787 protein-coding genes, 27 pseudogenes, 2 riboswitches and 1 other annotated feature (1 of these 817 only partly in view) are annotated in these 922,746 nt (G+C 61.6%); of the genes and pseudogenes, 449 read left to right on the forward strand and 365 right to left on the reverse strand.

The window, feature by feature from the left end:
* Positions 1-274 precede the first annotated feature (274 nt).
* Together PQR27_RS21485 and PQR27_RS21490 are read right to left on the reverse strand one after the other, a co-directional pair.
* Complete coding sequence (locus tag PQR27_RS21485; protein ID WP_408525674.1) at positions 275-493, reverse strand: DUF6566 family protein; 219 nt, start codon at positions 491-493, stop codon at positions 275-277.
* On the reverse strand, positions 493-849 hold the full coding sequence (locus tag PQR27_RS21490) for a hypothetical protein (protein ID WP_408525675.1): 357 nt from the start codon (positions 847-849) through the stop codon (positions 493-495). The genes PQR27_RS21485 and PQR27_RS21490 overlap by 1 nt, the downstream gene beginning before the upstream one ends.
* 242 nt (positions 850-1,091) lie before the next feature.
* Here PQR27_RS21490 and PQR27_RS21495 point away from each other — a divergent pair.
* Positions 1,092-1,178: pseudogene (locus tag PQR27_RS21495) on the forward strand (toxin-antitoxin system HicB family antitoxin); the annotation flags it as partial.
* Positions 1,179-1,307: 129 nt separating this feature from the next.
* Here the strand turns inward: PQR27_RS21495 and PQR27_RS21500 are convergent.
* Positions 1,308-2,468, reverse strand: coding sequence for a porin (locus tag PQR27_RS21500; RefSeq protein WP_408525676.1), 1,161 nt, complete (start codon positions 2,466-2,468; stop codon positions 1,308-1,310).
* Between the two features lie 293 nt (positions 2,469-2,761).
* Between PQR27_RS21500 and PQR27_RS21505 the strand changes: the two genes are divergently transcribed.
* Positions 2,762-3,568: a MetQ/NlpA family ABC transporter substrate-binding protein gene (locus PQR27_RS21505; protein WP_408525677.1), complete on the forward strand. Its 807-nt coding sequence runs from the start codon at positions 2,762-2,764 to the stop codon at positions 3,566-3,568.
* Positions 3,569-3,659: 91 nt separating this feature from the next.
* Here the strand turns inward: PQR27_RS21505 and PQR27_RS21510 are convergent, their stop codons facing one another.
* On the reverse strand, positions 3,660-4,775 hold the full coding sequence (locus PQR27_RS21510; protein ID WP_408525678.1) for a succinylglutamate desuccinylase/aspartoacylase family protein: 1,116 nt from the start codon (positions 4,773-4,775) through the stop codon (positions 3,660-3,662).
* Positions 4,776-5,033: 258 nt separating this feature from the next.
* Complete coding sequence (locus PQR27_RS21515; RefSeq protein WP_408525679.1) at positions 5,034-5,816, reverse strand: ABC transporter substrate-binding protein; 783 nt, start codon at positions 5,814-5,816, stop codon at positions 5,034-5,036.
* Between the two features lie 666 nt (positions 5,817-6,482).
* Between PQR27_RS21515 and PQR27_RS21520 the strand changes: the two genes are divergently transcribed.
* Together PQR27_RS21520 and PQR27_RS21525 are read left to right on the forward strand one after the other, a co-directional pair.
* Positions 6,483-7,625 carry an ABC transporter substrate-binding protein gene (locus tag PQR27_RS21520; RefSeq protein ID WP_408525680.1) on the forward strand — a complete coding sequence of 381 codons (1,143 nt, stop codon included), beginning with the start codon at positions 6,483-6,485 and terminating at the stop codon, positions 7,623-7,625.
* Positions 7,625-9,412, forward strand: coding sequence for a diguanylate cyclase domain-containing protein (locus PQR27_RS21525; protein ID WP_408525681.1), 1,788 nt, complete (start codon positions 7,625-7,627; stop codon positions 9,410-9,412). Before PQR27_RS21520 ends, PQR27_RS21525 begins: the two co-directional genes overlap by 1 nt.
* A gap of 687 nt (positions 9,413-10,099) precedes the next feature.
* Here the strand turns inward: PQR27_RS21525 and PQR27_RS21530 are convergent.
* Genes PQR27_RS21530 through phnG form a run of 7 tightly spaced genes read right to left on the reverse strand, consistent with a single transcriptional unit; the run spans position 10,100 to position 16,004 of the window.
* Entirely contained in the window at positions 10,100-11,233 is a 1,134-nt protein-coding gene (locus tag PQR27_RS21530) for an alpha-D-ribose 1-methylphosphonate 5-triphosphate diphosphatase (RefSeq protein ID WP_408525682.1), read from the reverse strand.
* 39 nt (positions 11,234-11,272) lie between these two features.
* Complete coding sequence (gene phnL, locus PQR27_RS21535; RefSeq protein ID WP_408525683.1) at positions 11,273-12,082, reverse strand: phosphonate C-P lyase system protein PhnL; 810 nt, start codon at positions 12,080-12,082, stop codon at positions 11,273-11,275.
* An 8-nt stretch (positions 12,083-12,090) separates the two neighbouring features.
* Positions 12,091-12,861, reverse strand: a complete 771-nt coding sequence (gene phnK / locus PQR27_RS21540) for a phosphonate C-P lyase system protein PhnK (RefSeq protein WP_408525684.1) — start codon at positions 12,859-12,861, stop codon at positions 12,091-12,093.
* A complete protein-coding gene (locus tag PQR27_RS21545; protein ID WP_408525685.1) occupies positions 12,858-13,781 on the reverse strand; it encodes an alpha-D-ribose 1-methylphosphonate 5-phosphate C-P-lyase PhnJ in 924 nt (307 codons plus the stop codon). Before PQR27_RS21545 ends, phnK begins: the two co-directional genes overlap by 4 nt.
* Positions 13,778-14,908, reverse strand: coding sequence for a carbon-phosphorus lyase complex subunit (locus PQR27_RS21550; RefSeq protein ID WP_408525686.1), 1,131 nt, complete (start codon positions 14,906-14,908; stop codon positions 13,778-13,780). The genes PQR27_RS21545 and PQR27_RS21550 overlap by 4 nt, the downstream gene beginning before the upstream one ends.
* Entirely contained in the window at positions 14,908-15,519 is a 612-nt protein-coding gene (gene phnH / locus PQR27_RS21555; protein ID WP_408525687.1) for a phosphonate C-P lyase system protein PhnH, read from the reverse strand. The genes PQR27_RS21550 and phnH overlap by 1 nt, the downstream gene beginning before the upstream one ends.
* A complete protein-coding gene (gene phnG / locus PQR27_RS21560; RefSeq protein ID WP_408525688.1) occupies positions 15,519-16,004 on the reverse strand; it encodes a phosphonate C-P lyase system protein PhnG in 486 nt (161 codons plus the stop codon). The genes phnH and phnG overlap by 1 nt, the downstream gene beginning before the upstream one ends.
* 181 nt (positions 16,005-16,185) lie before the next feature.
* Between phnG and phnF the strand changes: the two genes are divergently transcribed.
* From phnF to PQR27_RS21580, 4 genes are all read left to right on the forward strand, one after another.
* Entirely contained in the window at positions 16,186-16,944 is a 759-nt protein-coding gene (gene phnF, locus PQR27_RS21565; protein ID WP_408525689.1) for a phosphonate metabolism transcriptional regulator PhnF, read from the forward strand.
* Positions 16,941-17,663 carry a DUF1045 domain-containing protein gene (locus PQR27_RS21570; protein ID WP_408525690.1) on the forward strand — a complete coding sequence of 241 codons (723 nt, stop codon included), beginning with the start codon at positions 16,941-16,943 and terminating at the stop codon, positions 17,661-17,663. Before phnF ends, PQR27_RS21570 begins: the two co-directional genes overlap by 4 nt.
* Positions 17,664-17,665: 2 nt before the next feature.
* Positions 17,666-18,220 carry a phosphonate metabolism protein/1,5-bisphosphokinase (PRPP-forming) PhnN gene (gene phnN / locus PQR27_RS21575; RefSeq protein ID WP_408525691.1) on the forward strand — a complete coding sequence of 185 codons (555 nt, stop codon included), beginning with the start codon at positions 17,666-17,668 and terminating at the stop codon, positions 18,218-18,220.
* An 84-nt stretch (positions 18,221-18,304) separates the two neighbouring features.
* Positions 18,305-19,495 (forward strand): M20 aminoacylase family protein, encoded by a 1,191-nt coding sequence (locus PQR27_RS21580; RefSeq protein WP_408525692.1) that lies wholly within the window; start codon positions 18,305-18,307, stop codon positions 19,493-19,495.
* A 118-nt stretch (positions 19,496-19,613) separates the two neighbouring features.
* Here the strand turns inward: PQR27_RS21580 and PQR27_RS21585 are convergent, their stop codons facing one another.
* Entirely contained in the window at positions 19,614-20,438 is an 825-nt protein-coding gene (locus PQR27_RS21585) for an IclR family transcriptional regulator (RefSeq protein ID WP_408525693.1), read from the reverse strand.
* 287 nt (positions 20,439-20,725) lie between these two features.
* Between PQR27_RS21585 and PQR27_RS21590 the strand changes: the two genes are divergently transcribed.
* From PQR27_RS21590 to PQR27_RS21630, 9 genes are all read left to right on the forward strand, one after another.
* Positions 20,726-21,430 (forward strand): FadR/GntR family transcriptional regulator, encoded by a 705-nt coding sequence (locus tag PQR27_RS21590; protein ID WP_408525694.1) that lies wholly within the window; start codon positions 20,726-20,728, stop codon positions 21,428-21,430.
* 49 nt (positions 21,431-21,479) lie between these two features.
* Positions 21,480-22,370, forward strand: coding sequence for an L-threonate dehydrogenase (gene ltnD / locus PQR27_RS21595; RefSeq protein WP_408525695.1), 891 nt, complete (start codon positions 21,480-21,482; stop codon positions 22,368-22,370).
* A gap of 15 nt (positions 22,371-22,385) precedes the next feature.
* A complete protein-coding gene (gene otnK, locus PQR27_RS21600; protein WP_408525696.1) occupies positions 22,386-23,696 on the forward strand; it encodes a 3-oxo-tetronate kinase in 1,311 nt (436 codons plus the stop codon).
* The gene (otnC, locus tag PQR27_RS21605; RefSeq protein ID WP_408525697.1) at positions 23,693-24,355 is read left to right on the forward strand and encodes a 3-oxo-tetronate 4-phosphate decarboxylase; all 663 of its coding nucleotides are present in this window, start codon (positions 23,693-23,695) and stop codon (positions 24,353-24,355) included. Before otnK ends, otnC begins: the two co-directional genes overlap by 4 nt.
* Positions 24,356-24,470: 115 nt before the next feature.
* Positions 24,471-25,259 carry a 2-oxo-tetronate isomerase gene (gene otnI / locus PQR27_RS21610; protein WP_408525698.1) on the forward strand — a complete coding sequence of 263 codons (789 nt, stop codon included), beginning with the start codon at positions 24,471-24,473 and terminating at the stop codon, positions 25,257-25,259.
* Between the two features lie 26 nt (positions 25,260-25,285).
* Entirely contained in the window at positions 25,286-26,266 is a 981-nt protein-coding gene (denD, locus tag PQR27_RS21615; RefSeq protein WP_408525699.1) for a D-erythronate dehydrogenase, read from the forward strand.
* Positions 26,267-26,498: 232 nt separating this feature from the next.
* Positions 26,499-27,701: a 3-oxoadipyl-CoA thiolase gene (gene pcaF / locus PQR27_RS21620; RefSeq protein ID WP_408525700.1), complete on the forward strand. Its 1,203-nt coding sequence runs from the start codon at positions 26,499-26,501 to the stop codon at positions 27,699-27,701.
* 547 nt (positions 27,702-28,248) lie between these two features.
* Entirely contained in the window at positions 28,249-28,833 is a 585-nt protein-coding gene (locus tag PQR27_RS21625) for a hypothetical protein (RefSeq protein WP_408525701.1), read from the forward strand.
* Between the two features lie 435 nt (positions 28,834-29,268).
* Positions 29,269-32,238 (forward strand): family 78 glycoside hydrolase catalytic domain, encoded by a 2,970-nt coding sequence (locus tag PQR27_RS21630; protein ID WP_408525702.1) that lies wholly within the window; start codon positions 29,269-29,271, stop codon positions 32,236-32,238.
* Between the two features lie 168 nt (positions 32,239-32,406).
* On the opposite strand, the gene PQR27_RS21635 is transcribed toward PQR27_RS21630, so the two are convergent.
* The gene (locus PQR27_RS21635) at positions 32,407-32,787 is read right to left on the reverse strand and encodes a DUF2917 domain-containing protein (RefSeq protein ID WP_408525703.1); all 381 of its coding nucleotides are present in this window, start codon (positions 32,785-32,787) and stop codon (positions 32,407-32,409) included.
* A 248-nt stretch (positions 32,788-33,035) separates the two neighbouring features.
* Complete coding sequence (locus PQR27_RS21640) at positions 33,036-34,037, reverse strand: DUF535 family protein (RefSeq protein ID WP_408525704.1); 1,002 nt, start codon at positions 34,035-34,037, stop codon at positions 33,036-33,038.
* A 221-nt stretch (positions 34,038-34,258) separates the two neighbouring features.
* Here PQR27_RS21640 and PQR27_RS21645 point away from each other — a divergent pair, with 221 nt between their 5' ends.
* The 3 genes from PQR27_RS21645 (at position 34,259) to PQR27_RS21655 (ending at position 37,322) form a co-directional block, all read left to right on the forward strand.
* Positions 34,259-34,963: a response regulator gene (locus tag PQR27_RS21645; protein ID WP_408528260.1), complete on the forward strand. Its 705-nt coding sequence runs from the start codon at positions 34,259-34,261 to the stop codon at positions 34,961-34,963.
* A 135-nt stretch (positions 34,964-35,098) separates the two neighbouring features.
* A complete protein-coding gene (locus PQR27_RS21650; protein ID WP_408525705.1) occupies positions 35,099-35,884 on the forward strand; it encodes an alpha/beta hydrolase in 786 nt (261 codons plus the stop codon).
* A gap of 307 nt (positions 35,885-36,191) precedes the next feature.
* Positions 36,192-37,322 carry an ATP-binding protein gene (locus PQR27_RS21655; protein ID WP_408528261.1) on the forward strand — a complete coding sequence of 377 codons (1,131 nt, stop codon included), beginning with the start codon at positions 36,192-36,194 and terminating at the stop codon, positions 37,320-37,322.
* Positions 37,323-37,366: 44 nt separating this feature from the next.
* Here PQR27_RS21655 and PQR27_RS21660 read toward each other — a convergent pair whose 3' ends face one another.
* Both PQR27_RS21660 and PQR27_RS21665 read right to left on the reverse strand, forming a co-directional pair.
* Positions 37,367-39,685 carry a patatin-like phospholipase family protein gene (locus PQR27_RS21660; RefSeq protein WP_408525706.1) on the reverse strand — a complete coding sequence of 773 codons (2,319 nt, stop codon included), beginning with the start codon at positions 39,683-39,685 and terminating at the stop codon, positions 37,367-37,369.
* A 258-nt stretch (positions 39,686-39,943) separates the two neighbouring features.
* The gene (locus PQR27_RS21665) at positions 39,944-41,908 is read right to left on the reverse strand and encodes a sigma-54-dependent Fis family transcriptional regulator (RefSeq protein ID WP_408525707.1); all 1,965 of its coding nucleotides are present in this window, start codon (positions 41,906-41,908) and stop codon (positions 39,944-39,946) included.
* A gap of 446 nt (positions 41,909-42,354) precedes the next feature.
* On the opposite strand from PQR27_RS21665, the gene PQR27_RS21670 reads away from it, so the two are divergent.
* The 7 genes from PQR27_RS21670 to PQR27_RS21700 all read left to right on the forward strand — a co-directional run bounded on the left by PQR27_RS21670 (position 42,355) and on the right by PQR27_RS21700 (position 49,192).
* Positions 42,355-43,419 carry an ATP-NAD kinase family protein gene (locus PQR27_RS21670; RefSeq protein ID WP_408525708.1) on the forward strand — a complete coding sequence of 355 codons (1,065 nt, stop codon included), beginning with the start codon at positions 42,355-42,357 and terminating at the stop codon, positions 43,417-43,419.
* A gap of 48 nt (positions 43,420-43,467) precedes the next feature.
* Complete coding sequence (locus PQR27_RS21675) at positions 43,468-44,451, forward strand: thiamine pyrophosphate-dependent dehydrogenase E1 component subunit alpha (protein WP_408525709.1); 984 nt, start codon at positions 43,468-43,470, stop codon at positions 44,449-44,451.
* A 37-nt stretch (positions 44,452-44,488) separates the two neighbouring features.
* Positions 44,489-45,493 (forward strand): alpha-ketoacid dehydrogenase subunit beta, encoded by a 1,005-nt coding sequence (locus tag PQR27_RS21680; protein ID WP_408525710.1) that lies wholly within the window; start codon positions 44,489-44,491, stop codon positions 45,491-45,493.
* Between the two features lie 3 nt (positions 45,494-45,496).
* Positions 45,497-46,609, forward strand: a complete 1,113-nt coding sequence (locus PQR27_RS21685) for an acetoin dehydrogenase dihydrolipoyllysine-residue acetyltransferase subunit (RefSeq protein WP_408525711.1) — start codon at positions 45,497-45,499, stop codon at positions 46,607-46,609.
* 1 nt (position 46,610) lies between these two features.
* The gene (gene lipA, locus PQR27_RS21690) at positions 46,611-47,606 is read left to right on the forward strand and encodes a lipoyl synthase (protein WP_408525712.1); all 996 of its coding nucleotides are present in this window, start codon (positions 46,611-46,613) and stop codon (positions 47,604-47,606) included.
* Positions 47,607-47,843: 237 nt separating this feature from the next.
* Positions 47,844-48,803 (forward strand): hypothetical protein, encoded by a 960-nt coding sequence (locus PQR27_RS21695; RefSeq protein ID WP_408525713.1) that lies wholly within the window; start codon positions 47,844-47,846, stop codon positions 48,801-48,803.
* Between the two features lie 98 nt (positions 48,804-48,901).
* The gene (locus PQR27_RS21700; RefSeq protein ID WP_408525714.1) at positions 48,902-49,192 is read left to right on the forward strand and encodes a hypothetical protein; all 291 of its coding nucleotides are present in this window, start codon (positions 48,902-48,904) and stop codon (positions 49,190-49,192) included.
* Between the two features lie 58 nt (positions 49,193-49,250).
* Here the strand turns inward: PQR27_RS21700 and PQR27_RS21705 are convergent, their stop codons facing one another.
* Entirely contained in the window at positions 49,251-50,321 is a 1,071-nt protein-coding gene (locus PQR27_RS21705) for an MBL fold metallo-hydrolase (RefSeq protein WP_408528262.1), read from the reverse strand.
* Between the two features lie 69 nt (positions 50,322-50,390).
* Positions 50,391-51,044 (reverse strand): peroxiredoxin, encoded by a 654-nt coding sequence (locus PQR27_RS21710; RefSeq protein ID WP_408525715.1) that lies wholly within the window; start codon positions 51,042-51,044, stop codon positions 50,391-50,393.
* A 295-nt stretch (positions 51,045-51,339) separates the two neighbouring features.
* Between PQR27_RS21710 and PQR27_RS21715 the strand changes: the two are divergent.
* Positions 51,340-51,567: pseudogene (locus tag PQR27_RS21715) on the forward strand (phosphate ABC transporter substrate-binding protein PstS); the annotation flags it as partial.
* A gap of 35 nt (positions 51,568-51,602) precedes the next feature.
* Here the strand turns inward: PQR27_RS21715 and gad are convergent.
* Positions 51,603-52,982 carry a glutamate decarboxylase gene (gad, locus tag PQR27_RS21720; RefSeq protein ID WP_408525716.1) on the reverse strand — a complete coding sequence of 460 codons (1,380 nt, stop codon included), beginning with the start codon at positions 52,980-52,982 and terminating at the stop codon, positions 51,603-51,605.
* Positions 52,983-53,146: 164 nt separating this feature from the next.
* The gene (gene aspT / locus PQR27_RS21725; protein ID WP_408525717.1) at positions 53,147-54,838 is read right to left on the reverse strand and encodes an aspartate-alanine antiporter; all 1,692 of its coding nucleotides are present in this window, start codon (positions 54,836-54,838) and stop codon (positions 53,147-53,149) included.
* A 199-nt stretch (positions 54,839-55,037) separates the two neighbouring features.
* Here aspT and PQR27_RS21730 point away from each other — a divergent pair.
* A pseudogene (locus PQR27_RS21730) lies at positions 55,038-55,202 on the forward strand (aldo/keto reductase); the annotation flags it as partial.
* A gap of 101 nt (positions 55,203-55,303) precedes the next feature.
* Here PQR27_RS21730 and PQR27_RS21735 read toward each other — a convergent pair.
* Complete coding sequence (locus PQR27_RS21735) at positions 55,304-55,759, reverse strand: hypothetical protein (RefSeq protein WP_408525718.1); 456 nt, start codon at positions 55,757-55,759, stop codon at positions 55,304-55,306.
* Positions 55,760-56,093: 334 nt separating this feature from the next.
* Between PQR27_RS21735 and PQR27_RS21740 the strand changes: the two genes are divergently transcribed.
* The gene (locus PQR27_RS21740) at positions 56,094-56,936 is read left to right on the forward strand and encodes an alpha/beta hydrolase (protein ID WP_408525719.1); all 843 of its coding nucleotides are present in this window, start codon (positions 56,094-56,096) and stop codon (positions 56,934-56,936) included.
* A gap of 30 nt (positions 56,937-56,966) precedes the next feature.
* Here the strand turns inward: PQR27_RS21740 and gcvA are convergent, their stop codons facing one another.
* Positions 56,967-57,857, reverse strand: a complete 891-nt coding sequence (gene gcvA, locus PQR27_RS21745; protein WP_408525720.1) for a transcriptional regulator GcvA — start codon at positions 57,855-57,857, stop codon at positions 56,967-56,969.
* Between the two features lie 136 nt (positions 57,858-57,993).
* Between gcvA and PQR27_RS21750 the strand changes: the two genes are divergently transcribed.
* From PQR27_RS21750 to PQR27_RS21780, 7 genes are all read left to right on the forward strand, one after another.
* Positions 57,994-58,839: a transketolase gene (locus tag PQR27_RS21750; protein ID WP_408525721.1), complete on the forward strand. Its 846-nt coding sequence runs from the start codon at positions 57,994-57,996 to the stop codon at positions 58,837-58,839.
* A complete protein-coding gene (locus PQR27_RS21755) occupies positions 58,836-59,834 on the forward strand; it encodes a transketolase family protein (protein ID WP_408525722.1) in 999 nt (332 codons plus the stop codon). Before PQR27_RS21750 ends, PQR27_RS21755 begins: the two co-directional genes overlap by 4 nt.
* Before the next feature lie 96 nt (positions 59,835-59,930).
* Positions 59,931-60,695 carry an SDR family NAD(P)-dependent oxidoreductase gene (locus PQR27_RS21760; protein ID WP_408525723.1) on the forward strand — a complete coding sequence of 255 codons (765 nt, stop codon included), beginning with the start codon at positions 59,931-59,933 and terminating at the stop codon, positions 60,693-60,695.
* A gap of 205 nt (positions 60,696-60,900) precedes the next feature.
* On the forward strand, positions 60,901-61,944 hold the full coding sequence (locus PQR27_RS21765) for a TRAP transporter substrate-binding protein (protein WP_408525724.1): 1,044 nt from the start codon (positions 60,901-60,903) through the stop codon (positions 61,942-61,944).
* A gap of 4 nt (positions 61,945-61,948) precedes the next feature.
* A complete protein-coding gene (locus PQR27_RS21770) occupies positions 61,949-63,808 on the forward strand; it encodes a TRAP transporter large permease (RefSeq protein WP_408525725.1) in 1,860 nt (619 codons plus the stop codon).
* A gap of 213 nt (positions 63,809-64,021) precedes the next feature.
* Positions 64,022-66,007: a transketolase gene (gene tkt / locus PQR27_RS21775; protein WP_408528263.1), complete on the forward strand. Its 1,986-nt coding sequence runs from the start codon at positions 64,022-64,024 to the stop codon at positions 66,005-66,007.
* Positions 66,008-66,025: 18 nt separating this feature from the next.
* The gene (locus tag PQR27_RS21780; protein ID WP_408525726.1) at positions 66,026-66,991 is read left to right on the forward strand and encodes a D-2-hydroxyacid dehydrogenase; all 966 of its coding nucleotides are present in this window, start codon (positions 66,026-66,028) and stop codon (positions 66,989-66,991) included.
* A 20-nt stretch (positions 66,992-67,011) separates the two neighbouring features.
* Here PQR27_RS21780 and PQR27_RS21785 read toward each other — a convergent pair whose 3' ends face one another.
* The 3 genes from PQR27_RS21785 to PQR27_RS21795 form a co-directional block, all read right to left on the reverse strand.
* A complete protein-coding gene (locus PQR27_RS21785) occupies positions 67,012-67,530 on the reverse strand; it encodes a thioesterase family protein (protein ID WP_408525727.1) in 519 nt (172 codons plus the stop codon).
* 126 nt (positions 67,531-67,656) lie between these two features.
* Complete coding sequence (locus tag PQR27_RS21790; RefSeq protein WP_408525728.1) at positions 67,657-69,117, reverse strand: NAD-dependent succinate-semialdehyde dehydrogenase; 1,461 nt, start codon at positions 69,115-69,117, stop codon at positions 67,657-67,659.
* 793 nt (positions 69,118-69,910) lie between these two features.
* Positions 69,911-71,194, reverse strand: coding sequence for a 4-aminobutyrate--2-oxoglutarate transaminase (locus tag PQR27_RS21795; protein WP_408525729.1), 1,284 nt, complete (start codon positions 71,192-71,194; stop codon positions 69,911-69,913).
* 122 nt (positions 71,195-71,316) lie between these two features.
* Between PQR27_RS21795 and pdxR (PQR27_RS21800) the strand changes: the two genes are divergently transcribed.
* On the forward strand, positions 71,317-72,822 hold the full coding sequence (gene pdxR, locus PQR27_RS21800; RefSeq protein WP_408525730.1) for a MocR-like pyridoxine biosynthesis transcription factor PdxR: 1,506 nt from the start codon (positions 71,317-71,319) through the stop codon (positions 72,820-72,822).
* A 122-nt stretch (positions 72,823-72,944) separates the two neighbouring features.
* Here pdxR (PQR27_RS21800) and PQR27_RS21805 read toward each other — a convergent pair whose 3' ends face one another.
* The 5 genes from PQR27_RS21805 to phnC form a co-directional block, all read right to left on the reverse strand.
* Positions 72,945-73,403 carry a helix-turn-helix domain-containing protein gene (locus PQR27_RS21805; RefSeq protein ID WP_408525731.1) on the reverse strand — a complete coding sequence of 153 codons (459 nt, stop codon included), beginning with the start codon at positions 73,401-73,403 and terminating at the stop codon, positions 72,945-72,947.
* Between the two features lie 92 nt (positions 73,404-73,495).
* Positions 73,496-74,332, reverse strand: coding sequence for an EamA family transporter (locus tag PQR27_RS21810; protein WP_408525732.1), 837 nt, complete (start codon positions 74,330-74,332; stop codon positions 73,496-73,498).
* A gap of 253 nt (positions 74,333-74,585) precedes the next feature.
* Positions 74,586-75,428 carry a phosphonate ABC transporter, permease protein PhnE gene (gene phnE / locus PQR27_RS21815; protein ID WP_408525733.1) on the reverse strand — a complete coding sequence of 281 codons (843 nt, stop codon included), beginning with the start codon at positions 75,426-75,428 and terminating at the stop codon, positions 74,586-74,588.
* Complete coding sequence (gene phnD / locus PQR27_RS21820; protein WP_408525734.1) at positions 75,425-76,402, reverse strand: phosphonate ABC transporter substrate-binding protein; 978 nt, start codon at positions 76,400-76,402, stop codon at positions 75,425-75,427. Before phnD ends, phnE begins: the two co-directional genes overlap by 4 nt.
* Before the next feature lie 41 nt (positions 76,403-76,443).
* Complete coding sequence (phnC, locus tag PQR27_RS21825) at positions 76,444-77,349, reverse strand: phosphonate ABC transporter ATP-binding protein (RefSeq protein ID WP_408525735.1); 906 nt, start codon at positions 77,347-77,349, stop codon at positions 76,444-76,446.
* 587 nt (positions 77,350-77,936) lie between these two features.
* Between phnC and PQR27_RS21830 the strand changes: the two genes are divergently transcribed.
* The gene (locus PQR27_RS21830; protein WP_408525736.1) at positions 77,937-79,784 is read left to right on the forward strand and encodes a leukocidin family pore-forming toxin; all 1,848 of its coding nucleotides are present in this window, start codon (positions 77,937-77,939) and stop codon (positions 79,782-79,784) included.
* Positions 79,785-79,850: 66 nt separating this feature from the next.
* On the opposite strand, the gene PQR27_RS21835 is transcribed toward PQR27_RS21830, so the two are convergent.
* Positions 79,851-79,982, reverse strand: a complete 132-nt coding sequence (locus PQR27_RS21835) for a hypothetical protein (RefSeq protein WP_408525737.1) — start codon at positions 79,980-79,982, stop codon at positions 79,851-79,853.
* 592 nt (positions 79,983-80,574) lie between these two features.
* On the opposite strand from PQR27_RS21835, the gene PQR27_RS21840 reads away from it, so the two are divergent.
* The 4 genes from PQR27_RS21840 (at position 80,575) to PQR27_RS21855 (ending at position 88,437) form a co-directional block, all read left to right on the forward strand.
* Positions 80,575-81,609 (forward strand): M14 family zinc carboxypeptidase, encoded by a 1,035-nt coding sequence (locus tag PQR27_RS21840; RefSeq protein ID WP_408525738.1) that lies wholly within the window; start codon positions 80,575-80,577, stop codon positions 81,607-81,609.
* On the forward strand, positions 81,606-82,391 hold the full coding sequence (locus PQR27_RS21845; protein ID WP_408525739.1) for an alpha/beta fold hydrolase: 786 nt from the start codon (positions 81,606-81,608) through the stop codon (positions 82,389-82,391). The genes PQR27_RS21840 and PQR27_RS21845 overlap by 4 nt, the downstream gene beginning before the upstream one ends.
* A gap of 146 nt (positions 82,392-82,537) precedes the next feature.
* The gene (locus tag PQR27_RS21850) at positions 82,538-87,379 is read left to right on the forward strand and encodes an NAD-glutamate dehydrogenase (RefSeq protein WP_408525740.1); all 4,842 of its coding nucleotides are present in this window, start codon (positions 82,538-82,540) and stop codon (positions 87,377-87,379) included.
* A 152-nt stretch (positions 87,380-87,531) separates the two neighbouring features.
* A complete protein-coding gene (locus tag PQR27_RS21855) occupies positions 87,532-88,437 on the forward strand; it encodes a cation diffusion facilitator family transporter (protein WP_408525741.1) in 906 nt (301 codons plus the stop codon).
* A 112-nt stretch (positions 88,438-88,549) separates the two neighbouring features.
* Here the strand turns inward: PQR27_RS21855 and PQR27_RS21860 are convergent, their stop codons facing one another.
* A complete protein-coding gene (locus PQR27_RS21860) occupies positions 88,550-89,530 on the reverse strand; it encodes an aldo/keto reductase (RefSeq protein ID WP_408525742.1) in 981 nt (326 codons plus the stop codon).
* Between the two features lie 247 nt (positions 89,531-89,777).
* On the opposite strand from PQR27_RS21860, the gene PQR27_RS21865 reads away from it, so the two are divergent.
* Positions 89,778-90,851, forward strand: a complete 1,074-nt coding sequence (locus tag PQR27_RS21865) for a purine-nucleoside phosphorylase (RefSeq protein ID WP_408525743.1) — start codon at positions 89,778-89,780, stop codon at positions 90,849-90,851.
* Positions 90,852-91,803: 952 nt separating this feature from the next.
* Here the strand turns inward: PQR27_RS21865 and PQR27_RS21870 are convergent.
* Together PQR27_RS21870 and PQR27_RS21875 are read right to left on the reverse strand one after the other, a co-directional pair.
* Complete coding sequence (locus PQR27_RS21870; RefSeq protein WP_408525744.1) at positions 91,804-92,109, reverse strand: DUF4148 domain-containing protein; 306 nt, start codon at positions 92,107-92,109, stop codon at positions 91,804-91,806.
* 202 nt (positions 92,110-92,311) lie between these two features.
* Entirely contained in the window at positions 92,312-93,316 is a 1,005-nt protein-coding gene (locus tag PQR27_RS21875) for a LysR family transcriptional regulator (protein WP_408525745.1), read from the reverse strand.
* Positions 93,317-93,489: 173 nt separating this feature from the next.
* Between PQR27_RS21875 and PQR27_RS21880 the strand changes: the two genes are divergently transcribed.
* The 11 genes from PQR27_RS21880 (at position 93,490) to PQR27_RS21930 (ending at position 108,497) form a co-directional block, all read left to right on the forward strand.
* A complete protein-coding gene (locus PQR27_RS21880) occupies positions 93,490-94,344 on the forward strand; it encodes an alpha/beta hydrolase (RefSeq protein WP_408525746.1) in 855 nt (284 codons plus the stop codon).
* A 45-nt stretch (positions 94,345-94,389) separates the two neighbouring features.
* Positions 94,390-95,598 carry an efflux RND transporter periplasmic adaptor subunit gene (locus tag PQR27_RS21885; protein WP_408525747.1) on the forward strand — a complete coding sequence of 403 codons (1,209 nt, stop codon included), beginning with the start codon at positions 94,390-94,392 and terminating at the stop codon, positions 95,596-95,598.
* A 61-nt stretch (positions 95,599-95,659) separates the two neighbouring features.
* On the forward strand, positions 95,660-98,845 hold the full coding sequence (locus PQR27_RS21890) for an efflux RND transporter permease subunit (RefSeq protein WP_408525748.1): 3,186 nt from the start codon (positions 95,660-95,662) through the stop codon (positions 98,843-98,845).
* Positions 98,846-98,858: 13 nt separating this feature from the next.
* Positions 98,859-100,478: an efflux transporter outer membrane subunit gene (locus PQR27_RS21895; RefSeq protein ID WP_408525749.1), complete on the forward strand. Its 1,620-nt coding sequence runs from the start codon at positions 98,859-98,861 to the stop codon at positions 100,476-100,478.
* A gap of 460 nt (positions 100,479-100,938) precedes the next feature.
* Positions 100,939-101,778 (forward strand): MetQ/NlpA family ABC transporter substrate-binding protein, encoded by an 840-nt coding sequence (locus tag PQR27_RS21900; protein WP_408525750.1) that lies wholly within the window; start codon positions 100,939-100,941, stop codon positions 101,776-101,778.
* 28 nt (positions 101,779-101,806) lie between these two features.
* Positions 101,807-103,210: an LLM class flavin-dependent oxidoreductase gene (locus tag PQR27_RS21905; protein WP_408525751.1), complete on the forward strand. Its 1,404-nt coding sequence runs from the start codon at positions 101,807-101,809 to the stop codon at positions 103,208-103,210.
* A 14-nt stretch (positions 103,211-103,224) separates the two neighbouring features.
* The gene (locus PQR27_RS21910) at positions 103,225-104,382 is read left to right on the forward strand and encodes a methionine ABC transporter ATP-binding protein (RefSeq protein WP_408525752.1); all 1,158 of its coding nucleotides are present in this window, start codon (positions 103,225-103,227) and stop codon (positions 104,380-104,382) included.
* Positions 104,375-105,031, forward strand: a complete 657-nt coding sequence (locus tag PQR27_RS21915; RefSeq protein ID WP_408525753.1) for a methionine ABC transporter permease — start codon at positions 104,375-104,377, stop codon at positions 105,029-105,031. Before PQR27_RS21910 ends, PQR27_RS21915 begins: the two co-directional genes overlap by 8 nt.
* 26 nt (positions 105,032-105,057) lie before the next feature.
* The gene (locus tag PQR27_RS21920; protein WP_408525754.1) at positions 105,058-105,900 is read left to right on the forward strand and encodes a hypothetical protein; all 843 of its coding nucleotides are present in this window, start codon (positions 105,058-105,060) and stop codon (positions 105,898-105,900) included.
* Complete coding sequence (locus PQR27_RS21925; protein ID WP_408525755.1) at positions 105,897-107,108, forward strand: acyl-CoA dehydrogenase family protein; 1,212 nt, start codon at positions 105,897-105,899, stop codon at positions 107,106-107,108. The genes PQR27_RS21920 and PQR27_RS21925 overlap by 4 nt, the downstream gene beginning before the upstream one ends.
* Positions 107,109-107,168: 60 nt before the next feature.
* Positions 107,169-108,497 (forward strand): Nramp family divalent metal transporter, encoded by a 1,329-nt coding sequence (locus PQR27_RS21930; RefSeq protein ID WP_408525756.1) that lies wholly within the window; start codon positions 107,169-107,171, stop codon positions 108,495-108,497.
* Between the two features lie 121 nt (positions 108,498-108,618).
* On the opposite strand, the gene flhC is transcribed toward PQR27_RS21930, so the two are convergent.
* From flhC to PQR27_RS21955, 5 genes are all read right to left on the reverse strand, one after another.
* Positions 108,619-109,197, reverse strand: a complete 579-nt coding sequence (flhC, locus tag PQR27_RS21935; RefSeq protein ID WP_408525757.1) for a flagellar transcriptional regulator FlhC — start codon at positions 109,195-109,197, stop codon at positions 108,619-108,621.
* 14 nt (positions 109,198-109,211) lie between these two features.
* Positions 109,212-109,532, reverse strand: coding sequence for a flagellar transcriptional regulator FlhD (gene flhD / locus PQR27_RS21940; protein WP_028194930.1), 321 nt, complete (start codon positions 109,530-109,532; stop codon positions 109,212-109,214).
* A 696-nt stretch (positions 109,533-110,228) separates the two neighbouring features.
* Positions 110,229-111,107, reverse strand: coding sequence for a helix-turn-helix domain-containing protein (locus PQR27_RS21945; protein ID WP_408525758.1), 879 nt, complete (start codon positions 111,105-111,107; stop codon positions 110,229-110,231).
* A gap of 114 nt (positions 111,108-111,221) precedes the next feature.
* Entirely contained in the window at positions 111,222-111,524 is a 303-nt protein-coding gene (locus tag PQR27_RS21950) for an addiction module antidote protein (RefSeq protein WP_408525759.1), read from the reverse strand.
* A complete protein-coding gene (locus PQR27_RS21955) occupies positions 111,521-111,826 on the reverse strand; it encodes a type II toxin-antitoxin system RelE/ParE family toxin (RefSeq protein ID WP_408525760.1) in 306 nt (101 codons plus the stop codon). Before PQR27_RS21955 ends, PQR27_RS21950 begins: the two co-directional genes overlap by 4 nt.
* 362 nt (positions 111,827-112,188) lie before the next feature.
* Here PQR27_RS21955 and PQR27_RS21960 point away from each other — a divergent pair, with 362 nt between their 5' ends.
* From PQR27_RS21960 to PQR27_RS21980, 5 genes are all read left to right on the forward strand, one after another.
* Complete coding sequence (locus tag PQR27_RS21960) at positions 112,189-112,557, forward strand: nuclear transport factor 2 family protein (RefSeq protein ID WP_408525761.1); 369 nt, start codon at positions 112,189-112,191, stop codon at positions 112,555-112,557.
* 39 nt (positions 112,558-112,596) lie between these two features.
* The gene (locus PQR27_RS21965) at positions 112,597-112,854 is read left to right on the forward strand and encodes a hypothetical protein (protein ID WP_408525762.1); all 258 of its coding nucleotides are present in this window, start codon (positions 112,597-112,599) and stop codon (positions 112,852-112,854) included.
* A gap of 140 nt (positions 112,855-112,994) precedes the next feature.
* On the forward strand, positions 112,995-113,459 hold the full coding sequence (locus PQR27_RS21970; protein WP_408525763.1) for an RbsD/FucU family protein: 465 nt from the start codon (positions 112,995-112,997) through the stop codon (positions 113,457-113,459).
* Between the two features lie 122 nt (positions 113,460-113,581).
* Positions 113,582-114,013 carry a DoxX family protein gene (locus tag PQR27_RS21975; RefSeq protein ID WP_408525764.1) on the forward strand — a complete coding sequence of 144 codons (432 nt, stop codon included), beginning with the start codon at positions 113,582-113,584 and terminating at the stop codon, positions 114,011-114,013.
* A gap of 55 nt (positions 114,014-114,068) precedes the next feature.
* Positions 114,069-114,341: a hypothetical protein gene (locus tag PQR27_RS21980; protein ID WP_408525765.1), complete on the forward strand. Its 273-nt coding sequence runs from the start codon at positions 114,069-114,071 to the stop codon at positions 114,339-114,341.
* A gap of 133 nt (positions 114,342-114,474) precedes the next feature.
* On the opposite strand, the gene PQR27_RS21985 is transcribed toward PQR27_RS21980, so the two are convergent.
* The 6 genes from PQR27_RS21985 to PQR27_RS22010 form a co-directional block, all read right to left on the reverse strand.
* A complete protein-coding gene (locus PQR27_RS21985; protein WP_408525766.1) occupies positions 114,475-115,962 on the reverse strand; it encodes an MFS transporter in 1,488 nt (495 codons plus the stop codon).
* Positions 115,963-116,160: 198 nt separating this feature from the next.
* A complete protein-coding gene (locus tag PQR27_RS21990; protein WP_408525767.1) occupies positions 116,161-117,213 on the reverse strand; it encodes a fimbrial protein in 1,053 nt (350 codons plus the stop codon).
* Positions 117,214-117,261: 48 nt separating this feature from the next.
* On the reverse strand, positions 117,262-119,829 hold the full coding sequence (locus PQR27_RS21995; RefSeq protein ID WP_408525768.1) for a fimbria/pilus outer membrane usher protein: 2,568 nt from the start codon (positions 119,827-119,829) through the stop codon (positions 117,262-117,264).
* Positions 119,830-119,962: 133 nt separating this feature from the next.
* Positions 119,963-120,679 carry a fimbrial biogenesis chaperone gene (locus tag PQR27_RS22000; RefSeq protein WP_408525769.1) on the reverse strand — a complete coding sequence of 239 codons (717 nt, stop codon included), beginning with the start codon at positions 120,677-120,679 and terminating at the stop codon, positions 119,963-119,965.
* A gap of 88 nt (positions 120,680-120,767) precedes the next feature.
* Entirely contained in the window at positions 120,768-121,295 is a 528-nt protein-coding gene (locus PQR27_RS22005) for a fimbrial protein (protein WP_408525770.1), read from the reverse strand.
* Positions 121,296-121,901: 606 nt separating this feature from the next.
* A complete protein-coding gene (locus PQR27_RS22010; protein WP_408525771.1) occupies positions 121,902-123,203 on the reverse strand; it encodes an MFS transporter in 1,302 nt (433 codons plus the stop codon).
* A 405-nt stretch (positions 123,204-123,608) separates the two neighbouring features.
* Between PQR27_RS22010 and PQR27_RS22015 the strand changes: the two genes are divergently transcribed.
* Complete coding sequence (locus PQR27_RS22015) at positions 123,609-124,328, forward strand: response regulator transcription factor (protein ID WP_408525772.1); 720 nt, start codon at positions 123,609-123,611, stop codon at positions 124,326-124,328.
* A gap of 108 nt (positions 124,329-124,436) precedes the next feature.
* On the opposite strand, the gene PQR27_RS22020 is transcribed toward PQR27_RS22015, so the two are convergent.
* Entirely contained in the window at positions 124,437-125,342 is a 906-nt protein-coding gene (locus PQR27_RS22020; protein ID WP_408525773.1) for a dihydrodipicolinate synthase family protein, read from the reverse strand.
* A gap of 348 nt (positions 125,343-125,690) precedes the next feature.
* Between PQR27_RS22020 and PQR27_RS22025 the strand changes: the two genes are divergently transcribed.
* From PQR27_RS22025 to PQR27_RS22050, 6 genes are all read left to right on the forward strand, one after another.
* Positions 125,691-126,647 carry a 4-hydroxyproline epimerase gene (locus PQR27_RS22025; protein WP_408525774.1) on the forward strand — a complete coding sequence of 319 codons (957 nt, stop codon included), beginning with the start codon at positions 125,691-125,693 and terminating at the stop codon, positions 126,645-126,647.
* On the forward strand, positions 126,644-127,774 hold the full coding sequence (locus tag PQR27_RS22030) for an NAD(P)/FAD-dependent oxidoreductase (protein ID WP_408525775.1): 1,131 nt from the start codon (positions 126,644-126,646) through the stop codon (positions 127,772-127,774). The genes PQR27_RS22025 and PQR27_RS22030 overlap by 4 nt, the downstream gene beginning before the upstream one ends.
* A complete protein-coding gene (locus tag PQR27_RS22035) occupies positions 127,767-128,039 on the forward strand; it encodes a (2Fe-2S)-binding protein (protein ID WP_408525776.1) in 273 nt (90 codons plus the stop codon). The genes PQR27_RS22030 and PQR27_RS22035 overlap by 8 nt, the downstream gene beginning before the upstream one ends.
* On the forward strand, positions 128,036-129,316 hold the full coding sequence (locus PQR27_RS22040) for an FAD-dependent oxidoreductase (RefSeq protein ID WP_408525777.1): 1,281 nt from the start codon (positions 128,036-128,038) through the stop codon (positions 129,314-129,316). Before PQR27_RS22035 ends, PQR27_RS22040 begins: the two co-directional genes overlap by 4 nt.
* 123 nt (positions 129,317-129,439) lie before the next feature.
* Positions 129,440-130,207, forward strand: a complete 768-nt coding sequence (locus tag PQR27_RS22045; RefSeq protein ID WP_408525778.1) for an AraC family transcriptional regulator — start codon at positions 129,440-129,442, stop codon at positions 130,205-130,207.
* Between the two features lie 10 nt (positions 130,208-130,217).
* A complete protein-coding gene (locus PQR27_RS22050; protein WP_408525779.1) occupies positions 130,218-130,547 on the forward strand; it encodes a hypothetical protein in 330 nt (109 codons plus the stop codon).
* A 64-nt stretch (positions 130,548-130,611) separates the two neighbouring features.
* Here PQR27_RS22050 and PQR27_RS22055 read toward each other — a convergent pair whose 3' ends face one another.
* From PQR27_RS22055 to PQR27_RS22065, 3 genes are all read right to left on the reverse strand, one after another.
* Positions 130,612-130,872, reverse strand: coding sequence for a hypothetical protein (locus tag PQR27_RS22055; protein ID WP_408525780.1), 261 nt, complete (start codon positions 130,870-130,872; stop codon positions 130,612-130,614).
* A gap of 176 nt (positions 130,873-131,048) precedes the next feature.
* A complete protein-coding gene (locus tag PQR27_RS22060) occupies positions 131,049-131,381 on the reverse strand; it encodes a hypothetical protein (RefSeq protein ID WP_408525781.1) in 333 nt (110 codons plus the stop codon).
* 165 nt (positions 131,382-131,546) lie between these two features.
* Positions 131,547-133,430 (reverse strand): bifunctional sugar phosphate isomerase/epimerase/4-hydroxyphenylpyruvate dioxygenase family protein, encoded by a 1,884-nt coding sequence (locus tag PQR27_RS22065; protein WP_408525782.1) that lies wholly within the window; start codon positions 133,428-133,430, stop codon positions 131,547-131,549.
* 319 nt (positions 133,431-133,749) lie between these two features.
* On the opposite strand from PQR27_RS22065, the gene aroQ reads away from it, so the two are divergent.
* Genes aroQ through PQR27_RS22080 form a run of 3 tightly spaced genes read left to right on the forward strand, consistent with a single transcriptional unit; the run spans position 133,750 to position 136,513 of the window.
* Positions 133,750-134,205 (forward strand): type II 3-dehydroquinate dehydratase, encoded by a 456-nt coding sequence (aroQ, locus tag PQR27_RS22070; RefSeq protein WP_408525783.1) that lies wholly within the window; start codon positions 133,750-133,752, stop codon positions 134,203-134,205.
* Entirely contained in the window at positions 134,202-135,056 is an 855-nt protein-coding gene (locus tag PQR27_RS22075) for a shikimate dehydrogenase (RefSeq protein WP_408525784.1), read from the forward strand. Before aroQ ends, PQR27_RS22075 begins: the two co-directional genes overlap by 4 nt.
* A 50-nt stretch (positions 135,057-135,106) precedes the next feature.
* Positions 135,107-136,513: an MFS transporter gene (locus PQR27_RS22080; RefSeq protein ID WP_408525785.1), complete on the forward strand. Its 1,407-nt coding sequence runs from the start codon at positions 135,107-135,109 to the stop codon at positions 136,511-136,513.
* Positions 136,514-136,591: 78 nt separating this feature from the next.
* On the opposite strand, the gene PQR27_RS22085 is transcribed toward PQR27_RS22080, so the two are convergent.
* From PQR27_RS22085 to PQR27_RS22105, 5 genes are all read right to left on the reverse strand, one after another.
* Positions 136,592-137,284: a TetR/AcrR family transcriptional regulator gene (locus tag PQR27_RS22085; RefSeq protein ID WP_408525786.1), complete on the reverse strand. Its 693-nt coding sequence runs from the start codon at positions 137,282-137,284 to the stop codon at positions 136,592-136,594.
* 94 nt (positions 137,285-137,378) lie between these two features.
* A complete protein-coding gene (locus tag PQR27_RS22090) occupies positions 137,379-138,668 on the reverse strand; it encodes an NAD(P)/FAD-dependent oxidoreductase (protein ID WP_408525787.1) in 1,290 nt (429 codons plus the stop codon).
* A gap of 130 nt (positions 138,669-138,798) precedes the next feature.
* The gene (locus PQR27_RS22095; RefSeq protein WP_408525788.1) at positions 138,799-139,581 is read right to left on the reverse strand and encodes an anti-sigma factor; all 783 of its coding nucleotides are present in this window, start codon (positions 139,579-139,581) and stop codon (positions 138,799-138,801) included.
* A complete protein-coding gene (locus PQR27_RS22100) occupies positions 139,578-140,150 on the reverse strand; it encodes an RNA polymerase sigma factor (protein WP_408525789.1) in 573 nt (190 codons plus the stop codon). The genes PQR27_RS22095 and PQR27_RS22100 overlap by 4 nt, the downstream gene beginning before the upstream one ends.
* 376 nt (positions 140,151-140,526) lie before the next feature.
* A complete protein-coding gene (locus PQR27_RS22105) occupies positions 140,527-141,459 on the reverse strand; it encodes a dihydrodipicolinate synthase family protein (protein ID WP_408525790.1) in 933 nt (310 codons plus the stop codon).
* 189 nt (positions 141,460-141,648) lie between these two features.
* On the opposite strand from PQR27_RS22105, the gene PQR27_RS22110 reads away from it, so the two are divergent.
* Positions 141,649-142,593, forward strand: coding sequence for a LysR family transcriptional regulator (locus tag PQR27_RS22110; RefSeq protein WP_408525791.1), 945 nt, complete (start codon positions 141,649-141,651; stop codon positions 142,591-142,593).
* 221 nt (positions 142,594-142,814) lie between these two features.
* Complete coding sequence (locus tag PQR27_RS22115) at positions 142,815-145,895, forward strand: transglycosylase domain-containing protein (RefSeq protein ID WP_408525792.1); 3,081 nt, start codon at positions 142,815-142,817, stop codon at positions 145,893-145,895.
* A 29-nt stretch (positions 145,896-145,924) separates the two neighbouring features.
* Here PQR27_RS22115 and PQR27_RS22120 read toward each other — a convergent pair whose 3' ends face one another.
* The 5 genes from PQR27_RS22120 to PQR27_RS22140 form a co-directional block, all read right to left on the reverse strand.
* Positions 145,925-147,151, reverse strand: coding sequence for an ROK family transcriptional regulator (locus PQR27_RS22120; protein ID WP_408525793.1), 1,227 nt, complete (start codon positions 147,149-147,151; stop codon positions 145,925-145,927).
* A 30-nt stretch (positions 147,152-147,181) separates the two neighbouring features.
* Positions 147,182-147,988, reverse strand: a complete 807-nt coding sequence (locus PQR27_RS22125; protein ID WP_408525794.1) for an ATP-binding cassette domain-containing protein — start codon at positions 147,986-147,988, stop codon at positions 147,182-147,184.
* Positions 147,989-148,007: 19 nt separating this feature from the next.
* Positions 148,008-148,994, reverse strand: a complete 987-nt coding sequence (locus PQR27_RS22130) for an ABC transporter permease (protein WP_408525795.1) — start codon at positions 148,992-148,994, stop codon at positions 148,008-148,010.
* A gap of 90 nt (positions 148,995-149,084) precedes the next feature.
* Positions 149,085-150,089, reverse strand: a complete 1,005-nt coding sequence (locus PQR27_RS22135) for a sugar ABC transporter substrate-binding protein (protein ID WP_408525796.1) — start codon at positions 150,087-150,089, stop codon at positions 149,085-149,087.
* Positions 150,090-150,523: 434 nt separating this feature from the next.
* The gene (locus tag PQR27_RS22140; RefSeq protein ID WP_408525797.1) at positions 150,524-151,555 is read right to left on the reverse strand and encodes a LacI family DNA-binding transcriptional regulator; all 1,032 of its coding nucleotides are present in this window, start codon (positions 151,553-151,555) and stop codon (positions 150,524-150,526) included.
* Positions 151,556-151,747: 192 nt separating this feature from the next.
* Between PQR27_RS22140 and PQR27_RS22145 the strand changes: the two genes are divergently transcribed.
* From PQR27_RS22145 to PQR27_RS22165, 5 genes are all read left to right on the forward strand, one after another.
* Positions 151,748-152,920, forward strand: coding sequence for an ABC transporter ATP-binding protein (locus PQR27_RS22145; protein ID WP_408525798.1), 1,173 nt, complete (start codon positions 151,748-151,750; stop codon positions 152,918-152,920).
* Between the two features lie 11 nt (positions 152,921-152,931).
* Positions 152,932-154,917 (forward strand): beta-galactosidase, encoded by a 1,986-nt coding sequence (locus PQR27_RS22150; protein ID WP_408525799.1) that lies wholly within the window; start codon positions 152,932-152,934, stop codon positions 154,915-154,917.
* A gap of 67 nt (positions 154,918-154,984) precedes the next feature.
* Positions 154,985-156,238 carry an ABC transporter substrate-binding protein gene (locus tag PQR27_RS22155; RefSeq protein WP_408525800.1) on the forward strand — a complete coding sequence of 418 codons (1,254 nt, stop codon included), beginning with the start codon at positions 154,985-154,987 and terminating at the stop codon, positions 156,236-156,238.
* A 45-nt stretch (positions 156,239-156,283) separates the two neighbouring features.
* On the forward strand, positions 156,284-157,312 hold the full coding sequence (locus PQR27_RS22160) for an ABC transporter permease subunit (RefSeq protein ID WP_408525801.1): 1,029 nt from the start codon (positions 156,284-156,286) through the stop codon (positions 157,310-157,312).
* A 9-nt stretch (positions 157,313-157,321) separates the two neighbouring features.
* Positions 157,322-158,173, forward strand: coding sequence for a carbohydrate ABC transporter permease (locus PQR27_RS22165; RefSeq protein WP_408525802.1), 852 nt, complete (start codon positions 157,322-157,324; stop codon positions 158,171-158,173).
* A 64-nt stretch (positions 158,174-158,237) separates the two neighbouring features.
* Here the strand turns inward: PQR27_RS22165 and PQR27_RS22170 are convergent, their stop codons facing one another.
* Positions 158,238-159,260, reverse strand: coding sequence for an AraC family transcriptional regulator (locus PQR27_RS22170; RefSeq protein ID WP_408525803.1), 1,023 nt, complete (start codon positions 159,258-159,260; stop codon positions 158,238-158,240).
* Between the two features lie 324 nt (positions 159,261-159,584).
* On the opposite strand from PQR27_RS22170, the gene PQR27_RS22175 reads away from it, so the two are divergent.
* From PQR27_RS22175 to PQR27_RS22200, 6 genes are all read left to right on the forward strand, one after another.
* A complete protein-coding gene (locus tag PQR27_RS22175; protein WP_408525804.1) occupies positions 159,585-160,601 on the forward strand; it encodes a hypothetical protein in 1,017 nt (338 codons plus the stop codon).
* Positions 160,602-160,632: 31 nt separating this feature from the next.
* On the forward strand, positions 160,633-160,839 hold the full coding sequence (locus PQR27_RS22180) for a hypothetical protein (RefSeq protein WP_408525805.1): 207 nt from the start codon (positions 160,633-160,635) through the stop codon (positions 160,837-160,839).
* 261 nt (positions 160,840-161,100) lie between these two features.
* Positions 161,101-161,775, forward strand: a complete 675-nt coding sequence (gene nthA, locus PQR27_RS22185) for a nitrile hydratase subunit alpha (RefSeq protein ID WP_408525806.1) — start codon at positions 161,101-161,103, stop codon at positions 161,773-161,775.
* On the forward strand, positions 161,772-162,443 hold the full coding sequence (nthB, locus tag PQR27_RS22190) for a nitrile hydratase subunit beta (protein WP_408525807.1): 672 nt from the start codon (positions 161,772-161,774) through the stop codon (positions 162,441-162,443). The genes nthA and nthB overlap by 4 nt, the downstream gene beginning before the upstream one ends.
* 1 nt (position 162,444) lies before the next feature.
* The gene (locus PQR27_RS22195; protein ID WP_408525808.1) at positions 162,445-162,813 is read left to right on the forward strand and encodes a nitrile hydratase accessory protein; all 369 of its coding nucleotides are present in this window, start codon (positions 162,445-162,447) and stop codon (positions 162,811-162,813) included.
* Positions 162,814-162,946: 133 nt separating this feature from the next.
* Complete coding sequence (locus PQR27_RS22200; RefSeq protein ID WP_408525809.1) at positions 162,947-163,390, forward strand: hypothetical protein; 444 nt, start codon at positions 162,947-162,949, stop codon at positions 163,388-163,390.
* Between the two features lie 102 nt (positions 163,391-163,492).
* Here the strand turns inward: PQR27_RS22200 and PQR27_RS22205 are convergent, their stop codons facing one another.
* Positions 163,493-164,179 (reverse strand): Vgb family protein, encoded by a 687-nt coding sequence (locus PQR27_RS22205; RefSeq protein WP_408525810.1) that lies wholly within the window; start codon positions 164,177-164,179, stop codon positions 163,493-163,495.
* A 9-nt stretch (positions 164,180-164,188) separates the two neighbouring features.
* Positions 164,189-165,409, reverse strand: coding sequence for a helix-turn-helix domain-containing protein (locus PQR27_RS22210; RefSeq protein ID WP_408525811.1), 1,221 nt, complete (start codon positions 165,407-165,409; stop codon positions 164,189-164,191).
* Between the two features lie 130 nt (positions 165,410-165,539).
* Between PQR27_RS22210 and PQR27_RS22215 the strand changes: the two genes are divergently transcribed.
* From PQR27_RS22215 to PQR27_RS22225, 3 genes are all read left to right on the forward strand, one after another.
* Positions 165,540-166,307, forward strand: a complete 768-nt coding sequence (locus tag PQR27_RS22215) for a DUF899 domain-containing protein (RefSeq protein WP_408525812.1) — start codon at positions 165,540-165,542, stop codon at positions 166,305-166,307.
* An 8-nt stretch (positions 166,308-166,315) separates the two neighbouring features.
* Complete coding sequence (locus PQR27_RS22220) at positions 166,316-167,152, forward strand: DUF2182 domain-containing protein (RefSeq protein WP_408525813.1); 837 nt, start codon at positions 166,316-166,318, stop codon at positions 167,150-167,152.
* A 292-nt stretch (positions 167,153-167,444) separates the two neighbouring features.
* A complete protein-coding gene (locus PQR27_RS22225) occupies positions 167,445-168,422 on the forward strand; it encodes a porin (RefSeq protein WP_494471439.1) in 978 nt (325 codons plus the stop codon).
* A 60-nt stretch (positions 168,423-168,482) separates the two neighbouring features.
* On the opposite strand, the gene PQR27_RS22230 is transcribed toward PQR27_RS22225, so the two are convergent.
* From PQR27_RS22230 to PQR27_RS22245, 4 genes are read right to left on the reverse strand one after another with little or no spacing between them, the layout of a single operon-like run.
* Positions 168,483-170,063, reverse strand: a complete 1,581-nt coding sequence (locus tag PQR27_RS22230) for a TolC family protein (RefSeq protein ID WP_408525815.1) — start codon at positions 170,061-170,063, stop codon at positions 168,483-168,485.
* Complete coding sequence (locus PQR27_RS22235) at positions 170,050-172,122, reverse strand: FUSC family protein (RefSeq protein WP_408525816.1); 2,073 nt, start codon at positions 172,120-172,122, stop codon at positions 170,050-170,052. Before PQR27_RS22235 ends, PQR27_RS22230 begins: the two co-directional genes overlap by 14 nt.
* Positions 172,103-173,152 carry a multidrug transporter subunit MdtN gene (mdtN, locus tag PQR27_RS22240; protein WP_408525817.1) on the reverse strand — a complete coding sequence of 350 codons (1,050 nt, stop codon included), beginning with the start codon at positions 173,150-173,152 and terminating at the stop codon, positions 172,103-172,105. Before mdtN ends, PQR27_RS22235 begins: the two co-directional genes overlap by 20 nt.
* Positions 173,149-173,469 (reverse strand): hypothetical protein, encoded by a 321-nt coding sequence (locus tag PQR27_RS22245; RefSeq protein ID WP_408525818.1) that lies wholly within the window; start codon positions 173,467-173,469, stop codon positions 173,149-173,151. The genes mdtN and PQR27_RS22245 overlap by 4 nt, the downstream gene beginning before the upstream one ends.
* Before the next feature lie 1,173 nt (positions 173,470-174,642).
* On the opposite strand from PQR27_RS22245, the gene PQR27_RS22250 reads away from it, so the two are divergent.
* Positions 174,643-176,967, forward strand: a complete 2,325-nt coding sequence (locus tag PQR27_RS22250; protein WP_408525819.1) for a hypothetical protein — start codon at positions 174,643-174,645, stop codon at positions 176,965-176,967.
* 84 nt (positions 176,968-177,051) lie between these two features.
* Here the strand turns inward: PQR27_RS22250 and PQR27_RS22255 are convergent, their stop codons facing one another.
* Positions 177,052-177,453, reverse strand: a complete 402-nt coding sequence (locus PQR27_RS22255; RefSeq protein WP_408525820.1) for a DUF302 domain-containing protein — start codon at positions 177,451-177,453, stop codon at positions 177,052-177,054.
* Positions 177,454-177,759: 306 nt separating this feature from the next.
* On the opposite strand from PQR27_RS22255, the gene PQR27_RS22260 reads away from it, so the two are divergent.
* Complete coding sequence (locus PQR27_RS22260) at positions 177,760-179,433, forward strand: FAD-dependent oxidoreductase (RefSeq protein ID WP_408525821.1); 1,674 nt, start codon at positions 177,760-177,762, stop codon at positions 179,431-179,433.
* Positions 179,434-179,566: 133 nt separating this feature from the next.
* A complete protein-coding gene (locus PQR27_RS22265) occupies positions 179,567-181,519 on the forward strand; it encodes a putative bifunctional diguanylate cyclase/phosphodiesterase (protein WP_408525822.1) in 1,953 nt (650 codons plus the stop codon).
* A 34-nt stretch (positions 181,520-181,553) separates the two neighbouring features.
* Here PQR27_RS22265 and PQR27_RS22270 read toward each other — a convergent pair whose 3' ends face one another.
* From PQR27_RS22270 to PQR27_RS22290, 5 genes are all read right to left on the reverse strand, one after another.
* Positions 181,554-182,321 (reverse strand): hypothetical protein, encoded by a 768-nt coding sequence (locus PQR27_RS22270; protein ID WP_408525823.1) that lies wholly within the window; start codon positions 182,319-182,321, stop codon positions 181,554-181,556.
* Positions 182,322-182,331: 10 nt separating this feature from the next.
* Entirely contained in the window at positions 182,332-183,198 is an 867-nt protein-coding gene (locus PQR27_RS22275; RefSeq protein WP_408525824.1) for a DUF2092 domain-containing protein, read from the reverse strand.
* Positions 183,199-183,245: 47 nt separating this feature from the next.
* Entirely contained in the window at positions 183,246-183,524 is a 279-nt protein-coding gene (locus tag PQR27_RS22280; protein ID WP_408525825.1) for a hypothetical protein, read from the reverse strand.
* Positions 183,525-183,656: 132 nt separating this feature from the next.
* Positions 183,657-184,223 carry a lipid-binding SYLF domain-containing protein gene (locus tag PQR27_RS22285; protein ID WP_408525826.1) on the reverse strand — a complete coding sequence of 189 codons (567 nt, stop codon included), beginning with the start codon at positions 184,221-184,223 and terminating at the stop codon, positions 183,657-183,659.
* A 233-nt stretch (positions 184,224-184,456) separates the two neighbouring features.
* Entirely contained in the window at positions 184,457-185,104 is a 648-nt protein-coding gene (locus PQR27_RS22290; RefSeq protein ID WP_408525827.1) for a potassium channel family protein, read from the reverse strand.
* Positions 185,105-185,240: 136 nt separating this feature from the next.
* Here PQR27_RS22290 and PQR27_RS22295 point away from each other — a divergent pair, with 136 nt between their 5' ends.
* The 14 genes from PQR27_RS22295 (at position 185,241) to PQR27_RS22360 (ending at position 200,868) form a co-directional block, all read left to right on the forward strand.
* On the forward strand, positions 185,241-186,065 hold the full coding sequence (locus PQR27_RS22295; RefSeq protein ID WP_408525828.1) for a bestrophin-like domain: 825 nt from the start codon (positions 185,241-185,243) through the stop codon (positions 186,063-186,065).
* 164 nt (positions 186,066-186,229) lie between these two features.
* Entirely contained in the window at positions 186,230-186,514 is a 285-nt protein-coding gene (locus tag PQR27_RS22300; protein ID WP_408525829.1) for a hypothetical protein, read from the forward strand.
* Between the two features lie 471 nt (positions 186,515-186,985).
* A complete protein-coding gene (locus PQR27_RS22305; protein WP_408525830.1) occupies positions 186,986-188,548 on the forward strand; it encodes a PAS domain-containing sensor histidine kinase in 1,563 nt (520 codons plus the stop codon).
* Positions 188,545-189,192, forward strand: a complete 648-nt coding sequence (locus PQR27_RS22310; RefSeq protein WP_408525831.1) for a response regulator transcription factor — start codon at positions 188,545-188,547, stop codon at positions 189,190-189,192. The genes PQR27_RS22305 and PQR27_RS22310 overlap by 4 nt, the downstream gene beginning before the upstream one ends.
* Before the next feature lie 177 nt (positions 189,193-189,369).
* Entirely contained in the window at positions 189,370-189,756 is a 387-nt protein-coding gene (locus PQR27_RS22315; protein ID WP_408525832.1) for a response regulator transcription factor, read from the forward strand.
* A gap of 211 nt (positions 189,757-189,967) precedes the next feature.
* Positions 189,968-190,444 (forward strand): glycine zipper family protein, encoded by a 477-nt coding sequence (locus PQR27_RS22320; protein ID WP_408525833.1) that lies wholly within the window; start codon positions 189,968-189,970, stop codon positions 190,442-190,444.
* Between the two features lie 29 nt (positions 190,445-190,473).
* Complete coding sequence (locus PQR27_RS22325) at positions 190,474-190,893, forward strand: hypothetical protein (RefSeq protein ID WP_408525834.1); 420 nt, start codon at positions 190,474-190,476, stop codon at positions 190,891-190,893.
* 54 nt (positions 190,894-190,947) lie between these two features.
* The gene (locus PQR27_RS22330; RefSeq protein ID WP_408528264.1) at positions 190,948-192,183 is read left to right on the forward strand and encodes an efflux RND transporter periplasmic adaptor subunit; all 1,236 of its coding nucleotides are present in this window, start codon (positions 190,948-190,950) and stop codon (positions 192,181-192,183) included.
* A 12-nt stretch (positions 192,184-192,195) separates the two neighbouring features.
* Entirely contained in the window at positions 192,196-195,432 is a 3,237-nt protein-coding gene (locus PQR27_RS22335) for an efflux RND transporter permease subunit (RefSeq protein ID WP_408525835.1), read from the forward strand.
* Position 195,433: 1 nt separating this feature from the next.
* The gene (locus PQR27_RS22340; RefSeq protein WP_408525836.1) at positions 195,434-196,972 is read left to right on the forward strand and encodes an efflux transporter outer membrane subunit; all 1,539 of its coding nucleotides are present in this window, start codon (positions 195,434-195,436) and stop codon (positions 196,970-196,972) included.
* Complete coding sequence (locus PQR27_RS22345) at positions 196,969-198,258, forward strand: paraquat-inducible protein A (protein WP_408525837.1); 1,290 nt, start codon at positions 196,969-196,971, stop codon at positions 198,256-198,258. The genes PQR27_RS22340 and PQR27_RS22345 overlap by 4 nt, the downstream gene beginning before the upstream one ends.
* On the forward strand, positions 198,251-199,861 hold the full coding sequence (locus PQR27_RS22350; protein WP_408525838.1) for a PqiB family protein: 1,611 nt from the start codon (positions 198,251-198,253) through the stop codon (positions 199,859-199,861). Before PQR27_RS22345 ends, PQR27_RS22350 begins: the two co-directional genes overlap by 8 nt.
* Positions 199,858-200,445 carry a PqiC family protein gene (locus PQR27_RS22355; protein ID WP_408525839.1) on the forward strand — a complete coding sequence of 196 codons (588 nt, stop codon included), beginning with the start codon at positions 199,858-199,860 and terminating at the stop codon, positions 200,443-200,445. Before PQR27_RS22350 ends, PQR27_RS22355 begins: the two co-directional genes overlap by 4 nt.
* An 84-nt stretch (positions 200,446-200,529) precedes the next feature.
* Positions 200,530-200,868 carry a c-type cytochrome gene (locus PQR27_RS22360; RefSeq protein ID WP_408525840.1) on the forward strand — a complete coding sequence of 113 codons (339 nt, stop codon included), beginning with the start codon at positions 200,530-200,532 and terminating at the stop codon, positions 200,866-200,868.
* A 65-nt stretch (positions 200,869-200,933) separates the two neighbouring features.
* Here PQR27_RS22360 and PQR27_RS22365 read toward each other — a convergent pair whose 3' ends face one another.
* The 6 genes from PQR27_RS22365 to PQR27_RS22390 form a co-directional block, all read right to left on the reverse strand.
* The gene (locus tag PQR27_RS22365) at positions 200,934-201,461 is read right to left on the reverse strand and encodes a hypothetical protein (protein WP_408525841.1); all 528 of its coding nucleotides are present in this window, start codon (positions 201,459-201,461) and stop codon (positions 200,934-200,936) included.
* Between the two features lie 155 nt (positions 201,462-201,616).
* Positions 201,617-202,771, reverse strand: a complete 1,155-nt coding sequence (locus tag PQR27_RS22370; protein ID WP_408525842.1) for an MFS transporter — start codon at positions 202,769-202,771, stop codon at positions 201,617-201,619.
* Positions 202,768-203,562 (reverse strand): DeoR/GlpR family DNA-binding transcription regulator, encoded by a 795-nt coding sequence (locus PQR27_RS22375; RefSeq protein WP_408525843.1) that lies wholly within the window; start codon positions 203,560-203,562, stop codon positions 202,768-202,770. The genes PQR27_RS22370 and PQR27_RS22375 overlap by 4 nt, the downstream gene beginning before the upstream one ends.
* 155 nt (positions 203,563-203,717) lie before the next feature.
* Entirely contained in the window at positions 203,718-204,974 is a 1,257-nt protein-coding gene (locus tag PQR27_RS22380; protein ID WP_408525844.1) for an MFS transporter, read from the reverse strand.
* Positions 204,971-206,074, reverse strand: a complete 1,104-nt coding sequence (locus PQR27_RS22385; protein WP_408525845.1) for an NAD(P)H-dependent flavin oxidoreductase — start codon at positions 206,072-206,074, stop codon at positions 204,971-204,973. Before PQR27_RS22385 ends, PQR27_RS22380 begins: the two co-directional genes overlap by 4 nt.
* A 150-nt stretch (positions 206,075-206,224) precedes the next feature.
* A complete protein-coding gene (locus tag PQR27_RS22390) occupies positions 206,225-207,151 on the reverse strand; it encodes a LysR family transcriptional regulator (protein WP_408525846.1) in 927 nt (308 codons plus the stop codon).
* A gap of 324 nt (positions 207,152-207,475) precedes the next feature.
* Here PQR27_RS22390 and PQR27_RS22395 point away from each other — a divergent pair, with 324 nt between their 5' ends.
* The 6 genes from PQR27_RS22395 (at position 207,476) to PQR27_RS22420 (ending at position 214,461) form a co-directional block, all read left to right on the forward strand.
* Complete coding sequence (locus tag PQR27_RS22395) at positions 207,476-207,772, forward strand: DUF1330 domain-containing protein (RefSeq protein WP_408525847.1); 297 nt, start codon at positions 207,476-207,478, stop codon at positions 207,770-207,772.
* Between the two features lie 71 nt (positions 207,773-207,843).
* Positions 207,844-208,689 carry a DUF3348 domain-containing protein gene (locus PQR27_RS22400; protein ID WP_408525848.1) on the forward strand — a complete coding sequence of 282 codons (846 nt, stop codon included), beginning with the start codon at positions 207,844-207,846 and terminating at the stop codon, positions 208,687-208,689.
* A gap of 10 nt (positions 208,690-208,699) precedes the next feature.
* Entirely contained in the window at positions 208,700-210,793 is a 2,094-nt protein-coding gene (locus PQR27_RS22405; RefSeq protein WP_408525849.1) for a DUF802 domain-containing protein, read from the forward strand.
* Positions 210,790-211,437, forward strand: coding sequence for an OmpA family protein (locus PQR27_RS22410; RefSeq protein WP_408525850.1), 648 nt, complete (start codon positions 210,790-210,792; stop codon positions 211,435-211,437). Before PQR27_RS22405 ends, PQR27_RS22410 begins: the two co-directional genes overlap by 4 nt.
* Positions 211,430-212,092 carry a DUF2894 domain-containing protein gene (locus PQR27_RS22415; protein WP_408525851.1) on the forward strand — a complete coding sequence of 221 codons (663 nt, stop codon included), beginning with the start codon at positions 211,430-211,432 and terminating at the stop codon, positions 212,090-212,092. The genes PQR27_RS22410 and PQR27_RS22415 overlap by 8 nt, the downstream gene beginning before the upstream one ends.
* Positions 212,093-212,319: 227 nt before the next feature.
* Positions 212,320-214,461: a tetratricopeptide repeat protein gene (locus PQR27_RS22420; protein ID WP_408525852.1), complete on the forward strand. Its 2,142-nt coding sequence runs from the start codon at positions 212,320-212,322 to the stop codon at positions 214,459-214,461.
* Between the two features lie 50 nt (positions 214,462-214,511).
* Here the strand turns inward: PQR27_RS22420 and PQR27_RS22425 are convergent, their stop codons facing one another.
* Complete coding sequence (locus tag PQR27_RS22425; protein ID WP_408525853.1) at positions 214,512-214,949, reverse strand: YciI family protein; 438 nt, start codon at positions 214,947-214,949, stop codon at positions 214,512-214,514.
* 124 nt (positions 214,950-215,073) lie between these two features.
* On the opposite strand from PQR27_RS22425, the gene PQR27_RS22430 reads away from it, so the two are divergent.
* The 3 genes from PQR27_RS22430 (at position 215,074) to PQR27_RS22440 (ending at position 219,830) form a co-directional block, all read left to right on the forward strand.
* Positions 215,074-215,991, forward strand: coding sequence for a LysR family transcriptional regulator (locus PQR27_RS22430; RefSeq protein WP_408525854.1), 918 nt, complete (start codon positions 215,074-215,076; stop codon positions 215,989-215,991).
* Positions 215,992-216,212: 221 nt separating this feature from the next.
* Positions 216,213-218,231, forward strand: a complete 2,019-nt coding sequence (locus tag PQR27_RS22435; RefSeq protein WP_408525855.1) for an aconitase family protein — start codon at positions 216,213-216,215, stop codon at positions 218,229-218,231.
* A gap of 147 nt (positions 218,232-218,378) precedes the next feature.
* Entirely contained in the window at positions 218,379-219,830 is a 1,452-nt protein-coding gene (locus tag PQR27_RS22440) for an MFS transporter (protein WP_408525856.1), read from the forward strand.
* 93 nt (positions 219,831-219,923) lie between these two features.
* Here PQR27_RS22440 and PQR27_RS22445 read toward each other — a convergent pair whose 3' ends face one another.
* The 7 genes from PQR27_RS22445 to PQR27_RS22475 form a co-directional block, all read right to left on the reverse strand.
* Positions 219,924-220,115 (reverse strand): hypothetical protein, encoded by a 192-nt coding sequence (locus PQR27_RS22445; protein ID WP_408525857.1) that lies wholly within the window; start codon positions 220,113-220,115, stop codon positions 219,924-219,926.
* 285 nt (positions 220,116-220,400) lie between these two features.
* A complete protein-coding gene (locus PQR27_RS22450; RefSeq protein WP_408525858.1) occupies positions 220,401-221,306 on the reverse strand; it encodes a LysR family transcriptional regulator in 906 nt (301 codons plus the stop codon).
* Positions 221,307-221,552: 246 nt separating this feature from the next.
* The gene (locus tag PQR27_RS22455) at positions 221,553-222,230 is read right to left on the reverse strand and encodes an SDR family NAD(P)-dependent oxidoreductase (protein ID WP_408525859.1); all 678 of its coding nucleotides are present in this window, start codon (positions 222,228-222,230) and stop codon (positions 221,553-221,555) included.
* Complete coding sequence (locus tag PQR27_RS22460; RefSeq protein ID WP_408525860.1) at positions 222,227-223,039, reverse strand: SDR family NAD(P)-dependent oxidoreductase; 813 nt, start codon at positions 223,037-223,039, stop codon at positions 222,227-222,229. Before PQR27_RS22460 ends, PQR27_RS22455 begins: the two co-directional genes overlap by 4 nt.
* 89 nt (positions 223,040-223,128) lie before the next feature.
* Positions 223,129-224,406 (reverse strand): MFS transporter, encoded by a 1,278-nt coding sequence (locus PQR27_RS22465; RefSeq protein ID WP_408525861.1) that lies wholly within the window; start codon positions 224,404-224,406, stop codon positions 223,129-223,131.
* Positions 224,407-224,587: 181 nt separating this feature from the next.
* Positions 224,588-224,989 (reverse strand): tautomerase family protein, encoded by a 402-nt coding sequence (locus PQR27_RS22470; RefSeq protein WP_408525862.1) that lies wholly within the window; start codon positions 224,987-224,989, stop codon positions 224,588-224,590.
* A gap of 251 nt (positions 224,990-225,240) precedes the next feature.
* Positions 225,241-226,194 carry an alpha/beta hydrolase gene (locus tag PQR27_RS22475; RefSeq protein ID WP_408525863.1) on the reverse strand — a complete coding sequence of 318 codons (954 nt, stop codon included), beginning with the start codon at positions 226,192-226,194 and terminating at the stop codon, positions 225,241-225,243.
* 1,232 nt (positions 226,195-227,426) lie between these two features.
* Between PQR27_RS22475 and PQR27_RS22480 the strand changes: the two genes are divergently transcribed.
* Entirely contained in the window at positions 227,427-227,711 is a 285-nt protein-coding gene (locus tag PQR27_RS22480; protein WP_408528265.1) for an SET domain-containing protein-lysine N-methyltransferase, read from the forward strand.
* On the opposite strand, the gene PQR27_RS22485 is transcribed toward PQR27_RS22480, so the two are convergent.
* Positions 227,645-229,237 (reverse strand): methyl-accepting chemotaxis protein, encoded by a 1,593-nt coding sequence (locus tag PQR27_RS22485; protein WP_408525864.1) that lies wholly within the window; start codon positions 229,235-229,237, stop codon positions 227,645-227,647. The genes PQR27_RS22480 and PQR27_RS22485 overlap by 67 nt on opposite strands.
* Positions 229,238-229,378: 141 nt before the next feature.
* Between PQR27_RS22485 and PQR27_RS22490 the strand changes: the two are divergent.
* Positions 229,379-229,513, forward strand: a pseudogene (locus tag PQR27_RS22490) (GlxA family transcriptional regulator); the annotation flags it as partial.
* Between the two features lie 38 nt (positions 229,514-229,551).
* On the opposite strand, the gene PQR27_RS22495 reads toward PQR27_RS22490, so the two are convergent.
* Together PQR27_RS22495 and PQR27_RS22500 are read right to left on the reverse strand one after the other, a co-directional pair.
* Positions 229,552-230,889, reverse strand: a complete 1,338-nt coding sequence (locus tag PQR27_RS22495) for an MATE family efflux transporter (RefSeq protein WP_408528266.1) — start codon at positions 230,887-230,889, stop codon at positions 229,552-229,554.
* Between the two features lie 200 nt (positions 230,890-231,089).
* Positions 231,090-232,580 carry an aminotransferase-like domain-containing protein gene (locus tag PQR27_RS22500; RefSeq protein WP_408525865.1) on the reverse strand — a complete coding sequence of 497 codons (1,491 nt, stop codon included), beginning with the start codon at positions 232,578-232,580 and terminating at the stop codon, positions 231,090-231,092.
* 3 nt (positions 232,581-232,583) lie between these two features.
* Between PQR27_RS22500 and PQR27_RS22505 the strand changes: the two genes are divergently transcribed.
* From PQR27_RS22505 to PQR27_RS39440, 4 genes are all read left to right on the forward strand, one after another.
* Positions 232,584-232,829 (forward strand): hypothetical protein, encoded by a 246-nt coding sequence (locus tag PQR27_RS22505; protein ID WP_408525866.1) that lies wholly within the window; start codon positions 232,584-232,586, stop codon positions 232,827-232,829.
* A 58-nt stretch (positions 232,830-232,887) separates the two neighbouring features.
* Entirely contained in the window at positions 232,888-233,352 is a 465-nt protein-coding gene (locus tag PQR27_RS22510; protein ID WP_408525867.1) for a hypothetical protein, read from the forward strand.
* A gap of 127 nt (positions 233,353-233,479) precedes the next feature.
* Positions 233,480-234,700 carry an MFS transporter gene (locus PQR27_RS22515; protein WP_408525868.1) on the forward strand — a complete coding sequence of 407 codons (1,221 nt, stop codon included), beginning with the start codon at positions 233,480-233,482 and terminating at the stop codon, positions 234,698-234,700.
* A gap of 161 nt (positions 234,701-234,861) precedes the next feature.
* Positions 234,862-235,668, forward strand: a complete 807-nt coding sequence (locus PQR27_RS39440) for an AraC family transcriptional regulator (protein WP_507022027.1) — start codon at positions 234,862-234,864, stop codon at positions 235,666-235,668.
* Here the strand turns inward: PQR27_RS39440 and PQR27_RS22530 are convergent.
* Genes PQR27_RS22530 through PQR27_RS22550 form a run of 5 tightly spaced genes read right to left on the reverse strand, consistent with a single transcriptional unit; the run spans position 235,639 to position 240,536 of the window.
* Positions 235,639-236,682, reverse strand: a complete 1,044-nt coding sequence (locus PQR27_RS22530) for a beta-keto acid cleavage family enzyme (RefSeq protein ID WP_408525869.1) — start codon at positions 236,680-236,682, stop codon at positions 235,639-235,641. The two genes, PQR27_RS39440 and PQR27_RS22530, sit on opposite strands and share 30 nt — an antisense overlap.
* Before the next feature lies 1 nt (position 236,683).
* Positions 236,684-237,370, reverse strand: a complete 687-nt coding sequence (locus PQR27_RS22535; protein ID WP_408525870.1) for a hypothetical protein — start codon at positions 237,368-237,370, stop codon at positions 236,684-236,686.
* Complete coding sequence (locus PQR27_RS22540; protein ID WP_408525871.1) at positions 237,371-238,936, reverse strand: class I adenylate-forming enzyme family protein; 1,566 nt, start codon at positions 238,934-238,936, stop codon at positions 237,371-237,373.
* A gap of 6 nt (positions 238,937-238,942) precedes the next feature.
* Complete coding sequence (locus PQR27_RS22545; RefSeq protein ID WP_408525872.1) at positions 238,943-239,851, reverse strand: alpha/beta hydrolase; 909 nt, start codon at positions 239,849-239,851, stop codon at positions 238,943-238,945.
* 34 nt (positions 239,852-239,885) lie between these two features.
* Positions 239,886-240,536: an EthD domain-containing protein gene (locus PQR27_RS22550; RefSeq protein ID WP_408525873.1), complete on the reverse strand. Its 651-nt coding sequence runs from the start codon at positions 240,534-240,536 to the stop codon at positions 239,886-239,888.
* A 630-nt stretch (positions 240,537-241,166) separates the two neighbouring features.
* Here PQR27_RS22550 and PQR27_RS22555 point away from each other — a divergent pair.
* From PQR27_RS22555 to PQR27_RS22565, 3 genes are all read left to right on the forward strand, one after another.
* The gene (locus PQR27_RS22555) at positions 241,167-242,534 is read left to right on the forward strand and encodes an MFS transporter (protein ID WP_408525874.1); all 1,368 of its coding nucleotides are present in this window, start codon (positions 241,167-241,169) and stop codon (positions 242,532-242,534) included.
* Between the two features lie 83 nt (positions 242,535-242,617).
* Complete coding sequence (locus PQR27_RS22560; protein WP_408525875.1) at positions 242,618-243,235, forward strand: flavin reductase family protein; 618 nt, start codon at positions 242,618-242,620, stop codon at positions 243,233-243,235.
* 616 nt (positions 243,236-243,851) lie between these two features.
* Positions 243,852-244,943, forward strand: coding sequence for a porin (locus tag PQR27_RS22565; RefSeq protein WP_408528268.1), 1,092 nt, complete (start codon positions 243,852-243,854; stop codon positions 244,941-244,943).
* Between the two features lie 469 nt (positions 244,944-245,412).
* Here PQR27_RS22565 and PQR27_RS22570 read toward each other — a convergent pair.
* A pseudogene (locus PQR27_RS22570) lies at positions 245,413-246,019 on the reverse strand (IS6 family transposase).
* A gap of 404 nt (positions 246,020-246,423) precedes the next feature.
* Between PQR27_RS22570 and PQR27_RS22575 the strand changes: the two are divergent.
* Together PQR27_RS22575 and PQR27_RS22580 are read left to right on the forward strand one after the other, a co-directional pair.
* Positions 246,424-247,509 (forward strand): annotated as a pseudogene (locus PQR27_RS22575) (glycosyltransferase); the annotation flags it as partial.
* A 150-nt stretch (positions 247,510-247,659) separates the two neighbouring features.
* The gene (locus tag PQR27_RS22580; RefSeq protein WP_408528269.1) at positions 247,660-248,556 is read left to right on the forward strand and encodes an ATP-grasp fold amidoligase family protein; all 897 of its coding nucleotides are present in this window, start codon (positions 247,660-247,662) and stop codon (positions 248,554-248,556) included.
* A 285-nt stretch (positions 248,557-248,841) separates the two neighbouring features.
* On the opposite strand, the gene PQR27_RS22585 is transcribed toward PQR27_RS22580, so the two are convergent.
* The 3 genes from PQR27_RS22585 to PQR27_RS22595 are packed head-to-tail and all read right to left on the reverse strand — an operon-like array spanning position 248,842 to position 251,236.
* Positions 248,842-249,957: a GNAT family N-acetyltransferase gene (locus tag PQR27_RS22585; protein WP_408525876.1), complete on the reverse strand. Its 1,116-nt coding sequence runs from the start codon at positions 249,955-249,957 to the stop codon at positions 248,842-248,844.
* Positions 249,957-250,973, reverse strand: a complete 1,017-nt coding sequence (locus PQR27_RS22590) for a glycosyltransferase family A protein (RefSeq protein ID WP_408525877.1) — start codon at positions 250,971-250,973, stop codon at positions 249,957-249,959. Before PQR27_RS22590 ends, PQR27_RS22585 begins: the two co-directional genes overlap by 1 nt.
* 53 nt (positions 250,974-251,026) lie before the next feature.
* Entirely contained in the window at positions 251,027-251,236 is a 210-nt protein-coding gene (locus PQR27_RS22595; RefSeq protein ID WP_408525878.1) for a hypothetical protein, read from the reverse strand.
* A gap of 554 nt (positions 251,237-251,790) precedes the next feature.
* On the opposite strand from PQR27_RS22595, the gene PQR27_RS22600 reads away from it, so the two are divergent.
* From PQR27_RS22600 to PQR27_RS22630, 7 genes and pseudogenes are all read left to right on the forward strand, one after another.
* Positions 251,791-252,030, forward strand: coding sequence for a hypothetical protein (locus PQR27_RS22600; protein ID WP_408525879.1), 240 nt, complete (start codon positions 251,791-251,793; stop codon positions 252,028-252,030).
* A gap of 349 nt (positions 252,031-252,379) precedes the next feature.
* On the forward strand, positions 252,380-252,883 hold the full coding sequence (locus tag PQR27_RS22605) for a polyhydroxyalkanoate granule-associated phasin (RefSeq protein ID WP_408525880.1): 504 nt from the start codon (positions 252,380-252,382) through the stop codon (positions 252,881-252,883).
* A 95-nt stretch (positions 252,884-252,978) separates the two neighbouring features.
* Entirely contained in the window at positions 252,979-253,764 is a 786-nt protein-coding gene (locus tag PQR27_RS22610; protein ID WP_408525881.1) for a class I SAM-dependent methyltransferase, read from the forward strand.
* Between the two features lie 123 nt (positions 253,765-253,887).
* Positions 253,888-255,873 carry an acyl CoA:acetate/3-ketoacid CoA transferase gene (locus PQR27_RS22615; RefSeq protein ID WP_408525882.1) on the forward strand — a complete coding sequence of 662 codons (1,986 nt, stop codon included), beginning with the start codon at positions 253,888-253,890 and terminating at the stop codon, positions 255,871-255,873.
* A 39-nt stretch (positions 255,874-255,912) separates the two neighbouring features.
* Positions 255,913-257,577 (forward strand): acetolactate synthase large subunit, encoded by a 1,665-nt coding sequence (locus PQR27_RS22620; RefSeq protein ID WP_408525883.1) that lies wholly within the window; start codon positions 255,913-255,915, stop codon positions 257,575-257,577.
* On the forward strand, positions 257,574-258,701 hold the full coding sequence (locus PQR27_RS22625; RefSeq protein ID WP_408525884.1) for a zinc-dependent alcohol dehydrogenase family protein: 1,128 nt from the start codon (positions 257,574-257,576) through the stop codon (positions 258,699-258,701). Before PQR27_RS22620 ends, PQR27_RS22625 begins: the two co-directional genes overlap by 4 nt.
* 143 nt (positions 258,702-258,844) lie before the next feature.
* Positions 258,845-259,433 (forward strand): annotated as a pseudogene (locus tag PQR27_RS22630) (IS6 family transposase); the annotation flags it as partial.
* 272 nt (positions 259,434-259,705) lie between these two features.
* Here PQR27_RS22630 and PQR27_RS22635 read toward each other — a convergent pair.
* The 3 genes from PQR27_RS22635 to PQR27_RS22645 are packed head-to-tail and all read right to left on the reverse strand — an operon-like array spanning position 259,706 to position 261,922.
* The gene (locus PQR27_RS22635) at positions 259,706-259,942 is read right to left on the reverse strand and encodes a DUF2934 domain-containing protein (protein ID WP_408525885.1); all 237 of its coding nucleotides are present in this window, start codon (positions 259,940-259,942) and stop codon (positions 259,706-259,708) included.
* Entirely contained in the window at positions 259,899-260,315 is a 417-nt protein-coding gene (locus PQR27_RS22640) for a hypothetical protein (RefSeq protein ID WP_408528414.1), read from the reverse strand. Before PQR27_RS22640 ends, PQR27_RS22635 begins: the two co-directional genes overlap by 44 nt.
* A gap of 56 nt (positions 260,316-260,371) precedes the next feature.
* Positions 260,372-261,922: an acetolactate synthase large subunit gene (locus PQR27_RS22645; protein WP_408525886.1), complete on the reverse strand. Its 1,551-nt coding sequence runs from the start codon at positions 261,920-261,922 to the stop codon at positions 260,372-260,374.
* Positions 261,923-262,054: 132 nt separating this feature from the next.
* On the opposite strand from PQR27_RS22645, the gene PQR27_RS22650 reads away from it, so the two are divergent.
* The 6 genes and pseudogenes from PQR27_RS22650 (at position 262,055) to PQR27_RS22675 (ending at position 265,674) form a co-directional block, all read left to right on the forward strand.
* Positions 262,055-262,990, forward strand: a complete 936-nt coding sequence (locus PQR27_RS22650; protein ID WP_408525887.1) for a LysR family transcriptional regulator — start codon at positions 262,055-262,057, stop codon at positions 262,988-262,990.
* Positions 262,991-263,027: 37 nt separating this feature from the next.
* Positions 263,028-263,234: pseudogene (locus tag PQR27_RS22655) on the forward strand (helix-turn-helix domain-containing protein); the annotation flags it as partial.
* A gap of 447 nt (positions 263,235-263,681) precedes the next feature.
* On the forward strand, positions 263,682-264,296 hold the full coding sequence (locus PQR27_RS22660; protein ID WP_408525888.1) for a glycosyl hydrolase family 28-related protein: 615 nt from the start codon (positions 263,682-263,684) through the stop codon (positions 264,294-264,296).
* A gap of 10 nt (positions 264,297-264,306) precedes the next feature.
* On the forward strand, positions 264,307-265,068 hold the full coding sequence (locus tag PQR27_RS22665) for a glycoside hydrolase family 28 protein (protein ID WP_408525889.1): 762 nt from the start codon (positions 264,307-264,309) through the stop codon (positions 265,066-265,068).
* Positions 265,055-265,204, forward strand: coding sequence for a hypothetical protein (locus PQR27_RS22670; protein WP_408525890.1), 150 nt, complete (start codon positions 265,055-265,057; stop codon positions 265,202-265,204). Before PQR27_RS22665 ends, PQR27_RS22670 begins: the two co-directional genes overlap by 14 nt.
* A 17-nt stretch (positions 265,205-265,221) precedes the next feature.
* Positions 265,222-265,674 (forward strand): hypothetical protein, encoded by a 453-nt coding sequence (locus tag PQR27_RS22675; RefSeq protein ID WP_408528415.1) that lies wholly within the window; start codon positions 265,222-265,224, stop codon positions 265,672-265,674.
* 31 nt (positions 265,675-265,705) lie between these two features.
* On the opposite strand, the pseudogene PQR27_RS22680 reads toward PQR27_RS22675, so the two are convergent.
* Positions 265,706-265,831: pseudogene (locus PQR27_RS22680) on the reverse strand (IS630 family transposase); the annotation flags it as partial.
* A gap of 3 nt (positions 265,832-265,834) precedes the next feature.
* Positions 265,835-266,089: pseudogene (locus PQR27_RS22685) on the reverse strand (glutathione S-transferase family protein); the annotation flags it as partial.
* A 92-nt stretch (positions 266,090-266,181) separates the two neighbouring features.
* Here PQR27_RS22685 and PQR27_RS22690 point away from each other — a divergent pair.
* A complete protein-coding gene (locus tag PQR27_RS22690; RefSeq protein ID WP_408525891.1) occupies positions 266,182-267,741 on the forward strand; it encodes an efflux RND transporter permease subunit in 1,560 nt (519 codons plus the stop codon).
* 103 nt (positions 267,742-267,844) lie between these two features.
* On the opposite strand, the gene nudC is transcribed toward PQR27_RS22690, so the two are convergent.
* Positions 267,845-268,810, reverse strand: coding sequence for an NAD(+) diphosphatase (nudC, locus tag PQR27_RS22695; protein WP_408525892.1), 966 nt, complete (start codon positions 268,808-268,810; stop codon positions 267,845-267,847).
* A 174-nt stretch (positions 268,811-268,984) separates the two neighbouring features.
* Between nudC and PQR27_RS22700 the strand changes: the two genes are divergently transcribed.
* Positions 268,985-269,593 (forward strand): TetR/AcrR family transcriptional regulator, encoded by a 609-nt coding sequence (locus PQR27_RS22700; protein WP_408525893.1) that lies wholly within the window; start codon positions 268,985-268,987, stop codon positions 269,591-269,593.
* 213 nt (positions 269,594-269,806) lie between these two features.
* On the opposite strand, the gene PQR27_RS22705 is transcribed toward PQR27_RS22700, so the two are convergent.
* The 3 genes from PQR27_RS22705 to PQR27_RS22715 all read right to left on the reverse strand — a co-directional run bounded on the left by PQR27_RS22705 (position 269,807) and on the right by PQR27_RS22715 (position 273,284).
* Positions 269,807-270,775, reverse strand: coding sequence for an NAD-dependent epimerase/dehydratase family protein (locus PQR27_RS22705; protein WP_408525894.1), 969 nt, complete (start codon positions 270,773-270,775; stop codon positions 269,807-269,809).
* Between the two features lie 437 nt (positions 270,776-271,212).
* The gene (locus PQR27_RS22710; RefSeq protein ID WP_408525895.1) at positions 271,213-272,007 is read right to left on the reverse strand and encodes an SDR family NAD(P)-dependent oxidoreductase; all 795 of its coding nucleotides are present in this window, start codon (positions 272,005-272,007) and stop codon (positions 271,213-271,215) included.
* Between the two features lie 128 nt (positions 272,008-272,135).
* Complete coding sequence (locus PQR27_RS22715; protein WP_408528270.1) at positions 272,136-273,284, reverse strand: alkene reductase; 1,149 nt, start codon at positions 273,282-273,284, stop codon at positions 272,136-272,138.
* A 519-nt stretch (positions 273,285-273,803) separates the two neighbouring features.
* Here PQR27_RS22715 and PQR27_RS22720 point away from each other — a divergent pair.
* Positions 273,804-274,809 (forward strand): annotated as a pseudogene (locus tag PQR27_RS22720) (LysR family transcriptional regulator).
* A gap of 194 nt (positions 274,810-275,003) precedes the next feature.
* On the opposite strand, the gene PQR27_RS22725 reads toward PQR27_RS22720, so the two are convergent.
* Positions 275,004-275,339 (reverse strand): cupin domain-containing protein, encoded by a 336-nt coding sequence (locus PQR27_RS22725; RefSeq protein WP_408525896.1) that lies wholly within the window; start codon positions 275,337-275,339, stop codon positions 275,004-275,006.
* A 301-nt stretch (positions 275,340-275,640) separates the two neighbouring features.
* Here PQR27_RS22725 and PQR27_RS22730 point away from each other — a divergent pair, with 301 nt between their 5' ends.
* Positions 275,641-276,483, forward strand: a complete 843-nt coding sequence (locus PQR27_RS22730) for a helix-turn-helix transcriptional regulator (protein ID WP_408525897.1) — start codon at positions 275,641-275,643, stop codon at positions 276,481-276,483.
* A gap of 377 nt (positions 276,484-276,860) precedes the next feature.
* A complete protein-coding gene (locus PQR27_RS22735) occupies positions 276,861-277,403 on the forward strand; it encodes a hypothetical protein (RefSeq protein WP_408525898.1) in 543 nt (180 codons plus the stop codon).
* On the opposite strand, the gene PQR27_RS22740 is transcribed toward PQR27_RS22735, so the two are convergent.
* Positions 277,391-277,867 (reverse strand): ferritin-like domain-containing protein, encoded by a 477-nt coding sequence (locus tag PQR27_RS22740; RefSeq protein WP_408525899.1) that lies wholly within the window; start codon positions 277,865-277,867, stop codon positions 277,391-277,393. The genes PQR27_RS22735 and PQR27_RS22740 overlap by 13 nt on opposite strands.
* 326 nt (positions 277,868-278,193) lie before the next feature.
* Between PQR27_RS22740 and PQR27_RS22745 the strand changes: the two genes are divergently transcribed.
* Genes PQR27_RS22745 through PQR27_RS22765 form a run of 5 tightly spaced genes read left to right on the forward strand, consistent with a single transcriptional unit; the run spans position 278,194 to position 287,589 of the window.
* Positions 278,194-279,435: an efflux RND transporter periplasmic adaptor subunit gene (locus tag PQR27_RS22745; RefSeq protein ID WP_408525900.1), complete on the forward strand. Its 1,242-nt coding sequence runs from the start codon at positions 278,194-278,196 to the stop codon at positions 279,433-279,435.
* A gap of 18 nt (positions 279,436-279,453) precedes the next feature.
* Positions 279,454-282,561 (forward strand): efflux RND transporter permease subunit, encoded by a 3,108-nt coding sequence (locus PQR27_RS22750; protein WP_408525901.1) that lies wholly within the window; start codon positions 279,454-279,456, stop codon positions 282,559-282,561.
* Positions 282,558-285,869, forward strand: coding sequence for an efflux RND transporter permease subunit (locus PQR27_RS22755; RefSeq protein WP_408525902.1), 3,312 nt, complete (start codon positions 282,558-282,560; stop codon positions 285,867-285,869). The genes PQR27_RS22750 and PQR27_RS22755 overlap by 4 nt, the downstream gene beginning before the upstream one ends.
* A 2-nt stretch (positions 285,870-285,871) precedes the next feature.
* Positions 285,872-287,365, forward strand: a complete 1,494-nt coding sequence (locus tag PQR27_RS22760; protein ID WP_408525903.1) for an efflux transporter outer membrane subunit — start codon at positions 285,872-285,874, stop codon at positions 287,363-287,365.
* Complete coding sequence (locus PQR27_RS22765; protein ID WP_408525904.1) at positions 287,365-287,589, forward strand: hypothetical protein; 225 nt, start codon at positions 287,365-287,367, stop codon at positions 287,587-287,589. Before PQR27_RS22760 ends, PQR27_RS22765 begins: the two co-directional genes overlap by 1 nt.
* 6 nt (positions 287,590-287,595) lie before the next feature.
* Here PQR27_RS22765 and PQR27_RS22770 read toward each other — a convergent pair whose 3' ends face one another.
* Positions 287,596-288,447 carry an alpha/beta fold hydrolase gene (locus PQR27_RS22770; protein WP_408525905.1) on the reverse strand — a complete coding sequence of 284 codons (852 nt, stop codon included), beginning with the start codon at positions 288,445-288,447 and terminating at the stop codon, positions 287,596-287,598.
* Positions 288,448-288,586: 139 nt separating this feature from the next.
* On the opposite strand from PQR27_RS22770, the gene PQR27_RS22775 reads away from it, so the two are divergent.
* Positions 288,587-289,408: a LysR family transcriptional regulator gene (locus PQR27_RS22775; RefSeq protein ID WP_408528271.1), complete on the forward strand. Its 822-nt coding sequence runs from the start codon at positions 288,587-288,589 to the stop codon at positions 289,406-289,408.
* 29 nt (positions 289,409-289,437) lie between these two features.
* Here PQR27_RS22775 and PQR27_RS22780 read toward each other — a convergent pair whose 3' ends face one another.
* Positions 289,438-291,804 carry a DNA polymerase II gene (locus PQR27_RS22780; RefSeq protein WP_408525906.1) on the reverse strand — a complete coding sequence of 789 codons (2,367 nt, stop codon included), beginning with the start codon at positions 291,802-291,804 and terminating at the stop codon, positions 289,438-289,440.
* A 236-nt stretch (positions 291,805-292,040) separates the two neighbouring features.
* On the opposite strand from PQR27_RS22780, the gene PQR27_RS22785 reads away from it, so the two are divergent.
* On the forward strand, positions 292,041-292,466 hold the full coding sequence (locus tag PQR27_RS22785) for a PRC-barrel domain-containing protein (protein ID WP_408525907.1): 426 nt from the start codon (positions 292,041-292,043) through the stop codon (positions 292,464-292,466).
* Between the two features lie 168 nt (positions 292,467-292,634).
* Here PQR27_RS22785 and PQR27_RS22790 read toward each other — a convergent pair whose 3' ends face one another.
* The 5 genes from PQR27_RS22790 to PQR27_RS22810 form a co-directional block, all read right to left on the reverse strand.
* Positions 292,635-293,645 carry a DUF2891 domain-containing protein gene (locus PQR27_RS22790; protein ID WP_408525908.1) on the reverse strand — a complete coding sequence of 337 codons (1,011 nt, stop codon included), beginning with the start codon at positions 293,643-293,645 and terminating at the stop codon, positions 292,635-292,637.
* Between the two features lie 279 nt (positions 293,646-293,924).
* Positions 293,925-295,376 (reverse strand): amidohydrolase family protein, encoded by a 1,452-nt coding sequence (locus PQR27_RS22795; protein ID WP_408525909.1) that lies wholly within the window; start codon positions 295,374-295,376, stop codon positions 293,925-293,927.
* Between the two features lie 34 nt (positions 295,377-295,410).
* Positions 295,411-296,607 carry an amidohydrolase family protein gene (locus PQR27_RS22800; protein WP_408528272.1) on the reverse strand — a complete coding sequence of 399 codons (1,197 nt, stop codon included), beginning with the start codon at positions 296,605-296,607 and terminating at the stop codon, positions 295,411-295,413.
* Between the two features lie 5 nt (positions 296,608-296,612).
* A complete protein-coding gene (locus PQR27_RS22805; RefSeq protein WP_408525910.1) occupies positions 296,613-298,091 on the reverse strand; it encodes a sodium:solute symporter family protein in 1,479 nt (492 codons plus the stop codon).
* Positions 298,088-298,306 carry a DUF3311 domain-containing protein gene (locus PQR27_RS22810; RefSeq protein WP_408525911.1) on the reverse strand — a complete coding sequence of 73 codons (219 nt, stop codon included), beginning with the start codon at positions 298,304-298,306 and terminating at the stop codon, positions 298,088-298,090. Before PQR27_RS22810 ends, PQR27_RS22805 begins: the two co-directional genes overlap by 4 nt.
* Positions 298,307-298,603: 297 nt before the next feature.
* On the opposite strand from PQR27_RS22810, the gene PQR27_RS22815 reads away from it, so the two are divergent.
* The gene (locus PQR27_RS22815) at positions 298,604-299,485 is read left to right on the forward strand and encodes a LysR family transcriptional regulator (protein WP_408525912.1); all 882 of its coding nucleotides are present in this window, start codon (positions 298,604-298,606) and stop codon (positions 299,483-299,485) included.
* A 13-nt stretch (positions 299,486-299,498) separates the two neighbouring features.
* Here PQR27_RS22815 and PQR27_RS22820 read toward each other — a convergent pair whose 3' ends face one another.
* The 11 genes from PQR27_RS22820 to PQR27_RS22870 all read right to left on the reverse strand — a co-directional run bounded on the left by PQR27_RS22820 (position 299,499) and on the right by PQR27_RS22870 (position 312,425).
* A complete protein-coding gene (locus tag PQR27_RS22820; RefSeq protein WP_408525913.1) occupies positions 299,499-300,821 on the reverse strand; it encodes an NAD(P)/FAD-dependent oxidoreductase in 1,323 nt (440 codons plus the stop codon).
* Positions 300,821-302,113, reverse strand: coding sequence for an NAD(P)/FAD-dependent oxidoreductase (locus tag PQR27_RS22825; protein WP_408525914.1), 1,293 nt, complete (start codon positions 302,111-302,113; stop codon positions 300,821-300,823). Before PQR27_RS22825 ends, PQR27_RS22820 begins: the two co-directional genes overlap by 1 nt.
* Positions 302,114-302,192: 79 nt before the next feature.
* Positions 302,193-303,758 (reverse strand): DUF3138 family protein, encoded by a 1,566-nt coding sequence (locus PQR27_RS22830; RefSeq protein WP_408525915.1) that lies wholly within the window; start codon positions 303,756-303,758, stop codon positions 302,193-302,195.
* A 43-nt stretch (positions 303,759-303,801) separates the two neighbouring features.
* Entirely contained in the window at positions 303,802-304,713 is a 912-nt protein-coding gene (locus PQR27_RS22835; RefSeq protein ID WP_408525916.1) for an ABC transporter permease subunit, read from the reverse strand.
* Complete coding sequence (locus tag PQR27_RS22840; RefSeq protein ID WP_408525917.1) at positions 304,710-305,684, reverse strand: ABC transporter permease subunit; 975 nt, start codon at positions 305,682-305,684, stop codon at positions 304,710-304,712. The genes PQR27_RS22835 and PQR27_RS22840 overlap by 4 nt, the downstream gene beginning before the upstream one ends.
* Positions 305,681-306,844 (reverse strand): ABC transporter ATP-binding protein, encoded by a 1,164-nt coding sequence (locus PQR27_RS22845; RefSeq protein ID WP_408525918.1) that lies wholly within the window; start codon positions 306,842-306,844, stop codon positions 305,681-305,683. The genes PQR27_RS22840 and PQR27_RS22845 overlap by 4 nt, the downstream gene beginning before the upstream one ends.
* A 209-nt stretch (positions 306,845-307,053) precedes the next feature.
* Positions 307,054-308,175 (reverse strand): polyamine ABC transporter substrate-binding protein, encoded by a 1,122-nt coding sequence (locus PQR27_RS22850; protein ID WP_408525919.1) that lies wholly within the window; start codon positions 308,173-308,175, stop codon positions 307,054-307,056.
* A 75-nt stretch (positions 308,176-308,250) separates the two neighbouring features.
* Complete coding sequence (locus PQR27_RS22855; protein WP_408525920.1) at positions 308,251-309,699, reverse strand: aspartate aminotransferase family protein; 1,449 nt, start codon at positions 309,697-309,699, stop codon at positions 308,251-308,253.
* Between the two features lie 28 nt (positions 309,700-309,727).
* On the reverse strand, positions 309,728-311,062 hold the full coding sequence (locus PQR27_RS22860) for a glutamine synthetase family protein (protein ID WP_408525921.1): 1,335 nt from the start codon (positions 311,060-311,062) through the stop codon (positions 309,728-309,730).
* Between the two features lie 32 nt (positions 311,063-311,094).
* Positions 311,095-311,889 (reverse strand): gamma-glutamyl-gamma-aminobutyrate hydrolase family protein, encoded by a 795-nt coding sequence (locus tag PQR27_RS22865; protein ID WP_408525922.1) that lies wholly within the window; start codon positions 311,887-311,889, stop codon positions 311,095-311,097.
* A gap of 314 nt (positions 311,890-312,203) precedes the next feature.
* Positions 312,204-312,425 (reverse strand): hypothetical protein, encoded by a 222-nt coding sequence (locus tag PQR27_RS22870; RefSeq protein WP_408525923.1) that lies wholly within the window; start codon positions 312,423-312,425, stop codon positions 312,204-312,206.
* Between the two features lie 420 nt (positions 312,426-312,845).
* Here PQR27_RS22870 and relB (PQR27_RS22875) point away from each other — a divergent pair, with 420 nt between their 5' ends.
* The 3 genes from relB (PQR27_RS22875) (at position 312,846) to speB (ending at position 316,072) form a co-directional block, all read left to right on the forward strand.
* Positions 312,846-313,397, forward strand: a complete 552-nt coding sequence (gene relB / locus PQR27_RS22875) for a type II toxin-antitoxin system RelB family anti-toxin (protein WP_408525924.1) — start codon at positions 312,846-312,848, stop codon at positions 313,395-313,397.
* A gap of 89 nt (positions 313,398-313,486) precedes the next feature.
* Positions 313,487-314,980 carry an aldehyde dehydrogenase gene (locus tag PQR27_RS22880; protein ID WP_408525925.1) on the forward strand — a complete coding sequence of 498 codons (1,494 nt, stop codon included), beginning with the start codon at positions 313,487-313,489 and terminating at the stop codon, positions 314,978-314,980.
* Positions 314,981-315,109: 129 nt separating this feature from the next.
* Positions 315,110-316,072, forward strand: a complete 963-nt coding sequence (gene speB, locus PQR27_RS22885) for an agmatinase (RefSeq protein WP_408525926.1) — start codon at positions 315,110-315,112, stop codon at positions 316,070-316,072.
* Between the two features lie 30 nt (positions 316,073-316,102).
* Here speB and PQR27_RS22890 read toward each other — a convergent pair whose 3' ends face one another.
* Positions 316,103-317,293: an MFS transporter gene (locus PQR27_RS22890; protein ID WP_408525927.1), complete on the reverse strand. Its 1,191-nt coding sequence runs from the start codon at positions 317,291-317,293 to the stop codon at positions 316,103-316,105.
* Complete coding sequence (locus PQR27_RS22895) at positions 317,290-317,829, reverse strand: MarR family transcriptional regulator (protein WP_408525928.1); 540 nt, start codon at positions 317,827-317,829, stop codon at positions 317,290-317,292. Before PQR27_RS22895 ends, PQR27_RS22890 begins: the two co-directional genes overlap by 4 nt.
* A 775-nt stretch (positions 317,830-318,604) precedes the next feature.
* Between PQR27_RS22895 and PQR27_RS22900 the strand changes: the two genes are divergently transcribed.
* Positions 318,605-319,210, forward strand: a complete 606-nt coding sequence (locus tag PQR27_RS22900; RefSeq protein ID WP_408525929.1) for a peroxidase-related enzyme — start codon at positions 318,605-318,607, stop codon at positions 319,208-319,210.
* Between the two features lie 66 nt (positions 319,211-319,276).
* On the opposite strand, the gene PQR27_RS22905 is transcribed toward PQR27_RS22900, so the two are convergent.
* Both PQR27_RS22905 and PQR27_RS22910 read right to left on the reverse strand, forming a co-directional pair.
* Positions 319,277-320,527, reverse strand: coding sequence for an MFS transporter (locus PQR27_RS22905; RefSeq protein ID WP_408525930.1), 1,251 nt, complete (start codon positions 320,525-320,527; stop codon positions 319,277-319,279).
* Between the two features lie 109 nt (positions 320,528-320,636).
* On the reverse strand, positions 320,637-321,575 hold the full coding sequence (locus tag PQR27_RS22910) for a LysR substrate-binding domain-containing protein (RefSeq protein WP_408525931.1): 939 nt from the start codon (positions 321,573-321,575) through the stop codon (positions 320,637-320,639).
* 299 nt (positions 321,576-321,874) lie between these two features.
* Between PQR27_RS22910 and PQR27_RS22915 the strand changes: the two genes are divergently transcribed.
* Positions 321,875-322,603 carry a DUF899 domain-containing protein gene (locus PQR27_RS22915; RefSeq protein WP_408525932.1) on the forward strand — a complete coding sequence of 243 codons (729 nt, stop codon included), beginning with the start codon at positions 321,875-321,877 and terminating at the stop codon, positions 322,601-322,603.
* Here PQR27_RS22915 and PQR27_RS22920 read toward each other — a convergent pair.
* Positions 322,600-323,070 (reverse strand): annotated as a pseudogene (locus tag PQR27_RS22920) (LysR substrate-binding domain-containing protein); the annotation flags it as partial. The gene PQR27_RS22915 and the pseudogene PQR27_RS22920 sit on opposite strands and share 4 nt — an antisense overlap.
* 40 nt (positions 323,071-323,110) lie before the next feature.
* On the opposite strand from PQR27_RS22920, the gene PQR27_RS22925 reads away from it, so the two are divergent.
* The 4 genes from PQR27_RS22925 (at position 323,111) to PQR27_RS22940 (ending at position 327,381) form a co-directional block, all read left to right on the forward strand.
* A complete protein-coding gene (locus PQR27_RS22925) occupies positions 323,111-323,788 on the forward strand; it encodes a CoA transferase (RefSeq protein ID WP_408525933.1) in 678 nt (225 codons plus the stop codon).
* Complete coding sequence (locus tag PQR27_RS22930) at positions 323,781-324,920, forward strand: acyl-CoA dehydrogenase family protein (protein WP_408525934.1); 1,140 nt, start codon at positions 323,781-323,783, stop codon at positions 324,918-324,920. The genes PQR27_RS22925 and PQR27_RS22930 overlap by 8 nt, the downstream gene beginning before the upstream one ends.
* Positions 324,921-325,073: 153 nt before the next feature.
* Positions 325,074-326,495, forward strand: coding sequence for a purine-cytosine permease family protein (locus PQR27_RS22935; RefSeq protein WP_408525935.1), 1,422 nt, complete (start codon positions 325,074-325,076; stop codon positions 326,493-326,495).
* A gap of 607 nt (positions 326,496-327,102) precedes the next feature.
* Positions 327,103-327,381, forward strand: coding sequence for an HU family DNA-binding protein (locus tag PQR27_RS22940; protein WP_408525936.1), 279 nt, complete (start codon positions 327,103-327,105; stop codon positions 327,379-327,381).
* Positions 327,382-327,601: 220 nt separating this feature from the next.
* On the opposite strand, the gene PQR27_RS22945 is transcribed toward PQR27_RS22940, so the two are convergent.
* Both PQR27_RS22945 and PQR27_RS22950 read right to left on the reverse strand, forming a co-directional pair.
* Positions 327,602-328,720, reverse strand: a complete 1,119-nt coding sequence (locus PQR27_RS22945; protein WP_408525937.1) for a 3-deoxy-7-phosphoheptulonate synthase — start codon at positions 328,718-328,720, stop codon at positions 327,602-327,604.
* A 141-nt stretch (positions 328,721-328,861) separates the two neighbouring features.
* Positions 328,862-329,665, reverse strand: coding sequence for a DUF72 domain-containing protein (locus tag PQR27_RS22950; RefSeq protein WP_408525938.1), 804 nt, complete (start codon positions 329,663-329,665; stop codon positions 328,862-328,864).
* 878 nt (positions 329,666-330,543) lie between these two features.
* On the opposite strand from PQR27_RS22950, the gene PQR27_RS22955 reads away from it, so the two are divergent.
* On the forward strand, positions 330,544-331,794 hold the full coding sequence (locus tag PQR27_RS22955) for an arsenic transporter (RefSeq protein ID WP_408525939.1): 1,251 nt from the start codon (positions 330,544-330,546) through the stop codon (positions 331,792-331,794).
* Between the two features lie 66 nt (positions 331,795-331,860).
* Here the strand turns inward: PQR27_RS22955 and PQR27_RS22960 are convergent, their stop codons facing one another.
* The 3 genes from PQR27_RS22960 to PQR27_RS22970 all read right to left on the reverse strand — a co-directional run bounded on the left by PQR27_RS22960 (position 331,861) and on the right by PQR27_RS22970 (position 333,578).
* Entirely contained in the window at positions 331,861-332,103 is a 243-nt protein-coding gene (locus PQR27_RS22960) for a hypothetical protein (protein ID WP_408525940.1), read from the reverse strand.
* A 578-nt stretch (positions 332,104-332,681) separates the two neighbouring features.
* Positions 332,682-333,041, reverse strand: a complete 360-nt coding sequence (locus tag PQR27_RS22965; RefSeq protein WP_408525941.1) for a hypothetical protein — start codon at positions 333,039-333,041, stop codon at positions 332,682-332,684.
* Positions 333,042-333,191: 150 nt separating this feature from the next.
* On the reverse strand, positions 333,192-333,578 hold the full coding sequence (locus PQR27_RS22970) for a hypothetical protein (protein ID WP_408525942.1): 387 nt from the start codon (positions 333,576-333,578) through the stop codon (positions 333,192-333,194).
* Between PQR27_RS22970 and PQR27_RS22975 the strand changes: the two genes are divergently transcribed.
* From PQR27_RS22975 to PQR27_RS23000, 6 genes are all read left to right on the forward strand, one after another.
* Positions 333,577-333,870, forward strand: coding sequence for an EF-hand domain-containing protein (locus PQR27_RS22975; protein WP_408525943.1), 294 nt, complete (start codon positions 333,577-333,579; stop codon positions 333,868-333,870). The two genes, PQR27_RS22970 and PQR27_RS22975, sit on opposite strands and share 2 nt — an antisense overlap.
* An 89-nt stretch (positions 333,871-333,959) precedes the next feature.
* A complete protein-coding gene (locus PQR27_RS22980; protein WP_408525944.1) occupies positions 333,960-335,516 on the forward strand; it encodes an efflux transporter outer membrane subunit in 1,557 nt (518 codons plus the stop codon).
* Positions 335,500-336,606, forward strand: coding sequence for an efflux RND transporter periplasmic adaptor subunit (locus PQR27_RS22985; RefSeq protein WP_408525945.1), 1,107 nt, complete (start codon positions 335,500-335,502; stop codon positions 336,604-336,606). The genes PQR27_RS22980 and PQR27_RS22985 overlap by 17 nt, the downstream gene beginning before the upstream one ends.
* A complete protein-coding gene (locus PQR27_RS22990; RefSeq protein ID WP_408525946.1) occupies positions 336,603-339,740 on the forward strand; it encodes an efflux RND transporter permease subunit in 3,138 nt (1,045 codons plus the stop codon). The genes PQR27_RS22985 and PQR27_RS22990 overlap by 4 nt, the downstream gene beginning before the upstream one ends.
* A gap of 12 nt (positions 339,741-339,752) precedes the next feature.
* Positions 339,753-340,466: a response regulator gene (locus tag PQR27_RS22995; RefSeq protein WP_408525947.1), complete on the forward strand. Its 714-nt coding sequence runs from the start codon at positions 339,753-339,755 to the stop codon at positions 340,464-340,466.
* Positions 340,463-341,827, forward strand: coding sequence for an ATP-binding protein (locus PQR27_RS23000; RefSeq protein ID WP_408525948.1), 1,365 nt, complete (start codon positions 340,463-340,465; stop codon positions 341,825-341,827). The genes PQR27_RS22995 and PQR27_RS23000 overlap by 4 nt, the downstream gene beginning before the upstream one ends.
* Before the next feature lie 27 nt (positions 341,828-341,854).
* Here PQR27_RS23000 and PQR27_RS23005 read toward each other — a convergent pair whose 3' ends face one another.
* From PQR27_RS23005 to PQR27_RS23020, 4 genes are all read right to left on the reverse strand, one after another.
* The gene (locus PQR27_RS23005; RefSeq protein ID WP_408525949.1) at positions 341,855-342,121 is read right to left on the reverse strand and encodes a hypothetical protein; all 267 of its coding nucleotides are present in this window, start codon (positions 342,119-342,121) and stop codon (positions 341,855-341,857) included.
* Positions 342,122-342,225: 104 nt separating this feature from the next.
* The gene (locus PQR27_RS23010; RefSeq protein ID WP_408525950.1) at positions 342,226-342,552 is read right to left on the reverse strand and encodes a GntR family transcriptional regulator; all 327 of its coding nucleotides are present in this window, start codon (positions 342,550-342,552) and stop codon (positions 342,226-342,228) included.
* A gap of 58 nt (positions 342,553-342,610) precedes the next feature.
* Positions 342,611-343,801, reverse strand: coding sequence for a GNAT family N-acetyltransferase (locus tag PQR27_RS23015; RefSeq protein ID WP_408525951.1), 1,191 nt, complete (start codon positions 343,799-343,801; stop codon positions 342,611-342,613).
* A gap of 196 nt (positions 343,802-343,997) precedes the next feature.
* Positions 343,998-345,686 carry a long-chain-fatty-acid--CoA ligase gene (locus PQR27_RS23020; RefSeq protein WP_408525952.1) on the reverse strand — a complete coding sequence of 563 codons (1,689 nt, stop codon included), beginning with the start codon at positions 345,684-345,686 and terminating at the stop codon, positions 343,998-344,000.
* A 260-nt stretch (positions 345,687-345,946) separates the two neighbouring features.
* On the opposite strand from PQR27_RS23020, the gene PQR27_RS23025 reads away from it, so the two are divergent.
* Positions 345,947-346,489, forward strand: a complete 543-nt coding sequence (locus tag PQR27_RS23025) for a DinB family protein (protein ID WP_408525953.1) — start codon at positions 345,947-345,949, stop codon at positions 346,487-346,489.
* Between the two features lie 70 nt (positions 346,490-346,559).
* Here PQR27_RS23025 and PQR27_RS23030 read toward each other — a convergent pair whose 3' ends face one another.
* The 3 genes from PQR27_RS23030 to PQR27_RS23040 all read right to left on the reverse strand — a co-directional run bounded on the left by PQR27_RS23030 (position 346,560) and on the right by PQR27_RS23040 (position 351,851).
* Positions 346,560-347,780, reverse strand: a complete 1,221-nt coding sequence (locus tag PQR27_RS23030) for a GNAT family N-acetyltransferase (RefSeq protein WP_408525954.1) — start codon at positions 347,778-347,780, stop codon at positions 346,560-346,562.
* A 527-nt stretch (positions 347,781-348,307) separates the two neighbouring features.
* Positions 348,308-349,228 (reverse strand): DUF72 domain-containing protein, encoded by a 921-nt coding sequence (locus tag PQR27_RS23035; protein WP_408525955.1) that lies wholly within the window; start codon positions 349,226-349,228, stop codon positions 348,308-348,310.
* A gap of 37 nt (positions 349,229-349,265) precedes the next feature.
* Positions 349,266-351,851 carry a hybrid sensor histidine kinase/response regulator gene (locus PQR27_RS23040; RefSeq protein ID WP_408525956.1) on the reverse strand — a complete coding sequence of 862 codons (2,586 nt, stop codon included), beginning with the start codon at positions 351,849-351,851 and terminating at the stop codon, positions 349,266-349,268.
* Positions 351,852-352,110: 259 nt separating this feature from the next.
* Between PQR27_RS23040 and PQR27_RS23045 the strand changes: the two genes are divergently transcribed.
* Positions 352,111-353,246 (forward strand): IS3 family transposase gene (locus PQR27_RS23045; RefSeq protein WP_408525957.1). Its coding sequence is split into 2 segments (ribosomal slippage): positions 352,111-352,369 and positions 352,369-353,246, totalling 1,137 coding nucleotides; the frame shifts between segments, so codons are not numbered across the junction.
* A gap of 440 nt (positions 353,247-353,686) precedes the next feature.
* On the opposite strand, the gene PQR27_RS23050 is transcribed toward PQR27_RS23045, so the two are convergent.
* On the reverse strand, positions 353,687-354,064 hold the full coding sequence (locus PQR27_RS23050) for a hypothetical protein (RefSeq protein WP_408525958.1): 378 nt from the start codon (positions 354,062-354,064) through the stop codon (positions 353,687-353,689).
* Positions 354,065-354,129: 65 nt separating this feature from the next.
* Here PQR27_RS23050 and aepX point away from each other — a divergent pair, with 65 nt between their 5' ends.
* From aepX to PQR27_RS23065, 3 genes are read left to right on the forward strand one after another with little or no spacing between them, the layout of a single operon-like run.
* Complete coding sequence (gene aepX, locus PQR27_RS23055) at positions 354,130-355,854, forward strand: phosphoenolpyruvate mutase (protein ID WP_408525959.1); 1,725 nt, start codon at positions 354,130-354,132, stop codon at positions 355,852-355,854.
* Complete coding sequence (gene aepY / locus PQR27_RS23060) at positions 355,851-357,026, forward strand: phosphonopyruvate decarboxylase (RefSeq protein WP_408525960.1); 1,176 nt, start codon at positions 355,851-355,853, stop codon at positions 357,024-357,026. Before aepX ends, aepY begins: the two co-directional genes overlap by 4 nt.
* Positions 357,026-358,093, forward strand: a complete 1,068-nt coding sequence (locus PQR27_RS23065; RefSeq protein WP_408525961.1) for a 2-aminoethylphosphonate aminotransferase — start codon at positions 357,026-357,028, stop codon at positions 358,091-358,093. Before aepY ends, PQR27_RS23065 begins: the two co-directional genes overlap by 1 nt.
* Before the next feature lie 99 nt (positions 358,094-358,192).
* On the opposite strand, the gene PQR27_RS23070 is transcribed toward PQR27_RS23065, so the two are convergent.
* From PQR27_RS23070 to PQR27_RS23105, 8 genes are all read right to left on the reverse strand, one after another.
* Positions 358,193-358,345, reverse strand: a complete 153-nt coding sequence (locus tag PQR27_RS23070) for a hypothetical protein (protein ID WP_408525962.1) — start codon at positions 358,343-358,345, stop codon at positions 358,193-358,195.
* Between the two features lie 104 nt (positions 358,346-358,449).
* The gene (locus PQR27_RS23075) at positions 358,450-359,154 is read right to left on the reverse strand and encodes a PIG-L deacetylase family protein (RefSeq protein WP_408525963.1); all 705 of its coding nucleotides are present in this window, start codon (positions 359,152-359,154) and stop codon (positions 358,450-358,452) included.
* Positions 359,155-359,232: 78 nt separating this feature from the next.
* Positions 359,233-360,783 (reverse strand): UdgX family uracil-DNA binding protein, encoded by a 1,551-nt coding sequence (locus PQR27_RS23080; protein WP_408525964.1) that lies wholly within the window; start codon positions 360,781-360,783, stop codon positions 359,233-359,235.
* Positions 360,784-360,891: 108 nt separating this feature from the next.
* Positions 360,892-361,479 carry a nucleotidyltransferase family protein gene (locus PQR27_RS23085; RefSeq protein WP_408525965.1) on the reverse strand — a complete coding sequence of 196 codons (588 nt, stop codon included), beginning with the start codon at positions 361,477-361,479 and terminating at the stop codon, positions 360,892-360,894.
* A gap of 91 nt (positions 361,480-361,570) precedes the next feature.
* Positions 361,571-363,793, reverse strand: coding sequence for a xanthine dehydrogenase family protein molybdopterin-binding subunit (locus tag PQR27_RS23090; protein ID WP_408525966.1), 2,223 nt, complete (start codon positions 363,791-363,793; stop codon positions 361,571-361,573).
* Complete coding sequence (locus PQR27_RS23095) at positions 363,790-364,791, reverse strand: FAD binding domain-containing protein (RefSeq protein WP_408525967.1); 1,002 nt, start codon at positions 364,789-364,791, stop codon at positions 363,790-363,792. The genes PQR27_RS23090 and PQR27_RS23095 overlap by 4 nt, the downstream gene beginning before the upstream one ends.
* Positions 364,792-364,804: 13 nt before the next feature.
* On the reverse strand, positions 364,805-365,548 hold the full coding sequence (locus tag PQR27_RS23100; RefSeq protein WP_408525968.1) for a 2Fe-2S iron-sulfur cluster-binding protein: 744 nt from the start codon (positions 365,546-365,548) through the stop codon (positions 364,805-364,807).
* A gap of 258 nt (positions 365,549-365,806) precedes the next feature.
* Positions 365,807-366,598, reverse strand: a complete 792-nt coding sequence (locus PQR27_RS23105; RefSeq protein WP_408525969.1) for a YkgJ family cysteine cluster protein — start codon at positions 366,596-366,598, stop codon at positions 365,807-365,809.
* A 216-nt stretch (positions 366,599-366,814) separates the two neighbouring features.
* Between PQR27_RS23105 and PQR27_RS23110 the strand changes: the two genes are divergently transcribed.
* The 5 genes from PQR27_RS23110 to PQR27_RS23130 all read left to right on the forward strand — a co-directional run bounded on the left by PQR27_RS23110 (position 366,815) and on the right by PQR27_RS23130 (position 370,850).
* Complete coding sequence (locus PQR27_RS23110; protein ID WP_408525970.1) at positions 366,815-367,273, forward strand: hypothetical protein; 459 nt, start codon at positions 366,815-366,817, stop codon at positions 367,271-367,273.
* Positions 367,274-367,741: 468 nt separating this feature from the next.
* Positions 367,742-368,134, forward strand: coding sequence for a DUF3331 domain-containing protein (locus PQR27_RS23115; RefSeq protein ID WP_408525971.1), 393 nt, complete (start codon positions 367,742-367,744; stop codon positions 368,132-368,134).
* Positions 368,135-368,328: 194 nt separating this feature from the next.
* Positions 368,329-368,988 carry a response regulator transcription factor gene (locus PQR27_RS23120; RefSeq protein WP_408525972.1) on the forward strand — a complete coding sequence of 220 codons (660 nt, stop codon included), beginning with the start codon at positions 368,329-368,331 and terminating at the stop codon, positions 368,986-368,988.
* 169 nt (positions 368,989-369,157) lie between these two features.
* Positions 369,158-369,559, forward strand: a complete 402-nt coding sequence (locus PQR27_RS23125) for a response regulator transcription factor (RefSeq protein WP_408525973.1) — start codon at positions 369,158-369,160, stop codon at positions 369,557-369,559.
* Between the two features lie 163 nt (positions 369,560-369,722).
* Complete coding sequence (locus tag PQR27_RS23130; RefSeq protein ID WP_408525974.1) at positions 369,723-370,850, forward strand: LysR family transcriptional regulator; 1,128 nt, start codon at positions 369,723-369,725, stop codon at positions 370,848-370,850.
* A 28-nt stretch (positions 370,851-370,878) separates the two neighbouring features.
* On the opposite strand, the gene PQR27_RS23135 is transcribed toward PQR27_RS23130, so the two are convergent.
* Complete coding sequence (locus PQR27_RS23135) at positions 370,879-376,392, reverse strand: trifunctional serine/threonine-protein kinase/ATP-binding protein/sensor histidine kinase (protein WP_408528273.1); 5,514 nt, start codon at positions 376,390-376,392, stop codon at positions 370,879-370,881.
* Between the two features lie 397 nt (positions 376,393-376,789).
* Here PQR27_RS23135 and PQR27_RS23140 point away from each other — a divergent pair, with 397 nt between their 5' ends.
* The 5 genes and pseudogenes from PQR27_RS23140 (at position 376,790) to PQR27_RS23160 (ending at position 380,118) form a co-directional block, all read left to right on the forward strand.
* Positions 376,790-377,410: an H-NS family nucleoid-associated regulatory protein gene (locus tag PQR27_RS23140; RefSeq protein WP_408525975.1), complete on the forward strand. Its 621-nt coding sequence runs from the start codon at positions 376,790-376,792 to the stop codon at positions 377,408-377,410.
* A gap of 28 nt (positions 377,411-377,438) precedes the next feature.
* A complete protein-coding gene (locus PQR27_RS23145) occupies positions 377,439-377,609 on the forward strand; it encodes a hypothetical protein (RefSeq protein WP_408525976.1) in 171 nt (56 codons plus the stop codon).
* Positions 377,610-377,854: 245 nt separating this feature from the next.
* On the forward strand, positions 377,855-378,700 hold the full coding sequence (locus PQR27_RS23150; RefSeq protein WP_408528274.1) for an alpha/beta fold hydrolase: 846 nt from the start codon (positions 377,855-377,857) through the stop codon (positions 378,698-378,700).
* Positions 378,701-379,155: 455 nt separating this feature from the next.
* Positions 379,156-379,269 (forward strand): annotated as a pseudogene (locus tag PQR27_RS23155) (LysR family transcriptional regulator); the annotation flags it as partial.
* 84 nt (positions 379,270-379,353) lie between these two features.
* Entirely contained in the window at positions 379,354-380,118 is a 765-nt protein-coding gene (locus PQR27_RS23160; RefSeq protein WP_408528275.1) for a substrate binding domain-containing protein, read from the forward strand.
* A gap of 63 nt (positions 380,119-380,181) precedes the next feature.
* Here the strand turns inward: PQR27_RS23160 and PQR27_RS23165 are convergent, their stop codons facing one another.
* The 5 genes from PQR27_RS23165 to PQR27_RS23185 form a co-directional block, all read right to left on the reverse strand.
* Positions 380,182-381,123 carry an AEC family transporter gene (locus tag PQR27_RS23165; protein WP_408525977.1) on the reverse strand — a complete coding sequence of 314 codons (942 nt, stop codon included), beginning with the start codon at positions 381,121-381,123 and terminating at the stop codon, positions 380,182-380,184.
* Positions 381,124-381,247: 124 nt separating this feature from the next.
* Positions 381,248-382,351, reverse strand: coding sequence for a mandelate racemase/muconate lactonizing enzyme family protein (locus PQR27_RS23170; protein WP_408525978.1), 1,104 nt, complete (start codon positions 382,349-382,351; stop codon positions 381,248-381,250).
* Entirely contained in the window at positions 382,348-383,373 is a 1,026-nt protein-coding gene (locus tag PQR27_RS23175; RefSeq protein WP_408525979.1) for a TIGR03571 family LLM class oxidoreductase, read from the reverse strand. Before PQR27_RS23175 ends, PQR27_RS23170 begins: the two co-directional genes overlap by 4 nt.
* A gap of 106 nt (positions 383,374-383,479) precedes the next feature.
* Positions 383,480-383,710: a tautomerase family protein gene (locus PQR27_RS23180; protein ID WP_408525980.1), complete on the reverse strand. Its 231-nt coding sequence runs from the start codon at positions 383,708-383,710 to the stop codon at positions 383,480-383,482.
* Between the two features lie 57 nt (positions 383,711-383,767).
* Positions 383,768-384,478, reverse strand: coding sequence for an SDR family NAD(P)-dependent oxidoreductase (locus tag PQR27_RS23185; protein ID WP_408525981.1), 711 nt, complete (start codon positions 384,476-384,478; stop codon positions 383,768-383,770).
* Here PQR27_RS23185 and PQR27_RS23190 point away from each other — a divergent pair.
* The 3 genes from PQR27_RS23190 to PQR27_RS23200 all read left to right on the forward strand — a co-directional run bounded on the left by PQR27_RS23190 (position 384,477) and on the right by PQR27_RS23200 (position 386,549).
* Complete coding sequence (locus PQR27_RS23190) at positions 384,477-384,806, forward strand: hypothetical protein (RefSeq protein ID WP_408525982.1); 330 nt, start codon at positions 384,477-384,479, stop codon at positions 384,804-384,806. The genes PQR27_RS23185 and PQR27_RS23190 overlap by 2 nt on opposite strands.
* A gap of 67 nt (positions 384,807-384,873) precedes the next feature.
* Positions 384,874-385,866 carry a LysR family transcriptional regulator gene (locus tag PQR27_RS23195; protein WP_408525983.1) on the forward strand — a complete coding sequence of 331 codons (993 nt, stop codon included), beginning with the start codon at positions 384,874-384,876 and terminating at the stop codon, positions 385,864-385,866.
* A gap of 44 nt (positions 385,867-385,910) precedes the next feature.
* Complete coding sequence (locus tag PQR27_RS23200; RefSeq protein ID WP_408528276.1) at positions 385,911-386,549, forward strand: glutathione S-transferase family protein; 639 nt, start codon at positions 385,911-385,913, stop codon at positions 386,547-386,549.
* Positions 386,550-386,711: 162 nt separating this feature from the next.
* Here the strand turns inward: PQR27_RS23200 and PQR27_RS23205 are convergent, their stop codons facing one another.
* Together PQR27_RS23205 and PQR27_RS23210 are read right to left on the reverse strand one after the other, a co-directional pair.
* Complete coding sequence (locus PQR27_RS23205) at positions 386,712-387,866, reverse strand: YbfB/YjiJ family MFS transporter (RefSeq protein WP_408525984.1); 1,155 nt, start codon at positions 387,864-387,866, stop codon at positions 386,712-386,714.
* A gap of 136 nt (positions 387,867-388,002) precedes the next feature.
* Complete coding sequence (locus PQR27_RS23210) at positions 388,003-388,944, reverse strand: LysR family transcriptional regulator (RefSeq protein ID WP_408525985.1); 942 nt, start codon at positions 388,942-388,944, stop codon at positions 388,003-388,005.
* Positions 388,945-389,052: 108 nt separating this feature from the next.
* On the opposite strand from PQR27_RS23210, the gene PQR27_RS23215 reads away from it, so the two are divergent.
* The 5 genes from PQR27_RS23215 to PQR27_RS23235 all read left to right on the forward strand — a co-directional run bounded on the left by PQR27_RS23215 (position 389,053) and on the right by PQR27_RS23235 (position 395,042).
* A complete protein-coding gene (locus tag PQR27_RS23215; protein ID WP_408525986.1) occupies positions 389,053-390,564 on the forward strand; it encodes a CoA-acylating methylmalonate-semialdehyde dehydrogenase in 1,512 nt (503 codons plus the stop codon).
* Positions 390,565-390,918: 354 nt separating this feature from the next.
* The gene (locus PQR27_RS23220; RefSeq protein WP_408525987.1) at positions 390,919-391,551 is read left to right on the forward strand and encodes a DsbA family protein; all 633 of its coding nucleotides are present in this window, start codon (positions 390,919-390,921) and stop codon (positions 391,549-391,551) included.
* A gap of 330 nt (positions 391,552-391,881) precedes the next feature.
* Positions 391,882-392,772: a LysR substrate-binding domain-containing protein gene (locus PQR27_RS23225; RefSeq protein WP_408528277.1), complete on the forward strand. Its 891-nt coding sequence runs from the start codon at positions 391,882-391,884 to the stop codon at positions 392,770-392,772.
* 68 nt (positions 392,773-392,840) lie between these two features.
* A complete protein-coding gene (locus tag PQR27_RS23230) occupies positions 392,841-393,752 on the forward strand; it encodes a LysR family transcriptional regulator (protein ID WP_408525988.1) in 912 nt (303 codons plus the stop codon).
* Between the two features lie 192 nt (positions 393,753-393,944).
* Positions 393,945-395,042, forward strand: coding sequence for an NAD(P)H-dependent flavin oxidoreductase (locus PQR27_RS23235; RefSeq protein ID WP_408525989.1), 1,098 nt, complete (start codon positions 393,945-393,947; stop codon positions 395,040-395,042).
* Positions 395,043-395,107: 65 nt separating this feature from the next.
* Here the strand turns inward: PQR27_RS23235 and PQR27_RS23240 are convergent, their stop codons facing one another.
* From PQR27_RS23240 to PQR27_RS23250, 3 genes are read right to left on the reverse strand one after another with little or no spacing between them, the layout of a single operon-like run.
* On the reverse strand, positions 395,108-396,049 hold the full coding sequence (locus PQR27_RS23240) for an AEC family transporter (RefSeq protein WP_408525990.1): 942 nt from the start codon (positions 396,047-396,049) through the stop codon (positions 395,108-395,110).
* 58 nt (positions 396,050-396,107) lie between these two features.
* On the reverse strand, positions 396,108-396,233 hold the full coding sequence (locus tag PQR27_RS23245; RefSeq protein ID WP_408525991.1) for a hypothetical protein: 126 nt from the start codon (positions 396,231-396,233) through the stop codon (positions 396,108-396,110).
* 52 nt (positions 396,234-396,285) lie between these two features.
* Entirely contained in the window at positions 396,286-397,389 is a 1,104-nt protein-coding gene (locus PQR27_RS23250) for a mandelate racemase/muconate lactonizing enzyme family protein (RefSeq protein WP_408525992.1), read from the reverse strand.
* Between the two features lie 380 nt (positions 397,390-397,769).
* Between PQR27_RS23250 and PQR27_RS23255 the strand changes: the two genes are divergently transcribed.
* The gene (locus PQR27_RS23255) at positions 397,770-398,495 is read left to right on the forward strand and encodes a FadR/GntR family transcriptional regulator (RefSeq protein ID WP_408525993.1); all 726 of its coding nucleotides are present in this window, start codon (positions 397,770-397,772) and stop codon (positions 398,493-398,495) included.
* A gap of 393 nt (positions 398,496-398,888) precedes the next feature.
* Here PQR27_RS23255 and PQR27_RS23260 read toward each other — a convergent pair whose 3' ends face one another.
* Entirely contained in the window at positions 398,889-399,311 is a 423-nt protein-coding gene (locus tag PQR27_RS23260) for a VOC family protein (protein ID WP_408528278.1), read from the reverse strand.
* Between the two features lie 490 nt (positions 399,312-399,801).
* Between PQR27_RS23260 and PQR27_RS23265 the strand changes: the two genes are divergently transcribed.
* On the forward strand, positions 399,802-400,629 hold the full coding sequence (locus PQR27_RS23265; RefSeq protein ID WP_408525994.1) for an alpha/beta fold hydrolase: 828 nt from the start codon (positions 399,802-399,804) through the stop codon (positions 400,627-400,629).
* Positions 400,630-400,732: 103 nt separating this feature from the next.
* On the opposite strand, the gene PQR27_RS23270 is transcribed toward PQR27_RS23265, so the two are convergent.
* Positions 400,733-401,284, reverse strand: coding sequence for a thioredoxin family protein (locus PQR27_RS23270; RefSeq protein ID WP_408528279.1), 552 nt, complete (start codon positions 401,282-401,284; stop codon positions 400,733-400,735).
* Between the two features lie 269 nt (positions 401,285-401,553).
* Positions 401,554-402,477 (reverse strand): LysR family transcriptional regulator, encoded by a 924-nt coding sequence (locus PQR27_RS23275; RefSeq protein WP_408525995.1) that lies wholly within the window; start codon positions 402,475-402,477, stop codon positions 401,554-401,556.
* Positions 402,478-402,613: 136 nt separating this feature from the next.
* Between PQR27_RS23275 and PQR27_RS23280 the strand changes: the two genes are divergently transcribed.
* From PQR27_RS23280 to PQR27_RS23305, 6 genes are all read left to right on the forward strand, one after another.
* Entirely contained in the window at positions 402,614-403,897 is a 1,284-nt protein-coding gene (locus PQR27_RS23280; protein WP_408525996.1) for an MFS transporter, read from the forward strand.
* Positions 403,898-404,048: 151 nt separating this feature from the next.
* Entirely contained in the window at positions 404,049-404,798 is a 750-nt protein-coding gene (locus PQR27_RS23285) for a creatininase family protein (protein WP_408525997.1), read from the forward strand.
* A 392-nt stretch (positions 404,799-405,190) separates the two neighbouring features.
* Positions 405,191-407,239 (forward strand): ATP-binding cassette domain-containing protein, encoded by a 2,049-nt coding sequence (locus tag PQR27_RS23290; protein WP_408525998.1) that lies wholly within the window; start codon positions 405,191-405,193, stop codon positions 407,237-407,239.
* 8 nt (positions 407,240-407,247) lie between these two features.
* Positions 407,248-408,297 carry an ABC transporter substrate-binding protein gene (locus PQR27_RS23295; RefSeq protein WP_408525999.1) on the forward strand — a complete coding sequence of 350 codons (1,050 nt, stop codon included), beginning with the start codon at positions 407,248-407,250 and terminating at the stop codon, positions 408,295-408,297.
* A 59-nt stretch (positions 408,298-408,356) separates the two neighbouring features.
* Complete coding sequence (gene msrA / locus PQR27_RS23300; protein WP_408526000.1) at positions 408,357-408,806, forward strand: peptide-methionine (S)-S-oxide reductase MsrA; 450 nt, start codon at positions 408,357-408,359, stop codon at positions 408,804-408,806.
* 208 nt (positions 408,807-409,014) lie between these two features.
* Entirely contained in the window at positions 409,015-410,169 is a 1,155-nt protein-coding gene (locus tag PQR27_RS23305; protein ID WP_408526001.1) for a porin, read from the forward strand.
* Positions 410,170-410,350: 181 nt separating this feature from the next.
* Here PQR27_RS23305 and PQR27_RS23310 read toward each other — a convergent pair whose 3' ends face one another.
* The 8 genes from PQR27_RS23310 to bufA1 all read right to left on the reverse strand — a co-directional run bounded on the left by PQR27_RS23310 (position 410,351) and on the right by bufA1 (position 416,514).
* Positions 410,351-411,685: an acetamidase/formamidase family protein gene (locus PQR27_RS23310; protein ID WP_408526002.1), complete on the reverse strand. Its 1,335-nt coding sequence runs from the start codon at positions 411,683-411,685 to the stop codon at positions 410,351-410,353.
* An 80-nt stretch (positions 411,686-411,765) separates the two neighbouring features.
* A complete protein-coding gene (locus tag PQR27_RS23315; protein ID WP_408526003.1) occupies positions 411,766-412,818 on the reverse strand; it encodes an alpha/beta fold hydrolase in 1,053 nt (350 codons plus the stop codon).
* A gap of 39 nt (positions 412,819-412,857) precedes the next feature.
* Entirely contained in the window at positions 412,858-413,601 is a 744-nt protein-coding gene (locus tag PQR27_RS23320) for an HvfC/BufC family peptide modification chaperone (RefSeq protein ID WP_408526004.1), read from the reverse strand.
* A complete protein-coding gene (bufB, locus tag PQR27_RS23325; protein WP_408526005.1) occupies positions 413,601-414,452 on the reverse strand; it encodes an MNIO family bufferin maturase in 852 nt (283 codons plus the stop codon). Before bufB ends, PQR27_RS23320 begins: the two co-directional genes overlap by 1 nt.
* A gap of 67 nt (positions 414,453-414,519) precedes the next feature.
* On the reverse strand, positions 414,520-414,789 hold the full coding sequence (gene bufA2, locus PQR27_RS39395; RefSeq protein ID WP_459251660.1) for a BufA2 family periplasmic bufferin-type metallophore: 270 nt from the start codon (positions 414,787-414,789) through the stop codon (positions 414,520-414,522).
* Positions 414,790-414,865: 76 nt separating this feature from the next.
* Positions 414,866-415,597 carry an alpha/beta hydrolase gene (locus PQR27_RS23330; protein ID WP_408526006.1) on the reverse strand — a complete coding sequence of 244 codons (732 nt, stop codon included), beginning with the start codon at positions 415,595-415,597 and terminating at the stop codon, positions 414,866-414,868.
* Between the two features lie 156 nt (positions 415,598-415,753).
* Positions 415,754-416,233: a DoxX family protein gene (locus PQR27_RS23335; RefSeq protein WP_408528280.1), complete on the reverse strand. Its 480-nt coding sequence runs from the start codon at positions 416,231-416,233 to the stop codon at positions 415,754-415,756.
* Positions 416,233-416,514 (reverse strand): BufA1 family periplasmic bufferin-type metallophore, encoded by a 282-nt coding sequence (bufA1, locus tag PQR27_RS23340; protein WP_408526007.1) that lies wholly within the window; start codon positions 416,512-416,514, stop codon positions 416,233-416,235. Before bufA1 ends, PQR27_RS23335 begins: the two co-directional genes overlap by 1 nt.
* Before the next feature lie 785 nt (positions 416,515-417,299).
* Between bufA1 and PQR27_RS23345 the strand changes: the two genes are divergently transcribed.
* The 5 genes from PQR27_RS23345 (at position 417,300) to PQR27_RS23365 (ending at position 422,116) form a co-directional block, all read left to right on the forward strand.
* Positions 417,300-418,709 (forward strand): MmgE/PrpD family protein, encoded by a 1,410-nt coding sequence (locus PQR27_RS23345; RefSeq protein WP_408526008.1) that lies wholly within the window; start codon positions 417,300-417,302, stop codon positions 418,707-418,709.
* A gap of 26 nt (positions 418,710-418,735) precedes the next feature.
* Positions 418,736-418,966, forward strand: coding sequence for a tautomerase family protein (locus tag PQR27_RS23350; RefSeq protein ID WP_132374109.1), 231 nt, complete (start codon positions 418,736-418,738; stop codon positions 418,964-418,966).
* 17 nt (positions 418,967-418,983) lie between these two features.
* Positions 418,984-419,190, forward strand: a complete 207-nt coding sequence (locus PQR27_RS23355) for a tautomerase family protein (RefSeq protein WP_408526009.1) — start codon at positions 418,984-418,986, stop codon at positions 419,188-419,190.
* Positions 419,191-419,795: 605 nt separating this feature from the next.
* Positions 419,796-420,683, forward strand: a complete 888-nt coding sequence (locus PQR27_RS23360; RefSeq protein WP_408526010.1) for a LysR family transcriptional regulator — start codon at positions 419,796-419,798, stop codon at positions 420,681-420,683.
* A 158-nt stretch (positions 420,684-420,841) separates the two neighbouring features.
* Complete coding sequence (locus PQR27_RS23365; RefSeq protein WP_408526011.1) at positions 420,842-422,116, forward strand: MFS transporter; 1,275 nt, start codon at positions 420,842-420,844, stop codon at positions 422,114-422,116.
* Here PQR27_RS23365 and PQR27_RS23370 read toward each other — a convergent pair whose 3' ends face one another.
* Complete coding sequence (locus tag PQR27_RS23370) at positions 422,117-422,902, reverse strand: carboxymuconolactone decarboxylase family protein (RefSeq protein WP_408526012.1); 786 nt, start codon at positions 422,900-422,902, stop codon at positions 422,117-422,119.
* 343 nt (positions 422,903-423,245) lie between these two features.
* The gene (locus PQR27_RS23375) at positions 423,246-423,398 is read right to left on the reverse strand and encodes a hypothetical protein (RefSeq protein WP_408526013.1); all 153 of its coding nucleotides are present in this window, start codon (positions 423,396-423,398) and stop codon (positions 423,246-423,248) included.
* Positions 423,399-423,426: 28 nt separating this feature from the next.
* Here PQR27_RS23375 and PQR27_RS23380 point away from each other — a divergent pair, with 28 nt between their 5' ends.
* From PQR27_RS23380 to PQR27_RS23390, 3 genes are all read left to right on the forward strand, one after another.
* Positions 423,427-423,717 carry a DUF4148 domain-containing protein gene (locus PQR27_RS23380; RefSeq protein ID WP_408526014.1) on the forward strand — a complete coding sequence of 97 codons (291 nt, stop codon included), beginning with the start codon at positions 423,427-423,429 and terminating at the stop codon, positions 423,715-423,717.
* A 368-nt stretch (positions 423,718-424,085) separates the two neighbouring features.
* Complete coding sequence (locus PQR27_RS23385; protein WP_408526015.1) at positions 424,086-424,505, forward strand: organic hydroperoxide resistance protein; 420 nt, start codon at positions 424,086-424,088, stop codon at positions 424,503-424,505.
* Between the two features lie 82 nt (positions 424,506-424,587).
* Entirely contained in the window at positions 424,588-424,860 is a 273-nt protein-coding gene (locus PQR27_RS23390; protein WP_408526016.1) for a hypothetical protein, read from the forward strand.
* A gap of 154 nt (positions 424,861-425,014) precedes the next feature.
* Here PQR27_RS23390 and PQR27_RS23395 read toward each other — a convergent pair whose 3' ends face one another.
* The 5 genes from PQR27_RS23395 to hmpA form a co-directional block, all read right to left on the reverse strand.
* Positions 425,015-425,539 carry a GlcG/HbpS family heme-binding protein gene (locus PQR27_RS23395; protein WP_408526017.1) on the reverse strand — a complete coding sequence of 175 codons (525 nt, stop codon included), beginning with the start codon at positions 425,537-425,539 and terminating at the stop codon, positions 425,015-425,017.
* A gap of 330 nt (positions 425,540-425,869) precedes the next feature.
* Positions 425,870-426,166: a DUF1330 domain-containing protein gene (locus PQR27_RS23400; protein ID WP_408526018.1), complete on the reverse strand. Its 297-nt coding sequence runs from the start codon at positions 426,164-426,166 to the stop codon at positions 425,870-425,872.
* A 161-nt stretch (positions 426,167-426,327) separates the two neighbouring features.
* Positions 426,328-427,362, reverse strand: coding sequence for a D-cysteine desulfhydrase family protein (locus PQR27_RS23405; RefSeq protein WP_408526019.1), 1,035 nt, complete (start codon positions 427,360-427,362; stop codon positions 426,328-426,330).
* A gap of 69 nt (positions 427,363-427,431) precedes the next feature.
* Positions 427,432-428,928 carry a M81 family metallopeptidase gene (locus tag PQR27_RS23410; RefSeq protein ID WP_408526020.1) on the reverse strand — a complete coding sequence of 499 codons (1,497 nt, stop codon included), beginning with the start codon at positions 428,926-428,928 and terminating at the stop codon, positions 427,432-427,434.
* A gap of 540 nt (positions 428,929-429,468) precedes the next feature.
* Positions 429,469-430,653, reverse strand: coding sequence for an NO-inducible flavohemoprotein (gene hmpA / locus PQR27_RS23415; RefSeq protein ID WP_408526021.1), 1,185 nt, complete (start codon positions 430,651-430,653; stop codon positions 429,469-429,471).
* A gap of 111 nt (positions 430,654-430,764) precedes the next feature.
* Here hmpA and norR point away from each other — a divergent pair, with 111 nt between their 5' ends.
* Together norR and PQR27_RS23425 are read left to right on the forward strand one after the other, a co-directional pair.
* A complete protein-coding gene (gene norR / locus PQR27_RS23420) occupies positions 430,765-432,357 on the forward strand; it encodes a nitric oxide reductase transcriptional regulator NorR (protein ID WP_408526022.1) in 1,593 nt (530 codons plus the stop codon).
* 725 nt (positions 432,358-433,082) lie between these two features.
* Positions 433,083-435,128: an FUSC family protein gene (locus PQR27_RS23425; RefSeq protein ID WP_408526023.1), complete on the forward strand. Its 2,046-nt coding sequence runs from the start codon at positions 433,083-433,085 to the stop codon at positions 435,126-435,128.
* Positions 435,129-435,185: 57 nt separating this feature from the next.
* Here PQR27_RS23425 and PQR27_RS23430 read toward each other — a convergent pair whose 3' ends face one another.
* The 5 genes from PQR27_RS23430 to PQR27_RS23450 all read right to left on the reverse strand — a co-directional run bounded on the left by PQR27_RS23430 (position 435,186) and on the right by PQR27_RS23450 (position 438,549).
* Positions 435,186-435,611 (reverse strand): organic hydroperoxide resistance protein, encoded by a 426-nt coding sequence (locus PQR27_RS23430; protein WP_408526024.1) that lies wholly within the window; start codon positions 435,609-435,611, stop codon positions 435,186-435,188.
* A gap of 267 nt (positions 435,612-435,878) precedes the next feature.
* Positions 435,879-436,097 (reverse strand): hypothetical protein, encoded by a 219-nt coding sequence (locus PQR27_RS23435; protein WP_408526025.1) that lies wholly within the window; start codon positions 436,095-436,097, stop codon positions 435,879-435,881.
* 14 nt (positions 436,098-436,111) lie between these two features.
* On the reverse strand, positions 436,112-436,276 hold the full coding sequence (locus PQR27_RS23440) for a hypothetical protein (RefSeq protein WP_408526026.1): 165 nt from the start codon (positions 436,274-436,276) through the stop codon (positions 436,112-436,114).
* 182 nt (positions 436,277-436,458) lie between these two features.
* Positions 436,459-437,223 (reverse strand): sulfite exporter TauE/SafE family protein, encoded by a 765-nt coding sequence (locus PQR27_RS23445; RefSeq protein WP_408526027.1) that lies wholly within the window; start codon positions 437,221-437,223, stop codon positions 436,459-436,461.
* A gap of 33 nt (positions 437,224-437,256) precedes the next feature.
* Positions 437,257-438,549, reverse strand: a complete 1,293-nt coding sequence (locus PQR27_RS23450; protein ID WP_408526028.1) for an aspartate carbamoyltransferase — start codon at positions 438,547-438,549, stop codon at positions 437,257-437,259.
* A gap of 214 nt (positions 438,550-438,763) precedes the next feature.
* Here PQR27_RS23450 and PQR27_RS23455 point away from each other — a divergent pair.
* Positions 438,764-438,886 (forward strand): annotated as a pseudogene (locus PQR27_RS23455) (M23 family metallopeptidase); the annotation flags it as partial.
* A 43-nt stretch (positions 438,887-438,929) separates the two neighbouring features.
* Here PQR27_RS23455 and PQR27_RS23460 read toward each other — a convergent pair.
* Positions 438,930-440,999, reverse strand: a complete 2,070-nt coding sequence (locus tag PQR27_RS23460; protein WP_408526029.1) for a putative bifunctional diguanylate cyclase/phosphodiesterase — start codon at positions 440,997-440,999, stop codon at positions 438,930-438,932.
* Between the two features lie 357 nt (positions 441,000-441,356).
* Here PQR27_RS23460 and PQR27_RS23465 point away from each other — a divergent pair, with 357 nt between their 5' ends.
* The 6 genes from PQR27_RS23465 to PQR27_RS23490 are packed head-to-tail and all read left to right on the forward strand — an operon-like array spanning position 441,357 to position 448,516.
* On the forward strand, positions 441,357-442,301 hold the full coding sequence (locus PQR27_RS23465) for a hypothetical protein (RefSeq protein WP_408526030.1): 945 nt from the start codon (positions 441,357-441,359) through the stop codon (positions 442,299-442,301).
* A 20-nt stretch (positions 442,302-442,321) separates the two neighbouring features.
* Complete coding sequence (locus PQR27_RS23470; protein WP_408528281.1) at positions 442,322-443,650, forward strand: hypothetical protein; 1,329 nt, start codon at positions 442,322-442,324, stop codon at positions 443,648-443,650.
* Between the two features lie 16 nt (positions 443,651-443,666).
* A complete protein-coding gene (locus tag PQR27_RS23475) occupies positions 443,667-445,820 on the forward strand; it encodes an 8-amino-7-oxononanoate synthase (RefSeq protein ID WP_408526031.1) in 2,154 nt (717 codons plus the stop codon).
* Between the two features lie 44 nt (positions 445,821-445,864).
* On the forward strand, positions 445,865-446,995 hold the full coding sequence (locus PQR27_RS23480) for an aminotransferase class I/II-fold pyridoxal phosphate-dependent enzyme (RefSeq protein ID WP_408526032.1): 1,131 nt from the start codon (positions 445,865-445,867) through the stop codon (positions 446,993-446,995).
* Complete coding sequence (locus PQR27_RS23485) at positions 446,988-447,749, forward strand: GIY-YIG nuclease family protein (RefSeq protein WP_408526033.1); 762 nt, start codon at positions 446,988-446,990, stop codon at positions 447,747-447,749. The genes PQR27_RS23480 and PQR27_RS23485 overlap by 8 nt, the downstream gene beginning before the upstream one ends.
* Complete coding sequence (locus PQR27_RS23490; protein ID WP_408526034.1) at positions 447,746-448,516, forward strand: amidohydrolase family protein; 771 nt, start codon at positions 447,746-447,748, stop codon at positions 448,514-448,516. The genes PQR27_RS23485 and PQR27_RS23490 overlap by 4 nt, the downstream gene beginning before the upstream one ends.
* On the opposite strand, the gene PQR27_RS23495 is transcribed toward PQR27_RS23490, so the two are convergent.
* Positions 448,517-449,860 (reverse strand): sigma 54-interacting transcriptional regulator, encoded by a 1,344-nt coding sequence (locus PQR27_RS23495; RefSeq protein ID WP_408526035.1) that lies wholly within the window; start codon positions 449,858-449,860, stop codon positions 448,517-448,519. It lies immediately after the preceding gene.
* A gap of 646 nt (positions 449,861-450,506) precedes the next feature.
* Between PQR27_RS23495 and PQR27_RS23500 the strand changes: the two genes are divergently transcribed.
* A complete protein-coding gene (locus PQR27_RS23500) occupies positions 450,507-450,773 on the forward strand; it encodes a hypothetical protein (RefSeq protein ID WP_408526036.1) in 267 nt (88 codons plus the stop codon).
* Entirely contained in the window at positions 450,692-451,180 is a 489-nt protein-coding gene (locus PQR27_RS23505) for a tannase/feruloyl esterase family alpha/beta hydrolase (protein WP_408526037.1), read from the forward strand. The genes PQR27_RS23500 and PQR27_RS23505 overlap by 82 nt, the downstream gene beginning before the upstream one ends.
* Before the next feature lie 215 nt (positions 451,181-451,395).
* Here PQR27_RS23505 and PQR27_RS23510 read toward each other — a convergent pair whose 3' ends face one another.
* From PQR27_RS23510 to PQR27_RS23520, 3 genes are all read right to left on the reverse strand, one after another.
* Positions 451,396-452,418 (reverse strand): aldo/keto reductase, encoded by a 1,023-nt coding sequence (locus tag PQR27_RS23510; protein WP_408526038.1) that lies wholly within the window; start codon positions 452,416-452,418, stop codon positions 451,396-451,398.
* Positions 452,419-452,510: 92 nt separating this feature from the next.
* The gene (locus PQR27_RS23515) at positions 452,511-453,377 is read right to left on the reverse strand and encodes an NmrA family NAD(P)-binding protein (protein WP_408526039.1); all 867 of its coding nucleotides are present in this window, start codon (positions 453,375-453,377) and stop codon (positions 452,511-452,513) included.
* A 34-nt stretch (positions 453,378-453,411) separates the two neighbouring features.
* Entirely contained in the window at positions 453,412-453,753 is a 342-nt protein-coding gene (locus PQR27_RS23520) for a DUF4148 domain-containing protein (protein ID WP_408526040.1), read from the reverse strand.
* A 160-nt stretch (positions 453,754-453,913) separates the two neighbouring features.
* Between PQR27_RS23520 and PQR27_RS23525 the strand changes: the two genes are divergently transcribed.
* Entirely contained in the window at positions 453,914-454,825 is a 912-nt protein-coding gene (locus PQR27_RS23525) for a LysR family transcriptional regulator (protein WP_408526041.1), read from the forward strand.
* Between the two features lie 55 nt (positions 454,826-454,880).
* Here PQR27_RS23525 and PQR27_RS23530 read toward each other — a convergent pair whose 3' ends face one another.
* Positions 454,881-455,777: a fructose bisphosphate aldolase gene (locus tag PQR27_RS23530; protein WP_408526042.1), complete on the reverse strand. Its 897-nt coding sequence runs from the start codon at positions 455,775-455,777 to the stop codon at positions 454,881-454,883.
* A gap of 251 nt (positions 455,778-456,028) precedes the next feature.
* On the opposite strand from PQR27_RS23530, the gene PQR27_RS23535 reads away from it, so the two are divergent.
* From PQR27_RS23535 to PQR27_RS23580, 10 genes are all read left to right on the forward strand, one after another.
* Complete coding sequence (locus PQR27_RS23535; RefSeq protein ID WP_408526043.1) at positions 456,029-456,439, forward strand: rhodanese-like domain-containing protein; 411 nt, start codon at positions 456,029-456,031, stop codon at positions 456,437-456,439.
* A gap of 195 nt (positions 456,440-456,634) precedes the next feature.
* On the forward strand, positions 456,635-457,603 hold the full coding sequence (gene ftrA / locus PQR27_RS23540; RefSeq protein ID WP_408526044.1) for a transcriptional regulator FtrA: 969 nt from the start codon (positions 456,635-456,637) through the stop codon (positions 457,601-457,603).
* Between the two features lie 246 nt (positions 457,604-457,849).
* Positions 457,850-458,617, forward strand: a complete 768-nt coding sequence (locus PQR27_RS23545; RefSeq protein ID WP_408526045.1) for a bestrophin-like domain — start codon at positions 457,850-457,852, stop codon at positions 458,615-458,617.
* Between the two features lie 39 nt (positions 458,618-458,656).
* The gene (locus tag PQR27_RS23550; RefSeq protein ID WP_408526046.1) at positions 458,657-459,862 is read left to right on the forward strand and encodes a DUF2252 domain-containing protein; all 1,206 of its coding nucleotides are present in this window, start codon (positions 458,657-458,659) and stop codon (positions 459,860-459,862) included.
* A 202-nt stretch (positions 459,863-460,064) separates the two neighbouring features.
* Positions 460,065-461,480: a GH1 family beta-glucosidase gene (locus PQR27_RS23555; protein WP_408526047.1), complete on the forward strand. Its 1,416-nt coding sequence runs from the start codon at positions 460,065-460,067 to the stop codon at positions 461,478-461,480.
* A 64-nt stretch (positions 461,481-461,544) separates the two neighbouring features.
* Positions 461,545-462,783, forward strand: coding sequence for an ABC transporter substrate-binding protein (locus PQR27_RS23560; protein ID WP_408526048.1), 1,239 nt, complete (start codon positions 461,545-461,547; stop codon positions 462,781-462,783).
* An 8-nt stretch (positions 462,784-462,791) separates the two neighbouring features.
* A complete protein-coding gene (locus PQR27_RS23565; RefSeq protein WP_408526049.1) occupies positions 462,792-463,733 on the forward strand; it encodes a carbohydrate ABC transporter permease in 942 nt (313 codons plus the stop codon).
* The gene (locus PQR27_RS23570; protein WP_408526050.1) at positions 463,733-464,644 is read left to right on the forward strand and encodes a carbohydrate ABC transporter permease; all 912 of its coding nucleotides are present in this window, start codon (positions 463,733-463,735) and stop codon (positions 464,642-464,644) included. Before PQR27_RS23565 ends, PQR27_RS23570 begins: the two co-directional genes overlap by 1 nt.
* 10 nt (positions 464,645-464,654) lie before the next feature.
* A complete protein-coding gene (locus tag PQR27_RS23575; RefSeq protein ID WP_408526051.1) occupies positions 464,655-465,809 on the forward strand; it encodes an ABC transporter ATP-binding protein in 1,155 nt (384 codons plus the stop codon).
* Positions 465,810-465,885: 76 nt separating this feature from the next.
* Positions 465,886-466,938, forward strand: a complete 1,053-nt coding sequence (locus tag PQR27_RS23580) for a LacI family DNA-binding transcriptional regulator (RefSeq protein ID WP_408526052.1) — start codon at positions 465,886-465,888, stop codon at positions 466,936-466,938.
* 18 nt (positions 466,939-466,956) lie between these two features.
* On the opposite strand, the gene PQR27_RS23585 is transcribed toward PQR27_RS23580, so the two are convergent.
* A complete protein-coding gene (locus tag PQR27_RS23585; RefSeq protein ID WP_408526053.1) occupies positions 466,957-467,814 on the reverse strand; it encodes a PA4780 family RIO1-like protein kinase in 858 nt (285 codons plus the stop codon).
* Between the two features lie 520 nt (positions 467,815-468,334).
* Here PQR27_RS23585 and PQR27_RS23590 point away from each other — a divergent pair.
* A complete protein-coding gene (locus tag PQR27_RS23590; protein ID WP_408526054.1) occupies positions 468,335-470,047 on the forward strand; it encodes a SulP family inorganic anion transporter in 1,713 nt (570 codons plus the stop codon).
* A gap of 31 nt (positions 470,048-470,078) precedes the next feature.
* On the opposite strand, the gene PQR27_RS23595 is transcribed toward PQR27_RS23590, so the two are convergent.
* The 3 genes from PQR27_RS23595 to PQR27_RS23605 form a co-directional block, all read right to left on the reverse strand.
* Complete coding sequence (locus PQR27_RS23595) at positions 470,079-470,441, reverse strand: hypothetical protein (RefSeq protein ID WP_408526055.1); 363 nt, start codon at positions 470,439-470,441, stop codon at positions 470,079-470,081.
* Between the two features lie 68 nt (positions 470,442-470,509).
* Complete coding sequence (locus PQR27_RS23600) at positions 470,510-471,148, reverse strand: LysE family translocator (protein WP_408526056.1); 639 nt, start codon at positions 471,146-471,148, stop codon at positions 470,510-470,512.
* A gap of 154 nt (positions 471,149-471,302) precedes the next feature.
* Positions 471,303-472,178, reverse strand: a complete 876-nt coding sequence (locus PQR27_RS23605) for a LysR family transcriptional regulator (protein ID WP_408526057.1) — start codon at positions 472,176-472,178, stop codon at positions 471,303-471,305.
* A gap of 154 nt (positions 472,179-472,332) precedes the next feature.
* On the opposite strand from PQR27_RS23605, the gene PQR27_RS23610 reads away from it, so the two are divergent.
* The 6 genes from PQR27_RS23610 (at position 472,333) to PQR27_RS23635 (ending at position 481,421) form a co-directional block, all read left to right on the forward strand.
* Positions 472,333-472,767, forward strand: coding sequence for a VOC family protein (locus PQR27_RS23610; RefSeq protein WP_408526058.1), 435 nt, complete (start codon positions 472,333-472,335; stop codon positions 472,765-472,767).
* A 420-nt stretch (positions 472,768-473,187) separates the two neighbouring features.
* Positions 473,188-476,418 (forward strand): efflux RND transporter permease subunit, encoded by a 3,231-nt coding sequence (locus tag PQR27_RS23615; RefSeq protein ID WP_408528282.1) that lies wholly within the window; start codon positions 473,188-473,190, stop codon positions 476,416-476,418.
* Positions 476,419-476,440: 22 nt separating this feature from the next.
* A complete protein-coding gene (locus PQR27_RS23620; RefSeq protein ID WP_408526059.1) occupies positions 476,441-477,664 on the forward strand; it encodes an efflux RND transporter periplasmic adaptor subunit in 1,224 nt (407 codons plus the stop codon).
* A complete protein-coding gene (locus PQR27_RS23625) occupies positions 477,661-479,202 on the forward strand; it encodes an efflux transporter outer membrane subunit (protein ID WP_408526060.1) in 1,542 nt (513 codons plus the stop codon). The genes PQR27_RS23620 and PQR27_RS23625 overlap by 4 nt, the downstream gene beginning before the upstream one ends.
* 81 nt (positions 479,203-479,283) lie before the next feature.
* Positions 479,284-479,970: a heavy metal response regulator transcription factor gene (locus PQR27_RS23630; RefSeq protein ID WP_408526061.1), complete on the forward strand. Its 687-nt coding sequence runs from the start codon at positions 479,284-479,286 to the stop codon at positions 479,968-479,970.
* Positions 479,967-481,421: a heavy metal sensor histidine kinase gene (locus tag PQR27_RS23635; RefSeq protein WP_408526062.1), complete on the forward strand. Its 1,455-nt coding sequence runs from the start codon at positions 479,967-479,969 to the stop codon at positions 481,419-481,421. Before PQR27_RS23630 ends, PQR27_RS23635 begins: the two co-directional genes overlap by 4 nt.
* On the opposite strand, the gene dinB is transcribed toward PQR27_RS23635, so the two are convergent.
* The 4 genes from dinB to PQR27_RS23655 all read right to left on the reverse strand — a co-directional run bounded on the left by dinB (position 481,388) and on the right by PQR27_RS23655 (position 484,547).
* The gene (gene dinB, locus PQR27_RS23640; RefSeq protein WP_408526063.1) at positions 481,388-482,554 is read right to left on the reverse strand and encodes a DNA polymerase IV; all 1,167 of its coding nucleotides are present in this window, start codon (positions 482,552-482,554) and stop codon (positions 481,388-481,390) included. The genes PQR27_RS23635 and dinB overlap by 34 nt on opposite strands.
* A 156-nt stretch (positions 482,555-482,710) precedes the next feature.
* Positions 482,711-483,289 carry a YceI family protein gene (locus PQR27_RS23645; RefSeq protein WP_408526064.1) on the reverse strand — a complete coding sequence of 193 codons (579 nt, stop codon included), beginning with the start codon at positions 483,287-483,289 and terminating at the stop codon, positions 482,711-482,713.
* A 48-nt stretch (positions 483,290-483,337) separates the two neighbouring features.
* Entirely contained in the window at positions 483,338-483,898 is a 561-nt protein-coding gene (locus tag PQR27_RS23650; protein WP_408526065.1) for a YceI family protein, read from the reverse strand.
* 85 nt (positions 483,899-483,983) lie between these two features.
* Positions 483,984-484,547, reverse strand: a complete 564-nt coding sequence (locus tag PQR27_RS23655; protein ID WP_408526066.1) for a cytochrome b — start codon at positions 484,545-484,547, stop codon at positions 483,984-483,986.
* 203 nt (positions 484,548-484,750) lie between these two features.
* Between PQR27_RS23655 and PQR27_RS23660 the strand changes: the two genes are divergently transcribed.
* Positions 484,751-485,800 (forward strand): GGDEF domain-containing protein, encoded by a 1,050-nt coding sequence (locus tag PQR27_RS23660; RefSeq protein ID WP_408526067.1) that lies wholly within the window; start codon positions 484,751-484,753, stop codon positions 485,798-485,800.
* Between the two features lie 132 nt (positions 485,801-485,932).
* Here the strand turns inward: PQR27_RS23660 and PQR27_RS23665 are convergent, their stop codons facing one another.
* Positions 485,933-486,658 carry a TetR/AcrR family transcriptional regulator gene (locus PQR27_RS23665; RefSeq protein WP_408526068.1) on the reverse strand — a complete coding sequence of 242 codons (726 nt, stop codon included), beginning with the start codon at positions 486,656-486,658 and terminating at the stop codon, positions 485,933-485,935.
* A 277-nt stretch (positions 486,659-486,935) separates the two neighbouring features.
* Between PQR27_RS23665 and PQR27_RS23670 the strand changes: the two genes are divergently transcribed.
* The 4 genes from PQR27_RS23670 (at position 486,936) to PQR27_RS23685 (ending at position 492,835) form a co-directional block, all read left to right on the forward strand.
* Complete coding sequence (locus PQR27_RS23670; protein ID WP_408526069.1) at positions 486,936-488,117, forward strand: isovaleryl-CoA dehydrogenase; 1,182 nt, start codon at positions 486,936-486,938, stop codon at positions 488,115-488,117.
* Positions 488,118-488,222: 105 nt separating this feature from the next.
* A complete protein-coding gene (locus PQR27_RS23675; RefSeq protein WP_408526070.1) occupies positions 488,223-489,830 on the forward strand; it encodes a carboxyl transferase domain-containing protein in 1,608 nt (535 codons plus the stop codon).
* A gap of 28 nt (positions 489,831-489,858) precedes the next feature.
* Positions 489,859-490,662 (forward strand): enoyl-CoA hydratase/isomerase family protein, encoded by an 804-nt coding sequence (locus PQR27_RS23680; protein WP_408526071.1) that lies wholly within the window; start codon positions 489,859-489,861, stop codon positions 490,660-490,662.
* Between the two features lie 103 nt (positions 490,663-490,765).
* Positions 490,766-492,835, forward strand: a complete 2,070-nt coding sequence (locus tag PQR27_RS23685) for an acetyl/propionyl/methylcrotonyl-CoA carboxylase subunit alpha (RefSeq protein WP_408526072.1) — start codon at positions 490,766-490,768, stop codon at positions 492,833-492,835.
* Between the two features lie 43 nt (positions 492,836-492,878).
* Here PQR27_RS23685 and PQR27_RS23690 read toward each other — a convergent pair whose 3' ends face one another.
* Entirely contained in the window at positions 492,879-493,670 is a 792-nt protein-coding gene (locus tag PQR27_RS23690) for a phosphate/phosphite/phosphonate ABC transporter substrate-binding protein (RefSeq protein WP_408526073.1), read from the reverse strand.
* Between the two features lie 75 nt (positions 493,671-493,745).
* The gene (locus PQR27_RS23695) at positions 493,746-494,024 is read right to left on the reverse strand and encodes a hypothetical protein (protein ID WP_408526074.1); all 279 of its coding nucleotides are present in this window, start codon (positions 494,022-494,024) and stop codon (positions 493,746-493,748) included.
* A 521-nt stretch (positions 494,025-494,545) separates the two neighbouring features.
* On the opposite strand from PQR27_RS23695, the gene dxs reads away from it, so the two are divergent.
* From dxs to PQR27_RS23710, 3 genes are all read left to right on the forward strand, one after another.
* Entirely contained in the window at positions 494,546-496,384 is a 1,839-nt protein-coding gene (dxs, locus tag PQR27_RS23700; RefSeq protein ID WP_408526075.1) for a 1-deoxy-D-xylulose-5-phosphate synthase, read from the forward strand.
* Between the two features lie 22 nt (positions 496,385-496,406).
* Positions 496,407-496,727, forward strand: a complete 321-nt coding sequence (locus PQR27_RS23705) for an ArsR/SmtB family transcription factor (protein WP_408526076.1) — start codon at positions 496,407-496,409, stop codon at positions 496,725-496,727.
* Between the two features lie 187 nt (positions 496,728-496,914).
* Positions 496,915-497,343, forward strand: coding sequence for a (R)-mandelonitrile lyase (locus PQR27_RS23710; protein ID WP_408526077.1), 429 nt, complete (start codon positions 496,915-496,917; stop codon positions 497,341-497,343).
* Positions 497,344-497,541: 198 nt separating this feature from the next.
* Here the strand turns inward: PQR27_RS23710 and PQR27_RS23715 are convergent, their stop codons facing one another.
* Complete coding sequence (locus PQR27_RS23715; protein WP_408526078.1) at positions 497,542-498,576, reverse strand: LysR substrate-binding domain-containing protein; 1,035 nt, start codon at positions 498,574-498,576, stop codon at positions 497,542-497,544.
* Here PQR27_RS23715 and PQR27_RS23720 point away from each other — a divergent pair.
* Positions 498,483-500,105, forward strand: coding sequence for a carboxylesterase family protein (locus PQR27_RS23720; RefSeq protein ID WP_408526079.1), 1,623 nt, complete (start codon positions 498,483-498,485; stop codon positions 500,103-500,105). The two genes, PQR27_RS23715 and PQR27_RS23720, sit on opposite strands and share 94 nt — an antisense overlap.
* Before the next feature lie 289 nt (positions 500,106-500,394).
* Positions 500,395-501,477: a porin gene (locus PQR27_RS23725; protein ID WP_408526080.1), complete on the forward strand. Its 1,083-nt coding sequence runs from the start codon at positions 500,395-500,397 to the stop codon at positions 501,475-501,477.
* 53 nt (positions 501,478-501,530) lie between these two features.
* On the opposite strand, the gene andR is transcribed toward PQR27_RS23725, so the two are convergent.
* Positions 501,531-502,487: an anthranilate 1,2-dioxygenase regulatory protein AndR gene (andR, locus tag PQR27_RS23730; protein ID WP_408526081.1), complete on the reverse strand. Its 957-nt coding sequence runs from the start codon at positions 502,485-502,487 to the stop codon at positions 501,531-501,533.
* 189 nt (positions 502,488-502,676) lie between these two features.
* Between andR and andAc the strand changes: the two genes are divergently transcribed.
* The 4 genes from andAc to andAa are packed head-to-tail and all read left to right on the forward strand — an operon-like array spanning position 502,677 to position 505,978.
* Positions 502,677-503,948 (forward strand): anthranilate 1,2-dioxygenase large subunit AndAc, encoded by a 1,272-nt coding sequence (andAc, locus tag PQR27_RS23735; RefSeq protein ID WP_408526082.1) that lies wholly within the window; start codon positions 502,677-502,679, stop codon positions 503,946-503,948.
* Between the two features lie 16 nt (positions 503,949-503,964).
* Positions 503,965-504,438: an anthranilate 1,2-dioxygenase small subunit AndAd gene (gene andAd / locus PQR27_RS23740; protein ID WP_408526083.1), complete on the forward strand. Its 474-nt coding sequence runs from the start codon at positions 503,965-503,967 to the stop codon at positions 504,436-504,438.
* A 9-nt stretch (positions 504,439-504,447) separates the two neighbouring features.
* Positions 504,448-504,771, forward strand: coding sequence for an anthranilate 1,2-dioxygenase ferredoxin subunit AndAb (andAb, locus tag PQR27_RS23745; RefSeq protein WP_408526084.1), 324 nt, complete (start codon positions 504,448-504,450; stop codon positions 504,769-504,771).
* Positions 504,761-505,978: an anthranilate 1,2-dioxygenase system ferredoxin--NAD(+) reductase gene (andAa, locus tag PQR27_RS23750; RefSeq protein ID WP_408526085.1), complete on the forward strand. Its 1,218-nt coding sequence runs from the start codon at positions 504,761-504,763 to the stop codon at positions 505,976-505,978. Before andAb ends, andAa begins: the two co-directional genes overlap by 11 nt.
* 143 nt (positions 505,979-506,121) lie before the next feature.
* Here andAa and PQR27_RS23755 read toward each other — a convergent pair whose 3' ends face one another.
* The 5 genes from PQR27_RS23755 to PQR27_RS23775 form a co-directional block, all read right to left on the reverse strand.
* On the reverse strand, positions 506,122-507,126 hold the full coding sequence (locus tag PQR27_RS23755; protein WP_408526086.1) for a fatty acid desaturase: 1,005 nt from the start codon (positions 507,124-507,126) through the stop codon (positions 506,122-506,124).
* 210 nt (positions 507,127-507,336) lie between these two features.
* The gene (locus tag PQR27_RS23760; protein ID WP_408526087.1) at positions 507,337-508,107 is read right to left on the reverse strand and encodes a CDP-diacylglycerol diphosphatase; all 771 of its coding nucleotides are present in this window, start codon (positions 508,105-508,107) and stop codon (positions 507,337-507,339) included.
* The gene (gene iaaH, locus PQR27_RS23765) at positions 508,107-509,561 is read right to left on the reverse strand and encodes an indoleacetamide hydrolase (RefSeq protein WP_408526088.1); all 1,455 of its coding nucleotides are present in this window, start codon (positions 509,559-509,561) and stop codon (positions 508,107-508,109) included. The genes PQR27_RS23760 and iaaH overlap by 1 nt, the downstream gene beginning before the upstream one ends.
* A 234-nt stretch (positions 509,562-509,795) precedes the next feature.
* Positions 509,796-510,011 carry a DUF6566 family protein gene (locus PQR27_RS23770; protein WP_408526089.1) on the reverse strand — a complete coding sequence of 72 codons (216 nt, stop codon included), beginning with the start codon at positions 510,009-510,011 and terminating at the stop codon, positions 509,796-509,798.
* A gap of 394 nt (positions 510,012-510,405) precedes the next feature.
* On the reverse strand, positions 510,406-511,065 hold the full coding sequence (locus PQR27_RS23775) for an NADPH-dependent FMN reductase (RefSeq protein ID WP_408526090.1): 660 nt from the start codon (positions 511,063-511,065) through the stop codon (positions 510,406-510,408).
* Between the two features lie 468 nt (positions 511,066-511,533).
* Here PQR27_RS23775 and PQR27_RS23780 point away from each other — a divergent pair, with 468 nt between their 5' ends.
* Positions 511,534-512,229 carry a J domain-containing protein gene (locus PQR27_RS23780; RefSeq protein ID WP_408526091.1) on the forward strand — a complete coding sequence of 232 codons (696 nt, stop codon included), beginning with the start codon at positions 511,534-511,536 and terminating at the stop codon, positions 512,227-512,229.
* A gap of 28 nt (positions 512,230-512,257) precedes the next feature.
* On the opposite strand, the gene PQR27_RS23785 is transcribed toward PQR27_RS23780, so the two are convergent.
* A complete protein-coding gene (locus tag PQR27_RS23785; protein WP_408526092.1) occupies positions 512,258-512,938 on the reverse strand; it encodes a gamma-glutamylcyclotransferase in 681 nt (226 codons plus the stop codon).
* Between the two features lie 329 nt (positions 512,939-513,267).
* Here PQR27_RS23785 and PQR27_RS23790 point away from each other — a divergent pair, with 329 nt between their 5' ends.
* Complete coding sequence (locus PQR27_RS23790; RefSeq protein WP_408526093.1) at positions 513,268-513,486, forward strand: hypothetical protein; 219 nt, start codon at positions 513,268-513,270, stop codon at positions 513,484-513,486.
* A gap of 214 nt (positions 513,487-513,700) precedes the next feature.
* Positions 513,701-514,195, forward strand: coding sequence for an arsenate-mycothiol transferase ArsC (locus PQR27_RS23795; RefSeq protein ID WP_408526094.1), 495 nt, complete (start codon positions 513,701-513,703; stop codon positions 514,193-514,195).
* Positions 514,196-514,266: 71 nt separating this feature from the next.
* Here PQR27_RS23795 and PQR27_RS23800 read toward each other — a convergent pair whose 3' ends face one another.
* A complete protein-coding gene (locus PQR27_RS23800) occupies positions 514,267-514,593 on the reverse strand; it encodes an H-NS histone family protein (protein WP_408526095.1) in 327 nt (108 codons plus the stop codon).
* 764 nt (positions 514,594-515,357) lie between these two features.
* On the opposite strand from PQR27_RS23800, the gene PQR27_RS23805 reads away from it, so the two are divergent.
* Positions 515,358-515,669: a hypothetical protein gene (locus PQR27_RS23805; RefSeq protein ID WP_408526096.1), complete on the forward strand. Its 312-nt coding sequence runs from the start codon at positions 515,358-515,360 to the stop codon at positions 515,667-515,669.
* Between the two features lie 112 nt (positions 515,670-515,781).
* Here the strand turns inward: PQR27_RS23805 and PQR27_RS23810 are convergent, their stop codons facing one another.
* On the reverse strand, positions 515,782-516,699 hold the full coding sequence (locus PQR27_RS23810; RefSeq protein WP_408526097.1) for an NmrA family NAD(P)-binding protein: 918 nt from the start codon (positions 516,697-516,699) through the stop codon (positions 515,782-515,784).
* A 110-nt stretch (positions 516,700-516,809) separates the two neighbouring features.
* On the opposite strand from PQR27_RS23810, the gene PQR27_RS23815 reads away from it, so the two are divergent.
* The 6 genes from PQR27_RS23815 to PQR27_RS23840 all read left to right on the forward strand — a co-directional run bounded on the left by PQR27_RS23815 (position 516,810) and on the right by PQR27_RS23840 (position 523,123).
* Positions 516,810-517,373 carry a PadR family transcriptional regulator gene (locus tag PQR27_RS23815; protein ID WP_408526098.1) on the forward strand — a complete coding sequence of 188 codons (564 nt, stop codon included), beginning with the start codon at positions 516,810-516,812 and terminating at the stop codon, positions 517,371-517,373.
* A gap of 53 nt (positions 517,374-517,426) precedes the next feature.
* A complete protein-coding gene (locus PQR27_RS23820; RefSeq protein WP_408526099.1) occupies positions 517,427-518,335 on the forward strand; it encodes a LysR family transcriptional regulator in 909 nt (302 codons plus the stop codon).
* 184 nt (positions 518,336-518,519) lie between these two features.
* Positions 518,520-518,954, forward strand: a complete 435-nt coding sequence (locus PQR27_RS23825; RefSeq protein WP_408526100.1) for a MarR family winged helix-turn-helix transcriptional regulator — start codon at positions 518,520-518,522, stop codon at positions 518,952-518,954.
* A 49-nt stretch (positions 518,955-519,003) separates the two neighbouring features.
* Positions 519,004-520,086, forward strand: a complete 1,083-nt coding sequence (locus tag PQR27_RS23830) for an HlyD family secretion protein (protein WP_408526101.1) — start codon at positions 519,004-519,006, stop codon at positions 520,084-520,086.
* 18 nt (positions 520,087-520,104) lie between these two features.
* The gene (locus PQR27_RS23835; protein WP_408526102.1) at positions 520,105-521,679 is read left to right on the forward strand and encodes a DHA2 family efflux MFS transporter permease subunit; all 1,575 of its coding nucleotides are present in this window, start codon (positions 520,105-520,107) and stop codon (positions 521,677-521,679) included.
* A gap of 7 nt (positions 521,680-521,686) precedes the next feature.
* Positions 521,687-523,123: an efflux transporter outer membrane subunit gene (locus tag PQR27_RS23840; RefSeq protein WP_408526103.1), complete on the forward strand. Its 1,437-nt coding sequence runs from the start codon at positions 521,687-521,689 to the stop codon at positions 523,121-523,123.
* Between the two features lie 55 nt (positions 523,124-523,178).
* Here the strand turns inward: PQR27_RS23840 and PQR27_RS23845 are convergent, their stop codons facing one another.
* From PQR27_RS23845 to PQR27_RS23855, 3 genes are all read right to left on the reverse strand, one after another.
* A complete protein-coding gene (locus PQR27_RS23845; protein ID WP_408526104.1) occupies positions 523,179-524,156 on the reverse strand; it encodes a LysR family transcriptional regulator in 978 nt (325 codons plus the stop codon).
* Positions 524,157-524,275: 119 nt separating this feature from the next.
* Positions 524,276-524,740 (reverse strand): hypothetical protein, encoded by a 465-nt coding sequence (locus PQR27_RS23850; RefSeq protein WP_408526105.1) that lies wholly within the window; start codon positions 524,738-524,740, stop codon positions 524,276-524,278.
* Positions 524,741-525,083: 343 nt separating this feature from the next.
* Complete coding sequence (locus PQR27_RS23855) at positions 525,084-526,415, reverse strand: aminotransferase-like domain-containing protein (RefSeq protein WP_408526106.1); 1,332 nt, start codon at positions 526,413-526,415, stop codon at positions 525,084-525,086.
* A 90-nt stretch (positions 526,416-526,505) separates the two neighbouring features.
* Between PQR27_RS23855 and PQR27_RS23860 the strand changes: the two genes are divergently transcribed.
* A complete protein-coding gene (locus PQR27_RS23860) occupies positions 526,506-527,102 on the forward strand; it encodes a DJ-1/PfpI family protein (RefSeq protein ID WP_408526107.1) in 597 nt (198 codons plus the stop codon).
* 86 nt (positions 527,103-527,188) lie between these two features.
* Here the strand turns inward: PQR27_RS23860 and PQR27_RS23865 are convergent, their stop codons facing one another.
* The 3 genes from PQR27_RS23865 to gudD all read right to left on the reverse strand — a co-directional run bounded on the left by PQR27_RS23865 (position 527,189) and on the right by gudD (position 530,788).
* Entirely contained in the window at positions 527,189-528,130 is a 942-nt protein-coding gene (locus PQR27_RS23865) for a GlxA family transcriptional regulator (protein WP_408526108.1), read from the reverse strand.
* A 320-nt stretch (positions 528,131-528,450) separates the two neighbouring features.
* Positions 528,451-529,368 (reverse strand): 5-dehydro-4-deoxyglucarate dehydratase, encoded by a 918-nt coding sequence (gene kdgD / locus PQR27_RS23870; protein WP_408526109.1) that lies wholly within the window; start codon positions 529,366-529,368, stop codon positions 528,451-528,453.
* 70 nt (positions 529,369-529,438) lie between these two features.
* A complete protein-coding gene (gene gudD, locus PQR27_RS23875; protein WP_408526110.1) occupies positions 529,439-530,788 on the reverse strand; it encodes a glucarate dehydratase in 1,350 nt (449 codons plus the stop codon).
* Positions 530,789-531,186: 398 nt separating this feature from the next.
* Here gudD and PQR27_RS23880 point away from each other — a divergent pair, with 398 nt between their 5' ends.
* The 3 genes from PQR27_RS23880 (at position 531,187) to PQR27_RS23890 (ending at position 532,871) form a co-directional block, all read left to right on the forward strand.
* Positions 531,187-531,897, forward strand: a complete 711-nt coding sequence (locus PQR27_RS23880; RefSeq protein WP_408526111.1) for a FadR/GntR family transcriptional regulator — start codon at positions 531,187-531,189, stop codon at positions 531,895-531,897.
* A gap of 295 nt (positions 531,898-532,192) precedes the next feature.
* Positions 532,193-532,468, forward strand: a complete 276-nt coding sequence (locus PQR27_RS23885; protein ID WP_408526112.1) for a hypothetical protein — start codon at positions 532,193-532,195, stop codon at positions 532,466-532,468.
* Between the two features lie 43 nt (positions 532,469-532,511).
* Positions 532,512-532,871, forward strand: coding sequence for a superinfection immunity protein (locus tag PQR27_RS23890; RefSeq protein WP_408526113.1), 360 nt, complete (start codon positions 532,512-532,514; stop codon positions 532,869-532,871).
* A 138-nt stretch (positions 532,872-533,009) separates the two neighbouring features.
* Here the strand turns inward: PQR27_RS23890 and PQR27_RS23895 are convergent, their stop codons facing one another.
* From PQR27_RS23895 to PQR27_RS23905, 3 genes are all read right to left on the reverse strand, one after another.
* Positions 533,010-533,354: a hypothetical protein gene (locus tag PQR27_RS23895; RefSeq protein WP_408526114.1), complete on the reverse strand. Its 345-nt coding sequence runs from the start codon at positions 533,352-533,354 to the stop codon at positions 533,010-533,012.
* Positions 533,355-534,323: 969 nt separating this feature from the next.
* The gene (locus PQR27_RS23900) at positions 534,324-534,833 is read right to left on the reverse strand and encodes a hypothetical protein (RefSeq protein WP_408526115.1); all 510 of its coding nucleotides are present in this window, start codon (positions 534,831-534,833) and stop codon (positions 534,324-534,326) included.
* A gap of 157 nt (positions 534,834-534,990) precedes the next feature.
* Complete coding sequence (locus PQR27_RS23905; RefSeq protein ID WP_408526116.1) at positions 534,991-535,623, reverse strand: phasin family protein; 633 nt, start codon at positions 535,621-535,623, stop codon at positions 534,991-534,993.
* 281 nt (positions 535,624-535,904) lie between these two features.
* On the opposite strand from PQR27_RS23905, the gene PQR27_RS23910 reads away from it, so the two are divergent.
* The 4 genes from PQR27_RS23910 (at position 535,905) to lra1 (ending at position 540,166) form a co-directional block, all read left to right on the forward strand.
* On the forward strand, positions 535,905-536,657 hold the full coding sequence (locus tag PQR27_RS23910; protein ID WP_408526117.1) for an SDR family NAD(P)-dependent oxidoreductase: 753 nt from the start codon (positions 535,905-535,907) through the stop codon (positions 536,655-536,657).
* 115 nt (positions 536,658-536,772) lie between these two features.
* The gene (locus PQR27_RS23915) at positions 536,773-538,101 is read left to right on the forward strand and encodes an MFS transporter (protein WP_408526118.1); all 1,329 of its coding nucleotides are present in this window, start codon (positions 536,773-536,775) and stop codon (positions 538,099-538,101) included.
* A gap of 48 nt (positions 538,102-538,149) precedes the next feature.
* The gene (gene rhmD, locus PQR27_RS23920) at positions 538,150-539,328 is read left to right on the forward strand and encodes an L-rhamnonate dehydratase (protein ID WP_408526119.1); all 1,179 of its coding nucleotides are present in this window, start codon (positions 538,150-538,152) and stop codon (positions 539,326-539,328) included.
* A gap of 55 nt (positions 539,329-539,383) precedes the next feature.
* Positions 539,384-540,166: an L-rhamnose 1-dehydrogenase Lra1 gene (lra1, locus tag PQR27_RS23925; protein ID WP_408526120.1), complete on the forward strand. Its 783-nt coding sequence runs from the start codon at positions 539,384-539,386 to the stop codon at positions 540,164-540,166.
* A gap of 28 nt (positions 540,167-540,194) precedes the next feature.
* Here the strand turns inward: lra1 and PQR27_RS23930 are convergent, their stop codons facing one another.
* The gene (locus PQR27_RS23930; protein ID WP_408526121.1) at positions 540,195-541,193 is read right to left on the reverse strand and encodes a LysR family transcriptional regulator; all 999 of its coding nucleotides are present in this window, start codon (positions 541,191-541,193) and stop codon (positions 540,195-540,197) included.
* A gap of 140 nt (positions 541,194-541,333) precedes the next feature.
* On the opposite strand from PQR27_RS23930, the gene rhaM reads away from it, so the two are divergent.
* From rhaM to rhaS, 6 genes are all read left to right on the forward strand, one after another.
* Positions 541,334-541,657 (forward strand): L-rhamnose mutarotase, encoded by a 324-nt coding sequence (gene rhaM, locus PQR27_RS23935; RefSeq protein ID WP_408526122.1) that lies wholly within the window; start codon positions 541,334-541,336, stop codon positions 541,655-541,657.
* Between the two features lie 65 nt (positions 541,658-541,722).
* The gene (locus PQR27_RS23940; protein ID WP_408526123.1) at positions 541,723-542,616 is read left to right on the forward strand and encodes an amidohydrolase family protein; all 894 of its coding nucleotides are present in this window, start codon (positions 541,723-541,725) and stop codon (positions 542,614-542,616) included.
* Positions 542,617-542,651: 35 nt separating this feature from the next.
* Positions 542,652-544,208, forward strand: coding sequence for a sugar ABC transporter ATP-binding protein (locus tag PQR27_RS23945; protein WP_408526124.1), 1,557 nt, complete (start codon positions 542,652-542,654; stop codon positions 544,206-544,208).
* Positions 544,205-545,263 (forward strand): ABC transporter permease, encoded by a 1,059-nt coding sequence (locus tag PQR27_RS23950; RefSeq protein WP_408526125.1) that lies wholly within the window; start codon positions 544,205-544,207, stop codon positions 545,261-545,263. The genes PQR27_RS23945 and PQR27_RS23950 overlap by 4 nt, the downstream gene beginning before the upstream one ends.
* Complete coding sequence (locus PQR27_RS23955) at positions 545,256-546,266, forward strand: ABC transporter permease (protein ID WP_408526126.1); 1,011 nt, start codon at positions 545,256-545,258, stop codon at positions 546,264-546,266. Before PQR27_RS23950 ends, PQR27_RS23955 begins: the two co-directional genes overlap by 8 nt.
* 91 nt (positions 546,267-546,357) lie before the next feature.
* Positions 546,358-547,365 (forward strand): rhamnose ABC transporter substrate-binding protein, encoded by a 1,008-nt coding sequence (rhaS, locus tag PQR27_RS23960; RefSeq protein WP_408526127.1) that lies wholly within the window; start codon positions 546,358-546,360, stop codon positions 547,363-547,365.
* An 85-nt stretch (positions 547,366-547,450) separates the two neighbouring features.
* On the opposite strand, the gene PQR27_RS23965 is transcribed toward rhaS, so the two are convergent.
* The 5 genes from PQR27_RS23965 to PQR27_RS23985 form a co-directional block, all read right to left on the reverse strand.
* Positions 547,451-548,524: a CmpA/NrtA family ABC transporter substrate-binding protein gene (locus PQR27_RS23965; RefSeq protein ID WP_408526128.1), complete on the reverse strand. Its 1,074-nt coding sequence runs from the start codon at positions 548,522-548,524 to the stop codon at positions 547,451-547,453.
* A 10-nt stretch (positions 548,525-548,534) separates the two neighbouring features.
* Positions 548,535-549,110, reverse strand: coding sequence for an ANTAR domain-containing response regulator (locus tag PQR27_RS23970; protein ID WP_408526129.1), 576 nt, complete (start codon positions 549,108-549,110; stop codon positions 548,535-548,537).
* 266 nt (positions 549,111-549,376) lie between these two features.
* Positions 549,377-551,170, reverse strand: a complete 1,794-nt coding sequence (locus PQR27_RS23975; protein WP_408526130.1) for a tetratricopeptide repeat protein — start codon at positions 551,168-551,170, stop codon at positions 549,377-549,379.
* Between the two features lie 146 nt (positions 551,171-551,316).
* Positions 551,317-553,425 (reverse strand): S8 family serine peptidase, encoded by a 2,109-nt coding sequence (locus PQR27_RS23980; protein ID WP_408526131.1) that lies wholly within the window; start codon positions 553,423-553,425, stop codon positions 551,317-551,319.
* Between the two features lie 399 nt (positions 553,426-553,824).
* Positions 553,825-555,060: a cyanate transporter gene (locus PQR27_RS23985; protein ID WP_408526132.1), complete on the reverse strand. Its 1,236-nt coding sequence runs from the start codon at positions 555,058-555,060 to the stop codon at positions 553,825-553,827.
* Positions 555,061-555,313: 253 nt separating this feature from the next.
* On the opposite strand from PQR27_RS23985, the gene PQR27_RS23990 reads away from it, so the two are divergent.
* A complete protein-coding gene (locus PQR27_RS23990; RefSeq protein ID WP_408526133.1) occupies positions 555,314-556,057 on the forward strand; it encodes a GntR family transcriptional regulator in 744 nt (247 codons plus the stop codon).
* 153 nt (positions 556,058-556,210) lie between these two features.
* On the opposite strand, the gene infA is transcribed toward PQR27_RS23990, so the two are convergent.
* The 3 genes from infA to PQR27_RS24005 all read right to left on the reverse strand — a co-directional run bounded on the left by infA (position 556,211) and on the right by PQR27_RS24005 (position 557,632).
* Entirely contained in the window at positions 556,211-556,483 is a 273-nt protein-coding gene (gene infA, locus PQR27_RS23995) for a translation initiation factor IF-1 (RefSeq protein ID WP_012427521.1), read from the reverse strand.
* Positions 556,484-556,617: 134 nt separating this feature from the next.
* Complete coding sequence (locus PQR27_RS24000) at positions 556,618-556,899, reverse strand: hypothetical protein (RefSeq protein ID WP_408526134.1); 282 nt, start codon at positions 556,897-556,899, stop codon at positions 556,618-556,620.
* A 514-nt stretch (positions 556,900-557,413) separates the two neighbouring features.
* Positions 557,414-557,632 (reverse strand): hypothetical protein, encoded by a 219-nt coding sequence (locus tag PQR27_RS24005; protein WP_408526135.1) that lies wholly within the window; start codon positions 557,630-557,632, stop codon positions 557,414-557,416.
* Between the two features lie 280 nt (positions 557,633-557,912).
* Here PQR27_RS24005 and PQR27_RS24010 point away from each other — a divergent pair, with 280 nt between their 5' ends.
* The 4 genes and pseudogenes from PQR27_RS24010 to PQR27_RS24025 all read left to right on the forward strand — a co-directional run bounded on the left by PQR27_RS24010 (position 557,913) and on the right by PQR27_RS24025 (position 559,162).
* Positions 557,913-558,557, forward strand: coding sequence for a helix-turn-helix transcriptional regulator (locus tag PQR27_RS24010; protein WP_408526136.1), 645 nt, complete (start codon positions 557,913-557,915; stop codon positions 558,555-558,557).
* Positions 558,558-558,596: 39 nt separating this feature from the next.
* A complete protein-coding gene (locus PQR27_RS24015) occupies positions 558,597-558,785 on the forward strand; it encodes a DUF1653 domain-containing protein (RefSeq protein WP_408528283.1) in 189 nt (62 codons plus the stop codon).
* Positions 558,786-558,823: 38 nt separating this feature from the next.
* A pseudogene (locus tag PQR27_RS24020) lies at positions 558,824-558,895 on the forward strand (DUF1653 domain-containing protein); the annotation flags it as partial.
* A gap of 72 nt (positions 558,896-558,967) precedes the next feature.
* Complete coding sequence (locus PQR27_RS24025) at positions 558,968-559,162, forward strand: YqaE/Pmp3 family membrane protein (protein ID WP_408526137.1); 195 nt, start codon at positions 558,968-558,970, stop codon at positions 559,160-559,162.
* Between the two features lie 59 nt (positions 559,163-559,221).
* Here PQR27_RS24025 and PQR27_RS24030 read toward each other — a convergent pair whose 3' ends face one another.
* Both PQR27_RS24030 and PQR27_RS24035 read right to left on the reverse strand, forming a co-directional pair.
* Positions 559,222-559,530: a 2Fe-2S iron-sulfur cluster-binding protein gene (locus PQR27_RS24030; protein WP_408526138.1), complete on the reverse strand. Its 309-nt coding sequence runs from the start codon at positions 559,528-559,530 to the stop codon at positions 559,222-559,224.
* 100 nt (positions 559,531-559,630) lie between these two features.
* Entirely contained in the window at positions 559,631-561,634 is a 2,004-nt protein-coding gene (locus PQR27_RS24035; protein WP_408526139.1) for a sigma-54-dependent Fis family transcriptional regulator, read from the reverse strand.
* A 397-nt stretch (positions 561,635-562,031) separates the two neighbouring features.
* Here PQR27_RS24035 and PQR27_RS24040 point away from each other — a divergent pair, with 397 nt between their 5' ends.
* Entirely contained in the window at positions 562,032-562,322 is a 291-nt protein-coding gene (locus PQR27_RS24040) for a DUF1488 family protein (RefSeq protein ID WP_408526140.1), read from the forward strand.
* Positions 562,323-562,520: 198 nt separating this feature from the next.
* On the opposite strand, the gene PQR27_RS24045 is transcribed toward PQR27_RS24040, so the two are convergent.
* From PQR27_RS24045 to PQR27_RS24075, 7 genes are all read right to left on the reverse strand, one after another.
* Positions 562,521-563,051 (reverse strand): cytochrome b, encoded by a 531-nt coding sequence (locus PQR27_RS24045; RefSeq protein ID WP_408526141.1) that lies wholly within the window; start codon positions 563,049-563,051, stop codon positions 562,521-562,523.
* A 136-nt stretch (positions 563,052-563,187) separates the two neighbouring features.
* The gene (locus PQR27_RS24050; protein ID WP_408526142.1) at positions 563,188-564,489 is read right to left on the reverse strand and encodes an NCS2 family permease; all 1,302 of its coding nucleotides are present in this window, start codon (positions 564,487-564,489) and stop codon (positions 563,188-563,190) included.
* A gap of 196 nt (positions 564,490-564,685) precedes the next feature.
* Entirely contained in the window at positions 564,686-565,183 is a 498-nt protein-coding gene (locus PQR27_RS24055; protein ID WP_408526143.1) for a YaiI/YqxD family protein, read from the reverse strand.
* A gap of 124 nt (positions 565,184-565,307) precedes the next feature.
* Positions 565,308-565,565: a DUF4148 domain-containing protein gene (locus PQR27_RS24060; protein WP_408526144.1), complete on the reverse strand. Its 258-nt coding sequence runs from the start codon at positions 565,563-565,565 to the stop codon at positions 565,308-565,310.
* A gap of 119 nt (positions 565,566-565,684) precedes the next feature.
* Entirely contained in the window at positions 565,685-566,458 is a 774-nt protein-coding gene (locus PQR27_RS24065) for a slipin family protein (protein ID WP_408526145.1), read from the reverse strand.
* Positions 566,455-567,984, reverse strand: coding sequence for an NfeD family protein (locus PQR27_RS24070; RefSeq protein WP_408526146.1), 1,530 nt, complete (start codon positions 567,982-567,984; stop codon positions 566,455-566,457). Before PQR27_RS24070 ends, PQR27_RS24065 begins: the two co-directional genes overlap by 4 nt.
* 83 nt (positions 567,985-568,067) lie before the next feature.
* Entirely contained in the window at positions 568,068-569,105 is a 1,038-nt protein-coding gene (locus PQR27_RS24075; protein WP_408526147.1) for an AraC family transcriptional regulator, read from the reverse strand.
* A 262-nt stretch (positions 569,106-569,367) separates the two neighbouring features.
* Between PQR27_RS24075 and PQR27_RS24080 the strand changes: the two genes are divergently transcribed.
* The 6 genes from PQR27_RS24080 (at position 569,368) to PQR27_RS24105 (ending at position 577,013) form a co-directional block, all read left to right on the forward strand.
* Entirely contained in the window at positions 569,368-570,501 is a 1,134-nt protein-coding gene (locus tag PQR27_RS24080) for an acyl-CoA dehydrogenase (RefSeq protein ID WP_408526148.1), read from the forward strand.
* Positions 570,502-570,586: 85 nt separating this feature from the next.
* Positions 570,587-572,278, forward strand: coding sequence for an AMP-binding protein (locus tag PQR27_RS24085; protein ID WP_408526149.1), 1,692 nt, complete (start codon positions 570,587-570,589; stop codon positions 572,276-572,278).
* Positions 572,279-572,345: 67 nt separating this feature from the next.
* A complete protein-coding gene (locus PQR27_RS24090; RefSeq protein ID WP_408526150.1) occupies positions 572,346-573,875 on the forward strand; it encodes a CoA-acylating methylmalonate-semialdehyde dehydrogenase in 1,530 nt (509 codons plus the stop codon).
* A gap of 269 nt (positions 573,876-574,144) precedes the next feature.
* Positions 574,145-575,047 carry a 3-hydroxyisobutyrate dehydrogenase gene (gene mmsB / locus PQR27_RS24095; RefSeq protein ID WP_408526151.1) on the forward strand — a complete coding sequence of 301 codons (903 nt, stop codon included), beginning with the start codon at positions 574,145-574,147 and terminating at the stop codon, positions 575,045-575,047.
* Positions 575,047-575,868, forward strand: coding sequence for an enoyl-CoA hydratase (locus PQR27_RS24100; RefSeq protein WP_408526152.1), 822 nt, complete (start codon positions 575,047-575,049; stop codon positions 575,866-575,868). The genes mmsB and PQR27_RS24100 overlap by 1 nt, the downstream gene beginning before the upstream one ends.
* On the forward strand, positions 575,865-577,013 hold the full coding sequence (locus tag PQR27_RS24105; protein ID WP_408526153.1) for an enoyl-CoA hydratase/isomerase family protein: 1,149 nt from the start codon (positions 575,865-575,867) through the stop codon (positions 577,011-577,013). Before PQR27_RS24100 ends, PQR27_RS24105 begins: the two co-directional genes overlap by 4 nt.
* Before the next feature lie 180 nt (positions 577,014-577,193).
* On the opposite strand, the gene PQR27_RS24110 is transcribed toward PQR27_RS24105, so the two are convergent.
* From PQR27_RS24110 to PQR27_RS24120, 3 genes are all read right to left on the reverse strand, one after another.
* Complete coding sequence (locus PQR27_RS24110) at positions 577,194-578,447, reverse strand: MFS transporter (RefSeq protein WP_408526154.1); 1,254 nt, start codon at positions 578,445-578,447, stop codon at positions 577,194-577,196.
* A gap of 78 nt (positions 578,448-578,525) precedes the next feature.
* Complete coding sequence (locus PQR27_RS24115; protein ID WP_408526155.1) at positions 578,526-579,365, reverse strand: siderophore-interacting protein; 840 nt, start codon at positions 579,363-579,365, stop codon at positions 578,526-578,528.
* A 63-nt stretch (positions 579,366-579,428) separates the two neighbouring features.
* Entirely contained in the window at positions 579,429-580,364 is a 936-nt protein-coding gene (locus tag PQR27_RS24120; RefSeq protein ID WP_408526156.1) for a PadR family transcriptional regulator, read from the reverse strand.
* A 1,036-nt stretch (positions 580,365-581,400) separates the two neighbouring features.
* Here PQR27_RS24120 and PQR27_RS24125 point away from each other — a divergent pair.
* A pseudogene (locus PQR27_RS24125) lies at positions 581,401-581,665 on the forward strand (fumarylacetoacetate hydrolase family protein); the annotation flags it as partial.
* A 22-nt stretch (positions 581,666-581,687) separates the two neighbouring features.
* Positions 581,688-581,909: pseudogene (locus tag PQR27_RS24130) on the forward strand (glutathione S-transferase N-terminal domain-containing protein); the annotation flags it as partial.
* A gap of 324 nt (positions 581,910-582,233) precedes the next feature.
* On the opposite strand, the gene PQR27_RS24135 reads toward PQR27_RS24130, so the two are convergent.
* The 3 genes from PQR27_RS24135 to PQR27_RS24145 form a co-directional block, all read right to left on the reverse strand.
* A complete protein-coding gene (locus PQR27_RS24135; protein WP_408526157.1) occupies positions 582,234-583,289 on the reverse strand; it encodes a transporter substrate-binding domain-containing protein in 1,056 nt (351 codons plus the stop codon).
* Between the two features lie 103 nt (positions 583,290-583,392).
* Positions 583,393-584,805: a DUF2252 domain-containing protein gene (locus tag PQR27_RS24140; protein ID WP_408526158.1), complete on the reverse strand. Its 1,413-nt coding sequence runs from the start codon at positions 584,803-584,805 to the stop codon at positions 583,393-583,395.
* 100 nt (positions 584,806-584,905) lie between these two features.
* Complete coding sequence (locus PQR27_RS24145) at positions 584,906-585,370, reverse strand: hypothetical protein (protein ID WP_408526159.1); 465 nt, start codon at positions 585,368-585,370, stop codon at positions 584,906-584,908.
* Here PQR27_RS24145 and PQR27_RS39400 point away from each other — a divergent pair.
* Positions 585,326-585,517 (forward strand): hypothetical protein, encoded by a 192-nt coding sequence (locus tag PQR27_RS39400; protein ID WP_459251661.1) that lies wholly within the window; start codon positions 585,326-585,328, stop codon positions 585,515-585,517. The genes PQR27_RS24145 and PQR27_RS39400 overlap by 45 nt on opposite strands.
* Here PQR27_RS39400 and PQR27_RS24150 read toward each other — a convergent pair.
* The 11 genes from PQR27_RS24150 to PQR27_RS24200 form a co-directional block, all read right to left on the reverse strand.
* The gene (locus PQR27_RS24150; RefSeq protein WP_408526160.1) at positions 585,429-586,442 is read right to left on the reverse strand and encodes a hypothetical protein; all 1,014 of its coding nucleotides are present in this window, start codon (positions 586,440-586,442) and stop codon (positions 585,429-585,431) included. The genes PQR27_RS39400 and PQR27_RS24150 overlap by 89 nt on opposite strands.
* Before the next feature lie 13 nt (positions 586,443-586,455).
* Positions 586,456-586,833 (reverse strand): response regulator transcription factor, encoded by a 378-nt coding sequence (locus tag PQR27_RS24155; RefSeq protein WP_408526161.1) that lies wholly within the window; start codon positions 586,831-586,833, stop codon positions 586,456-586,458.
* A 97-nt stretch (positions 586,834-586,930) separates the two neighbouring features.
* Positions 586,931-587,518, reverse strand: a complete 588-nt coding sequence (locus tag PQR27_RS24160) for a response regulator transcription factor (RefSeq protein ID WP_408526162.1) — start codon at positions 587,516-587,518, stop codon at positions 586,931-586,933.
* A 29-nt stretch (positions 587,519-587,547) separates the two neighbouring features.
* Positions 587,548-589,548 (reverse strand): sensor histidine kinase, encoded by a 2,001-nt coding sequence (locus tag PQR27_RS24165; RefSeq protein ID WP_408526163.1) that lies wholly within the window; start codon positions 589,546-589,548, stop codon positions 587,548-587,550.
* Positions 589,549-589,826: 278 nt separating this feature from the next.
* Positions 589,827-590,594 (reverse strand): bestrophin-like domain, encoded by a 768-nt coding sequence (locus PQR27_RS24170; RefSeq protein WP_408526164.1) that lies wholly within the window; start codon positions 590,592-590,594, stop codon positions 589,827-589,829.
* Between the two features lie 121 nt (positions 590,595-590,715).
* On the reverse strand, positions 590,716-591,927 hold the full coding sequence (locus PQR27_RS24175) for a hypothetical protein (RefSeq protein WP_408526165.1): 1,212 nt from the start codon (positions 591,925-591,927) through the stop codon (positions 590,716-590,718).
* Between the two features lie 99 nt (positions 591,928-592,026).
* Positions 592,027-594,123, reverse strand: a complete 2,097-nt coding sequence (locus PQR27_RS24180; RefSeq protein WP_179743709.1) for a site-2 protease family protein — start codon at positions 594,121-594,123, stop codon at positions 592,027-592,029.
* Positions 594,123-595,463: an efflux RND transporter periplasmic adaptor subunit gene (locus PQR27_RS24185; protein WP_408526166.1), complete on the reverse strand. Its 1,341-nt coding sequence runs from the start codon at positions 595,461-595,463 to the stop codon at positions 594,123-594,125. Before PQR27_RS24185 ends, PQR27_RS24180 begins: the two co-directional genes overlap by 1 nt.
* A complete protein-coding gene (locus tag PQR27_RS24190; protein WP_179743713.1) occupies positions 595,460-596,236 on the reverse strand; it encodes an efflux RND transporter periplasmic adaptor subunit in 777 nt (258 codons plus the stop codon). Before PQR27_RS24190 ends, PQR27_RS24185 begins: the two co-directional genes overlap by 4 nt.
* Positions 596,217-597,851 (reverse strand): TolC family protein, encoded by a 1,635-nt coding sequence (locus PQR27_RS24195; RefSeq protein ID WP_408526167.1) that lies wholly within the window; start codon positions 597,849-597,851, stop codon positions 596,217-596,219. The genes PQR27_RS24190 and PQR27_RS24195 overlap by 20 nt, the downstream gene beginning before the upstream one ends.
* 20 nt (positions 597,852-597,871) lie before the next feature.
* Positions 597,872-608,476, reverse strand: a complete 10,605-nt coding sequence (locus PQR27_RS24200) for a cadherin-like domain-containing protein (RefSeq protein WP_408526168.1) — start codon at positions 608,474-608,476, stop codon at positions 597,872-597,874.
* Between the two features lie 393 nt (positions 608,477-608,869).
* Here PQR27_RS24200 and PQR27_RS24205 point away from each other — a divergent pair, with 393 nt between their 5' ends.
* The 6 genes from PQR27_RS24205 to PQR27_RS24230 all read left to right on the forward strand — a co-directional run bounded on the left by PQR27_RS24205 (position 608,870) and on the right by PQR27_RS24230 (position 614,428).
* Positions 608,870-610,750: an arylsulfatase gene (locus PQR27_RS24205; RefSeq protein WP_408526169.1), complete on the forward strand. Its 1,881-nt coding sequence runs from the start codon at positions 608,870-608,872 to the stop codon at positions 610,748-610,750.
* Positions 610,751-610,864: 114 nt separating this feature from the next.
* A complete protein-coding gene (locus PQR27_RS24210; protein ID WP_408526170.1) occupies positions 610,865-612,061 on the forward strand; it encodes a formylglycine-generating enzyme family protein in 1,197 nt (398 codons plus the stop codon).
* A gap of 100 nt (positions 612,062-612,161) precedes the next feature.
* Positions 612,162-612,923, forward strand: a complete 762-nt coding sequence (locus tag PQR27_RS24215) for a DUF2092 domain-containing protein (protein ID WP_408526171.1) — start codon at positions 612,162-612,164, stop codon at positions 612,921-612,923.
* Positions 612,920-613,453: a hypothetical protein gene (locus PQR27_RS24220; protein ID WP_408526172.1), complete on the forward strand. Its 534-nt coding sequence runs from the start codon at positions 612,920-612,922 to the stop codon at positions 613,451-613,453. Before PQR27_RS24215 ends, PQR27_RS24220 begins: the two co-directional genes overlap by 4 nt.
* Positions 613,454-613,545: 92 nt before the next feature.
* Positions 613,546-613,758, forward strand: a complete 213-nt coding sequence (locus tag PQR27_RS24225) for an alkyl sulfatase C-terminal domain-containing protein (protein ID WP_408526173.1) — start codon at positions 613,546-613,548, stop codon at positions 613,756-613,758.
* A gap of 94 nt (positions 613,759-613,852) precedes the next feature.
* Positions 613,853-614,428: a BPSL1445 family SYLF domain-containing lipoprotein gene (locus PQR27_RS24230; protein WP_408528284.1), complete on the forward strand. Its 576-nt coding sequence runs from the start codon at positions 613,853-613,855 to the stop codon at positions 614,426-614,428.
* 749 nt (positions 614,429-615,177) lie between these two features.
* Here the strand turns inward: PQR27_RS24230 and PQR27_RS24235 are convergent.
* Positions 615,178-615,699: a YidH family protein gene (locus PQR27_RS24235; RefSeq protein ID WP_408526174.1), complete on the reverse strand. Its 522-nt coding sequence runs from the start codon at positions 615,697-615,699 to the stop codon at positions 615,178-615,180.
* A gap of 404 nt (positions 615,700-616,103) precedes the next feature.
* On the opposite strand from PQR27_RS24235, the gene PQR27_RS24240 reads away from it, so the two are divergent.
* The 8 genes and pseudogenes from PQR27_RS24240 (at position 616,104) to PQR27_RS24275 (ending at position 625,169) form a co-directional block, all read left to right on the forward strand.
* Positions 616,104-617,338, forward strand: a protein-coding gene (locus PQR27_RS24240; RefSeq protein ID WP_408242455.1) for an IS3 family transposase whose coding sequence is annotated in 2 segments (ribosomal slippage) — positions 616,104-616,392 and positions 616,392-617,338 — 1,236 coding nt in all. Because the reading frame shifts where the segments join, the coding sequence is not laid out codon by codon here.
* Positions 616,382-616,498: a sequence feature (AL1L pseudoknot), on the forward strand. (Overlaps the previous gene by 117 nt.)
* An 857-nt stretch (positions 617,339-618,195) precedes the next feature.
* Entirely contained in the window at positions 618,196-619,194 is a 999-nt protein-coding gene (locus PQR27_RS24245) for a formylglycine-generating enzyme family protein (protein ID WP_179741848.1), read from the forward strand.
* A 78-nt stretch (positions 619,195-619,272) separates the two neighbouring features.
* Entirely contained in the window at positions 619,273-620,781 is a 1,509-nt protein-coding gene (locus PQR27_RS24250) for an arylsulfatase (protein WP_408526175.1), read from the forward strand.
* A 205-nt stretch (positions 620,782-620,986) separates the two neighbouring features.
* Positions 620,987-621,847 (forward strand): bile acid:sodium symporter family protein, encoded by an 861-nt coding sequence (locus PQR27_RS24255; RefSeq protein ID WP_408526176.1) that lies wholly within the window; start codon positions 620,987-620,989, stop codon positions 621,845-621,847.
* A gap of 59 nt (positions 621,848-621,906) precedes the next feature.
* Positions 621,907-622,653, forward strand: coding sequence for a hypothetical protein (locus tag PQR27_RS24260; protein WP_408526177.1), 747 nt, complete (start codon positions 621,907-621,909; stop codon positions 622,651-622,653).
* A gap of 56 nt (positions 622,654-622,709) precedes the next feature.
* A pseudogene (locus PQR27_RS24265) lies at positions 622,710-623,161 on the forward strand (tyrosine-type recombinase/integrase); the annotation flags it as partial.
* Positions 623,162-623,477: 316 nt separating this feature from the next.
* Positions 623,478-624,110: a hypothetical protein gene (locus PQR27_RS24270; protein ID WP_408526178.1), complete on the forward strand. Its 633-nt coding sequence runs from the start codon at positions 623,478-623,480 to the stop codon at positions 624,108-624,110.
* A 9-nt stretch (positions 624,111-624,119) separates the two neighbouring features.
* Positions 624,120-625,169 (forward strand): ATP-binding protein, encoded by a 1,050-nt coding sequence (locus PQR27_RS24275; RefSeq protein ID WP_408526179.1) that lies wholly within the window; start codon positions 624,120-624,122, stop codon positions 625,167-625,169.
* Between the two features lie 5 nt (positions 625,170-625,174).
* Here PQR27_RS24275 and PQR27_RS24280 read toward each other — a convergent pair.
* A pseudogene (locus tag PQR27_RS24280) lies at positions 625,175-625,813 on the reverse strand (IS3 family transposase); the annotation flags it as partial.
* A 643-nt stretch (positions 625,814-626,456) separates the two neighbouring features.
* Between PQR27_RS24280 and PQR27_RS24285 the strand changes: the two are divergent.
* Complete coding sequence (locus PQR27_RS24285; protein WP_408526180.1) at positions 626,457-627,326, forward strand: NmrA family NAD(P)-binding protein; 870 nt, start codon at positions 626,457-626,459, stop codon at positions 627,324-627,326.
* Between the two features lie 217 nt (positions 627,327-627,543).
* Here the strand turns inward: PQR27_RS24285 and PQR27_RS24290 are convergent, their stop codons facing one another.
* A complete protein-coding gene (locus tag PQR27_RS24290) occupies positions 627,544-628,458 on the reverse strand; it encodes a glutaminase (protein ID WP_408526181.1) in 915 nt (304 codons plus the stop codon).
* A 147-nt stretch (positions 628,459-628,605) separates the two neighbouring features.
* On the opposite strand from PQR27_RS24290, the gene PQR27_RS24295 reads away from it, so the two are divergent.
* On the forward strand, positions 628,606-629,358 hold the full coding sequence (locus PQR27_RS24295; protein WP_408526182.1) for an AraC family transcriptional regulator: 753 nt from the start codon (positions 628,606-628,608) through the stop codon (positions 629,356-629,358).
* A gap of 60 nt (positions 629,359-629,418) precedes the next feature.
* Here the strand turns inward: PQR27_RS24295 and PQR27_RS24300 are convergent, their stop codons facing one another.
* Positions 629,419-631,002 (reverse strand): DHA2 family efflux MFS transporter permease subunit, encoded by a 1,584-nt coding sequence (locus PQR27_RS24300; RefSeq protein ID WP_408526183.1) that lies wholly within the window; start codon positions 631,000-631,002, stop codon positions 629,419-629,421.
* Between the two features lie 308 nt (positions 631,003-631,310).
* Here PQR27_RS24300 and relB (PQR27_RS24305) point away from each other — a divergent pair, with 308 nt between their 5' ends.
* The 5 genes from relB (PQR27_RS24305) to PQR27_RS24325 all read left to right on the forward strand — a co-directional run bounded on the left by relB (PQR27_RS24305) (position 631,311) and on the right by PQR27_RS24325 (position 636,117).
* Positions 631,311-631,769: a type II toxin-antitoxin system RelB family anti-toxin gene (gene relB / locus PQR27_RS24305; RefSeq protein WP_408526184.1), complete on the forward strand. Its 459-nt coding sequence runs from the start codon at positions 631,311-631,313 to the stop codon at positions 631,767-631,769.
* A gap of 2 nt (positions 631,770-631,771) precedes the next feature.
* Entirely contained in the window at positions 631,772-633,103 is a 1,332-nt protein-coding gene (locus PQR27_RS24310) for a type II toxin-antitoxin system HipA family toxin (protein WP_408526185.1), read from the forward strand.
* Positions 633,104-633,326: 223 nt separating this feature from the next.
* Entirely contained in the window at positions 633,327-633,986 is a 660-nt protein-coding gene (locus PQR27_RS24315; RefSeq protein ID WP_408526186.1) for an alpha/beta hydrolase, read from the forward strand.
* A 190-nt stretch (positions 633,987-634,176) separates the two neighbouring features.
* Positions 634,177-635,229: a rod shape-determining protein gene (locus PQR27_RS24320; protein ID WP_408526187.1), complete on the forward strand. Its 1,053-nt coding sequence runs from the start codon at positions 634,177-634,179 to the stop codon at positions 635,227-635,229.
* Between the two features lie 99 nt (positions 635,230-635,328).
* Positions 635,329-636,117 carry an alpha/beta fold hydrolase gene (locus tag PQR27_RS24325; protein WP_408528285.1) on the forward strand — a complete coding sequence of 263 codons (789 nt, stop codon included), beginning with the start codon at positions 635,329-635,331 and terminating at the stop codon, positions 636,115-636,117.
* A 46-nt stretch (positions 636,118-636,163) separates the two neighbouring features.
* Here PQR27_RS24325 and PQR27_RS24330 read toward each other — a convergent pair whose 3' ends face one another.
* Positions 636,164-636,565, reverse strand: a complete 402-nt coding sequence (locus PQR27_RS24330) for a hypothetical protein (protein WP_408526188.1) — start codon at positions 636,563-636,565, stop codon at positions 636,164-636,166.
* Between the two features lie 394 nt (positions 636,566-636,959).
* Here PQR27_RS24330 and gltA point away from each other — a divergent pair, with 394 nt between their 5' ends.
* The 7 genes from gltA to PQR27_RS24365 all read left to right on the forward strand — a co-directional run bounded on the left by gltA (position 636,960) and on the right by PQR27_RS24365 (position 646,570).
* Positions 636,960-638,258, forward strand: a complete 1,299-nt coding sequence (gltA, locus tag PQR27_RS24335) for a citrate synthase (RefSeq protein ID WP_408526189.1) — start codon at positions 636,960-636,962, stop codon at positions 638,256-638,258.
* Positions 638,259-639,105: 847 nt separating this feature from the next.
* Positions 639,106-641,385, forward strand: a complete 2,280-nt coding sequence (locus PQR27_RS24340) for an amylo-alpha-1,6-glucosidase (RefSeq protein WP_408526190.1) — start codon at positions 639,106-639,108, stop codon at positions 641,383-641,385.
* Between the two features lie 97 nt (positions 641,386-641,482).
* Entirely contained in the window at positions 641,483-642,337 is an 855-nt protein-coding gene (locus PQR27_RS24345) for a MurR/RpiR family transcriptional regulator (protein WP_408526191.1), read from the forward strand.
* A gap of 548 nt (positions 642,338-642,885) precedes the next feature.
* Positions 642,886-643,311, forward strand: a complete 426-nt coding sequence (locus PQR27_RS24350; protein WP_408526192.1) for an OsmC family protein — start codon at positions 642,886-642,888, stop codon at positions 643,309-643,311.
* A gap of 293 nt (positions 643,312-643,604) precedes the next feature.
* Positions 643,605-644,255: a TetR/AcrR family transcriptional regulator gene (locus PQR27_RS24355; protein WP_408526193.1), complete on the forward strand. Its 651-nt coding sequence runs from the start codon at positions 643,605-643,607 to the stop codon at positions 644,253-644,255.
* A 31-nt stretch (positions 644,256-644,286) separates the two neighbouring features.
* The gene (locus tag PQR27_RS24360) at positions 644,287-645,810 is read left to right on the forward strand and encodes an MFS transporter (protein ID WP_408526194.1); all 1,524 of its coding nucleotides are present in this window, start codon (positions 644,287-644,289) and stop codon (positions 645,808-645,810) included.
* Positions 645,811-646,297: 487 nt separating this feature from the next.
* Positions 646,298-646,570, forward strand: coding sequence for a YodC family protein (locus PQR27_RS24365; protein WP_408526195.1), 273 nt, complete (start codon positions 646,298-646,300; stop codon positions 646,568-646,570).
* 10 nt (positions 646,571-646,580) lie between these two features.
* On the opposite strand, the gene PQR27_RS24370 is transcribed toward PQR27_RS24365, so the two are convergent.
* Positions 646,581-646,892: a superinfection immunity protein gene (locus tag PQR27_RS24370; RefSeq protein ID WP_408526196.1), complete on the reverse strand. Its 312-nt coding sequence runs from the start codon at positions 646,890-646,892 to the stop codon at positions 646,581-646,583.
* A gap of 213 nt (positions 646,893-647,105) precedes the next feature.
* On the opposite strand from PQR27_RS24370, the gene PQR27_RS24375 reads away from it, so the two are divergent.
* The 3 genes from PQR27_RS24375 to PQR27_RS24385 all read left to right on the forward strand — a co-directional run bounded on the left by PQR27_RS24375 (position 647,106) and on the right by PQR27_RS24385 (position 651,028).
* Positions 647,106-648,569 carry a M20 family metallopeptidase gene (locus PQR27_RS24375; RefSeq protein WP_408528286.1) on the forward strand — a complete coding sequence of 488 codons (1,464 nt, stop codon included), beginning with the start codon at positions 647,106-647,108 and terminating at the stop codon, positions 648,567-648,569.
* A gap of 26 nt (positions 648,570-648,595) precedes the next feature.
* Complete coding sequence (locus PQR27_RS24380; RefSeq protein ID WP_408526197.1) at positions 648,596-649,711, forward strand: malate/lactate/ureidoglycolate dehydrogenase; 1,116 nt, start codon at positions 648,596-648,598, stop codon at positions 649,709-649,711.
* A gap of 429 nt (positions 649,712-650,140) precedes the next feature.
* Positions 650,141-651,028 carry a crotonase/enoyl-CoA hydratase family protein gene (locus tag PQR27_RS24385; RefSeq protein ID WP_408526198.1) on the forward strand — a complete coding sequence of 296 codons (888 nt, stop codon included), beginning with the start codon at positions 650,141-650,143 and terminating at the stop codon, positions 651,026-651,028.
* A 155-nt stretch (positions 651,029-651,183) separates the two neighbouring features.
* Here PQR27_RS24385 and pdeR read toward each other — a convergent pair whose 3' ends face one another.
* From pdeR to PQR27_RS24405, 4 genes are all read right to left on the reverse strand, one after another.
* Positions 651,184-653,184 (reverse strand): cyclic di-GMP phosphodiesterase, encoded by a 2,001-nt coding sequence (pdeR, locus tag PQR27_RS24390; RefSeq protein ID WP_408526199.1) that lies wholly within the window; start codon positions 653,182-653,184, stop codon positions 651,184-651,186.
* Positions 653,185-653,905: 721 nt separating this feature from the next.
* Positions 653,906-655,288, reverse strand: coding sequence for a hypothetical protein (locus PQR27_RS24395; protein ID WP_408526200.1), 1,383 nt, complete (start codon positions 655,286-655,288; stop codon positions 653,906-653,908).
* 314 nt (positions 655,289-655,602) lie between these two features.
* Complete coding sequence (locus PQR27_RS24400) at positions 655,603-660,177, reverse strand: DEAD/DEAH box helicase (protein ID WP_408526201.1); 4,575 nt, start codon at positions 660,175-660,177, stop codon at positions 655,603-655,605.
* 38 nt (positions 660,178-660,215) lie between these two features.
* A complete protein-coding gene (locus PQR27_RS24405; RefSeq protein ID WP_408526202.1) occupies positions 660,216-660,503 on the reverse strand; it encodes a hypothetical protein in 288 nt (95 codons plus the stop codon).
* Between the two features lie 319 nt (positions 660,504-660,822).
* On the opposite strand from PQR27_RS24405, the gene PQR27_RS24410 reads away from it, so the two are divergent.
* Positions 660,823-661,887: an aldo/keto reductase gene (locus PQR27_RS24410; RefSeq protein WP_408526203.1), complete on the forward strand. Its 1,065-nt coding sequence runs from the start codon at positions 660,823-660,825 to the stop codon at positions 661,885-661,887.
* On the opposite strand, the gene PQR27_RS24415 is transcribed toward PQR27_RS24410, so the two are convergent.
* The 3 genes from PQR27_RS24415 to PQR27_RS24425 all read right to left on the reverse strand — a co-directional run bounded on the left by PQR27_RS24415 (position 661,884) and on the right by PQR27_RS24425 (position 664,383).
* Positions 661,884-663,203, reverse strand: coding sequence for a cation:proton antiporter (locus tag PQR27_RS24415; protein ID WP_408526204.1), 1,320 nt, complete (start codon positions 663,201-663,203; stop codon positions 661,884-661,886). The genes PQR27_RS24410 and PQR27_RS24415 overlap by 4 nt on opposite strands.
* A gap of 57 nt (positions 663,204-663,260) precedes the next feature.
* On the reverse strand, positions 663,261-663,680 hold the full coding sequence (locus tag PQR27_RS24420; protein WP_408526205.1) for a DUF3175 domain-containing protein: 420 nt from the start codon (positions 663,678-663,680) through the stop codon (positions 663,261-663,263).
* 181 nt (positions 663,681-663,861) lie between these two features.
* A complete protein-coding gene (locus PQR27_RS24425) occupies positions 663,862-664,383 on the reverse strand; it encodes a PRC-barrel domain-containing protein (RefSeq protein WP_408526206.1) in 522 nt (173 codons plus the stop codon).
* Positions 664,384-664,620: 237 nt separating this feature from the next.
* On the opposite strand from PQR27_RS24425, the gene PQR27_RS24430 reads away from it, so the two are divergent.
* A complete protein-coding gene (locus PQR27_RS24430; RefSeq protein ID WP_408526207.1) occupies positions 664,621-664,920 on the forward strand; it encodes a hypothetical protein in 300 nt (99 codons plus the stop codon).
* Positions 664,921-664,975: 55 nt separating this feature from the next.
* Positions 664,976-665,236 carry a hypothetical protein gene (locus PQR27_RS24435; protein ID WP_408526208.1) on the forward strand — a complete coding sequence of 87 codons (261 nt, stop codon included), beginning with the start codon at positions 664,976-664,978 and terminating at the stop codon, positions 665,234-665,236.
* A 199-nt stretch (positions 665,237-665,435) separates the two neighbouring features.
* Here PQR27_RS24435 and PQR27_RS24440 read toward each other — a convergent pair whose 3' ends face one another.
* Positions 665,436-666,692 carry a DNA topoisomerase IB gene (locus PQR27_RS24440; protein ID WP_408526209.1) on the reverse strand — a complete coding sequence of 419 codons (1,257 nt, stop codon included), beginning with the start codon at positions 666,690-666,692 and terminating at the stop codon, positions 665,436-665,438.
* 169 nt (positions 666,693-666,861) lie between these two features.
* On the opposite strand from PQR27_RS24440, the gene PQR27_RS24445 reads away from it, so the two are divergent.
* From PQR27_RS24445 to PQR27_RS24460, 4 genes are all read left to right on the forward strand, one after another.
* Entirely contained in the window at positions 666,862-667,194 is a 333-nt protein-coding gene (locus PQR27_RS24445) for a chemotaxis protein (RefSeq protein WP_408526210.1), read from the forward strand.
* Positions 667,195-667,355: 161 nt separating this feature from the next.
* Positions 667,356-667,913, forward strand: a complete 558-nt coding sequence (locus PQR27_RS24450) for a DUF4142 domain-containing protein (RefSeq protein WP_408526211.1) — start codon at positions 667,356-667,358, stop codon at positions 667,911-667,913.
* A 2-nt stretch (positions 667,914-667,915) separates the two neighbouring features.
* Positions 667,916-668,260 carry a DUF1488 family protein gene (locus PQR27_RS24455; protein ID WP_408526212.1) on the forward strand — a complete coding sequence of 115 codons (345 nt, stop codon included), beginning with the start codon at positions 667,916-667,918 and terminating at the stop codon, positions 668,258-668,260.
* A 91-nt stretch (positions 668,261-668,351) separates the two neighbouring features.
* On the forward strand, positions 668,352-668,933 hold the full coding sequence (locus tag PQR27_RS24460) for a hypothetical protein (protein WP_408526213.1): 582 nt from the start codon (positions 668,352-668,354) through the stop codon (positions 668,931-668,933).
* A 165-nt stretch (positions 668,934-669,098) separates the two neighbouring features.
* Here PQR27_RS24460 and PQR27_RS24465 read toward each other — a convergent pair whose 3' ends face one another.
* The gene (locus PQR27_RS24465; RefSeq protein WP_408526214.1) at positions 669,099-669,335 is read right to left on the reverse strand and encodes a hypothetical protein; all 237 of its coding nucleotides are present in this window, start codon (positions 669,333-669,335) and stop codon (positions 669,099-669,101) included.
* 345 nt (positions 669,336-669,680) lie between these two features.
* Here PQR27_RS24465 and PQR27_RS24470 point away from each other — a divergent pair, with 345 nt between their 5' ends.
* Complete coding sequence (locus PQR27_RS24470; RefSeq protein ID WP_408526215.1) at positions 669,681-670,133, forward strand: PA2169 family four-helix-bundle protein; 453 nt, start codon at positions 669,681-669,683, stop codon at positions 670,131-670,133.
* A 229-nt stretch (positions 670,134-670,362) separates the two neighbouring features.
* On the opposite strand, the gene PQR27_RS24475 is transcribed toward PQR27_RS24470, so the two are convergent.
* The gene (locus tag PQR27_RS24475) at positions 670,363-670,701 is read right to left on the reverse strand and encodes a BON domain-containing protein (RefSeq protein ID WP_408526216.1); all 339 of its coding nucleotides are present in this window, start codon (positions 670,699-670,701) and stop codon (positions 670,363-670,365) included.
* Between the two features lie 520 nt (positions 670,702-671,221).
* On the opposite strand from PQR27_RS24475, the gene PQR27_RS24480 reads away from it, so the two are divergent.
* Positions 671,222-672,703 (forward strand): RNA polymerase factor sigma-54, encoded by a 1,482-nt coding sequence (locus PQR27_RS24480; RefSeq protein WP_408526217.1) that lies wholly within the window; start codon positions 671,222-671,224, stop codon positions 672,701-672,703.
* 220 nt (positions 672,704-672,923) lie between these two features.
* On the opposite strand, the gene PQR27_RS24485 is transcribed toward PQR27_RS24480, so the two are convergent.
* A protein-coding gene (locus PQR27_RS24485; protein WP_408526218.1) for an IS3 family transposase occupies positions 672,924-674,059 on the reverse strand; the annotation gives its coding sequence in 2 pieces (ribosomal slippage) (positions 672,924-673,801 and positions 673,801-674,059; 1,137 coding nt in all).
* 753 nt (positions 674,060-674,812) lie between these two features.
* Between PQR27_RS24485 and PQR27_RS24490 the strand changes: the two genes are divergently transcribed.
* The 7 genes from PQR27_RS24490 (at position 674,813) to PQR27_RS24520 (ending at position 684,679) form a co-directional block, all read left to right on the forward strand.
* Positions 674,813-676,552, forward strand: a complete 1,740-nt coding sequence (locus PQR27_RS24490; protein ID WP_408526219.1) for a S10 family peptidase — start codon at positions 674,813-674,815, stop codon at positions 676,550-676,552.
* Positions 676,553-676,748: 196 nt separating this feature from the next.
* Positions 676,749-677,495, forward strand: a complete 747-nt coding sequence (locus PQR27_RS24495; protein ID WP_408526220.1) for a FadR/GntR family transcriptional regulator — start codon at positions 676,749-676,751, stop codon at positions 677,493-677,495.
* Positions 677,496-677,858: 363 nt separating this feature from the next.
* Complete coding sequence (locus PQR27_RS24500) at positions 677,859-678,602, forward strand: (Fe-S)-binding protein (RefSeq protein WP_408526221.1); 744 nt, start codon at positions 677,859-677,861, stop codon at positions 678,600-678,602.
* Positions 678,599-679,990: a lactate utilization protein B gene (locus PQR27_RS24505; RefSeq protein ID WP_408526222.1), complete on the forward strand. Its 1,392-nt coding sequence runs from the start codon at positions 678,599-678,601 to the stop codon at positions 679,988-679,990. The genes PQR27_RS24500 and PQR27_RS24505 overlap by 4 nt, the downstream gene beginning before the upstream one ends.
* Positions 679,977-680,561 (forward strand): LutC/YkgG family protein, encoded by a 585-nt coding sequence (locus tag PQR27_RS24510; RefSeq protein WP_408526223.1) that lies wholly within the window; start codon positions 679,977-679,979, stop codon positions 680,559-680,561. The genes PQR27_RS24505 and PQR27_RS24510 overlap by 14 nt, the downstream gene beginning before the upstream one ends.
* Before the next feature lie 102 nt (positions 680,562-680,663).
* Entirely contained in the window at positions 680,664-682,406 is a 1,743-nt protein-coding gene (locus PQR27_RS24515; protein WP_408526224.1) for a VRR-NUC domain-containing protein, read from the forward strand.
* Complete coding sequence (locus PQR27_RS24520) at positions 682,403-684,679, forward strand: ATP-dependent DNA helicase (protein ID WP_408526225.1); 2,277 nt, start codon at positions 682,403-682,405, stop codon at positions 684,677-684,679. Before PQR27_RS24515 ends, PQR27_RS24520 begins: the two co-directional genes overlap by 4 nt.
* A gap of 90 nt (positions 684,680-684,769) precedes the next feature.
* Here the strand turns inward: PQR27_RS24520 and PQR27_RS24525 are convergent, their stop codons facing one another.
* From PQR27_RS24525 to PQR27_RS24540, 4 genes are all read right to left on the reverse strand, one after another.
* Positions 684,770-687,352: a mechanosensitive ion channel family protein gene (locus PQR27_RS24525; protein WP_408526226.1), complete on the reverse strand. Its 2,583-nt coding sequence runs from the start codon at positions 687,350-687,352 to the stop codon at positions 684,770-684,772.
* A 232-nt stretch (positions 687,353-687,584) separates the two neighbouring features.
* Entirely contained in the window at positions 687,585-687,917 is a 333-nt protein-coding gene (locus tag PQR27_RS24530) for an NIPSNAP family protein (protein WP_408526227.1), read from the reverse strand.
* Between the two features lie 109 nt (positions 687,918-688,026).
* The gene (locus PQR27_RS24535) at positions 688,027-689,694 is read right to left on the reverse strand and encodes an MFS transporter (protein ID WP_408526228.1); all 1,668 of its coding nucleotides are present in this window, start codon (positions 689,692-689,694) and stop codon (positions 688,027-688,029) included.
* Between the two features lie 266 nt (positions 689,695-689,960).
* Positions 689,961-691,397 carry a sigma 54-interacting transcriptional regulator gene (locus PQR27_RS24540; RefSeq protein ID WP_408526229.1) on the reverse strand — a complete coding sequence of 479 codons (1,437 nt, stop codon included), beginning with the start codon at positions 691,395-691,397 and terminating at the stop codon, positions 689,961-689,963.
* A 101-nt stretch (positions 691,398-691,498) separates the two neighbouring features.
* Here PQR27_RS24540 and PQR27_RS24545 point away from each other — a divergent pair, with 101 nt between their 5' ends.
* The 3 genes from PQR27_RS24545 to PQR27_RS24555 all read left to right on the forward strand — a co-directional run bounded on the left by PQR27_RS24545 (position 691,499) and on the right by PQR27_RS24555 (position 694,325).
* Entirely contained in the window at positions 691,499-691,876 is a 378-nt protein-coding gene (locus PQR27_RS24545) for a hypothetical protein (RefSeq protein ID WP_408526230.1), read from the forward strand.
* 896 nt (positions 691,877-692,772) lie between these two features.
* Positions 692,773-693,060: a hypothetical protein gene (locus PQR27_RS24550; RefSeq protein ID WP_408526231.1), complete on the forward strand. Its 288-nt coding sequence runs from the start codon at positions 692,773-692,775 to the stop codon at positions 693,058-693,060.
* 62 nt (positions 693,061-693,122) lie between these two features.
* Complete coding sequence (locus PQR27_RS24555) at positions 693,123-694,325, forward strand: CpaE/TadZ family protein (protein WP_408526232.1); 1,203 nt, start codon at positions 693,123-693,125, stop codon at positions 694,323-694,325.
* Positions 694,326-694,454: 129 nt separating this feature from the next.
* Here the strand turns inward: PQR27_RS24555 and tnpC are convergent, their stop codons facing one another.
* Positions 694,455-695,873, reverse strand: coding sequence for an IS66 family transposase (tnpC, locus tag PQR27_RS24560; RefSeq protein WP_408523875.1), 1,419 nt, complete (start codon positions 695,871-695,873; stop codon positions 694,455-694,457).
* Positions 695,874-696,420: 547 nt separating this feature from the next.
* Positions 696,421-697,556, reverse strand: a protein-coding gene (locus PQR27_RS24565) for an IS3 family transposase (RefSeq protein ID WP_408526218.1) whose coding sequence is annotated in 2 segments (ribosomal slippage) — positions 696,421-697,298 and positions 697,298-697,556 — 1,137 coding nt in all. Because the reading frame shifts where the segments join, the coding sequence is not laid out codon by codon here.
* A 228-nt stretch (positions 697,557-697,784) separates the two neighbouring features.
* On the opposite strand from PQR27_RS24565, the gene PQR27_RS24570 reads away from it, so the two are divergent.
* The 3 genes from PQR27_RS24570 to PQR27_RS24580 all read left to right on the forward strand — a co-directional run bounded on the left by PQR27_RS24570 (position 697,785) and on the right by PQR27_RS24580 (position 702,075).
* Positions 697,785-699,334 (forward strand): IS3 family transposase gene (locus PQR27_RS24570; protein WP_408522367.1). Its coding sequence is split into 2 segments (ribosomal slippage): positions 697,785-698,259 and positions 698,259-699,334, totalling 1,551 coding nucleotides; the frame shifts between segments, so codons are not numbered across the junction.
* A 193-nt stretch (positions 699,335-699,527) separates the two neighbouring features.
* On the forward strand, positions 699,528-700,571 hold the full coding sequence (locus PQR27_RS24575; protein WP_408526233.1) for a bifunctional nicotinamide-nucleotide adenylyltransferase/Nudix hydroxylase: 1,044 nt from the start codon (positions 699,528-699,530) through the stop codon (positions 700,569-700,571).
* Positions 700,572-700,632: 61 nt separating this feature from the next.
* Entirely contained in the window at positions 700,633-702,075 is a 1,443-nt protein-coding gene (locus PQR27_RS24580; RefSeq protein WP_408526234.1) for a nicotinate phosphoribosyltransferase, read from the forward strand.
* Between the two features lie 707 nt (positions 702,076-702,782).
* Here PQR27_RS24580 and PQR27_RS24585 read toward each other — a convergent pair.
* From PQR27_RS24585 to PQR27_RS24595, 3 genes are all read right to left on the reverse strand, one after another.
* Complete coding sequence (locus PQR27_RS24585; protein WP_408526235.1) at positions 702,783-704,612, reverse strand: ABC transporter ATP-binding protein/permease; 1,830 nt, start codon at positions 704,610-704,612, stop codon at positions 702,783-702,785.
* A gap of 6 nt (positions 704,613-704,618) precedes the next feature.
* Positions 704,619-705,494, reverse strand: coding sequence for an extracellular solute-binding protein (locus PQR27_RS24590; protein WP_408526236.1), 876 nt, complete (start codon positions 705,492-705,494; stop codon positions 704,619-704,621).
* A gap of 71 nt (positions 705,495-705,565) precedes the next feature.
* Positions 705,566-706,528 carry a hypothetical protein gene (locus tag PQR27_RS24595; RefSeq protein WP_408526237.1) on the reverse strand — a complete coding sequence of 321 codons (963 nt, stop codon included), beginning with the start codon at positions 706,526-706,528 and terminating at the stop codon, positions 705,566-705,568.
* A 234-nt stretch (positions 706,529-706,762) separates the two neighbouring features.
* Here PQR27_RS24595 and PQR27_RS24600 point away from each other — a divergent pair, with 234 nt between their 5' ends.
* The 3 genes from PQR27_RS24600 (at position 706,763) to PQR27_RS24610 (ending at position 708,387) form a co-directional block, all read left to right on the forward strand.
* Positions 706,763-707,251, forward strand: coding sequence for a molybdopterin-dependent oxidoreductase (locus PQR27_RS24600; RefSeq protein ID WP_408526238.1), 489 nt, complete (start codon positions 706,763-706,765; stop codon positions 707,249-707,251).
* Between the two features lie 157 nt (positions 707,252-707,408).
* A complete protein-coding gene (locus PQR27_RS24605) occupies positions 707,409-707,948 on the forward strand; it encodes a nitrogen fixation protein NifQ (RefSeq protein WP_408528287.1) in 540 nt (179 codons plus the stop codon).
* A 115-nt stretch (positions 707,949-708,063) separates the two neighbouring features.
* Positions 708,064-708,387 (forward strand): winged helix-turn-helix domain-containing protein, encoded by a 324-nt coding sequence (locus PQR27_RS24610; RefSeq protein ID WP_408526239.1) that lies wholly within the window; start codon positions 708,064-708,066, stop codon positions 708,385-708,387.
* 27 nt (positions 708,388-708,414) lie between these two features.
* Here PQR27_RS24610 and PQR27_RS24615 read toward each other — a convergent pair whose 3' ends face one another.
* The 3 genes from PQR27_RS24615 to PQR27_RS24625 form a co-directional block, all read right to left on the reverse strand.
* Positions 708,415-709,767: a DUF2325 domain-containing protein gene (locus tag PQR27_RS24615; RefSeq protein ID WP_408526240.1), complete on the reverse strand. Its 1,353-nt coding sequence runs from the start codon at positions 709,765-709,767 to the stop codon at positions 708,415-708,417.
* 140 nt (positions 709,768-709,907) lie between these two features.
* Positions 709,908-710,501, reverse strand: coding sequence for a hypothetical protein (locus PQR27_RS24620; protein ID WP_408526241.1), 594 nt, complete (start codon positions 710,499-710,501; stop codon positions 709,908-709,910).
* A 133-nt stretch (positions 710,502-710,634) separates the two neighbouring features.
* Positions 710,635-711,510, reverse strand: a complete 876-nt coding sequence (locus PQR27_RS24625; RefSeq protein WP_408526242.1) for a LysR family transcriptional regulator — start codon at positions 711,508-711,510, stop codon at positions 710,635-710,637.
* 94 nt (positions 711,511-711,604) lie between these two features.
* On the opposite strand from PQR27_RS24625, the gene PQR27_RS24630 reads away from it, so the two are divergent.
* From PQR27_RS24630 to PQR27_RS24640, 3 genes are all read left to right on the forward strand, one after another.
* Positions 711,605-713,224 carry an MFS transporter gene (locus PQR27_RS24630; RefSeq protein WP_408526243.1) on the forward strand — a complete coding sequence of 540 codons (1,620 nt, stop codon included), beginning with the start codon at positions 711,605-711,607 and terminating at the stop codon, positions 713,222-713,224.
* Positions 713,225-713,379: 155 nt separating this feature from the next.
* Positions 713,380-713,859 carry a nuclear transport factor 2 family protein gene (locus tag PQR27_RS24635; protein WP_408526244.1) on the forward strand — a complete coding sequence of 160 codons (480 nt, stop codon included), beginning with the start codon at positions 713,380-713,382 and terminating at the stop codon, positions 713,857-713,859.
* Between the two features lie 93 nt (positions 713,860-713,952).
* Positions 713,953-714,813 carry a 2OG-Fe(II) oxygenase gene (locus PQR27_RS24640; protein ID WP_408526245.1) on the forward strand — a complete coding sequence of 287 codons (861 nt, stop codon included), beginning with the start codon at positions 713,953-713,955 and terminating at the stop codon, positions 714,811-714,813.
* A gap of 177 nt (positions 714,814-714,990) precedes the next feature.
* Here PQR27_RS24640 and PQR27_RS24645 read toward each other — a convergent pair.
* From PQR27_RS24645 to PQR27_RS24660, 4 genes are all read right to left on the reverse strand, one after another.
* A protein-coding gene (locus tag PQR27_RS24645; protein WP_408522330.1) for an IS3 family transposase occupies positions 714,991-716,354 on the reverse strand; the annotation gives its coding sequence in 2 pieces (ribosomal slippage) (positions 714,991-715,892 and positions 715,892-716,354; 1,365 coding nt in all).
* 230 nt (positions 716,355-716,584) lie between these two features.
* On the reverse strand, positions 716,585-717,019 hold the full coding sequence (locus PQR27_RS24650; protein WP_408526246.1) for a GNAT family N-acetyltransferase: 435 nt from the start codon (positions 717,017-717,019) through the stop codon (positions 716,585-716,587).
* 83 nt (positions 717,020-717,102) lie between these two features.
* Positions 717,103-718,542: an MFS transporter gene (locus tag PQR27_RS24655; protein WP_408526247.1), complete on the reverse strand. Its 1,440-nt coding sequence runs from the start codon at positions 718,540-718,542 to the stop codon at positions 717,103-717,105.
* Between the two features lie 296 nt (positions 718,543-718,838).
* Positions 718,839-719,723 (reverse strand): isocitrate lyase/PEP mutase family protein, encoded by an 885-nt coding sequence (locus PQR27_RS24660; protein WP_408526248.1) that lies wholly within the window; start codon positions 719,721-719,723, stop codon positions 718,839-718,841.
* A gap of 171 nt (positions 719,724-719,894) precedes the next feature.
* Between PQR27_RS24660 and prpR the strand changes: the two genes are divergently transcribed.
* From prpR to ahpF, 3 genes are all read left to right on the forward strand, one after another.
* The gene (gene prpR, locus PQR27_RS24665; protein ID WP_408526249.1) at positions 719,895-721,886 is read left to right on the forward strand and encodes a propionate catabolism operon regulatory protein PrpR; all 1,992 of its coding nucleotides are present in this window, start codon (positions 719,895-719,897) and stop codon (positions 721,884-721,886) included.
* Between the two features lie 145 nt (positions 721,887-722,031).
* Complete coding sequence (ahpC, locus tag PQR27_RS24670) at positions 722,032-722,595, forward strand: alkyl hydroperoxide reductase subunit C (protein WP_408526250.1); 564 nt, start codon at positions 722,032-722,034, stop codon at positions 722,593-722,595.
* A gap of 150 nt (positions 722,596-722,745) precedes the next feature.
* Positions 722,746-724,341: an alkyl hydroperoxide reductase subunit F gene (gene ahpF, locus PQR27_RS24675; protein WP_408526251.1), complete on the forward strand. Its 1,596-nt coding sequence runs from the start codon at positions 722,746-722,748 to the stop codon at positions 724,339-724,341.
* A 139-nt stretch (positions 724,342-724,480) separates the two neighbouring features.
* On the opposite strand, the gene PQR27_RS24680 is transcribed toward ahpF, so the two are convergent.
* Positions 724,481-724,894 (reverse strand): DoxX family protein, encoded by a 414-nt coding sequence (locus tag PQR27_RS24680; RefSeq protein ID WP_408526252.1) that lies wholly within the window; start codon positions 724,892-724,894, stop codon positions 724,481-724,483.
* A gap of 68 nt (positions 724,895-724,962) precedes the next feature.
* Entirely contained in the window at positions 724,963-725,688 is a 726-nt protein-coding gene (locus tag PQR27_RS24685) for a pirin family protein (protein WP_408526253.1), read from the reverse strand.
* Positions 725,689-725,818: 130 nt separating this feature from the next.
* Between PQR27_RS24685 and PQR27_RS24690 the strand changes: the two genes are divergently transcribed.
* Positions 725,819-726,706, forward strand: coding sequence for a LysR family transcriptional regulator (locus tag PQR27_RS24690; RefSeq protein WP_408526254.1), 888 nt, complete (start codon positions 725,819-725,821; stop codon positions 726,704-726,706).
* A 390-nt stretch (positions 726,707-727,096) separates the two neighbouring features.
* Here PQR27_RS24690 and PQR27_RS24695 read toward each other — a convergent pair whose 3' ends face one another.
* Entirely contained in the window at positions 727,097-728,113 is a 1,017-nt protein-coding gene (locus tag PQR27_RS24695; RefSeq protein WP_408526255.1) for a 1-aminocyclopropane-1-carboxylate deaminase, read from the reverse strand.
* A gap of 156 nt (positions 728,114-728,269) precedes the next feature.
* On the opposite strand from PQR27_RS24695, the gene PQR27_RS24700 reads away from it, so the two are divergent.
* The 5 genes from PQR27_RS24700 (at position 728,270) to katE (ending at position 733,811) form a co-directional block, all read left to right on the forward strand.
* Positions 728,270-728,779, forward strand: coding sequence for an Lrp/AsnC family transcriptional regulator (locus tag PQR27_RS24700; protein ID WP_408526256.1), 510 nt, complete (start codon positions 728,270-728,272; stop codon positions 728,777-728,779).
* A 137-nt stretch (positions 728,780-728,916) separates the two neighbouring features.
* On the forward strand, positions 728,917-729,420 hold the full coding sequence (gene msrB, locus PQR27_RS24705; RefSeq protein WP_408526257.1) for a peptide-methionine (R)-S-oxide reductase MsrB: 504 nt from the start codon (positions 728,917-728,919) through the stop codon (positions 729,418-729,420).
* A 61-nt stretch (positions 729,421-729,481) separates the two neighbouring features.
* Positions 729,482-730,225 (forward strand): peptide-methionine (S)-S-oxide reductase MsrA, encoded by a 744-nt coding sequence (gene msrA / locus PQR27_RS24710; protein ID WP_408526258.1) that lies wholly within the window; start codon positions 729,482-729,484, stop codon positions 730,223-730,225.
* A gap of 394 nt (positions 730,226-730,619) precedes the next feature.
* Positions 730,620-731,516: a MipA/OmpV family protein gene (locus PQR27_RS24715; protein WP_408526259.1), complete on the forward strand. Its 897-nt coding sequence runs from the start codon at positions 730,620-730,622 to the stop codon at positions 731,514-731,516.
* Between the two features lie 183 nt (positions 731,517-731,699).
* Entirely contained in the window at positions 731,700-733,811 is a 2,112-nt protein-coding gene (katE, locus tag PQR27_RS24720) for a catalase HPII (RefSeq protein WP_408526260.1), read from the forward strand.
* Between the two features lie 83 nt (positions 733,812-733,894).
* On the opposite strand, the gene treF is transcribed toward katE, so the two are convergent.
* Positions 733,895-735,709 (reverse strand): alpha,alpha-trehalase TreF, encoded by a 1,815-nt coding sequence (gene treF, locus PQR27_RS24725; protein WP_408526261.1) that lies wholly within the window; start codon positions 735,707-735,709, stop codon positions 733,895-733,897.
* Positions 735,710-736,056: 347 nt separating this feature from the next.
* Here treF and PQR27_RS24730 point away from each other — a divergent pair, with 347 nt between their 5' ends.
* The 5 genes from PQR27_RS24730 (at position 736,057) to PQR27_RS24750 (ending at position 743,827) form a co-directional block, all read left to right on the forward strand.
* Positions 736,057-739,617: a response regulator gene (locus PQR27_RS24730; protein WP_408526262.1), complete on the forward strand. Its 3,561-nt coding sequence runs from the start codon at positions 736,057-736,059 to the stop codon at positions 739,615-739,617.
* 17 nt (positions 739,618-739,634) lie between these two features.
* On the forward strand, positions 739,635-740,480 hold the full coding sequence (locus PQR27_RS24735) for a CheR family methyltransferase (protein ID WP_408526263.1): 846 nt from the start codon (positions 739,635-739,637) through the stop codon (positions 740,478-740,480).
* 10 nt (positions 740,481-740,490) lie between these two features.
* A complete protein-coding gene (locus PQR27_RS24740; protein ID WP_408526264.1) occupies positions 740,491-741,117 on the forward strand; it encodes a chemotaxis protein CheB in 627 nt (208 codons plus the stop codon).
* A 9-nt stretch (positions 741,118-741,126) separates the two neighbouring features.
* The gene (locus PQR27_RS24745) at positions 741,127-742,254 is read left to right on the forward strand and encodes a hybrid sensor histidine kinase/response regulator (protein ID WP_408526265.1); all 1,128 of its coding nucleotides are present in this window, start codon (positions 741,127-741,129) and stop codon (positions 742,252-742,254) included.
* A 754-nt stretch (positions 742,255-743,008) separates the two neighbouring features.
* Positions 743,009-743,827, forward strand: coding sequence for a helix-turn-helix transcriptional regulator (locus PQR27_RS24750; protein WP_408526266.1), 819 nt, complete (start codon positions 743,009-743,011; stop codon positions 743,825-743,827).
* Between the two features lie 363 nt (positions 743,828-744,190).
* On the opposite strand, the gene PQR27_RS24755 is transcribed toward PQR27_RS24750, so the two are convergent.
* Positions 744,191-745,132: a LysR family transcriptional regulator gene (locus tag PQR27_RS24755; protein ID WP_408526267.1), complete on the reverse strand. Its 942-nt coding sequence runs from the start codon at positions 745,130-745,132 to the stop codon at positions 744,191-744,193.
* Between the two features lie 196 nt (positions 745,133-745,328).
* Here PQR27_RS24755 and PQR27_RS24760 point away from each other — a divergent pair, with 196 nt between their 5' ends.
* From PQR27_RS24760 to PQR27_RS24770, 3 genes are all read left to right on the forward strand, one after another.
* Positions 745,329-746,528 (forward strand): amino acid aminotransferase, encoded by a 1,200-nt coding sequence (locus PQR27_RS24760; protein WP_408526268.1) that lies wholly within the window; start codon positions 745,329-745,331, stop codon positions 746,526-746,528.
* 65 nt (positions 746,529-746,593) lie between these two features.
* On the forward strand, positions 746,594-747,388 hold the full coding sequence (locus PQR27_RS24765; protein WP_408526269.1) for a class II aldolase/adducin family protein: 795 nt from the start codon (positions 746,594-746,596) through the stop codon (positions 747,386-747,388).
* Between the two features lie 14 nt (positions 747,389-747,402).
* Positions 747,403-748,386, forward strand: a complete 984-nt coding sequence (locus PQR27_RS24770) for a 2-dehydropantoate 2-reductase (RefSeq protein WP_408526270.1) — start codon at positions 747,403-747,405, stop codon at positions 748,384-748,386.
* Positions 748,387-748,450: 64 nt separating this feature from the next.
* Here the strand turns inward: PQR27_RS24770 and PQR27_RS24775 are convergent, their stop codons facing one another.
* The 4 genes from PQR27_RS24775 to PQR27_RS24790 all read right to left on the reverse strand — a co-directional run bounded on the left by PQR27_RS24775 (position 748,451) and on the right by PQR27_RS24790 (position 753,932).
* Positions 748,451-748,642 carry a hypothetical protein gene (locus PQR27_RS24775; protein WP_408526271.1) on the reverse strand — a complete coding sequence of 64 codons (192 nt, stop codon included), beginning with the start codon at positions 748,640-748,642 and terminating at the stop codon, positions 748,451-748,453.
* Between the two features lie 18 nt (positions 748,643-748,660).
* Positions 748,661-750,370, reverse strand: a complete 1,710-nt coding sequence (locus PQR27_RS24780; protein WP_408526272.1) for an FAD-dependent oxidoreductase — start codon at positions 750,368-750,370, stop codon at positions 748,661-748,663.
* Between the two features lie 140 nt (positions 750,371-750,510).
* Positions 750,511-752,466, reverse strand: a complete 1,956-nt coding sequence (locus PQR27_RS24785) for an AI-2E family transporter (RefSeq protein ID WP_408526273.1) — start codon at positions 752,464-752,466, stop codon at positions 750,511-750,513.
* 185 nt (positions 752,467-752,651) lie between these two features.
* Positions 752,652-753,932, reverse strand: a complete 1,281-nt coding sequence (locus tag PQR27_RS24790; protein ID WP_408526274.1) for a DUF445 domain-containing protein — start codon at positions 753,930-753,932, stop codon at positions 752,652-752,654.
* 238 nt (positions 753,933-754,170) lie between these two features.
* On the opposite strand from PQR27_RS24790, the gene PQR27_RS24795 reads away from it, so the two are divergent.
* The gene (locus PQR27_RS24795) at positions 754,171-755,313 is read left to right on the forward strand and encodes a metallophosphoesterase family protein (protein WP_408526275.1); all 1,143 of its coding nucleotides are present in this window, start codon (positions 754,171-754,173) and stop codon (positions 755,311-755,313) included.
* Entirely contained in the window at positions 755,310-757,934 is a 2,625-nt protein-coding gene (locus tag PQR27_RS24800) for an AAA family ATPase (protein ID WP_408526276.1), read from the forward strand. The genes PQR27_RS24795 and PQR27_RS24800 overlap by 4 nt, the downstream gene beginning before the upstream one ends.
* A 13-nt stretch (positions 757,935-757,947) precedes the next feature.
* On the opposite strand, the gene cobJ is transcribed toward PQR27_RS24800, so the two are convergent.
* The 4 genes from cobJ to cobG are packed head-to-tail and all read right to left on the reverse strand — an operon-like array spanning position 757,948 to position 762,489.
* Positions 757,948-759,723, reverse strand: a complete 1,776-nt coding sequence (gene cobJ / locus PQR27_RS24805) for a precorrin-3B C(17)-methyltransferase (RefSeq protein WP_408528288.1) — start codon at positions 759,721-759,723, stop codon at positions 757,948-757,950.
* Positions 759,720-760,451, reverse strand: a complete 732-nt coding sequence (locus PQR27_RS24810) for a precorrin-2 C(20)-methyltransferase (protein ID WP_408526277.1) — start codon at positions 760,449-760,451, stop codon at positions 759,720-759,722. The genes cobJ and PQR27_RS24810 overlap by 4 nt, the downstream gene beginning before the upstream one ends.
* The gene (locus tag PQR27_RS24815; protein WP_408526278.1) at positions 760,452-761,078 is read right to left on the reverse strand and encodes a precorrin-8X methylmutase; all 627 of its coding nucleotides are present in this window, start codon (positions 761,076-761,078) and stop codon (positions 760,452-760,454) included.
* Positions 761,071-762,489, reverse strand: a complete 1,419-nt coding sequence (gene cobG / locus PQR27_RS24820; RefSeq protein ID WP_408528289.1) for a precorrin-3B synthase — start codon at positions 762,487-762,489, stop codon at positions 761,071-761,073. Before cobG ends, PQR27_RS24815 begins: the two co-directional genes overlap by 8 nt.
* Positions 762,490-762,571: 82 nt before the next feature.
* Positions 762,572-762,750, reverse strand: a riboswitch (cobalamin riboswitch).
* Between the two features lie 84 nt (positions 762,751-762,834).
* Between cobG and cbiE the strand changes: the two genes are divergently transcribed.
* The 5 genes from cbiE to PQR27_RS24845 are packed head-to-tail and all read left to right on the forward strand — an operon-like array spanning position 762,835 to position 767,805.
* The gene (cbiE, locus tag PQR27_RS24825; protein ID WP_408526279.1) at positions 762,835-764,073 is read left to right on the forward strand and encodes a precorrin-6y C5,15-methyltransferase (decarboxylating) subunit CbiE; all 1,239 of its coding nucleotides are present in this window, start codon (positions 762,835-762,837) and stop codon (positions 764,071-764,073) included.
* Entirely contained in the window at positions 764,073-765,161 is a 1,089-nt protein-coding gene (locus PQR27_RS24830; protein ID WP_408526280.1) for a cobalt-precorrin-5B (C(1))-methyltransferase, read from the forward strand. The genes cbiE and PQR27_RS24830 overlap by 1 nt, the downstream gene beginning before the upstream one ends.
* Positions 765,158-765,880 (forward strand): cobalt-precorrin-6A reductase, encoded by a 723-nt coding sequence (locus PQR27_RS24835; protein WP_408526281.1) that lies wholly within the window; start codon positions 765,158-765,160, stop codon positions 765,878-765,880. The genes PQR27_RS24830 and PQR27_RS24835 overlap by 4 nt, the downstream gene beginning before the upstream one ends.
* Before the next feature lie 46 nt (positions 765,881-765,926).
* On the forward strand, positions 765,927-766,655 hold the full coding sequence (cobM, locus tag PQR27_RS24840; RefSeq protein WP_408526282.1) for a precorrin-4 C(11)-methyltransferase: 729 nt from the start codon (positions 765,927-765,929) through the stop codon (positions 766,653-766,655).
* Between the two features lie 22 nt (positions 766,656-766,677).
* Positions 766,678-767,805 (forward strand): alpha/beta hydrolase family protein, encoded by a 1,128-nt coding sequence (locus PQR27_RS24845; RefSeq protein ID WP_408526283.1) that lies wholly within the window; start codon positions 766,678-766,680, stop codon positions 767,803-767,805.
* A gap of 20 nt (positions 767,806-767,825) precedes the next feature.
* Here the strand turns inward: PQR27_RS24845 and PQR27_RS24850 are convergent, their stop codons facing one another.
* Positions 767,826-769,322, reverse strand: a complete 1,497-nt coding sequence (locus tag PQR27_RS24850) for an MDR family MFS transporter (RefSeq protein WP_408526284.1) — start codon at positions 769,320-769,322, stop codon at positions 767,826-767,828.
* A gap of 189 nt (positions 769,323-769,511) precedes the next feature.
* On the opposite strand from PQR27_RS24850, the gene PQR27_RS24855 reads away from it, so the two are divergent.
* Positions 769,512-769,775, forward strand: coding sequence for a DUF1488 family protein (locus tag PQR27_RS24855; protein WP_408526285.1), 264 nt, complete (start codon positions 769,512-769,514; stop codon positions 769,773-769,775).
* 124 nt (positions 769,776-769,899) lie between these two features.
* Here PQR27_RS24855 and PQR27_RS24860 read toward each other — a convergent pair whose 3' ends face one another.
* Both PQR27_RS24860 and PQR27_RS24865 read right to left on the reverse strand, forming a co-directional pair.
* Entirely contained in the window at positions 769,900-770,082 is a 183-nt protein-coding gene (locus PQR27_RS24860; RefSeq protein ID WP_408526286.1) for a hypothetical protein, read from the reverse strand.
* 17 nt (positions 770,083-770,099) lie between these two features.
* Entirely contained in the window at positions 770,100-771,650 is a 1,551-nt protein-coding gene (locus PQR27_RS24865) for an FAD-dependent oxidoreductase (protein WP_408526287.1), read from the reverse strand.
* Positions 771,651-771,866: 216 nt separating this feature from the next.
* Between PQR27_RS24865 and PQR27_RS24870 the strand changes: the two genes are divergently transcribed.
* Both PQR27_RS24870 and PQR27_RS24875 read left to right on the forward strand, forming a co-directional pair.
* Complete coding sequence (locus PQR27_RS24870; RefSeq protein WP_408528290.1) at positions 771,867-774,020, forward strand: hybrid sensor histidine kinase/response regulator family protein; 2,154 nt, start codon at positions 771,867-771,869, stop codon at positions 774,018-774,020.
* A 28-nt stretch (positions 774,021-774,048) separates the two neighbouring features.
* Positions 774,049-774,840 carry a hybrid sensor histidine kinase/response regulator gene (locus tag PQR27_RS24875; protein ID WP_408526288.1) on the forward strand — a complete coding sequence of 264 codons (792 nt, stop codon included), beginning with the start codon at positions 774,049-774,051 and terminating at the stop codon, positions 774,838-774,840.
* Between the two features lie 191 nt (positions 774,841-775,031).
* On the opposite strand, the gene PQR27_RS24880 is transcribed toward PQR27_RS24875, so the two are convergent.
* Positions 775,032-775,451 carry a secondary thiamine-phosphate synthase enzyme YjbQ gene (locus PQR27_RS24880; protein WP_408526289.1) on the reverse strand — a complete coding sequence of 140 codons (420 nt, stop codon included), beginning with the start codon at positions 775,449-775,451 and terminating at the stop codon, positions 775,032-775,034.
* Positions 775,452-775,526: 75 nt separating this feature from the next.
* Positions 775,527-775,832 (reverse strand): thioredoxin family protein, encoded by a 306-nt coding sequence (locus PQR27_RS24885; RefSeq protein ID WP_408526290.1) that lies wholly within the window; start codon positions 775,830-775,832, stop codon positions 775,527-775,529.
* Between the two features lie 875 nt (positions 775,833-776,707).
* Between PQR27_RS24885 and PQR27_RS24890 the strand changes: the two genes are divergently transcribed.
* The 5 genes from PQR27_RS24890 (at position 776,708) to PQR27_RS24910 (ending at position 781,282) form a co-directional block, all read left to right on the forward strand.
* Positions 776,708-777,007: a DUF2628 domain-containing protein gene (locus PQR27_RS24890; protein WP_408526291.1), complete on the forward strand. Its 300-nt coding sequence runs from the start codon at positions 776,708-776,710 to the stop codon at positions 777,005-777,007.
* Between the two features lie 118 nt (positions 777,008-777,125).
* A complete protein-coding gene (locus tag PQR27_RS24895; RefSeq protein ID WP_408526292.1) occupies positions 777,126-777,620 on the forward strand; it encodes a hypothetical protein in 495 nt (164 codons plus the stop codon).
* A 197-nt stretch (positions 777,621-777,817) separates the two neighbouring features.
* Positions 777,818-779,167, forward strand: a complete 1,350-nt coding sequence (locus PQR27_RS24900; RefSeq protein WP_408528291.1) for a sugar efflux transporter — start codon at positions 777,818-777,820, stop codon at positions 779,165-779,167.
* Positions 779,168-779,515: 348 nt separating this feature from the next.
* A complete protein-coding gene (gnd, locus tag PQR27_RS24905) occupies positions 779,516-780,553 on the forward strand; it encodes a phosphogluconate dehydrogenase (NAD(+)-dependent, decarboxylating) (RefSeq protein WP_408526293.1) in 1,038 nt (345 codons plus the stop codon).
* Positions 780,554-780,577: 24 nt separating this feature from the next.
* The gene (locus PQR27_RS24910; protein WP_408526294.1) at positions 780,578-781,282 is read left to right on the forward strand and encodes an HAD family hydrolase; all 705 of its coding nucleotides are present in this window, start codon (positions 780,578-780,580) and stop codon (positions 781,280-781,282) included.
* 709 nt (positions 781,283-781,991) lie between these two features.
* Here PQR27_RS24910 and PQR27_RS24915 read toward each other — a convergent pair.
* Both PQR27_RS24915 and PQR27_RS24920 read right to left on the reverse strand, forming a co-directional pair.
* Positions 781,992-782,528 (reverse strand): ankyrin repeat domain-containing protein, encoded by a 537-nt coding sequence (locus tag PQR27_RS24915; RefSeq protein WP_408526295.1) that lies wholly within the window; start codon positions 782,526-782,528, stop codon positions 781,992-781,994.
* 95 nt (positions 782,529-782,623) lie between these two features.
* Entirely contained in the window at positions 782,624-782,749 is a 126-nt protein-coding gene (locus tag PQR27_RS24920; RefSeq protein ID WP_408526296.1) for a hypothetical protein, read from the reverse strand.
* 400 nt (positions 782,750-783,149) lie between these two features.
* Here PQR27_RS24920 and PQR27_RS24925 point away from each other — a divergent pair, with 400 nt between their 5' ends.
* Positions 783,150-785,543 carry a phosphoketolase family protein gene (locus tag PQR27_RS24925; protein ID WP_408526297.1) on the forward strand — a complete coding sequence of 798 codons (2,394 nt, stop codon included), beginning with the start codon at positions 783,150-783,152 and terminating at the stop codon, positions 785,541-785,543.
* Between the two features lie 12 nt (positions 785,544-785,555).
* Positions 785,556-786,707 (forward strand): acetate/propionate family kinase, encoded by a 1,152-nt coding sequence (locus PQR27_RS24930; RefSeq protein WP_408526298.1) that lies wholly within the window; start codon positions 785,556-785,558, stop codon positions 786,705-786,707.
* 3 nt (positions 786,708-786,710) lie between these two features.
* On the opposite strand, the gene PQR27_RS24935 is transcribed toward PQR27_RS24930, so the two are convergent.
* Both PQR27_RS24935 and PQR27_RS24940 read right to left on the reverse strand, forming a co-directional pair.
* Positions 786,711-786,947, reverse strand: a complete 237-nt coding sequence (locus PQR27_RS24935; protein WP_408526299.1) for a BON domain-containing protein — start codon at positions 786,945-786,947, stop codon at positions 786,711-786,713.
* 789 nt (positions 786,948-787,736) lie between these two features.
* The gene (locus PQR27_RS24940) at positions 787,737-788,948 is read right to left on the reverse strand and encodes a D-amino acid dehydrogenase (protein WP_408526300.1); all 1,212 of its coding nucleotides are present in this window, start codon (positions 788,946-788,948) and stop codon (positions 787,737-787,739) included.
* 182 nt (positions 788,949-789,130) lie between these two features.
* A riboswitch (glycine riboswitch) is annotated at positions 789,131-789,224 on the reverse strand.
* 197 nt (positions 789,225-789,421) lie between these two features.
* Between PQR27_RS24940 and PQR27_RS24945 the strand changes: the two genes are divergently transcribed.
* Both PQR27_RS24945 and PQR27_RS24950 read left to right on the forward strand, forming a co-directional pair.
* Positions 789,422-790,054 carry a LysE family translocator gene (locus tag PQR27_RS24945; RefSeq protein WP_408526301.1) on the forward strand — a complete coding sequence of 211 codons (633 nt, stop codon included), beginning with the start codon at positions 789,422-789,424 and terminating at the stop codon, positions 790,052-790,054.
* Positions 790,055-790,296: 242 nt separating this feature from the next.
* Positions 790,297-791,001 (forward strand): YceH family protein, encoded by a 705-nt coding sequence (locus tag PQR27_RS24950; RefSeq protein WP_408526302.1) that lies wholly within the window; start codon positions 790,297-790,299, stop codon positions 790,999-791,001.
* An 86-nt stretch (positions 791,002-791,087) separates the two neighbouring features.
* Here PQR27_RS24950 and PQR27_RS24955 read toward each other — a convergent pair whose 3' ends face one another.
* Together PQR27_RS24955 and PQR27_RS24960 are read right to left on the reverse strand one after the other, a co-directional pair.
* Positions 791,088-791,315 (reverse strand): tautomerase family protein, encoded by a 228-nt coding sequence (locus PQR27_RS24955; protein WP_408526303.1) that lies wholly within the window; start codon positions 791,313-791,315, stop codon positions 791,088-791,090.
* A gap of 60 nt (positions 791,316-791,375) precedes the next feature.
* A complete protein-coding gene (locus tag PQR27_RS24960) occupies positions 791,376-792,086 on the reverse strand; it encodes an SDR family NAD(P)-dependent oxidoreductase (protein ID WP_408526304.1) in 711 nt (236 codons plus the stop codon).
* A gap of 429 nt (positions 792,087-792,515) precedes the next feature.
* On the opposite strand from PQR27_RS24960, the gene PQR27_RS24965 reads away from it, so the two are divergent.
* From PQR27_RS24965 to PQR27_RS25010, 10 genes are all read left to right on the forward strand, one after another.
* A complete protein-coding gene (locus PQR27_RS24965; protein WP_408526305.1) occupies positions 792,516-793,685 on the forward strand; it encodes an MFS transporter in 1,170 nt (389 codons plus the stop codon).
* Positions 793,686-793,885: 200 nt separating this feature from the next.
* Entirely contained in the window at positions 793,886-795,742 is a 1,857-nt protein-coding gene (gene atzF, locus PQR27_RS24970) for an allophanate hydrolase (protein ID WP_408526306.1), read from the forward strand.
* A 22-nt stretch (positions 795,743-795,764) separates the two neighbouring features.
* On the forward strand, positions 795,765-796,862 hold the full coding sequence (locus PQR27_RS24975; protein WP_408526307.1) for a BMP family ABC transporter substrate-binding protein: 1,098 nt from the start codon (positions 795,765-795,767) through the stop codon (positions 796,860-796,862).
* Between the two features lie 31 nt (positions 796,863-796,893).
* Positions 796,894-798,009, forward strand: coding sequence for an ABC transporter permease (locus tag PQR27_RS24980; RefSeq protein ID WP_408528292.1), 1,116 nt, complete (start codon positions 796,894-796,896; stop codon positions 798,007-798,009).
* The gene (locus PQR27_RS24985; protein ID WP_408526308.1) at positions 798,002-798,928 is read left to right on the forward strand and encodes an ABC transporter permease; all 927 of its coding nucleotides are present in this window, start codon (positions 798,002-798,004) and stop codon (positions 798,926-798,928) included. The genes PQR27_RS24980 and PQR27_RS24985 overlap by 8 nt, the downstream gene beginning before the upstream one ends.
* 47 nt (positions 798,929-798,975) lie before the next feature.
* Complete coding sequence (gene biuH / locus PQR27_RS24990; RefSeq protein ID WP_408526309.1) at positions 798,976-799,668, forward strand: biuret amidohydrolase; 693 nt, start codon at positions 798,976-798,978, stop codon at positions 799,666-799,668.
* 2 nt (positions 799,669-799,670) lie between these two features.
* On the forward strand, positions 799,671-801,284 hold the full coding sequence (locus PQR27_RS24995) for an ABC transporter ATP-binding protein (protein WP_408526310.1): 1,614 nt from the start codon (positions 799,671-799,673) through the stop codon (positions 801,282-801,284).
* A complete protein-coding gene (locus PQR27_RS25000) occupies positions 801,281-801,976 on the forward strand; it encodes a cysteine hydrolase family protein (RefSeq protein ID WP_408526311.1) in 696 nt (231 codons plus the stop codon). Before PQR27_RS24995 ends, PQR27_RS25000 begins: the two co-directional genes overlap by 4 nt.
* The gene (gene hpxZ, locus PQR27_RS25005) at positions 801,967-802,353 is read left to right on the forward strand and encodes an oxalurate catabolism protein HpxZ (protein WP_408526312.1); all 387 of its coding nucleotides are present in this window, start codon (positions 801,967-801,969) and stop codon (positions 802,351-802,353) included. The genes PQR27_RS25000 and hpxZ overlap by 10 nt, the downstream gene beginning before the upstream one ends.
* Positions 802,354-802,388: 35 nt before the next feature.
* On the forward strand, positions 802,389-803,177 hold the full coding sequence (locus tag PQR27_RS25010; protein WP_408526313.1) for a GntR family transcriptional regulator: 789 nt from the start codon (positions 802,389-802,391) through the stop codon (positions 803,175-803,177).
* A 57-nt stretch (positions 803,178-803,234) separates the two neighbouring features.
* On the opposite strand, the gene PQR27_RS25015 is transcribed toward PQR27_RS25010, so the two are convergent.
* Complete coding sequence (locus PQR27_RS25015) at positions 803,235-804,278, reverse strand: rod shape-determining protein (protein ID WP_408526314.1); 1,044 nt, start codon at positions 804,276-804,278, stop codon at positions 803,235-803,237.
* Positions 804,279-804,830: 552 nt separating this feature from the next.
* On the opposite strand from PQR27_RS25015, the gene PQR27_RS25020 reads away from it, so the two are divergent.
* Entirely contained in the window at positions 804,831-806,039 is a 1,209-nt protein-coding gene (locus tag PQR27_RS25020; protein ID WP_408526315.1) for a GNAT family N-acetyltransferase, read from the forward strand.
* A gap of 54 nt (positions 806,040-806,093) precedes the next feature.
* On the opposite strand, the gene PQR27_RS25025 is transcribed toward PQR27_RS25020, so the two are convergent.
* Positions 806,094-806,264, reverse strand: coding sequence for a hypothetical protein (locus tag PQR27_RS25025; protein ID WP_408526316.1), 171 nt, complete (start codon positions 806,262-806,264; stop codon positions 806,094-806,096).
* Positions 806,265-806,424: 160 nt separating this feature from the next.
* Positions 806,425-807,975 (reverse strand): phospholipase D family protein, encoded by a 1,551-nt coding sequence (locus PQR27_RS25030; protein WP_408526317.1) that lies wholly within the window; start codon positions 807,973-807,975, stop codon positions 806,425-806,427.
* A gap of 357 nt (positions 807,976-808,332) precedes the next feature.
* Between PQR27_RS25030 and PQR27_RS25035 the strand changes: the two genes are divergently transcribed.
* Complete coding sequence (locus tag PQR27_RS25035; RefSeq protein WP_408526318.1) at positions 808,333-809,490, forward strand: GNAT family N-acetyltransferase; 1,158 nt, start codon at positions 808,333-808,335, stop codon at positions 809,488-809,490.
* Positions 809,491-809,554: 64 nt separating this feature from the next.
* Here the strand turns inward: PQR27_RS25035 and PQR27_RS25040 are convergent, their stop codons facing one another.
* Positions 809,555-810,691: an MraY family glycosyltransferase gene (locus PQR27_RS25040; RefSeq protein WP_408526319.1), complete on the reverse strand. Its 1,137-nt coding sequence runs from the start codon at positions 810,689-810,691 to the stop codon at positions 809,555-809,557.
* 751 nt (positions 810,692-811,442) lie between these two features.
* Between PQR27_RS25040 and PQR27_RS25045 the strand changes: the two genes are divergently transcribed.
* From PQR27_RS25045 to PQR27_RS25080, 8 genes are all read left to right on the forward strand, one after another.
* Positions 811,443-812,429 (forward strand): hypothetical protein, encoded by a 987-nt coding sequence (locus PQR27_RS25045; RefSeq protein WP_408526320.1) that lies wholly within the window; start codon positions 811,443-811,445, stop codon positions 812,427-812,429.
* Positions 812,430-812,759: 330 nt separating this feature from the next.
* Positions 812,760-815,006 (forward strand): succinoglycan biosynthesis protein ExoP, encoded by a 2,247-nt coding sequence (locus PQR27_RS25050; RefSeq protein ID WP_408526321.1) that lies wholly within the window; start codon positions 812,760-812,762, stop codon positions 815,004-815,006.
* 82 nt (positions 815,007-815,088) lie between these two features.
* Positions 815,089-816,366, forward strand: a complete 1,278-nt coding sequence (gene tviB / locus PQR27_RS25055) for a Vi polysaccharide biosynthesis UDP-N-acetylglucosamine C-6 dehydrogenase TviB (RefSeq protein WP_408526323.1) — start codon at positions 815,089-815,091, stop codon at positions 816,364-816,366.
* A gap of 61 nt (positions 816,367-816,427) precedes the next feature.
* Complete coding sequence (locus PQR27_RS25060) at positions 816,428-817,528, forward strand: SDR family oxidoreductase (protein WP_408526324.1); 1,101 nt, start codon at positions 816,428-816,430, stop codon at positions 817,526-817,528.
* Positions 817,529-817,602: 74 nt separating this feature from the next.
* Positions 817,603-818,892 carry a murein biosynthesis integral membrane protein MurJ gene (gene murJ, locus PQR27_RS25065; RefSeq protein WP_408526325.1) on the forward strand — a complete coding sequence of 430 codons (1,290 nt, stop codon included), beginning with the start codon at positions 817,603-817,605 and terminating at the stop codon, positions 818,890-818,892.
* On the forward strand, positions 818,889-820,100 hold the full coding sequence (locus PQR27_RS25070; protein WP_408526326.1) for a glycosyltransferase family 4 protein: 1,212 nt from the start codon (positions 818,889-818,891) through the stop codon (positions 820,098-820,100). The genes murJ and PQR27_RS25070 overlap by 4 nt, the downstream gene beginning before the upstream one ends.
* Positions 820,097-821,278, forward strand: coding sequence for a glycosyltransferase family 4 protein (locus tag PQR27_RS25075; RefSeq protein WP_408526327.1), 1,182 nt, complete (start codon positions 820,097-820,099; stop codon positions 821,276-821,278). Before PQR27_RS25070 ends, PQR27_RS25075 begins: the two co-directional genes overlap by 4 nt.
* Positions 821,275-822,456 carry a glycosyltransferase gene (locus PQR27_RS25080; protein ID WP_408526328.1) on the forward strand — a complete coding sequence of 394 codons (1,182 nt, stop codon included), beginning with the start codon at positions 821,275-821,277 and terminating at the stop codon, positions 822,454-822,456. The genes PQR27_RS25075 and PQR27_RS25080 overlap by 4 nt, the downstream gene beginning before the upstream one ends.
* Before the next feature lie 195 nt (positions 822,457-822,651).
* Here the strand turns inward: PQR27_RS25080 and PQR27_RS25085 are convergent, their stop codons facing one another.
* From PQR27_RS25085 to PQR27_RS25110, 6 genes are all read right to left on the reverse strand, one after another.
* The gene (locus PQR27_RS25085; RefSeq protein ID WP_408526329.1) at positions 822,652-823,377 is read right to left on the reverse strand and encodes a class I SAM-dependent methyltransferase; all 726 of its coding nucleotides are present in this window, start codon (positions 823,375-823,377) and stop codon (positions 822,652-822,654) included.
* Between the two features lie 60 nt (positions 823,378-823,437).
* On the reverse strand, positions 823,438-824,679 hold the full coding sequence (locus PQR27_RS25090) for a hypothetical protein (protein WP_408526330.1): 1,242 nt from the start codon (positions 824,677-824,679) through the stop codon (positions 823,438-823,440).
* 418 nt (positions 824,680-825,097) lie between these two features.
* Positions 825,098-825,304: a hypothetical protein gene (locus PQR27_RS25095; RefSeq protein ID WP_408526331.1), complete on the reverse strand. Its 207-nt coding sequence runs from the start codon at positions 825,302-825,304 to the stop codon at positions 825,098-825,100.
* Between the two features lie 316 nt (positions 825,305-825,620).
* Positions 825,621-826,730, reverse strand: coding sequence for a hypothetical protein (locus tag PQR27_RS25100; RefSeq protein WP_408526332.1), 1,110 nt, complete (start codon positions 826,728-826,730; stop codon positions 825,621-825,623).
* A 620-nt stretch (positions 826,731-827,350) separates the two neighbouring features.
* The gene (locus PQR27_RS25105; protein ID WP_408526333.1) at positions 827,351-828,202 is read right to left on the reverse strand and encodes a hypothetical protein; all 852 of its coding nucleotides are present in this window, start codon (positions 828,200-828,202) and stop codon (positions 827,351-827,353) included.
* Between the two features lie 108 nt (positions 828,203-828,310).
* The gene (locus PQR27_RS25110; RefSeq protein ID WP_408526334.1) at positions 828,311-829,528 is read right to left on the reverse strand and encodes a GNAT family N-acetyltransferase; all 1,218 of its coding nucleotides are present in this window, start codon (positions 829,526-829,528) and stop codon (positions 828,311-828,313) included.
* Positions 829,529-830,327: 799 nt separating this feature from the next.
* Between PQR27_RS25110 and PQR27_RS25115 the strand changes: the two genes are divergently transcribed.
* The 5 genes from PQR27_RS25115 (at position 830,328) to PQR27_RS25135 (ending at position 837,682) form a co-directional block, all read left to right on the forward strand.
* Positions 830,328-831,773, forward strand: a complete 1,446-nt coding sequence (locus tag PQR27_RS25115) for a tyrosinase family protein (protein WP_408526335.1) — start codon at positions 830,328-830,330, stop codon at positions 831,771-831,773.
* Positions 831,774-832,024: 251 nt separating this feature from the next.
* Positions 832,025-833,851 carry an L-arabinonate dehydratase gene (gene araD, locus PQR27_RS25120; protein ID WP_408526336.1) on the forward strand — a complete coding sequence of 609 codons (1,827 nt, stop codon included), beginning with the start codon at positions 832,025-832,027 and terminating at the stop codon, positions 833,849-833,851.
* Positions 833,852-833,868: 17 nt separating this feature from the next.
* Complete coding sequence (locus PQR27_RS25125) at positions 833,869-834,615, forward strand: ribonuclease activity regulator RraA (RefSeq protein WP_408526337.1); 747 nt, start codon at positions 833,869-833,871, stop codon at positions 834,613-834,615.
* Positions 834,616-834,697: 82 nt separating this feature from the next.
* A complete protein-coding gene (locus PQR27_RS25130; protein WP_408526338.1) occupies positions 834,698-835,765 on the forward strand; it encodes a LacI family DNA-binding transcriptional regulator in 1,068 nt (355 codons plus the stop codon).
* A 363-nt stretch (positions 835,766-836,128) separates the two neighbouring features.
* Positions 836,129-837,682 carry a diguanylate cyclase domain-containing protein gene (locus PQR27_RS25135; protein WP_408526339.1) on the forward strand — a complete coding sequence of 518 codons (1,554 nt, stop codon included), beginning with the start codon at positions 836,129-836,131 and terminating at the stop codon, positions 837,680-837,682.
* 38 nt (positions 837,683-837,720) lie between these two features.
* On the opposite strand, the gene PQR27_RS25140 is transcribed toward PQR27_RS25135, so the two are convergent.
* Positions 837,721-838,365 carry a helix-turn-helix transcriptional regulator gene (locus PQR27_RS25140; protein WP_408526340.1) on the reverse strand — a complete coding sequence of 215 codons (645 nt, stop codon included), beginning with the start codon at positions 838,363-838,365 and terminating at the stop codon, positions 837,721-837,723.
* 167 nt (positions 838,366-838,532) lie between these two features.
* Positions 838,533-839,498, reverse strand: a complete 966-nt coding sequence (locus tag PQR27_RS25145; protein WP_408526341.1) for an ornithine cyclodeaminase family protein — start codon at positions 839,496-839,498, stop codon at positions 838,533-838,535.
* 239 nt (positions 839,499-839,737) lie between these two features.
* Between PQR27_RS25145 and PQR27_RS25150 the strand changes: the two genes are divergently transcribed.
* From PQR27_RS25150 to PQR27_RS25160, 3 genes are all read left to right on the forward strand, one after another.
* Positions 839,738-840,526 (forward strand): ABC transporter substrate-binding protein, encoded by a 789-nt coding sequence (locus tag PQR27_RS25150; RefSeq protein WP_408526342.1) that lies wholly within the window; start codon positions 839,738-839,740, stop codon positions 840,524-840,526.
* Between the two features lie 64 nt (positions 840,527-840,590).
* The gene (locus PQR27_RS25155; protein WP_408526343.1) at positions 840,591-841,832 is read left to right on the forward strand and encodes an NAD(P)/FAD-dependent oxidoreductase; all 1,242 of its coding nucleotides are present in this window, start codon (positions 840,591-840,593) and stop codon (positions 841,830-841,832) included.
* Between the two features lie 100 nt (positions 841,833-841,932).
* Positions 841,933-843,048, forward strand: coding sequence for an aminotransferase (locus PQR27_RS25160; RefSeq protein WP_408526344.1), 1,116 nt, complete (start codon positions 841,933-841,935; stop codon positions 843,046-843,048).
* A gap of 5 nt (positions 843,049-843,053) precedes the next feature.
* Here PQR27_RS25160 and PQR27_RS25165 read toward each other — a convergent pair whose 3' ends face one another.
* On the reverse strand, positions 843,054-843,506 hold the full coding sequence (locus PQR27_RS25165; RefSeq protein WP_408526345.1) for a carboxymuconolactone decarboxylase family protein: 453 nt from the start codon (positions 843,504-843,506) through the stop codon (positions 843,054-843,056).
* A 124-nt stretch (positions 843,507-843,630) separates the two neighbouring features.
* Complete coding sequence (gene pdxR, locus PQR27_RS25170) at positions 843,631-845,052, reverse strand: MocR-like pyridoxine biosynthesis transcription factor PdxR (RefSeq protein ID WP_408526346.1); 1,422 nt, start codon at positions 845,050-845,052, stop codon at positions 843,631-843,633.
* Positions 845,053-845,391: 339 nt separating this feature from the next.
* Between pdxR (PQR27_RS25170) and PQR27_RS25175 the strand changes: the two genes are divergently transcribed.
* From PQR27_RS25175 to PQR27_RS25185, 3 genes are all read left to right on the forward strand, one after another.
* The gene (locus PQR27_RS25175; protein ID WP_408526347.1) at positions 845,392-845,973 is read left to right on the forward strand and encodes an LOG family protein; all 582 of its coding nucleotides are present in this window, start codon (positions 845,392-845,394) and stop codon (positions 845,971-845,973) included.
* 157 nt (positions 845,974-846,130) lie between these two features.
* Entirely contained in the window at positions 846,131-846,421 is a 291-nt protein-coding gene (locus PQR27_RS25180) for a hypothetical protein (RefSeq protein WP_408526348.1), read from the forward strand.
* Positions 846,422-846,475: 54 nt separating this feature from the next.
* Positions 846,476-846,619 (forward strand): hypothetical protein, encoded by a 144-nt coding sequence (locus tag PQR27_RS25185; RefSeq protein WP_408526349.1) that lies wholly within the window; start codon positions 846,476-846,478, stop codon positions 846,617-846,619.
* A gap of 173 nt (positions 846,620-846,792) precedes the next feature.
* Here the strand turns inward: PQR27_RS25185 and PQR27_RS25190 are convergent, their stop codons facing one another.
* From PQR27_RS25190 to PQR27_RS25215, 6 genes are all read right to left on the reverse strand, one after another.
* Positions 846,793-847,341: a carboxymuconolactone decarboxylase family protein gene (locus PQR27_RS25190; RefSeq protein WP_408526350.1), complete on the reverse strand. Its 549-nt coding sequence runs from the start codon at positions 847,339-847,341 to the stop codon at positions 846,793-846,795.
* A gap of 122 nt (positions 847,342-847,463) precedes the next feature.
* Positions 847,464-848,147, reverse strand: coding sequence for a glutathione S-transferase family protein (locus PQR27_RS25195; RefSeq protein ID WP_408526351.1), 684 nt, complete (start codon positions 848,145-848,147; stop codon positions 847,464-847,466).
* A 206-nt stretch (positions 848,148-848,353) separates the two neighbouring features.
* Positions 848,354-849,778, reverse strand: a complete 1,425-nt coding sequence (locus tag PQR27_RS25200) for an efflux transporter outer membrane subunit (RefSeq protein ID WP_408526352.1) — start codon at positions 849,776-849,778, stop codon at positions 848,354-848,356.
* Complete coding sequence (locus PQR27_RS25205; RefSeq protein ID WP_408526353.1) at positions 849,771-850,949, reverse strand: efflux RND transporter periplasmic adaptor subunit; 1,179 nt, start codon at positions 850,947-850,949, stop codon at positions 849,771-849,773. The genes PQR27_RS25200 and PQR27_RS25205 overlap by 8 nt, the downstream gene beginning before the upstream one ends.
* The gene (locus PQR27_RS25210) at positions 850,939-854,133 is read right to left on the reverse strand and encodes an efflux RND transporter permease subunit (RefSeq protein WP_408526354.1); all 3,195 of its coding nucleotides are present in this window, start codon (positions 854,131-854,133) and stop codon (positions 850,939-850,941) included. The genes PQR27_RS25205 and PQR27_RS25210 overlap by 11 nt, the downstream gene beginning before the upstream one ends.
* A 76-nt stretch (positions 854,134-854,209) precedes the next feature.
* Positions 854,210-855,478 carry an MFS transporter gene (locus tag PQR27_RS25215; RefSeq protein WP_408526356.1) on the reverse strand — a complete coding sequence of 423 codons (1,269 nt, stop codon included), beginning with the start codon at positions 855,476-855,478 and terminating at the stop codon, positions 854,210-854,212.
* Between the two features lie 143 nt (positions 855,479-855,621).
* Between PQR27_RS25215 and PQR27_RS25220 the strand changes: the two genes are divergently transcribed.
* The 3 genes and pseudogenes from PQR27_RS25220 to PQR27_RS25230 all read left to right on the forward strand — a co-directional run.
* Positions 855,622-856,542, forward strand: coding sequence for a LysR family transcriptional regulator (locus tag PQR27_RS25220; RefSeq protein ID WP_408526357.1), 921 nt, complete (start codon positions 855,622-855,624; stop codon positions 856,540-856,542).
* A 365-nt stretch (positions 856,543-856,907) separates the two neighbouring features.
* The gene (locus PQR27_RS25225; RefSeq protein WP_408528293.1) at positions 856,908-857,453 is read left to right on the forward strand and encodes an MFS transporter; all 546 of its coding nucleotides are present in this window, start codon (positions 856,908-856,910) and stop codon (positions 857,451-857,453) included.
* Between the two features lie 236 nt (positions 857,454-857,689).
* A pseudogene (locus PQR27_RS25230) lies at positions 857,690-857,914 on the forward strand (oxidoreductase); the annotation flags it as partial.
* Here the strand turns inward: PQR27_RS25230 and PQR27_RS25235 are convergent.
* A complete protein-coding gene (locus PQR27_RS25235; RefSeq protein WP_408526358.1) occupies positions 857,850-858,362 on the reverse strand; it encodes a winged helix-turn-helix transcriptional regulator in 513 nt (170 codons plus the stop codon). The pseudogene PQR27_RS25230 and the gene PQR27_RS25235 overlap by 65 nt on opposite strands.
* A 255-nt stretch (positions 858,363-858,617) precedes the next feature.
* Positions 858,618-858,929: a hypothetical protein gene (locus tag PQR27_RS25240; RefSeq protein ID WP_408528416.1), complete on the reverse strand. Its 312-nt coding sequence runs from the start codon at positions 858,927-858,929 to the stop codon at positions 858,618-858,620.
* On the opposite strand from PQR27_RS25240, the gene PQR27_RS25245 reads away from it, so the two are divergent.
* The 4 genes from PQR27_RS25245 (at position 858,919) to PQR27_RS25260 (ending at position 861,077) form a co-directional block, all read left to right on the forward strand.
* Positions 858,919-859,269 (forward strand): isochorismatase family protein, encoded by a 351-nt coding sequence (locus PQR27_RS25245; RefSeq protein WP_408528294.1) that lies wholly within the window; start codon positions 858,919-858,921, stop codon positions 859,267-859,269. The two genes, PQR27_RS25240 and PQR27_RS25245, sit on opposite strands and share 11 nt — an antisense overlap.
* Positions 859,270-859,400: 131 nt before the next feature.
* The gene (locus PQR27_RS25250; RefSeq protein WP_408526359.1) at positions 859,401-859,865 is read left to right on the forward strand and encodes a MaoC family dehydratase; all 465 of its coding nucleotides are present in this window, start codon (positions 859,401-859,403) and stop codon (positions 859,863-859,865) included.
* Positions 859,866-859,959: 94 nt separating this feature from the next.
* Positions 859,960-860,529 (forward strand): TetR/AcrR family transcriptional regulator, encoded by a 570-nt coding sequence (locus PQR27_RS25255; RefSeq protein WP_408526360.1) that lies wholly within the window; start codon positions 859,960-859,962, stop codon positions 860,527-860,529.
* A 101-nt stretch (positions 860,530-860,630) separates the two neighbouring features.
* Positions 860,631-861,077 (forward strand): tautomerase family protein, encoded by a 447-nt coding sequence (locus PQR27_RS25260; protein WP_408526361.1) that lies wholly within the window; start codon positions 860,631-860,633, stop codon positions 861,075-861,077.
* Between the two features lie 190 nt (positions 861,078-861,267).
* Here PQR27_RS25260 and PQR27_RS25265 read toward each other — a convergent pair.
* Together PQR27_RS25265 and PQR27_RS25270 are read right to left on the reverse strand one after the other, a co-directional pair.
* A pseudogene (locus PQR27_RS25265) lies at positions 861,268-861,384 on the reverse strand (LysR family transcriptional regulator); the annotation flags it as partial.
* 76 nt (positions 861,385-861,460) lie between these two features.
* Complete coding sequence (locus PQR27_RS25270; protein ID WP_408526362.1) at positions 861,461-862,426, reverse strand: D-2-hydroxyacid dehydrogenase family protein; 966 nt, start codon at positions 862,424-862,426, stop codon at positions 861,461-861,463.
* A gap of 591 nt (positions 862,427-863,017) precedes the next feature.
* Between PQR27_RS25270 and PQR27_RS25275 the strand changes: the two are divergent.
* Positions 863,018-863,341: pseudogene (locus PQR27_RS25275) on the forward strand (autotransporter domain-containing protein); the annotation flags it as partial.
* A gap of 181 nt (positions 863,342-863,522) precedes the next feature.
* Here PQR27_RS25275 and PQR27_RS25280 read toward each other — a convergent pair.
* On the reverse strand, positions 863,523-864,656 hold the full coding sequence (locus PQR27_RS25280) for an AraC family transcriptional regulator (protein ID WP_408526363.1): 1,134 nt from the start codon (positions 864,654-864,656) through the stop codon (positions 863,523-863,525).
* 147 nt (positions 864,657-864,803) lie between these two features.
* Between PQR27_RS25280 and PQR27_RS25285 the strand changes: the two genes are divergently transcribed.
* Together PQR27_RS25285 and PQR27_RS25290 are read left to right on the forward strand one after the other, a co-directional pair.
* Positions 864,804-865,238, forward strand: a complete 435-nt coding sequence (locus PQR27_RS25285; protein ID WP_408526364.1) for a GFA family protein — start codon at positions 864,804-864,806, stop codon at positions 865,236-865,238.
* Positions 865,239-865,361: 123 nt separating this feature from the next.
* Positions 865,362-866,195, forward strand: coding sequence for a class I SAM-dependent methyltransferase (locus PQR27_RS25290; protein WP_408526365.1), 834 nt, complete (start codon positions 865,362-865,364; stop codon positions 866,193-866,195).
* Between the two features lie 137 nt (positions 866,196-866,332).
* Here the strand turns inward: PQR27_RS25290 and PQR27_RS25295 are convergent.
* The 3 genes and pseudogenes from PQR27_RS25295 to PQR27_RS25305 all read right to left on the reverse strand — a co-directional run.
* Positions 866,333-866,601 (reverse strand): annotated as a pseudogene (locus PQR27_RS25295) (ISNCY family transposase); the annotation flags it as partial.
* Between the two features lie 108 nt (positions 866,602-866,709).
* The gene (locus PQR27_RS25300; RefSeq protein WP_408525451.1) at positions 866,710-868,125 is read right to left on the reverse strand and encodes an ISNCY family transposase; all 1,416 of its coding nucleotides are present in this window, start codon (positions 868,123-868,125) and stop codon (positions 866,710-866,712) included.
* A 910-nt stretch (positions 868,126-869,035) separates the two neighbouring features.
* Complete coding sequence (locus tag PQR27_RS25305) at positions 869,036-870,073, reverse strand: isocitrate/isopropylmalate dehydrogenase family protein (RefSeq protein ID WP_408526366.1); 1,038 nt, start codon at positions 870,071-870,073, stop codon at positions 869,036-869,038.
* Positions 870,074-870,652: 579 nt separating this feature from the next.
* On the opposite strand from PQR27_RS25305, the gene PQR27_RS25310 reads away from it, so the two are divergent.
* The 3 genes from PQR27_RS25310 (at position 870,653) to PQR27_RS25320 (ending at position 872,438) form a co-directional block, all read left to right on the forward strand.
* Positions 870,653-871,243 (forward strand): BPSL1445 family SYLF domain-containing lipoprotein, encoded by a 591-nt coding sequence (locus PQR27_RS25310; protein WP_408526367.1) that lies wholly within the window; start codon positions 870,653-870,655, stop codon positions 871,241-871,243.
* Between the two features lie 59 nt (positions 871,244-871,302).
* Positions 871,303-872,112: a PRC-barrel domain-containing protein gene (locus PQR27_RS25315; RefSeq protein ID WP_408526368.1), complete on the forward strand. Its 810-nt coding sequence runs from the start codon at positions 871,303-871,305 to the stop codon at positions 872,110-872,112.
* Positions 872,113-872,204: 92 nt separating this feature from the next.
* A complete protein-coding gene (locus PQR27_RS25320; protein WP_408526369.1) occupies positions 872,205-872,438 on the forward strand; it encodes a hypothetical protein in 234 nt (77 codons plus the stop codon).
* A gap of 1,166 nt (positions 872,439-873,604) precedes the next feature.
* On the opposite strand, the gene PQR27_RS25325 is transcribed toward PQR27_RS25320, so the two are convergent.
* Together PQR27_RS25325 and PQR27_RS25330 are read right to left on the reverse strand one after the other, a co-directional pair.
* The gene (locus PQR27_RS25325) at positions 873,605-875,620 is read right to left on the reverse strand and encodes a bifunctional DedA family/phosphatase PAP2 family protein (protein WP_408526370.1); all 2,016 of its coding nucleotides are present in this window, start codon (positions 875,618-875,620) and stop codon (positions 873,605-873,607) included.
* 319 nt (positions 875,621-875,939) lie between these two features.
* Positions 875,940-876,182, reverse strand: a pseudogene (locus PQR27_RS25330) (diguanylate cyclase); the annotation flags it as partial.
* A gap of 162 nt (positions 876,183-876,344) precedes the next feature.
* Between PQR27_RS25330 and PQR27_RS25335 the strand changes: the two are divergent.
* Positions 876,345-876,761 (forward strand): BspC domain-containing protein, encoded by a 417-nt coding sequence (locus PQR27_RS25335; RefSeq protein WP_408526371.1) that lies wholly within the window; start codon positions 876,345-876,347, stop codon positions 876,759-876,761.
* A gap of 94 nt (positions 876,762-876,855) precedes the next feature.
* On the opposite strand, the gene PQR27_RS25340 is transcribed toward PQR27_RS25335, so the two are convergent.
* From PQR27_RS25340 to PQR27_RS25350, 3 genes are all read right to left on the reverse strand, one after another.
* Positions 876,856-878,115 (reverse strand): putative Na+/H+ antiporter, encoded by a 1,260-nt coding sequence (locus PQR27_RS25340; RefSeq protein ID WP_408526372.1) that lies wholly within the window; start codon positions 878,113-878,115, stop codon positions 876,856-876,858.
* A gap of 112 nt (positions 878,116-878,227) precedes the next feature.
* Positions 878,228-879,550 carry a chloride channel protein gene (locus PQR27_RS25345; RefSeq protein ID WP_408526373.1) on the reverse strand — a complete coding sequence of 441 codons (1,323 nt, stop codon included), beginning with the start codon at positions 879,548-879,550 and terminating at the stop codon, positions 878,228-878,230.
* A gap of 710 nt (positions 879,551-880,260) precedes the next feature.
* Positions 880,261-880,521: a hypothetical protein gene (locus tag PQR27_RS25350; RefSeq protein WP_408526374.1), complete on the reverse strand. Its 261-nt coding sequence runs from the start codon at positions 880,519-880,521 to the stop codon at positions 880,261-880,263.
* 846 nt (positions 880,522-881,367) lie between these two features.
* On the opposite strand from PQR27_RS25350, the gene PQR27_RS25355 reads away from it, so the two are divergent.
* Together PQR27_RS25355 and PQR27_RS25360 are read left to right on the forward strand one after the other, a co-directional pair.
* Positions 881,368-881,616 carry a hypothetical protein gene (locus tag PQR27_RS25355; RefSeq protein ID WP_408526375.1) on the forward strand — a complete coding sequence of 83 codons (249 nt, stop codon included), beginning with the start codon at positions 881,368-881,370 and terminating at the stop codon, positions 881,614-881,616.
* Positions 881,617-881,639: 23 nt separating this feature from the next.
* Positions 881,640-881,804: a hypothetical protein gene (locus PQR27_RS25360; RefSeq protein WP_408526376.1), complete on the forward strand. Its 165-nt coding sequence runs from the start codon at positions 881,640-881,642 to the stop codon at positions 881,802-881,804.
* Between the two features lie 324 nt (positions 881,805-882,128).
* Here PQR27_RS25360 and PQR27_RS25365 read toward each other — a convergent pair whose 3' ends face one another.
* The 3 genes from PQR27_RS25365 to PQR27_RS25375 form a co-directional block, all read right to left on the reverse strand.
* Positions 882,129-882,383: a hypothetical protein gene (locus tag PQR27_RS25365; protein WP_408526377.1), complete on the reverse strand. Its 255-nt coding sequence runs from the start codon at positions 882,381-882,383 to the stop codon at positions 882,129-882,131.
* A gap of 69 nt (positions 882,384-882,452) precedes the next feature.
* The gene (locus PQR27_RS25370; protein ID WP_408526378.1) at positions 882,453-884,321 is read right to left on the reverse strand and encodes a chloride channel protein; all 1,869 of its coding nucleotides are present in this window, start codon (positions 884,319-884,321) and stop codon (positions 882,453-882,455) included.
* A gap of 490 nt (positions 884,322-884,811) precedes the next feature.
* Positions 884,812-885,237 (reverse strand): MarR family winged helix-turn-helix transcriptional regulator, encoded by a 426-nt coding sequence (locus PQR27_RS25375; protein WP_408528295.1) that lies wholly within the window; start codon positions 885,235-885,237, stop codon positions 884,812-884,814.
* Positions 885,238-886,293: 1,056 nt separating this feature from the next.
* On the opposite strand from PQR27_RS25375, the gene PQR27_RS25380 reads away from it, so the two are divergent.
* Entirely contained in the window at positions 886,294-886,623 is a 330-nt protein-coding gene (locus tag PQR27_RS25380; protein ID WP_179741081.1) for a DUF1840 domain-containing protein, read from the forward strand.
* 8 nt (positions 886,624-886,631) lie between these two features.
* Entirely contained in the window at positions 886,632-887,132 is a 501-nt protein-coding gene (locus tag PQR27_RS25385; RefSeq protein ID WP_408526379.1) for a hypothetical protein, read from the forward strand.
* Positions 887,133-887,197: 65 nt separating this feature from the next.
* On the opposite strand, the gene PQR27_RS25390 is transcribed toward PQR27_RS25385, so the two are convergent.
* A complete protein-coding gene (locus tag PQR27_RS25390) occupies positions 887,198-887,623 on the reverse strand; it encodes a universal stress protein (protein WP_408526380.1) in 426 nt (141 codons plus the stop codon).
* 57 nt (positions 887,624-887,680) lie between these two features.
* Positions 887,681-887,866: a hypothetical protein gene (locus PQR27_RS25395; protein ID WP_408526381.1), complete on the reverse strand. Its 186-nt coding sequence runs from the start codon at positions 887,864-887,866 to the stop codon at positions 887,681-887,683.
* 568 nt (positions 887,867-888,434) lie between these two features.
* On the opposite strand from PQR27_RS25395, the gene PQR27_RS25400 reads away from it, so the two are divergent.
* Positions 888,435-888,881: a hypothetical protein gene (locus tag PQR27_RS25400; RefSeq protein ID WP_408526382.1), complete on the forward strand. Its 447-nt coding sequence runs from the start codon at positions 888,435-888,437 to the stop codon at positions 888,879-888,881.
* A gap of 44 nt (positions 888,882-888,925) precedes the next feature.
* On the opposite strand, the gene PQR27_RS25405 is transcribed toward PQR27_RS25400, so the two are convergent.
* Positions 888,926-890,728, reverse strand: coding sequence for a glycoside hydrolase family 15 protein (locus PQR27_RS25405; protein WP_408526383.1), 1,803 nt, complete (start codon positions 890,726-890,728; stop codon positions 888,926-888,928).
* Positions 890,729-890,822: 94 nt separating this feature from the next.
* On the reverse strand, positions 890,823-891,821 hold the full coding sequence (locus tag PQR27_RS25410; RefSeq protein WP_408526384.1) for an SDR family oxidoreductase: 999 nt from the start codon (positions 891,819-891,821) through the stop codon (positions 890,823-890,825).
* 150 nt (positions 891,822-891,971) lie between these two features.
* On the opposite strand from PQR27_RS25410, the pseudogene PQR27_RS25415 reads away from it, so the two are divergent.
* Positions 891,972-892,226, forward strand: a pseudogene (locus PQR27_RS25415) (mammalian cell entry protein); the annotation flags it as partial.
* Between the two features lie 274 nt (positions 892,227-892,500).
* Here the strand turns inward: PQR27_RS25415 and PQR27_RS25420 are convergent.
* On the reverse strand, positions 892,501-893,826 hold the full coding sequence (locus PQR27_RS25420) for an MFS transporter (RefSeq protein WP_408526385.1): 1,326 nt from the start codon (positions 893,824-893,826) through the stop codon (positions 892,501-892,503).
* Between the two features lie 416 nt (positions 893,827-894,242).
* On the opposite strand from PQR27_RS25420, the pseudogene PQR27_RS25425 reads away from it, so the two are divergent.
* From PQR27_RS25425 to PQR27_RS25450, 6 genes and pseudogenes are all read left to right on the forward strand, one after another.
* Positions 894,243-894,560, forward strand: a pseudogene (locus PQR27_RS25425) (ubiquinol-cytochrome c reductase iron-sulfur subunit N-terminal domain-containing protein); the annotation flags it as partial.
* A gap of 223 nt (positions 894,561-894,783) precedes the next feature.
* Positions 894,784-896,616: a thiamine pyrophosphate-requiring protein gene (locus tag PQR27_RS25430; RefSeq protein ID WP_408526387.1), complete on the forward strand. Its 1,833-nt coding sequence runs from the start codon at positions 894,784-894,786 to the stop codon at positions 896,614-896,616.
* A gap of 9 nt (positions 896,617-896,625) precedes the next feature.
* Positions 896,626-897,747, forward strand: coding sequence for an enolase C-terminal domain-like protein (locus tag PQR27_RS25435; protein WP_408526388.1), 1,122 nt, complete (start codon positions 896,626-896,628; stop codon positions 897,745-897,747).
* A 17-nt stretch (positions 897,748-897,764) separates the two neighbouring features.
* Complete coding sequence (locus PQR27_RS25440) at positions 897,765-898,763, forward strand: hypothetical protein (RefSeq protein WP_408526389.1); 999 nt, start codon at positions 897,765-897,767, stop codon at positions 898,761-898,763.
* Positions 898,760-899,425: a gluconate 2-dehydrogenase subunit 3 family protein gene (locus PQR27_RS25445; protein WP_408526390.1), complete on the forward strand. Its 666-nt coding sequence runs from the start codon at positions 898,760-898,762 to the stop codon at positions 899,423-899,425. The genes PQR27_RS25440 and PQR27_RS25445 overlap by 4 nt, the downstream gene beginning before the upstream one ends.
* Entirely contained in the window at positions 899,415-901,058 is a 1,644-nt protein-coding gene (locus PQR27_RS25450; RefSeq protein ID WP_408526391.1) for a GMC family oxidoreductase, read from the forward strand. Before PQR27_RS25445 ends, PQR27_RS25450 begins: the two co-directional genes overlap by 11 nt.
* Before the next feature lie 138 nt (positions 901,059-901,196).
* Here the strand turns inward: PQR27_RS25450 and PQR27_RS25455 are convergent, their stop codons facing one another.
* The 4 genes from PQR27_RS25455 to coxB all read right to left on the reverse strand — a co-directional run bounded on the left by PQR27_RS25455 (position 901,197) and on the right by coxB (position 906,687).
* The gene (locus tag PQR27_RS25455) at positions 901,197-902,510 is read right to left on the reverse strand and encodes a c-type cytochrome (RefSeq protein WP_408528296.1); all 1,314 of its coding nucleotides are present in this window, start codon (positions 902,508-902,510) and stop codon (positions 901,197-901,199) included.
* 496 nt (positions 902,511-903,006) lie between these two features.
* Positions 903,007-903,615, reverse strand: a complete 609-nt coding sequence (locus PQR27_RS25460; protein ID WP_408526392.1) for a cytochrome c oxidase subunit 3 — start codon at positions 903,613-903,615, stop codon at positions 903,007-903,009.
* On the reverse strand, positions 903,608-905,623 hold the full coding sequence (gene ctaD, locus PQR27_RS25465) for a cytochrome c oxidase subunit I (protein ID WP_408526393.1): 2,016 nt from the start codon (positions 905,621-905,623) through the stop codon (positions 903,608-903,610). Before ctaD ends, PQR27_RS25460 begins: the two co-directional genes overlap by 8 nt.
* 20 nt (positions 905,624-905,643) lie before the next feature.
* Complete coding sequence (gene coxB, locus PQR27_RS25470) at positions 905,644-906,687, reverse strand: cytochrome c oxidase subunit II (protein WP_408526394.1); 1,044 nt, start codon at positions 906,685-906,687, stop codon at positions 905,644-905,646.
* Between the two features lie 434 nt (positions 906,688-907,121).
* Here coxB and PQR27_RS25475 point away from each other — a divergent pair, with 434 nt between their 5' ends.
* Complete coding sequence (locus PQR27_RS25475) at positions 907,122-907,496, forward strand: DUF2254 family protein (RefSeq protein ID WP_408526395.1); 375 nt, start codon at positions 907,122-907,124, stop codon at positions 907,494-907,496.
* 1 nt (position 907,497) lies between these two features.
* Positions 907,498-908,271, forward strand: coding sequence for a DUF2254 family protein (locus PQR27_RS25480; protein WP_408528297.1), 774 nt, complete (start codon positions 907,498-907,500; stop codon positions 908,269-908,271).
* A gap of 41 nt (positions 908,272-908,312) precedes the next feature.
* Here PQR27_RS25480 and PQR27_RS25485 read toward each other — a convergent pair whose 3' ends face one another.
* Positions 908,313-909,011, reverse strand: coding sequence for a TetR/AcrR family transcriptional regulator (locus PQR27_RS25485; protein ID WP_408526396.1), 699 nt, complete (start codon positions 909,009-909,011; stop codon positions 908,313-908,315).
* Positions 909,012-909,301: 290 nt separating this feature from the next.
* On the opposite strand from PQR27_RS25485, the gene PQR27_RS25490 reads away from it, so the two are divergent.
* The 4 genes and pseudogenes from PQR27_RS25490 to PQR27_RS25505 all read left to right on the forward strand — a co-directional run bounded on the left by PQR27_RS25490 (position 909,302) and on the right by PQR27_RS25505 (position 914,463).
* Entirely contained in the window at positions 909,302-910,009 is a 708-nt protein-coding gene (locus PQR27_RS25490; protein WP_408526397.1) for a glutathione S-transferase family protein, read from the forward strand.
* Positions 910,010-910,054: 45 nt separating this feature from the next.
* A complete protein-coding gene (locus PQR27_RS25495; RefSeq protein WP_408526398.1) occupies positions 910,055-910,345 on the forward strand; it encodes an SDR family NAD(P)-dependent oxidoreductase in 291 nt (96 codons plus the stop codon).
* Between the two features lie 1,125 nt (positions 910,346-911,470).
* Positions 911,471-913,659 (forward strand): annotated as a pseudogene (locus PQR27_RS25500) (copper-transporting P-type ATPase).
* A gap of 447 nt (positions 913,660-914,106) precedes the next feature.
* On the forward strand, positions 914,107-914,463 hold the full coding sequence (locus PQR27_RS25505) for a hypothetical protein (RefSeq protein WP_408526399.1): 357 nt from the start codon (positions 914,107-914,109) through the stop codon (positions 914,461-914,463).
* Positions 914,464-914,609: 146 nt separating this feature from the next.
* Here PQR27_RS25505 and PQR27_RS25510 read toward each other — a convergent pair whose 3' ends face one another.
* Together PQR27_RS25510 and PQR27_RS25515 are read right to left on the reverse strand one after the other, a co-directional pair.
* Complete coding sequence (locus PQR27_RS25510) at positions 914,610-914,867, reverse strand: hypothetical protein (protein WP_408526400.1); 258 nt, start codon at positions 914,865-914,867, stop codon at positions 914,610-914,612.
* Positions 914,864-915,034: a general stress protein gene (locus PQR27_RS25515; protein ID WP_408526401.1), complete on the reverse strand. Its 171-nt coding sequence runs from the start codon at positions 915,032-915,034 to the stop codon at positions 914,864-914,866. The genes PQR27_RS25510 and PQR27_RS25515 overlap by 4 nt, the downstream gene beginning before the upstream one ends.
* 251 nt (positions 915,035-915,285) lie before the next feature.
* Here PQR27_RS25515 and PQR27_RS25520 point away from each other — a divergent pair, with 251 nt between their 5' ends.
* The 5 genes from PQR27_RS25520 to PQR27_RS25540 all read left to right on the forward strand — a co-directional run bounded on the left by PQR27_RS25520 (position 915,286) and on the right by PQR27_RS25540 (position 922,444).
* On the forward strand, positions 915,286-916,773 hold the full coding sequence (locus PQR27_RS25520; RefSeq protein WP_408526402.1) for a basic amino acid/polyamine antiporter: 1,488 nt from the start codon (positions 915,286-915,288) through the stop codon (positions 916,771-916,773).
* A 69-nt stretch (positions 916,774-916,842) separates the two neighbouring features.
* Positions 916,843-919,203 (forward strand): Orn/Lys/Arg family decarboxylase, encoded by a 2,361-nt coding sequence (locus tag PQR27_RS25525; RefSeq protein ID WP_408526403.1) that lies wholly within the window; start codon positions 916,843-916,845, stop codon positions 919,201-919,203.
* A 41-nt stretch (positions 919,204-919,244) separates the two neighbouring features.
* Positions 919,245-920,423 (forward strand): arginine deiminase, encoded by a 1,179-nt coding sequence (locus PQR27_RS25530; RefSeq protein WP_408528298.1) that lies wholly within the window; start codon positions 919,245-919,247, stop codon positions 920,421-920,423.
* A 29-nt stretch (positions 920,424-920,452) separates the two neighbouring features.
* Positions 920,453-921,457: an ornithine carbamoyltransferase gene (locus PQR27_RS25535; RefSeq protein WP_408528299.1), complete on the forward strand. Its 1,005-nt coding sequence runs from the start codon at positions 920,453-920,455 to the stop codon at positions 921,455-921,457.
* A gap of 9 nt (positions 921,458-921,466) precedes the next feature.
* On the forward strand, positions 921,467-922,444 hold the full coding sequence (locus tag PQR27_RS25540; protein WP_408526404.1) for a carbamate kinase: 978 nt from the start codon (positions 921,467-921,469) through the stop codon (positions 922,442-922,444).
* A gap of 204 nt (positions 922,445-922,648) precedes the next feature.
* On the opposite strand, the gene PQR27_RS25545 is transcribed toward PQR27_RS25540, so the two are convergent.
* Positions 922,649-922,746, reverse strand: partial view of a hydrogenase maturation protease gene (locus PQR27_RS25545; RefSeq protein WP_408526405.1) — the 3' portion only. The gene runs 409 nt beyond the window's last position; only the last 98 of its 507 coding nucleotides appear in the window; its start codon lies beyond the right edge, outside the window — the gene reads right to left on this strand; its stop codon occupies positions 922,649-922,651.

The following is a 922,746-nucleotide window of genomic DNA, read 5'->3' on the forward strand; positions in this document are numbered from 1 at the left end:
CTATTGACAGACGGTCTGTTGGGCGCCGGTCGCGCGCGGCAGCGGGGAGCGGTGAGGCACATCGTGCCGGTAAGAACATCCGCGCAATTCGCGTCGCGTAGACGAGTCCTGGCACAGCTAAGCAAGGCTTTTTCCGGCGCTGACGATATGACCGCTAAAAACGTCAATCGTGTGCGACCCCGGATGGCTTATGCGTATTCGTACGGACTGCGATGTAGACGATGGAGGCCGCTGATCGGACCCGGATGGGCGTCAGTTCACTTTATCGCAGCGGTCAACCGTGGCTATCGATCCATGCGCGGGCCCAATCCAGGCCGGCATGCTGCGCTTCCTCGTCAGTGTCGAAATAACCGACGATGCCTGATGCTTCGATTAGCGCGCCGGCCGAGGTGATCGTGCCGCTCGCTGCGTAACGCTCCGGCTGCAAAATATCTTCCTGCTGGAGGATGGCGTGCCCCCAGATCGTATACCCCTTGTAGGACTGCGATTCCATTAGCGCGTGACCTCGGCCACCATGCCACGGGAATTGACCCGCAGCACGTTGCCTTCGGGTGTGATCTGCCGTGGAATGTCTGAAGTGTCCGGCTCGTTTGCCGGCACAGCCCTTGGCGGGTTGCTTTGCTTCGCCATGAGTTTCGCCGCGGACGTTGGGACGTGCCGCGCATGCGTATGCACTTTTACCGCGTGGGGAATGACGTGGCGCGTCATTGCGGTATTGTGCGCAGCCCTGGTTTTGCGTGGCATCGTGGCGCGCGCCTCGGGGGGATTCCAGACCTCTGTATAGCCGCCAGTCGCAAACGCCGCCGGCGCAAACACTGCCATCAGTAACGCCAATCCAAATCTTTTCACGAGTTCTCCTTGATGGCCGGTTGTTTGGGCCACTCCTTACAACTCATGGCTTGTTACACGAAGTTCTGCCGTGAACGCCGCTATTTCAGGCATTGGACGGGCGATCTTGCGACCGCGTGCCGGCAGTGTGTTGCCTGCGGTTAAGCGTGCCAGTTTACTGTGATGGAATTGCGTGCGCCGCACTGTATAAATATACAGGTTTGTGGCGTGCCGTGTCCACGGAGAATTCAGAGTCCAGTGCGCCCGAGCAACATCGCGCGTTGGTAATGCAGGTGGCCGAGCAGGGCGTCAGCCTCAATCGGCTGGTCAGCATGAAACTCGCGGCATGAGCATCGGGCCTGGCAAAAGTATGTCGTGTAGCACCCGAACCCATTGCCCAAAAAGAAAAACGCCCCGCAGGGCGTTTTCCAGAACTGTCGGTTGGCAAGACGCTCGCGCGGTTCGCCGATAACACCCGATCAGAATTTGTGACGGATACCGACGCGGAATGCCAACTGGTTGTCCGCACCCACGCCCGACGTGTTGAAGTAGCTCGTGCTCGAACCAATTTGCGCTTGCAGCTTGTTGCCCGACGCGATCTGGTAGATACCCAGTGCGTAGACGTCCGTACGCTTGCTCAGCGCGTAGTCGACGCTCAGGTCGGCCTGGTTCCAGTGACCCGTATTGGCGTTGCTCAGATGCATGTACGTGTAACCCGCGCCGACCGTCAGTGCCGCCGTGAAAGCGTACTTCGCGCCTGCTTCGTACGCCGCGAACGTCGTTGCCGAGCTCGAGATCGCCTCGAGGCGCGTGTTCGTGTACAGCGCCCACAGCGTTGCAGCGCCGATTGCGTAACGGCCGCCAACGCCGTACGTGCGCAGATCGCGGATCTGGCCAGTGCCAGTCGCCGGGAAAGTCACGTTGGCGAGCGAGGTCGAGAACGCCGGCACTGCCTGACCCGGATAGTGGATGTCCGTGTACGCTGCGCCCAGGCCGAACGGGCCGTTTGCGTAGTTCACGCCAAAGCTGTATGCGCGCGACGAGCCGCCCGTGGGTGCTGCAGCCGTACCCGGCGTGCCGCCAAAGCCACCGGCCTGGTTCGAGAAGCCATACATCGCGCCGAAAGTCAGGCCCGAGAAGTTCGCGCTGCTGAACTTGACCGAGTTGTTGATACGGCTCGACGTCAGTTGATCGACGTCGTTGATGTGGTAAGCGTAGTTACCCGCGACGGTTTGGCCGCCGGTCGAGTAGTTGCCGCCCAGGTAATCCGTCGAGAACGAATACTGGCGACCGAACGTCAGCGCGCCGACGTTGTTCTGCGAGAGACCGACATAAGCCTGACGGCCGAACAGCGCGCCGCCCTGGCCGAGTGCGCCGGTGCCGCTGTTAAAGCCGCTTTCCAGCACGAACAGCGCCTTCAGGCCACCGCCCAGATCTTCGGTGCCGCGCAGGCCCCAACGGCTGCCTTGCGCCACGCCGTCGTCGTACTTGACGAGGTTGTCGTGGCCCGTAGCGGTTTTCGAGTTGTTCACGTAGCTGATGCCGGCATCGATGATCCCGTACAGCGTGACACTGCTTTGTGCGTGTGCGGCGCTGGCGAATACGGCGAGAGTAGCGGCGGCAAATACTTTCTTGTTCAAGACTTTCTCCGATAAAAATAAGCGATCGCTGCCCCGCTCTTTGGCAAGGTCGTGCGATGGCCCGCAATTTAAGGGAACGCAGAGTAAGGTATGTGACAGCTTTGCCTATTTTCGTAATCTGTCGTGTCAGCGCCACACTCACATAGTTTCTCGAACGAAAATCGAGCAGGACCTGCGCGCATAAGCTTTTTCCAGATCGCGCATATAAGCGTGTGAGAAACGATTGGTTTTCCGGCGCACGAGGCGCATGCGACGATGCGCGCCTGTCAATCGAAAACGCTACGGGGAAACGCATGCAACGCCGGACAATCATCCAGAATCTGCTCGCTATGGCCGCTATTTCGCTCACGGCGAGCTTTGCGCACGCAGACGACAAACAACTCAGGATCGGCACGATGAGCGGTCCGGACGCGCAGATCTGGTCGGTCGTGACGAAGGTGGCCGCGCGTGAAGGGCTGAACGTTAAGGTCATCGAGTTCAACGACTACGTGCAGCCGAACGCGGCACTGGACGCGGGCGATCTCGACGCCAACGGTTTCCAGCACCAGCCGTTTCTCGATAGCCAGATCAAGCAGCGCGGCTACAAGATCGTCAACGTCGGGCTGACCTATGTTTCGCCGATGGGTTTCTATTCGAAAAAACTCAAGTCGCTCAAGGACTTGCCGGAAGGCGCGAAGGTCGGCATCCAGAACGATCCCTCCAACGGCAACCGCGCGCTGCTGCTGTTGCAGAAGTTCGGCGTGATCCGGTTGAAGCCGGGCGTCGGCGTGAACGGCGTCAACGCGACGCCGCTAGACGTGGTCGACAATCCGAAGAAAATCAAACTGGTGGAGCTCGATGCCGCGCAATTGCCGCGTGCGTTGGGCGACCTCGACGCCGCGTCGATCAATACCGACTACGCGGTCAAGGCCGGTCTGCAGCCGACTAGAGACGCGATCGCGATCGAAGACCTGAAAGGCCCGTACGCGAATCTGATCGCCGTGCGCGCGCAGGATCGCAACCAGCCGTGGGTCAAAAAGCTGGTCGCGGCGTACGAATCGGATGAGGTGCGCCAGTACATCGACACGCAGTTCAAAGGCGCGATCATTCCCGCGTTCTGAGTTGCGCTGCGCATCGAAGCGCGTAAACGGAAGCGCATAAACGCAAATCGCCCGTTTGATAACGGGCGATTTGCCTGGTAGCGAAAAAAGCTTAATTGCTCAACAGCGAACCGCTTCTGAATGCCTTCGCGCCGGCAATACGCGCGAACTCGATGCCGGCTGTCGCAAAGCGCGTCAGATGCCGGGCGTACAGCACGCCGGCCACGCTGCTCTTGAGCGTCACGACGCGATCGCTCAACGGATCGACGATATCGGCAATCTCATGGCCCACGTCGACCCAGGTGCCGACTTCGCAGCGATACACCAGCACGCCGCTGATCGGCGCGACGATCGGTTCTGCACCGGCCAGCGGCGTTGCGGCGAATTCGAGCGCCGGCAGCGGGGCGGGCGTGCCCTCGATCACACCGCGCGCGGTCAGGTATTCGATGATCGCCTGGGCGTCGTGCTCGGCGTAGTCGTACGAGACTTCGCGCTGGCCGCGCAGTTCGATCGTGACCGAGATCGAGCCGTTCGGAATCGGGAAACGGTCGCCGAAACGGCCGCGCAGATCCGACCAGCAGAAGCTGTGGATTTCGTCGAACGGATTGCCCACCGAGTTCAGCGCCAGCAGCGAGGCCTTGGCGTCCAGATAGCATGCGAGCGGCTCGACTTCCGGCCACAGGTCGGGGTTCGTGTAGAGGTGCATCGCGGCTTCCCAGTCGCAGTGCAGATCGAGCACGACATCGGCGTCGTACGAGAGCTTTTGCAGCGCCAGACGTTGCGATTCGAGTTCGGTTTGCGGCGTTTGCGCGTTGAGTGCCTCGCGCATCGCCGCGCGGATCGCCGTGCGATTGGCGTCGATGTCGCCGCTCAGGCGCGCCTCGATACCCGGCTGCACCAGCGCTGACAGGTCGTAGAAATTGCGGTTGAAATTCTGCGCGGTGTTGGTCTCGAAGCGGCCGGTCAGATGGCCGAGAAAGTGCTGGTTCAGGCCGATCGGATTGGCCACCGGCACGATCACGACTTCGCCGCGCATCTTGCCGGCGGCCTCCAGCGCGGCGAGCTTGCGGCGCAGCGCCCATGACACCAGCATGCCGGGCAACTCGTCGGCATGCAGGGACGACTGGATATAAATCTTCTGCGCGCCGCCGGGACCGTAGTGAAAACTCGTCAGGTTACGGGCGGTGCCGAGCGTCGGGGCAATCAGCGGATGGGTTTGGGTTTGCATGGTTTTCAAATCCGCGGGCATGTGGGGCGTGCCGCGCTATGTCGTTGATTTCAGGAGAAAAGGGGGCTTCCAGGTCAGTCAGTGGCGGCCGGCTTGCGGCGCCTCGATCGCACGATCTTAGCCGATATGGTGCGACACGTGGTTTTATGCGGCGTCGTGTGGATAGCCAAGGGCCGTGCAAAACGAAACGGGCCCCGCGTGTGGCGGAGCCCGTTCCTTTTCAACCGGCGAGCGCGTCGTCAGACGCGCGTGGCTGGCTTAGCCGCCGTACACGTCGAAGTCGAAGTACTTCTTCTCGAGCTTCTTGTACGTACCGTCCTTGATGATGTCGGCGATGGCCTTGTCGATCTTCGCCTTCAGATCGGCGTCGTCCTTGCGCATGCCGATGCCGGCGCCGTTGCCGAGGATCTTCGGATCGTCGATGTTCTTGCCGACGAACTCGAAGCCCGCGCCGCGCGGCGTCTTCAGGAAGCCGATTTCAGCTTGCACGGCGTCTTGCAGCGCGCCGTCCAGACGACCCGACAGCAAGTCGGCGTAGACCTGGTCCTGGTTCTGATACGGCACAACCTTCGTGCCCTTCGCTTCCCAGTACGTCTTCGCGTAGGTTTCCTGGATCGTGCCTTGTTCCACACCAACCGTCTTGCCCTTGAGCGAATCGGCCGTCGGCAGGATGCCCGAACCCTTCTTCGCGACGAGGCGCGTCGGCGTGTTGAACAGCTTCGACGAGAAGGCGATCTGCTCAGCGCGTTGCGGCGTCATGGACATCGACGACAGCACGCCGTCGAACTTCTTCGCCTTCAGTGCCGGGATCATGCCGTCGAAATCGTTTTCGACCCACACGCATTTTGCCTTCAGGCGTGTGCAGATTTCATTGCCGAGGTCGATATCGAAGCCAACGAGCTTGCCGTCCGAGCCCTTCGACTCAAACGGGGGATAGCTGGCGTCAACGCCGAAACGGATGGTCGACCAATCTTTCGCGTGTGCGCCAATCGAGACGGTGGCAAGCAGAGCAACCGTCAAAGCCGCTAGCAGTTTTTTCACTGTTTAACTCCTCGGTGTGGTTCAAATACTCCCGCGTGCGGTCGTGCCGCTGCGGGACGCCCGGCGCGACTCACGACCGGGCTTGGGTTGAAGCTGCCGACCGGGGCGGCCAGCAGCGCGCGCCAAGCTTATCAGGTCAAAAAGATTGGGTAGCTAGTGAAACACCGGATGGCGCGCAGGGATAGCTTTTAACGCTGGAATATGGTTGAGATCGCGCAGCGCTATTGATGTGTATTACATCGGTAGCGGAATGCTGATTATTGTGTAAAGACGCTGTAATGAAGTTGCCTAATGGAAGCCTGGTGGAAGTTGCCTGATGAGCGTCGGGACGGGAAGCAGGAACGGGACATCATGGCGTTTCGATTGTGCCTCCCGTTTAGAGGCACGGCTCGATTATCTGTCCGGTTAGTTCAAGTTTTCGCCATGCCGGCCGTTATATACAGATGAGCGCGTCTGGCGCGTCAACCGGTAGCCGGTTTCTATCGACTTAGGCGATGCCCATCCAAAAACGCCCCTTCCGGCGCTATCATCAACGCGCCGCGCGCGAGGCGCGCAAGCTTGATCTGTCTGAACAAAGTCACTGAGCACGACAGTCGCGGGGCCGCCACGCGTCTGTCGCCGCTCGTCGTAACGGCTTCCTGCCCAAGCGGTGTTGAGTGTATGCGGATGATTTCGAGGACAGATGAACCGGGTGGTGGCAGTCCATGGCGCCGTACGCGCGCTGCAAATGGAGCGCTGCGCCTGAGTGCGTCGCGCAGGGGCGCGTGGCAGCGCTTTGTGACACTGCTGCTGAGTGCCGTGTTCTGCTGTAGCCTGTTCCCGGCCACGTCGGCGGTGGCGGCTGAAAAAGTCCTGCGTGTGCTGGCGTGGCCAGGTTACGCGGATAGCGACGTGGTGAAGACGTTCGAAACCCGCTACAAGGTCAAGGTCGAAGTCACGCTGGTCGATTCCGACGAGGCGCTGTGGAACCAGATGCATGCGAGAGGCGTGCCGCCGTTCGACGTGCTCGCGGCCAACACCGCTGAAATCCAGCGCTATACCCGCGCCAATCTGCTCGCGCCGCTCGATCTGGCGAGACTGCCGAATACGAAAAGGCAATTGCCGCGTTTTCAGGCGCGCTCCTCGATCGAAGGGCTGACGGCAGCCGGCAACGTGTATGCGATTCCATTCACGTATTCGTCGATGGGACTGATCTATGACCGCAAGCAGATCGCCGTTGCGCCGCGCTCGATGCGCGAATTGTGGAATCCGCGTTACCGCGGCAAGGTGCTCGACTTCAATAGCGCCCAGCACAACTTCTCGTTCACGGCACTGGCGCTGGGCTACCCTCATCCCTTCCAGCTCGATGCCGTGCAGATGCGCCAGATTGCTCGCAAGCTGGTCGATCTGCGCCGCAACCTGCTTACGTATTACACGCTGCCGGAAGAGGCGACCGCATTCTTTATCCAGCATAACGTTGCCTTGATGTTCGGCAACTATGGCACCCAGCAGGTCGCCTTGCTGCGCCGCGCCGGCGCGGATGTCGGCTACGTGATCCCCGATGAAGGCGTGCTCGCATGGCTGGACTGCTGGTCGATGACGCGCGCAACGGCCGACCCGGCGCTCGCACTCGCGTGGATCAATTACATGCTCGAACCGGAGGTCAGCGAATTGTTGACGCAACGCCAGGGACTCGCCAATACGTTGACGGCGCCGGCGGAGAACAGCGATAACGGGCACATCGTGTGGATCGGTCCAGTGGAAGATATTCAGCGACGCGAGGACCTGTGGAACAGAATCGTGTCGGGAGACCGATCGGAGCGTTTTTGATGATACGCCCAGGCTTGACGGTCAAATTGTCGGTCCTGCTTGCGTGCATCGGCGTGCTTGCATCCGGCGCGACCGGTTATTACGCGTATCGCGCCAACCGCGCGATGCTGGTGAACGAAGCCGAACGCAGCCTGCTGACGTCGACGGAACTGTTGGGCCAACGCTTTTCCGTGGCGATCGACGATGTCGGCGCCGATGCGCAGGTGCTTGCCAGCATGCCGTCGTCGGCTGCGATTGTGCAATCGGATGACGGTCTTGACGCCAATCCCGCGCGCGAACAGCTGGCACAGGTGTACTCCAGCTTCATGATTCATCATCCCGAGTTTCTGCAGATCCGTTTGATCACCCGTCAGCATCACGGGCTCGAACTGATCCGTTTCGACCGCGACGCCGACGGTCTCGCGCGAGTCCAGGGAGACGGCTTGCAGGAAAAAGGCCAGTTCTCGTACGTGTTCGATACGCTGACGTTTTCGCCGGGCCGCATCTACACGTCGCCGATCCTGGTCAATCACGAGTACGGCGCGCATTCGGCCGAGGGCATGCCGACGCTGCGGCTCGGCACACCGGTGGCGACCGCGAGCGGGGCGGTGGTGGGCGTGGTTGTCATCGACATCGATCTGGCCGGGTTGCTCAAACGTCTGCAGAGCGATTTGCCGAGCGACTACCAGGTGTATCTGGCCAACGAGTGGGGCGATTTTCTGGTTCATCCGGATGCGTCGAAAACGTTCGGCTTCGACAGGGGCCGCCGCGTTTTCATGCAGGACAGCTTCTCTGCCACCCGGCCGCTCTTCGAGCAGTCACAAAGCGAAGTACTGCTGGACGGTATTGCACGGCCGAGGCAGGCGGCCGGTCAGGTGCTCGCTTTTGTGCGCAGACCCTTCGGCGCGTCCGAGGGCAACCGCTTTATCGTGCTGGGCCTTGCCAAGCCGCTCGACGACGTGTTGTCCGGCGCCAATCTGCTGGGCATCAGTATCGTCCGCATGGTGCTGATCTTCAGCGCGCTGGCGCTCCTTCTTGCCGTTCTGTTTGCCCGTGCGCTGACCAAGCCGCTGCACAGCCTCGCGCACGCGGCGACGCATCTGTTCGCCGAGCATACGATGGAGCCGCTGCCGCTCAAACGCACCGATGAGATCGGCGTGCTGGCGCGCTGTTTCGACCGTCTGCGTCGCGAGATCAAATCGCAAATGGATGTGCTGCATAACAAGCAGGATGAACTCGTTCATCTTGCCTCGCACGATATGCTGACCGGTCTGCCGAACCGCATGTTGTTCATGCAGAAACTCGAGACCGCGATTGTGGACGCGACGCGGCGTGAGGAGCGGCTTGCCGTGCTATTCGTCGATCTCGACCGATTCAAGCAGATCAACGACCAGTTCGGACATTCCGTCGGCGACAAGGTGCTGGTTGCGGTGGCGCTCCGCCTGAAGCAGGTATTGTGTTCCGCGGACGTGGTGGCGCGGCTTGGCGGCGATGAGTTCATCGTATTGATTGAAGGACCGCGGTCGGCGGAGGCTGCGCCGGGGATCGCTTCGCGGATTATGGGCACGCTGAATGATGAACTGGTCGTGGATGGGCAGCCCATGACTGTCGGCGCCAGTATTGGCATTAGTCAGTTTCCCGCTGATGGGACTACGGCGGAGGAGTTGCTGCTCAACGCTGATGCCGCTATGTATGCAGCTAAGTCCGGTGAACGCTGCGGGTACTTGCGATACCAGGATTTGGTTGATGCCGCTGGGCAGCGGGAGAGGGCGCCCGCGGAAGGGCGGGAGGCTGAGCCGACTGCTTAAGGAGTTGTGGGTTTTGCTTCTTTTATGCCTTTGGCGGCGGCATTTCCTTGTTCTTGCCTCTTTGGCCTCTCCTTGTGTTCTTACTGGTTTATTAGTGTTCCCCCTGTGCGGGGGGGCACCTACTTTTCTTTGCCGGCCGCAAAGAAAAGTAGGCAAAAGAAAGCGGCTCAAACCGCCAACATTTAAGTGGGTCCCCTGGCTTGGAGGGGCCGGTGGTGCGATTAACGGATCACACCGCGGTCCATTAGCGCCAGTGACACAGCCGTCATCCGCTCCCACTCCGCACTGCGTGCGTCGCGGATGGGTCCACTAGGGAAACCAGGGGCTTTGTTTGTGTTTGTGGGGGCCATCGGCTTCGCCTCGGCGAGGCGCCGAAACACACCAGTGGTTTGATGAAGTACCGCCCCGGCGCGCGCAGCGCCGCCGGAAGCATGACGGCCTGGTCACTCCGGCCAGAAGGTGCGCAGGCTCAATCTCTACGGAGCCACGACACCCTCCAAGCCAGGGGACCCGCTTAAAAATTAGCGGTTGGAGCCGCTTTCTTTTGCCTACTTTTCTTTGCGGCAGGCAAAGAAAAGTAGGTGCCCCCCGCACAGGGGGAACGCTAATAAACCAAAAGCAAAAGAACCAACCAAACGCCGTAGGCATACAGAGAAAACAACCTCACCGCCACAGCGTCCCTTAACATCAAACAATCCGCGCACCAGCGCGATAAGTAGCCCGTGGTACGGGCAAAGTATCGAGCATAGTCACCCGCACGAAATCGGCTCGCAAGCCAGCTTCAATCGCGCCACGATCATGCAAACCCGCAGTCCGCGCCGGCTCAGCAGAGACGGTCCGCATCGCCTGCGGCAAACTCCAACCTGCCTTCTCGACCAGCTCAAACACCGCCGTCAGCAAACTCGACGGCACATAATCCGATGACAGGATATCGAGCAACCCGGCTCTCGCCAGTTCGAGCGCTGACACATTGCCCGAATGTGAACCGCCACGCACGATATTCGGCGCACCCATGATGGTCGAAATGCCATGCTCTCGCGCGGCCTCGGCGGCGATACGGGTAGTCGGGAATTCGGCCAGCACGATACCTTCCGCCTTGGCCTGTTCGACGTGCTCAATCAGCGTGTCGTCATGACTCGCAACCGGAATACCGAGCCGCTTGCAACGCGTGACGATCTCGTGGCGATGGGCATCCGCGTAACGTTCCTGTTCGACCGACAGTTCGACAAGCGCGGTGGCCACATGCTCGTCGCTCAGCTTGCCATTGCGTTCCTGAAAGCGCCGCCATTGCTCGCGATCGTGCCACTGACGCTGGCCGGGTGTGTGATCCATCACCGAGGCGAGCCGCAGCAATGGATGCGCGCACAACGTATCGAATATTTCCACCACGTCGGCGGTGGCGATTTCGCAGCGCAGATGCAGAAAATGCTCCGCGCGTAGCAGTTTGCGCTCGGAAAAACGCGTCAACGCCTCGGCACATTGCGTTTGCTGATCGCGGCCGCGCAGGCCCGCATTCGTGCGCGAGCCAATGGCAAGGGCGTCGAACACCGTGGTGATGCCGGCCGCGGCCACCTGCGCGTCGTGGATCACGAAGGCGGCATCGGTATTCCATTGCACGCCCGGACGCGGCGCGAGATGTTTCTCGAGGTTGTCCGTGTGCAGTTCGATCAGACCGGGCAACAGATAGTCGCCCTCCCAATCTTCCGCTTCGCGCGCCGAGGTCGTGCCGCGCTCCAGCTCGTGAATCATGCCGTTCACGATGCGTACCACGCCGGTAAATACTTCATCTCGCGTCACGATGCGAGCGTTCCTGATCAACATCGACTTGCTCCGTAGTCAGTCAGACCTGAGTGTTGCAGCTCAGTGTTTCAGTGTAGTGCCGTTTTGCGTCGATGGGTGACGCAGCGGCGGCTGGAGTTCGAGGCGGCGGGTGGCCACCTTGCTACGCGTGTCTTCGTCGTGAAAGATGCCGACGATCGCCGCGCCGCGCTCGCGTGCTTCGACGATCAGATCGGCCACCACGTCGCGGTTTTCCGCGTCTAGCGAGGCGGTTGGCTCGTCGAGCAGCAGCAGCGGATGCTCCGCGATCAAACCCCGCGCGATGTTCACGCGTTGCTGTTCGCCGCCGGAGAAAGTGGCGGGCGCGAGCGTCCACAGCCGTTCGGGCACGTTCAGCCGCGCCAGCAGGGCGGCTGCCCGCGCCCGTGCTTCATCTTCGGCCACGCCGCGCGACAGCAGCGGTTCGGCGACGAGCGTGAGGGTCGGCACGCGCGGAATCACGCGCAGAAACTGGCTGACGTAGCCGACCACACCACGGCGCAGGCGCAGGACGTCGTGCGGCTCGGCGCCGGTGATCGCCACCGGCTGGCCGCCGTCGGCCGCATCGCGAATCGCGATGGAGCCGGTGCTCGCCAGGTAATTGCCGTACAAGCAACGCAACAGCGTACTCTTGCCCGCACCGGACGGGCCGACCAGTACCACACACTCGCCGCGTTCGACTTCGAGCGACACGCCCGCGAGCGCTTCGATCCGCACGCCGCCCTGGCCATGCAGCGTAAATGTCTTGCCGATGTTCACGGCGCGCAGCATCAGCGCGGCGTTATCGCCAAACTTGTCGATCAGCGCGCGAGCGGATGCGCGCGAGTCAGTGCTTGTTTCAATGGAGCGCATTGTGAGCCTCAAACCGGCAGAACCGAGGAAACCAGCGTTTGCGTGTACGGATGCTGCGGATCGTCGAGCACCTGATCGGTCAGACCCGCCTCGACCACTTCGCCGCCTTGCATGACCATCAACCGATGCGCGAGCAGTCGCGCCACACCGATATCGTGCGTGACGATCAGCACCGACAGATGCAGCGTGGACGTCAACGTACGCAGCAGATCGAGCAGGCGCGCCTGCACGGATACGTCGAGACCGGCTGTGGGTTCATCCATGAAGACGAGGCGCGGGCCGGTGACCAGATTGCGCGCGATCTGCAAACGCTGCTGCATGCCGCCGGAAAACGCCGCGGGAAACTCGTCGATCCGTGTGGCGTCGAGTTCGACGCGTTCCATCCATTGCGTTGCCACGTGGCGGATATCGCCGTAGTGGCGCGCGCCGACAGCCATTAGCGGTTCGCCGATATTCGCGCCGGCCGACACGCCGCTGCGCAGGCCGTCGCGCGGATTCTGCTGCACGAAGCCCCACTCGGTGCGCTTCAATAGACGCCGGCGCGGTTCGGACAGGGCGCGCAGGTCGAGCTGTTCGCCATGCGTGGCCGCGTAATGGAGCGAGCCACTATCGGCTTCCGTTTTCAGCGCCAGCGTGTTCAACAGCGTGGTCTTGCCCGAGCCGGATTCGCCGACGATGCACAGCACCTCGCCCGGATACAGATCGAAACTCACGTTCCTGCAGCCGTTGCGGCCGCCGTATTGTTTGGTCAGCGAACGGGCGCTCAACAGCGGCGTCATGCGGTTTCTCCCTTGCGCGCTTCGTATGACGGCAGTTCCAGATCCTGATCGCCGCGGCGTTCATGACAGTAGTCGCTATCCGAGCACACGAACATGCGTTTGCCCGCGTCGTCGACGATCATTTCGTCAAGGAAACTTTCCGTCGATCCGCACAGCGCACAGGCGTGCTCCCACTTCTGTATCTCGAACGGATGGTCGTCGAAGTCGAGACTGCGTACCGGCGTATAGGGCGGAATTGCGTAAATGCGCCGTTCGCGGCCTGCGCCGAACAGTTGCAGCGCGGGGTTCATATGCATCTTCGGGTTGTCGAATTTCGGAATCGGCGAGGGCGAACTCAGATAGCGCTGGTTGACGATCACGGGATAGTCGTACGTGGTGGCGATGCTGCCGTGATGGACGATGTCCTCGTACAGCTTCACGCTGATCAAACCGTAATCGGCGAGTGCATGCAGCTTCTTGCATTCGGCCACACGCGGCTCCAGCCGGAACAACGGTTCGGGCATCGGCACCTGATAGACCAGAATCTGCCGGTCGGTGAGCGGCGCCTCGGGAATGCGATGGCGCGTCTGAATGATCGTCGCCTCAGTCGTGCGGCGGGTGGTCGCCACGCCCGTGGTGCGGGCGAAAAAGCGGCGGATGTTGACCGCATTGGTGGTTTCGTCGGAACCCTGGTCGATCACTTTCAGCGTGTCGCGCTGGCCGATGATCGCTGCCGTCACCTGAATGCCGCCGGTGCCCCAGCCAAACGGCAAGGGCATTTCCCGTGAAGCAAAAGGCACCTGGTAGCCCGGCACGGCGACGGCCTTAAGCAGCGCGCGGCGCAGCATGCGCTTGGTCTGCTCGTCGAGGTAGGCAAAGTTGTAGCCATCCGCGGCGCTGTCGTACGACGCGGTGGCGAGAGAGGTATCGGGCGCGTTCATGCGGCGTGCTCCTGCGGGTCCTGGTCGTCATTCCTGTCTTGCACGCCATGCTGCGCGCGCAGGCGCCGCACGAGTTCGAGCTCGGCCTGGAAGTCGACGTAGTGAGGCAATTTCAGATGCTGGACGAAGCCGGACGCTTCGACGCTATCGCTATGCGAGAGCATGAATTCGATGTCCTGGGTCGGCGAAGCGAGCGTTTCGCCGAGCTCTTCGGCGCGCAACGCGCGATCCACCAGCGCCATCGCCATCGTCTTGCGTTCCGAGTGACCGAACGCGAGACCATAGCCTTGCGTGAAGGTCGGCGGCACGTCGCCGCTGCCGGCGAACTGGTTGATCATCTGGCATTCGGTGATATCGATGTCGCCGATTTCCACTGCTTCGCCGAGTTCATCGAGTTCCATTTCCACCGCGATCGTGCCGAAGCGGATCTCGCCCGCGAACGGATGCGAGTGCGCGTAGCCACGCTGGGTTGCGTAGCCCATCGCGAGCAGGAAGCCTTCGTCGCCGCGGGCAAGATTCTGCAATCGCGTGGCACGGCTCGCGGGAAAGGCGAGCGGTTCGCGCGACAGGTCGCCGGGTTCGGGCGCATCCGGCGTGGGACGTTCCTGCTCGATCAGACCTTCCTTGTCGAGCAGCGAGACGACCCGCGGCATCGCTTCGGGTTGCTCATCAGTTCGCTGTGCTGAGAGCGGCGCGTTGGCGTTCGCTGCGGTGTCGCCGTCCGCGAGCAATGCGAAATCCAGCAGACGTTGCGTGTAATCGTAAGTCGCGCCGAGCAGTTGCCCGCCGGGCACATCCTTGAAGGTGGCGGAAATGCGGCGCTCCACCTGCATCGCTTCGGTATTGATCGCCTGCGTGTAGCCAAAGCGCGGCAACGTGGTGCGATACGCGCGCAGCAGGAAAATCGCCTCGACCAGGTCGCCCGCGGCCTGTTTGATCGCGAGCGCGGCGAGTTCTTCATCGTAGACCGAGCCTTCGGTCATCACACGCGCGACGGCGAGGCGCAATTGCTCGCGAATCTGCGCGACGCTGAGTTCGGCGAGCCGCGTGTCACCGCGGCGTGCCTTATCGAGCAGACGCCACGACGCTTCGATCGCGCGTTCTCCACCCTTGACGGCAACGTACATCAGTTCACCTTCGCTTCGGTAGTGCGCGGCAGACCGATCAGCAGGTCGCCGCAGACGAGATAACAGTCGATGCCGCACGGAAACAGCGGCGCGAGGGCGGCGCGCTCGCGCCAGAAATGCTCGGGCAGCCCGCGGGGAGCGATCGTCGCCGTGTGCTGGATGCCGGGACCGCTCAACACGACCGGCGCGCCGCCTGTCAGCGCTTCGACGCGGATCAGCAGCGTGACCGAATGCTCGGGCGCTTCGGCTTCACCGAGTGCAAAGCTTTCCAGCGACGGCATGTGGCCTGTGTCGTGGATATAGGCGAAGGCGGCCTGCGCGGGTTCGTCGACGAGCGGCGCACCGGTATGAAAGCGCAGCGCCGAACCCAGCGCGGTATCCGGCTGAGCGAGCCATACCGGCGTGGCGTAGTCGCACAGTGCAAGCAGTGCGGCGAACGCGGCCGGCTCGGCGCGTGTGGCCCGCACTTCAGGCAGGACGTTTTCGACGGTGCCGATCGTGCCTGGCCGCGATAGCGTATCGAGCAACGTGCGGAATACCGCCTGGGTATCGTGAACCGGGTCCTGGAAACCCGGCGTCAACGTGGACAATGCAATTTGCGAGTTTTCCATCAGTCGCCCCGGACCATCGTAAAGAATTCGACGCGTGTCGCCGCGGCGTCCTGTCGGCGCCCGGCGCGCTGACCCGCCTGCTGCGTAGCCAACGGCTCGATCAGTTGCTGATGCAACGCAGCATGGTGTTCGGGCAATTGCAGCAGCGCATCGGCTAAAGCGGCGAGTTCGGCGCGGCGGCGATCGCGGCCCAGATGACAGGCGACGCCGACCGCGGCGGAAACGTCGGCGGCGCCACGCAGACGCAAGGTGGCGCGCGTGACGGTGGCTTCGCCGAGGTTGAACGGGTCGCCGCTGCCGCCCACCCGGCCGCGCACCATGGCGAGGCCGATTTCAGGCGGGCGGAGCCAGTCGTAAGTGGGGGGCGGGACGCCTTGCAGCACGCGTTCGAGCGCGGCTTCGAGATCGGCGCGCGGCGTGCGCGCCAGCACGGCCATCCATGCGCGCCGCATGGCGGAGGAAGGCGAGGCGGAAGTGGCACTCATCGAAGTTCCTGTTGATCCAGCGAGCGGTCATTTGACCATCTATTCGTCTAAACGTCTAGACGTTTAAAGGTATGCTTGTCGAGCCTTGTTGCGCATGGCCGTCGTTTCACATTTCCATCACGGCTTGCGCACTACAATGCACGACATGGCGATTATTTGAACTCAGGGGAATGACAGCACCATGACATCGAACGACAACGCGACGCCGGGCACGCTGCTCGAACGCGGCGCGGGCGTTGCCGTCTGGCGGCAGATCGAGCAGATTCTGGCGGCCGAGATCGCCGCGAGCGGCTTTGGCGAGGAGGGCCGCCTGCCGAGCGAGGGCGAACTGGCCAAACGCTTCGACGTGAACCGCCATACGGTGCGCCGCGCCATGCTCGGTCTTGCGGCGCTCGGCCTTGTGAGCGTCGAGCAGGGCCGCGGCACCTTCGTACAGCCTGGCGCGATCGACTATACGATCGGCCGCCGTACGCGGTTTACAGAAAACTTGCGTCAGCAACATCATGCGGCGGCGGGCACGATGTTATCCGCGGCTCGCGTAAAGGCTGAGCCTAACGTGGCGAAAGCGCTGAGCCTGCGCGCCGGCGCACCGGTCTATCGGATCGAATCGCTGCACGAATCGGACGGCGTGCCGCTCACGTTCGCACGCAACTGGTATCCGGCCGCGCGTTTTGCTGACTTGCCGGAGGTGCTGCAGCGTACCGGCGGCATCACGAAGGCGATGGCTGAATTCGGCGTGAACGACTATCTGCGCAAGTGGAGCCGGATTGGCAGCGTGTTGCCGGAACCGGAAGTGGCGCGGCGTCTGAATATCAACCGGCAGCAGCCGGTGCTGTGGGTCGAAAACGTCGACGTGGACTTGGACGGCACGCCGGTCAAATACGGCTTCACCCATTTTGCGGCGGACCGCGTGCAACTGCTCGTGGAGCACGACGTATGAGCGGCGCTGCATGGAGCGCCGATGCACGTTTCGCGGTGTATTACGCGCCTTCGCGTGAATCGGCATGGTGGCAGGCCGGGTCGGCGTGGCTCGCCCGCGATGCGGAAAGCGGCGAACCCTGCGTGCCGCCGCAACCGGAAGGCTTGACGCGCCCGCTGGTGGACCTGACCGAAGCGCCGCGTCGTTACGGTTGGCACGGCACGCTGGTTGCTCCGTTTCGTCTCGAGGAGCGCGTCACGCAGCAGGACGTGCTGGAGGCGACGCGTCAGTGGGCTCGCACGCAGCGCGCGTTTTTGCTGCCGGTCGAAGCCGCGACGCTCGGCGACTTCGTTGCGCTGCGTCCGGCGGATCAGCGAGGTGAAACGAACATTGGCGCGGTTGCCGCGAGTGCACTGCAAACGCTCGATGGATTACGCGCGCGGCCATCGGCTGTCGATCTCGCGCGCCGTCTGGCCGGGCCATTGAGCGAACGGCAACGCGCGCTGCTGACTGAATGGGGCTATCCGTACGTGTTCGACGAATTCCGTTTCCATATGACGCTGTCCAGTTCGCTCGCGGACGCGAACGAGCGCGCAACGCTGGTCGACTGGTGGCAGGCACGCACGCCCGCGCTCGGGCCGCTCGCCATCGATCACGCCGCGCTCTTCGTGGAGCCCGCACCCGGCGCGCCGTTTGTGTTGTGGCAGCGCGTGCCGTTTCAGACCGGGGAGGTGATATAACAATGGCAGGGCGTTTGATCTATGTAATGGGGCCGTCCGGTGCGGGCAAGGATTCGCTGCTCGGCTTTGCACGCCGCCATCTGATGGGCGAGCCGATTCTGTTTGCGCATCGCTATATCACGCGGCCGAGCGGCAACGGCGAAGAGCATATTGCGTTGAGCATCGAGGAATTTGCCGCGCGTTCGGTGCTTGGCCTGTTCGCACTCGAATGGACGAGTCACACGCTGCGCTATGGCATCGGCATCGAACTCGACGCCTGGCTGGCCCGCGGCTGCACGGTCGTCGTCAATGGATCGCGGCAGCATGTGCCGCACACCCTGGCACGCTATCCGGACATGGAAGTCGTGCACGTGGACGCCGCGCCGCACATTCTCGAGGCGCGGCTCGGCGCCCGGGCACGCGAGTCGGCGGAGCAGGTCGCCGCAAGGCTCGCTCGCCGCGCGCCATTTTCGCTACCCGATGGCGTGCGCTGCACGACGATCGATAACTCCGGCGCACTGGAAGATGCGGGGCACGCGTTGATTGAGTTCCTGAAAGCAGAAGCTCACGTTCGATAGGCTCGCTTAAGCAATCCGTCTTTGTCACAATGCTCGTTCCGTTTGCCGCATTGTCATGCGGCGTCATTCCCCTGGAGCATTGAGATGAGCGAAGCCGCGCGTTTTACCGAAGTTTCCGACCTGGCGCCTGCCGCCGAAAGCCTGCGCGAGATCCGTCATCACATCCATCATCATCCGGAACTCGCGTACGAAGAAGTGCAAACCGGCGCGCTGGTGGCGCAGAAACTCGAACAATGGGGCTGGCAGGTCACGCGCGGCGTCGGGCAAACCGGCGTGGTGGGCACGCTGAAAGTAGGCGACGGCACGCGCAGCATCGGCATTCGTGCCGACATGGACGCGCTGCCGATCATCGAGCAGACGGGCCTGCCGTATGCGAGCGGCACGCACGGCAAGATGCACGCATGCGGCCACGACGGCCACACAACGATGCTGCTCGGCGCGGCGCAACGTCTCGCGGCCACGCGCAATTTCTCCGGCACTGTGCATCTGTACTTCCAGCCGGCGGAGGAAAGCGGCATCGACAGCGGCGCGATGAAAATGATCAACGACGGCTTGTTCGAGCGTTTTCCGTGCGACGCGGTGTTCGGTCTGCACAACCATCCGGGCGAAGAGCCGGGCGTGATGCTGTTCCGCAAGGGGCCGTTCATGTCGGCGGGCGACAAGGCGATCATTACGATCGAAGGCGTGGGTGGCCATGCGGCGCGTCCGCATCTGACGGTGGATCCGGTGGTGATCGCGGCGAGCATCGTGATGGCGTTGCAGACCATCGTGGCGCGCAACATCGATCCGTCGCAACCGGCGGTGGTGACAGTCGGCTCGATGCATGCGGGGACCGCGAACAACGTGATTTCGGGCAGCGCGCGGCTGGAATTGAGCGTGCGCTCGTTCAGCCCTGAAGTACGCTCGCTGCTGAAAAAGCGCATCACCGAACTTGCGGAGAGCCAGGCGGCGAGCTATGGCGGCAAGGCGGTGGTGGAATATATCGAAGGCTATCCGGTGGTGATCAATTCGGATGCCGAAACGGATTTTGCCGTGGAAGTGGCGCGCGAACTGGTCGGCGAGGACAAGGTGGTCGAGCAGACCGACATTCTGATGGGCAGCGAAGATTTCGCCTTCATGTTGCAGAAGCGCCCGGGTACGTTCCTGCGGATCGGCAACGGCGCGGGCGAGGACGGCTGCATGGTGCACAACCCGCACTATGACTTCAACGACCGCAACCTGCCCATCGGCGCGGCGTTCTGGACGCGGCTGGTGGAGCGCTATCTGGGCCAGTAAGCACGCAATCGCAGTGGGCGTTGAGCACAATCAGCGGCCCAACCATCACAGCGCGAACAAGCCGCGAACAAACCGCGAAGTGCGGCGCGCTTGAGTCATGCGCGCGCCGTCGTCACGCTCAACCGCGGCGCGCCACCATTTCGGATACCGATTGCGCGGCATGCTGCAACGGTTCGAGAAAGGCCTTCACCATCTGCCTGGCGGAATTGCGCTGGGCGTTGCCGCTGATATTCATCGCCGCGATCACGCGCCCTTGCCGGTTGCGAATCGGCGCGGACAGCGAAATCAGACCGCCTTCCAGTTCCTGATCGACGATCGCCCATCCCTGGCGGCGCACCTGCGCGATCAGTTTTTTCAGCTCGTCCTTGTCGGTCACCGTGCGCGGCGTGTGCGCGTAGAGCGGTGTACTGCTCAGTGCCGCGTCCAGTGCTTCGTCGTCGAGGGCGGCGAGCAACACGCGTCCCATCGACGTGCAGTACGCCGGCAGGCGGCTGCCGATCGACAGGTTGATGGTCATGATCTTGTGGGTCGGCACCCGCAGCACATAGACGATCTCGGTGCGATCGAGCACGGCCGCCGAGCAGCTTTCGTGCACCTGCGCCGACAACTGTTCCATGACCGGTTCAGCGAGGTTCCAGAACGGCATCGAGGTCAGGTACGCGAAGCCGAGGTCGAGAATCTTCGGCGTGAGGCGGAACAGACGGCCTTCCGATTCGACGTAGCCGAGCGTCTGCAGGGTCAGCAGGATGCGGCGCGCGCCTGCACGCGTGAGACCCGTGGCGGCGGCGACGTCGGTGAGCGTCTGTTCGGGACGGGCGGCGTCGAATGCGCGGATCACCGCAAGGCCGCGCGCGAACGACTGCACATACGAGTCGCCCGGTTTGTCCGGGGCCGGTTCGGCGCTGGCGGGAACGGCGGAAGACGGCGGCAGGGCTTTGCTCATGGGCCTTTGCAAAAAGCGTTCGAAGAGGGCGGTTGCCGGTGGCGCACAGCCGGGGCACGGGCCAGGCACCAGCGTGGGCCCAGGCGTGGGCACGGGCATCGCGCAAGCCTGGCGGCGCGATACCACGGAAAGCCGTGACGATAGCTTAAGCCTTGATTTTCGCCAACCTCGCAGGTTTTTGGCCCCTTTTTGAACCCTTCTTGAACCCTCAACCAGGGTTTGCAAGGATGCAGTCCCGATCCGAAATTTGTATGATGACCCGATAACATGATCAATCGAGGCAGTCGATGTTCGACAAGATTCCTGCCAGAGCCATGAGCGACACGGTCGCGCAGCAGCTTCTCAAGCAGATCGACAAAGGCACGTTCAAGCGCGGCGGCAAGCTGCCGACCGAGGCCGTGCTGGCGCAGCAATTCGGCGTGAGCCGTACAGTGATCCGCGAGGCGATTTCGCGGCTGAAGAACGAAGGCGTGGTCGAGCCGCGTCAGGGCAGCGGCGTATTCATCGCCGCGCACGGCGCGATCCGGCCATTGCGCATCGATTACGCGGAAGCCGTCGAGGCGGGCTCGGTGCTGCAAATCCTCGCGTTGCGGCGGGCGATCGAAGCGGAAGTCGCGTCTGAAGCCGCCACGCGCCGCAGCGACGCCGACATGATGTCGATCGACGCCGCGCTCGCAAAGATCGAGGAAGCCGTGACCGAAGGCGAGGACGGCGTCGCCGAAGACATTGCGTTTCATCGGGCAATCGCCGCGGCCACCGGCAATCCGTATTTCCTCAAGACGCTCACGTTCCTGAATCAGTACCTCGAAGCGGGCACCGTGGTGACGCGGCGCAACGAAGCGCTGCGCGAAGACTTCTCGCGTCAGGTGCGCGAAGAGCATGCGGCGATCGTCGCCGCGATTCGCGCGGGCGACCCGATGGCGGCGCTCAACGCGGCGCGCACGCATATGTACAACGCGGCACGGCGGCTCGAGCAAGCGGGGATTTGCTGAGCGTGAGCGCTTGCGGCACCGGCCGCTAACGAATTCCCGGAGGTGAGGCATGTCCAGAAATGTCGGTGTCATCGGTCTTGGTGCAATGGGCCTGGGTGTCGCGCGTTCGTTGTTGCGCGCGGGCTTTCGCGTTCACGCATGCGATCTGCGCAGTCAGGTCCTGCAAACGTTCGTCGCGGAAGGCGGTGTGGGTTGCGCTTCGCCCGCGGAGCTCGGGGCGCAATGCGACGTGGTCGTCACGCTGGTCGTCAATGCCGCGCAGACCGAAGCGGTGCTGTTCGGCGCGCAAGGCGCGGTCGCCGCAATGAAGAAGGGTGGCGTCGTGATTGCCAGCGCGACAGTCGCACCGGACTTCGCGATCGAACTCGGTCAGCGGATCGAGGCGGCCGGATTGCAGATGCTCGATGCGCCGGTGTCGGGTGGCGCGGCGCGCGCGGCATCCGGCGAAATGACAATGATGACGTCGGGGCCGCAAGCCGCCTACGCCGGGTGTGAGGATGTGCTGGCCGCGATGGCCGGCAAGGTCTATCGGTTGGGCGACGCGCACGGCGCCGGGTCGAAAGTGAAGATCATCAATCAGCTGCTGGCCGGCGTGCATATCGCGGCGGCCGCGGAAGCCATGGCGCTCGGTTTGCGCGAAGGCGTGGATGCCGATGCGCTGTACGAGGTCATCACGCATAGCGCGGGCAATTCGTGGATGTTCGAGAACCGCGTGCCGCACATTCTCAATGGCGATTACACGCCGCTGTCGGCGGTCGATATCTTCGTCAAGGATCTTGGCCTCGTGCTCGACACCGCGCGCCGTTCGAAGTTTCCCTTGCCGCTCTCGGCGGCGGCTCACCAGATGTTCATGATGGCGTCTTCTGCCGGTCACGGCGGTGAAGACGATTCTGCCGTAATCAAGATTTTCCCCGGCATCGACGTGCCGGCGGCGAAATAAACGCTGGAGCCCGTCATGACCATCACGTCCCAACGCGCGTTGCTTGGCTGTATTGCTGACGATTTCACCGGTGCCACCGACCTCGCGAACATGCTGGTGCGCGGCGGCATGCGCACCGTGCAGACCATCGGCGTGCCCGCGTCGAACGATGTCGTCGAGGCCGACGCATTGGTCGTCGCGCTGAAATCGCGCACGATCCCCGCCGCTGACGCGGTCGCGCAATCGCTTGCCGCGCTTAACTGGTTGCGCGCGCAAGGATGCCGCCAGTTCTTCTTCAAGTACTGTTCGACCTTCGATTCGACCGATGCGGGCAACATCGGTCCGGTCACGGATGCATTGCTCGACGCGTTGTGCGCCGACAGCGGAGCCACGGCGTTGACGATTGCCTGCCCGGCGTTTCCCGAGAATGGCCGCACGATCTATCGTGGCCATCTGTTCGTCGGCGATAGCCTGCTCAATGAATCGGGGATGGAAAATCATCCGCTCACGCCGATGCGCGATGCCAATCTCGTCCGCGTGTTGCAGCGGCAAACTGGCTCGAAAGTCGGCCTGGTGCGTTACGACACCGTCGCCAAAGGCGTTTCCGAAGTACGCGAATCGTTCGACGCGTTACGCAACGACGGCGTGCGAATGGCGATTGCCGACGCAGTGTCGGATGCGGATCTTTATGTCCTCGGCGAAGCGTGCGCCGATTTCACGCTCATCACGGGCGGCTCCGGTGTCGCGCTGGGGTTGCCGGGCAATTTCCGCCGCGCGGGCCAGCTCGCGGAGCAAGCCGATGCCGCGCAGTTGCCTCGCGTCGAGGGCCTGTCGGTGGTACTGGCCGGCAGCGCATCCAAAGCGACCAACGGGCAAGTGGCGGCGTGGCGCGACACGCGGCCTTCGTTCCGCATCGATCCGCTGGCGGTTGCACACGGCGAACCGGTGGTCGAACAGGCTCTGGCGTTCGCCCAGGCGTACCTCGATAAAGCCCAGCCGGTGTTGATCTACGCCACCGCCACGCCCGACGAAGTCAAGGTGGTGCAGCGTGAACTCGGCGTCGACGAGGCGGGGCAACTGGTCGAAACGACCCTGGCGGCGATCGCGCGCGGCCTGCGCGAGCGTGGCGTGCGCAAGTTCGTGGTGGCCGGCGGCGAAACCTCGGGTGCGGTGGTGCAGGCGCTCGAGGTGCGCACGCTGCGCATCGGCGCGCAGATCGATCCCGGCGTGCCGGCCACCGCGACGACCGGCGCGGCACCGCTCGCGCTAGCGCTGAAATCCGGCAACTTCGGCACGACCGACTTCTTCGAAAAGGCCCTGCGCCATCTCGATGGAGCGGTGCAATGACCGGCGCGCCAGCAGTCCATCTGACGAACGAAGCCAGGGTACGCGAAGAGATCTGCGTGACCGGTGCGAGTCTCTATCAGCGTGGCTACACCGTGGGCACCGCCGGCAACATTAGCGCGCGCCTCGACGACGGCTGGCTGATCACCCCGACCGATGCGTGCCTGGGCCGGCTCGACCCCGCCGGGATCGCCAAGGTCGATCTGAATGGCAACGCGGTGTCCGGCGGCAAACCGTCAAAGACGCTGGCGCTGCATCGCGGCATCTACACGCGCAACGGCGAAGCACGCGGCATCGTCCATACGCACTCGACGCATCTGGTCGCGCTGACGCTGGCAGGCATCTGGAGCGAACAGGATGTGTTGCCGCCGATCACGCCGTACTACGTCATGAAAGTAGGACATGTCCCCCTGATTCGTTACAGGCGGCCCGGCGATCCGCAGGTGGCCGAACAGATTGCCGCGCTTGCCGATCGCGTGCGCGCCGTCCTGCTCGAACGCCTCGGCCCGGTGGTGTGGGAACGCTCGGTTGCGCAGGCCGCGTATGCGCTCGAAGAACTCGAAGAGACCGCGCGCCTATGGCTGATGACCAACCCACGGCCCGCGCCGCTCGACGAAGCGGCGCTCGAAGAATTGCGAACGGTGTTCGGCGCGCGCTGGTAGAAGCTGGCGCAAAAGAAGCCGAAGCCGGTGGTGATTGATCCAGACTGCGCGCGTGAAGCAACCCCTTCTATGCACAACGCGCATTGACTCACACTGTTTCCAGGGAGTGTCCGCCATGCCCCGTTTCGCCGCCAATCTGACGATGATGTACAACGAGCACGCTTTCCTCGACCGTTTCGCCGCCGCGGCAAGCGACGGCTTCAAGGCGGTCGAGTTTCTGTTTCCCTACGATTTCCGTGCCGGAGAAATCAAGGCGCGGCTCGATGCGAACGGCCTGACCCAGGCGCTCTTCAATGCGCCGCCCGGCGACTGGGCCGCGGGCGAACGCGGCATTGCATCGCTGCCGGGCCGCGAAGACGAATTTCATCGCAGCGTCGACACGGCGCTCGAATACGCGCGCGTGCTCGGCAATCGCAAACTGCATGTGATGGCGGGGCTGATCGGCGCGGATCAGCCGCGCGCGCGGCATCGCGAGGTGTACCTGAAGAACCTTGCCTATGCCGCGACGGCCGCGCAAGCCGAAGGCATCACCGTCGTGATCGAGCCGATCAACACGCGCGATATTCCCGGCTTCTTTCTAAACCGGCAGGACGATGCGCAGGCGACTTGCGCGGAAGTCGGGGCGCCGAACCTCAAGGTGCAATTCGACTGCTATCACTGCCAGATCGTCGAGGGCGATCTCGCGGTGAAACTCAAACGCGATATGGCCGGTATCGGCCACATTCAGATTGCCGGCGTGCCGGAGCGGCACGAGCCGGATATCGGCGAACTGAACTACCCGTATCTGTTGGAACTGATCGACTCGCTCGGCTACGACGGCTACATCGGTTGCGAGTACCGGCCGCGGGCGGCGACCTCGGCCGGCCTCGGCTGGCTCAAGCCCTATCTGAACGACGCTCGCTAACGCGGTCTACAAGGACACACGACATCATGAAAGTACTGATTACTGGCGGTGCGGGTTTTCTCGGTCAGCGCCTCGCGCGCGAACTGCTGGCGCGCGGTTCATTGAAGGACGCGCACGGCGCGCCGCAAGCGATTACCGAACTGGTGCTGCTCGATGTCGCGCGCGCGGGCGATTTCGGCGACAGCCGCGTGCGTACCGAGGTTGGCGATATCGCGGAGCGCAGCGTGCTCGAAGGCGTGATCGACGAGAAGACGTCGGTGATCTTCCATCTGGCCGCGATCGTGAGCGGGCAGGCCGAAGCGGATTTCGATCTCGGCATGCGTATCAATCTGGATGCGTCGCGTTTATTGCTGGAAACGTGCCGGCAACGCGGACATGCACCGCGCGTGGTGTTCACGAGTTCGGTGGCGGTTTATGGCGGCGATCTGCCCAAAGTCGTGCAGAACGATACGGCGCTGAATCCGCAATCGTCCTACGGCGCGCAGAAGGCGATCGCCGAACTGCTGCTGAACGATTACTCGCGGCGCGGTTTCGTCGACGGTCGCGTGTTGCGCCTGCCCACCATCAGCGTACGGCCGGGCAAGCCCAATGCGGCGGCGTCGTCGTTCGCGAGCGGGATCATTCGCGAACCGCTGAACGGCGAAGCGGCGGTGTGTCCCGTGTCGGGCAACACGCGCTTGTGGCTGCTGTCACCGCGCAAGGCGATCGAAAGCCTGATCCTCGGGCTGGAACTCGAGGCCGCCGTGCTCGGCAACCAGCGTGTGCTGAATCTGCCGGGAATTTCGGTCACTGTCGACGAGATGGTCGCGGCGCTGCGAGAGGTCGCCGGTGACGAAACCGCCGGGCGTATCGTGTGGGAGCCGGATCCGCGTGCGGAGAAAATTGTCGGCAGCTGGCCCGGGCAGTGGGATACGTCACGCGCGGAACGGCTCGGCCTGACGAGCGAGCGCAGTTTCGCCGATGTGATCCGCAGCTATATCGCAGACGAGCGCATTCAGATCCGCTGACAACCGCGGGCAGCCCGTACACAGGCGAGATTGGCGTGAGCGACAGGGCTTTCGAGGGCACAGGTGCGCTATTTGTCAGACGCTTTGCGAGTGGCCGCGAGGCTGCGTGTGTTCCCTGGTCCGCGTCTGGCTTTCGCTTGACAGGGTTTCAGCCCCACGCCTATTATCGTGTCTAGATGTTCGGTATATGACCTATTGTTCGTATATAGAACAAATTAACTGGAGACATCACATGACCGAAGCCTTCCTGTGCGACGCCATTCGCACCCCGATCGGCCGCTATGCGGGCTCGCTGTCGTCGGTTCGCGCCGACGACCTGGGTGCCGTGCCGCTCAAAGCGCTGATGGAGCGCAACAAGGACGTCGACTGGAACGCGATCGACGACGTGATTTACGGCTGTGCGAACCAGGCCGGTGAAGACAATCGCAACGTCGCGCGCATGTCGCTGCTGCTCGCCGGTTTGCCGCAAGGCGTGCCGGGTTCGACGGTGAACCGTCTGTGCGGCTCGGGCATGGACGCGGTCGGCATCGCCGCACGCGCGATCAAGTCGGGCGAGGCCGCGTTGATGGTGGCGGGTGGCGTCGAAAGCATGAGCCGCGCGCCGTTCGTGATGGGCAAAGCCACCAGCGCGTTTTCGCGCCAGGCCGACATCTTCGATACGACGATCGGGTGGCGTTTCGTCAACCCGCTGATGAAGCAGCTCTACGGTGTCGATTCGATGCCGGAGACCGGCGAAAACGTCGCGACCGACTACAAGATCAGCCGCGCCGACCAGGACGCGTTTGCGTTGCGCAGCCAGCAGAAGGCGGCGCGCGCACAACGCGACGGCACGCTGGCACAGGAAATCGTCGGCGTGACGATCGCACAGAAGAAGGGCGATCCGATCACCGTCTCGCAAGACGAACACCCGCGCGAAACCAGTCTCGAAACGCTTGCCAAACTGAAGGGCGTGGTGCGCGCTGACGGCACCGTGACGGCAGGCAACGCATCTGGTGTGAACGACGGCGCGGCGGCTTTGTTACTCGCCAACGAAGACACTGCAAAGCGCTTCGGCCTGACGCCGCGCGCGCGCGTGCTGGGTATCGCAACCGCAGGCGTCGCGCCACGCGTGATGGGCATCGGCCCGGCGCCCGCCACGCAGAAGCTGCTGGCACGCCTCGGCATGACCATCGACCAGTTCGACGTGATCGAATTGAACGAAGCATTCGCCTCGCAAGGTCTCGCCGTGCTGCGCGCACTCGGTGTCGCGGACGACGATGCACGCGTGAATCCGAACGGCGGCGCGATTGCGCTCGGCCACCCGCTCGGCATGAGCGGCGCGCGTCTGGTGACCACCGCCATGTATCAGCTGCATCGCACGCAAGGTCGCTTTGCGTTGTGCACGATGTGCATCGGCGTGGGTCAGGGCATCGCAATCGCGATCGAACGCGTGTGATGATTTAGCGCCTGGGCGATGCGTCGGCGCGTTGCGTCGGCGCGTTGCGCTGGCACGCTCGCGGTCACTTCGAAAACAGCCCCATCGCGTGTGCGATGGGGCTGTTTTATTTTGTGCGGCAGTCGGATTCCCTTTTTATTGAATCCATGCTTAATCGTCCGCAATGATGTCTTCCGATTACGGCGCGGCGGGTGCTGTGGATGAAAATAATAGTCTTTCATGCAGTGTGTATTTAATGCTGCCCGCATAATCTGAATGCGCCGCCGCGTTTATATTCCTGACAGAAAAACCTGAAAGCGATATGGCGTCTGGTGGGATCAAGGCGCGACGCCATGCCGCGCCGCGCCTTGGTCTTATATGACGCGGTGATTTAAGAATGACAATTTAAACGATCGTGGTTTCTTGTGAGGCATGTACAATCGTGGCGCTGTACGCTTTTAGTAATTGTGATCCTGAAGATGCGGTGTATTCATGGCATTGCGAATCGGTATTCATCCATTGCCGATTGCACATCGCCAGATCAAACGATTTTTCAAGGAGAAGGTGAATGAAGGCAGCGACGATTGGAGCAGCGTTAATGGTAGCGGCAGTCGCCGCGGCGCAGCCGGCGTGGGCGCAGGATGCGATGGCCAGCGCAGCACAGGGTATCGTCGGCGCAGTGCAGCCGGTGCATGTGAAGGCGCAGATCGTCGGTATCGATCCGGGCACGCGCACGTTGACGCTCAAAGGGCCGGGCGGCAACGCGGTGGTCGTGCTGGTGAGCCAGGCAGTGGCAGGCTTCGATCAACTGAGGGTCGGCGATCGGGTCGATGTACTGTATAAGAACGCGCTGCTCGTGAAGGCCGATAAGGTCACCGGCGCGGACAAGGGCATTCGCGCCCGCGTCGATACGCAGGTGTACGCACCGGCTTCCGGCGGCTTTGAATCCGCGCGTCAGATCGAAGTGCTCGCCACGGTGCAGAAGATCGATCACAAGAAGCGCCTCGTCACGTTGCGCGGTGCCTATCAGACGCAAACACTGCAGGTGGGACCGGACGTCGACCTCAAGGGCGTCAAGGTCGGCGATACGATTCACGCGGTATTCGTGTCGGCCGCGGCTGTGCAGGTGACGCCGCAAGGGGCCGCGCAGTAAGCGGTGCCATGCGCAGGTAATTGCCTACGCCGGCAATTACCTGCGCTGGTCATGGCCTACATCTGAGGACGACCCGGTCGCATGTGCGGTCGGGTCGTTTTCATTGGGCAACCCGCCTACGCTTCGTATCCTCGCCGCCCGCGCAGTACAAAACTGCGATTCCACTTTCACCTGGCACATATGCCGATGCTCGATCGCGCGTTGCCCGCGTCGGGATCGCTTCATCAGGCCACGCGCCTTAGTCGCGTGCGCATGGCCTCGCCTGCTAATATTGCCGATTCCCCTTCAATGCGTCGCCGGTGACTCCGTGGGTGGCCGCGACCTAAGCCTTGGCACATGAAAATTCGAGGACTCGTTACCGTCTTTGCTTCTGCAGTCATTCTGTGGTTTTGCACAGTGACGGCAAGTGCCGCGGAGGCCGTGAGAATTGAGAGCGTGTCGATCGAAAACGCTTCCACCCCGCTTGGTATTGACACTCCGGCGCCAAGATTCAGCTGGGTGATCGCATCGAACGAGCGTAACGAGAGGCAGACCTCCTATCAAATCCGCGTCGCATTGAGTCCGGAGAAACTCCAGACCCCGGATGTCTGGGATAGTGGCAAGGTCGACGGAGATCAGTCGCAATTCGTTTCGTATAAAGGTGCTCCGCTGCGTTCACGTACGCGCTATTTCTGGACGGTCCGCGTCTGGGATGCTCACGGTCTGCCATCTGCCTGGAGCAAACCTTCCTGGTGGGAAATGGGATTGTTGAACGGCGCCGCCTGGCAAGCGCAGTGGATTGGCCGTCATGGTAATGAGCCGCTGCCACCCGACCTCATAAAATGGCAAATTCCGGCCGTTACGGCGCAACTTCCGCCGGGCCAGGCTCAAGGGCAGAGCTTCACCACGGATTATGCGATCGCATCGGTCAGCGCCGAGGTTCCGACCTTCGGCACCGCGAATTCCAGCTTTACCCTCTCGTTGTATAAAAACGGGCCTGGGGGCGAACTGTTGGCCAAACACCGCATTGACAACCACCCGGATAATCACTGGGCAACCCTGAAACTCGACAAACCTCTCGCACCGGGCAAATACTACCTGGAACAATCTGACGTCACTGGCAAGGTCGGTTGGTACACGTTTCCTGACTGCAAGTATTCGTTCGGCGAAGCCTACGTCAACAAAAAGGAAATTCAGGGCGACCGCAAGACAAAATGGGAAATCAGTGGCGCGAAAGAACCCGATGGGCTGACATCCCAGCTGCGCCGGGAATTTAATGCCACCAAAGCAATAAAAGACGCCAGGCTGTACATCACCGCACTCGGATTGTATCGAGCGCAAATCAACGGCCAGGCTGTGAGTCCGGACTATTTTGCGCCGGGCTGGACCGATTATCAGAAGCGGATTCAATATCAGACCTACGACGTGACAAACCTGCTCCGCAAGGGCCGTAATGCCATTGCCGTCAATCTCGGTCCCGGTTGGTATGCCGGAAATGTTGGCTCGCTAGGTCCGAATCAGTATGGCCAGTTGCCTTACCTGCGTGCGCAGCTCGAATTGCGCTACACGGACGGCAGCAGCGAGCGGATTGCCACGGATGGCAATTGGAAGAGCACGCTGGGTCCCATCGTCAGCTCCGACCTGATCATGGGCGAACAATATGACGCCCGCCTGGCAACACCAGGCTGGAATTTACCCAACTACGACGATAAAAGCTGGAAGCCGGTACGGATAGGCCCGAATGTGAACGCAGCCCTGGTTGCGCAAGTCGATCCTCCCATCCGTGCTGACCGTGAGTTAAAACCGATAAAGGTGACTCAGATCAGGCCCGGCACATACGTCTACGATATGGGTCAAAACATGGTCGGAGTCGTCAGGCTGCGCGCCGGCGGCAAGGCTGGACAAGTCGTTACGCTGCGGTACGCCGAAGTCTTGAACGCGGATGGCACGGTGTATACCGACAACCTTCGCACTGCAAAGGCTACGGATCAGTACATCATGAGTGGGCAGGGCATGGAAGAATTTGAGCCTGCCTTCACGTTTCATGGTTTCCGCTACGTCGAAGTTAGCGGGGCAACGTCCCGGCCCGAAATCGTCGGACGCGTATTGCATACGGCAATGCCGTTGACGATGTCGTTTGCCACCAACGTGCAAATGCTGAATCAGCTGCAGCACAATATTGTGTGGGGTCAGCGCGGGAATTTTCTCTCGGTCCCAACGGACACGCCGGCACGCGACGAGCGTCTGGGTTGGACAGGAGACATCGCAGCATTCGCAGGCACAGCGGCATACAACATGCAAACTCTGTCCTTCCTGGCAAAATGGCTGACCGATCTCCGTGACACTCAATCGCCAGCCGGCGCCTTTGCCGACGTTGCACCTACCATCCAGGGCATCGGAAACGCTGGCGCTGGTTGGGGCGATGCGGGCGTAATCGTGCCGTGGACGTTATATGAGCATTACGGTGACCTGCGCATACTCGAGCAAAACTTCGAGGCAATGGACAAATGGCTTTCCTGGCTCGAAACGAATAGTACGGGCTATCTTCGACCCAGTAGCGGCTACGGTGACTGGCTGAACGTGAACGACGAGACTCCAAAAGATCTGATCGCCACGGCTTTCTTTGCGGAAAGTGCTCGCACCGTGGGTAAAGCTGCACGGGCGCTCAACAAGGATCCCCGCCGTTATGACGAACTCTTTTCGAAGATCCGTACTGCATTCATTCGTAAGTATGTCTTTCCCGATGGCAGATTGACGGTCGAAACGCAAACTGCCTATGCACTTGCATTGACCATGGATCTCGTGCCGACGGAATTACGGAAGCCAGCCGCGGATCGATTGGTTCAATTGATCAAGGACAAGGATTGGCACCTGTCCACAGGCTTCCTTGGCACGCCCCGTCTGTTACCAGCGCTTTCCGAAACCGGTCATGAGGACGTGGCCTACCGTCTTCTGCTGCAGAAGACCTTTCCGTCCTGGGGCTACCAGATCAGCAAAGGCGCGACAACCATGTGGGAACGTTGGGACGGAATCCGGCCGGATGGAAGCTTCCAGAACAAGGCGATGAATTCGTTCAACCATTACGCCTACGGTTCGGTAGGAGAGTGGATGTATCAGAACATTGCTGGTATCCGCGCCATGACGCCCGGATTTCAACGGTTCGTTGTTAAACCTGTTCCGGGAGGGCAGGTGAACTCGGCGAATGTCCGTTTTGAATCGGGCTACGGGCCGATTGCCGTGCGTTGGAATGAAGGGAGTGACAACGCGCAGCTTTTTGTGAGTATCCCTGTGAACACGAGCGCGGAAATCTGGGTACGAAACAAGGGCGGGAGCGTTCAAAGCGACGGCGCGCGTTTTATCCGCCCCGAGCCAGGATATTCAGTCTATGAGGCAGGTTCAGGGACCTACCATTTCACCGTTCATTGACCAGAGAGGGCAGCAGACGCCCTCCAACCAGCGCGCGGTTTCCACACACCACCTCAACCGCGCAACGCGATGCCAGCATGCCTGAGCGCACATGCAAACACCCCTCCTTGCAGGGGTGTTTGCTTTTCTACCTGCGAAGGTGGGACTACTGCGTCACCGCCGCGCATGCTAACGCGGCAGCAGCGTGCCCAGGCTTGACCATGCAAGCCGACCCAGCCAACGCCCGAGCCACCCATGGCGCACGGGTAGCGCGCAACTCAGCGACACGCGTGCGCCGCTTCCGTCATCCGTACTCAGCCACACACGCTCACCGCGCTGCAGCCGGAACTCGTTGCCCGGTTCGAGCCAGTGATCGTACGGCGAACTGACGCGCGTGAGCCATACACGTGCGCCTCGCACGCGCAGCACGCTCTCGGCATCGACACGCCATGTCAGCGTCGCGCCCGGGACTACGGAAAAATGTACAACCACCTTCGGCAGACTGTCGTCCTGCTGATACCCAACCAGACTTGAGTCGTCGTCCATGCACTGCGGGCTTGCCTGATCCATCTTGCTCTCCGTCATCGAGCCGGCGGACGGAGGCGCCCATAAAACAAAAGGCCCCTTCCGTTACCGGCGGGGCCTTTGGGTTCTGATTGCAGATTCAGACTGCTAACGCGCACATGCTCCCAAACGCCTGCCGATGATGGCATGCATTGTTGGGTTATTAATCGCGGTGGCGATGGAGGTGTGCGTCAACATGCGATCGAGTGTGCCGTTTTGTCGCATGTCTTGTCAATAAAAAAATCGCAATAGATTCAAGCGGCAACGTGGAATGCGAAGCTTTGGTGTGTCCGACTCGTGGTGATGCTCTGACGGATCTGCGTCGCGAGTGAGCGTCGCAATGCGTAGCGCTTGCGTCGCGTCGCGCCACCGTTATCGGCGTATTGCCGCTCGGCGAGATAGCGCGCCGGCGGTGGCAGAACGAACCAGCCGTTCCAGCGCGCGAGCGCGCCGCACTCGTGCGACAGGCGATCATAATCTGCCGCCACGCGAGACTTTCTCAGGCAATAGCGCCAGTTGGTATAGATGTGCGCCTGCTTCGAGACGATGAAGGTGCCGCCTGCATCGAGCGCTGCGGCGACGCATTGCGCGAGGTAAATCACCAGCACTTTCGGCCGCAGTCCATACCAACGTTTGGTCAGCGCGCGAAACAGTTCACGGCCGTTCACGGAACTATCCGGGCCTTGCACGGAGCCGATGCAAAGACGCGGCCGCCGCACCTTGCCGCCCAGATAGGCGAAACTGAAGGTGCACGAAACGATGCGCTGGTCCCGCGCGTCGCGAATGCATAACGTCCAGTCGCCTTCTTTCTGAAACTGATCAATCGACTCCAGCGATACATGCCAGCGCTCGGCGTCGACCGCGAACGAGGCGATTGTTGCCGAACCGAGGCGGGCGACGCGTGCGGCGAGTTGCGGCATGCGCTGCTGCGTCAGCGTGTGGTGGTCGAGGCTCGCCATCAGGCGTTCGCGCGGACTGAAGCGGGTGTGCAGGAAGGGGCGGTGCATGCGTTCGAGTGCGGTGGGGTGTCGTTGAACCAGATCGAGCAGGGGCGAAACAGCGCAGTGTTCGAGCCATGTTTGCGTCGAGCGCCAGCACGTGAGCGAGCGCAGCCATAGCCGCGCGCGTCGCCAGCGATGAAACGCGCTGGTGCCGGGATACAGGACGTGGGCCGTCCGTTGAATGGCCGCGAACGACGTGGTGACTTGCGCGAGCCACAGCGAGCGGGTACGAGTCTCTTGATTGGAAACAGGCATCACGATAGATCCTTTTGACTCTTTCAACGAAAAGGATGCTAGTGGCGCCGAGACTGCGTCCGTGTCGAATTGAGTGTGCGGTTGTCGAGATTTGTCACAGGTGTCGCATGCTGTGCGGCACATCCGCTATGCTGTATGTCGAGCCGTGGGTCGAACCGATGCTGTTCGTGCCGTACCGCGGCCAGCCGCTATTGAAACAGTCAGCTCTGAAAGATTCGCCCATGTCATTCCGGATTCTGCTTGTCGAAGACGATGAACGCCTGTCCACGCTGGTCGCCGGCTACTTGCGCAAACACGACTACGAAGTCGACACGGTGCTGCACGGCAACGACGCTGTACGAGCCATTCTCAAACGCCGTCCGGATCTGGTGATTCTCGACGTCAACCTGCCGGGTAAGGACGGCTTCCAGATTTGTCGCGAGGCGCGCGAACAGTTCGACGGCGTGATCATCATGGTGACCGCGCGCGACGATCAGTTCGACGAGGTGCTGGGCCTTGAATTCGGAGCCGACGACTACGTACACAAGCCCGTCGAACCACGCGTGCTGCTGGCGCGCATCAAGGCGCAGTTGCGGCGTGTGAGCAGTCGCACGCCGGAGTCCGGCCAACCCGAGAGCTATGCATTCGGCAAATTCGAGATCAACCGCACGAGCCGCGCCGTCAAACTGCCGGACGGCAGCTTGCCCGAGCTGACCTCGGCCGAATTCGATTTGCTGTGGGCGCTGGTGAGTTGCGCGGGCGAGGTGGTGAGCCGCGACGAGTTGATGCTGCAACTGCGCGGCATCGAGTTCGACGGTCTTGACCGCACGATCGACGGCGGCATTTCCAGGCTGCGTCGCAAGCTGCATGACGACGCCGGCACGCCACAGCGCATCAAGACGATACGCGGCAAGGGCTATCAGTTCAGCAAGCTGGCGTGGGATTAACGCGGGGGCGTCGTCTCGGCAGCGTAACCGTTTGCAATATCCGTCGACAAAACTGCACATTCGGACGATGAAATCGACAGTCATACGTGGGGAGGGTGATTAGCATCGGAGTCGTACTTAACGACTGGCTCTTCGATGTCCACTTGCGTTTCCCCTCTTTCCCGCCGTGCCGTGCTGATGATTCACGGTTTGGGCGGCACACGCCACGATTTCGGTGCGCTCGATCGCAAGTTCGAGCAGATCGGCTGCGACGTGCACCTGCCGCCATTGCCCGGCCACAGTTCGAATCCTGACGCATTGAGCCGAGTGACATTGCGTGACTACATGCAACTGCTGAGCCGCACGTACCGTGAATTGCTGACGCGTTACGAGCGCGTGGACGTCGCTGGCATTTCGATGGGTGCGCTGCTCGCACTGATGTTGAGCGCGCGGGAGCGGATGACAACAGGCCGTCTGATTCTGCTGTCGCCGCCACTGTTTCTGGATGGCTGGGGCGGTTCGCGGCTGCGTCCGCTGCGCTATCTGATGTATTGCGTGCCGGGGCTACGTCGTTTGGTCCGCGTGCCTGAGGGCGAACCGTTCGGCATCAAGAACGCGCGAATCCGCAACCTGATCCGCCGCCATTTACAGAAGGGCAGCGACATTCACTACCCGTATGTGCCGCTAGCGGCGATCGAGCAAGTTGACTGGATGCGCTTCGCGGCAAAGCGCGCGTTGGGTCGAGTCACGTGCGAGACGCTTGTGATGCATTCAGAGGAAGACGAAGTAACGAGCATCCGCTCCGCGGAATTTGTGTGCGAGCACTTGGGAAGTGCGTCGGTGACTTTGGTACGCTTGACCGATAGTTACCACATGATCACACTAGACAACGAGCGCAACATGGTGGCGGAAAGAGCCGTGGCGTTCGTGAGCCGGGAGTGAACGAGGAAAGAGGAACAAAAAAAGCCACGAAAGAAAAATCCACCCCACGGTTTGCTGAAGTACCGCCCGGCGCGCGCAGCGCCGCCGGAGGAATGACGGCCTTGTCACACAGGCGGGGAGGTGCGCGGGCCCAATCTCTACGGAGCCACAATTCCCTCCAAGCCAGGGGACCCGCTTAAGAATTGGCGGTTTGAGCCGCTTTCTTTTGCCTACTTTTCTTTGCGGCGGCAAAGAAAAGTAGGTGCCGCCCCGCACAGGGGCGACGCTAATGAACCACAACCGCATTAGGAACCGCAAAGACAAAAACATGCCACCTCAAGCGGAGCAAAAAAACCTAAACCCCTACCGCTATGCAAAATGGCGCTGGCACCGTTTCCGCCGTTCCTGGACGGACACCCGAGCCGACAGAATCCCGAGCTGGTCGCGCCTGTACCTGCGTGTCTACACGCGCCTGTTAACTCTGACAACGCTGGTGCTAGCAGCATCAATAACAATCCTCGCCGTAGCACAGCAACAAACCCCACAACCCCTCTGGCAAGCACTAAGAGAAGCAAAAACCGCAATCCCAATCGCACTAGCGACCCTACTACTACCAGCAATCACATCCTACCGTTGGATGCGCCCCGTCTGGCTAGATCTGGTAATGGTCCGCGAGCGCGCGATCGACTTCACAGGCGGCCGCTTCAACACCCGCGCCCGCGAGTCTCACAGCGTGATCATCGGCCCACTGGCCCGTACGCTAAACGCCTTGGCCGAACGCATGGAACGCCTGATCGCCGCCCAGCGCGAGCTGACCAACGGCATCTCCCACGAACTCCGCACGCCTCTTGCCCGCGTGCGCTTCGCGCTGGAAATCCTGCGCGAACCCGCCTCGGCCGCCGAATACCACAGCGCGTTAGCGAGCATCGACCAGGACGTTGCCGAACTCGACGAGCTCATCGACATGAGCCTGACCTACGCGCGTCTCGAGTACAGCTCCTTGCAATCGAACCTCGAGTCGACCGTACTCGCGACATGGTTCGACAGCCAGATCACGGACGCCACGCTGCTTTACGCCGACAGGCAGATCATCGCGCAAGTGGGCATCGACCCTTCGCTACGTGTGGTGATGGACAAGCGTCTCATGTCCTACGCGATGCGAAACCTGCTGCGCAACGCGGGCAAGTACGCGCAATCGCGGATCATGGTCGGGCTCGATGTCCGCCACGGTAACGTGGAAATCTACGTGGAAGACGACGGCGCCGGCGTGCCGCCCGAGCAACGCGAGCGTATCTTCGACGCCTTCGTGCGGCTCGATCGCCAGACAGGTGGCTACGGTTTGGGACTCGCGATCACGCAGCAGGTGCTGCGCGCCCACCGTGGCCGGATCGTCGTGACAGATCCGTCGACGTTGAGCGGTGCGCGCTTTGAAATGAGCTGGCCGGCAGCCACGGTTTGAATCCCACCGCGCCAAAGCGGACTCAGCACAGACTCAACGTGGATTCAGTACGTATGCCCCAACTGGAAGTAAAAGTTGCTGCGCCCGCCCGGTGCGAACGCGACGCCGAGATACATCGGTCCAAATGAACTGGTCAGGGCGGTGAACACCGTCACGCTGCGCTTGAGCGGTCCGCTGCTGAACTGCGAACCGGGGGTTCCGACGTTGCCGGCTTCGACGCTAAGCCCGGCGAACAAGCCGCGAATCGGCGACGCGTTAAACGTCGCGAGTTGATTCATGTAGGTGACCTGGCCGTACACCATCGAGTTGCCGGACAGCTGATCGGCGGCATAGGCCGACAGGTGCTGGAAACCGCCCAGCGTGAAGCCGAATGGATTGGTCAGGTTGGTGTTGCCAAAATCGTTACCCGCTTCAATGCTCGCGTTGATGCTGTGCCGCCCGTAGCTCGCCGCGACAATGCCCTTGCCATACACCTCGGTGAAACTGTTGCTGCCGGCGAACAATGAGCGCTCCACGCGCAGTTCGCCGAAATAGCCCTTGCGCGCGAACAGCGGGTCATCGAGCTGATCGATTACCAGACGCGCGCGCGCACTCAACTGGCGCCCGTCGATATCCTGGAACAGCAGCGGCGAGTTGGGGCCGTCTTCGAGCGGCAAGTTGTATTGGGGCGACGCGAAACCGTGCGCATAGGCGACACCGATGCGGAAGTCGCCGAGACGCGCGAGCGGCAAGCCGAAATCGAGCCCGGCGCGCTCGGTCTGCAACCGATACTGTGTCAGCTTGACGTTGCCGCTGTCATCGTAGAGATTGGCGTAACGGCGCTGAAATTCCGCATAGGGCGCGACGTAGTAGCCGAACGAATTCGACAGCGGTTGCCGCAACTCCGCATGCAGATTGATCAGATCGCTGCCGATGGTTCCGTCCACGCGCCCTTCGAGCCCCGACGACGTAAGCCACGGGCGGCGATAACCCAGATGCAGCCGGAAGCCACCTTCATCCGTGGAACTACTCGACAAGCCCAGCCCGAACAGCAGGAAATTCGGCCCCCACAGTTTCTGCTGCGCGTTGACGACGAGCGTGTGCTGGTCGCCGTCGTCGACGAATTGCTGGCTGACGTTTTCGAAGTCGCCCGCGGTGGAGAGCGCCAGCATGTCCTTGTTGAGCGCCTGCGGATCGTAGACGTCGCCGGGACGCACATGCAGCGCCTCGCGAATACGCGCCTCCGGCACAGCGCCATGCGAGGCGATTTCGATTTTCGTGATCCGTACTGGTTGCGCGACAGGCGTGCTATGGCGGGCGCGCCACTCGGCGTAATCGGCGGGTGAAAGCGCCAGATGCTGAAGCTGCGGCAAGGCCGCGCGCGTGGCGGCGGCGCCGGCGGCGATGGCCTGGCTGGCATTGGCGAAATCGCTGAAACTCAGCGAGCCGAGCGCCGGCTCGATCAGCACGTCACCCGCTTGCAACTGCTCGCGTTGCCGCGCGACGTTCTGGTGGATCAGGATGCCGATCATCTGTTGCATCACGTCGGCGGGTGAGGCGAGGGCATCGAGCGGCCGCAGCGGCGAGCCGATATCGACAGCGATCACCACGTTCGCACCCATGTCGCGCGCCGTTTCGATCGGCAGGTTACTGACAATGCCGCCGTCGACCAGCGTTCGGCCGTTAATATCGGCGGGCGCGAACAGGCCGGGCAAGGCCATGCTGGCGCGAATCGCCTGCGGCAATGAGCCACGATCGAGCACGACTTTCTGACCGGTGCGCAGATCGGTGGCGATCGACCGATAGGGGATCGGTAGCCGGTCGAACGCGAGATTGCCCGGCACGGCGGAAGTCCAGTCCTGCAGCAGTGCTTGCAGGCGGTTGCCCTGCACGAGCCCCACCGGCAGCCGGAAACCATGGGCACCGTAGCCGAGCGACAGGCTGCTCACGTAGAGCCGCTCGTCCTCGCGGCGCGACTGCGACATGTCGGCGCGCTCGGTCACGTCGAAGGCGATGTCCGCCAGATTGGTTCCTGTCAGCCGGTTTTGCATGTCCTGCGCCGTCATGCCGCTTGCATATAGACCACCGACTACCGCGCCCATGCTGGTGGCGGCAATGCAATCCACGGGTATGCGGTTCTCCTCGAGCACCTTCAGTACGCCGAGATGCGCGTAGCCGCGCGCGCCACCGCCGGAGAGCACCAGACCCACCGCCGGGCGATGGGCAACGCCGCTTTCAGGGGTGCATGCCGGCTCGGCCGCATGAGCGGAGCGCGCGACGTTGGCAACACCGCATGCCAGCAGCACAACGGTGCAGCACAAACGAAGAACGAAACGCCTGCGTCGCGCGTGGGCCGCCGTTTGCTGTAGTTGTTGGCTGGCCAACGCTCGACTCATCTGTCTTAAAGCTGAAAGAAAAACCGAGAGATTACATGGTTTTCCCCAGGTAAAAACAGGCGAACTTATTTGAGATATGAATTAGGAAAACTCTTAGGCGTAAAGCGGCAATTCTGCTGTGCTATAGGAGGATAGGAAGGTGTCCTTGAGGCTCTGACACGCTAGCCACGAAGATTCTCAAAAATTCTCAGGAACACGGCACGGCGCGCGTGGCGCGCTGTGATGTGGGACGCGGTGAAAGCCGCGTCAGCGGCGATGCGGTCCGACGATACCCAGTTTGGCGATGCGCCGATACAACGTGGCGCGCGAGATGCCTAAAGCCTGGGCTGCGGCATCAGGCCGCCATTGATGCCGCGTGAGCGCTTCAACGATGCGCGTGCGCTCGTCGCACGGGTCCAGCGGGGCTTCGGCATGCAGCAACGCCGGACTGCCCGCGGTGGCGGGCCTCAGCGCCACTGCAATATCAGGCGCGACGTGGCGCAACTCCACGCGGGCGGAATCGCAGATCGCACAGGCATAGCGCAGCACATTGCGCAACTGGCGAATGTTGCCTGGCCACGCGAAGGCGGCGAGCCGTTCAGCGAGGCGCGCGTCGAGCGTGAGCACGTGGCCGGCCATTTGCGCTTCTTCGTCGAATACCGTTTCGATCACGTCGCGGATATCTGCACGATCCCTCAGGGATGGCATCGGCAAGCTGGCGCCGCTGAGCCGGTAGTAGAGGTCTTCGCGGAACGAACCCTCGGCGACCATCTGCGCGAGATCGCGGTGCGTGGCGCACATCACGTCTAGATCCACGCGTATGGGCGCATCGCCGCCGAGCGGCATGACCTCGCCTTCGGCCAGCACACGTAGCAGGCGGGTTTGCAGATTAAGCGGCATGTCGCCGATTTCATCGAGAAATAGCGTGCCGGTATGTGCCTGCGCGATTTTGCCGCGCGCACCGCGGCTGCGCGCGCCGGTGAAGGCGCCGGGTGCATAGCCGAATAGCTCGCTTTCGATCAGCGATTCCGGAATCGCGCCGCAATTCACCGCGATGAATGGCCGCGTGCGACGCACGCCCGCCTCGTGCACCGCGCGCGCGAACACTTCTTTACCCACGCCGGTTTCACCGAGAATCAGAATCGGCAGCCGTTTGCCGGCGACGCGCAATGCGACCGCCGCGTTGTGCGCGATACGCGGGTCCGCGCTATGCAGAAAGCGGCCAAGTGTGCCGAGTTGCAGATCGCGTTGCGAATCGGTTTGCTGGGTGCGTGGCGCGCCGTCCGCCATCCCGGCTGCACGGTGCGGCACGCGCTTGAGCGGCGCACGAATGCGCGCATAGAGCATCGTGCCGGTCGCGCGCAGACGCAAACCGACAATCGCATCCGTACGCGCCACGTCGTGCAATTGCACGTGTGACGTGTCGAACACATCGTCGATATGGCGTGGACCGGTCAGGGCGGGGATGCATTCGCGCGCTTTGCGATTGGCGGCGACAAGGTTGCCGCTTTCGTCGAAGGCAATCAGCACTTCGGGCTGCGCTTCGACAAAGTTGCGGCTCGAATGGCCGAACAGAATCCAGTGCTGCGTGGTTCGATTGAGGAAATAGCCGTCTTCGATCAGGCCGGCGCTTTGCCGCACCAGTTGAAACACAAGCCGCTGACTGTCGCGGTTATCCGGCGACTGCACGGCGGAGGCGTCGAGCACGCCGATCATCTCGCCGGTCGGCGCAAAGATCGGCGCGGCGCTGCAGGTGAGTGTCGTGAAGGCCGCGCGAAAATGATCGGTCTTGTGCACGGTGATCGGCGCCAGATCGGTCAGCACATTCGCCACACCACACGTGCCTTCCTCGCGTTCCGACCAGCATGAGCCGATGTACAGACCCGCATGCTTGAAATCGCTGCGGCGCTCGCGGTCGATCCGGTAGTCGATCGTGACGCCGTGCGCGTCGGTGAGCATCACGCAATAGTCGGCCACGCGAATCATGTCGTGCAGGCGCGACAGACACTGACCCGAGGCGCGCAGAAAAGCTTCTTCCTTGCCTTGCACTTCGCGCAGTTCGGCGGACGTGAGGACGCGTGGCCCGATCACGGCGCCTGGATCGAGCCGGTACTGTTCGAACGAACGCTGCCACGACGACACGAGGCGCGGATTGTCGGCGGGTGCGGGCAGCCGTCCTTCAATGGCGCCGCGCACGCGGTCGACGTGCTGGGTTTGCGAAACGTAGGGCATGGTCGGCTCCAGGCGAGCGACGCACAACGCACAGTGGGTTCAGGCTGTTCTTGTAGCACATCCCGCTTCGTCAATCACATTGCATTGCAGCACGTGAGACGGGTGAGACGTTTGTCTCATGCACGCTTGAGACGGCTTGGCCCGGCGCTGAAAGCGAGGCGCAGAAAGGCTTTGCGCCTGTTTCCCTGGTTCGCGATTCTCACTTGCGACGTCGCACGCCGTGCCCTGAGACGCGGCGATGGGTGTGTCGGATGGCGTTTGCCGGCGCTGGTTGGCATGCCATTTATTCTCCGGGCCCTTTAAACAGGGCACTTTCGCGCTGCGTCGCGATGCAGCGAACACATTGGCACACCCTTTGCAGTGTTCTCCCGCATGACAAAGCGCCGCCGCTCGAACCCGGCGCCCCAAAACAGGTCCGCGCACGACGCGGGCAGGAGACAGGCACAGTGCCATCAACCGTCACAGTCGGCGTGATCGCGAACCCCGCGTCGGGGCGCGACATTCGTCGCCTCACCACGTATGCGTCGGTGTTTCCGACCGCCGAAAAAGCCAACATGGTCGTGCGTCTGCTAGCCGGACTCGGCGTACTCGGCGTCGATCGGGTGCTGACTTTGCGCGACCGAACCGGGGTCGCCGCGTTGCTGCTGCGCGCACTCGATACGCATGCGGCAGTCGCCGCGCAGCAGCGCTGGCCCGCAGTCGAGTTCATCGACCAACCGATCACCGATAGCGTCGCCGACACCCACGCGGGCGTCGCGGCGATGCGGCAAGCCGGCGTCGAGTTGATCGCCGTGCTCGGCGGCGACGGCACGCATCGCGCGGTGGCCGCGCATTGCGGCCGGGTGCCGTTGCTGACCTTGTCCACCGGCACCAACAACGCTTTTCCGGATCTGCGCGAAGCAACGGTGGCCGGTCTGGCCGGCGCCCTGGTCGCGTCCCGCGCGGTGCCGCCGGACGTGGCGCTGGTGCGTAACAAGCGGCTGGTGGTGCGCTGCGTGGCCGGGCCTAATCGCGGGCGTGAGGAAATTGCGCTGGTGGATGTGTGCGTGAGCCGGCAGCGCTTCGTCGGCGCACGGGCCCTGTCCGACCCGGCGGATATCGAGACCCTGTTCCTGACCTTCGCCGCGCCCGACGGCATCGGCCTGTCGTCGATCGGCGGGGCGTGGGCGCCGGTCGAGCGTACCGCATCGCATGGTTTGCATCTGCGCTTTGCGCGCCCGGGCGAATCCGGCGTGCCGCTGGTCGCGCCGATTGCACCGGGTCGTGTCGAGCGTGTGGTCATGCGTACCTGCGAGCGTTTCGAGGTCGGCGTCTGGACGCCGCTCGATACCGAACACGGCACGCTCGCTTTCGACGGTGAACGCGAAATCGAACTCGAGCGCGGCGACCGGTACGAGATCGCGCTCGACTGGAAAGGGCCGCTGACCGTCGACGTGGAACGCACGCTGCAGTACGCGGCATCGCGTCAACTGGTGAGGGAAGTGGCGAGCATGGTTGCGCATCAATCGTAGGTTGGGAGTCGTTGAGCAAGCGGTGCATTCATTCCAAGGAGACACACCATGTCGGTTTCAAGTGATTTGAGCAAGGACGAACTGCTGAAGGCGTATCGCATGATGCGTACGATCCGCGAGTTTGAAGAGCGTCTGCACGTCGAATTCGCGACCGGCGAAATCCCCGGTTTCGTGCACCTCTATGCGGGCGAGGAAGCGTCGGCGGTCGGCACGATGCTGCATCTGAACGACGCGGACTACGTGGCGACCACGCACCGCGGGCATGGCCACTGCATCGCCAAAGGGGTCGACGTGCACGGCATGATGGCCGAGATCTACGGCCGCAGGACGGGCGTGTGCCACGGCAAGGGTGGCTCGATGCATATCGCCGATCTGTCGAAAGGGATGCTCGGCGCGAACGGCATTGTCGGTGCAGGCGGACCGTTGATTTGCGGCGCGGCGCTCGCGGCCAAATACAAGAAGTCGGGTGGCGTGGGCGTGTGTTTCTTCGGCGACGGCGCGTCGAATCAGGGCGTGATTTTCGAATCGATGAATCTGGCTTCGGTGTGGCGCCTGCCGGCGATTTTCGTTGCGGAGAATAACGGCTACGCGGAAGCGACTTCATCGACGTGGTCGGTGGCGACCGACAACATCGCCGACCGCGCGGCCGGCTTCGGCATGCCGGGCGTGATCGTGGACGGCTTCGATTTCTTCGCGGTGCACGAGGCGCTGGGCGAAGCGATCGAACGTGCGCGTCAGGGCGGTGGCCCGACGCTTGTCGAAGTGAAATTCTCGCGTTATTTCGGCCACTTCGAGGGCGACGCGCAAACCTATCGCGCGCCCGGTGAAGTGCAGAAGCTGCGCGACGAGAAAGACTGCCTGAAGCGTTTCGAAGAACGCGTCGTGCGTGCCGAGATGCTGACGTCCGACCAGTTGCGCGGTATCGACGCCGAGGTCAAGAGCCTGATCGAGAGTGCGGTGGCGGATGCGAAAGCGGCGCCGCTGCCGACCGCCGAGGACTTGTTGAGCGACGTGTACGTGTCCTATCCGTAACGCGAGTTCCGCAAACCTGAACCATTTGGAGACAGACATGGCACGCAAGATCACATTCTCTCAGGCAATCAACGAAGCCCTGAGTCAGGAAATGGCCCGTGACGAAACCGTCATCGTGATGGGCGAGGACAACGCGGGCGGCGCGGGTTCGCCCGGGGAGCAGGACGCGTGGGGCGGCGTTCTCGGCGTCACGAAAGGGCTGTTCCACAAGTATCCGGGCCGCGTGCTCGACACGCCACTCTCGGAAGGCGGCTATATCGGCGCGGCAGTAGGCGCGGCCGCGTGCGGCATGCGGCCGGTGGCGGAGCTGATGTTCATCGACTTCATGGGCGTATGCTTCGACCAGATCTTCAATCAGGCCGCCAAGTTTCGCTATATGTTCGGCGGCAAGGCGGTCACGCCAGTCGTGATTCGCGCGATGCAGGGCGCGGGCTTGCGCGCGGCGGCCCAGCATTCGCAGATGCTCACCTCGTTGTTCACGCATATCCCCGGTCTGAAAGTGGTGTGCCCGTCCACACCGTATGACGCAAAAGGTCTGTTGATCCAGGCGATCCGCGACAACGACCCGGTGATTTTCTGCGAGCACAAACTGCTCTATAGCCGCGAAGGCGATGTGCCGGAAGAGTCGTATGCGATTCCGTTCGGCGAGGCGAACGTGGTGCGCGACGGCGACGACGCAACCATCATCACCTATGGCCGGATGGTGCATTACGCCACCGAAGCCGCGGAAAAGCTCGCCAAGGACGGCCTGCAGGTCGAGGTGATCGACTTGCGCACCACCTCGCCGCTGGACGAGGACACGATCCTCGAAAGCGCCAGGCGGACCGGCCGCGTGGTGGTGGTCGACGAAGCGAATCCGCGCTGCTCGATCGCGACCGATATCTCCGCGCTGATTGCACAGCGCGCGTTCCACTCGCTCAAGGGGCCGATCGAAATGGTGACCGCGCCGCATACGCCCACGCCATTTGCCGGTGTGCTCGAAGACATGTACATCCCGTCGGCCGCGCAGATCGCCGACGCCGTTCAGAAAGTGAGGGCCTAAGCGATGCCGGTTCATATGATTACGATGCCCAAGTGGGGCCTGTCAATGGAGCAGGGGCAGGTCAACGGCTGGCTCAAGGCAATCGGCGACAAGGTGGCCAAAGGCGACGAAATACTCGACGTGGAGACCGACAAGATTTCTTCCGGCGTCGAGTGTGCGTTTGACGGCACGTTGCGCCGGCAGATCGCGCAGGAGGGCGACACGCTGCCGATCGGCGCGTTGCTCGCGGTAGTGGCCGACACGGAAACGCCGGACGCGGAGATCGATGCCGCAGTCGAAGCGTTCCAGCGTGACTTCGTGCCGGCGACGTCGGAGGCGGGCGAAAGCGGCCCGCAACCGGAAAAAGTGCAGATTGGCGGCCGCACCGTGCGTTATCTGAAGCTTGGCGAAGGCGGCACGCCCGCCGTCTTGATTCACGGTTTCGGTGGCGATCTGAACAACTGGCTGTTCAATCACGCCGACCTTGCCGCGCATCGCACGGTGTGGGCGCTGGATCTGCCGGGTCATGGCGAGTCGGGTAAAGCAGTCGAATCCGGCAGCGCCGATGAACTCGCGGACAGCGTGATTGCCTTCATGGACGATCGCGGCATCGACCAGGCGCATCTGATCGGCCACTCGATGGGCGCGCTCGTTGCGATGACGGTGGCCGCGAAAGCGCCCGGGCGTGTCGCTTCGCTCGCCCTGATTTCAGCCGCCGGTTTGGGCAAGGAGATCAACGGCGAGTACATCAACGGCTTTACCGAGGGCAGCAATCGCAACGCGCTCAAACCGCTACTGGCGAAACTCTTTGCCGATCCGGCGCTCGTCACGCGTCAGCTGGTGGAGGATATCGTCAAGTACAAGCGGCTCGAAGGCGTGCAGGACGCACTGCGCAAGATTGCCGCGTCGGCGTTTGACGGCGGTGCGCAGCGCGCCGGGTATCGTGAGCGGCTCGCGGAACTGGCGCCGCGCACGCTGGTGATCTGGGGTGCGCAGGATCAGATCATCCCGGCGGCGCATGCGCAGGGTCTTCAGGGCGACGCTCGCGTGCATGTGCTCGACGGCAAAGGGCATATGGTGCAAATGGAAGCGGCCTCTGAGGTGAACCGCCTGCTCAACGATTTTCTGGGGCGTTGAGATGGACGCCGCCCTGCATGGCGACAGCGTCACCGCGCTCGGACAGCATGGCAAGCGCAGCGGCGAAAAGCTCGCACGGATTCCGGTGAAGATCGTGCCGGTGTCCGGCGGCGAGGCCTTGCCCAAGCCGCCGTGGCTGCACGCGCGGCCGATGATGAGCGAGACGGTTGCCGGCGTGGCGGCGATTCTGCGCGAGCATCGCTTGCATTCGGTCTGCGAGGAGGCGATGTGTCCGAATATCGGCGAATGTTTCGCGCAGCGCACGGCGACCTTCATGATCATGGGCGGCATCTGTACGCGGCGCTGTGCGTTCTGCGACGTTGCGCACGGGCGCCCGGCGCCGCTCGATCCTGAAGAGCCGCAACGGCTCGCCGATGCCGTGGCGGCGCTGGGCTTGCGCTACGTCGTCGTCACGTCGGTGGATCGTGATGATCTGCGCGATGGCGGCGCGGCGCATTTCGCGCGCTGTGTCACGTTATTGCGCGAGCGGGTGCCAGGCATCCGGGTCGAACTGCTGACGCCGGATTTCCGTGGCCGCGTCGAGCGCGCATTGCTTGCGTTGTCGCAGGCGTGGCCCGACGTTTTCAATCACAACATTGAAACCGTGCCTTCGTTGTATCGGGCCGCGCGGGCGGGCGCGGACTATCGCGGCTCGCTCGAACTGCTGGCGCGCGTCAAGGCGGCGAGCGAATCGGTGCTGACGAAATCAGGCTTGATGGTCGGACTGGGAGAATCCGACGAAGCGCTGCTCGACACGATGCGCGATCTGCGCGCGCATCGTGTCGATATCCTGACGATCGGGCAGTACCTCGCACCTTCGCGCTTCCATATGCCGGTGCGGCGGTACGTGGCGCCGGAGCAGTTTGTAGCGTGGCGCGACGCGGGCCTGGAGATGGGCTTTCGCGAGGTCGTGGCAGGGCCGCTCGCACGCTCGTCCTATCACGCGGACCGGGTCGCTGACGTGGCCATGGCGCAGGTGCAAACGGTTTCAGCTTAGGTTTTGTTCAGACGAAACAGCAGCGCTCCGGACGTGACATATTCGCCCGCAACAATTCATGTCGAACTATGTCACGGCCCGCTTTCATGACCCGCAAACCCTTTTCTGGCGGGCCTTCTCCGCGGTGAAACAGCGTGACATATCTTCGCTGGTGATTAAATCCGCACGTCCTTCTATAGTCCGTTCGTCGCCACGCCGCAGCGCCTGAAAGTGGCCCAGAACCTAGAAGGACATACCGTGAAAAACCGTTCGTTCGTCGTCCCGGCCACTGCCGCTTGCCCCGCCTCTGTGACGACCCTTGCATCCGCACGCGGCACCCTGCGCAAACTCGTGCTCAGCGCGACCGTCGCTGTGCTCGCGCTCGGCAGCGCTTCGGCCTTCGCGTGGTCGCAGCACGGCACCGCCTACACGTCGCATGGCACGTATAGCGGTGCGCGGTACGGCTCGTGTGGCGGCGGCAGCTGTTCGCATGCGGGCGGCGTGGCCGGCCCTTATGGCGGCTTCGCGTCCAACACCGGCACGGTGACGCGTAACGCGCCGGGCCAGTTCTCGAATTCGGGCACCGCCACCGGCCGCTACGGCAACTCGGTCCAGCACAGCGGTGACACGAGTTGCGCCGGCGGCACGTGTGCGCACACCGGCACACTCACTGGGCCCGACGGCAAAACAGCCACCACCTCCGGCGATGTGACAAAGACCGCGCCGGGCCAGTATTCGTCGTCCGGTTCGATCACGGGCTCGAACGGCAACACGGTCAACCACTCGGCATCTTCCAGCTGTGCGGGCGCCTCGTGCTCCCGTTCGGGGACGGTGACCGGTTCGAACGGCGGGACGGTCAATCACTACGGCACGGCGACGCGCGTCGCACCGGGCGTGGTGACGACATCGACAACCGCCACCGGCACGCACGGCACCACGGTGACAACGGGTGGAACGGTGGTGACGACCGGTGTGGTCACCACCGGAGGCACGACCGTGGTTGTTGCGCCGAAGCCGGTTGTGGTGGCGCCGCCGCCCGTGTATGTGCCGCCTCCCGTCTATGTCGCGCCGCCGCCGGTCGTCTACGCACCGCCCCCGCCGCCGCCGGCCGTGTACGTCGCGCCGCGCGTCGTGTATGTGGCGCCGATGCCGCGCCCGGCCGTGTGGGTGCCGGGACATTGGGTGGGGAATGTGTGGGTGCCGGCGCACTGGTCATGAGCGACGGCCTGCGAGTGAGCTCAGGCGACACGGGGGCGCGGATGCGGGATGAGCAGGGCGGTGGGATGGCGGTCCGCTCCCGTTTCAGATCGCCAGGCATGCGAAAGTGGTGCAAAGCCGCTGCTGTAATCGTGCTGATGGCAGCGACGGCGCTAGCGCTTGCAATCGGCGAAGGCATGGCGGACGCCGACTCACCGGCGGTACACCGAACGGTGGAATCCGCACCGGACTGTTCAGCGAAATACGCGGCGTTGCTCGACCTCGCAGAACTGGCGAGGCGTGACGGCAAATCGTCCGAGGTCGTGGTGCGCGGGTTGAGCGAGCAGGGCGGAGCGATGAGTGAATGTCTGCCCGCCAACAGGCGCGGCGCAGACGACAACCATCAATGAACCAGGTGGATGCGGGACAGGCATCCGGATGCTGTCACGGCATCCGTGAAAAACGCGCCTACATGCTGGCGTTTTCGACCACGCGTCCTTCCGCGCGCCAGCGCAGCATGCCGCCGCCAAGATTGGCCACGCGCTCGAATCCCGACTGCCGCAGCATGACCGTAGCTTGTGCGGACCGTCCGCCGGCCCGGCAGACCGTCACGATCGGGCGTTCTTTCGCGAGTTCGCTGGCACGTCCCGCCAGTTCGCCGAGTGAAATGAGCCTGGCATCGGGAATACGCCCCAACGGTCCGTCAAACTCGTCAGGCTCGCGCACGTCGACGATCTGGACCGCACGCAGATTTTCTTCGAGCCATTGCGCGTTGATTTCCCAGATGCCCGCAAAGGTGCATGTCAGCGGCGCCCAATCGGGCTCCCCCATCTGCGCGGGCAGGCTGGTGGCGAGGCCGCATTTCAGATTTGCCGGCACGGCGACGTCAATCTGCTTCGGATGCGGCAGGTTCAGATTCGTCATATAGCCGATAAAGTCGGCTTCGCACAATTCACCGCCCAGACGCGGGTTGAAGCGCCGCTCTTCAGCGACACTCGTGACGGTCAAGCCGCGGTAGTCGTGCGCCGGGTAAAGCAGACAGGTTTCGGGCAGCGTAAAAATCTCGGTGTGAACCGCCCTGAACATCGCGTGTGCATCGCCGCGCTGGAAGTCCGTGCGCCCCGTGCCCCGGATCAGGAGGCAATCGCCGGTAAACGCCATGGATTCGTCGTCGAGCACGAGGCTGATGCAGCCATTCGTATGACCCGGTGTTGCGCGCACGGTCAGGAACCGCTTGCCGAACCGGCATGGGTCGCCATGATTCAGATAGCGGTGCGCGCCTTCTGCGCCGCTCGCGGCCGATATCGCAATCTGGCTGCCCGTGCGGCGATTGAGCATCCACGCGCCGGTCACATGATCGGCGTGGACGTGGGTGTCGATGGTGTAAAGCAGGCGCAACTGGAGCTCTTCGATCAGTGCGGTGTCCCGGCGTACCTGTTCGAATACCGGATCGATCAGCACGGCCTCCCTCGTTGCACGATCGGCAAGCAGATACGTGTACGTGGACGATTGCTGGTCGAATAGCTGCCGGAAGATCAACACAATTTCGCTCCGTTGAACGCCGGACGTTGAACCGTCCGGCGCACCTCGCTTCAATGGACGAGAACCTCACTTCGGGTGTGCCACATACCGCAGGTACGGCTTCAAGGTTTTGAATCCCTGCGGATATTTGCGCATTGCATCATCGTTCGAAACCGACGTGGGAATGATAACGTCCTCACCCGGTTTCCAGTTTACAGGCGTGGCTACCGTGTGCTTTGCATTGAGCTGCAGCGCATCGAGCAGACGCAATACCTCGTCGAAATTGCGGCCGGCGGTCATTGGATACACGAGCATGGCTTTGACTTTCTTGTCGGGGCCGATGAGAAACACCGAGCGTACCGTTGCATTGTCCACCGCGGTGCGCGGGCCGCCGCTCGCGTTCGGGTGGATCATATCGTAGAGCTTCGCGACATTCAGGTCCGCGTCACCGATCATTGGGAAGTTGACCGCGTGTCCCTGTGTCTCCTCGATATCCTTGGCCCATTTCTCGTGATCGCTGACGGGATCGATGCTGAGTCCGATCACCTTGGTATTACGTTTATCGAATTCCGGTTTCAGACCCGCCATATATCCGAGTTCCGTGGTGCAAACGGGGGTGAAGTCCTTGGGATGTGAAAACAGGATCACCCAATGGTCGCCGATCCATTCATGAAAATGAATCGTGCCTTCGGTGGTTTCGGCAGTGAAATCCGGAGCTTCTTCTCCTAATCGAATCGACATCTCTCCTCCATGGAACATGGTGAGCCGCCGTACTACCAGAGCTGCCGTCGAAACGGCGGTCCGGCTGTCGGGGTTGTAGTCAGGCGACGGGTTTGACTAAAGATCGGCCTCCTGCACGTCAGTGCGTCATGCGCGGTCGGTTATTCGGGGGAGCAACGGATTCGACTGCTCACCAGACCGTGACGCAGACAGCCGCCGGATGGCGCCACGGGCCGCCTTTCTAGCGTAGAACAAAAGCGCTGTGGGCGGTGGCTATGATGCCGGCCGAATCCGCCATCGCGACGCCGCGAGGCGAGAGTGGCCGGTGGTCGGCGCCACATTCGTGCTGGTGCATACGACGCAGGACAAGCCTGAGCAGGGCAAGGCGACCTTGAAATTCTTCGCCTGGGCGTTCAGGAACGGCGGGCAGGCCGCACAGGGTCTGGACTACATTTATTTGCCCGAGCAGGTCGTGACTGAAATCCGCTCGCAGTGGCAGACCAGAGTGAAGGACGCTGCGGGGAAAGCCGTCGGCGGCGAATGACGGGGTGCCGGGACGGCTTGAGCCAGTTCACCCCGTCAACACTTCGCCGGCGACGTCTTTTCCTCCTTATGTCCGTGCAGTTCAGGTGGCGTGGCGTTGCCGCCATGTTCCTCCAGGAATTTGCACGCACTGACGATGTCCTTGGCCAGAAGCATCGCGACATTGCGGTTGATATGTGGCCGCACCACCACGCGCAGGCTCTTCACTTCCTGCGCGTCCGGCGGCATCGAATAGGCTGACAGCACCCAGCCTTTTTCGCGCACCTTGTTCGAAACATCGAATTCGTTGAAGTTCTTCACCTTGGGGTCGAGCGTGACGGCTACCACAGGAATACGCTGGGTTTCGTTCATGATCGTGAAATAGCCGCTTTTGACGAGCACGTCGCGAAGCGCGATCGCATTGTTCAGCGTGTGAGTCATGATGCGTTTGTAGCCGTCGAAGCCGAGCCTCAGGAACTGGTAATACTGCACGGCGATAGGTGCGGCATTACGGCTGAAATTCAGCGTGGCTGTCGGCATCTCGCCGCCAAGATAATTCACGTAGAAAATCAGATCTTCATTGAAGACCTTGCGCTCGCGGAAAACGACCCAGCCGAGACCCGGCGGCGTGAGGCCAAACTTGTGACCCGACGCGTTGATCGACTGCACGCGTGGTAGCCGGAAATCCCATTTGTAATCCGGGTAGAGGAACGGATTGACGAAGCCACCCGAGGCCCCGTCGATATGCATTGGAATCGACACACCGGTTTTCTTTTCGTATGCGTCGAGCCAGTCGTGGATTTCCTGGATGTCATCGTCCTCGCCGGTGAAGGTCTGCCCCGCGATCGCCACCACAGCGATCGTGTTCTCGTCGACATATTTGTCGAGGTGTTCGGCAGTCAGCCGGTAATTGCCCGGCTTGAGCGGCACGATACGCGGTTCCACGTCGAAGTAGCGAAGAAACTTCTTCCAGACGATCTGCACGTTGCCGCCCGTGACCATGTTGGGGCGGGTCGCGTCCTTGCCGGCCTTTTCACGGGCCTGACGCCAGTTCCACTTGTGAGCCAGGCCCGCAAGCATGCAGGCCTCCGATGACCCGATGGTCGCGGCGCCGTACGGTTCGACATCCTTCGGGCCATTCCACAATTGATGAAGCCACCGAACCATGCGCGTTTCCATCGCGAAGGTTTGTGGATACATGTCGTGGTCGATGTAGTTCTTATACATATTGCGTGCGCCCGTCGCCACGGCCTCAGGCTCGGCAAAGGTCGTCACGAAGGAGGACATGTTCAGCATCGGATTCGTGTCGGTCCACTCATCGCTCGCCACTAGTGCCTCCGCGGCGCGTGCGGAAATGCCGGATTTCGGAAACTCATCCTCGGGAATCTCGAAGTTGAATTCATCGTACGGCGTAATTTTCTCGGCTGGTGTGGCCATCGCTCACTCCTATGTACGGTTCAATCAATGAACGTAGCGATCACAGCACCTTGTTCTTATCGAGTTTTTTTGCCGGACGCAGCGTTGTATCGTTCGACGTGTTCGGCCGGAAGCTGCCGGATGACGCGTCCGATCTGCACGTAGTCGCTCCCCGAATTAGCGCCTCAGGTCAGCATCATGACCAGGACCATCCCCCAGATCGTGAGTAGCGTGTTGCCGACCGCGTAGGTCACGGTATAGCCTAGTCCGGGCACCTGGCTCTTCGCGGCATCGCAGATCATGCCGAGCGCGGCAGTCGTGGTTCTGGCGCCTGCGCAGATCCCGAGCAGCAGCGCCGGATGGAACTTGAAGATGTACTTCGCGATGAACATGCCGAGGACGAGCGGCACGGTGGTAGCGAAGATGCCCCAAAGGAAGAGGCTAATGCCCAATTGCTGAAGTCCTTTGACAAAGCCGGGTCCCGCGGTAATACCCACGACCGCGATAAAAACGTTCAGGCCGACTGAGTTCATGAACCAGATCGTCGGTTCAGGAATGCGCCCGAAGGTCGGGTGGATCGCGCGGAACCAGCCAAAGATGATGCCGGCGATCAATGCGCCGCCTGCCGTCGATAGCGTAATGGGCACCGCGCCGATCTTGATGACGACGGCGCCGACCAGCGCACCGAGCGTAATCGCGAACCCCATGAAAGCGATATCGGCAGCATTCGTGGGCCGGTCGACCACGCCGAGCGCTTTCGCTGCTGCGCTGGTGTCCTGAGTACGGCCGACGAGCGTCACGGTGTCGCCACGATGCAACTCCGTGTTGGGTAGCACAGGGATGGGCGTTTCCGTCGCCCCGCGTTTGATCTTGCGAAGAAAGACTCCGCGCGCGCCAGGGAGTTTGCCGAGCTCGGCGAGCGTCTTGCCGTCTACCGCCTTGGCTGTGACGTAGATATCCACACCCTCAACGGGCACCGCCAGCAATTCCGGATCGTCGATTTCCGCGTCGCGTGGCCCCAGGAGCTGCACGAGTTGCTCGCGCCTTCCCACGATGGCGACGACATCGCCAGCATGCAGGACGTCGTCGATCCTGGCGTCCATGACTTCGCTGCCGCGTCGGATGCGCTCGATATATAACCGCACGCCTGTAGGCGATGCCGCCTCCGCCTGGCCGACCGTCATGCCGACTGCGGCGCCTCCTTCCGCGATGCGGTAGGCACGCAACTCGTATTGATGCCATGCCTGACCGGAACCGCCCATTTCCTTTTCACCACCGAACTGCGCTTCATAGTCCTTGCATGCGGCGACGAGGTCGATACGTAACAGTATCGGGCCGAGCGTCGCGAGGATCAGCGCGGAGCCGATGGTGCCGAATATGTAGGTCACTGCATAAGCGGTTGGCATTGCGTCGAGCAGTTGTTTGGTCTGGTCCGCGGGCAAGCCGACGCGATTGATCGCATCCGTGGCAAGGCCCATCGATGCCGAGATCGTCTGCGATCCCGCGAACAGGCCCGCTGCGGAGCCGACGGTATAGCCCGCGAGCTTCGCCGCCGCATAAGGCGCGGCCAGACACAGCAGGCATTGAACCACCGAGAAAATCGCTTGCGGCAGGCCATCCTTTGCAATACCGCGAACGAACTGCGGACCGACGCCGTAGCCGACCGCGAACAGGAACATCAGGAAGAAGACGGACTTGACGTTTGACGAGATGGTGATGCCCAACTGTCCAATCGCAATGGCCGCCAGCAACGTGGCCGTCACCGCGCCGAGACTGAAGCCGCGATAACTTTTTCCCCCAACCCAGTAGCCGATTCCCAAAGACAGAAAAATGGCAATTTCCGGGTAACTACGTAGCGTTGCAGTAAACCAGGACATGGGCACTCCCGCGTATGGGTGATTGTTTTAAACGGAGTACTAATAGGTGGGGGAGGGCCGCTCGCCATATCCGGCGCGGCCGGCGGAGTGCCGGATGCAATTGGATAAACACAGAGGGGCCGAGCAATTTCCGCTAGTAGTCTAGGATATAAAACGTGAAAGACAATTGTTGGTTGGGCGGATCACTGGCCGCTTCGTGGGGCGAGATACGGAAGCACGGTGGGACAGCTATGTCGAAGCATTGAAGCTGCAACTCAGGCCGGATGACGAGAAAATCGTGGATAGCCTGGTTGTGCTGCGGCACGCATCCACGCCGGGCTATAACGATCCGGGCTATCCGATCGAAGGGCGGCGCGCCCGTTGATTACGGCGCGCTGTTACGGCGAAGCAAAACCACGCAGGTTCGAGAAAGAGGCGCGCTGCGCCTCTTTCCGTCTGTGCGGCCGGCTGGCCGCTCGTGCTGGATCAATGCCGCACGATGATTGTTTGCGCATCGTCGGTGTCATCAAACGCGGTGTCTTGTGCGGACGCGCGTTTGCGGTTGACGGCTTGCGCGGTAGCCGCGGATTCGCCGTTCGCATCGGCAAGAAAACGCGTCGCCCGGCTTGCGCTGCTGCGGCTTTGAGTGAAGCCCGTGGCGTCGAGCGCGATCGCGTGGAAGAGTTCACGATCGCATTCGATCTCCTGCCGATACTGCTCGCCGGTGCTGACGAGCAACTCGAGCAGGGTCTGCTGGTCTTGTCTGTCCTCGCTCGTCACAGCAGGAGTCCTGCATATCGAGGCCGCAAGCGCAATCAGCTTGTCCAGTTGGCTCAACTGCCGGTTGCAGAGATCGAAGGTCGACAAGGCGAGCTTCTCGTACTGAAGTGCGTCGACCGGCGGGCGTGAAGCGGGTTGAGAGTTTTTAGCGTTTTTGCTCATGTTGCACTGTCCCAGTGTGTTGCTTGGATCGCCCGACACTCACCTGCAGTGGGTGTGCGGTGGGTATCGCAGGCTGCTTAAGCCGGTCGCCGGGTCTCGCCCGACGACGTGGTGATTGTAAATCACACCCGGCGGCTAGCTTTCAACCATGCAAGCTAAATGTTTGATTCTGGTTGTCTGATCGCATCAAGGTGTCGCTGTCACAAGCTGACAGACCGTATGTTTCGCTGAAATTTGGCTGTAAGTCACCGTTGCTAGAGTCCTTCAAAGCATTTTTTGCCGCTGGATGCCGGACCGTGTTCACACGCACGCATAAAGGACAAGAGCGACAACCATGAATACAATTCGTGCATGCTGGCTCATTCTGACACTGCTTTTCGCGAGCCCCGTCTGGGCGTTTCAGACGCGGGTCGTCACCATTCCCAGCGCCGCGATGCATCGGTCGTTCGAAGCGACGGTGGTGCTGCCGGACCAGTACGCACGCGGCAAGACGGCCGATCGCTTCCCGGTTGTCTATCTGCTGCATGGCTCCGGCGGTGACTACACCGACTGGACCGCGAATTCGCATATCGGCAAGCTCGCCGACCGCTATCACGTGATACTCGTGATGCCCGACGGCGGTCACGAGAGCTGGTATATCGACAGCCCCGTCGATCCCCGCAGCCGTTACGAAACCTATGTGGGCACGGAAGTGGTCGCGTATATCGACACGCATTTCCGCACGATCGCCACGAAACAGGGGCGCGCGATTACGGGTTTGAGCATGGGCGGATTTGGCGCATTGCGTATCGCACTGGATCGGCCGGATGCGTTCGGGGCGGCGGGGAGCATCAGCGGCGCGGTGGATCCGCGGGGTTGCGAGGATGAACCGGGTATCGACCAGGTGTTCGGCGATCCTGCCCGCCACGCCGACTTCTGGAACAACGAAGCCATCGTCGAGAACGCCCGCACGTTTGGCAATGCGCATATTGCGTTGACAATCGATTGCGGTGTGAACGACTCGCTAGTGCAATCGAACCGCATGCTGCATGCGCGGCTGGTTGAGTTGGGCGTGCCGCACGATTATGCGGAACGCCCGGGCGGCCACACCTGGAAGTATTGGGCCAACGCGGTTCAGTATCAGGTGCTGTTCTTCGCGAGTTCGTTCAGACGCAGCGGGGTAGCGGCGCAGACCTGAGGTGTGTGCCGCCATGGCACGTCACCCCTGTCACCGCTCGAGTTCCGCAAATAGCCAGTCCTGAAAGCTGCGCAACTTCGGCAAATCGGCACGCGACTTCAGCAGGTTCAGCGTATAGCCGTACACGCTGAGCCCTTCAAAGCCGAACGGCGCCACGAGCCGCCCCGTTTCCAGTTCGCGTTGCGCCAGCAGCAGGCTCTCCAGACACACCCCCAACCCGTCGACCGCGGCGCTCAGCGCCATGAACGAGCGGTCGAAACGCGGCCCCCGCCCAACGTCCAGCCGTATCTTGCGATGCTGCCGCATCCAGTCGCGCCAGCCGACCAGACAGCCCTCGCTATGGATCAGTGGATGGTGCTGCAAGTCCGCGACACTGCGCAGCGGAAAGTCGCCGGTCACTAGCGCCGGCGCGCAGAGCGGCACGATCGTCTCCGGCGGCAGTTCGAGCACCAGCGTGCCCGCCGGCTGAAGCTTGCGGGGGCCATAGCGGATGTCGATATCCACCGCTTCCGAAATTAGATTCACCGCCTCCGACGACGCATTCAGGCGCACGTCGATATCCGTATGCGCCGCGCTGAAGCGGGCGATGCGCGGCATCAGCCACTGCGTCGCAAAGCTCGGCGTGCTATGGATCGTGAGGATGTCGCTCTTCGCGACCCGGCCGATCTCGCGGGTGGCCGCCTCGATGCGTCCGAACGCTGCGGTGATTTCTTCAGCGTATTGCCGGCCGGAATCCGTGAGGATCACCGTGCGATGCAGCCGATGGAACAGACGAATGCTCAATTGCTCCTCAAGGAGCTTGATTTGATGGCTAACCGCGGAGGGCGTGACGAACAGTTCTTCTGCTGCGAGCGCAAACGACGAAAGCCGCGCGGCAGCTTCAAATGCCTGTATCGACTTGAGGGTAACGCGATTGTGCATGGCAGCATCAAGGTGAATTCAATTCATCTATCAGCCATCTTAATTCGTTTGAGCGCGTGTGTGCAGGAGATTACGCTTGAGTTACTGGCAGCGGCATCGAAAACGGCCCTGCAACCGACCCCTCGAGGAGACCACAGTGAACATCAGCGAAACCGCGCCTTTTCCGCAACTCGCGGAGCACGCCTACCAGATCCGCCGCAACGCGCTGCGCATGGGCGAGGTGCAAGGGCAGGGCTATATCGGCCAGGCACTCGACATCGCCGACGTGCTGGCCGTCGCTTACTTCCGCGCCATGCGTTATCGCGCCGACGATCCCGAATGGGAAGGCCGCGACCGCTTCCTGCTTTCGAACGGCCATTACGCGATCGCGCTGTACGCGGCGCTGATCGAGGCCCGCATCATCGCCGACGAAGAGCTGGAAACCTATGGCAGCGACGACAGCCGTCTGCCGATGTCCGGCATGGCGAGCTACACGCCCGGCATGGAGATGTCCGGCGGTTCGCTCGGGCAAGGTCTGACGATTGCGGTCGGCCGTTGCCTGGGGCTTAAGCGCAGCGGCTCCGACGCGTTCGTCTACACGTTGTTCTCCGACGGCGAACTCGACGAAGGTGCGGTATGGGAAGGGCTGATGTCCGCCGCGCACTGGAAGCTCGACAACCTGATCGCGATGGTCGACGTCAACAACCAGCAGGCCGACGGGCCGTCGTCGAGCGTCATGGCGTTCGAGCCGCTGGTCGACAAGCTGCTGGCGTTCGGCTGGTTCGTGCAGCGGGTTGACGGCAACGATCTCGCGGCCGTGGTCGCAGCATTCGACGTGGCACGCGCGCATCCGGAAGCGCAGCCACGCATCATCGTTTGCGATACGCGGATGGGCTGCGGCGTGCCGTTCCTCGAAGCGCGTGAGAAGAACCACTTTATTCGCGTCGATGCGCACGAGTGGCAACTCGCGCTGCAGGCGCTGGAAGCCGGGAGAACCGTATGAGCGCCGCCGTACCGAAACCACGTCTGAAGACTTCGGCGATGATCGCCTCGATCGCCGGTGAAGGGCAGCTCACCCGCTCGGCGCCGTTTGGCCATGCGCTGGTCGAACTGGCGCGCAACCGGCCCGAAGTGGTCGGCATGACCGCCGACCTCGGCAAATACACCGACCTGCATCTGTTCGCGAAGGAATACCCCGAGCGCTACTATCAGATGGGCATGGCCGAGCAATTGCTGATGGGCGCCGCGGCCGGCATGGCGCACGAAGGCTCACAGCCGTTCGTGACCACCTACGCGGTGTTCGCCGCGCGCCGCGCCTATGACTTCATCCATCAGGCGATTGCCGAAGACAACCTCGACGTCAAGATCGTCTGCGCATTGCCAGGCCTTACCACCGGCTACGGCCCGAGCCACCAGGCGGCGGAAGACCTCGCGCTGTTTCGCGCCATGCCGAATCTCACGGTGATCGATCCTTGCGACGCGCTCGAAATCGAGCAGATGGTGCCGGCGATCGCCGACCATCGCGGGCCGGTCTATGCGCGGCTTCTGCGCGGCAACGTGCCGGTCGTGCTCGACGAATACGACTACCAGTTCGAACTCGGCAAAGCGAAGCTGCTGCGCGACGGCGCCGAGGTGCTGATCATCTCGTCCGGGATCATGACGATGCGCGCGCTGGAAACGGCCAAGGCGCTCGCCGCCGACCGCGTCGACGTGGGCGTGTTGCATGTGCCGACCATCAAGCCACTCGACACCGTCACGTTGCTGCGCGAAGCGCGCCGTCCGGGCCGCCTTGTCGTGGTGGCGGAGAACCATACGGTGATCGGCGGGCTGGGGGAGGCGGTGGCCACGGTGCTGCTGACCAACGGCGTGACGCCGCCGTTCCGGCAGATCGGCCTGCCCGACGCGTTCCTCGACGCGGGCGCGCTGCCCACCTTGCACGAACGCTACGGTATTTCCACCGAGGCGATGTGCGACACGATCAAAGGCTGGCTGCGCTAGTCGCCCATCAGCGTTCGCAAGCGCCACATCCACGCGTAGCCACCGATAGCAAACCACGTAGCAAACCCTACGCTTCATATTCAGGAGATCCGCATCATGTCAGAGTCACGTCTTCTCGACGGCAAGGTCGCCGTCATTTCCGGTGGCGCGTCGCCGCGCGGTATCGGTATGGCGACCGCCCGCAAGTTCGCCGCGCACGGCGCACGTATCGCCATTTTCGATCTCGATGAAGCGGCCGCAGTCGAAGCCGCCGCGTCGATCGGCCCCGAACATCGCGGTTACGTGTGCAACGTGACCGACCGTGGCGCCTGCCAGGCCGCTGTCGAGCGCACTGTCGCCGATCTCGGTTCGATCGATATCCTGATCAATAATGCGGGCATCACGCAGGCCGCCAAACTGCTCGACATCGACCCGGCAAGCTGGGACCGCATTCTCGATGTCAACCTGCGCGGCGTGTTGTACCTGTCGCAAGCCGTCGTTCCGCAAATGAAGAAACAGAAGAGCGGTTCGATCGGCTGCATGTCGTCGGTGTCGGCGCAGCGCGGTGGCGGCATTCTCGGCGGCCCGCATTACTCGGCGGCGAAGGCCGGCGTGCTGGGCCTCGCCAAAGCCATGGCGCGCGAACTCGGCAACGACGGCATCCGCGTGAACTGCGTGACGCCAGGGCTGATCCAGACCGATATCAACGCGGGCAAGATCAGCGACGACAAGCGCGGTGAGATTCTCGCCGGCATTCCGCTGAACCGGCTCGGCGTGCCCGACGATGTGGCCGGCGCTTTCCTGTTCCTCGCGTCGGACCTGTCGTCGTATATCACCGGCGCGGTGATCGACGTGAATGGCGGCATGCTGATTCACGGCTGATTCACAACTGAATCCAGGCTGATTCAGGGCTGGTTTGGCGCTTAACCCGGTCCGGCAGGACGGGGCCGTCTGGCGGGAGGCCGGCGGCAGCGATGGAGACCTCGTAGTAGAGAACAGACCACCGTGGCGAGCGACACGTGCAGCCGCCACGGTTCAAATTCGAAAAACCATAACGACGCGCGATCCAGGTTTGGAGGAAGACACCATGACTACCCGTTCGAACGACCCGCAAGGCATCAACCGCCGCAGCTTTCTGAAGGCCGGTGCCGCCCTGTCCGCTGCCGTGCCGCTATGGAGCATCTCGCGGCGCGCGATGGCGGCCCCGGAGTTCTCATACAAGCTCGCGACCGGCCAGGACCCGACTCATCCGGTCAATATCCGCGCCCAGGAGGCGATCAATCACATCCGCGAGGCGACCAACGGCCGCCTCGACATCAAACTGTTTCCGCAGAACCAGCTCGGCTCCGACACCGATCTGCTTTCGCAGGTGCGCAATGGCGGCGTCGAGTTCTTCAATCAGGCTTCGTCGATTCTGGCCACGCTGACGCCCGCCGCGGGCATCGTCAATACCGGCTTCGCGTTCAAGGACTACGACGCGGTCTGGAAAGCGATGGACGGCGACCTCGGCAACTACGTCCGCGCGCAGATTGCGAAATCGGGCATCGTCTCGGTCAGCAAGGTCTGGGACAACGGCTTCCGGCAGATCAGTTCGTCGACCAAGGCGCTGCGCGCGCCGGCCGATCTGAAGGGCTTCAAGATCCGCGTGCCGCAGGCGCCGATGCTGACCTCGCTGTTCAAGGCGCTCGACGCGGGGCCCGCGCCGATCAACTTCAACGAGCTGTATTCGGCGCTGCAAACCGGCGTGGTCGAAGGGCAGGAAAATCCGCTGCCGATCATCGCTACCGCCAAACTCTACGAAGTGCAGAAGTACATCAGCCTCACCTCACACGTGTGGGACGGTTACTGGATTCTCGGCAACCGCGCCGCATGGGAGCGTTTGCCGGCCGATCTGCGCGCGATCGTCACGCGTGAGTTCGAAAAGGCCGCCATGCTGCAGCGCGCGGATATTGCGAAGCTGAGCAGCTCACTGCGCGTCGATCTGAAAGCGAAGGGCATTACGTTCGTCGATGTCGACCGCGAGGCATTCCGCGGCGCACTGGCCAAGACTAGCTTCTATCACGACTGGAAAGCCAAATACGGCGACGAGGCGTGGGGCCTGCTTGAGAAAACCGCCGGAAAACTGGGGTAATGCGATGACCTCGATCTCCTATTCGCACGAGCGGCAGCATCGGTTCGCCTGTGCGCTCGATTCCGCGCTCGGGCATCTGGTGGAGATTCCCGCCGCCTTGCTGGTGCTTGCGGAAATCTTCGTGCTGCTGGCCGGCGTGACGAGCCGTTATCTGCTGCACGAGCCGCTCGTCTGGTCCGACGAGCTCGCGTCGATGCTGTTCCTGTGGCTCGCGATGCTGGGCGCGGTGATCGCCTTGCGGCGCGGCGAGCATATGCGCATGACGGCGCTGGTCGGGATGGCGCCGCCGGGCGTGCGCGCCTTCCTCGACGTGGTCGCGATCGCCGCGCCGATCGCGTTCCTCGCGATGGTGATCGGCCCGGCGATCAGTTTCGCGCAGGACGAATCGTTTATCACCACGCCAGCGCTCGAACTGTCGAACTCGTGGCGGGCTGCCGCGCTGCCGGTGGGCTCGGCGCTGATGCTGCTGGTGGCCGTGGTGCGGCTCGCCCGCATGGGCAACTGGCGCCTGACGCTGGCCGCGCTCGCGACGGTCGGCATATTGGTGGTCGGCTTTATCGCGTTGGGACCGCTGCTGCGCGACCTCGGCAATATCAACCTGCTGATCTTCTTCGTCGGACTGGTGGCGCTCGGCGTGCTGAGCGGTGTGCCAATCGCGTTTTCGTTCGGACTCGCCACCTTCGGCTATCTCGCACTGACGACCAACACGCCGATGCCGGTGGTGGTCGGCCGGATGGACGAGGGCATGTCGCATCTGATCCTGCTGTCCGTGCCGCTCTTCGTGTTCCTCGGGCAGCTGATCGAGATGACCGGCATGGCCGCGGCGATGATCGCGTTCCTCGCGAGTCTGCTGGGTCACGTGCGCGGTGGGCTGTCGTATGTGCTGGTCGGCGCGATGTATCTGGTGTCGGGCATCTCGGGCTCGAAAGCCGCGGACATGGCGGCGGTCGCGCCGGTGCTGTTTCCGGAGATGAAAGCGCGTGGCGCGAAGCCCGGCGACCTCGTGGCGCTGCTGGCCGCCACCGGCGCGCAGACGGAGACGATTCCGCCGAGCCTGGTGCTGATCACGCTCGGTTCGGTAACCGGGGTATCGATCTCCGCGCTCTTCACCGGCGGCATGCTGCCGGGGATCGTGCTGGCGATCACGCTGTGCATCGTCGTGCAGTGGCGCTACCGGGGCGAGGATATGTCGGGTGTGAAACGCGCGACACGTGGCGAGATTCTGCGCAAGCTGATCATTGCGTTCCCGGCGCTGGCATTGCCGTTCGTGATTCGCGCGGCGGTGGTCGAAGGCATTGCGACGGCTACCGAGGTGTCGACGATTGGCATTGCGTACGCGGTGCTGGCCGGCCTGCTGATCTATCGCCGCTTCGAGTGGACGCGGCTGAAGCCGATGCTGATCGATACCGCGACTTTGTCGGGCGCCATTCTGTTGATCATCGGCGCGGCCACCAGCATGGCGTGGGCGTTGACACAATCGGGCTTCTCCGGCCAGCTCGCGCAGACCCTCGGCGCTTTGCCGGGCGGCGCGGCGATGTTCATGGCGGCTTCCATCTGCGTGTTCGTGATTCTCGGCAGCGTGCTCGAAGGGATTCCGGCGATCGTGCTGTTCGGGCCGCTGATGTTTCCGATCGCGCGGGCGATGCACATTCACGATGTGCACTACGCGATGGTAGTGATTCTCTCGATGGGCGTGGGGCTGTTCGCACCGCCGTTCGGTGTCGGCTATTACTCGGCGTGTGCCGTGAGCCGCATTCATCCCGACGAGGGCATGAAGCCGATCCTCGGCTATATCGCGGCGCTGATGGTCGGGTTGATCATCGTCGCAGCGGTGCCGTGGATTTCGACCGGTTTCCTGCATTGACGCTCTGACGCGCGAGGTTGCGCTGCTCGTAGCGCAGCCTCGTGCGATGTTCCGCCGCCGAGTCTGTTTCGTTTCGTCCCGATCCGTTTTGCTTGCCGCCGCCCTGCATGCCGGGGCGGCGTAGAGGAGCCTTTTGCCATGTCCACCACCGAAGCTCAGCTTGCCACACCGATTGCTTCGCCTGTTTCGCCTGTTCCAGTCACGCCTTCGCAGATGGAGGCATCGCCACCGCTTCAGCTCCCGCTGGCCGACGCGATCCGCTTCCTCTCGATCGATGCGATCCTGCGCGCCGGCGAAGGCCACCAGGGTGTGCCGCTCGGCATGGCCGAAATCGCGACTGCACTGTTCACGCGGCATCTGAAGTTCAATCCCGCCGCCCCGACTTGGCCCGATCGCGACCGCTTCGTGCTGTCCAACGGCCACGGTTCGCTGCTGCTGTATTCGCTGCTGTACCTGACCGGTTATGAGGCGATCGGCCTGGACGCGCTCAAGACGTTCCGCGAACTCGGCTCGCATTGCGCGGGACATCCGGAGTACGAGCCATCGCACGGTATTGAAGCCACCACGGGGCCGCTCGGCCAGGGCATCGCCAACGCGTTCGGCATGGCCGTCGCGGAAGCGTATCTCGCGGCGAAATTCGGCAGCGATCTTGTCGATCACTATACGTATGCTTTTGTCGGTGACGGCTGCCTCCAGGAGGGCATCGGCCAGGAGATGATTTCGCTCGCCGGGCATTTGCGGTTGGGCAAGCTGATTCTTTGCTGGGACGACAACCAGATCACCGACGACGGCAGCACCGCGCTCTCGATCAGCGAAGACGTGTGCGCGCGGTTTCGCGTGGCGGGTTGGCATGTGGTCGAAGTCGACGGTCACGATCTCGACGCGGTGTCCGCGGCACTGACGATTGCGCGCGCGGACCCACGGCCTTCGATGCTCGCATGCAAGACGGTGATCGGCCGTGGCATTGCACGTTTGCAGGGTCAACGCGGCGGTCACAGCGGCAAGCTGTTCCAGGCCGATGCCGACGCCGCGCGCGAACTGCTCGGCTGGCCGCATGCGCCGTTCGAGATGCCCACGGAAATCCTGAGTGCGTGGCGTGAAGCGGGCCGCCGCAGCAGTGAGAAATACCTCGCATGGCAGGCGCGCCTCGCTGCCTTGCCGGACGCGCAACGCGCCGAGTTCGAGCGGATTCAGGCGGGTCAGTTGCCGCAAGGCTGGCGCGACGTGCTCGACGATTACCGCAAGCGCGCGGTGGAACGCGACGAGCCTCAGCCTGGCATCACCGTGTCGGGCGAGATCAGCGACCTGTTCGCGCCGCTGCTGCCGGAGCGTATGGTCGGTTGCGCCGATCTGGAAGCGCCCACGGGCCACAAGCGCCAGTTGCACGCTTTCACCGCTCACGACCGCAGCGGCGCGTACGTCCACTGCGGCGTGCGTGAACATCTGATGGGCGCGATGGCCAACGGCATGGCCGCGCACGGCGGCGTCGTCGCGACTAGCGTCACCTACCTCGCGTTCTCCGATTATCAGCGCCCGGCCATGCGCATGGCAGCGCTAATGGGCTTGCCGGTGCATTACGTATTCAGCCACGACTCGATCGGCGTCGGCAAGAACGGGCCGACGCATCAGCCTGTCGAGATACTCGCCTCGCTGCGCGCGATGCCGAACATGCGGGTGCTGCGTCCCGCCGACGCGGTGGAAGCCGCCGAGTGCTGGGCGCTCGCGCTCGAGCATCGAAGCGGGCCGAGCACGCTGGTGTTCGCGCGCCAGGCATTGCCGCTGATGCGCCGCACGCATAGCGCCGAGTCGCTGTCGAGCCGTGGCGCGTATGTGCTCGCGGAGGCCGAAGGCGGACCACGTGTCGTGACCTTGCTGGCGACCGGCTCTGAAGTTGCGTTGGCGTTGCAGGCGCGCAGCCAGTTGCAGGACGAAGGCGTCGCGACCGCGGTGGTGTCGATGCCCTGCTGGGAGGTCTTCGACGAACAGGACGACGCTTATCGAGCAGCGGTTCTTGGCGCAGGGACGGTGCGAGTCGGCGTGGAAGCGGCGCTGCGCTTCGGCTGGGACAAGTACCTGGGCGAGCGGGGCGGCTTTGTCGGTATGAGCGGCTTTGGTGCTTCCGCTTCCGCGGAGACTTTGTATGAGCACTTCGGCATCACGGCGCAGCATATTGTCGCTGAAGCGAAGCGGCATCTGTAATCCACCGGAGACATGAGCATGCAAAAAATCGTTTTTCTCGACCGCGCCACACTCGCGCCGCAGATCGTCTTGCGCGAGCCACGTTTCGAACATCAACTGATCGAACACGATCGGACCACGCCGGAGCAATTGCTGCAAAGGCTCAATGGGGCATCGATTGCGATCACCAACAAGGTGGCGTTGACAAAAGAGGTCCTGGAGCAGTTGCCGGATCTGAAGTTCGTGGCGGTTGCCGCGACCGGCACGGATTGCGTCGATAAAGCCGCATGCGAGCGGCTCGGCATCGTGGTGAGCAATATTCGCGGCTATGCGATCAACACCGTGCCCGAGCATACCTTTGCGCTGATTCTCGCGTTGCGCCGCAATCTGATCGCCTACCGCGACGACGTGCTCGCCGGCGAGTGGCAGAAGTCCGGGCAATTCTGCTTCTTCACGCACGCAATTCACGATCTGGCCGGTGCACGGCTGGGCATTGTCGGCGAAGGGGTGCTGGGGCAGCGCGTGGCGGAAATCGGCAAGGCGTTTGGCATGACGCCGATGTTTGCGGCGCATAAGGGTAAGGATGGGCTTGGACCGCTCTATACGCCATGGGATGAAGTGCTTGCCACTAGCGACATCATTACGGTGCACAGTCCTCTCACGCCTCAGACACGCAATATGTTAGCGATGCCCGAGTTCCGCGCCATGAAGCGTAAGCCGTTGATCGTCAACACGGCGCGAGGCGGCCTGGTGGATGAAAGCGCGCTGGTGACGGCGCTCGATGAGGGCCTGATTAGTGGTGCCGGGTTCGATGTGACCGCGGGCGAGCCGCCGGCTGCGGATAATCCGCTGATGCGCGCGGCCGGGCGGCCGAATGTGATTCTGACGCCGCATGTGGCATGGGCTTCGGACGAGGCGCAGCAAAGTCTCGCGGATCAGTTGATGGATAACGTTGAGAATTTTGTCGGCGGCGCGCCGAGTAATGTGGTGCGAGGGGCGTATTGAACGGGGGGCTTTTCTCTTGATCAAGCATGCTCGCCGCCATTGCGCGGCGTCCTGGCGGGCAATCCAATCACACGCCCGGCAAAGCGGGCCGGCGGCAGCGCGGCATGCGCTTGCGCCAGGTCCCGCACCCGCGCTTCGACATCCGCATCAAACGGGGCGCTGCGCGGTGGCCCCGCTGTGTCCACATGCAGCAGCATCTGCTCGCCAGCCGCCACCGGCTCGTCTCCATCATCCGCAAACATCTCGAGATACAGATGCAGGCGCTTCCCGTCATGCCCCAGCACCCGCATATCGACGCGCACCTGCGCGCCTTCCTTGATCTCATGCAGATAGTTGAGATGCGCTTCGAGCGTATAGATCGACCGCTTGCGCGCTCGACGCATGGCATCGGGCAAGCCGATCTGATCGATCAATACATCGGTCGCGAAGCTGAAAATCAGCATATAGAACGCGTCGCGCAGATGACCGTTGTAATCGACCCATTCGGCGCGCACGGCATCGTGATAGCAGGGCAGCGAAGCGTTGTGCGGTGTGGGCATGGGTCTCCTTCGTTGATATAGGTGGGTTATTCAGCTGGCGAAGCCTCGACCAATCATACATAGCTGAGGCGAAAAAAAGCGGCCACGTCGAAAACTTCGACGTGGCCGTTTTTACATCAGCTTGCTTCAGATCCCGCCGACGCACATGTACTTGATGACGACGTAATCGTCGATACCGTAATGCGACCCTTCGCGGCCGAGGCCGGATTGCTTGACGCCGCCGAACGGCGCGACTTCGTTCGAGATCAGGCCGGTGTTGATGCCGACCATGCCGTATTCGAGCGCTTCCGCGACGCGCCAGACGCGGCCGATATCGCGGCTATAGAAGTACGACGCGAGGCCGAATTCCGTATCGTTGGCGAGGCGAATGACTTCTTCGTCCGAGGAGAAGCGGAACAGCGGCGCGAGCGGGCCGAAGGTTTCATCGCGCGCGACTTTCATGGCCGGCGTGACATCCGCGAGCACGGTCGGCTCGAAGAAGCCATGACCGAGCGCGTGACGCTTGCCGCCGGTGATGATGCGTGCGCCTTTGGCGAGGGCGTCTTCGATATGCGATTCGATCTTGAGCACAGCGGCTTCGTTGATCAGCGGACCTTGCGTGACGCCGTCATCGGTCCCGCGGCCGACCTTCAGTTGTTCGACGGCGTCGCGCAGTTTCGCGGCGAACGCGTCATAGACTTTATCGTGCACGTAGAAGCGATTCGTGCAGACGCAGGTCTGGCCGCTATTGCGGTATTTCGACGCGATGGCGCCCGCGACTGCTGCATCCAGGTCCGCGTCTTCGAAGACGATGAAGGGCGCGTTGCCGCCGAGTTCGAGCGACACTTTCTTGACGGTCGGCGCGCACTGCGCCATGAGCAGACGGCCGACCGGGGTGGAGCCGGTGAACGACAGTTTGCGCACGATCGGGTTGCCGGTCATTTCCGCGCCGATGGCTTTCGGCTCACCGGTGACGACGTTGAACACACCGCGGGGTACGCCGGCGCGTTCGGCCAGCACGGCGAGGGCGAGTGCGGACAGCGGCGTAGCTTCAGCCGGTTTGACGATGATCGGGCAACCGGCGGCGAGGGCGGGGCCGACCTTACGGGTGATCATGGCGGCCGGAAAATTCCACGGCGTGATGGCTGCGCAGACGCCGATCGGTTCTTTCGTCACGACGATGCGTTTGTCGCCTGCCGGCGTGGGAATGGTGTCACCGTTGACGCGTTTGCCTTCTTCGGCGAACCATTCCAGGAATGAGGCGGCGTACTGGATTTCGCCTTTTGCTTCGGCGAGGGGTTTGCCTTGTTCCGTAGTGAGAATTTTTGCCAGGTCGTCGGCGTGCTCCAGCATGAGGTCATGCCATTTTCTTAATATCGCTGCGCGGTGCTTGGCGGTGGTGGCTCGCCATGCTGGCCAGGCGGCGTTTGCCATGTCGATCGCACGGCGGGTTTCTGTTGTGCCCATGCGGGGCACTGTGGTGATGGTTTCGCCTGTAGCGGGATTCTTGACCTCGAAGGTCGAGGTGTCGTCGGCGGTTTGCCATTCGCCTGCTATGTAGGCTTTTGATTTTAGGAGAGTGGGGTCTTTTAGGATTAGGTTTGGCATTTGGGGTTTTTGCTCCGCAAGGGGTTATGGTTCTGATTCGTGATTTCTTTTTTTGCCTTTGGCGGCGGCGTTTTTCTTGTGCCTGCGGCGTTGGTGTTTCCTTGTTCTGGCTTTTTGGGTGTTTCTATTCTTATTGGTCTATTAGTGTTCCCCCTGTGCGGGGGGCACCTACTTTTCTTTGCCGCCGCAAAGAAAAGTAGGCAAAAGAAAGCGGCTCCAACCGCTAATTTTTAAGCGGCTCCCCTGGCTTGGAGGGTGTCGTGGCTCCGTAGAGATTGGGCCTGCGCACCTTCTCGCGTGAGTGACCAGGCCGTCATACCTCCGGCGGCGCTGCGCGCGCCGAGGCGGTACTTCGTCAAACCACTTCGTTCTTTTTGCGCTCGCGGTGGGCAAAGCGCCGCGGATTGCATCAGCATCGTTCGGCTTCCCGCCGAGGCGAAGCCGATGGCCCCCACCGCGCGCAAACGAAGCACCTGGTTTCCCCGGTGGACCCATCCGCGACGCACGCAGTGCGGAGTGGGAGCGAATGACGGCTGTGTCACGGGCGCTTATGGACCGAGATGTGATCCGTTAATCGGACCACGATCCCCTCCAAGCCAGGGACCCCACTTAAGAGTTGGCGGTTTGAGCCGCTTTCTTTTGCCTACTTTTCTTTGCGGCAGGCAAAGAAAAGTAGGTGCCCCCCCGCACAGGGGGAACGCTAATAAACCAATAAGAAAAGAAACGCCCAAGAAAGCCAGAACAAGGCCAGCGCCGCAGGCACAACAAACAGCTCCGCGTGGGCAAAAAAACCTTAAACCGCTACAGCAACAGCATCCTTAATCACATCTTCAATAATGGCGAGAGCCTCATCGAAGATAGAATCCTGAATAGTAAGAGGAAACAGAAACCTGACTACATTCGAATAAACACCACAAACCAGCAACAACAAACCCCGCTCCAGCGCACGCGCCTGCACCCGCTTGGTGAACTCCGCATCCGGCTCGGTACCCCCTGCCTTGCAGAACTCAACCGCCACCATGGCCCCCGGCCCACGCACATCCGCAATCTGCGGAACTTCGCTCTGAAGTGCGATCAGCTTCGCCTTGATCCGGTCCCCCAACACAGTAGCCCGCTCGCAGAGCTTCTCTTCATCGATGATATCGAGCACAGCATGCGCGGAAGCGACAGCCAGCGGGTTACCCGCATAAGTCCCCCCCAGGCCGCCAGGCGCCGCGGCGTCCATTACGTCAGCACGCCCAACTACACCCGACAACGGCATGCCGCCGGCCAGGCTCTTGGCCATCGTCATCAGATCAGGCACGACATCGTAGTGGTGCATCGCAAACAACTTGCCGGTGCGCGCAAAACCGGTCTGCACTTCATCGGCAATCAGCAAAATGCCATGCTCATTGCACAGCTTGCGCAGCGCCCGCACAAACTCGGCCGGCGCCGGATAAAAACCGCCTTCGCCCTGCACCGGCTCGAAAATAATCGCGGCCACACGCTTCGGATCGATGTCGGCCTTGAACAGGTACTCGATCGCCTTCAGCGAATCGGCCGTCGTCACGCCATGCAGCGGGTTCGGGAACGGGGCATGGAAGACGTCGGACGGGAATGGCCCAAAGCCAATCTTGTACGGCGCAACCTTGCCAGTCAGCGCCATGCCCATCAACGTGCGGCCATGGAAACCGCCGGTAAAGGCAATCACGCCCGGGCGGCCAGTCGCGGCGCGCGCAATCTTGATCGCGTTTTCGACGGCTTCGGCACCCGTCGTGAAGAAGGCGGTCTTCTTCGGATAGTCGCCCGGGGCGCGCGCATTGATTTTTTCAGCCAGCTCGACATACGACGCGTACGGCACGATCTGATACGCGGTGTGCGTGAAATGATCGAGCTGGTCGCGGATCGCAGCCAGAATCTTCGGATGACGATGGCCCGTGTTGCACACCGCAATGCCGGCCGCGAAGTCGATGAAACGGCGGCCTTCGACGTCCCACAATTCGGCGTTCTCAGCGCGCGCAGCGTAGAAATCGCACATCACCCCAACGCCGCGCGGCGTGGCGGCATCCTTGCGGCTCTTCAGTTCTGCATTCTTCATCGTCATCTCCTTCGCTCCTCAGTTTTGCGGACGCCGCGCGCACAGCGCAGCACATGCAGCGACTATAATGAGATTTGGCTCTTAACTTCAGAGCCATTTCAATAAAAATGTAGGAGCCAATCATGCGCGCGAGCGTTTTGTCCGACTGGCTGGCGCAGCGCCTCGATCGTGGCAACGGCCAGCCGATCTACCGGCAACTGCACCGCCTGTTGCAGCAGGCGATCCTGTCGCGCGAATTGCCGCCGGGCAGCAAAGTGCCGTCCTCGCGGTTGCTGGCGCAGGAACTCGGGATCGGGCGCAACACGGTGACGCAGGTGTACGAGCAGCTGGTTCTGGAAGGTTACGTCAGTTCGGCGACGGGCCGCGGCACTTTCGTCGCCGATAGCGCGCCGGACGAAATCGTCGGCGTGCCAGATGCCGAGGCGCCGCAGGCGCGGCCCGAACCCCTGCCGCTGCAGGCCAGGCGCGCGCTCTCCACGCGCGGCGCGCGGCTGATCGCCGGCGCGGGCGTGTCGAAGCGTCAATGGGGCGCGTTCATGCCGGGTGTGCCGGACGTCACGAAGTTTCCGGCGCGCGTGTGGAGCCGTCTGCATAACAAGTATTGGCGCCGGCTGCGTCCGGACCTGCTGACCTACGCGCCGGGCGGCGGTCTGGCCTCGCTGCGGCACGCGCTGGCCGACTATCTGCGTACCTCGCGCTCGGTGCGCTGCACGCCCGAGCAGATCATCATCACGACCGGGATTCACCAGTCCGTCGATCTGGCCGTGCGCCTGCTGTCCGATCCGGGCGACCTGATCTGGACCGAAGACCCGTGCTACTGGGGCGTGCGCAGCGTGTTGCATGTCTCGGGTCTGCAATCGCGGCCGATCGCCGTCGACGAAGAAGGCATCAATCCTTCCGCCGACGATCTCGCGCAGCCGCCGAAGCTGATGCTCGTCACGCCGTCGCATCAATATCCGCTCGGCATGGTGATGAGCCTCGCGCGGCGCCGCATGCTGCTCGAATACGCGCGCCAGAACCAGTGCTGGATCATCGAGGACGACTACGACAGCGAATACCGCTACGGCAGCCGGCCGCTGGCGTCGCTGCAAGGTCTGGATACGTCGGGGCAGGTGATTTACGTGGGCAGCTTCGGCAAGACGCTGTTTCCCGGGTTGCGCATCGGCTACCTGGTCGTGCCCGAGGCGCTTGCCGAGAGCTTTGCGACCGCGAGCGCCGAACTATATCGTGAGGGCCAATTGCTGCAACAGGCGATGCTGGCCGAGTTCATTGCGGAAGGGCATTTCACCTCGCATATCCGCAAGATGCGCACGCTTTACGGCCAACGGCGGCAAACGCTGCTCGATGCCGCAGCGCAGCGATATGGCGATGCGTTGCCGGCCGTGGGCGGCGATGCCGGTCTGCATCTGGTGATGCAGTTGCCCGCAGGCAGCGATGACCGCGCCGTGGCGATGGCGGCGCTGGAGCGCAATATCGTCGTGCGGCCCTTGTCGGGCTATTACGCGGAGCCGTCGCAGGCGCCGTCGGGTTTGTTGATCGGCTATGCGTGCGTGCCCGACGAGGAGATTGCGCCGGCCTTCAATACACTCGCCGACGCCATCGACGAGACGCTCGTGCAGTTCGCGTGATCCTCGCAATTGCATGTCCTCAAAGCGAGGGCATCGAGCGCCAGCCGCATCGAAAGTTTACACAATGATTGGGAGTACGGAACGCAAGGGCCATAGACCGCCGGGAAATGCGACGGCGCCGATTATTCCAATCCCATTGCATGTGACAACGTCTTGAATTCGTTGAGCGTTTTGTCACGCGCCGCGTCCACGCGATCCTTATACGCCATCACGTCGTCGTATCGCACGCGCCGATGCGTATTCACTTTCCGGAACGGAATCTCCTTCCTTTCAAGTAGCTGTACGAAGTGCGGTCGCGAAATATTAAGCAGGTCGGCAGCTTCCTGCGTGGTCAGCTCGGCATGAATGGGGATGATCGATATGGCGTTGCCCTGGCCGATCTGCATGAGAATGTCGACCATGAGACGCACGACCGACGTGGGCAGCTCCACGCTAAGCGTTTCGCCCTGGTCGTTCGTGAAGTGGAACTGTTGCGTTTCGGCATGGCTTGAAAGTACGACTGACAGGTTTCGACTACAAGTTCGGGCGAGCCTGGCATCCTGCTCTGAGGGCAGCGGCGTGGGGTGCATGGACGTGTTCATCGTACGCCTCCCTCTCTATTTCAATATTTTAGATCGAAATATCGAAATCACAATGAACGAAACGAGCCGCAGACGTGCCCTGCACTGCAGCGTCAAATCCGGATCAACACTGCGCCTAACGTGACTAGCGCGCACGCAATGATGCGTCGCGTGGTCAGTTTCTCGCGCATGAACAGCCAGCCGATCAGCACCGCGAAAATCGAACTCAATTCGCGCAGCGCGGAGACCATCGCAATTGGCAGATAGCGGTACGCCTCGATGATCAGGCAGTACGCGGTCAACGCAAGCGCGCCGGCCATCATACCCTTGAGCACCACCGCGCGGCCGATGAACAGACCCCTGGCGCCGCCGCGCCAGTGCCAGGCAAGCAGAAACTGCGGGATGTTCCAGATCAGATAGACCCACATGATGTAGCTCAGGCCGTTGCCCGCCACACGTGCGCCGATTCCGTCGACCACCGAATACGTCGAAATGAAGAAGCCGGTGAGCAGCGCGAACGGCACGCTTTCACCGGAAAAGCGCATGCCGCGCCGGAATGCCAGCGAGACAATGCCGATCGACACCAGCGCCACGCCGGCCGCCGCCAGCGGTTTGAGGGCTTCGTGCGCGAACACCAGCGCGCCGACGAACACGAGCATTGGCGAAAGGCCGCGCGCGATCGGATAGATCTGCCCGAAGTCGCCGCTCTTATACGCGCGAATTAGCGCCAGCAGGTAGCCGAATTCGAGCACCACCGACGCAAGAACGTAGGGCCATGCCGCCGGTGCGGGCAGGGGCAGGACGACCACGCCGACCGCGCTGACGGCGATATACGGAATCGCCATCATGCCGAGCAGCCACACTCGATCTTCGGAGAGATGCAAAAACGCGTTCCAGGTGGCGTGCAATAGGGCCGACAGCAACACCAGCAAGACGACAAAGGGTTCCATCGAAGATCAGAAAGGGGGAAAAGAAGGCCTGGGTGGCGGCCGCAAGCACGTGATTATTCCAGCAGAACGCGGGAATGGAGGATTGGACGAGTAAAAAGAAGGGGCTTTATGTGCAGGAAAGCGGCGATTTGTGGCGTCGAAACGACGCCGCAAAAAACGCTGCAAGGCACACATACGCATGGCGTAACGCAAGCCCCGCGCGGTCGTTGGCGAGGCTGCATGTCGCCAACGACCGAACTACAGGAACCAAGGCTCAGGTCACGCGTTCGCGCAGCCGCGCGGAAGCCAGATCGATCACCGTCACGACCACGATCACCATGATCATCACCGCGGCCGTCTGCGCGTAGTTGAACGAGCGGATCGCTTCGTACAGCACCACGCCGATCCCGCCCGCGCCGACCATGCCGACCACCATCGCCGAGCGCACGTTCGATTCGAAGCGATACAACGCGTACGAGATCCACAACGGCAGCACCTGCGGCAGCACGCCGTAGATGATTTCGTCGAGACTGGTTGCACCGGTTGCGCGCACGCCCTCGGCCGGACGCGGATCGATTGCCTCCACGGCTTCGGCGAACAGCTTGGCGAGCACGCCGGTGGTGTGCACCCACAAGGCCAGCACGCCGGCGAACGGACCCAGGCCGACTGCGACGATGAACAGCATCGCGAACACCATTTCATTGATCGCGCGGCACGCGTCCATCATCCGGCGCATCGGTTGTACGACCCACATCGGCGCCATGTTGTGCGCGGACATCAGCCCGCATGGCACCGCGCACACCAGCGAGAGCGCCGTGCCCCACACCGCCACCGAGAGCGTCACATACATCTCGTGCAGGTAGGTGCGCCATTCGGTGAAGTCGGGCGGGAAGAAGTCCTTGGCGAACTGGCCCATGTTGCCCGAGTCGCTGATGAGGTCGAGCGGGCGCATGTCCGCGCCATGCCATGCTCCGCCTAATACAGCGAGCACCGCGATCCAGCCCACGAGCGACAACCAGCTGCGTTTGCCCGCGCCCACTGCCGCTTGCCGCGCCGCCTGCGCGGCGAGCGTTTCGCTCGCGCGGGCAGGCGGGGTGATCAGATCAGCTGTGTTCATTGCTTCGATTGCGTGGTGTTGAGCGCGCCGAGCTTCGCATCGAGCGCGGCCAACTGGGTCTTGCGCTCGTCATCGGAGAGATGCGTGTCGCTCTCGATCTTCTGCTTCTGCTGGAACAGGACGACCTGGCGAATCGGCAGCAACTGCGCATCCGACGATGCCGCGAAGCCGCTATAGCCGGTAATCGCCGCCATCACGGCTTTTTCATGCGGATCGGTCTTCGCGTAGTTCACGAAGAAGTTGCGCAACTTGTCCTTGGTCGCCTGCGGCAAGTCCTTGCGCCACACCAGCGGGTCCGACGGAATCAGCGGCGAAGTCCACAGCACGCGCACTTGCGCGAACTTGTCCGGATGCTGCGTCTTGAGCGTATTGAGCAGGTCGGTGTTACAGGTCGCGATGTCGATCTTGTTGTTCACCACAGCGAGCAGATTCGCTTCGTGGCTCGAAGGCAGCACGGCTTTGAACGAAGTATTCACCGGCGCATTGTGTTTGGCGAACAGGTAATAGCCGGGGATCAGCGTGCCCGACGTGGAGTTCGGATCGCCGAAACCGAGCGTGACTTCCTTGGTATTCCTGAACACGTCGTCGAGCGTTTTGAAGCGGCTGTTCACGTTGGTGAGCAGCACCGAGTTATAGCCGGCTTCGCCGTTCGCATACAGGATCTTGGCGAACACTTCGCCTTGCGAGCGGTCTACGGCTTCGATCGCCGAGGCATTGCCAAAATAGCCGACCTGGACCTTGTTAAAACGCATCCCTTCGATGATGCCGGCGTAGTCGGTTGCGAAGAATGCTTTGACGTTCAGGCCAGTTTGCTTGTTCATGTCGGCGATCAGCGGTTCCCAACGCTGTTTCAGCACGGAGGACGAATCGGTCGAGATGATGCCGAGGTTGATGTCTTCAGCTTGTGCGGTGGCGACGCAGGCGAATGCGGCGGCGCCGACGGTCAGCGTGATCAATGAACGCAGGAATTTCATCGGTAAAGATCCGGTTGAGTGAGCAGAAGGGCTAGGCGCGCTCAGCTTGAGTGCGCTGGATTGAGGGCGAACGCGTAACGCGTCGAAGAGGGCAGCGCGACGTCCTGCACAGGCGCGCCGTTTTCGGCTCCGGCAGGGCCGTTGGGCGCAAGGTCGGCTTCATTGCTGAGCGAGTCGTCGAGCAGTTCGCGGACATCGTCGCCGTAAAGTTTCTTCAGCAGCGCCGGCGTGAGCGCGGCGGAGGGGCCGTCGTAGACCACCTTGCCGCGCCGCAACGCCACCGTTCGCGGGCAATACTGCATGGCGATGTCGACCTGATGCAGGGACACCAGCACCGTCAGTTGATGCTCGATATTGAGCGTGCGCAGCATGTCCATCACGCGGCGCGACGATTCGGGGTCGAGCGAGGCGATCGGTTCGTCGGCGAGCACGATGCGCGCGCGTTGCACCAATGCACGCGCCAGTGCCGCGCGCTGCTGCTGGCCGCCGGAGAGATTGGCGGCGCGCTCACGCGCATGTTCGGCGATGCCGACTTCGGTGAGCGCGGCCATCGACAGCGCCCGCTCGGCACTTGGAAACCGCCCGCTCAGGCGGCGCCACAGCGGCAGGCGCGCGAGCGCGCCGATCAGCACATTGCTTTCAACCGTGAGACGGTTCACCAGATTGAATTGCTGGAACACGAAACCGATATCGCGGCGAATGCGGCGCACTTCGCGCACGATGCGGCCGTTCTGCTGAATCGGCCGGCCGAGAATTTCAATCTGCGACGGCTGCGCATCAGAGGCGGTGAAGCCCGCGATATGACGCAGCAACGTCGACTTGCCCGAACCCGATGCGCCGATCAACGCCACCATTTCGCCGGGCTGAACGCGCAGATCGATTTCGTCCAGTGCCTTGCGGCCATTGCTGAACGTCTTGCTCAGGCGTTCGATACGAATTGCTTCCATGAGTACCCCTTGATGCATCCGGCCATTGCCGGCATGTGTGGGGCACATTCTAGGAAGCGTCTGTGACGGTTGAGTGAAGGCATCGCAACGTCTAGACGACTATATCTTCTTTTGTCTTTTTTGCGGCACCGGAAAGACAGATCGAAGTCATTCGCTGGAATGAAAAATGACACCCGTATGACATGCTGCGATCTTGCCAACTCTGGCAAACCTGCAGTCCGAACTCTGGCGATGCTAATCCGTGCGTCGCGAAGCGTGCGACGTGACTTGTCGATCTGGTGTGGGATGTCGTGCGAATGATGGCGGTAGATCTGAAACCTGCGGCACTTTAGCGCTTTCAAAAAACTTCACGTTGGCTAACTATGCGTTAATGAAATGTAGAAATGCATCGCTACCGAATACTTACACGTTTTATCCGGACAAAGTCGCCGTGCCAGAAGTCAGTGGTTCTATTAAGCGTGGGATTTTAAATCAAAGAAATACCGTTTGATCGCGTTAGTTTGCTCGGGTAATCCGTACAGGGTCAACCATGATTTCCAGTCGGCAAAAATTGAGACGTGGGTTCCGTCTATATTTCAGGATTAAAAGTGAAAGAAGCGAAAATTATCAGATTGGTAGGGTCTCTACTATTGATGTGCGGACTCGCCATCTCGACGGCCAAGGCCGGGAGCATGGATATAAAGGTATCCCCGGTCGCGGCCGTGTTCAATAAATTTGATTCGCTGAAATTGAATGGCATCTATTACATTGGTGAGTCAAATCTTGATGATATCAAGGAATTGTCGAAAATCAGGGGAATGATTTTTGATGAAGGACGCCGATATTTTATTGATTTCAGCAGGTTGAGTGCGTCACGAAAGAAAGAAGCGAGGCAGGCTCTCGAACAGGCCCTGGGGGTTAGTTTTCCTGATAACTGGTTATTTATTGGTCAGTACAAAAATGAGCTCATTTATACCCCGCTCCGCAGCCTGGATGACCCTGCCTTGGAAGTCGCAGTCAATCGCAGTGAAAAACAGGCGATGCCACCAAGGAACAAGCGGAACTTGACCACTGCGCCGATTGCGAATCAACCGACGCTTCCTCACGTATCATTTTATGTGGATGTCAATCGCCGGATTAGCGATAAAGAATGTACGTTTCCGAACTCGATATTTTGGAAGCACGGTAGCCGGAGTTTTTGTAAAAATGCCAATATATCGCTTGTCTATCGTGTAAATTTAATCCGCTCGCTTGTATTCGGATCAGGAGGATCTTCAACGCCAGATGCAAAATTGGTCCGGATCTCGCTGGATGATCAATCGACGGGGGCGGGAATTCAGCTGAACGATCGGGACCTGACCTGGAGGAGAAGCACCGCAAACTATGCGGTCATGGATGGATGGGAGGCCGGTCATTCAACGGATGCGATTGCAAAAGATTACACTTTTACGCTCAAGGCGATTGACGGTGCGGCAAAAAATGGCCAATCCACATCCATTCTGAAAACGTATCCAGCTTCAAACCTGAATGTAAAATATGAGAACAGGGATATTTCTGGCTTCGAAATTGGTGTTACTGGCGGGATTGAAGTGAACAAGGATGGCCCGAAAGCAAAATTGGAACCCAGATTTTCATATAAACAGGATCGATGGTTGACTTATCACACAGAGGATTATCGCGTCGTGCGGTCGTCGCCCAATGAAAAACAGGTTTCATTTGTGTGGGAGCGACAGCAATACCCCACTGCCGATTCACTATTGAACGTAAAAACCAGTCCGATATGGGATACGTTTTACCCAATTGATAGAACGCGAATTAGTCCGATTGGGTACAGGGGATTTACGCCGAATTTTGATGTGATTTTCAAGGCGCCGCCTGATGCAAAAGGAGTGACAACATTCTCCATGCAATCATCAGTTTTGTTGTGGGCAATTTACGATGGGGTCTATAAGCATTATTATCTGGTTGGTTCTCACAAATCATACCAGGGACAGGATGGCTGGCAAAAATATCGAAGAATCTCGGAATTTTCATACTTTGACGTGAACTGGAATCACCCGGTTTTTACTGGCGGGCGCCCTGTCAATCTTCAATTGGGCGGGCAAAATAATGCCTGCATCGCATTTGGTCAGGAGGGCCGGGTGACTGTGGAAACCTGCGATCTAAAAAGTCACGCGCAGTCGTTCATTTACGATCAGTACGGTCGATATGTGAGCGCGAGAGATACCGGAAAATGTCTGGACGGTAACGACTTGCGATTATTTAGATCGTGCGATGCGAGCTTGAGTCAGCGCTGGAAGTGGAAGGGTAATTCTGAAATGTTGGAGAACGATTATCTCAAGAGTAGCTTTCTGGCGTACAACGCGAGTAACAACCAGGTTACCCTTGCCAGTTCAAGCTCCCCGAACGTAAGCATGCGGATACTCACAAAACATACGGACATATTCAGTAGGTAAGCCCACATGTTCTGCCTGTTTGAAATTGACCGATGACGCGGGGGATTTGGCTACGGGCTCTTTCGCTCACTGCGATGCCTCTGCAAGCAGGTTGGCCGCCTGGCTTGCCGTAATACAGCTCGCAACGCCCTTCGCATCGAGTGCGATCATCTGGGACAAGTTGCAGGCGCATTCGAGTTCCTGCTGACAACGCTTCATCGTGTCCACCAGCAATTCAAGGCGCGTCTAACGGCGTCGTCCTTCTTCGACGGTGATAGTAGGATTCCTGCACATATAGAATGAAAGTGTGATCAAGGTATTCAGTTGATCGGAGATGAAGCCAGGCCTCTCGTGATCGGCGTGCAGGCGCAGCTCACAAAACACCTCGAGCTGTGAGGTAAAGAGCCCTGGCAGTGAGCCTCGAGGCTACAAGGTGGGGAGAACTCCGTCGAACCTGTCGGGCCGATGCCAGGGGAAAGGTCCGAGTGACTAGCGGGTCTTCGTACTCGTGAGCCCGCCTTGTTACCGACGTGGACGTGAAGTCGATGCCGACCGGCAGGAGCAGGATGAATCGAGAGGTTCATGTCTGGTTCTGTGAGAGCTTAAGAGGCGGTTGCTCTGGGCGACTCGATCCATTGACTATCGACGTGCAGCAGCAGACGCTCTGCCGACTGTCGAACGAAAAATGACACCCGTATGACACGATTCGCATGAGCGTCAGTTGGCCGCGCATGATTGCATGCAGCCAGGCTATATTGCGTCATTCCGGTGTGCCGTCCCCAATAACCTTGCAGTTCCCTTCGGCGTCGTCATGCAGCCTTTGAGCTTCCTTCCCGACAGTTTTGCGGAGTACGAAGATCTCAGGGCGATCCTCGAGCAGGGCAGCGCCAGCTTCGAGATCCGGACCGTCTGCGAGACGGCAGTGCGCGGCCGGCAATTCGCCGTGTACACCGCGAGTATCGGATCGACCGACCCGCACGCACCGGCCATCGGCTTTTTCGGCGGCATTCACGGGCTCGAGCGGATCGGTTCGCAGCTCGTGCTCGACTACATGCGCGCTTTGCTGGCGCGGCTCGAATGGGACGAACTGCTGGTGCGGCAGTTGCAGTCGATTCGTCTGATCTTTATGCCGATCGTCAATCCGGGCGGCATGTGGGCATCCACGCGCGCCAATCCCAACGGCGTCGATCTGATGCGCAACGCGCCGCAAGATGCCGACGAGCGCGTGCCGCTGCTGGCGGGCGGGCAGCGCGTGGGCGCGTGGCTGCCGTGGTATCGCGGCGAGCGCGGCGCGCCGATGGAACCGGAAGCCGCTGCGCTCCTGAATGTGGTCGAAACCGAACTGGCCGCGCGGCCCCTGAGTATCGCGCTCGATTGCCATTCCGGGTACGGCTGGAGCGACAGCATCTGGTTCCCCTATGCGCGCACCCGCAAGCTGATGCCGCATCTGCCGGAAATGTACGTGCTGAAAACCATGTTCGAGCGCGCGCATCCGCATCACGGCTACGCGTTCGAACCGCAGAGCCATCAATATCTGTTGCATGGCGATCTATGGGACTGGGCGTACGACCGCGCGCCGGCCGCCAACGTATTCCTGCCCATGACGCTCGAACTCGGCTCGTGGCTGTGGATCAAGAAGAACCCGCGGCAGCTGTTTTCACGTCAGGGCATGTTCAATCCGGTGAAAGCGCATCGCACCGAGCGCGTGTTGCGGCGTCACGCAAATCTGCTCGACTTTCTGGCGCGTGCGGCGTTCTCGTCGCAGCGTTGGCTGCCGCAAGGCAATCGTCGCGAGCAACTGCTGCAAAGCGCAATCGATCATTGGTATCAAACGGAACGCGCATGAGCACGTGGATTCTGTTGCGCGGACTGACGCGCGAAACGCGCCACTGGGGTCGCTTGCCGGATGCGCTGCGTGACGCGGCAGGCGGCGGTAACGCTGAGCGCCTGCTGCTGCTCGATCTGCCGGGTAACGGCGAGTTCGCGAACCTGCGCGCGCCGGCGGCTGTGGCGGATATGGTGGGCTTTGTGCGGATTGCTGCTTTGCAAAGCGGCGTGGCCGGCCCGTATCGCTTGCTGGCGATGTCGCTCGGCGGCATGGTGGCGACCGATTGGGCGCAGCGGCATCCCGGCGACATCGAGCGGCTCGTGCTGATCAATACCAGCATGCGGCCGTTCAGCCGCATGGCGGAACGACTGCGCCCATCGGCATGGCCAGACTTGCTCGGGGTTGCGGCGCATTGGCGCGACGCGCCGCGCGCGGAAAGCGGCATCCATCGGCTGACATGCAACAACGTGCAGACGCTCGGCGCCGATCTCGACGCATGGGGTGAGATTCGTCGCAGTGCGCCGGTGAGCCGCGGCAATGCCTGGCGGCAACTGTGGGCGGCGGCGCGCTTTCGCGCAGCGGCCGTGAAGCCGGCGTGCCCTGTATTGATCCTGTCATCACGCGCGGACAAACTGGTGAACCCCGTGTGTTCGGCGAAGCTCGCGGCCGCCTGGGGCGCCACGCATCGCGAGCACCCATGGGCCGGCCATGATCTGCCGCACGACGACCCGGTCTGGACCAGCGAACAGGTCCAGGCATGGTTGAAGCCGGACGCGGGCGACGCGGGCGCCACGCTTTAAACGGCGCGACAGGTGCCAGGCGGCAGCGGGTATAACCTAAGTGCGCTCGCGCGTCGCTTTCCGGCCAGCAGGTGCATAATTCCCGTTCAGACGATGCATGCGAATCAAGCGATACTCGCTCTTGCCACCCGCCAGGGGAGCTCATCATGCAAGCAAAGAATGAAGAAGCCGTCACGCACCTCCTGAACGACGTCATCGAATTTGCACGTGGGCGATTGCCCGAACCGGCCTTCCAGGTCGTCGAACCTTTTCTGCGGCACTACTACGATTTCGTCGACGCCGACGATCTGCAAAGCCGCGCAATCGCAGATCTTTACGGCGCGGCGCTCGCTCACTGGCAAACCGCGCAGCGCTTCGTGCCAGGCAGCGAAAGGCTGCGTGTCTATAACCCGATTCTCGAACAGCACGGCTGGCACTCCGATCATACGGTGATCGAAATCGTCAACGACGACATGCCGTTTCTGGTCGATTCGGTGTCAATGGCGGTCAACCGCCTCGGGCTCGCGCTGCATTCGGTCGTGCATCCGGTGTTCCGCATCTGGCGCGGCCCCGACGGCAGCATCACGCGAGTCGGCCAGGGCGCCGAAGATGCATCCGATACACGCTCGCAGCTGGCTTCGTTCATTCACTTCGAAGTGGACCGTTGCGGCGACGCTGCAAAGCTGGATGGGCTGCGCGACGAGATCGCCAAGGTTCTGCGCGATGTGCGTTCGGCCGTGGAGGACTGGCCGAAGATCGTCGAGCTGGCGCGCGTCACCATCAAGGGCATGAAGGCCGGCGAGGCGGGCCCGGAAGGTGTGGAAGCGCGCGCATTCCTCGAATGGATGGTGGCCGATCATTTCACCTTTCTCGGCCAGCGCGACTATGAACTGGTGCAGCACGGCACCGGCTTTGCATTGCGCGCGGTGCCGGGCTCCGGCCTCGGCATCCTGCGCGACGCGTTGCGTCCCTCGGGGGCAGCCGAAGTGACGCCGCTGCCGCCCGCCGCGGCCGATATCATCACCGGTTCGTCGCCGATCTTCCTGACCAAGGCCAACTCCCGGGCGACCGTGCACCGGCCCGGCTATCTGGACTATGTCGGCATCAAGCTGACCGGTGCGGACGGCAAGGTGACCGGCGAGCGGCGTTTCATCGGCCTGTATACGTCCACTGCCTATCTGGTATCGGCCACGGAAATTCCAATCGTGCGGCGCAAATGCGCGAACATCGTGCGGCGTGCGGGCTTCCTGCCCAAGGGGCATCTGGCGAAATCGCTGGTGACGGTACTCGAAACCTATCCACGCGACGAACTTTTTCAGGCCGAGGAAAACCAGCTCTACGATATTGCGCTCGGTGTACTGCGTTTGCAGGAACATCAACGCACGCGCCTGTTCGTGCGGCGCGACCGCTTTGACCGTTTCGTGTCGTGCCTGGTGTTCGTGCCGCGCGACAAGTACAACACCGATCTGCGCCAGCGCATTGCCAATCTGCTGGCCGACGCGTTCAACGGCGCGAGTGTCGAATTTACGCCGTTGCTCTCGGAGTCGACACTCGCGCGCATTCACTTCGTCGTGCATGCGAAGCCGGACGGCATGCCCCATGTCGATACGCGCGAACTCGAAGCGCGGCTCGTGCAGGTCACGCGCCGCTGGCAGGACGATCTCGCCGACGCGTTGCTCGATGCTTTCGGTGAAGAGCAGGGCAATCGCCTGCTGCAACACTATGCCGATTCATTCCCCCCGGGCTACCGCGACGACTATCCGGCCCGCACGGCCGTGCGCGATATCGAACTGATCGAGCGCGTGCAGGGAAGCGAGCGGCTTGCCATGAACCTGTATCGGCCGATCGAAGCGGGGCCGCGCTCGTTTCGCTTCAAGGTCTATCGCGCGGGGCAGCCAATCGCGCTATCGCGCAGCTTGCCGATGCTCGAGCATCTCGGCGTACGTGTGGATGAAGAGCGGCCGTATACGATCGAAGCGCTGGATGCCACGCCTGCGTGGATTCACGACTTCGGCCTCGAACTCGCTGACGATGCCGAATTCGATATCGAACGCGTCAAGGACCTGTTCGAAGAGGCGTTCGAACAGGTATGGACCGGCAGCATCGAAAGCGACGATTTCAATCGTCTCGTGCTGCGCGCGCAATTGAATGCGCGCGAGGTGACGATTCTGCGCGCCTATGCCAAGTACTTGCGTCAGGTGGGTTCGACCTTCAGCGATGCCTATATCGAACGCGCGGTGACCGGCAATCCCGCGATTGCCCGCATGCTCGTCGAGCTATTCATTGCGCGCTTCAATCCGGTGTTCGGCGACACGCGCGAGGCGCGCGTGGACGGCTGGCTGAAGACGATCGACAGCGCGCTCGATCAGGTGCCCAATCTCGACGAAGACCGGATCCTGCGGCAGTTTCTCGGCGTCATCAAGGCGACGCAACGCACCAACTACTATCGCTTCGACGCCAGCGGACAACCGAAACCGTATCTGTCGTTCAAGTTCAATCCGGCCCAGGTGCCGGGTTTGCCTGAGCCGAAGCCGATGTTCGAAATCTGGGTCTATTCGCCGCGCGTGGAAGGTGTGCATTTGCGCGGCGGCCGTGTTGCGCGTGGCGGGCTGCGCTGGTCGGATCGGCGCGAGGACTTCCGCACGGAGGTGCTCGGCCTGATGAAGGCGCAGATGGTGAAGAACGTGGTGATCGTGCCGGTCGGCTCCAAGGGCGGTTTCGTGGTGAAGAACCCGCCGCCGCAAACGGATCGCGATGCGTGGATGCGTGAGGGCGTGGCGTGCTATCAGACGTTCCTGCGCGGTCTGCTCGATCTGACGGATAACCTCGCGAACACCGTTGTCGTCCCGCCGCCCGACGTGGTGCGGCACGACCCCGACGATCCCTATCTGGTGGTCGCGGCGGACAAAGGCACCGCGACGTTCTCCGACTTCGCGAACGCCATTTCGCAGGAATATGGTTTCTGGCTCGACGACGCGTTTGCGTCCGGCGGTTCGGTCGGCTATGACCACAAGAAGATGGCCATCACCGCGCGCGGGGCATGGGAGTCCGTCAAGCGCCACTTCCGTGAAATGAGCGTCGACACCCAGGCCACCGATTTCACGGTAGTGGGCGTCGGCGATATGTCGGGCGATGTGTTCGGCAACGGCATGCTGTTGTCGCCGCATATCAGACTGGTGGCCGCATTCGATCACCGGCATATCTTTCTCGACCCGAATCCCGATCCTGCGGTAAGTCTTGCCGAGCGCGGGCGCCTGTTTGTGCTCGACCGCTCCAGCTGGGCCGATTACGATCCCTCGCTGATCTCGGCGGGCGGCGGCGTGTTTCCGCGTAGCGCCAAGACGATTCCCTTGTCCGCGGCCGTGCAGTCGGTGCTCGGGATCAGCGCGCCGGCGCTCGCGCCGGCCGAACTGATGCGGGCGATTCTGCAGGCGCCGGTCGATCTGCTCTACAACGGCGGTATCGGCACCTATGTGAAGGCGAGCCGCGAAACCCATTTGCAAGTGGGCGACCGCGCGAACGACGCGATCCGTGTCAACGGTGCCGATCTGCGCTGCAAGGTGGTGGCGGAAGGCGGCAATCTTGGCCTGACGCAATTCGGGCGCATCGAATTCGCGCAGCGCGGGGGCCGCATCAATACCGATGCGATTGATAATTCCGCGGGTGTGGATTGTTCGGACCACGAAGTCAACATCAAGATTCTGCTGGGTCTCGTTGTCTCTGACGGTGAAATGACCGAGAAGCAGCGCAATGCATTGCTCGCCGAGATGACCGATGAAGTTGGTTTGCTCGTGTTGCAGGACAACTATTACCAGACCCAGGCGCTATCGATTGCGGGCCGATATGGCGTCGAGTTGCTCGATGCCGAAACGCGCCTGATGCGTTACCTCGAACGCGCCGGCCGCCTGAATCGCGTGATCGAATTTCTGCCGACCGACGAAGAAGTCGCGGAACGGCAGGCCGCGAAACAGGGCCTGACTTCGCCTGAACGCGCGGTATTGCTCGCCTATAGCAAGATGTGGCTGTACGACGCACTGCTCGACTCGACGATGCCGGAAGACCCGCTCGTCAGCGACATGTTGATCGAATATTTCCCCAAGCCGTTGCGGCAGCGCTTTAGCGAACCGATGCAGCGCCACCCGTTGCGGCGCGAAATCCTTGCCACGCATCTGACCAATGCGTTGGTGAATCGCGTGGGGTGCGAGTTCGTGCATCGGCTGATGGAAGAGACCGACGCGCAGCCCGGCGATATCGTGCGCGCCTGCATCATGGCGCGTGACGTGTTCGATCTCGACGAAGTGTGGCGCAGTATCGACGCGCTCGATAATCGCGTGGCCGACGACGTGCAGGCGCGGATGTTTGTCGAAGTCGCGCGGCTGGTCGAACGCTCGGCGCTCTGGTTCCTGCGGCAATTGCAATCGGGTGCGGTAAGTGCCGGCGACATCGCCGGTCTGCTCGCGCGGTGCCGCGATGCCGCGCAACGCCTTGCATCGCAATGGCCCGCGCTCCTGCCGACGGCCGAGCTGGAGGCGCTGTCGGAGCGTCAACGTGTACTCGTGGATGCGGGCGTCGATAGCGAACTGGCGGTGCGGATCGCGAGCGGCGAGATTTCGGCGGCGCTGCTCGATATCGCCGAGGTGGCCTCGACCTGCGGGCGCAGTCTCGAACTCGTGGCAGGCGTGTACTTCGCGCTCGGCACGCTGTTGAACTATCGCTGGATCGGCGAGCGCGCCTCGGCACTGCCGGCGCCTACTCACTGGGACATGCTGGCACGCGCCACGGCGCTTGCCGAACTGGCGCGTCTCAAACGCGCGCTGACCACCAGCGCGCTGGCCGATGCCGATGAAGCGTCGACGCCGGATGCGCTGGTTCAGAGCTGGCGCGAGCGGCGCTCCGCGCCACTCGAACGCTACACGCGATTGCTTGCCGACCTGCGCGCGACCGGCGGCGCGAGCCTCTCGATGCTGCTGGTGATCGTGCGTGAGATGGCCGCGCTCGAGAGGCTGTAGCACGCTGCGCGGGAGCGAGGGCGGACCGCACGGGTTCGTCCTCGCGCGGTATAAAAGCGCGTTGGTTGGACGCATGCCGCTTCGCATGTCCATAATACGGACTATTGCCTGCCGGAAGCTCCCCGAAAACTCACGGATAACGATCAACGACGATGAAAGAAGAATCGCCGAAAGCCATTTTCTATGCGCTCGCCGCCAACCTCGGTATCGCCATCTGCAAGTTTGCTGCTGCCACGTTCACGGGTTCCGGCTCGATGTTCGCCGAAGCCATTCACTCCACGGCAGATTGCGGCAATCAACTCCTGCTGTTATTCGGTCTGAGTGAAGCGCGCAAACCGGCGAGCCCGTTGCATCCCATGGGTGGCGGGCGTGAAATCAACTTCTATTCATTGCTGGTGGCGCTGCTGCTGTTTTTTGTCGGCGGCGCGTTCTCGGTGTATGAAGGCGTGCACCGGTTGTTCGCGCGCGAGCCCTTGCAGTATGCGTTTGTGGCGCTGGTGGTGCTCGGCGTTTCTGTCGTGCTGGAAGCGCTTTCCTTGTGGGGCGCGGTGAAGGAAATCCGCAAGTCTCACCCGGACAAAAACATGTGGCGCTGGTTTCGCGAAACGCGCGAGTCCGAATTGCTGGTCGTGGCCGGCGAGGATATTGCCGCATTGGCGGGCCTCGCGATCGCTTTCGTCGCCGTGTTGCTGACGATGGTGACCGGCAATCCCGTGTACGACGCGTTGGGTTCGATCGGCGTGGGCGTGTTGCTGATGGTGATTGCGTGGCTGGTGGCGCGGGAAGTGAAATCGATGATCGTCGGCGAATCGGCGAGCCCGGAAGTGCGCCGGGCGATCGAGGCGCATTTGCGTGCGCGCACTGAAATCCGCAGCATCATCAATATGATCACGCTGCAATGGGGCCGGCATGTGGTGGTGGCCGTGCAGGCCGAAATGATCGACTACGCAAGCGGACGCGCGATGGTGGACGCGATCAACGTGATCGAAGCCGACCTGCAGGCGGCGTTTCCGCAAGTGCGCTGGGTGTTTTTCGAACCGGACGTGCCGCGCGTTTGAGATTGTGACGCTTTGCCGGGACCGCGCGCACGGATGAATGCGGCGCGGTCGTCGAGCCTGCCAACGCGTGGGCAGGCCTGCTCAGGCCTGCATTTGCCAGTGGATGAGGTGCCTAGTTGAAACCGGCTACCGCGTGCGGCACATACAGCTCTTCGAGTTGACGCACTTCGTCCTCGCTGAGATGTAGTGACAGTGCTGCGACTGCATCGTCCAGATGATGCAGTTTGGTCGCACCGACGATTGGCGCGGTGATCGGCTTTTTCTGCAGCACCCACGCCAGCGCGACTTGTGCATGCGGCACGCCGCGTTCCTTCGCGATCTGACCGACCCGTTCGACGATGCGGCGGTCCGCGTCTTCCGTTTGCGCGTACAGTGTGCGGCCGAACTGGTCGGTTTCGGAGCGTGCGCTTTCGGTGTTCCAGTCACGCGTGAGGCGCCCGCGTGCCAGCGGGCTCCACGGAATCACGCCGATGCCTTCGCTCTCGCACAGCGGCAGCATTTCGCGTTCCTCCTCGCGGTACAACAGATTCACGTAGTTTTGCATTGTCACGAAGCGCGTCCAGCCATGGCGTTCGGCGACATGCAGCGCTTTGGCGAACTGCCACGCGTACATTGACGATGCACCGATATAACGCGCCTTGCCCGCCTTCACGACATCGTGCAGGGCTTCCATGGTTTCTTCGATCGGTGTGCCGTCATCCCAGCGATGGATCTGATAGAGATCGACGTAGTCGGTGCCGAGGCGCCTGAGGCTGTTATCGATCTCCGCCATGATCGCCTTGCGCGACAGGCCCGCGCCGTTCGGCCCCCGGTGCATGCGGCTATTCACCTTGGTGGCGAGCACGATTTCATCACGCCTGGCAAAGTCCTTGAGCGCACGGCCGACGATTTCTTCACTGGTGCCGTCCGAATAGACGTTTGCCGTGTCGAAGAAATTGATGCCGTGATCGAGCGCCTGCTTGATGAAGGGGCGGGCGGCTTCATCGTCCAGCGACCAGGGGTGTGTGCCGCGAGCGGGCACGCCGTAACTCATGCAACCGAGACAGAGACGCGATACATCGAGGCCGGTGCGGCCGAGTTTCACATAGTCCATGGTAATGCTCCAGGATTGAGTGCACAACGTGTGCACAGAGACAGTGCGTGCAGCGAACCCTCAATTATAGGAAGCGAAGGGGCGACATTGGCAAGCGAATCCGCGTGCTTTGCTGAGCGCGATTTGACAACGCGATGAGAAATTGCGCATCGCGTCGTGGCAATTCAATTCTTCGCACCTATACTTCTTTCGGCTTGAAAGCAGCACCTTCTCCCAATCTGCATCACAAGCAAAAGGAAGGAACACAATGCTGACTCGCACATTTGGCGCATTGTCCGTCATTACGCTGGCGGCGTGCGCGGCCTTTTCATCCGGCCCTGCCAGCGCGGACGACAACGATGGTTTCTGGCAGGGCGACGGCGGTTCGCACGGGCGCCCCGTCAAGGTGATGATCATTTCGATGTTCGGACCGGAGGGGCAGGTGTGGCTCGACCGGCTGGGGCCATGGCGTGAGATTGCCGTAGATGGATTGTCGCCCGATTACCCTACAGTTCATTGCAACAGGCAGGACGTATGCGTCATGACCACTGGCATGGGGCATAGCAATGCGGCTGCGTCGATCATGGCGCTGACGTTTTCGCCGCGATTCGATTTGCGGCACACGTACTTCATGGTGGCCGGGATAGCCGGGATCGATCCGCAGCAGGGGACGCTCGGGTCCGCTGCGTGGGCGAAGTATCTGGTCGACTTCGGGATTCAGTGGGAGATCGATGGGCGGGAGATTCCGCCTGGCTGGAATACGGGCTACCTGGGCATCAACACCAGGAGTCCTACTGATAAGCCGCCGCTTGATTATCGGACGGAGGTGTTTCAGTTGAATACGCGGCTTGCCGATGCGGCGTTTGCCTTATCGCACAGCGTGGTACTTTTGGACAGTGAGCCGGCTCAGACTGCGCGGGCCAAGTATTCATACGCGCCGGCGAACCAGCCGCCTACGGTTATTCAATGCGATACGTTAGCGGGTGACACCTGGTGGTCCGGGACGCTGCTTGGGCAGCGGGCTCGGGAATGGACCAGGATTCTGACCGATAACAAGGGCGTGTATTGCACCACGCAGCAGGAAGATAACGCGACGTATGAGGCGCTCAAGCGCGCGGCTTCCGTGCATAAGGTTGATCTGAACCGGGTCGCGGTGCTAAGGGCTGGGTCGGATTTTGATCGACCCTATGATGGGCAGAGTAGTGCTGATAATTTGCTGAATTATGCTGCGCAGGGTGGGTTTACTATTGCTATTGAGAATTTGTTTCGGGCTGGGAATCCGTTTGTGCAAGATGTTGCTATGCATTGGGGGGAGTGGAAGGGGGGTGTACCTAAAAGGTAGGTTTTTGGCTTTGGCGGCGGCATTCCTGGTTCTGGCTTCTTGGGCCTTTCCTTGCTTTGTTGTTGGTTTATTAGCGTCGCCCCTGTGCGGGGCAGGCACCTACTTTTCTTTGCCCACCAAGTGGACTTCCTTCGGGGCGCAGCCGCAAAGAAAAGTAGGCAAAAGAAAGCGGCTCAAACCGCCAACATTTAAGTGAGTCCCCTGGCTTGGAGGGGATTGTGGTGCGATTAACGGATCACACCGTGGTCCATAAGCGCCAGTGACACAGCCGTCATCCGCTCCCACTCCGCACTGCGTGCGTCGCGGACGGGTCCATGAGGGAAACCATCGGCTTCGTTTGCGCGTGAGCGTGAGCCATCGGCTTCGCCTCCGCGACGCGCGGGGGCAAAGCCGGTGGTTTTAGATGTGCTGGCACCACGACCGAACCCAGCAGGTCACGCTAGGCCCGCAACGAGCCACCACGCCGGGCAAACCGCATTCGCAAAACCCGCTAGATGGTTTGATGAAGTACCGCGTCGGCGCGCGCAGCGCCGCCGGAGGTATGACGGCCTCGTCACCCAGGCGGGGAGGTGCGTAGGCTCGATCTCTACGGAGCCACTACACCCTCCAAGCCAGGGGACCCGCTTAAAAATTAGCGGTTGGAGCCGCTTTCTTTTGCCTACTTTTCTTTGCGGCAGGCAAAGAAAAGTAGGTGCCCCCCCGCACAGGGGGAACGCTAATAAACCAATAAGCAAACAAGGAAAGGCCAAAGAAGCCAGAACCAGGAAAATGCCGCCTGCCAAAAGGCAAAAAAAACCTTAGCTTACTTCTGCGGAGCCCGAAACGGCACCCAAGCCGCCGAATCCGTGCCCCAGTTATCCAGTTCAGAAGGAATCACATCAACCTCCTCGATAGAGAAAAAATAAACGGCGAAAATTTAGTTCGGAACCCATATCATTGAGGCGATTCCGCCTCACTGCCCCTTGGCAATCCGCACATCACCACTTGTGCCTTCCTGCAAGGCAATCCGTGCCGCTTGCGTTTGCCCAATCAAACCCTTATTCGGATAACTCGTGCGGTTCAATGACGGCAACGACCCATCGCGATACGCAGCGACCAGTTCAGCTTGAACTTCAGCACGGCTTTTGCCCGTTGTCGTCGGAGCCGGCTGGCTCTGATAGGTACCCGCACGACCAATGCCGCCACTGCTGCTCTGTGCAAAAACCGGCGCGCTGGCCAGCAGCGAAATAGCAAGACCTGCGATGAGTTGGCGTTTCATGATTCACTCCTGTCGATTCACTAGCAGCACACGCAGCGCTGCGACAGGGTGAAATGTAGGCTCAGAGGCAGTGCGGATAAATCGCACTTTCGCGAAATGAATTGTCGTGATTTCAGAACAATCGCGACAACTCAAGCAACCGCGGCATTAGTGCCGCGGTTGGAATTCACTATTCCATTTTCTGTACTTCAATAAACACAATTCAGGCGACCCATTCCGTTATCACCGGTGTATCCAGCGCCGGAGCAGATTCGCGCTCTTCAAATGTGCGCTTCGTACACGTCGCGTCAAGACTGCCTCGGCCACTCAACAATGGGCACCGGTCAAACAGCTCCGCAATCCAGTCTACGAAAACACGGACTTTAGGCGACAGATGGCGACTGTGCGGATAGACTGCGGAAATCGGCATCGGCAAAGGTTTCAGCTCGGGTAACACTTCAACCAGCTGACCCGAACGCAGATGCGGCAGCACCATGAAGAGCGCCGGCTGAATCAGGCCAAAGCCTTCCAACCCGCAAGTCACGTAGGCATCCGCGTCGTTCACCGACACAATGCTTTTCATCTTCACTTCAACTTCTTTGCCATCAACCAGGAAGGCCCAATCGAGCGTGCGCCCTGTGCGGCTCGAAAAGTAATTGACTGCTTTGTGATTCTCCAGGTCCTCGAGCGAACTCGGCACGTCGGCGCGCTCGATGTAGTCGGGGGACGCGCAGGTCACGCCCTCGAACAGGCCGATACGCCGGGCCACCAGCGAGGAATCCTGTAGCGCGCCCACCCGCACCACACAATCCACGCCTTCCTGCAGCAGATCGACGGGCCGGTCCGTCAAGCCAAGTTGCAGGTCGATATCCGGGTAGCGCTTGTGGAATTCACACAGCGAAGGAATCACCAGCAGGCGGCCAATCGACCCCGGCATGTCGATGCGCAGCTTGCCATGCGGCTTCTTGTTGCCGCTCTGAAAACTGGCCTCGGTCTCTTCGACGTCCGCAAGAATGCGCACGCAACGTTCGTAGTACGCGGCGCCGTCCGGCGTCAGCGATAAACGGCGCGTGGTCCGATGCATCAGACGCGTGCCGAGGAACGCTTCGAGGTTCTGAATGATGGTGGTAACCGAGGCGCGCGGCAGATCGAGCGTCTCCGCTGCACGGGTAAAGCTGTTGGTGTCGACGACGCGCGTGAACACTTGCATGGCCTGAAGCCGGTCCATTGCAAACCTCCAGAAGGGGCGGGCGCACTGAGCAGGAATCGAATCCGCAGAGCAATCGCCTTCGATTGTTCAGGGGCGCCGAATTGTGTTGCCGGATTATAGGCATTTATTTACGAGTCTGCCGAACCCACAATTCGCACCATTGAAGTTCTATGCGCATTGCGCGGCTCGACATGGATGCATTTAAACCGCCGTACTCCTTTGTGCCCGCCGCCAGCGGCCCGGCACAGACCGACAGCACGGCACTTGAAGTCACTGACGTGCAAATAGAGGGGCACGCTCAGGACATCACGTTGCGCCTGTATCGGCAGGCTCAGAAAACCGCACTGCCGGTATTGCTTTATTTCCACGGCGGCGGCTTCACAAAGGGTTCGATCGACCAGGCCGACTACGCCGCGCGGTATTTCGCAGAACACTTACCGGCTCTGGTGGCGTCGGTGGGTTATTCGCTGGCGCCGCAGTTTCCGTTTCCAGCGGCGCCGGAAGACGCGCATCGTGCCGCGCTCTGGGTCCAGACGCGGGCACGCGCGTTCGGCGGCAACAGCAAGAAGATCGGTGTGGCGGGCCACGATGCGGGCGGCCAACTCGCCAATTGCCTCGCCTTCATCGCGCGGGATCGCGGCGATGTGCGGATTGCCGCGCAAGCGCTGTTCGGGCCGATGCTCGATCCAAGCCTGACGCGTCTTGGCGACGAACAGCGGCTGGGCTCGGACATCACCGCGAAGGAATGCGCGGCGTGCTATCGCGCGTATCTGCCGCAAGCGTCGCAACGCATGCATCCGTATGCCGCGCCGCTCGAATCGTCACGTCTCGCGGGCTTGCCGGCCACGCTGATCGCGACGGCGCAAAACGATGTGCTGCATGTGGAAGCGGAGAAATACGCGAGCAGTCTGATCGACGCCGGTGTGCTGACCCAGGTGGTCCGCTATCCGAGCGTCTCGCACGCCGCGTTGGCCGACCATCCGCCCGCATTGCAGGAAGCGGTGCGATTTTTTCAGTGGCGCTTCGATGCGCGCGCCCATCGCTGAGACAGACATAAGCACAACTTTAATCAACGATACCGGGAGCTTCTCATGACTATCCTTCCTCTTTCCCGTCGCCGTGTGGCGATCGCTGCGCTCGCCGTCATCGTGGTGGCCGGGCTGGGCACGTTCGGCGCGATCCGCGTGGACGCAAGCTCGCCCGCTGCGCCGACCATCGTGCCGGAAGTCGATGTCGCCACCGTCGTGCAAAAAACCATCACCGACTGGCAGAGCTATTCCGGCCGCCTCGAAGCGGTCGAAAAAGTGGACGTGCGTTCACAGGTGCCGGGCACGATCGTGTCGGTCAATTTCAAGGACGGCGCGCTGGTGAAAAAAGGCGACACGCTGTTTGTGATCGATCCGCGCCCATACGCAGCGGAAGTCGATCGCGCCGAAGCGCAGCTCGCGGCGGCTCAGGCGCGCACGGGCTACACGCAAAGCGACTGGGAGCGCGCGCAACGCCTGATCGCCGACAACGCCATCGCCAAGCGCGATTACGACGAGAAGCAGAACGCCGCGCGCGAAGCGAGCGCCAACCTGAAGGCCGCGCAAGCCGCCGTCGAAACCGCGCGCATCAACTTCGGCTACACGAAGATCGTGGCGCCGGTGTCGGGCCGCGTCTCGCGTGCGGAGATCACCGTGGGCAACGTGGTGTCGGCCGGCGCAAGCTCGGCGCCGCTGACCACGCTGGTGTCGGTTTCACCGATCTACGCATCGTTCGACGCTGACGAACAGACTTACCTGCAATACCTGAGCCGCGCCAAAGATGGCAGCAAGGTGCCGGTGGAACTGGGTCTCGCAGACGAGAGCGGCTATTCGCGCAGCGGCACGATCGAGTCGGTCGATAACCGGCTCGACACCTCGTCCGGCACGATTCGCGTGCGGGCGCGCTTCGATAACGAAGATGGCGCGCTGATTCCGGGTCTGTATGCACGGGTGAAGGTCGGCGGCAGTGCACCGCATGCGGCCTTGCTGATCGACGACGCCGCAGTGGGCACCGATCAGGACAAGAAGTTCGTGCTGGTGGTCGACCAGAGCAATCACGTCGTGTATCGCGAGGTGTCGGTGGGCGGCTTGCAGGGCAATCTGCGGGTCGTCAAAGGTGGCTTGCAGGCCACCGACCGGATCGTCGTGAACGGCATCCAGCGCGTGCGCCCAGGCGACGCAGTGCGCGCTCACATGGTGCCGATGACGACCGATCAGGATCCGAACAGCGCGCCGCTCGCGCAGGCGCGTGCGAAGGCGGACAAGAATTCGTGAGCCGCATGAGCAGCGGTTTCATCGCTCACATGCATATGCGCTCCAAACTTAAGAGCTTTTCATGAACATATCCAAATTCTTCATCGATCGGCCAATCTTTGCCGGCGTGCTGTCGGTATTGATCCTGCTGGGGGGCATCATTGCGCTCTTCAAGCTGCCGATTTCGGAGTACCCGGAAGTCGTGCCGCCTTCGGTGGTGGTGCACGCGCAATATCCTGGCGCGAATCCGAAGGTGATCGCCGAAGCGGTGGCGTCGCCGCTCGAAGAGCAGATCAACGGTGTGGAGAACATGCTGTACATGCAGTCGCAAGCCAATAGCGACGGCAATCTCACGCTGACGGTGACCTTCAAGCTCGGCACGAACCCGGACCTCGCGACGCAACTGGTGCAGAACCGCGTCAACCAGGCGCTGCCGCGTCTGCCGGAAGACGTGCAGCGTCTCGGCATCACGACCATCAAGAGCTCGCCTACGTTGACGATGGTGGTCCATCTGATCTCGCCGAACAATCGCTACGACATGACGTATCTGCGCAACTACGCGCTGCTCAACGTCAAGGACCGGCTCGCGCGGATTCAGGGCGTGGGTGAAGTGCAGTTGTGGGGTTCGGGCGACTACGCGATGCGCGTCTGGCTCGATCCGCAGAAAGTCGCGCAACGCGGTTTGACCGCGACCGAAGTGGTCAATGCAATCCGTGAGCAGAATATTCAGGTGGCAGCCGGTGTGATCGGCGCATCGCCTTCGGTGCCGGGCACGCAATTGCAGTTGTCGGTGAATGCGCGCGGCCGCCTGAAGACCGAGGGCGAATTCGGCGACATCATCGTCAAGACCGCGCCGGATGGCGGCGTCACGTATCTGCGCGATATCGCGCGGATCGAACTCGCTGCGTCTGAGTACGGCCTGCGTTCCTTGCTCGATAACAAACCGGCTGTGGCGCTCGCGATCAACCAGGCGCCGGGCGCGAATTCGCTGGCGATTTCCGATCAGGTTCGTGCCGCGATGAAGGAGCTGGCGGAAGACATGCCGGCGGGCGTCGAGTACAAGATCGTCTACGATCCGACGCAATTCGTGCGCTCCAGTATCGAGGCTGTGATCCACACGCTGCTGGAAGCGATCGCGCTGGTGGTGATCGTCGTGATCGTGTTCCTGCAAACCTGGCGCGCGTCGATCATTCCGTTGATTGCGGTGCCGGTGTCGATCGTCGGGACCTTCTCGCTGCTGCTCGCGTTCGGCTTCTCGATCAACGCGTTGTCATTGTTCGGCATGGTGCTCGCGATCGGGATCGTGGTGGACGATGCGATCGTGGTGGTGGAGAACGTCGAGCGGAATATCGAAAACGGGCTCAGTGCGCGCGATGCGACGTATAAGGCGATGCAGGAAGTGAGCGGGCCGATTATCGCCATCGCGCTGACGCTGGTCGCCGTGTTCGTGCCGCTCGCCTTCATGACGGGTTTGACGGGCCAGTTCTACAAGCAGTTCGCGATGACCATCGCGATCTCGACGGTGATCTCGGCATTCAACTCGCTGACCTTGTCGCCGGCTTTGTCCGCACTGCTGTTGCGCAGCCATGGCGCGAAGGAAGACTTTCTGACGCGGGTGATGAATCGCGTGCTGGGCCGCTTTTTCAAGGGCTTCAACAAGGTGTTCCAGCGCGGCTCGACGGAGTACGGCCGTGGCGTGAAGGGCGTGCTGCGCCGTAAAGGCGCGATGCTCGCGGTCTACGCGATCCTGCTGGGTGCAACGGTGCTGATTTCGCGCGTCGTGCCGGGCGGCTTCGTGCCGGCGCAGGACAAGGAGTACCTGATTGCGTTCGCCCAGTTGCCTAACGGTGCCTCGCTGGATCGCACGGAAAAGGTGATCCGCGATATGAGCGCGATTGCGCTGAAGCAGCCGGGCGTGGAGAGCGCGGTGGCGTTCCCGGGTTTGTCGGTGAACGGCTTCACGAATAGTTCGAGCGCGGGCATCGTGTTCGTCACGTTGAAGCCGTTCAAGGACCGCGGCAACAAGAAGCTCTCGGCGGGTGCAATTGCGGGCGCGTTGAATCAACAGTATGGCGCGATCAAGGATTCGTTCGTCGCGGTGTTCCCACCGCCTCCTGTGCTCGGTCTCGGCACGCTTGGCGGCTTCAAGATGCAGCTGGAGGATCACGGCGCGGTAGGCTACGCGGAGTTGAACAAGGCCGCGGAAGCCTTCGTGAAGAAGGCGGCGCAAACGCCTGAACTTGGACCGACGTTCTCGAGCTATCAGATCAACGTGCCGCAACTGAACGTCGACCTTGATCGCGTGAAGGCCAAGCAGCTTGGCGTGCCGGTCACCGACGTGTTCAACACGATGCAGATCTATCTGGGCTCGCTGTATGTGAACGACTTCAATCGCTTTGGCCGCGTGTATCAGGTGCGGGTGCAGGCGGATGCGCCGTTCCGTCAGCGTGCCGACGACATCCTGCAACTGAAGACGCGCAATGCCGCCGGTGACATGGTGCCACTCTCGTCGCTGGTGACGGTGACGCCGACCTATGGCCCGGAAATGGTGGTGCGCTACAACGGCTATACCGCCGCTGACATCAACGGTGGACCGGCGCCTGGCTACTCGTCAGGACAAGCACAGGCCGCGGCGGAACGAGTGGCGGCGGAAACCTTGCCGCATGGCGTGAAGCTCGAATGGACCGACCTCACGTACCAGCAGATTCTTGCCGGCAACGCGGGCCTGTGGGTGTTCCCGATCAGCGTGCTGCTCGTGTTCCTCGTGCTGGCCGCGTTGTATGAAAGCCTGACGCTGCCGCTCGCGGTGATCCTGATCGTGCCGATGAGCGTGCTGTCCGCGCTGACCGGTGTGTGGCTCACGGGCGGTGACAACAATATCTTCACGCAGATCGGCTTGATGGTGCTGGTGGGCTTGTCGGCGAAGAACGCGATTCTGATTGTCGAGTTTGCTCGCGAACTCGAACATGACGGGCGTTCGCCTTTGTCGGCTGCAATCGAGGCGAGCCGCTTGCGTCTGCGGCCGATTCTGATGACGTCGATCGCTTTCATCATGGGCGTGGTGCCGCTGGTGCTGTCGAGCGGTGCGGGTTCGGAGATGCGTCACGCGATGGGTATCGCGGTGTTCTTCGGCATGCTCGGCGTGACGCTGTTCGGACTGATGCTGACCCCTGTGTTCTATGTGGTGTTGCGGACGCTGGCGGGTGGGACGATTCACGTCGCGCAGAAAGATGCGCCGCACTATGGCGCGCCGGCGACGGATGCTTGAGGAGAAAACAATAATGAAACGGATTGAATCTTTGAGCGGGTGGGGCCGGGCGGCTGCCAGCGGTTTGCTGGTCGCGTTGCTCGCCGCCTGCTCCGTGGAGCCTACGTACAAGCGGGCGGAGGTGGATACGCCGGTCGCGTTCAAGGAAGCGCCGACGGCTGCAACAGCGTCGGCAGCGTCGGCGGCTTCGGCGGCTTCGGCAGCTTCGGGTGTATCGGCGCAGGACAACGGCACGTGGAAGCAGGCGGAACCCGCCGACGACGCGCATCGTGGCGAGTGGTGGACGGTTTTCGGCGATCCGAAGCTCAATGCGCTCGAGGAACAGGCGGCCGCCGCGAATCAGGACCTGAAAGCGGCTGCCGCGCGCGTCCAGCAGGCGCGTGCCGTGACGCAGGCGGCGAAGTCGGACTGGTTCCCGAAGTTCGATGCGGGCTTCGGCCCGACGCGCGAACGGGCCTCGGCGGCATCGCAATTGCAGCCGGATAGCGCGGGCGGTACGACGGGCACGATCTGGCGCGCTCAGGTTGGGGCGTCGTACGAAACCGATCTGTTCGGGCGAGTCGGCTCGAACGTGAACGCGTCGCGCGCCGACGAACAGCAGAGCGAAGCATTGTTCCGCTCGGTTCAACTGTCGCTGCAGGCCGATGTCGCACAGAACTACTTCCAGCTGCGCGAGCTCGATACCGATCAGGATCTGTACCGCCGCACCGTCGCGTTGCGCGAGGACACGCTGCAACTGGTCGAGCGGCGCTTCAAGGAAGGCGATATCGGCGAGCTGGATGTGTCGCGGGCCCGCAACGAACTGGCGAGCGCGCGTGCCGATGCCGTGGGCGTGGCGCGTCAACGCGCGGCATCCGAGCATGGTCTCGCGATTCTGCTCGGCAAGCCGCCGGCGGATTTTTCATTCGCGGAAGCGCCGCTCGGCCCGATGACGGTGCGTGTGCCGCCGGGTTTGCCTTCGGCGCTGCTCGAACGCCGGCCGGATATTTCGGCGGCGGAACGGGCGATGGCCGCGGCAAACGCGCGCGTCGGGCTGGCGAAGTCGGCGTTCTTTCCGAAGCTCGATATCACCGGCGCATTCGGTTATGAATCGGCGACGCTGGGCGACCTGTTCATGTGGTCGAGTCGTGCATTCCTTCTGGGTCCGCTGGCCGGTACGGCTTTGACGGTGCCTTTGTTTGACGGCGGCCGCCGCAAGGCGAACCTCGCGCAGGCGCGTTCGAAATATGACGAGGACGTTGCGCAGTATCGTCAGCAGGTGTTGGTGGCGTTCCGCGAGGTCGAGGACAACCTGGCCGATCTGCGTTTGCTGGATGACCAGATGCGCGAGCAGAACGACGCGGTCGTGGCCTCGCAACGCGCGGCGCATCTGTCGCGCACGCAGTACACGGAAGGCGCGGTCAGCTATCTGGATGTGATCGACGGTGAGCGGCAGGTGCTGATTTCGCAGTTGCAGGCGAGCCATTTGTCCGGCACCCAGGCGGTGGCGACGGTCAATCTGATTCGCGCGCTGGGCGGCGGCTGGGGCGATGTGAAGCCTGCTGGGGATGCGGCGGTGGGAGCGGTTGCGCCGGCTGCCGCACCGGGGACCGCTGCGGTGTCTGCGTCGACGGAGCAGGTGGCGAAGCGGTAGAACCTGCTGGTTGCTAACTTGACCTTGAATAAAAACGCCGGATTGCGCGAAAGCGTAATCCGGCGTTTTTTATTGGCCGGTCGGTGCCGGCGCCGTGAAGTTGGACGGCAGACCGTCTGTGCGGACGTGATGCCATTGCTGTAGATTGGTGCCGGCGCGCAAGGCGCCCCCCCAAATCATTTTTCCCGCTTTCCTTCCGAAAATCCCTTCGTAGACCGCTGGTTTTCAGGCCTCTATCATGATTCGCACCTCATCTGGAGAGAGGCGATGACCTGTCCGACCTACCGCTACCGCTACCGCTGTCCGCGCTGAACCGATAGCGCAATCCATGACCGCCGCGCGCCGGCTGAACCGCGCGCCGCAGATTTCCGTCGTCCGATCGATTCCGGCGCGCCCGTAGGCATGCCGTTGGATCCGCTCGCCTCGAAACACACCACGCCTAAAATCTAACGAGCTCATCATGCGTATTTCTCTGTCCACCGTGTGGCGCTTTTTCCGCGTGCCCACCCTCACTTTCATCAGCGCCCTGAGTCTCGTATTCGCGTTGCCGGCCTCGTCGGCATTCGCGGCCGACACACCCACGCTGAAGATCGGCACCGCCACCAGTCCGCAAATCGAGGCGCTCAAGGTTGCCGTGCGCGAAGCGAAGGAGCAGGGGCTCGATGTGAAGATCATCGAGTTCACCGACTGGAACACGCCGAACGCGGCGCTCGCCAACAAGGATATCGACGTCAACTACTTCCAGCACATTCCGTTTCTCGAGAATGCGAAGAAGCAGGGTGGCTATAACTTCGTCGCCATCGCACCGGGCACGATCATGAAGATCGGCCTGTACTCGAAGAAGATCAAGCGCTTCGACGAACTGAAGGACGGCGCCACCGTCGCGATCGCCAACGACCCGGTCAATGGCGGCCGTGGCCTGTTGCTGCTGCAACGCGCCGGCCTCATCAAACTGACGCCGGGCATCGACTATCGCGCCACCACGCTCGACATCGTCGACAACCCGAAGCACCTGAAAATCGTCCAGCTGGAGGCCTCGCAGCTGGCCCGCTCGCTCGACGACGTCGATCTGGCGCAAGGCTATCCGAGCTTCATCAAGCTCGCGGGCACGACAGATCCGAACAGCGCGCTGCTGTTCGACGGTCTGGAGAACAAGAACTACGCGATCCAGTGGGTTGTGCGGCCGGAAAGCGCGAATGATCCGCGCATCCGCAAATTCATCTCGATCTATCAGCATTCGCCGGCCGTGCGCGCCGCGCTCGACAAAGCCTTCGGCAATCTGTACGCCGTGGCCTGGTGAGCAGACTAACGGAACCGGGAGCCGCACCATGGCGAAGAAAAAAATCCTGCTGAACGCGTTCAACATGAATGCGGTCGGTCACATCAATCACGGTTTATGGACCCATCCGCGCGACCGTTCCGCGCATTACACGGACCTCGACTACTGGACGAGCCTCGCGCAAACCCTCGAGCGCGGCAAGTTCGATGGAATTTTTCTCGCGGATATCGTCGGCGTATATGACGTGTATCAGGGCGGCCCCGATACGCCGCTGCGCGAAGCCGTGCAGATTCCCATCAACGATCCGGCCTTGATCGTGCCGGCCATGGCGCATGTGACAAGGCACATCGGCTTCGGCGTGACGTCGAATCTCACTTACGAGCCGCCGTATCTGTTCGCGCGCCGCATGTCGACGCTCGATCATCTGACCAAAGGTCGCGTGGGCTGGAACATCGTCACCGGCTATCTGGATAGTGCGGCGCGCGGCATGGGTCTCGCGCAACAGATCAGTCACGACGACCGCTATGACCGCGCCGACGATTACATGGGCGTGGTCTACAAGCTTTGGGAGCAAAGCTGGGAAGACGACGCGGTGGTGCGTGACCGCGCGTCGCGCATTTTCTCGCATCCGGACAAGGTGCATCGCGTGAAGCACGACGGCCCGTACTACTCGATCGATGCGATTCATCTGAGCGAGCCGTCGCCGCAACGCACGCCGGTTCTGTATCAGGCGGGTTCGTCGAGCCGTGGCGTCGATTTCGCTGCACGTCACGCGGAATGCGTGTTTGTGGGCGGGCAGAACAAACAGTTGACGCGTTCCATTGTCGACGACATTCGCGCGCGGGCGGTGCGCTTCGGCCGCGCGCCGGACGATATCAGGATTTTTGCGGGCATCACCGTCGTAGTCGGCGAAACAGAACGCGCGGCGCAGGAGAAATTCGACGAGTACCGGCGTTACGCGAGCGCGGAGGGCGGCATCGCGCACTTCTCCAGTTCGACGGGAATCGATTTCTCGCAATACGAGCTGGACGAGCCGATCTCCTATGTGAAGACCGAGTCGATGCAGTCGGCAGTCGACGCGATTTCGAAGAAGAGTGTGAGCGGCGTGTGGACCAAACGCAAAGTGCTCGAACAGATGACGCTCGGTGGCCGTGCAAAACCCGTGGTCGGCTCGCCGCAACAGATCGCGGATGAACTGGTGTCGTGGATCGAGGAAGCCGGTGTCGATGGCTTCAATCTGACGCGCACGGTGATGCCCGAATCGTTCGAAGACTTTGTGGATCTGGTGGTGCCGGAATTGCAGAATCGCGGCGTCTATAAGGAGGACTACGATCCCGCGCCGACCCTGCGCGAAAAGCTGTTTGGCGGTGGCCGCGCGCGACTGCCCGACACACACACCGGCGCGCAGTACCGGCATGCGCGATCGAGCGCGCGCGTCACTGTGGAAGCGTGAAAGGAGCGACACACATGACCAATCTTTTCGACGTGCCGCAATTCATTGAAGACGCGCCGTCCCTTGCGTCAAATCGCGTATCAGACGAAGCGCAGCAAGCCGCCGTCGTGTTCGACGACGTGGGCAAGACTTTTGCCAACTCGCGTGGCGAGTCGACCGCGGCACTAGCGAACGTCGCATTGAATGTGGCGCGCGGCGAGGTGTTTGGCATCATCGGCCGCAGCGGCGCGGGCAAATCGACGCTGCTGCGGCTCATCAACGGCCTGGAGAAGCCGAGCACCGGCAGCGTGCGAGTGAATGGCGTGAGTGTCGGCGAACTCGACGAGCGCGGGCTCGTGACGTTGCGACGGCGGATCGGCATGGTGTTCCAGCATTTCAACCTGCTCTCCGCCAAGACGGTGCGCGAGAACATCGCGCTGCCCCTGAAAATTGCCGGTGCGCCGAAAGCGGCGATCGATAAAAAGGTCGACGCGCTGCTCGAACTGGTGGGTCTGTCCGCCAAACGTGACGCCTATCCGGCGAGTTTGTCCGGCGGCCAGAAGCAGCGCGTGGGCATCGCCCGCGCCCTGGTCACTGACCCGGACATTCTGCTCTGCGACGAGGCGACGTCCGCACTCGATCCTGAAACGACGCAAGCCATTCTCGCGTTGCTGCGCGATATCAATCGACGCCTCAATCTGACGATCGTGCTGATCACGCACGAGATGCAGGTGATCCGCGAAGTCTGCGACACAGTAGCGGTGATCGAGCGCGGCGAAGTGGTGGAGACGGGGCCCGTGTGGCGCGTGTTCGGCGCGCCGCAGCACGATGCCACGCGTGCGTTGCTGCGCACGCTCGTGCACGACCTGCCCGCGGATCTGGCCGCGCGCGTCAAACCTGTCCACGACATCGCGCTATCGGACGCACAGATTCTGCTCGACGTACGGTTCACCGGCGTCGATGCACGCGAGCCCGATCTGGGTGGTCTGACGAGTGCGCTAGGCGTCGATGGAGGCCGGGTCAGTTTCGTGCACGGTGGCATCGACCGGATTCAGGGGCATGCGCAAGGGCGTCTGGTGGTGTCGGCACACCTGCGCGCGAATGCGGACAGCACGGTGCAGAAACAGATCGCGACGCTGCTCGAGCGCGCGCGTCACTATGCCAACCATGTGGAGGTGCTCGGCTATGTCTGATCTCTGGCTCTCCGAACTTGCCGACGCGATTCGCGACACGATCGTGATGGTCGGCGTATCCGCGTTCTTCGCGGCGCTGATCGGCATTCCGCTCGCACTGGTATTGGTGACGACCACGCGCGGCGGCATCTTTGAAAAACGTGCACTCAACAGCACGCTCGGTGCGCTCGTCAACGCGTTCCGTTCGACGCCTTTCATCATTCTGCTGGTTGCGTTGTTGCCGCTCACGCGTTTGCTGATCGGCACGACGATTGGTGTCTGGGCCGCCATCGTGCCGCTCAGCATTGCAGCGATTCCTTTTTTTGCCCGCGTGGCCGAAGTCAGCCTGCGCGAAGTGGATCGCGGTTTGATCGAAGCGGCGCAGGCGATGGGTGCGCAACGCCGGCACATCATCTGGCATGTGCTGTTGCCTGAAGCGCTGCCGGGCATTCTTGGTGGCTTCACGATCACCGTGGTGGCGATGATCGGCTCGTCGGCAATGGCGGGCGCGGTCGGCGCGGGTGGTCTGGGCGATCTGGCGATCCGCTACGGCTATCAGCGTTTCGACACCACCGTCATGGTGACGGTGATCGTGTTGTTGATCGTCATCGTGACGGCAGTGCAGTTCATCGGCGATCGCTTTGTGCGGCGGCTGGCACAGCGCGCATGACCACGCCATCTGACGAGAGAAATCAAATGACACAGGTTTTTATCCCCCAGCAATGGGACGCTGTTTTCGAAGAACAACTGTTCCTGCAGGTCGCGCGCAGGCATGTACCGAACTTCCCGGACAAGCTTGCCGGTGCGCCGCGCGAACCGGCCAATGAAGAGGAAGTGAATGCGATCCGCGACTACTACACGCGGATGGCGTCTCACGATCTGTTTATCGTGCAGGTGGTGGCGCGGGCAATCGATACCTTGTTTGCCGACGATCCCCATTTCCAGCTGATTCTCGCGCGTCAACTGGGCGACGACGGCGCGCATGCAGTACTCGCCCGCGAGCGGATCGTCGCGCTGACGGGGCGCGATCCGCTGCCCGAGATTGAGCGGCTGGTGCGCGCGCATTGGGAGCGCCTGGGCGATCTGCCGGTGCGCGATCTCGCCGGCTTCCTCGCGTTCGAATGGCACTATGAATTGCACATCCTCGCGAAGCTGTGGATCCAGCGCAAAACTGGCACGATCGCCGACGGCGCGATGCGTGAGCACGGCGAAAATCGCATCCGTCCGGACGAGGAATGGCACCGTGTCCAGATCATTCATTGGTGGCAGGCACGCCTCGCCGCCACGCACGGCGCGCAGCGCGAAACGCTCATCGCGCAGATCATCGCCGCGGATAACGAAGCGCAGCAGTTGCTGGATGGCTATTTGCATGACGAATACGCGCATACGGCCCACGTATTCGGCGCGGACATCACCGCTTATCAGGCGATCTACGACGACTGGCGTCGCGAAATTCTCGCGCGTCTGATCGGGCGGGAGCCGGTTGCGCTGGGAACGCTCGTGCCGCTCGCCAAACCCCTTCACGTGGAAATGGCATGAACGAACCTCATCGTCCTGGCACGCTCGACGCGCCCGAAACACCGGATTCGTCTGTCGCACCCGCGGTGCGTGATCTCGCCGGATTGCTCGACGCATTGCATGCGAGCGCGGCGCAACGCGATCGTGACGGCGGCCACGCCGCGCAGGAAAAACAGTGGATCGCCGACGCGGGTCTGCTGACGCTTGCCGTACCGGGCGAATTCGGCGGCGCCGGCGCGCGCTGGCCCGACATCTACGAGACGATTCGGGCGATCGCGCGAGTCGACAGTGCACTTGCGCACCTGCTGGGCTTTACGTGCCTGCAGGTGGTCAGCGTGAATGTATGGGGGAATCCGCAACAACGTGCACGCTATCTGAGCGGCACGGTGGAAGGGCGCTGGTGGTGGGGCAACGCGGTCAATCCGCTCGACACGCGACTCGTTGCGAGCGCAACCAGCGACGGTGGCTATCGTCTCGATGGGCAAAAAGGCTTTTGCTCCGGCACGCGCGGCTCGCAGATGATGACCGTGTCCGCCCACGATCAGGCCACCGGCAAACCGGTTTTTGCCGTGGTCCCGACCACGCGCGAAGGGATCACCGTCCACGAAGACTGGAATCCGATTGGCCAGCGGCAAACGGATAGCGGCAGCGTGTCGTTCGCGCAGGTCAGGATCGAGCCGCACGAAGTGCTCGAACGTGCCGACACGCCCTACGCGAGTCTACGCACGCTGATCTCGCAGCAGGTGCTCACCAATCTGTTTGTCGGTATTGCGCAGGGCGCGCTCGAAGAAGCACGCGCGTATGTCACGCAGCACGGCAGGCCGTGGATCAGTTCCGGCGTCGAGCGCGCGACCGACGATCCCTACCTGATCCAGCGCTTCGGCGAGATGCATCTGCAAGCGGTGAGCGGGGAGGCGCTGGCAACGCGCGCAGCCTATGCGCTCGAAGACGCGTGGCAGCAGGGCCCGGCACTCACGGCCGAAGCTCGTGCCCATGTCGCGCTCGCCACCTCGGAGGCGAAAATCGTCGCGCACCGCGCCGCGCTCGACGTCAGCGAAAAGCTGTTCGATGCCTGCGGCGCCCGCGCCACGCACGCACCGCTCGCGCTCGACCGCTTCTGGCGCAACGCCCGCGTGCACACCTTGCACGATCCGCTCGACTATCGCGTGCGCGATGTCGGCCGTTACGCACTGAGCGGGACATTGCCGGAAGTTTCTTTGTACACTTGAGGCGGTTCGCGGCGGCCTTCACGGCGCGCCGCGGTTTCAACCCTTCAAGAGGCCACCGGTTTGCAGTTCAAACTACCGACCACCGCAACCGCGCCGTTTTGCCCGTCCGAAGTGCAGGGCACGGTCGACTTCTCGCAAGGCGCTCCGTTCTGGAAAAAGATCCTGCAATTCGCAGGACCCGGTCTGCTGATTTCGATCGGCTATATGGACCCCGGCAACTGGGCCACCGACATCGAAGCCGGTTCGCGTTACGGCTACAGCCTGTTGTTCGTCGTCGTGCTGTCGAGTCTTGCGGCAATGGCGCTGCAGTGCCTGAGCATGCGCCTCGGTATCGCCACCGGGCAGGACCTCGCGCAATTGTCGCGCATGCGCTATTCGCCGGCGGTCGCGCGCTTCCAGTGGCTGCTCGCGGAGCTGTCGATCATTGCCTGCGATCTCGCCGAGGTGCTCGGCGGCGCGCTTGCCTTCCATCTGCTTTTCAAATGCTCGCTGACCACGGGCGTCTTGCTCACCGCGTTCGACACGCTGATCGTGCTGGGTCTGAAGGGCAAGAATTTTCGCGATCTCGAGGCGATCATGCTCGGGCTGATCACCACCATCGGCGTCGGTTACATCATCGAACTGGCGCTGGTGCAACCGCATTGGCCGTCCGTCGCGCAAGGGCTGATCCCGTCGTGGCAGGCCCTCAGCAGCCGCGAGCCGATGTATCTGGCGATCGGCATACTCGGCGCGACCGTGATGCCGCACAACCTCTACCTTCATTCGTCGATCGTGCAGACACGCGCGGTGAAGCGCGATCCGGCCAGCATCCGCTCGGCGATCGGCATATCGCGGCTCGATACGATCGTGTCGCTGGTGCTCGCGCTACTGATCAACATGGCGATCCTGATTCTCGCGGGCGCCGCGTTCCACGCCACCGGCCACAACCAGGTCACCGAAATCGAAGATGCGTACAAGCTGCTCGCGCCCATTGTCGGAACGGGTTTCGCGGCGGTGCTGTTCGCGATCACGCTGCTTGCCTCGGGACAAAGTTCGACCTTTACCGGCACGGTGGCCGGGCAGGTCATCATGGAGGGTTTTCTGAAGCTGAAAATCCCGTGCTGGCAGCGGCGTTTCATCACGCGGGCGCTCGCGCTGATCCCGGCGCTGATCGGCGTGCAGATGATGGGCAATGGCGCGGTTGGCAAACTGCTGGTCGCAAGCCAGGTCGTGCTGAGCCTGCAACTGCCGTTTGCGCTTTATCCGCTGATCCGCATGACGAGCGATCGTTCGTTGATGGGCGAATTCGCCAACACGCTGCCGACGCGGCTCCTCGTATGGTCGCTGTTCGTCGTGATCAGCGCGGCGAACCTGTGGCTGGTGGTGCAGACGGTGGGGCTGGTGGACTGACCGAGTTTTGAAGTCAGGTTTCATCGCCACGGTGAAATAAAAAAGGTCCGCGATGGCGGACCTTTATTGTGACGCTTCGGTTCGAGTCAGGCCGGACCAGCCTGCATCGATTCAATTCAACTCAAGCGGCCTGCGCGACCTGTGATGCTTCCAATGCGTTGAGTGCTTCCTGGCGGGCCGCGGCAGCTTTCTTCGTCTTGCCTGCGCGTGATGGCGGCTGGCAGGCGCCGCACACCACGTTATGCTGCAGATCGTGCCGGTGGGCCACGAACTTGCCGGTGCAGCGGCAGCATTTGGTCAGCTGCAAAATGTCGGCGTCGAAGAAACGGACCAATGTCCACGCACGCGTCAAATCGAGCACTGGTTCGGTTTCGCTGTGCTGGCAATGTTCCAGATACAGCCGATACCCCTTGGTCAGCGCATCCAGATGCGAGCAGCGCGCTTCGTTCTTCAGGAACAGGTACGTGTTGTAGAACAATGACGCGTGGATGTTCGCCAGCCACGTCATATACCAGTCCGCCGAAAACGGCAGCATGCCCTTGGGCGGCGATACGCCCTTGACCTCGCGGTACAGGCGAATCATGCGATCGCGCGACAGCGTCAATTCGCTTTCGAGCACCTGCATGCGCGCGCCGAGTTCAATCAGCGCGATGGCACGGAACACTTCTTGTGCGTCTTCCGTCAGGCTACGCTTGAGCATCGCAGTCACCTCGATTAAGCAAACTGCTCGGCAGGCTGGCCTGCAAGCAGGATCGCCGCATGAGTCGGTGCAACTGCGGCGTGCTTCGTCGTTTGCGTCAACGCCGACAGCATTGAGTGGTCGTTGAAGCGGAAGAAGCACAGAAGCTGATCGGAAGCGGCCAGCTTGACGATCTGCGCGAGCGACAGCCCGGCAAGCAAATCAGCCAGTTCCGACGACAGTCCCAGTCGGAACATGCCGACCGGCTTGTCCTCACGCAACATACGTTGCGCGAGCATGATGTAAGACAAGTTGATCTCGCGGATTGAATCCAGCGTCTCGCTGCTACGGTCCATTTTTTGTGTTTCCGAAGCCCCGAATTACTATGTCGGCTTTTTTCGCCGTTATGTCTTTTTTGCCTCACCGGAAACGATGACCTCCGGCTACATGTCACCACCTGATACAGATCGCGACTTCTTGATACATCGCGTTACATTTCGTAACAGCTTGGGTCGAATTGTATGAAGGGTAAAACAAGAAATCAATCCCTTCTCAAAAAAATATCCCGAAAAGATACATCTAATTTCGGTAACTATTTCACGGCGCTGTAATAGGTCACGCGCAGCAGATTTTTTGCCCCTGGAAGTTTTTGTCTGATCCATGAAAACCCTTGTATGACGGGCAGCTGGTCGAATCGTCTGAACAAACAAAGGTTGGCGGAGCCGGGTCGGAAAATCGTACGTGAATCAGAAAGGAAATAGAAAGCGCGAGCAATATAGCGTAATAAATACCGCTAAATGTTACCGCTTTGGGGACCCATCAGAGGTGTAACAGGTTGCTGCGGCCCCGGTTACAAACGAGGCCGCATTTGTAACTTCCAGGAGCCGGTTGAGCGAATCCGTTCGACTTCCAGGCCAAACGCGGGCCGCAGACGAGTGCGCGGCATGTTGCCGGCCGAGGCGTGCAAGTTGACTGACAAGCGGGGAAAGTCGACGGGCACCCGGAAGCCGCCGGTCCCGCGTTCGAACCTGCCCAGCCCTCGCTGTATCCAGCTAGCGCCTTGTTGCGTCGGCGGCCTGTGCCTCGGTGCGTTGAGTTTCGGCGAATTCGCGCAATGCTGCCGCGGTCTGCTGGTCGGCGGGGAAGAATGCCTCGATGGCCAGCTCTGAAAGCGTGACGTCTACCGGCGTGCCAAACACCGTGGTGGTGCTGAAGAAGGAGAGCACGCCAATCGGTGTGCGCAGCCGCAACGGCACGGCGATCTGGCTGATCGCGGCGTCGTCATGGTCGGCCATGGCTGCGCCGGGCGGCGCGGGATAGGCGGCCAACTCGTCGCGCAGCGCGCTCAGTGTGTCGTCGCCGCTCACCTCGATCTGGCGCTGCAATCGGGCCAGCACGTGCGCGCGCCACGGATGCCAGTTGACGATCGATGCCGAGATGCCTTCCGGATGCAAGCTTAGACGCAGTGCATTCACAGGCGGCTTGAGCAACTCAGGGCTGGCACCGGCCAGCAGCGGCGCGAGCGCGTTGTTCGCCGCAACGATGGTCCAGTGGCGGTCAATAGCGAGCGCGGGATACGGCTCGTGGCCCTTGAGCACGAGATCGACGGCCTCACGTGCGGCGGCGAGCTGAGGGTCTGTCAGCGGACGCTCGCGGAACAGCGGTGCATAACCTGCCGCGATCAACAACGCATTGCGGGCGCGCAGCGGCACGTCGAGCCGCTCAGCAAGATGCATCACCATTTCCCGGCTGGGCACCGCGCGGCCAGATTCGACGAAGCTCAGATGCCGCGTTGAAATGTCGGCCTCAGCGGCAAGCAGCAATTGGCTCATTCTTCGCCGTTGCCGCCATTCGCGTAACAGATCGCCGACAGTGCGGCTGGCCGTCGGCGCGTTCGACGGAACGGTTTGCGCGAGAGAAAGTGTGTTCATGCTGCCGATGATAATCAAAGCGCGCTGGCGATCCATTACCTGACAGGTAAAGGAGTACCCGGCGGGCCCAAGGTGAGGATTGCGGCGGGAAAGCGGCAAAGCGGCAAGCGCGAGTCAGGCGGGCGCCACAGCTTCCGGCACCGCGTTGAGCTTGACGCCGAGTGCGCGCAGCAGTTTGAACACGGTATCCATGCGCGGTTTGGAGCCGGGGGCGAGCGTCTTGTACAGGCTTTCGCGCCCGAGCCCGGCGTCCGCCGCGACCTTGGCGATGCCGCGCGCTTTGGCGATGTCGGCAATCGCGGCAAGGAGGAGATCGGCGTCGCCTTCTTCCAGGGCGGCGTTGAGATACTCGGCGATCATCTCCTCGCTATCGAGGTACTGCGATGCGTCGAATCGGGCGGTTTTGACCTTGCTCATGACAATTCCTTTCTAAGTGCTGCCCACATTGTTCTGGCGTGCCTGATGTGGGCCGGCTGGGTGGACTTATCCCCACCACAGATCAGCAGATACACCGTGCCCCCTTCACGCGCGAAGTAGACCCGATGGCCTGGACCGCAATCGATGCGCATCTCGGACACGCCGTCTTCCAGCAGCTTCACGTCGCCGAAATGGCCTCGTTCCGCACGCCGAACCCTCACCAGGATCTTTGCCCTCGCCCTGAGGTCGGTGAGACGGGCCAGCCAGCTATCGAATTCCTCGGTGCGGTTCACCGTGTACATGGGAGGTGAACCGATCTGCTGATCAGAGTATCCGTACGGATACGATTTCGCAAGCATAAAAACCATATTGAAAAAGACGGCTCAAGTCCGTGCCCATCGCGTTCGTCACATGCCGCGTGTCCGTACTACGCGGCCCCCACATTGCCTGGAAAAGGTTAGCGGCAGACGCCGCCGGTGACGATTCGGCCGGATGGCCAATCCTGAGCGCGTGTGGACGTCGCATTGCGCGCCAGTGAAGCCGGATGCTTACCTCCCACGTAATCGACGCACCTCGCGCGCGCCGTCAATCTTCACTCCGAGCCCGCCGCAAACAACGTGTCTGCCGAGCGTAGTGCTCAGTCATGCCAACCAAGGAGTCTGTGATGAATGCGCATACCGATCTGATCGACCGTTATTTCGACGCATGGAATGAAACCGACGCGGCCCGCCGTCGCGAGTTGATCGCCGCGACGTGGACCGCCGATGCCGACTATCTCGATCCGCTGCTGGCGGGTGCCGGCCACGACGGCATCGACGCGATGATCCGCGCGGTGCACGAGCGCTTTCCGCATCACACGTTTCGCCGTACCACGGAGGTGGACGGCTACGCGAACCGTCTGCGATTTTCCTGGCAGCTGACGACGCCCGCAGGCGAGGCGATCGTCAAGGGTTCCGACTTCGGTGTGGTCGATCACAACGGCCGCTTGCAGGCGGTGACGGGCTTCCTCGATCAGATGCCCGGCGCTGCATAAACCACCCATCGACAGCCATCCTTTTTCACGGAGACCATCATGCACGAGCCCGCTGCCGCCGCGGCGCCCGCTACCGGCATCGCACTTGCACGCCTGTCGGGCGCCGTCGACGCGATTTCGAGTGAAATCGCCGGTTTCGCATTGCTCGCCGGCGCGCGTGCCTTCACGTTCACGGCGCTGCTGGCCTGGCGCGAGCCGGTGTTGGGCGGCGCGGGCCTCGTGCTGCTCGCGCTGGTTGGATGGCTGCGGTGGAAGTGCCGTGAAGGTGCGCCCCGCAGCGTCGCGTGCAAAGGCTGAGCGGCGCGGCACACCGGCGTCCACCAGTGGCCGCGACGTTGCTTGCTACAATTGATCGCACGCGCTGCGAAGACCTATACGCTGCGAAGACTTGCCGTCCGAACCCGGACGGTGAGCCGATCCGACCTCAAGGAGCCCCCGTGCTGAAGAATCTGGACCCGCTGTTAAATGCCGATGTATTGCACGCGCTACGCTCGATGGGCCATGGCGACGAACTGGTGATCTGCGACGCGAATTTCCCCGCCGATTCCGTCGCGCGTGACACGGTGTTGGGCAAACTGTTGCGCCTCGACGGCGTGAGCGCGCCGCGCGCGATCCGCGCGATCCTGTCGGTAATGCCGCTGGATACATTCATTGTCCGTCCTGCCTCGCGCATGGAAGTGGTGGGCGAACCGAATACGATTCCGGCAGTGCAGCGCGAAGCGCAGATCGAGATCAACGCCGCGGAAGGGCGCGAAGTGCCGTTTGCTTCGATCGAGCGCTTCGATTTCTATGACCGGGCGCGCAAAGCCTATTGCGTGATCGCGACTGGCGAAGAGCGGGGTTACGGTTGCTTTGTGTTCACCAAAGGCGTATTGCTCGCACCGGACGCGCCTCGCTCATAGCGCGCCGTCTGCCCCGCGCCGAACTTGGAAAAGGCGGCCAACGCACATATTCTCAGGTGCAAAGCGGGGAACTGCGGCCGCCTGGCCGGGTCTGCTGCTTATTCATTTACAGGAGCCCCCTCATGACGCGTCCCGTCGATTCCGGCGTTATCCTCGTCGCGCGTATTGCCCTTGCCGTGCTGTTTCTGTGGGGCGGCGTGATGAAATTGCTGGGCTATGCGGGCTTCGTCGGCTACCTGCATTCGAAGGGCGTGCCGTTCTTGCAGGTGGCCGCGCCGGTTGCAACGGCGGTCGAGGCGCTCGGCGGCCTCCTGCTGATCGTCGGTTTCAAGGTCCGTCCGCTCGCGCTTATCATGGCCGTGTACACGGTGGCCACGGCAGTGCTGGGGCACGATTTCTGGAACGTCACCGATCCGGCGTTGCAACGCGACATGGTGATCCATTTCTGGAAGAACATCGGCATTGCCGGTGGCTTCCTTCTGCTGTTCGTGACCGGCGCGGGCCGTATCAGTATCGACGGCGCGCGTGCGCCGCGCGGTGGGCTGAATCGCTGATCATGCGTGCAGGGCGGGTCGTTTCCGATTCTGGCTGTAATCAAGGGAGCACATAATGATTCAAAGTTTTGAGCAAACCATTGGTGGCAAGGTCACGCAGTTGTGCGCGAGTCTCGGCGAGGGGCCCACGCCGCATCGGGTCATCATCAGCCTCGCCGACTCGGCGAAAACGCTGGTGATTCTGGATGCGTCCGGCCTCATCAGCACGATCAAGGCCGAGATCGAGGAACCGGAGAAACTGCTCGCCGACGCGATCACCAAGGCGCAAAACGAAGGACTGATCGAGCGTGCGATTGATACCGGCACGATTCAGGAAGCCTCCCTGTAACGGCTGTAACGCCTGTAGCGGTGATCGAGCGGCCTCATCGGCCGCACGCTCGCCTTATAGCAAACAGCCCCCGTGGTGCTCGCGCATCGCGGGGGCCTGTTTTTTGCGCGAGTCGCCACGCTATCCGAGGCGCTCAGCGCGATTCGCCAGCGCGCGTCGGGCCTGCCTCGCGTGAACTGGAGGCGGACGAGTGCGGTTCAGGATAAACGAGGCAGGCCAGCACGCCACCGAACACCAGCAAGCCCACTGAAATGGCCGTCGCCGCCTGCATGCCCGCGACAATCTGCGTCGCGGCTGCGCCGCTCGCCAGCGCGCCGAAGGCGGCCACACCCACTGCGCCGCCCGCTTGCCGGGCCGTATTCAATACCGCGGATGCGGTACCCGCGCGTTTTGCTTCGACGCACGCGAGCACGGCGGTGGTCATCGCCGGAACCGCGAGGCCCATTCCGGACGGAATCAGCAGGAAGGGCAGCAGCAATCCGAGCAGCGGCGTGCCGGCGTCGACCCGATGCAGCAGGCCGTAGCCGAGCCCCGCGGTGATCGCGCCGGCGATCATCGGCACACGCACGCCGAAGCGGCCAATCATCCAGCCGCTCATCACATTCGAAATCAGGAAACCCCCAGTCAGCGGCAAAAACGCGAGGCCCGCCTGCAACGGCGTATAGCCGCGCACGCGCTGCAAATACAGACTCAGCACGAACACCATGCCGTAGTAGGTCAGATTCACGCAGATGCCGAACAGCACCGCCGCGTTAAAAGTGCGCTTGCTGAACAGGGTGAGCGGCAGCATCGGCGTTGCGACACGCGATTCCACCACGATAAACGCAACGGCGGCGAGCAATGCGAGGACAAAGCCGCCGGCCACCAGCGGATGGCTCAATCCCAACGGCCGCCATTCGATCACCGCTGCGACGAAGGCCGTCAACGCGACGATGGCGAGGCACTGGCCGCCCAGATCGATGCCGCGCGGGCTGACATCTGCGTCGCCGGGTTGTTGAGGGCTGGATTGCGACCCGTTTTGCCCGGCTGCCGGCCGTGGCACCCAGAGCAACGTCGCGAGCAAGCCGGCCGCGCAAATCGGCAGATTGACGAGGAAGATGCTGCGCCAGCCGAATGCCGCGATCAGCAAACCGCCGGCCACCGGTCCAGCCGCGATCGCCACCGCGCCCGCGGCGGTCCACAGGCCGACCGCGCGCGCCCGGAGCTTTGGATCCTGTCCGAACGACTGATTGAGCAGCGCGAGCGAGTTCGGTAACATCGCGGCCGCGCCAATCCCCTGTACCGCGCGCGCCGCGACCAGCATGGTGGCGTCGAGCGCCAGTCCGCAGGCGAGCGACGCCAGCGCGAACAGTACGATGCCGGCTGCATACATGCGCCGTGTGCCGAGACGGTCGCCGAGCGCGCCGGCTGACAGCATCAGGACGGCAAATGCAAGCGTGTACGCATCGACGACCCATTGCAGGCCCGCGACATTCGCATGCAGGTCCGCGCCGATCTTCGGCAGCGCGATGTTGACAATGGTCACGTCGAGTTGCGTGACGACGAAGCCCACGCTAACGGTCGCGAGAATGCGCCCGAGAGCGGGCGTAAGGGAGGCGTTTTGAGTGTTCATGCGATACATCGTACGGCCGATGCATCAGCCGACGTTACGGCATGGCGTGAAATGTCGATGTATAGCGGGTTAGCAGGATGCGTGCCTGAGGACAGGCGCGAGGCCTCATGGCCTATCCGTCGAAGCTACGCCGGGCGTCAAGTGCGCCCGAATCTGGATCGGCTTCGCGGTTGCCGCCCGAACGCGGTCAACCTGCAAAGGATTGCTTTACTGATAGTTGAGCGTGAACGTAGCGAGGGCGTTGACGCTTCCCGCACTTACCGTTCCCGTTTTGATGTAGCGAACCGACAATGGGACGTTGATCTCGGCACCCGACGAAGTGCCGATGTCAAAGCTCCCCGGGTTGTTTTGCACCGCTGAGTCTGCCCCGAACTGGATCGGTGTGCCATTGTTCAGAATCTGCAATTGCAAACCGGTTGCCGTGGAACCGGATGACAACGAAAGCTGGTTGGATCTGTTGCTCGGGTTGGTGTTGTCGGTCATCGTCATCCTGACCTTGGTGCCCAGTTGATCACACTTCACGCCGATGTTGAATGCCTTCAGGCCCGCGCTGGGATCCATCCGGTTCAGTTGGCCAACGGTAGTTGTGGGCAGCGGGACGGTGACAGACGGAGTCGTGGTAGTGCAGCTGGAACTGGAGAGGGATGCTGCTGAAATCGCGCCTTGCATCCAGATTGCCCCACTAGTAAGGATACCGTATTCATCACCGCCATCCGTGTAAACGGCTGTCCAATTTATGCCAGAGTTGGGTGACGGATAGACCGATCCGGAGCTCGAAAGCGTGATTGGGCCAGTTTTGATAAGTTGAAGCGTCACCGTCAGATTTCCAGAGAAACTTTTAACGTTAAAACGCTGAGTCCAATCTCCGTTTATCACACCAGACACTTTTACGGTGTATCCAATTCCAGGCGTGTCCGTGGGCTCGATCATATTGGGCACGTAGGCTAGACCTTGGTGTTTACTCGGCACGGATAATCCCACTACTCCACCCGCTGCGTCGCATGAAATAATTGGGCGCCCTATGGTTGACCTCATAGTAGCGAGTACCGCCCCGACGGGCGCGTTACTCGGGATGGTTAATCCGTTAATGGTGCCCGCCGAGAGTTCGCCATAGTTAAGGTTTTTGAAGGTGCAGGCCGCCTCAGCTGGTGACGAAACCAACATCAGCACGCCAAAGCAAAGCGCCGCGATCCCGAAGAGCGTGCGCGATTTCCGCTCTCCGCCGCAGACCACCCCAAAAAAAATAGATGCTAACAACATGGCATATTCCTCAATATTTGATAACGCGCAAGTCGCGATGCGCGAGCACTACGCGGGGTCCTTAGTAGCGGACGCCGCATGCAGTGGGGGCACCGTGCAGCGAGTGGTCATCTTCGGCAGTTGATTCGACGCAGCCGCCGTCACCGCATACGAAGCGGTGCAACGCTGGCTGTCGCGATCGCCCCACGTCACGTTCAATTCACCCTGTGCGGCCAGCCCAGTGACGTACGCTTCACCGGCCTCGCTCACCATGCCGATTTCCTGGCCCTTGGCGTCATAGACCTGGGCGCCGAATGGCAGCGGCTGCCCGCGACTATCCTGTAACGTCAGCAACGCTTTGATACCTATCTGGGTGGCGTAGTTGGCGCGGACCAGCGCGCCGTTCGTGGGCACCACTTCCTGAATGGTGTCCTTCAGTTCAACCTGATCCGGAAGACCTTCGGGATCGAGAATGACTCGGTTGCTGCGATAGGGCGCCGCACTCGGCACCACCGCAAAGCCGTGGCTGTCAGTCCGCACGCCAGGGTAGGAGGCCACGCCGACGTCGGCTGCTCCGTTCGCGTCCACCAGCACAGCGGTACCGCCGAGTGTCTGGCCCAGCGTCACGCCGCCCTTGTGAACCACGACGCTGCCGGCCGCACTTGCGCCTATCTGCTGATAGCCGTTACCGGCGCTCACGTTGGCCGTCATGCTGCCGTAGCGGCCGTTGTAGTTTGCGTAGCCGTTGCCGCCCAGGCTGGCTGCGCCGTTATGCTCGGCGGTTACGCCATACGAGAGGCGGTTGTCGTCGAGCGCCGTGCCGTTGACGCTGGCCTGTTCGCTCCATCCTGTAGCGCTGTCATGAGTCAAGCTCGCGCTGGCATAGGCGGTACGCGCGCTTTCCTTACCCAAAGGAATCGACACGCTCACCATCACCTGGCTATTCTTTTGCCCCTGCGCAGAGCGGCCCTGAGAGTAGTACGCGCCGTAGGAAAATTGACGGGCCGTCGCGCTGTAACCGAGTTGAGCGGAGAGATCGCTGGATGCGCCGCCGTAATACGTCTGCTGCGCCACCGACGCATAGACGGAGCCATACTTGCCCATCTGCTGGCTGACACTGCCTTCAACGCGGCTTTTGCGCGCGCCGATATACGCCGCGGACGAGTTGTCCAACTGACCGGTGGCAAGGTTACGTTCCTGAATGGCTTCGCTGAAAGTGCGGAAGCCAGCCGTGGAATAACGCGCGCCGAGGACGCGGAAGTTCGTGCCGCTCTCGAACACTTTGCCGTACAGGATGCGAAAGGACCGGCCGGACGAACTGCCGCCCGTATCCACCGGTGTCGCCGCGCGTACCGTGTGCGCCCACGTCGCATCCACTGAGACCGCGCCGAAGTCCCCCATGTTCTTGCCGACGCCAGCCGCTACCGACTGGTACGTGCTCGCGCCACGCACGCCGCCATAAACTGTCAGATCGTATGGCAACCCTTGGGCAAACGTGCCCTGCGCGAAGAGCGGCCCGTTGTTGTCATTGCCGTTGCGATACTTGCCGGCCGACGCGCTGTAACGCACCGCGCCTTCGCGAGCGAGTACCGGTAGCGACGCGAACGGCTGCACAAAGTGGGTCTCTCGCCCATCCGCTTCGGTCACGGTCACGTCCAGGTCGCCCGTCGAGGCGCCGTAGAGGTCGTCGATCACGAAAGGACCAGGCGCCACAAACGCGCTATAGATCACAAAGCCGCGCTGACGGACGGTGACTTTGGCGTTGGTCTGCGCCACGCCACGGATGACCGGCGCATAGCCTTGCTGGCTGTCGGGCAGCATGCTGTCGTCCGACGCGATTTGAGCGCCGGTAAACGAGACCCCGTCAAAGACGTCCGACGGCGTGTCGGTTTGGCCGAGCGTCAGATGACCGCGCCACGGCGCGATGTCGCGCTGCGCGTAGTTGCTGACTGCCTGGAACGTGTTGCCTTGCCGGTTCGATTGAGCGCTGAGTGTGGAGCGGAAGCGCCAGGCGCCCACGTTGACGCCGGCCCGGAAGGTGCCGAACACCGTATCGGACTGACTGCTGCCACCAACATTTCCCGCGCCCGTGTTGTTGCTATGCGAGGCGTTCACGTTGTAGTCGAGCATCAACGCGGTTTCGCCGTTGTCCCATTTGTCGGGACTCACATAACCGCGTGGCACGCGGCGCATGGCAGCCTGAGGCACGCTGATGATCAGTTGTTGCTGGGCCAGGTCAAACGTGACGGAGGCGCCCGGGATGCGGCTCGCGATATCGACGCAACTGCTGTCGTCGGCCTGCAGGCCGGCGAGTGCCGGCGCGTTGGTGTCGACGCCCCATTGGCGCAACATCGCGAGCGTAAGACACGGCACCGCGTCGCTGTCTTCGGCTGAGTTGGCCGGCAGGTCGAAACGCAGATCCTGTGTGCCTACGGATTCGTAGTTGATCTGTACGTTGACACGGTAATTGCCGGGCAGGACGCGATTGCGTTGCGCAAACGCCGCTAGATCGATCCGCTCGCCAGAGGGGTTGTCTATCTCGAGAAAGCCCGCGTTGAAACCCGCATTCGTGCTCGGTGCAGGAGCGGCTACGTCGGCGAACGCCCAGGCGGGCGTACTCAGCGCGATTGCAATCATCGCCGCCATCCTGCGCGGCTGCGGGAAAGTGCTTGGCGAACTGAGGGATGGCGGGCGAATGCGGCTCATGGATAGTGTCGTTCCGCGTCTGGAACGGACGAGGAAAAAGAGGAAGTGGAGAGAACAGCAGCGCTTACCGGGATGCCTGAGGCGTCGCGGTGACATTGACCGGGGCGGTTTCTGCGCCGTAGTCGTTCATCGTGCTGAACGTGACGTCGATCGACTGCCCCGTTTTGCCGGCCGTAAGCGGCCACTTCAGCGTGCTTTTGGGCGCCACCATGTCATTGCGCAGCGTCTGAGCGCCGGCCTTCGCGTCGACGATCGTGACGTGATAGGCGCTCGGGTTGGTCACTTCCAGTGCGGGCGCGCCGCCGTCGCCCTGGACGACATGCCACTGCAGAGAGGCGGGCGCTTCAGCAGCAGTTCCTGGCAGTCCTGCGGGCCGATAGAACAGTTTCATGCGCGATCGAACGGCGATCTGCAGTACGTTCTCTTCAGCCGCTTGCTGGGGAATTTCCTTGACGTTGAAATAAAACACCGACTCGCGATCGTTCGGCAAGTCGCCGCCCGTGCGGACGATGCGTAGAATCATTTCCTTATTGCCGTCAATGCGGACTAGCGGCGGCGTAACCAGAAAGGTGCCTTTCTTGCCCGCGCTGTCGTCTACCCAGGATTGCAACAGATAGGGCGCCGCATCGCCGTTCTTGATCTGGATCGTTGTTTCCCGCTTTGCCTCGCTGAAGATCACTCGTGTACCACCGATCGATACGCTGGCCGCCGCGAGTTGCGACATCGTCAAGCCGGCGAGCAACGCACAGCCAATGGCGAGAAATCGATGACGCAGTGTCATGGTGTTGCTCCAATCTGAAGATGGTGTTGTCTGATCGTGGAATCAGGAGACGGCCACCGGGGCGAGCGCCCGCGGTAGCCAGGCAGGCTTACTGATAGATCACGGAGAACTGGGCTTGCCCGTTAGCCGTACCCGCACCGACCGTGGCGCCGGTCTGGATATAGCGCGCGCCGAAGCTCAACTGGTTGGTGCCCGTTGCCAGCGTTGTCTGGGCCGATTCCGAGCCGACTGCCAGCGGCGTCTGATCCGCGTTCAGCAACTGAATGCCGACACCAGTCGCAACGGAGCCGCTAGCGAGCTTCAGCACGTTGTTGTTGTTCGTGTCGCCCACACCGTCAAAGCGCACGTCCGCTTTTTTGTACGTCGTGTTGTCGCAGCCGTTAAGCTGGATCGAGAACGTCTTGGTCGCCGAAGTCGAATTGGCGCCGGTGAACGAAGACTTGGAGATATTTCCGAGTTGCACGGTCTGGTTCGTGCTGGCCGCGTCGACGGCGCAGGAGGCGCTGATGATCTGGCCTTGGAAATTCACCGCACCGTCATAGGCCGATGCGTAGCCGCTCACGCCGAGCGTGGCAATAGCTGCGAGTTTCGCGCCAAGTTTGATCGTTTGCTTCATGTAGTACTCCAAATTAAAAGATAAGGAACATGGAAGTTCCGTCCACATCGGCAATGGCTTCTGGCCCGACACACGGAGCAGATGCGCTCATCGCGACTGAGTCGTTATCTTATTTGGGGTCGAATTGAATCAATATAAGACGACTCTTAAATAGTCGCAGAAATCTTCACTCGCACTAGGAATTGCTGAGTGACGAGACTCAGAAGCAGGACAATCTAGGAGGAAGCTTTAGAATTTAGAGTCGATTTGCGACTGCTCGTGGCGCCGGAAATTGCCGGGCGGTTTGCACGGATCGTGTCGATATGCGCAGCGGAGCGTCTGATTGATCGCTCTGACAGACTGGCTGAACTGATCAATAACGATGACACGACGCCCGTCGTGCGACAGCGACATGACATCACAGCTTGAGGCTAATGGCGGAAAGCGGTGGGAGTGTTGCAAACCGGCGAGCGCATCCGGTAGGGGAGCAACTCAGAACGCGTTCGATGCTCCCAATTTTGTGAGAGCAGGACAGCAGACCTCGCGCCGTGTGGCACAGGCAAGACGGGAGCCCGGAGAGGGCGACATGCCGCGCCCTCCGGCGACTCCCTGTGGAGTACGCAGCGCTTAGCGCGTTTGCGCTGCGTCTTTGATGAACAGCGTAGTCAGCGCACCGAGAATACAGATCGCGCCAACATATAGCGGCGCGGCCATCGGATTGGACTTCATCATCAACGACACGGCGATCGGCGTGAGGCCGCCAAACACGGCATAGGCGACGTTATACGAGAAGGAGATGCCTGAAAATCGCACGACCGGCGGGAATGCCCTGACCATCACAAACGGAATCGCCCCGATCACGCCGACGAAAAAGCCGGCCACCGCGTATAGCGGCACCAGCGTCGCGGCGTCGATCGCGAGCTGCTGGAACATCACGTAGTACGACACCGCCAGCGCGAGGCCGCCAATGAATATCGTGCGTTCCGCGCCGATCCGGCCGGCAATCGACCCCGCCAGCACGCAGCCGATCGTCAGGCACAGCGTCGCCACGCAGTTCGCCAGCAATGCCGTGGCCGGCGCGATATGAAACTGCTTTTGCAGCAGCGTCGGCGTCATCAGGATCACCACGACGATCGCAGCCGACAGCATCCACGTCAGCAGCATCGACACGATCACGGCGCGGCCGTGGTCGCGCAATACGGCCTTGAGCGGGACTTCCGCGGCCAGCGATTTGCGTTGCTTGAGTTCGGCGAACACCGGCGTTTCATGCAGCCAGCGGCGCAGATACACGGAGAACATGCCGAACACCCCGCCCACCAGGAACGGAATGCGCCATGCGTAAGCCGAGATTTCCGCGGGTGCGAAATGGCGATTCACTGCCGATGCGATCAGCGAGCCGAGCAGGATGCCGGCGGTGAGACCGGCCGTCAGCGTCCCGCACGCATAGCCGACGTGCCGCTGCGGCACGTGCTCGGAGACGAACACCCACGCGCCCGGCACTTCGCCGCCGACCGCCGCGCCTTGCATCACGCGGAACAGCAGCAACAGCACGGGCGCCATGACGCCGATGCTGGCATACGTGGGCAGCAGGCCCATCATCAGCGTGGGCACCGACATCAGCAGCACGCTCAGCGTGAACATGCGCTTGCGGCCGAACAGGTCGCCGAAGTGCGCCATGATGATGCCGCCGAGCGGGCGCGCCAGATAACCCGCGGCGAAGATGCCGAAGGTCTGCACCTGGCGCAGCCAGTCCGGCATGGCGGCGGGGAAAAACAGTTGGCCGATGGCCGGCGCGAAGAATACGAAGATGATGAAGTCGTAGAACTCCAGGGCGCCGCCGAGGGCGGCGAGGCCGAGCGTCTTGTAATCGCTGCGCCCAAGAGGGCGTGGGGTGACAGCCTGCGCTCCACCCAGATTTGTCGCTTGCATTGCGTGTGTCTTGTCTTGAATTGGGAGCCACGCGTAGCGCGTGGACATACGGCGGTCGTCGGGCGAGAAGTGTGACAGGCGCTGGGTAGAGCACGGGACACCGGCGCGGCGGCCCGGGTGGGGCTAGCGCGATGACGACAGGGGCCGGGCGGGATTTTACAGGATGAAAACCGATTGATTAGGGAGGTGCTTAATTAGATAGGGAAAAGTTCCCCGAGGATCAATTTTTTGCGTGTTGGCCGGCGCATCGGCCGTTGAGCGTGCGGGCGGCGGCGGCCGGTCGTAGGAATGCCGCGCAGCTTTGTCAGGGCAGTTTGATTAGTCTGTAAATTAGGATTGCTCCTATGGGATGGAATGGGTGCCGCTCCGAGAATCGCGTCCGAGCCACTAGTTAAGAGTCATCCCATGCGTATTGCCATTCTTCAGCGTGACCCGGTCATGCGTCAGTCGATCGAAAAGATCCTTATGAACGCCAGCCATACCTGCCTGTGCTACGACGACGGTCTGTCCATGTCGAAAGCACTCGCCCGTTCCACCGTGGATCTGCTGGTGCTGGACTGGCAGGGCACCCGTTTATCGGGTGCTGAAGTCCTGAAGTCGGTCCGCGCGGTGGGCGGCGATCGCGTGCCGGTCGTGTTCGCATCGACGGAAACGTCCGAGGAGAGCGTGGTGCGCGCTTTCGCCAGCGGGGCGGACGACTACGTGAGCTTGCCGCTGCGTCCGGGCGAGTTCCGCGAGCGCATCACGGCGCTGCTACGCCGCGCCTATCCGGACCGTTTCAGCGCGGCGAGTTTCGATATTGGCCCTTACCGCTTCGACACCCATCGGCAACTGGTCACGCTGCGCGGCCAGCCGGTGCCGCTGTCCGGTACGCAATACCGGCTTGCATCGCTATTCTTTTCCAACATTGGCCGCGTGATGTCGCGCGATCACATCTTCGCGATGGTGTGGGGCCGCGAGTTCCGTGAATTCACCCGGACGATCGACAGCCATGTGTCGCGGCTGCGTCTGTTGCTCGAGATCGAGCCGCAAAACGACTTCCGTCTGCAACCGGTCTACAAGAGCGGCTACCGGCTGCTGCATCTGCGTCAAGGCGAAGCCGTCGACAAAAAAAAGGCGGCCTGAGCCTGCGTGGGGCAGAGGGAACAGCGGGCGGGGCGGTTCGCATGGCCCGGTTCGCCGCACCCGTTTCCGGCCCGCGGCTCAGCGCGGGCTCAGGTTCCTCAAGGCAACTTATAGCTGCGGCAACGCGGGCCGCGTTTGAATCGCGCTGCGAATCAGCGCTTCCACGGTTTTGCGTTCATCGCCGGCCAGCGGCAGACGCGGCGGGCGCACCGGTTCGGTACCCAGCCCGACGATCGCCTCGGCCAGCTTGATGTTCTGCACCAGTTTCGGCGACACATCGAGCGCGAGCAGGGGCGCGAACCAGCGGTAGATTGCGCGGGCTTCTTCAAGCCGGCCCGCTTTCAGCAGCTTGTAGATCGCCACGGTCTCGTGCGGAAACGCGCACACCAGACCGGCCACCCAGCCGTGCGCGCCCATCAGCACCGCTTCCATCGCGAGATTATCGACCCCGCACAGAATCGCGAAGCGGTCGCCGACTACGTTGATCAGGTCGGTCACGCGCCGCACATCGCCGCATGACTCCTTGATCGCGACGATTTTCTTTTCGTCGGCGATCTCGGCAAACATCTCGGGCGTCATGTCGACGCCGTACGCGAGCGGATTGTTGTAGATCATCAAGGGTAGCGCGCTAGCGTCGGCAACACTGCGAAAGTGATGCAGCGTCTCGCGCCGGTCGGACAGATAGCGCAGGCCGGGCAGCACCATGAACCCCGCCGCGCCACGCTTGCTGCCGGATTCGGCCTGCCGGCATGCGTCGAGCGTGCTGTTTTCGGCGATCGTCAGCAAAACCGGCACACGGCCGCGTGAGGCTTCCACGGCGATGTCGAGCACCTGCAGTTTTTCGTCCAGAGAAAGCGTCGACGCCTCGCCCAGCGATCCGCACACAATGATGCCGTCCACACCCGCCTCGATCTGCGCCTCGATATTCCTGGCCGTCCACGTACGGTCTATGCTGAAATCCGCGTGAAACTTGGTTGTGACTGCGGGCAATACGCCTTCCCAGATATGCGCCACGTCTCTTCTCCTGAATGTGATGAGTTCAAGCGCAGTGTAAGCAGGGAAAATGCCGCCGTCTTGCGTGATTCGCGCGCGACGGATGACGATTTCAGCATAGTGAGTGTGCTTGCAGCCTCGCCGGGTGAATGCGGGGCAGGCATTTTGGACCAAAGGGAGAAATGTGGCAAAGCCGCGTGGCGTCAGACGTCATGCGGATGTCCGCCGCTTCCGCACAAGTGCTCGCCGGGTGCCGCGCTGGCCGGTTAGCTTATCGGCATGGACCGGCGAAGCAGCCGCATCACTATGCTGAAATCGTCACAATCCACGCGCACGCATACCAAGACTGGCGGGTGCTGTGTTTCTACCATGAGCACCATGAAAACCCTCGACATTATCGACTCGCACACCGGCGGTGAACCCACCCGCCTGGTCGTATCCGGTGGCCCGGACCTTGGCGGCGGTACGCTGGCGCAGCGTCTGAACGTGTTCCGCACGCACTTCGACGATTGGCGTGCGGGCATCGTGACTGAACCGCGCGGCTCGGACGTGGTGGTCGGCGCGCTGCTGTGCGAACCGGACGACCCGGCATGCGCGGCCGGCGTGATCTTTTTCAACAACGTCGGCTATCTGGGCATGTGCGGGCACGGCACGATCGGCCTCGTCGTCTCGCTCGCGCACATGGGACGGATCGGGCCGGGCCGTCACCGGATCGAGACGCCGGTCGGCGTGGTCGAAGCGACTCTCAATGAAGACGGCAGCGTGGCCGTGCGCAATGTGCCGGCGTATCGCTACCGGCAGCGCGTGCAGGTGGAGGTGCCGGGCTACGGCGCGTTGACCGGCGATATCGGCTGGGGTGGCAACTGGTTCTTTCTGGTCGCCGATCATGGCCGCGCGCTGGAGGCGGCGCGCATCGGCGAATTGACCACGTTCAGTGCGGCGATCCGCGATGCGCTGAGCGCGCAGGGCATCACCGGCGCGGAAGGCGCGCTGATCGACCATATCGAACTGTTCGGGCCGGGCTCGCGCGCCGGCGTGGACAGCCGTAGCTTCGTGCTGTGTCCCGGCAACGCGTATGACCGTTCGCCATGCGGCACCGGCACCAGCGCGAAAGTCGCCTGCCTCGCGGCTGACGGCAAGCTCGCGGAAGGCGCGGTATGGCGCCAGGAGAGCATCATCGGCAGCGTGTTCGAGGCGAGCTATCGTCACGCGGACGACGGCGTGTCGGTGATTCCCACCATCACCGGCCATGCGCACATCATGGCCGAAGGGCGCTTGTGTTTCGACGAGCGTGATCCGTTCGCGTGGGGCATCCGCACGGTATGACGGCGGACGTATTGATCGTCGGCGCGGGCATTGTCGGCGCGGCCTGTGCGGCGGAACTCGCCGCACGCGGCATGCGAGTCGAGATGCTTGACGCGCAAGGCATCGGCGGCGGCGCAACCGCGGCGGGCATGGGCCATATCGTGGTGATGAACGATTCGCCAGCCGAGTTCGCACTGAGCCGTTACTCGCGCGATCTGTGGCTGGAACTCGCGCCGCAATTGCGCGAGCGCGATGCGTTCAGGCGCTGCGGCACGCTATGGGTCGCCGCCGACGACGAAGAATGGCAAGCCGCTCGCGAGATGCACGCGGCGTTCGCGGCGCAAAACGTCGCCGCGCAGCTGCTTGACGCGTCGGCATTGCGCGCGTGCGAGCCGGCGCTGGCGGAGTCGATGGTGGGCGGCCTGCGGATCGAGCACGACAGCATCGTGTATGCGCCGACGGTCGCACAATGGCTACTAACGCAATCCCCGGCCGCCGCGAAGATTCGCGTGCGGCCCGGCACGCCCGTGACGGCGATTGGCGCGCGCGGCGTGACACTCGCCGACGGCGGCTACTTGAGCGCAGCTCACGTGATCATTGCCAGCGGGCTCGGCGCGCAGCAACTGATGCCCTCTTTACCGTTGCAACCGAAGAAAGGTCACCTGCTGATCACCGACCGCTACCCCGTACTGATCCACCATCAACTGCTCGAACTCGGCTATATCAAGAGCGCGCATCATGCGCTGGGCACGTCGGTGGCATTCAACGCTCAACCACGGCCCACGGGTCAACTGCTGCTCGGCTCGTCACGCCAGTTCGACACCACGGATCCCGCTGTCGAACTGCCGGTGCTCGCGCAGATGCTGCACCGTGCCGCGCGCTATCTCCCGGCGCTGCCGGCGCTCAACGGCATTCGCGCATGGACCGGTTTTCGGGCGGCGTCGCCGGATGGTCTGCCGCTGATCGGCCCGGCCGGTGATGACAGGGCAGGTGTCTGGCTGGCGGTCGGTCATGAAGGTCTGGGCGTGACGACTTCGCTGGCAACAGCCCGGCTGCTTGCCGCTCAGATTACGGCGAGCGCCATGCCGATTCCCGCCGAGCCTTATTTGCCGGCGCGTTTTGCGACGCAAAGGGTGGCCCATGGCTAGCGTCCACAATCCATCCATCCGCTTGACGATCGACGATCGAAGCATCGATGTCGAAGCCGGCACGACAGTCGCCGCGGCGCTTGTGGTGGCCGGCATGCGCGGCACAAGGATATCGGTCAGCGGTCAGGCGCGCGAAGCGCTGTGCGGTATGGGCGTGTGTCAGGAGTGCCGCGTCACAATCGACGGCCGCGCGCACGTGCTGGCGTGCCAGACGCTCTGCCGCGACGGACAAGTCGTCCACACGCAAAGCGCAGGCACGCGATGAACCCGCACTTCGATATCGTTGTGGTGGGCGCCGGACCGGCTGGGTTGAACGCCGCACACGCGGCGGCGCTTGCGGGCGCCACGGTCGCGCTGCTCGACGACAATCCGCGCGCAGGTGGTCAGATCTGGCGGCAGGGACCCGGCGGTTCGCCGCAGGCGCCGCTGCATACGCTGCTGGCCGCCTTGCACGCGCATGGCAACGTCACGCTGTTTGCGTCGACTCGCGTTATCGCGCCGTTGGGCTCGCGCGGCTTGCTGCTCGAATCGGCCGACCGGGGCGGCGTGTGCATCACATACAACAGCCTCATTCTCGCTACCGGCGCCCGCGAGCGGCTGCTGCCTTTCGCCGGGTGGACGCTACCGGGCGTCACCGGTGCCGGCGCGCTGCAAGCGCTCATCAAAGGCGGCATACCGGTAAGGGGTGAAAGGATAGTGATTGCTGGCAGCGGCCCGTTGCTGATCGCGGCGCTCGCCACTGCCCGCGCGGCCGGCGCACAGGTCGTGGCGATGGTCGAGCAGGCGTCCATGGCGAACGTGGCGCGCTTTAGCGCCTCGCTGCTGGCCGAGCCTGCGAAGCTGTGGCAAGCCGCCAGCATGACGCGCGGTCTTGCGGGCCTGCGTTACTGGACCGGCAGTGTGGTGCGGGAAGCGCATGGCGAAGGCCGCGTCGAACGCGTGACGATCCGGCGTGGCCAGCAGGACGTCACGCTGGCGTGCGACCGCATCGCGTGTGGTTATGGCCTCGTGCCGAATATCACGCTTGCTCAGGCGCTCGGCTGCGCGATCAACGAAGCCGGCGAGATTGTGGTCGACGGCGAGCAGCGGACGTCGATTGACGGCGTGCTGGCGGCCGGCGAATGCACGGGTGTGGGCGGCGCGGAACTGGCGGTGGTGGAAGGCAGGATCGCGGGCCTCGCGGCAAGCCAGGCCTCTGGAAGCCGCGCGGCGCTCCTCAGGCAGCGCGCGCGCTGGCGCCGCTTCGGGCAACGCGTGGCGTCTGCCTTTGCCTTGCAGGACGCCGCCCGCGCCATTCCCGCCGACGCCACGCTGCTTTGCCGTTGCGAAGACGTCAGCATTGGCGAGGTCCGGGCCTACTCGAACTGGCGCGAGGCGAAGCTGCATACCCGCTGCGGCATGGGCGCCTGTCAGGGAAGGATATGCGGCGCGGCGGCGAACCTGTATTTCGGTTGGCAAGCCGCTGTGCCACGCCCGCCATTCAGCCCCGCGCCCATCGGCGTGTTGATGATGGCGAGTGATGCAGAGCCGCCGTCTGAATAACGCAATGGGCTAGCGTGCGGATATTGTCGCCAGCCGGCTCGCCCTATAATCGACCGCACGCGCCAGGCGTCCAGATGGACGGACCCACGCCAGGACCCACGGCACAAAAACGGAACCCGCTCGATGAACACGCTGGCTCATCCGCTCGAACCGCACGACGCAACGCTGTCCGGCATGTTGTCACACTTCACGCTGCTCGAGCCGGTGTTCGACGCGATGCCGGACGTCGTGTTCTTCGTCAAGGATACGCAGGCGCGCTATGCCCTGGTCAATCGCACGCTCGCGTCGCGCTGCGGCTTCAAGGAAAAGGCCGCGCTGCTCGGCAAGACCGCCGAGGATGTGTTTCCACGCCGCTTCGGCCGCATCTATACCGCGCAGGACAAAGCGATCATCAATGTCGGCAGTCAGATGATCGATCAACTGGAGCTGCATCTATATCCGGGCCGCCAGCCGGGCTGGTGCCTGACCTGCAAGCAGCCGTTGCGCGATCCGGCGGGCAAGGTGGTGGGCCTCGCCGGCATCTCCCGCGACCTGAAAGCGGATGAGAGCAGCCATCCCGCGTACAGCCGGCTGGCCGCGGTGGTGCAATCCATTCAGGAGAATTACGTCCAGCCGTTAAATCTGAAACAGCTAGCTGCAATGGCTGACATGTCAGTGGCGCAACTGGAGCGCTATTTTCACAAAGTGTTTCATTTGACACCGCGCCAGGTGCTGCTGAAAACACGGCTGGATGCCGCCACCGCGCTGCTGGTTTCGCACGACAAGGTGACCGATGTCGCCGCGCTATGCGGCTATACCGACCACAGCGCCTTTACGCGGCAGTTCAAGGCGACTGTTGGCGTCACACCGACTGAATACCGGATGCTGCTGCACGGGACCTCACGAAGCTGAGCAGCTGCCCATGGCTCGTCGCAGGGATCACTATTATGTCTACGTCGTCGCGCTGGACGACACGGTCTGGAACGAGGCGCGCTTTCGGCGCGCGAATCCGGATTACCGGTTCGACAAGCCTTGCGTGTACGTGGGAATGACCGGGCTGGACCCGGATCTGCGCTTCGACCGGCACAAGGCCGGCATTCAGGCGAATCGCTATGTGCGCGATTATGGGCTGCGGCTCGTGCCCGAACTGTATGACGTGTTCAACCCAATGCCGTACCGCGGCGCACAGGATATGGAAGTGGAGTTGGCGATCGGGCTGCGTGAAGCAGGCTACGGCGTGTGGCAGGCTTGAAACGGCCCCGGGAGCTTGCGCTGGCAGCGCGCCCCGATTGAGCCCCTATTAAATCAGGCCAGGCTCACTTGACGCCAAGTCCGCGCAGCACCGCGTTGCCTTCGGGCGTCAGACGGATATGCGACGCGCCGGCGCCGCCGGATACGGTTTCGATCAAACCGGCTTCGTGAAGCTGTGGAATCTCAGGCTTGGCGGAAGCGTCGATCGGCGCGTGCAGCAGGAGCAACAGGGTGGCCAGTTCGTGGTGGCTCAGCAGGCGGCGCAGAATCGTAGGCCGCTTGCCCGGCACTGGCGTGTCATTGGTGTTCTGATCGGGCTGGTTCATTGGGCGCACCTTGTGCGGAATAGTCTCGGGTGGATCATGCGGACGAAGTCTTAAACGATTCTTAAAACCCTATTGTCCTGTAACACCGTGACATTAAGATTGCGCCGAAACAAGTAACCGATCGTTACACGTGCCGCTCCCTTACGCTCCCTTAAGCCGCCTTACGCTCGCTTACATCAAGGCGCGCAGGTTTTGCTGGCCGATTCGATCCACAGATTCCCCACATGGCGCTTGCCCGCGTAGAAGCGGTAGGTGGTTGCGCCATTGTCGCTGCGCACCTTGACGATGTTCGAATCGCCGAAGTCGAGCATCTGGCCCTGCGGGATCGCCGTGGATTTGAACGCGGCGCTGTGGCTGGTCGCCACCTGCGTCAGGCAGGACACGACGTCGTTGACCGAGCGTTGCGTGGTGCTGTCGGTGACGGGCTCGCCGGCATCCGGATTCTTCTGGAAGTACGCGCAAGCGCTCAAAAGCAGTGGAACTGACAGGACTACGGCAAACTTCTTCATATCTCTCCTGGCGTTTCGGTCCGGCCGATTAGGGGCATGACGCCCGGCTGGGGCGCAGCCGCGGCACCGGACCGCGGTTCAACCGCCATTATATCGGTCGGCGCCGTGCGGCCGACCGCGCACGGGCAGCAACACGCGGCCAGCGACCTGCGGCCGACGGCGCGCCTACTTGCGGCGCTGCGCCTGCGCGGCAAGCCGCACGGCCGCATTGGCCGCGCCATAGCCGTCGTAGCCGCCGCGCCGTTCGACGATCTCGAGGAAAAAGCGCTGGTCCAGCAGTTCGGTGTACGCGTGGAAAAATTCGCCGCCGCGCTCGTCGCGGTCGTACAGGATGTTATGCGCGCGCATGCCCTCTAGCGTCTCGTCCGGCAACGCATAGCGGGCCTCGAGGTCGTCATAGTAATTGCGCGGAATGCGCAGCACCGGCACACCGTCGGCAACGAACTCGGGAATCGCGCTGAAGATGTCGCCAGTACTGAACGCGACGTGGTTCAGGCCGGAGCCGTGATAAGTGTGCAAGGCCTCGGCTACCGCCGTATGGTGGTCCACCGAGGCATTCAGCACGATGCGAACCGAACCGTCGCGGCTGCGCAGCGCGCGGCTGCGCACCAGCCCGTAAGGATCGGGCACCAGCACGCCGGGCTCCGCTTCAAAGCCCAGAGCGGTTCTCAGAAACAGCACCCACGTATCCAGCGAATTCGCCGGGATCGACAGGCAGACATGGTCGATACGGGTAAGCGGACCCACTTCGGTCGGGCCGTTGACGTCTGTCAGGACGAAATCGGCTTCGAACAGCGTGGGCTGGTCGGGGGCTTCGTCGACGAAATAGTTCAGGCTGCCGTCGGGCGCCTGGACGGCGGGCAGCAGGCGCTCGTTCGGGCCGATCTGGCCGGAAAAGGGCGCGTAGCCGAACCCGGCCGCGCGCTCGAAGGCCTGATTGGCGTCGTCGACGCGAAACGCGGACGCGCACAGCGACAGCCCATGCTGCTGGAAGAAAGCGTTGGCGAACGAGTCCGGCTCGGCGTTCAGTACGATCGACGCCGCGCCGTGCTGATACAGCGTCACATCTTTCGAGCGATGCTGGCCGGCCTGGCGAAACCGCAGCTTGCCCAGCCAGTCGACGAGTTGCGCGCGGGTGGCGTGATCCACCGCGAACTCGAGAAACTGGTAGCCGACATGGGCAGGCGCCGCGGGCGACCGATAAAGCATGTCGGCCGGCTGCTCGGTGGCTTCGAGCAGCGCGCGGGTCTGTTCCTCCAGGAACAGCAGTGAACGATGACCGTCCGCGGCGGTAATGGTGGTGGGCGCCGCGCGAAAACCGTCGTTGAAAATTTCGAGCGACAGCGGCCCTTTGTAGCCGGTTTTTACAACCTGCGCGGTAAAGCCCGCCAGATCGAAATCGCCCTGGCCGGGGAAGCAGCGGTAATGGCGGCTCCATTCGAGCACGTCCATGGCGAGTTTCGGCGCGTCGGCAATCTGCACGAAAGCGATGCGCTCGCCCGGAATGTCGGCGATGGCGTCCACGGAATCGTTCAGCGACAGCGTATGAAAGCTGTCGAGCACGAGCCCGAGATTCGGATGATTCACCGCGTTGACGAGTTTCCACGCATGCCGGTAGGTCTTCACGTGCTTGCCCCACGCCAGCGCTTCATAGCCGGCGATCACGCCGGCCGCTTGCGCCGCCTGCGCGAGCGCGCCGAGCTGGTCGATCATCAGTGCGTCGTCGCCGATGGTGTCGGGCGAGACGTTGCTGCATACCAGAATCCGGTCGGTGCCCAGTTCGTGCATGACCTCGAATTTGCGCTTCGCGCGCTCGAGATTGCGCGCGAGGCGCTCGGCGCTGACGCCGTCGAAATCGCGGAACGGCTGGAACAGCATGATTTTCAGCCCGAGATCGCCGGCGATGCGCCGCACGTCGGCGGGCGAGCCGTCGAAATACAGCAGGTCGTTCTCAAAGATCTCGACGCCTTCGAAGCCCGCCGCCTGAATGGCGGTCAGCTTCTCGACAAGGGTCCCGCTGATCGACACGGTGGCAATCGAACGTTGCATGAACGGCTCCTGCAAAAAACAAAGAAACGGCTATGAAAACGGGCGGCAAGCGGGGTTCCATTAGGGCCGCAAGCCCTGCGTCGGCATGTTGCAGTGCGCAAAATGGGCTAGTCCGTTACCCCGCATCAGCAAGGAGCGGGCCAGAATCACCCATAGTAGCCGAAGTTTCCGTGAGTCTATACGAACTAACTAGATGGTACAAATTCGTGGAAACCCCGAATGACGGCAACGGCTAATGCGCGCACACTTCGCTCACGTTGTAGAGCCGCGAGTGAGTGTCGTGGTCCGTTTTATGCCTCACTTTGCAGGAGTGGCTGTCATGAGCTTTGCATCAGTTCTGGTCCTCAACGGGCCGAATCTCAATCTGCTGGGTACGCGTGAGCCCGCCGTCTATGGTTCGGAAACCCTCGACGACGTCGCGAAACTATGTCGCGACGCAGGCGAGCGCCTGAATCTGGCAATCGACTTCTGCCAGTCGAACGCCGAACATCAGCTGATCGACTGGCTGCATGCGGCGCGCACCAAGGTCGACGGCATCGTGATCAATCCGGCGGCTTACACGCATACGTCGGTGGCGATTGCCGACGCGCTCACGGCAATCGAAAAGCCTGTCATCGAAGTGCATATCTCAAACGTGCATCGGCGCGAAGCTTTCCGGCATCACTCGTTCGTATCGGCGGTCGCAGACGCCGTGATCATCGGTTGCGGCACACAGGGTTATGTGCTCGCTTTGGAACGGATGGCAGTCATCCTTAAGAATAGGGCGGCCAAATGAATACGCAGTCATATCTCGTCGGTCTGATCGGCTCGGGCATCGGCGGTTCGCTTACCCCCGCAATGCACGAAGAAGAGGGCAGCCACCTCGGCTTGCATTACGTGTACCGGCGCATCGATCTGGAAGCGTTGAAGCTTGACCCCACGGCGCTCCCGGATCTGCTTCTCGCGGCTGAACGGATGGGCTTTAACGGCCTGAACGTCACGTATCCGTGCAAGCAGGCTGTTATTCCGCTGCTCGACGAGCTGTCCGACGACGCGCGCGCGCTCGGCGCGGTCAACACAGTCCTGCTCAAGGACGGCAAACGCATCGGCCACAACACCGACTGGTCCGGCTTTGCGCGGGCGTTTCAGCGCGGCTTGCCGGATGTGTCGCTCGAACGCGTCGTGCAACTGGGCGCGGGCGGCGCGGGCGCGGCGGTCGCTCATGCCGCGCTGACCATGGGCGCGCAAACGCTCACGCTATTCGACGTGGATCCGGCGCGCGCGGCTTCGCTCGCCGCTGAATTGCAAAAGCGCTTTCCCGCCTCGACGGTCAAGGCCGGCGGCGACCTGGGCGAAACGCTTGCGACGGCGAACGGGCTGATCCACGCCACGCCCACCGGCATGGCGAAACTGCCTGGTTTGCCGCTGCCGGTCGAATTGCTGCACCGCGATCTGTGGGTGGCCGACATCGTCTATTTCCCGATCCGCACTGCGTTGTTGCAGGCTGCCGAAGCGCTCGGCTGCCGCACGCTGAGCGGCGGCGGCATGGCGGTCTATCAGGCGGTTGACGCGATGCGCATCTTTACCGGTCTCGAACCGGACGCCGAGCGCATGTACACGCATTTTCAGTCGCTGTTGCAGCGTTAATTCAAGTGCAAAAAGCCGGACCACAACCAGACCGAGGAGACGTAGACGACATGCAGCAACCGATTCAAGCCAACTCTAACAACGCAACTCCATTGGCACCGTCGGCCAACGGCACGGTCAGCACCGTACGCCGTTCGAAGGCGCGCTATCAGATCCTCGCGCTGCTCGCCGTCGGCACGATGATCAACTACCTTGACCGCACGGTCCTCGGCATCGCGGCGCCGCAATTGACCAAGGAGCTCGGCATTAACGCCGCGCTGATGGGCTTGCTGTTCTCCGTGTTTTCATGGAGCTACGTGGCCTCGCAGATTCCGGGCGGGCTGTTCCTCGACCGCTTCGGCAGCAAGCTCACGTACTTTCTGTCGATGACCTTCTGGTCGTTGTGCACGCTGGCGCAGGGGCTCGTGCATGGTATCGGCGCGCTGTTCGCCTTCCGGCTCGGTCTCGGTGTCTCGGAAGCGCCGTGTTTTCCGACCAATAGCCGGGTGGTGGCCACGTGGTTCCCGCAAAGCGAGCGCGCGATGGCGACCGGCACTTACACGGTCGGCGAATATATTGGTCTCGCGTTCTTCAGCCCGTTCCTGTTCGCGCTGATGGGCGCATTCGGCTGGCGTTCGCTGTTCTACGTAGTGGGCGCCGTGGGCCTGGTGTTCGGGCTTGTCTGGTGGGCGCTGTATCGTGAGCCGCGCGATCATCCGTCGGCTAATCAGGCGGAGCTCGACTATATCGAGGCGGGCGGCGGTCTGACGCATCGGAAGAAAGACGACGCGGCGAGCGGTGCCCCGAACACGTCAAGCGCATCAAGCACGTCGGGCGCACCGGCGAAGAGCGGCTTCGAATGGCGCACCATCGGACGCCTGCTCAAGCATCGTCAACTGACTGGCATTTGTCTCGGCCAGTTTGCCGGCAACTCGACGCTGGTGTTCTTCCTCACCTGGTTCCCCACGTATCTCGCCACCGAGCGTCATATGGCGTGGCTGAAGATCGGCTTCTTCGCGATCATGCCGTTCATTGCCGCGTCGATCGGCGTGATGTTCGGCGGCTTGTTCTCCGATTGGCTGCTGCGGCGCGGCAAGTCGCCTAACGTGGCGCGCAAGCTGCCGATCATCGCCGGCCTGCTGCTGGCCTCGACGATCATTCTCGCCAACTATGTCGAGAGCAATGTGGTGGTGATCGCGATCCTGTCGGTGGCGTTTTTTGCGCAAGGCATGGCCGCGCTGGGCTGGACGCTGGTGTCGGACATCGCACCCGACGGCCTGCTCGGCGTGACCGGCGGCATCTTCAACTTTGCCGCGAATCTGGCCGGCATCGTCACGCCGCTGGTGGTGGGCTTCATTGTCGCGGCGACGGGGTCGTTCGTTGGCGCGCTGGTGTTCATCGGCGCGATCGCGTTGATCGGTGCGCTGTCGTACATCTTTATTGTTGGCGATATCAAGCGGATCGTGCTGGTGGATTGACCGTCTGCCTGATCAAATAAGGAAGGGGGACGTGGCGAGGCCACGTCCCCCTTCTTGCGTTTCAGACTCAGACCGCCGTTAGTCCGCCTTCACGAAACGCAGTACGGCGTCCACGATCATCGCGCGATGCCGCGCGCGCAGGCGCGGATGCGACGGGTCGCGGCCGAACGCAGTGCCAAAGGTATGGCGATTGCCGACGCGGTGAAAGCACAGCGAGCTGATCAGCAAATGCAGGTCGATCGCATCGACGTCGCTGCGGAACTGCCCGGCCGCGATACCGCGGGCGAGCAGATCCTCGATCGTATGAATGACGGTGACGTTGCGGCCTTTGAAGGTTTTCACCTGCTCGACGTACTTCGCGCCGTGAATGTTTTCGATCGTCACGAGGCGCACGAAGTCGCGCTGGCGGTCGTGATAGTCGAACGTAAACTCGACCAGCGCGCGCATACCCTCGACCGGATCGAGTTCGCTGATGTGCAGATCCTGTTCGAGCGCGCGAATGTCGCCGTACACCTTCTCCAGCACGGCCTGATACAACCCTTCCTTGCTGCCGAAGTAGTAGTACAGCATGCGCTTGGTGGTATTCGTGCGTTCCGCGATCGCGTCGACGCGTGCGCCGGTCAGACCCATCGCGGAGAACTCCTGGGTCGCGACATCGAGGATGTTGCGCCTGGTCTGCTCGGGATCGTACTTGCGTCGCGCGTCCGTACGCGGAGTCTCGGACGCGGTGCCGGTGGTATCAGGCTCGGCGGCCTTGCTTCCCTTTTTCATTGTGTATTCGAGCGGCAGTGACGGCGCATTCTAGCATGGCAAAATCGCCGTCCGGCGCGGCTCGCGGGCATGAACGGCAGCGTATCGGGGGCGCTCATGGAGCCGGCCGGTTGGGGCGGCGCCGTGCCGCGAATGCATCGCGCGTTTGCATGGTGGTATAGGTCAGTTGCGCGGCGGCCAGACCGAGCGCGCCGTAAGCGGGCGTCAGGCCGAAGGCCGCGAACGCCTCGGGCACCGGCCGCTCGCCGGCGATGGCCGCGGCCAGCAGTTCGCCCGAGACGGTGGTTGGCGCCATACCGTGCCCGCCGAAGCCGACCGCGTACCAGACGCCGTCCGGGCTGCGGCCGATTTGCGGCATCTTGTGCCGCGCATAGCTCATCAGCCCTCCCCAGGCGTGGTCGATACGCACGTCGTGCAACTGCGGATAGACCTTCAGCAGATCGCGCCGCAACAACTGGGCGATCGCTTCAGGCGCGCGGTTGCGCACCGAGATGCGGCCACCCCACAGGATGCGTGTATCGGGCAGCGGACGGTAGTAGTCGAAAGCGAAGCGGGTATCGTAGACGGCAGCGCGCGTGTCGAGCGCATCTTTCAGGCGCGCGCCAAGCGGCTCGGTGGCCATCACGTAAGTGGCGATCGGCAGCACCGCGCGTTCGACCTTCGCGTACACGTTGCGCGCGTAGCCGCCGCCCGCCATGACGACGTGACGCGCTTCGATCGCGCCGTGCGGCGTGTGCACGACGAAGCCCGCACCCTCACGCTGTAATCGAACGACTGGCGACGTCTCATGGATCCGAACGCCAGCGCTCGCCGCAGCAGCAGCGACGCCCAGCACGTATTTCAGCGGATGAAAGTGGAACGCATTGCGCTCGAACAGCCCGCCGTGATACCGGCTCGTCTTGAGTTGCGTTGCGAGCTGCGCTGCCGATACCGGCTCCCACTCGACGCCGAACGAATCCCGCATCAGGCGCCGTTGTGATTCGAGCCGCGCGGGCTCGTCGAACCAGTTGGCCAGAATGACACCGGCGTCGCTTGAATCGCATTCGATGCCGTAGCGCTGGATACGCTCGCGCATCAGATCGACGGCGTCGGTGGTCAGCGTATAGAGTTCGCGCGCGCGGCGGGCGCCGAGGGTTTTCAGCAGATCGGCGCAATCGAGGCTATAGCCGCCGAACACAAATCCGCCGTTGCGCCCCGAGGCGCCGAAGCCGACTTGCTGGGCTTCGAGCACGTTGACGTCGGCAACGCCGCGCTCGGCCAGCCCCAACGCGGTCGACAGACCCGCAAGGCCGCCGCCGATGATGCACACGTTGGCGCTGCGCCGGCCGGACAGCGGCGCGTAGGTGGAGGAGCGGGTGACAGTGGCTTCGTAATAGCTTTGCATCCGGCTAGGGTAGCGGCAATGCCACCTTCACGTCCAGCCATCGCGCGATGGGCAGCAGGAGCGCGCCAGAAACCACAAGGCCGACATCCGCCGGGAGCGAATGCCGGCCTGGGTCTGAGGTTCAACGTGCTCAGGACACCGGTAGCAGCTTGCCGCTGAACACCACCGGACCGGTCGGTGCGTTGTGGTCGGGCGAACCACCCGGCGCTTCGATCGAGACCGCGAGGGCCGTATAGCTTTCCGGCTTCTGCTGACCCGCTGTCACCTTGCCGCTGGCGCTGTCCGGCAACAAGCCGAGCGAGACCGGATGGCCGCTCGCCGGAATGCCCCACAGCTCCATGGCGCGGCCGGCCGGCAAATCGAGCTTGCCGAGCGGATGCAGCGTCATGGTGGAGTGGGCTTCATCCCACGCCACCAGCATGACCGGATGGGCCTCTTTATCGTTCAGCACAGCCACATGCGAGACGGCGGCTTCCGGTTGCTGCGCGACCGTGGGCGCCGTGACCGGCCCGGTGCCTGCCGGCAAAAGCGAGCGCACGGCGACCACCACGGCGAGAGCGGCGACAGCGGTCACGCCGATCGCCCAGCCGCGCCAGAACGCGAGGTTCTCGAACAGGCCGCGAGACACACGCGCAGGCGTTTGCACCCCGGTGCGCGGCCGTGCCGCCTCACGCGTGGCCGCAAGGCCAAGGCGCCGTTCGATGGCTTCCCACACTGCCGCCGGCGGCATGCGCGGTTCAGCGAGTTCGGCCATTGGCGAGAGGCGCCGCTGCCATTCTTCGACAGCCCGGCGAATCACCGCGTCATGGTCCGCATAGCGTTCAAAGCGCCGCCGCGCGCCACCGCGCAGCGTGCCGAGCACATACTCGGCGGCCAGCAGATCGACCAGCTGAGGATAGCGATGCAGATTCATCGATCGCCTCCCAGACAGGTCTTCAGTTTGGCAAGGCCGCGCCGGATCCAGGATTTGATGGTGCCGAGCGGCACCGTCAGCACTTCTGCGATCTCGCTATGGCTCTGATCGCGCAGATACGCGAGGGCAACCGCCTGGCGCTGCGCCGGTTCCAGTTGCTGCATGCAGCCGGCCAGCAAACGTGCCTGCAGGCTGACGGCGGCGAGCGTTTCGGGATCCGGATCGCTGGTTGCCACGAGATCGTCCAACGCATCGCTCCATTCCGCTTCCTGCGAGTTGACCCGCCGCAGGTGATCGAGAGCACGGTTTCTGACGATCGCCGACATCCACGTCATCGGTGCCGACAGTGCGCGGCGATAGTCGCCGGCAAAGCGCCAGATATTGACGAAGCTGTCCTGCAAGACTTCTTCGGCCCACTCATGCTTGCTCAATATACGGAGCGCGAGGCCAAACAGTTTCGGGGCGGCGAGATCATATAGCTCGCGCAGCGCCACGCCGTCTTCTTTGGCAACGCGCTCGAGCAGCGCGGCGAGAATTTCCGGCGTCAGTTCTCGAGGATTGGCGGTCATGGAAATTGAGGTGGTGGACGTGCGAACCTATGTTACTCAATTTCGCCGTTGCCTTACACGGGCTTTTTTTTCGTTGGACTGCATCCAGCGAGCCGGCGTCCGCGTATATGGCTGCGGGGCCCGGGATTGTGGCGTTCGGCAACGACCGGCGTAACGTGAGCGGGCAGACGGGACACGGGGTGCGTGTGCAGGAGGGCAGGGCCGTTGCACAAGCCTGAAGAGCGGCGGGCAACGGAGCCACGCGATACGGGATGGATAGCGGATCGCGGGCGTATTTGACGTGTTGTACTAGCTGGGCTCATTCCATCCGAGGTCCTGCCGGTTGCCAATTCGGTCGGCTACTGGCAGGACCGGAATGAGCAGGCTGCGTGTGCGCTCAGATACCCCAGCGCAGCACGAGCGGGTCGAGCCGGCGCGCGATCTTCAGCAATCCTTCACGCGTGGCCGGATGCATCGGCGGCAACGGATGGCGCACCGCGTCCGAGCGGATCACACCGCCTTCTTTCATCAGTGCCTTGCATGACGCGAGGCCGCCCTGGCGGTTTTCGTAGTTGATCAGCGGCAGCCATTGCTGATAGTGCGCGGCGGCGGCTTCCGTATCGCCGGCCGCGTACGCGTCCACGATCAGGCGGATGCCGTCGGCGTAGCCGCCACCGGTCATCGAACCGGTTGCGCCCGCATCGAGATCGGCCATCAGCGTGATCGCTTCTTCGCCGTCCCAGGGACCCACCACTGCGTCGCCGCCCAACTCGATCAGCTCACGCAGCTTGTTCGCGGCCTGCGGCACTTCGATCTTGAAGTACGCCACATTCTGTAGTTCACGCGCCATACGCGCGAGAAACGGCGCGGACAGCGCCGTGCCGCTGACCGGCGCGTCCTGGATCATGATCGGAATCCCAATCGCATCGGACACCGTGCGATAGAACTCGTAAATGCCGCGTTCACCGATGCGGATCGTCGCGCCATGATAGGGCGGCATGATCATCACCATCGCGGCGCCCGCGGCCTGCGCGCTGCGGCTGCGTTCGGCGCACTGATGCGAACTGAAGTGGGTAGTCGTGACGATGACCGGCACACGGCCCGCGACATGGTCGAGCGCCAGGTGCATCAGCGTGTTGCGTTCGTCGTCGGATAGCGCGAACTGCTCGGAGAAATTCGCGAGGATGCACAGGCCATTGGAGCCGGCGTCGATCATGAAATCGATGCAGCGCTTCTGGCCTTCAAGGTCGAGATGACCGGCGTCGTCGAAGATGGTCGGCACGACGGGGAAGACGCCGCGCAACGGAATGGCATGAGATGGCTGGGTCATGGCGAGGCCTGTTATGGGAAGGTGTGTTGAATGTCTCCGTTGCCGACTATACGGCGACGCGCACCGCGGGTATATTGAATTGTTTCCATCTTGTGATCGCTTTTGCGACTCACCCGCGATTTGTCTGTAGTTCCACCCGCGGCTTATCTGCAACCCACCCGCAAGTCAGCCGCGTTTTCCCGGTTTTTCATGAAAGACACCCTGAACGTATTGTTGTCGCGGCTGCGCATGAAGCAGCTCCAGTTACTGATCGCGCTCGACGACCACAAGTCCCTGCACAAAGCGTCCAGCGCAATGTCGATGACGCAATCGGCTGCCAGCAAAGCATTACAGGAACTGGAGTCGATGCTCGAAGCACCGCTCTTCGAGCGCTCGAAGAACGGCATGATCGCGAACCCGCTTGGGCATTGCGTGATCCGCTATGCCCGGCTCATGGCGACGGACCTTACATCGTTGTGTCAGGAGGTCGCTGAAATCCGTTCGGGGCGCGGCGGCCGCCTCGCGATCGGCACCATCATGGGGGCGATTCCTGAACGGGTCGTGCCCGCGTTGCACGCGCTACACGCCGTGCAGCCGGATTTGTCGATCGAGGTGGCGGAAGACACCAGCGCGCGCATGCTGCTGCAGCTCGACGAAGGCCGGCTCGATCTGGTGATCGGCCGCGCGGCGGTTGCCGCCGATCCGTCGAAATATCACTACCGGCCGCTCGGCGACGAACCGCTGTCCGTCGTGGTGGGTTACGGCCATCCGCCGTTACCGAAAAAGGAAGTGAAGCTGCACGATCTGGCCGGCCACCGCTGGGTGATGTATCCGTCGCATATGCCATTGCACGCGCTGCTCGAACGGGAGATGGATCTGGCCGGGCTCGACATGCCTGACAATCCGATTTCGACGGCTTCCACATTTGTGACAGTCGCGTTACTGCAAAGCAGTCCGAATCTGGTTTCGCTGTTACCGACCGCTATCGCCGGGTTGTTCGTCCGCCAGAAGATGCTGCGCCTCGTACCGGTCAGGCTGAAGTCGCCTTCGCAAACGTTCGGGATTGTCACGCGCAAAGGCGGCGTATTGTCGCCGCCGGCTCAACAGTTCATTCAGTTGATGGGTGAGCAGAAGGTGGGGCAGGGCATGGCCTAGCAGCCCGCCGCAAAAAAACGCCCAGAAATCGCGGTTTTTTTGCGTGCGAAAGATCCTCAATATCTCACGGCGTTCAATGTTGCGCCACGTTCGCCAAAGCGGTGTTGCAGCCGCGACACTCTCGGGTAAATCCGAACCGATTGCCCACCTGTGTTCCGCGCTACACTGCTTCGAAGGTGCGCCAGTGCAGAAAGCATGGCGCCCGCCCGGGGAGAGCAGCCATGAATCGGCCACTGGTTCGGTTTCCGCTTCGCGCGACAGGCACAGCGTCCGTCCGGAAGTGGCTCAAATGGGGGCTGGTAGCGGCATTTCTGCTCGCGCTGGCTTTGGCGGCGCGCTTTTGCCAGATTGAAATCGAAACGTCACGATTCCAGGCGCGCTATCTCTCCGAACTGACACGCGACGTCGGCTTCTCTGTCGCCGGCGGTCCCAGTAATTCAATCCGCTTCCCCTTGGCCGACCAGGGCCCGTATGACAGCCGCTTCGGCTACGCGCTGCTGCCGCAGTTCCAGCAGCGCCTGCTCGAACGCGGGTTTGAAATCAGCGCGCAGGCGCGCGATTCCGACCGGATGCTTTCGCTAGCGGACAACGGTCTGTTTCTGCCGTACGAGGAAAAAGATCAGGCGGGGCTGCAACTGTTCGACGGCACCGGCGCGCCGCTCTATGGCAAGCAGTTTCCGGGCCGCGTGTATGACAGTTTCGAGGCGGTTCCGCCGCTTGTCGTCAATTCGCTGCTGTTTATCGAAGACCGCTATCTGCTCGACCCGGATCAGCCGAACCGTAATCCCGCGATCGACTGGGGGCGCTTCAGCCGTGCGCTAGTCGATCAGGGTGCGCGCGTGTTCAACCGCCATCAATCGACGCCCGGCGGCAGCACGCTCGCTACGCAAATCGAGAAGTTCCGCCACTCGGCAGGTGGACGCACCGCGACGCCGCCGGAGAAATTGCGGCAAATCGCGTCAGCTTCGGTACGGGCTTATCTGAACGGCCCGCAAACCATGCCCGCGCGGCAGCAGATCGTCGTGCGCTATCTGAACTCGGTGCCGCTGGCCGCGCAACCGGGCATTGGCGAAATCAACGGTATCGGCGACGGCCTGGCCGCCTGGTATGGACGCGATTTCAACGACGTCAACGGTATCCTCAACGCGCCGTCGACACAGGACACTCTCCCGGCGCAGGGCGTGGCGTTCCGCCAGGTGCTGTCGCTGATGATCGCGCAACGTGCGCCGTCGTATTTCCTGCATCACGGCTACGCCGAACTCGAACGTCTCACAGACAGTTATTTGCGGTTACTGGCGACTAACGCTGTCATCTCCGCGCCGTTGCGCGATGCCGCGCTCGCCGCACAAGTCGAGTTGCACCGTGCCCCGACAAGAACGACGACCGCCGACTCGTTCGTCTCGCGCAAAGCGGTGACGTCGATGCGTTCGCATCTGCTGGCGGCGCTCAACATACCGAGTTTCTACGAACTCGACCGGCTCGATCTGCAGGCGAAGGGCACGTTGAACAACGCCGTGCAGCAGGCGGTCAGCGAACGGCTCGCCGACGCGACCACGCGCGACGGCGCCAGAGCCGCTGGCCTCGTCGGCTACGAAATGCTGCGCGCTTCGGACGATCCTTCGCACATCGCCTTTAGTTTCACGCTGTTCGAACGTCGCGACGGCGCGAACCTCGTGCGCGTGCAAACGGACAGCGTCAACCAGCCGTTCGACATCAATTCAGGAGCACGTCTGAATCTGGGTTCAACCGCGAAACTGCGTACCGTGGTGACGTATCTGCAGATCGTCTCCGACCTGCATGCGCGTTATGCGCCGCTGAGCACGGCGGAGCTGAAGGCCATCAAGCCCGATCCGAGCGACCAGTTGACGCGCTGGGCGCTCGATTACCTTTCGCATACGTCGGACCGTTCGCTGCAAGCCATGCTCGACGCGGCGGTCGAACGCAAGTACTCGGCCAGTCCGGGTGAAACGTTCTATACGGGTGGCGGCGCGCAAACCTTCAACAATTTCGAATCCGACGACAACGGCCGCATCCTGACCGTGCACCGTGCGTTCCAGCACTCGGTGAATCTGGTGTTCGTGCGTCTGATGCGCGATATCGTCCACTACGAGACGATTCAGACCACCGGGCCGTCGTCGCAATGGCTGGGCGACCCGGCCATGCGGAAAATGTATCTGACGCGGTTTGCCGATCAGGAAAGCCGCGTGTATATGAATCGTTTCTACACGAAGTACCACGGCAAGACGCCCGATCAGGCGTTGGCCCTGCTGCTGCTCGGCGTGCGCAAATCGCCGCCAAAAGTGGCAACGGTGTTGCGCAGCGTCGCCCCGGATGAATCGAACGCATGGTTCAACGCGAAGATGCGCGCGGCGTTGAAGAACACGCCGGCCGCATCCGTTCTGGACGATGAAGATCTGGCGAACCTGTACGCCAAATACGCCATAGACCGCTTCAATCTGAACGACCGCGGTTACATTTCGAGCGTTCATCCGCTCGAACTCTGGACCGTCAACTATCTGCGCGAACACCCTGACGCGACTGTCGACCAGATCCAGAACGCGAGCCGCGACGTACGCCTCTCGACTTACTCCTGGCTCTTCAAGACGCGCTATCACGCGACCCAGGATCGCCGTATCAAGCGGATGGTCGAACTGCACGCGTACGAGGCGATCGGTAAATCCTGGCAGGCGCTCGGCTATCCGTTTACCACGCTGACACCTTCGTATGCGGCGGCGATCGGCGCGTCGGGCGATCGGCCGGCGGCGCTCGCGCAGCTGATCGGCGTAATTGCCAACGGCGGCAACAAGGTGCCGACCGAAAGCCTCACGCAACTCGACTTCGCGAAAGACACGCCTTACGAAACGCGTTTCGTGCGGGCGGCGGTCGCGCCGCAACAGCAGTTGTCGCCGGAAATTGCGAGTGTCGTGAAAGGACTGTTGCGTGACGTCGTGCTGGGCGGCACGGCCAAACGCCTCGCGCAGGGCATGACGTTCCCCGATGGTCAGACGCTCGAGATTTACGGCAAGACCGGCACCGGCGACCAGCGCTTCAATGTATTCGCCAAGGGCGCGCGCCTGATCGAGTCGCGCAAGGTGAACCGCAGTGCGACGTTCGTCTTCGTGATGGGCGATCGCTTCTACGGCACGCTGACGGCCTTTGTGCATGAACCGTATGCAGCGCGTTACGATTTCACGAGTGCGCTCTCGGTGCAGTTGCTGAAGTCGCTCGCGCCGGTGTTGCAGCCCTTGCTAAAGACGCCGGCTGCGACGACTGCTGCCGTGACGAAGGTCTCCGCGCAATGAGCGAGCGACGGTGAGCATGTGAGGATGATCTAGTAAGCGGCGTCGGCGGCCGGCTTCAGAAATAGTTCATGCACCGGCGCGAAATGCGCGTACAGCGGTAGAATGGCGCCACCCATCGCGCGCGCATCCGCGCCAATGGTGCCTTCCAATAGTTGCGGGCGCACCATTCCTTCCCATTCGAAACGATCCAGCACGCGCTCGGTCCGGCGGATGATTTCGCGCACCAGTTGCCGGTCGAGTTCGCCGTCGATCACCACCGCTTCCAGATCGAGCAAGGCCGCCGCGTTCGTCAGTGCATTGGCGATGGCGGGGCAGGCGGTGTCGAGCCATTGCTCGGTCTGCCGCCACCATTCCGGCGCCAACGCACGATGATCGTGCGCGGCGGCGGGCGGCGCGCCTGCGTCGCTCAGCAACTGTTCGAGAACGAAGCCCGAGGCCGCGTGCAGCAATTGCCGGGCCGGTTTGCGCGCGCTGCCGTCGCGTAACGGAATCGAGCCGACAGCGCCCGCATTGTCATGCGGGCCGCCGTGCAAGCGGCCATCGATCACAAGACCGCCGCCGATAAACGTGCCGACGAACAGATACAGGAAGTTGTGAATCCCACGGCCCTGGCCCATCACGAGCTCGGCGGCGCACGCGGCGGTGGTGTCCTTGGCGAACTCGACGGGCAAACCGGTCATGGTGGCGATGCGGGCGCGCAGATCGATTTCGTGCCAGGCGTCGAGCGCGTCGGGTGGCGCGCCGAGGAAGTCGCGCCAGCCGCCGAGCCACAACGGCGCAGCCACCCCCACGCCTACCACCTTGTTCGCGTTTGCGCCGAGTTGCTGGGTCACGCGCGCCAGTTTGCTTTCCAGTGCGGGAAACAGCGTGCGCGGATCAGGATAGGCGTATTCGAAGACATCGCGGCACACCACGTGGCCGGCGAAATCCATCGCCAGCACATCGAGACTGCGGCGCCCCACCTTGATGCCGATGGTATAGGCGCCACCGGCACGCAATGCGATCGGCACCGACGGTTGCCCGATCCGGCCGCGCACGCGCGCCTGTTTCTCGAGCAAGCCATCGTCGATCAGACGATCGACGATCATCGATACAGTCTGCATCGACAGCCGCGTAAGCCGGCCCACGTCGGCTTTCGGCAGCGGCCCGTGCAAACGGATCGCCTGCAGGACAATCCGTTCGTTGAACTGCCGCATGCCGACCTGATTCGAGCCGACCGTGCGTTTGAGGGGCGAGCGGGTGCCGGTGGTGTCCATCGTCACATATCCCTCAGGAGGATGCGCGCATCATGCAATCGCCTTGACGTCCGCTTCCTTCGCGCCCGTCATGATCGCCACGGCCTCCGACATGTGCACGTCTTTCGTGTTGACCAGCGCGGCGCGCCGCCCGAGCCGCTGGATATGGATGCGGTCCGCGACCTCGAACACGTGCGGCATGTTGTGGCTGATCAAAATGACTGGCAGGCCGCGCTCACGCACCCGGCGAATCAGTTCGAGCACCATGTTGCCTTCCTTCACGCCGAGTGCGGCGGTGGGCTCGTCGAGAATCACCACGTGGCGCGCGAACGCCGCGCTGCGTGCCACGGCAACGCCCTGACGCTGGCCGCCCGAGAGCGTCTCGACTGCCTGGCGCATCGAACGGATGCCGATCTGCAAGTCTTTCATGTGCGAGGTCGCTTCCTCCAGCATGCGGCGCTTGTCGATCATCTTGAAGATCGAACCACGCCAGCCCGGTTTGACCAGTTCACGGGCAAGAAACAGATTTTCGGCAATGCTCATCGCAGGCGCCACCGCGAGTTCCTGATACACGGTCTCGATGCCTTGAGCGCGTGCATCCAGAGGGCTGCGGAATTTGACCGGCTTGCCGTCGAGCAGAATCTCGCCTTCATCGGGCACGGTGGCGCCGGAGAGCGCCTTGATCAGCGACGATTTGCCGGCGCCGTTATCGCCGATCACGGCAAGGATCTCGCCGGGCAGCACTTCGAAATCGCAACCATCGAGCGCGGTGACGTTGCCGTAGCGTTTGACGAGTCCGCGCGCCTGCAGCACGGGCATCACGGAAGAAGCGGAAGAAGCGGAAGTCGGTGTCGACATGACGGGCTCCTGTACGTGGTTAACCGCGACGATGGGAAAGCTTGTCGGCGGCGACCGCGAGAATCACCAGCATGCCGGTGATCAACACCTGGTACACCGAAGAGACGCCGATCAGGGTCAAACCATTACGAAACACGCCGACAATCAATGCGCCGAGCAGCGTGCCGACAATCGAGCCGCGTCCGCCGAACAGACTCGTGCCGCCGAGCACGACCGCGGTAATACTGTCGAGATTTTCAGTTTGCCCCGCCTGAGGATCGCCGACGCCGGTACGCGACACCGACAGCAGCGCTGCGATCCCGTAGATCGCGCCGGCCAGCGAATACACGGTAAGCAGGATCTTCTGCGATGACAGGCCCATCAGGCGCGCGGCTTCGGCGTTATTGCCAAGCGCGTACAGGTGCCGGCCGGGCACAGTGTCGCGCAGGACGAACCACGTCGCCAGATACATCAGCAGGGTGAGGACCGTGCCGTAGGTGACGTCGGCGGGTCCGAGCTTGAAGGTGTTGCCGAAGAACATGATGGCGTCCGGCAGGTTCGACACGCTTTCCGCGTTCGAATAGATCTGCGTGAGCGCGAACGCAATGTTCAAGGTACCCAAAGTGACGATGAAGGCGGGCAGTTTGATGCGTGTGATCAGTACGCCGTTGAGCGCGCCGAACAGCGTGCTCGCGGCGATGCCGCACAGAATGGCGAGGACGGGCGGCACGCCGAGCGTGACCGCGAACTTGGTCATGATGATCGAGCCGAACGCCATCACCATCCCGCAGGAGAGATCGATGCCGCCGGTCAGCACGATCAGCGTCTGACCGATCGCGATGACGGCCACCACCATGGTCTGCTGCAGGATGAGCGAGAGGTTCTGGAACGACAGGAAGCGGTTGCTCTGCGAGATAAAGAAGCCGCAGGCGAGCACCAGGGCGATCAGCGGTCCGATTTCAGCGAGCGACGGCAGACGGTCGGCGAACGGGCGAGAATGGCCGGCGGGCGCGGAAGGAGTCGACATGATAGGTGTCCTCAAAACATAAGCGCGGCGGGCAGGCCGCGCGGCGAATCCGGTGGCGGCCCACGGTTGCGGGCCGCCGTGCTCCACGCGTTACTTGTTGCCCCAACAGTTGTCGAGGCCGAACTTCGTGTCCTTGCTGTCGATACCGGACATCGCTTTGTCGGTGATCAGCGTCACGCCCGTGTCCTGATAGCCGGAGACCTTCTTGCCGGTCTTCGCATAGTCGACGCCCGCCGTCACGCCGAGCGAGGCCATCTTCAGCGGATACTGCTGCGAGGTCGCGGCAATCGCGCCAGCCTTCACATTGCGCACGCCTTCGCAGCCGCCGTCGATTGAGACGATCATCACGCTTTTATCCTTGCCTGCTGCTTTCAGGGCACGATAAGCGCCTGCCGCGGCCGGTTCGTTGATCGTATAAACCACGTTGATGTCGGGCGATTTCTGCAGGCAGTTTTCCATCGCCGTCTGGCCCTTGGCCTGATCGCCGCGCGTATCCTGGCTGCAGACCACGGACGGATCGCCTTCCTTCACGCCAAAGCCTTCCAGGAAGCCGTTGTGACGCAGCACGCCGACCGACACGCCCGGCGCCAGATCAAGCGTGGCGATCTTCGCGGGCTTGCCGTTCATCGCGGCTTTCGCGTACTTGCCGATCAGCACGCCGGCTTTGAAGTTGTCGGTGGCGAAGAGGGCGTCGGTGGCGTCCTGCGGATCGGTCGGTGTGTCGAGCGCGACCACCATCACGCCGGCGGCGCGCGCCTTCTTGATGCTCGGCACGATCGCCTTGGTATCGCTCGGTGTGATCAGAATCGCTTTCGCGCCGGCCGTCATCATGTTTTCGATCGCGGTGACCTGGCTCGCGTTGTCGCCATCGAATTTACCGGCGGCGGTGATGAGCTTGGCGCCGTCTTTTGAAGCGGCTGCTTCCGCGCCCTGTTTCATCTTCACGAAGAACGGGTTGGTATCGGTCTTGGTGATGAGGCCGACGACGGGCTGGTCCGCCGCCTGAGTGGCGCTCGCGCACCATACGGCCGATGCCGCTACGCACATCGAAACGATCTGCCTGACGACGGGATGCCTGCGGGAATGCTGATTCATGGGACGCTCCTCCGGTTATTCGCAACGACGTGATGGACTGCGGGCGGTTGCGCGCACGATCGCTGCGTGTCTGCAACCTGTTGGGACTCGACGGCAGTCTGAAACGAACCGCCTAAATCACTTTGGTTGATTTAGTACAGCAGGCGAGCGGGCGCTCGTCAAGAAATCGATTGTGGGGGAGGTGACGCAGAAAAACCGGCGTGAGGACGCGGAGCCTTATGTGGCCGGCATCAGCGGACGTGCTGCGGTGCATGATCGAAGGGACGGGCTTGGGGAAAGTCCTGGCCCCGATGAAAGCATATTGAAATGCAAATGGATTTTTCTCGACCGCAAACGGCGTGCGGCGCTTCCTCACCCAGGCGGTGCAAGTGTCTGCCGTTTCGCTTCGCTTGCTTGACGACGCGTTGCGAACCGCGTTCGGCCAGCAAGCCACATCAGCGCGGACGCGGTACGCCAGTCGATGCGCGGACGACGAGTTTCGGCGCCGAAGAAATTCGCATTGGCACACGTGTCGCGCCGGAACCCGCCTGCCCGTATGAGGTTTCGATCAGTTCGCGCAGCAGCGAGACCGCGAGTTCGGCTACTTCGACCGTCGGCACGGCAATCGTCGTCAACGCGGGGCGCGACTCGCGCGCCAACTGGATGTCTGTGATGCCGATCACCGACAGATCGCCCGGCACGTTCAGACCCAGATCGGCGGCGGCGTGCATGACGCCGAGCGCGGGCAGATCGTTGGTCGCGAAGATCGCGGTGAGTTGCGGGTTCGCTTCCAGTAACGCGCGCGCAGCGTCGTAGCCGCCTTGCACGGTGTCGGGCGCGTGTTTGACCCGGGCGCGCGGCGCCCCGGCCGCCCGCAACGCCTCGACAAAGCCTTCATAGCGCGCGGCGTGAATGCCGGACGCCTTGCTGCCCACAATCGCGCCGATCCGCTGGTGCCCGAGTCCGAGCAGATGCGCGCCGGCCAGCTCGCCGGCCAGACGGAAGTCGACCGCGACGCAGGGCAGGCCGGGCGGCTCGTTCGGACGTTCCCACATGCACAGCACGACCGGCGTGCCGCGCGATTCGGTCATGTGCAGGTCCGTGAAATCCAGATTCGCGTTGGTCACGAGTACGCCCTCGGATAGCGTGCCGGCAATCTGGTCGAGATAGGCGCGGCCGGTCAGCGGATCTTCGTTCGTATTGCAGATGATCACGAAGTGGCCGCTTTTGCGCGCGGCGCGTTCCACGGCAAGCGCAAACTCCGGATAGAACGGATTGGCGATGCTCGACACCATCAGCGCAAGGGTCGGCGCGCGGCCCTCGGCGAGTGCGCGGGCAGCGAGATGCGGGCGGTAGCCGAGCGCGTCGACGGCGTCGAGCACGCGCTGCCGGGTGGCCGCGCCGACCCGGCCGCGATTGCGCAGCACGTTGGAAACGGTGGCCGGCGTCACGCCGGCGTGTCGCGCGACTTCGCTGAGTGTGGGCATCTTATTTTCAATATATGGGACGTTTGCTCGACATTTGCGTCGCGGCGCAAGGCGCGGCACCATTTGCGGCACAGACAAAACGATATCGGAGACAGGCAGGACCCAGCGACCGCACGCGGTCGATTTTTTAGGGTCAGCTGATTAAGCGCTTAATCTCCGACTTCGAGCCGATTAAATCACGGAGTCGATGTAATGGCGAGCATTTCGTTGAGAGGTATTCAGAAGGCGTATGGCGATGGCGCGCCGGTGATCCGCGATGTCGACCTGGAGATCGGCGAGAACGAGTTCTGCGTGTTTCTGGGGCCGTCCGGTTGCGGCAAGTCGACTCTGCTGAGAATGATCGCGGGTCTCGAAGACGTCACCGACGGCGATCTGCTGATCGGCGGGCGTCCCGTCAACGACGTGCCCGCGGCGCAACGCGGCGTGGCGATGGTGTTCCAGAGCTACGCGCTGTTCCCGCATATGACCGTGTTCGAGAACATGGCCTTCGGCCTGAAGCTCGCCAAAACCCCCAAGGACGAAATCGACCGCAAGGTGCGGGAAGCCGCGCGCATTCTGCAACTGGAAGCGCTGCTCGAACGCCGGCCCAAGGCGCTGTCCGGCGGCCAGCGGCAACGTGTGGCGATCGGCCGGGCGATCGTGCGCCAGCCGGGCGTGTTTCTGTTCGACGAACCGTTGTCGAATCTCGACGCCACGTTGCGCGGCCAGACCCGCATCGAGATCGCGCGTTTGCACAAGCAGTTCGCGAAAGCCAGTGTCGTCTACGTGACGCACGACCAGATCGAAGCCATGACGCTTGCCGACAAGATCGTGCTGCTGCACGCGGGCAAGGACACCGAACGCTACGGCAGCATCGCGCAGATCGGCGCGCCGCTCGAGTTGTATCACCGCCCGAAGAGCCGCTTCGTGGCCGGCTTCATCGGCTCGCCGCGCATGAATTTTCTGCCGGGACGCGTCACCGCGATCGACCCGCACGGTGTGAGCGTCACGCTCGACGAAACCAGCGAAAGCGTACGCGTGATGGTGAGTGGCGAAGGCTTGCAGGTCGCGCAGCCGGTCACGCTCGGCGTGCGCCCCGAGCACCTCGAATTCATCGACGCAACTGCGCTCGCGAACGGGGCGGACGCGCTTCCTGAGACCACCGTTTTGACGCGCACCGTGTCATTGGTCGAACAACTCGGCGAGCACAGCTATGTGCATCTCGACCAACCCGGCGGCGCTGTACTGATCGCCAAGGCCCCGGGCGACACGCGCCTCGCGCAGGGCGATCGCGCGAGCTTCCGTGCTGCCAGCCGCGTGTGCCATTTGTTTACCGAAGACGGTTTTGCCGCCGCTTCGCTTGAATCCGCCGAACACTACGCATAGAGGACATTGGGATGCGCCTTGGAGTCTGTTATTACCCGGAACACTGGCCGGAGTCGATGTGGGAAGACGACGCTCGCCGGATGAAAGCACTCGGCATCGAGCAGGTGCGGATCGCGGAATTCGCATGGAGCCGGATCGAGCCGACGCCTGGCGAATACAACTGGGGCTGGCTGGATCGCGCGGTCGATGTGCTCGGCGCGGCCGGTCTGCAGGTGGTCATGTGCACGCCCACCGCGACGCCGCCCAAATGGCTGATCGACCGCCATCCCGACATTCTGCCGATCGGCGCGGATGGGCGTCCCCGCGCGTTTGGCTCGCGCCGTCATTACGATTTTTCCTCGCCGTCGTATTTCGAGGCGTCCCAGCGCATCTGCACGGCGGTCGCCGAGCGTTACGGCAAGCATCCGGCCGTCGCTTACTGGCAGACCGATAACGAATTCGGCTGCCATCACACGGTTGTCAGTTATTCGCCGGCAGCCGTGGGGCGGTTTCGTGAATGGCTGAAGACGCGTTATCAAACGATCGATGCGTTGAACCTTGCCTGGGGCACCGTGTTCTGGAGCATGGAGTACCGCAGCTTCGACGAAATCGATGCGCCGGTGGCGACCGTCACCGAAGCGCATCCGTCGCATCGGCTCGATTACCGGCGCTTTGCGTCCGACGAAGTCGCGCGCTATAACCGCATGCAGGTCGAGATCATTCGTGCGCATTCACCGGGACGCCCGGTCGCGCACAACTTCATGCAGCTCTTTACCGAGTTCGATCACTACAAGGTCGCGGCCGACCTCGATATTGCGACCTGGGACAGCTATCCGCTCGGCGCGCTCGAAGAGCAATGGTTCGCGCCGGAGGTGAAGGCGCGCTGGCTGCGCACCGGGCATCCCGACTTTGCTTCCTTCAATCACGACGTGTATCGCGGCATGTCAAAGCTGCCGTTGTGGGTCATGGAGCAACAGCCGGGGCCGGTGAACTGGGCGCAATGGAATCCGGCGCCGCTGCCGGGCATGGTGCGGCTGTGGAGCTGGGAAGCCTTCGCGCACGGCGCGGGCTGCGTGTCGTATTTCCGCTGGCGCCAGGCGCCGTTTGCGCAGGAGCAGATGCACGCCGGCCTGAACACGCCGGATAACCGGCTCGATGTCGGCGGAAACGAAGCTGGCCAGGTGGCTGATGAAATTCGCACGGTGCTGGTCGCGGATGCGCAAGCCAATGCGCCGATTCGTGCGAAAGTCGCGCTCGTCTACGACTATGAAGCGAAGTGGCTCTTCGAGATTCACCCGCAAGGGGCGGACTTTCACTATCCGCGCTTCGCGTTCGAATACTATTCGGCGCTGCGCGCGCTCGGGCTCGATGTCGACGTGGTGCCGGTCGATGCGCCGCTCGATGGCTACCGTCTGATCGTCGTACCGCCGTTGCCGGTCGTGCCGGCGGATTTCGCCGCGCGGCTCGCCAGTTCCGGCGCGCACGTGGTGGTCGGCCCGCGTACCGGCTCGAAGACGGAAGACTTGCAGATTCCGGTCAATCTGCCGCCGGGCGCGCTGGCGCCGGTGTTGCCGCTGCGCGTGTGGCGCGTTGAATCGATGCGGCCGAACGTGACCGAACCGGTGTGGCTGGCGGGCAGTAGCGCCTCAGGCGTGGAAGATGGCGTCGCGCGCCACTGGCGCGATTTCATCGAAAGCGATGGTGCGGCTGCACTCGACGTGCGCGCGCGTTTTGCGGACGGTCATCCCGCGTATATGCGAAGCGGGGCGTTCCATTACCTCGCGAGCCTGTTCGACGATGCACTGACCGTGCGCCTGCTCGCGCGGATCGCCAACGAAGCCGGTCTCGAGACGATGGCGCTCGGCGACAGCGTGCGCATCAGCCGGCGCGGCGCGCTGACTTACGTATTCAACTACGGCGAGCAGGTGCACACGCTCGCCAATCTCGCGGACGAGCAGATCGTGATCGGCTCGCGCGATATCGAACCGCAGGGCGTAAGCGTTTATCGCACGACCTGACGGCTCGACCGAAGGATTCCACGCAGTAACGACAACGACGCAAAATCAAGGAATCAAGGAGACAGGCATGACACTGAAACCACGCAAGATTCTGCTGGCGCTCGCGCTGGCCGCGGCGGCCGCCGGCACATCCGTCGTCAGCACCGCGCAGGCCGGCACGCTCGCCGTCAACATCGCGTTCAAGGGCGCGAGCCAGCGCGCGGTCTGGCAGTCGATCATCGACGACTTCAAGAAAACGCATCCCGGTACCGACGTGAAGGTGTCGTTCGTCGATGAAGAAGCGTACAAGGTCCAGTTGCCCGGTTGGCTCTCCACCGTGGCGCCCGATATCGTCAACTGGCATGACGGCGAGCGCATGGCGTATTACGCGCAACGCGGCCTGTTCGACGACCTGAGCGGCGATTGGGCGAAGAATGGCTGGAACGACATGTATGCGTCGACGAAGGAAGCGTCGTCGTATAAAGGCAAGCAGTACGCCGCGCCGACTGTGTATTACTCGTGGGGCATGTTCTATCGCAAGGATCTGTTCCAGAAGGTCGGCATTACTGGCGAGCCGAAGACGTGGGATCAGTTTCTCGACGACTGCAAGAAGCTGAAGGCCGCCGGCATTACGCCGATTGCGGTAGCAGGGCGCGATTCCTGGACGCTGGCCGGCTGGTTCGATTACCTTGATCTTCGCCTGAACGGCAATGCGTTCCATCAGAAACTGATGGCGGGCGACATCGCGTACACCGATCCGCGTGTGAAGAAGGTCTACACCACGTGGAAGCAGCTGATCGACGCAGGTTACTTCATCGACAATTCGCTCTCCTACGATCTGGATTCGGTGCAGCCGTTCCTGTTCCAGGGCAAGGCGGCGATGATGCTGATGGGCACGTTTATCACCGCTGGTTTCCCGCCGAACGTCAAGCCGGAGATGGGCTACTTCCAGTTCCCGATCATCGACGCGAAGGTGCCGACCGCCGAGGACGGTCCGGTCGAATCGCTGCATATTCCATCGAAAGCGAAGAACAAGGCGGACGCGCATGCTTTCCTCGCGTTCGTCGAGACGCCGGAGAATGGCGCAAAGCTCGCGGCGGGTCTCGGTTCGTTGTCGGCGAACAGCAAATCGCCTGAACCCGAGGATCCGATCTCCAAGATCGGCTTCCAGATTCTCGCGAACACGAAGGGCGGCATTGCGCAGTTCTACGATCGCGACATGACGAAGGAAATGGCCGATGAGGGGATGAAGGGGATGCAGCAATTCGTCTCCGATCCCTCGAAGCTCGATGAAGTGCTTGCGCAACTGGAACAGACGCGCAAGCGGATCTACAAGAAGTAAGCGGTGGCGGCCATGCGCCGCCACTGGCTACCTTCGATCGGGAGAATGATCGTGTCGCACTCTGTCACCCGTCACACTGTCGGCGGACCTGGCGAATCCGGTGGTCCGGGCTTGCCTGAGTCCGGCGTACCGGCATCGGGCGTACCGGCACCGGGCGTACCGGCATCGGGCGCTGCATTGCGCGGCGGGCCAGCCGGTGCGGCACGCCGGCGCCCTCCATCGCCGACCGCGCGTCGGCAACGGCGCGCGGCCTTCCTGTTTCTCGCGCCGGCCTGCTTGATGGTGGCGATCTACGTGGTGTGGCCGATCATCTCGACGATCCGCCTGAGCTTTTTCAACTGGGATGGGATGACCGACCCGTCTTTCGTCGGTCTCGCGAATTACGTTGAGTTGTTCCACACGCACACGTTCTATACGGCGCTGAAGAACAATCTCATCTGGTTGCTGCTGTTCCTGCTCGCGCCGCCAATGGGGCTCGCCGTCGCGCTCTATCTGAATCAGGCGGTGGCCGGCATCCGCATCGTCAAGTCGCTGTTTTTCGCGCCATTCGTGTTGTCGGGCGTGGTGGTCGGCCTGATCTTCTCGTGGTTCTACGACCCCACGTTCGGTTTGCTCGCGGTGATTCTCGGTCACGGCGTGCCGGTCCTGGGCGACCTTCGCTATGCGACGCTCGGCATCGTATTCGCCGCCCTGTGGCCGCAAACCGCGTATTGCATGATTCTTTACCTCACTGGGCTGACCTCGCTGAACGCCGAGCAGATCGAGGCCGCGCGCATGGAAGGCGCGCACGGCTGGTCGATGCTGTGGCACGTGATCCTGCCGCAATTGCGGCCGACCACCTTCATGGCGATCGTGGTCACCGTGATCGGCGCATTGCGCAGCTTCGATCTGATCTCGGTGATGACGGGTGGCGGCCCGTTCGAAAGTTCGACCGTGCTCGCGTATTACATGTACGACCAGGCGATCAAGTACTACCGCATCGGCTATTCCGCGGCGGTGGCCGTGGTGCTGTTCGGCATCATGCTGGTGTACATCGTTTATCACTTGCGGCGGATGCTGCGCACCGAGCAATAGGAGCCGACCATGTATCCGATTTCGATCGACAAATGGAAGCCGGTGTCGCGCCGTCTCTACAAGTTGTCTTTGCCGCTCGCGCTGCTGATCTGGCTGCTGCCGATGATCGCCGTGCTCGTCACCTCGGTGCGCTCGACGGAAGAACTGAGCGAGGGTAACTATTGGGGATGGCCGAAGCACTTCGCGATGTTCGACAACTATCGCGAAGCATTGACTACCTCGCCGATGCTGCATTACTTCTGGAATAGTGTGCTGATCACCGTGCCCGCGGTGGTTGGCTCGATCGCGCTCGCGGCGATGGCGGGTTTCGCTCTCGCGATCTACCGGTTTCGCGGCAATTCCACCTTGTTCGCCACCTTCGTTGCGGGCAATTTCGTGCCGGTGCAGGTGTTGATGATTCCGGTGCGGGATCTGTCGTTGCAACTGGGTCTGTTCAACACCGTGAGTGCGTTGATTCTGTTTCACGTGTCGTTCCAGACGGGTTTTTGTGCGCTCTTCCTGCGCAATTTCATCAAGCAGTTGCCGTTTGAACTGGTCGAGGCGGCGCGCATCGAGGGCGCTAATGAATGGACTGTGTTCTTCAGAATCGTGCTGCCGCTGATTCGCCCGGCGCTCGCGGCGCTTGCGATTCTCGTGTTTACGTTTGTCTGGAACGACTACTTCTGGGCATTGTGCCTGACGCAGGGCGATGACGCGGCGCCGATCACCGTCGGGGTGGCGGCACTGAAGGGGCAATGGACGACGGCCTGGAACCTGGTTTCGGCGGGGTCGATTCTCGCGGCGTTGCCGTCAGTGGCGATGTTCTTCGCGATGCAGAAGCATTTTGTCGCGGGGCTGACGTTTGGTGCGACGAAAGGGTGAGGGCGCACAGGCCACAGGCGCTGGTGCCCGTGCTTGGTGCCCGTTCTTCCGGCACGGGCAGCAGCTAGCTGTGATCCTGTGCCGAGCTGCTAGCGCGTTCGCTGCCTTGAGTCGAGGCACTGGCGGCATTCCGGCGCCACGTCGCCGGCGGCTCGCCGAATTCCCGCTTGAACGCGCGATTGAATGCGGCCTCGGATTCGTAACCGACAGTCTCGGCAACTGACGCTAGCGAAGAATCGGTGAGCCGGAGCTGGCGCGCGGCGAGTTGCAGGCGCCACAGCGCCAGATATTGCATGGGGGGAAGCCCGACCAGTTCGGTAAAGCGCTGCGCGAGTCCCGAGCGCGAGAGGCCCACCTCGCGGGCCAGCATTTCCACCGTCCATGCATGCACGGGCCGCGCGTGCAGCAGCGCGAGTGCACGTGCAACAAAGCGATCGCGTAAGCCCGCCAGCCAACCCTTGCGGTCGTCAGGCATCGTGCTGACGTAGCGGCGTACTGCTTCGACGAACACAAGCTCTGCAAGCTTGGCCAGCACCGTGGTGCTGCCGGCCTGTGCGGACGCCGCCTCCATGGTCGCAAAACGCAGCGACGATTCGAGCCACGAAGCACTGGATCCGCGCATGTCCACCTTGAACAGGCGCGGCAGCGCACAAATCAGAGGATTTCGTGCGTTATCCTGGGTGGCGAGAAAGCCGCATACCAGGCGCGTAGTCTCTCCACCACCGCCGTGGACGAGTGTCATGACCTCGCCCGGCTGCGCCTGGATCTGATGTGCCAATAGTGGCGCGAGCGTCTCCGGCGTCAATTCAGTGGAGCTACCTAATATGTGGGTCTCGCCCTGCGGCACCACGATTACATCTCCGGACTCCGCCTGAACCGCGCTCGCCGGATCGCCAGGCAGCATCGCCCAACAGGTCCCTTCCGTGATGAGATGAAACGAGACGACGCGCTCGGAGGGCGGCAAGTAGGCGGAGCAAAGCGCTGAGTCGGCGTGAGCGATCACGCACCAGGGCGCGGAGAAGCTGCCGTCGAGGTGGACTGCTCCGCTCAACTGGATAACGCGTAGCACATCGGAGAGAGCGTCCATCGTAGTGATCGCGCAATGCTGGAGTTGCGCACAAGAAAGCTGGACGTCCGGTCATTCAATGCCGTCCCTATTCTCGGGATACTAGCACCGTGCCTGAAGACCGACAAACGCAAGACTTCTGAACGATGGCGTTGTGCGGATGCACGGTCCTGTTGTGGTCCGCCATCGACACGGCGACGCACTGGTTGTATGCGTCTGCTCAAGAAAAATGTGACGATTCAGCGAATTCACAGGCATATCCGGCCGCCGCGCCACAGTGCGACTGCTATTGGAATTTATATCGTACTTACATAGTAAAACTAATCGTTTTGCAGGAGTGGAGATATGTCCGCAGTGCCTTCCGTTTCTACCATCGCTACCGGTCTCGTTGGCGACGAGGCCGGCCATACGGCTTCAGCTGTTCAGCAACCTGTCTTGCAACCCTATGTCGATTCCGCCCGTTACGCAAGGTGCGTGGACGTTTCCAGACGCATCCGCTGGGACATCGATCGCGACGTGATTCGCCAGCGCGAATTCGACTTCACGAAGAAATTTCTGCCGGACAGCCTGTCGTTTGTCGAGTGGTTGCCGTTCCTGGAGATCGACGAACGCCGTCTCTTGTCGCAGATTCAGGGGCGCTCGTACGCGAATCTCTTCGGACTCGTGGAGCGCTTCATCGGCGCGAAAATACTTGAGGTCAGCCGTGACCACTGGCTGGGTGATCAGATCGCGCTCGAAGCGCTGGTGCGCTTTACCGACGAGGAACTCAAGCATCAGGAACTGTTTCGCCGTATCGAGCGCATGATCAGCGCCGGCATGCCGGCCGGGTACACGTTCGAGTCGCGGCCGGATGACGTGGCAGCGGTGGTGCTGGGCAAGTCGAGCTGGTCGGTGCTCGCGCTGACCTGTCTCATTGAATTGCTTACTCAGTCGCACTATCGGGCGAGCATCGAGCCGGACAACGCGCTTTCGCCCTTGTTCAAGGAAGTTTTCCTGTTCCACTGGAAAGAGGAGTCGCAGCACGCCATTCTCGACGAATTGGAATGGGTGCGCGAGAACGCGAAGATTTCGCCGCAAGCGCGCGACGCTGCCGTGGACGACCTGATTGCGCTCGTGAACGCAGTGGATGGCATCCTGCAAACTCAGTCAGCGGCTGATACGCGTTACTTCGTCGGACTTTGCAAGCGACCTATGATGGCGACCGAGGTCGAAGCCGTATCGGAGACAGTTCTGACTGCTTATCGATTCCAGTACATCGTGTCGGGCATGCAGATTCCGCGATTCGGCGAGGTGCTCAACGCAATGATCTCGCCAGCGCAGGCACTGCGAATCGATCAGGCGCTCGCGCCGATCATGGGTTAGCTGGCCATCGATCATCACGGAGTTTCGGATCATGGCGAGAACTCAACTTATCAACGAGGTGGGCGCCCTGGGAATCGCGGCGCTTGCGGAAGTCCTGGCTAGCAAAACTGTCGAGGGAATCGTAACCGGCGACTACAGTAGTGCGGCAATTGCGTTCGCCGACTACTGGGGTGACCGCGCGTGGATCACGTTGCGTGCCGTGCTTCAGGCGGCGGGTTTAGGACGATTTGCCCCCTGACACCCGTCCCGGCGTGGCCCTGTTCACGCGAAATGCCGAGGTGGTGGCAGGCTGTTTCCTTCGAGATGGAAGCGGCCTGTCACCGCCCGGTACCAAAACGGTAAGCGTTTCCTTATAAGCTTCAGCAGGCTCATTTCGCTGAGATATCGCAGATGAGCCTGACGACCAACTGGAAAGCGATCCACGCGTGCGCGGTCGAATTGCATTTACGTGTTGCGCCAACCATACTCATTGAGTTGGGCACTTCGCGGACGAACTCCGATGAGCGGTAACGATCCCCAAACTCACCAGCCAACGCACCCGCATGCTGAGGCGCACACTCACGACCACGCCGGCAGTACGTTGCCGGAGATGGAGTTACGTGTGCGCGCGCTCGAATCCCTGCTGGTCGAGAAAGGGTACGTCGATCCCCACGCGCTGGACGTGCTGATCGAGACCCACGAGCACAAGGTGGGCCCGCGCAATGGCGCACGCGTGATCGCGAAAGCCTGGTGCGACCCCGCGTACAGACAGTGGCTACTCGACGACGCCACCGCGGCAATCGCCTCGCTCGGCTTTGCCGGCAGGCAGGGTGAACACATGGTCGTGCTGGAGAACACGCCCACCGTGCACAACATGGTGGTCTGCACGTTGTGCTCGTGCTATCCGTGGCCGGTGCTCGGGCTTCCGCCGGTCTGGTACAAGTCGGCGGCATACCGCTCCCGGGCGGTCATCGACCCGCGAGGCGTGCTGAAGGAATTCGGTTTTGAATTGGCGGCCGAAGTCGAGTTTCGTGTGTGGGACTCCACTTCGGAGGTCCGTTATCTGGTGTTGCCCATGCAGCCTCCCGGAAGCACTGGCTTCTCCGAGGAAGCGTTGGCAGAACTGGTGACACGTGACTCGATGATCGGCACAGGTTTGCCGAAGACGCCTGAACCCGGACGGGAGTCCGCATGAACGGTGCGCAAGACCTCGGCGGCATGCAGTCGTTTGGACCGATCCGACCGGAAGCCGACACGCTGATTTTTCACGCGGACTGGGAGCGCCACGCGCTGGCGATCACGGTGGCGATGGGCGCAGCCGGCAAATGGAACATCGACATGTCTCGTGCCGCGCGGGAGAGCTTGCCGCCCGCGCAATATCTGGCCAGCAGTTACTTCGAGATCTGGTTCGAAGGCCTGAAAAAACTGCTGCTGGAAAAGGGGTTGGTGACGGCGGAGGAACTCGCCAGCGGCAAGTCGAGTAGGGCGCCGGCGCCGGTCGCTCGCGTGTTGATGGCAAATGAAGTGGTCGCTGCGTTGCGCCGGGGCAGCCCTGTCGATCGTCCCGCGGCCACCAAAGCACGCTTCGCAGTTGGCGACGATGTCCTGACCCGTCGGTTCAATCCCGCCACGCATACCCGTTTGCCACGGTATTGCCGCGGCCGGCGAGGTCGCATCATTACTGTGCACGGCGCGCACGTTTTTCCCGATTCCAATGCAATCGGGCTCGGCGAACAGCCGCAATGGCTTTACACGGTGCGCTTCGATGCGTCGGAACTCTGGGGGACGGATACGACTGCGGCATCGGTGTGCGTCGATTGCTGGGAACCCTATCTCGACGATCCGGGCACTTCGCCAGTCTGAGATGACGCAGACCCGATCGAACCTTCCCGAGTTGCGCGCTGCCTTGCCGGCACTGCCGTGCGACGACGCCGGACCCGTTTTCAATGCGCCCTGGGAAGCCCAGGCGTTTGCCATGACGCTGAGCCTGCACGAACGCGGCGTGTTCACCTGGGCGGAATGGGCGGAATGTCTGCACCTCGCAATCTGCGATGCGCAGGCCGCCGGCGACCCCGATCAGGGCAACACTTACTACAGTCACTGGTTGACGGCGCTGGAGCGCATCTGCACCAGCAAGGGGCTGCTGACCGACCGCCTGCTCGAGCATCGCCAGCACGAATGGGACGTGGCTGCCCGACGTACGCCACATGGGCAGCCGATCGAATTGCGATGAGCGTGCGCCTAACTGAAACGCCTGCCTGAAGCGTATGGTTCGCTGACGCTCATACGTAAATGGCGAAATTCTGCGAGACTGCTGACTCGGGCGCGTTCAGCCTATGGGCGCCCGCCGCTCAGGCACGGTCATCATGGCAACCGGTTTTCTACACGCAGTCGCTGTCATACTCGCCGCTGGTGCGGGCGTCTGCCCGCAGGCGTCGCACGCGTATGCGCTCGATGCGCAATTCGATTGCCGGGCGCGTCCCCATACGTTCATCGGCGAACTCATCGATGACGGTTACATCGAGTCGAAGCCAATGCACGTCGACACGAATTCAGTGAACGCGTTTCGACCCGTACATGGCAGCGACATGACGGTTTTCGGCTTTCGGGTCTACGTCGTTCTTGGCTACGAGCAGGATGACGAGATGTTCAAGCAGGGCCACGGCAAGGCGCTCGCGGCCCCGATCTACGGCGCGGTACTGTCCGCGCCGAGCGAGGCGGTCGAAACGCGCGTGCGTGAAGCAGGCAGCAACGCCACCGTGCGCTCGGTTATTCCTTTGTTGCTGACCGCCGTGGTATGCAATCCGTGACGCGTGATGCCTGAAGCGGACGTTGTTCAAAGTCTGGGAAATCTACGTGCAATGGCTGGAGACACCGCGCCGGCAGAAATCCTGGAGGGCTGGCCGCCCCGACTACTGGCTCGTCAAATCGACGGGCATCCCGGCGTCGCTGCCCGCCTCGGAGTCTCGTCCAGGCCGGCGCACAGCTCTCACTTTGCCGCTGTTGCCACCGCCGCAAAAAAACTGATCGCCGCCATCGGATTCGAGCCCTGACACGCCAACACCCTCCGGCATCTCGAGGCTTTCCAGGACTTCTCCCGTGCGGGGATCGATCCGCCGCAAATCGCTGGCGTCATTTTCCCAGGTAGCGTGCCAAAGCTCGCCGTCGACCCAGGTGACACCGGTGACGAAACGGTTGGACTCGATGGTACGAAGAACCGCTCCGGTTTCTGGATCGACCTGGTGAATCTTGCGCGCCTGATACTCCCCCACCCAAAGCGTGCCCTCGGCCCATGCGAGCCCCGAGTCACCGCCGTCGCCCGGCGCCGGAATGGTGGCGAGCACGAGGCCGGTACGCGGATCGATTTTCTGGATGCGACCCTCGGCGATCTGGAACAGGTGCTGGCCGTCAAAGGCGGTGCCCGCATACGCTTCGACATCGATTGAACGCAGCGTTTCGCCGCTCGTCGGATCAAGGGCGTTGAGCTTGTCTCCGCTAGCGAACCAGACATGCTGACCGTCATACGTGACTCCGGCCACGCGGTCGATACCCGGAAAGGGGCCGTATTCACGGATGATTTTGGCGGCTGATCGATTCATGCGTCCATCCTAGTCGTCTGGTAGTGGAGCGGGGAGTAACAACGTCGTCGCGAATCCCGCCACGGGAGGTGTCATCCAGCGACGCGCTCGCCCACGCCCAACCGACTGCACCTTGCCGGCTGCGGCAAGCGAGTCGAGCGCACGTTGCACGGTGCGCTGGCTCGCGCCGACCACGAGCGCGAGCGCCGAGCTCGACCACGACTCGCCGTCGGCGAGGAAGGCGAGCACGCTCGCATACTTTTCTTCCACGGGCCGCGCCAGCACGACTACCTCAGTTGCGCCGCGCGGCACCAGTGCAAAGCCTCGTTTTGTCGCGCTCACGCCGGCCAATGTCCCCAGCATCGAGCGAAGCCGCCCGAGTTCGACGCGTAAGCGCGCGCGGTGCGATTCGTCGGCGTGTTTTGCCCGGAACGCCCGTGCGACGAGGGCGTCTCTGGGCACATCGTCGGGCCACGCTTCGGCGAGCGCGCGTGCAAGCGCGAACAGGACCGGACGGCTCGCGAGCGAGACCACCGTGCGTGCGTCGCGCACGGCATGGCGGCACGCATCGACGACCAGCGCCGGCGACGCCAGCAACGCTTCAACGTCTTCGAGCAGGAGGGGGCGTTCTTCGCCCCGCGCGATGAGGCGCGCAGCGGGCGTGCTCAGGACGAGAGACGCGCTAGTCACTTCCGCCATGAGCGCGGGAATGCCGGCGTGGCGCGCGGCACGCTCAGCCCGGACAAGCGCGGCATGCGCTGTTCTGGTGTGGAGGCGTCGCATCGCAATCCCGGCGACGACCAGTTCGTGGGCGGCCCGCAACGCGGGCGGGAAGGGCGTAGCGTCGAGCGCGGCGACCGCCCGTTCGGCCTCGTCGAGGCGTCCAATCAGCAGCAGCCGTCTGACCTCGAGATAGCGTGCATGCGCGGCGTTCAGCCGGTCGCCGTGGGCTTCGAGGGTCGCGCGCGCCGCGTCGAGCGTCTTCGCGGGCCAGTTGAGTTCGCGTGAGGCCAGCGCAATCTCGGCTTCGGCGACGACACAGCGTGCGCGCGCCACAGGATGTTTCGGTCCGAAGCCGCGCGCTGCGCTTCGCACCAGCGCCTTCGCCCGAACCAGATCGCCGAGTTGCGCCATTGCGATGCCGCGCAGCGCGAGCGACGACGGGTCGTCGCGCAAGGCGACCTGGTTCAGCGCGCCGAGCGGATCACCTGCCGCGAGCGCACGCGCCGCGGCTGAGACTAGCGAGTCCATGGTCTATTCGAATCCCGCCACACTTGTCACTCCCAGCGATCAGAAGCCCGGTACTAATCTAGCACGACCGCCAACCCATACGTCGTCTCGACAACTGAGCAAACGACGCAGGATACCTAAGGAGGGAAGCATGAATACGACACACACCACCGGAACACGTCAAGCGTGGCTCGCCGCACGGATCGAGTTGCTCGAGGCGGAGAAGGCGCTGACGCGGCAGAGCGATGCGTTGGTACGCCAGCGCATGGCGCTGCCCTGGGTTCGGATCGACAAGCCATACCGGTTCGAGACTGAAGCGGGAAGCGCCTCGCTGGCCGACCTCTTCAGGGGGCGCTCGCAGCTGATGGTCTACCACTTCATGTTCGGGCCGGACTACAAGGCGGGATGCCCGTCCTGCTCGGCGATCGCGGACGGATTCGACGGCGTCGTCACCCATCTGGCGAATCACGACGTCACGCTGTCAGCGGTATCGCGGGCGCCGCTCGAAAAACTGCTGACCTACAAGCGTCGAATGGGATGGGCGTTTCCATGGGCGTCCTCGAACGGTAGCGACTTCAACTTCGACTTCAACATCGCGTTCACCGAAGCGCAGCAGCGCGAAGGGAGCGTCGAATACAACTACCGGCGCGGCGGCCACGCGATGGACGCGGCGGAAGTCCCGGAACCCGTCGCCCAATTCGCGGCCACCTGCGGAACCGACGCGGCGACGTACACGCTCGACCGACCGGGCGTGAGCACGTTCGTCCTCGAGGACGGCGTGGTCTACCACACCTATTCCGCCTACGCGCGCGGCGTGGACGGTATCTGGAGCATGTACCAGTGGCTCGACCGCGCGCCCAAGGGACGCAACGAGACGGGTCCCTGGTGGAAGCGCCACGACGAGTACGAGAAGCGCTGAGGCCCGCCATGAGCGACGTTGACGCAGCGAGGCGCTGGGGCAACTCCGGGCGCACGGTTTCCGCGCAAGGTTCCGGGCTAGCCTTCTTCGGTATATCGGCGCTCATCGTCGCTGCCGGCGCGGCGGCGACGATCGTCTGGTGCGCGTCCATGTCGGCGCTGGGCGACATGCCGATGCCCGGCGGCTGGACGATGTCGATGACGTGGATGCGCATGTGCGGACAGAAGTGGCCGGGCGCCGCAGCGTCGTTCCTCGGCATGTGGGTCGTGATGATGATCGCGATGATGCTGCCATCCCTGACACCCACGCTGTGGCGCTACTACCAGACGGTCGACGGCATGGGCGAAGCACGTCGCGCCCGGCTGACGGCGCTGGTGGGCTTGGGCTACTTCTCGGTGTGGACCGCGCTCGGCGCGACTGTTTTTCCGCTCGGCGCCACGCTGGCGGCACTCGAGATGCAACTGCCGGCGCTGGCGCGCGCGGTGCCTGCGGGCGCAGCACTGACTGTCCTGATCTGCGGGGCACTGCAACTCACCACGTGGAAGGCTCGTCACCTTGCGTGCAGTCGTGAGGCGCCGGGCTGGGACCGTCCGTTGGCGAAGCACGCTGGTACGGCCTGGCGATACGGGCTGCGTCTTGGGCTTCGTTGCACTGTCGGTTGTACGGGGTTGACGATGGTTCTCCTCGTCGTTGGGATCATGGACCTGCGCGTGATGGCCGCCGTGACAGCAGCCATCACCGCCGAACGTCTCGCGTCGCGTGGTGAGCGCGTTGCGCGGGTCATTGGGATTGCACTCGTTGGGACAGGCTTGTTCATGCTTGCGCAAGCCGCCGGGATTCGCTGATCGCCAGAATTGAAGCTGATTTTTTTCGAAGTTAGACTGTCCCGATGCTCATTGGACCCGCACCTTCATGCGACAGCGGCCGGCACGCTATTTCGGTGCCTGGCATCGTGTCGTGCGTATGGTGCGCAGCGCGCGGGATCGTGGCGTGTCGACCGGCGCCCGTGCATGCCATTCAGCGACGCAAGGCTCGACGCAAACGTCGCGAAAGCAGGCGCCGGTGACGCGCGGCGCCGCGTGTATCCGTCGACTGATTCTGTGCGCCGGTATCGCCGGCGCGAGCTCGCTGTTCGGTATGCCGCTCGCTGCGGCGCAGGACGGGAGCGTGGTCTCCCTATACGGCGTGCTGGATACCAGCCTGGAAGTCACCAACCCCGGATCCGGCTGGACGGCGCGACTGGACTCCGGTGCCTACCGCGGTTCGCGGGTCGGATTGCGCGGTAGAGAGCAGCTCAGTGCCGACACCTATCTGGTGTTTACACTGGAAAACGGCTTTAGCACCACCGACGGCACGTTGCAGACACCCGGCGTTCTCTTCAACCGGCAGGCATGGATCGGCACGCGCAGCACGTGGGGAGAAGTGCGCGTGGGCCGGCAATACTCGCCACTCTACATACCGTTCAAGGGCGACCTGGATGCGTTCGGCGCGGGCACGATCGCGTCCGGACTGAACAACCTGTCGAAAATCACGCCCTACACGAATAACGCGATCACGTATCTGTCACCGCTTGTCGGCGGATTCGACGCCACCGTGATGATGGCCACGCGCGATCCGTCGGAGAACGATGGCAACGGCATCGACGGATACTTTGTCACCGCCGCCTATCAGATCGACGCCCTCCGACTTTTGTACGCCCGTCAGCAGACGCATGGCGCTAGCGCGCTGCGAGCGAATCTCGGCGGCGCGACGTACGCCATCGAAAGGGTCCGCGTATGGCTGGCCTTTTTCAACGGCGATGGCGGCACGCCGCTCTATCATGGCGAGGGCGGGTCGCTCTCAGCGCAATACACGTTTTCGCCGAACGCGCGCGCATCGGTGGGTTATGCCCACGTGCGCGATCTGACCGGCGCGGGCGCAAGTGCGGACCAGTTCAGCGCGGCGTTCGAATACGATGTGTCGCGCACGCTGCTGTTCTATTTCAGCGCGGCCTATCTGGCGAATCACGACGATGCCACCTTCACCCTGCGCGGTGTCAACGTGATCGGGCTGCCGGTGGCGTATCCCGGCGCGCCGGTTAAGGGCATGCAGCTAGGGCTGATCCAGCGCTTCTAGCCTGCGCGCTTTTCTTTCGTCCAGCGGACGGTCGACAAGGTCCGCAAGACGCTAAGTGCGTCACCAGTTGGATTGAGTCGGGATCGAATCCACTGAGCCAGTCGCGAGCGCGAGGGCTGCCGCAGCCGACAAAGCACTGCTGTAACTATTCGCGTCCGCGTTCTTCGCCGCCAGCAGTTGGTTCTGCGCAAGCAGCGCGTCGGTGATCGAACCGACGCCTTGCCGATACGCGTCGAACGCGGCGTCGTACGTTGTCTGTGCGGCGGCGAGCAGGTCTTTGGCCGCGGCGTGCGCGGCGAGACTCGTCTGCAGCGTGTTCTGGGCGGTGACGATTTGCCGGACGGCTTCTTCGCGGCTTCGGGCGAGGCGGGTGGATGCGCTGTCGGCATCGTTGCGCGCCTGGGCGAGCACCGCCGAGCGCAGGCCGCCGTCATACAGCGGAATCGTCACGCCGACGATCACGCTGCCGCCGTAACGGCTGCCGCTCAGGTTGACGGTCGGCATCTGCTGGCCAATGGCGGGGACCGCGGAAATCGACGAGCTGCCGGTGTTGTATGCGCCCGAAGCCGAGACGAACACTTTCGGCATGAATTCCGACTCGGCCACCTTCACCCTCGCCAGGTTGACACGCTCGGCCGCATACGCGCTCAACACGTCCGGGCGGCGGGCAATCGCGGTCGCGACGATCCGGTCGATCGAATCGTTCGTCGTCGCCGGCAGCGTGTGCGCCGGCATCGCCGCGATCATGGGTTTCGATAACGGAGAAATCCCCATCGCGGAGATCAGCGCCAGATAGCTGTTGCTTTCGGCGCCCTGCGCCTCGACGAGCGCGAGCTTTGCCTGCGCCCGATTCTGGTTGGCCTGCGCCACTTCGATGACGGTTCCGATGCCGTGCCTGTAGCGCGACTGGGCGGCGGTGAGGATCGCGTCGGCGTTGTCGAAACCTTGCTGGGTCGTGGCGATGCGGGCCCGCGCGGCCTGGTACGCGTAGAACGCGACGCTGACGTCGAAGATCACCTGCTGGTGGACCGCGGTGAAGCCGATATTCGCTATCGTCGATGTCTGCGACGCGGCCTCGACACGTGCGGCACGTCCGCCAAAATCGAATAGCAGCCATTGCAGCGCCACCACCGAGGTTGTGCCATGGCCCGAGCCGGTGATCGACGAATCGCCGAGCACGGATGAATCCGAACCGTGTGCGCCCGCGTATTGCCCCATCGCCGCGAGCGACAATTGCGGAAGGTAGGCGGTCTTCGCGATGCCGGCCGCGAGCGCTGCATTGCGCGCGTCGTTCCACGCAATACGAGTCAGCGGGTTCGCCGATTCCGCCAGGTCGATCAGTTCGGGCAGGCCGTATGCATGCGCCTGCTCCAGCGCCGGCGGAGGCGGTACGGCGGCGAGAGCGGGATTCGCCGGCAACTGATAGCTGCGTGCCGACGCCGCCGATACGGCCGACGCACCTGATGCACCTGCCGCAGCCGACGCCGGCGGGCCGGGGACGATGGCGCCGGCCGCGTCCGTTTGCGGTTGCCACGGACGGTCCGGGTTGTCCGGCGCCATATCCAGCGACGACGTGGCGCATCCGGCCAGACCCGCCGCGGCCAGGATCACCAGGGCGAATGGAGGGTTAAGCCCGCGCATGAGTCGTGAGGTCCTTCGCCAGGTCGTCCGACGCGGCGTGTTCGAGTTGAGTGAGACGTGCATCGCCGAGATTCAGCAAGGCGGTGCGGATGGTGTCGGCTGCGGTATCTGCATCTGCATCTGCATCTGCATCTGCATCTGCATCGGCATGTGCACCCGACGTGGCCGGTTGCACTGCGGCGGCACTGCCGGGTTCTGCCGGTTGCGGCGGTAGATCGTCAGCCACGCGTCTGAGCCAGTCATTGATCGCCGAATCGCCCGGCCGACGTTCAGCGAGCAGGAACATCGGCCCTGCGAGCGCGTCGAGCCTGGCCAATGAACCGCGTCGCTCCGCGATCCACTGCGGGTCCGGGCGAACCCACGACGGCTCGTAATGCATCAGCGCGAGGTCCTGTTCCAGCGCGCCGCACTGCGCCATTGCACTCGCGGCTTGCGCCCGGCGCGTGCCGGCATGGGCCAGCGCCGCCAAGCGCTCCCACTGCTGCTGTAACGCGCTGAGCGTGGTGTCGACCCGCGTGGCAACGCTGACCGGCCACACGCGGGTGAAGACCAGGTAGACGACCACATTGCCAAGCAGGATCCCGATGGTGCGATCCCGTGCGACCGTCAGATCGTAACCGGGCGCCGCGCCCTGGATCACACACATGAAAAACACCAATGCGATCTGGAAGCCGGCATAAGCGATGCGCGGCGAACCGAAAGCGATCCACGCCGATAGCCATGCACCGGCCAGCACGAGTCCCATCAATCCGACGACGGAGGTCAGCACCGGCGTGACGAACACGATCGCAGCGACGCCGAGAAGCGCGCCCATCAGACAGCCAATAATCCGCAGCGTCATCTTCTCGACGGTCTCGGCGGTGGTGCCGAGCGACACCATGTAGACCGTGATGAAACAGGTGTGGATACCCGGCCAGTTGATCTGCGAATAAAGCAGATAGCAGAACACCGCCGCCACGGTGGTCTTCAGCGCATAGCGAACGTGCTCGGGATTGGTGAAGGCATCGGGCAGGAAGAACCCGCCACGCTTGCCAGCGGCAGGCGGCGGGGTTTCAGTTTCCACTGCGGTTTCGACCACGGCGAAGCGGGTGATCGCATCACGCAGATTCTCGACGACGATGCGCGCAAGCGGCGTGAGTTCCGTGAGTTCCGTGAGTTCCGTGACGGCCGGCAGGCTGAGTTCGATGTCGACGGGATAGCCACCCGCCTCGAGCATCGCGGCCATGTTCTCCAGGGTCCCGACAATCGGCCCGACGAACGATGCCGGCAGTCGGCCCGACGGGTCGCGCGCCGCGAGATCGGCGGCGACCAGGATCGCCAGCGTCGACGATACGGCCTGCCGCAGCGCGGGGACATCCGCCCGCGCCGACGATCCGTCGGCGACGGAGAGTTTCAGCCAGGTGCCGATCTGCGCATCGCCTTCGCGCAGACACGCGCCGAGTGCGTCGCGTGTTGCATCGGGCGCGGCGAGGCTCCCGGCTGCGAGCCGCAGGCGCTTCGCCAGTTCGCGGCCGGCGAGCGCCCGCGGCGAGGGCGCGACCACGAGGTTGACGCAGATCGAAACGCCGATCGGAATCGCGACCATCAGCCAGGCGTAGAGCAGGGCACGCGTCGCCACTTCGCCGAACGGCACGCTGCCGAGTTCGTCGAGCGTAAAGCCGACGATCATCGCGAGGATCGCGCCCACCGGCCGCAGCTTGCTCGCCGACGTCACGAACAGCAGGCCGAACGACAGCACCGTAATGCAGGCCACCCGCCAGAGGGGATTGTCGAGCGCGAACGCGGCCACGACGACTACGAGTCCGATGATCAACGTGACCAGCAACAGCAGAGCCGTGCTCAGCACCACGCTCATCACCCGGTCGGGGCGGTTCAGGAAGAACACCACGTAGGCGGAGATGGCTGCTTCCGGCGTGCCGTAGGCGCTTGTCACGAACACGGTGAGCGCGCAGATCAGCGCGATGCGGGTTGCCATCGCCGCTCGCCCCGGATAGGGGGCGAGCAGTTTCAGGATGTCGGCGGGGCCCGGTCGGGCGAGATCACCGGCAGGCTGCGCCATGCCGGACCTCGACGATCGCACTCGCACCGATGCGGACCAGCCGGGCGGCCGGCTCGTCGAGACGCACACGCACGGGGAAGCGTTGGGCGACCCGCACCCAGTTCACGGACTGCTGAACGATCGGCAGCGTGCGCGGCAGATTGATCCGGTCCGAATCGGCAACGCCCGCGCTGATACCGACCACTTTGCCGTGAATGGCCTGGCTTCGATCGATCATGGAATAGACAGTCGCGCAATCGCCGGGCTGGATCCGTGCAAGCGCCGTCTCGCGGAAGTTCGCGACGGCGAACCATTCGTCCGCATGCACGAGCGTGAAGATCGATTGATTCGGCGCGACTGTCTCGCCCGCCAGAACCGACAGCCCCGTGACGAAGCCATTGTGGGGCGCCCGTACGACCGTTTCGTCGAGACTGTGCTGCGCGAGCGCAAGCGCCGCCTCGCGCGCATGCACTGTGGCAATAGCGTCCGCCTCGTCGCCGATCGTCTGCGCGGTCGCGTGTTTCTGCGCTTGCGCCTGTTTCAGCGACAACTCGGCGTCGTGTTGCGCGACTTGCGCCTGGTCCAGTTGCTGGGTCGGCACGTAGCCCTTCGCCGCGAGCGGCGTGAGCCGCCGCACCGTGCGCGACGCCAGATCGTAATTGTGTGCTGCCTTGCCGCTCTGGTCGTCGGCGATGACCGCATTCGCGCGTTCGCCGACGATCGTCCTGCGCCGCGTGGCGAGCGCCGCGCGAGCCAGTCCGAGATCGGCCTGGGTCTGCGCCACGAGGAGACGATACGGGGCAGGGTCGATCTCGAAGAGCACGTCGCCTTTGGCGACCCGCTGGTTCTCTTCGACCGGGAGCCGGACGATCCGGCCACCGACCGGCGAGGCGACGTGCACGACGTCGGAGTCGATCGTCGCGTCGTCCGTCGACGGAAACCGGGTCGTCCGGTCGTATGCGTAGTAGATTGCCGCGAGGCCGACCGCGACGATCACGCACGCGATCACGCGACCTTTCAGAGGGGCCTTGCGCACGCCGGCGATTTTCATAAGAGCTGTCCTGTTCCCGCAAGCCAGAAGAGTACGGCGACTGTCAGGCCGACGGCGAGGCAGACCGAGAGCTGGAACGGGACGATTTGCGCCCACCCCGTGGACACGAAGATCCGGTGTGCGATCAGCGCGCCCACCAACCCGAGCACAGCACTTAGCAGCCAGAGCGGAAAATATGCGCCAAAGATTTCATACGACGGTGCGCCCCGCAGCGTACATCCTTGCAAAGACAGGGTCAGCGCGGTGATAGCAGGAAGATGCCGCGTGTGAAGCACGGTCGAGTGGCAGGCGCTTCCTTGATTTGGCTTGAGCGGCATGAGGGCGCGGCGAGGTGAGTGAGCACGTTATGGAATCAACGAAATCAGGGGCACTTTACCAGCGCGGTAGCTTCATTTCGACTTTTTCAATCCGAGTGCCGCCTCGGGAAAAGGTGAACGCGCGATCGCAGGTCGTCAACACATGCGGATCGGATGCCTGACCGCGCAAAGCCGTTTTCTGTCATGTGTCATGTATGGGTTCGTAACGGCAGCGCCTTGATAAATCAGACGTGACTGCTGCGGGCTGCTCGTGAAATATTAAGCGATCGTGTTCGTATATTTATATTAATAATATGAAACAGATTAAGTTACGTTACTTTGACGTATTTTATTTCGTCATATAAATCAAAGATTTGTCTTTTGTCGATGGATGGAGGCGGAGTCTCCCCCAGTTTCACTGCTCTGGGAAATGGTCGGGAACGTCGGCCCGAAAAATTCCCGGAGTTATTGCTTATCGCCTTTGTGCCGATGACGTTGCACGGGTGAAACGTTTATAATTCCTCTGCAGAAAACGGGGGCTGTAAGTAATGCCGGTCTCGCGCGCGATTTTTGGTCGGCCCGGTAAGAGTTGCGTGAACGACCGGCGCGCGGTTGCAACGCGGTTGGAACGAGGCACACCGCCTAATAGTCCGTTTTCGGGTTCTGAACGGCGCCGCCGGGTTGGGGACGCCTCGAACGGCGCGGGCCAACGGCGCGGGACCGTTGCCCATCAGTGGCGAGGACAAAAAGGGACTTGATCGATCAGTCAGGCATCCTCAATTTTGTCATTGCATGCGCTGAGCGGAAATCTGTTTGTCACCCTGACGGTCCGTTGGACAGCCGGCACTAGCCTTCCCTGATGGTGCGGGTCCGCCTCGTCGGACTCATGGAGCTTCGTCGAGACAGCCCCATGCGTTAAATGGTAAGTAATACGTAATGTTTATGTGTTGATCGCTGCCAGATCGGGGTGCTCACCGCGCCCCGTCTGGCGGCGGCCAGCACACGTTCGAATGCCCAACGGTATCTGCTAACGGATACGGGCACATCGGCAGCGTCAGCTTCGTCAGCAATGAACGCAATCATCGCGTTCGCCGGTTCACCTCTCTCTGTACTCAACAACGCCAAAGCGGACGGCTTTGCTCGATCTTGCTGAATCCTCGGGGATAACCTGCTTTTTAGCGATACATACGGACAATGACGAGAAATTTGAAATTACTGGGGGTTGCGGCAGCAACGGTGTTCGCATCGTTTGGTGCGGAAAACGCGCAGGCCCAGGCAAGCACCATCACCGTCGCAGGACTGCAATACAAGTTGTGCGCACAAGAGTATGGCAATTGCTCATTCCTCGGGACAGCCTCGGTGGTGTTCGGTGCGGTTCCGCCCAACGCGCCGTCGGTTATGTTGACTGCGCCGCGTACCATCAGCAACGGCGTAGGTTGTTATGTCGGCGCGGTTTCGCAGACAGATCCTGCGTTTGGTTATGGCAAATCATGCTGGGTTAGAGCGGTAGCCGCCGGCCCGACTCCGACTCCGACTCCGACTCCGACTCCGACTCCGACTCCGACTCCGACTCCGACTCCGACTCCGACTCCGACTCCGACTCCGACTCCGACTCCGACTCCGACTCCGACTCCGACTCCAACGCCAACGCCAACGCCAACGCCAACGCCGACACCCACACCCACACCCACACCCACACCCACACCCACACCCACACCGACGCCGTCCCCGGCTCCCGGCAGCTCGACCCTCTCGTGCAGCACGCCGACGCAAACATCCGGCGGGAACGCGAACGGATCGATCAGCGCCGACACGCCTACCACCGACGGCCTGCGCGTGTTCCAGAACAACGCACCCTTCAAGCTCGCGATTACCACGAACGCACCGAGCGCGGACACGGTCGTCTGGTCCGTCGCGGATTCGAATGGCGCGATCAAGGCACAGGGCAGCTTTGCGGTTAAAGCCGGTACGCAGACCAGCACGATCCCCTGCACGTCGACGTGGTCAGGCTATGGCGCATTGACGGCGACGCTGCGCTCGAACGGCGGCACGTTGCCGACGAGCGGTACGCGTCCGCAGGGCATTGCGACGTTCGGCGTGTTGCCGAACCTCACGCCGGTGCTAGGCACGGTCACGTATGCCCATCAGGATCAGCACCGTTTTGGCATGCAGGGCTTCAATGGCAACATCGCGGCGCTGCATGATCTGGGCATCTCGTGGACCATCGACGACCGGGAAGTGTCGGCCATGGAACCGAACGGTCCCAACACGTACACGCCAAGCGTGAATGACCTGAATCCCTTCTATAAGGCCAATCCCGATCAGATGCGCATCGTGCGTCTCGATGGACTGCCTGCCTGGGATTCGAAGACCGGCCAGTTCAACGACAGCTACTATGCGCCGTCGAACATGCCTGAGTTCCAGAGCTTCATGGCCAAGGTCGGTACCGATACGAGCCTGATCCGCGCGGCAAACTACCCCAACCAGCAAAAGAACTACTATCAGGTGACGTGGGAGCCGAGCCTCGGCTGGGCGGATAGCGACGCGAATTTCGTCGCCATGTACAAGGCGGCTTATCAGGGTATCCACTCGACCGATCCGAATGCCGTCGTGATGGGCACCGGCAATCCGTTCCCCGCGAATTGCACCACCTGCACGACCGGCTATCTGCAGAAGTTCGGTGCGCTGGGCCTGTGGAACTATATCGATGCGGTCTCAACGCATGGTTACTGGAACGCCGGCACCTTCCCGTCCCATCCGCCTGAATTGCAGGACTCCGATCCGGATCCGGCGAACCAGGCCAACGCGCTCGACAACCAGATGACGCAGTTGCGTTCGGTGATGCAAGCGGGCAAGCCGAATATGAAGCTGTTCTTCACCGAAGCAGGCACGAGCTACGATCCGGGTATCAAATACGGCGCCACGGGACCGTCGCAGAATCAGTTGTTCGCTCATGCCGCAGTCGGCGTACGCTCGCACATCATCGTGCTTGGCGGTGGTGCGCAAATGACGACGCTGTTCTACGGTTCCGACTACCCGGGCGAAGTGGGATACGGCACGTTCTTCGACCTGAATGATGCACAAGGCGCGTACGGCGCATCGAACCTCTCGCCGAAGCCCGAAGCCATGGCCTTCGCCACGATGACACGTGTCCTCGACGGTACGAATACATTGGGCCGGGTCACGGGTACGCCGTCCGGAACCTTTGCGTATGCGTTCCAGCAGCTCGGCAACGGCAAGGTCGTGACTGCTGCGTGGACGCACAGCAATGCCCAGTGGCCGACGAGCAATGGTCTTTACAGCCAGACCTACTCGACCAGCTACACGCTTCAGGTGGATGGCGCCGGTACGTCGGGCAACGTGACGAAGATCGATGGTTACGGCAATACCAGCACGCTTGCCTATACCAACGGTAAAGTCACGCTGACCCTCACCGAGGTGCCGCAGTACATCGTGTCCAACAACGCGACGGTTGCCAAGGCCAACGCGACTGTTCCGCTCGGCTATACGGGCCAATAAGCAGGCAAGACTATTGGCGCGCCGCTCGATGGACCTGGCGGCGCGCCGATAGAACTACCGGCCTGTTACTGCGTCAGATTCGACTCAATCGGCCGCGGCCGCCAGCACCAGCGCGCCGATACCGTCGAGCGCTTTCATCAACTCCGCGGGCGCGCCATGCCGCGCCTGCAGATAGCTCGTCGCGTTATACGAGAGCCAGACCTGGCCGTCGGCGTCCTGCCACACCAGCACCTTGAGCGGCAGATCGAGCGCTGCCTTCGGCACCGCCTGCATGAGCGGCGTCCCAGCCAGCGGATTGCCGAACACCAGCAACTGCGACGGCAGCATCGCCAGCCCCGCGCGCTGCGCATCCGCGGCAAAATCGATGCGGGCGAACAGAATGAGGTGCTTCGCGTCGATCAGAGATGCGAGTTTGCCGGCGGCTTCTTCGACCGTGCGGTGCGAGCGCACCGTGACGATGCCGTCATCTGCGGTTTGAGGGGACATTGCACAGTTCTCCGGGAATCGCCATAACGAAGGCGAATGTGAGCGCAAGCGGTTCACCGATCGCTCGCCGCGTACGTTTTGCGTGCTTGCTGGTCTGCTTGCCGAGTGTACCGCCGGGCCCAAAAACGCGCTTTTCTGCGCTGACCGGACGAGACCATCCGGCACCCACCCTTGTTCATCCGCAATTCCAGCGACGAGATCGATGATCGCGCGAGCCAATTGCGTCTCGCGACCGCAGGTAACATATCCATACTGGATGCAGCAGTTCCACGGCAAAGATCGCGTTCTGACTGGATGAGGTATGTGATGGGCAACGACGCTTCGGGCAATTCCAACGAGCTGTCATCAGGCGGCAGCCGCTACCACCAGGTCTATCCCACCCTGGATGAAAGCCAGATGGCGATACTGGAGCGCTACGGCGAGCGGCGAAAGCTGAAGGCCGGCGACACGCTTTACAGAGAAGGCGACCGGCACGTGCCGATGTTCGCCATCGTCTCCGGCACGATCGAGAGCTCGAGAGCGTCCCTTAGCGGCTCGAAGAAGAAGGGCACGCATGGACCCGGAAGCTTTACCGGCGAGGTCGGCACGCTTGCTGGCCGGGCGGCGGCGGCATCGGCACGGGCGATTTCCGATTGCGAGGTCATCGTGATCGATGAGGAATCGTTGCGCTCACTCGTGATTGCCGAAGCGGAGTTGAGCGAAACGATCATGCGGGCCTTCATCCTGCGGCGCGTCGCTTTCATCCAGGGCCAGCATGGCGGCGTGATGGTGATTGGCAGTACAGCCTCCGCCAAAACGCTTCACCTGCGCCATTTTCTGAGCCGAAATGGGCAGCCCGCGGCGTACTTCGATATCGTCGAACATCCCGAAACGGCAGAACTCCTGGCACGTTACGAACTAACGGAGGCCGACATTCCGGCGGTAATCACGTTACAGGGCGTGGTACTCAGGCAACCCACCCACCGGGCCGTGGCCGATGCCATCGGCCTGAGTCCGGACCGGCTGGACGGGCAGCGCTTCGACCTCGTGGTGGTGGGCGCGGGACCGGCGGGTCTTGCCGCCGCGGTGTATGCCGCATCGGAGGGGTTGAACGTAGCGGTGCTGGATGCCAAAGCGCCCGGCGGGCAGGCAGGCACGAGTTCGAAGATCGAAAATTACTTTGGGTTTCCCACCGGCATATCAGGGCAGGCGCTGGCGGGCCGCGGCCTGTCGCAATGCCGCAAGTTCGGGGCGGAAGTGGGCGTGCCCATCGAAGCACTGCAGATCGACTGCACGGATACGTCTTCGTTTCACATCGGGCTCAATCACGAAGAGAGCGTGTACGCACGCGCCGTGGTCATTGCTACCGGCGCGCGCTACCGGAAGCCGTCGCTTGCGCGACTGGAGCATTTCGAGGGCCGCGGTGTCTACTACAGCGCAACCTTCACGGAAGTCAGCTTCTGCAAAAACCAGCCGTTGATTGTGGTGGGCGGTGGCAATTCGGCCGGGCAGGCCGCGGTGTTCCTCGCGAGATTCGCGCAGCACGTGCATGTCGTGATTCGCGGCGACGGACTCAGCGCGAGCATGTCGAACTACCTGATCAGGCGCATCAACGCCACAGGCAACATCACGCTTCACACGCGGACGCAGATCGTCGAGTTGTGTGGCGAATCCAGACTCGAGTCGATCAAGTGGGATTGCCAGGGTCGGATCGAACACAAGCCGATCCAGCATGTATTCCTGTTTCTCGGCGCACAGCCGAGTACCGGGTGGCTTGGCGACTGTGTCGCGCTGGACAAGGATGGCTTCGTGCTAACCGGCGGCGATACGAGTGGCAAATGGGAGGCGGACCGGCCGCCGCACTTTCTGGAGACCAGCCGGCCCGGTGTTTTTGCGGCTGGCGACGTGCGCAGTGGCTCCGTTAAGAGGGTCGCCGCTGCCGTAGGCGAAGGCGCGGCCGCCATTCAGGCCATTCACCAGTATCTGGCCCGGCTTGCGTGACGCCGGGGTTTTCACACTCACAGGGAATTGACGGCCGGTCCGCTTACATTCAAATTACGCTGACGTATTGTGTTACGTAATAATTGCGGGGCACAATGGGTCACGATCCACCAAGGTCAAAAATGTGCAGGTCATGGCTTTCAGCGAACCAAGGTCTCCGTTTTTCAAGTGGCTCGTATCCTCCGCTCAGGACCTGAGCGCCGGGAACCGGCAAATACTGCTTGCCAATCTGTTCACGCGAACCGCATCGATCGTATTCGCGTCGATTTGCGAAATCAGTGTCTGCGCAACCGCCTGCTACCTCCAGCCCAACGCCCTGTACGCAGGGTGGGGGAGCGCCGTCATCGCGTTGCTGGTGGCTCGCCTCGTATTGATCCGGCTATGTTGCAGCCGCAGCGCGCGCAACCTGCCGACACCTACTTCAGCCTTCCTGTTCGTCAGCATTCTGTGGAGCGCTCTGTTCGGTTTCGGCAGTCTGCTGTGCAATATCAGCGGAAACCAGACACTTTTCCTGCTCGGCAATGTTTGCGCGGTCGGCGTGGTCGGCGGCCTGGCCGGACGTAACTCAGGCACGCCGCGGCTCGTCCTCATTCAGATCACGTTCATTCTCAGCCTGCTGGGCCTGGGGGCGGCGCTTTCGCCAGGCTCCGGCAAGCTCGTGCTGCTATTTCAGGCGCCATTCTGTGCGGCGGGATTTTTCACGGTTGCGCTGCGCAGCAATCGCGACACCGTCGCGCTGTTGCTGGCGCGCGAAACGAGCCATCGCCTCGCCGGGCACGACAGCCTGACCGGCTTGCCCAATCGCGCGGGCATCAACGAAATCCTGCAGGAACGCACCAGCGCGAATCCCAGGCGCCAGGATCGGTCGTTCGCGGTTCTGCTGATCGATCTCGACGGCTTCAAAGCCATCAATGACAGCCTCGGCCACGCCGCCGGAGACAAGATCCTGCAGGAAGCGGCGACCCGCCTGTGCGAAGTGTTGCCAGGCGGTGAGTTCGTCGGGCGTCTGGCCGGTGACGAGTTTGTGGCGATTTGCGACTGCTCCACACCGGCCGGCGACATCCTCGTGCTGGCCGACCGAATCGTAAAAACGCTCGCACGTCCTTTTGCGTTGAGCGAGGCGCTCGTGCATATCGGCGCGAGTGTCGGCGTCTCCCTGTACCCCGAGCATGCGAAAAGCGGGCCGCAATTGCTGATTTGCGCGGACCGCGCGCTGTATGCGGTGAAACGAAGCGGCAAAAGCGCATTCGCCGTGTTCGATGCCAGCCGGCACGCTTCGGACGAAAGTCTGAGTCTGCTGCGAAGCGACCTGGAAGGCGCGCTGCGCTCTTTCAACGGCTTGCGGATGGAGTATCAGCCCATCATCGATCTGAGCAGCGGCGCGGTCGCGGGCCGCGAAGCGCTGCTGCGCTGGACGCACCCGACGCGCGGCGAGTTGTCTCCCAGTTTCTTCATTCCCACCGCGGAACGCACCGGGCTGATCCTCGCTCTCGGCGAGTGGGCGTTGCGGCAGTCATGCCGGGAAGCGGCGAAGTGGCGCGACGCGGCCACGGTCGCCGTCAATGTGTCGCCGGTGCAATTGCGGGAAGCGTCGTTCGCGGCGACCGTCTCGGCGATTCTTCGTGAGACGGGGTTGCCACCCGCGCGCTTGAACATCGAGGTCACGGAAACAGTGCTGCTGAGCGACGATACCGTCACCCGGCGCAACGTCTCGGCGCTTCGCGCGCTGGGAATCGGTCTTGCACTCGACGACTTCGGAACCGGCTTTTCAACCATGTTGACGCTGATTCGCTTCTCATTCGACAAACTCAAGATCGACAGTTCGTTTGTCAGGGAGTCCGTGCATCGGCGGGAATCCGCTGCCGTGGTGCGCGGCATCGTGGCGCTGGCGCGGGAAATCGGCCTGCCGACCACGGCCGAAGGCGTCGAAACGCAGGAGCAGCTGGACTTCGTGCGCCATTGCGGCTGCACGCATGCGCAAGGCTTTCTTCTTGGCAGGCCGGAGGTGGGCGACGCGATTCCACGCATTGAAGAAAGGCTCGCGCACGCGTCACTACGCACGGCAACAACGCCTTCGACGAAGTGAACTGCACGCGTAAATGGCCGTGCGTCATGCCGTTTTACGGCGCGGGCACCACCCGGTAGTAGACACCGTTTGCGCCGTATGCGGGCTGAAACCAGGTGTTGCCGCACAGCTCGTAAGTCGAGCCATGAACATTCGGCGAGATGCAGCCCGCGGGCAGCACCGCATAGACCGCGCCCATTGCAAAGCTCGCACTGCTGGTGGCAGCGCCTGCTGCCACACCGGCGTTGTACGCGTTCGACGTGGCCGCCGCCGTGTTGGCGGAGGCGATCGCGGCGCCCGCCACGACACCGACGGCCACGCCCGCCGCAGCGGCACCCGCAGTGGACCAGCCACCGCAGTTGTAGCATTGGGAGCCATAGCTGTTCACGGTGACGGGTGGATGGTAGGCGGGGTAATGCGCGCCGTAATAGGCGCTGTGGTAGGCCGTCGCTCCCGAGGCACTCGTGTAGGTCGAGTAGCCGGAACCCGTGGCATGGTACGCGCTGCCGCCATAGGCGTTGGTGGCGGAAGTGCCCTGACCGTACGTGTGGGTCGCGGTGCCGCCATACCGGTTGGTCGCGGTGGTCTGCCCCGAGCCTTCCTGATGAGTGGCCGTGTCGCCATAACGGCCCGTCGCGGTCGTGCCCTGTCCATAGGTGTGGGTTTCGCTGCCGCCGGCATAATCGCTGCGGGTCGTCGACCCCGAACCGGGCGCGTGGGAGACGCTGCCGCCGAACGCGCTCGCATGCGACCACGCGTCCGCATGAGCCGGAACGAGCGCCGGGATGAGCAGGGCCACCAGACGGATGACGGCGTTCCTCATGTGCGTCTCCTTACTGGGTTTTTTGACGCAAGACTTTCGGCGGCGGCTTCATACCCGACGCAGGCATTGCGTCCGGGCGCGCAAAGGCAATGTGCGCCGCGCTGCTGGCGTCCGCCGCGATGAAAGCATCCGCCGGCACGGCGATATCCAACTGCCAGTTCGACAATTCCAGCACGTGGCGCAAGCGGGCGCGATCGTTCAGGTAGACGGCGTAAATACGCCGTGGCAGCTTGTCTTGCGCACCGATCCAGATCTGCACGAACACATCTCCGGTGACGTACGCCACCATGTCGGTAGTGATTCCGCCAATAACATTCGACTGGCCGATATAGAAAGCCGTTGTCAGACCGTCGGCGATGTCCTTGTACGGATCGGCGACGATGACATCGGTGAACGGAAAGTAGATCGCACCCGTATCGTATGCGGCCTTGAGCGCACCATCGATAGTGGGGGGCGCGTCGGCAATCGCGACGAGCTTCTCTGCTGGCGCGAAGGCCGTCATGGTCTTGCCGTCGTAATAGAAGTCGGACGCAGGGCCGTCGCCGAGCGTGACGACCCGCAGCTTGTCCGGCCGCTGTAGCGTGACATCCGATCGGGTCGAGTAGACGAGCGGCGGACCGAGACGGCTGGGGCTTTCATACGAGACGACCGCCGTGAACGACATCGACTTGGCGGCCGCGAGGCGCGCGCACGCGTCCTTGAGGATCTCCACCGCGCGCGGCTCGAGCCCTGGCTTGAACATCAGCCCGGCGTTGTTCATGCCCGGTTTGGCAGCGGTTTTCGAGGCGTGGTGCTGCTGTTGGGCATGGCCACCCACGGTCAGTGCCAGGCCGAGTGCGAGCGCCGCCATGCGCGCGAGCAGTGTCGCGTAGGTCATCTGTGCCTCGCTGAGTCAGACCGCTAACGGAGTGCGCCCGACGGCACTCATGGAATCATGCCGCATTCGAACAGTTTGTTTGCAACCGGAGCAGCCACTTTGTCGATGAAGGCGGCCCGCATTTGCGGATCGTCGTGCAGCACCTGCAAGGCTTGCTGTTCCCGCTCGGACTTGGGACGGGCCTTGCCCTGCGCGCGTTCCTGCCACAGTTGCTCACAGGACGATCCCTGGTACTTCTGAATGACCTTGCTCGCGGCCATGTCGAGAAGCGGAAATTGTTGCGCGATGGCAGCGCCTGCTAGCAGAACCGCTGGAATGATCGCCAACCGTTTGAGACGCCTCGCCATGGTTCGGCCCTCGCTTGTTGCATGGATGATGTTGCAGCGAAAACGCACTGCGGTGGCACGAGGCTCCGGCGCGGCATGGATGCTGCCTGACGGGAGCCGCCGTGCTGCGGGTTACGGAGTGTATTTCGAGATCTTTTGACCTTGCACGCCGAGACCGGCCATCAAGCCCTGCTGGCCAAAGATAAACGCGTAGACATCCGACTGCAGTGTGGTGGTGGTCATCGATTTGCCCATGCCGGCGTCCACGACCACGACGCTCGGGCCCATGCCGACCGACCAGCCGTCACTCGTGTTGAGATAACTGAGAGCCGCATCGGTCATCAGGAACATCGCTTCGGAGAACGTTTGTCCGCCAGCCTGCAAGCCATAGGAAACCGCACGCGCCGTGTAGTAGCCAAGCACCGTGCCATCGGGGCCGAACATCACGCCCTTGCCACCCTGCGCGCCGACAATGAAGCCCGCCTTCAGAATATCGGGGAACACCAGCACACCCTTTGCCATTTGCTGCAGCTGTTTGGTCCGCGGTGCACTGTCCACCAGCTGCTGTAGTGACGCGCGTGCTTTCGCTTCGAGCTCCGGGTCAGTTCCCGGAGCCGCACCCGCCTGCTGCTGGGTCGAGCAGGAAACCGCAAGTAGCAGGAGTGGGACGGCGAGGATAAGCCGAAGGTACTTGAACATGTTCATGCTCCATTCAGGGAAATGACGTCACGGTGTGAACGCGGCTCGCGCGTCGGATGCTTCGCGGCTTGAACAGATCGTGATCGCGCGGCCGATGTCGGTTGCAGTTCGCATCAGCTGGAATAAATAGTGGTGTTGGCAACAGGTAAAGACAATTGGACCTTGGTCCAATAACGACCCGCCACGTAACGGATAAGACGCGGGTATGACGCGGGGTACGACGCGGCACCGGCTTACGGCGGGTCTTGTCTGGGATCGCCCGCGGCGACGTGCAGCGACACGAGGCGCGCAAGTACGATGGCCGGATAGAGCTGACCGATCAGCGCCTCGAGAATGGCCAGAGATCTGGCTATATGCGTGACCGGTGTGATGTCGCCGTAACCTACCGTCGTCAGCGTCACAAAGCTGAAATAAATCCACGTCGCCCGATCGTTCTGGGCGCTTCCATGCGCAATACCCGCATAGGACGCAGGTATGTGACTATTGACGAGTTGACAGGCCTCCGCCCATACGACACCCATCAATATGTAGAGCGCGACCGCGCCGAGGATCCGGTCGAACGTCGCTCTGCCAGTACTGAATACCTTGATGCCGACAACCATGGCAAGAATGCCGAGCGACAGAAGCGCTGTGACATCGAGCAGGCCCGGAATCCTGTCGAGGGGAAGCAGCCACGCCGTGCCGCGAATCAGGATGGCCACGCCGGCGGCCAGCGCGACAGTGAGATATTGCGTGCGACGGTCAGACACCGCCGCGATGCCGCTCAGCAGGATCAGTGACAGCAATACGTCTCGCGCCGTTCGCACGAACAGGCTGCCGGGTGCGAGCGCAAACGGGATGACGAACACATCGACCATGAGCAGGCAAAGGAGTAGCGCCATGCTGCCGATGCGCAACCGTCCAGTGCGATCGCGTCGCCGCGCAAAGATCATCGCCGCTCCTGATTGGCCGTCGGCTCAGGCAAAACCATAAGCGCGCAACGGTGAGTGTGCAATTGGACCTTGGTCCAATTGCACGTTGCAGTGCGGCGCGCAAGATGTCGAGGCGCCACGTGCGGTATCAGCGACGGAGGACCGGAGGGTGAATCATCTTGTCGACGCCTTTATCGTCTTCGCTTGCGTTGTAGGCAGCGCGCTGCTCGGTTCGTTTCTGCGTACCGTATTGCCGCAACACCACCTGACCGATGAGTCGACCGGTGTCGTCAAACTGGCGACGGGCCTCGTCGCCACCATGGCCGCATTGGTGCTCGGTCTGCTGATTTCGTCGGCCAAGACCTCGTTCGACACCATGAGCAACGAGCTGTTGCATAGCGCGACCGAGATTGTTCGGCTCGATCGCGTGCTGGCCCGGTACGGTCCTGAAACGCATGACATCCGCCTTGCACTTAAACGGACTACCGCGGCTTCCGTCGCGGTGATGTCCTCCGGTGATCCTTCGCAACTGGCAAAACTGAGCGGCCCCGAGGCGATTACCCGGGTAGAAGACTTCCAGCGTGAGGTGGAGGCACTGTCGCCGCACAATGATGAGCAGCGTCAACTGCGGGCACGGGCGCTGCAAATGGTCGATGATGTATTAGCGACGCGTTGGCTGGCCCTGCTTCAGCAAACTGGCTCGATCCCGGTCCCGCTGCTCGTGATCCTGGTTTCGTGGCTTGCCATTCTCTTCGGCACATTTGGCCTGTTTGCGCCTCGCAACGGCACAACGATGACGGCGCTCGTGATGTGCGCGCTGTCCACATCCGGGGCGATCTTTCTGATCATGGAAATGAATACGCCGCTGGACGGGGTCGTCAAAGTATCCTTCGCGCCGATGCGCGCGGCGCTTGCGATTCTCGGGCAGTAAGCGCGGCCGGGTTGCGTGTATTTGCGGTGTGGCCCCGATGAAACAGACGGGAGGCAACTGCACGCCATAGGACCAAAGTCCAATGTGCGCGCAACAGGATGGGGCTAATCTGGAAGATGTGGCCGGGAAAGCCGTGCTCGTGCCCGCCACCTTAGGAGACAGCCATGAAAGTGTTGCTCATGTTGATTGGTATGGCGCTGTCGTCGAGCGTATTCGCGGAATGCGTCACGAACGCGCGCGGCATGACCGAGTGTAATAACGGGCAAGCGGCTGGCGGGTACAACCCGAACACCGGCAATGCATGGAAGTCGCAAAGGAATTCGAACGGCGTCGCGACGACTACGACCAGCAAAGGCGGCGAGGCCAAGACGAAGAACGGCAAGGGCGTATATAAGAGTCCGAGTGGAAAAACGTGCTATCGCAGTGCCAATAGTCAGGGTTGCAACTAAATGACATGCCGCATGCGGCCAGGCCGATTTCGTTCCCTCCCCGGAACAGCGCGCTGATGGTATCTAAAATGTTAGGTGATCAAAGTTTTTAACCATATACGAAAGCCATCGGACTGGATCCGTCAGGCCGCTGCACGGAAAAACGTGCGCGAAAAATGCGTCAATTCACGTTTACATGTTCTTCCGTCCGTACTAGGATTCACTTTACTGGTTGAAAGGCAGTGGAACCGTAATTATTGCCGGTAAATTTTTGGCAATCGCGCCAGTATGCGGCGCGTGTCTTCGTTAATTCGTTAACGGGTTGATTGGGGTTGATTGGACGATGAGCCAGCGTTGCAAGCCTGGTCGCAATAACAGGCAATAACAAGCGGCGACAAGCCCAGGTGCAAGAACGCCGGGTCACACGTCCACACCCAGCGCAATTTTTGGCAGCCTATCTCGCGGTGCCGACTCTTTAGAGGCAGTTCCGTCATGAGCATCGTCTTGCCAGCGATCGTGATTCTGCAGGCTGCAATCATTCTGTGGTTGCTGGTGCACGTATGGCGGCAGGGCACATTGGCAATATTTACTAGTCTTAAAACGCCAGATATTGATTCGAGTTATCCCGAGTGCGTGATGGCAAAGGGATGCGCGATAAATCCAGCTCTTCTGGTAATGGCAGATAAAGCAGAGCCTCAAGATCCCTCAATTCATATTCGCCAATCGGCAGCCTCGCGCGGCGAACACAGTCACGCCGCTGCGGAGATGTTCCGCACGCCGCCGGATCCGGGTCGTTCCCTGTCGCGCGCGAAAAGGCCTTTTACCGAGAAATTGCGCACCATGGCGTCCGCGAGGCAGACTCGCAGGAAAACATACGACGCCGCTGCGCGAGCGCCGCTTTCGCAGGATGCACACGTTGGCGCGATCGAACAGGTTAGCGGCGAACACTATTTTCGTGAGGCACTTGCGTCGTTGCCGTTGCCGATTCTGATGGTCGACGAGCGTGGTCTGATGGCGATGGTTAACCCGCAAGCTGACAGGTTATTCGGTTACGAGCGCGATGAACTGATCGGAAAGCCAGTGGAACTGCTGGTTCATGCGCTGCGTTCTGACAGTAAGACGTCGCTTTGGGCCGATCCGTTCGCCATACGGCCAACGCGCGGCCTTCTGCCGCTGGATGACCTCAGCGCATGCCGCAAGGACGGCACGGAGTTTCGTGTCGAGATCGGCTTGAATGCATTTCACTTCGACGGTCAAAACGTGACGCTCGCCTTCGTGATCGACATAACAGACCGTTACGAGCTACGCCGTCAGCGCCAGGACCTGGCTCATCTGACGCGGGTCTCCACGATGGGACAACTGGCTTCGTCGCTCGCTCATGAATTGAATCAGCCGCTTACCGCGATTCTGAGCAATGTACAGGCTGCCCAGCGCTTCATGACAGCCGATCCGATCGATCTGGCCGAACTGCGCGACATTCTGAACGATATTGTCCAGGATGATTACCGCGCGAGCGAGGTGATCCGGCGCATTCGCGCAGTCGTCAAGAAGGGCGATATTGAAGTGACGCCTCTCGATCTCGCCAGCGTGATGCGCGATGTGGTCGCTCTGGTACGTAGCGATGCGATTGTGCGTGGAACGCGCGTGACACTCGACATCGACGATACCTTGCCGCTGGTATGCGGCGACCGGGTCCAACTGCAGCAGGTGATGCTCAATCTGCTGCTCAATGCGTTTGACGCCATGAACGAAGTCCCTCCCGCCGATCGGGTGGTATTCGTCACGCTCAAACCGGCGGACAGCGGCATGGTGGTGGTGGCAGTTTGCGATCGCGGCCACGGCTTGACCGCCGATAAGCTGGACAAGATCTTTAAGCCGTTCTTTACGTCAAAACCCCAAGGGCTCGGTTTAGGGTTGTCGATTAGCCGTTCTATTATCGACATGCACCGCGGGCGGCTCTGGGCCGAAAACAACAACGATCGAGGCGCGACATTTTACGTTGCGTTGCCGGCAGGCAACGCGGTGGAAGAAGATAAGTCGCGATACAGGCCATGATTGATACTGATCCGCTTTCTGATCCGCTCGTATTTGTCGTCGACGACGATGATTCCGTGCGCCGTGCATTAGCGCGCCTGATCCGCGCCGCGGGCTATCGAGTGGAAGCGTTCGGCTGCGCCTACGCGTTTCTCGAGCGACTGCGGGAGGTCACGTCGCCGGCCTGTCTGGTGCTCGATGTGCAATTGCCGGATCTCGACGGTCTGGAATTGCAGCGCGAACTCCATGCCGAGCTGCCGATCATCTTCATCACCGGGCACGGCGATATCGCCATGACGGTGGGCGCGATGAAGGCCGGCGCCGCTGATTTTCTGGCGAAGCCGGTGAACGACACCGATCTGCTCCGTGCGCTCGAAGCCGCATTCGAGCGCGTTGCGCAAACGCGTGCGGTGCGCTGCGAACTGGACGCGATCCGCGGCCGCCTGGACAGGCTCACGCCACGCGAGCGGGAAGTCATGGCACTCGTCGTGACGGGCCGTCTGAACAAGCAGGTCGCAGGCGAACTCGGCACCGTCGAAAAGACCATCAAGGCTCATCGCGCGCGCGTGATGGCGAAGATGGAGGTCACGTCGCTCGCGCAGCTTGTCCGTATCGCGGACAAGGTCGGGATCGGCGGCGCGGGCGAAATGCACGTGTCGGCCTGACGCTGCGCGGCGAGGCGGCCGCATGGCTGCCTGCCTGAGAAGCGCTGCGGGTGTATTGATCGCGCCTCTCGGTCCACACGGGACCAAGGTCCAATATCGGGGAGCCGTTCCGCCTCGTAGGCTGTCGTGTGGGGGAGTGCGTTCATCCGTGCGCTCCCGGACACCGGACTACGCTCAATGGGAAAACTCAAACCACTCGTTGTCGTCGTCGATGACGACGAATCGGTGAGCCGGGCGATCAGGCGATTGCTGCGCTCCATCGGGATTGCTGCAGAGACGTTCGCGAGCGGCGACGCGTTTCTTGACGCCCTCGCTTCCATGCCGTCGTATCGACCCGACTGCGTCATTCTCGACGTCCAGATGCCTGGACTCAATGGACTCGAAGTCCAGCGGGGTCTGTCGGGCCAGGGCATACCGGTCATCTTCATCACCGCGCACGATGAGATTGGCGTGCGCGAGCACGCGCTTGCCGGCGGCGCGGTCGCCTATCTGCGCAAGCCATTCAACGACGAACTGTTCGTCAAGACCGTGCGCGCGGCGCTGGACGGCGAACCACCTGCCTGACGCGATCGCCTGGAGCGTTGCGCGGATTCACGCGCTGTTCATCTGCTATTCACCCGCTATGGGACCAAAGGCCAATTGCTATCGCTCGACGCGAAATCCAATAATTGACTCAACCTAAAACGCTCGCCGACAGCAGCCCTGACTCGGGGCCATGCGCACGAATGTGCGGGTCAACGGCTCGCCAACAGGAACATCGAATGGGAATCTGACCATGCTTCCGATCATGCGACGGTTGACGGGTGTGCTCGCGCTGATGCTGGGTTGTTCGGCATTTGCGCAGCAACCCATCATTTACCCGGCCAAAGGACAGAGCGCCAGCCGGCAGCAATCCGATACCGCAGAGTGCCAGCTTTGGGCGAAGCAGAGCACGGGCGTCGATCCGGTCGCGCTCGCGCAACAAGGCGCCACGCAGCCTGGTGCACCGCCTCCGCAGGGCGAACGTCTGAGGGGCGCGGCGGGTGGTGCGGCGCTCGGCGCCGCGGTCGGTGCGGTGGCCGGCGACGCGGGCAAGGGCGCGGCGATCGGCGCGATCACCGGTACGGCGGCAGGCGGCATGCGGCAGCGGCGCGCGCAGCAGAACGCCGCCGCGCAAACCCAGGCGAATCAGCAGCAAACCTCACAGGCATTGACCACCTACAACCGCGCGGTCGCGGCCTGCATGACTGGCCGTGGCTACACGGTCCAGTAGAGATCACGGCTAGCAGAAGAGAGGCTTCCATGAACAGGCAAGGCATACGTTTCGCGCTGGCGGGTGCTGCGCTGATGGTCGGGCTCGGCTCGGCCATCTGGTCGGCCACGGTGTTGGCCGCGCCCGTCGACGGCAGCAGACCATTGCTGTGCGCCACCATCGATGCCCACGATTGCGATCCCGGCGAAGTCTGCCTGCGCGCCTTGCCCGCAACGCTCGGCGCACCGCAATTCCTGCGCATCGACTTCGCGAAGAAGACGGTGGTCGGGCCGGAGCGCACCACAGCGATTCGCTTCATGGACAGTGGACCCGACCAGATCCTGATGCAAGGCACGGAGATGGGTTATGCATGGACGATCGCGCTCGACAAGGCGGCGGGCACGATGACAGTGACGCTCGTCAATCATGAAGACACGCTGGTGCTGTTCGGCGCCTGCACTGCCACGTAGCCGCAACGGGGTGAGCCCATGAAACCTGCAAGGCACGCGATGTCCACGCAATGCATGGCGTCGAGCCGCACCGACGTACCGGTCAACGCGCGTGGTTTTCTGATTCTGACCGCACTCGTTTTGTGCCTGGTTGGCTGCCACAAACCCGCGACCTTGCCGAGCGCCGGCCCGACCGAGGTCACCGTGATGCCGGTTCAGCAGCGCGACACGCCGGTCGATTTCGAATTCACCGCACAAACGCAGAGTTCACGCGAAGTCGAGATTCGCGCGCGCGTGGACGGCTTTCTCGACAAGCGTCTCTATACCGAAGGACAAATGGTTCACACCGGGCAGACGCTCTTCCAGATGGACGCGAAGCCCTTCGAGGCGGCATTGCAAACGGCTAAAGGCCAGCTTGCACAGCAGCAGGCGCGCCTGACGGTTACGAAGGCGAATCTCGCACGCGTGATTCCGCTGGCCGCGCAGAATGCGTTGAGCCAGAAGGATCTCGACGACGCGACAGGCAATGAAAAGCAGGCGGTAGCCGCGGTGATCGCTGCCCAGGGGCAGGTGCAGACGGCGGAACTGAACCTGAGCTATACCACCATCAAGTCTCCGCTGAACGGCTTGTCCAGCTTCGCGAGGCAACAGGACGGCAGCTATGTGACAGCCTCCGCGACGGGGCTGCTGACCTATGTCTATCAACTCGATCCGATGTGGGTCAACTTCAGTATTTCGGAAAACGAACTGTTGAGATACCGCGAGGAGATCGGAAATGGGCATCTGAAATTTCCGCCCAATGACGACTTCGAAGTGACGGTGATCCTGGCGGACGGTACCGAATTTCCGAACCACGGCCATATCAGCTTCAGGAATCCGGCTTTCAGCACCGAGACCGGTACGTTCCTCGTGCGGGCGTCCTTCGCCAATGCGGATGGCTCCTTGCGTCCCGGCCAGTTCGTGCGGGCGCGTGTATCCGGCGCTTCACGGCCGAACGCGATCCTCGTACCGCAGCGTGCGGTTTTGCAGGGCGCGAAGAGCCACTTCGTGTGGGTGGTCGATAGTGACTCCAAGGCGCATCAACGCGTCGTGGAAGTGGGTGAATGGCATGGCGACGACTGGTTCATCACCGATGGATTGAAACCGGGCGAGCGGGTGGTGGTCGACGGCGCGATCCGTGTGTCCGCCGATACGCCGCTGAAAATCGTCGCGGCGCCGGCCGCGCCCGCTGCGCTCAACGCGCCAGCCGGCGGTGCAAGCAGTTCGAAGGAGTCCCCGGCCGCCACGACTGCCACCACTGCCGCGCAGTAAAGGGACCACGAGATGAACCTCTCCCATTACTGCATCGACCGCCCGATCTTTGCGTCGGTACTTTCGATTGTCATCACGATCGGCGGCGCGGTGGCCATGCTGAATCTGCCGATCGCGCAGTATCCGGACGTCACGCCGCCGCAGATCACGATCTCCGCCACCTACCCCGGCGCCAGTGCCGACGTGGTGGCCAACAACGTGGCCGCACCGATCGAGCAGCAGGTGAACGGCGCCGACAACATGATCTACATGAACTCGTCGAGTTCATCGACCGGCAACCTGACGATCAACGCGTTCTTCCAGATCGGCACCAATCCGGAACTCGCGCAGGTGGATGTGCAGAACCGCGTGAATCTCGCGCTGCCGCAATTGCCGAGTTCGGTACAGTCGCAAGGCATTCAGGTGCAGAAGAAGTCGTCGGCGTTCATGATGGTGATCTCCATCTATTCGCCGAGCGATCGCTACGACGCGACCTACATCGCCAACTACGCGAACATCTACGTGCTCGATGCGCTCAAGCGCATACCCGGCGCGAATCAGTCGGCTATCTTCGGCACGCCGGATTACGCCATGCGTATCTGGCTGAAGCCCGACCGCATGGCGCAGCTCGGCATCACGGCGGGCGACGTGCAGAGGGCGGTCGCCAACCAGAACCAGCAGTTTGCCGTGGGCCGTCTCGGGCAGTCGCCGACCGGCGCGCCGGTCGAGCAATCGTTCGCTGTCACCACGACAGGCCGTCTGAACGAACCCGCGGACTTCGACAACATCATCATCCGGGCGGCCAACGGTGACGCCGCCATTGTGCGGCTCAAGGACATCGGCCGCGCCGCGCTGGGTCAGAAAGACTACTCGATTCGCAGCCGCTACCAGGGCAAGCCGGCCACCGTCATCGCGGTGTACCAGCAGCCGGGCGCCAATGCGCTCGACGTGTCGAAGCAGGTGCGCGCGACGCTTACCGAGATGCAGAAGAGTTTCCCGGAAGGCCTCGAATACAGCATCGCGATGGACACGACGGAGTTCACGCGGGCGTCCATTTCGGACGTCGTGCACACGTTTTTTGAAGCCCTCATCCTCGTCGTGATCGTGGTGTTCGTGTTCCTGCAAAGCCTGCGTGCGACGCTGATTCCGGTGATCGCGGTGCCGGTGTCGATCATGGGCACCTTTGCGGGGATGCTCGCGCTCGGCTTCTCGATCAATATGCTGACGCTGTTCGGCATGGTGCTCGCAATCGGCATCGTGGTGGACGACGCGATCGTCGTGATCGAGAACGTCGAGCGGAACATGACGGTGCACAAGCTCAGTCCGAAGGAGGCCGCCAAGCGCGCCATGGACGAAGTGGCGGGTCCGGTGGTGGCGATCGTGCTGGTGCTGTGCGCGGTGTTCGTGCCGGTGGCGTTCCTCGCCGGCATCACGGGGCAGTTGTACAAGCAGTTCGCGATCACCATTGCGATCTCGGTCGTGCTCTCGGGGCTGGTTGCATTGACGCTGTCGCCGGCGCTGGCGGCGCTGCTGCTCAAGCCGGGCCACCATGAAAAGAAAGGCTTCTTCAAATGGTTCGACAGAAACTTCGCGAAGATGACGGATCACTACACCTTCGTCGTCAAGCTGGTAATCAAACGCTTCGCGATCGCGCTATTGCTGTTCGTCGGCATGATCGCGCTGGCGGTGGTGATGATGCGCTCGATTCCGACCTCGTTCCTGCCGCCTGAGGACCAGGGCTATCTGCTCGGCGCGATCATCATGCCGGACGCGGCGAGTCTCGATCGAACCGGCGACGTGTCGCGGCACGTCACGGATTACTTCATGAAGCAGCCGGCGGTGAGCAGCGTGACGATCGTCGACGGCTACAGCCTGCTCGACAGCCAGAACAAGAACAATGCCAGCACGTTTTTCATCGGCTTCAAGAGTTTCGACGAGCGCTACAAGTTCGCCAACATCAAGACCCAGAATGCCCGTGCCGTATTGATCGACGCGTATGAGAATCTCTCGAAGATCAAGGAGGGGATCATCCTGCCGGTCAATCCACCGTCGATTCCGGGGCTTGGCACAACGGGCGGCACCGAGATGTGGATTCAGAGCAAGGGCGACGCGACCACCTCGCAGCTGGCCGGCGTGGTGGACGATTTCGTCGCAAAGGCGAAGAAGCGGCCTGAGCTCTCGCGTGTCACGTCCACCTTCAACGCGTCCTCACAGCAGTTGCTGGCAGATGTAGACCGGGATAAATCCGAAACACTCGGCGTGCCGATCGAAGAAGTGTATAGCGCGATGCAGACGATGTTCGGCTCGCTCTACGTCTCGCAGTTCAACCGTTCGAGCCGGCTGTGGCAGGTCATCTTGCAGGCCGAACCTGCATACCGGTTGACGCCGATGGATCTGAGCCAGTTGTACGTGCGCAGCAAGACGAACAGCATGGTGCCGCTCAAGGCGGTGATCACGACGAAGTATGTCACCGGGCCGGATCTGGTCACACGCTTCAACAACTTCCCCGCGGTGAAGATCACAGCCAACGCCGCGCCTGGCTACAGCTCCGGGCAGGTCATCAGCACCCTCGAGGAAGTGGCCGAAGAAGTGATACCGTCGGGTTATGGCGTTGGCTGGAGCGGTGAGGCTTACGAGGCGCGGCAAGCGGGCAGCACTTCGGGCCTGGTGTTCGCGTTCGGCCTGGTGATGGTGTTCCTGATTCTCGCTGCGCAGTACGAGAAGTGGAGCCTGCCGTTCGGCGTGCTGATGGCGGTGCCGTTCGCGCTGTTCGGCGCGCTGCTCGCGATCCTGTTGCGCGGCCTCGAAAACGACGTGTACTTCCAGATCGGTTTGACGATGCTGGTCGCGCTCGCCGCCAAGAACGCGATCCTGATCTTCGAGTTCGCCGTGCTCAATCGCGAATCGGGCGAGTCGGTGTACGACTCGGCGGTGACCGCGGCCACCGAGCGGCTGCGGCCGATCGTGATGACTTCGCTCGCGTTCATTCTCGGTTGCGTGCCGCTCGCCATCGCGCTCGGTGCGTCGGCCAACAGCCGGCATTCGATCGGCACCGGCGTGATCGGCGGCATGCTCGGCGCAACCGTGATCGCCGTGTTCTTCATTCCGATGTTCTTCTACGTACTGGAGACGATGTCGGAAAAGAGCGGCAAAAAGAAGACGCCGGGTGCGAGCGGTGGGCAGGCGGGTGACGCCACGCCCGTTCCCGTCAAGCCGGCGGGTCCCGGTGGTCCGACGGTCACGCCGTCCGCGCAACGTGAGGGCGACTGACATGCGAGGCATTGCGTTCCCTCTGCGGCTAGCCCCTGTCCTGTTGCTGGCGATGGGCCTGGGCGGTTGCCTGTTCGGCCCGGACTATGTGCGTCCGACCGTGGTGACGCCCGCGAACTACCGCTTCGAAACCACGGAAGCTGTCGATACCGCGAATACGCCATGGTGGGAACAGTTTCAGGACCCGGTGCTGAACGATCTGATCCTCGCCGCGCTCGAGGACAACAAGGACGTCAAGATCGCCGCCGCGCGCGTCGACCAGTTTCTCGGCCAGTTCGTGACCACGCGCTCGGCGCTGTTTCCGCAGATCAACGCCGGCTTCGACGCATCCCGTCAGCGAGCGACCCAGCTTGGACCGACGCCCGTGCCGACGGGTGTGAGTCCGGTCTTCAACGAGTTCTCGGCGCCGCTGATGGTGGCTTGGGAACTCGACCTCTTTGGACGCGTGCGGCGCGAGACCGAATCGGCTCGCGCGAGCCTGCTGGCGAGCGAGGAAGGCCGCCGCGCGACGATTCTCTCGCTGGTCGCCTCCGTGGCCACGGCTTACATCAATCTGCGCGATCTCGACCAGCAACTGACGATCGCCAAAGCAACGACCGACAGCCGGGCCGGATCGGTCAGAGTCTTCCAGGCGCGTTTTTCCGGCGGCGACGTTTCGCAGATGGAGCTCGCGCAGAGCCAGTCCGAATATGAGGCATCGCTCGCCACGATTCCGCAGCTCGAGACCCAGATCGCGCAGCAGGAGGACGCCTTATCGGTATTGCTCGGCCGCAACCCCGGCCCGATCCTGCGCGGGCGCGAACTGACCGAACTGGCGCTGCCCGCCGTACCGGCAGGTTTGCCTTCCGATCTGATCGAGCGTCGTCCGGATCTGCTGCAGGCCGAGCAGAACCTTGTCGCCGCCAACGCCCTGATCGGCGCCGCGCGCGCGCTGTATTTTCCGCAGATTTCGCTGACAGGCCTGTTCGGCTCCACGAGTGTCCAGTTCTCGAAACTGTTCACCGGGCCCGCGCGCGTCTGGTCATACGCCGGCTCGCTGACGGTGCCGATCTTTACGGCGGGCAGCATCAGCGGCCAGGTCAGTCAGGCGGAGGCGCAGCAACAACAGGCGCTGATCCAGTATCAACAGGCCATCCAGACAGCGTTCCAGGAAGTCGACGATGCGCTCATCGCGCTGCAGAAGTCGCGCGAGCAACTCATCGTGCAGGCGCGCCAGGTGGAGGCGTTGCGCACGTACTCGCGGCTGGCGCGGCTGCGTTTCGAAGGCGGCTATACGAGCTACATCGAGGTGCTCGACGCCGAGCGCAGCCTGTTCAACGCACAGCTTTCCTACACGCAGACCAACGGCCTGGTGTTCAACTCTCTGATCGGTCTTTACAAGGCGATGGGCGGGGGGTGGGTTGTGCAAGCCGAAGCGATGACAGGGCGCGTGATGGGGCAGGGAGCAGTGGCGCGGGTGGCGGATCAGTCGGCAACCCCGCCGGCAACCCCCCCGGCGAATCCGTCGGCGCCGACGCCCGCCACGGAGCAGCCTAAATGACGCCCACAGCGACAAGCGCGGCGAGCCCGACGGCCCTCGTCGCGTGCCATGAATGCGACCTGCTGCAGCGCGAGTCTGCGCTGCCTGCCGAGGGCACGCTACGCTGCTGCCGCTGCAACGCGGAGCTTTATCGGGCGCATCCGAACAGCACCGACCGGGCACTCGCTTATACGCTGACCTCGATCGTGCTGTTCGTCATCGGCAACGTGTATCCGATTGTCGGCCTCGCGGTGAACGGCGATCTTGTCGAGACGACGCTGCTCGGTGCGGTTCGCGTCCTGTACAAGGACGGCATGTGGCCGATCGCTGGCCTCGTGCTCGCCACGACCTTCCTGATGCCGCTGTTGCAGATGACGGCCATGACGTATCTGCTGGTGCCGTTGCGATTGAATCGGCGCCCCTTTCACGCCGACCTGGTGTTTCGCCTCATGCACCTCGCGCAGCCGTGGGGCATGACCGAGGTGCTGATTCTCGGGATGCTGGTCGCGCTGGTCAAGCTGGCGCACATTGCGAGCGTTGTGCCTGGCGTCGCGCTATGGTCGTTCGGTGCGCTCATGCTGCTGCTGGCCGCCGCCGGTTCCGCGTTCGATCCGCGCGCGCTCTGGAAGCGCATGGGCAGCGCGGACGATGTGGCCTCCGCTTCGGAGGCATCCGCCGCCGCGGCGGCGCATACCGCATTGCGTTGCGGCTTGCTGAGCTGTCACAGCTGCGGCCTGTTGGTGAAATCGGGCGCTCACGCTCACGGCGCAAGCTGTCCGCGCTGCGGCGCCCATCTGCATCCGCGCAAACCGGAAAGCATTACACGGACGTGGGCCTTCCTGATTGCGGCCATCGTGCTGTATATCCCGGCGAATGCGCTGCCGGTGATGAACACCAGCTCGTTGTTCGGTACGGAGAAGGACACCATTCTGAGCGGGGTCGTCTATCTCTGGACTTCGGGGTCGTGGCCGCTCGCCGTGATTGTATTCATCGCCAGCGTGGCGGTGCCGATGCTGAAAATCATCGCGATGATGTATCTCGTGATTACCACTCAACGGCGCTCGGTCACGCTCGTGCAGCAACGCACCCGCATCTATCGACTGGTGGAACTGGTGGGACGCTGGTCGATGCTCGATATCTACGTCATCACCATTCTTGTCGCGCTCGTGCAGTTCAATGCGCTCGCCACGATCCAGGCGGGGCCGGCGGCGGTTGCGTTCGGCTCGGTGGTCGTGCTGACGATGTTCGCGGCGATGTCGTTCGACCCGCGCCTGATCTGGGACGCGACGGAGGATCATCATGTCTAGACCTCCGGGGCCGCCTGAACTCCCAGAAGCGGTGGTGGCGCCGCGCTCGCGCTGGCGCATGCAGGTGGTGTGGCTGGTGCCGCTGATCGCGGTGCTGATTGGCGGCTGGCTCGCGGTCAAGGCGATTCTCGATCAGGGGCCGACCGTCACCATCAGTTTCGAAACCGGCGAAGGACTCGAAGCAGGCAAGACCAAACTCAAGTTCAAGAACGTGGATATCGGCGTGGTCAAAAGCGTGACGTTGTCGGGCAATCACCGCAATGTCATTGCCACTGCCGAACTCTCCAAGGACGCCACGAATCTGCTGGTGGACGACACGCGCTTCTGGGTGGTGCGCCCACGGATTTCCGGTGGCACGGTGTCGGGAATCGGCACGCTGATCTCCGGCTCGTTTATCGGCATGGATGTGGGCAGTTCGACCAAAAGCCGGCGCAATTATGTCGGGCTCGAAACGCCGCCGGTGTTCGCGAGCGGCGTGCCGGGCCGCGAGTTCATCCTGAAGGGCGAGGATATAGGGTCGCTCGATATCGGCTCGCCGATCTATTTCAGACGGCTGCAGGTCGGTCAGATCACCGCGTACAAGCTCGACGACAACGGCAAGGGCGTCACGATGCATGTTTTCATCAACGCGCCCTATGACAAGTACGTGGAGAAGGATACGCGCTTCTGGCAGGCGAGCGGCATCGACGTTTCGCTCGATACCACCGGCATCAAGGTCAACACCCAGTCGCTGGTGGCGATTCTGATCGGCGGACTCGCATTCCAGACGCCCGACGGCACTGTCGATGACGCCGAGGCCAACGCCAACACGGAGTTCACGCTGTTCTCCGACAAGGGTGAGGCCATGAAGCGGCACGACCGGATCATCGATAACTACGTGCTGATCTTTAAGGAGTCGGTACGAGGTTTGTCGGTGGGTGCGCCGGTCGATTTTCTGGGCATCGTGGTCGGTGAGGTGTCGGGGATTCACACGAGCTTCGATCCCGTCACCAAGACGTTCAGCATTCCAGTCGACATCAAACTGTATCCGGAGCGCTTCACCTCGCGCTTCGCATCAGGGGCGCCCGGCGGCAGGTTGACCAACGACCGGCAGCAACTTGCACAAGTGCTCGTGGATCATGGCCTGCGAGCCCAGTTGCGCACCGGCAATCTGCTGACCGGCCAGCTCTACGTTGCGCTCGCCTTCTTCCCCAATGCACCCAAAGCGAAGGTGGATTTGAGCACGGACCCGCCGGCGTGGCCGACTGTGCCGGGCGGACTGCAATCGCTGCAGGATTCGGTGACGACGCTTATCGCCAAGCTGAACAAGATCCCCTTCGAAGCGATCGGCAACGACGCGCATCAAACACTGCGCGATGCGGATGCACTGCTCAAGCGGCTCGATTCCGAAGTCGCGCCGCAGGCGACCCAGACCCTGGTGGCCGCGAAGTCCGCGCTCGACTCGGCGAACAACGCGCTGCAGCCCGACTCCGCGTTGTCGCAGAGTACCGGCGACGCCATGAAGGAGCTGGCGCGCACGGCAGCGGCGTTCCGTACGCTGGCGGACTATCTCGAACGGCATCCAGAAGCGCTGATCCGGGGCAAGCTGGAGGACAAGAAATGACGCGCCGATCCTTATCCATCGTCATCACGGTGGTGCTCGCCACGTTGTGCGGTTGCGCGTCGTCGCCCAAGTCGGACTTCTACACGCTGAGTCCCCAGGCGCCACAGGCGAGCGGCGCTGCCGCCACCCCGATCACGGTGTTGATCGGGGCCGTGACGGTGCCCGAACTGGTCGACCGTCCGCAGATCGTGGTTCGCACCGGTGACAACAAAGTCGAGATCGACGAATTCGCCCGCTGGGCGGATCCGCTGAAAACCCAGATCCCGAGCGTGGTGCGCGCCGACCTCGCGCGGCTGCTCGACAACGCGTTCGTGTCCACTCGCCCGATGGGCGGCGATCTGGCCGCGGCCTACCGGGTCCAGCTCGATGTGCAGCGCTTCGATGCCACGCTCGGCGACACCGCGACCGTCGATGTGTTGTGGTCGGTCAATCCACCCGGAAAACGACCGCTGGTGAGCGGCCGAAGCACGATCCGCACGCCGTGCGCCGGCGCCGGCTTCGAAGCCGTGGTGGCGGCGTACAGCGCGGCGCTCGGCGCGGTGAGTCGCGACATTGCCGCCGTGATCCGGCCGGAGGCACCCTGACACACGCGCGGCTATAAGGGCGTACCCGGGCCGGCATGGCTGGCGCACGCCTCGCGGTGAAGCGGCGGGTATTGGAGAGGGATCGTGAAAAACGTGCAGACCTTATCTCGCGGCGCAGTGGTGCTGTGTGTCGTGCTGACAGCGCCTGCCGTCGCGTTCGCGCAATTCACGGTGACGGGGTTGATCGAACAGCAGCACTGCATGTTCTGTCACACCACCGACGGGGCCGACCTTGCGCCCTCGTTTTCCCAGATCGCGCAACGCTACCGCACCTCGGCGGGCGCGAGCGTGATGCTCGAAAAGAAGCTGCTGGTTGGTGGAAAGGCGCACTGGGGCGACATCACGATGCCGGCGGCGGACCCGGTTCCGCCGCTTTCAGACGCCGAAGCGCACACGCTCATTCAATGGGTGCTGAGCCGATGACGCGTAACGGGGACTGCATGAGCGACGAGGCTGGGCCGGCGTCACGCGCCGAGGATGAAACCGCATTAGCCAATTGCCTGGCCGGTCGGCTTCGTGGGCACGGGGCCAAAAAACAGCGCCATGAACTTCCCGTGACCTATCACGCGGGCCAACTCCGCGAGTACGCAGTAGTTGGCAATCAGCGTCACCAGCAGAATCTGGATAGCCCAGAATTGCGGCCAGTTCATCTCGGCGAACAGTTTATGATTGGCCGCCATCAGACCGGGCGCTTCCTTCCAGTAGTCGTACAGGCGCTCAAGATAATGGATGAATAGCGCCACCACCGCGTAAATCAAGGTCCTCCAACCGGTGTTCCAGATCAGCGGCTTCTCGGGAAAGCGGTTGACGAACGGCAGCATATTGGCCAGCAGCACCGATTTGCCGAGAACCAGGGCGGCGATGGTCACGGAAGCCGAGGTAGGCAGCTCGATGCCGGTTCCCCGGATCATGAGCGCGCGAACGATCGCGACGATGTGCAGAATCACGAAGAAGAAAATCGTGGGCGGCAGCATCTCCAGGAATTCGCGCTTGATCGTGGCGGTCAGGTTGCTCATGCTCTGCTCCCGGCGTGATTGGCTCCGTTAGCATCTACTGGAGTCGTGCGGCGCGCAAGATTCTCCTGGGGGATTTACTGCGGACACTGGGGATTTGCTGACAACTATTCGCGAAGAGCTCATTGCGCCGCTCGTTCGGCATTCTGCCGGCCAATCTAATTCGCCGGCGCGCCGATCCTCGCGCCGCGCACCGCCTTGCCGCCCAGCACGCAGACGATCAACGCGGCCATCACGAGCACGCACAGCGCGAGGCGCAGCCCGAGCCAGCCCGCGCCCATACCGATCAGCGGCGGACCGACCAGAAAGCCCGCATAGCCGGCCGTGGCCGCCATCGACACACCGGTGGCCGGCGTGACGGTCGAACGGCCCGCCGCGCTGAAAATCACCGGAACGATATTCGCGAGGCCAAGGCCGACCATGGCGAAGCCGACGCAAGCGGTTAGCACCGTCGGAAAGCTCAACACCAGAGCGAGCCCGGCGACGGCAAGCAGCCCACCCAGTCCGACGACCTTGCTCGAACCGAAGCGGCGAACCGAGACGTCGCCGACGATGCGGCAGGCCGCCATCGAAAACGCAAACGCGGAATAACCGATTGCGGCGACGCTGGCCTCCGCAGTCAGCGCCGAGCGCAGGTACACGGCGCTCCAGTCGGCTACCGCGCCTTCCACCAGCATGCACAGGAACGCGAGCATCGCGAGTTTCATCACGCCGGAACTGGGCAATACGAGTCCGCTCGCGGATCGCTCCGGGCGTGGCCCTACATCGCGCAACGCCAGCACGGCGGCCGCGAGGATCAGGACGGCGATAAACGCGTCCGGCAGCACGAGGCCGCCCGCCACGCCGACACCGCTTTTCTGCAGCATCGCGCCCGACGCGGCGCCGAGCAGGCCGCCCGCGCTCCACGCCGCATGAAACGAGGACATGATTGGCGCTTTCCATTGCGTCTCGATCGTACTGGCGTGTCCGTTCATGGACACATCGAGCGCGCCGTTGGCCGCGCCAAGTGCGAACAGTACGACGCATAGCCACACCAGATTCGGCGCGAACGCAGGTAATGGCAAAGTCATGACAAATGCGGCGCCAAGCAGCGCGGTGACGCGGCCGCTTCCGAAGCGCGGCGCCAGTTGCCCCGCCAGCGGCATCGCGACGATGGCGCCGAGCGCAAACGCGAATAACGCGATGCCGAGCGAGGCGTCGCCGAGCGCCAGGCTTTCCTTGATACGCGGTACTTCGACCGCCCACGCGCCGATCCCGAAGCCATTGGCGAGGAACACGGCGATGGTTGCAATACGCTCGTTGACCGGTTTCATGACGATGCCACCACGACGTTGTCGCAGACTGCTTCGAGGCTCGCGCGCCGCTCGGCGGACAGGCCGGCTTCGACGACCAGATAGTCCACTGCGGATGCCGGAGCCACAAAGTACGGCGCCGCGGTCATCAGCTTCTCCGTCGTCACCGCAACGGCGATCTGGCTGCTCGCCTGCACCATGGCCCGTTTGAGTTCGGCGTCTTCGGCGTCGAATGCGGCCACGCCTTCGGTCGGATCGAGCGCGCACGCGCCGAGAAAACACAGATCGGCTCTGATCTGCTGGATCTGCAGCAGCGCGGTTGCGCCGGTGGAACCCGCCGTGCGCGGACCGATACGACCGCCGATCAGAATCACGTCGAATCCCGGACGATCCAGCAGGCTTGCACAGGCTTGCGGTGAATTCGTCACGACGGTGAGACCCGCGTTGTCCGGCAGGGCCGCGGCGATGGCGACGTTGGTCGATCCGGCGTCCAGCAGGATGATCTGTTCTGGCTGGACGATCGACGCCGCGGCGGCTGCCAGGCAGGCTTTGCGGTCCACGGCTTCCAGCATGCGGGTTGCCGCGCTGACGTCGGAGGGGGAGGTGAGCAGCGCGCCGCCGTAGACACGCTTGCAATGGCCCTGGCTGGCCAGGTCGCGCAAGTGACGGCGCACCGTGTGTTCGGATGTCTGGAGTTCGACCGCCAGCTCCGATGCGAGGACGCGGCCGTGCGTGCGCAGCCGGTCCAGAATCAGGCGTTCCCGCTCGTCGGGTAGGAGTCCGTCCGCTGCGTCCTGTCGTGTTCGTTGCATGGCTCACTCTTGCTCGGTTGTGAATCGATCATAAACGAGCAAAATGTAGCGTAAACGAGCGATATGCGCAATGGCTTACGTCTGGGCTCTGCTACGGGGTGATCGATTGGCCGCTGAATCATCAGCACGATCGATCACCGACACCCCCGCACGCGCTACCGCTTCCGCGCCCAATGCGCGAGCCCCGCACAGGCCACCAGCAACGAACCCGTGACGAAAAACACCGAATGCAGGCCGAGATGGACGGCGATCACGCCGCCGATAATCGGACCGACAACCTGTCCGCTGAATTGCGCGGACTGAAGATAGCCGAGCATCTGGCCGGTTTTGCTTTCCTCCACGGCATGTCGCGCGAGTTTGGCGATCGAAGGCAGAAGCCCGGCGAGCGTCATGCCCATCAACGCGCGCAAGCCCGCCAGTTGCCACCATTCGTGCACGAACGCCTGCGGCACCATCACGAGACCGGTCAGCACCAGACACCCGACGATCACATTCCAGCTCCCGACGCGATCGGCCAATGCGCCGAGACGCGCGGCAGTCAACATGCTGCCGAAGGCGGAGCAGGCCATGACGACACCCGCCACGCGCGCCAGATGCGCCGAGGGCACGCCGAGACTGCCGACATAAACCGTGATGACCGGTTCGATCGACATGTTGGCGAGCAGCACCATCATCGCGGTCAGCAGCAGCGCGCCGATCACCGGGTAGTTGGTGCGATGCGTGCTTGCCGGTGCATGACCGGCGGGACGCCGGGCGGCCTCCGTGGCCGGGTTGAAATCTTCTTTGACGACGAAGATGGTGAGCAAGGCGGCCACGGCAATCATGGCGCCGCCGGCGAAGAACGTGCCGCGAATCCCGATCCATCCCGGCAGAAATCCGCCCACCAGCGGTCCGATCAGGTTGCCGGCGAGCGCGCCGGTCGACAGAATCCCCAGGGCCCAGCCAGCGCGTTCGCGCGGCGCCTGCGTGCCCACCAGCACTGTCGACGCCGACGAGTAGCCGCCCACCAGCCCCGCCAGCAAACGCAGGCCGACGAGTTGATGGACGTTGTGCGCAACGCCGATCAACGACATCACCACCGCCATGCCGATGGCCGCGCGCACCAGCATCGGTTTGCGGCCATAGCGATCGGCGAGGCGTCCCCAGACAGGCGCGGTGACGGCCGTGCCAAGAAAGGTCGCACCGAACGCGATCCCCGACCACTGGATGATGGAGGCCTGTGAGTGCACGCCGAGCTGCTGGACGTAGAGCGGCAGAAACGGCAGCAGCATGCTCAGGCTGACGAGCGTCGTGAACGAACCGAATACGCACACCGCCAGATTGCGGCGCCAGTAATGTTCATGCCGCGCGGAATAGTCGAGGCCGCTCGTGTCCTGGGCGGCGCCCAAAGCGAGTGCAGGGCGCGCGCTCATATCGCACTCTCCTCAACCGAGAACGAATGGACCTGAGACATGGCTTCCGCGAGTTCGCTTGCCAGCGTGGCGATCAGTTCCGCTGCAGGCAGGGCTCTCGCCAGCGGCGCACCCTGGCCTGCCCACTGCACAGCGAAATCGGTGTTGCCTCGCGCCCGGGCCGCGGCGTTGAGCGCCTTGGCGGCGTCGTAGGCAATCGGGTAGTCGGGCAGGGCGGGGGCGTCGGGCGCGCCTACGTCGGTGTGCGTCCGGTTGACGAGTCCGCGTGCCGGCCGGCCTGAGATCGCCGCGGTCACACTGGTGTGGTGCGCGCGCTCGCTGATCAACGCATTGCGGTAAGCACGATCGGCGCCCGATTCCGCGGACAGCAGGAACGCCGTGCCCATCTGTACGGCGCAGGCGCCCAGCAGCAAGGCGCTCGCGATACCGTGGCCGTCCATGATGCCGCCCGCGGCGATCACCGGAAGCGAGGACTGCTTCGCAATCAGACGGACCAGCGCGAACGTGCCGATCATCGCGTCCTGGCTGGGATCGAATACGCCACGGTGGCCGCCGGCTTCCGCGCCTTGCGCCACGATCGCATCGAGTCCGGCCTGCTCGATCAGCATGGCCTCGTGCGGCGTGGTCGCGCAGCCGAGCAATACGATGCCGGCGTGATGCAGCGCATGAATCCATTCGGCGGGCGGCAGCCCGAAGTGGAAGCTGACCACCGCCGGACGCTCTTCGATCAGCACCTGCAGCAGCGCCTCGTCGATTGTGAAGCTGCGATAAATCTCCGTGATCGACGCGGGCGGCTCGGCCCCGAACTCGGCGAAAAGCGGTTGCAGGTGCGCGAGCCACGCCGCTTCGCGAAGCGGATCGCTGTGTGCCGGCTGGTGACAGAACACGTTGACGTTGAACGGCTTGCTGGTGAGCGCGCGCGTGGCGACGATCCGTTCGCGGGCCTCCTGCGCGGTGCTCGCGCCGACGCCAATCGAGCCGAGCGCGCCCGCATTGGACACGGCGGCCGCCATCGCGGGCGTCGATATGCCCGCCATCGGCGCCTGAATGATGGGAATCCGCACGCCGAGTGTGCGCAGAAGCCGCGGGTTGGGAATCATGGTGTTCTCCCAGTGTGAAGGGTGGGTCGAATCAGACGGATACGTTGGCGAGACGGCGGTCATGCACCCGTTCTCGATGAAATCAGTCTAGATTGAACCACCTGAAGAGAGAATCAACGCGCCCCGGCAGACATTCTTCCGCGAAGCGATTCAATCACCCTTCGTCACGCACTGGAGTTGTATGAGGTGCTCGCGCAGGCGCGGCGCCGCGAAGTCGACGAAGGCGCGCACTTTGGGCACCGCGAGGCGCCCGTGCGGCGTCAGCAGATGCACCGGCAGCGGCGCGTGTTCGTTGTCGCTCAGGATGATCTTGAGCGAACCGTTCCTGACCTGTTCGGCGACGTGATAGGAAAACATGCGGGTCACGCCGTGTCCCGCGACGGCCGAGGCCACCGCAGCCTGAATGCTGTTGACGATGAAGCGGGGCGTGAACTGCACGACTCGCGCGATGGCCGAGCCGCCCGGCGGTGGAAAGCTCCACGAATCCAGGCCGAAGTGCGTCATGGAGATGATCTGATGCTGGGCCAGATCGGCCGGCTCCGCGATTGGTGGATGCTTCGCCAGATAGCCCGGCGCCGCGGCGACGACCCGCCGCACCTCGCCGACCGGGATGGCCACGAGCGTCGAATCGGGCAGATGCGCGATGCGCAGAGCCACGTCCATGCCTTCGTCGATCAGGCTCACCGGACGGTCGAGCATGTGCAGGCGGACCGAGACGCTCGGGTAGCGATCGATGAAATCGTCGATGATCGAGCGCAGCATGTCCTGGCCGGCCGCGACGGGCGCGGTGATGGTAAGCAGCCCGCGCGGCGCGGACCGTTCGCTGGCGATCAGCAGGTCGGCTTCCTCGAGGTCGGTCAGAATGCGCCGGCAAGCCGTGGCGTACCGTTCGCCGGCTTCGCTCAATTTGATCGTGCGGGTCGTGCGATGCAGCAGCGCGGTTCCAACGTGTTCTTCGAGGAACGCGATCGCCCGGCTGACTGCGGCAGGCGAGCGGCCGAGCCGGCGGCTCGCGCCGGCGAGGCTGCCTTCGTCCAGGGTCGCGACGAATACCTTCATTGCGTCGATCCGGTCCATGTGGCTTTATCCAGGCGTTGGTGGGGCGCTCATAGCGTTGGCGCGGCGCGCACGCGCGTCCGCGGCCGTCTCGTCACGACGGCGGGTGGACCATGTCGTCAATCGAATCGAATCGAACCCCAGCCATGCGATGCCCGGGTCCGCGCAGAATTGCGCGTGGGGACGCACCCGAGTTGCGGCAATGGAGGGCTTTTTATGGCGGCTTCAGGTTACCGGAAATGCCATGCATAGGGAAAGGAGGTGTCGATCCGCGGCATGGCGGGTGCGTTTGCGGTTTCAATGGCATCATCGGAATCCCTTCACACCGCACGAGGAGCGAACGCCATGGCAACTTACATTGTTTTCACGCGAGAAAGCACCCAGGATCAGGGTGAACTCGACACGTACATGAAAAAGGTCGGCGAGACCTTCAAGGGTCATCCGATCAAGATCCTCGCGGCCTACGGAGCTCAGGAAGCTCTCGAAGGGGACGCGCCGGAGGGCGTTGTCATCGTGGAGTTTCCGTCCGCGGAGGCCGCGCACGCCTGGTATGACGGTCCGGCGTATCAGGAGGTTGTCCAGCACCGTTTCAAGGGCTCGCGTTATCGCGCGGTTCTCGTCGAAGGCGTGGAACGGAAGTAGGTCACGCGCTAGGACGTAAGCCTTCGCCCCGGAGGCGTGTAAACTGCTGACTTTTTTCGACTCCTGGTGGTATGGTGCAAGCCCCGCAGCGCACCGCTTTCAGCGGTCCGACACTTATTCGTTTACTCGCTCGCCTGGCGGACGCCGACGTTGCCGAATCCAGAGAATCGCTCTCGGACCGGCTGAGCCAATGGCTCGGCTGGACCGATGCCATTGCGCTGTCCTCGGCGCTGAACGGTAGTCCGCGGGGCGGCCATCCGCGGGGCGGCCAACCGCGGGGCGGCCAACCGCGGGGCGGCCGGCCGTCTGTCGTCACTGCCGGCGCGCGAGCCGACGGCCACCCTGAAGAAGCGGAGTGCGCCCGTGTGCGCGCCTCGCTGGCGCATGCCATTACCGGCGATAGCGTGTCTGCTGGCGCCAGGCGGCGCGGCGCCGCGCAACCGGCCCCGCAAGTCGACGCCACGGATGGTGCAGTCGATTACGCGCTGTTTCGTCAGCGCTATCTCTCCATGCAGCAATCGATGGAGACGGCCATTGGCAACCTGCGCGGCCGCCTGCGCAGCATGCTGGCCACGAGGACGCCCGCCATGACCCAGCTCGCGGTACTGGATGCCGTCATGGAGCGCGCGCTGAATTCGCGCGAGCAAAGTCTGCTGGCCAGCGTGCCGGTGTTGCTCGCCGGGCACTTCGAGCGACTGCGCGAGGCCGCGCAGGCGGCGCTGGCCGAGGCCGAGGCCAACGCAAACGCAGACGTCAACGCAGATGCCAACCCGGACGCAGCGGGGGGCGCTGCCAAGGTCAAGCCAGGCGCATGGCTTGACGTGTTCCGCAAGGACATGCAAAGCGTGTTGCTTGCCGAACTGGAGCTTCGTTTTCAACCGGTCGAAGGGTTGCTCGCCGCCCTTCGCACCCGCTAACCGGGACGCTATGTCCAGATATCTGAATCTTGTTGTTTTTCTGGCCGGTCTGGCCGCTGTCTGCTGGATCGGAGCCGGTTACATCGCCTCGAACCCGCTGGCGCTGGCCGTCACGATGTTGATTGGCGCCTGCTACCTGACGGGCGCGCTCGAGCTGCGCCGTTACAGCCAGGCGACTTCCACCCTGGCGCACGCCGTGACGGACCTGTCCGGGCCGCCACCAGGCCTCGGCAGCTGGCTCGATTCATTGCATCCCAGCTTGCGCAATGCGGTGCGTCTGCGTGTCGAGGGTGAGCGGGTCGCCTTGCCGGGGCCGGCGCTGACGCCTTATCTGGTCGGCCTGCTGGTGTTGCTGGGCATGTTCGGCACGCTGCTGGGCATGGTGGCGACCTTGCGCGGTACCGGGATGGCGCTGGAGAGCGCAACCGACCTGCAGGCTATCCGCGATTCGCTGGCCGCACCGGTCAAGGGCCTGGGTTTTGCGTTCGGCACCTCGATTGCGGGGGTGGCGACCTCGGCCATGCTGGGGCTGCTATCGGCGTTGTGCCGGCGCGAACGGATCGAGGTGGCGCAGACGCTCGACATGAAGATCGCGACGACCTTGCGCATCTACTCGCAGACGCATCAGCGCGAGGAAAGCTTCAGGCTCCTGCAGCGGCAGGCCGAGGTGATGCCCACCCTGGTCGACCGGCTGCAGACCATGATGAGCGCGCTCGAGCAACAGAGCGCGGTGGTGAGCGAGCGGCAGATTGCCAGCCAGGACGCCTTCCACGCGAGGACAGAAGTTGCTTACACGCGCCTCGCTTCTTCGGTGGAACAGTCATTGAAGGAGAGCGTCGCCGAAAGCGCCCGTGTGGCCGGCGCAGCGCTGCAGCCCGTCATGCAGGCCACCATGGCGGGTCTCGCGCGCGAGAGCAGCGCGTTGCACGACACCGTCACGCACGCGGTGCAGCGGCAACTGGATGGGCTGTCGAGCGGTTTCGAGGCGAGCACCACGCATGTCGCGGGGATCTGGAACCAGGCACTGGCAGCGCATCAGCGATCGAGCGAGGCGCTAACCCAGCACCTGCGCAGCGCGCTGGATCAATTCACCGCAACCTTCGAGCAACGCTCCGCCGGTCTGCTGGAAGGCGTCTCCGCGCGCCTCGAGACGACGGCGGGCAGTGTGTCGGAGGCATGGAACCAGGCGTTGTCGCGGCAAGAAAGCACCAGCGAAAAGCTGGCGGCTCACCACCAGCAAGCGCTGGCGACGGCCGCGGCGACCTTCGAGCAGCACTCGGCGTCGCTATTGCGCGGCGTGGATCAGTCGCATGCGGACTTGCAGGCAGAGCTGGCCTCGCGGGACCAGCAACGGCTGACGGCCTGGACCGAGGTGCTCGGTGCGATGGCCGCGACCTTGAGCAAGGAGTGGGACGAGGCGGGCACGCGCACCGCGAGCCGGCAGCAGGACATCTGCGACACGCTCGCGCAAACCGCGCGCGATATCTCGGCCCAGACCCAGGCGCACGCCAGCGAGACGATCGCCGAGATCGGCCGCCTCGTGCAAGCGGCCTCCGAAGCCCCGCGGGCGGCGGCCGAAGTCGTCGCCGAATTGCGCCAGAAGCTGTCCGACAGCATGGTCCGCGACACGGCGATGCTGGAAGAGCGCAGCCGTTTGCTGGCCACGCTGGAGACGCTGCTGGATGCGGTGAACCATGCGTCCACCGAGCAGCGTACGGCGGTCGACGCGCTGGTGACCACGTCGGCGGATCTGCTGGATCGTGTCGGCACCCGCTTCACGGACAAGGTCGAGGCCGAGACCGGCAAGCTGGGCGCGATCGCGGCGCAGGTCACAGGCAGCGCGGTCGAGGTGGCGAGCCTCGGTGAAGCATTCGGCGGTGCCGTGCAGGTGTTCGGCGAGTCGAACGACAAGCTGGTCGCTCACCTGCAGCGTATCGAAGCCGCGCTCGACAAGTCCCTCGCGCGCAGCGACGAACAGCTCGCCTACTATGTGGCGCAGGCGCGGGAAGTCATCGACCTGAGCATGATGTCGCAGAAGCAGATTGTCGGCGAGCTGCAACAGCTCGCCGGCCAGCAGGCGTCCGCCGGAGCTGAAGCGGCATGAGCGACGAGATCGACGGCGGCGCGGAGTCGACTGCGCCGATCTGGCCCGTGTTCGGCGATCTGATGTCCGTCCTGCTGGGCGCGTTCGTGCTGATTCTCGTCAGCGTGATCGGCGTGCAACTGGAGCTCTCGACCCGGCTGGAGCAGGAGGTCAAGCAGCGGCAGATGGAAACGCAGCGCCGCAAGACCCTCGAGCAGGCACTGGCCGGGCCGCTGGCGGCGGGGCGGGTGACGCTGGTCAACGGCCGCATCGGCATCAGTGGCAGCGTGTTGTTCGCGCTGAACTCCGATCAGTTGCAGCCCGAAGGCCGGGATGTCCTGAAGAGCCTCGCCGGGCCGTTGTCCAGTTACCTCAAGTCGCGCGACGAAATCCTGATGGTGAGCGGCTTTACCGACGACCGGCAGGTGCGGGACAGCAACCGCCGCTTCGCCGATAACTGGGAGCTGTCGGCGCAGCGCGCATTGACGGTGACCCGTGCGTTGATCGATGCGGGCGTGCCGGCCTCGTCGGTATTCGCCGCGGCGTTCGGCTCCGAGCAGCCCGTGAGTTCCAACGCCGACGACAAGGGCCGGGCCAAAAACCGGCGCGTGGAGTTGTCGCCTGTCCCACGGCCCTCGACCACTTCGGCAAAACCTCATGAGTAGCGGCGAGACACCCGCAACCCGGGCGATGCTCGACGCGTGGCGCGAGTGCGGCGCCGATCGCCTGGATCCCATGCGTTTTCGTTTCATCGCGGCGCTGGAGCGGCGGGCGGCAGCGCACAGCGGCGAAGCACGGCGTATCCTGGATCACAGGCTGTCTGAATTGCTCGAAGCCTATGCCGGCGATCTCGAACGCGCCGCATCCAGCACTCGCGATGCCGCCGGCGCAGTGTCGGGAGGCGTCCCCGCTCGCGGCCCGCTTGCCGGCCTGGTCGACTACAGCGCCAGCCCTGTGCCGGTGGCTGGCGAGGCCACCCGGGCGGATCACGCCGAGCGCCACGCCCGCGCCCGCACCTATCCGGAACTGGAGTGGCTCGAGCACTTCAGGGAAATCTGGTCGAAGCTCAGCGCGGAACAACAGGTGCGGCAGTCGCTGGAACAGGTGCCCGGGAATGCCGGTCCGCTCAATTCGAGCAGCCTCGTGCACCGCTCGCTTGCATTGATGCGCGAGTTGTCGCCGGGGTATCTCCAGCAGTTCCTGTCATACGTCGACGCCTTGTCGTGGATGGAGCAGATCAACGGCGGCGCTATTGCTGCCGGTAAAGATGCGCCACGCGCCGCGAGCGCGAAGAAGAGCACGCGGGGCAAAGCGCGCTAGCCGCGATGGATGCCCATCCACGGGCGTCGCGAAAGCGGTGCGCATGGCGTGGCCGCGCGTGCCCGCAAGCTGTCCCGGCTGATCTCGCCTGATCCCGGCAAGCGCCGATTAAAAGGCCGGAACGCCCTCATTTCACACCTTCAGATCCCGTCCGGGTCGCGTACCCTGCGTGCTACAGGGTCACCTTGTACAGCCGCTGACTTCCGCTACGACACCGCCCGATTCACATGCCGACGCGCGCATCTTCGATCACCGACCTCAACCAACGGGCCGCCGCACTCTGTTCGGCCGGACAATGTGAGCACGCATTGTCGATGGTGACGCCGCTACTCGAGTCGCACGTCAGCGCAACGGACGACGCTCTGGCCGACACGCTGAACCTCGCAGGCATCTGCGCGTTTGCGCTGGGACGGCCCGCGGATGCGGAGACCTATTGGCGCCGATGTCTGCGCGTGAGGCCCGATTACGCCGAGGTGTACAGCAGCCTCGGCATGCTGCTCAGATCGCTCGGGCGCCTGTCGGCGGCCAAGTCGGTGTTCCGGACGCTGGTCACGCGGTACCCGAAGCTGGCCGAGGCCCATCACGATCTCGGCACCGTGCTTTACGGTCTGGGGTACAGGCAGGAGGCCGAGGCGGCCTACCGGGAGGCGCTGGCCATCCGTCCGGAATACGCCGAGGCCCACTACAACCGCGCCGTCGCGTTACACGATCTGGGCCGCCCGCACGAAGCAGAAGCGGCGTACCGCCATGCCCTGACGGGTCTTTCCGGGCACGCTGAAGCGCATAACAACCTCGGCAACGCGCTGCTGGATCTCGGCCGTTCCGACGAGGCCGAGGCCGCGTACCGGCAGGCGCTGACCATCCGGCCGGCCTATCCGGAGGCACTCAATAACCTCGGTGGCGTGCTCAAGGCAGCGGGCCGGCTGCCCGAGGCCGAGCTGGCGTGCCGGCTCGCGTTGACCATTCGCGCCGACTACGCCGAAGCACACCTGAACCTCGGCGCGATACTCACCGAGCTGAAGCGCCTGCCCGAAGCGGAGGTCGCGTGCCGTGAGGCGATCGCGTACCGCCAGGACTATGCGCAGGCGCATTACAACCTGGGCCTCGTGCTGGCGAACCTCGACAGACTGTCCGAGGCCGAGGCGGCTTACCGGGAAACGATCCGGCTGCGTCCCGACATCGTCCACGCGCACAACAACCTCGGTTGCGTGCTGCGTCTGCTCGACCGCTTGCCCGACGCGGTGACGGCATTCGGCAGTGCGCTCGCCATCTGTCCGGCGCTCCCCGAGGCGCACTACAACCTCGGCAGCGCGCTGGCGCAGCTCGATCGTCCGACTGAGGCTGAAGCCGCCTACCGGCAAGCGCTCGCCTTGCGTGAAGAGTACGGTGACGCCCGCTTCGGCCTCGCGGTGCTGCTGCTCGGCGTGGGCCGCTTCGAAGAGGGATGGCGGCTGTATGAGTGGCGGTACGCGATGCCCGACTTCGTTCATCGCCACACACGTTCGATGCTGGCTTGTCCGCAGTGGCGAGGCGATGCGCTCGCGGGCAAGTCGTTGCTGGTGTGGCAGGAAGACGGCCTCGGCGACATGCTCCAGTTCAGCCGCTACTTCGGATTGCTCAGGGCACAGGGCGTTGTGCACATCACCTTCGCGTGCATGCCTGCGCTGCACAGACTGATGGCCGGCGTCGAAGGTGTGGATACGGTACTTGAGCATGACGCGGCACGCGCGCGGTCCTCGGAATACGACTGCTGGACGAGCCTGTTGAGCGCGCCCTTGCATCTGCAGACGACGATGGACACGATCCCGCCCGCGACGCGTCTCGTGGCCGCGCCGACGCTCGTCGAACGGTGGGGCAGCGTGCTGCAGACGCTGCCGCCCGGCCGCAGAATCGGACTGGTGTGGAAGGGCAACGCGAAACACCATAACGACGCGAACCGCTCGATCCCGTCGCTCACGACGCTGGCGCCTCTGTGGAGCGTGCCGGGCCTGAGCTTCGTGAGTCTGCAAAAAGGCCAGGGCGAAGACGAGGCGCGATGCCCGCCCGGCGGGCAGCCACTGCTCGAGCTCGGATCGAAGGTGACGGATTTCGCGGACAGCGCCGCGATCATCGCGCAGCTCGATCTGGTGATTTGCGTCGACACTTCCATCGCGCATCTGGCCGCGTCGCTAGGCAAACCGTGCTGGGTGTTGCTGCCGGAAAAAGATGTCGACTGGCGCTGGCTGCGCGAACGCAGCGATTCGCCGTGGTATCCGCACACGCTGCGCCTGTTTCGCCGTTCTCACGGCGAGGACTGGGCCGTGGCCGTCGAGCGGGTACGGCAGGCCTGCGTCGAGCGATTTTGCGTCGAGGCCGGTCGCGAATCCTAGCGGGCGAGCCGGAACCCCTGTGGACCGGCGCCCGCTCGTGCGTTCACGCGTCAGCGTGGCTGCTTCGTGTTTTCCTCCGCCCCGGCGCGCAGACGCTCTTCCTGGGCGCGCAGCTCGGGTGTGAGCTCAGCGCCGAAATCGTCCACTCCGTACAGCGGGCGAATTTCGATCTCGGAATCGCCCGGCATGGGGTTGGGGCAGCGCCTGACCCATTCGACGGCCTCCTCCATGGATTTAACCTCCCATAGCCAGAAGCCGGCGACGAGCTCCTTGGTCTCCGCGAACGGTCCGTCGATCACGGTCCGCTGGCTGCCCGAGAACCGCACCCGTTTGCCGCGGGCGCTCGGGTGCAAACCTTCGCCCGCGAGCATCACGCCCGCCTTGACGAGTTCTTCGTTGAACTTGCCCATGGCCTCGAGCAAAGCCGTGTCGGGCATTTTGCCGGCCTCTGAATCGCTGGTAGCCTTTACCATCACCATGACGCGCATTTTTACTTCTCCTTGAAAAAGTGGTGGGAACCGCGTGGCTCCGAAGTCGAGCCGGGATTGATCGGCGCCTCTCACCCTACGACGAACCGGCATCGCTGAAATCGACATCGCGAACCCCGCTCCCATGGAAAACCTGCTCAAAAAACTCGACCTCACTTCGCTGCGGCTGTTTGTTGCCGTTTGCCAGGAGCGCAACATCGCACGCGCGGCGGAGCGTGAGTTTATCGCCTCGTCGGCGGTGAGCCGGCGCATCGCCGAGATCGAAACGATGATCGGCCTGCCGGTGATCCAACGCCAGTCGCGTGGCATTACCGTGACGCCGGTCGGCGAGACGGTGCTGCGTTATGCACTGGCGATCATCGGCAATATCGAACAGATGAGCGCCGAGCTGTCACGCTTTTCGTCGGGGGCGAAAGGGCGGGTGCGGGTGGTCGCGAATCTGTCGTCGATCGTGCAATTTCTGCCGGAAGATGTGGCCGCGTTCGGCCGCGCGTTTCCGGAAGTGTCGATCGAACTGGAAGAGGAAAACAGCGCGGACGTGCTGCGTATCGTCGACGAGCACGGCGCCGACTTCGGCATCTGCAACGCGGTGGCGGGCAGCGAAGCCTTCGAGCAGGTGCCATATCGCGAAGACCGGCTGGCGGTGCTGGTGCCAGGCGGCCATCGTCTCGCGGCGCTCTCACGCGTGAGCTTCGAGCAACTGCTCGATGACAGCTTTGTCGGACTGCGCAGCGAGAGCGCGCTCACGCAGCTTCTGACGCAGCAGGCCGCCACGGCGGGTCGGCACCTCGATGTGAAGATCCGCGTGAGCAGTCTCGACGCGCTGTGTCGAATGGTCCATGCGGGTCTCGGCATCGCGATTGTGCCGGAGCAGGTCGGGCTGCTGTATGTGAATGCGCTCGACGTGCGCCTGCTTTCGCTGGGCGACGACTGGGCCGTGAGACGGCTCGTGATGATCTTCAAGGCCCGCGATCAGCTGACGGCGAGCGCGGCGGCCCTGGTCGGCTTTTTAGGCAAAGGGGGCGTGAAGTCGGCTGCGTGAGTGGCATGCATAGCGTGTGCGGTTCACAGGCCGACTGCACCGGAACTGCGCCAGAACTACGCCATAAACGCGGGACAGCAACTGCCGGATATTCACGGGCCGCTCAGGAAAGGCCGCCCGGCGGTTTGTGCCGCTCATCGCCAAACGAGACGTCTGTGTTGCTGGACCGGCACTTCGGTATTGCCCTTGCACGCCGTATAGTGATTGCAAGGAGAACGCATATGAGCGATACGATTCGTCTGGACGGCCGCGTGCTGTACCTGTCTCAGGATCCCGCGGTGATCGAGGCGCAACTGGCCGGCGAAAATTTCACGCTCGCCACGGCCGGTCCGCTGCGCGAAAACGTCTCCACCGACGAGATCACGCCAGTGACCGTCATGCTCACGTACGACGAACGCCTCGGCCAGTATCCCTACGTCGGCTTCAAGGCGGGCGAGCGCATGCCGATCGGCCGCAACGCGATCCGGGACGGCGGCTTCCAGGTGACAGTGGCCGGCAAGCGTTACGGCAAGGGCTCCTCGCGCGAGTCGAGTCCGCTGGCGGAGTTGTCGGCGGGCATCCGGCTGATCGTCGCGGAGAGTTTCGAGCGGATCTATCAGCAGAACTGCGACAACATCGGCATCCTCACCACCACCGATTTCACCGTGCTCGATCGTCTGATCGAGGGCGAGGCGGTGCCTATCGACGAATTTCTGAAAGGCCGCGACGCGCTCACGCAGCAGATCATCCGCAGTGGCGGGCTGCTTGCGTACAGCAAATTCGCGGACTGGCCGGCACCACGCGTGCGGGATAGGGCAACCGCAACGGCAACCGCAACCGCGACCGCAACCGCAACGGCAACGGCAACCGCGACCGCAACCGCAACCACAAGCGCACAGGCCGTCGAACCGAAGACGCTGGTCGAGAAAATCATCGAGCGGCATCTGCATCCCGGCATGGCCAGCGCGCAACGCGGCGACGGCGTGTTCATCGCCGCCGACTGGCGCTTCAGCCACGACTATTTCACCTGCATGTGCGCGCATCTGATGCATCGCGCGTTCGGCAAGCCCGCGCCCTTGCATGCGCCGGATCACATCATCGCGTTTCAGGACCATCTGGTGCTCGCCGCGCAGAGTGTGCCGCATGTGCGTGACGGCCTGCTGCCGGGCGTCGCCAATCTGATGGAAGGCCATACCTCGTTTTCGCGCGACTATCCGGTGCGCTCGCACGGCGCGCTCGACGGCATGCCGGGTTCCGAAGGCATCTGTCATGCGCTGATGGCCGAGCAGTACGCGTTGCCGGGGCAGGTTGCATGCGGCACCGATTCGCATACGCCGCATTCGGGCGCGCTCGGCTGCCTCGCATTCGGTGCGGGCGCAACGGAAATCGCCAATAGCTGGGTGACGGGTTACGTGCGTTGCAAGGTGCCGGACACCTTGCGCATCGAAATCGATGGCACCTTGCGCGACGGCGTGACCGCGAAGGACGTCGTGCTGCATCTGTTGCACATGGACGCGATCCGCTCGGGCGGCGCGATCGGGCTCGTGTTCGAATACGGCGGCGCGGCGGTGCGCGCGATGTCGATCGACGAACGCGCCACGCTGACCAACATGGTCGCGGAACTGGGCGGTTTTACGGGCATTGTCGAGCCGGACGAGCGCACGGTGGCGTTTCTGAAAGAACGGCGCGGGGTGGATTTCACCCTTGAAAACTGGATGAAAAGCGATCCGGGCGCGAGCTATCGCGACACGATCCGGATCGACGCCACGGCCATCGAGCCGATGCTCGCGCGTCCCGGCGATCCGGGCAACGGCGTGCCCGCGCCGCAACTCGAACAGGATGTCGCGATCGATATCGCGTACGGCGGCTCATGCACGGCGGGCAAGCGCGAAGACTTCGACTTCTATCACGAGGTGCTGCGCTGGGGCGTGGAGCAGGGCATGCACGTGCCCGACGGCACGCGGCTCTTTCTGCAGTTCGGCACGATGGCGGTGCGCGCGTATTGCGAGGAGCAAGGCTATTTGCCGGTCTTCGAGCGCGCCGGCGTGACGCTCGTGATGCCTGGCTGCGGGTCCTGCGCGAATTGCGGGCCGGGGCAGTCGTCCAGCGCCGACGAAGTGACCATCAGCGCGATCAACCGCAATTTCCCCGGCCGCTCGGGGCCGGGCAACGTGTGGCTCGCGAGCCCCTACACGGTGGCGGCCAGCGCGTTGGCCGGAAAAATCACTACCTTCGAGCAATTGAAGCGCGCTCGCGGCTAGAATGCTGGCCGGACCTTCGGGCCGGCATCGTGATGCGCGTCACACGCGCAGGGTACGAAAGGCCGGCATAAGACCGGCTGCGGCGAGCGCGTTCCCGAATCGTCCGCATTCGACCGCATTCGTCCGCATCATCAGGAGACACACAATATGGCATCCCCCGATCAAGCCGGGTCCGTCGCACGCAGCGCCGCGTCTTCGACATCCGTCGCGGCCGCGACGGCTACGCCGCTCGACGCCGGCAGCATCTCCGCGCGTCTCGACCGGCTGCCCGCTACACGCACCGTCTGGAAACTGGTGGTGCTGCTGAGCCTCGGCTTCTTCTTCGAACTGTACGACCTGCTGTATTCCGGCTATGTGGCGCCGGGCCTCGTCAAAAGCGGCTTGCTGACGGCGACGACGCACGGCCTGTTCGGCTCGACCGGGGTGGCGAGTTTCATCGCGGCGTTATTTAGCGGGCTGTTTATCGGCACGATCGCCTGCGGTTTTCTGGCAGATCGCTTCGGGCGCCGCGCGGTGTTCACGTATTCGCTGCTGTGGTACACGGTGGCCAACGTCATCATGGCGTTTCAGGACACCGCTACCGGTCTGAATGTCTGGCGCTTCATTGCAGGAGTTGGCATCGGCGTGGAACTGGTGACGATCGGCACTTACATCTCGGAACTGGTGCCCAAGGATATTCGCGGTCGCGCGTTTGCGTGCGAGCAAGCAGTCGGCTTTACGGCGGTGCCGGTTGTCGCATTTTTGTCTTACCTACTGGTGCCGCGCACATTCCTCGGCCTTGACGGCTGGCGATGGGTCGTGTTGATCGGCGCGCACGGCGCAGTGTTTGTTTGGTGGATCCGGCGCGCATTGCCGGAAAGCCCGCGTTGGCTCGCACAACAAGGGCGTCTAGCGGAAGCGGATCGCGTAATGACCGAGCTAGAAGCGAAAGTGCGCGCAGAGTATGGCCGCGAATTGCCGCCGCCCGCGCCGCCGATGCCGGTTGCACCGCGTGGTAGCTTCCGCGACATGTGGGTGCCACCTTACCGTAGTCGCACGTTGATGATGACGATATTCAACATTTTCCAGACGGTGGGCTTTTACGGCTTTGCGAACTGGGTACCGACGCTGCTCATCAAGCAGGGCATCACGATCACCACGAGCCTGATGTACTCGAGTGTGATCGCTTTGGCTGCGCCAGTAGGTCCGGTTATCGGGCTTTTCATCGGCGACCGGTTCGAGCGCAAGACTGTGATTGTGGTGATGGCTGCCGTGAATATTGTCTGCGGGCTGTGGTTCAGCCAGGCATCGGGCGCGGTGCTGCTGGTGAGCCTCGGGGTGTGCCTGACGCTCGCGGGCAATATCATTTCGTATAGTTTCCACGCGTACCAGGCCGAGCTTTTTCCGACCAGCATCCGCGCGCGGGCAGTGGGCTTCGTCTATTCCTGGAGCCGCTTTTCCGCAATCTTCACGGCGTTTCTGATTGCCGCGGTGTTGAAGGAATTCGGCACTACCGGGGTGTTCGTCTTTATCGCGGGTGCGATGCTGATAGTGATGCTCTCGATTGGGTTGATGGGACCGCGTACGAAGGGGCTCGAGCTCGAAAAAATCTCAAAATAGCAGCCCGTAGAAGCGAGTTGCTACCCAGCACGGGATACTCTTTCTTCGACTGTTGTCTTAAGGGCAAGTCGGTGTCTCCAATTTTGCGCCTTGCTATGCTGACCCTGCTTGCCGATTGTAGTCAGTTCGCCACGATTCAAGTCGCGCGTTGATCTCCATGACCGATTCGAGCGATTGAAAGCCCGCATCATTCATCAGCGCCTCCAGCGAATGAATACAGTTCCATATGGCAGGCATTAAAATAGTTCGCTTCAACGATCCGCCTTCGTGGAATTCATCAAGCATGAGCTAAGCGCGAGGATTGCCTCACAGGATGCCGAGCTACTTTCGTTGTGTGATACGACAGCATATTCAAATCACGATGATTCCAACGCGGCTAAGGCCGTCTCCGAACATGACGGCTTATAGGCCGCTTGACGGCATCCGTTCGCCCGGCAGCACATCCAACGCGGTAAGCGCCTGAGCTAGTTGCTTCGCGCGCCTTTCGCAGTCGCGATATGTGACTGCTCAGCATGACTGAAGACCATGAACTGCCATGTCAGCATCAGAAGCGGCTCAGCTCGCGCCCATTCACGAAGGCGCGATCCCATACCGGCACGCGATGCGTAAGAGCAGCGCGTCCATCTCCTGCAGGATCGGTCGGTGGTCGTCCGTGCGCCACACCAGGGCCGAGGGCATGGCCGGCATATCGATTTCGACGAAAGCGATCTGGGGCGTCGCGTAGTAGCTGGCGGCCCGCTTGGCGAGCATAATCAGGCCCTGCCCGGTACTGACTGCGGAAATGGCTTCGCGGATCGTGCGGATCACCGGCCCTTCCCCGATAGGCTTGCCTTGCGGTGTGTGGTGCGGGAAGTGATAGTTCTGCCACTCCTGGTTGACCGAACCCGGCACCATGCGCACGAGCCGCTCCTGTGAAAGGAGCTCGGGATCGAGCAGGCTGGTGCCGACAAATGGGTGATCCCTCGGCACGCACAGCATGCGCTGGTCACGCATAATGACGGGCCCATTGCGCAGACCCGCCGCGCCCAGCGGCAAGCGGCAGAAGGCGGCATCGACCGAGCCGTCGCTCACGGCGGCATATTGTGTAGCAAAGGTCAGTTCGACGAACTCGAGCTTGATTTCGGGGTGCGCGGCCGTGAATTCCGTCACGAAGGGTTGGTGCAGTTCATAGAAGCCACCGCCGATAAATCCGATCTTCAACTCGCGCAGTTTGCCTGCCGCCTGTCGCTTGCAATCTTCAATCGATGCCTTGAGCTGGATGACCGCAGGCGCGGCGCCGTTGCGCAGCGCTTCCCCGAGCGGGGTCAGGGCCACCCGGCGGCTGGTTCGGTCGAACAACTGGCCGCCTAGCGCGCGCTCTAGTGCCTTGATGGCCTCGGATACCGAGGATTGGCGCATGTAGAGCGTCTCGGCCGCCCGCCCGAAGTGCAGCTCGCGTGCAACTGCCAGAAAGCATTCGAGTTGCTTCAGATCCATCTCGGGTCCCGCTGAATTGGCCGCGAACCCATCGGAATATCCGATGGGACTGCGGGATCATAGTACTGAGGCCTGGCATAGTCGTCCAGAGACAGATCAAACTTCAAAGCGACTTGCCGTATGAGAAGCCGAGACGATTCGAGGTGAGGCCCGACCATATAGATTGCCGATCAAAGTCTTGTAGCACGATGATCCTTGAGCGCCAGCCGCCTCTGGCGCGATCCCCACAGGCGCCATGCCCTTACGTTAATAGGTGGCCCGCCCGCCGGAGATGTCATAGACCGCCCCGGTGGAGAATGTCACCTTGTCCGACACCAGCCAGGCAACCAGCTCTGCCACTTCCGTGGCGCGGCCCATTCGGTTCATCGGGATCTTGCTCAGGGAGCGGGCACGGTTTTCCTCGGACATGTGCGTGACGATTTCCGTATCGATCAAGCCCGGGGCAATGGCATTGACAATGACGCCACTGCTCGCCATTTCCTTGCCCATCGATTTGGTCAAACCGATAACGGCTGCCTTGCTTGCGGAATACGCGCCCATATTTGGGTTGCCCTCTTTACCCGCAATGCTCGCAATATTGACAATGCGGCCCCATCCTCGGGCTGCCATCTGTCTCGCTGCGCCGCGGCACATGTAGAAGGTGCCATTCAGGTTCACGTCGATGGTCCGGTGCCATTCGGCATCCGGCGTTTCCGTCACGGCTGAGTTCGGTCCCGCAACGCCGGCGCTGTTGACCAGGATATCGATGTGCGGTTGCGAGGCGAAGAACGCTTCGACCTCCGCACTTTGGCTCACATCCAGCGTGAGGTTCACGTCACCTGCGATATCTGCCCGAATGACGCGGATGCCATCTGCCTCAAGGCGGGTGGCCACTGCCTTGCCAATGCCTTTGGCCGCGCCCGTCACGATCGCTGTTCTCATCATAGATTCTCCGTCATCTTGCCAATTCGCCAAAAGATGCCACCGCCTGTCATGCCGCCGTCGACGGGAACATCTGCGGCGGTGATGAACGAGGCGTCCGGCCCAAGGAGGAACACCGCAACCTTCGCGATCTCGTCAGGATGCGCGCCCCGCGACAGGGGTGTCGCCTGCCGGTTTCCCTCATGGAACAGGCGTACCTTCCTCTCATCGTGCTGGGCGTTCGCGTTCAACATCATCGGCGTCTCGACCATGCCGGGGCAGATGCAGTTGACGCGGATATTCCGGTTCGCCAATTCCAGGGCCGCGGCGCGCGTCAATCCTCGCAGCCCCCACTTGCTGGCGGTGTAGGCAGCGCTGAAGTACCCGGTCAAGCCAGCGACGGAGGCGACGTTGACGATTGCCCCATGGTCGCTCATCACGCGGGACACGAAGTGCGTCCCGAGGAAGGCTCCGTCGAGGTTGATGGACATGACGTGCCGCCATTCCGCTGCGGAGGTTTCCGTCACGGTTTTCCGCAGCGTGATGCCCGCGTTGTTGATGAGTCCGTGGACAGCGATGCACGATGCCGCAAGTTCACTCACAAAGGCCTCCCATGCCCCTTCATCCGAGACGTCGAGCCTGCGGATAGTCAGACGGCTGGAATCCTCCGTGCAGCGCGACCTGACTGCGGACCACGATTCGGACTGCGCATCGTGGATGTCCAGGGCGATGACATGGGCGCCCAGGTCGAACAGCGTGCAGACCTCTTCGGCCCCTTGTCCCTGCGCTGCGCCGGTGACGACGACGGTTTTTCCGGACCAGAAGTTAGCCATGGATGCCCCCTCCAACAACGGGGCGGCACGCGATGGCGACGGCCACCTTTCCTTTGAGATCTATCGGGTTGATCATGTCGGGCATGGATTCAGGTTTCCTGCGTGGAGATTGAAGTGACTTGATAGGAACAGGGCGGCTCGATCTCCGCGAGATCCATGCCGGCGGTCTCCTGGATCACGAGGCCGGCAATGACTGCGACGAGGCCAAGCGTGATGACGTAGGTGGTATAGAGATGCTCGTTGCCGCTGCCGGACAGATAGGCGTTCAGGTAGGGCGCGGTGCCGCCAAAGATGGCGACCGACAACGACGAGACCAATCCCACGCCCTGCGCACGTGCTCGCGTCGGTACCTGTTCGGAGAGAACGGCCGGGAAGATCGAGGCGATCAGCGCAAAGACTCCAAGGGCCATGACCTGCGCCAGGAACAGCGTCACCGGCGCGGTTGTGACGATGCGCGAGATCGGGTAAGTCAATGCCATCACGCCGATTCCCCAACCCACGACCATCGGCTTGCGGCCGAACTTGTCGGAGAGCCAACCGCAGACCGGCAACCAGAGCACGCAGAGCACTTGTGCCAGCAGGCTGGCCTTGTAGGCGCCAGATGGGCTCATGCCGCGGGCAATTGCCGTGGCTGACCCGAAGGTCACCCACGTGTAGTAGGTGACGTTCGCCGCCGCGGCGAGCATCACGATGTTCAAGCCGATGCGGAACAGCTGATAGCCGGAGAGCGGTTTCGCGGGCTTCACTTCGGCTCGGGTGTGCTCGAAGACCTCGGATTCCTCCGCGCTGCGGCGCAGAAATAGCGCATAGAGTCCGAGCAGACCACCGACGCCGAAGCCGAGACGCCAGCCGTAGGCCTGCATGGCATCGGGCCCGAGGAAGGATGCCAGCGCCGCGGCGAGGGCGGTCGCTCCCATCACGCCGATGGTCACGCTGACGAAGACCGAACTGGACCACAGGCCACGGCGCTCCTTCGGTGCGATTTCCGCGACATAGGTATAGGAGACGCCTGACTCGCCGCCGTGAGCGAGGCCCTGCAGCAGCCGGAAGAACAGCAGCAGTCCCGAAGCCGCGATGCCGATCTGCGCGTAGGTCGGGATCAGTGCGATGCCCGCACTGCTCGCGGCCAGCATGATCATGGTGATGATGAGGGTCGTCTTGCGTCCTAGGCGGTCGCCAAGCTTACCGAAGACCCACCCGCCCACCGGGCGCCCCGCGAATCCGCCGGCGAATACGGCAAGCGTGGACAGGAGCGCCGATTTGGGATCGCCGGACTCGAAAAGATTCCTTGCCAGGTAGATGGAGAAGGTTCCGTACAGGGTCCAGTCAAACCATTCGAGGGCATTGCCTGCGGCTGCGGCTGTCATCGATCTGAGTCGCTGTTCCCGGCTCATAGGTATTGAGTGCATTGCGTTGTCTCCGTCGTTCTTCATGGGCACCGTCACGCGCGGTGCCTCCTGAAACAGACCGCGTCAGCGGCGCTGATGGTTTCGAAGTGCTAGTCCGGTTGCACATCCAGAAAGTTGGGCAACCCAGACGCTGCTCGCGCTACCACCGCGGTGCGATACCCGCGAGTTGTGCGATTCCGCGACCAAAGGAGAAATTCTCAATGGGCACCGGAATAATCGACGTAAAGACGTCGTCGGGCGAAATGCCCACGGTCTCTTCAAGTAGCCGGGCTATGGTGGCGAGCAGCGTCCGCTTTTCCTCAAGAGGCCGGTGCGCTCCGAGTTGTACCGTGATGATCATTGCGTCGGCGGTTCGACTCATGTCCATGAAGGTCGGGTCGATAAAGAGTTCGTCATCGTGATGTTCGCTGATGACTATGAAACGATCCCCAGCAGGAATGCCTAGTCCTTCGGTCAGAGACCGGTTCAAGGCGTTGCCGATTGCCTTCTTCTGCTCCTTTGAAAAACGACCGGCGGGAATGTGGGCGTGAAAAACGGGCATGAAAAATCTCCGATGGGGTCCTAAAAATGTTCTGGCGGCGCTATTGGTTTTGCGTCGAAAGCGTCGTGGGTTCGGTGACGATGGCCTTATCCGTCTCGTGGCATTTCAGGCGCGTTGAGGCTCCCAAAACACCGGATTCAAGTGATTGTCTTGCCAGGTAGAGGGGAAACTTCCGTACGCGGTCTCGTCGGATCACTCGAGGGCATTGCAGACGGTACGTTTAGTTGTCTCCATGGCGTATTTGAGTGGCATTACGCGAGGTGCTTCCTGAACCAGTCCGCGGCCGCGGCGCTGGTGGTCCCAAAGTGCTCCATGTAGACGCTGTAGTGTCCGCCCGGCAAAAGCATCAGCTGTTTGGGCTCGTGTGCCTGCTGGAAGGCCTTTTGCTGCAGATCCGCCGGCGTCAGGCCATCCCCGGTCGCGACGATCAGCAGCAGCGGGGTGGGCGCGATGTACGGGATGTACGTGCCGGGCATGTATGCGCGGGCAAGTTCAAGCGAGCGCAACGTCACCTCGTTGACCCAGTTTGCGCAACGTCGGGCTTCCGTGCCCATATAGTCATAAGAATCGCGCCCGGGATAGGCGACCGCGGCCTCCGGGTCTGCGTCGATGAGAGGCAGCGTGACCGGAGGCTGGCCTGCAAAGCGCGCTTCACGATCGCGCTCGAACGCGGCTTGCAGCGCTTGCGCCTTCTCGTAGCGCATGCGCCGTTGTCCTGCAGCATAGCCGTCGATCGTCGGCACCTGGCTGACGACGCATTTCACGCGCTTGTCGATCGCGGCGACCACCAGAGCATGACCGCCGCTGTAACTCGAACCCCAAATGCCGATGCGTTCGCGGTCGACCTCCGGACGGCTGCGCACATAGGAGATCGCAGCGCGGAAATCCTCAATCTGCCAGGCCGGATCGATTTCCTGCCGCGGCAGCCCATCGCTGCGGCCCAGTCGGCGGAAGTCAAAGGTGAGCGCCGCCATGCCGGCCCCCACGACAGCGGCGGCGTAGTCTTCCAGGTCACCGCCCGCAACCATCGCCCAGCCATGCGCCAGCACGATGGCGGGAACCGGCCCCGATGTGTCGGCCGGCAGGTAGAAGGTGCCACGGACGCGAACATTCTGTACTTCGAATTCAATCGACTCTGCCGATCTATTGAGTTGTATCCCGGTCAGCGCGTCACGGCCGACCTCCAGGGACATCTGATCCATCATGCTCCGCTCCATCGCGTTGTATGAGTGGCAAGTCTGGACCAGGCGATGCGGAGGAACAAGCGGCAATATCACGACGATCGATCGGTAATCACGATCAATGCGGCTGGACATATCCGCGCTGGCCGATCGAGCCAGCCGTTCAGGCAAAAAACTATGGTCGTGCCGGTTCAGAGACAGGCCGGCCCGCCGCGACGGGCCGCAGGCGCCACAAGAAACCAGAATGGTTTCAGCCCGTGGACGTCATGGCACATCATCTGCGAGAAGCCTGGCTATCAGTACAGTTGCACAATCCGTTTTCGGAACTCGTCCGGCGTCGCCCCTCATCAACGGGTGCAACATCGCGATGAACGCGGACGACGTAATCCGGTTTCAGCGCCAAGGCTATCGCTGCGCTCATCGATCTCGCTGCCAGGAAATTGGAAGACCTGTCGTCTTTGGCACACCAACGGGTATCACGCGCTCTTCGATCCCCACTACTCGCGGAAAATATGGTCAGAAATAAAGCGGCTTTTCACTGTGCAACTGTAGTTCATCGAATCAACTCATACGCCGAGGCGATCAAGCAGTTCTCCGCTACTGACTAAAAAGATCGATCGAGTTACGCCGTTGGGCGTGATCCATTCTTATACAACGGGTCGACAAGGGAAGCTCACGTCACTGAGGGACCCTCGTCCGTCGGGACCGACGCGAACTTCCGGCTGCGGCCATGAAGCGTCATTCGAAAGAGCGGGTCCCAGGATATTGAGGGGTCCGTTTGGGCCACGAATCGGCCACCCGATCGGTTTGGAAAACGACCGGATCTCGCTTTGTGGGCCTACGCAATACATCACTGCGGCTATGTTCAATCACGCCATGCAACCGGTCGCGTCCTCATCGCCGCCGCGTAGTGTTGTGAAGCTAACGCGGCTAAGTTTTCCAATCCTTACGCTTGAGGAGCGCTCGCTAACACCCGCGCTCGGGTACGTTTTCAACAGGAAATGGCTCGAGTCGTACGAGTCAATCGTTTTGATCCTGTGGAAGTTCAAGACGGCCAATGCGCTTCCTGGGTGCGCTCTCGCCCAACTGATGGGGCCGCGTGTGGATCCGCACGAAGGGGTGGTGCGGCAACTGGAAGCGATCGAGCTTGAGCGCTTACCCAGCACACTTGATCTGCCGGCGAAACTACTGCGTGCTGCGCTCCTGCCGGCACTTCAGCATCGGCCTTGCAGCGAGTCATTCCGCTACTGCCGCCGATGCATCGCTTGCGGGTACGACAGCGCTGGCTGAACTACGCCTGCACGCCGAACCGCGAGGCCGTCGAGGATGAGGGTCGCATCTTCATCTTCGCGCTCCGACCGGTTCATGCAGGCGAAGAGCTGTTCATCGACTATCAACTGGCCATCGACGATGCCCGGGACGACGAGGCTCGCGCTCAAAGCCTCCTATCCCGCCACCGCCGCCTCGGTCGGTCTCAGCAACGCGCCCCGCCCGAAGCCTCGCGGCACTGCGCCGGCAAAGCCTTCGTCGTCGGAGGGTGAGCCGTTTGCGGCACGGACATGTCACTCACCCGGAACACCGACACTGCTTCCCGCAACGCCTGCGCCTGCTGATACATTGACTGCGTCGCAGCCGATGCCTGTTCGACCAACGCCGCGTTTTGCTGGGTGACCGTGTCCATCTGACTGACCGCACGGTTCACCTGATCGATCCCGGCGCTTTGCTCTTCCGAAGCGGCTGCGATTTCCTTGACGATGCCCGTGACACGTGTCACCGCCTGAACGATCTCGCCGATCGTGCGGCCCGCTTCGGCGACCAATTGCGAACCGGTGTCCACACGCGACACGGACTTGTCGATCAGCTCCTTGATTTCTTTCGCCGCGGTTGCGCTGCGCTGCGCGAGCGAGCGCACCTCGGCTGCGACCACCGCAAACCCTCGTCCCTGTTCACCTGCGCGCGCGGCTTCGACCGCCGCATTGAGCGCGAGAATGTTGGTCTGGAACGCAATGCCTTCGATCACACTGATGATTTCTGCGACCTTGGACGAACTTTCGGAGATGCCCAGCATGGTCTCGACCACCTGACCGACTACGGCGCCGCCGCGCTGGGCGACACCCGACGCGTTCTCGGCCAGCGACGCAGCCTGCCTGGCGTTTTCCGCGCTCTGGCGCACCGTACCGGCTAGCTGCTCCATGCTCGACGCCGTTTCCTCAAGCGAGGCCGCCTGTTCCTCGGTACGCTGAGACAGATCGTCATTGCCCGCTGCGATCTCGTGCGCACCGGTGGTGATCGATTCGGCCGAATGCTTGATGCCGTGGATGATCGCGGTCAGGCGCTGCTTCATGTCACTCATCGCGAGCAGCAGGTTCTCCCGATTGCCGGTCGACGCATTCACCGCGACCGTCAGGTCGCCACCGGCGATCTGCTTGCACAGATGCGCAGCGTAGTCAGGTTCGCCGCCGAGCGCCTGTTGAATCGAACGGGACAGCACGACAATCCAGCCCAGCACAATCGCGAGCACGGCGATGAGGATCGCGATCACTGTCTGCACCGAGCGCTGATTGCTGCTTTCGGCCTGCTCGTTGCTCTGCTCGGCGAGCTTGCTGACGTCGTCGATCAGCGACTGAAGCGAAGCCTGCAGTGGCAGGAATTGCGAGTGATAAAGCGCGCTCACCTGGTCGTTGGCGGTTTTCGGATCGGTCGCCGCCAGCTTGATGATTTCCAGCGATTGCTGGTTGTATGCCTTCCAGCCGGTAACCACCTGGTTGAAGTGATCGCGGTTTGCCGGAGTCGCGAACATCGGAGCGATGATATTCGACCATTTGCTGACGTTCTCTTCCGAATCCGAGAATACCTTTTGGGTGTCGGCTGAGGTCGGATCCAGCTCCAGTGTCGCCATCAGGCTGGCCTTAATTTCGGTCATGCCGCGCACTTCGACTGCTCGTCTTCGTACGTCGTGGTTCGCGTGGCTGACTGCGCTGAATCCCAGATACGTCGCGATGATCCCGCCAGAGATCGCGACAATGGTGACGACCATTAATGCCCGAAGTTTCTGTCTGACTGTCATTGTTGTTCTCTCGTATTGTTATTGTGTACCCCGACTGAGGTCCCCTCTGTTAATTATATTGGGGACTGTGACAGATAGTGTCACTCAAGAATGACAAAAATATAAACAAAGATGCATAATTTTTTGTATTGACCGGGTAACCGCGCCGAACTCGAACAGAGCAGGGATCTGCTTGATTTGATCGCAAGTGAAGCGGGCTTTCGCGATCTCCGCCATGGGCGGAAAGCGTTGATCCGCGGCTTTGGCCTTCCTCCTCAGGCGGTCCGCAGAGGAGCGTGGCATTCTGTCTTTTCCATACCGTCCCGGCCGGTGCTTCAGAACCCGCCACGCCGGCCGGTAACGAACCAGCGCCCTGAAGCGGCCGACCAGAAAACGATCGCTCCGTACGTCACCATTGCGCCAGCACCGATTGCAAAGAACAGCGACAGCGACCCAGTGATTTTCAGCGCAAACGCGCCGACGCCCGCATACAGTGCGAGCCGCAGCGCGCCTGCACCAATCGGCCATTTGAGCCGGCCCGCGCCCTGTGCCGCGAAGTAGAGCGAGAAGCCGAGCCCCAGGAAACCGTAGAACGGACCGATGATATGCAGGCATGCGGAGCCGGTCTGCAGCAACTGTTCGTTCGCGCCGAACAGTTGCAGCCACGCGTGAGGCCACAGGGCTGCCGCGATACCGACCAGTTCGGCGAGCGCGAACGCCATCGCGCCTCCGGTCAGCGCGATGCTCCGCGCTCGTTCGTGTTGCCCTGCACCGATGTTCGCGCCGACGAGCGCGACCATCGGTGCGCCGAGACCGAATGCGACCGGCATCAGCAGGTATTCGAGCCGCGCGGCGGTGGCATAGCCGGCGAGCGCCGCTGTGCCTGCGTGCGCACCAACGGCGGCGCCCGTTAGAGCGATCAGCGCGTTCGTCAGCAGCGGATTCAGGCATGCAAGGCCACCGACCGTGAGGATGCTCCGCATCGGCGCCCAATGCAGCGGGCCGCGCAGAAGGCGAGCCGGATTGCGTCCGCTCGCGCAATACCAGCCAAGTATCAACGTGCCCGCCGTATAGTAGGCAATCAGTGCCCACGCGCCGCCCGCGACGCCAAGGTGCGGCAGCGGCCCGATGCCAAAGATCAGGCACGGCGACAGCGGAATCAGCAGTACTGCGCCGCCACAAATCACCGCGCCGGGCACGGTCATGTTGCCGGTGCCGCGTATCACGTTCGCGAGAGCGTTCATCGCCCACATCAGTGGTAGCCCGGCGAGCACGACATGTCCGTAGGTACTGGCGGCGTCGAGTGCCGCGCCGTGTGCGCCGAGCGTCTCGAACAGCGGTCGGGCGATCGGCAGCAGGATCAATGAGAATGCGATGCCGATCAGCGTGTTGAGCGCGACCGCATGCCGTGCGAGCTGATTGACCAGTTCCGTGTTGCCGGCGCCGAGCGCACGCGCGACTGACGACGAGATGCCGCCGCCCATCGCACCTTGTGACATGTTCTGCATCAGCATCAACACCGGCACGACCACTGCCACACCCGCAAGCACCTGGGTGCCGAGCTTCGCGAGAAACCACGTTTCCACGAGGCCTGTCGACGACTGGGCCAACATCATCAGCATGTTCGACCAGCCCATCCGTGCGAGCAGTGGCGCAATCGGCGCCTCGAGCATGGCTTGCAGGCGCGCGTGAGTCGCGTGCGGTGTTTGTACGACGGCTTGTGGCGAGACCGTATTCATCAGCGCTTTGAAGAAGTGTATGGAGAGGAGCGCGCAGCGGCGCTGCGCGTCGCGCTAGCCGAGATCTACTCGGACGAGTTCGCGGAGGCTTTCGGGCAACCGTGACCAGCGTCAGCGATGGTAATCGCGCTCGCTCATTCGGTCGAATCCAGATCGTCCTCGCTGGCATTCAGGATCGCGCTCAGCGTGCGCAGGCCAGCATCGAGCTGATCCATGGTCGGGGCAGCCAGCGCAAGCCTGACGGCATTCGGCGCATGGCCGGGCGAGACCGCGAAGGTTGTCGATGGGGTCAACGCAATGTCACGTCTGGCCGCGGCGGCGACCAGCGCCTGCGAGCGCCAGTGCGCTGGCAGCGTCAACCACAGGTGAAAGCATTTTCCGTTCGTCTGGATGTCGAAACCCGATAGACGCTCGGCCGCCAGTTCCTGACGCACGATCGCATCAAGGCGCTTCAGTCTTGCAAGCTCTGTAATGGTGCCGTCGCTCATCAATCGTTGCGCGGCCGCAAATGCAAATCCCGATGCGGTCCATCCACCCGAGCGCACCGAGGCCATCACGCTTTCACGCAGCCGCTGCGGCGGCACGATGAAGCCCAGCGTTAAGCCCGGTGCAACCTTTTTCGAAAGACTATCGATGACAACGCACATGTCCGGCGCAAGCGCGGCAAGCGGCGGCGCGTTGTCGAGGAACCCGTAAACGTTGTCCTCGATGATTGGAATACCTAGCTTTTCGACAGTCCGCAAGAGATCTTCCCGGCGCGCTGCGCTCATTGTCATACCCAACGGATTCTGGATCGCCGGTTGAATGTAGATCGCTGAGAGATTGGCCTCACGATGCGCCTTTTCCACCGAGTCAGGCCGTACACCACCTTCATCCATCGCGAGCGGCACCAGCGAGATACCCAGCCGGGCGGCAATGCCCTTGATAAAGGGGTAGGTCAAAGCCTCCACGCCGCAGCGTCCGCCCGTAGGAACGAGCGCGGCGACGACTGCGGCAATGCTTTGCCGCCCATTTCCCGTAAACACCAGTTGTTCAGGGGAGGGCGACCAGCCATCCAGCGACAGATACTCGGCGGCAACGCTGCGCACGGCCGGCGTCCCGCCACTGGTCGCCTGCCCCAGGGCGGCGCCGAGCTCCGCAGGGCTTTCCAGCCCATTCAGACTTCTTGCGATGAGCGCAGTTTGATCGGGAAGTATGGGGTAATTGAACTCGAGGTCGATCCGGACGCCGCGCGGTTCGCCTGGCGCCGCCACGCCGCGCTTCGTATCACCCGAGACGTAAGTGCCCCTGCCTACCTCGCCGACGACAAGCCCGCGGCGCAATAGCTCTGCATAGACCCGGCTCGCTGTCGATGCGGCGATCTTTCGCTGATCGGCGAAATTGCGCTGCGGAGGCAGGCGGTCACCGGGCCTGAGCGTGCCGTCAGCAATTTCTGCGGCGATTATGTCGGCCAACTTCAGATATTCGGATTTCGACATCATTGCACCGAGGTCAATGTTTATTGTACCGAGAACAATGTTTTTATTGCACCGACTTTCATGTCGAGTCATTCTTTCTTCATCAAATCGATTGTACCGGGACTGCCAACGCCTACAGCCAGGCAGGCAAAGACGTGAAGGAGACATCACATGAGCCCGACCGAAAAGACATTGCGCTGGGCCGTCGATAAGTGGCTTGCGTCCACTCCCGCGACGCCCGCGCGCGTCGTGCGCTTCTGCCGCACGCAGATGCATCACCGCTACGTGTGCGTGGAGGCAATGGGTCCCCGCGGTCTGCTGTCGATCTTCTTCTTCCGTCACGACGACGGATCGTGGAATGTGTACCCGCCCGCGCAAGTGCGACCGGCAATGACTGTGCGGGGGACTGCACGATGAAAAACGGCAATGGGGCGAATGACGCCATCGGTCCGCGCATCGAGCGGATTGCGCTGACATGATCGACCCAATGGACTACGAGGAGGCGTTTTCGAAGCGCGCTCCAACCGATCTCGTCGCGTTGACGCCCAAATCGGAACGCCTGTTCAAAGCATCTGTCATTGTGGTCTGTGGCTGGGCAGTGATCGAGGCAATACTGGAACTTGGCAGCTCGATCGATTCGACCTTGTTACTCGCCCTGGTGACGTTGAAGGTATTGATGTGCATCATTGGTGCACTCGCTATCCTCAACCTGCCCTTTGCCCGTCATGCCTTTACGTTCTTCTGCGGAGCGAGCGTATTTGTCGTAGCACCAGCATTACCTCATGAGTACACGCGTTGCGCTTCTTTTGCACTCTTCGCGACCGTCGAGTGCATTGCCAAAGCAGTATGCATTGCATCGTTCGCACTCGGGTCGTCCGGAGGAGGCAGGGCAGGTGATCATATAAGATCAGGAAGCCGCACGGCCACCGACCAGGAATGAACATGTCAACATCTTGAGTCTGGGATTGCTGTCAATGTCCAGCGGGCTATTCAGGTAAATGTGTGTCCAACTTCGCGCGCGCCTGGCTATGAGCCATTACTGACCTTTTCCCTCTGAAAATCCCACTGTGACAGAACCACACCATTCCCGCGCCCACAGCCTCGCGTTGGCAGCGAGCCTCGTATTGATTGCATTCTCGCTACGCACGCCCATTACGAGCGTCGGTCCCATCCTCCTCGAAGCGGTTCGAGCGACACACATGACGCCCGCCGGCGCGAGCCTGCTGACTACTCTGCCGTCGCTGTGCTTTGGTCTGTTCGGGCCGCTTGCACCGATGCTCTCCCGTCGTGTGGGCAGCGAACGGGCATTGCTCGTGCTGCTGGTGCTGGTCACTGCCGGCACCGCCTTGCGGGCCGTCCCATCATGGCAGATGTTGTATGCCGGACAAGTCGTCGCCTGCTTTTCGATCGGCTTGATGAATGTACTGCTGCCCGGCGTTGTGAAGCGCGATTTCCCGCATCACGTTGCGCTCATGATTGGACTGTACAGCGCCGCGATGTGTGCGGGCGCGGCCGCGGCCGCCGGAGCAACGGCGCCAATCGCCAATACCGTAGGACGCCTTCTCGGTGAGACCGGTGGCAATGCATGGGCGTGGGCACTGGCGCTCTGGGCGCTGCCCGCCGCACTGGCGGCGCTCACGTGGCTCGGGCAACTGCCTCCCGCGGAAACTCGCGCTGCAAGGGGCAGTCAAGTCGTTCGCGGCTTGTGGCGAGACCCGCTCGCATGGCAGGTCACACTGTTCATGGGCTCGCAATCGTCGCTTGCATACATCGTGTTCGGTTGGCTGGCAACGGTTTTGCGCATGCGCGGAATGAGCGCAGTCGATGCAGGGTTCATGCTGTCGCTCAGTGTGATTGCTCAGGCCGCAGCGTCTCTTCTGGTGCCTTTCCTGATCGCGCGCCTTCCGGACCAACGCGCGGTGAACGTCATCGCACTGATGTTGACCGCCATGAGTCTCATGGGTTGTTTCTTCGCACCTCTGTCGACGATGTGGGGCTGGGCACTGCTGCTCGGCTTCGCGCAGGGGAGTGCCTTTACGCTCGCGCTCACCGTCATAGGGTTACGCTCGTACGATTCGCACGTGGCCGGGCAACTCTCCAGCATGGCTCAAGGGGTTGGCTATCTGATTGCGTCCAGCGGCCCATTCATCGCCGGATCGTTGCTGCACGCAACCGGCTCTCTTCACAGTCTGGCCATACTGTGCGTAGCGATTTGCGCGATGTCCGCCTGGTTTGGTTATGCCGCTGGCCGGCGCGAGCATGTGAACGTTGCGTCCGCAACCAGCTAGAGAACCGTGTGGGGAGGATTGGGATGCACTTTTACTTTTATCCGACTACCTCATCAGCGTGACAATGCATCGGCGTAGGGAGAGTGCGGGATTGCCCCATTGCTTTTGGCTTCACGCCTGGATTACCTTTAAAGAGACTTGTCCAACTCTACTTGCCCACTATGATTCCGTCGCCAGGTTGCGCAGCCCCGAGTCCAGCACCAAGAGTGCCAATCGTCGTGCGTTCCCGGGAATACGAAGATGGGCATGTTGTGGCTCCCCACGACCATCAGAGAGCTCAGTTGATCTTCGCGTCCGCAGGGGTGATGGAGGTGACCGTTGCGGATGGCATGTTCCTCGTGCCTCCTCAGCGAGCAGTATGGGTTCCAAGCAGAGTCCGACACCAGATGCGAGCACGAGGCCACGTCTCATTCAGGACCGTGTATATCTGGACCGACTTCTGTCCACCGCATCTCCCCGCTGAGCCTCGGTCCGTACAGGTATCCGGCCTATTGCGCGAACTCATTCTTCGCGCGTCCGAAATTCCAGTCGGGGCGGAGTCAGAGCCGCGCAACGTTCGCTTCCTGCAAATGCTCGTCGACGAGATCGAAGTCACCCCGGAACGTGCGCTGCATCTGCCTACCGGAAAGGACCCGCGGCTCGCCAGGATATGTGAGGCGCTTCTCGCCAACCCGGGCGACGACAAGGATCTTGCGGACTGGGCGGACCTTGTCGGCGCCTCGACACGCACGTTGGCACGACTGTTCCAGGCGGAGATTGGTATTTCGTTTGTCACCTGGCGACAGCAACTTCGTGTGCTCGCCGCGCTGCCGCGGCTTGCAGCGGGCGAGCCAGTCACTGTCGTTGCGATGGATCTGGGATACGAAACCCAAGGAGCCTTCGCGGAAGTGTTTCGACGCATCCTTGGAACGACGCCCAGCACCTATTTCGCGAGGCCCTCAAGTGCCGGTCGCGACCGCTCGTTCTGACGCAGCGTTCTCAGGTGGCGCCGCACCGATCAATTCACGATACTCCTGCTGAGTTGCGACCGGCCGCCCGACTACGGCCGCAAGCTGCGTCGCCAATTCGAACGTCTGGCGGTTCGACTGAATTCGATCGTCGCGATGTGGCCATAGCCAGTACGTATCCTCCATCCCGATCCGGATGTGCAAGCCCATCACCGCCGCCAACGTTGCCACGTACATGGACGCGCGCCCTGCGGCACATACCATAATGACGCCATCCGGGTCGATATCGCGGATGGCCGCGGCGCTTCGGGTGAGGCCGTCGATCATTTGGCGCGGATTTTCCATGGGGCTGCATCCGGGTAGGGCGGGCAGAATCAACCACACGGCCGGGGTCTTGATCAATCCGCTCTTGATCAGGAAGCGATCAGCATTCGAGACGTCGCCATCGGTGTACACGGCGATTTCAGGCACCGCGCCAGACTCGACAATCAGTCGTGTCTTCTCCATCAGAACCGGGGCAGGTTTGGCAAAAAGCGAGTCGCCAACGTAAGTCGCCGTCGCGTTGACAGGCGCTGCGTCCAAAAGCCCGGACTCCAGTACACGCTTCATGATTTCCCACTCACCGTCGAGTGCGGGCACGAGGCAGCCATCCACCGCAAGGGAAGGGAACTTCTTTTTCAACGGCTCGATAACCTGCTTGAAGCGCTCAAACGACAGGACGTTGAAGCCTTCATCATCTCGTACATGTATATGCACTGTACTGGCGCCGGCTTCGAGGACTTCGTTCGCGGAATCTCCAATTGCCTCGGGAGTCAGAGGCTGGTTAGGATTCTGCGGGTGCCTGAAGAAGGCCCCAGTGATCGCGACAGACACCGCCAGTTTCTCGGGAATATTCCAGGGCACGGAGATGGGTGCATCGTGCAAAGCAGAGGCTTCGAGGCTCATGATTTGCGGCGCGCCATACGGTCGCCAGATCATGCGCGCCCGCTCCCGATCGACGCCAGACTTGATACGATCCCAATCGATTTTAGTCATCTCAACTCCTTTCAGAATAGTTGGAAACATAGACCGCTGCATCATTACTGGGACAGCAGCCGCAAAAACCAGACGTCCCGCCTAACCTCGGAGAAAGCACGCGCACCGCCGCGTTGAACCACTGCTCCTGCTCGACGCCAAACGCCAACGCGGAGCCGCTCCATCGAAACGGCGAAACCGTCACTTTTCCTGCAAGAAAAAACGCGCGCGCCGCTCTTTCGGTACTGACGACGTGCGGCACTCTTCCCGTCAACACCTGTGGAACCGCGATATGCAAGACGGTGCGTTCGGGTGGTGGCGTCGAGAGCATCAGGACAGCAAGTTCCGACGCGATGTCGAGCGCCCACGGGACGTTGGCGCGCGAAGCCTCCGGATACGCGACCAGCAGAGCCGGGGTTGATATCGAAGCGAGCGTGTGGACGTCATCATCCAGGCCATCCCACGTCCGCGCGAAATCCACACCGCGGCTGGATGCCGAAATCACCGGACCACTGGCGCCGCCAACGCGAAGCACGAGTGCAGGCCGTTCGGCAACTACACCTACGTGTGCACGACCGACTTCAACCGGCACCCCCATGCCGCTCAGCGTCTGTGCAAGTACGCCAAGTTCATAGGACTGAAGCAACGCGTGTGGTTCGTCTTGCATAGTCAATTGAAGCCTTTTCTGCGCCGGCGCTGTTATCGACACCTAGGCTCCTTCCTTCGCCAGGACTTTCCGCTTCAACACGGCCTTTGAGTATTTCCCGGTCGGCGTCCGCGGCAAGTCCTCCATGGCGAGATTGAATACCAGCTTCGGGATCTTGAATTGAGCGAGCCGTGATTCCCCGTAGGCCCGCATTTCCGCGATGCTGAAATGGCGCAGCGGATCTTTCGCAACGACGACGATGGCAACCTGTTCGCCGTAAATGTCGTCCGGTGCCGGCAACGCAAGCACCTCCGACACTTCCGGATGGCTCGCGTACGCATGCTCGACTTCACTCGCAGCGATGTTCTTGCCACCGCAACGAATCACGTCCTTGATCCTGTCGACGAAATAGACGCGGCCTTCCTCGTCCCAGTAGGCGAGATCGCCCGTATGGAACCAGCCGTCGCGCACCGACTCGCGCATCGCCTCGTCATTGTCGAGGTAGCCCGAAAAGCCCTGTCCGTACCGGAGCAGAATCTCACCCGGTTGCCGTATCGCGGCTTCTTTGCCGGTATCCACGTCGACGATGCGAAGATCGATTCCGGGTACTGGCCGACCCACGCATACGAACGGTTCGGCCTGCCTGAATGAATCGTCGGTGGCGATCGTTCCTACCGATTCTGTCAAGCCATATCCATCGACAAAGCGGATACCCGGCCAGCGAGATTTCGCGTCCTGGACTTTTTTGCCCATGCCTGCCGCGAAAGTCGTGCTGATTCTCGAGGCAGCGACTGCCTCGGTCGCAATGCGCGGAAGCTTTAAAAGAATGTGGACAATCGTGCCCATCGTCCAAAGAATGGACGCCCCAGACCGATGTGCTTGCTCCCAGAACCGCGAGCTGCTGAATCGCGCGGCCAGCACGATGGTCGCTTCGCTGATCACCGTTGCCGTGATTGCCCACGCCAACGTGCATGAATGAAAGATCGGGGTGACGATCAACACCTTGTCCGAAGGCGAAATCGGAACGGCGCTCAAATAGGCACCATTGCCCTTTATCAGTGCTCGGTTGGACAACTGGATCGCCTTCGGCTTGTTGCCCGTCGTCCCCGAAGACAGAATGATGGCCGCAATGTCCTCCGGGTCGAGCTCCTCAGTCCGATTGAGATGCGCAGCCTCATATGACGGGGAGAAGCACGAGATCGCGTCAACGCCCTCTGCACGCTCGGGAGCGAAGACGCGCTCCACCAGCGGACACTCGCGCCTGAGAGCGAGCGCCAACTCGACATGAGCCGAATCGGCAACGATCGCCTTGGCTCTCGCGCTACGAACAATGCCCGCTAGCGATTCCAGATTGAAGTCGGTGTTGAGCGCACACGTCACCGCGCCGATTTTCTGAGCGGCAAAATACCAGAGCACCCACTCCACCGAGTTGGGCTGGAGCACCGCAATACATTGCCCGCGCGTGACTCCGCAGGCGATCAATGCCCTCGCATAGTGCGAACACTTCAGGTCCGCCTGTTCATAGGTCAGCATGACGTCTGAAGCCGGATCGTCCGCGACAAAGTGCAAAAACGGACGATCCTTGCTGCTTCCCGTCGCTACCCGCTCGAAGTAGTCGATCAGTAACATGCGGTCTCACTTCTCCAGTTTCGTGACGAGGTGCTCCTTGAACCACTTGCAAGCGGCCCCAGCCGTTTCGTCAAAGTAGGGCGGAAAGTATGTTCCCCAATGCCCGGCGCCATGAACATAAAGCGACTTCGGCTCGAGCGCGTTTTCGTACGCCTCGAACGCGAGATCCGGAAAACATACGTTGTCGCGCGATCCGACGATCATGAGCAGCGGCGTCGGGCTCACGAACCGGATCAAGGCCCCCGGTTCGTACTCGAACAGATTCTCGAGCGAACCGAGTGTCACCTCGTTCTTCCAGGCCGCGGCCTGTTCGATACTCGCTTGCATGAAGCGCTTCGAAACCGGTGGCGGCAGGCAGCAAAAATCCTCGGATTCCGACAGTACCGGAAGCATCGTGGGGTGCTCGCCCTTCAAGCGATTCGTCCGATCTCTCTCGAACATCTGGTGCAAGGTGGCCAGCCGGTGCACCGGATAAAACCGCTCGGCGGTTCGGTGGCCGCTGATAAAGGGGACCTGGCTAACGACGCATTTGATGCGCCGGTCATTTGCGGCCGTGACAATTGCGTGCCCTCCCGCGAGACTGGTTCCCCACATTCCGACGCGCTCCGGATCGACCTCTGGAAAGCCCTGCAGCACCGTGATTGCGTACCGCAGGTCGGCCAGCTGACGCGAGGGTTCGATGTGCAGGCGAGATGGTCCGCCGCTCGCACCGAAATTGCGGTTGTCATAAAGCAAAACCACAAAGCCCTCGGCCTGGAATGCCTCCGCATACTGCGTGATGGTCTCTTTAACCCCTGAGAACCCATTGATCATGATGATCGCGGGAGCACGCCTGTCGCGGGGAGTATCGGGTAAGTACTTCCACCCACGAAGCGTTACACCATCATCGACACGAAACTCGATATCTTCTCTCATGGCATTTTCCTTTTGTCTATAACGGCCCGGTATCTCAGTCGATCACACGATTCTCGCGTGTGTACATTCTTTGCAGATCAAGTGTCGAAACCAATCCTTCCAGTCCGGTCAGATAGTCGTCGCGTCGAGCGGCGTCAAGGCTCGCAAACGTCGCCATATCGATTCCGTCCCACGCTGGCTCTCTGCCGCCCCGATAGCCGTTCAGGCGCGGGGCGCACGCGCAGTATCGAATCACATCCTTGGAACTCGCGACGGAATCCCCGTACTCAGCCAGCCATCGCTCCTGGAACTCCTCTGGTGAGATACCGGGTGCACGCTTGAAGAACGTGATTCGCTTGGTCGCGTTCTGCTTGCGTTCACCCTCTTTCAGAACATGCTCGTGGGTAAAGACAAGCTGAATCGTCGATCTATCGACGAAGTTCTCCTCATCGGCATTCAGATCCTGATACTCCTGCGTTGTGCTCAAGTGTTTGAGTGCAGAACTGTCATCGAAATACAATTCCACGACCCCGTCATAGATCGGCGAATCGACCTTGAAAGTGTCGGGCAGCGGATGATTCTGGGCGTAGCGCCGCACCCCGGGAAGTCGCCTGACGAATTCGGGATGCTCTCCGCGCCAATACGACTGGTATTCATCAACGCTCAATCCCTTTTTGCGCTTAAACAGCGTGCAGACCTTCAGCATTTGAGTTGTCTCCGTTACACAAACAGATTTGGAAGCGGCGGGTTAATAGTCACAGATGTGTTTGCACCTGGGCAACGGCACTCGGGACGACTGTGGTGGCGTTTGAGACACGTATCGATCACCTGGAAGAAGGAACGTTGAATCCGGCGGTTGCCATCTGTATTTACCCTGACATTGGAGTTCCTTCGGGCAACTTGAATCTCTGCGCAACATGGAGTCGACACTTGTGCTCCGCGCAATGGACGATTCGGAATGGGAAAGCAAGGCTGAAAGCCAGCCCGCTACTCAAGATTCGTGGAAACAACGGTGCCGACCTCGTACTAGCGACCCGTCGTCGAAGTCTCAACGCGCCGAAAGGATTCTGGCTATGTCTCATTCGCCACCAGGATCGTCCGGCTCGGCGTTGCTCCAGGACACCGGTAGCAGTGAAGATTGAGTCGACGCTACAACGCGAGCGGCGAGGGGAGCAGATGACGCGGCCTCTTGAGCGAGGTTACGTTCTGCGCGGCGCGATTGCATCAGGGCAGGGTGTCCGGCAAACCCGTCTTGCCGGCGATGAAAAGCGGCAAGACTATTGAACTACAACGATCGACTAGCGTTGCGGCCCACCGCACGGAGGAGCAAAGAACTATGGTTCACTCTACGGAAGTTATGCGCGGCACAGTTGGGGATGTGGTAGCACGCATTGAGCGCATGCCGATTTCCCGATGGCATCTCAAGGCCCGCTTCATCGTTGGTATCGCCACGTTATTTGATGGGTTTGACAATCTCGCTATCGCGTATGTTCTACCTGTTCTGGCGCCTCAATGGCATTTGAGCGCGCCGCAGATCGGTCTGTTGCTGTCGGCCAGTCTCTTCGGACAACTTCTGGCAGCATTGTTCTTTGGCTGGTGGGCAGAGCGCATCGGCCGTAAGAACGCGTTGATCTGGTCGATCCTGATCTACTCGCTGTTGGGCTTCGCCTGCGCGTTTGCATGGGACTACAAATCATTGCTGGTGTTACGCACCTTGCAGGGATTTGGTATTGGCGGCGAGGTGCCGGTTGCCATGACCTATATCGCGGAATTGTCACGCTCGCACGGACGGGGTCGCTTTGTGCTGCTGTATGAACTGGTTTTTCCGGCCGGGTTGCTCATCGCATCAATCGTCGGTGCGTGGGTCGTGCCGCAAATTGGCTGGCGCTGGCTGTTTGTGATCGGAGCGCTGCCGGCTCTGCTGGTCTTTGCCCTTGCGCGGCTTCCGGAATCACCTCGCTGGCTCGCGACCAAAGGCAGACATGCCGAAGCCGATTTCGCCCTGACGAGAATCGAGCAGGAAATTGAAAGATCAACCGGGCAAACCTTGCCCGACCCGAAACCCGTAGCCTTGACGCAAGAGCGCTCGGATCCGCTCTCTGATCTCTTCGGCCCCAAGTATCTCTGCCGAACTCTCACAAGCTGGACCATCTGGAGCGCGTGCTACTTCTGCACCTACGGACTTCTGGTGTGGCTTCCGAGCATCTACAAAAACGTGTTTCATCTCAGCGTCGGCGACGCGTTGATCTACACCATTGCCACGCAAGCGGTTGGTCTATTAGGTTCGCTGGCCTGTGCGTTGTCGATTGATTTGACCATGCGCCGAACTGCATTCGCTGTGGCGTTTCTGGGTGCGGCTGCATCATTTTTCTGGATCTGGTTTGTCGATCCAACCTCTGCCACCACTTTGTTATTCGGTGGATCCATTGCCAACTTCTTTGTCGCCTACGTCGCGATCGGAGTGTATCTCTATACCCCCGAAATTTACCCGACCCGTTCGCGCGCAATCGGGCTTTCAGCTAGCGCTTTCTGGGCTCGCGTCGCGGGATTCATCGGGCCGAATCTGATCGGTGCCTCGATCGTATCGTTGGGACTCGGATCGGTATTCCTCGGATTTGCGATTGCCACTGCGTTGGCCGCGGTTGTCGCGTGGAGATTCGTCAGCGAAACGAGATTCCGGATGCTTGAAGAAGTGTCACCTTAATCCTCGAAGCCACCATTCAGTCCAATCAGAAGTGTGTTCGTGCTTCGTCACGCGGCACACCTCGACAAGAAAAAGGGTCCGCGATGAAAATCGATCCGTCTGTGCTCGATGCCGAGAAGGCTTACCGGCTGTTGTCTGGAATCGTGGTGCCGCGTCCGATCGCCTGGGTCACCAGTCTATCGGGCCGCGGCGTCGTCAATCTCGCGCCATTTAGCGCTTTCACTTTTGTCTCACTGAAACCGCCGATGTTGGGGATAAGCATCGGCCACAAGGCGGGGGTCTATAAGGACACGGCGCAAAACATCCTCAAAAACGAGGAATTTGTCATCCACATCGCTGACTTCCCGCTGATGACGGCCCTGCATGAAAGTTCGGCGGAATACCCGCCCGAGGTCAGCGAAGTTGAGGAGTTGGAGCTCGAAACGCTGCCGTGCGAATCCATCAAAGTGCCGCGACTGGCGACGGCGCCGATCGCGATGGAGTGCCGTTTCCGGCAGTGCCTCGAATTCGGCGAGGCCCGCACCCGCTTGATCGTCGGCGAGGTACTGATGGTTCATGTCCGCGAAGGCCTGATGCAGAACGGCAAGATCGAGACCGAGGCGCTTGATCCGATCGCCCGCATCGCTGGCCCGCGCTACGGACGCCTTGGAGAAATCGTGACCCTGAGAACGGTGTTGCAGACCTCGTACTCTGAGTCCTAAGAAATCCGCATAGGCCGTAGGGCGATCGACTTGAAGGGCCGTTGACGCTTCGACCCTTGTGAGGGGGTTGTGCGCCGCTTTACCGCTGATGACAGCTCGGGCCTCCCGCCGGTCGACGCCGAAACCTCACCTATGGCGAAGCGCAGCGTGATGTTGTACGCCATTGTTGATACCGGCGTCGAATAGCCTCTAACGCCGAGCGCGGGAAGTCAATACCGGAAGGCTCAAAGTAGCGAGAGTAATCGCCGTTTTACTTTGCGCCGTAATCGAGGTGCGTGGCGGGTGACGATGCACTGTCTCCGGCGCTCCCACTCAGAACCGCGTGGCTCTCGCTGGCCGCGCGGTAGGCCTCGGCCGGATCAGCGCAATATTCTCGCCGCTGACTGTCCGAGCATTACTCGATGGTGGCTGGTCCGTTCTCAACCCTGACTTCGCTTTCATCACGCCGATGTTGGAAGCTGCAATCGCGGTCGCCATGGTTTGTATGCTGGCGCGCAATACGCGTGAGCACTGAAGTTCTGGCATGTCCCGCTCGCGGAAAGGCGTTTATCAGGTTGATCCGATTGCCAGACACATCTTTAATAATAAGTATACCTATATATTATTTTGGAGAGAAATGATGATCAAAAGAATAAGTGCGACGGTCCTGCTTACGCTGACTGCATCGGCATACGCACAAAACAGCGTCACGTTGTATGGAATCGTGGATACCGGCGTGTCCTATTACAACAATGCTTTGCACGGTGGATCGTCCGTTGGAGTTCCTATCATCACAGGCGAATTGCCATCACGCTGGGGCGTTAAGGGAACCGAGGACCTGGGCGGCGGCTACCAGGCGTTCTTCGTGCTGGAGAGTGGCTTCCAGCCGGGCACGGGGATCGTGAACTATGGTGGGCGTATTTTTGGCCGCCAGGCGAATGTCGGCGTCAGTAGTGCATTTGGATCCGTCACGCTGGGCCGGCAAATGAACATGACGATGTACGCTCTGGCCAACGCCGATGTAATCGGTCCGTCTATCCATTCGATGGCGGCGTTCGACGCCTATCTCCCGAACGGCCGAAGCGACAATGCGATCGGCTATATGGGCACATTCCGTGGTTTGAAGGTGGGTGGCACGTACAGTTTGGGACGTGATGCTGCGGGGCCTGCCGGCCCGTCAGCTACCAATTGCGCCGGCCAGGTGCCCGGCGACATTGTCGCGTGCCGGCAATACACGGCGATGATCGCGTATGATTCGGCCAGTTTCGGGCTGGCGGCGTCATATGATGTGGCGCGCGGTGGTGCGGGTGCATCGGCACCATTGAACAATTCGAGCTATACGGACACGCATAATATTGTCAACGGGTACGTCAAACTGGGTTCGGCCAAGATCGGTATCGGGTGGATCAGAAGGAATATTGCGGCGGCTAGCCACTTGCAAGGTGACATTTTCTTTGCAGGTGGAACCTATTCCGTTACACCTGCTCTAGCCCTCGATGTCCAGGGCCTGCGCTACCTGCAACGCGGCGAAGGCGGCCAGGGGGACGCGAATTCGATGTTGCTGATTGGTCGCGTGAGTTATTTCCTGTCAAAACGTACGACCGTCTATACGTCGGTGGGCTACATGTTCAACAGCGCGCAGGCCGCGAACGCCGTTGCTTCGGCAGGAACGGTCGCCGCTGGCGTGAACCAGGTCGGTGTCATGACCGGTATCCAGCAACGATTCTGAGCGCGACCGTCTGGTGTGCCCCGACCGGTGGAGCATTCAGGTTTACTGTGCCGATGCCGCCCCCCTGCGGCGCGGGCGTGGCGTCCGTATCGCGCTGACGTAGTCTTACTGGTAAGCGGAGAGCAAAGGTCGGTATTGCCCTATCCATCGTTCCTGTCACCTTGTTATGCCAAGGTCCGACGCTAAGCGACCGGCGTTTTCTCATCTGATCCACGCATGCATCGTCGTAACTCGTTCCGCAACGTGAGCGTGCCGAGACGACTTGCTCCAATCTTATTAGTCGATTATCAATAGCCCGTTTTCTATTTTTTGTAGGGGAGGTGAACATGACCCACCCGTAATGGATAGTCTATCCCGACGAGACTTTCAAGCGGTATTGTCATGTCGATGATAGGTTGAGGAAGATACGGCAACAAGGCGTTGTCAACTTGCCGCGCGTGAGACAAAACGCTGGAGGTGTGACGATGATTTAGAAACCAGTCGACGGATCTTGGGCGCGGTCGGTAAATTCGCGCCAGGCAACTAACCTTGCTGCAAGCCGTTTGCGATAAAGTGAAGCGCGCAGCAGATGCCGCCTGAGCGCGAAGTGTTGCCGGATCGGTCCGAAGCTCGACAGGAAGGCCTGCGTGCGTTTCGGATCACGAAAACCGCGCATGCGACGCTCGAGTTCGCGTGTCGGCTGATGGCTGTTTCCAGCCCGGTTGTTCAGTCGGGCTGCCGCTTTGACAAACACGTGCTTTACGCTCGCCAGCTCTGGAATCTCCGCTTTGGCGGCCGGATAGCTGCGCAGCTGATCGGTGATGATCTTGCGCGGCACTGGGCTCGAGCGCAGCACACGCTTGAAGAAGCGCTTGGCCGCGGCCTTATCTCGCCGCTTTCACCCGACGAGCAAAGCCTGCGCCAAACTTATCGAACCAGTATCGGATCGTCTCGTAGGTCACGATCACGCCGCGTTCAAAGAGCAGTTTTTCGATGTCACGCAAGCTCAATTGATACCGGTAGTACCGGCGCACGGCGCAACTGATGACGCCCGCTGGAAAACGGTGACCAGGATACAGCGATTTCGATTTCTTCATCGCCTCATCTTGCGCGAGACAACCAGCAACCTGACAACGCCCCCGCCAGTTATCAGACTTTTTCCGCCAACATCTTGTCACTTTTAAGCGAGTACGTCGCAACGCGCACGAGCCGTTTATTTACTCATTCGATCAGCACTGGAATCATGCTACGCTGGTTCATGACATCATCGGCATGACATCGATTTCCGCATCGCGCCGCAATGGTTACATCTCTGCTGCTCGGAAGGTTTTCGTTCGCGATTGTGTGCGGCTCGCCAAATTTCAATTGGGGAGTCAGGGGGCAGTCGACATGCGTGTTACGTCTCGCGAAGGTCGATTGCAGTCGGATAAGCGATTGTTTCATTCTCGACGGGCGCACGCGGCAATCAGTTCTCGACGCGTTCAACGACGAGGGGCGACTAATGCGGATACTCATCATTGCGCAACGCTTTCCCGTGCTTTCCGAGACGTTCGTCATCGAGCAAGCGAGGGCACTTCGCGATGCTGGCGCCGATGTCTCGATTCTGGGTCTCACGCGCGGAGATGACTCGCTTCTCCGGGCGATCGACGGCGAGTGTCCGTCCGTCGTGAGTCCGAGCTGCGGCGCGAGTCGCGCTGCGAAAATGCTAGCTGTTGCACGGCTCGCGTTGCGGGGACTTTACAATCGACGTGCACAACGTGCATGTCGAGTCGCAGCGCGGGCCGTGTTTCGGCGACAGTGGGCGGCGGCGGTCGATATTGCGCGCGTCTCGAGGATGAATTCGACTATGCAGTGCGACGCAGTAGTCGCACATTTCGGCATGGTCGGTGTTCGTGCTCAATATTTGCGCGAGGCAGGACTGGTTTCTGGAGCCCTGGCTACTGTCTTTCACGGCCATGACGTGACGAGCCGCAAACAGGTTGAATCCTATCGACGAGAGTATGTGTGCCTCTTCGGACGTGGCCAACTCTTTTTGCCAGTGAGTCAGTTCTTTGCAGATCGCATTCGCGATTGGGGGTGCGATCCCGTAAAGATCCATGTCGGCCGTATGGGTATCGATATCGACAAATTCCCGTTCTCGGGGCGCCATCCGTCCTCGACCACGTTGAGTATTCTGCTCGTTGGAAGAATGACAGAAAAGAAGGGTATCGAGTATGCGATTCGGGCCATGGCATATGTCAGCTCAGCGGTGAAATTGACCATCGTCGGTTCCGGTCAACTGGAAGATTCGCTGAGAGTTTTGGCGGTCGACCTGAAGGTCGAATCGCGTGTCTGCTTTCTAGGTGCACTGCCTCACGAGAAGGTGCGGGTGTTGATGGATGAAAGCGACGTCTTCGTGCTTCCCTCGGTGACTGCGTCGGATGGCGACATGGAAGGTGTGCCGGTATCGCTTATGGAAGCGATGGCCTCCGGCGTAATAACCGTTTCGTCACGTCATGGTGGCATTCCTGAGTTGATTGATCACGGTGTGTCAGGCTTTCTGGTAAATGAGCGTGATTCGGTTGGCCTGGCCAAGGTTGTCGATGAAATTGCGTCAGGCGTGTACAACTTGTCGGAAATTGCAGCGAACGCGCGCCTTAAGATCGAGGCGCGGTTTAATTCGCGCATTGAAGCAGTAAGGCTTCTTGACAGACTGACAGGCGTTTACAATGGCAATCACGTTCTTCTCGGCGGGCAGTTGCCTCAATCCGAACCGCCGACCCTCACTCGCAGGTTCAAGGAAGCCGCAAAATCACTTTTGCCCGATACCCTGTTCCTTCGCCTGTTGCACAAGAAGTGCATCGGGCGCTTCCCACGACTACGCAACCCCGTGACCTTCAATGAGCAGATACTTCAGCGCAATCTGCGACCCGATCCACGCTACGCGGTATTGAGCGACAAGATCGCCACACGTGCGTACGTCGAAAAGAAACTCGGCCGCCAACATGTCGTACCACTGATTGCGGTGCCCGCCGATTTTTGCCGCGAAGTCTACGATAGACTGCCGGATCAGTTTGTCATGAAGGCAAGTCATGGCAGTAGTTTCGTCAAAATAGTCAGAAGCAAATCCGAAACGTCATTTGGAGCGTTGAAGCAGCTTGAGGAGAAGTGGCTTTCCACTGATTTCTATCAGGTGGATCGGGAGCGGCATTACCGCGAGATCAAACCACGCATTTTCTTCGAGACGCTGCTGCTCGATCGCGACGGACACATCCCGGCCGACTTCAAAGTCCATTGCTTCTCGGGAAACCTCCGAAAGCCGGTGATGTATATCCTTGTGATCACCGACCGGTTTGGTAGCAACACACGTGGAGATGTGTACGACGCCAGCTGGAATCGCATGGAAATCGCAATTGGGCCGTACAAGCGGAGTGATCATCAGTTGGCGCAGCCTGAGAACCTCGATGCGCTCCTGAGAGCGGCTGCGACTCTGGCGAGCGACTTCGAATACGTTCGCGTCGATCTTTACGCCTTTGACAATCGACTCTACTTCGGCGAATTTACGTTCACGCCGGGCGGCGGTGTATTGCCTTTCACTCCGGATCGCATCGACTATGAATGGGGAGAATTGCTGAGCGCCGCGCGCGGCGTCTGAGCTTTATCCATTCGCCGGTCAGTGACGAAGTTTTATCCCCGGTGGGCCTAGCCTTCACGTTTTGACGCACCTCTGCACAAGATACAGGTGAGAAGTAGATAAACGTGCCGTTGAGGCGTCGTCATCCTATTTCCTATCAGATCGTCAATCGTTTGGACGCCGGTGTGGGGCTACGGGAAAACACACGGCAACCTGGACACCAAGTACTCGAATGGGGTCTCGTTGGCTTGTCCTAGCCGAAGCCACCGGGATAACGTGACGAGCGCACTGGTACGCTCGCCGAACTCAGATACGTGACGGTTCACTGGCTTCGCCGCTCGACTGCGCGGGTTTGGCAACGGCGGTGATCGCCCTCGCACCGTGCAGGGTCGTGCGTAAAGCCGCATAGAGGGGCATGGTCCGCTCAACTTCGAAGCGCTGAACAAGGCAACCGCCAAAACCCCGGAGAAAGTTGAGGATACCGGCCGATGAAATACCATCAAAATCAAAACTAAGGTTTCGTTTCCCCGCCATACACATTGCTGACCATATCAAGAGGCTGACAGCGCCGCTGTGCGCATCTTGACGCCGTGTAGAAAGGAAGTAATACATCTTCTGCGTTTCCCATAGCAACACAGTCCCGGCAACCAGCGCGCCCTTCGAATCGAAAGCGCCAAGCAGGGTGCAAGCTCCCCGAATCATCGCTTCATGGAGCAAGCGCCCCATCGTTGTGGTCTCGTGCTTATTGTCAAGGTTGCGGACGGCGAGATTGGCGTTGTAGAAATCCAGGAATGCGTTCGCGGAATCGATCGGTCCGACCGTGAGGCATTCTTGCGCCCTGCGGACAGCGGTGCGCGCCGTGCTTCGCAATGCTGCAAATGCCGTCGCCTCGTCTGGCCAGCCAGCCGAGACAAGAGTGAACGCGACTTTTACGGTAAATCCTTCCAGGCGGAATGCCAGCGCTTCTGCTTCCGAGACCCGGGGGTCCATGATCTGGTGAAAATGTGCATATCTGGGGAGCTGTGCGATGAGGTCGCGCGCTATGCCAAGACGCTGACTCCAGTCCCGCTCGCCAGCACCGCTCTGGTGTGGCCTGATTACCGGTCCGAGCGTGCGGGTAAGCGGGGGCAGCGTTGAGATTTGCCACAGTGCCTTTTGGGTAAACGTGTAAGGCATCTCGCCGACAACCGTATTCCCATGCTTGACCTCCGCCACGCGCCACGCGCCATTCGTGGCGGCTTCAAGCCACCACGGTTCGTGAAAAATCGAACGTTCAGTCAACCCTGACGCGAGTTCGGGTTTCGTCGATCTTACAAGCACGCCCTTCCCGTCGTTTATCGTGTTGGACTGCTGCTGGCGGCTAACGTGACCCCTATCGCCTATCCATTCCGGGTTCGGGAGCAGGCTGAGATTGTCGTACATTACCTCGCTGCTCCTTTTCTAACGGCGCCATGACGAGCCATTGGATTACTGATGTACCGAACTGCAAAGTCGGCGATAGGCGAGTATGGCACCAGGCATAGACTGGACAATACGAGCGTTCCGACTTTCTTTTTCAGGCTCCAGAATGGATTCGCCACGATAGCATGCAGATAGGCGTGCGAATCGCTGAACATCCAATGCCATCGGTTCGTCAACGGCGCCTGATAGACAGTCGAGCAAAAAGACGCCTTCTCATACGCGAAATCGTGGAAGTCGGGCGGCAGTTGCAATCCCAACCGGTCCGACGCAATTTCGCGCAGGGTCACCCACCGCGACGTGAATGCTTTAGGCGCCTTGTTCGTCTCATCGGAGTTGGCGAATGAGACGCCTCCTCCATGTTGTACCCGATACCCGCCGAGCGACTTCGGGATGGTCGAAATGGAGCCGACGAGAGCTGCGCCATAGATCGCGTAGAAATCTGCGCCATACCGGTTCGCGGCCGTTTCCGGGACGGGAAAGATCTGCCTTAGCGCACTGACGCTATACGCGTTGCCCGAGGCGGGCGGTGACGGATACAGCCACCCGTCCAGCAGAAAACCCCGACAGTCACCGTCGACTCCCGAATGAGGCACATATACGCCGGTCCCCTTGCTCATCTGGTCGATGACGTCCAGGCGGAACTGCACTTTCGCCAGATTTCCTTGTGCGAAACGCTGCATCACTTCAGTCACGGCACCCGGATACAGCACATCATCGGAATCGAGGAAGAGCACGTAATCCGTCTTGACCAACTGAAGTCCCAGGTTGTAGGCGGACACCTGTCCGCCGTTATCCTTGAAAATGGAAGTGATGCGCGCGCGGTAGCCTTCCACAATGGCGCGCGACCCGTCCACAGATCCGTCGTCGATGACCATGACGTGCGTGTTTTCGTAGTCCTGCGCGAGCGCCGAATCGATCGCCTCTGCCAGAAACTGCTCGTAGTTGTAGTTGCAGATTACAACGGTCATTTCTTTCATGGTGACTCACGCAGAAGAGTAGATCTGGCGGACTGGAAAGGCGTTCAAATGAGTCAGCGGCGGATCAGCGTGCTCGCAATGTCCTTCTGTGCGAGCAAGGTGACGATGTTCCATCCCGCAATCAGAAAGCGGAGGTCCAGACGCTCGAAGCTTGCGCGAAAGCGAATGAACAATGCGTCGTACAGGGCGCGGACTCGGCTGTCGCCGGGCAGCGAACGCTGTTCCGGTGGCAGCCACGACGATGCAACCCGCAATTGAAGCAAATGTGGCGCCGAGAACAGGATGTTAAGCCGCGATGGCGGCCAGCCGGTCGTTGTGCCTTGCAGGGGGCAATGTGACGCTTAAGCGCACGTATGATCTCGCGACCGAAGTTGCTCGTGTTCGCACTTATGGCGCTTTCATCGGCGCCGTGCATGCGATCGAGCCCAAAGGAGCGGCAATCGTCTCGACGTCGCCCATGTTGGGGCCATGGCGATGCATGGCGAATCCGTGAATGAATCGCAACTCGCATCCAGTGGAACTATTCTTTCGAGGAGGCTGCGTGCCCGCTCGCACGTCAGATGCGTTGGTTTTAATATGCCGATTTCAAGCGACTATAGGGAGGATAGGCTGAGACAGAGTGCGCGGACTGGTCGCGGCATAAAGTGGGGTATTAATGTCCGAAATCGTTGACCATTCGGCCAAATGCAGTACGAGATATTTTTTGCAGAAGCCGCGGGTAATTGGATTAAAAAGTTGGCTTCAGAATGGATTCGCCAGACTCGCGTGCCGATGCAGCGCAGCTGAACGATGGCTGTTGGCCAGTAAGGCGGGCGCGATGATCCTGCTGCTCGACGAAGGGGCCTCGCGCGGGGCGATCATCAAGACGGTCGCCGAACTGACGTTTTTGCCCGGCAGCTACGTCAAGAAAGCAACATGCGCGAACGACGCCATGCACATGAATGATTGCTCTCCAAAAAAACAGGTGGAACCTGGCTATAGGCCGAACTGCTCGCGAACTGCCCCAGATACATACCCGATATATCAGACAAATTCGACGTCTAACGCTGTATTTTAAACATGTGTTGCAGTGCAGCATTTATGCGTCTATGCTGGGATCACTTCACTGCTCATCCGCAGAAGAAAATCCGGCGCGACGGGTCCGCGGGGGCGTGCGTGGATTGACCCCGTGTACGGCGACAGGCCGTCGAATCGGAATCTGGAGCTCGAACGGAAGGGGAGAAGGCGCACGAACCCGCGCGCCTACCTTTTTTCGTTGACGGGAGCGAAAACTTGCTGGCGACTATTGCGCTGCTCGCGGTCAGGTAGACGGCCGCCCCTTTCTGAAAGTCATCAACGACGGTACCCGCAACTTCCTCGGTGACTGGCTTTTAATAACATTAGGCATCCTTATCGGAGAACCGCTTATGGATAGCATCTTGCATACCTCGTCCCCCCCGCGGCTCGTCCCTGGCGTATCCGGTAACTGTTTCCGTCTCTTCGCCGAAGTTTGCGAACTGCTCAACGCAACGTCGCAAGTTGTGCGCGCGCGCACCACCCGAATGGTTTTCGCGGGCCCGGTGCCCAGTCAGCGTGATCGGGTTGAGTTCAGCATCATGGCCATTGAAAAATGTGCGGCGACATCCGAATCGATACAGGCGATGAATTCCGGGCTTGTCAAGCTGGCCTTTGACCTCACGAACGATACCTGCAATCTGATCGGTGCCTTGTCTACGGCGCCTGCCGAATTCGCTTCGAGACGTCCCGTCACGCAATCGTGTGGACATCAGGCAACCTTACTGGGGGCATTAATCCGGTCTCCCTCCAACCCCCTCTATCTGGCCAGTTCGGTGACCGGTCTGGCTCGAGAAATACTCGCGCCAATACATAGCCGTGCAACCGCAAATGCAAAACGCCTGGGCGCAGGATGACCGCCGCCACAGTGCGGCCGCGCGGTAGAGCTCGACCTGCGTCACCCAATCAGAGCGATCGGGAAAGAGTCAAGATCTCCTCCAAACTGAAGGGCGTGTCTGAAACGATGCTGTGGACGCTCTACGATCGGGCCTGCGAATCGCGTCGCGACGACGCGATTCTTGTCGATCCGGATAGCGTGCGCATCTGCGACGCCATTGACTATGATTTTGCGGGCCGCTTTGGCCATACCGTCGGTTCTTTCTCTGCGCGGGCCGCGGAAATAGATCGCCTCCTGCAGGACTGGCTCGAACGGCATCCGAAAGGTTTGATCGTCTCGCTGGGGGAAGGCCTTGAAACACAGGCTCGCCGTGTGGACAACGGCCACATGACCTGGCTCACGGTCGACCTGCCGCCGGCGATTGAGTTGCGCGAGCAATTCCTGCCTTCTTCGCGGCGCTTTCGCTATGTCGCGTCAAGTGTCTTCGAGCCAGCGTGGGCCGATGGGATCAAAGCCAATGCTGATGTTTTTGTGGTTGCGCAAGGGCTGTTCATGTATCTCCAGCCTGATGCAGTGAGGCGCCTGTTTATCCAGATTGCCGAGCGCTTTCCGGGCGCCGAGATTGCATTTGACGCGATCCCGCGCTGGTTTTCAGGGCTAACTCAATGGGGTGTCATGCCAACGCCGCGTTACCGTCTGCCGCCAATGCCGTGGGGCATCAACGGCGATGAGATCGCGATGCGCCTGCATGACTGGTCGCCGGACATAGAAGCGCTGCATACGTTCGAGTATCGCGCGCCTCGTGGCTGGCCGAAGCTGGCGGCAGACCTTTGCCGCCTTCATCCGCTCGCAAAGCAACATTTGCCGTTCCTCGTGCATGTGAAGTTGAAGGACCGTTGAATATCTGGACGGGCAGGATAGCGGGCAGCGACTTCGCACGGGTTGCATGACGGTTGCGCATCCGTTTCATTGGTGAGGCTGGGGCGGCGCCCGCCGCGAACTCACCTCTTTCAGGCGAGCACTATGCACGACAAGATTGTCACCGCTGACGAAGCTATCGAGTTGATCCATGATGGCGACGCTGTCTGTTGTTCGGGTTTTGTCGGGATTGGCACGCCGGACGAATTGATCACGGCTTTGGCCCAACGATTCACTGAATCCGGCTTCCCACGCGATCTGACGCTGGTGTTCGCGGCCGCGCCGGGCGACGGCAAAGACCGCGGACTCAACCGCGTCGCGCTACAGGGATTGGTCAAACGCGCCATTGGCGGGCATTGGTCACTGGTGCCGAAGCTTGCGCGAATGGCCACCGACAATCTGATCGAAGCCTATAACCTGCCGCTCGGAACGATGTCGCATCTGTATCGCGACATCGCGGCGCATCGGGCAGGCACGCTCACTCAGGTGGGATTGGGCACCTTCGTCGATCCGCGTCAGGGGGGCGGGAAGATCAACGCGAGCACAACCGAAGATCTGGTTAGCACGATCGACCTCGACGGCAAGACGTGGCTTCTATACAAGGCCTTTCCGCTCAACGTCGCACTGATTCGCGGCACGACGGCCGATCCGGAAGGCAATATCACCATGGAACGAGAGGCGCTGGTGCTCGACGCGCAGGCAGTGGCTATGGCGGTTCACAATTCGAACGGACTCGTGATTGCGCAGGTGGAAAGAATCGCGGCGAGCGGGACACTCGATCCGCGCGCCGTCGTCGTTCCGGGCATCTTCGTCGACCGTGTTGTGGTCGCCTCGCCGGATTCGCAGCCGCAGACTTACGGTGCGGCCTATAACCCTGGGTTCTCCAGCGAGACCAGAAGTCCCGTTGGAACGAACGAAAGCCCGCTGCTCGACGAGCGGAAAGTGATGGCTCGTCGTTGCGCGTTCGAACTTCCACCTGGTGGCGTGATCAACCTGGGAATTGGCGTCCCTGAGGTCGTTGGCGCCGTTGCGGCAGAGGAACGTCTGCTGAGTCACCTGACCTTGACAGCCGAGCCCGGAACCATCGGCGGCGTTCCGCAGGGCGGCCTGAACTTCGGTGCAGCCGTCAACATGGATGCGCTGCTTCACCAGAACCAGCAGTTCGATTTCTACGATGGCGGCGGCCTGCATCTCGCGTGCCTGGGTATGGCGCAGATCGACCGGAGCGGAAACGTCAACGTAAGCCGTTTTGGTTCACGACTAGCCGGCGCCGGCGGGTTTATCAATATCAGTCAGAATGCGTCGCGCGTGGTATTTGCCGGAAGTTTCACGGCCGGCGGTCTCGAAGTCGTCGTGGAGGCAGGGCGCCTGCGTATCGTCACGGAAGGCTCACAGAAAAAACTTGTCGAGTCGGTCGAGCAGATCACATTCAATGGATCGCTGGCCGCCGAACGCGGCCAACCTGTTCTTTACGTCACCGAACGATGCGTGTTCCGCCTAACGCCCGATGGGCTCGAGCTGACGGAAGTCGCACCGGGCATAGACGTTGATCGGGACATTCTTCCCCACATGGCCTTCGCGCCGATCGTGCGAAATCCACAACCCATGGATGCGCGGATCTTCCTGCCGCAACTGATGAATCTGGCAACGGTGTTACTTGATTCGCAGCTCGCTCAGCGGCTCAGCTACGAGCCAGGGCAAAACACGATGTTCGCGAATTTTGAAGGGATGGCAGTCCGCTCGAATAGCGACATTGAAAGCGTGCGCCGCGTGTTCGAGGCATTTTGCAACCCCATTGGCCGAAAAATTTCGCTAATCGTCAACTATGACGGATTCCGGCTGGACCCGGCGGTGGCCGATCAATATTTCGAAATGGCGGCGCGGCTGCAGTCGCAGTACTACAGGTCGGCTACCCGTTTCACCCGCAGTGCCTTCATGCGTGCGAGGTTGCAGGCGGCGTTCTGTGAAGCAGCTTCTGTATCGCATGTCTGTGAAACACATGCCGACGCCATCGCGTTTTCGATGGAACAGGACAAAGCTGCTGCCGATGGCGTACTCCAATTCCCGCGGCGTCGTCACCAGCCATTTTGATACTGCTGGCAGCTTATTGAAGAAACAAGGAGTCTATTTGTGAAAGCATCCGACCTGTTCGTCAAGGCCCTGGAGAATGAGGGTGTCGAGCGCATTTTTGCCGTGCCGGGCGAAGAAAACCTCGATGTCATGGATTCGCTGCGGCATTCGCGTATCGAGCTCATCGTGACTCGCCATGAACAGTCCGCGGCCTTCATGGCAGCAACTCATGGACGCCTGACCGGCAGGCCGGGCGTCTGTATGGCGACGCTCGGGCCCGGGGCATTGAATCTGGTGACAGGCGCGGCCTACGCGCATCTTGGTGCGATGCCGATGATACTGATCACGGGTCAGAAGGCGATCATGACGGCGCACCAGGCCCGCTTTCAGATCGTCGACATCGTCGCGACCATGAAACCGCTCACCAAGGCGTCCCGGCAGATTGTCAGTGGCGCGAGTATTCCGACCGTGGTGCGCGAGGCATTCCGCATGGCAGCAGAAGAGCGGCCGGGTCCCGTGCATCTTGAGTTGCCAGAAGACGTGGCCGGCTCGGACGTGAGCGACGACGTCCCTCTGGTTCCATTGCATCCGGTCGAGTTGCCCGTCGCCCGGCAGGCTGCAATAGAGCAGGCGGCTGCCCTGCTGATAGCCGCCAGGCGTCCGCTGGTCATGTTCGGCGCGGCTAGCAACCGGCCTCGTCTTGCCGGCCAGTTGACCGAGTTCATCCGGCGCACCGGCATGCCGTACTTCAATACGCAGATGGGCAAGGGTACCGTGTCCGCAATCGGTCGTGAAGAAGCGTCCGAACTCTGGATGGGAACGGCAGCGCTGAGCGAGCGTGACTACCTGCATGAAGCGATCGATCGGGCAGACCTGATCCTCGCCATTGGCCACGACACAGTCGAAAAGCCGCCGTTCATCATGGGACCTGGCGGACCGATGGTCATCCATGTCGGATACACGCCGGCCAATGTCGAACAGGTGTTTTTTCCGCATGCCGAAGTGGTTGGGGACCTCGGTCTGAGTCTCGCGCGGCTTGCAGATCTGGTCGAAGGCAAGCTGCCGCACGCGGCTGCGTTGGCGCCGCTGCGCGAAGGAATCCTGATGCGCACGCTTGAACGGGCAGAGGAATCGCGTTTTCCTCTGACGCCGCAACGCATCGTTCACGACGTGCGGACTGTCATGCCGGCCGACGGCATCGTCGCGCTGGACAACGGCATGTACAAGCTGTGGTTCGCGCGGTGTTACCGAACCCGTAGCGCAAATACGTTACTGCTCGACAATGCACTGGCGACCATGGGCGCAGGCCTGCCGTCGGCGATGATGGCCGCGATTCTTTATCCGGATCGTCGTGTCATGGCGGTTTGCGGCGATGGTGGCTTCATGATGAACTCGCAGGAACTCGAGACCGCTGTGAGGCTGAGGCTCAATTTCGTCGTGCTGATAATCCAGGACGATGCGTATGGAATGATCCGGTGGAAGCAGGCTGTCGAGACGTTCGCGGATTGGGGCCTGACTTTCGGCAACCCCGATTTCGTCAAATACGCGGATGCATACGGCGCAAAGGGCCGGCGCATTGAGACGGCCGAAGCTTTGGCTCCGGCACTGGAGACCGCATTCCGCGAGGGCGGCGTGCATCTGGTCATCGTCCCGGTTGATTACTCGGAAAACGTTCGCGTCTTTGTCGAGGAACTGGGCAATCGGGTCATGGAGGTCGCGCAATGAAGATCAGGGCAGCAGTGCTGGAAGCAATGGGCGCAGCGTATCCGTACGCCGTTTCCCGTCCTTTACGTATCGACGAGGTCGACCTTGCGCCGCCCGGCGCTGACGAAGTGTTAATCAAAATCGCGGCTGCGGGGCTGTGTCACTCTGACCTGTCGGTGATCAACGGCGACCGGCCACGTCCCATGCCGATGGCACTCGGGCATGAGGCCGCTGGCGTCGTCGTGGAACTGGGGGCGGCCGTCACCGATCTGCAGATTGGCGATCATGTGGTAGTGGTGTTCGTGCCGAGTTGCGGTCACTGCGCGCCTTGCGCCGAAGGCCGTCCGGCACTGTGTGAGCCGGGCGCCGCGGCGAACGGTGCGGGCACGCTGCTCTCTGGGGGGCGTCGCCTTACGCGTGGTGGTGAGACCTTGAATCACCACCTTGGATGTTCGGTGTTCGCGGAGTACGCAACGGTATCGCGGCGCTCGGTCGTCAGGATCGACGCCAGCGTACCGCTCGACGAAGCTGCGCTATTCGGATGTGCCGTGCTCACGGGCGTCGGCGCAGTGGTGAATACGGCGCAAGTCCGTGTTGGCGGGTCTGTTGCCGTGGTCGGTCTGGGAGGAGTGGGTCTGGCGGCACTGATCGGCGCACAGGCGGCCGGCGCTCGCCAGATCATCGCGGTTGATCTTTCCGACGCGAAGTTGGACCAGGCGCGCGCCCTCGGCGCCACTCACACGGTCAACGCGGGCCGCGATGACGCCATCGAGCATATCCGCGCATTGAGTTCAGGTGGCGTCGAGTTCGCCTTCGAATTCGCAGGCGCCGTTCGCGCGCTGGACCTCGCCTATCGCATCACCCGTCGCGGCGGATTGACTGTGACGGCGGGCCTGCCGCCGTCTACTGCGGTTTGGCCACTGCCGGTAGTGAGTCTCGTCGCTGAAGAGCGCACACTGAAAGGAAGCTATATCGGCACGTGCGTGCCGTCGCGCGACATTCCCCATTACGTCGATCTTTATATGCAGGGCAGGCTGCCGGTGGACAAACTACTCACCGGCCGTCTGACGCTTGAAGAGATCAATCATGGCTTTGACCTGCTGCACGAGGGCAAAGCGATTCGGCAGGTGGTGGTGTTTGAATAGTTCGATGAGATGCGACTCGGTTTATAGCGGCGCGAAGGGTGCCTGCCCGTCAAAGCCTGTACGCGAGGCGGTATCTCAACCCGCAATCACTGCGGTTCGCAGAGGACTTCGAACTTGACGAATGTGGCAGGTCCGAAGGCATTGCTCAGCGCGGCGTGGTCGTGACCTACGAGACGATCCGATGCTGGTGTGACAAGTTTGGTAAAGGCTTTGCTCATCGGGTGAAAGCGGTGCGGCGGAAGCCCAGTCGCACGTGGCACCTCGACGAAATGTTCGTCACGCTGCGAGGCGAACCGTACCTGCTGTGGCGTGCGGTCGACGAACACGGCACCGAACTCGACATCCTGGTGCGAAAGCGGCGCGACAAAGCCGCAGCCAAACGTTTCTTCACGGGTGCTGCGCTCGAGCCCCGTGCCGCGCAAGATAGTCACCGACCAACTGCGCAGTTATCCAGCGGCAAAGGCCGAAATCCCGGAGCTTGTGAACGTGAAGCATGTGTTCGTAAAAGCGGCCGCCCGGTTGAACAACCGGGCCGGGAACAGCCATCAACCGACGCGCGAGCGCGAGCGTCGCATGCGCGGCTTTCGCGACCCGAAACGCACGCAAGAATTTCTCTCGTGCTTCGGGCCGATCCGACAACACTTCGCAGTGAAGCGGCATTTGATACGCGCCTCACTCTATCGCAAACAACTCGCAGCCCGGTTCGTTGCATGGCGAGAATTCGCCGAACTCGCCCTCGGCAAGTTGACAATGCTCTTGGTGCGGATGCGTGGATGCAGCCGAGAGGACTTTCTGCCCGTGGTTCTGGACCGTAGCCTGATGACGTAGGAGTGCCCTTGTGCCTGCACTGTGCCCCAACTCCTGCTCTGAAGCGTGCTGGACGCATTGGACTCGAAAGCAGCCGCAGAACCGGCGGCGGACTTGCCCGCCGGCAAGCTTGTGAAAGTGCATTGCGGCATTTCGCGGCAGCTCGTGCGATGAATGCGGCCTTGTCTTGAGATGGGTCATTCCCGCGGGTGGTCCTCGCTGTCGACCTCCCCAGCGGCCTGCTCCCAGAACTGCACGTCCCGGCCTTCCGGCGTACCCGCCCGTTCCCACAACTCGCGGGCGCGGCGTAGTATCCGGGCTTCTCTCTCTGAAGTCGGCTCGCGTTCTTCAATCGTTGCCCCCTCCTTATCGACACGGACGCTCGTCACGTCATATCCGTCCGCGAGTTGGTGCCACACCGTGACCTTGTTCATCTGTTCGAACTGACCGATCGCCGTCGCGATCGCCTCTGAATCGCAATCCTTCGATGGGCGTCAGTATGTCGGCAAGCTGCGTTTGCTGGCGGCCCCGGCTTCCATAGTCGGAGCGGATCGCATCGACCAGCGCATCGCGATGCGTACTCAGCATGGCGATCGCACGCTCGATACGGTCTTTTCGCAGTTCGATGGACGGCGGCCCAGCCTGAAGCTGCGCGCTCTTCATTGTTTCGAGGTGGGCTCCGATCTGCTCAGCAGAAAGGGGCGACGGGAAGCTTGAAATTGGACATCGTCTCTCTACCGGTATTCGATGGAACAAACGATCGCGCAGATCAATACGAGCGATCCAGCCCGAGCCAATACACGCCATGCTGCGCGCTATGGCTACGGCAGGGATCTCGTCGCATGCATATCGGCGTCGAATGACTACCCGATAATCGCTTCGATCAAGCGGGGGCCGCGTTGCACCATCGCAGACGCGAACGCCTCCTCGAACGCCCGGCGGGAACGCGCGCGAACCGACGGGACACCGAGGCCTTGCCCGATAGAAGCCCAGTCCAAGGCCGGTGTGCCGAGGTCGAGCATTGCCGCCGCGGCTGGACCGTTCGACGCCGCGCCTACACGGACCAACTCGTTGTTGAGCACTTTGTAACCGCGATTGGCGTACACGACAGTGACAATGTCGAGGTTCTCGCGTGCCTGGGTCCAGAGCGACTGAACGGTGTACATCGCGCTGCCGTCGCCGACCAGCGTCACGATCTTGCGGTCTGGGCTCGCAATGCCGGCGCCAGTTGACACCGCCATCATGCTGCCGATCGCACCGCCGGTCAGGTTAAGAAAATCGTGCGATGCGGCGTTGTTCAGGATTTCGAAGTAAGGCAAGGTCGACGTGACGCCCTCGTCGGCGAGGATCGCGTTTACAGGTAGGTGCGTCGCCACGATCTGTGCAATGCTTTTCGCGTCGAGCGCGCCGTCGAGCGACAGCGCAATGGCTTCCCGCCGGGCTACGCGTTCCTCCGCGTCCTGCGCATTCACAGCGTCTACGAGTGCCGACAATGCGGCCACGCTGTCTTCGTGCGGATGGGTCAGCACGGTGATCTCACAACCTTCAGGCGTCAACCAGCTGGGTTTGTCGGGATACGCAAAGAAGCTGACAGGGGGGCGCGCGCCGACCAGAACCAGCAGTTCGGTTCCAGCCAGGAATTCGGCCGCATGCTCGGCGAAATAAGGAAGCCTCTCGACCTGTACCCGGCCCTCTCCGCGCTCGAGGCGTGGGGCAAAGGTATCGCACACCAGCCGCGCGCCGGTCTTCGCCGCGATTTTGCCCGCTGCGATCAGACCTTCACCCAGCAGCGCTTCACCTCTGACCAACAGGACCGTCTTCAGGCCGCTTTGCAGCGCGTTGGCTACACGGTCGATCGTCGCCCCGGCGGCATGCGTACGCTGCTGGAGTGGCAGCGGCGCCGCGACGTCTTCGGCGGCGTCCCACGCAGTGTCAGCTGGCAGGATCAGCGTCGCGATCTGGCCCGGCGCCGACCTCGCGGCATGGACCGCACGCGCTGCATCCGCGCCGACGGAACGGGCACTCGTAGACGAATGCACCCAGTCGGACACCGGGCGCGCGAAGCCCGCGATGTCCGAGGCGAGCGGCGCGTCGTAGCGCGCGTGCGATGACGCGTGGTCGCCGACGATATTGACGATCGGGCTGGAGGCCCGGCGTGCGTTATGGAGGTTACTCAGACCGTTCGCCAGCCCCGGACCCAGGTGCAGGAGCGTAGCGGCCGGCTTGCCCGCCATGCGTGCATATCCATCCGCGGCGCCCGTCACGACGTTTTCCTGCAGACCTAGTACAGGCCGCATTTCCTTTACGGCGTCGAGTGCCGCGACAAAATGCATTTCCGATGTGCCGGGGTTGCCGAAACACACATCCACGTCGCTGGCGACCAACGACTTCAGCAGGCTTTCTGCACCGTTCATAGTGTTTGCTCCAAAGATATCGATAAGTGGGCACCGACATCTCAGGGATTGGACGCAGCACCGGCTTGACGTCCATTCTCGGCAGTCTTATTGTGGGTAACAATGGAGTCGGATCGGAAACTTTGTTACCTCATGCGTAAAAATCTGGATTACGGGCTGCTTCACGCGATGACGGCATTTGTCCGAGTTGTGGACGCCGGCACCTTCACATCCGCGGCCGAGCAAATGGATCTCACCACTGCGCAAATATCCCGGCTCGTTTCCGGGCTGGAAGAGCGCCTTCGTACCAAATTGCTCCAGAGAACGACCCGCCGGATTGCATTGACAAGCACAGGGCAGACGTATGTTGCCCAGTGCCGGGATATCCTCGAACGCGTTAATGTGGCGGAGGCGTTTGCATCAGGTTCGACGATCGAGCCGGCCGGGAGGCTGAGAGTTCAATGCATGGGTAACTTTGGCAATTGTTACGTTGTGCCGCAAATCACGGCGTTTTGCGCCGAGTTTCCGAAAGTGATCATCGAGTACGCGAGTTCGCAATACGCGCCAGCACTTCTTGCGGAGGGCATTGACGTCGGCATCTATATAACGCGAGAGCTCTCCGATTCCGGACTGGTCGCGCTGCCATTGGGGACGGTATTCAGCGTGCTATGCGCGGCACCTGAATACATTGCGCTGCGCGGCACACCGAAACACCCGCGCGACTTGCAGGATCATGCCTGCGTCCAGCTAGTCAATTTTTCTGCGCCTTCGGAGTGGGAACTGATATCGGGCAAGCGGTCATTCCGGATCCAACCCAGCGGGCCGATCATTGCAGACAACCCGGACGTGCTGTTAAGCGTGGCGGAACAAGCCAGTGGAATATCCTTGTTGCCGTTCTTTACGGTAAGAGAGTCGATTCGTTGCGGGCGCCTGGTTCGGGTCCTGCCGACCTGGCGCACACCCGACATCGGTGTTTTTGCCTTGTACCCGTCCAGACACTTTCTCGACGCAAAAACCAGGGCGTGGCTCGATCTGCTCAAGACCCGAATTACACCTGCGCTGGCTGCCGATGGATCGATGTTCCTGTGACTCGGAGGGCTTCGGATAGCGTTGACCTGCACCTGTTCGCATTACGCGCGTCGCATTGCCGTTCCAGCGGCGTCTGTCGCAAACCGACGCCTCGCCGCACGCGTATCTAGTGCGCTTGCGCCTGCGCGCCGCCCGTCAATTGCTGGCGACCGGTCATCGGCCCGCGCAGGTTGCTGCGATCGTCGGATTCTCGGATCAGAGTCACCTCGGTGCGCGGTTTCGACGGCCGCCCACGAGCACATAACAGCGGTTCAACGTCGGCAATGGAACGCATATTCTGTCGCACGAAGAGCCAATTTTCTCCCCGGTTCGATCGGTCACGTTGCCGAATGCCCGGTCAACAACTCGACCCGACGCAGCTTTCATCGTGGTTTCGAGGGTATCGCATTTGCGGGCCAGTCTAACGTCGGTGTTCTGGTTGCATTAGCAACAAACCATCGCGTATTGCGCAACATTGAACATATTGTTGCCGCCGAAGAAGGGCGCCCCCATTTCCGTATAACGAAATTCTCGGTATGACAACATCAAACAAACGGAATGCTGTCCTGCATCTAACTTCCCTTTGACAAGGGGGGATACCCCCAGTGACCGTTCCTGTCCTTGCGTTTAAACTTCCCGAGTTGTCTTACAAGTTTGTGGCGTTTGCGGACAGGTGCTAGCGCATCGAAACCATTTCGTTAGGGAAAACCTAGTGTCGAAGCATCAGCGTGAGCTTGATAAAGTGGCGCCCGCAACCGGCGACTCCTTGCGTATTTCGCGCCGTGGTTTCATCGGCCTGGGAGGGGCGCTTGCGGCTACCTCGCTGCTGCTGCCCTCGGTTGCAGGGGCGCGGCCGACTGCTCCGCTCATCAATGCAGGTCCGGGCAGTGTCTTTGATGTGCGCGCTTATGGGGCGCGGGGCGATGGCAAGGCCATCGATACCCCGGCCGTGAACCGGGCCGTCGAAGCGGCTGCGGCCGCCGGAGGAGGGACGGTTCGCTTTCCGGCAGGTACTTACGCCTGCTACTCGATTCACCTGAAAAGCTCGGTGGCCCTTTATCTCGACGAAGGATCGACGATCCTGGCAGCGAGCACCCCGCGGGAGGGAACGACGAGTGGCGGCTATGACGCGGCGGAATCCAACGCGCCTTGGGAAGCCTATCAGGATTTTGGTCACAACCATTGGCACAACAGCCTGATCTGGGGGCGAAGGACTGCACGACATTGCCATTCTCGGGCCGGGTCTCATTTGGGGCAAAGGGCTCAGTCGCGGGCACGCGGGCGATCCGGATCTGCCCATCGCCGAACGGCCGGGTGTCGGCAATAAGGCGATCGCCTTGAAAAACTGCCGCAATGTCATCCTGCGCGATTTCTCGCTACTGGCGGGCGGACATTTCGGCATCCTGGCGACCGGTGTCGACAACTTCACCGTCGACAATCTGATCATCGATACCAACCGCGACGGCATCGACATCGATTGCTGTCGGAATGTCCGCGTGTCGAACTGCACCGTCAATTCGCCCTGGGACGATGGGATCTGTCCGAAGAGTACGTACGCCCTGGGCTATCCACGGGCCACGGAAAACGTGACGATCAGCAATTGCTACGTGACCGGCGGCTATGAGATGGGGTCTGTTCTAGACGGCAGCTTCAGGCGCTTCGGGCCGGAATTTGACATGAATCCCTGGAACCGTACCGGCCGCATCAAATGCGGAACCGAGTCGAATGGTGGGTTTAAAAACATCACGATTTCGAACTGCGTCCTGGAAAGCTGTCGCGGGCTCGCGTTGGAGACCGTGGACGGCGCGGTTCTGGAGGACATCACCATTACCGGCATCACCATGCGTGATGTGCGCAATTCGCCACTGTTCTTTCGTCTCGGGGGGCGAATGCGCGGTCCGAAGGGCCTGCCACGCAGCACCTTCCGCCGCGTTCTGGTCAGCAACGTGACCTGCAGCGGCCTTCCGCTTTGGCCCGCTACCGGCGTACGGCTTCTTCATGCGTCACGTAACCAACGCCGAATTCAGCAATGTGGAAATTGCCAATGTCGCGGCCGATGCGCGGCCCGCACTTTGGCTGGAGGACGTGAACGACTCTGATTTTTCCCGCCTGACCTTGTCGAAGGGCCGCGGTGGCCCGGCATTCGTGCTGAACAAGGTAAGTGGTTTCCGCGTCACGGGAAGCCGCGGCCTGCCCGACATGGCGCTGTCGGACATCGCGCACCGCGAAATTTGACGAGGAAGGAGATCAGAATGTCGATGAAACCTATGGTGGCTGTCGCCCTGGTGGCCGCTCTGGCCGCCTGCAGCCACATCACCACCACCGGGCCGATGGGCTCCGCCGGACCCCAAAGCCCATATGTGAAGGCCGAGTTGGCGATCGACGCCTACAAGAACGAGCCCGGCTGCCGTGGGCCGTCGTTCTTGGCCGCCACCGCCGCCCTCAGCGATTTGAGCGGCGAGGTTGCGGGGGCTGCGGCGCCCTTTGATCCAGGCGCGACCGATCTCAGGATGAAACATTATGTTGCCGCGTTCGATCTTGGCGACACGGCAAAGGCCAAACATTGCCTGGACGAAGCCGAAGCGATCTATCGCGGAATGCTCGATCGGTATCCCGATATGGCCTATGAACACCTGCATGAACGGTCGAAGGCGGGTCTTGCCGATGTTCGGCAGATGAGAGCGCAGGGTACTCCAGGTCAATAGATAGTCGATAGATACCATCTCCGGACGGGGGTGAGCGATTCATCCCAAACGACGCGACAACTTCATTTGGATCCTCGCCTTCAGCCATACGCTGAAGTGCAAGAATACGCGTCTGTTCGAGCGTATTGTGAGCCAGGCTCCGGCCATCGCGTTTCATGGGCGATGTTCTCAATAGCGATCGCTCAGCACGCAGATCGTCGATACCCCTCGCATAGATCTGCTCCGGCTCATAGCGGCCGATGCCCTGATAGTGATATCCCAACCGGTTGTATTCGCGCGCGGCTTCAAGATCGCGCGCGCATACGTCGGAGTGCGCAGCGAGGAGGGCGGCGCGAAAGGACGGCCAGAAGCGCTCGTCGCGCCAGCGTGAAAAGCTCATCGGCCAGTACAGGTCGTCGAGCGTTCGCCGGAGGACGTGACGATGCTCGAAGTTACACGCGATGTCCAAGCAGTACACTGCTCGTGAGTTTGTGCTCCCTAACGGCGGCGTTGTGGCAACTGGGGACTATGCGCCTGTTGGGTGCAAAGCTTGATCCGTATTCGATACTCGTACCGTTCCTGATCTTTGCGGTGGGTGTTTCACACGGCGCTCAGAAAATGAATGGTGTTACCCAGGACATCGGTCGCGGAACAGACAGATATGTCGCAGCACGCTATACGTTTCGCAGATTGTTTGCGGCCGGCTTGACTGCGCTGCTGGCTGACGCCGTGGGGTTCGCTGTTCTGATGTTCATCGATATCCCCGTTATCCGTGGGCTCGCCCTGGCAGCCTGTATCGGCGTGGTGGTGCTGGTTTTCACGAATTTGATATTGTTACCCGTGTTGCTGTCATATACGGGCGTGAGCCGAGCTGCGGCTGAGCGCAGTTTGCGCACGAGCGCCAGTCGCCCGTTTATACGACTTCTCGCACCATTCTCACGCGGTCGCGTAGCTACCGTCGTCCTGCTGGTCGCGGCTGGATTGACTGTTGGGGGCCTTGTCGTAGGCGAACATCTCAAGATTGGTGATCTTGATCCGGGGGCGCCTGAGCTGCGTGCCAATTCGCGTTACAACCGGGACACGGCGTACGTCACAAGTCACTACGGTTTATCGGCCGATCAGTTTGCGATCATCGTGAAGACCCCGCAAATGGGGCTTACCGGTTTTCGGCCACTGTTGGAGATGGACAGGCTGGAAGAAGCGTTGCGCGATGTTCCCCGGGTGCAGACAACGATGTCTGCGAGCAGCCTCGCACGCTTGTACACTGCGTCTGGTTATGAGGGTGACCCGCGATGGATGACCATCAACCGGGATCCTTATGTGACAAACGACGCGATCAATAATGTGTATGTTGCAAACCCGGAACTTGTAAACAACGATCGTTCCGTGGCCCCGATCATTGCGTTTCTTTCAGATCATAAGGCGGAGACCCTGGAAAGGATCGTCGCAACCGCTCAGCAATTCCTCTCTGCGCATAACACAGGCGATACCCAATTCCTGCTCGCAGCGGGTAGTGCGGGTATCGAGGCTGCCACCAATATCGTGGTTCGGAATGCGAATCGGCGTATGCTGTTTATGCTTTACGGCGCAGTTATGCTGTTGTGTTTCGTCACCTTCCGCAGTTGGCGCGCGGTCGTCGTCGCGCTGGTTCCGCTGATGATAACGTCGATCCTTTGCGAGGCATTGATGGTCGTGCTGGGCATTGGCGTAAAGGTGGCCATTCTGCCTGTAACCGCACTCGGGGTTGGTATTGGTGTGGACTACGCCTTATATTTTCTGAGCGTGCAACTGGCAATGCAGCGTCGAGGTTACTCCTTGGAGGAGGCACACCTGGCGGCCTTGAATTTCACGGGAAAAGTGATCGCGCTCATTGGCGTCACATTAGCCGCTGCCGTTGTGACCTGGGCGTGGTCGCCAATCAAGTTCCAGGCTGATATGGGTATCTTGCTTACCTTCATGTTTCTCTGGAATATGGTTGGCGCATTGATCCTGATCCCAGCTCTATCGCACTTCCTGTTGAGGGACGTGTCGAAAAGGGCATTGGCGAAGAAAAATGCAAGCTCACCGGGGGCAAATATTCACGCGTAGCCTCCGGTTGAACCGGGGAGTGCATTTGTCGACACATCCGTGGTCACCAGGCAACTCAACGATCGGGGCTCAACGGCTTCTGTTCGGCATGGTATGCGCGGATTCAGGAAGAAGCCACATCAGTAGCGCGGAGAACTGCTGCGCCTTCGCTAACGAAGGCGCGGAGCAGATGATGCGCAATGGCGAAGGGCTTGGGTGCGGATAGTCCTCCGACGTGCGTGCCTGACAGCATCGCGGCGACTTCCTCTCGTGAAAACCAGCGCGCGTCTTCGAGTTCGGTCGTATCGATGGTGATTTCCGTATCCGTCGCCCTCGCGAAGCAACCGATCATCAGCGATGACGGAAATGGCCATGGTTGAGAGGCGAAGTAAGTGACTTGTGAACAACGCACACCGGTTTCCTCGAGCACTTCGCGGCGTACTGCGCCCTCTGCCGTTTCGCCCGGTTCGACGAATCCGGCAAGAGCCGAGTACATACCAGCAGCGAACTGACGCTGGCGTCCCAGCAGGCAGCGATTGTCGTCGATGCCTAACATGATCACGACCGGATCGACTCGTGGAAAGTGTTGCGATCCGCAGGTGTCGCACGAACGTCGCCAGCCGGCAGTCTGTGCCCGGCTGGGGTGACCGCAATTCGCGCAGAAGCGATGGCGGGCATGCCAATCGAGCATTGCTTTCGCTTGACCGAGCGCGCCCAGTAGCGCGGGGGGCGCCAGGCCGCGAAGGGCAATTGAGCGAAGATCGATCAGTTCGAAGCGCGCCGAGAGCGAAGGGGGATCAAACGCACCCTGATCGAATCCGAGGGCGAAGCGTGCCGAGCCGGCGTCGGTTTGTCCCAGAAAAACGACCTGAACAGGGGGGCCGAACTCAGATACCTCGCTCGCCGAGAAAAGAATGCGATGCTCGCTAGCGCGCTTCAGCACCGGAATATCCGCTGAGAAGACGACAAAACGCGTGGACGGATCGCGTCGCAAGCTCTCGATATACGCTGCGTCGTCGCGCTTTTCGTTTCGCCGGTCGAGCGGGTTGAACGCGAAGCCGATAGCGGTGGACTGATCTAGGATGGACATTGGAGTTTCTGCCGGTACGGTTACGCCGGCTTGGGGTGGGGTTGGTGCGGTGCGTTCACATCGCACGGACGAGGCCCAGGCGAAGACGGCTCGTGCAAAGGGCTTTCCTAAGCGGCAAAAATAGGTTACAACCTACGATGATATTCTAAATACCGATTAAACTTCAAAATGCAAATGGAAGTCCAACGTCCAGTTCGCCTTACTCGTGCAGAACAGCAAGCGCTGACGCGCGAGCGGCTGCTGGCGTCGGCCGAGAGCGCGATCGCCCGGCTCGGCTATGGTGGCGCCTCCGTCGACATTATCGCCGCAGATGCAGGGCTCTCGAAAGGCGCCATCTATTCCAATTTCTCGACGAAGGAGGACTTGTTCCTCGAGTTGTTGCGTCTGAATATGGAGCGCGACATGGCGGCCTTGGAAAAGATCGTCGAGTTGGAGCCGCAGGAACTATATCAGGCGATCAGCCAATGGCTTGCCACCATGCATTCGGAAAGCGATTGTCCCGTTCTTGCCACGGAGCTTCAGTTGCAGGCGCGCCGCAGTCTAGAGTTTGCAGAGCACTATTACGCGCTTCAGGAGCAACAGACACGAACTCTCGCCCGTATTCTGCGTGCGTATTTCAAGGCGTCTTCGGCAAATCTTCCGATTGATGCCGCGGACCTTGCGGCATGTATTATCGCGCTGGCCCATGGTCTCAGCCTCCAGCGTCCTGTGGGTAAATCCAGATCCCGTAACCAGGCCGGGCGGGTGATCGATGAGCTTCTGCAGGTTTTGTTGACGAAGTAGCTGGCACTGCGGGCAGCCTGAGACCGGTGAGGCTGAAAGCCAGATTTTCCGGACCAGCGCGCCACCAACATTGTTCAATTTCAAACTCGCTCAGAAGACCAGTCGGGCACGTGTGGAGAGCCGCTGCGCAAATTGCGGCTCTCCGTGGCACCGTTAGCGCGGGAGTCAACAGTCTGGACTGCGTTTCCTGATGCCAACGCGGCTGCAAGTCGCTCAGCTGACGTACGATCCGAACTCGATGTCGCGCAGGATGTCCGTGCGGGTTGGTGACCAGTTCAGGAGGCGTTGCGTCTTTTCTGACGACATGCGCTTGTTCAACGAGAGACTTACCCCGATCGGGCCGCCAGTCGCAAACATCTCCTCGAATGCCAGGCTTGCAGTGCGATCGCCGGCGCCGATCATGCGGCTAACGGCGGCGGCCAGTTCGCGTTGGCTGACTTCACCTGCGACGCCATGCAGTACCGCACCCGACGGCGCACGTTCGACAGCGAGACAATATAGATCGGCGAGTTCTTCAACATGGACGTATCCCTGCAGCGTAGCGCCTGATCCGAGGTGTGGAGCGACCCCTTGCGCGCGAGCCATTCTGATGAGACCGGGCAGGTCATAGCTCCCGCCGTTCCCGTAAACAAGACCCGGACGAATCACGATTCCGCGTACTCCCGAGACACTTGCTACTTCCTTCTCTGTCTCGACGCGCGCGCCCATGGCTGCGCCGAACATGTCGACCATCACCGGCGGCACATTTGCTGACGCAGGTGCAAAGACTGAGGGTGGCAAAGGCAGGTCAACATCTTCATCGAATACGTTGGGGGTGGCTTCTCCGCCATTGACGATGCCAAGGACCGCCGAGCCGCTGGTGAAGACCAGCGATTTTCCGGATCCTGCGACAGCACCTAGCATCGCGCGAATCGCGTCCCGATCTTGGGCGAACGTTTCTGCGCTGCCGGCCAGTGAGCCGATGCTTGCCGTACTAACAATCGTGTCGACCTGGCTGGTCGCCCGGATCAGGCTCGCGCTGTCGGCGAAGTCGCCGGCAACAGGCGTGATTCCGGCAAGGCGAAGCTTTGCAGCGGAATCTTCCGAGCGCGCGAGGCCGAAGACTTCGTGTCCACGTTTGACGAGTGCCTTGGCGGCAGCGCCACCGATATAGCCAGTCGCTCCGGTAACGAGAATCTTCATCGCGTTTCTCCTTGACGGGTCGCAGTTGTGTCCTGATGTTTCATATCTGCATCCAATTGATTTGAGCGTTAAAAACCGCCGTTCGGATCCGGCGAATCGTAGAGTTGAGCCTGCTTTGGATCACGAGATAACTGTGTCGTGGGCTGCCCAGAGTCCCGGCTTCGACCGTGTGAGTGGCCGTGTCCGATGTCGGGCTGAGGACGGTTTGAATCATCCGCTCACAAAAGAATACCACTGTGAATTCAAAGAGCAAGTGGTATGTTAAATGACGGACTTCGAGATGAGCGGTGTATCTGATCAGGCGGTCTGGATGACTGTTATTCGTACAGCAAGGTTCGGCGGGGCGTACAAATCTTCGAATCGCATGTTGTTGAAGTACGAGAAGATAGTGCCGTACGGCGACCGTGTCCGATATGTTTTGATGTATGCGGATTCTGTTAGCTGTGCAGACCCATTTTGGCGCTGGCCATCGCCGCGAGGCGCACTACGATCGCCCGGGGAAGAAATCGCGACAACCAGGTAGCGGCTCGCACGCTTGTCCGTCCCGGATAGGCAACCGCTTTCCGTCGGTCGAAGGCCTCCAGTGTTTTTTGAACAACCGATTCCGAGCGGTCCATATCCTTTGGCGATACATTGGTCGAAACGCCATCAAAGAAGCTCGTCGCCGTTGGACCTGGGCAAGCAGCCATCACATGCACGCCCGTGCCGACGAGCTCGAATTGCAGCGCCTCGCTGAAGAAAAGAACGAATGCCTTGGTCGCGGCATAGGTTGCCATATGAGGGAGCGGTTGAAAGCTCGCGTTGGATGCGAGGTTGATGATGCCACCTGTGCCACGTTTTGCCATACCTCGACCAAACAGGTGAGCGAGGGCGACAACCGTCTGAACGTTGACCTGGATCGCCGACTGTTCCTTCTTGAAATCGTGCGAGAGGAAACTGCCAGTCAGTCCTAGCCCAGCGTTGTTGACGAGCAGGTCAATGCGAATGCCGCGGCGCTTGAGTTCGTCATCGATCTTTATGGCGGCTTCGGGAGCGGCCAGGTCGGCGTTGAGCGCAACGCAATTCACGCCGTACCTGCTTGCAATGTCTTCCGCCAAGGCATTCAAAACATCGCTAGACCGGGCTACCAGCACGAGGTTCATGCCACGTGATGCAAGTGTCTCCGCGAAGACCTTCCCTAGTCCTTTCGATGCACCGGTAATCAGGGCGGTCGAGCCGCGATAAACAAACATTTTCTGCTCCTTACATTGGGGTAAATTGGCATTACAGCCCCGCACGCATTTAACCTGTCAGGGATTGCTGGCCCCCAGATTCACTGGGGTATTGAAGTCCGAGAAATGCGTGTAGGCGGCGCTGTGATTCAGGAAACGCTGACGAAGTCCTGGGCTGTTTCGGAAACGGCCGCTTCCTGCGAAGCCGAATAGTCGCTGTAGCCACGCTCATCGCCACCAAACAGCGTGCTGCCGTCGAAGCTGCTTAACGGCAGGCCCTCGGCGAACCGGCGCGGGAGGTCCGGATTGGCGACAAACGGCCGGCCGAAGGCGACCAGGTCGGCGTAGCCATTGGACAGAACCCATTCGGCGCGCGCCTTGTCGTAATTGCCGGCAACGATGATCGGCCGAGTGAAGTGGGCTCGGATGTCCTGACGGAATTCCTCGGTGAATTGCGGTGCGTCGTCCCAGTCCGCTTCGACCAGATGCAGATAGGCCACGCCGCGTGCCTGTAGGTATTCGGTGGCTTCGAGGATGGTCGGCAGAATGTCGGGGCAGGCCATGCCGCGAGCGGTCAGGAACGGAGCCAGGCGAATGGCCGTGCGCTCTGCACCAACTTCGTCTGCTACGGCATTGACGACTTCCTTGAGAAAGCGCAAACGGTTCTCGCGCGATCCACCATATTCGTCCGTGCGCGTGTTGGACGTAGTACGCAGGAACTGGTCAACGAGGTAGCCGTTGGCACCGTGGACCTCTACACCGTCGAAGCCTGCATCCATCGCGTTGCGTGCAGCCCGGCGAAAATCGGCTACGACGCCCTTGATCTCGTCGCGGGTCAGTGCGCGCGGGGTCGGGCAGTCGAACATGCCACCGACGCCGGTGTTCGGGTCAACCTTCCAGATCTGGGCGTCGAACGGCGTGGCGGAAGGAGCGACTGGCAACTCTCCATTGTGGAAGTCCGGATGGGACATGCGGCCCACGTGCCAAAGTTGCAGGAAGATCCGGCCGCCGGCAGCGTGAACTGCATGGGTTACAAGTCGCCATCCGGTGACCTGTTCGGGGCTATAGATGCCCGGCGTGAAGGAATAGCCCTTGCCTTGTGGGGAGATCTGGGAGGCTTCGGTCACAATCAAGGCAGCTGAGGCACGCTGGGCATAGTAGCGGGCGTTCGTTGCATTGGGCACGTCACCGGGCTGGGTGCTACGTGCACGCGTCATGGGCGCCATCACGACGCGATGAGCGAGCTTGTGGCCGGCAACGGTGGTCGGGGTGAAAAGTGGCGAAGTCGTAGTCGACATGATTGCGGATATCCCTGCCTGGTTGACGATGGTTGAAATGGAATTGCCTAACCGGGTTACGAATTCAACGACAACGCCAGGTGCCAACGACACGAAGAGCTGAAGTTCGTCGGCGAGTGGCACCTCGGCGAGTTGATAGGGAACGTTGTTTAACCGCATGCGGCCGAGGAGTGCGATCCACTCCGCGGCGTCTTCGACACGCAGCGCAACGTGGTCGATACGAGGTGCGGTCCTCCCTTCGGGAGCGCGAACTGTCGATTCGACCAGATGGATGACTGGGCGGCCGTCGGCGTATAGCCAATAGCCACCGATCCGGAAAGGAGGTCGAGGGCCGTTGATCAGGCCGGCAATGTCGCAAAGGAAACTCCGGGCGCTTTCGAGGTCTCTGGTAACGATGGTTGCGTGGTCGAGCTTCATATGTGCGGTGACTGATTGCTGATGTGGCACATTCTGCAGAGCTCTGCACATTTTGATAATTGGCGTAAGATTTGAATGATCTTCAAAAGGAACGGAAATATCGTGGAGAACCTCGGTGACATCCGGCTTTTTTGTGGAAGCGGCGAACCTGGGTGGACTATCTGTAGCCGGACGAAAACTCGGGCTGTCTCCGGCCGCCGCGAGTGCGCGCCTTGTGAAACTGGAGGCGATTCTGCATACGCGACTCTTTGAGCGCACGACGCGCCAGCTACGGCTCACAGAAGAGGGGCGGATTTATTTGCTGCATTGTCAGCAGGCGCTTCAGTCACTGGAGGATGCCCATGCAGCGCTGCAGGCTGGTCGGAGCATTGTTCGTGGGAAAGTGCGGATTTCGGCTACTTCGGATTTCGGCCGTCATGTCCTCAAGGGTTGGCTCGACGAGTTCAACGTTCAATATCCGGAGGTTACATTCGCGGTGATCTTGTCCGATTCGTTGTCGAATCTATTGCTTGATGAAATTGACATTGCGATCCGATTTGGCGTCCCTCCCGATAGTTCGCTTGTCGCTCGGCACCTGGCACCCAATCGTCGCGTGCTTTGTGCATCGCCGGAGTATGTGGCGAAGCACGGCGCGCCGGAGCGTCCGCAGCACCTGGCGCGTTTCGACTGCATCGTTCTCGGGACGGCATCCGGGCTTGCGAACGACTGGAGGTTCACGCGCGGCGATGAGATCGAGACTTATACAGTGCCCCTTGGAAATGCCCGGGAGACAAACGACGGCGCGCTCGCGCGCGAGTGGGCAGTGGCTGGTTACGGCATAGCGATGAAATCCGTGTGGGACATCGGATCGGATCTCCGCACGGGGAAACTAACTATTCTGATGCCGGAGTGGCGGTCTCCAGATGTTCCTGTGCACGCCCTGTATCAACGTAGCCGGTATATGGCGCCGCGCGTGCGCGTCCTCCTCGATTTCCTGGTGGAACGTTTTTCGGTGGTTTCACATGACCTGGATGCCTATTTGAATGCGGGTGCTAACGTAGTCGGAAAAGTAGTCGAAAAAGTAGTCGAAAAAAGCGAGGGGCGAAAAACCATTGATCTGGACAAGTAGGCTGCGTGCGCCGTGTCTGAAGAGGGCTTCGCACTGAACATTCCTCAAGGGGGCAAGGCAGTCAGTTGTGCTCGACGAGCCCGAACGCCTCCGTAATCCGAACGCACGGGCGAGAACTTCGCCTATGCGTCCGGTGTTGGGCTTTTAGTGCAAACACCCGAACCGGCAAAGCTGCGGCCCCGGTATTAAACGTGTCATTTGTATTCGACGAGTACCTCTCTGTACGGTTGGCTACCGACGTTTCGTGCTTTGTGCGTTGCTGGAACCCGTATGCCCTTCCCAACTTCAGAAATGACTTCCAGGTAGCCGTTATCATATTTAAGCGAATAAATAGCACTTGTCGGCACGTCCAACGTACCCAGATCGTTCCCGCTTTCATCGAAAATCTGCAAGGGAGCACCATTTATCGCGTACCACATGTACGCCCGTTCGTGGGTGTGCACGGGGGTTTCTTCGCCTGCTTGCAGTACGAAGTTCCACACGATTACTTTGTCGTTCTCAAACACTTTCTCTGTGCCTACGCCAGCCATAACTGCCTCCTTTTGAGTTCGGCGAATCGCGCAACGCGCGATCTCGTTGCTTGGCGATTGACCTTCTGAGTCATCCCCTTTGGAGGGGATGGTCGGGCTCGCCGCGACGGCCGGAAGATTTCAGGCATCGCCCGGTATCGCCGAGTCCGTGTAGATAAGTTTGGGCAAATATCCCGATTGCCGCTTCACGGGGGATGTGGGAAATTCTCAGGGAGAAAACCAACTTCTCATTCCGGATGACGATTCCTTCCACAAAGCACGTTTCAAAGGCGTGTCGAAGTGAGCATAGGAGGCGAGCACGATGTCAGAGCCACTGAGAATTCTTCACGGACCCTTTGGGCGAGTGGCGTTGTTGCTGCTCGACAGAACCATGGTCGTTCATGCCCATCGCGTCTGTCATGTCATCTTCAGGGTCGGCGGTCCCGACATCCAGTTCGGTGTGCGAGAACGGGAGCACCATCTTTCGGATAAAAATGTGGTGCTCGTCAATGCATGGGAGCCGCATTTCTACACGCACAAGCACGAGTCACCTTCTACGGTGCTGCTTGCGCTTTATCTCGAGCCTCAATGGCTGAAGAACGTTGACAAACGATTCGCTTACAGCATTCATCCGCACTTCTTCTCCGAACCGTGCGCGCTACTCCGAGGCAAGCTGTCACAACTGCGTACTGACTTGCTAGATCTGCTGACTGCGCGTGAAGGTTCCTCGCGTGAAGCCGTCGAAGATATTATTGTTCAGATGATTATTGAATTGACGGGCGAGGTCACGCGATGGCACGAACTCTCGTCATCGCGCCTCGTTGGCGGAGTTGCGTACGACGCTCGAATCCGCGAGTCATTGGAAGCGATGAGACGTTTGGGAGGAGTGGCACTCAATTTCGACGTCATTGCCCAAAACGTCGGGTTATCAAGGCCTCATTTCTTTCATCTCTTTCGCAAGCAGACGGGGATGACGCCCGCTACTTTTAGCAGCATGCTCAAGATGGAGTCTTCTATCGAGAGCGTTTCTCGCGCAGAGACATCACTACACGACATTGCGCTTAATCTTGGATTTGATTCGCCGGGAAACTTCACACGCTTCTTTGCTTGCCAGCAGGGTGTTACACCGAGTCAATACCGGCGGATGGTCGAATTCATGCCATAAGCAGACGATGAATCAAATTTGCCACACCGAAAACTCCTCACCGCTGCCCAGTGATTCCTGCGATTCGAGCGGGACACGATTTTACGCAGCGCATCGCCCAATCGCGATGCGCTTACCTGATTAAACGGCAGACTCGGCGGGAAATAACCGTATCGCAGGACACTCTCGCAATGATGCTCGGAGTTGCTGGTCAGACATTGGCATTGGAGCTAAAGACGATGGCCGCGAAAAGATTGCCGCGATGTTAAAGGAGTTCGGCACCACGGGGGTGTTCGTCTTTATCGCCGGTGCGATGCTAATCGTCATGCTCGCAATCGGACTAATGGGGCCGCGTACCAAGGGGCTCGAGCTCGAGAAAATCTCTAGCGGAGTACGAAATGGACTATCCATATGACCGTCAGCGCTTCGTCGATGCATGTGGCAAGGTCGCCACCGCGTTGAGCTGTGCGGCGGTTCTGGTGTTGGGCGCCTGTGCGCAGCCTTGGCAGGGCTTTCAGGCCGGCGAGGCGGAAGGCGATGTGATCGCGAGACTAGGCCAGCCGAAGGAAGTCTACGACCTGCCTGGCGGCGCAAAGCGTCTGATGTGGCCGACCCAGCCGTATGGTGAAGTCACCACGGCCGCGGACATCGACGCGACGGGCAAGGTGATCAGCGTGCGGCAAGTGCTTCAGCCGAGCGAGTTCTATCGGGCAGAGATCGACAAGTGGACGAAGCAGGACGTGCTCGTCAATTTCGGCCGCCCGGAGGAAACCGCGTACTTTCCGATGATGAAGCGAGAAGTATGGAGCTATCGCTATCTGGAAGACGGCGTGTGGTACCTGATGTTCAATTTCTATTTCGATCAGACTGGCGTGCTCCGCACGACCCAGAAGAGCCCTGACCCGCTCCACGAGCAGAACGGCAACGATCACCTGCCTTGATCCGTCTGCCGCTCTGCCGATGTCGTCACTTCTCCCGGGCGGCGCAACATCTTGTCGACTTCGCCTGCGTGCATCTCTTCGACATGGATCATCTGCCGGGCGAACTCCTCGAGTGCAACGGAGCGGTCCGCGACCAACGCGAGCAGATCACGATAATGCGTCAAGGCGACGTTCTCGGCTTGCAGTGACTCGCGCAGGATCGACCCGATATCGAAGGTGTGCGAGTCGAGCAGCGGGCCGATCGCAAGCGACGGATAAGCGCCCAGGGTGGTGATCCACTCGCCGACCTGCTGTGCGTGCAGCAGCGATTCATCGGCCTGCTCGCGCAGCCACGACTGGATCGGAATGCGTCCGAATCCGAAAACAACAAACGAGTAGTGCGTATATCGGACGACTCCGGCCAACTCGGATTCGAGAATCCGGTTCAGCACTGCAACGACTTCTTCCTTGTCGATCTCTGCCATTTGGTGTCTCCTTGAATGTCACGCGGCAGAAGCATTCCGCGACTCGCTGCTCGCATCACGCCATCTGGTTTTGACGGATATGGGTTAAATGTAGTCGCGTAAGGAGATCGCGCAAGGCATTAGTTCGGGCGCGCGCGTTTCGCCACGCGCGTACTCCTGCGCGGCGCAGCGCGTGCCGGTACTTTTAAGCGCATTCTTCATCCATAGCGTTGACAATCTTTCGAAGACGACGCGGCAGTTAGCTAGACTTCCCCACACGGCCATTCCGTTTCGCTGAACCGAAGCAACCTGATCGTAAGGGGCGGCCGCTGCTTTCGGAGGTGGGCATGAGCGAAGTGACGTCCACGAAGCCCAGGCGCGCCCGGCGCGGGCGAATCCTGCTCGGGGTGATCTTGCTGGCGCTGGTCGCGCTGGTGCTGGTGCACCTGTTTCGCCAGAAAGCACCGAAGCCTCGCGTGGAACCGCAGGTCGTGACAGCCGCCGCTGCGAGCCTCGGCGAGATGCCGGTGATCCTGCGCGAACTGGGCACGGTCACGCCCGTTGCCACCGTCACCGTGTTGCCGCAATTGAGCGGCTACCTGACAGCAGTCGGCTATCGGGAAGGTCAGGATGTGGCGAAAGGGCAGTTTCTTGCCCAGATCGATCCGCGCCAGTACGAGATCGACAAACAGCAGGCCGAGGCCCAACTCGCCAAAGACCAGGCCGCCCTCGCGCAGGCCCGCTCCGACCTTGCCCGTTACACGCAGTTGAACGAGCGCAAGTCGATCGCCGAGCAGACCTATGTCGATCAGCAATTCCTCGTTCGCCAGGACGAGGCCGCGGTCAAGGCCGATCAGGCCAATATCGCGCAGTTCGAACTCGACCTCGCGTACTGCCGCATCACCGCCCCGATTGCCGGCCGGGTCGGCCTGCGTCTCGTCGACCCCGGCAACTACGTCACCGCGTCAAGCCAGCCGGGCATTGTGGTCATCACCACCATGAAGCCGACCACGGTGCAATTTACCGTGCCGCAGAACGCGCTCGGCGCTGTGCTGCAGCGTATCAATTCCGGCGCGAAGCTGCCGGTCACGGCGTACAGCAGCGACAACAGCAAGCAGGTGGCGACCGGTACGCTCTACGCGATCAACAACCAGATGGCCACCAGCACCGGGACGGTCACGCTACGCGCGACGTTTGCGAACGACGACGAAGCGCTGTTTCCGAACGAGTTCGTGAACGTGAAGCTGCTGGTCGATACGCTCCAGAACGCCGTGCTGGTGCCGACGCCCGCCGTGCAAAGCGGCGCGCCGGGCGATTACGTCTATCTGGTCAATGCCGACGATACCGTGTCCGTGCACAAGGTCACCCTCGGCCCGAGCGATGGCAGGCACACCGTGATCGTGTCGGGACTCGCGGCGGGCAACACCGTCGTCACCGACGGCATGGACCGGCTGAGTGACGGCGTAAAAGTGAAGGTTGCCGCGGCGAAGCAGCCGGCGCCGGCCGGCGCTGCGTCCGCTGGGTCCTCTGCCAGCGCGCCTGGTGGCGTCGCGAAGCGGGCGCCGGCCAGCGCCTCGCAAGCTTCGTAAGCGGCGGACCACGAGCCGATGAACATCTCCCGCCTGTTCATTCTCCGGCCGGTGGCGACCTCGCTGCTGATGATCGCGCTCGTGCTGGTGGGGCTGGTGGCGGTGCGCTTTCTGCCGGTCTCTTCGCTGCCTGCCGTCGACTACCCGACTATCCAGGTGCAGACCTTCTATCCGGGCGCAAGCCCGGCGGTGATGGCAACCACCGTCACTGCGCCGCTGGAGGTGCAACTGGGTGGGATTCCCGGCCTTCAACAGATGATTTCCTACAGCTCGGAAGGGGCATCGGTCATCACGATGCAGTTCGATCTCGCGCTGAATCTCGACGTCGCCGAGCAGAATGTCCAGCAGGCCATCAACGCGTCCAACAGCTACCTGCCGAGCGGTCTGCCGGCGCCGCCTACTTACGCCAAGGTCAATCCCGCGGACCAGCCTGTCCTCACCCTGGCCGTGACGTCCCGCTCGATGTCGCTGACCCAGCTGGAGGACGCAGCCAACAACCGGCTTGCAACGAAAATCTCCGAGGTGCCGGGCGTGGGCCTCGTCACGCTTGCCGGCGGCAACGTGCCCGCGGTCAGGGTGGAGGCGGACCCTCAGAAACTGGCGGCCTACGGCCTGAACCTCGACGATCTGCGCACGCTGCTCGCCAATGTCAATGTCAGTCAGCCGAAAGGTAATTTCGACGGCCCGGAGCTGGACTACACGATCAACGCCAACGACCAGATCGTCGACCCCAGCGATTATCTGGCCACCGTCATCGCCTACCAGAACGGCGCGCCCGTGTACCTGCGCGACGTCGCGCGGGTCAGTCAGGCCCCGCAGGATGTCGAGCGAGGCGCCTGGTACAACCGTACGCCGGCGATCGTGCTCAATGTGCAGCGTCAGCCGGGGGCGAACGTGATCGCCACGGTCAACCAGATCACGAAACTGTTGCCCACGCTGGAATCCACGCTGCCGGCGGGCATGCAGGTGACGGTGGTGTCCGACAGCACCGGGGTGATCCGCTCGTCGGTCTCCGACGCGGCCTTCGAGCTGGTGCTGGCGGTGGTGCTGGTGGTGCTGGTGATCTTCGTGTTCCTGCGCAACGTGCCGGCGACCATCATCCCCAGCATCTCGGTGCCGGTTTCGCTGGTCGGCACGCTGGCGGTGATGTACGAACTGAACTACTCGATCGACAACCTCTCGTTGATGGCGCTGATCATCGCCACCGGCTTCGTGGTCGACGACTCGATCGTGATGATCGAGAACGTGGTGCGCTATCTGGAGGAGGGCAGGAGTCCGCTGGAGGCGGCCCTCGAAGGCGCTGGCCAGATCGGCTTCACGATTCTTTCGCTGACGGTTTCGCTGATCGCGGTACTGATCCCGTTGCTGTTCATGGGCGGGGTGATCGGGCGGCTGTTCAGCGAATTCGCCGTCACGCTTGCCGTCACCATCGTCATTTCGGCGGTGGTCTCGCTGACCGTGGTGCCGATGCTCTGCGCGCGTATTCTGCGCGCGCAGGCGCAACGGCATCCGAGCCGCTTCGAGCGTATCAGCGAGGGCCTCTTCAACAAGACCCTCACGGGCTATGAGCGCGGGCTGCGCTGGGTGCTCGATCATCAGACGCTGACGCTGCTGGTGGCGCTCGGCACGGTGGCGCTCACGGCGATCCTGTATATCGTGATTCCCAAGGGACTTTTTCCGACGCAGGACGTCGGCGTGATCGAGGCCATCAGCGTGGCCGATAATTCGGTGTCCTACGCCGCGATGGCGAGACGCCAGGCGGCGCTGGCCGAGGCCATTCTCAAGGATCCCGATGTCACCTCGGTCACCTCGTACGTGGGGATCGACGGCACCAACACCACGCTGAACAATGGCCGCTTTCTGATCAATCTGCGCGCGCGCGACGACCGCTCGCTGAACGCACAGCAGATCGCCCGGCGCGTGCAGCAGGAGGTCGCCGGGGTGCCGGGGATCACGCTCTATCTGCAGCCCGAGCAGGATCTCACGCTCGACACCACCGTCTCGCCGAACCAGTACAAGTTCGTGTTGCGCGGGCCAAACCAGCAGACGTTCGATCAGTACGTGCCCGCGCTGATCGCGCGGATGAAGCAGATCGCCGCAATCACCGACGTGACCAGCGATCTGAATAACCAGGGCTTGAGCGTCAATGTCGAGGTCAACCGGCAACTGGCCGCGCGCTACGGCATCACGGCGGCGACTATCGACAATGCGCTCTACGATGCGCTCGGCCAGCGCATCGTCTCGACCATCTTCGAGCAGTCCGATCAGTACCGGGTCATTCTGGTGGCCAAGCCCGAGGCGCTGCCCGACCTGCAATCGCTCGGCAACCTGTATCTGCCCAGCCAGACCAGCAGCACGGGCCAGGTGCCGCTCAGCGGGATCGCCAAAATCAAGGTGACGACGTCGCCGCTCGTGATCAGCCACCTGGCCCAGTTCCCCGCCGTCACCGTTTCGTTCAACCTGGCGAAAGACGCCTCGCTGAGTACCGCGGTGGACCAGATACGCCGGGCCGAGCAGGCGGTGAATCTGCCGCCGTCGATCACCTCCTCGTTTCAGGGCGCGGCCCAGGCGTTCGAAGATTCGTTGCAGAGCGAGGTGTATCTGCTCGTCGCCGCGCTGGTGGCCGTCTACATCGTGCTGGGCGTGCTCTACGAGAGCTACATTCATCCGGTGACGATCCTCTCCACCTTGCCGTCCGCGGGTATCGGGGCATTGCTCGCGCTGATGCTGGCGGGCAGCGACCTGGACGTGATCGGCATCATCGGCATCGTGCTGCTGATCGGCATCGTCAAGAAGAACGCGATCATGATGGTGGACTTCGCGCTTGAAGCCGAGCGTCAACACGGCAAGTCGGCGAGAGAGGCCATCTTCGAAGCATCGCTCCTGCGCTTCAGGCCGATCCTGATGACCACGCTCGCGGCCATGCTCGGCGCGTTGCCGATGCTGCTCGGCACCGGCACGGGCTCGGAGCTGCGCCGGCCGCTCGGGCTCGCGATTATCGGCGGCCTGACCTTGAGCCAGATGCTGACGTTGTTCACCACACCGGTCATTTACCTCTTTTTCGACCGCCTTGCCGAGCGCGTGCGCCGGCGCGCCGCCGAGCGCGCAGCGCGGAGCGCGCCATGAACATCTCGGCGCTCTTCATCCGGCGGCCCGTCGCCACGACCTTGCTGGCGGTGGCGATCCTGCTCTCCGGCCTGCTGGCCTATTCCCGGCTACCGGTTGCGCCGCTGCCGAACATTGCTTATCCGGTCATCGTCGTGCAGGCGAACATGGCGGGCGCCAGCCCGGAAATCATGGCCGCCACGGTGGCCGAGCCGCTGGAGCGGCGGCTCGCCACGATCGCCGACGTGAGCCAGTTGACCTCGACCAACTATGTCGGCGCCTCGCTGATCGTCATCGTGTTCGGGCTGAACCGCGATATCAACGGTGCCGCCCGCGACGTCGAAGCCGCCATTCAGGCGGCCCGTGCCGATCTGCCGACCACGCTGCGCAGCAATCCCACCTACCGCCAGTACAACCCGGCGGGGGCGCCGATTATGGTGCTTGCGCTGACGTCGGACACGCTCACCAAGGCGCAACTCTACGATTCCGCCGATTCGGTGATCCAGCAGCAACTCTCCCAGGTCGACGGCGTCGGGCAAATCACGCTGGGCGGCGGCGCGTTGCCCTCGGTACGGGTCGAGTTGCAGCCGGGCAAGCTCAACAGCTACGGCATCGGCCTCGAAGACGTGCGCGCGGCGATCGGCGCGGCGAACGCCAATAGCGCGAAGGGCCACATCGACCAGGGCGAGCAGCGCTACGAGATCCTGTCCAACGATCAGATCAGCAAGGCCGCGCCGTACCGCGACCTCATCATCGCGTATCGCAACGGCGCACCGGTGCTGCTGCGCGATGTCGCCCAGGTGCTCGACTCGAACGAAAACATCCGCAACGGCGGCCTGTACAACGGCAAGTCGGCCGTGCTCGTGATCGTCTATCCGATGCCGGGCAGCAATGTGGTCACGACTGTCGGGCAGATCCGGGCGCGCCTGCCGTCGATCGAGGCGGCGTTGCCGAGCGCCGTTCATGTCAGCGTTGCGATCGACCGCTCCGAGTCGGTCAGGGCTTCGGTGAGCGATACCGAGCGCACGCTTTTCATCGCCGTGCTGCTGGTGGTCGGCGTGGTCTTCGTATTCCTTCTGTCGCCGCGTGCCACATTGATTCCCGCGGTGGCGTTGCCGCTGTCGATCATCGGCACCTTCGGACCGATGTATTTGCTCGGCTACAGCATCGACAACCTCTCGCTAATGGCGTTGACGATCGGCACCGGCTTCGTGGTCGACGACGCGGTGGTGGTGCTGGAGAACATCGTGCGCCACCTCGAAGCCGGGCTCGATCCGAAGGAAGCCGCGCTGCGCGGCAGCGGCGAGGTGGGCTTCACCGTCATCTCGATGAGCCTCTCGCTGATCGCGGTGTTCCTGCCGATCCTGTTGATGCCGGGCATCGTCGGCTTGCTGTTTCATGAATTCGCTGTGACGCTGTCCATCGCGATCCTGTTATCGCTGCTGATTTCCCTGACGATTACGCCGGCCATGTGCGCGTACGTGCTGAGCCGTCAGCATGCGCAGCACTCGCAGCGGCCCATGGCGCGCTGGTTCGAGGCACAGTTCACGCGTTTCAGGGATGCCTACTCACGCTCGCTGAATGCCGTGCTCGACCACGCGTTGCTCGTCGGCCTCCTGTTGATCGCACTGCTCGTGCTCAACGTATTCCTTTTCAAGCTACTGTCCGCCACTTTTTTTCCGGAGCAGGACACCGGCATCCTGATCGGGCAGATCATCGCCGACCAGAGCATCTCGTTTCCGGCGATGGAAAAGAAGCTGGCGCAGTTGCAGTCGATTGTCCAGCGGGACCCCGCGGTGGCCTCGGTCGCGGGTTTCACCGGCGGCCGCGCGCTCAACACCGCCACCGTCTTCATTGAACTCAAACCGCTTGCCGAGCGCCATCGCACGGCCACCGAGGTAGTCAACCGCCTGCGCCCGGAACTGAGTGCGGTATCGGGCGCGCGGCTCTTCCTGCAGGCCCAGCAGGATCTGCAGATCGGTGGCCGGCAGGCCGCCGCCGAGTATCAGTACACGCTGACCAGCGACGATGCCAGCGCGTTGTTTACGTGGGTGCCGAAGCTCGTGACCGAACTCGGCAAGTATCGTGGGCAACTACTCGACGTCAACTCGGATCTGCAACAAAACGGTTTGCAAACCTATCTTCAGATCAGCCGTGCTACCGCGGCGCGCTATGGCTTCCAGCCGAACCAGATCGACAATGTGCTCTATGACGCATTTGGCCAGCGGACCGTTTCGACGATCTACAACGCGCTCAACCAGTACTTCGTGGTGATGGAAGTGGCGCCGCAATATTGGCAGTATCCGCAAACCCTGGACCAGATCTTTCTGAGCACGGCTGCGGGCAATCCGGGCGGCACTCAGCAGACACGGATGCCGGGCGGCACGGTCAGTGCGCCTCGGCAGCCCGTGGCCGTGAGCAGCACGCAAAGTGCGGGCAGCAACACGAACGCGCTGAATGCGGACGCCGAAGCCAACCAGCTCACCAACAGCATTTCCAACAGCAAGGGCGGCAATTCCAGCGGCAGCGCCGACAGCACCGCGGCCGAAACGATGGTGCCGCTGCCGACGATGGTGACCTACACCAACAGCCACACCGCGACCCAGGTCAACCATCAGAGCGGCCAGGTGGCCGGCACCATCTCGTTCAACCTGCCGGGCGGCGGCTCGCTCAGCGAGGCCGGGGCGATCATCGACAAGGCCGCTCGCGACATCGGCATGCCGGCGTCGATCCACGGGGCGTTCGCCGGTGCGGCGCAGGCGTACGCGCAGTCCATGGGCACCGTGCCACTGCTGATCGTGGCCGCGCTGGTGGTCGTCTACCTCGTGCTGGGCGTGCTCTACGAGAACACGATCCATCCGCTCACCATCCTGTCCACCTTGCCGTCGGCCGGAATCGGCGCAACGCTCGCGCTGCTGATCTTCGGCACGCCTTTCTCGGTGATCGCCCTGATCGGCATCATTCTGCTGATCGGCATCGTCAAGAAAAACGGCATCATGATGGTCGATGTCGCGATCCAGTTGCAACGCCATGAAGGCATGGATGCGCGGCGGGCCATTCATGAAGCCGCCGTGGTGCGTCTGCGGCCCATCATGATGACCACCGCCGCCGCCGTACTCGGCGCGGTGCCGCTGGCGATCGGCATCGGGCAGGGCGCGTCGTTGCGCCAGCCGCTCGGCGTCACCGTGATGGGCGGCCTGATCGTGAGTCAGGTCTTCACGTTGTACACGACACCGGTGATCTACCTTTACCTCGACCGCTTGCGTTTCAGGCTTGCGAAGTGGTCCGACGGCTTGCCGTGGAACCGCCGAACGGATACGGAAGTATGAAGATGAACACGCCCCGGATCTCTCTGGCTGCTGCGACCGTCGCCTTGCTGGCGAGTGGCTGCATGGTCGGCCCGGACTATCACCGGCCGCAGGTTCCCGTGCCGGCGACCTATCTGGAACCCCCGCCGCCGGGATGGACGCAAGCCGAGCCGGCCGCGGCGGGGCCCAAGGGTGACTGGTGGACCGGCTTTGACGATCCGCTGCTCAATGAGCTCGAACCGATGGTGTCGGTGTCTAACCAGACCGTGCGTCAGGATTACGCCAACTACCAGGAGGCCCTCGCTGAAGTGCGCGTGGCGCGCAGCGCGTTGTTTCCCACCATCGGCGTGACTGGCTCGGTGACGCGGCAGCGCACGCCGACCAGCAGTCTGACCAGCAGTGGTGTGAATAGCGGTGTGAGCAGCCGGTTCGGCAACTTCCAGCCGGTGAATAATTCGGGTTCGCTGGAAGGCAGCGTGAATTGGGCGCCTGACCTGTGGGGGCTGGTCCGCCGTACGATCGAACAGAGCGCCGCCACCGCCCAGGCGAGCGAAGCCACGCTCGCCAATGCCACCCTGTCGGAGCAGACGGCGCTCGCCACCTCAGTGATCGGCCTGCGGATTAGCGACGCCAACATCGATCTGCTGCAGCACACGGTCGACGCCTATCAGGCGTATCTGCGCGTCGTTGCCGATCAGGACAAGGCTGGCACCGTGCCGCCGTCGAACCTGATTACCGCGCGCACCCAGCTCGAGAACGCGCAGTCCAGTCTGATCGCCCTGGGCGTCGCACGGGCCCAGTTCGCCCACGCGATTGCGGTGCTGGTCGGCAAGAATCCGGAAGAGCTGTCGATCCCTCACAGTACGGCGCTCCCGGCACTACCCACGATTCCGGCCGGGGTCCCCTCCACGCTACTGCAACGCCGGCCGGACATTGCCACCGCTGAGCGCCAGATGGCCGCGGCGAACGCGGCGATTGGCGTGGCCGTGGCGGCGTACTACCCGACCGTCTCGCTGTCGGCACTCGACGGCTTCACGCAGTCGCCGTTGGCCGGCCTGCTGCATATCGCGAATCACGTGTGGTCGCTAGGCGCGAATGCCAGCGAGACGCTCTTCGATGGCGGTGAGCGCAGCGCCGAGGTGGCCGCGGCGAGGGCGACGTACGAGGCAGCCGTGGCCAACTATCGCGGCACGGTGCTGAACGCATTTGAAAATGTGGAGAACGACCTTTCCGGGCTGCGGATTCTCGCCCAGCAAGCCGAAGTATTGGACAGCGCCGTGAGCGACGCGATTCATGGCACGGAGATCGCGTTCAACGAATACCAGGCCGGCACCGTGGATTACACCACCGTAGCCGTCGCCCAGACCACGCAGTTGAACGATCAGCAAACCGCGTTGAACGTCCGGCAGCAGCGCCTGCTCGATGCCGTGTCGCTGATTGGCGACCTGGGCGGTGGCTGGTCGGATAGCGAGCTGCACGACCCGCGCCGTTTCGGGGCGTCAGCAGGGAGCCCGTGATGGACCTCTGGATTCAACCATGCGCCCGATGCGCCGACCTCTACGGGCAGCCGGCAAGCGCCGCCCCGCACCGTGATCTCACGGTCAATGACGTCGGGGCGGTGAAGGATGCGCGAATCGAACAGCACTACACGTGTGTTCGGTGTCGCGCGGTGTTTGCGCGCATTCTGGCTGGGCCGCCGGCGAGGCAGATCTGGATGCTGTTGAACGCCGGGCAGCATTAGCGCGAGCTAAAACTTGCAAAAGGCGTCTACAAGCCTGTTGAAGGCACCGGCATTCGAAACATTCATCCCATGTGATGCGCCGGCGATGGTCTGTCGATCGGCATAGTCGATCCATTCAGTGAGTTTTTCGACGTTGTTGCGAAACATCCGGGGACTTTTTTGACCGTCGATCAGCAAGGTTCTGCACTTCACGTCGCGCGCTGTTTCCCGCGAATAGGCGGGCAACGGATCACGCAGCTGCTTGGGCAGCGTGCCCGCGTTGTCGATCGCCATGGTGCGGAACGCGCCCGGGCTCTTGCGCCATGATCCGGGCACGCTCACCGAATCGACGAACAGCTCCAGGCCCGCGTCGATCTGCTGGTTCTCGATGAGTTCAGCGACGCGCGCACGCAGCACATTGGTCGTGGCGGGGAGTGCCGCGTCCGGCATCCCGTCGATCTGCAGCGGACCGCCCGGGTCCGCGAGTGTCAGTGATTTCAGGAGCCGCGGATACTCGCGTGCGACATGAAACGCCACGCAGCCGCCGCGCGAATGTCCGACCAGATGCACGGGCCCAAGGTCGATCGCCTCGATGAACTCGGCCAGTTCGGCCACATGCGTCTGCCAGCTGAACTCGCCCTGGATGCAAGCCTCGCTTGCCGGCCAGTAGTGGCTCAGGCTCACCGAGATGCAGCGGAAATGCTGCGACAGAGCCGCAGTCTGCGCATTCCAGTAGCGGTAGTCGCAGAGCGAGCCGTGCACAAATACCAGCGGTTCGCCTTTTCCGCATTCGACGTACGGCACGCAGATGCCCGCTGCGATGGTCGCGAACTGTATTTCGGGGACGGCAAGAAGTGACAGATCGGTACGCGCGTTCATGGACTGGCTCCTTTGCGGCCACTATGCCCGATGTCGGCGCTTTGGAAAATCGCGTAATATTGATCGAATCTATCTGATTTTCTGATACCAACTCAAATTCTCAACCCAATTGAAAGCACTAGACCTCGACGTGATGACCATGATCGTCGCCGTCGCCGATACCGGCAACATCAGCCGGGCGGCGGAGGCCGTGCATCGCTCGCAATCGGCGGTAAGCATGCAGATCAAGACGCTTGAAACCGCGCTTGGCAAGCCGCTGTTCGTCCGCAAGCCGAGAAGCGTGGTGCCGACGCAGGACGGCGAAGTCCTGCTGGCCTACGCGCGCCGCATGCTCGCATTGCGCGACGAGGCGTGGGCTGCGGTGGTTCGGCCCGATGTGACCGGGCGCGTGAGCATCGGCGTGCCGGACGATTACGCCTCATCGCTATTGCCACCGATTCTGAAGAAATTTTCCGCGACGTATCCGAAGGTTGAGATTCAGGTCGTCGGTTTGCCAAGCGTTGCGCTCGCGCCGATGGTGAAAGATGGCTCGGTCGATCTGGTATGCGCGACGCGAATCAAAGGTTTGTCGGGGGAGTTCATCCGCTTCGAGCCGATGGAGTGGGCTGCGGCGCCGAGTGCCGATGAAATCTGGCGCGAGAGGCCGCTGCCGATCGCGGTGTTCCTGCCAGGCAGCGTGGCGCGGGAGAACGCCATTCGCAGTCTCGAACGCGCGAAGATTACTTACCGCACCTCGTATGAAAGTCCAAGTCTGCTCGGCCTGCTTTCCATGGCCGAGGCGGGCCTTGCCGTTGTGTCGCTGGCACGCTGTGCGGTGCCGTCGCACTTCGTGCTGCTGGGTCAAGCCCAAGGCTTGCCAAAGATCGACGCGCTTGAAATGGTTCTCGCGCGCAGCACCGGATCGAAGCGGCCCCCATGTGATTTTCTCGCGGAGAAGATTCTCTCCGAGTTAAGGCGCTAACCGAACGTAATCAGGCTGCTTGCCGGCCATCAGAACAATTGCGTCTGGCCGCTCATCAAGGTCGTGAAGTTATCGCGCAGCATCGGCAGGATAGCGTCAGCAACGGGCTGCAACTGGCGCGTCAGATAGTGTTCGTAATCAATCGCCGAGCGCAGCGTTTCCAGTGGTTCCGGCCCGGCCACCGTCATCACATAGCTGATCCATCCGCCGTTCTGATACTGCAAAGGCCGGCCTTGCTGGCGATTGAATTCGTCGGCCACCCGCGCCGCGCGCACATGCGGCGGCACGTTGCGCTCGTAGTCGCCAAGCGGTCTGCGCAAGCGTTTGCGGTAGACGAGCTGGTCGTCCAGCTTGCCTTCCAGCGTATCGCGCACATAGCCGCGCACATAATCCTGATACGGCTGCTGTTTGAAAATGCGCAGATAAAGCTCCTGCTGGAATTGCTGCGCAAGCGGCGTCCAGTCGGTGCGCACCGTTTCGAGCCCTTTGTAGACGACTTCTTCGCTGCCGTCGGGCAACACAGTCAGTCCGGCATAGCGTTTCTTGCTGCCTTCCTCCGCGCCGCGAACGGTCGGCATGAAAAAGCGCCGGTAATGCCGCTCGAATTGCAGTTCGAGCGCACTCTCGAGGCCGAAACGCTCCTGCAGATTCTGTCGCCACCACGCGTTGATATGCTCCACCAGCCCCCGGCCGATGCGGCTGGCGTCTTCCTCGCTGTGCGCGTGCCTGAGCCATACGAAGGTCGAATCCGTATCGCCGTAAATGACCTCGTAGCCCTCGGCCTGAATCAGCTTGCGCGTGGTGTGCATGATTTCGTGGCCGCGCATGGTGATCGAGGAGGCAAGACGCGGATCGAAGAAGCGGCAGCCGGTGGATCCGAGCACGCCGTAAAAGGCGTTCATGATGATTTTCAGGGCCTGCGAAAGCGGCTTGTTGTGCTCGCGCTTGGCGGTTTCGCGTCCCTGCCAGACCTGGCCGACGATCGACGGCAAACAATGGCGCGTACGCGAGAAACGCGCGCCGAGAAAACCCGGCACAGATTGCTCGTCGCCGGGATTCTGCATGCCTTCCACGAGACCCAGGGGGTCGATCAGAAAGGTGCGGATGATCGACGGATAGAGGCTCTTGTAGTCGAGCACCAGCACGGAATCGTAGAGGCCGGGCCGCGAGTCCATCACGAATCCGCCCGGGCTCGCGGCACCGGCCACATCGCCCAGATTCGGTGCGACGTAGCCCTGCCGATGCATCCGCGGCATGTACAGGTGCGTGAATGCCGCTACTGATCCGCCGCTGCGATCGGCAGGCAGGCCGGTGACCGACGCGCGCTCCAGCAGAAATGGCAGCAACTCGGTCTTCGCGAAGATGCGCGTGACGAGCTCGCAGTCTTTCAGGTTGTACTTGGCGAGCGCCGGTTTGTCCTCATCGAAACGACGCTGGATTTCGTCCATTCGCTGGTACGGATTGTCGATCGCCTTGCCTTCGCCCAGCACCGAGCGCGACACGTGTTCGAGACTGAACGACGGAAAACTCCACGTCGCGGAGCGCAACGCCTCGATACCGTCGATGATCAGGCGGCCGGCCGCACCGGCAAAAAAATGGTTCTTCGTGATGCCGTGTTCGCGCCATTCCATCACCGCGCCGCCGCGGCCGATCCGCAGCGGCACGCGATACTGTTCGGCATGCTGCTGCAACACACGCAGATCGAACTGCACGAGGTTCCACCCGATGATCGCATCGGGATCGTGCCGCTCGATCCACGCATTGAACTTATCGAGCAACTGTGCGCGTGTTTCGCAGTATTCGAGCGCGAAATCGAGTTCGCCGGCCTCGCCGTTGGGCGGCCCGAGCATATAGACCTGGCGCTGTCCGCAACCTTCGAGCGCGATCGAATAAAGCTCCGCGTGCGCGCTGGTTTCGATGTCGAGCGATACCAGTTTTAACGGTGGACGATAGCCCGTTGCCGGTTTCAACTCGCTGTTCAGAAGCGGTCCACCATCGCGGGACTCGCCACCGAACCAAACCGGCGCGGTGATGAAGCGCTCCATCATGTAGCGTTCGGGCGGGAAGATGTCGGCTTCATACACGTCGACGCCGCCTTGCTTCAAACGTTTCTCGAACCCCGTCAATTGCCGGTATTGAGGACAGTAAAGCCCCATGACCGGCCGACGCTGGAAGTCGCACAATTCGAGCGGACGCAGATCGAGTGGCGCCTCGCGGCGCAGAACCGTTTCGGCGCGCTCGGCCTGCACGGCCGGGATGAACGCCACTGACGGCTGAGGGCGCAGGCGAACGTGACGAGGCCCGCTGTCTGTTGCCAGCCAGAAATCGACTTCCGTGCCGGCGGGCGTATCCCGCCAATGCCGGGTCAAAATGAAACCCTGTTCAAGCTCAGTCAAACTGCCACCTTTAAACGGCCATCGTCAACGCCTTGCGCGATTTTACCGTCATGCGTTTGTGGGTGCGTGTGTGGATGCTGTATGGGTGCATTTGTGGGCGCCGTCATGAGCATGGCCGTGAGCGTGGCCATGCAGGCTGGATGCAGCCGCGCCGCGTAGTCTGTATGATCGTTTTGCAGCGCGTCCTTCGGTGCAAACCATGCGCCGGTCAGTCTATCAACAACGGAGTGAACGAAATGACATTGGGTAAGTTTGTTGTGGTGGTCGCCGTTGCAGCAGCCAGCCTGGGTGCCCAGGCGCAAGTCGCCGGTACGCAGCCCCTGAGCGTCACGGTGGAGCAGTCCAACGCGCTCCTGAGCGGCTGGAGTGCGAAGAAAAGCATTCTCGGCAAAGCGGTATACAACGATCAGAACGAGAAGATCGGCTCGATCCGCGATCTGGTGATCGCGCCGGATGGATCGCTGTCGGCCGCTATCGTTTCCACCGGTGGTTTCCTCGGCGTGGCGTCGCATGACGTAGCCGTACCGATCGCCGCGCTCGATATTCGCGCGGGGAATTTCTATCTGGCGGGTGCAACGAAAGACGCGTTGAAGGCGACGCCTGAGTTCCAGTACAGCAAGGTGCAGGCGCCGCCGAAGCCTAAAAAGCTGACCGGGCAGTAATGGCTGTTATCTGCTGAATCGCCGGTAGCGTTGCTTCAACGGCGCTTGCCGGTGTCGCGATAACAGACCAGCGGCGCACGCGATACGAATTGTTTAACAGCCCCTTTCGTATTCGCCGCGCCGCACCGGTATTTGCTACGTCATGTAAAGCTTATCGCAGCAGGCCTATCAGGCTTCCAGCGCGAGCGTGGCGAAGCTGCCGAGCCAGTGCTCGCCCATATAGTCGCCGGCCACGTGAGCCAGTGCGCTTGCGAGGTGGCGTTCAGCCGAATCGAACAGCACAGTACGGCGTGCATCGCCGGCGGGCAGCGCGCGTGCCAGTGAGCGCTGACACCACGCGCGGCTCAGGTTCAGGCCGTCGAGGTGAGCGATCTTGCCGTCGGTGCGATCGGCCACGGTAACCGGTTCGAACAGTGTGGCGGGCTTCTTCGCACCGAGATTGGGCAAGAAGCGGCCAAACCATTCGACGAACTGCGCGGGCGGCAACACGCGCCGCATCAATTCCGCTTCCATCAGCGAGGGCGAGAGAAACTCGTCGCCAGCGGGCTCCCATGCCTGACAGGCGACGTCGTTCAGAAACCAGCGTTCCGCCGTATTCACCACCAGGGCCTCGAGCGATTCACGCGAGGTTTGACGCGCGAAATCGAGCGTGAGCGCCAGCGCGAACGCCATATTGAAGTGCGTTCCCACGCGCAACGGGTACGTTGCTTTCGGCAAAAAGTCTTCGAAGCGTTCGACGAACGTCTCGGTGAGCGGCGCAAAAGTTTTCGACCAGCGCGCCGCTTGCGAGAGCTTCAGCGAATCGAGTTGCGCGCTGAGCGCGAGCAGCCACGCCCAACCATACGGACGCTCGAAACCGCGATTGTGCGGCAGATCGAGATACGCCCGTTCGGCCGCCACGTTCGCCTCGGTGAAATGCTCGTCGACCACCGCGACGATGCGTTCCGCTTCGGGCAGATCAGGAAAACGTTCTAGCAGATGCAGGATCAGCCAGTAGCCGTGCACGCACGAATGCCAGTCGTAGCTGCCGTAGAAAATTGGATGCAGCGCGCGCGGGCCCTGCACATCTTGCGGACCGGCGAGCGAATGAGTCAGCTTGTTCGGATACTCGCGCGTGAGGTGAGCCAGCGCGAGATTGGCGAATTTGGACGCCAGTGCGGGAGTAAGTTGAGCGGTCATCGGGCACCTCGTCAAATACGGCAAATACGGCAAATAAGGAATACGCAGAGAAATAGCAGTATGGTATTGACCGCCAGCAATAGTAAAGCGGTCGGTCAATGCCGGGCCTGGCGCAACCAGCGGTCGTTGCGAGTGCGATCGCGAGGCGACCCGTCACGAAGTGCGGGTGATGTTATCGGGTAAACGCGGGGGGACGTAAAGGGGGGACCGGAGAGGCCAGCCCCTCATAGGGCGATGCAGCGCAAGCGCATCTCACGGCGCGTGGGGGGCGCGGCGCTTTCAATAGTGGCTGCGTTGCCACAGTGTTGACGGCGCTTCGAGCAGATGACGCACGCCCGCGCGCTCGAACGCGCGATCCGCAGCTGCCGACACGCGCTCGAGGATGTCCCCTTCGTCGACCGACAGCACCCGGTAGTTCTCCATCAGAATCCTGCCGCCGATCATCGTCATGCACACGTCGCCGGCATTCGCGAAGCAGGTGACGCGATGAACGGGCATGTTCAACGGCATGAGGTGCGGTTTGTACAGGTCGACCAGAATGATGTCGGCCTGCTTGCCCACTTCGAGAGAGCCCAGTTCGTGGTCGAGCGACAACGCTTTGGCTGCGTCGATCGTGACCATTTCGAGCACCTTGCCATGCGGCAGGACGTCCGGGTCGCGAAAATGACGGCGGTGGTAATGCATGCATTGCCACATGTGGCGGAACATGTCGTAACCGCGATCGGGCGCCGCGCCATCCGAGCCGATCGCCACCGTCACGCCGGCATCGATGAGTTCCGGCACCGGGCAGCGGCCGATGATCGACATGATCGCGCTCGGGTTGTGCACGATCGAGGCGCCTGTTTCGACGCACGCCGCGATATCCGCGGCGGTGAGATCGATGGCATGCGACATGAACGACTTCGCGTTCAGCAGGCCCAACTCGCGGTGCGCGAAATCCAGCGTGCCGGCGCGATGACCGTCCTGCGTCAGGCTGAGACCGCGTTCACGGGCCAGTGCCATATATCGTCCGGCCTCGCGCCGGAAGACGGGTTCGTGCGCGGCGTGCTCGGGATAGTGCTGCGGGGCATAGACGGGCAGCGTCAGCGCAATCTGGATGCGACCGTTGGCATCGCCATGGCATGCATCGATGATGTCTTTGCAAACGTCGTACATCTGTGCGAAATCGACGTCGCGGGTCACGCTGCCGTTCGCGCCGTGCCGCGTGTAGGCGCGCGGTTCGGGCGGACGCGACGGGCCGACCGCGACAATCGAGCGGGTGCCGGTTCTGACCACCGCATCGCAATGACGCCGCGCGTACACCGGATCGTCGACGCGCATGATCGAATCGCCGCCGCCGAGCAGCGACACGCCTGTCGTCACGCCCGCCTTGAGGCGCTCCAGTGCCGCAAGATGCGATTCCATTTCCCAGAACGTTTCGTCCGATGCGCGCGTATAGATCGCCTCGCATGCCGCCGACCACGCGTCGTCGTTCGCGCCGCCGATCGTCCTGAGCATGGCGTGCCCGGCATGGGCGTGTGCATCGATCAGGCCAGGCAACACGGCTTTGCGGCGCGCGTCGATCACGCGATCTGCCTGGTATTGCTGCGCGAGCGCGTCGGTCTCGCCGACGGCGACGATGCGATCGCCCTTGATGGCGACCGCGCCGTCGTCGATGACACGGCGCGCGGGATCGACTGTGATGACGCAGCCGTTTTCGATCAGGACGTCGACCTGTTGCTTATCGTTCATATGCGGACTCTTCTTGTGGGGTGCTCGCGCGCTGTCACGCCGGGTCGACCAGTTCGCCGTTACGCGCGACGATGCGGCCGTTGGCCATAACCAGCTTGCGCACGGGTCGCGCCACGACGGCATGCGCGACGGATTGCGCATCCACCAGCACGAGGTCCGCGCGTGCGCCGACGCGCAGCCCGTAGTCGACGAAACCGCAGCCTTGCGCGGCGGCATCGCTCACGCAGTCGAATGCGATCGCGAGGTCGTCGTCGCGCCGCAAGTCGTAGCGCATGCCGATCAGCATCGCTCGTTCGAGCATGTCAGGCACGCCATACGGCGACCACGTGTCGCGAATGCCATCGTTGCCGCCGAAAATCGTAACGCCCTTGTCCCTGCAAACCTTCAGCGGCGGAACAGGGCGAGAAGGCGGCGCGCTGGTCAGCAACGCCACGCGCAGATGCGCGAGCCGTTCGAGCAGCGCGTCGCGTTCGCGCTCCGGCAATGCGCCGAGGCAGAACGCGTGACTGACGACAACCTGGCCCTGCATGCCCATCGCCTCGACGCGATCGAGCAGCAATTTCAGCGTGAATGCGCCGATTTCACCCGGCTCGTGCAGATGGATATCGATCGGCTTGCGATAGCGTTCCGCCAGCGCGAAGGTGGCGTTTAGCGACGCCGCGGGATCGCCGTCGATCACCGCGGGGTCGAGCGCGCCGAGGACGTCGGCGCCTTCGGCCAGCGCGCTGGCAAGCAGTTCGACCGTGCCGGGACGGATCAGCATCCCCGATTGCGGAAACGCGACGATCTGCATGTCCAGCACATCACGCAGGGTCTGCCGCGTGCTGAGCACGCCCTCGACGTAACGCAGCTGCGCGTCGGTATCGACGTCGACGTGGGTGCGCAGGCGCGTCGTGCCTGCCTGCACGAATGCTCGCGCCAGCGCGAGTGACTGGCTGGCCGAATCGTGTCCCGACGTGCTGCGCCATTCGCGCTCGTTGTTGATGCGGTCGACGAGCGTGGGTCCAACCTCGTTGCGATACCAATGCAGGCCCCAGTGGCTTTTGTCGAGATGCGTGTGCCCTTCGACGAAACCCGGCAGCAGCAGCGCACCGCCGCCGTCTTCGAGCACGGCGCCAGGTTGTGCTTCGACGTGAGGCCCGAGCGCCTCGATGCGACCGTCACTGACCGATACGGAAACCTGCTGGCCGTCAGCCAGCCGTACATTGGAAAGAAGAAGAGAGCGAGTCATGGAGGTCATGCCGATTCGACGGAGGTAGCGAAACGGGCCCGCAGCGCGCGCTGCGCGGCGCTGATTGCGATGAACACCGCTGCGTTGGCGAACAGCGCGACGAGGCCCGTGTTGATGGAGGTGAAGGCGATGGGTGCGGCCGGGAATACGGAGGCCAGCGTCATGCCGCGCCAGTTCACCAGCGCCAGCACGACCGCACCCGCGAAGATGCCGCCGAATGCCGCCTCGCGGGTGCCGAACGGGCGCTTGAGGAAACTCGAGGCGAGCATGGGCAACAGTTGCGTCAGCAGGCTCGACGAGAAGATCGCGAGCGCAACGAAGTTCGAGCCGCCATGCAACACGAAGTAGACGACGACCAGCGTGAACAGCGGCAACGCGATTCGTGCAACGCGCGCGACTTCGCGGTCGCTCGCTTGCGGTGCGAAGCCTTCGCGGTAGATGTTGCGTGCAATCATCGTCGACGCATTGAGCATGATCAGCGAGCCTGGCACGAGTGCCGTAAGCAGACCGGCGCCGCCGACGATCCCCACGAACCACGACGGGAAAGTCTGCTTGACGAGCCGCAACAGCGCGAGATCGGTCTGCGCGCCTTCGAGTCCGTGCACGGTCAGTACCGCCGCGAAACCGACGAGGAACAGGAACGCGATCAACACCTGATAGAGCGGCATCAGCATGGTGTTCTTGCGCAGTGCCGAGGCGTCGCGTGCCACGTAGACGGCCGTGAAGCCGTGCGGGTACAGGTAGTAGCCAAGCGATGTCAGCAGGAGCGTGGAGTTGTACCAGCTCAGATTGAAGCCGCGCTCCGGCATGCGCAACAGTTCCGGATGCACGGCGTCGATACGCGCGAACATCTCACCGAAGCCGCCGAAGTAGTGTAGCGGCAAATACGTACCGAGGAAAATCGCGAGGCCGAGGATCAGCACGTCCTTGAAAATCGCAATGCTCGCCGAACCGTGGATGCCCGAGACGCTCATGTACACGACCATCAGGCTCGCGCTGATCCAGATGGCGGTGTCCTGCGAAATCAGGCCATATGACATCTCGGAGACGATGATGCCGAGGCCGCGCAACTGGATGATCAGCAGCGACACCATCGCGAAGACGGCCACCACCGACACCAGCACGCCGATGGCGCGGCTGTCGTACTTCGACGCGAAATAATCGGCGAACGACACCAGGCGATGTTCCTTTGCGTAGCGCCAGATGGCGGGCAGCATCCAGTAACCGATCACGTACGCGAGGCACCCGTACGACAGGATATAGAAAGCCGGCACGCCCTTGCTATAAGTCCAGCCACTCGCGCCGAGAAACGAGAAGGTCGAGAAAGCCTCGCCTGCCATCAGCAGGAAGGTGAGCAGCGATCCGAAGCCGCGCCCGCCAACCGCCCATTGTTCCAGGCTGAGCGTCTTGCCGCGACGCGCATAGAGGCCGACCGCCAGTGCAAAGATGGCGAACAGAACGATGATGATCAATGCCGGATTCATTGGCGGTCTCCCACCGGCGCGCTCGCCTGTGCGGCCTCGTCACGACTGTCGAGGTAAAAGATGTAGGCGAGAATGGCGGCCGTGGCGGCCATCCAGAGCAGATTCCACACGAGCAGAAACGGCAGGCCGAACAGGAGCGGCGTAGCGGCGGCGAGCGTGCCACCCGAATAGATGCCGACGAACGGCAGGGCGGCCAGCAGAATGCGAAGTTTCATTTGAGCCCTCCCTGTGCCGATGCCCGCGAGCGGCATCCACCAACTGCACTCAACAGCGTCTTGTTCATACCTGTCTCCGGAAAGTTGTCTAGTCATGATGGTTCTTTTGGGTGATCTTATCCATCTTGTCTGGCATTCAAAAATTAAATGTTTAAATGCCTGCCAGTGCAAAATCGAATACCTCGGGCGTGGATAGAAGGCGTGAACTGCTGTGATCTGCCGCGGCCCGCATGCGATTGCCAGCCTGCCTGATGCGTGATAGAAGTCAGCGTCGGCATTCAAAGATCAAATGGTTCGATGAAACCCAACGCTAAAGCACGCACACCGTTGTTCGATCTGGATCTGCTGAAGGCCATCGTCATGGTGGCCGATTGCGGCACCTTTACGGCGGCTTCCGCGCGGCTGCATTCCACGCAGTCCACGGTGAGCCAGAAAGTGCGGCGCCTGGAGGAGATGGCGGGGCACAAGCTGCTTGAGCGAGGCAGCCGCGACGTGAGTCCGACCGACGCCGGCGCAACGCTGCTCGCTTACGCGCGTCGGATGCTTGCTCTGAACGATGAAATGATCGAGGCGCTGTCGGGCGCGACCGTGGGCCTGACGGTGCGGCTGGGCGTACCGGAAGATTTCGTCGGCGGGCCGACCACGCATATGCTCGCCGCGTTCAATCGCAAGCATCCACAGGTGAAGCTGGAAGTGACCAGCGGATTGAGCCGCGACCTGGGCAATAGCTATGATCGCGGCGAACTCGATTTGATCATCGTGAAGCAGCGGCGTAACAGCCGCGAGTCAGTCGCGTGCTGGCCGGAGCAATTGAGGTGGATCGACAGTGCGAAGAACCCATCGATCCAGCTCGACCCGATTCCGATTGTCGCGTTCCCGCCGCGCGGACTGTACCGTGATGACATGACCCACGCGATCGAAGGGCTCGGGCGCCGCTGGCGCATGAGCTTCATCAGTTCGAGTCTGAGCGGAATCCAGGCGGCCGTCGCCGATGGTCTCGGCATCAGTCTTCTGCCGGCGCGCGCGGTGACGGCCGATCATGTCGTGCTGACGCCGAAAAGCGGGCTGCCTTCAATCGAAACGATGGATATCGCGCTGCTTCATCGGCCGACGGCCGATGCCGTCGTCAAGGAACTTGCGCGTGCGTTGGCACGCATGTTCGGGCCGCAGCGGCGGTGAGACACTGCCGCCCTCAAAACAACTCTCGAATCCGGTGATACATCATCCCAAGTTCGAGCGCCGGCCCGCGCAATGCGGGACCGCCCGGAAAACGCGCGTGTCGCAACTGAGCGAACAGATCGAATGCCGCTGTCTCGCCAGCCATGGCCTTCGCAATGACCCGCCCGGCAATTCCGGTCAGCGCCACACCATGCCCCGAAAAGCCCTGCACGTAGAAGTAATTCGGATCGATCGAGCCAAAATCCGGCGCGCGATTGCGTGTCACGTCGACAAAACCGCCCCACGCATAGTCGATTCGCACGTCCGCCAGTTGTGGGAACACGCCGATCATGCGCTTGCGAATCTCTTCGCCGAGTTGCACGGGCGAGGCGCCGGTGGAACTTGCACGTCCGCCGAATAGCACACGATGGTCGGCGGACAGACGGAAGTAGTCGAGGAAGAAGTTGTTGTCGCAAATCGCCTCACGTCCCGCGATCAGCGCGTCGGCGCGCGCTTTGCCAAGCGGTTCCGTGGCGACGATGTACGACGCGATCGGCGCAATGCGCGCGGCCACGGGCGCGGGCAACACGTCGCCGATCGTCGCATTGCCACACGCGGCGACGAAGCGGCAGCGCACTTCGCCCGTCGCGGTGCGTGCGATGGGCTTCGCGCCGCGTACGACTTCGATCACCGGCGAATGCGCGAACAGCTGCGCGCCTTCACGACGCGCGGCATCGGCGAGACCGAGGCAGTATTTGAGCGGATGCAGATGGCCGGAAAACGGGTCGTAGACACCAGCCAGATAGCGCTTTGACGCAACCCGTGCACGGACTTCGTCGGTATCGAGCCAGCTCAGTTTTGTGTAGCCCCAGCGTTGCGAGGCCGAGTCCATCCACGCCCGCAGATTCGGCACGCGCTTCGTTTTGGTCGCGACCGTCAGATAGCCCGCGGTGAAATCGCAATCGATGCCGTAGCGTTCGATACGTTCGCGCACCAATGCCACGCCGTCCACCGACATGGCCCACGCGGCGCGCGCACCGTCGAGGCCGAGTTGCCGTTCGATGATCTCGTCTTTCGCGAAACCCACCAGCGTCTGCCCACCGTTGCGGCCCGACGCGCCCCAACCCGGCCGGTGTGCGTCGAGCACGATCACCGACAAACCGCGCGCCCGGCATTCCAGCGCCACCGACAAACCCGAGAAGCCCGCGCCGATCACGCAGACGTCGGCATCCAGCGTGCCTTCGAGCATCGGATCGTCGACGAGCGGACGCGCCGCGCTCGCTTCGTAGTAGGAGTTGGCGATCAGCGCATCGGCGCGGCGGTCGAGCGTGTTAAAGCCGGGAGTGGGAGCATTCATCAAAGCAGGTCCTTCAGTCGATACCAGGCCATCGCAAGCACGAGGGCAGGGGTGCGCAGTGTAGCGCCGCCACGGAAGTCGCGGTGACGAATCTTGCCGAACAGATCGAAGCGCGATGCCTGGCCATTGATCGCCTCGGCGATCAGTTTGCCGGCGAGCCCGGTGGTGTTCACGCCGTGCCCGGAAAAGCCCTGGGCGAAATACATCGTAGGCGACAGGCGGCCGAAATGCGGCGCGCGATTCATCGTGATGTCCACGAAACCGCCCCACGCGTAGTCGATTTTGACATCGTCGAGTTGCGGGAAGGTCTTCAGCATATCGCGGCGCATGGCTTCGCCGAGGTTGCGCGGCGCGAAGGTCGAATAGCTGACCTTGCCGCCCCACAGCAGGCGGTGATCGGGCGAGGGGCGGAAATAATCGAGCACGAAGCGGCTGTCGCACACGGCGGCTTTGGCGGGCATCAGCGCTTCGGCACGGTCGGGGTCGAGCGGTTCGGTGGCGATCACGTAGGTGCCGACCGGCATGATTTTGCGCGCGAGCTCCGGCGCCAGTTTGCCGAGATAGGTATTGCAGGCAAGCACGACGAATTGCGCGTGCACCTTGCCGCGCGCGGTTTCCACCACATGCCGGCCATTTTCCTCGCGCAGCGCGGTGACGCAGCTGTCTTCGAAAATCCGGGCACCGGCGGCGCGTGCCGCACGCGCGAGGCCCAGCGTGTAATTCAACGGATGCAGATGGCCGCTGTCCGCGTCGAACAATCCGCCCAGATAGCGTGACGATTGCACGTAGGCGTTCAGGCCGTCCGTGTCGACATACTGAAAGCGCTCGTAGCCGAAGCGCCGTTGCGCTTCATCGCGCCATTTTTGCAGCACGTCCGTATCGCGCGGCTTGTTTGCCGCGGTCAGATAGCCGATGGTCAGGTCGCAGTCGATCTGATGCTTCTCGACGCGCTTCCTGACGATATCCAGGGTTTCGAGCCCCATGTCCCAAACACGCTTCACGTCGTCCGCGGGCATGAAATTCGCGAACGTGTCGATATCGCAGGCAAAGCCGCCGATCAACTGGCCACCATTGCGGCCGCTCGCCGCCCATCCAACTTTCGATGCTTCGAGCACCGCGACCGAATGGCCGCGTTCAGCGAGATTCAGCGCGGTCGAGATGCCGGTGAGGCCGGCGCCGATCACGCAGACATCCACACTCAGCGTGTCTTCGAGTGGCGGATGACGGGTGCTGTCGTTGGCGGTTGCTGCGTAATACGAGGCAACGTGAGGCTGATTCGAGAATGCGAGCATAGACAGGAGCAGGACACACACAGGAGACCCGAGCGCGTGGCACCCGGTAAAGCAGGGCCACGCGTTCGAGCGGTACGGATTAGAACGAGTAGATGAACTGCGTCGCGAGCAGGTCGTTGGACTTGCCATACGAACCGTCGTTCTTCAGGAACACCTGTTTGTTCGCCCAGTCGTGGCGATATTCAACCTTGACCGTGATCTGCTGGGTCGGATAGAACAACAGATCGAGCGAGACGTCCTGACGGGTGGCGCCCTTGCACTCGAAGCCGAGACCGCCGTTGGCCTGCGAATTGGCGAGGCAATCCGCGCCGATGCCGAAGCCGTTGGCGGTGTCCATGCCGTTCCCATTCAGCGCAATGCCACCACCGCCGCCGCCGTTCTTGCTATCGACGAGCAGGTCATAGCGTACCGTCGCGCCCATGCGGCCCACTACCGGCAGCGTGAACTTGCGGTGCGCGAGCAGGGACAGGCCGTACCACTGCGCCTGGCCGCCGTTGTACGCGCCGTTCTGCTGCTGGCCGTAGTCGACTTCGGCGTTGTACTGCACGTCGGCGAGCGTATAGGTAAGGTCGGCTTCAGTGAAGAAGAACGTACCGCCCGCGCTCGGCGACTGGCCGCCTACGCCGTAGCTGACCGCGCCGTTTGCGTTGATCGAGCTAGGCAAGGTCTGACGGCCGATATTGAACGAGCCGCCCACATCGAGTGCGCTGGACCACGTGTAGTCGGTGCGCGCCGTGAAGGTCGGGATCTTGTTGCTGGTCGTGATCGGATCGCCCAGTGCATTGGTGCCCGTCTGCGTGATTGCGCCGAACGTGCGGTACTGTTCGTTGCCGAGGAAGAACTTCCACGCCCAGTTGCCCGCCGTGTAGTTCGCCCCCGCCCCGATGTAGCTGCCCGGATCCGAGAAGTCATACAACAGGTTGTGCGTGAGCGTCAGCATCTGGTTCGATTGCTGGACTTCGTAGCCGCCGAAGCTCGGAATCAAACCCGCCACGAACGTCGTGGTCGCCGTGATCGGCACATTGACCACGGCCGTATTCAGGATGTTGTTGCCGATGTCGCCATGCGAGTTCTGCAGCAGCGTAATACCGTTGCCGCGGTTCGGCATGAGGGTGATCTCGGCGGACGGCGCCATCGGGCCGACACCGAAGGTCTTCTTGATGTCGAGGTACAGATCGCCGAACGTGCTGTTGAAGTAGTTGTAGGCGCTTTCGTGGTTCGCGAACAGGAACGACGAACTGCTCTGCGCGCGGTTATAGATGTAGGTCGGATCGATATAGCCCGTCACCGACAATCCCGCGATCGGCCCGGTCTGCGCCGCGTCTTCCAGCGAATCGACCTTCAGCTGCTGATTCGCGATCTGCTGCTTCATGGCCGTGACGTCGTCGTTGGTCAGCGTGGCCTGCGCGCGGCCGTAGTCCGGCGACGACACGTCGAGCGGCGCGGCCACCACCGCCGGGGCAGGGGCGGTCGTAGCCGCCGCTGCTTCAGGTTTTGACGCTACCTCCGAACGCAACTGCTTCACCTCCTTTTGCAGCGCGTTGAGTTGGGCCTGTAGCGCCTTGATCTGGTCGCTGGTGGTATCCGCCATGGCAAAGCCAGGCAGACTCCCCGCCACCAACAGACAGATAAGCTTCATTCTCATGCAAATTCTCCTTATTGGTCGTATTCGTATTGCAATGGGCTTCTTATGCGCGAGCCGTATCGAGCGATTTCCGTACGACGGCGGGTTGTGGTGCTGACGGCAAGGGGTCGGCGGCTTCGGCGAGAGCGAAGGCCATCTGCATGTCGCGGTTGCGTTTGCGTTCGCGAAGCTGCATCCAGCGATTGACGGCGATCACGCCGATCGTCACGGTGGTGATGAAGATCGTGGCAAGCGCGTTCATTTCCGGATTGAGGCCGAGACGCACGCGTGAGAACACCACGAGCGGCAGGGTGGTCGAGCCCGGGCCGGAGAGGAACGCGGAGAGCACGAGGTCGTCGAAAGACAGCGTGAACGACAGGAGCCAGCCTGACATCAGTGCCTGCGAGATCAGCGGCAGCGTGATCAGGAAGAACACCTTGAACGGCGTCGCGCCGAGATCGAGTGCGGCTTCTTCGAGCGACTTGTTCAGTTCCTTCACCCGCGACTGCACGATGATCGCCACGTACGACACGCACAGCATCACGTGGCCGATCCAGATCGTGAAGAGGCCACGGCCCTTTGGCCAGCCGAGCATCTGTTCGAGCGCGACGAACAGCAGCAGCAGTGAGATGCCCTGAATGACTTCAGGAATCACGAGCGGCGCGTTGATCATGCCGGCAAACAGCGTGAAACCGCGAAAGCGTCCGAAGCGGGCGAGCACGAAACCGGCCCACGTTCCGATCACCACCGAGGCGCATGCGGTCAGCAGGCCGATCTTCAGCGAAAGCCAGGCGGCGCTGAGCAATTCACCGTCCTGCAGCAGCGCGCCGTACCATTTGAGCGAAAAGCCGGACCAGACCGTGACGAGCTTCGATTCGTTGAACGAATACACCACCAGGCTGATGATCGGAATGTAGAGAAACAGAAATCCGAACGTCAGCACGCTATTGGAAAGCGTCTTATTAGGCTTGATCATTTCGCGCCCTCCAGTTCCTTGACCTGGTAGTACTGGAACACGGCCATCGGCACGAGTAGCAGCAGAACCATGGCGACGGTGACAGCGGATGCCATCGGCCAGTCCATATCGTTGAAGAATTCATCCCACATCACGCGGCCGATCATCAGGGTGTCGGCGCCGCCGAGCAGTTCAGGGATCACGTACTCGCCTACCGCCGGAATGAACACCAGCAGACTGCCGGCGATGATGCCGTTCTTCGACAACGGCAAGGTGATGCGCGTGAAGGCGGTCCACGGTTTGCAGCCGAGGTCGTACGCGGCTTCGAGCAGCGTCAGATCCATCTTGACCAGGTGCGCGTACAGCGGCATCACCATGAACGGCAGGTACGAATAGACCATGCCGATATAGACGCCCACATCCGTGTGATAGAGACGCAACGGCGAATGAATCATGCCGATCGCCATCAGTGTGTGATTGAGCAGCCCGTCGTCCTTCAGAATGCCGATCCATGCGTACACGCGAATCAGGAACGACGTCCAGAACGGCAGCATCACGCCCATCATCAGCAGGTTGCGCTTCGTGGGTTCCGAGCGCGCGATGTAATACGCAATCGGATAGCCGATCAGCAGGCAGAAGAAAGTCGATACCGCGGCCATCTTCAGCGAACTGATGTACGTCGCCACGTACAGATCGTCCTGCAGCAGGAACGCGTAGTGACTGAGCTGCATCGCGAAGTGCACCATGCCGTCCTTGACCGTCACGAGATCCGTGTACGGCGGAATGCCCAGGCGCAGATCGGCGAAGCTGATTTTCAGCACCAGCACGAACGGCAACGCGAAGAACACCGTGAGCCACAGGAACGGCACACCGATCACGGTGGAGCGGCCCGAAGGCACCAGCACCGCAAGGCGTTTCTTCAGTGAGCCGAGCAGACGGCTGCCGGACGGCGCGCCGAGCGCCGCGGGGGAGGGGGTAGGGGGATTTCTCATTGCGTCAGCACCACGCCGCTCGCCGGCGACCAGTAGACGAACACGTCGTCGTTATAGGAAGGCGCACCTTCGCTCATCAGGTGCGAGCTGGAGAGATTCGACACCACCGTCTTGCCGCTCGGCAGACGCACGTGGTAGAGCGAATAGCTGCCCATGTACGCGACATCCGCGACCACGCCGCGTGCCCAGTTGTGCGGGTTCGTGGGCTTGTCGAGCGACACCTTCACGCGCTCGGGGCGCACGGAGATACCCACCGGCATGCCGAGCGGGCCGGTAATGCCGTGGCTTACGTAGATGCGCGATTCAAGAGCTTCGCTTTCGACGAAGATATGGTCCGGTTCATCCGCCACCACGGTGCCTTCGAACAGGTTGGTCGAGCCGATGAACTCCGCCGAGAAGCGGCTATTCGGAAACTCGTAGACCTGGCTCGGCGAGCCGATCTGCACGATGCGGCCTTCGCTCATCACTGCGAGGCGGCCGGCCATCGTCATGGCTTCTTCCTGATCGTGCGTGACCATCACACAGGTCACGTCGACTTTTTCGATGATGTTGACCAGTTCGAGCTGGGTCTTCTGGCGGATCTTCTTATCGAGCGCCGACATCGGTTCGTCGAGCAGCAGCAGCTTGGGGCGCTTGACGAGCGAGCGGGCCAGCGCCACACGCTGCTGCTGGCCGCCCGAAAGCTGATGCGGCTTGCGCTGCGCGTATTTGCTCATCTGCACGAGATGGAGCGCATCGGCGACGCGTTCCTTGATCTCGTTCTTCGGTGTGCCTTCCTGCTTGAGGCCGAAGGCAATATTCGCTTCGACGCTCATGTGCGGGAACAGCGCATACGACTGGAACATCATGTTGACCGGCCGCTTGTACGGCGGCATCGCGGCGAGATCTTCGCCATCGACGTAAATGCGCCCGGACGTCACCGTCTCGAGGCCTGCAAGCATGCGCAGAAGCGTGGACTTGCCGCAGCCGGAGCTGCCGAGCAGGGCGAACAGTTCGTTCTTCGCGATGCTCAGGTTGACGTTATCGACAGCAGTGCTGTCGCCGAATTTCTTTACGACATTTTCGATGCGGACAAACTCGTCCGATTTCGTTTTAGTCGTCGCCGCGGGGCGGGCCATCTGGGTGGCGCCGGCTGCGCTATTTAAGGTCGTCGATTTCATGATGTAACCATTCCTTGCGGATCGCGGGCGCAAGTGTCTCCATACGAGGCGCGGGAAGCGGCTCGCAAGTGCGCTGCGATCGGGAAACATGGGACTGCGCGCGGCTGTGACTTCAAAAGCGCGCAGGCTGACTACCGTTACTGCTATTCATGCGCTCAGGGTTCGAGCGATCCCTGAGCGCGGAATCGATATTTATCTGATTGGCTTGATTAATGGCCGGTTTTAAGCTGCGCCCAAAGACGGTTTTCAAGGCGCAGAATATCGGTCGGCATCGGCTTCATCAGCGTCATTTTGCTCAACACGTCATCGCCCGGATAAACGGTCTTGTCCTGTGCGACAGCCGGTGTCACGAACTGGCGCGCGGCCTTGTTCGCGGTCGGGTAGAACACTTCGTTGGTGATCGCGGCATTGACCTTCGGGTCCGAGATGTAGTTGATCCATTTCAGCGCGGCTTCAGGATGCGGCGCGTCTTTCGGGATCACCATCACGTCGAACCACAGCAGACCGCCTTCCTTCACGTTCGAGAATTTGACCTGGTACGAACGCTTGGCTTCCTCGGTGCGGCGGCTTGCGATGCCGACGTCGCCCGACCAGCCCACGGCGACGCACACGTCGTTATTGGCGAGGTCGTTGATGTAGCCCGACGAGTTGAATTGGGTGATATAAGGGCGGACTTTCTTCAGCACGTCGAACGCAGCCTGATAGTCGGCGGGGTTCGTGCTGTTCGGATCCTTATGCATGTACTGCAGCGTGGCAGCGAAGACGTCGACGGCCTGGTCGAGGAACGACACGCCGCAGCCTTTCAGCTTCGACAGATTGGCCGGATCGAATACGAGCGCCCAGCTATCCACCGGTGCATTGGCACCGAGCGCCTTTTGCACGGCTTGAACGTTGTAGCCGATACCGTCGGTGCCGTAGGCCCAGGGCACACCGTACTGGTTGCCCGGATCGGCGTCGCCAATCATCTTCATCAACACGGGGTCGAGATTCGAGAGGTTCGGCAACTTCGATTTGTCGAGCTTCTGATACACGCCAGCCTGAATCTGCTTGGCCATGTAGTTCGACGTCGGCACCACGACGTCGTAGCCGGAGCTGCCCGCGAGCAGTTTGGCCTGCAACGTGTCGTCGCTGTCGTAGTTGTCGTACTTGACCTTGATGCCGTCCTGCTTTTCGAAGTTCGGAATCGTGTCCTTCGCGATGTAGTCCGACCAGTTGTACACGTTCAGTTCCGTGTCGGCCGCAAGGGCCGGCGTAACCGACAGCGCCGCAAAGCCGGTGAAGGCGAGAAGCGCGGCCCCCGCGACCGCATGACGAAGATGACTAACGCTCATGGCTTTTTTTCCCTTGATGTGAAGAACCGGCATGAGCGTGGTTTGTGGGTGTGCTCATGCCGGAACGAACTGCCGTTACGAAATTCCGAGTTGTTGTGCAGTCGCGTCGATGGCCTTTTTGGCCTTCGAAACGATTTCGTCGATTTCCAGCTTCGTAATCACGAGCGGCGGCGACAGCAGCATCCGGTCACCGGTCGCGCGCATGATGAGGTTGCCGTTGAAGCAGAAGTCGCGGCAGATCGTGCCGACGTCACCTCCATTGGCGAAACGCTTGCGCGTTTTCGGGTCTTCCGCGAGTTGCAGACCGGCCACCAGACCCGCGCCGGCAATCTCGCCGATGATCGGATGATTCGCGAAGGTGTCGCGCAGCTTCTTCTGGAAGTACGGACCCGTATCGGTCTTGACCCGCTCGACGATTTTCTCGTCGCGCAGAAGCCTGAGATTGGCGAGCGCGACAGCAGCCGCCACCGGATGTCCGGAGTAGGTAAGGCCGTGATTGAACTCGCCGTTCTCGATGATCGCTTTCGCCACACGGTCATGCAGGCCGACCGCGCCCATCGGCACATAGCCGCTCGTCAGACCTTTGGCCAGCGTGATCAGATCCGGCTCGAAGCCGAAGTGCTGATGCGCGAACCATTCGCCGGTCCGGCCGAAGCCGCCGATTACTTCATCGGCAACCAGCAGAATGTCGTACTTGCGGCAGATGCGCTGGATTTCCGGCCAGTAGGTTGAAGCCGGGAAGATCACGCCGCCCGCTCCCTGGAAAGGCTCACCGATAAACGCAGCGACATTGTCCGCGCCGATTTCGAGAATCTTCGCTTCCAGTTGCTGCGCACGGGCCAGCGCGAATTCCTCCGGCGTCAGATTGCCTTCTGCTTCGCCGAAGAAGTACGGCTGGTCGATATGAACGATGTTCTCGACTTTCGAAGGCATCTGTTCATGCATGTAGCCCATGCCGCCGAGCGTGCCGCCCGCGATGGTCGAGCCGTGATAGCCGTTCTTGCGCGAAATGACGAACTTCTTCGAGCGCTTGCCTTGCGTCGCCCAGTATTGATGGACGATGCGCAGCACGGTGTCGTTGCCTTCCGAACCGCTGTTGCAATAGAAGAAGTGGTTGAACGGTTCGGGCGCGAGCTCGGCGAGCAAGGCCGACAGTTCGATCACCGGCGGGTGCGTAGTCTTGAAGAAGGTGTTGTAGAACGGCAGTTCCTGCATCTGCCGGTACGCGGCGTCGGCCAGTTCCTTGCGGCCGTAGCCGACGTTCACGCACCACAAACCGGCCATGCCGTCGATGACCTTGTTGCCATCCGAATCCCACAGATACACGCCTTCGGCTTTGACGATCACGCGGCTGCCGGCGCGATTGAGCGAACCCATATCCGAAAACGGATGAATATGGTGCGCGGCGTCGAGCGCGCGGTATTCGGCGGTGCTGCGTTGCGGCTGTGCGACCGGTGCGCTACTGGCGGCGCTGGATTGCGTGGCCGGTTGCACGTAGGCGACTTCTTCTGTTCTGTAGCTCATACTGCCTCCAATTTTTCTTGCGTTTGCTTTAAACGTGCAGCAGCAAATGCCGGCGTTCCCACGAACTGATCACGCGGAAGAACGCTTCATATTCGGTTTCCTTCAGCGCGAGGTACGCCTTGACGAATTTCTCGCCAAGCACTTCGGCGATCGGTTCGCATGCGCCCATCAGCGTCAGGCCTTCTTCGAGATTGCGCGGCAACTGGTACGGCAATGCGTAACCGTCGCTGAGCAGCGGCTCGGTGGCTTCGAGCTTTTGCGTCATGCCGAGATAGCCCGCAGCAAGCGTTGCGGCAATCGCCAGATACGGATTGCAGTCCACGCCCGGAATGCGGTTTTCGATGCGGCGCGCAGCCGGGCCCGAATGCGGAATCCGGAACCCCACCGTGCGGTTGTCGTAACCCCATGCGACGTTGATCGGCGCAGCCATGAAGCGCGACAGGCGGCGATACGAGTTGATATACGGCGCGAAGATCGGCATCAGCGCCGGCGTGTATTTCTGCAGACCCGCGATATAGCCGGTGAAGAGCGAAGTGGGCTTGCCGTCCGGACCGGTGAACAGGTTCTGGCCGGTTTCTTCGTCGACGAGGCTCTGGTGCATGTGCATCGCCGAACCCGGCTCGCCTTCCATCGGCTTGGCCATGAAGGTCGCGTACATCTTGTGACGCAGCGCGGCTTCACGCACCGTGCGCTTGAACAGGAACACGCTGTCGGCAAGCTTGAGCGGATCGCCGTGCATGAAGTTGATTTCCATCTGCGCGGCGCCGACTTCGTGAATCAGCGTGTCGACTTCCAGTTCCTGCACCTCGCAGTACTCGTAGATGTCTTCGAACAGCGGATCGAATTCGTTCACGGCCTCGATCGAATACGCCTGACGTCCGGTCTCCGGACGGCCGGTCCGGCCGATCGGCGGTTGCAGCGGCAGATCGGGGTCCTTGTTCATGTCGACCAGGTAGAACTCCAGTTCGGGCGCGATCACCGGCTTCCAGCCTTTGGCCTTATAGAGTTCGAGCACGCGACGCAACACGCGGCGTGGCGAGATCGCCACCGGTGTGCCGTCGAAGTGAACGCAATCGTGGATCACCTGGGCGGTCGGATCGACGGCCCACGGAATCATGCGGATGGTGCTGGCGTCGGGAACGCAGACCATGTCCGGGTCGGTGACGCCGGTGAGCGTGCCGTCTTCCGGATAGTCTCCCGTGACGGTCTGGATCATCACCGCCTGCGGCAGGCGCATGGATTCGCCGGATTCGAACTTGCTGCGCGGAATGATCTTGCCGCGTGCGATCCCGGCCATATCCGGAATGATCGCTTCGATTTCGGTGACGCGGTGCTGTTTCAGGAAGTCGTCGATTTCATGCATGATTGTTCTCTCTGTTTTGGTGCGCGACCGGCTCAGGCATGCGTGGCAGCGGCGGATGCCGCGCCATAGCCGGCCTTGGTGCGCATTCGATCGCGGCAGGCTGCGCCGAAGGCCTGAAAGATCGCGGTAGACAGCGCGTCGCTGGCATGCTTCCACTCCGGGTGCCACTGCACACCCAGTGCGAAAGCGCGCGCATCTTTCACGCTGACCGCTTCGATCAATCCGTCCGGCGCCGTGGCTTCAGCCACGAGTCCCACGCCTAACCGCTCAACGCCCTGGCCGTGCAAAGAATTCACACGCGCTTCATTCGCGCCGCCCGCCAGACGCTGCAACAAGCCGCCTTGGGTGAGGTTGAGCGAATGCGACGGTGCGTATTGCACGTCGAGAGCATCTTCCTTGTTCTCGCGATGATCGTTTAAGCCCGTCACCGCGTGAACGCTTTGATGCAAGGTCCCGCCGAAAACCACGTTCATTTCCTGGAAGCCACGGCATACCGCCAGCACCGGCACACCGGCATCGATCGCCGCGCGCAGCAGCGGCAGCGTCGTCGCATCGCGTGCGGCGTCGTGCAACGTGCCCGGCACGCTGGCAGGGCCACCGTATCGGTGCGGTTCGACATTCGAATAGCTGCCGGTAAACAGCAGGCCGTCGACAGTGGCCAGTATGTCCGCCGTGGACTGACGCTCGCCGAGCGCCGGCAATAGCATTGCCAGCGCCTGTGAGCCGTCCACGATCGCGGCGATGTACTTTTCGCCGACCACATGCGACGGGTGCACTCCCATCATCGTTCTGTCGGCGCTGATGCCGACCAGGGGTTTGTTTCGCATAACGAATAGACGTGTATGTTCCCCGCAGGACGCGGCATGAACAACGTTAAACACGGCGCGGCACAACTCCGCAGCCGGGCGCAAAGCGCCAGACCGCCAGGGTAGTGCAGGCGGTTGCCGTCAACGGAACACGCCGCGCGTGGTGGTGAGATAGGCTGTTCGATTCAATCCGCCGCAGGGCGCAACTGATCTGATCCACATGAAGCGCACAGGCGGCAGGCAGCACCGCTCATGCACGAACGCATGGCTCAAACGAGCGCGATCACGCAAACCCAGGCAATCGGAAGAATCGAACAGCGAAAAGGAGGGAGGCGCTACGGCAGCAGCGAGGCGACTTCGTCCGTGCGCACTGCAATGAAGGCGCGCGCGGAGACGGAGTTGTGACGTCGAACTGAACGGCGGGACAGGATCGTGAAGACGGACAGAAAGCGGCGGAACGCAAGGCTGCCGCTGCTGCCGTCGGCGATGGCGCCGTCAGTGCGAAGACAACTCGCCTGACTACGATTCCATCTCACCAAAGGGCCTCGGACTCTCACGATTACACTCGACTAGCGACGTTGAAAGTATTGAACGCTTGCTCGAAAAACGCACGGGGCGTTTAAAGAAACATCACGCTGGGATGATCGCCTCTGACCGATGCGAACCAGGTTCGCAGCGTCGCAAAACACACTTTCGTGCTCCGTGACGTCGGCATGACGACCGCCTGAGAACCATCGTATACGAGCCAATAATGCCGTCAAATCATTTTTATAAAAGATTTATCAGGGCTTTCCCGAGGGTACGGCCCGAATCCCGCCGGGTGGGAATGTTCGTTGCGAATCGAATATTTCGGAATCCTTTCAGGGTTTTCCCCAGCGGCGCAACGATTAAAGTGATTAGAATATTCAACACTCGCGCGCAGCGCATTGTTCTGGTCCGAGCGTCCCGATCACCTTCCTATGTCAGAGAATCCAGCGATGTCTATAGAAGTAGCGACCCGCCTGCAGTACATCCGTAAGAAACACGGCCTGTCGCAGCGCGAACTGGCAAAAAGGGCGGGGGTGACCAACGGCACGATCTCGCTGATCGAGCAGAACCGGGTGAGTCCGTCGGTCGGCTCGCTGAAGAAGCTGCTCGAGTGCATACCCATGAGTCTCGCCGAGTTCTTCACGTTCGAGGTCGAAGTGGTGCGCTCCGTGGTGTCGCGCCGTGCGGACATGCCGAACCTCGGCAACGAGTCGATCGAGTTCTATCTGGCGGGCTCGAGCGTGAAGGATCGCAACATGGGCATCCTGCGCGAGGTCTATCAGCCCCTATCGGATACGGGGCCGGAGATGCTGGAGCATGCGGGACACGAGGGCGGCGTGATCGTCAGCGGTCAGATTGAACTGACGGTGGACGGCACCACGTGGCTGCTCGACCCCGGTGACAGCTATTACTTCGAAAGCCGCCTGCCGCATCGTTTTCGCAATCCCAGCGCGGAGCATCTCTGCGAGATCGTGTCGGCCAATTCGCCGCCCACTTTCTAGACACTCCGCGCCAACGCGCTGCGACGCAGTTCGAAACCGCAGGTAGTCGATGCCGGTAGGCGTCGAGCGCATAACATTGAGGCATCCTGATGGACAAGAAATCTCTCGCCTTCTGGCAAGACAAGGCCGCTACGCTTTCAATCGAAGGCCGCGCGTTTATCGACGGCGAGTATCGTGACGCCGCCAGCGGCCGCACGTTCGAGTGCCTGAGCCCGATTGACGGCAAGCTGCTCGCGAAGGTTGCCGATAGCGGCGCGGCGGATGTCGACGCCGCCGTGGCCGCGGCACGCCGGGCGTTCGAGGCCGGCGTATGGTCGGGCCTCAATCCGCGCAAGCGCAAGGCGATCTTGCTGCGCTGGGCGGCGTCGATCCGTGAACATCTCGACGAACTCTCGGTGCTGGAAACGCTGGATGCCGGTAAGCCGATCGCCGACACCACCACGGTGGACGTGCCGGGCGCGGCGTATTGCGTCGAATGGTTCGCTGAAGCGATCGATAAGGTCGGCGGCGAAGTCGCACCGGCCGATCATCACCTGGTCGGGCTCGTCACACGGGAGCCGATCGGCGTGGTTGCAGCAGTTGTGCCATGGAATTTCCCGATCCTGATGGCATCGTGGAAATTCGGTCCGGCGCTGGCAGCAGGCAACAGCGTGGTGCTCAAGCCTTCGGAGAAGTCGCCGCTCACCGCGATTCGTCTCGCGCAACTCGCGCTGGACGCGGGCATTCCTGCTGGTGTGTTCAATGTGGTGCCGGGTGCGGGCGAGCCGGGCAAGTTGCTGGCGCTGCATCAGGACGTCGACTGCCTCGCCTTCACCGGCTCGACGAACGTCGGCAAGCTGATCATGCAATATGCCGGTCAATCGAACCTGAAGCGTGTGTGGCTCGAACTCGGCGGCAAGTCGCCGAACATCGTGATGCCCGATTGCCCCGACCTCGACCGCGCGGCAAATGCAGCCGCAGGCGCGATCTTCTACAACATGGGCGAAATGTGCACCGCGGGTTCGCGCCTGCTCGTGCATAAAGATATCAAGGACGTGTTCCTCGACAAGCTGCTCGCCGCCGCGCGCGGCTATACGCCGGGTAATCCGCTCGACCCGGATACCTCGATGGGCGCGATCGTCGACAGCGTGCAGCTCGAACGCGTGCTTGGTTATATCGAAGCAGGCCGCGCCGAGGCGAAGCTGTTGCTCGGCGGCTCGCGCGTGAGGGAGGAGACCGGCGGCTTCTATATCGAGCCGACCATCTTCGAGATTCCCGCCTCAGGCGCGAAAGTGGCGCGCGAGGAAATCTTCGGACCGGTGTTGTCGGTGATCACGTTCGAGACGGTTGAAGAAGCGATCAGGATTGCCAACGACAGCGAGTATGGTCTCGCCGCCGCGCTCTGGACCTCGAATCTGACCACCGCGCACGAGGTGTCGCGCAAGCTGCGTGCCGGCACCGTCTGGGTCAATTGCTACGACGAGGGCGGCGATATGAACTTCCCGTTTGGCGGCTACAAGCAATCGGGTAACGGCCGCGACAAGTCGTTGCATGCAATGGAGAAGTACACCGAGCTGAAGTCCACGCTCGTGCGGCTGCGCTAAAGGATTCGCCAGTCAGCGCGGCGGCGTGCGTCAAAGGCGCCGTCGCGTTCCCAATGAATCCGGGACCGGACGTTGCACGCATCAACAGGAAGCGTCGCGTGCAATGCCGGTATGTTTATCAGGTCATCCATGACTGAACTCGTTTATGGCGACGGCGCGATCCGCCGTCCGTCGCTCTATGGCTCATCGATCGAAAACACCTACGCGGGTGTGCTGTCGTTCATGCGCCGCAAATACACGCGCGAACTCGACGGTGTCGATGTCGTGGTCTCCGGCGTGCCGCTCGATCTGGCCACCACGTTTCGTTCAGGCGCGCGTCTCGGCCCGGCGGCGGTGCGGGCGGCCAGCGTGCAGTTGTCGGAGTTGCATCCTTACCCGTGGGGCTTCAATCCGTTCGACGATCTTGCGGTGACGGACTATGGCGACTGCTGGTTCGACGCGCACAATCCGCTGACGATCAAGGAATCGATCGTGGCCCACGCCCGCACGATTCTGCGTTCGGACGCGAAGATGCTGACTTTGGGCGGCGATCACTACATGACGTATCCGTTGCTGATCGCGCATGCGGAGAAGTACGGCAAGCCGCTTTCGCTGATCCATTTCGACGCGCACTGCGATACGTGGGCGGACGACAGCCCGGACAGCCTGAATCATGGCTCGATGTTCTACAAGGCCGTGAAAGACGGCTTGATCGATCCGAAGACTTCCGTGCAGATCGGCATTCGCACGTGGAATGACGATTTCATGGGCATCAATATTCTCGATGCCGCCTGGGTGCATGAACATGGTTCGCGAGCGGCCGTGGAGCGGATCATGTCGATTGTCGGTCAACGGCCCGCGTATCTGACCTTCGATATCGACTGTCTCGATCCCGCGTTCGCGCCCGGCACGGGCACACCGGTGGCGGGCGGTTTGTCGTCGGCTCAGGGGCTCGCTATCGTGCGCGGACTTGGAGCGTTGAATCTGGTGGGCGCGGATGTGGTCGAGGTGGCGCCCGCCTATGATCAGAGCGAGATCACCGCAATCGCAGCCGCGCATATTGCATGCGATTTGCTGTGTCTTTGGCGGCAGCGCAAGGTGGCTGCGCGCTAGACAGTTGCATCGGCATTGGACGGGACCGGCTCAGCTCATCGACGACGATCGATCCAGCTGACGCCGGCCTTCGCGCAAGCCGAGCGTGTAGGCAACCAGCACGCCGCCCATCAGAGCCAGTTGCCACATCAGCATGTCGCTGCCGAGTGCTTTCATCGCGAAGCCGGCCACCAGCGGGCCGACGATCGAACTCGCGGTGAAGGTGAGCGACACGAGGCGCATATTGCGCGTGAGCGCGGCCTTATCGCTGCATGCCGCGGCGTACATGCCGAGCGTGATGAACGCGCTGTTCATACCGCCGAGCAGCAGTGCGCAGGCGGCGGCAAGCCATGAGGCGGGCGCGGCGAGCGCGAAGCCGCAGATCGCGAGTGAGCTGAATGCCGCGCAGATGATCACGGTGGCGGCCAGGCCCGCGCGGTCGGCGAGCCAGCCGACCGGAAATTGCAGCGCCATGCCGCCAACGCCAAAGAGTGTGAGCAGCGTGGCCGTTTGCGTGACGGTGAGACCGTGTGCGTCGGCAAAAAGGGGAAAGAGGCCGTAGAGCGCGCCGTCGCCGATGCCGCCCGCAGCCACCACAACCATGCCAAGACTGACCAACGGCCCGACCGGCGCGCGCCGCTTGACTGTGTTTCGCGCGACCGGTGGCGCGGTTTCATTGGACGATGGGTCCGATGCGGTCAACCAGAGCGGCAGCGCCGCGGCGAACGTGAAGGCCGCGCCCGCTGTGAACGTGATGCGCCCGTCCACCGCGCACCAGACGGCCAGCGCCGGACCGATCACGCCCGCCGTGGCGATCAGCGCTTCGTGCACGCCGACGACACGGCCGCTCGATTGCGCCGGGACGAGTTGGTAGAGCCACGTTTCATTGGCGATCCAGCGCAGGCCGATGCCGAGGCCCGTCAGCATGCCGGGCACGAGCCATAGTGGCCACCACAGCGCGCTCATCGTCGCGAACGCAACGAGCGTGGCGGCGAGGCCAAGCGACACCGTCCGCTTTGCGCCGATGCGCGTCGCCAGCCACGGTGCGATCAGCAGACCTGCCAGCATGCCGGTCCATTGCGCCGCCGAAAAGAGGCCCGCCCGCGGCGCATCGAGTCCGCGATGGGCCAGCCACACGGGCAGCACCATGAAGCCGATACCGAACTGGCCAATTTGCGAGAGCGCCGATACGGCGGTCAGCGCGGCGATGGCCGGCCAGCGCACCGGCGCGGCGGCATTCACGGGGTGCTCCCGCTACGCGCGGGCATCGGCAGACCCTGCTCGCGGCATTCCACTGGACAGCCGGCTTTCAGGCAGGGGCCGTCATCGCACAGGCGGCACAGTTGCATCGCGTGTGCCGGGTCGCGCGTTTCATTCCACAGGATTTTGATCAGCAGGCTTTCGAGCACATCGCGCTCGTGATCGTCGAGTTGGCCGACGATGCGTTGCAGCATCCGGTCGCGTGCTGTTTGCATACGTTGGGCTTCCCGCTTGCCGGGGGCGGTTAGCGCCAGGGCGACAGAACGTTTGTCGACGCCGGATTTCTTTTCGACGAGACCGGCTTCGACCAGGGCCGCCACTGCGCGCACCGCTGCTGGATGCGATAGGGCGACTGCTTCGCGCAGTGTTTCGATTGATGAATCGGGGTATTGGCCGATGGCGTTGAGCATGGCGCGGGCGGTCGGGCCGGTGAGGGCAGCCGCTGTGGGCTGGCTGTTCAGTTCATCCGTGATTAGGAGGGCGAGGACGCCGAGGAGGTTTTCTGTGCGGTGCGTCATGGTCTTTTATATATGCAGTGTGCATGTGTGCATAGTGCATATGTTTTTTTGCTGACGCAAGGGGTTTTTTTGTTTGCCTGCAGCGTTGGGGTTTGCTTGTTTTGTATGCCTACGGCGTTGGCCTTTCCTTGTTTGCTTATTGGTCTATTTGTGTTCCCCCTGTGCGGGGGGGCACCTACTTTTCTTTGCCGCCGCAAAGAAAAGTAGGCAAAAGAAAGCGGCTCACACCGCTAATTTTTAAGCGACTCCCCTGGCTTGGAGGGGATCGTGGCTCCGTAGAGATTGGGCCTGTAGACCTTCCCGCGTGAGTGACCAGGCCGTCATGCTTCCGGCGGCGCTGCGCGCGCCGGGGCGGTACTTCACAAAACCAATTGGTGTTTCCGGCGCCTCGCCGAGGCGAAGCCGATGGCCCCCACCGCGCGCAACCGAAGCGCCCGGTTTCCCTGGCAGACCCGTCCGCGACGCACGCAGTGCGGAGTGGGAGCGGATGACGGCTGTGGCACGGGCACTTATGGACCGAGGTGTGAACCGTTAATCGGACCACGAGCCCCTCCAAGCCAGGAGACCCACTTAAGAGTTGGCGGTTTGAGCCGCTTTCTTTTGCCTACTTTTCTTTGCGGCCGGCAAAGAAAAGTAGGTGCCCCCCGCACAGGGGGAACGCTAATAAACCAATAGGAAAGCAAGGAAAGGCCAACGCCGTAGGCATACGGAACAATGTACCGCCACTTAGCAGTCCGATTGCTACAATCGCCAGACAGCACAATGGAGACGCCAGATGCCAAACCTTCAACCAATCAGCCGCTACCCAGTCCCCGATCCGGCCGAATGGCCAACCGACATCCGCGCCCGCATCCTCGAAGTGCAGGAAAAAGCCGGCTTTGTCCCCAACGTATTCCTTACGCTAGCGCATCGTCCGGATGAATTCCGCGCCTTTTTTGCCTATCACGATGCGCTGATGCTCAAAGAAGGTGGCCTAACCAAAGCCGAACGCGAGATGATCGTAGTCGCCACCAGCGCGGTAAACGCGTGCCTCTATTGCGTCATCGCACACGGCGCGATTCTGCGCATTTACGAAAAGGCGCCATTGCTCGCGGACCAGTTGGCCGTGAATCATCGCAAGGCGGATATCACCGCGCGTCAGACGGCAATGCTCGACTTCGCGTTGAAGGTCTGCCGCGCATCGGGCAGCGTCGACGATACCGATTTTCAAACGCTGCGCGAGCACGGCTTTTCCGACGAAGACGTCTGGGACATCGCCGCCATTACCGCGTTCTTCGGTTTGTCGAACCGGATGGCGAACGTCATCTCCATGCGGCCGAACGACGAGTTCTATCTGATGGGACGCGTGCCGAAAGCCATAGCCGACGCTCCGAAAAAATAGCGCCGACACTTACCGCCATGCTCGGATCGCAAGCACCTGGGCACGGCAATGCACGCCGTGGCGTGCTCAGGCGCTTGCCGCTCCGGGCCGCAGCATCGGCGTGCTCACGGCCGTGTCATCGATCGGGAAGTGCAGCATCGCGGCGGCGAGACCGGCCACGACCGTCGCTTCCCATAGCAGCGAATAGGAGCCGGTCAGGTCGAACACCAGGCCGCCCAGCCATGCGCCAAGGAATGAGCCGATCTGGTGGCTCAGAAAGCAGAGGCCGAACAGGCTGCCAAGGTGACGTGTGCCGAATACCTTCGCCACCAGTCCGCTCGTCAGCGGCACCGTGCCGAGCCAGGTGAGCCCCATCACGGCTGCGAAGATCACGACCGAAGCGGCGGTTTTCGGCAGCAGGAAGAACGCGCCGATCGTCACGCTACGCACGAGGTAAAGCCAGCCGAGCACATGATGCTGGCGAAACCGCCCGCCTAGCCAGCCGCATCCCCAACTGCCCACCATGTTGAACAGGCCGATCAGCGCGAGCGCCGTGGCGCCCAAACCAACGGGCATGTGGCACAGCGACAGATATTCGGGCAGATGGGTGGCGATGAAGGCGAGCTGGAAACCGCAAGTAAAAAAGCCAAGCGTCAGCAGCCGATATCCGCGATGCCGGGCAGCCTGCGCCAGTACCGTGCGCAGCGACGTGGCAGGCGGCGTCTGAACAACTGCACCGACCGTCGCGCGGCGGTCGAGCACCATGCCGAGCGGCGCGATCAGCAGCATCAGGAAGGCCAGCACGAAGAGCGAGGTCGCGATTCCCGAGCTAAGGCGAATGCCTTGCACGAGCGGAATCATCAGCACTTGCCCGGCGGAGCCGCCGGCGCTGACCAGACCCATCGCCATGCTGCGTTTTTCCGGCGACGCAATCCGGCCGACCGCGGGCAACACCACGCCGAACGTCGTGCAACTCACGCCAATGCCAACCAGCAGCCCCATGCCGACAATCAGCATCGCGCCGGACGGCGCCACGGCCGCCACGCCCAGGCCGGCCGCGAAGGTGGTCGCGCCGAACGCGACCACCGGCGCCGAGCCGTAGCGGTCGGCGGCGGCGCCCGCGAAGGGTTGCGCAAAGCCCCATACGAGGTTGTGCAGCGCAATCGCGAAGGCGATCAGCGTGACGGGCAGGCCGCGGTCGAATGAAAATGGCCCGATGAAAAGACCGAAGGTCTGCCGGATACCCATCGCGGCACTCAGAATCAGCGCGCCGGCAAGGATGACGAGCGTCGTCTGGTTGAAGGCAGGGGCAAAGCGTTTGCTGTTGGCGGTGGACATGGTTCTGATCTCCTTGCCCACGATGGTGGCAGCGAGCGTCAGACGCGGCAAAGGATAAGATTTTGACGACAGGTGAGCACCGCTCACCTGTCCGGTTCGACGCGGCGGATCAGCGGCTCGCGCTACGCGGGTTCGCGTCGGCGGCGGTAGAGGGTGGGTCGACGTGTTCGGCTTCGCCAAGCAGCCAGCGTTTGAACTCGAACAGTTCCGGGCGATGCTCCGCGTTCTCCGCGCTCACCAGCCAGTAGGCCGTGGTGGCGGCGATCGTTTGCGGGCAGGCCTGAATCAGTGCGCCGCTGTCGAGGTCGCGATCCACTAGCGGTCGTCGGCCGAGCGCGACGCCGAGCCCCATGCTGGCAGCTTCGAAGGCAAGCTGGATGGTGTCCACGCGCAACCCGTCCGTCAGGTCGATGCCGTCGATGCCGGTCGCGTCGAACCACGCCTGCCAGTCTTCGCTCGCGGCGTTCACGTGAATCAGCGTCGCGTGACGCAGATCGAAGTTGCCGTGTTCGTCGCACAAACTGTCGCGATAGGCGGGGCTGCACACCGGCATCAGTTGTTCGCCGAACAGCCGCGTCCAGGCGGCACCGGCAACCGGAGCGCGGCTCATGCGGATCGCGAAATCGAAGCCGTCGACGGGAAAACCGACCTGGCGGTGCGATGTATCGACCGTCACGTTCGCGTTCGGCCAGCGCGCACGGAAGCCCTGCAGGCGCGGCAGCAGCCAGCGCGAGGCCAGCGTGGGCGCGCAACTCAGCGCGATCGGCCGGTTCGCGCGGTGATTCGGCAGACGCTGCGTGCCGATGGCGATCAGTGAAAACGCCTCGGATACGTATGACAGATAATCGGCGCCCGTCGCGGTAAGCGAAATGCCGCGCGGCTCACGTACAAATAGTTCCACGCCGAGCGCCTGCTCCAGCCCGACAATGCCGTGACTGATCGCGCTCGGCGTGACGCTCAGTTCGGCGGCGGCGAGCTTGAAACTCTGATGCCTGCCGGCGGCCTCGAAGAAGCGAAGCGCGGGCAAAGGCGGCAGACGAAGCGGCATGGCAAATCCCCAGAGGCGGCGCGGCGGGCGCCTTGTCGGTGCAACAGGCGCGCCGGCGCGCTTGTTGCTCTGCTTGTTGCAACTTTAAGGAAAGCATACCTTGCAACGGGGTCTCGGCGATCACGCGGCTCGGCGTGAACACCGCCACAGGCCATTGAAAAGAATTCGACGATGCCGTCGCCGGGATGTCGATTCGCCGGCGCGCCGTTCGTCGTGTTGGTAAGGAGGGCAAACAGGCGCTCGCCGCGTCCGTGCGCTTTCATCCTGCCATTTGTCCTTTATCACGAAGGAGCTTGCTGATGACTGACACCGACCCATCCGCACAAACACTCAAGCCGGCCCGCTTGCTGGCCGAGTCTCCCAGCCGGTTTCCGGGCGAGAGCGCTGAATATCGTCGCGCCCGCAACGACCTGCTCGCCGAGGAAATCGAGTTGCGCCGTCACATCGAACGCGTCGCCGCGCAGCGCCGCGCGCTGCCGCCGGGCGGCCTCGTGCCGCAGGACTACCGCTTCGAGGGCGAAGCGGGCCCGGTGACGCTGTCCGAGATGTTCGGCGCGCACGACACCCTGGTCACCTACAACTGGATGTTCGGCCCGAAGCGCGCGCGGGCCTGTCCGATGTGCACGTCGCTGCTGAGCGCGTACGACGGCGAAATGCCCGACATCCTGCAACGTGTGGCCTTTGCCGTGATCGGCCGCGCGCCAATCGAGAAACTGGTCGCGTTCAAGAAAGAGCGGGGCTGGCGGCATCTGCGCATTTATTCGTCGGGCGGCAACACCTTTAACCGCGATTACGCAGCCGAAGATCCTGACGGCGACGATCACCCCGCTTTCAACGTCTTCACACGCACCGGCGGTACGGTGCGGCATTTCTGGGCCGAGGAGATGGGGCCGTCGACGGCGGACCCCGGTCAGGACCCGCGCGGCGCGCCCGACGTAATGCCGATCTGGACCATACTCGACATGACGCCCGGCGGTCGCGGCAGCGACTGGTATCCGCAGCTGGAGTACGAGACTGCGCCGCGTTAGCGGGATTTCGGCGCGCGGCCGCGTCCGGCGCGCGCGGCGGTCGCTTCACGCACCGCCTCGCGGATGCATTCGGCGACCAGTTCCGACGCCCGTGTGCGCGAAGCACGCGTGGAGCGAGCGATGACCAGCGGCTGCCGGATGGTCTCCTCGCGGATCGGCCGCTCGGCAACCGCCGCGGTGACCGCAGCCGCCGGACTTTGCGTGATCAGCAACGAGACGCCCAGACCGTTGGCGACCATGCTGCGCACCAGTTCGATCGACGTCGCCCGGTAACGCACTTCCGGCGCGAGCCCGCACTGCCAGAACGGCGCCATCAGAAATTCGCGGCTGTGCGGCAGATCGATCAGGATGAGCGGCTCTTTGGCCAGCTCGTACAGCGAAATGCCGCCGCGGGTTCTGGCCAGCTTCGAATCGGCCGGCACGAGGCCGTACGGCCGCAATGACGCGAGCGGCTCGAGTTCGATTTCGCGTGAGAAGACCGGCAAGGGGACGCATGTCGACGTCTCGATGTTCGACGCCACCCTGAGCCTCTGCGCGACGCTGGTGGCCCGCTTCGCCGCAACGGGCATTGCGCCGCAGCGCGTGGGCAATCGCCACCCTTCGTCGGCACCGTTCGGCGCGTATCGCGCGCAAGACGGTTTCTACGTGGTCGCGGTGCTCAACAACAAGCTGTTCAGCACCTTTGCCCATGCGATCGGCGAGCCGCAGCTTGCCAGCGATCCCCGCTATGCGAGCGACGCCTCGCGTTGTCAGCACGAAACGGATTTGCGCGTCTGTATCGAAGCGTGGTCATCGCGCCGGCCGGTAGCGGAAGTGAACCGGATTCTCGGCGAAGCAGGCATTCCGGTCGCGCCGATCCGCAATCTGCAGCAAGCGCTCGAAAGCGAACAGGCCACGCATCGGGCCTTGCTCACCGAAGTGCCGCGCCGCATCGGCCGCACCGGCCACGAAGGCCCGGCACTGCGTTTGCCTTCGCAGCCGGTGAAATTTTCCGGGTATGACGCGAACCGTGTGAGCGCCGCGCCGCAATTGGGCGAGCACAGTACCGAGATTCTGCAAGGACTCGGTCTCGACGCCGCCCAGATCGCAGAACTTTGCCGGCAAGGCGCACTCGGCCGCGAGGCCGCGCACGGTGCGCCGATTGCCCATTCTGAAGCACTCCATAAGGAAGCCGATCATGCTTAAACGACTGGGCGTCGAACCGAACGACCTGGAATTCGCCGACGCGATCGCGCGCTTCGCGCAAAGCGAGTTGGCGCCACGCGCGGCCGAAGTGGACCGCGACGAAATCCCTACCACGCGTTATGTCAGCGAACTCGCCGAGCTGGGTGTGATGGGCATGAATCTGCCGGAGCGCTGGGGGGGTATCGGCGCATCGCCGGTGGCGATCATCCTGTCGCTCGCGGAAATCGCGAAGGCCTGTGCGGCCACTTCGTCGATGATCGGCGCGCACTATCTCGCCACGGATTCGATCCTGATCGGCGGTGACGACAGTCTGCGCGACCGCTATCTGCCTGAGGCAGCCGCCGGCACCAGACTCGGCGCGTTCGCGCTGACCGAGCCGCGCGCCGGCTCCAATCCCGCCGACATGGCGACCCGTGCAACGCCCGAAGGCGATGGTTACCGGATTCGCGGCGTGAAGCACTTCATCTCGAACGCGGATGCGGCCGACTTCATCGTCGTCTATGCGAAGACCGATCCCGAAGCGGGCGCGCGCGGCATCAGCGCGTTCGTGGTCGACCGGCACAGCGCCGGCGTGGATGTGGCGCCGGCGGAAAAGCTGATGGGCATTCGCGGCGCGCCGGCACACGAGATCGCTCTCGACTGCTGCGTGCCGGCCGCGAACCGGCTTGGCGCAGAAGGCACCGGCTTTCGCACCGCGATGAAGGTGCTCGACAACAGCCGCCTGGATGTGGCCGCAACGAGCCTCGGCATTGCGGAAGCGGCGCTCGCGAGTGCCGTCGATTGGGCCAGACAGCGCCAGGTGGGCGGCGAACCGCTCTCGCGCAAACAGGGTCTGCAATGGATGTTTGCCGACATGAAGACGCGGCTCGAAGCCGCCTGGCTTCTGACCTTGCAGGCGGCCGTGCGGCGCGCGGCGGGCGAGCCCTTCACCGATTACGCGTCGATGGCGAAGCTGTATGCGTCGGAAACGGTCGGCTTTGTCACCGATACCGCGTTGCAGATTCACGGCGGCTATGGCTTCACGCGCGAGATGCCGCTCGAGCGCCTGGTGCGCGACGCGAGAATTTTGCGTATCTACGAAGGATCGTCGGAAATCCAGCGCACGGTGATCGCGCGGATGATGCTGGCCTGATCGGGCTATCGCAAACGTGAAGATGACGAAGCATCCGTTCGATGAAATCGCGGCTGAGCAGGTGGAGCGATTGCGGGAAGCAGGCTCGATCGTCAGCCACCCGCATTCTCATTGCTGCCGCAAGGCAGCGTAGCGACATGTCAGGAGATTCGCATGGCAACAACCATCCCGCGCGCGACAGCGCCTTCGCTGATCGAGCGGCGCTCGATCGATTACATCCCCGAAGCAGAGCGGCACGGCAGCCTTATCAGTCAATTTACGTTGTGGTTCGGCGCGAACCTGCAGGTCACCGCGGTCGTTACCGGCGCGCTTGCGGTGGTGCTCGGCGGTGACGTGTTCTGGTCGCTGATCGGTCTGCTGGCAGGGCAGATCATCGGCGGCGCGGTGATGGCGCTGCATGGCGCACAAGGTCCGCAACTCGGCCTGCCGCAGATGATTTCGAGCCGCGTGCAGTTCGGCGTGTACGGCGCGATCATTCCACTGGCGCTCGTCTGTGTGATGTATGTCGGCTTCTCCGCCGGTGGCACCGTGCTGGCCGGACAGGCGATCGGCCAGTTGCTGCACGTCGACAACACCACGGCTATCGTCATCTTCGCATTGCTGATCGTCGTGCTGACCGCGCTCGGCTATCGCACCATTCACGCGATGGGGCGCATGTCGAGCATCGTCGGCGTGCTGGCGTTCCTCTATCTGTTCGCGAGTCTGCTGCACGGGCACGATATCGGCGTGCTGCTGGCCAATCGCCACTTCACGCTCGGAGCCTTCCTGCTGGCCGTGTCGCTGTCGGCATCGTGGCAGATCGCATATGGGCCTTACGTCGCCGACTATTCCCGCTATCTGCCGGGTTCTACCCCGGCATTGAAGACGTTCTGGGCGGTTGGCCTCGGCTCCGTGCTGGGCGCGCAGGTGTCGATGGTGTTCGGGGTGTTTGCCGCGGCGCTCGCGGGTAATCGCTTCGCGGGGCACGAGGTGTCGTTCATTGTCGGGCTGGGCGCCAGTGGCATGCTCGCCGCGGTGCTGTACTTCACGATCGCGCTGGGCAAGCTCACGATCACCACGCTCAATGCGTACGGCAGTGTGATGTCGGTGGCCACCATCATGACCGGCTTTGGCGGACAACGGTCGATTTCAAATCGCACACGCCTCGGTTTCATTTTCCTGATGGTCTGTGCCTCGACCGGCCTGGCGCTCGCCGGTCATCATGCGTTTCTGAAGGAATTCTCCGCGTTCCTGCTGTTCCTGCTGGCGTTCTTCACGCCATGGAGCGCGATCAATCTGGTCGACTATTACTTCGTGACCCGGGAACGTTACGACGTGCCGGCGCTGTTCGATCCGGATGGCCGCTATGGTCGCTGGAATATGACGGGGATCGCGGTCTATGCCTTTGGCGTGCTGATCCAGATGCCATTCATCGCGACGGGTTTCTATACCGGCGCGCTGGTGGATGCGCTGGGCGGCGTCGATATTTCGTGGATCGTCGGGCTGATTGCGCCGGCGCTCGTGTATTACGTGGCCGCGCGGCTGAAGGGAGTCGAGGTCCCGGAACGCATGATCCTGCCGGCCGGCGCGGATTGAGCGGACCATGTGGTGGGCTGGGAGGCCGGCAACGCGAGTGGGATTTCGAGCGGCTTGAGGGGAGTGAATGCGTGTTTAAAGAGCGGTAAATACGCCCGGGACGACAAAATATTGCGTCATTTCTGCCGAATGAATAGGCGAAGATGAATAGTCTTTGGATGGGGAAACTGCCTCCCAGGCGGCAAAATTCCGGCGCCAGCGCCGCCTGGCGGGGCCGCATAACATGACACGGCCGGCAAGACCCCTGTTGTATTCGGGCAATATTTTATTGTTTTAACCTGCCGGTTGGTTATCGCTGAAGGCGCGGCCATGAGAATGTCGAATCTTTGCGATTCACCATAACATAATGAAAAAGGCCCCGACGCACCGGCTTTCTTCACGCTAAATCGCTGAAATTGCAACGGATTGTGATACGCTGCGCGCGCCTGAAAAGCATGGGAACGTGTAAGCGCGCGCAGTTTGCGGCAAAAAAACGTCAAATTGCCGTGGGGCGGCTGATACAAGGCTTACACCCAAGGTTTGCGTGAATGCGCGCCAATGCGTTAGTGTGTCGATCCCGGCGCAACAGATGTGGCGCCGGTTCCATGATTACCATACGGGATGTGCTATGAACAAACAGGAACTGATTGATAAAGTCGCCGCAGCGACGGGCGAAAGCAAAGCGGCCACCGGCCAAACCATCGACGCTATCGTCGACGCGGTAACCGCAGCAGTGGTACGCGGCGAAATGGTGCAACTGGTCGGTTTCGGTTCTTTCTCGACCGGCGCACGCGCAGCACGCGTGGGCCGCAATCCGTCGACGGGTGTCGAGATCCAGATCCCGGCCGCGAAAACGGTGAAGTTCAACGCCGGCAAGGCGTTCAAGGAAGCCGTCAACGCGTCGTAATGTAATGCGCCTCACGCTGGACATCGGCTGCCGCCATCCGGCGCGGCGAGCGATGCAACAGGCGTGAGTCAAAACGCGCAGCCCAACCGCGATGAGGTGACAAATCGACGGTTGGCGCGGCGCGTGCGATGCTTATGCCGTGCTGGCTGGCTTCTGTTTTTGTGTCGTGCACGCTCGCGCCCGGTTGCCGCGCGAAGCCGTGCAGGCCGCGATAGCGAGATCAACCCGCGCGTCGTTTGCGGGTCGCTTCGGCAAGCGTGTCGAGCACCGGTTCGGTTTGCGCCCAGCTCACGCAGGCATCCGTGATCGAGACGCCGTAGCGCAGCGGCACACCGGCTTTCAGGTCCTGACGGCCTTCTTCCAGATGACTTTCGAGCATAACGCCGATGATGCGGCGCTCGCGCTGCGAGAGTTGCTGTGCCAGATCCTGCACCACATCCAGCTGACGCAAGTGCGACTTGCCCGAGTTCGCGTGCGAACAGTCGATCATGACCTGCTCGCGCAGACCCGCTAATTTGAGCGCCGCGCAGGTGGCTTCGACCGACGTGCTGTCGTAATTCGGCCCTTTCTTGCCGCCGCGCAGGATCACGTGGGCGTCGTCATTGCCGCGCGTTTCGAAGATCGCCGCCATGCCCATTTTCGTCATGCCCATGAACGCGTGACTTGCACGCGCCGCGACGATCGCGTCCGCCGCGATTTGCACGCCGCCGTCCGTGCCGTTCTTGAAGCCGATCGGGCAGCTCAGTCCGGAAGCCAGTTGCCGATGGCTCTGACTTTCCGTCGTGCGTGCGCCGATCGCGCCCCACGCGATCAGGTCGGCGATGTACTGCGGACTGAGCAGGTCGAGAAATTCGGTCGCGGTGGGCAAGCCGAGGCCGTTGATCTCGAGCAGCAGCTGTCTTGCCAGCCGCAGGCCTTCATTGATGCGGAAGCTGCCGTCGAGGCGCGGGTCGTTGATATAGCCTTTCCAGCCGACCGTTGTACGCGGCTTTTCGAAGTAGACCCGCATCACGATCAGCAGATCGTTCTTATAGGTGTCGGCCGCGACCTTGAGTTTGCGTGCGTATTCGATTGCCTGATCGTGATCGTGAATGGAGCAGGGGCCGACGATCATCACGAGCCGGTCGTCACGGCCATGCAGGATATCGGCGATTTCCACGCGGGTTTTTTCGACGAGTGTTTGCACCGATGCCGGCACGGGCAACTCGTCCTGCAGCAGGGCGGGGGAAATCAGCGGACGGACTGCGCCGATACGAACGTCGTCGATACGCGTGGTGTCCTGGGTGGCGTCGGCCGAGCCCACTTCCTGGTCGTGCAGAGGATTGTCGATGGCGCTCAAAATGTTCTCCCGGACCTTGGGTGTTGAGATGGCCTTACGGCCTGATTGGCTGATTGTTGTCGAATGTTGCTGAGTTTCGCTGAGTGTTGATTAGCTGCCGGGATTATGACACTCGGCGGGGCGTTGCCGGTATGGGGGTTGTCAGAGCCGTTTGATCAGCGCCATGGCCGCTGCCGGATTGCGTTCCTTGAAGCCGCTGATGACATAGAGGTAGACCTCGCGCGCCGCGGCTTTTGCGGGCGCGGCCGCCGATGTTTCCAGATCGTCGGGCGTGATGCCGGCGGCGAGCTGGCGGGCGCGCTCGGCCCAGCTGTCGAGTGCTTTGGTCGAGTAGCCTTTGGCCTGTTTGTCGGTGGTGCCCATGATGCGGGCGTAGACGAATGGCGCCGTGATGTCCGCGATTTGCGGATAGTCGCTGTCGCCGGCGAGCACGATGGCGACTTTGTATTTTCTTGCTAGCGCGATGAATTCTGGCGTTTGGAAGGTTTCATTGCGGACTTCGATAGCGTGTTTCAGCTTTTGACCTTCGATGCTTGGCGGCAGCAGTTTCAGGAAAGCCTCAAAGTCTTCGGGGTCGAATTTTTTGGTGGCTGCGAATTGCCAGTTAATCGGGCCTAGTTTTTGTTTTAGCAACAGTACGCCACTGGCGAAGAAGCGCTCGATGGTTTCGTTGGCGTCGGCCAGAATTTTTCTGTTGGTGGCATAGCGGGGGGCTTTCAGGGAGAAGACAAAATCTTCCGGAGTTTCCTGATACCACTTTTCATAGCTTGACGGCTTTTGCAAGCCGTAGAAAGTGCCGTTGATTTCTATCGATGTCAGGTGTTGGCTCGCGTATTCCAGTTCGCGGGATTGGGTCAGGTCCGATGGATAGAAGACACCCCGCCATGGGGCATAGGTCCAGCCGCCTATGCCGATTTTGATGGGTTGTGGTTTTGATTTTGGCATTTGGTGTCCTTTTTCCTCTGTTCTCTGGGGTTGGCTTTTTTTTTTTGCCTTTGGCGGCGGCATTTCCTTGTGCCTGCGGCGTTGGCCTTTCCTTGCATTCTAATTGGTTTATTAGCGTCGTCCCTGCTGTTTGCCTACGGCGTTTGGTGTTTCTTTTGCTATTGGTTTATTAGCGTTGCCCCTGTGCGGGGGGCACCTACTTTTCTTTGCCGGCCGCAAAGAAAAGTAGGCAAAAGAAAGCGGCTCACACCGCCAATTCTTAAGTGGGTCCCCTGGCTTGGAGGGGATCGTGGCTCCGTAGAGATTGGGCCTGCGCACCTTCTGGCCTGAGTGACCAGGCCGTCATGCTTCCGGCGGCGCTGCGCGCGCCGGGGCGGTACTTCACAAAACCAATTGGTATGTTTCGGCGCCTCGCCGAGGCGAAGCCGATGGCCCCCGCTACGCACAAACGAAGCACCCGGTTTCCTTGGTGGACCCAACCGCGACGCACGCAGTGCGGAGTGGGAGCGGATGACGGCTGTGTCACTGGCGCTTATGGACCGAGGTGTGATCCGTTTATCGCACCACCAGCCCCTCCAAGCCAGGGGACCCGCTTAAAAATTAGCGGTGTGAGCCGCTTTCTTTTGCCTACTTTTCTTTGCGGCGGCAAAGAAAAGTAGGTGCCTGCCCCGCACAGGGGCGACGCTAATAGACCAATTACAAAACAAGGAAAGGCCCAAGCGGCCAGAACGAGGAAACCCCACCGCCGCAGGCAAAACCCCTATTTTTGGGCACAAAATCTGCAATCTCTGCCTGCCGAAGGCAACCCACCCGCCCTATGGGTTATCCTCCACGCCTGCAACCAAAAACCCGCTTCAAAATCTCTAGAGACTCACCTGGTGAATTCCATCCTCCTCTCCTGGGGCATCGCCGCAGCCGCCACCGCCGGCGTCATCACCCGGCCGTTCAATTGGCCAGAAGCCATCTGGGCCGCCGCCGGCGCGCTCTTACTCGTCGCGCTGGGCCTGCTGCCAGTCGACCTGGCAATCCACGCCATCGGCAAAGGCACCGACGTCTACCTGTTCCTGTTCGGCATGATGCTGCTCTCGGAAGTCGGCCGCCGCGAAGGACTCTTCGACTGGGTCGCCGTGCTGGCAGTCAACCACGCCAACGGCTCGCCCCGAAAACTCTTTCTGCTGGTCTATCTGGTCGGTGTGATCATCACCGCCTTCCTCTCCAATGACGCCGCCGCCGTAGTCCTCACACCGGCCGTTTTCGCCGCCGCGAAAAAAGCCAGAACGGATCCCCTGCCGTTGCTGTTCGTCTGCGCATTCATCGCCAACGCAGCCAGCTTCGTGCTGCCGATCTCGAATCCAGCCAACATCGTGCTCTACGGCAACCACACGCCCGCGCTCGGCGCGTGGCTGGTGCGCTTCACGTTGCCGTCGCTATTGTCGATCGCTGCCACCTATGCGCTATTGCGCTGGACCCAGCGCGAAGCGCTCGCCGGCACCTGCGAGACCAATCTCGAGCCGCTGGAGTTGTCCTCAAGCGGACGCGTGGCCCTCGCCGGTATCGCGGTGACAGCCGTCGCATTGCTGACGGTCTCCGCATTCGATATCCCGCTCGGCCTGCCCACCGCGATTCTCGGCGCGCTGACGGCGGTGCTCGTGCTGATCCTGGAGCGCAAGTCGCCCGTGCCGATGGTCAAGGAAATCTCGTGGAGCGTGCTGCCGCTAGTGGCCGCGCTGTTCGTGCTGGTCGAAATGCTCGATCACACCGGCGTCATCACCGCACTGGCCAACGCGACGCTGCGCGCCACGCAACACAGCGAACTGGCAACGGCCGCATCAGCCGGTGACATCATCGCTATCGCGAGCAATCTGATGAACAACCTGCCGGCCGGTCTGATCGCGAGTTCGACGGTAATGCAGGCGCATAGTCCCGAGCGCGTGATCGACGCGCTGCTGATCGGCGTCGATCTCGGCCCGAATCTGTCCATCACCGGCTCGCTGGCAACCATCCTCTGGCTCAATGCGATTCGCCGCGAAGGCGAAGACGTGAGCTTCATGAAGTTTCTGAAAGTGGGCGCGGTCGTGATGCTGCCGGCGCTCATACTGGCGCTTGGCGCGCGGCTTGTGACCGGTTAATCGACAGCCGCACCGGATGAACGAGAGGAACCCGTATCGCCAGCTTTTGCGGGCGTGGGTGGCGGGTCAGCGCCGCGTGCCGTTCGAACGCATCGGTGGCGCTGCGGCGATTTCCTCAGCCTGTTCCAGCGAACGCAGCGTCGCTTCGAGTCGTGCAATGCGCGCCTGCTGCGTCGGCATCAGACGCGATCTGGAAAGCACGCTCAGGCGATTGCGCCAGTACGACAGCGGAATGCGGTCGTAGATGGAAATCAGCCCGAACACGCGTTCGAGATGGGCGATCTCTTTGTCGAAGTTCTGATAGCTCATCTGACGATCCGCAAAATAGATGTATTGACAACAAGGTGGCGCGTCACAGACAAAACGCGCCCGGCGCTAAATCTGAGCAAGGCGCGTTCCGCGGTTGGCTGATGAATGGCTTGCTGGGCAAAGCTGATTTGTCCGATTTATGGTGCCGCTCGGCTCGAAGGCTGGCCCGGTGGCAAAGCGTGGCGGGCGCATCGTGGACGAAGGCTGCCCGCGTTGGTCTGCTTCAGTGGGACGCGACGGTTCGTCGAGCCGTTTGTCGCCGGGCGCGGACGGACGGCCCTGGCAAACTGTGCCGCGTCCACGTGTAAGAGCTGCGCCGTTAAAGCCAGCTACTGATCGGAGCCATGACGCACCCGGCCGCCTCGTCGGAGTCCTGACTCAAGCAGTCAACAGAATGGCGCGCCACGTATGACGCGCTTCCCGCATTCAGTACGGCGCGCAAACCCAACAAAGTGCTCTCCCGTGGCGACCCGGCCATTCTTCAGGACAACGGGAATTCACCAGGCAGTCTTGCTTGCAGCATGTCCTATGCGGATTCCACGGCCTTTGTTGTAATCAGCACATCGGATACGGGCACCCTAGCGCGGCACCATCATGACGGGTTGAGCATAGGTGACGGCGGGGGCGGGTACGCCCGCGTAATTCGTGGGCGCCGGGACTACAACCGTCGTTTGGAGCGGGGCGGGTTTTGTTTGGGTCGCCAGCGTCGGTGCGGGCGCGGCGACGGCTACAGCAACCGGTACCGCAACGGGTATGGCGACCGGCGGGGGCGTCACTACGTAAGCCGGTTGGACCGGCGCGTAGTAATAGACGGGGCGGGGCGGCGGCGCGTAGACGACGGGGGCGGACATATACACAACGACGCGGGCGAACGAGGTCGACGAGCAGGTCAGACCGATGGCAGTAAAAGTAGAGGCACAGACGTGACGAATACTCACTTGAAACTCCTGGGACGTTGAGCGGCGCGGGGCGACTTCCTGTGAAGAAGCAAGGCCGGGTGGCCCGGATCGCCTGGAGGCGTTGCCGAACCGTTGGGGCGCTTGTGGCGCCGACAGACGAACGATACGCAAGCCGCGCTGGAAACGGCATCAGAGACTTATTTCATTCGATGTCACGCCCAAACGGGCGGTCCGGCGGTCCGGCGGTCCGGCGCTCCGGCGCTCCGGCGCTCCGGTGATTCGGCGCTCCGGTGATTCGGCGATCCGGCGACCCGGCGACCGGCGATCCGGCGATCCGGCGATCCGGCGCAAACGCGGCGAGCGTGGCGAGTATGGCGCGTTGGCTGCATTGCTCGGGTGGCACCCGCAGTCGTCGTGTCTGGACCGCTCCATGCCGTCACCCAAAGCCATGACATATCGCGACATGAATCTGAAATTGCCTTCTCGCGGCGCATCAACAAGAATTCGGCCTGTCATCGAACGGATCGCGGCAAGTTGCAGGCGACGCACGATGGCCTGATCGAAGGAGTCCGTCATGAAAAAATTACTCGCCGTCGTCCTGCTGTGCTGCGCATCCACCGTCACGTTCGCCCAATCCGCCGCGCCGCAGGCCGGCAATCCGCAGCGCATGCAACGCATGGAACAGCAACTGCAAGCGCGCTTCTCGAGCGCCAACACCACCCACGACGGCAAGCTCACCAAGGATCAGGCGGCCGCTGGTCTGCCGATGGTCGCCACGCATTTCGATGAGATCGATACGCAGAAGGCGGGCTATATCACGCTGGTGCAGATCGAAGCATTCATGCAGGAACGCGGGGCAGCGCACTGAGCCGCGAGCGCATCGGCGGGATCGTAGAGAGTCGCCTATCGAACCCACTGCCGGCCCTTGACACGCCCGAGCGCGCGATGAAACCTGCCATGCCCCACCGCCTGTGCATTGTCTGCGCGCTGATCGCGTCCATGAGCACGGCGCTGACAGGTTGTGTGACAGTCGGCCCCGACTTCAAACAGCCGGATGCGACGGTCGAAAACCAGTGGCTCGAGAGTTTGCGGCAGCAGGCGCAGGCCGCGCCCGCTGCCGAGGCGGCCTGGTGGACGGCGTTCAACGACCCGGTACTGAGCGCGCTGGAACAGCGCGCGTATGAACGCAATCTGTCGCTGCAGGCGACCGGCTTGCATATCTTCAAGGCGCGTGCACAACTCGCCATCAGCGCGGAGAATCTGCTGCCGCAGTCGGGCAGCGCCTCGGTCGGCGCGAATCACATCAATACGAGCGGGGTCGGGCCGATCCCGCCGGCTCATCTGTGGGCTGAGCATCTGCGGGTGAACGCCGGCTGGGAGATTGATTTCTGGGGCAAATATCGCCGGCAGATCGAATCGGATCGCGCGCAGTTGCGAGTCTCCGAGGCGGCCTACGACAACGCGCTCGTGTCGCTATTCGCCGACGTCGCCAACGCATACATCGATCTGCGCGCACTCGACCAGCGCATCATGGTGGCCCGGCAGAACCTGAAGGCCGTGCAGCAGAGTCTGACGCTGACCCAGGCGCGCTATAAACGCGGCGCGTCGAGCCAGCTCGATGTCGAACAGGCCGCCACGCTGGTGGCCGAAACCGAGGCGCAGATTCCGTCGCTGATCAAGGCGCGCGCGCAAGACCGCGACACGCTCGCGGTGCTGCTCGCCGATCCTCCAGACGCTGTCGAAGCACAACTCAAAGGCAGTCGCGCGATTCCGCTGCCGCCCACACAGATCGACGTCGGCATTCCCGCCGATCTGTTGCGCCGCCGTCCCGACGTGCGGCAGGCCGCGCTCAACGCAGCGGCGCAATCGGCGCTGATCGGCGCAAACAAGGCGAAACTGTATCCGTCGCTGTCGTTGACGGGGCTGTTTGGACTGTCGTCAGGCGAACAGCATGGTATCGGCCTCACGCAGTGGGGCAGCAAGACAATCGGCCTCTTTTCCGCAGGCGTCACGGTGCCGCTTTTCGATCGCGGCCAGCTAAAAAACGCCGTGCGGATTCAGGACGCGACCTTCCAGGAAGCCGTGCTCGACTATCAGAACACGGTGCTGGAAGCACAGCGAGAAGTGGAAGATGCCATTGCCGGATTGCGCACCTCGCTCGATGCACTGGCCGCGTCGGCGCGTGCGTCCGATGCGTCGCAACGCGCGTTGAAACTGGCCAACATCCAGTATCGCGCGGGCTCGGTCACGTACGACACGGTGCTCGATTCATCGCGTTCGGCACTGCGCGACGGCGACACGCTCGCGCAGAATCAGGGGCTCGCTTCGATCGCAGCGGTGTCGTTGTATCGCGCGCTCGGCGGCGGCTGGGAAGTGGCAAAGGGGCAGCAGGTGGTGAGCGAGCAGATTGCCGAACAGATGGCGCAGCGCACGGATTGGGGCAGGTTGTTGAACCCGCCCGCGAATTCCGCGCTGGCGCGCAGCAGCGGAGACCAGCTTGATAACAGCAAATAAATACCTCGGGGCAAGGCTGCTTATTGTCCTTGTTCTCGTCCTTGTTCTCGTCCTTGTCGTGGCGCTGTCAGCGTGCCGCGATGGCAATGCGCCGGCCCAGACCTCGGCATTGCCGCAAGTGAGCGTGACGCAGCCGGTGCCGCGCGAAGTGCGCGAACAGATCGATCTGAGCGGCACGGTTGCGCCTTCCGCGACGGTCACGCTGGTCGCGCGCGTGCAAGGCGAGCTAAAAGCAATCGGTTTCACCGACGGCGCTTACGTCAAACAAGGGCAAGTGCTGTTTCGCATCGAGCCGGATACCTATCGCGCGCAACTCACCTACGACCAGGCCGCGCTCGAGAACGCCGAGCAGGAACTGACGCGGCAGAAACAGCTCACGTCCGATAACGCGACCTCCGAATCGTCGCTGCAAAAAGCGCAGACCACGCGCGACCAGTCGCTCGCCAAACGCGACATGTCACGCATTAATCTCGCTTACACGGAGATCCGCGCGCCGTTCGCCGGCCGCATCGGCGCGCGTGCATTCGATGTCGGCAATCTGGTGGGCGCGTCCGATTCCACCAGGCTCGCCACGCTCGATCGCATTCAACCGGTGTACGTCAATTTCACGCTGAACGAGCGCGACGCAAACCGCATCGGTCTGTTCACGCAGCCGCCGCGCACGGTGCGCGTCAATGTGCTTGGCGCGCCGACGGGGCAGGGCGAGGACGCCGCGCTCGAGTTTGTCGACACACGGGTCGATTCGAACAGCGGGGCGCTCAAGTTGCGCGCGGACATCGCCAATCAGGATTCGCATCTGATTCCGGGCATGTCGGTCGAGGTGCATATTCCCGCCGGCGCGCCGCACAAGGTGCTGCTGGTGCCCGATACCGCTTTGCTGCGCGATCAGGCGGGGGCGTCGGTGCTAGTCGTCAATGCCGCGGGCGTGATCGAAAAGCGCCCGATCGCAACCGGCGGTTTGTTCGATTCTCTGCGGGCGGTGACCGCCGGGCTCAGCGCGAGCGATCAGGTGGTGACCGGCGGCGCGCTGGCGGTCGCGCCGGGTGCGAAGGTGCAGGTGGTGGCCTCGCTCGCGCAGGGCCAGTCATGATCCGCTTCTTCGTTGAGCGTCCGGTTCTCGCGAATGTGATCGCGTTGATCGTGATGCTGCTCGGCGCCGTCGCGCTGATCAACCTGCCGGTCGCGCAATATCCACCGATCACGCCGCCGACCGTGCAGGTGGTCGCGCGCTTTCCGGGCGCGAGTGCCGCGACATTGATCAACCGCGTGGCGCTGCCGATCGAAACGCAGGTGAACGGCGTGGAGAACGCGCTGTACATGCAGTCGACCAGCACCAACGACGGCACCTACACGCTCACGGTGACCTTCGCCGTGGGCACCGATGTCGATAAAGCCCAGGTGCTGGTGCAGAACCGCGTGTCGGCCGCCACTGCGCAGCTGCCGCAAGCGGTGCAGCAGCAGGGCGTGACCGTGCGCAAACGCTCCACGGCGATCCTGCAGTTGTACACGCTGCAATCGCCCGATCCGAAATACGATTCGCTGTTCCTCAGCAACTACGCGGTGATCTATCTGCGCGATACGCTCGCACGCCTGCCGGGTGTCGGCGACGTCACCGTGTTCGGCACCGGTCAGTACAGCATGCGCGTCTGGCTCGATCCGCAGAAACTGAGCGAGCGCGGCCTGAGCGCCGCGGACGTGATGCAGGCGATCCAGAGCCAGAGCCGGGACGTGAGCGCGGGCCAGCTCGGTTCCGAGCCGAACGCGGGCGGCCAGGCGTTCCAGCTCACCGTGACGCTGCAAGGCGCGCTCGCCGACCCGCATGAATTCGACGACATCATCGTCAAGGCCGATCCCAACGACGGCGGTCATTTCGTGCGGATTCGCGACGTGGGCCACACCGAACTCGGTTCGTCGAGTTACGGCCAGTTCTTCAATCTCGACGGCAAGCCGGCGGCAGGCATTGCCATTTACCAGTTGCCGGAAGCCAACGCGCTGCAAGTTGGCAACGCGGTGAAGGAGACCATGGCGCGTCTGGCGAAAAACATGCCGAAGGGCATCAGCTATCAGTTGCCGTTCGATACCACGACCTTCGTGCGGCAGTCGGTGATCGACGTGTACAAGACGCTGTTTGAAGCCGCATTGCTGGTGCTCGCGGTGATCCTGCTGTTTCTGCAGAACTGGCGCGCCATGCTGGTACCCGCCACGACGATCCCGGTGACCATCATCGGCACGTTCGGCGCGATCTATATGCTTGGCTTCTCGATCAATCTGCTGACGCTGTTCGCGATCGTGCTGGCGATCGGCATCGTGGTGGACGATGCGATCGTGGTGGTCGAAGGCATTACGCAGCACATCGAGCAGGGCAAGACGCCGAAACAGGCGGCCATCGACGCGATGCACGAATTGCTCGGCCCGATCATCGGCATCACGCTCGTACTGATCTCGGTGTTCCTGCCGTCGGCATTTCTCGGCGGCGTGACGGGCCAGATGTACCGGCAGTTCGCGCTGGTCGTGGTGGCGACCACGGTGATCAGCGCGATCAATGCCGTGACGCTCAAGCCGGTGCAGAGCGTGCGCTGGTTGCGGCATGCGCGGGCCGGCCGGCCGAACATCGTGTATCGCGTGTTCGACAAGGGTTATGCGCGTGTCGAGAAAGGCTACGTGCGGGTGGTCTCGTGGTTTGTGCAGCGCTGCGGCCTGGCTCTCGCGATCGCTCTCGTGCTCGGCGCCGCGTCCGCCTTTTTGCTGACCCGCGTGCCCACCAGCTTCATTCCGCTCGAAGATCAAGGCTATGTGCTGATCGCAGCACAACTCGCCGACGCGGCCTCGCTCGGACGCACGCGCGAGGCGAGCACGCAGATCGAAAAGCGCATTGGCGCGATTCCGGGCGTGAGTCATGTGGTGTCGATCGGCGGTATCTCGCCGCTCGATAACAACGCCTCGTTGCCGAATTCCGCGCTGATTTACGTGACACTCGACGACTGGAGCAAACGCGGCAAGGGCGAAGATCTGCGCTCGCTGTATACGCGCATGAATAGCGAGCTCGCGAAGCTGCCCGACATCCGTTCGGTGGTGATCGTGCCGCCGCCGATCCAGGGCCTCGGCAATAGCGGCGGCGTGCAGATGCAGGTGATGCTCACGGACGGCTCGCAGAACTATCGGCGCTTGCAGGACGCGACCGATGCGCTGATCGCGGGCGTGGCGAAGCGGCCGGAATTGCAACGCGTCTTCAGCCCGTTTCGCGCCACGGTGCCGACCGTCGAACTGACGCTCGATCGCGCCAAGGCGGAGTCGCTGCAAGTGCCGGTCGGCAACGTGTTCGATCTGCTGCAAGACTACGTCGGCTCGAGCTACGTGAATCAGTTTACGACCTTCAACCATACGTTCCCGGTATTCGTGCAGGCCGATGGCGCGTTTCGCCGCGAAACCGACGACATTCGCCGCTTGCAGATCCGCAGCAACAGCGGCCACATGGTGGAACTGGGCACTTTCATGGACGCGCATCCGAGTGTCGGTCCGGCGGTGGCCACGCTCTACAACCTCGCGCCCGCCGCGGCCATCAACGGCAATCCGGCGAACGGCTACAGTACCGGCGATGCGATCGCCGCGTTCGAACAGGAAGCCGCGCGCATACTGCCGGCCGGCATCGGCTACGAATGGACAGCAATGTCGTATCAGGAGAAGCTGGTCGGAAATTCGGCTTACTGGGTGTTTGCGGTGGGCGTGTTGCTGGTGTTCTGCGTGCTGGCCGCGCAATACGAAAGCTGGCTGCTGCCGGTCGCGGTCGTGCTCGCGGTGCCGCTCGCCTTGCTCGGCACGGCCGGCACGCTCGCCATGCTGGGCGCCGCCAATAATCTGTACACGCAAATCGGCCTTGTGCTGCTGATCGCGCTATCGGCGAAGAACGCGATTCTGATCGTCGAATTCGCGCGGCATCTGCGCGCGCAGGGCGTGGAGATTGCCGAGGCCGCGGTCGAAGCGGCGCGCCTGCGGTTCCGGCCCATCATGATGACGTCATTCGCGTTTATTCTTGGCGTGGTGCCGCTCGTGATCGCCACCGGCGCCAGTGCGAGCGCGCGACGTTCGCTCGGGATTGCGGTATTTTCGGGAATGCTGGCGTCCACCTGCATCGCCGTGCTGTTCATTCCGTCGTTCTATGTGCTGTTGCAGCGCCAGGCCGAACGACACGCGGCGCGCCGTGCATCGTCCGACGCCCAACTTTAGAGGAGCTTTCGCATGGACCGCCCGGCGAAAATCATCGTGCTCGACGACGAGGCCGAACTGCGCAACATGCTGCAGCGTTTTCTGCGTGGTCATGGCTTCGACGTGCGAGTCGCCGAAGACAGCAAACGGCTCGACCGTTATCTCGAACGCGAGCCCTTCGATCTGCTGGTGCTCGATCTGATGATCGGCGAAGAGGACGGGCTTGTCATCTGCGCGCGCCTGCGCGCGCAGGGACAGACCTTGCCGATCCTGATGCTGACCGCGAAGGGCGATCCGCTCGACAAGGTGGTCGGCCTCGAAACCGGTGCCGACGATTACCTCGCCAAACCGTTCCTGCCGCGCGAACTGGTGGCGCGGATCAATGCGCTGCTGCGGCGCCAGAAAATGGCGTCCGGCGATGTGACGGTGACCTCGGAGAGCGTGCGTTTCGGCGACTTCAGCCTCGATGTCGGCAAGCAGCAACTGTCGCGTGGGGGCACGTTGCTGGAGATTCATTCGGCGCAGATGCTGCTGCTGGTGGCGCTGGCTTCGTCGCCGAACCGCCCGGTGAGCCGTGACAATCTGCTGGCGCGCGCCCGCGGCCGCGACCATGATGCGCTCGATCGCAGCATCGACGTACAGGTGCTGCGCTTGCGGCAGATCGTCGAGGACGATCCGTCGAAGCCGCGTTTCATCAAGACCGTGTGGGGCGTCGGCTACATGCTGATTGCGGACGTCGACTCATGACGCGCTCGCTACTGCAAAGGGCGCTGCCGAAAACGCTGCTCGCGCGCAATATCGCGTTGCTGATCGTGCTGGTGATGTTGAGCCAGGTCTGTTCACTCGGCGTGTTGCTGCACTATGTGCAGCGGCCGCGGGTCGAACGTGCGGCCGCGGTGTTCGCCACCTACGTGACCACACTCGATCAATTGCTCGCGACCACGTCACCCGATGCACGCGCCGGATTGACCGCACGCCTCGACGCGCGCGCGCAACTGCCGAGCGAGGCCGCCGAGGAACCGCGGCCGAGTCTGCTGCGCGCCTATCGCACCTATCAGCGCAATGTGTTTCTCGAGAGTCTGCGCGCGCATCTGCCCGCTGATATGCCGGCACGCTGGCAATCGGTAGGCGGCCAGCGGCTGTGGATTCGCATGCACGCGAGCGCCGCTGCGTCGGGCGCCGCTGCGTCGCAAGCGCCGTACTGGATTGCGCTGCCGATTCCCGAGGACGCGCAAGGCAACGGCCTCGACGCCGCGATCCTGCTGTCACTCGGACTAGGCGCGCTGGCGGCGTTGACCGGCTACGCGATCCAGCGCCACCTCAACCAGCCGCTTCGGCAACTCACGCACGCGGCGCGCCGCGTCAGTGCCGGCGAAACGCCCGCGCCTTTACCGACCGATGGCCCGACTGAAATTGCCGCGGTGAGCAGCGCCTTCAATCAGATGACGCATGCCTTGCAGCAGGCCGACGCGACGCGCGCGCTGATGCTGGCAGGCATCTCGCACGACATCCGTACGCCGCTGACCAAACTGCGCCTGTCGATGGCCATGGCGATGCCCGACGGCAGCGACAGCAGCTTCGTGGTGGCCGCCGAATCGTATCTGGATCAGATCGAGACGATCCTGCAGCAATTCATGGACTACGCCGGCAGCGGCGAGCGCGAGGCGGCGGAGCCCGGCGATCTGAATGCGCTGATCGAACGGCTCGCCGGCGATTTCGCGGGATTGGGACACACGTTCGATTTGTCGCTCGCGCGCTTGCCGGCGCTCGCGTATCGGCCGATCAGCATGATGCGGCTTCTGATGAATCTGATGCAGAACGCGATCGTGTACGGCGGTTCGGGGCTCGCGGTGCGCAGTTGGGCCACCGCCGAAGCGGTGTATGTGGCGGTCGGCGATCGCGGCAAGGGTTTGTCGGCGCAGGAGCTGGAACAGTTGAAGGCGCCGTTTCAGCGTGGCCGCAATGCACGTTCGCATAGCGGCGGTACCGGTCTCGGGCTTGCGATCGTCGAACGGATCGCACGGTTGCACAGCGGCAACTTGCAGTTTCGCGCGCGCGAGGGAGGCGGCCTGGAGGTGTGGGTGGTGTTGCCGCTCAAGACAAGCTGAAAACGGCGCTTGCCGGCTTCAGCTCGCTCAACGCCTGTCGAGCCAGGCGTCCAGACCGACGCGAAACGCCACGCCCGCGATAACCGGCACGGTCAGCATCAGGATGATGCCGAAGTTGGCAATCTGGTCGCCGTACATGATCGGTTGGTAGAGCACCACGACCGCGACGATCGCGAACACCACGACGCCGACGGCGACCATCATCAGGTTGCGCACCGCAATCCGTGGTCCCCGGGATTTTGTCTCGCCGGGCGTGGTGCTGGCAGCGGGGACTTTGTCGTGTTGGGCAGGCATGGTGGTTCTCGTAACGGAAAGAAGCGCGGCGGGAAATCGTGGGCTGGCCGGCGCGCGTGATCGGCATCATACCCGGGCCGCAAGCGCCGCACATATAAGCCGCATTATCGGCAGCAGGATGAAAAGCGCAATCCCCGCGATAACGGTGTCGCCATGCCGAGGACAAAGTCGCTCAGTTCCGTGAGTGGCTGGGTGAGGTGCGGCTGCGTGACGAAGGTGCCTTTGCCACGGCGGGTTTCGATCAACCCGCGCGTAATCAGGTTCTGCACCGTTTTTTGCAGGATGGTCCGGCTGACGCAGTAACTCGCCAGCAAGCTGGCTTCATTGGGCAACTGCGTGCCGGACGGATAGGTGCCGCCGGCGATCTTCCCGGCGAGTTCCGCTTCCACCTGCGCGTAGAGGGGAAGCTGGCTATTTCGATCGGAATCCATGGCAGACATCATGGCGTCATGATGTCTGGGAGTCAAACGCGCGCGGACCCCGCCACAGCTACTTCTCAGTGGACTTTTCTTTCTCAGCGGGCTTTTCTTTCTCAGCTGGCTTGTCTTTCCCCGCTGACTTTTCTTTCCCCGCGGGCTTTTCATTCTCAGCGGGCTTTTCTTCCTCCGGCGCGCTTTTCTTCGCGACCATGCCGCGAACACGTTTCGCCAGATCGCGCGAACTGGCGCGCACGGTGCGAACGAGCGCGACATCGCTGCGCGTCTGTTCGAACGTATAGCGCCGCACGAGCTGTCCGCCGAAGCCGGCGAGGAACTGCAGAATGCCTGCCGTCGAGACGCCGTCGAAATCGAGCTCGAGCTTGCGGTCGCGGGCGACTTTCATCGCTTGCCAGATAAGCAGTGCAACCGCGCCGCTGTGCGCGGTGGCCTGGCGCGTCGTCAGGAAATAGTAGACGTTGGATTTGTCCCAAACGAGTGCGGTCGCGGCGTTGAGCGTGCCGTCGCTGTCGAAACTGCCAAGTATCATGCCGGCATTGTTCCGCAGGACCTCGTGCAGCAGCCGCCGCATGATCGTCGAGCCATAGACGTTATCGAGCTCGCGCGTGGCGAGATTCGAATCGTAAAAGTCGGCGAACGTCTCGACGCTCGTGATCTCCTGCACCGAGAATCGCTCGGAGGAGCGCCGGACCCGGTTGCGCGTGTTCCAGCGAAGTCCGCGCCAGACGGTCTCTTCGTCCGCGCCCACGGGCATTTTGAGCGTAAACCCGACCGAGACCTTGTAGCCGTGTAACGAGAATGCGGTTGCTTCGGCTTCCGACACAAGCGGATGCGCGATCTGCAGAAAGTGCGCGCACTCGGGCAGCTGTGCGATCAATTTGCGTGTCACGTCCACGCGATGAATCCATTCCGGGTCGCCCGAATCGGCGGGCTGCCGCTTGATGACCGGACCGAGGGTTCGGGTGAGCGGCGGCAAATACGAAACCCGCCAGAGGCCCTTTTTGGTGAGTGTGTAGGGCATCTCGCCGATGACTTCGTCGCCAGCCTTCACGACAGCCGTATGCCAGTCATCGCCGGCGGTGGCATTGAGCCACCATGGTTCGTGAAAGACCGAGCGTTCCGTCAGGCCAATGGGCGCCACCGGAATGAGCCCTGATTTCGAGGACTCGTCGAGTGCCGGCTTGCCGGTTTTTGGCTTAAGGGGGGCAGGCACTGACACTACGGGAATGCGGTCTCTATTCATGACGCTGGTTTCCTCTCACGTTGCCGACACCGACGCCAGAGGTTAGAAGAATAGGCCGCCATGCCACAGTGCGGCACCGTACACTGCAAGGTCTTTGTACGGCAGGGCGCTGGACTACGTGCCGCGCGTGCGCCGCGCGGAACAGATGCAATGGTATGAATGGGGCGTTGGCTACATCGAAGAAAATGGTGTCACGTCAGTTGGCGAGTCCCGTGGACGCATTTTCCTGCTCCTGCAGCAGTCGCCATTGAACCTTTCCGCTGCCCGTGCGGGGCAGCCCAGGCACGAATTCAACGAACTGGGGCACCTTGTACGAAGCCATATGCGCGTGGGCCCATTCAATGATCTGCTGCGCCGATACATCGGTGCCGGCGCGCAGTACCACAAATGCCTTCACGGCCTCACCCTTGCGCGCATCGCGTGCTGCGATAACACACGCTTCCTGAATCGCAGGGTGTCCGAACAGCAAAGTCTCGACTTCCGCGGGCCATACCTTATAGCCGGACATGTTGATCATTCGCTTTAACCGGTCGACGAAAAAGAAGTAGCCGTCCTCATCGATATAGCCCAGGTCGCCAGTGCGCAGATAACGCGTCCCGGCCACCTCGACGAACGCGTCGCGTGTGGCATCGGCGCGTCCCCAGTAACCCTTGAACACCTGCGGGCCGCTGATCAGAATCTCGCCCGTTGCCTGCGGGCCGAGAACTTCGAGCGTGGTGGGATCGACCACGATTGATTCGGTATCCTGTATTGGTATGCCAAGACACTGCAGCTTGCAGCGGTGCGGTGGATTGATGTGAGTCGCCGAGATGGTTTCGGACAGCCCGTAGCCCTCCATGTAGGGGACGCCCAGGCGGGCTTCAACGCGCTGTGCCAACGCTTTCGGCATGGCGGCGCCACCGCCGGCCAGGCGCTCGATGGAACTCAGGTCGAAACGCTCGAGGTCGGTCAGGCTCATGAAGTCGACCATCATCGTGGAGATGGCGATCCAGAACCCTACGCGATAGCGCTCGATCAGTAGAGCGGCACACCGGCTGTCCCATCGCGTCATCACCACCATCGTCGAACCAAGCGAGATCGCCACATTCATGCATTGCTGCATCCCGGTCACGTGAAACAGCGGCATCGCGCATAAAACGACCGATTCAGGCGACAACTCACACCATTGCGCCGAAGCCGCGACGACGTGTGTTGCGCTACGGTTGGTGTGCATGCAGCCTTTCGGGGCACCGGTAGTGCCCGACGTATAGGGAATCACCGCGAGGTCTTCGGGCGATGCGATGTACGGCGACGGCTGCTCGGCGGATGCCAACGCGTCGCTCCAGCGCACGGCTCCCGGCGCGATCGCTGCGGAGAACTCGGGGTAGGCATCGAGGTCAGGGCCAGCCTCCGTGACCACGGCCGGCAATGGCAGGTCAGTGGTGTCGGCAAGATAGTCGGCGTAGCGCGCCACGATGGCATGGCTGAGCGCGCCGCCGAGCAGGGGCCGGGCATTCTCGTAGCGTTCCTCACCCAGCAGGGCGACCCTGGCACCGCAGTCCTCGATAATGTGCCGAAGTTCGTCGGTTGTGTTCATCGGATTCACCGGCACAACCGCTGCATGGGCTCGCAAGATTGCGTAGTAGCCGATGATATATTGCGGGCTGTTCTGCATATACAGCGCGACGCAATCGCCACGCTCGACGCCGCATCGACCCTGCAGAAAACCTGCCAGTGCCTCTACTTCCTGCTGCAATTGTGCGTAACTCAACGCCCCGCCGTAGTAATGAAGGGCGATCTTCCCGGGATATCGGCTGGCAGCGTTGTGGAGGTTTTCGTACAGCGAAGGCTGTGGCGATGACAGGTGATGCGTAAGCCCGTCTGGCCAATAGGCTGAATAGTTCACGCTTGCCTCCCTTCGGGGCGCGCCGGGTGTCTTGCCGAGTGCCTGCCAGATATCGCGGGCGGGAGCGCGGGTCTCCGGGTGTTGCAAATGCGGCTACGGGTTGCAGCCTGCAGCGATTCTGTCAGGCGGTTAAACTGCGCGTTGCCATTATGAACCGTTTGTCGAACCCGCCGGGCACTGATGCGTGAACAGGTGGCCGGCGCGTGCCGCGCGGCGCTGACGTGTTGAACGACGCGCGCGAATAGCCGAGGAAACCAGTCATGCTCAATACGCAAACCGCCCGCATTCTTTCCCGCTATAAAACGTGGGCCGACAATCTGCTGTTCGACGCCACCGCGGCCCTGCCGCCCGATGAAGTCGTCAAAACCCGGCAGACCTTATTCAAAACGATGATTGGTACGCTGAATCACAACTATGTGGTTGATCTGATCTGGAAGGCGCACCTCGAACGCAAGGAACACGGCTTCACGGCGCGCAACGGAATCGTGCACGCCGATCTCGGCGACCTGCGTCGCGCGCAACAGGACGTGAACGCGTGGTTCGAACGGTGGGCCGACGCACAAAGCGACGCTTCGCTGGCTGAAGAACTGTCGTTCGTGTTCATATCCGGCGAGCATTCGACGATGTCACGCGGCGCGATGTTCATGCATCTCGTCAATCACGCTTCGTATCACCGTGGCTGGGTTTGCGACATGTTTTTCGAGGTTCCCGCCAAACCGCCCACTACCGATCTGCCGGTTTTTCTCAAGGCATACCCGGAGTCCAGTTTCTCCCGCGCTTCGGATGATCGGGAAAAAGCGTGAACTCCCGCTAGATCGGCGGCACGGTCGAAGCCACGCGCGAGCGGATGGCTTCCTTGTCGGGAACAATCCGTCAGTCCGTGACACGGCGTGATTGATGTTCGGATACTTTGTCTCGCCTTCTTGTAACAATCGAACCCCCAATGTCGTGGATCTTTTTCACCTTGGCCTTAAGCCAAAGCAAGAGCTTTTCCTTTTCGACAAGCGGCGACTGTTGACGCAAGCGCTGGCGGAAATTTTCTGCTTTAAGGGCGAGCAATCCCCACGATGTGTTCCCGATTTGCATACTCCACATCGTCAAAATGTGATTGCGACTCCAATAGCTTTTGTATTTTTCCGTGCCGGCCCCGAACTCGAAGTCGAGTTGATGTTCGAGCGCCCATTTAACGCAATGCTCTGTCGCAATCGTGCCGGGTGAGGAGCGGGAATGGGCGGGGTCGAATCCGCCTATCAGATCGTCCACGCGGGTCTTGCCCATGCCGAAAATGTCCACGGCAAGCGGTGCACCGTTGAGGCTGACGACCACTAGCCGGGCAAGGACCTCGCTACCGGTCTGGTTGAGCAAGGCGACCAGAAAATTTCTGTATTCCGCCGAATAGAGCCATTTCCCCGTTTTGTCCACGCGGTCGGCCCACTGGCGTTTGCAGTCAAACATCCAGTCCACTAAACGGGTATTCTCCTCGGCGTTTTCTGGCCCGAGAAAGCGAATCTTCAGGTCGCCCTTTTTCGACAGACGCCGTTCCAGTGCGCCGGGCTTGTTCTGGAATAACGGTCCAAGCGAAGTGCTAAAGGTGTCCCAATCGGTCTCTCGACGCAACATTCCGACGGCCGCTGGATGCGCCGTCTTCGTCACAACGCCACGCCTTGCAGACGCCAGTTCAAACAATCTGGACTCGGCATTCAGGTAGGGCAGAAGGATGATGTCGGCGCCGATTCTCTTCTGAACCGCATTCCAGGCGCGTTCGATGGATTCTGGAGCCGTCGGCGTCGCTTCGAAAAGGATGCTGGTGTAGTCCGTCGATTCACTCGCGAGCGGACGCACGACAGTCCAGAAGAACTTCGTGTAGGTGACGAGCGGCCATACCATGACAAGCCGCCCCTGCTCCCGCACGGTGATACAGCACAGTTTCCCGCCACGTGGTTGGGCAACCTCGGTCCAGCACAACAGACATACCGCAAAAGCCTGGCAGTAACGGCCTTCCGCTCTTGACCAGAGTTGGTTCCATTCCTGCTGTAGAGCACGAAACTCGACAGGGTCACTGACTATGTCAAGTCGTGAACTCGGTTCATCCATACGCCCTCCGGTGCGCCATAAGTTAGTGAATCAGATAAGTGAGGCAGATAAGTGAATCAGATCGGAATTGTTGTTCTATAGCACGTGAAAGCCTAAGGCAATTGATACGTAAACTTTTTCAATCTGAGCGTTCCCTAGGCCACGTATTTCACGGATTTCCCGACTACTCGCGACATGCCAGCCAGAGAGCATGTATGAACCTGCCGCGCCCAAAAGGACGCGGATTAACTCCGAGGTGATTGAAGCGGCAACTTAAAGCAAAGCACTAAGCGCCACAGACCTTAAGCTAATTGTAAGTAAGTGTAGCAGGGATGTAAGGCTGGGCGTGAATCAAAGAAGCCGTCGATCGTGGCACTGCACCTAGACAAAAGCGATAAGTCGTGCCCCTGATCGCGGCGGCGCGCGAAGGCAATCCCAACGAGCGCCCCCGTCGACCAACCTCCGGCGCGACAGCGCATGAAGGCGAAAATCCAACGCGAACGGCTGAAAATGGGCCGGTTACCGCCTTCCGCCTTTGTCGAAACCGGTCACGGCAGAATTGCGTTCGCCCCCAGGATGCTCATTAGCGTCCTCGCGTTGCGCTGCCCCTGATCTTCGAAACAGTTATTGAAAATAACGTGGGTTCGGCCCGCTCGCGTGGCGATGGCGCGGATCGAGGTGGACAGTTCGGTCAGTTCGTCGTCGTTGTAGTCGTAATCGAAGCGATCGGCTGCGCTGGCCGCGCCGGTGGCGCTCCAGGTCTCGGTATTGCGGCCGTGCAGACGCACCATTGCGAGTTGCGGGTTCGTCGCCTCCCATACCGTATGCACGCGGTTCGTCACATCCGGCGGTGCGTCGACGATCACATGCACGAGGCTGCGCTCACGCAGGAAATCGAGTGTCCATGTTGCATGTTGCTCGTCGAACCATGACTGATTGCGAAACTCCGCGGCCATCACGTAGCCCGCCATGCGCGCCCGGCATTCTTCGACGAGCGCGAGGCCGTCCGGCGCGCGCGTGATCCACGGCGCGAACTGGAACAGCACGGCGCCGAGGCGGCCGGCGAGACGCAAGGGTTCGAGCGCTTCGAGGTAGCGGCGCCATAGTTCGTCGCGGATCTCGGCCGGGATATCGCGGTAATAGACGTTTTTCTTGCGTGGACCGGTGATGCCGTCGGGCAGCGCCATCGCAATGTCTTTGGGCAGGGCATCCGGCGAAGTCTGATGGCCGGTGAAGAGGCGAAACGATTTGAAATTGAACGTGAAGCCGTCGGGCGTGCGTTCGACCCACAGTTGCGAATTGGTCGCCGACGGCATCGCATAGTAGGCCGAATCGACTTCCACCAACGGAAACTGCGACGCGTAAAAGCGCAGCCGCGCTTCGGCGCTGCTGCTGCCGCGCGGGTAAAAGCGCTTGCAGGCGATCAGCGTCTTGTCGGTCCAGCCTGCGGTGCCGCATCGAATGTCCATCGGCGCACTCGTGGGGTTCGGTTGCGTTGGCGCGGCGCTAGGATGCGGCTTCGGTGTGATCGAGCCAGTCCGCGAGCTCGCGCCGCAATTGCGCGATGTCGAGCGGCTTGCCGAGCAGCCGTGCGCCGGGAATGGCGTCGCCGATCTGCGCGTTCGGGCCGTAGCCCGAGACCACCAGCACACGGATATCCGGCTGCAGACGCCGTACCGCGCGCGCCAGGTCGTCGCCGGACATGCCGGGTAAGGTGAGATCCGTGAGCAGCACATCGTAGCGTTGTGCTGGCACGCGCGTCAGCGCCTCCTCGGCGCTCGCGACCGCAGTGCAATCCAGGCCGAGCGCGGCGAGCAGGTCGCCGAGGGCTTCGCGCGAATCCGTATCGTCTTCCACCAGCAGCAGGCGAGCCGGCGTGCCGGGCGGACGGGATGGCGGTGTTTCCGCCACGCTGGCGGGATCGTAGGCCGAGGGCGGCACGCAAGCGGCGATCTGCCCATCCGGCAACCCGACCACCCCCGCGCGCAACACGCTGCGCACCATGCGGGCCAGATCGTCGCGCCGGTAGGGTTTGGAGAGCAGGGTGATGCCGGCGTCGAGCTTGCCGTGATGGACGATTTCGTCGCGCGTATAGCCCGAGGTGAAAAGTGTCGGCACTGCGGGCGAACGTGCCGCGGCATGCTGCGCCACTTCCACGCTTTTCACCTGGCCTGGCACCACCACGTCGGTGAACAGCAGATCGATCTGCACGTCGCTGTCCATCAGTTCGAGCGCTGCGTCGCCGCTCGACGCGGTCAATACCTTGTAGCCGAGTTGCGCGAGCATTTCGACGGCGGTCAGGCGCACATCGGCGTCGTCTTCGACGACCAGGATCGTTTCGCCGCCGCCGGCCGGCGCCGAGGTCTGATCGACCGTCTCGACCGTTTCCGGCTCGCAACAGCGCGGGAAGAATAGCGAGACCGTCGTGCCGTGTCCCACGACGCTATCGATCACGGTATGGCCGCCGCTTTGTTTGACGAAGCCGAACACCATGCTCAGGCCGAGGCCGGTGCCATGGCCGTCGGGCTTGGTCGTGAAGAACGGTTCGAAGACGCGCTGGAGCACCTCGGGCGGCATGCCGGCGCCCGTGTCGGTCACTGAAAACACCACGTATTCACCGGGCGAGAGCTCCGGCGTGCCGCGGCAGAATGCGGGGTCGAGCGTGCGATTCGACGCACGGATCGTGAGCGTGCCATCGGCTTGCATGGCGTCGCGGGCATTGATCGCAAGATTGAGCAGCGCGTTTTCGAGTTGGTTGCGATCGGCCTGCACGTTCCAGAGATCGCTGTTCAGGACCGTTTCGACCTTGACGGTTTCACCGAGCGCGCGATGCAGCATTTCGCTCATGCCGGCGAGCAGGCGACGCGGATTCAGGACGGTGGGCGAGAGCGGCTGGCGGCGTGCGAAGGCGAGTAGGTGCGCGGCCAGCTTGGCGCCGCGTTTGACGGCGTCGGTTGCCGCGCGCAGGCGCCGCAGCGCGACCGGGTTGTCGCCGGCCTCGGCCGCGAGCATCTGCAGATTGCCGTTGATCACCTGCAGCACGTTGTTGAAGTCGTGCGCGACGCCGCCGGTGAGACCGCCGATCGCTTCCATCTTCTGCGCCTGGCGCAACTGTTCTTCCGCGAGCGCGCGTGCCGCGATGGCATCGGCGACTCGCTGTTCGAGTGTTTCGGTCAACTGACGTAGCGATTGTTCAGCGATCTTGCGTTCGTGAATATCGATCAGCACACCGGGAAACCGCTTCGGCTCGCCCTGGTCATCGAACTCGCAGCGGCCGTTCGCCTGCACCCAGACATACTCGCCGTCGGGCCGGCGAATCCGGTATTCCACGCGAAACGGCTGGCCGGTGCGTATCGCTTCGGCGCTCAACCGTTCGATCAGCGCCTGGTCATCGGGATGCGTCATCTGCGTGACCGTGTTGCGTAGCACGCCCTTCGCGGCTTCTTCGAGGGGTAACGAGAAGGTGCGCGCAAAGCGTTCGTCGCCGGTGACGGTATCCGTGCGCACGTCGAACACCCATGTACCGAGCACCGCGCCGGTATTGAGCGCGAGTTGCAGCCGCTCGTTGGTCTCGTGCAGTTCCGCTTCCGCGCGTTGCCGCCAGCGATCGGTCAGGACGCGCGCCGTGGTTTCGACGACGATCGAGAGCACGCCCGCGGGTGCGCCGCTGTCGTCCGCGACCGGGCTGTAGTAGAGGTCCATCCAGACGTCTTCGGGCTTGCCGTCGCGCAGCAGGACCAGTTCCTTGTCGCGGTAGGACAGGGTGCCGCCGGCGAGACACGTACGCATCACGTGACGGTTGAATTCGGCGACTTCAGGCCAGCCGTGTTCGACCGGGCAGCCGAGCAGATACGGATGACGACCGCCAGCGAAGACTGCGTAGGCGTCGTTGTAGATCATGTAGCCGGGTTTTCCCCATAGCAACACAAGGGGCACGGGTGAGGCGAGCAATAGCTGGACGATGGCGGTCAGACTGCGGGGCCAGGATTCGATGGGGCCGAGGTCAGTGGCGGCCCAATCGAAGCCGCTGATGCGGTGGGCCATTTCCCCGTTCCAGCCGGGGCAGCCGTGGTCTTTTAGCGGAAAGGGCATCGCTGCGCTCCGGTTTTTTTGCCATAGGGCATCTGGGATGCTCCGCGGGGTGACGGCAGGGCCGGCGGGGTGCGGTTATTGTAGGCTACAACGGTTTTGAGGTTTCGTTTTTGCCTTTGGCGGCGGCATTTCCTGTTCTGGCTTTTTTGGCCTTGTTTGCTTATTGGTTTATTAGCGTTCCCCCTGTGCGGGGGGCACTGTAGTGGTTCAATGATCCTGGACACCTCTAAAGGGGATAATTCTCCAACTGAGGTGAGAAATGAGCAGACGGAACTTTCCCGAAGAATTGAAGGCCGAAGCGGTCCAGCTAGTGGTCAGCCGGGGCTATTCGTACGCGCAGGCCGCTGAGGCGATGGGTGTTGGCGACACTGCGTTGCGTCGCTGGGTGGCCTTGTGGCGCGAGCAGCAGGCCAAACCGCCGCGAACGGTGCTGGAGCTCGAGGCAGACGCCCGGCGGATCCGCGAACTTGAGGCCAGGGTTGCCGATCTCGAGAGGGAGCGCGACATCCTAAAAAAGTCCACCGCCTTCTTCGTCAAGGAAATGGATCGCTTCGCGAAGTGATCCAGTCACTGAAGAAGGACTGGCCGGTCAGTGTGACGTGCCGTGTGATGGGCCTCGCGCGCAGCAGCTATTACGCGTTCGCCGCCCGCCCGCCGGCGGGTTCCACGCCCTGCGAGCAGATGACGGCCGCGCGTGAAATTCATCGCGAAACCCGCTGCAGCTATGGCAGCCGCAGGATGTCGGCAGCGTTGCGAAAACGTGGTCACGCGGTAGGCCGTTATCGTGCCCGCAGGCTGATGCAGCAGGCACAACTGGTGGTCACCCGAAAGCGCACGCACCGCTATCAGAAGAGCAGTGGCGAGGCGCAGGTGGCGCCGAATCTGCTGGAGCGTAATTTCGAGCCGCAGTCGATCAATCAGGTATGGGCAGGCGACATAACGTATGTGAGAACGCTTCAGGGCTGGTCTTATCTGGCCATCGTGATGGACCTGTATTCGCGCCGTATCGTCGGCTGGGCGTTCTCCCTGCAACCCGATACGGCGCTGGTGATCAGGGCTTTACAGCGGGCCCGGGAGCGACGGCGTCCACCGCCCGGAGTGATGTTCCATTCGGACCAGGGTTGCCAGTACACCAGCGCGCACTTTGTGAGCGAACTCAAGGCAAACGGCATGGTCCAGAGCATGAGCAGAAAGGGAAACTGCTGGGACAACGCGGTGGTAGAGCGCTTCTTTAGAAGCCTGAAAAGTGAATGGATCGATGAAAAAGGGTATCCCGATCACGCACATGCCGAACGCGACATCGGGGACTACATCGACGACTTTTATAACTACCGTCGCCCCCATTCGGCTGCAGACGGACAAACGCCAGTACAACGCGAAGCTTCACTTTTTTAAAAATCCCCTTTCCGGGTGTCCAGGTTTACTTGACCACTACACACCTACTTTTCTTTGCCTGCCGCAAAGAAAAGTAGGCAAAAGAAAGCGGCTCCAACCGCCAATTCTTAAGCGGGTCCCCTGGCTTGGAGGGGATCGTGGCTCCGTAGAGATTGAGCCTGCGCACCTGCTCTCGCGAGTGACCAGGCCGTCATGCTTCCGGCGGCGCTGCGCGCGCCGGGGCGGTACTTCACAAAACCATTGGTGTGTTTCGGCGCCTCGCCGAGGCGAAGCCGATGGCCCCCCACCGCGCTCAAACGAAGCGCGCGGTTTCCGTGGTGGCCCCATCCGCGACGCACGTAGTGCGGAGTGGGAGCGGATGACGGCTGTGTCACTGGCGGTTATTAACCGAGATGTGATCCGTTAATCGGACCACGATCCCCTCCAAGCCAGGGACCCATTTAAGAATTAGCGGTGTGAGCCGCTTTCTTTTGCCTACTTTTCTTTGCGGCGGCAAAGAAAAGTAGGTGCCCCCCGCACAGGGGGAACGCTAATAGACCAATATAAAAATTAATAGGCAAAGCATTTAAGAGGGGGATATTAAAAAGCACAAAAACCCAGAATAAAAAAACAAACCACAAACCCTTCAACCCCAAGCCCCGCAGGGAGAAATCAAAACTATTCCACAAAACGCCAAAAAACCCCAACACCAGAAAAAGAACAGAAAAAAGCAGCACGCAGTGCAAAAAACGACACATTTTTCCACGTAACACCAAAACAAAAAGCGGAGCGCCGCCACCACTACTACGAATAAATAAAAATTCCGCTATAGTCGCCATTTTCCAGCCGCCCGCCGGGCAAAAAAACACCAATTACGCCCGTCACCAGGAGTAAAGACAAAATCATGAACGCCCGCGAACCCGCATTCGTCCCCGCTTCCCGCAGCGCGCGCCTGCGCCAGATGCTGATTAGCAGCGAACTCGAATTCATGATGGAGGCCCACAACGGTCTCTCCGCCCGAATCGTCCGCGAAGCAGGCTTTAAAGCGATCTGGGGCTCGGGCCTCGCGATCTCGGCGCAATACGGCGTGCGCGACAACAACGAAGCAAGCTGGACGCAAGTCGTCGACACGCTCGAATTCATGGCCGACGCCAGCGATCTGCCCATCCTCCTCGACGGCGATACGGGCTACGGTAACTTCAATAACGTGCGCCGCCTCGTGCGCAAGCTCGAACAACGCGGCATCGCCGGCGTCTGTATCGAAGACAAGCAATTCCCCAAAACCAATAGCTTTATCAACGGCGAAGCACAGCCGCTCGCCGATATGGATGAGTTCTGCGGCAAGATCAAAGCGGGTAAAGACTCGCAGTCCGATGAAAATTTCTCCATCGTCGCCCGCGTCGAAGCACTCATCGCCGGCTGGGGCATGGACGAAGCGCTGCGCCGCGCAGAAGCCTATCGGCAAGCCGGCGCGGACGCGATCCTGATTCACTCGAAGCTCTCGCGCCCCGACGAAATCCTCGAGTTCGCACGCGAATGGGCAGGCCGCGGCCCGCTCGTCATCGTGCCGACCAAGTACTACAGCACGCCCACCGAAGTGTTTCGCGAAGCCGGTATCAGCACGGTCATCTGGGCGAATCATCTGATCCGCGCAGCCACCTCGGCGATGCAGGCAGTCGCCAAGGAAATTCATACGAACGAAACGCTCGTCAACGTCGAAGACAGCATCGCGGCCGTCAATGAAATCTTCCGTCTGCAGGACGCGGACGAATACTCGGAAGCAGAAGACCGCTATCTGTCGAGCGGCCGTGCAGCCGGCGCGGCTGTCGTGCTCGCCGCCAGCCGCGGCACGGGGCTCGAAGCGGTCACGGAAGATCGTCCGAAAGTCATGCTACCGATCGCCGGCAAGCCGCTGCTGCGCTGGCTCGTCGATGCGTTCAAGAAGCAGGGCGTCAACGACATCACCGTGGTCGGCGGATATCGCGCCGATGCGATCGATACGGCCGGGATCAAGCTGGTCGTCAACGAACGTCACGCGCAAACCGGCGAACTCGCGTCGCTCGCCTGCGCGATCGATAAGGTCGCGGGCGACACGGTCATCTCGTACGGCGATCTGCTGTTCCGCAGCTACATCCTGCGCGATCTGGTCGAAAGCGAAGCGGCATTCAGCGTGGTGGTCGATTCGTCGCTGACCGATGCGGAAAACGCCAGCGTGCGCGATTTCGCATGGTGCTCGGCAAGCGACGATCGCGGTCTGTTCGGCAACAAGGTCACGCTACGTCACGTGTCGAGCGGGCAGGCGGCATCGTCGGCCATCGCTTCGCAAACACCGCATGGCCGCTGGGTGGGTCTGCTGAATGTGCGCGGTGAAGGGCGCGGGCGTCTGCAAACGGTAGTCGCTGCCTTGCAGGCGCGCCCGGACTTCGATTCGCTCGATATGCCCGCGCTGCTGAACGCGCTGATCGAAGCGGGTGAATCGATCGAGGTGCAATACGTGCACGGCCACTGGCGCGGCGTGAACGATCTGGAAGACTTCCGTCGCGCCGGCGATTTTGCCCACGCACAAAAGCCGTTCACGGCAGCCGTCGGCAGTCAGGCCAGGGACGCAGCCAGCGGAGCCGCGCAATGATCGAGGCAGCACAGTTCGTCGAGGCGGCGCGCGAACGCGGCTTCGACTGGTATGCAGGCGTGCCGTGTTCGTATCTGACGCCGTTTATCAACTACGTGCTGCAGGACGAATCGCTGCACTACGTGTCGGCGGCCAACGAGGGCGACGCCGTCGCGTTGATCGCGGGTGTCACGCTCGGCGCGCAGAACGGCCGCCGCGGCATCACGATGATGCAGAACTCCGGCCTCGGCAACGCAGTGAGCCCGCTCACGTCGCTCACGTGGACGTTCCGTCTGCCGCAATTGCTGATTGTCACGTGGCGCGGCCAGCCCGGTGTCGCCGACGAACCGCAGCACGCGCTGATGGGCCCGGTTACGCCCGCCATGCTCGACACGATGGAAATCCCATGGGAGACGTTCCCGACCGAAGCCGACGCGATCGGCCCGGCGTTCGATCGCGCCACTGCTCACATGGATGAAACCGGTCGTCCCTATGCGCTCGTCATGCAAAAGGGCAGCGTCGCGCCGTATGAGTTGAAGGAAAGCACGGCAGGTGCGCGCCGCGTGCCGGCCGCGCCGCGTTCGTCGTTCGGAAACGTGGCGGCCAACGAGCTGGCGTCGCGGCACGACGCATTGCAGAAAGTCATCGCGCGCACGCCGCTGGAATCGACGGTCGTGCTCGCGTCGACCGGCTTTTGCGGCCGCGAACTGTATGCGATCGACGACCGCCCGAACCAGCTGTACATGGTCGGCTCGATGGGTTGCGTGACACCGTTCGCGCTGGGTCTTGCTCTTGCGCGTCCCGATCTGCACGTGGTCGCGCTCGACGGCGACGGCGCCGCGCTGATGCGCATGGGCGCGTTCGCCACGCTCGGGGCGTACGGTGCGTCGAATCTCACGCACGTGTTGCTCGACAACGGCGCGCACGATTCGACCGGCGGCCAGGCGACCGTGTCGGCGCAGGTGTCGTTTGCCGGTGTCGCGGCCGCGTGCGGTTATGCCTCGGCGGTGGAAAGCGACGACCTGAACGTGATCGACGAATTGTTCGATGCAGCGCCGCTCGACGGTCCGCGCTTCGCGCGTCTGGCGATCCGCCGCGGCACGCCTGACGGCCTGCCACGTCCCACCATCACCCCGCCCGATGTGAAGACGCGCCTGATGCACCACATCGGCGCCACGCAAGGAGTGCGCTAATGCTGCTGCTCAATCCCGGCCCGGTGACGCTGACCGAACGCGTCCGCAACAGCCTGTTGCAAACGGATCTGTGTCATCGCGAAAGCGAATTTTTCGACCTGCAGGAAGAGGCGCGCACGCGTCTGGTCGATCTCTACGGGCTCGATGCGGGTGAATGGCAAGCGGTGCTGATGACCGGCTCCGGTACGGCGGCGGTGGAAAGCATGACCGCCGCCCTGGTGCCGCAGAACGGCAAACTGCTGGTGATCGAGAACGGCGTGTACGGCGAGCGCATTTCGCAAATCGCCGCGCAATACGGCATCGCGCATGAAGCGCTGAAACATGACTGGATGCAGGCGCCGGATCTCGTGAAGCTGGCCGAACGTCTCGACGCGGACAAAGCGTTCACGCACGTCGCGGTGATTCATCACGAAACCACGACGGGCCGGCTGAACGATCTGCAGGCGCTCGGCGCATTGTGCCGCGAACGCGGGCTGCGTCTGCTGGTGGACGGCGTGAGCAGCTTCGGCGCGGAAGCGATCGATTTCGCGGATGCGAGCCTCGACGCCGTCGCCGCCACCGCCAACAAATGTCTGCACGGTGTGCCGGGCGCGTCGTTCGTGCTGGTGCGGCGCGCGGCGCTCGCCCAGGCGGCGAGCCGTACGTATTACCTCGACCTCGGGCGTCTTGCGCGCTTGCAGGATCAGCGCAATACGCCGTTCACGCCGTCAGTGCATGCGTATTACGCGCTCGTCGAAGCGCTGCGCGAACTCGCCGACGAAGGCGGCTGGCGCGCGCGTCATGCGCGTTATGCGGCGCTCGCGAGGCAAGCCCGCGCGGGTCTGGCGGAGCGGGGCATCGGCAGCGTATTGCCGCCGGAGCAATCGTCGGTGGTGTTGCGTGCATACCGCTTGCCGGCCGGCGTATCGTATCCGCAATTGCACGATGCGCTGAAGGCGCGCGGATTCGTCATCTACGCGGGGCAGGGCGGGCTGTCGGCGGAACTGTTCCGCATTTCGACGATGGGCAATATCCACGCCGTCGATATCGATCGCCTGCTGCAAGGTTTTACCGAACTGACGCGCTAATCCGGGCGTGGGCGCGGCGTTCGTCGCGCTGAATGGAGTTCGAACCGGAACTGAACCCGGGACTCGACCCGGCCCTCGACCGGGTTCAGTTCCGGGGTCTCAAACCGGGTCTTTGTCCGGCGGTCCATCGGGCCGCTGCGGCTCCTCGTTGTGATGACCCGGCGACGGCGGCACCAGCGGATCGCCCTCCGGGTCGCGGGTCGGATCCGCGTGCGGATCGGGAATCGGACTGGTATGCATGTCGTAGCTCATGGCATCACCCTTGAGTGGAGAAGGAAGCCGATACGGCCACAGGCGCTCGACCACACGCCGGCCGTTCCCTTCAAGCGTAGGCGATTCAGCACGCGCCGCATCCCTTACTTTTTCGCGCGGCGGCTCACGCTGAGTTGCCAGTATGTTTCGGCGGCAAAAATGTCGTCGTAGTTACCCGCGCCGAATGCGCGCAACTGACTCTCGTAAGCATTCACGGCTTCACGTTTGAGCAGCGTCTGGCGCTGGATGTCGATCTTATGGCTGGCGCTCGGATGGGCCGGCGTCGCGACAATGCCCCGTTTCGCGAGATCCGCGAAGCGCGCCTCGAGAACGCCCGGCGTGCGGCGGTGAATCGCTTCCGCGTAGCCGAACCACGTGAGATGCGAGAGCCTGGGCAAGATCTCGCAGCAGGCCTGAAACACCCGTTCGTGATCGGGGTGATCGAGACCCAACGGCATCAGCAACGTGTTGGCCGTCGAGCGGTAAATGGTTTCTTCGAGCGCCGCCGCCATCCGGCTGATCGATGGCGAATCGAAATACTGGCCGTCGCGAAACGGCATGCGCAGCGGAATCGCGTCGAGTACCTCGAGCGCGCGATCGTCCTCGAGGGTGCGCTCGTGGATGGCCTGATGCGCGCCGGTAAAACCCGACCTTTGATCCCATTCGGTGTGCATTTCCTGCTCGGGCGATGCAGCAAATACGGTGCAGACGGCAGCGTCGGGATGCGCGGCGAGCAACGCGCCGCAACTGAAAACGGCGTCGTCGAAATGGGGCGAGACGATAAAGAGACGCGGGCTGGTTTCGCTCATGGATCGTAGGGTGGTGTGGAACGCGCGGGCCGCTTTCGACGCGCGGGTGCTGCGCGAGAATCGCGGCGTCACATCAGCTTAGGCGGAATCGGCGCGATTTGCGCGGCCGTCGTGGGCTGCGCAAGCGGCGTGCCTGGCCGCTCGGCCGAACGCCTTGACGATCGTCGCCACGATATCCTCGCGCAGCCGTGCGTCGGCGGTTCTCAGTGCATAGGACGGATGCCAGGTCGGCACGATCAGACGTCCACCGTGGGCGATGGTCTGATTGAGGTATTCGGACAGATTGATGTGCGGGCCGGTCAGCGTCTTGAGGGCGGTTGCGCCGAGCGTGACGACCACGCGCGGCGCGATCCGCGTCAACTCTTCTTCGAGCCAGTATTCGCACGCTTCCACTTCGCGCCAGGCGGGCGTGCGGTGGACCCGCTGCTGGTCGAACGTTTCCCACTTGTAGTGTTTGACGGCATAGGTCAGATACAACGCCGCGCGCTCGAGGCCGGCGCGCGCAAGCACGGTGTCCAGCAGTTGGCCGGCCGCGCCCGTGAAGGGCTCGCCGTGCTGGTTCTCGGCTTCGCCGGGCTGCTCGCCGAGCACCATGATTGCCGCATCCGCCGGCCCCGTGCCCGCGACCGCCTGCTTCGCGTTACGCCATAGCGCGCAGCGCCGGCAGGTGGCAAGCGGCCCGGTGGGCTCGCGCAGGGGCGGCGTGACCGCGGAATACTCGATAGGCGGTGCGTCTGGAACGGTCACGGCGGCGCTTTGCGCGCCGAGCCGGCTGCGCGCACGCGCGAGGTGCGCGGGCAGGGGCGGACCGGCTGGCGGCATTTTCCAGTAGCGCAACGGCACGGGACACGGTTCGGCATTCAAGGCGCTGGCGTAGTACGCGAGCCAGAGCGCTTCGGTGGGTTCGCTGGTGATGGCTTCGCCGGTCATGGCGCTCGCGGCTGAGACGTACGAGGCTTCTCCGCATGCTTCTGTCATGGGCCGGCCGATGCGCAACAGCGTGCCGTTCCAGAAGGCTGCGCCGTGCGGCGTTGCCAGCATCCACGTGGAATCGCCCATGCGGGCGGCGAAGCGCGCGGCGGCACGCTCCAGCACGTCATGATGCGGCTCGTACCAGCCGACGAACTCCGGCAGCCCCATCGACGGATCGCGTCGTCTGAACAGCGTGAGTATCAGCAGATCCCCGGTTTCGTGTTCGATGGCCTGGATGCGTTGATTCAGCAGCGCGCCGTCCGGGTCCGCGAGATCGAGGACGTGGCGCTCGCCGTGCGTCCAGCGCCACAGGACGCGATAGAGCAGCGCCCAGCGGTCCGGCGCCCGGAAGCACGCGGCCGCTTTCAGCCGGGCGAGCAGTTCTCGGGGAATGGCCGCAGCGACGCCTGTACCGACGGTGCTCGCGGCGGCAGAAGCGGACTCGGAATCCGGCGCGCTTGCGCTAAACCTGCTCGTTGCGCTGGGCGCTGCCGAAAGCCGCGCATCGTGCGCAGTGCCCAGACCGTCATGGCCAGCCACCGCTTCGCCTGCAAACTCGACCCATTCGATCTGCGACGGCTCGACGCCTTGGCGCAGCAGTGCTCGCGCGGCGTGGCGCCAGGCGGCAAAAAACGGTTCGATCGGAATGGGTTTCACGCTGAGGGTTCACGCGCTTCGCGCGGCAGAAATACTGTATGGATATACAGTATGCGCCCGGAGCCCGGCCTGGATCAAGCCTGCTGGCCTGCGAGCGCCGCGTTCGCGTTAGACGTTGCGCAGATCTTCGGGCGTGTCCACATCGCGCAGAATGCCGGCGTCGTCGACATCCAGCCGCATCACATGCTGTGACATCAGCAGCGCGCGCGCGCCGGTATCGCCGTCGAGCGTCATCAGCGCGTCGCGGTGTTCGATGCCGAAGCCGACCGGATGGCCGCGCTGACCGAGGTAAAACGGCGCGACTAGCGAGGCACCGCCGTCCAGTGATCGCGCTACGGCTTCAATCGTCGAGTTGGCGATGCGCGGCATGTCGGCGAGCGCGACGATCCAGCCTTCGGCGTCCTCGCTGACCTCGATGCCGGCCGCGAGGCTCGCGCCCATGCCGCGCTCGGCGCCCGCGGCGAAGATCACTTCGCAACCGACGTCGTTCAGGAGGCGCGCGAGCGCGTCCGAGCCCGGCCGCACCACGGCCACCACTCGCGAGACCACCCGCAGCAGCCGGTGCGCGGCTTCATGCGCGACCGGCGTGCCATCGGGCATGCGCGCGAGCAGCTTGTTATGCAGGCCGTCCGCATCGAAGCGCGAGCCCAGGCCGGCGGCGAGCAACACGCCGGTGGCAAGCGAAGCGTAAGCCATGGGCGGGCACCGGTAGAAAAGGATGAAGTCGATTGTGCGATGCAACGCGGCGCCAGGCAAGCGCCAATGCATGCGCCAACGCATTCGCCTCTCAAACCGGTATCCCGCCCATCACCTTGTCGAGCGTCAGCGGCAGATCGCGCACGCGGACACCGGTCGCGTGATACACCGCATTCGCAATCGCCGCGGGCACCGCCGTAATACCGATTTCGCCAATTCCACGCACGCCGAGCGAGTTGATGTACGGATCGGGCCGGTCGAGGAAGGTGATATCGAACGAGCCGATGTCGGCGTTCACCGGCACGTGGTACTCAGCGAGATTCGCGTTGGTGAAACGCCCATAGCGCACATCGAGCAGGGTCTCTTCCTGCAGCGCCGCCCCCACGCCCCAGACGATGCCGCCCATCATCTGGCTGCGCGCGGTTTTCTGGTTCAGCACGCGCCCCACGTCATACACGGCGACCACGCGTGGCACGCGAATCGTGCCGAGATCGGCGTCGACATGCACTTCGACGAACACTGCGCCGAACGAGTGAAACGAGTACTGCTGTTTCTCGCTGCCGGGTTTGACCGTCGAAGTGGCTTCGACCGGTTTGCCGCCTGAACGCGCGATGATCGCTGCCGCCGGATCGCGTTTCGCCGGTTGCGAGCGGCTCATCACCCAACCATTTTCGACGGTGATGTCGTCGAGTGCGATGCCGTACACGGGCGAGGCCTCGTCGGCGAGTGCGAGCGCGATCAACTGGCTGCGTGCCTGGCTCGCCGCGTCGCGCACGGCGGGCGAGACGCTTGCCGCCGATTGCGAGCCACCCGACCCCGGCGCTTTTGGCAGCGACGAATCGCCCAGCGCGAAATGGATGCTTGCCGGCGCGAAGCCGAGCGCATCGGCGGCGACCTGGGTCATCACCGTATAGGTGCCCGTACCGAGGTCCTGCGTGCCGGAGGCGACCATGGCGGTGCCGTCGGGCAGAATCCGCGCGATGGCCGCGGCTTCGCTGCGATTGGCCGGATAGGTCGCGCTCGCCATGCCCATGCCGATCAGCGTGTTGCCGGCGCGCATCGAACGTGGTGCGCTGGTGCGCCGGGACCAGCCGAATTTTTCCGCGCCGATCTGGTAGCAGTCGCGCAAGGCCTTGCTCGACCACGGCTTGTTTTCCTGCGGATCGGCCTCGGCGTAATTCTTCAGCCGCAGCGCGAGCGGGTCCATCTTCAACGCGGCCGCGAGTTCGTCCATGGCCGATTCGATGGCGAACGAACCGGTCGCCTCGCCAGGCGCGCGCGTGAAGGTGGGCGTGCCGACATTCATCGGCACGATCCGGTGCGTGGTGATCTGATTGGGCACGGTGTACAGCATGCGCGTGACCATGCAGCAGGTCTCGGTCCAGTCTTCGATCATCGAGGTGTGGGAAATACTGTCGTGGCGCATCGCGGTCAGCGTGCCGTCGCGCCGCGCGGCGAGCACGAAATGCTGCTCGGTACGCGGACGCGCACCGACCGGCCCGAACATCTGCGGCCGCTCCAGCACGAGGCGCACCGGGCGCCCGGTCTGCTTCGCGGCCATCGCGCACAAGGACACATGCGACCACGACGAACCCTTGCAACCAAAGCCGCCGCCGATAAACGGCGAAATCACGCGCACATCGGCGGGCGACATGCCGAACGTTTTGGCGACCGCCTGCGCGGCGCCGGTGACGCCTTGCGTCGAATCGTAGAGCGTGAGTTGCGGGCCGTCCCAGCGCGCGAGAGTAGCGTGTGGCTCCATCGGGTTGTGATGCTCGATCGGCGTGGTGTAGACGGCGTCTACATGCACCGTGCCGCTCTGCATACCGTCTTCGAAGCTGCCGCGTTGCGTGTCGGTGGTGCGGCCTTGCGGTTTGTCGGGCGCGTGTCCGTTCAGTTTGGCCTGCGCGAAATCGAGCGTCGCGGCGCTGCCCTGATAGGTGATGCGCAACTGACGTGCGGCGTCGGTGGCATGCTCCAGCGTATCGGCAACCACCACCGCGACAGGTTCGTTGTTGTAGTGAACCTGGTTGTCCTGCAGGAGCGACAGGCGGCGCCCGGCCGGCGGCGCGAGGGTCGACTTGCCGCCGTTCGGCAGACGCGGCGCGTTCTGATAGGTCATCACCAGTAGCACGCCGGGTAGCGCCTGCGCGCGGCTTGCGTCGATCGAGGCAATCGTGCCACTCGCAATCGTGCTGGTGACGAGCACTGCATGCGCGAGCCGCGCTTCGGGAAACTCGCCGGCATAGCGCGCCTCACCGGTGACTTTGAGCTGACCGTCGATACGGTCGTACGGTTGACCGATCAGTGTCATGCGACACCTCCCACGCGGCCCGCGGCCTGGTTGACGGCACGCACGATCGCGCGTTGCGCGAGCTGCACCTTGAAACGGTTGTCGTGCTGCGGCCTCGCATCGCGTAACGCGGCGGCGGCCGCGTTATGCAACGCCGTTTGAGTGAGCGGCTGGCCGTTGAGTATCTGCTCCGCGACGCTGGCGCGCCACGGCTTGTGCGCCACGCCGCCCAATGCGATGCGCGCGACCTGCACGCGCTCGCCGTCCATCTGCAAGGCAGCGGCAACCGAGACCAGCGCGAATGCGTAACTGGCGCGGTCACGCACTTTCAGATAGTGGGCGTTCGCGTTGAACAACGGTGGCGGCAGATCGACTGCGGTGATCAGTTCGCCCGCCTGCAAGGTGTTATCGACATCGGGCCGGTCACCCGGCAGCCGGTGAAAATCCGCAATCGGAATGGTGCGCTCACCCGCGGGGCCATTCACGCGCACCACGGCATCAAGCGCGGCCAGCGCGACACTCATATCCGATGGATTCACCGCGATGCACTGCGAACTGGCGCCGAGAATCGCATGCATGCGATTGTGCCCCTCGAGCGCGGCGCAACCGCTACCCGGCGCGCGCTTGTTGCATTGCGTGAAAGCGGCGTCGTAAAAGTAACCGCAGCGGGTACGCTGCAGCAGATTGCCGCCGACCGTCGCCATATTGCGTAGCTGCGGCGACGCGCCGGCCAGAAAGGCCTGTGAAAGCAACGGGTACTGCTCGCGCACCAGCGCGTGATTGGCCGCATCGCTATTGCGCACCAGTGCGCCGATGCGGATGCCGCCATCGGGCAGCGTGGTGACCGTATCGAGTCCGCTGATGTGCGTGATATCGATCAGCCGCAGCGGCCGCGCCACGCCGCCTTTCATCAGATCGAGCAGATTGGTGCCGCCGCCGATGAATACCGCCCCCGGTTGCTGCACCGCGCGCACGGCGCTGGCGATATCGACGGCGCGTTCGTAAGAGATCGCATCCATGCTGGTCGCTCCGTCAGGCGTTGCCGTTGTTATTGCTGTTGTTGCTGCCGCTGCCGGCGCCGTCATGCGTCGCGCGCACGGCAGCAACGATATTCGCGTACGCGCCGCAGCGGCAAATATTGCCGCTCATGCGTTCGCGGATTTCGTCGTCGGACAGTTGTGGCGGGCGGCGGCGCACATCGGCCGTCACGGTGCTGGCCGTGCCGTTGCGGAATTCGTTTAGCAGGGCAGTCGCGGAACACAACTGCCCGGGCGTACAGTAGCCGCACTGGAACGCGTCATGTTCGATGAAGGCGCGCTGGAGCGGGCTTAAGGCACCGCTTGCACCGCTGGTGGCGAGCCCTTCGACCGTGGTGATTGCTTCGCCTTCGTGCATCACGGCGAGCGTCAGACACGCGTTGATGCGTCGGCCGTCGGCGAGCACGGTGCAGGCGCCACACTGGCCGCGGTCGCAGCCCTTTTTCGTACCCATCAGGCCGGCATATTCACGCAGCGCGTCGAGCAGGGTCACGCGTGGCTCGAGTTGCAGCGTGTAAGCGCGACCATTGACGCTCAACGTGACGGGGCGCGGCGGCACCGGCGCACGCACTTCGGCAGCCGGCGGCGCGGCGGGGTTTGGTGTTTGCGCCCGCAAATGCGGCGCCGCGCCGACGGTGGCGGCCGCGGCAGCCGATTGCAGAAAACGGCGGCGCGAAGGTTGGCGTGGAGGGTCAGCGGGCTCGCCGCCTGAACCGGGACGCTTGTTATCCGTAGACATGACGTTCTGCTCGCTCCATTGAAAGGTCAATGCAGGCTGGCGACGTACGGGCAGGGGATACGTCGCGGTATGGCAAGTCATTCAGCAATTTCAATGCCGTTGCGAATGCAACGGCATGTGACCACGACGCGTGTGCCGCAGCCGCGCGTGTCAACCACGGACGTTGCGCTTAACGAACAGGAAAGTAAATATGCGGAAGGGCCGTCTTTGCAGGTGTAAAACGAAAGACTGTTTTGTGCGGCGTGGCGAGTCCACCAATTATTGCTTCGGCCAAAACTCGCGAATCTCACCCAGATTCGGTCGCTTGCCCGTCACGGAATAGATGAGGCGTAACAGCACGGCCTGCTGCGAGAGGTTATCCATCAGCGGGACTTGCCTGAATTCCGGCGGCGTCAGTTCACACATCAGCGCATCGACGTCGAGGCTAAAGCGCGTGCGACAGGCCGTCGGCCGGTTGTCGTAGATCGAGCATTCTTCGTTGACGAGGAATGGACATGGATTGTCATAACCGGGTGCCATGCTCGCCGCGTTGTCGCGTGGTTTCGCTTTGGCTGGCATGCGATCGATACGGCGCGCGATAACGCCGGCTTCTTCATGCGGAAGCGATACGGCTGTATAGCAGCAATGGGAGCAGCCCTTACGGCACGCAACGTCATCGCCATTGAACGCGGCGATCTCGTCGACGATTTCCCAAAATGCGGGAATCTTGTAATCGAGGGGGCGCCTGGCATTCAGAAGGGCCGCGATTTCGCGATTGAAGGCCGACATGTGCGGCTCAAGCCGTGCCCGAATACGCCCCCTGCGCTCATTCACGACGTGCGGCCCAGCGGCCATGCGCCGTTGAACTTCTTCTGGACTGGCGAGGCCGCGCTGACTAAAGCTGATAACTCGTTCTGTCATTCCCCGATCCGGTCCTCGTTGAATCGCGTGGAATTTTACTGCTTGCATGGATAACGAACTGTTTCCATAGCGCGAACATTCAGGACGGTTTTTTCCTGGCGTGAGCTTGTTATCCGGCTTGCAGTGGTGTTCGAGGATTCGCGCGTTCATCCCTCTTCAGAGCATAAGGGGCCGTGAACTCATCGAGCCAGAAGCCGGTTGGCTTGCCGGTCTCTGATGCCATTCGATATACGGCGGTATGAGTGCCATACGCTTTCTTAGAGGGGATGGTACCCGTTCGTACAATGGTTTTGCGGGGCTGTGGCGTCTACCTTGGTCTTATGGCGAGCGAGGTCGTCTCGCGCGCAGCAGACAGGAGGCAGAGTCGTGAATGTGAAGCCAATCGCAGATTCGGCGACCAGTCTGCGCGACGACGCGCTCCTTTCAGCATCACGCTGGGTTCAGACTGATGCAAACAAAGTGAATGCACTTTCCGAGCGGGTGTTCAAAGCACTCATACTTTTTGTCTGCGGGTGGTCGTTAATTGAAGCCCCGCTGGAACTGGGCGTGTCCGGCGCTCAAGCCGGACTGCTCGCGTTGCTCGTGTCGAAGCTGGTAGTGGTCGGCATAGGTCTTGCCGCCGTCGCCAAAACACGCTTCGCTCGCGAAACGTTTGTCTTTATCTGTGTTGCGAGCGTCCTGGCGATCGCACCCGCGCTGCCGATGGAATTCAAGCAATCCTTCGCGATTGCGATGTTCTCGATGGTCGAATGCTTCAGTAAGGCCGCATGTGTGATTGCATTCGGCGTTGCATCCTCACGAGAAAAACACTCTCGGCAGCAGTAGCATCCCAGGTCCCGATCGTGCAGACATCCGGTTGCGTGTCCACGCGGTTGTTTGATGAGGTGGATATGTCTTACGTATTGCACAACTGGATCTTTGTCGGCAGTAATGCTTACGATGAGTATACGTTCGTCCCGTGGCTCAACAAGAACGTGTATCGGCGCACAGTGGACCTGTGTCGTGTTTGCCTGCAGTGAAACCAACGCCTTGCATTCTCGGGCGTCCTATCCCAAGGTATGGCGAGGGCGGACGATGTGATGAATCGCACATCCGCACGAACGACTAGTGGTGAAGCATCGGTTTCGATATCTTTCCGTAACACGGCGACAGTCAGCCTCGATCGCACGAGCCACGGTGTATCCGCTCGGTGTATCCAAGGTGTTCGCAGCAGCCTCGAGTTCGCGCAGCGAAAGTGCAACGTCCCCTTTCGTGAGGAGCAGGACCATGCTTGCTAGCCAAACCGATCCATGGATGCAGACGATACGACTTCTGTCATGCGGATCGCAGATCCCCGTTGTCCGCGATGAGATGCCGTTCACAGCGCGACGCTGCGCTTCCTTCGGCCACGACGCGGTGCTCAGCACCGCCCCCTCGCTGCATCTGGTGGTCAGTCTCATAGAGCGGACAAGCGCATCGTCAGTCACGATTGCGTGGCGGGATGCGACGAGCTGTTTCTACGGCGCACAGATCTGGAGAGCCGCGCGGGCAAAGGCTTCGGGCGTCTGCGCGATGAGCGGCGCGGGAATCAAAAGGGGAGATCGGATCTTTCATCCGCGTCAGTCGAAGCCCGCACCAGTGAACGCCAGAGCGATGATTCTTGCGTCGGTGATAGACGCCGTGGAACTGGCCTGGACGAATCGGTGACCGCTCGTTCGCGACGGGAAGCAGCAAGTTCGCTTGCAGGGTGGAAGGATCTTGCCGATAAGTAAAGGTATACGTTACAGCGCCCCTTAAAATGGGGGCGGTGCGCAAAGGGTGGCTATAAGCGCGGGCATTGCTTAATATACGTGAAGGATCGGAGGAAGCTTTCCGTAACGAGACTTCTCGAAGATTAGGCGATGAACTACAGCAACGTTGGAACGGGCAGTGAATCGTTACCGGACGCCGTTGTTTACGTGGTCGACGACGATGAGTCTATTCGAGGGGCGTTAACCTCTCTGCTCATGTCGGTCGGAATTCATGTGCGGGCATTCGAGTCGGCTGACGATTTTCTCGCCGCGGAGATGCCAGACGTGCCGAGTTGTCTCGTTCTTGACGTTCGCCTGCGAGGCGCAAGCGGCTTGACGTTGCAACAGGAGCCATTTAAAGAAAGCGTGCGTTTGCCGGTCATATTTCTGACCGGCCACGGTGACATCGAGATGTCCGTCAAGGCAATGAAGGCGGGTGCTTTCGATTTCATGACAAAGCCGTTCAGGGATCAGGATCTGATCGATACCATCGCAGCCGCTCTGAAAAGAGATAGCGAGGCGAGACGTCAGGAAAGGATCGTTGCGGGCATTCGTCAAACATACGACTCGCTTACGGCTCGCGAACGGGAAGTCATCAGATTGGTGGCAGACGGACTATTGAACAAGCAGATCGCCGACCGTCTGTGCCTGAGTGAAGTGACGGTCAAGATCCATCGGGCCCAGGCCATGCACAAGCTGAACGCGCGTTCAGTGCCTGACGTCGTCAGGAAGTTGCAGCAGGTCGTGCCTGCCCACGAGGGTGCGAGATAGCGTTTTCCCCTAGCGGGTATCAGGCAAATCCAGCAGCGTCGGGGTCTGTCCCGACTAATACGAACTGTTGGCAAAATCATTCGAAGGTCTTATTGCCGCTTTGTGAGCGGCTTGCTAATTTGTCTAGAGGATTCAGCCGTTTCTGCGTCCTTTGGCCTTCGAACCTGAGATGAGAACAAAACCCTCCTCGGCTGTGATTGGGGTTGTGGACGATGACGAATCCGTCCGGTTGGCGACAACCAGTTTGCTGCGTTCAGTAAACTGGAAGGTAATTGCCTATCCGTCCGCAAACGACCTTCTGAATGACGCCCGTCGTTCGAAACTGCGCCTTGTCGTCGCGGATATCCACATGCCGGATATGGACGGGTTTGCGCTGTTTGAGTCCATCACGCAATGGAATCGGCCGGTTCCTGTCATTTTCATTACCGCCTACGCGACCCAGGACCTTCTCGACAGATCTAAAACTGTCGGTGCCGCTGGTTTTTTCTCAAAGCCACTCGACGACGCGCGACTGCTCGCGCTGATCGACGAGATACTGCGGGACAAGTCGACGTCTCCTTCGTCCACCTGATCGTCGCTGACCGCTTCAACGCGAAGCCTACCTGAAGCCTGCCTGAAGCATCCGAACGTATTAGACGAACATGCGACTGCACAACGCATAACACTACATCGGACGATAGGATCGCGCGGCGTTCGCGCTTACCCTTCAGTCAGGCCGAAGCTCAATACGATGCTTGTCTAATCTGGCGCCGCCTCGGACAGTGTGCGAGCGGTTGCGACCGCGCGACCTGGGCTACACGCGCAGACGGTTCGCCAGGATTGTCGTCGTCTTTGACAGTGCTGGGCGGCTGGATATTTTCTTCGTGAATTTGCCAGTGAGGTGCGAGATGGATCAGCTTTACATGTTGCGGGCATTCGTCGCGGCTGCGCGGTATCAAAGCTTTAGCAAGGCCGCCGAATCCCTGAATGTGACCACCGGATCAATATCGAAAGCGATCGCCAAGCTCGAAGGGTGCATCCAGACGAGGGTTTTGCTCAGGACAACCCGGTCCGTTTCCCTGACAGAAGCCGCACAGCCGTACTATCTGATTTGCTGCCGTTTGCTTGAAGAGCTCGATGAAGCAAACCGTCGCATTTCCCAGGAGCAGGAAGTCGATGGCGGCCGGCTGCGGCTTGTCGTGCATCCGATGCTGGTGAGCGAAACTTTCTCCCGACTGGTGCGCGGCTATCATGCCATCGCGCCCAATGTGAGTCTTGTCGTTTCCGTCCAGGATGGCGCGGCGAATCTGTATGACGGTCGTTTCGATATCGCGATTCTTCCGCCCCATCTTGTCGAGCAATCCGCCGTGATTCGCCGGACGCTGTGTAGATCGCCGCGCATTTTCGTCGCGTCCCCCGCTTATCTGGCGCAATACGGTACACCCGAAACCGCCTCGAAGCTCGCCAATCACTTTCTTCTCGTCGATCCCGAGTCGAGGAAGAAGAGCGCGGAATTTATCGATCTGCTCGAAGGGGGCCGCAGAGTGAGCGTGTCGCCCATGTCGTCGATGGATGGTAACGAAGTCCTGCTGCGGGCTGCAGCGCTGACGGGGACCGGCATCGCCACGTTACCTGAGACGATGGTTCGTGAAGATATCGACATGGGACATCTCGTGCACATCTTGCCGGAGTGCACGACATCGGACAGCAACGTTGAAATATGCCTCTTCTATTCGCACCGGGAACTGCTTCCCGCGAGGCTCAGGACGTTCGTCGATTTCTGTGCCGAGTTCTTCAGAGCGCCGGCCCGGCCTGGTGCCCGCGACGTGATAGCTGCTTTACAACCGAAGCACTGTAGCGAAGAGTACGCCATGATGTCATGACGGCTGTGTGGGCATATATCGCGTTCGGTTAAGCTTTATCCGGATGCGATGCGCTATCCTGCACAGGCAGCGTGAACTGAAAGGTGGTGCCCCTCGGCGAGTTCGATGTCGCCCATAACCTGCCTCCATGATTTTCGACGATCGAGCGGCAGATCGGCAACCCCATTCCCAGGCCGTTGGGCTTGGTCGTGAAAAATGCCTCGAAGACGCTTTCGGGATCGCCGGTGTCGAGGCCCGGTCCAGAGTCCCGCACGGTAACGCAGAGTTCGTTGCGCTCATCGCTCTTGCTGGTGCGAATCAACAGGGTTCGGTCGCCGATCTTCGTTGCGCTCATCGCTTCAATGGCGTTGATCATCAGATTGAGCATCACCTGTTGCAGTTGTACCCGATCACCCTGTATTTGCGGCAGTCCGTCAGCAAGCTCTACAACGAGCTCGACTTCGTACTTGTTGGCTTCACCTCGCATGAATGCGATCAACTCGAGAACTGTTTCATTGATGTCGAGGCCGTCTCTTCGCTGCGGCTCCTTTTTAAAGAAGGCACGGGTTCGGTCGACGATGTTATTGGCGCGGACACTATCCGCGGCAATCCGGTTGAGCGCCTGACGCACTTCGTCGAGATTGGGCGGGCGGGCCGCCATCCAGCGTAAGGCCGCACTCGCGTAGGTCGCCATTGCGGTGATGGGCTGTTTCACTTCGTGGGCAATGGATGCCGAGAGCTGGCCCATCGTCGCCACGCGGTTTGAATGCGCTAGCACCATCTGGAGTTCGAGATAGCGTCGTTCGCTGTCGCGCACTTCCTGTTGCGCGCGCTTCTGGTCAGTCAGGTCGAGTATGAAGGCTACGCCCTGGTCCCGGCGCTCACCGAATGCCGCCGCGCCGACCAGGACGGACACGCGGCTGCCATCCTTGCGGAAGTATTCTTTCTCAAACGGTTTGGCGCTTCCAGTGGCCTTCAGTTCGGCCTTTACCAGTTCGTCGCGGTTGTGCCACTCAGGCGGAGTCAGATCGGGCCACCGGATAATTCCCGAGAGAAGATCTTCCCGGCTGTAATCCACAATGCGCAGGAATGCATCATTGGCTTCGCTGACCTGGCCTTTAAAGTCCCAGATGTGAATCCCGATGATGTTGGAATCGACCAGGCGTCGAACCTTTGCCTCGCGTTCCTGAAGATCGGCATAAAGACGGGTGTTCTCCAGCGAAATGGCCGCCTGTGACGCTAGCAGGTCGAGCAGTGCGGAGCGGCGTGCGGTGAAAACGTGTGAAGTGGCCGTGTTCTCGAGATAAAGCAGGCCGCCGAGTTTGCCCTGTCTGACTAGAGGCAGGCAGAACACAGACCGGGTCACCCCGCGCGACAGATAGTCGTCTTCGGAAAACAGATTGAAAGTCAGGGCATCGTCGATGATGACACTCTTTTGCGTGTGGATCACGTAGCGCAGAAGAGCAGCAGGCACCGCGGAAAGGGGCACCGGTTCCCGATTCAACTCGATGCCGTCGCCGTTGATGTGCGCCTCTGCCTCGATCCGGTAGCCGTCGGGTTGCTGCGGTACGATGAGCAGGCCCCGATCGGCGCCTGCGGTCTGCAGCGCAATTGTCATGAGGCGCTCGATCAGGCCGCTCAGCTCGATCTCGCTGGAAAGGGCTTGAGACGCCTTGAGCAGCGTCGCGGCGTCGAACTGCCGCCAGTCGAAGCTGAGTGTCGACGTAGGTTTGCTCCCATTCTGATCGGCGAGGTGGGGGAATTGCTCGTCGAGTTGCGCGACTTTGCCGTCGGCGCCCCAATGGGCGAAGCAATGACGCGCGTTGCGCAAATACGCATCGGCATTCGTTCTGAGACCGCTGCCCAGATAGAAGCGACCGGCAAGTTCGTTGGCGATACCTTCGTGGTGTAGAAAGCCGTTTTCACGAGCGGAGTGAACCGCCTGTTCATAGAGGCGCATGGCGTCGAGCTCGCGGCCTTCCAGACGCGCGAGCTCGGCGCGGACAAGCGCGTAGCGGTTGTGATAGTTCTCCGGGCCGTGCTTCGCCCACATTTCCAACTTCTTGAGTTTTGCGGCGAGCAAGTGCCCGTAGGCCTGCTGCTGTGGCGCGGATGCCTGTGAATAGAGCGCCGTTAAGGTGAGCGCATGAAAGAAGTGGTAGGTCGCTTCGATTGACAGCGCCATGACAGAACTGAGAACCGCCTCCGCACGGGCCGCGGCCTTCAATGCGTCCGCGTACCGGCCATCAAGGAAGGCTAGCATCAGCTTGATGATGTGATAGACGCCGATAGCACAGCCGAAGTTGGATTTGATGATTGCGCTGAAGCAGACTGCTTCGTCGAACGTAGCATCGCTCAGCTCCAACGTTTCGGTCGTCTTGCCCCGGAGACTGACGACGAATTGCTGCTCGACCCGGATCAACTCGTGGACCGCGTCGTTGTGGCTGTCCCGCGCGAGGGCAGCGTACTTGTCCGATAGCGTCTGCACGTCTTCGAGGGCACCCCCTTTTTCGATCGCCTGCCAGACTGCGTTGAATGCGAGGTTGCCTGCAAAAACGACGTCGCCCACTTCCAGGCACGCGGCGGTCGCCCGTTCGAGAACCGGCAGATTGGTCGCAATGTGACATCGCCAGAAATTGACATGGCTGCCGTAGAGATGAAGCAGCTTTCCATACAGGCGCCGATTGCCGAACTTTTCGTTCAGCTGTAGCGACATTTCTGAAAATTGCACCGCGGTGGGAATATCGCCGATGCGGGAGACCAGCATCAACGCGTAATTGCCGTAGGCAAAGCTTGAGTAGTCGGTGTTGCCGTGCTGCAACGAGAGGTTGACCGCCTTGAGCGTGAAGAGGGGGTAGAACATGGGCCGCGCGGCAAAAGCGCAGGGCATCGCTTCAACCAGAAGGTTGATGATTGCCCGGTTTGCGGGGTCCACCGCCACAGGCGCGTCGACCAGTTCGGCGATGGGACGCCCGGCCTGGTTGACGGGAATGTCCCGCAACGCATCGTCGACGGCGGCGTGGACGTCCTGATCGGTCTCGGGAAAGACGATGCCGAAATCGCGCAACGCAGTGAGCGCGATAGCGAAGCTCTCATCATATTTTCCCGCGAGCTGATACAACTCCATCAGCAGGCTGAAGACCCGCGCACGATCGAGATTGGAGCGCGACCTGGCGAGGATCATGTCGGCCAGCGCGTCGGCTTTCGCAAAATCGCCTGCCAGGTATTCGCATTCGGAGAGCGCGAGATAGAGGTCAAACGTACTGTCGTAGCGCTGTATCCACGCGTCGGGCGACAGCAGCGCGGCACCCTGCGCCAGACAGCTGCGGGCGGCCGCGTAAGCGGTCGAACTCATCGCGCGCCGGCCCGCAATGAGGTTCAGTGCGACGGCCTGCTCGCGCTCCGTCTCACTCACAATCAGCGCCGCGCCGCGATTGAGGTGGTTGACGATATCGAAGATGGTCTCTTCCAGCGCTTCTGGCGCGGTCCGCGATGCCAGCGCCCGGCCGATCCGCAGATGCGCGGCGGCGCGCTCGTCGGCGGGGATGAGCGCATAAGCGGCCTCCTGCACGCGATCGTGTGCGAATTCATAGGCGTCGCCTGCGCGAAACACGAGGCCCGTGCGCACGGCTTCCCACAGGTTTGCGTGCATCGACTCCACGGATCCGCCCTGAACCCATGTCAGGGCGGTGACTTCGGCCACATTGCCGAGGCACGCGAGTTGTCCCAACGCGTCGCGCGTCTGACGAGGCAACCGGCTCAGCTTGGCCGTCATCAGGTCGGCAATGTTTTCCGTGAAGCCCTTCGCATGAATGCGCGGCAGATCCCAGCGCCACATTGCGGCGCCGTAGTCGAATGTGAGCAGGTTGTCATCGGCGAGCGCCGTCAGAAACTGGATCACGAAGAACGGATTGCCCCCCGTCTTCTCATGCACCAATTGCGCGAGCGGCACGGCCGTCGCGCTGTCGCAGTGAAGCGAATCAGCCACGAGTTGCGTGACGCTATCCGGCATGAGCGGCGCGAGTACGATTTGCTGCACCTTTCCGTCTGCGTGCCTGATCGACTCGAGCGTGCGTGCAAACGGGTGCGTCGCATCTACTTCGTTGTCCCGATAGGCGCCGACCAGCACAACGTGCCTTACGTCCGGATGGGTGGCGAGGTGTGCGAGCAGGTCGAGCGTCGCAGTATCGACCCATTGCAGATCGTCAATAAACAGCGCGAGAGGATGCTCGGGTCGCGCGAACACGCCGAGAAAACGCCGAAATACGATCTGGAAGCGGTTTTGCGCCTCCTGCGGCGAGAGAACCGGCGCGGGTGGCTGCTCGCCGATGATGAGCGCAAGTTCCGGGATCAGATTCACCATCACCTGAGCGTTGGGCCCGAGCGCCTCGACAAGCGCGCGCCGCCACGGTTCGAGCTCTGCATCGCTCTTGCTCAGCAGGCTGTGCACGAGCGACTGAAAGGCTTGTGCAAAGGGCACGTAAGGGATGCCACGTTTATATTGGTCAAACTTACCGGACGCGAACAGGCCGCGTGGCGGCACAAGCACTCTGTGCAGTTCGTTGACGACTGACGACTTACCAATGCCGGCATAGCCGGAGATCAGCACGAGTTCGGCTCCGGCGCCGGCCACGATGCGATCGAACGCTGCAATGAGAGCGTCGATCTGGGCCTCGCGTCCGTACAGTTTCTCGGGGATCAGCAGCCGGTCGGAAGCATCGTGCGTACCCAGCGCAAACGCAACGATGCGGTGGTGCGCCTCCCATGCCACGAGGCACGAACGGAGATCGGCCTCCACACCCGCCGCGGTCTGGTAACGGTTCTCCGCGGCCTTTGCGAGCAGCTTCAGAACGATACCCTCGACGGCCTCCGGAATACCGGCGACGCGCTCGCCCGGTGGTGTCGGCCGGCGCGCGATGTGGCAATGAATCCATTCCATTGCGTCCGACGCCGTGAAGGGCAGCGACCCGGTGAGCATCTCGTACAGTGTGACGCCAAGCGAGTAGAGATCGCTGCGCGCGTCGATCGAGCGGTTCATGCGTCCCGTCTGTTCCGGCGCCATGTACGCGAAGGTCCCCGCCACGATCTCCGGCGGCGCGGGCGGCTGGCGTTCGTGCGGCAACTGCGAGGCGATGCCGAAGCCGGTGAGTCGCACGTTGCCGCTCCCGTCGACGAGCACGTTCGCCGGCTTGATGTCCTTGTGGACAAGGCCACACCGATGGACGTGGCCGATTGTTCTCGCCAGGTTGACGGCGATACCCAGGAAACGCCGAAGCTCGAGCGGCCGGCCGAGCAGGCGATTCAGAGGCTCGCCGCCGTTGTCGTCGAGCACGAGCATCGGCGGTACTCTGCGGTGATCGAGTGCGAGAGGCCGGGCCGCCCAACTGGCGTCAAGCATCGGGGCCAATCCGTACTCGTGTTCGAGGCGTGTAATACCTTGGGAGGCCATGCGCGTGGCAACCAGCGCGAGCACCGAAATGGGATGGAAGGGTCTGCGGGCGCGATACAGGGAGAAGTCACCGTCCTCGTGCAGCGGCTCCAACTCATATCCGGTGAGATCCACCATGAACTCCCTTGTCCGGCCGTGAACTCGATCCGGCAATGATTTTCCGCGTTTCGCGCCTGTCTGGCTATTGCCCGTGCCGCCGGTAGGCAGGCGTTTTCTGAACCAGTCGCGTGCCGGACCGAATTAAAAAACATGCCCCCGATTCACTCATATCTGGTGCGACGGAAAGACGCGATGTATCCCAGATATTGAGTAATTGAGGGCATTGGGTGCGTGCCGCAAATCGATCATTCGAAGTGTTAAAAGGATTGCACCCGTGACCTGTTGCAGTGCCCCTGGTGCCTCCTGCCGCATTCTGATTGCGGCGCCCATCTGCTCCGGTTTCTTCGGCGCCGTTGCAGGAAACAAAGCTCGGCAATCGTGCCTGTTAAGCAACAATACATGACAATGATGAGTGAGTGCATGGCATAGTGCGATTGTTTTTTTAATTATCAGGAGAATTGCAGTGGCAACACTAGAGCAGATCCAGGCAAAACTAAAGAAGCTGCAAGCACAAGCCGAAGTGATACTTGCGAAGAAAGCGCAAGTCGCTGTGGATCAGATCCGGGCGTTAATGCAGGAGCATGGTCTGACGACGGCGGACATTGAGGCCGCGCCAAAGGGCAAGCGGGGCGTAAAGGCGCTGAAAGGCCGCGCCTCCCGTGGCAAGGTGAAGGCTGCACGGAACGTGAAGACCGAAACCGCACCGAAATATCAGCATCCCGAAACAGGTGCGACATGGAGTGGTCGCGGCCGCGCGCCGGGCTGGATTGCTGGCGCGAAGGATCGCAGCAGGTTTCTCGTTGGAGACAGTGCTGAAGCAACGGCGTCCGCGAATGTGCGTTCAGCCGGGGCAAAAACCGCGGCGCGGAAATCGGCGGCATCGGCTGGCGCGTCGGGTCGCAAAGGTCAGCGCAAGGGTCCTCAGCCGGCCCTGTACCGCGATCCAAAGTCTGGAGCGACCTGGAGTGGGAGAGGGCGTGCGCCTGCGTGGTTGGGTGCGAATCGCTCCAGATTTCTGATAGACAAAGAATAGTGCGGGTGTAACAGAAAGAGGCGTTCGGGTGACGGCGCGCAAGCACGAAGGTTCGCGCGCCGTCAGAATAGCCAGTCAATATTCTTTATCTGATCTGGGCGAGCAAACGGCCGATATCGCTGCGACCGAACTCGCCGTCATCAGTCACCGTCTTCAGTTACCTTATTCATTCATCGTTAGCCGCGTGATCGAGGCATGAAGCGCCTTGACAAGCACTCGGTTCCAACTATCGTTTCAAGAAACTGCCTGTGCTGAAGACGCAGGTTTAACGCGTGGCAGAGGATTGGAGTGAGACGTTCACGATGCGAATGGAGCGGGTATATGTTCAGGATCCTTGTTGCTATTCTTTGCCCACTCGCTGTGCTGGCATCGGTCAACGATTCATTTGCTTCTTCAAACAGTCCTGCCGACACAACGCCAAACCATGTCCGATATCGAACGGTGATGGTCGATGGCCTGTCCATCTTCTATCGGGAAGCGGGGCGTCCGGGTGCGCCGACGCTCCTGTTGCTGCATGGGTTTCCCTCTTCGTCCCGGATGTTCGATCCGCTCTTTGCAAGGCTCGCGGATCGTTATCATCTGATCGCGCCAGACTATCCGGGTTTTGGCCATAGCGACGCGCCGGCGTCGAAGGACTTCGCTTATACATTCGATCACCTGGCTTTGGTGATGGACCATTTTACGAGGGCTGTTGGCATTGACCGATACACCCTATATATGCAGGACTACGGCGGTCCAGTCGGGTTTCGGCTCGCTATCGCCCATCCGGAGCGTGTGACGGCACTTGTGATCCAGAATGCCGTCGCCCACGAAGACGGCCTGGGGCCGCTCTGGGAAAAGCGCCGCGCGTTCTGGGCCGACCGGAGCGCGAATGAAGCGGCGCTGGTGGAAAACCTCATGTCGTTCAATGCCGCGAAGCTGCGGCATCTTGGATCCAGTCCCAATGTCGAACTTTATGACCCGGACCTATGGACCGACGAATATGCATTCCTGAGTCAACCGGGCCAGAGGGAAATCCAGAGCGACCTGTTCTACGACTATCGTACCAATGTCGCGTCATATCCCGCGTGGCAGGCGTGGTTGCGTCAGGTCCAACCGCCGACGCTAGTCGTATGGGGGCGTTACGATCCATCGTTTCAGGTGGCGGAGGCTGAAGCCTATCGGCGCGATCTGCCGAACGCGGAGATTCACGTTCTCGATGCCGGACACTTCGCTCTCGATGAGAAGGCTGATCAGGTAGCGACGTTGATACGGAAGTTCATGAGCACGCATCACATTCAGGCACGCTAATTGGCACTAGTTGGCACTTAGCCAGCGTGACCCGACGTATCTCTTTTTGTGATATCCCTATCATCACAAACCGCGTCTGCGATCTGGAAACATTGTTAATCTTATTCCTGCGTGATGCGTCAACAATCTCCATGTGTAAGACGCCATCAGGCGATTAGAGCATGGAAGCCTCGAAGACGCGCGATCTTTATTGTGGCAATGACGCCAGATAGCATCGCGATGCATCGGCAACGATCATTGCGAGACGCGAGGTCTGTCAGCACCGAGGCACGGAACAACTGTCCACATACTGCGAAAGTTGTGACGTCGTCTGTAGTCGAATAGGTCTGCATGAATTTGCAACATATGAAGCTGTGACGGTCCACGCTGCTTGAATTTCATCATCCGTGATATCCGGAGCGACGATGTGTTCACCTCCGGATGTGCCAGTGAGGTAGAAAATGGACCAGCTTTATATGTTGCGGGCTTTTGTTGCGGCTGCGCGCCATCAAAGCTTTAGCAAGGCCGCCGCATCGTTGGGCGTGACCACGGGCTCGATCTCGAAGGCGATCGCCAAGCTTGAAGCAAGCATCCAGACGCGGGTTCTGCATCGAACGACGCGGTCCGTTTCGCTGACGGAAGCGGCGCAGCCGTACTACCTGAGTTGTTGCCGTTTGCTCGAAGATCTGGACGAGGCAAACCGCCGTGTAAAGCGCGAGCGTGAAGTCGACAGCGGCAGGCTCAGACTCGCGGTTCATCCGATGCTGGTGAGCGAAACGTTTTCCCGGCTTGTGCGGGACTATCACGCCGCGGCGCCCAATGTGAATCTGATGGTTTCCATTCAGGAAGACACCGTCAATCTATATGACGGCCGGTTCGACATTGCTATCCTGCCACCTCATCTGGTAGAACAATCTGCCGTGATTCGCCGCACGCTGTCCAGGTCGCCGCGCATCCTGGTTGCGACGCCTGCCTACCTTGATCAATTCGGGGTGCCGGAGACCGCCTCAGAACTCGCCAATCACTTCCTGCTTCTGGCGCCTGCGTCGAGGCAGAAGGACTCGGGCATGATCGATGTGCTGGAGGACGGCCGCACGGTCACCATCATTCCGATGTCGTCGATGGATGGCAATGAGGTGTTGCTTCGCGCGGCGGCGCTGACGGGAACGGGCATAGCCATTTTGCCGGAAGCAATGGTTCGTGAAGATATCGCGGAAGGCTATCTGACCCATGTGTTGCCGGCCTGCTCCACGTCCGAAGGCACTGTCGAGATCTGTCTGTTCTATTCACATCGTGAGTTACTTCCGACCAGGCTGAGGACCTTCGTAGATTTTTGCGTGGACTTCTTTGCTCAGCAGGGCGAAACCTCTTTCAACGAAGTGAGGGCCGTATTGAGCCGGATAGACCATCAGGATAGCGAACCGGTGACCACCGTCTGAGTGTCTGGTGTGCATGGACGCAGCCGGATCATTCACCGGCCGCGTCCATGCACATAAAGCGCTTTATGCCGCTGCAAGACCACTATTGATCAGATAGATGGCGCAAGAGAAAGTGACGATGGACACCACTGTGCTAATGAGAATTGAAGTGGCAGCCTCGCTACGGTACGCGCCTGCTTCGTTGGCAAACATCGCGGGTATGGTTGCAGATGGAAGCGCACAAAGCAGGATCATCTGTTGCGCGTAAAGACCTTTGACTGAAAGCACGATGGTTGCAGCGATCATCAGCGCTGGATGAAAAAGCAGTTTCAGGCCCAGATTCATCCACACTTCGCTTGAGAGCTTCAATTTCACGGACGACATGATGAGTCCGAGGCACATCAGCGACACACCGGGTGTGGCCTTTCCCAGCAGATTCAGCGAGTCGGCCAGCAGGGGTGGAAGTTTGATCGCGAATAGCGAGCACAGGATACCGATGGCCGGAGCCCACATCAGCGGCCGCCGCACGGCAGCGGCAATGCTGGCAACAAATGCCTTGGTCCCACTTCCTTCCCCACTGGCTACCGTGAGAAGCATGGTCGTCAGCGGGATCATGATCAGGCTCGCGATCAGATTCAGTACCAGCACGGAATACAGGCTTCCGGGACCAAACATGGCCTGCAAAATGGGGATTCCCATAAACGCGCCGTCGGGGTATCCACACACGAAACCTTTCAGGGTCGCCGCCTTGAGTTCGCGATAGCGATACCATCCGATTGCGAATGCAAGGGCATACATCCCCATCAATCCAATGAAAGTGGCGACGATAAACCGGACGTCGAACAATTGGGAACGCGGCGTGTTAGCCATGCCGGCGAGCAGAAGGGCGGGGAAAATCCAGTTGAGAACCAGCCGGCTGATCAGAAGACTGTCAGCATGGTTGAGTTTGCCGCGTTTGCCTGCAATAAACCCGAGCGCGATGACAAAAGCGACGGGAAAGATTGGCCCTACGATTCGACCCAGCATGACGGTGACACTCCTTGGGGATCATCTATGTGCCCGTCAGAGGGTTGTTGGGCCGGTGCGCTTTGCGCCAGTCTCGTGGCGCGGCCGCACCGTCTCTCGACGGCGCTTATGAATTCATCGTTCTTTACGCCAGCCGATATTGGCGAATCACGTCGGCATCGGGTTCGAGACCGAGACCTGGTCCCTGAGGGACGGTGATCGCGCCATGGGTGGGGATAATTGCGTCGCCGTAGAGTTGTGCCTCGAGGTCGAAATAGCGCCATTCGACCAGCGCGCCGGGACCGCCCAGTGCCGCGCTCGCGTGCACACTGGCGAGCAGGCCTGGACCGTCGTAGAAGGTATGGACCATGACGGTGACGTTATGAGCGTTCGCCAGCGCGTAGACCTTTTTCAGCTCGGTGAGGCCGCCCATCTTCGCGGGGCTCGGCTGAATGAAGTCAACCGAGCGTGCTTCGAGGAGGTGCTGGAAATCCATCAGGGTCGACGCGTTCTCGCCGGCGGCAACGGGAATGCCGCCTTCCTGCCGGATGCGCGCGAGCCCCGAATAGTTTTCAGGCGGCCAGACGGGCTCTTCCAGCCAGCGCAGGTTGAAGGGGCACAGCTTGCTGGCCATGTCGAGCGCTTCGCGCACGGACCACGGGCAATTGACGTCGAGCGTGATATCGATGTCGTCGCCGGCGGCCTCGCGAGCGGCACGTACGCAGTCGACGTCGATCTCGTGCAGCTTGAGATGGCGAAAGCCACTTTTGAGCGCACGGCCGACGTTCTCGCGCACAAGAGCCGGGTCCGAGTAGCGGATGAGGCTGGCGTAGCAGGGCAGCGAGACTGCGTCGCTGCCACCGAGAAGCTGATAGACGGGCTTGTTCGCGACCTTGCCGGCGATGTCCCAGAGTGCGATGTCGATGGCGGAAAGCCCGTAGATAAAGGCCCCGCTGCGCCCGAAGATATGAAACTTCTTCTGCATGTCGAGCATCAGCTTTTCAAGCTGGGTTGCATCCTGTCCGATTACCTGCGGGGCGAGGATGGTGTCGATCACCACCTTGACGGCCGGGATGGCGGTGAAGCCGAACGTTTCCCCCCAACCGGTTACGCCGGTATCGGTGGTGACCTTGACGATCAGCGAGTCTACGGTTTGCAGACCCGCGCTACCCCATGCTGCCGCAGCGGATTGGCCGCCCGCGGTGAAGGGAATGCGCAGTGGGATGGACTCTATGCTGGCAATCTTCACGATGTTTCTTCCTGATGATTTCCAGAAAAGCTTGGCAGAACAATACTGCCCAGTTCGTCAAGGATTTCCGCGTACGGTCGAGGTGTGACCTTGGGATTGAGCGCAACGTGGTTGACGCCGGCGTCTCTCGCCTGTTCGAGAAGGTCGCGGAGTGCCCGGCTGCCGATGGCAAATCCACCTCTAATTCGCTTGAATGGATAAGTGGGCGTGCGATGAAGATAAAGAAATCCGCCGAAACCAAGTGGTTTGAATTCGTCACCACCGGACGCGTGCTGTACCGCGTCCCGCCACTCGCTTCCGAAGCTGTCGAGCCCTTCAGGATCGGGAGCGAAACCGAGGAAGCCGTCCATGTTCCCGGCGATCCATGCCAGCGTCTGCTGCGAGCGCCCAACGGCAATGGCCGGCGTGCGGCCGTATGGCGGTTTGGGAAGCATGTCCAGCGAGCCGGATGACTCGCCGAAGTAACGTGACGTGAAGCGCGGAAACGCACGTTCGCTTACGTTCCGATAGATGTTGAATGCCTCTTTAAACCTGTCGCCTCGCGTGTCGAAATCGATCCCGAAGACCGGATATTCAGAAGGACGGTCACCGGAAGACATGCCGGCTACCAGCCGTCCGTCGGTCAGATGGTCTAGCGAGTTAAGCTGCTTTGCCAGCAGTAGAGGTTCGCGCATCGGAAGAACGATACCAGCCGTGCCGAGCGTGATGTTACGGGTAGCCGCGGCCAGATGGGTGAGATAGATCAGCGGGTCGAAGATCTGGCCAACGTCGCCGTAGGCAGGGTCATAAAATGGAATGTCGCGTGCCCACAAGGCGGCCACCCCGAGATCTTCGGCCTGGCGCGCCATGGCGATGTGATCGCGCATTGTCGGTTGCGGCGCATCCGGATGGGTTTCGAGCGGCAGAATAAGGCCGACCGTCAGTTCATGTTGGCGAAACACCCGCCTGTATCCCGGATGCAGGTCGAAACGAACGGCGCTAGTGGCCGAACTTTCATACGCGAGGTTGGCGGACATATCCATTGCACTTCCTTAAGTCTTTGCACGAGGGTACCTGGGTTTCCGTCTGGAGGCCCTCATGCTGGCCCGCTCCCATCACGAGGAGCAGACCAGATTGCTGATACGGCACCTACTTGAGTGCGCGCTGCCTGCGAAATTCGGCAGCCGGAAGGCCGCCCCAGCCCCAGTTTTCCATTTCGACCTCTTCGATGACAACAAACGTCGCCTCGAGAGGTTTATTCAGGACGTTGAGCAACAGATCACTGACGCCCTTGATGAGTTGAGCCTTTTCCTCGGCTGTCACTGAATCATTGCCGGGTTTGCTACCTTCGCGGGTGACCTGGATCGTGACGATAGGCATGGCGCCATCCTGTTTTCTAGGGATGAAGAAGCACCGACTTGCGGCGCCCGGGAAGTTTTAGTGGCCGGCACTCTGGCCGCCATCGACATGCAGGATTTCGCCCGTGACGAACGGTGCCGAGTCAAGAAACAGGATGGCGTTGACGATATCGCTCATCTCACCCATGTGTCCCACCGGATGGAGGGCACCCAACGCTGCGTGAGTTTCCGGCGCATGCATCGGCGACTTGATGATCCCCGGCGAGACGGCATTCACGCGAATACCTTTCTTGGCGTACTCAATCGCCAGCGACTTCGTGGCGGCGTTCAGACCACCTTTGGTCAGCGATGCCAGGACGGAAGGCACACCGTCGATCGCGTGGTCAACGAGACTGGTCGAAATGCTCACTACGTGACCGCTCGAATGTTTTTCCATTTCGGCAATGGCGAGTTGCGTGACGTAATAGAAGCCCGCCATATTCACGTTCATCACAGCGGCGTAGTCTTCGGCGGTGTATTGGGTAAAGGGCTTCGCGACGAAGATGCCGGCGTTGTTCACCAGCGTGTCGATGCGGCCAAAGCGTGCCACACCTTCAGAAATGACACGTTTAGCGGTGGCCGGGTCGCCGATATCGCCGGCGATGGTCAGGATGTTCGAATCGTCCGATGGTTTGATCGAACGCGCGGTGGCGACGACACGATAGTCCAGCTTTCGGAATGCCTTCACCACCTCGGCGCCAATGCCTTGCGATGCGCCAGTAACAACCACAACCTTTTGTGACGTGCTCATGCTGAACCTCGAAAATTGGTTTGTTCGGCTTCAGGCGCCGATCGGGCCGACGGCTCCGATACAGGCTAAATGTAGGCGCATTGAACGAGGTTTCGAATACCCGCACTGGACAAACAGTCTTGCGCAGCGAGAACAAATCAACATTCCGCTGCAGGGCTTGCTGGGTCGCCTTCGCGCAGTGGTTGTCCGCGCATTGGGGCAGAAAAAGCGCCCGCGCATCGTCATCTCCACGCCGTCTCGCAACATCGCTCCTGATGCCTCGTTTCTTGTGCGGAAACAATGCCTGTGTTTCATTTCGATCCAGAAAATGCGCGCTTCGCGGAAATGAGGCACCATTTGCTACCGCCAACGGCACGCCATCATGGTTTGATTTCGATAGGGTCGGTAAGGGCAGCATGGACACGTTGCGCAACATGAAAATCTTTGTCGGAGTGGTCGAGGCAAAGAGCTTTACCGCGGCCGCGCATCAACTGGATGCGACGACAGGCTATGTTTCGCGCTCAATTTCCGAACTCGAATCCCATCTGCGTACTCGCCTGGTGAACCGGACGACTCGACGCATCGCGCTGACGGAGGCGGGTGAGCGCTATCTTCAGCGGTGCTACCGGATCATGGCTGAGATCGAGGAAGCGGAAGCGGAGGCGTCGGACGCACACGCGAAGCCGGTGGGTACGCTTCGGGTTCACGCGATGTCGAGCCTGGGCCAAACCTATTTGATTCCCGCGATCGCAGCCTATCAGGCGCGCTATCCAGCCGTCACGGTCGAACTGACTCTCTCGCAAAACGTCCCTGACCTGATCGAAGATGGGTATGACGTGGCATTGCGCGTCGCGCCGGATTCGCTTCCCGATTCCGCGTATATCTCGCATCGGCTGGGTAAGCTATACAGTGTTCTATGCGCGTCACCCGCGTACCTCGAGATTCACGGCACGCCTGAGACGGTCGAGGATTTATCGCATCACACCTGTTTGCAGGTTGCCATTCCAGTGTTCCCAGCGGATCGCTGGCTGCTTGAGGGCGCAAACAATCAGTATGAGTTCCGCTTGCCCGATAGCCGGTTCAAGGTGAATGTTCCAGACGCAATGGCCGCTGCCGTGCAGGAAGGCATGGGAATCGGCGCCTTACCTACGTTCGCTATCCGGTCTCTGCTCCGCTCAGGCGCGCTCGTGCGAGTCTTGCCGGAATATCATCTGCAAACACTGAATGTCTTTGCCGTCTATGCGTCAAGGCATTACCTCGATGCCAAAATCAGGACCTGGATCGAGTTCCTGCGCGAGTGGATGGGTGCTGTTCTGAGTACCGACGCTGAAGCGGTCGGAGGAGCGTCGAAACCGGCGCAATTGACGGCACGCGTGTGCGCCGCTACCGATGGCCTGGATGCGGAGTGAAAGCGTCGATTTGGCCACAACAATCAACTTCTGTTACTTCTGACATGACAATCACGTTGCATACATGGAATACGCCGAACGGTCGAAAGATCAGCGTTGCGCTTGAAGAGATGGCATTGCCGTACACCGTAAAAACGGTGAACATTCTTGCGGGCGAACAGCACGATCCTGAATTCCTGCGGATTAGCCCGAATAACCGTATCCCTGCGATCGTCGATACCGAGGGGCCAGGTGGCCAGCCCATCAGCGTTTTCGAGTCCGGCGCCATCCTGCTCTATCTTGCGGAGAAGACGGGAAAGTTTTTGCCTGATGGCTTGAGAGAGCGAGTGCCGGTCCTCGAATGGTTGATGTGGCAGATGGGTGGCTTCGGGCCGATGCCGGGACAGGTCCATCATTTTCGCGGAGTCGAGGCCGAGGAAGACCGGCGCTACGGGTTGAAACGTTATTCCGCCGAAACGCGGCGACTCTATACCGTTCTCGAGCGTCGGCTGTCGTCGACCGAGTTCGTTGCCGGTGACATTTCAATCGCCGACTTCGCGGTACTTGGCTGGGCGTGGCGGCACGAACGTCACCTGATCTCGCTCGACGAATTCCCCGCGGTCAAGCGCTGGTACGACGTGATGTGCGCCAGGCCGGCCGTTCAGCGCGGACTCTCGGTGAAGATCGACGACCTGAAGGAATAATCGGGCAGCCCTCTACCTGCGAGGGTGCCCAGCATGATCGGCCTTGCGTCCCCATGGTCGCTGGGTCGATACGCGTGGCGATCTTTTCACCAGACGCATGGGCAGTCGCGATTCATTGTCGATCACCCCATGCGGTCTGCCGCGATCGAAGTTGACAGTGGATCAAATAAAACATGCCAACGCCGCGATAACGAGTGCCGCGGCAGCGGCCATCAGCGGCTGATTGAAAGACTGCGTGTGGGAGAAAAGCTGATTGGCCGCCAACGGTCCGAGAATCTGTCCGATACCGTAAGTCGCGGTCAGGGTACCCATGATATTGAATTTGACGTGATGCGCGACTCGCTTCGCCGCCGGCATGGCGATGGTCACCGTTCCCATAAAGGTGCCGCCGACCAGAACCGCGCTGCCGAGGAATGCCAGTGCCAACGGACTGACGACAGGAAGGACCACGCCCACCGCCTGCACGATCAGGTTGGTTGCCATGGCGACGCGACTTCCCAGCCTGTGATGAAGCCAGTGCCAGAGGAAGCACGACGGGGCGGCCCCGAGGCCAAATGCTGCCCAGACATGAACCGGGTTGGTATGCTCAAGGGCGTTCCGCACGAGAAGTGGCAGATACGTCGCCGTCACGATATAACCGAAGCCGGCGAGTCCATAAATAAGGATCAGGATCCAGGGCCCGATTGTGGACTGTGCTGTTGCGGTCGATCCAGCGCTTGCGTGGTGTTGGGTGGCGTGAATGCTCGCCTTGCTGGTCACCTTTGACCACGCGAGCGAGCAGAGAATGACCGCGGCGAGCGCGAGAAGCATCCAGAGACCTGCGCTGCTCAAACCGGCGGTCCCACCGAACGCAATCAACTCGGCCGACACGACAATTCCAAGCCCGACCCCTGCATACAGGACCGGTGCGCCATGATGGTAGCCGATCACATGGAACAGCCAGATGGACGCTGCAATCATGGAAACGGCGCTCATGGCGCCAGCAACAAATCTGTCGGCAACAACAAATGCTGTGCCAAGGTGAAGAGAAAGCAGAGCAAGGCACGCGAGCGTGCCGAGCATCGACAACTGGCAAAGGCGCGCGGCGTGTCGATGATCAAGGCGGCTGGCGATCAATGCGCCAACCAGATAGCCAGCATAGTTGGCCGAGGCGGCCAGCGAGCCGCCTGCAACACTGATCACGGCCTCCTTCACCATCAGCGGATACATGCCGGTAAACGAGAACCGGCCAAAACCCATTCCCACAGCGAGGATCAATGCACCGGCGAGTGTCTCCAGAATTGGAGCACTGTCGAACTGCGTCACCGTCTTGTCCATGTTGGTACTTCCATTGTTCATTTCTTTGCCTGAATTCGGACCCGTTCGGGCGGGGATAATCTCTCAGGGTGGGAAATAGAACAACGCGCGCTGGGTTAACACTCTTTTTACTAACCGCGACGCTTAGTGGACAACATCAGGGCGGGAAGCCGCCCGCGAACGTTTCGCGGAGATAGGCGACAAAGAGTCCGACTGCTCGCGGCACGTGCGGAGCGTACGGCCGGACGATATACAGTTGTTCGGCGAAGCTACCAACAGGGCGCCAATCAGGTAAGAGAACGACCAGTTTTCCTGACCGGATCGCCGCCTGCGCGGTGAAATCAGGCAGGAGCGCGATGCCCAGATCATCAAGCGCTGCGTCTCGCAGAGCTTCGCTATTGTTTGCGGAAAATGGGCCGTTCACGGTAATCGAAACCGGCTCGGTATTTGTTTTGCGCGCTGTCTTTCGCTCGAACGACCAGATGCCCGACCCCAAGGGACGGGGGTAGAACAGGCAGTCATGCGTCGAAAGATCCGCAGGTGACGCCGGTTGACCCCGGCGTTTCAGGTATGCGCGGGTCGCGACGATGACCGAATGCGTGTCGCAAAGCTTCCATGCCACGTGCGTCTCGGGAGCGTGGACGCTATGTCTGATCGCTAGATCGAAACCTTCGGTGGCAATTGAGGCAATCCGGTCGGAAACCTCGAGTTGTACCCGAACCTCAGGATTCGCTCGCAGGAATGCGGACATTTTCGGCACCAGTTGTTGCCGAACGAATGCGACGGGTGCCGTCACCCGGATCAATCCGCGTGCCACGCCCGCCATTTCCCTGACGGTGGAGAAACTGGTCGCGATATGTTCGTAATCCAGACGCGTGCTATCGACGAGCCGCTGCCCCGCTTCAGTGAAGCGCACGCTGCGCGTGGTGCGTTGCACCAGTGCGACACCCGTGGCTCGCTCCAGTTCGGCGATATGCTGGCTCATTGCTGCTTTGCTAACGCCAAGGCGGGCCGCCGCAGCCGTGTAGGTGCCATGTTCCGCAAGAACCGTCAGCCAGTGCAAATGGGTCCACAGGCCTTCAACCTTTCGTGTATCCATACGTCTATTGTTCACCCTGGAAAACAATCATTTCAATCTTAACGCCTTTCCAGACTGGAAGGAGGTTCCTAAACTTCACTCATTGCCAACCAGTCAAGTGGAGTCGAGATGCAAGCATTTAACGATACTGCAGATGTTACACATTTCATCGGCGGTGAAGCCGTGCGGGGAACCGGGGCGCGTACTCAGGCAATCTTCAACCCGGCGACCGGCGAGACGCCGCGGAGCCTTTTGATTGGCGACGCCGCGGACGTGGACGCTGCCGTTGCAAGCGCGAAGGCCGCGTTTCCGAAGTGGAGCAACACGCCGCCGATCCGCCGCGCCCGCGTGATGCTGCGCTTTCTCGAGTTGATGAACCGGCACCGCGACGAACTGGCCGCAATCATCACCGCTGAACACGGAAAGGTCTTTTCTGACGCGCAAGGCGAGGTGTCACGCGGGATCGATGTCATCGAATTTGCCTGCGGTATTCCTCAACTGCTGAAGGGCGACTACACGGAGCAGGTTTCTACAGGGCTGGATAACTGGACAACACGCCAGGCGCTCGGCGTTGTCGCAGGCATCACGCCATTCAATTTTCCGTGCATGGTGCCGTGCTGGATGTTCCCCGTTGCGATTGCGGCGGGCAATGCGTTCATTCTGAAGCCAAGTGAGCGTGATCCCTCCGCGTCGTTGTTCATGGCAAGGCTTTTGAAGGAAGCGGGCCTGCCCGACGGCATCTTCAATGTGGTTCAGGGCGACAAGGTTGTTGTCGACGCGCTGTTGGCGCATCCTGACGTAAAGGCTGTCAGCTTCGTGGGATCGACACCGATCGCCAACTACATCTACGAGACCGGTGCGCGGAACGGCAAGCGCGTTCAGGCTCTCGGCGGTGCCAAGAATCACATGGTGATCATGCCCGATGCCGATATCGATCAGGCCGTCGACGCGCTGATCGGAGCGGGCTACGGCTCCGCTGGCGAACGATGCATGGCGATCTCCGTTGCCGTTCTCGTTGGCGACGTCGCGGACAGAATCATCCCGAAGCTTGCCGAACGGGCGCGCAAACTGGTCGTCAAGAATGGCATGGAAGCGGATGCCGAAATGGGACCGATCGTCACGCGCCAGGCGCTCGAACGCATCGAAAGCTACATTGGGATTGGCATCGAAGAGGGCGCGAAGTTGATTGTGGATGGCCGCGGTCTGAAAGTAGACGGTCACGAAGGCGGATTCTTTACAGGCGGTACGCTTTTCGACAACGTCAAGCCAGACATGAGAATCTATAAGGAAGAGATCTTTGGACCGGTCCTGAGTTGCGTTCGTGTCAAGGACTTCAGTGAAGCAGTTGATCTGGTCAATGCTCACGAGTTTGGCAACGGCGTCGCCTGCTACACGCGGGATGGCCACATTGCTCGCGAATTCGGGCGCCGTATCGAGGTGGGCATGGTGGGGATTAACGTGCCTATCCCCGTCCCGATGGCATGGCATGGTTTCGGCGGCTGGAAGCGCAGCCTGTTCGGCGACACCCATGCCTACGGCGAAGAGGGGGTCCGGTTCTACACGAAGCAGAAATCCATCATGCAACGCTGGCCGGAGAGCATTGAAAAGGGCGCTGAATTCGCAATGCCGACGGCGAAGTAAGTCGCTGTCTTCCTGGACTGACTGAGCAAGCGCCGCATGCAGTATTGTGCGGCGCTTGCATTTCGTTCAGCGGTGTTGGTTGTCAATGCGCGAGCAAGTTCATCGCCGCATTGGCCAGAGCCGGGAATGCCTCGCCGCGCTGGTCCGAGCCTGGTTACACGGTGTAAAGACTGAATTGAGGCCCACTGCGTTTGTGATGTCGCAGCGACGGCTTATAGTCTGTGCACGACGTGCTTTCCCTCGGTGCATCGGATGGATTCCTGTCCTCCTGGATTGGATGCACCTGAGCGTTCGGCAAGTTGAGAAAGGCGCGTGCCGTTTTCTTGCATGGTTGATGAATGAATTGGAAAAGCGATGAAACTTATATTTGTAGGTGATCCGATGTGCTCCTGGTGCTACGGCTTCGGCAAGGAGATGACGTCGATTGTTGAAAGCATGCCCGAACTCGAAGTACAGATTGTGCTGGGCGGTATGGGCGCAGGTTCGACGCAGGTTCTGGATGACGCCGGCAAGCAGTTCCGTCTGACGCACTGGGCGCGTGTCGAGCAGATGAGCGGTGCGGAGTTTAATCGCGATGCGTTACTCGCACGGAAGAACTTCGTATACGACACGGAGCCGATCTGCCGCGCGGTGGTTACCGCCCGCGTGATGGCGCCTTCGGTGGATCTGTTGAGCGTCTTCCGCGCCTTCCAGCGAGCGTTCTACGTTGATGGACTCGATACGACCGACGGCAAGGTGTTGGCCGAGGTCGGCGCCGCGTCGTTGCAATCGGCAGGCTTTGACACCGATGCGGAGGCATTCTTCTCGCGCTGGTCCTCGGACGAAGTCATCCAGGCGACGCGCGCGGATTTTGCGCTCACGCAGAATCTGGGTGTCACGGGTTTCCCGACGTTGCTAGTCGAGTGGAATGGCAAGCTCGGCCGTATTGGCTCGGGTTTCATGCCGGCTGCGCAGGTTAGACAGACTCTCGCTCGTCTGGCTGCCTGACCGCACAAAGCCGCCGCCTGTCCCGGTTTTTCCGGGGATGGCAAAGTGCGGACAATATATTCCCGGGCGGTAATGATGGCCGCTCGCGGTATCAGTATCGGCCGGGGGCACACTGTGACAGTTCGTTGACCCGCCATGCGCGGCGTATCGCCCGCAGGGCGATCGGACCACATTCCAGCACGGAGTCGCCCGCAGTTTTGAATCGCCGGTATTCGAGGGATTTCCACCCTGGAAAGAGAGTTTTGCCCGTCCGCCGGTTGACCTGACGTTCGCTCAGACTGAACATTCGCCTCAGACGTATCCTTGATCGAGAATTTGACTGAGGGCGAAATGGACTTGTCATCGCTAGAAATATTCTGTGCCGTTGCGACGGAGCAAAGCGTCACTCGGGCGGCTCATAATCTGGCACGCGTACAGTCAAACGTGACTACGCGAGTCCAGCAGCTCGAGGACGAACTGCGGGTCAAGCTCTTCTCGAGGAGCGGCAGGCGGATGACGCTGACCCCCAGCGGGCGAAGAATGCTAGAGTACGCCCAACGTCTGTTGTCGCTTGCCGAAGAAGCACGCTCAGCAATGAATCCGGAAAGTATGGCCGGACCGCTGCGCATTGGTGCGTTGGAAAGTACTGCCGCTGCGCGCCTCCCGGCGCTTCTGTCTGGATACCACACCATGTGGCCACAGGTCGAACTCGAAATTGCCATAGGCACGTCTCGCTCGCTAGCTGAGGACGTGGAGGGCGGACGTCTCGACTGCGCGTTTGTGGCCGATGCCCGTATTTTCGATTCCCCAGAACCTGATTGCAGGATTGCCGGCCGCGGGCTCAGTGCAACGCTTGCTTACCATGAAAATATGGTGCTGGTGCTGCCGCCCAATCACCCAGCGGTGAAGGGGCCAGGCGACCTCAGGGTTAAGACGCTGGCTGCGTTTCCTGATGGCTGCACTTATCGCAGCGTGCTGGAGCGCTGGTTATCCTCCAGGGATTTCGACGGGAATCGCAACTGGAAGGTCCTTGAGCTCGCTTCCTATCATGCCATTCTCGCTTGTGTCGCGGCCGGTGCCTGTTTCGCGCTTTGTCCGAAATCGATATTGGAACTGCAGCGCACCCCGATGGATGTCCGTACGCAGGAGATTGCCACTGTCGATACGTTTCTCATCGCGCGACCTGGTTACAGCAGCGGGCCATACAAGGAGTTGCTCAAATTTCTTCCTGGCGGCGCCTGACTTTGGCCTGATGGAACGCAACGATTCGTTGTCTTCCAGGCGCGCCGCCATCTTATGTCTGAGAGACCATGCAGCGTCAATTTGAAGATCTTCTTCTGGGCAGTATCGAACTTTTTTGCCTCGCGGCTGAATTGGGGAGCTTCACTGTCGCCGCCAATGCGGCCAGTGTGACGCCTGCGGCAGTCAGCCGTTCGGTCGCGCGGCTTGAGAAGCGCCTCGGTGCACGATTGTTCGTCCGGACAACCCGGCAAATCCGCTTGACGGACCTGGGAAAGAGATACTTTGAACAATGCCGTTCGGCACTCAGTCAGTTGGCTGACGCGGAGCGCGAAGCGACGGGGCAACAGACTACGCCGGCCGGTGTCCTCAGACTCAGCATGCCAACGCCGTACGGTCACTATCGCGTCCTGCCCCTTCTGCCAGAGTTTCGCGAGCGCTATCCCGAGGTTACGCTGGAAATGCACCTGAGTAACCGCAACATCGACTTCGCCGATGAAGGCTTTGATCTGGCGATCAGAGGGCGGGCTCCGCGCGACTCGGGCCTTATTGCGCGGAAACTCGAAGACTCGGAACTGGTGGTCGTGGCGTCGCCCGCGTATCTGCGAGCCGCAGGAAAGATTGAGACTCCTGACGATCTGATCAACCACGACTGCATCCAGTTCGAACTGCCGAGTACGGGCCGCAATATTCCGTGGCAGTTCAACCGTGACGGCGACGCCGTCGAAATCACCACGCGCGGCGGATATGGATCTTCAGGCGATGTGCTCGCGGGCGTGACACTGGTGCGCCACGGTGCCGGCTTATTTCAGACCTATCGATTCATTGTTGAAAAGGACATCGCGAACGGAACGCTCACGGAAGTGCTGACGCCCTACGGAGGCTGTTCGCGGCCATTTATTCTGCTTTATCCGCATGGCCGGCATCTCTCGTCACGCGTGCGGAGCTTTGTGGACTTTCTGATGGAGAAGTTGGGTAAATAGAAGGCCTGTCAGACATTGACTGTTTTCAGAAGGACTCGAGCAGACGCCGCCAATCCTGCACGATGCTACCCACACTCTGCTCAACCCCTGCTTTCGGAACCGGACTTCGACTAGCGTTGCAATGGCGTTTCTGCCTCGGCGCAGTTCAGGCTACCGGGATATGTAACCAATGCTATTTGAAGAGGACGGAACATGACTAATCAGACTGACAATGCGTTGTTGCGTTTGCTAGGTATCGAGATACCCATCATTCAGGCGCCGATGGCCGGCGTCAATACCCCCGCGCTTGCCGCAGCCGTATCCAACGCAGGTGGCCTGGGTTCTCTGGGTGTCGGAGCAATGAATGCGGCAGGCGCTCGCAAGGTGATCAGGGAAACGCGTGCCTTGACGGATAAGCCGTTCAACATCAATGTTTTTTGTCATCGCCCCGCGACGGCTGATCAGGCGGTCGAGCGGCAGTGGCTAAACTGGCTTGCTCCCCGGTTTGAACAATTCGGCGCGGTGCCGCCCGCGTCGCTATCCGAGATCTACACGAGTTTCATTGCTGACCCGGCGATGCTCGAGGTTTTCCTCGAGGAAAAGCCGGCGGTTGTCAGTTTTCACTTCGGTTTGCCGTCGTCTGAAACGATTGATGCGTTGAAGAAGGCCGGAATCAAGCTTTTGGCTTCAGCGACAAACCTTAAGGAGGCTGCTGAGGTTGCGGCTTCGGATGTCGACGCCATCGTTGCACAAGGTATTGAGGCCGGCGGTCATCGCGGTGTCTTTGATCCTGAAGCGCCAGACGATCGGTTAGGCACGTTCGCGCTTACCCGACTGCTGGCCAAAGAATTCCAGCTACCGGTTATCGCGGCCGGGGGCATCATGGACGGCGCGGGGATCGCGGCGGTACTGGCGCTCGGCGCTCAGGCTGCACAGCTCGGAACCGCGTTTGTTGCGTGCCCGGAAACATCGATTGACGAAGGGTATCGCCGCGCACTGCTCGGTGAATCCGCTCGACACACCACCTTTACGACGGCAATCTCCGGACGGATCGCGAGAAGTTTGAGCAACCGGTTCACGGAGCTCGGCAACGACTTGCAATCGCCTGAACCGCCCGCGTATCCCATTGCCTATGACGCGGGGAAGGCACTGCATGCTGCAGCCAAAGCCAAGGGTGAATTCGGCTATGGCGCGCAGTGGGCGGGTCAGGCAGCAGCTCTCGCAAGGTCCTTGCCGGCGGCTGAGCTTTTTTCGCAACTGGTGAGCGAGTTGAATGAAAGTGTCCGGCAGCTGCAACGGTTTGCCGGCTAGAAACCTGAACGCCGATGACTACGGGTGCGACACCCGGGGTCATCGGCGTAATGGCTGCCGGGTTGTCAGGCCGCGGCGAGACCGCCATCAATGAGGTAGATTGAAGCGGAAAAGGTGACGATCGACAGAACGGTGCTGATCAGAATGGAGGTGGCAGCCTCGCTTCGGTACGCGCCCGCCTCGTTCGCAAACATTGCGGGTATCGTTGCTGACGGAAGCGCGCAAAGCAGGATCATCTGTTGCACATAGAGTCCCTTAACGGAGAGGACGAACGCTGCAGCGACCATGAGCGCCGGGTGCAGCAACAACTTGAGTCCGGTGTTCACCCAGACCTCGCGTGAAAGTTTCAGTTTCACGGAGGACATGATGAGTCCGAGACACAACAGTGAAACGCCGGGGGTTGCTTTCCCGAGAAGGTTAAGGGAATCCGCCATGACAGGCGGGAGCTTGATTGCGAGCAGCGAGCAAAGAATCCCGATCGCCGGAGCCCACATGAGCGGCCGGCGGACTGCCGCCGAGATACTGTCAACAAATGCCTTCGCCCCATTTCCCTTGCCGCTTGCGACAGTAAGAAGCATGGTGGTCAGCGGAATCATGATGAGGCTCGCAATCAGGTTGAGCACGAGCACCGAATAGAGGCTTCCCGGGCCGAACATGGTCTGCAGGATTGGAATGCCCATGAACGCGGCATCTGGATATCCGCAGACGAAACCCTTGAGCGTCGCCGCTTTGAGTTCGCGATATCGATACCATCCAAGCGCAAAGGCAGTCGCGTACATCCCCATAATGCCGATTAACGTTGCGATAACAAACCGGAAATCGAGCAACTGCGAGCGTGGCGTGCTGGCCATGCCGACGAGCAGAAGGGCGGGGAATATCCAGTTGAGAACAAGCCGGCTGATCAGAAGGCTATCTGAGTGATTCAGCTTGCCTCGTTTCCCGGCCAGATACCCAAGAACAATTACAAAGGCGACGGGCAGTATGGGCCCTACGATTCGATCCAGCATGAGTTTGACACTCCTAATGATTGATGGCGTGCGGCTCTGGGTAAGCGCGTTGTTCCGGTCACCCGGCAGCGTTGGGGCGGCCGCCCGGCGTGGTCCATTTTTCTGTAATGTGTTTTTCTTCTTTTTCTTCTTTTTCTTCCTGGTACCACCAGACCATGAAGATCGAAGGGCTGCACTTGTCCACGCCCGAGGAAGCGCCGCCGGCTAGCGGCGCTTCCTCGGGCGTGGCGTTGAACTCACGCCAGCCGATATTGGCGAATCACGTCGGCATCGGGTTCGAGACCGAGGCCTGGTCCCTGAGGAACGGTGATCGCGCCATGGGTGGGGATAATTGCGTCGCCGTAGAGTTGTGCCTCGAGGTCGAAATAGCGCCATTCGACCAGCGCGCCGGGACCGCCCAGTGCCGCGCTCGCGTGCACGCTGGCGAGCAGGCCTGGACCGTCGTAGAAGGTATGAACCATGACGGTGACGTTATGAGCGTTCGCCAGCGCGTAGACCTTCTTCAACTCGGTGAGGCCGCCCATCTTCGCGGGGCTCGGCTGAATGAAGTCAACCGAGCGTGCTTCGAGGAGGTGCTGGAAATCCATCAGGGTCGACGCGTTCTCGCCGGCGGCAACGGGAATGCCGCCTTCCTGCCGGATGCGCGCGAGCCCCGAATAGTTTTCAGGCGGCCAGACGGGCTCTTCCAGCCAGCGCAGGTTGAAGGGGCGCAGCTTGCTGGCCATGTCGAGCGCTTCGCGCACGGACCACGGGCAATTGACGTCGAGCGTGATATCGATGTCGTCGCCGGCGGCCTCGCGAGCGGCACGTACGCAGTCGACGTCGATCTCGTGCAGCTTGAGATGGCGAAAGCCACTTTTGAGCGCACGGCCGACGTTCTCGCGCACAAGAGCCGGGTCCGAGTAGCGGATGAGGCTGGCGTAGCAGGGCAGCGAGACTGCGTCGCTGCCACCGAGGAGCTGGTAGACAGGCTTGTTCGCGACCTTGCCGGCGATGTCCCAGAGTGCGATGTCGATGGCGGAAAGCCCGTAGATAAAGGCCCCGCTGCGCCCGAAGATATGAAACTTCTTCTGCATGTCGAGCATCAGCTTTTCAAGCTGGGTTGCATCCTGTCCGATTACCTGCGGGGCGAGGATGGTGTCGATCACCACCTTGACGGCCGGGATGGCGGTGAAGCCGAACGTTTCCCCCCAACCGGTTACGCCGGTATCGGTGGTGACCTTGACGATCAGCGAGTCTACGGTTTGCAGACCCGCGCTACCCCATGCTCCGGCGGCTGACTGGCCGCCCGCGGTGAAGGGAATTCGCAGTGGGATGGACTCTATGCTGGCAATCTTCACGATGACTCTTCCTGATAGTCTCAACTGATGTCTTGATTCGCCTCGTGCCGCCAGCGAACGACGGTGCCGACCGTCTGCGGATGATGGATGATATTAGACATCCTGTTGTCCTTCAACAGAACAACATGTTCTTTTGGCTATCGTTTACCCTTGGGAAAGGAGAGATGGTCTTCTGTTGCAAACCACCCGTTGCCCTTCTGGCGTGGCAAATAGACGCCTAAAGGCCGTACTTCTGCATTCCGGCCCTTGTCTAATCTCCTGGGCCGGAATGAACAGGCCCCACATAATAGTTTCTCTTGTTGGACAACTTGTGCGCGTATTTTTCCGCCACGGATATAGAATGTGGTCGCAAGTGGCCTGACTAAACAGAGATTGTTGACATGAGTGAGTTGAACGTCCGCCCGGTACAGCGTCGCCCGCATCTGGCGGAGCACATCACGCGCGCCCTGACCGACGAAATTGTTTCGGGGCGCCTGCAACCTGGCGACCGCCTGCCAACCGAGCACTACCTGTCGGAGAATTTTGGCGTCAGTAGAAACGTCATTCGAGAAGCGATCGCGAGTCTGCGCGTTCAGGGGCTAATCGAGTCGCGCCAGGGGGTGGGCGCCTTTGTGACCATGGGCGCAAGCGATCCTGCTCCCAGAGTTTCCGTCAACCTGTTGCAGGGCGACCCCACCATCCGCAATATGTTTGAAGTTCGCGCCGCGCTTGAAAGCCAGGCAGCCGGTCTTGCGGCCACCAATATGACGCCTCGGCACCTTGCCGCGATCCAGTCCGCCCTCGAGCGGATGCGGAACCAGGAAGCGCCCACGGCCGACACGGTGAGCGCCGACCTGGATTTTCATCGTGGTGTGGCGGCTGCCTCCGGCAATGACTACCTGGCGATCATGATCGGGACCGTTCTGGAACCGATGCGATTGCTTATTGCAGCGGCTTTCTCGCGTCCGGGTCCCGTGTTCGGAAAAATGCCGAACGCGGCAAGGCAGGAGCACGAGGGAATCCTTCAGGCCTTGATCGAGAAAAACCCCTCTGCCGCCCGCGACTTGATGGGGCAGCATATTGTCAATGCGGCCTCGCGCTTCGGCTATGAAATTACGCTCGTTTGAGCGCAGTCTTTCTGGGCGCAGGTGAGGTAGTCCGACCGCACGAAATATGAGCGGCGCGATGAGGTTGCGATGTGATTGGCAAAAGCGTCAGGCGCCGCCTGGCGGTGTTAGTTACTCGCAGATCTACCCGCCAAATTGGGCGAGGAGGCGGGTAACCGTCTCCGCTCTTCATTTCACATCACCTCCCACTGCGGATCGAATAAATAGCATAGCGAATCATTTGCGCGTGAACAAGATCCACGCGCACGATCCCAGGTCCTCGTCAAGGCGACAATTCAGCAGGATTTTTGCCGTGGAGTAGTAGGTGGCAATGCAAAATGAACGGCGCAAAGATTTTTGTAAATACATTGTGCGAGTTCGGGCTCGTGCCCTGGACTCGCACATAGGTTTTCCTCAGTCAGCCTGGACTCGTGGGTCAAAGTCAAACTCGAGTCTGATCCCGCCCGGTTCGTACACCATCGTATGGCGCTTGGGGCCCGCACCCAGGTCTTCTGGTGCAAACTCCACGACCACGCCTGGCCATGCGGAAACCTTGGCGAAGATTTCTGCCAGTGCATCCTGGCTGCCGACGCGAAAGGCGACATGATGCAGGCCTATGTTTGTCTTCCGGTCGAAATTGATGCCATTTTCCTTATTCTTCACTTCCCAAAGCGTCAGCATGATGCGACCGTCCGAGACAAACGAGGCAGGGTAGTCGGGTTTCTCGCCAACTTGTGTCCAACCCAGGCAGTTGATGAAAAAGTCTCGGGTCTCGCCAAGATTGCTGACGGTAAGTCCAAGGTGATCGATTCCGAGCGTGAGTGGTTTGCCTTTCATTCTCAAGTCTCCTTCTAAAATAATGACGTGCCGATGCAAGCGACAGATCATTGATGAGTATGGATCGACCCGTTCGCGTCGTTTCTTGAGCGTCACGAACGGGATGTCCTTTAGCGAGGCCAACTCTGTCGTTCGGTGACGACAAGATCTGGAAGATTGTTGCGCATTGGCTAACGCTGCCTGCATGTGTCCTGTTGCGTACGTGGCTGCTCCGGAACGGAATTTATAGTCTAATTCGTCCTGCCTTTGAATGCTGACCGAACGCCATTGCGCACATGCGGGTTCGGGTCACAGAGACCATCATAGGTCAATTCACGAGGCATCTACGAGGCGGCGCGGCAGAAGCTCATTCTCAATCTGTCGCGTAGCAAGCCGGCGCACCGTTCTGGAGCGCTGGACCACGTAAGAAACTGAACTGTAGATTGACGAATTCTGTTGTATGTAGCGGCTATCGTGTTGGTGCCGCTTTAATAAACCTGGGTAATTTGAAATGCCGTTTGTCACGATTGCAGGACATCAACTGCACTATCAGGTATCGGGTACAGGGTTTCCGGTACTGCTTGGACATAGCTATTTGTGGGATTCGTCAATGTGGGCGCCGCAGATAAAAGAGTTGTCGCGTGTCTGTCAGGTCATCACGCCGGACTTGTGGGGCCATGGGCAGTCGGGGCCGCTTCCCGAAAACACACATACTCTTGGCGACCTCGCGGCTCACGCGAGCGGACTTCTCGACGCGCTTGGCATTGAACAATGCGCAATAGTCGGTCTTTCCGTTGGGGGCATGTGGGGAGCGGAACTCGCTTTGCGTGAACCTGAACGCGTGCGTTCCATCGTCCTGATGGACACTGACATGGGTACGGAGCCCGATACGACGCGCAACCGCTATTTCCAGATGCTCGATACGATTGAGTCGCTGGGCCGCATTCCGCCCCCCATGCTCGACGCCATCGTGCCATTGTTTTTCAGGCCTGGCGCTGCACTGGATGGGGAAGGGCCGGCATCGTTCCGACGCGAATTGGAGGCCATGTCTTCAACGCAATTGCTGCGCTCGATTGTTCCGCTGGGAAGGCTTATCTTTGGTCGACCCGATGCACTGTCACGTCTCGCAGGTCTGAGTGCGGATCGTACACTCCTGATGTGCGGTGAATTGGACTTTACCCGCACGCCGGCCGAAACAACCAGGATGGCGGAAATCATCGGCTGCCCGCACGTACTCATACCCGAAGCGGGTCACATCTCGAATCTGGAGAATCCGTCCTTCGTGACCGACACGCTGCTTCGATGGCTCGGAAAGCATCTCTCGCCCGAAACCCGGTGATACACGATTGGATGGCGACGAGCGAACGCTGTCTGGCGGCACCGCTCGCCAGTCGCCATTGCGCAATAGCGTGCTAGAACACGATGACGTGAGGGCGTGAGCTCTAGTTCGCCTGGGCCAGCAATTCGCGTATTTTGGCTTCCGTCTTTGAATAGTCACCTTCGCCAAAGTGGCTGTAGACGATCCGGCCTTGCTTGTCGAACAGGTAGACGGCAGGCCAGTATTGATTGTTGAAGGCATTCCAGGTGGCGTTCTGATTGTCCAGGGCGACAGGATAGCGAATGCCGAGGCGGCTGACGGCCGCGCTGACGTTCTTAGGGCTGCGCTCGAACGGGTACTCCGGTGTGTGTACGCCGATCACCGTTAGCCCCTGATTCCTGTACTTCTGGTCCCAGTCCTTAACGTAGGGCAGCGTATTAAGGCAGTTGACGCAGGAATAGGTCCAGAAGTCCACGAGTACGACTTTTCCACGCGTCTGCTGCAACGTCAGCGGCTCGCTGTTGAGCCATTTTTCTATGCCGACGATTTGCGGGTTCGCGGGCATATCGTTTGAGGCGCCGGCGATTTCGAAGCCGCGGGAAGCCGAGGTCGTAGCAACTATTCCCACAACGGCAAGAGCGGCAATCGCAATGAAAGTTCTGATCCAGGTGTACATGAAACGTCCTTGGGATAAGGGGCAGTGAATGGCGGCGGCGAGCCGATCGCGCAGGATCGCGTCGCGTCGTTTGACATGCCTCCATTGCAATGCCTGCATGTATCTGGGATATGTCGGCGGCCCTGCGGATATGTAGTGTTTTGTATCGTCGAAGCCTTGAGATACAAAGGGACACAAACGTACGTGCCCTTGCGCAATCAAGCCGCGCCTATAGACGTGAGGAGAGGTGCTTCACTGGCAACTCACGTTGCCATGCTGGTCTGGCCGAATCAGGTTCCGTCAGCCGAAGCAAACATCGTCATTCGGCGCAGAATCCACTCGAGTAATTCATGCGCCGCAGCAACGAGCGGGCGCCCCGACTTCACCAGTAATCTGGCCTTGGTCCCATGAAGCAGGGGATGATCAATAGGCACGATAGCGAGTTCACCCGTCGCGATTTCTCTATAAGCCGCAAATTCCCCCGTCAGCGTCATGCAATCCCTGGACGCGACAAAGCGCTTAAGCGCAGTCAGCGAATTGGTTGTCAGCGTCGGACGGATTTTGATGTTTTCCGCGAATTCCAGCATCTTCACCGCGTGCCCAATTCCAAAGGTGGCGGGCATCAAGGCAAGCGGATAATCCAGCAAATCGGCGACGCTTGCGCGCCCCCCTCTAATAGCAAGCGGATGATCGGGCCTGACTAACAGAACAATGGGTTGCGACGAACTCGCGCGGTACTCGATACGCGGATGCGGCGGCGGGTTGTACGCCAGGCCGATGTGAGCGCGACTTTCAGCCACTTCATTCAGGACATCGTCGACGGGCAGGGTGTCCAGCACGATATCCAGCTTTGGATACTGAGCACAAAACGCGGTGAGAACCTCGGTAACGAGGATATCTACATAGCCTTCACTAACGGCCAGTTGCACACGGCCTTGCTGAAGACCCTGCAAAGCATGAAGCCGGTCCTCCAGTTTCTCTTGCTGTGAGCGGTAGCCGCGCCAGAATTCGAGCAGGTGTGCCGCCGCCTCGGTGGGCTTGACCCCCCGGGATTGCCGTTCGAACAGGGCCGTGCCGAGTTCGTCTTCCAGCAGCTTGATTTGCCGGGTAATCACGGACGGTGAGGTATTCAGGCTATCCGCGGCGCCGCGAATGGTACCGTGGGTCAGCACCTCGTGGAAGTACCGCAGGCGCTGCTGATTGATTTCCCGCATGTTGCGTGTCCCCTGCCAGTATCGTTGCTCGCAAAACAACGATATGTGAACTTTGTTGCTGTTGCTAGATTTATTTGCGTTTGCGACCATCCACGTACCCCAAAGTCCGAACGATACGCAAATATTGGAGACAGGCATGGCAGCAACTCAGACCGCGACAATCGGGGACGATATCCCCCGTCTTTACGACAAGCTCAACTGGCGGCTGCTGCCGTTTCTTCTGGCCTGTTATCTGTTTGCCTACCTTGATCGGGTCAATGTCGGCTTTGCAAAGCTGCAGATGCAGAGCGACCTTGGCCTGTCCGATGCCGCTTACGGTGTCGGTGCGGGCATATTCTTTCTGGGTTATGTACTGTTCGAGCTGCCCAGCAATCTGATGCTGCCGCGGGTTGGCGCGCGCAAGACGTTCTGTCGGATTCTGGTGCTGTGGGGCATCACTTCCGCATGCATGCTGTTCGTGCGCAATGTTCCGATGTTTTACGGCATGCGGTTCCTGCTGGGCATTTTCGAAGCGGGCTTTGCACCGGGCATGATCTATTACCTTTCCTGCTGGTATGGCCCTTCGCGCATGGCGCGCGCGATTGCGATCGTATTTCTCGCAGGGCCGATCGGCGGCATTGTAGGCGGCCCTGTTTCGGCCTGGCTGATGACTTCCCTTGCCGGCAAGGCCGGGCTCGCCGGCTGGCAATGGATGTTTCTTGCAGAGGGTTTGCCGTGTATCGTGCTCGGCATTCTCACGTTGTTTCTGTTGTCGAACCGGCCGGCAGACGCCCGGTGGTTGACCGACGACGAAAAGCGCTTGCTTGAGTCGGAAATTGGCGTTGCCTCGGCGCGGGATCACTCGTTTGCCGCGGTTGCGCGCAATCCCAGGGTTTATCTGCTTGCCTGTGCCTATTTCTGCATTATTGCGTCTATCTACGCCATCAGTTTCTGGCTTCCGACCATCATCAAGGCACAGGGTGTCAACGATACGATCCGGCTGGGATGGTATACAGCGATCCCTTATGTCGGCGCCGCGTTCGGAATGTACTTCATCGGACGTCTATCGGATGCGCGTGGCGAAAGACGCTATCACAGCGCCGTGCCCGCGATACTCGCGGCGGCATTGCTTGCTTCGACGGTGCTAGCGGACGGCAATCTCGTTGCATCGCTGATACTGCTGACACTCGCCACGTCGGCGCTCTGGATGGCATACACGGTGTTCTGGGCTATCCCTTCCGAGTTCATCAAAGGCAAAGCGGCCGCGGGCGGCATTGCGCTGATCAATACGATTGGACTGTCTGGCGGATTCTGGGGGCCAGCCATTATCGGGTGGGCGAAAACGGCGACCGGCAGTATGCATTCCGGTCTTCTGATTGTTGCCTGTCTGTCGCTATGTGCGTCTGCATTGCTGGTCGCAAATAAATTGCCCGCTAAATAACGGAGCGGTCGATTCGCACTGAGCGCGGCGCGAGCTGTGCTTGCCCGATGAACCGCATCGTACGCATGCTTCAAGAGGGTGTGTAGATCGATCCCTCGCCACTTAATGTGCCGGGTTCCCAGTCAGGGCCGGCGGAAACGGAGAAATTGAAATGCTTTTGCACCTGTCAACCTGGGCCGAAGTGGGACAGTATCTGGAACGCAGCCGGACAATCGTGGTTCCGATCGGTTCGAACGAGCAGCATGGCCCTACCGGTTTGCTGGGTACCGATTGGCTTTGCCCGGAGATCATTGCGCAAGAGGCTGAGAAGACCGCGGATATCCTGATTGCGCCGACGTTCAACATCGGCATGGCCCAGCATCACCTGGGCTTTCCTGGAACCATTTCGCTGCGCCCGTCCACTTTCATTGCCGCGATTGGCGACTGGACTCGCTCGCTCGCCGTTCACGGCTTCGAAAAAATCCTGTTCCTTAACGGGCACGGCGGCAATGTTGCGTCGATTGAAGCCGCATTCTCGGAGGTCTATGCTGAGGCGAGCTTCTCTAAACGTCATTCCGGGTTCGCGCTCAAGTTGTGCAACTGGTGGGACCTCGAAGGTGTTGGCGAATTGGCGCGTGACCAATTCCCCACCGGCCACGGCATCCATGCCACGCCCTCCGAGATTGCGATTACTCAATGGGCGTTGCCGGGATCCATCAAGACGGCCAGCTACACACCGCAGATCGCGCCCTCCGGTCCAATCCGCGAAGCGCTTGAATTCCGCGCACGCTACCCGGATGGTCGGATGGGTTCGGACCCGGGCCAGGCGACACAGGAGAAAGGCGGGGCGCTGGTGAAGCTGGCGGCTCAGAGTCTGATTCGTGAGCTCGAAGCGTTCAGTCGTGAGATCGTGCCGAACTAAAAAGGATGGCAACGATCAGCCGTCATGACTCCTGGTACGGGTGTTAGTAGTATTTTTATCTGGCCGGCTCGCGACGTGAATGCCGGAGTCGGCCCTCGAGTTGTATTCGAATTGTTTCCATCTACTCACAAAATAAATTTAATAAGAACGATCTGGATAGCAATGTTTTATCACTGATCGTGAGTTCTTCTTTCAGGTGAAACGTTAGGCATCGAAACTATTTCGGAAGCATGCTGCAAATCTGCTTTCCTTGTCAGAAATTGGTATTTGCAGTCATGCAATTCCGCTAGCTACAATGGCCGCCCCTTTCTCAATTCTGTACCCCAGTGCAAGTTAGCGTACACGAACAGTCCCATCGCGAATCTCATCCAGCGGATCCGGACTTCAATGCGGTGTCCGAACCTGACAGTCCTCGTCTCTCTTCTGGAAAGGACGTCATTCTCGAGTTTCGAAACGTCAGCAAGGTCTACGGCGGCCACGATGGCAACCACGCCGTATCGGCTGTCCGGGGCTTCAGTCTTTCGGTTGTGCGCGGTGAAGTTCTGTGCCTGATGGGAAATTCAGGAAGCGGAAAGTCGACACTTCTTCGGCATGTCAATCGCCTGATCGAGCCGAGTGGCGGCGAGCTGTTTGTGAATGGCGAAAGCATTAGTGAGCTGTCTGCTCGCGATCTCAGGCAATTTCGCTCGCAGCGTATAGGAATGGTTTTCCAGCACTTCGGGTTGTTGCCTCATCGGAATGTGCGTGACAACGTCGCGTTTCCTCTCGAACTGCGCGGCGAGTCAGAGACCGTGCGTCACGCTGAGGCTGAGCGCCAGTTGCAGGCGGTTGGTTTGAGCGCCTGGGCGGACCGCTATCCAGGGGAGCTATCCGGCGGTATGCAGCAACGCGTGGGATTGGCCCGAGCATTGGTCATTCGCCCCGAAATACTATTACTCGACGAGCCGTTCAGCGCTCTGGATCCGACTATTCGGCGGGAACTGCAGACGCATTTCCTGCGCATTGCGCGGGAGCGCAACATTACCGTGATTCTGGTGACTCACGATCCGGCAGAAGCATTGCGCCTGGGCGACCGCATCGCTGTCATGCGCGGCGGCCAACTGATTCAGGTGGGTACGCGCGAGGACTTATTGGAACGCCCCGCGGACACCGGCGTAGCGGAGTTCTTTTCCGATCGCCAGACCTTCGATTTATCCCGGCCGCCTGCCTCCGACGAAGTCACGGCCGGGGCTGGTGCATACGGCACGCAGGAGGATTGGCTCCGAGGAAGCCGAACGGGCAGATTGCTGCTCGGCCCCGTCGCACTCGCAGGACGGGGACGTGAGGGCTTGTTCTGGATGGGCATGGCCGCGGAAATGGGAGCCGTTGCGGCATTTTTCTCAGCATGGCGCGCTGCGAGTTTTCCGGCAGCAGCCGCTTCAGCCGCAGTTTGGCTAGCGGTTCGACTACTTTGTGCGTGGGCCGCGGGGCGCGGTGCGGAAAGCACCGGGCGCGCATGGGTACCGCAGCTTCTACTATTGCTCGCCATGCAGGGCTTCATCGCCTGGCGCGCGATCGTGGGCGATAGCGGGCCACTCGTGCATTTCCCGGAGAACCGCGACGCAATGTTGTTCATTGCCAGCGCCATCGATAGATTGATCGCCTGGTCGCAGACGACATTCGAAGGCGCGTTCGTGGGTGTCATATTTACGGTGCGCAGCGTCATTGAGAGCATCCAAAGCGTGCTCGACTGGCTGCCATGGCCCGTCCCGGCTTTCGCTTTGGTGTTTGTCGCGTGGCGTTCGTCCGGCGTGACGTTGGCAGTAACGAGTGCGGTGGCACTGGTTTATCTAGGAGCGTTTGGCTTCTGGGAACGAACGATTGCCACACTCGCGCTTGTCGGATCTTCCGTTTTTCTATCCTTGCTGATTGGACTTCCGACAGGCGTCCTGTTGGCCAGGCGGCCTCTCGTTCAACGATTAGTCTCGCCGTTGCTTGACGTGATGCAGACCTTGCCGACTTTCGTCTACCTGATTCCCGCAGTCGCGTTTTTCTCCGTCGGAAAGACGCCCGCCGTCATAGCCACGGTGATTTTCGCGTTGCCCCCAATGATCCGTCTGACTGCGTTGGGGATACGGGAAGTGCCGAAAGCATCTATCGAGGCGTGCGTTGCGCACGGAGCGACCCCTTGGCAGACCTTGACGAAGGTCGAACTGCCATTGGCATCGGGATCGTTACTGTTGGGGATCAACCAGACCATTGTGATGAGCCTGTCGATGGTCGTTGTGGCCGCGCTCATCGGTGCGGACGGACTTGGCTACGACGTGATGACAGCACTGAGAAACATCAGGGGTGGGGAAGGAATACTCGCGGGTTTCGCGATCGTATTCTGCGCGTTGATTCCCGACCGCATTATTCAGTCGACCCTGAAGAAAAGACACAAACTATCCAATTCAGGATGAAAATCTACATGCGCAAGTTCATTTCTAAATTTGTTGGCGCCGCTGCGGTAGCAGTCGCGCTCGTGCCGGCCGGTAATGCGGTGGCCAGGGAAAAAATCGTTATCGGGGAGCAGAACTGGACCGGCGCGATTGCCATCGAGCACATTCTGGGTGAAGTGATAACAACCCGGCTGGACGGCGACGTGTCCTATCTTGCCGGAGACGTTCCCGTGCTATTCGCGGCCGCAGCGAAAGGCGATGGCTCGGTTGACGTACTGACTGATATCTGGCTTCCTAACAACTCGGCATCATGGGCCAAATACGTGACCGGCGGCTCACATTCTCTCGTGCCGAACAAGCACCCCTACACGGGTGTTCAGGGATTCTATGTGCCTGGCTATATCCAGGACAAATACGGTGTGAAATCAGTCTACGATTTGCGCAAGCCAGAGGTGGCAAAACTGTTTGCCCCTTTGGGCGGCGGAAAAGCACAACTGCTGGTCGGGCCGGCGGGTTGGGAGTCGACTTACATTGGCGAGGTCAAGGCCAAAGACTACGGCTTCTCGGGTAACTTCGATACGGTATCCACGGAGGCCTCTGTCACCTACGCCAAACTGGACGCATCCTATAAGGCTCACCGAGGCGTGGTCTTCTACGCCTATACGCCTGACTGGATTTTTGCCGCCTATGATCTCCGCCGTCTCGACGAACCCGCGTTCGATGGCTATGCGCAGGACAACAAAAAGAGCGATCCGCTCTACAAGGCAGACGGTTGCTGGAAGTTTATCAGCCCGACCGTTGACAGTGACTGGCTGAACAAGAGTCGGATTGCCTGCGCTTACCCCGATGCCAAGGTGTACGTTCTGGCGTCGAGTTCATTGCAAAAGCGGGCCCCGAAGATAGCTGCCTTCCTGGCCAATGTGGAGATCGATCCGAAGGCGCTAAACGACCTCATCCTGAAGATTGAGAAAGACAAACAGCCCGCTGACGTCGCGGCGAAGGCGTGGGTGAGCGCGAACCGTTCCACAGTCGACAAATGGCTTGCGGACGCGAATAAGTCGAATGGATCGACTAACTAGCTAGCTAGCGCGGCTGCGTTGTCGTCGAGGTCAATGAGAAGCGCACAGGAGAATTTGGAATGAGTGAAACAGAACAGGCTTTCTTTGGAGCGGGGTGTTTCTGGGGGGCGGAGGCTGCCTTCCGGAAACTGCCGGGCGTGACTGATACGCGCGTCGGGTATGCAAACGAGAATGCCCCGAACGCTACGCGGATCGAGGTGGTCAAGGTCGATTTTTCGCCGGCGAAGCTGACGTTCGAATTGCTGATCGAACACTTCTGGGATCTGCATGATCCTACGTCTGTGGATCGGCAAGGAGAGGACGTCGGGACGAAGTACCGGTCGGCGATCTTTACGACTTCGAGCCAGCAAACGGATGTCGCCCGCGAGGCCATTTCGAAGCTTGACAGCTCGGGTCGATTTTCTCGTCCGATTGTTACCGTGGTTCTGCCGTTGGGCCAATTCGACATGGCGAGCGACGAAGATCAAAGATATCTGGAGCGCAACGGTCTGTTCAGTTGTGGCCTTTGACGCCTGAATGTTCGTTGTTGACCGGTGGGAAAAGGTGCGTGGGACTCTTTGCCATCCTTTGAGTAACCGATCGCCCAGGTCCGGATTAGAGTGGAACTCATACATCGGTTAGCTGGTGGGTGGTGGCGCTCGCGGTGCCGGTGTCGATCTCGACACCGGGCCCCGGGCCATGTTCGTTCCTCAAAAGCTCGGTATCGGGAGTTCGATCGTGAAAAAGATTCCCCTCGCAGCGGCAGTGTCAACGGCACTATTCGCGTCGGTCGCCCACGCGCAGTCGTCGGTCACGATTTACGGCATACTCGACGCCGGCATCATGTACACCAACAACGTCTCGAAAGGCGGCGCCTCCGGTGCGTTGGTGCAGGCAACGAGCGGGAACATTAACGGTACCCGGTTCGGTTTGCGGGGCGCCGAAGATCTCGGCGGTGGTCTCAAAGCGATTTTCGTCCTTGAAAACGGCTTCAATATTCAGAACGGCAAACTCGGCCAGGACAGCCGGCTGTTCGGCCGTCAGGCGTATGTTGGGCTGACCAGTACCCAGTTCGGCACGGTAACGCTCGGTCGTCAGTACGATTTTATGACCGACTTCGTCACGCCGTTGACCGGGGTCGCCGGGACCTTCGGCGACACCGGCTTCATTCATCCGTTCGATAACGATAATCTGGACCACTCGGAGCGGTTGAATAATGTTGTGAAGTATACGAGCAACAATTATGCGGGCCTCGTGGTCGGTGGTCTCTATGCGTTCTCGAATAGCACCGAATTTGCGGTCAACCGCGCTTACAGCGCCGGTGCGAGCTATCAGTATGGGCCGTTCCGTTTTGCTGCAGCTTACCTGCAGATCAACGGGTCGGCAGGGACCAGTTCGAGTAGTGCCGGTGCGCTGGATGTCAACGAGTCGTCGTCGAATGGCGTAGGGGGCTTCCAGGTTGGTTCCGATGTCCAGCGCACGTTCGGCGCAGCGCTAAACTACGCTTTCGGCCCGGCGTTGGTCGGCTTTGCGTACACACACAGTCAGTTCCAGGGCACGAATTCGTTTGGTTTGACCAACGGCTCCGTCCACTTCGACAACTACGAGTTGAACGCCAAATATGCACTGACGCCCGCGCTAAGTTTGGGCGTGAGTGACACTTACACCGATGCCCACGTGAACGGCACCACGACGTACGGCTCGGATCCGAAGTGGAATCAGATCAATTTGCAGACGGTCTACAAGTTTTCAAAGCGAACGGACGTCTACGCGGAAGCCATGTATCAGCATGTGACGGGCAAGAACTATGTGGCCTTCATCAATACCTCCGGCGGTGCATCGGGGACCGGCAATCAGGTCGTAGGCACGGTCGGCATGCGCATGCGGTTCTAAATCCGGTGCAGGACCGGGAATGACCGGTTGAGTTTTGTCTGCGTTGCTCTGGCGGCCTGTCCGTTCGTCGCCTCCCGCTTATTCGCCGGAGAGGGTAGATCGGAACAGGCGTGTGAAAAGCCAACTCATGAATCTAACGAGCGTGGCTGTCGATGTTTCTCTGGCTGCTTCACAATATCCATCATTGCAGTGAATACTTTTCTCGGACCAGATTGCCGATGCCCATGCAATCGAGAATGCTCATCGGGCAGAGGATGGTGACTCGAACAGTACCGGGAAGCCGGCTGATTTCGATTGAACCAGTGATCGTCGCACGATTGAGTACTTCTTCATAAGGCAAGCCCGTGACCGTGGCGGCTCGACGCAGGCCGTTTTCGGTGGCCGCATTGAGATTCACGCCGCTTCCGATGAAAGTAATCGGGCCACTTTCTTCGACTTCAGGCTGTCCCCAGCGCGCGGCAAGCTCTCGCACCTTCTGCCGCTGTTCGATGCTCATTGGGCGCGCCATAGGCGGCAGATCGTCGACGTTTTGCAGCAGGATCGGCCCGTCGATTGTCAGGTTCTTGATCACCTCCACGGTCAACTCCGTTTCGCCGGACACGTCGGTTGCATGTCCTGCAATCTCGCCATTGCCCTGCTGGGCATGCATGTCGCCCATATAAACACCGGCACCCGGCACTTTCACGGGACAAATGAGTATGCAGCCCTCGCGTACGGAATTCGTGTCCATATGTCCGTCGGTCTTCGCGGCGTGCAATTCCTCGGTCGTCATGCTGTAGCGATGCGGTGCGCCGACCAGGTATTGGCCAAAGTCAGCACAGTTGTGTGAGTCAGGCAGATCGCGAGCGGGCGTGGTGCCGATGTTGCCGAGAAACGGCCGCATATGTGCCGCAACGCCAGGCATGTCGGCGCGAGCGAGAGACAGAATCGAATGTTGTGCGGCCAGTTGGGGAAGGGCGGACATTTGCGGCGCTTTACCTGCCAGTTGGTCCGCCACCTTCTGGTTGACGGTGAGACTGACCAGGTTTTCCTGATCCAGCACGATGACATAACCGTGCGCGAACCGGAATGCGCTCACTTCCGCGCCGCAGTGATCGCAGCGAATTGCCTCTGCGCCGATACCCTCGACATGACTGGCTGGATGCTCGGTGCCGCACGCATTGCAGAACTTGGCGACGAACGGGTCACCGTGGTATCGGCCCTCGACGAATTGCATCACGCCCGACGAGGTGGCAACGGACGTGACGCGCATGCGTTGAATCTTCAGCGCGACCGCGTCGCCGATTTCCGCTCCGGCGATTGCGACCGGCTGGGTGACCTCATGACCGCCCTGAAAGGCGGGTGTGATCATCGGCCCCCAGCATCCGGGCGGCGTTCCGGTAATCAGCGTGCCACCGTCGGCGAGCGGGCCGAGCATGGGCTGGCTGGGTCCCAGAAGTCCGTTCGTGTAGGTCTCGACCCGAAGCCGTTTCACCGGCTGCTGAGCTGTGGTCGTGTCGGCGAGAGTGGTTGTCATCGTGTATCTCCGTGTTCAGTTTTAGGGTTGTGAAAATAGCAAGCTGGATCAGTGGCAATGGCTGCCGGCAATACCGGAGTTCATGTACGCCACTTGCCATTGCGTGCGAGTTCAGCGACGGCGTCGGCGAATACCTTGGGCGCCTCCTGCGGAAGGTTGTGCCCCGCATTGGGTATCTGCCGATGAGTCCGGGGGCCCGTGAATCTTGATGCCGACGATCTGCCGTCGGTCGCGGGAATCACGCCGTCTGCAATACCGTCGAGTGTGATGGTCGGCACGGTGATCGGCGGAGTCAGCGCGAGTTTCTTCTCGGACTCCTCGTACTGCGGAAAGCCGGGGGCGAGGCCCAGGCGGTGACGATAGGAGTGAACGACAATGTCGGCATAGTCGGGATTGTCGAATGCTCTCGCCGCGCGCTCGAAGGTCGCCTCGCTGAAGTGCCACGTCGGTGAATTGTTTTTCCACAGGATGTGGGCGATATCACGACGGTTCGCTTCCAGTCCGGCGCGGCCGCGTTCAGTCTGAAAATAGTACTGGTACCAGAGTCCCCATTCCACGTGTGCCGGCAGCGGCGTGCTTGCCTTCGCGATGTCCTGGATGAGATAGCTGTTGACTGAAACCAGACCCACGCATCGTGTCGGACGTAGTGCCGCGGCGACGCACGCGGCACGGCCGCCCCAATCGTAGCCGGCGAAAACCGCCTCAGGAATGTCCAGCGCGTTCATCAGCGCGATCAGATCTTCTCCCAAAGCGGCTTGCTGTCCTGAGCGGGGCGTATCCGTCGCAAGAAAGCGCGTGGTTCCGTGTCCGCGCAGATGCGGCACGATCACACGGTAACCTTGGCCTGCCAATATAGGGGCGACGTCCACGTAACTGTGGATGTCGTAGGGAAAGCCGTGAAGGAGGATGACGGGGTGGCCGTTCTCGGGTCCCGTTTCGTGATACTCAATGTCCAGCAGATCGGTTTTGATCTGGCGGGTAGGCAGATAAGGGAGTGAGCCACTCTGCTCCTGTCCAGTTCTGTCCTGGACTTGCGAGGCCGCGGCGGCAAATGGTATTTCAGCGAGCGTCATGGTTGCAACGCTTGCCGCGGCCGACAAAAGGAAGCGGCGGCGTGGCAGATCATCGGACATGTTGGTCTCCTTCTGGTTAGTAGATGACGACAATGCGGCTTATTCGATGTTCACGACCAGCTCACTGCTCAACCAACCGGCGAGCAATGTGCCCGCGCGTGCCACACCATGCTCGTCGCCCAGGCGATCGACGAGCATGTCGCATAGCTTCGTGAAGCTTCCGTCGTCTCGAAGTTGATGAAGCGCCGTGTACTCGAGCAGGTCCACCTGCTTTAACCAGGTGGCGTAGCCGCGGCGCCAGACAATCAGGCCGCAGGGTTCAGCGAGCATTTCGCTCTCGGGCGGCGTACTTTGGTCCCGCATTGCCGACCAGATCGGCTCGGCGTTGGTCGTAGCAATCCGGCTTATGAATGAGGGTGTGAGGCTTATGCGGGCGCAATCCCAGTCGACGGCTGAGAGAACTTCGGGCGGCAGCGGCTCGGCATCGGGCGCGACGAACGCTTCAGCAAGTGCGTTTTCTATCCACGCGAGTTCTTGGATGTCGGGATTGTCTGGAAACAGGACGTGCAGCGTTTCATTGAAGCCGCTCGCATAAGCGTCGAGTGTCCACGCGTGTGGGGGATGCCCATTGATATGGGTAATCGCGGCATGCAGGAATACCTCTTCTCCCAGCCATGTTCGAAGTTGCGGAAAGGACTCTTCGAGGCAGCCTACGAGTTGGGCGCGAAAATTGTTCTGATAGACGGATAGCCCCGCCATGGCGCTGACGCCCATGCGTTGCACAGTATCGCTCGACGCCGTCGTGATCCAGCTCCGGAAATCGCGTTGCAGATCGGCCAGCATCACGCGGTCTCCATCATGCGCTCGCGCGCGCTCGGCGAGCCCAGTCGTCGTGCAATCGACAACTCATCCAGAAGTTCGGCCAGGGGCGGAATGTCCGCGTCGCGCTCGATCATCGTCGCGACGGGTCCGAGGAGAGAGACCGCTTCGGCGTATAGAGCCCAGACGTCCTCACACACGGGATTGTCGTGGGTGTCGATCAGCAATTCACTTCCCTGGCTGTGGCCGGCCAGATGAATCTGTCGTACGCGCTCGGCGGGGATGCCATTCAGAAACGCATCGGCGTCAAAGCCGTGATTCGTTGCGCTGACGAAAATATTGTTAATGTCGAGCAAAAGGTAACAACCGGTGCGCTTCGACATGGCCGCGATGAATTCCCATTCGCTCATCGACGCGTCATTGAACGCGAGGTAGCTGGACGGGTTCTCAAGCAGAATGGGGCGCCCGAGCGTATCCTGGGCCAATGCAATGTTCGCGCAGACGATATCGAGGGCCTCACTCGTATACGGAATGGGAAGCAAGTCGTGCGAATTAAAATGTTCGAAGCGGGACCAGCTCAGATGATCGGAGATGAACAGTGGCTCGATCTCGTCGACCAGCGCTTTCAGGCGGCGCAGATAATTGCGATCAAGACCGTCCGCCGAGCCGACTGACATTGAAACGCCATGTAGTGCCACCGGGTGTTGTTCACGTATCTGCCGAAGGATATGACGGGGTTGACCGCCTTCGACCATAAAGTTCTCGGAGATGATCTCGACGAAATCGACCGGGACGGTTGTCTCGAGGAATTCCCGATAGTGTTCTTTACGCAGGCCGAGGCCATAACCGGAAAAGAGTGGGACGGAAGCGGGCATAGCATGTACTCGGCCAGATAACGGGGTGTGACTGGCCCGACTGCTATCAGTCGGGCCAGTCAGGTGCTTATTTCGGTTCAGTCAGTGAGCCACCGGCCGCGACACACTCGGTCGGGGTCTTCACTACAACACCTTTGCCTTTGCAGTCGTTAAGGCCCTTGCAATCGTTCTTTGCGGTTGCGCAAAGCGCTTGTCCTTTGCAACTGTTGACGCCATAACAGCGCCCCGGTTGTTCCGCGCCGGCAGCCTTTGCGGGATGCGCGATCGATGCGGTTGCCAGAGCGATGAGTGCGGCTGCGGCAGCGAAGCTGGCGCGTGATTTGAGGGTGTTGGTCATAACTTCTCCAAAGTTGATCAGGGTAGGTGGTGCTCAATTGCGCAGGCGCCCTTTGATACAACGGGCAGCCCGACTGTTATCTGGAACCGAGTGCTGCGTCTTCGATTACCTTCGCCACGGCCTCGGGCTGGGAGATATAAACGGCATGGCTCGCCTTGACTTCGGTGACCTTCGAGCCCGCACGTTTGGACATCCAGCGTTGCAGGTCGGGGCTCAAAGCTCGGTCGTCCGCAGCCACGACGGCATAGCTAGGCTTGTCGTGCCAGGCGGCCACCGACGCGGCAGCACTGAAAGCCGCCGTGGTCGCCGGAACTTGCGACATGGCCATGAAATTGGTTCGGTTGGAGATGAGATCGCCGGCAAAATCCGCACCGAATCGGGACGGGTCGAAGACCAGGTGGCCGTCCGGTGTCGGATGGACGTCGTTGGTGGGTTCAGGCACGGAACTCTGGAGTTGCGTCACGCTCTCGCCGACTTCCGGTTGGAATGCGGCGACGTACACGAGCGCCTTGACCTTGGATTGCGCACCAGCGGCGGAAATAACCGCACCTCCGTAGCCATCTGCCACAAGAATGACGGGACCATCCTGTGCATCAATGACATTGCGCGTGGCCGTCACGTCTGCATCGAGGGTTGTGAGCGGCTCCTGAACGATCGTCACGTTGTAGCCTTTCAGATGGAGGGTGTCGTGAACGACGCGCCATCCCGATCCGTCGACGAATGCGCCGTGAACAACGACGATATTCTTGACGCCTGCCGGCACGGCCGGAGCAGCTGCCGAGGCGAGAACCGGCGCTGCCAGCGTCATCGCTGCAAGCGCCCATTTCGATAGTGTTCGCATAGAGTTTCTCCTGAGGCATTCGCCTCATGTTGTGATGTGATCTGGATATGCCCGGTTGGTCTGTCGCGCTGACTAGCCGGCTTCAGGCGCCGGCGGGTCAGGCGAGGACTGTCGAGGCGAGCCTCAACCTTTGCGGCGCAGAAGCTGGTCGAGCGACCAGGCTCCGCCACCTTTGGCGATAAGCGGTAGCAGCAAGCCGGCCCAACTGAGATGCGTCGGCCATGCGTCCGGGTAGACAAAGATCTCTATCACCGCGGTCATGCCGAGCAAGGCCACCGCTGCAGGCCGCGTGAACAGGCCGAGTACGAGCAGGATCGGGAACAGATGCTCCGAATAAGTAGCAAGGTGCGCGGCGAGCTCGGGTGAAATGAGCGGCAATGCGTATTCCGAACGAAACAGCTCATAGGTGGAAGGCTTGATTGTCAGCAAGCCTTCCACCTTTGTCCGCCCGGAGAGGAAGAAGACCGCAGCGATCCCTACTCGAGCTACCAGAAGGAGCAACGCATCCGGCAGGACGCGCGTGAGCCATGCTGCCGGGCTCGAACTGAACCCTGACGCGCTGGCGCCCAAGGTCCGATCGGCTTTGTGCGCGAAGGATGGCATCACGACGTCGCCTTCAGGGAACCGTATCCCTTCGGTGTCTTGATTTGCATGCAGCTGCCCTTGTCGACAAGCACAAAGGCGTTACCTTGATAGTCGACCTTGGACGTGCCCGCACAGGACGTACCAGCGCCAGCTGCACAGTCGTTCTTGCCGGCGAGCGATACACCAAAGCACTTCTCCTGAGGGGTTTTTTGCTGCTCCGATGCTGCATGCGCGCCGGTTGAAAGGACGGTGAGCGAAAGTGCAAAGGCGGCAGCGAGGGTGGCACGAGTGTTGTTCATGATTATCTCCAGGGAAAATGGGTAAGTGACCGAGGACACACGCTGCAGGGTTGCGTCAGTCCGGTTCATCATCAATCCGCTTCTATATCGTATGCGATTGAAGCGTGTGCGAGATAATAGACGAGTGGCATCCGTTGTCAAGCCACTGCGAACGGTTCGGATCGGGAGTCGGGTTGGCTGATCACTGGAACGGTTCTGGGCGCGAGAGCGCATGCTCGGCCGGACGAAGCTCAGTCTGGGAACTGAATCCAATGTGATCGGGGAGCGAAGCGATTGATTGATAGCGGCGCGGGACAAGCGCTGATTGTTTCCACGCGCATCTAATGAAAAGTTAATTTTTCCGCGATGGAAACAATATCGCAGGCGAGGTCGATCGCTCAAATGTCGTCGGGGAAACGGGAGAAATACTCGGGTACGCGTTGCGCCGCGAGATGTCTGTCATCAAAGCTCGGGAAGTTCTTTTCGTCGGATCCGACGGGCTATCTGAAGGATCGATAGCCCTATGAAATACCTTCGCTTGATATTAGATTTGAACAGTGCGAATTTGTACCACTGGTTTCCGGATCGATTGCGATGTCGAAGCGGACGTTGATGCGGAGATGAATAAAAGGGGCGAACCGAAGGGCCATGAAATGTCCTTTCGGCGGCGTTGGGACGACAGGATCCAGCAGCTATCAGAATGGAGATTGTCGGCGAGGTGGGTCGGTTGAAGGGGTAGATCTCAGTCTATTACTACAGCTGGTTAGCCGTTGATGGCCGTTTCGTATTTTCGGAGACAGATTGAAATGAGTACACCTACAACTGCGCAGCGTATCGGAACGTTTGCTTTCGTCGCTAGCGGGAGCCACCTCACACCGCAGACGAGGATGGTGTTCAAGCGAAACATTCTTGACAGCCTGGGTTGCGCGATTGCAGCTCTGCCGGGCAAGCCGTTCAAAGCGCTTCGCGATCAGTTCGATGAATATCGCGGATCGGGATCGTGTTCGTTGATTGGGGGAGGCAAGACTTCTCCCGATCAGGCAGCGCTATATAACTCAGGCCTCGTTCGGTACGTCGATCTTCTCGACAGCTATATGTCTCCAGGCGGTCTCTGTCACCCGAGCGACAACTTCGGTGCGATTCTGGCAGCGGCTGAGCATGCGTCGGCAAGTGGCGAGGAATTCATGATCGCGCTTGCGGTTGCCTACGAGATCGGATGTCGAATCACCGCGATCGTGCCTGTCATGGCAAAGGGGTTCAACCATGCCATTCAGCTGGCTTTATCGGCGGCAGCGGGTTCGGGCAAGCTGCTGGGTCTCGATGCTGACCAGATCGCCCACGCGATCGCCATTGCTGCGATCGACAATATCTCGTTGGCGTGTGTGCACTCCGAGCCAGTGTCGCAATGGAAGGGTTTCTCTCCGGGCATCACTGGCATGCGAGCCGTCTATTCCGCATCGTTGGCGAAGCGTGGATTCACCGGTCCGCTGCGGCTCTTCGAGGGGCCGAACGGATTGGAGCGAATGTTTGACCAACCGCTCCATGTAGATTGGTCCGATCAAAGCCTGGAGGTCGTTCACCAGACCGTCATGAAGAAGTTCTGTTCACTGATTCATGGTCAACCCGTTCTCGAGGCGACGCTTGAATTGAAGCGTACGCATGAACTCGCCGCCGATGATATCGACGAAGTCCAATGTGACATCTTCCAGTCCGGATTCGACATTGCCGGCGGCGGTAGCTTCGGCTCGAAGGATAATCCGCAGACCAAAGAGCAGGCCGACTACAACCTCAAATACCTGATTGCGGCTGCGCTGCTCGACGATCAGGTGGGACCCGCCCAGCTCGAACCGGAGCGCGTGCAGGCCGCCGATGCGCACATGTTGCTCAAGAAAGTAACGGTGCGGCCAGATGCCGGGTTCTCGGCGCAGTATCCAGGCGCATTGAACGTGAGAGTGACGATCAGATGCAAGGATGGCCGCGTGCTGACGAAAACCCATGTTGGCTTCGAAGGTGGCCTGGATAATCCATTCACGTGGGAACGTACGGTTGAGAAGTTCAACTGGTTGAGCGAACAGCATGCGGATGAAGAGCTTCGAGGCCAGATCATCACACTGGTCTCCACGCTGGACGAACACCCCATTTCGGAGTTAATGAAGCTCCTGGCAAAGGTAAGTGCGGAACCCCGTTTCCCGGCGAAACATCCGGGGATTCAGTAGCCCATCAAGGTCCTTAGGAGAATTATATGGCCCTTATCTCGTGTGACATGCGTTTCGGTCGAACCGATGAACAAAAGCGGCAGCTTGCTGCCGGCCTGCTTCGAGTAGTCAGCGCCGCGACCGGTGAAACAAAGAACGATATTTTCTTCGTTATTCGTGAAGGACGGGGAATCAACTTCGTCGAACACGGTGAGCACCTTCCTGAGTATGTCGAGGGCGCGGCGAACGACAAAGAACTGATCGAACGCCTTAAATAGGAAAGCCGGAGAAATATATGCCTTTTATCGAATGCCATATCAAGACTGGTCTGACGCAGGAGCGTCGTGAACAACTCATCCGGGACATCATCCAGGTTACCCACGACTCGATCGGTTCAGATCCGAAGATCATCAATGTGATCCTGCACGAACATCCGGCGGGAAATATCAGTATCTCCAGCCGGATCAACGGCGAGGATTTCGTCAGTTCGAAGCTATCGTAGGCACGCGCCTTTGCAGGTCTGACGTTTGCTTTCTGTGATCCGCCGGGTGTCATGCCCGGCGTTTGTGTTTATTCTTCGTGCTGATTGTCGCGCAGCCGAAGTACGGCTCCAACATAGCCCGCGCGACGGCGCACGGGATTATCCGACCGCATTCGCCGTTGCGAATTCTACTGACCTCCCGTCCTTTGAGATTGTCTCGGAGCTATCTATTCATGTCGCCATCGTTGCAGCGACCTGAATAGATGTGACGATCGTGCACTGTAAAGGACGCTTCACGAGCGTCTTTTGGCTGCCGGCGCGTGCTCGGCAGCAAGCAGTACCTCCGCGGCAAGATGGTTCGCCTGGAAACGATCACGCGGCACTGTTGCCAGTAAGTGCGCAATACCACTTTGGTGTAGGATGGAACTCGAATTTGGAGCGCTGTCCGGATGAGCCCCGGCTATCGTAGATTCCGTCAGCCCTGATTGCGCGGCTTTGGTGGTGTTAGATCGCCGTGCACCTATGGCACCACGCTCCAGGCACAGGTAGTGCACTTGCCGCGCCTCGCTTCAGGAGAGCGCAGAGAATACATTTCAAGGTTGTGGTCATTTGTAGAGGTGCAAAGCATGGACGTTGCCGACCTCAAGGTTTTTGAGGCAGTTGCTCGCCACGGGAGCATGAACCGTGCTGCTACTGAATTACATACCGTCCAGTCCAACGTGACTGCCAGAATCCGGTCTTTGGAACGGGAAGTCGGCGTCGCGCTCTTTCAGCGGCATGTGCGTGGTGTCAGTATGACGCCTGCTGGGCAACGGATGCTTCCTTACGCTGCCCGTATTGCGAAGCTGGTGGCGGACGCCAAGGTCGCCGCGCTGGATGACGGCGCGCCCGGCGGTGCGTTGACCCTGGGAACGCTCGAGACAACTGCAGCGCTGCGGCTTTCTCCGATACTGAGTCATTTCGCGAGAACATACCCCCAGGTCAGGTTATCCCTGACCACCGGCACGAGTTGCAGCCTCGCGACGGACGTTGTTGAATGCCGACTCGATGGAGCGTTCATCGCAGGACCGCTGGAGCATCCGGACATTCACACCGAAACGGTCTTTCGGGAGGAATTGGTGCTGGTTGGGCCGCGGACCATGCGCTCGCTCGAACCGCTTAAATCAACCCAGGATCTCAAGACGATAGTTTTTCGTTTGGGTTGCTCGTATCGTCAGCGACTTGAGACCTTGCTGGCCGAGATGGGTGTGCAGACAGCCGTGCCCCTTGAATTTGGCTCAATGGACGCGATAATCGCGTGCGTGGCAGCGGGTATCGGCGTCACGCTGCTGCCTCGCGGTGTCGTCTCGGCAGCAGCGGAACAAGACCTCGTTTCCATTCACACGATCGCTCCTGAGAAAGCGCAAGTCGAGACGCTTTTCATCCGGCGGCACGACGCTTATGTTTCGAGTGCCATGTCGGCTTTCATCGACGTTGCGCGGTCCCAGCTTGGACCCATCATGGCCGCCGCGTGAGCCACCGCTGTTTTTCTGCTGATGAGAGGCTTCAGACAATTTATTTGTAGCCTTATCAGTCAAGATACATTTACCGTGGTGTAAATAAACTGGAGCCATTTCGAGCAGATCGGCGAACTATAATAAATTTCGATTTATATCAAGCCGGTACATGCGAAATGGAAAACAGCAGCAACGCCCTCCCTCAACCGGGACAGGGCACCGAAAGAGCCACCTACGCACAGCGCAACGCGCAGTATTGGCGAAGGAATCTCGTTATCTGTGTGTTCGGATCGTTCACGACGCTTGTGAGCCTGAGCATGCTGCTTCCATTTCTGCCGCTCTATGTTCAACAACTCGGCGTGACGTCGACCTCCGCAATCGTGCAGTGGTCCGGGGTGGCGTACGGTGTCACGTTCCTCGGGACAGCCGCGACCGCTCCGATCTGGGGCCAGTTAGCTGACCGTTACGGACGCAAGCCCATGCTTATTCGCGCTGCGGTTGGCATGGCCGTCGTCATGTCGACGATAGGTTTGGCACATAACGTGTACGAACTCGTCGCACTCAGATTTGCCGCGGGTCTGATCGGAGGGTATGCGTCTGCCTCGATCGTGATGATTGGCACCCAGGTGCCGCCCGAGCGTGCGGGGTGGGCACTCGGCGTGCTCTCCACAGGTGTGCTTGCCGGAAATCTGGTTGGGCCATTGATCGGCGGCGTGCTGCCAAACCTGATTGGAATTCGCGGTGCCTTTTTTGCCGGCGGCGGGATGATTGCCATTGCGGCTATCCTGACCGTAACACTGGTCCGGGAAGACTTCAGCAAGCGACCCGTGGCCAAAACGAAGCAGGTCCAATCGGCCGATCCAGATGTGAAGCGCAATTACGCGGTGCTCGCCGCGCTGCTGGTGACGGCAATGATGGTATTGCTGTCAAATATGTCGATTGAGCCGATCATTACCGTCTATATCGCGCAGTTGGGCGTCGCGCATAACAGGCTCGCGACGGTCGCCGGTGTTGTGATGGCATGTTCCGCATTTGGCAGCATGATCATGGCGGCCCGGCTTGGCGCGTTGGCAGATCGTGTAGGCGGGTGGAACGTGATCATCGGCTGCCTTGTCGCTACGGCGCTGGTCATGATCCCGCAGGCCTTTGTCAAGGAATGGTGGCAGTTGGCAGCGTTGCGCGGAGTGATGGGAATGACACTGGCAGGTCTGCTGCCGTCGATCGCCAAACTTGTCCGCAGTACGGTGCACGAGCAGCGATCCGGGAGGATGCTGGGTTATCTGCAGTCCGCTCAATACGCAGGCCAGGTCATCGGCCCTCTTATTGGTGGTGCGATCGGTGTTCATTTCGGAATGCGATATGTATTTTTCGTCACCGGTGCGCTGCTCATTGCTTGCGCTGTTCTCGGCCGATGGGCGCAGCATAAGCCGGTTTCAGCGGCGACCATGTAATTATCCTGGGGCGCCGCCGGGCTGGCCCACCTGACTAATCGCGGCGAAGCTGTCTTCAAGCATCGGCGCAGCGATCAGTGCGCCATGAATTCCGATGACACTTGCGATCTCGAGAACCTCCATGATTTCTTCCTGTGTTGCGCCATGACGAAGTGCGTTGCGCATGTGTGTCTTGATGCCGGGCCTGTACAGATGTGTAGCCGCGGCGTCGAGAGCACAAAGCACCAGTTCTTTGACCTTCGGTTCGAGATGACCGGCATCCCACGGGATTGCGGCAAATTGCACGTATGCCTCAAAAAAGTCCGGGTCAAGGTGTAGAAGGGCGTCCCACGAGGCGTCCCAGTAGCCTTGCTTGGTCATAAAAGACGCCTTGAGCGCCTGGCATTTTTCATTCAGAGGCGCTGTGTTCCGGCTCAGTCCCTCCTCGTCCAGGACCTCGAGCAGAACGGGCACGCCAACGTTAGCCGCGTGGATGCCTACGGTGCTCGTCAGTTGTAGCACTTCCATTAGCTCGTCCCGGCTCGCACCGAACTCGATTGCTGCCTTCAGATGCATCTGGATGCCAGGCGCGAAAAGATGCGTTGAGGAAGCATTGACTGCAATGTAAATAAATTCTTTTACCTTGTTCTCGAGGTGATTATGTCTTAACGGAACGGCCGAAAGGTGCAGGTAAGCATTGAGGAATTCGCAGTCCATCCGCAAGATGCTTTCCCATTGAGGAGCCCATGTATTTCTTATGCGGATAAAGTCATCTTTAATGGCTTGCTGTCTTGAGCTGAGGGGCATGATCGGTTTCGCTGGCTATATGGGTGGATCCCGCGTGTCGCGCAGGAGGGGGCGGGCCGGAAGGGGGGTGCTCTGTATTCAATGTCCAGATTTAGCCTGCAACGCAGGGCACGCTTGAACTGAGCAATATCAGTCCATGTTAGCTTAAAAAGAGTGAATGCGTTATTCCCGAATGTACGTGGCAAGCTGAATTCCGGATGCAAATCAATTTGCTGATACGGTTATCGCCTTTAGAGATTAAATGTGTCGATGTATCTGGATACATAACACCGCATCCGCGCTTTAATTGACAGAACGAGAGTGCGCGTCACGCAGTAGTCAGTGTGTTTGTGCTGCCTTATCTTCAGTCGAAATCGGCCGGCTTCGCGCCCGGGAACGTCTCTGTCGAATCAAAAGGCGAGGGTGTTTGGTACCGCAGGAACAATTGTGTTGTGACCTGACGGCTGTTTATCCAGCCGACGTTCATCCCTAGAATGGCATCAATCGCCGCGCTCATGCGGCTCAATCAAGTTCAGGATGCCATCATGAAAGTCTTTCTTCAGGCAGTTGCCGTAGCCGCCGTGCTTTCGGCCCCTATCGTTTCCTTTGCGCAGGGAACAACCGAACTCTCGCGGTCTCAGGTTCGTGCGGAACTCGCTCAATTGGAGCGGGCTGGATACCATGTGGGCGATGGCGATAACACGCAATATCCGCAACAAATCCAGGCGGCAGAAGCACGAGTTGCGGCGCAAACAGCTGCCGCGAAATCGTATGGCGGGGTAAGTGCCGGCTCGTCCGATGCGGGGACGCGAGCGCATATTGATGCCGGTAAGTAATCACGGATAGCTTGCCGATTTTGCTTGCCTCGCAACTGTGAATATCAACACATCAGTGGGGCGCGCGCATGGCTCAATGCGCCGCCCTTTTTCAGATTGAGGGAGCGCGCGGTCTCGCTTCGAGCGAGTCAGTCGCCTAAGGCACTAGAGAAACACCGCGCCGTCGCTCACTTCCCGATCGGATTTGTCGCGACGTACGGACTCTGTACAAAAGCCCACGAATTTTCTAAAGCGCGCGGGAAGTCACGCCATACCTGACCACTCCAAAGACCTTGACATCGTCCGGCGTTTGATGGAATATATATCGCATGCGATCAAAGCGTATGCGATCACAATATTGGATTCGACTCATATCAACGGAGCAGATCATGACTCAACTCGAAAAAGTGCTGTACACGGGCAAAACACACACGTCTTCAGGCGGCCGCAACGGTACGTCGCGTAGCTCTGATGGCCGCCTGGACATCAAGCTGTCGTCGCCGGGCTCGTCTGGCGAGGGTACCAATCCGGAGCAGTTGTTCGCCGCCGGCTGGTCGGCTTGCTTCATTGGTGCGATGGGATTGGCGGCCGGCAAGATGAAGGTCACCCTTCCAGATGACCTGGCAGTGGATGCGGAAGTGGACTTGGGCACAACCGAGGGAGCCTATTTCCTCCAGGCCCGGCTCAATGTCAGTTTGCCGGGGGTAGAACCTGAGGTCGCCTACGCCCTCGTTGACGCAGCGCATCAGACCTGCCCGTATTCGAAGGCGACACGGGGAAACATCAACGTCACCATTAACCTGATCTAGTTACAACCAGGCCTGGCGCGCAGACTCTGTGAGATGAGGCGCCCGGTTACTGTCCTGCTTTCATCTTTCTCTGGAGCATTCCATGAGTATCAAAGTTATCGCCGCATTTGTCGTAGCCATCTCCGCATCTATTGCCACCCCTGCCTTTGCGAGCGGATACGGCCCGGCGCCTTTCTATAAGCCTTTGGTCGGTGCGCCGGCTTCGCAACGCGGTCAAAGCCCGCAGACGGTCGCGGCCGAACGCAGCGACGCTGACGGCGCGCAGCAAGGCTATGGTGGTGTAAGAGCCGAGACCGTGCAATCCGGCAGTCATGCGGCCGCGAAGAGTCAAATGGATCTCTTCGGACACCATTGAACGTCATGTGGATTATTGACCGCGCACCGCTGCGTCCGGTTGCCCGGTCAATAGAAGCAATGTTCGTTGACGTCAGTATTGCTCCAGCAGCAGGGCTGAGCGCGAGGCGTGCCTCGGGAAGGCCAGAAGGTCGGCTACGTCGAGCGGCTATTGATTATTTGGTGCGCAGGCGTTCGGAAACTTTGGCGACACCAGCTGCCGCACAGACTTCATCTTTATCTCCGCCGGGTGCCCCGCCAATTCCGAGTGCACCGACTATTTCGCCGTTTACCTTGAATGCCACCGCGCCAGGAAGCGCCATGACATTGTGTACGGTAGCGAGCTGGGGCGCGAATGGACTTGTCTTCATCAGCTCAAAAAATCCGCTCGACCTGTCAAATCCAAATTCCGGTCCCAAGGTCACAACCGTGAAGGCCTTGCGAAAGCTGGACTCGCCAGTGTGCACCGTGCTTTGGTCACCGCGCAGTACCACCTGCGGTATGCCATCCATATCAACTACGGTAGCGGTCACCCAATAGTGCTTGGCCTCACACACCCGGATGGCTTCTTTGGCAGCATCAATTGCGACATCGAGGGGTATCGAGTAGTGGGGTGTCAGCGGCTGCGATTCTTGCGCGTGCACATACGTGGACATCGCAGAGGCGATACAAAGTGATGCTGCGATAAGTGAGAATCTCATGGGTGCTCCGTACGGCGTCGCAATGGAGTCGCGAATCTGCCGAATAAACCCGGACGGAAAGACAGAGCCTTGTGCGTCGCAAGCTGGGTGGGTCTGGCTGATCGCGACCTTGGACCTCAACTGTAGACTTCGCACTTGATGGCGCAAACTGACACCGTGGAAAATGACTTGTTCCTGGCTAGCAAAAGAAAACGGATCGCCGATGTTCACAGGCAATCGGCCGAAGCATGCCTGTATGGCATGCGATCCGAAATACGCCGTTCTTGATCAGCTCCATTAGCGGTGCGGCGCGGACACCTCTTCAGGTGTTCGCGCCGTTGCAATTCGGTATTACTCGGTGCCTTCGACGATCCGGAAGTCTCGCTCCACGGCGTCGCCGAGAACTTTCAACGCGGCCTGATACTCATCGCCTTCGAAAGTGGACATGGCTTGCTGGAGACTATCGAATTCCGTTAGAACGGTGCGTTCAACCAGGCCCGCTCCGTGCGCAAATTTTGCTACGCCGCGAGCCAGAATACGTCCGCCGCCGTTGGAAATTGCCGGCGTGGCGAGTTTTGAATACTCGGCGAGTTGCTCCGGCTTCAGTACCTTGCGATACGACACTACCCAATAAGCTTTTGTCATCATTGTCCTCACAGTAGTACGCGGTAGCATCGTTGCAAACGAAGCGACCTGTAGTGCATTTCATTGAACGAACCGTGCTTCATTGCCTGCGTGCAGCATAGCAAGAAAAGACGGACGCGGCTCGCTACCTTCTGCACCTGATAGAGGGCGCTTGCGCGTCAAGGTTATGGACCACTGGGCGTTAAGTGCTCCAGGCTTCCTCGATACGCAAACAAACTGGGTAAGCCACCGGTCATCAGGAACAGGACCGACTGGCCACGCCTGAAACGACCGTTTCGGATCTCTTTGATCAATCCGGCAAATGCCTTGCCGCTATAGACCGGGTCGAGCAGGAGGCCTTCGAGCGACGCTGTTAGCCCAAGCGCTTCACGCATCGCCTCGGTGGGGATTCCGTACCCGCTGCCCAACTGATCCCCGTATAGCGTAATGGCCTCGTCGGGCACGGTGAGCGTCGGATCGAGCAGCGCGACGGTTTGGCGGGTCTTTTCCAGAGTGGTCGTTCGAGCCTTCTCCAATTCAGCCAGTACCGTGAAGCCAATGATCGCGGCCGTGGGCCTGCCCATGACAATCGACCCGGCCAACAGACCGGCCTGCATTCCGCCGCTACCATTTGCAACAACGACATGCTCAAAGTCGAGTCCCTGAGCTTCGGTCTGATCGACTATCTCAACAGCGCAGTCAACGTAACCAAGGCAACCAGCCGGGCTGGAGCCGCCAAGAGGGCAGACATAGACGTTGCGTCCTTCGGACCGTAAGATTGCGGCGCGATTTTCTGCAAACTCAAGCGCGTTTACGTTGCCGGGAATATCGTGGATGCGAGCGCCGAACAGCTGATCGAGCAGCACGTTTCCGTTATTGACATAGTCGTCGTCTTCGATAGGGACCAGACGGGACAGCACCAGCTCGCATTTCATGCCGACACGCGCCGCAGCGGCTGCAGTCAGTCGCGCGTGGTTCGACTGTCGTCCACCCACTGTGATGATGGTGTCCGCGCCACGGGCCTCGGCCTCTCCGATCAGAAATTCCAGTTTCCGGAGCTTGCTTCCCCCGCCACCAAGACCATCCAGGTCCTCGCGCTTGACAAAGATATCCGCGCCGCCCAGTTTCTGGCTCAGTCGTGGGAGATGCTGAATTGGCGACGGTCCTCCGCGCAACGGAGTGCGGGCAAATCGTGAAAGATCCGGCCTCAATGGGACCATTGGAAGTTCCTCATTTTCGTTATTGATTCGATCAGGATAGACGGTTGGGTTGGCTACTTCCCCGCTACATTACTCAGATCCAGGAAATTCGCGGCCGTTCGGCTTGAGTCTGATCCCCTTGCGCAGGTTCTTCCAGGGCAAGTCCGCGGGGTCGGCAGCCATGGGCCCCGGCGCCTTTGCAATCAGCACACTCGCGGCGATCGGTCCAAAGTCCGCACGGAAATGGACGGAGCTTTTGTTCACGAGAATCCTCATGTCTTCGGGCACAATGCCCGCCATTCTGTAAAGATTTCGGTCGTTCATCGGCGCCTTTGTCGAACTGACAACGACCCGCACGTCATCGATCCGCAGGCATGCAGTCGGGCCTACGCTAATTTGTGTTCCAGTCATCATCGGGCCCTCCAGAACGCACCGTCCGTCCGAGAGGTGCTCCACTTCGAACGTTCCGTGAAACGGAGCATCGCCAGGTACGCCCGACTGCCCGCCGAGCGCCACCGATAGTGTGCTGCCTTCACCCGCCGCATGCGCCTGTTGGGCAACTGCAGGATCCCAAACGAGTCCGAGCGCGGCCCCTCTGGCCTTGTGCTGTACCAATGCACGCAACATGCCCGTGGTATTGGAGTCGGCCCCACCGTGCGGATTGTCCTGTGTGTCCGCGATAATCACAGGCCGTGTTGCGAAGACTGAGAGGCGCTTCGCCGCTAACACCGCATCGTCAGGCGTAAGAAAGGGAACTTCCCACGCGCCTTCCTGCTGGACAATCAGATCGTACAAGGAGGCTACGGCCGTTTCCGCGGCTTGCGCGTTCGTACCGTAGCACCAGACCATGGGTCCGCAGCCGGGGAAATCCGCAGCAGGAAAGCCTGGCGTAAAGGAGATCGAGAGAATGTCGCTACTCTCGAGGGTCTTTAGCGCTTCATAAACACCGCGTGCAGGTTCAAGAAGCGTGCACATCGCATTGACAGGTATCAGGAACGGTATCTTTCGATATGCAACGCTCACGGCATCGCCCCTGGCCAGCAGTGCATCGAGCAGATCTCCCGCTGACCTGCCGGTATCCGCCATGTCGACGTGAGGATAGGTTCGATATGCGACGAGCGCGCTGGCATTCTCCAGCATTCGCTCTGTCACGTTCGCATGAAGATCCAGTGACGCAACGACTGGCAGCGTTGGGCCAACCAGGCTCCGAATGCGGGCAAGGAGTTCGCCTTCTCCGTCCTCCACATGTTCCGCAACCATGGCGCCGTGCAGGTCCAGATAGATTGCGTCAAAGTCTTCCCGCTGTACGGCCTCGGTGATTTCTCCCGCAATTCGCTCGAAGGCCGCCCGGGTAACATGGGCAGAAGGGCTCGCCGCTGCCCAGATCGTCGGAATGAGCTCGTGACCACGCGCTTCCATCTGTTTGATGAATCCACCGGCTGGAATGTTGATTTCCCGGAGGTTCAGGACATCTGCGCCACGCGCCATGGCGGGGAACCCTTCACCGCGAACGAAGTTGTCATAGTCCGCATTTGACGGTGCAAACGTGTTCGTCTCGTGCTGAAATCCGGCGATCAGTATTTTCATGGAGTAGAAAGTCCATTGGGCGAAGCGTCAAATCACTTCGACGGTAAGGAATAGATGGGGCGCGACGGGTCAGTTAAAGCTGTAGGCGGTTGTGTGGGAGTCTGGCGGCTCAGAAGCATGGGGTCATGCGGGTGCGGGGACGCTAGTTTTCTTTGGGATTACCAGGGCGCGGTTAGGGGTTTCTGACCACGCCCGATAGATGTCGGGGTGATCCGCCGGTTACGCCTCCAGTCAATGTTCTGCCATCAAATGGAATTCAGCAAGAGCACCTTGGTTCACACATGGTTGCTCTGTGGGCAACGCAATCGGGCGACGGTACGGCGAGGCGTGACACAAAAAAGACCCCGCCCAATATTGCAGCGGGCGGGGATAACAGGGCCGTTAAAGGGACATTCAGGAGACGCGTACAAACCTCAGCGCGCCTGATCAGGTTATCAACCTGGCTGACATCGGCAAAGCCGTCCACGGGAAACAGAGTTTTTCCCGCAAGGAAAGCACACACAGTTTGCTAGCAGCGGCCAGGCGATACCGGTCGGCAGGCTATTCAAGCGCGGAAGCCGGGCCAAAGAATTCGTAGTGAGTCTGGACTGCGGGGACACCTATCGACTTCAAGTGCTTTTTCACGGCTTTCATAAATGCTATGGGTCCGAGAAAATAGACATCGATGTCACGCGTCTGCGGCAGCCATTCCTTAAGACGCACTTCGTCAAGGTATCCAATACCATCTGCGTGCGCATCGCCTTCACGCTGCTGCTCGTAGCAATAGAAACGCTTCAGTTGCCCGTGTCGTGCCGTAAGCGTGTCAATCGCGTTGCGGAACGCATGCACGCCGCCATGGCGGGCGGAATGAATGAAGTGCACCGGGCGATCGGTGTCCAGCGCAGCCTGTAGCATGGCGAGCGTGGGCGTGATGCCGACGCCGCCGCTGATCAGCACGAGCGGTTTGTCGCTATTTTTGTCGAGTTTGAAATCGCCTGAAGGCGCGAACAACTCCAACGTATCGTTTTCGTTGATGTGCGTGTGGAGATGATTCGACACTTTGCCCTTTGGCTCGCGTTTGACGCTGATCCGGTAGTCGTGCCCATTCGCGATCGCCGAAAGCGAATAGTTGCGCCGGAATTCTTCCCCGTCGATGATCAGCTGGACGCCGATATATTGGCCTGGATGGAACGCCAGTAACTCGGCGCCGTCGTCGGGGCGCAAGTAGAACGATGTGATCTCCTCGCTTTCGCGGACTTTGCGAGCGACCCGGAACGTCCGGGTGCCGCGCCATCCGCCGGGAGCCGTTTCACGTGCGACGTATATCTGTTCCTCGAGACCCATCAGCAGATCGGCGAGTTGCTGGTACGCCGCGGCCCACGCTTCGATGACGGCATCGGTGGCGATTTCCGCACCGAGTACTTCACGAATGGATCTGAGCAAACATTGTCCAACGATCGGATAATGCTCCGGGAGAATATTCAGTGCGACGTGCTTGTTGATGATCTGCGAGACAAGACCGCCGAGCTGTTCGAGCTGGTCGATATGGCGGGCATACATCAGGACGCCGTTGGCGAGCGCGCGTTGTTGCGCGCCATTCGCCTGATTCGCCTGGTTGAACAGCGGACGCACTTCGGGATGTTCGCTAATGAGCAACTGGTAGAAGTGTGTGGTGAGTGCTTCGCCGCCGCTTTCCAGAAGGGGCACGGTTGCTTTGACGATGGCTCGATGTTCAGGGGAGAGCATAGGGAAGGTCCTCGTAGGATAGATGTTCAGCCGGACGGCGGTCGTGAACCTCTATATCCAAGTTCCATGCCAGCTGTTAAATCCGTTTAAATCAAAGAAGCAGATATCAGAATGGTCCATTCGACCCTGGTCACATCGACTCCATACGAGGTCGTTTTGACAGCACGAGGCGTGCTCGACGTGCTGACGCCACTCATGCAGGATCTCTCAAGCGACCTGCCTGACAGTGAACGCTATCGGCGGCTCCTCAGCAGTCTGCGCGCGCTGTTTCCCGGCGATGCGGCGGCGTTGTTGCGGCTGGAGGGCGACACGTTGATCCCGCTCGCGACCGATGGTCTAAGCAGCGATACGCTGGGACGGCGCTTTCGCATCGAGGACCATCCACGCTTCGCTCAGCTCCTCTCTCGCGCGGAACCGACGAGGTTCGCGAGCGACTCGGATTTGCCTGACCCGTACGATGGCCTGGTGCAAGGCGTTGACGGCAAACTCGAAGTCCACGACTGCCTGGGCTGTCCACTTTTCATCGGAGGCCGGCCGTGGGGCTTGCTCACGCTCGATGCTTTGGACCCGGCACGGTTCGACTCAGTCGACCTGCCCGCGTTGCAGGCGTTCCTCAGTCTGGCCTCCGCGACGGTGAGCGTTGTGGAGCGGCTCGATACGCTCGCGCGCACCACTGAGGACGAACGGCGCCGAGCCGAAGCCTATCGGCAGGCGAGCGGACAGAGCCGCCGCGAAATGATCGGCAGCAGTGAGCCTCATCAGAATCTGATTGGCGAGATCAAGGTGGTCGCCGGCAGCGATCTGACGGTGCTCATTACCGGCGAGACGGGCGTTGGTAAAGAACTCGTGGCCGACGCGATTCATGCACTGTCGTCACGGGCAAACAAGCCGTTGGTCAGTCTAAACTGCGCCGCCCTGCCAGACACGCTGGTTGAAAGTGAATTGTTCGGCCACGTGCGCGGGGCATTTTCGGGCGCCGCATCGGACAGGCGGGGCAAATTTGAACTGGCGGATGGCGGCACCTTGTTTCTCGACGAGGTGGGGGAGTTGCCGCTTGCTGTGCAGGCGAAACTGCTGCGCGTTTTGCAGAACGGTCAACTGCAGCGAATCGGCTCGGACCGTGAGCACCAGGTGGACGTCCGGCTGATTGCGGCCACGAATCGCGATCTCGCCGAGGAGGTGCGGGCGGGCCGCTTCCGCGCAGACTTCTACCATCGCCTCAGTGCGTATCCATTGCGTGTGCCGCCGTTGCGCGAGCGGGGGCCAGACGTGCTGTTGCTTGCCGGCTTTTTCCTCGAGGAGAACCGCGCGCGCCTCGGTCTGTTGAGCCTGCGTCTTTCGACTGACGCGCAGGCGGCGCTGCTTCGCTATCCGTGGCCCGGCAATGTTCGGGAACTGGAGCATCTGATCGGACGAAGTGCGCTTAAGGCCCGCGCCGCCAACCCCGAGTCCGGCCGCATCCTCACCTTGACGGCGGCGGATTTTGCGCTGTCGGATGCATCAGTTGAAGACGAGAGCGTAGATCCTGCTGCAGGTCCGGAGATTGCAGAAAGGGATTTTCGCCGTGCCGTCACTACGTTCGAGCGAAACATCGTGCTCGCGGCATTGGATCGCCACAACCAGAATTGGGCCGCGGTTGCACGCGAACTTGGCCTTGATCGTGCCAACCTGAACCGGCTGGCGAAACGCCTCGGCCTTAAGTAAGTGGCACTGACGTTCGCACCAACGTGATCGCGCCAACTCGCATAATCTGTCCGCTCGCCCTACATGTCGGCCTGCATACAGGGATGCATTGGCCTTGGCATACGACACTCCATCAACTTCCTTTATAGATGTCGCAAGACAGCCCGACGATGCACGGCAGGCCGTCCCTGCCTCGCCCACTGTCATAGGTTCCATGCATGGGTGCTCCGCCCATGGACCGGTCAACGGTTCGCGGTGCGCTACTCATGGCAGGCTGCTGCGCCGAAGGCGGATCTGAAGGGGCTGCGGGCTGGGTTTGCTGGGCGTGCGCCATGCCCGCCATGCTACAGAACAACACTGCGGCGCTTGCTGCAAGATACTTCGCTTTCATATCGACACCTTCATTCGTGAACAGGTTCTGAACGGGCCTTCCAGACAATGTGACTCACACCGGCTTCGTACTGTCGCTTGACTAGATCAGGATTCCTAAGGCGGAGCGATCTGGACATGTCGAAGGGGAGATTATTTATAGGCCCGCCTTGCGCAAATTGCCAGACGTATATGATGGTCAGCCGGGAAACAACGGTGCGGACAGTTGCGTGCCTGTCTACTGCCGGTTTGTGCCGTAGTAGAATTAATTCAGCACGCAGATATTTCGATGAACAATCGAGACCCGATGCGGGTAGATCGTTCTACCGCCTGTTTGATCATTGTCCGGACCAGACTAGCTTTCGGAGCAATTTTCGATGAATCTGCCATCGTTGCGGGACTGGATCTTTTCTCTAAAGACCTTCCTTGCCGCGATGCTCGCGCTATACATCGCATTCTGGTTCGATCTGCCGAGGCCCTATTGGGCGTTGGCATCGGTCTATATCGTGTCGAATCCGTTTGTCGGGGCGACACGCTCCAAGGCGCTTTATCGCGTCATCGGCACCATCCTCGGCGCGTCCGCCTCCGTGCTTCTGGTACCGCCGTTCGCCGAAACGCCGTATCTATTGAGCGCACTGATCTCGCTGTGGACCGGCGTGTTCGTTTACATTTCTATTTCTACCCGAGCGGCGAGAAACTATGTTTTCCTGCTCGCCAGTTATTCTCTGTCGGTCATTGCGCTGCCGTCGGTGGCCAACCCGCTGAATATCTTTGACGTCGCGGTGGCACGAACCGAGGAAATTACGCTCGGTATCGCATGCGCGAGCATTGTGGGTAGCGTTTTATTTCCTAGTCGTCTTGCGCCAACGCTGATCGAGCGAACGGACGCCTGGTTCCGCGATGCTGTCGTATATGCTCAGGAGTCGCTGGCGGGTCGTACTGCGGGCGAGCGTGTTTCGGGCAGCCGCCAGAGAATGGCTGTGACCGTCAGGGGGTTTGAATTTCTGCTCAGCCAGTTAGCGTACGATCATGCGAGCCCCTACATTCTTGCACGCGGCGAAGAACTGCAAGGGCGGATGCAACTCATGCTGCCTATTACGTCGGCCCTCGCGGATACGCTTGCGGCCACGCTACAGCGCGGCGTGGGAACTGAAGGCGAGTTCGGCGAACTTCTGGGCGCTATCGGGCGTTGGATGGATGAACCGCTCAGCGACGATCCTGAACGCGAAGCAGCGCTATTACGCGCGCGCATTGCACGTCTGGAACCCGCGCCAGGTGAATTGGCGACATGGCGGGGCGCGCTATTATCCGGCTCGCTCTGGCGTTTGCGGCAACTTGTCGATCTGTGGGTCGACTGTCGAACCTTGCGGTACATCGTCGTTCATGAAACGGGGAGCTGGCGTCCACGGTTTCGTCATTGGCGGATCGGCGTCAAGCACAGCTTTCTGGACCGTGGGCTAGCGTTGTTTTCCGCAAGCTCTGCGGCATTCGTGATTTTCGTCTCTTCATGCATCTGGATCGCTTCGGGCTGGCAGGACGGTGCGGCGGCGGTCTCGCTTGGGGCCATTGGATGCTGCTTTTTTGCCTCGCTCGACGAACCCGTCGCCATGATGCTCAATTTCCTCAAGTCCGCGGCGGTGGGCGTGGCCATTTCTGCCTTCTATCTATTCGTCGTATTGCCGAATGGACAGGATTTTCCAGTGCTGGTGATTTTTTTCGCGTTTCTGTTTGTGCCTCTCGGACTGCTGATGCCACGTCCGAAATGGTCTTTGATATCGACCCTGGTGGCGCTGAACACGGCGACGTTCCTCGGTATCGACAGTGTCTACGATGCCAATTTCCTGACCTTCGTGAATGCCAATCTTGCCGGTCTTGCCGGCGTGTTATTCGCTTCGGTGCTGACGGGCGTGTTACGCCCGTTCGGAACCGAGGCGGCAGCGGACAGGCTGGCACGTTCCAGCTGGAAAGACGTCATTCTGAGCGTGTCCGCATTGCCGCTCGAGCAGCAACGCGACTTGAGCGCGCGCATGCTCGACCGGCTCGTGCAACTGATTCCTCGTCATGCATCGAGCGACGAAGACCTGCACCCGGCCACGCAAAGCCTGCGTGACATGCGTATCGCGCTCAATTCGCTCGACCTGTGCAGGCTTTCGGGCAAGTTTGCGCGAGACGTAGCCACTGCATTGGGGCATGTGCTTGAGGGCGTCAGGCTGCACTATGAACGATGCGTGGCGTCTGGAAAGCCGCAGAGCGTACCGTCGAAGCTTGCAGCCGATATCGACGCCGTTGTGCGTCAAATCATGAGTGAGTTTGCCGCCGGCCCGGACGCTCCTGGCAGCCAGCGGCGAAAGGCGACACTTCATGCGCTGGTCGGGCTGCGCCTGTCGCTATTTCCCGACGCGAAACCTGAAGGCGCACCTTGAGCGCAAACCTTAATGCAGCGGATAAAAGCGCCTGCCGGCTGTTTCCCGCTTCGCGGCTCAGACAAGCGTGAGCGTGACGTCGATGTTGTTGCGGGTTGCGTTCGAATACGGACAGACCTGGTGAGCTTTATTGATCAGATCCAGCGCCGCTTCACGTGCCATGCCCGGCAGCGATATTTTAAGTTCTGCCTCGATGCCGAATCCGTTTGGAATGACGCCAATACCGACACTTCCGTCGACTGCCACGCCTTCCGGGATGGTGATTTTCTCGCGCGCAGCAACGAACCGCATTGCGCCGATGAAGCATGCGCTATATCCCACGGCAAAAAGCTGTTCAGGATTGGTGCCATCTCCGCCGCCGCCACCGAGTTCCTTTGGCGTGGTCAGCTTAAACTCCATTCCCGAATCCGGTATCACGCCCCGGCCATCCCGGCCCCCGGATACCTTGGCGTTAGCACAGTAGAGCACTTTTTCGATTGACATCGCAAACTCCTTTGATGTGATCCCTGCAAACAGGATATATAGAGACGTTGGCGCATAAGCCGCAGCGGCTACAGCAAGGTCCTACATATTCAATGTAGTGCATCAAATCAACCAGAACGCGCTCCTGTCACGCCGACAACGCTTTCGTTGCCTTTGCATCGGAACACTGGGGAGTTCGAACCGGAATGCGTGTCCAGCAACGGCTACTGGTCCACCGGGTTCTGTCGAAGATAGTTGTCGTACGAGAAGCGCGCCTCGGCGCCGGGTTCAGTCGGAGGAGGTTGACACGGGAAACGGGCTGTGCGAATCCATCCAGTCATACGATTCGGTGCCGTGCGCCCACGCCCAGCTGCGTGCTGGCACATTCGTGTTATTCGTATGAGTAGACGCTTGCGGCGCCACGTTCGACGGCGAAGCTGTCTCCACCTCATCGCTCGCGCGGGTCTGGAGGTCAGTTTCCTGGAAATCTTCCAATTCGTAGCTCATTACCTTTCCTTACATTAGTCCTGCTCAACCGATTCGTATTGCACCGACGCAGACACGAGTTCCGCAAAGGCCGCCAGAGCCGTCACGGAGCCATACACAGTCTGGTATTCCTGGCGTCCGATTTTTGCGTCAAGAACAACCGTCATACCGGCCTTTCGGGCCAAATCGATGATGTCCATCTGATGCTCCAAGTCAAAATGCCTATGCGATCGTGCGAGGCCGCCGTTGTCAGCGAACTGTGCGGCAAGTGTAGGCGTTTCAGCATGCACATCAATGGGGCACCCCGGAATTCACCGTTTTGAATTCGACAACAATGGGGCACGGATACTGAGCTGCGGATTCAATACCCGCTTTGTCGGGGTCAGGCGTGAAATTGGAAGTGATAAGTCCGGGCGAAAAACACAAGTGTCATCACGCACGTCAAGGTCAACGTGGCGCCGCGAACTATCTTCGCCGGCAAGCGTCGGCCGAGATGCGCGCCCACGTATCCACCCATGGCGGCCGCTACCAGCATGACGATTGTCTCGTTCCAGCGGACCGCATGACTGCAAATGAAGATGACGACTGCCATTGCATTGGCAGCACTCACCATCAACGTGCGTGGCGCGTTGAGACTCTTGATATCCCGACCGTCGAGGATTCCCCAGATCGCCAGCATCATCAGGCCGACAGCCCCGCCGAAATAGCCTCCGTAGGCGCCCAGCAGAACCTGAATAGCGATGACGGGAGTTGGGCTTATCGTCCAGCGCTCACGCATGATCTCCCCGGCCTTCCGTCCAAAGGCGAGTCCGACTGTTGCAATGAGAAGGAGCCAGGGGAGCAGGAAGTCAAACGTCTTCGAACTGGTATTGAGCAGCAGGATCGAGCCAAGCGTGCCACCGACTATCGTGGCGAGCAGCAGCTTCCAGATGGCGACGGGCCCGACGGGTCCAACGCCGGAACGATATGCCCATGCGCTCGTTAGACCGCCGGGAAAGAGCGCGACGGTGCTCGATGTATTGGCCAGTACAGAGGGCACGCCAACGGCAATCAACGCGGGCAGGCTGACAAACGAACCGCCTCCAGCCAGGGCGTTCATGGCGCCGGCCAACAGTCCGGCTCCGGCTATAAGCGCGATGTCATTCATGCGGCTGGTTCTCAGAGGCCTGCGGCCGGGCGATCAGTCGATGCCGTGAAATACCGCGTCGTCCGGACCGAGATAGACGGGCGGGCGCCAGGCGGCGTCGCGCATCGAATGCTGGACCAGTTTTTCGACACCCAGCAGCACCGCGAATATCGCCATCCGCACGGGAATGCCGTTGTCGGTTTGGCGGAAAATCGCCAGCCGCGAATCGTGATTCAGATCGACGCTCAGGTCGTTCGCGCCCGGCCGGCTATCGCGTGGCAGCGGGTGCATGATCAACGTGTCGGGGCCGCACACGGTGTCCATCAGTGCCTGATTGATCTGGAAGTCCGGCGTGTAGCCTTCGAACGATTCGTCGGTAAAGCGCTCCTTCTGGATGCGCGTGGCGTACACCACATCTGCGCCGCGCAGGCCCGAGGGGAGGTCGTGGGTCTGCTCGATCACGTGGTCGTTACGCGAAATCTGCTCGATGATGTAGCTCGGCATTTCGAGCATGGGCGGCGAGATCAGCGTGAACTTGATGCCGCGATACAGCGCCAGCAGCTTGACCAGCGAGTGGACGGTGCGGCCGTATTTCAGATCGCCGACCAGCGCGATATGCGCGCCGTCGACGATCTTGCCCAGCCGCGAAAACTCGCGCTGGATCGTGTACAGGTCGAGCAGCGCCTGGCTCGGATGCTCGCCCGGGCCGTCGCCGCCGTTGATCACCGGCACGTTGGTGGCGCGCGCGAATTCCGCCACCGATCCCTGTTCCGGATGGCGGATCACCAGCGCATCCACGTAGCCGCTCATCACGCGGCTCGTGTCATAGATGGATTCGCCCTTGGCCATCGACGAAAACGTGAAGCCCGTGGTGTCGCACACCGAGCCGCCGAGCCGGCAGAACGCCGCGCCGAAGCTCACGCGGGTCCGCGTGCTGGCTTCGAAAAACAGATTGCCGAGCACCGCGCCTTCCAGCACGCGGGAGATTTTCCGGCGCCGCGCGATCGGCTGCATGATGTCGGCCACGCGAAACAGCGCCTCCACGGAATCGCGCGAGAACTGGTCGACCGACAGCAGCTGCGGCTTGCCCTCAAACAGCATCTGGCTCGCCAGCGATTGTGAGTCTACGCTTTGCGTATATTTATCGCCCGGCTCGCCGTGCACGACGATTTCCGACACGAAGCGCTCGACGATCTCCGGCATGGCCCGCGATTCCTGCGAGTCGTCCGGCAACAGCCACGTATCGAGCGCCCGGCGCGACACACCGATGCGACTGGCAAAGGTGTCGCGGGTCATGTTCAGGCGACGCATCGCATCGCGTAGGAAGGCTTGTTGCGGGACATTCATGCGGGCACCTGTCGGAAGTAGGGGGAGGCGGGTTGATGTACGCGCTGCGTATATTAGTTTCCCCGGCGCAGAAGTCAAGCAATTTTGCGATGGGTTTTGCCAGCGCGTCTGAAAACCGGTTACATCGCCACGCATCCGCGCATCCGCATACCCAGGCGGCGGGTTCGGTGAGTTTTTTCACGCGCCGTACCGCGCTGACCATTGCAGTTGCCGCGGCGCGCGCTTCGGCTCGCCGTTCGGCAACCGCAGCGATCCGTTCACGCACCGTTTGAGTTTTCATCCGGGCATCGATCTGGTTGCCAGAACCGGCACGCCGATTCTGGCGGCGGTCGCCGGTACCGCGCGCGAGGAGCGCAAGGCCGGCTAGCCGTCAGCACACCTCAGGCGGCAATCATTCTTCCCCTGAGCAGTTTGCTGAAGTCGTCGGCGGAAAGGGGCTTGCCTAGCAGAAAGCCCTGCATCTCGTCGCACATCATCGCCTTGAGTTTGTCGAGCTGCGATTCGGTTTCGACGCCTTCGGCCACCACGTCCATTTCCAGCGAGTGCGCGAGCGCGATGATCGCCGAGACGATCGCGCTACCCTCGGGACCGTGCTCGTCGAGGCCGTTGGTGAAGAAGCGGTCGATCTTCAGCTGCTTGACGCGAAAGCGCTGCAGATAAGCGAGGCTCGAGTAGCCGGTGCCGAAATCGTCGATCGCGATTTCAAAGCCGCTTGCCTGGAATTCGCGAATCATCTCGATGGTTTTCGGCGCGTCCTGCATCGCCACGGTTTCGGTGATTTCGAACATGATCTGTTCGCATCGCACGCCTTCGGACTGCACGATGTCCAGCATCGTTTCGACGAGGTTCGGTTGCGACATCTGCCGCGGCGAAAGATTGATCGCGACCTTCATCGACGGCAGGCCTTCCGCGATCCACCTGCGAATCTGTCGGCAAGTCTCGCGCAACACCCAATAACCGATCTGCACGATCTGGCCCGAGCGCTCGGCAATCGGTATGAACTCGAGCGGCGTGAGCGTGCCCAGTTGCGGATGCTCCAGGCGGATCAGCGCCTCGGCGCCCGCCAGCGAGTCGCCGCTGCCATGAAACTTCGGCTGGAAATGCAGCGAAAATTGACCGGCGTTGAGCGCTTCGTGCAACGCGCTCTGGATTTGCAGCGTGCGCGTGGCGGCCTCGTTCATGCTTGCTTCGAAGAACCGATACGTGCTGCGGCCCGCCCGCTTGGCTTCGTACATGGCCGCATCGGCGTGTTTGAGCAGTGTGTCGACGGTGTCGCCGTCGTGCGGGTAGAGCGCGATGCCGATACTCGGCATCACCTGCAGGGGTTGCGAGTCGGTCCACACGCCCTGGCGCATCCGGTCCAGCACGCCTTCGGCCATCGCGCCGGCATCTTCACGCGAGCCGATGCTCTCGGACAGCACGACGAATTCGTCGCCGCCCAGCCGCGCAACCGTATCGTTCGCGCGCACGCACAGCAGCAGGCGTTGAGCGAATGCGGACAGCACTTCGTCGCCGACCGAGTGGCCGAGCGAATCGTTGATGGTCTTGAAGCCGTCGAGATCCATGAAGAGGATTGCGAACATGGTGCGCTGACGGCGCGCGCTCTGGATCGCGCGTTCGATACGCTCGGTCAGCGTGCGGCGATTGGGCAGGCCGGTCAGCACGTCGATCGTGGCGAGCCGCACGATCTGGCCGTTCAGGTTCGACACCGCGCCGGCCAGAAAGCTTGTGCGCGCATCGAAACGCGACAGCAGCAGCGTGACGATCAGAATCGCGAACGTGAACAGGATCACGGAAGTGGCAAGCCAGGCGGCGTTCACGCCCTTGGCCGCGCCGCACACGGCGCCGGGCGGAAACTCGGCGGCGGCCATGCCCACGTAGTGCATGCCGCTGATCGCGACGCCCATCACCAGCGCCGCGCCCACACGCTTGCGCAACACATGGCGTGCATCGTCGTTGCTGAGGGCACGCGCCATCCACAGTGCGGCGGTCGCCGCGCCGATCGCAATCACAATCGAGGCCGCAAACCACGCCGGGTGATAGTGAATAGATGGCGTCATCTGCATCGCGGCCATGCCGGTGTAGTGCATGCCGGCGATGCCGATACCCATCAGCAGGCCCCCCGCCGCGAGCCTGGCCGGCGTTAGCCGCGGCAGGGTGGTCGCATACAGTGCCAGATACGATACGCCGATCGCGAGTCCGAGCGAGCAGGCGGTCGCCGCGAAGTCGTAGCCGAGCGGAATCGGCAGCGAAAAGGCCAGCATGGCGATGAAGTGCATCGACCAGATGCCGACGCCTAGCGCAGCGGCGCCGCACAGGCGCCAGGCATGCCGCAGACCTGCCGACGCCAGCAGGAAGATACGGCCGGTCAGATCGAGCGCCGTGTACGACGCCAGCGTCGCCACGACGAACGAGATCGCTACCAGCCAGAAGTTGTATGAGCTCTGCATGTCTAGTCCAACCGCGAAAGGGAAGCGGCTGATCTGGTTATCGACCGTTAGCGGAAATTATTTAACTTATTCTTAATATGTTAGCGATTAGCGGTGACCTTCTCCCCCGTGGGCTCGGCATGCCCACCAACCAGACGCTAGTGCACGGCGACGGAAGATGGCCCGCGAAGCAAGCTTCGTGCGGCGCGCCGCTTTGCGCGCGGAACTGCGAAGCGCGATTCGCTTCTGGTCATGAGACGCCCGGTTCGAAGCCTTGCCTGGCAACCCGTCCGATGATTTTCTCCAGCTGGCACGTCCTCTGCATTGAACGGAGCACGCGAGATTCCGTTCTCGCCAACCTCAGTCAAGGAGAGGCAAATGCACGATATCGGGACTTCCAGGCCCGGCGGTTGGGGTCCTGGCTACAACGAGTTTGAACAGGAGCTTTCCCCGGAACTGGCTGGCGAGTTTGGCCAGGAGCTGGAGAACGAATTTGCCAACGAGTTCGAGAATGAGTTCGAGGCCGGCGAGACCGAATTCGAAAACGAGTTCGAGAACGAGATGTCCGGCGAGATGCAGGAAATGGAACTCGCTGCCGAACTCCTCGCCGTGAACTCCGAACAGGAGATGGAGCAGTTCCTCGGCGGCCTGATCAAATCGGTTGGGCGTGCCGCCACCAACTTCGCGAAGTCGTCGGCGGGCAAGGCGCTGGGCGGAATTCTGAAGTCCGCGGTGAAGTCCGCGTTGCCGATTGTCGGCAGCACGTTGGGCAATCTGGTCGTGCCGGGTGCCGGCGGTCTGATCGGCGGCAAGCTCGCCGGCATGGCCGGCAGCGCTCTCGGGCTCGAGCTGGAAGGGCTGAGCAATGAAGACCGTGAGTTCGAAGTGGCACGCCGGCTGGTGCGCATCGGCCAGCACGCGGCCCATCATCTCAGCGCGGTTCCCCCGCATGTTCCGCCGGCGCGAGCCGCACGTATCGCGTTCCTGCGCGGCGCGCGTCAGGTTGCACCGGGACTCCTGAGCGCGATGCGCACGATCGCGCAAAACGGCATTGGCGTGGCGCGTCAAAACCCCACGCCGATCTTTGGGCCGGCATCGTCGATTGGCCGCGTGCCGCAGCCAGGTGCCGGGTCAGGTATGCCCACGCGCTTCGGACAGACCGGTTATGGCCAGCCAGGTTACGGCGCTCCCTCCGGCACCAGTTGTCCTTCATGCGGCACGCCGGTGGCGCAAGGCCTGGCGCACAGCGGATACTGGCGCCGGTCGCGCAACGGACGCGCGATCATTCTGTACCTGACTCCGCAGCACCGCTCTGCTTACTGAGCGCCGCGATGTCCTCCGCGATGAGTCCTTGCGCCCAGGCACTGCGCCTGCTCGAACAGGAAGTGCTCGGCATCCGTGCACGTCTGGACGCGCAGCTGCCCTACGCGCTGCAAATGCCCATGGTGCCGGCGGCAAACGTCAGCGATGAAGCGATGGCGGCAATCGAGAAGCATATGCAGGCGGCCAGGCGGCAACTGCGAGTGCAGATCGCGCACTTCCTGCGCCAGTTGCGCGGGATGGCCGCCACCCCGCACAACGCCGCGCTGGCGCAGCGTCGCTATGCGTTGCTGAAGCTGTATTTCCACGCGGCGCTGACGCACTTCGAGATCTTCGCGGAAGTGCTGACGCAACGCAGCCAGCATGGCACCGGTATATGGCTCTCCGGACTGGACGTCGCCGCGCAGGACGGCCTCAGACAACCGGGCGTTCCCCTGGCGGCTCCGCCTGTCATCTGCTACGTCGAGCGCGGCCATGGCGGTGCGATCCGGCGCGCACGCACGCGCTTGCCCGGCGGCGGTGACAACCCGGTGGCCGTCATCAGAATGCCGCGTGAGCGGATGGTGGGAACGGGCGTCGCAGCGTCGCTCTATCACGAGGTGGGCCACCAGGCCGCGGCGCTGCTCGATCTGGCCAACGCATACAAGCGCGCGTCGCCGGCAAGAACGGTTCACGGACTTCCGGTGTGGAGCGCGTGGGAGCGCTGGATCAGTGAGATTCTCGCCGACCTGTGGGCGGTATCGAGAGTGGGTATCGCGGCGACCTGCGGTTTGATGAGCGTCGTCAGTCTGCCACGCGCCTTCGTTCTGCGTGTCAATCTGGACGATCCGCATCCCGCGCCGTGGATACGCGTGAAGTTGTCGGTCGCCATGGGCAAGGCGCTCTATCCGCATCCGCAATGGGATCAGCTGGAGCAGGTGTGGGAAAGACTGTATCCACGCTCGCAGATGAACCCGGGACAGCGCAAGGCGTTCGACGCGCTGGACCGCGCGATACCGCAGTTCGTCGCGGTGCTGCTGGCGATACATCCTCCCGCGCTGCGTGGCCGCAGTCTGGGTGCCGCGCTGCGGCTTCCCGACCGGCATCCCCAGCATCTGCTGCGTGTGTGGCACGCGGTGAAATTTCGGCCACAACAGTTTCTTGCCGATACGCCGACGCTCGCGTTCGCGGTGCTGGGTCAGGCGCGCCACAGCGGTCTGTTGCCGGCAAGCGAGGAATTGAAGGTCATTGCCGAACTGCTGCAGCGCTGGGCACTTGCCGGTTATTTGCCATGGAGCGCGGGTAGTGCGCAATTGAGCGTTGCGCTTAATCAGCATGAGACGAGCAGTACGCCCCTTGCCGCTTACGCATGATTTCTGAAGGAGAAATATGATGGTTTCCAGACAATTCCCTGTCACGCTGATGCTGGCCGGCAAGTACAACGACAACGTGGGTAAATATGAGGTACAGGATCCGGCCAGCGCAGGTGGGAGCTACGTCACGATTTCCTGCCGCATGGGTCCGAAGCGCACACCTTTTCCGACGACCGGCGATCCTGTTTTGCCGTTCGAACCGGGCGAGACCGTTGAGGTTGAACTCGAAATCTCTCTGCATAACGGCAAAGAACATTCGAGCGCACAGGCGAAGGAACTCGACAGTGCGCTCAACGAGCTGGTCGATTTCGAGAAAAATGATTCGTTGAAGACGCAGATTCTGATGCAGCTGGCGCACGCGAACAGCGTCACGTTGAGCTATCAGATGCCCATTCCGCAGCAACCCGGCGAAACCGCCGCCGGGGCGCCGCCAGCTGCGCCGTCACCGGCAGACACCCAGGACGACGCGCAGGGAGGCGGGCAAGAAAGCAAACGCGTGGCCGTCGTGGATGCCGACCCGGCCGCGGCTGGCCCGAATGCCAATCTGAAGCAGCAACTTGCTAACCGTCAGCGATTTCCGTTGATGAAGACAGGCGCCTCCTCACAAAACAATCAGCCTCCGCTGGATCCCATCGGCGCCAGTTCGGGGCCGGCCGATGGCGACTACAGGACCTCGAAGACGATCAATCTGCAACGCACCACCCGGCCGCTGACCGGCGACGTCGCGCTGTGGCTGTTGATCAAGCTGAACGCGGACATGCTGAGCTGGACCAATTACGCCAGCCAGATCGACGCGCTGTTCTTTCCCGGTGGTTCGGCGGTGGATGGCGCCGGTGCAACCGCCCAGACGCAGCAGTTGCGGTCTCCGATGCTTGACGGTACGCAGCAATTGAGCCGGCGCCGCTTTCTGCCCTTCACCGATACGGATGCTTATCGTGCGTTGAAGGTGGCAACCGAAGCGTTTGTCGTGACGTGGGGCGGCGTGGTGCCTAGAGGGCCCGACTTGCCGCAGATCGCAACACTGCTGACTTACGATCCCGAAGCCCTCAGGCTCGCGAATGAACGGCTTGGCCTGACCATCACAGCCGAAGGGCCGCTCAGCGACCAGTACTTCGGAAAAACTGGCTCACCCACCTTGCCGTATCTCCGGCGAGTGGTGCAGGCCTTGCAAGGTACCGACGCCGCGGCCTCGGCGGAACAAGCATTCGCAGACGCGGCGCAGACCGACGGCATGGGTTGCGGTGAACGTTGCCTGTGGCTGGAGTACTGGAACAACGACATCTCCGCGAAGCTGGCCTATCCCCCGCTGATCGAACTGATCTGGAGCTACTGGATGGAGGAGATGCAGCTCGTGCAGACGATGAATGCGATCTCTCGCCGCTTCCAGAATGTGTCGAGCGGACCACGCGATCCGCTGAACCAGATTGAGCTCGATGCGCTGCGGCCGTTGAACAACCTGATCTGGGGCTGGGTGCAGGACGAGCAGCATCGCCTGCCGATCGAGCGGCGCGCGGCCGAATATCAGCACGAATACGGCTTCAGGCTGATTGGCCGCGCTGTGCCGAAAATACACGCCGCCGACAACCGTAGCAAGTTCCTCGCTGCGTTCCATACGCTGCTGAATCTGTGCGTGCCGTTCTTTCGCCAGGCGGACGACACCACGGTCGTGCCGGACGGTTTTCCACTGCTCAACGCGCTGCGCGAAGTGCACCTGATCCTCTCCGAAGGCGCGCATAACCAGTTCCGCGACATGCCCACCACGTCGCGTGTGGAAATGATGATGCAGCAGTGGCTGCTCGCGCGGCCCGAGTTCCGTGAATACCTGCCGCGTCGCGCGATGATTGCGTATCCGGAACCGTGGATGCATTCGGTGGAAAGCATGCGCAAGCTGCAGGGTTGGGGCGACACCAATACGTATCAGTTCTGGCAACTGGCGACAACCGGCGAGCAGATCGTGTCGTCGATCCGCTGGAGCGACTGGAACTCGATCAACGATCCGGTCAACGCGGCGAACTGGGCAGCGTTTTTCCGGCCGGAGATTCAGACGTATATCCATTCGTACCGAGCCGTGACGGGCATCGACGTGGGCGCGGAACCGGTGGACGTGCAGGTGCCTGGCATGCACCTGTTGCGGCGCCTGAATGAACAGAAAGGAATCAAGGTTGCGTGACCAGGAGCCGCACGCATAACGGGCAAGGCAACGCGGAATACGCAATGATCGATTTTGCTTCGGCGCTTTATCTCGGCCTGCAGCATCCTGCCGCGCAGCTAGGTGGCTATACGACGCTGACGACGGGCACGCCTGCATCGCTTGCCGCTGCGCCGCTCGCCAACCGGCTTGCGGCGCAGGCTGCCGAGTTGCAAGGCTGTGAAGCGGGTCTGGTAGCGCCTTCGACACTGCATCTCGCCATCGACGTATTCGACCGGATCGCGCGCACGCATGCGCTCGTTGCCGACGAGGCGCTGTATCCGGTGATGCGGTGGGGCCTCGAACGCGCCGTGGGCCTGGGCGTGCCGGTGACATGGTTCCGTCACGGCGATCTTGCGGATCTTGCCCGGCGTATCAAGCAACGGCGCAGCGCGAGGCCGCCCGCGGTGATGACGGACGCGACACGTATTGAAGGCGGGGTCGTGCCGATTGGACGCTATCTGAAACTGGTGAGCAGTCGTGGAGGGTTCATCGTGGTCGATCACAGTCAAATGCTCGGCTTGATGGGGGAGCGTCCGGCGCTGCGGCATCCGTGGGGAAGGGGCGGCGGCGGAGCGGTGCGGTATGCGGGTCTTACTTCCGCACAACCGGTGTTGTTGCTTGCGTCGTGGGCCAAGGCCTTCGGCGCGCCGCTGGCGACGCTCTGCGGTCCGGACGCGCTGGTGCGCGAAATCGCCCGCGATGGGCCCACGCAGTCCCATTGCAGCGCAGCGAGCCAGGCGGCGTTGCTCGCCGGACTCAACGCGCTGGAGATAAACCGGCGCGAAGGCGCGCAACTGCGTGCTGGCTTGCTGCTGCTGCTGAGGCATCTGCATGTCGGCTTGCGATGGCTAATGCGCACCTGCATGCCGGATCTGCAGGTCTCACGACGCGACCATCCGCTGCAGCAGATGCATCTGGAGACGGCGGAGCGCACGCTCGCGCTGCATGCCGGGCTGCGCAGCAGTGGCTTTCGTACCGCGCTGCTGCGTCAGCATCACGGACGCTACGCGCTGGCTGTCGTGATCCGCGCGAATCACTGCGTGGACGATGTCGATGCGCTGCTTTCGGCAATGGCCGCGCTTGCCGTTCGATTGCCCGGCCACGAACGCGTGACGGCAAGTCGCTCTTCGATGGAGGAACGCCAGCATGTTTAAGACCGCAGATGGTGAAACGCTTGAACTCGCGCCATGGCGCATGCGCCGCGCGATGCGGCTCGTCGCCGAGGTGCGCCGCTATCCGCCCGGCACACCGCCGCAAGCGCTGATCCGGGACTTGCGGCAGATCTTTGCGCGCGCGCGCCGCGTGAGCACGCAACCGCGTATCGGCACCGCCCGCCTGCAAAGTTCGGGGGCGTGCTGTCAGGCCTGTCTGCTCGCACGGCAGCAGCAGGGCGTACTCACGTTGCTTGGAATCAGTCTCTCGCCACAGTCGCGCAGCCCTCATCTCTATGAGAGCGGCGCGCCGCAATTCGAGTTCGAGTCGATGCCCAGGTCGGCGACCGTCGATCTGAAATGGACGGACTGGCTGCCACTCGAACGTGCGCCGGATAAGGTCAAGGGTGCAGGCGTGTATATCCTGCGGCGTGCGGGCAGCGCGATTTATGTCGGCATGTCGGCCAACCTGCCGCAGCGCTTGCGATTACATCTCTGGTGCGCGAATAACCACGGCAATACCGGCTTGAGCGTGGCGGTAGCCAACGTCGACGCCGGCGCGCTGCGGGCAATCGAACACACGCTGGTGCGCGCGCTGCGCGATCACGTGATGAATCGGCAATTGAAAGTGGCAATGAAGATCGGCCCCGGGCCGCTGAAGGTCACGCATCTCCTGCCCAGTGGACTGTCGTCGCCCTATGTGACCGGGAACCGGGTTCAGCGTCCAGCGGGTGGGCAATTCGAGTGGTCGACATGATCCTTGATTTTCATGTGCACGCGGGGCAGGGCGACGGTATGACCGGACCGTGGGATACGACTGCACCGCTTACCGCGTATGTACGCCGCGCGAACGAAGCCGGCATCGTCCGCTCGGTGCTTCTTCCGGTGTTTCAGTCGGACTATGCGCAAGGCAATCGCGACGTCGCCGCCATCGTGCGCGCCGATCCGCGCCGCTGGGTCGGTTTCGCGATGGTGCATGCCGAACGTGATCGCGAACGGACGCATCAAATGATCGAAGAAGCCGTGACGCAACTCGGCTTGCGCGGCATCAAGGTTCATCGTCACGACGCGCGCATCCACCGGCAGGTGTGCGACGCCGCGCGGCGTTGGCAATTACCGGTGCTGTACGACCCGGGCGGCGAAACCGGCTCGCTCAGTCTGCTCGCACAGACGCATCCGGATGTCGCTTTCGTGTTCGCGCATCTGGGCAGCTTTGCGGACGATTGGGCCGCGCAGCGACAGGTCATCGACCTGATCGTACGGTATCCGAATCTATTTGCCGATACAGCGGGCGTGCGGCGCTTCGACCTGCTAGAGGAAGCCTTCGCGCGAGCGGGGCCGGCCAAGCTGCTGTTCGGTTCGGACGGGCCGTGGCTGCATCCGGGTCTGGAACTGGCGAAGATCCGTGCGTTGCGGCCTTCACCGGCCGCTTTTGCCGCTATTGCGGGCGGCAATGCGGTGCGCCTGTTGGGGCGCTCGCGAGCACCGTCGGTGTCGCGTTCTTCAGGCGTGCCTGCCGCCTGACTAACCGCTTTCCGACGGACGTCCCTGCCGGCGTAATTGCAACGCACGCGGCGTCACCCCCAGTAATTCCGCCGCGCGCCCAGTCGATCCGGCACGGCGTTCGGCAATCCGCACCGCGATCGACTCCGCGATCTGCCCGATGCCCTTCAGGCCAAGGCCGGCATCCAGCGCGCCTTCCACCGCGTGGGCGAAGGTCTGCTCCCAGCCGTCGGCGTTGCCGCCGGCACTCGTATCGATGGCGAGTCCATCCAGGCATCCCGTGCTCAGCACACGAAAGCCGTGCTGCCGGTCCGCCATACGATGCACGACATTGCGCAGTTCCCGCACATTGCCTGGATAATCGGCGCCGCTCAGTTGCCGCATGACCTCGGGCATCACCTGCGGGACCGGATCGCCGTGCTCCGCGAGAAAATGCCGGACCAGCAGCGGGATATCTTCACGCCGCTCTGCGAGCGTCGGCGCGCGTACCGTCCACTGTGTCATGCGGAAATACAGATCGCTGCGAAAGCGGCCCGCCAGCACCTCGGCTTCGAGGTTCCGGTTAGTCGCGCAGACCAGACGAAAATCCGATTTGCGCCAGATGTCTTCACCGACGCGCTTGAACGCGTGCTCCTGGACGACGCGCAGCAGACGCGCCTGCAACGGCAGTTCGAGTTCACCGACTTCATCGAGAAAAAGCGTCCCGCCGTCCGCCAGCGCGACCGCCCCGTCCCGAGCGCTGACCGCGTGTGTGAACGCACCTTTCGCATGGCCGAACAGTTCACTGCCGGATAGCTCCGGGCTGAGGGTCGTGCAATCCACCACCACGAACGGACCCGGCCGGCGCTCAGGGTCGAGATCGTGGATCAGTCGCGCTAGCAGTTCCTTGCCACAACCGCTCGCTCCAAGCAGCAGACAGGCGCCTCGACCGAAGCGTCCGACCTCGGCGACCTCGCGCAATGTCGCGCGCCATACGGCCGACTCGCCGACGGCTCGCCTGCACAGCCAGTCGGACGCGAGGACCGCTTCCAGCGACGCGAGCCGCGCGAGGCGCAGGACGAGTTCGCTGAGCAGCGTGTCCTCGTCGTCGGCTGAGACGACGTCGCAAACCGACGCGGGCCACCACGTTTCAGGCTGACACTGGCCGCGCGTACTGGCGGTGCATCCGGCAATGAACGCGTCGGGCAGGGGAAAGCGCCGCAGCCAATGATCGGCGGCCAACGCAACGCGCTGAGCATGCGCGAGCACCACGACGACGTGCATGCCTTCACCTGTGCCGGATACGTCCACGTCTTCCGGCAGGCCGTGCTGGCGCAGCGTCTGTGCAAGCCGCGGCGCGTCCTCGTCGTGGAGAACGACACGCATCCAATACCTCGTAAGCACAGGAAATCAGATTCCGCCAAGCGGTGAAATTGCATAAGCGGAAGCGATGCCTTTGATCGCGTCGATGAGTGAAAATATTCAAGGACGAGACAACGCTTTATGCCGCGAAGCCGCTCACGGATGTTCACATTCGTGGTTTGTAAACGAAAAGAAATCACACGAATAAAAATAGGGGATCGGGATTGGGTAAAAAAAGCAATCGTCGGCACATTAAAACCCGTGCGGTTGTCGGCACGCGCTCAGCGTGGAGTGAAGACCCCCTTCATGGAAAGCGGACGCCTTCCAGATGGGAACAGATCGGCGGCCTCGCAAATTGACATGATCATCTCGATACCGCAGTGCGATGGTCTCCAGGCAGACCCGACCGCATCGCGGCGAAAGCGGGTTAACACTGGCATGGCATACGGCCGAAACATCCCTAATCTTGCTCCAAATTAGATGAACGACCGGACAGTTTATTAATGGTCTGCCGTCGCGTCGTCTGGTGAAATTGTCTCCCTAAACAGATACCGATCTACTGCTCGTTGCCGCGCAGCGACCCTGCTCGTGCCGACGCAAGCAAAGGGCGCGACGTGCCGGCGATAGCAGCAATCAGTGCGGTATCAATCTGGAGACATCACGTGAACAGTTGGATCGAAACCCATACATTTCGACGTTGGTTGTCGCTCTCATCGGCCTCGCCGCACAAAATCTTCCGGCCGACTATGACGGGATCATTGCCGGCGACGAATCGATGAACATGGCGACTCAGGTGACGGCGATGCTGAATATCGCCACGCATGCCGGTTCAGCGGGATTGCCGTCGAGTGCACAATGGACCGCCGCCTACAACGCAGCGGCAGCGACGTGCGGCACATCGAACGGCGTCATCCTGAATCCGGCTGCGTGCACGTAGGCGCGGATCACAACCTGCAGGCGATCGCGCAATACCTGATGGCCGGTGAAAAGATGATCTCGTTTAACGGGGGAGCGGATCCTCTGATTTCACCGCGTGATCATCTGCGCAACTGGCAGACGGTCACGCAACTAGCGGGTAGCGCAGCGAGCAATGCGCGGTTTTATATGGAGCCCGGTGTGGGTCGCGTGCTGGGCGGTAACGGACCGGATCAGACCGACTACCTGGGCGCGATGATTGCCCGGGTCGCGCAGGGTACGGCGCCAGGTCAACTGCTGCTGACGAAGTTCGACGCTAGCGGCAACGTCATCGCGACCTTGCCCGACTGTGCTTATCCTCTCGTGCCGCACCATGCAGGGTCCGGCAACGCGAGCGACGCGGGCAGCTATACCTGCGCAAGTAGCTAAAAAAATCTACCAGGCATTTCGCCTGCGAGACCGGCCGACGTCACCAGTGATTGCGGTGTTCTTGATGTTTTCAGACAGAGGTGGGGTTGCGCCGCTGGACTATGGGAGTTGTTCTGGTGGCCCTCGGCGCACACATGACCTTCGATGCACTGAAGCTGGGACGCATCTATTGAGCTGACTATCGCAGACTGGCTGGATCATGGCCGGTCAAGCAATCAGACCACTACTCGATCCTTGTCGTGGAACTGCTGCATCCAGTACGGATAGGGCAGGTGCGGCTGCGAAACCTGATTCAAACGTTCGGTCTGCGCCGCGTTCAACGCGATTTGCTGAGCGTCGACGTTAGCGGTCAGTTGTTCAGGCGTGCGCGCGCCAACAATGACGGAGCAGACTTCACGGCGTGCCAGAATCCAGGCCAATGCCACCTGAGCCGGCGAGGCGTTCAATTCCGTAGCGATGTCGCACACTACACGCACGACAGGATCCGCCTTTGCCGGATCGATCGGTGGAAAATTCAACCTGGTCCGACGCCCGGTTTCGCCGCTGCTTCCCTGCGTGTACTTACCGCTCAGGTATCCGCCTGCGAGCGGACTCCACACCAGAAGCGCAACGTCATTCGCTTTTGCCACCGGCGCGATCTCGTGCTCGACGTCGCGGCTCGTCAGCGCATAGTGAACCTGATTGCTGACGATGCCGGCCCAGTCCGTACGGGCGGTAATTCCCTGTGCGCGCTCCAGATCGCCCGCGCTGAAATTGCAGACCCCGACGTGCCGCACCTTGCCCTGCCTCACAAGGTCGTCGAGAGCACGAAGCGTTTCTTCCAGCGGAACAAGTTCATCGCGGTCGTGCAACTGAAACAGGTCGATATGATCGCGGCCGATACGCCGAAGACTCGTCTCCACCGACCGCATGATGTGCGAGCGGCCGAGCCCGACGTCGTTCGGGCCGACTCCTGTGCGCAGACGGACTTTGGTCGCGACCAGCATGCGCGACTCGTCGAGTCCAAGTTCAGCCAACGCCTGGCCGACTACCGCTTCAGACTGCCCTTGGGAATAGGCGTCAGCCGTATCGATCAGGTTGATACCGCGCTCGACGGCCATCGAGACAAGCCGTGTGGCCTGGGCACGGTCGAGGCCGGCAATTTCGCCCCAGATTCCGGTACCGGAACCAAAGGTCATGGCGCCAAGACAAAGACGGGAAATGCGCAGGCCTGACCTGCCGAGTGTGCTGTATTCCATAGCGAACCCCTTGAAATGAATCCCTTGATGGACGATGGGCGGAACACATCCGGCGACACGACATCCTGTACGCGCCGCCAGGTGCGTGCGCGTTAGTCCGCCTGCGAGACGAGGTCACGCAGAACGATTCCCAGTTCCACTTCGCCTTTGACGATGTCGGCTTCCCCGCCTTCGAAGGCGATCCAGCCTTCATTGAATCCATCGAGCATGCGCATACGCGGCAACGGCTCCTTCATGCCTTCCGACCGGAACAGCGCGTCCCATGTTTCGCGCTGCACCACCTCAGCACGAACCGGACGACCGAGCACCTGGGCAAATGCCTTGGCCAGATCGTTCGGGCTCACACGTTGCGGCCCCTCCAGCTCGACGACACGCACGCCGTGCCAGACCTGCTGAAGTAGCTGTGCCGCAACGCGACCGACGTCCGCGGTCGCGACCATCGGCACTGCCTTGTCGAGTGGCTGCAGAAAGCTGGGGATCATCCCCTTGTTCCGGGCCGGCGCAACGTCCCATGCGGCGTTTTCCATGAACCAGCCGGGACGCAGGAATGTCACGGGCATCGGTAACTCGCGAAGAGCCTGCTCCATCAGCGTGCGTTGCGTGAGCAGATTGGTCTCGGTGGCCTGCGCGCCAATCGTCGACAGGCAGACCACCTTACCGGGTGCGGCCGACTCGAGGGCCGCGCGCACGGCTTCGATGACAGAGCGCGCCTCGGGAAAGCCCGGCGCCGGATCGAATTCGGACGGCGGCAGAATGAAGACGCCTTGCGTGCCTTCGAACGCGGCCCCAAGTGACGCCGCATCGTCCATGTCGGCTGTCACCACTTCACAGCCGCGCTCAGCCCACGAACGTGCCCGAGCGGCATCGCGCACAACCGCCCGTACCGGCTGGCCTGCTGCGAGCAACGTGCGCGCCACTGCACCGCCGACCTTTCCTGTGATCCCTGTGATTGCGTACATTGAAGTTTCTCCTTGCGTAGATAGATGTGACCGGTCAGTGACGTGCGTAGAGCGAGTCGAACGGTGCATTCGCGGGCGCCGCCGCAGCACTGACGCGGTTGCCGGAGGCGGAAGACCCGCTGCGCGTACCGCCCACGCTGCTTTCAACGTTCGATCCGGCGCCCTTCGGCAAGGCCACAGCCGCTTCGGCTGCCTGAACGTCAGCGGGGTAATGCGGATCATTGGCGGGGCCAGGCCGGTAGCCCGCGTTTTCCAGTTGTACGAGCTCTGCGCGCACCTGCGCACGAGTGACAGTCGAGTTGGATTCCTGCGCGTATCCAGCGCCAGGGAAGGCGATGGCGGCTGCGATGGCAAGTGCGAGATGACGGATGTTCATGGCAATGCTCCTTTGGAACGTTGAGGTTGAAACGGACCGTTGGGATGCATTGTGGGTAAAGGCGATAAGAAACTAAATGACATGAATGACACTTATGAAGTGACTTACAGTTACTAATGCGTCATAGTCCGATTCTTGACGCACTGTGCGGGGAACGCCTATGAGATCGTCCAGCGAAAATCTCTCTAGCGGTATCAGCGTATTTGCTGCCGTCGTCGATGCGGGGACGTTCGCCGCCGCTTCCGAATTGATGGGTATGTCGCCACCTGGGGTTAGCCGGGCAATCGCCCGACTCGAGAGACGGCTGAAAATACGGCTCTTCAACCGGACGACCCGTGCCGTTTCCCTGACTGAAGAGGGTCGACGGTTCTACGAGCAGGTCATGCCGCACTTAAGGGGAATGGAGGAAGCGGCCGCAGCCGCGACAGGAGGCGGCGCGACCGTGCGTGGGAAGCTGCGAATCAATCTCGATCCGGCTTTTTTGCGTACCGTTTTGGGCCCGAAGCTCGACGAATTCATGGATGTGCATCCTGAACTTGAACTCGAGTTCATTGCACGAGATCAACTTGGCGACCTCATCATGGACGGCTTCGATCTGGCCTTGCGATTTGGCGAACCGCGCTCATCCAGTCTGATTGCGCGAAAGCTTCTGGACACCGCGGTTGTCACCGTTGCAGCACCTTCGTACCTCGCTCGCCGGGGGCGGCCAGCGGAGCCTCAAGAACTGGGTCTCGGTGTACACCGGTGTATCGAATTCCGGAACCCGGAAACCGGCAAGCCGTATCCGTGGGAGTTTCATCGCAAGCGCAAAAGGCTGGTTGTCGAAACGAATGGACGGCTTACGGTGAATGATCCGAGCGCACTCCTCAATGCGTGTCTGGCCGGCTCCGGCGTCGCGCAGATGCTTCTGCTCGGAGCCGAGCCTCTGATTCGGGAGGGACGGCTCGTCAACCTGTTCCCAGACTGGCCGGATGAGCGTTTCCCGCTCTATGCGTACCATCCATCGCGGCACCACGTGCCGGCCAAGACAAGGATATTTCTCGACTTTATCGTCGCTTTGACGAGTACGTGAATATCCGGCGCGGGCGCGCCTTTATCCGTCAGGCACGCCCCTCCTGAAATTTGCTTCAAACTTTTATAACGGAGGCCTGATAGATCTCGTCGACCGACTTCTCCAGCGTCGCGTCGAACTCGCTGTCGCTCATCGATTTCTTGAGTTCGTTGATCAAAGCCCTGGAGAAGCTGGCGATCATGCCATGATTGGTAGCGAGCCGTTCGCACGCGTCGGCTCGCGTGTAGCCTCCGGAAAGCGCGACTACCCGCGTGACGCGCGGGTGCTCGATCAGTGGACGATAGAAGTCGGCTACGTCAGGGATGGTCAGCTTGAGCATCACACGGCTGCTCTCCGGCAAGGCGTCGAGACCTTTGGTCAGTTCCGCGAGGAGAGTGGCTTCCGCTCCTGCCTTGTCGGGACTCTTGATCGAAACCTCGGGTTCCAGTATCGGCATGAGGCCGTGCGCCTCGATCTGCGCTGCCAGCGAGAACTGCTGGTTCACAATGGCAGCGATACCGTCTAGCGAATTCAGGTTGATGACCGAGCGCATCTTGGTGCCGAAGATACCGAGCTTCACTGCCCGATCGAGCAACTCGCCCAACCCAGGTATCGGCTTCATCAGTTGCACACCGTCGGCTTCGGCTTCCAGCCCCTTATCGACCTTCAGGAAGGGCACGACGCCGCGATCCTCCCACAGGAACGTTGGGACCGGTTTCCCCAGTGCCTGACCGTCCATGGTAGCTTCGAACAGAATGGCTCCAATGATCTTGTCCCCGGTAAAAGCGGGCGCCGTGATGATGCGCACGCGCATCTCGTGTATCAGTTTGAACATCTCCGCGTCAGAGCTGTACGCGCTCTCCGGAATGCCATAAAGCCGTAGTGCGCCAGGGGTCGATCCGCCGCTTTGATCCAAGGCGGCAAAAAATCCCTGTTTTTCAGTCACTTGCGTCAGCATCTTGTCATTTGCCACGACAGTCTCCCGTTCGACAACCGAATATTGGACCAGGCACTTCTGGTCTGAATCAACTGCGTTCAATATATTCTAAATCCATGGCGCGATGGCATGGATGCAGATGTCGACCTTCGCGCAGAGGCGGTCGTGGGGTCTGCACCGGGAACGCCATGGCGTGATGTTACCGGTATCTGTCGATTACGCCACTGGTTGACCGTGCATGAGAACGGGACAATGCGTTGCAATGATCCACGCACAAGGAGCCTTGCATGTCCCCTGTCTCGTCCGTACCGGCTGCCGACAGCGCCGCAGCGCTTGCCCACTTCAGCGCGTCGTTGGCATTCGAAACCGATTGCGCCGACGTCCACGCGGCACTCGCGAGCGATGACCCACGTTCGGTCGATTTCGTACTGCTCGACGTGCGCAGCCCCGCGCGTTTCTCGCGCGGCCATGTACCGGGCGCAGTGAATCTTCTGCACGGCAAAATCGTCGCGTCGAAGCTCGGCGAGTATCCGCCCGATACGCTCTTCGTCACCTATTGTGCGGGCCCTCATTGCAACGGAGCAACGCGCGCCGCAATCAGGCTCGCCCAGCTCGGTCGCCCTGTGAAGGTAATGATTGGCGGCATTGCAGGCTGGCTCGACGAGGGTTTCCAGCTGGCTATTGCCAATGAGGAGTGACCTCGGTGCGACAAATCGTGAGCTGTTAACGGCCTCTGCCGGCACATGGGGCAGGGGAACGTTGTCACCTTGTTTTCCCGTAAAGCGCTATCGATCGCAAAAGCGCTATTGAGCGGGGACACAGGAGCCTTGATTGTCGCGATGCGTCGTGCGCGGGTAAGTGGCGTAACCCCGAATCTCCGGTAACATCACGCCATGCACAATCATCTCGTAGTCGCGCTGGTGTACGACCGGCTCTGCACTTTTGAATTCGGTTGCGTGACCGAACTGTTCGCGCTCGAGCGTCCGGAACTCGGCGTCGATTGGTACCGCTTCGCGGTGTGCGCGAGCGAACCCGGGCCGATCCGCGCGGCAGGTGGCATCACCGTTACGGCGCCATATGCGCTGAAGATGCTCGACCGGGCGGACACGATCGTCGTTCCCGGCTGGCGCGACGCGGACGAATTGCCGCCTGAAGCGCTGCTAAAGAAGATTCGCGCCGCCTACAAGCGCGGCGCGCGCCTCTGTTCGATCTGCTCCGGCGTGTTCGTACTGGCTGCCGCGGGCGTGCTGGACGGCAAGACCGTCACCACGCATTGGCGCTATGCCGAAAAATTGCAGCAGCGCTACCCGTCATTACGCGTGCAGCCGGACGCGCTGTATGTCGACGAGAGCCAGATCATCACCTCGGCGGGATCGGCCGCGGGGCTCGACATGCTGTTGCACCTGGTGCGGCGCGATCATGGCAGCGCGGTGGCGAACCGGGTCGCGCAGCGGCTCGTGGTGCCGCCGCATCGCGAGGGCGGCCAGGCGCAGTTCGTGCCGCGCCCGATGCCACAGGACGAAGGCGGGCGCCTCGCGAAGCTGATGGACTGGGTGCGCGAGCATCCGGCCTTGCCGCACACCTTACGCTCGCTGGCCGAGCGCGCAGCGATGAGCCCGCGCACGCTGCAGCGGCAGTTTCACGATGCCACCGGAATGGCACCTTACGAATGGCTGGTGCGTGAACGGGTGGCGATCGCCCGCGAACTGCTGGAAGCGCCATCGCCCGTGCCGATGGTGCGCGTCGCGGAGTTGGCGGGTTTTGGCTCAGAGGAGTCGCTGCGGCGGCATTTCAGGCGCATCGCGTTGACGAGCCCGGGCGCGTATCGCAAGAAATTCGGCACGCAGGACGCGGTGGCATAAAGAGACTGCACGGCAGAGGTTTTCACAGGGCGTCACGCGCCGCGTGATAGTCGTGTCGACGCGCGCCGCATCGGTTCGCGCGATTGCCGAATTTCTGTCAGCATCACGGCCAGCGTGCGGGTCGATCCACGTCGACTCTGAACCCTTCCACGCCTGCGCTGCGGCGCTTATCATCAGCAGTTGTGCACGGTTGTTCCTCGTCCGAAAGCGTTTCCCGCCCATCCGCTTTGAGAAAAACACCCGCCCATGCAAAACATCTTCGATTACCCGGCCTTCCTGTTCATCCTTTCGTTTGTTGTAATGTGGCTGGCCGCGCGCATCGGCGCGTCGGTGTTGCGGCGCTTCAGGAGCATCGAGGAGGATGCGCGCGACGACTTCGGTGTGATCGAGGCGGCGACGCTGACCCTGCTCGCGTTGATCATCGGCTTCACGTTCTCGATGGCGGTGGCCCGCTACGATCAACGCAAGAATTACGAGGAAGAAGAGGCGAACGCAATCGGTACTGAATACGTTCGCGCCGACCTGCTACCCGCCGCGGACGCGGCCACCGTGCGCGGTCTGCTGAAAACCTATCTCGACGAACGTGTGCTGTTCTACACCACGCGCGATGACGACGAACTCGCGAGAGTCAACGCCGAGACAGAGCGCCTGCAGGCGGCGATGTGGTCGTCGATAAAGAACGTCGCTGCCGCGCAGCCAACGCCAGTGACCGCGCTAGCCGTTTCCGGCATGAACGACGTGCTCAATACCCAGGGCTATACGCAGGCGGCGTGGTGGAATCGCATTCCTGCCGCGGCGTGGGCGTTGATGGTGGTCATCGCCGTGTGCGCGAATCTGCTGGTGGGCTACGGCGCGCGCGGTTTGAAGGCGGGAGCGGGGCTGTTGCTGATCGTGCCTCTGGTCGTGTCGCTGGCGTTCGGATTGATTGCCGATATCGACAGCCCGCGTGGCGGCGAGATTCGCGTCAAACCACAGAATCTCCACGCACTGGTCGATTCGATTCGCCCACGTTGATCCAGGATTGATTACTGAGCCGTACCGAGGAGGACAGCCATGCTCGACATCGCGCACACCATTGCCAGCTTCAACGCGGGACGCGACCCCGAACGGCTCGCCATGAAATACACGCTTATGCGTGCTTCACCGTTCGTGTTTCTGCGCGGTACGTGCCATCTGTTTTATGCCCGCCTGCCGCGCGACAAGGTGCTCGACGATGCGCCGCCGGTGTGGATCTGCGGCGACATGCATCTGGAAAATTTCGGCAGCTACAAGGCCGACAACCGCCTGATCTATTTCGACAACAACGACTTCGACGAGGCCTGCCTCGCGCCCAATCTTTACGAACTGGTGAGGCTGCTGACGAGCGTGCTGATTGGCGCGAGCGATCTCAAGCTGAGTCGCGCGCAGGCGCTTGCGCTCTGCCACACCGCGGTCGATTCGTACGGCGCGGCACTGGCCTTCGGCAAGTCGCGCTGGATCGAGGCGGAGACCTCGGTCGGCATGGTGCGCGATCTGTTCGACGCGCTGGCCAGCCGTTCGCGCGCCGCGCATCTGGACCGGCGCACCGTCCTCAAGGGCAAGACTCGCGTGCTGAAAGTGGACGGCAAGAAAGCATTGCCGGTCGGCGACGAAGCACGCGCCGCGGTCACGGCGTTCATGCAGAAGTTCGCTGCCGGCGAGCCCAATCCGGCGTTCTATCGCATCATCGACGTGGCACGGCGGATCGCCGGCACCGGCAGTCTGGGGGTGGACCGCTACGTGATTCTGGTCGAGGGCAAGGGCCCGCCCGACGGCAACTATCTGATCGATCTGAAAGAGGCGCTGCCTTCTTCGGTGACCCCGCGTGTGCGCACGCCACAGCCGAAATGGCAGAGCGAGGCGCAGCGTGTCGTTGAAATCCAGCGCCGCAATCAGGCGGTCTCGCAGGCGTTTTTGCATGCGGTCGACTTCAATCAGCGTTCGTATGTGTTGCGCAGTCTGCAGCCATCGGAAGACCGGGTGGCGCTGAGCGGCTGGGACGGCAAGCTGCCACGGCTCGAAGAAGTGATCAACAGCATGGCCGAACTGAGTGCGTGGGCGCACTTGCGCAGCGGCGGCCGGCAGAAGTCGTCGATTGCAGATGATCTGATCGCATTCGGCAATCGTAAGGACTGGCAATTGCCGTTGATCGAACTCGCGACGCAGTGTGAGGCGCAGGTGGCGACAGACTGGAAAGCGTACTGTGCGGCCTATGATGCCGGCGCATTCAACGGGCCGTGAGGCGGTGAGGCTGGCCGCGCGGAGCGCGCCGCGCAAGCCATCCCTCTCCAGACAAACCCTGATTGCTCCGTTGAATCCGCCGCTGCTATCGTTCGCTGGTCCCTGTGGAAGCGCTTCCACTTCCACCTCCAGGCGGGTTCCAGACAGTTTCTACATCGACTTCCGCCGTCCCCGATTCAACGACCTCAGCGCAGGAGAATCCGTGGCAAACGACGCATCCACAGTATCCGACGCACGCCCCCCAGCAGTTTCCAACGACCTGCTCGCCGATCCCTTCACCCCGCCCGCCGACTCCACGCTGTGGCGCACGAACTTCCTGCTCGGCGCCGCCACCGCTTCGTATCAGATCGAAGGCGCGGTGAACGAAGACGGCCGCCTGCCGTCGATCTGGGACACCTTCTCTGCGACGCCCGGCAAGGTGCTGGCCGGCGACACCGGCGCGGTGGCCTGCGATCACTATCATCGCTGGGAAGCGGACGTCGATCTGCTGACCTCGCTCGGGCTCGAAGGCTATCGGCTCTCGGTCGCCTGGCCACGCGTCACGGACGCCGCCGGCAAGCCCAATCGCAAGGGTCTCGACTTCTACAAACGCCTGCTGGCGCGCCTGAAAGAGAAGGGCATTCAGACCTTTGTCACGCTGTATCACTGGGACTTGCCGCAGCATCTGGAAGATCGCGGAGGCTGGCTCAATCGCGACACCGCGTACCGTTTCGCCGATTATGCCGACCTGATCAGCCGCGAACTGGCCGGCATGGTCGACGCATGGGCGACCCTCAACGAGCCGTGGTGCTCCGCGTATCTCGGCTACGGCAACGGCCATCATGCGCCGGGGCTGGCCGATGGACGCTTTGCGACCCAGGCGATGCATCATCTGCTGCTCGCGCATGGCCTCGCGATACCCGTGTTGCGCGCCAACGATCCGGCTTCGCAAAAGGGCATCGTCGCCAATATCGGCCGCGGCACAGCCGATAGCGACAGCGCCGCCGATCGGCGCGCCGCGCATCTGTTCGAAGTTCAGCACAACGCGTGGATTCTCGATCCGCTGCTCAAAGGTGAGTATCCGCAAGACCTGTTCGAACTGTGGCCTGGCACCGAGCCACTGGTGCTGGACGGCGACATGCAGACGATTGCCGCGCCGCTCGATTTCCTCGGCATCAACTATTACTTCCGCACCAATGTTGCGAGCGACGGCGCGCGTGGCTTCCGGGACGTGCCGCTCGAAGGCGTCGAGCGTACGCAGATGGGCTGGGAGGTTTATCCCGACGGCCTGCGCGATCTGCTGATCGGCTTCAACCGTACATACGCAAACCTGCCGCCGATCTACATTACCGAAAACGGCATGGCGTCGGATGACAAGGTGGTCGACGGCCGGGTCGACGATACGCAGCGCATCTCGTTCCTCAAGCGCCATTTCTCCGCTGTCGATCAGGCGATCAAGGCAGGTGTCGACATTCGCGGTTATTTTCTGTGGTCGCTGATGGATAACTTCGAGTGGGCGTTCGGTTACGAGCGGCGCTTTGGCATCGTACACATCGACTACAGTACCCAGAAGCGCACAGTCAAACGTAGCGCGGAATGTGTGGCGAAGTTTTTGAAGGAGCGTCAAGCACGGATCTGATTGCAGGCAAAAGCTGGTTTGTCTACCGACTTGAAACACGGGCGCAACGCCTATTGGAGACGGAATGAACAGCAGAAAAATGGTCTTGCGAGGTGTCGTTGCGGCACTGGCGTTGTACGGCGTCGTCGCGCATGCGGAGCCCTTGAAGGCCAACGTGATTCACTGGTGGACCTCGGGCGGCGAATCGGCCGCGATCCGCCAGTTCGCCGATGCGTATAACAAGGCCGGCGGCCAGTGGGTCGATAACGCGGTGGCCGGCGCCGATCAGGCGCGCTCTACCGCGATCAACCGGATTGTGGGCGGCGATCCACCCACGGCTGCGCAGTTCAATACGTCGAAGCAGTTTCACGACCTGATCGATCAGGGCCTGCTGAATAACGTCGACGATGTCGCCGCGAAAGAGAACTGGAACAGCGTGTTCCCGCAGTCGATCATCGACAGCATCAAGGTGAAGGGTCATTACTATGCCGCGCCGGTCGATATCCACATGCCGGCCTGGTTCTTCTATTCGAAGCCGGTGTTCCAGAAGGCCGGCATTACCGGCGAGCCGAAGAGCTACGACGAGTTCATCGCCGATCTCACCAAACTGAAAGCCGCGGGCGTGATCCCGCTGGCGCTCGGCGGGCAGCCGTGGCAGGAGAAAATCACCTTCGACGCGGTGCTCGCCGACGTCGGCGGTCCCGATCTTTACATGAAGGTGTATCGCGATCACGACACCAATGCGGTCAAGTCCGATGCATTCAAGAAGGTGCTGACGTCGTTCAAGCGCCTGCATGATTTTGTCGATCCCGGTTCGCCAGGGCGCAACTGGAACGACGCCACCGCCCTCGTGATTTCCGGCAAGGCGGGGGTACAGATCATGGGCGACTGGGCCAAGGGAGAATTCTCGGCGGCCAATCAGACGGCCGGTAAAGAGTTCGGCTGCTTCCCTGGCTTCGGTCCGCACTCTCCGTATCTGGTGGCGGGCGACGTATTCGTGTTCCCGAAAACCGACAACGCCAACGCGATCAAGGCGCAGAATCTGCTTGCCACGGTGATGACCTCGCCGTCCGCGCAAGCCGCATTCAGCGCGAAGAAGGGCTCGATTCCCATTCGTCCCGATGTGGATGCCAGCGGTCTCGACATCTGCGCGAAGGAGGGCATCGCGATCATGAAAGACAAGTCGCGTCAGTTGCCGAATCCCGAGATGCTGCTCTCGCCTGACACGCAGGGCGCGCTGATCGACGTCGTCACCAACTTCTGGAACAAGAACCAGTCGGTCGACGACGCGCAGAAAGCGTTTGCCAGCGCGCTGAAGAGCTAGGCGCCGCGATGCACGCGCTCAAGCTGCCGGCCGCCGGCTCAACGCCACGCAAAAAGCCGCGCAAAAAGCCGCTTAAAAAGCGTTTGCCGGTGGCGGCCTGGTTGGCGTTGTTGCCGATGGTCCTGACCGTCGTGTTCGCGTATCTCGGCACGATGGTCTGGACCGCGCGCGTGTCGCTCAGCAACTCGCGCACGTTTCCCTCCGGCGACTTCGCGGGCTTCACGCAATACGCGCGGCTTTTCAACAACGACCGCTGGCTGCTGTCGCTGCAAAACATCGTGATCTATGGCGCGTGTTTCATTGTCGCGTGCATGGTGATCGGATTGCTGCTGGCGATTTTCATCGACCAGCGCGTGGTGGCCGAAGGCGCATTGCGCACGGTGTTTCTCTATCCGTATGCGATGTCGTTCGTGGCAACCGGCCTTGTCTGGCAGTGGATGCTCAATCCCGAACTGGGCGCCCAGGCGGTGCTGCACAAGCTCGGCTTCGTGCATGCGCGCTTCGACTGGATCGTCGATCAGGACTGGGTGATCTACACGATCGTGATCGCGACGGTCTGGCAGGCGTCGGGACTGGTGATGGCGCTGCTGCTGGCCGGTTTGCGCGGGATCGACGACGAACTGTGGAAGGCCGCGCGCATCGACGGCATTCCGCGCTGGCGTGTGTATGCGAGCATCGTCGTGCCGATGCTCGGGCCGTCGCTGTCTACCGCGTTCGTGCTGCTCTTCGTGATGGTCGTGAAGCTCTACGACGCCGTGGTGGCAATGACGCAAGGCGGCCCCGGCACGGCGAGCGAAGTGCCCGCGAAATTCATCATGGACTATCTGTTCGGTCGCGCGAATATCGGTCTCGCGTCCGCGGCGTCGATGGTGCTGCTGGCCACCGTACTGGCGATTCTCGCGCCGTTCTTCTACGCCCGCAGCCGCGCAGCGTGGCGCAAGGAGGTCTGATGAACACGCTCAGTTCGCCACTGAAAGGCGGCACGCAAAGCCGCGCGCGCCGCCGCCGGCACGCATTCACGCCTGCCCGTCTGGGCGTCTACGCGTTTCTGCTCACGGCCGCACTATTTTTCCTGCTGCCGCTGTATGTCATGCTCGTCACCTCGGTCAAGCCGATGAGCGAGATTCGCCTCGGCAATCTGCTGGCGTTGCCCACCCATTTCACGCTCGACGCGTGGAGCGCCGCCTGGCAATCCGCCTGTACAGGGCTCGATTGCAATGGCATTCAGGTCGGCTTCTGGAATTCGGTGCGCATTGTCGTGCCGAGTACGGTGCTGTCGATCCTGATCGGCGCGGTGAACGGCTATGCGCTGTCGTTCTGGCGCCCACGCGGCGCCGGCCTGCTGTTCGGCGTGCTGCTGATGGGCGCCTTCATTCCGGTGCAGGTGATGGTCTACCCGCTCGTGCGCGTGCTGGCGAGCATGCATCTGTTCAGTTCGCTGCCCGGCATCGTGGTGATTCACACGATCTTCGGCATGCCGGTGATGACGCTGCTATTCCGCAATTACTACGCCTCGATTCCGCAGGAATTGTTCAAGGCCGCGCGTATCGACGGCGGCGGCTTCTGGCGGATCTTCATGCAACTGATGCTGCCGATGTCGGTGCCGATCATTGTCGTCGCGATCATCATGCAGGTGACGGGCATCTGGAACGACTTCATTCTCGGCCTCGTGTTCGCGGGCACAAAAAACCTGCCGATGACGGTTCAACTGAATAACATCATCAATACGACCACGGGCGAGCGGCTCTATAACGTCAATATGGCGGCAACCATTCTGACCTCCATGGTGCCGCTGGCGATCTACTTCATTTCGGGCCGCTGGTTTGTGCGCGGCATTGCGTCTGGCGCCGTCAAGGGATAGGGCATAACGCATGACAAACCTCGCTAACGTGGCAGATGCAGGGGAGCTGGCCGGGGCCGGCGCCGTGGCGGACACGGCGGGCCTGACGAAGCCTGCCAACGTCTCGGTGCGCAATCTGAAGATCCAGTTGGGCGCGAACACCGTGATCGAAAATCTCGATCTCGACGTGCGCGCGGGCGAATTTGTCGTGTTGCTCGGGCCGTCCGGCTGCGGTAAATCCACCTTGTTGCACAGCATTGCGGGCCTGATCGATGTCACCGACGGCAGCATCGAGATCGCAGGCGAAGACATGACATGGGCCGATCCGAAAGACCGCCGGATCGCCCTGGTGTTCCAGTCGTACGCGCTGTATCCGACCATGAGCGTCGAGCGCAATCTGTCGTTCGCATTGCGCATCAACGGCACGCCAAAAGCGGAAATCGCGCGGCGTGTGGCGCGGGCCTCCGAGATGCTGCAACTCGGGCCGCTACTCAAGCGCAAACCGGCGCAACTGTCCGGCGGGCAACGACAGCGCGTGGCGATCGGCCGCGCGATCGTACGGGAAGCCGATGTGTTCCTGTTCGACGAGCCGTTGTCGAATCTGGACGCCAAGTTGCGCGCCGAACTGCGCCGCGAACTCAAGCAACTGCACCAGCGCCTCGGCGCGACCATGATCTACGTGACCCACGATCAGGTCGAAGCGATGACGCTCGCCACCCGCATGGCGGTGATGCGCGGCGGCGTGATCCAGCAGTTCGGCACACCGGCCGAAGTCTATGCGCGGCCGAACAATCTGTTTGTCGCGACCTTCCTCGGTTCGCCGGCCATGAATGTGCTCAAGGGCAAGCTGGAGCGGCACGACAGCTCGCTATATTTTCGCACCGCAGACTGGCGGTTCGACGTGTCCGCTTACCCGTTCAAAAGCACGCCCGCGGACGGCTTGCCTTGCACGCTCGGTGTGCGGGCCGAAGACGTGCACGTCGGCGAGGGCATGAGCGAGCGTGCGAATGTTTCGCTGATTGAGCCGATGGGCAACCACCGCGTTATCTGGCTCGACTATCATGGAGAGCAAATCGCGTCGATAGATCAGACGAAAACGCCGGTGGGGGTAGGTGACGTGGCGGCATTTTCGTTCGACGGCGCGCATATTTCGCTGTTCGACGAAGCAGGCGGTGCTCGCCTGTAGCATCTCTGGCGTTGAGCGGGCGGGGGGCGGCGGCGAGCAGCACGGGCAATAACAGCAAGGTCTGACGGAGAACCGTGTGGCAACACTCAAGGATGTCGCGGCACTGGCCGGTGTGGGGATGTCGACTGCGTCGCGGGCCATTTCCGGCAAGGGACCCATTTCAGCCGATGCCGCCGCGCGCGTGAAGGCGGCCATCGAAGCACTGAATTTTCGCCCGTCATCGATTGGCCGGGCAATGGCGACGCAGTCGCTCGGCATGATCGGCATCTTCGTGCCGACTTTTTTCGGCTCGTACTACGGCACGATTCTCAAGCAGACCGACACCGAACTGCGTGCGGTGCGCCGCCATGTGGTGGTCGCGACGGGCTGCGGAGAGGTCTCGCCACGCGAGCAGGCGATCGAGGCGGTGCGTTTTCTGATTGGCCGCGACTGCGACGGCGTAGTGGTCATCAGTCACGATCTGCACGACGAAGACCTGATCATGCTGCATCAGATGCACCCGAAGATGGTGTTTCTGAATCGCGCCTTCGACCAGTTGCCGGAGGCGTCCTTCTGCGCCGATCACCGGCGCGGCGGTGAACTGGCGGCGCGCACGCTGCTCGATCATGGGCATCGGGAAATTGCGGTGATTTCCGGGCCGTTTACCTCCTCGGACAATCAGATCCGGCTCGAAGGCTTTTTCGCCGAACTCTTGCGCGCGGGAATTGCACGTGACGATGTCACGCTGATCGAATCGGACTTCTCGCCGGAAGGCGGTTACGCCGCCGCGCAGAAGCTGCTCGATTCGAAGTGCCGCTTCACGGGCCTCTTTTGCGCGAACGACACCATGGCGGTGAGCGCGCTGGCGCGCTTTCATCAGGCAGGCATTGCCGTGCCGGACGAACTCTCGGTGATCGGCTACGACGATGACTACTCGGCCGCTTATGCCGCGCCCGGGCTGACGTCGGTGCATATTCCAACGGCCGAACTGACGCAGAACGCGGTGCGCTGGCTGATCAACCAGTGCTACCGGACCTCGTGGGAGATCTTCCGCGAGTTTCCGGTGAGCGTGACGATGCGCGAGTCGGTAGGGCCGGCGCCCGGCGCGGCGGGTGCCATGGGCAAACCGGGGCGGCGCAGTGTTTCGTAGCCGGTGGCGGGGCGTTTATCAGGTGCCGCTGCGCAGAGACTGTTCGTAGCGCAGGCGCGCTTCCTCATCGAGGCGCGTGTCTTCGAGTTCCTGTAGCACGGCTTCGAGATCGATCGGCGTGGTGTCCACTTCAACCCGGCCAGTCAGCTTGGCGTCGACGTGCAACGCGCCCGCCTCGAACAACGCCCAGATTTCCTTGCCGTAACTGGCGTCGAGCAGTGCGGGCGCAAAACGGCCGAAATACGCGGCCAGATTGTTCACGTCGCGTTCCAGCATGGCCGGCGCTTCGAGATTGCCGGCGGCATCCACGGCTTGCGGCAGGTCGATGATGACCGGGCCGTCGGCGGCCAGCAGGATGTTGTATTCGGACAGGTCGCCGTGAATCACGCCGGCACACAGCATGCGCACCACCTGGTTGAGCAGCAGCGCGTGCAATTCGAGCGCGCGCGCCTCGCTCATGTCCACGTCGTTCAGACGCGGCGCGACGTTGCCTTCCGCGTCGGTCACCAGTTCCATCAGCAACACGCCGTCGGTGCAGATAAAGGGCTGCGGTACGCGCACGCCCGCATTGGCGAGCTGGAACAGCGCGTCGACTTCCGCGTTCTGCCAGGCCTGTTCCTGCACCTCACGGCCGTAGCGGCTGCCTTTTTCCATCGCGCGTTGTTGGCGGCTGTTCTTGACCTTGCGGCCTTCGCGATACGACGCGGCCTGACGGAAACTGCGCTGTTTGGCGTCCTTATAGACTTTCGCGCAGCGCGTGGACTCGCCGCTGCGCACGACGTAGACCGTGGCTTCCTTGCCGCTCATCAGTTGGCAAATGACTTCGTCGATCAGGCCTTCTTCGACCAGCGGCAGCAGACGTTTCGGGGTTTTCATGTGGCCACCCGGAAACGGTGGGCGGCGAGGCGGCCAAGCGTGGCCCGGCCATGCTTGGCCGGTTGCGAGGAAAGGTGGGGCGGGATTCGGGTCATGCCGGATTATACGGGGTGTGGCCAACCTTGCCGGAAAGCGGATGCTCCGCGCCATCGATCCTTTCAACGTCCCGTAACGCCCTTGTAATGAAGCGCAACAGTGTTTTGCGGTTTTCCCTCATTTAATACGCATCGCAATCGCGTAAACTCGCGGTAACAATTTGTTACGGGGTATGAGATGTTGGCCGTGTTTATCATCGCCTGTCCGATCTGCATTGCTGCGTTGTTCGGTTTTGCCCGACACGTGGATCCGCTGACAGGACAGCTCAAACGTTAAATCCACAAGCCGGCCAGTCTGGCCGCGTCGTCTGAATAGCGGTTGGTTTCAGGTGGTTCCGTTTGGGCGTCTCGTTGCTCGAACCTTGCCTTTATGTGCCATCTCACGGCACGATGCGCGATAACCTACGAGTGGGGTTTCATCGCGCATGCGAGATTTTCTGGCAAGTATTGCTTCGCGCTTCAGCGTCCTGAAAGGCGTCCTTCCGTTGAGCCGTGGCGGGGCGGCGCGTGATGCGCTGGCCGGCGTGCAGCTTGCGTCGATGGATATTCCGCAGGTGCTCGGCTATGCGCGTATCGCGGGCATGCCTGCCGTGACGGGGCTGTACACCGTCTTCCTGCCGCTCATCGCGTTTGCGTTTTTCGGCGCGTCGCGCCATCTGGTCGTCGCGGCGGATTCTGCCACCGCGACTATTTTCGCCAGCCGCCTGTCGACCATGGCGCCAACTGCAAGCGCCGACTATGCGGCGCTCGCAGCGATGGTCGCCTTGCTCACGGCCACGCTGCTGCTCGTCGCGCGGATCTTCAAACTCGGTTTTCTCGCCGACTTTCTGTCGCGCACGGTGCTGGTCGGCTTTCTTGCCGGGGTGGGTGTGCAGGTCGGCATCGCCATGCTCGGCGATATGTTCGGCTTGCACGAGCACGCCGCGCGCAGCGTCGATCAGCTGGCTCTCGTGATCCGCGAGTCGGCGCAGATCAATCTGCCGACACTCGGCATCTCGCTGCTGGTGGTCGTCGCCATTCTGGCGTGCAAGCGCTTTCTGCCGCGCGCGCCGGTGCCGCTGATCGCGGTGGTGGCGGGTATCGCCGCCAGCGACGTGTATGGTTTCGCGGCGCACGGAATTGAGATACTCGGGCCGGTGGCGGGTGGGCTGCCGCCGCTGCGTGTACCGTCGGTGACGTGGCAGCAGATGCAGGATCTGTTGCCGGTGGCGGCCTCGTGCTTCGTGATGATCGTCGCGCAAAGCGCTGCCGCGAGCCGTGTCTTCGCCGAGCGCTATCACGAACCGGTCGACACCAATGCCGACCTGCTGGGTCTTGCGGCCGCCAACGCCGCGGCCGCGTTCACGGGCGCGTTCGTCGTCAACGGCAGTCCGACGCAGACCGCCATGGCCGATCGTGCCGGCACCCGCAGCCAGTTCGCGCAACTCGTGTTCGCGGTGGTGGTGGTCGCGGTGTTGCTGTTTTTCAGCCGTTTTTTGCAGTACTTGCCGCACTGCATTCTGGCCAGCATCGTGTTTACGATCGCCGTTGGCCTGGTCAATCTGAAGTCGCTGTTTTCGATTCGCCGCGAGAGTCCAGGCGAATTTGCGCTGGCCGTGTTCACGGCAGCGGCCGTGGTGCTGATCGGCGTCGAACACGGCATCCTCGTGGCGGTGGCGCTGTCGCTGCTAAGGCATGTGCGGCACAGTTACCGGCCGCACACCATGATTCTCGCGCCCGGCGAAGACGGCATGTGGGTGCCGGTGCCCGCCGTGCCCGGTCTTCAGACCGCGCCGGGCCTGATCGTCTACCGTTTCGGCGCCGATCTCTTCTATGCGAATGACCATTTTTTCGTCGACGATACGCGCCGCCTGGTCGATCACGCGCCAGACGCGGTGCGCTGGTTCGTGATCGACGCGAGCGCGATTACCGACCTCGATTATTCGGCGGCGCGCTCGGTCGGCGAACTGTGCGAGAACCTGAAGCACGGCGGCATCGGGGTGATTTTCGCGCGCGTGAACCAATATTTGCGCGCGGATATGGATCGGCACGGCATCACGCCGATCGTCGACGCGAGCTGCATTTTCAGTACCTTGCATGAGGCGCTGCGCACCGCTGGCATAGAGAAGCCGCACAAGCACGTGAAAGACGCGCCATAGCGGCACGGCTTCACAGGCATGCTAGCGTGCTTCAGCCGTGTGGCTCGTCGTCGTAGGCGAAAAAATGGCCGATAAAGAAACACGCGCCGGCGCAGGCGGCGCCAAGCACGGCCACCGTGTAAGCGAGCGCGGTGCCGTGCCAGAGACTGCCGAACCATTGATGAATCTGCGCCGCGAACACCGCGGCGTTGCCGCCGATCCGCTGCAATTCGATCTGATAGCGCGGGTCGGCGATGCCGTACATGGAGACGGCACTGTCCTGACCCGGCGCCGCCGCGTAGATGATCAGCGCGGCGATCAGACTGGCGAGCAGCACGATAACGGCCGCCAGATAGAGACGCTTCTGCAATGGCGAGCGCCTGGTCGCCGGATTCAGGTTTTTACCACCGCTCATTGTGTTTGCGTATCCGCCGGGTCGTCACCGCGACAGTATCGCAGAGCGGCGCGCGCGTTAAGTCACGGCTAGCTTATCGAGGTCAGCAGCTTCAGACCGGCAACGCCGAACACGATGGCGAGCGAGCCATCGAGCCAGCGCCGGATCGCGACATAAATGCGCCGCGCGGACGTGGTGGAGAACAGCACGGCATAGCTGGTGAACACGCTTAGGCCGATACACATGCAGCCGAGCACCACCGGCGCCGTGTGCGATGCGCCGCCCGCAGGCGACACTGCCAGCGAAACGATCGAGAGCCACACCAGAATGGCTTTCGGGTTGGTGAGATGCAGGAGCAGGCCGCGCCGATACAGCCGCTTGAGCGGCTCGCCTTCGCGTGCGGTGCGGGTGGGCAGTTTTTCGGTGCTGAACGCGGAGCGTGCGGATTTGACGCCGAGCCACAGCAGATACAGCCCACCGGCAACCTTGATCGCCGCGAGGCATTCCGAGTAAGTGGCGAGTACCGCCGACAAACCCAGCGACGCCAGCAATGCCCAGAAGAACGAACCCGACACCACGCCGAGCGCGAAGGTCAGCGCGGACTTTCTGCCCGCACTCATGGCCAGCGACATGATCGCGAGGTTGCTCGGCCCTGGGCTCGCCGTGCCGACGAAGTAGGCGCTATAGGCGATCAGGACATCGGCGGTGAGAAAGGTGCTGGCGGTCATGGGGGATATTTCGGCGGCAAGCCGTGCCGCGCGGTGCGGCACAGGCAAAAGAGCGGATGGATGCGCGAACAACGATTCTGCCCGCCGCCGCGCGCGCGTCACAGATACAGTTGACGGCCTGCGCAGCAGCACAATCGGGCCTGTGCCGGGCACCTCAGGCATGCGCCGCGGCGCCGATGCAGTCCGCCAGCGCGTCCGCCACCGCCTGCCGGCTATGGCGCGGGCGCTGTACCAGGCCGATTTCGCGGTGAAACGTCGCGTCGCCGAGGTCCAGCGCGGCGACTTTGGCGGGCCATTTGCCGAGCCCCGCCGTGTTCGGAATCAGCGCCACGCCGATGCCACGCGCCACCAGTTGCGCGATGCCCTGCAATTCGTCGAGTTCGATCACGTCCTGCACGTTCAGCCGCGCCCGCCGCAAAAAGCGGTCGACCAGTCTGCCGCCGAACGAGCCGCGGTCGTAGCGGATAAACGGCTCGCTTCTAAGCAAATCTCGCCATGACCGGTTGCCGCGCGCGAGCGCCTTGGGCACCAGCAGCACGAACGGCTCGGTGACGAGCGTGCGCCATTCGAGTTCGGAGGGCAGCGCAAACGGTGGCCGGATGATGACGGCGAGGTCGAGCTCGCCCGAATCCACTTGCCCCAGCAAACCCAGCGATACGCCGGGAACCACGCGCATTCGCCAGCCGGGGCGGTCGTTTCGAAAGCGGGCCAGCGCGTCCGCGAGAAACGACACCTGGGCGGACGCAATCGCGCCCACCCGCAGCATGCCGCTTTCCGCCGCGACCGCGCCGCGCTCCGAAAGCCGCGCATAGAGCGTCATCATTTCTTCGGCGAGCGCGAGCGTTTCGCGGCCAGCGTCGTTGAGCGTGGCGGAGCGGCCGGTGCGGTCGAACAGCGCGAAACCGAGGTCCTCTTCGAGCCGCTGCATCTGCGCGCTCACGGCCGACTGCGTCAGGCCAATGCGCGCGCCCGCACCGGAAAACGTGCCGTACTGACTGACGGCGATGAAGGTTTTGAGTTCGTTGAGCATCGCGATTGATCGGTTTTGGTGTTAGTCAGATCAAATATATATCGTTTTTCACCATTTTTGGTCATGGTTAAACTGGCTCTCACGCGTCTGCTCACCTTGGATTCACCGGGGGAGCCAGGCATAAACCCACCTTCCTATCTGCGAGTTTTTCACCATGAGCGCTGCCGACACCGTCTTGCCGCCATTCCATCTGGCGTTTCCTGTTCATAGCCTCGCCGCCGCGCGCGAGTTCTACGGCGAACTGCTGGGCTGTCCGGAAGGGCGCAGCTCGCCGGAATGGGTCGATTTCAATTTCTATGGCCACCAGATCGTGGCGCATCTTTCGCCCGAGGAGTGCGGGCATCGCCAGACCAGCAAGGTCGACGGCGACGCCGTGCCGGTGCGCCACTTCGGCGCGGTGCTGTCGATGGAACAGTGGCAGGCCGCAGCGGACAAGCTGCAAAAGGCCGGCATCGACTTCATCATCCAGCCGCATGTGCGTTTCAAGGGCGAAGTCGGCGAGCAGGCGACCATGTTCTTCCTTGATCCGTCGGGCAACGCGCTGGAATTCAAGGCGTTTGCAAATATGGCGTCGTTGTTCGCGAAGTAAGTTCGCCGCTTCGGCGCATGAAAACACTCGCGAAAAGAAGCGCAACTGCATTTACATTTGCATCGCAGAAACTAAGCTAAAGGAAATGTCTCGCGCGGCGCCGCGAGACATGCCTATAACAACACCTTTAAAAGCGCTTATCTCCGCCTGCCATACGTTTGCTCTTCGCATATGAACGCAACGTTTCAGGCGGTCCATATCCTTACATTAGCCTTCCTGACAATTTAGCCATTTTCGCGCCATGCAGGCGTTGGTGCTATCGATCTAGCATAGGCACTGATTCACCGGGAGAGGCATGGCATGAGCCCCGGCGACATGTGCGCATGTCTGCCGGCATCAGCATGTCATCTGCTGACGCTGCGCGCGGCGTCCCGTCACGGCGATTCAATTCCTTACCTGCATTCTCTCGGGCGCGTTTCAATGTGGATCGTCAATGTTGCGCTAAAGCGGCCATACACGTTCATCGTGATGGCCATTCTGATCTTGCTGGCCACGCCGTTCGTGTTGCTGACCACGCCGGTCGACGTGCTGCCGGAAATCAATATTCCGGTGGTCAGCATCATCTGGACGTACACGGGTTTGTCGGCCGAAGACATGGCCAACCGGATCACGTCCGTCAATGAGCGCAGTCTGACCACGACGGTCAACGACATCGAGCACATCGAATCGCAGTCCCTGGCGGGCATCACGATTCTCAAGGTGTTCCTGCAGCCGAATGCGAACATCCAGACCGCGATCGCGCAGACGGTGGCCGTCGAACAGGCGCAGCTCAAGCAGATGCCGCCAGGCGCTACGCCACCGCTCGTGATCAGCTATTCGGCTTCGAGCATTCCGGTGATCCAGCTCGGCCTGTCGAGTCCGAAGCTCTCCGAGCAGGCGCTCAACGACACCGCCCTGAACTTCTTGCGCCCGCAACTCGTGACGATTCCAGGCGCGGCCGTGCCGTATCCATACGGGGGCAAATCGCGGCTGATCTCGGTCGACCTCGACACGCGCGCGTTGCTCGCCAAAGGCCTGACACCGTCCGATGTGGTCAGTGCGTTCAACGCGCAAAACCTGATTCTGCCGACCGGTACAGCGAAGATCGGGCCGAAGGAATACACCATCAACATGAACGGCTCGCCCGCCACGGTGGAAGGGCTCAACGATATTCCGGTGCGCACGCTCAACGGCGCGACCACGTACCTGCGTGAAGTCGCGCACGTACGCGACGGTTTCTCGCCGCAGACCAACATCGTGCGGCAGGACGGCCACCGTGGCGTGCTGATATCGATACTCAAGAACGGCAGCGCGTCGACGCTCTCGATCGTCAATACGCTGCACGCGCTGTTGCCGGCTGCGCGCGCAGCCTTGCCGCCCGATCTGAGCATCACGGCCCTGTTCGATCAGTCGGTGTTCGTCAAGGCGGCCGTGCAGGGCGTGGTGCGCGAAGCACTGGTCGCCGCCGCGCTGACAGCGGCGATGATTCTGCTGTTCCTCGGCAACTGGCGCAGCACCTGCATCATTGCGATCTCGATTCCGCTGTCGATTCTCTCGTCGCTGATTGCCCTGCATGCGCTCGGGCAGACCATCAACATCATGACGCTGGGCGGTCTGGCGCTGGCCGTCGGTATTCTGGTCGACGACGCGACGGTGACGATCGAGAATATCGAGCGGCATCTGCATATGGGCACGAATCTGCACGATGCGATTCTGGACGGCGCCGGCGAAATCGCGATTCCGGCGCTCGTGTCGACGCTCTGTATCTGTATCGTGTTCGTGCCGATGTTCTTCCTGACCGGCGTAGCGCGCTATCTGTTCGTGCCGCTCGCCGAAGCCGTGGTGTTCGCGATGCTCGCCTCGTACGTTCTGTCGCGTACGCTGGTGCCGACGTTGGCGATGCTGCTGATGGGCCACGCGCACAAGCCAAAAGCGGGCAGCAAACCGGGTCTGTTCATGCGGATCTACCACCGCTTCGACGCCGGCTTCGAACGCATGCGTGGCACGTACATCATGATTCTCAGTAGTGTGCTGGTGCGCCGCGGCGCGTTCGGCAGCATGTTCCTCGGTTTCTGCGTCATCTCGATGGGCCTCGTTTTCGTGCTCGGCGAAGATTTCTTCCCCAGCGTGGATGCCGGCGATATCCGCCTGCATATGCGTGCGCCGACCGGCACCCGCATCGAGGAAACGGCGCGTTTGGCCGACGAAGTCGAAAAGGTGATTCGCGAGGTTGTGCCGGCCAAAGAGCTGGGCACGATTCTCGACAACCTCGGCTTGCCGTATAGCGGTATCAATCTCTCGTACAGCAATGCGGGCACGATCGGCACGCTCGACGGCGAGATTCAGGTGGCCCTGAAAGAAGACCACAAGCCGACCCAGACCTACATGGACAAGCTGCGTGAGATCCTGCCGCAGCGCTTTCCGGGCGTCGAGTTCTTCTTTCAACCGGCCGACATCGTCACGCAGATTCTCAACTTCGGCCTGCCTGCCGCAGTCGATGTGCAAATTTCGGGCGCCGACCAGCAGGGTAATTTCGACATTGCCCGCAAGCTGCTGAAGCAGGTGCGGATGATTCCCGGCACGGTGGATACGCACATCCAGCAGAAGCTCGACGAGCCGGCCATCAATCTTCAGATGGATCGCACACGCTTGCAGCAACTCAACCTGAGCGCGAGCAATGTGGCGCAAAATGTGCTCATTTCCCTGTCGGGCAGTTCGCAGACCTCGCCGGGTTTCTGGTTCAACAACCGCAACGGCGTCGAGTACAACGTCGCCGTGCAAACGCCGCAGTATCAGGTTTCATCGATCGACGAACTGTTGCGCACGCCGGTCTCCGGTTCCGCCACCGGGCCCACGCAATTGCTGGGCAATCTGGTGCGCGTCGCGCCGCAGAATCAGTTCGCGGTGGTCACGCACTACAACATCCGGCCGGTGATCGATCTGTACGTGAGCGTCGAAAAGCGCGATCTCGGCAGCGTGGCGGATCAGGTCGACAAGCTCGTCGATAACGTGCGCGCGTCACTGCCGCGCGGCAGCCAGATTACGGTGCGCGGCCAGGTGCAGACCATGCGCAGTTCGTTCTTCGGTTTGGGATTGGGTGTGGCGATGGCGATCGTGCTGGTGTACCTGCTGATCGTGGTGAATTTCCAGTCGTGGGTCGATCCGCTGATCATCATCAGCGCGTTGCCCGCGGCTCTCGCGGGCATCGTGTGGATGCTGTTCCTGACCGGCACGCATCTGAGTGTGCCGGCCCTGACCGGCGCGATCATGACGATGGGCGTGGCCACCGCCAACAGTATTCTGATGGTCGCATTCGCGCGCCAGCGGCTCTCCGCCGGTGCACCGCCATTGACCGCCGCGCTCGAAGCGGGTGCAAGCCGGATCAGGCCGGTGCTGATGACGGCCTTCGCGATGATCATCGGCATGATTCCCATGGCGCTCGGTCTCGGCGAAGGCGCCGAGCAGAACGCGCCGCTTGGCCGCGCGGTGATCGGCGGCTTGCTGTTCGCCACTGTGTCCACGCTGTTCTTTGTGCCGTTGGTGTTCGCAGGCATCCATAGCCGCCTCGCGCGGCGGCGCGGCGACCACGACCGCGACGACGGCAACGGCAATGGCGACCCGAACCACGATAGCCCCGCGCCGAACCACGGCGGCGACGGCAAGCACGCGTAACGTTGAATGACGGCTGACTGAGATGACCGAAAAAACTCATGCATCGCTAGCGATTCCCTCGCGAGAAACCGAAGGCGGCCACGCATTACCGCCGCGCAGTCGGGAATGGAAACGCGCCAAACTCGCGGTCTGGATTGTGCTGGCGCTGCTCGCCATCGGCGCGTTGCGCACGGTGATCGCGGATATCATGCAAAGCCACTCGGTCGCCGAGACGACCAGGCAGAACGCCACGCAGTACGTGAACGTGGTGAGTCCGACGCAAACCGAAGGCGGCGGCAATACGCTGTTGCCGGGCACCTTGCGCGGCTACGTCGAATCGCCGATCTTTGCGCGCTCCACCGGTTATCTGCTGCACTGGTACGTCGATATCGGTGCGCGCGTGAAGCAGGGGCAACTGCTGGCCGATCTGGATACCCCGGAAATCGATCAGGAACTCGCGCAGGCATTGGCGCAGCGGCAGCAAAGCAGTTCCAGCCTCGGCCTCGCCAAAAGCTCGCTGGAACGCTGGCAGCAGCTGCGTCAACGCGATGCGGTTTCGCAGCAGGAGCTCGATGAACGGCAAAGCACGTATACGCAGGACGTCGCCAACCTCGCCGCCGCCGATGCCAATGTGCAGCGCCTGCGCCAGCTCGAATCGTTCAAACGCATCGTCGCGCCGTTCGCCGGTGTGGTGACGCAGCGTAATGTCGATGTCGGCGATCTGATCGACGCGGGCAGCGGCACGAGCCGTGCGCTGTTTGCGCTCGCGCAGTCCGACCCGTTGCGGGTCTACGTGCAACTGCCGCAGGCCTATGCGCAAAACGTATCGGTCGGCCAGAAGGTGGTGGTCACGCAGGCGGAATTGCCGGGGCAGCAGTTCCACGGCACCATCACGCACATGTCCGGCGCGATCGACGTGCCCACCCGTTCGCTGCAGATCGAAGTGACGCTGCCGAATCCCGACGACAAACTGCGCCCGGGCGCCTATGTGCAGGTCGCCGTGCCGGCGGTCGCTCACGCTCAGCTGATGGTGCCGGGCAATGCGTTGCTGTTTCGCGCTGAAGGTCCCCGGCTTGCCGTGGTGGATGAAAAGGGCAATGTGCAGTTGCGCAAGATCGTGATCGCGCAGGATCTCGGCCAGTCGCTCGAAATCGAAAGCGGTATCGAGGCGAACGACAAGGTCATCATCAACCCGAGCGATTCGATCGCGGACGGCGATCATGTGCGGATCACGCAGCCGCAGCAGAACAGCAAGGGGGCGTCGTGAAGCGGCTTGCGTCGCGCCGCTCGCTCGCGGTGGCGGCAAGTGCCGCGAGTGCCGCGAGTGCCATATTACTGGCCGCGTGCACGGTCGGGCCGGACTATCAGCGCCCGCAAGCCGAGGTACCACCGACATGGCAGACCGAATCGTATTGGCGGCTTGCCGCGCCTTCGCACGCACCGATTTCGTCCGAGTGGTGGAGCAGCTTCGGCGACACGACGCTCGCCACGCTGGAAACCCAGGCGCTCGCGCAGAACCAGACGCTGGCCGCCGCCAGCGCGCACTATGCGCAGGCGAGAGCCACGCTCGCGAATACCCGGGCGCAGCAGATTCCCGAAGTGGATGCGAGTGCTACGGGCTCGCGCTTCAGGGTTTCGAAGGATCGCCCGCTCACCAATTACGGCGTGCCGACGACCTCGACGGTGCAGAACAACCTGCAAATCGGCCCGACAATCAACTACGACACCGATCTATTCGGCCGGATACGCCGGGAAGTGGAGGGCGCAACGGCCTCGGCGCAACAATCGGCTGATGATCTCGCCAATGCGCGGCTGGTGCTGACCACCGATCTCGCCGCCGACTATTTCTCACTGCGCGAGCTCGACGCCGAGATCGACGTGCTGAACCGTTCAGTTCAGTTGCAACAGAAGGCACTGGACTACGTCACGTCCGAGCATGATCTCGGCGCGGTCTCCGGACTCGACGTGCTGCAGCAGAAATCGCAACTCGATTCCACCCGCGTGCAGGCGCAATTGCTGCTGAATCAGCGAGCGCAATTCGAGCACGCGATCGCGGCGCTCGTCGGCGTGCCCGCGCCGCAGTTCGCTATCGAGCCCAAGGTGCTCGACACCCAGGTGCCGCCGATCGCGCTCGGTGTGCCGAGCGACGTATTGCAACGCCGGCCCGACGTGGCATCGGCGGAACGCGCGATGGCAGCCGCGAACGCGCAGATTGGCGTGGCCAAGGCGGCGTTTTTTCCGAGCCTCACCTTGATGCCGGGGATTGGCTGGGAAAGCACGCAGTTCGCGAGCCTGTTCAGTGCGCCGACCTTGATGTGGACGCTCGGCGCGACGGTCGGCCAGGTGCTGTTCGACGGCGGACGGCGCGCGGCAAATGTCCAGTTCGCGAGCGAGGGCTACAAGGCGACCGAGGCGAACTACCGGCAAACTGTACTTAACGCTTTCCAGCAGGTACAGGACGGCATCACCGGCCTCGCGGTGCTCGACGGCGCGGCGAAACAGTCGCACGAGGCCGTGACCGATGCGCAGCATCTGCTGGCGCTCGCGAACGATCGCTATTCGGGCGGCCTTGTCGCGTACCTGGATGTCATTACCGCGCAGCAGTCGCTGCTTACCAGCGAGCGCCAGGACGTGCAGATCCATGGTCAGCAGATGACCTTGTCGGTCTCGCTGGTGAAAGCGCTGGGCGGCGGCTGGGATGCCCGCATGGACACGCCGGACGCGCGGCAACTGAAGGATACGAAGGACATGAGCGACTCGAACGAGTCGAACGGCACCAAGGAGGCGATGGCTCCCGCGAAGTGAGCTCCAGATCATGAGCCGGCGGGCTGGACTCAAAAGCGGGAACCGAGGCGTTTCGTATAATGCAAATACAAGGGGACGCGGATGAAATTGCTGATTGTTGAAGACGAGCTCAAGGTGGTCGACTACCTGCGCTCCGGTTTGACAGAGCAGGGTTGGGTCGTCGACGTCGCGCTCGATGGCGAGGAAGGCATGCATCTGGCCACCGAATTCGAATACGACGTGATCGTGCTCGACGTGATGCTGCCCAAACGCGACGGCTTCAGCGTGCTGAAGGCGCTGCGCATGCGCAAGTCCACGCCGGTCATCATGCTGACCGCCCGCGATCACGTGAATGACCGTGTGCGCGGTTTGCGCGAAGGCGCCGACGACTACCTCACCAAACCGTTTTCTTTTCTCGAACTGGTCGAGCGGCTGCATGCGCTCGCGCGCCGCACGCGTTCGCAGGAGTCGACGCTGATTTCGGTCGGCGATCTGTTCGTCGATCTGATCGGCCGGCGCGCGACCCGCGACGGCGTGCGGCTCGATCTGACCGCCAAGGAATTCCAGTTGCTCAGCGTGCTGGCGCGCCGGCAGGGCGATATTCTCTCCAAGACGGCGATCACCGAGCTCGTGTGGGATGTGAATTTCGACAGCCATACGAACGTGGTCGAAACCGCGATCAAACGATTGCGCGCCAAACTCGACGGTCCGTTTCCCTCCAAGCTGCTGCACACCGTGCGCGGCATGGGCTATGTGCTTGAAGTGCGTGAGGAGGCTGAGCAGCCATGAACCGCTCGATCGCCCGCCGCCTGGCGCTGATGTTCGCGTTGGTCGCGCTGTCCGTGTTCACACTGGTCGGCACGGGCCTGTTTCTGGTGTTGCGCGCGCAACTTGAACACCATCTGCGCGAGTCGCTCGACGATCGCTCGGAGATCGCGCGCTTCATCGTGTATCACGCGGTCACGCCGGAAAAGTGGCGCATGGCCCGCGAAAAGCTCACCGACATGACGCCGCGCGACGGCAGCACGGTGTATTCGGTGACGAGCGCCGATTCCAGTTTCCACTTCGGCCAACCCGTACAAGGCTCGGTGGTGACAAACTGGCAAGGCGGCTATGCACGTGTTTCACCGGCTGGCGGCGGTCAGGACATGCTGACCGCCACCATGACGCTGCCGGCTTACGCCGCGCGCCCGGCCGTGCAACTGCAGGTAGCCGCGAGCTATTCGCCGAACGTGCGCACCATGCGCGTGTTCGGTCTCGCGCTCGCTGCGTTGTCCGCACTGGGCAGCCTGGCCGTACTGCTGCTCAGCTACTCGGTGACGCGGATCGGTCTCACACCGTTGACGCGCCTGACGAGAGACGCCTCCGAAGTCAGTCCGAACAATCGCTCACAGCGCCTGAATACGGCCGCGCTGCCGCTCGAACTGAATGAACTGGCGCACTCCTTCAACGGTGCGTTGGAACGGCTGGACGGCGCGTATGGCCGCCTCGAGTCGTTCAATGCAGACGTGGCCCATGAACTGCGCACGCCGGTCACGATTCTGATCGGCCAGACCGAAGTGGCGCTGACACGCAACCGATCGGTCGACGATCTGCGTCACACGCTGCAATCGAATCTGGAAGAGTACGAACGCATGCGCGCGATCATCAACGACATGCTGTTCCTCGCGCGCGCCGACCAGGGCGAGCGCGCGACGGGCCTCGTGGAGGTGTCGCTCGCCGCGGAAGTGGCACACACGCTGGAGTTTCTGGAGATTCCGCTTGAGGAAGCGCGCGTGCATGCCCAGTTGCGCGGCGATGCGATGGCGCGCGTGAACCGCTCGCTGTTCGGCCGTGCCTGCACGAATCTGCTGATGAACGCGATCCAGCATTGCGCGCCCGGCGCGGCAATTACCGTGACGATCGCGCGGGAAGACGATCAGTTGCGGGTCGCGGTGGCCAACCCCGGCGCGCCGATCGAGCCGGCCGTGCTCGAACATCTGTTCGACCGCTTCTTTCGCGCGGAACTGTCGCGCACCAATAGCCGCGAAAATCATGGGCTGGGGCTGGCGATCGTGAAGGCGATCGCGGAGATGCACCGTGGTACGGTGTCGGCCACGAGCGTCAACGGGATCAATACGTTCGCGTTTTCGATTGCGGCGTCGCGTGTGGATATCGACCCGCCAGCGGCACGCTCGCATGGCGGCGCGCCCACTGAGGCTGCCGGTTATTCGTCGCTGGCGAAAGGCAAGTCGGCCTGAACCGGCAAGCGCGGCTTGAGCGCCTGCGCGTTGGCCGGCGTCAGCGCGCTCACGCGCACGCCCAGCAGCCGCAGCTTGCGGCTCAATTCCACCCGCTTCAGGCATTCGGTCGCCGCACGGCGGATTTCGACGGCGTTGGCCGTCGGTTCGTCCAGCGTCAGGTCCCGCGTGACCGTGCGAAAGTCGTCGTAGCGCAGCTTGATCCCCACGGTGCGCCCCACATACCCTTTGCGCACGAGATCTTCCGCGACCCGCACGCACAAGCTGGTAAACGAGGTCGACAACGCGGGCCGGTCGTGACGCGGATGCAGATCGCGCTCGAAGGTCGTCTCGCGGCTCATCGACTTGGGTTCCGATTCGACCACCACCGGCCGCTCGTCGTAGCCCTGCGCGACTTGCGTGAGCCACGCCGAGTAGCTGCGCCCGAAGTTCTCCTGCAGCAGCGCCGGGTCCGCCGCCGCCAGATCGCCGACTGTGGCGAGGCCGAGCGCGGTCAGCTTTTCCGCCGCCTTCGGCCCGATGCCGTTCACCTTGCGCACCGGCAGCGGCCAGACGCGCAATGGCACATCGGCGGGCGTCAGAATCGTGAGGCCGTCGGGTTTGTCGAGTTCCGAACCGATCTTCGCCAGCAGCTTGTTCGGTGCGACGCAGATCGAGCAGGTGAGGCCGGTGGCCTGATTGACCGCCTGCTTGATGCGCGCGGCGATCTCGCGTGGCTCGCCGGGCAGTTCGGTGAGGTCGATATAGATTTCGTCGATGCCGCGGTCTTCGATCCGATCGGTAAAGGAAGCCACCGCCGTTTTGAACAGGCGCGAATAGTGGCGATACGATTCGAAATCAGTGGGCAGCAGGATCGCGTCGGGCGCGAGCATGGCGGCCTTCATCATGCCCATTGCCGAGAAAACGCCGAGCGCGCGGGCTTCATACGTGGAGGTGGTCACCACGCCGCGGCCCGCGTAATCGCGCAGACGCGCGAAGCGCCGGCTGCCGTCTTCCAGTAATTGCGGCACGCCGTTGCGGCCGCCGCCGATCACCACCGCCTTGCCGCGCAGTTCTGGATAGCGCAACAGTTCAACGGACGCGTAGAACGCGTCCATGTCCAGATGCGCGATGCGGCGGCTTGCAGAACTCATGGATGGCGGAAACGGGTGACAGCGAGGGCAGCAAAGGACATTCGATGCGCCTGCCGGTGCTGCCCCGTGTATGGCCTGCTGCGTCGGGCGCCCGCATGCCGGACGCCAAACCGTCATAGTACCTTGCTCCGCCGGGGCAAGGCACCGTACTGCCAGTTACTGCTTGATGCCTTCAGCCTGAATATGCAGCGTGGTCTGCATCTTGAAGCCATAGGTCTTGCCGAAGTCGATGCCGAAATCGTCGCGATTGAACGTCGCGGTCGCTTCCGTGCCGCACACTTCGCGCTTGAGCATCGGGTTCATGAAGCACTTGAACGACTCGATCTTCAGGTTGACCGGCTTGGTCACGCCATGCATCGTCAGCGAGCCGATCACTTCCACGGGCTTGTCGCCGTCGAAGCGGATCTGCGTGCCCTTGTAGGTCGCGCTCGGGTACTTCGCGGTGTCGAAGAACTTGTCCGTGACCAGTTCCGCGTCGAGTTTGTCGTTACCGATATCCACCGAGTTCATGTCAATGGTCACGTCGACCGTGCCGGTCTTCGCCGCGCGATCCAGCGTCACCGTGCCGCTGCTCTTCTTGAACTTGCCGCGCCAGATCGACACGCCGCCGAAGTGATCGGTTTCGAAGCTGGGCGCGGTGTGCATCGGGTCGAGCTGATACGTATCGGCGGCCATCACGTTGAACGACATGGCTGTGGCGAGCGCGCCGGCGGCGAGTAAAAATTGCTTTTTCAAAATCTTCTCCAGGTGTCAGAAAGTGCTGCGATGCAGCTTGATAGTCCGTTACTTCTTTGAAGCGACGATGTGAAATTTGATGACGACTTCATCGGCAACCACCGACGTGTCTTTCCATTCGCCCGTGCCGACATCGAACTGCGAGCGTTTGATCGGCAGCGAACCGTCGAAGGTCTGCGTGGCACCCTGGCTGGCGATCGTGACGGGCACCACCACGGTTTGCGATTTGCCCTTGATCGTGAGCTTGCCGGTGATCCTGTACTGATTGCCGCCCGCCGGCGCGATAGCGCTGGAAACGAAGGTGGCGGCCGGATAGGCAGCGCTATCGAACCATTCCTTGCCCTGGGCCTGCTTGTTGTAGTCGTCGGCGCCGAGGTCGTAGCTGCCGGTATCGATCGATACGGTGGCGCTGCCGGCGGTGGGTTTGGTCGGATCGAAATTCAGTTGCGCCGAGAACTTCCGGAACTTGCCGTCGACCGGCACGTTCATCTGTTTCGTCGTGGCCACGACGCTGCTTTTGCTCGTGTCGACATCGGCGTGCGCGACTGCGCCGAACAATGAGGCGGCGGCGATGCCGGCGAGAATCGAGTGGTAGAGAGCTTTTTTCATAGTGATACGCATCCTATCGAACCTGCGCGCGTTGATTGAACACCGCGGGGAATTAGATTGCCAACAAGGCGGAGCCAATCGCTGCTTACTTGAGGAACGGAATCATCCGTGCGAGTAATCCGTCGCGGTCGACGAACTGATGCTTGAGCGCCGCCATGACATGCATGACGACGAGCGCCAGCAACGTGTAATTGAGCAGCACGTGAACCGTTCGCAGGGTCGCCTTGAGCGCCTGATCCGGACCAATGATGGTGGGCAGCGGCACGATGCCGAGATACACCACCTGAATGCCGGCCGCCGAACTATAGAAGTAGCCGGACAGCGGAATCGCCAGCATCAACACGTAAAGCACGCCATGCACGAGGTGGGCCGCAGCCTTCTGCCACAAGGGCGTTGCGCTATCGAGCGCAGGCGCGCGGTGCGTGGCGCGCCACAACACACGCAACACGGCCAGCACGAAGACCGTCACCCCGATCCATTTGTGCCAGGAGAAATACTTCAGTTTGGTGGGCGTGAAGCCGGGAATATCGGTCATGATCCAGCCAATATAGAACCCGCCTACGATCAGCAATGCAATCAGCCAGTGCAGGGCAATGGCCGGACCGCTGTAGCGGTCTGCATCTGAAGGAAGGGTGTTCGATGTTTTCATGCTTGCCTGGGGAATCGCGTGCAGAGTGAGATGCGAATAGTAGTGACACCTATGAAAACTGAATAGCCGGGGGGAAGAGAACAGATCGTTGCCGCCGTGACGCCAATGTGGATGGAATAAAGGCCCGCGCGCGGCCGAAATTGTCGCTGTGTCACGGCGTCGTGGTAATTTGCCGGTTCAACCGCTACGAAAAGGTTCGACCGATGAATAGCAATGACAAGAACACGGCCGCGCTTGGCGCGGATTTTCTACGGCACGACGCGGCACCCACGACCGGCGGTGTCGAAGGCTACCTGGAGCACGATGCGGCGGTCTACCGGACCCTGCTGGAATCGACGCGGGCGATTCCATGGAAGATCGACTGGGCGACCATGGAGTTCGCCTATATCGGCCCGCAGATCGAAGCGCTGCTCGGCTGGGCGCCGTCGAGCTGGAAAACCGTGCAGGATTGGGCCGCGCGCATGCATCCGGACGACCGCGACAAGGTGGTCGAGTTTTGCGTCGCGCAATCGAAGGCGGGGACCGATCACGAAGCGGACTATCGCGCGCTGACGAGCCGCGGCGAATATGTGTGGCTGCGCGACGTCGTGCACGTGGTGCGCGATGAACGCGGTGAGGTGGAGTCGCTGGTCGGCTTCATGTTCGATATCAGCGAGCGCAAGCGAACCGAGGAAAAACTCGCGGCATTGCAACGGGAACTCGAAGCGCTGTCGTTCAAGGACGGTCTGACGGGGGTGGGCAATCGGCGCGAGTTCGACGCGATCCTGAAGCACGAATGGAACGCCGCGCAGCGCCACGGCGCGCCGCTCTCGCTGGTGATGGTCGACATCGACTTCTTCAAGTCGTACAACGACTACTACGGCCATGTGCAGGGCGACGCGTGCCTGAAATGTGTCGCCGGCGTGCTGAGTGCCGCGGTGCGTCCGGGTGATTTTGTCGCGCGGTTTGGTGGGGAAGAGTTCGTGCTGGTGCTGCCGAATACCGGCGCTGAAGCGGCTCGCCAGGTGGCCGAACGCTGCCGCGACCGGATTTCCGCCGAGGAAATTGCGCACGAACGCTCGCCTTTCCGCCAGACTGTGACCGCCAGCTTCGGCGTGGGCACGATCATCCCGGTGGAACTCAGCGATCCGGTCGCGTTCATCAATCTGGTCGATGCCCAGCTTTATCACGCGAAGGACAACGGCCGGGATTGCATCGCGGCAGTCAATCGCGTCGGCACGACGGCGGAGCCGCTCAGGCAGCGCACCGGTTGACGAAGGCCCACCGGGGTCCAGGGCCCAGTCTTTGCCGCATCGCCATGGGCGGTGAGGTTTTCCCTGTTCGGTACGCCTGCGGGTACAGATGCCAGAACTGGGAAATGCCGCCGTTGCGGGCAAAAAAGGCAGCTAGTCCTTTTCCCTGGCGGAAGCCTCAAACCGCCTGCCGGCTTCAGCCACTTCCATCCTGAACTGCCGTAGCGCGCTAACCGACGCATCGGTTGGCCCAATCGCGCTCCAGAGCACATCGATCAACTGATCGGCGGTTGCGTCAATATCGATCTGCCGATTGGTCAAGGTAGCGTCCCACAACACATGCTCCATTGGCCCGAACACCATCGAGCGCAATAGCCTCAGCGGCATATCCGCGCGCACGAGGCCGGCTTCCTGCCCCTGTGCCAACACACGCATCAGCGGCGCCGTATAGCGCCTTTGCAATTCGGTCAGCGCCTCGCCAAGCTCATGATGGCGCGTGCGTCCCTCCGACAGCACCAGCGCGCACAGGTCGGTGCCGTTCACCAGCATCAGCCGCAAATGCGTGCGCACGATGAAAGCAAACTGCTGGCGTATCCCGCCGTCACGCGGCAACCCGGACTCGATCGCTTCAATGATCTCGTCGTACCAGTCGCCGATCACCCGCGCGCATAACTCCCGCTTGCCACGGAAATAACTGAACACGGTTGCCTCGGAAATGCCCAGGCGCTGGGCAATCTCCGCCGTCGTCGCGCGTTCATAACCCTTCTCGGCGAACACGGCGCGCCCCGCCTGAAGAATCTCCTTCACGCGTTGCTGCGATTTGCGTCCGGCCGGCTGGCGGCGCGAGGCAGGTAACTCGGCCTTCAAGGCAACCGTCATATGAGTCAAGTTCAGATTTTGGAGGCCAACAGCCCCGATGAGCGCGATCCTATCACGGGATAGCCGCTTTGGATGCGGTCGGGCTAGTTTCTGAGTAACACTCAAAAATACCTATTGACGCTTACGTAAATCTGGCGTGAAATGCGCCTTGAACGTTTCGCGTCTCGTGCGGGATGACGGGCGGCCCACAAGGCCGCCGCCGTCCGCTGAGCCGCACCCGGACCAGCCGGCGCCCACCCAGGCTGACCGGCCGCCCACGAACTCTGGAGACACTGCAATGAGCAACCTGCCCGGCCTGCAATTCCCGCTCGGTGAAGAAATCGAAATGCTGCGCGACAGCATCGCGGGCTTCGCGGCCAAGGAAATCGCCCCGCGCGCTGCGGAAATCGATCGTACGGATCAGTTCCCGATGGATCTGTGGCGTAAATTCGGCGATCTGGGCGTGCTCGGCATGACGGTCGCGGAAGAATACGGCGGCGCGAACATGGGCTACACGGCGCACATGATCGCGATGGAGGAAATCTCGCGCGCGTCGGCGTCGGTTGGTCTGTCGTACGGCGCGCATTCGAATCTGTGCGTCAACCAGATTCATCGCAACGGCACCGAAGCACAGAAACAGAAATATCTGCCCAAGCTCGTCTCCGGCGAACACATCGGCGCGCTCGCCATGAGCGAGCCGAACGCAGGCTCGGACGTGGTCAGCATGAAGCTGCGCGCGGACAAGAAAGGCGATCACTACGTGCTTAACGGCACGAAAATGTGGATTACCAACGGCCCGGATTGCGACACGCTGGTCGTCTACGCCAAAACCGATCCTGAAGCGAATTCGCGCGGCATCACGGCGTTTATCGTCGAGAAAGGCATGAAGGGCTTCTCGGTTGCGCAAAAGCTGGACAAGCTCGGCATGCGCGGCTCGCATACCGGCGAACTGGTGTTCGAGAACGTCGAAGTACCGGAAGAAAATATTCTCGGCCAGTTGAACGGCGGCGCCAGAGTGCTGATGAGCGGCCTTGATTACGAGCGCGCCGTGCTGGCCGGCGGCCCGACCGGGATCATGGTCGCGGTGATGGATGCAGTCGTGCCGTATATCCATGACCGTAAGCAGTTCGGTCAGTCGATCGGCGAATTCCAGCTGATTCAGGGCAAGGTCGCGGATCTGTACACCACCTTGCAGGCCTGCCGCGCGTACCTGTATGCGGTCGGCCGTCAACTCGACACGCTCGGCAAGGAGCACGTGCGCCAGGTGCGCAAGGATTGCGCCGGCGTGATTCTCTACACCGCTGAAAAAGCCACGTGGATGGCCGGCGAAGCAATCCAGATTCTCGGCGGCAACGGCTACATCAATGACTATCCGGTGGGCCGTCTGTGGCGCGATGCGAAGCTTTATGAAATCGGCGCGGGCACGAGCGAGATCCGCCGCATGCTGATCGGCCGCGAACTGTTCGCCGAAACCGCGTGACGTCCGCTTTAACGCGCGCTTTAACGTGAGACGCAACGCCGGGCCCAACGCCCGGCGCTGCGTCGGCGCAGTCAAGAAGAACAGCGGCGACAGGAGAGCCACGCAATGCCGATCATTGAAACAAAGCTGAATCCGCGCTCGGATGATTTCCGTGCCAACGCGGCGGCGCTCGAAGCGCTGGTTGCCGAGCTGCGCGCGAAGATCGAGAAACTCGCCCTGGGCGGCGGCCAGGCGGCGCGCGACAAACACACGGGCCGCGGCAAACTGCTGCCGCGCGAGCGCATCGAGAAACTCCTCGATCCGGGCACGCCGTTTCTCGAGTTCTCGCAACTCGCGGCGTACGGCATGTATCACAACGACGCGCCGGGCGCGGGCGTGATCACCGGCATCGGCCGTATTGCGGGGCAGGAGTGCGTGATCGTCTGCAATGACGCAACAGTCAAAGGCGGCACCTACTATCCGGTCACCGTCAAAAAGCACGTGCGGGCGCAGGAAATCGCCGCTGAAAATCATCTGCCGTGCGTGTACCTGGTCGACTCGGGCGGCGCCAATTTGCCGAATCAGGACGACGTGTTCCCCGATCGCGATCACTTCGGCCGCATCTTCTACAACCAGGCCAATCTGTCGGCGGCGGGCATTCCGCAGATTGCCGTCGTGATGGGCTCGTGCACGGCGGGCGGCGCATATGTGCCGGCCATGAGCGACGAGTCGATCATCGTCAAGAATCAGGGGACGATTTTCCTCGGCGGCCCGCCTTTGGTGAAAGCGGCAACCGGCGAAGTGGTCAGCGCGGAAGACCTCGGTGGCGGCGACGTGCATACGCGTCTGTCGGGTGTGGTCGATCATCTTGCGCAGAATGATCCGCATGCGTTGGCGATTGCGCGCAGCATCGTCGGCAATCTGAACCGCACCAAGCAGGTGCCGGTGGCGTTGCAGGAGCCGAAGCCGCCACGCTACGACGTGAAGAGCATGTACGGGGTCATTCCGGTCGATACGCGCAAGCCGTTCGATATCCGCGAGGTGATCGCCCGTATCGTCGACGATTCCGCTTTCGACGAATTCAAGGCCCGCTACGGCACCACCCTCGTGTGCGGCTTCGCGCATATCTGGGGGCATCCGGTCGGCATCATCGCGAACAATGGCATTCTGTTTTCGGAGTCGGCGCTCAAGGGCGCGCACTTCATCGAACTGTGCTGCCAGCGCAAGATTCCGCTGGTGTTCCTGCAGAACATTACCGGCTTCATGGTGGGCCGCAAATACGAAAACGAAGGCATCGCGCGCAACGGCGCGAAGATGGTGACGGCGGTGGCCACGGCGAAAGTGCCGAAGTTCACGGTGATCATCGGCGGCTCGTTCGGTGCCGGCAATTACGGCATGTGCGGCCGCGCGTATTCGCCGCGCTTCCTGTGGATGTGGCCGAATGCGCGTATTTCGGTGATGGGCGGCGAGCAGGCGGCCTCGGTGCTGGCCACCGTCAAGCGCGACGGTATCGAAGGCAAGGGCGGGGCGTGGAGCGCCGAAGAAGAAGAAGCCTTCAAACAGCCGATCCGCGATCAGTATGAACATCAGGGTCACCCGTACTACGCAAGCGCTCGGCTGTGGGACGACGGTGTGATCGATCCGGCGCAGACGCGTGACGTGCTCGGCCTGGGCCTCTCGGCGACGATGAACGCGCCAATCGAAGACACGCGTTTCGGCGTGTTCAGAATGTGACGAAGCGCTACGCGCGGGAGCTGCAACGATGCAATACGAAACGCTGAATCTAGCGATTGCCGGTCAGGTCGCCACGGTCACGCTGAATCGACCGGACGTGCGCAACGCGTTCAACGAAACGATGATCGCCGAAGTGAGCGCGGCCTTCACTTCGTTGAGCGAACGCGACGACGTGCGCGCGGTGGTGCTGGCCGCGAACGGCAAGGCGTTCTGCGCGGGCGCCGATCTGAACTGGATGAAGAAGATGGCCGGCTACTCGGATGACGAGAACCGTGCCGACGCGATGCTGCTGGCGAACATGCTGGCATCGATCTATCGCTGCAACAAGCCGGTGATCGCGCGCGTGAACGGCGATGCATACGCGGGCGGCATGGGCCTGATTTCGGCGTGCGATATCGTCGTCGCGGCGGAGAGCGCGCGTTTTTGCCTGTCGGAAGCGCGGCTCGGTCTGATTCCCGCGACCATCGCGCCATACGTGATTCGCGCCTTGGGCGAGCAGGCTTCGCGCCGCTACTTCACAACTGCCGAACAGTTCGATTGCGCGACGGCGTTCCGGTTGGGGCTTGTCAGTGAAGTGGTCGGCATGGAGCAGCTCGACGCCACCGTGCAGCAGATCGCCGACACGCTGTGTGCGAACGGCCCGCTTGCCGTGCGCGCCTGCAAGCAGCTCGTGCAGGACATCGCGGGCCATGAGTTGAACGACGCCCTGATCGAAGAAACGGCCGCGCGCATTGCGCGAACGCGTGCCGGTGCGGAAGGGCGTGAAGGTGTTGCGTCGTTCCTCGAAAAACGCTCGCCGTCCTGGCGCAACCAGAGCAACGGAAGCGACTGAAGCAACTGACGCCGCTGAAAATGCGGCGGCACCTATTCCAGGGCGCATGCGGGCCCTTACCAGAACAACAGCCCCAGAACGGCTCACTTCATCGAGACACCTCATGTTCAACAAGATCCTGATTGCTAACCGGGGCGAGATTGCATGTCGCGTCGCCGCGACCTGCAAGCGGCTCGGTATCGCGAGCGTGGCCGTGTATTCCGACGCGGACGCGAACGCGAAGCACGTCGCCGCCTGCGACGAGGCGGTGCATATCGGCGGATCGACGGCGGCGGAGAGTTATCTGCGCGTCGAGCGCATCATCGAGGCCGCGCGTGCAACCGGCGCACAGGCGGTGCATCCGGGCTACGGCTTCCTGTCGGAAAACGAAGACTTCGCGCATGCGTGCGAGGCGGCCGGCATCGTGTTTATCGGACCGCCGGTCGAAGCCATCGCGGCAATGGGTTCGAAAGCCGCCGCAAAGGCGCTGATGCATGCGGCCGCCGTGCCGCTCGTGCCGGGTTATCACGGCGACGATCAGGATGCGCAATTGCTGCATCGCGAGGCCGATGCGATCGGCTATCCGGTCTTGCTGAAGGCGAGCGCGGGCGGCGGCGGCAAAGGTATGCGCGTGGTGGAGCGCAGCGAAGATTTCGCGGCGGCGCTCGCGTCGTGCAAGCGCGAAGCGGCCAGCAGCTTCGGTAACGATCGCGTGCTGATCGAAAAGTACCTGACCCGGCCGCGTCACGTGGAAGTGCAGGTGTTCGCGGACCGCGACGGCGGCGCGGTGTATCTGTTCGACCGTGATTGTTCGGTGCAGCGGCGTCACCAGAAGGTACTGGAAGAAGCGCCCGCGCCTGGATTGTCTGCTGAAATCAAGCGTGAAATGGGCGAAGCCGCGGTCGCCGCCGCGCGCGCGGTGAGTTATGTCGGGGCGGGGACGGTCGAATTCATCATGACCGCCACGGGCGATTTCTACTTCATGGAAATGAACACGCGCCTGCAGGTCGAGCATCCCGTCACGGAGATGGTGACGGGGCAGGATCTGGTGGAATGGCAACTGCGCGTCGCCGCGGACGAACCGCTGCCGCTCACGCAGGCGCAGCTCAAGCTCGACGGTCATGCGATCGAGGCGCGGATTTATGCGGAACATCCCGCGCGTGGCTTCCTGCCCTCTACGGGTACGTTGAAGCATCTGCGCATGCCAGAGGGCGTGGAGTTCGTGATCGGCGCGGCCGGCGTAGGTGCGGCCGGCTCAGGCGCGGCCGGCTCAGGCGAGCCGGGCCGCAAGGCCCCGGTGCGCATCGACAGCGGCGTGCGTGAAGGCGACACCATCACGCCGTTCTACGATCCCATGATCGCCAAGCTGATCGTACATGGAGCAACGCGTGAAGAAGCGCTGGCGCGGATGAATCGTGCGCTGCGTGCGTGCGAAGTGGTCGGCCTGCATACCAACGTCGAATTCCTGCAACGCATTGTCACGAGCGAGCCGTTTGCGAGCGGTGATCTCGACACGGGTCTGATCGAGCGGCATCACGAGGCGCTGTTCGCGCCCGTGAAGAAGCCCTTCAGGGAAGCCCTGGCGCTCGCCTGCGCCGCCTTGCTCACACGCGAAGGAGGCACGGCGCACGGCGCGTCGCCGTGGGATGCGCTGTCGCACTGGCGTCTGAACAGCGGTTACTCGCAAACGCTAGGCTGGCGCAGCATCGACACCAACAGCGACAACGACAGCGCCTTCACGGTCACGTTCGCACGCGACGGCAGCACGCAGACGCTCACGCACGACGGTGTACGCGAGGACTTCACGTGGTCGAGCGGCACGGAGCAGCATGAATTCCGCGCGACGATCGGCGATGCGCGCGTCACGGGCCGGGTTTTCGTCGACGACGACACGTTCCATGTGTTCTGCCTCGGCGAGGCGCTCGCGTTCGAATGGCAGAACCTGCTCGCGCATGCTGCGGACGCCGAAGGCGGCGAGGGCCGTTTGACTGCGCCGATGCCCGGCAAGGTGATCGCGGTGCTGGTCGAACCGGGCACCGTGGTGGAGAAGGGCACGCCGCTGATCGTGATGGAAGCGATGAAGATGGAGCACACGATCGGTGCGCCGGCGGCAGGGACGGTGTCGGAAGTGCTGTATGCGGTCGGCGATCAGGTCGCCGATGGCGCGCAACTGCTGGTGCTCGACGTCGGGTAAATCGGCGTTCGGGAGCAGAGCAGGATCGGAAGCAGGGTCAGGATCAGGCGAGGCGCGGATAGCCGATGGCGCGCGCCTCGTTTTCCAGTTGCAGGATGCGGTCGTAGTCCGCCAGCGGCAGCACGGAAAATCCCTTCAGACGCAGGCGTTTTGCGCGATCGGCTTGTCCGGCGAGTGTGTGAGAGAGGGAGGCACGAAGCGCTTCGACTGTCTCCATCGGCACCGTGTTGGACGCGATCAAAGGCAAACCCGGCGACTCCGCCGTTACGCCGATTTGTCGTACTTTTTCGGCCAGCTCCGGCCGTTCGTCACACATCAAAGCAAACGTCACGCAATCGATCGCGGCGACGTCCGCACGATCGTCCACAACTGCCTGCAATGAGCCAAGATGCGCGCCGGTGCGCACGACCTCACTGAAAAACACGCCGTCACGCGCAAGCGGTGCAACGGCGTGGCGCAATACGTTCATGCCGCTGTTCGAGTCATCCTGGTTGTAGGCCGCCCGCGCACCGCGGCAGGCCGCCAGCGAATCGAACGGCGCGTCCGCACGGGTCACGAGGACGCTGGAATACTGTGGTCCGTTGCAGCCCGGCGCGTCGAATTGCGGCGTCGCGATCAACTGGACGCGTTCGCTTAAGCCGTGCATCAACGGATAGCCGCAGGTCTGTGAAATCAGCAGATCGGGACGGCGCCACAGCGCGTGCAGATCGTCGTCAGGTGTGACGACACGGCACTCCAGTTCGATTCCGCGCAACACGTCGGCCAGCCACTCGCGCCAGATGGCGGCGAGCGCGGGCGTCACGTTGTACATCGGCAGGGTGGCGATCCAGGTCATGCACGCGATTCTGACATATCCGCGACGCGGATAAGCCCGGCGGCGTGTGCAGACCGGGCGGGCGCGGCAGATTACCTAGTGTCTGACCATTCTGAATTCGTCGAGACCGAGCCACACGGGCTCCTTCGGTCCAAACGAATGTTTGCGCGCGGCCACCTTCAGTATTTCAAGCTGCGCGTCCTCGAAAGCAACGAGCAGATCCTGCCGGCGCCTGCTCGCGGCGCCGCAATAGGCGACCAAAGCGTCTGCACTCACCTCGAAAATCTGGACACTGTCATCAAAGCAGACGCGAAACGCAACGGTGGCGCATTCCGTGACACAGGGCCTGAATCCTTCATCGACATAGATTGACATAGCGATCTCCCGCCATACGCCTGAGTTGTCAGGATGACGGACCGCGCGCCTTCGGTATGTGGGAAAACCAGCATTAGGCGTGAGATGGGAAGTGCTTTGGCGGAATTAACCTGGGACGATGGGTCATGGGAAGCGCTGTTGGTGGCTTCTCACGAGTGCTCCGGCCGCACGCGCAGTTCGTCGGATCGATCAGGGCGGTATCGGGCGGCTTTCCCCTGACGGATGATCCGGGCGGAACATAGCCCGCGCTACCACGTGGCCCAAATCTCAAGTCGATTGGCCAGACACGGCGCCATGTGCGTATTCCCGTTACCGCGCCGACTATCTAGACTTTAGCTCGCCAAGGCACCTGAGCAGTTGAGGCTCGGACGCATCGGGAAATCCCGCGCTCGGAACCGCGAAATGCGAGCGATTGGGCAGATCGTGTCGCATCGAAATTGCAGCTAACGTTGGCTGAGCCTTAACCCCGCAATGGCGACTTGAGGGGCGGCTGAAATGAAAACATCAAGATCGGAAACGGAATGAGCTTACTTGACAGCATCGATTCTCCACCAAAATTGCGCGATGTGAGAGAGAGCGAGCTTCAGCGTGTCGCGGACGAAATTCGCGAGTTCGTCGTCGAAAGCGTGTCGGCTAGCGGAGGGCACTTCGCATCGAGTCTCGGGGTGGTCGAATTGACGGTCGCGCTTCACTACCTATTCGATACACCGAATGATCGCCTGGTGTGGGATGTCGGTCATCAAAGCTATCCGCATAAGATTCTGACCGGGCGCAAATCGGGAATGGCAAGCGTGCGAAAAGTTGGGGGCATGGCAGGTTTCCCTACTCGCGAAGAGTCTCCCTACGATACGTTCGGTGTCGGGCATGCAGGGACTTCCATATCGGCGGCGGTCGGCATGGCCTTGGGACTGCGCGGTCGTCATGCGCATGTCGTTGCAATCATCGGCGATGGCGCGCTGTCAGCCGGCATGGCATATGAAGCGCTGAATCACGCGGGCTCCTGTGAACGGCTACCGCTGACGATCATTCTGAACGATAACCGCATGTCGATTTCCGAGGCCGTCGGTGGTCTGAATGATCATCTCGATGGGCTGATTGCAAAATGGCGCGATAAAACTGATATCGGCATAGCGGAAGAGGTGAACGCCACAACTCGCTCTCCTGTTAGCGCGTCGTCGTCGACCTTATTCGAGGCGCTCGGACTGGATTACATCGGTCCTATCGATGGGCACAATATTCCGGAGCTGCTCAGCGCGCTGCGGGACGCGAAGACCCGTACCCGTCCGCACGTCATGCACGTAGTTACGCAAAAGGGACGCGGCTACAGACGCGCGGAGCTTGACCCTATCGCGTACCACGGACCTGGCCCGTTCAAGCTCGAGACAGGGCTGATGCGGCCAACAGGCGGCAAGCGTACCTACAGCCAGGTATTCGGCCAGTGGCTTTGTGAGTCGGCTAATGAGGATGAGCGGATTTTCGGCATCACACCGGCGATGCGGGAAGGTTCCTGTCTGGACGGCTTTGAGAAACAATATCCAGATCGCTACATCGACGTGGGTATCGCTGAACAGCACGCCGTCACGCTTGCCGGCGGCCTTGCGGTTGAAGGCATGAGGCCGGTTGTCGCCATTTACTCGACATTCCTTCAGCGAGGCTACGATCAACTGATTCATGATGTCGCCTTGCAAAACCTGCCGGTTCTGTTCGCGTTGGATCGCGCGGGTATCGCGGGAGGTGACGGTGCGACGCACCTTGGTGCATTTGACATCGCGGCGCTTCGTTGCATTCCGAATATGGTGGTGATGACGCCATCTGATGAAAGGGAATGTTATCGAATGCTAAACACCGGTCTTGCCTATCCTGGTCCGTGCGCAGTGCGATATCCCCGCGCCGCGACCGGATCTGAAGTTATCGCGCATACGAAAGAAACGCTACCGATTGGAAAGGGCGTGGTCCGCCGGGTGTCGGGTAAGGATGGTGGGCAACGTGTGGCGTTTCTGGCATTTGGGCCGTTGCTGTCGGTTGCGATGGAAGTCGCACGGGACATTGATGCAACTGTGGTCGACATGCGCTTCGCAAAGCCACTCGACGAAGAACTGTTGCTGACCGTTGCGCAAGGGCACGATGTCATTGTGACGATCGAAGAAGGTACCGTGATTGGCGGTGCCGGCGCGGCATGCGCAGAACGGATCGCGGCTGAAGGGCTGGGTGTGCCGGTATTACGCCTCGGACTTCCCGACGAATTCGTCCAGCACGGTGACCGTTCCGAGTTGCTCGGATTAAATGGCCTGGATGCCACCGGAGTACTGGAATCCGTGCGCGAGTTCGTTGGCCACGTTGAAGTCCTCGACGCAGTCTGATGTGTCGCCAGCGAGCAGAACCATGATCGATCTCGATGCGATTTTCCGGGCCTTGGCCCATCCGTTTCGCAGACAAGTGCTGCAGTGGCTTTCCGATCCCGCTGAGTACTTTTCGGAGACTGAGCATGCTCCGTTTCGCGGTGTTTCCGCGATGATGGTCCACGCGAGAAGCGGATTGTCGCAGTCCACGGTATCAAGCCATCTGTCACAGCTCGAGCGAGCGGGCCTTCTCAACGCCCAACGGGTTGGGCAGTGGGTGTTTTTATCGCGTAACGAAGATGCGATCCGGGAGTTTGCTGAGCGGCTTTGCGTGGATTTCGCGAGGACTACTGCCCGGCCTTAGGCCGACTCTACCGGCGCGTTTGCCGGTCTGTAGACAGGGTGGGCCATGCCGACTGGGCGATTGCGACGTCCAGGCATATCGCCGGGCAAGCTGGCCAATAGACTATTCTGAAGTTGCTACGCGACGCCCGCACCTGTCTCCCTGCCAGAAGTGCCGGGCAATTTCCTCATACGGAAAAGGATCGACCATGAATCTCAAGCGTGTAGGCTCGCAGCCCTCGTTGAAAGCCCCTGAAGCATACTTTACGGGTTCTGTTCGCATGGACCCATTAAACTCTCCCCCGGAGCCCGCGCGCGTTTCAGTGGTGAGCGTGACGTTCGAACCAGGCGCACGGAGCGCCTGGCATACGCATCCTCTCGGGCAGACGCTTATCGTCACCGCGGGCTGCGGATGGACCCAGTGCGAAGGTGAACCCATCGTCGAGATTCGTGCGGGCGACGTGATCTGGTGCCCACCGGGTCACAAGCATTGGCACGGAGCGTCTGCTACTACCTCCATGACTCATATCGGCATTCAGGAAGCTCTGGACGGCGTAAGTGTGGTTTGGATGGAGAAGGTTACCGACGAGGAATATCAAGTCGGACCTACCGGCGGTGAGTATGACCACAATCACTAATTGCGCTGCGTAGCATTTCTGATTTGCTTCGATGGATGCCCGGTGAGAGCGCCGGGCATCCTGAGGTAGCGGCGTCTGGGTGATGATCAGCAATGCTGGTGTTCAGTCGAAGCCTGGAGGACTTGCCGATGCATCTGTCGCGCCGTGCTCGCTCCTGTGACGACGCCTTGGTCGGCGTGGTGGCCGGTCACCCGCAAGTTATCCCTGTACGGGACGGCGTGCGTTTATTGAGTCTTTCAACCGCTGTAAGAACGTGGACGCCACCCTGCTAAGCGGCTTGTCGCTACGCGTCACGGCGACGAGCGGGCCGAGATGAAGCGGTAATTCACAGAGCACGGGTTGCAGTCGATACAGCGCGTGCAACTCTTCCGCAATGCACTGTGATGCGAGCACGAGCGTGTCGCTCTTGCTTGCGAGCCGAAACGTCAACGGCGAAACCTGCGAGGACATGACATCCGCTCCAAAGCGCAGGCCCATGTCACGCACAGCGAATTCAAGTTGCTGCCTGATGATGTTGGGCTGTTCGGGTAAGACCCACGGAAAGCCCAATAGGTCTTCGAGCGCGACCGGTTTCTGCGTGAGCGGATGCCCCTGCCGGGCGACGAACAGTGGATTGTCATCGCGAAGGGGTTCTTGCGAGTACTGGTCGCCGCCAAAGCCACTCGCGAGACGCCCGATGACGATGTCGACAAGATCCTGATCCAGACGTTCAAGAAGTACTTCCATCGAATCCTCACGGACGCTCAAGCGTATCCTGGGCGATCTCGTTCGGAATTCCGCGACGCAATCGGCGAGGACCTCCCACCAGTTAAGCGGGAAGAACACGCCAATCGACAATGTTCCCATGTCGCCGACGCGCAGCGCGTCGAGCTCCGCTTCGGCCCGTTGCACGTCACTGGCGATCAGATAGCCATGGCGCACAAGGGCTTCTCCAGGAATCGTCGGACGCATTCCTGATGGCGTGCGTTCGAACAACTGCGCGCCCGTGATTACCTCAACCTCTGCTAGCGCCTTAGATATTGCCGAGTGACTTACCGCGAGCGCCTCTGCTGCCTTCTGCAGATTTCCGCATCGCGCTATTTCGAGTACCACGGAGATATGGCGAAGCTTCAGACGCTGTTGCAGGGAACTCATAGTCGGTGGCTCATGAATTTTCTTCAAGGGCAGTAGCGAAATTTTCCATATTGTTTCCGCGGCGACTGCGTGAACATCACTACCGATGCACGACAGCATACCCCGGCTGCAAACCCGTTCGCAACGTGCCCGTGCAGCCACATGAAGACGAGCGAGATAAATCAATGACGAAAACAACCATCACGCATTGCGCACAAGGGGTCCTCAAGGGCGTGCTTGATGACCGAGTCCATACATTCTTCGATATTCCCTATGCCGTCGACGCGGGTCGATTTTCCCCTGCGCTTCAGCCGTCCGCCTGGGCTGGCGAACGCGACTGTACACGGCCTGGACCTATCTTTCCGCAGTTGCCGAGCCGCCTCGACTTTGTAATGGGCCCAACGGCCAGCGGCGCGGAAATGTCCGAGGACGCCTTTCGTCTCAACGTCTTCACGCCCACACTTGCCGGCAAACTACCCGTCATCTTCTGGATTCACGGGGGTGGCTTCCTGACGGGGGGAGGCTCGCTGCAGTGCTACTTCGGCGACTCACTCGCGAGAAGCGGGCGCGCCGTTGTAGTGACCATGAACTATCGCCTGGGTCTGCTCGGCAATCTCTTCATGAACGGCATCTCTCCAGGCAACCTCGCCGTTCGCGATCTCGAGATGGCCTTGCAGTGGGTCAAATCGAATATCGGCAGTTTTGGTGGCGATCCGGAATCGATCGTGCTGGCCGGACAATCTGCGGGCGCCTGGTATACGCAAATGTTTGCCGCGATGAAGCCAACGAGTGCGCTGGTCAAAGGCGGCATCATGCTCAGCTATCCAGGTCTACCACCAATGATGCCGCAAGCCGCTCAGACGATGGCCGAGCAGTTCTGTGCGATGGCGGGGATAGACTCGTCCGGCGACGCGTTACGGACGATGCCCGTAGAACGCATACTGGAATTGCAAACCTCGATGCTGCGCGCGCAAAGCGTGTTCGCGGAGGTGCCCGTGCTGTTCCAGAGCGTTTGCGATAACGAGGTTCCGGCGAACCCGGGCGCGCAGGCCCGTGAGAATTTTGCCGGCAAGCCGTTGATGATTGGCTGGACCCGGGAAGAAATGGGCAGCTTCTTCGCGAGTAATCCTGCAATGATTGGCGTGACGGAAGAGCAGGCCTTAAAGAAATATAACGAAGAATTCGGCGAGCAAGGCAAGCCTTACTATAAACAGGCACTCAGGCATCGGCTCAATGGCCGACCCTACACAACCCTCGTCGATCTGGGTTCGGACAAACTGTTCAGGCTTCCGGCAATCAAATTCGCCACGGAGATGGAATCGGCAGGCAGCAACGTCTTCGCGTATCAATTCGACTTCCAGTCGCCGCAGCCAGAGGTGGGAGCAGGTCATTGCTTCGAGCTACCGTTCGTGTTCGGCAACTTCGAAGACTGGGTCGACGCACCGATGCTGGATGGGATCGACCTGGTGGAAGCTCGCTCGCTCTCGGCTTGCATCCAGGAGTACGTGCTGAACTTTGTCGAGTCGGGCGATCCGAACGGCGCACATTTGCCGTATTGGCCGACCTATGGCCGCGTGCAGGGGCGGCGGACCATGCGCTTCGCGGACAGGATTGAGGCCGTTGCAAGCGGTACGGAGAGCGGAGCGTAATAAGAACGCGCGACGCTAGGTATTTCAACGAAAGCGTTTTGAGCGTCGCCAACGCTTGCCTCCCTGTCGGATCCGTGCGATAGCACGTCCCGGCCAATAACTATGGATAACTAAAAAACCGGGCGCCAGGAGGGGCGCAATTTCTTCAATAGGCTGATCGTTTTTTTCCGTATTGTTTTCCCCGAATTCATAGCATTGTCGAACCGACTTCGGATGGAGATCGATAGTAAGAGCACTGAACGCAAACGACTAGACGGGGAAGGAGACAAACGTGGGAATTGGAAGAGACATGAAGTTGCTGGGCGGTGTTGGCTTTCTACTGCTGGGATGCTCGTCCGGCGCATTCGCGCAAAGCAGTGTTTATGTCTCAGGCTTTCTGGGCGCCGGGATCGGTTATACGAGCAACGTCGGAGGACACTCGAGCGTGTCCGAAACCAATGGCGTATTGCGTCCAAACCTGTTTGCCATGCAGGGCAAAGAAGACCTGGGTGGTGGTCTGCAGGCTCTCTTCTATCTGGGCACCCTGTTCTCAATGAGCACAGGAACGGTCCTTGGTGCGCCCGGTAGCCTTTTTTCCCGGGAATCCTATGTCGGGCTGTCGTCGAATCAATATGGCACCTTGACCTTCGGTCAGCAGCGCGATTTTATGTTCGACATGACAGCGCATGGGTATGCGGGCGGCTTCAACCATGGCCTTTGGGGTGCTCACCAGGGGCCGTTTCCGACCTTTGGCGTGCCGTACGTGATTGGCGGATCTTACGACTTCGACCGGCTCAACGGGGAGGCCCTCAATAGTTCAGTCAAGTTCAGGAGCGCGAATTTTAGCGGGCTGACCTTCGGGGCGATGTACGGCTTTGGTGGCGTTGCCGGTCATTTCGGGAACGCCAGTTCGTCGAGTTTTACCGTCAATTATGAGTTCGGTTCGGGTGGCGTGGGTGCGGCGTATACGATGGCGAAGTCGCCCACGATCGACAATGGGAATGATGGCATCCGGAACATCGGCGTAGGCGGGAAATATCTTGTTGGGCCGGTCCAATTGTCGGTGCTGGGGACGATCTCTCGCAATACAGGATCCGGAGCGCAGATCGATGCTGTCGACGCCACCGTGAGTTACGATTTTTCGCCGTTCTGGAATCTCGCCACAACCTATACCTATATGAGTGGAAATCACGTGCTCGATAGCGTCCACGCAAACCAGGCGGATGCGACGTTGACTTACCGCCTCTCGAAGCGCACCTCGGTATATGGAACCTACGTCTGGCAGAGGGCATCGGGCAAGGGCGCGCTCGCCCGCATCAACTCGACCCAAGCGAGCCCATCGAGTTCCGACGCCCAGACGATGGTGGGGATCAGCATCGCGCATCTTTTCTAGTTCTGGTCATTGCGCGGGGGTGCTTGAGGCTCGTCGAGCAAGCACACCCGCCGTCAGCGAAGGTGCCCACGCCGCGGCGTTTCCGACGGCAGTTCGCCAAAGCGGTCGCGATAGCCTTGGGCAAACCGGCCGAGGTGAGAAAATCCGCAATCTAGCGCGATTGTCGCGACGCGAAGGTCGGGAGTGCTTTCACGAATAATCTGACGCGCGCGGTCAAGGCGCATCTGCCGCAACAGGCTGATGGGGCTGATATGACGAAAGCGCAGAAACCCCTCTGAAAGCGTTCTCACCGGCACGCCGGCCGCGCTTGCAATTTCTGGCAACTGTATGGGCGCGGCGAGGTTGGCTGCCATGAACTCTTCGGCCCGGCGAACGAACTGCGGAGCGATTGTCGGCTGGCGCGATGCCCCGTGCCCCGCGTCCTGATCGCATAACAATCCCATCAGCAGCGATTCGACGTGCGCGCCTACGGTCGGGTTGCGGGCTGCGATATTCAGCAGGTCGTCCGAACTCGCGACCAGTTTCAACTGTTCTTTCCACGCGCGCATCGGGCCGCTCGCCAGCGATACGGACGTGTCCGCGCCAATGATGGAAGCCGTTTCATCGCTGAGCGAAGCGGGGTCGATCCGCATGATCAACTGCTCGCAATCGGGTGACAGCAGAGCGCTAAAGGATTCGCCGGGTGCGCGAATGACGGCATGCTGGTCGTCCACGACAATCTTCCTGCCTGACGCGTGGACCTCCGCATTGCCGGCGACGCAAAACATCATCAAAAAGTAGCCGTCGACGGCTTCGACATCCACCTGGATGGCGCCGCCGAAGCTAATCGTACCAATTCCGAGTCTGCCGACCTGCACGAAATCCATGTGAGAACGACCGTGCGCATTTCCTTGCGGAAGCAGCGAATGCGGCTGCATGACTCGCGAAATCAGTTCACGCGTCTCGTCGAGGTCGGCTGATTCAAACAGCCGGTGGCGTCGCAATGCGGGGAGCCGGAGATCGGATCTCATGATTGTTTCAGCGCGCTCGCGCGCGGACTCAACACTTGCCCATCGATCATAAAACTGCCTGAACTGGATAGAGGGGGCGCGTTCCGCCAGAAACGGATAGACCCAGCATTTTCCGCCGCCAAAAATAAATCCACAGTGCAGCGACGATTCCGTTGCCGCACTGAGTCCCTACAATGCGGAGAAAATAGCATGGAAATAGTCGAATCGCCTGTGACCTTCAGGAACACGCTGGACAGCGACATGGTGCAGTTCCCGCGCGACGACGGTTCGCGCGTGCCCTATAAGGTATTCAGCTCGCAGGCCGTGTACGAGCGTGAGCAGGAGCGGATTTTTCGTGGTCCGACTTGGAGCTTCGTCGCGCTCGAGGCGGAAGTTCCGAATGCAGGCGATTTCAAGAGCACGTTTGTTGGCGATACGCCCGTCGTCGTCACGCGCACCGAGGACGGCTCGCTTTCGGCATGGGTCAACCGTTGCGCGCATCGCGGCGCATCGGTGTGCCGCAAGGCGCGCGGCAACGCCACATCGCATACCTGCGTGTATCACCAGTGGAGTTTCGACAACAGCGGCAATCTGCTGGGCGTGCCGTTCCGGCGTGGCCAGAAGGGCATGACGGGCATGCCAGCCGATTTTGATCCGAAGCAGCACAGCTTGCGCAAACTGCGTGTAGAGAGCTATCGCGGCCTCGTCTTCGCGAGCTTCAGCGACGCGGTGGCTCCGCTGCCTGAATACCTTGGCGCGGAAATGCGTCCGTGGATCGATCGTATCTTTCACAAGCCGATTGAGTACCTCGGCTGCACGCGGCAATATTCGAAATCCAACTGGAAGCTGTACCTGGAGAACGTGAAGGACCCGTATCACGCAAGCATGCTGCACCTGTTCCATACGACCTTCAACATTTTCCGCGTCGGCATGAAGGCGCGCTCGATTCCCGATGCGACGCACGGCCTGCACAGCATCATTACGGTGACGAAGACGGGCGAGGACACGTCGGCGGCCTACAAGCAGCAACAGATCCGCTCGTTCGATGAAGGCTTTGCGCTCGAAGACGATTCGATCCTTGGTCTCGTGTCCGAATATGAAGAGGACACCACCAACCATATTCAGCCGATCTTCCCACAACTGGTGGTCCAGCAGATTCACAACACGCTCGTCGCGCGTCAACTGCTGCCCAAAGGGCCGAATAGCTTCGAACTGATCTTCCATTTCTTTGGCTATACCGACGATACGCCTGAGTTGCGCGAGTTGCGCATCAAGCAAGCCAACCTCGTTGGGCCGGCAGGCTATATCTCGATGGAAGACACAGAAGCCACCGAACTCGTGCAACGCGGGACGGTGCGCGATGCAGACGCGACGTCGGTGATCGAGATGTCGCGCGGCAACCCGGACCAGCAGGACACGGTGATCACGGAAAATCTGATTCGCCGCTTCTGGGTCGGTTATCAGAAGCTGATGGGCTATTGAAGAAGAGGACAGGAAAATGGATCAGATGAAGCTTTGGTTCGAAGTCAGCATGCTGCAGAACCAGTACATCAGCAATCTCGACAACGACCGGCTTGAAGCATGGCCGACGCTGTTTACCGAAGATTGTCTGTACGAGATCGTGCCGAAAGAGAACGTGGATATGGGACTGCCGGTCGGCATCATTTATTGCACGAACCAGAAGATGCTGCGCGATCGTGTCGTGTCGCTGCGTCACGCAAACATCTTCGAGGATCACACGTACCGCCACATGACCTCGGGTCTGACCATCACGAGCGAACAGGACGGCGTGATTGAAACCGAGAGCAGCTATGTCGTGGTGCAGACGCTCGCGAACGGCGAGTCGGACGTGTATCAGGCAGGCAAGTACTTCGACTGTATCGTGCGCACGCCCGACGGGCTGCGTTATCGCAGCAAGCGGGTGGTGTATGACACGTCACGCGTGCAGACACTGCTGGCGACGCCGATCTGAGGAGCGGACATGGAACAGACTATTGATAACTGGCAGACCATCGGCACGCTCGATGATTTTACCGAGGGCGAACCGGCCGCCGTCATTGCGGGCGAGCGGCAAATCGCCGTGTTCCGCGTTGGCGACGAAGTGTTTGCATTAAACGATTTATGCACGCATGGCCATGCGCGTCTTTCCGAGGGTTATGTGGAAGACGGCTGCGTCGAATGTCCGCTGCATCAAGGTCTCATCGATATCCAAACGGGTGCGCCACGATGTGCGCCCATCACAGAAGCAGTGCGGGCGTTCCCGATCCGGATCGTCGATACGCGGGTGGAAGTCAATGTCCAATGAACGCCATGTGATTGTCGGCGCCGGCCATGCGGCGCGGCGCGCGGCGGAGACGCTGCGCGCGCTGAATGCGGACGTGCAAATCGTGATGATCGGCGAAGAGCCGCATGCCCCATACGATCGCCCCGTTCTGTCGAAAGACGCGCTGATGTCCGAGGAAGGCGAGCGGAAGGCTTTCATCCGGCAGCATGACTGGTACGCGGCGCACGGTATCGATTTACGTCTGTCCACGACAGTGACTGAAGTCGATCGGCGGCGCGCGTGCTTGCGACTGCAGGACGGCAGCGAAATCGGCTATGACAGACTCCTGCTGGCCACGGGCTCGCGCGTGCGCCGCGTCAGTGGCGTTGTGGACCCACGTGTGCCATTGCACTACGTGCGCACACTTGCCGACGCACGGGCGCTGCGTGCTGTTCTTGCACAGGATAGGCGAGTCGCGATCCTCGGCGGCGGTTTCATAGGACTCGAAGTCGCTGCCGCAGCGACGCAGGCCGGCTGCAAGGCAACCGTGATCGAGCCGGCACACGCGCTGCTGCAGCGGGCGCTGCCGGATAGCGTCGGCCATCACATCGCGGCGCTGCATCAGCGCAATGGTGTGGACCTACGTCTTGGCACGATGCCCCGTGCGATCACTTACAGCAACGGGTGCGCATCAATCGAAACCGATGCGGGCGCGGTCGCTGCGGATGTCGTCGTAGCCGGCATTGGCGTCGTGCCGAACGTCGAGCTCGCTGAAGCCTGCGGGCTTGAGGTGAGCAATGGCATCGTGGTCGATGAACAGTGCCGTACCAACGACCCGGCAATCTTCGCCGCTGGCGAGGTCACAATGCAGTCCAATCCGTTGCTTGGCCGAAGCGTCAGAATCGAATCATGGCAGGTGGCGGAGAACCAGCCCGTCGTTGCTGCGGAAAACATGCTCGGAGGCGGCGCGATCTACGCGGAATTGCCGTGGCTGTGGTCGGATCAGTTCGACTGCAATGTTCAGACGCTTGGCATCGTCGAGGCGCAGCATCGGCTTGTTACGCGCGGAGATCCCGCTATCGACTCCTTCTGTGTCATGGCGCTGGACGAAAGCGGGCGTATGCGAGCTGCGATTGCCGTCAATGCGGGGCGTGAAATCGGGGCATGCAGGCGATTGATCTCCAGCGACAGGGCAATGGACGAAGTGCGGCTCGCCGACGCTTCTGTTTCACTGCGCGCGCTACTGTGACGGTGCTGTTTAGCGAAGGGACGGCGAGCGGATGGCCAATCGATCGCGATCGATTGGCGGATCGTCTGATCAGACGTGTCCGTACTTCGCCAGTGCCTCAGCCAGACTCAGGCCTTGTTGCAATTCCGTACGGGGCACACAGCTTATAGCGCTTGTCTTGCCGTTTGGCGTTTAGCGGAAACGGGCGGATTCCTCTGGATGAAACCGGTCAGACCGCCATGCACAGGACGGGCAACCGGAGCGAATGCGTATCGCCTCAACCATTCGCTGTAACCCTGCACGAGAAACCCCCCCGAGCGTTCTATGTATTGCTGGCGGGACGTTTCATAGACTTCCCGGAGTACAAACCAGGGCACATGCGGCAAGTCGTGATGGACCAGATGATAGTTATTGTTCAGAAACAGCAGGCGCCAGAACCAGCCCGCTTCGTTGATCACCGTGCGATGCTCGTGGGCATGCGCCGCGCGATGTTCCTGAAACGAGCGGATCGAACCCAGCGACAACGATCCGTAGCCCGCGCCGATAACAAAAACCCATGCAGGGATGCCGCATACCCGTTGCAGCCACACGGTCAGCGCGCCCAGGGCCGCGAGATGCGCGAGCCACACCGGTACGTCGCGCCAGTCGCCGCGTCGGATCCGGCCGAGCGCGTCCGCGCCGGTTGCCGCGATCGCGAATGCCGGCCCTACCAGCAGGCGGCCGATAAACGTATTGCGGAACGTGAGCAGCGCGCGAATCGCCAGACCCGCGCGTTGCCACATACGCTGACTGACAAAGTAGCTTTCGGGGTCGCGCTCGGGACGCGTCAGATGCGGATCGTCGTGATGCTGAAGATGCGAATCACGGTAGATGCCATACGGAAACCACACCGCGAGCGGCGCAAACCCGAGCAGCGCGTTGACGAACGGGGAGCGAGTCGGATGACCGTGCAGCAGTTCATGCTGCAAGGACATGTACCACGTGCTCAGCAGCGCGAGCAGCACGGTGGTCAGCGGTAAGCCTAGCTCGCGTGCATGCATGGCGACGCCGAACCAGCCGCTGTAGATCGTGACGATCAGTACCCATGTCGGCCATTGTGTGCGCCATGTCCAGCTTGCCGCCAGCCGGGCGAGCGTGTTGCGTTGCGTGTCGTCGAGGTAAATCGCCATCGGGTGATCGGTCGGAATACATATTCAGACCGATCCTACGGACCAATTCGCGGCACCTGAACCATTTTGTTCGGCAATGCATCTGCCAAATCGTGCATAGCGTGCATAGCGTGCATAGCGTGCATAGCGTGCATAGCGTGCATAGCGTGCATAGCGTGCATAGCGTGCATAGGTCGGGGTCACATCGTCCGTCGTTACGCAGCCTCGCGCTCAGCTGCCGTCCGCGACATGGCAGCGGTGGTCGAGCAGACCTTCCGCCGACCCGCTGCCGTTGTCGACGTCGGTGCCGCTATTCACGACCAGCCAGCCGTCTTCGTCGGCCGAGGACCCCGCCCCCGTCACAAGGATGGTTTGCATGGCCATCGCACTGCTGCTTCTGTTATCGCGCGCAACCAGACGGAATGGATTGTTGTCCTCGGTGAGGGCGGTGACCCGCATGATGCGATAGCGGTGCCCATCGAGCGTATCCCAGCGCCACTCGCCGGGTGCGTCCTTGTCGTGACGCGCGAGCGCCTCGCTCACGTCGCCGCGCATGCAGTCGATATGAATATGCAACTGTTCCTGCGACCGCGCATAAGCCGAGTTGATTTCGAGGCCGAGCAGATTGTCGGGCAAAGTTCGCTTGACGGACTTTTCGACGTAAAGCCGCGACGCCCACGCGTCTACCCAGTAGTCCTGCGCATGCGGCGCCAGCACCAGCGGGCTTTCGATTCCGGTGATGCGGTCAGTTGGAATCAGCAGATGCTGCGATCTCCCGACGATGTCCTTCAGAATCACATAGCGTTTGTCGAGATTCACCGTCGTGCATTGGCCGGGTGTGCCGGTGGCCTGTTGCGACGGCACGCAGCGCAGATCGACGATCTTCCAGAGCGCATTGGAGTCGATCGCCGCGAGGCGCGCGCATGCGCCGATGGCGAACGCGACCGCCACCGCAGCGGCGCTTCGCAAAATGGCCCGCTGCACGCGGGCTTGCGTCAGCATCAAAGCACCGGCGCCGGCAGCACGCCAAGCAATTGCTCGAACGCGACGCCGATCGCCAGTAGCCGCCGGTCGCTGCCAAGCGGTCCATCCAGTTCCAGACCGACCGGCAAACCGCTGGCCGTCATTCCGGCAGCCAGCGAGAGCCCCGGAATGCCGGACGTGCTAGCCGGATCGGTATTGCGCAGGAACGCGTCCATCGTGTCGAGCGGTGCTGCGCCGTCGATCGATACCATCGACGAACCGTTGACGTCGTCGATCGGCACCGCTGCGAGACGCGTGGTGGGGAACAGCAGTGCATCGAGGCGCTCGTCCGCGAACGTGGCGGCCACATATTCCTGCAGACGCGGCCGCCACTCGTTGAGCGCCGCGTCGTAATGCGCGCCGAGGGCGTCGTCGAGCACGGCGTCGTAGATCACACGCACGTCGGGGCTCGCGATGCGGGCGGCCAGTTCAGCCACGGTCCTGACCGGCGCATGATTGGCAACCAGCCAGGCGAGCACGTCCTCGCGCGCCTCATGAATCGCAACCGGGCCGCCGACCTGCCCGTTCAAGGTCTCCAGATCGCTCATGTCGACCGGCACGAAGACGACACCCGCCGCTTCGAGCCGGTGCACTGCCGCGCATGTCACGCTTTCCACCTGCCGTTCGAGTCCTTCCCAGAGCGGCGCCGGCAGACCGATGCGCAAGCCTTTCAGCGTCAGCGCGGGCAACGGTCCCGCACCGGTGATCACGCCATCGAGCAATGCGAGGTCGACGACAGTGCGCGCCATCGGCCCCACGGTATCGCGTGTATGGCAGATGGGCACGACCGCATCCGGGTCGTGATAGCGCCGTTCGGCGCCACCGTTGCCGACAGAAGGACGAAATCCGGCGATGCCGGTCAGAGCCGCCGGGATGCGGGTCGACCCGGCGGTGTCCGTGCCGAGTCCGGCGGGTGCGATGCGCGCGGCGATCGCGGCGGCGGTGCCGCCCGATGAACCGCCGGGAATCAGCGTGGGGTCGTACGGATTGCGCACGGGCCCGGCATGCGTCGCGAAGTTCGTGCTGGTGATGCCCAACGCCAGCTCGTGCATGTTGGCTTTGCCGAGCACGATTGCGCCGGCGTCGAGGAGCCGTTGTACCGAAGGCGCGTTGCTTGACGGCACAAAGCCTTCCAGTGCCGGCGTGCCCGCCGAGGTCTGCAAGCCGGCTGTATTGATGTTGTCCTTCACGACAATCGGCAAACCGGCGAGCGGCAATTGCGCTCTGGCCTCAGGCGTCAACGCGTCGATGCGCTGCCCGGCGGCCAGCGCGCCGTCGAGATCGAGCGTGGTCAGTGCGTTCAGGCTCGAGAGCGCCGCCGCGCGCGCCAGCAGCGTGGCGATATAGTCGGCGGCCTTCAGGCGCCCGGACTGGATCGCAGCGACGGCTTGCGTCGCGGTGAGCGACAATTGTTCATCGACAGTCCATGTCATGGCCGGCGTCTCCTCATTGCGGATTGGATGCGCCCGGCAACAGTTCTTCCGCGGGTGGGGCCGCGGAATGTCCAATGGCGCAGCGTGTGGTGTTCGGCAGCAGTGTGTCGGACATGGCGGGCGTGCGGAAAGCAAGCTGATGTGTCGCCCATTCTGGCACAACCCTTTGAAACCCGATGCCAGGGCGGCGCCGTGCCGCGCGCATTTACCGTGCTGCGTTACCAGTCTGCTGCGTTATTGATGATTGTCGATCCACATGCGTCCCCAGCGGAACGCATAGGCGAGCGCGTGCTCCTCGTCGAAGAAGTAATCGAGTGCGTCGAATGAATAAGCCTGACCTTTATTTTCGGTGGTTTTCTCGATGGTCAGGTTTGCGGCAAAGAGGCCGTTAGGCAGCTGCTGCGCAGCCGGGGCAACTTCGTAACCCTTGTAGCGAATATGTGAATTCATGATCGTGGCAGTGAGTATGCCCGCGTGTGTTGCTGAAAAGCCGGAGCGAGGCGCACCCCTGTGCGTCAGGCATCCGGTGGTGTGCGGGCAGAAGCAAGCCTAGGCCGCGCCGCGCAGCGGGTGAACCAATCTTTCGTCGTTAGCTAATGAGCGCAGTCCTGGAACGGTCTTCAGGAAGCAGATTCGGACCATCGTCGCTGCGTGCAAATACACTATCCGGCGTTGCGGGCACACGGTCTGTTATGTGGCGCACGGTTCGGGGGAGCGTGCTGGGTTGCGCGAATGGAACGGGTGCGATCGCGAACGGATCGGTGCGGAATGACGATGGTCGGAACGGCGGAGCGCGCCGTGGACCTTGATTTTCAGTCCACGGCGGGCGGCACGCGATGCGTGCTTAAACCGCGTGAAGCAGGCGTGCCGGCGGCGCTTCCTTGTGCGCGCCGGCGAACGGAGCGGCAGCCGGCGTGCGATGGGCATTGAAGGCCAGCGCGAATTGCGCGGCTTGCTGGCCGACCGTGGCGAGCTGATCGACAACCTTCGGGTCGGAGCAGGTGTCGACGGTGTCGAAGCGGGTTTCCAGCGTGTTGATGCCGGCGCCGAACGGCGTGGGCCAGCCGCGCAACGCGTGAACGATCGAGCGCAGCGAGGTCAGCACCGAGCCGGCGGCCTGCCAGCCATAGGCCGTGACAATGCAGCCGACCGCGCGGCCATCCAGATACGGACGCTCGTCGGCGCGCAGTTCCTCGAGGGTGTCGAGCGCGTTCTTCACGAGGCCGGACACGCCGCCGTGGTAACCGGGCGTGGCGATAATCAGCGCGTCCGCGTGACGCACGGCTTCGATCAGTTCCAGCTGTTCGTCGGTGCGTTGGGGATTTTCCGGTGCGTAGTGGGGCAGACTATGCAGAAAGGTGCCGCCGAACAGGCGGGTGTCGGCGCCCGCGGCTTGCGCGCCGCGCAGCGCCAAACCAAGCGCGCGCTCGGTCGACGAGGCGGCGCGGGTCGTGCCGCCAATGCCGATGATGAGCGGCCGGCGGTGATGATCGAATCTGGTCAACGAAATGCTCCTTCGGTAGCGGCTAGCGGTGCATCCGCGCGGGGCTGCGCGAGCGACGAACCGGTGCGAACCGGACTTTGAAGTGTCATCTTAATGACGGCTGGGAGCAGGGCGAAGCGACTTTTTGTTCTAACGATATAACCGCGCGGGGTCATTGGCTCGCGGTGGTGATGCCCACAGGCGCCTGCAGCGGCATCTCGTGCACCGTCGCGCACCGTGCTTTGCACCTGAAGCCGCGCTGGATAAGCATATGGCGAACCATTGTTTGGGGGCCCGATGACACACCGCTATGATGGAATCGTCTCCTCCATGACACCTCCTTGACATGGGATTCGGCCTCGCTACGCCAGTAGCGGGGCTTTTTTTTGTGAGCGGACCCGGCAGCCGGCGCACGCCGCTTCACGATAAAGCTGTTTTTTGCATGCTACGATGGTCCGCGAAACCATTCCCGGCGAGCCCGAGCAAGCAATGACCACCCTCTATGACACGCTTGGCGTGCCCATGCACGCCACGGACGACGAAATCAAGCGCGCCTATAGAAAGGCCGCGATGAAATGGCATCCCGATCGCAACAGCGGTGCCGAGGCAGTGGCGCGCGCTACTTTCCAGGAGATCAAGGACGCTTACGCGATCCTGTCCGACGCCACGCAGCGCAAGGTGTACGACGCCGTCTATGCCGAGCAGATGCGCGGCTGGGAAGCGCAGCGCACACGCCACCAGCAGGCGGCCGCCGAGCGCGAGGCGGCCGCGCGTGCCGCCGACGAAGCGGCGTACGCGGAAATGGTGGCGCTCGCCATGCGTTTCGCCGACGAAGGCCACAATCGCGATGTCCTGTTCGGCGTGCTGCTCGGGCGTCGATGCGCGGCGCGGCGCGCGGCGCAGATTGCCGATAGCGTGGCCGCACTGCAGGCGTCGCGACGCGAGGCCGAGAAAGCGAAGGCCGCTGCGGAGGCTGCCCAGGCGCCCCCGGCGTCTGCTGTGCATGACGCCCACGATGCCAATGACGGCGCCCCAGTGAAAGACGAAGCCGCCAGTCACGGCACGCCAGGCGATCGCGCCGCGCATGAGAAGCATGAGAAGCGTGAGGACAACCCGCACGATCTCAACCCGGCTGGCGTGCTGGGCGGCCTCTGGTATCAGTTCCTGAACGGCTTGCGGTTCTGACGCGACTCGTGCGCGGTGCCCGGCGTTCTCAGGCCTGCCGCGCCCGTTGGGCGTGGGTTGTCATGCAGGTGAGCTCCGCCGCGAGTTCGTCGATATAAGGATCGTTCAACTCGCAGCCCGCAAGGGCGGCCTGCAGTTGGAAAACATACTCCGCGTTGCTGCCGAACAGGCCCGTTGCCACGGCCATTGCTGGCGCGATCGCCGCCGGGCTCGCGTCGGCTTCATATTGCGCATGTTGCGTGTCGGCCACGAAAGCAATCGCGGACACCGCCGTGCCGTCGTCGAGCGTCACCGTTGCCCACGTTGGCCGATAGGCGCCGGTCACCATCTCACGAATCCACAGAATCCGGAGTTCCTCTTCGAGCGTCGACTGGCACAGGCGTAATGCGACGCCTTGTGTGCTGCCGCCGCGTTCCAGCGCGAGCATCCGTCCCGGTTGCTCAGGCGTGCCGCGGCCGGCGATGAGCCGGATGCAGAAGGTGCGATGCCAGTCGTGCAGCGTGGCAATGCGCCGGCTGTCGAACTGAGAGATCGGATTCCACATCAGCGAGCCGTAGGCGAAGACCCACACGTCGCCCTCGTCGGGCCGCTGCAGCATGGTTTGTGCGAGCGACTCGTCGATGCGCGCCTGAGTCCAGAGCATCTCCTTAGGCAGCGAGTCAAAACTTTCGAGGTAGGCGCCAGAGCTAATGGCGTTTCTGTTCAGCATCCGATAGGTCCCGTCGTAATCGACTCCGTGTGGACTGCCACCGCATACGAATGGACAGTTGCACCCAGTATGAACGGGGGACCCGGCCGGATAAATCCGTCTGAAGGAAATAGTGCGTCGCTCAGGCCGCGACAATCGGCGGCGCGTTTGGCCGCAAGGCCATAGACCTGGGCCGAATTGATATAGAGAGCGGACTTTAGCGCGGGACGGGCGGCTTCTAGAATCCGTAATAAGTCCGTGACAGGCGCTGTTCGAACGGCGACTCCATTTCACCCGAAACACCCGCTTCGCCTGACCCTACGTAGTCCGTTCCGAGAGGCACCACGGCCATGTTCACTTTCATCTTTGTAGTTGCGGTGGCGGCATTTGTTCCCTACGTCGCGGCGCCCGGCATTGCGAATGGCGTTAAGGCGGTCACGCAGCCGGCTCCGGCTGCGGCGGTGCGCTTCGAAATCCCGCCGCCGGCGGCCGGGGGCGGGGACGAAGGCGGCAATGACGCCGCCAACCGGATCGTCGCCGGTCCGCCCGATGGCCAGGCTTCTGTCTGAAGCGAAGCCACATTGCGAGCGAAGGCGTATTGAAAGCCTGATGGTTGCGCCGGCTTGCGTGGTCGCCTATGCGCCGCGTCCTGTGCGCGGATTGGCTGTGCCTGGTAGAAATTCCCGTGGCGCAAAGAATTAAGACGTCGTAGTGTCACGGCGGTGCAAGACTGGCTCGGCACAATCGCGGACAGAAACAAAAAAACACGGGTACGGGGTAAGCGTGACCAGAAAATACAAGGTGCTGTTTCTCTGTCGCGAGAATTCAGCACGCAGCATCATGGCCGAAGCTTTGCTGCGCGAACTGGCGGGACACCGGTTCGACGCCTTCAGCGCGGGGCCGGAGCCGGCCGCGCGGACGCATCCGCTGACACTCGCGCAATTGCGGCCCGGCATTTCGGACCTGGGCGTGCTGAGCCCCAAAAGCTGGCTGGAATTCACCGGCGAATGGGCGCCGCGCATGGACCTCGTTGTCGCCATGGACGAATGCGTGGCCGGCGATCACGCGCCGCTTTTCCCAGGCAACCCCGCGTTCTGTTACTGGGACTTCGCCAACCCGTTTGCCGAAGGAATGGCCGAGACGGAGCGGACCCGCGCGTTCGAAAAGGCGTTCTGGCAGATCGTGCGGCAGGTCAGCGCATTCATCGAGTTACCGCAGTATGCCGGGGCAGTGCGAAACGCAGTGACGAGCGTCGAGGCACCCGCGTGCGGCGTGTGACGTTGCCCGGCGCGTCATCAGGCGCAGTGCCCTCTGGCGGGAAAGGCGGGATATGAAGGTGTATCAGCCGCTTAGCGGTTATTCGAGCGCGCGAGCGGGCTGCCTGCGAACGGGTCGTTTTGCCAATCCACACGCGGTTTGTTCTGCGGCTCGATTGCCGGTTTGGCCGACAATTCGAAGTGATCGATTGATTGCCCTGCGCTAATCGCCTGTTTAAGCCATTGGGGCATTTCGCCCTGGCCGTCCCAGGTATCTCCAGTGGCGCTGCGGTAACGCTCTGCGTTTCGCCCGGCGGGCTCGGACGCCAGCAACTCAGCGAGGTCTTCTGGTTCGATACCAAACTCTTCCATGCGGCGGCGGAGATACGCAATCATGCTATCTCGCTTCCTTTCGTCCATAAGATATTCGTCCTTCTAAAGCGTCCAGCTTTCTGTCAAATACAGATTGCAAGGGGAGTCGCGAATGCGTCGAACCCATGCGATGGGACCGGCTCGCGGTAAGTTTTATACACCGAAGGAAATCCATGCGGCAGGGTCAGGTCATGCTTCCCATAAATCCCGGAATAGCCTATATCCAACCAGGCCGCCTACAAGGCTTACCGTTCCGATCAGCGGATACGCCAACGCTCCGCCGCGCGGTAAATACGGGTGGATGAGCCTCACGGCCGCAATGGAAAATACGGTGATGACAATGCACTGATTGCGAACGGCTGATCTCATCGCCACGCTCCGTCTCTCGCCGGTGCCTCGCGTGGGCCATTTTCTACGTTATGACAGCATCATAGCGCACTGTTCGGGCAAACGACGCGCCGGGCGGGCTGACTTTTTTCAAACATGACCGATTGTGCGGCTGTTGCCACAAAAACCCTTGCCGCTGCTGGGTCGGGATTGAATTCCTGAGCGCCCGAGCTATAACGAAACTGCGGAGCAACAATCTGCGTTTCCAGCCTTGTTATCGCCGATTCCGGCAAACCGCCGGAATGCGTCCGGCATCAATTGCAAGTCTGGCAACTATTTACTCATTTAGTTCGGTGACTCGCCGCAGCATTACCGCATCAGGCATTTGCCCGTCCGTCAGCTCGATTTGGGTGTATGGCGTTTTTTCACGGAGGCATTCTCCCCAGAGGATGCGATCTGCTGCGCCGGATTCGAGGAGTCTGGACATGAAATTACGTTTATTGATGGCGTTGGCAAGCGCCGTGCTGTTCCTCGCGCCGAAAACCGCCGGCGCGCTGGACAGTCAGCCGGGCGCAGGGATGTCGGGTAGCGCGCGGATGCAGCAGAACGCGAACGAATCAGCGCAGGCTACCACCGACATATCGTTTGGTGAAGCCGGCCAGGCGGCGACATCCGCCGACCAGCCGCTGCAGAACGTCTCCTACGGCGGCACGACCAGCGGCCAGTCGCAGGCCGGCGGCCGGCAGGACAAGCCCTGTTCTGGGGCACCTCAATGCAGGGTCTATTTTGGTCAGTGAGCGAAGCCGGCGGCGCGGAGGGGCGGCCGGCTAGCAGCAGGTTCACGCGGCCATGCTGCGTCAGTGGTGGGCGCGCTCGTCGGGGCCGCCCATTGCGATTTTTGGGGAACGCTCAGCGAACGTCCGCAGGCGTGAACGCGGCCGCGTGGCGGCGAGCAAATTCGGCCGCGGAAATCGGCGCGCGGCCAACCAACTGCTGGAAGGTGTCGGTCATGCGGTCATAGCGGTTGTCGCGATGCAGCTGCCCCATGACGACCAGGTGCGTGGTCAGATGCGCGGGCTGCTGGAGTTCCCGCAGCTTCGCTTCCCAGATCTGCGGCGGCACATTGACGTATTGGATGTTGCGGCCAAGAGCGCTGCTGAATTCCTGTGCGAGTTCAGTCATCGTCAGCGACTGGGGGCCGGTCAATTCGTAGACTTTGCCGATATGCGGTTCCGGGTTGGCCAGCACGACAGCGGCGGCAGCCCCTACGTCCGCGGCGGCAATCGGCGAGGTCTTGCCGTCAGCGAACGGCAGGCGGATGGCGTTATCGTCGCGGATCCCTTTGGCCGCCTGCATCAGGAACATGCCGTCAAAAAAAGCGGTTGGACGCAGGTAGACCACCGGCAGGCCGGACCAGCGCAGCATCTGCTCCGCGAGCCAGTGCTGTTTCTGTTGCGGGCTGCTGGTGGTCTCTGTCTCGCTCATCTGCGATAGCGTCATCTGCGACAGATTGACGAAAGCCTTCACACCCAGACTCCTGGCTGTCACCGCGACGTTGGCGGCCGCTTCCAGGTAGTCGGGCGAAACCGACATCGTGAAATACACCACTGAGCAACCTTGCATGGCTGCGCGCACGGCGACGATGTCGAGCATGTCGGCGACCACGACTTCGGCGCCCAGATCGCGCAGCCTGTCGGCGCGGGCGTCCAGCTTGCGCACCATGGCGCGTACGCGATGGCCTTGTTCCAGCAGGCTGGCGATGGCCGTGCGCGCGGTCGAGCCGACGCTGCCGGCGGCGCCGGTGACGAGAATGGTTTCTTGGGACATGGCCTTCCTGATAACATCGGGTATGTAGGAAAATACATAGTGACATGTCGTTTTTACTATGTCAAAAAAAACATAGTCATCGATGTGCACGTTGGCGCAATCCAGGAGCAATGCGAGTGAGTGATCAGAAGGAAGCCGCGGCAGGCAAGGAAAAACCGCTGAAATATGTTCTTCTTGCCGGCATCCATAACGAGCCGCGTTCCGGCTATGAGCTGACCAAATGGCTGCAGATGGTGGGGCAGCATTGCTGGTCGGTTGAGCACAGTTCGGTGTATCCGGCTTTGCGCGAACTGGAAAAGGATGAACTTATCCAGTCGGAGCGCCTGCCGGGAACGCGCGGACCGGACCGCTCGATCTACAGCATGACCGCTGTCGGGCTCGAAAAGCTGCGGGCGTGGGTGGCCAACGGCTCGCCGCGTCCCGCCATCAAGGACGAACAGATACTGCGGGTGTTGTGCTTCGATTTGCTGCCGCGCGAGACAGCGTTGCAGCAAATCCGCGCGGTGCGCGCGGACCACCAGATCCAACTTGAATTCTTTCTCGCAAGACAGGCCATGCTGACCGAGCGTCAGCTTGGACCGATGCTGGTGGCGCGCCGCGGGGTGCTGGCGGAACAGGCCTATATCGCGTGGTGTGACGAGGTCGCTGACATGATTGCTCGCAGGCCTGCCTGATCACGATCGCACCGCGTCGAAGCCTCCGTTCCATCAACGAAGAGAGATTCCTCATGGACTACGTAGACAGTTTGCGTATTTTCCGGTCGGTGGTTGAATCGAAGAGTTTCACGCGTGCGGCGGAGATGCACGGATTGACCCGGCCAGCGGTGTCCCGGGCAATCGCTGGACTGGAAGAGCGAATGGGGTGCCGGTTGCTGCACCGGACGACACGCCAGGTCTCCCTCACAGAGGCAGCCGAACGATTCTACGAAGGATGCGCGCGCATTCTCGACGACCTCGACGCACTCGAAGCCGACGCCGCGAACCAGACGCGCGAGGCAGCCGGGGTGTTGCGGCTCGTCGCGCATACGACCGCCACGTTAAACCGGCTGGTCCCGTTGATTGCCGGCTTCAAGCTCGCGCATCCCAAGGTCACCCTCGACGTGACGCTGACGGAGCGGCCAGTCGATCTCGTCGCTGATGGGTATGACCTCGGCATCGTCGTGCCGTACATGCTCACGAGTGAGACCACCGTCGTGCGTCTGCTCGAACGTATCCCGGTCGTCGTCGTCGCCACGCCTGCCTATCTGCGAACGTCGGCAGTTCCCACTCACCCTTCTGAACTGGCCAATCACGTGTTTGTTGTGATGTCGCCATCCATCCGGCGGCCGAGCATCAGGTTTCATGCAGACGGCGAGGGAATCGCGATTCCACTGCGTTTCGACGTTTCGTCGAACAATCCGATTTTCAATCGGGAAATGGTGCTGCAAGGTTTCGGTATCGGCGTGGTTCCGGCTGCGCTCGTCGAGAACGAACTGGCTTCCGGAAAACTGGTGCGCCTGCTGGCTGATTTCGAACTCGTCGATAGCAGTATCGAAATCCGGCTTGCGTATAGCAACCGGGCGCTGCTGCCAGCCAAGGTGCGGGCGTTTATCGAGCACGCCACCGGCTTCTACAAGGCCAACATGACGCCGCACTAGGCGCTGGTCCGGGCCACATCCACGTCGAGGTTCGCGGGCCGTATCCTCTCCAGGCACCTCGGCCGCGGCGAATCCCTTTGTTGCAAGCACCGGTGCGGTCCTTCCAGATTGGTGCGTTTCGCGTTACCAATCTGGTGGCGCAACCGGCATCGCTTTGCGATCGGTGCGTCGTTATTCTGTGCGTATGCACATCAAACTTCTTCAGAACGACGACTGTTTCGCTGTCCGGCAAGCCGCACGCCGAATTTCCCAGTTCTACGAGCGCTACCTGTCGATGACCGGCGTAACGCCTTCGCAGTACAGCGTCCTCAGCGTGCTCGACGTGAATCCCGGTCTTACGATGGTGCGACTGTCCGATGTGCTGGTGGTTGAGCGTACGACGCTTCTGCGCACGCTCAAGCCGCTGCTCCGGGCGGGTTTCGTCGCGGGCCGGTACGAACGGAAAGCGAAGCGCCGGCGGGTGTTCGACCTGACGGAAGCCGGCAAGGGCAAGCTGGCCCAGGCCTCCGTCAGCTGGCAGGCCGCGCAGCAGGACTTCGAACGCAGGGTTGGTTTCGAACGGGCCGCACGAATGCGCGCCGAACTGTTTCGTATCAGGGATGACATCTCGCAAAGCTGAGGTCTTTCATTTTTTTTAACAATCAAGGTGCATATACACAGGTGATCCGATGAATACTTCTGTATCTCCCGCGTCAAAGGCGGCCGTAGCAGGCGCAACGCCAGCGCAAGGCCGCAGGATTCCGTGGATGAAGCTGGCCACGTCGGCCGTCGTCGTCGTGCTGGCTGCGGCGGCGACGTACTGGTACGCCGTGCTGCGTCTCCAGCAGAGCACGGACGACGCTTACGTCGGCGGCAATGTCACGGTGATGGCGCCCAAGGTGACGGGCTTTATCGACACGATCGACGTGACTGACAACCAGCGCGTGAAGGCAGGCCAGGTGCTCGTCCGGCTCGATGCGCGCGACTACGATGCCCAGCTTGCGCAGGCCACGGCCAATGTCGAACGCGCACGTTCGGAGGTGACCGAGCTCGAAGCCAGGTTGACGCTGCAGTCGTCGGTGATTGCGCAGCAAGCCGCCGAGAAAAATGCCGCCGGCGCCGAACTCACGCGCGCGGCATCGGACAAGACGCGCTATCGGGAACTGGTCAAGGACGACGCCGTGTCGGACCAGATCGTCGAACGCGCCGATGCCGACTTCTCGAAGGCGCAGGCATCCGTCCAGCGCGCTGCGGCCGGCGTGGTGGCCGCGCAGCGGCAACTCGACGTTCTCGGCGCGCAGATGAACGACGCGAAGGCGCGCGTCGATACCGCGCTGGCGGCGCAGCGCGTCGCCGAACTGAATGTCGAATACACCACGATCCGTTCGCCCGTCGATGGGTACATCGGCAATCGCACGGGGCGCGTCGGCATGCTCGCGAAAGTGGGCGTTCCGCTCCTGAGCGTGGTTCCGTCGACCGACCTGTGGATCGATGCGAACTTCAAGGAGGACCAGTTGAAGAAGATGCACGACGGCGACAAGGCCGACGTGTCGCTCGACGCCTCCAGCCGCGTGTTTCACGGCGTCGTGGAGAGCCTGGCGCCAGCGACGGGTGCGACTTTCAGCGTGCTGCCTCCGGAAAATGCCACCGGCAACTTCACGAAGATCGTTCAGCGTGTGCCCGTGCGTATTCATCTCGATCCGCAGGACGGTTTGAACGACGTGCTGCGCCCAGGGCTGTCCGCCGTGGTGACGGTGCATACGGGCAACTGAAGCGGCGAGGAGCGAATCATGGAAAGCAATCAACTCAACGATCCCGCGTCGCAGCCCATGAAGCAGCGCGTGTTCGCATTCGGGCTCATGTGCCTCGGCTTCTTCATGGCCACGCTGGACATCCAGATCGTCGCGTCGTCTTTGCGCGATATCGGCGGCGGCCTCTCCGCGAGTCAGGACGAATTGTCATGGGTGCAGACGGCTTACCTCATCGCCGAAATTCTGGTCATTCCGATGTCCGGTTGGCTCTCGAAGGTGTTCTCGACAAGGTGGCTCTTCGTCGCGTCGGCGATCGGCTTCACGGCGACGAGCATGCTGTGCGGACTCGCGTGGGACATCAACTCGATGATTCTCTTTCGAGGCCTGCAAGGGGCGCTCGGCGCGGCGATGATCCCGACCGTGTTCACGACGGCATTCGTGCTGTTTCCCGGCAAGCAGCGGCTCGTTGCCTCGACGACCATCGGTGCGCTCGCGTCGCTCGCACCGGCAGTGGGGCCCGTCATTGGCGGCTGGATTACCGATCAGTGGTCGTGGCACTGGTTGTTCTATCTGAACCTCGTGCCCGGTCTTGCCGTTGCCGCGCTCGTGCCGAAGTACGTGCATATCGACGAACCGGACCTGAACCTGCTGAAAAAGGGCGACTATCTCGGCATTCTGCTGATGTCCGGCTTTCTCGGCTGTCTCGAGTACGTTCTCGAGGAGGGTCCGCGCAAGAACTGGTTCGGTGATCACATCATCGTCGCCTGTGCGTGGATTTCTGCGATTTGCGGTTTCCTGTTCCTCGTTCACGCGCTGACCGCGGAGGATCCCGTCGTCGATCTCCGTGCGCTGGTCGTCAGAAACTTTGGTATTGGAAGCCTGCTGTCTTTCGTGACAGGCATCGGCATTTTCGTCGCGGTGTTTCTCACACCGCTGTTTCTGGCGCAGGTGCGCGGGTTCAGCTCGTTGCAGATCGGCATCGCACTGCTCTCCGTCGGTGCGTTCCAGTTGCTGGCGCTGGGCGCTTACGCATTGGCATCGCGCTATCTCAGCATGCGCGTGCTGCTGATGTTCGGTCTGATCTGCTTCGGGATCGGCTGTTACCTGTACACGCCGTTGACGCACGAGTGGGGATGGCAACAGCTCCTGTTACCGCAGGCGCTGCGTGGAATCGGCCAGCAATTTGCCGTGCCGCCGATCGTGACGATGGCGCTCGGTTCGTTGCCGCAATCGCGTCTGAAGTCGGCCAGCGGTCTGTTCAATCTGATGCGCAATCTCGGCGGCGCGATTGGCATTGCGGTCAGTTCGACGATGCTCAACGACCGGCTGAATTTCCACTATCTGCGTCTGAACGAGAGCGTCACCGCTGGCACACCGCAGGTCGACGCGCTGCTGGACAACCAGACGGCGCACTGGTCGGCGGCAGCCGGCGATGCGTTGAACGCCGCGCAATCGGGACTCGCGAACCTGCACGCGCTGATCTACCGCGAAGCGCTGACGTTGACCTTCGCGGACACATTCTGGGTGCTGTCGCTGTGTTTCGTGGTTGCCATCGTCAGCGTGCTGTTTTCGAACCCCATCTCCAACTCCGCTCCGCCCCCGGATGCGCATTGAGGTCATCATGAAGAAGCTTCTTGTTGCTGTAGCCGTCAGCCTGTTGGCCAGCGCGTGCGCCGTCCAGCCGGCCCAACACGCCGACCTTCCCGTGTCCGTCGATCACGTCGCGCCGCAAGGCTGGAGCGTGGCGGTGCCGCGTTCGGACGTCGACGCGAAGACATGGTGGGCCCGGTTCGACGATCCCGTTCTCAATCAGCTCATCGACACCGTTCTGACCGGCAACCTCGACCTGCAGGCCGCGGGCGAACGCGTCAAGCAGGCGCAGTCGCTGACCGTGCAAAAACGCGCCGTATTGCTGCCCGAACTCGATGCCGCCGCACACGTCTCCGACTCGCGGCAAAACACGCCGCCGCCGCTCGGGTATGTGAAGCAGGGCGGGATTGGGCTCGCGCTGAGCTGGTCGCCGGATGTGTTCGGCGGCGAACGTCTCGACCTGCTCGCCGCACAGGCGCAACTGGTTGGACAACAGCATGCGGAAGATGCGATCCGTCTCGCGCTTGCGGCGAACGCCGCGTCGGCCTATGTCGATTTACGCTGGGCGCAGTCGGAACTCAAGATCCTGCAGGACAACCAGCGGATCCGTGAGCGGGCGCTGCAGCTGACGCAAGAGCGTTTGAAGTTCGGCCTGTCGACACAACTCGACGTCACGCGCGCACAGAATCAACTCGACGCATTGAAGGCGAGGATCTCGCCGACGCAGGCGATCATCCAGCATCAGTTGAGTCTGATCGCGGTGTATTCGGGCAGAACGCCCGAGTCGGTCGATAAACTCGTGCTGGCTACGCCAGCGCCGATTCCGGTTCCGGCGACAACCGCGCCGCAGACGCTGCCGTCCGAGGCGCTCCTGCGACGTCCTGATGTGCTGAGCGCCTACGCGCAGGTCGAACAGCGCGCGGCGCAAGTGGGTGTGGCGAAGGCGGAGCGCTATCCCAAGTTTTCGCTGAACCTGGCGGACGGACTGCTCGCCGCATCGTATGTCGGTCTCCCGACGCTCACCGACAACCTGTTCAGCGCGGCGTTGAGCGCGACGAGCCCCATCTTCAACGCTGGCCGCATCACGGCAGGTATCGAGCAGAGCGAAAGCCGGATGCGCGAGTCGGAACTCAACCTGCACCAGACGATGCTACAGGCCTTGCGGGAGGTCGAGGACTCACGCGCGGATCTGGTGAGCACGACAGATTCGACGCAGCGGTTACAGGACGCGCTGGGTGCGTCGAACAAATCGCTCAAGCTGGCCAATGAGTTGTACAAGGGCGGGGCGACGGACTTTCTCGATGTTCTGTCAGCGCAGGAAGCCTATCTGCGTGACTCCGATTCACTGAATCAGGCGCAACGCGAGCATGCGCTGTCAGCGGTTGCGCTGTACCGATCGCTTGGTGGCGGCTGGAGTGAGAACGACAGCGCAACCACAACGGTGGCGAATTCGGTGGCATCGAAATGAACCGATACCGCCCGCCTGGTTGAGCCAGGCGGGCCTGATCGAGGCGATGCCAGTCTCAGGTGCTTTCCAGCATGTCCTTTTCGCGGTCGCTCGGGCGCTGCGGCGCGGCCTCGGTGTCTTTGGCGATATTTCGGCTCGTCGAGCGGAAAAACTCGGTGCACACATCCACGAAGGTCCTGAACCTCGCTGGCAACAGTTCGCGATGCGGATAAAACAGGCAAATCTCGACGTCGTTATCCGCTGTCGTGCAATGCGACAGAATGTGCGTGAGGTGTCCCGCGGCGATGTCTTCGCGAACCATCGCTTCAGGCAAGGAAGCGATGCCGCTTCCGGTAAGTGCCGTCGCGCGAAGCAATGTCTCGTTACCGACAATCGACGACCTGGGCGATATGCTGACTCTCTTTCCGTGCTCAAGCAGATCAATGAAATCGGTGTCCCATTTCCTCGAATCGGCGGATAGCAGCATGAAGTGATTTGCCAGATCCGATGCGGCTTGGGGTGTGCCGTAAAGCTCAAGATAGCCAGGTGAAGCGACAAGGACGCGTGGGGACCTGCTCAGCATCCGACGGATCACAAGCGAATGCTCCACAAGATGAGATGGAAGGATCGCCATGTCGAAGCGGCCATCATACGGATTCACCGTGTCTTCCTGAACGCTAACTTTGAGATTCACGTCCGGAGCAATGGCGTGATAGCTTCGCATCAGTCGGGTGAAGGTCTCGCTTATCAACATTGGGTGCACGACTAGCCGGAGGCTTCCACTGTCGATTTCACGCTGCCTCGCAATGCGACGATTGGCTTCGTCGAGTTCTTCCAGCAGACGACGGCAGGTGAGGTAGTAGGGCTTTGCCTCCGCTGTTAGCGAGACACTGCGGGTTGTTCTGTGCAGAACCCGCGTCTGGATGCTTGCTTCGAGTGTGGCAATGGCTTTCGAGATCGCGCCCGGGGTGACATTAAACGATGTGGCGGCCTTGCTAAAGCTTCCATGCTGCACGACTGCAACGAATACCCGCAACACGTAAAGCTGGTCCATCTTCTACCTCAATGACAGGATGTCCGCAACCGCGCGCGTCGAGCGTCGACGGGTGCGCTAGCGGAGATGGCGGACATCCATTAGCGCCGCTTTGGACACCGCTAGCCAAACTAACAAATTCAACAGGAGCAAGCGCACGCCACGCCATTCCGGACTTCGATGACCTTGATGCTTTTTGCAAACGCCTTGTCCAGAACGGACCTGCCGATGGTCCCGAGTACGAACCCAAGCACCTGGCCCCTGATATTCTTGCCTTCCCGTATCACAACGGCGTCAACGCCGGTCGTCCCGTCGGGCAAACGGGTGAAGGTGTAGGTATGGCTCGACCGGCCTCCCCATACGTTGGAGTCGGTTGTCGTCATGACGACACGATGGGGATCGGACCAGTCGTAGTGCAGGCGTTCCCAGATGCCGCCCGAGCCTTCCGTGACATCGGCCTCAAAAGGCCCATAGTGATGCACTTTCAGGTATCCGTCGGCGCTGTTGCCAAAGAGCTTCGAGCGGCCAGGCCCGAAGTGGGTGAGTCCGGCGACAAACTGCTCGGGCGTCGAAGTGGTCGTGTAGTGAAAGTGGATCGTCGACATGATGAGTAGTTTTGTTGGGACCTTTGCCAGCCGTTCACCTCGCGTCAACAGACCGCGCTGGGTTAATGGCCGCCTTACCGGGGAATTTCAGTGTCAGTGCTTCCTGACGTGAAAGATGATGTGGAGGCATTCTGGCTTTGTTTTGGCACGAGGGAAATGACATATAAACGCCCATTTTGGGACATGCCTGGACGGAGAACGACGCTGCCTCGGATCGGATAGCTGCGCCGTGACGATTGTCCGGTCATGGAAATCGCAAGAGAAACCGGCGGCCCAACATTGCTCCAGTCGACCGGCGTATCGCTTAAGAGCGGCGTGCGGCAGGCGCTGGCGCGACTGCCGGTCAGTAGGTCCTTGCGGCGATAACTCTCGCGACTGTCTCCAGCGATCGCCTGAGCGTGGCCAGATCGACGGACCCGATTGCCAGGCGGATGGCATGAGGCACGTGAGACGACGTCGAGAACGGCAGGGCTGTCGACACTGAAATCCGCTCGTGTATCAACGCCATGGCGATCTCGTCCGCGCGAACCTCCTGCGGCAGAGGCAGCCAGACGAAGTAAGAGGTGGGATGGCTGATCCTCTCGAGCCTGCCCAGAATCCCGGCGGCAAGGTTCTGACGCATCGTGGCATCCCGCCGCTTCTCGTCTTCAAGACGGGCCACCGTGCCGTCTTCCATCCAGCCGCAGGCGATGGCCGTCATGGTCGCCGGCGTGTTCCAGGTCGTCGCCCGGATCGCCCGTTCGAGCCTGGGCACCCACTCGCGCGGGGCACAGACGAAACCGACACGCAGCCCTGTCGCGACACTCTTCGACAAACTCGATACATAGACCGTCGATTCCGGAGCAAGCGATGCCAACGGCGGCGGAGCACCTTCAGCGAGGAACGCGTAGGCCCCGTCCTCGATGATGACCAGTCCATGTTGCCGGGCGATGGCAACAAGCTCCCGACGTCGCGTCGCGCTCATCACCCAGCCGAGCGGGTTGTGCAGCGTCGGCATGACGTAGACCGCGCGTACTCGCCGTTGCTTGCACAGCGCCGCCAATGCGTCCAGATCGGGGCCGCGCCCAGCGGCCGGGATCGGCGCGAGTTCCAGCCGATTGGCCTCGGCGGCCAGCTTGAATCCGGGGTAAGTCAGCGCGTCCACTGCCACCACGTCGCCTGGCTCGAGTAACGCCATGGCGGTCGTCGTTAGCCCATGCTGCGCGCCGCTGACGAGCAAGGTCGTTTCGGCCGTTGCTGTCAGCCCCCGGCTGCCGAGGTGGGCCGCCGCCGTCGCGCGCTCGTGCTCGCGCCCGCCGTGGGGCTGATATCGAAGTAGTGACTCCAGATCGCCCGCCGCCGCGAGCTGGCGCAGCGCCGCCCTGAGAAGGTCAGTCTGGCCGGGCGACGACGGATAGTTGAAGCTCAGGTCGACTGTGTCCGCGCTCCACGCATGCAGGTCGACGCCTTGACCTCGGGGGAGCGCCTCCTTGACGAAGGTGCCGCGACCGGTTTCGCCACTCACCAGACCCATCGCATGCAACTCTGCATAAACACGCGAGGCCGTGACCAACGCCAGGCCTTCGCGAGCCGCCAGCTCGCGGTGCGTTGGCAGACGCGTGCCGGGACGCAGACGGCCCGCGCGGATGTCGGCCGCGAACTGGTCGACCAGGTGCTTGTAGCGCGATTGCGGCATGTCTGAATGTATCCATGACAATTATTTGATTGTATTGATTATCGGGCCTACGATGGCTTTACACAACGTCTCCACCCCTCCGAGGACGCCATGCACATCGCCATTTTGACCTTTGAAGGCTTCAACGAACTCGACTCGCTGGTTGCGCTCAACATCCTCAACCGGGTCAGGAAGCCCGGCTGGAAGGTTTCGATCGCCAGTCCGGCGGACAAAGTGCGTTCAATGAACGGCGTGGTGATAGAGCGGCAAGCGTCGCTTGAGGACGCATGCGACGCGGACGCCGTGCTGGTGGGTAGCGGGATAGGGACCCGGAACGTCGTCGCCGATGCCGCGTTGATGTCGCAGCTGAGGCTCGACCCGACGCGCCAGCTGCTCGGCGCGCAGTGCTCGGGCACTTTGATACTCGCCAAGCTGGGCCTGCTGGACGGCGTTCCGGCCTGTACTGACGTGACCACCAAACCGTGGGTCGAGGAGGCCGGCGTGGCGGTGCTCAACCAGCCGTTCGTGGCGAAGCGGAACGTCGCGACCGCAGGCGGGTGCCTGTCGTCGCAGTATCTGGCTGCATGGGTCATCGCGCGTCTGGAGGGCGTGGAGGCTGCACGCAACGCGATTCAGCATGTCGCTCCGGTGGGGGAGAAGGAGAGCTACGTGACGCGCGCAATCGCGAACATTTCGCCATTCATCTGAGGAAAAACGGCTGCACGGGTTGTGTCCTTCACCATGGGGCGCGGCGCCTTCGACGGGGAAGGCCCCTAATTCGCGGGGTCGCCGCGCTAGGCAGCTTGCTGCCTGGCAACCCGGCGGATGGTTTGCGGCGGTTGGCCCAGCGTCCTGACGAATGCTCTGCGCATCCTTTCGGTGTCGCCGAAACCGGTCTCCCTTGCGATTACTGCAAGCGAGAGTTCACCGGCGTCGACGAGGCTGCGAGCAGCATCGACGCGCAGCTTCTCCACCGCCTGCGCAGGAGACTGCCCGGTCTCAATCCTGAAGAGCCGGCTCAGTTGTCTTGGGCTCACGTGCGCGACGTCGGCGATGACTTCCACGGAAAGATCCTGATGAAGATTGGCTCTCGCGAAAGAAAGCGCCTTCTGGATGCGGTCCGATCGGGGCTGGAGCTCCAGCAGCGCCGAGAACTGGGACTGGCCACTGGTACGCCGGTGGTACACCACCAGCTTCTTCGCCACGGACCTCGCCACTTCCTCTCCATGGTCTTCCTCGACCATGGCCAAGGCCAGGTCGATGCACGCGGTCATGCCAGCCGAGGTCCACACGCTGCCGTCGCTCGTGAAGATCCGGTCCGGCAAAACCTTCACGTTCGGGTGTCGCCGCTGAAGCTCCTGAGCCGCGGACCAGTGGGTCGTTGCGCGGCGGCCGTCGAGGACGCCGGCTTCCGCAAGAATGAACGCGCCGGTGCAGATGCTGCCCACTCGCCTGCAAGCCTGCTCGGCACGCTTGAGGAATGACCTCATCCTGGGCGTGGAAGTCGGGGCCTTGATGGAGCCGAGGACAAGCAGCGTATCGAACGCCGCATTCCGGAACTTGCGCGAATCCACCGTCGCGCCCGAGTAGCTTGGAACCGGCCCCCCGGCTTCGGACAGCTGGACTTGCCGATAGGACTCGTACCCTAGTTCCTTGTTCGCCAACTCGAACACGGCAATGACGGCAAGGTCGAGGATCTCGAATCCCGGGAACATCAACAAGGCAACGGTCTTCATAGGATGTCCCAAAATGCAGTTATCAGCGATTCGAGCCAATCATAGTCCTGCCCAGGAAATGACGCAATTCTGGGACATATCAAGAGGCACCTGATGTCCCAAAACATTGGGTTTACGTCTTTTAGGTCACCACCACCGGCCTCATCATAGGCGTGCGTCATCGGGGTTGGTGCGGGTCGTCGCGCCGGAACGCGCGGTCCGACACTGATCACCGCGCGAACGCAGCGCTTGACCGGCCTTGTCGATCTGTATCGGGCGCTCGGCGGTGGGTGGGTCGAGCGGTCAGGTGAACCTGTGCGGCCACCCGAGGCGCCCGGTTCTTACTGAGCGCCCAGCTTTTTGATGAGCGCGTCGAGTTGAGCCATCTCTTCTTCGGTCAGATCGGTGAGCGGCGCGCGCACCGGACCGGCGTCGTGACCCACCAGCTTCGCGCCGGCCTTCACGATGCTCACCGCGTAGCCCTGGCGACGATTGCGGATCGCCAGATACGGCAGGAAGAATTCGTCGATGATCTTACCCGTGGTGGCGTGGTCGTCGGCGGCGATCGCGCGATAGAAATCCATCGCGGTCTTCGGGATGAAGTTGAACACGGCGGACGAGTACACGGGCACGCCCATCGCTTTGTATGCGGCTGCGTAGACTTCCGCGGTTGGCAGGCCGCCGAGGTAGGAGAAGCGCTCGCCCAGACGGCGGCGGATCGACACCATGTTCTCGATCTCGCCCACGCCGTCCTTGAAGCCGATCAGATTCGGGCAACTGTCGGCGAGACGTTCGAGCATGTCCGCGTTCAGCTTTGAATTCGCACGGTTGTAGACGATCACGCCAATATTCTTCACTGCCTTGCAGACCTGCTCGACGTGCGCGGCGATACCTTCCTGTGACGCTTCGGTCAGATAGTGCGGCATCAGCAGCACGCCGCTTGCGCCGAGGCGCTCAGCTTCCTGCGCGTAGTCGATGGCGACGCGGGTCGGGCCGCCCGCGCCCGCGAGAATCGGCACCTTGCCCTTGCAGGTTTCGGTGGCCGTGCGGATCACGTTGGTGTAATCGCTTTTGGTCAGCGAGAAAAATTCGCCCGTGCCGCCCGCGGCGAACAATGCGCTTGCGCCGTAGGGCGCGAGCCATTCGAGGCGTGCGGCGTAAGTGTCGGCGCGGAATTCGCCGTGCGCGTCGAAGTCGGTCACGGGAAAGGACAGCAGGCCTTCGGAAACGATAGCTTTGAGTTCTTGTGGGCTCGTCATGGTGTCGGTAGCGTAAATTTTTTGTTCAACCGGCAGGGCCGTTAGGGCCGCCGCCGGGCAAAAGTCTGAATTAGCGTACGAGGCACGGACGCTTGTTATCGAACTTCCAGTTCGGAATCAGGAACTGCATCGCGACGCCGTCGTCGCGCGCACCCAGGCCGTGTTGCTGATACAGCGCGTGCGCTTTCTCGAGCTCGTCCAGATCGAGTTCGACGCCCAGCCCCGGTTTCTGCGGCACCTTCACTTTGCCGCCGACAATCTGCAACGGATCGCGGGTCAGGCGCTGCCCGTCCTGCCAGATCCAGTGGGTATCGATAGCGGTGATCTTGCCGGGCGCGGCCGCGGCGACCTGCGTGAACATCGCCAGCGAAATATCGAAGTGGTTATTCGAATGCGAGCCCCATGTCAGGCCCCACTCGTTGCACATCTGCGCGACGCGGACCGAGCCTTGCATGGTCCAGAAGTGCGGATCGGCAAGCGGGATGTCCACCGATTGCAACTGGATCGCGTGGCCCATCTGGCGCCAGTCCGTTGCGATCATGTTGGTGGCCGTCGGCAAGCCGGTCGCGCGGCGGAATTCGGCCATCACTTCGCGGCCGGAATAGCCGTTTTCCGCACCGCATGGGTCTTCTGCGTAGGCGAGCACGTCGTGCTGGTCGCGGCACAGGCGGACCGCTTCGGCCAGCGACCACGCGCCATTCGGGTCGAGTGTCACGCGCGCGTTCGGGAAGCGCTCGGCCAGCGCCGTGACCGCTTCGATTTCCGCGTCACCGGCGAGCACGCCGCCTTTCAGTTTGAAGTCGTTAAAGCCGTAGCGCGCCTGAGCGGCTTCCGCCAGACGCACGACCGCTTCGGGCGTCATGGCTTCTTCCGTGCGAAGGCGTTCCCAGTCGTCGCGGCCTTCCGCGCCGCTCGCATACGGCAGATCGGTCTTGTTGCGGTCGCTGATATAGAACAGATAGCCGAGCATTTCCACTTCGTCGCGTTGCTGGCCTTCGCCGAGCAGGGCCGCCACCGGGACGCCCAGATGCTGGCCGAGCAAATCGAGCAACGCCGCTTCGAGCGCGGTCACCGCGTGGATGGTCGTGCGCAGATCGAAAGTCTGCAGGCCGCGGCCGCCCGCGTCGCGGTCGGCGAATTGCGTGCGTGCTTTGTTGAGCACGGCCTGGAGATTGCCGATCGACTGGCCGACGACCAGCGGACGGGCGTCGTCGATGGTCTTGCGAATGCTCTCGCCGCCGGGGACTTCACCCACGCCGGTATGGCCGGCACTGTCACGCAGGATGACGACGTTGCGCGTGAAGAACGGACCGTGCGCGCCGCTCAGGTTCATCAGCATGCTGTCACGGCCGGCGACGGGCACGACGCGCAATTCAGTGACAGTCGGCGTGGCGGTCGAAGGGGAGGGATGTGAGGTCATGGGAGTTTCACCGGGTCAGTTTGTGAGCTTTGCTATGGACAGTTTGCGCCAGCGCGTCGCGATTCACCAGACGAGAGGTAGGTTGTCGGACGACAGTCTACTTTTGTGGCGCGAGCTTTCCAACGGAGTGTTTACCCTGCCTGAATCGCGCCAGCATATGGAGTTTAACGTTAGAATGCGCGTGGAGTAGCATATGAACATGACTCGAACTAGGACATCAGACAACGTAGCCAGTGTTTTCAGATGACAACCTGACCTGTGCCTATCTGCTGCAGCGCCGGCGAGTGAAGTAGGGCAGGCTTTCACGTGGCGCTATGATGGTTGGGGGTCTGGGCGTTAGACGACGTCCCGCGTGCGCGACGTGTGAATTCCCAGGCGATGGGGCAACGAGCCAGAAAATGAGCAGCCTGACTGACAAGGTGGTGAGCACCCTTTCCGACGAAATCCGTCGTGGAACCTTGCGGCCCGGTGACAGGATTCCAACCGAACTGGAGATGATGAAGCAACTCTCGGTGAGCCGCTCCGTGGTTCGCGAGGCGATTTCGCGGCTGCAGGCGGCGAAAGTGGTGGAGACGCGTCACGGCATCGGCACATTCGTGTTGGCGCAGGCTACAGAAGAGTCGATGCGGCTGCCTGCCGCCGATCTCTCGAGCATGCTCGATGTGATGGCCATTATCGAATTCCGCATCGACGTCGAGGCCGCGTCAGCGGCGTTGGCCGCGGCGCGGCGTACCGAGATGAATCTCAAGCAGATCCGCAGCGCGCTGGAGCGTTTCGAATCCGAACTGGAGCGGGGCAGCACCGACGTGCTGGCGCACGATATCGAGTTTCATCTGCAGATCGCGCGGGCATGCGGAAATCGCTACTTTTTCGACGTGCTCAGTCAACTCGGCCGCGCGGTGAGCCCGCGCACGCGGCTCGGTTCAGCGGAGATCGCGGAGCTCGACCATATCGAGCATCTGCGCAACGTGCTGAGCGAACATCAACTGATCTACCGTGCGATCGAGCGTCAGGACGCGGACGACGCGCGCGCTGCCATGCGCATGCATCTGAGCAATAGTCGCGAGCGGTTGCGGCGGGCGCATGCCGCGAGCACGGCCGGCATGTAAGCACGCGCCACGTTGGAGTGGGCCAATGCCCGGCCACGAGAAATCCGGTGTATGTCGCGAAGATTGCGCCCATGCAGTGAGAGGCTTGGCCCACTGCACCGGCTCCGAGCGGGAGCCCAGACCAACCCCACAAACCCGCCATGGGCGGAGCGCGGCCGCATTGTCCGGTTTGTAGCAATTGTGATTTCACGCTATCGGCATAGAAAAAAGATAGACCACGCCTAAACTGAGTTCTGTCAGCGGCGCGCGTCTCACCCGACTTGCGACGCTCTTAAAACCGGATTGGAGATTGGTCATGAAAAGCAAACTTCTTGCAGCCTTGCTCGTCGCAGTTGCTACCTCTATCGCTGCGCCCGCGTTTGCCAGCGGTTACGGTCCTGCACCTTTCTATCGGCCGTCGGTGGGCGCCCCCGCGTCGCAACGAGGCCAGAGCGCGCAAACCGTCGCAGCGGAACAGAACAACGTGGCCGGCTCCGTCAAGGATTCGTACGGCGGCGTAGTGGCGTCCTCTTCAGGGTCTGGCATCCGTCAACCGGCCGAGTCTGCTGACCGTGCGAGTTCGGGTAACTAATCAGAACGTGATGCGCTGACCGAGGTTGTGGCGAGGTGTTGAAATGTTGAAGATAGTCGAAGGTGGTGTGTTACTGGGTGCGTTGGTGCTTTATCTGGTGCCCGCCATAATCGCGGACGCCAGAGAACGCAAAGACGCTTTTGCGGTAACCATGGTGAACATCCTGCTCGGATGGACGATTGTCGGCTGGTTCGCAGCGCTAGTGTGGGCGCGGCATCCCATCAGCGAACGCAGTCTGATGCACTTCGCGAAGCGAGCCCAGCGTGCGGTTGCGCGAGCGACGATCGATGCAATCATTGCCCGTGCGGAAGGTCGCGCTAGCGCAATCCCTGCGTTCAACCCTCGGTTGGTGCCAGTCGTGGCGCGTATTGCGGCAAGGACTCATCGGCACCAAAGGGATTAAGCTTTCTCGCGAAGCACAGCACCCAATCGGCGTGTTTGACATTGGAGAGCGGGTCGCCGCCCAGCGACCCGCTCTCTGGTTTTTTGAGGTTCTCGATGTCGGGCCGCGGGAGCGGTCCCTGCTGGAACGGCAATGCGGTCAGAGTGCGTCGTGACAAAGCGCCATCATTCTCTGCACCATGGTGCTTGACTCGTTGAGTTCCATCTCGCTGGTAAAGAGGGCGTTCACGCTAGACAGCCGGACCGCGACTCCGGCCTCGAGTAGGTCTTTCGCGGCAATTTTCAGAGCAAGTTGGCCAATGCGCACCCGGTCGAGCCAGTTCATTTTCAGCTCATTTTTCGTTAGCCACTGACGGCAGCACTCGACAACGTGGTCCACCCGCCATTCATTGGTCAAAGCGTAGGACGCAGCGGCAATCGCCACCAGGAAACATAGCAGGTCGGGGCGCGCACTTTCGCGCTCGTTGAATTCAGGTTTCGTCATGGTATCGGCTCGCCCGCCACGGTTAAGCAAACCGAACACATATGGGCGAGGGCGCGAGAATCAATAGGGACGTCGCCGCCGCTAGCCGATGCTTGATGAATCGGACGACCTACGAAAGATACTCGAACTCATCTTCGCGCTCTCTGATGATGGATGGAGCATTTGCCCCTCGGATACTTGGGGGACTGACTCGATTCAAATATTCGCTTTCGTTTCGTTTTTTCACGCTCTATAACACGTATATGCAGGGCGAGTGTGACGTGTCGAGGGTCCACAAAATCCGTTGACATTGCCTGTTCGCACGCCATCTTGCGCCAATCGATCTTAGCTCGGCGCACTGCGCTTCTTATCTTCCCAATTACATGGAACTTTGGCCTCGGGCGATCGGCTCGCGGACCCGGAGATGGCTTCGCATTCGCATATCCCGTATGAATTTCAATTGCGGGACAAGCGACCGGAGAATTGCATGAATTGAAAGCTCAACCTGGATTAAGGAGTCAACATGAAATCACGACTGATGGTCGCTTCTGCTTTCGGATTGTTTGTCATGGTCGGGTTTGCGCATTCGCAGAGCATGCCCGAGGCGCAGCAACCCACTCCGCAAGAAAACGCCGCGAATCAGGCTGCTTCCTCTCCCAGTGCGGGGATGGAGTCATACGGTGGGATGCCTGATACAAGGATCCAAAGCGGCGCGAAACATGCGCGGCCGTGCAGGGTAGACCCGCAATGCAACGTTTTTTTCGGGGGGAGCTAAAAGCCGACTGATGGCGCGCGAGCCAGCAATGGAAGGCACGGTATGTTCAGGTCGGGAAGGGAGTCGAAGTCCTCGATTGGGCATCGGACTCCCTTTCATTCTTTAAGGTACCGGCGCGTCCTGATGTGCGAAGACTCTTGACATGCGAAACGCCGGCCGGGTTCAGGAGCGCTCGGCAATCTTGACCTGGCGGTATGTGCCACGAGCTGGAAGCGTTACGCCTTCGACTTCGGCTCGGGCCAGGGCCAACCCCTCTTCTCATTGCGTGCGTTCGCGTCTACAGATGACACGGCCGCGACCGGACTCGCCTCATTGATGGCATCGTGCGACGGTTTAGCGAGAGCGTCTTTCTGGACATTCAAAAGTCGGGTCCCAAACCACGTCACTTTTTTCTGAACGTGGCTGATATAGGCGTTCCACCCGTCAGGGTTACCGTCAAAAAGGTTCTGCTGAACAGTCGACGCCAGTGCGTCCCGGTTGAGCTTCGTCTCAAGCAATTCGCTCGGCCACAGAGAGAACGCGCCAGCGACGCGTGCGGCGAATTCGTTCACCGTCATTTTTGGCGCAAGCGCGTGAAGGAACTCGAAGCCCTGCATTGACGCATTTTTCTGCATGAGCTGCGCCACCGACGCGCCGGGTTCGCTCGTCTTCGCCAAACAGTTCAACGCGCCGAGCATGTCGCCAAGATGAAGCAGCAGTTCCCGTCGATCAAATCGGTCATCCATTGCAGTATGTCCCTTCATTTCTTGCTTCGTTGGCGACGCACCGAGGCTGCGCTGTCGCCTTGGCTCAGCATATGTCGTTTCTGGAGATGTGGAGTGCAGATAAGGCAAATGCGAACCGAAGTTCGCATTTGCAGACGCAGCAGGTCTAAGAGGAGTCTTACTGAACGGCGGACACTGTCGACACGAACTGCTTTGCAGCCTTGTTAGCCGATTCGTAGGTGGCATTCGCTGCCGACAAGACCGAGTTCCACGCGGCAACAGCCGATTCGCTTCCTGCCGGCGCGTTCTTCTTGAGGCTTTCGACGAACCCTTGGGCTTCACGTTGGAATTGCTCGCCCTGTGCAGTCAAGGTGGCCGTGATTTCGCTCTGAACGCCGGAAACGATTTCGTGAACCTGGCGGCCGTATGCTGCCAGCTTGTCCGCCGCAGGCTGCGAAAGGCCTGCTTGCAGTGCGAAAAAATCAGCCGGGTTGCCAGCCGAAAGGGCCTTGGTCAGGGCTTCCTGGTTTTCGGCGAGGGTTGCCTTGCTAACTTGCAAATTCAATGCAACCAGCTTTTCGAAGCCTTCAAATGCCTTGTTCGTCAGACCAAAGAATGTTTCCACGCTGGCTTGCTGGGCGGCTGCCAGTTGTTGGGGGATAAGAGTGCTCATCACTGCTCCGTAAGGGTAAGGCGGCAAGAGTGCGAGGGGCTCTGAGTGAAAACAAAACCACGCGCCGCGCGGGCCGAGAAAAAGTGGATTGCTGCAATGCAACAAAACCCATTCTACGGGGGAATGCCGCGAAGTCAACCAGTTTCGTAAAGACGTCGGCTTGGAACACTTGCGGCGCTCCGAAGACTAGGGGGCAACGTTGTATGAAACTCCCGCCCAAGACAGCGGTGGTGGGCGTCCAACGACTCGCGACGGCATGTCACCCGCCGTCGCTGCGATTCACTTTTGTTATCACCCTCTTCAATACTCGGATTGTTAGTGCATCGCACCACTCGTATATTGGCTGCACGGAAGATAGAGACAGCAGAAATACAACAACTGAACGGCATGCCATGCGTGGATGCCACAGGAGCACAGCGATGAATCGGATCGACCTTGAGGGGCGCGTCGTGGCCATTACTGGCGGCGCGCGTGGTATCGGCTACGCGGTGGCGCAACGGGCCCTGAATTCGGGCGCATCGGTCGCCCTATGGGACGTGGACGCCGAACGGCTGGCACGCAGCGAGCGCGAGTTGAGCGAACTAGGCAAGGTTACGGCCACTACGGTCGAACTCACTCAGGAAGCCGCGGTTGCGAAGGCGGTAGAACAGACCGTAGCGGCCCATGGCGCAATCGACGTGCTGATCAATTGCGCGGGCATCACCGGCGGCAACGGCGCAACGTGGGAGCTGGACCCCGAAGTCTGGCGCCGCGTGATCGACGTCAATCTGATCGGCCCGTATCTCACCTGCCGCGCAGTGGTGCCGCAGATGCTGAAGCAAGGCTATGGGCGCATCGTCAATATCGCGTCAGTAGCCGGGAAAGAGGGCAATCCGAACGCGTCGCACTATAGTGCTTCCAAAGCCGGGCTCATCGGCCTGACCAAATCGCTCGGCAAGGAACTCGCGACGAAGAACATCCTCGTCAACGCGGTCACGCCCGCCGCGGCCAAAACCGAGATCTTCGATTCGATGTCGCAACAGCATATCGACTACATGCTTTCGAAGATCCCAATGAATCGTTTCCTGCTGCCTGAAGAGGCGGCGTCGCTGATTCTGTGGCTCTCGTCCGAAGACTGCGCATTCAGCACCGGTTCGGTATTCGACCTGTCTGGTGGCCGCGCCACGTATTGAAACACCGCTATCGAGTCTATCGAGTCAGCGGATGAGCCGCCGGAACGCACCGCGGTAGAAGAACAGAAGACATACAACGCAGAGCGCCGCCCGTGCGCTTTGCGAAGGAGACGACATGGACCCGATTTCGCCGGCGTCAATCGAGGCGATCAACAGCAAGGTCATGCGCCGGCTGTTACCGTTTCTGTTGCTGATGTATGTGCTGGCGTTTCTCGATCGCGCCAATATCGGTTTCGCGCAAAAAGCGCTGCAGCACGATACGGGCTTGTCGAATGCGGCGTTTGCATTCGGCGCGGGCGTATTCTTTGTGGGTTATGCGTTGTTCGAAGTACCAAGCAATTTGCTGCTGCATCGGTTCGGCGCGCGTGCGTGGATGTGCCGGATCATGGTGACGTGGGGGCTTGTCTCGGCGGCGATGTGTCTCGCGCATACGCCCACGGCGTTTTACACGTTGCGTTTTCTGCTCGGTGTGGCTGAAGCAGGTTTCTTTCCCGGCGTGATCTACTACCTCACGCACTGGTTTCCGCAGGCGGCGCGAGCGCGTGCGGTCGGGGTGTTTTATTTCGGCGCACCGCTGGCATTTATCTTCGGCAGCCCGCTATCGGGTTCTCTGCTCGAATTGCACGGAGCAATGGGATTGGCAGGCTGGCAGTGGCTCTTTCTGATCGAAGGGACCTTGGCCTCGGCTGTCGGCGTATGGGCATTCTGGTATCTCGACAATCGTCCGGAAGACGCGCGCTGGCTCGACGCGTCAGAACGTACCGCTTTACGCCGTGCGCTTGACGACGATGCGCTTGCGGCGTCCGCACATGGGCCGCGCAATATTCTTGCGGCGCTCGTGGATCGCCGGGTGTTGTTGTTGTCGGCGATTTATCTGTTGATCCAGATGAGCGTGTATGGCGTGATTTTCTACTTGCCGCAGCAGGTGGCCGCATTGCTGGGCACGACGGTCGGTTTGCGCGTGGGTCTCGTCGCCGCGCTGCCGTGGCTGTGTGCGCTGGCGGTGACATGGTACGTGCCGCGCCGCGCGGATCGCTCGGGTGGTCACCGCCATTGGGCAGTCGCGCTGCTGGTGCTGGCGGGTCTGGGCATCAGCGTCTCGGGGCTCGCGCACAATCGGTCGATCGGCCTGATCGCGCTGTGTTGCGCGGCGAGCGGCTTTATCGCGGCTCAGCCGTTGTTCTGGACCTTTCCCACGCGTTATCTCACGGGTGTCGCAGCAGCAGGCGGTATCGCGTTGATCAATTCGCTTGGGAGCCTCGGCGGTTTCATTGTGCCGAGCCTGCGCACCGCGGCCGAGCATGCGTTTTCGTCGACGTCGGCGGGGCTGGTTGTGCTGGGCGCATCGAGCCTGCTGGCGGCGCTGCTGATCGGCACACTGCTGCGCCGTGTCGATACTGATTCCACGTGGTCTTTCCATCACTTACTGCACCGTGCCCGCTAGGCGCATTGTCGGCTGCACGTTCGACGCATCAACAACGGAGCCCTTTTCATGGCCATGCCTACTATCCGGCACGTGCGTGCCTTCATCGTCCGCGGCGGCGGGGCGGACTATCACGACCAACCCGGCGGACACTGGATCGACGATCATATTTCCACGCCGATGGCGCGTTACCCGGAGTATCGCCAGAGCCGCCAGTCGTTCGGGATCAATGTGCTCGGCACGCTGGTGGTGGAAATCGAAGCGAGCGACGGGACGGTCGGCTTCGCGGTGACAACGGGCGGCGAGATCGGCGCGTTTATCGTCGAGAAACATCTGGCGCGTTTCCTCGAAGGTCAACTGGTTACCAACATCGAGAAGATGTGGGATCAGATGTACTTTTCGACGCTGTATTACGGCCGTAAAGGCGTGGTGCTGAATACGATCTCCGGCGTCGATCTCGCGTTGTGGGATCTGCTCGCGAAGGTCCGCAAGGAACCGGTGTACCAGCTATTGGGTGGACCTGTGCGCGACGAACTGGTGTTCTACGCCACTGGCGCACGTCCGGACCTCGCGAAGGACATGGGTTTTATCGGCGGCAAACTGCCGTTGCAGCATGGTCCTGCTGAAGGGGAAGCCGGCCTCAGACAAAACCTGGACAAGCTCGCCGAGATGCGCGGCCGCGTCGGCGACGACTTCTGGCTGATGCTCGATTGCTGGATGAGCCTCGACGTGCCATACGCGACGAAGCTCGCGCACGCGGCTCACGAATACGGCCTGAAATGGATCGAAGAGTGTCTGCCGCCGGATGACTACTGGGGTTACGCCGAACTGCGCCGCAACGTGCCGCGCGGCATGATGGTGTCTACCGGTGAACACGAAGCGACGCGCTGGGGCTTTCGCATGCTGCTGGAGATGCAATGCTGCGATCTGATCCAGCCGGACGTGGGCTGGTGCGGTGGCATGACGGAGCTGATCAAGATCTCCGCGCTCGCCGATGCCCACAATGTGATGGTGGTGCCGCATGGGTCGTCGGTGTATAGCTATCACTTCGTTGTCACGCGGCATAACTCGCCATTCGCCGAGTTTCTGATGATGGCGCCGAAAGCGGATGAAGTGGTGCCGATGTTCACGCCGCTCCTGCTCGATGAACCGGTGCCCGTCAACGGCCGGATGAAAGTGCCCGAGACGCCGGGCTTCGGCGTGCGGCTGAATCCGGAGTGCGCGCTGGTGCGGCCTTATCCGCGTTGAGTGCGCAGCGGGCTCGATAAAACTGAATGTGGCTCCAGCAAACAGGAGAAATGACGTGCTGCTCAAGGACAAGGTCGTGATCGTCACCGGCGGTTCACGCGGCATCGGGCGCGCCATAGCCGTTGCGTGCGCAACCGAAGGCGCGGATGTGGCGATCAACTACTGGGGCGATAATGACGCATCGTACGGACGCCGTTCCGCCGTCGAAGAAGTGGTCGGCGAAATCGAGGCGCTGGGGCGGCGCGTGATCGCGATCGAAGGCAACGTCGCCGCGCGCGAGACGGGCCAGCAGCTCGTGCGTCGGACTGTCGAGGCCTTTGGCAAAGTGGATGTGCTTGCCAGCAATGCCGGCATCTGCCCGTTCCATGCGTTTCTCGACATGCCGGCCGAAGTGCTGGAGTCGACGGTGGCCGTCAATCTGAATGGCGCGTTTTACGTCACGCAGGCCGCCGCGCAGCAGATGAAAGCGCAGGGCACGGGCGGCGCGATCGTGGCGACGAGTTCGATCAGCGCCCTAGTGGGTGGTGGCATGCAGACTCACTACACGCCAACCAAGGCGGGCGTGCATTCACTCATGCAATCGTGCGCGGTCGCCTTGGGCCCTTACGGCATTCGCTGCAATTCGGTGATGCCGGGCACGATCGCGACCGACCTGAATGCGGAAGACCTCGCCGACGAAGCAAAAAAGGCCTACTTTGAAAAGCGTATTCCGCTCGGCCGATTGGGCCGTCCGGAAGACGTGGCCGATTGCGTGGTGTTCCTCGCCTCCGACCGCGCGCGCTATGTGACCGGTGCCGCGCTGCTAGTGGATGGCGGCCTGTTCGTTAACCTGCAGTGACGGATTGCAATGGCGCACGATATCAATGTCAGTTGACCGGTGCGGAGTCGATCACGGAACCGGCGGCAGGCGCGGCGGCATCGTCGCGTGTGAGCTTGCGCGAGAAACCGCGCAGCAGCTCGATAAAACGCAATGCCGGTTCGGCGAGCGTTTCTTCCTTACGCGTGAGAATGCCGAAGCCGGCGAGACTCTTGCCGATTTCGAGCGGCAGTGCGACCAGCAGCTTGCCGCGCAAATGATCGCGCACGACCGACTCCGGCAGCATCGCCACGGCATCGTAATTCTCGAGCAGTTGCAGCGTCGCGAAGATCGACGCGCATTCGGTCAGGTTCACCGGCGTCGCAAGTCCGGCGCGCGCGAGTTCTTCTTCGAACAGCACACGTGCAGGGCTGGTGACGGGTTGGGCAACCCACGGCCAGTCGATCAGTTCTCGCAGCGTAATACGCGAGCGCTGCGCCAGCGGGTGCACCGCACGCACCACCAGCAGCAAGGTCTCGCGAGCGAGGGGTTCGAAACTGAAATCATTGTGTTGCAGCGGACTGGTGAGGCGTCCAAGCGCCAGATCGACTTCGCGGCGATGCAGCAATTGCACCACCTGGTCGCTGGTTTCGCCAAGAATACGCACGTTGAGCAACGGGCTTTCGGTTTTCAGCGCGGCAACCGCCATGGCCAGCAGGTCGGGCGCGGCGCCCATGATCGCACCGACGGTGAGTTGCCCATGGCCGCCCCGGCGTTTGACGTCGAGGTCTTCGGCGAAGCGCGTCAGTTCGGCAAGGGCGCGCCGCGCGTAAGCCAGCGTGACGACGCCGAGCGGCGTGGGCGTCATGCCGCGGGCGTTGCGCTCGAACAGCAGGAAGCCGAAGGCTTCTTCGATATCGCCGAGCATGCGGCTCGCGCTGGGTTGCGCGACGTTGACCGCCTCAGCGGCCTGATGGAGATTGCGGGTGTCGTCGAGTGCGACGAGCAGTGCAAGGTGCTTGAACTTGAGCCGATTGACGAGTGCGACGGCAGCTGAGTGTTGGCTCATGATTCACGGTGCGATTCGGTTTCTGGATCGCCCAATCCCAACAACGGATTGAGATGCTATCGACGCAGGAATTATAGTCGTTCCAGACGCTTCCACGTTTCGGTGGAAAAGCGCCCGGAAACGACGGGAGACAGGCCGCAATGGAAACGATCGCTTTCCGGATGGTGCTCAACCCTGGCATGCGCGAGGAATACGAAAGACGTCATGCGCAAATCTGGCCCGAACTGGTTGATGCATTGCACAACGCCGGCGTGCGCGACTATCGGATCTTCTTCGACGCGGACTCGAATTTTCTTTTCGCCGTGCTCACCCGCAGCACGAATCACCGTATGGGTGAATTGCCGCAACTCGACGTGATGCGCAAATGGTGGGATTACATGGCCGACATCATGCAAACGGCGCCGGATCACACGCCGCTTTCGCAGCCGCTCGAACCGGTCTTTCATTTGAACTCGCTAAGCTGACCGGGCGAGGCCAGACAGCTCTTGAACCGACTTCGGATTGACCTTCACCGCGCGGAGAGTGTTGCATGCAGGTTGTTGATTCGCATATCCATCTGTGGGATCTGAAGACGCATCGCTATCCGTGGCTTGAAAACCCCGGCGTATCGTTCGTGGGCGACGCGCGTGAGCTGAAGCATGACTATCTGCTCGCCGATCTGCTGGGTGAGGCGGGCGATATCGAGGTGCTGAAACTGGTGCACGTCGAGGCGAATCACGATCCCGCCGATCCCGTCGAGGAAACGCGCTGGTTGCAGTCGATCGCGGATCGCGCCGGGTCGCACGGCATGCCGAACGCGCTCGTGGTTGCCGTGGATCTGTCGGCGGCGAATGCACCAGCCTTGCTCGAAGCGCATGCGGCGTTCGCCAATACGCGTGGCGTGCGGCAGATCCTGAACGTGCATGAGAACAAACTGTTCAATTACGTGGGCCGTCATTTCATGCGCGAGCCGGTGTGGCGCGAGCATTTCGCGCTGCTGCGCCGTTATGGCATGTCGTTCGATCTGCAACTGTATCCCTCGCAGATGGAAGAGGCCGCCGCGCTGGCGCGCGCGCACGCTGACACGCTCTTCATCGTCAATCACGCGGGCATGTTCGTGGATCGCAGCAGCGTCGCCGGTTATCGCGCGTGGCGTGACGGGATGCGTTTGCTCGCCGGTTGCCGGAACGTGGCGGTGAAAATCAGCGGCCTTGCGATGTTCGATCATCAATGGACGGTAGAAAGCCTGCGGCCCTACGTGCTCGAAACGATCGATACGTTCGGCGTCGAGCGCGCGATGTTCGCGTCGAACTTTCCGGTCGATCGACTGTTTGGTTCTTACACGGATCTATGGCGTGCGTACGCGTCGATCATCGACGGCGCAAGTGTCGCCGAGAAAGACGCGCTGTTTCGCCGCAATGCGGAGCATTTCTACCGCATCTGAAGCGGCTCTGAAGCAAAAAAAGAAGGAGACACGTAGTGCAGCAACCGACATCCGCTGTGCCCAGGCTTGAACTACGGCACGCGAGCAAATCATTCGGCAGGGTCCGCGCGCTATCCGACGGCGATCTCGCGCTGTGGCCCGGCGAAGTGCATGCATTGCTCGGTGAAAACGGCGCGGGCAAATCAACCGTCGTGAAGATCCTTGCAGGCGTGCATCAACCGGATACCGGCGAGCTGCTGGTGGACGGCGTGGCGCGCCGCTTCGCGACACCTGCCGAAGCACGCGATGCGGGTCTTGCTGTGATCTATCAGGAACCGACGCTGTTCTTCGACCTGTCGATTGCCGAGAACATTTTTATGGGGCGGCAGCCGGTCGACCGGATCGGCCGCATTCAGTATGACGCGATGCGTCGCGAAGTGGACGGCTTGCTGGCCTCGCTTGGTGTGGATCTGCGCGCCGACCAACTGGTACGTGGTTTGTCGATTGCCGATCAGCAGGTGATCGAAATCGCCAAGGCGTTGTCGTTGAACGCGAACGTGCTGATCATGGACGAACCCACCGCCGCGCTATCACTGCCCGAAGTGGAGCGGCTCTTCGCGATCGTGCGCAAGCTGCGCGAGCGGGACGTGGCGATTCTCTTTATCACCCACCGTCTCGACGAAGTCTTCACGCTGACGCAACGCGTGACGATCATGCGTGACGGCGCGAAGGTGTTCGACGGCCTCACCGCCGATCTGACCACGGAGGCGATCGTCGCGAAGATGGTCGGCCGCGATCTGGAAACGTTCTATCCAAAGGCCAACCTGACGCCTGGCGAAGTGCGTTTGTCGGTACGCGGCCTCACGCGCGTGGGCGTGTTCAAGGATATTTCCTTCGACGTGCGCGCCGGCGAGATCGTCGCGCTGGCGGGTCTGGTCGGCGCGGGGCGCAGTGAAGTGGCGCGGGCGATCTTCGGCATCGATCCGCTCGATGCGGGCGAAATCTCGATCGGCGGCAAGCGTCTCACGGCAGGCCAACCTGCCGCGGCGGTGCGCGCGGGCCTGGCGCTCGTGCCGGAAGACCGGCGGCAGCAAGGGCTCGCGCTGGAACTCAGCATCGCACGCAATGCCTCCATGACCGTGCTCGGGCGGCTCGTCAAACACGGCCTCATTTCCACTCGCAGCGAGACGGACTTGGCGCGCCACTGGGGCACGCGTTTGCGTCTGAAAGCGGGCGACCCGAATGCGCCGGTCGGCACGCTGTCGGGCGGCAATCAGCAAAAGGTAGTGCTTGGCAAATGGCTCGCAACGGGCCCGAAGGTACTCATCATCGACGAACCCACGCGCGGCATCGACGTCGGCGCCAAAGCCGAGGTCTACAGCGCGCTGGCGGAACTGGTTGCCGAGGGCATGGCCGTCCTGATGATTTCGAGCGAATTACCGGAAGTGCTCGGCATGGCCGACCGTGTGCTGGTGATGCATGAAGGGCGTATCAGCGCGGATATCTCGCGCGCCGAGGCCGATGAAGAACGCATCATGGGTGCCGCACTCGGTCAACCGATCCCGCCGTCGGGAGGCGCCTCGAAGCAAGTCCCTACGGGGGGCGTCGCATGATGCGGCATTCTTCGACTCATCCCGCGCCGGTTTCGACGCCTATTGCGAAACGCGCCGGCAGCACGCCGGGCGGTTTTGCCGCGAGCATTGCGAAGAGCCGCGAAACGACGCTGTTCGTGGTGCTCATTCTGTTGATCGTGGGCACCGGGCTCGCGAAACCGCAGTTTTTCAATCTGCAGAATCTGCGTGACGTGCTGTTGAATGTCTCGATCATCAGCCTGCTGACGGCGGGCATGACGGTGGTGATCCTGATGCGGCATATCGATCTGTCGGTGGGGTCGACGGTCGGTATCAGCGCCTACGCGGTCGGCAGTCTCTATGTCGCGTTTCCGCATATGCCGGTGCTGGTGGCATTGGCGGCCGGGCTGGCGATCGGCCTCGTGGCGGGCGGCATCAATGCGCTGCTCGTCGCGGTGGGGCGCGTGCCGTCGCTGGTCGCCACGCTCTCCACGCTCTATATCTTCCGTGGCGCGGACTACGCGTGGGTGCACGGTGGCCAGATCAACGCAACCAGCTTGCCGGACGCGTTTTCCCGTCTCGCCACCGGCGCCTGGTTCGGCATTCCGACACTTGCGTTGATTGCGGTCGTCGTGCTGGTCGGGCTGGCGGTGTATCTGAAACAGTTTCGCGGCGGACGCGAGCATTATGCGATCGGCTCGAATCCCGAGGCGGCGCGGCTTGCTGGCGTGAACGTGGAGCGTCGCGTGATGGCGGGCTTTCTGCTGTCCGGCGCGATTGCCGGCTTCGCGGGCGCATTGTGGCTCGCGCGTTTCGGCACCGTCGATGCGAGCACGGCGAAGGGCATCGAATTGCAGGTGGTCGCCGCGGCGGTGGTGGGCAGCGTCGCGATTACCGGCGGCGTGGGCACGATTCTCGGCGCCGCGCTCGGCGCACTGGTGCTCGGCGTGATCAGCATCGCGCTGGTCGTGCTGCACGTGTCGCCATTCTGGGAGCAGGCCATCGAAGGCGCGCTGATCGTTGCCGCGATTACCGCCGATACCTTGCTGGCCCGCTCCGTTGCCAAACGCATGATGAGGAAACGCGATCATGGCTAAACCTGATTCCGCGCTGCTCACGCGCAAGCGTGAAACGCCCTTGCAATGGGACGTGTTGCTGGTGATCGTGCTGGTGGCGTCGCTCGCGCTTGGGCGGGTGCTGTCGCCGGTGTTTCTGACCGGCGCGAACCTGAGCAACGTTCTCGCGGATCTCACCGAGATCGCACTCATGGCGCTGCCGATGACCTTGATTATCGTCGCCGCGGAAATCGATCTTTCGGTGGCGTCGGTGCTGGGCGCGTCGAGTGCGTTGATGGGCGTGCTGTGGCACATGGGCTTGCCGATGCCGGTCGTGATCGTGCTGGTAGTGATTGCCGGTGCGCTCGCGGGTCTGCTCAACGGCCTGGTGATCGTCAAGCTCAATCTGCCTTCGCTTGCGGTCACGATCGGCACGTTGGCGCTGTTTCGCGGTCTCGCGTATGTGCTGCTCGGCGACCAGGCGGTAGCGGATTTCCCCGCGGGCTATACGGCCTTCGGCATGGATACGCTCGGCGCGACGTTTATTCCGCTGCCGTTCGTGATCGTGATCATCGGCGCGGTGGTGTTCACCGTGCTCCTTCAAGCCACCGCGTTTGGCCGCAGCCTGTATGCGATCGGCGCGAATCCGATTGCCGCGGCTTTCTCAGGCATTGAAGTGGCGAAGATCCGTTTGCGGCTCTTCGTGCTATCCGGTGCGATGAGCGCACTGGCAGGCGTCGTCTATACGCTGCGCTTTACCAGCGCGCGCGGTGATAACGGCGAAGGTTTCGAATTGTCGGTGATCGCGGCGGTACTGTTCGGCGGCGTGAGTATTTTCGGCGGACGCGGTTCGATGATCGGCGTCCTGCTGTCGCTGCTGATTATCGGCGTGCTGAAAAATGCGCTGACGCTCGACGATGTATCGAGCGAAACGCTCACGATCGTCACCGGCGTGCTGCTGCTGGCGTCAGTGTTGATTCCGAATCTGGTGGCGCGCTGGCGTGCTGCGCGCGACCGGCGCTTTATCGCGAAGTCCGCTTTATAGTCTGCTTCTCCCTCGTAAAACCGGCTGCACAGACCTATCCATACCGACAACCCGGACAGCATCCGTCCAACAACAAAGCAGGAGACACTTCATGTTCAAACCTCTACGTCACACCGGTACGGCTGCGCTCTGCGTTGCGCTACTGGCGATCAGCTGCGCGGCGGGCGCCGCGGAGCTGAAAAGCGGTCTGAAGATCGCGTTCGTGCCGAAACAGATCAACAACCCCTACGAAGTGATGGCCGACGACGGCGGCATGTCGGCGATCAAGGAGTTCAAAGGCGTCGGCAAGGTAGTCGGGCCGTCGGATGCGGGAGCCTCGTCGCAGGTGCAATACATCAACACGCTGATCACGCAACGGCAGGACGCGATCGTGATCGCCGCGAATGATGCCAACGCTGTGGTGCCGTATCTGAAGAAAGCCATGTCGCAAGGCATCAAGGTCGTGACCTTCGATTCGGACACGGCGCCTGAAGGGCGGCAACTGTTCGTCAACCAGGCGAACGCGGAAGGCATCGGCCGTGGGCAGATCCAGCTCGTGTCGAAGCTGATGGGCGGCGAGGGCGAGTTCGCTGTGCTGTCGGCGACGCCCAATGCAACCAATCAGAACACGTGGATCAAGTGGATGCAGGAGGAACTGAAAAAGCCAGAGTACTCGAAGATCAAGCTCGTGAAAATCGCGTACGGTAACGACGACGATCAGAAGTCGTTCGTCGAAACGCAAGGCTTGCTGCAGGCCTATCCGAACCTGAAGGCAATTGTTGCGCCGACCACGGTGGGCATTGCAGCGGCAGCGCGTTATATCTCGACCTCGTCGAGCAAGGGCAAGGTAGCGGTGACCGGTTTGGGCACGCCGAACCAGATGCGTGCCTTCGTGAAAAACGGCACGGTCAAGGCGTTCCAGCTTTGGGACCCGAATCAGCTCGGCTATCTGGCGGGTTATGCGGCAGCGGCGCTGGCGTCAGGGACGATTAGCGGCAAGGAAGGCGAATCGTTCGACGCGGGCAAGCTGGGCAAGCGCACGATCGGACCGCAAGGGGAAATCATTCTCGGACCGCCGACCACGTTCGATTCGAGCAATATCGACAACTTCAACTTCTAACCTGCGCTAACTGAAGACGAGGCGCGCAGGACGGTGATCACTCGCCGCCCACGCGCCTCGCGCCGTTTTTGCCGTCGATCGGCAATTACGAAACTTTGTCGTCCGGCACCGGTACGCCAACCTGCGCGGCCGCTTCGCGATACAACTGCGTCTGATTGATGCGCGCGGCAATCTCCGCATAGTCCGTGCGCGCATCGATCATGCCCCAGCGCTCGAACTGCGTGAGGAACCACGCGCCCTCGACTGCGCGCGGATAATTCGTCGCACCATTCTCAAAGAACCGTACTGGCAGGCGTTGCGGGGTCGACGGCGCGATCTCGTTGCCGAGTCGCGCCGCGATCAGCGCTTCATCGATGCCGATGAATTCCGGGCGCGCGAGCCAACGCGCGATGTCCTCGCGATGCCCGACGCCGTCGAGCCAGCGACACGCCTCCAGCATGGTTTGAACGAGCGCTCGCGCGGTATTCGGATGCGCGCTGACAAAATCGCGTCGGCACGCCAGCACTTTCTCCGGATGATCGGGCCATATCTCGCTCGTATAAGCGATCGTACGGCCGACGTCCTGCGCTTGCGCCATCGCATTCCACGGTTCCCCGACACAGAGCCCGTCGAGCCTGTTTTCGGCGAGCGCGGCGACCATTTGGGGCGGCGGAATCACGACGCTTTCGATATCGCGCAGCGGATGCACCCCTTGCGACGCAAGCCAGTCGTACAGCCACATCGCATGCGTGCCGGTGGGGAAGGTCTGCGCGAATACCGGTTTGCGGCCGAGCGTCGCCAATGCGTCTGCCAGCGTGCCATGTTCGGCCAGCGCATCCGCGAGACGATTCGACAGGGTGATGGCCTGGCCGTTGCGGTTGAGCACCATCAGCACGGCCATATCCGTTTGCGGGCCGCCCAGGCCGAGCTGCACACCGTAGACGAGACCGTAGAGCGCGTGCGCCGCGTCGAGATCGCCCGACAGCAGCTTGTCACGCACGGCCGCCCACGACGGTTGACGGCATAACTCCAGCGTCAGGCCGTGCGCGTGCCCGAACTCCAGCAGCTTTGCGGCGATGAGCGGCGCGGCATCGGACAGCGACACGAAGCCGAGGCGCAGGTGCGTTTTCTCAAGGGACCCGGATGAGGACGACGAGGCGAGCGGTGCAGGAGAGTTCATGGGCGGCGCTTCATTTGAGCGAGTCGGCCGACGCGACGATGGCGCGCGCGACCTCGGCGAGTCTCACGCCCTGGTTCATGGCGCGCTTGCGCAGATTCGCGTAGGCGGCGTGTTCGGTGATTTTCTGCTGATCCATCAGCAGACGCTTGGCGCGGTCGATCAGCTTGCGCTCGGCGAGTTCGTTTTCGACCTGCGCAAGGCGCTCGCGCAACTGCGACTCCTGCGCAAAGCGCGCGAGCGCGACTTCGAGAATCGGCGCGAGCCGGTCTGTCGCCAGACCTTCGACGAGATAGGCCGTGACGCCTGCGCCGACGGCGTCGCGGATCAGTTGCTGGTTGGTATCGTGACTGAACATCAACACGGGACGCGGGGCAGTGGCGTTCATCACCGCGAGCTGTTCGAGCGTATCGCGTGACGGCGATTCCGTGTCGATGATGATGACGTCCGGTCGTTCGCTTTCGACGACGCGATGCAGGGCGTGCGGCGTCGCGGTGCTGGCGAGCATCTCGTAGCCGAGCCGCGCGAGGGTGTCGCGCAACTCGCCTATGGGTTTATCGGTATCGGTGACGAGGAGGACGCGCAGCATGAGGTATGGATTGTCGGCGGCCGGATATGGCGAAGTCGAACATCGTTGCCCGACAAATAATGGCTTAAGCCCGAAAGCGCGTGCGTAACAGGTCAGCCTTTGAGGTTCCGAAGACAGCGCGTCTCGCGCGGCATTGTCAGTCCCGCATCGTTGCGGGCTAGAAGATCAGAGCAACAGTCGTGCCACAATTGTGTGGCATTGAAAGTCAACGCAATCACACAGTTATGAATAGTGTGTGGAATCGCGTCTGCACCGATACGGGGCGCTCATCGCGGATGCACCGAAGTGGCGCGCCCACACCATTCCAGCAGCGCCTCCCGCACCTCCTCGATAACCGCGTCCCACTCGCCTGGCTCCCGCTGCCTGAACAGGCGCATTGACGGATACCAGGGGCTATCCGTTCTGTTGGTCAACCATCGCCATTCAAGGTAGGCCGGCACGAGCACCCAGACCGGCCGACCCGCCGCGCCAGCCAGATGCGCAACTGAGGTATCGACCGTAATGAGCAGATCGAGCGCATGAAGGATGGCGAGCGTGTCAGTGAAGTCGTTAATCGCTGGACCCAGCGTATGCAGGTCAAACTCGTTCGTCAGGTCTTCGCTTTCACGCTCACGGTCGCCTTTTTGCACTGAATACCAGCTAGCCCCCGCAAGCGCGAGAAGTGGCTTCAGCGCATCCAGCCGGACCGACCGGTAACGGTCGAGCACGTGCTCAGGGCTGCCTGCCCACATCAGGCCGATACGTTTGTTTTTTTCGTGTAACCGGTCTGGTGAAATAGCTTCGATGTAACTCTGCCAATGACGCACTTTCTCTGGCGTTGCGGCGAGATAGGGCATTGCAATGGGGAGCATCGGCAATTCGAGTTTCATATGCTCCGGCATTCTTAGCATGTGGCACCAGTAGTCATATGGGCCGGGCGGCATGGTGGTCAATACGGTCCGCACGCTTTGCATGCTCGCCGCCAGTTCGGCTATTGGTCGACTCACCAGCACATCGACCACAGCGCCTTTCTGATGTAGCCATGCAGCGAATCTGATGCACTGTATTTCATCGCCATACCCCTGTTCACCCACCAGCAGGAACCGGCAGCCCGCGACGGCTTCGCCGTTCCACTCGGGAAAGTTGGGGCGAACCGGTTCTTTTTCCTTGCCAGGGAGGCGGTAAAACCATTTGTATCGCTTCCAGCCTTCTTCAAATTCGCCAAGACCAAGCTGAACACCCGCAAGGTGGAATTGCAGATGCGGGTTATCCGGCAAAAGCCGCGCCGCTTCCATACTGTGCGGCCGACTCTCCGCGATCTTGCCGCGTATGCTCAGTGCTCGTGCCGCGTTGTGATGCAGGAGGGGGTGATGCGGATCGATGGCGAGTCCCTGCATGGCTACGCTGAGCGCGTCGCTGAAGCGGTCGTTGGTGTTCAATACGAATGCCAGTGACTTTAGCGCTTCAGCATCGCCGGAAACGCGGGTTCTGATCTGCGTGATCGCATCGTCAAGTTCGCGCGTGCGGCCGGCCTTTGCCAGTGCCGCAATCAGGTCGAGTCCATCTTGCAAGTTGACCGGATTGAGCGCCCACGCGCGTAGCCAGTAGTTTGCGGCGTCACCGATTCTTCCGAGTGCTGTATTGATCCGGGCCAGCGCACGAACAGCGTGATGCAGTCCCGGCTCAATCTCAATCGACTTTTCGTAGTGCGTGACTGCCTCGAAAAGGCGGCCGGACAGACGCAGACAATCGGCAAGATTTCTGTGCAGGCTGGCGGTACTACCCGCCATGCAGATAGCGCGACGATAAAACGTCTCAGCCGCTGCATAGTCTGTCTTCGAGGCAGCAAGCAATCCCGCGTGTTCCCACCAGTCAGCGCGGTCGGGCGCGGCTCGCAAGGCCTGTTCAATGTATGCACACGCCTGATCGATTTCGTCCGTATGAACACAGGCGAGCGCCATACGATGCAACGCGTGCGCGTCGTGTGGCCGCACGGTTAGCACCTTGCGGTAATCGTTCATCGCCTCGCTCATGCGCCGCACGGAAAAATACGCATCGGCACTTGCGATCAGAGCATTCACGTCAGCGTCATCGTGATTGATAAAGGGGATTCTGAGCACTGGCGCGAGACTGTATGAGATTGATCTATTGGGCTGTCTATTGTGTGAAAAGTACGCCCCCGTGATCCGTAGTAATGACACAGGGGCATACTTCTGGCCTAACCGGTTTATTGGGTATAGGTCGCCAGGATGGAAACGCCGTTAAGTTTCCTGTTGGCGTTCACGATGGCGTAGTAGGTCTTGGGTGCCGGATCGGCGATTGTGCAGGTGGCGTCCACGCCGTTCGACCAGACGTTCCCACAGTCCGGATGGAGCACCGAAGGCGTGCCGGCTCTGACGTACAGCGTCCCCGTTTCGCCGTTCGCACCTGGCGACAGTCTGAACGTCAGGTTCCTGGCTCCCGCCGGGACATCCAGCGCGAAATACAGCATATCGCCCGAATTCGCTGAAAACGTCGCTGGAGTATTGGCGCTGATATCCGTCACGGCAGGGGGAAAGACCTGAAAGGGGCGCGTCAGTGTGCTAATGGCTCCATTGCTGTCCGTAACAGTGAAAGTGATTTCGTAAATGCCGGGATAGTCATAGTTCACGGTTGGATTGACCGACTGCGCGGATACAAAATCAGCACGACCGTCGCCAAACTTCCAGGTCCGCGATTTGATGGGCACGCCTCTTTCGGTGGACAGGTCTGTGCATTTCACCTGCATGAGCATGGTGGCTTCCGAGCACTTGAAATTCGCCGCTACTGGAATCTTTCCAGACCGTGCGGCAATGACAGTGGCGTTCGCATCGAGAATGCCTTGCCCGACAGGCCGATCCGGCTGACCGTTCGGAAACGGTTGGACATTCTGTGTGAGCAGGGTGCGCGTTTCATCAGGAGTCAGCGGCGTGGGAGCGACCGACTGCATGAGCGCGACAACGCCGCTCACCATTGGCGTAGCCATCGACGTGCCGGCGAGGAATGCGTACGATTCATTCCCCGGCGCGGCGGTCCCGCTATTGTAGGTAGACCAGATGGAGTCGGCAGGCGCGGCAATGTCAACGGTCGGCCCATAGTCCGAACTAAGCCACCTTGCACCATAGCGATTGCTACCGCCGACATTGATAACGTTGCGGCAATTCGCAGGCGAAAAATTCGTTGCACTATTGCCGTCGTTACCCGCCGCTGCTACGACAACCGCACCCTGACCGGTCGCGTAATCAATCGCGTCCTGAAGGGTCGTTTCGCAGACGCCGCCGCCACCAAGGCTCACATTGATCACCTTCGCGGGATAGGCATTGCGGGAGACGCCCGAAAGGCTGCCACCCGCTGCCCATACAATGCCATCAGCGATATCGGACGTATAACCTTTTCCGCACGCGTTCAATACCCGTACTGGGACGATCTTCGCTGCTGGAGAAACCCCCGCAATCCCGCTGCCGTTATTAGTCAAAGCAGCCGCGATGCCCGCGACGTGCGTGCCGTGCCATTGGACTGCGCATGTCTCTGTCGTGAGACCCGGATTCGTGCCATTGCCGCCCCGGTCTTTGGCGGTGAAATCGTATCCCGGCAGGATATTGGCATTCAGGTCACTATGACTGGTGACGCCGTTATCTATCACTGCGATGACGGACCCTGAACCATTCGCCACATCCCAGGCGCCCTCCGCCCGTATTCCAGGGGCCGTGTTCTTCGGTGTCTGGTTGGAGGTTAAACTCCACTGCCTGAAATATTCCGGATCGTTGGGCACCATCGTCGTGGACATCTCTGTGTCGGGTTCTACATACTCGACGTTGGGGTCCGATGCAATGGCGCGCATGAATGCTTTGGCTTCCTTCACGTCCAGCTTGCGCTCCGTTGTCACGACATCGGCGCCGACGCCCATGCGGCGCAGGTGGCGCGCCTTGGTGGGAAATGCGCCTGCCAGCCGTTGGAGTCTTGACTGGACCGCTGAGGTTGATCCGCGCTCATCGGTGCCGTTTTTGTACTTGATAATGAAACGGTCGTTAGACGCCTCCGATGACAGGCCATTCGTATTCATCTTCAACGACAATTGCAGCGGGACTGTGTCCGACCCGGCAGCTTTGGCCGCCATACTTTCCAAAGTCGGCGTCGGTCCGGAAGTTGTCGTCTCGGTGCCGCTATGTCCGCTACATGCTGCGAGTGCCAGCGCAAGCGAAATCCAGGCAGCGCGCGCTAGTACGCGACGTGCTTTTGTTCTTGCCGACAGCGATCCGGATTTGGTAATGGGTTGAGGGGAGCCGTCTCGTTTGATCACACGTCTTTGTTCTTGCATACTTTTTTATCCGTCTCTGCGACGTATAGAAATAGTTGCCCCTGTTTTTCTAGTGTTCCTGCCCGGTCAATAAGCTGCGCCAGTGAGCCGGACGCTAATCCTTGCTTTTCCAGAAAAGGCTTTTTTATTGTTATAAAGATTCCTAACTAATGAACTTCCATGACGACCGCGTTATGCACCATGTTCTACTTTTGCCGCCGTTTATCGACGCATGACGGTCTTGCAAATGGGTGCGGCGAATAGCCTGAGTGAGATAATAAATATCTCGACCGATATCAACAATCGGGAATATCTGTTTGTTCGTCGGATACCTTACCGAGTGCGTAAGACTCTCGACGCTTGAGCATGCAAGCTAAAGGATCGACTCGGATAGTCGATCAGCGGACGCGGACGCTCGAATCAATGCCACTCCCCATAACTTTGGGGTGAAAACACCAGGCTAACGGCAATCATCGCGACCACGCTGCCGGCCAGCATGATCCAGGCGGCGCCAAACCCGCCGCTCAAACCGCGGACAATCCCAGCAATCACCGGAGCAATCGCGGCGACAATAAACCCGACACCTTGAGTGAAGGCGATGAGCTTGCCGGTCATGGCGTGATCCGCCGAATGATCCATCGCGGTCACGAGCGTCAGCGAAAACGTCCCACCGAGCCCCGCGCCTGCGACGCCAACCCAAACGACCGGCGCCACATCCGGCCAGAAGATCAGCCCAAGCAATCCCACCAACTGCGCGGACAGTCCAATTGCAAGCCAGGGGCGGCGATCCACAAACGGTGCGGCGGCAAGCGGCAGCAGCAACGCCGACGCGGCTTGAAAAACGGTCATCCACGCCAGCAGCGAACCGCTATCCGCCACGCTCGCGCCGTGCTGCTGATAGAACGCCGGCAACCACGCGACAAGGCTCGTATAGCCGCCGTTGACGATCCCAAAGAACAATCCCAAGGTCCACGCGCGGCGCTTGCGCCACAGCGAAATGGACGGCGCTGCCGCGGACGCCGGCGCAGCCTTGCCGCGCGACGGCATGCGATTCAGTCCCAGCCAGCAAAGCAGCGCAACCAAAGCGGGGACGGCCCATACAGCCAGACCTGCATGCCACGACTCCACCGCGGCGCTGACCCACGGGCTCAGTCTTGCCCCAAGCCCGCCGCCGCCCATGATCGACGCCGAAAAAACACCCATCGCCAACGGCACCCGCGTATGAAGGCGCTGCTTCATCACGGCCGGCAGCAACGCCTGAATTGCCGCCACGCCGACGCCCGCGAGCGCTGCCGTCAACAGTAGCGTGCCGCCGCTTGCCGCCACCCAGCGCGCCGCGCAGGCAAGGGCGATCGCCAGCAGGCCAAGCGCCACGCCGCGGGTTTCACCGATCGAACGGGCCAGCGCCTGGGCGCCGAATGCGCCGATGCCCATCGCGACGACCGGCAGACTCGTCAGCAACGATGCGCCGTAAAAGCTCAGCCCGGTGGCATCGCGGATCGTCGTCATCAACGGACTGATCGATGTCAGCAGGGGCCGCAGATTGATGCCGATCACGACGATCGCGCCCAGCCAGACAGCATCCCGCCACGTCAGCGCACGGGCTGTCTGATTTGGGTGGCGGGGTGTCGAGCGGGCGCTGGAGGGCGAATTCACAATAGACCTGGGACGAGAGGTTGGCGTGGGCCGCGAGCGCTAAAGCACTGCGACCCACGACGGCAGGGCGATCCAAAGATTCAGCCGGCGCAAAAAAGCGCGCGCAACCATGATTTTGGTCAACAATAATAACCTAAAATGGTTAACCATTTATCTGATGTCCGGTATAGCGGATCTGGCTCGCTCGTGGCGAGGGCCGCCAGCCGCCGCTACAATGCCGGGCGACATTGCTCCCTCTTTCGTGACTGAATTCATGGCCTCACGCTCCCGGCGCCTGCTGCCCGCCGCTACCGGAACACCCGTCCAGGACACTGTCGACGCCCATTCGACCAGTGTCGAGGAACGCATTTATACGTCGATTACCGCGGCGCTCCTGCAAGGCCGCCTGCGGCCCGGCGTGCAACTGGTCGAGCGCGATCTCGCCGCGACGTTCGGCTGTACGCGCGGCGCGCTGCGCAAGGTATTGGCGCGGCTCGGGTTCGAGGGCAAGCTGGTGCTGGAAGCGAATCGTGGCGCGTTCGTGCCGTCGCCATCCGAAGAGGATATTCGCCAGGTGTATCGCGCGCGGCAGATCGTCGAGGCGGGCATCGTCGCCGGGTTGTGCGGCACGTTGAGCGCGGCCCACAAGCGTCGCTTGCGCGCGCATGTGCGCAGCGAGGAGAAGGCGTTGGCTGCGGGCGCCATCGAGGAGTCCGTGCGGCTCGCGGGCCAGTTTCACGTGCTGCTGACGGAACTCGCGGGCGGCATCGAATTGCTCGGACTGGTCGGGCAACTGGTCGCGAAGACCGAGTTGTACAAGGCCTTGTTCGATCCGTCGAAGGGGTCGACCTGCTCGGCGGACGAGCATATGCAGATCATCGAGGCGCTCGATGCGGGCGACCTGCCAGCAGCGCTAACGGCCATGCGGGAGCATCTTTCGGAACTGGAGGCGCGCGTGATCGAGCAGGTGCGCAAAAGCGCCGCCGGAGAGGATCTCGGAGCGGTGTTCGGCTTATAGAAAAAGGCGGAGAGACGGGGGCGCGCCGCAGCGCGCCACTCAGGCTCGAGTTGTGGAGTCAAGCCAGAGAAGGCGCGCGAAAGGCTACGCGAACAACTCAGTGCAATCAGTCACGCAACAACCGCTCAGAAGACGGTCAGCGCACCGCCGGTATCAACGACGGCGGAATTGCGTATTGCGTGCGCCGCCGCCACCGGTGGCGCGCTCGTCTTTGTGACGGAAATTGATCCGGCCCTTGGTCAGATCGTAAACCGACAGTTCCAGCGTGACGCGGTCGCCCGCGAGAATACGGATGTGGTTCTTGCGCATGCGTCCGGACGCGTAAGCGCCAACCACCACGCCGTTGTCGAGCGTAACGCGGTAACGGCTATCCGGAAGTACTTCGTCGACGATACCGTCAAGTTCAAGCAGTTCTTCTTTCGCCATGCATAACTCCTGGTCGATGGGATAAGGGGTGTTGGTCGGTCGGCGGCGCCGCTCGGCACAACATCTGATACGGTTGACGGAGGGCCTTTATGCCCTGCGCCGTGCGGAACCAGCCAATGCGCTGATATTACCGCTCAAAGATCGGCGACGGACTGGCCGTCGATACGGCCGTCGATCAATTGTTCGGCGTGGGCCATGCACGCAATGCGCGCCTTGCCCGTGCCGTCAAACGGAAACAAATACTGCAGACGGAACACACGGCCGTCGGCAGCCGGATTGGCGCCCACACGGCAGATGCGCACCGACGCGTCGTAGCCTGCGTCCGGATTGCGGCCCGTCTGCGCGTCCGTCGGGCGGCGCGGATAGACGAGCGGGTGAATTTCGTAACCCTTGTAAGTCTTGACAACTGAATTCATGAAGCACGTGTCCTGTATTACGTGGCCGGCGTGTCACGCGTGTTACGCGCGGCACGACCGGCCGGGGAGCGCAGCACCTTGGGGCGCGCCGCCATGGAAAAAGGTTGGCACAGGCCCAATGGCAAGGGCTTGAGCGCGGCCGCGCGAAATCGCGGAATCAGTGGAGAAGAAACACGCTGATGTCGCGCGGACACCGGGCGCGTATAAGCTGAACAACTCAGCTGCACAACTCGCGACGGCGAATGCATGCGGCGCATTGCCGGAGTGACGGGATCGCCGACAGACGGCGGTCGAACAGTCGGGGGTGGTGCGGAGATGCCGATTGGAGACTGCCGGTGCTACAGATGCGGAATACAGCTATTCCAATATGATGCACTAAATGGGGCTAATTGGATAGCAAAAACTTCCGCGCGCAGGTGAGACGCCCGGCCGGTGAGGCTTTGAGCGCGAAACGTCAGCCCCAACCGGCGCGCCTCACCATGGACCGCACCGCAGTGGCGACGACGGGCGGCGCTCAGCGGGCGGTTTCGGCAACGCGTTTCTGCAATTCGCGGGACGCCGCGAGCGGGATGCGCGCGTCATCCCAGGCGGCCAGCCATTCGACTTCCTTCGAGGTAAAAATCTGCCCGTGATTGCGCAGCGTGTATTGCAGCGAATCGATGATGTGATTGCGAATGATTTCCGGTGTGCCGTCATCATCGAGCACGGCGCGAAACGCTTCGAGCGTGGCCATCGGTTGCTCCGTGAAATAGATGATTCTGTTATCGCACGAAAAAAAATCGCTCGCCAAGCGGACAAAAATCACGGCGTGTCAACGCGCCAACAGGCATGCCGCGCTGTTGCCAGGTCATCGCGGTCGCGGCCGTCGATCTGCGTGGCTACAATGGCGAGTTGCCGCGCACGGCAGTCCCCATTGCCGGGCTTGCCACGCTTGCTGTTTTAACCTTGGCGCTCCCGTATCGGCTCACCTTTGCGAATGCGGCGGCGCGTCCCTCGAACACTTCGATTTCCCCATGCGCAAGACTAACGTCTCTCCTGTGAAAGACCTGCTGCTGGAGCGCTACGCCCCCATCGCGGACGGCATCGCGGCGCTGTTTTATCCGTGCGCGGAAGTCGTGATTCACGACCTGCGCGATCAGACCATCGCGTATCTCGTCAACAACCTGTCGAGGCTCGAAGTCGGCGGGCCGTCGGTGCTCGATGAAGTTCACTACGCGGCACGCGGCCGCACGATCGGGCCATATGAAAAGCTCAACTGGGACGGCCGGCGCATGCGCTGCGTGAGCAACATCCTGTTCGACGACGATGGCAAGCCCGCCGGCATGCTGTGCGTCAACTTCAACATCGCCGTGTTCGAGGACGTCCGCTCGACGCTCGATCTGTTCATCAAAGGCGGCACGCTGAGCGAAGCGCCGGCAGAAGACCTGTTTCGCGACGACTGGCAGGACCGCATCAACACGTTCCTGCACACGTGGCTGCGTGAGCGGCAGATCGGCGTCAATGCGCTCACGCGTGAGCACAAGCGCGAAATCGTCGAGGCCTTGCATGCGCAGGGTGCGTTTCGTGGCCGCAGCTCCGCGAACTACGTGGCGGCTGTGCTCACCATGGGGCGCGCCACCGTCTACAAGATTCTGAAGCAGATGAAAGAGGGCGGCTGAGCGTAACGCCAGCCGTGTCTAACCAGGAGGATTCGAATGATGCGTTATCGGCATTACAAAGGCGGGATTTACGAACTGGTTTGCGAGGCGACGCTGGAGTCCGATCCGGACATTACGATGATCGTCTATAAAGCCAGCAATGGTACGATCTGGACCCGTCCGGCTTCGGTGTTTTTCGAGCTGGTCGAAGTCGACGGCGACAAGGTGCCGCGCTTCGCGCCGATCTGATCGTCTATAAAGCCAGCAATGGTACGATCTGAACGCGTCCGGCTTCGGTGTTTTTCGAGCTGGTCGAGGCCGATGGCGACAAGGTGCCGCGCTTCGCACCAATCAGCTAGACGGCCGCGTTGTGACGATGGCGCTTGCGATCGAAGCATGCGTGGTCTGCTAAAAATCAACAGGAAATCTGAATGCGTCTATTGCTTGCGATCATTCTGCCGTGGTTTCAGTTCTTCACGATCGGCCGCCCGATTGCCGGGATCATCTGCCTGATCCTGCAGATCACGCTGATCGGCTGGATTCCGGCTGCGATCTGGTCGGTGTATGCCTTGAGCGAGTACAACACCGACAAGAAAATCGAACGGGCGATGGGCAACGCTCGTTGATGCTCGCCGTGCCGCTCGCACGTGGTCACCCGGCCCCGAGCGGTGGCGCGCAGCCAGCTCTATCCCGGCGCCGATCCGACCGCGTCCGGCACATCGATCACCAGGTCGGTTTCCGCGATCGCCACGCACGGCAGGATATAGCCTTCGGCTTTTTCCTCTCGGCTGAGTCCCGGCCATTCGATCGTGTAGCGCACGCGTCCCGCTGTCATTTTGCACAGACACGTGCGGCAGGTGCCGTTGCGGCACGAGCGCGGCAGGCGCAGATTGGCAAAGCCGGCGGCTTCGAGGATGGTGAGCGAATCGGGTGCTTCGAAGCTCTGGCCTAGCGGTTCGACGCGCACCAGAGGCGGGCGGGCAGGATCGGACATCGTGTAAATCGGTGACGGACTGCGCCACACTTTACACGCTACGCACCGCGCTCACCGGCCGTACCCTCACATAGCGCGTACAGACGTTCGTGCAGCGCCTTCAATGGGTGTTGCCACGGCGCAGATACCGATACACCGTATTGCGCGCGAGACCCAACTCGCGCGCTGCCGCCGAGACGTTGCCGTCGAGTCGCTCAAGCGTCTGCGCGATCAGGGTGGTCTGCCAGTCTTCCATGCGAGCCGGTGAAGCCTGCTCAGGGGCCGGCATCGTGGCACGCACGCCGCATTCGTTACCAGACAGAGCGGCGGACGGATCCACCACGTCATGAACAGCGCTATCGACGCAATCCTGCAGGAAGTCCTCCGGCAAATCTTCGAGCTCGATCTGTGGCGCGCCTTCGGCCATGACGCTCGCGGTGCGCAAAACGTTCGCCAACTGCCGCAGATTGCCCGGCCAGCGGCATTGTGCAAACCGTTCCAGCACGGCCTCGGAGACGTGTCGCGGCAAGCGTTCGCCAGCGGGCTGCAATGCCAGCATGCGCGTGACGAGGGCGAGCAGATCGGTGCGATCGCGCAGCGCCGGCAAGGTCACGACGAGTCCGTTGATCCGGTAATACAGGTCTTCGCGGAAGGTGCCCGCTTCGATCATTGCGCGCAGGTCGCGGTGGGTCGCGCAGATAATCCGCAGATCGACTGGAATCGCCCGTGTGCCGCCAAGTGGCACGACGGTGCGCTCCTGCAGCACGCGCATCAGTCTCACTTGCTGGGCGAGCGGCATGTCGCCGATTTCGTCGAGAAACAGCGTGCCGCCGTCCGCCTGCACGATCTTGCCGACGCTGCCGCGTTTCTTCGCGCCGGTGAACGCGCCGTCCTCATAGCCAAACAGCTCCGCTTCGATCAGCGTGTCCGGCAGCGACGCGCAATTCAGCGCGACAAAAGGCGCGGCCCGCCGCGGCGAATCGTGGTGGATCGCGCGGGCGAGCCATTCCTTGCCGGTGCCGGTTTTGCCGAGTACGAGCATGGGAATATCGCGCCCGCGCAGCTTCGCGACTCGCCGCAGGATCGCGGACACTTGCGCGTCGCCCGTGTCGAGTGTTTCGAGGGTGGCGAGGGTGGCGAGGGGCGCCGGTTCACAAGGCCGGGCCGTTGCCGCGCGCGTGCCGTTTGCGGTGGTCGTGCGCGACGTGCCGGGAAAGCCATCGACCGGCGCAACCGGCGCAACATATCGCGGCGGCATATATTCGCCGCGCGCCATCACGCGTACGCCGCTCGGCAATGTCAGCACCATGTTCTCGCCCGGCGCGCGCGCGGTCTGCTGCAACAGCGTGGCGAAGCCGATGCCGAACAGCGCGTCGAATGGCTGCGTTTGCAGGCTGGCAAGTGGCTGACCGAGTTGAAACAGGGCGCTGCGATTCGCCGACAAAAACGTGCCGTCCGGTGCGAATGCCGCGAGGCCCTCGAACAAGGTGCCGATGAATTCCGCGCGGGCGTGAAAATGGACGCGAATGGCGTCGGCGAACTGATTGGAGAACAGATGATTTTCGATCATCTGCGCCGACATCCTGACGAGCGCGAGCGTGTGTTTATGAAAGCCGCGCGTGTCGCCGCTGACATCGAGCGCGCCAATGGTGTGTCCAAATGGGTCGGCAATCGGTGCGCACGAGCAGGTCAGAATGCGGTTCGCGTGCAGGAAGTGTTCTCCAGCGTGCACGACGGTCGGCTGCCCGTCGACCAGCGCGGTGCCGATCGCGTTCGTGCCGCGATCCGCCTCGGCCCACGACACGCCGGGACACAGCGCGACGCGATTGGCTTTGGCGACGAAGTCGCTATCGCCGAGGCTATGCAGGATGATCCCGTGGCTGTCGGTGAGAAGCACCATGCTCTGGGTGTCGACGATCTGCGCGTGAAGGCTCTCCATGACCGGGAGTGCATGGATATAGAGCGACTGGTTGCGATCGACGAGTTCACGCAACGCCAGATGGCGCAGTGGATGAAAGTCCGGAGTTTCAGAGGCACGCAGGCCGACTTCAAGCGAGCGGGCGTGCGCTTGCGCGATGACATCTGGCCGACCGATCACGGACGGCGTGGCAGGGCGATGGATCAAAGCATGTCTCCGGTTGTACGGACACGGCGGGTACGTTGCCCCCCATTCTCATTGCGCAGCGCAACATAAGGGCGCACGAACGAATCCCGATCTTACAGGACGGGAGGCCAACCGCGAGCCGGGGAAAAACCGGAGGAAGGAGCGCGGAGAAATGACGGGCTTCGCCAAAAATCTCCACCTGAAGCACCAAATCAAAGCAGCCGATAAGGAAAACTTGCGCCGCGCCGCAACTCGTCTAAAGTGAATCAAATCACCTCCGCGCGGCGCGAACTATCGCGCCCTGCCGCCAGGAAGTGAACAGCCCGCGCCACTCAGCATTCGAACTGGAGGATAAAGCAGCCAGAAGCGCGCCCCACCAAGCCGCACGTGCAGCACTTAACCTTTTAGGCGAACTCCCATGCAGATCCTATTCCCGAACGAAACTCCCGAATATTCAGGTCGCGAACTTACCTTGGCGTTCCCGGCAATGGTCGATGGGCAGAGGGTCGAGTGCATGATTACGGCGGAAGCGCTGGAAGATCACTTCGGTGCCGCATCGCCGCGTCTGGAGGATATGGTCGACGCATTCGACGCACACCGGGCCCGCATCGAGGCCGCAACCCGGCGGCTGTTATCGGAAACGAGCGCGCAGTGCCTGGTGCTGCGCAGTGGCTATGTGCGGTTCTACGAAGCCAATTGGCGTAACTGAAACACCACGCGCCAACGGGCCGAAGGCCCAGCGACCATAGATTGTAGAAAGCCGCGCAAGAGCAAGACGAGATGCAAACCCACGCGCGGCGCCAGTAATCCGACCGGGCGCGGCCATTCGTGCCGCCCGCAGTCCACACGCGCGGCCGCTTGCCGCACGCTTTCCACACCAGCGCCAGAGAAGCGAATCAAACCCGCTTCAAACCATCCGCCGCAGCGTCCGATCCTTGAACACCACGTGATGCGCGATCGCCGCCAACGCATGCAAGCCGATGACCCAGTAGAACGCATTGCCGAGCCACTCGTGCGCCGCCTTGAGCATGGGCCGCGCGATCGGATCGGCGCCGACGAAGACGTAATTGACGTTGATCCAGGCGAGCGTCACCGGATGCCCGCCGGTGTTGATCAGCAGGATCCCCAGCAGCGGTTGCGCGAAAATGAAAACGTACAGGGCGAGATGCGCGGCGCGCGCGAGAAACGCAAGCAGCCGGTTGCCGTCGATTTCGGCGGGCGCGCCGGCCCACAGGCGCCACAGTAACCGCAAGACGGCCAATGACAGCACCAGCGTGCCGGCCCAGTAATGCACGCTGCTCCAGAAGATCCGGCTGTCGGTGCCCTTCGGCCCGCGTATTTCAATCGCCAGATAAGCCAGCGCGACCAGCAGGAAAATAGCCCAGTGGAAAAAGATGGCGGGCGCGCTATAGCGGTCCGAGGCGCGTTGATAGGACATACGGAAAACTCCGGTGAGCGGTTCGTTCGTTGCGATCAATCATCAGATGATAAACGGTGCCCGATCAGAACGGGCGCCGCTAATAACATGATCGTCCATCCAGAGCTGAGCGCTACTTGTCCCCGCGCCGGCTTCTCTATTCGCTGCCGAGGTAGAAATAGCGGAACAGGAAAATCGCCGCGATGATCCACACGACCAGCTTCACCGTGCGCGCCTGGCCGGTCAGCAGTTTCAGGCCGGCATAGGAGATGAAACCAAACGCGACACCATTGGCGATTGAGTAGGTGAACGGCATCAGCAACGCGGTCAGCGCGGCCGGCACGACTTCAGTGGCGTCGTCCCACGGCAGATCGAGCATTTCGCGCAGCATCAGGCACGACACGTACAGCAGGGCCGGCGCCGTCGCGTAGCCGGGCACGACGCCCGCCAGCGGCGCGAAAAACAGCGCCAGCAGGAACAGCACGGCGACTGTAATGGCCGTCATGCCGGTGCGGCCGCCGGCCTGCACGCCCGAGGCGCTTTCGATATACGCGGTGGTCGACGAGGTGCCCAGCATCGAGCCAGCGAGGATCGCGGTGCTGTCGGCGAGCAGCGCCCGGTTCAGGCGGTGCATCTTGCCTTCCACCAGCAAGCCGGCGCGATTGGCCACGCCCATCAGCGTGCCGGTCGCGTCGAACAGCTCGACGAGGAAGAACACGAGGATCACGTTCAGCACGCCGGAGGACAGCGCGCCGCGAATGTCGAGCTGGAACAGCGTCGGCGAGATCGAGGGCGGCGCGGAGACGATGCCGTGGAACTGATTGCCGCCGAAGAAAAAGCTCAGCACCGTCACGCCGACAATGCCGATCAGGATCGCGCCGCGCACGCGCAGGTAATCGAGCGTGACGATCGCAAAGAAGCCGATCACCGCGAGGATCGCGTGCGGGTTGTGCAGATCGCCGAGCGTCACGAGCGTGGCCGGATTGCCGACCACCACACCGGCCGACTTCAGCGAAATGATCGCCAGAAAGAGGCCGATGCCGCCGGTAATGGCAATGCGGATCGAATGCGGAATCCCGTTGACGATCACTTCACGCACGCGAAACAGCGTGACGATCATGAACAGGCAGCCGGAGATGAACACCGCGCCGAGCGCTGCCTGCCAGGTGAAGCCCATGCCTTTGACGACCGTGTACGCAAAGTACGCGTTCAGACCCATGCCGGGCGCGAGCGCGATCGGATAGTTCGCGTAGAGCCCCATGATCAGCGAGGCCAGCGCGGCGACGATACAGGTCGCGACGAATACCGCGTCCTTCGGCATGCCGGCGTCGCCGAGAATCGCCGGATTGACGAAGATGATGTAGGCCATCGTCAGGAAGGTGGTTAGCCCAGCGAGCACTTCGGTGCGCAGATTGGTGCCGGCGGCGTCGAAGCCGAAGTAGCGTTTTATGGAGTCCATGAGGCGCGTCTCTCGTCGTTTCAAAAGCGTTTCTTGTGGTTAAGGCGGGCGCTACGTAGCGGATCAGGCGTGCATGGGGCAGGCAGCTGTCTGACGTGGCGCCCGGAGCACTGCTGCTCAAGCAGGCTACGGGCGGATTGTAATCATGATTGACAACGGTACACCGCATCGCGCGGATGAAATGCACGGTTAAAGCTCAGGTGCTGGGCGGTTCGTCGGCTGAGTGTGGTGTCGGCGCATCAGGTTGCGGCCGTTGCTTCGCCAGCCAGCGATCCAGCTCGCCGGCGAAAGACTTGCTGTCGCGGGGGCTAAAGGCGGCCGGGCCACCCGTATCGACGCCGCTGCTGCGCAGTTGATCCAGCATCGAGCGCATGCGCAGCCGTTCTTCGATGGTGCCGGGGGTGAACCAGTTGCCGCGCGGATCGAGCGCCTGCGCCTGTTTGGCGAGGACGGCGGCGGCGAGGGGGATATCGGCGGTAATCACAAGGTCATTCGGAGCGACCCGTTCAGCGATCAGATCGTCGGCGGCGTCGAAACCGGCCGGTACCTGGATCGCGCGGATCAGCGGCGACGGCGGCACGCGCAAAAAGGAGTTGGCGACCAGCGTCACCGGCATGCCCGTGCGGCGCGCAGCGCGATACAGCATCTCCTTGATGACGACCGGACAGGCGTCGGCGTCTACCCAGATTGGCATCGTGTGGATTCCGGATGCGGATGAAAGGGGCGAGATGATACCTTGCCAGCGCGCGGGGTGGGGCGGCAGGCGCGACGCTTACGCTCGCGAGTGGCCCCACCTGGGCTGCGATGAAACCAGAAACTTACTGCGTGATGCTCCCGCCGGCTTGCTGCGCCCGGTGCATCGCGACAATGCGGCCGGCTTTCTGCGCATTGCACGGGTAGTCGATCCAGTCGAGCGGATCGTAGCCGGCGGCGCGCCATTCGGCCAGATCGGCTCTGACTTCGGCGCGCGTTTTCGGCGCGGACGGATCGTAAGGCCGCGCCGACTGCGCAAACGCGGTGCTCATCAACATGGCGGCAAGCATCGCGCCTAATCCAATGCGAGAAACGATTTTCATGACTAGCTCCTATGGAGCGGTTAAAAAAGACCCCTGTATTTTAGTTTTCGTATGCCTTTCGAATAAGGCGATTGAAGGTAATGCAGCATTTCATTCCGTGAATCAAAGGCGCCTCCGTTTCAGGGCGCCGACGGCTTGCCAAAGCGCTCCAGCACCGCGCTCAGCAGGTCGATCGGCAGGGGGAAAACGATCGTCGAGTTCTTGTCGGCGGCAATCGTGGTGAGGGTTTGCAGATAGCGCAGCTGCATCGCCTGGGGCTGCTTCGAGAGAGTCTGGGCGGCTTCCAGCAGATGCTGCGAAGCCTGCAGTTCGCCTTCCGCATGAATCACCTTGGCGCGCCGTTCGCGTTCGGCTTCGGCCTGGCGCGCAATCGCGCGGATCATCGTCTCGTTGATGTCCACGTGCTTGATCTCGACGATCGCCACCTTGATGCCCCACGCGTCGGTCTGTGCATCGAGCACTTTCTGGATGTCGGCGTTCAACTGCTCGCGATCGGCCAGCAGGTCGTCGAGTTCATGCTTGCCGAGCACCGCGCGCAAGGTGGTTTGCGACAACTGGCTGGTTGCTTCGAAATAGCGCGCCACCTGAATCACGGCCTTTTCCGGATCGACGACGCGGAAATACACGACCGCGTTCACCTTGACTGACACGTTGTCGCGCGTAATCACGTCCTGCGGCGGCACGTCGAACACAATCGTGCGCAGATCCATGCGCACCACCTGCTGCACGATCGGGATGATCAGTACGAGGCCGGGTCCCTTGACCTTCCAGAAGCGGCCGAGCATGAACACGACGCCGCGTTCGTACTCCCTGAAAATCCGTATCGACGAAGCAATCAGCGCGGCCAGCAGCAGAATCAGAATGCTGCTGAAGCCGAATGTGAAACCGATCATGAGCGTTCTCCTTGTTGTATTGCTTCTGCCGGCACCACGGTCAACGTCAGTCCGCGCCGCGCGGTCACGCGCACCGCGTGACCGGCCGCGACCGGAGCCGTGCTGGACACCCGCCAGCGTTCGCCATGCACCCGCGCCCAGCCGGCGGTCGTGCCACCCTCGGCCAGGAGGCCACCGTCGAGCACGACGCCGAGACTGCCGATCATCGCTTCGGAACCGGTCACCACGGGCCGCCGTCTGGCCCGCAAGGCGACGCTCGACACCGCGAACACGAACACGACACTGAACACGACCACCGCCGCGATCAAAGGCAGCGGAATGCCGTAGCCGGGCACGTCGGTATCGATCAGCATCAGCGCGCCGATCACGAAGGCGACCACGCCGCCGAAGCCGAGCGAGCCGAAGGTCGGCAGGAACGCCTCGCCGATCAGGAACGCAATGCCGAGAAAGATCAGGCCGAGTCCGACGTAGTTGACCGGCAGCATCTGCATGGCAAAGAGGCCGATCAGCAGACTGATCGCGCCGACCACGCCGGGCAGCACGAAACCCGGATTGGCGAACTCGAAGAACAGGCCGTACATGCCGATCATCAGCAGAATCAGCGCGACGTTCGGATCGGTGATGACGGCCAGAAAATGGCTGCGCCAGTCGGCTTCAAGTGTGACGACCGGCGCTTGCGCGGTGTGCAGCGCGAGGTTGCCGCGGCTCGTGCTGACGGTGCGGCCGTCCACCTGGCGCAGCAGATCGGGGATATCGCGTGCATTCAGATCGACCACGTGCTGCGCAAGCGCATCGGCGGCCGACAGGCTCACCGCTTCGCGCACCGCGCGCTCGGCCCAGTCGGCGTTGCGCCCGCGCATTTGCGCGAGGCCGCGGATGTAGGCCGCGGCGTCATGAACCTGCTTGCGCAGTTCGGTCGACTGCGTGTCGAGCGGTAAGGCGCCCGCCGCGGAACCGGCTGAGGCGGGCGCGGTGGCCGGCCTGGCTGCGCCGGGCAGGCCCGGTGGGTTGGCGCCGCCGGGCGGCTCCGCGCCGCCGATACCCATCTGAACCGGCGTGGCCGCGCCGAGGTTGGTGCCCGGCGCCATCGCCGCAATGTGGCTCGCGTAGACGATATAGGTGCCGGCGCTCGCGGCGCGCGCGCCGCTCGGTGCGATAAAGGTGGCGACCGGCACGGGCGAGCCGAGAATCGCCTTGATGATCTGCCGCATCGACGTATCGAGCCCGCCGGGGGTATCGAGCTGCAGCACGGCGAGCTGGGCGTGCTCTTCGTCGGCGCGTTGCAGGCTGCGCACGATGAAGTCGGCGCTCGCCGGACCGATCGCGCCGTTCACCGGAATCACCACGACCCCGCCGGGTGCAACGGCGGCCTGCAGCGGCAAGGGATTCACATACAGCGCGGCTGAAAAAGCCAACACCATTCCAAGCGCGGTCACGCCGCGCATCCACCGGCCCACGACACCACCGCTGATAAACGGCGGCCGCGGACCAGACTGCCGGAACGGGAGACGCGGATACGTGCTCATCGCTGACGGCCGCCACGCCGGCTCGACGGGTATCGAGCGGCGCGGGCCGGAACCTCACCAAAGGCTGGCCTGCTCCTTACAGCTTAGTCCGATTCCGCGCGACGCGTGAAATCCGCGCGCGCCGGCCGGTAATCCGACGGCCGCATGCCGGTCCACTTGAGAAACGCGCGATGAAACGCACTCGGTTCGGCGAAGCCGACGGCGTTGGCGATGTCGGCAATGGTGCGGTCGGTGTCCTGCAATTCGCCGATTGCGATGTCGCGCCGCAGGTCGTCCTTGATCGACTGATAGGTATAGCCTTCGTGCTTCAGACGCCGCCGCATGGTCGCCTCGGCGACGTGCAGGCGTTCTGCCATCTGGTCGGCGGCGGGCCAGTTGGTCATCGGCAGTGCGCGCAGCGTTTTGCGTACGCGTGCCGCAAGCGAGCCGGGATTGCGGTATTTGACGATGAAACTGCCGGGCGCATCGCGCAGGAACGGCTTGACCGACTTCGTGGTCTGGACCACCGGCAGTTCGAGAAACGACGGCGCGAGGTCGACATAGGACTCGGACTGCTCGAAGCTCATGTCGTCGCAGAACATCAGACGGTATTCATGGGCGGCCGGCGGCGCGGCGCAGCGAAAGCGCGCTTCGAGCAAGGGAATCCGCCGGCCGACCAGCCAGCACAGCAGGCCGTAGACGAGGATGAAGTAGGTCGCGTAAGCGAACATCGCGGGCGGCTGGGTGCCTTCGCGCTCGACGAAGCGCAGCCGGACCCGCTGCGCGTCGGTTTCGATCCGCGCGCCGAGGTCATCGAGCACCAGGCGCATGAAGCCGACCGCGCGCGTAAGCGCCTGCGCGCCATTGCGCGCGGTCAACGCCGTTTGCGTCATGGCGATGAAGCTGCCGCTTTTCATCCGGTGCGTGTCCTGGCCGAAGAATTCGTCGTCGAGCGCGCGGGCGATGCCGGCCCAAAGCGCGCCGTATTGCGCCGACGAGACACGGCTCTTCGGCGAGGCGAGCATGGTCGCCGCGATGCCGGCGGCTTCGGCGAGCGGCAGCGCGTCGAGACCGCTCGCCCGCGCTAGCGCGAGGGTCTCCTCGACCAGGCTGACGGAGATAGTGCCCTTATCGTTTTTCATGAGTTTCCGGCAGACACGTGATTGCCGCGTGGTTGATGCGTTGCAAATGCGCTCAACGGTTTCCTTGTGGCGATTCGCTAAGCCTTTGAAAACGTGGCTTGAATCGGACTTGCATGGTACCAGTATGGTAAATGCGCTCAGCCAGAATGATCGGGCTGAGCATCGAACCTGTCCAGCAGCTTGCCTACACTTGCCTCAACCGTTCGTACCCAGCCCGCCGCCGCGAGGCCGCCGCAGACGCAACAGACCGAGACCGAGCCCTATGGATAGCTTCTACACCGACGAACAACGGATGATCCGCGACGCCGCCCGCGACTTTGCCTCGAAGCGCCTCGCCCCGAACGCGGCGCAATGGGATCGCGATGCGCACCTGCCGGACGAGGTCGTCACGCAGATGGGCGAACTGGGTTTTCTCGGCATGATCGTGCCACCGGAGTGGGGCGGCTCGTACACCGACTACGTGGCCTATGCGCTCGCGCTCGAAGAAATCGCCGCCGGCTGCGCCGCCTGCGCCACCCTGATGAGCGTGCATAACTCGGTGGGTTGCGGACCAATCCTGAACTTCGGCAGCGACGCGCAGAAAGACCGCTACCTGCAAGATCTCGCTACCGGTCGCCGCATCGGCGCCTTCTGCCTGACCGAGCCACAAGCGGGCTCCGAGGCGAACAACCTGCGTACCCGCGCGGTGCTGCGCGACGGCAAGTGGATTCTTAACGGCAGCAAGCAGTTCGTGACCAACGGCGCGCGCGCCAATATCGCGATCGTGTTTGCCGTCACCGATCCTGACCGAGGCAAGCGTGGCCTGTCGGCCTTCATTGTGCCGACCGACACGCCCGGCTTCAACGTCGGCAAACCGGAACACAAGCTCGGGATTCGCGCGTCCGACACCTGCCCGATTTCGCTGGACGACTGCGCGGTGCCCGAAGTCAACCTGCTCGGCGAGCCGGGTGAAGGCTTGCGTATTGCGTTGTCGAATCTCGAAGGCGGGCGCATCGGCATCGCCGCGCAAGCGGTCGGCATCGCGCGGGCCGCTTTCGATGCCGCGCGTCACTACGCGAACGAACGCATCCAGTTCGGCAAGGCGCTCAAGGAGCATCAGACTATCGCCAATATGCTGGCCGATATGGCCACCCGCCTCAATGCCGCGCGGCTGCTCGTGCATCACGCGGCGCGGCTGCGCACGGCGGGCAAGCCGTGCCTGTCGGAGGCATCGCAGGCCAAGCTGTTTGCGTCGGAGTTGGCCGAGGAAATCTGCTCGAACGCAATCCAGATTCACGGCGGCTATGGCTATCTCGAGGACTATGCGGTGGAGCGCCACTACCGCGACGCCCGCATCACGCAGATTTACGAAGGCACCAGCGAAGTGCAGCGGATGGTGATCGCGCGCCACGTCTAAAGCGGAAACCAACGGTGTTTGAGCGCAAAATAGCTTGCCAATAAAACAGAAGTGGCGCGCATGCCGCGCCACCAAGGAGACGACGATGACTGCAGCGAAAGGCTTTTTCGAGGCGCGTGACCTGCTATTGCGCCATCGAACCGACTACGACCGTGCATACCGCGAATTCGCATGGCCGTCCTTGGGCGAGTTCAACTGGGCGCTCGATTACTTCGATGTGGTCGCGCGCGACAACCACAATCCGGCGCTATGGATCGTCGACGATCCCGCAAGCGACGGGCTGCGTCTGTCGTACGCACAGATGTCGGAGCGCTCGTCGCGCATGGCGAACTTCCTGCGCGGCATTGGCGTGGGACGCGGCGACAAGGTGCTGCTGATGCTGCCGAACCGCGTCGAAATGTGGGACGTGATGCTCGCGGCGATGAAGCTCGGCGCGATCGTGCTGCCTGCCACGACCCAGCTCTCCACCGACGACGTGCGCGATCGCGTACTGATCGGCGGCGCGAATTTCGCGGTCATCGACAGTGCGGAACTGGCGAAGTTCGACGCGCTCGACGTGCCGCTCACGCGCATTTCGGTCGGCACGCCGCGTGACGGCTGGATCGACCTCGCCGCGGCCTATGACGCGGCGCCCCAATTCACCCCTGACGGCGTCACGCTTGCCACCGATCCGCTGTTGCTGTACTTCACGTCGGGCACCACGTCGAAGCCGAAGCTGGTCGAGCATACGCATCAGAGCTATCCGGTCGGCCATCTGTCGACGATGTACTGGATCGGCCTGCAACCGAACGACATCCATTGGAATATCAGTTCGCCGGGCTGGGCCAAGCACGCGTGGAGCTGCTTTTTCGCGCCATGGAATGCGCAGGCCTGCGTGTTCGTGTTCAACTTTCCGCGCTTCGTACCGAAAGATACGCTGGACGTGCTGGTGCGTTTCAACGTCACCACGCTGTGCGCGCCGCCCACTGTCTGGCGCATGCTGGTCCAGGAGCATCTCACCGACTACCCGGTGAAGCTGCGCGAGATCGTCGGTGCGGGCGAACCCCTGAATCCCGAGATCATCGAGCGCGTGAAGCACGCGTGGGGCATCACGATCCGCGACGGCTTCGGTCAAACCGAAACCACCTGCCAGATCGGTAACTCGCCAGGCCAGCCGGTGGTGCCGGGATCGATGGGGCGGCCGCTGCCCGGCTACCGGATCGAACTGCTGGACGCGGACGACCAGCCTGTGACTGAAGGCGAAATCGCGCTGCCGCTGGCGCAGCGTCCGCTCGGCCTGATGACCGGCTATGCGAACAACGCCAACGCCACCGCGCAGGCGATGCGCAACGGCTACTACCGCACCTCCGACGTCGCGCTGCGCCGCGACGATGGGTACTACATCTACGTCGGCCGCGCCGACGACGTCTTTAAATCGTCCGATTACCGCTTGAGCCCGTTCGAACTCGAAAGCGTGCTGATCGAACACGAGGCGATTGGCGAAGCGGCCGTGGTGCCGAGCGCCGACGCGCTGCGCCTGTCCGTGCCCAAAGCCTTCGTCACCGTGCGGCACGGCTATGAAGCCAGCCCCGAACTCGCGCGCGCCGTGTTTGCGTTCTCGCGCGAAAAACTCGCACCGTACAAGCGGATTCGCCGCCTGCAGTTCAGCGATCTGCCGAAAACCATCTCCGGCAAGATTCGCCGCGTCGAATTGCGGCGCCGCGAAATGGAGCGCGAAGCCGAACCCGCGCGTCTGCCAGACGAGTATTGGGAGGAGGACTTTCCCGATCTGCGTTGATTGACCGATTTCCCGTCTTTCTCTTCACTGTCCGGCCGCCGCGCGGCCACTGCACAGGAGTTACAGCATGAGCGCAATTGCTTCGAATCACGCCGGGCGCGATGTCGCCACGGTCAAACTGCTGATCAACGGCGAGTTCGTCGAATCGAAGTCCGCCGAGTGGCGCGATATCGTCAACCCGGCTACGCAGGAGGTGCTCGCACGGGTACCGTTCGCCACCGCCGCGGAAGTCAACGAAGCGATCAGCTGCGCGCACGCGGCGTTCAAAACCTGGAAGGACACGCCGATCGGCGCGCGCATGCGCATCATGCTGAAGTACCAGGCGCTGGTCCGCGAACACATGCCGCGCATTGCGAAGACCTTGAGCGCCGAGCAGGGCAAGACGATTCCGGATGCCGAAGGCGATATCTTCCGCGGTCTCGAAGTGGTCGAACACGCCTGTTCGATCGGCACCTTGCAGCAGGGCGAATTCGCGGAAAACGTGGCGGGCGGCGTGGATACGTACACGCTGCGTCAGCCGATCGGTGTATGCGCGGGGATCACGCCGTTCAACTTCCCCGCGATGATTCCGCTGTGGATGTTCCCGATGGCGATTGTCTGCGGCAATACGTTTGTGCTGAAGCCCTCCGAGCAGGACCCGCTGTCGACGATGCAACTGGTCGAACTGGCGTTGGAAGCAGGCGTGCCCAAGGGCGTGCTGAATGTCGTGCATGGTGGTAAGGACGTGGTCGACGCGCTCTGCACGCACGAACTGGTGAAGGCGATTTCATTCGTCGGCTCGACCGCGGTGGGCACCCACGTGTACCGCCTCGGCAGCGAACACGGCAAGCGCGTGCAATCGATGATGGGCGCGAAGAATCACGCGGTGGTGCTGCCCGATGCGAATCGCGAGCAGACCTTGAACGCGTTGGCCGGCGCGGGCTTCGGCGCGGCGGGGCAGCGCTGCATGGCGACCTCGGTGGTGGTGCTGGTCGGCGCGGCGCAGCAATGGCTGCCTGATCTGGTCGCCAAGGCTAAAACGCTGAAGGTCAATGCGGGCAATGAACCGAATACCGACATCGGCCCGGTGGTCTCGCGCGCGGCGAAGCAACGCATTCTCGGCCTGATCGAAACCGGCGTGCAAGAGGGCGCAACGCTCGCACTCGACGGCCGCGACGTGACGGTGCCGGGCTACGAGCAAGGCAATTTCATTGGCCCGACGGTGTTCACCGATGTCACTGCTGAAATGGACATCTACCGCACGGAAATTTTCGGCCCGGTGCTGGTGGTGCTGAACGCGGCGACGCTCGACGACGCGATCGCGCTCGTCAACCGCAATCCGTTCGGCAACGGCGTGGGGCTCTTCACGCAGAGCGGGGCGGCAGCACGCAAATTCCAGAGCGAGATCGATATCGGCCAGGTCGGCATCAATATTCCGATTCCGGTGCCGGTACCGTTCTTCAGCTTTACCGGTTCGCGCGGCTCGAAGCTCGGCGACCTTGGGCCGTATGGCAAGCAGGTTGTGCAGTTCTACACGCAGACCAAGACCGTCACCGCTCGCTGGTTCGACGACGACACTGTTAATGATGGCGTCAATACGACCATCAGCTTGCGCTGAGCGCGGGCGACAGCTTTGCATGGGATGGGAGTAGGCGCTAAAGCGCCAACTCCCATCGACAGCTTTGCATGGGATCGGAGTAAGCGCTGAGGCGCTAACTCCGATCGAGCTTTGCATGGGACCAGAGTAAGCGCTAAAGCGCTAACTCTGGTCGACAGCTTTGCATGGGACCAGAGTAAGCGCTAAAGCGCTAACTCTGGTCGACAGCTTTGCATGGGACCAGAGTAAGCGCTAAAGCGCTAACTCTGGTCGACACAGGAGACGACATCATGAAAATAGGCTTTATCGGACTCGGCAACATGGGCGCACCGATGGCGCTCAATCTGCTCAAGGCGGGTCATGCGGTCAATGTATTCGATCTCAACGCGCAAGCGGTGCAGACACTCGTCGACGCCGGCGCGCAAGCCGCAAGTTCGCCGAAAGCCGCGGTGACCGACGTCGAATGTGTGGTGACGATGCTGCCCGCTGCCACTCACGTGCGCAGCGTGCTGATAGCGGATGACGGTGTTTTCGCCGGCATCGCGGAAGGCGTGACGATCATCGATTCGAGTACCATCGATCCGGCGAGTGTGAAGGCGTTTGCCGAGCTGGCCGAGCAACGAGGCAACACCTTCGTCGATGCGCCCGTCTCGGGCGGCACCGGCGGCGCGGCGGCGGGCACCCTGACCTTCATGGTGGGCGGCAGCGCGGATGCGTATGAACAGGTCAAACCGGTGTTGTCGGCGATGGGCAAGAACATCGTGCACTGCGGCGACACTGGCACCGGTCAGGTCGCAAAGATCTGCAACAACCTGGTCCTCGGCATCACGATGGCGGGCGTGGCCGAAGCGATGGCCCTGGGTGAAGCGCTCGGCATCGATACCAAAGTGCTCGGCGGCATCATCAATACGTCGACAGGGCGCTGCTGGAGTTCGGACACGTATAACCCGATGCCCGGCGTGATCGCGACCGCGCCTTCGACACGCGGCTATACCGGCGGCTTCGGCACCGACCTGATGCTCAAGGACCTGGGCCTCGCCACCGACGCCGCGAAGTTCGCGCGCCAGCCCGTGTATCTCGGCGCGCTCGCGCAACAGCTTTATCAGACCATGAGCACGAAAGGGGCAGGACGCCTCGACTTTTCCGCGGTTATCAAGCTGTATCGGAACGACGGCAAGAACGGAGCGGCGTGATGATCGAACTCGACTACGCGCATGAAGGCGCTGTCGCGCTGCTGACGCTCAAGCGGCCGCCCGCGAATGCCTTCACGCGGGAGGGTTTGCTGCTGTTGCAACGAACCGTCGAGCGTCTGAACGGCGAGGCGCACGTGCGGGCGATCGTGATTACCGGCGACGGTCCGAAGTTCTTCAGCGCCGGCGCCGACCTGAACACCTTCGCCGACGGCAACCGCGAAGTCGCGCGCACGGCGGCGACGCGCTTTGGCGCGGCATTCGAGACCTTGCAGAATGCTCGGCCGGTGGTGATCGCCGCGATCAATGGCTATGCGATGGGCGGCGGTCTCGAATGCGCGCTGGCGTGCGATATCCGCATCGCTGAACAGCACGCGCTGCTGGCCTTACCGGAAACGGCGGTGGGCCTGCTGCCGTGCGGGTGCGGCACGCAGACGCTGCCGTGGCTGGTCGGCGAAGGCTGGGCCAAGCGGATGATTCTGACTGGCGAACGCGTCGATGCAACGACCGCGTTGCGCATCGGTCTGGTTGAAGAAGTGGTGGAAAAGGGCGCGGCGCGCGAGGCCGCGCTAACGATGGCCGCGCGCGTCGCCACGCTGAGCCCACAAGCCGTGAGCTTCAGCAAGACGCTGATACACCAGGGCCGCAACGGGGTGCCGCGTGGGGCCGCTTTGGCGGTGGAGCGCGAGCGCTTTGTCGATCTGTTCGATAGCGCCGATCAGCGCGAAGGCGTCAACGCGTTCCTCGAGAAGCGCGCGCCGCGCTGGCAGGCGACGCAGGCCGCCGAGCACGCCGAGCGGGCCGAGCAGGCGACGCAGCAATGAGCGCATTGCAGAGTATCGCGGTTGACGCGAGCGTCGAGGCGGAGCGGGAGATTCTGTTTCGCGTCGTCAACCGTGTTGCGATCATTACGCTGAACCGGCCGGCTGCGCTGAATGCGCTTTCGCACGCGATGGTGCGCGAGCTGTCCGTGCTGGTCGAGCATTGCCGCACTGACGACGGGATTGTCGCTCTGGTGCTGAAAGGCGCGGGCACCAAGGGCTTTTGCGCGGGCGGCGACGTGCGCGAGGTGCATCGTCTGGCGAAGCACGGCGACGCGCGCTGGCTGGCCTTTTTTGTGGATGAATACCGCCTCGACTATGCGCTGCACAAGTTTCCGAAGCCGGTGATCGCGCTCCTCGACGGCGTTTCGATGGGTGGCGGCATGGGGCTTGGCCAGGCGGCACGCCTGCGCATCGTGACCGAGCGCAGCAAGATTGCGATGCCGGAGACACGTATCGGTTTTCTGCCGGATGTGGGCGCGACACGTTTTCTGAGCGTGATGCCTGCGGAGGTCGAACTGTATGTCGGGCTGACGGGCGTGACGTTGTCCGGCGCCGATGCCTTGCGTTTGCGACTGGCTGATTTGTGCGTGCCTGCCGAGTGGCTGACGAGTTTCGAAGAGCGGTTGCAGCGCATGTCGCACGAGGGGGATTTGCTGGCAGCCTTGCGGGGCGTTTTCGAGCCGCCATGCAATATTGTTCCGCATGCTGCGTTGGGGTCTTTTACGCAGCTGATTTTGCGGCATTTCGATCGGCGTTCGAGCGTTGATCGGATTGTCGCTACGTTGCGGCACGATCTGGCGCGCGAGCCTGCGCGCGAGGTCAGGCAGTGGCTGCAGGCCACTTATGACGCAATGATTGGGCATTCGCCCACGATGTTGTACGTGACACGCGAGGCGCTGTTGCGAGGTCGGCAGATGACACTGGCTGAATGCTTCCGCATGGAGTTGGGAATCGTGAAGCATGTGATCGAGGAGGGCGATTTCTGCGAAGGCGTGAGGGCGTTGTTGATCGACAAGGATCGTAAAGGACGGTGGGCGCCCGCTACGCTTGCGGAAGTGCGGTCTGAAAGAGTTCGGTATTTTTTGACTTCGCCATGGAAGAGGGAGGGGCATCCGCTTGTTGGGATGGGAGTAGAGGAGGGGTGATTTTTTTGCCTTTGGCGGCGGCATTTCCTGGTTCTTGCCGCTTTGGCCTTTTCTTGCTTTGTTATTGGTTTATTAGCGTTCCCCCTGTACGGGGGGAACGCTAATAAACCAATAAGAAATGAAACACCAAACGCCGTAGGCACACAGCAAAAATACCGCCGCCAAAGGCAAAAAAATGCCTCACCTCACAGCATCCCCAAAACCCCGCGCCGAAAGCGCCCCCACCCCATTCTGGGGGTCCCTAACCCGAGAAACCCAAAACACCCCAACCGTCGCGACAGCGACCGCCACCCATCCAACTGTCCCGTATCCAACAATCTGCCCAGTAGCCGAACTACTCAGCATCAAACCGCCAATCCACGCCCCGCATCCCGTGCCCAGCGCCTGCAACGCGCTATTAGCGCTAAGAAACGCCCCCCGTCGCGAGGCCTCCGGCACTGTGGTCAACAGTGCCTGCATCGGCACCATCCGCCCGGACAACAACACCATAAAAAACGGGAAAAACATCACCAGGGCGTAGAACGGCAGATCCGGCAGGTGGGTCACAAACAGCACCGGCAGAAATGAAAGCACGGCAGCAATCCGGAACACGCGGCGCGTACCAAACCTGTCAGCAAGCCGGCCCACCCTGCGCGAAGTGAAAAACGTCGCCGCTCCGCCCGCCATGTACAACCACGACAACTGCGCCGGCGCCACGCCATGATTGGCTACGAGGACGGGCGAGATAAACGGAATCACCAGCATATGCGCCACCATCATCATGAAAGTTAGCGCAAACGCGTTCAGATGCCGCGGGTTACTCAACAACCGCCACAAGTCGGGTAGCACCTCGCCGAGCGCCGGCTGTTTGCGGCTCAGATGTTCGCTCAGCGAAGGCACCAGTTGCAAACCGGCAAACCAGACCAGCAGGGATAGCACCACCAGCAGGAAGAACGGCGCAGCCCAGTTGAAGTGCGCGCCAAGCATCACGCCAGCCGGCACGCCTGCAATCGCCGCCAGCGAGAACGCCGTCATGATCGTGCCGGTCGCGGCGCCGCGGCGCTGCACCGGGATCACGTCGCCGACAATCGCCATGATCACCGATCCCAGCACGCCGCCCGTGATCCCCGCAAAAGCACGCGCGGCAAGCAGCAGCGAAAAACTGTCCGCCAACGCGCATGCAAGGTTCGACAGCGCAAACAGCGCATAGACAGCAAGCAGCAGGCGGCGCCTGTCGAAGCGGTCGATATAGGTCGCAGCGAATAGCCCCGACAAACCCGAGCACCACGAATACGCCGACACGGCCGTTGCAAACGCGGCAGGCGTAACACTGAACGCGTGCATGATCTGCGGCCCAAGCGGCATCATCACCATGAAGTCCATGATGATGGTGAACTGCGTCAGCGCAAGCAGCCATAGCAAACGGCGCTCATGCTTTGTGCCAATTGAATACATCGATCAATTCCTCATTTTTTTGAAGCACACCGCTTACCTGGCCCCCGCGCAGGTCATCGCGCACACGCTCGCGGTTGCTCAGTCGTCGAGCGATTCGTGAACTGCCTCGGCGCCCTGTTTCCAGTAGCTGGCCGCACGAATGCGCGATTTGTCGACGCCGCGTTCGGTGTACAGGTGGTAGCGCACGGCACGCATCGTCGCGGATTCGCCCGCGGCCCACACGTAGCCTTCGCCGTCTTCAGGCAAGTAGATTTCGCGCACGGCCTGCAGCAAGGCCTCGCCGCGATAGCCGGACTCGCTGCGGTAACGCCAGACGAGATGCAGTTCGGCCTGCGTTGTAAATTCAATCTGCGCCGACGGATCAGCCACTTCGATCACCGCCGCGACGCGCGTGCCGGCCGGCAGTTCTTCGAGGCGGCGGGCGATCGCCGGCAGCGCGGTGTCGTCGCCGATCAGCAGATGCCAGTCGAAGCCCGTCGGGATCACCAGCGAGCCGCGCGGCCCGCCAATGCCGAGGTTCTGACCGACTTTGGCTTGTGCCGCCCACGTCGCGGCGGGGCCGGCTTCGTGCATCGCGAATTCGATGTCGAGTTCGCGTGCGGCGCGGTCGAAGCGGCGCGGCGTGAAATCGCGTGCAATCGGGCGTGGCTGGTCTGCAGGAAACACAGGGCCGTCAGGGCCCGCGACCGGCAACACGGGTTTGTCAGCGCCGGGTTCGGGGAAAAATACCTTCATATGGTCGTCGAACGAAGCGGAGACGAAGTCGTGCAGATCCTCGCCAGTGAAGGTGACGCGGATCAGGTGCGGGCTCAGCGCGTGCACCCGCACGACCTGCAACAGACGAAACTTCAGCGGATGCCGCACGCGATGGACGGCCAGATCAGCCCGGTTGTCATTTGCCAGCTCATTTTTCGGCATAAGGTGTTACTCCTGTTCGTTTGAGCGGCGCGCAAGCGCGCGCAAAAGTCACGAGGTAGCGGATCAGACGGGTTGTTCGGCGCCGCCGTTATCGCTCGTGGCAGAGCCGTCGTTTTCGATTTCCCGCGTCGCGCGCATCAGGATCGCGGCGATGCGGCGCTGTTCGGCGGCCGGCGCGTTGTCACGGCGCAGCAGCGCATGCTTGAGCGCCCGGCGCGCTTCGTTCAGTTCCGGCAGCCAGCCGCCTTCGCTGATGTCGGCCGGTTCTTCACCGGCGAACGCGCGGCGCACGGAATCCATCTTGCGGGCGATATGAGTCAGCTTGGCGAGCATCAACTCGACGCGTTCGCGGTTGGCCGCCAGATATTCGCGGCCCGCTTCAGCCAGTTCGTAGCGCTTACGATTGCCTTCGAGCGTCACCGTGACGTAGCCGAGTTCTTCCAGATACGTGAGTGCCGGATAAACCATGCCGGGGCTCGGGCTATAAAAACCGTTCGAGCGCGTTTCGAGCGCCTTGATGAGCTCGTAGCCGTGGCTCGGCTGTGCGTCGATCATCGAGAGCAGCAGCAGTTGCAGATCTTCCGACGTGAATTTGCGGCCGCGCGGAAAACCTTCGCCGTCGCCGCCGAAACCGCCCGGACCGCCGCCGAAGCGCCCTCCGCGGCCTGCGCCGCGATGATCGTGATGGCGGCCGATCGCGTGCCAGAGCGCATGCAGCGAGAAGCGCTCGAAGCCGTGACGGCCGAAACCGCCACGCTCATCATGGCCGTGCCGGTCGCCGCGCTCGTCGCGGTTTGCGCGGCCACGCTCGCCGGCATCAAATGCGTGCCGGTCGTCACGGTCGTCAGGATCGCCGCGGCGGTGGCCAAAGCCTTCGCCGCGATATTCGTGGTGACGAGCGAACGCATGCCAGAGCGCATGCAGCGAGGAACGGTCGGATTCGCTATGGAAAGCCTCGTCCGCGCTGCGCGACCGGGAAAATCGGTGGTGATGACGCATCTTGGGTACTCCCATTTGTGTCTTAAGATGTGTCGTAAGATATATATCTAAAGATAGTTTGTCAAACTGATTTTTTGCGTACTATCGGCAGACAACAAAGTGTGCGGGAAGCGGAAATGGGTCGTTCAGAGACAACAAAGTCTGCGGGGACCCGAACTTTCGTTGTGCATCGCACCATTTTTATGGGGGTGATTGGCCTACCAAGCGGCGCGCGGCGACACAGGCTGTCGATCGACAAAACTTGCCGTGATCGCAAGGCGCGAACTCATTCTCGTATCGCCGCTTTTTGCAATCGGGTGACTGCTCACCGGGAGGTTCGCGTACGACTACCGCTCCGGTTTGCATTAGCGCGCGCATTAATGAGCCGCTAATCGGCCTGGAGATTTCAGGGCGTTATGAGAAATCCTGCGGGCAAGGCTGTTTTCGAGCCCATTCATCGACGCTCGTTAGAGCTATACGAATAAGCAGTCAGTTGTCGAAGCGATGGGTCCTTGGAGACTGATCGCCCGGCAGAGGATATGCAGTGGAAGCACGAAGCGCGTGCCAGAGTTAATCAAACATGATAGGTAACATAATGAACGGTATCGAAGTATTTGACATGAATCCCAATTTCATCGCGGTTGGACGTTTGGAGCTTCTCCAATCTTTCGATTCCAGGCCTAACCAGGCTATCGGTCTGCCCGGCAATATGCCTGTGATGATGTGCCCGGTTGCAGCTTCCGATGCGGATTGCTTCGCAACAAAAGAGGGGCGTGGAAACTTTGGATTCGGAGCCATTCAACTGCGGCAAGGCTTGGTACAGAGCATCCGCGTGCAAGTGAACGATGTGCAAGTTTACTGGCTCACTGATATGACGGACCCAGAAGTGTGGGCTGCGTTGGATAAGTGGCGCAAGGCGAAGCAAGCTCTTGTTCAGTTCAACGTTCGAGGCGAGCCGGGCGAGTTGGGGCACTCGGTTTTTCTCAAGCCGGGAGTGCCGCAAGGCGCTTACCGTAACGAACAATTCCGAGATGCGCCGGCTCCTTCAGTAGGGAATATTTGGGCCGCGTTTGACCATTCCGCGCCGATGGGTCCGATCCATCCGGTCGAAAAATTGGGGCACTTCGAAAGCGGCGGTCTGTGGCTCACTGTCAACGGTGAAATAAAGCAAAAGAGCGATATTTCGCACCTCATCTGGTCGGTCGCGGAAACGGTCGCTTATCTGTCGCAGTTCTTCCGTCTCGAACCTGGTGATGTGATCTTCACATACGATGAGAGTTGGTGTGGAGAAGCTCGGAGAGTTGACTGTACGCGTTATTTGACCGTGGCCAGGAGATCGTTGCCATGCAACTCTATAGTTTTTTCAATAGTTCGACGTCTTACCGGATACGTATCGCACTTGCGTTGAAGGGTCTCGATTATTCATATGTCCCTGTGAACATTCGGACGGGAGCGCACTGTGACGCTCAATACGTCAGAGAAATAAACCCGTCCGCATCGGTTCCAGCTCTGGTCGATGGCCAGTTTCACCTCGGCCAGTCGCTCGCGATCATTGACTATCTCGATGTCGATCTCCCCAACTTTTGAACGGTCTCGAAACGTTGTCACTTTTGCGTCGGTCTACGTCAATCAAAATGAGGCTATTAAAGTACAATAAATTCTTCACCAACGTGAAAATTCGTTTTGCAATGCGTAATTTTCGCGCTGCTATTAATGAACAACAAAACACCGCCCAATAACAGGTGGAAAAATTGCCTGTTAGGGTGTTCAGCGTCTGGTTGCCGGTTGTCGCCGCGGACGCTGCCGCTCGAGTCCACTTACCGTCACGAAGCGGTAGTAAGGTATTCAGAAAACTGAAAAAGTCCCGCCCGACGCAGAAATGCTGAACGCTTATTTCCCCGGTAAAAACCACTTTCCGTAGATCTGTTCGTAGGTCCCATCTTCATACATCGCCAGCAGTGCGCCGTTGATAGCCTTGCGCAGCGCGCTGCCTTCAGTCACGGCAATTCCGTATTTTTCCGGCCGGAATATCGGTCCGACAACCAGCAAAGCACCATTGCCCCGCTTCGCAACCCAGTACTGAAGGGTCGGCGCATCATAGACAATCGCCTGCACGTCGCCTTGCGTGAGCATGCGGATTCCGTCAGCAGCGGTGTTCACGTTGACAAACGGCAAGCCGCGTTGGGTCAGGTAATCCGCGGCGATTGTCCCTGGCACCGTGCCAATCGTTTTGCCCGGAAGGTCGTCCGGACCCTGAATGCTGGACTGGAGGCGCGCTACGGTCTGCGACGAAGTGACAGTTGCCGTAAGTTGGGCAATCAGCACGACGCCGATCAGCCACATTGCGGGTAACAGCATGCGCTTGCACACGTTAGCTTTATCGCGTTCGCCGTGCTCTCCAGTCGCAATAATTAACATGGTCACCCATATACCTTCGCCGATCGCACGCACATAGGGCTTCTGAAAATTGGGGTCGTGCTTTCGCTCGATCAACCACACTGCATTGGCGAGAACGAAGACGAGGCCCACTGCCACGCCCAATAGCTGACCAATGACCAGCCACGGGATCGAACAGAATGTGGCCAGAAACGCACTTTCGTTCCGCGCACGCACCATGATCTGTAACCCGGAGTCGAAATAAGGAAGCGAGAAGTCAATGACCTTTTCACGCTCCGGCGTCATGGTGATAGCTGCTATCGCGACATCCGCATCGCCGCGCTGCACGGCGAGTAGCAAATCAGCCTGGGTAGAAAGTACGGTCCATGCGAATTCGACGTGCATGCGACGCGCCACTTCGTTCCACAGGTCGATGCTGAAACCTGCTGGTGGACTAGTCTGTGGCAGCACGAACGGCGCTATTGGAGCAACCGCCACCCGCAACGGGCGACCCGCCGCGATACGGGTGGACTCGGCGTTGCTAATCGGCTTTGCCGCTTCGGACACCATCGGTGCGGCTCCGATCTCCGCCGACGCGATGGCGAGGCAACTGAGCGCGACCAGCCACTTCGATCGCCCGTTCATCGTATCGCTCCCAAATGAACGCAGACGACTACATGCGAAAATCCGCTGCCATGTCAACATCGGTTCGAGCCTCAAGCCGGCCTGACCGGCACGCAGCGGCAAACACTTCGTAATCGCGCTCGACCTGGTCGGCATAGGCGTCCGAGTACTTCACCATTGCATCGATCATCTGTTCGCCCCGGCCAATGTAGTCGCTAATTTCCCGTGCACGCCCGCTGGCTTTTGCATGTGCGCGCGCTAGCACCCAGCCGCATAGCGCGGCATATTCGCCGAGCATCGGCGCATCCATCAGTTCGATCTGCACCGACAACTTCATGTCGCGCAATTGACGCATATAGAAATGGCGGCCCAGCGGACCGTTCGTCCAGCCGAGGAACAAGTCGCTCGCGGCTTGCATCAGACGTTGTCCTTCGACCACGCGCCGTCCTTCATGTTCGATTGAGGGCGACTTGAAATAGCGCGCCACCACCGACTGGGTGGCCTCCTTGATTTGTAGAAAGAGCGGCTTGCCTTGCCGGTCTACCATCAAAAGGATCAGGCAGCGAGTGCCTACGCTGCCCACGCCCACTACCTTAAAAGCGGTATCCTGGGCGGTGAAGTTGCTGAGTAACTGTCTTCGGTCTGTCGAGAGCGTAGACAGGTATTCTTTGAACGATTTATCGACCCCGTCGCGTGTCTTGCTGCGCCGCGTCCAGTCGTCCTCGGCTGAGAGCAGGGTATTCTTGCCGCCCGGATGGAAGATCGCGGGCGGCGCATCCCGGATCATCCAGCGCTCGCCCACACGCTCCGAGAGCTTGGGCAGCAAGGCTTCACTCGTGCGGCTGGCAGCGCGCTCCATAGCGCGCTGTGCACGTTTGCGGGCCTCGGGCAAAGTCAGTTCGCTGAGCAGGCGGTCAAAGGTGATCCGTTCGTACCAGATGTCGAGGATGCCCATCTCGGCATAGGCGGCCATCCGCGTCTGATAACTGCTCACGGCCCTGTGCACCAGTTCTTCCGCGACACCGCGCTTGTGTTGCAGATGCCGCGCCGCAACGACAAAGCTGGCAGCCAGCCGCTTCAGATCCCATTCCCAGGGACCAGGACTGGTCTCGTCGAAGTCATTCAGGTCAAACAGCAACGCACGCTCGGGCGTCGCGAAGCCGCCGAAGTTAGCAAGGTGACAATCTCCGCAGATCTGGAGAATCAGGCCAGAGTTGGGGGTTCCCGCCAGGTCATGGGCCTGGATAATCGCGCTGCCGCGGTAGAACGCGAACGGCGATTCGATCATGCGACCGTAACGTAGCGGCACGAGACGCTCGATTCGGCCTGCGCTGTTAATTTCCAATAGTTCAACGGGATCACGATCGATGTTTCCGATCGCTGCCTGCTCCCTGCGAGGCACCTGCCGGCGACCCGTCGAATGGGAATTCCGACGGGACTCGGAACGATGTACATTCGCCATGGTGATCTCCTTAACGGCTTCTTGAAGTTATACCGTCTGTGGTGGTCCGGATTCGGCCGAAGTCCACGACGGGAAATTTTTCAAACGATCGGTGTACAGATTAATTACGTCCTTCGCCAGCGGCGGAGACCATCGTGTTGAACAGATTGACGCCGCTTTGTTCGAGCCGGGCGCAGGAGAGCTGCGTATCCGAACAGGCGAATTGCGCGGAGATGATGTAGCTATCATCTTCAAGTGGGCGTTTTGTGACGGTTCCACGCATGGTTGTCGGATCGTTAGGCAATGCGGGGAACGTCACAATCGAATCCGGCAAAATTTGTGCAACCTGCATTCGTGTAACGTGCGATACCCAGTCCTGAGCCGCGCTCCACATCGCATCGCATTGTTTTTCGCTCCTGCAGATGGGCGCAGGAACTGACACGACAGGCTCGGGCGGCGTGGAAAGACATCCGGTCAACAGGACTGCGGCAATGCAACAGAGCGCGAGCGTGTCCATTCTGGTTTCCCATCCGGGTGCCCGTTGGTCATCATCGTCGAGCAGGTAAGCCGGCACGAGTGTCCTCATTGCGGATCTCCTCTCTTTTCTCGTTGCCTCAATCGATTCCTCATGACGCGCCCGCAATCTAGAAGCTCATCGCAAAACCGACGGATACACCATGCACGTCGTGTCCGAATACGTAACGAACCATCAATCGCGTGCGCGTCACGATGACAGGGTAGTGGCTGCTGTCCAGTTCGAGGCCCACGCCTAGCGAAGTCAGGTTGTTGAAGCCGAGCACGCCGGCGCTATTGCCGAAATATTGCGAGTAAGCGGTCTCGAGAACGTAGCGCACCGGCTTTTGCAGCGCATGCAAACCGGTGGGCGCCCGCCAGCGCGCCCAGAGGCTGAGTTGCTGGGCGGTGGATGAGCCTTGCGCGCCCGCTGATGTACTGCCGAAGCTACGCAGATAAATATCGGTCGCACGCAGCTCCACATCGATTTCGTAGTTTTCGCGGTAGTGCTCGTAGTCGAGCATCAGGGAGCCGCCATAGCCGTATGCGTTGAGCGCGCCGTTATCGAGAAACTGGAGGTTCGTGTCCGCGGCATGATTGATCACCGCCTGGGCGACGCGGAGATCGCTGGTCACGCGGCCAATCGTCCCGTTCAGAATCGGGCGGAGTACAAGCTCATCGGTGATCCGGAAGTCCCACCCTATGCCGACGGTCGTGCTGGCGGTGTCCCATTTGACCGGCAGCAGCCGGCGTTCAGCACCATCGGTGGCCACGAAGGTCGGGTCGTAGCGGCTCAACGCGATCGTGCCTTCCAGATAGAGCGGAAAGGACTTGCTGAGCGTAAAGCCACCACCTAGCTGGGTCTGTCCGAACCCGGGATTGCCGGTTGCGCCATTGTTAATGGACAACGAACTGGTGGTGACGTCAGGAACCGTGGTGTAGGACATGATGGCGAGGACGCTATTTGCCTGCTCCTGGATGTTCGTATTCAGTCTCGCCCGGCCAGATAACGGTGCATTGGGTTGCGCCGTCTGCGCGCCGGCGAGGGGCGGCAGAAATATGTTCGCAAGCAGTACAAGCGCGAACAGGAGGGAACGGCGAGGCGTCAGGGCGTTGTATCGCGGCACGGTCAATAGTGTCGGCATCGAACACCTGTTGTTAAGGCACTGTGCCGCGAACCATGGCCCGCGAAATTGCGTCCAGTAGATCCTTGGCCATAAACGGCTTGCTCAGCAGTTCGTTGCCGCCGGCGCCGAGTACCGCACCGCGGGTTATGGGGTTGTCGTGCGAAGTTATGAACACGGCCGGAGGGCGTCCGCGGCCAAGCTGCTCGTAGAAAGTCGGGCCAGACGCGCCAGGCAACTGCACGTCTAGCACGAGGCAGCTCGCAGCGTCCGCGCCGTTTGCGCTCACGAGCGCCTCGGCACTTTCAAACGACATGGTGTTGAAGCCCGACACGCGAAGCAGGCGTTGCAAGGCGCGCCTCATGCCGGCGTCATCTTCGACGACCACGATCAGTTGTTTGGAATCGTTCATTGCCCGCCAGGATCCAATGGATCAAGTTTCGTGCGAGCGAGCGTCTGGCGCTATCGGGACGTGGGGCAACCCGATTGCCCTTCGGGGCAAGCTGGGGTCAGTGGGGAGCCTGGGAACGGACGACCGGCTCGGCAAGCCGCACGAGATCGGCGAGCGAGTGCGCATTGAACTTGCGCATGAGGTCGGCTCGGCAAGACTTGATCGTCCGCTCGCTCAAGGTCAGCTCCGCCGCGATCTGTTTGTTGAGCCTGCCTGCGACGATGCCGCGCAAGACAATTCGCTCACGTTCGCTCAGATCGATGGTGCGTGGCGACTGCGGTTCTTCGTTGCACGACGCGACGCTTCCCACCGCAAGCGCGGTTTCGATTGCGGCGAGCAACGCATGACCGTCCACGGGCTTAAGCAGGAAATCGCTTGCGCCGGCCTTTATCGCCAGCACCGTTTTTGGAATGTCGTGATGCGCGCTGACGAAGACGACAGGCATCCGGTTGCCCAACCGGTGCAACGCTTGCTGCAATTCCAGCCCGCCCGGGCCGGGGAGTTCCAGATCCAGCAACAGGCATCCCGGCAATGTCTGGGGTTCGGCGACGAGAAAATCGCCTGCTGTCGGATAGCCCCGGACCATGTAGCCCGCCTGGATAAGTAGCCGCGACAGTGCGGTGCGCACTGCGTCGTCGTCGTCCACCACATGGATGACTGCTTCAGCGTGATTGCTCACGGATGTCCTCCTTGCGTTGTGTGCCGGGCTTCTACTGTAGGTCGTGCGGTAGCTTTATCAAGTTTGTGGCGAGTACGCGGCGTGGTTACCTCAGCTGCTGGCGGGAACCAGACGGTGAAAACACTGCCACCGCCTGAGCGAGCGACGGCTGATACCTCGCCGCCGTGAGTGTCGACAATGGTGCGGACGATTGACAGTCCGAGTCCCATGCCGTGCGGTTTCGTCGTATAGAGCGATTCGAAAAGCCGTGCTTTCGCTTCGGGCGGAATGCCGTGACCTCTATCGGCCACGCTCAGCTCAAAGCCGGCATTGGCTGACCGTGTCGAAATCGACATGACGCGGACAGACGGCTCGGTATCCTCCATGGCGTCCATCGCGTTAATGCTGAGGTTGAGCAATACCTGCTGTATCTGAATCCGATCGCCCATGATATCGGCATTGTTCGCCGCAAGATTCGATTCGACGGTCAGGCGCCGCCGCCGGGCTTCCGGGCCGAGCAATTCCAACGCTTCCTCGACCGTTGTGTTCAGGTCGAGCCTGCCGAACTCAACAGGTTGCTTTTGCAACAGCGACCGCAATCGCTGGACCACCTGGTTGGCGCGCAGCGCATCGCGGCGAACGTCGGCGAGGATCGAGTGCAGTTCGCCGATTTCGGGCTGATCATGTTCCAGCATCATGCCGGCCGCGTCGGCGTTACTGAGGATCGCTCCGAGCGGTTGTCCAACTTCGTGCGCAATCGACGCGCTCAGTTCTCCCGCCGCCGCAAACCGGGCTGCGCGAGCCAATTCTCCCAGCCGCAGCGCGGCGGCGTCTTCGGCCACGCGGCGGCGGCTGCGCTGCCAGAGCAGGGCGGCGATGGTGAGCGCCTGCAGCAACAGCACCGTGAGCGTGATCAGGACCGCACTGCGATTTTCGCGCCAAAGCGACGGCGGCGCATTGCGCAGTTCGCAATCCCCGGGCAGTGCGCCGGTCCGAAGTCCTAATTGTTCGAGTCGCCCTACGTCTGCCGCGCAGCGCGACGGCCCCGTCGAGGTGGTGGCTCCGTGCGCCGGGGTCTTGCCGAGCAGAATCGAGGCGGCAAGCTCGCCGGTCAGGCGCCCGTCCGTCTCGAAGCTGATCACCGATCCGGCCGTCAAGCCCTGGCCGAGATAGGTGGGGTACCAACCATAGATGGGTGCACCAGACACTTTCGCCATCGGCGCGACGACCTCGAACGGAAAGTAGGTCCGGCCTTCGCGGTCACGATACATGGTCGTGTACAGAACAGCGGTGTTGAGATCGAGTTTGGCGAGGCGTTGCTGCAACTCCGCCACGGTCAGGCCACTCCAGATTTCGACTGCCCACTTGCGAGATTGCCGCGCGGACACCGCAGCCGCTGCGCTCTGCGCAAGACGGACGTCCAGTTTCGCGGCGCCGGACACGACCACCAGCCGCCGGGCCTGTGGCTGAAGCCTCTCCACTAGCGCCAACGTGCCCTCGACATCGAAATGCAGCGGTGCGTAAGAGAATTCAGCAGGAATATCTTTTCGCCGCTTGTCCTCGACGCTTGAAATCAGGACCGGCGCGCCCGGCCAGATCTCTTCGTGGTAGCGCTTGGCGAAGTCGAGCGCGAAATCGGTCAGCCCAACCACAATGTCGACCTGTTTGTGCTCGTACTTCTTCTTCATGAGCGCAAGAAAGGCGGGCATGAGCGCAGCGCCGTCGAATCGCAGGTCGTCCAGCGAATCGGTGTAGAACTCGACGCCATCGGGAGCGCTTGCCGCAAGCGCGCCGCGGATGGCGCGAATTTGGGCCTGGGCGGCAGGCTGAGTGGGATCGGCACCTGGCAGAATGACGACGCGCCAGGGATGGCCCGCATAGGCGCATGTCGATACGCAGATTATCAAGATCAACAGCCATCGCTTTGCGCGAGGCTGCACGACTCCGCGATGTGCCTTCGCGGCAGCATCGATCCTCGGCGTGCATTCCTCGTTCGTGTACTCGGCGAAGACTGGCATGATTTCCACTATGCCAGACCAACTGGCCGTCCGAATACTGTTTGTAAGAAAATTACTCGACATTCCTCCGCTCTATTCCTGGATTGCAACTATCAAGCATAGGCAGCCAGCTAACGGCCTTTCGAACAACATTTCGCGAAGTCGAGCGTGGAGCGAGGTTGAGCAATTTATGGTGCCAGAATTCGCAAAGCGCAGAGTTCTTTTACGCGGCCGGAACAACGGCGTAATCGATCCCATGCACCGCTTATTCAAGTCTCAGCATTGTGCTGTCGAGCCGACTACGGTTTTGGCAAGGACTGTGCCGTGCCGATGAGATTTTGCGGCACCACCTGGATCACGCCGTTACGCGGGCTGTCGATGTCCGCGATCAACCCGAAAGAAAGCGACACGACGATCGGCATGATCAGCAGGAAGCGGCTTTTCGCACTCTCGCGTCGCGCCCCGTAGCCGACCAGAAGGTTGCAGAAGGTCCCGATCGCGAGCATCAACGTCCACGCTCCAAGCGGGATACGGTTCCACCACGCTGCCTGAGTGTAGCCCTGCGTGTTGATCACATCGTTCATTCCCGCCACGGCGAGAGCGGTAACGGGATTGGGCTGGGACGCCGCGCCGGTTCTGGCCGCCGTCCATAGTTGTGCCTGCAATTGCCCGGTTGCCGAGTTGATCTGGTCGAGTTGCTGTTGATCGCGGGCCTCGTAGAATTGAAGGCGCTGATCAATGTACCTGATCAGAAGCGAACGTACGTTCGCAGCTTCTGCTGCCGGCAGAAGGTCCGCGCGAATGAATTCCGTGCCGATTGCGTTGGCTTCTTCCTCTTCGCAATTCTTGCGCTGGTCATACCTGCCCACCGCCATCGAGAGACTGAAGCCGATAACCAACGCAAGCAACGTCAGGGTAGCGGACTGGACGATGCCGAAGTCTGCGCGCGTCGCGTCGGCGAGCGGTGTCGCGCGCCGCACGAAAGTGACGCCAATCCACGCGGCCACGGACATCAAAACGAGCGAGACAACGAAAAGAACCAGCGGGTGACTCGTGAGGTGTTCCATACATGACTCCGTTGGAAGGCGTTACTGTCTGGATGCATCCGCTTCTGCGGCACGAGGGCGGCGCCGGGACGGGTGGCATCGGTGTCTGTTAGCGCGTGCGCGTCATCGTTGGATCGTTGTGCTAGATGAGCGTTTTGAGTACCTTGACGAGCACAGTTTGCAGCGGCAATTGCATTGCCACCACATACAGCATTGGCAGTGCTGCGGGCGCGGCGATGGCGATCAACCCTAGTTTGGTGACGGGAAAGGGCTTTATGTGCCGGACCGAATCGAACATAGTCTGCACGTCGGCGACAGGACCCAGTTCAGGTGCGTCGAGGATAGCGGGCGAACCAATCTCTTCGCCCAATACCCAGCGCCGATGTACCAGCCGGCCGTGATGTCCGACGACACTGCCGTAATCGAGAATGGCTGCGCGCTTTAATTTTGCTAATGGGATGGCCAGCGGTATAAAAGGCAGGAGAAACACCACCGAGATCAGAACCGCGGTCGCAATCAGCAGCCCCTTGATGTCCATTGCATGGACGCCGTGGTACACCACCTCATGCGAAAACGACGCTGCCGCGACGGCAGAAATGGCAAACGCCACCGGACTGAACATAAACGCAAGGCGTTCGACGAAGCCGAGTCCGCCAAGCCGGTCGGGATGGGTCGGTACGAGCGCGAGCGGAAATTTTGCGAGCTTCAGTAATAGCACGAACAGCAGACAGGCGCGCCAGAGCCAGGCGAGGAGCAGCGCGGTGAACAGTGGGCGGATCACCAGAATGAACCACCAGCCGCCGAACGTAATGCCTGTGGCATCACCGTTCCCATTCGACCACGACACGTCTTCCATTCGGGCGAAGACGGCGCCGGCGGTGCCCCACGCCAACACGGCGCCGAAAATCAGCACCCACGGCAAGACGCCATTCCTCAATCGTACGATGCTGGCGATAAGCGCCTTGAACTGAGGCAGCTTGTCGGTGGGAACAAGACCCGCAACGACAAAGTAACGCAAAAACGGCGGGACGGATTTCTGCGCGAGATCTTCTGCGATTACCAGCAACGGAATCGCAATGAGGCAGCGCACGTGAACGCCGAAGTGTGCGAGCAGGCCGTCGTCGCTGCCCGCCGATGCCCGGCCTGTTAGAAGCGCCCATATCACCAGCGGCAACCAGGTGACTGCCGCGAAGATGATCGCCCGCCGTGCCGTTCCCATGCCATTGGCCGGAATCAGACCGAGCCGGCGCTGAAGCCGGAAGCCGATGTCATCGCGCACGAGCGATAATTCCACGCCAGACAGGTCGCTCGGCGCGTTGGGTTCGCCGGAACCACGTTCTTCAGATACGGCCATTGTCCACTCCGGTTTTGCGCATGGCGTAAGGCGCATCCGACCGGTACGCGGTCTGGGTGCGAATGTTTTTGGTGTAGCGTTCTATCACTTCGCATTTCGCTAAAAGCCGCTCTCGCGAACCAGCGCCGCAATAAGATGCGTCGCGCCTTCCACTAACAAACTGCGTCGATTTCCGTCGATCTGCAACTGACCACGGGTTTCCCACAATCCAGGCGGTGCGCCGTCGAGTTGCACCACTACATGAAACATCGGCGGGTTCGGGATCAAGCTGTCGCGGTCGGCCGCCACGGTGATGGGGCCTTTGAAGCGCGACGCGAGCATCGGGTAGGGAAGCTGTCGCGCGCGCGTCGTGTCGATGGCAACGACGCGGCCGCGCACTGGCTCGGCCTGACCGGTGGGGTAGAAACGGGCTCCATCACCTGCGGCGAGCCGTTGAATATCATCCTGTTTGACAAACGCATCCACTTGCCAGCGGCTTGGGTCGACAAGCACGCCGACCGGCTCCTTGGAATTGATCCACTGGCCAGGCCGCCACTGCGGATCGACGTCCATCCACTGGCCTGCAAACGGTGCGTGCACGATCAGGCGAGCGATCTCTGAGCGCGCCGCTTGCGCCTCCTCGTATTGGACCCTGAGGCGCTCGCGAGTCGCTGCCTGTTGCTCAAGTCCGCCTGTGTCGGCGATCAGCCCTGCGAGCCGCGCCTCGTAACCTCGAATGCCCGCTTCACTGCCGCGCATATGCGAGGCGATGTCGGGCTCTTCCATGACCACCAGGGTGTCGTCGGGCTGTACGCGACCTGCCGGATGGATCGTTTGAATGCGGGCTGGAAACGGCACAAATACACGCAACTGCCGTTCTGTCCGGGCCACGCCTTCAGCGTGAATCTGCGTGCGCCATGGCAACGCAATCAATAATAGAACGGCGCCGGCCAATGCACAGAACAGCAACCGCCGGTTCGGCCTGATCTGGCTGCGGTTCACCCACCAGCAATTCACTTCACGCGTGATCGGCATCAGGATGAACCAGGTCACTTCGACGACAAACAGGAAAGCGCCGAGCGGCTTGAAGAAAAACAGATACACGGTCACCGCGATGCCAAGGAACAACACCAGCCGGTATAGCCATGTGACGAACTCGAAGGCGATCAGCATGCGCCGATGCGAGACACTGAACGGCTCGGGCCAATCTTCCTCGAAACCCAGCAGGGTGCGGCGGATGGCGACGCGCGCCAGCGCGGAAGCACGTTGATGCAGATTCGGAAAGTCGAGCAGATCGGACAGAATGAAATAACCATCGAAGCGCATGAAAGGACTCGCATTGAGTCCGAGCGATAGCACCCAGCTGGTGGTGGCCAGATACAGCAGTGCATTGCGCAAAGGCCCCGGGTCGGCGAGGGACCAGCCGAGCGTCGCCAGACCCGCGAGCGCGAGCTCGCACAGAATGCCGGCCGAGGCAATCGCGAGACGCTGGCGTGAACTGCGCAGTTTCCAGCTTTCACCGGTATCGGTGTAGAGCATCGGCCATAGCACGACGAACGCGATGCCCATGTGAGCCACGCGCAAGCCCAGCCGGGTGGCGACCAGCGCGTGCGCCAACTCGTGCAGCGTTTTGGCGACCACCAGTGCGACTGCGAAACTGAGCAGCCCTTCGGTCGAAAACGATTCGACCACGGCGCTCGTGAAGGTGTCCCATTGCTGCAAGACCAGGACGATCCCCAACAGACTGAGCAGCAGAACGACGATCGGTGTCTTCGGGGTGAACAGCCAGTCGAGTCGTTTTGCGACCCTCGCGAGCACCAACTGCGGACGCACTAACGGAATGCGAAAGAACAGATAGTGATGCAGCCACCATCGCCACGTCAGCCAGCCGCCGTTGCGGTCTCTCTGTTGCAGACGGGCAAGCGATTCGGGCGTCGGCTTGAGCAGTTCATGGCGTTCGAGGAAGCGGCGAAAGTCGACAATCTGGCTTATGTCCGGCCGCAACGCTGTCTGTTCGGTAATCTCCTGGCAAATTTTCGCAGGCGGCTTGTCCCAGCGGTTCAAACACTCGAATTCCAGCCAGCCTATGCGGTAAAAGCGGTTCACTACCATGTCCTGAATCATCCAGGAAGGCTCGCCGTCTTTGCCGCTTGACGCTTCGCCAAGACGCAGATCGTCGCGTAGGGCGGGTGAGGGCTGATCGGGATCAAATGGCATCACAGTCCCGTCCAGGCTCTGAGCGTGGCAAGCGGCCGGCGTACGACGTAGTAGGCGAGACTGACCTGCTTGCCATACAGCTTTGCCGTTCCGTGCAGGCCGAGACGCGCCTGATCGCGCGTGCCTTCGATGCTCGCCAGCAGCCGGTAGGCCACGATGCCGTCTTCGCTGGTCTTGGCCTGGTAGCTGGTTTCGAGAATCTTGCCGTGCAACGGGGCAAGCGGATAAGCCGTGAGATACAGGGTGACTTCCGCGCCCGGTTCGAGTGCGATCGCGTCGGCGACGGCAAGCTGGATCTGCATGGCGGGCCGCGCCGGGTCGGCAAGTTGCAAGATGCGCTCGCCGGTCACCACCGGTTTGCCGATCCAGTCGTTCGGATCGCTGAATATAGCAACGCCGGCCTCGGGCGCGAACACCTGCGTACGGCCTAGTTGCGCGGTGACGGCCGCGAGTTCGGCGCGCCGCTGCTCGGCAACGCCGCCGAGCACGGTCAGCTCGTTCTTGCTTTGTGGATTGTCAAACGCGCGCTGGCTCGCCGCCATCAGTTCCGCATCGGCGACGGCGACCTGCTTGCGCAACACTTCGACACGGCTTCGCAGGGACGTTTCATTGAGTGCGAACAGCAGCGTACCGGCGCTCACGCTCTGGTTAGGATGCACGGCAATGCGTTCGATCACCCCGTCGATTGGTGAACTGATGATCCGTGTGCCGCTCGAAACGATTTCGGCGGGCGCCAGAACGGTCTGACGAACCGGGATCAGCAACACCATCGCGGCGATCAGCAATGCGCCCACGCCTTGACGGCGTGACGGGCGCCAGCCGAGCCGGCGCCGTTGGCGAAGCAGGGCGCCCCAACAATAGCTCCATGTCAGCAGGACGCCGCGCAGCATGACAGGAATGCTGTTCACGGGGGGCTCGTCCAGCAGCACCAGCAATAGTCCGAGCCGTTTGCCGGTCTGCTCGTGAAGCGGCACACACCAGACGCCTGCCGGCCACCACTCGGCCCAGCCGTCCGCGATATCGGCGGGAGGTTCAACAGCGTCACGCGCGAGCCACTGCGGCTCGGCGCCGTTCAATTGCGAGGCTACCCAACGAGTCGCACGATGCAGCCACACGAGGTAAGGCGAGTCCTCGGCCGGTTTCGCCAGCCCCGAAATGCAGAGCAATTCAAAGCGCTTGCCATGTTCCGCCAACACGAGTGCCTGGCGGAAATTCAGCAACGAGTGCAGGTCGTTAGCCATCGTGAAAGCGAGCGAATTCACCGAGTCGGCGGCTAGCGCACGGTCGCGCAACGCGTCCAGATACAGCAGCAACTGCGGATGAGGGAGCGGCTCGTTCATTGTGTGCCCGGAAATCGCGCGATACCGCTCATGCCCGCCACCAGTTCGGGATGCTCGCTGTCGAGTTGCGCCTCGAGTTCGACGGTCTGGGCGACGGCATCCACCCGCGCGTTGACCGCGCTGACGTGCGCCGGATAGGTCTTGCCGGTTTCGTGGATCGTGATATCGATCCGTGCGCCCTGTTTCAGCTTGGCCAATAACGCGGAGGGGACGTTGAGCCGGACCTTGAGCGCACCGTCGCTGACGAGATCAAGGATGGGCGTGCCGGCGCTGACGGTTTGATACGGCTTGACGTAAACCTTGGCGACACGGCCGCCAAACGGTGCGCTCACCCGGCAATAGCTCAATTGCGCATTGGCGAGTGAGAGCGCGCCCTGGGCTTTCTCGACTTCCGTGGCGGACATCGCCACCTCGATATCGCCCGCTGCTTTCAGTTCGCGCAGACTGCGTTTCGCGTTCAGATTCTGTCTGGCCATGTTGAGCTCGGCTTTGGCAACGTCGGCACGCGCCCGCACTTCCGCGCAATTCAACTCGGCGAGCACGGCATTTCTCGCCACGGGCTTGCCAAGCGTTGCGCGCAGTTCGGTAATCGTGCCGTTCATCTGGCTGGAGAGCGTGGTTTCGAGATTTGGCGCGAGCAGGACGCGAATGGCGTTGGGGTCGTCGAACGCATCGCCGCTGCCCGCGGGCTTGGCCGCATGACCGGGCGTCACGGTGACAATCAGCGCAGTGGCGAGCAACGCACAGACGCGGTTATTGCAGAGCCTGCGCATGGCTGCCTCCGGGAGCCGCGAGTTGCGTGGCGTTGGCGGGCGTAGCCGACGAGGCGGGTTGCGATGATTGAGCAGCCGGCTGCGGTTGTGCCGGATCGGGCAATGGCGGCCCGGGCAGTTCCTGCTCCTTCTGCTGCTGGGCGACAACTGTTTTCTCTATCTCGTTCGCCAGCGTCCTGATGTCGTTTTTCGCGATTGCGTCGGGCATGACGTCAAAGCCGATCGAGTTATACAACCTTCCCCAGGCCGCCTGCGCATCGGAGTAAGCCGCTTCGCGTTGATAGCGTGAGAGCAGGTAGCGGCCTTCGGCGCGGATCACTTCCAGTTCCGACCCGAAAGAAGTCGTATGCGCGGCCTGAGCGTAGTCGAGGAGGCTGCGGTCCACGCGCAAGCTCTCGTCGGCGAATTCGACCTCCTGAAGGGATAACCTGTAGCGCAACGTGCCGACGCGAACCTGGGTGAGAATCGCCATTGATAGCGCGAGCCGCCGCATATCGTCCGTTTTCGTCGTGGAGTCCTGCTGCGCATTCAGCGCGGGGAGTTGCAGCAGCCTGAAGAGGTTCATCGATACGCGCACGCCAACCGCCGACCACAGGTTGTTGTAGAGAAACTCATTCGAGTCGTAATTCCTGCTGAGGTCGATACCTACGTTCGGCCAGAGTTGCGCCTTGGCTATCTTCAGGTCGTTCTCGTTGACCCGTTTGCGATACCACTCCTCCATGACCTCCGGACGGTTCTGCAAGGCCAACTGCTCGAGTTGCGGTTCGGGCGTCACCACGGCAGGTAACGCGCCTTCTTCCGTATCGGCGAGCACGAGCGGCGTGCCGGGCGGCAGGGACATCAGCGCGGCGAGTTCCGACTGGGCGAATTCGAGATCCTGGCGACGAATCGTTAGCAGCGAGACCGAGTCGAGCAGCGCGCGCTGGTAGGCGAGAATCTCCTGCTTCGGCAGCAGGCCTTTATCTTCGGCCTGGCGCGCCGCGCGCAACGCGATGTAGGTCCGCGCGAGCAACTGGTCGACTTCCGGTTTCAGCCGCTGTGCGGCCAGCGCGCGCCAATAGGCGTTGCGCACGTCCTGCAGCACGTTTTGGGCGACCTTGCGGCGGCGCTCCTCAGCCATCAGCATCTGATCGGCGCGCTGCTGCGTGCGGAAATAGGCGACGCCGAAATCGAGCAGATTCCAGCTCATCCCGAGCGCGGCGACCTGGTGATAGCGCTCCTCGGAAGTGGAAGGCCGCAAGCTGACCTGACGGTCCTGGATACCGATCGAGGTGCCGCCCGAGTCATTGCTGCGTCCCGAATAGCCCGCCGACGCCACGAGTTGCGGCAACATCTCGTTGGCGGACACATCGCGCAGATTGGCGGCCAGTGCCCCCTCCAGCAGTTTGAGCCGGTAGTCGAGGTTGTACTTGAGCGCGCGAGCGGCTGCTTCGTAGAAGGTGATCGGACCCGTGACCGGTTCCTGCTCGTTATACATCGACACCTGATCGTCGACCACCCGCTGGCGGACTTCCTCGCGCGTGGTCGGCCGCGGCTGTAGCGACGCGCAGCCTGTCAGCATCAGCATCGTGCATGCGACCGTGGCACTCAGGAGCTGCGCCGGGTGTTTCTGCATAACGTGTCCTCGTTCGAAAGCTAGCGCTCGACGGAATCTTTTGAGGGTGAATGCTTCGGCGGCAGCTTCGATGCCGCCGCTCCCAGTTGGGTCCGGAAGCTGTCCGCTGTCCGCGGCTTGTGCTGCTCGACGAGCGGTCGCAGTCCTGCCGTGAGATTTTCGGGAAGCGGCGCGAACACCGAGGGGTCGCTCAGCAGCCCGTCCGCGCTAAGGTCGGTGCGTCCGTGCCGGCCAAAAATCCACGCACGGTCGAGCGCGCTTTCGCGCTGGTCGAAGCGCACGGTCCGCCCGACGAATTCGCCGGGTATCAGACCGAGGCCGACTCCCACCAGATCTTCCGCCTCGCCAGGATCCAGCGGCCAGCCGAGCTGGCTGCCGTCTGCTTCGCGGAAGGACCACTGGGCTTGCAACGCGCCTTGTTCGACGACTTCCGTCACGAACGTCGCGGGCTCCAGCGATAAAGCCAATGGCGGCGTCAACAAGGAAGTTGAATCTCGTGAGAAGTTTGGCTCGTTGCCCGTAGGCTGGATGTAGGGTGCGGAGATATCGAGGTTGATCAGCAATTCCGCCCGGTCGGTGGCGCCAGCGGTGTCGCGGATCGTGTAGGTGAACGGGTCATGCAGCACCTGGCCGAGCCCGGCCGCGGCGAGCACCTGCGGATTGCTGAGATCGATGCTATAGGTGTAGCTGCCGTTCGCATTCAGAGTCAGCGTGCCATACTGGCCCGCGATGGCCTGGCCCACCGTGCCGGGCGTGCCGGCGCCGGTCTCCGTGCCGCTGCGCACGCCGACCACGCTCGTGTGATCGTTGGCGTCCACGTCGGTATCGTTCGACAGCACATTGCCGGTGGCCTGCGGCGCGGGTGTCTGGTCGCTCGCGTTGTTGCTATCGTTTTGCGCGACGGGGGCGTCGTTGGCGCCGTGAATCTGGATGGTGAGGGTGGCTTGCGCGGTCGCTCCCGCCGTATCGTGAATCCGGTAGGTGAACACTTCGGTGAGGGTGTCGCTGCGGGTACGCAGCGCCTGCACGGCGGTGTTGGCGTTATCCACCACATAGTCGTATGCGCCGTTGGCATTCACGGTGAGGTGCCCGTAACGGCCGCCGAGTGTGTCGCCGGCATTCGCCGCCTGACCTGTTTCGTTCGCGACGTCGACGACCTGTTTCGTCTCGCCGTTCGCCACGCTATCGACATCGGTGTCGTTGGCCAGCACATTGCCGCGCGCATCCTGTCCGGGCGTGCCGTTGTTCACGCCGCCTGCCTCGATTGCCGTGCCGCTATCGTTGTTTGCGACCGGCGTGTCGTTCTGCCCTTCGATGGTGACACGCAACTCCGCCGTGCTATGGCCGCCGAGTACATCGTCGACCGTGTAGGTGAACACGTCCTGCAGGCTCTGGCTGCTGGTACGCAGCGCCTGAACCGCCGCGAGGGTGTTGTCGACGGCATAGTGCCATGTGCCGTCCGCGCTCAATGTCAACGCGCCGTAGGCACCCTGCAACACGTTGCCGACCGAGCCGACTGTGCTGCCCACCGTCGACGTGTCCCCCGTGCGAATGGCGCCCACGTGCAGTGCGTCGCCTTCGGCGTCGGTGTCGTTGGTGAGGACATTGCCTGACGGGTCCAGTCCGGGCGCGCCGTTGTTGATGCCACCGGCTTCGAGCGCGGTCGCGGCATCGTTATGACCCACCGGTGGATCATTGCGTCCGCGCACGACGATCGTGAGTTGTGCGAGCGCCGACAGATTGCCCTGATCGGTGACCTGGTAGGTGAACACATCCGTCACGCTTTGCAGCGGACCAAGCGCAATGACGGTCGGATTCGATGAATCGACGCGATACACGTAAGTACCGTTGGCGCCGATGATCAGGTCGCCGTACTGACCGTGCAGGAGGGCGGCGTTCACGTCGCTCGTGCTGCCTGCCGCGACGGCCGTCAGCACGCCGCCGGCGGCCTGCGTCCCCACCCGGATCGCGGTTCCCGTCAGCGGATCGCCGGTGTCGACGTCGGTGTCGTTGATGAGAACGTTGCCGACCGGATTGACCGCATTGCCATTGCCGTTGTCCGCTGCGGCGAGTGCGAAGTCGTCAGTCGGCACTGGTGCGTCCCACGCGCCCTGAATCTGCACGGAAAGTTGCGCGATGTCGCTCGCGCCCGCGGTGTCGTGCATCCGGTAACTGAAGATATCCGTCACGCTCTGGCCGGGAATCAGGGCCTGCACCGCGGCGAGACTATTGTCGACCACGTAGGTGTAGCTGCCGTCCGGATTGATCGTGAGCGTGCCGTAAGTGGCGGCGATCGAGGTGGCGCCGCCAACGGTGGCGAACGCACCGCCGGCCGCTTCCGTGCCGCTGCGTGCGCCGTCCACGGTTTTCGTGTCGCCGGCATCCACGTCGGTGTCGTTGGTCAGCACATTGCCGGTCGGATTGACGCCCGGGGTGCCGTTGCTGGTGCCTCCGGCTTCGACGGCGATGGCCTGGTCGTTCTGGGCGACGGGCGTATCGTTCTGCCCGGAGATGACGATGTCGAGTTCCGCCTGATCGGTGGCGCCATGCGAGTCAGTCACCGTGTATGTGAAGCGCTCGACCAGTTGATCGGTGGCCAGACGCAACGCCTGCACATCGGTGTCGCTGTTATCCACGATGTAACTGTAGCTGCCGTTTGCGTTCAGTATCAGCCTGCCATATTGGCCTTGCAGTGCTTGCGCCACGATGCCGGCGACGCCAGTACCACCTTCCGCGCCGGTGCGGATGCCGGCCACGGCGAGCGCATCGCCTTCTGGGTCGCTGTCGTTGGTGAGCACGTTGCCAGCAGGGTTGACGCCGGCCGTCGCGTTGTTCGTGCCGCCCGCTTCCTGGGCCTGCGCGGTGTCGTTCTGCGCCACGGGTGAGTCGTTCACGCCGGTTACGGTGACAACCAGTTGCGCCTGATCTGTCAAGCCGCTGGTATCGATGATCTGATAGGTGAACGTTTCCGTCAGCGTCGCGCCAGCTGCGAGTGCCCGGACCGCCGCATTATTGCTGTCGACGTCGTAGGTATAGGAGCCGTCCGCGCCAATGTGCAAGCTGCCGTAGCTGCCCGTTACCGTAGTCCCGTTGACCGATGTCGTGCCGGCCGCCACCCCGGTCAGCACGCCTCCCGCGGTTTCAAGGCCGGTGCGGATGCCGTCGACGTGGAGGACGGTGTCCGGCTGGTCGGTATGGTCGACGTCCGTGTCTATGCCATTGCCACCGAGCTGATCGACGGTGCCCGGGCGGCTGGCAGTCGTGATGAGGTTGCCGTTCGGGTTCACCGGATTCACGCCGAGGCTCGCCGAGCCGGCAGTCGCGCTCGCCGCGTCGTCGCTGGCAACGGGGTTGTCGTTTGCGCCATGAATCTGGATCTGCAACTGGGCCAGGTCGCTCAGCCCCCCGGCGTCGGTGAGTTGATACGTGAAGGTGTCGACGAGCGGTGCGTCCGTGGGTACGAGCTGCTGCACCGCTGCGTTGTTGTTGTCGACTACGTAGCGATAGGTGCCGTCGGCGCCGATCGTCAACGTGCCGTACGTGCCGACGATGGCCGTGCCGGTGCTGCTGGTGGTGCCCGCCGTGACGGTGCTGAGCGGACTGTTCACCGCGCTTTCCGGCTGGTTGACAATTCCCGTCACCTGTTTCGTTTCGCCGTTCGCGGCGCTATCCACATCGGTGTCGTTGGTCAGCACGTTGCCCGTTGCATCGCTGCCGGCCGTCGTGTTGCGCACACCGCCTGCCTCGGTGGCCGAGCCGCTATCGTCGACACCGACCGGCGTATCGTTGGCACCGTGGATCGTGACCGTCAGCGTGGCGCTCGCGCGTGCGTTGGAATTGTCGAACACCAGATACGTGAACGTCTCGGTCAATGTCTGGCCGGAGAGTCGCAGCGCCTGCACCGCGGCATTGCTGTTATCCACCACGTACTGATAGCCGCCGTTGGCGCCGATTACCAGGGTGCCGTAGTGTCCGACGGACGAATTCTGGCCGATGGTCGGCAGATTGGTGACCGCGCCGTCCTGATTGGTGACGTTGACCACACGCAATGCGTCGCCATTGGTCGCGATGTCGACGTCGGTATCGTTGTTCAGCACGTTGCCGGTCGGATTGACGCCTGGCTGGTTGTTAGCGTTGCCGCCAGCTTCGGTTGCATCGGCGGTATCGTTGATGGCAACCGGCGCATCGTTCACCGCGATCACCGTGATCGGCAGCGTGCTGAGCGCGGTGAGTGCGTCGCTGGGCTCGCCAGGAATGCCATCGCCGTCGTGATCGCCGAAGTTGCCCTGATCGTTCGTGTTGACCGTGAGCGTGTCGGCGCCGTTGAAGTTCGCGTTGCCGAGATACTGAAGATTGGCGAGCGCGGCATTGAGGCTGGTCAGCGTGCCGGTCAGCGTCAATGCCGCAGTATTGGCGCCGGACTCGGCCACGCCGGCAGGCAGGCCACTGAGCGACAGCGTGCCGTGCAGCACGGTGAGGGTGATCTGCAGATTGCCGTTGCCCGCATCGACATCGCCGACGCTTATGCCGGCGATACTGAAGAGGGTGTCTTCCAGCCCCGACTGCGGCGTGGCGGGCAGGGTGTTGACCGGCGCGTCGTTCTGTTCGACATAGCCGGCATTGGCGCCGGCCGTGCCGCCGTCAGCGAGCGTGACGCCGATCGTGCCGAGCGGCGTGGCGGTGTCGCTGTCGATGCGCACGGCCAGCGTGCCCACCGGTTGCGGATAGCTGAGCGTGCCCGTAGGTGTCTGAATCTGATAGGTGCCCTCTGCCAGCACCCCGAAGTGATATTGGCCGTTGCCGTCCGTGGTGGTCGTATAGACGAGGTTGTCGGCGGTCGTGCTCAAGTTGCCGTCGGCGCCGGCCCAGGTGAGTGTGACAGTCTGGCCGGCGAGGCCGGGCCCATCCGGCGTGGCGGAACTGGTCGCCGACGCCGTGTCATCCCACAGCGTGCCGGCGATGACGCCGAGTCCCGCGCCGGCCTCGCGCACATACGTGTTGGGGCTGGCGCCACTGCCCGTGCGCTCGCCGTTGGCGCTGCCCGGCGTGCCGACGTTCGAGCCGCCCCACGTCGTGAAGCTGTCCGGCAAGCTGGTCCAGGTGACGCCCGCGTTGGTGGTGGGAATCGCCGTCTGATTGGGGGCGTCGGCCGCATAGAAGACGGACACCTGACTACCCGGATCGAGCTTCGCGAAGGTCATGTGCAGGCCGCCTGTCATGTCGACGGTTACACCGACGCCCGCAAGCTGCGCGGCGGTGTACGACACGCCGTTAATGACCAGATGATCGAACGTGTAATTCGTCGCGGTGGGAAAGCTGTCGTTCAGTACGACGTCATACGCGGGCGAGCCGCCGCTTTGCGTGAAGCTGATGTCGACGTCAGCGGTGCCGAGCCCGGCTGTCGCGCTGTTCGGATTGAAGCTATAGACCTGCTTGGCCATGCCGGTGATAGTCGGCTCGGCCACGTCTTCGCGCACAGTCTGCGCGGTGGACAGATTCGCCGTGCCCGAACGGTCGACCGCCGTTGCGCTCAACACAGTCCCGCCGGCATTCGATGCCTGGTTCTCCACGCGCGCATTGAACTCGAGTGAGACGCCTTCACGATCGGAGTCGTTGTCCTGATTGACCAGATCGCCGAGGTGGAAGGTAATCACCTCGTTGCCGTTGGCGTCAGCCGCGACGGTGATTTCCGCTGGGTTGAGCACGCCGGTCGGCGCGGCGCCGGATAAATCCGCCGTAATCGGCTGGGCCTGCGGGCTCGCCTGGTTGCCCGTCACGTTCAGCACGCCGCTGGAAATCAGAGCGGTGATATCCGTTTGCACACCGTTGTTCGAGATGAACACGATGCGCGTCGTGCCGTCGTTGATGAAACTGAGGCCGTTCTGCAAGGTGATCTGCAGGCTGTAGTCGTTGGTCGCGCCTTCGGCCAGCAGCGCCACCACGCGGTAGCGGATCACTTCGCCGACCGTTACGCTTTCGTCCGTGGCGTTGGTGGGCGATGCCGCTGGCGTATCTGTCAGGCCGCCCACGCGGGACACGATGACTTCCTGCGCGACCGGCACGGTCAGCGTCGCGCTGGTTTGATAGTCGTTGAGCACGCCGCTGTTGAGCGGGCCGTCCACGCCGGTTCGTTCCCCGGCCGGATCGGCGGTGCCGGACGTGGTGCCGTTCAGGCTGGTCCACTGCACGCTTGCCGTGTTGTTGAACGACGGCTCACTCGCCGCGGCCGGGAGCACGGTGCCAGAGACCCGGATCGTGATGCTGCCGCCTTTGACGATGTCGATATTGGCGCCGCTGGCGGTGCGCAACTGGCCGCCCACCAGTTCGAAGTCCACCCCGCCGTTATTGGTCGCACCGCCTTGATACGTCACGCCGAGGAGTGCGACGTTGCCGAGTTCCGCGGGCAGGGCGTCGCGAAAGCTGATGTCGAACGCGTCGAAGTCCGAGGCCGATGCGCCGTTGCCGATGGTGATGTCGTATTCGACCGTGTCGCCCTGATCGACGCCGAGGCCGGGGTTGGTTGCCGTGGCTTGTGTGACCTGCAACGTGGGCTCGCGTATCACAACCGTCGGCGCCGTGCCGCTCTGCGAAACCGTGCGGTCCACTGCCGCGGCGGCATTCGGCGTGTCGCCGTCCGGGTCGCTGAAGCTTAGCTGGCCGGTATTGGTCAACGCGACGCCGGCCTGATTGCTGGCGACATCGCTCGCCACCAGCTGGACGCGAATCACAAACGTGTTGTTGCCCGTGACGTTGTCCGCTGTCGCGTTCGACACGCTGAAGGTCCAGCGTGTCGCGGCGCCGTCGCTGCCCAGTGTGCCGGACAAGGCCGCGAGACTGCCGACCGTTACCGTGCCGTTGAAATCCGCGGCGAGCGCCGCGCTGCCCGTCGCGGTCGTGATGATCTGATAGCCGAGCCCGCCGTTGTAACTGGTATCGAGATGCAGCCCCGCTGGAATCAGGTCGTCGATGCGCAGATTCTGCGTGCCGCCCTCCGGCAAAGTGACGACGATGTCGTACTGCATGCTTTCGCCGATCACCAGATCGCTGCCGGTAGTGTGCGTGGCGCTGGAGTCGCCGTTATCGAGCGAGCCGCCCGCGTACTGCACGCTGACCGTTGGCGACGCAATCTGTTCGTTGGCGGTGTCGGTCGGATCGGTAGGTGTGAAGTCGGTGCCATTCTCCACGCTGCCGTAGTGGTTCAGCGTTGCGACGGTCTGCAAGGTGCTGGCGGCGGGAATCGCGGTGCCGACGGTCACGTCGTACGTGATGATGACGAGGTTCGCGCCGCTGGTATCGGCCGTGGTATCGGTCCGGCCGGGCAGCAAACTCGCGACATTGCCGGCATCGAGAAAAGTCACCGCATTGCCGGCCACCTGGTAATCGACGCCCAGCACCAGCTGCGTACCGTCGCCGCGATAAACCTCGAGCCCCGACGCAGCGAGACTGCCGCCCACGAACTGCAGGCTGGACGGTAAGGCCACACTGGTGGAGACATCGAAGGCGCCGCCGCCACCGGCGTTTTCGATAGCCGTGGCAAGCCGCAGCGTGTCGCCGGCATCGATGCCAGTCACGTTGCCATCCACCGCAGTCAGATCCGTCACGGTGCCGATAAAGGGCGCGCCCGTAGTGCCCGGCGCACTCCATGTGCCGGAGGTGCCAGTAATCGTTCCCTCGCTGCTGGAGACTACGCCTTGCTTGATTGCGAGCGTCGGTTCGGCAACGGAGACGATTACCGCGACGTCGGAAGACACCAGAGGCTGGTGAGCAATCGTGGTGACCTGACTCGATTGGGCCAGCACGTCGAGTGAGCGCTGATCGGCGTAGGGCTGATCGCCGACGCGCAACGTGAATTGCGCCTGGATCGTGCTGCCGCCCACTGCGTTGGTGGCGAAACTGCCGAAGTTGAAGACGAGCGAATTGCCCGCTCCGTCCGCGACGCTGACGAGCGCACCCGCATTGGTATTACCTGCGCCGAGGGACCATTGACCGACACCGCTGCCTTCACTCCAGTTGATGCCTGCCACGTTGAGCAGCGGCAACGGCAGATACGCCGACAGCGCCAATTGCTCGTAATCGCCCGTCACGAGGTCGTAGGTCAACGTAAAGGTCACGACGTCGCCCGGATTCAACTCGCCGCTGGATGGCGGTGCGCCTCCGTTGACCGTGGTCAACTGGATATCGACGGTATGGGTGGGAACAATGCTCGACGTCTCGGACCGGTCGGACACCAGGTCGCCGGTCAGATTCAGATTGTCGACCAGCAGGCTGGCGGTAGCGCTCGCTTGATTGCCGAACGCATCGCCCTCATTGATTTCGCTTTGTGCATAGGCGGTCGTGTAGGCCTGATCGACCACCGCGCTGTAGGCGATCTGCGCGGTCGTGGCGCCCTGCAGGACGTTGTCGAAGGCCAGATCGCCGGCAAGGCCGCCGATCTGCTGGCCACTCGCGGCCCGGATCGAGGCGCCGATGTCGAACGTGATCGTCGTCGTGCCGTCCGCGTTGACCCTGCTGGTGCTGACGAGCGCGATCGTGTGGACTACGCCTGCTACCGTATAGGTGAACGTCGGCGCGCCGGTCAGCGTCTGGCCGTCGCTCAACTGGTCGGTGATGACGAATTGCCCCTGGCCGAGCAAGGTCTGGCCGGCGGCGAAATAGTCGGAGATGTCGACGTTGAGCGTGTAGCGGAGCATGTCGCCCGGCGTGAGCCCTGCCGTGCCCGTGTCGGTCTGTATCGCGACCTGCTTTTCCAGGGTAACGGCTTTGGCCACGAAAGTCGTGCCGGTGCCATCGCCGGTTCCGGAAAAGGGAATGGTGGTTTGCGGCGGTGTGAGATCGCGCGGGTCGAGTGGGACCCATGTGCCGCTGCCGGCCGCGGTGCCGAAGGTAATCGTGACATCGCTGCCGGACACCGGATCGATGACGGGCTGTCCGAGCGCGTCCGTTTCGGGCACGTAAAAGCTGACCACCGTGCTGGCCGGCGCGGCGAGCGTGGCATAGGCCACCGAATACGAGCGGATGAACACGCTATCGCTGTTGATTGCGGCCGTGATCAACGGGGCATTCGTCAAGACGGTACCGTCCTGCAACGTAAGAGACGTGATGGTGCCGCCCGCGCCTGGTGTGATAGCGGTGACCTGGACGTTGGCCGGGATGTCCTGGGTCACGACCACATTGCTGAGCGTTTGCCCCGGCGCGGGCGTGGCGGTCACTGTTTCAGTGTGAACGTAATTCGGGCCGCTCACGGTCTCGCCTTCGGTCATATTGACTGTCTGATCGAGCGTGACGACCGTCGGATGCACGACGAAATTCTGAAAGGTGGCTTCGACCAGGGTCGGGTCGGTGGTCGGATTGTCGAGCTGATCGTTGCCGAACTGGAAGCCGCCGCGCGCCTGAATGGTGAGGTCCGGCGTGCTGTTGGAAAAGGCGGTATCGGCCAGATCGCTCAGCTTCGCTGTCACCTGAATGGCAATCGCGGGCTGACCCTGCGAGACACTGGCGAACGGCAATTCAAGCACCACCAGTTCGTCGCCCGGGCGCAGCCCGTACGTAGCGGCGTTAATAACAAGCGGATTGCCGTTGGCGTCCCTGGCGAGCGGGTGAATGGCGTTGCCGTTCGCGTCGAAGCTCACGACCAGCGCGGTGACCGCCTGACCGAGATAGCTCGCTGAAACGAATGACACGCCGTCGTTGCCGTCCTTGCCTGTCACCGGGACGAGCAGGTCGATGTAAGGCGCGTAGCCCACCTGCGTCGAGGGATTCGTGAACGACACAGTGAAAGTGAACGGGTCGCCCAGCAGCACATCGCTGCCGGCCGTCGACACAGTGGCCGTCGGGCTCGCATCGGCAAGCAGGCCGTCGTAGTGAGCGAGCGCGTCGCTGCTTAGCGCGATTGGCTTGTCGAGCCTGCCGCTCGTGACCTCGAGCGTCCAGTCGCCGCCAGCTGCCGTGCTGCCGGTCGCATTACTCGAGGCGCCGACCGTCGCGCCAGTCAGGCAAGCCAGTTCCTGAACGAGTGCGTGGCCCGCGGCGCCCGCGCCGACATCGCAGCCATACAGTTCGATATCCGCATCCGCGTTCAGACCGCCGCGCCAGGCGCCGAGCGTGCCGGCCATCTGCATGATGTTGGTGCTGGTGAAAGTCTGATTGCCGAGGGTGAATTGGCCTGCGGCGCCGTGCGAGAAGATCTGGATCGAGTCGACTTTGCCCATTGATGCCAGCGCCGCGCTGATCGCCGGGACAGCGTCCTGACCCGGGTCGATGACCAGCACCCGCGTGTTGGCGGGCAGATGGTTCAGCAATTCGTTGCCATTTTCGACGCGGCTATCGAGTACCAGCAGATTTTGTGCGGCAGGTGGCGCAGCCGGCGCTGTAGGAGGCGCTGTTACCGCGCGTGCGGTGGAGGCGGGCGGGGCGACGCGAGCCTCCACGGTGGCCGCGTGTTCCGTGGCGCTTGCAGCATGCGCCGGGTCGCTGTGGTGTTGGTGGTCAGCCGCGCTCGCCGCCGCGCCATCAAAGAGGATTCTCGGCTCCAGAGCCAGCGCATGGCTTCGCGGGCGGAAGCCATCGAATACTTTCGACGATGGGTGCGCGACGGGCATTTTCTCTACGACCCCCTGATAAAGCATTGATGCACTGCAGCACGACTCGTCGCTGTCTTCCCGGTGACTATCCGGCGCCGATTGGTTCAGCAAGACGCTACCGGTCCGATAGCGATTCTTTCACACAGCAATTGCGGCAATCGGTCAATTGAGCAGGCCGATGACATTCGCACGAATAAGCGGCCCTTTTGCATTCACATAAATCGCGTTGCAGAGCGCCACGCCAATTCCCCTGCCAATGCCCGCATTCGATAAAAGTGAAGCGAGTGCTGACGGGGCGCGCTCGCCATTGCCCGAGCCGGGCGATCCACCCTATAAGAAGTGTCGTGCTGCCACGGGGGCCGCGCTATCGGGGTGTGGGGCAACGAAATTGCCCTTCGGGGCAAGCTTATTAGAGAGATGATTAAGTGAGAAGGCAGCTTGGCGGGTTGCTGGTTTTTGCGAGACGCCACTGACGGTTTAAGGACGGAATTAGCAATAGATGAAACGCAATCTGACTGCCGCGCAAGCTCATTGGTTGTCGTGCGGCGGTATTCCTGGTTCAACGGTTGGCTTAGACAGGGGACTTCCATGGCCCAGCAAAGTAGAAAAGAGGCGGTAAGACCGTCCGCAGTTGTGTTTTGGTTGGCCTCCATCATCCAGTCTGAAGTGCAGCGATGGCGCGGTGTGCTACTTGCGGCATTTGCGGTTCTGACCGCATTGCTATGTCCGGCGCTGGCTTCCGCGCAGACTGATTCGGCACAGCCTTCGAGCGACAAGCCCAACATCGTCGTCATCTTTGGCGATGACATCGGCATGTGGAATATCGGCGCTTACGATCACGGCATGATGGGGCGCACACCGCATATAGACAGTCTCGCGCACGATGGTGCCCTCTTCACCGACCAGTATGGGCAGCCGAGTTGCACGGCGGGCCGGGCTGCGTTCATCATGGGCCAGATGCCAGTGCGCACCGGTATGACGACGATTGGAATTCCGGGCTCGAAGCGTGGCATTCAAAAAAGCGACCCGACACTTGCAGAGGTGCTGAAAACGCAGGGGTATGCGACGGCACAGTTCGGCAAGAATCATCTGGGCGACCGCAACGAGTTCCTGCCGACCGTGCATGGATTCGACGAATGGTTCGGTAACCTTTACCACCTGAATGCTGAAGAAGAACCCGAAGAACTCGACTATCCGGGTCAGCGTAATCCGCAATACACGAAGGATGTCGGGCCGCGCGGCGTTTTGCATACATGGGCGACCGGTAGCGACGATTCGACGGACGATCCTAAATTCGGCAAGGTCGGCAAACAAAGGATCGAAAACACGGGCCCACTGACCCGCAAACGCATGGAGACGTTCGATTCGGAAGTGCTCTCCCACACACTCGACTGGCTGGATCGCACCGGTAAGACGGGCAAGCCGTTCTTCCTCTGGTTCAATACGACAGCCATTCATATCTGGTCGCACCCACAGAACAAATACCTGCAGCAGGCCGTGAATGAAGGACGCGCGGAACAGGATGTCGTGCGCGCGAAAATGCTCGAGCACGACGAGCAGGTCGGCGAGTTGCTGAAGAAACTCGACGACATGGGCGTTTCGAAAAACACGATCGTGATTTACACCACGGACAACGGCAACGAACTGATGATGTGGCCGGATGGCGGTTATGCACCGTTCCGCGGAGAAAAAGGCACGACGTGGGAGGGGGGCGTACGGGTGCCATGCCTGATTCGATGGCCTGGAAAAATTCCGGCGGGCGAAGACCTGAATGGCATTCAGAGCCATGAAGATCTTTTTGTGACGCTGGCCGCCGCGGCCGGCCTGCCCAATCTGAAACAGGACTTGCTGAAGGGCTACAAGATGAACGGTACGACATACAAGGTTCATCTGGATGGCTACAACAACCTTGACTATTGGGAAGGCAAGACGGACAAGTCGGCTCGGCGCGAGATCTTTTACTACGACGAGACGGACCTGATGGCGATTCGTGTTGACGCCTGGAAAATGCACATCGGCGTGAAAAAAGACGGCAGCTGGTTCAACGAGAAGTCGTATCCGAGCGTGCCTTACGTCTTCAACCTGCTGATGGATCCGATGGAGAAGATGGATCCCGAGTCGCCTGAATGGGGCTATGTCGGCCGGAAGTTTGTTGCCACAAAGCTGTGGGCGCCGACCGCGGGCGTGCCGTTCCTCCAGGCGCACCTGAAGAGCCTGCAGGATTTCCCGCCGAGTCAGGGCGCGGACACGCTCAGTATGAAGAAGGCCGTCGATGAAGCGATGAGAAAGCTTTCGTCACCGACTGGCAGCAGTAATTGATTGGCCTGATAGCGTGGTGTGCGGGCGGGCGTGTATCGCCGCCGACCGGCTTTGGCCGCAGCGTTTCTCGTGGCTGAATGCGGTGTGCGTAAGCTCGTCGAGTGTGAGACGGAAATGAGTCCGAGGCAGAAAAGGTTCGTCTGGATCGCGGTTGTAGCGGTCGCCATCGCATCTGTCGCAGCGGGAGCGGCGATCTACAAAACGCACCTGGCGACTCCCGCGCCGTTGACGATCGGTGACGGAAAGAGCGGTCCCACAGACATGGTCTGGATTCCCGGCAACGATTTCATGATGGGTACCGACAACCGGATGACGTTGCCCAATGAGCGACCCGCGCACAAGGTTCAAGTTTCGGGGTTCTGGATGGATCGGCACGACGTCACCAACGCGCAATTCAGCCAGTTCGTTCATGCGACTGGCTATGTCACCACGGCCGAGAAAAAGCCGCGATGGGAAGATCTCAAGGTGCAATTGCCGCCAGGCACGCCCGAGCCGCCGAGCGACGTGATGGTTCCAGGCGCGATGGTTTTTGTCGGAACCGACGCGCCTGTGTCCTTGACTGACTACTCGAAGTGGTGGCGCTTTGTCCCGGGGGCCGACTGGCGACATCCTCAGGGGCCGGGGAGCGACATTGTCGGCAAAGACAATCACCCAGTGGTACAGGTGTCCTATGAGGACGCCGAGGCATACGCGAAATGGGCCGGCAAGCGCCTGCCAACCGAAGCCGAGTGGGAGTACGCCGCGCGCGGCGGACTCGAACAGAAGGATTTCAGCTGGGGCAGCGAGAAAAACCCGGACGGCCAGCAGATGGCTAACATCTGGGACAACCAGACGAAACCGTTCCCGGTCGTGACGGACGCCAAGGTTCAGGTGGGCACGAGTCCCGTGGGGCGGTACGCACCGAACGGATATGGTCTCTATGACATGGCGGGCAACGTATGGCAATGGGTGTCGGACTGGTATCGCTCGGACTACTTCCAGAAACAGGCGAGCCTCGGTGGAAGCATGGAAGACCCAGCGGGGCCCGCGGCGAGCTATGACCCGGACGATGCCGGCGTACCTGCCAATGCGCCAAAACGGGTCACCCGTGGCGGCTCGTTTCTGTGCAGCGACGTGTATTGCTCCAGCTATCGCACCAGCGCGAGGCGCGGCACGGATCCGATGAACAGCATGTCGCATATTGGCTTCCGGCTCGCCATGACATCGGCTCAATGGCAAGCCTCTCTCAAGAGCGGCCACGCCACCGCGAAGAACGATGCGCAGTCGCATATCGCGGTGCCGGTTGCACTAGCTTCGACGGGTACGCGTTAGTTTCCGAGGTTTTATCCCGCTCGAAAAATATGATGGGGCGGCAAAACGCAGGGGCATCCGTGGCTGGATTGCATGCGCTTCCGCGATTCAGGAGAATGTTATGGCGTCGAAAGTGAAGTGGCTTTGCCTGCTGCTGGTGCCTTTGGCCGCCCCGGTCGTGGCGGCCGACGACACGAGCGGTGGCAACACTGTCAATCCACAGGTCGTGGATAAGCTGGTGAAGATGGGCGACTATCTGCGCAGCCTGCCGGCCTTCCGGGTAGATGCCATTATCGAGCGCGATGTCGTGCTCGACTCCGGGCAGAAGATCAAGATGTTGGGATCGAGTGAAATGGAAGTGGAAGGGCGCGCCCATCTTCTTGTCCATCTGGACACCGATATGCTGAGCCGGGAGTACTTCTACAACGGCAAGCAACTGACCCAGTACTCGCCGCGGCTCAAGTACTACACGACAGTGAATGCGCCGCCCACTGTGTCCGACACACTTCACCAGATGGAGGACTATTACGGCCTTCAGTTACCTATGGAAGATCTCTTCCTCTTTGGCCGCGATCAGTCGCAACTTGACGCGCTGAAACTTGCTGCCTACGTAGGACCCTCGACGGTGAACGGCATGCTGTGCGATCACCTCGCATTTCGCCAGGACGGTGCTGACTGGCAACTATGGATCACCCGCTCCGACAAGCCGTTGCCGTGCAGACTCGTCATCACAACCACGGACGACGATAGCAGACCCGAATACAGCGCGACTTACCGCTGGAATCTGAAGCCGACAATCAGGGCGTCTGACTTTACGTTCAAGCCTGGCAAGGGCGACGTGTCGATTCCGTTCAGGAAGGTCAGCGACGAGGTGGCGAAATGATCACGACAACATCGCAAATCTCTCTATTCATGGCTGTGACGGTTGCAATCGGGCTCGCATCGGTTGACGCAACGGCCGGTCCGCACGGTAGGAGTGAGGCAAGGGCATCCGTCAATCGTCCGAATGCCCCCGCGGGAAATGCCGTCAACCGCAACTCCGGAAATACCAACGTCAACGCGGGCAACCGGGTGGGCAACAAAACGACAGTGAACAATAACCGGAACGTCAATGTGAATAACAACCGGAACGTCAACGTGAATAGCAACCGCGACGTCGATATCAACGTGGAAGGGCACGGGCGCTACGGTTACGACGATCACTACCATCCGGTTGCCACCGCAGCGGCCGTCACCGCGACTGTAGCCGTCACGTCCGCCGTGGTGGGATCGATCGTCCACGCCAACGACCTTCCTCCTAGCTGCGTGCAGGTAATGCGGGGCAACGCCGCGTATATGCAGTGTGGTTCGACCTGGTATCAGCCTCAATACCAGGGCAGTAGTGTGACTTACGTGGTGGTCAATGCGCCTTGAGGCGCGGCCCTCAAAGTAGCCGGATGATGATGTGGAGTGAGCGACCCGGGAAAAAGCGCGTCCTCTACACACAAATGGGGAAGAACGGGGGCATGAACTACAGCAAAGGCAAGCAATTGGATCAGGCGGACGGCACAGTCACATTTAACCGGTCGACACTGAACGACATTGCGTTGGGTAAGCTCAAGCTCGGCAATCTCGCGGAAAGCGGCGACGTTCAAATTGACGGAGACAAGGCGAAATTCAAGGAAATGTTGGGCAACTTCGACAAGTTCTACTTCTGGTTCACTATTGCTGCGCCTTGATGAATCTCTGCGGACGGCTTGATCCTTGCAGCGCGAGGAGGGGGCCTTTCCAGCAGACGGTCTAAGTTTGATAACAAGCTCAACGGAGGTTGCCATGCAAAGACGTGATTTTCTGCGGGTTGCAGCTGTCGCGGGTTTTTCGTTCACCGTTTGTTTGACGACGATGAGTCATGCCGCGACCAGCGAGACCAACTCGGCGAAGCGGCGATCGATCGACGCGAAGGTTCAAGGCACTATTTCGCGACTTTATTCGACCGTTAAGGGTTCGAGGGAGCTTGTCGCAAAAGCAAGCGGTGTGCTCGTGTTCCCCTCCGTACTTCAGGCCGGCTTCGTCGTGGGTGGTCAATATGGGGAGGGCGCCCTGCGCGTAGGCGGAAAGTCGGTCGGTTACTACAGCACGATATCGGGATCATTTGGCTTCCAGGCCGGCGCGCAATCGAAGGCCATTATTTTCCTCTTCATGACACGCGAATCCCTGGATAGCTTTCGGAACGCCAAAGGATGGTCAGCCGGAGGTGAAGGATCGGTCGCGCTCGTGAAAGCGGGGGCGAACGGAGCGATTGATACGACCACGGCGACTGCGCCGGTCGAAGTGATTGTGTTGACGAACGCGGGTTTGATGGGTGACGTTTCGCTCTCGGGAACCAAGGTGTCGCGGCTGAAAATTTGAAAGCAAGACGCCCCGAATCGAATTTCGCTTGCCAAGGGGGTTCGCAACCTCCCGTTGCGTTTGCCGCCAATTGGTTTGGGCGTGTGCACGATCGATTCTCTGGGCGCGATATTGATGCGCCCTCGGACGGAGGTTTGGCAACTGTGAAGGGCAGGTGGTTCGGCAGCCGCCGATCGCCGGCAGGTAATCAGCGGCCGAGATGGAATGGACACCGCCACTTCCCCGGAGGGAGGGCGGTGTCCATTCCATCTCGGCCACAAGCAGACGTCCGTGTCCACCGCGACTTTGACGTTTGGACGTCTCCCGTACCTTCCAAAGCGGACGGCCCCTGCGATATGGTGAAAGAACCGATGTCGACCGGAGCAGTCACACTGGCCGCCGTCAGAGATACGTCAGGTCGACGAGCGCAGTTCCCGCCACACGGAGATGATGGTCTCGACGACCGATATCTTCAGCAAGATCAGGGCGATTTCAGTCACTACACTGGCACGTTCTGCGTGGATTAGAAGGCAGTGCACGTCAAGGTCGTTGCGGTCATCCGATCAACGGCAGCTGGATCAATCCGTGCGCCCGTCATCACACAAGTGCGGAAGAATCGCCCGTCCATAACGAGGCAAATAGACACCACACAGCAGTCATCGTGCGCGAACGCCCGCAAACGGTAATACGCAGCCGCCGAATACGATGCAGATGACAAATAGGATTGCGATCGCGCTGGCCTCGACAACGGGGGCAGCGTGTAACCAGGCTTAAAGCAATCTGATGATGATGCTGAGAAAAACGAAGCTACCCGAACAGGCCATGACCAGCGCTATAAAGAAGGTAGGGCGCCAGACGCTGATGCTTTGACGCTCCCTCAGGCTTGAGATAGTTGTCCAGTATTCGATCGTGCCGAGTGCCATTGACACCGTCCCAATCCCGGTGAGGAACAGGCCGATAACGCGAGGACTGTGCGGGTGAGCCAGATGGATACCGGCATCGGTAAAGCCCTGAAGCACCTTGTAGATAGTAAAGCCGAAACTGATCATCGATAGCCCGGTGCGAATCCACGCCATCAACGTACGGTCGGCGGCCATTAGCGTGCGATTTGCCGCAAGGTCGGTGCGATCGCCTGCTAACTGGTCCGACGTTCGCGCTGGTGCCCGAGCCACGCCATACTCCGGATGTGTTTGATGTCCCGGCAATGCAGCGTGAAATCCCGGGGCTACAATATGGGCCGCGCTGTAAGAAATGAGCCCGACGCACACGCTGCGGGAAGATTCAAGCAGCACGATTCGAAGGTCCGTCTGGAACTAACGAATCGACGCGTTTCACGCATCAACCTCAATTTAGTTCACGGCAACTACGATTGCGAGAATTTCTCCTCCCTGAATTGCAACGCCTACGCAATTTTGTCAAAGAGTGTGCCGGGAATTCTAGGCGCCCCATTGCCTCCCCGCGGATGTGCATGTAAGAGTATATTTAAAACGATCGGTCTGCCACATTTGACCGATGCTTTATGGTCGGAGAAGACGGGTAGGGGTAAGGATTCGTGCGATTTTGCGTAACATCGCCCGGCAAGCCTTGTTGCTCAAGGCTGTTAGCGGGACGGTAAGGCTTCGCTATCTGTCCCAATTGAAGCAGTCTGAACCGCCCCGGATTTGGTGGAGGCTCCAACTCTTGAGAGAATGGAGCTATGAACAAGTCGAACAAGTTTTCTGCTGAAGTCCGCGAACGTGCTGTGCGCATGGTGCAAGAGCATCGGGGCGAGTATGCCTCACAGTGGGCAGCGATTGAATCCATCGCCCCCAAGATCGGCTGTACGAGCCAGACGCTGCTGGGATGGGTCAAGCGAGAAGAAGTTGATAGCGGTGAGCGTGAGGGTGTCACCACGTCGGAACGTGAACGCCTCAAGGCACTGGAGCGTGAGGTTAAGGAACTGCGCCGTGCCAATGAGATTCTGAAGCTGGCGAGCGCATTTTTCGCCCAGGCGGAACTCGACCGCCGCCTGAAGTCCTGAAGGCCTTTATCGACCAGCATCGCGACACCTTCGGGGTCGAGTCGATCTGCAAGGTCTTGCGGATTGCCCCGTCGGGCTATCGGCGTCATGCCGCACAGCTTCGCGATCCGTCGCGGCGCTGTGCCCGAGCGAAACGCGATGAGTTTCTGAGTCCAGAAATCAAGCGAGTCTGGCAGGCCAACATGCAGGTCTACGGCGCGGATAAAGTCTGGAAGCAGTTGAACCGGGAGGGTATTGCGGTGGCACGTTGCAGCGTCGAGCGGCTGATGAAGCAACAGGGTTTGCGCGGTGTGAGGCGTGGAAAGCGAGTTCGCACGACTATCCCCGATGTATCGGCTCCACGCCCGCTCGACCGGGTCAACCGTCAGTTCAAGGCTGACCGGCCGAACCAGCTCTGGGTGTCGGATTTCACGTACGTCTCGACGTGGCAGGGCTGGCTCTATGTCGCATTTGTGATCGACGTGTTCGCTCGGCGCATTGTCGGCTGGCGCGTCAGCTCGTCGATGACCACGGACTTCGTTCTGGATGCACTTGAACAGGCGCTGTACGCTCGACGGCCGGACAATGACGGAACACTGATCCATCACTCCGATAGAGGTTCGCAATACGTCAGCATTCGCTACAGCGAACGGCTGACCGAAGCAGGCATCGAGCCGTCGGTTGGCAGCCGAGGCGACAGCTACGATAACGCGCTGGCTGAAACGATCAACGGCCTGTACAAGGCCGAACTGATTCATCGTCGTGCGCCGTGGAAAACGCGTGAGTCTGTCGAGCTGGCGACGCTGGAATGGGTCGCGTGGTTCAACCACCATCGGCTGATGGAACCTCTCGGCTATATCCCGCCCGCTGAAGCTGAGGCAAACTACTACCGGCAATTCAGCAATACCATCGCTGTGCCGGCATCAACTTAAACCAACCAGCCTCCACGATTCCCGGGGCGGTTCAGTCTGGAAATATCACCCGCAGCGCCAAGCCCCGCTTGACGGGATGTTGTACCAATCAAAGTTATCTTTAACTGGGACGAACATCCCTCTGATACGCATTTTCACACTAATCCTTACGCCTACCCAAGACGTCGGGAAATGCCCGGTGCGCCAAACCGGGGTTCGCGTAGCGCGTTTAAATTGTAATGAAGCAAATTGCGGTTGCATTCTCGAAACAAGATTACTTAAATATCAATCACGTTTGTATTGCGGCGGACGCTCTTCGCATAACATGCCGACTGACATGTAGCCATAAGATTCAAGGCGCAAATCGAACAGCGGTGGGCGAGCATCACCTGTACCAATGAGCTAGGTATTCCGTCTGTCTGTCAAGTCGTTGCATAAAGCGCCTGACCCTGCGTATCTACTAGCTAGCATCGTAAATGTCGTTTCCATGCTCGCTGATTCCAGGCAAAGTGCTTCGGCCGCCGGTGCTGTGCTGGCGCGGCACCAGGCAAACCGCCGCTGCAAACTAGCGACTGCGGTCGCGTTGAGGACAGTCGCTCAGTTCGGCAGCGCGTACGCTCGCCGTTATGAGCCACACGCCAGATGTGCTAAGCAGGCGCTATCCAGGATCTTCATCGGTCAACTGCCGGGTCATGTCTTTGTCGCGGGAACGCTATAGGGGTATGAGGCGATGAAATTGCCCGTCGGGGCAAGCTGAATAGAGCGATGATCAAGTTCTGCGCTTGCTGTGGGCTATTCCTGAAAACTGGCTGCCGTAGTGGGTAAGGTGCCTTGCTCGTTCACAACAGCAACGCCGAACGTTGTCTAGGAATATTGATATGAACAAAGTAATATCAGAGCCGCAGGACCTTAGTGATGAATATCCGGCGCTGCACGGAATGGCGTGGATCCCCGGAGGGACATTCCTGATGGGTTCCAACGACCACTATCCGGAAGAGGCGCCGGCGCATCGCGCAAGCGTGAAAGGATTCTGGATCGACCGGCACACAGTGACGAACGCAGATTTCCAGCGCTTTGTCGACGCCACGGGCCATGTGACTTTGGCTGAGCGGCCAGCAAACCCCGCCGACTATCCCGGGGCCAAACCGGAGATGCTCGCCCCTTCGTCCGTCACTTTCGCAAAAGCTGCACGCCGCGTTTCGCTTAACGACCACTACAACTGGTGGGTCTATACACCAGGCGCCGACTGGCGGCACCCGCGCGGCCCAACAAGCTCGCTCGAAGGGCTCAAAAATCACCCCGTGGTCCACGTCGCATTCGAGGACGTGCAGGCGTATGCCAAGTGGGCTGGCAAGGAGATACCGACCGAAGCCGAATGGGAATTTGCGGCACGCGGCGGCCTCGACGGTGCAGAGTATGTATTCGGCGACGAACTGACGCCAGATGGAAAGTCCGTGATGAACACCTGGCAGGGTGAGTTTCCGTGGCAAAACCTGGTGGAGGACGGCTACGAATGGACCGCACCGGTCGGCTCCTTCCCGCCGAACGGTTACGGCCTTTACGACATGACAGGTAACGTCTGGGAATGGACTGTCGACTGGTACCAGGATCATGGCAAGAGCAGCAGTCGGCCCTGCTGCACAGTCGATAACCCTCGCGGAGGAACCGCGGAGAACAGCATCGATCCCCGTCTCGCCGGGATAAAAATTCCGCGCAAGGTCATGAAGGGCGGCTCATTCCTGTGCGCGCCAAACTACTGCCGTCGCTACCGACCGGCCGCGCGTATGCCCCAGCCGATCGACACCTCGATCTGTCACCTGGGCTTTCGCTGCGTCCGGCGAAATGAGCCACCCATCTCCTCCGATCAAGCTGTGTGACATCAAAGGTACAGGGTGATATTGGGGGCTCGCCCTGTCTCAGGTTCAACCCGGCCCTCCATCAACCGGAGCGAGCACATGGCAAAGAAGAAGCAACCTAACATCCTGATACTCTGGGGAGACGACATCGGTCAGTCGAACCTGAGTATCTTTTCCAAGGGGATGATGGGATACCGGACTCCGAACATCGATCGCATCGCGGAAGAAGGCGTGCTGTTCACGGACTATTACGGTGAGCAAAGTTGCACGGCAGGGCGCGCGTCCTTCATCACCGGGCAATGCGGCTTGCGCACCGGGCTGACCAAGGTCGGCCTTCCGGGCGCACCGTTGGGAATGAGCGCTGAGGATCCGAACATTCCGGAGCTGCTGAAACCGCTGGGTTACGTTACGGGTCAGTTCGGCAAGAATCACTTCGGTGACCGCGACGAGCATCTGCCGACCATGCACGGTTTCGACGAGTTTTTCGGCAATCTTTATCACCTCAACGCTGAGGAAGAGCCCGAGCTTCCCGATTATCCTGACCCAAAGGAGTTTCCGGATTTCCACAAGAACTACGGTCCGCGCGGTGTGCTGCATTGCTGGTCCGATGGTAAAGGTGGGCAGAAGATTGAAAACACGGGCCCACTCACCAGGGAGCGGATGAAGACGATTGATACCGAGTTTCTCAAATCCGCCAAGGAATTCATCGGCAAGGCGCACAAGGACGACAAGCCATTTTTCCTATGGTTCAACACCTCGCACATGCACTTTCGCACGCATATCGAGGACCGCATTCGCGGCCAGGCGGGGCGCTGGCAATCGGAGTATCACGACTGCATGGTCGAGCACGACAAGCACATCGGCGAGATGCTTGCCCTGCTCGACGAACTCGGCATTGCTGATGACACGTTGGTGATGTACAGCACGGACAACGGTCCACACATGAACTCGTGGCCGGACGCGGCCATGACGCCGTTCCGCAATGAGAAGAACTCAATGTGGGAAGGCGCGTACCGCGTGCCTGCGATGGCGCGCTGGCCGGGTGTGATCAAGCCCGGCACAATCTGCAACGATATTGTGAGCCACCTTGACTGGTTGCCCACCATTGTCGAAGCGGCGGGCGATCCAGACATCAAGGAAAAGCTGCTGAAAGGGCACGAGGCGAACGGTAAGAAATTCAAAATCCACCTTGATGGCTTCAGCCTCATCCCCTATTTGAGCGGTAAAGCACCGCACCATGTCAGAAAGGGCTTCTTCTACTTTACTGACGACGGCGATCTCGCCTGCCTGCGCTTCGATAACTGGAAGGTTGCGTTCATGGAGCAACGCTGTGTGGGCACCATGCAGATCTGGGCCGAGCCGATGGTGACACTACGCGTACCCAAGATATTCAATCTGCGAACCGATCCCTACGAACGCGCCGATATTACGTCTAACACCTACTACGATTGGCTGCTAGATCACGTCTTCATCCTGGTGCCCGCGCAAGCTGGCGTAGCCGAGTTCCTCCAGACCTTCAAGGAGTTCCCGCCACGCCAGAAGGCAGCAAGCTTCGGGGTCGATCAGGTGATGGAGAAAATGACCGCCGCAGCCGCAGGCGGAGATTGACGGCGGTTATCCTGCTTTGGCATACGAGGGCGGTCGAGCACTGACAGAGTGAACGAACTCAGTCATGACTTGACCGCCTGCTCAATGCTAGTTCACGGCTGAACAGAATATCTAGAAAGCAAGATGTCGTATTCGATGGACGCCATTTCGCTCCGCCTGCCTGAACCCGGACCGACGGCGCAAGCTGAGGGGACGCGGTGACTCAATGGACTTGAAGCATCTTACGCTACTCGGACTTCAGATCGCGGTCCTCGGCACCGTGTTCGGCTTTGGGTTGAGCACAACCCTTGCGGACCTGCTGTACGTCGTGCGTCGACCCGCTTTATTGGTTCGTTCGCTGCTTTCCGTGCTGGTCATCATGCCGATTCTCGCCGTCTCGCTGGTCGAGTTTCTCAATCTCAGGACCGAGGTCGAGGCGACGTTAATCTGCCTGGCGATTTCACCCGTACCGCCGCTATTACCGAAAAAGCAACGCAAAGCGGGCGGCCTGCAGTCATTCGGATTGGGACTGATGGTCATCCTGTTGTTGGCCGCGATTCCTGCGATTCCACTTTCCGTTCACCTTCTGGAATTTTTCTTTGCTCGTCCTTTTGTGGTCGGCACAGGCGCCATTGCCCGCGTCGTGTTGTCAATGGCCCTGCTCCCGTTGGCTATGGGGTTGATGGTTCGCGCGGTGTTTCCACGAATCGCCATGTGGCTCGCGGAGCCATTGGCCGTTGCGGCGAATGGACTGCTTTTGCTAGGGGCATTGGTACTGCTCGCTGGAAGCCTGACCACGATTTGGTCAGCCACTGGCCAACGCGCCGTGATCGGGATAGTCAGCTTCGTCATTCTGGGATTGCTGATAGGCCATCTGATGGGCGGCCCTGAGACGGAAAACCGTGCGGTGCTTGCGTTAGGCACCGCCTGCCGTCATCCCGCAATAGCGCTCGCCATCGCCACAATCAACTTTCCCGATACACAGATAATTGGCGTCATCCTCCTGTATCTGATTGTGAGTGCCATTGTCTGCATACCCTACGTCGCCTGGCAGCGCAGTCGATTAATTGCTGCACGTCCCGATTGATCTCCGTTGTATAGAGCCACTCCCTATAACGCGTTCCTCAACTCGGGAGGTACCGGAAGATGAGTAGTGAGATCGAGGCGTTCCTTGCTGCACTTGTCCTTGCCGGTGTCTTTATTGCAGGCAACCTGTCCCATTCGGCAGCGACGGAAGAGCGGCTATGGGCGAGCCGCCGCTACGTCTCCTCGGCAGCGGGTATTTCGGTTGCTTATGTTTTCATCGATGTTTTACCGGAACTCGAATTTCAACGCCGCATCGTGGTTCACTCGACCGGCGGCGCTGATCTTTTGTTCGCTGAGCAGCGCATCTATCTGCTGGCGTTAGCCTCGTTTGTTGTGTTCTACGGACTCGAACACATGGTGCTGGTCACGCGAGAGCGAGTGTCCGCGAAGGTGGCGCGAAAGGCGGACGCAGCCTACATAACACAGCTCACGGGCTATATCGCGTATAGCGCGTTGATTGGCTATTTGCTGGTTGAGCGTGCGGATCGGGGTACATTGCCGCTTGCGATCTATACCTTCGCGATGGCAGTCCATTTTCTTGTTGTTGATCACGCGCTCTATGAGGAACATAAGGACAGGTATGCACCGCGCGGGCGTTGGCTGCTTGCAGTGAGCATCGTCGTCGGGTGGTTCATCGCAACCGAAATGCCAATCTCGGAACTGCAAATAGCGCGACTCTTCGCGGTCCTTGCTGGCGGTGTTGTCATCACGAGTTTACGCGCCGAACTACCCGACGACAGGGATGGCCGTTTCTGGCCGTTCTGCCTGAGCGCTCTGGGCTTCGCTGGCGTACTGATTTTCGCGTGAAGCCGTATCTCAATCACAGCGGGGAATGAATCCGATCTTCGATCCACCAGCGTCGGGCAATCGACAGCAAGCTACGGGCATGCGACCTGACAAAGCTGCGAGTACGCGATGTCTGCGCCGCGGGCCACAGTGAGGCAGCAGAAGACGCAGCGGCCGGTGCAGTTCGAAATCACCGAGCAGACCCGCGAAAGCGTGGAAGTTTGGATCAAGGCGGCAGGGCTCTCGCCTTCGGAATTTCTGTTTCCGGGCCGGATTCATGCATCACCCCATCTTTCAACGCGTCAGTACGCGCGACTCGTGCATCGGTGGGTTCGGTCGATTGGACTTGACGACACGGCATACGGCACTCACACGATGCGCCGAACCAGAGCATCGCTGATCTATCGCCGTACAAGAAACCTACAGGCGGTACAGTTTACTCGGTCATACGCAACTTGAAAGTACACGGCGATACCTCGGCATCGAAGTCGACGATGCGCTCGAGATGGCAGAACAGACCGAGGTTTGAGCCACGGTCGGCCGGACAGTAGTCGGTCGTTGTCCGACCAACAGGTGTCATCCACGGACCGTGCAATGAGTACTGGAGTCGCGCCAGAACCGGTCTTAAGAAAACGCGCGTCGCCACTAATTGGCGACGCGTGACTCTAAGAGTTCTTCGCAAATTTCGGTTACCTTTGCGTCAACGCCAATCAAAATCTCGAGAATGAGGAGGCGAGCGCGGTCGGCGCCGAATACGAGGGCATAGACCTATCGATGGGAACGGAATCCGTCATAACGGTATGCACTACGCTTGTCCGAGCTTTTCGCTCGTCGAGCGTCAGGCGATGTTCCGCGGTCAGAAAACAGAAACGAAGGTTGAAATCGGCTACGACTCTGCTGATAACAGCAGAATTCAACTGCATGGCCTAGGGGAGCCAATATCTTGTCCGCTTTCAGAACGCGTAATCGAAAAGCTCCACGGGCTGACATACCGAGAACAGAAACTGTATAAAGACCTCAATGCGACTGCTGGGGGCATGGCAGAAGAAGCAGGCGAGGCTGAACGGGCGATGACAGACTACAACATTGCGAAGATCGCAAAAAATGCGGTCTCGCAGACAACAGCAGCACTGCGTGATGCAGGCATAACGAAGCCGGACATCAGCGATATGGACGAAATGCGCCACCTTGAACGCTCTGTTGACACAGCGTCGGGGGTGACACCTGGCGCTGTTGAAGCTTGTCCAACGGGAAGTCGCAAAAAGATAGGCGCATCGTTCAAGCGGCGCGTTGAGAAAGCTCAGCAAAAAGTAAGCAGTGAAAATCAGAAACCGGAAGCCAAGTATGACGAAGAAGGAGACGCCTATCATGATTCCGTCAGCCCGGGTAATGATATCGCGGCCGTTGCTGGCTGGGTGACCGCAAAAGATCTTCGTGAAAAGCGCGCGCGCGAGTTGCTCGCGGCAATGGATATATAGGAGCGCAAGATGACTATCAAGGAATCTTTGAGAAATTTAGTATCGGACAAAAAATCGATCCAATTACAGCCGGTGAGGCAGTGTGTCGATGCAGTGGATGCTCGCTACTACAGTGGCGATGACCTCCTGCTCGAATACAGGAGCAACCCGCTGATCTCTGCGTTGGGGCCTATCTGGGATAAGTTGTCGGTTTTGAAGGCGCTCAACGTTCCCGTTGCATTTTCCGAGAGCGAACGGATGAAGTGCGAAGAATACCGCTTGCACGCGATTGGGCGACTTTCGCGCTTAGTCGTGGCACTTCCCGCTCACCTTGACGTCGTGGGTACAGTTCAAATCATTGTTCGCCAGCATTATGTTGGGGAGGAGATGCGAACCGATTGCACTCAAGGAATTCAAGACCGCTATAGGGACAGTCAAGAAGGTCTTCTCTCTCCGATCTACCCGCACCAGCGCTCTCATGCATATTGTGCCGGAATCTTTGGACTTTCTGGAAGCGGTAAAACCACTACATTGGATTCTGCGCTGCGTCTCTTTCCTAAAGTGATCCTCCACAAAAACTTTGGTGTTACTCAAGTTGTATGGATAAAGGTTGACTGCCCGAAGAGTGCCAGTCTCAAAGACACACTCAAGCTACTTATCTTGACATTTGACAACCTGCTCGGGACGGACTACACGAAGGAAGTAGGACAAAGGGCTACGTTGGCAGACTATGCGAATAAACTCCATCGCATCACACAACGACATCATACCGGTCTCATTGTTCTCGATGAGATGCAGAACGCATTGCATGCGGTGTCAAAGAATGACCCGCTATTTGACTATTTTGTCAATCTTACCAATGTAGTAGGTATCCCCGTCATCGTGAGCGGAACCCCGAAGGCGGCTCAACTTTTTCGGAAGACGCTGCGTTCGGCTCGGCGCATTAGCAGCCAGGGTGTTACCACTTGGAACGGGATGAGGAATGAGGACGACTGGACACGGTTCTGTAATCAGCTTGAGAAATATCAGTGGCTTGCCGATGCAGTGACCTTGCCCCTGTTTCACGAATCCCATAGCTGAGGGAGTTATGCGGCTTCGCCCTGCTGAGCCGCGAACCAGTTTTGCTCGAATGTCATGGGGCTGACGTAGTCGAGCGTTGAGTGTAGCCGGCGCGAATTATAGAAGCCAAGCCAGTCGATGATTTCATCCATCGCCGCACGCCGTGTTGCGAAGTGCCGGCCGTGCAGGCGGGCAACCTTCAGCGAACCCCACAGACTTTCCGTCGGGGCATTATCCCAGCAGTCGCCGCGTCGGCTCATCGACGAGCGCATGCCGTAAGCCTTCAGCGTGTCCTGGAACAGGCCGCTGCAATACTGGCTACCCCGGTCGCTGTGCAGGATGACGCCGGCCTGTGGGCGGCGTCGGAACCACGCCATGCGCAGCGCGTCGGTGACCAGCTCAGCTTTCATGTGCGGTTGCATCGACCAGCCCACCACCTGCCGACTAAACAGGTCGATGATGACAGCCAGATAGACCCAGCCTTCGGCCGTTGCACAGTACGTGATATCGGTGGTCCAGACCTGGTTGGGCGCCGTAGCGGTGAAGTTGCGCTCCAGTAAGTTCGGCGCAACTGGCAGGTTGTGATTCGAGTTCGTCGTCGCGATGTACTTGCGCTTGTGCCGTGCACGATCCAAGCTGTGCCGCCCGTGCGTGTCACGGGCTCTGCCATCCTTGAAAAAGTAGGGTTTCGATTTTCGGTGAGGGATAACAAGCGCTGGTCGGAACTGCTTTGTCGATTGGTTGAATCACGCGCAACCTACTTCGAGCGCGTTCTCTCTTGGTTTCGTGAACTGCCGACGTCTGAGATGCCGCGAAATAGCGTGGAATTCGAAAGGCTTGTGCGTTGCTCTTGGGCGAGGCTTACTGATGAGCAAAAGTCTCAGTTTAAAACATATTTCGACCGTTGACTCGGACGGTCATGGGGGTACGGCGGACACGGTACGCAGGACTGTTGCGTCGCAGCAATAAGACGATGTATTTTTTATGTGAACCCAATTTTCGTTGCCTTTCTCCGTGGGCTTGCCGCAGACTTTGTGCTCCTGAACGGCGTCGATAATTCGCGACCGGGAAAGATCCTGCAGACATTGCATCGCACTGGGGACGCGAGCATTCACGACTGTGTGGGCATTACAGAGGACTTTTCCTGCACACTTTGTTGTGCGTCCATATGCGTACGACCGTTCCGGGAAGCCGACTTGAATGTCACTGTGTCATTAAACATATGACACTGATGCTCTCGCGAAATGACCATGCCGGTCGGAGAATGATTCCAGCGCGGCACTGGCCGTATTCAACGGAGCGGAGATCATGTTTGCGATCATGGGTGTGACAGGGCAGGTCGGCGGCGCGGCGGCGCGCGCCTTATTGGACGCGGGGCAGGCGGTGCGCGCGGTTCTGCGTGACAAAAGCAGGGCGGCGGAGTGGACGGAACGCGGCGCTGAAGTGTCGATTGCCTCGTTTGAAGACGCAGACGCACTGGCGGCCGCCTTCAGCGGCACCGCGGGCGTTTTTGTGATGGTGGCGCCGAATTTCGCGCCGCAGCCGGGCTATCCGAATGCGCACGCCGCGGTGGCGGTCCTGAAAGAGGCGCTGACGAAGGCGAGACCGGAGCGTGTCGTGGCCCTGTCGTCGATTGGTGGCCAGCGTGAGTCGGGTCTTGGACTCATTACGCAAGTCCACATTCTCGAACAGGCGCTTGTGGACCTGCCGATTCCCACGGCGATTCTGCGGCCCGCGTGGTTCATGGAAAACTCGCTGTGGGATATCGCGCCGGCCCGCGAAACGGGCGTGATGCCCAGCTTTCTGCAGCCGCTCGATCGCGCGTATCCGATGGTCGCGACTGCTGATATTGGCCGCGTGATCGCCGGCACGCTTGCCCAGTCGTGGCAAGGGCGCCGTGTGATCGAGATCGAAGGACCGCACTGCTACACGCAGAACGAGATTGCGGCGCTGCTTGGCGGCGTGCTCGGGCGTTCGGTGAAGGCTCAGGCGGTGCCGCGCGATCAGTGGGAGGCGCTGTTCCAGGCGCAAGGCACGTCGTGGCCCGCGCCGCGCATCGAAATGATCGACAGCTTCAATTCAGGGTGGATCGAATTCGAAGACGGAGCGAACGAACGGGTGGTCGGCACGACCGGTTATCAGGCGGTGTTGGCCGAACTGGTCAAACGCGCGGGGTAAGCGGATGGCGGGCTGGCAGGGGGAGTTGGCGGCGAGGGCGTTCGTGATCCGAATTTCAGCGCGCAGATTGCAATAGTCCCATTTTGGGACTAAAACAGCGCCTTATGCGAATCGTTGCTAAAAAGAATCTGCTTTCGTTCATCGAAGAACACACCCAGGCCAATGAGGAACGCGGACAGGCGGTAAGCTCGGCACGCGCGTCCCGTGTCAGGACTAATCAAAAAATCGACTGCCCCGTATATGTAGTCAGCCATTCAAGCGCTAGCACCCCAGCGAGTGAGTTGCCATTGCTATCGAGCCCCGGCGACCACACGCAGACTGCCATTTCGCCCGGCAGCACGGCGACGATCCCGCCGCCCACGCCGCTTTTCGCCGGCAAACCAACGCGATAGACGAAATCGCCCGCCGCGTCATACGTGCCGCAGGTCAACATCAGCGCGGAAAGCCGTTTAGCGGAACTGACGTCGAGAATCCGCTCGCCGGTGGCGGGCACCACGCCGTGGTTGGTCAGAAATAACGCGGCCTTCGCCAGTTCGACACAACTCATCGAAATCGCGCACTGGCGGCAATACGCGTCGACCACCACTTCCGGCGGCATCTCCATGTTGCCGAAACTGGCCATGAAGTGCGCCATCGCGCGGTTGCGATGCGCGTGCTGCAATTCCGATTGCGCGACACGCAGATCGTAGTCGATGCCCGTTTCGCCGGTCAGGCGGCGCATAAATTCGACCAGCGCCGTCTCGGCCTGCACGAAGCGCCGGCACAGCACGTCGGTGACAACCAGCGCGCCCGCATTGATGAACGGATTGCGCGGCTTGCCCTGTTCGGCTTCGAGCTGGACCAGCGAGTTGAACGCGTTGCCGGACGGCTCGCGCCCCACACGCTGCCACAACGCGTCGCCAAGCAGCCGGAACGCCATGGTGCAGGCGAACAGTTTGGAGATACTCTGAATGGAAAAGCGCGTGTCAGCGGCGCCGGTGCGGAACACCTCGCCGGCGGCCGTGACGATCGCCATGCCGAAGCTCGCGGCGGGGATTTTCGCCAGTTCCGGAATGTAATCGGCGACCTTGCCGGTGCCCAGATAGGGCTGAAGATCGTGATGGATCTGTTCGAGAATGGATGAATAGTTCATTGGGCTCGGACCGTTGAAGCCGCGATTCTACTGGCAAGCTGGCGTGCATTGTCTGCGCGGGCCGTCATACCGGCCGCGAACGCGCGCATGCGCCTCCTATGCTAATCTTGCTGCCTTTCCACCTGCAACCGGGCAAAACGGACATCGATGATGGAAGCCTTTGATCCGGATGGCGTCGAACGTCCGGTCTTCGTGGTCCATGAAAGCCACGCCGCACTCGACGAGCCATGGCGCGCCTATCGCCGCGCGCGGCTGATTCATGTGAGCGCCGGCGTGCTGACCGTGCGTACCGAAACCGGCCGCTGGGTCGTGCCGTCCGGTCACGCCGTCTGGATCATGGCGAACGTGCTGCATTGCCTGGCCGCGACGGAATCCGTGCAGATCTATTCATTGCATGCCGATGCAAACGCCGCACCATTGCCGGCGCAAAGCGGGGCGGTCGTGGTCGACGGGTTGGTTGAAGCCTTGCTGATCGCGGTGGCTGATCTGCCACGCGAAGAACCGCTGGATGAGCCCTCCGGCCGGCTTGTGCAGGTTCTGCTCGACCGCTTGCCGGGTTTGCCGGCCGCACCGCTATCACTGAACTGGCCGAACGATCCGCGCGCGCAGCGGATTGCCGAAGCGTTGAACGCCAACCCGGCGGAACCGGCAGTGCTCGAAGATCTGGCTGCGGCCGCCGGCGTGACAGCCCGGACCGCGGCGCGCCTGTTCGTCAAGGAGACCGGGCAGACCTTCGGCCAGTGGCGCCAGCAATTGCGACTGCTGGTGGCGCTGGAGCGCCTTGGCGCCGGCGTCAGCGTCACGCAGGTAGCGCTTGAAGTCGGCTACAGCGATGTATCGTCGTTTATCGCAGTGTTTCGCGACGCCTTCGGCGACACACCCGCGCGTTATTTCCGCTAACGCAACCCGCTAACGCAACCCGCTAACGCAACCCGCTAACGCAACCCGCTAACGCAACCGCTAGTGCGCGCCCGCCGCGCTCGGGCCGCCGCCGCCCTTGGCCGGCCGCGTAATCCAGATCAGCGGAATGATCAGGATAAAAATGATCGCCGATATAAAGAAGATGTCGTTCAGGCCCATCATCGCGGCCTGCGTGTTCACGGTGAAATCGAACAACGCATGCGCCGATTGCGTATTCAGATGCAGCAGCGACTGGGTCGAATCCATCTGCTGATTGAAAATCGGATTGTTGACGCTGGCCTGTTCGGTGAGCCGCTGGTGATGCAGCACCGTGCGGTTATTCCACTCGTTGCCGGCAACCGAGGTGCCGACCGCGCCGCAGAACACCCGCGCGAAATTCGACAGACCCGCGGCGGCTGGAATCTTGTTCGGCGGCTGACCGGACAGAATGATCGCGGTTAGCGGCACGAAGAACAATGCCATCGGGATGCCTTGCAGCAGGGTGGGGAGCACGAGGTGCCACGTGTCGATTTCGATCACGTACCTCGAGCGCATGTAAAACACGATCGCGAAGCCGATAAACGCGAGCGTGGCGATGACGCGCGCATCCGAGCGCGGCAGTACGCGGCCCATCACTGGCGCGAGGATGACCGCGAAGATGCCGAGCGGTGCGGTCACGAGACCCGCATCCACCGAACGGTAGTTCAGGTACTCCTGCATCCACTGCGGCAGCAGCACCAGGTTGCCGAAGAACACGCCATATGCGATTGAAATGGCAATCGTGCCGCCGAGAAAGTTGCGCTGCTGGAAGAGCCGCAAATCGACGATCGGATTCTCTTCGGTCAACTCCCAGACGAGAAAAAACGCAAAGCTGATGAGCGCCGTGATGCCCAGAATCACGATCACCGGCGAGGAAAACCAGTCGAGGTCCTTGCCCTTGTCGAGCATGATCTGCAGCGAGGCGACCCAGGTAATCAGCAGACCGAGACCGACGACGTCGATAGGCGGTTTGCGGGTGGGCGACTCGCGGGTGCGGTAGATCATCCACGTCACGCCGGCCGCGAAAATGCCGACCGGAATGTTGATGTAGAAGATCCACGACCAGCTGTAGCTATCCGTGATCCAGCCGCCGAGCGCGGGGCCCGCAATCGGGCCGACGGTCGCCGTCATGGCCCATAGCGAGAGCGCGGTGGACGACTTCTCCTTTGGATACGAACCGAGCAGAATCGCCTGCGACAGCGGAATCAGCGGGCCGGCCACGGCGCCCTGGAGAATCCGCGCGAGCAGCAGGATCGGCAGTGTCGGCGCAATGCCGCACAGCCACGAAGCCAGCACGAACATCAGAATCGCGCCGACGAACAGTTTCACCTGGCCGAAGCGCTGCGTGAGCCAGCCGGTCAGCGGAATCGATACGGCATTGGCCGCGGCGAACACCGTGATGACCCAGGTGCCTTCATCGACCGAGACGCCCAGGTTGCCCGAAATGGTCGGAATCGCGACATTCGCAATCGACGTGTCGAGCACATTCATGAAGGTGGCGAGCGCCACGGCGATAGTTGCCAGAACCAGTTGGCCGCCCTTTAGCGGCGGCGGCGGCGGTGGTGCGGGCGGCGCAGCGGCGGGCGTGGAAGCGGGCTGACTCAAGCGATTCTCCGGACGTCGAGTGCTGCGGATGGTGGATGCACAAGCGCGTGATGCGTCAGTCGGTCGCAAAAGCATACCTGTATTCAGATGTTGACGTCGTCGGCGACCGCGGATCAGGCGGCAGGAGCAGAGTGACAGGCGGGACATGACTTCGCGAGTCCGTGCATCAGTTCCCTTCACAACAGGTTATGATCTGTAAATGGCGCTTACAGAGAATTCTTTGTATTTGTCCAATACATACGATAATCTGTAAATGTCATTTACAGATTATTCTCTGTAATCCGCACACGCACCACCGGAGCTTGTCCATGGACTATCCCGTCAAAACACCTGACCAATTGCGGCCGCTCCTGATGGGCTTCCGGACGGCAGCCGGGCTTACTCAGGCTCAAATGGCGGCCCGTCTGGGCGTCACCCAGCAGACCTACGCGCAATTGGAGGCCAGACCCGAGTCGGCCAGCATGGCGCGCCTCTTCAAGGCTTTGCGCCTTCTCAAGGTTCAGATAGTTCTGGCGCACCCCACCGGTGCTGCGCTCCCCGGCGGCAAGCTCAGCCGTCCGGCCGCTGCGCTATCGCCACCTCTCGCGAAGCGAGTCCAGCCGGCTGTGCGCAAGCGCCCCGTCAAATCGACAGCCGGGAGCGTTTCCCCCGCACCAGGAGCCGCGCCGGAGAAGCCGGTCAGATCAGGCTCTCCGAAGCCGAGGGAACCGGCACGCGCCGCCATCGGGGGCGTGGGTTCACGCGCCAGGAAGCGGGAGGACTGGTAAGCATGGGGCGCAGACCGCATAACAAAAGCCTGAACCTCTGGATGAATGGACTGCCGGTGGGCACCTGGGAGACCACCAGAGACGGCGAACGGCTGACGTACTTCGATAGCTGGATCCTCGACGATCAAGGTCGCCCGCTCTCGTTATCCCTGCCGTTCACCGCCGGGAATCCGCCCTACCGGGGAAAGATCGTCGCGGACTATTTCGACAACCTCCTGCCCGATAGCAAGCCGATCCGCGAGCGGATCGCCGGACGCTACAGGACGGGCGGAACCTCGCCGTTCGAGTTGCTCGCAATCCTGGGGAGGGACTGTGTCGGGGCTCTTCAGATGCTGCCTCCGGAAGCAGAGCCCACCGATCTGGAAACAATCCGCGGGCGGCCACTGGACGAAGCAGACATCGCCCGTTTGCTGCGGGAGGTCACTTCGCCGCCTCTACTCGGTCAGCACGAACCGATCGACGACCTGCGCTTGTCCATCGCCGGCGCACAGGAAAAGACCGCGCTTCTCTGGCACGACGGAAAATGGCTTCTCCCCGAAGGCAGCACGCCGACCACGCATATCCTGAAGCTCCCTCTCGGCCTCGTCGGGAACATGCGGGCGGACATGCGCACATCGGTCGAGAACGAGTGGCTGTGTTCGAAAATCGTGGCTGCCTACGGGTTACCTGTCGCCAACTGCGATATCGCCACGTTCGAGGACCAGAAGGTGCTTGTTGTCGAACGCTTTGATCGCAGGCTGTCGCGCGAAGGAACCTGGATCCTGCGGCTTCCACAGGAGGACATGTGCCAGGCAACCGCCACGTCCGCCGTGATGAAATACGAGTCTGAAGACGGCCCCGGGATCCAGCGGATCATGGAAGTTCTCGGCGGCTCTGACGAGGCCGAAACCGACCAGCGCAATTTCTTCATGACGCAGATTGTGTTCTGGTTACTGGCGGCTACAGACGGGCACGCCAAAAATTTCAGCATTGCGCACCTGCCTTTCGGGTCGTATCGCGCCACGCCGCTCTACGACGTCCTCTCCGCGCATCCCGTCATCGGCAATGGCGCGAACCAGTTGTCCACGCGCCGGGTGAAGCTGGCAATGGCTGTGCGCGGCAAGAACGCGCACTACCTGATCAACGAGATCCGACGGAGTCACTGGGTTTCTCAGGGCCAGCGGGTTGGGCTGGCACCGGAGAGCGTCGAGGCAATGATTGCGGCGCTCGCTGGCATGACCGAAGCAGTGATCGGGAAGGTCTCCTCGGAGTTGCCTGCCAACTTCCCGGAAGAGGTCTCCGAGCCGATCTTTGCAGGCCTGCTACGGCAAAGCCGGAAGTTGGCGGCCCAGTAGCAACAATGGCGACCCTCGAAGATTCTCACGCTGCTTGCGCCAGCTCGCATCGAGCTGAAATGGACGTCTTGCCTGATAGCGATCTGCTTGCCGACATCGCCGCCTTGCCTGGCACTCCGGAGTTGGCCCGTGTGGTCTCCATAGGCGGCATGCAGCTTTCCTATAGCATGTCGCCACGTGGGCAGAAACTCGAACCGATAGTCACAACAGCAAGGAAGCGGATATGGCCTGGGAAAAATTCGAACACGGCTGGCGGCGCGCGCCGCTGCAAGCGCCGGCTACGGGATTGATCGTGCTGATGCACGGCGTCGGCAGCAACGCGCAGGATCTGATGCCGCTCGCGGACATCTGGAGTGAGAATCTGCCCGACGTGGCGTTCACGTCGCTCGATGGCACCGACGCGTTCGACGGCGGCTTCGGCGGCCGTCAATGGTTCAGTTTGCGCGACATAAACGAAGGCAATCGGGACGCGCGCGTCGCGGCTGCCTATCCCGCATTGCGGCGCATGCTGGAAGCCGAACTGGCGCACCGGCAACTGGCTTTCGATCGCCTTGCGCTGGTGGGCTTTTCGCAAGGATCGATCATGGCGATGCATCACGTGGCGACGAGCGCGGAAGGCGCCGCGGTGGTGGTTGCGTATTCCGGGCGGCTCGCTTCGACGATCGTCGCGCAAAACGGCACGCCGCTCGTGCTGGCGCATGGCGAAGATGACGAAGTGATCCCGGTGCGGGAACTGGAGCATGCCGCCGACGCATTCAACGACGCCGGCTACACGGTCGACGCCTACGTTTTACCCGGCGTGGGCCATACGATCAACGCCGACGGTGTCGAACTGGGTAAGGAGGCGCTGGAGCGTGCGCTGGGCGCTTTGTCGCGCGACTGATACGGTCCCGATTGAAAGTGGGCCTAAAGAATGTGATCTGCTTGCCGTTATCTGGTCATTAGCATGAGAATCACCCCCGCCGCGCGGACTGCGCAACGCCGATAAGGCGTGACAAGCGGCTCGGGTGACCGGGGGCGCATTTTCCAGACTGCCCTGCAAGGGGCGGATAACGACACACCAGAGCCTTCTTATGGCCAGACCGACGCCGCATTACCCGCTTTTCAATCGACTCTTCCGTCACTCCGTGGCGGTGGATCTCGGCACGGCCAATACGCTTATCTATACCGACGACGGCGGCATTGTGCTGAATCAGCCGTCGGTCGTGTGCTTCCAGAAGGAGCCCGCCGCTGGGCGAAAACGCGTGGCGGCAGTGGGCGCCGAGGCGCGCCAGTTGCTCGGCCGCGTGCCGCGCAACCTCGAAGCGGTGCGGCCGATGCGCCACGGCGTGATCGCCAATTTTTCCGCCGCTGAGCACATGATCCGGCAATTTGTCGATATGGCGCGGCCGCGGCCGCTGTTTAGCCGGCGCGCCGCGTTCACGCTGTGCGTGCCGGCCGGGGCGACCCAGGTCGAGCGGCGCGCGATCAGGGAAGCGGCCGTCGCGGCCGGCGCATGGAAGGTGAGTCTGATTGGCGAATCGCTGGCGTCGGCGCTTGGCGCGGGTTTGCCGGTGTCGGAGGCGACGGGATCGATGGTGGTCGACATCGGCGGGGGTACCACGGAAGTCGGCGTGATCGCGTTGGGCGGCATGGCGTATAGCGGCTCGATTCGCGTGGGCGGCGACAGCTTCGACATGGCGATCGTCAATTACGTGCGCAACCTCTACGGCGTGCTGCTCGGCGAGCAAACCGCGGAGCACGTCAAAAAGAACATCGGCTCGGCGCTGCGCGATGTACCAATGGAGCAGATGAACGCAACCGGCCGCAGCGTCGACGACGGCCTGCCGCGCACGGTCGCCCTGAGCAACCACGATATTGCCGATGCGATCGACGGGCCGCTGCGTCAGGTAATCGGCGCCGTAAAACGCGCGCTCGAAACGGCGCCGGCTGAACTCGTGACGGATATTGCCGACAGCGGCATCGTGCTAACTGGCGGTGGGGCGCTGCTCAGCAACCTCGGCCGCCGGCTCACTAACGAACTGGGCCTCGACGTGCGCGTCGCCGATGAACCGCTGACTTGCGCGGTACGCGGCGCGGGCGAGGCGGTTGCCAATGGTTTGCTCGACGAACTCGCCTACGAGTGATCGGGTGCGGCTCATGCCGCGCCGTCTGCGGATCTACCTGTGAATCAGCCCGCTCCCGCGTCGTCCGCGTCTTTTATCGAATTGCGAAGCGGCTTGCGCATGCCTTATGCCGAGGCCGGCGAGGGTGAACTGGTGCTGTTCGTGCATGGCTCGCTGTGCGACTACCGTTATTGGCAACCGCAACTCGCTGGACTTTCGAAGCAATACCGCTGTATCGCGGTGAGTCTCACGCATTATTGGCCGGAGACCGACACGCATCCCAGCTTCCCGTTCAGCTGGAGCGAGCATGCAAACGAACTGGCCGAATTCATCGACCGCTTCGGCGCCGGGCCGGCGCACGTGGTGGGCCATTCGCGCGGCGGATGTGTGGCATTTCATTTTGCGCGGCGCCATCCGGCACACGTCCGTACGCTGACGCTCGCCGATCCGGGCGGTCCGTTGCAGATTGCCGGGCGGCCACCCGCGCGTTTGGCCGAGACAGTCAACGCGTTGCGCGCGAAAGCCGCGCAATTGATCGAAACAGGCCAGGTGGATGCCGGCTTGCAGCTGTTTGTCGATTCGGTGAGCCGCCCCGGTTTCTGGGCGATGAGCACGCCGGTGTTTCGCAGGATGGCGACCGATAACGCGCACACGCTTGCGTTGCAATTTCGCGATCCGTTGCCCGCGTATGTGGCGCAGGAGGCCGCAGACGTGCGCTGCCCGGTGCTGCTGATCGACGGCGAAAAAAGTCCCGACATGTTTCGCCGCGCCGCGGCCGCGCTGCAATCATGGCTACCCGATGCGCGCCGCGAAACCGTGCGCGGCGCGTCGCACGGGATGAATCTCGCGCATCCTGCCGCCTTCAATCGCTACATTGACGAATTCATTCGCGCAACAAACGCGGGGTGAATCTCGCAGCGCGCAGCGCATGCTGCGCCTGACACGTGCTTCGCGCTCAGGCCTTGCGATGTGCGTCGGTATCGAGCGCGCGTTCCGCCGCTTCGCCGACGAGGCCGTGGTAGTAAAGATGCACGCCGATCGCGAGAGAGTCGTTGCGAATTTCATGGAATGCCTTCCATGCCTTCACCGGATCTTTGAACAGCAGATAGTGCGCTTCCTGCGCGATCAGATCCGCCACTTCGTGCAAGCCGTGACCGTGCAGGACATTCACCAGCGCATCGAGACTGCGATGCGTGCGCGCGTCGGTGCGCGGATAGAGCATGTGTAGCACCGCGACGTTTTGCGTCTTCAGGGCCGCCGACAACGCGACAACGATGTCCTGGTGATTTAGCGCAGTGACGATGTTGTCTTCGTTGTGGACGTGATCTGGAAACAGCGTTTCGAGCGAGGCGTTCATCGGGTCCTTCCTGTTCTTCTGGCTGATTAAAAAAAGCCCGCCGCAGAACGGCGGGCTCAAAACAGCGATGTGTTTGCAGGGGAAGCTAAACACGGAGCCAGTATCGCAGAGCCGTCACGCTTGTGCAGCCCGCCTGCCGCAAAACATTGTTGCACCAGGCGTGCAGTCTTTCATTTGGCTGGCATTGCCCCCTGACAAGCCTGGCGCTTTGTGCGCGGCGTATTCAGGTGTCTTGTCTGCAACGAATGTTGCGCCAACCGAGATGGATTGTTGCTGTCAATCGCCGCAATCGGGTGACGTTCGGACCGTAGAATGCGAAGCGGAGCCTGAGCATGCCACGCGACGATCGAGCATGCCGGCACGTGTGCGATGTGAAAGTAAAAGGACCGTGTAGATGAATTCGAAGACACACGCAACGCTGAGCTTTTCCGACAGCGACCAGACGATTGATTTGCCGATTTATCAGGGCACGCTCGGACCGGATGTGATCGATATCCGCAAGCTGTATGGCCAGACCGGCAAGTTCACGTACGACCCGGGTTTCATGTCGACGGCGGCATGCAATTCTGAAATCACGTATATCGACGGTGACAAGGGCGAGCTGCTGTATCGCGGTTATCCGATCGATAATCTGGCGCAAAACGCCGACTTCCTTGAAACCTGCTATTTGTTGCTGAAGGGCGAGTTGCCGAATGCCCAGCAGAAGGAAGAGTTCGTCAACACTGTCACGCAGCATACGATGGTGCACGAGCAGATGCATTTCTTCTTCCGCGGTTTCCGCCGCGACGCGCACCCGATGGCGATCCTGGTGGCGGCGGTGGGTGCATTGTCCGCGTTCTATCACGACTCGCTGGACATCAGTAATCCGCAGCATCGCGATGTATCGGCGATCCGCATGATCGCGAAGCTGCCGACACTGGTGGCGATGGCGTACAAGTACACCGTGGGTCAGCCGTTTGTTTATCCGAAGAACGACTTGTCGTACAGCGCGAATTTCATGCACATGATGTTCGCCAATCCGGCCGAGGAGTACAAGGTCAATGACGTTCTGGTGCGTGCGCTGGATCGCATTCTGATTTTGCACGCCGATCACGAGCAGAACGCTTCGACTTCGACCGTGCGGTTGGCGGGTTCGTCGGGTGCGAATCCGTTTGCCTGTATTGCCGCGGGTATTGCTTGCCTGTGGGGCCCGGCGCATGGTGGTGCGAATGAGGCGGCATTGAATATGCTCGAGGAGATTGGTTCGGTCGACAATATTCCTGAGTTCATTGCGAAGGTGAAGGACAAGAACTCCGGCGTGAAGCTGATGGGGTTTGGTCACCGGGTCTACAAGAACTACGACCCGCGCGCGAAGCTGATGCGTGAGACGTGTCACGAAGTGCTGGAGGAGTTGGGGCTGCATGATGACCCGCTGTTCAAGCTCGCGATGGCGCTCGAGAAGATCGCGCTTGAGGATGACTACTTTGTTTCGCGCAAGCTTTATCCGAATGTTGATTTTTATTCGGGGATCGTGCAGCGGGCTCTTGGGATTCCTACCGCCATGTTTACCTGTATTTTTTCGATGGCTCGAACTGTGGGGTGGATTGCGCAGTGGAATGAGATGATTGCTGATCCCGAGCAGAAGATTGGCCGGCCGCGGCAACTCTTTGTTGGAGAGGGGCCGAGGGTGGCTAAGGCGATTGGTCAAAGGTAAGGTTTTGGCCTTTGGCGGCGGCATTATTTGCTGTATGCCTGCGGCGGTGGCCGTTTCTTTTGCTATCGGTCTATTAGCGTTCCCCCTGTGCGGGGGGGGCACCTACTTTTCTTTGCCGCCGCAAAGAAAAGTAGGCAAAAGAAAGCGGCTCCAACCGCTAATTTTTAAGCGGCTCCCCTGGCTTGGAGGGGATCGTGGCCCCGTAGAGATTGGCCCTCCGCACCCTCCGGCCTGAGTGACCAGGCCGTCATACCTCCAGCGGCGCTGCGCGCGCCGACGCGATACCTCATCAAACCATTGGTTCTCTTCGGCGCCTCGCCGAGGCGAAGCCGATGGCTCCCGCCACAAACAAACGAAGCCCCCGGTTTCCCTGGCAGACCCGTCCGCGACGCACGTAGTGCGGAGTGGGAGCGGATGACGGCTGTGTCACAGACGCTAATGGACCGATGTGTGATCCGTTAATCGCGCCACCAGTCCCTCCAAGCCAGGGGACCCACTTAAATGTTGGCGGTTTGAGCCGCTTTCTTTTGCCTACTTTTCTTTGCGGCGGCAAAGAAAAGTAGGTGCCTGCCCCGCACAGGGGCGACGCTAATAAACCAATAACAAAGCAAGGAAAGGCCAAAGACGCCAGAACAAGAAAATGCCGCCGCCAAAGGCAAAAAAAACCTGCACATCCCATGCCACCCAAAAAAACCTGAAACTAGACCGTGATAAGTTCATCTCAGGTGGTCAGACCTTCTACAATCGGAAGCGACTGGGCATCAACCATCGGTAGCAGCAAGCGAAAGCAAAAGCAAACCCGAAAGCAAAATCGAATCCGACAGCGAACATCATAGGAGCGACCCTGATGCAGCAGCCAGAAGCCCTCGGCGGCCTAACCAACTCGGGTGGCGTCGACCACCGCGAACCCGAGCCGGACGGCGCATTCATCCCGACGGAAAACCTCAACGTCGCAAGCGCCACTCAGCATGTGCTGAAGTCAGGCGACACATTCATCGTCAACGACCCGCTCGGTGACATCACCGGCCACGACGACGGCCTGTTCGTCAACGATACCCGCGTCCTCTCAAGCCTGCGTCTCACCTTCGGCGGCCGCGCGCCCTCGCTGCTCTCGGGCAGCGTCAATAGCGATAACACCTCGTTCACCGCACATCTGACCAATCGTCCGCTGCCACCGCTCGGCGGCGACAGCACGCCAGAAGGCGTGATCCACGTCGAGCGCATTCGCGTGCTGTCGGGCACCGTCCTCAACGAGGCAATCGAACTCACCAACTACGGCACCAGCGACGCCATCGTGCCGCTGTCCATCTCCTTCGCAAGCGATTTCCGCGACATGTTCGAAGTGCGCGGCCTCAAGCGCAATAAACAGGGCCGCGCCGAACCGGCGCGCGTCGAGAACCGTGAAGTGCTGCTCGGCTACATCGGTCTCGATGACGTGGCGCGCAATGTGCAGATCGCTTTCGCGCCGGAACCGGACAAGCTGTTCGCCGATCGCGCCGACTACACGGTCAAGCTGCCGGCCCAGGCATGCGTGTCGATCTACCTGTCGGTTTCGGTGCAGGTCGTTGCTCAGGCGGACAAGCCGAGCGCCGGCGTCTCGCAGCCCACGCATGCACTGAGTGAAGCGCACCTGTCGCAAATCGACGCAGAACGCCCGCGAGTCGGTCGCGCCGCGGTGCGCGCCGCGCTGGTGGACGCCCACCTGGTGATGCGCGAACGGCGTCGCGCCACCGCGCGCGTACGCTCGAGCAATCCGCTTTTCAACGCGTGGATCGACCGCTCGCTCGCCGATCTCGGTCTGCTGACCACCGATCTCGCCACCGGCCCCTATCCGTATGCCGGCATCCCGTGGTTTTCCACGCCGTTCGGCCGCGATGCGGTGATCACCTCCTTGCAGACGCTCTGGCTGCAGCCGCAATTGGCCGCCGGCGTGCTGCGCTTTCTCGCCGAACATCAGGCGCGCGAGAATTCGCCGTTTCGCGACGCCGCGCCCGGCAAGATCATGCACGAGATGCGCAAGGGCGAAATGGCCGCCACCGGCGAAGTGCCGTTCGCGCTGTACTACGGCGGCGTCGACACCACGCCGCTCTTCATCGTGCTGGCCGGCGCCTACGCGACGCGCACCGGTGACCTCGCGCTGATCGACGAATTGTGGCCGGCGCTCGAACGCGCGGCGCAGTGGGTGGCGGGGGTCTGCGACAAAAACCGTTATGGCCTGCTCGACTATCAGCGCGAATCAGATGGCGGTCTCGCGAATCAGGGCTGGAAAGACAGCCACGATTCCGTCTTCCACGCCGACGGCCATTTCCCGGACGGCCCCATCGCCCTGGTTGAAGTGCAGGCGTATGCCAGCGCCGCTTTCGACACGATGGCGCACTTCGCGAAGCTGCGCGGCTTGCATGATGTGGCGACGCGGTACAGCGAGCGCGCGAAGAAGATCCGCCAGTGTGTCGAGGAAAAATACTGGATGGAAGAGGCCGGCTTCTATGGCATCGCCCTCGACGGCCACGGCGAACTGTGCCGCGTGATGGCTTCGAATGCGGGGCATCTGCTCGCCTTCGGCCTGCCCGCGCGCGAGCGTGGCGAAGCGGTGGTGCGCGCGCTCGATTCCACGCTGTTTCATACCGGCTGGGGTGTGCGCACACTGGCCGCAAGCCAGTCGCGCTTCAATCCGATGGCCTACCACAACGGCTCGGTCTGGCCGCACGACAACGCGCTCTGCGCGCGCGGCCTGTCGCGCTACGGTGGCAAGGCGCCGGCCGTGAAACTGTTGCAGGCGCTGTTCCAGGCAGCAGTCAATTTCGACATGCGTTTGCCCGAGCTGTTCTGTGGCTTCCCGCGTCGGCGTGGCGAGCCGCCTACCGCCTATCCGGTCGCCTGCCTGCCGCAGGCGTGGGCGGCTGGCTCGCCGTTCATGATGCTCGAAGCGTGTCTGGGTATCACGATCGACGCGGCGCGGCGTGAGGTGCTGATCGAACAGCCCATGCTGCCAGAAGGTATCGACTGGCTCGAACTGAGCGATCTGCGGGTCGGCGATGCGTCGGTGTCGATCACGTTCCGGCGCATCGGCGAGAAGGTCGTCGCGTCGGCCGAGCAGGGCGACGTGCGAGTGGTCGCGCTTCTGTAGAAACGCGCTGAAAGTCCGCTGGAAATGCTGTTGGATGCGATGCCCCGGGTGGTAACATTTGTTGTCATCCTTACCGACCGCTCGCCCGGACCATCGCATGCCAGACAGTTTCGACCAGCTCGCCGCCCTGATCCGGGCGCGCTTCTCCGAACTGAGTCCGCAGTTCCAGATGGGAGCAGGTTTTCTGCTCGATCATCCCGATGAAGTCGCGGTCTCGTCGATGCGCAAAGTGGCCGAGCGCGCGCAGGTGCAACCAGCATCGCTCGTGCGCCTGTCGCAGCAACTGGGTTTCCCCGGCTGGAACGAATTGCGCAACCTGTTCGTCGCGCGCGTACGCACGCGGCCTGAACCGCTTACCAGCCGCGCGCGCTCGCTCGTCAAATCGAAAGATGCGTTGGCAAACGATCTGCTGGTCGCGCAACAACACAATCTCGAGGTTACCGCTGCGCATAACGGTCGCGTGATCGTGGAAGCCGCGCGGCTGCTGCGCCGCGCGCCGCATGTGCATGTGGCGGGTTTTCGCTCCTGTTATGCGGTGGCGTTTGGCCTCGTGTACGGCTACCGGCTGTTCCGCTCATCGGTGTCGCTGCTCAACGGCGAGGCCGGCACGCTGGAGATGCAATTGCGTACGCTCGAGCGCGACAGCGCAACCATCGTCATCAGCTTCGCGCCGTATTCGGTCGAAGCCGCTCGCGTAGCCGAAGCCGCGCTGGAGAAGGGCAGCAAACTGATTGCCATTACCGATAGCGCGGTCTCGCCGATTGCGTTGAATGCCGACAAGGTGCTGATCTTTTCGCACGAGAGCCCATCGTTCTTCCCCTCGCTGGTGGCGGCCACCGCGATCGCGGAATCGCTGGTCGCGCATCTACTCGCGCTCGAAGGGGCGCATGCGGTCGAGCAACTGGGCATCGCCGAACAGTCGTTGCATGCGAAGGGTGCGTATGTGCTCTGAGCGTGACTTGACGTTGGCCTGATTTTTCCCGTCTGGGACAAGCAGATCCTGATCTGCGGTTCGTAGCCGCTCCGTTTGCTTCGCCGATCGCCAATTTACAACAAATGTTTCTTCATCCTATAAGCGCGTACCGATTGCTGATTGGGTGCGAGGCCGTGGCGTCGAAACAGGAATTGAAGCTTGGCGTGCTGGTTGATTCATCTTTGGAACCATCGGCTGACGCTGCCCGTTTGCATTGAACCTGAAATGGAAATAGTCAGGCGCTACCCGACCATCGTTTCGTGGTGGCAACGTCAGGCAGGTCGCACAGCAGTTTGCGTCCTGCGCTAGCGGCAGATGCGAGCGCCGGCTTCATCGCCTGCATCCTCACGACGCTGGCATACAGAAGCGCCTATCATGAAGTTCGGTCCACGCCCGCGCCTGTCACGCCGCGCGGCACTCGCGATCGATGCCGTAACTGCAAACATCCGGGCGGGACCGTTGCAGTGGGCGTCATGTCCGGTTGCAGAGCGAAAGCGGCGTCAGGCAGGCCACAACAGGAGAGAACGATGAAGCGCAAGGCATCAGCAGTCTGGCAAGGCGGCCTGCAAGACGGTAAGGGCTCGATTTCCACCGACAGCGGCGTCCTCAAGGAGACGCAATACTCGTTTTCGACACGCTTCGCGGACGGCATCGGCACGAATCCGGAAGAGCTGATTGCGGCCGCGCACGCCGGTTGTTTTTCGATGGCGCTGTCGGGGGAGCTGGGTAAGGCCGGCATCAAGGCTGAACGCATCGACACTACATCAACCGTCACGCTCGACAAGGACGGCGGCGGCTTTGCCATTACCGCCGTGCATCTCGACGTGGTCGTGAAGATCCCCGGCGGCGACCAGGTCGCATTCGAAAAAGCCACGGCCGACGCCAAAGCCGGTTGCCCGGTCTCCAAAGTCCTGAAAGCCACCATCACGATGGACGCGAAGCTCGAAACCTGAGCCCGCTGCTGTTCTACTGCGAAGACATTCGAGGTCGGCAGGTGGGCTGAGCCCGCTGCCGGCTTTTGCCTGTTGATCGGCCGCGGCCCTCGGCGCGTTCCTGCGCGCGGCGCATGAAATGCGCGATCACGGCACCTTCAATTACACCCAGCAAGCCGTTAGCGGCAATGAGATCAACCAGCTGTTCGCGAGCGCTTCGCAGATATGGGACAAGCCACGCTGAGACCGCGTTGAGCGCAGGCCTACGGAAACTCGCCTTGATTTGTTGAACGGTTAGTCATAATATCAGTCAGATGAAGCAATCCGGCGAATCCACTCAATTTGTGAAGCAATCTGCGAAAAAATCGGGCGCGGTCTGCCCTCGGGGCCGGCCGCGCGAGTTCGATACGGACACCGTACTAGCGAGCGCGAGCCAGGTTTTCTGGAACCACGGCTATCACGCCACCTCGATTGACGACCTGTGCAAAGCCACCGGCCTGCTGCGCGGCAGCCTGTACGGCGTGTTCGGCGACAAGCACGGCATCATGCTCGCCGCGCTCGAGCACTATGCGGAAGGCTCGGTCGCGCGTCTGGCCGAGCGGCTGAATGCACCGGTTCCGGCGGAAGAGGCGCTGCGCAACGCGTTGCTGCATTACGCCAGGGTCGCGTGCGCGCTGACTGGCGAGCGCAGCTGCTTCATTACCAACACCACCCTGGAGATGCAGCCCGGCGACGAGGAACTGCGCACGCGCGTCGCGGCGATTCAACGGCGCATGGCGACCTTGCTCGCGGCGTCGGTGATTCGCGGGCAGGCAAGCGGCGCATTCAATTCGACACTCGACGAAAAAGCCGTCGGTGATTTCCTGCTCTGTGTGATGCAGGGGCTGCGCGTGCTGGGGCGGGTCGCCCATAAAGAAGATGCGTTGATCGGGATCGTGGACGTCGCCATGCGCGCGCTCGTCTAAATTTTTTTACCTAATTTTTGAACGATCATTCATGAATAGCGATGCCATCAAGTCCGCTCCGGCGGCATTCGGCGGGCCGATAGCAGGGCCCGCCGTCGTAGCAAACGGCGCGGCGGTGCCAGCCGGGAAGGCCGCGCCGCGCTTCGAGCGGCAGGGGCTGGCGCTCGCCGTCCTGTTTATTGGGGCTTTCCTCGCGCCGCTCGACTATTTCATCGTCAACCTCGCGTTGCCGTCGATCCATACCGGGCTGAACGCCACCGACGCCCAATTGCAACTCGTCGTGTCGGCCTACGCATCGGCGTACGCCGTCTTGCTGATCACCGGGGGGCGCCTCGGCGACCTGTTCGGCCGCCGGCGCATGTTCATGACCGGGATGGCCGCTTTCGTGGTGTCGTCGGCATTGTGCGGCTTCGCCACCAGTGGCCACATGCTGGTGATCGCGCGGATCGTGCAGGGCATGGCAGCCGCGGTCATGGCGCCCCAGGTGCTGGCGACGATCCGCGCGGTCGTGCCGCTGCATCAGCAGACGAAGGTGATGAGCTTTTATGGCTTCGTGTTCGGCCTATCGTCGATCGTCGGGCAGTTGGGCGGCGGGGCACTGATTACGTACCATCCGTTCGGACTCGACTGGCGCATCATTTTTCTGATCAATATTCCGGTCGGCATTCTGGCGTTCATCGGCACGTGGAAGTTCGTGCCCGAAAACCAGCCGGCCACGCGCACCGGCATCGACCTGAAGGGCGTGGCGCTGCTCTCCGCCTTGCTGCTGCTGATCATCTATCCCATGACGCACGGCCGCGAAGCGGGCTGGCCCGCATGGACTTTTGCGATGATGGCGTTCGCCGTGCCTGTGCTCGCCCTGTTCGTGGCGACCGAACGGCGGGTCGAGCGCGGCGGCGGTCATCCGCTGGTGGATCTGCAATTGTTCCGCAACCGGGCGTTCGCGCTGGGCCTCGTGCTCGCGTTCCTGTTCTACTGCAACAGCGCGTTTTTCCTGACCTATGGGATCTTCCTGCAAACCGGCCTGCATTGGACGCCGCTCGCCTCGGGCATGGCCATCATGCCGTTCGCCATCGGCTTCGTAGTCGGACCGCTGGCCTCGCCCGCGGTGGTCAAGCGGATCGGCGGCCATGTGCTGACGCTCGGCTTTTCGATGATGACGGTCGGTTTTACGGTCACCGGCTGGTCCGCCACCCACGCGGCCACGCCAGATCTGCTGTTCTATTGCGGACTGGTGTGCGCGGGCGTCGGCCATGGTTTGCTGCTACCGTCGATCATGCGCATCGTGCTGCTGGAAGTGGCGCCGGAGAAGGCGGGACTCGCCTCGGGCGTGGTGTCGTCGACCTTGCAGATCGGCTCGGCATTCGGCACCGCGGCCATTAGCGGGGCTTTCTTCGGCGTGATCGGCGGCCGCGTGACGCCGGATGCCTATGCCCACGCGTTCCAGTACAGCCTCGCGATCAACGCGCTGTTGATGTTCGCCTGCGTGGGTTTGAGCGTTCTGCTGGTAAGGCATCAGCAACTGGTTTTACGCCGTACGGCACAGCGGCATTAAAAATGCTACCGCAGAAATCGTTTTCAGCGGTGGCCCACCAGAAAAAATTATTATGCGACTTAAACAAAACGTATCGGACGACACGCGAATTTACCGGTGAGTGAGTTATTCACAGGTAATTCCGTGTTTTGAAGCCGATTAGAATAAACCCGGATGAAGTAGGGTGGCGGGTTAGATATGACAAATACGGCCCGCATTTTCTACTTGCTGGGAAAGCGCACCAGCGTAAGTTTTTCTATCGTGCAGTGCCGCACGGGTGGCGGGTCCGCTGTATTTTTAAAGGGTTTTCCCGGTGTTTTGCGCGGTCGAAAGTGATTGGAAAGACATTCCCGTCCCAATGAAAACGGTATCAATAAAAAGCACTTGCCGCATTTAATTTCGATTGTTAATCTTGCCAAACTTTTTAGAGTTTTCCTTCGGCAGGTCGAATGTCGCAAAGTACGGCTCGATGACAAATACCGCTCAACGGTTCCGTAGGGGATTGAATATGCTAACCGCTACCATTGACGCATTCCAGACATCACCCACCGCGAATTTCAGCGTTGGCGACGTGGTCACATTGAAAGAAGGCGGTCCACGAATGACCGTGACGTACGCAGGCTCGGTGGCCCTTAACCCTGGCAACTGGCTGATCTGCGAATGGTTCGACGAGCACGGCGAACTGCGCCGTGAGATGTTTCCACCGGCCAGCGTGCGGGCCGAGCCACGCTCGATTCCCGCCGGTTCCGTGCTGTGGGGCAAGATCGGCCGGGCGGCCTGAAGAGGCACGCTTATTTCTCCGCGCGGTCCCGCGCCGTCGCACGCTTTTGTACTCGCACCAGAAGGGCTGTTGAAAACGCGCGCATCCGTACGGTTTTCCGCGTTGCTACGACTTCGCCCGCTACGTTCTTCGGCGGGTTCGGTTGCAACGACCAGTAGAGCGCCAGCAGCCAGCCGAAAACGGTCCAGCCGAAGCACGCATTAAAGAGTGCGAGCGTCAGCATGTCGTAACGCTTGCGCCTGTCCGCGAGAATAGCGGGCAAAAAGTACAGCGCCAGCGCTAGCACCGCTGCGATGGCCTGAACGACGACATTGCCACCCATGGTCCGGCTCCCCAACACGCGATATTTACAGCAATTGTCGCGCGATTGTGGATCTGGCGCAGTATCGATGTGTCCCTAAGCGACCGCCATCGCGTGTCTCGACAGGCGCGTTCCACCCTTGCCCCGGTCGTATGATGCGCGGCGAGGGGTTCAGCGCATGCGTCATCAGGACTATCATGAGCGTTTCGACTGAACAGAACGCAACGGACCGCCATCATGATCGACGACACGACCCAGCAGGCTCAGCGCATCAACCATGACACGCTACGCGAGTTCGTAGACCGCAAATGGAACGACGAGATCGTGCCCGCGCTGACCGACTACATCGCGGTGCCGGCCAAGAGCCCGGCGTTTGATCCCGAGTGGGTCAAGCACGGCTATCTCGAGCGCGTGATTACGGACGCGGCGCGGTGGGCCGAGCAGCAGCCGGTGCGCGGTCTCAAACTCGAGGTGATCCGCCTGCCGGGCCGCACGCCGGTGATTTTCTTCGAAACCGCTGCGACGCGTTCCGGCAGCGACGAAACGATCGTGCTGTATGGCCACCTCGACAAGCAGCCTGAGTTCGACGGCTGGCGCAACGACCTGGGTCCATGGACGCCAAAGCTCGAAAACGACAAGCTATACGGCCGCGGCGGCGCCGACGACGGTTACGCGATCTACGCGAGCCTGACGGCGCTCGCCGCGCTGGACGCGCAGGGCGTGGAACGTCCGCGCTGTGTCGGCCTGATTGAAACCTGCGAAGAATCGGGCAGCTACGATCTGCTGCCGTACGTCGACGCATTGCGTGAACGGCTCGGCAAAGTGGGTCTGGTCGTGTGTCTCGATTCGGGCGCCGGCAATTACGATCAACTGTGGCTCACCACCTCGCTGCGTGGACTGGTGGCCGGCGACCTCGAAGTGCAGGTGCTCGACGAGGGCATTCATTCGGGCGGTTACGGCGGCATCGCGCCGTCGAGCTTCCGCATCATGCGGCAATTGTTCGACCGTCTTGAAGACGCCTCGAACGGTAATCTGCTGCCAAAGGGTTTCCATGCTCCGATCCCGGCCGATCGTTTGCGTGAAGCCGAGGCAACCGCCCATATTCTCGGCGACGACGTCTGGAAGAAAATGCCGTGGGCTTGCGGCCAGGACGGCCGTCAGGTGCTGCCCACCACTACCGATCCGAAGGAGGCGTTGCTCAATTCGACGTGGCGCCCGTCGCTGTCGGTGACCGGCGCGGCCGGCCTGCCCGCGCTCGCCGATGCCGGCAACGTGCTGCGTCCGCGCACGGCGTTCAAGCTGTCGTTGCGCCTGCCGCCGATGATCGAAGCCGAAAAGGCCGTTGCCGAACTGAAGGCGCTGCTGGAATTCGATCCGCCGTACAACGCCCGCGTGACCTTCAAGCCGGACGCGGGCGCGGCGAGCGGCTGGAACGCGCCCGACCTCGCGCCGTGGCTCGCCACCGCCCTGAACGACGCATCGCGCGAGCACTATGGCGAGGACGTCGCGTACATGGGGCAGGGCGGCACGATCCCGCTGATGAACGTGTTGAAGGCTGGCTTCCCGCAGTCGCAGTTCATGGTGTGTGGCGTGCTCGGACCGAAATCGAATGCGCACGGACCGAACGAATTCCTGCACGTGCCATACGGCAAGAAGCTGACGGCAGCCGTTGCGGAAGTGATCGCCGCTGCGCCTTGATTCCGCCTCTCACGCCGACACGCTGAATGACCGATAACCAGACTGCCTCCGCTGTCGCTCAACCCGTCGCACGGCGGATTCCTGCCGATCAACTGCACGCCTACGTGCGGGCGATCTGGGAGCAGGCGGGCAGCGCGCCGCGTGAAGCCGAGCTGGTCGCGGATCATCTGGTGGCGGCAAATCTGACCGGCCACGATTCGCATGGCGTGGGGATGATTCCCCGCTATGTCGCGTCGTTGGCCGACGCGCAACTGCGCTTGAACCTGCACGTGCAGGTCGTCAAGGACGCGGGCGCCGTGCTGAGCGTAGAAGGCGGCATGGGCTTCGGCCAGGTGGTCGCATTCGAGGCGATGGAGCAGGGCATCGAACGCGCCAAACGGCTCGGCATCTGCGCGGTCGGCCTGCGCGGCGCGCATCACATCGGCCGCATCGGCCACTGGGCTGAGCAGTGTGCGCGGGCCGGGCTGGTGTCGTTCCATTTCGTCAACGTGGCGGGTGATCCGCTCGTGGCACCGTTCGGCGGCGCCGACCGCCGCATCGGCACCAATCCGTTTTGCGCGGCTTACCCGCGCCCAGGCAAGCCACCGCTGGTGCTCGATTTCGCGACCAGCACGGTGGCGCACGGCAAGACCCGCGTCGCGTATAACCAGGGCAAACAGGTGCCGGCTGGCGCGTTGATCGACCACGCGGGTTTCCCGACCCTCGACCCCAAGGTCATGCACGAAGCGCCGTTCGGTTCGCTGACGCCATTCGGCGGCCACAAGGGTTTCGGGCTCGCGGCGCTGTGCGAGATTTTCGGCGGTGCGCTCTCGGGCGGCTTCACCACCCACGCCGGCACGCTCGGCACGACCAACGCGATCGTCAATTGCATGCTATCGGTGATCATCGATCCCGCCGCGTTCGATGCCCCGAACGCGCAAGCCGAAGCCGATGCGTTCATCGAGTGGGTAAAGGCCTCACCGCTTGCGGCCGGTGCCGATCGGATCTACGAACCTGGTGAGCCCGAACGCGTGACGCGTGCCCAACGCGAGGCCGAGGGCGTGCCCATCGATCCGGCCACGTGGGCTCAGATTCGCGCGGCCGCGCTGGCCGTCGGCATGAGCGAGGCGCAGGCCGGCGAGTGGTTCGCGCGTCTGCGGTAACCTTCTTAAACCCGATCAGGCAAGCGGGCTTCATGCGCCGCCCGCGTTCTGCTCAATGCTAATGGGCTATTCCGTCTGTTAGCCCACAAATAAAAAACAAACATTCGCAAGCTGAATTTTCGATTCCATTGCCTAATCGAAATCATTTCGTCCGCTTGCAATGTAGGCAATAAATTCCGTCCTGGTTCGTTAGTCGGGTTTATTGCGGCTACACAGCGTTTTTCCTGCCATTTTCGCCCATCTTTGGTGCGCAAGCGTTTGCGCGCCGGCGGCACATCCCACCAACCTGTGGTTTACCGCATAGGCCCGTCTGGCGTGGCTTTGCGCGTGCTTTGCATTCATCTGTTGGTTACCCCGCTCCCATCTGAATCCGGTCTGTTTTAGGCTCGCATTGCATTACCAGTGTTTAACTCTAAAGGACCGATCAAAATGAATCTGCATAATCACCACGCCTGCCGCCCGTTCCTCGAAGCCGGCAATCTGTCGCAAGTCTCCGCGTACTACGAAGAAGGCCGCAACGTCATGTGGATGATGTTGCGGGCGCAGCCGCGTCCCTGTTTTAACCTGGAACTGGTGCATGACATTCTGGAACTTGCACAGGCTGCGCGCGAGTCTGGTTTGCCGATCGACTTCTGGGTCACCGGCTCCCTGATTCCGTCCATGTTCAACGTGGGCGGCGACCTCGATTTCTTTGCCGACGCGATCCGCGGTGGCAAGCGGCAGGCGTTGATGGCGTATGCGCGAGCCTGTGTCGATTGCGTTCACGCGGCGGCGCGCGGCTTCGATACGGGGGCGATTTCGATCGCGATGGTGGAGGGCACGGCACTCGGCGGGGGCTTCGAGGCGGCGCTGGCACACCATTTCCTGCTCGCGCAGAACGACGCGCGGATGGGCTTTCCGGAGATCGCGTTCAACCTGTTCCCGGGCATGGGCGGCTATTCGCTGGTCGCGCGCAAGGCGGGGATGCGGCTTGCGGAGGAGCTGATCGGTATGGGCGAATCGCACACGGCGGAATGGCACTTCGGCAAGGGGCTGGTCGACCAGTTGTTCGAGCCGGGCGACGCGTATCTGTCGACACGCACTTTCATCGACACGCTCAAGCCGAAGATGAACGGGATTCGCGCCATGCTACGTGCACGCCAGCGCGTGCTGCAACTCTCGCGCGCCGAACTGATGGAAATTACCGAGGATTGGGTGGACGCCGCCTTCACGATCGAGGAGAAGGATCTCGCCTTCATGGAGCGGCTGGTGATGCTGCAAAACCGCCGTACTTCCAACCTGCGTCAGACGGTCGTCACCTCGGCCAGTTTCGCCTGAACCGACCCGGGTCTCTGTGAGCGAGCCGCAAGGAGCGGTGCTCCAACGGGATTTTCTGCGGGCCGTCCCCCAAGGGGACTTCCTTCGGGGCGCCCCCCCAAGGGGACTTCCTTCGGGGCGTCCCCCAAGGGGACTTCCTTCGGGGCGTGCGAAAGTCAGGCAATCAGTCTGAGCTTCTGCCGATCCTTCAGCCAGCGCTCGAATTCCGCAGCCGGCATGGCCTGACCGTACAGGAAGCCCTGCACGTAATCGACGCCAAGCCCCTTCATGAAGGTCTCTTCCGATTCGGTTTCGATCCCTTCGGCGACCACCTTGAAATTCAGCTCCTGCGCGACCACCACCATTGCGCGCACTAGCGCCTGCGCTTTGGTGTCGGCGTTGATCGAGCGCACGAAGCTGCGGTCGAGCTTGATGACATCGAGCGGAATACGGCCCAATTGCGACAGCGACGAATAGCCTGTGCCGAAGTCGTCCAGATGGACCTGTGCGCCGAGCTGGCGGAACTGCTTGATCAGATCGATCGCGGCCGCTTCGTCCTCGATCAGGCAACTCTCCGTGAGTTCGAGGTCGATCAGGCACGGGTCGAGGTTGGCGCTCTGCAGCGCCTCGCTGAAATGACGGACCACGGCCGTATCCACCAGTTGCCGCGCCGACACGTTGATGGCGATGCGCAGGTTGTAGCCGTCCGCTTTCCACCGGGCTGCCTGCCGGGCAGCGGTTTCCATGACCCAGCGGCCCAGCACGCCGATTAGCCCGGATTCTTCGGCGTAGCGGATGAACTCGGCCGGCATGATCTGCCCGCGCTCCGGCGAATTCCAGCGCACCAGCGCCTCGGCGCCTTGCACCGCGCCGGTGGCGAGCGACAGCTTGGGCTGATAGTGCAGCGTCAGCTGACCCTCTTCGAGGCCGCGCCGCAGGTTGGTGTCGAGCCACATGTACTCGGCGACTTTGCGGTTCATATCCGGCGAGAACACGCGGTAGGTGCGTTTGCCCTCGTCTTTGGCGACGTACATGGCCGTGTCCGCGGAGCGGATGACCGATTCGAGGCTGTCGCCGTGTTCCGGATAGCGCGCGATGCCGATCGAACAACCGGTGTAGACCTCCACCAGCCCGACGCTGAACGGCGTGCGCAGGCGTTCGAGGATGCGCTGCGCGGTGGTTTCGAGGTCGTAGGCGGTACCTTTGGCGGCGAGCACGATGAACTCGTCGCCACCGAGGCGCGCGAGCGCGTCGCCTTCGTTCAGGCAGGTGCTGATGGCCGCCGACACGTCGCGGATCAGCCGGTCGCCGAAAACGTGGCCGTAGTGATCGTTGACCTTCTTGAAGTTGTCGAGATCCAGAAACAGCACACCGACCGCTGCGCCTTCCGCTTCTTCGATGGCAGTGCGGATCTTGTCCTGAATCGCGTTGCGATTGGCGAGGCCGGTGAGCGAATCGGTGTTTGCCAGTTCGGAAAGACGTTCCTGCGCGCGGCGTTCCTCGGTGATGTCGGTGCCTGAGCAGATCAGGAACTGTTCTTCGACGCCGCTGCCGCTCTGGACAAATTTATTGCGAAACAGGAAGAGCCGTTCGCCGTGGATGGTTTTGACGCGCCGCTCGACCTCGTACGCGACACCGCGGTTGAAGAAGCCCGTGATGTTCTGGCTGGAGGCCGCGCCGGATTCGGTGGTCATGAACAACGCCCACACATTGCGGCCAACGATGTCTTCTTCCTTGACGCCGGTGAGTTCCTCGGCGAGACGGTTAAAGCGTTGTATTCGACCGTGCCGGTCGACGATGACCACGACCGAATTGACTTCGGAGACGACCTGTTCGGCGAAGGAGAGGCCGTGGACCAGATCGCGGGCGACGGATTCGGTATCGTCGTAGGCTGAGGCGGTACCGGCCCAGCTATTGCTGGCGAGTTTTTTACCGACGAGATGCAGACGCAGGGGTTCGCCGAAAAGGCGCACGTCGAGCACGAGGTGCGAGGTGATGCCGGTCAGGCAACGGATTTGCGAAGCCTGCTGGGGATTCAGCGGAATGGCGACATTAGCCGGCACGTCACCGGTAACGGGCGTGAGCTCCAATGCGTTGCTGTCGTTCGACAGACGCCAGCATGGGCTGCTTGTGCCGAACTGGGCAAAAAGCACCTGGTCGTGTTGGTCGTCGTTCATGAAATCCCCGGGCGATGTATGCCGGTGAGGGCCGCCGTTCAAGGCGGGCTGGCGGCAAACGATCTTCATCATACTTAAGACTGGCCTCATTGTAGCGAAGCGGCTGAAGTTCGGGCTTATAAACATTTAACGGTTGGTGGGGGGTGTGGCTTTAGGGTTTTGTTGGGTTGGGCTTGCTGGGAAGGGGTTGGGTGGGGTTTTTGCCTTTCAGGCAGGGTGGGGCGGCTTGTGAGTTTCTTGTGGGACCTAACTAATTTTGGTTGTTGTTGTTTGCATACGGTGGTGGGGTTTTGTGCCTGCGGCGGCTTTGTTCTGGTCGTGCCTACGGCGGTTGGTTGTTTCTTTTGCTATCGGTCTATTAGCGTTCCCCCTGTGCGGGGGGGCACCTACTTTTCTTTGCCCACCAAGTGGACTTCCTTCGGGGCGCCGCCGCAAAGAAAAGTAGGCAAAAGAAAGCGGCTCACACCGCTAACTCTTAAGGGGGTCCCCTGGCTTGGAGGGGATCGTGGCTCCGTAGAGATTGGGCCTGCGCACCCTCTGGCCTGTGTGACCAGGCCGTCATTCCTCCGGCGGCGCTGCGCGCGCCGGGGCGGTACTTCATTGGTGCAGCGGCCTTCATATTTATCGCGCGTCTATAGCACGATCGTTCGGTTTGGTTTGATGGATGGAAGCGCTTTTATTCGCCTGGCACTTCCGTCCTCGTCATAGTCAGGTGGCCTGCCTACTTTGCCACGCCAAGCGTGCCGTCCTGGTTGATGTTCTGCGCCCGTACCGTGTAGTCGTCGCTGGTCCACGCAAATGCGCCGTAGCCACTTGCGCCGAGCGCACCGACCGCGTAGCTGGTGGTATTCGTTCCAGACGATTTGATGTCCTCCACTGCGTTCTGCCACACGGGTGTGCCGCTCTCCTCAAGCAAGGAAGCGCGCAGCAGCTGGGGCAGATAGGCCCCCTCGGGCGCGTGCTGTACCCACGCAGCAAGCACGCCGCCCGTCACAGGCAACATGGCCACCGGACTCATCTCGGCAAACGGCTCATAGGGCGCCAGCGCCGCGCCGGCCTCGTCCCACAGCAGCATCCCGGCATTATCGATGCATTGCGCTCGTACCCCCGACATGTCCTCCCCCGTAGCATCGACATAGTTGGCATTCCAGGCGGTATAGAGTCTGCCGCCCGCCGCATCAAATCCGAAGCGCGCCGCCGATGCGTCGATCAGCCCGCCCGATACGCGCAAGCCGTTCGCGGTGTAAACGGGGTGGCCCGTCGAATTCACCCGCTGTACGTAGATGTGCTCGCTTTCGTCGATGAGAGAATAGCCATATACGGCCCCGCCGGCACCGTCCGGCATCAGCGTGGGGACTACGCCCATCGGCAGCGTCACCGCAGTGGCGACGCTGCTGTCGATCACCATGACCGGTGTGTCGCCCCAGAGTTGGGCGCCATCCGCGGCCGCGAGCTTTTGCGTGAACACGCTGTTCCAGGTTCCGCCCGTGCTGCCGATGTACTGAATAAATGCGTAGATTACCGAGCCGTCATCCGACGCGATGATGCCCGCGGGCCAAACCATCGCTTTCGACGTATCAGGTGTGATGCTCGTAGCCCATAGTCGATTGCCCGTGGCATCGAGTTTTGCCATGCGCAGCAGTTCGTCTTTTTCGGTTCCCCATAGAAACACCGCCCCATGATCGTCTGTCGCGCAACACAGTACCGCGGCAACCGACTCCTCCCGCGGCGAGAGCGGAATACCCGCTGAACCCCACAATAATTCGCCCGCGGGCGAAACTTTGAATGCGAGCGCTACACCGCCCGGTTGATGCAGCGCCGGATAGCCCGAGTCGATTCCGAGAATCGCATTGCCGTCAGGATCAACGCTCAACCCGTACTTGATGACGCTTTGGATATCGCGCCGGCAGATCAACTTGCCATTGGACTGCCACATTTCATTGCCTTCTACATCGAGGCGTTGAAGGTATAGCGAGTAGCCGTTGGCGAAATCGAGCCAACTCACATAGAACCCACCGTCGGGCGTTGGACAGATCGAGGTAGAGGCGACACTGCTGCTTGATTGCGACAAGACAAGATTCTGGGCTGCGTCACTGGACCACATAAGCTGCTCCTTCGAAAAAGGTCGGCGCGTCGCTTCCTCGCCGGCCGCGCGCCAGCGATCGAAGACGAGTTATCGGTTTGGCGAACAGTCGATCGATGCGGCAAGCACCGTTTCCGGGGGCCGCACATTGGACTCACTGCTCTTGCACGAGTGTCCCAGAAAGGAAAACGCCCGGCGTTCCTGAATGCCGATTTGCCGCGCGGCCAATCGGCGCGCGGCTTGATGTGCAAGATCGAAACAACGGCGGCGCCTGGGAGGACCAATCGATGGAACGGCTCAGAAGCCGCGAAGCTCGCCCAACTGGAGCAGGTGGATCAATAGCGCCGTGCGAGCAGCAAGCGGGCCTGCGTCTTTGCGGCGGCATCGGCATCCGCGCCGAGCGCCGGCAGAAAATTGAATTCCCCTGCGACGAGCGTGGCGACCACGATGCCGTCGCGAAACAACAGACGGTTGCCTGCCACTGCGGGCACTTTCTCTCCGGTCAGCAAGGTGCCGGCCAGATTGAGCGGATCGGCTCCGGATACGCAGATAAAGGCGCCGCCGGCCGCTTGCCGGCGGACTTCACGCAGTAAAGGAATTGCCTCGGGCAACGCAAACTGCTCGCCCGCCAGGCCGTTGACGAAGCGCCCGCCACGCACCTGGCCGCGCGCCTCGAGTCGCTGGAAGACCCGCAACAGATCGCGCCACGGCGGCAGCCACTCGGCTTCGCGTTCGAGCAAGCGCCAGAACACCACGCCGTAGCGGCGCAGCAGCGTCATCGCGATGTGTTCGAGTATCGCGGGCGCAAGGGGCGTGCGCCGGCCATCAGGCAACAGCGCCGGCTCGTCGCGGCTGCCATGGCTGCTGCCCTGGCTGTCGACGTCCCGAGGCGCCGGTGCTGCGGGTCGTCTCACGAGCGCCCAGCGCCCCGCATCATCCATGCCGCCGATCAGCGCACTCGATCGTGCGCGCCGGCTACTTTGAAACGCGTTGCGTTTCGCCATCGGCTTTAACAGGGCGCGCAAGCCCGCGAAACTGTCTGAGTTCACGAGGCCAGCGGCAACAAGCTCGCCTAACGCATTTTCCAGCTCGATACGCAGCCCGCGCACTTCAGTGAGCAATTCGTCGAAGAACATCGCGCCATGTTGCAATAGCCCGTCATACACGCTCTGCGCCCGCGCCGACAACTCCGGCTTCGTCTGATCGATCAACGCGCTCCACACGCTTACCTGTGCCCGCGGTAGCAGCACAATCGGCGTGCTGCGCACCGGTCCCGCAATGCCACGCGCGCGCTCGGTCAGGCGGGTCCAGACGATTTTGCCGGCGCGGCTTAGTTCGTCAAGCGAAGTATTCGCATACGCTTTCACACGCGCGGGCAGGATGTCCTCTTCCCATGCGCCGGCCGCGGCCTGAAAGCCCTCCATCTGTTCGAGCGCCGCAGCCAGCGCTTCGCGTCCCTCGCTACGCGTGTCCGGTGTCAAATGCTGCCACTCGAACAGAAAGCGCATGAAATCATGACGCTCCACTGGTTCGATTTCGCGTCGCAAGCGTTTCACGGTGTAGCGGTGAATCCGCGCGAGCAAGTGGCGCTCGCACCATTCTTCTTCAGTCACGCCCGGCGTGAAGCGGCCGCGCATGACGTAGCCTTCCGCTTCGAGACGCGTCAGGGTCTGTTCAATCGATACCGGTGGCAGCCCCAGCGCTTGCGCAATCGCGCGCACCGGCAACGGGCCGAAACCCGTCAGCCGCGCGCGCAACACGTCCAGCAGGGCGTCGTTGGCAGTCCAGCTGTCGGTGTAGCCCTTCGGCGCGGTGAGCGGCGGTTCGAAGCGCGCGTCAGGGTAGAGCGCCTGAAAACAGGTCAGGCGCTCGGCAGGAACCCACAGTGTGTTGTCGGCAGCAACCCGCACGCGTGTCGCGCGGCCGGATTGGGCGAGCGCATCCAGCCATGCGGGCCAGCCTTCGTTGTGGCGCGCTTCGGCGTCGCTGACGCAGGCCAGACCCGTCAGCGCTTCGTGCACTTCGTCGGCATGGCGCGCTTGTGGCCACGCCTCGTCGCGCACGCTTGCGATCGCGTCGGCATCGAGCGCGCCGAGGTCGTCGGCGGAAGACGGGTCGGTCCAGCGGCGGTTCAGAACAGCCTGCGTGCGGCGTTCTTCGATTGGCGCGTCGTCCAGATAGGCGTACGGTTTCGCATTGAGGATTTCGGCGGCAAGCGGCGAGGGCGCCGGCAAATCCCGCGCAACCAGTCGCACGTCGCCCCGTTCGATACGACGCAGCAGCACCAGCCAATGCTCGCTATCCATCGCATCATGAAGACAGTCGTCGACGGTTTGGTCCACTAACGGATGGTGCGGCAGCTCGCGTTCGCCGACCACGTTCTCGAGACACGCGGCCTGTTCGGGAAACACGCTCGTCAGCAGATCTTCGCTGCGCATGCGCTGTATTTGCGGCGCGGTTTTACGTCCGCCCGTGTAACGCGGCAGACCAAGCGAGGTGGTCGCGTTCCAGCGCCAGCGCACGCCGAACAACGGCGCGTCGAGCAGCGCCTGGATCAGCAGATGCTCTGCGCTGTTCGAATGCAGATAGCGCCACACGTCGTCGAGAACGAACGAATGGCTGCCGGTCAGCGACAGCACGATCGCGTCTTCGGTGGCGGCGGCCTGCAATTCGAAATTGAAGGTGCGGCAAAACCGTTTGCGCAGTGCGAGGCCCCACGCACGATTCACGCGGCTGCCGAACGGCGAGTGAATCACGAGCTGGGTGCCGCCGGACTCGTCGAAAAAGCGCTCCATGACCAGCGTGTTTTGCGTCGGCAGCACGCTTAGCGCAGCGCGTGCCCGGGCGAGATAGTCGACGATCTGGCGCGCGGCCGCGGCGTCCAGACCGAGCGTGTCGACCAGCCAGTCGATCGCGCGTTCGATTCGTGGGGTCATGGATGCGGCGTCGGGCAGCGGCGCCTCGGCGAGCGCCACAGCGGTCGTCTCCTGCCCGGCGGCCGAATTCGCCGCATTGCGTGACGCGGTGACAGGCGCTGCGCGGCGCCGCGGACGCGGCTCGCTCATCGAAGCCGTCGCTGAACCATCGGCGTCCTTACCGTCGAGCAAATGCCCAATCTGCTCGCGCAAGCGCGCGACGCCGAACGATAGTTCGTCGCTGCGCCCCGGCGCTTCGCCGAGCCAGAATGGAATATTCGGCGGCTGCCCTTGCGCGTCCTCGACCCGCACGCGCCCGGTCTCGATCCGCAGAATCCGATATGACGCGTTGCCTAGCTGAAACACATCGCCGGCCAGGCTTTCGACCGCGAAGTCTTCGTTGACGGTACCGATATTGATCGCCTGCGGCTCGAGTATCACCGCGTAATCGGCGTTCTCGGGAATCGTGCCGCCCGACGTAACGGCAACCAGTTTGCCGCCGCGCCGGCCGCGCAACGTGCCGCTCACCACATCGCGATGGATATAGGCGGCACGCGGACCGTTGCGGCTCGTATAGCCCTCCGCGAGCATGCGCAGCACGGCGTCGTATTGCTCGCGCCCGAGTCCCGCGTAAGGCGCGGCGCGGCGCATCATGTCGAACAGCGCGTCTTCGCTCCATTCGGCATTCGATACTTCGGCGACGATCTGCTGCGCCAGCACGTCGAGCGGCGCGTGCGGAATGCGCAGCGCGTCCAGTTCGCCGCGCCGCACGCAATCGAGCAGCGCGGCGCATTCGATCAGATCGTCGCGCGAAGCCGGAAAGAGCCGCCCCTTCGGCATCCCGCCGACATGGTGGCCGGAGCGGCCGACGCGTTGCAGGAACGGCGCGATCGCGCGCGGCGAGCCCATCTGGCAGACCAGATCGACGTCGCCGATGTCGATACCCAGTTCCAGCGAGGCGGTCGCGATCAGCACGCGCAATTCGCCGCGTTTGAGGCGCTGTTCGGCGTCGAAACGGTGTTCCTTGGCGAGGCTGCCGTGATGCGCGGCGACTGCTTCCTTGCCGAGCCGCTCGGTCAGATGACGCGCGGCGCGCTCGGCCATGCGGCGCGTGTTGACGAAAATCAGCGTGGTGCGGTGCAGGGCGACGAGTTCGGCGAGCCGGTCGTAGACGCGCTCCCACACTTCATTGGGCATCACCGCTTCGAGCGGCACGGGCGGAATCTCCAGCGCGAGATCGCGTGCGCGAATGTGGCCGACGTCGATAATCGCGCAATCCGCGGGAATCTCGCTTTCGATGCTCGCGCCGCCCACCAGAAAGCGCGCGACCGCGCTCACCGGCTTTTGGGTCGCCGACAGGCCGATTCGCGGCAGGCGCCGCTCACATAGCGCGTCGAGCCGCTCGAGCGACAGCGCCAGATGGCTGCCGCGCTTGCTGCCGGCAAGGGCATGAATTTCGTCGACGATCACCGTGCGTACGGTCGATAGCATGCGCCGGCCCGAATCCGAGCCGAGCAGCACGTAGAGCGATTCCGGGGTGGTGACGAGGATATGCGGCGCGCGCTTTTTCAGCGCGTTGCGCTCCTGGGGCGTGGTGTCGCCGGTGCGCACGGCGGTGCGGATATCGAGCGGCGCGAGCCCGCGCGCCGCGAGTTCCTCGCCGATGCCCTGCAAAGGCATTTGCAGATTGAGGCGGATGTCGTTGGAGAGCGCCTTCAGCGGCGAAACGTATACCACCAGCGTTTCGTCCGGCAGCGTGCCGCCGTTGGCAAGGCCGAGCTGGACGAGATCGTCGAGTGCAGAAAGGAACGCGGTGAGCGTCTTGCCCGAACCGGTGGGCGCGGCGACCAGCGTGGAACGGCCACGGCGAATCTGCGGCCAGGCGGCGGCCTGGGCGTCGGTGGGGGCGGGGAAGGTCCTCAGAAACCAGCCGGCGACGGCCGGATGGAAATCATCCAGCGCGCCAGCCGTGCGGGCTTGCAAGGTCGAATCCATTACCGCGCCCACAGTGTGGGCGGAAGTCGAGGCCGAAGTCATGGTGACGTAGATGGGGGCGCGACGTGCCATATCCAGAGGGCGGCGCACACCGGTTGGGTGCACGATCCAGCAGCCAGTCTGGCAGGTTTTTTCAGGCTTTGCCGGCCCTCGCGCGCTACCAGGCCCGGCGCACGCGCGCGTCGGCCGTCGCCGTGCTCTGATGCGCCGTCTTCGCTCAGCACGCTGTGGCCGCCCCACGCGCGGCCCCATGCGGCAGGCAGCTTGCCGGTTTCGTTCAGCAAGGCCTGATCGCCCTGGCGGTCGTGAATCGTATCGATCTGCATCAAACCCAGTTCACGCGCGACGCCCGGCGCCGCTGCATAGACCTCGTCTTAATGAAACTTTCCAAACGGCACACGCGCGTCTTGCGGACCTGTTGCGGCTCGTCGACGTGTTCTGAAACCCGCATGGCGCCCTGTTCTGCGGCGCGGCAAGGCCAATGCCTCGATACTGGGACGCACCGCTCCGCGCGTCGATATGACTCGCAAGGAATTTGAAATATAGGTTCGCCGGCGGGAGCCGCCGACTTGAGGCAGGTCCTGCCGGATTTCGCCAACTGCGCTACTCTGTGCGGCTCACCCGTCCACGATGGAGCTTCGAACAATGCGATACAACCCGTTAGGCCGTACCGGTGTGTTTGTTTCAGAACTATGTCTGGGCACGATGACCTTTGGCGGCAGCGAGGGCATCTGGAAGCAGATCGGCGAGCTGCAGCAGGGGGACGCGGAGCGGCTGATCGGCCGCGCGCTCGACGCGGGCATCAATTTCATCGACACGGCCGATGTCTATGCAGGGGGCCTGTCCGAACAGATCACCGGCCAGGCGCTGAAGAATCTCAAGGTGCCGCGCGACAAGGTGGTGGTGGCGACCAAAGTCTTGAGCCCGATGGCGGATTTTCCGAACGCGCGCGGTGCGTCGCGCTATCACATCATGGACGGTATCAAGGCAAGTCTGAAGCGCTTGCAACTCGATCATGTGGATCTGTACCAGATCCACGGCTTCGACCCGGCCACGCCGATTGAAGAGACGGTGCGCGCGCTCGATACGCTGGTTCAGCATGGTCATGTGCGCTATGTCGGCGTGTCGAACTGGGCCGCGTGGCAGATCGTGAAGGCGCTCGGCATCTCGGAACGTCTCGGTCTCGCCCGTTTCGAAACGCTACAGGCTTATTACACGCTGGCGGGCCGTGACCTCGAACGCGAACTGGTGCCGATGCTGCATAGCGAAGGCCTCGGCCTGATGGTGTGGAGTCCGCTCGCGGGCGGCCTGCTGAGCGGCAAATATGGGCGCGAGCAGCAGGGCGAAGCAGGCAGCCGCCGTACGACCTTCGATTTTCCGCCGGTCAATCGCGAGCGCGCCTATGACTGCATCGACGTGATGCGCAATATCGCCGAAGCGAAACAGGTGTCGGTGGCGCAGATCGCGCTGGCGTGGCTGCTGCATCAACGTGCGGTGACTACGGTGATCGTCGGCGCAAAAAACGTCGAGCAACTCGACGACAACATCGCGGCGACCGGCGTCACCCTCAGCGCGGATGATCTCGCGAAGCTCGATCAGGTCAGCACGCTGCCGGCCGAATATCCCGGCTGGATGCTGGCGCGCCAGGGCGAAGGGCGGCGCGACCAGCTCGAGCAGGCGCGTCATCCGGTGCCGCGCGAGGGCCGCTAGTCTTCGGGGCTGCGCAGGCGGTGATACCAGTTCATCAACGGCGTAGCCGAGACGCCGTGGATCACGACCGAGGCCGCGACTACCGCCAGGGCCAGCGGGACTAGTGGCGTCACGTCGGCAGCGGCGCCGTGTTCGAGGGCGTACGCGAGGTAATAAAACGAGCCGATACCGCGTATGCCGAACCAGCTCATCAAGCGACGCTGGGTAGGCGTCGCGCTCGAACCCAGCAGCGACAACTCCACCGATACCGGCCGGACGAGCACGAAGAGCGCGGCGGCGAGCGCGATGGTTTGCCAGGTGAACAGCGGGACGCGCAGCGTGGCGAGCACGTTGCCGACCATCGCCATGACTGCGACTTCGGCGATGCGTTCGAGCTCGATCGTGAAGCCGAGCACCGACTCCGTCATGAACGCATGGGCTTTGTCCGGATTCGCCGCAGTCGCCTCGACGTCTTCGGAATCGACCGTGCCGATTGCCTCGCGCGCCGACATGCCGCCGCTCGCCCGGTGCTCGACGCGGCGCATGGCGACACCTGCGGCAAACACCGCCAGAAAGCCGTACGTCTGCGCGAGTTGCGCGGCCCCGAACGAAAGTTCGATCAGGCCGAGCGCGAAGAAGCCCTCGAGACCGAGCGCCTGCGCATGGCGCGTGCGCAGCCAGGCGACGGCGTGCGTGGTGGCCCAGCCGAGCGCGCCACCGATCGCAATCGCGCCCGCCACGCCCCACACCATGCTGCCCGCGAGCCGCAAAGTGAACAGGTCGCCGGCTTGAGCGGCCGGGGCCGCGCAGACGGCGAGCCCCAGCATCGCAAAGGGCAGCGCGATGCCGTCGTTCAGCCCGCCTTCGCCGGACAGAGCGAAACGCAGCAGGTCGTGATCGCCGGGATCGTGCACCTGGACGTCGTGAGCGAGCACCGGGTCGGTTGGCGCGAGGATGGCCGCGAGCAGCAAGGACGGTCCCCAGCCGAGATGCAAAACGTACACGCTGAAGAGCGTGAGCAGCGGAATGGTCGCCAGCATGGCCAGAAAGCCGAGGCGCAGCGGCACGGTCCAGAGTGTCTCGAAGACGCCAAGCCTTAGACGCAAGCCGATGGCGAACAGCGAGACCAATAGCGCGATCTGCGTGATGACGCGCAGCAAATGCGCATCGGCGACCATATCGAGGCGTAACAGGTCGATGCCCGGCGGAGCGAGCGCATAGCCGATGCCCAGATAGAGCATGGCGGCGCTAACGGGCAGTCGCCGTAGCGTCGTGGCCGTCACGCCCATCAAAACGAGCACGGCACCGACGATCAGAAACCAGAGTGTTTCGTGCATGAGTTTCCGGTTAAGGCCGGCATGCGGATGAGGCGGATGAGGCCGGGCGAGGGGTGCTCAAGGCGCGCGCCCGAACGCTTCACGCAATTTGCGCCTGGCTCGCACAAGCGTATCACGGCGCGTCTTCGGCAGATTTTTGCCCGCGCGATTGATATAGAAATTGAGCATCGACATGGCCGACTGGAACGGCGTGCCTTTGCGGCGGCGGCTGTGCGTCGAAGAACGTTTGAGCGATTGCGCGATCGACTCGGCGCTGCCGGTTTTGAATATATCGGGCTCGATGTCCACCGCGTCACTGGTTTCCATCACATGATGCGACCACTTTCGCGCGTTCTTCGCGCTGCTTGCCCGAGTGTTTTTCCTTTGGTGCGCCGCATGAGCCTGTGCATGGCGCTGCCGTGGCGGCCGCCCTGACTTGCCGCGCGCGACCGGACGTTTCGACTTGCTGGTTTTGCGGGCGGTTTTTCTGGTGGCCATGGTTTGCCTCGCTCGTCAGTCATGCGCGCGCCTGCTGCGCGTGCTCAATGCGAAACGCGCCGGATGCCGCGAGCACGGCATCCGGCGCGGCGTTGCCTTGTGTTGTGTCACGTCACGTCACTTCGTGGAAGCGTGCCTCCACGCCGAAACCATCCGGACGCTCCCGCAACCACGTGCGGACTCACAGCTTCAGCCCGCCGGCCTCCGGCGCATCCGATGAACCCGCGGGGATGTCACCGACGCCGAGATCGTCGCGACGCGCTAACGTGTCGCGCCCCCAGTACGGTTCGCTGCCGTAGTACTGGTGCACGGAAGTCGCCCATGTCTGGTCCGCCATGGACGGCCAGTGGTCCTTGTCGAAACCCGGTGCGTTTTTCACGCGCTCGGCGGTCATTGCGAGGAGGAAGCACTTCTGTTGCGTGTCGAGCGTGAGCGCGCTCCATGGAATGGCCAGCAGCTTGTCGCCGATGCCGAGGAAGCCGCCGCTCGACAGCACCACATACGCGACGCGGCCGGAGGCGACGTCCAGCATGATGTCCTTGACCTTGCCGATGTCTTCGCCGTCGCTGCTGAGCACCTTATTGCCGTCGAGGGTGGCCGCGGCCATGACATCTGGGCCGGGGCCGTTTGCCGATGCGCCGGCATCGCCGACGATGCGCGCGCCCTGGGTCATTCCGCCTTGTGGCTGCGTCTGGTTGAGCATGATGTTCCTCATTACAGGTTGGATGTACCGGGGATATCAGCAAGCGCCGTTCCTTCGGCGTGACTTGCGTTGGCCGCGAAATTCGCGAAGCTCGGCAAATCTCCAGGTCAGGCTCAATCGTGCAGGAAAAGCTCGTGCGGCATAACCCTTGCTGGACATCCATCAGCGGCGCGACTGCTCACCGTCGTGACGGCAAGCGCCGCACATTGTGCATGTTGATTACTCAGGGAGATTTCGATGATCTATTCAAAAGTATTGGTGGTATCGGCACTGGTCGCCATGTCGGGCGCCGCGTTTGCACAGGCTGGCGGTGGTAATGGCAACGGTGGCGGTGGCGGCACAGGGGGTTCCGGCAACGCGCACGGTGCAGCCACGGCGGGACCGACGGCCGGCGGCGAGCCAGTCTCGGGCGCGATGGGTGCGGGCACAACGAAAATGCATCACACGGCCAAGTCCAAACCGAAGACCAAGAAGCCAATGAGCGATTCGACCAACATGCCGGGCGCGGACGCCAGCAGCGATACCAAAGGTCAATAAGCCGCTGCACGGGTAACACGAATGCGGCGTTGCCATGTCCATCAAGGAGGGCGTGATGAAACAACTATCCAGCCGGGGCAGCAGCGGGCAGGTCCTGATGGTGGCGGCAATCGTTGTGCTGATGGCCGTTACCGGCTGCAAGCGCTCCGATAGCGACAGCGCGGGGGCGGCGATGAGCAGCAGTGGCGTGATGAACGGCAATGCGGCGACCGGCAGTACTGCCGATACGAGCAGCGGCGCGGCGGCCGCCGCCGCCACCGCCGCCGCTGCTACGGCGAGCATGCCGGCAGCGGCAGCTTCTGGCGCAAGCCAATAAGGGTGAACCGGCGTTGCTCACGCGCCGGTTTTCGATCGACTTTCGCACGGACGTCTGCCGGGGGAGTGTCGGATTCGTGAGTGCCCGAAGCAGATCGGCAGGTGGGCGTTTGAATGCGTTTGAATGCGTTTGAATGCAACAGCGGCGTTGTTGCGCCGCCTGGCGAGCCATCTCCGTCAACGCGTGCTGCGGACAAAGCCTATCGCGCCGAGGCCCGTCGAGCTGGTTGCGGTTGCGGTTGCGGTTCGATCGCGCGCTTCGTCTGCGCCTCTTTGCGCACCGCGCGCGACTTCCTCAGCAACGTAGTCAACGAACCGTCGATGCTCCCGGCGACCTCCGCTTCACGCACCTTGCGGCCCTTGGCGCCCGCCTGACGCGCAAGCTTTGCCGCGCGTTTTTCCGCATGAGCGAGCAACGCGGCAAACGCCACTTCATCGACGCGCAAACCCCGCCGTGCCTGGCCCGGTGGCAAGCCTTGCAGTTCGTCGGCCTCGAATGCGCTGATCACGGCAGGGTGGATGTAGCAGCGCCGGCAGACCGCAGGTGTATTGCGCAATAGCGCCGCCACGTCCTTGACGGTCGCAACGAGATGACGGCGCGCTTCTGCGGCATCGCCGCATATCAGCCGGCGCAGCGCGGCCAGCGCGTAGACGCTGCCGGCCCACGTCCGATAGTCCTTCGCGGTGAAATCGGCATCGCTCGCGCGGCGCAGATACTCGTTGATGTCGGCCGAGCCCACGGTGCGGCGCGTGCCGTCCTCGTCGAGATACTGGAACAGATCGTGACCCGGCAGTTCGGCGCAGCGTCGCACGATGCGTTTGATGCGTGGATTGTTCACGGTCACGTCGTGCTCGATGCCACTCTTGCCGCGAAACCTGAGGCGCAGTTGGCCGGCTTCGATTTTCACGTGTTTCTTGCGCAACGTCGTCAATCCATACGACTGATTATCGCGCGCGTATTCGGCGCTGCCGATCCGGATCAGCGTCGTGTCGAGCAACTGCACGATCGCCGCGATGACCTTGTCGCGCGGCATCCCGGGCAATTTCAGATCGCGCGCCACGCGGGCGCGAATTTTCGGCAGCGCGCAGCCGAACGCAGCCATGCGTTCGTATTTGTCGGCGTCGCGCGTCTCGCGCCAGCGCGGGTGATAGCGGTATTGCTTGCGGCCGCGTGCGTCGCGCCCGGTAGCCTGGATATGCCCACGCGCGTCCGGGCAGATCCACACGTCTTCGTAAGCGGGCGGGATTGCCAGCGCATTGATGCGCGCGATTTCGTCCTCGTCGTCGATGCGATTGCCGGCCGCGTCGAAGTACGCAAAACCGTCCTTTTCACGCTTGCGTGTAAAGCCGGGCCTGGTGTCGTCCGCGTGACGCAAGCCGGGTGGCATGACGGCGGGCGAGGTCTCGCCGGCGATGTCGTCGGCAAGGCGCGGCGTCGGATGGGTGATGGCAGCCATTGTCGGAGGTAGAAGTTTCAAGCAGGCGGCACGGGTTGCGCCGATGTCACGCTATGAGCAAAGGCGATGCCTGCCATACACCATGCTCCCTGCGGCACCCGTGGGCGGAACGGTCCTTGCGAATGCTCGCTATGGGTTGGACAACCACGGAATAGCGAAGGAGAGCGCCATGAGCAGCACACTGAACCCCGATGAAGAGCCGCAACAGGTGGTGAAGCAGACCTCCGGTACGACGGGTGCACTCGGTCCGAGCGATTCTTCCGATAGCGGCAGCGACGTCGCCGGAGCGAAGCGTCACGAGTTCGATGTGGATTCCGAACTGGACAACCACGCGCTCGAGACCGGCGACACGGAGCTCGGTAGCGACACCGATCGTTCGGGCACGGGCGAGCGGGCCGCCGCGGACGGCGATTCGACGCTCGTTGAAGACGCCGACATCGAACCTGACCGAATCATCGACCCATTGGCCGCCGATGATGACGACGAGTCGACGGGTAATTGACGGCTTTCGATTCACGGCTTTCCCCACGGCTTTCCCCAGCACGCTCGCCGAGACCGCTGTTCCAGGCCGATGCTTGCGGGCACAGCTATTGCTGATTGATAAAAACACAGGCCCGGGCCGCGGTACGCGGCAGCCGGCGGCTGAAAACAGGGAGAAAACGCATGAAATTTCAGTATTCCCTACAAGTCATGACGGTGGTGCTAGGTCTGGGCGTTGCGTCGGTCGGCGCCGTGCACGCGCAAGCCAGCGATGCGCCGGCGAGCGACGCTCCGGTAGCCGGCACGAAGCTTTCGCCGGCGGACCAGCAGTTCGTGCAGGACGCGTCGCAGGCTGACGCCACCGAAATCGCGGCAAGCAGGATTGCGCTGAAGAATTCGAGCGATCCACGCGTGAAGAAATTCGCGCAGCAAATGATTACCGACCATACGAAACTCGCACACGGCATGAGCGCACTCGTCGCGAAGAAGGGCCTCGCGACGGCACCGTCGGCCGATTCCGCGCTGGTCGGCAAGTTGCAGACGCTCAAGGGCAAGGAGTTCGACCAGGCATACGTCGAACAGATCGGCCTGGAGGCTCATCAGAAGGCGATCGACCTGTTCCAGCAGGAAAGCGAAAGCGGTACCGACGCGCAGCTGAAGGCGGCGGCCCTGCACGCTTTGCCGACCATCAAACATCATCTGGCGATGGCGCAGCAACTCGCCGGCGCAATGAAGGGCTAGCCATGAATGCGATCCTGCCGCGGCCGGCCTATGAGGACTCCCTTATGCACATCACTTTTCCCGACGACGAGGCTGCCTTCGACGGAGCGAATCTGACCGTGCGCTTCATGGCGCGGGTGGACGGCGAGGCCGTCGTATGCGCGATCACCGCTGAGGCGCTGGAAGACCATTTCGGCGCCGACTCGGCGCTGGAATCCGACTTGATGACCGCTTTCGACAAAGGCCGCCATCGCATCCGCTCGGTTTGCGCGGAAGCACTCGACCAGAACGCTGGCGAAGGCGTAGTGTTGCATAGTGGACTGTTCAGAGTGGAAGGCATGGAACCCGATCGCGGCACCGCGGTGTAGCCCGACGGTGCCGCCGCACGACCGTGCTGTCGTGTGACGCTGTGCGGCGGCATAGTCCGCAACCGCTTTTCAACGATGCAAGGAGGCCCTCATGTCACTCATCGTCGCAGCACGTTTTACGACTTTCCCTGCCGCTGAAGATGCGGCGCAAAAGCTCTTCAATGCCGGTTTCGTCGAAGAAGATGTGACGCTGTTTTTCGTCAATCCACGCGGCCAGCACGCGCGTTATCCGATTGGGGGCGACACCAGCACCGACGCCGGCGCGAAAGAGGCGCCCAAAGGCGCCGGCATGGGCGTCACAATTGGCGCGGTAGCCGGTGCGGTGGTCGGCGTCGGGATTTTCGCGGCGTTTTCCGCGCCGTTAATCGTCTCGCTGATCGCGGCCGGGGTTGGCGCATATATCGGTTCTCTGGCCGGCGCGATGGCGCGCACGCGTGATGCAGGCCACGCTGGACACCATTCGCGATTTCACGAAGAGTTGCGCGATTCCGGCGTGCTGGTTGCCGTGCACGTGTCCCCTGATAATCAGTTCGACGCTGCGCGCGTACTGCGCGAAGCAGGAGGCGCGTCGATCGAGCGCGCGACCGGACGCTGGCAGCAGGGGCGCTGGTCCGACTTTGATCCGCTCAAGCAGCCGGAACCGATGGGCGAGTTTGTCGAGCGGCATGCCTGAGGTGGTTTGCGTTGAGCGATTGGACGCGGTGGATAGCAAAACGGCCCGGCAGATGTCGGGCCGTTTTGCATTCGGGCGTTGGCTTTATATGCTGGCTTGGCGCGTTAATCGGGTGTTAATCGGGTGTTAAGCGGGGGCTAATCGGCTCCGCTGGATCGTGGCACTTTAGACCCAGATGCGCGGCGCATTGTGCTGCGGAAGCGCCGCGCGGTCCATCCACTGTTCGTTACGCGCCGGCTCGCAACCGGCTGGTATGAGGCCGTCATGTCTGGCACCGCAGAAAGACGCTTGCGGGGCCACGGATGGCGCCTCGTACGATTGCATGTGCTCGCGAATCTGCAGCACGCTGGCCGATGTGACGATCGCGACGGCGGCCAGCCATTCTGCGCTCCTGATTTTCATGGTGAGACTCCCTGTCGTCATTGCCCGCCCGTTGTTTTCAATTTATTGCCACGTATTGCAGTGTGTTCGGATACGGCCTGCGCGGGTCGGGCGGAAGACTACCCAGCAACCATCGTGCCAATTACGTGAGTTCCATTGGGCAGGGGCTTAAAGCTAATGAAGGAAGCCGCGACGCGCAACATTTACGCGCTTCTGCAAGATTGCTAATGACATCAGACCTATAGGCGGCGCGCTGCGGCAGCGCGTGTCAGGCACGGCGCATGCGGACTCCATAGATGAATCCCGCTGCTGCATGAAAACGTGTGACGGCGGTTTCCATGTTTAACGAAACCGTGGAGGTATTGAATGGCTACGAACGTTGTTTCCGTACTGAACGATCTGGTCGAAACGTCGAAGGACGGCGAAAAGGGCTTTCGCAAAGCGGCTGACGATGCGCACGACGCTCAACTGAAAACGTTGTTTCTGTCACGAGCCGAAGACTGCACGCGTGGCGCACGCGAGTTGCAGGATGTGGTTCAGGGTTTGGGCGGCAAGCCCGAAACCGGCGGTAGCATGAGCGGTGCGTTGCATCGCGGCTGGGTGGATGTGAAGTCGGCGGTATCGGATCGTAGCGACCACGAAATTCTGGCGGAATGCGAGAAGGGCGAGGACGTCGCGAAGAAGCGCTATCACGATGCGCTCGAAAAGGACTTACCGCTGGACGTACGCGCTATCGTTGAACGGCAGTATCAGGGCGTACTGCAGAATCATGATCGTGTACGCGATCTGCGCGATCAGTATGGTGCGGCGCGGGCTTAATCGCGCGGCGGTAGTACGTGCGCCGGTCGGATGGCGCACGTAGCACGTAGTGCAGCTGATGTGCAATCAGGCTTGCCGGGCGGGATAGGCAGTGAAGAACGAGCAGCCCGCAGAAAAAGGTAGCCACATAGAAAAGCCGTCCGCAAACGCGGACGGCTTTTTTGCTTACTGGCTTCGGTGTCTCGCGAGAGCCGACCGAAGCCAGCTCTCGCGTCAGGACCGCTTGAGCTTAGTCGGCCGCGATCTTCAGATGGTTCTTGACGCTCTTCACGCCGCCCACGTTTTGCACGACTTCTCCAGCCGCCGACTTGTCGTCAGCCGAAGGCACCGAACCTGAGAGCCACACTACGCCCTTGCGGGTCTTCACGTGAATATGGGTGGACTTGACGTTCTTCGCGCCGAGCAGATCGGCCTTCACCTTGGTGGTGATCGTGCCGTCATCGACGTGCTGGCCGATCGTTTCGGAGGCAGCCGATGGAGCCGATGCGCTGGTTTGCGCCGTAGCGTTCAGGGCGAATGCGACACAAGCGATGCTACCTGCGGTCTTCAGGAACTGGATGGTCTTCATGGTTTCTCCTTCGGGTGTTGATGAAATTTGCGGTCTTTTGCCTGCGTTCGATCGCGGCCGGAGCCGCTGATGACACGCGTGGGGTCGTTGCCGCTACGGTTCCGTCAGGGCCCGTTTTCGACATCGGACGACGTCCGGTACGAGCGTTTCGCCGCTTCCTGCTGCTTTGATTCGCACATACAGAGGCCGACATCCGTCCACGTACTCCTCATCCGCAAGGGGTGTGCCCGCTCCGCCGCCCGCGCATGCCTGCGGAGCAAAAGCCGTTATGGCATATGCATTTAGGCTGAAGAATCGCGCTGTGAGGCCAGTGCGGGCGTCGTCAGGCAAGAGGCAACGGCGGGCAACGGCGCGGCACTTAATTTGCCGGATACTTGTAAAAATGGCTCAAACGGCACGCGCAATTCGCGGGCCTGAAAAAGCAAAATGTAGAAAAAACAGGGTGTTGGGCGAGCTGGTACGACAGTTGCTCTATTGAGGCCACGGATCATTTTTCAGCTCAAAACGGGACCTCACTACAATGCCTTCAATTGAACTACGCACGAGGCAATCTCTCGCACTCACGCCGCGCTTGCAGCAATCGGTGCGTCTGTTGCAGTTGTCGTCTCTGGAGTTCCAGCAGGAATTGCGTACGGCGCTCGACACTAATCCGTTCCTCGAATACGACTCGACGGATACGGAAGACGTCGCGCTAGCCACAGCCTCGCCGGGCGACGACATTGGCGCGGTGCCCGCCACCGACACGGTTGCAACAGCCGAACCCGACGCATCGTCGGCGGATGCGGGTGGCAGCGATACGATGGAAAGTGCGGGGCAGGACGACATGCCCGGCGACTTTTCCGGCGATTACAGCAGCCGCAGCTCGGCGCGTCAGAACGGCGATTCGGATGGCAGCGATCCGGCCGAATGGGCCCGCTCCCAACCGACCTTGCGCGAACAGTTGCACGATTCGCTGCGTCTCTATCGTCTCGACGACCGGGATCGCGCGGTGGCACGCTTCATCATCGAAGCGCTTGACGACGACGGCTATCTGCGTCAGGAGCTTGCCGATCTCGCGGACAGCGTCGACCTCGAACCCGAACTCACCGAAGAAGAATTGCTGGTGGCGCTGCGTCTCGTGCAGTCGCTCGATCGTCCAGGTCTGGGCGCACGTTCGTTGTCAGAGTGTTTGTCGCTGCAAGTGAATGCGTTGCCGACAGATACGCCCGGGCGCGACGTGGCGCGGCAAATCGTCGAGCACCATCTCGAACGCCTCGCGCGCCGCGAGCAGGCCGAACTGCAAAAGCAGATTGGTTGCAGTGCAGAGGAATTGCGGGTGGCCTGCGCGCTGGTGCGCAAGCTCGATCCGAAGCCGGGCAACTGCTACGGCCGCACCGAAGACAACTACGTGGTGCCGGACGTGATCGTGCGTCAGGTGCGCAACAAGTGGGCGGTGGCGATCAATCCAGCGGTACAGCCGCGCGCGCGCATCCATCGCATGTATGCCGAACTGTTCGCGCAATCCGCCGGCGCGAGCCGCTCGCCACTTGCGCAGCAGTTGCAGGAAGCGCGCTGGCTGATCCGCAATGCGCAGCAACGCTTCGATACGATTCAGCGCGTGGCTGAATGCATCGTCGCGCATCAGAAGGCCTTCTTCCAGTACGGCGAAATCGCGCTCAAGCCGATGGTGTTGCGCGATGTGGCGGACGAACTCGGTCTGCATGAGTCGACTATCTCGCGCGCGACCGGCAACAAATATATGGCCACGCCGCGCGGTATTTTCGAGTTCAAGCATTTCTTCCCGCGCGAGCTCGGCACGGAAAGCGGCGGGACGTGTTCCGCGGCTGCTGTGCGCGCGTTGCTCAAGGAAATGATCGCCGCCGAGAATACGCGCGACCCGCTGTCGGATGTGACGCTTGCGAAGATGCTTGCCGACCAGGGAGTGCTGGTCGCGCGGCGCACGGTGGCGAAATACCGGCATTTGATGAAGGTGCCGCCAGCGGAATTAAGGCGGCAGGTTTGAGCGCCGGTTCGAACACGCCGGTGATTTTCGGCGCGTGGCCACGCGGTCGGGGCCACGCGGTGCTAGTTGTTGAGCACGCTATTGCTGCGTTGGCCTTTTTTTGCATTGTGTGCCTGCGGCGGTGGCCTTTCCTTGCATTCTTATTGGTCTATTAGCGTTCCCCCTGTGCGGGGGGGCACTGTAGTGGTCAAGTAAACCTGGACACCCGGAAAGGGGATTTTTAAAAAAGTGAAGCTTCGCGTTGTACTGGCGTTTGTCCGTCTGCAGCCGAATGAAGGCGACGGTAGTTATAAAAGTCGTCGATGTAGTCCCCGATGTCGCGTTCGGCATGTGCGTGATCGGGATACCCTTTTTCATCGATCCATTCACTTTTCAGGCTTCTAAAGAAGCGCTCTACCACCGCGTTGTCCCAGCAGTTTCCCTTTCTGCTCATGCTCTGGACCATGCCGTTTGCCTTGAGTTCACTCACAAAGTGCGCGCTGGTGTACTGGCAACCCTGGTCCGAATGGAACATCAGTCCGGGCGGTGGACGCCGCCGCTCCCGGGCCCGCTGCAAAGCCCTGATCACCAGCGCCGTATCGGGTTGCAGGGATAACGCCCAGCCGACGATACGGCGCGAATACAGGTCCATCACGATGGCCAGATAAGACCAGCCCTGAAGCGTCCTCACATACGTAATGTCGCCTGCCCATACCTGATTGATGGACTGCGGCTCGAAGTTACGCTCCAGCAGATTAGGCGCCGCCTGCGCCTCGCCATTGCTCTTCTGATAGCGGTGCGTGCGCTTTCGGGTGACCACCAGTTGCGCCTGCTGCATCAGCCTGCGGGCACGATAACGGCCTACCGCGTGACCACGGTTTCGCAACGCTGCCGACATCCTGCGGCTGCCATAGCTGCTGCGGGTTTCGCGATGAATTTCACGCGCAGCCGCCATCTGCCGGCAAGGCGTGGAACCCGCCGGCGGGCGGGCGGCGAACGCGTAATAGCTGCTGCGCGCGAGGCCCATCACACGGCACGTCACACTGATCGGCCAGTCCTTCTTCAGTGACTGGATCACTTCGGGAAGCGATCCATTTCCTTGACGAAGAAGGCGGTGGACTTTTTTAGGATGTCGCGCTCCCTCTCGAGATCGGCAACCCTGGCCTCAAGTTCGCGGATCCGCCGTGCGTCTGCCTCGACCTCCAGCACCGTTCGCGGCGGTTTGGCCTGCTGCTCGCGCCACAAGGCCACCCAGCGACGCAACGCAGTGTCGCCAACACCTATCGCCTCAGCAGCCTGCGCGTACGAATAGCCCCTGCTGACCACCAACTGGACCGCTTCGGCCTTCAATTCTTCGGGAATGTTCCGTCTGCTCATTTCTCACCTCAGTTGGAGAATTATCCCCTTTAGAGGTGTCTAGGATCATTGAACCACTACACACCTACTTTTCTTTGCCGGCCGCAAAGAAAAGTAGGCAAAAGAAAGCGGCTCCAACCGCCAACATCTAAGTGGGTTCCCTGGCTTGGAGGGGCTGGTGGTCCGATTAACGGATCACACCTCAGTCCATAACCGCCAGTGACACAGCCGTCATTCGCTCCCACTCCGCACTGCGTGCGTCGCGGACGGGTCCACCACGGAAACCGAGCGCTTCATTTGCGCGTAGCGGGGCCATCGGCTTCGCCTCGGCGAGGCACCGAAAACACCAATGATTGGTTTTATGAAGTACCGCCTCGGCGCGCGCAGCGCCGCCGGAAGCATGACGGCCTGGTCACTAACGAGGGAAGGTGCGCGGGCTCAATCTCTACGGAGCCACGACACCCTCCAAGCCAGGGGACCCGCTTAAAAATTAGCGGTTTGAGCCGCTTTCTTTTGCCTACTTTTCTTTGCGGCGGCAAAGAAAAGTAGGTGCCCCCCCGCACAGGGGGAACGCTAATAGACCAATAACAAAAGAAACAACCAACGCCGTAGGCAGACCAAGCCATGCCGCCGCCAAAGGCAAAATCCCATTTTCCATTTGACGAGATCCGCACTTGCGTCAAGAATCACTCGCCGAGCCGGCCAAAAACAAAACCAAAAACAAAACCAAAAACAAAACGAGCCATCCAGCATAACTACAGCTTGGGGACCATCATGAGCTTTAGCTTTCAAATCACATGGCGCCGGCCCCTGATAGTCGGCTCAGCAGTGGCAGTCCTCACAATGACAACCTCACTCGCCGTCAGTGAAACATCCGCGGCAGCCGAACTCACGACATCATCGGACACGCCAGACGAAGCAGAACCCGCATCGTCCACAGCCACCGCACCGTTGGCGGACACCTCGGCCACTGAACCAAAGAAAAATCCACCAACAACCCCGCCATCCACCACCCGCGCGCAGCGCAACACGTCAACCACCCAGGGCAGCGCCCAAAACGCCACGCGCGCCGCCGCAAAAGCGGACACTACCCCCATTCCGGTGCCACCGGAAACCACCTCGGTGAGCCAGCATTCCATCAGGCAAGATGGCCGCAAGATCGATTACACGGCGACCGCCGGCAACCTGCTGTTGCACGATAAAACCGGCCAGGCCAATGCGAGTGTCTTCTACGTCGCTTACACCGTCGCCACGAAAACGCCCGCGACCCGGCCGGTCACATTCCTCTTTAACGGCGGCCCCGGTGCCGGCACGGTGTTCCTCATGATCGGCTCGTTCGGGCCGAAGCGGGTCCGTACCGCGAGTCCCGCTATTACGCCGCCGGCGCCATACGTGCTGGCCGACAACCCGGATAGTCTGCTCGATACCACCGATCTGGTTTTTATCGACGCCGTCGGCGCGGGTTTGTCGAGAGTCGTCGGTCATGGAACCGGGAAAGACTTCTGGGGTGTCGACAAAGATCTCGATGCGTTTTCGCAGTTCATCGATCGTTACCTGACAGTCAACCAACGCTGGAATTCGCCGAAATATCTGCTCGGCGAATCGTACGGCACGGCACGCGCGGCCATGCTCGCGTATCAACTGGGGCAGAACAATATTGCGCTCAATGGCGTGATCCTGATGTCGTCGGTGCTGGATTCGTCCGCCTTTGCGCCGGGCTTCGATTTCAAGAGCGAAAGCTATCTGCCGAGCTATGCGGCCATCGCGTGGTACCACAACAAGATCGTGCCGAAGCCGCCCAGCTTGCCAGCCTTTCTCGACGAAGCCCGCGCGTTCGCGCGTGGTCCCTATGCGCAGGCGCTGGCCCAGGGCGACGCGCTGCCCGACGCCGAACGCGATGCGATCGCGGCGCGTGTCGCGCAGTTCACCGGCATCGACGTGGACTACATCAAACGAAGCCGGTTGCGCCTGTATCCGTCACGCTTCCGTAACCAGTTGCTGCGGGACCAGTCGCACAGTGTGGGCCGTTTCGACGCCCGTTTCGAAGGCCTTGAATTCGACGGCGAATCGGAGCGCCCGGATTTCGATGCGTCGGTAAGCAGCGTGTCGAGCGCTTTCGACGCTGCGCTGCATCAGCATTTCGCGGAGGACCTCCACTTCATGCCCGCGGATCGCTATCGCGTCTTCAACAACGAAGCGTTGACGCAGTGGGACTGGAAACATCGCGAGTGGTGGGGCGAACATCTCACCGAGCCCTATGCGGCGGGCGACCTGGCCGAAGCAATGCGGCAGAATCCGCAATTGCGCGTGATGTCGCTGAACGGTTATTTCGATCTGGCCACGCCGTTCTACGCCACCGAGTACGCGCTCGCGCATCTGGGCATCGACGCGCCGCTGCGCGCCAATGTGCGGATCGCCTACTATCCGACCGGCCATATGATCTATCTGGACGACGCCGCGTTGCACACGCTCAAGCACGATCTGGTGAGCTTCTACACGTCAGGCGCGCACTAGTGTTCACGAGCGGCGCAAGACGGGCGTCGTCTTACCTGACTGGCCGATCGAAAGGGTGGCGCAAGGGGCCCTGAGGCCGGGTCGTGGCGCCTTGCGCGCAAGTTCGACGCCAACCGTTGAACGGTATAATCGACGCACCCGGGCCCGCTCAGGCCGCTGTCTACCGCTTCACCAACTGCGTCACCAATCGCTGCCCATGCAATTTCTCCCGATCCAGTCCTTCACGCGCAAACGACTTTCCGACGTGGTGTCCGACCAGATCAAGCAACTGATCTCCGACGGCACGCTGATGCCCGGCGACCGGCTGCCCGCCGAGCGCGATCTGGCCACGCAACTGGGCGTGTCGCGGCCGTCGTTGCGGGAAGCGCTGATCAGGCTGGAAGCGGACGGCTACATTGAAACATCGGGGCGCGGCGGCTTTACGGTGGTTGACGTCACCGCGCCGATCATCTCCAGGCCGCTCGCCGAGCTGCTGCTGCGGAATCCGCGCACCAGTGCCGATATTCTCGAGTTGCGCCAGGGGCTGGAGTCGATTTCGACGGTCTATGCGGCCGAGCGCGCGACATCCGCCGATCTGCAAAAGATCACCGTGGCTTTTGAGGCGTTGAAGGCGGCGTCGCTGTCGCAAGACCGCGCCAATCTCGCGGAACTGGACGCCGCGTTTCACCTTGCGATCGCCGATTCCACCCATAACGTTGCGCTTGCGCATGTGATGCATGGCATCCACACGCTGATTAGCGAGGGCATGAGCCAGTACCATCGCCTGATCGACTACGATCAGGCGATGGAAAAGCAGTTGATGACCCAGCACCAGGCGATCTACGACGCCGTCATGGCGCGCGACGCGCAAAAGGCCCGCAAGGCGGCGGAGCGTCATCTGACCTTTGTGCGCGAGATGTATCAGGAAGACGCGGCGAAGCCTTCGCCGAGCACGATCTCCTGATATAGGCGGCCTGGCCGCGCGCCTGGTTTCGCTCGCCGTCCATCGGCTTGCACCGCCTGAGCGGGTGCAGCGCTTCGTTTTGAGTTCCCGCTAGTCGAAAGACAGCGCATATCGCTGGACGCCGCGCGCTTTGTCAGCGTCGCGCGAAGACCGGTTGCGTCTGTTCAAAGCGTTTTTTTCGTCGCCATTCCCATACGATTCGCCAATTGACACCGCCTGCCGACTTCCTTATATTTCGTGGTCAGACCAACAAGACCAGTCTGACTGAGCCATCCTCGCGTATCGTGCAAGCGCACCGATTCAGGGGGATGATTCAGCAGTAGAGTAGGTGAGTCCCCGACAGCCGCTTTTATCCATGAGCTTATGAAAGTCGCCCTGTTTATCCCGTGTTTTATCGACGCGTTCTATCCCGAAGTGGGGATCGCCACGCTCGAATTGCTCGAACGCTTCGGCATCGAGGTCGATTATCCGCAGGAGCAAACGTGCTGCGGCCAGCCGATGGCCAACAGCGGCGCGCATGCCGAGGCGGCCGGCGCGGAACGCGTGTTCGCGCGTAACTTCGCCGGCTACGACTACATCGTCGGGCCGTCGGCGAGTTGCATCCATCATGTGCGCGAGCATCTGACCGCGCTCGAACAGACCGACGAGGTGAAGAAGGTACGCGCGGGCGCTTACGAACTCGTCGAGTTTCTGCACGACGTGGTTGGCGCGCGGGAATTCCCGTGGGCCGAGTTTCCGCACCGCGTCGGTTTGCATAACAGTTGCAGCGCGCTGCGGCATCTGAAGGAAGCATCGATTTCAGAAGTAGCGGGCACGCCGTTTTCGAAGCCGCGCACCTTGCTGGAAGGTGTGAAAGGCATCGAATTCGTCAAGCCCGCGCGGCCTGACGAATGTTGCGGCTTCGGCGGCACTTTCTCGGTGACCGAAGAGCCGGTCTCGGTGCGCATGGGTCAGGACAAGGTCCGCGATCATCTGAATGCGGGCGCCGAGTACATCGTATCGGGCGACATGTCGTGCCTGATGCATCAGCAGGGCTGTGCCGAGCGGATGAAGGCCGACGCGCGCTTCATCCATATCGCGCAGGTTCTGAACGGAGCACGCGCATGAGCCGGATCGATCACGCGAAAGCCGCGGGCGCTTTCATCAGCAAGACCGAGCACGTCGCCTTTCACGATAAACGCCTATGGGATTTGCGCGAGAAGCGTGATGTGCAGGCCCATGGCATCGCCGAATGGGAGACGCTGCGCGAACTGGCGTCGGGCATCAAGGAGCACACGCTGTCGCATCTGTCCGAGTACCTCGAACAGTTTGCCGCGGCGGCTGAAGCGAATGGCGTGATCGTGCATTGGGCGTCGACCGCCGAGGAGCACAACGCGCTGGTGCACAAGATCATGTCGGAGCGTGGCATGACCACGCTCGTCAAGAGCAAGTCGATGCTCACCGACGAATGCAAGATGCGCGAGTATCTCGAACCGCGCGGCATCGCGGTGATGGAGACCGATCTCGGCGAACGGATCCAGCAGCTCGATCATCAGGAACCGAGCCACATGGTGGTGCCCGCGGTTCACAAGTTGCGCGCGGACGTGGCCGAACTGTTCGGGCGCACCATCGGCACCGATCCGCAGAACAGCGATATCCACTATCTCGCGGAAAGCCAGCGGATGAACACACGCCCATACTTTGTGCGCGAGAAAACCGCGGGCATGACCGGCTGCAATTTCGCGGTGGCGGAGACGGGGACTGTCGTCGTGTGTACTAACGAAGGCAATGCCGATCTGTCGGCGAACGTGCCGCCCTTGCATATCGCTTCTATCGGCATCGAGAAGCTGATTCCGAAGGTATCGGATCTCGGCGTGTTCATCCGCATGCTGTCGCGCAGCGCGCTGGGTTCGCCCATTACGCAGTACACCTCGCATTTCCGCGCGCCGCGTCCGGGCACCGAAATGCACTTCATCCTCGTCGACCATGGCCGTTCGGAGCGGCTCGCGATGGAAGACTTCTGGTACTCGCTCAAGTGCATCCGCTGCGGCGCGTGTATGAATACCTGCCCGGTCTACCGGCGCAGTGGCGGGCTGTCCTACGGCGGCACGTATTCGGGGCCGATTGGCGCGATCATCAATCCCACCTTCGATCTGAAACGCTATAGCGCATTGCCGTTCGCGTCCACGCTCAACGGCAGTTGCACGAACGTGTGTCCGGTGAAGATCAATATTCACGAGCAGATCTACAAATGGCGCATGGTGATCGCCGAGCGCCATGAAGTGCCGTTCGTGAAGCAGGAAGTACTGAAAATGGCAGGGCGGCTGCTCGCGAGCCCGACCTTGTATCGCGCGACGGTGTCGTCGATGGGCAGCGCCTTGAGGCGGCTGCCGAATTTCATGCTGTACAACCCGCTCAACATCTGGGACAAGCAACGCGAGTTGCCGGAGGCGCCGAAGCTGACCTTCCATGCCTGGTACAGGAAGAATCGCGGAGGTGGCGATGGCAACGCGTGAGGCTTTTCTGGCGAAGGTGCGGCAGGCGCAGCCGCCGGGCCGGCCGCGTCCCGAGGTGCCGCTGTTCGCGACGGCGGGTGGCGATTTGCGCGAGCGCTTCACGTCGGCCTTGCAGACGATGGGCGGCACCTGTGTCGAAGTAGCGGCAGTGGCTGAGGTGTCGGCGCTGATTCGTGAGCGCTTCGGCGCTACGGCGTCGGTGGCATCAGCCACGCCTGAAGTGCCGGGCACGCGCGTGCTCGCGGCCGATACCGAGCCGGCCTCCCTGCAGGATATCGACGTCGGGGTGGTGCGGGCGCGCTTTGGCGTCGCCGAGACCGGTTCGGTGTGGTTCAGTGAGCGCGAGTATGTGGTCAATGCGCTTGGGTACCTCGTCCAGCATCTGGTGGTGCTGCTCGATCCGGCGCAATTGCTCGATGGTTTGCAGGACGTCTACCGGCGCGACGATTTCCGTGCCGCGCGATATGCGGCGCTGGTGACCGGGCCGTCGGCGACGGCGGATATCGAAGGCGTGCTGATTCGCGGCGCACAAGGCGTGCGGTCGTTGACGGTGGTGTGGGCGGGCGCCTGAGCCGCCGGTTGCAGGCACCGATCGCCGGGCAATATCGCGAGCCGTCCCACTCCCGGATTTTGATATCATCACTGTATAAACATACAGGTCCGTGGAAGCGCCGTGGCGACAGATGCTTCATCAGACATCCGCTCTGATGTCCCTTATTACCTGCTGAACTTCGAGCGTGCGCTGGCGTGGCTTGCCGAGCGTTACGACGATCTGCTGGACGCGCACGAACACGCCTTCCTGCGCGATTTCGCGGCGTTGCCGCAGTCTTCGCGCGCCTTGCTCGTGCGCATGCTGATGCGCAAGGGCACGCTGTTTCGCGCCAGCCGGCTGACCTATGACGAGATCGGCTGCCCGTTGCAGGCGGCCGCGCCGCTCGCCGCGCTCGGCTGGGTCGACGCCGAACCGCCCCTGACGCTCGACGATCTGTTCGCGCTCACCACACGCCCCGAACTGCTGCTCGTTTTTGCCGACACCATCGCGCTAATCCCCGGCGCGAAAGGGTTGCGCAAAGCCGATCTGCTGGAAACGCTGCGCCCGTTCCATTCCACCGGAGACAACGACGAAGCGGCCGCTGCACGCACACTGGCCGCCTGGCACCGCCAAAGCCAGGATCGCGTCCTCCACGTCGCGATCGCGCCGCTTTGCGAGCGTCTGCGGCTGATGTTTTTCGGCAATCTGCAGCAGGACTGGTCGGAATTCGTGCTCGCCGACCTCGGCGTGTTCCAGTACGAGACGGTGGCATTCGCGCCGTCGTCGCGAGCTTTCCAGCAGCGTGCGGATGTCGACGTGTATCTCGCGCTGCATGCGTGCCGCGAAGCCCTCGAATGGCTGCCCGAGGGCACCGCCGTCAGTGAACTGGTCGCCGCCGTTGCTGCCATCGAAACTGCGAATCCCTGGCTCGAAACGCGCCGCGTGAAATTGCTGTTCCGCATCGGCCAGCATTGCGAGCGGCGCCACGACTGGCCGGCGGCACTCGCCGTCTACGAACGTTCTACGTGGCCCGGCGCGCGGCATCGGCGGATACGCGTGCTGGAGCGCAGCGAATCTTTCGATGACGCGTACGCGCTGGCCGCGCAGGCCGCCGCCGCGCCTGAAAGCGAGGAAGAAGCACAACGTGTCGCGCGGATGCTGCCGCGTTTGCGGCGCAGACGCGGCGAGCCGGTGGCACGGGCACGGGGTACGCGGCCGGTGGAGCGCAGCACGCTGGTATTGCCGCGGCCCGTGGCGTCGCAACCGGTGGAATACGTCGCCCGAGATCACCTGAGTTGCGACGAAGCACCCGTGCACTATGTGGAGAACGCGCTGATCAATTCGCTGTTCGGCTTGCTGTGCTGGGAGCCGGTGTTCGCGGCGCTGCCCGGCGCATTCTTTCATCCGTTCCAGCGCGGGCCGGCCGATCTGCACGCACCTGATTTTCATCTGCGCCGCGCCGCGCAGTTCGCCGCGTGTCTCGCGCAGCTAGACAGCGGCGCGTATCGAGAGACGATTCTGCGGCATCTGCAAACCAAGGCCGGTGTCCAGTCGCCGTTCGTATTCTGGGGCTTGCTGAGCCCGGCCCTTGTCGTGCTGGCGCTCGATTGCCTGCCCGCTGCGCATCTGAAGCTCTGGTTCGAGCGTCTGTTGCGCGATATTCGCGGCAACCGCTCCGGTTTGCCGGATCTGATCCGCTTCTGGCCGGCCGAGCGTCGCTATGAATTGATCGAAGTGAAGGGCCCCGGCGACCGTCTGCAGGACAACCAGATCCGCTGGCTCGGCTACTGCGCGCAGCACGGTATACCGGTGCGCGTGCTCGATGTGCGTTGGGCGGACGAGACCGTCGCCGGTCCGCTGACTGCCGAAGAGGCCGCGGCATGACCCATGTAGTCGCCGTTCGGGCGATGTGCGAATTCACCGCAAGGCGTGGCGACCTGGATCTGCGCTTTACGCCAGCGCCGACGTTGCTCGAAGGCATGGCTGGCCACGTCACCGTGGCCGGCCGGCGCACGAGTGGCTACGAAACCGAGATCACACTGACCGGCACGCACCGTAGCCTGACCGTGCGCGGCCGCGCCGACGGCTACGTTCCGGCGGCGAACCGGCTGGAAGAGATCAAGACCCATCGCGGCGATCTCGCGCGGATGCCCGCGAATCACCGCACGCTGCACTGGGCGCAGGCGTTGGTCTATGGCCATCTTTTGTGCCGTGCGCGCGGGTTGACCGAATTGACGGTTGCGCTGGTGTACTTCGATATCGGCAGTCAGAAGGAGACGGTGCTGACCGAAACGCACAGCGCGCGCGAGCTCGAAATCTTCTTCGTCGAGCAATGTGAACGGTTTCTCGACTGGGCCGTGCAGGAGAAGGCGCATCGCGACGCGCGCAATGCCGCGCTTGGCGCATTGCAGTTCCCGCATGGGCAGTTTCGCAGCGGCCAGCGCGAACTGGCGGTTTCGGTCTATCGCGCCGCGCGTGACGGCAAGCCGCTGATGGCGCAGGCACCCACTGGCATCGGCAAGACGCTCGCGACGATTTTTCCGCTGCTCAAGGCGTGCGCGTCGGACCAGATTGACCGGGTGTTTTTTCTCACCGCCAAGACGCCGGGCCGCGCGCTCGCGCTCGATGCGATCGACACCTTGCATGCCGGCGCGTCAGCCGCGCCGTCGCCACTGCCGTTACGAACTCTGGAGCTGGTCGCGCGCGACAAAGCCTGCGAGCATCCCGACAAAGCCTGCAACGGCGACTCCTGCCCGCTCGCGCGCGGCTTCTACGACCGGCTCGACGCGGCCCGCAGCAGGGCGTTGCTGGCGCGGCGGCTCGATCGCGTGGCGGTGCGCGAAGCGGCGCTCGCGCATGAGATCTGTCCGTACTACCTGGCGCAGGAACTGGCGCGCTGGTGCGACGTGGTGGTCGGCGACTACAACTACTATTACGACAGCAGCGCCATGCTGTACGCGCTCACGCAGATCAATCAGTGGCGCGTCGGCGTGCTGGTGGACGAGGCGCACAATCTGCTCGACCGTGCGCGCCGGATGTACACCGCGTCGCTCGATCAGGCGGCATTGCGAGCCGCGCGCAAAACCGCGCCGGCAAGCTTGCGCAAGCCGCTTGAACGGCTGAGTCGCGAGTGGGGCGCCGTCAGGCGCGCACAGACAAACGCCTACCAGGTGTACGCCGACGTGCCAGGCAAACTGCTATCGGCCGCGCAAAATCTGATCGGCGCGGTGACCGATCAGCTCGCCGAGGCGCCACTTTCCATCGACGAACCCGCGCTGCGCTTTTTCTTCGACGCGATGCATTTCGTCGCGCTGGCCGAGCAATTTGGCGAGCATTCGATTTTCGACATCACGTTGAGCGCCGATCGCTACGCGCCGCGCGACAAAACCAGCGCCACGCTGTGCGTGCGCAACGTGATCCCGGCGCCGTTTCTCGCGCCGCGTTACGCCGCCGCGCGCACCACAGTGCTGTTCTCCGGCACGCTCAATCCGCATCATTTCTATTGCGACACGCTCGGGCTGCCCGAACAGACGGACTGGCTCGACGTCGAAGGGCCGTTTCGCGCCGAACAATTGCAAGTGCGGGTGGCCGGCAACGTATCGACACGCTGGCGTGACCGCGAGCGTTCGTTGATACCGATCGTCGAGCTGATCGCGAAGCAGTACACGGCGCAGCCGGGCAATTATCTGGGCTTTCTGAGCAGCTTCGAGTATCTGCAGCGGGTGGTGGCGCTGCTGCGCGAGCGGCATCCGGACCTGCCGGTGTGGGCGCAGGAGCCCGGCATGGACGAGCCGGCGCGCGACGCCTTTCTCGCGCGTTTTCGCACCATGAACCAGGGCGTCGGTTTCGCGGTGCTCGGCGGCGCGTTCTCCGAAGGCGTCGACCTGGTCGGCCAGCAATTGATCGGCGCGTTTATCGCCACGCTCGGGCTGCCGCAGATGAACGATGTTAACGAGCAGATGCGCCGCATCATGGAGGCGAAGTTCGGCAACGGTTACGACTACATGTATCTGTATCCGGGCCTGCAAAAAGTCGTCCAGGCGGCGGGGCGGGTGATCCGTACTGAGCAGGACGAGGGCGTGGTCCATCTGATCGACGACCGCTACCGGCGGCCGGAAGTGCGCCGCCTGCTGCCGCGCTGGTGGCAGGTGCAATAGGTCTGGTTCTTTTTACGGTACGAAAACGTTCCGCTTTACCGTCCAGGTACTCGACCCGCCACCGTGCATTGGCGCAGTGACGGCTGTCCTTCACGCATGCGGCGAGCTTGAACCGGGATTGGCTGGCGTTCCTGGGCCGCCGGCCGGTTTAGGGTCGACGGGCAGTTGATCTTCCACCGGCGCGTCAGCTTTCTGGGCCGCCGCCTGCAACGACGGATCCGCAGGCAGCGTATTCGCCGGTTCCTCTTTGGCCGGCGCGTTGTCCGGGTCCCACGTCAGCAGGTGGCGTTGCGGGTTTGCAATCTCGATACCGTGTGCGCTGAACTGGTCGAGAATGCGCCGGTTGAATTCACGCTGCACGCCCCAGCGCGCGCTATCGCGGCACTGGATCTGCCCGGCCAGCGTGACCGCCGAGCCGTCCACCGCATCGACGCCCCAGAAGCTGAAGTCGGACAGGATGCCGTCCTTGAACTGCTCGTCTTCGCGCAGCGCGGCGCCGATTTCCTTGAGCGTGGCGATCGCCAGGTCCACGTCCTGACCGAACACGATGTTGACCTTCACCGCGGCGTTGCCGAGTCCGCGATTGGTGTTATTGACCGTCGACACCGAACTGAACGGCACCGTGTACAACGAACCGTCGCCGCCGCGCAGGCGCACGGTGCGAATCGACAGATATTCGACGGTGCCGGACACGCCGGCCAGCGTGACCCAGTCGCCGACCTGCATGGCGTTTTCCATCAACAGGAAAATACCGGTGATGAAGTCCTGCACCAGCTTTTGCGAACCGAAGCCGAGTGCGACGCCGAAGATACTCGCGCCCGCCAGCAGCGGCCCGATATTCACGCCGAGTTCGCTCAGCCCCGTGAGTACCACCACCAGCGCGATCACGCAGAAGAGCGCGCTGCGCAGCATCGGCAGCAGGGTGCGCAGCCGTGCGGCGCGCACCAGATCGCCACTGGTGGTCCAGCGGTTCAGCCGCCTTTCGACGGATACGTTCACGCTTTCCCACACCAGCAATGCGATCACGGCAGCGACGCCGATCGTGACGAGCGCCGAGGCGAGGCGGTGGCCGATCGTGCCGGTGCGGAACAGCTCGCTCAGATCGACGCCCCAGACCTGCAGCAGCGCAAGCGCGGTCACGATGCCGATGATCGAGGCGATCACCCGGCGCAGCAGCGGGTAGTAACGGTACGCGTGCTGATGGATCAGCGAAGCTTTGTCCGAGTCGTCCGGGACGTTGAAGAGCCGGGCCAGCGCACCGAATATCACGATCGACACGACTCGCGCGCCCACCAGAATCGCCAGCGAAATGCCGCCGAGATGCAGCAGCGTGTGGTAGCCGTTCTGCACGTCGAGCGCCCAGATAAACCACAGCGCCATGACGACGAACACCGCGAACCATGCCCATGCGTCGGCGAGCGCATTGCCGAACATGTCGAGCGACGGGTTGGCGGCAAAGCGTCTGCGGATCAGTTCGCCAACCGGCTTCGCGCACTGCAGGATCAGGATCGAGACCATCACGTGACCGGCGAGCGCCACCACCTTCATCAGCGCGAGATGAGCCGCGTCGTTCAGGCCGAGCGACTGGGCGGTCACGGCAATCGCCGAACCCGCGCCGACCACGCTGACAATGCGGGCCATCCAGTGCTGCACCCAGCGCGCCCACGCGTCGCTCATGCGTAACAGGCGCAGGCGCGGCGCACCCGGCTGCAGGAAGAAGCCGCTGACGATCACGATCACGCGGCACAACACATAAATGTCGATCAGCGAATCGAGGGCGCGGTCTTGGGGTGTGCCGTTGTCGGTCAATATCGACATCAGCGCGCTCGCCGCGCCGACGAACACCGCCAGCGGCAGGAGCCGCAACACCATGCTCAGAAGCGCGCGCGGCAAGCGCTGCAGCAGTGTCCAGTGATGCGCGGCGTTCTGCTTGCCTTTGGCTTCGGTCGGGCCGGCGGTGGACGCTGCGATTGAGGCGTCGGCCGGGCGCGGGAATGGTGGCAACGGCGGCGCCGCGTTGGGCGCGACGGCGGATGGAGGTTCGGCGTCCGCCGGCAGATCGTTTTGCTGCGTTTCTTCATTGCGTTCGCGGCGCGCGGCCAGCGCCGCATACGCGCGACGCAACAGGCGGCGCGTGAGCCATTCGAGCGCGAGCGCCGGCAGCAGTGCGGCAAGTAGCGACCAGGCGACGTGGCCTAGCATGCTGCGCGCCTGTGAGTCGGTGGATTGCCAGTTCCACCAGGCGCGGACCGACGACACGTCGAGCAGCGCGGCCACTGAGCGACGCAACGAGGTGCCGAGGCGCACGGCCCAATGCGCGCCCTGGCGAGCCATTTGCGAGGCGAGGCCATTGGACTGGAACGCGGCCGGCACGAGGGGGGCGGCGCCGCTGGCGGGCGTGGCGGCAGAGGCAGCGGAGGCCGCCGCCGTAGCGGAGGCGGGCGGGGCGGCGAGCGCGCCGGCTGCGGCAATGGCGTTGAGCGTGTCGGTGACTTGCGCGCGGCGTTTCGGGTCGTTGAGGACGTCGAGGGCTTGCCGGGCCTGCTCGGGCGTCAGGGTGATCGCGGAGGCGGAGGCCGCTGGCGCGGCGGCGGGGTGCGCCGCAGCGGCAAAGGCCGGTGCGGCGCAAAGGGCGGAAAAGACGAGAAACCAGACAAGAAGTAGTTTGCGCATAGGGTGTAAAGCGGGGAAATGGTGCGGACGGCGCAGCCGGAGCGCGCGGATCGTTTCAGCGGATGGACCCTGAACCGACACCGTTCTGGCCGCACAAGTTCCTTCAGCGGCCGGCTTTGCGCGCCGTCAGCGCGTTCGGCATCGACTGACGGCAGCAGAAAGCTTGCCCGCCAGCGGTGACCGAAGGGTGCGGGTCGGCCGTCGCGCGCAGTTTATTCCCTCCGCGACGCGGTTAGCCCGCTGCCGCCACGCCCAACGTGCCTTCGACCACTTCGGTGAAGGTCCTCTCCTCGCGCAGAATGAAGCGTTTCGTCTGCGCCAGCTGGAAATTTTCCCGTGCTTCGGGGTCCGCACGCAGCCTCGCCCGGTAAGTTTCGTAGGCGGCGAGGCTTTCGAACGCGATCAGGCCCCATGCAATGTCATTGGTGCCTTCGGATGGCAGGAAGTAGCCGATCAGATGGCCGCCGCAGCGCGGAATAATGCGGCCCCAGTTGCGGGCGTAGTCGTGGAAGGCGTCGCGCTGAAACGGATCGATCTGATAGCGGATAAAGCAGGTCATCGTCATATGTGGCTCCCGGTTGGCCGATGGTGGTCTGAAGCGTCTGAACACCAGTATGGCGACTGCCTGACCACGACGTTTCACGGCGTGCTGAAGCGTCGATGAGTGATGTGAGTCAGCTTGCCGGCGGCCGTTGCGGGCGGATCGTCAAGGCCGCCGCGGCCGCCCCGGCCAGCGCGCAACACGCCGACACCAGCGCCACCGCGCGCAGCGCCGTGCCTAAAGCTTCGGCTTGGGCCTGCGTTACCTCGATCTGCGTGGCGGTTTTTATGGCGCCGGTTGTCGCCGGATCCGCAGCCTTGCCGGATTGTGTCAGCCGTGCCGCTTCACGCGCCTCGTGCGTCACATGCAAGGCGTCGAGCCGCGCGTCGAGCGCCGCATCGTGCGACCACACGAACACAATGCCCAACACCGCAATCGCCAGCAGACTCGCCACCCGCGCGACCGCGTTATTGATCCCGGACGCCACGCCCGTGCGCGTGGTGCTGACCGAGGTCATTACTGTCGTCGTCAACGGCGCGACGGTAATCGTCATGCCGAGTCCGAGGACGAGCAGCGCCGGAAAGAAGCCGTGCCAGTACTCGCCGCGTACCCAGGGCAGCGTAAGCATCGCGAAGCCGGCCGCCGTGATCACCGGGCCCACGCTCAGCAATGCCCGCGCGCCGTAGCGGCTCGTCAGGCCGCCGGTGAAACGCGACAGCAGGCCAATCGTGACGGGTATCGGCAGCAACGCCGCGCCTGCCTCGGTCGCGCTATAGCCGTAGGCGCGGATCAGCGTAAAAGGCAGAAAGAACAGCGCGCCGCCCAGCCCGAAGTAAAGCAGCAGGGTGACGAGATTGGCGCCGACGAAGTCGCGTGAATGGAACACGTCGAGCGGCATCATCGGATTGCGGCTCCTGGCTTCCAGCACGACGAAGGCGGCCAGCACGATCAGCCCGCCGAGGATCAATGTCAGCACCCAGCGGTCGGCGAAGCCGCGCGCCGAGGCGATGGTCAGGCCATAGGTCAAGGCTGCGAGCCCCGCAGCCGCGGTGGCGGCGCCGGGCCAGTCGAGCCGTTGCGACGAGGCCGCCCGAAGCTGCGGGTCCGGGTTTGGCGGGATATCTTCCTGCCGGCTGTCCGGCACGGCGACGATCGCCAGTGCGATCGTCGCGCACGCAACCGGCACGTTCAGAAAGAAGATCGCCCGCCACGAAAACGCGTCGACGAGCCAGCCGCCCGCCACCGGCCCGACCGCGGACGTGATCGCGCCGACGCCGGCCCATGTGCCGATCGCCTGGCCACGTTCCTTGTCGTCGAATACCGCGCCGATGATGGCGAGGCTGCTCGGTACCAGCAGCGCCGCGCCGATGCCCTGCACGGCGCGCGCCGCGATCAGCGCGCCGGCGCCGGGCGCGAGGCCGCAGCCGATCGAGGCCAGCGTAAACAGGCCGATTCCCGTGATGAACACCGTACGCCGGCCGACCTGATCGCCAAGCGAACCGCCCACCAGCACGAGCGCGCCGAGAAACAGCAGATACGCATTGACGACCCACTGGATCGCCGCGACGCTCGCGCCCAGCTCGGTCTGGATGGACGGCAGCGCGACGTTGACCACGGAGCCGTCGATGAACGCCATGCTCGAACCGAGGATCGTCGCGGCGAGCGCCAGCTTCTTTCGCGGGCACGGAGAGGCCAGGCTGAGGGGCTGGGTGCGGATGACGAGCGTGTCACACGGGCTCGCCTGAGCGGGGAGGACGGAAGAGGGGCGGCGCGCAACCGCCGGAACATGCTGATCGGCCAAGTCCACTCCCGCGTGGATGAACGGCTTTCAGCATAGCAACGCCAGCGCGTATGCGGTAGGCGCATGGTCTCTGAGCCTCGCAAGGCGTGGGAACGGCAGCGCCGTCGTTCGCAAGCCAAAGGCTCTGGCGCGCCAGTCGATCAAATAGTGGGAGGCACGATCTCGCTGGTGATCAGTGGGGCGAAACGCGGGCAGCCGGGAAAAGCGGCTGCACCGCGCATGTCAACTGACGCGGGGATATCGGCTGAGGTGAGCGGCGCGTGCGGCTAGACGAGGGAAGGCGTTTGCCGCTCCGCCTCGTCATCGGCGTCCGCGCCACCCGTGGTGTTCGACGCCCGTCCCGCCGGCGGCTCCTGATGCAGCCGGTTCGCATGCATCAGGCGATACAGCGTTGCCCGCGAAATACCGAGCTCGGCTGCGGCCTCAGACAGCTTGTAACCGTGCCGCTGCAACGCGTGTTCGATCGCGTCTTTTTCAGCTTTACTACGGATTTCCGCGAGCGTGACGGCCGGCCCGTTGTCCGCTTCCGGCAGGCCAAGATCGGCTGCGGTGATAAAGCGCCCCTCGCTCATCACGACCGCGCGACGCACGCAGTTGATCAGCTCGCGCACGTTGCCCGGCCACGGATAGTTCGACATCGCGACAATCGCGTCGCTCGACAGGCCCCGCAGTTTGCGCGCGCCGTCCTGCTTGTACATGCTCAGCGCATAGTTGGCGAGCAGCTTGATGTCGCCGCCGCGCTCGCGCAACGGCGGCTCGACGAGGCGCAGCACGCACAGCCGGTGATACAGGTCGGAGCGGAAGCGGCCGTCTTCGACGGCCTTGTCCAGATCGACGTGGGTGGCTGAAATCACGCGGGCATCGACGTTGATCGGCCCGTTGCCGCCCAGCCGCTCGATGGTGCCTTCCTGCAGAAAGCGCAGGAGCACCGCTTGACATTCGTGCGGCATATCGCCGATTTCGTCGAGAAAGAGCGTGCCTTCGTTGGCGCTTTCGATCCGGCCGATCTTGCGTTGCAGCGCGCCGGTAAAGGCGCCGCGCTCGTGGCCGAACAGTTCGGCCTGCAAGAGGCTTGGCGGAATCGCCGCGCAATTGATCGCGACAAACGGCCGGTTGGCACGCGGCGAGCGGTCATGGATCGCCCGGGCGGTGAGTTCCTTGCCGGTGCCCGATTCTCCGGCGACAAACACCGGCGCGTCGGTTACCCCGCATTTGTCGATGCGCCGATATAGCTGTTGCATCGCCTCGCATTGCCCGACCATGCCGTGCCGGCCGAGCGACGGCTCCGGAATAACCCGCGCCTGGCGCAGGTTCGACAGCCCATGCGCGTGGCCGAGCGCGAACACCAGCCGGTCGTTCAGCCACGGCCGGGTGACGAAATCAAAGCAATAGTCGAGGATGAAACGGCTGACGAGTTCGTTTTCCGCCTGGCCCGGCGCGATCTGGGCAACCCAGTTGGTTTCGACGCGCCGCATGCAGGTGGCCAGCGCGGAGAGTTGCTGCGAGGTGCACTCGACCGGCAATTCGACGAGGCCGACTTTGATATTGCCGCGCTCGATCATGCGTTCGGCGACCGACGTGCTCTTGGCATGCACCGTTTGCCAACCCGATTCCGCCAGAAAACTGGCGAGTTTCGGGTCGGGCGCGTTCGCCACGTAGAGAACGGTGCGTTCCGCGTCGACTGGCGTGCAAGTCGTCTTCATGTTACCCCCGGTTCAAGGCTGCTCTCACGACTGCTGTTCAATGTAGTGGACGGATTGGCACACGGTGCCGCTCCCCGGCCACCTGAACCAAGCCGATCCGTTTGCACGGACTCGGACAGGTTTTCGTCACCGGCTTCGCGCTGGGCTGCGAATCGCCCGGCGGCGACAACTTCACGGTAGAGGCAATGGCGGGGGCATGGAGCGGCGGCGCGAGCCGCGGGTTGCTACACATTGGACGGATGGCGAAACAGCGCTTGACGCTGAACCTGCCGAATGACTTTGTCCCCGACTCACACCAACCGTTAGTACATCTGCGGCCTGTTATACGCGCGCTCTATGTGGCGCATGGCTTAACGATAAGCGAAAGTGCTTTCGAGCGCCATACAAACAAGTCTGGATTCAGAAACAATTGTTGGCTTCGCGACACGCCCGGCCTGCCATTCATGCATGGCGATAACGGGCGTCAGTTCCCTGTCTGAGCGGTGTACCACATTGCGCTGCAAGTTGGCGCGCGGCGATCGTGCGATGGCGTCGACGCCGGCAAAGGGCAGTGTCTCATGCTTGCGACACGTCGGGCACCTTGCCCGGCGCGCTACTTCGGGTGCCGAAGCATCGGCACATTTGACCGGGGCGCGCCGCAAAGCACTGATGGGCGTGGCGGGGCAAGCGTGGCTTCCTGTGTGGGCGAGGCGGGCCGGCTGTCCATAACGTACCGATGAGCGAATTCATCGCGTGTCGAATACGAATCATCGTGTGCCGCGCACGCTGCTCCGGCGCGGTGCGCAGACCGGCCATCGCCGTGTGGCAAGGGGTTGAGGGTACATGGCACAGCCGTTGCAATAAGTCATTCACAAGCGAATGCATTGCCGCCGGAAGCAGGAAAGAAGCACGGGGAAGCAGCAGGTAAAAACACCCGGCGGCAAACAACGACTTCGCAAGCGCGGCCGGGGAAGCCAATGCGCTTGACGAGGGCGCGGCGGGGCCACTGAAAAACGGACGTCAAAAAAAAGCGGGGCGAGTGGTCGATACGGGGTATCGAATCATTCGCGACTGCGACGACGTGAAGCGATGACCTCGCCACTTTTTTCGTCCCACTGGGATGGACCTGGACAAGCGGGACATGGCAGTAATAGCAGGTAAAAAAGACCAGCAGCGACAGCCACTGCGTTCGTGTTGTACACGAGCGCGGGAAGTACAGAGCAGCGACGGGGCAGCGCACGGTCAGGACCGGCCGGCGCGATGAAGCGGGGAGAACAGGCCTGAGTCTCCATAGAGAGACATACGTTACGAGGTGGACCAGGAGCCGTGTCTGCGCACTCGCGCAGGCACGGTTCGCCTGGGACAGGCTTTGAGAAGACTCACCATGGGGGTTGCCATGAACAGGATCAGCAAACCGGCCGCATCGCGTCTGGACCGTCAGACCGCGACCCACGGCACCGGCCTTTCTTATCAACGTCATGTCGCGGCGCCACGTGCGCTGTTCGCGACACCGCCGGTCGACCTTCAGACGCTGGTGATCGCCGAGGCGATCAAGCGCAGGGCGCAGGCGGAGATCCAGGGCAGCGAACTGCGCGACGCGCTGTACGAAATGCCAGGCGCATTGGAGCGTGGCAACGAGCGCGGCGCGGACATCAGTCCGCGAGACCCCGACGACTACATCTGAATGTCGACCCGTCAGTTGACGGCTTGGCCAACGGGAACGGCCCAGGCCGACGGAGCCCCAACATGATCGACATCTTCCTGATTTCATCCAGCGAGCAACGGACGCCGCACATCCGCGCGCGCCTCGAAGCAAGCGGCGTGGTGTATCAATTGCGTACCGTATATGGCGCGGCACGGCAGTTGCGCGCGCATGCTGATGCGATCAGGAGTGCCGATCTGCTGATCGTCGACGATATCGATCTGGGCGCGCGCGACCTGGACGGTGTCGAAGAGATGCTCGCGTGCCGCCCCGATCTGCATTGCATGCTGGTGACGCAGGCGCCGTCCACCGCTTTGTTGACGGCGGCGATGCGCGTTGGCGTGCGGCATGTGCTGCCGTGGCCGCTCGACGTGCGCGAGATCGCCGATGCACTCACGCAGGTTGCCGCAAGAAAAAACGCGGACGCGCCCCGCGCTGGACGCGTCGTATCTCTTGCATCGAGCAAGGGTGGCAGCGGCACGACGCTGATCGCCGTGAATCTCGCGTATGCGCTCGCCGCGCAGCGTAACCGGCGCGTGCTGCTGATCGACCTCACGCAGCAATTTGCCGATGCCAGCCTGCTGATGGCGGACAAACCGCCGCCCTTGACGCTCGCCGACCTGTGCTCGCAGATTGAGCGCCTTGACGCCGCTTTATTTGAATCATGCGTGATGCATGTGCATGCGAACCTGGACGTACTGGCCGGTGCTGGCGATCCCCTGAGGGCTGCCGAGTTGCAGCCCATCCAGCTGGAGCGGATTCTTGCGCTGGTGCGCGAACAATACGATGCGGTGCTGATCGATGTCGGGCAGAGTCTTAATCCGCTCACGATCCATGCGCTCGATCATAGCGATGCCATTTGCATGGTGGTGCGGCAGAATCTGCTTTACCTGCATGGCGGGCGCCGGATGCTCGACATTTTCAGGGAGTTGGGTTATCCGGTGAGCAAGGTGCGACTGGTGGTGAATCAATATGACAAGAATGCGGGGATCAATTTGCCGATGCTGGAGAAAACCCTTGGGGTTAGGATTGCGCATCAGCTTCCGCGTGATGAGAAGAAGGTGAATGAGGCACTCAATCGTGGTGTGCCGGTTGTCACGTCAGCGAGGGATAGTGCGCTGGCGCATGGGATTGGTTTGCTTGCGGATATGTTGTGGCCGGCTATTGTTGAGGCACGTAAAGGGGTGATGGGTCGGTTGTTTTCGGCGCGGCCGAATGGGCCGCCGCAGTTGAATGCTGGAGTTTGATGTTGGTTTTTTTGCCTTTGGCGGCGGCATTTTCTTGTGCCTGCGGCGTTGGCCTTTACTTGTTTGCTTATTGGTTTATTAGTGTTCCCCCTGTGCGGGGGGCACCTACTTTTCTTTGCCGCCGCGTAACTATTCAGCAGCAGCCAGAGGCGAAACGACGAACCCCGCGAAGCTCAGGGCCAGCGCATTGATGAGCGAACGGCCCTGTTTGCGTAGGGTAGCGAGGTAGGAGCGGATCGTGCAGAACGCCTGCATGCCCGACTCTGCGCGGAAGCATCCGGAGATTTTCTGTTTGAGTTTGGGCATGCGGATATCGCGTTCGGCCTGGTTGTTGTCGAATGGTACGCGGTACTCCGTAATGAAGCGCCACACCTCGCGCACGTGCGTGCGCAGGCGCGCGAGCAGGTTGTAGGTGAAGCTTTGCCTGACCCTGCCGCGGCGTTCCTTGCGGGTCGGCTCGCGCGCCTGCCGCGGATTGAGCCTTCGCGCCTGGGCAAGCAGTGCCCCGTTGCGTCGCCTGTAATAGCGTTGACGCGGCTCATCCAGCGCTGTGGCGCCCGCGGCCTGACTGAGCTGAACTTCCCGCTTTGCCTGGCAAAGCAGGTCGATCATCTGCTGGGCCCACGGTTGCTCCGTGGACTCCAGCACAAAGACCAGTTCGCGCAGATGGTGTGCATTGCATAGTGCATGTTCACACTCGTAGCGCGCGTAGGGCCCCCAGCCGTCATGTACCGCGATTCCCGGAAAGCCAGGCAGAATGCCGAAGCTGTCCAGCGCCTCACTACCACGCTTGCGGTGTGAGCCATACCAGCTCAACGCGCCGGTCGAGGCGACGTGCAGCCAGTAAGGCGTGCGTCCTACGCGCATGCTGCTCTCATCGAAATGCACCACGGGCTGCTCGCGCAGCGTCTGCCTGATCTGTTCAACCGCTGGCGCCAGCAACCGGGCCGCCTGATCAATGCTGTGCTGCACGGTACCCGTACTCACATGCAGGCCAAACAGATCCGCCAGCGCCTGGGCGGTACGCGCAACCGGCAACTGCTGGTATTGCGTCAGATAGACCGCAGCGGCGCGCACCTGAGGACCATACTGAACCGCCTGGCTCACGCCCTCGGGAAACGCGCCTGAATGGTGCTTGCCGCAGCGGCACTGCGCGATCTGCACGCGATGCTCGGTCACCTCAAGGCGCGTGGGCGGCAGATCGATCACCTGACGACCTTCAGGCAGCACGGTGATGTGAGCGCAGTCGATCCGCTGTCCACAGGCGTCGCACACCGGCGCCACCGGATGAATCTCGATGTGATCGGGCTGCGCCACGCGTTTGAGCGTCTTCCCCGGGTGCCCGGGCTGCGCGCCGGGCTTTGCGCCGCTCGTGCCGCGCAATGACTTCGGCTTGCGCCTGGGCCCATCGCCTGACGGTGGTTTGCTGGAGTTATGACTGTCCTTCTCAAGCTTCGCCTCAAGCTCGTTCAGACGTCTCACCAGATCAACGATGAGCGCGTCCTTCTGCTCCGGTGTCAGGTCCTTGATGTCGGGCATCTTCGTCATGTCCTTCACTATGCACGGCCTGCCTCAGGTTTACAACAGCTGAATAGTTACGCCGCCGCAAAGAAAAGTAGGCAAAAGAAAGCGGCTCACACCGCTAGCTTTTAAGCGGGTCCCCTGGCTTGGAGGGGATCGTGGCTCCGTAGAGATTGGGCCTGCGCACCTTCTGGCCCGAGTGACCAGGCCGTCATACCTCCGGCGGCGCTGCGCGCGCCGAGGCGGTACTTCATAAAACCAATCATTGGTGTTTTCGGCGCCTCGCCGAGGCGAAGCCGATGGCCCCCACCGCGCGCAAACGAAGCGCCTGGTTTACCTGGCAGACCCGTCCGCGACGCACGTAGTGCGGAGTGGGAGCGGATGACGGCTGTGTCACTGGCGGTTACCGGCTGCGGTGTGATCCGTTTATCGCGCCACCAGCCCCTCCAAGCCAGGAGACCCACTTAGATGTTGGCGGTGTGAGCCGCTTTCTTTTGCCTACTTTTCTTTGCGGCGGCAAAGAAAAGTAGGTGTGTAGTGGTCAAGTAAACCTGGACACCCGGAAAGGGGATTTTTAAAAAAGTGAAGCTTCGCGTTGTACTGGCGTTTGTCCGTCTGCAGCCGAATGAAGGCGACGGTAGTTATAAAAGTCGTCGATGTAGTCCCCGATGTCGCGTTCGGCATGTGCGTGATCGGGATACCCTTTTTCATCGATCCATTCACTTTTCAGGCTTCTAAAGAAGCGCTCTACCACCGCGTTGTCCCAGCAGTTTCCCTTTCTGCTCATGCTCTGGACCATGCCGTTTGCCTTGAGTTCACTCACAAAGTGCGCGCTGGTGTACTGGCAACCCTGGTCCGAATGGAACATCAGTCCGGGCGGTGGACGCCGCCGCTCCCGGGCCCGCTGCAAAGCCCTGATCACCAGCGCCGTATCGGGTTGCAGGGATAACGCCCAGCCGACGATACGGCGCGAATACAGGTCCATCACGATGGCCAGATAAGACCAGCCCTGAAGCGTCCTCACATACGTAATGTCGCCTGCCCATACCTGATTGATGGACTGCGGCTCGAAGTTACGCTCCAGCAGATTAGGCGCCGCCTGCGCCTCGCCATTGCTCTTCTGATAGCGGTGCGTGCGCTTTCGGGTGACCACCAGTTGCGCCTGCTGCATCAGCCTGCGGGCACGATAACGGCCTACCGCGTGACCACGGTTTCGCAACGCTGCCGACATCCTGCGGCTGCCATAGCTGCTGCGGGTTTCGCGATGAATTTCACGCGCAGCCGCCATCTGCCGGCAAGGCGTGGAACCCGCCGGCGGGCGGGCGGCGAACGCGTAATAGCTGCTGCGCGCGAGGCCCATCACACGGCACGTCACACTGATCGGCCAGTCCTTCTTCAGTGACTGGATCACTTCGGGAAGCGATCCATTTCCTTGACGAAGAAGGCGGTGGACTTTTTTAGGATGTCGCGCTCCCTCTCGAGATCGGCAACCCTGGCCTCAAGTTCGCGGATCCGCCGTGCGTCTGCCTCGACCTCCAGCACCGTTCGCGGCGGTTTGGCCTGCTGCTCGCGCCACAAGGCCACCCAGCGACGCAACGCAGTGTCGCCAACACCTATCGCCTCAGCAGCCTGCGCGTACGAATAGCCCCTGCTGACCACCAACTGGACCGCTTCGGCCTTCAATTCTTCGGGAATGTTCCGTCTGCTCATTTCTCACCTCAGTTGGAGAATTATCCCCTTTAGAGGTGTCTAGGATCATTGAACCACTACAGTGCCCCCCGCACAGGGGGAACGCTAATAAACCAATAAGAATAGAAACAACCAACGCCCTAGGCAAACAGCAGGGGGCCGCTAATAAACCAACCCTCCATGTCAGGCTAGTTGTCGCCTCACCCGAACCGATTAATGTAAAGATGGGGGGCGGACAGCGAATGGAAGATGAAACGCTATTCAGCGGAAACCCGGGAGTGGGCAATCAAACAGATGATGCCGCCGTTCAATCGGGCGGTCATCGAGCTGGCTGGAGCGACGGGCATCACGACAGTGACGCTACGCACCTGGCGGCAAGGTGCAAGACAGGCTGGAGAATTCATGCCGGGCAATGGCAAAACGGGCAATCGATGGTCGAGCGCCGAGAAGTTCAGGGCGGTACTGGAGACGGCGTCGCTCAACGAGATCGAGATCTCCCAGTACTGCCGCAGCAAGGGTATTTATCCTGAGCAGATCCGCCAGTGGCGCGAGGCGTGCGAGCAGGCCAACGGGGTGCCTGAAACGAAACCCACGGCTGCGCAGCGCAATGAGGCAAAGGCTGCGCAAAAGCGGATCCGCGAACTGGAGCGTCAGCTCAGGCGCGCTGATGCGGCCCGTGCGGAGGCGGCAGCGTTGCTGGACCTGCGAAAAAAAGCCGAAGCGATCTGGGGCAAGGAAGAGGACGACTGATCAGCAGCCCGGATCGCGAAGAAGCCATGCAGTTGATCGATGAAGCGGTACGGCAGGGGGCAGGACGGGCGCGTGCATGCGAGCAGTTGGGGCTCAGCGTGCGCAGCGTCCAGCGCTGGCGCCTGGCACCGGAGGACGGGCGCATCCAGGCGAAGCGTGAAGCGCCGCCTAACAAATTGAGTGAGGCGGAGCGTCAGGCCGTGCTTGAAGCGGCCAACCGCCCGGTGTACGCGAGCCTGACGCCGCACCAGATCGTGCCCAAACTGGTCGACGAAGGGGTTTATCTGGCCTCGGAGTCGACCTTCTACCGGATCCTGAAAGCGGCGGGACAGGGGCAGCGTCGGGGCCGTGCGAAGGCCCCGCAACCACGCACGCTCACGACGCATCGTGCCGATGGACCAAACCAGGTATGGTGCTGGGACATTACGTGGATGCCGAGCACGGTCAGGGGCCGGTACTTTTACTGGTACATGATGAAGGACATCTACAGCCGCAAGCTGGTGATGAACGAGGTGTGGGAACAGGAGTCGGCCGAACATGCGGGCGAGTTGCTGAACAGGGGATGTCTGCGTGAAGGAATCGCCGGGCGTCCGCTGGTGCTGCACTCGGACAATGGCAGTGCAATGAAAGGCGCCACGATGCGCGCGGCCATGATCGACCTGGGGGTAGAGGCTTCGTTCAGCCGGCCGAGGGTGAGTAACGACAACGCCTTTGCCGAGTCGCTGTTCCGTACGGCGAAGTACTGTCCGTTGTGGCCCGAGCAGCCGTTCGACACGCTTGAGGCGGCCCGCGTATGGGTGCAGCGCTTCGTGCAGTGGTACAACGAGGAGCACTGCCATAGCGGCCTGAAATATGTCACTCCGGGGCAACGGCACCGCGGCGAAGCCCACGACCTGCTGGCGCGCCGGCGAGCGCTGTACGAGCGCGCACGCATGCAAAACCCTGCACGCTGGTCAGGTGCCATCCGCGACTGGCACCTGCCAGATTCGGTGTATCTGAACCCGGAGCGAAGCTCGGCCTCGGCCGAAATGTACAAGCAAGCAGCGTAACGGTTCACGCGACAACTACCTTGACACACGCCGCCAATAAGAATAGAAACAACCAACGCCGTAGGCAAACAGCCAAGAAAACGCCAACGCCGTAGGCAAAAAATCAGATTGACCCCACCTCCCTCTGAAAATAAAATCCCCCAACGGTAAAGGAAAAGACCCAACACCGTTCACATACTCTTGAGGGAGCCTCATGAGCACAGCATCATCATCAAAGCGTTTCGACGCGACCATCTTCATTGGTCGTTTCCAACCCCCGCATCGTGGGCATCTCGACGTGCTACGCCGGGCATTGGCATCGGCAAAAAAAGTCTGCATCCTCATAGGATCAACCGACAAACCCCGCACGATCAAAGATCCTTTCTCATTCGAAGAACGCCGCGAAATGCTGGCGTCCATGCTAAATGAAGAAGAACGCGATCGCATCACGATCGCCCGGGTACAAGACTCAACCTACAACGACGGTGACTGGCTGCGTTGGACTCAAAACGCAGTGGCAACTGAACTGGGCGAGACCACGGGCAAAAAGATCGCCCTGATAGGCCACGACAAAGACGCCTCTTCGTACTATCTGCATATGTTCCCGCAGTGGGAATTCGTCGACGTGGACGCCACGGAAGATATCTCCGCTACGGAAATCCGCGAGCAACTCTTTGCTGAGCGCAGCAACAGCTTCGTTCAATGGGCCGTGCCGGCACCCGTCTTCGCATGGCTGGAACAATTCCGCAAGCGTCCGGAATTCGCGCAACTGAAATCGGAAGCCGAATTCATCGCGGGCTACAAAAGGAAGTGGGCGGCTGCGCCTTATCCGGTGACCTTCGTGACGGTCGACGCGCTGGTCGTTCATTCGGGCCACATTCTGCTGGTGCGCCGCCGCAGTGAACCAGGACGCGGCTTGTGGGCCTTGCCGGGTGGCTTCGTCAATCAGGACGAGCGACTCGAAACCGCATGCATTCGCGAATTGCGTGAGGAAACCGGCCTGAAACTGCCCGAACCGGTTATGCGTGGATCTCTGAAGGATCGGCAGGTATTCGATCATCCGCATCGTTCACTGCGTGGACGTACTATTACGCATGCATTCCTGTTTCATTTTCCGGTCGGCGACCTGCCGCGCGTGAGAGGCAGTGACGACGCGGATAAGGCACAGTGGGTTCCGCTCAATGTACTGGCGACCATGCGCAACGTGATGTTCGAAGATCACTTCGACATCGCCCATCATTTTCTGGGCAAGCTTTAATCGCATCCTTACCGCTGGGATAGACCCGGCGGCAATTCAACGGTCTAGAGGAGTTCTAGCCATGCAAAACGATAGCAACGGTTTCAACGATATTGCCTCGATCCTGTCGAATCCTATCCTCAACACGGATTCATACAAGGCGTCGCATTACCTGCAATATCCGCCCGAAGCCTCGGCAATGTTCTCGTATATCGAGTCTCGCGGCGGACGCTACGACCGCACGTTGTTCTTCGGTCTGCAGATGCTGATCAAGGAATATCTGTGCCGTCCTGTGACGCCCGCAATGATCGATCAGGCGAAGGCGTTTTTCACCGCGCATGGCGAGCCGTTTAACGAAGCCGGCTGGCGCTACATCGTCGAACGTCATGACGGATACCTGCCCGTGCGGATTCGCGCGGTGCCTGAAGGGTCGATCGTGCCGACGCACAATGTGCTGGTGACGGTCGAATGCGACGATCCCCAGGTGTTCTGGCTGGCTTCGTATCTGGAAACCATGCTGTTGCGCGTCTGGTACCCGATCACGGTCGCGACGCAAAGCTGGCATCTGCGCAAGACGATCCGTGGCTTTCTTGAGAAGAGCAGTGACGATCTCACGCAACTGCCGTTCAAGCTACACGACTTTGGCGCGCGTGGTGTCTCGAGTGCGGAGTCCGCGGCGATTGGCGGGTGCGCGCACCTCGTCAGTTTCATGGGCTCCGATACGGTGCTTGGTGTGGTCGCGGCGAACCATTACTACAACGAACCCATGGCGGCGTTTTCGGTGCCGGCCGCCGAGCACAGCACGATCACGTCATGGGGCCGCGAGCGCGAGACCGACGCGTTCCGCAACATGATTGCGAAGTTCGGCAAGCCGGGGGCAATTGTGTCGGTGGTGTCCGATTCCTACGACCTGTTCGCCGCACTTGAAGTGTGGGGCACGGAGTTGAAGCAGACCGTGATCGATTCCGGCGGCACGCTGGTGATCCGGCCTGATTCCGGCGATCCGCTGACGATTGTGCTGCAGACCATGCGGGTGCTCGAGGTGTCGTTTGGTTCGACGCAGAACAGCAAGGGGCGTCGGGTGCTGAATGACGTGCGGGTTATTCAGGGCGACGGCGTCAATCCGGATTCGATCGAGGCGATTCTCGCCGCGATGGATGAGGCCGGGTTCGCGGCCGACAACATCGTGTTCGGGATGGGAGGCGCGTTGTTGCAGCAGATCAATCGCGATACGCAGCGGTTTGCGATGAAGTGTTCGGCCATCCGGTTGGGGGATGAGTGGCACGATGTGTGGAAGGATCCTGTTACGGATCTTGGGAAGCGGTCTATGAAAGGGCGGCTTACGTTGCTGGTGAATCGCCACACGGGCGAGTATCGGACTGTGACGCTGCCGGTCACTTGGGGTGATGGTACTGTCGAAGGTGATTGGGATGAAGCGTTGGTGACTGTTTTTGATTCCGGGAAGCTGCTGGTGGATGCTGCTTTTGCTGATATCAGAGAGCGGGCTCACGCAGGTGAGATTTGATGGTTTTTTTTGCCTTTGGCGGCGGCATTTTCCTTGTTCTGGCTTCTTGGGCCTTTCCTTGTTTTGTTATTGGTTTATTAGCGTTCCCCCTGTGCGGGGGGCACCTACTTTTCTTTGCCCACCAAGTGGACTTCCTTCGGGGCGCCGGCCGCAAAGAAAAGTAGGCAAAAGAAAGCGGCTCAAAACCGCCAATTTTTAAGCGGGTCCCCTGGCTTGGAGGGTCTAGTGGCTCCGTAGAGATTGGGCCTGCGCACCTGCCTGCGTGAGTGACCAGGCTGTCATGCTTCCGGCGGCGCTGCGCGCGCCGGGGCGGTACTTCATAAAACCACCTGTGTGTTTCGCGCCTCGCCGAGGCGAAGCCGATGGCCCCCACCGCGCACAAACGAAGCCACTGGTTTCCCTGGTTGACCCAACCGCGACGCACGCGGTGCGGAGTGGGAGCGAATGACGGCTGTGTCACAGACCGTTATGGACCACGGTGTGGTCCGTTAATCGGACCACCAGCCCCTCCAAGCCAGGGGACCCACTTAAGAGTTGGCGGTTTGAGCCGCTTTCTTTTGCCTACTTGTCTTTGCGGCGGCAAAGAAAAGTAGGTGCCTGCCCCGCACAGGGGCGACGCTAATAGACCAATAAGAAAACAAGGAAAGGCCAACGCCGTAGGCAAACAACGCAAGGAGATGCCGCCGCCAAAGGCAAACCCCAAACCACTACCAAACCCAAACGCCGTAGGCAAAAAACTCAACCCGACACCCCATCCCCTCCCGCAGCGCGACATCCTCACATGCCACATCAAACCGCACTCCAGCAACATTCACCCGCACATACCGTTCCCCGCGCCGCAGTTCGACGGCGTCGACCAACCCATTAAAAGCGCCCGCATCCGACACCACCACCGCATGGGAAGAAACCCGCCACATTACCCGCTGCCCGGCGGCAAACCCGCGCCCGCATTCGCCTGTCTCAATCACCAACCCGTGACAAATCTCAAGCCGCCCAGGCGCGCTCATCAATCCTTCACCGACGTTGTGCAATCCGAGCAACTCGGCAACCCGCAGCGAAGCGGGCCGCTCGAAAATCGCGTCGATGAAACCCGCCTGCAACACACGTCCCTGTTCGACTACCAGTACCTCGTCAGCCAGTAAGGCCGCCTCGTCAGGATCATGCGTGACAATAATTGTCACCGCCGCAATCTCGCGCTGCAACGTCCGCAGCGACTGCTGCAAGCGGCGCCGTCGCGGTGTATCCAGCGCGGCAAACGGTTCGTCGAACAACAGAAGTTCGCTATGCCGCGTCAACGCACGCGCAAGCGCCACTCGCTGGCGTTGACCAAACGACAGCTGATGCGGCAACCGCGCCACCAGTTGCGCCAGGCCCAGGTGGTCGAGCCAGTACCGTGCACTGGCTGCGTCGGCATCAACAGGAAAAGCCAGTTGTTGCGCAACCGTCATGTGCGGGAAAAGGCCGTAATCCTGCGGCATATAGCCAATCTGACGACGCTCGGGCGGCAGCGCGCCAAGATCGGTCGCGCCCAGTCGCACGCCACCCGCTTCGTTGTGTTCGAGTCCGGCAATCAAACGCAATGCCAACGATTTACCTGAACCCGATGGCCCGATGATCGCGAGGCGTCGCGTGACAGGTGTCCACGCGATGTCGAGATGGAATGCGCCCAACTGTCGTCGTAAATGGAAGGCGAGGCGCAGGTTCTCGTTATCGCCTCGGCTGGCGGCCGGTTGCACAGCGGGTTCTAACGCATCATCGCCGTTTTCAGTCTCTTCGAGCGAGGCTTTCTGTCCGAGGCTATAAATCGACAGCGCCGCGCAGACAATCGCGATCGCCAGTGTCGGCAGCAGCAAAGGCATCATCGCCGGCAAGCCCTGGCCGCCGAATACCACGTACGTGTACACCGGCAACGAATACGGATGGTAGGCGACCATCACGGTCGCGCCGAATTCGCCGAAAGCGCGCAGCCACGCGAGCGCAAGCCCGGCACGAATCGCCGGCCACGCAACCGGCAGCATGACCCTGAAAAAACGGCTCGCGGCATGATGGCCGAGCGTCGCGGCGACATCGTCGAGCACCGGATCGACGGCAGCAAACGCGGACTTCGCGGCGATGATCAGGAAGGGTGCAGCTACGAAGACTTCGGCGAGCACGATGCCGGCGAACGAATCCGTCAGCACGCCGCCGGTAAAGCGGCCAACCCAACTATACGGTCCGAGCAGAAATAGCAGCAGCACGCCGCTCGTCAGCGGCGGCAATGCGAGCGGCAGTTGCACGATGAAACCAAGCAGCGCCACCTTGCGGGAGTTCGAGCGCGCCAGAAAATAGCCGAGCGGCACGCCGCCCAGCAGAATCACGAGCGACGCCACGCTGGCGCTCGCGGCCGACACACCCACTGCCGACCACGTAGCTTGCCAGTCGACATTTGCCCAGTCGGCTGCACCGAGTTGCGGCACGCTCGCGACAAACGGCGCACACAAATAGACAGCAAGCAGCGCCGCCAGCCATAGCAGCGGTTGCGCGGCGGTACGTTTCACCGCGCGTTATTGCGCGGCGTCGATCACGGCTTGCACGGAAGGCGGCATCGCTTGCACGTTGCCGCTCACCGTGGGTTTGATTACGTCGACGCCATGCTGCTTGAGCAGCGCGCGTCCTTGCGCGCTCAGCACGAAGTCGACGAAGCTGCTCGCGCCGGCGTGATTCGGCGCATCGCTGAGAATCGTCATCGTGTAGCCGGCCTTGGCCTGCAATTCAGGCGCTGGCCGGATCGCCGGAATCTTCAGATCGGAAGTCTCGGTGGAATAGAAGAAACCGGCGTCGAGCTGGCCGGATTGCAGGCGGCCCACCAAGGTCTCCTCTGGCAAAACCTGCGCCGGATTTTCCGGCGCCCCCAGGATCTTCTCGACGAGGTCCGGCTGATGGTAGAGCTCGGCCGCCTTCGTCATCATCTCGACGGTGAACGCACCCTTCGGATCGAGCTTCGGATCGGTGCGGCCGATGCGGATGCCCGGCGCCTGCAACACCTGATCCCAGCGCCTGGTTTTGAACTCCGCCGCGAATCTGCTTTGCGGGTTATAGCCGATCATCAACGGCGATTCGGCGAAGTTCACGTACCACGTGACGTGATCGCCGTTCGCCTCGCCCATCAGGCTGTCATTCACTTTCGGGCTCGCACTGATGAACACGTCGCCGCGCCGCAGCTTGCCCTTGATCTCGTTGGCGATCTTGTTCGAACCCGCTGCATAGCCGCGGAAATGCTGGCCAGTGGCTTTCTCGAACGCCGGACCGACGCTGCGCTCCATCAGATTGACGAGCGAGCCGGCATACAGCACGTTGACCGTGTCGTCCTGCGCGACGGCGGGCGCGGCCGTCACGACCCCGGCGACAACCAAGAGAGAGGCGAGCAGCTTGCGAATCATGCGATAACCCCGATACGTTATTAAGAGCGCTATATTACGACGCCATCGTGTGACGTTGCATGTCGGCGCAATCAATTGAGCGGGAAAATCCGCACGTAACTGGTGCCGCCCGTGCTGCCGGGACGGTCGATTGCATAGAGCTGATGACGTGATGCGTCGATCGCGACACCGCGGGCGTCCTGAAAGTCGTTTGCAAGCACGCTGATGGTGCCGTCCGGCGCGATCCGGCACAGGCCCGTGGCGTTGCATTTGGTGTAGAGGGTGCCGCTTGCGTCGACCGCCATCAGGTCCGGGCTTGCGATCTGTGCAAGTGTCACGCTGGGCGCGGCCGCCTGCGATCCACCAGGCAGCATGCTTAGACTCGCCTTGACGATGTTGTTATTCGCTTGATCCGAGACATACACGGTATCGCCCGATACCGCGACGCCGACCGGTTTGCCAAGCGCCGTCAACAGATCGCGCTCGACGGCGGTGTGCGCGTTCGGATCGTAGGTAATGAGGCTCAGGCCGCCTTGCGGCGGATTGCTGCCGTTTTTGATGAACCACGTCGACAGCAGGCGGTTCGAGCCGATCGAGATCAGCCCAAGGCGGCGTCGCGTTGGATCGGGGCCGCTCAGCGCCGCAATCGCATCGACACCGGTGATGCTGAAAACCGCACTCGCCGTGCCGAAGCCGAAGCGTTCGATCATCAGCGCGCCGGCATCCGCGAAACTCAACTGGCTCAGGCTGTTCGCCTGACCTGCCACTACGGGTACGGTGGCGTAGTGCGCGAAGGTATGGCCATCGGGCGAGGACAGTACGCTGTTGGTCTGGTCGTCGGTGATGAAGACGGCGCCGTCCGTGGCACGCACCGCTATGCCATTCGGCGACGCACTGACGGCGACGCGTTGCGGCACGGCTGTCACGGTGTCGCCGCCGCAGCCGGCCAGCGCAGTGACCAGAACGCACGTAACGAGTGAGACGCCGGCGGTGCGCCGCACAGCGGGTGTGAGGCAGGACGAAACGCGGGCCGAAACGCGGGCTGAAAAGCGCATGTGATCTCCTGAGTGGCCAGGCGGCAAACTGGCTGGAAGCCGGCACGGCAGCACGTCAGCGCGTGCGGTGAGTTTTTATTGGGGCGGGTGGGGCGCCAGCATGGGCCAATATGCCGGACGATATATTGCGTATCGATGCCGTTTCGCGCCGGAAGCCGTCAACGCAGCGTAATATACACACGGACATAGCGAGCGGACAAGCCGCCCGGGCATCAATGCTGGAGATAACCGCGTATGGATAGTATGAATGTGATGACTGCGCCGGCCGTGGCGGACGCGCTGGTCCTGAGCGGACGTTTCCAGCGCCCGCTGTCATTCGAGCTCGAACAGCTCAAGCGCTACGAGAGCGTGCTGGCGACGCCCTTCGATCTGCGCTGCTACACGACGAACCGTTTCATCCGCAGCGTCGAACCATACCGCGGCGTACGTTTGACGACGTTGATCACGGAAGCGGGTCTGCCGAACGAGGTGCCGGGCGAGTTCAAGCGCACCGTATTTGTCGCGGTGGGGCACGACGGCTATGTCGTGACGTTCTCCTGGCACGAGCTCTTCAATACGCCGGTGGGCGAAAATGTGCTGGTGGCTTACGAATGCGGCGGCCGCGCGCTCGACGCCGACGATGGCGCGCCGATCCTGTTTTCCGGCTCGGACATCCTGCCCGCGCCGCGTCACGTCAAACGTCTCGCGCGCATCGAGGCGCACGTTTTGAAGTCGTCGGCCTAGGCGAATCGGGCGACAGGCGAGGGCAGGCGTAGCATGGTCTGTAGTTCACCTCTACCATGCCACCATGTCTGACGATCCGCTTTCACATGCAGGGCTTGTTGCAGCGCAAAACGCGCCACCGCTTGCGCTACCCGACGACGTCCAGGCCGCGGCACGCATGACCCGTTGGCTCGCCGTTGCAACGGATGCGGCATCGCCCGACACCTGGCTATTCGCCAAACTGATCGCGGCGCGCGACGCACGCGGCGAACTCGCGCTGCTCGGATTGGCGCAACCGGTGTGGCGCGCGCTACTGAAGCGGCACTTTGCGCACATGAGCGATGCCATACCGGCACGCTTGCCTGCCATCGAAACGGCCGAGCACACGGCGTTTGTCCAGACACTGCACGCGCTGCTACTCACGCATGCAAGCGCCGCTGTTCATGCGGACGACGCGCAGTGTCTCGCCTCGATCATCGCCCATGCGTGCTTGCGGCCGGACCATCTGTGGCGCGATCTTGGACTTGCCGGCCGCGAAGAAGTCACGTGGATGCTCACGCGTTATTTTCCGACGCTAGTCGCGCTGAACGTCGCCAATCTGCGTTGGAAGAAATTCCTCGCCCAGCAGCGCGCGCTTTCGCTTGGCCTGCAACCTGGCCCAGCACCGGGCTGCCCGGGTTGCGAAGACTACGGATATTGTTTCCCGGAGCACCATTAAAGGCTGTTGCGCCAGGGTGGCAGCGCGAGGCGGTTCGTGTATCCTTTCGCGCATGGCTGACACCACAAAAACCCGACTGCGACCGGCGAAAACGCGCCCCGAAGTGCGCTTCAGAATGCGTATCCGCAGCGGCGATGCCGTTGCGTTGGGGCCGGGCAAAGTCGAATTGCTCGAAGCCGTGCGAGAGCATGGCTCGATCTCAGCTGCGGCGCGCAGCCTCGACATGTCATATCGGCGCGCATGGCTATTGATCGACGAACTGAACCGCTCGCTCAAAGCGCCCGCCACGCATTCGGAGCAGGGTGGTCAAAGCGGCGGCGGATGCACGCTGACGCCGGTTGGCGAAACTATCATTCGCCTTTACCGCGACGTCGAAGTAGAGGCGCAACGGAGTTGCGCCAAACAGATCGCCGAGTTGACCCGCCTGATCCGTTCCTGAACGACCAATGCCCGTTCGGGCACACGCTCAACCGTGTCGCGGGCAGAACGCCGAAACTGGCGGGTGGGCGGGTTGCGCGACCTGCACGGCGTGCAGGCGGGTCATCAATTCGACGAAGCTCGCCACGCTGGCGGTGCGCAGCGGGTAATAGTCGATCTGCAGACGGTCGCAGACCCGCTTGAGCGTATTCATCGAATCGTGATCGATGCAGTCCACCGGAAACACGACGATATCCGCGCCCGGCAGTGCTGCCGCGAGCAGTCCTTTGCGATCTTCCACGCCGCCGTCGTGCACGACGAGATCGCCACCGGCCGCGTCCACTAGCCGTCTGAGCGCGGCATTCGAGCCGGGCCTGCCGCCCACGTACACAATCCGCTTGCCGCGCACGCCCTCGAGACTGGCGCGGCGCGTGCCGGCTGGGTTGATGTCATCGGCGGCGTCGAGCGTCGCGCGTTCCAGTGCGTCACATTCGCTTTGCACCTGCTTGAGAAGCGCCAGTGCCTGATCGCGGCTCTTGCGGAGCGCCTCGGCGGCGCCTTGCTCCTGGAGCAGGCGTTGTTCGGCCGCTTCGCGGCGGCTGGTATGCAATGCCACCCGCTGATCGGCCTCGACCAGCCTGTCGCGCAAGCGTTGCACGTCGGCGTCGGGATCGCCGATGTCGGTTGGCGTCTGGCGACTGGCTAATGCGGTAAGCCGTGCGATCTGCTCATGTAACGCGTCAATCGATGCGTCACGCTGCATGCTGACGTCCTGCAAGCGGCGTTGCTGTCGCTCGACCTTCTCTTTCAACGCGGCGTTTTCCGCTTCTAGCGCAACCAGCCTGCGAATGTCCGCGCGATTGGCCGCGCCGACCAGATGCGACAGCATATGCAAATCGCCGAACGCTTTCTGGCGCACGGGCATGGTCGCGTAGGGGTGCGTCATCAAGGCCCAGTAAGCGGGCGGAATGTCGCCGCTTTTTAGTGCTTCGTCCCATAGCCTGAGCAATTCGACTTCGTCGACGGCTTTATCGAATCGGCGGACCGCGGCCGCATAATGTTCGTCCAGTGACTTGTGCAGCGCCTTGGCACCCGCGCCGCCGCCGATCGCGAGTTCGACGGCCGAGTGGTGAATCTCCAGATCGCTCGCGTCCTGACGATCGAGGCCGGTGAATCTGGGCACCAGTTTGCGCAGTTCATGCGTGCTGAGACACGTGCCGATGATCGAGCAATGCAGATGATTGTCGAGTTCGGCGAGGCGTGCGCGTCGCTTGGCGTTTTGCGGCGAAGCCCTGGCGGGCGAGCAGCACGGGTCGGCTGACTGGGTGCCGGTGCCCGCCAGTGCGTCAGCGGACAGTTTGAGGCGCGAGGGCTGGGCGAGACGAAACGGCGGCGTGTGCATGAGGACCTCGAATCCTGTTCAGGCGTCAAGCGAGCGGGGTGCGTGTAGGAGAGGCGTTGGCTGCACCGTTCTCCATGGCAATATATTCGGCAAGATATAGCGGTGCGAAAAAAATATCGTTCACGTGCGGTATCGGTGGATCAGTCGTTTGAGCGCACGAGCGTTGGCCTCGTGTGCGATTTGCGCTGGGACGTGGTGCGGGCGCGGGCCGTACGGGTGGCCGTGCGTTTGATCGGTGTCGGAGCCGCGTCGCTGGCCGGGCCCGCATGCTGCTCCAGAACATGTCCCACGCACAAGCCGATAAAAGCGGTGTCGAGCCGTTCGAGCGCCGCCACCACCTTGCGCAATGCGCTCAGGTCGTTGCTGAACGCGTCAGAAAAAATCGCATCGCGAAGCTGTTCGGCCGAGCGTGCTTCCTCGATGGCCGCCTTCAGGTCGCGCAGGCGGACAAACGCCGCCGCCCTGGCCTGTTCGGCGAGGATCGACAGCAACTGGTTCAACGAATGCGAGCCCGATGTGCCGACCGATGCAAAGTTCAGCTGGTCGTCTGTCAGCATCAGCACGAAGCGCAGCACGCTGCCGTAAAGGCGCCTGTAAGCATCGACGACGTCGCGGATCAGCTCGGCGCGGCCACGCTCGGACGCCGATTTCACCGCGACGATGGCCGACGAAAGCTCATTGGGCAAGCGCTCGAAGCGTCCCGCGGGATCGGACAATATGGATCGACTGCGCACTGCTGCTGGCTCCTGAATGCGTGTTTCGCTCGCGTAGCGCTGCTGGCGGCAACGCGCACCAACGCTTCACGATGCCTACCGTGATATTCGACAGGATATAACGAAAGCCCACGCGAGTGTTGAATGCGAACGTTTACCGGCTTTGTGCGAACTCAAGAAACGCCCGTACGGCGGGCGCCCGTTCGAATTTTCTATAGGCAATCGCGATTTCCGACGGGATGGGCTTGCCGGCAATGTTTCTGTACACCACCCCCGGCAAAGTAATGCAGTCAGCCAGCGTATGCGGCACAACCGCCACGTAGCTGCCCAGCGAGACGCAAGCGATCACCGCCGCGAGTGTGCCGGGACGCGGGCCAAGCCGCGGCGAAAAGCGCCCGCGCCGCGCGACTTCGAAGGTGCCGGCCTCCTGTTCCGGCAGCACGAAACAATGATCGCGCAATTGCGACGGTTTGATGCTCAGCGAGGCCGCCAGCGCAGCATCGTCCGGTAACGCGAGGACGAACATGTCGCGATGCACGGTCGTGGCCTGAATGCCGTCGATGAACGGCATAGGCGGGCGCACGTAGGCGGCGTCGAGCAGGCCGTCGCGCAGCATGGCCGCGACGCCGTCCATCGGCACCTCGCGAATCGAGATGTCGATGCCCGGATGGCTGGCGCGAAACCCGCCAACCGCGTGTTGCAACACCCCCGCATAGGCCGCCGACGCCACGTAGCCGACTTCGATCCTCCCGAGTTCGCCACGCTCGGCGAGAACCGCGCGCTCTGCGCCGCGTGCGAGATGTTCGAGCGCGCCAAGCGCTTCAGCGAGGTAGGCGTTGCCGGCCGCGCTCAGTGCCACCGAGCGCTTGGTGCGATGAAAGAGGCGCACGCCGAGCAGCCGTTCCGCTTCCTGGATCAGCTTGGTCAGCGACGGTGCGGCGATGTTCAGTTCGTCGGCGGCGCGCGAGAAGTGCAGATGCTTCGCGACGCACACGAAGGCGTGGATATGGCGCAATTCGAGTTGGCGCATGGTGTTCAGTATTTCCGCCAGAGCTAATTATCTTGTGATTCTATGCCAATGACAGGCAATAGACGCGCGGCTACCATGAGCGGACTTCGATTCGATGCGCTTGCCCGTAGCGCCTGCCAGCATGTCCTCCCTCGCCGAACCCGACCATCAGACAGTGCCCGTCCAGACGCCGGGCGGCCAACCCGCCAATGCCGCGTTCGTGCTGGCCACCGCTTCGGCGACCTGCGCGCTGATCATTCTCGATACCAATGTCGTGGCGGTCTCCTTGCCGTCGATTGCGCGCTCGTTCCATGCCGGTTTCGCCGATGTCGAATGGGTGGTCAGCGCGTATATGGTCGCCTTCGCGTCATGCCTCCTGCCCGCGGGCGGTCTCGCCGATCGGGTCGGCCGCAAGCGGATGTTGCTGCTTGGTCTCGCGGTGTTCTTCGTGGCGTCCCTCGGTTGCGGGGTGGCACCCTCGGCGACGCTGCTGAACGTGGCGCGCGCGGTCAAGGGCGTGGGCGCCGCCATGCTGTTGACGGCGGCGCTTGCCGTGATCGCAAATACCTTTCACGAAGGTCCGGCACGCATGCGCGCGTGGGCCATCTGGGGCACCTGTATGGGGCTGGCGACGACAGTCGCGCCACTGGTCGGCGGCGTGATCACGCAATGGCTTGGCTGGCGCTGGATCTTTCTGCTCAATCTGCCGGTGTGCGCGGTGCTTGCGTGGTGCGCGTCGCGCTCGATCCGCGAGTCGCGCAATCCCGAAGCCGGCCCGCTCGATGCGGCCGGCAGCATCCTGTTCGGCCTTGCGCTGGCGCTCGGCATCTGGGCGCTGATCGAGGTGCCGACCGACGGGCTCGCGAGCTGGGCAACCGGTGCGAGGCTGGCGGCCTGCGCGCTGCTGTTCGGCACGTTCGTCCAGGTGCAACGGGTGCGGGCGCACGCCATGGTCGACCTGACGTTGTTCCGGCAGCCGCGCTTCGTCGCCGCCGTCCTCGCGATGTTCGGCTACGCCGCGTGCGCGCAGGTGATGATGACGTTTTTGCCGCTCTACCTGCAGAACGTCTTTGGCCTGTCGGCGGTGGCCGCGGGCGTCGGCATGCTGCCGTTCGCGTTGGCGATGGTGGTGGGGCCGTACATCGGCGCCTCGCTGTCCGCCCGGTTGTCGAGCATGTCGCTGCTCGCGACGGGGCTGCTGCTGATCGCGGCGGGTAATCTGCTGACGGCATGGGTAGCCGGCGACGCACATTACGCGCTGGTCGCGCTCGGCATGGTCGTGACCGGGCTGGGCGCGGGAATCCTCAATGGCGATACGCAGAAGGCCATCATGGCTTGCGTGCCGACTCATCGAACCGGCATGGCATCCGGTATCAGCACGACGACGCGTTTTACCGCCATCGTCATGTCGGTGGGCGTGCTGGGCGCGGTGCTCGCGGCGCGCACCCACGCTGCGTTTCTGGATCTCACGCCGCTGACACCCGGTGTCAAGGCCGCGCTCGACGCGGGTTTCATGTCGCGCGTGCTGGCTGGCGATAGTGTGCAAGCCGCGGCGCAGCTCAGTCCGGCGCTGCGGGCTACGCTGGTATCGGCTGCACATGTGAGCTTTGCCGATGGTTTTGCGGCGGCGCTTTATCTGGCCAGCGCCGTCGCCGCTTCGATTGCGGCTGCGGTGTGGCTGCTGGGTCGCCGCAGCGATGCTGTGCCGGCGCGCGGCGTCGTGTCCAACGGCTAGGGGGGGCCGGCAAGCCTCGTGCCGCGTCGTCGTGTCCTACTGTCTCGCTGCCCCGATGGGGCCGTTTTCGGCTATTGTGTGCAGCACGCCCGCGCAGTGTCGCGGGCGCTTCCCTCGTGGCCAGGTCCATGGCAGGGCAACGCACAATACAAAAAATGAGCCATCCCAACACCGAACTGATCGAGCGTTTTTATGCCGCGTTCCAGCAGCGCGACGCCGAAACAATGGCCGCCTGCTATGCCGACGATGCGCTGTTCAGCGATCCCGCATTTGGCGAGTTGCGCGGCGAAGAGGCGCGCGATATGTGGCGCATGCTGGTTGCGCGTGCCCAGGATTTTTCGCTGACCTACGACGGCGTCGAAGCCGACGAGCGGAGCGGCCGTGCCCATTGGGTCGCCCGCTACACGTTCAGTCAGACGGGCCGCACGGTCGTGAACCGGATCGACGCCCGTTTCGTGTTCCGCGAAGGGCGCATTGCCGAACATCGCGACACCTTCGATCTGTGGCGCTGGGCCCGTCAGGCTTTGGGCCTCAAAGGCGCGCTGCTCGGCTGGACGCCGTTCGTGCAGCGCGCGATCCGCGCACAGGCGAGAAAAGGCCTCGATCTTTATCGACGCCGGCAGCGCCGCGCGTGAGTGCGTAGCCCGGCGTCAGGCATCCAGCCTCGCGCTTGCTACGAGCCTGTCTGTTGATGCAGTATTTTATTAGACCGAGGAGCGAGGAGCGTCATGCCTGTAGTCGATTCAGCCTGGGAAGAATGGCTGCGTACCAACGTGGGACGCGGCTGCAGCATGGACTCGATGATCGACTCGATGGTGCAGGCCGGGTTCGCTGCTGACACCGCCCGCATGGCGGTGCGCAACGCGTTCGGTGTGCAGCCGGCGAACGGCGCGACCGAGGCGGCCTTACCCCAGTCGGCCCCGCAAACGTACCAGTACGACGACCCGCCGGTGGCGCGTGGCAACGTGATCCGTGCGCACGATCGCGACGTTCGCGTGCTGATGCGTTGCGAACGTCCCCAGGTGATCGTATTTGCCGACGTGTTGTCGCCCGAAGAGTGCGGCGAGTTGATCGAACGCTCGCGTCACCGGCTGAAACGGTCGACCACCGTCAATCCCGCGACCGGCAAGGAAGACGTGATCCGCAACCGCACCAGCGAAGGCATCTGGTTCCAGCGCGGCGAAGACGCCTTTATCGAGCGGATGGAGCGGCGTATCTCGAGCCTGATGAGCTGGCCAGTCGAAAACGGCGAAGGACTGCAGATTCTTCACTACGGCATGACCGGCGAATATCGTCCGCATTTCGACTACTTTCCGCCCGATCAGCCTGGAAGTGCCGTCCATACCGCGCAAGGCGGCCAGCGTGTGGCGACGCTGGTGATCTATCTGAACGACGTCGCCGACGGTGGCGAAACGATTTTCCCCGAAGCGGGCCTCTCGGTCGCGGCGACACAGGGCGGCGCGGTGTATTTCCGTTATATGAACGGCCAGCGTCAACTTGATCCGCTCACCCTGCATGGCGGCGCGCCGGTGCTAGGCGGCGAAAAGTGGATCATGACCAAGTGGATGCGCGAGCGGGCTTACGGCTGACGCGCCCGTTGTTCGGTCGCTTGATCTGCGGTGCTTTTTTGGCCGAAGTTTTGTTGGTGGTTTATTAGCGTTCCCCCTGTGCGGGGGGCACCTACTTTTCTTTGCCGGCCGCAAAGAAAAGTAGGCAAAAGAAAGCGGCTCAAATGAACTGACCCCGCAAAGTTGGACAGTTTGCGTTCAGGTTTGAGAGGGCTGGGTTCTGTACATCACAGGACTCAGCCCGTTTAGTTTCAGCTTGATGCGTGTGTGGTTGTAGTAGTGAATGTATTGTCTGATGCCAGCCTTCAACTCGTCGATACTTTCAAACCTGCTCAGCCGGAAGAACTCCGCCTTGAGCGTGCCAAAGAAGCTTTCCATTGCCGCATTGTCGTAGCAGTTTGCCTTGCGCGACATGCTCTGCGTCAGGCCGTGTTGATCCAGCAGCCGTCGATAAGCAGGCATCTGGTACTGCCAGCCTTGGTCCGAATGCAGCAGCGGGGTCTCCTGAGGACCAAGCTTTGCCAGCGCTTTTTTCAGCATGCCGCTGACCAGATCGAAGACCGGTCGCGTGTTCATCTGATAAGCCACGATCTCGCCGTTATACAGATCCATGACCGGTGACAGATACAGCTTCTGCCCCAGCACGTTGAACTCCGTCACGTCCGTCACCCACTTCTGATTGGGCTGCTGTGCGCTGAACTCGCGGTTTAACAGGTTCGGCGCAATACGCCCGACTTCGCCGCGCCATGAGCGGTATTTCTTTGCGCGCACCAGCGATTTCAGTTTCAGTTGTCCCATCAGACGTTGCACCGTCTTGTGGTTCACGCTCTGGCCCGCCTGCCGGATCGCCGCCGTGATGCGCCGGTAGCCATAACGGCCCTTGTGGCGTTCATACACAGTCTTGATGCGGGTTTTGAGGTCCTTGTGCCGCTCACCGGCATCCGGCACGCTCAACTGGTAGTAGAACGTGCTGCGCGCCAGACCCGCTGCCTTGAGCAAAGCGGGCATCGGATGGTGCTGCCGGAGCTCCTGCACTATTTGCGCTTTTTCTTTTGCGCGCCCTGCTTCTTCGCCTGAAGCAGGGCATCGAGCTTTTTTAGATAGGCCACCTCCGCGCGCAGGTACTCGTTTTCCTTGAGCAACTGCTCACGCGTGCGCTTATCTGGCGCACTGACTTCGGTTGGCTTTTCAGGAACTGGCTGGGTCATTGTTTTGCGGCGCCCTCGTGGACGAGGCGCCAGTGCGTCGATACCGCCATCATGATACCGGCGTTCCCATTGCGCTATGCAGCCCGGACTGCGGATGTCGAACACCGCAGCCACCTGCCGGTATGGCAAATTCTTCTGCCACATGTGCATGAGTACCGACATCCTGAACTGCGCGTCATAGTGACTGAATTTCTTGCGCAGTCCGTCCCGTCCATGTTGCTCGTAGGCCGCAATCCAGAGCTGCAAAACCGAGCGGCTCACTCCGTACCGCTTTGCAAGTACCTCGACACCAGCCGAACCGGTCACGTACTGCTTCACCAGTTTCAGCTTTAACTGCTCACTGTACTTGGCCATGAAAAACACCCCAAAGGTTGGATCGGTGTCCAACTTTTGGGGTGCAGTTCAAAACCGCTAATTTTTAAGTGGGTCCCCTGGCTCGGAGGGTGTAGTGGCTCCGTAGAGATTGAGCCTGCGCACCTTCCCTCGTGAGTGACCAGGCCGTCATTCCTCCGGCGGCGCTTCGCGCGCCGATGCGGTACTTCAATAAAACATCCCTGCTTTTTTTGCCTGTGCTGACGCTTTCCTCACGTCGTCTTGTACACATCCGGGTTGTATAACTCCATGTACCGTTCGGGATTCTGCAGTTCCTTGAAGCCGTGCGGCTCGTAGACGTGGTGTGCATCTGTCGTGACCAGCACGATGCGACGCAAACCCGTCAACGAAAGAGTCGCGAATATGTGCTTCATCAGCGCCGACGCGTAACCCTTGCTCCGGTACTCCGGTAGCACGAAGACGTCGCATAGATACGCGAACGTCGCCTGGTCCGTGACAAGGCGTGCGAACGCGATCTGCCGTCCGTCGATATACGCGCCAAAACATAACGAGCCCTCGATCGCCCGCTCCAGCGTCCTCCGCGGCATGCCCTTCGCCCATGCCGTCTCCTGCGACAGGAACGCATGGATCATCCCAATGTCGAGGTCGGCCTTACTGCTCGAAATCGTCAGGTCGTTTGCTTGCACCGCGTGTCTCCCCCCGTTTTTTGCTAATGCCGTCAATGGACACGGTGGCCTCTGTGTGCCGCCGTTCCGTGTGCGATTCGCCGTTAACCCTTCGCCGGGTCTTCGGCGCCGCGCGAGCCGCCGCCGATGCTCTGGCCGGCGTCGCGTGCGAGGCCCATGTAGCCAAACACGGAGACGAGCGTCAGCACGCCAGCAAACAGAAACGCCAGGCGGAAGTCGTCGAGCGTAAATACGCGGCCCGTCGTTTCGCCGTTGAAGAAGGCGGCTGCGCGCAACGATACGGCGCCGAAGGCAATCCCCAATCCAATCGTCATTTGCGCCGCGGCGCTCCACAAGGTGCTCGCCGCGCTCATCTGCGGTTGCGCAACGTCAGCGTAGGCCAGGGTGGCCAACGTCGAAAACTGCATGGACCGCGCCACGCCGTAAATGAATGCGACAAACAGTACGAGCACAAGCGGCACGCTCGGGGTCAGCAACCCGCATGCAATGATGAACACGCCAGCCACCGTCACGTCGATGATCGATACCATCCGGAAGCCATAGCGCTGCAGGATGCGTGTGGTCAATGCCTTCATGCCGAGGTTGCCGAATGCGCTGGCGAGCAGCAACAGGCCCGATTTGAAGGCGGACAAGCCAAAGCCAACCTGAAACAGCAAGGGCATCAGATAAGGCACCGCGCCAATGCCGATACGGGTGAACGAACCGGTCACAACCGTCACGGAAAAGGTCGGGATCTTCAGCGTCGAGACGTCTATCAGCGGATGCGGGTGCCGCTTCGCATGCTGGAACGCCACCACGCCCATCAGCAAGCCGCCGGCAATGACCGCCGCAGCCACCCACGGATTTTCACCAGGCTGGCTCGCGAGTTCGGCGCCGTACAGGATCGCGGTCAGCGTGGCGGCGCTCAGCAACAGGCCCACCACGTCGAGGGGCTTGCGCTCGCTGCCGCGCAGGTTCGGCACCAGCGCGAGGGCAACGGCCATCGCCGCGAGACCGAACGGCACGTTCAGCAGAAAAATCCAGCGCCACGACGCATAGGTCGTAATGAAGCCGCCCACCGGCGGCCCAACCACCGGCGCGGCAATCGCCGGCCATGTAATGGTCGAGATCGCCTGCATCATCCGGCTCTTCTCGGTGCTGCGGACCACGATCAGGCGGCCGACCGGCACCATCATCGCTCCGCCCATGCCTTGCAGCAGTCGCGCGGCCGTGAATTCGGTCACGTTCTGCGACAAGCCGCACAAGATCGACGCCACCGTGAACACGCCAATCGCGCTGAAGAACACCGTGCGCGAGCCGCAACGATCGGCGACCCAGCCACTCGCGGGGATGAAAATCGCCAGCGCCAGCATATAAGCCGTCATACCGAGGCTCAGGCTATTCGGACCGACCCCGAACGACTGTGCCATCTGCGGCAATGCCGTGGCGATCACCGTGGTGTCCAGATATTCCATGAAGAAGGTGGCCGCCACGATGTACGGCAGCCAGCCAACATGCGAATTGCGCGCGCTCGTGCTGGTCATTGCGCCGTCCCCGTCGCGCGGCGCGGGTTTTCCGTCATGCCGACGCTGCGGCGCTGTGTCCCGCCAAATTGTGTTGACTTCATGTTCTTGCGACTACCTTTCGAAAACGCGTTTCCGGCATCCCGATACAGAACGGCGACGGGATCGTGGCTTGCCTGGCGGCATCGGTTGCATGCCGATAAAGGCTATGCGCGGCCGCCAGCCCTGAATCGTAACGCAACAATTCAAGTCGTATCGCCACGGACCGCGGCAATGCGGCGCGACGCGCGCCGGAAACGCCCAGGTATGCGCGTCGGTTAATCTTTCGCCGCGTATTCCCGATCCAGTTTGTCGTACAGCGGTTTGTTGACGAGCCGCTGGCGTTCGCTGAACGGCGCAACGAGGGTAGCGTCTTCGTCGAGACGACCATTGCTTTGCAACGTACCGAGCGCGCGCTGCATGCCGAGTACCGCGCCTTGCAGCGCGGCGTTCGCGTACAGCACGATGCCGTAGCCGAGCTTGGCCAGCGCTTCACGCGATTGCACGGGCGTCTTGCCGCCGATCACGATGTTGATCAGTTGCGGCGCGTCGAACAGCGACGGCAGTCGCTCGATATCGGCCAGCGATTCGGTGGCTTCGATAAACAGGATGTCGGCGCCGGCTTCGATGAAGCGATGGCCGCGCTCGATCGCGTCTTCAATGCCATGGACCGCGGCCGCATCGGTGCGCGCCATGATCTGCAGATTGCCGTCTTCACGAGCATCGACGGCCGCGCGGATCTTGCCGACCATCTCGCTTGCGCTGACCACTTCCTTGCCTGAGAAGTGTCCGCATTTCTTCGGCATGATCTGGTCTTCAAACTGGATCACGTCGGCGCCGCTGCGCTCGAGCACACGCACGGTCTGGCGCACATTCAGGGCGTTGCCGAAGCCGGTGTCGGCGTCGACGATCAGCGGCAGGGCGACCGCGTCGCGAATCCGCGCGGTGTGTTCCGCGACCTCGGCAAGGCCGATGAAGCCGAGATCGGGCAGGCCGAGCGACATATTCGTCACGCCCGCGCCGGTGATGTAGATCGCTTCGAAGCCGGCGTCTTCAATCACGCGCGCACTCATCGCATTGAAGGCGCCGGGTACGAGCAGGCCCTGGCGTTGGTTGACTTTGGCGCGGAAGGCGGCGCGGCGCGCAGCGGTGGTAGTGGTCATGATGATGTGTCTCCAGAACGGACGTGAGTGGATAGAAGCTGGCATGTATTCGCAGGATGCATGCCAATCCGTGACCCTGACCGGTTAGTGTCGATTAATCAGGAGCTTACGGCGGAGAGCGGCGTGGCGCGGTTCGTGGCAGAATGACGCGTGTGTTCCATGAAACGTTTCATGGAACGTTTCAGATTCGAGCGGAGTCTTGCAGTGTCCACTTTCACGTCGTCCCTTGCCAGTCTGAATCCGGGCCGTCCCGGAGTTGCACTGGTTAGTATCAGCCGCCTGCAGTCGCTTTGCGAGACCGTTGCGCCACGCTATGCAGGGCGCGCGACGTTTTTTGCGGTCCGCGAGGGCTACGGCGCCGCCGTCACGGCCTTGCAGGCCTATGTCGACGCGGGCGCGGTGGATGTCGTGCTGGCGGCGGGGTCGAACGGTGCTTACCTGCGCGACAACCTGAGCGTGCCGGTCGTGATGGTCAAGGTGAACGGTTTCGACGTGCTGAGCGCGATCACCCGCGCCGCGGCCACGTGGCCCGGCGCGCAGATCGGACTGGTGCTGCACGACACGATTTCGCACGAACTCGCGGACCTGAGCGCGTGGCTGACCGTCGGCCTGAAACAGCGCGCCTACCGTTCGGTCGACGAAGTGCGTCTTGCCGTCGCGAGCCTCGCCGCCGAAGGTTGCAGCATCATCATCGGTCCCGGGATGGCTTGCGATGTCGCGCAGCAGGCGGGCCTGGAAAGCGTGTTCCTGTATTCGCTCGGCGCCGTCGAGGAAGCGTTCGAGCGCTCGGTCGAACTGGCGCGCGTGAGCCGCCAGAAGGAATCGAAGCGCGTGCGGCTCAACACGATCGTCGCTCACCTGCGCGACGGCGTGGCCGCTTTCGACGACGCCGGCCGGCTCGAGGCGGTCAATCCCGCCATGCTCGATCTGCTCGGGCTCGACCGGGAGCAGGACGTTGCGGGGCAACTGGGGCGCGTGGTCGGTTCGCTGCTGCGCGAGACGCTTCAGCACGACGCGCCGGTCGAGGAGCGTATCGAACAGATTGGTGGTCGCGCGCTGATCGTCAATTGCGTGCCGATCGTAGAGCAGGGCTTGCGCTCGGGCTCGGTGGTGACGGTGCAGGACGCGCTGGTCGCGCAACGGATCGACCGCTCGCTGCGCACGAGTCAGCGGCCGCGGCATCTGGTCGCGCGGCACAGCCTGGACGATCTGGTCGGCAACTCGGTCGCGCTGGAACGCGTGCGGCGGCTTGCCCGTGCAGGCGCCGCGCACGACGCCACCGTACTGTTGAGCGGCGAAAGCGGCACCGGCAAGGAACTGGTGGCGCAGGGCATCCACAACGCCAGCCGACGGCGCGGCAATCCGTTCGTCGCGTTCAATTGCGCGGCGCTGCCCGAGGGGCTGATCGAAAGCGAACTGTTCGGCCACGAGGAGGGCGCGTTCACCGGCGCGCGGCGCGGCGGCAAGCCGGGTCTCTTCGAAATCGCGCACACAGGGACGATCTTCCTCGACGAAATCGGCGAAATGCCGGCGGCGTTGCAAAGCCGTCTGCTGCGCGTGCTGCAGGAACGCGAAGTAATGAAACTCGGCTCCGGACGCGCGACGCCGATCGACGTGCGGGTGATCGCGGCGACCCATCGCGATCTGCATGCGCTGGTCGAACAGGGGGTGTTCCGCGCGGATTTGTATTTTCGTCTGAATCTGCTTCAGATAGAATTGCCGCCGCTGCGCGAGCGTCGCGGCGACGTGGCCCAACTGGCGCAGCACTTGTTAAGCCGCAGTGCGCTCCAATATGGGTTGTCGGCGAGCGCGCTCGAACGTGTGATGGCGTTTCTCGCGCCGTTGTTCGAGCATTACGCGTGGCCCGGCAATGTCCGGGAACTTGAAAATCTGCTGGCCCGCGCCGCGATCTATCTGAGCGAGCCGGCCGGCGGCGCCTGGGAGGATCTGCAGGCGGTGTTTCCGGAGTTCGGCCGGATGAAGCCGACCGCGGTGGCTTCTACAACGGCTTCCGCCGAGGCTGAAGCGCCGTCCCGTCGTCCGCCGAGCCGCGAGGACGTCATGCGCGCCCTCGGGCAGTGCGGCGGCAACCGCGCCGCGGCGAGCCGGGCGCTGGGTATCGGCCGTACAACCCTGTGGAGGTTGATGAAGACCGAACCTTGACGGACTGATCCGGCACCATAGCCACAGGTCGATCTGTAAATAGTGTCAGACTATCGTCATCATTAAAACAATCCGCTTTACCTATTAAGCGACGTCTGACATACTGACTCCACTTTCCAACCACTCAGCAAAGAGGAATCAGTACATGTCGATCATCAACAGCCAAGTCAAACCGTTCAAGGCACAGGCGTATCACAACGGCGATTTCGTGACCGTCACTGAAGAAAGCCTGAAGGGCAAGTGGTCGGTTTTCGTTTTCTATCCGGCTGACTTCACGTTCGTTTGCCCGACCGAACTGGGTGACCTGGCCGATCGTTACGCCGAATTCCAGAAGCTCGGCGTCGAAATCTACAGCGTGTCGACCGATACGCACTTCACGCACAAGGCATGGCACGACACGTCGGACACGATCCAGAAGATCAAGTACCCGATGATCGCCGACCCGACTCTCGCAATCTCGCGCAACTTCGACGTGCTGATCGAAGAAGAAGGCCTGGCGCTGCGTGGCACGTTCGTGATCAACCCGGAAGGCCAGATCAAGCTGTGCGAAGTGCACGACAACGGTATCGGCCGTGACGCAGGCGAGCTGCTGCGCAAGGTACAGGCTGCGCAATACATCGCGGCTCACCCGGGTGAAGTGTGCCCCGCGAAGTGGACGCCGGGCGCTGACACGCTGACCCCGTCGCTCGACCTGATCGGCAAGATCTAAGGTTAAAAGCCTCCCGCAGTACGCGCCTCACGGCGCATCTCCGTGCGGACCGCTTCTCACAGTGGCCCGCGCGTTCCCGGGCTGCGCACGTCCTATCCGGATGCGCGCGGCGCCCGGGACCTCACACCCTTGTCACGGAATCGAATTGCCATGCTCGACGCGAACCTCAAAACTCAGTTGAAAACGTACCTGGAAAAGGTTAGCAGGCCTATCGAGATCGTTGCATCGCTCGACGACAGCGCGAAATCGCAGGAGCTGCTGGCTTTGCTGAACGATATCGCCACGCTGTCGGCGCGCGTTTCCGTGATCGAGCGCCGTGGCGACGATCAGCGCAAGCCGTCGTTCTCGATTGGCGAGCCCGGCAAGGACACGGGGATCCGCTTCGCCGGTATCCCGATGGGTCATGAATTCACGTCGCTCGTCCTCGCGCTTTTGCAGGTCGGCGGCCATCCGGTCAAACTCGACGATGCGGTGATCGAACAGATCCGCAACCTCGACGGCGACTATCAATTCGAAACGTATTTTTCGCTGTCATGCCAGAACTGCCCGGAAGTCGTGCAGGCGCTGAACGTGATGGCACTGATCAACCCGCGCATCCGCCACGTGGCGATCGACGGCGCGCTGTTCCAGAACGAAGTCGAAGCGCGCCAGATCATGGCGGTACCGACCATGTTCATGAACGGCGAAGTGTTTGGCCAGGGCCGCAGCGGCGTGAAGGAAATCCTCGCGAAGCTCGACACCAACGCCGGCGCCCGGGCTGCGAAGGAACTGGAAAAGAAGGCGGTGTTCGACACGCTGATCGTCGGCGGCGGTCCTGCGGGCGCGGCTGCGGCGATTTACTCGGCGCGCAAGGGCATCGCGACGGGCGTGGTGGCGGAACGCTTTGGCGGTCAGGTGCTCGACACGCTTGCGATCGAAAACTTCGTCTCCGTGACCGAAACCGAAGGGCCGAAGTTCGCAATGGCGCTCGAGCAGCACGTGAAGAGCTATGAAGTCGACATCATGGACGTGCAGCGCGCTGAGGCGCTGATTCCGGGCCGCATCAACCAGGTGCGTCTGGCCAACGGCGCAGTGCTGAAGGCGAAGACCATCATTCTGGCAACCGGTGCCCGCTGGCGCGAAATCAACGTGCCGGGCGAGCGCGAGTATCGCAATCATGGCGTGGCGTACTGCCCGCACTGTGATGGTCCCTTGTTCAAGGGCAAGCGTGTCGCGGTGATCGGCGGCGGCAATTCGGGCGTCGAGGCGGCGATCGATCTCGCGGGTATCGTGCGCGAAGTGACGCTGCTCGAATTCGGCGCCCAGCTGCGCGCCGACGAAGTCCTGCAACGCAAGCTGCGCAGCCTCGCCAACGTGACCGTCGTCACGCAGGCGCAGACTACGGAAATCACCGGCGACGGCAAGAAGGTCAATGGTCTGGTCTACAAGGATCTGCGTTCGGGCGAAACGAAGCAGGTCGAGCTCGAAGGCGTGTTCGTGCAGATCGGCCTCGTGCCGAATACTGAATGGCTGAAGGGCACGGTCGAGTTGTCGAAGCATGGCGAAATCGTCGTCGATGCTCGCGGCGCGACGTCGGTGCCGGGCGTGTTCGCCGCCGGCGACGTGACAACGGTGCCGTTCAAGCAGATCGTGATTGCAGTAGGCGAGGGTGCGAAGGCATCATTGAGCGCATTCGACCACCTGATCCGCAGCAGCGATGAAGATGAAGTGGTAAGTGAAGCTGAGGCGGAGTTGGCGGTTAGCTGAGCTCGCGCTTCGGGAAGTAAAGAGACGGCGGCTTTCGGGTCGCCGTTTTTTTGGGGCACGCCCATGTTGGGCGCGCACGCAAAAAAGCCGCGTGGCATTAGCCAGGCGGCTTTTTCTATCTGACAGGACAGCGCTCTTTTTAGCGGCGGTCGATCGAATACTTGCCGGCGCCCGTCACGCACAGCAGCAACAGTCCGCCGATAATGCTGATGTTCTTGTAGAAGTGAATCATGTTGTCGTACTGCACGGCGCCGGTCATGTTCCAGTAGTGGTGGCCGATGAACGCCGTGCCCAGCGTATAAAGCGCGAGCAGCAATGCGAGCGGCCGCGTATAGAAGCCGACCACGAGCGCGATACCCACCACGAACTCCATCACCACGGCGATGATCGCCGAAATTTCAGGCATCGGAGCGCCGCTCGACGTCATATACGCGACGGTGCCAGAAAAGCCCGTCAGCTTGGACCAGCCGAACATCACGAACAGCACCATCAACAGAATACGGGCGACGAGAATCAGTTCGTCTTTGCGGTTTTCAAATAGCGTGTAGCGCATGATTTTTCTCAACAGGACAGGAAGGATGCGACCCGCCGCAAACCGCACGGCGAGCAGGTTCAGCTTAATTAAGCCCACAACTCCGACATTTCGATGTTCCGCAGATCGAACACCAGCACTTCAGCGTCGCGACCTTGCGTGAAGGTCAGCGCTTCTTCGCCGCGGACCCGTGCGCCGTCGCCTTCGCCGAGTTCGACGCCGTTCACGGTCACGCTGCCGCGTGCCACCTGCACATAGGCGTAGCGATCGCTGGCCAGCTCGAGGCGCGCGCTTTCGTCACCGTCGAAGAGACCCGCATACACCCGCGCATCCTGTTGCACCATTAGCGAATCATTGGCGCCGTCCGGCGAGAGCACCAGCCGCAGCGTGCCGCGTTTCTGGTCGACGCCAAAGTGGCGTTGCTGATAGCGCGGTGCGGTGCCTTTCTTTGCCGGAGCAATCCAGATCTGCATGAAGTGCACCGGATCGCTCTTCGAGTGGTTGTATTCGCTATGCGCGACGCCGGTCCCTGCGCTCATCAACTGGATGTCGCCGGGCACGATCACCGAGCCGGTGCCCATGGTGTCCTTATGTTCCAGCGCGCCTTCGAGCACGTACGAAAAGATTTCCATGTCACGGTGCGGATGCTTGCCGAAACCTTGTGCCGGCGCGACGCGGTCGTCGTTGATGACGAGCAGGTCCGAGAAGCCGTTCTGCTTCGGATCGTGATAGTTCGCGAAGGAAAACGTGTGACGCGAGCTGAGCCAGCCGTGCTCCGCGCGGCCGCGTTGATTGGCGTGTCTGATTTCAAGCATCTTGATTCTCCTTGTTTGTGCGATCCGGCCAGATGGTTGTCCGCGATCCATGAACGACAGTGTAGGTCAATCTGGATGGCTATAATCGTGACCAAACGTGAAACACTGTCACTGTAGAGTGGACAATACGATGCAACTCGATGACATGCGGATCTTCGTCGCCACGGTTGACGCTCGCAACTTCACTGCGGCGGCCAACCGGCTTGCGCTGTCGAAACAGTTCGTCAGCCGGCGGGTCATGGCGCTGGAGGAGGCACTCGGCGTGCAGCTGCTAATCCGCAACACCCGCAAACTGGCGGTGACCGAACTCGGTCAGGAGTTTTACGAGCGCGCGCGGCGCATTCTCGGTGAAGTGGAGGATGCCGAGCAGGCCATGTCGCTGCGGCGCGCCGGGCCGCGTGGTTTGTTACGCGTGAGCGCGCCGATGTCGTTCGGGATGATGCATCTGTCGCCGCTCGTGGCGATGTTTTTGCGTGAACATGGCGATGTGCGGTTCGATATGGAGTTGAGTGACCGGACTGTCGATGTGGTCGGCGAGGGCTTCGATATGGCGATCCGGATCGGCACGTTGCCGGACTCCACGCTGATCGCGCAGAAGCTCGCGGATGTGAAGATGGTGGCGTGTTGCAGTCCCGGGTATGTGCGCAGGCGTGGGGCGCCTGCCCGGCCTGATGATCTTGAGCGGCATTCGTGTCTGTTGTATGGGCATGGTGGGGCGGTGAGCTGGGAGTTTGTCGTTGATGGCGCCGTGAAGAGTGTTGAAGTTCGGGGGCCCTTGCGGGCGAATAATGGGGATCTGATTCGGGATGCGGCTGTCGCCGGACTTGGGATTGTTCGGCTTCCTGATTTTATTGTGGCTGAGGCGATTCGGAATGGGCTTCTTGTCACGGTGCTCGATGGTTTTTTGCCTGCGGCGTCGACTGTTTATGCTGTTTATCCGCAGCATCGGCAGAGTTCGGTTTCTATTCGGGTTTTTGTCGGTTTTTTGCGGGAGCAACTGGGGAGGGTTTTGGTTTAGGGAGGTTTTTTGCCTTTGGCGGCGGCATTTCCTTGTGCCTATGGCGTTGGCCTTTCCTTGTTTTCTTATTGGTTTATTAGTGTTCCCGCTGTGCGGGGGGGCACCTACTTTTCTTTGCCCACCAAGTGGACTTCCTTCGGGGCGCCGCCGCAAAGAAAAGTAGGCAAAAGAAAGCGGCTCACACCGCTAGCATCTAAGCGGGTCCCCCGGCTTGGAGGGGATCGTGGCTCCGTAGAGATTGGGCCTGTGCGCCTTCCCGCCTGGGTGACAAGGCCGTCATTCCTCCGGCGGCGCTGCGCGCGCCGAGGCGGTACTTCCAACACCGATGGTGGCTCTTGCGTCGGTGCTGGTTGTTCACGGCGGGGACGATGTTATGCCGATTGTTGGTGCTTACCCATTCCGGAAAATGAAGCTGTACCCGTTTAGCGCCGGGACGCCGCCCAGATGCGCGTACAGCACGCGCGATCCGGTCGGGAATTCGCCGTTGCGGACCTTGTCGATCATGCCGTGCATCGACTTGCCTTCGTATACCGGGTCGGTCAGGACGCCCTCAAGGCGTGCGCACAAGCGGATGGCCTCTAGCGTGCCTTCATTCGGCAAGCCGTACTCGGGGCCGCCGTAGCGTTCGTCCAGTACCACGTCCTTGTCCGTGATGTCGCGATCAAGGGCCACTTTTTCTGCCGTCTGCCGCGCAATGCGCGTGATCTGCGCGCGGGTCTGGGCTGGCTTTGCGGATGCGTCGATGCCAATCACGCGCTCGGCACGGCCGTCCGCTGCGAAGCCCACTACCATGCCGGCCTGGGTGCTGCCGGTCACGGAGCATACGACGATATAGTCAAATCTGAAGCCTAGTTCGGCTTCCTGCTGGCGCACTTCTTCGGCAAAACCGACAAAACCCAAGCCGCCCAGCGGGTGGTCGGAGCACCCCGCGGGAATCGCGTAAGGCTTGCCGCCGGCGGCGCGCACGCTCTCCAGCGCGTCTTCCCAACTCTTGCGAAAGCCAATGTCGAAACCGTCAGCGACTAATCGCACGTCGGCGCCGAGTATGCGCGACATCTGGATGTTGCCGACGCGGTCGTACACGGCGTCGGAATAGTTCACCCAGTTCTCCTGCACCAGCACGCATTTCATCCCCAGATGCGCGGCAACGGCCGCGACCTGGCGCGTCTGGTTTGACTGGATCCCGCCAATCGATACCAATGTGTCGCAACCCTGTGCCAACGCCTCAGGGATCAGATACTCCAACTTGCGCGTCTTGTTGCCGCCAAATGCAAAGCCGCTATTGCAGTCCTCGCGCTTCGCATACAGATGCACCTTGCCGCCAAGGTGCTCGCTCAAACGCTTCAGCGGCTGAATCGGCGTGGGCCCGAAAGTCAGTGGGTAACGAGGGAATCGTTGCAGGTTCATGGCAGCTCCAGTTGTAGGTTTGACGCGCGCAGCAAGCCATCGCGCTATCAAATGGTAGGGAAGAGTGCTGGAAATGAGCTTGCGAAATAACTCCACCGGGCTTACTTTAAAAAAACAAAGTGTGAAGATATCTAATAAAAAATCGTGTGGGGAGTCATGAACGCAACAAAAATTCGTACCGCCTCAGCGCCGGGCGCTGCTCCCATACAGGCGCTCGATCGCATCGACCGGGCGATCCTGCGTCAATTGCAAATCGACGCGTCGATCTCGAACGTCGCGCTCGCGGCCAAGGTGAAATTAAGTGCGCCGGCCTGTTTGCGGCGCGTCGAGCGCCTGAAGGAGTCAGGTCTGATCCGCGGTGTCGTCGCATTGATCGATCCCAAGGCGGCGGGGGCTGGCATGCTGGTGATCATCGGCGTGGTGCTGGATCGCTCTACGCCCGAGTCGTTCGCCGAGTTCGAGAAAGCCGCGCAGAAAGTGGCGGGATGCATGGAGTGTCACGTCGTCACCGGCGAATTCGATTACTTCATGACGATCCGCACCCGCGATAGCGACAGCTTTAACCGGCTTCACGCGGAACAGTTGCTGTATCTGCCCGGCGTCCGGCAAATCCGCTCGTTCATGGTGCTCAAGGAAATCCTCTCGACCACGCAATTTCCGCTGTAATCCGCGCCATCACGCAAAAAAGACGCGCATGCTGTCATAAAACGCGCGCCCGTCCGACCAAGCATCAAGACCACTCGCGGGCAGCGCCAGGAGCGCCTGAACGGGGTGAACGGTACGGACTTCCCGGGACGATCATCATGGCTTGCAGCAGACGGATATTCTTCAGATTAATCGGCGCGGCTTCGCTCGCGGGCGGCACGCTGGCATGGCGCACGGCGGGCGCTGCGGACAGCAACGCAACCACTTCGTACGAGGTGACGCACAGCGACGCCGACTGGCATAAACTGCTGACCGACGCGCAGTACACCGTGCTGCGCGAAGCGGGCACGGAGCGTCCGTTCAGCAGCCCGCTGAACAATGAGCACCGCGTCGGCACCTTCGCGTGCGCCGGCTGCAAACTACCGCTGTTTTCGTCGAACACGAAGTTCGACAGCGGCACCGGCTGGCCGAGTTTCTGGCAACCGCTGGACCACGCGGTCATCACGCACACCGACAAGTCTTTCGGCATGACGCGCAATGAAGTGCTGTGCCGGCGCTGCGGCAGCCATCTGGGCCACGTATTCGACGACGGACCCAAGCCGACCGGCCTGCGCTATTGCATGAACGGCCTCGCACTGAGCTTCACGCCGTCGGCGGCATGAATCGGCGAAACGGCGTCGCCCGCACGGCGCGACGCAAGCACATCGAATCAGGATGGACATCATGAACCTCGGAGATCGTCTCATGGGCAAACCGGCCCGCTCGCGCATGCGGACCATCGCGCTTGCGCTTGGAATCTGCGGCCTCGCGTTGCTGGCCGCGCAGCGCACGGCGTTTTCGTCGGAAGCCGCCGTCGTAATCGCGCCACCCGCGCTGGACGAACCGGTCTCGGCCACGACGGCGCATGAAGAGACCGCCGTGTTCGCCGGCGGCTGCTTCTGGGGCGTGCAGGGCGTGTTCCAGCACGTGCGCGGCGTCACGCGGGCCGTGTCTGGCTATTCAGGCGGGCAACGCGACACCGCCCAGTACGAGACCGTCAGCGGCGGCGAGACAGGCCATGCGGAATCCGTGCAGGTCACGTTCGATCCCACGAAGGTCACCTACGGCCAGTTGTTGCAGGTGTACTTCTCGGTGATCCAGGACCCCACGGAATTGAATCGCCAGGGGCCGGACAGCGGCACGCAATATCGCTCGGCGGTATTCCCCCTGAACGACACGCAGCGGCGCGTCGCGCAAAGCTATATCGCACAGCTCGACAAGGCGCATTCCTTCCCGGCGCCGATTGTCACGAAGACGGAGCCGTTCAAGGGCTTCTATCCGGCCGAGTCCTATCACCAGAACTACCTGACGCTGCATCCGAATTCGGCGTATATCGCGATCAACGATATGCCGAAGGTCGAGAACCTGAAGCGCCTGTTTCCGAATCTCTATCGCGACAAACCGGTGCTGGTCGAAGCGGCGCAGTAGCACCGCCCGGCTGCATTTCAGCACCCGTCTTTTCAGGGCGCCGCATCGCGCGGCGCCGGTCCCTTTCTGATTCCATCCCGCCTTTCATCGCCACGGCGCGCTCGCGTTCCATACCGTGGTCTGCCCTCGCATTTCGCCGATCAGAACCTGTTCTCCAGCGATTAGGCCCGCATTTTGCACAGGTGCCTGCGTCGGCAAATCTTTCGCACGTGTCTGTTCATACGAAAGCCCCGTTTTACAGGGCGGGGTCAGCGCCAGGCAGCGCGGTTTGCCGGATAGTGCGTGTCGTTTGCTGAAAAAATTACATGCCGTGCGTAGTAATGCGGCGGTCGCCCGGATGCTTTTTGGGCGAGAACATAAACCCCTTCGCGGTACGCGAGATCGGAGGCTTCTGGTGTTGAACAGCCGTAGAAAGCGGGTCGGCAGGATCCGCAATAAACAGACAGGCGTCGCGGCAACTTCTCTGGTCGCCGTGGCCATTGGCGGCTTTGCCTGCCTCCCAGGCTCGGCTTCGGCGCAAACGCCATCGCCGCTGGGCGAGTGGCAATACTCTGTCGGCATTCCATTGCAGAAGATGTGGCAGCCCAATATTCCGGACTGGCAGGTGCGTTTCGGTGCGGCCGCCTCGTTCCAGCCGCGCTATGAGGGTTCGGATCGATATCACATTCTGGCCGGGCCGAGCATTGACGTGCGCTACAAGGACCTGTTCTTCCTCTCCAGCGGCGAAGGCTTCGGGGTCAACTTCGCGCAGGGGCAGAACTGGCGCGCGAGTCTCGCAGCCGTCTACGATCTGGGGCGTCGTGCGCATGACGATCCGCAGGAACTGAATGGCCTCGGCAACATCAACGCCGCGCCTGGCGTCAAGCTCTCGGGCGAATACGTCGTGTCGAAGGATTTCCCACTCGTGCTGCGTGCGGACGTACGGCGCTATTTTGGTGGCTCGAATGGCTGGACCGGCGACTTCAGCGCCTATCTGCCGATGCCGGGCAGCACCAAGAACTTCTTCTGGTTCGCCGGGCCGAACGTGACGCTTGCGGATTCCACCTATATGAACAGCTGGTTCGGCGTGAATCAGAGCCAGGCGGCGAGCTCGCAATACCGGCAGTATCACGCGAGCGCGGGCGTCAAGTCAGTAGGCTTTGGCGTGAGCGCCGTGTGGCTATTCGACAAGCACTGGTTCGCTACCGCTGACGGTGCATTCGAACAACTGGTCGGCAGCGCGGGCAATAGCCCGGTTACGCACCGCAAGGCGAATGGCGTGGCCGACATTTCGATCAACTACCGCTTCTGACGTTGCGGCTTTTGCCTTCAATGCGCGGAACAACGGCGCGCATGCTGTTCGCGCCGTCGCAGGCCGTTAGCACCATCAACCACTGCTGAGGTCCATGACGCCAGCGGGCATATTGATTGCTCACTCCCTGATCGCGCGAACCGGCTTTTCGCCGGCGCGCCCGGACACAAGGAGTCGATTCCCATGGCAGGTAAAACAGGCACCCACAAGCCCGCAGCAAAACCCACGCAAGCCGCCGATCCAAAATCAAAGGATCTCGAACAGTTTCGCGCCAGTGCCGAAGGCCAGGCGCTGCGAACCAATCAAGGCGTGAAGATCGCCGACAACCAGAACACATTGCGCGCCGGTCCGCGTGGCCCCTCGCTGCTTGAAGATTTCATCATGCGCGAGAAGATCACACACTTCGATCACGAGCGCATTCCTGAGCGCGTTGTGCATGCGCGAGGGTCGGCCGCGCATGGCGTGTTTCAGGTGTACGAATCAATGAGTGAGTACACCAAGGCGGCGTTTTTGCAGGATCCTGCCGTCCAAACCCCCGTTTATGTCCGGTTTTCGACGGTGCAGGGGCCGCGAGGCTCGGCCGACACGGTACGCGACGTGCGCGGCTTCGCCGTGAAGTTCTACACGCAGGAAGGTAATTACGATCTGGTCGGCAACAATATGCCGGTGTTCTTCATTCAGGATGCGATCAAGTTTCCGGATTTCGTGCACGCGGTAAAACCCGAAGCGCCGAACGAAATGCCGACTGGCGGCTCCGCACACGACACTTTCTGGGATTTCGTGTCATTGGTGCCCGAGTCCACGCATATGGTGCTGTGGACCATGTCGGATCGCGCCATTCCGCGCAGCCTGCGCACGATGGAAGGCTTCGGTATTCATACGTTCCGTTTCGTCAATGCAAAGGGGCAGGGGCGTTTCGTCAAGTTCCACTGGCGTCCGGTGCTGGGCTCGTATTCGCTTCTGTGGGACGAGGCGCAGAAGCTCGCCGGCAAGGACCCCGACTTTCACCGGCGTGACTTGTGGGAGGCGATTGAACGAGGCGACTTCCCCGAATTCGAACTGGGCGTGCAGATCGTCGAAGAAGCGGATGAGCACAAGTTCGACTTCGATCTGCTCGATCCGACCAAACTGATTCCTGAAGAGCTCGTGCCGGTGAAAATCATTGGCAAGATGACGCTCAATCGCAACCCGGACAACTTCTTCGCCGAAACCGAACAGGTTGCGTTCCATCCGGGCCACGTCGTGCCGGGCATCGATTTCTCGAACGATCCGCTGCTGCAAGGGCGCCTCTTTTCATACACGGACACGCAGATCAGCCGTCTGGGCGGCCCCAACTTCCACGAGATACCGATCAACCGGCCAGTGAGTCCGTTCCATAACAACCAGCGCGATGCGATGCACCGGCAGACCATCCACGTGGGGCAGGCATCGTATGAGCCAAACTCGGTGAGTGGCGGCTGGCCGAAGGAAACCGATCCGGCGCCGGCCGATGGCGGCTTCGAAACTTATCAGGAACGCGTGGAGGGCACCAAGATTCGCGTGCGTAGCGAGTCTTTCGCCGATCATTTCTCGCAGGCCGCACTGTTCTACAACAGCATGTCCGAACCCGAGAAGGACCACATCGCCGCGGCTTATCAGTTCGAACTCGGCAAGGTGACCAAACCGGAGATCCGCGCGCGAGTGGTGAACGAGATTCTCGCCAACTTCGATGCGGGACTCGCGGCGCAGGTAGCAGAGGGCCTCGGTTTGCCGGCACCGAAGAAGGGCGCGGCGAAACTGGTGGGGCCGAAGTCGTCGCCGGCGCTAAGCCTGCTCAATCGTGTGAAGCCGGGCATCAAGACCCGCAAGATCGCGTTACTGGCGGCGCCCGGTTCCGACGGCAGTGCTATCAAGAAGCTTCAACAGGCGCTGCAAGGCGAGGGTGCGACACCCATGCTGATCGCGCCGACGCTGGCCGCCATTGACGGAATGGCGCCCGACGCAACCATTGCCGGCCTGCCGTCGATCATGTTCGACGCGGTGATTGTGGTTGGCGGCGCGGCAGGCGCCAAAGCGCTTGCGCAATCGGGCGACGCGCGGCATTTCGTGCTCGAAGCGTTCAAGCATCTGAAGGCGATCGCGGTGATTGGAGCGGGGCGCGACGTGCTGGCGGCAGCCCACTTGCCGGATGATGCCGACGGCGTGATCACCGGCGACGACAAACACGTCGCGGACGTGTTGAAGGCCTTCATCAAGGCGGCTGAGCAGCATCGCGTGTGGTCGCGTGCCGCGCTGGCGGAGACGGTTCCGGCGTAACGATGTTCTGTCTGACTCGAGCGGCAAAGCTGGCCGGTGCAAACCGGCCAGTTTTTTTTGTGCTGCAACGGTGGCCCTGCAATTTACGGACTGGTCTGGGTCCCGTGCAGGCGATGCGTATTCTTGGGCGCTGCCGCTGCTGAAGCCGCGGCGGCCGATACACCGGCCGGACCTTCTGGAATATCGCTCGGACGTGAGGCTTGTACCGTTTGCGGATACATCGCTAGCAAGACGCGCAGTACGCCATTGGTCCAGCCGAAGCCATCCTGCAACGGGTACTCGCCGCCGCCCGCCGATACGCCGGGCACAGCTGCATCGACGTCATATTTTTCCACCAGTTTTCCGCTGTGCTGATAGTAGGAGACATTGGTTTTGATCCATCGCGTCGCGATAGCTTGCGCGAGCGCCGGCTCGCTATAGCGGCGCAAGCCGACTACCGCCAGATACTGCAGCGGCGCCCAGCCATTCGGTTCGTCCCATTGCTGGCCGCTGTTGACCAGCGTGGTGGCCAGCCCGCCCGGCCGTAGCAATTTGCTTTGCACGGTGGCCACAATCATCTTTGCCTGCTGGCGGCTGGCCACACCGCTATATAAGGGATACACGGTCGCTGCGGTGAGTCGGTGAGTGAGTGTGCGATGCACGAAATCGTAGTCGCTGAATGCCTGCAATTGCGGGTCCCACAGTACGCGCCGAATGGCATCGGCGCGGGTGGCCGCGCGCTGTTCCATGTTCTCCGCGCGCGTGACATCGCCGTGCAGGCGATAGGCCTTGGCGAGTGTGCGTTCCAGATCGACGAGCAGACAATTCAGGTCGACGGGGACCAGTGAGGTGACGTCGACGGTGGCGAGCGTCTTGCCGTCCGTGAACCAGCGCGAACTGAAATCCCAGCCGGTTTCGCCGCCCGCGCGCAGATTGCGCCACAGATCGGCGGAGTCGCGCTGCGGCGTCTGCTGCGCGGTCACCACATCTTCGCGATACGACTCGTCGCGGGGCACTGCGCGTTCGTCCCAGTAGCGGTTAAGCCGCGTGCCGTCGGGCAGCCGGACCACGTGCCGGTTTGCCTCGCCTGGATGCAGGCCTTCGCTGCCGTTCATCCAGTAGGCGTATTCGTGTTGCAATTCCGGCAGGTATTGCGCGTAGACGCTATCGCCGTCCTTGTCCGCGACGAGCCTTACCATCTGCGCGAAGAACGGCGGTTGTGAGCGACTGAGATAGTAAGTGCGATTGCCGTTCGGGACATGGCCATAGCGATCGATGAGGGTTGCGAAGTTTTTCAGTTCATCGACCACCAGTGCATGCTGAGCGCTCTGTTCGAGCCCGAGCATGATGAAGTACGAGTCCCAGTAGTAGATTTCATCGAAGCGATCGCCCGGGACAATGTACGCGTACGGCAGTGGCAGCAGCGAAGACCAGGGGCTGGGCGTTGCATCCGGCTCGCGGCGCAGGACATTCCAGAGCGTATCGATATGGCCGACCACGTTCTGATTCGGATCGGACACGTACTGCCGGGCTGTCCGTGTGGGCAGGATGAAATTGCGCTTCACGAAGTCGCCGAGACTGAATCCTGGCTGCTGCTTTGCGGCGTCGTAAGCGGTGGCGATTTGAGCGGGCGGCGAAAGCGGCACCATATCCGCGAAGGTTTTGCTGTCTGGAAAGAGATGCGCCAGTTCGACATCACGATAGAGCGTGGCGTACTGTTCCGACGGCGGCACCGGCACGACGGGCGACGCCTGCGAGGGCGGCTCCACATGCAACGCAGCGACGACGACGCCACCACCCGCAGACGACGCGGCCGACGGCGGAGCCGCACCGGCCAGTGAGGCATGCCAGACGAGGGCGGCGCAGAGAGCGGTGCGCAGTGGAGAGCGAGAGAGATCGACGAAGGCGGAATAGGTCATCGGCTACCGGATGGGAGAGGGGGAGTCAGCGATTGAAGGGAAGTATTCCTCGCATGATTGACTTGCGCTGGCGCCACAAAGTTGCGAAGGCGCGGAGCCGGCAAAGAAAAGTAGGTGCCGCCCCGCACAGGGGCAACACTAATAAACCACAAAAAAACGACCCAGCCAGCCCCGCGGAGCAAACGAGCAAAAAGACCACAAACCCAAGCCCAGCAAGGCACAAACGCGCAAAACAGAATCATCATCCTGTATGATGACCCCCACCACGCAGTGACCAAAAACCATTCCGCGTGAAACCCGAAAAAAATTCCGAATCAATTCGATTCACCAAGCCGAAGACAGAAAAAATGACCGCATCTCAGGCTGTCGACCAAAACCGTTTTCGCAGCATTATCCGCCGCAACATCGCATTACCCCTGGGGGTCGGCCTGGTCACCATGGCCGTATTCGCCGCGTTGATTGCCTATCTGGTTTCGACCATGAACTGGGCGGAGCACTCCGAGCGCGTGATCGGTCAGGCCAACGAAATGCTGCGTCTCGCGGTCGATCGCGAATCTTCGATGCGCGGCTTCCTGATCACCGGCGACGAACGTTTTCTGACGCCCTATGAAACAGGCGGCCCGAAGTTCAAAACGCAGATCGAGGCCTTGCAGCAACTGGTCTTCGATAATCCGCCGCAAGTCGAAAGGCTCAAGCAGATCGAAGCAATCCAGGCGCGCTGGAGCCGCTTTGCCGAAGACATGATCGACGCGCGCCGAAAGCATCAGGATTTTGAAGGTGCGATAGCGAGCGGCCGCGGCAAGATCGAGTTCGACGAAACACGCCGCGAATTTGGCGATTTTCTCGATGTGGAATTGCGTTTGCGGCAGGAGCGCAGCGAGGCGACTCGCCGTGTCACCGCCACGCTGGTCAGTGTCTTTCTGATTTTCAGTCTGGCGGTGAGCGGTCTGCTTGCGTGGATGGGGCGCCGCGAACTGATGAGCCTGTCGTCCACCTACGACGGCGTGCTACGCCAGCAGTCCGAACAGACCGAGGCGCTGCAGGAGCAGGTATGGCTGCGCTCCGGCCAACGTCTGCTTGCCGAAAAGGTGGTGGGCCAGACAACCCCACAACTGGTCGGCCGTGCGATGCTCGATTTCCTCGCACAATACCTCGATGCTTCCGTCGCCGCACTCTACGTGCGCGACAAACAGCACGGCACGTTGCGCCGCATTGCCACCTACGGATTCAGCCGCGAAAGCGAACAGGCCGCCGCGCGCAATCTTGAAGACTCCGAAACGCTGATCGGTCAGGCTGCCGTCGCGCGCCGCATGCTCGTATTGCGTGACGTGCCCGACAACTATGTGCAGGTTGTGTCGGCCATCGGCAGGAGCGCGCCAAAGAATCTGCTGATCATGCCGATCGAAAACGACGGGCAGGTCAACGGTGTCGTCGAATTGGGCTTTATCCACGATCTGACCGCACGCGATCAGGCGTTCATGGAGCTCGTCGCCAACGGCATGGGCGACTTCGTCGAAGCAGCGTTATATCGCGAGCGTCTGCAGGACGCGCTAGCGGAAACGCAGCAGTTGAACGAAGAGTTGCAGGTTCAGCAGGAGGAGCTGCGGGTCTCCAACGAGGGTCTGGAAGAACGTGGCCGCGCGCTGATGGAATCGCAATCGCGCCTCGAGGCGCAACAGGCTGAACTCGAGCAGACCAACGTCCAGCTCGAGGAATATGCGCAACGTCTCGAGCGGCAGAAGTCCGATCTGCTGCGCGCGCAGGACGACCTCGCCAGCAACGCGGCGCGCCTCGAACAGTCGAGCCGCTACAAGTCCGAGTTCCTCGCGAACATGTCGCACGAATTGCGTACGCCGCTCAACAGTTCGCTGATTCTCGCCAAGCTGCTGCAGCAGAACCGCGGCGGCAATCTGACCGAAGAGCAGGTGCGTTACGCCGAGACGATTCACGCATCCAACAGCGATCTGCTGGTGCTGATCAACGACATCCTCGATCTGTCGAAGGTCGAAGCCGGGCAGGTCACGGTCGAACTCGAAGCGCTATCGATCGATGCGACGCTGCAATCGCTGCAGGAAATGTTCAAGCCGATGGCCGCGGCCAAGCATCTGAGCCTCGCGTTCGACCGACTGCCGGGCACGCCCGACACGTTCGTCACGGATGGCCGGCGGCTCACGCAGATTCTGCGCAACCTGTTGTCGAATGCCGTGAAGTTCACCGAACATGGAGAGGTGGCGCTCTCGGTTGCACCGGCTGAAAACAACACGCTGCGGATCGACGTGCGCGATTCCGGTATCGGCATTGCAGCTGACAAGCTCGACATGATCTTCGAAGCCTTCCAGCAGGCCGACGGCTCAACCAGTCGCCAATATGGCGGCAGTGGCCTCGGCCTGTCGATCTCACGCGAGTTTTCGCGCCTGCTCGGCGGCCGGATCACGGTGGCGAGTGAACCGCGCAAGGGCAGCGTGTTTTCGCTGTGGTTGCCGCTGGATGCTGAAGCGGCTTTGGCGGGCGGCGAGCCGGCGCAAACGCCCCCGCCGGTGTTTGCGCAGACTCAGGCTGAGGTCTTTGAGCCGGCCCTGGTCGAAATGGCGTCGGAGCCGCTGCTGATTCGCATGCCCTCGTCCAGCAGTCGATCGGCCGTGGCCAGTGCGACCCATGACCTGGCTGCGGGCAATCTATCCGATCTGCCGGTCGCACCGATCGCCGACGATCGCGACAACCGCACGCGTGCCGGCCGTCTGATCGTCGCCGTGGAAGACGATCCCGCCTTCGCTGAAATCCTGCGCGATCTCACGCACGAACTGGACTTCGATTTCGTTCACGCGAGCAACGCCGCCAGCGGCCTCGCTCTGGTACGCGACATGCGCCCGGCCGCGGTGCTGCTCGACGTCGGTTTGCCGGATCGTTCCGGGTTGACCGTGCTGGAGTGGCTGAAGAACGATCCGCTCACACGCCATATCCCGATCCATATCGTCTCGGCCACCGACCACGCCGACAAGGCGCTGCATCTCGGCGCGATCGGATACACCCTCAAGCCGACTGCGCGCTCCACGCTGGAAGCCGCGATCCGCCGTCTCGAAGCGCGTCTGCAGCAGCGGCTCAAACGTGTCCTGGTGATCGAAGACGACGCGCCGATGCGCGAAAGCATCCGCGCGTTGCTGCAAAGCGACAACACCGAGATCGTTGCGGTCGCAACCTTGGCGGCGGCGCTCGACTACCTCTCGAAGGTCACGTTCGATTGCGTGGTGACTGACCTCGCGTTGCCTGACGGCACGGGCTATGACCTGCTCGAACGGCTTGCGGGCAATACCGCGCATGCCGCGTTGCCGGTGATCGTCTACACAGGCCGCATGCTGTCCGACGAAGAAGAGCACCGCCTGCGCCGCTATTCGAAATCGATCATCATCAAAGGGGCGAAGTCACCGGAACGTCTGCTCGACGAAGTGACGTTGTTCCTGCATAGCGTGGAGTCGTCGCTCGCGCCTGAGCAGCAACGCATGCTGCGCACGGTCCGGCAGCGTGACAATGCATTCGAGGGACGCACCATCCTGCTCGCCGAAGACGACGTGCGCAATATCTTCGCGCTATCGCACGTACTGGAGCCGCTGGGCGCGAAATTGCAGATCGCACGCAACGGACGCGAAGCGCTCGACGCGCTGGAAAACGGCCCCGAGGTGCATCTGATCCTGATGGATATCATGATGCCGGAGATGGACGGTTTGACCGCGATGGGCGAGATCCGCCGCAATCCGCGCTTTGCGCATCTACCGATCATTGCGCTGACCGCCAAGGCAATGGCGAACGACCGTACCCGCTGCCTTGAAGCCGGTGCGGACGATTACGTATCCAAGCCAATCGACGTGGACAAGCTCGTCGCGCTGTGCCGTGTATGGCTGCGGCAGCGGTAGCAGGAAACAGGTGCAGAATGAGCCGCTCCGAATTTGACGTGCCGCAACGCATCAGCGATTTCGACATTGAGTTGAAACTGCTGCTGGATGCGATTTACCTTAAATACCAGCACGATTTCCGTCACTATGCGATGTCGTCGCTGCGTCGCCGGCTCTCGCAGGCGCTGGAGGAATTCGGGCTGAAGACGCTGTCGCAGTTGCAGGACCGCATCATGCGTAACGGCGACGAATTTTCGCGGCTGTTCCAGTATCTGACGGTGCAGGTCAGCGACATGTTTCGCGACCCGGGGTATTTCCTCGCTCTGCGCGAACATGTGTTGCCGCGCTTGCGTACTTATCCGTCCATCAAGGTGTGGGTGGCGGGGTGCAGTACCGGCGAGGAGTTGTGGTCGCTGAAAATCCTCTTCGACGAAGAGGGCTTGACCGAGCGCACCTTGTTCTACGCGACCGACATCAACCCGGACGCGTTGGCACGCGCCGAGTCGGGCATTTACGCGCTCGACCGGATTCAGGGTTTCACGCAGAATTATCTGGCGGCTGGCGGCAAGCGCTCGTTATCGGACTACTATCATGCCGCGTATGGCGGGGCGCGTTTTTCGGGTTCACTAAAAGATCGCGTGGTCTTCGCCGACCATAGTCTGTCGACGGACGAAGTCTTTCTCGAAGCACATCTGGTGTCGTGTCGCAACGTGCTGATCTATTTCGATCGCGGTCTGCAGGATCGCGCCCTGGGTCTGTTTGAAAACGCGCTGGTGCGGCGTGGTTTTCTCGGACTGGGCAGCAAGGAGAGTCTGCGGTTTTCGAGCCATGACGACGCGTTCGATGAGTTCCGTCCTGCTGAACGCATTTATCAGAAGCGCTAGCCAGGTCATCATGCCTCGCTCAACGGTCAAGCCAGCTATCGAATCCCAGCAGAACGCTGGGGAGGCACGCGCCTTTGAGCTGGTGGTGATCGGCGGCTCCGCGGGTAGCATCGAAGCGCTGAACGTGCTGCTCGGCGGGCTCCCGGCGGCCTTTACGCTCGCTGTCATGATCGTGACGCACTTGCCGCCCGACCCACCGAGCTACCTGGCGCAGGCTTTTAGCCATCGCTGCGTGTTGCCGGTGTTCGAACCCGATGCTGGCGAGCGGATCCTCGCGGGCCGCGTGCATGTTGCGCCGCCGGGCTATCACATGCTGGTGGAAGATGACCGCACTGTGGCGCTTTCCACGGATGCCCCCGTGCGTTTTTCGCGCCCCTCGATCGATGTGCTGTTCGAGTCGGCCGCCGTGGTGTATCGCGAACGTTTGCTGGCGATTCTGCTGTCCGGCGCGAACGACGACGGCGCGCAAGGGTTGACGCGCGTGCGTGCGTTGGGCGGCACGACGTGGGCGCAGACACCGGATACGGCAAGCTCACCGGAAATGCCGCGTGCCGCGATTGAGCGCGGCGCGGCCGATTTCATTTACTCTCCTGAAACCATGGCCCGGCGGCTCGCAGCATTGCCGGCCTCTCTTTGACGCGATGCCATGACGAACTCACCTGTAAACATTCTGATCGTCGACGACATCGTCCACAACATTACTGCACTTGAGGCTTTGCTCACGCGGCCGAACCTTGCTGTCCTCGTGGCGGACTCCGGCACGGCGGCGCTCGATCTGCTGCTCAAGCATGAAGTGGCGCTGGCGATTCTCGACGTCAACATGCCCGGCATGAACGGGTTCGAGCTGGCCGCGTTGATGCGTGGCAGCCCGCGCACCTCGCACGTGCCGATCATTTTTCTGACGGCGACGGCACAAGATGCATCGCGCACGTTTCGGGGTTACGAGGCTGGCGCGGTCGATTTCCTTTACAAGCCGTTCGACCCACGGATTCTGCAATCGAAGGTCGACGTATTCGTGCAGCTGGAAGAGCAGAAACGCCAGCTCGCGGCACAACTGGTGACGACGCGGCAGATGCTCGAAGCCAACGAGATGTTGATGGCGGTGCTGAGTCACGATCTGCGTACGCCGTTGGGCGCGGTGCTGGCGTCGGCGGAATATCTGATGCGTACTGCCGCGGACGAGCAGTCTTCCACGGTGGCGGCGCGAGTGAAGAACAGCTCGCTGCGGATGGCGCGGATGGTTGATCAACTGCTCAATCTTGCGCGTCTGCAGGGTGGCCGTTTGCCGTTGCAGCCCCGATCGATCGAACTCGCGACGCTGTGCAGGTCGGTGATCGATGAGTTTGCTTCGCGGGAGAATGGCAAACGGATCGTGTTTTCGAGCCGCGGCAATACCGCTGGCGCGTGGGATACGGATCTGGTCTGGCAGGCGGTGTCGAATCTGGTGAGTAATGCGCTGCATCATGGGGAGCAGGGCGGGGATATTGACGTCGAGGTCGATGGTGAGGCGGTTGAGTCAGTGCGATTGACTGTCGCTAATCGCGGGACTATTCCGGCTGACGTGTTTCCTCATCTGTTCAAAGCCTTTGGGCCGAATGGTGGTGGCGCGAGATCGCGTGAGGGTTTGGGGTTGGGATTGCATATTGTGCAGGAGATTGCCCGTATGCACGGGGGCAATGTGAGTGTTAGCTCTGCTGAAGTTGGGGGGACGGTTTTTACTATTGAATTGCCTCGGATGGTTACCCTAGTTAGGGGGTCTTTTACTGGGAAGTAAGTGGTCCTTTTTTGCCTTTGGCGGCGGCATTATTTTGGTTGTGCCTACGGCGTTGGGTGTTTCTATTCTTATTGGTTTATTAGCGTTCCCCCTGTGCGGGGGGCACCTACTTTTCTTTGCCGGCCGCAAAGAAAAGTAGGCAAAAGAAAGCGGCTCAAACCGCAAATTTTTAAGCGGCTCCCCTGGCTTGGAGGGGCTAGTGGCTCCGTAGAGATTGAGCCTGCGCACCTTCCCGCCTGAGTGACAAGGCCGTCTTGCTTCCGGCGGCGCTGCGCGCGCCGACGCGGTACTTCACAAAACCAATTGGTGTTTTCGGCGCCGTGCCGAGGCGAAGCCGATGGCCCCCGCTCACGCGCAAACGAAGCGTGCGGTTTCCGTGCTGGACCCGTCCGCGACGCACGCAGTGCGGAGTGGGAGCGAATGACGGCTGTGTCACTGGCGGTTATGGACCGAGGTGTGGTCCGTTAATCGGACCACCAGCCCCTCCAAGCCAGGGAACCCACTTAGATGTTGGCGGTTGGAGCCGCTTTCTTTTGCCTACTTTTCTTTGCGGCGGCAAAGAAAAGTAGGTGCCCCCCCGCACAGGGGGAACGCTAATAAACCAATAAGAATGCAAGGAAAGGCCAAAACCGCCGTAGGCAGACAGAACAAGAACAAGGTCAACGCCGTAGGCAATACAGAAGAACACCACTACAAAACCAAAAACCAAACCATGCTACGCTGACAACACCAACCCGCAAAACCAAACCTGATCATGCGTTCCTGGCGCATCCCCCACCCGCCCCGAAGTGGGCAAATCAACACCTCCCGTGCGACCGACCTCATCATGTCGATCTCCCACGAGGACGCGGACACCCTGGCCGCAAGTATTCTAAAAACCGTCGGCGACACCCTCCCAATCTCGCAGTGCACCATCTTCGCCTACGAATTCGACAGCAGGCCGCGCACAGTCTCCGCGGCCGACCATCGTGGCGGCCGCTTCCTCCGGGATGTCGCCGACCGCTACACGACACACTTCTACGCGCTGGACGGCAACCGCGCCATCATCGGTCAGCCGCAGGCAAAGCAACCGCGTGGTGCGCTAACACTGCATCAGCAACAAAGCGAAGAAATCGAAAACGAAGCCTATCGCGCGGCCTGCTACGCACAGCCGAACGTGTCTGACCGTTTATCGTTGCTCGTGCAACCAATCGAAAGCGTCTGGTTGTCGATCAATCTGTATCGCGATTCCGCCTACGGCAGCTTCCAGCCAGGCGAGCTGGAACACATCGAAAGCCTCGCGCATCTGTTCGCCCACGCGGCGAAAGGCCACTACGCACTCAACGGCCAGCATCAGCAAGGCGCTGCCGTCGCGATGCTGGCACGCGTCAGACGCGCCTGCCCGGCGCTCACGCCGCGTGAGCTCGATGTGCTACGCGGCACCCTCGAAGGGGCAAGCGCCACCGAAATCGCGGACCAGATGGGCATCAAAGCCACCAGCGTTATCACGTATCAGAAGCGCGCCTATGCGCGGCTCGGTATCGCCAGCCAGCGTCAGCTATTCGCGCTCTGCCTGCAGCCGGAACGCTCCTGAGCGCTCCCGAATGCTGTCTGGCAGTCCCCGATCAGACTGGTTTATTAGCGTCGCCCTGTGCGGGGCGGCGATGGTTTTGTGAAGTACCGCCCCGGCGCGCGCAGCGCCGCCCGAAGCATGACGGCCTGGTCACTCAGGTGGGAAGGTGCGCAGGCTCAATCTCTACGGAGCCACGATCCCCTCCAAGCCAGGGAAGCCGCTTAAAAATTAGCGGTTGGAGCCGCTTTCTTTTGCCTACTTTTCTTTGCGGCGGCAAAGAAAAGTAGGTGCCGCCCCGCACAGGGGCGACGCTAATAGACCACTAAGAAAGCAAGGAAAGGCCAACGCCGCACGCACAAGGAAATGCCGCCGCCAAAGGCAAAATCACCCACGTTTAGCCCGCCCATCGGCCTGCACCTCCCGATCCCAGCGCCTGAGCCACGGCACAATGAAATCGGCGAAACCGTCCGCGGGCGGCGACAGCGCCCGCTCGGTCGACCGGTACAGGCAGACCTCGCGGATCGTTTCCGGATCGACAATCCGCTTCATCACCAGGCCGAACGTTCGTGCGAGCGGCGCGACATAGGCGGGCGCCAGCGTTACGGCAAGCCCCTGTGCAGCGAGGCCGAATGCGGTGGTGACGTTGTCCACCACGTCCACCGGAATGATGCGCGCCTCCGCCGGCAGATTGGCAAGCATCTGCTCCACCGCGCGCTCGTGATCGCGTCCGGTGGCGACAATCGGCACGTCACGCAGATGCTCCCAGCGCACCCGGCGCCGGGTGTTCAACGGATGCGTCGGCGCGCACCACATCACCCACGGGCTCGCGAACGCCGGGGCGCAACGCACGCGCGTGCCGCTTTGACGGTCGGGGCCGATCGCGAGATCCACGTCGCCGCTTTCCACCCGTTCCACCAGCTGTTCAACCACGGTGTCGAATATGCGCACAACCACCTTCGGCTTGTCGCGCGCATATTCGGCGATCGCCGCCGGCAACGCGGTCGCAGCAAGCACCAGCGGCGCGCCGACCCGCACAATGCCGGCGGCGCGATTGCGGATGTCGTCCGCGGACTGGGCGGCGGCACGCACGTAGCGCAATACCGATTCGGCTGACGATAAAAAATCCTGCCCCGCGCTCGACAGATTGACGCGCCGCGTGGTGCGGTCGAAGAGGCGAAAGCCGAGTTCCGTTTCCAGCTCGGCAAGCAACTGGCTGACCGCCGACGAGGTCAGCCCAAGCCGTTCCGCCGCCGCGCCGATGCTATGCAAATCGACGATAGCAAGGAACGCTTCAAACTGTCGGATAGTGACGCGTGTAAGAGGCATAAGGCGATTCTAAAGAAAAACTTACGAATCGTGAAAAATCGGTTGATTGTGTGTGACGAGCCAATCGCCGACACTCGCCCTAATCGACGCAAGTCTTCAATCCCGCTTAGACTTTCGTTCTCGCCTTCATCGGCCGCATTGGGGCCGCAGTCAGGCCACGTCAAACCAGTTGCTGGGCCACACTCAAGGAATTGCCATGTTCGATCATATCCCCGCCTATCCAGGCGACCCGATCCTGAGCCTGAATGAGGACTTTCAACTGGACCCACGGCCGAACAAGGTCAACCTGAGCATTGGTATCTACTTCGACGACGCCGGCAAGCTGCCGGTGATGGACGCGGTGCGGCGCGCCGAAACCACGCTGCTCGGTTCGATCGGCCCGCGCTCCTATCTGCCGATGGCGGGTCTGCCGGCCTACCGCGAGGCGGCCCAGGCGCTGGTGTTCGGCACCGGCAATGAAGCGCGCGCAGCAGGCCGGATCGCGACCTTGCAGACCATCGGCGGCTCGGGCGCACTCAAGGTCGGCGCCGATTTCCTGAAGCGCTATTTTCCAGCTTCGCAAATCTGGATCAGCGATCCGAGTTGGGAAAATCACCGTGTGGTGTTCGAAGGCGCAGGGCTCACGGTCAACACGTATCCGTATTACGACGAACACACAGGTGGCTTGCGTTTCTCAGACATGATCGAGACGATCGGCCGCCTGCCCGAACAGAGCGTCGTGCTGCTGCACGCCTGCTGTCACAATCCGACCGGCGTCGACCTGAGCCCGGCGCAATGGGCGGAACTCGTGCCGGTATTGCTGCGCCGCAAACTGATCGCGTTCGTCGATATGGCGTACCAGGGTTTTGGCGCGGGTCTCGAAGAAGACGCCGCGTGCGTCCGCCTGCTGGCCGATGCCGGCGTGCCGCTGATCGCCGCCAATTCGTTCTCGAAGAATTTCTCGTTGTATGGCGAGCGCTGCGGCGCATTGAGCGTCGTATGCCGGAGCGCTGAAGAGGCGGCCCGCGTGCTGGGTCAATTGATGTCCACGGTGCGCTCGAACTACAGCAATCCGCCCACGCACGGCGCGCGTCTCGTCGCCAATGTGCTGGCCGATGCGTCGCTGCGCGCGTCGTGGGAGGCGGAACTCGCCACCATGCGCGAGCGCATTCTTGCGATGCGCGGAACGATTCATGACGGACTCGCTGGCCGCGTCGGTGAAGTCATGCGTGCGCGATACCTGGCGCAGCGCGGCATGTTCACCTACACGGGTTTGAGCGAAATGCAGGTCGAGCGGTTGCGCAGCGAATATGCGGTGTATGTGCTGCGTTCGGGGCGCATGTGCGTGGCCGGTTTGAATGAGCGGAATGCGGGCTACGTAGCGTCGTCGATCGCGGCGGTGGTGGCAAATACATAACGATCATGTTCGGCTATCTCCGCGATTCTCGTGCGGATAGCCGGACGAAAACCATGGAGACTTCGATGACCACACTTGAAATAGAACCGGCGAGCGTACCCGCAGCCGCCGCCGCGATGCATCCTGACGAATGGCATGCGCGCGTGCAACTGGCCGCGTGCTACCGCATCTTCGACATGCTCGGCTGGACCGAGATGATCTACAACCACATCACCTTGCGCGTGCCGGCAAGCGTGAGCGGCGGCGAGCGGCATTTTCTGATCAATCCGTTCGGCCTGCACTACAGCGAAGTGACGGCGAGCAATCTCGTGAAGATCGACGCACAGGGGCGCGTGCTCGACAACTCGCCGTACCCGGTCAATCCCGCCGGTTTCGTTGTACACGCGGCGATTCACGAAGGTTTGTCCGACGCACACTGCGTGATGCACACGCATACCACCGCCGGCGTCGCGGTGGCCTGTCTTGAAGACGGCTTGCAGCAAACCAACTTCTACAGCGCACAATTGCACGACCGCATTGCGTATCACGACTTCGAAGGCATCACCGTTCATGCGGAAGAAGGGCCGCGTCTCGTCGAGCATATCGGCAACAGGCAGGCGGTGATTCTGCGCAACCACGGTCTGCTTGCGTGGGGTCACACCTTGCCGCAGACATTCGCGATTCTGTGGACGCTCAACCGTGCGTGCGAAATCCAGATGGCCACGTTTTCGATGGGCCGCGCGCGGCCGGTGCCTGAGGAGGTCGCGATTCGCTGCTCACGCGACTCATTGCAGTTCGATCCTCGCCACGGCGCAGGACAGGATGTGTTCGATGCGCTGGTGCGGCGGGTAGACCGTATCGACGCCAGCTATAAAGATTGAAGAGGATTGAAACGATGAAAGTAGCGATTTACGGTGCGGGTGCAATCGGCGGCTGGATCGGCGTGAAGCTTGCCCAGGCTGGCCATGGCGTGAGTGTAGTGGCGCGCGGCGCGACGCTCGCCGCGTTACAGCAACACGGACTGCGCCTGATCGAAGGCGGCGCGACGCATAGCGTGAAGGTGAATGCGAGCGAGCAGCCCGCGGATCTCGGCGTGCAGGATCTCGTCGTGGTGGCGGTGAAAGGGCCGGCAATGGCTTCGGTGGCCGCGCACATTGCGCCGCTGCTGAATGCGCAGACGACCGTACTGACCGCCATGAACGGCGTGCCCTGGTGGTTTTGCGACGGGCTCGGCAGCGATTTCGCCGGCAAACGGCTGAAATCGATCGATCCGGACGGCGCGATCGCCGCGGCCATTCCCACCCAGCAGACAGTAGGCTGCGTTGTGCACGCCAGTTGTCTTGTCGAATCGCCCGGCATTATCAGGCATCACCAGGGCAATGGGCTGATTCTCGGCGAGGCGTCGGGGCAACCGAGCGAGCGCGTCAAAGCACTGACAGCCGCGCTGGTAGCGGCGGGCTTCAATGCGTCGATGTCGGAGCAGATTCAGCGCGACGTCTGGTTCAAGCTCTGGGGCAATATGACGATGAACCCGGTCAGCGCGATCACCGGCGCAACCACCGACCGGATTCTGGGCGACGAACTGGTGCGCAACTTCGTCACGAGCATCATGCTCGAAGCGAAAGAGATCGGTGCGCGCTTCGGTATTTCGATCGACCAGGCACCGGACGATCGGCACGAGGTCACGCTCAAACTCGGCGCGATGAAAACCTCGATGCTGCAGGACGTGCAGGCAGGCAAGGCGGTCGAACTGGATGCGCTGGTGGCCGCGGTGCGTGAACTGGGGCAACTGACCGCCGTGCCGACACCGTATACAGACGCCTTGCTCGGTCTCGCGCGCCTGCATGCGAGCACGCTGGGCTTGTATCAGCAACACTAAAGCGCACTGCCAGCAGGGTGCAGAAGCCGTCCCGAATGACCAGCGGGGCGGCTTTTTTTGCGTCTTACGCGGTCACTGCGTGGGAAGCCGGTAGCTTCGCCGCATCGATCAAGGCCAACGCTCGCTGCGTGTCGTCGAGTTCGGTCATGCAGAGCAACGCGAGGCGGGCCAGATACAGCGGCGTTTGCGCTTCGCCTTCAGTGGTCAGGGTCTTGCAGAGCGTCGTGTAGACGAGGTCGAGATCGCTGTCGGTCATGATGTGGGTTCCTTTGCGTTAGATCGTCAGACTGGCCAGCAGCGCGCTCTGCGTGGCCGCCGCGCTGCCATTGCGCCAGCGCGCGAGCACGTGGCCGTCGGGGCGGATCAGATAGACGGTGCCGGGCGTGGCGTCGAGCATCGCGTGCAAGTGCCCGGTTTGATCGTGCACCTGTGCGCTCCCGGCACAGGGCGCATCGCCGGTGACGAGCGTGACCGCTTTGAATGGAATGCTTTGTTCGCCCAGCGCATGGTGAAGCTGCTGCCACGCGTCGTCCTGCGCCGCGTTCGCGCCGAAGCGAAGCGCGGTGAAACATGGGCCGAGCAGATCGGTCAGGTGGATATCGACCGGAGTGCCGCCGCAAACCCGCTTTAACCGGCATTCCGGCAACACGGTGCCGGGCGCCGGTCCGCTGGCGAATGCACGGGATGCCTCGGCCGCCACCTGATTCAGCGGTGACTGGACATACGCGATCGCATGGGTCTGCCGCGGATTGATCAAGGGCCGCACGGCGGCGTGACGTTCGGCGAGGCCGAGCACCGCATTGCGCATCAGGTCGAAGGCGAACGAAGGGGGCGCCATGAATTCAGTGCTCTTCATGCCGTAGCTCAGGTTTTCACGCGCCGCGAAGACGCGCTCGTTGCTGTAGCTGTCGAGCAGACGCGCTGAAGCAATACCGTTGACCACGCAACCAAGTTTCCAGCCGAGATTGTCGGCGTCGTCGATGCCCGAATTCGCGCCACGCACGCCGAAAATCGGCACGAGATGGGCGGCGTCGCCGGCGAACAGCACGCAGCCATGGCGGTAGCGTTCGAGCGTCAAGGCGTTGGCTTTGTAGACGGTGACCCAGATCGGCGACCAGTCACCGGTTTCGCCCATCGAGTCGAGCACGCTCTGCACGCGCGGCATGACGTTTTCAGGGTTGACCGCAGCCTCCGGGTCTTCGTCGTCACGAAGCTGGTAATCGATGCGCCAGACGTTGTCGGGCTGTTTGTGCACCAGCACGGTCGAGCCGGGATTCGACGGCGGATCGAAATAGGCAAGCCGTTCGGTGGCGCGTGCGCTGTTCAGTTCGATATCGACGATCACGTAACGGCCTTCGTACGTGGTGCCGGTGAGTTTGAGGCCGAGCGCCTCGCGGATCGTGCTGCGGCCGCCGTCACACGCAACGACCCAGTCGGCGTGCATCTGCCACGCGGTATCGCCCGTTTGCAGGGCGAGTGTGGCGCCGCCGGCATCGTGTTGTTCGATACCCGTCACGCGTGTCTGCCAGCGGATCTCGATCAGATCGGCGTGCTGTTCCACCTCGTCGAGCAGCAACTGCTCGATCTGGTATTGCGCGATGTTGATCATCGGCGGCAGCGACTGCTCGTCGTCCTGATGCATGGCGAAGCGGAACACTTCGGCATCGCGGTAGAAGCTGCGGCCGCCCGTCCAGGGAAGGCCTTTCTGCAGGAAGCCGCTTACCGCGCCGAGCCGTTTGAAAATCTCCAGACTGCGCCGCGAGATGCAGATCGCGCGGCTGCCGGTACATACGCCGTCGTCGGCTTCGATCAGCACGGAATGCACGCCCTGGCGAGCCAGCGCGAGCGCCAGCGTCATGCCGACCGGGCCACCGCCGACAATCGCCACGGCGCGCCGCACAGGGTCGCGCCCGTCGGCGAGCGGCGGCACCACGCCTTCATAGTGGCGCGGCGTGAATGGATAGGGTTTGAAGCTGCGGCTCATGCGGTCTCCTGAATCTTCAATGCAGATGGATTGCCCGCCATGGCCTGAATGGGCTCTTCGGCGGCGGTGCAAATCGATCAGGCAGTATGAAGGAGGGCACGTGCCGGCTTGTCCTCATTTTGGGTACAGCGGGCAGGGCTTCAGTCCGCCCCGGCTGTGTGCGAAGGCTGGCGTGCGTGTTGCACGCTCGCCGCCGCCTGGCATTCCTCGATCATCGCGCGGAAGGTAGGCACCGCGTGCGCCGCGCCGGTTGCACCGGTCTCCGCGCCACCTTCCGACGCTCCGCTGCCGACGCCTACCACCAGGGTCGCCCTCGGCCGCCATTCCCGCGTGCGCCGCAGCATATTGCGCAGATAGGGTGGCGATTCCGGCGCGTCGAGCGAGACGATGCAGATGATGGGCGCGTCCTTGAAACTCGGTTCGTCAGCGCGGGCGCTGCGATAACCCGAGTGCGTGGCCATCATCGGCGCGAGACCCTGACGTCCGAGCAGTTGCACGGCGATCGCGGTGGTGACTTCGTCGAACGCACCGCGTCCTGGCACGCACAGCACCGAGGTCTTGCTGATCTCGTGGTGCGCTTGCGCGTGGGCCTGGGTATGGCTGTCGTGCCGCTCGGAAAGATCAGCCGATGCCGACGCCAGCAACGCCGCGGCGGTCTCGGCCGGTTCCGTGCGCAACTGGCGGTCGGGTACGCCGTCCGCGACCTCCAGATTTTCGACGATATCCACCAGCGCGTCGTTGACCCGCGCCAGCTGCTCGGGCATCAGCACGCCGCGCATCGCATCGTTGCGCGCGAGCTTGAGGCCTTCCAGCGCGACCTTGTCGTAGTAATCGATCAGCGACATCTCGCGCAGCAGGCGCTCGGCCTGCACGATGGCTTCATGCGGATCGTCGGCGAGCAGCCGCTGATAGAAGTTCTGCGCGGGCGTGAGGGCCGGCTGATCGCCCAGCAGCACCGTGAGGAAATTCAGCCGGTCGGCGTAACGGCCCAGTGTGACGACGCACAAGGTGAGCGGCGTCGACAGTACGAGGCCGATCGGCCCCCACAGCCAGCTCCAGAAAATGGCCGCGACCACGACCGCCAGCGGCGAGAGACCGGAGCGGTGACCGTACAGGAGTGGCTCGGCGATCTGCCCGGCCACCACGTCGACGACGATGAACAGGATCAGCGTATAGACCGCCATGGTCCATTGCGGCTGGATGGCGGCAGCGAGAAACACGGCGAGAATCGCGGCGATCCAGATGCCGATATACGGCACGAAGCGCAGCAAAGCGGCGATCACGCCGAACAGCAGCGCCCCCGGCACGCCGATGATCGCAAGGCCGATGGCGATGACGCCACCCGCACTGAGGTTCACGCCCAGTTGCGCGACGAAGTAGCGGCTCAGACGCACGGCGGCGTCGTTGATCGCGGTGGTGGTGCGGTGCAGATCTCGCGAGCCGAAAAGACTGATCAAACGGTCACGCAGATCTTCGCGCTGCAGCAGGATGAAGATCGTCACGACCAGCACGATGAAGGTGGTTTCGATCGGCGCAATCGCCGGCGAGAGTGCGCGCTGGGCAAGCTGCATAGGTGTCGGCGACGGCTCGTGCACCTCGACCTGCTGCGGCACGGCGGGCGCATTGCGCGCGGCGCGCCCAGTGGGCCGCGGCGGGCTGGGCTTGCTCGGCGCGACGCGTTGCAGCGTGGCGGCGGCGCGGCTCATCAGCGAATCGGCGCGGCCGACGGTTTTTTCCTGCACCGTCTCGATCTTCTGTTCGATCGCCACCTGATACTGCGGCAGATCGCCCGCCAGTTGCACGAGTTGCGCGCCGATCAGCGCGCCGACCGCGAGCAAGGTGGCGAGGGCGAACAGCACGGCGATGAAGATCGACGGCAACTGGCCCATATGAAGCCGCCGCAACGCCTGCACGAGCGGGGCCAGCAGAAAGCTGAGCAGCACTGAAAGCGTGATGGGGATGAGCACCTCGCGCCCGAAGTAGAGCGCGCACACCACCACCACGCCGGTAATCACCGAGGCCAGACCATGCAGACTGGGCGTGCCTGGCGGGTATACGCGGTTCGGCCGCCCATGCGGCGGTAACGAGAGTTTCATGAGCAGACTTTCCGATGTAGTGGCGCCGTTGCTGATACGCGGCGCGCGCAGATGGAACGGCGGCGATCAATACAGCGCATCAGCAATTCGTATGCCTGGATTGTAGGCCTTTGACTGCGGCGGTGGTGGCGTCCTGGTCTCTGGCTGTCGAGCGCTTTGCTGCGCAAACCGGCGGCCCGATCCCGTTATCCGATATAGAGCCGCAGCAGTTCGAACAGTTGCGAGCTCGCATACAGCAGCAAGCCGATAAAGCCGCCCACAATCGTCCCGTTGATGCGGATGTACTGCAAGTCCTTGCCGATGTTCAGTTCGACTTGCCGTGACATGTCGCGCGCGTCCCAGTTCTTCACCGTATCGCTGATGTGGCGGGTCAGGAACTGGGCGAAATCGGGCGCCATCGCGCGCGCCGCGTCTTCGAGATGGTCGTTCAGCGACTGCCGCAACGCCGGATCGTGCGCCAGTTCGCGGCCCACCCATTGCCCCATCGCCACCACTCGCGCGTGCAGGGCCGAATCGCTGCTGTCCAGATCGCGCTTGAGCCATGCGCGCAATTCTCCCCACATGTCCTTCACATACTTGCTGAGCGCCTCACCTTCCACGAGATAGCGCTTCAGATCCTCGCCTTTTTGCAGGAACGCCGGATCGGTCTTGAGCTTGACGATGAGCTTTTGCGCGGCCTCGTCGAATTTCTGGCGAAGCAGGTGGGTCGGGTTTTCGCTGATCTGTTCAAGCATCCGGTTCACGGCGTTGGCGATCGCTTCGGCGCCTTTCTCGCCGAGCCACGCCAACGGCAGGATCTTCTCCATCTTCGGATATTCGTTTTTCACCCAATCGACGATGCGCTCAGCGATAAACTCGCGCGCCTGCGGTTCGCGCAGCAGCGTCACCACCTGTTCGATGCCGGCGTCGAGCAACTCCTGATGACGGCCGTCTTTGGTCAGCGTGTCGAGGATCGAGCCCATCGATTGCGACAGATCGATCTTCGAAAGCACGTCGCGCAACGCGTCCTTGATGAAAACCTGGATGCGTATATCGTCGGTCAATTCCAGAATGCCGCCCGTCAGTTTGACGACGTAGTCGCCCAGCCGCGCGGTATTCGCGGGCTCTGTCAGCCAGCCCGTGATGCTGCGCGCCGGGTCGTGTTTCTGGATCAGCCCGACCAGCGACGGCACGTCGAGAAACTTGTCCTGTACGAACACCGCGAGGTTGTCGGCGATCTTGTGCTTGTTCTTTGGAATGATCGCCGTGTGCGCGGAGACGATCGGAATCGGCACCCGGCGAAACAGCGCGACGACCGCGAACCAGTCGGCGAGCGCGCCCACCATTGCGGCTTCGGCGACGGCCTTGATGCCGTCCACCCACATGCTGTGCTGCATGAAAGCGGTCACGACAAAAATGCAGACGGCGGCCAGCAATAACAGCAGTGGCGTGCGCTTGGCCTTCTTCAGTTCGGTTTCTTTGTTCATCGGCAGCAGGGCGGCGGAGTGCGATTCGATTGAAATTGACCGGAGTGCTCACCGGGCGCTCATTGTGCGCGGATTGCGTGACCGATCTGCAATCAACAGGCGGGTCCGGAAAACGCGAGTGTAGCGCTGCGTTTATTGCAGTGGGGCACGCATTCTCGCCAGGCTTTATCGCTGCGGCACGGTAACATCCATGGTTGGACTGCAAAGCGACGACGCAAATGAAAGGGATGGAGGCACAGTGATCAGGTTTCTACACACCGCGGACTGGCAGATCGGCACGCAATTCGGCCAGTTCGAGCCGGATGAAGCCGCGCATCTCGCGGAAGCGCGCGTTGAAACCGTGCGTAGGATCGCCGCGGAGGCGGCAGCGCGCAAGGTCGACGCCGTGCTGGTGGCGGGCGACGTGTTCGACCTGCAAACCGTGTCCGACACGGTGATCCGCCGTTTGTTCGGCGCGCTGCAGGCATTCTCCGGTGCGTGGATCATGCTGCCGGGCAATCACGACGCCGCGCTGGTGGAAAGCGTGTGGACCCGCGCGCAACGCCTGAACTGCGTGACGTCCAATGTACGGATCGTGCTCGAACCCGGCGTGGTGGAGCTCGAGGCCTGTCGCTGCGCGTTGCTTTGCGCGCCGCTCACCCAGCGCATCACCTACGACGACACCACCGCCTTCTTCGATACCGCCGAAACCCCGCCGGGTTATCACCGCATCGGGCTGGCACACGGCAGCGTCAGCGGCATCCTGCAGGAAGGCATCGATTCGTCGAATCCAATCGCACCGACACGCGCGCAGAGCGCGCGGCTCGACTATCTCGCGCTCGGCGACTGGCACGGTCACTTGCGCGTGAATGAGCGCACTTGGTACGCGGGCACGCATGAGCAGGATCGTTTTCGCGCCAACGACCCGGGCTTCGTGCTCGACGTCACGCTGAGCGAGCCGGGTGCATTACCGGTCGTCGAGGCGGTGCGGGTCGGCAAATATCAGTGGCATCGTTGGGAAGAAACGATTTCGGTAGCGACCGATGTGGACGTGTTGAAGACGCGCCTTACCGAACTGGGCAGTAGCGATGTGCTGCGCCTCGTGGTCAACGGCACGGCCGCGCTGGCGGAGGCCGAAGCGATTCACGTCGCCGTGGAAGAAACCCGCGCGCGAGTGCGCGCATTGCGGGCGGACCTCGGTGGCCTGCAAGTGCTACCCACCGCCGACGATCTCGCCGAACTCGGCGCGCAGAGCGGCTACCTCGCGAAAGTGGTCGCGCGTCTGCGCGGTTTGCAGGAAGACCCGCAGTCCGATCCACACCAGGTGAAGCGCGCGGCCGAGGCGTTATTGCTGCTGGCGCGCTTCCAACGTGAGCTGCCGCGCGAAACGAGGTCCGCATGAAGCTGGAAAGAATCGCGATTCAGGAATTCAAGCAGTTCAGCGGGCGGCTCGTGATCGACGATCTGCAGCCCGGGCTCAATCTGTTCACCGGCCCGAACGAAGCGGGCAAGAGCACGATCGCCGAAGCCGTGCGCGCGGTGTTTCTCGAACGCTACAAGGCCTCGCATCTGAAGGATTTGCTGCCGTGGGGCAAGGCGAGCGGGCAGCCGTCGGTGGAAGTGAGCTTTAATCTCGACGGCACGGCGTGCGCGCTGTCGAAGCACTTCGTGACGCGTCAGCGCTGCGAGTTGAAGATCGGCCAGGCCGTGTTCGGCGAAGACGAAGCCGAAGACAAGCTCGCGGCGTTGCTCGGCTTTTCGCGTGCCGCGCGCGGGCCGCTGAAGGCGGAGAACGCCGGCATCCCTGGTTTGTTGTGGGTGCAACAGGGCGGCACGCAGGAGGTGCGCGATTCGACCGGGCACGCGGCGCAATATCTGCGTGACGCGCTCTCGCAACTCTCCGGCGGTCATGAGTCGGCGGGTGAAGACGCGCTGATCGCCGCCGTGCAACGCGAACTGCGGCAATTGCTGACCGCGCGCACGCAGAAATCGACCGGACCGCTGGCGGAAGCCGAGCAGGCGCTCGCGGCGCTTCTTGCCGAGCGTGACGATCTGGAACAGCAGCGTCAACAGTTCGACGAGAACATCGGTCGCCTTGCCGCGCAGCAGGAAGCCTTCGACGACGCGCAGCGCAAGCGGCCCTGGGACGCGCACGAACAGAAGGCCTTGCAGGCACAACAACGCGCCGATGCGGCGGCTGAGCTGGAGCGCAGTCTGCAGGGGCTCGCGCAGTCGCTGCAATTGAGTGAGGCGGAACTGGCGTTGTCGTTGCAGCAGGAGCAGGGCGCGACGGAACTCGAAGCGGCTGTCGCTCGCGAGCGGCAGCAACTGGATGCGGCGCGTGCCGGCGTGTCCGCAGTCGAGCGCGAGCACGGTCAGGCGCTCGCAAGCGTGACGCAATTCGAGCAGACCTACGGCGAAGCCAATCGCGCGCTCGAACTGGCGAACGCGGCTGTGACCGCGGGCGATCTGCGCAATCAGATCGCCTTGCATCGCGCTGAAATCGAGCGCGTCGAAGCGGCGATCACGGCCGCCGCTCACGCGAACGAGGCCGTTCTCGACGCAACCCGCGCAGCCGCCGCGCTGGAAATCGACGAAACTCAACTGAAGCGGCTGCAATCGCTCGATGTCGGCCTGACGGTGCTGCGGGCGCGTACCGAAGCGGCAATGACGCGTATCGAATACCGCTTGAGCGGCGCGATCACGGTCGGCGGCTCGCCGATCAGTGGCGTAGGCGTGCTGCGGCTGGACGAGGAGAAGCTGATCGGTCTTGCCGGCCTTGGCGAATTGCGCGTGATTCCAGGCGTCTCCGATCTGCCTGCCCAACTAACCGAGTTGGCCTCGCTCGAGGCTCAGCGCGCGCAGGTCATGCAAGTGTTGGGTGTAGCGTCGCTCGGCGAGGCCGAGGCCCGGCACGAGCAATGGAAGGCGCTGGTAGCGCAGCGGAAAAGCCAGGCCAGGATTCTTGAAGTACATGCGCCGCAGGGTATCGACGCCCTGCGTGCGGCGTTGGCTTCGGCGGCCGCACGGCTGCAAACGTCGAATGAGCGTCTGGCGCTATTGCCTGACGTGTCGGCCGCGCCTGAGCTCGAAACGGCGCGCCGCAACGCCGACATCGCGCGTGACGCGCTGGAAGCCGCGCGCAAAGTCCTCACGCAGGCCGCCGAGAAGCGATCGACCGCGGTGGCCACAACCGGGTCGCTCGCAGGACAACTGCAACGCAGGGAAGCGCAACTGCAAGACGACGCGTTTCGCCGCAACCGTGCGCAATGGCAGACGAAAATGGTCGAGCAACGCGTGCACGTCGAGGGCATCAGGAAACAGCTTGAAGGGCGTGAGCGCGAACTCGAAGCGGCGCGTCTGGACGATCCGGCGGCGGAGGCGAAACGCTATCGCGCGTCGGCCGAACTCGCGCGCAATGAGCAGCATGAACGGCAATTGCGGATCGCGCAATTGCGCAGCCAACTGGAGACGGTCGGCGCATCCGGGTTGGGTGAGCGGCTGGCGGCGGTGCAGGCGTCGGTGGAACAGGCGACGCGCCGCAAAGACGAATTGAGCTTGCGCGCCAGCGCATTGAGTCTGCTCGACGAAGTGCTGATCGATGAACGCGATGCAGCGGTGGCGCAGTTGCGCGCGCCGCTGACCGAGCGCCTTGGGCACTATTTGCGGCGGATTTTCCCGCAGTCGACGATTGCGCTCGGCGACGATCTGAGCCCCGCGACGCTGGATCGCTATGGCCGCGCGGATACGCTCGATGCGTTGAGCTTCGGCACGCGCGAACAACTGGGCATTCTGACCCGGCTCGCGTATGCGGATCTGCTGAAGGCCTCAGGCCGTCCGACGCTGGTGATGCTCGACGATGCGGCCGTGCATACCGATGCGGGGCGGCGCGATGCGATCAAACGCGCGTTGATCGATGCGGCCACGCGCCACCAGATTCTGGTGTTCACGTGTCATCCGGAGCTGTGGGACGACCTGGGGGTGAGGCAAAGGGCGATTGAAGATATGAAGGTGGCGGCGTGAGGGTACGCGCCGCTCATTGATACCACCGCGGCGTATAGACCCATGTACCCGTTTCACCGCTGCGTGCAAACGCGCGCGTCGTCGATGATCCCACGATCACCATCGTGCGCATATCCACATCGCACGAGCGCAGTTCACCGAGCGTGATCGTCAGCAACGTGCTGCCGGGTCTTCCGATATCGCGCCCGAGCACCACCTGCGTGGCCGGCACACGAAACTCGCGCACGATATCGAGCGCCTTATCCAGTTGCCACGGCCGCGCGCGCGAGATCGGGTTATAAAACGCCATCACGAGGTCCGCTTCGGCCGCGTGTCTGAGCCGCTTTTCGATGATCGTCCACGGTTTCAGGTTATCGGACAGCGACAGCATGCAGAAGTCGTGACCCAACGGCGCGCCGGCTTGCGCCGCGGTCGCCATCGCCGCTGACACACCGGGCACGATCTGCAATTCGACCGCGCGCCAGTCGGCGTTCGTCGGGCCCCCTTCTTCGAGCGCCTCAAGCACCGCGGCGGCCATCGCGAACACGCCGGGATCGCCCGACGACACCATCACCACCGAGCGTCCCGCGCTCGCCAGTTCAAATGCATGCCGCGCCCGCTGCATTTCCTCGCGATTGTCCGTGCCGTGTACGCGTTGATCGGCGCGTAAGGGGCCGGCCATTTTCACGTAGGTCTCGTAGCCGAGAATATCGGTGGCCTGGTTCAGCGCGGTTCGAGCGGCAGGCACTAACAGGTCGGCGCTGCCGGGGCCGAGACCGATTACCGTCAAACGGCCGCGCGCGCGGCCAATCGTATCCGCGTCGATTGCCAATGCCGATAACGCGAGCGCCACCCCTGCGTCTGCGTCGTCATGTAGCGTTTGATAAGGGACGCGCAGCGCGGCATGCAGCAGATTGCTCGGCGGCTCGCCGTCCTCCGGGCGCGGATGGGCAAAACGCAGCGGCACGTTCAGGCTTGCCGCGGCGTCGGCGAGCGCCGGGTCCGCCATGTGTTCGGAGGAAGCCAGCAATGCCGCGAGCGAAAGCGCCGCAAGACCATGGGCGTCCAATGTTTCGCGGACAAGCGCGGCGATTCGCGCACCTGAACCCGTCTGCGCATCGGGACTGGATTGTGCGTTGAGACCCGTGTTCACAAAGGGGCGAGCGCCAGCACCCGTCACTGCGGCCACCACACTGCGCGGATGAATCACTAGTTCATCCGCGCGGCCACTCCATGTGCGCGGGGTCACCCGAATCGAGAGACGTGCGGTTTCCGAACGCGGCAATTGCGCATCGTCGAGCCACGGCGCTTCGCCTTCGATTCGCGTGCTTTCGCCGGCCAGCAGGTCCGACACGAAGCGCTTGCCTTGCGCGATATCGGCCAAAGCATAGCCCTCGGGTGGATTCAGCACACACGTGCCGAAGCGCAATTCGCCGCTGGTCGTAATCGCGGGCGCGACTGCTAACGCGGCGGCAATCTCGCGCGCCATCAGGTTGACGCCGGCCAGTCCGCCGAGCAACGGCACCACGGCGCTGCCATCTTCGGCGACCGCCAGCACCGGCGGCTCGTTGCCCTTGTTCGACAGCAGCGGTGCCACGCAGCGAATCACAATGCCGGCCGCGCACAACGCGACGATCGGCGTGCCGCGCGCATAGAGCGCCTGCAGGTGCACGCCGAGTTCGGAGTAGGCGATGTCGGCCTCGACACGTCCCTGCAAAGCGTGCACTTGCGCACCCGCATACAGCGTCTGAATCCGCCGGGCAGTCGCCAACGCACCCGCGCCCAGAATCACGATCGCGGGCGGCGTCATCCTTGCCATTTTTCCCCCGGCACCACGAGCAGTGAAAAGTACGGCGAGGCCATCGGATCGACTTCGGCGAGCGGCACGATGCGCTGATTGCCCATCGTCGCGCGTTCGACGTACAGCGCGCGATCCGCGAGGCCGAGTTCGCCGAGCACGCGCCGCACCTTGTCGAAATTGCGGCCGAGTTTCATCACGACGGCCGCGTCCGCATCGGCGAGGCGGCGGCGCAATTCGTCTTCAGGCAGCACGCCGGATAGCACCGACAAGCTCTGATTGCGGTACACCAGCGGCGAGCCAAGCACCGCCGCGCCACCGAGCATCGAGCACACGCCGGGCACCACTTCAGCTTCGAAGCGCGCCGCGAGCCGGTCGTGCAGATACATATACGAGCCGTAGAAAAACGGATCGCCTTCGCAGATCACGGCGACATCGCGCCCTGCGTCCAGATGAGCGGCGACGATTTCCGCCGCCGTGTCGTAGAAGTCGGCGATGATCGCTTCATACGAAAGCGGCGGTTCCAGCGCTTCAGTGGTGACGGGGTAGACGAGCGGCAGATGCTGCTGCGCCTCGTGCAAATGCGCTTCGATGATGCTGAACGCGTTGCCCTTTTTGCCCTTCGCCACGAAATACGCGACCACGGGTGCCGCCTTGAGCAGGCGCAGCGCTTTTAGCGTAATCAATTCCGGGTCGCCGGGACCGACGCCGAGTCCGAACAAACGTCCTTGCACGGTCATTTACTCGATCTCCGTAGCGAGTGCATTGACGGCTGCAGCGGCCATCGCGCTGCCGCCGCGCCGCCCGTGCACCACCACATAGGGCACGCCGCGGCTGTCTTCGGCGAGCATCGCTTTCGATTCCGCCGCGCCGACAAAGCCGACCGGAAAGCCGAGAATCAACGCGGGCTTCGGTGCGCCCGCATCGAGCATATCGAGCAGATGGAACAGCGCGGTCGGCGCATTGCCGATCACGACGACGCTGCCCGCCAGATGCGGCCGCCACAATTCGAGCGCCGCGGCCGAGCGGGTATTGCCGAGTTCGCGCGCGAGCGCCGGCACGTCGGAATGCGTGAGCGTGCAGATCACTTCGTTGTTCGCGGGCAGACGCGCGCGCGTAATGCCCTGCGCGACCATGCCGGCGTCGCACAGAATCGGCGCGCCTTGCATGAGCGCCGTGCGTCCCGCCGTGCCGGCGCCAGCGGAAAATTGCAGGTCTTCAATCACGTCGACCATGCCGCACGCGTGAATCACACGCACCGCGAGCTTTTCGAGGTCGGCGGGGATGCGCGACAGGTTGGCCTCCGCGCGGATCGTCGCGAAGGATTGGCGATAGATCTCCTGACCGTCGCGTATGTATTCAAGCATCTAAAGGGCTCCGGGCCAGGTGTTCAAGCATGTCGGCGGCCTGTTCGATCGTCAGTTGGTGCGCGACGCAGTGGCCGAAACCAGGCTGGCCGTCGCGTCGATAAAGGTCATAGGTGCCGGGCGCCACGGCCAGCAGCGTGAACGGCGCGCAATGCGCAGCGGCGCACGAGCGCGGGCAGCCGCTCAGATGGACGTCGACGCCGTCGGGCAGACGCACGGCCAGTCGCAGCGCGTCGGCTTTGGTGTCGGCGAGGCTTTTGGCGCAGCCCGCCGAGCCGGCGCACGCAATCACGCGAGCGACAGGCTGCGTGGGATCGACCGCGAGGCCTAGCGCGTTCATCGCGGCGAGCACGGCGGGCGCGGCATCCGCAGGAATATCGGGCAGCAGCACGCTCTGCCAGGGCGTCATACGTAACGTGCCGTTGCCATGCTGACGGGCAAGCGTCGCGAGACCACGCAACGTCGCGGCGTCGAGGCGTCCGAGCGGAGGTTGACCGCCTGCATAAGCGGTTCCGGTCGCGCGTTGAGCGTGTACGCCGAGTCGCAGCGAAGCGTCGGCGGGGGCGCGTTGCCAGCCGGCCAGCAATGGGTCACGTGACAAGGGGAAATCGACATACGTCTGGGCACGCCGCAATACCGCATCGACACTACGGGTGGCGAGCAGATGCCGCATGCGGGTTGCCTCGGCGTCGGCGAGATCGAGAAACGTATGCAGCAGGGCTCGCGTCAACGGAACGACTTGCGCGGGCAACACGGTAGCGAGGGCGTCCGCGGCCGTCACGCTTGCGGCGGCAGGCGGGCATCCCGCCAACCCGAATGCGAAGCGCACACCTTCCGGGCGTTGCCATGCCGCCAGCCAGACATCGTGCGGATGGTCTAGCCTGGCAAGGCGTTCGCCGCCGTCCAGCAGTAACGCGAATTTCGGTGACAGCGCGGCGAAGCGCGGCTCGCTTTGCAAAAGCGCCAGAAGCTCGAGCGTCAGCGGTCTGGTATCGAATAGGGCGAACGGATCGCGTCCTGCGGCAGGGCTCACCATCACGTTGCGCACATCGTCCGCAGCAGACGCTGACAAACCGCCGGCTGCGTCCACACCGCCGGCCGCGCCCGCTGGCCCCAGGCCCGCTTCGACCAGCGCCGCGATCAATGCGCTTTCATGCCCGCTCCGCACGCCACGCACCTGCAGATTCGCGCGATTGGTCACCTCGATCACCCCGGCCGCGTGCTGCGCGCTGGCATCTGCAATGACCATGGCTTGCGCCGCGTCCAGTTCGCCGCCCGGCAGCTTGATCCGGCAAATCCCGCCGTCACGCGCGGCGACGACGCGCAACAGCCCCGGGCATGCCGAGGGCCGCAGCGTGAGGGCCGCGTTGGACAAAGCAGTGGAGGGCGAAGCGTGATTCAAGACGGACACCGGTTTAGCGTCGCGCGGCGGCCCGAGCACGCCCCTCGCGGGCATGGCTGCGGCATCGGTACACCCCGCCCGATGTAGGCTGGCACGAACAGTCTCGCCGGCAGGTCTCCTGGCTGGCAGGTCACGGTCCGCCGCTGCCTTCCCGGTCGAACCAGTGGCGCGGAGCGCAGGTGGACTCGCTGCATACAGTTGCGGGGGCAGCCACAGTGACACTGTGTTCCCTCTTCGGCCCCGAAGGGCACCGGCGGCTGTATTATGCCTTTTTTCGAACAGCACAACGAGGCTGGACGCTTTGATCGGCGTGGCACAGCGCACTATTTGAAGATATCGAATGAGGATGGATGCATGCCGGCGTGGCTGACCGTGGTGGGCATAGGCGATGACGGCTTCGCCGGTTTGGGGAGACCCGCGCGGCGTGCTTTGCTGGAGGCGTCGGTGATTTGGGGCGGCGAACGTCATCTGGCGATGCTGCCCGCGCGCCTCGCCGCGCGTCGTGCAGCGTGGCCGCGTCCGTTCGACCTCGCCCCGTTGCTGGCGGAACGCGCGGCCTCCGTATGCGTGCTGGCGAGCGGCGACCCGATGCTGTTCGGTGTCGGCGCGACACTCGCGCGGCAATTGCCGGCCGGCGAGCTGCGGGTGCTGCCGGCGCCTTCGTCGCTGTCGCTGGCGGCGGCACGCCTCGGCTGGCCCTTGCAGGATGTGGCGACGGTCTCGCTGGTCGGCCGTCCGTTGCCGTCGCTCAATGCCCATTTGCACCACGGCGCGCACGTGTTCGTGCTGAGCGCGGACGGGCGCACGCCCGCGGCGCTGGCTGCATGGCTGAACGCGCGAGGGTTCGGCGCGACCCGGATGATCGTGTTCGAGCATCTGGGCGGTGAGCTGGAGCGGCGTATCGACGGTTGCGCTGACCGCTGGTCAGCAGGCGAAGTGGCGGCGCTGAACCTGATCGCACTCGAATGCCGCGCGATTGACGGCGCGCCGCGCCTGCCGTTGACCTGCGGCCTGCCCGATGACGCCTTCCGTCACGACGGCCAGTTAACGAAGCGCGACGTGCGCGCGATCACGCTCGCGCACCTCGCGCCGACCCCCGGCGAGTTGCTGTGGGACGTGGGCGCGGGCAGCGGCTCGATCGGCATCGAATGGATGCGCGCGCACCCGAGCTGCCGCGCGATCGCCATCGAGGGACATGCGGAGCGGCAACGCTTCATCGAACACAATCGCGATGTTCTGGGCGTGCCGGGTTTGCAACTGGTGGCTGGCCGCGCGCCCGACGCACTGGACGGGCTCGCCGTGCCGGACGCCGTATTCATCGGCGGCGGCGTGACGGTGCCGGGCGTTTTGCAGGCCTGCTGGGCGCGTTTGCGCGACGGCGGGCGGCTGGTCGCCAATGCGGTCACCCTGCAGGGTGACGCGGCGTTGGTGGCGTGGCGCGAGCAGCACGGCGGCACACTGACGCGCATTGCGCTCTCCGACGCGCAACCGCTCGGCGGCTTCGACACCTGGCGCCAGGCGCTGCCGATCACGCTGCTGGATGTCACGAAGCCCGCTAACGGCGCGGCCGGCGACTCATCTCCCCAACCGTAATGCGCGAAGAAACGCCCGAACAACCCGCGCCGCTGCGTAGCGGCTATACGACCGGCAGCTGCGCCACCGCGACGTCGCTCGCGGCGGCGCGTCTGCTGCTGGCGGGCGTCGCGAGCGAGGTCGCGGAAATCGTCTTGCCCAAGGGCCAGCATGTGCCGATGCCACTGGTGTTCTGCCGGCTGAACGCCGACGGCGCGGAAGCCGGCACCGTCAAGGACGCCGGCGACGACCCCGACGTGACGCACGGCGCGATCGTATTTGCCCGCGTGCGGCTGCGCGCCGAACCGGGCGTGAGTTTTCATGCGGGACCGGGCGTCGGCACGGTGACACGCGCGGGACTGACGCTGCCGGTCGGCGAACCGGCGATCAACCCGGTGCCGCGCAAGATGATGACCGAGCATCTTCTCGAACTGGCTGCCGAGCAGGGATACGCTGGCGGCTTCGAAGTGACGATCGGTGTCGAAGGCGGTGAAGCGCTCGCGCTGAAAACGATGAATCCGCGGCTGGGCATTCTCGGCGGCCTGTCGATTCTCGGCACGACCGGAATCGTGCGGCCGTTCTCGTGCTCGGCGTATATCGCGTCGATCCATCAGGGTATCGACGTCGCGCGTGCGAACGGCTACACGCATCTTGCCGCCTGCACCGGCAACGCCAGCGAAGACGCGATGCGCGCGCACTACGGACTACCGGATATCGCGCTGATCGAAATGGGCGACTTCGTCGGTGCGGTGCTCAAGCATATGAAGCGCGCCCCGGTCGCGCGCCTGAGCGTGTGCGGCGGCTTCGGCAAGCTCAGCAAACTCGCGGCCGGGCATCTCGATCTGCACAGCCGCCATTCGAGCATCGATCTCCAGCAGCTCGCCGCGTGGGCGGCAGAGGACGGTGCGGACGCGGCGTTGCAGGCCGCCATTCTTGCTGCCAATACGAGCCAGCAGGCGGTCGCGCTGGCGCGCGCGCAACACGTGCCGCTCGGCGATATCGTCTGCCGCCATGCGCTCGCGGTGGCGCGCGCTATCGTGCCGCCGCAGGTGGCCGTCGAGATGTTCGCGATCGACCGGCAGGGCACCCTCATCGGAGCCGCCTCATGACGCGCGTGCTGCTGCTTGGCGGCACCGGTGACGCCTTGCGGATTGCACGGCAGCTCGGCCCCGCTCACGTGTACAGTCTCGCGGGCCTTGGCAAGGTGCCGGACGATCTCGCCTGCGCAGTCCGCGTAGGCGGCTTTGGCGGCACTGAAGGGATGGCGCGTTATATCGAAGATGAACGCATCGGTCTTGTCATCGACGCCACGCACCCGTACGCCGCGCAAATCAGCGCGAATGCAGCACGGGCCGCGCGGTTGGCGAGTGTGCCGTGCTGGGCGCTGCGCCGGCAAGGCTGGCAGCCGCAAGCCGGCGACGCCTGGCGCATGGTTGGCAACTGGACTGAAATGATGGATGCGCTTGCTACGTTCACGCGGCCCTTGTTCACGCTCGGACGCGAACCGCTCGCCCATCTCGACGAGATCGCGCCACACCAGTTCTGGACCATTCGCTGTCTCGATCCGCACGAAGGTCATGCGCGCGCGCGGATTCTGGCCACACGTGGCCCATTTACGCTCGAAGGCGAGCGAGCATTATTCGACGCGCAGGCGTTCGACGTCGTCGTCAGCAAGAACAGCGGCGGCGCCGCCACCGAAGCGAAACTCGAGGTCGCGCGTGAACGCGGCTTGCCGGTCGTCATGCTGCGGCGCCCTGAGTTGCCGGCAGTCGATCGCGAGTTCGGGAGCGTGGCCGAATTGCTCGAGGCGTTAAGGCTCACCGGTTGAACGACGCAGGCACGGTGCGCCGGCCACATGAACCATGGAGTATTGAATGACGGTGTTTTTTATCGGCGCGGGTCCCGGCGACCCGGAACTGATCACGGTGAAAGGGCAGCGCCTCGTGCGCAGTTGTCCGGTGATCCTGTACGCCGGCTCGCTGGTGCCGGAGGCGGTATTGAGCGGGCACGCGGCAGAGCAGGTCGTCAACACCGCCGAACTCGACCTCGACCAGATTATGGCGTTGCTCAAGGCGGCACACGACCAGGGCCAGGACGTGGCGCGCGTGCATTCGGGCGACCCGTCGCTGTATGGCGCGATCGGTGAGCAGATCCGCCGGTTGCGCGCGTTGGGGATTCCGTACGAGATCGTGCCGGGCGTCACGGCGACCGCCGCATGCGCGGCCACGCTCGGTTGCGAACTGACGCTGCCCGATATTTCGCAGACGCTGATTCTCACGCGCTTCGCGAGCAAAACGACGATGCCCGCAGGCGAGCAACTCGCCGACCTCGCGAAGCATCGCGCGACCATGGCGATTCATCTCGGCGTGCGGCATCTGGCGCGTATCGTCGATGAACTGCGGCCGCATTACGGCGGCGCCTGTCCGATCGCGGTGATCTATCGCGCCAGCTGGCCGGATGAAGAAAAGCTCACCGGCACACTCGACGATATCGTCGCCAAAGTGCAGGGTACGAATATCGAGCGGACGGCACTGATTCTGGTGGGCGAGGTGCTGGCCGCGGAAGGGTTTGCGGAGTCGACGTTGTACGCGAAAGACCGATGATTCCTGTTCGCGAGGACTGACGATGTTACGAGTATGCCTGGCCGCCGCCGCGTGCGTGGCGGCGTTATGGACAGGCGCTGCCACGCCGGCCGATCAACCGCTTGCGCCATGGCATGTCGGCGAAGCGACGCGCGTGTTTCATCCCGCGGTCGCGCGTCATTGGCGTGGGGCCCGCACGCAGGCACTCGTGACCCGGATCTGGTATCCGGTCGACGCGGCATTGCCGGAGGCGTCGCACGACATTGGCGCGCCCGGCCAACTGCTTTTTCATGGGCATCCGGCGCTCGAAGGGGCGCCGCTTTCCACCGCGCATGCGAAGTACCCGCTACTCGTCTTGTCGCACGGTACGGGCGGCAGCGCGGACAGTCTCGACTGGCTGGCCTCGGCGCTCGCCGCCGCGGGCTATATCGTGGCAGGCACCAATCATCCGGGTAACAACGCGCTCGAACCGTTGACCCGCGATGGCTTCATGCTCTGGTGGGAACGCGCGACCGATGCAAGCGAGGTGCTCGACGGGGTTCTCGCCGACCCGCTGCTGGGTCCGCATGTCGATCAGAACCGGATCGGCGCGGTGGGATTCTCACTGGGTGGCTATACGGTTCTCGAACTCGCGGGCGCCCGCACCAATCTGCAGGCATTCGAAAGCTTCTGCATGTCGCCCGCTGCCGATGCAATCTGCCATCCGCCGGAAATGAAGCGGCTCCCTGAAGGCGATGAGCCGCCCGAGGCGATGCTCGCGAACCTTTCACCCGAGAGCAAGGCATCCCGGGCACGCGCCGGCGCGTCGTATCGCGACCCGCGCATCAAGGCGGTATTCGCGATCGCCCCGGCGCTGGGCGAGGCGTTCGATCATGCGTCGTTCGCCGATGTCGCGATACCCGTTGAGCTGGTGGCGGGCACCGCTGATGTGACCGCGCCCGTCGACACGAATATTCATCGCATCGCATCCTTGCTGCCAAAGGCGAGCGTCACGATGGTGCCCGGCGCGGCGCATTACACCTTTCTCGACACCTGCCTGCCGGATGTCGTGGAGCGCCTTGCGTTGATCTGCAAGGACGAACCAGGCGTCGACCGCGATGCGGTTCATGCGCGCACGGCGCAGCAAGCGGTCGAGTTCTTCGCCGCGACGTTGCCGGTGAATCATTCCTGACGACTCAGCACGCCGCGTGTTCAGTCTTCCAACGGCGCCAGCGTTTTTTCAAGCGGCACCTTTTTTGCCGGCCCGATGTTGATAGCAGGCACGAAGGACAGCAACACGACCACGAAGATCGCAATCACGAAGAGCGAGATGAAGGTGAGGTGGAGCGACTGATGCAACACGAGACGGATCATGTCGCTATTGCCGAGACTCGTGGCCTGGTTCTGCAGCAGCGCCTTCAGTTGATCCGAGGTGACCGCGACGAGGTCTTTCGAGTGACTGAGCCCGAAGTTGAGCACGGCGCCGAACAGCGTCGCGCCGAGCGTGCTGCCGAGATTGCGCGAGAAGATATTCGACGCCGTGGCGCTGCCGCGTTCGTCGATCTTGACGATTTCCTGGATCAGCACCAGCGAACTGACGCTCGACGTGCCCATGCCAAAGCCCATGATGAGCGAGCCGAACGCCGCGATCAGCGGCGAACCGCCGGGTGCGAGGAACAGCAACAGCAGCGCGCCGAGCGGCACGAACGCACTGCCACCGATCAGAATGCGCCGCAGACCGATGCGATGAAATGATTTCGCCGCCAGGGTGGCGCCGGTGGGCCAGCCGACCATCATCATCGTGAGCGCGAGACCGGCGACCACGGGAGAACGGTGCAGCACGCCCTGCACGTACATCGGCAGGAAAGTGGTGGCGCCCATCAGGATCATGCCGGCGAGCACCGTGGCGGCATTGCACGCGGCAATCGGCCGGCGGCTCCAGAGCGCGAACGAAATCATCGGTTCAGTGGCACGGCGCTCCTGCAGCACGAACAGCAGCACGCACAGCAGGAAGACGCCGCCGGCCATGGACGCCTGCGCGATCTCGTCGTCGCCGGCATAGGTCAGCGCCATCATCAGCGCCGCAATCGCAGCCATGAACAGCCCCGCGCCGGCGAAGTCGATCGACGGACTGGCATGCCGCTCCGATTCGCGCAGGAACACGATGAAGCCCGCCGCGGATGCGAGGCCGATCGGCACGTTCATCCAGAAGATCCAGGCCCACGACAGATCGTGAATGATAAAGCCGCCCACCATCGGCCCGACCACCGCGGAAATCGCCCATACGCTGGCGAGGTAGCCTTGCACCTTGCCGCGCTCGCGCGCCGGATAGAGGTCGGCGACGATGGTGAGGGTGACCGGCTGGATCGCGCCTGCGCCGACGCCCTGGATCAGGCGGAACACGATCATGGCCGGCATGGACCAGGCGAAGCCGGCGAGCACCGAGCCAAGCAGAAAGATCGCGATGCCGGCAAGCACGACCGGTTTGCGCCCGTACAGGTCGGCGAGTTTGCCGAACACGACGGTCATGGCCGTCTGGGTCAGCAGGAATGACGAAAACACCCAGCTATACAGATGCAGATCGCCAAGTTGCGTGACGATCTGCGGCATGGCTGTGGAAACGATGGTGGCCTCGATGGCGACCATCGCCATGGAAGCCATGACTGCGGCAATGACAAGGGGACGCGACGTTTGCGGGTTGCGTGACATGTGGGCGATAAGGTTTAGGATGACAGCTGCGTCTTGCTGTGCGAGCCGGCACTGCGATGCATGAGCCCGGCCGCTGTGGCCGCGGCAAACGTCGAGTATGCACCTTGCGAGGAATGTCTGCCAGACGCGGTGTGTCTGGGTGGCATGGCGTTTGCGCGCTCAGGACTATCTTTGACAGATGGAGGGATTATGAGGATCGAATTCACCGGACGCCGTGAAGTGGTCGCGGCAGCGCGTGTCGCCTTTGAAGCTAGCGTTGATGGGGCCGATGTCTGGTGCAGTGTGTCGCTCGATGCCCTGAATAACCATTTTGGCAATGGCGGGCCGTCGGCACATGATCTGGTTGGTACATTCGAAGCAAACCGCGCGACGATTGAAAATGCTACGCGCAAAGTGCTCGAAAAAAACGGGGGGAAGTCGGTAGAGCTCGAATCGGGGGATTTTAGAACCTAGGGTTTCGATTTGCCTTTCTGCAGCAGCGGCACTGCGCTTTGGTTGCCTGTGGCGTGGGCGTGAGCCGTTGCAACGAGAGACACCGCCCAGCGGTGCTGGGCGGTGTCCGGTGGAACTAGCGGGTCTAGTGCTTAGCCGGTTTGTCGGCCGCACGCTGCTCTTTCGACTTACCGTCCTTGTCAGGAACGATCTTTGTCGTGCCGCCGGTAGAGGGCGGATCGCTCGCCGGAAAGCTGTCCTCGACTTCTTTGTCGATCTGCTTTTCACTCTTGACGGCGTGCGGGTGCTGCTCTTTGTGCTGTGTCATAACAAGTTCTCCTTCGATCAAGCTTGAAATTCGCCTTTGACAATCTTCAAGGCGTCTGCTTGCGACAGTCCGCGTTCCATGGCCTCGATCAAACGCGCCGTCTGCGCTTCGCGTTCGCACGCAAGCACGGCGACCACCTTGCCGTCTTTCACATATAGCGCGACGAATGCCTGCCGATCGAGATCGCCGTCGATGACGACCTCGTCCCATTCGCTTGCATGGCCGAGATACTCGAAACGTTTGCCGAAGTGATAGGTCCAGAAATACGGCACGCCGGCATAGCGATTGCGCGCGCCGCACATGTTTTCCGCGGCGATCCGCGCATGTTGCTGCGCGACGCGCCAATGTTCGATGCGGACCGGTTCCTGATCTTCGTGCAAGGGAAAGACGGCGATATCGCCGGCTGCGTAAAGTCCTGGCGCGGCCTGCATGCCCGCGTTGACAATCACGCCGCCATCTTTTTGCAGCGGCAGTCCTTCGACAAAACCGGTGGCCGGTGCAACGCCCGTGCCGAGCAGCACGACGTCGGCGGCGACATGATCGCCGTTCTCGAGCATCACTTCATGCACGGAGTCTTCCTCGCCTTCGAGTGAAATCACCTTGGCTTCGAGGCGGAACGTCACGCCGTTGCGTTCGTGCAATTCACGGAACATGGCGCCGGCACGCTCACCGAATTGCTTCGCGAACGGCACTTTGTCCGGCGCGATGACGGTTACCTGGGTGCCACGTTTGCGCAGCGCCGAAGCAGTCTCCAGACCAATGAAGCTGCTGCCGAGAATTGCCACCTGCGCCGTCTCGCCGATTGACTCGACAAGGCTTGCGGCGTCGTCGAGCGTACGCAGCACGTGCACGCCGCCGAGATCATGGCCGGGGATCGGCGGAATCTTCGGCACGCTGCCGGTCGCGAGCAGCGCACTGTCGTACGCCAGTTCGCCACCGGTTTCGAAGTGGAGGGTGCGCCGTGGGACATCGAGACGCACGACCTTCGCCGTAATACGTTCGACATCGTGCTGCTCGAACCAGCCGGGCGCGAGTAGCGGCGGCACGTCGGCGGGCGCCATCTCGCCCGACGGCACGAATTTGCTGAGCGCGGTGCGGTCGTAAGGCGCGTGCGGTTCTTCGCCGACCAGTGTGATGCGGCCCGTAAAGCCGCATTCGCGCAATGCAGCACACGCCGCGGCGCCGGCCGCGCCCGCACCGATCACCGCGTAGTGAGGATGGTTCGTGGACGCATGACTCGCTGGTTGCGGCAGTTTCTCCGGCGTAACCATCACGTCATCGCCCGCGACGACCACGGGATATCGATCGAGCCCGACCAGCGCGGGCGGTTCGAGCACCTTGCCGGTGGCGAGATCGAACGCGCCTTTGTGCCACGGGCAGATGATTCGTCCATTGCATACGGCGCCTTGCTCAAGCGGGCCGCCGGCATGCGGGCAATCCGCCGCATAGGCGCGCACCGTATCGCCATCGCGTATCAGCAGGATATTTTCGCCATCCACCACAACGCGCTCAGCGTGATCCGGCCGCAATTGCGAGAGCTGGGCGACGCGGCGGGCAGGCGTTGGCATGGTCGGTTCCTTGCGATTAGTAAGGGATGCCCGTGTGTCCGCAATCCGTGTGCCCGGATGCCACGCCTATCCGATAAGGCTGCCGGCGCGCGGTACGCTATGGTGAACGGCGGAAGTGCGGTAAATTTCGGTGCAAAGGGAATTAGCGCACGAACAGCGTGGTCCGATGTGCGCGCCTCGGCTTGACCTGCTCTTTCTTTCATGGAGATCGTGACCGTGCAACGTGCGGAACGTGTCGCAGTCGATTTCCCCATGCCGTCGCGCAATTTCGCGGCGACGCGGCGCATGCTCCTGATCGTGCTCGCCGTTTCGATTGCGTTCCCGCTTGCCTGTCTCGCGGGCTATGGTTATTTCGATTACCAGCGCCGGATCGCCGATTCGAACGACATGATCGACCGGCTCGCGCGCGTGACCGAGGAACAGGCCGTCAAGGTGCTGGACCTCAATCAGCAGATGGCCTCGCGCTTGATCGAATTGCTCGGCAATGAAGATGACGCGCAGATCCGCTCGCGTGAGCCTGAATTGCACGACCGTTTGCGCGAAATCGGCGGCGACTTTCCGCAGGTCGCGGCAATCTCGGTGCTCGGGGCGGACGGCGACCTGCTGGTGTCGAGCCGGGTCTCGCCAGCGCCGGCGCTGTCGATCGGTCAGCGCGAAGATTTCAGGTCCGCAAGAGCCATGCGCCCGCAAGCCTATTTCTCGCTGCCGATGTTCGGGGCACTGTCGCAAACCGACGTGTTCAACACCCTGATCGGGCGCTCGGGCGAGAACGGCCAGTTTCTCGGGGCGGTGTCGGTGGCGCTGCGCAATGATTACTTTTCGCGCTTCTATCGCGATCTGACCGATGGCGATGAGTCGCTCGCGCTCGGTCTGTATCGCCAGGACGGCAACCTGCTGGTGCGCTATCCGGCGTGGCCAGCGGGCGCGAAGCCCAGCGTGCACAGCGCGTTCACGGCGGCGTTGCGCGACAGACAGCTGTACGGCCACATCCGCCTGAATTCGACGGTGGATGGCGTGGAGCGGCTGCTCGCATTCCGTCGCGTCGGCGACTATCCGCTCTATGTGATGAGCGCGTATGCCACGGCCTCGATCGGGGTCGCGTGGCGCAGTCATTTCATCATGATCGCGGCGATTACCGCCGTGCCGTGCGCCGCGATCTGGCTGCTGGTGTTTTTCTCGCTGCGCCAGCTCGACGGTGAGCGGCGCGCGTGGGAGCGCTGGCAGGGCGAAGTGGCGATGCGTCTGTCCACCGAAGCGTCAAGCCGGCAATTGCAGCGCATGGGGGCGCTCGGCAACCTCGTCGCGAATGTCGCTCACGACTTCAACAACCTGCTGATGGTGGTGTCGGCCAACGCCGAGCTTGCGCGCCTGAAGCGCTTTAACAACGTGGAAAAGGAAGTGCTCGCGGTGGAGCGTGCCACCGCCACGGCCGAATCGCTGACGCGGCGCCTGCTGAGCGTGGCCAAAAAGCAGCCGCTCAAACAGGAGCAGGTCGACCTCGCGACATGGCTGCCGGCCGCCGCGCCGCTGATCGACGCGGCGCTCGGCGACAACATCGAAATGGCCTTGAATCTGGTCGATAACGTCTGGCCAGTGCTGGCCGATCCCACCGACCTCGAATTCGCGATCATGAACCTGGCGGTCAACGCGCGCGACGCGATGCCGCGCGGCGGCCGCTTCATGATCCGTTGCCAGAACAACCGCCTCGTGGGCAGCGACACCTTGCTACCGGACGGCGAATACGTGCTGATTGCCTGTTCGGACGACGGCGAGGGCATGTCGGAAGCAGTCGCGCGGCGTGCGTTCGAACCGCTTTTCACCACCAAGCTGCGTGGTTCGGGCACGGGCCTCGGCCTCGCGCAGGTTCAGGCGATGTGCGAGCAGGCCGGCGGCGCGGCCAGAATCGACAGTGTGCCGGGCAGCGGCACGACGGTCCGGCTCTATCTGCCGCGCTATCGCGAACGTCAGAGTGCGCTTGCACCCGACGTCGAAGCGGTGCAACAACCGGCGCCTGCGTCGCTCGGCGTGGTGCTGCTGGTGGAGGACAACGAGGACGTGGCAGCGGGCGTCGCCGCGGTGCTGGAAACCTTCGGCTGCGAAGTGCGGCATGAGCCCACCGCCGACCAGGCACTCGGCGTGCTGGAAGGGGGTGCGAAGTTCGAACTCGTGCTGTCCGATATCCAGATGCCCGGCAAGCTCAACGGTATCGACCTGGCGGAGAAAGTGCGTAGCGCGTGGCCGGCGCAAAAGATCGCGCTGATGACCGGCTACGCCGACGAACTCGAACGGGCGCGCCGGCTGGGCGTGGCGATTCTCGCCAAGCCGTTCAATATCGACGAACTGCACGCGCTGGTTGCCTGCGAGCCTTGAACGTGTCCCCAGCCGGCGTCGGCGGAACGTGTCCGAGCCGCTCTTCATCGACGCCGATGCGGTGCGCTACGAGCAGATTCTGTGGAACCTCGTCAGCAACGCGGTGAAGTTCACGCCGCCGGGCGGGCGCATCAATCTGACCCTGTCGCGTGAAGACGGCCACGCATGCGTCGAGGTGCGCGACACCGGGCGCGGTATCGAGGCGGCGTTTCTGCCGAACGTATTCGACATGTTCGGCCAGGCCGAAGGAGCGCATCGGCGACATAGCGGTGGGCTGGGCATCGGGCTCGCACTCGTCAAACAGCTTGCCGAAATGCACGGCGGGCACGTGAAGGCGGAATCGGCGGGCGCTGGCAAAGGGGCGCGTTTTCGTGTCTGGCTGCCGACGGACAGTGCGGCGGTGCAGATTGGACAGCCGGAGGCGTCTGCGGACGTGAGCCTGCTCAAGGGCATGCGAATACTGCTGGTGGACGATGCAATCGAAAGTTTGCAGGCGTTTCAGAGCCTGCTTGGGCTCGAAGGCGCGCAGGTGTACCCGCAGACCAACGGCGCCGCGGCACTCGCAGCCGCAGAGCAACAGTCTTTCGAACTGATTCTGTCCGATATCGGCATGCCCGGCATGGACGGTTACGAACTGATCGCGGCGTTGCGCAAGCTGCCGGGTACAGCGACCGTGCCGGCACTCGCGCTGACGGGTTTCGGCCGTCCGCAGGATGCGACACGGGCGATCCGCGCCGGTTACGACGGCCATCTCGGCAAACCGGTTTCACCGCAGGCGCTGCTCGACAAGATTGCGCGCGTGACGACCGCCAACCGCTGATCCCTTACGCCGGTTTAATCCGGCGCTCGCCGGGACGATCCGCCAGGCCTTGACATGGCCTGGCGGACTGTTGACGTGAGAGGCTACTTCTTTTCCTGGGCCGCGTCGCACTTGCCGAGCGCCGCCGCGCCGTTCAGACGCGCGCGTTTGAGCAACGCCTGCTTTCCTGGTCCGACAGCGCCGGCAGCGCGTCAAACGCCGAGCAGATGCAGCACGATATCGCGGTGCTGCGTGTGACGGCGATGTTCGAACAGATAGAGACCTTGCCACGTGCCGAGCACCATCTGCCCGTACTCGACCGGCACCGACAATTGCACCTGCGTCAGCGCCGTGCGCAGATGGGCGGGCATATCGTCCGACCCTTCGGCGTCGTGTTCGTAACGCTCCGCGTCCTCTGGCGCGAGGCTTGCGAAGTAGCGTTCCAGGTCGCGTTGTACTGAAGGATCGGCGTTTTCCTGGATCAGCAACGATGCGGACGTGTGCCGGCAAAACAGCGTCAACAGACCGGTGCTGATCGCCTGCTCGCTGACGAAGCGGCGCGCTTCGGCGGTGAATTCGACGAGCCCGCGGGTGCGCGCCTTGACGCTCAGATGATGGATGGCTTGTCGCATGATATTCGATCGGGGTGTTCGATGTACTGGTTCACGCGGGGTGGGGCGGTCGGGTTTCTCGTCGCCCGTGCGGGGTCAGAGCGAGGCGAGGGCCTCCGTGATCTCGGCGGCGCTGGTGGGGCGCACGACGCGTGCGACTTCCGTGCCGTTGCGCATGAAGATCAGCGTGGGCCACAGTTTGACCTTGAAGGAGCGGCCGAGCGGGCGACCTGGGCCGTCTTCGATTTTCAGGTGCCGGACTTGCGTGTGGGGTTCGAGTGCTTGCGCGATGGAGGGTTGCGCGCCCTGGCAGTAGCCGCACCAGTCGGTGCCGAATTCGATGATCGTGGCGCCCTGGAAGGTGTTGATCTCGGCGCGAGATGGGGCTTTTTGTGCGTACAACTTGGGCTCCAATTGGTTTGGGGGTTTTTTGCCTGTGCAGGCGGCTGGGTTTGGGTGGCTTTTTTTGTGTGGTTTTTGGTAAGGGTAGCAGTTATGGGGGGTGTTGGTTGCCTTTGGCGGCGGCATTTTCTGGTTCTTGCCTCTTTGGCCTTTCCTTGTTTTGTTATTGGTTTTATTAGCGTTCCCCCTGTGCGGGGGGGCACCTACTTTTCTTTGCCCACCAAGTGGACTTCCTTCGGGGCGCCGGCCGCAAAGAAAAGTAGGCAAAAGAAAGCGGCTCACACCGCCAATTTTTAAGCGGCTCCCCTGGCTTGGAGGGTGCAGTGGCTCCGTAGAGATTGGCCCTCCGCACCTTCCGGCGTGAGTGACCAAGCCGTCATTCCTCCGGCGGCGCTGCGCGCGCCGGGGCGGTGCTTCACAAAACCAATCCGATTGGTGTTCTCAGCTCCTCGCCGAGGCGAAGCCGATGGCCCCCACCGCGCACAAACGAAGCGCCCGGTTTCCGTGGTGGACCCAACCGCGACGCACGTAGTGCGGAGTGGGAGCGGATGACGGCTGTGTCACTGGCGCTGATGGACCGAGGTGTGATCCGTTAATCGCACCACCAGCCCCTCCAAGCCAGGGGGCCCACTTAAGAGTTGGCGGTGTGAGCCGCTTTCTTTTGCCTACTTTTCTTTGCGGCGGCAAAGAAAAGTAGGTGCCCCCCCGCACAGGGGGAACGCTAATAGACCAATAAGCAAACAAGGGAAGGCCACCACCGCAGGCACAAGGAAAATGCCGCCGCCAAAGGCAAAAAATCCACCACTCCACGATGCCATGCTAAAACCCCATACGGAGTAAAAAAATCCCATTCCGATTTCAGGAAACCGAAAGCAATGTCACAAAAGATCTACCTCCAGCATCCGGACAAAACGTCCGCCCCCATCCCTGTATCGGTGGGCTTCAGCTGGGCTGCATTCCTGCTGGGTTTCGCCTGGGCTCTATCGAAGAAAATGTGGTTCGCCGCCTTCATCATGCTGGCAGTCAATATCCTCCTGTTCTTAACGGGCCTGTGGGGCGAGACGGCCGGCACCATCGGCCTCGTCCTATCGATCCTGTTCGGCCTCGCCTGCGGCATCTACGGCAATCAATGGCATCGCTGGACGCTGGAACAGCGCGGCTACATCGTTCAATAGAGCACACGCAAGCACATCAGCACAGGAGCGAAAATTGCTTGCCACGCCACGTGTCAGCATCGAGCAAAGCCAGTCCCCGCAGGTTGCGAAAACAACCATCTCGCCATGGAGCCATCCAATGCCGCTCGCCATCGCCGCTAACAACCCATCCTCAATGCCGATCCGCCGCGGCCTGCTCACCGCGGCACTGATCTCATTGTTCTGCATCACGCCGCTCGCCTTCAGTGCCGACCCGGGTGCCGACCCGGCCGCTGCGCTGGCAACTCCCGAAGCGCCCGCCGTGCCCGCAGCCACACCGGCTCCAGCCGACGACACTTTCCTGCTTACCATCTTCCTGCGACACGACGAATCCAAACCGCTGCCGAAGATCAACGATCAGTTGCGCGCGCAAGGATTCTTCAAAACCTTTCCGCCACCGGGTATCGAAGTCGTGTCCTGGTACGTCATGATGGGCATCGGTCAGGTCGTCACGCTGCGGGTTCCGGCAAGCCGGCTGCGTGAAGTCAACCGGGCCATCGAGACCACCGCGTGGGGCGGCTATCGCACCGAGTTCTATCCGACCTACGACTACAAGGCGCAAGCGCAGCAAATGCGCGCAACAGACGGCAAGTAGGCTCCGCCACGCCGTCAGCCTGCGCATAACGGCGCATAACGGCATGCGGCGCTGCGCCACACAAATGTGGGACGCGAGACGCACAGGTTTACGCGCAGGCAAGGTAAGCCGATAATGCCCCGGTCGCTCCGGCCATGCAGTCTGCAGCGCCGCGCGCGCCGGGCATCGCTTCGCACTCCCTGAACCACCCGTCATCCGTGTTGAAAACCTCACGTTTTCTCGACCTGCTGCACATCCCCGGCTTCAAGCCTCTGGCCGCCGCCACCCTCATGCTAGGTGTGGCGATGTCGTTCACCGCTCCCTATCTCTCGCTGTTCGGCGTCGAACGCGCAGGCATGACGCCGCTCCGGCTAGGCATATTCATGACGCTGATCGCCGCCAGCGGAGTGCTCGCCAGCACCTTCGCCGGCCGCTGGTGCGACGCAAGCGGACGGCACCGGCCACTCCTGCTCGCCTCGCTCACCGCCGCCGCGCTCGGCTATCTATGTTTATGCGTCGTGCGTGATTACCGGCTCCTGCTGGTGGTCGGCATCGCCTTTATCGGGGCGGGCAGTTCCGCCATTTCGCTAGTGTTCTCGTTCAGCCGCGCCGCGCTGCCGGCGCCGGACCCGGCGGAACGCGCATTCGCCAGCGCGACCCTGCGGACCATCCTGTCGGCCGCCTGGGTGTTCGGCCCGGCCGTGGGCGCGCTGGTGCTTGCGGGGACCGGTTTCTATGGGCTGTTCCTGTTCGCGGCGGCGAGCTTCGCGGCCTGCGCGACGATCGTCTGGCGCATGCGCGAGCCGCAAGGCCATCTAGGCGATCACACGGTGGAAGACACCGCGGCTGAGCCGTCGGCGTCGATCACCGTGCCGCCGTTGACCGCGCCTGGCGAAGACGCGCACGAAGACCTGCCTGGCGTCGCGTCGCCCAACGACATCCGCCGCGCGGTGGCCGCGCTGACGCTGCTGGGCCTCGCCGCCAATGCGACCATGATCGTGTTACCGCTCTACATCGTGCATGGGCTGAACGGATCGCATCTCGATGTGTCGATCATGCTCGGCCTCGGCGCCTTGACGGAAATCCCCATGATGCTCGCGCTCGGCGCGAAATCATCGACGCTGCACAAGCCGAACTGGCTGGCCGCCTGTGCAATGGTGCATGCGGTCTATTTCGCGGCGATGTCGATGGCCGGACACGTCAACGTGCTGATTCCGATGCAGATGCTCAACGCGTTCGTGGTCGCGGTGACCTCGTGCCTGGGCATGACCTACGTGCAGGACCTGATGCCGGACTCGCCGGGGCGTGCCACCGCGCTGTTCTTCAACGCGGCGCGGATCGGATCGATTCTGTCTGGTGTGTTGTCGGGGCTGCTGGTGCAGGCGTTCGGCTATCGTGGCACCTTCGTGTTTTGCGGCACGCTGGCTTTGTGCGCGTTCGTGCTGTTCGCCGTACCAGGCTACCGTTATCCGCTGATGTGGCGAGCGGTGCGTGACTTCGCCATCGATCAGTACGGCAGGTTCAGGGCGAGGGCACGCCAGGGGCGCGCGCCAGATCGTCCGCGCTGATCCACGGCTCGTCGATGCATCGGCAGATGCCGTGTTTGAAAGCAACGTTGGCGGAGTAAGGCGACTGCAAGTCTGAAATAACCGCACGTTCAAGTCGGTGCCCCGAGCTGGCGACGCTGCTAGAAGTTCGGAACTTTGCATCGCTTGACGCATCTGCCAAGAAGTATCGTCGTCCTGGGCGCGGCCTGTGAGGCCCGATTCCCGGCACGGGCCACCCGAACCCAACACGGTGCTGCTGGTACAGCGACCCAAACCCACCTACAGTTAGCGGAGTGACCCGCGCGCGGCACGGCCACGGTACGACCAGCGAAATCGATCAGCGCAACGACGCACTTTCCGGAGCGAGATATGCAGCTAGGCATGATTGGATTGGGACGTATGGGCGCCGACATGGTGCGACGTCTGACGAAGGGCGGTCAGCAATGCATCGCCTATGACATGCAACCAGCGGCGGTGGAGAAACTGAAGCAGGACGGCGTCGCGGGTGCCGCGTCGCTCGAAGAGCTGGTCGCGCAACTCGATAAACCACGCGCGGTGTGGCTGATGGTGCCCGCGGCGGTGGTCGACGCGACGCTTGCGAACCTCGTGCCTCTGCTCGAGCCCGGCGACATTGTGATCGATGGCGGCAATTCGTATTACCACGACGACATCCGCCGCGGCACCGAGCTTGCCGCCCGTCAGCTTCACTATGTGGACGTCGGCACGAGCGGCGGGGTGGCGGGTCGTGAACGGGGCTACTGTCTGATGATTGGCGGCGAGACCGAGATCGTGAAGCGGCTCGAACCGATTTTCTCGACGCTCGCGCCGGGCGCGGGCTCCGCGCCCGCGACACCTGGCCGCGCGCCTGGCACCGGCACCGCCGACCAGGGTTTCCTGCATTGCGGTCCGCAGGGCGCCGGCCACTTCGTAAAGATGGTGCACAACGGCATTGAATACGGAATGATGGCCGCGTATGCCGAGGGTCTGAACATTTTGCGCCACGCCGACGCTGGCAAGCACGCGCGCGAGGTGGACGCCGAAACATCGCCGCTGCGCCGCCCCGAGTTGTACCAATACGACCTGAACCTTGCCGAGGTCACGGAGGTATGGCGGCGCGGCAGCGTGGTCGGCTCGTGGTTGCTGGACCTGATAGCCGGTTCGCTGGTGGGCGACGCCGATCTGAAGAGCTATGCCGGGCGCGTCTCCGATTCGGGCGAGGGACGTTGGACGGTTGCGGCCGCCATCGATGAAGGCGTGCCGACGCCGGTGTTGAGCGCCGCGTTATTTGCGCGGTTCAGTTCGCGCGGCGAGGCGGATTTTTCGAACCGGGTGTTGTCGGCGATGCGGCACGACTTTGGCGGCCACGTCGAGAAAGCCGCCACGCCGGCCGATGTGAAGAAGAGCTAACTCAAGTTCACGAGGGAAGCTGCGATGGATGCCACGAGAGCCACGCCTCACGATGTCGTGTTTCTGTTCGATTGCGACAACACGCTGCTGGACAACGACCATGTGCTCGCCGATTTGCGCGCGCACATGGTGCGGGAGTTCGGCGAGCAGAACAGTGCGCGGTATTGGGAAATCTTCGAGAATTTGCGGGGCGAGCTGGGCTACGCCGATTACCTGGGGGCGTTACAGCGGTATCGGTCGGAGCATCCGCGGGACACGCGGCTGTTGTTGATGTCGTCGTTTCTGATTGATTACCCGTTTGCGAACCGGCTGTATCCGGGGGCGCTCGATGCGATCCGGCATTTGTCCACGCGTGGGCCCACTGTGATTTTGTCCGATGGGGATGTGGTGTTCCAACCGCGGAAGATTGCCCGTTCGGGCTTATGGGAAGAGGTCGAGGGACGGGTTCTGATTTATATCCATAAGGAGTTGATGCTCGATCAGGTGATGGAGTGTTATCCCGCCCAGCATTATGTGATGGTGGATGACAAGCTCAGGATTCTGACGGCGATGAAGAAGAGTTGGGGGGAGAGGTTGACGACTGTTTTTCCTCGCCAGGGGCATTATGCGTTTGATCCCAAGGAGATTGCAGCGAATCCGCCCGCGGATGTGACGGTTGAGCGGATCGGGGAATTGGGGGGGATTGATCTGGATTTGTTGTTGAGTTTGGGGACTAGTGGAGGGGCATAAGGTTTGTTTTTCGCCTTTGGCGGCGGCATTTTCCTTGTGCCTGCGGTGGTGGCCTTTCCTTGTGTTCTTATTGGTTTATTAGCGTTCCCCCTGTGCGGGGGGGCACCTACTTTTCTTTGCCGCCGCAAAGAAAAGTAGGCAAAAGAAAGCGGCTCACACCGCCAACTCTTAAGTGGGTCCCCTGGCTTGGAGGGGCTGGTGGTGCGATTAACGGATCACACCTCGGTCCATAACCGTCAGTGACACAGCCGTCATCCGCTCCCACTCCGCACTACGTGCGTCGCGGATGGGTCTGCCAGGGAAACCGGGGGCTTCGTTTGTTTGTGGCGGGAGCCATCGGCTTCGCCTCGGCGAGGCGCCGAAATACGTCGGGCGCTTCGGAAAACCGCATGGGCAAAAACCCGCGGGTGGTTTGATGAAGTACCGCCCCGGCGCGCGCAGCGCCGCCGGAAGCATGACGGCCTGGTCACTCACGCCAGAAGGTGCGGAGGGCCAATCTCTACGGAGCCACAATCCCCTCCAAGCCAGGAGATCCATTTAAGAACTAGCGGTGTGAGCCGCTTTCTTTTGCCTACTTTTCTTTGCGGCAGGCAAAGAAAAGTAGGTGCCCCCGGCACAGGGGGAACGCCAATAGAACCAATAACAAAACAAGGAAAGGCCAAAGAGGCAAGAACCAGGAAATGCCGCCGCCAAAGGCAAAAACAAACCACTAACTTCCCAATTCCTTCAACCGCGCCAGCGCATCCCCAGCCCCCATCCTCGCAGCCGCCTCCAAGGCACTAACCCCACCCGCATCGCGGGCCCCAACATCCGCTCCATGCCGGACAAGCAACTCAACAATCGCGATGCGATTAAACATAGCCGCAATCATCAACGCCGTCCGCCCGTCCGGCGATGCCCCTTCGACATCGGCCCCATGCGCGAGCAACGTCTCAATCACTGCGTCAAAACCCTTGAAAGCCGCACCCGCAATCGGCGTCTGCCCATTATCGTTACGCAAATCCGGATCAGCGCCGTGCTCCAGCAACACGCGCACCGCATCCACGTGTCCGTGGTAACTCGCCAACATCACAAGGCTGTCGCCCTTATCGTTGCGCAAGTTCGGGGGGACGCCTTTCTCAATCACCGCGGCGAGCATCGCAGCATCGCCGCGTCGCGCGAGATCGAAAACCTGATGCGCCAGTTCGAGCAGCTCTGGGTCGATCGGCGCCGGAGAGGGCGGGGCAGAATCAGCGTGGTCCGTCAATCGAATCTCCTTGCAATGGATATGCCGCGCCGGCAGCCTGAGGTAGTTCAGTCAGGATACCCATTTTCTACCACCCACGCCCGCGTGGCGGCTCGCTACAGCTTGCCAAGCAGCGTGACCAGCAATGCGAACACGCCGATCGCCACAGCAACGCCCACGCATAACACCACGAGCGAGAGAATCAGTATCAGAGGGGCTTTGAGGCGGCTGGGTGTCGACATGATGGCCGTTCCGGTAAGGGTGAGCGATGTGGGGCGTGCCGGATGCGCTCCGCCGTCGCGGATGCTGCCGGAGTAGCTTAATCGTATTCGCTTACCATCGACTTAACGCCTTCCGCAAAAAGCCGCTGGTGCGGCACGCCAGACTGCCTCGCAGCTTTCGCACGATCGCGCTTTATAGGCCATGCATCGAACGATACGGTACGCTTCCTGTCACACCCCTGACGATCGACGGCCAGCTTCCCGTCAATCATCGAACAGCCGCGCTTTGCCTTTAGTCCTTCGTCATGTCAGCCGCATGACAAAACGGCCTGCCAGCCTCATTTTTCGCGCCGGCCTGATCACGAACTTCCGCTGCCGCACCCGCTAACCTGCCTGACAGTCCTTTTCGAGGAATCACGCCATGGCCGAAGCAACCTCCCGTCCGACCCCGCCGACCACGCTGGACCCCGACACCTTGCGCAAGATGGACCGCTACTGGCGCGCCTGCAACTATCTATCGGCCGGCATGATCTATCTGCGCGACAATCCGCTGCTGCGCGAACCGCTCAAGCCCGAACACATCAAAAACCGGTTGCTCGGCCATTGGGGTTCGGATCCAGGCCAGAGTTTCCTGCTGGTGCATCTGAACCGGCTGATCAGAAAGCTCGACCTGAACATGATCTACATCGCCGGTCCCGGCCACGGCGCGCCGGCTACGCTGGCTCATTGCTATCTCGAAGGCCATTACTCGGAAATCTATCCCGATCGCAGCGAAGACGAAGCGGGCATGCAGCGCTTCTTCCGGCAGTTCTCGTTTCCCGGCGGCATCGGCTCGCATTGCACTCCCGAAACACCGGGCTCGATTCACGAAGGCGGCGAGCTCGGTTACAGCCTGTCGCACGGCTATGGCGCGGCATTCGATAACCCCGATCTGATCGTCACGGTGATGATCGGCGACGGCGAAGCGGAAACCGGACCGCTCGCGACCTCGTGGCATTCGAACAAATTCCTGAATCCGATCCGCGACGGCGCCGTGCTGCCAGTTCTGCATCTGAACGGCTACAAGATCGCCAATCCGACAATCCTCGCGCGGATTCCCCGCGAGGAACTCGACGCCCTGCTTACCGGCTACGGCCACAAGGCCTATTTCGTCGAGGGCGACGACCCCGACACGATGCATCAGCAAATGGCCGCGACGCTCGAACAATGCATCGGCGAAATCCGCGCGATCCAGATGCATGCGCGCGAAACCAGCGACGCGTCGCGGCCACGCTGGCCGATGATCGTGCTCCGGTCCCCGAAAGGCTGGACCGGCCCGAAGGAAGTCGACGGTCACAAGGTGGAAGGCTCGTGGCGCGCACATCAGGTGCCGGTGCTGGATCCGGTCACCAACGGCAAGAGCCTGAAGCTGGTCGAACAATGGCTGCGCAGTTACGAACCGGAATTGCTATTCGACGAAGCAGGGCGTCTGGTCGAAGAGCTGCGTGCACTCGCCCCTGAGGGCACCCGTCGCATCAGCGCCAATCCCCATGCCAACGGCGGTCTGCTGTGCAAGGCGCTCGACATGCCGCCGTTTCGCAACTACGCGGTGGCAGTGAAGAAGCCCGCCGGTTCGTATACATCGCCCACGGAGGTGTTGGGCCAGTTTCTGCGGGACGTGATGCGCAACAACATGACCAACTTCCGCGTGTTCGGCCCTGACGAGACCGCCAGCAACAAGCTCACGGCCATCTACGAGGCGTCGGAGAAAACCTGGCTGGCCGGCACCGTGGCCAGCGATGCCGACGGCGGCGAGCTCGCGGTGGACGGCCGCGTGATGGAGATGCTGAGCGAGCACACCCTCGAGGGCTGGTTCGAAGGCTACGTGCTGACCGGCCGGCACGGCTTGTTCGCCACGTATGAAGCATTCGTCCACGTGATCGATTCGATGTTCAACCAGCACGCCAAGTGGCTCGAAAAGGCAAAGCGCGATCTCGGCTGGCGACAACCCGTGCCGTCGATCAATCTGCTGATTACGTCGCTGGTGTGGCGTCAGGATCACAACGGCTTCACGCATCAGGACCCCGGCTTTCTCGACGTTGTCACGAATAAAAGCCCTGACGTAGTGCGTATTTATCTGCCGCCGGACGCGAACTGCCTGTTGAGCGTTGCCGATCATTGTTTGCGATCACGCGATTACGTCAACGTGATCGTCGCCGACAAGCAGCCGCATCTGCAGTATCTGGACATGGACGCGGCCGTCACGCACTGCACCAAAGGTATCGGCATCTGGGATTGGGCCTCGACCGATCAGGGCGTCGAGCCGGACGTGGTGATTGCGGGTGCCGGCGACATCGCCACCATGGAGGCGCTCGCCGCGGTGCAGATCCTGAAGGAGCGCTTTGCGCAACTGAAGATCCGTTTCGTGAATGTGGTCGATCTGTTCCGCCTGATGCCCGAGCACGAGCATCCGCACGGCCTCTCCGACCGCGATTTCGACTCGCTGTTTACGACCAGCAAACCGGTGATTTTCAATTTCCATTCGTATGCATCGCTGGTGCACAAGCTGACCTATAACCGCACCAATCACGACAACCTGCACGTGCATGGCTATCACGAGAAGGGCAACATCAATACGCCGCTCGAACTGGCGATCATCAACCAGGTCGACCGCTTTTCGCTTGCCATCGACGTGATCGATCGCGTGCCGGCTTTGCGCGGCGTCGGCGATCATACGAAGGAGTGGCTGCGCGGACAGATCATCGAGCACCTGGCGTATGCGCATACCGAGGGCATCGACAAGGAAGAGATCCGCAACTGGACGTGGAAGGCTTGAGCGAGGCGCGCAATGCACACTGACGAGCAGACTGGGGAAGCGCTGATTCTGGTGTTGAACAGCGGATCGTCGTCGTTGAAGTTCGGGCTGTTCACGCACTCGGGCGATGACGAATCATTGTTGCTGGAGGGCAGCGCGGAAGGCATCGGCCGGGCCGACGGCAGTTTGCGGATCAGGTCGCCCGACGGCCGTTCACTGGTTCAGCAGGAACACGTGCTGGAGTCGCAAACCGATGCATTGCAAAAGCTCGCCGACGTGCTAGCCGGGCAGAAGTATGCGCGGCCAGCGGCGGTGGGGCACCGGGTGGTGCATGGCGGCCCGCATCTGCGCTCGCATCGGCGCCTGAGCGCCGAAGTCCGGCAGCAGTTGCAGGACGCCGTGCACTTCGCGCCGTTGCATATCCCGCCGGCGCTGGCATTGATCGACGAAGCGTCGTCGATTTTCGGCGACGCGCAGCAATTTGCGTGTTTCGATACCGCGTTTCACGCCACGCTCCCGCCGCGTGCGTCGCAATTGCCGTTGCCGCGCCGCTATGTGGATGCGGGGGTGATTCGCTACGGTTTTCATGGGCTTTCGTATGAATCGCTGATGACGAGGCTTGGCGCCAGCTTGCCGCCACACGCCGTGTTCGCGCATCTGGGCAACGGTTCGAGCCTGTGCGCCTTGCGGGACGGAATATCCGTCGATACGTCGATGGGGATGACGCCGACCGGCGGTGTACCGATGGGCACGCGCAGCGGCGACCTCGATCCGGGCGTGCTGCTGTATCTGATGCGTGTCGAGAAGCTCAACGCCGATGCGCTGGAGACCTTGCTCAATCGCCAGAGCGGCCTCGCTGGTTTCGCCGACGGCGAGAGCGACATGCAGGCGCTGGAAAAGCGCGCGGCGGCTGGGGATGCGGATGCTTTGCTGGCGCTCGATGTGTTTGCGATTGCGGTACGCAAGACGATTGGGGCGTATGCGGCTTTGCTGGGCGGGATCGATTTGCTGGTGTTCACGGGCGGGATCGGCGAGCACAGCGATGAGATACGCAAGCGGGTATGCGGGGGGCTTTCGTTTCTTGGATTATCGGCGGGAGATTCGGCGGGGAGGGTGCGGGTGATTCATACCGAGGAGGAGAAGCAGATTGCGAGGCATTGCCGGAGGATGCTGCGGGAGGGTTAGGGGTTATTTTGTTTTGATGGTGGTGTGGTCGGTGACGCCTGTTACGCCGAACAGGCGGGTGACGTCCTCCAATGCGGCCGACCGTTGCTGATCGTGGTGGAGTTCGCCTTGCAGGGTGATGTGGCCATGTGAGACGTGTATTTTTATTGTGTTTTTGGGGATCGCTGCGTCCCATGCGAGACGGGTTTTGGCTTCTTCCGCGATGCCGGTGTCGGAATAGGGGTTTTTTACATTTGGCATGGTGATGCTTTTTTTTGCTGAGAGGATGGTTGGACAGTAGCAGATGATTTTGAGGTTTGCTGTTGTTGCCTACGGCGTTTGGTTTGGTTGTGCCTACGGCGTTTGGTTGTTTCTTTTGTTATTGGTTTATTAGCGTTCCCCCTGTGCGGGGGGGCACCTACTTTTCTTTGCCCACCAAGTGGACTTCCTTCGGGGCGCCGGCCGCAAAGAAAAGTAGGCAAAAGAAAGCGGCTCAAACCGCTAATTTTTAAGCGGCTCCCCTGGCTTGGAGGGTGTAACGGCTCCGTAGAGATTGGCCCTCCGCACCTTCTGGCGTGAGTGACCAGGCCGTCATTCCTCCGGCGGCGCTGCGCGCGCCGGGGCGGTACTTCACCAAACCGCCCGCCGGGTATTGGCCACGCGGTTTTTCGAAGTGCCCGACGTATTTCGGCGCGTCGCCGAGGCGAAGCCGATGGCCCCCACCGCGCACAAACGAAGCGCCGGGTTTCCCTGTGGACCCGTCCGCGACGCACGCGGTGCGGAGTGGGAGCGGATGACGGCTGTGTCACAGACACTAATGGACCGAGGTGTGATCCGTTAATCGCACCACAATCCCCTCCAAGCCAGGAGACCCACTTAAGAGTTGGCGGTTGGAGCCGCTTTCTTTTGCCTACTTTTCTTTGCGGCGGCAAAGAAAAGTAGGTGCCCCCCCGCACAGGGGGAACGCAAATAAACCAATAAGAAAACAAGGAAAGGCCAACGCCGTAGGCAACCAGAAAAAAGCCAGCTCACCGCCTACGGCGAAAACAACTACACCACAGCACTGGCAACAGCCTGCGCCGTAGCCGCAGACAACGTCCACCCCAAATGCCCATGGCCAGTATTATAAAAAACCCCCGGACGCCGCCCGCGTCCAACCTTGGGCAGCATGGCAGGCAACATCGGCCGCAACCCCGCCCACGGAATCACCCGCGAGGTGGACACCTCAGGAAAATACTTTCGTGTCCAATCCACCAGCGGTGCAATCCGGTCTGACCGGATATCCCGATTGAACCCATTGATCTCCGCCGTCCCGGCAACCCGAAACCGGTCCGCGCCAAGCCGGCTGGTCACAATCTTCGCGCTATCGTCGAGCAAACTCACCCAGGGCGCGCGCTGCTGACTCACCTCGTCATCGAGACATACCGTGATCGAATAACCCTTCACCGGGTACACATTCACACGATCTCCAAGCATTGCCGCGAAATCGCGACTCTTCACGCCGGCGCACACCACGATCCGCTCAAACGCAAACTGCTGGGGCTCGCCATCCAGCTTGACCGTGAGCATGAAACGCCCCTCGGCCGGCTGCTCGATCGAGGCAATATCCGCGTCGTAGTGAAATTCCACCCCGTGCCGCACACACGCCTGAGCCAGCCCGCGTGTGAACTTGTGAATGTCGCCCGTGGAATCCGAAGGTGTGAAAAAGCCGCCGTAAAAATCGCCATGCAAGGTGGGCTCGATAGCGAGCAACTCGCCCGCGCCCACCGGGTTCCGCTCAAGGCCGCCTTCGCGCAGCAGGGCATTCACCTTGCTAGCGGCATCGAAATCCTTGCGGTTCTTATAGATGTGCAGAATGCCGCGCCGCTCCAGATCGAAGTCGATTCCCTCGCGCTCGGCAATCGAAAACAGATGCTCGCGCGCAGCAATCGCGAGCCGCACCGTCTCGACAGTGTTGGCCCGGTAGTGCGGGATCTGCCGCAAAAACTCGCCCATCCACGAATACTTGTGCCACGTAGGCATGGGATTGAGCAGCAGCGGGGCGTCGCGCGTAAGCATCCAGCGCAAACCCTTCAGGACAGTGGCGGCGCTGTTCCACACCTCGGCATTGCTGGCGGATAACTGGCCGCCGTTGGCGAACGAGGTCTCCATCGCCGCATAGCGATGACGTTCGAACACAGTGACATGGTGGCCGCGCTGAGCGAGGGCGTGTGCAGTCGTGACGCCAGTAATACCGGCGCCAATGATGGCGATTCTTGACATGACATGGTCCAGAGCAAGTTGAGCATCGCCGGCTTCGGTGTCCGATTGCTTCATCGAATCCGGCGTCGATGCCCCATCTGTCCATGTACCTGAGAGTTTCTTCCCGTCAACTTACGGCGTGATCCAAACCGTATCGAGGGAATCCCCTTCGGTGGGCGCGCATGGCGCCGCTCTCCAGATGTTCCAGCTGCGCGGTCCTTTTGCCTGAGAGTTTCCGGGGCGGTTGCTCCGTCGGCGTCGTCACAAACGTCTGACGATCTCTCCCGCGCTGCATTGCAGAACGGCTCGACAATACCGTCCAACAATCATCACCGCAAGTGTTTCCTGCGATGCACTGCGCAACGAGCACGCTGAAAAACCATGCGAAGCCCGTCCCCCGTGCGGATTACTCAGGTCCGCACGAGCGTATGAATCTTCGACATACGCTATATTTGGCGGCTCTGCCCGACGTCCATTCAAAGAGGAGACTGCCCGTGCCCACTGTCACAACCCTGCTCGCTTTCGGTGTGGTTTCGCTCGGCATGGTGCTCACGCCGGGGCCGAACATGATCTATCTGATCTCGCGCTCCCTCTGCCAGGGGCGGCGCGCGGGGCTCATCTCGCTCGGTGGGGTTGCGCTCGGCTTCGTGTTCTACATGTTCTGCGCGGCGTTCGGTATTACCGCGTTGCTGCTGACGGTGCCGTATGCGTATGACGCACTGCGTTTCGGTGGCGCGCTTTATCTGCTCTATCTGGCGTGGCAGGCGGTCAAGCCCGGCGGCCGTTCGCCGTTCCAGGTACGCGATCTGCCGCACGACAGCCGCCGCAAACTGTTCACGATGGGCCTCGTCACCAACCTCGCGAATCCCAAGATCGCGGTGATGTATCTGTCGCTGCTGCCGCAATTCATTTCGCCGGGGCACGGCAGCGTGCTCTCGCAGTCGATCGCGCTCGGCTGCGTGCAGATCGTCATCAGCGTGACGGTGAATGCGTTGATCGCCAGCATGGCGGGGTCGATTGCCGTGTTTCTTTCGGGGCGTCCGGTGTGGCTGCAGGTACAACGCTGGCTCATGGGCACCGTCCTCGCAGGCCTCGCCGTGCGGATCGCTTTCGACTCGCGCCGCTGAATCTCTCGGCTTGATCGCGCGTCAACAACGCTTGAACCTGCGCGTGCGGTCTTGCCATCGGTAAGGCGTCTGGCGAATCAGCCGGCGTGCGTCTGACGCAGTGGCGTCAGAGATTGATACACCGCGCCTGCCCGGCGCGTTTATCATAGGGGCCACGAACTGAAACCGCGTCTGAAACCGCGTCTGGCCGTGCCATGCACGCCAACTCACGAGACCCGGCGGCGTGTGCCGCGACATCATCCATGAACTCCACTCCCGACGCTCTTTCCCGCCCGCCCATCCGCGCCTTGACACTGCTCGAAGGACGCGTGCTCGGCGTGCTGGTCGAAAAACAGCACACCGTGCCGGACAGCTATCCGCTTTCGCTCAACGCGCTGACCCTGGGGTGCAACCAGAAAACCGGCCGCGCGCCGGTGATGAATGCGACCGAAGCCGAGGTGCTGACCGCCATCGACGGATTGAAACGGCTGAGTCTCGTTTTTGAAGGCAGCAGCAGCCGCGTGCCGCGTTTCGAGCAGAACATGAATCGAGTGCTGGGCCTGCCGAGTCAGTCGGGCGCGTTGCTGACCACGTTGTTGCTACGCGGCCCGCAAACGGCGGCCGAGTTGCGCCTGAACAGCGCGCGTTTGCACGGCTTTGCCGATATCTCGTCGGTCGAGGCGTTTCTGGACGAACTCGCAGCCAACGATCCGCCGCGCGTGGTGAAACTGGCGCGCACGCCGGGCGAGCGCGAGAACCGCTGGATGCATCTGCTATGCGGTGAGGTCAGCGCGGGTGATTTTGCGGCAGCGGGAGACGAGGAGGAGGCCGTGCCGCCGTCGGCTTTCGAGGCCTTGAAGGCCGAGCAGAAGCGGCTGGCTGACGAAGTGAGCCAGCTGCGAGCCCTCGTCGGGCACATGGCAGCGGAACTGGGTATCGATCTCGACGACCTCGCCAACCGTTCGTAGGGCCCACGTGGATCGCAAGGCAGCGATCTTTGCGGGCCGCGGGCTGCAGGGTAGAGGCTTCAACCCGACAGCGCGACTTACGTCGCTCAACCCCGCAACTTCTTGCGATACTCATCCACGGGCAGCCCGCCCCATCCCCAGTTCTCCGTTTCAACTTCCTCGATCACAACGAAGGTCGCTTCGAGCGGCTTGTTCAGCACGTCGAGCAGCAAGTGACTTACGCCCTTGATCAGCTGGGCTTTTTCTTCGGCGGTGACCGACGTCGCACCAGGCTTCGTGCCTTCGCGGGTGACCTGAATCGTGACAATAGGCATGTCGCTCTCCTTGATTACGCTTGCTGCAAACAGGCGCCGGACCGCGGCGCCCGAGGGTACTTAGTGACCAGCGCTCTGGCCGCCGTCGACGTGCAGGATTTCGCCCGTCACGAAGGGCGCCGAGTCCAGATACAGCACGGCTTGCGCAATATCGCTCATCTCGCCCATGTGACCGACCGGATGGAGCGCGCCGAGCGCTGCATGCGTTTCCACCCCGTGCATCGGCGACTTGATGATGCCCGGCGAGACAGCATTCGCACGAATGCCGCGCTTCGCGTATTCGATCGCGAGGGACTTCGTGGCCGAGTTCAGGCCGCCTTTGGTCAGCGATGCCAGAACTGAAGGCACGCCATCGATCGCGTGGTCGACGAGACTGGTGGTGATGGTGACAACGTGGCCGCTCGACTGCTTTTCCATTTCAGCGATCGCGAGCTGCGTGATATGGAAGAAGCCATTGAGGTTCACGGCCGTTATCGCTGCATAGTCTTCCGCGGTGTAGCTGGTAAAAGGCTTGGCGACGAAGATGCCGGCGTTGTTGACCAGCGTGTCGACGCGGCCAAAGCGTGCCACGGCTTCCGAGATCACGCGGCGGGCTGTTTCCGGATCGGCGATATCGCCGGCTACCGTCAGAATGTCAGGATCGTTCGACGGCTTGATGCTACGTGCCGTTGCGACCACACGGTGACCGCGTTCGCGGAACGCCTTGACCACTTCCGCACCAATGCCTTGCGATGCACCCGTAACGACGACGACTTTTTGTGAGCTGCTCATGAAAATCCTCCAGTTGATTTGATTCGGCTTCCTTGCCGGCCGGGCCGGTGGCGCCGATGGAGGTGAATGTAGGCGAATTGACGCTGAGTTCGAATACCCGTCATGGACAAACAGCAATGCGTGGCAGGAACAAATCAGGCGTCTGCCCGACGCGGCAATCTTGCGCTCCGGGCAACGCTATGTGAATCAGGCGAGAGCCGGTCGCTCAAGCCATGTGGGTCACGAAGGTGCAGGGGCCGGCGGCTCCGATCCATTCGCCGGCAGCCAGAGACGCCGTATTGTCAGCACTGCGGGGACATCGTATTGTCAGCGGTGCGGGCCGCCGGCGCCCGCGGGAAGCACCGAAGGCCTTCGCCGACGCGGTCGTCGAAGGGGCGAAATACCGACAACGTAGCACCGACAACGTAGTCCCGGCGGCGGAGCCACCTCATGCGCCCATTCAGCGCCATTTTTGTGTTCATCGGCACCTTGCTCGCGGCAGGCGGGTATGGCGCAACGTTTCTCCTGTCGATGCATTTCCATACTCTCGGCGGCAATGACCTCGACACAGGCGTAGCGCTTGCGGAAGCCATGGTCGGCACCTTCCTGGGCGTGCCGCTTGTCGGCTGGTTCGCGCAGCGCATCGGCGCCGCGCGCATGACCGCGTTCGCAGCACTTTGCATCGGCGCGGGCGTGGCCGGCTTCGCGCTGATCGAGCGGCTGGGCGCGCTGAACGTGATTCCCGGTTTCCTCGTGGGTTTCGGTTGGGGGGCGTTCTGTGTCGCCGCGCCGATGTCGCTCGCTGAGCGCACGAGCGATGCCGATCGCGGCTTCTGGTTCCTGCGCTTCGGCACCGTCCAGATGGCGGGCGTCGGTGGCTGCCCGGCGCTGGCAGCGTTTGCGATTCACTCGTTGCACTGGGCGCTCAGCAGCGTGCTCTACCTGGTGGGCGGCCTGTGCGTCATCGCGGCGCTGGTGCTCGAGATCTTCGGTCGGGTCGCGCCGCGCTCGTCCACGTCACCTGTGCAGGAGCAATGGCTGCGCGACATTCATGTCATTTCCCGTACCCGCGCGGCTTACCCGATCATCATCATCGCCCTGTGCGCCTGCGTGTTTTCAGGCTTGATGAACTTCCAGATGTCGCTGGTGCAGGGCACGCGCGCGCAAGCGGGCACCTTTTTCAGCCTCTATGCGGTCACCGTCGTGGCCGCGCGCTGGCTGCTTGCGCGGCTCGTGATCAGGGTGCGGCGCGAAGCCGCCACGAAAGTGCTGCTTGTCATCATGGTGCTGGGCATCGCGGCGATGTTCGCAACGCCTTATGACGCGATGTTCCATTCAGCCAGCGCCGTGTTGCTCGGTACCGGTTACGGGCTCGTTTATCCGGTGGTTCAGGCACAGGCAGTCAACGATTCCGAGGCGATCTACCGGCAGGCCGCGTTGACGTGGTTTGTCGTGGCCTATTTTGTTGGCACGTTCGGCTTTCCGGCGCTCGGCGGCTGGGTGCTGGTCCATATGGGCAAGAGCGCATTGATCGCGCTCCTTGCGACTTGCGGCCTGGCAGCACTCCTGCTCGCCATCGTGCAGGACAAGCGGGGCGTTGCGTCGCTCTCCAAGGTGTAGGGCGCGAATGCGGGGCGCGCGGCCCCGAGTTGGGGAGCGCTGCACCATCAGGCGCCGCTCCAGACGCGCCCGCTCAACATGGCGAAGCTTCCGCTCGAAAACCGCAAACCCAATCCAGGCAAGGATTTCACGCCGTTCTAACGGGCCGTAAACGCCCCTGGCATAGCTCCTGCTAATTTGAGTCCAAACTTGTATTCAAGATGGAACTCAAGGAAAAACAGGTGCCTATTTCTCTACCACAGACGGCCCAGGGCCTATTCCAAGCGTATGCCGCCAAACGGCTGACGCCATCCGAAGTCGTTGACGCTACGCTCGCTCATATCGACGCATTCGACCGGCCTGAAGTCTGGATCCTGCGCGTGCCGGCCACCGACCTGCAAAGCCGCGCCCGCGCGCTCGAAGCGCTTTACGAAGAGCAGGGCAGCGCCGTCTTCAGGCGCATGCCGCTGTTCGGCGTGCCGTTTGCGGTCAAGGACAATATCGACGTCGCCGGCTTGCCCACCACGGCTGCGTGTGAGCCGTTCAGCTATACGCCGGACGCGTCGGCCTTCGCCGTGCAGCGTCTGATCGACGCCGGCGCGATCCTGATCGGCAAGACCAATCTCGATCAGTTCGCGACGGGCCTCGTCGGCACGCGCTCGCCGTATGGCGCGGTGCGCCACACCGCATTTCCGCTGCGCGTCTCCGGCGGGTCGAGCTCGGGCTCCGCGGTCGCAGTTGCGTCAGGTAGCGTGGCCTTCTCGCTGGGCACCGACACGGCGGGTTCAGGCCGCGTGCCGGCCGGCTTCAATGGGCTGGTCGGCCTGAAGCCGTCATTGGGACTGGTCAGCAAGCGCGGCGTCGTGCCGGCGTGCCGAAGCCTCGACACGATCTCGGTGTTCGCGCACGACGTCGGCGATGCATGGCACGTACTCAGCACCATCGCCTGTTTCGATCCGCTCGACGGCTACTCGCGCAAGGTGCAAAGCCGTGGCCTGTTGTATTCGAGCCCGCGGATCGGCGTGCCGGACCACCTCGAATTCTACGGCGACGCAACAGCCAGCCAGGCGTTCGCCGCGACGCTCGACACCTTATCGACACGTCTGCACCTCGCCGCCACGCCCATCGATTTCAACCCGCTCAAGCAGGTTTCCGCGCTGCTCTACGACGGCCCGTGGGTGGCTGAGCGGCGCGCCGCGCTCGGTGCTTTCTTCGAGACGCATCACGAAGCCATTGATCCGGTGGTGGCGACGGTGATCGGCAAGGCCGACCGCTTCAGCGCGGCCGATGCCTTCAACGGCCAGTACGCGCTTGCCGATCTCAAGCGCCGGGCAGAACAGCTATTCGAGACGATCGATATCCTGGTGGTGCCGACCACGCCGACCCATCCGCTGATTGCGGACGTACAGGCCAATCCGGTGGAACTGAACAGCCAGCTTGGCTACTACACGAACTTCGTCAATCTGCTCGATCTATGCGCGTTGGCCGTGCCGTGCGCGCGCCGCCGCGACGGCCTGCCTGCCGGCGTCACGCTGATCGCTCCGAGCGGCGCTGACCGCCGTCTTGCTGAACTCGGCGCACGCATTCAGGCGCTCTTCACCGACGCCGAAGCCGGGACCGTGCCGGCCACCGTCGAGCCATTGCCGTTTCAGGAGCCGGCTGTCGCGCTCGCGGTGGTCGGCGCGCATCTGCGTGGACAGCCGCTGAACTGGCAGCTTCAGGAGGCTGGCGCACGCTTTATCGAAGCGACGCACACCGCGTCCGGCTATCGCCTCTATGCGCTCGCCAATACTCAGCCGCCGAAGCCCGGACTGGTCCGCATGAACGGCGAGGGCGGCGAGAGCGGCCAGCCCATCGCCGTGGAAGTCTGGGAAGTCCCGCTGCGTGCGTTCGGCAAATTCGTGATGGACGTGCCTGCGCCGCTCGGCATCGGCACGCTGCAACTCGCCGACGGCCGCGCCGTGAAGGGCTTCATCTGCGAGCCGTCCGCGGTCAGCGACGACAGCGGCGCCACGGACATCACCTCGTTTGGCGGCTGGCTGGCCTATCTCGACAGCGCCATGGCCAACGCTCTTTAACTCTCAATCAGGAATCGACAACATGACCAGCCGCCGCAATTTCATCAAGAGCGCCAGCCTGTTGACGCTCGGCAACATCCTGCCCATCCAGTCGGTGTTCGCCGCGCCGAAGACGACCGTCGGCGTGATCTACGTCGGCGCGCGGGGCGACTATGGCTACAACCAGGCCCAGGCGGTTGCCGCGAATGTGATCAAAAAGATGCCGGACGTGAAGGTGGTGGAAGAAGAGAACGTGCCGGAAACCATCGCCGTGCAGAAAACCATGGAGGCGATGATCGAACAGGATGGTGCGACGCTGATCTTCGCTACCTCGTTTGGCTACTTCGATCCGCACGTGCTGAAGATGGCGGCCAAATATCCGAAGGTACGTTTTGCGCACTGCGGCGGTTTGTGGAAGCAGGGCAATCCCGCGAACATTACCAGCTACTTCGGCTATATCGACGAATGCCAGTATCTGAACGGCGTGGTCGCCGGCCACATGACAAAGAGCAAAAAGCTCGGCTTCGTGGCCGCCAAACCGATTCCACAAGTACTCCGGAATATCAATTCGTTCACGCTGGGTGCGCAGTCCGTCGATCCGTCGATTACCACGCAGGTGATTTTCACCGGTGACTGGTCGATGCCGGTGAAAGAAGCGGAAGCCACCAACAGTCTGGTCGATCAGGGTTGCGATGTGCTGACCTGTCACGTCGACGGCCCGAAGGTGGTGGTTGAAACGGCGGAGAAGCGCGGCGCGATGAGCTGCGGCTATCACGCGAGCCAGGCAGCGCTCGCGCCGAAGGGCTATCTCACCGGCGCGGAATGGGATTGGGCGACGCCGTACCGGCAACTGGTGGCGGGCGCGCAAAGCGGGGCTGCGCAACCGAATGTGCTGCGCGGCGGTTTGAAGGAAGGCTTCGTGAAGATGTCGCCGTACGGCGCGAAAGTGAGCGCACAAGCCAGACAGAACGCCGACTCGATCAGAAGCAGCATGGTGGCCGGCAATTTCGTGATCTTCAAGGGGCCGATGAAGGACAACAAAGGCGGCACGGCGATTGCCTCGGGCGCGAGCCATGTGCAGACCGACTACACGCTCGAAAGCATGAACTATCTGGTGGCGGGCGTCGTCGGCCAGATCTGACGACGGCATTTGCCTGAACGAAGGAGCCATGATGCGCCCCAATGCCCCTGTCGCGAGAGTGCTGCTGACGCTCTTGCCCGTGCTGCCGACCGTGTTGGCGGTGCTCGGCACGCTGCTGCTGTTCTCACTGTTCCTGCTGGTGCAGCGACAGCCGGCGCCTGAGGCGATCGGGCTGATTTTCGAAGGCGCGTTCGGCTCGTCTTTCGCGTGGCAGAGCACGCTGCTGCGGGCCTCGCCGCTGATGCTTACCGCGCTGTGCGTGGCCTTGCCCGCGCAGGTCGGGTTGATCGTGATCGGCGGCGAGGGCGCGCTCGCGCTAGGCGGCATGTGCGCGGCGATCGTCCCGCAGATGCTGCCGCACGCCACGCCGTGGCTCGTCGCCACGCCGCTGATGGCGCTTGCCGGCATGCTGGCCGGCGGCGTCTGGATCGGCGCGGTCGGCGCCTTGCGGCAGTGGCGCGGCGTCAACGAGACGATCAGCAGCCTGCTGATGGCGTATATCGCCATCGCGCTCTTCAAGCATCTTGTGGAAGGGCCGTTACGCGACCCCGCGAGTCTGAACAAGCCGTCCACGCTGCCCGTGCCCGACGCGATGATGATCGGCTCGATCCCCGGGCTCGATACGCACTGGGGTCTGTTCTGGGGTGTGGTGGCGTGCCTCGCCGCATGGGTGTTCGTGAAGTTCAGCACCCGGGGTTTCGCGATGCGCGTGGTGGGCGGCAGCAATCGCGCGGCGCGGCTCGTCGGTCTGCCGGTCAACCGGCTGGCGCTGCTCGCGTGCATCCTCGGCGGGGCGGCGGCGGGCCTCGGCGGCATGTTCGAAGTGGCTGCCGTGCAGGGCAGCGCGAATGCTTCGCTGCTCGCCGGCTACGGTTACGCCGGCATTCTCGTGGCCTTCGCCGCGCGACAGAATCCGCTCGCGATCATCGCGTGCGCGCTGATGATCGGCGGCATCGAGGCGAGCGGCAGCCTGCTGCAACGCCGTCTCGATCTGCCCGACGCCACCACGCTCGTGCTGCAAGGCCTGCTGTTCGCCAACCTGCTGGCGTGGGAAGCGCTCGGCGGCCGGATCGCCGCGTGGCGCGTCAGATTGCAGGCCGCCGCGCTAGTCGACCGTCCCGTGCAACTGGAGCAGACCCATGCCTGACATGCACTCGCCCATCGTAATTCTGTTGCTGTCGCTATTTGCCGGTGCGATTCGCGTCAGTACGCCTTACCTGTTCGTCAGCCTCGGCGAATGCCTGACCGAGAAAGGCGGCCGCGTGAACCTCGGCCTCGAGGGCATTCTCGTGTCCGGCGCGATGAGCGGCTACGCGGGCGCTTTTCTGACCGGCTCGCCGTGGGCCGGTGTGCTCGCGGCCGGTTTCGTGGGCCTGCTGCTCGGCTGCCTGCACGGACTCGTGTGTTCGCTGCCGCGCGTGTCGGATATCGCTTTCGGCATTGCGTTGATGCTGCTCGGCACCGGGCTCGCGTTCTACCTCGGCAAGCCGTTTATCGAACCGCAGGCGCCGATGCTGCCGTTCATCGATCTCGGCACATGGACCTCATCGCCGCAACTGCATAACGCGCTGCATATCAACCTGCTGTTCGTAATCGGCGTGGTGCTGGCCTTCGTTCTGCAATGGGGCTTGCGCAATACGCGCTGGGGCATGGTGCTGCGGCTCGTCGGCGATCACGCGGAAACGGCGCGGGCGATGGCCTATCCGCTCACGCGCATCCGCATTGCGGCGACGGCCGTGGGCGGCGTATTCGCGGGAATCGGCGGCGCGTATCTCTCGCTGGTTTATCCGGGCAGCTGGAACGAAGGCCTTTCCAGCGGACAAGGGCTGATGGCGGTCGCGCTGGTGATCTTCGCGCGCTGGCAGCCGTTGCGCTGCCTGTGGGCCGCCTTGCTGTTCGGCGCGGCCGGCGCGCTCGGCCCCGCGTTGCAGGCGATCGGCGTGACGAGCGGCTATTACCTCTACAACGCCGCGCCGTATGGGCTGACGCTGCTCATCATGAGCATCAATTGCCGTCCGGACAGAACGCTGGCCGGCGCGCCGGGCGAACTGAGCCTGACACGCTGACCGGCCAGCCGTCGCCGGCCGAAGACCCCAACAAGGATCACATCGCCATGACCCGATTCATCGAAGCAAAACCCTATCCGTGGCCTTACGACGGCAACCTGCGCCCGGACAACACCGCGCTCGTGATCATCGACATGCAGACGGATTTCTGCGGCCACGGCGGCTATGTCGACAAGATGGGCTATGACCTGTCGCTGACCCGTGCGCCGATCGAGCCGATCAAAAGCGTGCTGAAACCGATGCGCGAGCAGGGCTTCACGATCATTCACACTCGCGAGGGGCATCGGCCGGATCTGTCCGACCTCCCGGCGAACAAGCGCTGGCGCAGCCGCCGCGCCGGCACCAACGGGCTGGGCATCGGCGACGACGGACCGTGCGGCAGGATCCTCGTGCGCGGCGAGGCCGGTTGGAACATCATCGACGAATTGCGGCCGCTGCCCGGCGAGATCGTGATCGACAAACCCGGCAAAGGCTCGTTCTGCGCGACCGATCTCGAACTGATCCTGCGCACGCGCGGCATCGTCAATCTGGTGCTGACCGGTATCACCACGGATGTCTGCGTCCATACGACCATGCGCGAAGCCAACGACCGCGGCTTCGAATGCACGGTGCTGGCGGACTGTTGCGGCGCAACCGACCAGCGCAATCACGACGCAGCCCTGCACATGATCACCATGCAAGGCGGCGTGTTCGGCGCGGTATCCGACTCGGCCGCGTTGCTGGCCACCCTGGACCGATAATCATGGCGACCGTTCCGAAGGCTCTCGGCGTGGAAGTGTTGAACGCGAGCAAATCGTTTGGCGCATTCCGCGCACTGGATGGCGTCTCGATCAAGGTCCGCGCCGGGACGATTCACGCGCTGCTCGGCGAGAACGGCGCGGGGAAGAGCACGTTGGTGAAAGGGCTGGTCGGCTACGGCGTGCTCGACGACGGGCAGATCGCCGCCGACGACCGCGAGGTGCAGATTGCTTCGCCGCGTGACGCGCAGGCGCTGGGCATTGGCATGGTGTATCAGCATTTCACGCTGGCGGCGGGCCTCTCGGTAGCAGAGAACCTGCTGCTCGCGCGCGGTCGCTTGCCATGGAAAATCGACTGGAAGGGCGAACGGGCTGCGCTTACCGCGTTCATGCAGCGCATGCCGTTCCGCTTGCCGCTCGATGTGCCCGTGGCATCGCTTGCCGCGGGTGAAAAGCAGAAACTCGAAATCCTCAAGCAGCTCTATTTGCAGCAGCGCTTTCTGATACTGGACGAGCCGACTTCAGTGCTCACGCCACAGGAGGCGGACGAAGTACTCGGTCTGATGCGGGAGCTGACCTCGCGCGGCGAGTTGACCGTGCTGATGATCACGCACAAGTTTCGCGAAGTGATGGCCTATGCCGACGATGTCACTGTGCTGCGCAAGGGCCGGCAGGTCGGCACGAGTCCGGTGGCGCACACCAGCCCCGACGCGCTCGCCGCGTGGATGATGGGCAGCATGGCCACGCGCGAAGCGCCCGTCATGGCGGCAGTCACGGTGGAGCGTGTGGCGCGCAAGCCGGTGGCCGAGTCCGCCGAGGTGCGCCTCGCGCTCAACGGCGTCACGGTTGAAGACGATCGCGGTCACGCGGCAGTCAGGCACGCCACGCTGGCGGTGCGCGCCGGCGAAATTCTCGGGCTCGCGGGCGTCTCCGGCAACGGGCAGAAAGAACTGGTGGAAGCGCTGGTCGGTCAGCGTCGCGTGAAAGCCGGCGACATGCGCGTGGCCGGCCGCGCCTATCACGCGACGCGCGAGGAGATGACGCGCCTGCGGGTCTTCGCGATTCCCGAGGAACCGTTGAAGAACGCCTGCGTCGCGAGCATGAGCGTGGCGCAGAATCTTGCGTTGCGCGACTTTGATCGCGAACCGCTGCGCCGTGGCGGCTGGTGGCTCGACCGGCGCGCGATGCGCGAGCGCGCTGCGCATCTGATCGACGAGTTCAACGTGCGGCCGCCGCTGCCCGAACGGGCGATCGGCACGCTCTCTGGCGGCAATGTGCAACGCGCCGTGCTGGCGCGCGAGCTCGGTCAGCCGGTGGACGTGCTGATCGTCGCGAATCCGGTGTTCGGGCTCGATTTTGCATCCGTCGCCGATATTCACGCGCGTCTGATGGCGGCGCGCGATGCGGGCGCGGCGGTGCTGCTGGTCAGCGAGGACCTCGACGAATTGCTCGAACTAGCCGACCGCATCATGGTGATCGCGGCGGGTGAACTGGTATTCGAAACGCCGGCGGCGCTGGCCGAACGGACCGTGCTTGGTCAGCATATGGCCGGCCATGGCGGTGAGGCCACCACGCACCGCGCGCTCGCCCCGGAACCCGCGAAGGAAACCATCGGATGACATTCGCCACCACGCTGACCGTCGACGCCCAACCGGGGCCCTTCGCTTTCGAGCCAGCAAAAACCGCGCTGGTCGTGATCGACATGCAGCGCGATTTCATCGAACCGGGCGGTTTCGGCGAAGCGCTCGGCAACGACGTGTCGCTGCTCGCCGGGATCGTGCCGACAGTCGCCGAATTGCTCGCTTTCGCGCGGCGTCACCGCTGGTTCGTCGTGCACACGCGCGAATCGCATGCCCCGGATCTGGCCGATTGTCCGCCCGCCAAACGCCTGCGCGGCGCACCGAATGCCCGTATCGGCGACGCGGGGCCGATGGGGCGTATCCTGATTCGCGGCGAGCCCGGCAATGCAATCATCGAGCCGCTTGCGCCGCGTGCCGGCGAACTCGTGATCGACAAACCCGGCAAAGGCGCGTTCTACGCCACGAGACTCGGCGAAGAGCTCGCGCTGCGCGGCATCACGCATCTGGTGTTTGCCGGCGTGACGACGGAAGTCTGCGTGCAGACTTCGATGCGCGAAGCCAACGACCGCGGCTACGACTGCCTGCTGATCGAAGACGCGACCGCCAGCTATTTTCCCGGCTTCAAGGACGCGACGCTGGAGATGCTGCGCTCACAAGGCGGCATTGTCGGCTGGACCGCGCCGCTTTCGTCACTCACGCACCTCGACCAGACGATCCCGGCATGCAAGTAAATCAACCCGCGGTGGTGGCCGAGGTCCAGGCGGCGTTTGCCGCCTACGAGCAGGCGCTGGTCGACAACGATGTCGCCGCGATGAATGCGCTGTTCTGGCACACGCCGGAAACGGTGCGCTATGGGATCGCTGAAATACAACACGGCGGCGAGGAGATCCGCGCCTGGCGCGAGACCTGTGCGCCGGTGCCGAAGTCGCGCAAACTGCATCGAACCGTGGTGACGACGTTCGGCACGGACTTCGCCACGGTCAGCACCGAATTCACCAGCGACGCCACACCCTTGCTCGGCCGTCAGATGCAAACCTGGGCCAGACTCGGTCCCGCCGACGGCTGGAAAATCGTGGCCGCGCACGTCAGCCTTATCTCCATGCCGTGAAACGCCGATAATAATAAAAAAGGGAATCAGCCCGCATGAACGACGACAACCCCACGAATCTGCTGGAGACGCCTGCCGGACTCGCAAGCCCCGACACGCCGGGCATGCCCGGTGCTGCGAGTGCTGCCGTTGCGCCGGCTGCTGCCAATCCGCTGGCCGAGCAGGTGTATCAGCAGCTCAAGAGCGATATCTTCAGCTTCCGCCTATTTCCCGGCGACCGCTTTTCGGAGAACGGCATCGCGCAGCACTACGGCGTATCGCGCACGCCGATGCGCGACGGCCTGTTCCGTCTGCAGCGCGAGGGCTACCTGGAAGTCGGTTTCCGGCGTGGCTGGAAAGTGGCGCCGATCAACTTCGACCAGCTCGATCAGCTTTATGATTTGCGCATCGTTCTGGAGGTGGCCGCCGTCGAACGGCTAGGGGCGGGCGGCGATGTCGCGCATGCCGCTGTCGCGGCGCTGCAGGCGATCTGGTGCGTCGAGCCCGCGTTGCGGGAGAGCGACCCGGTGAAGATGTTCGGCATGGACGAGCACTTTCACCGCCAACTGATCGCCGCCACCGGCAACGCGGAAATGTTGCGCGTGCATAACGAAGTAACCGAGCGCATTCGTATCGTACGGCGGCTGGATTTTCTCAAGCCGCACCGCACGAGCGCGACTTACGACGAACATTCGACCATGCTGAACCTGATGGAGCGCAACCGGCTGACCGAAGCCATCATCCTGTTGCGCGCGCATATCACGCAGAGCAAGCTCGAAGTCCGCAAGATCACGCTGTCCATGCTGGCCGCGGCGCGCGACAGCAAACTGCCGTTTGTTTCCTGAGCTTGTTTGGCTTGCGGTAAATCGCGTGGGTGTTCTCGCACGATTCACCCGTACGAATCACTCGTAAGAAAAAGCGCCGCCAAATTTATCCATGCGCTCGAGCGCCATGCCCGAGCCCCGCACGACGCAGGTGAGCGGCGCTTCGGCGACGAACACCGGCAGGCCGGTTTCCTCCGCCAGCAGCCGGTCGAGATCGCGCAGCAGCGCGCCGCCGCCCGCCAGCATGATGCCGCGCTCGGCGATGTCGGCGCCGAGTTCCGGCGGCGTCTGTTCAAGCGCGATCTTCACTGCCGAGACGATCTGATTCAGCGGATCGGTGAGGGCTTCGAGAATTTCGTTACTGGACACCGTGAAGCTGCGCGGAATGCCTTCCGACATGTTGCGGCCTTTGACTTCCATCTCCTTGACTTCGGAGCCGGGAAAGGCCGAGCCGATTTCTTTCTTGATCGCCTCGGCGGTCTGCTCGCCGATCAGCATGCCGTAGTTGCGGCGAATATAGTTGACGATGGCGTCGTCGAACTTGTCGCCGCCCACGCGCACCGAGCCTTTGTAGACGATACCGCCCAACGAAATCACACCCACCTCGGTGGTGCCGCCGCCGATATCGACCACCATCGAGCCGGTCGCTTCGGATACGGGCAGGCCTGAACCGGTGGCCGCGGCCATCGGCTCTTCGATCAGATAGACCTGCGAGGCGCCCGCGCTATGCGCGGCTTCCTTGATCGCACGCCGCTCGACCTGAGTGGACCCGCACGGCACGCAGATGATGATGCGCGGCGAGGGCGCGAACATCCGTGATTCGTGCACCATCTGGATGAAGCGCTTGATCATCTGCTGGGTGATGTTGAAGTCGGCGATCACGCCGTCTTTCATCGGGCGGATCGCCTCGATATTGCCCGGTACTTTACCGAGCATCTGTTTCGCTTCCTTGCCGACGGCCAGAATGATCTTCTTGCCGTTGGGGCCGCCTTCCTGACGGATCGAGACCACCGATGGCTCGTCCAGCACGATGCCTTTGCCACGCATGTAGATCAGCGTGTTCGACGTGCCGAGATCGATCGCCAGGTCATTGGAAAAATAGCCACGCAGAAAACCGAACATGCAAATTCCTGTCTCGCTTGATGCCGGGGCGCGTGCGCGCCGCTCGGGGAGGCCGCGCGAGCGCGGCAGGCGACCGGTTGAGGGTCGAGAGAGTGGGAAGAATAACAGTTTCGGCCCTGGGGGCAGAGCAAAGCGCTATTTGGGTGGTCTTGGCCGGAGTGAGTTTTCGGACAGCCATTTGATGCGGCCGCAGTTGCTTTTGACCCGGCACGGGATCTGGCGCTCCTTCATCGCGGGTGATTTTTGATTATGGGGCAGGCAGTGATTATGTTAGGCGAAATATTTAATGGGGATTTTTGCCTTCCGCGGCTGGCATACAGAAAGCACAAAGAAAGAAAAGAAGGCCTAAAGAAAGCCCCCCACCGCAGGTGCCAAAACAATTCCACCGTTTCACCCCAAATAGTGCGCCGACGCACACATCCCTTCGCATCATTTGGAGCAATCTTGACGTGCCCGCTTCAGTCCGCGCCTGTAGGTTGCCCGCACAGGCGCATCCCCCCACGCTGAGCGGGCCCACGACACAAAATATTGCTCAGTTCAACATGAGGCGATATGGGCCAAACGAAACACGCAAAACAGGCAACGCGCAGCTACGACATCATCCGCAGCGAAGCTGAATTCCGCGCCTTGCAATATGAATGGGAAGCGCTGTGGTTAAAAGCGCATGGCTTCTACTACCAGTCGTTCAGCTATTGCTGGCTGGCATGGCAACAGGTGGCAAAACCGCATGGGCGTCACCTGCGTTGCATCGTGTGCCGCGAAAACGGGCGGGTCGTCATGATCTGGCCGCTCGTGATGAGCAGGCGCGCACTCTGGACCTACCTCGTGCCGCTCAGCCCCGAGGGCGGGGACTATTCGAGCGTGCTGGTGGCGGAAGGCGACGCAGCCCCTGCATTGATCGAAGGCGCATGGCAGGCCGCACGCCGTGGATGCGGCGCCGATTTCATCCACTTGCCCTACTTGCGCGAGAGACTTCACCTCTATGCGCTCGTCGCGCGGGAACCTCATGTGCTGCGGGCCGAAGCGCACGAATCGTACGTCGCGAAACTGCGCGATGAAACCGATTGGGATCAGTATTGCAGCACGTTAGGCAAGCTGAGCGGCAAGAGGCCCGGCGCCTTCGCGCATCGGTTAGCGAGAGAGGGCAAGGTTGCCACGCGCATCGTCGATCCAGCGGACAAGGCCAAAACGGCCGCCATCATCGACTGGATGCTCACATGCAAGCGCGAGTGGGGCGACCGTGTAGGCAAACACGGCGAGTGGCTCAATTCGGTAGAATTCCGAAATTTCCTGGTTCACCTGATCTGTCCGGACGACGTCCCTTCGATGGCGCGTCTGATCGTCGTCACGCTGGATGAAGCACCGGTAGCCGCGATGGTCGCCGGTATCGGCAACCCATGCGCGAGCGCGGTGATCGCCGGATTCGATGCCCACTACGGCAAATGCCGCCCAGGCCTGATCGCGGTCGAAGCGTGCGTCAAATGGGCCTTCGAAAATCGCTTCGACATCGATTTCGGCGTGGGCTCGGAACGCTTCAAATCGTACTGGGGACGCGACAACGTGAGCACTGCATGGACCATGCAGATCGTCAGTTCGCCATGGGGGCTGTGTGCCGTGCGCGCCCGTAGTCTTGCGCTGAAACTGGTCACCTACGCGAGGCAGTGGCGGCGCTTCAGTAGCGCACCGAAACTGCCCTCCGGCGCGACAGCCAGCCAAAGTGGCGCACACGGCAACCAGGCGCCGCAGCATCTGTCGGTATGAGTTCGTGCCCGGCGCAGCGAAGGCGGGCGACCCCGGATAACCGGGAGCGACCCGCTATGACCGATCGCGGCTGCGAACCCGCGTAGCGCCGGTAATGACGGCCACGCCGAGCATGATGACGGCGACGATTGCAATCGTGTGCTGCGCGACGTGCAGCGCGACGAGGCCCCACGCTACGCCGCCAATCAGGATGAGCCATCCGGCAAGATAGATGAGCAGGGTCATCGATTTCTCCTTGTTTTCTGGTGCTGGTCTTTCGAGTAGCAGAATTCGCGCCTGCTGCGGCGCGCGGAGGAGTCTGGCCGGCGACGGTGTGACGCTCTACCTTGCGTTGGGCGAGGGTTGCCAGCCGGTAAATGTGCCGCCAGATGAGCCGACGTTACCCTCATAGCTGCGATTCGATCGGCAGAAAGCCGAGGAACCAGATTCCCATTCGCTTGAGGCCGGATACGCCCGGTTCACCGTGCTCGGTTTCCGTCCCGGTGGGGGTGGTGTCGATCCAGACGATCCGGCGCTTGCCATTCGCGTCGGGACGCTCCTCGACGCGCCACGCGATCTGGTCGAGCTTCGGCGTGAGTCCATCGGCGACTTGCGCGGCGAGCGCGTCGCTCTGGCAAAAGACACCGATTTCCGTATTGAGCGTCACCGATCGCGGATCGAGATTCATCGAGCCGATAAAGATGCTGCTTCGATCGAAGACATAGGTCTTCGCATGCAAAGAGGCCTTCGACGACCCCAGCATTGTCTTCTTCTGCTTCGGATCTTCGGCCGCGGCGGGTTTCAGTTCGTACAGATGCACGCCGGCGTCCAGCAGATCCTTGCGATAGCGCTGATAGCCTGCGTGCACGGCGGCGACATCGGTGGCCGCGAGCGAGTTGGTCAGCACCGTCACGCGCACGCCGCGCCCGGTCTGCTTGCGCATCCACTCCACGCCCTTTTTGCCGGGCACGAAGTACGGCGAAATGATCAACATTTCCTTTGCAGGTTCGATCCGCAATGTCTCGAACTGGGACATCAGGTGTCCCTCAGGATCGTCCGGTGAGCGGGTGATTTTCGATGGATCGTCGTAGAGCAGCGTTGCCTTGCCCCATGAGAAATCGACCTCCTGCGTTTCGAGTGTCTCGGTATAGCGTTGTTTCACCCGCGTCACGTAGGGCGTGTCACGTTGCGATTCAATGAACGCAGCCAGTTTCGCGCGATAGGCGGGCAGCGCGTCCGCTTCAGCCTTGTGGCCGGTGAGATTCTCGATCGGGTAAGCCGCTTCCGAGTTCCAGAATTCGTCGAACGCTAGCGACACTTTGCGCACCACCGGGCCGTGCGTCAGCACGTCAAGGTCACCGAATGAAACGTCGTTGGAGGCGCCGAAATATTCATCGCCAATATTGCGCCCGCCGACAATCGCGGCCTCGTTGTCCGCAATCATCGCCTTGTTGTGCATGCGCCGGTTCACCCGGCCGAACTCGAGAGCGGTCCCCAGCGTCTTGAAGCGCCGGCTGGCGACCGGATTGAACAGGCGGATCTGCACGTTCGGATGCGACGCGAGCGCGAGCAGCACCTGGTCGTCCGCGCCGGTGCCGAGATCGTCCAGCAGCACGCGCACCCGCACGCCGCGATCCGCTGCCCGCAACACCGCAGCGGCCAGATGCCGGCCAGTCAGATCGTCGTGCCAGATGTAGTACTGAAGATCGAGCGTACGGTCCGCGGCGTCGGCGAGCACGATGCGCGTAAGCAAGGCGTCGACCCCGTCAGGCAACAGATGAAAAGCGCTGTCGTCCGGATGATTTTGCTTTGGTGGCGTAAAGGCCGCGCCAAGCCGGGTACTGGTGGAGGGCGCGATGGCATGCGTCGCGGTGCGGGCACTTTGTGGCGGCAAACTCGCGCAGGCGGACAGCAGCAACAGCAGGACAACGGCGAATAGGCGTCGACACTTCTTCATTCTTATGCTCTCAGTCAGTTCTAACGCTTCCCGCTCCCGGCCGATCAAAGCCGGCCTGGAAAAAACGCTTACACCCGATACGGGAATCCCCGCACCGGAGACTGTACAACGGATCGATCCGCTTGCCTGATCTCACTGTTGTGGGGCGTGTGGCTGACTCTTCGCAAAGCCGGCGCGCACAGCGGTTGCGCGCTTACATCGGCAACGATAAAAAGTGTTTCGTTGGTGCGGTTGCACGCATAGACGCATGCGGAAAGAAGATGTACGTTCTGAGAGCACCGTACGTCCTGTTCAGGCAGCGAGTCTTCGTGAAAAACAGGGCGCACACCAATCACTACCGCTTCGAGGAGCAGGACGATGGCAATAGACGCCATAGCGTTTGAAGTCATTCACGACATCGAGAGCTTTCGCGCGCTTCAACCCGAATGGGACGATCTCTGGCACCGTGCGAACGGCGAGTATTTTCAGTCCTTCGCGTACTGCGACAGCAGCCTCGAAGCGGAAAAGGGCACGGGTGTCCGGCACCAACTCCATGTTGTCGTCGGGCGGCGTCAGGGCAGGCTGGTCGTGCTGTGGCCCTGGCAGACCTTCTGGAGAAGCTGCTGGAAATATGCCACGCCGCTGACGCCGGCGAACCGCTCGCCCAGCGATATTCTGGTTGCCCCGGAGCACGACGTTGATGAGATCGTGGAGTCCGCGTGGCGGGCCGCCAAAAAAGCGACCCGCGCCGACGTTTTCGAGCTATGGCGAGTCCGCTCCGATTCACCGCTTTTGCGTTGCATGACACGTGAGGCGTGGATCCGGCGCGCGAGCGAAGAGCCAACGCCGTACGCCGTCATGCGCGATCAGCAGGACTGGGAAGCGTTTTGCCGTTCGCGGCCCGGTCGAAAGAGCACCCGGCCACAGTTCATCGACCGGCGGCTGAGAAAACATGGCAGCGTCAAGATTGAGATTGTCGACGCAGCCGATAGCCGCCTTCCTGCACTCATCGACTGGTTTGTCCTGCACAAGCGCGAATGGGCACAGCACAAAGACATCGAGAGTCAGTGGACCTTTTCGGAAGTGAGCCGCAAGTTCTGGAATAACCTGCTCGCGAACGTTTCGTACGAGACGCAGGCGTTCCGCGTATTCGTGCTGACGCTCGATGACGTGACGGTGGCCGTGAACATTGTTGCCGTGCGAGCCACGTGCGCCTATCTCGTCGCGCATACCTACGATCTGGCCCATTCCAAAGTTGCGCCCAGCACGGTGCTGATCGACGATTGCGTGAAGTGGGCATTCGATAACCGACTCGATTTCGACTTCGGCCCGGGCGATCAACAATATAAATCGTTCTGGACCGCGGGCGGCACGTACACGACGTCATCGTTCCTCGCGATTTCGACGTGGTGGGGACGTGCCGGCTACGAAGCGAAAATGGCAATCAAGCGCTTGCGTGCAAGGCCAGTGCGGAAGGCGGAGGATCAGCAAGCGCCGGCAGGCATCCCGGCAAATGCGACGTCAGAACTGAACTGATTGAATTGAACTGAAGGAGTAAGCAGAGCGCGCAGACCGCGCGCTCTGCGCACAGCGCGGCATCTCAACGATGCCGCGTCTTTTCGGCTGTGGACGGCGTGATAACCGATTGATGTCCCATGATCAGCCAACGCGGTGTCCTGAAGCGGACAATGCTGGAATAGAGCCAGAGATAGGTGGCAACAAACGCGAGAGCAGCGCCAGCGAGTACGAGCGGGCTTTGCCAGAACAGCGTGGCGGGAACAATCCCGATCAGCGTGAGCAACCACAGGTAAGGCGAGGTCTGTGCATTTCCGCGTCCGCGCACGTGCGGCTGTCCGGGTTCGACGCCGCGTCTGGCGATCCGTTTGAAGATGAGCGTGTGCAGATGCAGTCCGTCCGGCTGACTGGCCGGACGGCCCTTGAGGATGCGCCGCCGGTAGATCGTAAACACCGTTTCGAACAGCGGATAAATCGCCACCACCACGGCGTACCAGGCGCACACATTCGGATGCCTCGAAATCAGCACCACCAGCAATTCAGCCATCACGAAGCCTGAAAAATACGCGCCGCCGTCTCCGAGAAAAATGGATGCGACCGGGTAGTTCCAGATCACGAAGCCGAGGATCGCGCCCACCATGGTCAGCGCAACGCTCATGACGAACCAGTCACCGACATCGTGAGCAACATACCCAATCGAGCCGAAGATCAGGATCGAGGTCACGGAGGCGAGGCCGTTCATCCCGTCCACGATATTCATGGCGTTGGTGAGCCCGGCGACGATCAGCACCGTGAGCCCCATCGCAATCGGTAGGACATTCAGCGCCCGATCGATGAGCGGTAGATCCACCCGCACAAGAACGGCCTCCAGCAGAAATGCGCCAAGCAGGGCGCCGGCCATCGCGGAGAGCAGGCGCATGCGCGGGCTGACGCGCTTGGTCAGATCCTCGAGCAGGCCGCTACCGAACGCCGGGGCGGCCGCAGCCAGCAGCAGCATGGTTTCGTCGCGTGGATTACTTCCGAACAGCGCGCCAATCATGCAGGTAGCGCACGTCGCGCAAAAAAGACCGGCACCGCCAACGCGCGGCACGGCGTGCGCGTGATTCTTTTGCACGCCGTTGAGATCGTAGTCCATCGAAAGCTTGCCGAAGACACCGGCATAGCGAACGATCAGCATGGTGACGAGGAAGGAACTAATAAAGCTTAGCGTAAGATTAAGCATGGTATCCAGCTCTGCGGCTCAGCGGTGGGTAGACATTCCGAACGTTTCGTATTAACGGGGATACGTTTATCGTCCGCCTGTGCGTTTAGGTCGAGTTTAGGTCATTTGGGATTTGGATCGGGTCGTCTCAGTCTTTCTAATGGGTTGAATCAACGGTGTGTCTCCGGCCGTCTTTATCATAGGCAAAAAAACGCTCCCTTCAAGACGATTCGCGCCGCCGTTTGCCCTGGTTTGAGCGGGTCCGCACACTCGCAGCACAATGCCCCGGAAATCCGCGCTGAAACACGGTGAAGACCCGCCGCTAGCACAGTTCTCCGTGTTCCGGGACGCGCCAATGTGTGGCACCCCACATAAGCCGATTGATTTTAATTTCGAGTGCGCCGGTTGACTCGATCTGTTTAGAATGACCCTCAATCTTATGGCTTTGATTATGTTAGGATTGCTTCATGTCATACGAAATGACGCATTTTTTCTTATAGGGTATGGCCGGATATTTTATGTCTGGCTTATTGGGGGAATATTAGTCCGTATTTCGAGGTAAGCCATCGAAAAGTGACCGGTGTTAATTGGATCACTCGCGCTGGACGGAACGGACATGCACCTCGCCGGGGACTCTGGATATGCTTGCTACTGAAAGGCAGCGTGATTTTGCTGGTCGGCCATGAGCAGAAAATCGACATCCGCACAGGATTCGGTTGGGCGGGGCGCCCCCCGCTCGAGGGGACGCCGTCGCTTTATCCAGACGCTCCCTTTGCTCGCGCTGACTTCGACTGAAGCTGCGCAGCCCGCGTACGCGTCCAGTTCGCCCGCCAACGCGGTTGTCACGGACAAGTCGTTCGGCGTAAAGGGGGATGGGCTCTCCAACGACCGGGCGAGCTTGCAGACAGCGATCGACCAGTCGCTCGGCAAGACGCTGTTGATCACCGGCAATTGCCGGATCGACGTACGGGGCCTGTATCTGCGAAGCGGCAGCCGGGTGCGGTTTGCGCCGGGTGCCTCGATCAAGCTTCTCCCGCACAACGAAGCTTTCTATCAGATCTTTCGCGTCTGGGACATCCAGGATGTCGTGCTCGAACACGCGACACTCGACGGCAGCAAGGAACTGAATACCGCGCCGAACGATCCGCGCATTAACGGCTACGGCATGGGTGTTTCCATTGCGGGCAGCTCGAACATCACGCTCGTTTCACCCGTCACGACCGGATGCTGGGGGGACGGCATCTACATCGCCAATAGCTACACGCGCAAGAACCAATGGTCTAACGGCATCCGGGTGCTCGATCATCACGCTTCCCGCTGCCGCAGGCAGGGCGTGTCGATCATCAGCGGCGCCAACATCGTGTTCGAGCGCCCTGTCTGGGAGAACATTGGCGGCACGCTGCCGTCCGCGGGACTGGATATCGAACCGAACAGCAACCTCGACATCCTGCGCAACATCCGCATTGTCAGCCCGACCACCCGCAACTGCCGCACCGGCATTCTGATGTACCTGCAAATGCTTGTCGGGCCGAGGCCGCAGGACATTCAGATCGAAATAACAAACCATCGCGACGAATCCTCAGCGGTTGCCCCACTGAATATCTCGGGGCTCGAACTGAAGGGCAACGTCGTAAAAGGGCGCATCGTCATCAATTCACCCACCTGGGTGAGTCCGCGCATCGCAACGCTAAGAAGCGAGAACTACGACCGGGCAAGCGGGCCCGAGATCGTCGTGAGCAATCAGCGAATCATTCCCTAGCATCGATGTCACCGGGATGACGGAAGTCATCCATGCGTCGCACCGATCTGCGCTATGACGGAAAAACACTAGCTTTGTGTGATGCCAAAGCGCCGGTAAACGGTTAAGCCGGCGAATCAAATGCTTGTGTGCCTTCCCGTACATACCGTCCGCATACGCCACTGATACGGTTAGGTATCCGTGGGCCAGGTGTGATGTCCATCCACGGTGCAATCTGCAAGTGCGAGTTCGACATCCGATGCCGGATGCGCGCGACGCCACGACGCGACAGATTGGCTTCGGGGAAATCACGCGACAAGTGCAGCCAGAATAGATCTTAGCGAGACGCTCATGAGACAGGCTTCATTGGTGGAAGCAGGCAGCGACCGGACCGAGCAGGCGGGTTTTGCATCGATTATCGATGCGCTCATCGAATACCGCGTGATGATTATTGTCACGACGGTCTTCATGATGCTGGTCGGCGCGAGCTATGCGTTTTTAAGCCCCTCGGTCTACGAGGCGAGTGTCCTCATCAAGGTTGAGGACTCGACCGGCGCGCCACCCCGAGGGGACGGCAACGACCTGTTGAATAACATCTCCCCGGGCTTCGACGAAAAGTCTTCTGCTGAAGGCGAAATCCAGGTGATCGGCTCAAGGCTGATCATCTCGCGTGCGGTTGACGCGCTGCGTCTTTACGTCGACGCGAAGCCGCATTACCTGCCCGTTATCGGCGCGTGGATCGCACGCCGCGGCGACGGCCTCTCCGAACCCGGGCTGTTGGGAATGGGCGGCTACGTGTGGGGGAGCGAGTCGATCAAGGTCTCCTCGTTCGACGTACCGGATAAATATCTGGGTCAGGCCTACACGCTCAAGGCATTGACGAAGGGGCAGTATTCGTTGAGCGGGCCCGGACTTCCGGAACAGGGCGCGATCGGCACTGCGGGCGGCATCGTGCGCTTCGAGACGACTCGTGGCCCGATCACGCTGCTTGTCAATTCGTTTGAAGGACGCCCCGGCGCCACCTTCGACGTCACGCGCGAATCGCGGCAACTGACCGTCGACCGCCTGCAGAAGAGCGTGAAGATCAAGGAACAGGGCGCGAAGTCGAGCGTGCTGAAGGTCTCGCTTGAAAACACCGATGCCATCCGTGCTACGGCGGCGATCAACGAGATCGGCCACCAGTACGAGCAATGGAATGCGGCACGCAAGGCGGTGATCGCCAAGAACTCGCTCGAATATCTGCAAAGCCAGCTGCCGACCATGGCGCGCCAGGTCAGGGACGCGGAAGACGCGTACAACACCTATCGCAACAGCCACGCGTTGCTCGACATGAACGAAGAAGCGCGCCTGCTGCTGCAGCGCAGCGCCGACGCGACCACGCAGATGATCGATCTGAAGCGCAGGCGCGACACGTTGATGGCGACGTTCTCGGCGAGCTATCCGGCTGTCACGGCGCTCGACAAGCAGATCGCCTCCGCACAGAGCTACCTCTCCGATCTGGGCCGCGAAGTCAAATCGATGCCGACCGAGCAGCAGGGCGCGATGCGTCTCATGCGCGATGTGCGGGTCAACACCGATCTCTATACGTCGCTGCGCAATAACATCGAGCAGTTGCGCGTGATTCAGGCCGGCAAGGCCGGGTCCGCCCAGCTGATCGACACGGCGGACGTGCCGGAGACGCCGGTCAAGCCCGTCAAGTGGCTCGTGATGCTGGTGTCGACCGTGTTCGGGTTGCTGTGCGGTATCGGGCTCGCGATCGCACGCGACTACGTATTCCGCGGCATTACGGATACGAAGGAGATCGAATCACGCGTGGGGCTGAATGTATTCGCGACGATTCCGCTGAGCGAAAAGCAGCAACTCCTCGAACGCAAGATGAAGGAAAAGACGGGTGAAAACCTGCTGCTTGCCTCGCTGTATCCGAAGGATCCGTCCGTCGAGGGGCTGCGCATTCTGCGCTCGGCGTTGCAATTCGCGTTGATCAGCGCGCGCAATAACATCGTGATCCTCGCAGGGCCGCTGCCCGGAATCGGCAAGTCGTTCCTGTCGGCCAACCTGTCAGCGATTCTGGCGGCAGGCGGCAAGCGCGTCCTGCTGATCGACGCCGACTTGCGCAAGGGGCATCTGCATCGCTATGTCGGCCTCGCTCCAGGACCGGGACTCGCCGACGTGCTGGCGGGCACCTGCGAACTCGACACCGCGATTGCAAAGAACGTGCTGCCGCGTCTTGACGTGCTGCAAACCGGCCCGTATCCGGCCGACCCGGCGGAACTGCTGATGTCGCCGGTCTACCGGAACATCGTGTCGACCGTCTCGGCGCGCTACGACATCGTGATGATCGACGCGCCTGCCGTGCTGGTGGTGTCGGACGCCGGGATCATGGCGCCTGTCGCGGGCTCGCTGTTCCTCGTCGCGCGCTTTGCGGACACACGTACCGGAGAACTCGAGGAAGCCGTCAAACGTCTCGCGCAAACCGGTTCGCGAGTCAGCGGTGTACTGCTCAACGGCACCAATATGCACACCGTGGACTACGCGCTCGCGCGCCGTTATGGCAGCAGGGCCTATGTCGCATACGACTACGACGCGCAGCACAAGTAGTCGTCAGCGGCCATCCACACTCGAATGGCGCGGGATCTGAACCCGCGCCCTCAGCATCGGTTGTTCATGGGGAGATTGGGTTATGCGTGAGTCACACGAACTAAGCCTTGCAGTTGTCGGCCTTGGATACGTCGGCCTGCCTTTGGCGGTGGAGTTCAGCAAGCACCGTCCGGTCGTCGGCTTCGACATTAATCGCGCGCGCATCTCAGCGTTGCGCGAAGGGCGCGATACGACGCTCGAAGTCAGCGAGGAAGAACTGACGGCGGCGACGGGGATGAGCTACACGTCGGATATCGAAGATCTCAGGGGTTGCAATGTTTTCATTGCAACGGTGCCGACACCGATCGACCGCTTCAAGCGCCCGGACCTCGGGCCGCTGATTCGCGCGAGTGAAACGATCGGCGCGGTGCTCAAGCCGGGCGACATCGTGATCTACGAGTCGACGGTTTATCCGGGAGCGACCGAGGACGATTGCGTGCCGGTGCTCGAGCGCGTGTCGGGTCTGAAGTACAACGTGGACTTCTTCGCCGGCTACAGCCCTGAGCGGATCAACCCCGGCGACAAGCTGCACCGTGTCACCGACATTCGCAAGATTACGTCGGGTTCGAACCCGGAAATTGCGGAAGTGGTCGATGCGCTTTACTGCGAGATCATCACGGCGGGCACGCACAAGGCGAGCAGCATTCGTGTCGCCGAGGCCGCCAAAGTCATTGAGAACACCCAGCGCGATCTGAACATCGCGCTCGTCAACGAGCTCTCGATTATTTTCAACAAGCTCGGGCTCGACACCGAAGCGGTGCTGCTGGCAGCCGGTACGAAATGGAACTTTCTGCCGTTCCGGCCCGGGCTGGTCGGCGGCCATTGTATCGGCGTCGATCCGTATTACCTGACACACATGGCGCAGTCGATCGGCTATCACCCGGAGATCATTCTCGCCGGGCGGCGTCTGAACGACAGCATGGGTGAGTATGTCGTCTCGCAACTGATCAAGGCCCTGACGCGTTCCGATATCCATATTCCCGGTGCGCGGGTGCTGGTGCTCGGCCTGTCGTTCAAGGAGAACTGCCCGGACCTGCGCAATACGCGCGTCGTCGATATCGTTGCGGGCCTGAAGAGCTATGGCGTGCAGGTGGACATCTACGATCCGTGGGTATCCAAGGAAGAGGCGCATCACGAGTACGGGCTCGATCCGATCGACGAACCGGCCAAGGGCGTGTACGACGCGACCATCGTTGCCGTCGCGCATCGCCAGTTCGCGGAGTTGGGCGCCGAGGGATTGCGCGCGTTCGGCAAAGCTCAGCATGTGCTGTACGACCTGAAATATGTGCTGCCGGCAGAGTCGAGTGATTTACGTCTCTAGCAATCACGGGGCCGACCGGCCATCGACGTTGAAACAAAATCGTCATTGCTAGGGGACTTGGATGTCAAATCGCTATGAACGCTTACGACGTGAGCTAGTCGAGCATCCGCAGACATGGCTCGTGACCGGCGTCGCAGGCTTTATCGGCTCGAATCTGCTCGAGACGTTGCTCAAGCTCGACCAGCGTGTGGTGGGGTTGGACAACTTCGCGACCGGCCACCGCCGCAATCTCGACGAAGTACGCTCGCTCGTCAGCGCCGCGCAATGGCAGCGCTTCCGCTTCATGGAAGGCGATATCCGCAATCTCGCGGATTGCGCGGCCGCGGCGAAGGATGTCGATCACGTGCTGCACGAGGCGGCGCTCGGCTCGGTGCCGCGTTCGGTGCAGAATCCCATCGCGACGCACGAGGTCAATATCAGCGGCTTTCTCAACATGCTGGTAGCGGCGCGCGACGCGCAGGTGAAAAGCTTCACCTACGCGGCCTCGAGCTCGACGTACGGCGACCATCCAGGCCTGCCGAAAGTCGAAGATCGCATCGGGCAACCGTTGTCGCCATATGCAGTGACCAAGTACGCCAACGAGTTGTACGCGTCGGTGTTCGCGCGCAACTACGGCTTGCGGACCGTCGGCCTGCGCTATTTCAACGTGTTCGGCCAGCGTCAGGATCCGGACGGCGCGTATGCGGCCGTCATTCCCCGCTGGACTGCCGCGCTGATCAACGGCGAAGAGGTGGTCATCAATGGCGACGGCGAGACCAGCCGCGATTTCTGTTTCGTCGACAACGCCGTGCAGGCGAATCTGCTTGCCGCCTGTGCCGAAGACGCGAGCCGCGATCAGGTCTACAACGTGGCCGTCGGCGACCGCACGACGCTCAATCAACTGTACGCCTACCTGAAGGCAACGCTCGCGAGCCATGGGCTCGCGTTGCACGCGGATCAACCGGTGTATGGACCGATGCGTGCCGGCGATATCCGGCATTCACAGGCGAATGTCGAGAAAGCCGAGCGGCTGCTCGGCTACGAACAGCGCATCCCGCTTCTGCAGGGGCTTACCGTGGCGATGCCGTGGTATGTGCGCTTTATCGCGGAGCGTGGCCGGTCGGGCGACGCCCCGCACAACCTCGCTACCGGTGTGCGCGCGGCGGGGGGGGTGAGCGCGTGATGCCCCAACTCGGCGCGTGGCGAAGTAAGCTCCCGCAGATTCACCCCGATCATTTGCGTATCGCCCGAGGGGCTATGCGCATCTCGTTTTTCGTGCTCGCCGGGCGCTGCGCAGGTGCATTCAAGGAAATGGCGATCGCCTATCGCTACGGCACGGGCGGGGTCGTCGACGCCTACCAGTTGACGATGGCGCTGGTGAGCTGGCTGCCGGTCGCCTTCGCGACGGTGTTCGGCATCGTGCTGGTGCCGGTCTTCGTCGATCTGCGCCAGCAGTCGATCGACGATCAGGCGCGCTTTCTCGGCGAACTCGAAGCATGGGCGATCGTGGTGGGCGCGACGTTTAGCCTGCTGCTCTATTTGTGCTGGCCGCTCGCGCTGCATCTGATCGCCGGTAACCTGTCGCCCGCCACTCAGGAAATCTGCCACAAGATGATCGTGATGATGGCGCCGATCGGCATCTTCATGCTCGCGTCATGCGGATACGCCTCGCGGCTGCAATCGCGTGAGCGCCATATCAACACGCTGCTCGACGGTCTGCCGGCCTGTCTCGTACTGATCTTCGTATTGTTGGCGAACGACCGTACCTCCATGCTGCCGCTCGTGTTCGGCACGATCGGCGGGATCGTCCTGCAGACGCTCGCGGTGCGGAGGTTCTCGGTCCGCATCGATCCGATCCGTTTCAAGTTCCGGCTGACCCTCAAAGCTCCCCAGTGGCCGCGGGTTTTCCGTGCCGTGCGGGTGCTGATGCTCGGCCAGCTGGTGATGTGCTGCACGCCGGTGCTCGATCAGTTCTTCGTTGCGGGTTTCGGCGACGGCGCAATCGCAACGCTCGGCTACACCAACCGCGTGCTGTCACTGCTGCTCAGCATGGGTGCGCTCGCCATCAGTCAGGCGACGCTGCCGATTCTTTCCGACATCATCGCTAGCGGCGACTCGGTACGCGCCCGGCACACCGCATTGAAGTGGACCATGCTGATGTTTCTGCTCGGCACGGTCTGCGCGGTGGTGTCGTGGCTGCTGGCGCCGCATATCGTCGGGCTGCTGTTTCAGCGTGGCGCGTTCACCGCGCGGGACACCGTGGCTGTTGCGGACCTGTTCCGGTGGGGCCAGTTGCAACTGCCGTTCTATTTTTCGAGCCTCGTGTTGTTGACGCTCTTCGCGAGCGCCGGGCGTTACAAGGAAATGGCCGTCATTGCGCTGGTGAGTTTTATCGTCAAGGTAGTCGCCAACGTGGGCATGACGCACTGGATCGGCGTGCCGGGCATTCTCGCCGGCACGGCACTGATGCACGCAACCACGCTCATCTGCTACGTCTTCTATACCAGTGGACGTTCGGCGGGCAAACCGGCGGCGGACCGCACATGAATATCGTCATGCTGGTGAGCTCGATGGGCAGCGGCGGTGCGGAGCGCGTCGCGTCGACACTCGTCAACGCCTGGGCGAAGCGGGGCGACACGGTGACGCTGGTGATCACGTACAGTGGACGCGGCACCTGTTTCTACCCGCTTGCGGACAACGTCCGTTTGATCTATCTGGCCGATCTCGCCGGCCGGAACCGGCGTGGACTGCGCGGCTACGCGGCACGTTTCGCCGCGTTGCGCGCGTTCATTCGCGGCAGCAGCCCGGACGTGGTCGTGTCCTTTCTGACGAACGTAAACGTGACGGCGATCCTGGCGTCTCGCGGGCTGCATGTGCCGGTGATCGCCTGCGAACACAACGATCCGTCTGCCGATGGGCGCTCGCGTTTCTGGCGGATGGCCTGTCGTCTGGTCTACCCGCATGCGAGCCTCGTCACCCTGTTGACGGACAACGTGGTGGCGCCGTTCAGGCAAATGGTGCCGCGCATGCCGCGGCTCGCCGTGATGCCCAATCCGTTGCCCGACGAACTGTTCGAACAGCCGCGCGTGCACACGCCGGCCAATAGCCGCAAGCGGCTGATTTCGGTTGGCCGGCTGCACGAGCAGAAACAGTATGACGTGCTGATCGCCGCGTTCGCGGCGCTCGCCGATGCGTTTCGCGATTGGGATCTGTGGATCTGGGGCGACGGGCCAGAGCGCGCGAAGCTGGAGGCACAGATCAAGGACGCGGGTCTCGGCGCGCGCGTCTTCCTGCCCGGCAAGACAGCGTCGCCCTGGACGGAGATGGCAGGCGCGGAGATCTTCGCACTCTCATCGCGCTTCGAGGGCTTGCCGATGGCCTTGATGGAAGCGATGGGACTCGGCGTCGCCGCGATCGCCTTCGATTGCCGCAGCGGCCCGCGCGAGCTGACGCGCGATGGCAGCGACGGCGTTCTGATCCCGCCAGGTGACGTGGAAGCGATGGTGCGGGGCTTGCGCCAGCTCATCGCCGACGACGCCTTGCGCGCCGAACTCGGCCGCAAGGCGGCACATTCCATCCGCGAACGCTATTCAGTGCAGGCGGTGCTCACCCTTTGGGACGCGCTGTTCGCACGAGTCGGAGCAAGCGCGGCGCCGCCCGCCACACGGCGTCCCGGCGCGGCCATGCGATCGAAGCTGGAGCTGCGCGAACCGGTGGTTGAAAACAGCCGGCGCGTCAACGAGGAGCCAACATGAGCAAGGTCATTCTGTTCGCCAATACCGACTGGTATCTGTACAACTTCCGGCTGTCGCTCGCGCGCGAACTGCGTGAACTCGGGCACGAAGTCGTTCTGCTGTCGCCGCCGGGAGAGTACGGGCCGCTGCTGCGCGAGCTGGGCTTTCGATGGGAACCCTTGCCGATGGTGCGGCGCAGTCTCAATCCTTTGCGTGAGTTGACGCTGGTGATGTGGCTGGCGGGTTTTCTGCGGCGCGAGCGGCCCGATCTCGTACATGGGTTCACGATCAAGTGCGCGGTTTACGGCTCGTTGTCGGCGCGGCTGGCCGGTGTCGCCGCGCGCGTCAGCGCGGTGGCGGGCATGGGTTACGTCTTCAGCAGCCGCGATCTGAAGGCCATGCTGTTGCGGCCGGTGGTGCGTCTGGTGATGCGCCTTGCCATGAGCGGTAAAGGCAGCATGGTGATTCTGCAGAATCCCGACGATCTCGCGCTATTTCGCAAAGCGAATATCGTCGACGAATACGCGATACGTGTGATCAAGGGCTCGGGCGTGAATGTGAGCCGCTTCAGTGCGAGGCCGGAAGCGACCGGGCAGGAGAACGCGCAGCCGTTGCGGGTGGTCCTCGCCGGCAGAATGCTGTGGGACAAGGGCATTGCGGAATACGTGGAAGCCGCGCGCATCCTGAAGGGCGAAGGCCGCACCGTGCGCTGTATTCTCGCGGGAACACCGGACCCGGGCAATCCGGCTGCCGTCGACGAGGCGCTGATTCATGGCTGGATCAAGGAAGGTCTTGTCGAATGGCTCGGACATGTGAGCGACATGCCGAAGCTTTTCGCGCAAACGGATGTGGCTGTGCTGCCGAGTTACCGCGAAGGCTTGCCCAAATCGATGATTGAAGCAGCCGCCTGCGCGTTGCCGCTGATCATCACGGATGCACCGGGATGCCGCGAAGTGGTGAGCATCCATGGCGTCGAGGGGCTGATCGTGCCGGTTCGCGACGGCCGCGCACTCGCCGACGCAATCCGCCTGCTCGATGACGACCGCGCGCTCTGCCGCACGCTTGGGCTGGCCGCACGGCAAAAGGCGCTGCGCGAATTCGACGAACGCATCGTGATCGAACGCACCCTCGCGGTTTATCGCGAAGTGCTGACGCCCGCATTGGAACCCAGTTCTACACAACGGGAAATCGCTCCGTGAAGATCGTTCACATCATTACGGATCTGGCCTTCGGCGGTGCAGAGATGCTGCTGGTAGGCCTGATCCGAACCTCACAGCGCGACGGCCTGGAGCATGTCGTCATTTCACTGTCGGCGGAGGCGCCGCTTGCCGAGCGCCTGGTCTCGCTGGGCGTGCAGGTACGCATTCTCGGCATGGGACGCAGCGCGCCGAGCGCGCGGCTTTTCCGGCAACTGGTTCAATGGCTGGACGAGCTCGAACCCGACGTCGTGCAGACATGGATGTATCACGCCGACCTGCTGGGCGGCACCGCGACTTACGCCGCGCAGGCGCTGCGCCGGCTGCGCGGCGGGCATGCGAAGCGGCCCGCGCTCGTCTGGGGCATTCACCACACCGATCTGCGTTTAACCGGCAGCAGCCAGATTACGCGCTGGGTCGCGAGAGCCTGTGCGCTGATGTCCTCGCGGGTGCCCGACGTGATTGTCTGCTGTGCCGAAGCCGCGAAGTCGTCGCATCGTCTGGGCGGTTACTGCGGCGGACGCATGAAGGTGATTCACAACGGCATCGACCTCAACCGCTACCGTGCCAGTTCGGACGCGCGCGAGAATTTGCGCCGCTCGCTCGGCATCGATGCGTTTGCACCGGTGGTCGGAATCGTCGGCCGGTATCATCCGGTGAAAGACCACGCCACCTTCGCCGCCGCGATGCGAGTCGTACTCGACGCGAGGCCGCAGTGCCGTTTCGTGATGATGGGTCAGGGGCTTGAACCGGGCAACGCCGAGCTGGTGGCACTGCTCGATGCCACGCAGACACGTCACGCATGCCATCTGCTCGGCCCGCAGCCGGAACTGCAGACGCTGCTGGGAGGACTGGACGTATTCTGTCTGTCGTCGAAGAGCGAGGGCTTGCCGATGGTCATCGGCGAGGCGATGGCGTGCGAAGTGCCGTGCGTCGCAACGGATGTTGGCGACACCGCGCTATTGATCGGTTCGACCGGGCGCGTCGTGCCGCCGGAAGATCCAACCGCGCTCGGACGCGCGTTGATTGCGATGCTCAGCCTGCCCCACAGCGAGCGGGCCGCTCTCGGGCAAGCCGCAAGAAGCCGCATCCAGAACCTGTTCTCGATGGAAGCGAGCTGGCGCCGTTATGAAGAGACCTACGTGCAGACTCTGGTGAAACTCGAAAGACCAGCGGCTTGATGGGGCAGCTTGAAGCGTGGTGTTTCCCGCGGCTGGCAGCGGGTTACACCAGTCGACCAACGCAAATCGACCAACGCATCCAGGCGCACGGGAAAGAAATCCGGTGCGCTCATGAATGGTAGTCGCGTACTCCCGGACGATGGGCCACTTCCATCTTGAACCCGGGAGTTCCGCAGTCTCTATTGACGCTTGCTGCTACACCGCGGCCGGCTTCGCCTTCGCCTTCGCAACAATCCCAATACTGAAGCAGAGCCAGCAGGGAAGAAGCGCTAGCGGATGACCCGAGACTGAGACCACGTCGAAGTGCTTGCCGATCTGCCGTGTCAGCGCGGCATAGTCGAAGCCCTTGTGTTCATTGCGTTCGACACGATGCATTCTGCCCAGCGTTGCGTTCACCACCTCGGAGAGCGAATAAGCATGGGCGTCCTTGCTCAGCAGCTTCTTGAGCGTCCATTTGATCAGGAACACGAGTCCCTTTTCGTTCGGCACGGTAATGAAGAAATAGCCGTCAAGATGACGCGAAATTTTTTCAAGGTAGCCATCCACGAGTTCGGGTGGCACGTGTTCGAGCGTTTCCATCGCCACAGCAACATCGAAGCGGTCTTTTCCAGTCAACGCCATGTCTTCGGGAACGCGCGCTTCCTGAAAGGTGTAGTTCTTGCGCATTTTCCATTTCTTCACCGCCATGTCGAGACCGCCTTCCCAGTTGGCGTCGAAGCCGGCATAGCGAACCGGTACAGTAGGAAGGAATTCGATCAGCTTGCCGTCGAAGCATCCGAGTTCAAGAAATGAGCGGGCCGGAGTGCGCAGTTTGCCCACTTCCGAAGAAACCCATTTGAATCGCGCAAGGTGAAAGCGTCCCCGCAGCGATCCTGAGAACAAACGCTCGTTGTAACTGACTCCATCTGACAGGCTTTTCATATGAACCCTCGGTGTTGCGGTTTTCGGGAACGACCTGATTTAGGACACGATCTTGCCGCGTCATCTCGCTCGTGGCATGGGCTGCTCGAATCGGTTGTCTGCGTCATCGTCCTGCACGACGGTACGGCGTGACCACTCCGGTAGTCGCATCATCAATGGAAGCAGGCCGAAATAAAGCACCGGAAATGCGTACGACAGCTTCGAGCTAAGGAGTACGGCAAAGAAAAGCAGGCTGCTGACGTCTTTGCGCATTCTGATGAACATCGCCGCCGGAATGACGAGCCCCGCCAACCCAAAGCGCACGACAAAGTAATGCAGCAGGCCGGCATCGTTCAGGGACGCAACCTGGAAGTCGCCGCCCGGATTGGCCGAGTGATAGAGCGATTCTTCCAGCGTAAAAGGTCCGTAGCCAAACAGAAGATCCCAGCCATTGCGAGTGTGGTAAATGTAATCGAGCAGCGAAAGCCGTATCCCGGAAGACTCGTCCATCTTCATCATGAAGTTGCCGAAGTACGCGCTCAGGAGGGCCGGAGCGGCCAGCACGAAAACACCACAAATGACCGCGCCCCAGATCTGCACGGATTTTTTCTGCATCAGCAGCACGGCGAACATCAGGACGAGACACTGTATGGTCGCGGCCGTCGACTGCGTAATCAGCATGGCGGCGATTGTCAGGAGAAGCGGCCATAGATTTGCCTGACGTCCCCGCGCACGGCAAAGCAGTACATAGCCGATCGCCATTGAGCCTACCGCTGCGCTGAACGTCGAGGGTTCCACGTAGAGGCCGGTGGGGCGAAACGCGAACACGGGATTCAGATTCTCGTAGTTGTGGAACCGCGAAGCTTCGCCCGTTACAGGTTCGACGAAATCGATATACGTGTTCGTGACAACGAGCCAGACCGTCTGCATGAGCAGGATCAGATCGTTGACGACGATCAGCACGGCAAGTACAAAGGTGAATTCGGTCGGGCGCCTGACGATGAGCGCACCGAGGCACATGATGAAACAGGCGATGAGCACCAGGAACAGATAGTTGTTGAACGCGGATTTTTCCAGCTCCGGCGCGCCGTTCGGTGGCGGAAAGAACAGGAAATAGAGGAAAAACACCGTGATGACAATGAGCGCTGCCACCACCCGCAGCATGTTGGAGCGTTTGAGCAACTCCCTGCGTATATCAGGCAGGCATAGACAGTACGCGCAAAGCAACACGATCCCGGCCATCTGCACATAGGCGCCATGACTCACCAATGAGGAGAGCAACAGCGCAACCAACAGAAAGCTCAAGCGGAGAAATGATGTCATGGACAGTCGGGCTTTCGCATGCCGGCCTCAAGAATTACAGGGGTGCCAGTTCGCGCTTACGCACCACCAGACCTCACGGCCGGCGCGCGTCGCGTCGAGCTTCGAAGCGCGCGTCTTGTCTTTATCTCGCGCGGTGCAACAAAACCCACGCTGAAGCTTCCTGCATGTCGCGCTAATCCACTGTTCGCGATCGCACACATATAGGGTATTGCCGCTACGGCCGCCTACCGGGCGCAGCATGGCTGTCCATGCGCCGTACGAACGCGGGGGGAGGGGGGCGCTGCGAAGGGCGAAAGAGGGCGCGCGATCCGTACTTAATTAGTAGGAGCGGCGGACGTCAGAAAAAAATGGGGAGGGGCGATGGAAGATAAACAGAACAACCTGATGCGCGCAGCGCTACAGCGCGGCACGCCATTGCTCAATGCCGACGATTGGGCTTTTCGCCTGTGAAGGCTTCTTCGCGGGCGATATGCCGGTTGGAACCATGCCTCGTGGCCGGCATGCGGCCGGGCCTGTGGCTACGCTTTGCCCGCGGGCGCAGGAAGAGCACGTCCAGCACGGCTAACAGTGACAACGCCAGCACGCCCAGAAAAACCACCGTGCCGACGACATTAAGCAAGTTCATATGCGGTTCCCTCAAATGGAAACACTACCTGTGACTGCCTGATTCGCATTCGGCCCCGAGCCCGTCATGCAGCGCGCAACGTGTGCGCACGGAATCAGACATATAAAGTCATGGTAGCACGCCTTATGTGGGGTATCGCGCACAAGTGGCTAGAAGAGCCCTTGCTTTCCGGCAGTGGAAAGGGTTTGTCGAAGCTCAGTTGCGTGCCACGATCAGCGCGACAGCCAACCGTGAACTAGCAGCCGTCATGCCCGACTGGCGCCGCGTGGCGGGCGCAGCCGGGCATCTGGCGTGGCAGAACAGTGCGACCGTTCGATTAACGGGTCGTGATGTTCGTCACTTCAACCTGCGGGCCGGTCATGTCCCATGCGGACAGACGGTAACCCGCCTTCGACTTCACGAAGGTCGGCGATGCGCTCGAGATGAGGCCGGAGACGGTATGGCCGTTCAGTTTCAAACCGCTCACGTAGAAGCCCGCATCGTTCGCGGCATTGTCGGTGTGGTTCGAAATGGCGATCTGCACGCTCTTCGCAACCGAACCCGGCAGGTTCGCCGCGTAGATGTTGATACCGAAGTGACAGTTCGTGCTCGTCGGACTCACGATCTTGATGTTCTGCAGAACGTCAGCGTTCGAATTCGGCTCGATATCGAGGCCTGCCGACGGCATCGTGCCCGAGCAGTTCTGCCACACCGGGCTCGTGAACGTGATGCCGTTGCCGCTGATGATGGTCGCGCCATTACGACGGACGCCATTCGAGAGGTGGTTCGCCACGTTGACGTTGCTCGTCACCGTCGCCGACGAGTGATACGAATTCGCGATGTAGATGCCGTCGCCCCACGTGTTGATCGTGGTCGGCGAAGTCAGCGTCACGTTCGACGCGCCGCAGATCGAGATGCCCATGCCGCCGCCGCCGCTGTTCGCGTTAGGCGTAGCCGAATTCAGTTCCTTGCTGCCGTCGATGTACGCGTTCTGGACCGTCACATTCTGCACGTCCCAAATCCGCATGACTTGATAGAACGTCGAATTGTGGGCCAGCAGCTTGATCGAGGCACCCGGCGCAAAGCGGATGTAGCTGTTGGTCACCAGAGCAACACCGGTCACGTCGATGCGGACCTGGCCGCTGATCAGCAGAATCTTGCCGACCGAGCCGTTGATCGCATTTTGCAGCGCGACGCGATCGTTGGTTTTGCCGTCAGCCTTCACGCCGAAGCTGGATGCGTTGACGATGGTAGTCGGGGTGGCCGCCGCGTTGGCTTCAGCGTTGGCGACCGCGCCAGGGGTGCCGACGCCGTCACTGCCGCCGCCGCAGCCGGCGAGCAGAGCCGAACCGGCCGTCATGGCGAGTCCCGTCAGGAAGGTGCGACGGGTGGCGATTTGATTGAGAGAAAGGTCGGAGTCGGTGTATCGCTTGATCAAAGAGGTCATTTATCTAAGCCCGCAGAGCGGGGCAGCTAGGCGAACAACGGTTCGCGGGATAAAAGCGGTCGATCGCGCGATGCGCAGATCGATACGAAGTCCACAGAAATCGCGGACGAGCAATAGCCTTGCGCAGAGCGCAATGTCCGTATTCAAGTACACGGGAACCGGACGGCCGGTGGCCTACAGATTGGTTGCGGCCCGATGAACGCCAGGGGGCGAACGATGAGCGCGAGAGGGGGACAGAAGGTTTTACCGATTTGACGTTTTGCGAATGATATCGGCCTGACGAAATGACTCAAGTGCGAATCGATGTCATTTCGTAACCAAGCGTAACCACCAGAATTGAGGTAGCACCTGGCCGTTTAGGGTCGCACCACGCGTGATTCCCCAGTGGTTAGGGAATCTGCGTATTTTTCATACGAAATTTCAAGGCCGTTTAAAGCGTTGAAAAAAAATTTCGATTTGGACGATTTTCACCGGATTCCATACGCCCAGTAGGGATACTAAACGTCTGATTAATCGGGGTAAACGCGATCGAATCTGGTGACTGTAAACAGTGATAAATCGTATGAATTGCGTCGCGCGGTCAAATTTTCGTCTTTTTTGATGGACCGCGGACGAACCTGTCAGGGCGACGACTTTTCCATAGTCGGCGTCTTCCATCCGTATTCCCGGATCGCGCGTTCGAGCGCGTTGGGGTCCCGTGCGTCGGGGAACGCAGGATTCGAAGTCGGCTGTTGCGGTGAAATACGCCCGCTTGCCTGAGTGGCGGGCGTGTCTTGAGGGGCTTTTTGAATGGTCCCGGTCGTCATGGTGGTGGGCTCTGCTTCCGCGGGTGCCCGCGCGACCGGGTTGTCAGGCACTTGTGGCGGAGGCGCTGGAGGCGCTTCGTCCGTGAGGGCCTGATCGTCGATTGCTGGCGGCGCCTGAGCTGGCACTAGCGCTGGAGCGGGAGCGGGAGCGGAAGTACTTGTAGTGTCACCGAGTTGGGCATCGATTTCGCGCAACGCCTTGGGATTCATGTAGGAGACGTCTGCGCCCGCATCGGTATTCGCGCCTGGTTCGGCACGGCTCACCGGCGTCAATTCCTCGGATGAATCGACGCTTCTGTGGGGCATGCTGTAAAGCAGATAGGTGAGACCGCATGCCATCCCAGCGACCACGCATGCAACCAGAATGGTCGTTTTGACGCTCAGGGTCCGCTTCAGCAGCGGGACCGGTGCAGGCGGTTGCCGGAAATAGCGTCCGTCTTCGTCGGGCGCCGCGGCATCCGGCGCGTGGCGCACAGGCCATGGCCCTTCAACCACGGTGAGTGGCGCCGGCTCGTGATCGATCTCGCCATCGTGCGCCGCATCAGGCGCAATGGCACGAAATGCGCCGCACTGACTGCAACTGCGTTCGTCGCGCTGCATCCGGTTGCCGCAGCGCTGACATTCGACAGAAAACATCGCAGCCGGAAACGAGAGATGCTTGCTCATACCCGGAACCTCGAATAGCGAACCCCGCCTTTACCTTCTATCCACGCACGTTCGTATCAGCGTCGCAAATCAGAACTCACACATTGCGAACCTGATCACCGTGTCATATCAGCCTCTCGCGTGAGTTTCCCCTGTTCGCTGGGCCCCGTCATCTTCTCGTGATCCCGCAGGCTTGCGTGTCAGCTTGCCATGTATTCGTGTTCGCAATGCATGAATTTTTTCACCGAGCGTCGATTGCCCAAACTCATGGGCATCCTTGCTGACAAACTCCTTCGCCCGAAGCGCAATACGGCCCCACGTGGTGATCGCGATCTGCGCGCTGGCCACAGGTATCGTGTTATTGCGACTCCAATAGGGCTTGAAACTTTCCGAGCCGACGCCGAAGTCGAAATCGAGGTGATGGTCGAAGGCCCACTTCACCATGTGTTCGACAACGAGTTGCCCAGGGCTGTACTTCGCATAGCGTTCATCGAAGCCGGTGATCAAGCCTTTGATCGACGATTTGCCGATGCCGACAATCGTGGTGGCGAGCGGTGCGTCGTTGAGCGTAATCAGATAGAGGCGCGCCGCCGGCTCGTCGGTCTGTCGATTGAGTAGCGAGACAAGAAAATTTCGGTAGCTCGACGAATAGAGCCACGCGCCCTGTTTGTCGACACGCGACGCCCATTCGCGCTTGCGGGAAAGGGTCCAGTCGACGAGCGCGGTGTTTTCTTCCGCGTCGGCCGGTGTAAGGAGACGCGCTTTTAGCGTGCCCTGTTTCGCCAGGCGCCTTTCCAGCGCACCGGGCTTCTTGCCGGACAGCGTGCCCAGCGCGCTGCAGAACGACGGCCAGTCAGTTTCGGCGCTGAGCAGTGCGATCGACGCGCTGCGCCGCTCCCCGAACCGGCGATGCCGTTCACTCAACGCAAAGCGGTAAAGGTCGGATTGCTCATGGAAATAGGGCATCCGTATCGCGTCGGCCCCGCAATGCCGGCACGCCGTCTCCCATGCGCGCTTTGCCAGCCCCGCGGGGTCGGCGCCCGGGTCGATCAGAATGCTCGTGTAGTCAGCCGCTTCGGGCCCCAGCAGACGCAGCACTCGCCACGCCGCGTGTCTGGACACGGCGAGCGGCCACACCATCACCAGGCGGCCATCCTTGCGGCCGACGATGCAGCGCAACTTGCTGCCGCGTGGCTGCGCGATATCCACCCAGCTCTGCCAGCACACTGCGAACGATTCGTGATACTGGCCGTTCGCTCTGGACCACAACTCTTCCCATTCCTTACCCAAGGCTCTAAAGCGCTGCGTGTCAGTGATAATCTCGACACGCGAATCTGCGTTGCGCATCCCGGTCTCCACTTCAAAACGCTGTTTTGGCGTGCGGCCTCTTGCGAATGCATCCGTCTTGTCTTGCAAGCGGCCAGAACTATCTATGTGAACTGCTGATTCCCGTCTAGTCAGCATCGTTAAGAATATGGATCGTCTCGTAGGTAAGCAACGTAAACTTCCTGCAACTATCAGCGCACAACGTTTGCATTGGGGCTAACCCGGGTCGTGAGAAGAAAAAAATGAGCTTTTATCTGGGGAAATGCCTGTGTTGGTTTCTGGCGAACAGGCAGGCCCCTCCAGGTGCTCGTCATTGTCATGAATTCTTCATGCGCCTCAGGCCAAGTAACTCAAGCGCATGATTCCATCACCCTTTTTAATCGATTGAAGGCAGAGAAGTTTTCATATCACCGTTTTCTGTTGTGTGTGGACAAACAGCCGCTGGTTATTAAATGAAAAAATACCTGACCGGAGCAGAGAAAATCCTGATTACTCTTTGATTACTCATACGATCCATCGTACAGCAATGAGTGCAGGGCGCGGCTAGCCAAACCATTTGCATTTGCGGGCTAGCCAATATATCCCATAAAGAAGATTTCGCGGTCTGCAGACGTATCCAAATCTTCTGCTGAGAAGGGCTTGGAGAAATGTGGGTTCGCGCACAGTTCTCGCCCAATAACGCGACGCTTTTACGAGTCGCAGGCTTATCGTGTACCTATTCGATGCGCGAATCGTCACAAGCGATTCCATGCGGCTGAACTACACTAGAACATTCTATAAATCAACCCACGCCAATATCTCCGAACAGAGGAGAATCTGAATGGCAACGAATAACTTTAACCGGCGTTCCTTTCTCAAAGGGTCCGCCTCCGCCGCTGCGCTGATGTCGCTGCCTGTACCCGCGTTCAGCGCGACAACTTTGCCTACGCGGGTCGAATGGCAGGTATTCAAAACGACGCCGCAGTATGCGTCGTTTCTGAATGCGGTGAAGTTGATGAAAGCGGTGACCGACGCGACCAAACCAACGTCGTGGGCCTACTGGGTGAACGTGCACCTCAACTACTGCCCGCACATGGTGCCGTACTTCCTCGCATGGCACAGAGGCTACCTGTACTACTTCGAACAGCAGTTGCGAACGGTGTCGGGAGACGCCTTGCTCACGCTGCCGTACTGGGATTACTACACGCATCCGATCATGCCGAGCGAATTCACCGACCCGGCCAGCGGCAATCCGCTGTATGTAACGGGGCGGGTCAATACCGACGTTTTTGCCGCGCTAACGATTGCGCCTTACGCGTCCAACGTGATCAACATGCAGCGTGGGACCTCGAATTCCTATGAGGCATCGTTTGAATCGGCGCCCCATAACCCGGTGCACAACATCATTGGGGGATGGATGGCCGATATGACGTCGCCCACCGATCCGATCTTCTACCTGCATCATGCGAATGTCGACCGCCTGTGGGACGCCTGGTGCGGCCAGGCGCAAACGATCGTGCCGGCGCAAAGCAACTCATACTGGTCGGGCACATTCACTTATGCGAAGAGCCTCACGATCGCGAAGTCGAAGTGCTTTCGGCCCGAGATTCTTAACTACCAGTACCCCACGACCAATCACGTGCCGACAGCCTTACCTAAAGACGCACAGGAGGGACGTATCATCCGCGTGCAGGCACAGCTTGGGCCTATCTTCGTGCGTCCGGCGATCGGCAACTTCTCGAGTACCGCGCCGCGTTCGATTGCCGCTAACCGGCGTTCGCTCGGTGGTGTCGCGAACATGACGCTCAACGAGACATCGATTAGCGCGCGGGTGCCACTGCAGGCGTCGGCCGCTACCTCATTGAAAGAGGCGATGAAGGCGGGCGCGGCAGCAGCAGCGGCGAGCGCAGCCCCGAGTGCCCAGGTGAACACGACAACGTTCAAGTATGCGCGCCTCGTGCTCGACAAACTGGCGGTCACTGCACTCGGGAAAAAGGGCGGCTATTACTACAACATCTACCTGAACCTGCCTGCCAGCGGCGACGCGGACGCGGCGAGAGAATCGCATTTCATCGGTACGTTTGGCGCATTCGAAGCATCCGGCGCGATTCACCACAACGGTGGCACCTTTATCCTGCCGTTGACCGATGTGCTGCAGAACCTCGGCCTCACCGATCTGAACGAAGCGGTGATATCGCTCGTACGTGTCAATGGCACGAATTCACCGAAGGGCGCGGCGTTGAGTGTCGGTGAAATGCGTCTTGAACTGTCGACCGATGGACCCTGATCGTCGCAAGGACTAACGTTCGCGGAAAGTCCAGTCGCCTCTCCAGCAGCACCTCGTTTCTCCACGCCGCGGGTAACCGGTTGCAACCGGTTACCCGCGCGCCTGTTCCGGCACACACCCTCCTCAGGACGCACTTGAAACCCGCTTGATCAGGGAAATCCCTCGGCGACGTGTTTGGATGGTAACGCTACCATCAGCCTGCATCAGAACCCCTTCCGCCTGCGTCCCGGCATTTGAATGGTGGCGTTCCCATGGAGAACTCCGTGTCATCGAACCGCAAAACACCTGAACAGCTTCGCAGCTACCGCTGGTACGGCGTGAACGATCTCCGCTCGTTCGGTCATCGCTCACGCACCGCCCAAATGGGTTATCACGCGTCCGATTACATGGGCAAACCGGTGATCGCCGTGGTCAACACATGGAGCGAAATCAATTCGTGCCACACGCACTTCAAGCAGCGCGTGGAAGAGGTGAAGCGCGGCGTCTGGCAAGCGGGTGGCTTCCCGGTGGAGATGCCGGTCATGACGCTTGCCGAGCCGTTCCAGAAACCGACCACGATGCTGTACCGCAACTTCCTGGCAATGGAAACCGAGGAGCTGCTGAAGTCGTATCCATTCGACGGCTGCGTGCTGATGGGCGGCTGCGACAAGACCACGCCCGGCCTGCTGATGGGCGCGATCAGCATGAATCTGCCGTCCATCTATTTGCCGGCAGGCCCGATGCTGCGTGGCGACTGGAACGGCCGCACGCTCGGCAGCGGCTCGGACACGTGGAAGTACTGGGCGGAATTGCGCGCCGGCAAGATTTCGGAGGAAGAATGGAAGGGCATCGAGAGCGGCATTGCGCGCTCGCCGGGCCATTGCATGACGATGGGCACCGCGTCGACCATGACGAGCGCCACCGAAGCGCTCGGTCTCACGCTGCCGGGTTTTTCGTCGATTCCCGCAGTCGACTCGCGGCATGCGCAGTTTGCCTCGCTGACGGGACAGCGCATTGTCGAGATGGTGTGGACCGATCAGAAGCCGTCAGACCTTCTGACCGCCAGGTCCTTCGATAACGCCGTCACCACGGTGCTGGCGATGTCCGGCTCGACCAACGCGATCGTCCACCTCGTCGCCGTGGCACGCCGTGCCGGCATCGATCTGACCACGGCGCGTTTTGACGAACTGGCGCGCATCACGCCAGTGCTCGGCAATCTGCGCCCGGCCGGCCAGTATCTGATGGAAGATTTTTTCTACGCAGGCGGCCTGCGCGCGTTGCTGCTGGAGTTGGGCGAACTGATCGACGGCACGCAGATGACGGTCAGCGGTGCCACGCTCGGCGACAGCATTGCGGGCGCGGAGATCTATAACGACGACGTGATCCGCAAACGCAACAATCCGCTCGTCGCCAGCGACGGCCTCGCGGTGCTCATCGGCAACCTCGCGCCGGACGGCGCGGTCATCAAGCCGGCTGCAATGGAAGCGCAATTTCTCAGGCACCGGGGGCCGGCCGTGGTGTTCAAGGATTACGCCGACATGGCCGCGCGCATCGACAGCGAAGAGCTGGCCGTCACCGCGGATTCGGTGATCGTGCTGCAGCACGCGGGTCCTGTTGGCGCGCCCGGTATGCCCGAGTGGGGCCAGTTGCCGATTCCGCAAAAGCTGCTGAAGCAGGGCGTGCGCGACATGCTGCGCATCTCCGACGCACGCATGAGCGGCACCAGTTACGGCGCATGCGTGCTGCACGTGGCGCCGGAATCGTTTGTCGGCGGTCCGCTTGCGCTCGTGAAAGACGGCGACATGATCGAGATGGACGTGGCATCGCGGCGTTTGCATCTCGAAGTCAGCGACGCGGAGCTTGCGGCGCGCAAGGCCGCGTGGCTGCCGCCCAAGCGACACTTTGAGCGCGGCTTCGGCGTGATGCATCAATTGCACGTGACCCAGGCCAACAAGGGCTGTGACTTCGATTTCCTCGAAGAACCCGTGACCGCGGCGCCGGCCGATCCGGCCCAGACACCGGCTGCTCAAACCGACCCGGCCACACCCGTCACACCCATTACGCCCACCACGCCGCGCGGCGAGCCCGAAATTCACTAACTTACTCCGAGCCCCTCATGAGCGCATCCGATCTCACCGTCAGCGACGCCGCACTCGAACAGTTGCGGCACGTCAGCACCGCCACCTTGACCACGCAACTCTTCAAGCGCGGCTTGCGCAACGTGTTCCTGCAAGGCGTCGTGCCTCTCGTCAAACCGGCGCCCGGCGCGCCGAACCTGGTCGGTCCCGCGTTCACGCTGCGCAATATTCCGGCGCGTGAAGACCTCGATCACGTCGGTGTGTTTCAGGACCCGGACCACCCGCAGCGCAAAGCGATCGAAACCGCGCCGCCGGGCAGCGTGCTGGTGCAGGATTGCCGTGGCGAGCGCGCGGTCGCATCGGTCGGTTCGATTCTCGCGCTGCGGCTCGCCAAACGGGGTGTGGCCGGCATGGTGTCCGACGGCCCTGTGCGCGACAGCGGCACGATCGCCGGACTGGGCTTGCCGCTCTGGTGCGCCGGCGCGAGCGCGCCGCTGAATCTGGCGAAGCATCATGCGGTCGATATGAACGTGCCGATCGCCTGCGGCGGCGTGGCCGTGTATCCAGGCGATATCGTGGTCGCGGATGTGGACGGCGTCGTGATCGTGCCGCGCGAAATGGCCGAAGACGTGGCGCGCGACGCCACCGAGCAGGAGCAGCTCGAAGCGTTCATCACGCTGCGTATCGAAGAAGGCCGGCCGTTGCGCGGCACTTATCCGCCGAACGAAGAAACGCTGGCGGCTTACGCGCAGTGGCGCGCACAACAATCGGGCACGACGCAGTAAAGCGCGAGGCCGTTCCGATTCCTCGAATTGCAGAGCCGCGCGCCGGTCACCGGGCGCGACACGTTACTTCCAGCCACGAACCATGCCGAATCACAAGCCGACCACCGCCAGCCTCGATGCGCCGGAGGCGGTCGAGCCGCCTGCCAAACGCCTGCGCGGCGGCCCCAAAGGGCTGCGCATCACCGATGTCGCCGCGCAGGCCGGCGTCTCGCCGATTACGGTGTCGCGTGTGTTCAATAGTCCGGAGACGGTTGCGCCCGAGACGCTCGAGCGGGTCCGGCAGGTCGTGCAAAAGCTCGGCTATGTCCCCAATCGCCTCGCGGGCGGATTGTCGTCGTCACGTTCGCGGCTGATCGCGGCGATCGTGCCGACTATTGCGCACTCGCTCTTTTCCGAAACGATCCAGGTGTTCAGCGAGACGATGTCGCGCGCCGGTTATCAGGTGTTGCTGGCAATGAGCGGCTATAGCGATTCGAGCGAGGAGGCGTTGCTCGACGCAGTGTTGAGCCGCCGTCCGGAAGGCGTGCTGCTGACCGGTGTCGCCCACCTGGATTCCTTACGTGAACGCCTGCGCAACGTGGGTCTGCCGATTGTCGAAACGTGGGATATGACCGACACGCCGATCGACATGCTGGTCGGTTTTTCGCACTATCAGATCGGCGCCGCAGTGGCCGAGCACTTTCTGCAACGGAAAGTGCGGGCGCCGGGCCTCGTGTCGGCAAGCGACGAACGCGCGCTCGCGCGCCGCGGCGGCTTTCGCGACCGGCTCGCGCAGGCAGGCATTCACGAGGTCGCCGAAGTGCTCGTGGCGCCACCGAGTTCGGTCGCGCTCGGCAAGGCTGCGTTGCCGACGTTGATCGAACAGGCGCCGCACCTCGATGCCGTATTTTGCGGCTCCGATCTGCTGGCGATTGGCGTGCTGGGCGCGGCCAAACGGCTCGGGGTGGGCGTGCCGTCGCAGTTGTCGATCTGCGGTTTCGGCGACCTCGAATTCACGGCAGAAACCACGCCACCATTGACGACGGTGCGGGTCGACGGCACGCGTATTGGCCTGACTGCCGCACGTTGCCTGCTCGATCGCCTGGGAGGCGCCGACGGAGCCAGGGTAACCGATGTCGGATTTCATATCGTCGAGCGCGAAACGACCTGAGGCCAGGCGTGCCGGTTTTATTCACGTCAATTACGATCGGCCCTGCGTGAACGGGCAAAGCTGCCAGTAATCTGCTCCCAATTCGCTGGAAGCGATTCCACCTCGTAAAAATCAGGGAATATAAGCGCCAGCCATTTGTTTTAAAGCCCTCGATAATCCGCTATTTAATCGGCACATACTAATCAACTGGCACTCCTGATTTCTTCATACGATACGGACGTTCTTTTAATTAATTTCGCCGGAAAGATAAACTTTTTTCGTGGGGTGCCGTTATACCATTGCGCGACTTAACGAGGCGGCAGGCCGCCATTTCATCTGGAAAGCCAGGGATCGCGCTGGTGTCCTCAGTCGCGTTGCCGGCACGTGCTGATCGTTCGGCGCACTGAGAGACCCGCGTTCGCTTGTGCAGTGGGAAAACGAACTATGGATCGAACAATTTACGCCGCCAATAGCACAAGATCCTCCCGCCACGCCCTGATCCTGGTGCCCACGCTGACCGTTCTCGTGCTGGGCATACTGTGGGTGACCATATTGCTGCGCCTGCAGGTCGAGAAGGCCTCCGTCATGCGCGATACGCGCGTGGCCACACGCACGCTCGCCGACGCGCTGGAAACCCACACGCTGAAGACCATCCACGATGTCGACGAGATCGCGTTGCTGGTCAAATACGGCTACGAACGCATGCCGCAAACCTTCGATCTTGCAGCGTACAGGGCCTATGGCCTGATCACCGCGGATACGGCGCTGCAGGTCACCATTGCGGGTCCTGACGGCCGCGTGCTTACATCGACCCTGCCTTTTTCCGGGACGATCGATCTTAAGGACCGGGAACATTTCCGGGTCCATCTTTCCCCGGCGCACATTGGGCTTTTCATCAGCCAGCCCGTGCTTGGACGTATCTCCAAACAATGGTCCGTCCAGGCGACCCGCCGCATAGACCACCAGGATGGCAGTTTCGGCGGCGTCGTGATCGTCTCCGAAGATCCGGCTTATCTGACTGACGGCTTTTATAACAAGGCCGCACTGGGTGAGCGCGGCATGATTGCCGTGTTGTCGGGCCGTGGATTCATGCTGTCGCGTCGTGCGGGCGATTCGCCGAGCCGCTCTGGCGAGGTGATGCCAAGCGGCTATGCCGCGCTCGGCAAGACGGGCTTGGCCGACTTCTCCGATCCGATCGATCACGTCGAGCGTGTGGTGGCAAGCCGCCGGCTCGAGAAATACGGCCTGACCGTCGTCGCCGGCCTCTCGGTCGATGAGGCGCTGGACGACTACTTCAAAATGCGCCGCGTGTATGTGACGATGGCAGTGACCATCTCGGTGATGCTCGCAGCACTGTCGACCTGGATCACCGCGCTGATCTTCAAACTGCTCAAGGGCAAAGAGGAACTGCGGCGTCTTTCTCAAACCGACCGGCTGACGGGTTTGCCGAACCGCGGCAAAATCGTGGACCTGCTGGATGAGGCCATCGCGGCGCCCGGTGCGGTCGGCAAGGTCGCGGCCATTTTTGTCGATCTGGACAACTTCAAGGAGTTCAACGATACCTACGGCCACCAGTGCGGCGACGAAATTCTGGTCACGGTGGCCGCGCGCTTGCGAGCGGCGGTACAGGGATGTGGCGTGGTAGGGCGCCTCGGTGGAGACGAGTTCCTTGTCGTGCTGAACGCTGACGCTGCAGGCTGCGTAGTTGATCAGACCGTCGGCGAACTGGCGGCTGCGCTGCAGGCCCCCTTGCAGGCGCCCCTGATTTCACGCTGGGGCGTCGAGGCGGTCAGCGCGAGCTTCGGTGTTTCGATCCTGAAGGCCGGTGACGATTCGAGCGAGCTCATCAGGAAGGCCGACTTCGCGATGTATAAAGCGAAGAATCGCGATTCAGCTTATCGAAGGGAAGCGAATAAAGACTGCGTTTTTGCCCGGTGAGCGATCGGTGCGGGCGCCGGTGACGCATCGGATTCAGCTTAGGCCGCAGCGCCCCGCAAGTCCCTTATGTGCTGATAGACGGTCGCGCGGCCCATACCAAGAACGTTGGCAACGTAGTTAGCCGCGCTCTTGCCTTTGAACGCGCCTTCGGCCCACAACGCCTCGACAAGCTCGCGGCGGTGATCCCGGGTCAGAGAATTCAGTGCTAACTGGCGCTCCTGAAGCCATGCGTGAAGGAACGTGTTGATGCGCTCCTGCCAGTCGTCCTTGAAAAGCTCCTCGGGCTGTTTCACGAGTCCGGCGCCCGACACCACCCGGTCGATGACAGATTTCATGTCTTCAAACACGGCGATGTTGTAGTTGACGCACATCACGCCGACAGCCGCGCCGGCGTCGTCAAACAGCACCGTGCTGACACAGCGCATCCGTCTGCCGTCCCAATTGATCTTCTCGTACGGACCAATCGTGCCCGATTGCGCCGAATGATCCATTTCTTCCAGCGCTGATTCGTCGCCTAGTTCCCGCTTTGACAGGTTGTTGGCAATGTACGCAACTGTCTGGCTCTGCAGGTCATGAATGACGATTTCGACGTACGGGAAGAAGAGCAGCGCAATACCGTCCGCGACACGGCCGTAGCGATCCAGCAAAAGCCGGCGTGCGGGTGTGGTCTTAGTCTTTCGCATAGGGCAGCATAAGATTGTTCGGTTTCGCCGGGTCTGGCGGCGTGTGCGTCGGCGTGCGTTCAGGTACAACGAAGCTTCGGGCGATCAGCTATTTTGCCACGGGTCGTGTTCATCCCTGGTTGGCTCAAGCCGCGCACAGCCGCCGTGCCGCCTCGGTCTGACTCAGCTTATCGGCTGCCGGACAGGTGCCTGAACAACGCGTAGGCGATCGCCACATCTTCCAGTCCGAGTCCGATCGAGCGGAAGAAAGCATGCTTTTCGTACGACGGCTTCTTTGCCGTGCCGGATGCAAGCTCGGGCAAATCTCCCAGAACACTTTCCGGCGACCAGCCATGCAGTTGCGCCGCCAGTTTCATTTCGCCTGCACTGGCGGGCGTGGTTCGGCGGTAGTCGCAATAGACGTCCATGTCCTGAAGCCAGGCCGGTGGAATCTCATGTGCATTGGCAACATTCGTGCTGATCGACGTGATGAGCGCGGGCCTGGTCAGCATTGCGTCTGACAGTACAGGCGTGCCGGAGGATGTACACAACGCAATCACGTCGGCATCGCGCACGCAGTCTTCAATCCGGGTGCAGATTTGCACACGTTCATGAAGAGCGCCGAGCGCCGCGCGCTTCGCCTCGTTCCCGCCAAGCACCGGGGAAAACACCGTAATCGAGTCCCACGGCCGCAGCGGTGCAAGGTGCCGCAGATGCGCCTGTCCCACTGACCCCGCGCCGACGATCGCGAGCCGGCGCGCCGCGCCCGGTGCGAGGTGGTCCACCGCAAGTGCCGTCGCACCGGCCGTGCGCTCGGTGGTGAGCAGACCCGCGTCGCACAGCAGCAGCGGCTCGCCCGTTTCCATCGACATCAGCGTGGTCCACGCCGTAATGACCGGCTTCGATTCAGTCACGATGTACGGCGACATCTTCACACCGAATACCTTGGCCTCCGCCATGACGCCAAGGTACGTAATGAAGTCGCCAGTGCCTTGTGGAAAGAGGGTCAAGCTTTGCGGCGGCTGCACCGCGGCGTGGTTCGCCAGCGAGAGAAACATTCGCGCGAGCTCGCCGCGTACATCGAGATGGGGAAGCGCTTTACGCACCGCGTCCTGCTGAACGATCAGGGGAAATACTGTGTCTGTGCTGCTCATGAGCTTGCTCTCCACATCGTTGCCGGCTTGCGGCGTCAGCGCAATTCTAAAGTCAAAAAGTCCAGTCTGGACTTTTATTTTTGAAAATTGCTTGCATTTGCGAGTGTCCAGAATAGACTGTGGGTCCAGAACCACTGAGAGCAGCCCCATCTGGCGCCTCTTGCGTTCCTGTCGAGGTCGCGCCGTCAGTTACCGCCCGTGCCCTAAATCTGCGATCCCCAATTTCATAGGGAACCATCATGCGTCTGAAGCTTTCACTCTCACTTTTCGTCGCTGCTGCTTTGATCGGTTCGGCCGGCACCGTCAGCGCCGAGACTCAAAGCACCTTGCGTTTCGGCATCGAGGCCGCGTACCCGCCGTTCGAAAGCAAGTCGCCGACGGGGCAGTTGCAGGGATTCGACGTCGACGTCGGCAACGCGGTCTGTGCGAAGATGGCTGTGAAATGCGAGTGGGTGGAGAATTCATTCGACGGCCTGATTCCAGCCTTGCAGGCGCGCAAATTCGATGTCATCAATTCCGCCATGAACATCACGGACAAGCGCAAGCAGAGCATCGACTTCACACGGCCGATCTATATCGTGCCGATCGTGATGGTGGCAAAGCGGGGTTCCACGCTGTTGCCCGACGTGAAGAGTCTGCAAGGCAAACGCGTGGGCGTGCTGCAGGGGTCGTCGCAGGAAGATTTCCTCAAGGGCCACTGGGCGAATGCGGGTGTAACGGTCGTCTCGTATCAGGACCAGGATCAGGTGTACAGCGACCTAGTCGCCGGACGCCTGGATGCCGCCGTCCAGGAAGCGCAGACTGCCGAGGACGGCTTCCTGAGCAAGCCTTCGGGCCATGACTATGCGATCGTCGGCCAGCCGCTCAGAGATCCGGTCACGCTTGGCGAAGGAACGGGTTTCGGCATGCGCAAGGGCGACAAGGCGTTGACCGGGAAAATCAATGCCGCGCTCGAGGCTCTGAAGAAAGACGGTACGCTCAGCAGTCTGTCGCAGAAGTACTTCAAGCGCGACATCATCGCAAAGTAACTGCTTCAGGGCCCGATGCGACCGGATTCGCAGCGGGCTCCGATCTGACCATTCGAGCGAGCCTATGGATTTCGATGTGATGGTGCTGGGTGCCGGGATCGTCGGCGTATCGACCGCGCTGCATCTGCAGGATCGCGGTCGCCGGGTGGCGCTCGTCGATCGGCGCGGCCCTGGCGAAGAGACCAGTTTTGGCAATGCCGGCCTGATCGAGAGCTCGTCCGTGGTGCCTTACGCTTTCCCGCGCGATCTCGGCACGCTATTGCGCTACCTGCGCAATCAGTCGACCGATCTTTACTGGGACTACAAGGCGCTGCCGTCTTTCGCGACGTGGCTCGCACGATTCTGGTGGGAGTCGTCGCCCGGGCGGCTCGAAGCGGCGGCGCGCGACATGCTGCCGTTGATGCGGCAATGCGTGGCCGAGCACGATGCACTGATCGAGCGTGCCGGCCTCCAGAATCTGACTGATGACGGCGGCTGGTTCGAGGCATTCCGCACGCTTTCGGAATATGAACAGCAGGCAGCCGCCGCCGAAGTCACGGCGAAAACGTACGGACTGCGCATGACGCCCTACGATGCCGGCGCACTTGCGGCGCGTGAACCCGGTATCGCGGCGGGTTTTTGTGGCGCATTGCATTGGCGGGATCCGAAGACCGTCTCCAGTCCGGGTGCATTGACGAAGGGCTATGCGCGGCTGTTCGAGCAGGGCGGCGGCACGCTGCTTACAGGTGAGGCCGTCACGGTCCGTCAGGAAGCCGATGCATGGACCGTCCAGACGTCGCAAGGCCGGATCAGCGCCAGCGAGGTGGTCGTGGCGCTCGGCCCGTGGTCCGACAAGGTGTTCGAGCCGCTCGGATATCGGATACCGCTGCGGGCAAAACGTGGGTATCACATGCACTATGAAGCCACGCAGCAGATGCTCGGGGCGCCATTTATCGACTCCGAAAAAGGTTACGTGGTCGCGCCCATGCAAGGACGCCTGCGGCTGACCACCGGCGTTGAAATTGCCCGGCGCGAAGCATCGCCTACGGGTATTCAGTTGCAACGCGCAGAGGCCGTCGCCCGGCCTATATTCGGTCTGGGCCGCCGGCTGGACGCAGCGCCATGGCTCGGCTTGCGGCCATGTACGCCCGACATGCGGCCCGTCATCGGGCCCGCGCTGCGCCATCGCGGATTGTGGTTCGCGTTCGGACATAACCACCACGGTTTGACGCTAGGCCCGGTGACAGGGCGCTTGCTGGCGGAAATGATGACGGGCGCCGAGCCGCTCACCGATCCGTATCCGTACCGTCCCGAGCGCTTCCGATAGGCGCCGGGGGCGGACCCGTTTCATCGATCACTCATCGCGCGATAACTCACGCAGCGACTTACCCCAGCGACTTACCCAGCGAATCACGAAGGAGAGTGAAATGAAGATCAAGGACTTCGGCGTCGAACGCTGGATGGATCTCTACGAGACGCAGTGCACTTATAACCTCGCCGAAACCTGTGTCGAATCGCTGACCGTGGACGAGTTGCTCACGCTTGCAGGCAAACAGGACAGCATTCTCGACGAGCTACGGCCGCTCAAACTCACGTACGGCGCGATCGAGGGTTCGACGCGCCTGCGCGAAGCGATTTCGTCGATGTACGCGCACCAGTCGCCCGCCAATCTGATCGTCACGCATGGTGCGATCGGCGGCAATGCGCTGGTGTATGAGACCTTGGTCGAACCGGGCGACACGGTCATCTCGGTGCTGCCCACGTATCAGCAGCATTATTCGATTCCCGAGAGCTACGGTGCGGACGTGCGCATTCTGAAACTGCGCGAGGAAAACGGCTTTCTTCCGGATCTCGCCGAACTGCGCAGCCTCATCAACGATAAAACCCGGCTCATTGCCATCAACAACCCGAACAACCCGACCGGTTCGCTGATGGATGAGCGCTTTCTGACCGGAATCGGGGAGATCGCGCGCTCGTGTGGCGCCTATGTGCTGTGCGACGAGGTCTATCGCGGCACGGATCAGGAGGGCACCGGCTATACGGCTTCGATTGCCGACGTGTATGAACGCGGCATCAGTACCGGCAGCATGTCCAAAACATATTCGCTTGCGGGTCTGCGGCTGGGCTGGATCGCCGGCCCAGAGGATCTGATTCACGCTGTCGCCATTCATCGCGACTACAACACGATCAGCGTCGGCATGATCGACGATCACTTTGCTTCGATCGCGCTCGAGAACCGGGCGGCGATTCTTGCCCGCAACCACGCTATCGTGCGGACCAATCTGGCGATCCTGGACGCATGGATTGCGAAAGAGCCGGCGGTTTCGTATATCAAGCCGAAGTCGGGAACGACTGCGCTGCTGAAGTACGATCTGCCGATTTCGTCCCTGCAATTCTGCACGGAACTCATCGAGCAAACCGGGGTGATGTTCACGCCAGGCAGCGCGCTCGACATGGAAGGCTATGTGCGCGTTGGGTATGCCAATAATCGGACAGTGCTCGAAGCGGGGCTGGCGAAAGTGTCGGAATTCCTCGCGAGGTGAGAATGTCAGACCCTGGCAGCAGCGGGGGGCGTGCGGAAGGTGATACCAAATCGATTGAAGGCGTTCATCAAACCGATCGCATAGGTCAGATCAGCAAGTTCTTTCTCGTTGAATTCACCGGCAGCGGCTTCATAGTCAGCATCGGGAACATGGGTTTCAGCGATGCGGGTGACGGTTTCCGCCCAGCCGAGCGCGATGCGTTCGCGAGCACTGAATACTTCACCCGAATCACGCCACACGGGCACCAGTACGAGCTTCTCGACTGTCACGCCGAGCTTGAGCAGGTCGCGGGTATGCATATCGATGCAAAATGCGCAGCCGTTTATTTGCGAGACCCGCAGATACACGAGGTCGATCAGTTCTGGTGAAAGGCCGGACTTCTGAAGGGTGACGTACACACCGCCAAAAGCCTTATAACCTTCTGGTGACGCCTTGGCGTAGTCGATACGATTGCTCATGATGAATCCCTAGGTTGACTAATGGAGAGACTCTATCGTGATGCATCTTGGCCTATCGAAGAAGGTCCATGATCGGCATTATGTACTAGACCATGATTTCGCCTGAGGAACGCTGCTGCCGCCGTCATATCAGCTTCAAAATACGCCTTCCGAGATTCTCGGCGGTGCGCTGTGTGTCGATATTCGTGAAGCTGAGAAGCACGGCCGAGGCTCCCTGGTTGCCTGTCGTCCAATCCGTCAATGCTTCTCCATATAGACCGTCGTCTCGCATGCGTGCAACGAGCCGGCGATCTGAGCGTCGGCCTTGCAACCGCAAGATCAAATGCATTCCGCCGGGTTGTGTATCAATTCGCATGTGTTTGCCCAACACGCTTTCCAGACCAGCCACGCTCGCCTCCCGACGTTCGGCATAGAGCTTGCGCATCCTTTGAATATGGCGTGCGAAGTGTCCTTCCGTGATGAAGGCCGTGACGATAGCCTGGGTAAGCTCTGGACTACCGCCTGCGAAGGCCTGGATGATCTGTTCAAACCGTTCGACCTGCGTTGGCGGCACGACCAGATAGGCAAGCCGAATGCCAGGAAAAAGTACTTTGCTGAACGTGCCCGCATAGAGCACCCGCCCGTCGCGATCCAGGCTCTTTAACGCGGGTAGGGGGCGGCTCACATATCGGTACTCGCCGTCGTAATCGTCTTCGACGACCCATGCGTTATTTCGCGCCGCCCAGTCCAGCAGCGCCAGACGACGAGGCAACGATAACGACACGCTTAGCGGGCTCTGATGCGCGGGCGTCACCACCGCTGCGCGCGCCCGTGGCGCCAGCCTGATTGCATCGGAAACGACCATGCCCTCGTGATCTACCGGTACCGGAACGGTTGCAATATTCATATTCCCCAATAGTTCTCGCGTAGGGGGATAGCCGGGGTTTTCAAGCCAAACGCGATCCCCGGCCTTCAACAGCGCATGTGCAATCAGTTCGATGGTGTGACGGTATCCCGATGTCACGAATACCTGAGACGAAGAGCAGTCGATCCCACGCGAAACCTGCAGATAAGCGGCGATCTCGGTGCGCAGTGCCTGCAAGCCGAATACCGACGGGTGCACCATGTCAGACGGTTGCATGGCGCGTACGCATCGCGCGCCGAGGCGTGCCCAGATTTTTCGAGGAAACATATCCAGGGCAGGCAAGCCCATCTGGAACGGCAAAATCGAATCTGGACGAAAACCAGGCGCTGCACCGTCGTTATTGGAGCGGTGCACCGTGCTTGCAACCGGGGCGCGTGGCTTGAGATCCGGCGACACAATGGTCCCTGCCTGACCGCGTGCCAGGATATATCCCTCAGCAGCCAGCAAGGAATAGGCGGCCTCAATCGTACCTCTTGCCAGCCCCAATTCCTGGGTCAGCGCACGTGCCGAGGGTATCCGGTCGCCCGGCTTCAATACCCCGCTGGCAATAGCGGCGCGAAAGCGATCGTAGATCTGTCGATAGAAGGGTTCGGCCGCCGTTGGATCCAACGGTGAGATATGGCTGTGCTTCGCGACGGTCATGGCCTGGTCAACCTGGCAAATGCAATGAAAACGATGCGTGCCATGATGACCCGGAGTGGCATCGCAAGCAAATGAAAATGACTTCCGTGAGGATGCTCCGGCCGTTCGGCGCGTGGGTACGAACCGCTACACAGCTGCTGTAACGAGCGAGCCATGTTCAATCATGGACCAGGTTAAATGTCGGTTCATGGATCTTTTTTTATAGGCCATGCGGTTTATAGAATGAAAGACCTGTCTGGCGAGGGCCGGAGCAGATCGGGTACCACACACGCATTTTTCTTCTTTTGTCCTGAGTCTGTAAGGACTCGTTTGCCGCCGCTTCAAGGGAGTCCAGGTGAAATGACGATACGTTCAATCAGGAGCATTGCCGTATTTTGCGGATCGAACTACGGTGCCTCGGAGGCGTTCGCCGACGGCGCGCGAGCGCTCGGCCAGGCATTAGGAAAAGCGCGGATCACGCTTGTCTACGGTGGAACGACAAAGGGGTTGATGGGCGTTGTCGCTGATGCTGCTCTGGCATCTGGCGGCGAGGTGCATGGCGTGATTACAGAAAGCCTGCATCAGCGTGGGCAATCGCATTCGGGTTTAACCCGGCACGAAATCGCGCTAACCCTTCGTAGCCGTAAGGAGCGGATGGTCGACCTCGCCGATGCATTCATCGCCCTGCCAGGAGGAATCGGCACGATCGAGGAGCTGATGGAAGTGTGGACGATGAACCAGCTTTCGGAGATCGACAAACCGGTGGGTCTATTGAACACCGCTGACTTTTTCACGGCGTTTCTAGGGTTCGTCGACCACATGGTCGACACGAAATTTTTGCCAGCAGCGCATCGGCATTCGATCTCCGTGGATAGAGACGCAGGTGCCCTGATTGACAAGCTGCACCGCCATGCACGGGTTGACGTACCCAAGTGGCTATAGCGTGCGTCGCGCTTCCGGCTATTCGGTCCCCGTATAGCACAAACCCTGGTCTTTTCAATGACACCGGATTGCCTTCAAAATTGGCCTCTTTTCAACCGATTGGACACGCCCTCGTCGGCGCACACTGACATCGTGCCAATCGCGTAAGGAGTCTGAAATGTCTTTCCGACACGACAAGAGTCGTCAGTTCGAAGCGGGTGTGCCGGACGTATCTGCGCCCGAATGGGACAGTTCGTCTTCGACTGCCCACGCCGGCGCGATGCGCGAACTGCACCTCGCGTCGGAGTCCGTGTTGCGTCTGGCGACCCGGACTTACTCCGCCGCCGCGCGCGGCGACACGGCGGGCGCGGACACAGTGCGCGAGTCGCTCAAGCGTCAACTGGCACTGACTACCCGCCTGATCGACGAACTTGTGTTCAACGGTACCGACCCACACATGACGCACTGACTGGCCGCGAGGCCAGCCAGGACCCATCGCAATGCCGAACTTCTGAAGACTGAAATGAGCGCTTTGACCGTAATTCTCTGCATCTGGACGATGGTAGCCATCTGCGCGATCCTCTTCATCCGTGGCGCCAATCCGCGTATCGAGCGGCCTGAAAAAGCGCCGGAACAGCGCCCGGTGGGCTTTTCGATCGCAGAGTAGGGGCTCAGGGCAAGCGCACTCAGCGCTGACTCATTCATTCACTCGCTCATTCACTGACTCACGAAATACTGTCATCTTGTTTCCACGGTCAGTTCGATATTGTTTCCGCGCCCGCGGCGCTGTCCGTTCCCGGCAGTTAAGGTGGGTGTCCTGCTAAAGTCTGGCCCAACGTGTCACGCCTTCCTGGTGTGCACGACAGGGAAATCGATCACGGTACCGGCGACTGCGTTGACGTAGTTGGTCCAGATGTTGAACGCCACGTTCAGCACGATCTCGATCACAGCCGCTTCGCTATAGCCTGCTGCCTTGACTGCGCTGAGATCGGCGTCCGATACGCGGCCGCGCGCGGCCGCCACCTTTTTCGCGAACAGCACAGCAGCGGCGGCCTTCAGATCGTTCGAGCCGCCGTTGCGGTTCGCGGTGATTTCGGCGTCGTCGAGGTTCGCGACGTTCCGTGCGAAATAAATGTGAGCGGACAAGCAGTAGTCGCAGCCATTGACTTCTGCGACGGCGAGCGCGATGCGCTCACGCATCTGCACCGACAACTCGCCCCTGCCAAGCGCGCCCATCAGGCTCAGGCAGCCTTCGAGGGCTGCCGGGCTGTTGCCGACCATGCGGAACAGGTTGGGCACGGCGCCCAGTTGCCTGTCGACAGCCTGGAGCAGAGGTTGGGATGCGGCAGGGGCTTCCGCGACGGTGGCCGGGGTAGCAATACGGGTCATGAGTCTCCCCTTTGAAATTGAGTTGCACTGGACGGTAGGCAGTCACTGGCATTTTCATCGCGTACAACGCGCCCGTGCTGGCCGCTTTTTCGGGCGGCCAGCATTGGCACTTTTACGGCTTGTCAGACCGTGAGCGAAGCGTTCTGGGGGAACAGTGCGCGACGGGTCTCTTCGTCAAACTCGGCTTTGAACTTGAGCCGGTCCTTCAGCGCCAGAGCCCGGACGGCGGCCGGGCGGGCCGCGATTTCATCGACCAGACGCTTGACGTGCGGATAGTCCGTCAGACCCTTCTCGCCGAAGATAAAGCCAGCGGAATTGGCCCAGCCCCAGAGTGCCATGTCGGCGATCGAGTAAGTGTCGCCAGCCAGATATTTCGAGCGTGCGAGACGCGCATCAAGAATGCGGTAGTGGCGCTCGACTTCTTTCAGGTAGCGATTGCGTGCGTACGGAATCGTTTCCGGCGCATGGTGCAGGAAGTGCACGGCCTGACCCGAGAACGGCGACAGGCCTGTCGCGACGAACAGCAGCCACGAGAGCATCTCCGCATGCTGCGACGGTGTGGACGGCACGAACTTGCCATGCTTTGCGCCAAGGTGCAGCAGGATTGCGTGGGAATCGAACACCGCAATGCCGTCGTCGACGATGGCCGGCACCTTGCCGTTCGGATTGATCGTCAGGAATTCCGGCTTGTGTTGCTCGCCCTTGAAGGTATCGACGGCATGAAGCTCGAACGGTATTTCGAGCTCCTCGAGCAGGAGCGCCACTTTCGTGGGATTGGGCGTCGGATGAAAGTAAAACTGAAGCATGATGTTTCCTTGATGAGTAAGTGAGACAGACCGCAGTGATGCAATGTGCTGCGAATCCGCTCGACAACGAATGCCCGCCGCCGCACTGCGCCTTGCATTGCATTGCAGGCCGGGCGGGCGGGCACGTGAACCGCGAACCATTTGCCTTTGAGGCGTCCGGGTCGCGTGGTGACAGGGGGAGAAGCGCGAGTGCTCCATGCGCGAGTTCAACGGCTTGCCAGGTCATCTCTGGTCCAGCCACCGCCGAGCGCGCGAACGAGGTCTACATTCGCATCCAGCTGCTGCGTTCGAAGCTGGATCACGCTGCGTTCCGATACAAGCGCAGCGGATTGCGCTTCGACCACGTCCAGATAGCTAACCGCGCCACGCCGATAGCGTGCGAGCGAAAGATTGACCGACGTGTCGGCGGCCGTTGCGGCATCTTGCTGCTGGGCTGTTGCAGTGCCCAGATCGGAGAGCAACGAGAGGTCGTCTTCCACTTGCCTGAACGAGGCCAGCACCACACTCCGGTAGCGCGCGCCGGCCTCTGCCGTCGCATCTTTTGCGGAGTCCAGCTGTGCCCGCCGCTTGCCGCCGTCCAGCAGGTACACCGCGAGTGATGGCCCGATCGCCCAATAGGAACTGGGGGCGCTGAGCAGATCCGCGAGCACCGAGCTTTGCACGCCGCCCGACGCGCTGAGTGTCAGAGACGGGAAGTAGGCGGCACGTGCAACGCCAATTCGTGCATTGGCCTCCGCTGTGCGCCGCTCGGCGGCGGCCACATCCGGTCGTCTTTGCAGCAGCGCCGACGGGACACCCACCGGGACAACGGGCAACTGGATTGGATGGGTACTCGCCTCGATGCGGAAGTCAGATGGCGACGCGCCGACCAGCACGGCAATCGCGTGTTCGAGTAGCGCTCGCTTCGCCCTGACCTGGGTGAGGTCCGACTCGGCGGCCGACAACTGGTTGCTTGCACGCGCCACATCCAGACCCGACACGATTCCGGCACCATGCCGGTTGCGAGTCAGATCGAGCGCCTTCTGATAGGCCTCATCCGTGCCCTCGATCAGCTGGATTTGCTGATCGAGGCCGCGCATGTCGATATAGCTACGCGCCAGCTCGATTTCGAGGCTCAACTGTGTCGATGCCAGATCCGCTTTTGCGGCCTGTCCTTCGTCCTTGCTGGCAGCAACGGAATCGCGCACGCGTCCCCAAAGGTCGACTTCGTAGTCGACCTGGAGGCCCAGCGTGGCCGAGTTGTAGTCGGTCGGCCCGGTCGCGCTGCGCAACGGCCGTGTGTCCGACTCGCGCTCACGCTGCACATTGCCGCCAGCGGCTACCTGTGGATAGAGCTGCGAGCTGACCTGCCTGATATACGCCTCAGCCTGCCCGTAGTGAAAGAACGCGGCGCGCAGGTCGGGATTATTCGCGACCAGGCGTTGTTCGAGGTCATCGAGTTCGGGCTCCTGGTAGAGTTTCCACCATCCCGCGCGGTCGAGCTGGTCAGCCGGGCTGGCCGCACTCCACGGTCCCTGAGTCTGGTACTGTGCCGCGACGGGCACATCCGGAACCTCGTAGTGCGGCGCAAGTGAGCACGCGGCAAGCGCCACGGCACTCACGAATGAGGCCAGTGTCCGATAGTTAGCCATGGTGTCCACCCTTGGCCGCGGCGCTGATCACCTGAACGTGATCACCTTCGACCAGACCATCGGGCGGCGTGTCGATCACGCGCTCAGTGCCAGCCAATCCCGAGCCGATATCAACCGCGTTCCCGAGGTCCTGCAGGATCGCAACGGATTTGAACCGGACCGTGTCGTGACCATCGACGGTCGCGAGCCGCAGCCCCTTGTTGTCGAAGATCAGCGCGCTGGCCGGCACCCGCAGCGCGTCGGCACGTGCCGGCAGCGCGAAGTGCAGATTGACGAAGCCGCCCGGGAGCAGGAGATGACCGGGATTGTCGACCAGCAACTGGACGAGCGTCGTTCCCGATGCCGCGTTGACGGAGTCGGCGAGACCTGCCACCGTAGCCGTGAAGCTCTTGCCGGGATACTCCGGGACGGTGAAGGTGCCGGTCCCGCCGGGTTTGATCATCGGCGCATATTCCTGCGGCACGCGCACGTACAGACGCAGTTTATCCACGCTCGATACGGAGAAGAGCTGTGGCCCGGCGCCACCGCCGGCGTTGATCAATGCGCCGACGTCGGTGTCGCGCGCGGTGATCACACCGTCGAACGGTGCGACGATCCTGGCGAAGCCCTTGGTCGCGACCAGCCTGTCGAGATTTGCCTGAGCCGCCGCCACGCGGGCCTGCTTCGCCACATAGCCTTGATTGCGCTCGTCGACCTCCTGATGGGACACGGAATCGGAGTCCAGCAGGCTCTGCCAGCGTTCGGCCGTCGTCCTGGCCAGAGCGGCATCGGCTTTCGCGCTGGCGAGGTCGGCCTTTGCCTGATTCAACTGTTGATCGAGTTCAGGCGTCTCGATCTCGGCGAGCGGTTCACCTGCCCTTACTGGACTGCCGATATCGACACGCCACGATTTGAGGTAGCCGCTGACACGCGCATAGATGGGTGCGCTTTCGAAGGCCTCCAGCCGGCCGGGCAGGTCCAGCGAGCCGCCCGGTGCCTCCCTCGCTGGCATCACGACATTCACGGACGGTATGGCCTGAGTTTCCGTCCAGTCTTTGAGCTGATGCGCATGTTGCAGGCGCAGCGTGATGCCACCCGCAACGATGATGACGGCGAGCGCACCACCAATGATTCCTGCAAACGAAAGCTGGCGTTGCGGCAGCGCCGCACGCGGTGTGGGTTCATACGACATGGATCGAATCTCCGGAAATGGCTGCGGTCGACGTGCGACCCCGACGCGAATGGAACAGGCAAAAGACGGCCGGCACGAGGAACAGCGTGGCGGTGGTCGCGAACAGCAGTCCGCCAATCACCGCGCGGCCCAGCGGCGCGTTCTGCTCGCCGCCTTCGCCGAGTGCGAGCGCCATCGGCGCCATGCCGATGATCATTGACAACGCGGTCATCAGGACCGGACGAAAGCGCGTGGAGCCGGCCTCCAGTGCTGCCTTGAACGCGTCGCCGTGTTCGGCCAGGCGTTCGCGGCAAAAGCTCACCACCAGAATCGCATTGGCTGTTGCAACGCCCATGCACATGATGGCGCCCGTCAGAGCGGGAACCGACAGCGTGGTGTCCGTCGCGAACAGCATCCACACGATGCCGGCCAGCGCGGCGGGCAACGCAGAGACGATCACAAGCGGATCGGTCCATGACTGGAAATTGACAACGATAAGCAGGTAAATCAGCACGACCGCGCCGAGTAGACCGAAGAGCAGGCCGGCGAAGGCGTTGTTCATGGTCTGGACCTGGCCGAGCAGCACGACCTTCGCGCCCTTCGGCAACCCTTTGGCATTGGCGGAAACGATGCGGTGAATATCGGCGGAAACCGCGCCGAGATCGCGCCCCTGGGTCGTCGCGAAGATCTCCACCATCGGCTGGATGTTGTAGTCGCTGACGACTTCATTGCTGGCGGTGCGATGGATACTCGCCACGCCGGCGAGGATCTGTCCATCGTTGGCCGCGGCGCCGGCGCCCGTCAAGGGCAGATTCATTAGGGACGGCAGCGAATCAAGACCGTATTGCGGCGTCTGCACGACAATCGGATATTCAACGCCATTGGCCTGGTTGAGCCAGTAGGTCGGCGCGATCTGCCCCGATCCGGCCAGGTGCACGACCAGACTGTTGGTGACGTCGCGTTCGGTGATGCCCTGAAGCTCCGCGTGGGTCCGGTCGACGTCGATATTGAACTGCGGATTGGCCTGCGATTGCTGAATGCGGGCATCGACCACGCCGGGAATATGCCGGATCTGACGCAGCATCAGGTTCGCGTAGGCAAAGTCGGCCGGCAGATTCTTGCCGCGAATCTGCAGGTCAATCGGTGCGGGCGAGCCGAAGTTCAGGATCTGACCGACGATGTCCGCAGGCGGAAACGAGAACGTGACACCTGGAAAATCGCGCGGCAACTCTTCGCGTAACTTGCGAACGTACTCAGCCGTGGGGTGATGGCCTTCGTTTAGCGAGATCTGGATATCGCCGTCTTGCGAGCCAATCGTTCCCGTGTTGTTGTAGGCCGTATTGATGGAACTGGTTGAAAGTCCCATGTTGTCGACGACGGTGCCGAGCTCGGATCGCGGAATCGTCGCCCGCACGCGGCCTTCCACGTTCGCGAAGATCTCAGCCGTTGTCTCGATACGCGTGCCGACCGGCGCACGCACGTGCAACAGGATCTGGCCGGCGTCGACATCCGGGAAGAAGTTGCGCCCGAGAAACGGCACCAGCGCAAACGATAGTGCAACGAAGCCGAAGAACCCGATGACGAAACCACGACGATGCTTCAATAACAGCTCGAGCATCCCGCTGTAGTTCGAACGAACGCGCTCGAAACCGTGCTCGAAGCCGCGCTGAAACCGTGCCAACGGGTTCGAAGAAGGCCGATGCGCCTGTTCCTCGCCTTGTACGTGGGGCTTCAACAGGTATTTGGCCATCGTGGGCACGAGGGTCCGCGACAGGATGAACGACGAGATCATCGCGAAGATCACCGCTTCTGCCATCGGCACGAACAGGAATTTCGCCACGCCGCTCAGGAAAAACATCGGCACAAAAACGATGCAGATGCAAAGCAACGAAACGAAGGCCGGCGTGACGATCTGTGCGGCGCCATCGAGAATGGCACTCTCGACATCCTTGCCGTGCTCCAGGTGCCAGTTGATGTTCTCGATGGTCACGGTGGCATCGTCGACGAGAATCCCCACCGCGAGCGCGAGTCCTCCGAGCGTCATGATGTTCAGTGTCTCGCCCAAAGCGGACAGGACTGAAATCGACCCAAGAATGGCGAGCGGAATGGACGTCGCGATAATGACGGTTGAGCGCCAGCTGCCCAGAAACAGCAGGATCATGACGCTCGTGAGCAGGGCGGCAATCACCCCCTCGCGGGCGACGCCCGTAATTGCGGAGCGAACGAAGATCGACTGGTCGCCGATCGGATCGATCCGCAGGTCATCCGGCAACGAGGCTTTTGCCTCGATCGCCTTTTCCCTGATCCCGGCGATGATGGCCAACGTGGATGCCGAGCCATTCTTGAACACGGTGAGCAGTACCGAACGCTTGCCTTCCACGTGAACAATGTTCGGTTGTGGCGGACTGCCGTCGGTCACATCGGCCACATCGCGCATATAAACGGTGGTTCCGTTGGCCGATTTGACGGGCATGCCGGCAATCGCGGCGATCGTCGACGGTGCGTCGTTCAACTGCAACGTGTACTCGTAATTGCCGATCTTTTCGGTGCCTACGGGCGTGATGAGATTCTGTGCCGCTAATGCGCTCTGAACGTCTGCGGCAGACAGCCCGCGAGCCTGGAGTTCATGCGGTTTGACGTTGATCTGAACCTGCCGGGTTTTGCCGCCGAACGGAAACGGTATCGCGGCGCCGGCTACCGACGTCAAAGCAGGGCGCAGCTGATTCAGCCCCAGGTCGGCGAGATTCTGCTCGGAGAGGCCCTTTCCGGAAAGCGCGAGCTGGATGACAGGAACTGTCGAGGCGTTGTAATTGAGAACGAACGGCGGGGTCGTCCCTGGCGGCAACTGCTTCAGGATTTCCTGCGAGATCGAGGTGACCTGCGCATTCGCCGTCGCGATGCTGGTGCCCGGCTGGAAGAAAATCTTGACGACGCCGTAGCCGTTAAGAGAGCTTCCTTCGATGTGTTCGACGCCGTTGACCGTCGTGGTCAATACCCGCTGGAACGGGGCCATGATGCGCCCCTCCATCTGGTCCGGCGAGAGTCCCGTGTATTGCCACACCACACTGACAACCGGGATGTCGATGCCGGGAAAGATATCCGTAGGCGTACGAAGCGCAGCCAGAGGGCCGATGATGAGAATGAAAATAGCCAGTACAACGAATGTATAAGGCCTTTTGAGCGCGATGCGAACGATGCCAATCATAAAAATCCCACAATTCAAAGCCGGTGGCAACGCAACGCACAGCGCTTTCCGGCTACCAGATTCGCCGCTACTTACTTCAATCTGGGTTAGATGAGATGCCGCTCGCCTTGACTGGCGTACCGGCATCCGGACTTTGGCGGGCGCCTGTTCTGCCAGGAGCGCCGATGAAGTGGATTGCAGAGGCGACGAGCCCCAGCGCGAGACCAAAGACAACGATGCCCGTCCAGCCGAAGCGGCTCATCAGCCAGCCACTGACCACGGTGCCGACGGCGCCGCCGAAGAAGGTGGCGGTCATATAGAGGCTGTTGATGCGGCCTTGTGCCTTATGATCGACTGCGAAGGCGCGAGTCTGGTTGGATACCAACCCGGCCTGCACGCCGATATCGAGCACGATGACGCCGATCACCAGGAAAGTAAGCGAGGAGTTCGCGCCCGAGAGAAGCAGGTAGGCAAGGGTGACGATGCCGATACTGAGCCCAACGACATGGCGCGCCCCGCGCCGGTCGGAGACATGGCCGCCGAGTGAAGCGGCAAACGCGCCGGCCGCGCCGATAATTCCGAAGCCGCCCGCCCATGCGCTGCCCAGGTGCCACGGTCCGCTGGCGAGGAGCGCCGCCAGATTGACCCAGAAGGCGTTGAAACAGGCCCACAACAGCGCCTGGATAACCATCGATTCACGGATCGGACGATGGTCCCGCGCCAGTGGCCAGAGCGAAGCGAGCAGGCGACCGTAGGAAAGATTCGTCGAGGGCACACCGCGCGGCAGCAGCGTCGCCGCAGCGATCCAGACCGGCACCATGAACGCCGCTTCCACCCCGTAGACCGCGCGCCAGCCGTAGGCTGCGCCGACCACGCCGGCGATCGTGCGACCGACCAGGATGCCGACCATAATGCCGCTGACGACCGTGCCAACCGAACGCCCTCGCTGGTGCGGCGGCGACATGACAGCCGCGAAGGGCACGAGTTGCTGTGGCACGCAACTGACCATGCCAAGACCAAAGGAAGCCGCGATCAGCGCCCAGATGCCGGGCGCGAATGCCGCCGCCAGGGCGAAAATGAAGGCGAGGGCGATCTGACCGAGCACGAGCTTGCGCCGGTCGAAGCGGTCGCCAGCCGGCAAAAGGAACGCAAGCCCGGTCGAGAAGCCGAGCAGCGCCGCAGCGGCGACGAGATCGACCGTCGTCAGATCGACCCTCAGGCCTGCTTTGATCAGCGGCAGGATCGGCTGGATGCAATAGACGTTGGTGATCACCGCGCCGGCGATGATCGCCATCATGACGATCTTGCCGCGCGACACTGACGCGGGTGCAGGTGGACTAACGGGTGTGGTGGGCAGGCCGCTCACGGCATTCTCCTTTCATTTCGGTCTCGCCGGTATCCGCAGCGACATGCTGCGATCCACGATTCGATTCCGAACGTTACGCGCTTGCATTTATAAAGAGAATCCATCACGATCAAGAATCATCCTTCCATTATTTGATAGGCTCCATGAATCGCCTTGAATCCATGTCTATCCTTGTGGCTGTCGTTGATTCGGGCAGTCTGTCGGCCGCCGCGCGCCGCCTCGGCTTGCCGCTGGCAACGGTCAGCCGCAAGGTTGGGGAACTGGAATCGCATCTGAAGACGCGTCTGCTTCACCGTACGACGCGACAACTTTCGTTGACGGAAGCGGGGAGTTCATACGTGGCCGCCTGCCGGCGCATTCTCGAAGAAATTGGCGAAGCCGAGCGCGCTGCGACGGGTGAATACGCCGCGCCTAAAGGCGAGCTCGTGGTCACCGCGCCCGTCGCTTTCGGGCGCTTGCACGTCGTGCCGGTGGTTGCGGAATTTCTCGCGCACTATCCGGAGATCGACGTCAACCTCGTGCTCACGGATCGCGTCGTGCATCTGATGGACGAGCACGCCGACGTCGCGGTCCGGATTGGCGAGTTGCCCGATAGCACGCTGATGGCGATGGGAGTCGGAACTGTCCGCCGGGTCATATGTGCAAGTCCCGACTATCTGGCAACGCATGACACGCCGACCAGACCACGCGATCTCGCCGGGCATGAGTGCATTACCTTCGAGGTCCTCGCGTCCAAGCGCGCATGGGTGTTCGGGTCCGGCAAGTCAGAGCTGTCCGTACCCGTTCGTTCACGGCTTGCCGTCAATACGGCGGAGGCAGCCATCGCGGCCGCGATTCTCGGGGTTGGACTGGTCCGCGTGCTGTCTTACCAGGTCGCAGACGCTATACGTGACAACGCACTTTGCGTGGTGCTCGACACGTTTGAGTCCGCGCCATTGCCCATCAGTCTCGTGCATAAAGGACAAGCGCCGCTGCCGTTGAAGTTGCGTGCTTTCCTCGACTTCGTGACGCCACGATTACGCGCGCGGACTTCGCGTGAGCTCGGCGAAGGCGGGACGGGTTGAGGGTTGAGGTGGGTGGAACCGGATCGCGGATGCTCACGAGCTCGCGCGTGGTGCTCGCGGTGCCAACCGTGTAGCCATGCGCAACAACATAGCGGCGACCATGATCGCGGCGGGAACAAGATAACATCTACTTCGATTGGTTCGCCCTCGTTGATTCGGTGGAGCGCCTGACGGCCGGGCACCCCAACGAGATGTTCAGCTGCTACGCGGACCAAACCCCGAGTAGGAGCGTAACTGGCTGATCTGCGGCGGAGCCAGGAATCCAGACTTCACCAGCGGAAGCGCTGACAGAAGCTGGTTCAGATGGTTTTCATCATCTGCTTCCGAAATCATGCAGGCACGGACTGCTGCGCATCTCCGCCGTGATGGGTTTTCTGGTGTTTGCCGCGTTCAGCGCGCTCTGGGCGACACTCGCCGCGCTGCTCGTGCGGCCGCCTTACCACTTCGGTCCTGCCGCCATCGGTGCATTCGGGCTCGTCGGGATCGTCGGCCTTTTGGTATCGGCGCAGCTCGGCGCGATCGTCGATCGGATTGGCGCCCGCAAGATCGCTTCAGCCGGTGCGCTGACGGTCGTCGTGGCGTTCGTGTTCGTGGCAGCGGGCGGGCGGAGTCTGGCATGGCTTGTCGTCGGCATGGTGCTGCTGGACCTCGGCAACCGCGCGACCTTTATCGCCAACCAGGCCCGGATCTACGCGCTGCGACCCGAGGCCCGCAGCCGCCTGAATACCGTCTACATGGTTTCGTACTTTCCTGGCGGCGCATTGGGGGCAGCGCTCGGTGGCGTTGGTGCGCTGCATGCCGCCTGGATCGGGCTCGCCGTGGTTGGCGTGTTGCTTGCGCTTGCTGCTGGGGCAGTCAATTCCCTCGCTTACCGGCGACAGGGTTCAGCCTTCGCCGGCGGGCAGACTTAAGTTGGAAAGCGAGGGCAACCGACGCCCGTCCTCAATGGCTGCGACACCCCGCACGCCGATGGAAGCAATCTGCACAGGAGAACCTGATGACGTTCAAGGCACTGCTTGCGAAGATGTCGCATGATGCGATTTCGACGCGCATCATCCAGATGGATGAGAGAGAGCTCATGCCCGGAGACCTGACCATCGCGGTCGAGTACTCGACCGTGAACTTCAAGGACGCACTGGCCATCAGCGGAGACTGCGTCGGTCATCGCACGCTGGCGAATGTGCTCGCCCAGACGCAGTACCGCGGCGTGGTGGCCGCCTGCGGCCTGGCGCAAGGTCCGAGCCTGCCTGGATCGGTGCTGCCCTTCATCCGACGCAATGTCAGCCTCGCGGGCATCGATTCGCTGATCATTCAACGCGGGCCTTCGCCGCCTTATACGCTTCGCGCCGCCTCTCACGCTCGGTTGCAAAGGTTTCACTCAGGATAGCATCGAGGTCACTCCGCTCTACATATTCGCCACACACGGGGCAGACATAGTCGAGTCCCACCTCGTGGCCACACTTGCGATGCGTGAACCGTACCGCCACTTCTTCGCCTCTGCTCTTGCACCAGGTCTCACCCCAGGTGCGTAGCGTCTGGATCACCGGATAGAACGCCTTGCCTTTCTCCGTGAGACGGTACTCATGGCGCAAGGGTTTTTTTTGATAGGGATGGCGCTCGACCATGCCGTCTGCCTCAAGTGATTTCAGGCGCGTCGCCAGCATCTGGGGCGTCGCCTCAGTCTGGATCAGGATTTCCTCGAACCTGGTCGCGCCCATGTACATTTCGCGCAGGACCAGCAAGGTCCACCTGTCACCGACAACTTCGCTCGATCGAGCAACCGGGCACACGGTGGATGCCGATTTTTCTCTGCGATTCATTTCGCCTCCGTGTAACTACGTTTTTCATAGTATCACAGTCGGCTGATGGGTGAACGGAGAGACAAACGATGGTCTTAATCCACACGTAAAGCCCCACGGATGCTATGGAATTCATGCGGATCTTTTTACTATGAAGTTCATATTTGTAATTGGTTGGTGAGGCATTGAGGCGCGCGAAATCGCGCAGATGAACTGCGCAGCCGTGGGCCGGTTGCGACATGCCGCGCCCGAATCCGCATCCTGGAGAACATCATGTCAGACACTGCCTGTCGCGTCGAACACACCGGCCTTTTGCTGGTCGATCCGTACAACGATTTCCTGTCGCATGGCGGCAAGGTCTTTCCAATAATCGAGGCGGTCGCGAATGACGTCCGGCTTCTCGACAATTTGCGCGCAACCGTCGGCGCCGCCCGCGAAGCCGGCATTCAGGTCTTCTATGTACCGCATCGTCGCTGGCGGCCAGGCGATTACGAAGGCTGGGACCATCCGAATCCGACGCAGCTCATCGTACAAAATCTCGCACGTCATTGCCGTTGGCCTGCTCGCCAACACCTGCATCGAATCCACCGCACGATTTGCGATGGAACTCGGCTATCACGTGACGCTCGTACGCGATGCGACGGCAGCATTTTCGCCAGAAATGATGCGTGCCGCTCACGAGCTGAACGGCCCCACGTTTGCGCATTCGATCGTGTCGACGGCCGAGTTGCTGGCCGCGCTGCCGGCGTGGTGCAGTACGTACGATGAAATTCACCGGCAACCTGATCATCGGTGCACAGGGCTTGCGCTTCGGGCACGCCTATTCGTGAAGGTGGCCGCGCAGCCATCCCGCGGTGAGACGCTGCCGCCGATTGCGTACATGGCGTTCGAATCTGTTCCCCCCGCGTGTCCGAATTTCCACCAATAGCGTCTGCCGCTCGCGCCGACGACGATTGGCATCACTTGTTATAAATAAATGTTGGTGGTAATTTATTCCATCCACGCCTCGCCGCGTTTGGCAGGGTCCACAATGAAATGGATAGCTGACTGGAGTGCAACATGAACGGAAACAGCCCCGGCAAGGCAGGGCTCATTTATCTGGACGATCTCACCGTAGGGTTGGTGTTCGAGAGTACGGAACACCAGCTTGACGCTGAGCAGATACGCGAATTCGCGGAGCGTTTCGACCCCCAGCCGTTTCATCTGAGCGAAGAGACCGCGCGGGAAACGTTCTTTGCCGGGCTTGCGGCAAGTGGATGGCATACGGCGGCGATCACGATGAAACTTCTCGTGCAAAGCCTGCCGCTGGCGGGCGGAGTCATTGGGGCGGGGAGCGAGATCACCTGGCCGCATCCGACGCGTCCGGGCGACGTGCTGCACGTAGTCAGCACGATCATGGAGATTGCGCCATCAAGGTCCAGACCGGACAGGGGAATCGTGACGGTGCAGAGCGACACGCTGAACCAGCACGGCGATTTGTGTCAGCGCTCTGTTGCCCGCCTGCTTGCGTTCAGGCGCAGCTAGCTGTTTGCATGTAAGATAAAGGTTGTACAACATCTAACGTGAACAGGCAGGACGCCTGTTTCCCACGGTTTGTCTCGCAACAGGAGGTGTTTTCGTGGGACGTTCAAATCGCGAGCAGGCGGACATGAACCGGCAGCGGATCGTCGATCAGGCCGATGCGGCCGTGCGCGGCGGTGGAGTCGCTGCCGTCAGCATCTCAGAGATCATGGCGCGCGCAGGCATGACGCAGGGCGGCTTCTACAACCACTTCGAATCGAAGGATGCGTTGATCGCAGAAGCGTGCTCGGCCGGATTTGCGCGATCGGTGCAGAAGTGGAAAACCAGGGCGCATGCGAAAGGACAGCCGGTCGTGGGCGCGTTGAAGCGGCTCGCCACGTACTACCTTGCAAGGAGGCCGGTCGAACAGAGTTGCCCGATGGTCGCGCTCGGACAGGACGCAGCTCCGCATCACGCGAGCGCGGCACTGAACGACGCTTATCGCGAGGGTGTCAAGAACCTGTTCGCCACCTTCAAGGACATCGCTCGCTCGGATCCTTCGTGCGCGCTGTCTGATGAAGAGATGACTGCCGCGTTTGCGGCGATGGTCGGTGCGAACATGCTTTTTCGGGCCACCGGTGAAAAAAAATGGGCTGCTGGAGTCGAGCAGACATTCTTCGATTCGTGAGAGCGTGTATATGCATCTACGCATCATCCGCGTTCTGAAAATTTGGTGATCTTCGGCGGATCACCTCTCGATGAATTTACTATCTTTTCGGAGACAGAAAGATGCCTACCTATATCGTGTCCGCGACCCAGAATTTTTTGACGGTTGATCAGAAGAAGAGGGTGGCGAAGGAAATTACTCGCGCTCATAGCGAAGCGACTGGCGCACAGGGCTTCTTCGCCCAGGTCATTTTCAACGAGATCCCGCGCGGCTCGCACTTTATGGGGGGTGTACAGATTGAAACCGATCAGGTGTACGTACATGGACATGTGCGGACGGGACGCACGGAGGAACAGAAGAGGCGCCTTCTCGACGACCTGGTGGAATCAGTGCGGATGATTACCGGCCTGGAAAAGCGCTACCTGTGGGCCTACGTCTCCGAATTGCCGCCGTCGAATATGGTCGAGTACGGACAGGTGCTTCCGAGACCAGGGGCCGAATCGGAATGGCTCGCGGCATTGCCAGCGGATGATCGGGACTACCTGCTCGGTCTTGGCAATGCCCTGTAACACGCTGTTTCGAAATGACTGCAAAGCCACCTGGCGGGAGACATCCTCTGACGAAGACAACCGGTGGAAGCGGTGGGCAGGAGGGGACCTGGGTCCGTTGCCACATGAATCAGGGCTGACGATTTTCTGGAGGTTCTGCTAGCGCAACGCGCTCGATCCGCAAGATATACGCGACTATTTCGGCGCGACCGGTCAGCCGTTTGCTGACAGCGGGGGCAGCAATGTGCTCCCGTTCGGCGACGGCCGCTATCGTGCCTTCTTCGACGACGCGTACGAACAGCTTGAGCGACAGTGGATCGAGCTTCAATGGTTGCCCCAGCTTCAACGAGCGATACAAGCCGCCTGCCTGGCTCAACGCCGCAAGTCGGGGCGCGCGCGACGCGTTATGTGTTGTGCCCCGGTTTCGCCTGATCGAGCCATTCAACGATGTTTCGCACGGTATCGCCATAGAAGGTTTGATACAACTCGCGCGTCACATAGCCGATGTGCGGCGTCGCCAGCACGTTGGGCTGTGAGCGCAGCGGATCGGCGAGTTCGAGTGGCTCAGTGTCGTACACGTCGATGGCTGCACCAGCGATTTGCCCGCTGTTCAACGCAGAGCGCAGTGCGTTGGTGTCCACAATCGGGCCGCGCGATGTGTTGATGATGCGGCTCGTCGGCTTCATGCTGGCCAGTTCAGCAGCGCCGACAAGGCCGTGCGTGCGTTCGCTCAGACGGACATGGACCGACAGGAAATCCGACGTGGAGAAGAGGGTGTTTTTATCGACCCGCTGCACGCCTTTCGATTGCGCGCGTTCTTCCGTAAGATTCTCGCTCCACGCGATCACGTTCATCCTGAACGCGCGGCCGATGATTCCGACGGCTGAGCCGACACGACCCAGCCCAAGCAGCCCGAGCGTCTTGCCGGCGAGTTCCGTGCCGAGCGTGCGTTGCCAGCCGCCTTCACGCAAGGACCGATTTTCGGTTGTGACGTTACGCGCCATTGACAGAATCATCGACCACGTGAATTCGATGGTCGGCGTGGACGAGTAGCCGGTGTGCGTTACTGTGATGCCGCGTTGCCCGGCCGCGTCGGTGTCGATCGCCGCATTGGCTGCACCGGTCGACGCGATGAGTTTGAGATTCGGCAGACTGTCGATGATTTCGCGCGTGAGCGGCGTGCGTTCACGCATCACGCAGACCACGTCGAAAGGCGTCAGACGCTCGATGATCTGCGCCGTGTCCGCGAGGTGATCGTTAAAGACGGTGATCTCCGAGCGGTCCTTCAGTGGGGACCAGTCGGCCGAGGCGAGTGCGACGTTCTGGTAGTCATCGAGAATCGCGATTCTGACGCGGGAAGGCAAAGGCATGCTCCACTCCTTTAAGCGGAAAGACAGACACCAAAGTCTACTCGTCGGCGCGCAATCCTGCCGTTGCTTGCGCTAAGGTATGCGGGCGTTGCCAAGCTAATGATCCCGATTGTAGATGGAATAAATTCTTCAGTTGGTCTGTGGCCGCAACGGAGGCTGTGACGTGCCTGCCGCAGTCAGCCATAGCTCGAGGTCTGTGTCGGACCCGGTTCCGCCGTGAAGGGGCATTGGGCTGCGGGCGAGAATTGGTGACAATCGAGCAGAGGCCTGGTGCCGCGTTCCACTCATTCATCTGCCCATGACGCCACAAAACTCTCGCCGCACAAAACGCCCGAACTTGTGCCTGGTCAGATTTTCGCGGGTGATCAAGATAGAACGCCGACGATTTCTTCGGATTCTTCAATTCGTAAGTCCGGCGCGCCCGTCACCATCAACGTGAACCAGGGCGCGACGGTCTCAGGCGGCACCGATTTCTATCACGGCGGCGATGGCACGGCCGCGGGCATTCAGATATTCGACGGCTATTACAATGCCAACGGACCCGCGAACAATCCGGCCAACCTGGTCAACGTGAACGGCGTCGTTACCTCGGTGGATGGGGCCAACGGTTCAGCTGTTTTCAGCTACTCCACGCGCAACGTCACGCTGCCGGGCTACGCGGCCCAGGCTAACGGCGACTTCAATACCTACGAAGCCGGCTTGCACTCCCGCATCGCGTACACGATTGCGTTGAGCGAGTGGTACATGAAGCCCTATATAGATGTGCACCTCGTCCACTTTCATACGGGCGGTTATACGGAGCAGGGCGCGGGCGCGCTGGATCTCGCGGTGAGCAGCTCAAATGCGACGACGCTGTCCGTCTCGCCGATGTTCGAAGTGGGCGGTCGATGGCCGCGCCGCACTGTCGGCTCTCAAATGTCCATCCGCATTACAGGGGTGGGTGCCGCTGTCGCGAACGCGGTCTTCAATGCCACAGGAAAGCGAATTCGCGATCTTCCCATCACCTTGGACAAGATGATTCGTCCGCCTGAAGACGGACGCGAAGGTCTGAGGTGGTATGAGCGAGAAGTCGAGCGCGTGCTGACGTGGCGACGCGCTACGCGTTCGGGCTCTGGGGAACCGGATCCAACGGCTTGGCCCCGCAAGCTGCAACGGAAGCAGAGCGGTCCTGCGACATGTCCCCTGAACAGATCGTGTCGTGGTCGGGCGAAAAATCATCGAGATTGTTTGCATCAGGCAACGTCTCCGAGCTATCTGCCGGCGCCTGATTGCGTCGCCAACTGGCGGGTGGCATGCCAAATTCCCGTTTGAAAGCGCGGTTAAACGCTGCCTCCGACTCATAACCAACATGCTGTCCTACAGCCGCAACTGAGCGCGTCCCGCTGCGTAACTCCTGCGCCGCTAATTGCAGACGCCATCGCGCCAGATATTGCATTGGCGGCTGGCCAATCAGTTGCGTGAAGCGTTGCGCCAGCGCCGAACGCGACAGGCCTACCTTGCGGGCGAGTTCGTCGACCGTCCAGTTGTGCGCAGACTGGGCATGCAGCAGGGCGAGTGCGCGACCCACGAAGCGGTCGCTGACACCCGCGAGCCAGCCCTTGCGGTCATCAGGCAGCGCGTCGATGCAGCGGCGCACGGCTTCCACAAAAAGCAGTTCCGAAAGCCGCGCGAGCACGATTGCGCTGCCCACGCGCCATTCGGCCGCTTCAGCCGCCGCCAGCTTGAGCGATGACTCGAGCCATGCCGATTGCGGATCGTTGCGCATGTCCACCTTGAAGATACGCGGCAGCGCCGAGAGTACCGGGTTGGTCAACGTATCGTCGCAGGCAAGAAAGCCGCAAATGAGACGCGTATGTGCGCCGCCACCGCCGTAACTCAACTCCATTACCTCACCCGGCGCCATTTTCATGTATCTCGACAGCATGTCGTCGGCGGGGGCGGGAGCAAGTTCGAGCGAGCTACCCATCAGGTGCGCTTCGCCTTGCGGCACGACGAGAAGTTCGCCCGCTTCCAGGTGGATCGTTGAAGAGGGATCGTCGACGAGCCTCGCGCGGCAACTTCCTTCCGTGATGAGGTGATACGAGACGATGCGTTCGGCGCGCGGCAAAAAAGTCGCGCACAACTCCTGGGTCACTTCGCCTACCACGCACCAGGGTGCCGTGAAGTCACCATTTAGATAAACCGCTCCGCCCAGACGCACGAAACGGAGCACATCAGAAAGAGCATCCATAAACCCGCCCGTCCATTTCGGCGTCCTGCGCAAAACATCTGGACGCCTGGTCATTCACCAATACTACTTGCGTCCCGATACTAGCACTCATGGAAATGCGCAACAACGGACCGTCTGGCGATCCGGATACCGCATCAGGAGGCCAACATGAATCAGACGAAGACCTATAGAGGGCAATGCTTTTGCGGGGCCGTGCAATTTACTGTGAGCGGGAAACCCGCCGGCATGGGCTATTGCCATTGCGAGTCCTGCCGCCATTGGTCGGGCGGCCCCATCAACGCGTTCACGCTGTGGAGGCCGGATGCGTTGTGCGTGACGTGCGGCGCAAATGATATCGGCACTTACAACAAGACGTTGCACAGTTACCGTAAGTGGTGTCGGGCCTGCGGTGGACATCTCTTTACGGAGCATCCGGGTCTCGGTCTCATTGATGTGTACGCCGGAGTCCTGGAGGAGTTCCCCTATGAAGCTGGCGTACACGTTCACTACCCCGAAGCCGTGTTTCCCGTGAGCGACGGTCTGCCGAAGCTGAAGGACCTGCCACGCGAAATGGGTGGTTCGGGCATCAGCGTCGCTGAATAGCCATCGCATGAAAGATCAGATTGCGATTTGCCCGATCGTCGCGCGGGCATGATTGCAGTGCAATTTCGCGGCGCTATCAGAACGGGTAGCAAATCGCTGCCTGTGGCCTCTCAGGAGAGTTTCATGTCCGCTGTTGATTCCTCTCTCTCGCCCGTCTCAGACTTCGCCGCCGTCAAAGTCCGTCAGCAAGCCGCGTGGTCGACGGGCAACTATGCTGTCGTCGGCACCACACTGCAGATCGTCGGAGAACATCTTTGCGAGACGCTTGACTTGCGCGCCGGTAGCCGCGTGCTCGACGTTGCAGCAGGCAACGGCAACGCGACCCTTGCGGCCGCGCGCCGCTGGTGCGACGTTGTTTCGATCGATTACGTGCCCTCACTGCTGGAGTCAGGACGTGCGCGTGCTCAAGCCGAAGGGCTGCCGGTGGTGTTTGAGGAAGCGGACGCCGAAGCGCTGCCGTACGCGGATGCCTCGTTCGACGTCGTGATGTCGACGTTCGGTGTGATGTTCACTCCAGATCAGGAGAAGGCAGCAGCGGAACTTGCACGTGTATGCAAACCGGGTGGTCGAATCGGACTTGCCAACTGGACACCGGAGAGCTTCATCGGGCAGGTGTTCAAAATGATCGGCAAGTACATGCCTCCAGCACCGGGCATAGTGTCACCCGCGCTCTGGGGCACGAAGGCGCGGCTGGAAGCGCTGTTCGCGGGAAATGCTTGGGATATCGTGACGGCCAGCCGCCATTTCACGTTTCGCTACCGTTCGCCGGCACACTTCATGGAGGTATTTCGCGCGTACTACGGGCCGATGAACAAGGCGTTTGCTGCACTTGACGGTGATCGGCAGGCGGCGCTGCTCAGTGATTTGATGACACTAATCGAGAGTCGCAACCGGTCGGGCGACGCAACGCTCGTTCTGCCGAGCGAGTATCTCGAAGTCGTGGTGGAACGATCGTGAACGGACCCGGGCGCAGAGTCCGCATGTTAGTGAGCGTTGGCGTGCGCCTGTGGAGTCCGGTCTGGCTGATTGGCCTTCGTCACCGATCGGTGCTTGTCGCCCTGCCGCTGTGTTCATCGGTGAGTTTCTTTAGCATACCGGTGGATGAGCTTCCGGTTCGCCGGCGTGTCGTCGAGCAGGTACATCACCCGGTCGTACTGCACGTCAGCGACTTCGTCACGCGTCGCGTCTCGCGCCACGTCATCAGCAGGTCGAGATTCTCGTCAGCCCGCCGCGGCCGGTGCGCATCGAACTCACTCTTCGGTGGCCTGGCAAACCGCGCGTTGTAGGCGGCCCTGAAGGAGGGCGCATACGCATTGGCATCAGCCACCGTGCTGATGCCGCGCAAGCGCATCTCCTTCACCATGCTAGAACACGACCTTACAACTTTGCTCTTACACACAATGTCGAGGCCATTCTGAAATGTCCGGGTTTGGACTTTTTAGAAATGTCCGGTTTTAAGGTTCAGAAATCTCTATGTTAGAGGGCTTTCAAGCACCGAGCCTGCCCGCGTTCCGGCAGTTCCCAGGACCGCTGCATTCAGGTCTTCAAGCGTCAGTTCGCGCTGCTTGCAGGTGCCCACCTTGCGCTCCTTCGGCCGCGGCGCTTCGCCCTGATTCGTTCTCGACGGCGAGCCTGACGCACGCCGGTCATCGCGCTGCGCCTGGATCACCTGCGCCATCTGCAACGTGTGTCCCAGCCGCTTGTTATCGACCACCGCCGCCTGGTCGATCTCCGAGAGCCGGTCATACGGCACACAGGGCAGGGCAGCGCCATTGACCCGGATCTCGATGCGTCCGTCCGGATACTCGAACACGTCCAGATAGTTGTGAATGAGGCTGCGGTTTGCCGCCGTGTCTTCAAGCAGATAGATCACCCGGTCGTACTGCACCGTCAGCACCTTCGACACGCGCCGCGGCACCCGGCACGTCAGGATCAGGTCGAGATCGTCATCGGCCCGTAACGGCCGGTGTGCATCGAACGCGCTCCTGGGCACCTTGCCGAACCGGCCATTGAAGTCAGCGATGAAGTGGGGCGCATAAGCGTTGGCCGCCTCCTTCGTGCTGATGCCGCGTAGCCGCAATTCCTTCACGAGGCGATCCTGCAACGTCAGATTGGCGCGCTCGACGCGCCCCTTCGCCTGACTGCTGTTGGCACAGAACGTATCCACATTCAGTTCGTACAGCGCGCGGCCAAACTGCGTCACGCCCTTGCCAGGCGTCACCGAATGGCTGTTGCAATGAAATACGCTCGCCTTGTCGCTGTACAGCGCGACCGGCTTGCCATGCTGTTCAAGGTACGCGCGCATCGCCTCGAAATAGCTGAAGGTCGACTCTGTCGCCGTGAAATGCAGCGCCATCAGCCGGCTGGTCGCATCGTCAATGAACACCAGCAGCGTGCAGGCTGGCGCGCGGCCCTCGAACCAGCGGTGATCGCTGCCGTCGATCTGCACCAGTTCGCCCAGGCATGCTCGGCGGTTTCTCGGCTGATGCAGCTTCGGCGGTCGCTGCCGGCGGGGAATCCACAGCCCGGCCTCACGCATCCAGCGCCGCACGGTTTCTTTCGCCAGCACCACGCCATGACACTCGGCGAGCTTCTCGCACGCCAGTGTCGGCCCGAAATCGGCGTAACGCTCACGCACCAGCGCCATGGCCCGCGCACGGAGATCCACCGGCAGTTCGCGGTTGCCCGGTTGCCCACGCCGCGCCGAGACGAGCCCGGCCGGTCCGGCAGCCTCGTAGCGCCGCACCAGCCGGCTGACCTGACGCTCACACAGCTGCAGCCGTTCCGCCGCCAGCACGATCGTCAGGCGATGCTGGACGACCGCTTCGATGATCTTCACGCGCTCGAGCTCGTGCATGCTGATCGTGATCAATCCACGTCCGTTCATGTCCGGCTCCCGGGCTGTGCTCATGCCGCAGCATGCGCCACAGCCGCCGGTCCGGAGCCGGGAACCGGACATTTCTAATGAGCCAGAACCAGACATTACTAAAAAGCTCTGACACACAAAGTGTTGATAATTTATATTATGTAAAATTGTGAAAGCGCGACCTCGTTGTCACTACCCAGCAGACGTTAGTTTGCGCGAATCTGTTCCGGTTTTTGCATAAAACCTGTTCGTAGCCCATAGTCCTGAATCCAGCGCCGCTGCCATGTAGTCGCGCCGCATGTTCCCGGGCCATCCCAAGCCAAGCACTTTTGTGGATGAATAGCTCGGACACCATGCTTGGCGTCACTGGAAAAAACCTCAAAATCGCTCCATACGTTGGTCGCGGGAACAACCTCCTGCAGAGACCTCTTGAGCGGCTTTGTTCCCGACGTCTCTGCGAGCCGCGATTCGACCGGACATACGCGGGAACAAAATTGTGCGAGCCGACGTTCATCCATGTATGGAATGCCGCTACGCCGGATCGCACTCAGCCGACGCTGGCCCTTGAGCAGATACGCCGGCGTGCGCAATGCGCCAGGGAGGTCTGGGAGCGCACGCCAATAGTTGCGCGAGGGCGTCGTATCAAGGATGGCCGCTGATGCCCTGCCTGCCTGACGAGCGTGGCCGCTACCGTTAATACGACCAGCAGCAGGACGGCTTCCACATTCAGTTGGGTCGTGGCAAGGCCGGCGCGCGTTCTTTTAACAGACGTACGCCGGCAGCGCGATACGGTCTATGCATCGCGCAGGTGATATTCAAATCAGGACAGCACGGGAGGGGCGCGGGGCTTGGTGGAGGGAAGCGGTTCAACGCTCGATGCTGGATGGCCAGTACCGTGATGGAGAGCAGCGCCGACACGTCTCCCCCGCGACTACGTACTCTCGATCCGGCGAACCACTGCGGCGGCGAAGTCGCGCGTTGATGCAGTGCCTTTCAGATCGCGCGTACAGATATGGTCGGTGTTGAGTGTTTCAGTGATTGCAGTTCGGAGTCGTTGGGCGAGATCACCCTTACCAACATGCTCAAGCATCAAGCCTGACGCAAGTAATAAGGAGATGGGATTGGCCACGTCTTTACCAGCGATGTCCGGCGCGGATCCATGCACGGCTTCAAAAATTGCCGTGTCGTTACCGTAGTTGGCGCCAGGCGCCATGCCCAGTCCGCCAACAAGCCCCGCTAACTGATCCGACAGAATGTCTCCAAACAGATTGGTGCACAAAAGCATATCGAACTGCCACGGGTTCAGTACAAGCTGCATCGCGCAGGCATCGACAATGATGTCATTCATTTCCACCCGACCTCCGTAATTCCGGGCAACGTCTCGAGCGGCTTCCAGGAACAATCCCGTGAGTGCCTTCAGGATATTAGCCTTATGCACAACGGTGATCTTCTTTCGTCCGTGCTTCAAGGCATATTCGAAGGCAAATCTTGCGATTCGTGCGCACGCTTCGCGTGTGTTTACCCCGGTCGCGACTGCAACCGCTTTCGGATCATCGCCGACGGGAATGTAGTATTCGTGTGCGACATAGAACCCACCGAGGTTTTCGCGCACGAGCACGAGGTCGATCTCGTCGTAGCGACCAGGGATGATGGTACGCACGGGCCGAACGTTGCCAAAAAGCTGAAACTCTTCGCGAAGCCGAACGTTGGAAGAGCGGAACCCCTCGCCGATCGGGGTCGTCAATGGACCTTTGAGGGCAAGCTTGTTCTTGCGAACGCTTTCGAGCGTCACATCTGGTAGCGGATCGCCACAGTGGGTGACCCCGGCGATTCCGGCATGCTGTACGTCCCAGATGAATGGGGATCCTAAAGCGTCAAGAACCTGGACCGCTGCAGCAACCACTTCTGGCCCGATTCCATCTCCGGGAATCAGCGTTGCGCGGATTTTGTGTCTCGGCGTGCTTTCCATACCAGTCCTCCAGATTAGACAGGGACAACCGTCCGTGGTTGATCGGCTATTGCTGACGCCGCTGGGTGCAATGAGTTGGTCTCAGGCATGGACCAGACCAAAACTTCATTTCCGCCGCATGGCGCACTCAGGCGGATGTGTCGCCGTGTCATGATTGCCAGCTGCGGCGACAGCTGTTCTGGCCTCGCATTCGAGATACGGCGCCAGCAGCGAAACAAGGAACAGGCCACATAGCGGATATACCGGTCGACCTGTCGTCACGGAGGTTCATATCAACGTCTCCAGTGTCAAGGCCGGTGCATACGTGCGCCTGATCGACCCCTCCCGCAGATCCCATTAAAGTTGTTCCAAGTTCAACAATAAAGTCAATTCGGACGCCAACCACCTGCTTCCGTCAGGCATCTGGGTTGACGGAATTGAAGTGATCGACAGCCGATGCCCGCCCGCGATCACGAGAGCCTGTGAGATCAACGCTGATGGTGCGTTTGAACATAGACAGCGATCTGTACGTTGTCGTACCGCTTTCTTGCGCGCGTGCGCGTAGTGTGTCTTATATCGCCGACCAGTGGGGAGAAAATCATGCTTAGACGAACCTTCATCTGGAGCACATCCGGATCGCTTCTGGCGTTCGGAGCAGCGCTTTCAGGTTGCACCACCACCTCTTCCTCCGATGCGAGTCGCAGTCAGCAGATGGACAAGCGCCGCACTATCGATGCGGGCGTCGACTCGACTCTCGCGCGCCTCTACGGCATAGCTAGCGGCTCACGTGAACTGGTCGGCAAGGCGCACGGGGTACTGACGTTCCCGTCGGTGATCGACGCCGGCTTCGTGGTCGGCGGTCAGTATGGCGAAGGCTCCTTGCGCATCGGCGGACGCACGGTTGGCTACTACAGCACGGCGACCGGGTCGATCGGCTGGCAGATCGGCGCGCAATCGCGCGCGATCGTGTTGCTGTTCATGACCGACGAATCGCTAACCCGCTTCCGGAGCAGAGACGGATGGTCGGCTGGCGGCGATGCTTCCGTGGCCGTCCTGAAGGTCGGCGCAAACGGCAATCTCGACACGAGCACCGCTACTGGACAGGTCGACGCTTTCGTGCTGACCAATAATGGGTTGATGGCGGGAGCGTCGCTGGAAGGTACCAAAGTCACGCGGCTCACGTCGCTTTGACATTGGGTCGAGGGGCGCGCGTGATGCCTGCCCAAGTAGAAACAGAGGGTAGAGAAATCATGTTACGAAGCATACGAGACTTGCACGGAAGCATTGTTTGCGCGGTGGATGGCGACATCGGCTCAGTCACACAGGCCTATTTCGACGACGAGTCATGGGGTGTGCGTTATCTGGTGGTCGAAACAGGCAATTGGCTCAATGATCGGCAAGTGCTGGTCTCGCCGTATTCGGTTAAACATACCGACCCCGGATCGAGTGTCGTGCATGTCACCCTTTCCCGGCAGCAAGTGAGGGACAGCCCAATGCTGGACGCCCATAAGCCGGTATCGCGGCAGCACGAGATCGAGTACCTGCGCTACTACAGCTATCCGACGTATTGGGGTGGCCCGAACCTGTGGGGCATGGGTGCCTACCCGGCCTATGACCCGACAGGCGTGCTACCGGACGCGCTGCCCGATGAGTCGTCAAGGCCAACCTTGCATACGAACAAACCGCAAGCTGACGTTCATCTGCGCAGCACTAACGAGGTCAAGGGCTACCATCTCAAAACAGCGGACGGCAGTATCGGCCATGTATCGGACTTCATTTACGACGACACCGACTGGGCGATTCGCTACCTGGTTGTGCAGACGCACAACTGGTGGCCCGGCGGCAAGGCCGTACTCATCGCGATTCACTGGATAGACGGAGTCGACTGGTTCGATTCGACCGTATCAACGGCATTGACGCGCGACGTCATCAAGAATAGCCCTGCTTACGACGACTCGATGCCGATCGACCGGCGTTACGAAGTCATGCTGCACCGGTTTTATGACAAGCCCGGATATTGGGCGGATGCCGGTGCCGGCGAGCGGGTCGCATCGGAATAAGCCGCCGCGCAGACCACGGTCCTTGTCAAATCCGGACCGTGCCAGATCAACCGGAACGAGCACCTTCAAAGGCGTTATAGCGGGAGCAGGTCATGAGGCAGAACATTCAGAAGTTGTATCAAGCCCGGATCCACACATTCACCCCCGAATGTCTGGAACTGCAGGACGGCACGTTCGATTTTCATCTTCGGCACGCTGTGGAAGGCTGCCTTCCTTCGGCTGACAAGCACTATGACGTCGGCGTTTTTTCGACGAGCAAGGAAGGCTATGCGGCTGCACTTGCATATGGTGACAAATACATTGCCGAACACAAGTTCGGGATATAGCAGCGCTGACGGTTATCAACAAACCGCGGGCTTTACTCAGCAGCGACGACGACCAGTGTGGCTGTCGTTCAATTAGACGGACGGTGCCATGGCAGACAGAATTATCTCAAGCAGGACGCACGACGCTTACATGACCGTCAGGGATCATATTGCCGATGGCTGGGTGGCGAGCGTGTGTGTCGTTCCCAAGGGCGCGTCAAAGGGCAAAGAGCTCATCAAACATCGACACTTTCTTCGAACGTGAAGATCTCGCGTGGGAATCGGTGGAGACGCTTGCGCGTGCCGAGCTCAACAATCTGAATAGCACAGGGCCGCCCCTTCCAAACCTCGCCATGCACGGCGCAATGCCCGTGCCATTCGGGGAATTTCGTCTGCTCCGGATCTTACCCCTTCGGCTTATCGCGACAGAGCCATCTGGGGCCTGTAATCAGACTGTGCCGACGCCGCGCAACACCTCGCACGCAAGCGTCGACCTGCTTGCGCAGCAGTTGGTCGCCAGGTGGGGAGGCAAATAGCCCGGGAATGCTGGACGCGACTAGTCACCGGCCCTCGCCTGCGATCCGCAGTAAGGATCTGAAGCGACCTCCATCCCCTCAATTGTGCAGCCGGCGGGGATGTGTCTGGATCGAAAATCGCCCCCGGCGAAGCTGCAGTTGTCTCGCGGGAACGCGTATAACAATACGTATGCCGTACCAAGGAGGCGAGCCTGAATCGGGAGAATGGCGTCGAACCAGGTTCTATCCGTGGATCAAACCTCATCGCCTGTGAAGAAACGCGTCCCACCGCTCGCTACGGGCCAGCCGACGGAAAGCCCGCTTGTGGACATGTTCACGCCAATGGAAGCCAGCAAGCAGCAAAACGGAAATTGCCAGCGCAGCTATGCATATTAGGAATCCTGTGAGTTCCGTCATTGGGGCACCTCGCAAGCCTGTCTAGTTCGCACGCTGCGAATCCCAGCTGAAAATCACCGGCAAGTTGCGACGTGACCAGAGTGACATTTTCGCCCAATGCGGAGCCCGACTCAAGCGCCCTCTTCTCCCCTTCCCGCGAATCATGGCCGCTGGCCCTCTCTTGTGATTACGTCAAACAGGTATGGAATTGAGAGCTGAACTTGTTGAAGCCGGCCTGCCAAAGGATCCCAGCCAACGTCGCCTTCCATCCGACGTTCAATTCGATGGCGAAATGAGGAGCACCACTGGGGTTCCACGACAGTCCAGTCTCGCCAGTACCTCTGCCCCACGGCTTGCCGGCCACTCGTCTCCGGCATTCAGCTTCGGTGCCGGCGTGATCTCTCCACGCAGGATGTTAAATGGCCACGGCTGGCGATCCACGCGCTCATGTTCAAGGGAGCCTACCCAGATCGGTACGGGCGCAGCGCCGTGCAGATCCCGCAAAGCATAGCCACTCGGCCAGAAGCGCAGGACATCACGTTCCTCGCGCCCATTGCCCGGACGAATGAAAACGAGCGGCGACGGTACTCCATCGTTCAGTTTCGGCAGTACCGGAAGCACTATCGCTGCTGCCTCAGGCGAGACGACAGAAAGCAGACCACGCGCAGAGACTGCACTACCTTCGATCCAGGCTCTGCTTCGAAGTCCGATTCGTATATCGTCTGCGTTTGCGGACCACTGAAAGGTCAAGGGTTCCCTCCGATCCCCTGACATGTCTGCGCGATAACACGGCAACTTCTTCGATAGCGAATTGATCCATTGTGACTCCGTCGTCAGCGTGAAAATCTGGGTCGCGTTGCCGTCCAATCTGGGTGCTGGAGGAGCAACGTCGAGTTGCACTGCAACGCTTACACACACAACACCAAGCATGAGAGCCGGCAAGAGCCTGCGCGATGGTGGCACCCTGGGATGCCGCCACACGGCGGTCAGTGCTACGACAGAAACCCAAACTGCCGCGAGCGCAGCGCCGCCGATTGCATCGGAAAACCAGAACTGACCGAAGTAAAGTCCCGCCAGCGCAATGAAGAGGACAACAACAGCACTCACTGTGGCAACGAAAACACCTACCAATGAACCCACCCGTCGCGTCAGCAAAAATGCGAGAAAACCGTAAATGATGACCGCTGCAGCAACATGAGTACTCGGAAACACATGTACGTCGGACTGGAGCGAGCCTGGCGGAGTTCGGCGTATCGCCAGATGAATGGCAAATATCAATAGCTGGGAAAAGGCAACGGCGCCCAGCCAGTAGGCCAGGGTGCGCCAACGGCGCTCCCATATCATCCAAAGCGCCACTGTTATAGCGAGCGCCGCCAGCGTGGCAATGCTACCCAGCTTTGCGAGACCCGACAGCGTGATATCTCCCCAGGAGGTGCGCATCGACTGGAGAAAATGATAGACCGACATGTCAATCCCCACCTTTGGATTGCCGTGAATGGCCTCGTCGAGAACGCCGAAGAAAGCCCAGGCGGAGAAAAGAACCACAACCGACGTCACTACCATAAAGCCGGCGACCGGACGCTCGGGGTCCAAGGCTCGCAGGACGAAGCGACCTGGCAGTGCCGTGTGGGCGCTAGCCCAATTCAGAAGACCGTCGCGCATTGCACTACCCCAGGCGTTGACGTGCGCCAGAAGAAAGCGAGCACCACGAAAGCTCAGCCATACTATTGAGACCGCAAGCGTGATTGTGACAACAAGACGGAAGGATACTGCACTCGCCAGTTGTACCGACGCACCGAACATGATGCCCAACAGGATGTAAGCGGGTGCCCAGAGCAACGCCGAAAGGACGTTCATCCCATAGAAACGCGCTGGCGTCATCCCCACCATTCCCGCAACTACCGGCACAATCGCGCGCACCGGCCCGATGAACCTTGCAAGGACAATACTCTTGGCGCCATGCCTGACAAAAAACACGTGTCCCGCGTCGAGCAACTGCGGGTGAGTCCGAAAAGGCGGCAAGCAGGAAATTCTGGTCTTGTAACGGTGACCAAGCCAGTAGCTGATGCCGTCACCCGCTACCGCGCCGGTAATTGTGCATGCGAGCACCCATCCAAGATCCAGGGTTCCGGTTCCCACAAGCGCGCCGGCCACAAAAATCGCCGTGCTACCAGGGATGACGGTGCCTATAACGGCGACGGCTTCGAGGAACGCGGCCAGGAAGATCACCGTAAGCGTCCACGTTGGATGCCCAGCGAGCAGACGCAACATGTGGAAATACGCGTGTTCCATCTACATCCCCCACATTCATGTGCAATCTGATACCACCGCCTTCAGGATAGCGCCGAGTTCCGTCAATCTTCCGATGACAACTTTGATGTGAGGACCGTGATGGTCGAGTATGCTCCGGAAATGCTGCGGTCTTGCCTCAAAGGTCAGACCAGATTACTGACTGATGGGTCAATTCTGAATCAACATCGAGAGCTCTTGCCGGTGCATAACCAGAATCGATCAGCGATATTCGGATCGCAACTCTTCCGTGACGGTTGCTGTGTGCAACTTCCCCAAACTTGAGAATTCCTACAGGTGGGTGCTCACAGGTGGAGCCCGCTCACGCAGGAACACACGGCGAAACCGTGTTCCGGCCGGTGGCCTTATTGTTGTACGGCGCTTCATCAGCAGCCCTGATCACCGCGGTTACATCGTTGTCCTGTTCTGGCGCCCAGCTGGCCAGGCCGATGCTGGCGGTCACGCGTCCGTATTCACTGCCTGCGTGCTCTATGGCCAGTGCACTGATGGCCTCGCGGATCTGTTCGGCGATCTGAACGGCGCTCGCGGGCGGAGTATCCGGTAGTGCCGTGCGTCAATCAAGATGAGAACCGCATTGACTCAGGCTTTTTGTTACCGGGCGAGGGTCGTTGCCTCTTAATTTGCTACCCGTCAGAATGCAGGCGGGAGCGACTTATGACGAGGCGGCTCAGCATGACAACACGACAGGAATTGACGGGAGCAGTCGGTGAGCGGCATCGCCGTTCTGACCACTTTCTTTTTTCTCCTCGTATGTTGCTGGACTTATCACCGGGCGCACGCACAGGCAGAATCCGCACCGTTGACCGACTATGCCTTTCTCAGCCACATCCATGTTCGCGAAGCGGTCGTAAATTGCATTGCGGCCTTCGACCAGTGGGTACGAACCGAGCCCCGTTACGATTCGTTCGTCGTGTCAGAATGGAATGCTCTACGCGCAAAGGTACTTCCTGTCACGCCCACGCAAGGCCCTGACCAGTCGACTGCGGTCGATGCAACTGTGCGTATGCTGGCGTTCGCGAAGCTGCGCCAGAAATACGTTTGGATCCCTGTTACGGCTTTGTGCGGTCTCTGGCACAAGCACGTTGTCTCCTTCTCAGTGAAACCCAAAGGCCGACACCCGTAAGGCAAGGACGCGCTGATTCCGCACTCAATGCCGACGGGCTGCCGCACGGATACTTACGCCTTTCCAGGGCGCCACATTTAGGGCGGGAAGACATCTACAGCAAAACGAACGCTACACACGCGGTCGCGGTCGGAAGAATGGCACTTGCCAACAGTCCGAGCGCGCTGACGGACTTGTCGGAGAATCCCCGACGCACGATGGCGAGCCCCGCCGGGTTTGGCGCATTGGCGATGACCGTTAGCCCTCCCCCAGTCACCGCACCAGCGACTAGCAGATACTTTGCTTCATTCGACAGACCTTCTATCAGGGATCCGAGGTAGGTGATCGCAGCGTTATCCATGATCGCAGTCAGGCCTGTCGCTCCAATATAGAGCACCTGCGCGTCCATGGAACGGACAACGGGCTGAAGCCACCATTGCTGTAAGCCGCCCAACACGACCAGTCCGCTCAGGAAGAACGCGACCAGCAGGCTCTCACGCAACAACAGCGGCGACTGATATCGTTCATACGCCTGCGTGAAGCCAAGAAAGAACAGAAAAGCCGCGACGAATAGGATCGCGTGATGGGCGTTCAGAACGACGAACACCAGAAAAAACAGGTGCGCCAGCGTTACACCCACCGGTATCGGCTCGTCCTCAGGTGATTCCGGAGAGGGACTGTCGCCACCTGGAATCTGCCGTGCAATGGCGATCAGGAGCACTGTCGCATTGATCACTACTGCGATTGCCGCTTTCCATCCAAAAGTCGCCGCCATGAATGCCGTGTTCCATCCCCATGCTGAAGCAACCATCAGCACCGGTGGCGCCGCGTAAGCTGTCAACGTACCGCCGATCGAAACATTGACGAAAAGTACAGCGAGGGCACTGTACTTGGACGACTCCCTGACGGGGAGCAGGAAAAGACGATCACGCAGCAGGAGGGCCGCAAGGGTCATTGCCGCCGGCTCCGTGATAAAAGATCCCAGAAGGGGTACGACGCCAAGCGACAGCCAGACAATCACCAGTTCGGCGCGCAACGGTAGTATCTTTGCGACGCCTAACAGAAGTCTCGTGACAGCCTGAAGGACTGGCTTGCTCGCCGCAATAACCATGACAACAAAGACAAATGCGGGTTCCGTGAACTCACGGGCTTCCAGATAATCGACTACAGCCGCTTTGCCTGACACAGCCCAGATGACCGCGCAAAGGACAAGCGCCCAGAATCCAAAAACTACCTCCACCTCGCCGAGGAAGTGAAACAGCCCCGCGTGCGCGGGATATCTCGTTGCCAACGCCTCGATCCTTTTGCCCGCGAACGTGTGAATTAAAGCAAGCGAAAAAATGCAGGCAGCGGCGACTTCGATGGCGTGGGGCATCCGTCAGGCGGTCCTTACAATGCAGGGAACTAAAAAAATAGCGCGGTCTTCGTAGGCGAAGCGTTCGTCTGGCGATCCAGGTCTTATCGTTGCAATCGAAGAGCACCCACGATCAGCGAGCCTTTGCGGCGCCACCGGTATATCGCTCCGACAACGCCTCGTACAAAGGCGGCGCAAATATTCTCGAGACCGGGCTCGCGATCAGGGCGGTCGCCATCAGTGAGATCACGAGCGCATGCCCGTTGATCATCTCGATCACAATGACAAACGACGTGATTGGACTCTGCGTCACGGCCGCAAGATAGCCGACCATGCCGAGGGCAATCAGCATCGGCAACTGCATCTGGGAAAACACGAGGTGAAGCGCATTGCCGATGCCCGCGCCTATCGCGAGGGATGGCGCAAACAGACCACCCGGAGCACCGGGCAGATACGAGCCAATCATCGACGCCATCTTGAAAACTGGATACAGAACCGTCAGGTGGGCGTTCCCCTCGAGCATGTCCTTCGCCTCCGCGTAGCCACTGCCAAAAGTGTGTCCACCCGAGAACACACCGATAGCCGCGATGACGAGTCCGCATCCTGCGCCGAACAGGATCGGGCGCCGCGTACGGCAGTCCCGAACAACAGACGGCATCCATCGCCGGGTATTGAGCAGCAACCAGCAGAAGATGCCACCCGCGCTCCCGGCAATAACCCCGATGAGAACGACTGCAACGGCAAGCAGATCCGGGAAGCGGGTTCCAACGTCGATCGTTCCAAAATAGGTGTAGTTGCCCTGTATGCCCAACGCAACGATACCTGCAAAAATGATTGCCGTGATGAGCACACCGCTCGTTCGCTGCTCGAAACTGCGGGTCAACTCCTCAATGGCGAAGACTACTCCTGCCAGCGGCGCATTGAATGCCGCGGACAAGCCGGCCGCTGCCCCGGCTAACGCCAGCCGGCGCTCCAGCGCACCTCCTCGCATGGCACGAAATCGCTTCGGGTAAAACGCGCGCAGATTGAACATGAGCGCCGCACCAACGTGAATCGTCGGCCCCTCGCGTCCGATAGTGAATCCGCCGAGTATGGCGAGAAATGAGACCAGTATCTTGCCGACGAGAATTCCCGGCGTAAGAAGGCGTTCGCCGAGTCCACTCCGGTCGTGCAAGGTTGCGATGACTTGAGGAATACCGCTACCCTCCGACCCGGGGAAGAAGCGCAGCGTCAGCCAGACACAGGTCGCGCTAACAGCAGGTGTGGTCAGTAACGGCAGCCACCGGTATCGCGTGGCGTACTGGAGGAATTCGCCATAGCCGAAGTCGATGAGCCGCGCGTAGGCGACCGCAAGAAGCCCGACCGCCACCGCACCGAGCCAGAACACACCGTAGTGAAGCCATAACCGATGCGCACGCTGCAGGGTTCGTCTGTCAACAAATGAGCGCAGGAGCATGGCATCAAAGAGAAAAGAAAACTGTGAGTATAAATGCCGGAAAGGGTCTGGCGAACAGTACTGACGAAATCAGATACGCGGATCTCCCGGTCAGGAGCTGGCAGTGCCCAATCGACCATGCCCCATGAAGTCGGCGCTCCCACGTATAGACAATGCAATCCGCCAGCCGTCCGGTAATCAATTCTCCACGCCTGCTCCTGGCAAGAGTCCACGTCCGCCGCCCGGCCTTCGAGCCTGAACAGGAACAGATTCAGTACGCAGTCAGCACAGAGAGGTAAATCATGAAGAGCTGATAGCAATCTCATGCATCTCTCTCCCTTACGGCACCTGCCCCGAACTGTACGAATGGTGTTACTCGCCAGCCCGACCGACAGTCCGATGAGGTCGGCGTCGACACTCCTCCTCGATACCGACCGCTCTTACTGGATGGACCGCCTCATCAAGTCGCGCGAAAAGAGACTCTCCGACGTCCCCGGCGAAACTACGCAGGTACATAGCGCGACGCCGGCAATGAAGAGTGCGCTCTCCGATCAACGCGCGGCCACTACCTCAAACGGGCCCAACTGAGCATCGCGTGCACTTTGCGGCTGGCGCCTCGACAAAAAATCATCGCCGCAGATCTTCATCGCGCCCAGCCTGTCAACGCGCTCTATTCCTTGTCGCACGAGGGCCTCACATCGGTCCAGTTACCTGGAATCCAACATTCTCTATCACCTCGCCACAACGGGCTGCCGCCCGCTCAAGCGACACCGCAGTGAGTCGCGCGCACGGCCTAACGCCTGGTCTAGCGCGATGCGCTCCATCACGTCCGACTGACCCGACCCGGTGAATGGTTCAATGCAGGCATACACCGTTTCACCCGATACCGCATGCCTTGCCAGCGTATCCACCCACACACAACCAATGGCGCATTCTTCCTGTGTTGTCTCGCTGATAATTTCAAAATCAGCATAGACGGCTGAGTCTTTCATGTAGCCCTCACCCCTAAGCAGTTGACCCGGCTGCCGGCACGAATCCCATTGAGTCGGACTTCAACGCGTCTCAGATCACCCGGTTGATCAGACCCTGCCGCACTTGATGGTTCTGCGCGGACCATTGTCGCGAAAATGCGCCAACGTCATGTCAATGCAGCAAGTGAACTAAACTCCGCAGCCGCTCAGGCGCGCGGGTCAGTTATAAATACCTGACGTGAGTCATTATATGTCACTATGTGAAGTAATTTTGAGCGCGCCTGAAATTTTCTGGTTTTTCGCGTGCTATCAAGGAACGTTGCTGCGAGCGGACGGCACTCGATGTGTACTCCGAAGTCCGATCTGGCGTTCCCCTCCTCCCGTAAAACGGGGGACGTGAAGCATGGAGCGCCCAGTCAGCGCCAGTTTGACCACGTGGTACAGCCATAGAAGCCAACCTTGGCATCAGCCTGTCCCTCGCCTCCTGCATGATTCTGTTTGCCGGAGTTTGGCCTTGCGCGCCCCCTGTCGCATGGCCGTTAGCCGCACCCTCTTGCACAACGCGAACGGTCCGCCGGTGTACGAATGACTTCCATGAGTGCGGTCATCTCCATCTATGCGAAAGCACGTGGCGCACGTCGATCTGATCAGGCTTCAATCCGATGATGGGTCGATGTTCTGGCGACCTACAACTCGCGTGGCGGATCAGACAGGCAAGTTCCTGGCTTCCCACGCTGCAGAGCCCAACACCATTGGCCAATTGATGCGGCGCAATCGACGGGAATTCTTCGGGACGTTAATCCGCCAGAGAGGCAGTTGTAACAATTTTCGACACCGATCCGGCTCGACGATGTGAGGAGAATTTGGATGAAAAAATGGCTGGATTTAAACGTGTTTCTCCGCGTGCCTGCGACGGCCTGGCTTTATGCCGTAGTCACGATGATCGCATGCTACTCCGTGCTGACAATCCTGTTGCGCTTCGTGATGGCCCGTGTGGAAGCGCTGGCTGGAAGGATTTCGATGAAACTCGATGACATGATCGTGAAGGTACTGAAGAGCACGCGTCGCGCGACAATACTGATCTCTCGCTCGGCTTCGAAGTCGTACATTACGTAACCGACCCAGGGTTTATCCTATACATGGATATCCAGCAAAAAATCAACCTGGCGCTGATGACCGAATTTGCTGAGGCCGGCGTTGAATTTGCGTTTCCGACCCAAACGCTTCACGTCGCAAGCGCGCCCCAGGAATTCTTTCGTGCAGCCGGCCAACCTGCTGCGCACCGTGTTGCGTTCCAGAACTGACGCTGTCCCGGCAGTTTCCCAGGAAATACCCGGCGGAAGTTGGCGGGACGGCAATAGCGATGGTTGTGAGCGGGAATCTTCAATACTCGAGACCGCAAAAAAAGCCCGGCATTTCTGCCGGGCCATAAAAAGGTTGCCCCGCGGCTTCCGTGCGGGGCTGCCCTGACGTGATTCACGAATGCGGCGTCGTGCAAAGCTCACGATTGGTTTATTTAACGTAACGTCATTCACTTAAGCACAGCTTAAGTAGCACACGATTCCGCTTTAAAAGCTGGCATTTGTCGCGTTGCCTGCCGTCGGCAACTGCGCGTCCGTTGCCTCCCGCTATAGTCCGATGAAATAAGGTTGCACCTCCATTTCTTCCGACCATATCTGAACGTCAAGCATCTCCTCAAACTCCACCGCGACATCGCGATACATGCAGCAGAAACCCCGCGCCGTTCGGTAGACGATCACCCACTCCGGCTGCGCGTCGGCCTCTGCTCCCGATTGCACCTCGAATGCGCGCCTGACCGTGTCGAGGTGCAACACCTTGCCAAGGCGCCTGCACGCCACATCCACATCGTGTATCAGTTTCATCGGTTCCTCCTTCAACTACAGCGCATTCGGACCACCGCAAATGATCGCCATGCATCATCGCGTCCAGACTCACCCGGGAAATATCCTGATGCTCCCGGCGACGGAGTCCGCAATGTGCTCTTTCGCTATCACACCCAGCACACGAACCGGACCGGGTCCATCATCCTGCCCGACCACGATCGCCATTACCGCGTGCTGCTTCCAGAGTCTCGATATGACGCTGAAAGCGACGTCCTTCTCCCGCACCACGATGAAGTTGCGCTGCGCCAGCGTCCCGAGCTCTATATCGGAGTCGCCCTGACTTACCGCGCGGCGCAGCCCGGTGTTGATACGCAAAACGCCGTAGATTTCATGCTCCCTGGTGACGACGACATGCCGAAATGCCGGTCCGTCAAGGCGGGTCATCAATTCACGAAAAGGTACCCGCGTGTCCATCACCAGCACATCGGTCTCCATGATCTGGGCCGCGTTTTGAACCAGAAACATATTGGCGTGCAGGGCATTGGGAATCGGATGACCACGCCGCACAAGCTTGAGCGTATAAATACTTTCGGGAGAAAGAAGCCGGCGCACCCCCAGACTGACTGCAACCGCGATGATCATCGGCAACACAATGTCGTAGTCGCGCGTCATTTCGAAGATCATGGCTACGGCGGTCATGGCCGCGCCCGTGCCGCCACCCACCATAGCGCCCATGCCGACCATCGCAAAGGCAGGCGCGCTGACCGGCGCGCCCGGTACGGCCATTGAAATGAAGGAAGCAAAAGCAGCACCCAGCGCAGCGCCAATGAAAAGCGACGGCGAGAACACCCCGCCCGACGAGCCAGATCCGAGGCTGACCGACGTCGCGAGCGTCTTGCACAGGGCAAGCAGCAGCAGGAATTCCCCACTCTGAAGTTGGCCATAAAGGGTCGCCTGGATGGCGGCATAGCCCACACCTTCGACGTAGTAATGCCCCGCGTATCGCCAAAGCAGATACATCGTCACTCCGACGATCAGCATGCCGAGCGCGTGGCGGCTATAACGCCCCGGAATCCGGTCGAACGCGTCTTCCGCCCAATGGAGCGAGCGAATCAGTAGTGCGGCGGCCGCGCCGGTCAGCGCGCCTAACAGTGCATAGAGAATGAGCGTGAGAACACTGCCTGGCTCGTTCGGAATTGCGCCAAGTTGCGCCGGCACAAAAAACGCCGGCGCCGCGCCGAAGAACAGACGGCCGAGAAACGTTGCCGTGCCGGTGGCCAGCGCCACTGGCAAAAAAGTGTTGACGCTGATCTCCGGCATCATCAGTTCGGTGGCGAAAAGCACACCACCAATGGGAGTATTGAAAGTCGCGGCGATCCCCGCACCTGCTCCCGCCGCGACAAGCGTGATGCGCTGACCCGCAGTCATTCTGACCAGTTGTCCGAGCGTCGAACCAAGCGCCGAACCAATCTGGATGATTGGGCCTTCACGACCGACCGCAGCGCCCGACCCGATCGCGAGAGCAGACGCAATTGATTTCACAACCGCGACAACCGGCCTGATGACGCCGCGCTTGTAGTAAATCGAGTCCATTACCTCCGGTACGCCATGCCCTTTCGCTTCGGGTGCGAACGTACTCACAATCCACGTGACAGCGAGGCCGCCCACCACAGGTACCAGAATGACAAACACGCCCCACGGCGATGCGGGCGTGAAATGACTTGCATCATAAGCAAACGAGAAGTGCCCGAGGAAGAACGCATTGTGGACAAGCCCAATCAGGCTGCGGAATACGACGGCTCCTAGTCCCGTCACGATTCCCACAATGACGGCAAGCACACACAGCCAGCGCAGGCCAAGCGGAACGATGGAATCGTCTTCATGCTGCACCGCCGGCTGAGGTTGCACCGGCGACACCTTGACGTGGCGCGGATTGATGGTAACCGTGCTTTCGGGCCGAGCCGATCCGTCGTTCATGACTTGCCCCTATCGAAGCGCCAGATCGTCTGTGTTTCACGAAAAGCCGCTACCTCATTGACCGTTCAGGCGAGACGCACCGACTACGGAAGTGAGAGCTACCGACAGCGGTGAACTCGCTCCGTTCATTCGCGTCGCCGCAGCCGCGGGTTCATCTGGCTCGAACGCACATTCAGGACGATCAGCATCCCCTCACACTTCACATCGACGCGAGCGGTAAGTCGCGGACGAAGCAGATCGGCTGCACTCGCGTCTCGCATTGCCAAAGCAGCACTGCCATTACACCCCGCTACGCGATTGCACCAGCCGTCAGGTGTGCCTCCAGCGATCGGCATTTGAGGGCCTTCGTGGAACGCACTTGTACTACACAGCGTAGAGCACGGAACTGATTGCTACCAGAGACAGAACGCAGCCCGGTTATGACCGGCTGGCCTATCAATCGGCTCGTCAGCAATTCACTGGCCTGTTGGCGTGTCGTAAGGACGCTGCGTCAAAGCTCGTCAGCTTCAGTCTTGAATGCCCACCCAAACGACTGGACTTCAGTTTTATGCAGCAGCGCAAGCCGGGCCAGGCATCGCTCTCCCTTTTTCAACAGGTGCACTTCAACTTGCCGCCGATCTTCTTCGCTGGGTCTACGGGCAACAAGACCTGCCGCTTCGCAGCGGGAAACGAGAGCGACCGTGCCATGCGGCGAGGCTTGCAGCCGCTCGGCCAGTTCGCCCACGGTCGCCCAGTCCCGCCCCGGAAATCCGCCGATATGAAGAAGCAACACGTATTGCAGCGGCGTAATGCCCTCAGCATGGACTATTTCTTCCGAAAAATGCAAAAACCGACGCAACTGATAGCGGAACTCAGACAACTCTTCCAGTTCCGGCTTCGTTAATTGTTCAGTCTCCGCGCGCCTTCTGGAAACCATCGCCTCATTCTCCTGTGTCACCATCGAAAACTGGAAATGTGTCACTCCGTGACCTAATATACCTGCTTACCCCTTCTACATTGCGACCACCTTATCCGTGAACGGTACGGAACGGAAGAGGTGTTGCGCCCCGGCGGCAAGCAAAAACAAGATTCATAAAACGAACGACCGCATTCCAGATGGCGCGACGCTAGCGTTGAACCTGGAATCAAACGATGAAATCCCTGATCATCGCCTTGGCTGCCGCGCTCTCAGCGCCAGCCGTCATCCCTGCCACCGCGGCAGAGCCAGGACACGTCATGCTGGTTGGGATGACCGACCCCGCGACCGAGGGTCCCGCCGGGCCAGCTAGTGCCTCTGCCTCGACGACCGCGATATCGCGTGTCACGTACAGCGCGCCGCCCTTGCCGAAACGCAATCTTGTCCCCGCTTCGCTGCGAAAGCTGGACTTCCACGGCGCGCATCCCGCCCGGCATCTTAGTGGACAAGGATTTGATTGGGCACCGGCCGCAGCCGGCAAATGATACCCGGTCCGGAGAGGTTTCCAGACCACCGCGATGCCTGAACCGATCTGACGCGCATCCGCATAAATCGTGTGTTGGGCGTGCTTCCTCACGAGAGGCACCGTCCGAGCTGTCCTCGGCCCGGCTCGGCCCCGTGTCAATTCGATCCTCGCAAGAGTTCAGCCAGTTAAAATCTGGCTTCAGTAGGCGATCACGCCAATGCCACTACATCAAACTGCCTCAAATATCATTTACATTAGTCACGATGTGACATAAAGTGGAACTGAGGCTTTCTCTGGCTTGATCTGACGCGAGATGATGCGAGTCAGCGCACAACTAAGACTGGCCGTATGCTGGGCACCCACGGGGGAGCGGCCCTCTTCTTCGCGGACTGTCGTCAGCCATGCAGAGGGCCTCGCGATCATAGTGGCCAGCGGGCTTTCCCGCACGGGCTCAGTGGCTCAGCCGGCGGTAGCAGTAGCGGGCGACAGATACAGGTGGCGCGGACGGGCGTCGTATCGCTATCCGGTCCCTGCCTTAAGGAGACTTCATCATGCTGATCACCTTCCGGTCACCAGCCGCACCCGACGTGGTCATGCTCAAGAATCTCGCTCAATACCTGCTCAGCCTCATTGGCAAGCATCTTGGAGCAAGGGGCGTCATTCAGCACAATGAGCTGCCAGGCGCGATTGTCCGTCTCGAAACAGCGATCTCCGAAGAAGCACAAGCGGACGTTGCGCTCGAATCGCTTTACCACGTACCCGACGCACACGGTCGCACTGTAGACGAAGATCATCGCGGGCTCGCACAACGGGCGTGGCCGCTGCTGGATATGATGCGTGAAGCGCGCAAAAAGGACGCGGACATTATCTGGGGGCTCTAGATAACGCGATGTCCGTCAACCGGACGGAAAAACTCGCAAGCCTTAGTTTTTTCTTTGCGGTGATGGTAATCAGTTTTGTGGGGTTTGAACGCGACTTTCACTCTATTGGCGCCCGACTTATCACGGATTTTGAAATGCCTGCGGTAACCCTTGCACGCTCTGCGACTGTCATGGCCTTCTTCGGCGTGCTCATTTGCGCAGGCGCTTCCATCGCGCGTGCGACCCCTCAAACCAGCTTCACGGCACATACTTCGAACGAGGCGACGGTTGCGGTGCACTGGCTCTTGCGCGCGGAGCCGAGTGACCAAAGAATTGGCGGAACTCTAAGGTACTCGACGGGTATCGCGGCGGTCGTGATCGACGCGTACGGACTCGGTGCTCTGGGCGTACTGCCGGTTGGTCCTTTCATTTTCACCAGATGGCAGATTGGTCCGGATACGAACGGGCGAAGTTTAACGAACCACGATCGAGGGGACCCTGCAAATTCCCAACATGTCACGTTTATCTGACCCGCGACCTGAATTGCGATAAACGGGTCGCCGCTCCGGAGCTAACCGGCTTCTAGGGGGCCACATCAAAGATGTACGCCACAGGACACACGGTCCAGCAACTCCAGGTGACTTCCGCCTGCCAGCCAGCGAGTCACAAAACCGCCTTGTCGATGACCAATAACAATCAGATCGGCTTTCAGGGAGTTTGCGAGGTTTGCGATCTGTTCCGTGGCGCTTCCTACTGAGAAATGGCCGGTCGCAGAAGTGCCCCATGACTCGAGCTTCGCGATTCCTTCCTCCAGTATTCCTTTCGCAGCCTCCTCGTCGACGTCGAATTTCATCGACGAGAAGGCGTCGTAACCGGCTGGCCACCATGCCAGACCAAGAACGGACAGAAGATGCGTCTCGGCGCCCAGCTGCTTCGACAATGCGGCGCCGCAACGCAATGCGTGCTGTCCTTCAGGCGTTGCGTCGTAGCACAGAAGAATGCGTTCGAATGGCGCCGACATCGGCTTCTCAGGAAAGTATCTGGCAGACCGGGTTGCCGTGCCAGCATTTCGAAATGGCTAGGTGAACATCGGTACCGCCTCGATCAGCGCCACCCCCAGGAGGACCCCCACCACTGCGCCGATCAGCTTCGGATGCCATCTATCAAGGTGTAGCGCGGCAAGGAGGCCACCGAGCAGAATGACCCCAAGAAATGCGAACGCGATCACCAGATAGCCGAATTCGAAGTCGTTGTTGATGACCATCACTCTCCTCCTTTTTCCGACCGTAGCGCTCGCTGACTCCATGACGGGACATAGCGGTACATCGACTTGGAATCGCACTGGTTTTGCCAGCAACGGCACTGTTTCAGTATATGTCACGCCGTGACATATATCAGCACGCGTGGCTATCTCGGCTCCGACCGTTGCCAACCATTTTTCATATCCACGAGCGCTCCCGCCGGGAAACGCTTCAGCAGGCTCTAAAAGCGTCCGTTATGATTGGGTCGACCTGAAAGCATTGCCGCAACCGGGGAATGTCGTTGCAAATGCAAGCGGCAGCGCGGCTTCCGGAACAATGGCCAAATGAAAATATGCCACGTGCAGGCTAGCCAATCGGCCCGGCGGTGTCCACCTGCGGCGCTCGCGCCGGAAGGCCGTCACGCGGCGTGCTTTTGAACGCGAGCCTTAGCAGCTACACTGTGTTTTTCGGATGGCATCACGTCCTTTGCGGGTCGCTCCGCAGTTCGCGAAGGAGAGTGTGCTCAGGGCTCAAGGATTGACAGATCAACATCGGCATCCCATTCGTGCGGCCAGAACAGCAGCGCTGCTCGTGCTTGCGCAACTGCCGTTCGCAGCCTCCTCATACGCCGGGCAGCCGGCCTGGCTCGACGCGCGCGTGTCCCAGGAGACAATCAATTCGACAATCTGTCACCGAGGGCACATCGCGCAGGTGATGCCATCGATTGACGACCAGATCCGACTGAAAGACGCACTTCTTGAGCAGCGCGGCGTCGACCCGTCGTCGGCTTCCGACTATGCGCTTGATTTCCGCATGCCGGTGCTGCTGGGTGGTTTGCCTGATGCACAGGAGAACCTTGACGTACTTCCATGGGAGGGTGACCACGGTGAGCGCCGAAAACGCCGGTTCACGGTCTTCCTGCGGCATTGTGTCTGCGCAGGTGAACTCTCCCTGAGACGTGCCCAGACGGCCATTTCCGGTGACTGGTCGCATACGTATCCAAACCTCTGGGCGTTGACATGTCGGGACATTCGATGACGGTGGCTAACCCGCCATAGGTTCAACCAAGTGCAAATGGGATCTCAAACTGAATTTTTCCCCTGGATCCCTTGCCCGCAGCGTTGTAACGAAGGCCCACTGAGAGCAAGTGCAGCGTTGACAACGGCAAGATGAGTCAATGCCTGCGGGAAATTACCGGCCAGGTGGCGCCCCGGCACGTTGTACTCCTCGGCGAGCAACCCCAGATCGTTAGCGACCGCAAGCAGGCGCTCGAACAGCTCCCGAGCCTCCTGATCACGGCCCTGCAATTTCATGCATTCGGCCATCCAGCATGAACACGCAAGGAACACCCCCTCATTTCGCCCATCTGCACTCTGCACCTTGCGGCGAATCAGTCCGCCTTCCGAGAGTTCGCGCTCGATTGTCGCAATTGTCGAGGCCATCCGCGGATCGTCAACCGGAAGAAAGCCGACAAGCGGCAGGAGCAGAAGACTTGCATCCAGTGTCTGTGCGCCATAGTGTTGCGTGAACGTGGCAAGACCTTCGTTCCAGCCCTCCCGATATATCTCGTCGTGTACGGTCTGGCGCAGAGCCTTGATCCGGCCTAACAGATCGCGACTAACCATATCGTTCGTTGCATGCCGATTGACAAAGCGGTCGAATGCAACCCATACCATGACTTTCGAATAGGTGTAGTGGCGAGGTTCGGCTCGCGACTCCCATACGCCGGAACCTCTGGTTTGCCAGATCGTTTCGAGATGCTCGACGAGCTTTCGCTCAATGACGAATTCCTGGTCCGATGCCGGGACTCCGCCCCGGGCTGCGAGATCTAGACAGTCCAGCACCTCGCCGTATACATCGAGCTGGTGTTGCGTTGACGCGGCATTGCCGATTCGCACTGGTTGCGCGAACCGGTATCCCGGCAGCGCGTCCACGGCCCACTCTGGCAAATGGCGCGCGCCGTCCACGCGATACATGATCCGCATGTTATCCGGAGAGCCGGCGATCGCGCGAAGTAACCAGTTTCGCCATGCCCCGGCCTCTTCCCGGTAGCCGGCGTTCAGTAAGGCCGAAAGCGTAAAACTCGCGTCGCGCAGCCAGCAATAGCGATAGTCCCAGTTCATCTCGCCGCCGGGGGCCTCGGGAAGCGAGGTGGTCGGTGCGGCAACGAGGCCGCCACTTCGCTGGTGTATCAACGCCTTGAGTGTTATCAGTGAACGACGGACCTGAACCGGCCATTCCGTCGAGGCATTATCGAAGCGGCCAATCCAGTCGCGCCAGAAATGTTGGGTCGAAACAAGCGCCGCCTCCGCATCTATCGGCTCCGGCGCCTCCTCATGCGACGCCCCGTAACTCATGACGAAAGCGATTCGCTGTCCGGCTGATACGTCGAATTCAACTTCGGTCGAGTCTGCGTTCACGCACAGCTTCAACGGCGCACGCAAAACGACAAGATTCGGGCCTACCTTCGCGATCATGCCGTCGCCTTCGGCCGCGCTCCACGGGGGCAACGCCCCGTAGTCGAAACGCAACCGCACGACGCTGCGCATTTTCACAGTTCCTTGCAGCCCCACCACGATGCGGACAAGCGACGAAAAGGTTCTGCGCAAAGGCATGAAGTCGACAACCCTCACGTCACCACCCGCAGTCTGGAAATCGGTTTCCATGACGAGCGTATCGTCCTGATAGCGACGACTTTGTGTGGTAGCGTCGTCCACGGGAGCAAGTGACCAATGGCCGTGGTCGTCAGTTCCAAGTAACGCGGCAAAGCACGCATCATCGTCGAATCGCGGCCAGCATAGCCAGTCGATGGAACCGTCCTTGCCCAGCAGCGCGGCAGTTTCGCCGTCGCCGAGCAGCCCATAGTCTTCGATCAGCTTGCTCACGCCCTGTCCCTTGCCTGCGCCGGTCGCCCAAATGGTTGCTGGATGTCGCTCCGGGCGTTCCGTCGATACGGCCCCGGCTGATGCAGTCAACGCGCTATTTCAAGTGCTTCCTGCCGAGCAGCAGGCCAATCCCACCCAATACAGCGACGCCGGTCAGCGCCCAGAACGCATTGCGATGCCTGTTTGTAAACATCTCCCAGCTGCCCGTCCTCGATCGACTGTCAAATCGACCGTGCGCGCCATAGTCGCCCGGAATCGGTTCGAACAGGTTACCGGGCGAATTGGGCTCAAGCGGTTCATCAGTAAGTTGACCTTCATACCCGGCCGTGGCGAGGTACTTGTCAATTAAACCCGGCGCGATCCGATTCGCGAGAATCGCCTTGACTGTGGGAAAGCCCACCCATACCTCACGGCGCCGGTGTGTGGCGGCAAAGAAGATCGCTCGTGCGGCCACCTCAGGCTCATAAATCGGAGCGACCGGCTGAGCTTTTTTCCCCATGTTGTTCAGTGCCCAGTCGAATTGCGGAGTGTTAACCGCGGGCAGGTCCACCATCGTCAGATGAACGTCCAACCCGTCGTGAATAATTTCGGAGCGCAACGCATCCGTGAAACCTCGGACCGCGAATTTGGCACCGCAATAGATCGACTGAAGCGGCACCGAGCGGTATCCCAATGCCGAACCAACGTTGACGATCGTCCCGTGGTTGCGGGTCCGCATGCGCGAGAGCGCTGCCATCGTTCCGTGTACCTGTCCGAGGTAAGTCACCTTGGTGCCTCGCTCGAACTCCTGCGCAGTGAGTTTCGAAACCGGTGCAAACACCGTAGCCATCGCAACGTTGACCCAGACTTCAATTGGCCCGAGTTCCCGCTCGATGCGCGACGCCGCTGTCTCGACGGCTTCGGCATCGGCCACGTCCGTGGGGATGCCGAGGGTGCGCACGCGGTACGTCGCTTCAAGATCCGCGACCGCTCGGAAGATGCGCGCCTCATCACGCGACAGCAACGCGACGTCATATCCGTGGCTGGCGAACTCCTCGACAGTCGCGCGTCCTACGCCGGCGCCCGCTCCAGTCACCACCACAACTTTGGCCATAGCGTAATCCCTTTAATTGTGCAGACGGAAGCAACCGGGCAGGTTCGTATGAACGGCGGCGTAGAAGAAAACCCCATTCGAGCGACTAGCCAGCAGTTTCTGTTCCTGTCGGTTACCGAAGTGTTCGTTGCGCGCCAGGTTTCGCACTATGCCGATCGCCTGTTTCGGCGCCTCGATACGGACGTCGTACCGCAAGCCCGCGATGCGTTAGTTGGCGCGAGACGAAGTTTCAGCTCACCCGAAGCCACGCTACGGACAGGCTCGCCTTTGCAATCGGACGTGCATCAGGCCCTGCGGGAGTTGACTCGCACGCTTGAATCGCTCAGTGCGCTCTCAGACTATCTGGACCGCCATCCGGAATCATTGGTGCGGGGCAAGAGAATCATTGGTGCGGGGCAAGACTAAGGATGCGCCCTGATGAAAACAAGGGAAAACCTGGCTGAAGGTTCAATCGAGGAGCGACCAACACGGCCCCTGCGGCTCGCCGTTCCGTGAACTAAAAAATAAAATGTGTAGGCCTCGGCACAAGCAGAGCATACGCCGGGGTGCAGAGCCCTCCCAGGTGCGCAACGTTCACCAGATCGTTTGCGCCCGCCGATACGGCTCTGCAGGGACAATCAGGCCGCCAGGACCGACAACACAAGAAGCGCTGTCGATCAGGTGGCAAGACCCTGAAAAATCAGTGGCTGATTGCTTCCAGAGCCAGCCCTCGCGTTCGCGGCCCGAGCAGGATCATGCAGATGGCGACAAGCATTGAAATGCCGATGAATACCGCCACACCCGGTACACCGTAGCCGTGCAGCAAAATACCGATTGCAAGGCCGGCGAAAGCGGCTGAAATCCGGCTCCATGAATACACGAATCCGATTGCCCGCGCGCGGACGCGGGTTGGATAAAGTTCCGCCTGGTAGCCGTGATAGGCGTACGACATGACGTTCGAGGACAGTGTGAACAGAACACCGAGCGCGATCAGCAGCCATGGTTCCGAAACTTGCGAAAAGATTGCGATCACGACAGCCATCGTAATCAGGCCACCAATGATCTGAACCTTGCGTTCCAAGCGATCTGCGAATAGTGTACCGAGCAGCGGGCCGAAAGGATTCGCAACGGCGATGATGAACGCGTAACCCAGGCTTGCCGTGACATGGATACCGCGGTGAATCAGGAGCGTCGGGACCCACGCGGCGAACCCGTAAAACCCAATCACCTGGGCCATGTTGAAGATCGACAGAATAATCGTGCGACGCCGATACTGCGGCGCAAATATTTCTCCAAGTGTGCCAGCCCGCTGACTTTCCGCCGCGACCGTCTGCGGCGCGGGTAGCGCGACGCCCTTCTCCGCCACCACCCGGCGCTCTATGTCCGCGACGATACGCCCGGCTTCGTCGATTCGTCCTTGACGGGCCAGCCACCGCGGGCTTTCAGGAATATGGCGTCGCAAAATCCAGACGACGATTGCCCCCACGGAACCAATCAGTATCACGACTCGCCAGTAGTCGAGACCAAGTGGCTGTGTGCCTTTCAGCGCGTACGCGAGAAATGCCACCACTGGTACCACGGAGAACGTGATGAACTGATTGATGGCGTAGGCACGGCCTCTTTGATCGCTTGAAATCAGTTCGGAAATGTACGTGTCGATCGTTACCAGTTCGACGCCGATGCCAATGCCGGCAATGAAGCGCCAGATATCCAAGCCTAAACCCGAAGCCTGGAAAGCCATGATGATCGTGCACACCATGTACCAGATCAGCGACCATGTAAAGATCAGCCGCCGGCCGAATTTGTCGGCAACATAGCCAAACGCTAACGTACCCACCCAAAGACCAGCGAACGTAGCGAACACGAAGGTGCCGAAACCGGAAACGGCTAGAGGCTGAAGGGAAGCGAGAAACCCTAGCGATTCCGGCTTGAAAAGCCCGGACTGGGTCATACCCGGCGCGACATAACCGGTGAAGAAGAGATCGTAAAACTCAAAAACGCCTCCGAGCGAGATCAGAATCACCATGGTCCACACGGTACGCGACGGCGGCAGCCGGTCAAGTCGCGCAGCTATTTCGGCAGCCTGTTGCTGTGACATAAGCCCTCTCGCCTCGAAAGGCATGCATGTTGAACTTTCGGCACTGTGGTGTTCTCGTCAGACTCGCAGCGGCAGTTCCGCGGCCAGGTTCGTCTAGCCGGATCCTGAAGCCAATCTCGCACATGTGCACGTGTAGCCGCAATGCGTGTCAGTACCGACACGCGTCTCTTTAAAGCGAGCTCACAGGAGAGTTTGCGCGGACTTGAATCCCGTGCGCTGAAAGTATCGTGAGCCGCGCATGAAGTAGGTGAAAACGCCTGCCCCGACAAACCCGCGCACCAATTTCAGATCAAACCGTCATAGCCCGGGATCTGGATTCGAGAGTAAGAGATGGAAGCTGTTCATTGCCGTATGAAAATTACAGCCGTCGCCAATGGCTGATTGCCAGTTCCACCGCAGGCGGTATCGCGGGCGTGGCAACCCTGCTGCCTTTTGTGGCCTCGATGGAACCTTCGGAGAAATGCAGAGCTGCCGGTGCGCCCGTCACGGTTGATATCAGTCGGCTGCAGCCAGGAGTCATGATCACGGTGGCGTGGCGCGGAGTGCCCGTTTCTCTCGTCAATCTCACACCTGCAATGCTCAGGGCAGTCGTCATCGCAAATTCCGTGGTCGCGGATCCGTCGACGGAGCGCGCGTTCTCGATGTCGCTGCCTGATTACTGCATCGATCGCGAAGAGTTCGAGTGTCTGCGCGGATCGCAGCCTGATGCGGTGGATGCGCATAGGCGTGCAGAGAGCATGCGATCGCCGTCAAAGTTATCCTCCCAGGTCCCTGCCCGCAACGCGTTCGGGGTGCTGAACATTGCGATTTGCAATAACGCGGAACAGTACTTGCGCCGATCACTTTGCGACTCGTTTATTGCGCCGTGACGATCAGGAGATTTCAATGGCTCAAACCGTGGGTGACTTCATCATTGGGCGACTTCACGCGTGGGGTGTGCGTCGTATTTATGGATATCCAGGGGACGGGATTAACGGCGTCTTCGGCGCACTTAACCGTGCCCAGTCCGAAGCCGAAAGCTCAAAATCCGACAACCCGACCCAGCCCATCGAATTCGTGCAGGTCCGCCACGAGGAAATGGCCGCCTTCATGGCGTCGGCCCACGCGAAATTTACCGGCGAGCTCGGCGTTTGCATCGCGACCTCGGGCCCCGGCGCCTCTCATCTGGTAACCGGCCTCTATGACGCGAGAATGGACCACATGCCGGTCCTCGCCATCACCGGACAGCAGGCTCGGGCTGCGCTCGGCGGCCACTATCAGCAGGAACTCGATCTCGTATCGCTTTTCAAGGATGTCGCCGGCGCGTTCGTCGAACAGGCATCGGTCCCGGCTCAAGTGCGGCACCTGATCGACCGCGCCGTGCGCATCGCGCTTTCCGAGCGCAAAGTCACCACGATCATCCTGCCCAATGACCTGCAGGACCTTCCCTACGAAGCACCCGGCCGCAAACACGGCACGTTGCATTCTGGCGTCGGTTACCGCGCGCCACGCCTCATGCCCTACCCTGACGATCTTCAGCAAGCCGCTGACGTGCTTAATGCAGGCAAGAAAGTCGCCATCCTCGTCGGCGCGGGCGCACTACACGCCACGGACGAAGTCATCGCCGTCGCCGAAAAGCTCGGTGCAGGTGTCGCCAAGGCGCTGCTCGGCAAGGCTGTGTTACCTGACGATATTCCTTGGGTCACGGGCGCGATCGGTCTGCTCGGCACCAAGCCGAGCTATGACTTGATGACCGAATGCGACACGCTACTCATGATCGGCTCTGGCTTCCCTTACTCGGAGTTTCTGCCGAAGGAAGGCGCGGCCCGCGGCGTGCAGATCGATATAAAAGCCGACATGCTGAGCCTGCGCTATCCGATGGAAGTCAATCTGGTGGGTGACAGTGCTGAAACACTGCGCGCCCTGTTGCCGTTGCTCGAAGCAAAGCAGGATCGCGCATGGCGCAAAAAAATCGAAGGATGGACCGAAGACTGGTGGAAAACGCTCGACAAACGTGCGCACGAGGCCGGCAAAGATGCCGTTAATCCCCAGCGCACGGTGTGGGAACTGTCGAAGCGCATTCCGGCCAACTCGATCGTAACCAGCGATTCCGGTTCCTGCGCAAACTGGTATGCACGCGATCTGAAAGTCCAGCGCGGCATGATGTGCTCGTTGTCGGGCGGGCTCGCGTCGATGGGTGCAGCCGTGCCCTATGCCATTGCCGCCAAGTTCGCGTATCCGGAGCGTCCCGTGATCGCACTGGTCGGCGACGGCGCCATGCAGATGAATAACATGGCTGAACTGATCACCGTCTCGAAGTACTGGAAAGACTGGGCCGATCCAAGATGGATCTGCATGGTGCTCAACAATCAGGACTTGAACCAGGTGACGTGGGAACAACGCGCGCTGGAAGGCGATCCGAAGTTCGAAGCGTCACAGGACATTCCGTCTGTGCCGTACCATAAGTTCGCGGAGCTGATCGGTCTGAAAGGGATCTACGTCGACAACGACGAGCAGATGGGCGCGGCGTGGGATGAAGCACTGGCTGCGGATCGCCCGGTCGTCATCGATGTGAAGTCCGATCCGAATATCGCGCCGTTGCCACCGCACATCACGCTCGCGCAGGCCAAAGCGTTCGCCTTGACACTGGCGAAGGGCGACCCGGACCAGGGCAACGTGATCATCGAAACGGCCAAACAGGTGCTCGGGGCGGTACTGCCCGGCCATCACGACAAGTAACGCGCGGCCATGAGCGACAACGAATCCACGCGAACTGCGTCTCAGGCACCGCTTGGCGCAGTGCGCGCGCATGCGTACCGCATCCCGACCGACGCACCCGAGGCCGATGGCACCTTCGCATGGAATGCTACTACGCTTGTGATCGCCGAGATTGACGCGGGCGGCCAGACCGGCCTTGGCTACACATACACCGACGCAAGCGTCGTCGAGTTCATCCGCGACACGCTGTCATCCTGCCTGTTAAACCATGACGCATGGGACATTCGCGCGAGCTGGCAGCGCATGCAGCGGCAGGTGCGTAATCTCGGTCGCTCCGGGACGGCCGCCACGGCCATTTCGGCAGTCGACTGCGCACTGTGGGATCTCAAGGCGAAGCTGCTCGGCGTGCCACTGGTGACCCTGCTTGGTGCCGCGCGTGAATCCGTGCCGCTTTACGGCAGTGGTGGCTTCACGACCTACAGCGATAAACAGATGCAAGCGCAACTTTCCGGCTGGGTGGAGCGGGACGGCTGCCGTTGGGTCAAGATCAAGATCGGCAGTGAGCCTCAGAAAGACGTAGCGCGAGTAAAAATTGCGCGAGATGCAATCGGTGACGCCGGTCTCTTTGTCGACGCCAACGGTGCCTTTACGCCGAAGGAATCGCTCCGCTATGCGCAGCGATTCGCTGAACACGAGGTGGAATGGTTCGAAGAGCCGGTGTCGTCGGATGACCCCAACGGTCTAAGGTTCGTGCGTGAGCAAGCGCCCGTCGGTATGGAGATCGCCGCGGGCGAATACGGCTATACGCTCGACGACTTTCGCATTCTGCTGGCAGCGCGCGCCGTGGACGTTCTTCAGGCAGATGTGAGCCGTTGCGGTGGCATAACCGGATTCCTGCAGGCAGCCGAACTCTGCGAGGCATTTCATGTGCCACTGTCGGCGCATTGTGCGCCAGCGCTGCACCTGCATGTCGCGTGCGCGGCGCCGCGCTTGCGCCACCAGGAATGGTTTCACGATCACGTGCGCATCGAGTCGATGCTGTTCGACGGTGCCCCCCGGCCGAACCGGGGCGTCATTGCCCCGGATCTGACGCGCCATGGCTGTGGTCTTGAATTCAAATCAGGCGATGCGGCGGCGTACCGGATCAAATAGATCAGGAATCCACTCACATGAGTTCTCAACGTGTTCCAGGGCTTCTTTGTGCGGTGGCCGGCGCCGCAGCCATCGCGGCAATGGCGAGCAGTACTGCCAGACAGGAACGTGCGGTCAGGTCTGCTGCCGACACGAATAACGACTCCACCGGCCTTGTCCTGACAACACGCCGGCTATCATTAACGAATAACGGGCGGTCTGGCGTCAAGGCGCACGTCGAAGCTGCCCGCTCCTTTAACCACAGTTCCGCGCTCCTTGCGCTTTCGGTGCTTGCCGACAGCGCGATGGAGCATTATCGCGGCTCGTTCGACAATCCGGCAATGTACACGCCACTTGCCTCTGCCACGCTATCGCTCGTTGCCGGTCTGCATGGCGGAAGGGATCGACGGCAGCAAGCACACCAGGCGCGTCACGCGATCTATCTGGGTGCGGCGGCTGCGGGAATCGCCGGTACGGGCTTCCATTTGTACAACATCACAAAACGCCCCGGTGGCTGGAGCTGGAACAACCTGTTCCATGCGGCTCCAGTCGGTGCCCCGATGGCGTTGCTGCTCTCTGGCGCGCTGGGCGCTGTAGCGGAGCAGTTGCGGGACCAACCTGTCCATGAGCCGCAATTACTGGGCATGCCAGCGGGCCAGGCGCTCGGCCTGCTTGTCAGCGCAGGGTTGATAGGTACTGTCGGTGAAGTCGCGTTGCTGCATTTTCGCGGGGCGTTCCAGCATCGTGCGATGTATGCGCCGGTCTGCGTGCCGCCACTTGCCGCCGCGCTGCTGGCGCAGGCCGCATTGACTGTCCCGCGTGAACGCTGGCTTGCGCGTTGCTGGTTGCGCGTCACCGCGGCGCTCGGCTTTATCGGCACGGGCTTTCATGCGCGCGGTATCGCACGCCGCCAGGGTGGCTGGCGCAACTGGAGCCAGAATCTGTTCAGCGGTCCGCCGCTTCCGGCACCCCCGAGCTTTTCAGCACTCGCGATTGCGGGCCTCGCTGCCCTGCGCCTGAGAGAAACCGAAAAATGACACACGCGAAAATGACCTTACGCACTACCCACTATCCGGGTTACGACGTGCTCGACAAACGCGGCACGCCGTCATGGGACGAACCGACCCGAGCAGTGATCGCGCAGCGGCTCGCAACATCAAACGACCCACACTTCTTCAATGCCGTCGAATGGCTGGCAGTAGGCGCGCTCTGCGCCTGCATCGTGCCGCAGGCGAATGCTGAACCGGTAGTCCCGCTAGCAGCCCTTCTCGACGCGAAGCTCGTCAGGAATACCGGTGACGGCTACCGCGATGCCCGCCTTCCGCCCGTCCAGGACGCGTGGCGTACAGGGATTGCCGCGCTTGATGACGAGAGCCGAGCGCGTTACGAGTTGCCATTCGCCAGTCTCGAAAAAGCCGCCCAGATCGCACTGCTCGAATCGATGCAGCGCCACGAACTCGCGAGCAACGCGTGGCGCGGCATGCCTTCAGGACTATTCTTCACCGAACGCGTGTTGCACGACATCTGTGGCGCGTATTACTCGCACCCGCATGCATGGAGCGAAATGGGCTTTGGCGGGCCCGCCAATCCACGTGGCTATGTACGGATGTATTTCGATCGGCGCGACCCATGGGAAGCGGCGGAAGCAAAACCCGGCGACGAAGACAACGTCCGCAAGGAGAACCGCCGTGCTCGATGAAGCCCAGCAGCATCCTCGCGGCAGGGACGGACGTGCCCCCGATGTGTTCGAACGGGGCGGCTGGGTTCCGATGCGCGAATATTCAAACGATGAGGAGGTCGACTTCGCGATCGTCGGCACTGGTGCGGGCGGCGGCACGCTCGCATGCCGGCTCGCGGAACAGGGCTTCAAGGTGGTCGCATTCGACGCCGGCGCATGGTGGCGTCCGCTTGAAGAATTCGCGTCAGACGAAGCCCATCAGGAAAAGCTTTTCTGGACCGATGAGCGCATCTGCGACGGCGAGAATCCGCTCAAACTCGGCACCAACAACAGCGGCAAGGCCGTCGGCGGCAGCACCGTGCACTTTGCAATGGTGTCGCTGCGCTTTCGGCCCGAGTGGTTCAAATCGCGCAGCCTGCTCGGCTATGGCGCAGACTGGCCGCTCGACTGGCGAGAGATGTGGCGCTACTACGCGCAGGTGGAGGACGCGCTCAAGATCTCCGGGCCGGTGAACTACCCATGGGGACCGAAACGGCCACGGTCTCCGTACCGTGCGCACGAGTTGAACGCGTCGGCACTGGTGCTTGCACGCGGCGCCGAGGCGCTCGGCATTGGCTGGGCTGCGACACCGCTCGCCACGCTGTCTGCGCCACGCGGCAAGGCGCATCCCTGTGTTTATCGAGGCTTCTGTACCTCCGGATGCGCGACCAATGCGAAACAGAGCGCGCTTGTCACGTGGATTCCCCGGGCGCTGAGCGCCGGGGCTGAAGTGCGCGATCTCACTATGGTCGGGCGCATCGTCACCAACGAAGCCGGACTCGCTACCGGCGTCGAATACGTGCGCGAAGGCCGCTGGCAGTTCCAGCGTGCGAAGCATGTTGTCGTGGCTGGCTACGCAATCGAAACGCCGCGCCTGTTGCTCATGTCGGCGAACGACCGCTTTCGGTACGGACTAGCGAATAGCTCCGGCCTTGTCGGCAAGAATCTGATGGCTCAATCGAACCAGGCTGTTTATGGCACCTTCGACGAGGAAATACGCTGGTACAAGGGCCCACCCTCGCTAGCGATCACCGAGCATTGGAACTACACCGATACCGGCAAGGATTTCGTTGGTGGCTACGCCTACATGAGTCAGGGGCCGCTGCCCGCTTCGTGGGCTGCGTCACAGAATGGCCGTGGCCTGTGGGGCGATGCGTTGAGCCGCGAGATGCAAAAGTATAACCACCAGGCCGGCCTGAAAATCGTGGGCGAAACACTGCCGCAGGAGCGCAATCAGGTAACGCTTGCGGATGAAGAAGATCAGTACGGCCTGCCCGTGGCACGTGTTACATATGCACTGTGCGACAACGACAAACGACTGATCGCGCATTCGCTGGACTTCATGGAGCAGGCGCTAGGCGCTGCAGGCGGCCGGGAAATCTGGCGCGAAACCGACGACACGTGTCACTTGAACGGAACCGCGCGCATGGGGAACGATTCCGCGACTAGCGTGGTCAACGCGGACTGCCGAAGCTGGGACATACCTAATCTATGGATTTGCGACGGTTCGGTTTTTCCAACAGTCGGCGGCGTCAATCCTTCGCTGACCATTCAGGCAATTGCGTGCCGCACCGCGGATCGCATCGTCGCGCTGGCTGCGCGCGGTGAGTTGTAGAACCCGTTAAGAAAACATTCAAGCGATAGCGCCGCACGAATGCCAGCGCAAGTATCTCGCCGGCACGAGGGCCCGCGCTTCATCTTCAAGTGGGACGACTTTCCCATTGCTTATTTGTCATTCGACGAGTCACCGGCTCTACTTGTGGATGCTGGCGCGAAGCGATTCGACGTCACGCGCCGACACAGGCGCCGCGGCATTGCCCCACCCGGTCCTGACGAAAGTCAGGACCTGGGCAATCTCCAGGTCAGTCAGTTTGGTGCCAAACGACGGCATTTCCCGCTGAACCGGCCCAGCGTGCGTGGCAGGCGTTTTTCCACCTGTCGTTACGAGTCGGATGAGCGAGGTGGCATCGGGCGCGAGCACCGTCGGGTTGCCCGCTAGCTTGGGAAACTTGCCAGACACACCCGATCCGTCAGCTTGATGGCATCTCGCGCAATATGAGAGATATATGCCTGTACCCGGTCGCTCGACATCTCCGGTACGGATGGCTTGGACAGTCTCTTCGGCTCGTCGGGAATCGGGTTTGTAAGCGCTCGATGATTGACGGGCAGGCAGCGATTTCAGGTAATGGGCAATCGCGTTCAGATCATTGTCACTAAGGTATTGAGTACTGTCTTCGACCACCTGCACCATGCTGCCGAAGGTGACGAGTCCCCCGCCGTGACCGCCTTTGAGAAATGATGCAATGCTTGCCGGCTCGACACGTCCTAGCCCTGACCCAGGGTCGCCGGTCAGGTTGGGAGCGAACCAGTGATCATTGGCGCCACCAGTCAGATAGGTATCCGATCGCTCGGAAAAGCCCTTTTCCTCATATGCGGGCCCGCGCGGCGTATGGCACGCCCCGCAGTGGCCGAGCGACTGCACGAGATAGGCACCGCGGTTCCAATTTGCGTCGTGTTCAGGGTGCGGCGTATAGACGCCCGTCGGTGCGAACGCGAGATTCCAGAACACCAGCGCCCATCGCTGATTGAAAGGAAATGGCAGGTTCGTTGGTGGTGGCTTCGTATGGACCGGTTGTACTCCATGCATGAAGTAGGCATACAGGGCGTGCAGGTCTTCGTCGTTGATCTTCGAATAAGACGGATACGGCATCGCCGGGTAAAGGTGTTTCCCCCCCGGCGCAACCCCGGTCCGCAAAGTCTGCGCGAAGTCATAGTAGCTATAGCTTCCGATACCGTATTGTCTATCCGGCGTGATGTTGCTGCTGTACATGGTCCCGAAAGGCGACGAAAGACCCAGTCCGCCAGCAAACGGCGCCCCCTTCGGAGCAGTGTGACAACCGGCGCAGTCGCCCGCTTTCGCCAGATAGCTGCCACGCGCAATCGTGGCCGCGTCGGCATCTCCCGGATTAGCAGACTGTGCAAAAACGGAACAGACATCTCCAACCAGCAACCCGAGAAGCAGAAGTGCGAGCGTCCCTCGCCGGAACACCTGCCTATGCGTCGCCATTACCACGGCCTGCACGAAGACACCACAATCGCCGCCATCGCGGTAAGTACCACGCCAAGTAAAAAAATCGAACTCCCAATCAAGCCCGCCATAGAAAGAAAGCGGGCTGGTCGCCCAATCGAGTGGTCTACCGTTTCGCCTGTATCCTTCCCTCGGCTCGCCGCATGCCAGCCGTTCCACGCCGACATCCAGCCTAGCGCGGCAATCAGGAACGCTACAAGACTTATCACGGCAATCCATGCGTGCAGGTCATGCACCTGCGAACCATGCAAAGGCTGCCGCCCTGGGTAACACCCTTGTGAAGCCAAAGCCTCGCATACGCAGATCTGAACGATCATGGCCCCCGGTGCCGCCACCAGCCCGAGGACAAGCAGAACACGCCCAACCATCGATGGGAACGCGGTTGAAGGCCCAGGCGGACCGTCGTCGCCGGGCGGGCGGGTCGGCTCGTGCGTATCGCGTCGGCCAGGAACCGAAAATATGTGCACGTTTTCCTCTACAGCACGTATGGCGAAATAAAGAGCGTAGCGAAGATGAACAGCCACACCGCGTCGACGAAATGCCAATATAGTCCACCAATCGTCAGGGCCTCATGCCGATCACGATCGAAATAGCCGGACGCAGTCCAACCAAGTAGCAGAATCAGTACGGCAAGTCCGATGATCACATGCAGCATGTGCAAGCCTGTGATAAAAAAATAGAGCGAACCGTATAGATGAGTAGCCGGACCGTACGGACGATCGCGGTATTCTTTCATCTGCACACCAACGAACACTATCCCGAGCACGATCGCGATGCCCAACGAAGCAACCGCGAATCCGCGCCGGTCGCGCTTGACGAAACGTTCGCCAAGCCAGACAAAAACACTGCTCGTCAGAAGCACTACTGTGTTGAAACCAGGGGCTCCCAGCTTCGGCGGACCATCCGGCGGCCAATGTTGCGTGCCTTGTGAATACAGGTAGAGATACGAAAAGATCAGATAGCCAAAGAGCGTGCCTTCGGTGGCGATCAGGGTCAGCATGCCCCACCAGCCGCCCGCACGCCGACCGACACTACCCACCGGCAGTCCCTCGTTCATCGCCGCAGCATCGAGCCGATCAGCCAATCGCGCCTCCCTCAGGTATGGTCCGATGCGGCTCGCGCTGCCCTAACTTCCGTTGAGGCCACATCCAGCCGATAAGCGACGCAACGCATCCCACCAGCATCGCACCGGCAAGCCACCAGGCGTGGACAATCATCGACGCAAAAAGGAAAGTCGAAAAAAATCCGAGCAGAAATGGAGCGTATGAATCTCCCGGCATTTTAAGAATGGAGTCGGGCGTGGCGTTAAGGGCACTCGTTGCCAGCGCCTCACGACCGTGGTCGAGGAGATAGCCCTCGTCGAGCTTCGACCTGGTGTCGGTTGGCATCTCGCGACCCAGCCGGTCTTCCCAAAGCGGATGACCGCTGGCGACGAACGGGATCACGGCGAAGTTATAGGGAGGCGGCGGCGACGATATCGACCACTCGAGCGTCGGTGCGTCCCAAGGGTTGTCGCCGGCCGGCGCGCCACGCCGATAGCTGTAGAGCAGGTCGATCAGAAAGATAAGTACGCCAAACGCGAAGACAAACGACCCAACAGAGGTTATCAGGTTCACCGTGGTCCACCCCATGCCCGCGCCGTAGGTGTAGATACGGCGCGGCATGCCTAGCAGACCCGCGATGTGCATCGGGAAAAATCCAAGATTGAAGCCGATGAACATCACCCAGAACGCAAACTTGCCGATCCTTTCGCTCATCATGCGGCCGGTAAATTTCGGGAACCAGTAATAGATTCCACCGACGACAGGAAAAACGTTGATACCGAGCAGGACGTAATGCAAATGCGCGACGACGAAATAGGTGTCGTTGAGTTGCCAGTCAAGCGGAACAGCCGCCGTCATGACGCCGGACACGCCTCCAATTACAAACAGCAGGACGAAGCCCGTAAAAAAATAGAATGGCACCCTGAAGACTGGCCGTCCCGTCCAGATCGTAGCGATCCAGGCAAACGTCGCAACGGCGCTCGGAATCGAGATCACCATACTGGCGGAGCCGAAGAATGCGAGTGCGAGTGCTGGTAGCCCGGTCGCAAACATATGGTGAATCCAGACGATGAACCCGACGACCATGGTCGCCACCGTCGACAGCGCCACCGGCGTGTAGCCTACGAGCCGTCTTCTACAGAACACAGGCAATGCATCCGAAACAATGCCCATGGCAGGCAGGACGACCGCATAAACCCACGGATGCGCAAACATCCAGAACATGTGCTGCCATAGCAAAGGACGCCCGCCGTTCAGCACGTCGAAAAAATGCGTACCGAACTGCCGATCGAGCCATAGCATGAAAAACGCGAGGCTCACGACTGGCACGGCCAGCAGATTGGCGCACGATGCCGTCAACGTGCCCCACACGAGGACTGGCACACGGTCGATCGACATGCCTGGCGCGCGCATTCGAATGAGCGTCACGACAAAGTTCGCAGATCCGACTGTCGTGGAAGCACCAAGAAGGACCATTCCGAGTGCATAGATATCGATGTTCGGACCCACGTTGTATTCGAGCCCCGACAACGGAACATAGTTGAACCAGCCCGCGTTGGGTGCTTGCCCAAACGGAAAGCTGGAGTACAGAAAAATGCCGGCGAAAACAAAAAGCCAATAGGAAAGCGCATTCAAACGCTGGAATGCCATATCGCGCGCCCCAAGTACCAGCGGCCACAGGTAGTTTGAAAAGCCAGACAGGATCGGCAGCGCGTACAGGAAGATCATGGTCACGCCGTGCATCGTGAACAACTGGTTATATTGTGCCGGAGAGAGAACAGTGGAATCGGGCTGGGCGAGTTGCACACGCATGACGAGTGCCTCGATTCCACCCATCAGAAGGAATACGAATGCGGTGATCAGATAGCGTAGACCGATTGTTTTGTGGTCGACTGTCGAGAGCCATCCCCGCCAACCCGGCGGCGCACTCCAGACCTCTTCAAGTTTTCTTTGTGCGTCGCTGCCAGGCAAAACTCTGCCCATTTCGGGAACCCGATAAAGCGACGTATCTGGGGTATTGCTGGAAGCTGCAGAATTCGATGTATTCATCGGAAGGTCGCATCGCAGATTTATTTCAGCGTGGACAGATAGGCAGACAGTTCGACCGCGTCTTCAACGCTAAGAGCGATGCCCGGCATCAGGGACTCGGGCTTGATGACCTGTGCGTGCGCGATCCAGTCGAGCTGGTTATGCCTGCTATTGAGTAGCGTGCCTGCTGCGATCAGTCTTCTCGAATCCAGATGCGTCAGGTCAGGGGCCTGCATCCCCTGCGCCGCCGTACCCTGAACACTGTGGCACCCCGCACAGCGGTCCATGAAAAGCTTCTGGCCGGCGACGGCAGCCAGACTCCCTTCCGGCGTTGCTGGCTGACCCCGGGCCTGATCCTCACGCCACTTATTGAATTCCACAGGGCTTTGCGCCACGACTTCAAATGCCATGTGTGCATGTTGCGCCCCGCAGAACTGGGAACATTGGCCTCGGTAAACACCTGACACGTCCGCCTGTACCCATTGTTCGTTGATCTGTCCGGGAATCGCCTGTGTTTTTCCCGCAAGACGCGGCACCCAGAACGTGTGAATCACATCAGCGCTCCGAAGCTTTATCCTTATCGGCTCGCCTGTCGGAATATGAATCTCGTTGGCAGTCACGAATCGTTGAGACGCATCGGGCGAATCGTCGTACGCGACTTTCCACCACCAGTCGTAAGCCGTGACGGTAATCGTCAACTGCGGCGTGCGTCGCGGCGTGGCGACCGCCTCAAGAGTAATCAGCGCGTACACCAGCATGCCTACGAGAATCGGCGTGGAGATGCCGACGCCAACGTATATCCACAACATTCCGTCTTTCGTCGCTCCCAACGCACGCGAGTTTTCGCTATTAGATGGCCGCCTTCTAAGGATCGCGCCGGCGAGCAGCAATGCAACCGTAAGGCATACGGCAACACAGATAGCGGTAAACACCCAGTTGAGCCATAGAGTCGGCGAAGCGGCAGGGCCCGCGGCATGGAGGAAATAGTTAAGAGGTGCGTCAGCGCGGCAGACTGGGGAGCTCGCGCAGAGCGCAGCGCCGATTGATATCCCGACCGCCTGATGTTCTCTGCAACGACCTGACATGCCTGGTCATCCTCCGCCGTTTCGGGAACACATGTGGAGAGACTTGCCTGGATATCTGGGACCACAATCCGAGTGTCAGCGGCAAAATTTTCGGCGTAGGCTTCGCGATCGTCGGCGCAATCGGAATTACGTCGCGAACCATCTATCGCTGCACCAAGCCGACTCTTTATCTATCACGCGCCGGCACGTCGCCCCTTAATCCCGACGGACTCAGGATACGCGCGAATCAAATTTACGCAAATAACTTCCACGGAATCGAATGAGAATGCCGGCGGCTAAGCGCGCCGCTCCCAGCACCTGCATGATGGTCCCAGTCGACTCGAGGATTGTGAGCTAACTCCCCTTTTGTGCGTTCGGGTTAGCCCGCATTTGTCGGGTCCGTTTCATGCTAATGACAGGCTCGCGCGCGGCCATGTGCAGCACGGATGCCGTCGATGAGAGATTACCTTATCGCCAGCGTCCAGAATCTGATTGTAAGAAAGACGTATAGACTTAAGGCCAACACGTTGCTGAGATGGATCGGCCACCTCGCGCGGCTCGGTCGAATGAGTGAAACGACTGACCGTGTCGAACTGGCGACTGTTCGGGCGCTCGAAGAGCGCCGCCAACACCCGTTTCTCGGCGGTAGTCAGTTATATGGAAAGCTGGCTTTGCCAATGGACGCACAGGATCTCTATTCATCTGCTGTCGGCTACGTGCAGCACATCGACATACAGGCACTAGGCCGACTCACAAGCGGGAAACGCAGTGCGATTTATGTGCACGTTCTACTGGGTAGCTTAGTCGATCGGCACACTACGCTCGCGTAGCATCGCGGGTCTTGCGACAAATAATCACGATGATGTTCGCTCGGCCTTCTCGGTTGACGTCCGTCGGTCGTTCGAACAGGATCCGCGATTCGGCATCTCAGTGCTAACGGAGATCGCGTCACGTGCGCTATCTCCAGCAGTGAACGACCCTGGCACCGCAATTGACGTCATCGGCAGAGGCATAAGAATACTTTCCCTTTGGGAACAACCCCACGATCAGAAGCCTGACAGCAAGATTGACTGTAGCAGGGTGTATGTTCGTGGGCTGACGAATGCGCTCGCAAATCGCCTTCATGTCTCAGGCCCGCTCGCCATGATTGTGGCGGGTGTAATGATCGGCAACCGGGGCCGTGCGCACGCGATGTCCGACACGACGCGGCGTTATGTGGATATGTTCTGGGAACTCGTCGGCGAAATTCTGAACGCCGTGCTTTTCGTTCTGGTTGGCATGGAAGTCACTTTGATCGCGCTCCCCGGCAACCTATTGCTTGCGGGTGCGATCGCTGCTGCAGTAGCGCTCCTCGCAAGACTGCTGACTGGCGGTTTACCGGTCGCCATATTAGGCCGCGCGGTGCGCTTACCATCGGGATCATGGCGGGTTCTAACCTGGGGCGGATTACGGGGTGGAATTTCGGTCGCGTTGGCGCTGTCGATTCCTTCCGGGCCGAACAGGGATGTCGTTCTGGCGTTGACTTATTTTGTCGTCGTGTCATCGATCCTCGGACAGGGTCTTACGATTGCGCGCGTCACTAGGTGGGCCATCAAACACGAATGATTCGCGGCGCGTACGCGACTGGCTTCTTCCAGGCTGCGCGATCAGCCTTGCCTCGACCGGTTTGGATCCATTCTTTCCGGCCTGACTCCGTGGCGTCTCTTCTGCCCCAAAATCGCGCTCTCCTGTCCAGTTCGACTGCGTTTCCCTCCGTAATTTGGATAACCTAGCTGTGCCAGAACCGGACGTAAGGCGCCCTCCAGCAGTTCGCGCTCCGGCCGTATACGTGCAAGCACGCGCAAGCCCATTAACACGCCGAGCAGCAGACTTGCGAGATCATCAGCCGACTGGGCCGCACTGACCGTTCCGGCAAGTTGACCGGCTTTCACGCAGCGATAAAAGAACGCCTCCATCTGTTTGGTCACGTCAGCAACGACTAGCTGGAACTCGGGGTCGTGAGGAGCGACTTCCAGCGCCGAGTTTACAATCATGCATCCCTTGCGCTGTGGATCGCCGAGCGACATCGCGATGATTTCATCGAAGAAAGCCACGATCGCCTCGCGTGGCGGCAACTGCCTCTCGAAACGACGCGCGCGCTCGCAAAAACCCCGTTCGACGTAGTGGTCCAGCGCCCGGCGATACAACGACCGCTTGTCACCAAAAGCGTTATACAGGCTGGCCGCGGTGATGCCCATTGTTTCAGTCAGGTTTCGCATTGACGTGGCTTCATAGCCGTGCGACCAGAAGCACTCGATCGCTGCATCGAGCACCGCTGCTTCGTCGAACTCTCTGGGTCGTACCATATCGGGTTAGATGTCCAACCTGCTGTTTTCAACCTTGCGGTGTCGCGCGTCCATACAGATACGAGTTGCCTGATGGTGCATTCCATCCTATTCTATAACACACGTTCTAAAACATGAACTCTGCATTCACTTGAGACCGACGCCCTGCTGCCAATGACCACACCGTAGCTGCCCGCTGGCGCTGCAATTGCCGTGATTGCGCTGGGTGTGATCCTCGCAGCGATGGCTGCGCCAACGGTGCCTGTCACGAACTCCTCCCACAACCAGTCTGTCAGCGAGACCACCCCATCATGATCCGCTTCTATTTCCATCCGGCGCCCAACCCTGCCAAAGTCGCTCTGTTTCTCGAGGAGGCGGGACTGTCATACGAAGTCGTGCCGGTCGACACGAGCAAGGGTGATCAACACACGCCTGAGTTCCGGGCAATTAATCCGAACGGCAAAGTGCCGGCCATCGTCGACACTCAAGGACCAGGCGGAGCCGAAGCGCGCATCTTCGACTCAACTGCCATTCTGCTGTATCTCGCAGAAAAGGTCGGCAAGTTCCTCGGCACGCCCGCCGATCGGCCTGAACTGCTGTCGTGGCTGATGTTTGTTGCCACCGGTGTGGGTCCGTTCTCTGGTCAGGCCGTGCATTTTCAGTACGCAGCCCCGGAGGGTCTCGACTACGCAGTGAATCGTTATCGCCGCGAGGTCGAGCGGCACTATCGGGTACTGGACCGCCACCTTGCAGGGCGCGATTACTTCATCGGTGCCGAGTACACGATTGTGGACATCTCGGCGTGGGGTTGGCTCGACCGGGCCGCACGGGTTCTGAAGGGCGAAGACTCGCCGCTTGCGGCCTTCCCAAATCTGAAAGACTGGTTCGAACGCATCGATGCCCGGCCCGCCGTTGCACGTGCTCGCGCAGTCGGGGAGGACCACGCATTCAAACGCGTGAACGACGAGGAGACAAAACGCGCGCTCTTCCCGTCGAATTATCCGGACATAAGTCTCTGAAAGATGTCGCTGCTGAGTCGGCAGTTCATTCACGAGGCATCCATCATGAATCTGTCGAACAAGCGTGTTCTCATTACCGAAGGCGCGAGTGGCATTGGACTTGCCACCGCGCACGCGCTTTGTACAAAGGGCGCAACCATATTTATTACCCGTCGGCGCGCGCACGCATTGAAGGCGGCGCTGGCCCAACTGCGCGCGACAGAAGCGAAAGCGGGCAGCATCGCAGCGGACATCGCCACCGACGAAGGTCGGCCGGCCACTCTGTCAGCCGCCCTATCCAGCCTCGGCGGCCTCGACATTCTCATCAATAACGCGGGCGGTGTCCGCGCTGGATGACTTGAAAAGACGTTGGAGCAGGAAATACGTACGATGGTCGAAGTCGACCTGATCGCACCCATTCTGCTGACACGTTCCGCGCTGCCTGCGTTGCGTTGACTGCGCAAATAACTTCGTGCCCGGTGAGGCAGGATCACCGTCACGCATGCCATCGGCGGCCCAATAGCTTGTTCGTCCTCGCGGCCGAACCGCCTGATGTCGACAAGCGCTTCCTGCAACACATCTGCTCACTCGTATCGCTTTGGGATGCGTACCGAAAGGCGAATTTAAGCGTCGCAGATGGAAGATCGTGGAGGACAAGCAGCGCTTACGCTACACGCCGAAGCACCGATCTCACCTGGCCCGCGCCGGCGCTTTAGCGGGGCTACGTTGTCACCGAATCGCTCGAATATCCTGTCGGGTTCTCTGCATGAATTCTGAGACCAGGACGAGACGCCGCGACCCTATGTTGCGACACATTGGAGAACCGGCAACCGGCTCGTCAAAAAGTTCCTACTGACTCGCTGCGGGCGCCGTGCTTGCCGGTGTGCTGACTACGCCTGCCCCGCTACTCGCAGGGCTTGTGCTGCTCGCCGCCGTGCCTGCGGCGGCCTCCGCGCGTTTTGCGGCGTCGCTGTCACCCGGCGTGCCATTGACTCCAGCCGTATTGCTCATGACACCGCTACTCCCTGCACTCATCGTATCTTTATTACCGTTGTCCACGCGTTTGCAACCATACGTAGCCGTCGTCAGTGCAACCATTGATAGCATGACGAACGTTCGCTTGAGGACTTGATCCATGGCCCGATTCTCCCGTCTCGCTCCACATTGCGCAGCGTCGGGCTGCGCGCCGCCATTCAACACGTATTGAGCATTGACCATGCCTGACGGCAGCAGTTGTTCTGAGGACGTCTCGGGTGCGAGGAATGCAACACTCAACACTGGGCAACGGAAAAACGTGAAGCCAATTGCGGCTGGTGGGCAGGTGCGTCGGCAATTCCTTTTTAAACACCGGTATGAGTAGAAATCGACCGGCTTCGAGGTACGACACCGTACTGACGTCCGCCTCGATCGCGAGCAGGCTAAAAAACGCCTGCCGCGCAATAGGCAGAGGCCAGCGTCAACCCGATCCTTCGAACGAGTAACATGAAATCCTTGAATCTGCCAATCGCCGGGGCACGCACACCACCGCCAACGGCAAACACCGTGTACACGTGTCCGATGCATCCTCAGGTCAGGTTGCCGGAGCCTGGAACGTGTCCTATCTGCGGCATGACGCTCGAACTGGTCACGCCTGGCGCGGCGGACGAATCGCTTGGCGAACTCAAGAACATGACGCGCCGCTTCTGGGTCGCGGCGGCCCTATCGTTGCCCTTGCTGTGGCTGGCGATGGGACATATGTTGCCTATCCCTGACCTCAACGCAGCGGTTGACCGCGCGGCGGTCAGATGGGGATTGCCGCATCCGACAGGCGTCTCATGGTCCGAATACGTACAGGCGTTGTTGGCGACGCCGGTGATTCTATGGGCGGGGTGGCCGTTTCTCGAACGGGAATGGAAATCCTTCGTTACCTGGCGACTGAACATGTTCAGCCTTGTTAGCCTCGGCGTTGCCACGGCATACCTCTTCAGTCTTTACGCGCTATCCTTTCCCGCTGGCGTCCCGGAGACGTTCCGGCGCGGACATGATTTGCCTTTGTATTTCGAGGCGGCCTCCGTCATCGTGGCTCTGATCCTGCTGGGCCAGCTGCTTGAGTTTCGTGCCCGCTCACGGACCTCAAGCGCGATAAAAGACCTCCTGAAACTCGCGCCGAATACAGCAATTCGCTTGGGGGCAGACGGCGCCGACGCGGTCGTTGCCGGCGATATCTTGCGGGTCAAGCCCGGCTCAAAGATTCCGGTTGATGGCGTTCTCACAGAAGGACAATCGACAGTGGACGAGTCGATGATCACCGGCGAACCGATTCCGACCGAAAAGATTTCGGGAAGCAAGGTGACCGGTGCGACCGTCAATCAAACCGGCTCGTTTCTCATGAGGGCCGAAAGTTGGCTCCGAAACACTGCTCGCGCGAATCATCCAGCTAGTCGCAGAAGCAGGCCGTTCGCGCGCGCCCATTCAGAAGCTGGCTGACACCGTATCTGGGTGGGTTCGTGCCGGCGGTGATCATCATCGCCGTTGCATCTTTCGCGGTGTGGACCATTTGGGGGCCTGCGCCCGCAGTCGGCAATGCGCTGGTGGTGGCGATTAGCGTGCTGATTATTGCTTGTCCCTGCGCGCTCGGTCTCGCGACGCCGGTGTCGATTATCGTGGGTATCGGTCGCGGCGCGAGGCAAGGGGTGCTCATCAAAGACGCAGAAGCGCTCGAACTGATGGAAAAAGTCGACACACTGGTCGTCGACAAGACCGGTACGCTCACAGAGGGAAGGCCCCGTGTCCAGACAGTGATTGCACTGAATGACTTGACACAGGGTCTGGTCGTTTCGTACGCGGCGAGCCTGGAGGCCATGAGTGAACATCCGCTTGCCCAGGCGATCGTCAGCCACGCGCGCGACAATGATGCGGCGCTATCACCCGTTTCGTCATTCAATTCTCTGACCGGCAAGGGTGTTGCTGGAACAATTGACGGGCACGCCGTTTTGCTAGGTAACGCGCGGCTGATGGAAGACGCCCACGTGAACCTATCTTCCGCAACCACGCAAGTGGACAGTCTGCGGGCGGGCGCGCAGACCGTGATGTATCTCTCCGTGGACGGCAAGCTGGCTGGCTATGTCGGCGTGTCCGACCCGGTGAAGGGTACAACGCCAGAGGCGGTCCGGCTTCTTCGCGACTCCGGCGTCAAAATAATCATGCTCACAGGCGACAATCCGGTGACGGCGAATGCGGTCGCAAAAGCGTTAGCGCTCGACGGCGTAAAGGCGGGCGTGCTACCGGAGGACAAACACAAGTACGTGCAGGAGTTGCAACAGCAAGGACACATTGTGGCGATGGCTGGCGACGGGGTGAACGATGCGCCGGCTCTTGCGCAGGCTAACGTCGGCATTGCGATGGGCACCGGTACCGACGTCGCAATGAACAGTGCGCGCGTCGTGCTTGTGAAGGGCGACCTGCGGGGCATTGCGACGGCGCGTGTGCTCAGCGTCGCGACGATGAGAAACATCCGGCAGAATCTTTTCTTTGCATTCGCCTACAACGCTATCGGAATTCCAGTGGCAGCAGGTGCTCTGTATCCGTGGCTCGGATTGCTCCTGAGCCCGATCGTCGCGAGTGCCGCAATGGCAGTCAGTTCCGTTTCGGTCATTGCTAACGCGCTAAGGCTACGAACAGCACGGATTTAGCGCGGCAAGCGCAGATAACGTGGCTTGCAGAGCAGGTCGAATTCACCGCCTGATTAGACGATGCGTCGGCAAGGCGGCTTTTTCGCCGTTGCGGAATTCACCCAAAAACTTTCTGCCTATGCGGCAGGTGAAAGGTCAACACGTCACTAAACGTCTCGCCGCGCTACACGATGGACTTCGCCCGTAGATCGGCGCGAAGCGTGCGTTTGAACCTGGACAGGGGTCTGTACGTTGTCGTACCGCATTCTTCCGCGCGTGAGCGTAGCGTGCCTTTATCGGCGGCCATCGGGTAAAAGCGCTGTTGCAAAGCATATGAGACTTGCACGGACGCACCGTTAGCGCATTAGACGGCGACATCGGCTCAGTCATTCAGGCCTGTTTCGACCGAGAGCATCGTCCGGCGTCGACCAGACGCCCCTGCTTTCTGATAGTTTATGGAGAAACACCATGGCAAAAAAACATGCGGACGCGGTAAATGCCGCGACGCAATCTACCGAAATAGCGCTGACGCAAATCGCGCTTCACATCCAGACTCTGGTGGTCGATCAGACGCTCGACAGTCGATGCGCGGCGAAGCTCATCAAACGCCTGAAGAAGGAAGGAGAGAACGTTGCGAGGAGCGGTGGCGGAACCAAAGGGGACCGAAAGACACTGCTCAAGACATTCGACTCGTTCGACATAGCACTGCTGGAACAGAATGCCACTCTGCTGGTGGCCGCCAATGCGGCGCTCCGCGAGATCGATGCCGAACGCGCGGGCAAACACAAAAAGCACCGCGGACTCGGCGCGATGCTGGTTTCCTAGTGTGGCCCCGATGAGAACGCGAGCCGGTCGTTCGATTGGATACCGGCCTCGGTGCAGTCACCAAGGTTCAGAAGGTGGCGGGTGTGACCGGTTCGTCGCGAGGAGCGCCTTGGCGCGCGCCATCTCTTCTGATGTGCCGTGAGCCATCAAGATAAAGTCGTTTGCCTAATAGCAGCCTCATAATGAACGGCTTTGTCGACCGGCAGGCCCAGGCCGACGAGCGTGCTGCCCAACGCGCTTAACGTGCCGACAACAACCGCGCCCTCCACAGCAGCCACGATCATCGCCGCAAGCGGACCGAACGCCACGATCGGCCCCAACACGGGAATACTCAGGAAGAGGCCGCCGAACAGTGGCCCCCACAGGCCGCCCCAGAACGCCCCGTATTTCCCCCATAACTTCATGCGGCACCCATGGTGTACAGGCCGACGATCTTTTCTTCGGTGTGATAGCCCTTGCCGACCACGCTGAACTGCTTCAAGTCGAAGCGCTCGTCAATGAGCTTCCGCACAGCGGCGTCGACTTGCAAGTGGTCGTTGAAGACGGCGATGATGACATCGTAGGGGTTCATGGCAATCCTTGAGCGAAAGGCGTGCAGGCATAGCGTCTGACTGACCGGTTCATGAACGGACTTCAGCGCGACATCACAATGCGCGCATGGCGCAGAGAAGTCGGTACGGTCTCATACCGGCTTGATCGCGAGCGTCGCGCTGCGTATCTGTTCGCCGCGGTATCGGCTGACGATGCCCGTTACCGTACCGATTCAAAGGCACAAAAGGACCAGACTCACTCCACGCGAAAACTTTCGCGACGGAGTTCGTCATGAACCAGATACCCAGCATTGCCATCGAGCCTGTCGCGAAACCCTCGATCACGAAGCAACCCGGTGGCCGAAAACTGAGCCTGCCGCTTCTGACGGGCCTCGTCATTGCGTCGATGATCGGCGGCGGCGCATTCAGCCTGCCGCAAAACATGGCGCACGGTGCTGGACTCGCTGCGATTGTCATCGCATGGATCATCACGTTGTGCGGGATGTTTTTCCTTTCGAACACCTTTCGCACGCTGGCGGACAAGCGGCCCGAACTGAAGGCGGGCATCTATTCATACGCTAAAGAAGGCTTCGGCTCGCTCGCGGGATTCGAAATGGCGTGGGGCTACTGGCTATCCGCCGCGTTCGGCAATGTCGCGTTCGCGGTGCTGATCATGCAGACGGTCGGCTACTTCTTTCCTGTGTTCAAAAGTGGGAACAACTGGCCGTCGCTGATCGGCGCGTCGGCGCTCATCTGGGTCATGAATTTCGTGGTGCTGTCCGGCGTCAAGCGCGCTGCCATCCTGAACGTGATTTCAAGCGTGCTGAATGTCGGGACCATTTCCGTCGCGTTGTGCGCAATGGCCGTGGCAATCAAGGCCGGCATGTTCTCGTTCGATTTCTGGGGCACCCAGCAGCATCTGGGCAGCATGCTCAGCCAGGTGAAAAGCACGATGCTGGTCACGCTGTGGGTGTTTATCGGCATCGAGGGCGCTGTGGTGGTATCCGATCGGGCGAGCAAAACCTCGCAGGTCGGTGCGGCGACTTTTCTTGGACTCATCGTCTGTACGACGCTTTACTTCCTCCTGTCGGCGTTGCCATTCGGGCTGATGCATCAGGCGCAGATCGCGGGCCTCGCGTCACCTTCGGCCGCGTATGTGCTACAGGAGGCGGTTGGCAAATGGGGCGCCGTGTTTATCATCGTTTCATTGCTTTTGTCTCTGTTGAGCTGCTGGCTCGCATGGACGATTCTCGTGGCCGAGTTGCCGTTCGAAGGCGCGAAGGACGGTGTATTTCCCAAGTTTCTCGCCCGCGAAAACAGTCGTCATGCCGCCGCGCCATCGCTGTGGATCTCGAGCGCCACGATGCAACTGGCGGTGTTCGTCGTCCTGTTCGCGCAAGACGCGTGGACGTGGCTGATCTCGATCACCGGCGTGATGATCCTGCCACCGTATCTGGCGAGCACCGCTTTCCTGTGGCGATACGCGTCCCAGTCGAAATACAGCGCGAGCGCAGGTGAGACAGCACGCGAGTCGATGTGGACCGGCATCCTGGGTACGGTCTATTCACTCTGGCTCATGTACGCGGCCGGACTTCAATTTCTGTTGATGTCGACCATTCTGTTCGCGCTCGGATTTCCCGTGTTCTGGTGGGCGCGGCACGAGCATGCACCGGGGCAACCCGTGTTCGAACGCAAGGAGCTTGTCGTTGCGGGCGCGCTGGTCTTGATCGCCGTACTGGCTGTCGTGCTGTTCGCGCGCGGCCTGGTGAAGATCAGTTAAAGTCTGACGATAGCCTTTCGAGCCCGCCGACGACCGGCAAGCGCACATGATCATCGGAGTGCAACGAAGATGGAATATGACAAGATGTTCGGCTTTCTCTTCTGCTGCCCGCCGCCGCAAGGATCGTTGCACCGGTCGCCGCGTTTCCAGAGAATTCTGGCGGAACTGACGCGACTGGGCTATCTGACGACCGTTGCCGACACCGTCGATGAAGCGTGTTCCGCTATGCGCAGCGATGCAGGGATCGGCGTGGTGGTGGCGGAATGGTCGCTGACCGAATCGGAGCCAGAGGTTGAAGGCTTCGTGCGCTTCGTGCGCGGTCGGGGTCTGGACGTTCCGATCTTCATTCTCGTCGAGCGTCATCTGCTCCAGGAGATTCCGGTCGCCGTGCTGGGTCAGGTGACAGGTTATATCTTCACGGAGGAAGACACGCCCGAGTTCGTCGCGCGCAATCTCGTCAGCCATCTGCACGGATACGCCCAGTCACTGAAGACACCATTCTTCGGCGCGATGGTGGATTACGCGGAACAGGCCAACCAGATGTGGACCTGTCCGGGACACAACGGTGGCGTGTTCTACCAGAAGAGTCCAATCGGCCGGGCGTTCGTCGAACACATGGGCGAAGCGGTCTTCCGCAACGATCTCGACAACTCCGTGACTGAGCTGGGCGATCTGCTGGTACACGAAGGCCCGGCCCTCGAAGCCGAGAAGGCCGCCGCAAAGATCTTCGGCGCGGACCGAACCTATTTCGTGCTAAACGGCACTTCGACATCGAACAAGATTGCGTTGACGGCACTCGTCGCGCCAGGCGATCTGGTGCTGTTCGACCGGAACAATCACAAAGCGGCGCATCATGGCGCGCTGCTGCTCGGCGGCGGCATTCCAGTTTATCTGCCGACGCAGCGTAATGCGCACGGCATGATCGGACCGATCGATTTCGATGCACTCGACGAATCGCGCATCCGTGCCGCGATCCGCGCCAACCCTCTGATCGAAGATCCGCAAGCCTGGAAGCGCAAACGTCCATTCAGGGTGGCGGTGGTCGAGCAATGCACGTACGACGGTACGATCTACGACGCACAACTGCTCGTGGCAAAGCTCGGTCCATTGTGCGACTACATCCTGTTCGATGAAGCGTGGGGCGGCTTCATGAAGTTTCACCCACTATTCAAGGGGCGATTCGCGATGGGCGTCGAGGGGCTCGACGCGGAATCGCCTGGCATCATCGCGACGCAATCCACCCACAAACAGCTTGCCGGGTTTTCGCAGGCATCGCAGATTCATATCAAGGACGCCCATCTCGACGGACAACGCCGGCAGGTCAGTCACCGGCGCTTTAACGAGATGTTCATGCAGCATTCTTCGACCTCGCCCTTCTATCCGCTCTTCGCGTCGCTCGACGTCGGAGCACAGATGATGAAGGGCCGTTCTGGCGAAGTGCTGTGGGACGACACGATCCGGCTCGGCATTGAGCTTCGCAAGAAGATCCGTGCGTTGAAGCACGAGTATGAGACGACGGAGCAGGACACCGCACGGCAATGGTTCTTTGACCCGTTCGTGCCTGACATCGTGACGATCGACTCCCGCATTGAGCGATGGGAAGACCTGCCGACCGACGAGCTTGCCGCCCATGCGCGTTTCTGGGAACTGACTCCCGACCAGAAGTGGCACGGCTTCAGGCACCTGGCGCCCGGTTACGCGATGACCGATCCGAACAAGCTGACGCTCATCACGCCCGGCTTCGACCGTCGCACTGGCGAATATGCGGAGCATGGCATACCGGCGCCGGTGCTGGCCGAGTTCCTGCGTGAGCATCGCATCGTGCCGGAAAAGAACGACCTCAACAGCATTCTGTTTCTGCTGACGCCTGGCCTGGAGGCGAGCAAGGCGGGCACGCTGCTGTCAGCGCTGGTGCGCTTCAAGACGCTGCACGATGCGAATGCGCCGCTTGACGACGTGATTCCCGACTTCGTGGCCTCGCATGGCAGCCGCTACCAGGGCGTGGGTTTGCGCGATTTATGCGCCCAGATGCATGACTTCTATCGCGAACGAAACGTGACCGTCCTGCAACGCGAGCAGTTCCGCGTGACCCATTTCCCCGAACCCGCGATGACGCCGCAAGCTGCAATGCACGAACTCGTGCGCAACAACGTCGAGTTATTGCCGATCGGCGAGATCGAAGGCCGGATCGCGGCGACGCTGGGGCTGGTATATCCGCCGGGCATTGCGGTGATGGTCTGCGGTGAACGGTACGGCGAGCGTGCGCGGCCCACCCTGGATTACCTGCGCACTTTCGAAGAGGCCAGCAATCGTTTTCCCGGCTTCGACAGCGAATTGCAGGGCATCTACCGGAAGACGGAGAGCGACGGGCGCGTGCGCCTGTACACGTACGTCGTCAAGTCGAACAACCGCGAGGAGATCGACACGTGACCTTGGGCGTTCATTCGGAAGTTGGCAAGCTGCGTGCGGTCATGGTGTGCCGGCCCGGCCTTGCACAAAGACGGTTGACGCCGGGCAACTGCGCGGCGTTGCTATTCGATGACGTGATCTGGGTCGACCAGGCGATTCACGATCACGCCTACTTCACGAGCGCGATGCGCGAGCGGGGCGTCGAAGTGCTGGAGTTGTCGGATCTGCTGGTCGACGTGTGCGCCAACCGGGTCGCGCGCGCCTGGATACTCGACCGGCGCATTATCGAAGAAGAGGTCGGCACCGGCATGTTGGGCGAACTGCGCGCGTGGCTCGCGGAGATGCGTCCCGAGCGGCTGGCGGATGTCCTCGTAGGCGGAATCGCGAAGGCCGAATTGCCGTTCGACGCGCGCGGACTCTTCGGCGGCTATCTCGAAGACTCGGAGTTCGTGATCCAGCCGCTTGTGAACCTGATCTTCCAGCGCGATTCGAGCGCGTGGATTTATGGCGGCATGACGCTCAACCCGATGTACTGGCCCGCTCGTAAAAAGGAGGCGCTGCTGGTGGCCGCGGTCTACCGCTTTCATCCACGATTCGCTGGCGCGGTCACGACCTGGTGGGGCGATCCCGACCATCAATTCGGCGCCCAGACACTCGAAGGCGGAGACGTGATGGCGGTCGGTCAGGGCGTCGTCCTGATGGGCATGGGCGAGCGATCCAGCCCGCAAGCCGTCACTCAGGTGGCGCGTCACCTGTTCGCGGCCCGTGGTGCGCGGCGGGTGATCGCGTGTCAGTTCATGAAGCAGCGAACGTCGATGCATCTGGACACGGTTTTTTCGTTTCTCGACGTCGATCTGGTCAGCATCTACCCGGAGGTTGCGGGCCTGATTCGTTGCACCAGCCTCTACCCGGGGGACATGCCGGGTGAGATCCGCTACGAGCGGCACGACCAGCCCTTCCTCAAGGTCGTAGCGAGCGCGCTGGGTGTCCACCACCTGCGCGTGCTCACGACCGGCGGCGACACGTACGAAACGCAGCGCGAGCAATGGGACGACGGCAACAACGTGCTGGCGCTCGACCGGCGTGTGGTGCTCGCCTACGACCGGAACACGCACACGAATCGCAAGATGCGTGAGGCGGGTGTCGACGTGCTCGAAATACCGGGCGGCGAGCTTGGACGCGGACGCGGCGGGACGCACTGCCTGAGCTGCCCTGTCGAGCGCGATCCCATCGACTATTAGCGTGTGGCAACGCGCCTTTACCGGACTCCATCATGTTCAATGTGCATAACCGCAGTTACCTGGCGCTGATCGACTACACGCCGCGCCAGATCAACTATCTGCTGGACTTGTCACGCGATCTGAAACGCGCGAAATACGCGGGAACGGAAATCCCGCGCCTGACCGGCAAAAACATTGCGCTCATTTTCGAAAAGACGTCGACCCGCACGCGATGTGCGTTCGAGGTGGCGGCACACGATCAGGGCGCACATGTGACCTACCTCGATTCGAGCGGCTCGCAGATCGGGCATAAGGAATCGATCAAGGACACCGCGCGCGTGCTGGGACGCATGTTCGACGCGATCGAGTATCGCGGTTTCGGGCAGGACGTCGTGGAGGAACTGGCGCGCTTCGCCGGGGTGCCGGTCTACAACGGGCTGACCGACGCATTTCATCCGACGCAGATGCTGGCCGACGTGCTGACCATGCGTGAACAAAGCGACAAGCCGCTGCATGAGGTCGCTTATGCGTATATCGGCGACGCGCACAACAACACGGGCAACTCGCTGATGATCGTCGGAACCAAGCTCGGCATGGACGTGCGCCTGTGCGCGCCACGTCATCTGTGGCCACATGCCGAGCTGATCGCGCAGTGCCGGACGATCGCCGCATCGACAGGTGCTCGGCTGACGCTGACGGACCAGCCAGCGGAAGCGGTCAAGGGCGTCGATTTCATTTACAGGGATGTCTGGGTATCGATGGGCGAGCCGTTCGACAAGTGGGGCGAACGCATCGCTGAATTATTGCCCTATCAGGTCAACAATGCGTTGCTGATGGCGAGCGGCAATCCGCGCATCAAATTCATGCACTGCCTGCCGGCGTTTCACGACACCGGGACCGAACTCGGCAAACAGATCGCCGACCAATACGATTTGAAGAACGGCGTTGAGGTGACGAACGACGTGTTCGAGTCCGACGCTTCGATTGTTTTCGAGCAGGCGGAGAACCGCCTTCATACGATCAAGGCGGTTCTCGTCGCAACGCTGGACGGATAGGAGACTGGCATGCGCATCGTCGTGGCACTCGGTGGAAATGCACTACTTAGACGAGGCGAGCGGGCAGGCATCGACGAGCAGCGCGCCAACGTCCGGCGCGCTGCCGCCCAACTCGCGACTGTGGCAGCAGGAAACGATCTGGTGATCGTACATGGCAACGGTCCGCAGGTTGGCCTGCTGGCGTCGCAAAGTGCGCAGTCCGGCGGGGCAGAACGTTTTCCACTAGACGTGCTGGATGCGGAAACGGAAGGCATGATCGGGTATCTGATCGAACTGGAATTGCGCAATCACCTGGCGAGCGCACGTGCATGCACGACGATGCTGACGATGGTGGAAGTCAATCCGCTCGATCCGGCATTCGCCCACCCGGATAAACCGATCGGCACGGGGATGACGCTAGCCGAAACGGAGACGGCCACTCGCGAAGCGGGCTGGACTACGGCACGCGACGGCGCACTGTATCGCCGTGTGGTCGCGAGTCCGCTCCCGGTCCGGATGCTGGAAACGGATGCCGTGCGCTGGCTGCTGCAGCATGGGTCGGTTGTAATCTGCGCGGGGGGCGGTGGCATTCCTGTGGTCGCCGATGCGCATCACGGCTATCGGGGCATCGAAGCGGTCATCGATAAGGATCGGACTGCGGCGTTGCTGGCCCGTGAGATTGCAGCCGATCTTTTCGTGATCGCGACCGATGTACGCGGCGTGTACCTCGACTGGGGCAAGGCGTCAGCGCGGCCGATTCGCAGCGCCGGTCCTGATGCCCTCACCGCGTTGGGCTTCGCAGCCGGATCGATGGGACCGAAGGTCGAGGCGGCGTGCGAGTTCGCCACACGTACGAGGCGGCGTGCTGTCGTCGGTGCGCTGGACGACATCGCACGGATGGTGGCCGGCGACGCTGGCACATCGATCGAGGCAGGGCAGCATGGCGTCGTCGAAGGTCCGCCCGATGAGGCGGAGCATGGTGCTGCGGAGCAGGAGAATACATCATGACCGAAGCGGCGATTGCGACGCCGGTTGTCCCTGCGCCGTCGGTGACGCCCCATGCCGAGGCCGCACCGATCGCGGGTGCGCGTTGCTAGACGGGCCAGCCGATAACCGACCTTTCGGCGGAGGATTTAAACGGCGGTGAGGTCAGTCTCGAATAGTGTTAGGCGGAATATTCTGTTGCTTGTATTCCAGAATGCCAGTTGGCGCTCAGCCGGGCCTGGAACCAAGTCTTCGACGATCTGCACATGCTCTTTGATCCCGTATGGCACCGAGCCACGCCAGTCCCCAGGTCAGCGCCTGATCCA

Source organism: Paraburkholderia fungorum, from assembly GCF_046027215.1.
Taxonomy (GTDB): domain Bacteria; phylum Pseudomonadota; class Gammaproteobacteria; order Burkholderiales; family Burkholderiaceae; genus Paraburkholderia; species Paraburkholderia fungorum_D.

Excerpts from the sequence above, each read along its gene's own strand:
- PQR27_RS21835 (WP_408525737.1), bottom strand. The coding sequence starts at position 79,982 with ATGAAGCGTTGTCAGCAGGAACTCGAATGCGCCTGCAACTTGTCCCAG.
- PQR27_RS21710 (WP_408525715.1), bottom strand. The coding sequence starts at position 51,044 with ATGTCGATTCGATTAGGAGAAGAAGCTCCGGATTTCACTGCCGAAACC.
- phnF (WP_408525689.1), top strand. The coding sequence starts at position 16,186 with ATGACATCGAACGACAACGCGACGCCGGGCACGCTGCTCGAACGCGGC.
- PQR27_RS25410 (WP_408526384.1), bottom strand. The coding sequence starts at position 891,821 with ATGGCCAAAGTTGTGGTGGTGACTGGAGCGGGCGCCGGCGTAGGACGC.
- PQR27_RS23895 (WP_408526114.1), bottom strand. The coding sequence starts at position 533,354 with ATGACGAAACCTGAATTCAACGAGCGCGAAAGTGCGCGCCCCGACCTG.
- PQR27_RS23815 (WP_408526098.1), top strand. The coding sequence starts at position 516,810 with ATGCGAGTGAGTGATCAGAAGGAAGCCGCGGCAGGCAAGGAAAAACCG.
- PQR27_RS22005 (WP_408525770.1), bottom strand. The coding sequence starts at position 121,295 with ATGAAGCAAACGATCAAACTTGGCGCGAAACTCGCAGCTATTGCCACG.
- PQR27_RS22030 (WP_408525775.1), top strand. The coding sequence starts at position 126,644 with ATGACGGCGGACGTATTGATCGTCGGCGCGGGCATTGTCGGCGCGGCC.
- PQR27_RS24630 (WP_408526243.1), top strand. The coding sequence starts at position 711,605 with ATGCGCTTGCCCGTAGCGCCTGCCAGCATGTCCTCCCTCGCCGAACCC.
- PQR27_RS23000 (WP_408525948.1), top strand. The coding sequence starts at position 340,463 with ATGACGCGCTCGCTACTGCAAAGGGCGCTGCCGAAAACGCTGCTCGCG.
- andAd (WP_408526083.1), top strand. The coding sequence starts at position 503,965 with ATGGATCAGATGAAGCTTTGGTTCGAAGTCAGCATGCTGCAGAACCAG.
- PQR27_RS23260 (WP_408528278.1), bottom strand. The coding sequence starts at position 399,311 with ATGAAAGGCAAACCACTCACGCTCGGAATCGATCACCTTGGACTTACC.
- PQR27_RS23215 (WP_408525986.1), top strand. The coding sequence starts at position 389,053 with ATGCAAGCATTTAACGATACTGCAGATGTTACACATTTCATCGGCGGT.
- PQR27_RS23490 (WP_408526034.1), top strand. The coding sequence starts at position 447,746 with ATGATCCTTGATTTTCATGTGCACGCGGGGCAGGGCGACGGTATGACC.
- PQR27_RS22040 (WP_408525777.1), top strand. The coding sequence starts at position 128,036 with ATGAACCCGCACTTCGATATCGTTGTGGTGGGCGCCGGACCGGCTGGG.
- PQR27_RS24745 (WP_408526265.1), top strand. The coding sequence starts at position 741,127 with ATGACGAACTCACCTGTAAACATTCTGATCGTCGACGACATCGTCCAC.
- PQR27_RS23285 (WP_408525997.1), top strand. The coding sequence starts at position 404,049 with ATGCTTTTGCACCTGTCAACCTGGGCCGAAGTGGGACAGTATCTGGAA.
- PQR27_RS24315 (WP_408526186.1), top strand. The coding sequence starts at position 633,327 with ATGGCCTGGGAAAAATTCGAACACGGCTGGCGGCGCGCGCCGCTGCAA.
- PQR27_RS25280 (WP_408526363.1), bottom strand. The coding sequence starts at position 864,656 with ATGGATGCTCTTTCTGATGTGCTCCGTTTCGTGCGTCTGGGCGGAGCG.
- PQR27_RS23470 (WP_408528281.1), top strand. The coding sequence starts at position 442,322 with ATGAGTCCTTGCGCCCAGGCACTGCGCCTGCTCGAACAGGAAGTGCTC.
- PQR27_RS22145 (WP_408525798.1), top strand. The coding sequence starts at position 151,748 with ATGGCGAGCATTTCGTTGAGAGGTATTCAGAAGGCGTATGGCGATGGC.
- PQR27_RS22835 (WP_408525916.1), bottom strand. The coding sequence starts at position 304,713 with ATGATCAAGCCTAATAAGACGCTTTCCAATAGCGTGCTGACGTTCGGA.
- PQR27_RS24540 (WP_408526229.1), bottom strand. The coding sequence starts at position 691,397 with ATGAAGACGACTTGCACGCCAGTCGACGCGGAACGCACCGTTCTCTAC.
- PQR27_RS22790 (WP_408525908.1), bottom strand. The coding sequence starts at position 293,645 with ATGACCGCTCAACTTACTCCCGCACTGGCGTCCAAATTCGCCAATCTC.
- PQR27_RS24425 (WP_408526206.1), bottom strand. The coding sequence starts at position 664,383 with ATGCTCAACCAGACGCAGCCACAAGGCGGAATGACCCAGGGCGCGCGC.
- PQR27_RS23040 (WP_408525956.1), bottom strand. The coding sequence starts at position 351,851 with ATGCCCTTTCCGCTAAAAGACCACGGCTGCCCCGGCTGGAACGGGGAA.
- PQR27_RS24865 (WP_408526287.1), bottom strand. The coding sequence starts at position 771,650 with ATGCCAACGCCTGCCCGCCGCGTCGCCCAGCTCTCGCAATTGCGGCCG.
- PQR27_RS22555 (WP_408525874.1), top strand. The coding sequence starts at position 241,167 with ATGGTTCACTCTACGGAAGTTATGCGCGGCACAGTTGGGGATGTGGTA.
- PQR27_RS24310 (WP_408526185.1), top strand. The coding sequence starts at position 631,772 with ATGGGGCGCAGACCGCATAACAAAAGCCTGAACCTCTGGATGAATGGA.
- PQR27_RS24090 (WP_408526150.1), top strand. The coding sequence starts at position 572,346 with ATGAGCGCAATTGCTTCGAATCACGCCGGGCGCGATGTCGCCACGGTC.
- phnK (WP_408525684.1), bottom strand. The coding sequence starts at position 12,861 with ATGACGCCGCTGTTGAGCGCCCGTTCGCTGACCAAACAATACGGCGGC.
- PQR27_RS23800 (WP_408526095.1), bottom strand. The coding sequence starts at position 514,593 with ATGGACGAAAGGAAGCGAGATAGCATGATTGCGTATCTCCGCCGCCGC.
- PQR27_RS23780 (WP_408526091.1), top strand. The coding sequence starts at position 511,534 with ATGACCACCCTCTATGACACGCTTGGCGTGCCCATGCACGCCACGGAC.
- PQR27_RS23635 (WP_408526062.1), top strand. The coding sequence starts at position 479,967 with ATGAACCGCTCGATCGCCCGCCGCCTGGCGCTGATGTTCGCGTTGGTC.
- PQR27_RS24030 (WP_408526138.1), bottom strand. The coding sequence starts at position 559,530 with ATGTCCGATCCTGCCCGCCCGCCTCTGGTGCGCGTCGAACCGCTAGGC.
- dxs (WP_408526075.1), top strand. The coding sequence starts at position 494,546 with ATGAGCTTACTTGACAGCATCGATTCTCCACCAAAATTGCGCGATGTG.
- phnN (WP_408525691.1), top strand. The coding sequence starts at position 17,666 with ATGGCAGGGCGTTTGATCTATGTAATGGGGCCGTCCGGTGCGGGCAAG.
- PQR27_RS23050 (WP_408525958.1), bottom strand. The coding sequence starts at position 354,064 with ATGGCGACTATAGCGGAATTTTTATTTATTCGTAGTAGTGGTGGCGGC.
- atzF (WP_408526306.1), top strand. The coding sequence starts at position 793,886 with ATGGAACTCAAGGAAAAACAGGTGCCTATTTCTCTACCACAGACGGCC.
- PQR27_RS23345 (WP_408526008.1), top strand. The coding sequence starts at position 417,300 with ATGAGTACACCTACAACTGCGCAGCGTATCGGAACGTTTGCTTTCGTC.
- PQR27_RS24015 (WP_408528283.1), top strand. The coding sequence starts at position 558,597 with ATGCGTTATCGGCATTACAAAGGCGGGATTTACGAACTGGTTTGCGAG.
- PQR27_RS25035 (WP_408526318.1), top strand. The coding sequence starts at position 808,333 with ATGGCAATAGACGCCATAGCGTTTGAAGTCATTCACGACATCGAGAGC.
- PQR27_RS24775 (WP_408526271.1), bottom strand. The coding sequence starts at position 748,642 with ATGACCGACAGCGATCTCGACCTCGTCTACACGACGCTCTGCAAGACC.
- PQR27_RS22605 (WP_408525880.1), top strand. The coding sequence starts at position 252,380 with ATGGATAGCATCTTGCATACCTCGTCCCCCCCGCGGCTCGTCCCTGGC.
- PQR27_RS25435 (WP_408526388.1), top strand. The coding sequence starts at position 896,626 with ATGAGCGACAACGAATCCACGCGAACTGCGTCTCAGGCACCGCTTGGC.
- PQR27_RS25325 (WP_408526370.1), bottom strand. The coding sequence starts at position 875,620 with ATGGAACACGCGTATTTCCACATGTTGCGTCTGCTCGCTGGGCATCCA.
- PQR27_RS25010 (WP_408526313.1), top strand. The coding sequence starts at position 802,389 with ATGAACGACGACAACCCCACGAATCTGCTGGAGACGCCTGCCGGACTC.
- PQR27_RS22445 (WP_408525857.1), bottom strand. The coding sequence starts at position 220,115 with ATGCTTGATGAATTCCACGAAGGCGGATCGTTGAAGCGAACTATTTTA.
- tkt (WP_408528263.1), top strand. The coding sequence starts at position 64,022 with ATGGAGGCATCGCCACCGCTTCAGCTCCCGCTGGCCGACGCGATCCGC.
- PQR27_RS22095 (WP_408525788.1), bottom strand. The coding sequence starts at position 139,581 with ATGAATCTGCATCGCTATCCTCAGCTGGTCGATCTGCTGGCCGCCGAG.
- PQR27_RS23595 (WP_408526055.1), bottom strand. The coding sequence starts at position 470,441 with ATGAGCGGTGGTAAAAACCTGAATCCGGCGACCAGGCGCTCGCCATTG.
- PQR27_RS24520 (WP_408526225.1), top strand. The coding sequence starts at position 682,403 with ATGACCCATGTAGTCGCCGTTCGGGCGATGTGCGAATTCACCGCAAGG.
- PQR27_RS21945 (WP_408525758.1), bottom strand. The coding sequence starts at position 111,107 with ATGAACACACTTTCTCTCGCGCAAACCGTTCCGTCGAACGCGCCGACG.
- PQR27_RS25270 (WP_408526362.1), bottom strand. The coding sequence starts at position 862,426 with ATGCCTTTGCCTTCCCGCGTCAGAATCGCGATTCTCGATGACTACCAG.
- PQR27_RS22285 (WP_408525826.1), bottom strand. The coding sequence starts at position 184,223 with ATGTTCAAGTACCTTCGGCTTATCCTCGCCGTCCCACTCCTGCTACTT.
- PQR27_RS23845 (WP_408526104.1), bottom strand. The coding sequence starts at position 524,156 with ATGGACCAGCTTTACGTGTTGCGGGTATTCGTTGCAGTCGTGCAGCAT.
- PQR27_RS22480 (WP_408528265.1), top strand. The coding sequence starts at position 227,427 with ATGCATCGCTTGCGGGTACGACAGCGCTGGCTGAACTACGCCTGCACG.
- hpxZ (WP_408526312.1), top strand. The coding sequence starts at position 801,967 with ATGCAAGTAAATCAACCCGCGGTGGTGGCCGAGGTCCAGGCGGCGTTT.
- PQR27_RS23850 (WP_408526105.1), bottom strand. The coding sequence starts at position 524,740 with ATGTCGACGATCCACTTTCACTACACGACCACTTCGACGCCCGAGCAG.
- PQR27_RS23620 (WP_408526059.1), top strand. The coding sequence starts at position 476,441 with ATGACCGAAAAAACTCATGCATCGCTAGCGATTCCCTCGCGAGAAACC.
- PQR27_RS23590 (WP_408526054.1), top strand. The coding sequence starts at position 468,335 with ATGCGAGATTTTCTGGCAAGTATTGCTTCGCGCTTCAGCGTCCTGAAA.
- PQR27_RS24210 (WP_408526170.1), top strand. The coding sequence starts at position 610,865 with ATGAGTCCGAGGCAGAAAAGGTTCGTCTGGATCGCGGTTGTAGCGGTC.
- PQR27_RS22350 (WP_408525838.1), top strand. The coding sequence starts at position 198,251 with ATGTCTAGACCTCCGGGGCCGCCTGAACTCCCAGAAGCGGTGGTGGCG.
- PQR27_RS22440 (WP_408525856.1), top strand. The coding sequence starts at position 218,379 with ATGGCATCCCCCGATCAAGCCGGGTCCGTCGCACGCAGCGCCGCGTCT.
- PQR27_RS23675 (WP_408526070.1), top strand. The coding sequence starts at position 488,223 with ATGCCGATCATTGAAACAAAGCTGAATCCGCGCTCGGATGATTTCCGT.
- PQR27_RS25015 (WP_408526314.1), bottom strand. The coding sequence starts at position 804,278 with ATGTTCGGTTTTCTGCGTGGCTATTTTTCCAATGACCTGGCGATCGAT.
- PQR27_RS24770 (WP_408526270.1), top strand. The coding sequence starts at position 747,403 with ATGAAAGTAGCGATTTACGGTGCGGGTGCAATCGGCGGCTGGATCGGC.
- PQR27_RS25225 (WP_408528293.1), top strand. The coding sequence starts at position 856,908 with ATGGGTTTTCTGGTGTTTGCCGCGTTCAGCGCGCTCTGGGCGACACTC.
- PQR27_RS22230 (WP_408525815.1), bottom strand. The coding sequence starts at position 170,063 with ATGCGCGGGCTTAACCCTCCATTCGCCCTGGTGATCCTGGCCGCGGCG.
- PQR27_RS25375 (WP_408528295.1), bottom strand. The coding sequence starts at position 885,237 with ATGGTTTCCAGAAGGCGCGCGGAGACTGAACAATTAACGAAGCCGGAA.
- PQR27_RS22700 (WP_408525893.1), top strand. The coding sequence starts at position 268,985 with ATGGAAGTCCAACGTCCAGTTCGCCTTACTCGTGCAGAACAGCAAGCG.
- andAa (WP_408526085.1), top strand. The coding sequence starts at position 504,761 with ATGTCCAATGAACGCCATGTGATTGTCGGCGCCGGCCATGCGGCGCGG.
- PQR27_RS23365 (WP_408526011.1), top strand. The coding sequence starts at position 420,842 with ATGGAAAACAGCAGCAACGCCCTCCCTCAACCGGGACAGGGCACCGAA.
- PQR27_RS22980 (WP_408525944.1), top strand. The coding sequence starts at position 333,960 with ATGCCCCACCGCCTGTGCATTGTCTGCGCGCTGATCGCGTCCATGAGC.
- PQR27_RS24700 (WP_408526256.1), top strand. The coding sequence starts at position 728,270 with ATGAACGCAACAAAAATTCGTACCGCCTCAGCGCCGGGCGCTGCTCCC.
- PQR27_RS23380 (WP_408526014.1), top strand. The coding sequence starts at position 423,427 with ATGAAAGTCTTTCTTCAGGCAGTTGCCGTAGCCGCCGTGCTTTCGGCC.
- PQR27_RS23630 (WP_408526061.1), top strand. The coding sequence starts at position 479,284 with ATGAAATTGCTGATTGTTGAAGACGAGCTCAAGGTGGTCGACTACCTG.
- PQR27_RS23335 (WP_408528280.1), bottom strand. The coding sequence starts at position 416,233 with ATGCCATCCTTCGCGCACAAAGCCGATCGGACCTTGGGCGCCAGCGCG.
- PQR27_RS22925 (WP_408525933.1), top strand. The coding sequence starts at position 323,111 with ATGTTCGACGCCACCCTGAGCCTCTGCGCGACGCTGGTGGCCCGCTTC.
- PQR27_RS24100 (WP_408526152.1), top strand. The coding sequence starts at position 575,047 with ATGATCGAACTCGACTACGCGCATGAAGGCGCTGTCGCGCTGCTGACG.
- PQR27_RS23195 (WP_408525983.1), top strand. The coding sequence starts at position 384,874 with ATGGACACGTTGCGCAACATGAAAATCTTTGTCGGAGTGGTCGAGGCA.
- PQR27_RS23600 (WP_408526056.1), bottom strand. The coding sequence starts at position 471,148 with ATGACCGCCAGCACCTTTCTCACCGCCGATGTCCTGATCGCCTATAGC.
- PQR27_RS25455 (WP_408528296.1), bottom strand. The coding sequence starts at position 902,510 with ATGGCGACGCATAGGCAGGTGTTCCGGCGAGGGACGCTCGCACTTCTG.
- PQR27_RS21980 (WP_408525765.1), top strand. The coding sequence starts at position 114,069 with ATGATTCAAAGTTTTGAGCAAACCATTGGTGGCAAGGTCACGCAGTTG.
- PQR27_RS21870 (WP_408525744.1), bottom strand. The coding sequence starts at position 92,109 with ATGAAACGCCAACTCATCGCAGGTCTTGCTATTTCGCTGCTGGCCAGC.
- PQR27_RS25195 (WP_408526351.1), bottom strand. The coding sequence starts at position 848,147 with ATGCTTCAGTTTTACTTTCATCCGACGCCCAATCCCACGAAAGTGGCG.
- tnpC (WP_408523875.1), bottom strand. The coding sequence starts at position 695,873 with ATGACGAAGATGCCCGACATCAAGGACCTGACACCGGAGCAGAAGGAC.
- PQR27_RS25360 (WP_408526376.1), top strand. The coding sequence starts at position 881,640 with ATGGATATCCAGCAAAAAATCAACCTGGCGCTGATGACCGAATTTGCT.
- PQR27_RS24575 (WP_408526233.1), top strand. The coding sequence starts at position 699,528 with ATGAGCACAGCATCATCATCAAAGCGTTTCGACGCGACCATCTTCATT.
- PQR27_RS24155 (WP_408526161.1), bottom strand. The coding sequence starts at position 586,833 with ATGAACGATTCCAAACAACTGATCGTGGTCGTCGAAGATGACGCCGGC.
- ctaD (WP_408526393.1), bottom strand. The coding sequence starts at position 905,623 with ATGAATACATCGAATTCTGCAGCTTCCAGCAATACCCCAGATACGTCG.
- PQR27_RS22850 (WP_408525919.1), bottom strand. The coding sequence starts at position 308,175 with ATGAGCGTTAGTCATCTTCGTCATGCGGTCGCGGGGGCCGCGCTTCTC.
- PQR27_RS24810 (WP_408526277.1), bottom strand. The coding sequence starts at position 760,451 with ATGACCGTGCAAGGACGTTTGTTCGGACTCGGCGTCGGTCCCGGCGAC.
- PQR27_RS23275 (WP_408525995.1), bottom strand. The coding sequence starts at position 402,477 with ATGCGGGAAATCAATCAGCAGCGCCTGCGGTACTTCCACGAGGTGCTG.
- PQR27_RS25310 (WP_408526367.1), top strand. The coding sequence starts at position 870,653 with ATGCTTAGACGAACCTTCATCTGGAGCACATCCGGATCGCTTCTGGCG.
- PQR27_RS24500 (WP_408526221.1), top strand. The coding sequence starts at position 677,859 with ATGAAAGTCGCCCTGTTTATCCCGTGTTTTATCGACGCGTTCTATCCC.
- PQR27_RS22305 (WP_408525830.1), top strand. The coding sequence starts at position 186,986 with ATGAGCATCGTCTTGCCAGCGATCGTGATTCTGCAGGCTGCAATCATT.
- PQR27_RS24690 (WP_408526254.1), top strand. The coding sequence starts at position 725,819 with ATGCAACTCGATGACATGCGGATCTTCGTCGCCACGGTTGACGCTCGC.
- PQR27_RS24550 (WP_408526231.1), top strand. The coding sequence starts at position 692,773 with ATGAACAGGATCAGCAAACCGGCCGCATCGCGTCTGGACCGTCAGACC.
- PQR27_RS23890 (WP_408526113.1), top strand. The coding sequence starts at position 532,512 with ATGTTGAAGATAGTCGAAGGTGGTGTGTTACTGGGTGCGTTGGTGCTT.
- PQR27_RS23200 (WP_408528276.1), top strand. The coding sequence starts at position 385,911 with ATGACAATCACGTTGCATACATGGAATACGCCGAACGGTCGAAAGATC.
- PQR27_RS22135 (WP_408525796.1), bottom strand. The coding sequence starts at position 150,089 with ATGAATCAGCATTCCCGCAGGCATCCCGTCGTCAGGCAGATCGTTTCG.
- PQR27_RS24320 (WP_408526187.1), top strand. The coding sequence starts at position 634,177 with ATGGCCAGACCGACGCCGCATTACCCGCTTTTCAATCGACTCTTCCGT.
- PQR27_RS22690 (WP_408525891.1), top strand. The coding sequence starts at position 266,182 with ATGCGCCTGTTGGGTGCAAAGCTTGATCCGTATTCGATACTCGTACCG.
- PQR27_RS22840 (WP_408525917.1), bottom strand. The coding sequence starts at position 305,684 with ATGAGAAATCCCCCTACCCCCTCCCCCGCGGCGCTCGGCGCGCCGTCC.
- PQR27_RS22750 (WP_408525901.1), top strand. The coding sequence starts at position 279,454 with ATGAACATCTCCCGCCTGTTCATTCTCCGGCCGGTGGCGACCTCGCTG.
- PQR27_RS23225 (WP_408528277.1), top strand. The coding sequence starts at position 391,882 with ATGGACTTGTCATCGCTAGAAATATTCTGTGCCGTTGCGACGGAGCAA.
- PQR27_RS22565 (WP_408528268.1), top strand. The coding sequence starts at position 243,852 with ATGATGATCAAAAGAATAAGTGCGACGGTCCTGCTTACGCTGACTGCA.
- PQR27_RS21910 (WP_408525752.1), top strand. The coding sequence starts at position 103,225 with ATGACCAATCTTTTCGACGTGCCGCAATTCATTGAAGACGCGCCGTCC.
- coxB (WP_408526394.1), bottom strand. The coding sequence starts at position 906,687 with ATGTCAGGTCGTTGCAGAGAACATCAGGCGGTCGGGATATCAATCGGC.
- PQR27_RS22310 (WP_408525831.1), top strand. The coding sequence starts at position 188,545 with ATGATTGATACTGATCCGCTTTCTGATCCGCTCGTATTTGTCGTCGAC.
- PQR27_RS24435 (WP_408526208.1), top strand. The coding sequence starts at position 664,976 with ATGAAACAACTATCCAGCCGGGGCAGCAGCGGGCAGGTCCTGATGGTG.
- PQR27_RS22035 (WP_408525776.1), top strand. The coding sequence starts at position 127,767 with ATGGCTAGCGTCCACAATCCATCCATCCGCTTGACGATCGACGATCGA.
- PQR27_RS22540 (WP_408525871.1), bottom strand. The coding sequence starts at position 238,936 with ATGTTACTGATCGACTACTTCGAGCGGGTAGCGACGGGAAGCAGCAAG.
- PQR27_RS21735 (WP_408525718.1), bottom strand. The coding sequence starts at position 55,759 with ATGAGCAAAAACGCTAAAAACTCTCAACCCGCTTCACGCCCGCCGGTC.
- PQR27_RS22510 (WP_408525867.1), top strand. The coding sequence starts at position 232,888 with ATGATCGACCCAATGGACTACGAGGAGGCGTTTTCGAAGCGCGCTCCA.
- PQR27_RS25380 (WP_179741081.1), top strand. The coding sequence starts at position 886,294 with ATGCTGATCACCTTCCGGTCACCAGCCGCACCCGACGTGGTCATGCTC.
- PQR27_RS23405 (WP_408526019.1), bottom strand. The coding sequence starts at position 427,362 with ATGGTCCCATTGAGGCCGGATCTTTCACGATTTGCCCGCACTCCGTTG.
- PQR27_RS24370 (WP_408526196.1), bottom strand. The coding sequence starts at position 646,892 with ATGGGTGGCAATGTCGTCGTTCAGGCCATCGCAGCGGTGCTAGCGCTG.
- PQR27_RS24325 (WP_408528285.1), top strand. The coding sequence starts at position 635,329 with ATGCCTTATGCCGAGGCCGGCGAGGGTGAACTGGTGCTGTTCGTGCAT.
- ahpC (WP_408526250.1), top strand. The coding sequence starts at position 722,032 with ATGTCGATCATCAACAGCCAAGTCAAACCGTTCAAGGCACAGGCGTAT.
- PQR27_RS22375 (WP_408525843.1), bottom strand. The coding sequence starts at position 203,562 with ATGCAACGAACACGACAGGACGCAGCGGACGGACTCCTACCCGACGAG.
- msrA (WP_408526000.1), top strand. The coding sequence starts at position 408,357 with ATGAGTGAAACAGAACAGGCTTTCTTTGGAGCGGGGTGTTTCTGGGGG.
- PQR27_RS24025 (WP_408526137.1), top strand. The coding sequence starts at position 558,968 with ATGCGTCTATTGCTTGCGATCATTCTGCCGTGGTTTCAGTTCTTCACG.
- PQR27_RS24355 (WP_408526193.1), top strand. The coding sequence starts at position 643,605 with ATGAAGCAATCCGGCGAATCCACTCAATTTGTGAAGCAATCTGCGAAA.
- PQR27_RS22495 (WP_408528266.1), bottom strand. The coding sequence starts at position 230,889 with ATGCTCGAGGCGCCGATTGCGCCACTGCTCGCACGGATGGGCTGGTCG.
- PQR27_RS23940 (WP_408526123.1), top strand. The coding sequence starts at position 541,723 with ATGCAGGTTGTTGATTCGCATATCCATCTGTGGGATCTGAAGACGCAT.
- speB (WP_408525926.1), top strand. The coding sequence starts at position 315,110 with ATGACTGAACTCGTTTATGGCGACGGCGCGATCCGCCGTCCGTCGCTC.
- PQR27_RS22545 (WP_408525872.1), bottom strand. The coding sequence starts at position 239,851 with ATGAGAGAAGATATCGAGTTTCGTGTCGATGATGGTGTAACGCTTCGT.
- PQR27_RS23270 (WP_408528279.1), bottom strand. The coding sequence starts at position 401,284 with ATGTACACCTGGATCAGAACTTTCATTGCGATTGCCGCTCTTGCCGTT.
- PQR27_RS24460 (WP_408526213.1), top strand. The coding sequence starts at position 668,352 with ATGTCACTCATCGTCGCAGCACGTTTTACGACTTTCCCTGCCGCTGAA.
- PQR27_RS24140 (WP_408526158.1), bottom strand. The coding sequence starts at position 584,805 with ATGGCGAATGTACATCGTTCCGAGTCCCGTCGGAATTCCCATTCGACG.
- PQR27_RS25345 (WP_408526373.1), bottom strand. The coding sequence starts at position 879,550 with ATGCTCCTGCGCTCATTTGTTGACAGACGAACCCTGCAGCGTGCGCAT.
- PQR27_RS25030 (WP_408526317.1), bottom strand. The coding sequence starts at position 807,975 with ATGAAGAAGTGTCGACGCCTATTCGCCGTTGTCCTGCTGTTGCTGCTG.
- PQR27_RS22450 (WP_408525858.1), bottom strand. The coding sequence starts at position 221,306 with ATGGATCTGAAGCAACTCGAATGCTTTCTGGCAGTTGCACGCGAGCTG.
- phnG (WP_408525688.1), bottom strand. The coding sequence starts at position 16,004 with ATGAGTGCCACTTCCGCCTCGCCTTCCTCCGCCATGCGGCGCGCATGG.
- PQR27_RS22325 (WP_408525834.1), top strand. The coding sequence starts at position 190,474 with ATGAACAGGCAAGGCATACGTTTCGCGCTGGCGGGTGCTGCGCTGATG.
- PQR27_RS25150 (WP_408526342.1), top strand. The coding sequence starts at position 839,738 with ATGCGTCTGAAGCTTTCACTCTCACTTTTCGTCGCTGCTGCTTTGATC.
- flhC (WP_408525757.1), bottom strand. The coding sequence starts at position 109,197 with ATGCTCAAGCGTAGCCTGACGGAAGACGCACAAGAAGTGTTCCGTGCC.
- PQR27_RS24830 (WP_408526280.1), top strand. The coding sequence starts at position 764,073 with ATGCGCGAAGAAACGCCCGAACAACCCGCGCCGCTGCGTAGCGGCTAT.
- katE (WP_408526260.1), top strand. The coding sequence starts at position 731,700 with ATGGCAGGTAAAACAGGCACCCACAAGCCCGCAGCAAAACCCACGCAA.
- norR (WP_408526022.1), top strand. The coding sequence starts at position 430,765 with ATGGTCCATTCGACCCTGGTCACATCGACTCCATACGAGGTCGTTTTG.
- otnC (WP_408525697.1), top strand. The coding sequence starts at position 23,693 with ATGACCGGCGCGCCAGCAGTCCATCTGACGAACGAAGCCAGGGTACGC.
- PQR27_RS39440 (WP_507022027.1), top strand. The coding sequence starts at position 234,862 with ATGATTCCGTCGCCAGGTTGCGCAGCCCCGAGTCCAGCACCAAGAGTG.
- PQR27_RS22950 (WP_408525938.1), bottom strand. The coding sequence starts at position 329,665 with ATGCCAAAATCAAAACCACAACCCATCAAAATCGGCATAGGCGGCTGG.
- PQR27_RS21740 (WP_408525719.1), top strand. The coding sequence starts at position 56,094 with ATGAATACAATTCGTGCATGCTGGCTCATTCTGACACTGCTTTTCGCG.
- andAc (WP_408526082.1), top strand. The coding sequence starts at position 502,677 with ATGGAAATAGTCGAATCGCCTGTGACCTTCAGGAACACGCTGGACAGC.
- PQR27_RS23090 (WP_408525966.1), bottom strand. The coding sequence starts at position 363,793 with ATGACACTGATCGGTCAACCGTACGACCGTATCGACGGTCAGCTCAAA.
- PQR27_RS22355 (WP_408525839.1), top strand. The coding sequence starts at position 199,858 with ATGACGCGCCGATCCTTATCCATCGTCATCACGGTGGTGCTCGCCACG.
- PQR27_RS25140 (WP_408526340.1), bottom strand. The coding sequence starts at position 838,365 with ATGCGAAAGACTAAGACCACACCCGCACGCCGGCTTTTGCTGGATCGC.
- lipA (WP_408525712.1), top strand. The coding sequence starts at position 46,611 with ATGGACGCCGCCCTGCATGGCGACAGCGTCACCGCGCTCGGACAGCAT.
- otnI (WP_408525698.1), top strand. The coding sequence starts at position 24,471 with ATGCCCCGTTTCGCCGCCAATCTGACGATGATGTACAACGAGCACGCT.
- PQR27_RS22170 (WP_408525803.1), bottom strand. The coding sequence starts at position 159,260 with ATGGACGCTCTCTCCGATGTGCTACGCGTTATCCAGTTGAGCGGAGCA.
- PQR27_RS22425 (WP_408525853.1), bottom strand. The coding sequence starts at position 214,949 with ATGCGCGTCATGGTGATGGTAAAGGCTACCAGCGATTCAGAGGCCGGC.
- PQR27_RS24475 (WP_408526216.1), bottom strand. The coding sequence starts at position 670,701 with ATGAAGACCATCCAGTTCCTGAAGACCGCAGGTAGCATCGCTTGTGTC.
- PQR27_RS22615 (WP_408525882.1), top strand. The coding sequence starts at position 253,888 with ATGCACGACAAGATTGTCACCGCTGACGAAGCTATCGAGTTGATCCAT.
- PQR27_RS24480 (WP_408526217.1), top strand. The coding sequence starts at position 671,222 with ATGCCTTCAATTGAACTACGCACGAGGCAATCTCTCGCACTCACGCCG.
- otnK (WP_408525696.1), top strand. The coding sequence starts at position 22,386 with ATGACCATCACGTCCCAACGCGCGTTGCTTGGCTGTATTGCTGACGAT.
- PQR27_RS21780 (WP_408525726.1), top strand. The coding sequence starts at position 66,026 with ATGCAAAAAATCGTTTTTCTCGACCGCGCCACACTCGCGCCGCAGATC.
- PQR27_RS22300 (WP_408525829.1), top strand. The coding sequence starts at position 186,230 with ATGAAAGTGTTGCTCATGTTGATTGGTATGGCGCTGTCGTCGAGCGTA.
- PQR27_RS25250 (WP_408526359.1), top strand. The coding sequence starts at position 859,401 with ATGAACGGAAACAGCCCCGGCAAGGCAGGGCTCATTTATCTGGACGAT.
- PQR27_RS22715 (WP_408528270.1), bottom strand. The coding sequence starts at position 273,284 with ATGTCGACTACGACTTCGCCACTTTTCACCCCGACCACCGTTGCCGGC.
- PQR27_RS22195 (WP_408525808.1), top strand. The coding sequence starts at position 162,445 with ATGACGCAGACCCGATCGAACCTTCCCGAGTTGCGCGCTGCCTTGCCG.
- PQR27_RS24640 (WP_408526245.1), top strand. The coding sequence starts at position 713,953 with ATGCCTGTAGTCGATTCAGCCTGGGAAGAATGGCTGCGTACCAACGTG.
- PQR27_RS24740 (WP_408526264.1), top strand. The coding sequence starts at position 740,491 with ATGCCTCGCTCAACGGTCAAGCCAGCTATCGAATCCCAGCAGAACGCT.
- PQR27_RS23235 (WP_408525989.1), top strand. The coding sequence starts at position 393,945 with ATGACTAATCAGACTGACAATGCGTTGTTGCGTTTGCTAGGTATCGAG.
- PQR27_RS21875 (WP_408525745.1), bottom strand. The coding sequence starts at position 93,316 with ATGGACCGGCTTCAGGCCATGCAAGTGTTCACGCGCGTCGTCGACACC.
- PQR27_RS23175 (WP_408525979.1), bottom strand. The coding sequence starts at position 383,373 with ATGGATATGTCCGCCAACCTCGCGTATGAAAGTTCGGCCACTAGCGCC.
- PQR27_RS24455 (WP_408526212.1), top strand. The coding sequence starts at position 667,916 with ATGAATGCGATCCTGCCGCGGCCGGCCTATGAGGACTCCCTTATGCAC.
- phnE (WP_408525733.1), bottom strand. The coding sequence starts at position 75,428 with ATGAACACAGCTGATCTGATCACCCCGCCTGCCCGCGCGAGCGAAACG.
- PQR27_RS22150 (WP_408525799.1), top strand. The coding sequence starts at position 152,932 with ATGCGCCTTGGAGTCTGTTATTACCCGGAACACTGGCCGGAGTCGATG.
- dinB (WP_408526063.1), bottom strand. The coding sequence starts at position 482,554 with ATGAGTTCTGCAAGCCGCCGCATCGCGCATCTGGACATGGACGCGTTC.
- PQR27_RS24260 (WP_408526177.1), top strand. The coding sequence starts at position 621,907 with ATGAGTAGTGAGATCGAGGCGTTCCTTGCTGCACTTGTCCTTGCCGGT.
- PQR27_RS22800 (WP_408528272.1), bottom strand. The coding sequence starts at position 296,607 with ATGACTCGCTCTCTTCTTCTTTCCAATGTACGGCTGGCTGACGGCCAG.
- PQR27_RS22400 (WP_408525848.1), top strand. The coding sequence starts at position 207,844 with ATGGTGCAAGCCCCGCAGCGCACCGCTTTCAGCGGTCCGACACTTATT.
- PQR27_RS24890 (WP_408526291.1), top strand. The coding sequence starts at position 776,708 with ATGTCACAAAAGATCTACCTCCAGCATCCGGACAAAACGTCCGCCCCC.
- PQR27_RS23560 (WP_408526048.1), top strand. The coding sequence starts at position 461,545 with ATGAACAGCAGAAAAATGGTCTTGCGAGGTGTCGTTGCGGCACTGGCG.
- PQR27_RS21915 (WP_408525753.1), top strand. The coding sequence starts at position 104,375 with ATGTCTGATCTCTGGCTCTCCGAACTTGCCGACGCGATTCGCGACACG.
- PQR27_RS23655 (WP_408526066.1), bottom strand. The coding sequence starts at position 484,547 with ATGAAAACATCGAACACCCTTCCTTCAGATGCAGACCGCTACAGCGGT.
- PQR27_RS24580 (WP_408526234.1), top strand. The coding sequence starts at position 700,633 with ATGCAAAACGATAGCAACGGTTTCAACGATATTGCCTCGATCCTGTCG.
- PQR27_RS24165 (WP_408526163.1), bottom strand. The coding sequence starts at position 589,548 with ATGCCAGTCTTCGCCGAGTACACGAACGAGGAATGCACGCCGAGGATC.
- PQR27_RS21550 (WP_408525686.1), bottom strand. The coding sequence starts at position 14,908 with ATGTACGTTGCCGTCAAGGGTGGAGAACGCGCGATCGAAGCGTCGTGG.
- PQR27_RS22500 (WP_408525865.1), bottom strand. The coding sequence starts at position 232,580 with ATGTCTCCTTCACGTCTTTGCCTGCCTGGCTGTAGGCGTTGGCAGTCC.
- PQR27_RS24625 (WP_408526242.1), bottom strand. The coding sequence starts at position 711,510 with ATGCGCCAACTCGAATTGCGCCATATCCACGCCTTCGTGTGCGTCGCG.
- PQR27_RS22390 (WP_408525846.1), bottom strand. The coding sequence starts at position 207,151 with ATGGACCGGATCGACGCAATGAAGGTATTCGTCGCGACCCTGGACGAA.
- PQR27_RS21530 (WP_408525682.1), bottom strand. The coding sequence starts at position 11,233 with ATGTTGATCAGGAACGCTCGCATCGTGACGCGAGATGAAGTATTTACC.
- PQR27_RS24780 (WP_408526272.1), bottom strand. The coding sequence starts at position 750,370 with ATGAGCCGCAGCTTCAAACCCTATCCATTCACGCCGCGCCACTATGAA.
- PQR27_RS23465 (WP_408526030.1), top strand. The coding sequence starts at position 441,357 with ATGCACGATATCGGGACTTCCAGGCCCGGCGGTTGGGGTCCTGGCTAC.
- PQR27_RS25490 (WP_408526397.1), top strand. The coding sequence starts at position 909,302 with ATGATCCGCTTCTATTTCCATCCGGCGCCCAACCCTGCCAAAGTCGCT.
- PQR27_RS22760 (WP_408525903.1), top strand. The coding sequence starts at position 285,872 with ATGAACACGCCCCGGATCTCTCTGGCTGCTGCGACCGTCGCCTTGCTG.
- PQR27_RS23710 (WP_408526077.1), top strand. The coding sequence starts at position 496,915 with ATGAATCTCAAGCGTGTAGGCTCGCAGCCCTCGTTGAAAGCCCCTGAA.
- PQR27_RS22815 (WP_408525912.1), top strand. The coding sequence starts at position 298,604 with ATGAAACCCAACGCTAAAGCACGCACACCGTTGTTCGATCTGGATCTG.
- PQR27_RS24960 (WP_408526304.1), bottom strand. The coding sequence starts at position 792,086 with ATGAGCAGCTCACAAAAAGTCGTCGTCGTTACGGGTGCATCGCAAGGC.
- PQR27_RS22730 (WP_408525897.1), top strand. The coding sequence starts at position 275,641 with ATGTCAGAGCCACTGAGAATTCTTCACGGACCCTTTGGGCGAGTGGCG.
- PQR27_RS24490 (WP_408526219.1), top strand. The coding sequence starts at position 674,813 with ATGAGCTTTAGCTTTCAAATCACATGGCGCCGGCCCCTGATAGTCGGC.
- PQR27_RS24950 (WP_408526302.1), top strand. The coding sequence starts at position 790,297 with ATGAACTCCACTCCCGACGCTCTTTCCCGCCCGCCCATCCGCGCCTTG.
- PQR27_RS21795 (WP_408525729.1), bottom strand. The coding sequence starts at position 71,194 with ATGAAGAATGCAGAACTGAAGAGCCGCAAGGATGCCGCCACGCCGCGC.
- PQR27_RS24105 (WP_408526153.1), top strand. The coding sequence starts at position 575,865 with ATGAGCGCATTGCAGAGTATCGCGGTTGACGCGAGCGTCGAGGCGGAG.
- PQR27_RS22550 (WP_408525873.1), bottom strand. The coding sequence starts at position 240,536 with ATGCTGAAGGTCTGCACGCTGTTTAAGCGCAAAAAGGGATTGAGCGTT.
- PQR27_RS22330 (WP_408528264.1), top strand. The coding sequence starts at position 190,948 with ATGGCGTCGAGCCGCACCGACGTACCGGTCAACGCGCGTGGTTTTCTG.
- PQR27_RS23125 (WP_408525973.1), top strand. The coding sequence starts at position 369,158 with ATGAGAACAAAACCCTCCTCGGCTGTGATTGGGGTTGTGGACGATGAC.
- PQR27_RS25165 (WP_408526345.1), bottom strand. The coding sequence starts at position 843,506 with ATGAGCAATCGTATCGACTACGCCAAGGCGTCACCAGAAGGTTATAAG.
- PQR27_RS22855 (WP_408525920.1), bottom strand. The coding sequence starts at position 309,699 with ATGAGCTACAGAACAGAAGAAGTCGCCTACGTGCAACCGGCCACGCAA.
- PQR27_RS23900 (WP_408526115.1), bottom strand. The coding sequence starts at position 534,833 with ATGGATGACCGATTTGATCGACGGGAACTGCTGCTTCATCTTGGCGAC.
- PQR27_RS24415 (WP_408526204.1), bottom strand. The coding sequence starts at position 663,203 with ATGCACGAAACACTCTGGTTTCTGATCGTCGGTGCCGTGCTCGTTTTG.
- PQR27_RS24330 (WP_408526188.1), bottom strand. The coding sequence starts at position 636,565 with ATGAACGCCTCGCTCGAAACGCTGTTTCCAGATCACGTCCACAACGAA.
- PQR27_RS24660 (WP_408526248.1), bottom strand. The coding sequence starts at position 719,723 with ATGACCACTACCACCGCTGCGCGCCGCGCCGCCTTCCGCGCCAAAGTC.
- PQR27_RS24340 (WP_408526190.1), top strand. The coding sequence starts at position 639,106 with ATGCAGCAGCCAGAAGCCCTCGGCGGCCTAACCAACTCGGGTGGCGTC.
- PQR27_RS24255 (WP_408526176.1), top strand. The coding sequence starts at position 620,987 with ATGGACTTGAAGCATCTTACGCTACTCGGACTTCAGATCGCGGTCCTC.
- PQR27_RS22635 (WP_408525885.1), bottom strand. The coding sequence starts at position 259,942 with ATGAACAAGGTCACGGTGTGGCACCAACTCGCGGACGGATATGACGTG.
- PQR27_RS21760 (WP_408525723.1), top strand. The coding sequence starts at position 59,931 with ATGTCAGAGTCACGTCTTCTCGACGGCAAGGTCGCCGTCATTTCCGGT.
- PQR27_RS22915 (WP_408525932.1), top strand. The coding sequence starts at position 321,875 with ATGACTGACACCGACCCATCCGCACAAACACTCAAGCCGGCCCGCTTG.
- PQR27_RS24135 (WP_408526157.1), bottom strand. The coding sequence starts at position 583,289 with ATGGTGTCCGAAGCGGCAAAGCCGATTAGCAACGCCGAGTCCACCCGT.
- PQR27_RS23840 (WP_408526103.1), top strand. The coding sequence starts at position 521,687 with ATGAAGAAGCTTCTTGTTGCTGTAGCCGTCAGCCTGTTGGCCAGCGCG.
- PQR27_RS22130 (WP_408525795.1), bottom strand. The coding sequence starts at position 148,994 with ATGTCGACTCCTTCCGCGCCCGCCGGCCATTCTCGCCCGTTCGCCGAC.
- PQR27_RS22000 (WP_408525769.1), bottom strand. The coding sequence starts at position 120,679 with ATGACACTGCGTCATCGATTTCTCGCCATTGGCTGTGCGTTGCTCGCC.
- PQR27_RS24835 (WP_408526281.1), top strand. The coding sequence starts at position 765,158 with ATGACGCGCGTGCTGCTGCTTGGCGGCACCGGTGACGCCTTGCGGATT.
- gcvA (WP_408525720.1), bottom strand. The coding sequence starts at position 57,857 with ATGCACAATCGCGTTACCCTCAAGTCGATACAGGCATTTGAAGCTGCC.
- PQR27_RS21810 (WP_408525732.1), bottom strand. The coding sequence starts at position 74,332 with ATGGAACCCTTTGTCGTCTTGCTGGTGTTGCTGTCGGCCCTATTGCAC.
- PQR27_RS22180 (WP_408525805.1), top strand. The coding sequence starts at position 160,633 with ATGGCGAGAACTCAACTTATCAACGAGGTGGGCGCCCTGGGAATCGCG.
- PQR27_RS23520 (WP_408526040.1), bottom strand. The coding sequence starts at position 453,753 with ATGAACATCCGTCATCTCGCACTTGCCATCGCAGCCGCCATCGCCTTC.
- PQR27_RS25100 (WP_408526332.1), bottom strand. The coding sequence starts at position 826,730 with ATGACCTCTTTGATCAAGCGATACACCGACTCCGACCTTTCTCTCAAT.
- PQR27_RS21920 (WP_408525754.1), top strand. The coding sequence starts at position 105,058 with ATGACACAGGTTTTTATCCCCCAGCAATGGGACGCTGTTTTCGAAGAA.
- PQR27_RS24195 (WP_408526167.1), bottom strand. The coding sequence starts at position 597,851 with ATGCAGAAACACCCGGCGCAGCTCCTGAGTGCCACGGTCGCATGCACG.
- PQR27_RS25220 (WP_408526357.1), top strand. The coding sequence starts at position 855,622 with ATGAATCGCCTTGAATCCATGTCTATCCTTGTGGCTGTCGTTGATTCG.
- PQR27_RS23930 (WP_408526121.1), bottom strand. The coding sequence starts at position 541,193 with ATGAGCCAACACTCAGCTGCCGTCGCACTCGTCAATCGGCTCAAGTTC.
- PQR27_RS23265 (WP_408525994.1), top strand. The coding sequence starts at position 399,802 with ATGCCGTTTGTCACGATTGCAGGACATCAACTGCACTATCAGGTATCG.
- PQR27_RS24365 (WP_408526195.1), top strand. The coding sequence starts at position 646,298 with ATGCTAACCGCTACCATTGACGCATTCCAGACATCACCCACCGCGAAT.
- rhaM (WP_408526122.1), top strand. The coding sequence starts at position 541,334 with ATGGAAACGATCGCTTTCCGGATGGTGCTCAACCCTGGCATGCGCGAG.
- PQR27_RS22200 (WP_408525809.1), top strand. The coding sequence starts at position 162,947 with ATGGCAACCGGTTTTCTACACGCAGTCGCTGTCATACTCGCCGCTGGT.
- ftrA (WP_408526044.1), top strand. The coding sequence starts at position 456,635 with ATGCACAATCATCTCGTAGTCGCGCTGGTGTACGACCGGCTCTGCACT.
- PQR27_RS24615 (WP_408526240.1), bottom strand. The coding sequence starts at position 709,767 with ATGCACACGCCGCCGTTTCGTCTCGCCCAGCCCTCGCGCCTCAAACTG.
- PQR27_RS24190 (WP_179743713.1), bottom strand. The coding sequence starts at position 596,236 with ATGCGCAGGCTCTGCAATAACCGCGTCTGTGCGTTGCTCGCCACTGCG.
- PQR27_RS24005 (WP_408526135.1), bottom strand. The coding sequence starts at position 557,632 with ATGGCCACGCTCGAAGCGTTTCGCGCCGTGCTCGATGATGACGGCACA.
- nthB (WP_408525807.1), top strand. The coding sequence starts at position 161,772 with ATGAACGGTGCGCAAGACCTCGGCGGCATGCAGTCGTTTGGACCGATC.
- tviB (WP_408526323.1), top strand. The coding sequence starts at position 815,089 with ATGCGTGAGTCACACGAACTAAGCCTTGCAGTTGTCGGCCTTGGATAC.
- PQR27_RS23220 (WP_408525987.1), top strand. The coding sequence starts at position 390,919 with ATGAAACTTATATTTGTAGGTGATCCGATGTGCTCCTGGTGCTACGGC.
- PQR27_RS23660 (WP_408526067.1), top strand. The coding sequence starts at position 484,751 with ATGAATAGCAATGACAAGAACACGGCCGCGCTTGGCGCGGATTTTCTA.
- PQR27_RS24115 (WP_408526155.1), bottom strand. The coding sequence starts at position 579,365 with ATGCCGAAAAATGAGCTGGCAAATGACAACCGGGCTGATCTGGCCGTC.
- PQR27_RS24495 (WP_408526220.1), top strand. The coding sequence starts at position 676,749 with ATGCAATTTCTCCCGATCCAGTCCTTCACGCGCAAACGACTTTCCGAC.
- PQR27_RS25040 (WP_408526319.1), bottom strand. The coding sequence starts at position 810,691 with ATGCTTAATCTTACGCTAAGCTTTATTAGTTCCTTCCTCGTCACCATG.
- araD (WP_408526336.1), top strand. The coding sequence starts at position 832,025 with ATGGAGAACTCCGTGTCATCGAACCGCAAAACACCTGAACAGCTTCGC.
- PQR27_RS23980 (WP_408526131.1), bottom strand. The coding sequence starts at position 553,425 with ATGCAAGAACAAAGACGTGTGATCAAACGAGACGGCTCCCCTCAACCC.
- PQR27_RS25175 (WP_408526347.1), top strand. The coding sequence starts at position 845,392 with ATGACGATACGTTCAATCAGGAGCATTGCCGTATTTTGCGGATCGAAC.
- PQR27_RS21665 (WP_408525707.1), bottom strand. The coding sequence starts at position 41,908 with ATGCCCTACGTTTCGCAAACCCAGCACGTCGACCGCGTGCGCGGCGCC.
- PQR27_RS23785 (WP_408526092.1), bottom strand. The coding sequence starts at position 512,938 with ATGCTGAACAGAAACGCCATTAGCTCTGGCGCCTACCTCGAAAGTTTT.
- PQR27_RS23205 (WP_408525984.1), bottom strand. The coding sequence starts at position 387,866 with ATGGACAAGACGGTGACGCAGTTCGACAGTGCTCCAATTCTGGAGACA.
- PQR27_RS25155 (WP_408526343.1), top strand. The coding sequence starts at position 840,591 with ATGGATTTCGATGTGATGGTGCTGGGTGCCGGGATCGTCGGCGTATCG.
- PQR27_RS24295 (WP_408526182.1), top strand. The coding sequence starts at position 628,606 with ATGATGGAAGCCTTTGATCCGGATGGCGTCGAACGTCCGGTCTTCGTG.
- PQR27_RS22905 (WP_408525930.1), bottom strand. The coding sequence starts at position 320,527 with ATGTCCACCGCCAACAGCAAACGCTTTGCCCCTGCCTTCAACCAGACG.
- PQR27_RS25160 (WP_408526344.1), top strand. The coding sequence starts at position 841,933 with ATGAAGATCAAGGACTTCGGCGTCGAACGCTGGATGGATCTCTACGAG.
- PQR27_RS24655 (WP_408526247.1), bottom strand. The coding sequence starts at position 718,542 with ATGACCAGCACGAGCGCGCGCAATTCGCATGTTGGCTGGCTGCCGTAC.
- PQR27_RS23425 (WP_408526023.1), top strand. The coding sequence starts at position 433,083 with ATGAATCTGCCATCGTTGCGGGACTGGATCTTTTCTCTAAAGACCTTC.
- PQR27_RS22050 (WP_408525779.1), top strand. The coding sequence starts at position 130,218 with ATGGCTCGTCGCAGGGATCACTATTATGTCTACGTCGTCGCGCTGGAC.
- pdxR (WP_408525730.1), top strand. The coding sequence starts at position 71,317 with ATGCGCGCGAGCGTTTTGTCCGACTGGCTGGCGCAGCGCCTCGATCGT.
- PQR27_RS24920 (WP_408526296.1), bottom strand. The coding sequence starts at position 782,749 with ATGTCGACACCCAGCCGCCTCAAAGCCCCTCTGATACTGATTCTCTCG.
- PQR27_RS23725 (WP_408526080.1), top strand. The coding sequence starts at position 500,395 with ATGAAGTTGCTGGGCGGTGTTGGCTTTCTACTGCTGGGATGCTCGTCC.
- PQR27_RS25290 (WP_408526365.1), top strand. The coding sequence starts at position 865,362 with ATGTCCGCTGTTGATTCCTCTCTCTCGCCCGTCTCAGACTTCGCCGCC.
- PQR27_RS24010 (WP_408526136.1), top strand. The coding sequence starts at position 557,913 with ATGCGCAAGACTAACGTCTCTCCTGTGAAAGACCTGCTGCTGGAGCGC.
- PQR27_RS25475 (WP_408526395.1), top strand. The coding sequence starts at position 907,122 with ATGAGAGATTACCTTATCGCCAGCGTCCAGAATCTGATTGTAAGAAAG.
- PQR27_RS24175 (WP_408526165.1), bottom strand. The coding sequence starts at position 591,927 with ATGGCCGTATCTGAAGAACGTGGTTCCGGCGAACCCAACGCGCCGAGC.
- PQR27_RS22725 (WP_408525896.1), bottom strand. The coding sequence starts at position 275,339 with ATGGCTGGCGTAGGCACAGAGAAAGTGTTTGAGAACGACAAAGTAATC.
- PQR27_RS25515 (WP_408526401.1), bottom strand. The coding sequence starts at position 915,034 with ATGAACCCCTACGATGTCATCATCGCCGTCTTCAACGACCACTTGCAA.
- PQR27_RS22255 (WP_408525820.1), bottom strand. The coding sequence starts at position 177,453 with ATGTCCCCTCAAACCGCAGATGACGGCATCGTCACGGTGCGCTCGCAC.
- PQR27_RS23100 (WP_408525968.1), bottom strand. The coding sequence starts at position 365,548 with ATGTCTACGGATAACAAGCGTCCCGGTTCAGGCGGCGAGCCCGCTGAC.
- PQR27_RS24695 (WP_408526255.1), bottom strand. The coding sequence starts at position 728,113 with ATGAACCTGCAACGATTCCCTCGTTACCCACTGACTTTCGGGCCCACG.
- PQR27_RS22435 (WP_408525855.1), top strand. The coding sequence starts at position 216,213 with ATGAGCGATACGATTCGTCTGGACGGCCGCGTGCTGTACCTGTCTCAG.
- PQR27_RS24405 (WP_408526202.1), bottom strand. The coding sequence starts at position 660,503 with ATGCAGATCGATACGATTCACGACCGCCAGGGCGATCAGGCCTTGCTG.
- phnL (WP_408525683.1), bottom strand. The coding sequence starts at position 12,082 with ATGCGCTCCATTGAAACAAGCACTGACTCGCGCGCATCCGCTCGCGCG.
- PQR27_RS21700 (WP_408525714.1), top strand. The coding sequence starts at position 48,902 with ATGCGAAAGTGGTGCAAAGCCGCTGCTGTAATCGTGCTGATGGCAGCG.
- PQR27_RS22045 (WP_408525778.1), top strand. The coding sequence starts at position 129,440 with ATGAACACGCTGGCTCATCCGCTCGAACCGCACGACGCAACGCTGTCC.
- PQR27_RS25525 (WP_408526403.1), top strand. The coding sequence starts at position 916,843 with ATGGAATATGACAAGATGTTCGGCTTTCTCTTCTGCTGCCCGCCGCCG.
- PQR27_RS23910 (WP_408526117.1), top strand. The coding sequence starts at position 535,905 with ATGAATCGGATCGACCTTGAGGGGCGCGTCGTGGCCATTACTGGCGGC.
- PQR27_RS22025 (WP_408525774.1), top strand. The coding sequence starts at position 125,691 with ATGAGCACCATGAAAACCCTCGACATTATCGACTCGCACACCGGCGGT.
- relB (WP_408525924.1), top strand. The coding sequence starts at position 312,846 with ATGTCTATAGAAGTAGCGACCCGCCTGCAGTACATCCGTAAGAAACAC.
- PQR27_RS23460 (WP_408526029.1), bottom strand. The coding sequence starts at position 440,999 with ATGCAGAGCTCATACAACTTCTGGCTGGTAGCGATCTCGTTCGTCGTG.
- PQR27_RS25365 (WP_408526377.1), bottom strand. The coding sequence starts at position 882,383 with ATGAAACTGATACACGATGTGGATGTGGCGTGCAGGCGCCTTGGCAAG.
- PQR27_RS23510 (WP_408526038.1), bottom strand. The coding sequence starts at position 452,418 with ATGGAATACAGCACACTCGGCAGGTCAGGCCTGCGCATTTCCCGTCTT.
- PQR27_RS24760 (WP_408526268.1), top strand. The coding sequence starts at position 745,329 with ATGTTCGATCATATCCCCGCCTATCCAGGCGACCCGATCCTGAGCCTG.
- PQR27_RS24225 (WP_408526173.1), top strand. The coding sequence starts at position 613,546 with ATGAACTACAGCAAAGGCAAGCAATTGGATCAGGCGGACGGCACAGTC.
- PQR27_RS23685 (WP_408526072.1), top strand. The coding sequence starts at position 490,766 with ATGTTCAACAAGATCCTGATTGCTAACCGGGGCGAGATTGCATGTCGC.
- relB (WP_408526184.1), top strand. The coding sequence starts at position 631,311 with ATGGACTATCCCGTCAAAACACCTGACCAATTGCGGCCGCTCCTGATG.
- PQR27_RS22225 (WP_494471439.1), top strand. The coding sequence starts at position 167,445 with ATGCCGCTCGCTGCGGCGCAGGACGGGAGCGTGGTCTCCCTATACGGC.
- PQR27_RS21865 (WP_408525743.1), top strand. The coding sequence starts at position 89,778 with ATGCTGACTCGCACATTTGGCGCATTGTCCGTCATTACGCTGGCGGCG.
- PQR27_RS22560 (WP_408525875.1), top strand. The coding sequence starts at position 242,618 with ATGAAAATCGATCCGTCTGTGCTCGATGCCGAGAAGGCTTACCGGCTG.
- PQR27_RS24150 (WP_408526160.1), bottom strand. The coding sequence starts at position 586,442 with ATGCCGACACTATTGACCGTGCCGCGATACAACGCCCTGACGCCTCGC.
- PQR27_RS24845 (WP_408526283.1), top strand. The coding sequence starts at position 766,678 with ATGTTACGAGTATGCCTGGCCGCCGCCGCGTGCGTGGCGGCGTTATGG.
- PQR27_RS22060 (WP_408525781.1), bottom strand. The coding sequence starts at position 131,381 with ATGAAGAAGTTTGCCGTAGTCCTGTCAGTTCCACTGCTTTTGAGCGCT.
- PQR27_RS22235 (WP_408525816.1), bottom strand. The coding sequence starts at position 172,122 with ATGGCGCAGCCTGCCGGTGATCTCGCCCGACCGGGCCCCGCCGACATC.
- PQR27_RS24880 (WP_408526289.1), bottom strand. The coding sequence starts at position 775,451 with ATGCGACAAGCCATCCATCATCTGAGCGTCAAGGCGCGCACCCGCGGG.
- cobM (WP_408526282.1), top strand. The coding sequence starts at position 765,927 with ATGACGGTGTTTTTTATCGGCGCGGGTCCCGGCGACCCGGAACTGATC.
- PQR27_RS24685 (WP_408526253.1), bottom strand. The coding sequence starts at position 725,688 with ATGCTTGAAATCAGACACGCCAATCAACGCGGCCGCGCGGAGCACGGC.
- PQR27_RS25060 (WP_408526324.1), top strand. The coding sequence starts at position 816,428 with ATGTCAAATCGCTATGAACGCTTACGACGTGAGCTAGTCGAGCATCCG.
- PQR27_RS23550 (WP_408526046.1), top strand. The coding sequence starts at position 458,657 with ATGCTCGACATCGCGCACACCATTGCCAGCTTCAACGCGGGACGCGAC.
- PQR27_RS23670 (WP_408526069.1), top strand. The coding sequence starts at position 486,936 with ATGAGCAACCTGCCCGGCCTGCAATTCCCGCTCGGTGAAGAAATCGAA.
- PQR27_RS22395 (WP_408525847.1), top strand. The coding sequence starts at position 207,476 with ATGGCAACTTACATTGTTTTCACGCGAGAAAGCACCCAGGATCAGGGT.
- flhD (WP_028194930.1), bottom strand. The coding sequence starts at position 109,532 with ATGGACCGTAGCAGCGAGACGCTGGATTCAATCCGCGAGATCAACTTG.
- PQR27_RS23440 (WP_408526026.1), bottom strand. The coding sequence starts at position 436,276 with ATGGACATCATCGATTTGGCCCGAAAGGCCGGTATGACGGTTGTTCTT.
- PQR27_RS25300 (WP_408525451.1), bottom strand. The coding sequence starts at position 868,125 with ATGAACGGACGTGGATTGATCACGATCAGCATGCACGAGCTCGAGCGC.
- PQR27_RS22600 (WP_408525879.1), top strand. The coding sequence starts at position 251,791 with ATGATCCTGCTGCTCGACGAAGGGGCCTCGCGCGGGGCGATCATCAAG.
- PQR27_RS24075 (WP_408526147.1), bottom strand. The coding sequence starts at position 569,105 with ATGAAAAACGATAAGGGCACTATCTCCGTCAGCCTGGTCGAGGAGACC.
- PQR27_RS23990 (WP_408526133.1), top strand. The coding sequence starts at position 555,314 with ATGGCCTCACGCTCCCGGCGCCTGCTGCCCGCCGCTACCGGAACACCC.
- PQR27_RS22270 (WP_408525823.1), bottom strand. The coding sequence starts at position 182,321 with ATGAGGAACGCCGTCATCCGTCTGGTGGCCCTGCTCATCCCGGCGCTC.
- PQR27_RS25210 (WP_408526354.1), bottom strand. The coding sequence starts at position 854,133 with ATGATTGGCATCGTTCGCATCGCGCTCAAAAGGCCTTATACATTCGTT.
- PQR27_RS23865 (WP_408526108.1), bottom strand. The coding sequence starts at position 528,130 with ATGAAGACCGTTGCCTTGTTGATGTTCCCGGGATTCGAGATCCTCGAC.
- PQR27_RS25320 (WP_408526369.1), top strand. The coding sequence starts at position 872,205 with ATGAGGCAGAACATTCAGAAGTTGTATCAAGCCCGGATCCACACATTC.
- PQR27_RS22430 (WP_408525854.1), top strand. The coding sequence starts at position 215,074 with ATGGAAAACCTGCTCAAAAAACTCGACCTCACTTCGCTGCGGCTGTTT.
- infA (WP_012427521.1), bottom strand. The coding sequence starts at position 556,483 with ATGGCGAAAGAAGAACTGCTTGAACTTGACGGTATCGTCGACGAAGTA.
- PQR27_RS23885 (WP_408526112.1), top strand. The coding sequence starts at position 532,193 with ATGAAAAGCAAACTTCTTGCAGCCTTGCTCGTCGCAGTTGCTACCTCT.
- PQR27_RS23065 (WP_408525961.1), top strand. The coding sequence starts at position 357,026 with ATGCTGCTGCTCAATCCCGGCCCGGTGACGCTGACCGAACGCGTCCGC.
- PQR27_RS22250 (WP_408525819.1), top strand. The coding sequence starts at position 174,643 with ATGACGAGAAATTTGAAATTACTGGGGGTTGCGGCAGCAACGGTGTTC.
- PQR27_RS24080 (WP_408526148.1), top strand. The coding sequence starts at position 569,368 with ATGGATAGCTTCTACACCGACGAACAACGGATGATCCGCGACGCCGCC.
- PQR27_RS21790 (WP_408525728.1), bottom strand. The coding sequence starts at position 69,117 with ATGCCAAACCTAATCCTAAAAGACCCCACTCTCCTAAAATCAAAAGCC.
- PQR27_RS21805 (WP_408525731.1), bottom strand. The coding sequence starts at position 73,403 with ATGAACACGTCCATGCACCCCACGCCGCTGCCCTCAGAGCAGGATGCC.
- PQR27_RS23575 (WP_408526051.1), top strand. The coding sequence starts at position 464,655 with ATGACAAACCTCGCTAACGTGGCAGATGCAGGGGAGCTGGCCGGGGCC.
- PQR27_RS23165 (WP_408525977.1), bottom strand. The coding sequence starts at position 381,123 with ATGCTGGGTCGAATCGTAGGGCCAATCTTTCCCGTCGCTTTTGTCATC.
- PQR27_RS25125 (WP_408526337.1), top strand. The coding sequence starts at position 833,869 with ATGAGCGCATCCGATCTCACCGTCAGCGACGCCGCACTCGAACAGTTG.
- PQR27_RS23570 (WP_408526050.1), top strand. The coding sequence starts at position 463,733 with ATGAACACGCTCAGTTCGCCACTGAAAGGCGGCACGCAAAGCCGCGCG.
- PQR27_RS23760 (WP_408526087.1), bottom strand. The coding sequence starts at position 508,107 with ATGCTGACGCAAGCCCGCGTGCAGCGGGCCATTTTGCGAAGCGCCGCT.
- PQR27_RS23010 (WP_408525950.1), bottom strand. The coding sequence starts at position 342,552 with ATGGATTCCGATCGAAATAGCCAGCTTCCCCTCTACGCGCAGGTGGAA.
- PQR27_RS24350 (WP_408526192.1), top strand. The coding sequence starts at position 642,886 with ATGAAGCGCAAGGCATCAGCAGTCTGGCAAGGCGGCCTGCAAGACGGT.
- PQR27_RS21580 (WP_408525692.1), top strand. The coding sequence starts at position 18,305 with ATGAGCGAAGCCGCGCGTTTTACCGAAGTTTCCGACCTGGCGCCTGCC.
- PQR27_RS24345 (WP_408526191.1), top strand. The coding sequence starts at position 641,483 with ATGCCAGACAGTTTCGACCAGCTCGCCGCCCTGATCCGGGCGCGCTTC.
- PQR27_RS24110 (WP_408526154.1), bottom strand. The coding sequence starts at position 578,447 with ATGTATTCAATTGGCACAAAGCATGAGCGCCGTTTGCTATGGCTGCTT.
- PQR27_RS23480 (WP_408526032.1), top strand. The coding sequence starts at position 445,865 with ATGATCGATTTTGCTTCGGCGCTTTATCTCGGCCTGCAGCATCCTGCC.
- PQR27_RS22765 (WP_408525904.1), top strand. The coding sequence starts at position 287,365 with ATGGACCTCTGGATTCAACCATGCGCCCGATGCGCCGACCTCTACGGG.
- PQR27_RS23085 (WP_408525965.1), bottom strand. The coding sequence starts at position 361,479 with ATGGCTTACGCTTCGCTTGCCACCGGCGTGTTGCTCGCCGCCGGCCTG.
- PQR27_RS23430 (WP_408526024.1), bottom strand. The coding sequence starts at position 435,611 with ATGTCAATCGAAAAAGTGCTCTACTGTGCTAACGCCAAGGTATCCGGG.
- PQR27_RS22410 (WP_408525850.1), top strand. The coding sequence starts at position 210,790 with ATGAGCGACGAGATCGACGGCGGCGCGGAGTCGACTGCGCCGATCTGG.
- PQR27_RS25385 (WP_408526379.1), top strand. The coding sequence starts at position 886,632 with ATGTCCGTCAACCGGACGGAAAAACTCGCAAGCCTTAGTTTTTTCTTT.
- PQR27_RS22930 (WP_408525934.1), top strand. The coding sequence starts at position 323,781 with ATGCTTAAACGACTGGGCGTCGAACCGAACGACCTGGAATTCGCCGAC.
- PQR27_RS25180 (WP_408526348.1), top strand. The coding sequence starts at position 846,131 with ATGTCTTTCCGACACGACAAGAGTCGTCAGTTCGAAGCGGGTGTGCCG.
- PQR27_RS23035 (WP_408525955.1), bottom strand. The coding sequence starts at position 349,228 with ATGGACATTCGATGCGGCACCGCAGGCTGGACCGACAAGACGCTGATC.
- PQR27_RS24065 (WP_408526145.1), bottom strand. The coding sequence starts at position 566,458 with ATGATCGGTTTCACATTCGGCTTCAGCAGCATTCTGATTCTGCTGCTG.
- nudC (WP_408525892.1), bottom strand. The coding sequence starts at position 268,810 with ATGTCCATCCTAGATCAGTCCACCGCTATCGGCTTCGCGTTCAACCCG.
- PQR27_RS23705 (WP_408526076.1), top strand. The coding sequence starts at position 496,407 with ATGATCGATCTCGATGCGATTTTCCGGGCCTTGGCCCATCCGTTTCGC.
- PQR27_RS23390 (WP_408526016.1), top strand. The coding sequence starts at position 424,588 with ATGAGTATCAAAGTTATCGCCGCATTTGTCGTAGCCATCTCCGCATCT.
- PQR27_RS22065 (WP_408525782.1), bottom strand. The coding sequence starts at position 133,430 with ATGCAACGTTCGATTGCCACCGTGTCGATCAGCGGGACCCTTGTCGAG.
- PQR27_RS21890 (WP_408525748.1), top strand. The coding sequence starts at position 95,660 with ATGAACATATCCAAATTCTTCATCGATCGGCCAATCTTTGCCGGCGTG.
- PQR27_RS23410 (WP_408526020.1), bottom strand. The coding sequence starts at position 428,928 with ATGAAAATACTGATCGCCGGATTTCAGCACGAGACGAACACGTTTGCA.
- PQR27_RS22705 (WP_408525894.1), bottom strand. The coding sequence starts at position 270,775 with ATGAAGATTCTCGTTACCGGAGCGACTGGCTATATCGGTGGCGCTGCC.
- PQR27_RS25145 (WP_408526341.1), bottom strand. The coding sequence starts at position 839,498 with ATGAGCAGCACAGACACAGTATTTCCCCTGATCGTTCAGCAGGACGCG.
- PQR27_RS21680 (WP_408525710.1), top strand. The coding sequence starts at position 44,489 with ATGGCACGCAAGATCACATTCTCTCAGGCAATCAACGAAGCCCTGAGT.
- PQR27_RS23355 (WP_408526009.1), top strand. The coding sequence starts at position 418,984 with ATGCCTTTTATCGAATGCCATATCAAGACTGGTCTGACGCAGGAGCGT.
- PQR27_RS24505 (WP_408526222.1), top strand. The coding sequence starts at position 678,599 with ATGAGCCGGATCGATCACGCGAAAGCCGCGGGCGCTTTCATCAGCAAG.
- PQR27_RS24610 (WP_408526239.1), top strand. The coding sequence starts at position 708,064 with ATGCGTATCCGCAGCGGCGATGCCGTTGCGTTGGGGCCGGGCAAAGTC.
- PQR27_RS22120 (WP_408525793.1), bottom strand. The coding sequence starts at position 147,151 with ATGGACACCACCGGCACCCGCTCGCCCCTCAAACGCACGGTCGGCTCG.
- PQR27_RS23190 (WP_408525982.1), top strand. The coding sequence starts at position 384,477 with ATGCTGAACCTCGAAAATTGGTTTGTTCGGCTTCAGGCGCCGATCGGG.
- PQR27_RS23330 (WP_408526006.1), bottom strand. The coding sequence starts at position 415,597 with ATGACGCTGGCAGCGCCGGTTCTCGCCTCGGCAGCTGCTCCGGCCGTG.
- PQR27_RS25025 (WP_408526316.1), bottom strand. The coding sequence starts at position 806,264 with ATGACCCTGCTCATCTATCTTGCCGGATGGCTCATCCTGATTGGCGGC.
- PQR27_RS23830 (WP_408526101.1), top strand. The coding sequence starts at position 519,004 with ATGAATACTTCTGTATCTCCCGCGTCAAAGGCGGCCGTAGCAGGCGCA.
- PQR27_RS23965 (WP_408526128.1), bottom strand. The coding sequence starts at position 548,524 with ATGAACTCTCCTGCACCGCTCGCCTCGTCGTCCTCATCCGGGTCCCTT.
- PQR27_RS24555 (WP_408526232.1), top strand. The coding sequence starts at position 693,123 with ATGATCGACATCTTCCTGATTTCATCCAGCGAGCAACGGACGCCGCAC.
- PQR27_RS22090 (WP_408525787.1), bottom strand. The coding sequence starts at position 138,668 with ATGCAAAGCTATTACGAAGCCACTGTCACCCGCTCCTCCACCTACGCG.
- PQR27_RS23610 (WP_408526058.1), top strand. The coding sequence starts at position 472,333 with ATGAGCGCTGCCGACACCGTCTTGCCGCCATTCCATCTGGCGTTTCCT.
- PQR27_RS22100 (WP_408525789.1), bottom strand. The coding sequence starts at position 140,150 with ATGACCGCCAATCCTCGAGAACTGACGCCGGAAATTCTCGCCGCGCTG.
- PQR27_RS25000 (WP_408526311.1), top strand. The coding sequence starts at position 801,281 with ATGACATTCGCCACCACGCTGACCGTCGACGCCCAACCGGGGCCCTTC.
- PQR27_RS22745 (WP_408525900.1), top strand. The coding sequence starts at position 278,194 with ATGAGCGAAGTGACGTCCACGAAGCCCAGGCGCGCCCGGCGCGGGCGA.
- rhmD (WP_408526119.1), top strand. The coding sequence starts at position 538,150 with ATGGCCATGCCTACTATCCGGCACGTGCGTGCCTTCATCGTCCGCGGC.
- PQR27_RS23395 (WP_408526017.1), bottom strand. The coding sequence starts at position 425,539 with ATGAGATTCTCACTTATCGCAGCATCACTTTGTATCGCCTCTGCGATG.
- PQR27_RS23005 (WP_408525949.1), bottom strand. The coding sequence starts at position 342,121 with ATGCCTGCCCAACACGACAAAGTCCCCGCTGCCAGCACCACGCCCGGC.
- PQR27_RS22465 (WP_408525861.1), bottom strand. The coding sequence starts at position 224,406 with ATGACAGCCGCAGCCGCAGGCAATGCCCTCGAATGGTTTGACTGGACC.
- PQR27_RS25370 (WP_408526378.1), bottom strand. The coding sequence starts at position 884,321 with ATGAACGACGGATCGGCTCGGCCCGAAAGCACGGTTACCATCAATCCG.
- PQR27_RS25020 (WP_408526315.1), top strand. The coding sequence starts at position 804,831 with ATGGGCCAAACGAAACACGCAAAACAGGCAACGCGCAGCTACGACATC.
- PQR27_RS24940 (WP_408526300.1), bottom strand. The coding sequence starts at position 788,948 with ATGTCAAGAATCGCCATCATTGGCGCCGGTATTACTGGCGTCACGACT.
- PQR27_RS21850 (WP_408525740.1), top strand. The coding sequence starts at position 82,538 with ATGCAAGCAAAGAATGAAGAAGCCGTCACGCACCTCCTGAACGACGTC.
- PQR27_RS24785 (WP_408526273.1), bottom strand. The coding sequence starts at position 752,466 with ATGAAACTCTCGTTACCGCCGCATGGGCGGCCGAACCGCGTATACCCG.
- prpR (WP_408526249.1), top strand. The coding sequence starts at position 719,895 with ATGGAACGTTTCAGATTCGAGCGGAGTCTTGCAGTGTCCACTTTCACG.
- PQR27_RS24275 (WP_408526179.1), top strand. The coding sequence starts at position 624,120 with ATGACTATCAAGGAATCTTTGAGAAATTTAGTATCGGACAAAAAATCG.
- PQR27_RS22275 (WP_408525824.1), bottom strand. The coding sequence starts at position 183,198 with ATGACCTACGCGACACTGCTCGCGCGCATGGCGGCGCTCGCACTCGGC.
- PQR27_RS22505 (WP_408525866.1), top strand. The coding sequence starts at position 232,584 with ATGAGCCCGACCGAAAAGACATTGCGCTGGGCCGTCGATAAGTGGCTT.
- nthA (WP_408525806.1), top strand. The coding sequence starts at position 161,101 with ATGAGCGGTAACGATCCCCAAACTCACCAGCCAACGCACCCGCATGCT.
- PQR27_RS22940 (WP_408525936.1), top strand. The coding sequence starts at position 327,103 with ATGAACAAACAGGAACTGATTGATAAAGTCGCCGCAGCGACGGGCGAA.
- mmsB (WP_408526151.1), top strand. The coding sequence starts at position 574,145 with ATGAAAATAGGCTTTATCGGACTCGGCAACATGGGCGCACCGATGGCG.
- PQR27_RS24850 (WP_408526284.1), bottom strand. The coding sequence starts at position 769,322 with ATGTCACGCAACCCGCAAACGTCGCGTCCCCTTGTCATTGCCGCAGTC.
- PQR27_RS24730 (WP_408526262.1), top strand. The coding sequence starts at position 736,057 with ATGACCGCATCTCAGGCTGTCGACCAAAACCGTTTTCGCAGCATTATC.
- PQR27_RS23295 (WP_408525999.1), top strand. The coding sequence starts at position 407,248 with ATGCGCAAGTTCATTTCTAAATTTGTTGGCGCCGCTGCGGTAGCAGTC.
- PQR27_RS21520 (WP_408525680.1), top strand. The coding sequence starts at position 6,483 with ATGATTTCGAGGACAGATGAACCGGGTGGTGGCAGTCCATGGCGCCGT.
- PQR27_RS24595 (WP_408526237.1), bottom strand. The coding sequence starts at position 706,528 with ATGCGCTTTTCAGCCCGCGTTTCGGCCCGCGTTTCGTCCTGCCTCACA.
- PQR27_RS22755 (WP_408525902.1), top strand. The coding sequence starts at position 282,558 with ATGAACATCTCGGCGCTCTTCATCCGGCGGCCCGTCGCCACGACCTTG.
- msrA (WP_408526258.1), top strand. The coding sequence starts at position 729,482 with ATGAACCTCGGAGATCGTCTCATGGGCAAACCGGCCCGCTCGCGCATG.
- PQR27_RS23360 (WP_408526010.1), top strand. The coding sequence starts at position 419,796 with ATGGACGTTGCCGACCTCAAGGTTTTTGAGGCAGTTGCTCGCCACGGG.
- PQR27_RS23025 (WP_408525953.1), top strand. The coding sequence starts at position 345,947 with ATGCTCAATACGCAAACCGCCCGCATTCTTTCCCGCTATAAAACGTGG.
- PQR27_RS22990 (WP_408525946.1), top strand. The coding sequence starts at position 336,603 with ATGATCCGCTTCTTCGTTGAGCGTCCGGTTCTCGCGAATGTGATCGCG.
- PQR27_RS23805 (WP_408526096.1), top strand. The coding sequence starts at position 515,358 with ATGAAATTACGTTTATTGATGGCGTTGGCAAGCGCCGTGCTGTTCCTC.
- PQR27_RS21650 (WP_408525705.1), top strand. The coding sequence starts at position 35,099 with ATGTCCACTTGCGTTTCCCCTCTTTCCCGCCGTGCCGTGCTGATGATT.
- PQR27_RS22470 (WP_408525862.1), bottom strand. The coding sequence starts at position 224,989 with ATGCCCGTTTTTCACGCCCACATTCCCGCCGGTCGTTTTTCAAAGGAG.
- PQR27_RS25090 (WP_408526330.1), bottom strand. The coding sequence starts at position 824,679 with ATGACATCATTTCTCCGCTTGAGCTTTCTGTTGGTTGCGCTGTTGCTC.
- PQR27_RS23755 (WP_408526086.1), bottom strand. The coding sequence starts at position 507,126 with ATGGCGATTTACCTCGACGACACGCAACGCAACACGCTCGCCCGGCTG.
- PQR27_RS24975 (WP_408526307.1), top strand. The coding sequence starts at position 795,765 with ATGACCAGCCGCCGCAATTTCATCAAGAGCGCCAGCCTGTTGACGCTC.
- PQR27_RS25095 (WP_408526331.1), bottom strand. The coding sequence starts at position 825,304 with ATGAACTTGCTTAATGTCGTCGGCACGGTGGTTTTTCTGGGCGTGCTG.
- PQR27_RS22380 (WP_408525844.1), bottom strand. The coding sequence starts at position 204,974 with ATGAGCGCGCGCCCTGCACTCGCTTTGGGCGCCGCCCAGGACACGAGC.
- PQR27_RS21625 (WP_408525701.1), top strand. The coding sequence starts at position 28,249 with ATGAAGGCAGCGACGATTGGAGCAGCGTTAATGGTAGCGGCAGTCGCC.
- PQR27_RS22340 (WP_408525836.1), top strand. The coding sequence starts at position 195,434 with ATGCGAGGCATTGCGTTCCCTCTGCGGCTAGCCCCTGTCCTGTTGCTG.
- PQR27_RS22865 (WP_408525922.1), bottom strand. The coding sequence starts at position 311,889 with ATGCGAAACAAACCCCTGGTCGGCATCAGCGCCGACAGAACGATGATG.
- PQR27_RS21570 (WP_408525690.1), top strand. The coding sequence starts at position 16,941 with ATGAGCGGCGCTGCATGGAGCGCCGATGCACGTTTCGCGGTGTATTAC.
- PQR27_RS22970 (WP_408525942.1), bottom strand. The coding sequence starts at position 333,578 with ATGACGGACTCCTTCGATCAGGCCATCGTGCGTCGCCTGCAACTTGCC.
- PQR27_RS22530 (WP_408525869.1), bottom strand. The coding sequence starts at position 236,682 with ATGACTAAAATCGATTGGGATCGTATCAAGTCTGGCGTCGATCGGGAG.
- PQR27_RS23860 (WP_408526107.1), top strand. The coding sequence starts at position 526,506 with ATGCACATCGCCATTTTGACCTTTGAAGGCTTCAACGAACTCGACTCG.
- rhaS (WP_408526127.1), top strand. The coding sequence starts at position 546,358 with ATGTTCAAACCTCTACGTCACACCGGTACGGCTGCGCTCTGCGTTGCG.
- PQR27_RS25510 (WP_408526400.1), bottom strand. The coding sequence starts at position 914,867 with ATGAAGTTATGGGGGAAATACGGGGCGTTCTGGGGCGGCCTGTGGGGG.
- PQR27_RS23855 (WP_408526106.1), bottom strand. The coding sequence starts at position 526,415 with ATGCCGCAATCGCGCTACAAGCACCTGGTCGACCAGTTCGCGGCCGAC.
- gudD (WP_408526110.1), bottom strand. The coding sequence starts at position 530,788 with ATGACCTCACATCCCTCCCCTTCGACCGCCACGCCGACTGTCACTGAA.
- PQR27_RS23450 (WP_408526028.1), bottom strand. The coding sequence starts at position 438,549 with ATGAATGTCCCGCAACAAGCCTTCCTACGCGATGCGATGCGTCGCCTG.
- PQR27_RS22345 (WP_408525837.1), top strand. The coding sequence starts at position 196,969 with ATGACGCCCACAGCGACAAGCGCGGCGAGCCCGACGGCCCTCGTCGCG.
- bufA1 (WP_408526007.1), bottom strand. The coding sequence starts at position 416,514 with ATGAACAACACTCGTGCCACCCTCGCTGCCGCCTTTGCACTTTCGCTC.
- PQR27_RS24855 (WP_408526285.1), top strand. The coding sequence starts at position 769,512 with ATGAGGATCGAATTCACCGGACGCCGTGAAGTGGTCGCGGCAGCGCGT.
- PQR27_RS21675 (WP_408525709.1), top strand. The coding sequence starts at position 43,468 with ATGTCGGTTTCAAGTGATTTGAGCAAGGACGAACTGCTGAAGGCGTAT.
- PQR27_RS24910 (WP_408526294.1), top strand. The coding sequence starts at position 780,578 with ATGGATGCCACGAGAGCCACGCCTCACGATGTCGTGTTTCTGTTCGAT.
- PQR27_RS24860 (WP_408526286.1), bottom strand. The coding sequence starts at position 770,082 with ATGACACAGCACAAAGAGCAGCACCCGCACGCCGTCAAGAGTGAAAAG.
- pcaF (WP_408525700.1), top strand. The coding sequence starts at position 26,499 with ATGACCGAAGCCTTCCTGTGCGACGCCATTCGCACCCCGATCGGCCGC.
- PQR27_RS22365 (WP_408525841.1), bottom strand. The coding sequence starts at position 201,461 with ATGAGCAACCTGACCGCCACGATCAAGCGCGAATTCCTGGAGATGCTG.
- PQR27_RS23255 (WP_408525993.1), top strand. The coding sequence starts at position 397,770 with ATGAGTGAGTTGAACGTCCGCCCGGTACAGCGTCGCCCGCATCTGGCG.
- PQR27_RS25495 (WP_408526398.1), top strand. The coding sequence starts at position 910,055 with ATGAATCTGTCGAACAAGCGTGTTCTCATTACCGAAGGCGCGAGTGGC.
- PQR27_RS21995 (WP_408525768.1), bottom strand. The coding sequence starts at position 119,829 with ATGATTGCAATCGCGCTGAGTACGCCCGCCTGGGCGTTCGCCGACGTA.
- PQR27_RS23240 (WP_408525990.1), bottom strand. The coding sequence starts at position 396,049 with ATGCTGGATCGAATCGTAGGGCCCATACTGCCCGTCGCCTTTGTAATT.
- PQR27_RS24440 (WP_408526209.1), bottom strand. The coding sequence starts at position 666,692 with ATGGCTGCCATCACCCATCCGACGCCGCGCCTTGCCGACGACATCGCC.
- PQR27_RS25440 (WP_408526389.1), top strand. The coding sequence starts at position 897,765 with ATGAGTTCTCAACGTGTTCCAGGGCTTCTTTGTGCGGTGGCCGGCGCC.
- PQR27_RS21985 (WP_408525766.1), bottom strand. The coding sequence starts at position 115,962 with ATGTATCGCATGAACACTCAAAACGCCTCCCTTACGCCCGCTCTCGGG.
- PQR27_RS21975 (WP_408525764.1), top strand. The coding sequence starts at position 113,582 with ATGACGCGTCCCGTCGATTCCGGCGTTATCCTCGTCGCGCGTATTGCC.
- PQR27_RS22640 (WP_408528414.1), bottom strand. The coding sequence starts at position 260,315 with ATGGCGTGTATTGGCTCGGGCTGGATCGCTCGTATTGATCTGCGCGAT.
- bufA2 (WP_459251660.1), bottom strand. The coding sequence starts at position 414,789 with ATGACCAACACCCTCAAATCACGCGCCAGCTTCGCTGCCGCAGCCGCA.
- PQR27_RS21990 (WP_408525767.1), bottom strand. The coding sequence starts at position 117,213 with ATGTTGTTAGCATCTATTTTTTTTGGGGTGGTCTGCGGCGGAGAGCGG.
- PQR27_RS21885 (WP_408525747.1), top strand. The coding sequence starts at position 94,390 with ATGACTATCCTTCCTCTTTCCCGTCGCCGTGTGGCGATCGCTGCGCTC.
- PQR27_RS25395 (WP_408526381.1), bottom strand. The coding sequence starts at position 887,866 with ATGGTCATCAACAACGACTTCGAATTCGGCTATCTGGTGATCGCGTTC.
- PQR27_RS23695 (WP_408526074.1), bottom strand. The coding sequence starts at position 494,024 with ATGTCAATCTATGTCGATGAAGGATTCAGGCCCTGTGTCACGGAATGC.
- PQR27_RS22975 (WP_408525943.1), top strand. The coding sequence starts at position 333,577 with ATGAAAAAATTACTCGCCGTCGTCCTGCTGTGCTGCGCATCCACCGTC.
- PQR27_RS21845 (WP_408525739.1), top strand. The coding sequence starts at position 81,606 with ATGAGCACGTGGATTCTGTTGCGCGGACTGACGCGCGAAACGCGCCAC.
- PQR27_RS23445 (WP_408526027.1), bottom strand. The coding sequence starts at position 437,223 with ATGAATGACATCGCGCTTATAGCCGGAGCCGGACTGTTGGCCGGCGCC.
- PQR27_RS23030 (WP_408525954.1), bottom strand. The coding sequence starts at position 347,780 with ATGGATGAACCGAGTTCACGACTTGACATAGTCAGTGACCCTGTCGAG.
- PQR27_RS23105 (WP_408525969.1), bottom strand. The coding sequence starts at position 366,598 with ATGAACGCGCGAATCCTCGAACACCACTGCAAGCCGGATAACAAGCTC.
- PQR27_RS25390 (WP_408526380.1), bottom strand. The coding sequence starts at position 887,623 with ATGTCGGCGCCATTCGAACGCATTCTTCTGTGCTACGACGCAACGCCT.
- PQR27_RS25085 (WP_408526329.1), bottom strand. The coding sequence starts at position 823,377 with ATGAAAAGCCTGTCAGATGGAGTCAGTTACAACGAGCGTTTGTTCTCA.
- PQR27_RS24790 (WP_408526274.1), bottom strand. The coding sequence starts at position 753,932 with ATGAACAAAGAAACCGAACTGAAGAAGGCCAAGCGCACGCCACTGCTG.
- PQR27_RS24230 (WP_408528284.1), top strand. The coding sequence starts at position 613,853 with ATGCAAAGACGTGATTTTCTGCGGGTTGCAGCTGTCGCGGGTTTTTCG.
- PQR27_RS22740 (WP_408525899.1), bottom strand. The coding sequence starts at position 277,867 with ATGGCAGAGATCGACAAGGAAGAAGTCGTTGCAGTGCTGAACCGGATT.
- denD (WP_408525699.1), top strand. The coding sequence starts at position 25,286 with ATGAAAGTACTGATTACTGGCGGTGCGGGTTTTCTCGGTCAGCGCCTC.
- phnC (WP_408525735.1), bottom strand. The coding sequence starts at position 77,349 with ATGGAAGCAATTCGTATCGAACGCCTGAGCAAGACGTTCAGCAATGGC.
- PQR27_RS23605 (WP_408526057.1), bottom strand. The coding sequence starts at position 472,178 with ATGCTCAACGAACTCAAAACCTTCATCGCCGTCAGTCAGTACGGCACG.
- PQR27_RS24590 (WP_408526236.1), bottom strand. The coding sequence starts at position 705,494 with ATGATTCGCAAGCTGCTCGCCTCTCTCTTGGTTGTCGCCGGGGTCGTG.
- PQR27_RS23810 (WP_408526097.1), bottom strand. The coding sequence starts at position 516,699 with ATGTCCCAAGAAACCATTCTCGTCACCGGCGCCGCCGGCAGCGTCGGC.
- PQR27_RS25205 (WP_408526353.1), bottom strand. The coding sequence starts at position 850,949 with ATGTCGTATGAACCCACACCGCGTGCGGCGCTGCCGCAACGCCAGCTT.
- PQR27_RS22795 (WP_408525909.1), bottom strand. The coding sequence starts at position 295,376 with ATGAACGATAAGCAACAGGTCGACGTCCTGATCGAAAACGGCTGCGTC.
- PQR27_RS24120 (WP_408526156.1), bottom strand. The coding sequence starts at position 580,364 with ATGCGTCATCACCACCGATTTTCCCGGTCGCGCAGCGCGGACGAGGCT.
- PQR27_RS24980 (WP_408528292.1), top strand. The coding sequence starts at position 796,894 with ATGCGCCCCAATGCCCCTGTCGCGAGAGTGCTGCTGACGCTCTTGCCC.
- PQR27_RS25445 (WP_408526390.1), top strand. The coding sequence starts at position 898,760 with ATGACACACGCGAAAATGACCTTACGCACTACCCACTATCCGGGTTAC.
- PQR27_RS25200 (WP_408526352.1), bottom strand. The coding sequence starts at position 849,778 with ATGGCTAACTATCGGACACTGGCCTCATTCGTGAGTGCCGTGGCGCTT.
- PQR27_RS25355 (WP_408526375.1), top strand. The coding sequence starts at position 881,368 with ATGAAAAAATGGCTGGATTTAAACGTGTTTCTCCGCGTGCCTGCGACG.
- PQR27_RS22900 (WP_408525929.1), top strand. The coding sequence starts at position 318,605 with ATGCCAAACCTTCAACCAATCAGCCGCTACCCAGTCCCCGATCCGGCC.
- PQR27_RS23400 (WP_408526018.1), bottom strand. The coding sequence starts at position 426,166 with ATGATGACAAAAGCTTATTGGGTAGTGTCGTATCGCAAGGTACTGAAG.
- PQR27_RS23385 (WP_408526015.1), top strand. The coding sequence starts at position 424,086 with ATGACTCAACTCGAAAAAGTGCTGTACACGGGCAAAACACACACGTCT.
- PQR27_RS22585 (WP_408525876.1), bottom strand. The coding sequence starts at position 249,957 with ATGTACGACAATCTCAGCCTGCTCCCGAACCCGGAATGGATAGGCGAT.
- PQR27_RS23565 (WP_408526049.1), top strand. The coding sequence starts at position 462,792 with ATGCACGCGCTCAAGCTGCCGGCCGCCGGCTCAACGCCACGCAAAAAG.
- PQR27_RS23185 (WP_408525981.1), bottom strand. The coding sequence starts at position 384,478 with ATGAGCACGTCACAAAAGGTTGTGGTTGTTACTGGCGCATCGCAAGGC.
- PQR27_RS25050 (WP_408526321.1), top strand. The coding sequence starts at position 812,760 with ATGAGACAGGCTTCATTGGTGGAAGCAGGCAGCGACCGGACCGAGCAG.
- PQR27_RS25070 (WP_408526326.1), top strand. The coding sequence starts at position 818,889 with ATGAATATCGTCATGCTGGTGAGCTCGATGGGCAGCGGCGGTGCGGAG.
- PQR27_RS23770 (WP_408526089.1), bottom strand. The coding sequence starts at position 510,011 with ATGAATTCACATATTCGCTACAAGGGTTACGAAGTTGCCCCGGCTGCG.
- PQR27_RS24750 (WP_408526266.1), top strand. The coding sequence starts at position 743,009 with ATGCGTTCCTGGCGCATCCCCCACCCGCCCCGAAGTGGGCAAATCAAC.
- hmpA (WP_408526021.1), bottom strand. The coding sequence starts at position 430,653 with ATGCTCTCCCCTGAACATCGAGCCATCGTCAAAGCAACCGTGCCCCTT.
- PQR27_RS24400 (WP_408526201.1), bottom strand. The coding sequence starts at position 660,177 with ATGGATTCGACCTTGCAAGCCCGCACGGCTGGCGCGCTGGATGATTTC.
- PQR27_RS21685 (WP_408525711.1), top strand. The coding sequence starts at position 45,497 with ATGCCGGTTCATATGATTACGATGCCCAAGTGGGGCCTGTCAATGGAG.
- PQR27_RS21545 (WP_408525685.1), bottom strand. The coding sequence starts at position 13,781 with ATGAACGCGCCCGATACCTCTCTCGCCACCGCGTCGTACGACAGCGCC.
- PQR27_RS24270 (WP_408526178.1), top strand. The coding sequence starts at position 623,478 with ATGTTCCGCGGTCAGAAAACAGAAACGAAGGTTGAAATCGGCTACGAC.
- PQR27_RS21925 (WP_408525755.1), top strand. The coding sequence starts at position 105,897 with ATGAACGAACCTCATCGTCCTGGCACGCTCGACGCGCCCGAAACACCG.
- PQR27_RS25315 (WP_408526368.1), top strand. The coding sequence starts at position 871,303 with ATGTTACGAAGCATACGAGACTTGCACGGAAGCATTGTTTGCGCGGTG.
- PQR27_RS22010 (WP_408525771.1), bottom strand. The coding sequence starts at position 123,203 with ATGCAAGCGACAAATCTGGGTGGAGCGCAGGCTGTCACCCCACGCCCT.
- PQR27_RS25430 (WP_408526387.1), top strand. The coding sequence starts at position 894,784 with ATGGCTCAAACCGTGGGTGACTTCATCATTGGGCGACTTCACGCGTGG.
- PQR27_RS22215 (WP_408525812.1), top strand. The coding sequence starts at position 165,540 with ATGAATACGACACACACCACCGGAACACGTCAAGCGTGGCTCGCCGCA.
- PQR27_RS23210 (WP_408525985.1), bottom strand. The coding sequence starts at position 388,944 with ATGGATACACGAAAGGTTGAAGGCCTGTGGACCCATTTGCACTGGCTG.
- PQR27_RS22175 (WP_408525804.1), top strand. The coding sequence starts at position 159,585 with ATGTCCGCAGTGCCTTCCGTTTCTACCATCGCTACCGGTCTCGTTGGC.
- PQR27_RS22625 (WP_408525884.1), top strand. The coding sequence starts at position 257,574 with ATGAAGATCAGGGCAGCAGTGCTGGAAGCAATGGGCGCAGCGTATCCG.
- PQR27_RS23915 (WP_408526118.1), top strand. The coding sequence starts at position 536,773 with ATGGACCCGATTTCGCCGGCGTCAATCGAGGCGATCAACAGCAAGGTC.
- PQR27_RS22085 (WP_408525786.1), bottom strand. The coding sequence starts at position 137,284 with ATGAAAAAGGGAAGCAAGGCCGCCGAGCCTGATACCACCGGCACCGCG.
- PQR27_RS24450 (WP_408526211.1), top strand. The coding sequence starts at position 667,356 with ATGAAATTTCAGTATTCCCTACAAGTCATGACGGTGGTGCTAGGTCTG.
- PQR27_RS25485 (WP_408526396.1), bottom strand. The coding sequence starts at position 909,011 with ATGGTACGACCCAGAGAGTTCGACGAAGCAGCGGTGCTCGATGCAGCG.
- PQR27_RS22245 (WP_408525818.1), bottom strand. The coding sequence starts at position 173,469 with ATGCCGCTCAAGCCAAATCAAGGAAGCGCCTGCCACTCGACCGTGCTT.
- PQR27_RS24930 (WP_408526298.1), top strand. The coding sequence starts at position 785,556 with ATGCACACTGACGAGCAGACTGGGGAAGCGCTGATTCTGGTGTTGAAC.
- PQR27_RS22405 (WP_408525849.1), top strand. The coding sequence starts at position 208,700 with ATGTCCAGATATCTGAATCTTGTTGTTTTTCTGGCCGGTCTGGCCGCT.
- pdxR (WP_408526346.1), bottom strand. The coding sequence starts at position 845,052 with ATGACCGTCGCGAAGCACAGCCATATCTCACCGTTGGATCCAACGGCG.
- PQR27_RS23070 (WP_408525962.1), bottom strand. The coding sequence starts at position 358,345 with ATGAGCTACGACATGCATACCAGTCCGATTCCCGATCCGCACGCGGAT.
- PQR27_RS24985 (WP_408526308.1), top strand. The coding sequence starts at position 798,002 with ATGCCTGACATGCACTCGCCCATCGTAATTCTGTTGCTGTCGCTATTT.
- PQR27_RS22115 (WP_408525792.1), top strand. The coding sequence starts at position 142,815 with ATGAATCGGCCACTGGTTCGGTTTCCGCTTCGCGCGACAGGCACAGCG.
- PQR27_RS22475 (WP_408525863.1), bottom strand. The coding sequence starts at position 226,194 with ATGATGGATCAGATGTCCCTGGAGGTCGGCCGTGACGCGCTGACCGGG.
- PQR27_RS22155 (WP_408525800.1), top strand. The coding sequence starts at position 154,985 with ATGACACTGAAACCACGCAAGATTCTGCTGGCGCTCGCGCTGGCCGCG.
- ahpF (WP_408526251.1), top strand. The coding sequence starts at position 722,746 with ATGCTCGACGCGAACCTCAAAACTCAGTTGAAAACGTACCTGGAAAAG.
- PQR27_RS24965 (WP_408526305.1), top strand. The coding sequence starts at position 792,516 with ATGCGCCCATTCAGCGCCATTTTTGTGTTCATCGGCACCTTGCTCGCG.
- PQR27_RS24380 (WP_408526197.1), top strand. The coding sequence starts at position 648,596 with ATGACCGATAACCAGACTGCCTCCGCTGTCGCTCAACCCGTCGCACGG.
- PQR27_RS25530 (WP_408528298.1), top strand. The coding sequence starts at position 919,245 with ATGGTGTGCCGGCCCGGCCTTGCACAAAGACGGTTGACGCCGGGCAAC.
- PQR27_RS24445 (WP_408526210.1), top strand. The coding sequence starts at position 666,862 with ATGAGCAGCACACTGAACCCCGATGAAGAGCCGCAACAGGTGGTGAAG.
- PQR27_RS22825 (WP_408525914.1), bottom strand. The coding sequence starts at position 302,113 with ATGCTCGCATTCTCGAATCAGCCTCACGTTGCCTCGTATTACGCAGCA.
- PQR27_RS24635 (WP_408526244.1), top strand. The coding sequence starts at position 713,380 with ATGAGCCATCCCAACACCGAACTGATCGAGCGTTTTTATGCCGCGTTC.
- mdtN (WP_408525817.1), bottom strand. The coding sequence starts at position 173,152 with ATGAAAATCGCCGGCGTGCGCAAGGCCCCTCTGAAAGGTCGCGTGATC.
- PQR27_RS21880 (WP_408525746.1), top strand. The coding sequence starts at position 93,490 with ATGGATGCATTTAAACCGCCGTACTCCTTTGTGCCCGCCGCCAGCGGC.
- PQR27_RS23545 (WP_408526045.1), top strand. The coding sequence starts at position 457,850 with ATGCAAAACATCTTCGATTACCCGGCCTTCCTGTTCATCCTTTCGTTT.
- PQR27_RS24465 (WP_408526214.1), bottom strand. The coding sequence starts at position 669,335 with ATGAAAATCAGGAGCGCAGAATGGCTGGCCGCCGTCGCGATCGTCACA.
- PQR27_RS23650 (WP_408526065.1), bottom strand. The coding sequence starts at position 483,898 with ATGAAAAAAGCTCTCTACCACTCGATTCTCGCCGGCATCGCCGCCGCC.
- PQR27_RS23370 (WP_408526012.1), bottom strand. The coding sequence starts at position 422,902 with ATGCCCCTCAGCTCAAGACAGCAAGCCATTAAAGATGACTTTATCCGC.
- PQR27_RS21960 (WP_408525761.1), top strand. The coding sequence starts at position 112,189 with ATGAATGCGCATACCGATCTGATCGACCGTTATTTCGACGCATGGAAT.
- PQR27_RS21525 (WP_408525681.1), top strand. The coding sequence starts at position 7,625 with ATGATACGCCCAGGCTTGACGGTCAAATTGTCGGTCCTGCTTGCGTGC.
- PQR27_RS22785 (WP_408525907.1), top strand. The coding sequence starts at position 292,041 with ATGACATTGGGTAAGTTTGTTGTGGTGGTCGCCGTTGCAGCAGCCAGC.
- PQR27_RS24755 (WP_408526267.1), bottom strand. The coding sequence starts at position 745,132 with ATGCCTCTTACACGCGTCACTATCCGACAGTTTGAAGCGTTCCTTGCT.
- PQR27_RS23585 (WP_408526053.1), bottom strand. The coding sequence starts at position 467,814 with ATGAAAACCCCGAAACGTCTGCTGCCGCTGGTCGAAGAAGGCCTGATC.
- PQR27_RS23835 (WP_408526102.1), top strand. The coding sequence starts at position 520,105 with ATGGAAAGCAATCAACTCAACGATCCCGCGTCGCAGCCCATGAAGCAG.
- PQR27_RS24050 (WP_408526142.1), bottom strand. The coding sequence starts at position 564,489 with ATGGACTCCATAAAACGCTACTTCGGCTTCGACGCCGCCGGCACCAAT.
- phnH (WP_408525687.1), bottom strand. The coding sequence starts at position 15,519 with ATGGAAAACTCGCAAATTGCATTGTCCACGTTGACGCCGGGTTTCCAG.
- PQR27_RS22485 (WP_408525864.1), bottom strand. The coding sequence starts at position 229,237 with ATGACAGTCAGACAGAAACTTCGGGCATTAATGGTCGTCACCATTGTC.
- cbiE (WP_408526279.1), top strand. The coding sequence starts at position 762,835 with ATGCCGGCGTGGCTGACCGTGGTGGGCATAGGCGATGACGGCTTCGCC.
- PQR27_RS25340 (WP_408526372.1), bottom strand. The coding sequence starts at position 878,115 with ATGCCCCACGCCATCGAAGTCGCCGCTGCCTGCATTTTTTCGCTTGCT.
- PQR27_RS22805 (WP_408525910.1), bottom strand. The coding sequence starts at position 298,091 with ATGAATCCGGCATTGATCATCATCGTTCTGTTCGCCATCTTTGCACTG.
- PQR27_RS22075 (WP_408525784.1), top strand. The coding sequence starts at position 134,202 with ATGAATACGCAGTCATATCTCGTCGGTCTGATCGGCTCGGGCATCGGC.
- PQR27_RS22650 (WP_408525887.1), top strand. The coding sequence starts at position 262,055 with ATGCGTAAAAATCTGGATTACGGGCTGCTTCACGCGATGACGGCATTT.
- aroQ (WP_408525783.1), top strand. The coding sequence starts at position 133,750 with ATGAGCTTTGCATCAGTTCTGGTCCTCAACGGGCCGAATCTCAATCTG.
- PQR27_RS24525 (WP_408526226.1), bottom strand. The coding sequence starts at position 687,352 with ATGCGCAAACTACTTCTTGTCTGGTTTCTCGTCTTTTCCGCCCTTTGC.
- PQR27_RS25130 (WP_408526338.1), top strand. The coding sequence starts at position 834,698 with ATGCCGAATCACAAGCCGACCACCGCCAGCCTCGATGCGCCGGAGGCG.
- PQR27_RS24995 (WP_408526310.1), top strand. The coding sequence starts at position 799,671 with ATGGCGACCGTTCCGAAGGCTCTCGGCGTGGAAGTGTTGAACGCGAGC.
- PQR27_RS23375 (WP_408526013.1), bottom strand. The coding sequence starts at position 423,398 with ATGAGCGCGGCGATTGATGCCATTCTAGGGATGAACGTCGGCTGGATA.
- PQR27_RS22165 (WP_408525802.1), top strand. The coding sequence starts at position 157,322 with ATGTATCCGATTTCGATCGACAAATGGAAGCCGGTGTCGCGCCGTCTC.
- PQR27_RS25110 (WP_408526334.1), bottom strand. The coding sequence starts at position 829,528 with ATGCGCAACGCAGATTCGCGTGTCGAGATTATCACTGACACGCAGCGC.
- PQR27_RS24245 (WP_179741848.1), top strand. The coding sequence starts at position 618,196 with ATGAACAAAGTAATATCAGAGCCGCAGGACCTTAGTGATGAATATCCG.
- treF (WP_408526261.1), bottom strand. The coding sequence starts at position 735,709 with ATGACCTATTCCGCCTTCGTCGATCTCTCTCGCTCTCCACTGCGCACC.
- PQR27_RS21590 (WP_408525694.1), top strand. The coding sequence starts at position 20,726 with ATGTTCGACAAGATTCCTGCCAGAGCCATGAGCGACACGGTCGCGCAG.
- PQR27_RS23820 (WP_408526099.1), top strand. The coding sequence starts at position 517,427 with ATGGACTACGTAGACAGTTTGCGTATTTTCCGGTCGGTGGTTGAATCG.
- PQR27_RS24895 (WP_408526292.1), top strand. The coding sequence starts at position 777,126 with ATGCCGCTCGCCATCGCCGCTAACAACCCATCCTCAATGCCGATCCGC.
- PQR27_RS24430 (WP_408526207.1), top strand. The coding sequence starts at position 664,621 with ATGATCTATTCAAAAGTATTGGTGGTATCGGCACTGGTCGCCATGTCG.
- PQR27_RS25235 (WP_408526358.1), bottom strand. The coding sequence starts at position 858,362 with ATGAATCGCAGAGAAAAATCGGCATCCACCGTGTGCCCGGTTGCTCGA.
- PQR27_RS24045 (WP_408526141.1), bottom strand. The coding sequence starts at position 563,051 with ATGTCCTATCAACGCGCCTCGGACCGCTATAGCGCGCCCGCCATCTTT.
- PQR27_RS22455 (WP_408525859.1), bottom strand. The coding sequence starts at position 222,230 with ATGATGAGAACAGCGATCGTGACGGGCGCGGCCAAAGGCATTGGCAAG.
- PQR27_RS23690 (WP_408526073.1), bottom strand. The coding sequence starts at position 493,670 with ATGACCTGGATCGCCACCCTGCCGATGTACAACGTGACGCCCGCGCTC.
- PQR27_RS22385 (WP_408525845.1), bottom strand. The coding sequence starts at position 206,074 with ATGATTCCCAACCCGCGGCTTCTGCGCACACTCGGCGTGCGGATTCCC.
- gnd (WP_408526293.1), top strand. The coding sequence starts at position 779,516 with ATGCAGCTAGGCATGATTGGATTGGGACGTATGGGCGCCGACATGGTG.
- PQR27_RS25350 (WP_408526374.1), bottom strand. The coding sequence starts at position 880,521 with ATGAAAGACTCAGCCGTCTATGCTGATTTTGAAATTATCAGCGAGACA.
- PQR27_RS23525 (WP_408526041.1), top strand. The coding sequence starts at position 453,914 with ATGAGATCGTCCAGCGAAAATCTCTCTAGCGGTATCAGCGTATTTGCT.
- PQR27_RS25420 (WP_408526385.1), bottom strand. The coding sequence starts at position 893,826 with ATGGTGATTCTGATCTCGCTCGGAGGCGTTTTTGAGTTTTACGATCTC.
- PQR27_RS21655 (WP_408528261.1), top strand. The coding sequence starts at position 36,192 with ATGCCACCTCAAGCGGAGCAAAAAAACCTAAACCCCTACCGCTATGCA.
- PQR27_RS24395 (WP_408526200.1), bottom strand. The coding sequence starts at position 655,288 with ATGTGGTCCAGTGACGCAGCCCAGAATCTTGTCTTGTCGCAATCAAGC.
- PQR27_RS24290 (WP_408526181.1), bottom strand. The coding sequence starts at position 628,458 with ATGAACTATTCATCCATTCTCGAACAGATCCATCACGATCTTCAGCCC.
- PQR27_RS22415 (WP_408525851.1), top strand. The coding sequence starts at position 211,430 with ATGAGTAGCGGCGAGACACCCGCAACCCGGGCGATGCTCGACGCGTGG.
- PQR27_RS21950 (WP_408525759.1), bottom strand. The coding sequence starts at position 111,524 with ATGAGCAAGGTCAAAACCGCCCGATTCGACGCATCGCAGTACCTCGAT.
- PQR27_RS22220 (WP_408525813.1), top strand. The coding sequence starts at position 166,316 with ATGAGCGACGTTGACGCAGCGAGGCGCTGGGGCAACTCCGGGCGCACG.
- PQR27_RS21955 (WP_408525760.1), bottom strand. The coding sequence starts at position 111,826 with ATGTACACGGTGAACCGCACCGAGGAATTCGATAGCTGGCTGGCCCGT.
- PQR27_RS23495 (WP_408526035.1), bottom strand. The coding sequence starts at position 449,860 with ATGCGTGTCGTTCTCCACGACGAGGACGCGCCGCGGCTTGCACAGACG.
- PQR27_RS22675 (WP_408528415.1), top strand. The coding sequence starts at position 265,222 with ATGTCGATGAAACCTATGGTGGCTGTCGCCCTGGTGGCCGCTCTGGCC.
- PQR27_RS24735 (WP_408526263.1), top strand. The coding sequence starts at position 739,635 with ATGAGCCGCTCCGAATTTGACGTGCCGCAACGCATCAGCGATTTCGAC.
- PQR27_RS25540 (WP_408526404.1), top strand. The coding sequence starts at position 921,467 with ATGCGCATCGTCGTGGCACTCGGTGGAAATGCACTACTTAGACGAGGC.
- ltnD (WP_408525695.1), top strand. The coding sequence starts at position 21,480 with ATGTCCAGAAATGTCGGTGTCATCGGTCTTGGTGCAATGGGCCTGGGT.
- PQR27_RS23280 (WP_408525996.1), top strand. The coding sequence starts at position 402,614 with ATGGCAGCAACTCAGACCGCGACAATCGGGGACGATATCCCCCGTCTT.
- PQR27_RS23075 (WP_408525963.1), bottom strand. The coding sequence starts at position 359,154 with ATGAGCGAAACCAGCCCGCGTCTCTTTATCGTCTCGCCCCATTTCGAC.
- PQR27_RS21640 (WP_408525704.1), bottom strand. The coding sequence starts at position 34,037 with ATGCCTGTTTCCAATCAAGAGACTCGTACCCGCTCGCTGTGGCTCGCG.
- PQR27_RS22910 (WP_408525931.1), bottom strand. The coding sequence starts at position 321,575 with ATGCCGCTTCGTCTGCCGCCTTTGCCCGCGCTTCGCTTCTTCGAGGCC.
- PQR27_RS21770 (WP_408525725.1), top strand. The coding sequence starts at position 61,949 with ATGACCTCGATCTCCTATTCGCACGAGCGGCAGCATCGGTTCGCCTGT.
- PQR27_RS24170 (WP_408526164.1), bottom strand. The coding sequence starts at position 590,594 with ATGGAACACCTCACGAGTCACCCGCTGGTTCTTTTCGTTGTCTCGCTC.
- PQR27_RS23320 (WP_408526004.1), bottom strand. The coding sequence starts at position 413,601 with ATGCTGGCCGATCTGCAACGCGATTTCCGGAGCTGGATCACGACGGCG.
- PQR27_RS23790 (WP_408526093.1), top strand. The coding sequence starts at position 513,268 with ATGTTCACTTTCATCTTTGTAGTTGCGGTGGCGGCATTTGTTCCCTAC.
- gltA (WP_408526189.1), top strand. The coding sequence starts at position 636,960 with ATGAATTCGAAGACACACGCAACGCTGAGCTTTTCCGACAGCGACCAG.
- PQR27_RS22160 (WP_408525801.1), top strand. The coding sequence starts at position 156,284 with ATGATCGTGTCGCACTCTGTCACCCGTCACACTGTCGGCGGACCTGGC.
- PQR27_RS22845 (WP_408525918.1), bottom strand. The coding sequence starts at position 306,844 with ATGAAATCGACGACCTTAAATAGCGCAGCCGGCGCCACCCAGATGGCC.
- PQR27_RS22210 (WP_408525811.1), bottom strand. The coding sequence starts at position 165,409 with ATGGACTCGCTAGTCTCAGCCGCGGCGCGTGCGCTCGCGGCAGGTGAT.
- PQR27_RS24935 (WP_408526299.1), bottom strand. The coding sequence starts at position 786,947 with ATGCCAAATGTAAAAAACCCCTATTCCGACACCGGCATCGCGGAAGAA.
- PQR27_RS22460 (WP_408525860.1), bottom strand. The coding sequence starts at position 223,039 with ATGGCTAACTTCTGGTCCGGAAAAACCGTCGTCGTCACCGGCGCAGCG.
- PQR27_RS22710 (WP_408525895.1), bottom strand. The coding sequence starts at position 272,007 with ATGTTTGTTTATCGCGGCTCGACCGCCCTGATTACCGGTGCATCGAAA.
- PQR27_RS22775 (WP_408528271.1), top strand. The coding sequence starts at position 288,587 with ATGATCGTCGCCGTCGCCGATACCGGCAACATCAGCCGGGCGGCGGAG.
- PQR27_RS24605 (WP_408528287.1), top strand. The coding sequence starts at position 707,409 with ATGACCCGTTGGCTCGCCGTTGCAACGGATGCGGCATCGCCCGACACC.
- PQR27_RS23095 (WP_408525967.1), bottom strand. The coding sequence starts at position 364,791 with ATGGATGCGATCTCTTACGAACGCGCCGTCGATATCGCCAGCGCCGTG.
- PQR27_RS25305 (WP_408526366.1), bottom strand. The coding sequence starts at position 870,073 with ATGGAAAGCACGCCGAGACACAAAATCCGCGCAACGCTGATTCCCGGA.
- PQR27_RS23315 (WP_408526003.1), bottom strand. The coding sequence starts at position 412,818 with ATGTCCGATGATCTGCCACGCCGCCGCTTCCTTTTGTCGGCCGCGGCA.
- PQR27_RS24055 (WP_408526143.1), bottom strand. The coding sequence starts at position 565,183 with ATGCCAATCTGGGTAGACGCCGACGCCTGTCCGGTCGTCATCAAGGAG.
- PQR27_RS23615 (WP_408528282.1), top strand. The coding sequence starts at position 473,188 with ATGTGGATCGTCAATGTTGCGCTAAAGCGGCCATACACGTTCATCGTG.
- PQR27_RS23115 (WP_408525971.1), top strand. The coding sequence starts at position 367,742 with ATGCAGACGATACGACTTCTGTCATGCGGATCGCAGATCCCCGTTGTC.
- PQR27_RS25285 (WP_408526364.1), top strand. The coding sequence starts at position 864,804 with ATGAATCAGACGAAGACCTATAGAGGGCAATGCTTTTGCGGGGCCGTG.
- PQR27_RS22055 (WP_408525780.1), bottom strand. The coding sequence starts at position 130,872 with ATGAACCAGCCCGATCAGAACACCAATGACACGCCAGTGCCGGGCAAG.
- PQR27_RS23475 (WP_408526031.1), top strand. The coding sequence starts at position 443,667 with ATGATGGTTTCCAGACAATTCCCTGTCACGCTGATGCTGGCCGGCAAG.
- PQR27_RS23715 (WP_408526078.1), bottom strand. The coding sequence starts at position 498,576 with ATGCTGTCGTGCATCGGTAGTGATGTTCACGCAGTCGCCGCGGAAACA.
- PQR27_RS22830 (WP_408525915.1), bottom strand. The coding sequence starts at position 303,758 with ATGAGAATGAAGCTTATCTGTCTGTTGGTGGCGGGGAGTCTGCCTGGC.
- PQR27_RS25520 (WP_408526402.1), top strand. The coding sequence starts at position 915,286 with ATGAACCAGATACCCAGCATTGCCATCGAGCCTGTCGCGAAACCCTCG.
- PQR27_RS22735 (WP_408525898.1), top strand. The coding sequence starts at position 276,861 with ATGGACTATCCATATGACCGTCAGCGCTTCGTCGATGCATGTGGCAAG.
- PQR27_RS22590 (WP_408525877.1), bottom strand. The coding sequence starts at position 250,973 with ATGAAAGAAATGACCGTTGTAATCTGCAACTACAACTACGAGCAGTTT.
- PQR27_RS24925 (WP_408526297.1), top strand. The coding sequence starts at position 783,150 with ATGGCCGAAGCAACCTCCCGTCCGACCCCGCCGACCACGCTGGACCCC.
- PQR27_RS23970 (WP_408526129.1), bottom strand. The coding sequence starts at position 549,110 with ATGCTGCGCGTCCTCCTCGTCACCGATACCGATAAACCCATAGGCGAG.
- PQR27_RS24955 (WP_408526303.1), bottom strand. The coding sequence starts at position 791,315 with ATGCCTATTGTCACGATTCAGGTCACCCGCGAAGGCACGAAGCCTGGT.
- PQR27_RS22995 (WP_408525947.1), top strand. The coding sequence starts at position 339,753 with ATGGACCGCCCGGCGAAAATCATCGTGCTCGACGACGAGGCCGAACTG.
- PQR27_RS24360 (WP_408526194.1), top strand. The coding sequence starts at position 644,287 with ATGAATAGCGATGCCATCAAGTCCGCTCCGGCGGCATTCGGCGGGCCG.
- PQR27_RS22420 (WP_408525852.1), top strand. The coding sequence starts at position 212,320 with ATGCCGACGCGCGCATCTTCGATCACCGACCTCAACCAACGGGCCGCC.
- PQR27_RS22645 (WP_408525886.1), bottom strand. The coding sequence starts at position 261,922 with ATGAACGGTGCAGAAAGCCTGCTGAAGTCGTTGGTCGCCAGCGACGTG.
- PQR27_RS21510 (WP_408525678.1), bottom strand. The coding sequence starts at position 4,775 with ATGCAAACCCAAACCCATCCGCTGATTGCCCCGACGCTCGGCACCGCC.
- PQR27_RS22205 (WP_408525810.1), bottom strand. The coding sequence starts at position 164,179 with ATGAATCGATCAGCCGCCAAAATCATCCGTGAATACGGCCCCTTTCCG.
- PQR27_RS22770 (WP_408525905.1), bottom strand. The coding sequence starts at position 288,447 with ATGAACGCGCGTACCGATCTGTCACTTCTTGCCGTCCCCGAAATACAG.
- PQR27_RS24600 (WP_408526238.1), top strand. The coding sequence starts at position 706,763 with ATGGATAGTATGAATGTGATGACTGCGCCGGCCGTGGCGGACGCGCTG.
- PQR27_RS23955 (WP_408526126.1), top strand. The coding sequence starts at position 545,256 with ATGGCTAAACCTGATTCCGCGCTGCTCACGCGCAAGCGTGAAACGCCC.
- PQR27_RS25115 (WP_408526335.1), top strand. The coding sequence starts at position 830,328 with ATGGCAACGAATAACTTTAACCGGCGTTCCTTTCTCAAAGGGTCCGCC.
- PQR27_RS24200 (WP_408526168.1), bottom strand. The coding sequence starts at position 608,476 with ATGCTTTATCAGGGGGTCGTAGAGAAAATGCCCGTCGCGCACCCATCG.
- murJ (WP_408526325.1), top strand. The coding sequence starts at position 817,603 with ATGCGCATCTCGTTTTTCGTGCTCGCCGGGCGCTGCGCAGGTGCATTC.
- PQR27_RS22320 (WP_408525833.1), top strand. The coding sequence starts at position 189,968 with ATGCTTCCGATCATGCGACGGTTGACGGGTGTGCTCGCGCTGATGCTG.
- PQR27_RS21840 (WP_408525738.1), top strand. The coding sequence starts at position 80,575 with ATGCAGCCTTTGAGCTTCCTTCCCGACAGTTTTGCGGAGTACGAAGAT.
- PQR27_RS21765 (WP_408525724.1), top strand. The coding sequence starts at position 60,901 with ATGACTACCCGTTCGAACGACCCGCAAGGCATCAACCGCCGCAGCTTT.
- PQR27_RS24470 (WP_408526215.1), top strand. The coding sequence starts at position 669,681 with ATGGCTACGAACGTTGTTTCCGTACTGAACGATCTGGTCGAAACGTCG.
- PQR27_RS25105 (WP_408526333.1), bottom strand. The coding sequence starts at position 828,202 with ATGAGCAAGCATCTCTCGTTTCCGGCTGCGATGTTTTCTGTCGAATGT.
- PQR27_RS21635 (WP_408525703.1), bottom strand. The coding sequence starts at position 32,787 with ATGGATCAGGCAAGCCCGCAGTGCATGGACGACGACTCAAGTCTGGTT.
- aepX (WP_408525959.1), top strand. The coding sequence starts at position 354,130 with ATGAACGCCCGCGAACCCGCATTCGTCCCCGCTTCCCGCAGCGCGCGC.
- PQR27_RS21855 (WP_408525741.1), top strand. The coding sequence starts at position 87,532 with ATGAAAGAAGAATCGCCGAAAGCCATTTTCTATGCGCTCGCCGCCAAC.
- PQR27_RS24180 (WP_179743709.1), bottom strand. The coding sequence starts at position 594,123 with ATGCCATTTGATCCCGATCAGCCCTCACCCGCCCTACGCGACGATCTG.
- PQR27_RS23150 (WP_408528274.1), top strand. The coding sequence starts at position 377,855 with ATGGTCGATGGCCTGTCCATCTTCTATCGGGAAGCGGGGCGTCCGGGT.
- PQR27_RS22370 (WP_408525842.1), bottom strand. The coding sequence starts at position 202,771 with ATGAAACCGGTCAACGAGCGTATTGCAACCATCGCCGTGTTCCTCGCC.
- PQR27_RS22935 (WP_408525935.1), top strand. The coding sequence starts at position 325,074 with ATGGCAACAACCATCCCGCGCGCGACAGCGCCTTCGCTGATCGAGCGG.
- PQR27_RS24285 (WP_408526180.1), top strand. The coding sequence starts at position 626,457 with ATGTTTGCGATCATGGGTGTGACAGGGCAGGTCGGCGGCGCGGCGGCG.
- PQR27_RS24510 (WP_408526223.1), top strand. The coding sequence starts at position 679,977 with ATGGCAACGCGTGAGGCTTTTCTGGCGAAGGTGCGGCAGGCGCAGCCG.
- andAb (WP_408526084.1), top strand. The coding sequence starts at position 504,448 with ATGGAACAGACTATTGATAACTGGCAGACCATCGGCACGCTCGATGAT.
- PQR27_RS23950 (WP_408526125.1), top strand. The coding sequence starts at position 544,205 with ATGATGCGGCATTCTTCGACTCATCCCGCGCCGGTTTCGACGCCTATT.
- PQR27_RS22265 (WP_408525822.1), top strand. The coding sequence starts at position 179,567 with ATGGCTTTCAGCGAACCAAGGTCTCCGTTTTTCAAGTGGCTCGTATCC.
- PQR27_RS23825 (WP_408526100.1), top strand. The coding sequence starts at position 518,520 with ATGCACATCAAACTTCTTCAGAACGACGACTGTTTCGCTGTCCGGCAA.
- PQR27_RS23880 (WP_408526111.1), top strand. The coding sequence starts at position 531,187 with ATGAGCAGCCTGACTGACAAGGTGGTGAGCACCCTTTCCGACGAAATC.
- PQR27_RS21905 (WP_408525751.1), top strand. The coding sequence starts at position 101,807 with ATGGCGAAGAAAAAAATCCTGCTGAACGCGTTCAACATGAATGCGGTC.
- aepY (WP_408525960.1), top strand. The coding sequence starts at position 355,851 with ATGATCGAGGCAGCACAGTTCGTCGAGGCGGCGCGCGAACGCGGCTTC.
- gad (WP_408525716.1), bottom strand. The coding sequence starts at position 52,982 with ATGGCCACACCAGCCGAGAAAATTACGCCGTACGATGAATTCAACTTC.
- PQR27_RS22260 (WP_408525821.1), top strand. The coding sequence starts at position 177,760 with ATGGGCAACGACGCTTCGGGCAATTCCAACGAGCTGTCATCAGGCGGC.
- PQR27_RS23505 (WP_408526037.1), top strand. The coding sequence starts at position 450,692 with ATGGACCGCCGCCTACAACGCAGCGGCAGCGACGTGCGGCACATCGAA.
- PQR27_RS22125 (WP_408525794.1), bottom strand. The coding sequence starts at position 147,988 with ATGTCGACACCGACTTCCGCTTCTTCCGCTTCTTCCGTGATGCCCGTG.
- PQR27_RS24220 (WP_408526172.1), top strand. The coding sequence starts at position 612,920 with ATGATCACGACAACATCGCAAATCTCTCTATTCATGGCTGTGACGGTT.
- PQR27_RS24765 (WP_408526269.1), top strand. The coding sequence starts at position 746,594 with ATGACCACACTTGAAATAGAACCGGCGAGCGTACCCGCAGCCGCCGCC.
- PQR27_RS22315 (WP_408525832.1), top strand. The coding sequence starts at position 189,370 with ATGGGAAAACTCAAACCACTCGTTGTCGTCGTCGATGACGACGAATCG.
- PQR27_RS24060 (WP_408526144.1), bottom strand. The coding sequence starts at position 565,565 with ATGAAAATCGTTTCTCGCATTGGATTAGGCGCGATGCTTGCCGCCATG.
- PQR27_RS21860 (WP_408525742.1), bottom strand. The coding sequence starts at position 89,530 with ATGGACTATGTGAAACTCGGCCGCACCGGCCTCGATGTATCGCGTCTC.
- PQR27_RS25505 (WP_408526399.1), top strand. The coding sequence starts at position 914,107 with ATGGCAAAAAAACATGCGGACGCGGTAAATGCCGCGACGCAATCTACC.
- kdgD (WP_408526109.1), bottom strand. The coding sequence starts at position 529,368 with ATGACGAGCCCACAAGAACTCAAAGCTATCGTTTCCGAAGGCCTGCTG.
- PQR27_RS24000 (WP_408526134.1), bottom strand. The coding sequence starts at position 556,899 with ATGAATTCAGTTGTCAAGACTTACAAGGGTTACGAAATTCACCCGCTC.
- PQR27_RS22110 (WP_408525791.1), top strand. The coding sequence starts at position 141,649 with ATGAAAGACACCCTGAACGTATTGTTGTCGCGGCTGCGCATGAAGCAG.
- pdeR (WP_408526199.1), bottom strand. The coding sequence starts at position 653,184 with ATGAACGACGACCAACACGACCAGGTGCTTTTTGCCCAGTTCGGCACA.
- PQR27_RS23535 (WP_408526043.1), top strand. The coding sequence starts at position 456,029 with ATGTCCCCTGTCTCGTCCGTACCGGCTGCCGACAGCGCCGCAGCGCTT.
- bufB (WP_408526005.1), bottom strand. The coding sequence starts at position 414,452 with ATGCCCGCTTCCGTCCCACTCTTTTCCGGTTATGGCCTCGGCCTGCGT.
- PQR27_RS22140 (WP_408525797.1), bottom strand. The coding sequence starts at position 151,555 with ATGCCCACACTCAGCGAAGTCGCGCGACACGCCGGCGTGACGCCGGCC.
- phnD (WP_408525734.1), bottom strand. The coding sequence starts at position 76,402 with ATGAAATTCCTGCGTTCATTGATCACGCTGACCGTCGGCGCCGCCGCA.
- PQR27_RS24530 (WP_408526227.1), bottom strand. The coding sequence starts at position 687,917 with ATGACGATGACCTGCTTTATCCGCTATCAGATCGATCCGTTTCAGCGC.
- PQR27_RS21900 (WP_408525750.1), top strand. The coding sequence starts at position 100,939 with ATGCGTATTTCTCTGTCCACCGTGTGGCGCTTTTTCCGCGTGCCCACC.
- PQR27_RS22080 (WP_408525785.1), top strand. The coding sequence starts at position 135,107 with ATGCAGCAACCGATTCAAGCCAACTCTAACAACGCAACTCCATTGGCA.
- PQR27_RS24800 (WP_408526276.1), top strand. The coding sequence starts at position 755,310 with ATGAAGCTGGAAAGAATCGCGATTCAGGAATTCAAGCAGTTCAGCGGG.
- PQR27_RS23435 (WP_408526025.1), bottom strand. The coding sequence starts at position 436,097 with ATGAGCTACGAATTGGAAGATTTCCAGGAAACTGACCTCCAGACCCGC.
- PQR27_RS22860 (WP_408525921.1), bottom strand. The coding sequence starts at position 311,062 with ATGCATGAAATCGACGACTTCCTGAAACAGCACCGCGTCACCGAAATC.
- PQR27_RS25190 (WP_408526350.1), bottom strand. The coding sequence starts at position 847,341 with ATGACCCGTATTGCTACCCCGGCCACCGTCGCGGAAGCCCCTGCCGCA.
- PQR27_RS24410 (WP_408526203.1), top strand. The coding sequence starts at position 660,823 with ATGCGATACAACCCGTTAGGCCGTACCGGTGTGTTTGTTTCAGAACTA.
- PQR27_RS21585 (WP_408525693.1), bottom strand. The coding sequence starts at position 20,438 with ATGAGCAAAGCCCTGCCGCCGTCTTCCGCCGTTCCCGCCAGCGCCGAA.
- PQR27_RS22335 (WP_408525835.1), top strand. The coding sequence starts at position 192,196 with ATGAACCTCTCCCATTACTGCATCGACCGCCCGATCTTTGCGTCGGTA.
- PQR27_RS25075 (WP_408526327.1), top strand. The coding sequence starts at position 820,097 with ATGAGCAAGGTCATTCTGTTCGCCAATACCGACTGGTATCTGTACAAC.
- iaaH (WP_408526088.1), bottom strand. The coding sequence starts at position 509,561 with ATGACATGGACTGTCGATGAACAATTGTCGCTCACCGCGACGCAAGCC.
- PQR27_RS24815 (WP_408526278.1), bottom strand. The coding sequence starts at position 761,078 with ATGCTTGAATACATACGCGACGGTCAGGAGATCTATCGCCAATCCTTC.
- biuH (WP_408526309.1), top strand. The coding sequence starts at position 798,976 with ATGACCCGATTCATCGAAGCAAAACCCTATCCGTGGCCTTACGACGGC.
- aspT (WP_408525717.1), bottom strand. The coding sequence starts at position 54,838 with ATGTCCTGGTTTACTGCAACGCTACGTAGTTACCCGGAAATTGCCATT.
- PQR27_RS24185 (WP_408526166.1), bottom strand. The coding sequence starts at position 595,463 with ATGAACGAGCCGCTCCCTCATCCGCAGTTGCTGCTGTATCTGGACGCG.
- PQR27_RS23485 (WP_408526033.1), top strand. The coding sequence starts at position 446,988 with ATGTTTAAGACCGCAGATGGTGAAACGCTTGAACTCGCGCCATGGCGC.
- PQR27_RS22105 (WP_408525790.1), bottom strand. The coding sequence starts at position 141,459 with ATGACCCAGCCATCTCATGCCATTCCGTTGCGCGGCGTCTTCCCCGTC.
- msrB (WP_408526257.1), top strand. The coding sequence starts at position 728,917 with ATGGCTTGCAGCAGACGGATATTCTTCAGATTAATCGGCGCGGCTTCG.
- PQR27_RS23015 (WP_408525951.1), bottom strand. The coding sequence starts at position 343,801 with ATGAATAGAGACCGCATTCCCGTAGTGTCAGTGCCTGCCCCCCTTAAG.
- andR (WP_408526081.1), bottom strand. The coding sequence starts at position 502,487 with ATGAGATCCGATCTCCGGCTCCCCGCATTGCGACGCCACCGGCTGTTT.
- PQR27_RS23310 (WP_408526002.1), bottom strand. The coding sequence starts at position 411,685 with ATGACAACCACTCTCGCCGACACGACCACAGCTCAGCAGCCGGTGAAA.
- PQR27_RS22895 (WP_408525928.1), bottom strand. The coding sequence starts at position 317,829 with ATGACGCACCGCACAGAAAACCTCCTCGGCGTCCTCGCCCTCCTAATC.
- PQR27_RS22820 (WP_408525913.1), bottom strand. The coding sequence starts at position 300,821 with ATGAATGCTCCCACTCCCGGCTTTAACACGCTCGACCGCCGCGCCGAT.
- PQR27_RS22290 (WP_408525827.1), bottom strand. The coding sequence starts at position 185,104 with ATGGCGCTACTCCTTTGCCTGCTCATGGTCGATGTGTTCGTCATCCCG.
- PQR27_RS23180 (WP_408525980.1), bottom strand. The coding sequence starts at position 383,710 with ATGCCTATCGTCACGATCCAGGTCACCCGCGAAGGTAGCAAACCCGGC.
- PQR27_RS24085 (WP_408526149.1), top strand. The coding sequence starts at position 570,587 with ATGACTGCAGCGAAAGGCTTTTTCGAGGCGCGTGACCTGCTATTGCGC.
- PQR27_RS21895 (WP_408525749.1), top strand. The coding sequence starts at position 98,859 with ATGAAACGGATTGAATCTTTGAGCGGGTGGGGCCGGGCGGCTGCCAGC.
- PQR27_RS23680 (WP_408526071.1), top strand. The coding sequence starts at position 489,859 with ATGCAATACGAAACGCTGAATCTAGCGATTGCCGGTCAGGTCGCCACG.
- PQR27_RS21755 (WP_408525722.1), top strand. The coding sequence starts at position 58,836 with ATGAGCGCCGCCGTACCGAAACCACGTCTGAAGACTTCGGCGATGATC.
- PQR27_RS21505 (WP_408525677.1), top strand. The coding sequence starts at position 2,762 with ATGCAACGCCGGACAATCATCCAGAATCTGCTCGCTATGGCCGCTATT.
- PQR27_RS23515 (WP_408526039.1), bottom strand. The coding sequence starts at position 453,377 with ATGTACGCAATCACAGGGATCACAGGAAAGGTCGGCGGTGCAGTGGCG.
- PQR27_RS22960 (WP_408525940.1), bottom strand. The coding sequence starts at position 332,103 with ATGAGCTATCAGAACTTCGACAAAGAGATCGCCCATCTCGAACGCGTG.
- PQR27_RS22810 (WP_408525911.1), bottom strand. The coding sequence starts at position 298,306 with ATGAAACTTCGCATTCTGCTGGCCGCCCTGCCGTTCGTCGGCATCTAT.
- PQR27_RS25260 (WP_408526361.1), top strand. The coding sequence starts at position 860,631 with ATGCCTACCTATATCGTGTCCGCGACCCAGAATTTTTTGACGGTTGAT.
- PQR27_RS24070 (WP_408526146.1), bottom strand. The coding sequence starts at position 567,984 with ATGAGCACGTATCCGCGTCTCCCGTTCCGGCAGTCTGGTCCGCGGCCG.
- PQR27_RS22880 (WP_408525925.1), top strand. The coding sequence starts at position 313,487 with ATGGACAAGAAATCTCTCGCCTTCTGGCAAGACAAGGCCGCTACGCTT.
- PQR27_RS23350 (WP_132374109.1), top strand. The coding sequence starts at position 418,736 with ATGGCCCTTATCTCGTGTGACATGCGTTTCGGTCGAACCGATGAACAA.
- PQR27_RS24040 (WP_408526140.1), top strand. The coding sequence starts at position 562,032 with ATGCAGATCCTATTCCCGAACGAAACTCCCGAATATTCAGGTCGCGAA.
- PQR27_RS22015 (WP_408525772.1), top strand. The coding sequence starts at position 123,609 with ATGCGTATTGCCATTCTTCAGCGTGACCCGGTCATGCGTCAGTCGATC.
- PQR27_RS24420 (WP_408526205.1), bottom strand. The coding sequence starts at position 663,680 with ATGGCCACCAGAAAAACCGCCCGCAAAACCAGCAAGTCGAAACGTCCG.
- PQR27_RS23665 (WP_408526068.1), bottom strand. The coding sequence starts at position 486,658 with ATGACGGTTGCCTTGAAGGCCGAGTTACCTGCCTCGCGCCGCCAGCCG.
- PQR27_RS21785 (WP_408525727.1), bottom strand. The coding sequence starts at position 67,530 with ATGCCCACACCGCACAACGCTTCGCTGCCCTGCTATCACGATGCCGTG.
- PQR27_RS25185 (WP_408526349.1), top strand. The coding sequence starts at position 846,476 with ATGAGCGCTTTGACCGTAATTCTCTGCATCTGGACGATGGTAGCCATC.
- PQR27_RS24215 (WP_408526171.1), top strand. The coding sequence starts at position 612,162 with ATGGCGTCGAAAGTGAAGTGGCTTTGCCTGCTGCTGGTGCCTTTGGCC.
- PQR27_RS21485 (WP_408525674.1), bottom strand. The coding sequence starts at position 493 with ATGGAATCGCAGTCCTACAAGGGGTATACGATCTGGGGGCACGCCATC.
- PQR27_RS21965 (WP_408525762.1), top strand. The coding sequence starts at position 112,597 with ATGCACGAGCCCGCTGCCGCCGCGGCGCCCGCTACCGGCATCGCACTT.
- PQR27_RS23230 (WP_408525988.1), top strand. The coding sequence starts at position 392,841 with ATGCAGCGTCAATTTGAAGATCTTCTTCTGGGCAGTATCGAACTTTTT.
- PQR27_RS24385 (WP_408526198.1), top strand. The coding sequence starts at position 650,141 with ATGAATCTGCATAATCACCACGCCTGCCGCCCGTTCCTCGAAGCCGGC.
- PQR27_RS24145 (WP_408526159.1), bottom strand. The coding sequence starts at position 585,370 with ATGAGGACACTCGTGCCGGCTTACCTGCTCGACGATGATGACCAACGG.
- cobJ (WP_408528288.1), bottom strand. The coding sequence starts at position 759,723 with ATGACGCCGCCCGCGATCGTGATTCTGGGCGCGGGTGCGTTGGCGACT.
- PQR27_RS24680 (WP_408526252.1), bottom strand. The coding sequence starts at position 724,894 with ATGCGCTACACGCTATTTGAAAACCGCAAAGACGAACTGATTCTCGTC.
- PQR27_RS21645 (WP_408528260.1), top strand. The coding sequence starts at position 34,259 with ATGTCATTCCGGATTCTGCTTGTCGAAGACGATGAACGCCTGTCCACG.
- PQR27_RS24250 (WP_408526175.1), top strand. The coding sequence starts at position 619,273 with ATGGCAAAGAAGAAGCAACCTAACATCCTGATACTCTGGGGAGACGAC.
- PQR27_RS23120 (WP_408525972.1), top strand. The coding sequence starts at position 368,329 with ATGAACTACAGCAACGTTGGAACGGGCAGTGAATCGTTACCGGACGCC.